At 61.1% G+C, this 922,746-nt stretch carries 818 protein-coding genes, 1 tRNA gene, 1 other RNA gene, 28 pseudogenes and 1 riboswitch (1 of these 849 running past the window's edge); of the genes and pseudogenes, 469 read left to right on the top strand and 379 right to left on the bottom strand.

Translation table 11 applies throughout. The annotated features are described in order from the left end of the window. The 3 genes from IVB05_RS34585 to IVB05_RS34575 all read left to right on the top strand — a co-directional run. Positions 1-1,295: the 3' portion of a fused MFS/spermidine synthase gene (locus IVB05_RS34585; RefSeq protein ID WP_247780458.1), read on the top strand. 991 nt of this gene lie to the left of the window's left edge; only the last 1,295 of its 2,286 coding nucleotides appear in the window; its start codon lies off the left edge, out of view; the stop codon is at positions 1,293-1,295. Between the two features lie 71 nt (positions 1,296-1,366). Next, positions 1,367-1,792, top strand: coding sequence for a YeeE/YedE thiosulfate transporter family protein (locus IVB05_RS34580; RefSeq protein WP_247780457.1), 426 nt, complete (start codon positions 1,367-1,369; stop codon positions 1,790-1,792). Positions 1,793-1,795: 3 nt separating this feature from the next. Next, complete coding sequence (locus IVB05_RS34575; RefSeq protein WP_247780456.1) at positions 1,796-2,254, top strand: DUF6691 family protein; 459 nt, start codon at positions 1,796-1,798, stop codon at positions 2,252-2,254. A 33-nt stretch (positions 2,255-2,287) separates the two neighbouring features. Here the strand turns inward: IVB05_RS34575 and IVB05_RS34570 are convergent, their stop codons facing one another. The 4 genes from IVB05_RS34570 to IVB05_RS34555 all read right to left on the bottom strand — a co-directional run bounded on the left by IVB05_RS34570 (position 2,288) and on the right by IVB05_RS34555 (position 7,866). Then, the gene (locus IVB05_RS34570; protein ID WP_247780455.1) at positions 2,288-3,076 is read right to left on the bottom strand and encodes a L,D-transpeptidase family protein; all 789 of its coding nucleotides are present in this window, start codon (positions 3,074-3,076) and stop codon (positions 2,288-2,290) included. A 293-nt stretch (positions 3,077-3,369) separates the two neighbouring features. Then, positions 3,370-4,131, bottom strand: a complete 762-nt coding sequence (locus tag IVB05_RS34565; RefSeq protein WP_247780454.1) for an ABC transporter permease — start codon at positions 4,129-4,131, stop codon at positions 3,370-3,372. Beyond that, positions 4,128-5,051 carry an ABC transporter ATP-binding protein gene (locus IVB05_RS34560; protein ID WP_247787232.1) on the bottom strand — a complete coding sequence of 308 codons (924 nt, stop codon included), beginning with the start codon at positions 5,049-5,051 and terminating at the stop codon, positions 4,128-4,130. Before IVB05_RS34560 ends, IVB05_RS34565 begins: the two co-directional genes overlap by 4 nt. Before the next feature lie 139 nt (positions 5,052-5,190). Further along, complete coding sequence (locus IVB05_RS34555; RefSeq protein WP_247780453.1) at positions 5,191-7,866, bottom strand: UvrD-helicase domain-containing protein; 2,676 nt, start codon at positions 7,864-7,866, stop codon at positions 5,191-5,193. 289 nt (positions 7,867-8,155) lie between these two features. Between IVB05_RS34555 and IVB05_RS34550 the strand changes: the two genes are divergently transcribed. After that, positions 8,156-8,329, top strand: coding sequence for a DUF1328 domain-containing protein (locus IVB05_RS34550; protein WP_247780452.1), 174 nt, complete (start codon positions 8,156-8,158; stop codon positions 8,327-8,329). Between the two features lie 36 nt (positions 8,330-8,365). On the opposite strand, the gene IVB05_RS34545 is transcribed toward IVB05_RS34550, so the two are convergent. Both IVB05_RS34545 and IVB05_RS34540 read right to left on the bottom strand, forming a co-directional pair. Continuing rightward, complete coding sequence (locus IVB05_RS34545; protein WP_247780451.1) at positions 8,366-9,187, bottom strand: alpha/beta hydrolase; 822 nt, start codon at positions 9,185-9,187, stop codon at positions 8,366-8,368. Between the two features lie 71 nt (positions 9,188-9,258). Continuing rightward, on the bottom strand, positions 9,259-10,101 hold the full coding sequence (locus tag IVB05_RS34540; RefSeq protein ID WP_247780450.1) for a class I SAM-dependent methyltransferase: 843 nt from the start codon (positions 10,099-10,101) through the stop codon (positions 9,259-9,261). A 158-nt stretch (positions 10,102-10,259) separates the two neighbouring features. On the opposite strand from IVB05_RS34540, the gene IVB05_RS34535 reads away from it, so the two are divergent. Beyond that, positions 10,260-11,831 carry a helix-turn-helix domain-containing protein gene (locus IVB05_RS34535; protein ID WP_247780449.1) on the top strand — a complete coding sequence of 524 codons (1,572 nt, stop codon included), beginning with the start codon at positions 10,260-10,262 and terminating at the stop codon, positions 11,829-11,831. An 8-nt stretch (positions 11,832-11,839) separates the two neighbouring features. On the opposite strand, the gene IVB05_RS34530 is transcribed toward IVB05_RS34535, so the two are convergent. After that, complete coding sequence (locus IVB05_RS34530) at positions 11,840-12,325, bottom strand: thioesterase family protein (RefSeq protein WP_247787230.1); 486 nt, start codon at positions 12,323-12,325, stop codon at positions 11,840-11,842. Positions 12,326-12,470: 145 nt separating this feature from the next. On the opposite strand from IVB05_RS34530, the gene IVB05_RS34525 reads away from it, so the two are divergent. Beyond that, positions 12,471-13,889: an FAD-linked oxidase C-terminal domain-containing protein gene (locus tag IVB05_RS34525; protein ID WP_247780448.1), complete on the top strand. Its 1,419-nt coding sequence runs from the start codon at positions 12,471-12,473 to the stop codon at positions 13,887-13,889. Positions 13,890-13,933: 44 nt separating this feature from the next. Here the strand turns inward: IVB05_RS34525 and IVB05_RS34520 are convergent, their stop codons facing one another. Further along, positions 13,934-15,082, bottom strand: a complete 1,149-nt coding sequence (locus IVB05_RS34520; RefSeq protein WP_247780447.1) for a LysR substrate-binding domain-containing protein — start codon at positions 15,080-15,082, stop codon at positions 13,934-13,936. On the opposite strand from IVB05_RS34520, the gene IVB05_RS34515 reads away from it, so the two are divergent. Both IVB05_RS34515 and IVB05_RS34510 read left to right on the top strand, forming a co-directional pair. Beyond that, positions 15,039-16,361: an MFS transporter gene (locus tag IVB05_RS34515; RefSeq protein ID WP_247780446.1), complete on the top strand. Its 1,323-nt coding sequence runs from the start codon at positions 15,039-15,041 to the stop codon at positions 16,359-16,361. The two genes, IVB05_RS34520 and IVB05_RS34515, sit on opposite strands and share 44 nt — an antisense overlap. Positions 16,362-16,631: 270 nt before the next feature. Then, on the top strand, positions 16,632-17,330 hold the full coding sequence (locus IVB05_RS34510) for an outer membrane beta-barrel protein (protein WP_247780445.1): 699 nt from the start codon (positions 16,632-16,634) through the stop codon (positions 17,328-17,330). A 60-nt stretch (positions 17,331-17,390) separates the two neighbouring features. Here the strand turns inward: IVB05_RS34510 and IVB05_RS34505 are convergent, their stop codons facing one another. The 9 genes from IVB05_RS34505 to IVB05_RS34465 all read right to left on the bottom strand — a co-directional run bounded on the left by IVB05_RS34505 (position 17,391) and on the right by IVB05_RS34465 (position 25,291). Next, on the bottom strand, positions 17,391-18,380 hold the full coding sequence (locus IVB05_RS34505; protein ID WP_247780444.1) for a hypothetical protein: 990 nt from the start codon (positions 18,378-18,380) through the stop codon (positions 17,391-17,393). Continuing rightward, positions 18,377-19,165: a creatininase family protein gene (locus IVB05_RS34500; RefSeq protein ID WP_247780443.1), complete on the bottom strand. Its 789-nt coding sequence runs from the start codon at positions 19,163-19,165 to the stop codon at positions 18,377-18,379. Before IVB05_RS34500 ends, IVB05_RS34505 begins: the two co-directional genes overlap by 4 nt. A gap of 17 nt (positions 19,166-19,182) precedes the next feature. Next, positions 19,183-19,968 (bottom strand): DNA-binding domain-containing protein, encoded by a 786-nt coding sequence (locus tag IVB05_RS34495; protein WP_247780442.1) that lies wholly within the window; start codon positions 19,966-19,968, stop codon positions 19,183-19,185. Then, positions 19,965-20,870 (bottom strand): DUF692 domain-containing protein, encoded by a 906-nt coding sequence (locus IVB05_RS34490; RefSeq protein WP_247780441.1) that lies wholly within the window; start codon positions 20,868-20,870, stop codon positions 19,965-19,967. The genes IVB05_RS34495 and IVB05_RS34490 overlap by 4 nt, the downstream gene beginning before the upstream one ends. 107 nt (positions 20,871-20,977) lie before the next feature. Further along, the gene (locus tag IVB05_RS34485; RefSeq protein ID WP_244608308.1) at positions 20,978-21,235 is read right to left on the bottom strand and encodes a hypothetical protein; all 258 of its coding nucleotides are present in this window, start codon (positions 21,233-21,235) and stop codon (positions 20,978-20,980) included. Between the two features lie 195 nt (positions 21,236-21,430). Next, positions 21,431-21,694: a hypothetical protein gene (locus IVB05_RS34480; RefSeq protein WP_247780440.1), complete on the bottom strand. Its 264-nt coding sequence runs from the start codon at positions 21,692-21,694 to the stop codon at positions 21,431-21,433. Positions 21,695-22,074: 380 nt separating this feature from the next. Further along, on the bottom strand, positions 22,075-23,859 hold the full coding sequence (locus IVB05_RS34475; protein WP_247780439.1) for a DUF255 domain-containing protein: 1,785 nt from the start codon (positions 23,857-23,859) through the stop codon (positions 22,075-22,077). 89 nt (positions 23,860-23,948) lie between these two features. Next, positions 23,949-24,413 carry a DoxX family protein gene (locus IVB05_RS34470; RefSeq protein ID WP_247780438.1) on the bottom strand — a complete coding sequence of 155 codons (465 nt, stop codon included), beginning with the start codon at positions 24,411-24,413 and terminating at the stop codon, positions 23,949-23,951. A 146-nt stretch (positions 24,414-24,559) separates the two neighbouring features. Next, positions 24,560-25,291 (bottom strand): cytochrome c biogenesis protein CcdA, encoded by a 732-nt coding sequence (locus tag IVB05_RS34465; protein ID WP_247780437.1) that lies wholly within the window; start codon positions 25,289-25,291, stop codon positions 24,560-24,562. Between the two features lie 200 nt (positions 25,292-25,491). Here IVB05_RS34465 and IVB05_RS34460 point away from each other — a divergent pair, with 200 nt between their 5' ends. Both IVB05_RS34460 and IVB05_RS34455 read left to right on the top strand, forming a co-directional pair. Then, on the top strand, positions 25,492-27,537 hold the full coding sequence (locus IVB05_RS34460; RefSeq protein WP_247780436.1) for an adenylate/guanylate cyclase domain-containing protein: 2,046 nt from the start codon (positions 25,492-25,494) through the stop codon (positions 27,535-27,537). Positions 27,538-27,638: 101 nt separating this feature from the next. Then, the gene (locus IVB05_RS34455) at positions 27,639-28,616 is read left to right on the top strand and encodes a hydroxyacid dehydrogenase (RefSeq protein ID WP_247780435.1); all 978 of its coding nucleotides are present in this window, start codon (positions 27,639-27,641) and stop codon (positions 28,614-28,616) included. Between the two features lie 2 nt (positions 28,617-28,618). Here the strand turns inward: IVB05_RS34455 and IVB05_RS34450 are convergent, their stop codons facing one another. The 3 genes from IVB05_RS34450 to IVB05_RS34440 form a co-directional block, all read right to left on the bottom strand. Further along, on the bottom strand, positions 28,619-30,616 hold the full coding sequence (locus IVB05_RS34450) for a hypothetical protein (protein WP_247780434.1): 1,998 nt from the start codon (positions 30,614-30,616) through the stop codon (positions 28,619-28,621). Between the two features lie 117 nt (positions 30,617-30,733). Further along, positions 30,734-31,855, bottom strand: a complete 1,122-nt coding sequence (locus IVB05_RS34445) for a phosphatase PAP2 family protein (protein WP_247780433.1) — start codon at positions 31,853-31,855, stop codon at positions 30,734-30,736. 119 nt (positions 31,856-31,974) lie between these two features. Next, on the bottom strand, positions 31,975-33,816 hold the full coding sequence (locus tag IVB05_RS34440) for an adenylate/guanylate cyclase domain-containing protein (RefSeq protein ID WP_247780432.1): 1,842 nt from the start codon (positions 33,814-33,816) through the stop codon (positions 31,975-31,977). Between the two features lie 410 nt (positions 33,817-34,226). Here IVB05_RS34440 and IVB05_RS34435 point away from each other — a divergent pair, with 410 nt between their 5' ends. Beyond that, positions 34,227-35,528: an MFS transporter gene (locus IVB05_RS34435; protein ID WP_247780431.1), complete on the top strand. Its 1,302-nt coding sequence runs from the start codon at positions 34,227-34,229 to the stop codon at positions 35,526-35,528. Between the two features lie 23 nt (positions 35,529-35,551). Here IVB05_RS34435 and IVB05_RS34430 read toward each other — a convergent pair whose 3' ends face one another. Continuing rightward, the gene (locus IVB05_RS34430) at positions 35,552-36,529 is read right to left on the bottom strand and encodes a M23 family metallopeptidase (protein ID WP_247780430.1); all 978 of its coding nucleotides are present in this window, start codon (positions 36,527-36,529) and stop codon (positions 35,552-35,554) included. Between the two features lie 150 nt (positions 36,530-36,679). Continuing rightward, positions 36,680-37,291: a TetR/AcrR family transcriptional regulator gene (locus IVB05_RS34425; RefSeq protein ID WP_247780429.1), complete on the bottom strand. Its 612-nt coding sequence runs from the start codon at positions 37,289-37,291 to the stop codon at positions 36,680-36,682. A gap of 109 nt (positions 37,292-37,400) precedes the next feature. On the opposite strand from IVB05_RS34425, the gene IVB05_RS34420 reads away from it, so the two are divergent. The 3 genes from IVB05_RS34420 to IVB05_RS34410 all read left to right on the top strand — a co-directional run bounded on the left by IVB05_RS34420 (position 37,401) and on the right by IVB05_RS34410 (position 42,964). After that, positions 37,401-38,633 (top strand): cytochrome P450, encoded by a 1,233-nt coding sequence (locus IVB05_RS34420; RefSeq protein ID WP_247780428.1) that lies wholly within the window; start codon positions 37,401-37,403, stop codon positions 38,631-38,633. Positions 38,634-38,802: 169 nt separating this feature from the next. After that, positions 38,803-42,444 (top strand): AsmA-like C-terminal region-containing protein, encoded by a 3,642-nt coding sequence (locus IVB05_RS34415; RefSeq protein WP_247780427.1) that lies wholly within the window; start codon positions 38,803-38,805, stop codon positions 42,442-42,444. 94 nt (positions 42,445-42,538) lie between these two features. After that, positions 42,539-42,964, top strand: coding sequence for a hypothetical protein (locus IVB05_RS34410; RefSeq protein WP_247780426.1), 426 nt, complete (start codon positions 42,539-42,541; stop codon positions 42,962-42,964). 201 nt (positions 42,965-43,165) lie between these two features. Here IVB05_RS34410 and IVB05_RS34405 read toward each other — a convergent pair whose 3' ends face one another. Further along, positions 43,166-44,755 (bottom strand): ABC-F family ATP-binding cassette domain-containing protein, encoded by a 1,590-nt coding sequence (locus tag IVB05_RS34405; protein WP_247780425.1) that lies wholly within the window; start codon positions 44,753-44,755, stop codon positions 43,166-43,168. Between the two features lie 292 nt (positions 44,756-45,047). Here IVB05_RS34405 and IVB05_RS34400 point away from each other — a divergent pair, with 292 nt between their 5' ends. Further along, entirely contained in the window at positions 45,048-45,644 is a 597-nt protein-coding gene (locus tag IVB05_RS34400; RefSeq protein ID WP_247780424.1) for a tetratricopeptide repeat protein, read from the top strand. 156 nt (positions 45,645-45,800) lie between these two features. On the opposite strand, the gene IVB05_RS34395 is transcribed toward IVB05_RS34400, so the two are convergent. The 5 genes from IVB05_RS34395 to ssrA form a co-directional block, all read right to left on the bottom strand. After that, positions 45,801-46,058 carry a ribbon-helix-helix domain-containing protein gene (locus IVB05_RS34395; RefSeq protein WP_028350320.1) on the bottom strand — a complete coding sequence of 86 codons (258 nt, stop codon included), beginning with the start codon at positions 46,056-46,058 and terminating at the stop codon, positions 45,801-45,803. Further along, positions 46,055-46,243, bottom strand: a complete 189-nt coding sequence (locus IVB05_RS34390) for a DUF4169 family protein (RefSeq protein ID WP_247780423.1) — start codon at positions 46,241-46,243, stop codon at positions 46,055-46,057. The genes IVB05_RS34395 and IVB05_RS34390 overlap by 4 nt, the downstream gene beginning before the upstream one ends. Before the next feature lie 262 nt (positions 46,244-46,505). After that, positions 46,506-47,921: a class II fumarate hydratase gene (gene fumC, locus IVB05_RS34385; RefSeq protein ID WP_247780422.1), complete on the bottom strand. Its 1,416-nt coding sequence runs from the start codon at positions 47,919-47,921 to the stop codon at positions 46,506-46,508. Positions 47,922-47,993: 72 nt separating this feature from the next. Next, entirely contained in the window at positions 47,994-48,509 is a 516-nt protein-coding gene (locus tag IVB05_RS34380) for a ClpXP protease specificity-enhancing factor SspB (protein ID WP_247780421.1), read from the bottom strand. Between the two features lie 156 nt (positions 48,510-48,665). Beyond that, positions 48,666-49,021, bottom strand: a transfer-messenger RNA (tmRNA) gene (gene ssrA / locus IVB05_RS34375). A gap of 360 nt (positions 49,022-49,381) precedes the next feature. Here ssrA and IVB05_RS34370 point away from each other — a divergent pair. From IVB05_RS34370 to IVB05_RS34325, 10 genes are all read left to right on the top strand, one after another. Continuing rightward, a complete protein-coding gene (locus IVB05_RS34370; protein WP_247780420.1) occupies positions 49,382-49,882 on the top strand; it encodes a tripartite tricarboxylate transporter TctB family protein in 501 nt (166 codons plus the stop codon). Positions 49,883-49,889: 7 nt separating this feature from the next. Further along, entirely contained in the window at positions 49,890-51,455 is a 1,566-nt protein-coding gene (locus tag IVB05_RS34365; protein WP_247780419.1) for a tripartite tricarboxylate transporter permease, read from the top strand. Between the two features lie 112 nt (positions 51,456-51,567). Beyond that, positions 51,568-52,551: a tripartite tricarboxylate transporter substrate binding protein BugD gene (locus IVB05_RS34360; RefSeq protein ID WP_247780418.1), complete on the top strand. Its 984-nt coding sequence runs from the start codon at positions 51,568-51,570 to the stop codon at positions 52,549-52,551. 173 nt (positions 52,552-52,724) lie between these two features. Then, entirely contained in the window at positions 52,725-53,519 is a 795-nt protein-coding gene (locus IVB05_RS34355; RefSeq protein WP_247780417.1) for a thymidylate synthase, read from the top strand. A 22-nt stretch (positions 53,520-53,541) separates the two neighbouring features. Further along, positions 53,542-54,027 carry a GNAT family N-acetyltransferase gene (locus IVB05_RS34350; protein WP_247780416.1) on the top strand — a complete coding sequence of 162 codons (486 nt, stop codon included), beginning with the start codon at positions 53,542-53,544 and terminating at the stop codon, positions 54,025-54,027. After that, the gene (locus IVB05_RS34345; protein WP_247780415.1) at positions 54,027-54,542 is read left to right on the top strand and encodes a dihydrofolate reductase; all 516 of its coding nucleotides are present in this window, start codon (positions 54,027-54,029) and stop codon (positions 54,540-54,542) included. The genes IVB05_RS34350 and IVB05_RS34345 overlap by 1 nt, the downstream gene beginning before the upstream one ends. 171 nt (positions 54,543-54,713) lie before the next feature. Beyond that, complete coding sequence (gene hflK, locus IVB05_RS34340) at positions 54,714-55,853, top strand: FtsH protease activity modulator HflK (protein ID WP_247780414.1); 1,140 nt, start codon at positions 54,714-54,716, stop codon at positions 55,851-55,853. After that, complete coding sequence (locus IVB05_RS34335) at positions 55,850-56,749, top strand: protease modulator HflC (RefSeq protein ID WP_247780413.1); 900 nt, start codon at positions 55,850-55,852, stop codon at positions 56,747-56,749. Before hflK ends, IVB05_RS34335 begins: the two co-directional genes overlap by 4 nt. 92 nt (positions 56,750-56,841) lie before the next feature. Continuing rightward, on the top strand, positions 56,842-57,042 hold the full coding sequence (locus tag IVB05_RS34330; RefSeq protein ID WP_247780412.1) for a DUF2065 domain-containing protein: 201 nt from the start codon (positions 56,842-56,844) through the stop codon (positions 57,040-57,042). 267 nt (positions 57,043-57,309) lie between these two features. Then, the gene (locus tag IVB05_RS34325) at positions 57,310-58,821 is read left to right on the top strand and encodes a Do family serine endopeptidase (protein WP_247780411.1); all 1,512 of its coding nucleotides are present in this window, start codon (positions 57,310-57,312) and stop codon (positions 58,819-58,821) included. Between the two features lie 155 nt (positions 58,822-58,976). Here IVB05_RS34325 and IVB05_RS34320 read toward each other — a convergent pair whose 3' ends face one another. Further along, a complete protein-coding gene (locus IVB05_RS34320; protein WP_247780410.1) occupies positions 58,977-59,879 on the bottom strand; it encodes a restriction endonuclease in 903 nt (300 codons plus the stop codon). 97 nt (positions 59,880-59,976) lie between these two features. Then, a complete protein-coding gene (serB, locus tag IVB05_RS34315) occupies positions 59,977-60,879 on the bottom strand; it encodes a phosphoserine phosphatase SerB (protein WP_247780409.1) in 903 nt (300 codons plus the stop codon). Between serB and miaA the strand changes: the two genes are divergently transcribed. The 9 genes from miaA (at position 60,878) to ilvC (ending at position 69,812) form a co-directional block, all read left to right on the top strand. Beyond that, positions 60,878-61,795, top strand: coding sequence for a tRNA (adenosine(37)-N6)-dimethylallyltransferase MiaA (gene miaA / locus IVB05_RS34310; protein WP_247780408.1), 918 nt, complete (start codon positions 60,878-60,880; stop codon positions 61,793-61,795). The genes serB and miaA overlap by 2 nt on opposite strands. Before the next feature lie 523 nt (positions 61,796-62,318). Further along, positions 62,319-64,094 carry an acetolactate synthase 3 large subunit gene (locus tag IVB05_RS34305; protein ID WP_247780407.1) on the top strand — a complete coding sequence of 592 codons (1,776 nt, stop codon included), beginning with the start codon at positions 62,319-62,321 and terminating at the stop codon, positions 64,092-64,094. 171 nt (positions 64,095-64,265) lie between these two features. Further along, positions 64,266-65,252 (top strand): threonine dehydratase, encoded by a 987-nt coding sequence (locus tag IVB05_RS34300; protein WP_247780406.1) that lies wholly within the window; start codon positions 64,266-64,268, stop codon positions 65,250-65,252. Positions 65,253-65,278: 26 nt separating this feature from the next. Beyond that, on the top strand, positions 65,279-65,821 hold the full coding sequence (gene ilvN, locus IVB05_RS34295; RefSeq protein WP_247780405.1) for an acetolactate synthase small subunit: 543 nt from the start codon (positions 65,279-65,281) through the stop codon (positions 65,819-65,821). 3 nt (positions 65,822-65,824) lie between these two features. Continuing rightward, positions 65,825-66,520, top strand: a complete 696-nt coding sequence (locus IVB05_RS34290; protein ID WP_247780404.1) for a class I SAM-dependent methyltransferase — start codon at positions 65,825-65,827, stop codon at positions 66,518-66,520. 6 nt (positions 66,521-66,526) lie between these two features. Further along, positions 66,527-67,402, top strand: a complete 876-nt coding sequence (locus IVB05_RS34285; RefSeq protein ID WP_247780403.1) for an EamA family transporter — start codon at positions 66,527-66,529, stop codon at positions 67,400-67,402. A 7-nt stretch (positions 67,403-67,409) separates the two neighbouring features. Then, positions 67,410-67,985 (top strand): LysE family translocator, encoded by a 576-nt coding sequence (locus IVB05_RS34280; RefSeq protein WP_247780402.1) that lies wholly within the window; start codon positions 67,410-67,412, stop codon positions 67,983-67,985. 56 nt (positions 67,986-68,041) lie between these two features. Next, positions 68,042-68,647 carry a LysE family translocator gene (locus IVB05_RS34275; protein ID WP_247780401.1) on the top strand — a complete coding sequence of 202 codons (606 nt, stop codon included), beginning with the start codon at positions 68,042-68,044 and terminating at the stop codon, positions 68,645-68,647. A 145-nt stretch (positions 68,648-68,792) separates the two neighbouring features. After that, on the top strand, positions 68,793-69,812 hold the full coding sequence (gene ilvC / locus IVB05_RS34270) for a ketol-acid reductoisomerase (RefSeq protein ID WP_214487365.1): 1,020 nt from the start codon (positions 68,793-68,795) through the stop codon (positions 69,810-69,812). Positions 69,813-70,386: 574 nt separating this feature from the next. Here ilvC and IVB05_RS34265 read toward each other — a convergent pair. Then, a complete protein-coding gene (locus tag IVB05_RS34265; RefSeq protein ID WP_247780400.1) occupies positions 70,387-71,472 on the bottom strand; it encodes a DUF2336 domain-containing protein in 1,086 nt (361 codons plus the stop codon). A 453-nt stretch (positions 71,473-71,925) separates the two neighbouring features. On the opposite strand from IVB05_RS34265, the gene IVB05_RS34260 reads away from it, so the two are divergent. Then, positions 71,926-72,777: an SDR family oxidoreductase gene (locus tag IVB05_RS34260; protein ID WP_247780399.1), complete on the top strand. Its 852-nt coding sequence runs from the start codon at positions 71,926-71,928 to the stop codon at positions 72,775-72,777. Between the two features lie 11 nt (positions 72,778-72,788). Next, positions 72,789-73,031: a hypothetical protein gene (locus IVB05_RS34255; protein WP_247522373.1), complete on the top strand. Its 243-nt coding sequence runs from the start codon at positions 72,789-72,791 to the stop codon at positions 73,029-73,031. A gap of 1 nt (position 73,032) precedes the next feature. Here IVB05_RS34255 and IVB05_RS34250 read toward each other — a convergent pair whose 3' ends face one another. Next, positions 73,033-73,650, bottom strand: a complete 618-nt coding sequence (locus IVB05_RS34250) for a hypothetical protein (protein WP_247780398.1) — start codon at positions 73,648-73,650, stop codon at positions 73,033-73,035. A gap of 199 nt (positions 73,651-73,849) precedes the next feature. Here IVB05_RS34250 and IVB05_RS34245 point away from each other — a divergent pair, with 199 nt between their 5' ends. From IVB05_RS34245 to IVB05_RS34235, 3 genes are all read left to right on the top strand, one after another. Next, complete coding sequence (locus IVB05_RS34245) at positions 73,850-74,539, top strand: TetR/AcrR family transcriptional regulator (RefSeq protein WP_247780397.1); 690 nt, start codon at positions 73,850-73,852, stop codon at positions 74,537-74,539. A gap of 257 nt (positions 74,540-74,796) precedes the next feature. Beyond that, on the top strand, positions 74,797-76,506 hold the full coding sequence (locus IVB05_RS34240) for a sulfatase-like hydrolase/transferase (protein WP_247780396.1): 1,710 nt from the start codon (positions 74,797-74,799) through the stop codon (positions 76,504-76,506). 30 nt (positions 76,507-76,536) lie between these two features. Next, the gene (locus IVB05_RS34235; RefSeq protein WP_247780395.1) at positions 76,537-78,267 is read left to right on the top strand and encodes a sulfatase-like hydrolase/transferase; all 1,731 of its coding nucleotides are present in this window, start codon (positions 76,537-76,539) and stop codon (positions 78,265-78,267) included. 104 nt (positions 78,268-78,371) lie between these two features. On the opposite strand, the gene IVB05_RS34230 is transcribed toward IVB05_RS34235, so the two are convergent. From IVB05_RS34230 to IVB05_RS34220, 3 genes are all read right to left on the bottom strand, one after another. Continuing rightward, a complete protein-coding gene (locus IVB05_RS34230) occupies positions 78,372-78,893 on the bottom strand; it encodes a transposase (protein WP_247780394.1) in 522 nt (173 codons plus the stop codon). A 93-nt stretch (positions 78,894-78,986) separates the two neighbouring features. Next, a complete protein-coding gene (locus IVB05_RS34225; protein ID WP_247780393.1) occupies positions 78,987-80,546 on the bottom strand; it encodes an ABC transporter permease/substrate-binding protein in 1,560 nt (519 codons plus the stop codon). Next, entirely contained in the window at positions 80,543-81,328 is a 786-nt protein-coding gene (locus IVB05_RS34220) for an ATP-binding cassette domain-containing protein (RefSeq protein WP_247780392.1), read from the bottom strand. Before IVB05_RS34220 ends, IVB05_RS34225 begins: the two co-directional genes overlap by 4 nt. Before the next feature lie 119 nt (positions 81,329-81,447). Here IVB05_RS34220 and IVB05_RS34215 point away from each other — a divergent pair, with 119 nt between their 5' ends. The 4 genes and pseudogenes from IVB05_RS34215 to IVB05_RS34200 all read left to right on the top strand — a co-directional run. Next, complete coding sequence (locus IVB05_RS34215; RefSeq protein ID WP_247780391.1) at positions 81,448-82,275, top strand: ABC transporter ATP-binding protein; 828 nt, start codon at positions 81,448-81,450, stop codon at positions 82,273-82,275. Further along, positions 82,275-83,063: an ABC transporter permease gene (locus IVB05_RS34210; RefSeq protein ID WP_247780390.1), complete on the top strand. Its 789-nt coding sequence runs from the start codon at positions 82,275-82,277 to the stop codon at positions 83,061-83,063. The genes IVB05_RS34215 and IVB05_RS34210 overlap by 1 nt, the downstream gene beginning before the upstream one ends. Positions 83,064-83,364: 301 nt before the next feature. Further along, entirely contained in the window at positions 83,365-83,694 is a 330-nt protein-coding gene (locus IVB05_RS34205) for a hypothetical protein (protein ID WP_247780389.1), read from the top strand. 40 nt (positions 83,695-83,734) lie between these two features. Beyond that, positions 83,735-83,935: pseudogene (locus tag IVB05_RS34200) on the top strand (GTP-binding protein); the annotation flags it as partial. Positions 83,936-84,053: 118 nt separating this feature from the next. Here the strand turns inward: IVB05_RS34200 and IVB05_RS34195 are convergent. From IVB05_RS34195 to IVB05_RS34185, 3 genes are all read right to left on the bottom strand, one after another. Then, positions 84,054-84,695, bottom strand: a complete 642-nt coding sequence (locus IVB05_RS34195) for a cation diffusion facilitator family transporter (RefSeq protein ID WP_247780388.1) — start codon at positions 84,693-84,695, stop codon at positions 84,054-84,056. Between the two features lie 65 nt (positions 84,696-84,760). Continuing rightward, positions 84,761-85,222, bottom strand: coding sequence for an OsmC family protein (locus IVB05_RS34190; RefSeq protein WP_247780387.1), 462 nt, complete (start codon positions 85,220-85,222; stop codon positions 84,761-84,763). A gap of 128 nt (positions 85,223-85,350) precedes the next feature. Continuing rightward, positions 85,351-85,800, bottom strand: a complete 450-nt coding sequence (locus IVB05_RS34185; protein ID WP_247780386.1) for a cupin domain-containing protein — start codon at positions 85,798-85,800, stop codon at positions 85,351-85,353. Positions 85,801-85,931: 131 nt separating this feature from the next. On the opposite strand from IVB05_RS34185, the pseudogene IVB05_RS34180 reads away from it, so the two are divergent. From IVB05_RS34180 to IVB05_RS34145, 8 genes and pseudogenes are all read left to right on the top strand, one after another. After that, positions 85,932-86,943, top strand: a pseudogene (locus IVB05_RS34180) (ABC transporter substrate-binding protein). Positions 86,944-86,984: 41 nt separating this feature from the next. Then, positions 86,985-87,701, top strand: coding sequence for an NUDIX hydrolase (locus IVB05_RS34175; protein ID WP_247780385.1), 717 nt, complete (start codon positions 86,985-86,987; stop codon positions 87,699-87,701). 99 nt (positions 87,702-87,800) lie between these two features. Then, a complete protein-coding gene (locus IVB05_RS34170; RefSeq protein WP_247780384.1) occupies positions 87,801-89,111 on the top strand; it encodes an ABC transporter substrate-binding protein in 1,311 nt (436 codons plus the stop codon). 81 nt (positions 89,112-89,192) lie between these two features. Then, entirely contained in the window at positions 89,193-89,960 is a 768-nt protein-coding gene (locus tag IVB05_RS34165) for an ABC transporter ATP-binding protein (RefSeq protein WP_247780383.1), read from the top strand. A gap of 2 nt (positions 89,961-89,962) precedes the next feature. Further along, positions 89,963-90,667 (top strand): ABC transporter ATP-binding protein, encoded by a 705-nt coding sequence (locus IVB05_RS34160; RefSeq protein ID WP_247780382.1) that lies wholly within the window; start codon positions 89,963-89,965, stop codon positions 90,665-90,667. A gap of 2 nt (positions 90,668-90,669) precedes the next feature. Continuing rightward, positions 90,670-91,551: a branched-chain amino acid ABC transporter permease gene (locus IVB05_RS34155; RefSeq protein WP_247780381.1), complete on the top strand. Its 882-nt coding sequence runs from the start codon at positions 90,670-90,672 to the stop codon at positions 91,549-91,551. Beyond that, positions 91,548-92,562 (top strand): annotated as a pseudogene (locus tag IVB05_RS34150) (branched-chain amino acid ABC transporter permease); the annotation flags it as partial. The gene IVB05_RS34155 and the pseudogene IVB05_RS34150, both read left to right, overlap by 4 nt. Then, positions 92,525-93,445: a polyphosphate kinase 2 family protein gene (locus IVB05_RS34145; protein ID WP_247780379.1), complete on the top strand. Its 921-nt coding sequence runs from the start codon at positions 92,525-92,527 to the stop codon at positions 93,443-93,445. The pseudogene IVB05_RS34150 and the gene IVB05_RS34145, both read left to right, overlap by 38 nt. Positions 93,446-94,398: 953 nt before the next feature. Here IVB05_RS34145 and IVB05_RS34140 read toward each other — a convergent pair. Then, positions 94,399-94,824, bottom strand: coding sequence for a nuclear transport factor 2 family protein (locus IVB05_RS34140; protein WP_247780378.1), 426 nt, complete (start codon positions 94,822-94,824; stop codon positions 94,399-94,401). A gap of 130 nt (positions 94,825-94,954) precedes the next feature. Between IVB05_RS34140 and IVB05_RS34135 the strand changes: the two genes are divergently transcribed. Together IVB05_RS34135 and IVB05_RS34130 are read left to right on the top strand one after the other, a co-directional pair. Next, a complete protein-coding gene (locus IVB05_RS34135) occupies positions 94,955-95,545 on the top strand; it encodes an Ada metal-binding domain-containing protein (protein WP_247780377.1) in 591 nt (196 codons plus the stop codon). Between the two features lie 397 nt (positions 95,546-95,942). Then, a complete protein-coding gene (locus tag IVB05_RS34130; protein ID WP_247780376.1) occupies positions 95,943-97,502 on the top strand; it encodes a 2-isopropylmalate synthase in 1,560 nt (519 codons plus the stop codon). Between the two features lie 119 nt (positions 97,503-97,621). On the opposite strand, the gene IVB05_RS34125 is transcribed toward IVB05_RS34130, so the two are convergent. Continuing rightward, positions 97,622-97,876, bottom strand: a complete 255-nt coding sequence (locus tag IVB05_RS34125; RefSeq protein WP_247780375.1) for a sigma factor — start codon at positions 97,874-97,876, stop codon at positions 97,622-97,624. A 215-nt stretch (positions 97,877-98,091) separates the two neighbouring features. On the opposite strand from IVB05_RS34125, the gene IVB05_RS34120 reads away from it, so the two are divergent. From IVB05_RS34120 to IVB05_RS34085, 8 genes are all read left to right on the top strand, one after another. Then, positions 98,092-98,484 carry a thioredoxin family protein gene (locus IVB05_RS34120; RefSeq protein WP_247780374.1) on the top strand — a complete coding sequence of 131 codons (393 nt, stop codon included), beginning with the start codon at positions 98,092-98,094 and terminating at the stop codon, positions 98,482-98,484. Positions 98,485-98,663: 179 nt separating this feature from the next. Next, positions 98,664-99,386 (top strand): cytochrome c biogenesis CcdA family protein, encoded by a 723-nt coding sequence (locus tag IVB05_RS34115; RefSeq protein ID WP_247780373.1) that lies wholly within the window; start codon positions 98,664-98,666, stop codon positions 99,384-99,386. A 99-nt stretch (positions 99,387-99,485) separates the two neighbouring features. Then, on the top strand, positions 99,486-99,947 hold the full coding sequence (locus IVB05_RS34110) for a DUF302 domain-containing protein (protein ID WP_247780372.1): 462 nt from the start codon (positions 99,486-99,488) through the stop codon (positions 99,945-99,947). A gap of 1,039 nt (positions 99,948-100,986) precedes the next feature. Beyond that, positions 100,987-101,988, top strand: a complete 1,002-nt coding sequence (locus tag IVB05_RS34105) for a TRAP transporter substrate-binding protein (RefSeq protein ID WP_247780371.1) — start codon at positions 100,987-100,989, stop codon at positions 101,986-101,988. A 158-nt stretch (positions 101,989-102,146) separates the two neighbouring features. Further along, the gene (locus IVB05_RS34100) at positions 102,147-102,722 is read left to right on the top strand and encodes a TRAP transporter small permease (RefSeq protein WP_247780370.1); all 576 of its coding nucleotides are present in this window, start codon (positions 102,147-102,149) and stop codon (positions 102,720-102,722) included. Then, positions 102,719-104,044 (top strand): TRAP transporter large permease subunit, encoded by a 1,326-nt coding sequence (locus tag IVB05_RS34095; protein ID WP_247780369.1) that lies wholly within the window; start codon positions 102,719-102,721, stop codon positions 104,042-104,044. The genes IVB05_RS34100 and IVB05_RS34095 overlap by 4 nt, the downstream gene beginning before the upstream one ends. 129 nt (positions 104,045-104,173) lie before the next feature. Beyond that, positions 104,174-104,761, top strand: a complete 588-nt coding sequence (locus IVB05_RS34090) for a Spy/CpxP family protein refolding chaperone (protein WP_247780368.1) — start codon at positions 104,174-104,176, stop codon at positions 104,759-104,761. A 175-nt stretch (positions 104,762-104,936) separates the two neighbouring features. Next, positions 104,937-105,012, top strand: a tRNA-Lys gene (locus tag IVB05_RS34085). Between the two features lie 357 nt (positions 105,013-105,369). Here the strand turns inward: IVB05_RS34085 and IVB05_RS34080 are convergent. Further along, complete coding sequence (locus IVB05_RS34080) at positions 105,370-105,990, bottom strand: SCO family protein (protein ID WP_247780367.1); 621 nt, start codon at positions 105,988-105,990, stop codon at positions 105,370-105,372. 222 nt (positions 105,991-106,212) lie between these two features. On the opposite strand from IVB05_RS34080, the gene IVB05_RS34075 reads away from it, so the two are divergent. From IVB05_RS34075 to IVB05_RS34035, 11 genes are all read left to right on the top strand, one after another. Then, on the top strand, positions 106,213-106,956 hold the full coding sequence (locus IVB05_RS34075; protein ID WP_346771887.1) for a carboxypeptidase regulatory-like domain-containing protein: 744 nt from the start codon (positions 106,213-106,215) through the stop codon (positions 106,954-106,956). Positions 106,957-107,088: 132 nt separating this feature from the next. Then, complete coding sequence (locus IVB05_RS34070; protein WP_247780365.1) at positions 107,089-108,219, top strand: metallophosphoesterase; 1,131 nt, start codon at positions 107,089-107,091, stop codon at positions 108,217-108,219. Between the two features lie 11 nt (positions 108,220-108,230). After that, positions 108,231-108,686: a hypothetical protein gene (locus IVB05_RS34065; RefSeq protein WP_247780364.1), complete on the top strand. Its 456-nt coding sequence runs from the start codon at positions 108,231-108,233 to the stop codon at positions 108,684-108,686. A gap of 109 nt (positions 108,687-108,795) precedes the next feature. Beyond that, entirely contained in the window at positions 108,796-110,253 is a 1,458-nt protein-coding gene (locus IVB05_RS34060) for a cbb3-type cytochrome c oxidase subunit I (RefSeq protein WP_247780363.1), read from the top strand. Next, positions 110,250-111,929: a cbb3-type cytochrome c oxidase subunit II gene (locus IVB05_RS34055; RefSeq protein WP_247780362.1), complete on the top strand. Its 1,680-nt coding sequence runs from the start codon at positions 110,250-110,252 to the stop codon at positions 111,927-111,929. The genes IVB05_RS34060 and IVB05_RS34055 overlap by 4 nt, the downstream gene beginning before the upstream one ends. Before the next feature lie 6 nt (positions 111,930-111,935). Further along, a complete protein-coding gene (locus IVB05_RS34050) occupies positions 111,936-112,127 on the top strand; it encodes a hypothetical protein (protein WP_247780361.1) in 192 nt (63 codons plus the stop codon). Next, the gene (locus tag IVB05_RS34045; RefSeq protein ID WP_247780360.1) at positions 112,087-112,296 is read left to right on the top strand and encodes a hypothetical protein; all 210 of its coding nucleotides are present in this window, start codon (positions 112,087-112,089) and stop codon (positions 112,294-112,296) included. Before IVB05_RS34050 ends, IVB05_RS34045 begins: the two co-directional genes overlap by 41 nt. A gap of 63 nt (positions 112,297-112,359) precedes the next feature. Further along, on the top strand, positions 112,360-112,482 hold the full coding sequence (locus tag IVB05_RS43595) for a hypothetical protein (protein ID WP_256472716.1): 123 nt from the start codon (positions 112,360-112,362) through the stop codon (positions 112,480-112,482). Between the two features lie 14 nt (positions 112,483-112,496). Beyond that, positions 112,497-112,619 (top strand): hypothetical protein, encoded by a 123-nt coding sequence (locus IVB05_RS43590; RefSeq protein WP_256472715.1) that lies wholly within the window; start codon positions 112,497-112,499, stop codon positions 112,617-112,619. A 57-nt stretch (positions 112,620-112,676) separates the two neighbouring features. Next, positions 112,677-113,402 (top strand): sulfite exporter TauE/SafE family protein, encoded by a 726-nt coding sequence (locus tag IVB05_RS34040; protein ID WP_247780359.1) that lies wholly within the window; start codon positions 112,677-112,679, stop codon positions 113,400-113,402. Further along, entirely contained in the window at positions 113,399-115,558 is a 2,160-nt protein-coding gene (locus IVB05_RS34035) for a heavy metal translocating P-type ATPase (RefSeq protein ID WP_247780358.1), read from the top strand. Before IVB05_RS34040 ends, IVB05_RS34035 begins: the two co-directional genes overlap by 4 nt. On the opposite strand, the gene IVB05_RS34030 is transcribed toward IVB05_RS34035, so the two are convergent. The 5 genes from IVB05_RS34030 to groL form a co-directional block, all read right to left on the bottom strand. Continuing rightward, entirely contained in the window at positions 115,543-116,823 is a 1,281-nt protein-coding gene (locus IVB05_RS34030; protein ID WP_247780357.1) for an NAD(P)/FAD-dependent oxidoreductase, read from the bottom strand. The two genes, IVB05_RS34035 and IVB05_RS34030, sit on opposite strands and share 16 nt — an antisense overlap. Next, positions 116,820-117,137 (bottom strand): c-type cytochrome, encoded by a 318-nt coding sequence (locus IVB05_RS34025; protein ID WP_247780356.1) that lies wholly within the window; start codon positions 117,135-117,137, stop codon positions 116,820-116,822. Before IVB05_RS34025 ends, IVB05_RS34030 begins: the two co-directional genes overlap by 4 nt. Before the next feature lie 84 nt (positions 117,138-117,221). Continuing rightward, positions 117,222-117,548, bottom strand: a complete 327-nt coding sequence (soxZ, locus tag IVB05_RS34020) for a thiosulfate oxidation carrier complex protein SoxZ (protein WP_247780355.1) — start codon at positions 117,546-117,548, stop codon at positions 117,222-117,224. Positions 117,549-117,564: 16 nt separating this feature from the next. Continuing rightward, on the bottom strand, positions 117,565-117,990 hold the full coding sequence (locus tag IVB05_RS34015) for a thiosulfate oxidation carrier protein SoxY (protein WP_247780354.1): 426 nt from the start codon (positions 117,988-117,990) through the stop codon (positions 117,565-117,567). A gap of 219 nt (positions 117,991-118,209) precedes the next feature. Then, positions 118,210-119,853, bottom strand: coding sequence for a chaperonin GroEL (gene groL / locus IVB05_RS34010; protein ID WP_247780353.1), 1,644 nt, complete (start codon positions 119,851-119,853; stop codon positions 118,210-118,212). Positions 119,854-120,085: 232 nt separating this feature from the next. On the opposite strand from groL, the gene IVB05_RS34005 reads away from it, so the two are divergent. Further along, entirely contained in the window at positions 120,086-121,030 is a 945-nt protein-coding gene (locus tag IVB05_RS34005; RefSeq protein WP_247780352.1) for a LysR substrate-binding domain-containing protein, read from the top strand. A gap of 365 nt (positions 121,031-121,395) precedes the next feature. Here IVB05_RS34005 and IVB05_RS34000 read toward each other — a convergent pair whose 3' ends face one another. After that, the gene (locus IVB05_RS34000; protein ID WP_247780351.1) at positions 121,396-122,403 is read right to left on the bottom strand and encodes a hypothetical protein; all 1,008 of its coding nucleotides are present in this window, start codon (positions 122,401-122,403) and stop codon (positions 121,396-121,398) included. Between the two features lie 11 nt (positions 122,404-122,414). Continuing rightward, a complete protein-coding gene (locus tag IVB05_RS33995; RefSeq protein ID WP_247780350.1) occupies positions 122,415-125,279 on the bottom strand; it encodes a transglycosylase domain-containing protein in 2,865 nt (954 codons plus the stop codon). Positions 125,280-125,426: 147 nt separating this feature from the next. Between IVB05_RS33995 and IVB05_RS33990 the strand changes: the two genes are divergently transcribed. From IVB05_RS33990 to IVB05_RS33980, 3 genes are all read left to right on the top strand, one after another. Further along, positions 125,427-126,005 carry a hypothetical protein gene (locus IVB05_RS33990; RefSeq protein ID WP_247780349.1) on the top strand — a complete coding sequence of 193 codons (579 nt, stop codon included), beginning with the start codon at positions 125,427-125,429 and terminating at the stop codon, positions 126,003-126,005. Positions 126,006-126,232: 227 nt separating this feature from the next. Then, the gene (locus IVB05_RS33985) at positions 126,233-129,019 is read left to right on the top strand and encodes a UPF0182 family protein (RefSeq protein ID WP_247780348.1); all 2,787 of its coding nucleotides are present in this window, start codon (positions 126,233-126,235) and stop codon (positions 129,017-129,019) included. Positions 129,020-129,276: 257 nt separating this feature from the next. Beyond that, on the top strand, positions 129,277-129,681 hold the full coding sequence (locus IVB05_RS33980) for a VOC family protein (RefSeq protein WP_247780347.1): 405 nt from the start codon (positions 129,277-129,279) through the stop codon (positions 129,679-129,681). A 282-nt stretch (positions 129,682-129,963) separates the two neighbouring features. Here IVB05_RS33980 and IVB05_RS33975 read toward each other — a convergent pair whose 3' ends face one another. After that, the gene (locus IVB05_RS33975; protein ID WP_247780346.1) at positions 129,964-130,413 is read right to left on the bottom strand and encodes a YbhB/YbcL family Raf kinase inhibitor-like protein; all 450 of its coding nucleotides are present in this window, start codon (positions 130,411-130,413) and stop codon (positions 129,964-129,966) included. 246 nt (positions 130,414-130,659) lie between these two features. On the opposite strand from IVB05_RS33975, the gene IVB05_RS33970 reads away from it, so the two are divergent. The 11 genes from IVB05_RS33970 to IVB05_RS33920 all read left to right on the top strand — a co-directional run bounded on the left by IVB05_RS33970 (position 130,660) and on the right by IVB05_RS33920 (position 144,716). Beyond that, positions 130,660-131,667 carry an MBL fold metallo-hydrolase gene (locus IVB05_RS33970; protein WP_247780345.1) on the top strand — a complete coding sequence of 336 codons (1,008 nt, stop codon included), beginning with the start codon at positions 130,660-130,662 and terminating at the stop codon, positions 131,665-131,667. A gap of 54 nt (positions 131,668-131,721) precedes the next feature. Then, positions 131,722-132,876, top strand: coding sequence for a CapA family protein (locus IVB05_RS33965; protein ID WP_247780344.1), 1,155 nt, complete (start codon positions 131,722-131,724; stop codon positions 132,874-132,876). Positions 132,877-133,674: 798 nt separating this feature from the next. Beyond that, entirely contained in the window at positions 133,675-134,400 is a 726-nt protein-coding gene (locus tag IVB05_RS33960) for an SAM-dependent chlorinase/fluorinase (RefSeq protein ID WP_256472713.1), read from the top strand. Between the two features lie 671 nt (positions 134,401-135,071). Next, positions 135,072-136,727 (top strand): amidase, encoded by a 1,656-nt coding sequence (locus IVB05_RS33955; RefSeq protein WP_247780342.1) that lies wholly within the window; start codon positions 135,072-135,074, stop codon positions 136,725-136,727. A 164-nt stretch (positions 136,728-136,891) separates the two neighbouring features. Beyond that, positions 136,892-137,248 carry an MTH938/NDUFAF3 family protein gene (locus tag IVB05_RS33950; RefSeq protein ID WP_247780341.1) on the top strand — a complete coding sequence of 119 codons (357 nt, stop codon included), beginning with the start codon at positions 136,892-136,894 and terminating at the stop codon, positions 137,246-137,248. A 262-nt stretch (positions 137,249-137,510) separates the two neighbouring features. Then, positions 137,511-139,481: an AMP-binding protein gene (locus IVB05_RS33945; RefSeq protein WP_247780340.1), complete on the top strand. Its 1,971-nt coding sequence runs from the start codon at positions 137,511-137,513 to the stop codon at positions 139,479-139,481. Next, positions 139,478-140,263, top strand: coding sequence for an ABC transporter ATP-binding protein (locus IVB05_RS33940; protein WP_247780339.1), 786 nt, complete (start codon positions 139,478-139,480; stop codon positions 140,261-140,263). Before IVB05_RS33945 ends, IVB05_RS33940 begins: the two co-directional genes overlap by 4 nt. Before the next feature lie 10 nt (positions 140,264-140,273). Then, complete coding sequence (locus tag IVB05_RS33935) at positions 140,274-141,203, top strand: branched-chain amino acid ABC transporter permease (protein WP_256472712.1); 930 nt, start codon at positions 140,274-140,276, stop codon at positions 141,201-141,203. 15 nt (positions 141,204-141,218) lie between these two features. Then, complete coding sequence (locus IVB05_RS33930) at positions 141,219-142,346, top strand: branched-chain amino acid ABC transporter permease (protein ID WP_247780338.1); 1,128 nt, start codon at positions 141,219-141,221, stop codon at positions 142,344-142,346. 132 nt (positions 142,347-142,478) lie between these two features. Next, positions 142,479-143,798 (top strand): ABC transporter substrate-binding protein, encoded by a 1,320-nt coding sequence (locus IVB05_RS33925; protein WP_247780337.1) that lies wholly within the window; start codon positions 142,479-142,481, stop codon positions 143,796-143,798. A gap of 99 nt (positions 143,799-143,897) precedes the next feature. Further along, the gene (locus tag IVB05_RS33920; RefSeq protein ID WP_247787226.1) at positions 143,898-144,716 is read left to right on the top strand and encodes an ABC transporter ATP-binding protein; all 819 of its coding nucleotides are present in this window, start codon (positions 143,898-143,900) and stop codon (positions 144,714-144,716) included. A 95-nt stretch (positions 144,717-144,811) separates the two neighbouring features. Here the strand turns inward: IVB05_RS33920 and IVB05_RS33915 are convergent, their stop codons facing one another. After that, positions 144,812-145,123: a universal stress protein gene (locus IVB05_RS33915; RefSeq protein ID WP_247780336.1), complete on the bottom strand. Its 312-nt coding sequence runs from the start codon at positions 145,121-145,123 to the stop codon at positions 144,812-144,814. Between IVB05_RS33915 and IVB05_RS33910 the strand changes: the two genes are divergently transcribed. The 3 genes from IVB05_RS33910 (at position 145,122) to IVB05_RS33900 (ending at position 149,497) form a co-directional block, all read left to right on the top strand. After that, complete coding sequence (locus IVB05_RS33910) at positions 145,122-145,394, top strand: hypothetical protein (RefSeq protein WP_247780335.1); 273 nt, start codon at positions 145,122-145,124, stop codon at positions 145,392-145,394. The genes IVB05_RS33915 and IVB05_RS33910 overlap by 2 nt on opposite strands. A 1,855-nt stretch (positions 145,395-147,249) precedes the next feature. Further along, positions 147,250-148,581 (top strand): group II intron reverse transcriptase/maturase, encoded by a 1,332-nt coding sequence (gene ltrA, locus IVB05_RS33905; protein ID WP_247780334.1) that lies wholly within the window; start codon positions 147,250-147,252, stop codon positions 148,579-148,581. A 448-nt stretch (positions 148,582-149,029) separates the two neighbouring features. Beyond that, a complete protein-coding gene (locus IVB05_RS33900) occupies positions 149,030-149,497 on the top strand; it encodes a metallophosphoesterase family protein (RefSeq protein ID WP_247780333.1) in 468 nt (155 codons plus the stop codon). 1,340 nt (positions 149,498-150,837) lie between these two features. Here IVB05_RS33900 and IVB05_RS33895 read toward each other — a convergent pair. Together IVB05_RS33895 and IVB05_RS33890 are read right to left on the bottom strand one after the other, a co-directional pair. Next, entirely contained in the window at positions 150,838-151,281 is a 444-nt protein-coding gene (locus IVB05_RS33895) for a hypothetical protein (RefSeq protein ID WP_247787224.1), read from the bottom strand. Positions 151,282-151,461: 180 nt separating this feature from the next. Beyond that, positions 151,462-151,860, bottom strand: coding sequence for a thioesterase family protein (locus IVB05_RS33890; RefSeq protein ID WP_247780332.1), 399 nt, complete (start codon positions 151,858-151,860; stop codon positions 151,462-151,464). 303 nt (positions 151,861-152,163) lie between these two features. On the opposite strand from IVB05_RS33890, the gene IVB05_RS33885 reads away from it, so the two are divergent. Next, positions 152,164-152,346 carry a hypothetical protein gene (locus IVB05_RS33885; protein ID WP_247780331.1) on the top strand — a complete coding sequence of 61 codons (183 nt, stop codon included), beginning with the start codon at positions 152,164-152,166 and terminating at the stop codon, positions 152,344-152,346. A gap of 242 nt (positions 152,347-152,588) precedes the next feature. On the opposite strand, the gene IVB05_RS33880 is transcribed toward IVB05_RS33885, so the two are convergent. The 6 genes from IVB05_RS33880 to IVB05_RS33855 form a co-directional block, all read right to left on the bottom strand. Continuing rightward, positions 152,589-153,593 carry a 4-hydroxythreonine-4-phosphate dehydrogenase PdxA gene (locus tag IVB05_RS33880; RefSeq protein WP_247780330.1) on the bottom strand — a complete coding sequence of 335 codons (1,005 nt, stop codon included), beginning with the start codon at positions 153,591-153,593 and terminating at the stop codon, positions 152,589-152,591. Between the two features lie 40 nt (positions 153,594-153,633). Further along, positions 153,634-155,142, bottom strand: a complete 1,509-nt coding sequence (locus tag IVB05_RS33875) for a tripartite tricarboxylate transporter permease (RefSeq protein ID WP_247780329.1) — start codon at positions 155,140-155,142, stop codon at positions 153,634-153,636. A gap of 12 nt (positions 155,143-155,154) precedes the next feature. Continuing rightward, on the bottom strand, positions 155,155-155,622 hold the full coding sequence (locus IVB05_RS33870) for a tripartite tricarboxylate transporter TctB family protein (RefSeq protein ID WP_247780328.1): 468 nt from the start codon (positions 155,620-155,622) through the stop codon (positions 155,155-155,157). A gap of 35 nt (positions 155,623-155,657) precedes the next feature. After that, on the bottom strand, positions 155,658-156,638 hold the full coding sequence (locus IVB05_RS33865; protein ID WP_247780327.1) for a tripartite tricarboxylate transporter substrate-binding protein: 981 nt from the start codon (positions 156,636-156,638) through the stop codon (positions 155,658-155,660). A 63-nt stretch (positions 156,639-156,701) separates the two neighbouring features. After that, positions 156,702-157,922 carry a CoA transferase gene (locus IVB05_RS33860; RefSeq protein WP_247780326.1) on the bottom strand — a complete coding sequence of 407 codons (1,221 nt, stop codon included), beginning with the start codon at positions 157,920-157,922 and terminating at the stop codon, positions 156,702-156,704. A gap of 32 nt (positions 157,923-157,954) precedes the next feature. Then, complete coding sequence (locus tag IVB05_RS33855; protein ID WP_247780325.1) at positions 157,955-158,746, bottom strand: enoyl-CoA hydratase/isomerase family protein; 792 nt, start codon at positions 158,744-158,746, stop codon at positions 157,955-157,957. Between the two features lie 145 nt (positions 158,747-158,891). Between IVB05_RS33855 and IVB05_RS33850 the strand changes: the two genes are divergently transcribed. Both IVB05_RS33850 and IVB05_RS33845 read left to right on the top strand, forming a co-directional pair. Next, positions 158,892-159,530 (top strand): GntR family transcriptional regulator, encoded by a 639-nt coding sequence (locus IVB05_RS33850; RefSeq protein WP_247780324.1) that lies wholly within the window; start codon positions 158,892-158,894, stop codon positions 159,528-159,530. A gap of 387 nt (positions 159,531-159,917) precedes the next feature. After that, entirely contained in the window at positions 159,918-160,136 is a 219-nt protein-coding gene (locus IVB05_RS33845) for a hypothetical protein (protein WP_247780323.1), read from the top strand. A 245-nt stretch (positions 160,137-160,381) separates the two neighbouring features. Here IVB05_RS33845 and IVB05_RS33840 read toward each other — a convergent pair whose 3' ends face one another. Together IVB05_RS33840 and IVB05_RS33835 are read right to left on the bottom strand one after the other, a co-directional pair. Beyond that, entirely contained in the window at positions 160,382-160,936 is a 555-nt protein-coding gene (locus IVB05_RS33840; RefSeq protein WP_247780322.1) for a thioredoxin family protein, read from the bottom strand. A 244-nt stretch (positions 160,937-161,180) separates the two neighbouring features. Next, on the bottom strand, positions 161,181-161,687 hold the full coding sequence (locus tag IVB05_RS33835) for an isoprenylcysteine carboxylmethyltransferase family protein (RefSeq protein WP_247780321.1): 507 nt from the start codon (positions 161,685-161,687) through the stop codon (positions 161,181-161,183). A 132-nt stretch (positions 161,688-161,819) separates the two neighbouring features. Between IVB05_RS33835 and IVB05_RS33830 the strand changes: the two genes are divergently transcribed. From IVB05_RS33830 to IVB05_RS33795, 8 genes are all read left to right on the top strand, one after another. Further along, positions 161,820-162,575 (top strand): DUF4336 domain-containing protein, encoded by a 756-nt coding sequence (locus IVB05_RS33830; protein WP_247780320.1) that lies wholly within the window; start codon positions 161,820-161,822, stop codon positions 162,573-162,575. A gap of 194 nt (positions 162,576-162,769) precedes the next feature. After that, on the top strand, positions 162,770-162,946 hold the full coding sequence (locus tag IVB05_RS33825; RefSeq protein ID WP_247780319.1) for a hypothetical protein: 177 nt from the start codon (positions 162,770-162,772) through the stop codon (positions 162,944-162,946). A gap of 120 nt (positions 162,947-163,066) precedes the next feature. After that, positions 163,067-163,435 (top strand): hypothetical protein, encoded by a 369-nt coding sequence (locus IVB05_RS33820; RefSeq protein ID WP_247780318.1) that lies wholly within the window; start codon positions 163,067-163,069, stop codon positions 163,433-163,435. Between the two features lie 325 nt (positions 163,436-163,760). Continuing rightward, positions 163,761-164,129 (top strand): VOC family protein, encoded by a 369-nt coding sequence (locus IVB05_RS33815; protein WP_247780317.1) that lies wholly within the window; start codon positions 163,761-163,763, stop codon positions 164,127-164,129. An 82-nt stretch (positions 164,130-164,211) separates the two neighbouring features. Further along, a complete protein-coding gene (locus IVB05_RS33810; RefSeq protein WP_247780316.1) occupies positions 164,212-164,964 on the top strand; it encodes a cupin domain-containing protein in 753 nt (250 codons plus the stop codon). Between the two features lie 65 nt (positions 164,965-165,029). Further along, a complete protein-coding gene (locus IVB05_RS33805; RefSeq protein WP_247780315.1) occupies positions 165,030-165,953 on the top strand; it encodes a complex I NDUFA9 subunit family protein in 924 nt (307 codons plus the stop codon). A gap of 1,224 nt (positions 165,954-167,177) precedes the next feature. Next, complete coding sequence (locus IVB05_RS33800; protein ID WP_247780314.1) at positions 167,178-168,590, top strand: phenylacetate--CoA ligase family protein; 1,413 nt, start codon at positions 167,178-167,180, stop codon at positions 168,588-168,590. Positions 168,591-168,652: 62 nt separating this feature from the next. Continuing rightward, entirely contained in the window at positions 168,653-169,036 is a 384-nt protein-coding gene (locus IVB05_RS33795; protein WP_247780313.1) for a hypothetical protein, read from the top strand. An 850-nt stretch (positions 169,037-169,886) separates the two neighbouring features. On the opposite strand, the pseudogene IVB05_RS33790 reads toward IVB05_RS33795, so the two are convergent. From IVB05_RS33790 to IVB05_RS33765, 6 genes and pseudogenes are all read right to left on the bottom strand, one after another. Continuing rightward, positions 169,887-170,036, bottom strand: a pseudogene (locus tag IVB05_RS33790) (saccharopine dehydrogenase); the annotation flags it as partial. A 280-nt stretch (positions 170,037-170,316) separates the two neighbouring features. Then, entirely contained in the window at positions 170,317-170,970 is a 654-nt protein-coding gene (locus tag IVB05_RS33785; RefSeq protein WP_247787221.1) for a glycerophosphodiester phosphodiesterase, read from the bottom strand. A gap of 102 nt (positions 170,971-171,072) precedes the next feature. After that, positions 171,073-172,219, bottom strand: a pseudogene (locus IVB05_RS33780) (IS1182 family transposase); the annotation flags it as partial. A gap of 212 nt (positions 172,220-172,431) precedes the next feature. Continuing rightward, positions 172,432-173,823 carry an ammonium transporter gene (locus IVB05_RS33775; protein ID WP_247780312.1) on the bottom strand — a complete coding sequence of 464 codons (1,392 nt, stop codon included), beginning with the start codon at positions 173,821-173,823 and terminating at the stop codon, positions 172,432-172,434. A 37-nt stretch (positions 173,824-173,860) separates the two neighbouring features. Continuing rightward, a complete protein-coding gene (locus IVB05_RS33770) occupies positions 173,861-174,199 on the bottom strand; it encodes a P-II family nitrogen regulator (RefSeq protein WP_247780311.1) in 339 nt (112 codons plus the stop codon). Between the two features lie 552 nt (positions 174,200-174,751). Then, positions 174,752-174,919: a hypothetical protein gene (locus tag IVB05_RS33765; protein WP_247780310.1), complete on the bottom strand. Its 168-nt coding sequence runs from the start codon at positions 174,917-174,919 to the stop codon at positions 174,752-174,754. Between the two features lie 363 nt (positions 174,920-175,282). Here IVB05_RS33765 and IVB05_RS33760 point away from each other — a divergent pair, with 363 nt between their 5' ends. Continuing rightward, positions 175,283-175,648: a response regulator gene (locus IVB05_RS33760; protein WP_247780309.1), complete on the top strand. Its 366-nt coding sequence runs from the start codon at positions 175,283-175,285 to the stop codon at positions 175,646-175,648. Between the two features lie 143 nt (positions 175,649-175,791). Then, positions 175,792-176,260 (top strand): annotated as a pseudogene (locus IVB05_RS33755) (sigma-70 family RNA polymerase sigma factor); the annotation flags it as partial. A gap of 357 nt (positions 176,261-176,617) precedes the next feature. Here the strand turns inward: IVB05_RS33755 and IVB05_RS33750 are convergent. Further along, on the bottom strand, positions 176,618-177,220 hold the full coding sequence (locus IVB05_RS33750) for a MarR family transcriptional regulator (RefSeq protein WP_247780308.1): 603 nt from the start codon (positions 177,218-177,220) through the stop codon (positions 176,618-176,620). A 95-nt stretch (positions 177,221-177,315) separates the two neighbouring features. Between IVB05_RS33750 and rpoH the strand changes: the two genes are divergently transcribed. Together rpoH and IVB05_RS33740 are read left to right on the top strand one after the other, a co-directional pair. Further along, on the top strand, positions 177,316-178,212 hold the full coding sequence (gene rpoH, locus IVB05_RS33745; RefSeq protein ID WP_247780307.1) for an RNA polymerase sigma factor RpoH: 897 nt from the start codon (positions 177,316-177,318) through the stop codon (positions 178,210-178,212). Between the two features lie 174 nt (positions 178,213-178,386). Beyond that, positions 178,387-178,629, top strand: a complete 243-nt coding sequence (locus tag IVB05_RS33740; RefSeq protein ID WP_247787219.1) for a zinc-finger domain-containing protein — start codon at positions 178,387-178,389, stop codon at positions 178,627-178,629. Between the two features lie 87 nt (positions 178,630-178,716). Here IVB05_RS33740 and IVB05_RS33735 read toward each other — a convergent pair whose 3' ends face one another. After that, positions 178,717-179,160: a thiol-disulfide oxidoreductase DCC family protein gene (locus IVB05_RS33735; protein ID WP_247780306.1), complete on the bottom strand. Its 444-nt coding sequence runs from the start codon at positions 179,158-179,160 to the stop codon at positions 178,717-178,719. A 167-nt stretch (positions 179,161-179,327) separates the two neighbouring features. Between IVB05_RS33735 and IVB05_RS33730 the strand changes: the two genes are divergently transcribed. Continuing rightward, positions 179,328-179,564: a hypothetical protein gene (locus tag IVB05_RS33730; protein WP_213257345.1), complete on the top strand. Its 237-nt coding sequence runs from the start codon at positions 179,328-179,330 to the stop codon at positions 179,562-179,564. A gap of 79 nt (positions 179,565-179,643) precedes the next feature. Next, positions 179,644-179,895 carry a DUF1488 family protein gene (locus IVB05_RS33725; protein ID WP_214493926.1) on the top strand — a complete coding sequence of 84 codons (252 nt, stop codon included), beginning with the start codon at positions 179,644-179,646 and terminating at the stop codon, positions 179,893-179,895. 546 nt (positions 179,896-180,441) lie between these two features. Here the strand turns inward: IVB05_RS33725 and IVB05_RS33720 are convergent. The 5 genes and pseudogenes from IVB05_RS33720 to IVB05_RS33700 all read right to left on the bottom strand — a co-directional run bounded on the left by IVB05_RS33720 (position 180,442) and on the right by IVB05_RS33700 (position 182,843). Beyond that, on the bottom strand, positions 180,442-180,618 hold the full coding sequence (locus IVB05_RS33720; RefSeq protein WP_156438578.1) for a hypothetical protein: 177 nt from the start codon (positions 180,616-180,618) through the stop codon (positions 180,442-180,444). Between the two features lie 198 nt (positions 180,619-180,816). Continuing rightward, positions 180,817-181,119 carry a hypothetical protein gene (locus IVB05_RS33715; RefSeq protein WP_156438579.1) on the bottom strand — a complete coding sequence of 101 codons (303 nt, stop codon included), beginning with the start codon at positions 181,117-181,119 and terminating at the stop codon, positions 180,817-180,819. A gap of 76 nt (positions 181,120-181,195) precedes the next feature. Next, positions 181,196-181,840, bottom strand: coding sequence for a DNA-directed RNA polymerase subunit alpha C-terminal domain-containing protein (locus IVB05_RS43840; protein WP_346771801.1), 645 nt, complete (start codon positions 181,838-181,840; stop codon positions 181,196-181,198). Between the two features lie 292 nt (positions 181,841-182,132). Further along, positions 182,133-182,314, bottom strand: a pseudogene (locus IVB05_RS33705) (hypothetical protein). Positions 182,315-182,669: 355 nt separating this feature from the next. Continuing rightward, entirely contained in the window at positions 182,670-182,843 is a 174-nt protein-coding gene (locus IVB05_RS33700; protein WP_247780305.1) for a hypothetical protein, read from the bottom strand. 632 nt (positions 182,844-183,475) lie between these two features. On the opposite strand from IVB05_RS33700, the gene IVB05_RS33695 reads away from it, so the two are divergent. Then, positions 183,476-183,862, top strand: a complete 387-nt coding sequence (locus IVB05_RS33695; protein ID WP_247780304.1) for a DUF1330 domain-containing protein — start codon at positions 183,476-183,478, stop codon at positions 183,860-183,862. A 405-nt stretch (positions 183,863-184,267) separates the two neighbouring features. On the opposite strand, the gene IVB05_RS33690 is transcribed toward IVB05_RS33695, so the two are convergent. The 3 genes from IVB05_RS33690 to IVB05_RS33680 form a co-directional block, all read right to left on the bottom strand. Continuing rightward, entirely contained in the window at positions 184,268-185,011 is a 744-nt protein-coding gene (locus tag IVB05_RS33690; RefSeq protein WP_247780303.1) for a C13 family peptidase, read from the bottom strand. A 172-nt stretch (positions 185,012-185,183) separates the two neighbouring features. Then, complete coding sequence (locus tag IVB05_RS33685) at positions 185,184-186,638, bottom strand: family 16 glycosylhydrolase (RefSeq protein WP_247780302.1); 1,455 nt, start codon at positions 186,636-186,638, stop codon at positions 185,184-185,186. A gap of 1,534 nt (positions 186,639-188,172) precedes the next feature. Beyond that, positions 188,173-188,667: a transposase gene (locus tag IVB05_RS33680; RefSeq protein ID WP_247780301.1), complete on the bottom strand. Its 495-nt coding sequence runs from the start codon at positions 188,665-188,667 to the stop codon at positions 188,173-188,175. 536 nt (positions 188,668-189,203) lie between these two features. Between IVB05_RS33680 and IVB05_RS33675 the strand changes: the two genes are divergently transcribed. From IVB05_RS33675 to IVB05_RS33625, 11 genes are read left to right on the top strand one after another with little or no spacing between them, the layout of a single operon-like run. After that, positions 189,204-189,905 (top strand): sugar transferase, encoded by a 702-nt coding sequence (locus tag IVB05_RS33675; RefSeq protein WP_247780300.1) that lies wholly within the window; start codon positions 189,204-189,206, stop codon positions 189,903-189,905. Next, positions 189,905-191,086, top strand: a complete 1,182-nt coding sequence (locus IVB05_RS33670) for a glycosyltransferase (protein WP_247780299.1) — start codon at positions 189,905-189,907, stop codon at positions 191,084-191,086. The genes IVB05_RS33675 and IVB05_RS33670 overlap by 1 nt, the downstream gene beginning before the upstream one ends. Positions 191,087-191,121: 35 nt before the next feature. Beyond that, positions 191,122-192,363, top strand: a complete 1,242-nt coding sequence (locus IVB05_RS33665) for a polysaccharide pyruvyl transferase family protein (protein WP_247780298.1) — start codon at positions 191,122-191,124, stop codon at positions 192,361-192,363. Continuing rightward, positions 192,360-193,787, top strand: coding sequence for a hypothetical protein (locus IVB05_RS33660; RefSeq protein WP_247780297.1), 1,428 nt, complete (start codon positions 192,360-192,362; stop codon positions 193,785-193,787). Before IVB05_RS33665 ends, IVB05_RS33660 begins: the two co-directional genes overlap by 4 nt. Before the next feature lie 3 nt (positions 193,788-193,790). Next, a complete protein-coding gene (locus tag IVB05_RS33655; protein ID WP_247780296.1) occupies positions 193,791-195,563 on the top strand; it encodes a Wzz/FepE/Etk N-terminal domain-containing protein in 1,773 nt (590 codons plus the stop codon). Next, complete coding sequence (locus tag IVB05_RS33650; protein ID WP_247780295.1) at positions 195,560-196,267, top strand: methyltransferase domain-containing protein; 708 nt, start codon at positions 195,560-195,562, stop codon at positions 196,265-196,267. Before IVB05_RS33655 ends, IVB05_RS33650 begins: the two co-directional genes overlap by 4 nt. Further along, positions 196,264-197,187: a glycosyltransferase gene (locus IVB05_RS33645; protein WP_247780294.1), complete on the top strand. Its 924-nt coding sequence runs from the start codon at positions 196,264-196,266 to the stop codon at positions 197,185-197,187. Before IVB05_RS33650 ends, IVB05_RS33645 begins: the two co-directional genes overlap by 4 nt. A gap of 9 nt (positions 197,188-197,196) precedes the next feature. Then, on the top strand, positions 197,197-198,483 hold the full coding sequence (locus IVB05_RS33640; protein WP_247780293.1) for a glycosyltransferase family 4 protein: 1,287 nt from the start codon (positions 197,197-197,199) through the stop codon (positions 198,481-198,483). Further along, positions 198,480-199,724, top strand: coding sequence for an acyltransferase (locus IVB05_RS33635; protein ID WP_247780292.1), 1,245 nt, complete (start codon positions 198,480-198,482; stop codon positions 199,722-199,724). Before IVB05_RS33640 ends, IVB05_RS33635 begins: the two co-directional genes overlap by 4 nt. A gap of 2 nt (positions 199,725-199,726) precedes the next feature. Next, positions 199,727-200,623, top strand: a complete 897-nt coding sequence (locus IVB05_RS33630) for a hypothetical protein (RefSeq protein WP_247780291.1) — start codon at positions 199,727-199,729, stop codon at positions 200,621-200,623. Continuing rightward, positions 200,620-201,684, top strand: a complete 1,065-nt coding sequence (locus tag IVB05_RS33625) for a glycosyltransferase (protein WP_247780290.1) — start codon at positions 200,620-200,622, stop codon at positions 201,682-201,684. The genes IVB05_RS33630 and IVB05_RS33625 overlap by 4 nt, the downstream gene beginning before the upstream one ends. A 5-nt stretch (positions 201,685-201,689) precedes the next feature. Here the strand turns inward: IVB05_RS33625 and IVB05_RS33620 are convergent, their stop codons facing one another. Then, positions 201,690-202,481: a glycoside hydrolase family 16 protein gene (locus tag IVB05_RS33620; RefSeq protein ID WP_247780289.1), complete on the bottom strand. Its 792-nt coding sequence runs from the start codon at positions 202,479-202,481 to the stop codon at positions 201,690-201,692. Between the two features lie 164 nt (positions 202,482-202,645). Here IVB05_RS33620 and IVB05_RS33615 point away from each other — a divergent pair, with 164 nt between their 5' ends. Then, the gene (locus IVB05_RS33615) at positions 202,646-204,199 is read left to right on the top strand and encodes a polysaccharide biosynthesis C-terminal domain-containing protein (protein WP_247780288.1); all 1,554 of its coding nucleotides are present in this window, start codon (positions 202,646-202,648) and stop codon (positions 204,197-204,199) included. Positions 204,200-204,219: 20 nt separating this feature from the next. After that, on the top strand, positions 204,220-205,581 hold the full coding sequence (locus tag IVB05_RS33610) for a polysaccharide biosynthesis/export family protein (protein ID WP_247780287.1): 1,362 nt from the start codon (positions 204,220-204,222) through the stop codon (positions 205,579-205,581). A 25-nt stretch (positions 205,582-205,606) separates the two neighbouring features. On the opposite strand, the gene IVB05_RS33605 is transcribed toward IVB05_RS33610, so the two are convergent. Beyond that, a complete protein-coding gene (locus tag IVB05_RS33605) occupies positions 205,607-205,915 on the bottom strand; it encodes a hypothetical protein (protein WP_247780286.1) in 309 nt (102 codons plus the stop codon). A gap of 545 nt (positions 205,916-206,460) precedes the next feature. Here IVB05_RS33605 and galE (IVB05_RS33600) point away from each other — a divergent pair. From galE (IVB05_RS33600) to IVB05_RS33590, 3 genes are all read left to right on the top strand, one after another. Further along, positions 206,461-207,459 (top strand): UDP-glucose 4-epimerase GalE, encoded by a 999-nt coding sequence (gene galE, locus IVB05_RS33600; RefSeq protein ID WP_247780285.1) that lies wholly within the window; start codon positions 206,461-206,463, stop codon positions 207,457-207,459. A gap of 79 nt (positions 207,460-207,538) precedes the next feature. Next, on the top strand, positions 207,539-208,732 hold the full coding sequence (gene metK, locus IVB05_RS33595; protein ID WP_247780284.1) for a methionine adenosyltransferase: 1,194 nt from the start codon (positions 207,539-207,541) through the stop codon (positions 208,730-208,732). Positions 208,733-208,804: 72 nt separating this feature from the next. Next, positions 208,805-209,101 carry an ABC transporter ATP-binding protein gene (locus IVB05_RS33590; RefSeq protein ID WP_247780283.1) on the top strand — a complete coding sequence of 99 codons (297 nt, stop codon included), beginning with the start codon at positions 208,805-208,807 and terminating at the stop codon, positions 209,099-209,101. Between the two features lie 241 nt (positions 209,102-209,342). On the opposite strand, the gene IVB05_RS33585 is transcribed toward IVB05_RS33590, so the two are convergent. From IVB05_RS33585 to IVB05_RS33560, 7 genes are all read right to left on the bottom strand, one after another. Further along, complete coding sequence (locus IVB05_RS33585) at positions 209,343-209,573, bottom strand: hypothetical protein (protein ID WP_247780282.1); 231 nt, start codon at positions 209,571-209,573, stop codon at positions 209,343-209,345. Positions 209,574-209,890: 317 nt separating this feature from the next. Continuing rightward, positions 209,891-210,730: an FAD-dependent monooxygenase gene (locus IVB05_RS43835; protein ID WP_346771800.1), complete on the bottom strand. Its 840-nt coding sequence runs from the start codon at positions 210,728-210,730 to the stop codon at positions 209,891-209,893. After that, complete coding sequence (locus tag IVB05_RS43830) at positions 210,694-211,587, bottom strand: FAD-dependent oxidoreductase (RefSeq protein WP_346771799.1); 894 nt, start codon at positions 211,585-211,587, stop codon at positions 210,694-210,696. The genes IVB05_RS43835 and IVB05_RS43830 overlap by 37 nt, the downstream gene beginning before the upstream one ends. Before the next feature lie 24 nt (positions 211,588-211,611). After that, complete coding sequence (locus tag IVB05_RS33575) at positions 211,612-212,583, bottom strand: tripartite tricarboxylate transporter substrate binding protein (RefSeq protein ID WP_247780281.1); 972 nt, start codon at positions 212,581-212,583, stop codon at positions 211,612-211,614. A gap of 77 nt (positions 212,584-212,660) precedes the next feature. Then, positions 212,661-214,394: a thiamine pyrophosphate-requiring protein gene (locus IVB05_RS33570; RefSeq protein WP_247780280.1), complete on the bottom strand. Its 1,734-nt coding sequence runs from the start codon at positions 214,392-214,394 to the stop codon at positions 212,661-212,663. 69 nt (positions 214,395-214,463) lie between these two features. Further along, a complete protein-coding gene (locus IVB05_RS33565; RefSeq protein WP_247780279.1) occupies positions 214,464-216,065 on the bottom strand; it encodes an FAD-dependent monooxygenase in 1,602 nt (533 codons plus the stop codon). A gap of 114 nt (positions 216,066-216,179) precedes the next feature. Beyond that, positions 216,180-216,944, bottom strand: a complete 765-nt coding sequence (locus IVB05_RS33560; protein WP_247780278.1) for an IclR family transcriptional regulator — start codon at positions 216,942-216,944, stop codon at positions 216,180-216,182. Between the two features lie 205 nt (positions 216,945-217,149). Here IVB05_RS33560 and IVB05_RS33555 point away from each other — a divergent pair, with 205 nt between their 5' ends. Both IVB05_RS33555 and IVB05_RS33550 read left to right on the top strand, forming a co-directional pair. Further along, positions 217,150-218,130: a tripartite tricarboxylate transporter substrate binding protein gene (locus IVB05_RS33555; protein ID WP_247780277.1), complete on the top strand. Its 981-nt coding sequence runs from the start codon at positions 217,150-217,152 to the stop codon at positions 218,128-218,130. Between the two features lie 124 nt (positions 218,131-218,254). Continuing rightward, the gene (locus tag IVB05_RS33550; RefSeq protein WP_247780276.1) at positions 218,255-219,460 is read left to right on the top strand and encodes an FAD-dependent monooxygenase; all 1,206 of its coding nucleotides are present in this window, start codon (positions 218,255-218,257) and stop codon (positions 219,458-219,460) included. A 765-nt stretch (positions 219,461-220,225) separates the two neighbouring features. Here the strand turns inward: IVB05_RS33550 and IVB05_RS33545 are convergent. Beyond that, entirely contained in the window at positions 220,226-221,170 is a 945-nt protein-coding gene (locus IVB05_RS33545; protein WP_247780275.1) for a metallophosphoesterase, read from the bottom strand. A 727-nt stretch (positions 221,171-221,897) separates the two neighbouring features. Here IVB05_RS33545 and rocD point away from each other — a divergent pair. Further along, the gene (rocD, locus tag IVB05_RS33540) at positions 221,898-223,112 is read left to right on the top strand and encodes an ornithine--oxo-acid transaminase (RefSeq protein ID WP_247780274.1); all 1,215 of its coding nucleotides are present in this window, start codon (positions 221,898-221,900) and stop codon (positions 223,110-223,112) included. A gap of 433 nt (positions 223,113-223,545) precedes the next feature. On the opposite strand, the gene IVB05_RS33535 is transcribed toward rocD, so the two are convergent. Then, on the bottom strand, positions 223,546-224,820 hold the full coding sequence (locus IVB05_RS33535; protein WP_247780273.1) for a S41 family peptidase: 1,275 nt from the start codon (positions 224,818-224,820) through the stop codon (positions 223,546-223,548). Between the two features lie 346 nt (positions 224,821-225,166). On the opposite strand from IVB05_RS33535, the gene IVB05_RS33530 reads away from it, so the two are divergent. Next, entirely contained in the window at positions 225,167-226,948 is a 1,782-nt protein-coding gene (locus IVB05_RS33530) for a Rieske (2Fe-2S) protein (RefSeq protein ID WP_247780272.1), read from the top strand. A gap of 317 nt (positions 226,949-227,265) precedes the next feature. Here the strand turns inward: IVB05_RS33530 and IVB05_RS33525 are convergent, their stop codons facing one another. Further along, complete coding sequence (locus tag IVB05_RS33525; protein ID WP_247780271.1) at positions 227,266-227,751, bottom strand: adenosine-specific kinase; 486 nt, start codon at positions 227,749-227,751, stop codon at positions 227,266-227,268. 696 nt (positions 227,752-228,447) lie between these two features. Between IVB05_RS33525 and IVB05_RS33520 the strand changes: the two genes are divergently transcribed. Further along, a complete protein-coding gene (locus tag IVB05_RS33520) occupies positions 228,448-228,885 on the top strand; it encodes a hypothetical protein (protein WP_247780270.1) in 438 nt (145 codons plus the stop codon). On the opposite strand, the gene IVB05_RS33515 is transcribed toward IVB05_RS33520, so the two are convergent. Next, entirely contained in the window at positions 228,882-229,790 is a 909-nt protein-coding gene (locus tag IVB05_RS33515; protein WP_247780269.1) for a LysR family transcriptional regulator, read from the bottom strand. The genes IVB05_RS33520 and IVB05_RS33515 overlap by 4 nt on opposite strands. 85 nt (positions 229,791-229,875) lie before the next feature. Here IVB05_RS33515 and IVB05_RS33510 point away from each other — a divergent pair, with 85 nt between their 5' ends. Then, positions 229,876-230,937, top strand: a complete 1,062-nt coding sequence (locus tag IVB05_RS33510) for a putative sulfate exporter family transporter (protein WP_247780268.1) — start codon at positions 229,876-229,878, stop codon at positions 230,935-230,937. A gap of 38 nt (positions 230,938-230,975) precedes the next feature. Here the strand turns inward: IVB05_RS33510 and IVB05_RS33505 are convergent, their stop codons facing one another. Both IVB05_RS33505 and IVB05_RS33500 read right to left on the bottom strand, forming a co-directional pair. Further along, a complete protein-coding gene (locus tag IVB05_RS33505) occupies positions 230,976-231,254 on the bottom strand; it encodes a hypothetical protein (RefSeq protein ID WP_247780267.1) in 279 nt (92 codons plus the stop codon). Between the two features lie 38 nt (positions 231,255-231,292). After that, a complete protein-coding gene (locus IVB05_RS33500) occupies positions 231,293-231,817 on the bottom strand; it encodes a nitroreductase family protein (RefSeq protein ID WP_247780266.1) in 525 nt (174 codons plus the stop codon). Positions 231,818-231,943: 126 nt separating this feature from the next. On the opposite strand from IVB05_RS33500, the gene acdA reads away from it, so the two are divergent. After that, positions 231,944-233,155, top strand: a complete 1,212-nt coding sequence (gene acdA, locus IVB05_RS33495) for a 3-sulfinopropanoyl-CoA desulfinase (protein WP_247780265.1) — start codon at positions 231,944-231,946, stop codon at positions 233,153-233,155. A 502-nt stretch (positions 233,156-233,657) separates the two neighbouring features. Here acdA and IVB05_RS33490 read toward each other — a convergent pair. Together IVB05_RS33490 and IVB05_RS33485 are read right to left on the bottom strand one after the other, a co-directional pair. Continuing rightward, positions 233,658-233,969: an H-NS histone family protein gene (locus IVB05_RS33490; protein WP_247780264.1), complete on the bottom strand. Its 312-nt coding sequence runs from the start codon at positions 233,967-233,969 to the stop codon at positions 233,658-233,660. A gap of 108 nt (positions 233,970-234,077) precedes the next feature. After that, entirely contained in the window at positions 234,078-234,794 is a 717-nt protein-coding gene (locus tag IVB05_RS33485; RefSeq protein ID WP_247780263.1) for a PEPxxWA-CTERM sorting domain-containing protein, read from the bottom strand. Between the two features lie 396 nt (positions 234,795-235,190). Between IVB05_RS33485 and IVB05_RS33480 the strand changes: the two genes are divergently transcribed. Further along, on the top strand, positions 235,191-235,496 hold the full coding sequence (locus IVB05_RS33480) for a hypothetical protein (RefSeq protein WP_247780262.1): 306 nt from the start codon (positions 235,191-235,193) through the stop codon (positions 235,494-235,496). Here the strand turns inward: IVB05_RS33480 and IVB05_RS33475 are convergent. From IVB05_RS33475 to IVB05_RS33445, 7 genes are all read right to left on the bottom strand, one after another. After that, positions 235,493-237,001 (bottom strand): glycosyl transferase family protein, encoded by a 1,509-nt coding sequence (locus tag IVB05_RS33475; protein WP_247780261.1) that lies wholly within the window; start codon positions 236,999-237,001, stop codon positions 235,493-235,495. The two genes, IVB05_RS33480 and IVB05_RS33475, sit on opposite strands and share 4 nt — an antisense overlap. A 3-nt stretch (positions 237,002-237,004) precedes the next feature. After that, complete coding sequence (gene wecB / locus IVB05_RS33470) at positions 237,005-238,192, bottom strand: UDP-N-acetylglucosamine 2-epimerase (non-hydrolyzing) (RefSeq protein WP_256472694.1); 1,188 nt, start codon at positions 238,190-238,192, stop codon at positions 237,005-237,007. 334 nt (positions 238,193-238,526) lie between these two features. Continuing rightward, positions 238,527-238,718: a hypothetical protein gene (locus IVB05_RS33465; protein WP_247780259.1), complete on the bottom strand. Its 192-nt coding sequence runs from the start codon at positions 238,716-238,718 to the stop codon at positions 238,527-238,529. 189 nt (positions 238,719-238,907) lie between these two features. Beyond that, a complete protein-coding gene (locus IVB05_RS33460; RefSeq protein WP_247780258.1) occupies positions 238,908-239,108 on the bottom strand; it encodes a hypothetical protein in 201 nt (66 codons plus the stop codon). Between the two features lie 412 nt (positions 239,109-239,520). Then, positions 239,521-240,222, bottom strand: coding sequence for a PEPxxWA-CTERM sorting domain-containing protein (locus IVB05_RS33455; protein ID WP_247780257.1), 702 nt, complete (start codon positions 240,220-240,222; stop codon positions 239,521-239,523). Positions 240,223-240,663: 441 nt separating this feature from the next. Next, entirely contained in the window at positions 240,664-241,680 is a 1,017-nt protein-coding gene (locus tag IVB05_RS33450) for a hypothetical protein (RefSeq protein WP_247780256.1), read from the bottom strand. Positions 241,681-241,834: 154 nt separating this feature from the next. Then, complete coding sequence (locus tag IVB05_RS33445) at positions 241,835-242,242, bottom strand: hypothetical protein (protein ID WP_247780255.1); 408 nt, start codon at positions 242,240-242,242, stop codon at positions 241,835-241,837. Positions 242,243-242,506: 264 nt separating this feature from the next. On the opposite strand from IVB05_RS33445, the gene IVB05_RS33440 reads away from it, so the two are divergent. Next, positions 242,507-242,854: a hypothetical protein gene (locus IVB05_RS33440; protein WP_247780254.1), complete on the top strand. Its 348-nt coding sequence runs from the start codon at positions 242,507-242,509 to the stop codon at positions 242,852-242,854. A gap of 54 nt (positions 242,855-242,908) precedes the next feature. Here the strand turns inward: IVB05_RS33440 and IVB05_RS33435 are convergent, their stop codons facing one another. Continuing rightward, positions 242,909-243,172, bottom strand: a complete 264-nt coding sequence (locus tag IVB05_RS33435; RefSeq protein ID WP_247780253.1) for a hypothetical protein — start codon at positions 243,170-243,172, stop codon at positions 242,909-242,911. A gap of 192 nt (positions 243,173-243,364) precedes the next feature. Between IVB05_RS33435 and IVB05_RS33430 the strand changes: the two genes are divergently transcribed. The 3 genes from IVB05_RS33430 (at position 243,365) to IVB05_RS33420 (ending at position 245,772) form a co-directional block, all read left to right on the top strand. Beyond that, positions 243,365-244,828: an undecaprenyl-phosphate glucose phosphotransferase gene (locus IVB05_RS33430; protein ID WP_247780252.1), complete on the top strand. Its 1,464-nt coding sequence runs from the start codon at positions 243,365-243,367 to the stop codon at positions 244,826-244,828. A 274-nt stretch (positions 244,829-245,102) separates the two neighbouring features. After that, complete coding sequence (locus tag IVB05_RS33425; RefSeq protein ID WP_247780251.1) at positions 245,103-245,480, top strand: H-NS histone family protein; 378 nt, start codon at positions 245,103-245,105, stop codon at positions 245,478-245,480. Positions 245,481-245,523: 43 nt separating this feature from the next. Continuing rightward, complete coding sequence (locus IVB05_RS33420; RefSeq protein ID WP_247780250.1) at positions 245,524-245,772, top strand: hypothetical protein; 249 nt, start codon at positions 245,524-245,526, stop codon at positions 245,770-245,772. 46 nt (positions 245,773-245,818) lie between these two features. On the opposite strand, the gene IVB05_RS33415 is transcribed toward IVB05_RS33420, so the two are convergent. Genes IVB05_RS33415 through rfbF form a run of 4 tightly spaced genes read right to left on the bottom strand, consistent with a single transcriptional unit; the run spans position 245,819 to position 249,155 of the window. Further along, positions 245,819-246,745, bottom strand: coding sequence for an NAD(P)-dependent oxidoreductase (locus IVB05_RS33415; protein ID WP_247780249.1), 927 nt, complete (start codon positions 246,743-246,745; stop codon positions 245,819-245,821). Next, entirely contained in the window at positions 246,742-247,308 is a 567-nt protein-coding gene (gene rfbC, locus IVB05_RS33410) for a dTDP-4-dehydrorhamnose 3,5-epimerase (RefSeq protein WP_247780248.1), read from the bottom strand. Before rfbC ends, IVB05_RS33415 begins: the two co-directional genes overlap by 4 nt. A gap of 18 nt (positions 247,309-247,326) precedes the next feature. Beyond that, complete coding sequence (locus IVB05_RS33405; RefSeq protein WP_247780247.1) at positions 247,327-248,370, bottom strand: SDR family oxidoreductase; 1,044 nt, start codon at positions 248,368-248,370, stop codon at positions 247,327-247,329. A gap of 14 nt (positions 248,371-248,384) precedes the next feature. Beyond that, positions 248,385-249,155: a glucose-1-phosphate cytidylyltransferase gene (gene rfbF, locus IVB05_RS33400; protein WP_247780246.1), complete on the bottom strand. Its 771-nt coding sequence runs from the start codon at positions 249,153-249,155 to the stop codon at positions 248,385-248,387. 497 nt (positions 249,156-249,652) lie between these two features. On the opposite strand from rfbF, the gene IVB05_RS33395 reads away from it, so the two are divergent. Further along, the gene (locus IVB05_RS33395; RefSeq protein WP_247780245.1) at positions 249,653-249,853 is read left to right on the top strand and encodes a hypothetical protein; all 201 of its coding nucleotides are present in this window, start codon (positions 249,653-249,655) and stop codon (positions 249,851-249,853) included. Positions 249,854-249,883: 30 nt separating this feature from the next. On the opposite strand, the gene IVB05_RS33390 is transcribed toward IVB05_RS33395, so the two are convergent. After that, positions 249,884-250,051, bottom strand: a complete 168-nt coding sequence (locus tag IVB05_RS33390; protein WP_247780244.1) for a hypothetical protein — start codon at positions 250,049-250,051, stop codon at positions 249,884-249,886. 565 nt (positions 250,052-250,616) lie between these two features. On the opposite strand from IVB05_RS33390, the gene gspD reads away from it, so the two are divergent. The 4 genes from gspD to IVB05_RS33370 all read left to right on the top strand — a co-directional run bounded on the left by gspD (position 250,617) and on the right by IVB05_RS33370 (position 254,649). Beyond that, entirely contained in the window at positions 250,617-252,644 is a 2,028-nt protein-coding gene (gene gspD, locus IVB05_RS33385; protein WP_247780243.1) for a type II secretion system secretin GspD, read from the top strand. Beyond that, the gene (locus tag IVB05_RS33380; protein WP_247780242.1) at positions 252,641-253,084 is read left to right on the top strand and encodes a hypothetical protein; all 444 of its coding nucleotides are present in this window, start codon (positions 252,641-252,643) and stop codon (positions 253,082-253,084) included. The genes gspD and IVB05_RS33380 overlap by 4 nt, the downstream gene beginning before the upstream one ends. 235 nt (positions 253,085-253,319) lie before the next feature. Next, positions 253,320-253,760 carry a hypothetical protein gene (locus IVB05_RS33375; RefSeq protein ID WP_247780241.1) on the top strand — a complete coding sequence of 147 codons (441 nt, stop codon included), beginning with the start codon at positions 253,320-253,322 and terminating at the stop codon, positions 253,758-253,760. Positions 253,761-254,079: 319 nt separating this feature from the next. Beyond that, the gene (locus IVB05_RS33370; protein WP_247780240.1) at positions 254,080-254,649 is read left to right on the top strand and encodes a PEPxxWA-CTERM sorting domain-containing protein; all 570 of its coding nucleotides are present in this window, start codon (positions 254,080-254,082) and stop codon (positions 254,647-254,649) included. Positions 254,650-254,864: 215 nt separating this feature from the next. On the opposite strand, the gene IVB05_RS33365 is transcribed toward IVB05_RS33370, so the two are convergent. Beyond that, a complete protein-coding gene (locus tag IVB05_RS33365) occupies positions 254,865-255,779 on the bottom strand; it encodes a type II secretion system protein GspK (protein ID WP_247780239.1) in 915 nt (304 codons plus the stop codon). 151 nt (positions 255,780-255,930) lie between these two features. Here IVB05_RS33365 and IVB05_RS33360 point away from each other — a divergent pair, with 151 nt between their 5' ends. The 9 genes from IVB05_RS33360 (at position 255,931) to IVB05_RS33320 (ending at position 263,783) form a co-directional block, all read left to right on the top strand. Then, a complete protein-coding gene (locus IVB05_RS33360) occupies positions 255,931-257,712 on the top strand; it encodes an ATPase, T2SS/T4P/T4SS family (protein ID WP_247780238.1) in 1,782 nt (593 codons plus the stop codon). A 16-nt stretch (positions 257,713-257,728) separates the two neighbouring features. Continuing rightward, positions 257,729-258,994 (top strand): type II secretion system F family protein, encoded by a 1,266-nt coding sequence (locus IVB05_RS33355; protein ID WP_247780237.1) that lies wholly within the window; start codon positions 257,729-257,731, stop codon positions 258,992-258,994. Beyond that, on the top strand, positions 258,991-259,431 hold the full coding sequence (locus tag IVB05_RS33350) for a GspH/FimT family pseudopilin (protein WP_247780236.1): 441 nt from the start codon (positions 258,991-258,993) through the stop codon (positions 259,429-259,431). The genes IVB05_RS33355 and IVB05_RS33350 overlap by 4 nt, the downstream gene beginning before the upstream one ends. 20 nt (positions 259,432-259,451) lie before the next feature. Further along, positions 259,452-259,874: a type II secretion system protein gene (locus IVB05_RS33345; RefSeq protein WP_247780235.1), complete on the top strand. Its 423-nt coding sequence runs from the start codon at positions 259,452-259,454 to the stop codon at positions 259,872-259,874. Then, positions 259,871-260,515, top strand: a complete 645-nt coding sequence (locus IVB05_RS33340; protein ID WP_247780234.1) for a prepilin-type N-terminal cleavage/methylation domain-containing protein — start codon at positions 259,871-259,873, stop codon at positions 260,513-260,515. Before IVB05_RS33345 ends, IVB05_RS33340 begins: the two co-directional genes overlap by 4 nt. Positions 260,516-260,843: 328 nt before the next feature. Further along, positions 260,844-261,953, top strand: coding sequence for a PilN domain-containing protein (locus tag IVB05_RS33335; RefSeq protein ID WP_247787213.1), 1,110 nt, complete (start codon positions 260,844-260,846; stop codon positions 261,951-261,953). Continuing rightward, positions 261,950-262,558 (top strand): type II secretion system protein GspM, encoded by a 609-nt coding sequence (gene gspM / locus IVB05_RS33330; RefSeq protein WP_247780233.1) that lies wholly within the window; start codon positions 261,950-261,952, stop codon positions 262,556-262,558. The genes IVB05_RS33335 and gspM overlap by 4 nt, the downstream gene beginning before the upstream one ends. Beyond that, positions 262,555-263,166, top strand: a complete 612-nt coding sequence (locus tag IVB05_RS33325; protein ID WP_247780232.1) for a hypothetical protein — start codon at positions 262,555-262,557, stop codon at positions 263,164-263,166. Before gspM ends, IVB05_RS33325 begins: the two co-directional genes overlap by 4 nt. Then, positions 263,163-263,783, top strand: a complete 621-nt coding sequence (locus tag IVB05_RS33320) for an A24 family peptidase (RefSeq protein WP_247780231.1) — start codon at positions 263,163-263,165, stop codon at positions 263,781-263,783. The genes IVB05_RS33325 and IVB05_RS33320 overlap by 4 nt, the downstream gene beginning before the upstream one ends. A gap of 106 nt (positions 263,784-263,889) precedes the next feature. Here IVB05_RS33320 and IVB05_RS33315 read toward each other — a convergent pair whose 3' ends face one another. From IVB05_RS33315 to IVB05_RS33295, 5 genes are all read right to left on the bottom strand, one after another. After that, entirely contained in the window at positions 263,890-264,546 is a 657-nt protein-coding gene (locus IVB05_RS33315; protein ID WP_247780230.1) for a PEPxxWA-CTERM sorting domain-containing protein, read from the bottom strand. A 231-nt stretch (positions 264,547-264,777) separates the two neighbouring features. Beyond that, entirely contained in the window at positions 264,778-265,182 is a 405-nt protein-coding gene (locus IVB05_RS33310; protein ID WP_247780229.1) for a VanZ family protein, read from the bottom strand. Positions 265,183-265,652: 470 nt separating this feature from the next. Further along, on the bottom strand, positions 265,653-266,324 hold the full coding sequence (locus IVB05_RS33305; RefSeq protein WP_247780228.1) for a carbohydrate binding domain-containing protein: 672 nt from the start codon (positions 266,322-266,324) through the stop codon (positions 265,653-265,655). Positions 266,325-267,475: 1,151 nt separating this feature from the next. Continuing rightward, positions 267,476-268,390 carry a class I SAM-dependent methyltransferase gene (locus tag IVB05_RS33300; RefSeq protein ID WP_247780227.1) on the bottom strand — a complete coding sequence of 305 codons (915 nt, stop codon included), beginning with the start codon at positions 268,388-268,390 and terminating at the stop codon, positions 267,476-267,478. 200 nt (positions 268,391-268,590) lie between these two features. Then, positions 268,591-269,286 (bottom strand): hypothetical protein, encoded by a 696-nt coding sequence (locus IVB05_RS33295; RefSeq protein ID WP_247780226.1) that lies wholly within the window; start codon positions 269,284-269,286, stop codon positions 268,591-268,593. Between the two features lie 442 nt (positions 269,287-269,728). Between IVB05_RS33295 and IVB05_RS43825 the strand changes: the two are divergent. Together IVB05_RS43825 and IVB05_RS33285 are read left to right on the top strand one after the other, a co-directional pair. Next, positions 269,729-269,971: pseudogene (locus tag IVB05_RS43825) on the top strand (PilZ domain-containing protein); the annotation flags it as partial. A 61-nt stretch (positions 269,972-270,032) separates the two neighbouring features. Beyond that, the gene (locus tag IVB05_RS33285; protein WP_247780224.1) at positions 270,033-270,338 is read left to right on the top strand and encodes a hypothetical protein; all 306 of its coding nucleotides are present in this window, start codon (positions 270,033-270,035) and stop codon (positions 270,336-270,338) included. A 157-nt stretch (positions 270,339-270,495) separates the two neighbouring features. Here IVB05_RS33285 and IVB05_RS33280 read toward each other — a convergent pair whose 3' ends face one another. From IVB05_RS33280 to IVB05_RS33260, 5 genes are all read right to left on the bottom strand, one after another. Beyond that, a complete protein-coding gene (locus tag IVB05_RS33280; RefSeq protein WP_247780223.1) occupies positions 270,496-270,660 on the bottom strand; it encodes a hypothetical protein in 165 nt (54 codons plus the stop codon). Between the two features lie 269 nt (positions 270,661-270,929). After that, positions 270,930-272,462 (bottom strand): hypothetical protein, encoded by a 1,533-nt coding sequence (locus IVB05_RS33275; RefSeq protein WP_247780222.1) that lies wholly within the window; start codon positions 272,460-272,462, stop codon positions 270,930-270,932. A gap of 49 nt (positions 272,463-272,511) precedes the next feature. Further along, positions 272,512-273,006, bottom strand: a complete 495-nt coding sequence (locus IVB05_RS33270) for a hypothetical protein (protein WP_247780221.1) — start codon at positions 273,004-273,006, stop codon at positions 272,512-272,514. A 28-nt stretch (positions 273,007-273,034) separates the two neighbouring features. Next, positions 273,035-274,018 (bottom strand): glycosyltransferase family 2 protein, encoded by a 984-nt coding sequence (locus IVB05_RS33265; RefSeq protein ID WP_247780220.1) that lies wholly within the window; start codon positions 274,016-274,018, stop codon positions 273,035-273,037. 184 nt (positions 274,019-274,202) lie between these two features. Continuing rightward, entirely contained in the window at positions 274,203-277,313 is a 3,111-nt protein-coding gene (locus tag IVB05_RS33260) for an efflux RND transporter permease subunit (protein ID WP_247780219.1), read from the bottom strand. 359 nt (positions 277,314-277,672) lie between these two features. Here IVB05_RS33260 and gspG point away from each other — a divergent pair, with 359 nt between their 5' ends. Together gspG and IVB05_RS33250 are read left to right on the top strand one after the other, a co-directional pair. After that, on the top strand, positions 277,673-278,104 hold the full coding sequence (gene gspG, locus IVB05_RS33255; protein ID WP_247780218.1) for a type II secretion system major pseudopilin GspG: 432 nt from the start codon (positions 277,673-277,675) through the stop codon (positions 278,102-278,104). 262 nt (positions 278,105-278,366) lie between these two features. Beyond that, positions 278,367-280,928: a hypothetical protein gene (locus IVB05_RS33250; protein ID WP_247780217.1), complete on the top strand. Its 2,562-nt coding sequence runs from the start codon at positions 278,367-278,369 to the stop codon at positions 280,926-280,928. A 652-nt stretch (positions 280,929-281,580) separates the two neighbouring features. On the opposite strand, the gene IVB05_RS33245 is transcribed toward IVB05_RS33250, so the two are convergent. Further along, positions 281,581-282,297 (bottom strand): class I SAM-dependent methyltransferase, encoded by a 717-nt coding sequence (locus IVB05_RS33245; RefSeq protein WP_247780216.1) that lies wholly within the window; start codon positions 282,295-282,297, stop codon positions 281,581-281,583. Positions 282,298-282,509: 212 nt separating this feature from the next. Between IVB05_RS33245 and IVB05_RS33240 the strand changes: the two genes are divergently transcribed. After that, positions 282,510-282,740 carry a hypothetical protein gene (locus IVB05_RS33240; RefSeq protein WP_247780215.1) on the top strand — a complete coding sequence of 77 codons (231 nt, stop codon included), beginning with the start codon at positions 282,510-282,512 and terminating at the stop codon, positions 282,738-282,740. On the opposite strand, the gene IVB05_RS33235 is transcribed toward IVB05_RS33240, so the two are convergent. Both IVB05_RS33235 and IVB05_RS33230 read right to left on the bottom strand, forming a co-directional pair. Next, positions 282,686-283,909: a glycosyltransferase family 4 protein gene (locus IVB05_RS33235; protein WP_247780214.1), complete on the bottom strand. Its 1,224-nt coding sequence runs from the start codon at positions 283,907-283,909 to the stop codon at positions 282,686-282,688. The two genes, IVB05_RS33240 and IVB05_RS33235, sit on opposite strands and share 55 nt — an antisense overlap. 169 nt (positions 283,910-284,078) lie before the next feature. Beyond that, a complete protein-coding gene (locus tag IVB05_RS33230) occupies positions 284,079-284,996 on the bottom strand; it encodes an FkbM family methyltransferase (RefSeq protein ID WP_247780213.1) in 918 nt (305 codons plus the stop codon). Between the two features lie 344 nt (positions 284,997-285,340). On the opposite strand from IVB05_RS33230, the gene IVB05_RS33225 reads away from it, so the two are divergent. Next, positions 285,341-286,378, top strand: coding sequence for an SDR family oxidoreductase (locus tag IVB05_RS33225; protein ID WP_247780212.1), 1,038 nt, complete (start codon positions 285,341-285,343; stop codon positions 286,376-286,378). A 32-nt stretch (positions 286,379-286,410) separates the two neighbouring features. Here the strand turns inward: IVB05_RS33225 and IVB05_RS33220 are convergent, their stop codons facing one another. The 9 genes from IVB05_RS33220 to IVB05_RS33180 form a co-directional block, all read right to left on the bottom strand. Continuing rightward, positions 286,411-287,778: an oligosaccharide flippase family protein gene (locus IVB05_RS33220; protein ID WP_247780211.1), complete on the bottom strand. Its 1,368-nt coding sequence runs from the start codon at positions 287,776-287,778 to the stop codon at positions 286,411-286,413. Positions 287,779-287,845: 67 nt separating this feature from the next. Next, positions 287,846-289,300 (bottom strand): hypothetical protein, encoded by a 1,455-nt coding sequence (locus IVB05_RS33215; protein ID WP_247780210.1) that lies wholly within the window; start codon positions 289,298-289,300, stop codon positions 287,846-287,848. A gap of 72 nt (positions 289,301-289,372) precedes the next feature. Beyond that, positions 289,373-290,104, bottom strand: coding sequence for a glycosyltransferase family 25 protein (locus tag IVB05_RS33210; RefSeq protein WP_247780209.1), 732 nt, complete (start codon positions 290,102-290,104; stop codon positions 289,373-289,375). A 24-nt stretch (positions 290,105-290,128) separates the two neighbouring features. After that, on the bottom strand, positions 290,129-290,728 hold the full coding sequence (locus IVB05_RS33205; protein ID WP_247780208.1) for a hypothetical protein: 600 nt from the start codon (positions 290,726-290,728) through the stop codon (positions 290,129-290,131). Between the two features lie 287 nt (positions 290,729-291,015). Next, positions 291,016-291,183, bottom strand: coding sequence for a hypothetical protein (locus IVB05_RS33200; protein WP_247780207.1), 168 nt, complete (start codon positions 291,181-291,183; stop codon positions 291,016-291,018). 14 nt (positions 291,184-291,197) lie between these two features. Continuing rightward, positions 291,198-291,932 (bottom strand): hypothetical protein, encoded by a 735-nt coding sequence (locus IVB05_RS33195; protein WP_247780206.1) that lies wholly within the window; start codon positions 291,930-291,932, stop codon positions 291,198-291,200. A gap of 73 nt (positions 291,933-292,005) precedes the next feature. After that, on the bottom strand, positions 292,006-292,995 hold the full coding sequence (locus IVB05_RS33190) for a glycosyltransferase family 2 protein (RefSeq protein WP_247780205.1): 990 nt from the start codon (positions 292,993-292,995) through the stop codon (positions 292,006-292,008). Further along, entirely contained in the window at positions 292,992-293,519 is a 528-nt protein-coding gene (locus IVB05_RS33185; protein ID WP_247780204.1) for a serine acetyltransferase, read from the bottom strand. The genes IVB05_RS33190 and IVB05_RS33185 overlap by 4 nt, the downstream gene beginning before the upstream one ends. A gap of 292 nt (positions 293,520-293,811) precedes the next feature. After that, positions 293,812-294,330 (bottom strand): serine acetyltransferase, encoded by a 519-nt coding sequence (locus IVB05_RS33180; RefSeq protein ID WP_247780203.1) that lies wholly within the window; start codon positions 294,328-294,330, stop codon positions 293,812-293,814. Between the two features lie 252 nt (positions 294,331-294,582). Here IVB05_RS33180 and IVB05_RS33175 point away from each other — a divergent pair, with 252 nt between their 5' ends. After that, a complete protein-coding gene (locus IVB05_RS33175; RefSeq protein ID WP_247780202.1) occupies positions 294,583-295,812 on the top strand; it encodes a WecB/TagA/CpsF family glycosyltransferase in 1,230 nt (409 codons plus the stop codon). 185 nt (positions 295,813-295,997) lie between these two features. Beyond that, positions 295,998-298,265 carry a tetratricopeptide repeat protein gene (locus IVB05_RS33170; RefSeq protein ID WP_247780201.1) on the top strand — a complete coding sequence of 756 codons (2,268 nt, stop codon included), beginning with the start codon at positions 295,998-296,000 and terminating at the stop codon, positions 298,263-298,265. A 145-nt stretch (positions 298,266-298,410) separates the two neighbouring features. Here IVB05_RS33170 and IVB05_RS33165 read toward each other — a convergent pair whose 3' ends face one another. The 4 genes from IVB05_RS33165 to IVB05_RS33150 all read right to left on the bottom strand — a co-directional run bounded on the left by IVB05_RS33165 (position 298,411) and on the right by IVB05_RS33150 (position 302,667). Beyond that, on the bottom strand, positions 298,411-299,430 hold the full coding sequence (locus IVB05_RS33165) for an acyltransferase (RefSeq protein WP_247780200.1): 1,020 nt from the start codon (positions 299,428-299,430) through the stop codon (positions 298,411-298,413). A 425-nt stretch (positions 299,431-299,855) separates the two neighbouring features. Beyond that, positions 299,856-301,043 (bottom strand): hypothetical protein, encoded by a 1,188-nt coding sequence (locus IVB05_RS33160; RefSeq protein WP_247780199.1) that lies wholly within the window; start codon positions 301,041-301,043, stop codon positions 299,856-299,858. A gap of 82 nt (positions 301,044-301,125) precedes the next feature. Further along, positions 301,126-301,710 carry a polysaccharide biosynthesis/export family protein gene (locus IVB05_RS33155; protein WP_247780198.1) on the bottom strand — a complete coding sequence of 195 codons (585 nt, stop codon included), beginning with the start codon at positions 301,708-301,710 and terminating at the stop codon, positions 301,126-301,128. Positions 301,711-301,830: 120 nt separating this feature from the next. Continuing rightward, positions 301,831-302,667 carry an AAA family ATPase gene (locus tag IVB05_RS33150; RefSeq protein ID WP_247780197.1) on the bottom strand — a complete coding sequence of 279 codons (837 nt, stop codon included), beginning with the start codon at positions 302,665-302,667 and terminating at the stop codon, positions 301,831-301,833. A gap of 269 nt (positions 302,668-302,936) precedes the next feature. Here IVB05_RS33150 and IVB05_RS33145 point away from each other — a divergent pair, with 269 nt between their 5' ends. Further along, the gene (locus IVB05_RS33145; protein WP_247780196.1) at positions 302,937-304,286 is read left to right on the top strand and encodes a sugar transporter; all 1,350 of its coding nucleotides are present in this window, start codon (positions 302,937-302,939) and stop codon (positions 304,284-304,286) included. Positions 304,287-304,302: 16 nt separating this feature from the next. Beyond that, positions 304,303-305,118, top strand: coding sequence for a CpsD/CapB family tyrosine-protein kinase (locus tag IVB05_RS33140; protein ID WP_247780195.1), 816 nt, complete (start codon positions 304,303-304,305; stop codon positions 305,116-305,118). A 61-nt stretch (positions 305,119-305,179) separates the two neighbouring features. On the opposite strand, the gene IVB05_RS33135 is transcribed toward IVB05_RS33140, so the two are convergent. From IVB05_RS33135 to epsI, 4 genes are all read right to left on the bottom strand, one after another. Continuing rightward, positions 305,180-306,127 carry a GDP-L-fucose synthase gene (locus IVB05_RS33135; RefSeq protein WP_276578728.1) on the bottom strand — a complete coding sequence of 316 codons (948 nt, stop codon included), beginning with the start codon at positions 306,125-306,127 and terminating at the stop codon, positions 305,180-305,182. Then, positions 306,108-307,193 (bottom strand): GDP-mannose 4,6-dehydratase, encoded by a 1,086-nt coding sequence (gmd, locus tag IVB05_RS33130; protein ID WP_247780194.1) that lies wholly within the window; start codon positions 307,191-307,193, stop codon positions 306,108-306,110. Before gmd (IVB05_RS33130) ends, IVB05_RS33135 begins: the two co-directional genes overlap by 20 nt. A gap of 93 nt (positions 307,194-307,286) precedes the next feature. Next, complete coding sequence (locus IVB05_RS33125) at positions 307,287-308,012, bottom strand: serine protease (RefSeq protein ID WP_247780193.1); 726 nt, start codon at positions 308,010-308,012, stop codon at positions 307,287-307,289. Between the two features lie 19 nt (positions 308,013-308,031). Continuing rightward, complete coding sequence (gene epsI / locus IVB05_RS33120) at positions 308,032-308,733, bottom strand: exosortase-associated protein EpsI, V-type (protein WP_247787210.1); 702 nt, start codon at positions 308,731-308,733, stop codon at positions 308,032-308,034. Between the two features lie 257 nt (positions 308,734-308,990). On the opposite strand from epsI, the gene IVB05_RS33115 reads away from it, so the two are divergent. The 6 genes from IVB05_RS33115 to IVB05_RS33090 all read left to right on the top strand — a co-directional run bounded on the left by IVB05_RS33115 (position 308,991) and on the right by IVB05_RS33090 (position 313,585). Next, positions 308,991-309,860 carry a hypothetical protein gene (locus IVB05_RS33115; RefSeq protein ID WP_247780192.1) on the top strand — a complete coding sequence of 290 codons (870 nt, stop codon included), beginning with the start codon at positions 308,991-308,993 and terminating at the stop codon, positions 309,858-309,860. A gap of 54 nt (positions 309,861-309,914) precedes the next feature. Continuing rightward, positions 309,915-310,136 carry an XrtV sorting system accessory protein gene (locus IVB05_RS43820; protein ID WP_346771798.1) on the top strand — a complete coding sequence of 74 codons (222 nt, stop codon included), beginning with the start codon at positions 309,915-309,917 and terminating at the stop codon, positions 310,134-310,136. Between the two features lie 59 nt (positions 310,137-310,195). Further along, positions 310,196-311,107 carry an exosortase V gene (xrtV, locus tag IVB05_RS33105; protein ID WP_247780190.1) on the top strand — a complete coding sequence of 304 codons (912 nt, stop codon included), beginning with the start codon at positions 310,196-310,198 and terminating at the stop codon, positions 311,105-311,107. 139 nt (positions 311,108-311,246) lie between these two features. Continuing rightward, on the top strand, positions 311,247-311,927 hold the full coding sequence (locus tag IVB05_RS33100; RefSeq protein WP_247780189.1) for a metallophosphoesterase: 681 nt from the start codon (positions 311,247-311,249) through the stop codon (positions 311,925-311,927). 221 nt (positions 311,928-312,148) lie between these two features. After that, entirely contained in the window at positions 312,149-312,847 is a 699-nt protein-coding gene (locus IVB05_RS33095; RefSeq protein ID WP_247780188.1) for a PEP-CTERM sorting domain-containing protein, read from the top strand. A 168-nt stretch (positions 312,848-313,015) separates the two neighbouring features. Continuing rightward, positions 313,016-313,585, top strand: coding sequence for a PEP-CTERM sorting domain-containing protein (locus IVB05_RS33090; RefSeq protein ID WP_247780187.1), 570 nt, complete (start codon positions 313,016-313,018; stop codon positions 313,583-313,585). Between the two features lie 94 nt (positions 313,586-313,679). Here IVB05_RS33090 and IVB05_RS33085 read toward each other — a convergent pair whose 3' ends face one another. Together IVB05_RS33085 and IVB05_RS33080 are read right to left on the bottom strand one after the other, a co-directional pair. Then, positions 313,680-314,000 (bottom strand): hypothetical protein, encoded by a 321-nt coding sequence (locus IVB05_RS33085; protein ID WP_247780186.1) that lies wholly within the window; start codon positions 313,998-314,000, stop codon positions 313,680-313,682. A 69-nt stretch (positions 314,001-314,069) separates the two neighbouring features. Next, positions 314,070-315,269 carry a glycosyltransferase gene (locus IVB05_RS33080; RefSeq protein ID WP_247780185.1) on the bottom strand — a complete coding sequence of 400 codons (1,200 nt, stop codon included), beginning with the start codon at positions 315,267-315,269 and terminating at the stop codon, positions 314,070-314,072. 182 nt (positions 315,270-315,451) lie between these two features. On the opposite strand from IVB05_RS33080, the gene IVB05_RS33075 reads away from it, so the two are divergent. The 6 genes from IVB05_RS33075 (at position 315,452) to IVB05_RS33050 (ending at position 319,540) form a co-directional block, all read left to right on the top strand. Next, entirely contained in the window at positions 315,452-316,636 is a 1,185-nt protein-coding gene (locus IVB05_RS33075) for a glycosyltransferase family 2 protein (RefSeq protein ID WP_247780184.1), read from the top strand. Between the two features lie 176 nt (positions 316,637-316,812). Further along, complete coding sequence (locus IVB05_RS33070) at positions 316,813-316,977, top strand: hypothetical protein (RefSeq protein ID WP_247780183.1); 165 nt, start codon at positions 316,813-316,815, stop codon at positions 316,975-316,977. A gap of 413 nt (positions 316,978-317,390) precedes the next feature. Then, positions 317,391-317,600: a hypothetical protein gene (locus tag IVB05_RS33065; protein ID WP_247780182.1), complete on the top strand. Its 210-nt coding sequence runs from the start codon at positions 317,391-317,393 to the stop codon at positions 317,598-317,600. A gap of 192 nt (positions 317,601-317,792) precedes the next feature. Beyond that, positions 317,793-318,065, top strand: a complete 273-nt coding sequence (locus IVB05_RS33060) for a hypothetical protein (protein ID WP_247780181.1) — start codon at positions 317,793-317,795, stop codon at positions 318,063-318,065. A 126-nt stretch (positions 318,066-318,191) separates the two neighbouring features. Then, positions 318,192-318,383, top strand: coding sequence for a hypothetical protein (locus IVB05_RS33055; RefSeq protein WP_247780180.1), 192 nt, complete (start codon positions 318,192-318,194; stop codon positions 318,381-318,383). Positions 318,384-318,661: 278 nt separating this feature from the next. Next, complete coding sequence (locus tag IVB05_RS33050) at positions 318,662-319,540, top strand: PEP-CTERM sorting domain-containing protein (RefSeq protein ID WP_247780179.1); 879 nt, start codon at positions 318,662-318,664, stop codon at positions 319,538-319,540. Positions 319,541-319,732: 192 nt separating this feature from the next. On the opposite strand, the gene IVB05_RS33045 is transcribed toward IVB05_RS33050, so the two are convergent. Next, entirely contained in the window at positions 319,733-322,342 is a 2,610-nt protein-coding gene (locus tag IVB05_RS33045) for a tetratricopeptide repeat protein (RefSeq protein WP_247780178.1), read from the bottom strand. A gap of 1,197 nt (positions 322,343-323,539) precedes the next feature. Here IVB05_RS33045 and IVB05_RS33040 point away from each other — a divergent pair. Further along, positions 323,540-323,815, top strand: a complete 276-nt coding sequence (locus tag IVB05_RS33040) for a hypothetical protein (RefSeq protein ID WP_247780177.1) — start codon at positions 323,540-323,542, stop codon at positions 323,813-323,815. Positions 323,816-324,541: 726 nt separating this feature from the next. On the opposite strand, the gene IVB05_RS33035 is transcribed toward IVB05_RS33040, so the two are convergent. The 3 genes from IVB05_RS33035 to IVB05_RS33025 form a co-directional block, all read right to left on the bottom strand. Further along, the gene (locus tag IVB05_RS33035) at positions 324,542-324,808 is read right to left on the bottom strand and encodes a hypothetical protein (RefSeq protein WP_247780176.1); all 267 of its coding nucleotides are present in this window, start codon (positions 324,806-324,808) and stop codon (positions 324,542-324,544) included. Between the two features lie 136 nt (positions 324,809-324,944). Beyond that, a complete protein-coding gene (locus IVB05_RS33030) occupies positions 324,945-325,418 on the bottom strand; it encodes a VOC family protein (protein WP_247780175.1) in 474 nt (157 codons plus the stop codon). Positions 325,419-325,478: 60 nt separating this feature from the next. Then, the gene (locus IVB05_RS33025) at positions 325,479-326,075 is read right to left on the bottom strand and encodes a lytic transglycosylase domain-containing protein (RefSeq protein ID WP_247780174.1); all 597 of its coding nucleotides are present in this window, start codon (positions 326,073-326,075) and stop codon (positions 325,479-325,481) included. 1,176 nt (positions 326,076-327,251) lie between these two features. On the opposite strand from IVB05_RS33025, the gene IVB05_RS33020 reads away from it, so the two are divergent. From IVB05_RS33020 to IVB05_RS33000, 5 genes and pseudogenes are all read left to right on the top strand, one after another. Then, a complete protein-coding gene (locus IVB05_RS33020; protein WP_247780173.1) occupies positions 327,252-328,283 on the top strand; it encodes a hypothetical protein in 1,032 nt (343 codons plus the stop codon). An 84-nt stretch (positions 328,284-328,367) separates the two neighbouring features. Then, positions 328,368-329,336, top strand: a pseudogene (locus IVB05_RS33015) (IS481 family transposase). Positions 329,337-329,667: 331 nt separating this feature from the next. Next, positions 329,668-330,156: a hypothetical protein gene (locus IVB05_RS33010; protein ID WP_247780172.1), complete on the top strand. Its 489-nt coding sequence runs from the start codon at positions 329,668-329,670 to the stop codon at positions 330,154-330,156. A 114-nt stretch (positions 330,157-330,270) separates the two neighbouring features. Beyond that, entirely contained in the window at positions 330,271-332,067 is a 1,797-nt protein-coding gene (locus tag IVB05_RS33005; RefSeq protein ID WP_247780171.1) for a type I secretion system permease/ATPase, read from the top strand. A gap of 224 nt (positions 332,068-332,291) precedes the next feature. Continuing rightward, positions 332,292-333,623, top strand: a complete 1,332-nt coding sequence (locus IVB05_RS33000) for an HlyD family type I secretion periplasmic adaptor subunit (RefSeq protein ID WP_247787198.1) — start codon at positions 332,292-332,294, stop codon at positions 333,621-333,623. 32 nt (positions 333,624-333,655) lie between these two features. Here IVB05_RS33000 and IVB05_RS32995 read toward each other — a convergent pair whose 3' ends face one another. From IVB05_RS32995 to IVB05_RS32985, 3 genes are all read right to left on the bottom strand, one after another. Then, positions 333,656-334,489 carry a response regulator transcription factor gene (locus IVB05_RS32995; protein WP_247780170.1) on the bottom strand — a complete coding sequence of 278 codons (834 nt, stop codon included), beginning with the start codon at positions 334,487-334,489 and terminating at the stop codon, positions 333,656-333,658. 141 nt (positions 334,490-334,630) lie between these two features. Next, on the bottom strand, positions 334,631-335,239 hold the full coding sequence (locus tag IVB05_RS32990) for a hypothetical protein (RefSeq protein WP_247780169.1): 609 nt from the start codon (positions 335,237-335,239) through the stop codon (positions 334,631-334,633). Positions 335,240-335,884: 645 nt separating this feature from the next. Further along, positions 335,885-337,717 (bottom strand): hypothetical protein, encoded by a 1,833-nt coding sequence (locus IVB05_RS32985; RefSeq protein WP_247780168.1) that lies wholly within the window; start codon positions 337,715-337,717, stop codon positions 335,885-335,887. A gap of 701 nt (positions 337,718-338,418) precedes the next feature. Here IVB05_RS32985 and IVB05_RS32980 point away from each other — a divergent pair. The 9 genes from IVB05_RS32980 (at position 338,419) to IVB05_RS32940 (ending at position 352,364) form a co-directional block, all read left to right on the top strand. Beyond that, on the top strand, positions 338,419-341,544 hold the full coding sequence (locus IVB05_RS32980; protein WP_247780167.1) for an efflux RND transporter permease subunit: 3,126 nt from the start codon (positions 338,419-338,421) through the stop codon (positions 341,542-341,544). Continuing rightward, positions 341,541-342,026: a hypothetical protein gene (locus IVB05_RS32975; protein WP_247780166.1), complete on the top strand. Its 486-nt coding sequence runs from the start codon at positions 341,541-341,543 to the stop codon at positions 342,024-342,026. The genes IVB05_RS32980 and IVB05_RS32975 overlap by 4 nt, the downstream gene beginning before the upstream one ends. 59 nt (positions 342,027-342,085) lie before the next feature. Further along, on the top strand, positions 342,086-345,235 hold the full coding sequence (locus IVB05_RS32970) for an efflux RND transporter permease subunit (RefSeq protein WP_247780165.1): 3,150 nt from the start codon (positions 342,086-342,088) through the stop codon (positions 345,233-345,235). Position 345,236: 1 nt separating this feature from the next. Beyond that, entirely contained in the window at positions 345,237-345,938 is a 702-nt protein-coding gene (locus IVB05_RS32965) for a hypothetical protein (RefSeq protein WP_247780164.1), read from the top strand. Next, complete coding sequence (locus IVB05_RS32960; protein WP_247780163.1) at positions 345,935-347,152, top strand: PepSY domain-containing protein; 1,218 nt, start codon at positions 345,935-345,937, stop codon at positions 347,150-347,152. The genes IVB05_RS32965 and IVB05_RS32960 overlap by 4 nt, the downstream gene beginning before the upstream one ends. A 136-nt stretch (positions 347,153-347,288) precedes the next feature. Continuing rightward, positions 347,289-347,585, top strand: coding sequence for a PepSY domain-containing protein (locus IVB05_RS32955; RefSeq protein ID WP_247780162.1), 297 nt, complete (start codon positions 347,289-347,291; stop codon positions 347,583-347,585). A gap of 64 nt (positions 347,586-347,649) precedes the next feature. Beyond that, positions 347,650-348,507, top strand: a complete 858-nt coding sequence (locus tag IVB05_RS32950) for a hypothetical protein (protein WP_247780161.1) — start codon at positions 347,650-347,652, stop codon at positions 348,505-348,507. A 201-nt stretch (positions 348,508-348,708) separates the two neighbouring features. After that, a complete protein-coding gene (locus tag IVB05_RS32945) occupies positions 348,709-350,391 on the top strand; it encodes a peptidoglycan-binding protein (protein WP_247780160.1) in 1,683 nt (560 codons plus the stop codon). Further along, positions 350,388-352,364 (top strand): ABC transporter ATP-binding protein/permease, encoded by a 1,977-nt coding sequence (locus IVB05_RS32940; protein WP_247780159.1) that lies wholly within the window; start codon positions 350,388-350,390, stop codon positions 352,362-352,364. Before IVB05_RS32945 ends, IVB05_RS32940 begins: the two co-directional genes overlap by 4 nt. Positions 352,365-352,662: 298 nt before the next feature. Here the strand turns inward: IVB05_RS32940 and IVB05_RS32935 are convergent, their stop codons facing one another. The 5 genes from IVB05_RS32935 to IVB05_RS32915 form a co-directional block, all read right to left on the bottom strand. Further along, entirely contained in the window at positions 352,663-353,448 is a 786-nt protein-coding gene (locus IVB05_RS32935; protein WP_247780158.1) for an ABC transporter ATP-binding protein, read from the bottom strand. After that, entirely contained in the window at positions 353,445-354,218 is a 774-nt protein-coding gene (locus IVB05_RS32930; RefSeq protein WP_247787196.1) for an ABC transporter permease, read from the bottom strand. The genes IVB05_RS32935 and IVB05_RS32930 overlap by 4 nt, the downstream gene beginning before the upstream one ends. Before the next feature lie 92 nt (positions 354,219-354,310). Then, entirely contained in the window at positions 354,311-355,255 is a 945-nt protein-coding gene (locus IVB05_RS32925) for an ABC transporter substrate-binding protein (RefSeq protein WP_247780157.1), read from the bottom strand. Between the two features lie 93 nt (positions 355,256-355,348). After that, positions 355,349-356,092, bottom strand: a complete 744-nt coding sequence (gene hutC, locus IVB05_RS32920) for a histidine utilization repressor (protein ID WP_247780156.1) — start codon at positions 356,090-356,092, stop codon at positions 355,349-355,351. Then, positions 356,089-357,447 (bottom strand): formimidoylglutamate deiminase, encoded by a 1,359-nt coding sequence (locus IVB05_RS32915; RefSeq protein ID WP_247780155.1) that lies wholly within the window; start codon positions 357,445-357,447, stop codon positions 356,089-356,091. The genes hutC and IVB05_RS32915 overlap by 4 nt, the downstream gene beginning before the upstream one ends. Before the next feature lie 87 nt (positions 357,448-357,534). On the opposite strand from IVB05_RS32915, the gene hutI reads away from it, so the two are divergent. The 7 genes from hutI (at position 357,535) to IVB05_RS32880 (ending at position 366,680) form a co-directional block, all read left to right on the top strand. Then, the gene (hutI, locus tag IVB05_RS32910) at positions 357,535-358,749 is read left to right on the top strand and encodes an imidazolonepropionase (RefSeq protein WP_247780154.1); all 1,215 of its coding nucleotides are present in this window, start codon (positions 357,535-357,537) and stop codon (positions 358,747-358,749) included. Then, positions 358,746-360,323, top strand: coding sequence for a histidine ammonia-lyase (gene hutH, locus IVB05_RS32905; RefSeq protein WP_247780153.1), 1,578 nt, complete (start codon positions 358,746-358,748; stop codon positions 360,321-360,323). Before hutI ends, hutH begins: the two co-directional genes overlap by 4 nt. Beyond that, on the top strand, positions 360,320-361,990 hold the full coding sequence (gene hutU, locus IVB05_RS32900) for a urocanate hydratase (protein WP_247780152.1): 1,671 nt from the start codon (positions 360,320-360,322) through the stop codon (positions 361,988-361,990). Before hutH ends, hutU begins: the two co-directional genes overlap by 4 nt. A gap of 71 nt (positions 361,991-362,061) precedes the next feature. Further along, positions 362,062-363,345 carry a cystathionine gamma-synthase family protein gene (locus tag IVB05_RS32895; protein ID WP_247780151.1) on the top strand — a complete coding sequence of 428 codons (1,284 nt, stop codon included), beginning with the start codon at positions 362,062-362,064 and terminating at the stop codon, positions 363,343-363,345. A 123-nt stretch (positions 363,346-363,468) separates the two neighbouring features. Further along, a complete protein-coding gene (locus IVB05_RS32890) occupies positions 363,469-364,506 on the top strand; it encodes an aldo/keto reductase (RefSeq protein ID WP_247780150.1) in 1,038 nt (345 codons plus the stop codon). Continuing rightward, a complete protein-coding gene (locus tag IVB05_RS32885; protein ID WP_247780149.1) occupies positions 364,506-365,357 on the top strand; it encodes an amidohydrolase family protein in 852 nt (283 codons plus the stop codon). Before IVB05_RS32890 ends, IVB05_RS32885 begins: the two co-directional genes overlap by 1 nt. A 165-nt stretch (positions 365,358-365,522) precedes the next feature. After that, positions 365,523-366,680, top strand: a complete 1,158-nt coding sequence (locus IVB05_RS32880) for an epoxide hydrolase family protein (protein WP_247780148.1) — start codon at positions 365,523-365,525, stop codon at positions 366,678-366,680. Positions 366,681-366,696: 16 nt separating this feature from the next. Here IVB05_RS32880 and IVB05_RS32875 read toward each other — a convergent pair whose 3' ends face one another. The 3 genes from IVB05_RS32875 to IVB05_RS32865 all read right to left on the bottom strand — a co-directional run bounded on the left by IVB05_RS32875 (position 366,697) and on the right by IVB05_RS32865 (position 369,878). Next, on the bottom strand, positions 366,697-367,605 hold the full coding sequence (locus IVB05_RS32875; RefSeq protein ID WP_247780147.1) for a GAF domain-containing protein: 909 nt from the start codon (positions 367,603-367,605) through the stop codon (positions 366,697-366,699). A 7-nt stretch (positions 367,606-367,612) separates the two neighbouring features. Beyond that, positions 367,613-368,788, bottom strand: a complete 1,176-nt coding sequence (locus tag IVB05_RS32870) for a phosphatase PAP2 family protein (protein ID WP_247780146.1) — start codon at positions 368,786-368,788, stop codon at positions 367,613-367,615. A 295-nt stretch (positions 368,789-369,083) separates the two neighbouring features. Then, positions 369,084-369,878, bottom strand: coding sequence for a class II aldolase/adducin family protein (locus IVB05_RS32865; RefSeq protein ID WP_247780145.1), 795 nt, complete (start codon positions 369,876-369,878; stop codon positions 369,084-369,086). Positions 369,879-370,041: 163 nt separating this feature from the next. Between IVB05_RS32865 and IVB05_RS32860 the strand changes: the two genes are divergently transcribed. Then, complete coding sequence (locus IVB05_RS32860; RefSeq protein ID WP_247780144.1) at positions 370,042-371,052, top strand: glutathione S-transferase N-terminal domain-containing protein; 1,011 nt, start codon at positions 370,042-370,044, stop codon at positions 371,050-371,052. Between the two features lie 8 nt (positions 371,053-371,060). On the opposite strand, the gene IVB05_RS32855 is transcribed toward IVB05_RS32860, so the two are convergent. The 5 genes from IVB05_RS32855 to IVB05_RS32835 form a co-directional block, all read right to left on the bottom strand. Continuing rightward, complete coding sequence (locus tag IVB05_RS32855) at positions 371,061-371,690, bottom strand: DsbA family protein (RefSeq protein ID WP_247780143.1); 630 nt, start codon at positions 371,688-371,690, stop codon at positions 371,061-371,063. A 530-nt stretch (positions 371,691-372,220) separates the two neighbouring features. Next, positions 372,221-374,131, bottom strand: coding sequence for an NAD(P)/FAD-dependent oxidoreductase (locus IVB05_RS32850; RefSeq protein WP_247780142.1), 1,911 nt, complete (start codon positions 374,129-374,131; stop codon positions 372,221-372,223). A gap of 10 nt (positions 374,132-374,141) precedes the next feature. Next, positions 374,142-374,918, bottom strand: a complete 777-nt coding sequence (locus IVB05_RS32845; protein ID WP_247780141.1) for an SDR family oxidoreductase — start codon at positions 374,916-374,918, stop codon at positions 374,142-374,144. Next, the gene (locus IVB05_RS32840) at positions 374,908-375,564 is read right to left on the bottom strand and encodes a TetR/AcrR family transcriptional regulator (RefSeq protein WP_247780140.1); all 657 of its coding nucleotides are present in this window, start codon (positions 375,562-375,564) and stop codon (positions 374,908-374,910) included. Before IVB05_RS32840 ends, IVB05_RS32845 begins: the two co-directional genes overlap by 11 nt. Further along, positions 375,561-377,057, bottom strand: coding sequence for an AMP-binding protein (locus IVB05_RS32835; RefSeq protein WP_247780139.1), 1,497 nt, complete (start codon positions 377,055-377,057; stop codon positions 375,561-375,563). The genes IVB05_RS32840 and IVB05_RS32835 overlap by 4 nt, the downstream gene beginning before the upstream one ends. 169 nt (positions 377,058-377,226) lie before the next feature. On the opposite strand from IVB05_RS32835, the gene IVB05_RS32830 reads away from it, so the two are divergent. The 10 genes from IVB05_RS32830 (at position 377,227) to IVB05_RS32785 (ending at position 386,624) form a co-directional block, all read left to right on the top strand. After that, positions 377,227-378,486 (top strand): ABC transporter substrate-binding protein, encoded by a 1,260-nt coding sequence (locus IVB05_RS32830; protein WP_247780138.1) that lies wholly within the window; start codon positions 377,227-377,229, stop codon positions 378,484-378,486. A gap of 96 nt (positions 378,487-378,582) precedes the next feature. Further along, on the top strand, positions 378,583-379,485 hold the full coding sequence (locus IVB05_RS32825; protein WP_247780137.1) for a branched-chain amino acid ABC transporter permease: 903 nt from the start codon (positions 378,583-378,585) through the stop codon (positions 379,483-379,485). Continuing rightward, the gene (locus tag IVB05_RS32820) at positions 379,482-380,498 is read left to right on the top strand and encodes a branched-chain amino acid ABC transporter permease (RefSeq protein ID WP_247780136.1); all 1,017 of its coding nucleotides are present in this window, start codon (positions 379,482-379,484) and stop codon (positions 380,496-380,498) included. The genes IVB05_RS32825 and IVB05_RS32820 overlap by 4 nt, the downstream gene beginning before the upstream one ends. A gap of 2 nt (positions 380,499-380,500) precedes the next feature. Next, entirely contained in the window at positions 380,501-381,259 is a 759-nt protein-coding gene (locus tag IVB05_RS32815) for an ABC transporter ATP-binding protein (protein ID WP_247780135.1), read from the top strand. Beyond that, on the top strand, positions 381,256-381,972 hold the full coding sequence (locus IVB05_RS32810; RefSeq protein ID WP_247780134.1) for an ABC transporter ATP-binding protein: 717 nt from the start codon (positions 381,256-381,258) through the stop codon (positions 381,970-381,972). Before IVB05_RS32815 ends, IVB05_RS32810 begins: the two co-directional genes overlap by 4 nt. Positions 381,973-381,996: 24 nt before the next feature. Then, the gene (locus tag IVB05_RS32805) at positions 381,997-383,211 is read left to right on the top strand and encodes a CoA transferase (protein WP_247780133.1); all 1,215 of its coding nucleotides are present in this window, start codon (positions 381,997-381,999) and stop codon (positions 383,209-383,211) included. Next, entirely contained in the window at positions 383,208-383,984 is a 777-nt protein-coding gene (locus tag IVB05_RS32800) for an enoyl-CoA hydratase/isomerase family protein (protein WP_247780132.1), read from the top strand. The genes IVB05_RS32805 and IVB05_RS32800 overlap by 4 nt, the downstream gene beginning before the upstream one ends. Further along, positions 383,984-384,439 carry a MaoC family dehydratase gene (locus IVB05_RS32795; RefSeq protein ID WP_247780131.1) on the top strand — a complete coding sequence of 152 codons (456 nt, stop codon included), beginning with the start codon at positions 383,984-383,986 and terminating at the stop codon, positions 384,437-384,439. Before IVB05_RS32800 ends, IVB05_RS32795 begins: the two co-directional genes overlap by 1 nt. A gap of 4 nt (positions 384,440-384,443) precedes the next feature. Further along, positions 384,444-385,301, top strand: a complete 858-nt coding sequence (locus IVB05_RS32790) for a CoA ester lyase (protein WP_247780130.1) — start codon at positions 384,444-384,446, stop codon at positions 385,299-385,301. Positions 385,302-385,391: 90 nt separating this feature from the next. Then, positions 385,392-386,624: an acetyl-CoA C-acetyltransferase gene (locus IVB05_RS32785; protein ID WP_247780129.1), complete on the top strand. Its 1,233-nt coding sequence runs from the start codon at positions 385,392-385,394 to the stop codon at positions 386,622-386,624. Between the two features lie 14 nt (positions 386,625-386,638). Here the strand turns inward: IVB05_RS32785 and IVB05_RS32780 are convergent, their stop codons facing one another. The 3 genes from IVB05_RS32780 to IVB05_RS32770 are packed head-to-tail and all read right to left on the bottom strand — an operon-like array spanning position 386,639 to position 390,611. Further along, on the bottom strand, positions 386,639-388,228 hold the full coding sequence (locus IVB05_RS32780; protein ID WP_247787193.1) for an ATP-binding protein: 1,590 nt from the start codon (positions 388,226-388,228) through the stop codon (positions 386,639-386,641). Continuing rightward, entirely contained in the window at positions 388,228-388,932 is a 705-nt protein-coding gene (locus IVB05_RS32775) for a response regulator transcription factor (protein WP_247780128.1), read from the bottom strand. Before IVB05_RS32775 ends, IVB05_RS32780 begins: the two co-directional genes overlap by 1 nt. A gap of 20 nt (positions 388,933-388,952) precedes the next feature. Next, the gene (locus IVB05_RS32770) at positions 388,953-390,611 is read right to left on the bottom strand and encodes a DUF4173 domain-containing protein (protein ID WP_247780127.1); all 1,659 of its coding nucleotides are present in this window, start codon (positions 390,609-390,611) and stop codon (positions 388,953-388,955) included. Between the two features lie 126 nt (positions 390,612-390,737). Here IVB05_RS32770 and IVB05_RS32765 point away from each other — a divergent pair, with 126 nt between their 5' ends. Next, a complete protein-coding gene (locus tag IVB05_RS32765) occupies positions 390,738-392,039 on the top strand; it encodes a glycoside hydrolase family 3 N-terminal domain-containing protein (RefSeq protein ID WP_247780126.1) in 1,302 nt (433 codons plus the stop codon). A 39-nt stretch (positions 392,040-392,078) separates the two neighbouring features. Here IVB05_RS32765 and IVB05_RS32760 read toward each other — a convergent pair whose 3' ends face one another. The 3 genes from IVB05_RS32760 to IVB05_RS32750 all read right to left on the bottom strand — a co-directional run bounded on the left by IVB05_RS32760 (position 392,079) and on the right by IVB05_RS32750 (position 394,522). Further along, positions 392,079-393,254, bottom strand: coding sequence for an OpgC domain-containing protein (locus tag IVB05_RS32760; RefSeq protein WP_346771797.1), 1,176 nt, complete (start codon positions 393,252-393,254; stop codon positions 392,079-392,081). Between the two features lie 183 nt (positions 393,255-393,437). Continuing rightward, on the bottom strand, positions 393,438-393,713 hold the full coding sequence (locus IVB05_RS32755) for a hypothetical protein (protein ID WP_247780124.1): 276 nt from the start codon (positions 393,711-393,713) through the stop codon (positions 393,438-393,440). Between the two features lie 170 nt (positions 393,714-393,883). Next, positions 393,884-394,522 (bottom strand): S24 family peptidase, encoded by a 639-nt coding sequence (locus IVB05_RS32750; RefSeq protein ID WP_247780123.1) that lies wholly within the window; start codon positions 394,520-394,522, stop codon positions 393,884-393,886. 129 nt (positions 394,523-394,651) lie between these two features. On the opposite strand from IVB05_RS32750, the gene IVB05_RS32745 reads away from it, so the two are divergent. The 3 genes from IVB05_RS32745 to IVB05_RS32735 are packed head-to-tail and all read left to right on the top strand — an operon-like array spanning position 394,652 to position 395,988. Continuing rightward, the gene (locus IVB05_RS32745; protein WP_247780122.1) at positions 394,652-395,185 is read left to right on the top strand and encodes a GcrA family cell cycle regulator; all 534 of its coding nucleotides are present in this window, start codon (positions 394,652-394,654) and stop codon (positions 395,183-395,185) included. Further along, complete coding sequence (locus tag IVB05_RS32740) at positions 395,182-395,352, top strand: hypothetical protein (protein WP_247780121.1); 171 nt, start codon at positions 395,182-395,184, stop codon at positions 395,350-395,352. The genes IVB05_RS32745 and IVB05_RS32740 overlap by 4 nt, the downstream gene beginning before the upstream one ends. Before the next feature lie 60 nt (positions 395,353-395,412). Beyond that, positions 395,413-395,988: a DUF6456 domain-containing protein gene (locus tag IVB05_RS32735; RefSeq protein WP_247780120.1), complete on the top strand. Its 576-nt coding sequence runs from the start codon at positions 395,413-395,415 to the stop codon at positions 395,986-395,988. Here IVB05_RS32735 and bamA read toward each other — a convergent pair. Then, positions 395,969-398,314, bottom strand: a complete 2,346-nt coding sequence (gene bamA / locus IVB05_RS32730) for an outer membrane protein assembly factor BamA (protein WP_346771796.1) — start codon at positions 398,312-398,314, stop codon at positions 395,969-395,971. The two genes, IVB05_RS32735 and bamA, sit on opposite strands and share 20 nt — an antisense overlap. A 260-nt stretch (positions 398,315-398,574) precedes the next feature. Here bamA and IVB05_RS32725 point away from each other — a divergent pair, with 260 nt between their 5' ends. Further along, on the top strand, positions 398,575-399,594 hold the full coding sequence (locus IVB05_RS32725; protein WP_346771886.1) for a hypothetical protein: 1,020 nt from the start codon (positions 398,575-398,577) through the stop codon (positions 399,592-399,594). 35 nt (positions 399,595-399,629) lie between these two features. Here the strand turns inward: IVB05_RS32725 and IVB05_RS32720 are convergent, their stop codons facing one another. Then, positions 399,630-401,186, bottom strand: coding sequence for a winged helix-turn-helix domain-containing protein (locus tag IVB05_RS32720; RefSeq protein WP_247780118.1), 1,557 nt, complete (start codon positions 401,184-401,186; stop codon positions 399,630-399,632). 124 nt (positions 401,187-401,310) lie between these two features. Between IVB05_RS32720 and mddA the strand changes: the two genes are divergently transcribed. The 3 genes from mddA to IVB05_RS32705 all read left to right on the top strand — a co-directional run bounded on the left by mddA (position 401,311) and on the right by IVB05_RS32705 (position 404,125). After that, positions 401,311-402,087, top strand: coding sequence for a methanethiol S-methyltransferase (gene mddA / locus IVB05_RS32715; protein WP_247780117.1), 777 nt, complete (start codon positions 401,311-401,313; stop codon positions 402,085-402,087). Positions 402,088-402,115: 28 nt separating this feature from the next. After that, positions 402,116-402,538 (top strand): GFA family protein, encoded by a 423-nt coding sequence (locus tag IVB05_RS32710; RefSeq protein ID WP_247787187.1) that lies wholly within the window; start codon positions 402,116-402,118, stop codon positions 402,536-402,538. 324 nt (positions 402,539-402,862) lie between these two features. Then, positions 402,863-404,125, top strand: a complete 1,263-nt coding sequence (locus IVB05_RS32705) for a CoA transferase (protein WP_247780116.1) — start codon at positions 402,863-402,865, stop codon at positions 404,123-404,125. A 293-nt stretch (positions 404,126-404,418) separates the two neighbouring features. On the opposite strand, the gene IVB05_RS32700 is transcribed toward IVB05_RS32705, so the two are convergent. From IVB05_RS32700 to IVB05_RS32690, 3 genes and pseudogenes are all read right to left on the bottom strand, one after another. Further along, positions 404,419-405,009: an NYN domain-containing protein gene (locus IVB05_RS32700; protein ID WP_247780115.1), complete on the bottom strand. Its 591-nt coding sequence runs from the start codon at positions 405,007-405,009 to the stop codon at positions 404,419-404,421. A gap of 151 nt (positions 405,010-405,160) precedes the next feature. Further along, positions 405,161-405,307 (bottom strand): annotated as a pseudogene (locus tag IVB05_RS43815) (cupin); the annotation flags it as partial. A gap of 391 nt (positions 405,308-405,698) precedes the next feature. Next, on the bottom strand, positions 405,699-405,956 hold the full coding sequence (locus tag IVB05_RS32690) for a thiamine pyrophosphate-dependent enzyme (protein WP_247780113.1): 258 nt from the start codon (positions 405,954-405,956) through the stop codon (positions 405,699-405,701). A 255-nt stretch (positions 405,957-406,211) separates the two neighbouring features. On the opposite strand from IVB05_RS32690, the pseudogene IVB05_RS32685 reads away from it, so the two are divergent. The 4 genes and pseudogenes from IVB05_RS32685 to IVB05_RS32670 form a co-directional block, all read left to right on the top strand. Next, positions 406,212-406,670, top strand: a pseudogene (locus tag IVB05_RS32685) (SDR family oxidoreductase); the annotation flags it as partial. Positions 406,671-407,361: 691 nt separating this feature from the next. Continuing rightward, the gene (locus IVB05_RS32680; RefSeq protein ID WP_247780112.1) at positions 407,362-408,405 is read left to right on the top strand and encodes a TAXI family TRAP transporter solute-binding subunit; all 1,044 of its coding nucleotides are present in this window, start codon (positions 407,362-407,364) and stop codon (positions 408,403-408,405) included. A gap of 104 nt (positions 408,406-408,509) precedes the next feature. Continuing rightward, entirely contained in the window at positions 408,510-409,037 is a 528-nt protein-coding gene (locus IVB05_RS32675; RefSeq protein ID WP_247780111.1) for a hypothetical protein, read from the top strand. A 35-nt stretch (positions 409,038-409,072) separates the two neighbouring features. Then, entirely contained in the window at positions 409,073-409,693 is a 621-nt protein-coding gene (locus IVB05_RS32670) for a DsrE family protein (protein WP_247780110.1), read from the top strand. A 494-nt stretch (positions 409,694-410,187) separates the two neighbouring features. On the opposite strand, the gene IVB05_RS32665 is transcribed toward IVB05_RS32670, so the two are convergent. Beyond that, entirely contained in the window at positions 410,188-410,571 is a 384-nt protein-coding gene (locus tag IVB05_RS32665) for a VanZ family protein (protein ID WP_247780109.1), read from the bottom strand. A gap of 243 nt (positions 410,572-410,814) precedes the next feature. Further along, positions 410,815-412,179 (bottom strand): polysaccharide biosynthesis/export family protein, encoded by a 1,365-nt coding sequence (locus tag IVB05_RS32660; protein ID WP_247780108.1) that lies wholly within the window; start codon positions 412,177-412,179, stop codon positions 410,815-410,817. A gap of 335 nt (positions 412,180-412,514) precedes the next feature. On the opposite strand from IVB05_RS32660, the gene IVB05_RS32655 reads away from it, so the two are divergent. The 4 genes from IVB05_RS32655 (at position 412,515) to IVB05_RS32640 (ending at position 418,489) form a co-directional block, all read left to right on the top strand. Beyond that, positions 412,515-413,999: an undecaprenyl-phosphate glucose phosphotransferase gene (locus IVB05_RS32655; RefSeq protein ID WP_247780107.1), complete on the top strand. Its 1,485-nt coding sequence runs from the start codon at positions 412,515-412,517 to the stop codon at positions 413,997-413,999. A 709-nt stretch (positions 414,000-414,708) separates the two neighbouring features. Continuing rightward, entirely contained in the window at positions 414,709-415,815 is a 1,107-nt protein-coding gene (locus tag IVB05_RS32650) for a Wzz/FepE/Etk N-terminal domain-containing protein (protein ID WP_247780106.1), read from the top strand. A 132-nt stretch (positions 415,816-415,947) separates the two neighbouring features. Beyond that, positions 415,948-417,567: a murein biosynthesis integral membrane protein MurJ gene (gene murJ / locus IVB05_RS32645; protein WP_247780103.1), complete on the top strand. Its 1,620-nt coding sequence runs from the start codon at positions 415,948-415,950 to the stop codon at positions 417,565-417,567. A 154-nt stretch (positions 417,568-417,721) separates the two neighbouring features. Next, complete coding sequence (locus IVB05_RS32640; protein ID WP_247780105.1) at positions 417,722-418,489, top strand: FkbM family methyltransferase; 768 nt, start codon at positions 417,722-417,724, stop codon at positions 418,487-418,489. Positions 418,490-418,582: 93 nt separating this feature from the next. Here the strand turns inward: IVB05_RS32640 and IVB05_RS32635 are convergent. The 5 genes and pseudogenes from IVB05_RS32635 to IVB05_RS43660 form a co-directional block, all read right to left on the bottom strand. Then, positions 418,583-418,740: pseudogene (locus IVB05_RS32635) on the bottom strand (transposase); the annotation flags it as partial. A 27-nt stretch (positions 418,741-418,767) separates the two neighbouring features. Continuing rightward, positions 418,768-419,102 (bottom strand): annotated as a pseudogene (locus IVB05_RS32630) (IS3 family transposase); the annotation flags it as partial. A gap of 386 nt (positions 419,103-419,488) precedes the next feature. After that, positions 419,489-419,755: a hypothetical protein gene (locus IVB05_RS32625; protein WP_247780104.1), complete on the bottom strand. Its 267-nt coding sequence runs from the start codon at positions 419,753-419,755 to the stop codon at positions 419,489-419,491. Between the two features lie 138 nt (positions 419,756-419,893). Continuing rightward, on the bottom strand, positions 419,894-421,513 hold the full coding sequence (gene murJ / locus IVB05_RS32620) for a murein biosynthesis integral membrane protein MurJ (protein WP_247780103.1): 1,620 nt from the start codon (positions 421,511-421,513) through the stop codon (positions 419,894-419,896). A gap of 12 nt (positions 421,514-421,525) precedes the next feature. Beyond that, positions 421,526-422,128, bottom strand: a complete 603-nt coding sequence (locus IVB05_RS43660) for a hypothetical protein (RefSeq protein WP_276578726.1) — start codon at positions 422,126-422,128, stop codon at positions 421,526-421,528. A gap of 634 nt (positions 422,129-422,762) precedes the next feature. Here IVB05_RS43660 and IVB05_RS32610 point away from each other — a divergent pair. From IVB05_RS32610 to IVB05_RS32600, 3 genes are all read left to right on the top strand, one after another. Continuing rightward, positions 422,763-424,175: a histidinol-phosphate transaminase gene (locus IVB05_RS32610; protein WP_247780102.1), complete on the top strand. Its 1,413-nt coding sequence runs from the start codon at positions 422,763-422,765 to the stop codon at positions 424,173-424,175. Positions 424,176-424,183: 8 nt separating this feature from the next. After that, positions 424,184-424,657: a hypothetical protein gene (locus IVB05_RS32605; RefSeq protein ID WP_247780101.1), complete on the top strand. Its 474-nt coding sequence runs from the start codon at positions 424,184-424,186 to the stop codon at positions 424,655-424,657. Between the two features lie 216 nt (positions 424,658-424,873). Then, complete coding sequence (locus IVB05_RS32600; RefSeq protein WP_247780100.1) at positions 424,874-426,328, top strand: IS1182 family transposase; 1,455 nt, start codon at positions 424,874-424,876, stop codon at positions 426,326-426,328. A gap of 460 nt (positions 426,329-426,788) precedes the next feature. On the opposite strand, the gene IVB05_RS32595 is transcribed toward IVB05_RS32600, so the two are convergent. From IVB05_RS32595 to IVB05_RS32585, 3 genes are all read right to left on the bottom strand, one after another. Further along, a complete protein-coding gene (locus IVB05_RS32595) occupies positions 426,789-427,502 on the bottom strand; it encodes an HAD-IB family hydrolase (protein ID WP_247780099.1) in 714 nt (237 codons plus the stop codon). A gap of 94 nt (positions 427,503-427,596) precedes the next feature. Continuing rightward, on the bottom strand, positions 427,597-428,241 hold the full coding sequence (locus IVB05_RS32590) for a hypothetical protein (RefSeq protein ID WP_247780098.1): 645 nt from the start codon (positions 428,239-428,241) through the stop codon (positions 427,597-427,599). Between the two features lie 459 nt (positions 428,242-428,700). Continuing rightward, entirely contained in the window at positions 428,701-429,723 is a 1,023-nt protein-coding gene (locus IVB05_RS32585) for an ATP-grasp fold amidoligase family protein (RefSeq protein ID WP_247780097.1), read from the bottom strand. Positions 429,724-430,242: 519 nt separating this feature from the next. Here IVB05_RS32585 and asnB (IVB05_RS32580) point away from each other — a divergent pair. The 4 genes and pseudogenes from asnB (IVB05_RS32580) to IVB05_RS32565 all read left to right on the top strand — a co-directional run bounded on the left by asnB (IVB05_RS32580) (position 430,243) and on the right by IVB05_RS32565 (position 436,074). Then, a complete protein-coding gene (asnB, locus tag IVB05_RS32580) occupies positions 430,243-432,231 on the top strand; it encodes an asparagine synthase (glutamine-hydrolyzing) (RefSeq protein WP_247780096.1) in 1,989 nt (662 codons plus the stop codon). An 88-nt stretch (positions 432,232-432,319) separates the two neighbouring features. After that, complete coding sequence (locus IVB05_RS32575) at positions 432,320-433,495, top strand: glycosyltransferase family 4 protein (RefSeq protein WP_247780095.1); 1,176 nt, start codon at positions 432,320-432,322, stop codon at positions 433,493-433,495. Then, positions 433,492-434,859 carry a hypothetical protein gene (locus IVB05_RS32570; RefSeq protein ID WP_247780094.1) on the top strand — a complete coding sequence of 456 codons (1,368 nt, stop codon included), beginning with the start codon at positions 433,492-433,494 and terminating at the stop codon, positions 434,857-434,859. Before IVB05_RS32575 ends, IVB05_RS32570 begins: the two co-directional genes overlap by 4 nt. A gap of 115 nt (positions 434,860-434,974) precedes the next feature. Further along, positions 434,975-436,074: pseudogene (locus IVB05_RS32565) on the top strand (IS3 family transposase). A 256-nt stretch (positions 436,075-436,330) separates the two neighbouring features. On the opposite strand, the gene IVB05_RS32560 reads toward IVB05_RS32565, so the two are convergent. After that, positions 436,331-437,455, bottom strand: coding sequence for a glycosyltransferase (locus IVB05_RS32560; protein WP_247780093.1), 1,125 nt, complete (start codon positions 437,453-437,455; stop codon positions 436,331-436,333). Positions 437,456-437,711: 256 nt separating this feature from the next. Here IVB05_RS32560 and IVB05_RS32555 point away from each other — a divergent pair. The 3 genes and pseudogenes from IVB05_RS32555 to IVB05_RS32545 all read left to right on the top strand — a co-directional run. Next, positions 437,712-437,981: pseudogene (locus tag IVB05_RS32555) on the top strand (hypothetical protein); the annotation flags it as partial. A 330-nt stretch (positions 437,982-438,311) separates the two neighbouring features. Continuing rightward, entirely contained in the window at positions 438,312-438,713 is a 402-nt protein-coding gene (locus IVB05_RS32550) for a UDP-N-acetylglucosamine transferase subunit ALG14 (protein WP_247780092.1), read from the top strand. Continuing rightward, a complete protein-coding gene (locus IVB05_RS32545) occupies positions 438,710-439,192 on the top strand; it encodes a glycosyltransferase (RefSeq protein WP_247780091.1) in 483 nt (160 codons plus the stop codon). The genes IVB05_RS32550 and IVB05_RS32545 overlap by 4 nt, the downstream gene beginning before the upstream one ends. Before the next feature lie 61 nt (positions 439,193-439,253). Here IVB05_RS32545 and asnB (IVB05_RS32540) read toward each other — a convergent pair whose 3' ends face one another. The 3 genes from asnB (IVB05_RS32540) to IVB05_RS32530 form a co-directional block, all read right to left on the bottom strand. After that, a complete protein-coding gene (gene asnB, locus IVB05_RS32540) occupies positions 439,254-441,155 on the bottom strand; it encodes an asparagine synthase (glutamine-hydrolyzing) (protein ID WP_247780090.1) in 1,902 nt (633 codons plus the stop codon). Between the two features lie 262 nt (positions 441,156-441,417). After that, a complete protein-coding gene (locus IVB05_RS32535; RefSeq protein ID WP_247780089.1) occupies positions 441,418-442,455 on the bottom strand; it encodes an aldo/keto reductase in 1,038 nt (345 codons plus the stop codon). Further along, complete coding sequence (locus tag IVB05_RS32530; RefSeq protein WP_256472654.1) at positions 442,436-444,088, bottom strand: GMC oxidoreductase; 1,653 nt, start codon at positions 444,086-444,088, stop codon at positions 442,436-442,438. Before IVB05_RS32530 ends, IVB05_RS32535 begins: the two co-directional genes overlap by 20 nt. Before the next feature lie 860 nt (positions 444,089-444,948). Between IVB05_RS32530 and IVB05_RS32525 the strand changes: the two genes are divergently transcribed. Together IVB05_RS32525 and IVB05_RS32520 are read left to right on the top strand one after the other, a co-directional pair. Next, complete coding sequence (locus IVB05_RS32525) at positions 444,949-445,977, top strand: glycosyltransferase family 4 protein (RefSeq protein ID WP_247780087.1); 1,029 nt, start codon at positions 444,949-444,951, stop codon at positions 445,975-445,977. 329 nt (positions 445,978-446,306) lie between these two features. Further along, positions 446,307-446,498, top strand: coding sequence for an HlyD family efflux transporter periplasmic adaptor subunit (locus tag IVB05_RS32520; RefSeq protein ID WP_247787184.1), 192 nt, complete (start codon positions 446,307-446,309; stop codon positions 446,496-446,498). A 394-nt stretch (positions 446,499-446,892) separates the two neighbouring features. On the opposite strand, the gene IVB05_RS32515 is transcribed toward IVB05_RS32520, so the two are convergent. Beyond that, entirely contained in the window at positions 446,893-447,888 is a 996-nt protein-coding gene (locus tag IVB05_RS32515; protein ID WP_247780086.1) for a class I SAM-dependent methyltransferase, read from the bottom strand. A 248-nt stretch (positions 447,889-448,136) separates the two neighbouring features. Here IVB05_RS32515 and IVB05_RS32510 point away from each other — a divergent pair, with 248 nt between their 5' ends. Next, positions 448,137-449,219: a heparin lyase I family protein gene (locus IVB05_RS32510; RefSeq protein ID WP_247780085.1), complete on the top strand. Its 1,083-nt coding sequence runs from the start codon at positions 448,137-448,139 to the stop codon at positions 449,217-449,219. Positions 449,220-449,254: 35 nt separating this feature from the next. On the opposite strand, the gene IVB05_RS32505 is transcribed toward IVB05_RS32510, so the two are convergent. Then, positions 449,255-450,265: a polysaccharide deacetylase family protein gene (locus IVB05_RS32505; protein ID WP_247780084.1), complete on the bottom strand. Its 1,011-nt coding sequence runs from the start codon at positions 450,263-450,265 to the stop codon at positions 449,255-449,257. 1,360 nt (positions 450,266-451,625) lie between these two features. On the opposite strand from IVB05_RS32505, the gene IVB05_RS32500 reads away from it, so the two are divergent. From IVB05_RS32500 to asnB (IVB05_RS32485), 4 genes are all read left to right on the top strand, one after another. Further along, positions 451,626-453,569, top strand: a complete 1,944-nt coding sequence (locus IVB05_RS32500) for a heparin lyase I family protein (RefSeq protein ID WP_247780083.1) — start codon at positions 451,626-451,628, stop codon at positions 453,567-453,569. A gap of 118 nt (positions 453,570-453,687) precedes the next feature. Next, a complete protein-coding gene (locus IVB05_RS32495; RefSeq protein ID WP_346771795.1) occupies positions 453,688-456,399 on the top strand; it encodes a type I secretion system permease/ATPase in 2,712 nt (903 codons plus the stop codon). Continuing rightward, complete coding sequence (locus IVB05_RS32490; RefSeq protein WP_247780082.1) at positions 456,386-457,819, top strand: HlyD family type I secretion periplasmic adaptor subunit; 1,434 nt, start codon at positions 456,386-456,388, stop codon at positions 457,817-457,819. The genes IVB05_RS32495 and IVB05_RS32490 overlap by 14 nt, the downstream gene beginning before the upstream one ends. An 854-nt stretch (positions 457,820-458,673) precedes the next feature. Beyond that, complete coding sequence (gene asnB / locus IVB05_RS32485; RefSeq protein ID WP_247780081.1) at positions 458,674-460,341, top strand: asparagine synthase B; 1,668 nt, start codon at positions 458,674-458,676, stop codon at positions 460,339-460,341. Positions 460,342-460,689: 348 nt separating this feature from the next. Here asnB (IVB05_RS32485) and IVB05_RS32480 read toward each other — a convergent pair whose 3' ends face one another. From IVB05_RS32480 to IVB05_RS32455, 6 genes are all read right to left on the bottom strand, one after another. Beyond that, positions 460,690-461,862: an acyl-CoA dehydrogenase family protein gene (locus IVB05_RS32480; protein WP_247780080.1), complete on the bottom strand. Its 1,173-nt coding sequence runs from the start codon at positions 461,860-461,862 to the stop codon at positions 460,690-460,692. A gap of 82 nt (positions 461,863-461,944) precedes the next feature. After that, positions 461,945-464,920, bottom strand: coding sequence for an amino acid adenylation domain-containing protein (locus tag IVB05_RS32475; RefSeq protein WP_247780079.1), 2,976 nt, complete (start codon positions 464,918-464,920; stop codon positions 461,945-461,947). 36 nt (positions 464,921-464,956) lie between these two features. Beyond that, positions 464,957-466,012 (bottom strand): thioesterase domain-containing protein, encoded by a 1,056-nt coding sequence (locus tag IVB05_RS32470; RefSeq protein ID WP_247780078.1) that lies wholly within the window; start codon positions 466,010-466,012, stop codon positions 464,957-464,959. Between the two features lie 46 nt (positions 466,013-466,058). Continuing rightward, the gene (locus IVB05_RS32465; protein ID WP_247780077.1) at positions 466,059-466,877 is read right to left on the bottom strand and encodes a 4'-phosphopantetheinyl transferase superfamily protein; all 819 of its coding nucleotides are present in this window, start codon (positions 466,875-466,877) and stop codon (positions 466,059-466,061) included. Between the two features lie 257 nt (positions 466,878-467,134). Next, on the bottom strand, positions 467,135-468,301 hold the full coding sequence (locus IVB05_RS32460) for a GNAT family N-acetyltransferase (protein ID WP_247780076.1): 1,167 nt from the start codon (positions 468,299-468,301) through the stop codon (positions 467,135-467,137). A gap of 423 nt (positions 468,302-468,724) precedes the next feature. Next, positions 468,725-471,424, bottom strand: coding sequence for an AMP-binding protein (locus IVB05_RS32455; RefSeq protein ID WP_247780075.1), 2,700 nt, complete (start codon positions 471,422-471,424; stop codon positions 468,725-468,727). Positions 471,425-472,867: 1,443 nt separating this feature from the next. Here IVB05_RS32455 and IVB05_RS32445 point away from each other — a divergent pair. Then, positions 472,868-474,244 (top strand): UDP-glucose/GDP-mannose dehydrogenase family protein, encoded by a 1,377-nt coding sequence (locus tag IVB05_RS32445; protein ID WP_247780074.1) that lies wholly within the window; start codon positions 472,868-472,870, stop codon positions 474,242-474,244. Positions 474,245-474,700: 456 nt separating this feature from the next. Further along, entirely contained in the window at positions 474,701-477,034 is a 2,334-nt protein-coding gene (locus IVB05_RS32440) for a hypothetical protein (RefSeq protein WP_247780073.1), read from the top strand. Positions 477,035-477,215: 181 nt separating this feature from the next. On the opposite strand, the gene galE (IVB05_RS32435) is transcribed toward IVB05_RS32440, so the two are convergent. Both galE (IVB05_RS32435) and IVB05_RS32430 read right to left on the bottom strand, forming a co-directional pair. After that, a complete protein-coding gene (gene galE / locus IVB05_RS32435; protein WP_247780072.1) occupies positions 477,216-478,226 on the bottom strand; it encodes a UDP-glucose 4-epimerase GalE in 1,011 nt (336 codons plus the stop codon). Positions 478,227-478,563: 337 nt separating this feature from the next. Beyond that, complete coding sequence (locus IVB05_RS32430; RefSeq protein WP_247780071.1) at positions 478,564-479,442, bottom strand: response regulator transcription factor; 879 nt, start codon at positions 479,440-479,442, stop codon at positions 478,564-478,566. Between the two features lie 673 nt (positions 479,443-480,115). Here IVB05_RS32430 and IVB05_RS32425 point away from each other — a divergent pair. Next, entirely contained in the window at positions 480,116-480,796 is a 681-nt protein-coding gene (locus tag IVB05_RS32425) for a response regulator transcription factor (protein WP_247780070.1), read from the top strand. A gap of 247 nt (positions 480,797-481,043) precedes the next feature. Here the strand turns inward: IVB05_RS32425 and IVB05_RS32420 are convergent, their stop codons facing one another. Further along, complete coding sequence (locus IVB05_RS32420) at positions 481,044-482,147, bottom strand: Fic family protein (RefSeq protein WP_247780069.1); 1,104 nt, start codon at positions 482,145-482,147, stop codon at positions 481,044-481,046. An 874-nt stretch (positions 482,148-483,021) separates the two neighbouring features. Between IVB05_RS32420 and IVB05_RS32415 the strand changes: the two genes are divergently transcribed. From IVB05_RS32415 to IVB05_RS32405, 3 genes are all read left to right on the top strand, one after another. Next, the gene (locus IVB05_RS32415) at positions 483,022-484,155 is read left to right on the top strand and encodes an alpha-hydroxy acid oxidase (RefSeq protein WP_247780068.1); all 1,134 of its coding nucleotides are present in this window, start codon (positions 483,022-483,024) and stop codon (positions 484,153-484,155) included. A gap of 163 nt (positions 484,156-484,318) precedes the next feature. After that, positions 484,319-484,525: a hypothetical protein gene (locus IVB05_RS32410; protein ID WP_247780067.1), complete on the top strand. Its 207-nt coding sequence runs from the start codon at positions 484,319-484,321 to the stop codon at positions 484,523-484,525. Positions 484,526-485,004: 479 nt separating this feature from the next. Further along, complete coding sequence (locus IVB05_RS32405; RefSeq protein WP_161856013.1) at positions 485,005-485,358, top strand: phasin; 354 nt, start codon at positions 485,005-485,007, stop codon at positions 485,356-485,358. A 9-nt stretch (positions 485,359-485,367) separates the two neighbouring features. Here IVB05_RS32405 and IVB05_RS32400 read toward each other — a convergent pair whose 3' ends face one another. Then, a complete protein-coding gene (locus IVB05_RS32400) occupies positions 485,368-485,625 on the bottom strand; it encodes a hypothetical protein (protein ID WP_247780066.1) in 258 nt (85 codons plus the stop codon). Between the two features lie 183 nt (positions 485,626-485,808). On the opposite strand from IVB05_RS32400, the gene IVB05_RS32395 reads away from it, so the two are divergent. Then, positions 485,809-486,093, top strand: a complete 285-nt coding sequence (locus tag IVB05_RS32395; protein WP_247780065.1) for a hypothetical protein — start codon at positions 485,809-485,811, stop codon at positions 486,091-486,093. Between the two features lie 80 nt (positions 486,094-486,173). Here the strand turns inward: IVB05_RS32395 and IVB05_RS32390 are convergent, their stop codons facing one another. Next, a complete protein-coding gene (locus IVB05_RS32390) occupies positions 486,174-486,359 on the bottom strand; it encodes a hypothetical protein (RefSeq protein ID WP_247780064.1) in 186 nt (61 codons plus the stop codon). 411 nt (positions 486,360-486,770) lie between these two features. Between IVB05_RS32390 and IVB05_RS32385 the strand changes: the two genes are divergently transcribed. The 3 genes from IVB05_RS32385 (at position 486,771) to IVB05_RS32375 (ending at position 492,522) form a co-directional block, all read left to right on the top strand. Then, complete coding sequence (locus IVB05_RS32385; RefSeq protein ID WP_247780063.1) at positions 486,771-487,238, top strand: hypothetical protein; 468 nt, start codon at positions 486,771-486,773, stop codon at positions 487,236-487,238. Continuing rightward, entirely contained in the window at positions 487,235-487,537 is a 303-nt protein-coding gene (locus IVB05_RS32380; protein WP_247780062.1) for a hypothetical protein, read from the top strand. Before IVB05_RS32385 ends, IVB05_RS32380 begins: the two co-directional genes overlap by 4 nt. A 1,640-nt stretch (positions 487,538-489,177) precedes the next feature. After that, the gene (locus IVB05_RS32375; RefSeq protein WP_247780061.1) at positions 489,178-492,522 is read left to right on the top strand and encodes a peroxidase family protein; all 3,345 of its coding nucleotides are present in this window, start codon (positions 489,178-489,180) and stop codon (positions 492,520-492,522) included. Positions 492,523-493,410: 888 nt separating this feature from the next. On the opposite strand, the gene IVB05_RS32370 is transcribed toward IVB05_RS32375, so the two are convergent. The 4 genes from IVB05_RS32370 to IVB05_RS32355 all read right to left on the bottom strand — a co-directional run bounded on the left by IVB05_RS32370 (position 493,411) and on the right by IVB05_RS32355 (position 498,634). Then, entirely contained in the window at positions 493,411-494,610 is a 1,200-nt protein-coding gene (locus IVB05_RS32370) for an IS91 family transposase (protein WP_247778958.1), read from the bottom strand. Positions 494,611-494,622: 12 nt separating this feature from the next. Further along, positions 494,623-495,498: a site-specific integrase gene (locus tag IVB05_RS32365; RefSeq protein WP_247778957.1), complete on the bottom strand. Its 876-nt coding sequence runs from the start codon at positions 495,496-495,498 to the stop codon at positions 494,623-494,625. 1,629 nt (positions 495,499-497,127) lie between these two features. Next, positions 497,128-497,850 carry a metallophosphoesterase gene (locus tag IVB05_RS32360; RefSeq protein WP_247780060.1) on the bottom strand — a complete coding sequence of 241 codons (723 nt, stop codon included), beginning with the start codon at positions 497,848-497,850 and terminating at the stop codon, positions 497,128-497,130. Continuing rightward, a complete protein-coding gene (locus tag IVB05_RS32355) occupies positions 497,840-498,634 on the bottom strand; it encodes a hypothetical protein (RefSeq protein WP_247780059.1) in 795 nt (264 codons plus the stop codon). Before IVB05_RS32355 ends, IVB05_RS32360 begins: the two co-directional genes overlap by 11 nt. A gap of 775 nt (positions 498,635-499,409) precedes the next feature. Between IVB05_RS32355 and IVB05_RS32350 the strand changes: the two genes are divergently transcribed. The 4 genes from IVB05_RS32350 to IVB05_RS32325 all read left to right on the top strand — a co-directional run bounded on the left by IVB05_RS32350 (position 499,410) and on the right by IVB05_RS32325 (position 502,511). Further along, positions 499,410-499,559 carry a transporter associated domain-containing protein gene (locus IVB05_RS32350; protein WP_247780058.1) on the top strand — a complete coding sequence of 50 codons (150 nt, stop codon included), beginning with the start codon at positions 499,410-499,412 and terminating at the stop codon, positions 499,557-499,559. A 1,708-nt stretch (positions 499,560-501,267) separates the two neighbouring features. Then, positions 501,268-501,486 (top strand): hypothetical protein, encoded by a 219-nt coding sequence (locus IVB05_RS32335; RefSeq protein ID WP_247780056.1) that lies wholly within the window; start codon positions 501,268-501,270, stop codon positions 501,484-501,486. A gap of 266 nt (positions 501,487-501,752) precedes the next feature. After that, positions 501,753-501,890, top strand: coding sequence for a hypothetical protein (locus tag IVB05_RS32330; protein WP_247780055.1), 138 nt, complete (start codon positions 501,753-501,755; stop codon positions 501,888-501,890). A gap of 441 nt (positions 501,891-502,331) precedes the next feature. Beyond that, the gene (locus tag IVB05_RS32325) at positions 502,332-502,511 is read left to right on the top strand and encodes a hypothetical protein (protein WP_247780054.1); all 180 of its coding nucleotides are present in this window, start codon (positions 502,332-502,334) and stop codon (positions 502,509-502,511) included. Between the two features lie 181 nt (positions 502,512-502,692). On the opposite strand, the gene IVB05_RS32320 is transcribed toward IVB05_RS32325, so the two are convergent. After that, a complete protein-coding gene (locus IVB05_RS32320) occupies positions 502,693-503,115 on the bottom strand; it encodes a hypothetical protein (RefSeq protein ID WP_247780053.1) in 423 nt (140 codons plus the stop codon). A 687-nt stretch (positions 503,116-503,802) separates the two neighbouring features. Between IVB05_RS32320 and IVB05_RS32315 the strand changes: the two genes are divergently transcribed. The 3 genes from IVB05_RS32315 to IVB05_RS32305 all read left to right on the top strand — a co-directional run bounded on the left by IVB05_RS32315 (position 503,803) and on the right by IVB05_RS32305 (position 506,766). Then, complete coding sequence (locus IVB05_RS32315) at positions 503,803-504,864, top strand: IS630 family transposase (RefSeq protein WP_247787181.1); 1,062 nt, start codon at positions 503,803-503,805, stop codon at positions 504,862-504,864. A 142-nt stretch (positions 504,865-505,006) separates the two neighbouring features. Next, complete coding sequence (locus IVB05_RS32310; RefSeq protein WP_247780052.1) at positions 505,007-505,213, top strand: hypothetical protein; 207 nt, start codon at positions 505,007-505,009, stop codon at positions 505,211-505,213. 902 nt (positions 505,214-506,115) lie between these two features. Further along, on the top strand, positions 506,116-506,766 hold the full coding sequence (locus IVB05_RS32305) for a hypothetical protein (protein ID WP_247780051.1): 651 nt from the start codon (positions 506,116-506,118) through the stop codon (positions 506,764-506,766). A gap of 220 nt (positions 506,767-506,986) precedes the next feature. On the opposite strand, the gene IVB05_RS32300 is transcribed toward IVB05_RS32305, so the two are convergent. Together IVB05_RS32300 and IVB05_RS32295 are read right to left on the bottom strand one after the other, a co-directional pair. Next, a complete protein-coding gene (locus tag IVB05_RS32300) occupies positions 506,987-507,517 on the bottom strand; it encodes a dihydrofolate reductase family protein (RefSeq protein ID WP_247780050.1) in 531 nt (176 codons plus the stop codon). 590 nt (positions 507,518-508,107) lie between these two features. After that, complete coding sequence (locus tag IVB05_RS32295; protein WP_247780049.1) at positions 508,108-508,605, bottom strand: hypothetical protein; 498 nt, start codon at positions 508,603-508,605, stop codon at positions 508,108-508,110. Positions 508,606-509,008: 403 nt separating this feature from the next. Between IVB05_RS32295 and IVB05_RS32290 the strand changes: the two genes are divergently transcribed. The 3 genes from IVB05_RS32290 (at position 509,009) to IVB05_RS32280 (ending at position 511,082) form a co-directional block, all read left to right on the top strand. Next, positions 509,009-509,365, top strand: coding sequence for a hypothetical protein (locus IVB05_RS32290; RefSeq protein ID WP_247780048.1), 357 nt, complete (start codon positions 509,009-509,011; stop codon positions 509,363-509,365). 225 nt (positions 509,366-509,590) lie between these two features. Continuing rightward, positions 509,591-510,466 carry a non-homologous end-joining DNA ligase gene (ligD, locus tag IVB05_RS32285; RefSeq protein WP_247780047.1) on the top strand — a complete coding sequence of 292 codons (876 nt, stop codon included), beginning with the start codon at positions 509,591-509,593 and terminating at the stop codon, positions 510,464-510,466. A 436-nt stretch (positions 510,467-510,902) separates the two neighbouring features. Next, positions 510,903-511,082 carry a DUF3606 domain-containing protein gene (locus IVB05_RS32280; RefSeq protein WP_247780046.1) on the top strand — a complete coding sequence of 60 codons (180 nt, stop codon included), beginning with the start codon at positions 510,903-510,905 and terminating at the stop codon, positions 511,080-511,082. Positions 511,083-511,129: 47 nt separating this feature from the next. Here IVB05_RS32280 and IVB05_RS32275 read toward each other — a convergent pair whose 3' ends face one another. The 5 genes from IVB05_RS32275 to IVB05_RS32255 all read right to left on the bottom strand — a co-directional run bounded on the left by IVB05_RS32275 (position 511,130) and on the right by IVB05_RS32255 (position 516,879). Continuing rightward, entirely contained in the window at positions 511,130-511,474 is a 345-nt protein-coding gene (locus IVB05_RS32275) for a response regulator (RefSeq protein ID WP_247780045.1), read from the bottom strand. Positions 511,475-511,659: 185 nt separating this feature from the next. Further along, entirely contained in the window at positions 511,660-511,902 is a 243-nt protein-coding gene (locus IVB05_RS32270) for a hypothetical protein (protein WP_247780044.1), read from the bottom strand. Between the two features lie 854 nt (positions 511,903-512,756). Beyond that, a complete protein-coding gene (locus tag IVB05_RS32265) occupies positions 512,757-513,821 on the bottom strand; it encodes an IS110 family transposase (protein ID WP_247780043.1) in 1,065 nt (354 codons plus the stop codon). 214 nt (positions 513,822-514,035) lie between these two features. Further along, positions 514,036-514,734 carry a cellulose biosynthesis protein BcsS gene (gene bcsS / locus IVB05_RS32260; RefSeq protein WP_247780042.1) on the bottom strand — a complete coding sequence of 233 codons (699 nt, stop codon included), beginning with the start codon at positions 514,732-514,734 and terminating at the stop codon, positions 514,036-514,038. A 102-nt stretch (positions 514,735-514,836) separates the two neighbouring features. Beyond that, positions 514,837-516,879 carry a glycosyltransferase family 2 protein gene (locus IVB05_RS32255; protein ID WP_247780041.1) on the bottom strand — a complete coding sequence of 681 codons (2,043 nt, stop codon included), beginning with the start codon at positions 516,877-516,879 and terminating at the stop codon, positions 514,837-514,839. 1,149 nt (positions 516,880-518,028) lie between these two features. Here IVB05_RS32255 and IVB05_RS32250 point away from each other — a divergent pair. From IVB05_RS32250 to IVB05_RS32240, 3 genes and pseudogenes are all read left to right on the top strand, one after another. After that, a complete protein-coding gene (locus tag IVB05_RS32250; protein WP_247780040.1) occupies positions 518,029-518,205 on the top strand; it encodes a hypothetical protein in 177 nt (58 codons plus the stop codon). Between the two features lie 281 nt (positions 518,206-518,486). Continuing rightward, on the top strand, positions 518,487-518,651 hold the full coding sequence (locus IVB05_RS32245; protein WP_247780039.1) for a hypothetical protein: 165 nt from the start codon (positions 518,487-518,489) through the stop codon (positions 518,649-518,651). Positions 518,652-518,841: 190 nt separating this feature from the next. After that, positions 518,842-520,288, top strand: a pseudogene (locus IVB05_RS32240) (IS1182 family transposase). A gap of 328 nt (positions 520,289-520,616) precedes the next feature. Here the strand turns inward: IVB05_RS32240 and IVB05_RS32235 are convergent. The 3 genes from IVB05_RS32235 to IVB05_RS32225 all read right to left on the bottom strand — a co-directional run bounded on the left by IVB05_RS32235 (position 520,617) and on the right by IVB05_RS32225 (position 523,787). Next, positions 520,617-521,210: a tetratricopeptide repeat protein gene (locus IVB05_RS32235; protein WP_247780038.1), complete on the bottom strand. Its 594-nt coding sequence runs from the start codon at positions 521,208-521,210 to the stop codon at positions 520,617-520,619. Between the two features lie 489 nt (positions 521,211-521,699). Continuing rightward, complete coding sequence (locus IVB05_RS32230; RefSeq protein ID WP_247778958.1) at positions 521,700-522,899, bottom strand: IS91 family transposase; 1,200 nt, start codon at positions 522,897-522,899, stop codon at positions 521,700-521,702. A 12-nt stretch (positions 522,900-522,911) separates the two neighbouring features. After that, positions 522,912-523,787 carry a site-specific integrase gene (locus IVB05_RS32225; RefSeq protein WP_247778957.1) on the bottom strand — a complete coding sequence of 292 codons (876 nt, stop codon included), beginning with the start codon at positions 523,785-523,787 and terminating at the stop codon, positions 522,912-522,914. Between the two features lie 420 nt (positions 523,788-524,207). Here IVB05_RS32225 and IVB05_RS32220 point away from each other — a divergent pair, with 420 nt between their 5' ends. Beyond that, positions 524,208-525,446, top strand: coding sequence for a vanadium-dependent haloperoxidase (locus IVB05_RS32220; RefSeq protein ID WP_247780037.1), 1,239 nt, complete (start codon positions 524,208-524,210; stop codon positions 525,444-525,446). Positions 525,447-525,848: 402 nt separating this feature from the next. Here the strand turns inward: IVB05_RS32220 and IVB05_RS32215 are convergent, their stop codons facing one another. The 5 genes and pseudogenes from IVB05_RS32215 to IVB05_RS32195 all read right to left on the bottom strand — a co-directional run bounded on the left by IVB05_RS32215 (position 525,849) and on the right by IVB05_RS32195 (position 530,207). Next, entirely contained in the window at positions 525,849-527,048 is a 1,200-nt protein-coding gene (locus tag IVB05_RS32215; protein WP_247778958.1) for an IS91 family transposase, read from the bottom strand. A gap of 12 nt (positions 527,049-527,060) precedes the next feature. Beyond that, positions 527,061-527,936, bottom strand: a complete 876-nt coding sequence (locus tag IVB05_RS32210) for a site-specific integrase (RefSeq protein WP_247778957.1) — start codon at positions 527,934-527,936, stop codon at positions 527,061-527,063. A gap of 232 nt (positions 527,937-528,168) precedes the next feature. Further along, a complete protein-coding gene (locus IVB05_RS32205; RefSeq protein WP_247780036.1) occupies positions 528,169-529,074 on the bottom strand; it encodes a response regulator transcription factor in 906 nt (301 codons plus the stop codon). Between the two features lie 495 nt (positions 529,075-529,569). After that, a pseudogene (locus IVB05_RS32200) lies at positions 529,570-529,833 on the bottom strand (hypothetical protein); the annotation flags it as partial. Positions 529,834-530,066: 233 nt separating this feature from the next. Further along, complete coding sequence (locus IVB05_RS32195) at positions 530,067-530,207, bottom strand: hypothetical protein (RefSeq protein ID WP_247780035.1); 141 nt, start codon at positions 530,205-530,207, stop codon at positions 530,067-530,069. Between the two features lie 3 nt (positions 530,208-530,210). On the opposite strand from IVB05_RS32195, the gene IVB05_RS32190 reads away from it, so the two are divergent. Next, complete coding sequence (locus tag IVB05_RS32190; protein ID WP_346771794.1) at positions 530,211-531,182, top strand: adenylate/guanylate cyclase domain-containing protein; 972 nt, start codon at positions 530,211-530,213, stop codon at positions 531,180-531,182. Positions 531,183-532,183: 1,001 nt separating this feature from the next. Here the strand turns inward: IVB05_RS32190 and IVB05_RS32185 are convergent. Together IVB05_RS32185 and IVB05_RS32180 are read right to left on the bottom strand one after the other, a co-directional pair. Further along, positions 532,184-532,486: a hypothetical protein gene (locus tag IVB05_RS32185; protein WP_247780034.1), complete on the bottom strand. Its 303-nt coding sequence runs from the start codon at positions 532,484-532,486 to the stop codon at positions 532,184-532,186. Between the two features lie 227 nt (positions 532,487-532,713). Next, the gene (locus tag IVB05_RS32180) at positions 532,714-533,025 is read right to left on the bottom strand and encodes a hypothetical protein (RefSeq protein ID WP_247787179.1); all 312 of its coding nucleotides are present in this window, start codon (positions 533,023-533,025) and stop codon (positions 532,714-532,716) included. Between the two features lie 967 nt (positions 533,026-533,992). Here IVB05_RS32180 and IVB05_RS32175 point away from each other — a divergent pair. Next, on the top strand, positions 533,993-534,235 hold the full coding sequence (locus IVB05_RS32175) for a hypothetical protein (protein ID WP_247780033.1): 243 nt from the start codon (positions 533,993-533,995) through the stop codon (positions 534,233-534,235). A gap of 7 nt (positions 534,236-534,242) precedes the next feature. Here the strand turns inward: IVB05_RS32175 and IVB05_RS32170 are convergent. Continuing rightward, a pseudogene (locus IVB05_RS32170) lies at positions 534,243-534,476 on the bottom strand (SOS response-associated peptidase); the annotation flags it as partial. A 216-nt stretch (positions 534,477-534,692) separates the two neighbouring features. Between IVB05_RS32170 and IVB05_RS32165 the strand changes: the two are divergent. The 5 genes from IVB05_RS32165 (at position 534,693) to IVB05_RS32145 (ending at position 538,962) form a co-directional block, all read left to right on the top strand. Next, the gene (locus IVB05_RS32165; RefSeq protein ID WP_247779139.1) at positions 534,693-535,916 is read left to right on the top strand and encodes a site-specific integrase; all 1,224 of its coding nucleotides are present in this window, start codon (positions 534,693-534,695) and stop codon (positions 535,914-535,916) included. Then, on the top strand, positions 535,913-536,836 hold the full coding sequence (locus tag IVB05_RS32160; protein ID WP_247779138.1) for a tyrosine-type recombinase/integrase: 924 nt from the start codon (positions 535,913-535,915) through the stop codon (positions 536,834-536,836). Before IVB05_RS32165 ends, IVB05_RS32160 begins: the two co-directional genes overlap by 4 nt. After that, complete coding sequence (locus tag IVB05_RS32155; protein WP_247779137.1) at positions 536,833-537,822, top strand: tyrosine-type recombinase/integrase; 990 nt, start codon at positions 536,833-536,835, stop codon at positions 537,820-537,822. Before IVB05_RS32160 ends, IVB05_RS32155 begins: the two co-directional genes overlap by 4 nt. A 311-nt stretch (positions 537,823-538,133) precedes the next feature. Next, on the top strand, positions 538,134-538,604 hold the full coding sequence (locus tag IVB05_RS32150) for a MerR family transcriptional regulator (RefSeq protein ID WP_247779136.1): 471 nt from the start codon (positions 538,134-538,136) through the stop codon (positions 538,602-538,604). Next, positions 538,498-538,962, top strand: a complete 465-nt coding sequence (locus IVB05_RS32145; RefSeq protein WP_247779135.1) for a carboxymuconolactone decarboxylase family protein — start codon at positions 538,498-538,500, stop codon at positions 538,960-538,962. Before IVB05_RS32150 ends, IVB05_RS32145 begins: the two co-directional genes overlap by 107 nt. 229 nt (positions 538,963-539,191) lie before the next feature. On the opposite strand, the gene IVB05_RS32140 is transcribed toward IVB05_RS32145, so the two are convergent. Both IVB05_RS32140 and IVB05_RS32135 read right to left on the bottom strand, forming a co-directional pair. Beyond that, entirely contained in the window at positions 539,192-539,389 is a 198-nt protein-coding gene (locus IVB05_RS32140; protein WP_247780032.1) for a hypothetical protein, read from the bottom strand. Between the two features lie 136 nt (positions 539,390-539,525). Then, positions 539,526-539,672 (bottom strand): hypothetical protein, encoded by a 147-nt coding sequence (locus IVB05_RS32135; RefSeq protein WP_247780031.1) that lies wholly within the window; start codon positions 539,670-539,672, stop codon positions 539,526-539,528. 943 nt (positions 539,673-540,615) lie between these two features. On the opposite strand from IVB05_RS32135, the gene ltrA (IVB05_RS32125) reads away from it, so the two are divergent. The 5 genes and pseudogenes from ltrA (IVB05_RS32125) to IVB05_RS32105 all read left to right on the top strand — a co-directional run bounded on the left by ltrA (IVB05_RS32125) (position 540,616) and on the right by IVB05_RS32105 (position 546,699). After that, on the top strand, positions 540,616-541,947 hold the full coding sequence (ltrA, locus tag IVB05_RS32125; protein WP_247780029.1) for a group II intron reverse transcriptase/maturase: 1,332 nt from the start codon (positions 540,616-540,618) through the stop codon (positions 541,945-541,947). Between the two features lie 1,497 nt (positions 541,948-543,444). After that, on the top strand, positions 543,445-543,690 hold the full coding sequence (locus tag IVB05_RS32120) for a hypothetical protein (protein ID WP_247780028.1): 246 nt from the start codon (positions 543,445-543,447) through the stop codon (positions 543,688-543,690). A gap of 533 nt (positions 543,691-544,223) precedes the next feature. After that, entirely contained in the window at positions 544,224-544,646 is a 423-nt protein-coding gene (locus IVB05_RS32115) for a transposase (protein WP_247780027.1), read from the top strand. Next, positions 544,643-544,990, top strand: a complete 348-nt coding sequence (gene tnpB, locus IVB05_RS32110; protein ID WP_247780026.1) for an IS66 family insertion sequence element accessory protein TnpB — start codon at positions 544,643-544,645, stop codon at positions 544,988-544,990. The genes IVB05_RS32115 and tnpB overlap by 4 nt, the downstream gene beginning before the upstream one ends. A 68-nt stretch (positions 544,991-545,058) precedes the next feature. Next, positions 545,059-546,699: pseudogene (locus tag IVB05_RS32105) on the top strand (IS66 family transposase). 489 nt (positions 546,700-547,188) lie between these two features. Here IVB05_RS32105 and IVB05_RS32100 read toward each other — a convergent pair. The 3 genes from IVB05_RS32100 to IVB05_RS32090 form a co-directional block, all read right to left on the bottom strand. Further along, a complete protein-coding gene (locus tag IVB05_RS32100) occupies positions 547,189-548,292 on the bottom strand; it encodes a hypothetical protein (protein ID WP_247780025.1) in 1,104 nt (367 codons plus the stop codon). 615 nt (positions 548,293-548,907) lie between these two features. Continuing rightward, positions 548,908-550,107, bottom strand: coding sequence for an IS91 family transposase (locus IVB05_RS32095; RefSeq protein ID WP_247778958.1), 1,200 nt, complete (start codon positions 550,105-550,107; stop codon positions 548,908-548,910). A gap of 12 nt (positions 550,108-550,119) precedes the next feature. Continuing rightward, positions 550,120-550,995: a site-specific integrase gene (locus tag IVB05_RS32090; RefSeq protein WP_247778957.1), complete on the bottom strand. Its 876-nt coding sequence runs from the start codon at positions 550,993-550,995 to the stop codon at positions 550,120-550,122. A gap of 767 nt (positions 550,996-551,762) precedes the next feature. On the opposite strand from IVB05_RS32090, the gene IVB05_RS32085 reads away from it, so the two are divergent. The 6 genes and pseudogenes from IVB05_RS32085 (at position 551,763) to IVB05_RS32060 (ending at position 558,946) form a co-directional block, all read left to right on the top strand. Next, positions 551,763-552,587 (top strand): hypothetical protein, encoded by an 825-nt coding sequence (locus IVB05_RS32085; RefSeq protein WP_247780024.1) that lies wholly within the window; start codon positions 551,763-551,765, stop codon positions 552,585-552,587. Between the two features lie 1,069 nt (positions 552,588-553,656). Next, a pseudogene (locus IVB05_RS32080) lies at positions 553,657-554,783 on the top strand (GNAT family N-acetyltransferase); the annotation flags it as partial. Positions 554,784-555,294: 511 nt separating this feature from the next. Further along, positions 555,295-555,771: a hypothetical protein gene (locus IVB05_RS32075; RefSeq protein ID WP_247780023.1), complete on the top strand. Its 477-nt coding sequence runs from the start codon at positions 555,295-555,297 to the stop codon at positions 555,769-555,771. A 163-nt stretch (positions 555,772-555,934) separates the two neighbouring features. After that, positions 555,935-556,279, top strand: coding sequence for a hypothetical protein (locus IVB05_RS32070; protein WP_247780022.1), 345 nt, complete (start codon positions 555,935-555,937; stop codon positions 556,277-556,279). A 773-nt stretch (positions 556,280-557,052) separates the two neighbouring features. Beyond that, entirely contained in the window at positions 557,053-557,469 is a 417-nt protein-coding gene (locus IVB05_RS32065) for a cupin domain-containing protein (protein WP_247780021.1), read from the top strand. Between the two features lie 739 nt (positions 557,470-558,208). Then, the gene (locus IVB05_RS32060; protein WP_247780020.1) at positions 558,209-558,946 is read left to right on the top strand and encodes a metallophosphoesterase; all 738 of its coding nucleotides are present in this window, start codon (positions 558,209-558,211) and stop codon (positions 558,944-558,946) included. On the opposite strand, the pseudogene IVB05_RS32055 reads toward IVB05_RS32060, so the two are convergent. Both IVB05_RS32055 and IVB05_RS32050 read right to left on the bottom strand, forming a co-directional pair. Continuing rightward, positions 558,932-559,659 (bottom strand): annotated as a pseudogene (locus IVB05_RS32055) (IS5 family transposase). The gene IVB05_RS32060 and the pseudogene IVB05_RS32055 overlap by 15 nt on opposite strands. Positions 559,660-560,072: 413 nt before the next feature. Beyond that, positions 560,073-560,743 (bottom strand): annotated as a pseudogene (locus tag IVB05_RS32050) (IS630 family transposase); the annotation flags it as partial. Positions 560,744-561,659: 916 nt separating this feature from the next. Between IVB05_RS32050 and IVB05_RS32045 the strand changes: the two are divergent. Continuing rightward, on the top strand, positions 561,660-562,886 hold the full coding sequence (locus IVB05_RS32045; RefSeq protein WP_247780019.1) for an acyl-CoA dehydrogenase family protein: 1,227 nt from the start codon (positions 561,660-561,662) through the stop codon (positions 562,884-562,886). A gap of 10 nt (positions 562,887-562,896) precedes the next feature. Then, positions 562,897-563,451 carry a flavin reductase family protein gene (locus IVB05_RS32040; protein WP_247780018.1) on the top strand — a complete coding sequence of 185 codons (555 nt, stop codon included), beginning with the start codon at positions 562,897-562,899 and terminating at the stop codon, positions 563,449-563,451. A 53-nt stretch (positions 563,452-563,504) separates the two neighbouring features. Here the strand turns inward: IVB05_RS32040 and IVB05_RS32035 are convergent, their stop codons facing one another. Both IVB05_RS32035 and IVB05_RS32030 read right to left on the bottom strand, forming a co-directional pair. Then, positions 563,505-564,380 (bottom strand): polysaccharide deacetylase family protein, encoded by an 876-nt coding sequence (locus tag IVB05_RS32035; RefSeq protein WP_247780017.1) that lies wholly within the window; start codon positions 564,378-564,380, stop codon positions 563,505-563,507. Positions 564,381-564,405: 25 nt separating this feature from the next. Continuing rightward, on the bottom strand, positions 564,406-565,512 hold the full coding sequence (locus tag IVB05_RS32030) for an LLM class flavin-dependent oxidoreductase (RefSeq protein WP_247780016.1): 1,107 nt from the start codon (positions 565,510-565,512) through the stop codon (positions 564,406-564,408). A gap of 177 nt (positions 565,513-565,689) precedes the next feature. Here IVB05_RS32030 and IVB05_RS32025 point away from each other — a divergent pair, with 177 nt between their 5' ends. The 4 genes and pseudogenes from IVB05_RS32025 to IVB05_RS32010 all read left to right on the top strand — a co-directional run. Then, a complete protein-coding gene (locus tag IVB05_RS32025) occupies positions 565,690-566,571 on the top strand; it encodes a xanthine dehydrogenase family protein subunit M (protein WP_247780015.1) in 882 nt (293 codons plus the stop codon). Beyond that, the gene (locus IVB05_RS32020; protein ID WP_247780014.1) at positions 566,568-567,053 is read left to right on the top strand and encodes a (2Fe-2S)-binding protein; all 486 of its coding nucleotides are present in this window, start codon (positions 566,568-566,570) and stop codon (positions 567,051-567,053) included. Before IVB05_RS32025 ends, IVB05_RS32020 begins: the two co-directional genes overlap by 4 nt. Next, positions 567,050-569,443 carry a xanthine dehydrogenase family protein molybdopterin-binding subunit gene (locus IVB05_RS32015; RefSeq protein ID WP_247780013.1) on the top strand — a complete coding sequence of 798 codons (2,394 nt, stop codon included), beginning with the start codon at positions 567,050-567,052 and terminating at the stop codon, positions 569,441-569,443. Before IVB05_RS32020 ends, IVB05_RS32015 begins: the two co-directional genes overlap by 4 nt. Positions 569,444-569,528: 85 nt before the next feature. Continuing rightward, positions 569,529-569,627, top strand: a pseudogene (locus IVB05_RS32010) (enoyl-CoA hydratase/isomerase family protein); the annotation flags it as partial. A gap of 15 nt (positions 569,628-569,642) precedes the next feature. On the opposite strand, the gene IVB05_RS32005 reads toward IVB05_RS32010, so the two are convergent. Next, complete coding sequence (locus IVB05_RS32005; protein ID WP_247780011.1) at positions 569,643-570,797, bottom strand: zinc-binding dehydrogenase; 1,155 nt, start codon at positions 570,795-570,797, stop codon at positions 569,643-569,645. A gap of 191 nt (positions 570,798-570,988) precedes the next feature. Between IVB05_RS32005 and IVB05_RS32000 the strand changes: the two genes are divergently transcribed. The 6 genes and pseudogenes from IVB05_RS32000 (at position 570,989) to IVB05_RS31975 (ending at position 576,650) form a co-directional block, all read left to right on the top strand. Next, a complete protein-coding gene (locus tag IVB05_RS32000; protein ID WP_247780010.1) occupies positions 570,989-571,996 on the top strand; it encodes an ABC transporter substrate-binding protein in 1,008 nt (335 codons plus the stop codon). A 37-nt stretch (positions 571,997-572,033) separates the two neighbouring features. Beyond that, positions 572,034-572,848 (top strand): annotated as a pseudogene (locus tag IVB05_RS31995) (ABC transporter permease). Positions 572,849-572,852: 4 nt separating this feature from the next. Continuing rightward, positions 572,853-573,638, top strand: coding sequence for an ABC transporter permease subunit (locus IVB05_RS31990; RefSeq protein WP_247516070.1), 786 nt, complete (start codon positions 572,853-572,855; stop codon positions 573,636-573,638). Next, complete coding sequence (locus tag IVB05_RS31985) at positions 573,635-574,696, top strand: ABC transporter ATP-binding protein (protein WP_247780009.1); 1,062 nt, start codon at positions 573,635-573,637, stop codon at positions 574,694-574,696. The genes IVB05_RS31990 and IVB05_RS31985 overlap by 4 nt, the downstream gene beginning before the upstream one ends. An 8-nt stretch (positions 574,697-574,704) precedes the next feature. Then, positions 574,705-575,544 carry a phosphodiesterase gene (locus IVB05_RS31980; RefSeq protein WP_247780008.1) on the top strand — a complete coding sequence of 280 codons (840 nt, stop codon included), beginning with the start codon at positions 574,705-574,707 and terminating at the stop codon, positions 575,542-575,544. A gap of 137 nt (positions 575,545-575,681) precedes the next feature. Next, positions 575,682-576,650 (top strand): tripartite tricarboxylate transporter substrate-binding protein, encoded by a 969-nt coding sequence (locus IVB05_RS31975; protein ID WP_247780007.1) that lies wholly within the window; start codon positions 575,682-575,684, stop codon positions 576,648-576,650. Between the two features lie 51 nt (positions 576,651-576,701). On the opposite strand, the gene IVB05_RS31970 is transcribed toward IVB05_RS31975, so the two are convergent. Continuing rightward, the gene (locus tag IVB05_RS31970) at positions 576,702-576,974 is read right to left on the bottom strand and encodes a hypothetical protein (RefSeq protein WP_247780006.1); all 273 of its coding nucleotides are present in this window, start codon (positions 576,972-576,974) and stop codon (positions 576,702-576,704) included. A gap of 357 nt (positions 576,975-577,331) precedes the next feature. Here IVB05_RS31970 and IVB05_RS31965 point away from each other — a divergent pair, with 357 nt between their 5' ends. From IVB05_RS31965 to IVB05_RS31955, 3 genes are all read left to right on the top strand, one after another. After that, a complete protein-coding gene (locus tag IVB05_RS31965) occupies positions 577,332-580,526 on the top strand; it encodes an AAA family ATPase (protein WP_247780005.1) in 3,195 nt (1,064 codons plus the stop codon). Positions 580,527-580,582: 56 nt separating this feature from the next. Next, on the top strand, positions 580,583-581,002 hold the full coding sequence (locus tag IVB05_RS31960) for a phage terminase large subunit family protein (protein WP_247780004.1): 420 nt from the start codon (positions 580,583-580,585) through the stop codon (positions 581,000-581,002). 236 nt (positions 581,003-581,238) lie between these two features. Then, positions 581,239-581,973, top strand: a complete 735-nt coding sequence (locus IVB05_RS31955) for a Crp/Fnr family transcriptional regulator (protein ID WP_247787177.1) — start codon at positions 581,239-581,241, stop codon at positions 581,971-581,973. A gap of 50 nt (positions 581,974-582,023) precedes the next feature. On the opposite strand, the gene IVB05_RS31950 is transcribed toward IVB05_RS31955, so the two are convergent. From IVB05_RS31950 to IVB05_RS31885, 14 genes are all read right to left on the bottom strand, one after another. Continuing rightward, positions 582,024-582,695 carry an ATP-binding cassette domain-containing protein gene (locus tag IVB05_RS31950; protein WP_247780003.1) on the bottom strand — a complete coding sequence of 224 codons (672 nt, stop codon included), beginning with the start codon at positions 582,693-582,695 and terminating at the stop codon, positions 582,024-582,026. Then, positions 582,692-583,438 carry an ATP-binding cassette domain-containing protein gene (locus IVB05_RS31945; RefSeq protein WP_247780002.1) on the bottom strand — a complete coding sequence of 249 codons (747 nt, stop codon included), beginning with the start codon at positions 583,436-583,438 and terminating at the stop codon, positions 582,692-582,694. The genes IVB05_RS31950 and IVB05_RS31945 overlap by 4 nt, the downstream gene beginning before the upstream one ends. Beyond that, positions 583,435-584,424, bottom strand: coding sequence for a branched-chain amino acid ABC transporter permease (locus IVB05_RS31940; protein ID WP_247780001.1), 990 nt, complete (start codon positions 584,422-584,424; stop codon positions 583,435-583,437). The genes IVB05_RS31945 and IVB05_RS31940 overlap by 4 nt, the downstream gene beginning before the upstream one ends. Beyond that, positions 584,424-585,320 carry a branched-chain amino acid ABC transporter permease gene (locus IVB05_RS31935; RefSeq protein WP_247780000.1) on the bottom strand — a complete coding sequence of 299 codons (897 nt, stop codon included), beginning with the start codon at positions 585,318-585,320 and terminating at the stop codon, positions 584,424-584,426. The genes IVB05_RS31940 and IVB05_RS31935 overlap by 1 nt, the downstream gene beginning before the upstream one ends. A 95-nt stretch (positions 585,321-585,415) precedes the next feature. Next, positions 585,416-586,723 carry an ABC transporter substrate-binding protein gene (locus IVB05_RS31930; protein WP_247779999.1) on the bottom strand — a complete coding sequence of 436 codons (1,308 nt, stop codon included), beginning with the start codon at positions 586,721-586,723 and terminating at the stop codon, positions 585,416-585,418. A 199-nt stretch (positions 586,724-586,922) separates the two neighbouring features. After that, positions 586,923-587,609, bottom strand: coding sequence for a cyclase family protein (locus IVB05_RS31925; protein ID WP_247779998.1), 687 nt, complete (start codon positions 587,607-587,609; stop codon positions 586,923-586,925). A gap of 35 nt (positions 587,610-587,644) precedes the next feature. Next, entirely contained in the window at positions 587,645-588,934 is a 1,290-nt protein-coding gene (locus IVB05_RS31920) for a TRAP transporter large permease (RefSeq protein WP_247779997.1), read from the bottom strand. Positions 588,935-588,939: 5 nt separating this feature from the next. Further along, the gene (locus IVB05_RS31915) at positions 588,940-589,461 is read right to left on the bottom strand and encodes a TRAP transporter small permease (RefSeq protein WP_247779996.1); all 522 of its coding nucleotides are present in this window, start codon (positions 589,459-589,461) and stop codon (positions 588,940-588,942) included. Between the two features lie 103 nt (positions 589,462-589,564). Further along, complete coding sequence (gene dctP / locus IVB05_RS31910) at positions 589,565-590,566, bottom strand: TRAP transporter substrate-binding protein DctP (RefSeq protein WP_247779995.1); 1,002 nt, start codon at positions 590,564-590,566, stop codon at positions 589,565-589,567. Positions 590,567-590,613: 47 nt separating this feature from the next. Continuing rightward, on the bottom strand, positions 590,614-591,312 hold the full coding sequence (locus IVB05_RS31905) for a GntR family transcriptional regulator (protein ID WP_247779994.1): 699 nt from the start codon (positions 591,310-591,312) through the stop codon (positions 590,614-590,616). A gap of 160 nt (positions 591,313-591,472) precedes the next feature. Next, positions 591,473-592,192: a substrate-binding domain-containing protein gene (locus IVB05_RS31900; protein ID WP_247779993.1), complete on the bottom strand. Its 720-nt coding sequence runs from the start codon at positions 592,190-592,192 to the stop codon at positions 591,473-591,475. Then, entirely contained in the window at positions 592,189-594,330 is a 2,142-nt protein-coding gene (locus IVB05_RS31895) for a molybdopterin cofactor-binding domain-containing protein (RefSeq protein ID WP_247779992.1), read from the bottom strand. Before IVB05_RS31895 ends, IVB05_RS31900 begins: the two co-directional genes overlap by 4 nt. Further along, complete coding sequence (locus IVB05_RS31890) at positions 594,327-594,797, bottom strand: (2Fe-2S)-binding protein (protein WP_247787176.1); 471 nt, start codon at positions 594,795-594,797, stop codon at positions 594,327-594,329. The genes IVB05_RS31895 and IVB05_RS31890 overlap by 4 nt, the downstream gene beginning before the upstream one ends. 27 nt (positions 594,798-594,824) lie before the next feature. Beyond that, on the bottom strand, positions 594,825-595,802 hold the full coding sequence (locus tag IVB05_RS31885) for a tripartite tricarboxylate transporter substrate binding protein (RefSeq protein ID WP_247779991.1): 978 nt from the start codon (positions 595,800-595,802) through the stop codon (positions 594,825-594,827). Between the two features lie 161 nt (positions 595,803-595,963). On the opposite strand from IVB05_RS31885, the gene IVB05_RS31880 reads away from it, so the two are divergent. From IVB05_RS31880 to IVB05_RS31840, 9 genes are all read left to right on the top strand, one after another. Beyond that, complete coding sequence (locus tag IVB05_RS31880; protein ID WP_247779990.1) at positions 595,964-597,052, top strand: hypothetical protein; 1,089 nt, start codon at positions 595,964-595,966, stop codon at positions 597,050-597,052. 21 nt (positions 597,053-597,073) lie between these two features. Next, the gene (locus IVB05_RS31875; protein ID WP_247779989.1) at positions 597,074-599,848 is read left to right on the top strand and encodes a molybdopterin cofactor-binding domain-containing protein; all 2,775 of its coding nucleotides are present in this window, start codon (positions 597,074-597,076) and stop codon (positions 599,846-599,848) included. Continuing rightward, positions 599,845-600,369: a 2Fe-2S iron-sulfur cluster-binding protein gene (locus IVB05_RS31870; RefSeq protein WP_247779988.1), complete on the top strand. Its 525-nt coding sequence runs from the start codon at positions 599,845-599,847 to the stop codon at positions 600,367-600,369. Before IVB05_RS31875 ends, IVB05_RS31870 begins: the two co-directional genes overlap by 4 nt. Positions 600,370-600,388: 19 nt before the next feature. Continuing rightward, positions 600,389-601,006 (top strand): Isoquinoline 1-oxidoreductase subunit, encoded by a 618-nt coding sequence (locus tag IVB05_RS31865; protein ID WP_247779987.1) that lies wholly within the window; start codon positions 600,389-600,391, stop codon positions 601,004-601,006. A gap of 119 nt (positions 601,007-601,125) precedes the next feature. Beyond that, positions 601,126-602,193 carry an extracellular solute-binding protein gene (locus IVB05_RS31860; protein WP_247779986.1) on the top strand — a complete coding sequence of 356 codons (1,068 nt, stop codon included), beginning with the start codon at positions 601,126-601,128 and terminating at the stop codon, positions 602,191-602,193. A gap of 5 nt (positions 602,194-602,198) precedes the next feature. Beyond that, the gene (locus tag IVB05_RS31855; protein ID WP_247779985.1) at positions 602,199-603,572 is read left to right on the top strand and encodes an MmgE/PrpD family protein; all 1,374 of its coding nucleotides are present in this window, start codon (positions 602,199-602,201) and stop codon (positions 603,570-603,572) included. Positions 603,573-603,578: 6 nt separating this feature from the next. Then, positions 603,579-604,331, top strand: a complete 753-nt coding sequence (locus IVB05_RS31850) for a 3-oxoacyl-ACP reductase family protein (protein ID WP_247779984.1) — start codon at positions 603,579-603,581, stop codon at positions 604,329-604,331. An 84-nt stretch (positions 604,332-604,415) separates the two neighbouring features. Continuing rightward, positions 604,416-606,524, top strand: a complete 2,109-nt coding sequence (locus tag IVB05_RS31845; RefSeq protein ID WP_247779983.1) for a molybdopterin-dependent oxidoreductase — start codon at positions 604,416-604,418, stop codon at positions 606,522-606,524. Positions 606,525-606,594: 70 nt separating this feature from the next. Next, on the top strand, positions 606,595-607,377 hold the full coding sequence (locus IVB05_RS31840; protein ID WP_247779982.1) for an enoyl-CoA hydratase/isomerase family protein: 783 nt from the start codon (positions 606,595-606,597) through the stop codon (positions 607,375-607,377). Here IVB05_RS31840 and IVB05_RS31835 read toward each other — a convergent pair whose 3' ends face one another. From IVB05_RS31835 to IVB05_RS31825, 3 genes are all read right to left on the bottom strand, one after another. Beyond that, on the bottom strand, positions 607,378-607,806 hold the full coding sequence (locus tag IVB05_RS31835) for a heme-binding protein (RefSeq protein ID WP_247779981.1): 429 nt from the start codon (positions 607,804-607,806) through the stop codon (positions 607,378-607,380). A gap of 29 nt (positions 607,807-607,835) precedes the next feature. Next, positions 607,836-610,778, bottom strand: coding sequence for an FAD-binding and (Fe-S)-binding domain-containing protein (locus IVB05_RS31830; RefSeq protein WP_247779980.1), 2,943 nt, complete (start codon positions 610,776-610,778; stop codon positions 607,836-607,838). Between the two features lie 98 nt (positions 610,779-610,876). Further along, on the bottom strand, positions 610,877-611,608 hold the full coding sequence (locus IVB05_RS31825; RefSeq protein WP_247779979.1) for a GntR family transcriptional regulator: 732 nt from the start codon (positions 611,606-611,608) through the stop codon (positions 610,877-610,879). 120 nt (positions 611,609-611,728) lie between these two features. Here IVB05_RS31825 and IVB05_RS31820 point away from each other — a divergent pair, with 120 nt between their 5' ends. The 3 genes from IVB05_RS31820 to IVB05_RS31810 all read left to right on the top strand — a co-directional run bounded on the left by IVB05_RS31820 (position 611,729) and on the right by IVB05_RS31810 (position 615,109). Further along, the gene (locus IVB05_RS31820; RefSeq protein ID WP_247779978.1) at positions 611,729-612,931 is read left to right on the top strand and encodes an alanine--glyoxylate aminotransferase family protein; all 1,203 of its coding nucleotides are present in this window, start codon (positions 611,729-611,731) and stop codon (positions 612,929-612,931) included. Positions 612,932-613,075: 144 nt separating this feature from the next. Further along, positions 613,076-614,275, top strand: a complete 1,200-nt coding sequence (locus IVB05_RS31815; protein WP_247779977.1) for an aminotransferase class V-fold PLP-dependent enzyme — start codon at positions 613,076-613,078, stop codon at positions 614,273-614,275. A gap of 36 nt (positions 614,276-614,311) precedes the next feature. Next, the gene (locus IVB05_RS31810; protein WP_247779976.1) at positions 614,312-615,109 is read left to right on the top strand and encodes an enoyl-CoA hydratase/isomerase family protein; all 798 of its coding nucleotides are present in this window, start codon (positions 614,312-614,314) and stop codon (positions 615,107-615,109) included. Between the two features lie 24 nt (positions 615,110-615,133). Here the strand turns inward: IVB05_RS31810 and IVB05_RS31805 are convergent, their stop codons facing one another. Beyond that, positions 615,134-615,463: a hypothetical protein gene (locus IVB05_RS31805; protein ID WP_247779975.1), complete on the bottom strand. Its 330-nt coding sequence runs from the start codon at positions 615,461-615,463 to the stop codon at positions 615,134-615,136. A gap of 699 nt (positions 615,464-616,162) precedes the next feature. Here IVB05_RS31805 and IVB05_RS31800 point away from each other — a divergent pair. Then, positions 616,163-617,149 (top strand): tripartite tricarboxylate transporter substrate-binding protein, encoded by a 987-nt coding sequence (locus IVB05_RS31800; protein ID WP_247787174.1) that lies wholly within the window; start codon positions 616,163-616,165, stop codon positions 617,147-617,149. Positions 617,150-617,157: 8 nt separating this feature from the next. Here the strand turns inward: IVB05_RS31800 and IVB05_RS31795 are convergent, their stop codons facing one another. Next, entirely contained in the window at positions 617,158-617,808 is a 651-nt protein-coding gene (locus tag IVB05_RS31795; RefSeq protein WP_247779974.1) for a class II aldolase/adducin family protein, read from the bottom strand. 91 nt (positions 617,809-617,899) lie between these two features. On the opposite strand from IVB05_RS31795, the gene IVB05_RS31790 reads away from it, so the two are divergent. From IVB05_RS31790 to IVB05_RS31775, 4 genes are all read left to right on the top strand, one after another. Beyond that, positions 617,900-618,775, top strand: a complete 876-nt coding sequence (locus IVB05_RS31790) for an S-methyl-5'-thioadenosine phosphorylase (RefSeq protein ID WP_247779973.1) — start codon at positions 617,900-617,902, stop codon at positions 618,773-618,775. After that, entirely contained in the window at positions 618,772-619,875 is a 1,104-nt protein-coding gene (gene mtnA / locus IVB05_RS31785) for an S-methyl-5-thioribose-1-phosphate isomerase (protein ID WP_247779972.1), read from the top strand. The genes IVB05_RS31790 and mtnA overlap by 4 nt, the downstream gene beginning before the upstream one ends. Positions 619,876-619,935: 60 nt before the next feature. Further along, positions 619,936-620,478 carry a tripartite tricarboxylate transporter TctB family protein gene (locus IVB05_RS31780; RefSeq protein WP_247779971.1) on the top strand — a complete coding sequence of 181 codons (543 nt, stop codon included), beginning with the start codon at positions 619,936-619,938 and terminating at the stop codon, positions 620,476-620,478. A gap of 131 nt (positions 620,479-620,609) precedes the next feature. Continuing rightward, positions 620,610-622,121 (top strand): tripartite tricarboxylate transporter permease, encoded by a 1,512-nt coding sequence (locus IVB05_RS31775; protein WP_247779970.1) that lies wholly within the window; start codon positions 620,610-620,612, stop codon positions 622,119-622,121. A 255-nt stretch (positions 622,122-622,376) separates the two neighbouring features. On the opposite strand, the gene IVB05_RS31770 is transcribed toward IVB05_RS31775, so the two are convergent. The 5 genes from IVB05_RS31770 to IVB05_RS31750 are packed head-to-tail and all read right to left on the bottom strand — an operon-like array spanning position 622,377 to position 626,434. Beyond that, positions 622,377-623,036 carry a hypothetical protein gene (locus tag IVB05_RS31770; protein ID WP_247779969.1) on the bottom strand — a complete coding sequence of 220 codons (660 nt, stop codon included), beginning with the start codon at positions 623,034-623,036 and terminating at the stop codon, positions 622,377-622,379. 15 nt (positions 623,037-623,051) lie between these two features. Next, complete coding sequence (locus IVB05_RS31765; protein ID WP_247779968.1) at positions 623,052-623,528, bottom strand: type II 3-dehydroquinate dehydratase; 477 nt, start codon at positions 623,526-623,528, stop codon at positions 623,052-623,054. Between the two features lie 54 nt (positions 623,529-623,582). Beyond that, a complete protein-coding gene (locus tag IVB05_RS31760; protein ID WP_247779967.1) occupies positions 623,583-624,863 on the bottom strand; it encodes a TRAP transporter large permease subunit in 1,281 nt (426 codons plus the stop codon). A gap of 21 nt (positions 624,864-624,884) precedes the next feature. Further along, entirely contained in the window at positions 624,885-625,409 is a 525-nt protein-coding gene (locus IVB05_RS31755) for a TRAP transporter small permease (protein ID WP_247779966.1), read from the bottom strand. A gap of 17 nt (positions 625,410-625,426) precedes the next feature. Continuing rightward, positions 625,427-626,434, bottom strand: coding sequence for a TRAP transporter substrate-binding protein (locus tag IVB05_RS31750; protein WP_247779965.1), 1,008 nt, complete (start codon positions 626,432-626,434; stop codon positions 625,427-625,429). Between the two features lie 194 nt (positions 626,435-626,628). On the opposite strand from IVB05_RS31750, the gene IVB05_RS31745 reads away from it, so the two are divergent. After that, positions 626,629-627,303, top strand: a complete 675-nt coding sequence (locus tag IVB05_RS31745; protein ID WP_247779964.1) for an FCD domain-containing protein — start codon at positions 626,629-626,631, stop codon at positions 627,301-627,303. A 137-nt stretch (positions 627,304-627,440) separates the two neighbouring features. Here IVB05_RS31745 and IVB05_RS31740 read toward each other — a convergent pair whose 3' ends face one another. Continuing rightward, complete coding sequence (locus tag IVB05_RS31740) at positions 627,441-628,634, bottom strand: CoA transferase (protein ID WP_247779963.1); 1,194 nt, start codon at positions 628,632-628,634, stop codon at positions 627,441-627,443. A 359-nt stretch (positions 628,635-628,993) separates the two neighbouring features. Between IVB05_RS31740 and IVB05_RS43655 the strand changes: the two genes are divergently transcribed. From IVB05_RS43655 to IVB05_RS31710, 5 genes are all read left to right on the top strand, one after another. Beyond that, entirely contained in the window at positions 628,994-632,176 is a 3,183-nt protein-coding gene (locus IVB05_RS43655; protein WP_276578725.1) for a M10 family metallopeptidase C-terminal domain-containing protein, read from the top strand. Between the two features lie 246 nt (positions 632,177-632,422). Then, positions 632,423-633,424 (top strand): glycosyltransferase family 2 protein, encoded by a 1,002-nt coding sequence (locus IVB05_RS31725; RefSeq protein WP_247779962.1) that lies wholly within the window; start codon positions 632,423-632,425, stop codon positions 633,422-633,424. 46 nt (positions 633,425-633,470) lie between these two features. Further along, positions 633,471-634,241, top strand: a complete 771-nt coding sequence (locus IVB05_RS31720) for a hypothetical protein (protein ID WP_247779961.1) — start codon at positions 633,471-633,473, stop codon at positions 634,239-634,241. Between the two features lie 11 nt (positions 634,242-634,252). Next, the gene (locus IVB05_RS31715) at positions 634,253-634,945 is read left to right on the top strand and encodes an FkbM family methyltransferase (protein WP_247779960.1); all 693 of its coding nucleotides are present in this window, start codon (positions 634,253-634,255) and stop codon (positions 634,943-634,945) included. A 23-nt stretch (positions 634,946-634,968) separates the two neighbouring features. Continuing rightward, complete coding sequence (locus IVB05_RS31710; RefSeq protein ID WP_247779959.1) at positions 634,969-635,598, top strand: class I SAM-dependent methyltransferase; 630 nt, start codon at positions 634,969-634,971, stop codon at positions 635,596-635,598. Between the two features lie 8 nt (positions 635,599-635,606). On the opposite strand, the gene IVB05_RS31705 is transcribed toward IVB05_RS31710, so the two are convergent. The 5 genes from IVB05_RS31705 to rffA all read right to left on the bottom strand — a co-directional run bounded on the left by IVB05_RS31705 (position 635,607) and on the right by rffA (position 641,354). Continuing rightward, the gene (locus IVB05_RS31705) at positions 635,607-636,533 is read right to left on the bottom strand and encodes a hypothetical protein (RefSeq protein WP_247779958.1); all 927 of its coding nucleotides are present in this window, start codon (positions 636,531-636,533) and stop codon (positions 635,607-635,609) included. A gap of 10 nt (positions 636,534-636,543) precedes the next feature. Then, complete coding sequence (locus tag IVB05_RS31700) at positions 636,544-637,206, bottom strand: acetyltransferase (protein ID WP_247779957.1); 663 nt, start codon at positions 637,204-637,206, stop codon at positions 636,544-636,546. 44 nt (positions 637,207-637,250) lie between these two features. Beyond that, entirely contained in the window at positions 637,251-638,912 is a 1,662-nt protein-coding gene (locus tag IVB05_RS31695; RefSeq protein WP_247779956.1) for a hypothetical protein, read from the bottom strand. Positions 638,913-639,068: 156 nt separating this feature from the next. After that, positions 639,069-639,758 (bottom strand): WbqC family protein, encoded by a 690-nt coding sequence (locus IVB05_RS31690; protein WP_247779955.1) that lies wholly within the window; start codon positions 639,756-639,758, stop codon positions 639,069-639,071. 453 nt (positions 639,759-640,211) lie between these two features. After that, positions 640,212-641,354, bottom strand: coding sequence for a dTDP-4-amino-4,6-dideoxygalactose transaminase (gene rffA / locus IVB05_RS31685; RefSeq protein WP_247779954.1), 1,143 nt, complete (start codon positions 641,352-641,354; stop codon positions 640,212-640,214). A gap of 283 nt (positions 641,355-641,637) precedes the next feature. Between rffA and IVB05_RS31680 the strand changes: the two genes are divergently transcribed. Together IVB05_RS31680 and IVB05_RS31675 are read left to right on the top strand one after the other, a co-directional pair. Further along, the gene (locus tag IVB05_RS31680; RefSeq protein ID WP_247779953.1) at positions 641,638-642,345 is read left to right on the top strand and encodes a class I SAM-dependent methyltransferase; all 708 of its coding nucleotides are present in this window, start codon (positions 641,638-641,640) and stop codon (positions 642,343-642,345) included. 56 nt (positions 642,346-642,401) lie between these two features. After that, entirely contained in the window at positions 642,402-643,922 is a 1,521-nt protein-coding gene (locus IVB05_RS31675) for a hypothetical protein (protein WP_247779952.1), read from the top strand. Between the two features lie 4 nt (positions 643,923-643,926). Here the strand turns inward: IVB05_RS31675 and rfbA are convergent, their stop codons facing one another. After that, positions 643,927-644,805, bottom strand: a complete 879-nt coding sequence (rfbA, locus tag IVB05_RS31670; protein WP_247779951.1) for a glucose-1-phosphate thymidylyltransferase RfbA — start codon at positions 644,803-644,805, stop codon at positions 643,927-643,929. Between the two features lie 234 nt (positions 644,806-645,039). Here rfbA and IVB05_RS31665 point away from each other — a divergent pair, with 234 nt between their 5' ends. The 4 genes from IVB05_RS31665 to IVB05_RS31650 are packed head-to-tail and all read left to right on the top strand — an operon-like array spanning position 645,040 to position 648,857. Next, entirely contained in the window at positions 645,040-646,050 is a 1,011-nt protein-coding gene (locus IVB05_RS31665) for a hypothetical protein (RefSeq protein ID WP_247779950.1), read from the top strand. Between the two features lie 30 nt (positions 646,051-646,080). Then, positions 646,081-647,052 (top strand): Gfo/Idh/MocA family oxidoreductase, encoded by a 972-nt coding sequence (locus tag IVB05_RS31660; RefSeq protein WP_247779949.1) that lies wholly within the window; start codon positions 646,081-646,083, stop codon positions 647,050-647,052. 6 nt (positions 647,053-647,058) lie between these two features. Further along, the gene (locus IVB05_RS31655) at positions 647,059-648,159 is read left to right on the top strand and encodes a DegT/DnrJ/EryC1/StrS family aminotransferase (RefSeq protein WP_247779948.1); all 1,101 of its coding nucleotides are present in this window, start codon (positions 647,059-647,061) and stop codon (positions 648,157-648,159) included. Continuing rightward, positions 648,159-648,857, top strand: coding sequence for an NDP-hexose 2,3-dehydratase family protein (locus IVB05_RS31650; RefSeq protein WP_247779947.1), 699 nt, complete (start codon positions 648,159-648,161; stop codon positions 648,855-648,857). Before IVB05_RS31655 ends, IVB05_RS31650 begins: the two co-directional genes overlap by 1 nt. Positions 648,858-648,881: 24 nt before the next feature. On the opposite strand, the gene IVB05_RS31645 is transcribed toward IVB05_RS31650, so the two are convergent. From IVB05_RS31645 to IVB05_RS31615, 7 genes are all read right to left on the bottom strand, one after another. Next, complete coding sequence (locus IVB05_RS31645; RefSeq protein ID WP_247779946.1) at positions 648,882-649,673, bottom strand: class I SAM-dependent methyltransferase; 792 nt, start codon at positions 649,671-649,673, stop codon at positions 648,882-648,884. Next, positions 649,670-650,863: a glycosyltransferase gene (locus IVB05_RS31640; protein ID WP_247779945.1), complete on the bottom strand. Its 1,194-nt coding sequence runs from the start codon at positions 650,861-650,863 to the stop codon at positions 649,670-649,672. Before IVB05_RS31640 ends, IVB05_RS31645 begins: the two co-directional genes overlap by 4 nt. A gap of 6 nt (positions 650,864-650,869) precedes the next feature. Beyond that, complete coding sequence (rfbB, locus tag IVB05_RS31635; protein WP_247779944.1) at positions 650,870-651,982, bottom strand: dTDP-glucose 4,6-dehydratase; 1,113 nt, start codon at positions 651,980-651,982, stop codon at positions 650,870-650,872. 14 nt (positions 651,983-651,996) lie between these two features. Next, positions 651,997-653,172: a hypothetical protein gene (locus IVB05_RS31630; protein ID WP_247779943.1), complete on the bottom strand. Its 1,176-nt coding sequence runs from the start codon at positions 653,170-653,172 to the stop codon at positions 651,997-651,999. Between the two features lie 205 nt (positions 653,173-653,377). Further along, a complete protein-coding gene (locus IVB05_RS31625) occupies positions 653,378-654,343 on the bottom strand; it encodes a UDP-glucuronic acid decarboxylase family protein (protein ID WP_247779942.1) in 966 nt (321 codons plus the stop codon). Between the two features lie 215 nt (positions 654,344-654,558). Next, complete coding sequence (locus tag IVB05_RS31620) at positions 654,559-655,308, bottom strand: glycosyltransferase family 2 protein (RefSeq protein ID WP_247779941.1); 750 nt, start codon at positions 655,306-655,308, stop codon at positions 654,559-654,561. An 11-nt stretch (positions 655,309-655,319) separates the two neighbouring features. Continuing rightward, a complete protein-coding gene (locus IVB05_RS31615; protein ID WP_247779940.1) occupies positions 655,320-656,726 on the bottom strand; it encodes a capsule biosynthesis protein in 1,407 nt (468 codons plus the stop codon). Between the two features lie 44 nt (positions 656,727-656,770). Between IVB05_RS31615 and pseG the strand changes: the two genes are divergently transcribed. The 9 genes from pseG (at position 656,771) to IVB05_RS31570 (ending at position 667,220) form a co-directional block, all read left to right on the top strand. Next, complete coding sequence (pseG, locus tag IVB05_RS31610; RefSeq protein ID WP_247779939.1) at positions 656,771-658,072, top strand: UDP-2,4-diacetamido-2,4,6-trideoxy-beta-L-altropyranose hydrolase; 1,302 nt, start codon at positions 656,771-656,773, stop codon at positions 658,070-658,072. Positions 658,073-658,265: 193 nt separating this feature from the next. Beyond that, positions 658,266-658,853, top strand: coding sequence for a formyltransferase family protein (locus IVB05_RS31605; RefSeq protein ID WP_247779938.1), 588 nt, complete (start codon positions 658,266-658,268; stop codon positions 658,851-658,853). Further along, the gene (pseI, locus tag IVB05_RS31600; protein ID WP_247779937.1) at positions 658,846-659,955 is read left to right on the top strand and encodes a pseudaminic acid synthase; all 1,110 of its coding nucleotides are present in this window, start codon (positions 658,846-658,848) and stop codon (positions 659,953-659,955) included. The genes IVB05_RS31605 and pseI overlap by 8 nt, the downstream gene beginning before the upstream one ends. Then, complete coding sequence (locus IVB05_RS31595; protein WP_247779936.1) at positions 659,948-661,351, top strand: surface carbohydrate biosynthesis protein; 1,404 nt, start codon at positions 659,948-659,950, stop codon at positions 661,349-661,351. The genes pseI and IVB05_RS31595 overlap by 8 nt, the downstream gene beginning before the upstream one ends. Positions 661,352-661,353: 2 nt before the next feature. Continuing rightward, positions 661,354-662,865, top strand: a complete 1,512-nt coding sequence (locus IVB05_RS31590) for a teichoic acid transporter (RefSeq protein ID WP_247779935.1) — start codon at positions 661,354-661,356, stop codon at positions 662,863-662,865. Between the two features lie 165 nt (positions 662,866-663,030). Then, a complete protein-coding gene (locus IVB05_RS31585; protein WP_247779934.1) occupies positions 663,031-663,915 on the top strand; it encodes a hypothetical protein in 885 nt (294 codons plus the stop codon). 74 nt (positions 663,916-663,989) lie between these two features. After that, entirely contained in the window at positions 663,990-664,856 is an 867-nt protein-coding gene (locus IVB05_RS31580) for a class I SAM-dependent methyltransferase (RefSeq protein ID WP_247779933.1), read from the top strand. Between the two features lie 91 nt (positions 664,857-664,947). Further along, entirely contained in the window at positions 664,948-666,369 is a 1,422-nt protein-coding gene (locus IVB05_RS31575; protein ID WP_247779932.1) for a DUF6418 domain-containing protein, read from the top strand. Next, positions 666,366-667,220: a hypothetical protein gene (locus IVB05_RS31570; RefSeq protein ID WP_247779931.1), complete on the top strand. Its 855-nt coding sequence runs from the start codon at positions 666,366-666,368 to the stop codon at positions 667,218-667,220. Before IVB05_RS31575 ends, IVB05_RS31570 begins: the two co-directional genes overlap by 4 nt. Before the next feature lie 190 nt (positions 667,221-667,410). Here IVB05_RS31570 and IVB05_RS31565 read toward each other — a convergent pair whose 3' ends face one another. Beyond that, positions 667,411-668,184 carry a class I SAM-dependent methyltransferase gene (locus IVB05_RS31565; RefSeq protein ID WP_247779930.1) on the bottom strand — a complete coding sequence of 258 codons (774 nt, stop codon included), beginning with the start codon at positions 668,182-668,184 and terminating at the stop codon, positions 667,411-667,413. A gap of 130 nt (positions 668,185-668,314) precedes the next feature. On the opposite strand from IVB05_RS31565, the gene IVB05_RS31560 reads away from it, so the two are divergent. Both IVB05_RS31560 and IVB05_RS31555 read left to right on the top strand, forming a co-directional pair. Next, complete coding sequence (locus IVB05_RS31560) at positions 668,315-669,067, top strand: class I SAM-dependent methyltransferase (protein WP_247779929.1); 753 nt, start codon at positions 668,315-668,317, stop codon at positions 669,065-669,067. A 65-nt stretch (positions 669,068-669,132) separates the two neighbouring features. Then, the gene (locus IVB05_RS31555; RefSeq protein ID WP_247779928.1) at positions 669,133-670,353 is read left to right on the top strand and encodes an HAD-IIIA family hydrolase; all 1,221 of its coding nucleotides are present in this window, start codon (positions 669,133-669,135) and stop codon (positions 670,351-670,353) included. Here IVB05_RS31555 and pseF read toward each other — a convergent pair. Genes pseF through IVB05_RS31505 form a run of 10 tightly spaced genes read right to left on the bottom strand, consistent with a single transcriptional unit; the run spans position 670,340 to position 680,496 of the window. Then, entirely contained in the window at positions 670,340-671,029 is a 690-nt protein-coding gene (gene pseF, locus IVB05_RS31550) for a pseudaminic acid cytidylyltransferase (protein ID WP_247779927.1), read from the bottom strand. The two genes, IVB05_RS31555 and pseF, sit on opposite strands and share 14 nt — an antisense overlap. Next, positions 671,026-672,207 (bottom strand): UDP-4-amino-4,6-dideoxy-N-acetyl-beta-L-altrosamine transaminase, encoded by a 1,182-nt coding sequence (gene pseC / locus IVB05_RS31545; protein WP_247779926.1) that lies wholly within the window; start codon positions 672,205-672,207, stop codon positions 671,026-671,028. Before pseC ends, pseF begins: the two co-directional genes overlap by 4 nt. After that, the gene (gene pseB, locus IVB05_RS31540; protein ID WP_247779925.1) at positions 672,204-673,205 is read right to left on the bottom strand and encodes a UDP-N-acetylglucosamine 4,6-dehydratase (inverting); all 1,002 of its coding nucleotides are present in this window, start codon (positions 673,203-673,205) and stop codon (positions 672,204-672,206) included. The genes pseC and pseB overlap by 4 nt, the downstream gene beginning before the upstream one ends. A gap of 53 nt (positions 673,206-673,258) precedes the next feature. Then, positions 673,259-674,098 carry an SDR family oxidoreductase gene (locus IVB05_RS31535; protein ID WP_247779924.1) on the bottom strand — a complete coding sequence of 280 codons (840 nt, stop codon included), beginning with the start codon at positions 674,096-674,098 and terminating at the stop codon, positions 673,259-673,261. 13 nt (positions 674,099-674,111) lie between these two features. Beyond that, entirely contained in the window at positions 674,112-674,873 is a 762-nt protein-coding gene (locus tag IVB05_RS31530; RefSeq protein ID WP_247779923.1) for an SDR family NAD(P)-dependent oxidoreductase, read from the bottom strand. After that, positions 674,870-675,715 carry a TIM barrel protein gene (locus tag IVB05_RS31525; protein WP_247779922.1) on the bottom strand — a complete coding sequence of 282 codons (846 nt, stop codon included), beginning with the start codon at positions 675,713-675,715 and terminating at the stop codon, positions 674,870-674,872. The genes IVB05_RS31530 and IVB05_RS31525 overlap by 4 nt, the downstream gene beginning before the upstream one ends. After that, complete coding sequence (locus IVB05_RS31520) at positions 675,712-676,473, bottom strand: SDR family oxidoreductase (RefSeq protein ID WP_247779921.1); 762 nt, start codon at positions 676,471-676,473, stop codon at positions 675,712-675,714. Before IVB05_RS31520 ends, IVB05_RS31525 begins: the two co-directional genes overlap by 4 nt. Then, a complete protein-coding gene (locus IVB05_RS31515) occupies positions 676,466-677,167 on the bottom strand; it encodes an acylneuraminate cytidylyltransferase family protein (protein WP_247779920.1) in 702 nt (233 codons plus the stop codon). The genes IVB05_RS31520 and IVB05_RS31515 overlap by 8 nt, the downstream gene beginning before the upstream one ends. Beyond that, positions 677,164-679,083 carry an N-acetylneuraminate synthase family protein gene (locus IVB05_RS31510; RefSeq protein WP_247779919.1) on the bottom strand — a complete coding sequence of 640 codons (1,920 nt, stop codon included), beginning with the start codon at positions 679,081-679,083 and terminating at the stop codon, positions 677,164-677,166. The genes IVB05_RS31515 and IVB05_RS31510 overlap by 4 nt, the downstream gene beginning before the upstream one ends. A gap of 21 nt (positions 679,084-679,104) precedes the next feature. Continuing rightward, entirely contained in the window at positions 679,105-680,496 is a 1,392-nt protein-coding gene (locus IVB05_RS31505; RefSeq protein ID WP_247779918.1) for a CBS domain-containing protein, read from the bottom strand. A 374-nt stretch (positions 680,497-680,870) separates the two neighbouring features. Here IVB05_RS31505 and IVB05_RS31500 point away from each other — a divergent pair, with 374 nt between their 5' ends. Continuing rightward, entirely contained in the window at positions 680,871-682,814 is a 1,944-nt protein-coding gene (locus tag IVB05_RS31500; protein WP_247779917.1) for a hypothetical protein, read from the top strand. A gap of 37 nt (positions 682,815-682,851) precedes the next feature. On the opposite strand, the gene IVB05_RS31495 is transcribed toward IVB05_RS31500, so the two are convergent. Then, complete coding sequence (locus tag IVB05_RS31495; RefSeq protein WP_247779916.1) at positions 682,852-683,808, bottom strand: NAD-dependent epimerase/dehydratase family protein; 957 nt, start codon at positions 683,806-683,808, stop codon at positions 682,852-682,854. Between the two features lie 433 nt (positions 683,809-684,241). Between IVB05_RS31495 and IVB05_RS31490 the strand changes: the two genes are divergently transcribed. The 3 genes from IVB05_RS31490 to IVB05_RS31480 are packed head-to-tail and all read left to right on the top strand — an operon-like array spanning position 684,242 to position 686,876. Further along, a complete protein-coding gene (locus IVB05_RS31490; protein WP_247779915.1) occupies positions 684,242-685,303 on the top strand; it encodes a Gfo/Idh/MocA family oxidoreductase in 1,062 nt (353 codons plus the stop codon). Next, complete coding sequence (locus IVB05_RS31485; protein ID WP_247779914.1) at positions 685,300-685,767, top strand: acyltransferase; 468 nt, start codon at positions 685,300-685,302, stop codon at positions 685,765-685,767. Before IVB05_RS31490 ends, IVB05_RS31485 begins: the two co-directional genes overlap by 4 nt. Positions 685,768-685,778: 11 nt before the next feature. Then, positions 685,779-686,876: a DegT/DnrJ/EryC1/StrS family aminotransferase gene (locus IVB05_RS31480; RefSeq protein WP_247779913.1), complete on the top strand. Its 1,098-nt coding sequence runs from the start codon at positions 685,779-685,781 to the stop codon at positions 686,874-686,876. Between the two features lie 16 nt (positions 686,877-686,892). On the opposite strand, the gene IVB05_RS31475 is transcribed toward IVB05_RS31480, so the two are convergent. Continuing rightward, positions 686,893-688,116, bottom strand: a complete 1,224-nt coding sequence (locus tag IVB05_RS31475) for an AMP-binding protein (protein ID WP_247779912.1) — start codon at positions 688,114-688,116, stop codon at positions 686,893-686,895. 95 nt (positions 688,117-688,211) lie between these two features. Here IVB05_RS31475 and IVB05_RS31470 point away from each other — a divergent pair, with 95 nt between their 5' ends. Further along, entirely contained in the window at positions 688,212-689,372 is a 1,161-nt protein-coding gene (locus IVB05_RS31470; protein ID WP_247779911.1) for an AGE family epimerase/isomerase, read from the top strand. A 106-nt stretch (positions 689,373-689,478) separates the two neighbouring features. On the opposite strand, the gene IVB05_RS31465 is transcribed toward IVB05_RS31470, so the two are convergent. From IVB05_RS31465 to IVB05_RS31440, 6 genes are all read right to left on the bottom strand, one after another. Then, the gene (locus IVB05_RS31465) at positions 689,479-690,318 is read right to left on the bottom strand and encodes an ABC transporter ATP-binding protein (protein ID WP_247779910.1); all 840 of its coding nucleotides are present in this window, start codon (positions 690,316-690,318) and stop codon (positions 689,479-689,481) included. 160 nt (positions 690,319-690,478) lie between these two features. Continuing rightward, positions 690,479-691,759 carry an ABC transporter substrate-binding protein gene (locus IVB05_RS31460; protein WP_247779909.1) on the bottom strand — a complete coding sequence of 427 codons (1,281 nt, stop codon included), beginning with the start codon at positions 691,757-691,759 and terminating at the stop codon, positions 690,479-690,481. Between the two features lie 58 nt (positions 691,760-691,817). Beyond that, positions 691,818-692,891, bottom strand: coding sequence for a branched-chain amino acid ABC transporter permease (locus tag IVB05_RS31455; RefSeq protein ID WP_247779908.1), 1,074 nt, complete (start codon positions 692,889-692,891; stop codon positions 691,818-691,820). A 6-nt stretch (positions 692,892-692,897) separates the two neighbouring features. Continuing rightward, positions 692,898-693,791 (bottom strand): branched-chain amino acid ABC transporter permease, encoded by an 894-nt coding sequence (locus IVB05_RS31450; protein ID WP_247779907.1) that lies wholly within the window; start codon positions 693,789-693,791, stop codon positions 692,898-692,900. Positions 693,792-694,044: 253 nt separating this feature from the next. After that, positions 694,045-695,976 (bottom strand): long-chain fatty acid--CoA ligase, encoded by a 1,932-nt coding sequence (locus IVB05_RS31445; RefSeq protein WP_247779906.1) that lies wholly within the window; start codon positions 695,974-695,976, stop codon positions 694,045-694,047. After that, entirely contained in the window at positions 695,973-696,794 is an 822-nt protein-coding gene (locus IVB05_RS31440; RefSeq protein ID WP_247779905.1) for an ABC transporter ATP-binding protein, read from the bottom strand. Before IVB05_RS31440 ends, IVB05_RS31445 begins: the two co-directional genes overlap by 4 nt. Positions 696,795-697,100: 306 nt before the next feature. Between IVB05_RS31440 and IVB05_RS31435 the strand changes: the two genes are divergently transcribed. The 6 genes from IVB05_RS31435 to IVB05_RS31410 all read left to right on the top strand — a co-directional run bounded on the left by IVB05_RS31435 (position 697,101) and on the right by IVB05_RS31410 (position 703,952). Next, on the top strand, positions 697,101-697,775 hold the full coding sequence (locus IVB05_RS31435) for a Crp/Fnr family transcriptional regulator (RefSeq protein ID WP_247779904.1): 675 nt from the start codon (positions 697,101-697,103) through the stop codon (positions 697,773-697,775). A gap of 172 nt (positions 697,776-697,947) precedes the next feature. Beyond that, positions 697,948-699,102 carry an aromatic ring-hydroxylating dioxygenase subunit alpha gene (locus tag IVB05_RS31430; protein WP_247779903.1) on the top strand — a complete coding sequence of 385 codons (1,155 nt, stop codon included), beginning with the start codon at positions 697,948-697,950 and terminating at the stop codon, positions 699,100-699,102. 89 nt (positions 699,103-699,191) lie between these two features. Continuing rightward, a complete protein-coding gene (gene gmd, locus IVB05_RS31425; protein WP_247779902.1) occupies positions 699,192-700,274 on the top strand; it encodes a GDP-mannose 4,6-dehydratase in 1,083 nt (360 codons plus the stop codon). After that, the gene (locus IVB05_RS31420) at positions 700,255-701,199 is read left to right on the top strand and encodes a GDP-L-fucose synthase (RefSeq protein WP_276578724.1); all 945 of its coding nucleotides are present in this window, start codon (positions 700,255-700,257) and stop codon (positions 701,197-701,199) included. The genes gmd (IVB05_RS31425) and IVB05_RS31420 overlap by 20 nt, the downstream gene beginning before the upstream one ends. A 113-nt stretch (positions 701,200-701,312) precedes the next feature. Beyond that, positions 701,313-702,293 (top strand): tripartite tricarboxylate transporter substrate binding protein, encoded by a 981-nt coding sequence (locus IVB05_RS31415; RefSeq protein WP_247779901.1) that lies wholly within the window; start codon positions 701,313-701,315, stop codon positions 702,291-702,293. A 309-nt stretch (positions 702,294-702,602) separates the two neighbouring features. Further along, a complete protein-coding gene (locus IVB05_RS31410; RefSeq protein WP_247779900.1) occupies positions 702,603-703,952 on the top strand; it encodes an MATE family efflux transporter in 1,350 nt (449 codons plus the stop codon). A 366-nt stretch (positions 703,953-704,318) separates the two neighbouring features. On the opposite strand, the gene IVB05_RS31405 is transcribed toward IVB05_RS31410, so the two are convergent. Continuing rightward, positions 704,319-705,398: a class I SAM-dependent methyltransferase gene (locus IVB05_RS31405; protein ID WP_247779899.1), complete on the bottom strand. Its 1,080-nt coding sequence runs from the start codon at positions 705,396-705,398 to the stop codon at positions 704,319-704,321. A gap of 9 nt (positions 705,399-705,407) precedes the next feature. Beyond that, positions 705,408-706,265 (bottom strand): uroporphyrinogen-III synthase, encoded by an 858-nt coding sequence (locus IVB05_RS31400; protein ID WP_247779898.1) that lies wholly within the window; start codon positions 706,263-706,265, stop codon positions 705,408-705,410. 139 nt (positions 706,266-706,404) lie between these two features. Here IVB05_RS31400 and purU point away from each other — a divergent pair, with 139 nt between their 5' ends. After that, complete coding sequence (gene purU / locus IVB05_RS31395) at positions 706,405-707,268, top strand: formyltetrahydrofolate deformylase (RefSeq protein WP_247779897.1); 864 nt, start codon at positions 706,405-706,407, stop codon at positions 707,266-707,268. A gap of 110 nt (positions 707,269-707,378) precedes the next feature. Here purU and IVB05_RS31390 read toward each other — a convergent pair whose 3' ends face one another. Continuing rightward, a complete protein-coding gene (locus IVB05_RS31390; RefSeq protein ID WP_247779896.1) occupies positions 707,379-707,654 on the bottom strand; it encodes a hypothetical protein in 276 nt (91 codons plus the stop codon). A gap of 384 nt (positions 707,655-708,038) precedes the next feature. Here IVB05_RS31390 and IVB05_RS31385 point away from each other — a divergent pair, with 384 nt between their 5' ends. The 6 genes from IVB05_RS31385 to IVB05_RS31360 all read left to right on the top strand — a co-directional run bounded on the left by IVB05_RS31385 (position 708,039) and on the right by IVB05_RS31360 (position 713,878). Further along, positions 708,039-709,193 carry an ABC transporter substrate-binding protein gene (locus IVB05_RS31385; protein WP_247787156.1) on the top strand — a complete coding sequence of 385 codons (1,155 nt, stop codon included), beginning with the start codon at positions 708,039-708,041 and terminating at the stop codon, positions 709,191-709,193. A 179-nt stretch (positions 709,194-709,372) separates the two neighbouring features. Beyond that, a complete protein-coding gene (locus IVB05_RS31380) occupies positions 709,373-710,242 on the top strand; it encodes a branched-chain amino acid ABC transporter permease (RefSeq protein WP_247779895.1) in 870 nt (289 codons plus the stop codon). Positions 710,243-710,249: 7 nt separating this feature from the next. Continuing rightward, positions 710,250-711,281, top strand: coding sequence for a branched-chain amino acid ABC transporter permease (locus tag IVB05_RS31375; protein WP_247779894.1), 1,032 nt, complete (start codon positions 710,250-710,252; stop codon positions 711,279-711,281). Next, positions 711,278-712,030: an ABC transporter ATP-binding protein gene (locus IVB05_RS31370; RefSeq protein WP_247779893.1), complete on the top strand. Its 753-nt coding sequence runs from the start codon at positions 711,278-711,280 to the stop codon at positions 712,028-712,030. Before IVB05_RS31375 ends, IVB05_RS31370 begins: the two co-directional genes overlap by 4 nt. Then, on the top strand, positions 712,023-712,739 hold the full coding sequence (locus IVB05_RS31365; protein ID WP_247779892.1) for an ABC transporter ATP-binding protein: 717 nt from the start codon (positions 712,023-712,025) through the stop codon (positions 712,737-712,739). The genes IVB05_RS31370 and IVB05_RS31365 overlap by 8 nt, the downstream gene beginning before the upstream one ends. A gap of 20 nt (positions 712,740-712,759) precedes the next feature. Continuing rightward, positions 712,760-713,878, top strand: a complete 1,119-nt coding sequence (locus IVB05_RS31360; RefSeq protein WP_247779891.1) for a cobalamin-independent methionine synthase II family protein — start codon at positions 712,760-712,762, stop codon at positions 713,876-713,878. A gap of 140 nt (positions 713,879-714,018) precedes the next feature. Here the strand turns inward: IVB05_RS31360 and IVB05_RS31355 are convergent, their stop codons facing one another. Further along, positions 714,019-715,770, bottom strand: coding sequence for a caspase family protein (locus tag IVB05_RS31355; RefSeq protein WP_247779890.1), 1,752 nt, complete (start codon positions 715,768-715,770; stop codon positions 714,019-714,021). 191 nt (positions 715,771-715,961) lie between these two features. On the opposite strand from IVB05_RS31355, the gene IVB05_RS31350 reads away from it, so the two are divergent. The 5 genes from IVB05_RS31350 (at position 715,962) to IVB05_RS31330 (ending at position 722,076) form a co-directional block, all read left to right on the top strand. Beyond that, complete coding sequence (locus IVB05_RS31350) at positions 715,962-717,317, top strand: hypothetical protein (protein WP_247779889.1); 1,356 nt, start codon at positions 715,962-715,964, stop codon at positions 717,315-717,317. 57 nt (positions 717,318-717,374) lie between these two features. Beyond that, positions 717,375-718,568, top strand: a complete 1,194-nt coding sequence (gene metK / locus IVB05_RS31345) for a methionine adenosyltransferase (protein ID WP_247779888.1) — start codon at positions 717,375-717,377, stop codon at positions 718,566-718,568. 75 nt (positions 718,569-718,643) lie between these two features. Then, on the top strand, positions 718,644-720,074 hold the full coding sequence (gene ahcY, locus IVB05_RS31340) for an adenosylhomocysteinase (protein WP_247779887.1): 1,431 nt from the start codon (positions 718,644-718,646) through the stop codon (positions 720,072-720,074). 222 nt (positions 720,075-720,296) lie between these two features. Then, the gene (locus IVB05_RS31335; RefSeq protein WP_247779886.1) at positions 720,297-721,763 is read left to right on the top strand and encodes an NAD(P)/FAD-dependent oxidoreductase; all 1,467 of its coding nucleotides are present in this window, start codon (positions 720,297-720,299) and stop codon (positions 721,761-721,763) included. Between the two features lie 160 nt (positions 721,764-721,923). Next, positions 721,924-722,076 carry a hypothetical protein gene (locus IVB05_RS31330; protein WP_212421236.1) on the top strand — a complete coding sequence of 51 codons (153 nt, stop codon included), beginning with the start codon at positions 721,924-721,926 and terminating at the stop codon, positions 722,074-722,076. Between the two features lie 849 nt (positions 722,077-722,925). On the opposite strand, the gene IVB05_RS31325 is transcribed toward IVB05_RS31330, so the two are convergent. Both IVB05_RS31325 and IVB05_RS31320 read right to left on the bottom strand, forming a co-directional pair. Then, positions 722,926-723,327: an ACT domain-containing protein gene (locus IVB05_RS31325; protein WP_247779885.1), complete on the bottom strand. Its 402-nt coding sequence runs from the start codon at positions 723,325-723,327 to the stop codon at positions 722,926-722,928. A gap of 254 nt (positions 723,328-723,581) precedes the next feature. Further along, positions 723,582-723,896, bottom strand: a complete 315-nt coding sequence (locus IVB05_RS31320; protein ID WP_247779884.1) for an EthD family reductase — start codon at positions 723,894-723,896, stop codon at positions 723,582-723,584. Positions 723,897-724,376: 480 nt separating this feature from the next. Between IVB05_RS31320 and IVB05_RS31315 the strand changes: the two genes are divergently transcribed. Beyond that, a complete protein-coding gene (locus IVB05_RS31315) occupies positions 724,377-725,354 on the top strand; it encodes a fatty acid desaturase (RefSeq protein WP_247787153.1) in 978 nt (325 codons plus the stop codon). 143 nt (positions 725,355-725,497) lie between these two features. Here the strand turns inward: IVB05_RS31315 and IVB05_RS31310 are convergent, their stop codons facing one another. From IVB05_RS31310 to galE (IVB05_RS31300), 3 genes are all read right to left on the bottom strand, one after another. After that, positions 725,498-726,199, bottom strand: coding sequence for a fumarylacetoacetate hydrolase family protein (locus IVB05_RS31310; protein WP_247779883.1), 702 nt, complete (start codon positions 726,197-726,199; stop codon positions 725,498-725,500). Positions 726,200-726,242: 43 nt separating this feature from the next. After that, complete coding sequence (locus tag IVB05_RS31305; RefSeq protein WP_247779882.1) at positions 726,243-728,063, bottom strand: ABC transporter ATP-binding protein; 1,821 nt, start codon at positions 728,061-728,063, stop codon at positions 726,243-726,245. A gap of 103 nt (positions 728,064-728,166) precedes the next feature. Continuing rightward, entirely contained in the window at positions 728,167-729,180 is a 1,014-nt protein-coding gene (gene galE / locus IVB05_RS31300) for a UDP-glucose 4-epimerase GalE (protein ID WP_247779881.1), read from the bottom strand. Between the two features lie 171 nt (positions 729,181-729,351). Here galE (IVB05_RS31300) and IVB05_RS31295 point away from each other — a divergent pair, with 171 nt between their 5' ends. Continuing rightward, complete coding sequence (locus IVB05_RS31295; protein ID WP_247779880.1) at positions 729,352-730,410, top strand: glycosyltransferase family 4 protein; 1,059 nt, start codon at positions 729,352-729,354, stop codon at positions 730,408-730,410. On the opposite strand, the gene waaF is transcribed toward IVB05_RS31295, so the two are convergent. Further along, positions 730,392-731,459, bottom strand: coding sequence for a lipopolysaccharide heptosyltransferase II (gene waaF, locus IVB05_RS31290; RefSeq protein WP_247779879.1), 1,068 nt, complete (start codon positions 731,457-731,459; stop codon positions 730,392-730,394). The genes IVB05_RS31295 and waaF overlap by 19 nt on opposite strands. Positions 731,460-731,620: 161 nt before the next feature. Between waaF and rfaD the strand changes: the two genes are divergently transcribed. The 6 genes from rfaD to IVB05_RS31260 all read left to right on the top strand — a co-directional run bounded on the left by rfaD (position 731,621) and on the right by IVB05_RS31260 (position 739,943). Continuing rightward, positions 731,621-732,598: an ADP-glyceromanno-heptose 6-epimerase gene (gene rfaD, locus IVB05_RS31285; protein WP_247779878.1), complete on the top strand. Its 978-nt coding sequence runs from the start codon at positions 731,621-731,623 to the stop codon at positions 732,596-732,598. 18 nt (positions 732,599-732,616) lie between these two features. Further along, positions 732,617-734,089 carry a D-glycero-beta-D-manno-heptose-7-phosphate kinase gene (gene rfaE1, locus IVB05_RS31280; RefSeq protein ID WP_247779877.1) on the top strand — a complete coding sequence of 491 codons (1,473 nt, stop codon included), beginning with the start codon at positions 732,617-732,619 and terminating at the stop codon, positions 734,087-734,089. A 23-nt stretch (positions 734,090-734,112) separates the two neighbouring features. Beyond that, positions 734,113-735,375 (top strand): O-antigen ligase family protein, encoded by a 1,263-nt coding sequence (locus IVB05_RS31275; protein WP_247787151.1) that lies wholly within the window; start codon positions 734,113-734,115, stop codon positions 735,373-735,375. Positions 735,376-735,419: 44 nt separating this feature from the next. Next, a complete protein-coding gene (locus IVB05_RS31270; RefSeq protein ID WP_247787149.1) occupies positions 735,420-736,688 on the top strand; it encodes an O-antigen ligase family protein in 1,269 nt (422 codons plus the stop codon). 88 nt (positions 736,689-736,776) lie between these two features. Then, entirely contained in the window at positions 736,777-738,693 is a 1,917-nt protein-coding gene (locus tag IVB05_RS31265; RefSeq protein WP_247779876.1) for an SDR family NAD(P)-dependent oxidoreductase, read from the top strand. 47 nt (positions 738,694-738,740) lie between these two features. After that, the gene (locus IVB05_RS31260) at positions 738,741-739,943 is read left to right on the top strand and encodes a glycosyltransferase family 4 protein (protein WP_247779875.1); all 1,203 of its coding nucleotides are present in this window, start codon (positions 738,741-738,743) and stop codon (positions 739,941-739,943) included. Here IVB05_RS31260 and IVB05_RS31255 read toward each other — a convergent pair. Beyond that, positions 739,940-740,962 carry a glycosyltransferase family 4 protein gene (locus tag IVB05_RS31255; RefSeq protein WP_247779874.1) on the bottom strand — a complete coding sequence of 341 codons (1,023 nt, stop codon included), beginning with the start codon at positions 740,960-740,962 and terminating at the stop codon, positions 739,940-739,942. The two genes, IVB05_RS31260 and IVB05_RS31255, sit on opposite strands and share 4 nt — an antisense overlap. 29 nt (positions 740,963-740,991) lie before the next feature. Continuing rightward, positions 740,992-741,951: a lysylphosphatidylglycerol synthase transmembrane domain-containing protein gene (locus tag IVB05_RS31250; protein WP_247779873.1), complete on the bottom strand. Its 960-nt coding sequence runs from the start codon at positions 741,949-741,951 to the stop codon at positions 740,992-740,994. Between the two features lie 180 nt (positions 741,952-742,131). On the opposite strand from IVB05_RS31250, the gene IVB05_RS31245 reads away from it, so the two are divergent. The 8 genes from IVB05_RS31245 to IVB05_RS31210 all read left to right on the top strand — a co-directional run bounded on the left by IVB05_RS31245 (position 742,132) and on the right by IVB05_RS31210 (position 752,669). After that, complete coding sequence (locus tag IVB05_RS31245; RefSeq protein ID WP_247779872.1) at positions 742,132-743,121, top strand: NAD-dependent epimerase; 990 nt, start codon at positions 742,132-742,134, stop codon at positions 743,119-743,121. A 7-nt stretch (positions 743,122-743,128) separates the two neighbouring features. Continuing rightward, a complete protein-coding gene (locus IVB05_RS31240; protein WP_247779871.1) occupies positions 743,129-744,541 on the top strand; it encodes a mannose-1-phosphate guanylyltransferase/mannose-6-phosphate isomerase in 1,413 nt (470 codons plus the stop codon). A 152-nt stretch (positions 744,542-744,693) separates the two neighbouring features. Further along, entirely contained in the window at positions 744,694-745,710 is a 1,017-nt protein-coding gene (locus IVB05_RS31235; RefSeq protein WP_247779870.1) for a Gfo/Idh/MocA family oxidoreductase, read from the top strand. Positions 745,711-745,742: 32 nt separating this feature from the next. Next, complete coding sequence (locus tag IVB05_RS31230) at positions 745,743-746,894, top strand: DegT/DnrJ/EryC1/StrS family aminotransferase (protein ID WP_247779869.1); 1,152 nt, start codon at positions 745,743-745,745, stop codon at positions 746,892-746,894. A 36-nt stretch (positions 746,895-746,930) separates the two neighbouring features. After that, a complete protein-coding gene (gene murJ / locus IVB05_RS31225; protein WP_247779868.1) occupies positions 746,931-748,475 on the top strand; it encodes a murein biosynthesis integral membrane protein MurJ in 1,545 nt (514 codons plus the stop codon). Between the two features lie 169 nt (positions 748,476-748,644). Beyond that, positions 748,645-749,517 (top strand): outer membrane protein, encoded by an 873-nt coding sequence (locus IVB05_RS31220; protein WP_247779867.1) that lies wholly within the window; start codon positions 748,645-748,647, stop codon positions 749,515-749,517. 289 nt (positions 749,518-749,806) lie between these two features. Next, complete coding sequence (locus IVB05_RS31215; protein ID WP_247779866.1) at positions 749,807-752,116, top strand: xanthine dehydrogenase family protein molybdopterin-binding subunit; 2,310 nt, start codon at positions 749,807-749,809, stop codon at positions 752,114-752,116. Positions 752,117-752,222: 106 nt separating this feature from the next. Next, positions 752,223-752,669, top strand: a complete 447-nt coding sequence (locus tag IVB05_RS31210; RefSeq protein WP_247779865.1) for a cytochrome c — start codon at positions 752,223-752,225, stop codon at positions 752,667-752,669. Positions 752,670-752,881: 212 nt separating this feature from the next. Here IVB05_RS31210 and IVB05_RS31205 read toward each other — a convergent pair whose 3' ends face one another. Then, entirely contained in the window at positions 752,882-753,304 is a 423-nt protein-coding gene (locus IVB05_RS31205; RefSeq protein WP_247779864.1) for a CHRD domain-containing protein, read from the bottom strand. 182 nt (positions 753,305-753,486) lie between these two features. On the opposite strand from IVB05_RS31205, the gene IVB05_RS31200 reads away from it, so the two are divergent. Continuing rightward, the gene (locus IVB05_RS31200; protein ID WP_247779863.1) at positions 753,487-754,422 is read left to right on the top strand and encodes a cytochrome c; all 936 of its coding nucleotides are present in this window, start codon (positions 753,487-753,489) and stop codon (positions 754,420-754,422) included. A gap of 21 nt (positions 754,423-754,443) precedes the next feature. On the opposite strand, the gene IVB05_RS31195 is transcribed toward IVB05_RS31200, so the two are convergent. Continuing rightward, entirely contained in the window at positions 754,444-755,271 is an 828-nt protein-coding gene (locus IVB05_RS31195; RefSeq protein ID WP_247779862.1) for a J domain-containing protein, read from the bottom strand. Positions 755,272-755,555: 284 nt separating this feature from the next. On the opposite strand from IVB05_RS31195, the pseudogene IVB05_RS31190 reads away from it, so the two are divergent. The 3 genes and pseudogenes from IVB05_RS31190 to IVB05_RS31180 all read left to right on the top strand — a co-directional run. Further along, a pseudogene (locus IVB05_RS31190) lies at positions 755,556-755,810 on the top strand (EAL domain-containing protein); the annotation flags it as partial. Positions 755,811-755,846: 36 nt separating this feature from the next. Further along, complete coding sequence (locus IVB05_RS31185; RefSeq protein WP_247779861.1) at positions 755,847-757,040, top strand: LanC-like protein; 1,194 nt, start codon at positions 755,847-755,849, stop codon at positions 757,038-757,040. A 31-nt stretch (positions 757,041-757,071) separates the two neighbouring features. Then, the gene (locus IVB05_RS31180) at positions 757,072-757,527 is read left to right on the top strand and encodes a DUF6665 family protein (protein WP_247779860.1); all 456 of its coding nucleotides are present in this window, start codon (positions 757,072-757,074) and stop codon (positions 757,525-757,527) included. A gap of 105 nt (positions 757,528-757,632) precedes the next feature. Here IVB05_RS31180 and IVB05_RS31175 read toward each other — a convergent pair whose 3' ends face one another. Beyond that, positions 757,633-758,706, bottom strand: a complete 1,074-nt coding sequence (locus IVB05_RS31175; RefSeq protein WP_247779859.1) for an Ldh family oxidoreductase — start codon at positions 758,704-758,706, stop codon at positions 757,633-757,635. Positions 758,707-758,780: 74 nt separating this feature from the next. Beyond that, a complete protein-coding gene (locus IVB05_RS31170) occupies positions 758,781-759,026 on the bottom strand; it encodes an Lrp/AsnC ligand binding domain-containing protein (RefSeq protein ID WP_029583462.1) in 246 nt (81 codons plus the stop codon). A gap of 146 nt (positions 759,027-759,172) precedes the next feature. On the opposite strand from IVB05_RS31170, the gene thiD reads away from it, so the two are divergent. The 4 genes from thiD to IVB05_RS31150 all read left to right on the top strand — a co-directional run bounded on the left by thiD (position 759,173) and on the right by IVB05_RS31150 (position 763,175). Continuing rightward, a complete protein-coding gene (gene thiD, locus IVB05_RS31165; RefSeq protein ID WP_247779858.1) occupies positions 759,173-759,973 on the top strand; it encodes a bifunctional hydroxymethylpyrimidine kinase/phosphomethylpyrimidine kinase in 801 nt (266 codons plus the stop codon). Positions 759,974-760,264: 291 nt separating this feature from the next. Further along, on the top strand, positions 760,265-761,077 hold the full coding sequence (locus IVB05_RS31160) for a UDP-2,3-diacylglucosamine diphosphatase (RefSeq protein WP_247779857.1): 813 nt from the start codon (positions 760,265-760,267) through the stop codon (positions 761,075-761,077). Next, positions 761,074-762,132 (top strand): glycosyltransferase family 1 protein, encoded by a 1,059-nt coding sequence (locus IVB05_RS31155; RefSeq protein WP_247779856.1) that lies wholly within the window; start codon positions 761,074-761,076, stop codon positions 762,130-762,132. The genes IVB05_RS31160 and IVB05_RS31155 overlap by 4 nt, the downstream gene beginning before the upstream one ends. Before the next feature lie 53 nt (positions 762,133-762,185). Then, on the top strand, positions 762,186-763,175 hold the full coding sequence (locus IVB05_RS31150; RefSeq protein WP_247779855.1) for a threonine/serine dehydratase: 990 nt from the start codon (positions 762,186-762,188) through the stop codon (positions 763,173-763,175). A 72-nt stretch (positions 763,176-763,247) separates the two neighbouring features. Here IVB05_RS31150 and IVB05_RS31145 read toward each other — a convergent pair whose 3' ends face one another. Then, positions 763,248-764,909: a caspase family protein gene (locus IVB05_RS31145; protein WP_247779854.1), complete on the bottom strand. Its 1,662-nt coding sequence runs from the start codon at positions 764,907-764,909 to the stop codon at positions 763,248-763,250. A gap of 172 nt (positions 764,910-765,081) precedes the next feature. On the opposite strand from IVB05_RS31145, the gene IVB05_RS31140 reads away from it, so the two are divergent. Then, the gene (locus IVB05_RS31140) at positions 765,082-766,116 is read left to right on the top strand and encodes an AI-2E family transporter (protein ID WP_247779853.1); all 1,035 of its coding nucleotides are present in this window, start codon (positions 765,082-765,084) and stop codon (positions 766,114-766,116) included. Here IVB05_RS31140 and IVB05_RS31135 read toward each other — a convergent pair. Both IVB05_RS31135 and IVB05_RS31130 read right to left on the bottom strand, forming a co-directional pair. After that, on the bottom strand, positions 766,113-767,843 hold the full coding sequence (locus IVB05_RS31135; protein ID WP_247779852.1) for a metallophosphoesterase: 1,731 nt from the start codon (positions 767,841-767,843) through the stop codon (positions 766,113-766,115). The two genes, IVB05_RS31140 and IVB05_RS31135, sit on opposite strands and share 4 nt — an antisense overlap. Positions 767,844-767,876: 33 nt before the next feature. Next, positions 767,877-768,398: a DUF1269 domain-containing protein gene (locus IVB05_RS31130; RefSeq protein WP_247779851.1), complete on the bottom strand. Its 522-nt coding sequence runs from the start codon at positions 768,396-768,398 to the stop codon at positions 767,877-767,879. A gap of 553 nt (positions 768,399-768,951) precedes the next feature. On the opposite strand from IVB05_RS31130, the gene glsA reads away from it, so the two are divergent. From glsA to IVB05_RS31105, 5 genes are all read left to right on the top strand, one after another. Continuing rightward, positions 768,952-769,950, top strand: coding sequence for a glutaminase A (gene glsA / locus IVB05_RS31125; protein ID WP_247779850.1), 999 nt, complete (start codon positions 768,952-768,954; stop codon positions 769,948-769,950). A gap of 74 nt (positions 769,951-770,024) precedes the next feature. Further along, positions 770,025-771,674: an MFS transporter gene (locus IVB05_RS31120; protein ID WP_247779849.1), complete on the top strand. Its 1,650-nt coding sequence runs from the start codon at positions 770,025-770,027 to the stop codon at positions 771,672-771,674. 204 nt (positions 771,675-771,878) lie between these two features. Further along, on the top strand, positions 771,879-772,022 hold the full coding sequence (locus tag IVB05_RS31115) for a hypothetical protein (protein ID WP_247779848.1): 144 nt from the start codon (positions 771,879-771,881) through the stop codon (positions 772,020-772,022). Between the two features lie 27 nt (positions 772,023-772,049). After that, positions 772,050-772,619, top strand: a complete 570-nt coding sequence (locus IVB05_RS31110; protein ID WP_247779847.1) for an HdeD family acid-resistance protein — start codon at positions 772,050-772,052, stop codon at positions 772,617-772,619. A gap of 96 nt (positions 772,620-772,715) precedes the next feature. Then, positions 772,716-774,116 carry an amidohydrolase family protein gene (locus tag IVB05_RS31105; RefSeq protein WP_247779846.1) on the top strand — a complete coding sequence of 467 codons (1,401 nt, stop codon included), beginning with the start codon at positions 772,716-772,718 and terminating at the stop codon, positions 774,114-774,116. A gap of 30 nt (positions 774,117-774,146) precedes the next feature. Here the strand turns inward: IVB05_RS31105 and IVB05_RS31100 are convergent, their stop codons facing one another. Beyond that, positions 774,147-775,088, bottom strand: coding sequence for a diacylglycerol kinase family protein (locus IVB05_RS31100; RefSeq protein ID WP_247779845.1), 942 nt, complete (start codon positions 775,086-775,088; stop codon positions 774,147-774,149). Between the two features lie 165 nt (positions 775,089-775,253). Further along, complete coding sequence (locus tag IVB05_RS31095; protein WP_247779844.1) at positions 775,254-776,501, bottom strand: hypothetical protein; 1,248 nt, start codon at positions 776,499-776,501, stop codon at positions 775,254-775,256. Between the two features lie 76 nt (positions 776,502-776,577). Between IVB05_RS31095 and IVB05_RS31090 the strand changes: the two genes are divergently transcribed. Beyond that, positions 776,578-777,777 (top strand): MFS transporter, encoded by a 1,200-nt coding sequence (locus IVB05_RS31090; protein ID WP_247779843.1) that lies wholly within the window; start codon positions 776,578-776,580, stop codon positions 777,775-777,777. Here IVB05_RS31090 and dgcA read toward each other — a convergent pair. Further along, on the bottom strand, positions 777,747-778,742 hold the full coding sequence (gene dgcA, locus IVB05_RS31085) for an N-acetyl-D-Glu racemase DgcA (protein ID WP_247779842.1): 996 nt from the start codon (positions 778,740-778,742) through the stop codon (positions 777,747-777,749). The two genes, IVB05_RS31090 and dgcA, sit on opposite strands and share 31 nt — an antisense overlap. A 144-nt stretch (positions 778,743-778,886) precedes the next feature. Between dgcA and IVB05_RS31080 the strand changes: the two genes are divergently transcribed. The 5 genes from IVB05_RS31080 to IVB05_RS31060 all read left to right on the top strand — a co-directional run bounded on the left by IVB05_RS31080 (position 778,887) and on the right by IVB05_RS31060 (position 783,182). Further along, on the top strand, positions 778,887-780,020 hold the full coding sequence (locus IVB05_RS31080; RefSeq protein ID WP_247779841.1) for an ABC transporter permease: 1,134 nt from the start codon (positions 778,887-778,889) through the stop codon (positions 780,018-780,020). Between the two features lie 2 nt (positions 780,021-780,022). After that, positions 780,023-780,793, top strand: coding sequence for an ABC transporter ATP-binding protein (locus IVB05_RS31075; protein ID WP_247779840.1), 771 nt, complete (start codon positions 780,023-780,025; stop codon positions 780,791-780,793). Positions 780,794-780,907: 114 nt separating this feature from the next. Beyond that, the gene (locus IVB05_RS31070; protein WP_247779839.1) at positions 780,908-781,807 is read left to right on the top strand and encodes an MlaD family protein; all 900 of its coding nucleotides are present in this window, start codon (positions 780,908-780,910) and stop codon (positions 781,805-781,807) included. A 117-nt stretch (positions 781,808-781,924) separates the two neighbouring features. Continuing rightward, positions 781,925-782,482 carry a hypothetical protein gene (locus tag IVB05_RS31065; protein ID WP_247779838.1) on the top strand — a complete coding sequence of 186 codons (558 nt, stop codon included), beginning with the start codon at positions 781,925-781,927 and terminating at the stop codon, positions 782,480-782,482. Further along, on the top strand, positions 782,475-783,182 hold the full coding sequence (locus tag IVB05_RS31060) for a hypothetical protein (RefSeq protein ID WP_247779837.1): 708 nt from the start codon (positions 782,475-782,477) through the stop codon (positions 783,180-783,182). Before IVB05_RS31065 ends, IVB05_RS31060 begins: the two co-directional genes overlap by 8 nt. A gap of 208 nt (positions 783,183-783,390) precedes the next feature. Here IVB05_RS31060 and IVB05_RS31055 read toward each other — a convergent pair. The 3 genes and pseudogenes from IVB05_RS31055 to IVB05_RS31045 all read right to left on the bottom strand — a co-directional run. Next, a pseudogene (locus IVB05_RS31055) lies at positions 783,391-783,477 on the bottom strand (VapC toxin family PIN domain ribonuclease); the annotation flags it as partial. A 26-nt stretch (positions 783,478-783,503) separates the two neighbouring features. Then, positions 783,504-783,803 (bottom strand): annotated as a pseudogene (locus IVB05_RS31050) (hypothetical protein); the annotation flags it as partial. 873 nt (positions 783,804-784,676) lie between these two features. Further along, a complete protein-coding gene (locus IVB05_RS31045) occupies positions 784,677-790,016 on the bottom strand; it encodes a negative regulator of septation ring formation (RefSeq protein WP_247779836.1) in 5,340 nt (1,779 codons plus the stop codon). Positions 790,017-790,407: 391 nt separating this feature from the next. On the opposite strand from IVB05_RS31045, the gene IVB05_RS31040 reads away from it, so the two are divergent. After that, positions 790,408-790,785 carry an Hpt domain-containing protein gene (locus tag IVB05_RS31040; RefSeq protein WP_247779835.1) on the top strand — a complete coding sequence of 126 codons (378 nt, stop codon included), beginning with the start codon at positions 790,408-790,410 and terminating at the stop codon, positions 790,783-790,785. A gap of 139 nt (positions 790,786-790,924) precedes the next feature. Continuing rightward, positions 790,925-791,245 carry a 2Fe-2S iron-sulfur cluster-binding protein gene (locus IVB05_RS31035; protein ID WP_025588945.1) on the top strand — a complete coding sequence of 107 codons (321 nt, stop codon included), beginning with the start codon at positions 790,925-790,927 and terminating at the stop codon, positions 791,243-791,245. Between the two features lie 14 nt (positions 791,246-791,259). Here IVB05_RS31035 and IVB05_RS31030 read toward each other — a convergent pair whose 3' ends face one another. Both IVB05_RS31030 and IVB05_RS31025 read right to left on the bottom strand, forming a co-directional pair. Further along, positions 791,260-792,369 (bottom strand): CocE/NonD family hydrolase, encoded by a 1,110-nt coding sequence (locus tag IVB05_RS31030; protein ID WP_247779834.1) that lies wholly within the window; start codon positions 792,367-792,369, stop codon positions 791,260-791,262. Further along, positions 792,366-792,821, bottom strand: coding sequence for a thioesterase family protein (locus IVB05_RS31025; RefSeq protein WP_247779833.1), 456 nt, complete (start codon positions 792,819-792,821; stop codon positions 792,366-792,368). Before IVB05_RS31025 ends, IVB05_RS31030 begins: the two co-directional genes overlap by 4 nt. 159 nt (positions 792,822-792,980) lie before the next feature. On the opposite strand from IVB05_RS31025, the gene IVB05_RS31020 reads away from it, so the two are divergent. After that, complete coding sequence (locus tag IVB05_RS31020; RefSeq protein WP_247779832.1) at positions 792,981-794,009, top strand: NAD(P)/FAD-dependent oxidoreductase; 1,029 nt, start codon at positions 792,981-792,983, stop codon at positions 794,007-794,009. 125 nt (positions 794,010-794,134) lie between these two features. Then, complete coding sequence (locus IVB05_RS31015; RefSeq protein ID WP_247787147.1) at positions 794,135-794,743, top strand: DUF2147 domain-containing protein; 609 nt, start codon at positions 794,135-794,137, stop codon at positions 794,741-794,743. A 61-nt stretch (positions 794,744-794,804) separates the two neighbouring features. Here IVB05_RS31015 and IVB05_RS31010 read toward each other — a convergent pair whose 3' ends face one another. Then, complete coding sequence (locus IVB05_RS31010; protein ID WP_247779831.1) at positions 794,805-796,793, bottom strand: hypothetical protein; 1,989 nt, start codon at positions 796,791-796,793, stop codon at positions 794,805-794,807. A 97-nt stretch (positions 796,794-796,890) separates the two neighbouring features. Next, on the bottom strand, positions 796,891-797,946 hold the full coding sequence (locus IVB05_RS31005; protein ID WP_247779830.1) for a YbhN family protein: 1,056 nt from the start codon (positions 797,944-797,946) through the stop codon (positions 796,891-796,893). Between the two features lie 379 nt (positions 797,947-798,325). Here IVB05_RS31005 and IVB05_RS31000 point away from each other — a divergent pair, with 379 nt between their 5' ends. Both IVB05_RS31000 and IVB05_RS30995 read left to right on the top strand, forming a co-directional pair. Next, positions 798,326-798,832 carry a ferritin-like domain-containing protein gene (locus tag IVB05_RS31000; RefSeq protein WP_247779829.1) on the top strand — a complete coding sequence of 169 codons (507 nt, stop codon included), beginning with the start codon at positions 798,326-798,328 and terminating at the stop codon, positions 798,830-798,832. Between the two features lie 175 nt (positions 798,833-799,007). Continuing rightward, on the top strand, positions 799,008-801,410 hold the full coding sequence (locus tag IVB05_RS30995) for an EAL domain-containing protein (protein WP_247779828.1): 2,403 nt from the start codon (positions 799,008-799,010) through the stop codon (positions 801,408-801,410). 20 nt (positions 801,411-801,430) lie between these two features. Here IVB05_RS30995 and IVB05_RS30990 read toward each other — a convergent pair whose 3' ends face one another. After that, positions 801,431-801,865 carry a hypothetical protein gene (locus IVB05_RS30990; protein ID WP_247779827.1) on the bottom strand — a complete coding sequence of 145 codons (435 nt, stop codon included), beginning with the start codon at positions 801,863-801,865 and terminating at the stop codon, positions 801,431-801,433. A 70-nt stretch (positions 801,866-801,935) separates the two neighbouring features. On the opposite strand from IVB05_RS30990, the gene IVB05_RS30985 reads away from it, so the two are divergent. Further along, the gene (locus tag IVB05_RS30985) at positions 801,936-802,541 is read left to right on the top strand and encodes a hypothetical protein (RefSeq protein ID WP_247779826.1); all 606 of its coding nucleotides are present in this window, start codon (positions 801,936-801,938) and stop codon (positions 802,539-802,541) included. 94 nt (positions 802,542-802,635) lie between these two features. Further along, the gene (locus tag IVB05_RS30980; RefSeq protein ID WP_247779825.1) at positions 802,636-803,244 is read left to right on the top strand and encodes a YdcF family protein; all 609 of its coding nucleotides are present in this window, start codon (positions 802,636-802,638) and stop codon (positions 803,242-803,244) included. A 2-nt stretch (positions 803,245-803,246) separates the two neighbouring features. Here the strand turns inward: IVB05_RS30980 and IVB05_RS30975 are convergent, their stop codons facing one another. Then, entirely contained in the window at positions 803,247-804,587 is a 1,341-nt protein-coding gene (locus tag IVB05_RS30975) for a PLP-dependent aminotransferase family protein (protein ID WP_247779824.1), read from the bottom strand. Positions 804,588-804,767: 180 nt separating this feature from the next. On the opposite strand from IVB05_RS30975, the gene IVB05_RS30970 reads away from it, so the two are divergent. Further along, positions 804,768-805,004 (top strand): DUF1127 domain-containing protein, encoded by a 237-nt coding sequence (locus IVB05_RS30970; protein WP_247779823.1) that lies wholly within the window; start codon positions 804,768-804,770, stop codon positions 805,002-805,004. Positions 805,005-805,444: 440 nt separating this feature from the next. Here IVB05_RS30970 and IVB05_RS30965 read toward each other — a convergent pair whose 3' ends face one another. Next, complete coding sequence (locus IVB05_RS30965; RefSeq protein ID WP_247779822.1) at positions 805,445-805,870, bottom strand: universal stress protein; 426 nt, start codon at positions 805,868-805,870, stop codon at positions 805,445-805,447. Between the two features lie 159 nt (positions 805,871-806,029). Next, positions 806,030-806,584 (bottom strand): histidine phosphatase family protein, encoded by a 555-nt coding sequence (locus tag IVB05_RS30960; RefSeq protein ID WP_247779821.1) that lies wholly within the window; start codon positions 806,582-806,584, stop codon positions 806,030-806,032. Between the two features lie 94 nt (positions 806,585-806,678). On the opposite strand from IVB05_RS30960, the gene IVB05_RS30955 reads away from it, so the two are divergent. The 5 genes from IVB05_RS30955 (at position 806,679) to IVB05_RS30935 (ending at position 814,536) form a co-directional block, all read left to right on the top strand. After that, entirely contained in the window at positions 806,679-808,166 is a 1,488-nt protein-coding gene (locus IVB05_RS30955) for an FAD-binding oxidoreductase (protein ID WP_247779820.1), read from the top strand. Between the two features lie 63 nt (positions 808,167-808,229). Continuing rightward, positions 808,230-808,730: a peptide-methionine (R)-S-oxide reductase MsrB gene (msrB, locus tag IVB05_RS30950; RefSeq protein WP_247779819.1), complete on the top strand. Its 501-nt coding sequence runs from the start codon at positions 808,230-808,232 to the stop codon at positions 808,728-808,730. Between the two features lie 187 nt (positions 808,731-808,917). Further along, the gene (locus IVB05_RS30945; RefSeq protein WP_247779818.1) at positions 808,918-810,723 is read left to right on the top strand and encodes a flagellar hook-basal body complex protein; all 1,806 of its coding nucleotides are present in this window, start codon (positions 808,918-808,920) and stop codon (positions 810,721-810,723) included. 47 nt (positions 810,724-810,770) lie between these two features. Beyond that, positions 810,771-812,651: a flagellar hook-associated protein FlgK gene (flgK, locus tag IVB05_RS30940; RefSeq protein ID WP_247779817.1), complete on the top strand. Its 1,881-nt coding sequence runs from the start codon at positions 810,771-810,773 to the stop codon at positions 812,649-812,651. Between the two features lie 7 nt (positions 812,652-812,658). After that, positions 812,659-814,536, top strand: coding sequence for a flagellar protein (locus IVB05_RS30935; RefSeq protein ID WP_247779816.1), 1,878 nt, complete (start codon positions 812,659-812,661; stop codon positions 814,534-814,536). Between the two features lie 72 nt (positions 814,537-814,608). On the opposite strand, the gene flbT is transcribed toward IVB05_RS30935, so the two are convergent. Next, positions 814,609-815,037 carry a flagellar biosynthesis repressor FlbT gene (gene flbT, locus IVB05_RS30930; RefSeq protein ID WP_247779815.1) on the bottom strand — a complete coding sequence of 143 codons (429 nt, stop codon included), beginning with the start codon at positions 815,035-815,037 and terminating at the stop codon, positions 814,609-814,611. A 313-nt stretch (positions 815,038-815,350) separates the two neighbouring features. Between flbT and IVB05_RS30925 the strand changes: the two genes are divergently transcribed. From IVB05_RS30925 to IVB05_RS30915, 3 genes are all read left to right on the top strand, one after another. Then, complete coding sequence (locus tag IVB05_RS30925) at positions 815,351-817,609, top strand: DUF1522 domain-containing protein (RefSeq protein WP_247779814.1); 2,259 nt, start codon at positions 815,351-815,353, stop codon at positions 817,607-817,609. A gap of 314 nt (positions 817,610-817,923) precedes the next feature. Further along, positions 817,924-818,289: a flagellar biosynthesis regulator FlaF gene (gene flaF / locus IVB05_RS30920; RefSeq protein WP_247779813.1), complete on the top strand. Its 366-nt coding sequence runs from the start codon at positions 817,924-817,926 to the stop codon at positions 818,287-818,289. An 18-nt stretch (positions 818,290-818,307) separates the two neighbouring features. Next, on the top strand, positions 818,308-818,673 hold the full coding sequence (locus tag IVB05_RS30915) for a hypothetical protein (RefSeq protein WP_247779812.1): 366 nt from the start codon (positions 818,308-818,310) through the stop codon (positions 818,671-818,673). A gap of 18 nt (positions 818,674-818,691) precedes the next feature. Here IVB05_RS30915 and IVB05_RS30910 read toward each other — a convergent pair whose 3' ends face one another. The 4 genes from IVB05_RS30910 to IVB05_RS30895 all read right to left on the bottom strand — a co-directional run bounded on the left by IVB05_RS30910 (position 818,692) and on the right by IVB05_RS30895 (position 821,227). After that, complete coding sequence (locus tag IVB05_RS30910; RefSeq protein WP_247779811.1) at positions 818,692-819,081, bottom strand: hypothetical protein; 390 nt, start codon at positions 819,079-819,081, stop codon at positions 818,692-818,694. A 143-nt stretch (positions 819,082-819,224) separates the two neighbouring features. Continuing rightward, positions 819,225-819,728, bottom strand: coding sequence for a hypothetical protein (locus tag IVB05_RS30905; RefSeq protein WP_247779810.1), 504 nt, complete (start codon positions 819,726-819,728; stop codon positions 819,225-819,227). A gap of 18 nt (positions 819,729-819,746) precedes the next feature. Beyond that, positions 819,747-820,103, bottom strand: a complete 357-nt coding sequence (gene flgJ / locus IVB05_RS30900) for a flagellar assembly peptidoglycan hydrolase FlgJ (RefSeq protein WP_247779809.1) — start codon at positions 820,101-820,103, stop codon at positions 819,747-819,749. After that, on the bottom strand, positions 820,103-821,227 hold the full coding sequence (locus IVB05_RS30895) for a flagellar basal body P-ring protein FlgI (protein WP_247779808.1): 1,125 nt from the start codon (positions 821,225-821,227) through the stop codon (positions 820,103-820,105). Before IVB05_RS30895 ends, flgJ begins: the two co-directional genes overlap by 1 nt. Before the next feature lie 266 nt (positions 821,228-821,493). Here IVB05_RS30895 and IVB05_RS30890 point away from each other — a divergent pair, with 266 nt between their 5' ends. Further along, on the top strand, positions 821,494-821,907 hold the full coding sequence (locus IVB05_RS30890) for a flagellar assembly protein FliX (protein ID WP_247779807.1): 414 nt from the start codon (positions 821,494-821,496) through the stop codon (positions 821,905-821,907). Between the two features lie 3 nt (positions 821,908-821,910). Here IVB05_RS30890 and IVB05_RS30885 read toward each other — a convergent pair whose 3' ends face one another. Beyond that, a complete protein-coding gene (locus IVB05_RS30885) occupies positions 821,911-822,300 on the bottom strand; it encodes a helix-turn-helix domain-containing protein (protein ID WP_247779806.1) in 390 nt (129 codons plus the stop codon). A gap of 114 nt (positions 822,301-822,414) precedes the next feature. On the opposite strand from IVB05_RS30885, the gene IVB05_RS30880 reads away from it, so the two are divergent. The 4 genes from IVB05_RS30880 to IVB05_RS30865 all read left to right on the top strand — a co-directional run bounded on the left by IVB05_RS30880 (position 822,415) and on the right by IVB05_RS30865 (position 825,404). Next, a complete protein-coding gene (locus tag IVB05_RS30880; RefSeq protein ID WP_247779805.1) occupies positions 822,415-823,026 on the top strand; it encodes an NAD(P)-dependent oxidoreductase in 612 nt (203 codons plus the stop codon). A 200-nt stretch (positions 823,027-823,226) separates the two neighbouring features. Then, on the top strand, positions 823,227-823,592 hold the full coding sequence (gene dksA, locus IVB05_RS30875; protein ID WP_092509290.1) for an RNA polymerase-binding protein DksA: 366 nt from the start codon (positions 823,227-823,229) through the stop codon (positions 823,590-823,592). Positions 823,593-823,658: 66 nt separating this feature from the next. Further along, entirely contained in the window at positions 823,659-824,444 is a 786-nt protein-coding gene (locus IVB05_RS30870) for a fumarylacetoacetate hydrolase family protein (RefSeq protein ID WP_247779804.1), read from the top strand. 147 nt (positions 824,445-824,591) lie between these two features. Next, on the top strand, positions 824,592-825,404 hold the full coding sequence (locus IVB05_RS30865) for a hypothetical protein (protein WP_247779803.1): 813 nt from the start codon (positions 824,592-824,594) through the stop codon (positions 825,402-825,404). A 12-nt stretch (positions 825,405-825,416) separates the two neighbouring features. On the opposite strand, the gene IVB05_RS30860 is transcribed toward IVB05_RS30865, so the two are convergent. Next, entirely contained in the window at positions 825,417-826,157 is a 741-nt protein-coding gene (locus tag IVB05_RS30860) for a carbonic anhydrase (protein ID WP_247779802.1), read from the bottom strand. A 73-nt stretch (positions 826,158-826,230) separates the two neighbouring features. Next, positions 826,231-826,656: a ClpXP protease specificity-enhancing factor SspB gene (locus IVB05_RS30855; RefSeq protein ID WP_247779801.1), complete on the bottom strand. Its 426-nt coding sequence runs from the start codon at positions 826,654-826,656 to the stop codon at positions 826,231-826,233. A 646-nt stretch (positions 826,657-827,302) separates the two neighbouring features. On the opposite strand from IVB05_RS30855, the gene IVB05_RS30850 reads away from it, so the two are divergent. Beyond that, positions 827,303-827,443 (top strand): hypothetical protein, encoded by a 141-nt coding sequence (locus tag IVB05_RS30850; RefSeq protein ID WP_247779800.1) that lies wholly within the window; start codon positions 827,303-827,305, stop codon positions 827,441-827,443. A 458-nt stretch (positions 827,444-827,901) separates the two neighbouring features. On the opposite strand, the gene IVB05_RS30845 is transcribed toward IVB05_RS30850, so the two are convergent. Then, positions 827,902-828,261, bottom strand: coding sequence for a PRC-barrel domain-containing protein (locus IVB05_RS30845; protein ID WP_247779799.1), 360 nt, complete (start codon positions 828,259-828,261; stop codon positions 827,902-827,904). A gap of 294 nt (positions 828,262-828,555) precedes the next feature. On the opposite strand from IVB05_RS30845, the gene IVB05_RS30840 reads away from it, so the two are divergent. The 4 genes from IVB05_RS30840 to IVB05_RS30825 all read left to right on the top strand — a co-directional run bounded on the left by IVB05_RS30840 (position 828,556) and on the right by IVB05_RS30825 (position 832,067). Continuing rightward, positions 828,556-828,822 carry a DUF3551 domain-containing protein gene (locus IVB05_RS30840; RefSeq protein ID WP_247779798.1) on the top strand — a complete coding sequence of 89 codons (267 nt, stop codon included), beginning with the start codon at positions 828,556-828,558 and terminating at the stop codon, positions 828,820-828,822. Between the two features lie 283 nt (positions 828,823-829,105). Next, complete coding sequence (locus tag IVB05_RS30835) at positions 829,106-830,068, top strand: tripartite tricarboxylate transporter substrate binding protein (protein WP_247779797.1); 963 nt, start codon at positions 829,106-829,108, stop codon at positions 830,066-830,068. Next, on the top strand, positions 830,065-830,544 hold the full coding sequence (locus IVB05_RS30830) for a tripartite tricarboxylate transporter TctB family protein (protein WP_247779796.1): 480 nt from the start codon (positions 830,065-830,067) through the stop codon (positions 830,542-830,544). Before IVB05_RS30835 ends, IVB05_RS30830 begins: the two co-directional genes overlap by 4 nt. Beyond that, complete coding sequence (locus IVB05_RS30825) at positions 830,544-832,067, top strand: tripartite tricarboxylate transporter permease (protein WP_247779795.1); 1,524 nt, start codon at positions 830,544-830,546, stop codon at positions 832,065-832,067. The genes IVB05_RS30830 and IVB05_RS30825 overlap by 1 nt, the downstream gene beginning before the upstream one ends. A gap of 73 nt (positions 832,068-832,140) precedes the next feature. Here IVB05_RS30825 and IVB05_RS30820 read toward each other — a convergent pair whose 3' ends face one another. The 6 genes from IVB05_RS30820 to flgF form a co-directional block, all read right to left on the bottom strand. Then, entirely contained in the window at positions 832,141-832,404 is a 264-nt protein-coding gene (locus tag IVB05_RS30820) for a GlsB/YeaQ/YmgE family stress response membrane protein (RefSeq protein WP_247779794.1), read from the bottom strand. A gap of 44 nt (positions 832,405-832,448) precedes the next feature. Next, complete coding sequence (locus IVB05_RS30815; protein ID WP_247779793.1) at positions 832,449-832,904, bottom strand: YidB family protein; 456 nt, start codon at positions 832,902-832,904, stop codon at positions 832,449-832,451. Positions 832,905-833,129: 225 nt separating this feature from the next. Further along, entirely contained in the window at positions 833,130-833,882 is a 753-nt protein-coding gene (gene flgH, locus IVB05_RS30810; protein WP_247779792.1) for a flagellar basal body L-ring protein FlgH, read from the bottom strand. A 5-nt stretch (positions 833,883-833,887) separates the two neighbouring features. Next, on the bottom strand, positions 833,888-834,970 hold the full coding sequence (gene flgA, locus IVB05_RS30805; RefSeq protein ID WP_247779791.1) for a flagellar basal body P-ring formation chaperone FlgA: 1,083 nt from the start codon (positions 834,968-834,970) through the stop codon (positions 833,888-833,890). Positions 834,971-834,980: 10 nt separating this feature from the next. Beyond that, positions 834,981-835,769, bottom strand: coding sequence for a flagellar basal-body rod protein FlgG (flgG, locus tag IVB05_RS30800; protein ID WP_247779790.1), 789 nt, complete (start codon positions 835,767-835,769; stop codon positions 834,981-834,983). 18 nt (positions 835,770-835,787) lie between these two features. Next, positions 835,788-836,552: a flagellar basal-body rod protein FlgF gene (gene flgF / locus IVB05_RS30795; RefSeq protein WP_247779789.1), complete on the bottom strand. Its 765-nt coding sequence runs from the start codon at positions 836,550-836,552 to the stop codon at positions 835,788-835,790. Between the two features lie 385 nt (positions 836,553-836,937). Here flgF and fliL point away from each other — a divergent pair, with 385 nt between their 5' ends. The 4 genes from fliL to IVB05_RS30775 are packed head-to-tail and all read left to right on the top strand — an operon-like array spanning position 836,938 to position 839,863. Then, positions 836,938-837,429 (top strand): flagellar basal body-associated protein FliL, encoded by a 492-nt coding sequence (gene fliL, locus IVB05_RS30790; protein WP_247779788.1) that lies wholly within the window; start codon positions 836,938-836,940, stop codon positions 837,427-837,429. Between the two features lie 18 nt (positions 837,430-837,447). Beyond that, positions 837,448-838,650, top strand: a complete 1,203-nt coding sequence (fliM, locus tag IVB05_RS30785) for a flagellar motor switch protein FliM (protein WP_108519780.1) — start codon at positions 837,448-837,450, stop codon at positions 838,648-838,650. After that, positions 838,647-839,084, top strand: a complete 438-nt coding sequence (locus IVB05_RS30780; protein WP_247779787.1) for a DUF6468 domain-containing protein — start codon at positions 838,647-838,649, stop codon at positions 839,082-839,084. The genes fliM and IVB05_RS30780 overlap by 4 nt, the downstream gene beginning before the upstream one ends. Next, complete coding sequence (locus IVB05_RS30775) at positions 839,081-839,863, top strand: flagellar protein FlbB (RefSeq protein ID WP_247779786.1); 783 nt, start codon at positions 839,081-839,083, stop codon at positions 839,861-839,863. The genes IVB05_RS30780 and IVB05_RS30775 overlap by 4 nt, the downstream gene beginning before the upstream one ends. A 47-nt stretch (positions 839,864-839,910) precedes the next feature. On the opposite strand, the gene IVB05_RS30770 is transcribed toward IVB05_RS30775, so the two are convergent. Together IVB05_RS30770 and IVB05_RS30765 are read right to left on the bottom strand one after the other, a co-directional pair. Continuing rightward, positions 839,911-840,276, bottom strand: a complete 366-nt coding sequence (locus tag IVB05_RS30770; protein ID WP_247787140.1) for a hypothetical protein — start codon at positions 840,274-840,276, stop codon at positions 839,911-839,913. Positions 840,277-840,359: 83 nt separating this feature from the next. Continuing rightward, entirely contained in the window at positions 840,360-840,581 is a 222-nt protein-coding gene (locus IVB05_RS30765) for a hypothetical protein (RefSeq protein ID WP_247516289.1), read from the bottom strand. Between the two features lie 377 nt (positions 840,582-840,958). On the opposite strand from IVB05_RS30765, the gene IVB05_RS30760 reads away from it, so the two are divergent. The 3 genes from IVB05_RS30760 (at position 840,959) to IVB05_RS30750 (ending at position 845,656) form a co-directional block, all read left to right on the top strand. Next, the gene (locus tag IVB05_RS30760; protein WP_247779785.1) at positions 840,959-844,744 is read left to right on the top strand and encodes a tetratricopeptide repeat protein; all 3,786 of its coding nucleotides are present in this window, start codon (positions 840,959-840,961) and stop codon (positions 844,742-844,744) included. A gap of 118 nt (positions 844,745-844,862) precedes the next feature. Beyond that, positions 844,863-845,246, top strand: a complete 384-nt coding sequence (locus IVB05_RS30755; RefSeq protein WP_247779784.1) for a DUF1488 family protein — start codon at positions 844,863-844,865, stop codon at positions 845,244-845,246. Between the two features lie 173 nt (positions 845,247-845,419). Further along, on the top strand, positions 845,420-845,656 hold the full coding sequence (locus IVB05_RS30750) for a hypothetical protein (protein ID WP_247779783.1): 237 nt from the start codon (positions 845,420-845,422) through the stop codon (positions 845,654-845,656). 45 nt (positions 845,657-845,701) lie between these two features. Here IVB05_RS30750 and IVB05_RS30745 read toward each other — a convergent pair whose 3' ends face one another. Beyond that, complete coding sequence (locus IVB05_RS30745; protein ID WP_247779782.1) at positions 845,702-847,096, bottom strand: FAD-binding oxidoreductase; 1,395 nt, start codon at positions 847,094-847,096, stop codon at positions 845,702-845,704. Between the two features lie 652 nt (positions 847,097-847,748). Here IVB05_RS30745 and IVB05_RS30740 point away from each other — a divergent pair. After that, entirely contained in the window at positions 847,749-847,979 is a 231-nt protein-coding gene (locus tag IVB05_RS30740) for a hypothetical protein (RefSeq protein WP_247779781.1), read from the top strand. Positions 847,980-848,243: 264 nt separating this feature from the next. Here IVB05_RS30740 and IVB05_RS30735 read toward each other — a convergent pair whose 3' ends face one another. From IVB05_RS30735 to IVB05_RS30720, 4 genes are all read right to left on the bottom strand, one after another. Next, positions 848,244-848,567: a copper-binding protein gene (locus IVB05_RS30735; protein ID WP_247779780.1), complete on the bottom strand. Its 324-nt coding sequence runs from the start codon at positions 848,565-848,567 to the stop codon at positions 848,244-848,246. A 129-nt stretch (positions 848,568-848,696) separates the two neighbouring features. Then, a complete protein-coding gene (locus IVB05_RS30730; RefSeq protein WP_247787138.1) occupies positions 848,697-849,680 on the bottom strand; it encodes a GGDEF domain-containing protein in 984 nt (327 codons plus the stop codon). A gap of 231 nt (positions 849,681-849,911) precedes the next feature. Further along, positions 849,912-850,667, bottom strand: coding sequence for a flagellar type III secretion system pore protein FliP (fliP, locus tag IVB05_RS30725; protein ID WP_247779779.1), 756 nt, complete (start codon positions 850,665-850,667; stop codon positions 849,912-849,914). Further along, positions 850,664-851,710: a flagellar biosynthetic protein FliO gene (locus IVB05_RS30720; protein ID WP_247779778.1), complete on the bottom strand. Its 1,047-nt coding sequence runs from the start codon at positions 851,708-851,710 to the stop codon at positions 850,664-850,666. Before IVB05_RS30720 ends, fliP begins: the two co-directional genes overlap by 4 nt. Before the next feature lie 436 nt (positions 851,711-852,146). Here IVB05_RS30720 and flgB point away from each other — a divergent pair, with 436 nt between their 5' ends. The 9 genes from flgB to IVB05_RS30675 all read left to right on the top strand — a co-directional run bounded on the left by flgB (position 852,147) and on the right by IVB05_RS30675 (position 860,496). Beyond that, positions 852,147-852,557, top strand: coding sequence for a flagellar basal body rod protein FlgB (gene flgB / locus IVB05_RS30715; protein WP_247779777.1), 411 nt, complete (start codon positions 852,147-852,149; stop codon positions 852,555-852,557). A gap of 19 nt (positions 852,558-852,576) precedes the next feature. Next, a complete protein-coding gene (flgC, locus tag IVB05_RS30710; protein ID WP_214488473.1) occupies positions 852,577-853,002 on the top strand; it encodes a flagellar basal body rod protein FlgC in 426 nt (141 codons plus the stop codon). Between the two features lie 17 nt (positions 853,003-853,019). Next, positions 853,020-853,331 carry a flagellar hook-basal body complex protein FliE gene (gene fliE / locus IVB05_RS30705; RefSeq protein ID WP_247779776.1) on the top strand — a complete coding sequence of 104 codons (312 nt, stop codon included), beginning with the start codon at positions 853,020-853,022 and terminating at the stop codon, positions 853,329-853,331. 136 nt (positions 853,332-853,467) lie between these two features. Next, positions 853,468-853,731 carry a flagellar biosynthesis protein FliQ gene (gene fliQ, locus IVB05_RS30700; protein WP_025588824.1) on the top strand — a complete coding sequence of 88 codons (264 nt, stop codon included), beginning with the start codon at positions 853,468-853,470 and terminating at the stop codon, positions 853,729-853,731. A gap of 14 nt (positions 853,732-853,745) precedes the next feature. After that, positions 853,746-854,516: a flagellar biosynthetic protein FliR gene (gene fliR, locus IVB05_RS30695; RefSeq protein WP_247779775.1), complete on the top strand. Its 771-nt coding sequence runs from the start codon at positions 853,746-853,748 to the stop codon at positions 854,514-854,516. 73 nt (positions 854,517-854,589) lie between these two features. Beyond that, positions 854,590-855,663, top strand: coding sequence for a flagellar biosynthesis protein FlhB (flhB, locus tag IVB05_RS30690; protein ID WP_247779774.1), 1,074 nt, complete (start codon positions 854,590-854,592; stop codon positions 855,661-855,663). Positions 855,664-855,845: 182 nt separating this feature from the next. Then, positions 855,846-858,410, top strand: a complete 2,565-nt coding sequence (locus tag IVB05_RS30685; RefSeq protein ID WP_247779773.1) for a PAS domain-containing protein — start codon at positions 855,846-855,848, stop codon at positions 858,408-858,410. A 262-nt stretch (positions 858,411-858,672) separates the two neighbouring features. Beyond that, entirely contained in the window at positions 858,673-859,668 is a 996-nt protein-coding gene (locus tag IVB05_RS30680; protein WP_247779772.1) for a TIM44-like domain-containing protein, read from the top strand. Positions 859,669-859,812: 144 nt separating this feature from the next. Then, positions 859,813-860,496: a lectin gene (locus IVB05_RS30675; RefSeq protein WP_247779771.1), complete on the top strand. Its 684-nt coding sequence runs from the start codon at positions 859,813-859,815 to the stop codon at positions 860,494-860,496. A 59-nt stretch (positions 860,497-860,555) separates the two neighbouring features. Here IVB05_RS30675 and IVB05_RS30670 read toward each other — a convergent pair whose 3' ends face one another. Then, complete coding sequence (locus IVB05_RS30670; protein WP_247779770.1) at positions 860,556-861,119, bottom strand: DUF4145 domain-containing protein; 564 nt, start codon at positions 861,117-861,119, stop codon at positions 860,556-860,558. Between the two features lie 230 nt (positions 861,120-861,349). Between IVB05_RS30670 and IVB05_RS30665 the strand changes: the two genes are divergently transcribed. After that, positions 861,350-861,730: a hypothetical protein gene (locus IVB05_RS30665; protein ID WP_247779769.1), complete on the top strand. Its 381-nt coding sequence runs from the start codon at positions 861,350-861,352 to the stop codon at positions 861,728-861,730. A gap of 102 nt (positions 861,731-861,832) precedes the next feature. On the opposite strand, the gene IVB05_RS30660 is transcribed toward IVB05_RS30665, so the two are convergent. Further along, complete coding sequence (locus IVB05_RS30660) at positions 861,833-862,252, bottom strand: DUF3606 domain-containing protein (RefSeq protein ID WP_247779768.1); 420 nt, start codon at positions 862,250-862,252, stop codon at positions 861,833-861,835. A gap of 206 nt (positions 862,253-862,458) precedes the next feature. On the opposite strand from IVB05_RS30660, the gene IVB05_RS30655 reads away from it, so the two are divergent. Continuing rightward, the gene (locus tag IVB05_RS30655) at positions 862,459-863,166 is read left to right on the top strand and encodes a glutathione S-transferase (RefSeq protein WP_247787136.1); all 708 of its coding nucleotides are present in this window, start codon (positions 862,459-862,461) and stop codon (positions 863,164-863,166) included. A 154-nt stretch (positions 863,167-863,320) separates the two neighbouring features. Here IVB05_RS30655 and IVB05_RS30650 read toward each other — a convergent pair whose 3' ends face one another. The 5 genes from IVB05_RS30650 to IVB05_RS30630 all read right to left on the bottom strand — a co-directional run bounded on the left by IVB05_RS30650 (position 863,321) and on the right by IVB05_RS30630 (position 865,888). Next, positions 863,321-863,680: a GFA family protein gene (locus tag IVB05_RS30650; RefSeq protein WP_247779767.1), complete on the bottom strand. Its 360-nt coding sequence runs from the start codon at positions 863,678-863,680 to the stop codon at positions 863,321-863,323. Positions 863,681-863,702: 22 nt separating this feature from the next. Next, a complete protein-coding gene (locus IVB05_RS30645) occupies positions 863,703-864,377 on the bottom strand; it encodes an isoprenylcysteine carboxylmethyltransferase family protein (protein WP_247779766.1) in 675 nt (224 codons plus the stop codon). 89 nt (positions 864,378-864,466) lie between these two features. Further along, entirely contained in the window at positions 864,467-864,652 is a 186-nt protein-coding gene (locus IVB05_RS30640; RefSeq protein ID WP_247516312.1) for a hypothetical protein, read from the bottom strand. Positions 864,653-864,803: 151 nt separating this feature from the next. Beyond that, positions 864,804-865,280, bottom strand: coding sequence for a hypothetical protein (locus tag IVB05_RS30635; protein WP_247779765.1), 477 nt, complete (start codon positions 865,278-865,280; stop codon positions 864,804-864,806). 77 nt (positions 865,281-865,357) lie between these two features. Continuing rightward, positions 865,358-865,888, bottom strand: a complete 531-nt coding sequence (locus IVB05_RS30630) for a hypothetical protein (RefSeq protein WP_247779764.1) — start codon at positions 865,886-865,888, stop codon at positions 865,358-865,360. Positions 865,889-866,144: 256 nt separating this feature from the next. Here IVB05_RS30630 and IVB05_RS30625 point away from each other — a divergent pair, with 256 nt between their 5' ends. The 4 genes from IVB05_RS30625 to IVB05_RS30610 all read left to right on the top strand — a co-directional run bounded on the left by IVB05_RS30625 (position 866,145) and on the right by IVB05_RS30610 (position 869,175). Next, positions 866,145-866,366 carry a hypothetical protein gene (locus IVB05_RS30625; protein WP_247779763.1) on the top strand — a complete coding sequence of 74 codons (222 nt, stop codon included), beginning with the start codon at positions 866,145-866,147 and terminating at the stop codon, positions 866,364-866,366. A gap of 6 nt (positions 866,367-866,372) precedes the next feature. Further along, positions 866,373-866,666, top strand: a complete 294-nt coding sequence (locus IVB05_RS30620; RefSeq protein WP_247779762.1) for a type II toxin-antitoxin system RelE/ParE family toxin — start codon at positions 866,373-866,375, stop codon at positions 866,664-866,666. A 191-nt stretch (positions 866,667-866,857) separates the two neighbouring features. Then, positions 866,858-868,510, top strand: coding sequence for a fumarate hydratase (locus tag IVB05_RS30615; protein WP_247779761.1), 1,653 nt, complete (start codon positions 866,858-866,860; stop codon positions 868,508-868,510). Next, on the top strand, positions 868,507-869,175 hold the full coding sequence (locus IVB05_RS30610) for a DUF429 domain-containing protein (protein ID WP_247779760.1): 669 nt from the start codon (positions 868,507-868,509) through the stop codon (positions 869,173-869,175). The genes IVB05_RS30615 and IVB05_RS30610 overlap by 4 nt, the downstream gene beginning before the upstream one ends. 152 nt (positions 869,176-869,327) lie before the next feature. Here IVB05_RS30610 and IVB05_RS30605 read toward each other — a convergent pair whose 3' ends face one another. The 5 genes from IVB05_RS30605 to IVB05_RS30585 form a co-directional block, all read right to left on the bottom strand. Then, positions 869,328-869,624 carry a hypothetical protein gene (locus IVB05_RS30605; RefSeq protein WP_247779759.1) on the bottom strand — a complete coding sequence of 99 codons (297 nt, stop codon included), beginning with the start codon at positions 869,622-869,624 and terminating at the stop codon, positions 869,328-869,330. Between the two features lie 126 nt (positions 869,625-869,750). Continuing rightward, positions 869,751-870,308, bottom strand: a complete 558-nt coding sequence (locus IVB05_RS30600; RefSeq protein WP_247779758.1) for a septation protein IspZ — start codon at positions 870,306-870,308, stop codon at positions 869,751-869,753. A gap of 45 nt (positions 870,309-870,353) precedes the next feature. Then, complete coding sequence (locus IVB05_RS30595; protein ID WP_247779757.1) at positions 870,354-870,932, bottom strand: hypothetical protein; 579 nt, start codon at positions 870,930-870,932, stop codon at positions 870,354-870,356. Positions 870,933-871,083: 151 nt separating this feature from the next. Continuing rightward, the gene (locus IVB05_RS30590; RefSeq protein ID WP_247779756.1) at positions 871,084-871,482 is read right to left on the bottom strand and encodes an MAPEG family protein; all 399 of its coding nucleotides are present in this window, start codon (positions 871,480-871,482) and stop codon (positions 871,084-871,086) included. 130 nt (positions 871,483-871,612) lie between these two features. Then, on the bottom strand, positions 871,613-873,019 hold the full coding sequence (locus tag IVB05_RS30585; protein ID WP_247779755.1) for a carotenoid oxygenase family protein: 1,407 nt from the start codon (positions 873,017-873,019) through the stop codon (positions 871,613-871,615). 112 nt (positions 873,020-873,131) lie between these two features. Here IVB05_RS30585 and IVB05_RS30580 point away from each other — a divergent pair, with 112 nt between their 5' ends. After that, positions 873,132-873,866, top strand: a complete 735-nt coding sequence (locus IVB05_RS30580; protein ID WP_247779754.1) for a TetR/AcrR family transcriptional regulator — start codon at positions 873,132-873,134, stop codon at positions 873,864-873,866. A 202-nt stretch (positions 873,867-874,068) separates the two neighbouring features. Here the strand turns inward: IVB05_RS30580 and IVB05_RS30575 are convergent, their stop codons facing one another. Continuing rightward, positions 874,069-874,407 carry a hypothetical protein gene (locus tag IVB05_RS30575; protein WP_247779753.1) on the bottom strand — a complete coding sequence of 113 codons (339 nt, stop codon included), beginning with the start codon at positions 874,405-874,407 and terminating at the stop codon, positions 874,069-874,071. Between the two features lie 110 nt (positions 874,408-874,517). Continuing rightward, entirely contained in the window at positions 874,518-875,141 is a 624-nt protein-coding gene (locus tag IVB05_RS30570) for a hypothetical protein (RefSeq protein WP_247779752.1), read from the bottom strand. A 160-nt stretch (positions 875,142-875,301) separates the two neighbouring features. On the opposite strand from IVB05_RS30570, the gene IVB05_RS30565 reads away from it, so the two are divergent. After that, on the top strand, positions 875,302-876,081 hold the full coding sequence (locus IVB05_RS30565; RefSeq protein WP_247779751.1) for an SET domain-containing protein: 780 nt from the start codon (positions 875,302-875,304) through the stop codon (positions 876,079-876,081). 4 nt (positions 876,082-876,085) lie between these two features. On the opposite strand, the gene IVB05_RS30560 is transcribed toward IVB05_RS30565, so the two are convergent. Together IVB05_RS30560 and IVB05_RS30555 are read right to left on the bottom strand one after the other, a co-directional pair. Next, positions 876,086-876,376: a DUF6522 family protein gene (locus tag IVB05_RS30560; protein WP_108519737.1), complete on the bottom strand. Its 291-nt coding sequence runs from the start codon at positions 876,374-876,376 to the stop codon at positions 876,086-876,088. A 38-nt stretch (positions 876,377-876,414) separates the two neighbouring features. After that, entirely contained in the window at positions 876,415-876,843 is a 429-nt protein-coding gene (locus IVB05_RS30555) for an Rrf2 family transcriptional regulator (protein WP_247779750.1), read from the bottom strand. A gap of 87 nt (positions 876,844-876,930) precedes the next feature. Here IVB05_RS30555 and IVB05_RS30550 point away from each other — a divergent pair, with 87 nt between their 5' ends. Beyond that, positions 876,931-877,401, top strand: coding sequence for a group III truncated hemoglobin (locus IVB05_RS30550; RefSeq protein ID WP_247779749.1), 471 nt, complete (start codon positions 876,931-876,933; stop codon positions 877,399-877,401). After that, on the top strand, positions 877,401-877,535 hold the full coding sequence (locus tag IVB05_RS43585; protein ID WP_256472601.1) for a hypothetical protein: 135 nt from the start codon (positions 877,401-877,403) through the stop codon (positions 877,533-877,535). The genes IVB05_RS30550 and IVB05_RS43585 overlap by 1 nt, the downstream gene beginning before the upstream one ends. A gap of 129 nt (positions 877,536-877,664) precedes the next feature. On the opposite strand, the gene IVB05_RS30545 is transcribed toward IVB05_RS43585, so the two are convergent. Together IVB05_RS30545 and IVB05_RS30540 are read right to left on the bottom strand one after the other, a co-directional pair. After that, positions 877,665-878,063, bottom strand: coding sequence for a hypothetical protein (locus IVB05_RS30545; protein ID WP_247779748.1), 399 nt, complete (start codon positions 878,061-878,063; stop codon positions 877,665-877,667). Between the two features lie 42 nt (positions 878,064-878,105). After that, the gene (locus IVB05_RS30540) at positions 878,106-878,327 is read right to left on the bottom strand and encodes a hypothetical protein (RefSeq protein ID WP_247779747.1); all 222 of its coding nucleotides are present in this window, start codon (positions 878,325-878,327) and stop codon (positions 878,106-878,108) included. 101 nt (positions 878,328-878,428) lie between these two features. Here IVB05_RS30540 and IVB05_RS30535 point away from each other — a divergent pair, with 101 nt between their 5' ends. Then, complete coding sequence (locus IVB05_RS30535; RefSeq protein ID WP_247779746.1) at positions 878,429-879,253, top strand: helix-turn-helix transcriptional regulator; 825 nt, start codon at positions 878,429-878,431, stop codon at positions 879,251-879,253. 133 nt (positions 879,254-879,386) lie between these two features. After that, positions 879,387-880,199 carry a helix-turn-helix transcriptional regulator gene (locus IVB05_RS30530; RefSeq protein ID WP_247779745.1) on the top strand — a complete coding sequence of 271 codons (813 nt, stop codon included), beginning with the start codon at positions 879,387-879,389 and terminating at the stop codon, positions 880,197-880,199. Positions 880,200-880,234: 35 nt separating this feature from the next. Here the strand turns inward: IVB05_RS30530 and IVB05_RS30525 are convergent, their stop codons facing one another. Then, entirely contained in the window at positions 880,235-880,720 is a 486-nt protein-coding gene (locus IVB05_RS30525; protein ID WP_247779744.1) for a hypothetical protein, read from the bottom strand. 315 nt (positions 880,721-881,035) lie between these two features. Continuing rightward, positions 881,036-881,833: a thioesterase family protein gene (locus tag IVB05_RS30520; RefSeq protein ID WP_247779743.1), complete on the bottom strand. Its 798-nt coding sequence runs from the start codon at positions 881,831-881,833 to the stop codon at positions 881,036-881,038. A 162-nt stretch (positions 881,834-881,995) separates the two neighbouring features. Between IVB05_RS30520 and IVB05_RS30515 the strand changes: the two genes are divergently transcribed. Further along, complete coding sequence (locus tag IVB05_RS30515; RefSeq protein ID WP_247779742.1) at positions 881,996-882,661, top strand: DsbA family oxidoreductase; 666 nt, start codon at positions 881,996-881,998, stop codon at positions 882,659-882,661. 139 nt (positions 882,662-882,800) lie between these two features. Then, a complete protein-coding gene (locus IVB05_RS30510; protein ID WP_247779741.1) occupies positions 882,801-883,439 on the top strand; it encodes an NIPSNAP family protein in 639 nt (212 codons plus the stop codon). Positions 883,440-883,564: 125 nt separating this feature from the next. Here the strand turns inward: IVB05_RS30510 and IVB05_RS30505 are convergent, their stop codons facing one another. The 5 genes from IVB05_RS30505 to IVB05_RS30485 form a co-directional block, all read right to left on the bottom strand. Beyond that, complete coding sequence (locus tag IVB05_RS30505) at positions 883,565-885,358, bottom strand: vanadium-dependent haloperoxidase (RefSeq protein ID WP_247779740.1); 1,794 nt, start codon at positions 885,356-885,358, stop codon at positions 883,565-883,567. Positions 885,359-885,656: 298 nt separating this feature from the next. Continuing rightward, complete coding sequence (locus tag IVB05_RS30500; protein ID WP_247779739.1) at positions 885,657-886,601, bottom strand: cupin-like domain-containing protein; 945 nt, start codon at positions 886,599-886,601, stop codon at positions 885,657-885,659. Beyond that, complete coding sequence (locus IVB05_RS30495; RefSeq protein WP_247779738.1) at positions 886,602-887,798, bottom strand: GNAT family N-acetyltransferase; 1,197 nt, start codon at positions 887,796-887,798, stop codon at positions 886,602-886,604. A gap of 175 nt (positions 887,799-887,973) precedes the next feature. Next, positions 887,974-890,694 carry an EAL domain-containing protein gene (locus IVB05_RS30490; RefSeq protein WP_247779737.1) on the bottom strand — a complete coding sequence of 907 codons (2,721 nt, stop codon included), beginning with the start codon at positions 890,692-890,694 and terminating at the stop codon, positions 887,974-887,976. A 76-nt stretch (positions 890,695-890,770) separates the two neighbouring features. Further along, complete coding sequence (locus tag IVB05_RS30485) at positions 890,771-891,868, bottom strand: FecR family protein (RefSeq protein WP_247779736.1); 1,098 nt, start codon at positions 891,866-891,868, stop codon at positions 890,771-890,773. A gap of 368 nt (positions 891,869-892,236) precedes the next feature. Here IVB05_RS30485 and IVB05_RS30480 point away from each other — a divergent pair, with 368 nt between their 5' ends. Then, positions 892,237-893,790, top strand: a complete 1,554-nt coding sequence (locus tag IVB05_RS30480) for a ShlB/FhaC/HecB family hemolysin secretion/activation protein (protein ID WP_247779735.1) — start codon at positions 892,237-892,239, stop codon at positions 893,788-893,790. Here the strand turns inward: IVB05_RS30480 and IVB05_RS30475 are convergent, their stop codons facing one another. Next, positions 893,791-894,186, bottom strand: coding sequence for a hypothetical protein (locus IVB05_RS30475; protein WP_247779734.1), 396 nt, complete (start codon positions 894,184-894,186; stop codon positions 893,791-893,793). It lies immediately after the preceding gene. Positions 894,187-894,417: 231 nt separating this feature from the next. Between IVB05_RS30475 and IVB05_RS30470 the strand changes: the two genes are divergently transcribed. The 5 genes and pseudogenes from IVB05_RS30470 (at position 894,418) to IVB05_RS30450 (ending at position 900,421) form a co-directional block, all read left to right on the top strand. Then, complete coding sequence (locus IVB05_RS30470; RefSeq protein WP_247779733.1) at positions 894,418-895,881, top strand: caspase family protein; 1,464 nt, start codon at positions 894,418-894,420, stop codon at positions 895,879-895,881. A 55-nt stretch (positions 895,882-895,936) separates the two neighbouring features. Next, the gene (locus IVB05_RS30465) at positions 895,937-897,976 is read left to right on the top strand and encodes a pyrroloquinoline quinone-dependent dehydrogenase (RefSeq protein WP_247779732.1); all 2,040 of its coding nucleotides are present in this window, start codon (positions 895,937-895,939) and stop codon (positions 897,974-897,976) included. Between the two features lie 867 nt (positions 897,977-898,843). Continuing rightward, entirely contained in the window at positions 898,844-899,239 is a 396-nt protein-coding gene (locus IVB05_RS30460) for a hypothetical protein (protein WP_247779731.1), read from the top strand. Positions 899,240-899,703: 464 nt separating this feature from the next. Then, positions 899,704-899,996, top strand: a pseudogene (locus IVB05_RS30455) (HdeA/HdeB family chaperone). 263 nt (positions 899,997-900,259) lie between these two features. Continuing rightward, complete coding sequence (locus IVB05_RS30450) at positions 900,260-900,421, top strand: DUF2934 domain-containing protein (RefSeq protein WP_247779730.1); 162 nt, start codon at positions 900,260-900,262, stop codon at positions 900,419-900,421. Positions 900,422-900,593: 172 nt separating this feature from the next. Here IVB05_RS30450 and IVB05_RS43580 read toward each other — a convergent pair whose 3' ends face one another. The 3 genes from IVB05_RS43580 to IVB05_RS30440 form a co-directional block, all read right to left on the bottom strand. Continuing rightward, entirely contained in the window at positions 900,594-900,725 is a 132-nt protein-coding gene (locus IVB05_RS43580) for a hypothetical protein (protein ID WP_256472600.1), read from the bottom strand. Positions 900,726-901,204: 479 nt separating this feature from the next. Then, a complete protein-coding gene (locus IVB05_RS30445) occupies positions 901,205-902,350 on the bottom strand; it encodes an FAD-dependent oxidoreductase (protein WP_247779729.1) in 1,146 nt (381 codons plus the stop codon). 31 nt (positions 902,351-902,381) lie between these two features. Then, a complete protein-coding gene (locus IVB05_RS30440; RefSeq protein ID WP_247779728.1) occupies positions 902,382-902,843 on the bottom strand; it encodes a PaaI family thioesterase in 462 nt (153 codons plus the stop codon). A 233-nt stretch (positions 902,844-903,076) separates the two neighbouring features. On the opposite strand from IVB05_RS30440, the gene IVB05_RS30435 reads away from it, so the two are divergent. From IVB05_RS30435 to IVB05_RS30425, 3 genes are all read left to right on the top strand, one after another. Then, entirely contained in the window at positions 903,077-903,349 is a 273-nt protein-coding gene (locus IVB05_RS30435; RefSeq protein ID WP_247779727.1) for a hypothetical protein, read from the top strand. A gap of 81 nt (positions 903,350-903,430) precedes the next feature. Further along, on the top strand, positions 903,431-903,661 hold the full coding sequence (locus IVB05_RS30430; protein WP_025590163.1) for a hypothetical protein: 231 nt from the start codon (positions 903,431-903,433) through the stop codon (positions 903,659-903,661). A 105-nt stretch (positions 903,662-903,766) separates the two neighbouring features. Beyond that, positions 903,767-904,102 carry a PilZ domain-containing protein gene (locus tag IVB05_RS30425; protein ID WP_247779726.1) on the top strand — a complete coding sequence of 112 codons (336 nt, stop codon included), beginning with the start codon at positions 903,767-903,769 and terminating at the stop codon, positions 904,100-904,102. On the opposite strand, the gene IVB05_RS30420 is transcribed toward IVB05_RS30425, so the two are convergent. From IVB05_RS30420 to IVB05_RS30405, 4 genes are all read right to left on the bottom strand, one after another. Then, positions 904,099-904,350, bottom strand: a complete 252-nt coding sequence (locus IVB05_RS30420; RefSeq protein ID WP_247787135.1) for a hypothetical protein — start codon at positions 904,348-904,350, stop codon at positions 904,099-904,101. The two genes, IVB05_RS30425 and IVB05_RS30420, sit on opposite strands and share 4 nt — an antisense overlap. Positions 904,351-904,523: 173 nt before the next feature. Then, positions 904,524-904,751 (bottom strand): hypothetical protein, encoded by a 228-nt coding sequence (locus IVB05_RS30415; RefSeq protein ID WP_247779725.1) that lies wholly within the window; start codon positions 904,749-904,751, stop codon positions 904,524-904,526. Between the two features lie 152 nt (positions 904,752-904,903). Next, entirely contained in the window at positions 904,904-905,095 is a 192-nt protein-coding gene (locus IVB05_RS30410) for a hypothetical protein (RefSeq protein WP_247779724.1), read from the bottom strand. Positions 905,096-906,139: 1,044 nt separating this feature from the next. Further along, positions 906,140-906,319 (bottom strand): hypothetical protein, encoded by a 180-nt coding sequence (locus tag IVB05_RS30405; RefSeq protein WP_108519705.1) that lies wholly within the window; start codon positions 906,317-906,319, stop codon positions 906,140-906,142. Between the two features lie 1,073 nt (positions 906,320-907,392). Between IVB05_RS30405 and recA the strand changes: the two genes are divergently transcribed. From recA to IVB05_RS30390, 3 genes are all read left to right on the top strand, one after another. After that, a complete protein-coding gene (gene recA / locus IVB05_RS30400; protein WP_247779723.1) occupies positions 907,393-908,481 on the top strand; it encodes a recombinase RecA in 1,089 nt (362 codons plus the stop codon). Positions 908,482-908,590: 109 nt separating this feature from the next. After that, entirely contained in the window at positions 908,591-909,595 is a 1,005-nt protein-coding gene (locus tag IVB05_RS30395) for a hypothetical protein (RefSeq protein WP_247779722.1), read from the top strand. 269 nt (positions 909,596-909,864) lie between these two features. Continuing rightward, positions 909,865-910,575, top strand: a complete 711-nt coding sequence (locus IVB05_RS30390; protein ID WP_247779721.1) for a hypothetical protein — start codon at positions 909,865-909,867, stop codon at positions 910,573-910,575. A 108-nt stretch (positions 910,576-910,683) separates the two neighbouring features. On the opposite strand, the gene gcvP is transcribed toward IVB05_RS30390, so the two are convergent. From gcvP to gcvT, 3 genes are all read right to left on the bottom strand, one after another. Then, positions 910,684-913,551, bottom strand: a complete 2,868-nt coding sequence (gcvP, locus tag IVB05_RS30385) for an aminomethyl-transferring glycine dehydrogenase (protein ID WP_247779720.1) — start codon at positions 913,549-913,551, stop codon at positions 910,684-910,686. Between the two features lie 173 nt (positions 913,552-913,724). Further along, positions 913,725-914,090 carry a glycine cleavage system protein GcvH gene (gene gcvH / locus IVB05_RS30380; RefSeq protein ID WP_247779719.1) on the bottom strand — a complete coding sequence of 122 codons (366 nt, stop codon included), beginning with the start codon at positions 914,088-914,090 and terminating at the stop codon, positions 913,725-913,727. 18 nt (positions 914,091-914,108) lie between these two features. Further along, the gene (gcvT, locus tag IVB05_RS30375) at positions 914,109-915,254 is read right to left on the bottom strand and encodes a glycine cleavage system aminomethyltransferase GcvT (RefSeq protein WP_247779718.1); all 1,146 of its coding nucleotides are present in this window, start codon (positions 915,252-915,254) and stop codon (positions 914,109-914,111) included. A 137-nt stretch (positions 915,255-915,391) separates the two neighbouring features. Next, positions 915,392-915,482: riboswitch (glycine riboswitch) on the bottom strand. Between the two features lie 214 nt (positions 915,483-915,696). Between gcvT and alaS the strand changes: the two genes are divergently transcribed. The 5 genes from alaS to IVB05_RS30350 all read left to right on the top strand — a co-directional run bounded on the left by alaS (position 915,697) and on the right by IVB05_RS30350 (position 922,719). Next, on the top strand, positions 915,697-918,372 hold the full coding sequence (gene alaS, locus IVB05_RS30370; RefSeq protein WP_247779717.1) for an alanine--tRNA ligase: 2,676 nt from the start codon (positions 915,697-915,699) through the stop codon (positions 918,370-918,372). 1,190 nt (positions 918,373-919,562) lie between these two features. After that, positions 919,563-920,057, top strand: coding sequence for a hypothetical protein (locus IVB05_RS30365; RefSeq protein ID WP_247779716.1), 495 nt, complete (start codon positions 919,563-919,565; stop codon positions 920,055-920,057). A gap of 294 nt (positions 920,058-920,351) precedes the next feature. Then, on the top strand, positions 920,352-920,675 hold the full coding sequence (locus IVB05_RS30360; protein WP_247779715.1) for a septal ring lytic transglycosylase RlpA family protein: 324 nt from the start codon (positions 920,352-920,354) through the stop codon (positions 920,673-920,675). 258 nt (positions 920,676-920,933) lie between these two features. Continuing rightward, positions 920,934-921,734, top strand: a complete 801-nt coding sequence (locus tag IVB05_RS30355) for a hypothetical protein (RefSeq protein ID WP_247779714.1) — start codon at positions 920,934-920,936, stop codon at positions 921,732-921,734. 304 nt (positions 921,735-922,038) lie between these two features. Continuing rightward, on the top strand, positions 922,039-922,719 hold the full coding sequence (locus IVB05_RS30350; protein WP_247779712.1) for a DUF2270 domain-containing protein: 681 nt from the start codon (positions 922,039-922,041) through the stop codon (positions 922,717-922,719). The last annotated feature ends 27 nt before the right edge of the window (positions 922,720-922,746 follow it).

Below are 922,746 nucleotides of genomic sequence, written 5' to 3'. Positions count from 1 at the left end.
GTTTCTTCGTGATCGCGATGGCCTGCCACGGCGAACTGGCGCGCACCCGCCCGGCGGCGAAGTATCTCACCGGCTTCTACGTCGCGCTGTCGTTCGGAGGCATGGTCGGCGGCTTGTTCGCCGGCCTGATCGCGCCGTTCACCTTCTCATGGGTCGCGGAATATCCGATCCTGCTGGCGCTCGCGGCGCTGTGCCGTCCGACCGGCAACGAGCGGCTGCCGCGCTGGAGCCACTGGTACTGGCCGTTCCTTGCGGTGCTGGCGGTGGCGCTGATCGCACCGACCTGGTCGACCGGAAAACTGTTCACTTGGCTCGACCCTAACAGGGTCTGGGTGATCGGCGCGGTCGGCGTGCTCTCGGCACTGCTGGCGCTTGCGCTCAACGCCAACCGCTGGAAGATATTTGCGACCGTCGCGGTGGCGCTGGTGCTGCTGCGCGCTTACCCCTCCGACGAGGGACGGGTGGAGACCGTGCGCAGCTTCTTCGGCGTCCACAAGATCGTGGTGACGTCGAACGGCCAGTATCACGTGCTGATGCACGGCACCACGATTCACGGCGCCGAGAAATTCAAGAACGACGACGGCACGCCGGTCACCGGCCAGCCGGAGCCGATCACCTATTATCACAAGGACGGCGGCATCGGTCAGGCGATCGCGGCGATCCGCGAGCGTAAAGCGGCGCCGCTGCGGGTTGCCGTGATCGGGCTCGGCTCCGGCACGCTGGTCTGCGCCTCCGAGCCCGGCGAGGAGTGGAAGTTCTTCGAGATCGACCAGTCGATGGTCGATACCGCGCGCGACCCGAAATATTTCACCTACATCCACGTTTGCGAGCCGAACCTGGAGCCCGTGATCGGCGATGCGCGGCTGACCTTCGCGCGTGAGCCCGATGGCGTCTACGATCTGATCATCGTCGACGCCTATTCGTCGGATGCGATTCCGATTCATCTGGCGACCGAAGAGGCGATGGAAATCTACAAGGCCAAGCTGGCGCCGCAGGGGGCCGTGGTGATGCACGTCTCCAACCGGCATCTGGAACTGTCGAGCGTCGTCGTCGGAATCGCCGACGCCAACGACTTGAAGAGCTGGGTCTACAATGAGGATTCCGGCCGCGACAATGAATACATCTTCTCGACCTCGGTCGTGGTCTCGGCGCGCGAAGAGGCCGACGTCGGCAAGCTGGCGTCGTCGGATAAATGGGCACTGACCGAGGCCGAGGATCACCAGCGCGTCTGGACCGACGATTACTCCAACGTGCTGGGCGCGGTATGGCGGCGGCTCAGGAACGGCGAAGAGTAGAAGAGTAGACGGGTTGCGGTCGGGCAAGGCGCGCCTATGATTGAGTACGCCCCAACGAAGGAAAACCCGTCATGGCCAATTTCACTCCCGTGTCGGCCGCGATCGGCGGCATGCTGATCGGGCTTTCCGCCGTCCTGCTGATGTTGTCGACCGGCCGGATCGCCGGCATCAGCGGCATCTTCAGTGGCCTGCTGAATTTGCGCGGCGAGGACAAGGGCTGGCGCATCGCCTTCATCGCCGGGCTCATTCTCGCGCCCGTCATCGCCGGCCTGATCGGTTACGGAATGGCGCAGCCCAAGCTGCCATCGAGTTGGGCCGTCATTATCGCAGCAGGACTGCTGGTCGGGTTCGGCACCCGGCTTGGCGGCGGTTGCACCTCCGGTCACGGCATCTGCGGAATAGCACGGCTGTCGCCGCGCTCCATCGCCGCCACCATCGTCTTCATGGTGACGGCGGTCGTTACGGTGGCGGTCACGCACCACGTGTTGGGAGGTTGAGCCATGTGGATCATTGCCCCCTTGATTTGCGGCCTGATCTTCGGCGCGGGCCTGCTGATTTCAGGCATGGTGCAGCCGACAAAGGTTTTGGGTTTTCTGGATATCTTCGGCGCGTGGGATCCGACCCTTGCCGTGGTGATGGCCGCGGCGCTCGCAGTGTCGGTGCCCGGCTTCAGGCTGGCTGATCGCAATGCGCAGCCGTGGTTTGCCGGGCAATATTTTCGGCCGGGCAAATCGGGAATCGATCTGCCGCTGGTCGCGGGCGCCGCGCTGTTCGGAATCGGGTGGGGTCTTGTCGGGTTATGCCCCGGGCCGGCACTGGAGAGCCTGGCGACGCTGTCGCCGGGGGTCATCGTCTTCGTGGTCGCGATGGTCGCCGGCATGGTGGCTCACGATGCCTGGCAACAGTCGCGGCTGACGGCGCAACGCGAACGTCTGCTGGAGAGCGCGGCGGACGGCTGAAATGACGGCTCGCGGACGTCCTGAACTCGCCGGCTAATCCTGATAGCTGAACAGGCCGCGCTGCTGATAAGTCTGGCGCGGTTGATAGTAGTAGCCCTGTGGCGCCGGCACATAGCCGCGGTTGCCGTAGTATTGCTGCTGCGGCTGCTGCTGATAGGCTTGGGTGTCGTAGACGCGGCGGCCCGGTGCGGGATAGCGCGCTTCATTGGAAGAGCCGTCGGCGGGATAGATGTAGCCATCGTCGGCCCGCGCCTGCGGCGCCACGCGCTGCTGTGGCGGCGTGATCACGACGGGATCGCCGGCGGAGTCATATTGCTGCTCATATTGCGGCAGCGGCGCGCGGCGGGCGACGGCGGTGTTGGCGCGCGGCCGCGGATTGCGCGCCAGTGCGACCTGGGACGAGCCGCTCAGCGTCACCGTGGTGTTGAGCACGCCTTGGTCCTTGACCAGCGCAAAGAGCTTTGCGGCATTCTCGCGCGACAGCCGCACGCAGCCATGCGACGCGGGAGAGCCGAGGCGGTTGACCGAGTCCGTGCCGTGGATGGCATGGCCGATCTTCGTGAAGAAGATCGAGTGCGGCATCGGCGCCTCGTCGAATTCCTTGGAGTAGTGGTCCTCCTCCATGCGAAAGGCGCGGAAGCTGCCGTTCGGCGTCTCGTAGGAGGGAATGCCTGACGATACCGGCCACGTGTAACGCTCGACGCCGTCGACGGCGACGGTCATCTGCTGGTTATCCTTGTCGACGGTGATGGCGACTTTGGCTTGGGCTGTGCCGGAGGCAAACAGCGTCAGGGCGGTGACAGCAACGAGGAAGGAACGCATTTTACTTTTGGCCTCCGCCTCTGTACTAAAGCTGCCGGCTCTCCGTCCCCCAGCACCCAATATGCCCGGAAACCGGCACTGGTTCCAGTGGCCTGCGCCGCAATCGTTAACGCCGCCCGCGGCGCAAACAAGGCGGCAGGACGGCGCAATCGGATGCGGCGCTGACTTTTTCGCGAGCAGCGTCTCAGCGGGCCGTAGCCCGGATGGAGCGAAGCGAAATCCGGGGGCCGCTGCCAATGATTGAACAGGTGTCCCGGATTGCGCTTCGCTCCATCCGGGCTACGAGTCTGGCGTCAATTCTTCAGCCGGTAGCCGGTCCGGAAAATCCACCACACCAGGGCCATGCAGATGGCGAGGAAGCCGAGCGTCATGCCGAGGCTTAAGCCCACGCTGACGTCGGCGATCTCGTAAAAGCTCCAGCGGAAGCCCGAGATCAGATAGACCACGGGATTGAGCAGCGTGATCGTCCGCCAGCCTGAGGGCAGCATGTTCACCGAATAGAAGCTGCCGCCGAGGAAGGTCAGCGGCGTCACCACCAGCATCGGGATCATCTGCAGCTTCTCGAATCCGTCGGCCCAGATGCCGATGATGAAGCCGAACAGGCTGAACGTCACCGCCGTCAGCACCAGGAAGGTCAGCATCCACCAGGGATGCATGATGTGCAGCGGCACGAACAGCGACGCGGTAGCGAGAATGATCAGGCCGAGGATGATGGATTTGGTCGCGGCCGCGCCGACATAGCCGATCACGATCTCGTAATAGGAAATCGGCGCCGACAATATTTCGTAGATGGTGCCGACGAATTTCGGAAAATAGATTCCAAACGAGGCGTTGGCGATGCTTTGCGTCAAGACCGACAGCATCACCAGCCCCGGCACGATGAAGGTGCCGTAGCTGACGCCCTCGACCTCGGTGATGCGCGAGCCGATCGCGGCGCCGAACACCACGAAATAAAGCGAGGTGGAAACCACCGGCGAGACGATGCTCTGCAGCAGCGTGCGCCAGGTGCGGGCCATTTCGAACAGATAGATGGCGCGGATCGCACGGTAATTCATGGCGCCCTCACCAGGTTGACGAAGATGTCTTCGAGGGAAGATTGGCGGGTATCGAGGTCCGAGATGCGAATGCCGGCACTGCGGAGGTCATTGAGCAGGCTGGTGATGCCCGTGCGGTCGCCCTTGGTGTCGTAGTCGTAGATCACCGCGTGGCCATCGTCCGACAGTTCGAGATTGTAGGCGGCGAGCGAAGCGGGGATCACCTCTAACCTGCCTTGCAGATGCACCTTCAACTCTTTCTTGCCGAGCTTCTGCATCAGCCCGGCCTTGTCCTCGACCAGGATGATCTCGCCCTTGTTGATGACGCCGATGCGGTCGGCCATCTCCTCGGCTTCCTCGATGTAGTGCGTGGTCAGGATGATGGTGACGCCGGAGGCCTGCAGGGTGCGCACCACTTCCCACATGCCCTTGCGCAATTCGACGTCGACGCCTGCGGTCGGTTCGTCCAGGAACAGTATCTGCGGCTCGTGCGACAGCGCCTTCGCGATCATTACGCGGCGCTTCATGCCGCCGGAGAGCGTGATGATCCTGGAATCCTTCTTGTCCCACAGCGACAGGTCCTTCAGGACCTTTTCGATGTGCGCTGGATTCTTGGGCTTGCCGAACAGGCCGCGGCTGAAGCTGACAGTCGCCCATACGGTTTCAAAGGAGTCGGTGTGCAGTTCCTGCGGCACCAGCCCGATCAGCGAGCGCGCGGCGCGATAATCCCGGTTGATGTCATGGCCGTCCACCGTAACGCTGCCCTCGCTCAGATTGGCGATACCGCAGATGATGCTGATCAGCGTGGTCTTGCCCGCGCCGTTCGGGCCAAGGAGCGCGAAGATTTCGCCGCGCTTGATGTCAAGATTGATACCGTTCAGCGCCTTGAAGCCGGAGCCGTAGGTTTTCGAGAGATTTGAGACGGATATGATGGGTGGCATCGCGAGCATGGCAGTCTGAAATGGATATGGGCGAACGACACAGCGGCGCTTCGGCCGGATCGACGCGGGGAAGGGGTGGGAACCGGGAGATAGGAACGCTGTGCCGCTTATGCAATCGCGTGGGGAAAAATTATCGCCCTTAAGCCCGTTCGACGAAACTATCGACCACCTTCTTCTCGCCGGCCTTCTCGAACGCAATCGTCAGCTTGTTGCCGTCGATCTTCACCACGTTGCCGTAACCGAATTTCTGGTGAAACACGCGGTCGTCGAGCGAGAATTCCGAAACGGTGCCGGTGGATTTCGCGACCAGCTCGCCTTCGATCACCATCGGACCGCGCTTGTTGCGCGAAAAGCCGCCGCCTGAGAAGGTATCGCCGCGCGAGCCGGCATCGCTGCGCGAGCCTGAAAATGGCGACTGGCTTTCCTCGAAACCGCCGCGGGCCTGTCCGCGACCACCCTGGCCGCGGTTGCGATTGGCCTGCGCGCGCTGCCAGCCCGGCGTCGTGTAGCTGGAGCCGAAGGATTCGACGTTGTCGAAACGCGAGGGGCCGTAGCCGCCGCTGCCGCCCCAGCCGGAGCCACCCTTGGATTCCGTGATCTCGACATTGGCCGCCGGCAATTCATCGAGGAAGCGCGACGGGATCGTGGTCGACCACGTGCCGTGGATGCGGCGGTTGGTGGCGAAATAGAGTTTGGCGCGGCGGCGGGCACGGGTCAGGCCGACATGGGCGAGACGCCGCTCTTCTTCGAGACCGGCGCGGCCCTGTTCGTCGAGCGTGCGCTGGCTCGGAAACAGGCCTTCTTCCCAGCCGGGCAGGAACACATTGTCGAATTCCAGCCCCTTGGCCGAATGTAGTGTCATCAGCGAGACGGCTTCATCCGCGGCGCCGCCGTCGCGGTCCATCACCAGCGAGATATGTTCGAGGAATCCTTGCAGGTTCTCGAACTCTTCCATCGAGCGAACCAACTCTTTGAGGTTATCCAGCCGGCCTGCGGCATCGGCCGAGCGGTCCTTCTGCCACATCTCGGTATAGCCGCTCTCGTCGAGCACGATTTCGGCGAGCTCCGTATGCGCAGTCACCTCGCGCTGCACACGCCAGCGGTCGAAATGCAGGATGAGATCGCGCAACGACCCGCGCGCCTTCGGCTTCAGTTCGTCGGTCTCGACCACGGCGCGGGCGGCCTCGAACAAGGGAATGCGGCGCTTGCGGGCGTGGTCGTGCAGCATCTGCACGGTGGCGTCGCCAAGCCCGCGCTTGGGCACGTTGACGATGCGCTCGAAGGCGAGATCGTCGGCCGGTGAATTGATCACGCGCAAATATGCCAGCGCGTCGCGAATTTCAGCGCGTTCGTAGAACCGCGGACCGCCGATCACGCGATAGGGCAGGCCGAGCGTCACAAAGCGATCTTCGAACTCGCGCATCTGGAACGAGGCCCGCACCAGGATCGCGACCTCGTTGAGGTTTTCGCCGGAGCGCTGCAATTCCTCGATCTCTTCGCCGATGGCGCGGGCTTCCTCTTCCGAATCCCAAGAGCCGGTGACGGTGACTTTTTCGCCGTCGACATCTTCGGTACGCAGCGTCTTGCCGAGGCGGCCTTCGTTGTGCGCGATCAGATGCGAGGCGGCGGCCAGGATATGGCCGGTGGAGCGGTAATTGCGTTCGAGGCGGATGACCTTTGCGCCGGGAAAATCGTGATCGAAGCGCAGGATGTTGTCGACCTCCGCGCCGCGCCAGCCATAGATCGACTGGTCGTCGTCGCCGACGCAGCAGATGTTTTTGAGGGGAGCGGTCGACTGTTCAGCCGTCATTCCGGGATGCGCTGAAAGCGCAGACCCGGAATCCCGAGGTGAGTCCTCCTGATCTCCAGATTCGCCGATGTGCGATTCCACATCCAGGATGTGCGATTGCACATCCGGGTTCGCATCTTCGATGCGCCCCGGAATGACGGAAGTATCCGTGGCTCCCGGAATGATCGCGGAAAGCGGGACGCCTGGCCGCGACGGCGCCTGCGACAGCAGCCGCAGCCAGAGATACTGCGCGACGTTGGTGTCCTGATATTCGTCGACCAGAATGAACTTGAACCGGTTCTGGTACTGCCGCAGCACGTCGGGATGCTCGCGGAACAGCCGGATGTTCTCCAGCAAGAGATCGCCGAAATCGGCGGCGTTGAGAATCTTCAGCCGCTCCTGATAGCTGGCGTAGAGCTTGCCGCCCTTGCCGTTGCCGAACATGGCGGCTTCACCCGCCGGCACCTGGCCGGGCGTCAGGCCGCGGTTCTTCCAGCCGTCGATCAGTCCGGCCAGCATGCGTGCGGGCCAGCGCTTGTCGTCGATGCTCTCGGCCTGCAGCAATTGCTTCAGGAGCCGCACCTGATCGTCGACATCGAGCACGGTGAAATTGGATTTGAGCTGCACCAGTTCGGCGTGGAAGCGCAGGATGCGGCCGCCGATCGAGTGGAAGGTGCCGAGCCACGGCATGCCTTCCACGGCCTGGCCGAGCATCTGGCCGAGCCGCAGCTTCATCTCGCGCGCGGCCTTGTTGGTGAAGGTCACCGACAGGATTTCATGCGGCCGCGCCCGGCCCTGGCTCAGGATGTGGGCGATCCGCGTGGTCAGCACGCGCGTCTTGCCGGTGCCGGCGCCCGCGAGCACCAGAACCGGTCCGTCCAGCGTCACGACCGCATCGCGCTGTTCGGGATTGAGGCCGTTGAGATATTGCGGGCCGGCTGCGGCCCGCGCACGCGCGGCGATGCCGCCAGCCGCTGGCTGGTGCTCGGGGACGCCGTGATGAGGCAGTTTGCTCGGCTCGGTCATGCTCGAATCGTCTTGGCCCCACGATGGCACCGTGAGGCGGTAAAGGGGAGCCTTCATAGCAGGGATTAAGGGCCATATAGGGTTTGTCCGGCCGTTTTGACAGGTTTTATCCCGGTACTTTTGCTGGGCCGATTTCGAGGCAAGTCTGCGATTTTGTTCCGCCGGAATCGTCAAATTTCGGGGTTTTGCCGCCAGGAACCATCGTTTCGGGGCCGGATTGTTCTGTCAGTCGGTGCGCGACGCCGCAGTCGCCGCCATCGCGAGAGCAACAGCCAATTGAGGTGGTGCCATGCTGAGCTGGGTCGTTACGTTTCTGATCATCGCGTTGATCGCGGGTATTCTGGGCTTCGGCGGTATCGCCGGCGCTTCCGTCGAAATCGCCAAGGCGATCTTCTTTATCGCCGTGATCCTGTTTCTGATCTCGGCCGTGGTCGGACTGGTGCGCGGACGCAGCAACGTCTAGCGCAGGCGCCGTAAACTGGGCGCGGCGCCGCGCGAACTACTGCGCGGCCGCCAACGGACTGGACCGCTCGACGTGACGGACGATCAGGTCCGCAAATTGCTTCGGGTGGGTCGCGATCATGAAATGAGCCGCGCCGGCAATCGTTGCGCGGCTGGCCTCCGGGATATACCGGCTCAGGCAATCGTTGGCCCGACGTACAGCCGGATGACTGGTTTCACCCCATATGACGAGCGTGGGAATTTTCACGGTCGCCAGTGACATGGGTGTGAGTCGAAAACCATAAGCCGATTTCCAGTCCAGCAAATTCGCAGAGGTCGTTTCGATGGCGTAGTCCCGAACGCGCTGCGGCCAGGCGGCGAAGGTGCCGGCGCCGCCGTAGAAGTCGACCATTCGCGCGATCGCATCGGTTTCGCCGCGCATGACAGCATCGGAATAGGCGCGGGACATGTTCCGGAAAGCGTCATAGTGCTGCTGCTCTCCGGTTTCTTTCAGGATTTCCATGGCCGGTGCTTCGGCGATTGTCAGGCTGAGCAGCGGAACACGCCCCCGGAGTGCGACTGCAAGCGCCGTCAATCCGCCGAACGAGTGACCAACGAGATGCACCGGGCCGCCTGTACGACGAATCACGGACTCGAGGATTTCGCGCTCATGGGCGATATCGGTATCATCTGAGGTGCGGCGTTCGGCGGTGCCGCCATATCCCAGCAGGCTGGTGGTCACGCAGCGGAACTGGCCCTGCCAATGACCCATGACCGGCCGCCAGGCCGCGCCGGTGCTGCATGAGCCCGGCACGAGCACTACGGTCGGGCCCTTGCCGGCCTCCTGGTAATCGATGAGCCCGGGCGTTTGGTAAATCATCTTGGAAGTTCCTTCGTGTACACCACGGACGGGCGGCGGCCCGTTGGGGCCGTCGCCGCGTCACAGTTGAATCAACGCTTGGTGACGACAATTTCCAGATACTCACTCGCCAGCACCATGGTGCCGTCCTCGGCGCGGTTCATCGATGCGATCAGTCTCAGGATATCGTCGGCGAGGCGGCGCTGGTTGGTTTCATCAAGTGCGGCAAAGGCTTTCAGCGTCGGCCCATAGTAATTCCTGAACACGTCGAGAAAGTGCATCGGCGAGCGGTAGCGGAACGTGAAGTGACGCTTCTCGGCCTTGATCGAGGCTGCCGACGCGCCGAACATCTCCGTGATACGTGCCTGCGTTCCCCACAGCGCCGGCGATTTCGCGCCGGCGGGCGGCGGCAGGTACTTGCCGAGCGTCTTGAACAACTGCCCTATAAAGCCATCCGGCGTCCAGTTGGTGAGGCCGATCTTGCCGCCGCTCTTGCAGACCCGCAGCAATTCGGAAGCCGCGCGGTCCTGGTCCGGCGTGAACATCACGCCGAAGGTCGAGAGCACGGTATCGAAGGTCGCATCGCCGAAGTCGAGGGCCTCGGCATCCGCTTCCTTGAACTGAACCGACAGGCCTTCCGCCGCGGCACGCGCGCGGCCGCGTTCGAGCAGGCTCGGCACATAATCGGTCGAGGTCACCTCGCACCAGCGGCGCGCGGCGGCAAGCGTGGCGTTGCCGTTGCCGGCGGCGACGTCGAGCACCTTCTGGCCGGCCCTGAGATCGAGGGCCTCGCACAGCTCTTCGCCGACGATCTGCAGCGTGGTGCCGACGACGGCATAGTCGCCGGACGACCAGGCGCCGTGCTGCTTGGTCTTGAGGGCGGAAAGGTCGATCTGGCCGGGTTGCTCGCTCTTGACGGCAGTGGGTGTAGCCATGGGCTTCCTCCTTGGAGGCGTGGGTTGACGGTTTCGGCGTGGTCCGGGCTTTAGGCCCGAGGACCGCCGGACGGCTATCCACTTCGCGACACGGCTATCCCGATCGTGAACCTTTCCGCTGTTCCCAGGACTCACAACCAGGGCCTTTGGAGTTGCGGATGATTGCCGGCCAGGACGTTTCACAAGGCATTTCACAAGACATTCCACAACGCATTTCATCGGCGACGTCGCCGGTGCCGCGCGGTGTCAGGCGTGCGCTGGACGCGATGCGTTCCAACATCGGCCACAATTGGCGCTTGTCGGAGCTCGCTGCCATCGCCGGCACTACCGGGCGAACCCTGCAGCGCCAGTTTCTCAGCTTTGTCGGCAAGACCCCGCGCGCCGTGCTTCGCGACATCGGGCTCGAATGCGCCCGCCGCGAGCTGCTGCAGGGGGCGCCCGGCGTCACAATCATGGATGTCGCGCTGCGCTGCGGCTTTTCCCATTGCGGCCGGTTTTCGATCGCGTATCGCCGCCGCTACGGCGAGACGCCGTCGCAGACGCTGAAGCGGCAGGCGGTGTTCACGGCTACGCTCGGCGCCATGCCTTCGCTGTTTGGATCGGCGCGGGACCGGCCGGCGGTCGCCTTCGGGCCGATTGAGGCTACGACAGACAATCTGGAGATGGCGGCCGATATCGCCGACGATATTGCCGCCGCACTCACGCGCGCCGGGATTTCGGTCGCATCCAGCCCGCGGACGGCGGGCTATCAGTTGACCGGCTCGATGCGGGGATCAGGTCCGCAGACGCGCCTGACCTTCCGGCTGATCGACACTGAAACCGGCGGCCAGCTCTGGGCCCATCGCGCCGACGGTTTGCCGTGCGACGAAACCGCGACCGGAGAACATCTCGCGACCAGGATCGCCGCGGCGCTGCAGCCATGCCTGCGCGTCGCTGAGATCGATCGCGCCTTGCGAAAGCCGGCGAGCTGCCTCGGCGCGCACGATCTCGCCCTGCGCGCCATGCCGGGCGTATTGTCGCTCGATGCCGACGGCAATGCCCGCGCCCTCGAACTACTGGAGCGCGCACTCGATCTGGATCCCGATCATCCGCTGGCCATCGCGCTGGCGGCCTGGGCGCATGTCCAGCGCGTTGTCTATCACTTCACGCATTCGCCACTGGAAGAGCGCGCCCGGAGCCTCGCGCTGGCGCACAGAGCGAGCAGGCTTTGCAACGATGCCACGGTGCTCGCGGTTCTCGGCAATGCATTGACGTTGCTCAACGAGGTCGACGCCGCGGATGTTGTCATTCGAAAGGCGCTTGCGGTCGACGGCGGATCTGCCTGGGCGTGGAGTCGCAGCGGATGGATCGACGTCTACAAGGGTGACCCGCAATCCGGGATCGAGCGCTTCAAGATCGCGCTCGACCTGGCGCCGCACGATCCGCTCGCCTTCAACAGCATGGTCGGAATCGGCTGCGCGCATTTCAACGCCGGCCAATATGCCGATGCGGCCGTCTGGCAGGAACGCGCACTGGCCGAACACCCTTCCTCAAGCTGGGTGCATCGAACGCTGTGCCCCGCCTATGTGCTCGCCGGAGAGGGGCCGCTGGCCCGCCGCAGCCTCGGTGCGCTGCGGCAGCACTATCCCGATCTCACGGTGTCGGAGGTGGAGCGAGGCATGCCGCCGCTGCCGTCAAGCCAGTGCGACCTGGTTTTCGGGGCCCTTCAAGAGGTCGGGCTGCCGGCCTGAACCGAAATCTATTTCCGGGGCATCGCAACGTTGCGGCCGATACCCTCGGGCCGCGGCACGGCGGCATGCGAGTCCACCACCGCCTGGATGCGGGCGCGGATATCGGGCGGGAAGGGAGCCACCTTCCGCGCATTCATGTCCATATGGAGGGTCATGTTTTCCGACGTCGCGGAGAGCCAGCCTTCGGTCGCGTGGCGCAGTTCCTCGAACGTGTGCAGCCGCTTCTCGTCATGACCTAACAGATAAACCGAAATCTGGACGGGATCGCCGAGGTGAATCTCGCGTATGTAGCGTACATGGCATTCGGCGGTGAAGGTCGAGCAGTGGCGTTCCTTCATATAGGCCGGCCCGATCCCGAGTTGCAGCCACATCTCGTCGATCGCGCGGTCCATCATGACGTTGTAATAGGCCATGTTGAGGTGGCCGTTATAGTCGATCCATTGCGGTTCGATCTGCATCACCGAGGACAGGAACGGAGCCGGCGGTAACGGCATATCCTTCAAATTGTCCTTCAAACTATCCTTCAAGTTTTCCTTGGCGGCGGCAGCGGTCGTCATCATCCATCCCTTTGTTTTTACGGGTCTCTTGACCCCCCTTATATCCTTTGCCACGGTCCGCTCAAATCCGGAGGAATTTGGCGTGGCGACGATGATATCAGGTAGTGTGAAGCGGCCGGAGCCGCAGGCGCTGGCAAGCGCGATCGAGGCGCTGGCGGCGCGATTCGGCAACCGGCTGATTACCTCGCAGGCGGTGCGCGAGCAGCACGCCCATACCACGACCTGGTTGCCGACGCAGCCACCCGATGCCGTGGTGATGGCGCAGGAAACCCAGGACATCCAGGACGTGGTGCGGATCTGCGCCAAACACTCGGTTCCCGTGATCGCCTTCGGCACCGGTACGTCGCTGGAGGGCCAGGTCAACGCCCCGGCCGGCGGTGTCTGCATCGACCTGCGCGACATGAACCAAATTCTAGAAGTTCATGCCGAGGACCTTGATTGCGTGATCCAGCCCGGCGTCACCCGCAAGGCGCTGAACGAACATCTGCGCGACCAGGGATTGTTCTTCCCGATCGATCCCGGCGCCGACGCTTCGCTCGGCGGCATGGCTTCGACGCGGGCCTCCGGCACCAATGCGGTGCGTTACGGCACCATCCGCGACAATGTGCTGGCGCTGAAAGTGGTGCGCGGCGACGGCGAGATCATCACGACCGGCACGCGGGCAAAAAAATCAGCGGCCGGTTACGACCTGACGCACCTGTTCGTCGGCGCCGAAGGTACGCTCGGGATCATCTCCGAACTCACCATCAAGCTGCGCGGCATCCCCGAGACGATCGCCGCCGCCGCCTGTTCGTTCGAGACCGTGCGCGGCGCCTGTCAGGCCACGATCCTTGCCATCCAGACCGGCATTCCGCTGGCGCGGATCGAACTGCTCAACGCCGAGCAGGTCCGCGCCTGCAATGCCTATTCGAAGCTGACCTTGCCGGAGACCCCGCTGCTGCTTCTGGAGTTTCATGGCAGCGAGGTCGAGGTGGCCGAGCAATCCAAAAATTTCAGCGAGATCGCCAGGGAATGCGGCGGCGGCGATTTCACCTGGACCACCAAGCCGGAGGACCGCACAAAACTCTGGCAGGCGCGGCATGACGCCTATTGGTCGGTGAAGGCGCTGCGGCCGGGGGCGGGCGTGGTGGCGACCGACGTCTGCGTGCCGATCTCGAGGCTGGCCGATTGCGTCACCGAGACCGAGGACGATCTGAAGCGGCTCGGTCTGCTGTCGCCGATCGTCGGCCATGTCGGCGACGGCAATTTTCACTGTTCGCTGGTCTGCGACGTCGACAACGCCGAGGAAATGGCGCGCGGCGAGGACTTCATGCATCGCCTCGTCGAGCGCGCGCAGGCGATGGGCGGCACCTGCACCGGCGAGCACGGCATCGGGCAGGGCAAGCAGAAATACCTCGAGGCCGAGCTTGGTCCCGAGGCGATCGACGCCATGCGCGCCCTGAAGCAGGCGCTCGATCCGCAGAACATTTTCAATCCCGGCAAGATCGTGCCGGTGGGGTAGAGGGATTCGTTGACGCGGGGGCGGACGTCAGCGGTGATGCACCTTCATTGAAGGGATGTTCTTTTCGCTTCCTTGACAACCCAGTCGGCAAACAGTGCGACACGCCTGTCATTCGCCAGGGCGGCAGGCCAGCGGATGACGTGCGCCTTGCTGGACGTCATATCCCAGTTCGACGACACGACGCGGCAAAGCCGCTTTTCCGCGAGCGCATCATGAACAAGCAAAGACCTGGCTAGAACGACGCCGCTGCCCTGCAAGGCGGCAGTGATTGCCGTACCGAGATTATCGAAGCGAAGCCCGGCCTGAACGGGAGCCGTGACGCCCAGTCGTTCGAACCACACCGGCCACGACCATTCCGCGCCGTCGTTCCGGCCAACGAGGCCCTTGTGCAGTACCGGTAAAGTCCCGAGCACATGCGGCTCCCGCAATGGCCGCCCACGCGGCAGCAGAGACGGGATCGCAACCGGGAAAACCATCTCGTCGAACAACAGGCGCTGGGTCGATGTGGCGCGTGTGCCAACTTTGGGAAGCCATCGGATCTGCACGTCAAGATCGAGGGCGCGCGCTTGAACATCGCTTTCGATGATGCAGAGTTCGATCGCAATATCGGGATATGCGGACGCAAACGCGGTCAGACGCCGCACCAGCCAGTAGTTCGCAAGGGCGGAGCCTAGTCCGATCTTGAGTGTCAGCGGCCGCACCGACGCACGCGAGCGGGCGCGCAGCTCGGCCATCTCGTCAAGCAGCCGCCCGAGTCCCTCGGCCAAGGTGACGCCGGCTGCGGTCGGCAACAGACCGCCCCCTGTCCGATCGAGCAACCGTGCGCCGACAAAGCCCTCGAGTTTCTTCAGTCGATGGCTGATCGCGCTCTGTGTGAGCCCCAGCTCACCGGCCGCGAGCGTCATGCTGCGATGACGCAGCGCCGCGTCGAACGCAATCAGGCCATCAAAAGGGGGAAGAGCACGCATGCCGGCACTATGAACGAGATTCATGGCGATGTGAACAATTGGCGTTGGCAAAAAGCGGCAATCCAAGACACGAGTAGCCGTCACGCAGGTAAGAACTCGCACGATGATGCAACCAACAAGTATGTCCGACGGTGGCTCCGGTCGGCCTGTACAATCCATGACGCCGGCCCTGCTGTTAGGTATGGCGGGTTTCCTCACCAACTTTGATGTGACGGCGGTGGTCATCGCGTTGCCGACGGTTGCGCGAGAACTCGGGTTCGACGTTGCTGGATATGCCTGGGTCATGGATGCCTACAGTTTGGCCTTCACGGCCTGCTTGTTGTTTGCAGGGGCGTTGGCGGATCGGTATGGGCGACGGCGGGCGATGCTTGTTGGTAACGGCATCTTTGCTCTCGCGTCTTTGGCGTGCGGGATGGCATGGGACGGACCGACGCTATTGGTCGCTCGGGCACTGCAGGGGATCGGAGCTGCATTCATCGTGACTGGCGGCTTCGCGCTGATCGCCAGCGTCTATGTGCAAGCAAGGGCGCGCACAGACGCGTTTGCCTTGGTTGGTGTCATGTCCGGCGTCGCGATGGCATTTGGTCCAACGATGGGCGGACTTGTCTCATCGTGGATCGGCTGGCGCTGGATTTTCCTCATCAACTTGCCAGCCTGCGCTTTGGTCGCGTGGGGCGTACCGCGGCTGGTCGCGGAGGCGCGCGAGGCAGTGCCCCGGCCGCTCGACCCCCTGGGCGTCGTATTGTTTACCTCCGCACTTACTGCGCTTGTCGAGGCACTGTTGCATGGCCGCACGTCGACGTCACAAATGGTGGCGGGTCTCGCGCTAAGTGCGGTGTTTCTGGCTGCATTCGGCATACAGCAGAGAAGCCGCGACAACCCGATCCTCGATCCCGGCATATTCGTCCAGCGGGCCATGATCGGAATTGCGATCCTCCTGTGCGCCGTGTCGATCGGCTACTGGTCGATCCTCGTCTACTTGCCACTCTTCTTTGCTGCTGCCTTCGACTGGTCCTCGGAAGTGGCCGGCATCGCGCTGCTGACGGCCACGCTGCCGATGCTGTTCCTGCCGCCGTTGGCCGGCCGGCTTGTCGATCGTCTGGGATGGCGGCTTCACTTCGCCTTGGCGCTCGCGATTCTGGCAGCCGGCAATGCCACCATTGCGATCGCGCTGATCTCAGATGGTTCAGCGCCGCCGCTAATTCCGATTTTCTGCGGGATTGCCGCGATTGGGGTCGGCGTCGCTTTGGCTCACCCGCAACTGTCCGGCGCGGCCGTGTCGCTTGTGCCGCCGGATCTTGCTGGCCTGGCATCTGCTGTGACAGTCGTCATGCGCCAGGCTGGCTTCGCGGTCGGCATCGCAGTTCTCGGCGCGGTGCTTCATATCCAGGAATCGGCGATCAGCTACGTCTGGCTGTTCTCGGCAGCGGCAGTGGCATCAGCGGCGGGGCTGGTCGCGGCGCTCGTCTTGCTGCCCGCACCAGCGGGCGCGTCAAAAAAGTAGCGGCGCCCGGAATGTTGGAATCTGGGCCCATCGCATCATTTCGCTGCGGTCCGCCACCTCCGCGCTGAAACCGCTGGTGGTGGACGAAGGCTCGCAACGACGTTATTCGCTCAAGGGTTGTACATTGTGGCGGCCGTCGCAGTTTGGTTCCAAACATAGCCTCGTTTCAACACAGCGCCGCCCGACTTAAACATCGTCGCGCCCGAAGTTCCCTCTTCAGCTTGGTTCCGCAACATGTGTTGCGTGTGTCGTGCGTGATGAGGTGCGTTGATGCGTTTTCTTTCCTGGGGGATTGTTGCGGCTTGTGGCCTTTTACTGGCAGGACCGGCGGCGAAGGCCACCGAACTTCGTATTCCGGACCTGCCTTCGCCTCATTACAACTGGACCGGATTCTATGCGGGCGTTTACGGCGGCGGAGCGTATGCGGCGTGGGCCGCTGATTACTGCCGAAATGGCGCTTGCCGCCATGCGGAGGGGCAGGCGGGCGGCTTCGCCGTCGGCGTCTATGGCGGCTACAACTATCAGTTCGCCAACCGTTTTGTGATCGGTGGCGAATTCGATTGGGGCAAGTCGACGTCGTCACAGGACGAGCACATCTTTGGCGACAGCGCGTTGCTGTCGAAGTTCGGCGCATTCGGCTCTGCCCGCTTGCGCGCGGGCTACGCGTTCGACCGCCTGCTGGCGTTTGGTGCGGTCGGTGTCGGCGTGGCCAGCATCGGCAACGGCTACCGCTACACCGTTCAGAAGGGGTGCGACACCCTGGAGCAGACTATCTGGGACGAACAGGTCAAGGCCGGGCTGATAGCGGGCGGCGGCGTCGAGTATGCTTTCACCAAGCATTTCGTCGGGCGCGGTGAATATGTCTACGCTAATTATGGCAGCACCACGCTATCCAGCCGGGACCGCACCCGGACTGAATTCCGCAACGAGATGCACTTCGTCCGCGTCGGCGCCAGCTACCGGTTCTGATGCTCACCTCAGGGTGGTCCGGCGGCGTTAGCTGCCGGATCATCGTGTTCTCTATGCGCCTTACTGTACGTGCCGCGCGGTGATCGCCTTGCGGATCGCTGCGAGCGGCGCGGCGTCGTCGAATTCGATATCTTCGCCAATCCGCTTCAATCCGAGGTCGCGCCATAGTGCCGCGAGGTCTGGCGTCACCGGCTTCGGCCCCATCTCGTTGTGAAGCCTGGTCAGCACGCCGACGCCGACGGCCTTGTCGGCCGTTTCAAGAATGCGCTCGATCGGCCAGTCCTGCGCATGATTGCCGCCGGCGGCGAGCACGCCGCGCATCGCGTCCTGCAAGCCGAGACGATTATTCGTCGCTTTGCGGATTTCGATATCGGCCAGCAGGCAGAACATCGCGCCGCCCCAGTATTTGCGGCCCCAGGTGGGCGTGTTGTCGAGGCCCTGATCGCCGGCCTGCGGCAAGCCTTTCGGCATGTCGCGCATCATCGCCTGCCAGATTTCCCGCGCGTTAAGGTCTCCGGCCTGCACCCGCGCGACCGGCTCGACATAGACGGCCAGTCCCTCCGACAGCCAGGCGTAGCGATCGGGCATATCGGGCAGGGCGGTGTGCACCATCTCGTGCACCATCACCCAGTCGCGCTGCAAGACATCCTCGGTGGAATCGCGGCCGAGCGGAATGCGAATGGCGGCGCCGCGATAGCCCCATGTCGTGCCGCCGCGGATGCGCCCGCCATCGACAGGCACCAATAGCAGCCGCAGCGAGCTGACGGGAAACCGCCCATAATAGGTCGTGACGGCCCGGGCCGACATCCTGATCCAGCCGAGCAGCTTTTCCTTAGGGAGCGTGATGTCGCCCGGCGCGAATGCGACGTGGATGGTGCCGCCGGGTACTTCAAGATCGGTCCTGGGCATCCGGTCGAACGCATCGTAGGGCATGCGGTCGCCGCGCATATATTCCGATTGCGCGTCGGCGCGGAACGACAGGGCGCTGGCCAGTATCGCGGCGAGGACGGCGGCGGCAACGGTCCAGCGAAAGGCGCTGGCGGTTTTCATCTCAGCACGCTTTGCACCGTGGCCGGCCGGTGCTGCTCGGTGCCTTGCGCGATGAACGCGGCGGCCTGTTCGTGGAGGTCGTCTAGCATGGCGGCGAGCAAGGCTTCGCCCTTGGCCGATGTCGCCCGTGTCGGATCGCCATAGCTGCCGGAGCGGCTGTAGTTTGGCGAATTCGGGTCCGACGGCGTCAATGCGCCCGGCATCTCCTGTTTCAACTCGGGGCTGGCTTCGGCGCGCGTCATGTCGACCAGATGTGGCGCCAGCGCCAGCATCAGCGACGTTTCCAGTTCGTCGGCATGGCTGCCATGGCTCTGCTCGGCCAATTGCCTGGCCACGCGGGGATAGCGCGGACCTTCGTGGATCCACAAATGCTTGACCCGCTCGCTCGCAAGGCGCGCCAGCGCGCGGTCGACCGGCGCCAGCGTGCTGATCCCGGTATTGAGCACGAGCAGCTTTGCGCATCCGCTGCCGAGAATCTGGCCCGCAACCTCGCGCACGAGCGCCTCGAAGGTCGAAATCGAAAGGCTGCTGCTGCCGGCATAATCGACGAAGGCAGGGTAATGGCCGTAGGTCAGCGTCGGCCAGATCAGCGCGTCGATTTTTTCCGCCATCCTGCCTGCGAGCCATTCGGCCTGAATGCGGTCGGTATTGAGGGGGAGGTGGAAGCCGTGCTGCTTGGCTGCGGCGCCGATCGGCAATATTGCCACCGCGCCATCACCGATGCGCCGCGCGACTTCATCCCAATGCATGCGCTCGATGAAATGGCGATCGGTGTCTATTCCCATTCGCCGAGCGCTCCCCTTCATGAGCCGACGGAAACATCCGTCAAAAGTCCTGCCGTGATCCAGCCGTGCAGATAGCCCGCGCCGCGGCCCGCCGCGCTGCCGGGGTCGTCATAGGTCGCGAGCATTTCGCAGAGCACGCCGAACGGAATGCCGTTCGCGGCCTCATCCCACATCATCGCCTCCTCCGCCGAAAGTTCGCGGAACATCGGCGTGACGTCCTGGCGCCAGACCAGGAGATGCGCGGGCTGCTCCAGTCCGGCCGCGTCCGGCGGCGCTTCGTCGTTCTTGAGCGCGAGCCAGATCGCGGCCGCGTTGGTCGCAACGTCGAGCCTGGATGCAGTGGGATGCGGCCGGAATCGGAGGCCGGACCATGCTTCCGGCGCAAAGCCCGCCATGTCGGTCAGCTCGACAACCTTGCCTTCCGCGGCATCGAAGGCGTCGTTGAGCGCCTTTTCGAGTGCGGCGAGATCGGACAGCTCGGGATGGTCGGCGTAGGGCGCGGTCGATTTCAGGAACTCCGGCAGGCCTTGCGAGAACCAGCGCAGGTTCGGATGCCCGGACGGGCGCGCCTTGACGTAAGCGTGGCCCATCTCATCGAACATCTCGTCGCCGAGATAAAGATGCAGCAGCTCATGGTCGTTGCGCATGGCCTCGACCAGCCGCGAGCCATAGGCATAGCGATAGACGCCGAACAGCACCTCGCGCTTCTCCCGCGGACTGTCGAGGATTTCAGCCAGCACCTTTTCGTCGCCATCAAGGATGCCGCGCTGAAACTCGGCCTGCTGTCGCGCGAAGTCGCTCATCCCGTCTGCCTGCCTGCCGGCAGAATTTTTTCGGCCATCTCGCGGGTCCTGGCAATCTCGATCAGCAGTTCGTCGAGCGGCGGAATGTTGTCGTCGCGCTCGATCATGGTCGAGACCCGGCCAAAGCGTTTCAGGGCTGCGGCATAGAGCTCCCAGACATCCTCGCACACCGGGTGGTCGTGGGTGTCGATGATATGGGTGCCCATGTGGCTGTGGCCGGCCATGTGAAACTGCACCACGCGATCCGCCGGAATTCCATTGAGGAAGGTCAAGGGATCGTAGCCGTGGTTGAAGGCGCTGACATAGACGTTGTTGACGTCGAACAACAGCCAGCATCCGGCGCGTCGCGACAGCTCGGACAGGAATTCCCATTCCGTCATTTCGGAATTGTTGAACTGAACGTAGGTCGAGACATTCTCCAGCACGATGGCGCGGCCGAGGAAGTCCTGCACCAGCTGGACGCGGCTGACGACGTGATCGAGGGCTTCCCTTGTGTAGGGGATCGGCAGGAGATCATGCAGGTTCTTGCCGTGCACGCCGGTCCAGCACAGATGGTCCGATACCCATTTCGGCTCGACGCGTCCGGCGAGGTCCTTCAGGGCTTGCAGATATTCGAAATTCGGCGGCGCGGTGGAGGCGATCGACATCGACACGCCGTGCATCACCACGGGATAGCGTTCGCAAATGCGATCGAGCGTACGCAGCGGCTGGCCGCCGGGCAGCATGTAATTTTCGCTGATGACCTCGAACCAGTCGATCGGCGGATTGCCGCCCAGGATTTCGTCGTAATGCTGGTGGCGCAGGCCGAGCCCGAAACCGAGGAAGGGCGGCTTGGCCGATGTCGCTGGACGGTCTGCAAGCGCGGCCGCCGAAGTGTCTGGCAATCTGCTCGCGACGTTCATCTCGTCTCCGTCGAAGGGCTCCGCCAAACGAGGCGTGTCCCAAACTGTACGCTCAACCTAGCATGGATGCGAGGCCCGGCCTACACCGGGCCTCGATCGGACCGCCACTAGGACGGCATGAACTTGCCCTTGGCGGCGTCGCACTTTTCCTTGGTCATGGCGGAGAAGCCCTGGCCCTTGCAGGCGTTCTGGCCCTTGCAGGCATTTGCCCCGCCCTTGCATGCGCTCTGGCCCTTGCAGGCATTGGCGCCGACGCACTTGCCTTCGCCGGCTGCGTAGGTAGGGCTCGACATGGTGGCGCCCGCCAGGAACAGGGTGGCGGCGGCGGCGGCAATGGCGGTGCCGGACTTGGATGTCATCTTCATGGGTATCCTCCAAGAGAAGTGTGAGGGTGCATCGCCCGCAAGCAGCGACAGTTCCAGCCAACAAACGGCACCCGGAGATAGTTACGCGGTGGATCTGGCCCTGGTTACACGCGGGGCCGAATTTATTTCAGCCGCCGGGTCGAAACAACGAGGGCCCGGCACAGCGCCGGGCCCTCCCTCGCACCTGTCCGCCGATCAGCCCTTGACGAACTTGGCACCCTTGGCGGCGCACTCCTTTTCGGAGGCCATCGAGAAGCCGGTGCCCTTGCAGGCGTTCTGGCCCTTGCAGGCATTGGCCGAGCCCTTGCAAGCGCTCTGGCCCTTGCAGGCGTTGCCGGCCATGCACTTGCCCGCGGCGGCGTTCGCTGATGTCGACACTGTCGACACCACCGAGCCGGCGAGGAACAGGGTAGCGGCGGCAGCGGCGAGCGTCGCACCGGACTTGGAATTCAACTTCATGACGATCTCCTCGATGATTGTTTGAAGACAATACGCCGTGCGCACCCGTTGATCTCTCGATCACGGACCCCACAACGCAAGCGATGTGACGGATGGCAATCGGGTCGCGGAGGCCTGCCGTAAACGGCGGGTCTCCGTGACCTTGGTGCTCATCCAGAGCCAGCTACGGGGCATCGGGCGATTTGGTTACAGAGTTTCAAAAGAAAATTTTCTTTTTTTCATTTGGACATCCCGTCCGTGTCTAACCCCGGCGGTTCCAAAGTATTTCGTTGCGCATGACAGAGACCTTCGCGGCCGTGCGCCGTGCGGAAAGCGCAGCGCTTCAACGGATTAGCCGGGATGCGGCGGTCGGTTGCGTTGCACAACGAGATTCAATCAAGCTATCCACGCACCGGTTTCAGCCTGGCCATCTGCGCAACCGTGGCCCGCAACTCCTCGGCATTGAAGGATGGAAACGAACAGATGCGGTTGCTGCAGGCGAACGCCGCGGGTTCGCCGAGGTCGGGATATTCGACGTCGGGGTTGGGCAGCTTGCCCTCGCGCAGATCGAGCCACTCCAGCCGCTTGTAGCGGGCCGGCAGCGCACGGGCCAGGGCGTGCAAGGTTTTCGCGCGGGCGTCGTCCTTGTGTCCGACGATTGTCATGTGGGTGGGCTCGACCGCGAGTTCTTCGTCGGCGAGCAGGACGCCGGGTACGGGGCGCATCATGCCGGCCGCGGCGCTGGCGAGATAGCGCATCGCGTGCGCGGCCTGCTCGCGATAGGTCTCGCTGCCGAAGTAGCGGTTGAGCAGGTTCGTGAACCTTGCGACCTGCACCTGGTCGTCAATCAGCTTGGCGGGTTTTGCGAGCACGCCGGTCTTGCCTTCCGCGGACTTCGAGGTCACGAAGCCGCCGGCCTCATCCCGGAAGGTCGCGACGAAATCGCCGGCCTTCGCGGCTGAAGTGAGCCAGTCGCGATTTCCCGTGGCGGCATAGAGATCGAGGAAGGCCTGGCCCATCGCGAGCGTATCGCCGAGAAATGGTCCGCCGCGATCCTTCTCGCCATGACGGAAACCGCCATCCGGCCGCGCTCGGTTGGCGATCACCCATTTCGCGGCGCGTTCTGCGATCGCCAGCACCTTGGGATCGCTGGTGACGTTGTAGTACGCGGCAAGTCCTGAAATGGCCCAGCCATTTTCGCGCGCGTATAAATTCTTGTCGATGCGCGGCATGCCGAGTTTACGGCGCTCGCCGTCTGGCAGCGCGTAATATTTGTGCCCGTCGGTATCGTGGTCGAGATCGGCGTCCTGGCTGACATAGAACGCACCGTCAGGGCTCGTCAGAAAATCCGCGAGATAGCGTTCGATGTTGCGGGCGGCGGCGAGATATTTCGGATCCTTCCACAGCGCATAGGCCTGGCTGTACTGCCGGAGATATTGCGCCTGGAACGACATGATCTTTTCGAAATGCGCATGCGTCCAGGAGCCCGCTTCCGAGTATTGATAGACGCCGCCCCAGACCGGATCGATCAGCGCGATGGCGGCATCGAGCGTCTGCCGGGCGCGCTTGATCGCGGTGGCATCGCCGGCCTCTGCGCGCGTGATCGCCAGATCCATGCTGTCGGCGTCGATGTATTTCTGGTTCTCGCCCCAGCCGCCGAGTTTTTCCTCGTAGGATTCGTCGACATTCTTCGTCAACGCGGCGCGCTGTTCCTTGTCGAGGAAGGCCGAGGTCGACGGCTTCACCTCAAAGGCTTCGCCGACCGACGGTCCGGGCGACGGATCGTCGATGATCGCCTTGAGAAGTGCCTGCATCCGCTCCGGCTCGATATATCCCCTGATCTTGGCGATCTCGGTGCCGTCGGGGCCGAACACGATGGTCGCCGGCCAGCCCCAGTCGCCATAGCGGCTCGACAGATCGGGGTTGGCGTCCTGATCGACCCGCACCGGCAGATATTTTGCGACGAGCAATTCCTTGACCTCGGGATTGGCGTAGGTCGTCTTCTCCATGACGTGGCACCAGTGGCACCACACCGCCTCGAGATCGAGGATGACGAAGCGCTGCTCGGCCTGCGCGCGGGCGAACAGATCGTCGCTCCATTCACTCCATTTTGGCCCATCCGCGGCAAACGATGGCGACGCCACAAGCGTGGCGAGGGCGAAGGCGACGATGCGGACGAGTTTCATGGCGGCTCCCGGAAACGCTGGCGTTTCGACAGCTACGCAGCGGGCAAAATCCGGGCTCAGCTTTTCGGCGCTGTCACAGGATTGTGAGATCAGGTCGATTTCTCGCTGTGGCCGGCCATGTTCACCAGGAGCCGGTCCAGTGACGCAGCGCCGGGACCGCAGATCGCCAACCACATGAAGCCGGCGAAGTAGACTGCCTCCTCGAAGCCGAGCAGCGTCTCCAGCGAATCGACGTCGCCCCATTTCGCTGACTTGATGGCGACCACCATGACTACCGCCAGCATCGCGGCCGGGATTCGCGTGAACAGGCCGAGGATCAGCATCGCACCGCCGAAGAATTCGACGCCGGCTACGAAGGGGGTGAGGATGTTCGGGAATGGAATGCCCCAGCCGACAAAATTCTCGGTCACCTGCTCAAGATGGGTGAGCTTGCCCCAGCCGGACAGCATGAAGGTGTAGCCGACGATGATCCGCATGATCAGCGGCCCGGCCCAGGAAAAATACGATGCGATTTGCGCGGGCAGCAGGATGAGCAGATTGACGATGAAATACATATGAACCCCCCTTTATGTATTTGGCGACGCGAGACCGCGACCTGCGGCTTCCTTCAATCCGGTTCGCGCAAAAAAGCCGCGGCCGCGATTGCGGCGATCTGGTCCTGACAGGAATTTCGCAATGGCCGGCCCGCTTGTTACGTGGCCTAACCGAAATTTTGCAGTGCGGGGAAAGTCTCCAGCAGCCAGATGCTGATGCTGGTGACGGAACCGGTCAGGAAGCCGATGCCGGTGATCACCATCAGGATGCCCATGGCATGCTCAACCTTGCCGAGGTGCCGCTTCATCCGCGCGAACAGCGAGGAGAACTGCTCGATCATGAAGGCTGCCAGCAGGAACGGAATTCCGAGCCCGGCGGAATAGACCGCGAGTAGGCCGGCGCCCTTGGTGACGGTGGCCTCAGCGGCTGCGATCGACAGGATCGCTGCCAGAATGGGGCCGATGCAGGGCGTCCAGCCGAAGGCGAAGGCGAGGCCCATGGCATAGGCGCCCCACAGGCCGACCGGCTTCGGCATCGTCATCCGTCCCTCGCGCATCAACAGCCCGATGCGGGTCAGGCCGAGGAAATGCAAGCCCATGATGATGATCACGATGCCGGCCAGGATCGAGAGCTCTGCCGACCAGGCGCGGATCAGGCCGCCTATCAGGGAAGCGCTGGCGCCGAGCGCCACGAAGACGGTGGAAAAGCCCAGCACGAACATCAGCGCCGAAGCCATCACCGCCCGCCTGGAGGTCTTCGTGGTCTCCTCATTGGCGACATGCTCGATGGTCGCGCCGGTGAGATAGATCAGATAGGGCGGCACCAGCGGCAGCACGCAGGGGGACAGGAAGCTGACGAGACCGGCAATCAGGGCCGCCGGGATGGAAACATCGTGCATTGCATGACCTTCGAGAATTGCCACAAGGCATAGCGCCGTCCTGGCTGGTACGGAACAGACAATCGATAAGTTTCGTCGCCATTACGGCTCAACTGCGGTCACAGAGCCGTGTCCGGGGCGCCGAAATGGCCTCGCGGCTGAAACAGACGCTGGTATGGTCGCGTAAGGCCGGTAACGGCTCCGCGAAACAGGACCCCTGCATGCGCCTCGGTATCCGCACCGCCATTTCCGCCCTCGTGCTGACGTCCATCGTCGTCAGCGCCGTCGGCGTGCATTTGTTGTGGTGGCGCACCGCCCATCAGGTCAGTCAGACGCTCGCCAACACCATCAACGACCAGATCGTTTCGGCAGTTGGCGACGAATTGCAGTCGGTCACCACCGAGGCGCGGTCGTCGATGCTGGCGGTGCGAACGCTGCTGGCCGAAAAAGTGTTCGAGCCGCGCGATGCCAGGAAACGCGAAGTCGTCTTCCGGTCGCAATTGCTGTCGCAGCCAACCATCTCCTGGGTGGCGTTCGGATGGCCGGATGGATCGTTCTTTGCCGGACACAAGCTCGGCAACAATGTGATCGAAATGCTCGAGATCACGCCCGATCGCAACATGCGCATCAATCGCTACGAATTCGTCGGCAACGATCTGCGCCTCAAGGCCAGCTGGTTCGAAGAAACCGACTATTCCGTGACGGAGCAGGAATGGTTTCGGGTCGCCCACCAGACCAACGATGAATACTGGTCGACGTCGACGGCGCATCCGCGCGGCGAACGGTTGGCGGCGGCGTTTTCGGCCCCGGTCGCGATTGACGGCAAGCCGGCCGGCGTCGTCGCCATCATCATCGAACTGACCCGCGTCTCGAATTTCCTGTCGCAGCTCACGGTCGGCAAATCTGCCGGCGCCTTTATCCTCGAGCGGGACGGTAAGGTGGTGGCCTCGCCCGATCCTGATGCCAGCGAGCTGGTGGAGCTGAAAACCGATCATCCGCTGTTTCCGGTCGCGGTCGATGCGATCAGAAACGCCGGCAGCGCCTACGAACCCGGCGAAGGGCAGCCGTTCAATACGACGGTGACGCGGGACGGCAAGGCCTACCAGGCGGTCATAACGCCGATTTCGTTTCCCGGCTGGTCGCTGGTGACGGTGGTGCCGGAATCGGAATTTCTCGGCCCGGTGCAGATGACGATCCGGAATTTGCTGATCGGCCTTGCGGTGTCGATCGTTTGCGCCGGCTTGCTGTCGGCGTGGCTCGCCCAGCGCCTGATCGCAGCACCCCTGATCAAGGTGGTGAACGAGATCAGGCATGTCGAGCGTTTTGACCTCGACAAGGTGCAGCGGCATCCGTCGCGGCTGACCGAGATCGGGAACCTCTCTGGCGCGATCGGCGACATGGCGCAGGGGCTTGCGGCGTTCCGGAAATACATTCCGGCCGACCTGGTGAAGCGGCTGATCAGCGACGGCAACGGCGCGCGCCTCGGCGGCGCGATACGGCCGATGAGCGTGATGTTCATCGATCTCGCCGGCTTTACCGGGATGTCGGAGCGGCTCGGCGACCGGATCATTCCGCTGCTGTCGCGCTATTTCGACAGCGTCTCGGTGCAGATTCAAAACCAGAACGGCACGATCGACAAATTCATCGGCGATGCCGTGATGGCGTTCTGGGGCGCGCCGGCGCCTAATCCGGATCATGCCGTCGATTGCTGCCGGGCGGCCCTGGCATGTCGGCGCGCGGTGGAAGAGGCCGGCCTCGTCGACGACCACGGCCAGCCCGTCAAGATTCGCATCGGCATCAATTCCGGCGACATGCTGGTCGGCAATATCGGATCGGAAGTCCGGCTGAACTACACCGTGATCGGCGACGCCGTAAATATTGCGAGCCGGCTGGAGAGCACCAACAAGGCGTACGGCTCCACGATCATCATCGGCCCCGAAACGCGCCGGCTGGCGGGGAAAAGCATCGTGGTTCGCGAACTCGACCGGCTGGCGGTCTACGGCCGCGCGGGCGGACTGCAGATCTATGAATTGCTTGATATGGCCGGCGAGTTCGGCGGCGCCCCCGACTGGGTGGCCTCGTATGAATCCGGCCTGGCCGCCTTCCGCGCGCGCGATTTTACGGCTGCGATCGGTTCATTCGAGAACGTGCTGAAAATCCGTAACGACGACACAGCGTCATCGGCGATGATCGAACGCTGCCGACAGCAGCTCGACAATCCCGCCGGCGAAGATTGGGATGGCACGACGGTCGCCCGTTCCAAGTAGCCCGAAGCGGCCGCCGCAGCCTTGCGCGAGGCGGCGGCTTTGCCATAGATGTACGGCCGTGACGCCACATGTCATGGTGATCGACAGGGAAGCCACCAGCGTTGAAAATCCTGCTGACCCATACACCGCAGTCTCGCGCCCAGTATTACGGCGCGCGCAGTCTCGACGGGCTGCAAGCCATCGCGCAGGTGAAGCTGCATGAATCGAACGACGCGCTCGACGCCGCCGGCCTGATCGAGGCCGCGCGCGATGTCGATATCATCGTGGCAGACCGGCTTACCGCCGGATCAAGCGAGATATTTCCGGCGCTATCAAACTTGCGCGCCTTCGTTCGCTGCGCGGTCGATATCCGCAATGTTGACGTCGATGCTGCGTCCGCGGCCGGCGTCCTGGTCACGCGAGCCGGACCAGGGTTCGTCCAGTCGGTCGCCGAACTCGCGCTCGGCTTCATGGTCGATCTGTCGCGCGGTGTTTCGCGCGCCACCGCCGACTACCATTCGGAGCGCAAGCCCGAAATCGTCATGGGCCGGCAACTGGCGGGCAGCCGCCTCGGCATCATCGGCTATGGCAGCATCGGCCGTTACCTGGCTCAGATCGCCAAGGTGCTGGGCATGGAAGTTCTGATCGCCGATCCCTTTGCCACCGTCAGCGAACAGGGTCTCCAGCATGTGCCGCTCGACGATCTGCTTGTCCGATCCGACTACGTCGTCTGTCTCGCGGTTGCCAACGAGCAAACCGAGAACCTGATCGGGCAGGCGGCGCTGGCCCGTATGCAGGAGCATGCGTTCTTCATCAACCTGTCGCGCGGCAACCTCGTCGACGAGGCGGCGTTATCAGCGGCATTGCGCGAGAACCGCATCGCCGGCGCCGCGATGGATGTCGGCCGCGCGCTGGACCAGATGCCGACGCCGGAATTGGCAAAACTGCCGAACGTCATCGCGACGCCGCATATCGGCGGCCTGACGCCGCCGGCGATCGAGAGCCAGTCGCTGGAAACGGTGCGGCAGGTCGAGGCCATTGTCGCCGGCGAGGTGCCGGCTGGCGCGGTCAATGCCGAGCGTTGGACGCGTCGTCCCTGACATTACGGGGGCTCTATATTGCCGCCACCGCGCTTCTCAATTTCTACGATGTCGGTCGAAGATGGAACGTTGGTCGGCGGCGGGAAGGGCAATCCACTCGCCGGCTTGGCTACCTGCCGCGCCAGCTGCGGTGCCGCGGTACTGGTGCCCGCTAGCCGAAACACGGCGCCGCTCCTGTTGCCTCCGGCACGTATGCCGCCGAGAGCGTAGGACTCGTCGCAGGGCAGCACGTAGTCCGGACCGGTGCGGGGACCTCCGCGCGCAGGGCCAGCCGACGCATAAGGCGACTTGCGTCCGTTCGAAAGGATGTAGCCACCGGCAACATGCACGCTGGGAACGCTGGCGGTGGCAATCCCGTTGAGTGTGCCATGGCGATGGATTAGCGATCCGGCCTTGTCGAACTCCCCATTGGCGTACTTGCATCTGGCCTCGGCCGACCGGGTTCGCTCCCACTCGGCGTCGACAAAATAGGAGCGCCTGGCGCCCGAGCGCACGTCCAAGTTCGGGTCGCTGCGGGCCACATAGGCATGGACCTTAACGTTCACGCCAACGCCATCGACCCGGATCGTCCAATCCCCATGCTCCGGCACGAAACCGGAATCAGCGATGGTGGGCTCGACCGCAAGCAGCCACACCGTGTTGTCACCCCATTCGCGCGGGGCGTACACGCCGGTGAAGGACGGAAAGGGGATGCCGTCGGGCGGCGGAATGGGACCGGTGGTAGATGTGGAAGTGAGGCCGCTGGGCGACGTAAGCGTGACGATCACACCGCTCGCGTCGTCCTTTCTCATCCAGACCTCCGCAAAACAGAGCACCGAATTGTCGGGTGGAATGCGCCATGTCCAATCGACGTGGCTGGGCAGCGTCGCAGTCCTCTCGAAAGCGACGTGACCTTCAGTCAGATAGGCATTACCGGCAGGCAGGAAGATCTCAAGCTTGGGTTTTCCAGAAGAGCCGTCGAAAATCGTGACGAGCTCCGTCAGCGCGCGCTCCAGTTCCGCCGTGCCGTCGTGCGGTCCGGTCGTCGGCCCGTAGCTGACATTGATGAGCACGCTCTTCGTTATATTCGGGTCGGCAAATGACATGATGTAGTCGATGCCATCCAAGACATACGACTTGAGCCACACGCCTGTCGCGTCACGGATGCAGCCCTCCGAAAATTGAACGAAAACTACGTCGGTGGTGGCACCAGGATCGAGACCGGGCTGCCAGTTTGGTGGGTCACGGCGCGCGATGCGCGCCGAGATCGGAACGCGTCCCGCGAGCACATCCATCACATGAGCGCCGTGTGAACGCTGGCGCTTGAGGGTCTTGAATCCGGCGTTCGCATAGCAGCCATCCTCGTCTATGCTGCCCGCGGTCGTCCGATGCGCCTGGATCCAATCGTTGAGTCCAATCATCGCGGGCGAGCCTGGGATCGTCTCGCGCAAAAACTCGAGGCCATAATTGAAGTCGATCAGGTTCCTACCGAACGCGTCAATACCCAGCTGGATCGGCGTCCTTCCAATGTTCTGATCCCAGATACCACGCACCCGTGTGCCGGCACCTCCAGCGTTGAGAAAATGCGCAGCGGCGAACGGGCAGCCATCGTCTATGACGCCGATCAAATGTTCCGGCGGATGCTCGCCTGAGCGGTCGACAAGTTTTCGGGCGAATGTCCTGCTGTCCGTAGGCTTCAGCGGAAGCGAGAGCTCTACCCTGGATACATTGTCATTCCAGGCTTCGAACGTGTCGTGATCGGTGGCCGCATCCTTAACCGCGTTCTTGTGAGTGCGCATGGTGGTGTATCGCGAATCGCGGTCGACCGGGCTGAATTCAACGGCGTATCCGGGTTTAGTGATTGCCTTCTTGAACACCGCTGCCGTTGTAAGGTCCTTGAATTCCACAAGCAGGAACAGCCTGAAATCCCGGTCGTCGAAAGACTCGAAGTACTTGAAGTCCGTCGCGATCGCGTACCGGAGGTACGGGCCAAAGCAGTTCGGCAATTCCATTTCGGCCATGGAACGTTCTCCACTTCCGGCTGTACAACGATGCTTGCCCTATAGCGTTTTCGAGCGAGGAGCATTCCGTTTCGCGAGAAGAAAACGCGTCGAAACAAGAATCCAGAGCTGAATCAATCAGAGCCCAAATTTTCCTTCCCACTCATACTGCGCCTTGTCCCACACATGCTCCATCAAATCTGACTTCGCGATGGTCGCTCCCGCGGATTGCGAGTAGAACGGCAAGGTGTCGAGCGCCTGAGTACCGCTGAACGGATTGAAGTCTGTGGTGGCAGCGCTGTCGATTCCGGCGGCGATGAACTTCCGGCCCATGAATGTGCCCCCCGTGCAACGCCCGACGAAGTACTCACCCAAGGCCACGCCCAACATGCGTCCTGCCATGCTGTCGACCGGGAAATGGACTCCCGCTATGACGCGGTTGGTTACGATGCGCGCCGCCTGGCGTTCGAGCTGGTCGATCACCGTTGGGTTTGCCGCATCGAGATTTAGCAGCTTCCTCAGCACGTAGGCTACGGCGTAGGCATTGGTTCCGTGTCCCATCGGGAAGGCCCCGTGTCCCGGGGTTGTGATCATCGGTTGCACCTGGGCATTGCATTCGACCGGGCGCCAGCATGCCAGCGCGTGCTTGAAGCGCATCTCCACGTAGACGCAGAACTGCAGCAGGATGTTGATGAGTTCGAATGTGCGCTTGGTCCGGTCGGGGTGCATGTAGACGATCGAGGACCAGAAAGCGTATTGCGGATCGATCTGGGCCAGGATTTCGGTGGCACGCTCGTTACGCAGTTCGGCCCAGCTTATTACCATCGGGATTTGTGCCTCGAACGTCGATTTTAGCGGACGTCCGATTTCCGCAATCAACGATGCGCCCGACAGGACCTGGAATGCGTTGCCAGATGCCTGAAAATTGATCCCCTGCATCATTTCGCCGATCGCCGTGTAGGCGCGAACCCACGGCTCCCAGCGTTCCATTTGTTTCTCGTCATCGATGGGCGTCGGCAGTGCCGGCGCGTAGGACGTGTAGTGGGGGGGCGTCGGATTCTCGGGAACGACGATCGTCCCTTCGCGCCCGAGGATGAGCGCGTCCACCATGATCGAATTGGCATAGGCATCGGCCAGCGTGCCAAGCAGCGCGCCGCCCGCGCCGCCGTCGCCACCGGCCCCACCAGCCCCGCCGGCACCACCGGCTCCGCCCGCACCACCTGCTCCGCCCGCTCCACCCGCTCCGCCCAGTTGAGTCATTCCTGCCTCCTCTGTGAGTAAGTCAGCTTTCCGCCAGTAAGCGCGTCATTGCAATTTGTCCGGTAGTGCCCGTTCCGAATGTGTATTGCTTCACACGAGCCAGATATTTTTCTCCAGGATCAATGCCGGTTCGAGTTGCCGTTTCCCGACGGCAACCCCGCCATGGCCAGGCAGCACGCCCATTGCCGGCCGGTTTCGAGCGCCGCATTCGGCATGCGCGCAAGATATCGCTCCACCGTCAACTGCGGCTCGAGTTGCAGCAGCCTGGCGAGCGCCTCGCGCGCCTCATCCATTCGCTCCTGCGCCACGAGCGAGATCGTCAGGGCCCGCCACGTGGAAGAATGCATGCGGTGGTGCACAAGCGATGAGCGCGCAAGCCTTTCAGCATTCTCGTATTGATGCGCGGAAAGCTCTGCCGCCGCGCCAAGGCACTCGAAGTAGTAGCGTTGCGGATCGAGCGGAGAGAGCTCTATCGCGCGGCGTGTCGCGTCCACAGCCGCTTTCCCTTCCCCCATGAACGCGTTAACGGTGCCGAGATAGAGCCAGCCGAGGGCGTGGCTGGGGTTGGCATTCACGGCATCGTTGCAGCGCTTGCGAGCGGTCTCCAAGTCCTTCAACAAGTGACAGTAGACAAACCCTTCGGTCGCCAGCGCCAGCGCATCCGACGGATCCCGGTCGAGGGCGGCGTGGGTTGCGCTTAAGGCCTCGACCGCCTCGCGCTTGCGGTCCTCAGACCAGCCGCGCGTCACCTGCAGGATGTACCAGTTACCGAGCCAAGCGCGCGGGGCCGCGATCCGGCTATGCCGGTTAATCAGTTCGTCAAGGATTCTCCGCGTCTGGAGAAACTCCTCCTTGCTGGAGCGATGCATCAACTTGATGCTGCCAAGCAGCAGCGAGTAGCTCTCGAGCGTCGGCAGCGGCTGGGTCAGGATATGCTCGACCTCGGCGTCGAGTACGGACAAATGCACTGCCTGGGCGATACGATCCGCCAGTTCGCTTTCCGGCCTCAGCAGATCGCCGATTTCGCCGTTCAATCGGTCGGTCCAGACCACTTGGTTGTTGCGCGCTTCGGAGAGTTCGGCAGTCACCATGATCTTGCCCGCATCCGCAACATACGCGCCGCCGAGGACATAGGTGGCGCCAAGATGCGCCGACACCTCTGCGACATCGCTCGCGCGGCCGCGGAATACGGCAGTCGACAGGCGTGAAATCACCTTCAGGTCCGCTGCCTTCGACAGCCGCCAGATCACGCTGTCGGCAATCAGGTTGCCGACATCGAAAAGCGCTGGGCTGTCGCTCCTCGCAGAGAAGGGGATCACGGCAATGGTCGGCTGCATGGCCGTTCCATAGTCGCGCCGCCGAGTAAGGCTTGGAAGCGGACTAGGCGGGCCAACGCGATAGGCCCGAACCGGCTTGTCAAAATGTTTGAGAATGCATTCTCCAAGGTCTTCGCACGACGCATCGACACCATGCGTAAGCTCGTCGCGTGCTGTGGCGCTGCCGATGGTCTCGCCGGGCTTCGCAAGACTTGCCAAGGCGGCCGCCAGTTGCTCATGCGCTGAGGCGCTGGCAATCGTCTCGCCCGGGCCGGCCAGCGTTGCCAGCCGCGCCGCCAGGTTTACGCCGGTCCCGTAGATATCGATCCCGTCGCTCCATGCCATCGCGGCGTTGATTCCGGCGCGCAGGTCGAAATGCTGGTCTTCGGGCATGCCGACGTTCTGCGCGGCAAGTGTCCGATGCATCGCGGCGGCGGCATCAGCGGCGTCAGGCACCGTCTCGAAACGCGCCAGAAGGCCATCACCGAGACTCTTCACCAAGACGCCGCGATAGTGCGGCAGTATCTCAGTAGTGACGGTGCCGACAAAGTCTGCCCATCGGCGAACGGTGAAAGCTTCGTGCTCTCGCATGAGCCGCACCGATTCCACGAGATCGACCAGCAGCACGACAGTCTCTTGACGCACGAGTGCAACGCCTGCACCCGGTACAGCAAATCGCCCGGTCCGGGCGGCTTGTTCTTCGCCTTTGTCCACCGCTTCATCGTTCATGTTGAACCAATTTCGCGATCCCGGCTCTGCATCTTAGATGGTATGGAACCACACGCAAGAGCTGCGCGAAAAGCACTCGGAATCAAGAGCTGCCAACCACGAGGGCCCCTCGACAAGCGAAACGATCGAGGCGCGTCACAATTCTAAAGCGATTAAGTGGTGAAACACCGGATAAGGTTGTGCATCGAAACCACATCCGGGTACGGTCCCTAAGAAATTCGTGTCATCTTGAGTCGCGGATGCGAAGGTGATGGCCGATCAGACTATTGCCAAGAACATCCTCATTGCCGAGACATCGAAGAAAATCCACACAAAAAAGCCCCCCAATGCGTCTTCCCTTCTTCTACGGCTGGCTGATCGTCGTCGTGACGTTCGTCACCATGGCGATCGGCGTCAATGCGCGGACGGCGTTCTCGCTGTTCTTTCCGCCGATCATTTCCGAGTTCGGATGGGAGCGCGGCGTCACGGCCGGCGCTTTCTCCTTCGGCTTCGTGGTATCGGGTGCCGTCAGTCCGCTGATCGGGCGCATGATGGATCGCTTCGGGCCGCGCGGGGTGATGGAGCTCGGCGTCTTGCTGATGGGCGGCGGGCTGTTGCTCGCGCCGTTGACGACGCAGCCCTGGCATCTCTATCTCACGATCGGCGTGCTGGTCGGCGCGGGCAGCGTGTGCCTCGGCTATTCCGGCCAATCGCTGTTTCTGCCGAACTGGTTCATTCGCCGCCGCGGGCTCGCCATGGGGCTCGCCTTTGCCGGCGTCGGCATCGGCTCGGTGACCTTGCTGCCGTGGGTGCAGCATTTGATCGAGCAGACCGGCTGGCGCACCGCGTGCACCGCGATGGGCATTCTGGTGCTCGCCGTGCTCGCCCCGATCAACCTGTTGCTGCGCAAGCGCCCCGAGGATATCGGGTTATTGCCGGATGGCGATGCGGCGCCGTCGGCGACATCGGCCGCGCCTCGCTCGAACGTCGTCGATCCCGTGTGGGCCAATACCGACTGGACGCTGCGCCGCGCGCTGCGCACCGCGCGATTCTGGTGGATTTCGCTCGGTTACTTCTGTGGTCTTTATGTCTGGTATGCGGTGCAGGTGCACCAGACCAAATTTCTGCTCGATATCGGCTTCAGCGCGAATGTTGCGGTGTGGGCGCTCGGCGTCGTCAGCCTGCTCGGAATCCTCGGCCAGATCTGGCTCGGGCATCTTTCCGACCGGATCGGGCGCGAATGGATCTGGGCCATCAGCTGCGCCGGCTTTGCGATCTGTTTCGCCGCGCTGATCGCCCTGAAATTCGCGCCGGTGTTGCCGCTGGTCTATCTCATGATCTTCACCCAGGGCGCGCTTGGCTATGGCCTGACGTCGGTCATGGGCGCGGTGGTGCTCGAAATATTCCAGGGCAAGCATTACGGCAGCATTTTTGGCACCATCATGCTGGCGGCACTGGCGGGCGGCGCGGCAGGCCCGTGGGCGACCGGGTTGCTGTATGATCTTTCAGGCAGCTACACGTCAGCCTTTGCGATCGGCATCGCCGTCAGCATCCTGTCGGCGGTGGCGATCTGGCGGGCGGCGCCTGGCAAGGTGAGGGCGGTCGCGGGACAAATGCACAAGGCGCAAATCAGGAGCGGCGCGGGCTAACTGCAATTGCTCTCGACCACGGCTCATCGAGAACGCGCTTCAATGTCGAACGTTTTTCGCAGCACTTCCGCGCCGTCTCTGATCACCCGGTACGTCGCGGCGTAGCGGCCGGCAGGCCACGCTGGTTCGTTGCGCTTCTTTCCGGCAATAACAAGGAACTGCGCCTTGTCCCGATCGAGGGCGGGAAGATTGGCGGCGGAGACGGAAGCGCCGCCCGGGCCTTGCACCGAGAGGAATTGCTCGTCGCCGGCCTGCAAGCCGATGGCCCTGACATAGGCGACGAGCGCATCCGAGCCCGGGGTAACGGGATGTCTGGCGATTTCTCCTGATTCAATCAGCTCCATGGTCGGCGCGATACCGGCAAAGCCGTAATCGATGATTTCGCGGGGACGGTATTGCGTCTGCTCGCCAAGGGAACTGGCCCAGATCGACCGGCCGCTACCGCAGGAATTCTCAGGCGCACCATAGGCAAAGGGATCCACGATTTTTCCGCGATGCCGCACCGTGAAATGAAGATGAAAGAATTCGGTATCGCCGGACAGGCCGACCAGGCCGATCGGCTGCCCGGCCGTCATTTGATCGCCGGCATTGACCCGGACACTGCCCTTGGCCATGTGACAATATTGGGTGCGCCAGCCGCCCTCATGCTCGATGACCACGCCGTTGCCGCATTCCTTTCCGGCGATGGCCGCCTTTCCCGCGGTCTTGACCGAGATGTCTTCCATGTCGTTGCGCATCCCGATCACGCGTCCTGGCGCCGCGGCGAGCACCTCTATTCCCTGTCGCTGTATTTCCAGGTTCCGGATCCTGATGTCGGTGCCGTCGTGACCGTCATAGCTGCGTCCGCCGCAGCGATAGTCGCGGGCCTTGTCCGAGGCATCGTGATCGACATAGTTCTGAAAGAAGCAGGTCACGCCCGGTTGGCACTTGATCGGCAGCGCGAGCGAAATGACTTCCCCGGCCCTGGCGTCGATCGCGGCGGCAAGACACAGAGAAATCAAAGCCAGGCACTTCAGGCGCGGCCATCCGGGTGCATTGATACGACGTGTGCGTCGGTGCACGGAATGTGTCGAATTTCCGGTGTCGGCGTTCGCAGGCATCCGCTAACGCTAGCGACTCATAATGACTTGCGCGAGGCGGATATTTCCGTTTCAGGCCGATGAAATTCCCATCGTCCTCTGCAGGTCGCCGATGGCGCGAAAAAAGCTGTCGGGCGGCGTGGTCTCGGGATCGATCAGGCGGTGCAGGCGGAAGCCGTCCTCCAGCGCCAGCACCAGCGCGCCGGCCCATGTCGGATTCAGAATAGTCGTCCGGCCGCTGTTCCTGGCCGTGGTTTCGATGATGTCGGTGACCAGCTTTCGGCGGGCGCGCAGCCGCTTGGCGAGTTCAGGCCGGCGCTTTTCGGCGCGCGCCACGAACAGGATCATTTCCATATGCAGCAGGGGAGAGCGGCCGAGCGGATCCTGCTGGCTGCGGTCCATGGTCTTCAGCGCATCGATGAAATCCGCAAGGTTCCTATGCTTCTCGAGCAGATCGCGGATGCGCCCGATGGATTGCTCGACGTGATCCTCGAGCATGGCGATGATCAGTTCGTCCTTGCTCTTGAAATTCGAATAGAACGCCCCGCGCGTGAAGCCGGCCGCCGCCGCGATCGCCTCGATGCTGGCGCCGCCGATGCCCTGTTCCTCGAACACGCGCGCCGCCGCCTCGAACAGCTTTTCGCGGGTGTCGTCCCTTGTGGGTCTGGTTCGCACTCTTGACATCCGCCCAGTTTAGGCGAAAATGCAACTCAATACAATAATGTATCGAGTTTCGACCGGCCCGGGGGAAACGCGCTGTGCTACGCACCGCCAGCAACCAGTTGAGGTCACCATGAACGAACATGTTCAGCCTGCCAGTAGCGCGCCGTTGTTCAATCCGCTGGACCCGGAATTCATCCGCAACCCCTATCCGCATTACGAGCGGATGCGGACCACCGATCCGGTGCACCTGACGCCGCTCGGCATGTATGTCGCGAGCCGCCACGCCGAGGTCAGCCTCGTGATGCGCGACAAGCGGTTCGGCAAGGATTACGTCGAGCGCACGATCCGCCGCTACGGCCCCAAGATCATGGACGAGCCGGTGTTCCGCAGCATGAGCCACTGGATGCTGCAGCAGGATCCGCCGGACCACACCCGCCTGCGCGGGCTGGTGGTGAAGGCGTTCACCGCCCGCCGGGTCGAGGACATGAGCCCGCGCATCCAGCAGGTCGTCGACGAGACGCTCGACCGGATCATTCCGCAGGGCAAGATGGACCTGATCGAGGATTTCGCGTTCCGCCTGCCGGTCACCATCATCTGCGACATGCTCGGAATCCCCGAGGAGCATCGCGAGGTATTTTATACAAGTTCGCGCGATGGCGGACGCCTGCTCGATCCGGTGCCGCTGACGCCGGACGAAATCAAGCAGGGCAATGCCGGCAATGCGATGGCGGCGATGTATTTCCAGCAGATGTTCGAGCTGCGGCGCAAGACCCCCGGTGACGACCTGATTACGCAGCTGGTGCAGGCCGAGGAGGACGGCAGCAAGCTCTCCAACGAGGAACTGACCGCCAATATCATTCTGCTGTTCGGCGCGGGCCACGAGACCACCGTCAACCTGATCGGCAACGGCTTGCTGGCGCTGCATCGCAATCCCGACCAGCTCGCGCTGCTCAAGGCCAGGCCCGAGCTCATCACCAACGCCATCGAGGAATTCCTGCGCTACGACTCCTCGGTGCAACTGACCGGCCGGGTGGCGCTGGAAGACATCGAAGACCTCGGCGGAAAGCGAATTCCCAAGGGCGAGAGCGTGCTCTGTCTGCTGGGCTCGGCCAACCACGACCCCGCGGTCTATCCCGACCACCCGGAACGCCTCGATATCGCCCGGCCCAATGTAAGGCCGCTATTCTTTGGCGGCGGCATCCACTTCTGCCTCGGCGCCCAGCTGGCGCGGATCGAGGCCGAAGTCGCGATTTCGACCCTGCTGCGCCGGCTGCCGGACCTGCGGCTGGATGACGCTGTCAATCCGGAATGGCGGCCGACCTTCGTGCTGCGCGGCCTGAAGCGCCTGCCGGCGAGCTGGTAAGGCCTTGGCGGGGCGTTTTAACCCTCGGCTCCGGTGCTTGGAGCCGGGCGGGGCGCCTGTCAGTATGCCGCTGTGACATCGCCGCACTTGCCTCTATATTCCGGGCTGCTCCGGGGCCGGGTTCGGCGTAGCGCGGCCTGCGCGCCGGGGCGGTTCAAGGGGAGATACCGTGCAGACGACGCTGCTCGGCCTGGCAATCGCCTTCATCATTGCGTTGATTGCCGCGCTTGTCGGGCCATATTTCATTGACTGGAACCAGTTCCGGCCGCATTTCGAGGCCGAGGCGACGCGGATCGTCGGCGCGCCGGTCCGGGTCGGCGGCAAGCTCGACGCACGGCTGTTGCCGGCGCCGTCGCTGCAACTGCGGTCGGTCGTGGTCGGCGGCGCCAACGATCTCGGCAAGGTTCGCGCCGACAAGCTCGACGTGGAATTCAGCCTGGGCTCGCTGATGCGCGGCGAGGTGCGCGCGACCGAACTGACGATCAACGGCATGTCGCTCGATCTCGGGCTCGACGCCAAGGGACGCATCGATTGGCCGGCATCGACCGGGACGGTCAATCTGGGTTCGCTGGCGATTGACCGGCTCAATCTCACCGGGCGCATCGCCTTGCATGACGCAGCCAGCCGCAGCACGCTCGAACTGAACGATATCGCCTTCAGTGGCGACGTGCGGTCGCTGGCCGGCTCGGTCCGCGGCGACGGCAACTTCATGCTGTCGGGCACGCGCTATCCGTTTCGCGTTTCCTCGGGGCAGGGCCCCGACGGCAACGGCACCCGCGTTCACCTCAATATCGACCCGGGCCAGCGCGCGCTCGCCATCGATCTCGACGGCATCCTGAATTTCGATGCCCGTGCGCCGCGCTTCGAAGGCGCGATGACGCTCGTCGCTCCTCCCGGCCAGAAGGGCAAGGGCAACGATCCACCGTGGCGCATCGCCGCGAAGGTCAAGGCCGATTATTCGGCGGCGCGGCTCGAACAGGTCGAGGTGACCTATGGCCCCGAGGAGCGCGCGCTGAAGCTCTCAGGCAGCGGCGACATCCGCTTCGGCGCGGAGCTGCTGTTGCGTGCGGCGCTCTCGGCGCGCCAGCTCGATGCCGACAGATTCGTCACCAAGGACAATTCCACCGAACCTGCTCGCGCGTTACCATCGCTGCGCGCGCTCACATCAGTCATTCCGCATCTGCCGATCCCCGCGCAGATCGAACTCGCTTCCGAGCAGGTCATGCTCGGCGGCCGCCCGTTGCAGGACATCGCTGCCGAGCTGCATGGCGACGACAAATCCTGGAGCCTCCGAAGACTGGAGTTCCGCGCGCCCGGCGCGACCAGGGTTTCACTCAACGAGGCCAGTGCGAAGAGCGTTACGCCGGAGCGGTTCAAGGCTGCGCTCAGCGTCGAATCCTCCGATCCCGAGGCGCTGCTGACCTGGCTGCAGGGCCGCGGCGAGATCGCCTATCGCAGCCAGAAGCCGCTTCGGCTGCGCGGCGACGTGACCGTCGCGCCTGAGGGCTTTGCCATCGACGCCATGAAGGCCGACATCGAGGGCGGCACGGTGGAGGGGAGGGTGGTGGTGTCGCACCGGCAAGCAATTCACGGCTCCCGGGTCGATGCGGAACTGAAGGCGGAGCGGCTCGATCTCGATGCCGCCACGGCCTTTGCGCGGTCGCTGGCGGGGCCGCAAGGCGAGTGGCCGGATGAGGCAAAGTTATCGCTCGATATCGGCCGCGCCATCTCCGCCGGGCAGGAGCTGAGTCCGCTGCTCGCCAGACTGGCCTACTCGCCGACAAAAATATCGCTCGAGCAGTTGAAGATCGGCCAGCTTGAAAGCGTGACGCTGGACGGCGCGGGCAATTTCGACCGCGTTAACGCGACCGGATGGTTCGCGCTCAATTCGAGCGCCGCTTCGCTCGCTCGGTTGACCAGCCTGATCGTTCCCTTTTCACCGGCGCTGGCCGCGCGGCTCAATGCGGTGGGGACCAGCCCGGGCCCGGCGCGCCTGAAACTGGCGCTCGACCTCACCAGGAGTGCCGGGCAGTCCGATCGCGTCCAGGCGCGCGCCACAGCCGATCTCGACTCGCCGTTGCTCAAGGGCGTCAGCACGATCACCGCAAGGCCAACTGTGGCGGCAATCCAGGGCATCGATCTTGCCGCGCTCCGGCAGAGCGACGTCGGGATCGAATCCAGATTGTCGTCCGAGCAAGGCCGCGCCTTGCTTGTCCTGCTCGGCCTCGATCGCGCCGTGGCGGCGGGCGACGGCCCGGCGCAATTCGAGGGCAGCGCTGTGGGCGCGTGGGGCGCGCCGTTGCGCCTCAAGGCAAAGATCTCGGGAACGGGACTTGAAGCCGAAGCGGAAGGCTCCGCCGAACCGTGGGCACAGGAGGCCAAGGCCACTCTCTCCTTGAAAGTTCGCCGCGCCGATTTCGGGCCGCTGCTCGATCTCAAGCCGGCGGATACGCTGGCGCAGAACATCGGCCTGTCTTCGCGCGTGCAGCTCACCGGGAACAGGCTGACCTTCGACGACCTCGACAGCAGCGCCGGCGGTTCGCGCCTGCGCGGCAGCGTGGCCGTGACGCTCGGCGAGGAGAAGGAGATCGAGGGTGAAATCGGCGCCGATCAGCTCGCGCTGGCGCCGGCCTTCGCCCTGGCGCTCGGCGCCGCCGGACACGATGCCGCCGAGCCGCTCGGCACTGGCCTGGCGAAGGGCTGGCGCGGCAGGATCGCGTTTCAGGCGCTGCGCGGCGTGCTGCCGGGCGGAAGCGAATTGCAGCCGGTGAGCGGGATGATCAAGAGCGACGGCCAGTCGCTGAGCTTCGATGCCATCAAAGCCAAGATCGGCGGCGGCGATGTCAGCGCCAGTATGGATGCGAAGCCAGGCGCGAACGGCATTGCGTTGAACGCGAGTATCCAGTTCTCCGGCGTCGACGGCACGGCGCTGCGCTATCGCAACCTCGCGATGCCGGCCGGCCGCGCGTCGATGCAGATGACGCTGACGAGCCAGGGCCGCAGCGCCTCGGCGCTGGCGGGCGCGCTGTCCGGCAGCGGAACGCTGACGCTGGAAGCGGCCAGGATCTCAGGCCTCGATCCGCGCGCCTTCGAAGTGGCTGTCCGCGCCAATGACAGCGGGCAGGCAAAGGACGACGTCCGACTGAAGCAGATCGTCGAAGCCGCTCTTCCGGCCGGCGCGCTTGCGGTTCCTTCCGCGCAAATCCCGTTCACCGTCAGGGACGGCCGGTTTCGCGTGGGCGCCACGACGCTGGACGGCAATGGCGTGCGCGCCACCGTCTCCGGCGGATACGATATCGCCGCCGATCAGGCCGATATCCGCGCCGCGCTTTCCTTGACGATGACGACCGGACGTCCGGAGATTCAACTGCTCGCGGTCGGCACGCCCGACGCGCTCAGCCGCAGCGTCGACGTTGCCCCTTTGTCATCGTGGCTGGCGGTGCGTGCGATCGATCACGAAACCCGAAGGCTCGATGCGATCGAACGAGGCGAGCCGCCGCCGCCGGCGCCGGCGCCGATCGTGCTGCCGCCCGTGGATGGACAATTGCCGATCCCGGAGGCCGCGCCAATCACGCCGGCGACCCAGACAAAGGGCGGCCGCGATCCACGGCGGCCGCCGGCGAAGAAGACCACGGCGCCGCGTCCGCCCGTCGTCAATGCGCCGCCGGCACCCGTCGCAGGCCAGCCGCTGGTTGCTCCGCTGCCGCCGCCGATCGACGTGAAGCCCGCACCAGGAGCCGCCAAAGCGAAACCGCGTCCGCCGCTGGCGCTGACGCCGCAAGTGGGCAATCCGCCGCCGCGTTCCAATTAGGGCGCGGACTGACTAGCGCAGCCATCGGCAGCGGGTCGCTTTTGAGGCAAAGCAGATATCAAATGGCGGGCAGTACTCGGTCGAAAATGACTCCTTGCAGCCGTCAGATAGCTCCGACATATTTGAACGCATGCCTACAGATCATTGCTATCTTGATCGCATTGCAGGTCTAGCGCCGCAACTGAAAGAGTCGCTCGATACGCTGAAGGCGGAGTGGTCACCTGAGGTGGTGCCTGTAACAGTCGCTGGCGCAGGATTGGCACACGCTATCGTCGAGCATTTCGAGCAGCTGCCAAAAGACACGATGAAATCCGTCTTTGAGCTGTGTGAGCAGGCGCTAGAGAATGGTTCTGCCGAAGAACAGATCGCTTTGTCGACAGGCTTTCTTGAATCATTGCAGCATGCAGACGGCAAGAGAGCATTCGATTTCAGGGCGCTGGTCAGCTTTCTAGGACCAAAGTCCAAAGAACATTGCTTAGCGATGGATAAGTTCTGGAAAGCTACCACACGCGGTTTGTAGAGGGTCCACTTTCGGTCAATATTTGCCGAAGCGGACGTTTGCAATGGGACGCAGGGGATGCCACGTTCGGCTGTGGCGTAGCGGTGTCAGCGTTGTTCGCCCGGCCCTTCGTATCACTTCACTGTGGTGCGGTAACCGCGTCGCTTTAAGGGCAGGACACACATTGCTTCTGTAGTTGCGCCGCCGGTCTTATGAGTGTGCCTAGCCGAGCACGATCTCGCGCCCGATTCCGATCGCCTGCAGAAATGCCTCGTCATGGCTGACGGCGATCAGCGCGCCGTCGAATCCTTTCAGCGCATTTTCCAGTTCCTCGATGGAAGCGAGATCGAGATGGTTGGTCGGCTCGTCCAGCAGCAGGACGAACGGCGGTTGCGGGCGCGCGAATACGCAGGCGAGGCCTGCGCGCAGCCGCTCGCCGCCTGAGAGCCTGGCCGCGATCTGCAGCGCCGCCCGGTTACGGAATGCAAACCGCGCCAGCGCCGCGTGGGCCGCGTTGGCCGAGAGCTCCGGATTCAGGCGGCGCAGATTGTCGAGAATGCTCAGCCCGGGATCGAGCAGGCCGATATGCTGATCGAACACGGCAATGCGGTCGGTGCGGCGGCCAACGTCGCCGCTCGCAGGTTTCAGCTCGCCGGTGAGCAGGCGGAACAAGGTGGTCTTGCCAGAACCGTTGGCGCCGCGGATGGCGATCCGCTCGGGTCCGCGAACCTCGAATGACAGCGGTCCGAACAGATGGCGCTCTCCAAAAGCCATCGCCACGTCCTTGAAGGCGATGAGTTCGCGCCCGCCCGGCAGATGGGTGCGCGGCAACGCGATCGAAAGCGGCGTCAGGATCTCGACTTGCGCCCTGGCCATTTCCAGCGCCTCGACACGCTCGCCGAGCAGGCGGCCGGCGAGCTGGCTTTCGCGCGCGGCGCTGTTCTCGGCGCGCTCCTTCTCGCGGTCCATGAACATCTTGTCCTCGATGCCCTTGGCGCGCCAGGCGCGGCCGGCCTTGTCGCGGCGTGCCTTCTTTTCGCGCCCCTTCTGCAGCGCGCGTTCGGTGTTGCGCAGGGCATCCGAGGCGCGGTCGAGGTCATCGGCGGCGCGGGCGCGGGCCGCCTCGCGCGCCTCGGCAAAGGTCGACCACGCGCCGCCGAATATGCTGATGCCGATCGGCGTCAGTTCGACGATGCGGTCGACGCGTTCCAGCAGCGCGCGGTCATGGCTGGCGACGAGGATGCCGCCCTGCCAGCGTTCGAGCAGCTGCGCCACGGCCTGCCGGCCGTCAGCGTCGAGATTGTTGGTGGGTTCGTCCAGCAGCAGCAGATCCGGCGCCTCGATCAGGAGGCGCGCCAGCGCGAGGCGCGTTCGCTCGCCGCCGCTCAAGGAGATGATCGGGCGATGCAGCGGCAACGACGCCAGCCCGGCATCAGTCAGCGCCGCCTGTATTCTCGCTTCCAGCGTCCAATCCGCTTCGGTGGCGTCATCAAGCGATCCTTGAATCGATCCCTGGCCGCGTTCGAGCCGGCGCAGCCGGGCAAGATCGCCGGCGACGCCGAGCGCCTGGTCGACCGTCAGCCGTTCATCGGTCAGCTGCGCGAGCATGCCGATCGAGCCGATGCGTTGCAGCGATCCGCCTGCAGGTTCGATCTGGCCCGCGATCAGGCGAAGCAATGTGGATTTGCCGCAGCCGTTGCGGCCGACAAGGCCGGTGCGCTCGCGCCCGATGGCAAGCGTCAATCCATCGAACAGCGGGCGTCCGTCAGGCGTGGCGAGCGAGATGGAATCCAGAACGAGAAAGGCAGGCATGGAGAGCTTCCGAAAATGGACTGAGGTCGCAGGGCGCGGTCAGCTTTGCGATGTCCATTTCTCTCTCCAGCCTTTCTCTGTGACGGGTCTTCTTCCGTCGGTCGTCGGGTTCCGCCCGCCAGCTAGGCAGGGAACCGCAACGACCAATCAATTAGATACATTGCCGTCATTCGTCCAGCCTGCCGCAACGCGCAGCGCCTCTGCGCGGCAGGCGGAATACTTGCCGCCCGGCGGGGTCTGTACCTGCGGCTGGACCATGGATTCGCTCACGCAGGAAAACCGGAGGGTTCGCATGTTGAAATCAGCTATCAAGCTCGCAACGCTGGCACTGTTTTCAGTGGCTCTGATCGCATCGCCGCCATCCGTTCCGGCCTTTGCCGCAGGCGGCGGTGGAGGCGGCGGCGGCGGCGGTGATCCGCCTTCGGCCAGCCCGCCGCCGCCCGACACCAGGTCCGCTCCCAGGTCGAGCTCCAAATCCAAAAAGAAGCCCACCAAACAGTCGAGCGCCGACGATGCCTCCTTCCGGCAAGGATACCGTGCGGCTCACGCGACGATCTACGAGCGCAACGATTATGCTGCCGCCATCGATCAGCTCAAGGCGCTCGGCCGCGACGACAACGCCGGCGTCGCCAACCTGATCGGCTATTCCTATCGCAAGCTCGGCGATTACAGGCTGTCGCAGACCTGGTACGAGCGCGCGCTGAAGGCGGACCCGAACCACGTGCTGACCTGGCAGTATTACGGCCTGTGGCAGATCGAGCAGGGCAATCGCGATCAGGCGTCGTATCATCTGACCCGCATCGCGGCGATTTGCGGCACGGGATGCGAGGAATATCGCTCGCTGGCCGCGGCGCTCGAAAAGCCGCCCGGCACCGGACTCGTTTATTGAGCGTTGCGATCGAGCAGGGGGCGCGCCCTCTGACGCGCTCGCCCTGATCGAAGGCATAGCGTTTTCGAGCGAAGTGGGTGCCGGTTCGCGTGAAGAAAACGCGTCAAAACAAGAATCTGGAGCTTCGGTTCTGATGCAATCAGAACCGATAATGCTCTAGGCCTGCGGCCGCGGTGCGTCCGGCGCGGCAGCCGGCATGGCGCGGGTGCGGAAATAGTCCAGCACGAAGAGACGGATCGCCGAGGACAGATTGCCCTGCTGGCGGTTGCTGTCGATCTCGCCGACCAGCTCGGACAAGGTCATGTTCCGCAGCCCCGAGATTTCCTTCATGCCGTTCCAGAACGCCTCTTCGAGGCTGACACTGGTCTTGTGGCCGGCGACCACGATCGAGCGCTTGACGACGGGTGACTTCATGACGCGTCTCCGTCATCGAGCTTGTGCTGGTCCAAAAGATCGCCGGCGCGATCCTTGCGATGTTCATCGAGAGCGCGTTCGGCCTTGGTCCGACCGAAGCGCGCACGGTTGGCGTCGGCCTGCCTTGCCGATTGTTCCCGTTCGTTACGCTTCTTGAATCGCTTCAGGTTGATCACGTCTGCCATGTTCGCCTCCATCATCCGGCGACTCGAAGGCATGATAATTCATTGGCTGGAAAAAAATCGTGTCGTGCGCTGGCAAATTGAATGGTCATTCGGAATCCCCGTGTAGCGCTCTTTGATAGCATCAAAAAATATATTTCGCTCTGCGAAAACCGAATAATTCCTGCTCCTACCATGCGTCAACGCAACCGCGATAGATGATCAACCTCATTCTTCAGGTATGATCCATAATTCATACTTCTCACCCGTAGTTTCCCGGGGGCACTCAGCCCGGGTGTGTCATTTTGTCCGGCTGCACCAGACGTTCGAATTCGGCGGCGTTGACAAATCCGAGGCGCACAGCCTCTTCCTTCAATGTTGTTCCGCGCGCGTGCGCCGATTTGGCGACCTTCGCCGCGTTGTCGTATCCGATCTTGGGAGCCAGCGCGGTGACCAGCATCAGCGAGCGCTCCATCAAATCGCGAATTCGCTTTTCATCGGCGCGTATGCCCACCACGCAATGTTCGGTGAACGAGCGCGCCGCGTCCGACAGCAGTTGAATGGAATGCATCATACAATATGCCAGCACGGGCTTGTAAACATTCAATTCGAAATGTCCCTGGCTGCCGGCAACGGTGACAGCTGTCTGGTTGCCGAACACCTGACAGCAGACCATGGTCATCGCTTCGCACTGGGTCGGGTTGACCTTGCCGGGCATGATCGACGAGCCCGGTTCGTTTTCCGGCAAAATCAATTCGCCGAGACCGGAACGCGGGCCCGAGCCCAGCAGGCGAATGTCGTTGGCGATCTTGAACAGGCCGGTCGCCACCGAATTGATCACGCCATGCACCATGACATAGGCGTCGTTGGAAGCCAGCGCCTCGAATTTGTTTGGCGCGCTGGTGAAGGGCAGTTTTGTGATTTTCGCGACGTGCCTGGCAAACAGTTTTGCAAATCTCGGTTTCGAGTTGAGGCCGGTGCCGACAGCAGTTCCGCCTTGCGCCAGCGGGAACAAATCCTTCACCGCGATGCGCAGCCGCGCCACGCCGCTCTCGACCTGCGCAGCATAGCCCGAGAATTCCTGTCCGAGCGTCAGCGGCGTTGCGTCCTGGGTGTGGGTTCGCCCGATCTTGACGATTTTTGCGAACGCCTTTTCCTTCTTGCGCAATTCGCGATGCAGCTCGATGAGCGCCGGAATCAGGTCGGCGATGATGCGTCCCGCGGCGGCGATATGCATCGCCGTCGGAAACGAATCGTTCGACGACTGACTCATGTTGACGTGATCGTTGGGATGAACCGGCTCCTTGGCGCCGAGTTTGCCGCCCAGCAACTCGTTGGCGCGGTTGGCGATCACCTCGTTGAGGTTCATGTTGCTCTGGGTGCCGGAGCCGGTCTGCCAGACGACCAGGGGAAAGTGATCGTCGAGCTTGCCTTCGATCACCTCGCGCGCGGCGCGGATGATGGCCCCGGCGCGGCGCGCATCGAGCAAGCCGAGTTCCCGGTTGGTTTGGGCAGAGGCGAGTTTGACGAGGCCGAGCGCATGGACGACCGGCATCGGCATGCGGTCATGGCCGATCTTGAAATTCTGCCGCGAGCGTTCGGTCTGCGCGCCCCAATAGCGGTCGGCGGGAACGTCGATCGGACCGAAGCTGTCGGTCTCACTGCGGGCGGATTTGTTTCCGGATGTTTCTGATCGAGCCATGCGTGATGTCCGTTGCGCCGTGAAGTGGCGGAACGTTTACACTACAGCGTAGCCGATTTTCTCGCGCTTGGATTATTTCTTGCGGAAGCGATCCAGCCGCACCACTTCCGCGCCTTCGCCCGTCTTCGCCGGCTCGTCCTTGCTTTCCGCGGCGGGCTCCGGCGCGGCGACGGGCAGGGCGGACGGAGCGGGGACAGCCGGCAGCTTCGCTGCAGGCGTTTCTGCCGTGGCTTCCGACGGCTCGAATTGCAGGCCGAACTGCACCGAGGGATCGAGAAAACTCTTGATCGCCGCGAACGGCACCACCAGCCGCTCGGGGATGCCGCCGAACGACAGGCCGACCTCGAAACGATCCTCGGTCACCACCAGATCCCAGAACTGATGCTGCAGGATGATCGTCATCTCTTCCGGATATTGCGCCAAAAGCCGCGGCGACAGCTTCACGCCGTCGGCGGTGGACAGGAAGGTGATGAAGAAATGATGCTCGCCCGGCAGGCCGTGTTCGGCGGCGTCGGTCAGCACGCGGCGCAGCACCCCGCGCAGCGCGTCGCGCGCCAGCACGTCATAACGGATATGATCGGTCGCCATGGTCGTCCTGTATGGTCGTCCTGTTACGTTGGATGGCCGCCGGTCTCCCGACTCGCCCCCTTGCCCCATGCTACCCCGGCGGGAGCCGCAGGTCAGCAGGCGTGACGGAGCGAATTTGCGGCAGAACGGCGTCGTCGGCCGGAAATGAAAGAATAAAGTGGAGGCTTCTGTTGCCAGGTGCCTCCGAACCCCGCCTAGCGGAGCTTAACCCACCAGGACTTTAGACTTGGTTTTTCAAACTGCGTTACGCAGCCTGAGCAACCGGAGCATAGTTGTCGTTTGCAACTATTGCATAGCCCGATAACGGCGGAACCATACCGAGAAAAAACTCGCCCTTTACGCCCTCGTCGATCCTGGTTCGCCCCCGCCGAAACCCGCACGAGGGGTGGGCTTGGGTGGAGGCGCCGGGTACTGCCCCCGGGTCCGAATGGTTTATTGCGACGGTCATTTATTTCCATAGCCGGCGAACCGGCACCCCCAATATAGGGTGCAAGTTTGGAGAAAAATAGGGCCGAAGGCGGCTTAACGAGTGGGGAACGCGGGGTAATACTTTCGGTTTGATGTCGCCAAGTTGCGGTTTCGCCACGAATTCGACCATTCCCGAAAATGCGACGGGGCGGGTTTACGTCCCGGCGTGCACGAATTATCGCCACCGGCCGCGCGGATCGCGCTGCTGATCGCCAATCACTCGGGAGGCCGCGGTGCTCCAATCGCGATGGTTGCGATCTGCGGCCCTTTGCCGGGCCTGATTGCAACCTTGAGACTTTGGGTTTTGCTGGCGTTGTCCAAGGAAACTCGCTAGCAAGTTTCCGGGACAAGTATTCAGGTTATCCAAGCAACGGGCTCAAGCCCGCTTTGGGGGAGGAGTATCCATGAACGCCACGCCCGGCCAGGAGCCGGTCAAATCGATCTTGCCGAAATGGGTTCGCGGCCCGCAGGATTTCGTCGGCGGAATAGCCCTGATGGCTATCGCCTTGTTCGCCCTTTGGGCGTCGAGCGATCTGCAAGGCATGCGCGGTTTCTCGTTCGGCGCCGGCACCGCGCCGCGGATGTTCGGATTTCTGCTGCTGGGCCTGGGCGCCGCCATCGCCGTCGTCGGCGTTTTGAGCGAAGGCGCTCACCTTGCGAAATACCACTGGCGGGGCCCTCTGTTCGTGTCGCTGGCGATCCTATCGTTTGCCTTCACGATCCGGCCGATGGGAATGATCTTCGCGGCCATGGCAAGCTTCGTCATCGCGGCATGCGGCACACCGGAAACGCGGTGGGTAGAAACGCTGATCGTCGGCGCCTGCCTGACGGCGTTCTGCAGCCTTTTGTTTCCTTATGCGCTGGGCCTGCCTCTGCAGCTTCTGCCGACTTTCTTGATCCGGTGAGGGCGTGATGGGAGATGTTTTCTCAAACCTTGGCCTCGGCTTCGGTGTCGTTTTCAACCTCGTGCAATGGACGCCCGCATTCCTTGGCGGGACTTCCATTCCGATCCCCGTCAACATTCTGCTGTGCCTGATCGGTGCGCTGGTCGGCACGCTCGTGGGCGTGCTGCCGGGCATCGGTACCATCGCCACGGTGGCCATGTTGCTTCCGATTACGTTTGGCCTGCCGCCGGTGGGCGCGCTGATCATGCTGGCCGGCATCTATTACGGTGCGCAGTATGGCGGCTCGACCACGTCGATCCTGGTCAACATCCCCGGAGAGGCCGGGTCTGTGGTCACCGCGCTCGATGGCTTCCAGATGGCCAAACAGGGCCGCGCCGGTCCGGCGCTGGCGATCGCTGCAATCGGCTCGTTTTTCGCCGGCTGCGTCGCGACCGTTCTGATCGCCGTGCTGGGCGCGCCGCTCACCAAGCTCGCGCTGGCATTCGGGCCTGCCGAATACTTCTCGCTGATGGTGCTCGGCCTGATTTTCGCGGTCGTGCTCGCGAAGGGCTCGGTGCTGAAGGCGATCGCGATGATCGTGTTGGGCCTGCTGCTGTCGATGGTGGGATCCGACATCGAAACCGGCGCATCGCGCATGGCCTTCAACATTCCCGAACTGGCCGACGGTCTCGGCTTCGCCACGGTGGCGATGGGGCTGTTCGGGTTTGCGGAGATCATCCGCAATCTCGATGCCGGCGGCGAAAGCGACCGCCAATTGGTTCAGCAAAAGGTCTCGGGCCTGATGCCGACGGCAAAGGATCTCAAGGATGCGGCGCCCGCGATCGGGCGCGGCACAGTGCTCGGATCGATCCTCGGTATTCTGCCGGGCGGCGGCGCCGTGATCGCATCGTTCGCGGCCTACACGCTCGAAAAGAAGATATCGAAAACACCGCAGAAGTTCGGCCGCGGCGCGATCCAGGGCGTTGCGGCGCCCGAAAGCGCCAACAACGCCGCCGCCCAGACCTCGTTCATCCCGCTCTTGACGCTCGGCATTCCGCCGAACGCGGTGATGGCGCTGATGGTCGGCGCGATGACCATTCACGGCATCGTGCCCGGTCCTCAGGTGATGCAGAAGCAGCCGGAACTCGTCTGGGGCATGATCGCCTCGATGTGGGTCGGCAATTTGATGCTGCTCATCATCAACCTGCCACTGGTCGGCATCTGGGTGCGGCTGCTGCGGGTGCCGTATCGCCTGATGTTCCCGTCCATCGTGATCTTCTGTTCCATCGGCATCTACTCGGTGAACAACGCTCCGGTCGACGTCATGCTCGCCGGTGCGTTCGGGCTGGTCGGCTACTGGCTGATCAAGCACGATTTCGAGCCGGCGCCGTTGCTGCTCGGCATGGTGCTCGGGCCGTTGATGGAAGAGAACCTGCGGCGGGCGCTTCTGATCTCGCGCGGCGACTGGTCAGTGTTCCTGACCCGCCCGTTGTCGGCGGTGCTGATGGCGATTGCTGCGGCCCTGCTTGTGCTTGCGGTACTGCCTTCGTTGCGCAAGAAGCGCGACGAGGTGTTCGTGGAGTCAGAAAACTGACCTGCGTCGGTGCGCCGCAGCCCGAAGTCTGGTCGACTTCGGGCTAATTTTCTATGCCATGGAAAATGCCGGCCGGCGGGTTCGGCGTTGCAACGGATATCGGGAGGTCAAAATGAATTGGTACGGTCGCTCGCTCGCGAGCGGTTTTCTGGCAGTGCTTGCCGGAATGGGCTTGTCTTCTTCGCAGGCTCAGGCTCAGGCCTATCCGACGCGCAGCATCACCATGATCGTGCCGTTCGCGGCTGGCGGTCCGACCGATGTCATCGCGCGCATCGTCACCGGCCATATGGCGCAGACGCTCGGTCAAGCCATCATCATCGAGAACGTCGTCGGCGCCGGCGGCACCACCGCCACCACGCGCGCATCGAAGGCCACCAATGATGGCTATACGTTGATAACAGGGCATATGGGAACACACGCAGCTTCCGTGCCGCTGTACCCCAAGCTCGCCTATCACCCCGAGAAGGATTTCGAGCCGGTCGGCCTGCTCGCCGGCACCCCGATCCTGATCCTGGCGCGGAAGGATTTCCCGCCGAAGGACCTCAAGGAATTCATGACCTATGTGAAAGCGAATGAATCCAAGGTCAACGCGGCGCATGCCGGCGTCGGCTCGGTTTCGAATGTGTCGTGCGAATTGCTGAACTCGATCCTGGGAGTCAAGCCGATCGGCGTTCCCTTCAACGGCACCGGTCCGGCGATGAACGCGCTGGTGGGCGGGCAGGTCGATTACATGTGCGACCAGATCGTCAACGCGGTACCGCAGGTCAACGGCGGCACCATCAAGGCCTATGCCGTGGCGACGGCCGAGCGCAATCCGTCGCTACCCAATGTTCCGACCACCGCCGAGGCCGGGCTGCCGGCCTTCCAGGCCCAGGCGTGGAACGCGATTTTCGCGCCGAAGGGAACGCCCGCGGATGTCGTCGCCAAGCTGAACGCCGCGATCGTCAAGGCGCTGGAAGACGAGGGCGTGCGCAAGCGACTGCTCGATCTCGGCAGTGTGATCCCGGCTCCTGCCGAGCGTACGCCTGCGGCGCTGGGAACTCTGGTGAAGAATGAAATCGCCAAGTGGACGCCGGTGCTCAAAGCGGTGAATTAACCCATACAATCAAGACAATGGGCGAGGGGCGGGACGCAGGTTCCGCCCCTTGTCGTTTGCGCAGGGGATGATCATTTTTCCGGGTATAATCGCTGCGAGGGGCCGAATCGGCGTGTCGATCGGATGTCCCGGCCGCTAAATTCGCCGTCCTGAAAAGGCCTGAAGCACCTGCCATGAACCAGTACCACGATCTGCTTGAACGTATCCTCTCAGACGGCGCGGAAAAGCACGATCGCACCGGCACCGGCACGCTGTCGGTCTTCGGCCACCAGATGCGTTTCAACCTGTCGGCCGGGTTTCCGATGCTGACCACCAAGCGGTTGCCGCTGAAGGCGATCGTGCACGAATTGCTGTGGTTTCTCGCCGGCGACACCAACATCAAATATCTAAAGGACAACGGCGTTTCGATCTGGGATGAATGGGCCGACGAAAACGGCGATCTGGGGCCCGTCTACGGATCGCAGTGGCGTTCGTGGCCGGCGCCGGACGGGCGCAGCATCGACCAGATTTCCAACGTCATCGACATGATCAGGCGCAACCCGGATTCGCGGCGGCTGATCGTGAGCGCCTGGAATCCCGCCGATGTCGACAAGATGGCGCTGCCGCCCTGTCACTGCCTGTTTCAGTTTTACGTCGCGAACGGCAAGCTGTCCTGCCAGCTCTATCAGCGCTCGGCCGACGTGTTCCTCGGCGTGCCCTTCAACATCGCGTCCTATGCGCTGCTGACCATGATGGTCGCGCAGGTAACGGGCCTGAAGCCCGGCGATTTCGTGCACTCGCTCGGCGATGCGCATCTCTACTCCAACCATCTCGAACAGGCGCGGCTGCAACTGACGCGGCCGACGCGTCAATTGCCGGTCATGAAGATCAATCCGGAGGTGAAGGATATCTTCGCGTTCCGTTACGAGGATTTTGCGCTCGAAGGCTACGATCCGCACCCGCATATCAAGGCCGAAGTTGCCGTATGAGTAGCAGCGGTGTGAGCATCTGATGTCCCTTCTGATCCGCCGCGCGCGGCCGGGCGAAGCGGGACTTGTCCTGTCGTTCGTGCGCGAACTCGCCGAATACGAAAAGCTGCTCCACGAAATGGAGGCGACGGAGGCCGACATCGATGCGGCGCTGTTCGGCGCCAATCCGCGATTGTTCTGCGAGATCGCCGAATGGGACGGTGTCCCCGTCGGCTTCGCGGTCTGGTTCGTCAATTTCTCGACCTTCAGCGGCCGCTCCGGGATCTATCTGGAAGATCTGTTCGTTCGCCCCGCACTGCGCGGCAAGGGCATCGGCAAGGCGCTCCTGGTGCATCTCGCCAGGGAATGCGTCGCAAACGGCTGGTCGCGCTTGCAATGGTCGGTGCTGGACTGGAACACGCCGTCGATCGAATTCTACAAATCGCTCGGCGCCGAACTGATGGATGAGTGGACGATTTGCCGGGTCGGCGGTCCTGATCTGACGGCGCTGGCGCAAGGGACGCGGTAATGGAAATCGTTCTCATCGTTGCGGTCGCGGAGAACGGCGTGATCGGGGCAGGTGGCGCCATTCCGTGGCGGCTGAAATCCGACATGCAGCGGTTAAAGGCGATGACGATGGGAAAGCCGATCGTGATGGGCCGCAAGACCTTCGAGTCGTTTCCTCGCCGGCCGCTGCCCGGACGGACCAATATCGTGGTGACGCGCGATGCCGCGTACCGCGCGGCCGGTGCCGTGGTCACCACCTCGTTCGCCGCCGCCAAGGCCATTGCGACCGGCGACGCGCTGCGGCGTTTCGCCACTGAGATCGCCATCATCGGCGGCGCGGAAATCTATGCCCAATGGATGGAAAGCGCGGATCGCCTGGAGATTACCGAGGTGCACGCCCGGCCCGACGGCGATACGCGTTTCCCACCCGTCGATCTAACCGCCTGGGAAGAGGTGGCGCGGGTGCGGAATCCGGCCGGTCCCGACGACAGCGCCGACTTCTCCTATGTGACATTTCGTCGGCGCCAACAGCGTTAACCGCGCTAGCCAATGTTTGCATTGACAATTATGGCGTCAAGCATAGCTGCTTCGTGCCGGAAGCTTGCGTTGTAAGGGACCTAGCGGTCCCCTATAAAGCCGGTCAGATATGCGAGGCTGAGGCATCCCGCCCAACAGGCGGACCCGGGCCCCCCGCAGAGGAGAGTTTATATGCCGTGGAAGAATCAAGGCGGGGGCCCATGGAGCCAGGGTCCCAAGGGACCATGGGGCGGCGGACCGCAATCGGTCGGGCCGAGGCCTCCCGATCTGGAGGACCTTCTGCGGCGCGGCCAGGACAAGCTGCAGGCGCTTCTGCCGGGCGGACATTTCAGCGGCATGGGCATCGCGCTGGTGCTGGTTGGCGCGCTGGCGATCTGGGGATTGTCCGGATTCTTCCGCGTGCAGTCGGAAGAACTCGGCGTCGTGCTGCGCTTCGGCAAGCATGTGCGCACCGTGCAGCCCGGCCTGAACTATCATCTGCCCTATCCGATCGAGACCGTGCTGCTGCCGAAAGCGTTGCGCGTCTCCACCCTCTCGATCGGCATGTCGCTGATTGACGATCCGGCGCGGAGAGGCCGCACCATGCGGGACGTGCCGGAAGAAAGCCTTATGCTAACCGGCGACGAAAACATCGTCGACGTCGACTTCACCGTGTTGTGGCGGATCAAGCCCGACGGCGTCGGCAATTATCTCTTCAACATCCAGAATCCCGAAGGCACCGTGAAGGCGGTGGCCGAAAGCGCGATGCGCGAGGTGATCGGGCGTTCGCAGATCCAGCCGATCCTCACCGGCGCCCGCAACACGACCGAGCAGGCCGTCCACGAGCTGATGCAGAAGACGCTGGATCACTACGGCTCCGGCGTTCAGATCACGCAGGTGCAGATGCAGAAGGTCGACCCGCCCGCGCAGGTGATCGACGCGTTCCGCGACGTGCAGGCCGCGCGCGCCGACTTCGAGCGGCTGCAGAACGAGGCGCAGACCTATGCCAACCGGGTCGTTCCCGACGCGCGCGGTCGCGCCGCGCAGATCCTCCAGGTCGCCGAGGGTTACAAGGAACAGGCGGTCGCCGAGGCCAAGGGCCAGAGCTCGCGATTTACGAAGGTCTATGATGAATACAAGAAGGCGCCCGACGTGACGCGGCAACGAATTTATCTCGAGACGATGGAGCGGATTCTCGGCGGCTCCGAGAAACTGGTCTATGACGGCGGCAACTCCGCACAGAGCATCGTGCCGTATCTGCCGCTCAGCGAACTGACGCCGCGCCGTCCGGCGCCGACGGCTGGCCAGCAGCAGCAGGGAGGCACCCGATGAGGTCTCCGGTTGCAGGTATTGTCACCCTGGTCCTGCTGTTCCTCGCGGTGATCGTGGGCTACAGCTCGATCTTCACGGTGTCGCAGACCGAACAGGCGCTCGTGGTCCGGCTCGGCCGGCCGGTCGATGTCGTGTCGGAGCCGGGCCTTAACTTCAAGGCGCCGTTCATCGACACCGTCATCAGCATCGACAAGCGCATCCTCGATCTGGAAAATCCGTCGCAGGAAGTCATCGCTTCCGACCAGAAGCGGCTCGTCGTCGACGCCTTCGCCCGCTACAGGATCAAGAACCCGCTGCGCTTCTATCAGAGCATCGGCTCGATCCAGGCCGCCAACATCCAGCTCACCACGCTGCTGAACGCGGCGCTGCGCCGCGTGCTGGGCGAGGTCACCTTCATCACTGTGGTGCGCGACGAACGCGAGAACCTGATGACGCGCATCCGCGACTATCTCGACAAGGAGGCCGATCAGTACGGCATTCAGATGGTCGACGTGCGTATCCGCCGCGCCGATCTGCCGGAACAGAACAGCCAGGCGGTCTACAAGCGCATGCAGACCGAACGCGAGCGGGAGGCCCAGGAATTCCGCGCCCAGGGCGGCCAGAAATCGCAGGAGATCCGTTCCAGGGCCGATCGTGAGGCGACCGTCATCGTTGCGGAGGCCAATTCGACCGCCGAGCAGACGCGCGGCGTCGGCGACGCCGAACGCAACCGGCTGTTCGCGGAGGCCTATGGCAGGGATCCGGATTTCTTTGCTTTCTACCGTTCGATGTCGGCCTATGAGACTGGGCTCCGCTCCAACGACACCCGTTTCCTGCTGCGGCCCGACTCCGAGTTCTTCCGCTTCTTCGCCAATCCGTCCGGTCATCCGCCGGTGGCCGCGGCACCGAAGCCTTAGACATCCGGTCGCGATACGCGCGTTACGGCGAAGCGGGCCCGCTTCGCCGGCATAAAAGCAAAAGGCGCTGAATAGCGGGGGGTTGTTTTCCGATGAGGTCCATAGCGTTCGCCGACTTCCTCATCGGTGTGGCCCTGCTTTTAGTGTTCGAGGGCCTGATGTTCGCCGCAAGCCCAGCCTGGATGCGCCGGGCGATGAAGTGCGCGCTGGCAACGCCGGACAACATCCTGCGGATCGTCGGTATCGTCTCGGCGGTCGTCGGCCTGCTCCTGATCTGGTTCGTGCGGCGGTAGGGCTTCACTATCCGGGTGGGCCGAACGACGCGACCCCACCATTGCACCTCGGGAACCGGTCGATTCTCCGGCGTGGAATGGCGCGCCTTAAGTGGCTTTGCGCCTTGAAATGGCGGTGCCCTTGGGGGCACAAATAGCTTTGGCGTCAACGCAATCGTGAGCCGCCTCGGGCCGGTTTTTCGCCGGAATAACAAGCGCAGATGCTTGCGCCTCGGACCCGTTCGGGCGCACTGTGGGCCCAATTCCGACCTTTGGAGACAAGCCGACATGACCGGTGCCAGACCCGCTTTGAGCCGCCGCCTGCGCCTGATGGGGATTGCGATCTCGCTCAGTGCCGCCAGCTTGCTGGCCTCGGTGCCGGCTAGCGCGCGCGGGCCGGACGGCATCGCCGACATTGCCGAAAAGGTGATCGACTCCGTCGTCAATATCTCGACCTCGCAGAACGTCGAGGCCAAAGGCGTCGGCGGCAACAGGGAAGCGATGCCGCAATTGCCGCCGGGCTCGCCGTTCGAAGAGTTCTTCGACGATTTCTTCAAGAACCGTCGCGGCGGCGCCCCCAAGGACGGCGACAAGAGCGGTGAGCTGCAGCGACGCAAGACCAATTCGCTCGGTTCCGGTTTCATCATCGATGCCGCGGGCGTCGTCGTCACTAACAATCACGTCATCGCGGATGCCGACGAGATCAACGTGATCATGAATGACGGCACCAAGATCAAGGCCGAGCTGGTCGGCGTCGACAAGAAGACCGATATCGCGGTGCTGAAGTTCAAGCCGGTGAAGCCGGTGAACGCGGTGAAGTTCGGCGATTCCGACAAGCTGCGGCTTGGCGAATGGGTGATCGCGATCGGCAATCCGTTCAGCCTCGGCGGCTCGGTCACGGCCGGCATCGTGTCGGCGCGCAACCGCGACATCAGCCAGGGGCCGTATGACAGCTACATCCAGACCGATGCATCGATCAATCGCGGCAATTCCGGCGGGCCGCTGTTCAACCTCGAAGGCGAGGTGGTCGGTGTCAACACGCTGATCATTTCGCCGACCGGCGGTTCGATCGGCCTCGGCTTCGCGGTGCCCTCGAAGACGGTGGCGGGCGTGGTCGATCAGCTCCGGCAGTTCGGCGAGCTGCGCCGCGGCTGGCTCGGCGTGCGGATCCAGCAGGTCACCGAGGAGATCGCCGAAAGTCTCAACATCAAGCCCGCCCGCGGCGCGCTGGTTGCGGGCGTCGACGACAAGGGGCCGGCCAAGCCGGCCGGCATCGAGCCCGGTGACGTCGTCGTCAAGTTCGACGGCAAGGACGTCAAGGACCCGAAGGATCTCTCGCGCGTCGTCGCCGACACCGCGGTCGGCAAGGAAGTCGACGTGGTCGTCATCCGCAAGGGCAAGGAGGAAAGCCGCAAGGTCACGCTCGGACGCCTCGAGGATACCGAAAAGGTGCAGCAGGCCGCCGCCAAGACCAAGGAAGACCCGGTCGAGAAGCCGGTGACGCAAAAGGCGCTCGGCCTCGATCTCGCCGCGCTGAGCAAGGACCTGCGCACGAAGTACAAGATCAAGGACAGCGTCAAGGGCGTGATCGTCACCGGTGTCGATGGCAACTCCGACGCCGCCGAAAAGCGGCTCTCCGCCGGCGACGTCATCGTCGAGGTGGCGCAGGAAGCGGTCACTAACGCCGCCGACATCAAGAAGCGCGTCGATCAACTCAAGAAGGACGGCAAGAAGTCGGTGCTGCTGCTGGTTTCGAACGGCGAAGGCGAGTTGCGCTTCGTCGCGCTGAGCGTGCAGTAACGACCCGTCATACTCCGCGAAGGCGGAGTATCCAGTACGCCGCGGCCTTTCGGTCCTATCGCTGACGTCTCTGGAATACTGGATCACCCGCCTTCGCGGGTGATGACAGTTGTCCCCAACGCCTCGCGCCGATACCCCTTGAGCATACGAATGCCTCACGTGAGCGAGACCACGGCCAGAAAGTGGATTGGTTCAAGCCGAAGCTTCGATCGCTTGACTTCAGGTATCTTGCTGTAGTGCTGCAGCCAAAGTTCAAGAAAACGGTCGAGATCGACCAGTTCGATGTGAACGGCGCCATTGCCGGCTTCGCGACGCGCCTCTCTTGAGAAGCCGCCGGAAGAAACAAACAGGCCAATTTCCCGATCGACCCGTATGATGCCTCGAAGTGCGGCGACATCCTCACGCGAAGCAGTCTGGTCTCGATGTTTTACCTGAACCCGGATGTGCGGCGTCTGCGCGCCCAACGGATCGATATAGGCAAGGATGTCCGTCCCTCCATCCGAGCCTGGTTTTGAGACCGTGCTTGTGGCGTATCCCATTCCTTCAAGCAGCGCCGCTACGAGGTTCTGGAATTCGTAGCCCGAGAGGGTGTCGAGATAGGTGTCGATTTCCTCGCGGGCCTTTTCCTTGGCATCTTCGAACAGAACCGAAGTGTCGAGTGGCGGCGTTTCGTCGACAGCGTTTGCAGTTCCAGCGTCAGTCTTTGCCTTCTGATGGCTCCAACGCCATTCGCGGTAGCGGGATCGCATCAGCCGCTTGAGTTCGTAATCCGGCAGGGTCACAAACTTCTGGCCTTCGTCCGTCACCCGCCACCGTCCGTCTGACTTGATGAGCAACACGGCTTTCGTCGCTGCGACAGAGTGGAAATGCAGGGTGGCTCGCCACCGGGGCAGCCCCGACCCCTTCATCGTCTCCTTGTCGAAATCATCCAGGGGCAGCTTTGATTGGATCTCTGCGTAGATGTCGCGTGGGCGCATGCCGTCCGGGTGAGCCCTTAGAAGTCCAAGCACGAATTTTATGAATGAAACGCCACGATCAACCGTCTTAGGTTGGCTCATTGCGACCTCTTAAGATGCTCATTTGTGCAAGCTACTTAAGGTTGCTCATCGTCGCAATAGGTTCACGTTGCTGGCGTGAGCAACAGACCAATTTCAATTAGTCCGCGAACTCGTCGCGCCGATAGCCCTGCGCATATAGCAACGCGGTGAGGTCGCCGTAGTCGATTCGCGCGGCAGCGGCAGCGGCGACCGCAGGCTTGGCGTGATAGGCGACGCCGAGCCCCGCCGCCTGGATCATGCCGAGGTCGTTGGCGCCGTCGCCGGTCACCAGCGTGTCGATCTCGTCGAGATCGAAGGATTCGCGAAGCTCGATCAGCGTTGCCAGCTTGGCGGCGCGACCGAGGATTGGTTCAGCGACTTCGCCGGTGAACTTGCCGTCGCGCACAACGAGTTCGTTGGCGCGGTTCTCCTGAAAGCCGATCCTGGCGGCGACCGCGTTGGTGAACAGCGTGAAGCCGCCCGAGATCAGGCAGGTGTAAGCGCCGTTCGCGCGCATGGTGGAAACCAGCTCGCGGCCTCCCGGCGTCGGCGCGATGCGTTTTGCCAGCACCTCATCGACCACGCCGACCGGCAGGTCTTTCAGCAGCGCAACGCGTTCGCGCAGCGCCGGCTCGAATTCGATTTCGCCGCGCATGGCCCGCTCGGTGATTCCTGCGACATGCGCCTTCAGCCCGGCGAAATCGGCCAGCTCGTCGATGCATTCCTGGCCGATCATGGTGGAATCCATGTCCGCCAGAAAAAGCTTCTTGCGCCTGGCCGCGACTGGCTGCACGACGATGTCGATCGGCAGGTCGCCGCGGGCCTTCTGTAGGCGGGTTTCGATCGCCTTGATATCGTCCGGGCTCTTGACCTGATAGTCGAAGGGAATGTCGACTGCGACTTCGTCGAACAGCCATTGCGCTGTGCCGGGCGAGGGGAGGACGGCCAGCGCGCCGTCGACGATGGTGGTGTCGAGCGCCGGATTGGCCGGGTTGCAGATGAGGGTGGCGACGAGGGACATGCAGGCGAATTCGCTAGGTTTGAGCAAGGCCGTGCTTATCGCAGGGCCGACCGCCAGCGGCAAGTCGGCGCTGGCGCTCGAATTGGCGCAAAAGACCGGCGGAATCGTCATCAACACCGATTCCATGCAGGTCTATCGCGATCTCCGCATCATCACGGCGCGGCCGACGGTAGAGGAGGAGGCGCGCGCGCCGCACCGGCTCTATGGCCATGTCGACGCGTCGGTCAACTTTTCGGCAGGCGCCTGGGTGGCGGATGCCACCAAAGTGTTGTCAGAGGTGCGCGCGGAGGGGCGCCTGCCGATTTTCATCGGTGGGTCCGGCCTGTACTTCAAGGCGTTGACGCGCGGTCTCTCCGCGGTGCCGCCGATCCCGGTCGAGATACGCGAAGCCGTTCGCGCGCGGCTCGAGCGCGATGGCGTCGAAGCGCTGCACACGGAGCTGGCGCGGCGCGATCCCGTCTCTGCCGAACGCCTGAAGCCGCGCGATCGCACGCGGATTGCCCGCGCGCTGGAAGTCGTCGAAGCCACCGGCCGTACGCTGCCCGACTGGCACCAGCAAGGCCTGCCGCCGCTGCTGCCGCCGAGCGAATTCACCGCGCTGTTCCTCGCGCCCGAACGCGATCAGCTTTATGCGCGGATCGATGCGCGGTTCGACGCGATGCTGGCCGCCGGCGCGCTGGATGAGGTCGAGGCACTCGCCGCACGAAAACTCGATCCCCTGCTGCCGGCGATGAAGGCCCATGGCGTGCCAGTGCTGATCCGGTACCTGAACGGCGAGATCACGCGCGAACAGGCCGCCGAAATCGGCCGCGCCGATACCCGTCACTATGCCAAGCGGCAATTCACCTGGTTCCGGCACCAACTGCCGGAGTTTGAGTGGGTGACGCCGGAGGCGGCGAGGGGGTGGCTCAGGTAGCCCGAACCTCGTAGCCCGGCTGGAGCGAAGCGTAAATCCGGGATTGCTCAGCAGCCACCAGCCCCGGATTTCGCTGCGCTCCATCCGGGCTACGAGGCCTCCCCGCATGGCTGCACGCAAAAAATTCCCCCTCGCCGAACCGCCGGAACACAGTTACACTGCAAAAATCGCGCTAAAGGCGTCCTTCCCTTGACTTCCGGGGATCGGGCGGTATAACCGCGCAACCTTTGGGAAGTCCGAGCCGTCAAATGCGTAATATTATTACCAAACTCCTTATCGTAGTCGTACCCAGGCGCACCGCCGGGGGTGGCTGAGGCCATCCCAAATTCAGGCGGTGTGCATGGGGCCTCTGGGGCCCTTTTTTTATTCCCTGAAGCATGATCCGGAAAAGTGGAAGCCGGTTTTCCGAAAAGATCATGCTCAAACAAGAAGATAGAGCGAGATGAAGTTTCGAAGAAACGTCATCTCGCTCTAGAACTCGAAACCGAAGAAAGCCGCGCCAGCAGCGCATCCGGAGCAGACCATGACCGACAACAGCCACGATCCGAACCAGATGACCGGCGCCGCGATGATCGTGCGCGCGCTCATCGATCATGGCGTCCAGCATCTGTTCGGCTATCCCGGTGGCGCGGTGCTTCCGATCTATGACGAGATTTTCCAGCAGAGCGACGTCGAGCACATTCTGGTGCGGCACGAGCAGGGCGCCGGCCATGCGGCCGAAGGCTATGCGCGCTCGACCGGCAAACCCGGCGTGGTGCTGGTGACGTCAGGTCCCGGCGCCACCAACATGGTGACGCCGCTGACGGACGCGCTGATGGATTCGATTCCGCTCGTCTGCATCACCGGGCAGGTGCCGACGCATCTGATCGGCAATGATGCGTTCCAGGAATGCGACACTGTCGGCATCACGCGTCCCTGCACCAAGCACAACTGGCTGGTGCGCGACGTCAACGATCTGGCCAAGGTGCTGCACGAGGCGTTCTATGTCGCGACATCAGGCCGTCCCGGACCCGTGCTGGTCGACGTGCCCAAGGATGTGCAGTTTGCAACCGGCACCTATCATCCGCCGCGCAAGGACGACGTGCACGTTTCCTACACGCCGCGGGTGAAGGGCGACGCGACGCAGATTCGCAAGGCCGTCGCGCTGCTGGCTTCGGCCAAGCGGCCGGTGATCTACTCCGGCGGCGGCGTCATCAATGCCGGACGCGAGGCGTCCAAGCTGTTGCGCGAGCTGGTCGAGGTCACGGGATTCCCGATCACTTCGACCCTGATGGGCCTCGGCGCCTATCCCGCGACCGGCAAGAACTGGCTGGGAATGCTGGGCATGCACGGCACCTACGAGTCCAACATGGCGATGCATGGTTGCGACGTCATGCTGTGCGTCGGCGCGCGCTTCGACGACCGCATCACCGGGCGTGTCGATGCGTTCTCGCCGGGCTCGAAGAAGATCCACATCGACATCGATCCGTCCTCGATCAACAAGAACATTCATGTCGACGTGCCGATCATCGGCGATGCCGGCAATGTGCTCGGTGACCTGCTGCAGGTGTTCAAGGCGGAAGCGAAGAAGCCCGACATCAAGAGCTGGTGGCAGGAGATTGCCACCTGGCGCGCGCGCAACTCGCTCGCCTACAAGAAGAGCAACGACGTCATCCTGCCGCAACACGCCATTCAGAAACTGTTCGAGGCGACGCGCGGCCATGACACCTACATCACGACCGAAGTCGGCCAGCATCAGATGTGGGCGGCGCAGTTCTTCGGGTTCGAGGAGCCGCACCGCTGGATGACGTCGGGCGGTCTCGGCACCATGGGCTACGGTCTGCCGGCAGCACTTGGCGTGCAGGTCGCGCATCGCGACAGCCTCGTGATCGATATCGCGGGCGACGCCTCGGTGCAGATGACGATGCAGGAGATGTCGACGGCCGTTCAGTTTGACTTGCCGATCAAGATCTTCATCCTGAACAACCAGTACATGGGCATGGTGCGGCAGTGGCAGCAGCTTCTGCACGGCAACCGGCTGTCGCATTCTTACTCCGAAGCGCTGCCTGATTTCGTCAAGCTGGCGGACGCCTTCGGCTGCGTCGGCCTGCAGGCGATCAAGCCCGGCGATCTCGACGGTGCGCTCAAGGAGATGATCAAGGTCAAGCGCCCGGTGCTGTTCGATTGCCGCGTCGCCGCGCTGGAAAACTGCTTCCCGATGATTCCGTCCGGCAAGGCGCATAACGAAATGCTGCTGCCGGCGGAAGCCACCGACGAAGCCACCGCCGCGGCCTTCGCCGGCGGCAAGGCGCTGGTGTGAGGACGCCGGACACAAGTACCGCTGTCATCGCCCGGCGAAAGCGCGAAGCGCGTCTTCACGCAGAAGTCCGGGCGATCCAGTACGCCGTGGCGTCTCGGCTGTGTTCGAGCGCCTCTGGAATACTGGATCCCCGCCTTCGCGGGGATGACGGGCATACGAGAGGATCGAGAAGTGTTTGACCTCAGGGAGCTCGAACGCGCCCACGAGATCGTGGGGCAGGCAGTGCCGCCGACGCCGGCGCATGCGTGGCCGCTGCTCAGTGACCGGCTCGGCGCGAGCGTTGTTGTCAAGCATGAGAACCACACGCCGATCGGCGCCTTCAAGGTGCGCGGCGGGCTGGTCTATCTCGACCGGCTGAAGCGGGAATCGCCGAACACCCCTGGAATCATTTCCGCCACCCGCGGCAATCACGGGCAGAGCCTTGCATTCGCGGCCGGCCGTCACGGCGTGCCTGCGGTGATTTACGTGCCGAAGGGCAATTCGGTCGAGAAGAACCGCGCGATGCGCGCGTTTGGCGCCGAACTGGTCGAACATGGCGAGGACTTTCAGTCCGCAGCCGAAGAAGCCGCGCGCCGCGCCCAGTTCGCCGGCCTCCACATGGTGCCGTCGTTTCATCCCGACCTCGTGCTCGGCGTCGCGACCTATGCGCTCGAATTGCTGCGGGCGGCGCCGGATCTCGACGTGCTCTATGTGCCGATCGGGCAGGGCTCTGGGATCTGCGGCTGCATCATGGCGCGTGATCTGCTCGGCTGCAAAACCGAAATCGTCGGCGTGCAGTCGACCGAAGCGCCGTCCTACGCGCTGTCGTTTGCGGCCGGCACGGTGGTGACGACCGAGTCCAGCAACACGCTGGCCGACGGAATGGCCACCCGCGTTCCCGTTGCCGAGGCGCTCGCGGTTATCCGCAAGGGCGCCTCGCGCATCGTGCAGGTCACGGACGACGAGGTCGCCGCGGCGGTGCGCGCTTACTGGACCGACACGCACAATCTTGCCGAAGGCGCGGGCGCCGCTGCGCTCGCCGCCGCGCTGCAGGAGAAGGCAAAGCTCGCCGGCAAGCGCGTCGGCCTGATCCTGAGCGGCGGCAATATCGATTTTGATCTGTTCCGCAGATGGGTCGGGACGGACGTCACAGCGACTGATCAACGGGCCATGGCGTGACAGAGAAAGAATCCAAGGGGACGACAATGAACCAGCCCGCATCCGCCTACTTCCTGGAAGAGCGCCACGATCCCAACGAGACGCACACGCTCTCGGTCCTGGTGCAGAACGAGCCGGGTGTGCTCGCGCGCGTGATCGGGCTGTTTTCCGGCCGCGGCTATAACATCGAGAGCCTTACGGTCTCCGAGACCGAAAGCCAGAAACATCTCTCGCGCATCACCATCGTCACCACGGGTACGCCGATGGTGATCGAGCAGATCAAGCATCAGCTCGATCGCATGGTGCCGGTCTATCGCGTCGTCGACATGACGATCACCGGCCGCTCGATCGAGCGGGAACTCGCTATGGTGAAAGTGCGCGGCGGCGGCGACCACCGCGTCGAGGCGCTGCGGCTGGCGGATGCGTTCCGCGCCCGCGTGATCGACGCCACGACCGAGAGCTTTGTGTTCGAGATCACAGGCAATACTTCCAAGATCAATCAATTTATCGACCTGATGCGCCCGCTCGGCCTTGTCGAAGTGTCGCGCACCGGCGTTGCCGCGATCGGGCGCGGGCCTGAGGGGATGTGAAACATGCTGGCGCGGGACTGGTATTACAATCAAAGGCGGCAGCTCGGGCTCGATTCCGCGGTCGCCTCGATCTACGACCGGCATGACGACAGCGACCTCCGCGCCCGCGCGGCGCTGACCATGCTCGGCGTGCAGAAGGGCTGGCGGCTGGCCGATATCGGCTGCGGCAACGGCGTGCTGGCCTGCGAGGCCGCGCTGCTGGGCGCCGAAGTCGACGCGATTGACATTTCGCCGGCGATGCTGGCGCTCGCCAACATCCAGGCCCGCGACCGCAAGGTGGCGATCCGCACCCAGCCGGCCGGCATGCTGAGCTTCGCCTACCAGCCGAATTCCTATGACCTGATCGTCAGCGAATTCACGCTGCATCATCTGCCGGATTTCTGGAAGGCGGTGGCGCTGGCAAGAATCTATGCGGCGCTGAAGCCCGGCGCCAATTTCTACCTCCGCGACATCGTGTTCGTCAGCACGCCCGACGGCACGGAGCGCGATGTCGAGCAGTGGGCCGATTTCACCATCAAGAACCACGATTTCCAGCGCGAGGGCGTGGTCACCCACATGCGCGACGAATACTCGACCTTCGGCTGGGTGATCGAGCGCATGCTGACCGATGTCGGCTTCACGCTGGAATCGGTCGACTATCACGCGCCCCTGCACGGCACCTACCTCCTGCGCAAACCAAAGCCGGACCAACAGAGCTAGAAAAAAATGAAACCGGCCGATGTCTGCATCGCCGTGCTGGTGGCGGTGATCTGGGGCCTTGCCTTCGTGGCAAGCCGGATCGCGCTCGACGAGTTTTCGCCGGAACTGATGACGACGCTGCGCTTTTCCATCGCCGCCTTGCCTTGCCTGTTCGTGGCGCGGCCGAAGGTTTCATGGTCGGTGCTCGCCTCGATCAGCTTCACGCTGTTCTTCGGGCAGTTTCTCGCCCAGGCCTTCGCCATCGCCCATGGCGTTCCCGTCGGCCTTTCCAGCGTGATCGTGCAGAGCCAGGCGCTGTTCACTATCGGCTTTGCCGCGCTGCTGTTCCGCGAGCGGCCGGGCGCGTGGCAGACGGCGGGTATCGGCGTTGCCACGGTCGGCCTGCTGATGATCTGCGGCACCGTCGGTTACGATTTCAGCGTCAGTGCCTTCGCCATATTGATGATCTCGCCGCTCAGCTTCGCGGCCGGCAATCTTCTGCTCCGGCGCGCGCCTGATGTGCCGATGTTCGACCTGTTCGCGTGGCTGTGCCTGGTCGCGGCGGTCCCGTTGTTGGCGCTGACGCTGGTCAGCAACGGCTCGCAGCCGACCTGGCATGCGCTGACCCATATGTCCCTGACCGGCCTGATGTGCATGATCGGTCTCGGCGGGGTCTCCACCAGCATCGCCTACTGGCTGTGGGGGAGGCTGCTGCGGGACCACCCGGCGGCGCAGGTGGTGCCGTTCGCGCTGCTGGTGCCGTTCGTCGGTTCCGCTGCCTCCAGCGTGGTGTTCGGCGAAACGTTCGGGCCGCTGCGGCTGGCCGGCATGATCACGGTCGTCGGCGGCATCGCCGTGATGTTGCTGTCGAGGCGTCCACAAGTCCTGCCGAAAATCGCGTGAGCACCTGATGTCGCAGCCGCTTTTTATTGCCCTGATTGTTTTTGCCGCAGTCATGGCGTTCACGCCAGGGCCCAACAACGTCATGGTGCTGTCGTCGGGGCTCACCTACGGCTTGCGGCGCACCCTTCCGCACATCGCGGGCATCGCGATCGGAGTTTCATTTATGGTGGCGGCCATGGGCCTCGGCCTGGGGACGATCTTCCTCGCCTATCCGGTTTTGCAGACTATTCTGAAATATGCTGGCATCGCCTATCTGATCTACCTGGCCTCTGGTATCGCGATGTCCGCGTCCGTCGCGCCAGGGCAGGACAACCAGCGCGGCCCCATGACGTTCTGGACTGCGGCGCTATTCCAATGGGTCAACGTCAAGGGCTGGGTGATGGCGATTGGCATCATTCCCTGGAACATCGCAACGCAGGCCGCCCTGATGTTTGTTATGGGAGGATTATCCTCGCTCGTGTGGGCGGCTTTCGGCAGTTCGCTGCGGCGGATACTGACCTCGCCCAAGGCCGTCAGGGCCTTCAATATCCTGATGGCCCTGCTGCTGTTGGCCTCGCTCTATCCGGTCTTCATGGACGCGTGATGCCGCACCGGGTCGTGCATGAAAAACAAGTTCTGCCAAAGATCGCGTGAGGCCCCATGTCGCATTCGCTCCTGATCGCCTTCGTCATGTTCGCCGTCGTGATGTTCTTCACGCCGGGGCCGAACAACATCATGCTGCTGTCGTCGGGGCTGACCTACGGCTTCCGCCCCACCATCCCCCACATCATGGGCATCACGGTCGGCTTCGCTTTCATGGTCGGCGCGGTTGGCCTCGGGCTCGGGACCATCTTCATCGCCTATCCGATTTTGCAGACCATCCTGAAATATGCCGGGGTGGCCTATCTGGTCTATCTGGCGTGGGCGATCGCGATCTCCGAGCCGCCCTCGGCGGAGCAGGACAACGCCCGCGGCCGCCCGATGACGTTCTGGGGCGCGGCCATGTTCCAGTGGGTCAACGCCAAGGGCTGGGTCATGGTGATCGGCACCATCACCGCCTATGCGGCGATCGCCGCCTACCCCTGGAACATCGTGATCCAGGTCGGCCTAAGCCTGCTCCTGGGCATCCTGTCCTGCACCGCCTGGGCCCTGTTCGGCACGGCGCTGCGGCCGGTCCTGACCTCCCGGCGGGCGGTGCGGGCCTTCAACATCATCATGGCGGTGCTGCTGCTGGCCTCGCTGTATCCGGTCTTCATGGACGCATGATGCCGCACCGGGCCATGCATAAACGGGTTTCCCAGAAAGCGGAAAATGCTCTAGACAACGCCGGAAATTCACGGGCGACCGGCGGTCTTCTTCCCCCAAATGCCTGATTAACCGGCCGATTTGGCCATCGATTAAGGAAACGACCATGCGAGTTTATTACGATCGTGATGCCGACCTGAACCTGATCAAAGGCAAGAAGGTCGTCATCGTCGGCTACGGCAGCCAGGGCCACGCCCATGCGCTGAACCTGAAGGATTCCGGCGTCAAGGAAGTCGCCATTGCGCTGCGCAAGGGCTCGGCCTCGGCCAAGAAGGCGGAAGCCGCCGGCTTCAAGGTGATGGAAGTCGCCGAAGCGGCCAAATGGGCCGACCTCGTCATGATGCTGACCCCGGACGAGCTGCAGGGCGACATCTACCGCGAGCACCTGCACGACAACATGAAGAAGGGCGCGGCGCTCGTCTTCGCCCACGGCCTCAACGTCCATTTCAACCTGCTCGACCCGCGCGCCGACCTCGACGTGCTGATGATCGCCCCGAAGGGCCCCGGCCACACCGTCCGCTCCGAATACCAGCGCGGCGGCGGCGTGCCTTGCCTGATCGCGATCGCCAAGGACGTTTCCGGCAATGCCCACGACCTCGGCCTGAGCTATGCCTCGGCGATCGGCGGCGGCCGCGCCGGTATCATCGAGACCTCGTTCAAGGAAGAGTGCGAGACTGACCTGTTCGGCGAGCAGGTGGTGCTCTGCGGCGGCCTGGTCGAGCTGATCAAGGGTGGCTTCGAGACGCTGGTGGAAGCCGGCTACGCCCCCGAGATGGCCTATTTCGAGTGCCTGCACGAGGTGAAGCTGATCGTCGACCTGATCTATGAAGGCGGCATCGCCAACATGAACTACTCGATCTCCAACACCGCCGAATACGGCGAGTACGTCACCGGTCCGCGCATCGTCACCGACGAGACCAAGAAGGAGATGAAGCGGGTGCTCAACGACATCCAGTCAGGCAAGTTCGCCCGCGACTGGATGCTGGAGAACAAGGTCAACCAGACCTCGTTCAAGGCGACCCGCGCCAAGCTCGCCGCCCATCCGATCGAGGAAGTCGGCGAGAAGCTCCGCGACATGATGCCGTGGATCAAGAAGGGCGCGCTGGTCGACAAGACCAAGAATTGAGGCTTGGTCGGATCGGGTAGGGTGGGCAAAGCCACCGGGTCGCGCGAATGCGCGCCCGATGACAGGCTCAGCGTGCCCACCATGCAGGTGACCAGATGGATAGATGGTGGGCACGGCGCAAAGAGGCGCCTTTGCCCACCCAATTCCTGCACCGCGTCCGGGACACGAGAGCGTCCAAGCGCAGGTTCGGCGTTACCGACATACCAATAATTAAGCCTTCGACGCTACGTTCGGGCGAGATCGCGAATGCGGTCTCGCCGTTTCTTCGAAGAATTGATGGCTCAAGCATATTCTTGAACGCGCCGCGCCGAGTGCGCCGCCCGAGCCAAAACGAAGAACTGACGCCTCATGCACATTCTTGGTGCGAGGCAATTCAACAACTACATTAGCGACGGAAAATCGAGCATCTACCGAGTCAAAGCTCGCTTGCTTAATCTGCATTCTCGCGCGTGAAACGAGGTCGCCGGTCGAGCAGCGCGACCGGGTATCAGTTCCCCATGTAGTGAGGCGAGGTCGGCGCCCGTCAAAGACGGCGGCCGACCGGCACGTGCTCGGCTCAAGCGGACCGCGCCGCCTACTTCTCGATCCTGTTGTGCAATTGCCAGAAGCGCACGGTGCGCTGGGCCGTCTCCAGCGACAGTTTCCGGTAATCGCGCTCTGCGATCTCCAGTGTCTGCTCGTTGACCGAAGGCATTACCGGCCGGTTGCGCAGGATCGACTCGACCGTCGGCCAGTTCAGGCGGGCCGACCGGCAGGGAATGAGGAGGAGGTCGGCGCGGGGGCCTTCCATCAGCCGGGCCACCATTTCGATTGGCATCTCATTGAGAACCGCGATCGCAACCGTGACCTCGTCGAATTTTTTCGATTCGGCGAATTTATAGACCGCCGCGTCGTCCAGCTCGTTCAGCCCCTTCATGAGCTTCACGTACTCCTCGGCGACGCCGAAGCTCCGCCCCGGGGGCGGCGCCTCGCGGGTGATCGTGTTCAAGACCTTCTTGATCTCTTCCTGAAGCGCGGGCGGCGCGATGGCCAGCAGGCGGGCGCGGACCGCGTCCTTGGCGCGTCGCAGCAGATCGCGCATGCAATTTTCCGGCAAATCGCCGCGAAGGCCGAGAATCTCGACCAGTTCGTCGTCGGCGGAGGCGCGGGCGACGATGTTGGAATAGCCTCCCTCGGAAAACTGCGCGCCGGCATTGTTGGCCAGTTTGCGGATCACCTGGTTTTCGCCGCGATCGACGATGACGTCGGTCACCGCCGCGGGCAGGTTGGGCCGGCCGGAAATGGCGAGCAGGTGATCCTGCCCCTTGCTGCTGGCGATCTCGACCAGCACGTCGGTCCCGAGCCGGCTGGAATTGGCAAGCACGCTGCCGGCAACCTCGATCTCGTCGTCCCAGGCCAGATGCTGGATCACCTCGAACGGCGCGTAGTCGAGCGGCGCCAGCCGCTTGGAGAGCTCGGCCTTGGCCCGCGTTTCGACGCGCGCGATCAGGAGGCAGAGCACGTCGTCGAAGACCTTGACCTGGTCGTCGCTGAGACGGTCTCCGTCATGGAGGAAGAGATCGGTGACCTGCCGCAGGGTTTCCACCCGCTTGGCAGATGAACCGCCTCTGACGGCATCTTCGAGTTCGGCGATGATCGAATGCGCCGGCTGTTGCACCATTGTGGGCAGCCTGTTGGTTGTTGAAGGGTTGGCCTACACAATGACGAGCCGAGCCTTACGCCGCGTTAAAGGCGCGATCCGGTGGAAATACAGACGACTGCACCTGGAATGGGCAATCCATTGCCCGCGGTCCTCGCGAGCCTTCCGGTGTCGAAGCGGGCTGCGTATTGGAAATGCTGCGTTTCGAATTGCTTTACCAACGCGATCGGGACGTATGCGGCGATTTCACGCGATAAATCGCCGATGTCGGACCGCATCACGCATGCCCCACCGCTTCCGGTATTCCGGTCCGGCTGCTATCCTCTCCAAACCGTTCCCGGGAAAAATCGAATAGCATCTAGCCGAACAAGACGCCGTCAAGGCTGGCCGCACCCGCGGAGCAAGCTCATGAAGCCGGTGCTTAAGCATTCCTTCACGACGAACTTCATTAAACCTCTCACAAGGGCTTAGGTCATGAGATCTGTTGTCATCACCGGCGCGTCCACCGGCATCGGCTGGGCCAGTGCGAAACTGCTGCTCGACCGCGGTTTCCGCGTGTTCGGCAGCGTGCGCAAGCAGGCCGACGCCGACCCCCTCAGGAACGAGTTCGGGGCGAACTTCACGCCATTGATCTTCGACGTCACCGATGAGGCCGCCGTCCTGGCCGCCGGGCGCGAGGTCCGTAGCGCCCTCAACGGCGAAACGCTCGCCGGTCTCGTCAACAATGCCGGCATCGCGGTCTCAGGCCCGGTGCTCGAACTCGCCGCCGACGAATTCCGCCGCCAGATGGAGGTCAACTTCATCGGGCCCATCATTGCGACCCAGGCTTTCGGACCGCTGCTCGGCTCCGATCCGACCCTGAAGGGGCCAAAAGGACGGATCGTGATGATCTCCTCGGTCGCCGGCAGGAACGGCAATCCGATGACCTCGGCCTATTCCGCCTCCAAGCACGCGCTCGAGGGGCTGTCGGAGAGCCTGCGCCGCGAACTGATGCTGTTCGGGATCGACGTCATCATCATTGCGCCGGGCGCGGTAAAGACGCCGATCTGGAGCAAGGCCGAGGAGGTCGATATCTCCGCCTACAAGAACTCGCCGTATTTCCCGGCGCTGAAGAAAATTCGTGCCTTCATGCTGAATCTTGGCGCGACCGGATTGCCGGCCGAGATAATTGCCGAAAAGGTGTTCGGGGCATTGACGCTGCCGAACCCCAAGGTGCGCTACACGATCGTGCCGGATCCGATGCAGCGATGGATGGCGGCGGTGCTGCCCAAGCGCACCCTGGACAGGATCATCGCCAAGCGCCTCGGGTTGACGCCGCAGGGATGAAGTCGGCCGTGATGACGCGCATTGGCAAGACCCACGCCGAGTTGACCCTGCTCGCCAACGCGGCGCTTCGCGCTCAACCCGGGTGCGAAACCGCTTCCGTTCCGGCGCTGTCGGCATTGCCCGTCCGCGAGGGGCGAAACTGGGAAATCCCCAACGTCGTGCTCGGCGACAGCCTGATCAGCGATGTCGATCGGGCTGTCATCACGGTGCACCATCAGCTCGGCCGTAAGTTCTTCTTGCTGGCGGACAACTAGATCAACCGGCCTGGACGGTCCGCTTGGCCCGCGGCGCCATCGCGATCATGCGTAGCGCGAACACCGCCACCAGCGGAATCAGGAACAGCGCGTAAAGCGGCATGTCGGGAATCCGCTTGCCGAACGACACCATGAACTGGAACAGCAGGTAGTAGCCGCCGGCGAGATGCAGCCGGCGCCAGGCGCGTGCGCCGATCGCGGCCGCGGTGCGGTCGAACGAGGTCGCCGTCATTGCGATGATGAAGGCATAGCCGATGCCGCCGAAAATGTAGGACGCGATCGAGGTCGCCGCCGCGTACCCTGCGGGATCCATCACGGCGAAGGCCAGGATGGCGACTGCGTGGATGGCGTGCGAGGCCGCAAAGCTGACGCCGAGATAGCGGCGGTTGCGGCGCAGCCATCGGGTCCCCGCGTTCGGCCATAGTCGCGCAAGCGCGGCACCTGCGAAGGCGAGGCAGAACAGCACCAGCGAGGTTCGCGCGGTGAAGCGGATCACCATCCGCACGCCGTCGACCTCAAAACCCCGCATGCCGGCGATCCAGATGCTTAAGGCAAGCAGCGTCAGCGAGAGCAGGGCGAACAGCCGCCAGCCGTCGAACCAGTTTTGACGTGTCGGCATGTTCGTCCCCCTTGTTTGTACCGTCATTGCGAACGAAGCGAAGCAATCATTCTTTCTTGACGTGGTGAGATGGATTGCTTCGCTTCGCTCGCAATGACGCGGATGCATAATGTAATCATCAGTTACATGTGCTGTGCGGGTCAGGTCAATCCGTGTAATCGGTGCTTACATTCACAAGGCGGTGATGGTAGGAGAGGGCATGCGCCCTGCCGCCAAATCTTCCGCCGCCAAAGCCCCCGCGGCCAAACCGCGCCGCCGCGTTTCGCGAGCGCCCGCGCCAAAGCCCTATCACCACGGCGATCTCAGGCGCGTCCTGATCGACGCCGCGCTGCAACTGGTCGGCGAGGGCGGGGCGGAGGCGGTCAGTGTCCGCGAGGCCGCCCGCCGGGCCGGCGTCTCGCCCGGGGCGCCGTTTCGGCATTTTCCGAGCCGCGACGCCCTGATGCAGGCGGTGGCGGAGGAGGCGCAGCGGCGGTTCCGCGCGGAGATCGAGGCGGCCTTGGCCGAAGCGCCGGCTGGCGATCCCTTGGCGCGGTTTCGCTGTCTCGGACTCGCTTACCTGCGCTGGGCGATGCGCAACCCGACCCATTTCGAAATCATTTCCAGCCGCCGATTTTTCGATCATGACCAGGCGGTCGCCGTCAGCAGCGACAATGCCGAGCTGATCGAGCTGACCGAGCGGACGCTCGCAGAGGCCTTTGCGGCAGGCCAGCTCCGACCAGCGGACCTCAAGCAGGTCCAGATCGCCGGGCGGGCATTGGTTTATGGCTTTGCCCGGATGAATATCGACGGCCATTTTCCGCGCTGGGGCGTCGCAGGTTCCGAGGCCGAACAGACCGCCGAAGCGATCCTGGATCTTTTCATCGAGGGGATTGCCAGGAGGACGTGACGCCTGCGATCATTCCCCGATGCGCAATTGCGCATCTGAGGTTCGCTTCGCGCCCCGGACTGCCGGTGACCAAGCACGCCCCGGAATAACAGCGCCAAATTTACCCTGCCGCGTTCGCTTGGCGGCAAATTCATTGCGCGTTCATGATGATTCCACTACGTTTTTATGACACGACACAGGTTCCGGATGGGTCGTGCGTCTCCTGGTCGTCACCAGCCAAGGCTTTGCATAGCGCCGGGTTATGTTGCGTTTCCTCCATGGCGCCCGCGCCAAACCCAGGGCCCTCCGCCACCACCCTTGCCGCCGGCCTTGCCGCGATCGGCTTCTGGCGCCTCTCGGCTGTTGCTGCACCGCACATGGCGGCGCTGGCGATCCTGCTGCAGACCGAGACCGATTTCGGCGGCCGCATGGGCTTCGCGCTGGCGTGGGGCATCCTGAGCTTCTTCTTTATTGCGCTGCTGCGGCGCCCGGCGCTGTCGGGCGCGCTGTCGCTGACGCTGGTCGTGCTGCTGGTGCTGCTGTCGCGGCTCAAGCACGACGTCGTGCAGATGACCGCGAACTTCGTCGACCTGATGGTGATCGACCGCGACACCGCGGCCTACCTGTTCACGATCTTTCCGAACCTGCGCTGGAGCGTGGTCGGCGCCGCGCTCGTCATCGTGCCGCTGATGTACGCGCTGTGGTGGCTCGATCCGTTTCGCATCCGCCGCCTGCCGGCCGCAGCCGGCCTGCTGGCCTGTCTTGCCGCGCTGGCCGGTTATTCCATGACCTGGCCAGATGAAGCCTGGCGCGGCTATTACGACGACGGCTATTTCTCCAAATTCGCCCGCTCGGGCGTGACGGCGGTCTCCGACTTCGCCAATTACGGCTTCATGGAATCGGAAGCCGTGACCGCCGAGCGGCTCAAGGTGCCGCTGGTTGATTCCTGTCATGTCGCCGGCCGCCGCCCGCACATCATCATGATCCATGACGAGTCGAGCTTCGACATCCGTCAGGCCGCTGGCGTCAAGGTGCCGCCGGGCTATGGCAGCCACTTCAAGTCCTTTGACGGCCGCGAGCGCAAGTTTGTGGCGGAAAGCAGCGGCGGCGCAAGCTGGATGGCCGAGTACAACGTGCTGGCCGGCCTGTCGTCGCGCTCGTTCGGCCGCTTCTCCTATTTCGTCACCCGCATCGCGTCGGGGCGGGTCGAGCGCGGATTGCCGCTGGCGCTGCGCCGTTGCGGTTACAGCACCCTCTCGCTCTATCCGGCCTACGGCGCCTTCATGGGCGCGCGCGGCTTCCAGACCTCCACGGGCATCCAGCACTTCTACGATGCGCGCGATCTCGGCGCCAAGGGCATCGAGCCGGACAGCTTCTTCTACGACAAGGCGGTCAAGCTGATCGCCGAGCAGCCGGACAAAACGCCGCTGTTCACCTTCGTCTATCTCGCCGCCAACCATTTCCCCTGGGAAACCAGGTTCCGCCCGGACCTGCTGACGTCCTGGCGCAAGCCGGGCAACGAGCCGGTGGTCGACGAATATCTGCGCCGCCAGACCATGAGCGCCGGTGACTATGCGGGCTTCGTCGCCAGCCTGAAGAAGAAATTCCCGGCGCAGCCGTTCCTGATCGTTCGTTACGGCGACCATCAGCCGGAGTTTTCGTCGAACCTGCTGGATCCCGGCCTGGATGAAGCCAGGGTCGCCCGCAAGTTCAACACCTATGATCCGCGCTACTTCACCACCTATTACGCGATCGATGCCATCAATTTCGAGCCGGTGAAGAGTTCCGCCGTTATGGATACGATCGACGCGCCATATCTACCGCTGGTGATCCAGGAAGCTGCCGGCATTCCGCTCGACCCGTCCTTCGAGGAGCAAAAGAACATCATGCTCCGCTGCAAGGGTGTATTCTACGCCTGCAAGGACGGCGCCGAGGCGCGCAGGTTCAACCGGTTATTGATCGAGGCAGGTTTCATCAAGGGGCTCTGAGGACAAATGTCAGCCGTGGCCGGACCGGGAATGAGCGAAAGCATCCGTGCGGAATCGCGCGGTATCAGGTTCCTTGCCCTGGCCGGCCTGACCGTTGCCGTCCATCTGGCGGGGCTCGTGGTTCTGCTCACCACCGAATACGGGCCGTTTGCGATCACGCTGTCCGTGCTGGCATGGGTCTTCGTGAACTGTTTCCTGCTGGTGGTGCTGCAGCGGCCCGGCGTTTGCGCGGCGATTGCGCTGGCCCTCATCGTGATCCTGATTGCGTTGTCGCGCTTCAAGTTCGGCATCCTGCAGCTGACGCTGACGTTCCTCGATTTCCTGATCATCGACCGCGATACGTTCTCGTTCCTGCTCTCGGTATTCCCGCGCCTGCAGATGCAGTTGATGATGGCGGGGCTGGTTGCGGTTCCGCTGCTGTGGGCGCTCTGGCGCTTCGATCCGTTTCGCGTGCGCCGCCGCCTTGCATTGATGGGAGTGGCGGCGACGACGGCGCTGATCGCGGCGATATCGGTCGCATCGCCCGAGCAGGCATGGGAGCCGTTCCAGGGCGTCAATCACATTTCCAATCTGGCGCGCTCGGGTGTGGTGGCGGTGTCGCGGCTGGCTTCGACGGGATGGATTGAGGCCGATCCGCCGGCGAACGGTCCGCTCAGCCTCGCGCGGGACGCCCACGCCGCCGGGTTGCCTGGGCTGCCATCAGGCGAGGCCTGCGACGCCACGGCCAAGCGGCCGCACATCATCCTGCTGCTCGACGAGTCGAGCTTCGACGTCACCTCGGCGCCCGGCATCAAGGTGCCGGCGGGATACACCGACTACTTCAAGTCGAGCGACGGCAAGCAGCGGACCATGATCGCGGAGTCGACCGGCGGCCCGACATGGTACACCGAGTACAACGTGCTGACCGGCCTGTCGGCGCGCTCGTTCGGCGATTTGAAGTTCTACATCACGCGCATCACCGCCGGCCGCGTAACCCGCGGACTGCCGCAGGCGCTCCAGAATTGCGGGTACAAGACCATCTCGCTCTATCCGACCTATGGCGACTTCCTCAGCGCGCGTGCCTTCCAGAAGGCCGTCGGCGTCGAGCAGTTCATCGACATGGCGGCCATGGGCGTCAATGAGGACATGCAGCCGGACAAGTTCTATTTCGATCAGGCATTGAAGGTGTTTGCGCGCGAGCAGCCGCAGCAGTCGCCGGTCTTCATGTTCGTCTACCTCACGGCCAATCATTTTCCCTGGTGGAACGTCTACCGACCGGATCTGACGCCCGCGGGCTGGACGCCGCCGGGCAACACCGCCGAGGTCGACGAGTACATCCGCCGCCAGGCCATGACGGCCAGCGACTATCGCGAATTCACCGAGCGGCTGAAGCGCGACTATCCAGACGAGTCGTTCCTTGTACTGCGTTTCGGCGATCACCAGCCGGCGATCTCGCAAAAGCTGCTCGAGCCCGGGATCGATCCGGCGAGGCTGGCGAAACGCCTGATGGCCACCGATCCGCGCTATTACTCGACCTATTATGCGATCGACGGCATCAACTACCAGCCGCGCAATTTGTCGTCCGCGCTTGAAACCCTCGACGCGGCCTATATCCCGCTCGTGCTCCAGGAAGCCGCTGGCCTCCCGCTCGATCCGTCGTTTGCCGAGCAGAAGAGCATCATGCTCCGCTGCAAGGGCACGTTCTACGCCTGCAAGAAGGGCGCGGAGGCGCGGAGATTCAACCGCCTGCTGATCGACGCCGGGATGATCAAGGGGCTGTGATGGCTCGCGCCGTCATGGCCGGGCTGTCCCGACATCCAACACCGTCATTGCCTGCGACAAACGCGAAGCTTCGTAGGGTGGGCAAAGCGAAGCGTGCCCACCATCTATTCGCCGAACGACCCCTGAATGTTGCGAAGATCTCCTCCCCAGTCCGGAGCGAGAATTCCCTGCTCAACAAAGCGGTGGAAACTGCTGTGCGGCCAGTCGGCTACACGCGCGACATATCCGTGCTTCACCGGATTGAAATGAATGTAATCGATATGGCGTTCGAAATCTGCCTCATCTCTAATGGCGTGTTCCCAATAACGTCGCTGCCAGATGCCTTTTTCTCGTTTACCGACTTTGCTTTCCGAACGCGTCTGCGCATCGAGGCCTCTTGAGAAGCCGCTCTTGATGGAGCTCCAGCGATTAGAGAAGTTTGCATCGCCTTCCGGCAATGCCCAAAGGGCATGAATATGGTCGGGCAGAACGCAGATCGCGACGGTTTCAAAAGGATGCCGTCGCTGAACGATTTTGTAGATGTGCCGGAGGCGAATGATCTCATCGATCAAAAGGCTGTTGGGCCGCTGTGCAAGGACGACCGTGAAAAAGAAAATGCTGCCTTTGGCACGAACATATCGCGGCATAATGTATCATATTACAACCTTGCGTAGTTTGAAAGATGGTGGGCACGCTTCGCTTTGCCCACCCTACGAAGTCTCCTCGCAATGGCGATGGAGCTACTTCTTCCCCACCTTCTCCCACAGCCACTGCGCCACCGCGTCCGGCGAGCTCGTCGCGTCATTGCCGGCCGCGCGCAGATTGGCCTCGCGCATCGTGGCGATGTCGATCTTGCCGAGCAGCGGCGCGAGCGCCTTGCGCAAGCCCTCGTCATTGGCGCGCTTCGGCGCGAGCAGCACCATCGCGTCGTAGGGCGGGATTGCGCGCCTGATGTCGCCGAGAACAACCAGATCGTATTTCGCGATCAGCCCGTCGCTGGTGTAGCCGGCGATGACGTCGACTTCGCCGGAGGCCACCGCCGCGTACATGAAGTCCGGCTGCATCTGCCGTTGGCCGCGGAACGACAGGCCGTAGGCCTTGCGCAGCGCGGTCCATTCGGGCCGCGAGAAGAATTCATAGTCGCCGGCGATCGACATGTTCGCCGCGCGCGAGGCGAGGTCGGCGATGGTGCGGATGCCCAATTGCTCGGCGCGCTTGCGCGGCATCACCAGCGCATAGGCGTTCTCGAAGCCGAGTTCGCCGAGCAGCGTGATGTTCTGCTTCGTCAGCATCGTCTTCAGTTCGGCCAACAGCACCTCTCGCGGCCTGATGTCGTTGCGGTGGAACTGGTTGGCCCACAGCGTGCCGGAATAATCGACATAGACATCGATATCGTTGGCCGCCAGCGCCTCGAAGATCACGTTGGAGCCGAGGCCCTCGCGGGTCGTGGCAGCAAGTCCGGCCGCCTTCAGCCGCTGCCCCATCAATGCTGAAAGCACATATTGCTCAGTAAAAGTCTTGGCGCCGACGATGTAGCTTGTCTGCGACCTCATCATGGTGGGCACCAGCGTGGCCACAACAAGCGCTACGATGCCCACACCTCCCAGCGCCGCGCGAAAACGGCTGCGGTTACGCAAGCCGCTTTCGATCAGCGCCAGCAATTGATCGACGGCCAGTGCCAGCACCGCGGCGGCGAGGCAGCCGAACAGCACGAACACCCAGTTCTGGGTCTGCAATCCCGCAAAGATGTAGTTGCCGAGGCTGGTCTGGCCGATCGGCGTCGACAGCGTCGCGGTGCCGATCACCCAGACTGCCGCGGTGCGGATGCCCGCCATCATCACCGGCAGCGCCAGCGGCAATTCCACCGTAAACAGCGATTGCCGCGGCGTCATGCCGACGCCCTGGGCTGCTTCGAGGATCGCAGGCTCCACGCCCTGCAAACCCGTGATGGTGTTGCGCAGCACCGGCAGCATCGAATAGAGCGCGAGCGCCAGCACCGCCGGCAAAAATCCGAAGGCGGAAAAGCCAAAGCCGAACCATGACAGCGAGAGCGCCGCGAGCGCCAGCAGCAGCGGATAGAACAGCGCCAGCAGCGCCAGTCCCGGCACCGTCTGCACGATGCTGGCGAGCCCTAGCAGCGCGCCGCGCGCTACTCGACGATTGCGTACCGCAATCGCGAGGGGCAGGCTGACCAGAAGTCCCAGCGCCAACGCGGTGACGCTGACGCGAACATGATTGCCGAGATAGTCGGGCAGGTGGCCCAGCGCCTCGCCCCAGCGCGGATCGGCGAAGATGCTCATGCCGCACCGTCCCGCGGCAGCAGGGCGCCGAGCCGTTCGGCCTGCCGGCGCGGCGTGCGCAGGAGTTCGCCGACGTAAGCGTCACAGCTTTCGGAAAGTTTTGATGGCGTGCCCTGCGCCAGCAGCCGGCCGCCTCCCATCACCGCGATCCGATCGGCGAGCAGGATCGCTTCCGTCATGTCGTGGGTGATCATGACCGTGGTCAGGCCGAGCTTGCGATGCAGCTCGCGAAAATCGTCACCGAGCGCATCGCGGGTCAAGGGATCAAGCGCGCCGAACGGTTCGTCCATCAGCACGATGCGCGGCTTTGCGGCAAGCGCCCGCGCCACGCCGACACGCTGGCGCTGGCCGCCGGAGAGTTCGTGCGGCAGCCGGTCGCGATATTGGGCGCGGTCGAGCCGCACCAGATCGAGCAGTTCATCCACCCGCGCGGAAATCTCGGCAGGTGGCGCACCCGTCAGCTTCGGCGTGATGCCGATATTGTCGGCGACGCTCAGATGCGGAAACAGCCCGCCGCTCTGAAAGACATAGCCGATCCGCCGCCGCAGCAGGATCGGATCGACCTGACGCACGTCCTCGCCTTCGACCGTGATCGAGCCGGAGTCCGCCTCGATCAGCCGGTTGGCGAGCCGCAACAGCGTCGTCTTACCCGAACCGGAGCCGCCGACGATGGCCAGAAACTCGCCCTCGGCGACCTCGAGCGAGACGTCGTCGACAGCCACCACGCGACCGCCGTCAAAGGTCTTGCCGACATTCGCGTAAGCGATCAGGGGAGCTGGCATGCGATCTCGACTGTTGCCCCCTCCAGGGGAGGATAGCGATCAACTACCACGTCACGACGCCGCGTTGAACTTATCCTTGGCACGCGCTAAGGCATCACTCCAAATCTCTTGAGGGGAACATGGCCGATACGGCACAACCAGCGGCGGTCGCGCTCGATGATGCCACAGTGGCGTTTCGCGTGGCCGGGGATCGCGTCTACACAGCCGTGGAGCGGGCCAGCCTGTCCGTCGCCCATGGCGAGTTCGTCGCTATTGTGGGCCCGACCGGGTGCGGGAAATCGACGCTGCTCAATGTGGCGGCCGGGCTTTTGAAGCCCGCCGCGGGGGCGGTGAAGATTTTCGGTCAGCCGCTGACGGGGTTGAACCGGGATGCCGGCTATCTCTTCCAGGCCGATGCGCTGTTTCCCTGGAAGACCGCGATCGACAATGTCGCCATTGGTCTCGACATCAAGGGCGCGCCGCGCGAGCAGGCGCTGCAGCGCGCCCAGGGCTGGCTCACGTCAGTGGGGCTCGGCGCGTTCGCCAACCGCTATCCGCACATGCTGTCCGGCGGACAGCGCAAGCGCGTCGGCCTCGCGCAGGTCCTGATCCGCGATCCAAAAATCCTTTTGATGGACGAGCCGTTCGGCCCGCTCGACGCGCAGACCCGGCAGATCATGGGCAATTTGCTGCTGGAACTGTGGAACGCCGACCGCAAGGCGGTGCTGTTCGTCACCCACGATCTCGAAGAGGCGATCGCGCTTGCCGATCGCGTCGTGATCATGTCGGCAGGTCCCTCGGCGCGCATCATCGGCGACTGGCGCGTGCCGCTGCCGCGCCCGCGCGACATCTCGGAAGTGCGGATGGAAAAGCAATTCCACGAACTGCACCGCGAAATCTGGAGCGTGCTGAAGGACGAAGTGATGAAGGGCTATGCGCAGTCGACGCTAAGTGCGGAGGTCGGCTGATGTCGCGCCTGACGCTGCTGTTCTGGCAATTGATGGTGGCCGTTGTCGCACTGTCGCTGTGGCAGTTCCTCGCCACCGTACCGGTGTTCGGCCGCATCCTGCTGCCGCCGTTCTTCTTCTCCAACCCGGTCGATGTCGCGAGCCAGATCGTCAAGTGGTTCTCCTCAGGCGTAATCTGGAAGCATCTGATGATCACGCTGTGGGAGTCGGTGCTGGCTTTCGTGATCGGCTCGGTCGGCGGCGTGCTGGTCGGCTTCTGGTTCGCGCGCCAGCCGCGCGTCGCCGCGGTGTTCGATCCCTACGTCAAGATGGTCAACGCGCTGCCGCGCGTAGTGCTGGCGCCGATCTTCACGCTGTGGCTCGGCCTTGGCATCTGGTCCAAGGTCGCGCTCGGCGTGACGCTGGTGTTCTTCATCGTGTTCTTCAACGTCTATCAGGGCGTCAAGGAGGTCAGCCAAACCGTGCTGGACAATGGCCGCATGCTCGGCATGAGCGAGCGGCAATTGACGCGGCATGTCTACTGGCCGTCGGCGCTGTCGTGGATGTTTTCCTCGCTGCACACTGCGGTCGGCTTTGCCGTGGTCGGTGCTGTCGTCGGCGAATATCTGGGATCGGCGGCCGGTCTCGGCTACCTGATCCAGCAGGCCGAAGGCGTGTTCGACGTCGCCGCCGTGTTCGCCGGCATGTTCGTGCTATCGGCTTTCGTCATCCTGATCGACATGGTGGTGACGGTGGTGGAGAAGCGGCTGCTGGTTTGGCGGCCGGTGGCGGCGGAGGGCAGGGGGTAGAGTTCTCTGCCGTCATTGCGAGGCGCAAGCATAGTCACTGAGTTCGTAGCGCATGATTTGATGCACGGGGCGCGGAGCTTGAATCACGTCCTCGGCGGCGGCATCAAGCCACAATGCCCCCGTGGAGTAGCGAGTGCTCTGAATTTACTTCCGTGACCCAACTCGGAAATCAACCAGGCGGTTCGACCGCCGTTTCCTTATTGCGGAACCGGCCGATGCCCAGAGCGCATAAGGTGTTTGACACAAGAGGTAATGTTATAACGTTACATAAACGGTTTTACTCCTTCAGGCTGTGTCGACAATGACTGTTGTTTTCTTCCCAAGATCGCCCCGCCACCAATGGAACATAGTGCGCGAATTGAAAGAGCATGCCCGGACAGCCATCAACGCCGATGATGAAACAATAATCACCGTAAGCGAACGCGGCGATCCTGGTTGCGGCGGCGCTCGAACCATCGTGCTCATCATGCATCCGAGACGACCAACCGAGGCCGTCACGATCGACAAGCCGCTTGGGCAGATCACGCAGACAGACCTTGCGGATGCGCTGGCGCCGTTGGGCGCACCAACCGGCTTGCCTGAACCTCCATCGAAACGGAATGACCATCGCTTACCCGCGGATCGACGCTAGCCGTCGCGGACGAATTGCAGCATCAGCAAAGGACAATCCCATGCAGATGGCTTTGAACCAAACTCCGGTCACGGTGATTACCGGCTATCTCGGAGCCGGAAAGACCACGCTGCTTAACCGTATCCTCACGGAGACGCACGGCAGGCGCTACGCCGTCATCGTCAACGAATTCTGCGAGGTCGGAATCGACAATGACCTCATCGTCAACGCCGAAGAAGAGAACTTCGAAATGAACAACGGATTTGAGTCCTGCCGCGTTTGATCGTCCATGCATTGGCGAGCTGCAGGCTGCTTTTTCTGAGCACGCGCCAATCATCTCACGCTCGTGCGGAAAGCGGCACGATTCATCTGCTATCGTCTCAATTTGATTGCGGCTTCACGACCGGTTGATCGTGGTCGGTATGGCAGCAGATGATTTTCTCCGGCCATATCAGTTCATCGTGCGATTCAAGAACCTCCCGGCCAGTCGTGAAAATGATCCACAATGCAACGGCTCCTGCGATGATTGGATCGAAGATTGGATAACCCGTCACTAGAAGCAGTAAGCCCGCGGCCACCGGGGCAAGGGATACCCATACGTCGCCAAGGTTGTGGATATACGCGAGCCGGATTGCAGCGTTGTTTTGGCTTGGCTCCAGGAGCAAGCGGGCCACGCTCCAATTGGCGGCAGCCGCAGCCAGACCCACGACCATCGGAACGACGCCCTGAACCGGCACCGGATTGAACAGACGCTCCCCGACCTGCCACAAAAGCAGTCCACTGACCGCAATCAGCCCGACTGAGTTAAAGAGATTTCCGGCTCTCAACAGCCGCTGCGAAGGACCTATGGTGACTAGGAATGCTGCATACAGGCAGACCAGAGCCAACTCGTCCGAGAGGTTATGCACGCTGTCCATCAAGAGGCTCAGGCTCGATGCCTGATAGCCAGCAATGCCCTCCACCACAAAGATTGCAGTGTTTATCGCCACTGCAGCGGCAACGGCTTTTTGATGATGAGCCATTCTGCATCTCCCATTTCCGCGACTTGGGCGCGAAGAGCGCCTTTGCCCACCCTAAGCCACTGCGCCTAGCTGACGACATCGGATGCCAGCTGAAATTGCGGATCCAATGTCACGTCAGCGGTGATCGAGTTGGAAATGAAGCAGTTTTCCTTAACCTTAGCCATGATCGTTTGGGCGGCCGCGATATCAGCCTCGCTTCTCAGGACCAGGGTTGGCCGAACGCTGACTTCAACAATTCGATATTTGCCGTCGACGTTTTCCAGCACGCCTTCTGCGGCGCTTTCATAGGCAACAAACTCGAGCCGCTTGCTTTGCGCGAACGATACAAACGTCAGCATCATGCAAGCATTCAGCGCGGCGACCAGCATTTCTTCGGGAGCCCAGACGCCCGCCTCTCCCTTGAATTCGGGAGGACTGCCGATCTCGATGTCGGGTTTGTCGGGTGCGGATGTTCGGCCGCGGCGAGCGGTGTCCCAGACCAGGTTGTTGCTGTACCGAAAGGACTTGTATGTTTTGCCTGTTGCCATGTGATCCTCCACAGAACGTAGGGTGGGCAAAGCGAAGCGTGCCCACCATCGAGACTGCGATGCGGATAGATGGTGGGCACGGCGCGAACAGCGCCTTTGCCCACCCTACGATTCTACGACGTGCAGACTCAGTTCAGCATCTTCGTATCATCCGGCGCCTGCGGCGGGGTCTTGATCGCAATCGCCTTCAGCGTTCTGCCGTCGGGCTTGGTGCCGCCATGCGCGGTGCCCTTCGGGATCACGACGAGGTCGCCCGGCTTCACCTTCACTTCCTTGTCGCCGAGCCAGATCGTGCCGGTGCCGTCGAGGATGTACTGGATCTCGTTGGTGTTGGGATGCATGTGCTTGCCGACATTGCCGTCCTGGATCGAGATGGTCATGCCGTCGGCGGCGACGAACAGTTTGGAGCGCATTCCGGTGCCCGAGGGCATGCCGAGCGCATCGCCTTCGAGTTCGCCGGTGTGGATGACCTGCGCGGTGATGTTCTCGGCGGCGATTGCGGGACGGAGCAGATGGGTGACGCTGCAACCGGCGGCGAAGGCGGCGGCGAGCGATAGCGTGATGGCCAGGCGATTCATGGTCTCCCCCTGTGTTGATTATTGTAGGGGCGATGTTATGCCGCCCGGCCGCGCCTGACCAGCGGGCGGAAAGTCGCCTTCTCAACGTCCGCGCGCTGCTCTATCTTGCCGACCAACAAATGGAGGAACCCATGAAGAAACTGTTCGGCCGGTTGGCCGGGGCGCTGCTGGCGCTGACACTCACGACAGGCCTTGCCGCAGCCCAAAGCAAGGTCACCGTCGCGATCGGCGGCGGCTCCTGCCTGTGCTACCTCCCGACGGTGCTGGCCAGGCAACTCGGCGAATACGAGAAGGCGGGACTGGCCGTCGAACTGGTCGATCTCAAGGGCGGTTCGGACGCGCTGAAAGCCGTGCTCGGCGGCAGCGCCGACGTGGTGTCCGGCTATTTCGACCACTGCGTCAATCTGGCCGCCAAGAAGCAGGAGCTGCAGTCCTTCGTGATCTATGACCGCTATCCCGGCCTGGTGCTGGTGGTATCGCCCAAGCACACCAATGACATCAAGGGGCAAGAAGGTCGGCGTCAGCGCGCCGGGCTCGTCGACCGATTTCTTCCTGAAATATCTTCTCAAGAAGAACGGCCTCGACCCGACCAGCGCCGCGGTGATCGGCGTCGGCCTCGGTGCCACCGCCGTGGCGGCGATGCAGCAGGGGCAGATCGAAGCGGCCGTGATGCTCGATCCCTCCGTCACCGTTCTGCAGGGCAGCTATCCCGATTTGAGGATACTGGCCGACACCCGCAGCGAGAAGGACACGCTCGCCGTGTTCGGCGGGGAATATCCCGGCGGCGCGCTCTATACGACCACGGCGTGGATCAAGTCGCACGAGAAGGAAGTGCAGGCGCTGACCACGGCGATCGTCAACACGCTCGACTGGATTCACTCGCATACGCCGGAAGAGATCATGGCGAAGATGCCCGAAGAAATCGTCGGCAAGAACAAGGAGCTTTATCTGGCGGCGCTGAAGAACACGATCCCGATGTATTCGCTGACCGGCAAGATGGATCCCAAGGGCGCAGATGCGGTGCTCGCCGTGTTCAGCGAGGGCTCGCCCGAGGTCGCCAAGGCCAATATCGACGTGACCAAGACCTACACCAACAAATATGTCGAGCAGGTCAAGAAGACCTCCGGCACGAATCCGAAGTAAGGTCTGGATAGGATCGGCGTGATATCAAGCGAAGTCATGCGATGAGTGACACGAAGCCTCCGGTCATTCATCGCGTCAGCGCGCTCGACCTCGTTGTCGAAGCGTGGACGTGGCCGTTTGCCGAGGCGCGGCGTGCCGACATAGCGGCGCATTTCGCGGACAAGCAGCGCGAAAAGCCTGCGATGTGGAACGGCCGCGTCCTGCTCGGGCGCAATCCGGTGTTTGCCGGCGACCGCTTCAGCGCCAGCTATTTCGAAACTGATTTCGCGAGCTTCCTGGCGTGGCGCGACTGGGGCTTTCCCGACGCTTCCGTGTTCAACGGGTTCGGCATGGGCGCGCTTCGTTGCGCCGACGGCGCCTTCGTGCTCGGCGAGATGGGCCAGCACACGTCGAACGCCGGGCGCATCTATTTTCCTTCCGGAACACCCGATCTCGACGACATCAGGGACGGCACGGTCGACATATCAGGCAGCGTCACGCGCGAACTCGAAGAAGAGACCGGGCTGGCGCCCGGCGAATACGCGAGCGAGCCGCATTGGCACTGCATCTACACTGGACACGCAGTTGCGATGATCCGCATGTTGCGGGTCGATATGCCGGGCGACGTCGTGCGCGACCGGATCGTGGCCAATCTCGCCTCGCAGCGTCAGCCGGAATTATCCGCCATCCACCTCGTCCGCGACGCACGCGATCTCACCTCCGCCATGCCACGTTTTGTCACGGCGTTCATCGAGGCGCAGCTCGCTTCCGAGCCCTGACGCAGCAATACGCTTGACATCTGGTGGCGCTACCAATGTGATAGGCGGCGACAAGAACAAGAAAACGCAGTGCACAAAAAATAATCCAGGGAGGATTCCATGCCGGGGCGCAAAGCTGCACGCCTTCTCGTTGGCCTGTCCGCCGCAATCGCGGTGCTGGGGATGGCGTTGACCGCCGAAGCCCAGGAAAAGAAAATCAAGATCGGCGTGATCTATGACCTGACCGGCCCGCTCGCGGGCGGCGGCTCGGAGCTGCAATATATCGGCGCCAAGATCATGCTCGACCAGTACGCCAAGACCGGCGTCGAGGGTTACAAGGTCGAGGCGGTTTACGCCGACGCCCAGAGCAAGCCTGATGTGGCCATCAACGAGGCCGTCCGGCTGATCGAGCAGGAAAAGGTCAACATGCTGCTCGGCTTCTTTTCCTCGGCACAATGCGTGCCGGTGGCCGCGCGCGTCGAGCAGCTCAAGAACTTCATGTGGATCACCACCTGTATCTCTTCCGCGGTGCTCGCCGACAAGAACCTCAAATACGTGTTCCGTCCGCAGGCTTCAGGCGATCAGTTCGGCATGATGACGATGGATTTCATCGCGCAGAACTCCAAGGAAAAGTTCGGCAAGGAGCCGAAGGATCTGCGCGTCGCCATCATCCACGAGGACGGCGCCTATGGCGTCGACGTCTCCAAGGGCAACGAGGCCGGTGCCAAGAAGGCCGGCTTCAACGTCGTGATGAAGGAAGGCTATTCCGCCACCGCGCCGGATCTGTCGGCGCTGGTGACGAAACTGAAGCGCGCGCGGCCCGATGTGATCTTCCACACCGGCTACAACCCGGACATTACCCTGTTCGGTCGCCAGGCGCGTGAGCAGGGCCTGAAATTCGCAGCACTGGTCGGTCACGGCGCGGGCTATGGCGTGTACGAGAAGCTGAAGGAAGGCCTCGGCGGCGACGTCAATTACGTCTTCAACACCGATCCGATCTCGATCTGGCTTGCTAACCAGAAATCGATGGATCCGAAGCTGCCGCCCGTCATCAAGATGGTCGGCGAGGAATTCGACAAGGCGAAGCCGGGCGTTGCGATCCGTTCCGCCCATGTCGGCATGGCCGCGTCGAACACCTACCTCTTCCTGACCGACGTGCTGCCGCGCGCCATCAAGAAATATGGCGGCGTCGATCCAGACGCGCTGCGCAAGGCGGCGCTGGAAGTCGACATTCCCGAAGGCGGCACCATGCTCGGCTTCGGCGTCAAGTTCCACGGCGAGGGCACGCAGATGGCCGGCCAGAACGAACGCTCGTTCCCGGTGGTCATCCAGTACATCGACGACAAGTCCTATGTGGTGTGGCCGAAGAGCCAGGCGCAGCGCGAGGCCGTGCTGCCCCTGCCGAAGGGAACCACGTTCAGCAACCAGTAGGCCAGCACAGACGGGCAAGAGCATGATCCGGTTTTCCGAAACGGGTCATGCTCCAACGAAAAAGCCAGCGGAGGTTCTGGAGTGCTGACGGTAGAAGGCTTGGTGAAGCGGTTTGGCGGCTTCACCGCGGTTAACAACGTATCGTTCCGGGTCGAGCAGGGCGAGATTCTCGGCCTGATCGGCCCCAACGGCTCCGGCAAGAGCACGATCTTCAACATGCTGTCGGGCACGCTGGTGCCGACGGCGGGATCGATCCTGTTCGACGGCGCGGAGATCGCGGGCGTCGCCCCGCACCGGATCATCAACAGCGGCATCGGCCGCACCTTCCAGATCCCGCGGCCGTTTCACCGGCTCAGCATTTTCGAGAACGTGGCGCTGGCCGGCTATTACGGCCAGGGCCGCCACAGCCGCGCCAAGGCGGATGAAGCGGCCGAACGCGCGCTTCGTATGGTCGGGCTGCCGACTGACCGCCACGCCAGCGTCGACGGCCTCGGCGCTGCCGGTCTGAAGAAGCTCGAACTTGCAAAAGCGCTCGCAACGGGGCCAAAACTTCTGCTCGCCGACGAAAGCCTCGGCGGGCTCGACGAACACGAGATGGATCAGGCCGCCGATATGCTGCGCAGGATCCGCGACGAGCTCGGCATCACCATCATCTGGGTCGAGCACATCATGGGCGTGCTGATGCGGGTGGTCGATCGCGTCATGGTGCTCGATCACGGCGAGAAGATTTCGGAAGGCTTGCCGAGCGCGGTGGCCGGCGATCCCAGGGTGATCGAGGTCTATCTCGGCACCGATGCGGATTCGAGCCAGCTTGCTGCCGCGGAAGCGCGGCGCAAGGCGGGGGTCTAGCCATGCTCGAATTGAAGTCGGTCGACGCGGGATACGGCAGCTTTCAGGCATTGTTCGGCACCAACCTCGACGTCAAGGCGGGTGAGGCGGTTGGCGTGATCGGCCCCAACGGCGCCGGCAAGACCACGCTGATGCGCGTGATCTCGGGGCTGATCCGGCCCACCAGGGGCGCGATCTCGATGGAAGGCCACGACGTGCTGGCGACGCCGGCGCATCGCATCGTCGATCTCGGCATCGCCCATGTGCCGGAAAACCGCCGGCTGTTTCCGCGCCTCACCGTCGACGACAATCTGAAGATGGGCGCCTACATGCCGGGCGCGCGCGCCAAATATGCCGAGCGGCTGGAATTCGTGTTCGACCTGTTTCCGCGCATGAAGGAACGGCGCAGCCAGATGGCCGGCACCCTGTCGGGCGGCGAGCAGCAGATGTGCGCAATCGGCCGCGCGCTGATGTCGAACCCGAAGCTGTTGCTGCTCGACGAGCCCTCGGCCGGTCTGGCGCCGGTCGTGGTGCAGCAGGTGTTCGAGCTGGTGAAGCGTATCCGCGCCAGCGGGCTGACGGTTTTGATCGTCGAGCAGAACGTGCAGCAGGTGCTGAAGGTGGTCGACCGCGCCTATCTCCTGGAGGCCGGCACCATCCGCGCGTCCGGCACGTCGGAAGAGATGTTGTCCACCGATACGATCAAGCAAGCATATCTCGGGGTCTAGTAATGCAGGCGTTTCTGGACATCTTCGACATCTATCTGCTGGAAGCCGTGGTCAATGGCATCCTGCTCGGCGGCGTGCTGGCGCTGCTCGCGCTCGGGCTCAACCTGATCTTCGGCGTCATCGACGTCACCTGGATCTGCTACGCCGAACTGGTCATGATCGGCATGTACGGCATGTACTACATGGTCCAGGTATTCGGCATGCCGTACTGGGTCGCGGCGCCGTTCGCGATCCTGCTGGTCGCGGCCCTTGGGGCGGCGCTGCATTACATCGTCATCGCGCCGCTGCTCACCGCGCCGCCGATCAACCAGTTGCTCGCGACCGGCGGCGTTCTGTTCATCCTGCAGAGCTTTGCCACCGTCGCCTTCGGCATCGACTTCCGCAACCTCGGCATCCGCCTGCCGGTGCTGGCGATCGGTGAGATGCATTTCAGCTATTCGCGGCTGCTGGCCTTCGCCGCCGCCCTGATCGGGATGCTGGTGGTCTACTTCTTCATGACGCGCACCTATACCGGCACCGCGATCCGCGCCATCTCGCAGGACCGCCAGATCATGTCGCTGATGGGGGTCGATACCAAGCGCATCTACCTCATCACCTCGGCGCTCGGCGGCGCGCTCGCCGGCCTCGCCGCCTGTCTCCTTGTGCTGCAATATGACGTGCATCCCTTTGTCGGCCTGTCGTTCGGGCCGATCACCTTCCTGATCTGCGTGCTCGGGGGCCTCGGCAATTTCGTCGGCGGCTTCATCGCGGCGTTCGTGTTCGCCGAGATCATCTCGCTGGGCGGCCTGTTCTCCGACCTCGAATGGGGTTACGTGCTGGCGTTCGCCTTCTTCATCATCATGATGTTCATCCGGCCCGCGGGCCTTTTTGCGAGGCGCTCGTGAATCCCCGTCATGCCGCCTGGGCCGTTGGCCTCGCCGCGCTGGTCGCGCTGCCCTTTGTCTATCGCGAGCCCTATCACCTGCACATTCTCGTGCTGATCCTGATCTGGTCGTTCGCATACACCGCGTGGTCGATCATGGGCCGCTTCGGCCTGGTGTCGCTCGGCCATGGCGGCTTCATGGGCGTCGGCGCCTATGTCACCGCGCTGCTGTGGAACCATCTTGACGTGTCGCCGTGGATCGGCATTCCCATCAGCATGGTGGCGGCGGGAGTACTGGCGCTTATCGTCGCCTATCCCTGTTTCCGCTTCCGCATCACCGGGCATTATTTCGTGCTGGTGACGCTGGCGCTGTCAGGCATCGTGCTGCAGGTCATCACCGCGACGCGCGACTACACCGGCGGCTCGCTCGGCTACACGCCGAACCGCGCCCGCAGCGGCAGCGGATGGATGGCGCTGCAGTTCGACGACAAGATCACGTGGTATCTGATCGCGCTGTTCGTCTGGGTCGTGGGCCTGTTGATCTGGCGCTGGGTCGACCGCAGCATGAGCCGCTACGCCATGGAGGCGATCTCGGAAGACGAGGACGCAGCGGCTGCGGCCGGCGTCAACGTCACCGCCGAAAAGCTCAAGATCACGCTGATCTCGGCGCTGATGACTGCGCTCGCCGGCGCGCTCTACTGCCAGTACCAGATGTTCATCTCGCCCGACACGGTCAGCGGCATCGCGGTGTCGCTGCAGATGGTGTTCGCCGTCATCGTCGGCGGCCTCTACGTCTCGCTTGGGCCGACGGTTGGCGCCATCATCACCATCATGCTCGCCGAAGTGCTGCGCATCGGCTTCGGCACCAAGGCGGTGGGCTGGGACAATCTGGTCTACGGCGTGCTGCTGGTCATCTTCATCATATTCCTTCCCAAGGGCATTCTTGGTAGCGTTCTCGACAGATTGAAAACGCAACCGAAGCCCTCCGGGACGAAATGAGCAAAAAATCCTCGCGATCGCTCGCGGACGAACTGAAGCCCTATGTCGCCCCGTTCCGCTTCGACGGAGCGGGCGAGTTTCACCTCAAGTCGCACAAGACCAACGAGAAGGGCGGCCTCGACAAGGAAAAAGCGACTGGGATCATCGAGGCCAATCGCGAGCGGCTCAGCGATTTCCAGGAAAAGCTCTACGCCCAAGACCGCTGGTCGCTGCTGCTGATCTTCCAGGGCATGGACGCCGCCGGCAAGGATTCTGCGATCAAGAGCGTGTTCGAGGGCGTCAACCCGCAGGGCTGCGAGGTCACGGCGTTCAAACAGCCTTCGACCAAAGAACTCGACCATGATTTCCTGTGGCGCAGCATGATCGCGCTGCCGGAGCGCGGCCGCATCGGCATCTTCAACCGCTCCCATTATGAGGAATGCCTGGTGGTGCGCGTGCACCCGGAAATTCTCGCCAAGCAGAAGATACCGCCGAACCTTGTGACCAAGGACATCTGGAAGGAGCGGTTCGAGGACATCTCCGCGATGGAGCGCTACCTCGCCCGCAACGGCACAGTGATCCTGAAGTTCTTTCTCAATGTATCGAAGGAAGAGCAGCGCGAGCGCTTTCTCGAGCGGCTGGAGGAGCCGGCCAAGAACTGGAAGTTCTCGCTCGCCGATATCGGCGAACGCAAGCTGTGGGCAAAATATCAGGCCGCCTATCAGGACATGATCCATCACACCGCGGCGAAGGCTGCGCCGTGGCACGTCGTGCCGGCTGACCACAAATGGTTCGCCCGCGTGGTGATCGGCTCGGCGATCGTCAGCGCACTCGACAGGCTGGACCTGCATTTCCCCAAAGTCGACAAGGCCGACCGCAGCGAGTTCAAGCAGGTCCGCGAGGCGTTGCTGGCGGAGGGGGAGGGGACGAAGAAGTAGGATGGGTAGAGCGCAGCGAAACCCATCATGCCATTCCCGGCGACGGCGAGCGATGGGTTTCGCTGCGCTCTACCCATCCTACGGGGAGTGACCCATTCGTAGCCCGTAGCCCGCATGAGCGGAGCGATATGCGGGGCCGTCGCGGGTGTCTGGCACCGTCCCCGGATATCGCTCCGCTCATCCGGGCTACAAGGCTACTTGCTCGACCATCGTCCCGGCGAGATCGTCATCGTCGACTGCGACCGCTATGCGACAAATTTTTTGTACAACCAGCGACGGCCGTTGTGGCGTCGCCAAACCTGTCCGCGCACCAGCCGGCCGGTAATGCTGCGTCTCGGCATGATGACCCGCCGTAGATGCCAGGTGGTTGGCTTGGCCGGGCGCGGCTTCAATCCAAACTTGCGGATGTTGATGGTTGTCAATCTAATCGATGCCATGCTGAACCACTTGGCTCAAGCTGCCCGCTGCAGGCACCGCCCACAGCGGGCATCTCGGCGCCCCTCATCGGCTTTCACGATCGTCGCCCCTGCCGCGACCGCGAGAAATAACACTGACTCGAGGAATTCCGTTCTCGATCCCCGCGACACGGGAATCATAGCGAATCGGGCGGCCACAGTGGTCAACGAAGTCCGGGTTTCGACCTTGAGATATAATTATTCGTCGTCACTGCGATATTTTTGCCTGCCATGCTTCACCATGACTCATGAACGCCCGCTCGTGTGCGTTTGGATCTCCGGCGCCATCCACAACGCGCCGGGAAAACGCTTCCACAGCTTGGCGATGTCGCCGCCGAGGGCATTGGCGGAGGGGGAGAGGCGATCTTCTGTAGCAATTGAATCCGTGGCAGTTCATCGACTATGAACGCACCGTGCCCCTAAGCTGTCATGGCCAGCGAAAGAAGGTGGGCACGCTGCGCTTTGCCCACCCTGCGGCTCTGAAGGCGCGCCGGTGCGTCACGCCGCGGCCTCCCCGAAAACCATCTGCCAGCCTTTTCGCGTGTCCATGTATTCGCGAACCTGCTTGATGCGGCCGCCGGCGACGACAAAGATGAAGCAGTAGTCGTTGTCATACGGCCGTCCTTCCGGAAGCGTGGCCCGCATCCGCTCTTCAATGATCACCGTGTCGCCATCGGCATGGACGGCGCGGAACGAGATATCTATCCCTGAGAACAGGCGGTGCATCTCGGAGGCGATGAAGCGTGCGATCTGGTCGGGCCCGATCATGTGGTCGGTATGCGCCAGCGCCACCGCCGTTGCGTTGCGGGCCGGCGCGATCCACTCGGCGTCCGGCGTGAAGAGGGGGGCGATCTGGCCGGCGTCGCGCGTCGAAAATGTTTTCCAGGCGTTGAGGACGACGTCTTTGGCTGTCGGATGATCCATGGTTTGACCTTCGTTGAAGAGTGAAACAATCGTCCCTCATCTAGGCCGGTCCTGCCGTTGCCGCTGGCCGGAATCGGACCTCATCATCCGCGCCGCTTTCCTCCGTTGCGCGATGCGCTAGAATTCGAGAATGCTGAGTTTCGATGTCTGCAATGCCGCACGGCTGCGGCGTGACGCGCGCTACGACGGCCGTTTCTTCACCGCGGTGCGGACCACGCGGATCTATTGCCGCCCGGTCTGCCCGGTGAAGCACCCGCTGACGCGCAACGTCACCTATTACCCGACGGCCGCTGCCGCCGAGGTGGCGGGGTACAGGCCGTGCCTGCGCTGCCGCCCGGAGACCGCTCCGTTCTGCCCGGCCTGGAACGGCACGCGCTCCACGGTTGCGCGCGCGCTGAAATTGATCGACCGCGGCGCGCTGGAGCGAGGCTCGGTCGACGCATTGGCGGAGAAACTCGGGATCACCTCGCGCCATCTCGCCCGCCTGTTCGAACGCCATGTCGGCGCAAGCCCGCAGCAGGTCGCGACCACGCGCCGCGTCCAGCGCGCCAAGCGGCTGCTCGACACCACCGACGACACGATGACGGAGATCGCCTTCCGCGCGGGCTTCGGCAGCGTCCGCCGCTTCAACGCCGCCTTCGCCGATCTGTATGGCCGCTCGCCATCGAGCCTTCGCGCCAAGCCGCGGAGGCAGCACGCTGAGGTGAGGCGCGGCTGCTAGGATTGGCACTGCTCGGTGCCTGGGAGCTGACCCATTGGGTCACCCATCCTGACCATCTTTTGGCATTGCGGCCAGCCGCAAAATTCGTCTAGAACAGGCCCGGAACGCCGTCCCGGCAACGAACCGTCAATGGTTTTGGCTGAGGATTTGGCCGTCCAAAGGGTCTGGCAATGCTGATTCGCAGCAAAAAGTACGGAGTTCGGGGTGGAGCGGCCAAGGCTGCCCCCGCGCGTCCGGCTGCGTCCGCGCCCACCCTCCTTCTTGGCGGGCTTCTGCTTCTTATCGGCCCCTGAGGGCCGTCTGGGCGTTTGCGCCTGGGCACTCAGGGGTTCGCACGAGATCACCAGACCCTTCAGCGCCCATTGAACCGGCGCACGACCCAAAGGAACTTCGAAAAATGACCACCGCCAACAAGTCCGAAAAGGACCGCGTCATCGTATTCGACACCACCCTGCGCGACGGCGAGCAGTGCCCGGGCGCGACCATGACGTTCGAGGAAAAGCTCGAGATCGCCGAAATGCTGGACGACATGGGTGTCGACGTCATCGAGGCCGGCTTTCCGATCACCTCCGAAGGCGACTTCCAGGCGGTCAGCGAGATCGCCCGCCGCTCCAAGAACGCCGTCATCGCCGGCCTGTCGCGCGCCAACCCCAAGGACATCGACCGCTGCGCGGAGGCGGTGAAGTTCGCCAGGCGCGGCCGCGTCCACACCGTGATCGCCACCTCGCCGCTGCACATGCGCGTCAAGCTGAACATGACGCCGGAGCAGGTGATGGAGCTCTCGATCGCCAACGTCACCCGCGCGCGCAACCAGATCGACGACGTCGAATGGTCGGCCGAAGACGGCACCCGCAGCGAGATGGATTATCTCTGCCGGATCGTCGAGGCCGTCATCAAGGCCGGCGCCACCACGGTCAACATCCCTGACACGGTCGGCTACACCGTGCCGGAGGAATACACCAGGTTCATGCGCACGCTGATCGAGCGGGTGCCGAATTCCGACAAGGCGGTCTTCTCCGTGCATTGCCATAACGACCTCGGCATGGCGGTGGCGAATTCGCTGGCCGGCATCGCAGGCGGCGCGCGGCAGATCGAATGCACCGTCAACGGCATCGGCGAGCGGGCAGGCAATGCCGCGCTGGAAGAAGTCGTGATGGCGATCAACGTCCGCAACGACGTGTTTCCGTGGTGGAACAGGATCGACACCACCATGCTGACGCGGGCATCGAAACTGGTATCGGCGGCGACCTCGTTCCCGGTGCAGTACAACAAGGCGATCGTCGGCCGCAACGCGTTCGCGCATGAAAGCGGCATCCATCAGGACGGCGTGCTGAAGGACGCATCGACCTACGAGATCATGCGGCCCGAGATGATCGGCCTGAAGAAGTCATCGCTGGTGCTCGGTAAGCATTCCGGCCGACATGCCTTCGTGCATAAGCTGGAGGAGATGGGCTACAAGCTCGGCGCCAACCAGCTGGAAGACGCCTTCGTGCGGATGAAGGCGCTGGCCGATCGCAAGAAGGACATCTACGACGAGGACATCGAGGCGCTGGTCGATCAGGAGATCGCGGCCTCGCATGACCGCATCAAGCTGGTCTCGCTGACGGTCATCGCCGGCACCCATGGCCCGCAGCGCGCGACCATGAAGCTCGACGTCGAAGGCCAGATGAAGATCGAGGAAGCTGAAGGCAACGGTCCGGTCGATGCGGTCTTCAATTGCATCAAGGCGCTGGTGCCGCACGAGGCCAAGCTGGAGCTCTATCAGGTCCACGCCGTCACCGAAGGCACCGACGCGCAAGCCGAAGTGTCGGTACGGCTCGCCCATGAAGGTCGCTCGATGACGTCGAAGGGGGCCGATCCGGATACGCTGGTGGCTTCGGCCAAGGCCTATCTCGGCGCGCTCAACAAGATCGTCATGAAGCACCAGCGCGACATGCCGGCGGCAGTGGCGGGCTGACGGCGCCGCGTCATTCCGGGATGGTCCGCAGGACCAGACCCGGAATCTCGAGATTCCCCAATGTGCAATTGCACATTGGGGTTCGATGCTACGCATCGCCCCGGAATGACGTCGGTAACTCACGTCAGCACGTCCTGGACCGCATCTTCGAGATCGCTCGACGATCCCAGATACTTGATGGCGATCGACCGGACATAGGGCTCAACTTCCGTGAGCAGGGTGCAATAGGCCTCGCGGTCGCCGTCCTGGGCACGTGCCATGAGCGCCGACCATTGCCCGCGGGAACCCTGCCCGGTGATCGACGCAGGCGTACGAACCAGCGTCGGCCTGGAAGTCTCGGAATATGGGGGATTTTCCTTACTGCAACCCGGCATCCGAGGGCTCATTCTCCTGACCCGATGCCCGGTCTGGATACACCCGCCCGTCCGGCCACGACAGGTAAGAATTTTTCGCCTGGCCGCTAGCCTTTGCCCCGGCTGCCTCGAACCTCCAGTCTTGAGCCCTGCGAAATACATGCCGCTGCGGGTGCGGGCGCGTAACGTTTGCGGCCTCCGAAACGAAGTTCATCCAGATCAACAAGGAGAATGCCATGCTGACCCGCCGATCCATTCTTGGAGCCGTGTTTGTTGCCGGAACGCTCGCCGCTTCGCCGGCGTTCGCGGTTAACGCGCATGCGTTCGATGCCAGGGCCTTCGCCGCGGCTCAGAAAGCTGGCAAGCCAATTCTGATTGCGGTCCATGCGCCGTGGTGTCCGACCTGCAAGGCACAGGCGCCGATCCTGAGCGATCTAAGGGCCGATCCAAAGTTCAAGGATCTCGTCTATTTCGTCATCGATTTCGACAGCCAGAAGGATTTGCTCAGTCGGTTCGGCGTCCGCGCGCAATCGACCCTGATTGCCTTCAAGGGCGACAAGGAAGCGGCCCGTTCGGTCGGCGATACAAATCGGGACTCGATCTTCGCCACGGTCGGGAAAGCCATCTGATTTCGTCGTCCAGCCTATTGGCGTAAGCCGTGGCGACCCGCGCACGCCATTGGGTTTGGTCTCGCGACGAGGCGCGATCGCGGGAGGGCTTGCATGGCGCTGTCCTGGTGCGCACCAAGTGGCGCGAAGACAGGCATGAACGTGCCGGCAAAAGTCGGCTTGGAGATGGGATACCGGCGATGACGATCGGCAGTACGTTTTTGGCGTTTCTCGCAGGAATCCTTTCGATCCTTTCACCTTGCGTGCTACCGATACTTCCAATCGTCCTGGGTGCCGCGGCATCCAGTCATCGTCAGGGACCTTTGGCGCTTGCTGCCGGGTTGTGCCTCTCGTTTGTTGGCATCGGATTATTTCTGGCGACGGCCAGCCACTCGATCGGATTGGATGCCGACCGGCTGCGCTACGTCGCGGCGACGCTGATCATGCTTGTCGGCATCGTGCTTGTCGTTCCGCGGTTACAGGCGCAGATCGCGGTTGCAGCGGGCCCAATCGGGAATTGGGCCGATAGCAGGTTGGTCACGAGCCGCGCGGATGGCGTTGCTGGACAGTTTTGGATCGGGGTGCTCCTGGGAGCGGTATGGAGCCCATGCGTGGGGCCGACACTTGGAGCAGCGTCCTTGCTTGCCGCTCAAGGCACGGATCTTGGTCAGGTAGCGCTGACGATGTTTGCGTTTGGCATCGGCGCGGCATTGCCACTGCTGGGGCTGGGATGGCTCTCCCGGGAAACGATGGCGCGCTGGCGTGGCCGATTGTTAGCCGCCGGCAGCGGAACGAAATTTGTGCTCGGCCTTTTGCTTCTCGTCGTCGGCATGCTCGTCATCTCGGGAGCGGACAAGGCGCTTGAAACGCTCCTGGTCGAAGTTTCGCCGGAATGGCTGACTAATCTGACCACGCGGTTCTAGAAGCCTATTTCTAGAAGCCTGTGAAGCCTATATTGGCAAGTCGCACGCGAAGGGTGGTGTCGGTTACCTGAAGTCTGAAACCCGGTTGGGAGAAGTCCGATGAAATTCATTTTCGTTTTCTTGGCACTTCTATTTGTGACGCCGGCTTCGGCGGACGACGGTATCATTACCAAGTCCAGCAACCACTCGGTGAAGGATACCATTTCGCGGTTTGCGGCGGCGGTGAAATCAAGAGAAGGCGCAGGGTTCATTGTGTTCACCGAAATCGACCACGCTGCTGCGGGAAAGAAATTCGGCATCGATATGCGCCCTCGCACGGTGGTCATCTTCGGCAATCCCAAGCTTGGCACACCGGTAATGGCAAAGACGCCATTGCTGGCGATCGACAATCCTCCGAAGGCTCTTGTTTGGGAGGATGATCAGGGCAAGATATGGCTGTCGTATAATTCGGCCGACTATCTGTATAAGACAATCTACCCGCGGCATGGACTGGACACTCCGCCCAACTACGCGGCGTTCACGAAGGTCTTGAGCGACATAACCGACGAGGCGACGAAATAGAAGGCGGCGCCGACGACGTCCAACGCTCGCTTCCACCGCGTCGGATGGATTAGCGGAGCGTAATCTTCGCCAGTGCATGGTTGCGGCGACACTGCGGGGAACGCGCCCGCGGCTATTCCTAGGATCTGCAAAGTGCTTCGCGTCGTACGCAAGCGAAATTTCAATTACACGTCTGCGACAAATCAACACGACGGGCAAATCACTTCTGATTTTCCGAAATTGTGTCAAGTCCCGGATTCAAAAATATTCCGCTTAACACGGCGGGCAAATCAGTGGTTTGACTCCGCGTGTCTCACCCATTGAGGGGCGCTCGCGATCGTCACGAACGTGCGGTGAGATGCGGTGGACGCTGAATGCGCAAGACGTACGCGCAGGAAGCGTACGGCGAAGTCGTGTGGTCCTGATGTCGCGGTGCTGGCATGAAGTTCTCAAGAAGCAAGCTTCTTGAGGGCGACGGTGGCAAGAAAGCCGTTCACCGGGGAGAGCTCGAAGTAAGCCGTAAAGCCATTGCGCAGGGAAGGCCGGGATGCTCCCGCTGTACCTGTATGCTCGTGTGCGTTTTCTGTTGCGCACTTTGCACACGAGACCGCGGGTGCGGCGCGCACCCGGTCTTCCCTGCGCCCTCTGTCATCGAGGGCGGGAAGTTGATGGCAAACCTCGGGCGCAACGCGCCGCGAGATCGCGAAGTCGTATTCTGAATTGTAGGATGGGTGGAGCGCAGCGATACCCATCGTCTCGCAACCGGCATTGATGGGTATCGCTTCGCTCCACCCATCCTACAAGGCTGCTGCCTCTCCGAAGCGGAGCCTTTCGTTCCGAGGAAAGCAGACATAGCGAAGGTTAATTGGACGCGGCCTGCTCAGGTCCGGCACAATCTTCAATCGCGGATGCTGGTCGCTTTTGCAGTGCAACAAGGGACGCCACCCAGGCCCCTGCTAACGGGCAATGGCAATTCGGTCCGCTTCTCTGTATTGGTGCAACTGGCATGCAAGCTTCGGAACACGCGTTCATGCGCTCCGGGGAAATAACGGGAGGATACATGCGCAAGCTGATTTTGGCCGCGGCATCGATCGCGGCGCTGACCCTGGTCGGACCTGCTGCGGCGCAATCGCCGATCGTGATCAAGTTCAGCCACGTGGTGGCGACCAACACGCCAAAGGGGCTGGCGGCCGAGAAGTTCAAGGAACTGGCGGAGAAATACACTGCCGGCAAGGTGAAGGTCGAAGTCTATCCGAACTCGCAGCTCTACAAGGACAAGGAAGAGCTGGAAGCGCTGCAGCTCGGCGCGGTGCAGATGCTGGCGCCCTCGAACTCGAAGTTCGGCCCGATCGGGGTCAAGGAGTTCGAGGTGTTCGATCTGCCCTACATCCTTCCCGATCTGAAGACGCTGCGCAAAGTGACCGATGGTCCGCTCGGCGCGAGGCTGTTGAAGCTCCTGGATTCGAAGGGCATGACCGGCCTTGCCTACTGGGATAACGGCTTCAAGCAGATGAGCGCCAACAGGAAGCTGGTGACGCCTGCTGACTACAAGGGGCTGAAATTCCGCATCCAGTCTTCCAAGGTGCTGGAAGCGCAGTTCCGTTCGCTCGGGGTGATTCCGCAGGTGATGGCGTTCTCCGAAGTCTATCAGGCGCTGCAGACCGGCGTAGTCGACGGCCAGGAAAACACCTGGTCCAACATCTACACCCAGAAAATGCATGAAGTGCAGAAGTACATCACCAACACCAACCACGGCTACATCGGCTACGTCGTCGTCACCAACAAGAAGTTCTGGGACGGACTGCCGCCGGATGTCCGCGCGGCCTGCGAAAAGGCGATGAAGGAAGCGACCGAGTACGGCAACGGTCAGTCGGCGAAGGAAAACGAGGACGCGCTCGCCGAGATCAAGAAGACCGGCAAGAGCGAAATCGTGTCGCTGACGCCGGAGCAGGACTCAGCGATGCGCAAGGCGCTCGAACCGGTTTACCAGGATGTGGCCAAGCGCGTCGGTCAGCCCCTGATCGACGAATTCCTCAAGGAGACGAGGGGCGCGACCAACTAGAATAGTGTTGAGGGGGCTTCCGTGTTGCGGCGCGGAAGCCCCTATTGCTGTCCGATATATGCTATGAGTGCAGTGGGGACTGCGGCTGCAGTGGATGCCGCGGGAACAGCGCAGGATCAGGCCGGGACAAAAAGGGCCGATCCTTCAGGGGGACATTGATGCTGCTTCGGATCCTCGATCGGCTTGAGGAGATATTGATCGCGACGCTGATGGCGTTGGCGACGACGATCATCTTTATCGCGGTGATGCACCGCTATCTCGTCGGCGTTCCATTCCTGTATCCCATTCTGTTTCCGATCAACCTGTCCTGGGCGCAGGAACTCTGCATCTACATGTTCGTGTGGGTCGCCAAGTTCGGCGCGGCCTATGGCGTGCGCACCGGCATCCATGTCGGCGTCGACGTCGTCGTGAACCAGCTCCGATCGCCATGGCGCAATGCGGTGGTGCTGTTCGGGCTGTTCTGCGGGGCGTTCTTCACTGCCGTGATCGGGACGATGGGCGCAAAATTCGTCTGGGGCCTGATGCACACCGACCAGGTCTCGCCTGACTTGGAGATCCCGAGCTGGTTCGTCTACCTCTGCATTCCCTTGGGCTCGTACCTGATGTGCTTCCGCTTCCTGCAGGTCGCCTACGGCTATTGGCGCACCGGCGAATTGCCGCATCATGACCACGCCCATGTCGAGGGCGTCGAGATCGAAGAGCCCGGCGTTGGCGCTGCGGGAGTTACCCGATGAGCGCGCTGATCATTTTCACCCTGCTGATCGCGTTGATGCTGACGGGCATGCCGATCTCGATCGCGCTCGGCATGACGGTTTTGACCTTCATCTTCACCATGACCAACGTGCCGACCGAATCGGTGGCGCTGAAGCTTTTCACCGGCATCGACAATTTCGAGATCATGGCGATCCCGTTCTTCATCCTGGCCGGGAATTTCCTGACCCATGGCGGCGTCGCGCGCCGCATGATCAATTTCGCGACCTCCATGGTCGGGCACTGGTACGGCGGCCTCGGGCTTGCCGGCGTGATGGCCTGCGCGCTGTTTGCCGCGGTGTCCGGCTCGTCGCCGGCGACCGTGATCGCGATCGGCGCCATCATGTTGCCGGCGATGGTGAAGCAGGGATTCCCGAAGCGCTTCGGGGCCGGCGTCATCACCACCTCGGGCGCGCTCGGCATCCTGATCCCGCCTTCGATCGTGATGGTGATCTATTGCGTCGCGACCGGCGGCAGCATCGCGCTCGATCCTGCCGGGGTTCGCGTCTCGTCGGCGTCTGTCGGTCAGATGTTCATGGCGGGTGTCATCCCGGGCCTGATGCTGGCGACGCTGCTGGGGGTCACGACCTTCTATCGGGCGTACAAGTTTGATTATCCACGATTGCCGAAGGCGAGCTGGACCGAACGTTTCACGGCGTTCCGCAAGTGCATGTGGGGATTGCTGCTGATCCTGATCGTGCTCGGCGGCATCTATGCGGGCATGTTCACGCCGACGGAAGCCGCCGCTATCAGCGCGGTCTACGCTTTCGTCATCGCGGTATTCGTCTATCGCGACATGTCGCTGAGGGATGTGCCGAAGGTGCTGCTCGGCTCCGCCAATATGAGCGCAATGATCCTCTACATCATCACCAACGCGGTGCTGTTCTCGTTCCTGATGGCGAATGAAAACATTCCGCAGCAGATCGCGGCCTGGATCACTTCGATCGGCGTCGACTGGATCATCTTCCTCCTGATCGTCAACCTGCTGCTGCTGATCGCAGGCAATGTGATGGAGCCGTCCTCGATCGTGCTGATCATGGCGCCGATCCTGTTTCCGGTCGCGGTCAAGCTCGGCATCCATCCGGTGCATCTCGGCATCCTGATGGTGGTCAACATGGAAGTCGGCATGTGCCATCCGCCGGTCGGGCTGAACCTCTACGTGGCCTCCGGCATCGCCAAGATGGGCATCACCGAACTGACGATCGCGGTGTGGCCGTGGCTTTTGACCATGCTGATCTTCCTCGGCATCGTCACCTATGTGCCGGAGCTTTCGCTGTGGCTGCCGCGTGCGCTCGGCATGCTGTAGCGACTTGCATGGCGAAAGGTCGCTCGGTCGAGATTACATCTTGGTAAGGGAGGCCTCACTTTCCGATCGTTAAGTTGATTACCGATTGGCGCGAGCCCATCTTCTGGCAACCTTTCACAGGAGGTTCGCATGAGGAAGTTCGCCATCGCAGCCGTTGCGGTTCTTGCCATCGCCGGTTCGACCGCCGTCTATGCCCAGCACCGTCATTGGGGCTACGGCCATTCGCGGATGAATCCGGAGGACAGGGCGGCCTATGCCGACGCCCGGATCGCGGCCGTGCATGCCGGCCTCAAATTGACGGCGGACCAGGAAAAGCTGTGGCCGCCGGTCGAGGCCGCGGTCAGGGAGTTCGCCAAGCTGCGGATCGATCGCGCCAATGCGCGGATGAATTCCTCGCGTGACGATTCCAGCCAGCAGAAGCCGGACGATCCGGTGACGCGCCTGCGTGACCGGGCCGAGAATATGGCGGCCACGGCGGCGGCGATGAAGAAGATCGCGGAGGCGGCCGACCCGCTCTACAAGACGCTCGATGACGGCCAGAAGCGCCGGCTTGCCGTCCTGACCCGTATGGACCGCCGGTTCGGCGACCGGGGAGGCTGGCGCCACCACGATCATGGAATGGGCGGGGACCGCGATTTTGACCGCCATCGCGGCTACGACCGCAACCGGAATGACCGGGATGACGGGCCGAACCGGGGCGACCCCGAGCGGCTCTAACCCGCCTGATCTCCGGGCCCGGCCCGGACACCGGCAGAAGCCGCTGAAATCCAGCGGCTTTTCGCCATTTGGGCGATCCGCCAAAGCCCGGGAAAACTCGCTCCGGCTTGCTGGACATCCCGGGGTCGCTTTGCTAAACGACGCCCTCTTGCGAGGGCTTTCCGGACCAAGATCCGGGCGCATAGCTCAGTTGGTAGAGCAGCTGACTCTTAATCAGCGGGTCCCAGGTTCGAGCCCTGGTGCGCCCACCAAGCCTTTCAAGAGCTTAGCAGTCTAGCCAAGCGCCTATTCCGACAAACGATCGGCGGCTATTCCGACAAAACGGCTGGTTTTGTTCGCTCGGCGCGGCGCTTTTGGGCGCCGGAAACAAGCTGCTTCCGGGTCCGCTTCGCGTACGTCGGCAACTGCCGCGCGGACCGGTGGCGTCCTGCTGCGCGCAGCTCGGCATCGGAGAGATCGGAGTCCGCTCCTTCCGTAAACCCTCCATAACCGCGCGAGGGCGTGAAGGAAATAGCCATCGTAATTCATGACAGCCTCTCCAGTTGCGACGGTCTCAGATGTTCGTGCGACGCCCTGGTCAGGACGCGCTCTCATTGCGTTAATCGTCCCTAATGACTTGCATTCTCGCGAGCCTTTGCCATCGCGCTGCGCACCGCTTCAGCGATGCGCTCGCCTGGCGTGTCGGCGTTAAGACCGCGCACAAATTTGCCATCGGCGTCCATCAGGTAGAGATAGGTACTGTGGTCCATGACGTAGTCCTCTGCACGCGGCCCGCTCCTACGAGGTTCGAAATAAGCTCCGTACTCCTGGGTAACGGCAGCGATCTGCTGCGGCGTGCCCGTGAGCCCGACGATCCTCAAATCAAATGACTGGGTGTAGTTCCCCATGACCGTCGGCGTATCGCGCTGCGGATCGACGGTGATGAACAACGGTTGGAGCTTGTCGGCGTCGGGGCCGAGCGTCTCGAGCGCAGCGGAAATCTCAAGGAGCGCCGTTGGGCAGCTATCGGGGCACGAGGTGAAGCCGAAATAAACCAGAAGCCATTTGCCGCGGTAGGTCTGCTCGGTGACCGGCGTGCCGTCAGGTGAGGTGAGTGTGAACGGGCCGCCGATCGCCACCGGCGAGTTGGCTGCGCGCACGAGCGGTTGGCTCAACACCAACGCGGTCGCGACAGCAATGCCGAAAGGGATTGCCCGTCCGAGGACCGAAAATGTGGGACGGCGACGCATCAAATGCCTCCACGCGGCGGCGGTGCTTAGCCGCCACAAACTTCCCTCCCGTTTTCCGCGGGTATTTCTTAGACGATTTTTGCCCTCAAGGTTCATAAGCTTTGCTTAAGGTCTCGCAAAGCAGTTCTGATTTTCCTAGTCCCTGCAAATGGCGGTTAGCTCTCGACGAATTTTCCTGCGGACATCAAGGATCAAGAGAGAGCTGTGATGACTGGCTTAGCCATGAAGTGGCTGATCGGGGCGTCGTCGATGGTCGCGGCGGTGGCAACGCCGCTCCCGGTGCTAGCCTACGAAACGGGCGCGGTTGCGGGCGGCGGATCGATCACCGGCAAGATCGTGTTCAACGGAACCCCCGGCACCCGCAAGGTCATTCCGACCAAGGACATCGAGGTGTGCGGCGGTCCCTACGAGGAGACGCTCATTCAAGTCGGGCCGGACAAGAGCGTGCAGAACGCCGTCGTCTATCTGACCGATATCGCGAAAGGAAAGGCCTGGCCGGAGCAAGCCAAGAAGCCGGAGATCGACAACAAGAAGTGCAAATTCGAACCCAATATTCAGGTGATACGCGTGGGCGGGCTGGACGTCGTCAATAGCGATCCGATGCTCCACAACACGCACGGCTATTACGGCAAGCGCACCGTGTTCAACCTCGCTCTCCCCAACCAGGGTCAGCGAATTCCCGTCGAGTTGCCGCGGCCGGGCGAGGTGCGCATCGATTGTGACGCACATGGCTGGATGGAAGCGTTTATCTATGTCGTCGACAATCCCTACTACGCCATCACCGGCGCCGACGGCAAATTCACCATCTCCGACGTTCCGGCTGGAACCTACAAGCTGGTGGCGTACCAACCCTTCACCGGCCCGAATGAGCAGACGGTGACCGTTGCGGCGGGGAAGGCGAGCGATCTGAATATCGAACTGAAGAAGGGCGCCTCGCAGGTTCAAGGCGGTTCCGGCGCGAAGTGACGGGCTTCTGCGGCTCGACCGGCGACAATCGAGCCGAAGAAACAAGAAAATCTGGCGACGAGGTGAAGAGCCGGAGTCGCCTCGCGGAGGGGAGCGACGCCTTGTAACGACCCTTCGCAAGGGAGGAAACCCATGTCCGAGCTTGAGCGCGACCGGCGTGAAATAGCTACGGTGCTCCAACAGCCCGGGGTGCATCCTGACCCCTCGCTGCGGATTACCCGACGCACCTTCGTGCACAGATCATGTGTGGTCGGAGCCGCGACTGTAGCCGAGACCTTCGCCTGGTGGCCGCTGCTCAACACCCTCGATATTGCTTATGCGGCCGAGGCGCCATTCAAGTTTGCCTGGATTTCCGACACCCATCTCTATCCGAAATCCCTCAATACGCGCTTCGTCGAGAAGACGGTGCGTGCCGCCAAGGAGGTGCAGGCGATGAGTCCGCCGGCCGACTTCCTGATTTTCGGCGGCGACCTGGCCCAGCTTGGCAAGGTCGAAGAACTTGAGCTCGGTGTGGAGATCTTGAAAGAGGTTAACATCCGCAAGGTCTACATTCCGGGCGAGCACGATTGGTACCTCGACATGGGCAAGAAGTGGGGCGAACTGTTCGGTCAGCCCAACTGGACGTTCGACCATAAGGGCGTGCGCTTTGTCGGGCTCGACACCGTCAGCCGCGGTCCGGACTATTGGACGGCGAAGAAGATGAGTCCCGAGGAGCGCATGGGTCACATGGCGACGCTCGACGGCACCGTCGCTGGCCCGTGGGCGGGCGTCGGCCGCGATCAGCTCGACTGGCTGCAGAAGACGCTTGCCAATTGGGATCGGAACCGGCCGGTCGTCATCTTCAGCCACAATCCGCTCTACGAGTACTATCCGCCGTGGAACTTCTGGGTGCGCGACTGGCGCGAGGTGAACGAGGTGCTCAAGCCCTACACCAAAGTCACCAACATTCACGGTCACACGCATCAGGTGCTCTACAACGAGATCGGCACCATGCGCTCGATCGGCATGCTGGCAACGTCATGGCCTTGGCCTTACGCGCCGGAGGGGGTGCCGAAGCTTACAAGGCCGATGATCCGGGTCGATCCTGGTGATCACTTTGACGGGGTCGGTTGGGAGAAGATCGACGTCAGCGCCCAGGACAAAGTCGACGTCGAATACGTAATGTGGCGCAAGCAGGTGTACGCGCAGTCTCCAGATGACTATGCGAAGAGCATTCCCGAGGTTTTGCGACCCCGGATCGCTGACAGTATCTGGCCATATTAGGAGGAATGGGCATGACCGCGTCGATAACATGCCGTTTCATGCTGTTCCGCGCTGCCCCGGCGGTAGCGCTTGCCGTCCTGGTCGGCCCTGCGGGTGCGCACAAGGATCCGGTGACGCCGCAGCTGCTGAACTCCTACCAGCAAGTGTTCATGGAGCAGGTCCGCAAGGGCGACCTGCTGTTCCACGGCGATGCTGCAACCGAGCAGGCGATGGATGTCGTGTTGTCCAAAACGGGAATGGCATGCGCCATGTGCCATCCGATGACGGCCGATACCCACCCCGCAACGTTCCCGAAGTACCAAGCGCAGATGGCCAAGTTCGCGACGCTGCGCGACATGATCAATTGGTGCATCGAGAAACCCAACCAGGGAGAAAAGATCGCCGATGACTCGGAAGCGATGAAGGCTTTGGAGGCGTACATCTACTGGTCACAGAGCGGCTCGGTGTTGAACCCGGGCAAGTTCTGATTTCGATGCTGCGAAGCGGAGGCTTCTAGCGCGGGTCATTGCTGTCGAAGCTGCGTCTATCCGGGAACAGGAGAGAACGCATTAACAGACAAGCAAGGGGGAATGCTCCATGGCGGAGGTGTTTCCTGCAGAGAGACTGCGCGGCAGGTTCAGCGGCATCAACTTGGATGATCTGGTCGATTGGCGCGTGGTCCGAACCTGGCTTTATTGGGGCATGTTCTGGCTCCTCGTCATGCCATCGGTCGGCGTGGCGATCTCGGGTCTCTTCAATTATCCGGATTACCTTGGGACCAATAATCTCGGGCTGACCTTCGGCCGGCTGCGGCCCGTCCATGTCAACGGCGTCATCTTCGGCGCCTTTTCCGCCCTCTTCATTGGCGAATGTCACTATCTGGTCCCGCGCCTCTGCGGTGTGCGGGTGCCATGGGCACAATGGGGCGTACCGCTAGCATGGCTATATAACATCAGCTTGGCGGCGGGGCTCATCTCGCTGCCTTTTGCGCAGAACCATGGCCTGGAGGCAGGCGAGCTCCCGCTCTTCGCCGAGATTCCCATCTTCATCGTCATCGCGGCGACGACAGCACAGTTCCTCCTCACCATCGCACAACGGCTTGAGGCGCCGCTCTATGTGGCGCTCTGGTATCTCATAGGGGCCTTCGTGTGGACGACGATGAATCTCTTGCTGGGTAGCTTCATCCTTCCCTACACGATTCCGGGCATTAATAGCGCCGCATTCCATGGCCTCTACATCCACTACATCGTCGGACTGTGGCTCACGCCCGCAGGCTACGTGCTCATCTACTATTTCCTACCGGTCGCTGTGCGCAATCCGCTTTACGCACACCAGCTATCGCTGGTGGGTTTCTGGTCGCTCGCGCTGTTCTATCCGTTCGTTGGTATCCACCATTATCTGTATAGCCCGATCGCCGACTGGACCGAGACACTCGCGATCATCACCTCCATGTTGCTGATAATTCCCGTGTGGACCGTGCTGGTGAACTTCTTCGGCACCGTGAAGGGGCGTTGGGATGGATTTGGGAAGAATCTCCCCGCGAAGTTCCTGATCATGGGCTCGCTGATGTATCTGGTCGGTTGCTTCCAGGGCTCCACCGAGGCGTTGCGCTCGATCCAGCAGCCCACCCATTTCACCGACTTCGTCATCTCACACTCGCACCTCACCGTTTTCGGCACGTTCGTGGTCTGGGCGATGGGCGGTCTGATTTACGTGTGGCCGCGCGCGGTCAAACGCGAGCTTTGGTCATGGACCCTTGGCAACTGGTCATTCTGGCTGATCACCGTCGGTATTACGATCATGGGTCTGGTGCTGACCGCCGGAGGTCTGCAGCAAGGCTTCGAATGGATGAATGGCACCGAGTGGCTCGACACGGTGGTCCGGATGAAAGCCTATTGGCTGGTGCGTACGCTCAGCGGTATCACGATGGACATCGGGATGTCCCTGCTCGTCTTCAATCTTATGATGACCGCACTCAGCCGACCGGCCGAGGAAAGAGGGCCCATTCCGGCTCCAGGTGCAGCCCCGATTCCCGCCGGAGGATCAGCCGAATGAGTGCGCGCTTCGTCGCTCTGGTGGCCGGGGTTTTCTTCTTCTTTCTCGCCGTGGTCACCCAGGGCATCCTACCCTTTATTGAGCCGACGGCGCGGACGACCGATGTGACCACCGTGGTCCGCACCGATTTTGGCCAACTCAAATGGGTAGTGACCGAGGCCACCGATTATACGCCGCTGCAGCAGCTCGGCCGCCAGGTGTATCTGCGTGAGGGGTGTTGGTATTGCCATTCGCAATACGTGCGTCCGGTGACCGGCGAGACGCGCCGTTGGGGTCCGGTCTCCGAAGCAGGCGAATACGCCTTCGACGTGCCGCACCTATGGGGCACCCGGCGTATCGGGCCGGATCTGACGCGGGTCGGGCTCAAGTACAGCGACGAATGGCATCTCGCGCATTTCTGGAATCCCCGGATGCTCTCGCCGGATTCGAATATGGCGCCTTTTCGGGGACTGTTCGACACGCCCGCAGAACCGGTCAGGATTGTCGATGACGGAGCTGGTAATCGCAGCCTGGAACGAACGCCCGTTACTGAGAAGCTCTTCGCATTTGAAAGCAAGGAGCAGATTAAGCTCACGCCGAACGCCGATGGACTTCTATTTGTGCCCATGGCGGCGCGCGGCAAGGCTCCGATCGTTTGGACACCGAACAAGGAATATGCCGGCGACACCGTCAACATCGCCGTCGAGACAGAGGTGCTGCAGGGGCTCATCGCTTATCTCCAAAAACTTGGCATGAATCGCGGCAAGTGGCGGGACCTGTTTGAGCCGCAAAAGCTCGACGTTACGGATGCTACAGTGCCACGATCGAGCGAATGGATCGCCTACGGCAAAGAGGTCTATCAGCGGCGATGCCTCGGCTGCCACGGGGAGAGCGGCGACGGTAATGGACCGGCTGCAACCTTTATGTACAAGCAGCGGCCGAGGAACTTCGCGGCGGCGGTTTTCAAGTTCAGGCTGACCAAGGAGCCGCTGCCAACCGACGGCGACCTTCTGCGCACCATTACACGCGGCGTTCGGGGCACGGCGATGCCGGCCTGGCACGAGCTCCATATAATCGATCGCCTCGCCGTCATTCAGTACATCAAGTATGAACTGGCGGTCGACCGTTCCGCCCCGGCAAAGCCCTATGCCTATTTCAAGGAAGAACCGCCAGGTGCGCCCCTGTACATCGGGCGGCCGCCTGTTCCGTCTGAGCAGACGCTCATTCGCGCCAAGGATGTGTGGCAGAGTGCAAAGTGTTGGGAGTGTCATGGTCAGACCGGGAAGGGTGATGGCGAAAAGGCTCCCGGCCTGAAGGACGATCTGGGCTTTCCAAGCCCGCCCGCGGACCTTACCGCCGGCCAGTTCAAGTCAGGTCCTACAGTTGAGGACATCTTCCGCACTATGACGACCGGCTTGAGCGGCACGCCCATGCCATCCTACCGGGATCCGTTGTCGGAAGAGGACCGCTGGGCGCTCTCCTACTACGTGCTTGCGCTGTCGGCCTACAAGGATCCGCTGACGGGCGAGCCGCTGCCGATCGCCCCCAGTGATCGCAGGGCACTCAACGATCCTGCGCTCGAGGCCGATGCGCCGGACAAAGCCTACGTCCCAAGCGGCCGTGCCGCGAGCCGCGCCCGCGTCCTTGCCGGTCGCAGCGGGAACGGTGCGGCCGAACAACGGGCCGCCAAGGAGTAAAGAGCGATGACCATCTATTTCGAGATCGTCGGCCCCTACATTGCAGCCTTGATGATGAGTCTCGGTGCACTTTGCGTCTTCATTTGGGGCGTGCTCTCGGGCGCCTTCCGCGGCGCCGACGATGCATCCATACGGTTCCTGCAGAGGGAGATCGGCGATGACGGATCCGACGCGCACGCCAAGCACGACGGCGAATAACAGCTCACCCACCGAGACGGAGGAGATGGAGGAGTATGCCGGCGGCACTATTCAGTCTCGCCACGGCTACATTCCCGTGTGGCTGCTGGTTGTCTATGTCGTCCTCTTCATCTGGGCGCTGTACTATCTCGTCGTCTATTGGGGTGGGCTGGGACCGGGACGTGTCTAGCGATCCCGACCCACCTGCAAGCCGGTGACTGACTGATTCCGATTCGAAATAAAGGAGCAGGAATTGCCGGTTCAGAAGGAGCAGAAGGTGCTGGTAGCCAGGATCATTCTCGCCCTCGTGGCCTTGAATCTGCTGTTCCTGTTTATCGAGTTAGCCATAAACGTAGTCCGTGTCTATTTCGGCTGACCAGGAGGGCGCGCATGATCGAGAATCCGGTTTTTTCGCTCGCCGATGCGAGTGCGATCCAGATCATCGCGCTTGTCGGCTTCGCGATAGCCACCGTCGCATTCTTCATTTGGGTCGCCTATCTCGTGCGTGGGTAGCGGCGGCGAAGCGGTGCCGTCACTGCACAAGCGTTGGATGGGCCGGGCAATCTGCCGATGACCGCCTATCTCGTGATCTTCGTCGCAGGGTTCGCCGGCAGTTTTCACTGCATCGGTATGTGCGGCGGGTTCGCTTGCGCGCTGGGCCGCGATCCGCAGGGACGCGGCGCGACAGTTCTGCGCCATCTGCTGTACAATACGGGGCGATTGACGACGTACTGCTTTCTCGGCGGACTCGCCGGCGCCTTCGGCCAAGTCATATGCACGCCGCAGGGAACGACAGTCCCGCTGCTGACTGGTTCGCTTGACGCCGGTCAGCGGATTCTCGCGATCCTCGCCGGACTGCTGATGATCGCCATGGCGCTGCAGTTCTTTGGCCTGCTGCCGCACCTGCATCGCGTCACCGCCGGCTTCGGCGCCAGTGCGCTCGCGGCATCGCTGCGCAGCCTGTTGACGGCGCCGGGACATGCCGCCCCGCTCGCGTTTGGCGTATTCAACGGCTTCCTGCCTTGTCCGCTGGTCTACGCCTTTGCTGCCCAGGCAGCGAGCACGGCCGGGGCACTGCACGGCTTTCTTACCATGGCCGCTTTCGGGCTCGGGACCTTCCCCGCGTTGCTGCTGATGGGCGGCGTTGGTCGAGCGCTGGCGCCAGCGTGGCGGCAACGGGGCGTATGGCTGGCGGGCAGCTGCATCTTGCTGCTCGGTCTCGTTACCGTCGGCCGCGGCATCCTGCCCTTCGCCGCGCACATCGCCCATGGTTGGTCGGGAGGATATCCGGCATGACGGGACAGGACCATGCTCTGTGCAGCCATTGCCTGTTACCTATCGGGCGGCGGGCGATGCAACGCTCGGTGAACGGTGAGGCTTGCGCATTCTGCTGCTACGGCTGCTGTATCGCCTACCAGGTCAAGCACGGCAAAACCGAGGAATGGGAGGCCGCTTGGCTGCTGATTCGGCTCGGTGTCGGCGGCTTTCTTTCCATGAATATCATGCTGTTCAGCTTGCTCCTGTACAGCGACGCCTTCAGCGGCGCGGAAGCCGAGATGCTTCCCTGGATTCATCTCCTGCTCTGGCTGTTCGCAACACCCGCGGTGATCATTCTCGGCGGACCGTTTCTGCGCGAGACGTGGCTCCACGGCAGGGAGGGGCGCCTGACCTCGTCGGCGCTGATCGTCGTCGGCGTCGGCGCCGCCTACCTTTATTCCGCTTTTGCCACCATCGAGGGCAGCCCGCACGTTTACTTCGATACGGCCACCATGGTGCTGATGCTGTTCACCGCGGGCTACTATCTCGACGCCGCCGGGCGTGCACGGGCGGCGCGTGACCTGCAGCCGCTCTTGGCCGCGGAAAGAGAGTGGGCCACTATCGTCATTGGCGACGGAGAGTACCGCCGGCCGGTGCGCGAGGTTGACGCAGGTGTGCTGGTTCGAGTTCGGCCGGGCGAACGCATTCCCGTCGATGGCGTGATCATGGAGGGCGAATCGCACACCGACGAGGCCCTGATCACAGGCGAAAGCCGGCAGATCGCCAAGGGCGTCGGCTCGCATGTGATCGCCGGCAGCATCAGTCTTGACGGGCCGCTCCTGATCCAAAGCAGCGGCGTGGCAAACGCCACCCGCTGGGCGCAGATTTGTCGATCGGTACGGGATGCATTGATCCGCCGCAGCCCGAGCCAGCGTCTCGCCGACAACATTGTAGGCGTCTTCGTGCCGATTATTCTCGTGCTGGGCATTGGAGCGTCGGTGTACTGGTCGCGGCACTTGCCGTTCGACCGTGCGCTATTGATCGGCCTTGCGGTACTAGTGGTGGCCTGTCCCTGCGCAGTCGGGCTGGCGGCACCGATGGCCACCTCGCTGGGCATTGGACGGCTGGCCCGACACGGCTGCCTGGTGCGCGACCCGGCCGCGCTCGAGGCGCTGGCGCGCATCCGGCTGATCGCCTTCGACAAGACCGGCACACTCACCTCGGGTCAGGCGCGCGTTGTCGCTATCGACAGCGATGGAACCAGCGCCGATGTGGTGCTCGCGCATGCCGCCGGACTGGAGCGCCATTCCGAGCACGGCTTGGCCCGCGCTATATCTGCAGCGGCAGCTGTGCGCGGGCTCGAGCCAGTCGCCATCCACGACGTTCGAGTCGTGCCGGGGCGTGGCATCCGTGGCAAGTCGGACGGTCGGATCGTAGCGGCAGGCAGCGCCGCATTGATGCGGGAGTTGGGTTGGTCGCTGACGCCAAACCTGGCTGATTACGGGAGACGGCGTGAAGCGAGCAGCCATTCCGTGATCTATGTCGGCTGGGGCGAGCGGGCATATGCTGTGCTTTCACTTGACGATACGCCGCTGCCGGAGGCGCGCTCGACCGTCGAAGCGCTGCGCCGCCGTGGGGTGCTCGTGATGCTGTTGACCGGCGATCTTCCGGCAGCCGCAGTGCGGATTGCCGCTGCGGTCGGAATTGAGCGCGGCGATATCGAGGCGGGCCTCATACCCGAGGCCAAACGCGCGGCGCTGGGACGCCGCCGGCATGACCATGGCATGGTAGCGATGGTCGGCGACGGCCTCAATGACGCGCCGGTGTTGGTCGGAGCCGATGTCGGGATCGCTGTCGGTTCGGCGACGGACCTCGCTCGCGAGGCCGCAGCGGTCGTGCTCCCACCCGGGGGGCTACGGACGCTGCCGTGGGTGATCGACGTCGCTCGCGCAGTTCGCGCAACCATTCTCACCAACCTGGCGTGGGCGTTCGGTTATAATCTCATCGCGATTGGGCTGGCGATGGTCGGAGTCCTCCAGCCAGTGCTGGCGGCGGCAGTGATGGCCGGCTCAAGCATCATCGTCGTCCTGAATTCGCTGCGGTTGGAGCGGCTGCCCGAACCAGTTCCATCCGCCGCGGCGGAGAGCGCTCCTGCACCTCGCAGCACGGCCACTTCAAATCAGAAAGCGGCATAGCCGAACGTGTCACGCATAAAGGCAGCGTACCAGCTTTGCGCCTCCCGTGCGGTCCGGTGGCGGGTTTCGGCGCTTTCCTGCACCTGACTGACGAAATTGTCGACGATCTTGATCGTTCCGGCCACGGGCTTGAAGCTGACAGCATTGCTAACCGCATCGTCGGGACCAAGATGAGTATAGCAAGTGTTGAACAAATGAGGCGATTGGCGCTCGGACCCGGTCAGCGCCGCGGCTATGGCAAACGCGCAGGCCTTGGCTTGGCTATTCGCAACGAACGCCGATTTCGGCATGTCGCCGGCACTGCTCGCATCGCCCACCACATGGATTCCCGGCTGTAGCTTCGATTCGAACGTTATGGGATCGATCGGGCACCAGCCCGATTGATCCACGAGGCCGTTTTGCTGCGCGAACTGGCCGGCCCTTTGCGGGGGTATGACATTTGCGACCGCGGCCTTGAACGTCTCGCTCGCAGTCTTGACGGATCGCTCCTTCACGTCGATGGCCTTTATTCCACCGGTGAATTGGGCAGGTAGCCATTCGATCATACCCCGATAGTGTCGCTCCCACGCATCCAGAAATAGATCCTGCGCGTTGAAGCTATCTTTCGCATCGAGGATCAGGATCCTCGAGCGCGGTTTATGTTGTTTGAAATAATAGGCAACCAAAGAGGCACGTTCGTATGGGGCGGGCGGGCAGCGGAACGGGTTGGGGGGCGCGACGAGCACAAAGACGCCGCCATCCTCCATGCTTTCGAGCTGCCGTCGCAGCAGCTGCGTCTGTAGGCCTGCGTTCCAAGCATGCGGGATGACCTGCGTTGCCGCCTCGTCATATCCCGCGAGGGCGTCGTAGTTGAAAGCGATCCCAGGGGCAACGACGACGCGGTCGTAAGTTAATTTTGGACCACTCTTGAGCCCGACGGTTTTTGCGACCGGATCAACCGCTGCCACGGAGTCATGAATAACATTTATGCCGTATCGTTGTGCAAGTGTCTCGTACCCATGCGTAAGCGAATCGAGCGAGCATAGCCCAGCGAGATAGAGGTTGCTGAAAAAGCAGGTCGTATAGTTCGGCTTTGGCTCAACCAGGGTGACCTCGATCGTTGGCGCGCTGACGGCCAAGTACTTGGCGGCCGTGGCACCGCCGATGCCGCCGCCGACGACGACAACCCTCGCCTTGGATTCGCTTGCAGCCAATCGAGGGCCGAGTGCTGCGAGGGCCATCGCTCCCGTCAAGTAGACGAACTCTCGACGCGTCCGGGACTTCATGGCCTAACCTGCTTGTTCAGAGCTGCGAGATACCGCGCCACGATCACGATTTCTTCATCGCTGAGCGACAGGGCGATGGCACGCATGATATGGCTCGGGCGCTCGCGCGATCTGTACGCGAGCATTGCGCGGGCGAGCATCTCCGGACTCATACCAAGGATCGTCGGAATACCACCATCGCCGCCATCCAGACGATGGCACGACGCGCACATCGCGGCGAGTTGAGCTCCACCATCGCGGTCCGCTGCCTGGCTGCGATCGGCCAGAATAATGAACGAACCTGCGGCAATCGAAACGGCGATGATTTTGCGCATGCGGAGACCGGCTCCATCCCGGTATTTGCGATCGCCGATCTCCTTGCTTATGGCGCGAAGGAGCATAGCAACATGGCCGCGATACTAGGCGACAGTGAGCTGGTGCTCCAACACATAGACGCCGCCGCCATCCTCTTCCCAGACGAACTCGAGCTGGCCGCTCTCCGTCGCGCGCAAGTAGAATTCGATAAAAGGATTCGCCGCCATGGCTTCGTGGAGATCGACGCTGAACACCACGACGCCGTTGTGGCGACAGATAAACTTGTTGATGATCTTGCGCGGGATGGCGTTGCCGCGGTCATCGTGCCGCAGCCCTGTCTCCATCTGATGGCTGATCAGGGTCTTGACCGGAAACACCTCACCGTTCGCGGCGGTGCTTGGTACTTGCACACGGGGTGCCGGAGTGAACATTCCGCACCTCCTTCCGTCACTTGCATCCGTTGGTGGCGACCTCGACCCAGCTTTCGGTCATCAGCAACGTACCGTCGTTCATCTCCGCCACCGCCAGGACGTATTGCGGCTCGGCAAGACGAATGCGTGTCGACACGCGGGGCTCGCTGCGTTGTGGGACGAAATGAAACGTTGCAACCTCGACAAGCGGGTTTCGCGGCGCAAGCACCAAGACGCGCCTGATGTGATCGGATTCGGTCATTGGACTATCGATCACGAGCGTGAGTGGCACCGTATAGCCATTCGGAAACACCTGCGGCATCATCAGATGGAGACGATCCGATGCGATCGGGATTTTTCCGGTCAGTTGCTTAACGAGATCCGCCGCGTCCCCGTTCGGGGGCGGTGATGAGGCGAGAGCGGCGCTTGCAAAGCCGGTGGTCCCCGCAACGGCGGCTGTCAAGACGGTTCGGCGTGTAAAGCCAAGGGGCCTTGTCTTCTCCAACGCGAGATCCTCCCTATCGACAGGCGGAACTCTCCAAGCAATTTCTACCATGGGTGCTCTCACAAGACGATTCCTCCTCGTCGGAGGCGCCTGCGACCGTCGGCGCAGCGCGACACCTAATCCTGTTGACGGGCACAACGGAGCTGCATGGGGGCCGCGTGCGCGATCGCGATCGGCTCAGAATTCCATGTCGCCGCGATGGTGGTCGTGGTCATGGCCCGGCAAAGGTGGAGGCGGCGGCGTCGGCAACTCGGCAACCATGGCCTCAGTGGTGATGAGCAGGCCGGCGACCGAGACCGCGTCCTGCAGCGCGGTGCGCACCACCTTGGTTGGATCGATGATGCCCTTGAAGACCAGGTCGCCGTACTCGCCGGTCTGGGCATCATAACCCCAGTTGTACTGCTCCTTCTCCAGGATCTTGCCGATCACCACCGAGGCGTCGGCGCCGGCGTTTAGTGCTATCTGGCGCGCTGGCCAGCTGATTGCCTTCTTGACGATATCAACGCCATGCTTCTGGTCCTCGTTGGCAGGCTTCACCCGGTCGAGCACCTTGGCGGCGCGCAGCAGCGCCACCCCGCCGCCCGGCAAGATGCCTTCTTCGACCGCGGCACGGGTCGCATGCATCGCGTCGTCGACACGATCCTTGCGCTCCCTCGCGTCGATCTCGGTGGCTCCCCCGACATGGATCACCGCCACGCCGCCGGCGAGCTTGGCGAGCCGCTCCTCTAGCTTCTCGCGGTCATAGTCGGAGGTGGTCTCCGCGATGTGCTGCTTAATTTCGTTGATGCGGGCCTCGATGTCTGCCTTCTTGCCGGCGCCGCCGACGATCATGGTGCTCTCCTTGTCGATCACTGCCGTTCTGGCGCGGCCGAGCATGTCGAGCGTGGCGTTCTCAAGCTTCATGCCGAGATCTTCCGAGATGGCGGTACCACCGGTAAGGATGGCCACGTCCTGCAGCATCGCCTTGCGGCGATCGCCAAAGCCGGGCGCTTTCACCGCCGCGACCTTGAGGCCGCCGCGCAGTTTGTTGACCACGAGGGTGGCGAGTGCTTCGCCTTCGACCCCTTCTGCGATAATGAGTAGCGGCTTACCCGTCTGCGCCAGGGATTCCAACAGTGGCAGCAGTTCCCGCAAGTCCGAGAGCTTCTTCTCATAAGCGAGGACGTAGGGATTCTCCATCTCCACCCGCATCTTGTCGGCATTGGTGATGAAGTGGGGCGAGAGATAACCCCGATCGAACTGCATGCCCTCGACTACTTCGAGCTCAGTCTCAAGCGACTTCGCTTCTTCGGCCGTGATCACGCCTTCTTTGCCTACCTTTTTCATGGCCTCGGCGAGCAACCTGCCGATTTCGGTATCGCCATTGGCGGAGATAGTGCCGACCTGCGCGATCTCGTCGTTGGAAGTTATCTTCTTCGAGTTCCTCTTGAGATCCTCGACGACAGCCTCGGCCGCAAGGTCGATGCCGCGCTTCAGGTCCATCGGATTCATGCCGGCGGCGACTGCCTTGGTGCCTTCGCGAACGAGGGAAGCCGCCAGCACGATTGCAGTGGTGGTGCCGTCACCGGCGACATAGGAGGTCTTGCTCGCGACCTCGCGCACGAGCCGCGCCCCCATGTTCTCGAATTTGTTCTCGAGCTCGATATCTCCGGCGACCGTCACACCGTCCTTGGTAATGCGGGGTGCGCCAAACGACTTTTCCATTGCCACGTTGCGGCCCTTGGGCCCGAGCGTCACCTGCACCGCGTTGGCGAGAATGTCGACACCGCGCAGCATGCTTTCACGCGCCCTGCCGGAGAATGCGATTTGCTTGCCTACCATGGATGGTTCCCGACTTGATCAGGTGACCTCGCGGGCGCCTAGGGCGTCTGAGTCCGAGTTTGCGGTCCTCCCTTTGCTTGTCTGCACAACAGCGACCCTCGGAGTGTGCACGTGCGGCGCGCTTGCGCTGGTGATTTCAACCCACACGATTTCAAGCCGTCCAATGTTTTAAGCTAGCGGCCAAAAAGCCAATCAAATTGCTTTGTCGCGGCATTAAGAATATCTTATCGGGGTGATCACGACCCGGCAGCTATGTTATCTTGATGCGCTTGCCCGTCATCAACATTTCGGACGAGCGGCGGCGGAGTGTTGCGTCAGCCAGCCCGCTCTTTCAATGCAGATCCACGAACTGGAAGGACTTCTCGGCATAGAGTTGATCGAGCGGCGCCCGGGCGCGCCGACGTTCACCGAACTTGGCATCGAGATCGCGCAACGCGCCGGAGCGATCCTTGGTTCGGTGCGCGACCTGACAGACCTGGCTCAACACAGAGCCAAGGTGCTGAGTGGAACGTTGCGCCTTGGCGTCATCCCGACGCTGGCGCCGTATGTATTGCCGCGGTTGCTGCCGCAACTGGAGCTCGGGTATCCCGATCTGCGCCTTGATTTGGTGGAAGCACAGACCAAGGTGCTGCTCGCGGATCTCGAGCGTGGCGCTCTCGAAGTATTGTTGTTGGCGTTGCCGCTCAAGGCAGCCGCGGTTGAAGTTTTCCATCTCATGAGAGACCGCTTCCTCTTTGCCGTACCCGCCGACGACCCTCTTCCGGAAACGGCGCGGGTGACGCCCGGCGAGGTGAAGAAGCGTAAGCTCATTCTGCTGGAAGAAGGCCATTGTCTGCGGGATCAGGCGCTCGACTATTGTGCCAAGGGGCGTTGGACTGTGGCCTCGAGCCTCAGTGCAACGAGCCTTGCAACGGTCATGCAGATGGTGGCGAGCGGATATGGCGCCACGCTGGTTCCAGAAGTAGCGGCCGATGTCGAGTTGCGCGACGACCGAGTGAAGCTCCTGCGCTTTGTCGAACCGCAACCCGGCCGCCGTATCGGGCTTGCGTGGCGCCGGACGTCTCCACGCAAGGTCGACTTCCTGGCGCTTGGTCAGATGGTGAAGAACGCGCTGAACGCACCCGTCCGGCCGCAATGTATCCGCCACGAGCGCACAGGCCTGCGAACGGAAATCTAGTGGTGCCGGGCGCGACCTGCAGAACGGTATAGCGGCCGAAAGGATGCCCTGTGAAAACCGCGATTTCGCGTCGCCGCCGATCCCTGCTTCTGACGGGAGCAGTCAAGCGGTGAACTACGAATCTGAGCGGTCGGCGTTCGAATCTGGGCGCGCCAAAATGCACGATATTCTGCGATATTTTGCGATGGGAGTCTGATCGGGAGTGCCAGCCTCTCGATCGACTGATCTTGCAAGCGGTGGTGGGCAGGAGTCTTGCCCCTGGTTCGGTGACTATTTGCCAGTTCGCGGGGCTTCTTTGACGCCTGTCGACTGCAAACGCGATTTGTCCATCTACCGGCGTCCATTCGTCGCCGCACACGCTCTGCTCATTCCCGCTCCATCATGTCGGCGATCGCCTTGATGCGGCTTCTGGCGTATTTCGGCAGGCCGGCGCTCAGCGAATCGCCGCTGTTGAAGGAACTGTTGCCCATGAGCAGTTGCGCGGGCACGAGGTTTCGCAGAATGGGTGTTTTGCTATATTCCCTTTGCTTGTTCAGGACGTCGTTCCTGACCACAATCAGGATGTAGACCGTCGCGATGGCGGCTTCCCGCTCGGTCGGATGTTGTTGCAGAATCGCAAGCAGCTTGCCGAACTGGATGACCTGGTTGACCCAAAAGATGTTCTGCTCGAGCCCGCCGGTGACTGTGGAGTCGAGCCCTGTCAGGCTCGGCAGCTCGGCAAAGTGCGGCTGCGTGACCAACATCATCTCACTCTGGAACTCGATGAAATCCGGAATGGGCTTTTTGCTCTCCTCGCGCAGCTTGTTGGCAAGCTGAATGCCCGCCGGAATTTTCCCCTCGAACATGTATCGGGACTGCACGCAGATCGCCTTCGCGTCCTCGCACCAGCGGCGATTCGGCGGACGGTTGTGCGCGGCCCCCGTGTCCTTGTTGGGAACAGCATCGCCCGCCGTGATCGGGCGGTGCTTGACTGCCGGATCGATCTGCTCGAGGAACGCGACATTCGCATACCGCGACAGATCCAATGCCGCTGCCGGTCTTGGAAGTCGAAACCGCGCCTCCGCCTGGTAGACCGAGAGCTTCAGCTTCGTTTGTTGGTTGATCGTGGGCTCAACGAAGCTCGGAAACAGCGAGAGGAAGCGCTGCTGAACCGGACGTGAGCGGGCCCAATCGTCGAACGGAATGAGCCCGGTCGAGGAATCGGCGAGCTTGTCGTTGCGTTGGTCGGCGAAAATGACCGTGCGCGGTTTGATCTGTGCGATTGGAACGCTGGCGGCTGCGGGCACGTCCTCCAGCTGGAATTCCTGCGCGGCCGCGCCCGTGCAAGTGGCCAACCAGGCGGCGATGAGGACAGCGGCACGGTGGAGGCTCATGGCGTCAATGCTCAGTTCAGCCGCCGCCAGAAATAATCGGGATCGACTCGGAGCGGCGGTCGCGGGAGGCGGTCCTCGTCATCGGGATATCCGCGCCAGGAGGGATATTCGCGCGGACCAAGACGCCAGTTCGGGAATGGAAAGGGCGGCCGGATATCGCCGTAAAGGCGGGTATCGTTGGACCACTGCTGGAATGGCCCGTCGTCTTCGTCATAACCGCCACGATGGGCGTAGCGTTCTGCACGCGAGACGATCCGAAATTGCGTATCATCGATTCTGCCCGCCGGATCCCTCTTTAAGTACTCGGTGAAAGCGCGCCCGGAGCCGGCCGGCGCAGGATCCCCGGTATGGGGATCGATCGACAGAGCAACGAGTTGACGCATGGCTTCGCGCGAAGGGCCGTTCAACGCCGTCTTGGGAGCGTGCAGCTCCCAGGCTGCCTGCACGATCGGCTCGAACATCGGCAGCGCCACTTTCCCTCCGGTCTGGCCGCGCCCAAGGGTGCGGCGCGTGCCATCGTTGTTGTCGTAGCCGACCCAGATGGCGATGGTGACGTCATTTGTGAAACCGACGAACCAGGCATCGGCCGAATTATCAGTGGTACCGGTCTTGCCGCCGACATAGGGCGAAAGATGCTTCACCACGCGCGCGGTTCCGCGCGCGAGCACGCCCTGCAGCATTGATTTCAACTGGTAAAACGATGCGCGGTCGGCGAAGCCGATCCAGGACACCGCATGCGGATCGTGCCGGTAGATTGGGCGGCCGTCCTGTTCGATCGTTTCGATCGCATGGGGCTGGGGTCGTGCGCCTTCGTTGGCGATCGCTGCATAGAACGCCGCAAGGTCGATGAGCCGCACAGTTTGGGCACCGAGCACGAATGGGTAGTAGCGCATGCATTCTTTGTAGAGCTGCGCTTCCATCGCGATCTCGCAGACCCGGTCGAGGCCTCGCTCGGCGCTGTCGTCGAGGCCGGTCGCGAGCAGTTGCGCGGTGGCGAGATTCCGGGAGTTTTCCAGCGCACGCCGCAGTGTAATGGCGCCCGAAGCGCCGCCCTCGTAGTTCTTCGGCGACCAGAAACCGCGCTGGCGCGCGTGGGCCGTCGCCCCGATCGGTGCCAGCGTAATCGGTTCGTCCATCACCAGCGTGTTAGGCTGCAATCCCTTTCGAAGGGCGGCGAGGTAGGTCAGCGGCTTCAAGGTGGAGCCGGGTTGCCGCAGGCTCTGGACCACGCGGTTGAGCTGGCTTGCCGGATACGAAAAGCCACCCGCCATCGCCAGAATGCGGCCGGTTTCGTTCCCGAGTACGAGCGCCGCTCCCTGCACGGTCGGTCGAATGCGCAGATCCGCACGCGCCGCTTGCTTGCCACTGGCTTTGCGCACCTGCACGTAGACCACGTCGTACGGCTTGAGACCGCGCCGGATCGCAGTGCTCCACGTGTTCAGCGGCAGGATGCTTCCGTCGGTCAGACCGACGTTGATCGCATGGCCGCTCTTGCCACGCGTATTCTCCAGGACGACCGCCGATTCCCAGTGAACGTCATAGAGAGGTAGCCGCGTCGACTTCAACGCCGCGAGCCAGGCCGGCTCCGTGGCCCTCGGATCAGCCGCTTTGAGACGGATAGCATCGGAAATGTTCGCCTCGGGTCCCTCGAATTTGTAACGATTGGTGTTCAGCTCGTACCGCGCGAGGCCCTCCTGCAATGTCGCTTCGACTACGCGCTGCAAGGCCGAATTGACGGTCGAGTGCACCGTGTAGGAGGAACTGGTGAGAGTATCGAGGCCCGCGACCACCTTTGCCTCGCGGCCGATGTGATCGACGAAGTGAAAGCCGAAGTCCCGTCGCGTCGGCCGGTACTCGACGAACTGCGGCAATACTGCTTGCGCCGCGGCGGCGTCGATCATGGCGTCGTCCTGCATGCGGCCCAGCACGTAGGCAAGGCGCTCGCGCGCGCGCTCAGGGTGGTGGTCGGGATTGAAGTAGTTAGGTCCCTTGGCGAGCCCGGCGAGCAGCGCGCCCTCGACTGCGGAGAGCGCCTTGGCTGGTTTGCCGAAATAGCTGCGCGCCGCCATCTCGATGCCCCAGGCTCCGCGACCGAGATAAATCGAGTTGAGATAGAGCTCGAGGATTTCCGCCTTGGTCAGGGCGCGCTCCATCCGCGAGGCAACGATCATTTCGCGCAGTTTTCTTTCGTAAGTGATGTCGTTGCCCACCAGCAGATTCTTGGCGACCTGCTGCGTAATGGTCGAGCCGCCCCGCGGCCGACCCGGCTGCGCGAAGTTGCCGATGAAGGCGCGGACCAGTCCGCGCTCGTCAATGCCGGTGTGTTGGAAGAAGCGCTTGTCCTCGGCGGCGATGAATGCGTTGCGCACCGCTTCCGGGATATCCGCAAGCTTGACCCAGATGCGGCGATTGTTCGGCGCGTAAATCTCGGCAACGCGCTGGCTCTTGTTATCGAGGATTACGCTGGTGCCAGGAAGCCTGAGGTGCTTGAGCTGCACGGCGTCGGGCAGATCCTTGACCGCGCTGTTGTAGAAAGCGATGACCTGACCAAGATCGACCGGAGACCCCTCCACTTTTTCGACTTTGCAGAACTGCCTGTAGGCCAGGTGGAGGTGGGCCAGATTCAGTCCTTTGAGCGCCTTGATCTCGCTGCTCAACGCTTCCTTGTCATCCATGGCAGTGGCAATCAGATCGTCCAGGTTGACGTCCTCGATGTCGAAAGCCTTGCGCATGTGGGCGCAGCCGGCACCCAAAAGCTGCGCCACCTCAAAGCGGTCGCGCGCCGCATCGAATTCCGTCTTGACCTCATCCGGACGGGTAGTGACCTGGCTGAAGGCAAGCGCCGTGGCGAAGATCTTGATGAGAATCGAGTCCATGACCTGCCGACGGTCGAAAAAGCCGCTCCTGTAAGGTCCCGTTTTTCTAGAACACTAAACAAGGCTGTACTGAGGAAAAAGTTCCCTAGCCCCGGAACCAACGCTGCGGCCAGTACGTTTTAGATACACCACATCGGCAGCGCACTCATGAATGCCCCTTTTCCAGTCGTGCTTGCCGCGGCGCTCCTCAGCGCCGCCATCGCCACGATGCCTGCGGAGGCTGCTCCTCGAAAAAAGAAAACCCGGGCTCTTGCCGCGGTCCCGCCTGCAGCTAGCGTCGCCCAGCCACCCACGGACAGATTTTTGGCCTGCGACGTCCGGGTGCGAGACTATCTTCGCGAAGGCGGAGCCGCGATACGGGTCACCAAGATCGAAGTGGATGATGCCCGACTGCAGTTAAGCATTCATCATGAGTACGGAGAGGCGGGAAAGTCGTCTCGAAAACATCTGCGCGGGGACAGCGAAGAAGAAATGCGCAAAAATCTGCGCGGAATATTGGATGAGTTCGCGGCGGCTGCGAAGGCCGCAGCAGCTGGTCGCGCTTGGTATGTGATCGCTGCTCGCAAGGTCATGCCGGACCTACGCGACGGTTCGGGCGAGAACGCGAGTCCGTGGACGGCCATTGTCCTCGCGGATTTCGAGGGAAAATGCAGACCCATCACGTTCTATCAGTCTGTCGATCGGAACAAGCTCAATCCTGAATTGAGCAAGAAATTGGAGGAGTGAAGTCTTGCGCTTGCGGCTCCGGATTCTGGAGCGCCATGTTGCCCGATAACTGACTGATGATCGGCGGCTGCATCCGCCGGGGTTGCCGCCTTGCGCCTTCTCGATTTGCTACGTTGTGCTGTTCCGGGGTCCCGGCGACGGAGCTTCGCGCGCTCGCCCCCTTTTGCCGGGCAATCCCGACCACGATTCAGGCGGCAGGCGTCCCTCATTTCCGCTATGATCAAGTCATGACGATCGGGATTACCGGACCCGAACGGAAGGCACCAAGGCGAAGCGCCGTGGTCGGGTCCATCATTGCGGCCGTCTTCGCCGGAATTTGCCTGGTCCTGCTCTGGCTCACCAGCGACTTCCTGGTTGATTGGCTGTGGTTTTCCGCGATCGGTTATCCGCAGGTTTTTTGGACGACAATCGGCGCCAAGGCCGTCGTCCTTTCTGCAGTCTGGACCGGAACTGCGGTCGTCCTTTGGTTGAACGGATGGCTCGCGGTGCATTTTGCCCGACGGCAGACGACGCAATCTGTCGCGGCGTTCGTGTGGAATCTTGCGGGCAATGTGCCGCCGCCCGACCTGTTGGCGGTCGTGCGCGATCGGCTGCCGTGGCCCCGCGTCATCGCGGGCGGTGCAGGTTTTCTCGCTCTGCTGGTTGCCGCGGCAGAAGTCGGCAATTGGGGCGTCATCCTGCAGTTTTTCTATCACGTCCCCTATGGTGCAAACGATCCGCTCTTCAGCAAGGACATCAGTTTCTATCTGTTCGTACTGCCGGCCTACATCCTCATCAAAAACTGGATGCTGCTCACACTCGTTTTGAGCGCGCTTTTCGCCGCAGCGATCTATTGGGTGCATGGCGACATCGAATACGACATTCATCGCCGATCGATGTCGCCGACTGCAATCGCTCACGGCTCTGCGTTGCTCGCGCTTCTCTTCGTCGTGAAAGCCTGGTCGTACGTTCTCGACCGTTATCTGCTGCTCTATGGCGACAACGGCGTCGTCGTCGGCGCTAGTTACACCGATGTGCATGTGGGGCTACCGGGCCTGTGGCTAATGATCGGGCTATCGATCATTGCGGCGTTTGCTGCGTTGGCAAACCTCCGAGTGAGGACCTACCGGCTTCCCGCCGCCGCGGTCATGCTTGTCGTCATCGGCTCTTTAGTGCTGTCAGGCATAGCTACCGTGCTATTCCGGCAGTTCTTCGTCAAACCAAGCGAGTTGGAGCTGGAGAAGCCCTACATTGAACGCAACATCGCGCTCACTCGGCAGGCATACAATCTCGATCAGATCGCAGCCAAGCCGTTTGCTGCCGAACAGAAGCTTACCTTCAAGACGCTCGACGCCAACAAGGCGACAATCGAGAATATCAGGCTGTGGGACTGGCAGCCCTTGTCGGACACCTACGCGCAGCTGCAGGAGATCCGCACCTACTACAAGTTCCATCATCTTGACGTCGACCGCTACTGGATCGATGGCTCCTACCAAAGCGTAATGATCTCGGCCCGCGAACTGCGGCCGTCCTTGCTGCCGCCGAATGCCCAGACATGGGTCAATCGCCACGTGTTGTTTACTCACGGCACCGGCGCGGTGATGAGCCCGGTCACTCGCAAGAGCAGCGAAGGGCTGCCATTCTTTTATTTGCGCGACATACCCCCTGTTGCGGACGGAGGCCCCCAGATCCGCGAACCGCGCATCTACTACGGCGAAGAGCACGACAGTTACGTCATCGTCAAAGGGAGCACACCTGAGTTCGACTATCCAAAGGGAAAGGACAATGTCTACGCGGCCTATGACGGCACCGGTGGCGTTCCGATCGGATCGATGGTGTGGAGAGGCCTGTTTGCTTATTACTTCAACGACCCGAACCTGGTGCTCTCGAGCTACATTACCGCCGACAGCCGGATCATGATCCGCCGCAATATCCAGCAACGGGTAGGAACGATCGCTCCCTTCCTCAGGCTCGATCACGATCCTTATCTGGTCATCAGCGATGGGCGGATGTTCTGGATGCAGGACGCCTATACGGTGAGTTCCTATTTCCCCTATGCAGAGCCGGCGCAAGGGCTGGGCCTCAACTACATTCGCAATTCAGTAAAGGTTATCGTCGATGCCTATAACGGAACCGTCGACTTTTATCTGATGGACACCCGTGACCCGGTCGCCGCAACCTTCCAGCGCATCTTTCCGAGCTTGTTCAAGCCATTCGCGGCGATGCCGTCAGACTTGCAGAAGCACATTCGCTATCCGGAGGACCTGTTCCTGATTCAGGCGCGGCTCTATCAGACCTACCACATGGAGGCGGCCGACGTTTTCTATAACCGCGAGGATCTCTGGCAGTTCCCGCGCCAGCCGGGCGGCGGCGGCATAGCAACGATGGCACCTTATTACATCATCATGCGGCTGCCCGGCGAGCCGCAGGCCGAGTTCTTTCTCATGCTTCCGATGGTGCCTAGCCGCCGCGACAACATGATCGCGTGGCTCGCCGCGCGCTGCGACGCGCCCGACTACGGCAAGCTGATCGTTTACGAGTTTCCCAAGGAGAAGCTCGTCTATGGACCATTCCAGATCGAAGCGCGGATCAATCAGAGTACCGAGATATCGCAACAAATCACGTTGTGGAACCAGATGGGCTCGCGGGTGATCCGCGGTGCGAACTTGCTTGTGATCCCAATCGAGAATTCGATCCTTTATGTAACGCCGCTCTATTTGCGAGCGGAACACGGACACCTGCCGGAGCTGAAACGCGTGATCGCAGCCTACGGCGAACATGTGGTGATGAAGGAGACACTCGCCGAAGCCTTGTCAGCGCTGTTCATGGAGCCCGGCGCTGCGCCGGCAGTTTCAACCACGACAGAGGAGAGGCCCGCCACAGGCCCGGCGGCAAGTCAGGCACGGGAGGCGCTTGATCGCTACAATCAAGCAGTGGAGCGATTGAAGTCCGGAGATTGGAAAGGTTTTGGCACGCAGTTCGATGCAATGCGCGAGCTTCTGGAGGAAATGAACCGACGCCCCACCGGCCACTAGGCTCCCGAACTTTCAGTCCAGCGCTACCTCCGACCCGGAGAAGCGGAAATTGCGAACGCGGCACCACGGTTGAGCTTCGCTTAAAATCATATCGCGATTTCAATAACCTAAGAGTTCATAGTTTTATTCTGACCGGCGCGCCAGTCTCCGCCGGACGGCCTTCTCGTGTCGGCGCTTTATTTCATGATGATATTCGACTAGCGCCTGGCCGTGTAGGCGGCAGACCAGCGCATTAAGATCGCGAAAGGAGAAAGCGCATGCTAAAGGACGCGAAGGTGGCAACCCGGCTTCCAGCCAAAGACCTAAATCGCGCGCGGGCATTCTACTCGGAGAAACTCGGGCTCGTACCGGTCGAACAGCGCGAGGGCAGGCTCCGCTACGTCTGCGCGGCCGGCGAGTTTGCGATCTTCGTCTCGGCGGGAGTGCAATCCGGCACGCACACGCAAATGGGCTGGGAAGTCGACGACATCGAGGCGACGGTGCGCGAGCTTCGCGCGCGGGGAATTGAGTTTGAGGAGTATGACCTGCCCGGCCTGAGGACCGTCGATGGGATTGCGGAGATCAGGGGGAACTACCCCAGCAAAGGTACGGGTGAGCGGGGCGCGTGGTTCCGCGACAGCGAGGGAAACCTCCTGGGACTCGGGCAACCGGTTCGGTCTTGACGGTTCGGCTCGGCCGAGGCCTCACGTCGCATCACGCAATTGACCGACCAGCCGCCATGGATGGCAACTGCATGGTACTCGGCATATGGAAGATTGCCGCTCAAGACGCGTGGCGCAGGATCGGCGGCCGTCGCAGATTATCCAGTGGCGGCGCTTGCCCGGCCGACGCATCATAGCGCCACAGCGAAACAATAGTGCCCATCTTCGCGGCGTGCACGAGCAAGTGCAATACCTCTTCCATCCACTGCTCAAGCAACCGACGCCAAGGCACTGACGCCGAATTTATCTTTGATACAGGCCGACGAGGGTTGCTTCCGCGATCGTATGGTTACGTGCTTCCCGCTCGACGTCCCTGCAAGACGCATTGCTGTGCACTCGCAGGTGCTCCGCGGAGAGGGCGAGAAGCCGGAAGTGATAGCGGTGAGGTCCGTGGCCATGAGGGGGGCAAGGGCCGCCATAGCCCAGCTTTCGAAAATCGTTGATCGCCTGTTTCATTTTTGTGTCCTGCGCGGCCCCGGCCGCAAGTTCCACCGCGGTCGGTGGAATATCGTAGGCCGCCCAATGGTGCCATGTGCCGGAGGGCGCATCGGGATCGTCACAGAGCACGACGAAACTCCGCGTTCCGGTTGGCGCGCCGGACCATTGCAAAGGCGGGGAGCGGTTGTCCCCATCGCAGGTAAAGCGTCGCGGAACGACCGATCCATCGGCGAATGCACTTGATGCGAGTTCCATATGCTTTCTCCTTCAGGCTGCACGAGACATCGCCCCGGGGCTTGACGAGCTCTTCGGGATGGCTCGCCACAGCGGATCAGCATCGTCTCGCGCACGCGATCGCGCAACCGAACGATGGATTGAAAATCGGCGCCCGCCAGCGCCAGCGTTGCGTACTATGCTGATTTGGCACCGCAAGAGAACGGCAGTATATTGACGCCATTCGCAATGATGCGCGGAAGGTTCGCTGCGGGAAAACTGCTTGCCATGCGGCCGCTTCTCCATCCCAGCCTGGTCAACGGACGCTACGGCGACCCGACGGTCTATGTTGAGACGTTGTTCGACAAGCGGGGTCTGCTGTTCGATATCGGGGAAATCGCCTCGCTATCGCCGCGGAAGATACAACGTGTCGACCAAATCTTCGTCTCGCATGCCCATATCGATCATTTCGTTGGATTCGACCATCTGCTCCGCTTGCTGGTAGGGCGCGAGAAATCTGTGCACCTCTACGGCCCGTCCGGATTCGCCGAGCGCGTCCATCACAAACTTCAGGCCTATCATTGGAACCTGGTTGACAGCTATCGCTGCGATCTCGTTTTCATCGTGAGTGAGCTCGCGATGCCGCATTCCATCTCCACCACGCAGTTCCGGCTGAAAAGGGCTTTTGTCGCGGAGCAAATGGTCGCGAACGCCACGTTTGACGGCATACTGTACAGGGAGCCGACCTATCACGTATCGGCCGCTATCCTGGAGCATCGCGGGCCTTGCCTCGGCTTTGCGCTACAGGAGGCAGCGCATGTCAACATTTGGAAGAACCGATTAGCCGAGCGAGGGCTGCCTGTCGGCCCGTGGTTGCGGGCGCTCAAGAAAGCCATTGTCGAAGGCCGTCCGGACGATCATTTGATCCATATCGATGGATCGACGACATCGGACAATCGGCTCGTTCGGCTTTGTAGCCTGCGCGATCTCTTGACTGTCGCTGCCGGCCAGAAGATTGCCTATATCACCGATGTCGCCGACACGGCCGCCAACCGTGCCGCGATCGTCGCTCTCGTTCAGGATGCAGACGTCCTCTTCATTGAGGCGGCTTTTGCAGGGACGGATGCCGCATTGGCGAAGCAGCGCGCGCATCTGACGACCACTGCGGCAGGACAGATTGCGCGAGACGCCAACGTGCGCTGCATCGAGCCGTTTCATTTCTCGCCGCGTTATGCGGGGGAGGAGGGGCGGATGTTGGCCGAAGTGATGGCGGCGTTCGGGAGGCCCTGCGCCTGATCGGAAGGGGTGCCACGCCATCGCTGATACTCTGGCCTACTGAGGCGGCATTTCATGCGTGATGAACCGCAAGTGCAGACCACCCAGCCACAGCGGCATTCGCTGCGGCTCTTTTTGTGCGGAGATGTCATGTGCGGACGCGGCATCGATCAGGTGCTGGCGTACCCCTGTAGCCCGGAACTGTACGAGAATTACATGCGATCGGCGGAGGATTATGTGCTGCTCGCCGAGCAAGTGAACGGCCGCATTCCGCGGCGCAACGGGCCGTCTTACGTCTGGGGCGTTGCACTGGACGAATTCAAGCGCATGCAACCGGACGCTCGCATCATCAATCTCGAAACGGCCGTGACCCGCGGCAACGATCGCGCGCACAGGGGTATCAATTACCGCATGAGCCCCGAGAATGCAGCATGTCTCGCGGCCGCGAAGATCGACTGTTGTGCATTGGCCAATAACCATACGCTCGATTGGGGACGGGCCGGCTTGCTGGAGACGCTGACGACCCTGCAAAAGATGAACATCAAGACAGCGGGAGCGGGGCACAATGATCACGAAGCCTGCACACCAGCAGCGCTGAATTTTTCGACGGCGCGGCTTCTGTTTTTTTCGTTCGGCACCGTTTCGAGCGGCATCCCTCCTGACTGGGCGGCAACAGCCCATACACCCGGCATCAATTTGTTGTCCGGGGTGTCCGAACAGGACGCTTCGAGGGTTGCCAGTCAAATCGCCGCGCTCAAGCGCCCGGACGATCTTGTCGTCGTTTCAATTCATTGGGGATCCAATTGGGGATATCATGTTCCGGATGAACAGATGGCTTTCGCTCGAACTCTCATCGACGGAGCAGGGGTATCTGTGGTTCACGGGCATTCGTCGCATCACCCAAGAGCCATCGAAATCTATCGCAATCGTCTCATTCTCTATGGCTGCGGCGATTTTCTGAACGATTATGAGGGTATTCGCGGCTACGAGCAGTACCGTGACGATCTGGCGCTGATGTATTTTGCGGACCTGGAGCGGACCAGCGGAAGCCTCCACGCACTGAACCTGGTTCCCCTGCAGATCAAGAACTTTCGATTATCCTATCCGTCGCGCCAGGACATGGAATGGCTACAACAGACGCTCGATCGGCAATGTCAGCGGTTCAGAACAAGGGTTATGTTCGATTCAGACAGACAGCTTGTGGTGACCCACTCGACGCCGGCGACCTGACCCTCCAGAGAAATCCAAGCCAGCGAACACTATCCTCCTGCTCATAATGGTCTCGTTGCAGGTGCGCTTCCGCTTCAACCGATGCAGACGAAACGCCACGCGCGCCTCAAGGAGGCAGGGTTCCGTCCTTCCGCAAGGTGCGGCCATGGTCGTGGCAGTAAGTCTCCGAGCTTTCATTGCCGGAAATAATGAGCGATAATCAATAATCCGGTCGCGGCGGGTACCCAGCGGGACGGAATCGGTGCACGGAGATGGTAGAGGCCGATGCCTGAGCGGATGTACAGTCCAGACAGCGACATCGATGCCACAAGAGCAAACGCTCGTTTGCCCGGCCTCGACATCGACATCATTCACCGGCAATCGCCGAATGGTGAATGGGAGCAGATGTCAATCAACCTGCGGGCAACACCGTCCTTCGAAGCGCTCGGGTCCTTGTTCGAGGCAGCCAACCCTTTCACGTTTTGGGTGCAGGCCACACGATTTATGTGGATACCATGGCTGCTCACGGCGCAGACGATGATGCCGCCGGCAGGCCGGCCGCGAACGCTCCCGAGCGCCGTTCACCCTGAGCAAGAGGCGCCGACGGCTCCAAGGATCAGGGAAGGCATAACGCTGACCGGCGGCGACGTTGCGAGCGGGATATAAACCCCGAAGTTATCGCAGCCGAGCGTCCGTCAAGATGACCGGGCGGGGAGGGGCGATCTAGCTTCAGCGGCGGACGATCTGTTACGTCGTGGCTATCGGTCAAAGAAACGCGCGATCGTTGCGAGGCGCCGGCGCAGTGGGCACTTTGACACCATGATTGCGCTATTCACGGATTTTGGGTTGCACGGCCCGTATACGGGTCAGATGAAGGCGGTGCTGCACCAGATGGCGCCGGGCATACCTATTATCGACCTCTTCGCCGATGCGCCGGTCGGCAATCCCAAGGCATCGGCGTATCTGTTGGCGGCCTATGCTGCATGGTTTCCGGTGCGAACCGCCTTTCTCTGCGTTGTCGATCCCGGCGTCGGCGGGACTCGGCCATCCATTTTTCTCGAGGCCGACGGCCGCTGGTATATCGGCCCAGGCAACGGCTTGTTCGAGCTGATCCAGCGCAGAGCCCGAGAGACGCGCAGCTGGGACATCGACTGGAAGCCGAAGCATCTCTCGGCCAGCTTTCACGGGCGCGACCTCTTCGCCCCGGTGGCAGCCATGCTGGCGCGCGGTGATCCGCCCCCCGGCCAGCCACGTCACGATGGCGCAGATCGCCGGGGAGACTGGCCGGACGACCTCTGCGAAATCGTTTACGTCGATCACTACGGCAATGCCATGACCGGGCTGAGGGCGGCTATGCTGCCGCCCGGGGCAAGGCTGACCGCGGCAGGTCGGGTTCTGGACCGCGCGAGGACCTTCAGCGATCTGCCGCCAGGCGCGGCTTTCTGGTATGAGAACTCCAACGGGCTTGCCGAAATTGCCGTCAATCAGGGGCGGGCGGACCGCGATCTCGGTCTTGCCATCGGCAGTCCGGTCGAGATCGCATGAACAAAGGCCTGCCGCTTTGACCCGAAGGCAACATTCGACCAAACAGCGCCCTCATCAGCATCGGCCGAAGCCGCCAGAGCGCCGCGACAAGCCGAAGGCTAGCGCTAACAGGCGCCTTGCGGAGCAAACCCGCAAGATCCTGCGCAAACACTACATGAGCAAATACCGGGTGCAGTGAAATCGCGAAGACTGAACTTTGACACGGGTCGCTCCCATTGTCCGTCGGCAGTTCTCACCCTGCTAGGAAGAGACATCGCGCGCGTGGCTTGACCGTGCGTGTGCCGCGAAGGTGGAAGTGCTCCGCGACGTGGCTGCCGAGCGCGGACCGTGAAAGATGCAAACTCTTGAAGATCGCCGGTGGCTGCGCGATAATCTGCTGCTGGACGGCGCGTCGCTCCGCAGTCCGCGCGAGGATGCCGGAGGCATCCAGTACAGGCCTTAACTGCCGTCACGATCCGCTCGGCCAAGCCTCCCGTCCCGACCTCATGCGGCTGCTGCGCCTCAGCCCTGTCCGGATGCAAGGACTCATGTTGCAGCTTGGTACGCCGGCCGCAGCGTCGGCGGCCTCCGCTTGGTGACCGTCGCGGCCACCGACCACCAGACGGTCCCCGACGCTTTAGGGCGAGCGGTGGATTTGAGAAGTCAACCCATTGGTCGAGGGAGGATGTGCTATGAGAGCCTCGCCAGACTATTCGCGTCGTCGCTTCCTTCATGCCGGCGCGGCCGGCGCAGCAGTAACAGTTGTCGCCGCGGCGACAACGCCCGTTCGTGCGGCCGCCGAGGCGGGCACGCAACCGCCACCCCCGACGGCGACGGCGCCGCGGATTCTGCGCAAGCCACCGCTGCCTGAATTGGAGCGCATCGCCAAATCCTACAACTTGGCTCTCAGCCGCGACGATCTGACGTCGTTCCGCAGCCTCATGGACGGCGTGCTCGCGTCGTACCGTCGCCTGGACCAGTTCGCGGAGCCGACATTGGTGGTGAAGTACCCGCGGGACGCGGGGTTCCGACCAGGGGTCTCGGACAATCGGCTCAACGCCTGGTACTGGAGGTGCTCGATCAAAGGCGCAACGTCGGGGCCTCTCGCGGGCAAGAAAATCGCCATCAAAGACAATGTGTGCGTCGCCGGCATCCCGATGATGAACGGTTCCAACGTGCTGGAGGGCTATGTCCCCGACGTGGACGCGACCATTGTGACCCGCATCCTCGATGCCGGTGGGGAGATCGTCGGCAAGGCCGTGTGTGAGCATCTTTGCTTCTCGGGCGGTAGCCATACCTCCGACACTGGGCCCGTGCTCAATCCGCACGATCCAAAGCGATCTGCCGGAGGCTCCTCCAGTGGCAGCGCGGCGCTCGTCGTCGCCGGCGAGTGCGACATGGCCATCGGGGGTGACCAGGGAGGGTCGATCCGAATTCCCAGCTCTTTCTGCGGAGCGGTTGGCCACAAGCCCACCCACGGGCTTGTGCCATACACCGGTGTCTTCCCGATTGAATTAACACTTGATCATACCGGGCCCATTGCCCGTACCGCCGGCGATGCCGCCCGGCTTCTCGAGGTGCTCGCCGGAGCCGATGGCCTCGACCCGCGCCAACCGGCGGGACTGCGTACGGAAGCCTATACCAAGCAACTCACCGGAGACGCCCGCGGCCTGCGGATCGGGATCGTTAGGGAAGGGTTTGGCTGGCCCAATTCCGAGCCCGATGTCGACGCCATGGTGCGCGAGGCGGCGCAGCGCTTGACGCGAGCGGGGGGAACAGTGAGCGAGGTATCGATCCCCCTCCACCGCGACGGCATCCATATCTGGAATGCTATCGCCGTCGAGGGCGCCACGGCGCTGATGGTCGCGGGCAACAGCATGGGAACCAACTGGAAAGGGCACTACACGACTTCGCTGCTGGACTTCTACGGCCGGAGCCGGCGGGTGCGCGCCAACGACCTTTCGGAGACCGTCAAGCTCGTTGTCCTGCTCGGCCAGTACATGCAGGACAATTACCAGGGCCGCTACTACGCGAAGGCCCAAAACCTCGCGCGCGTACTACGCGCCGCCTACGATGAGCAACTCAAAGGTGTCGATCTCCTGCTCATGCCGACGTTACCTTTGAAGGCCACGCTACTCCCACCGCCGGACGCGAGCCGCGAGGACTACGTTGCGCGGGCGCTCGAGATGATTTCCAACACTTGCCCGTTCGACGTCACTGGCCATCCTGCGGCCTCGGTTCCGGCAGGCATGTCGGCAGGGCTCCCTGTCGGCATGATGCTGGTCGGACGCCACTGGGAGGACGGCACCGTGTTGCGCGCGGCTGACGCGTTCCAAATCGTCGGGTAGACAGCAGCAGCGAATTGCCGGCTAACGGCACCGCCGGCGCCCAAGGTTCGGAAACAGGAGGCCCGCGAGACGGCGAGCACGCGGGCTGTCCTGAACATCGATGCCAGGCTCGTCTGCCGACGCGGAGTCGAGGCCTCGTGCCGGGATCATGAGGAGGTCAGGCCATGGAGATCGAACGCACTACATTCGGCACCATCACGATTGACGGGAAGACCTATGAACACGACGTGATCATTCGTCTGTCCGGCGAAGTGGCAAGGCGGAAGAAGAAGCTGTCGAAGAAGTACTACGGCACCTCGCATGTCCTCTCGAAGGACGAAGCGAAGTTCGTCTTTGAGGGCGGATGCGAGCAGCTAATTCTTGGCTCGGGCCAGATGGGCAATGTGCATCTATCGCCGGAAGCTGAGGCGTATTTTGCGAAGAAGGGTTGCACGGTCCTGTTGCAGCCGACCCCTGAGGCGATCCATACGTTCAACAACTCGCGCGCGAAGAAGATCGGCCTTTTTCACGTTACCTGCTGAATCGGTGAATTACGGTGTGCATCCTTGAAGACCTGCTACTGCAAGTAGAGCGAAGCTGCGCCACCGTCGGTCGCCCGCTTTCTCATTTATACCAACTGATTACCCACCAACGGGTTCGGGTCGGTCAAGCCGGGACTTGTAGGACTTTCGATCCGTTGTAATGTAAGGGACGCATGCGGAATCCGTATGGCTGCTTCCCGAAGGGCGCAGCGTCACAATAAGCAGGCGCGAGCCAACGTGCCGGTTTTGGATAGAGACCGACATGGCCGTTGGTGGATCGTTTGACACGTTCCCCAAGCTGCTGGCGCGAAATGCCGCGCAGTTTAGCAGCCGTCCTGCGTTTCGGCACAAGGATCTCGGCATCTGGCAGACGTGGACCTGGGCCCAGGTCGCAGAGATCGTGCGCGCTTACGCTGCGGGCTTGCATCGACTTGGACTACAGCCAAGAGACACGATCGCCATCGTTGGTTCCAACCGGCCGAAGCTCTATTGGACGCTGATGGCAGCGCAAGTGCTGCGCGCGATTCCGGTTCCGGTCTATTCGGATGCAGTGGCTGACGAGCTTGCTTATGTCCTCGCTCACGCCGACGTGAAGTTTGTTGCGGCGCAAGATCAGGAGCAGGTCGACAAGGTCTTTTCTGTATCCGACCGGGTGCCGCACCTCCACAAGGTCGTCTATGACGAGCCGCGTGGCCTCGATGACTACGACCACAACCGATTGATCGCAATCCGCGATGTCATCGGCGACGGCCGCGCCGCGCTTGCGGCCAGCGCGGCGCTCGGCAGGCAGATCGATGAGTTCATCCGGCAGGGTGAAGGTTCTGACATCTCGATCATCCTCTACACCTCGGGAACAACCGGTGCGTCGAAGGGCGTTATGCTGTCGGCGCGAGGCTGCATCGACGCTGCGACGGATACCGTCAGGTTCGACAGCCTGACCGACAAGGACGTGGCGCTCGCCTACCTGCCGCTCGCCTGGGTAGGCGATCATTATCTCAACTATGCACAGGGCCTTGCCGCTGGTTTCTGCATGGCGTGCCCCGAGAGCGGTGGGACGGTCGAGCAGGATTTGCGCGAGATCGGACCAACCTTTTATTTCGCTCCGCCGCGCGTTTTCGAAAACATGCTGACGCGGGTGATGGTCCGCATGGAGGACGCTGCGCCAATCAAGCGACGAATGTTCGACTACTTCCTTGGCATTGCGCGACGGCATGGCGAGTCGATTTTGACCGGAAAGCCGGTGCCACTGTCAGGCCGGCTGCTCTATGCGCTCGGGCGCTTGTTACTCTACGAGCCCCTTAAAAACGTTCTTGGCTTGTCTCGCGTACGCGTAGCCTATACGGCAGGTGAGGCCATCGGTCCGGATCTTTTCGCGTTTTATCGTTCGATCGGGTTGAACCTGAAGCAACTCTACGGTCAGACTGAAGCGTTCCTCTACGTCACCTGTCAGCCGGACGGGGAGATCTACCCCGATACTGTTGGGCCGGCGGCGCCGAACGTCGACATCCGCATTGCGGAATCAGGTGAAGTGCAGTTCCGCTCACCCGGCATGTTTGTCGGATACTTCAAGGATCAGGCGAAGACCGCGGAGACACTGACGGCTGACGGCTACGTCAAGACCGGCGATGCGGGTTTTTTCGACGAGAAGACACGACATCTGAAGATCATCGATCGCGCAAAGGATGTCGGCCGGCTGGCCGACGGCACGATATTTGCGCCGAAGTATCTTGAGAACAAATTGAAGTTCTTTCCCAACATCAAGGAAGCGGTCGCTTACGGCGACTCCAGGGAGTTCGTTTGCGCCATTCTCAATATCGACCCGGCCGCTGTGGCGAACTGGGCCGAACGTAACAACATCGCCTACGGTTCCTACCAGGAGCTGGCGGGACATCCGCTGGTCTATGACATGGTGGCGAAAGATGTTGCCGCGGTGAACCGCTCCCTCGTGGAGGAAAAGGTGATGGCGAGCGCGCAGATTCGCCGCTTTCTCATTTTGCATAAGCAACTCGACGCAGATGATGGCGAATTGACCCGCACGCAGAAAGTTCGCCGCGGATTCGTCGCCGAGCGCTATGCTCCACTGATCACGGCGCTCTACGACGGTTCGCATGAAGCCGACATTTCCACCGAAGTCACTTTTGAGGATGGCCGCAAGGGCGTGATCGCGGCTCGGGTCAAGATCCGCGACTTGCAAACAGTTGGTTCGACGGAATCTCTGGGGAAGGCCGCATGAGGATGCCGGACACCAGCGAAATCTTGCTTCAGGTGGAAGGCGTATCGCTGGCGTTTGGCGGCGTGAAGGCGCTGAGGGACGTTTCGTTTGACATCAGGAAAGGCGAAATACGCGCCATCATCGGACCGAACGGCGCCGGAAAGACCTCGATGCTCAACGTCATCAACGGCTTCTATCATCCGAACCATGGCGCCATCACCTTCAAGGGTCGGACCCGCGCCCAGATGCAGCCGTACGAGGCATCCCGTGGCGGCATCGCGCGCACCTTTCAAAACGTCGCACTGTTCAAGGGAATGAGCGCACTGGATAATATTATGGCTGGCCGCACATTGAAGATGCGCCGGGGTCTTCTGTGGCAGATGCTGCGTTACGGCCCTGCGCTGGCAGAGGAGATCGAGCATCGGCACCGGGTCGAGGAGATCATCGATTTTCTGGAGATTGAGGCGATCCGCAAGGTGCCGGTTGCGCGTTTGCCTTATGGCCTGCAGAAACGCGTCGAACTTGGCCGCGCCCTTGCGATGGAGCCCGATCTTCTTCTTCTCGACGAGCCGATGGCAGGCATGAACCTCGAAGAGAAGGAGGACATGTCGCGGTTCATCATCGACGTCAACAATCATTATGGCACGACCATTGCGCTGATCGAGCACGACATGGCTGTGGTGATGGATCTCTCCCATCGCGTGGCGGTGCTCGATCATGGCGTGAAGATCGCCGACGGCACGCCGGATGAGGTCAAGGAGAATCAGGGCGTCATCGACGCCTATCTCGGCGTCGCGCACTAAGGAGCATTGCGTGATCGGGTTGGGTCAATTTCTCGAAGTGCTGATCGGCGGATTGATGTCCGGCGTGCTGTACTCGCTGGTCGCGCTCGGCTTCGTGCTGATCTTCAAGGCATCCGGTGTCTTTAATTTTGCCCAAGGCGCAATGGTATTGCTCGCAGGGCTGGCGCTGGTCCGCTCGCTCGACCTGCTGGTGGCATGGGGTTTCCCGCTTTGGGCTGCGATCATCTTCGGCATTGGCTTCGCTGCCGTGATCATGGCGATAACCGCCTGGCTGATCGAGCAGTTCGTGATCGGACCGCTTGTCAACCAGGACGGCCTCACGCTGTTCATGTCCACCATCGGCGTGACATTCATCCTCGAGGGTGCGGCGCAGATGATCTTCGGTTCCGATGCTTACCCTTTGCGGCTGTTTCCGACGGACGCCTGGTTCCTGTTTGAAAATCTCTTTCCCGGTGGAATTCTGGTCAACAAGCTGGATGTCTGGGGCGGCTTTATCGCCGGCATTCTGGTCGCGGGCCTCGCGATATTCTTCCAGCGTACCAAGACCGGTCGCGCACTCAGGGCGGTTGCCGACGACCACTTGGCCGCTCAGTCGGTCGGGATTCCAATCAGCTGGATCTGGTTCGTGGTCTGGCTTGCTGCCGGTCTCGTTGCGCTGGTTGCGGCGACCGTGTGGGGTACCAAGCTTGGCGTACAGTTCTCCATCACCTTTCTCGCGCTGAAGGCCTTGCCGGTTCTCATCATCGGGGGCTTGACCTCCATTCCGGGAGCCATCGTCGGCGGGCTCATTGTGGGGGCGGGCGAGAAGATCGCCGAGGTGTTCCTGGGGTCGCATATAGGTGGCGGCATCGAATATTGGTTCGCCTACGTGCTGGCGTTGGCAGTGCTGCTCGTGCGGCCGCAGGGGCTGTTCGGCGAGCGGATCATCGAACGTATCTGAGACGAGGAGTTCGTTGTGCTTTATCGTGAGGCTGGCCAATTCAAGACGACCTACGCGGAGGATATGGCGATCTTCCCGATCCGCCAGGACCGTATGGCGCTCGCCATCTTGCTCGGTATAGCCTTCATTGGCGTGCCGCTGCTGGCCGACTTCGACATTTGGCCGTTCGGCAGCGACTATCTGCTTCGCGCCATTCTGCTGCCCTTCCTGATCCTCGCGCTCGCCGCTATCGGCGTAAACATCCTTGTCGGCTATTGCGGCCAGATCTCGCTCGGCAGCGGCGCGTTCATGGCCATCGGCGCCTACTCCGCCTACAAGTTGGGGACCGGCGTTCATATTCCGCTCGCCTGGTTTGACTTCGCGATTTCGATCCCGCCGTTGCCCGTACTGTTAGCCATCTTGCTCGGCGGTCTCACGGCGGCTGTTGCCGGAATCCTCTTCGGTATTCCCAGTCTGCGGATCAAGGGCCTCTATCTGGCGGTCGCAACACTCGCAGCGCAATTCTTTTTCGACTGGGTGTTCCTGCGGGTGTCGTGGTTCACCAATTATGCGCCGTCAGGGTCGGTCAATGCACCGACACTAGATTTCTTCGGTCTGAACGTAGGCACGCCGATCGAGCGCTATATGCTGTGCCTGATCTTCGTAACGGTGTTCGCGGTTCTGGCGAAGAACCTCGTTCGCGGCAATCTCGGCAGACAATGGATGGCGATCCGCGACATGGACATCGCCGCCGAGTTGATCGGTATCCGGCCGCTCTATGCAAAGCTCACGGCTTTCGCGGTCTCTTCATTTATCATCGGCGTGGCGGGCGCACTCTGGGCGTTCGTCTATCTGGGCTCATGGGAGCCGCTCGCGTTCTCGATCGATCGATCGCTGCAGCTGCTGTTCATGGTGATCATCGGCGGGCTGGGATCGATTGTGGGTTCGTTCGTAGGTGCGGCCTTTATCCTCATTCTGCCGATCCTGCTGAACCTGATTCCGTCCGAGCTCGGCGTGCCGCTGTCGACAGAGACGATCACCCACCTGGAATTCATCATCTTTGGATCGTTAATCTGCTATCTTCTCATCAAGGAGCCACATGGATTTGCCCGGCTCATATCGCTTGGCAAGGAGAAGCTCAGGCTTTGGCCGTTTCCGTACTGAAGAGGCGGTCAGTGCGAAGGAAGCCGGAGATCGCAACGCGGAGCGGCGGTCGTTGGCAGAAGGAGCAAGGAAGCCCCGCGATAACAAGACCCGGTACGGCGAAAACCGGGCTGAACGAGGAGGACAACCAATATGGTACGCAACAAACTGATACTGGCGGCAGCCATGTTATCAAGCGCAGCGATTGCCGCTCCGGCTGCAGCGCAGAACGAACAGTTCATCCCAATACTGTCCTACCGGACGGGCGCGTACGCCGTGAATGGCGTGCCGTACGCAAACGGCGTGGCCGACTACTACAACCTGATCAATGAGCGCGACGGCGGCATCAACGGCGTCAAACTTCTGGTCGAGGAATGCGAGACCGGCTACGCAACCGACAAGGGCGTTGAGTGTTACGAGCGTCTCAAAGGCAAGGGCCCGACCGGCGCGGCCTTCATCAATCCGCTGTCGACCGGCATTACATTCGCCCTCACCGAAAAGACCACGACTGACAAGATCCCGATTATCACGATGGGCTATGGCCGCGCCGATTCCAAGAACGGAGCCGTGTTCGCGTATAACTTCCCGCTGCTCGGCACGTACTGGTCCGCGGCCGATATCGCGATCCAGCACGTCGCCAAGGAACTCGGCGGCGTCGATAAGCTGAAAGGTAAGAAGATTTCGCTGCTCTTTCACGACAGCCCGTACGGCAAGGAGCCGATCCCGATGCTGCAGGTGCTGGCAAAGAAGCACGGCTTTGAGTTTACGCCGATCCCGGTCACGCACCCCGGTGTCGAACAGAAGTCGCAATGGCTGGCGATCCGCCAGAACCGGCCGGACTATGTCCTGGTCTGGGGCTGGGGCGTCATGAACGGCACGGCAGTCAAGGAAGCGGCGGCCGTTGCCTATCCGCGCGAAAAGATGATCGGTGTCTGGTGGTCAGGCGCAGAGCCGGATGTGACGCCGGCAGGCGATCAAGCCACTGGCTACAAGTCGCTGATGCTTCAGCATGGTGCAGGCAAATTCCCCGTGCATGCCGACATAGAGAAGCACGTCTACGCGAAGGGCAAGGGGGCGTCGGAGCCTGGCAAGGTCGGCGAAGTTCTCTATAACCGCGGCATGGTGAACGCCATGCTCGGCGTGGAGGGGATACGCAAGGCGCAGGAAAAGTTCGGCAAGAAGCCGCTGACGGGCGAGCAGGTCCGCTGGGGTCTGGAGAACCTCAACCTCACTGAGGCACGCATCAAGGAAATGGGCTTCGAGGGCATGTTGAAGCCGATCAAGATTTCCTGCTCCGACCACGAGGGCGCGCGGGAGGGGCGCGTACAACAGTGGGACGGCAAGGGCTGGAAAATCATCTCCGACTGGTATACGGCCAACCAATCCGACACCGAACCACTCGTCGAAGAAGTTTCCGCGAAGTATGCCGCGGAGAAGAACGTCCAGCCGCGCGACTGCTCGAAAGAAAGCTGAACGCTTCCCAGCGATCCGGGAGGAGCGTTCGCCTTCTCCCGGATCTTTCGAAAGCTGCAACCGTTTGGAGAGGACCGCGTGTCAATCCCTAAGGCCTCTATGGCGACAGAAGCGGCAGCGCCCTTTCTGTCGGTCAACAATATCGAGGTTGTCTACAGTCACGTCATCCTCGTGTTGAAGGGTGTATCGCTGGATGTGCCGCGGGGCGGAATCGTCGCGCTTCTCGGCGCCAACGGCGCGGGCAAGACAACGACGCTGAAGGCGGTCTCCAATCTGCTGCATGCGGAGCGCGGCGAGGTCACCAAGGGCTCGATCCTGTTCGACGGCGTCGAAGTGCAGTCCCTGTCGCCGAGCGAGCTGGTGCGGCGCGGTTGCATTCAGGTGATGGAGGGGCGGCGTTGCTTCGCCCACCTTACTGTCGAAGAGAATCTCCTGACCGGCGCCTTCACGCGCAGGGACGGCAAGGCCGCGATCGCGCAGGATCTGGAGCGGGTCTATGCCTATTTCCCCCGTCTCAGGGAGCGGCGTGGTTCGACCGCCGGCTATACGTCGGGCGGAGAACAGCAGATGTGCGCGCTCGGCCGCGCGCTGATGTCGCGCCCGAAGATGATCCTGCTCGACGAGCCTTCGATGGGCCTCGCGCCGCAGATCGTCGAAGAGATCTTCGAGATCGTGAAGGATTTGAACGTCAAGGAAGGTGTCTCGTTTCTTCTCGCCGAGCAGAACACCAATATGGCACTCAAATACGCCAACTACGGATATATCCTCGAAAATGGCCGCGTGGTGATGGATGGCGAGGCGAGGGCGCTCGCCGCAAATGAGGATGTCAAGGAATTCTATCTTGGCGTCGCCGGGGACAAGCGCAAATCATTCCGCGATGGGAAGCACTACAAGCGGCGTAAACGCTGGCTCGCTTAGGTGATGACGTTGAGTGATCGGCGCGCGTTGAGTGGGCCCGCCGCGCGAGGCGCGGCGCAAGACCAGACTGTGGTTTGTCTCGCACCGGCATCCGATCAATGCGACATCAATGTGGGTTTGGTCATCGAAGCAAGCATACCACGTGTCATCCCGCCAAGAATAAATTCCCGCAGCCGGGAATGCCCGTACCCGCCCATGACAATGAGATCGGCACCTGCATCGGCTGCATATGACAGGATCGTATTTGAAACATCGATCTTGCTGACGGGAATGCGCTCAATCGTGGCATTTACTCCGTGACGGGACAGATGGGTCGCGATATCCGCACCCGGAGGTTCTGCGCTTTGGGCGCTGTGAGTGTCGGCAACAACAATACTCGTCTTGCCGGAGCGGGTAAGAAACGGCATGGCGATCGGCGATCGCTCGCGTGGCTGCCCGGCTGCCATCCCAGCACACCATGACATGATCGAGTTTGAGGCGATCTTTCTGAATAAAAGGAACGATGAGCACCGGTCTTCCGGATTCGAGCAGCGCCGCCTCAATAACGATATTCGTGGTTCGATGATCCCGGTCCCTTTCGAATTGGCCAATGACGGAAAGATCGAATCGTCTTGCGATATGCGCGAACTGGGTTGGTACGTCGCCGACGCCAGTTTCAATTCTGCGTGTTTCGGCTGAAACGCCGGCGCGACGCATCGCCTCGTTAAACGCGGTGGCCACGGACTCTGCGTGTTTTCGGGCTTCAGCTTGCTGGGCTCGAATAAAGTTAGCCGACAGGTCAACGCCACCGACTATTGCCGGATAGAAGGCGGTCCCCACGACGTGTGCGCCGAATGTCTCCGCAACCGATACAGCGAAATTGGAAACGCCATCTTGCACTTCTTACGACGAGGAGAGCGCCACTGAGATTGTTATAAGTAAATGCCCGGACAATGCCGAGGCTTTGAAGATTTCGATTTTTCTGTTGTCGATTAGGCGACTGCGACAAACGGGTTGTTCTCCCTCGTTCGAGGATAGTTGCGTACTGGCCGCGAAAGCTCTTCGCTCCTCGAATAGGTCGGCGCTAATGGGGATGACCGGCTCGGACGAAGCAGGCTCGCAATCGAAAAAACGACGCGCGTGTCTATTGTATTACATGGTTTTGTTACATCTCGTTACGGCAGTTGCGGCCTTCTTAAGCACGATCATAAAGAGATGGCATCACAAACAGATAGCGCACGTTTTATGGCAGCAGCGCTGTCTTGAAGTTGCCTAGCGACTGCACCATGTTGGAATCGTCGATGAGACGCGTAGGACTTACCGACATCACGGCAGGCAACGCGACGCGCCTCGGCGCATCGCAACGTTCCGCCACGCGACGCTGCGCGTCGCAACACATCGCTACGCAACGCTTGAGCCGCTGGGGAAGCCCGGCGGCTCGCGCGCGTTTGGCGCGAACGATCCCCCTCAATCGCCTGTGGCTCCGAGACGCCTACCGCAGCCAGCCGGAGGCTGAAACCGAGGAGATCTGATCACGAGGGCGCGAGCTAGTCCCGCGCCGTCCGATCCGCCGGTTCACGCCGGCGGGGCCTTACTTCGGTGAGTGCAAATCGCCTTGAAGCCAGCGTCCAAGGCCTTGGACTTCATGGGGTCTTCAAACGCGGCAAAGCTCGTAAGCACTGATTGCAGACGGCGCATTCAAACGTTTGCAAGTCGACGCCCCGGGCGCGTGCTGGCTCGATGCTAACGAGCATTATCTGGGCCTTGCACTTCGGACAGGTGGGGCGCTCAATTGCAGCGAATGGAATGACGGACGAGAGGCGTTGAGATTGGGGCATGATGCTTCCCTCGAACAGGCGGGAGCGCAACACTCTGCCAAGGAGGCGGAGCGGTGATTGGCTGAGTATGCGCCTGAGGAACTTGAGATTTCGCCGCACTCGGGTCGAGGCAATACTCCAGAAGATGCTGTCGAATTGCGGATGAGGCTCCTCCCGCCTCAACGGATAACGGGTGCGCGCGTTACATCCGCCTGCATTCAGCCATCTGATGTCCGAGATGGGTGTGCGCCGTGCAAAGGCGGCGCTTTCCAGTGGGTGCAAACCCCACCCGGCAACCGCTCCAGCCGGAAGCATCGGAGCAGTCATGGAGGTAACGAAGTGGCTGAAGCCTTCGATTAGCGTGTCACGAATTGGTGACAGCGCGAGTGTGCAGGCCGCAACGCGAGTGAACGCCGAGCAAGCCTCGAAAAGGACAATGCGCAGGTCGACCCGACAACCCTTTCGGGGAAGACTGATACGTCTGGATGAAATGAGCGAAACGATACGTTCAGACGCTGCGCCGGGGTAGTGGCGGCGGCATGTACACAAGGAAAGCGTACGCAACACGGGAAGCCCCATGGCGCGGTCAGCGATGACCAACCGAGCGCCCGCGAGGGACAGATCGGGCGCCATGGGGTGGCGGAGAGGTTCGTATTACCGCTGAAGCCGGGTAACGCCGGGGGAGGGAAGGGACCTCAGTTCAAGACAGACGCAACAAGTGGTGAGGGATTTGGAGATTGGGCAACCTATCAACTCCGAAAACTGTTCAGAAGCTGCAGAAGGCGTTGCACGCGAAAGCGAAGGCAGAAGCCGGCTATCGCTTCTACGCGCTGTACGACAAGATCAGCCGCGAGGACATCCTGGCTCATGCGTTCGCCCAGTGCCGCTCCAACAAGGGCGCACCGGGGGTAGACGGCCAGGACTTCGCGGACATTGAGGCGTATGGCGTGGAGCGGTGGCTCGGCGAACTGGCGCTTGCGCTCAGGGAGGAGAGCTACCAACCGGATCCTATCAGAAGAGTGTTCATCCCGAAGGCCAACGGCACGCTCAGGCCGCTGGGCATCTCGACCGTGCGGGATCGGGTCTGCATGACAGCAACAATGCTGGTGCTGGAGCCGATCTTCGAAGCCGACCTTCCACCCGAACTGTACGCGTACCGTCCAGGGCGGAATGCCCAACAGGCGGTGGTCAAGGTGGAAGGGCTGCTGTTCCGTGGCCACCCGGAAGTCGTCGATGCCGACCTCGCGGACTACTTCGGAAGCATCCCCCATGCCGAGTTATTACAGTCGGTAGCGCGCCGGATCGTTGATCGGCGCGTGCTGCATCTGATCAAGATGTGGCTGGAATGCCCCGTGGAAGAAACCGATGATCGAGGAAGGAAGACGCGCACGACCGAAGCCCGGGACAGCCGGCGCGGCATTCCGCAGGGCTCACCCATCTCACCGCTGCTGGCGAATATATACATGCGCCGGTTCGTGCTGGGATGGAAGAAGCTCGGACTGGAGCAATGCCTCGGCAGTCGTATCGTGACCTATGCCGACGACCTTGTGATCCTGTGCAAGAAAGGCAATGCCGATCAGGCATTGCAACAACTGCGCAAGATCATGAGCAAGCTGAAGCTCACGGTCAACGAGGAGAAGACGCGAATCTGCAATGTTCCGGAAGGAGAGTTCGACTTCCTGGGTTACACGTTCGGACGAATGTATTCTGCGAGAACCGGCCAGGCGCGCCTGGGTTACCGGCCATCGAAGAAGAGCATCAAGCGCATGGTTGAGCAGATCCATGCACTGACCGACCGAACCGGGACATGGCAAGAAACCACAAAGCTGGTGGGCAAGGTGAACCGTACGCTGCGCGGATGGGCGAACTACTTCCAAGTAGGCACCGTCAGCAAGGCGTATCGGGCGCTCGACAGCTACACAGCGATGCGGTTGCGCCGGTGGTTGCAGGTCAAGCACAAAACCAGGCGTCGCAAGGGCGGGACCTATCCACTCTCGCATCTTTACGGGCACTTTGGGCTCGTACGCCTGAGCAGGCTTGGGCACGACGTGCCGTGGGTGAAGGCGTGAAGTTTTGTCCGAGAGCCGGATGCGGGAAATCTGCCTGTCCGGTTCGATGAGCGGGGTGTGAAAACGGCGCCATGGTCGAGCCAGTAAGGCACCGCCAGACGAAAGGGGCGGCAACAGATATGCTCGAACCTAAAGCTACCGCGTCACACCTCGACTCTACCAATCGCGTCCTTGTCGGGACGACCGCTGCTGGCGGAAAGCGGACACAAGGAGCACGCCGCGGCTTACAAGCGCGGGTTATGGAATTGAGAGTTACCATTTCTGTAAATTGTCTGTCGCGTATTCACGGGCGCTGAAACTGTGGTCTCTTATCGGGACCGAAGGTCCTGGGCCTTAAGGGGCTTTTGCTCTGCCACGGGTAGGGCCTAACATCGGGTCAACTCAGTAAAGGTAACGGCCGGTAATTTGCTATCCTTCCGTACTGTCGGGCGACCAGGATCATGTGGTAGTGCTCAAAATCGGAGTTATCTCGGATACCCACGGACTCCTGCGTCCAGAGGCCGGGCAACGGCTCGCCGGAGTGACGCATATAATCCATGCCGGCGACATCGGTGGTCCGAACGTCCTGGACGGACTCCGCCGGATTGCGCCTGTTATTGCGATCAGAGGGAACGTCGATAAGGGCCAGTGGGCGGAAAACTATCCGGACACCCAGATGGTAAGGCTCGGCGGGCATTCCATCTATGTCCTCCACGACATCCACGAACTGCAACTCGATCCGGTGTCGTGCGGGATCGACGTGGTTATTTCTGGCCACTCGCATCGGCCGCTGATTGAGACTGTCAGCGGCGTGCTCTATCTCAATCCGGGAAGTGCTGGGCCACGCCGTTTCAACTTGCCCATCACTCTGGCGACTTTGGATCTGACCGCAAGCGATCCTAGGCCACTCATTCATCACCTTGCCGGTACGGGCTAACTGCGGAGGCGTTTCGACCGCGGGCCGAGTCGCTTCCATTCTGCAATGAACTTAGCAGTCGCGAACGGACACGGGTTCTAGGGCGCCGCCTCGGCCGAATGCGTGTCCTGCCTTCCGTGTGCCTTAAGAGCAGAAGCGAGTCGTTCTAAGCCAGAAACGAGTCCGCCAGGGCGGCCGCCTTGTTGTAGGCCTCGTCGCGATCTGGCGGGCCAAAGGAGCGGCTGGGCAGGCGGTTCGCCCTAGCTTCAACAGCCGCATAGTCGGTCCGCGATCATGAAAAGCCCGCTGGGGGCGAGCACCTTCCTCACGGAGCGCAGGACGACCCTGAGGGCTCCTCCTCGTTCTTCTCTGCGGTCATCAACCGCTCCAGACCGGCCACCGCTTCGGCGATCGTTTTCGAGGTTTTCATCCGATTGGCTCCGTTCCGGGCATACCAATCTCTGCTACTCTCGCGAGTTGCGGTCAGCAGATTTAGCTCAGGCATCACGAAGGTCCTCGATAAGGTGGTCCGCGAAAGCGCGGGCGGCGCGCTGATCGTGATCAAGCTTGGTGATGTTTTGCACATCCTGCCGCGCCGCACTGCAGCATTTTGCTTTCGCAAACCGACCGTCCCAGCCTCGCGCCTTTTGACGATCAGGGCTATCCTTTCCCTCTAATTGTGCTTTCGGCGAACCGCATGAAGCTTGGCCCCGGTGGCGGCTCCCGGGTGCAAGAAATGAGCACAGCTTTCGTTGGTGATCAATGACGCATGGCGGCCAAAAGGGTTTCGGCATGACCAAGCACGGCCGATCGGGGCACGCGACGCGATCGCCGCGTTTCCGTTTCCTGCAGAAACTCGAAGCACAGAAGAACGATCGCAAGGACCGCTCTCGGATCAAGGAACCGAAACAGTCCGTCGAAGAGCTATTCCATCCCCGGAAGCCAACACGAACCTGACGAAGACTATCCTTGGATGAACTCCGGGGTAGGCACATTCGGAAATTCGGGTGCTTGTGCTCAGTACGCGAACGGAGCTGAAGGACCGATGCCATTAATCGCTGGCCCGTCAATGACCTGGATACCAAACATGACCTTATCCTGGCCGGAGGTCACGGGAGTAGGCGAACCTTCCTTGTCACCGTCGAACAAGATGAGCACGCCCAAGTCTGAGGCCTTCTTCTCGAGCAGCAGCAGACCCTCAGGCTTCCGCGATAGATCGAAGGGAAGCTCGGCGAGCAGGTTGACCTGTTCGCTTTCGCCATCCTAGGAGAGGATGGCCTAGTTTCCCGGGAACGATTTTCGCGAACAAGTCGCCGACAATCGGCGGTTCGGATGACCTTACCTCTCCCGGCAGCGTACCCTTACGGATCGCTCCGCTCGCGGGGGCGCTGCGGCGACTGAGGATTGTTGGCGGGATTGGTATCGTACTTGGATATTCGCGAGATGAGCCCGCTAGTGGCCAGCGGTTGCAAGTCCGCCTCCAGCGCGTCAGCAATCTCCTTGCCATAGACCTCCCGGTCGTCCACGTAGAGCGTAAAGGATTTCAAATACTTTTCCTTCTTCGCCGGATTCTCGATCGTCGCCTTCGTCCATTGGTAGAGCGGATAGTTTTCGACGCCGTGCTCTTCTGCTGCGGCGACATACTCCGCAAAGGCGTCGAACTGGCATTTCAGCGCAGCGCGATGCTCGGCGAGGACATCGAACAGCGGCGCCAGTGCCGGATCACGGAGTTTTCGGCGTGCCAATTCCGCCGTAGCAGAATCGTTCACATCGAACCTAACCTGATACTGCCACTGAGAAGTCACGCTATTCTCGCCTTCTGGTTGCTCCTTCCGCTCCCTCACGAGCAGGTCCGGCACGCGGGGCCGTGACGCCATCATGGCTGACGGCGACAGCGCCCGATCACGGAAGCGCCTTGGCACTGGTCGCCTCTTGGCGCACGCCTTGTGTCAAGAGCTGGCCGCAATGTCAGGCCGACCGTTGCGTTAGTAGCCCCTCTTTTTGGCAAGGCGCTCGTTGAACGAACGAAGATCGATCACAATTCGTTGGTGGGTTCCGCTGCCGATCTCCTCTATGCCGTCGCTTGCCGACACCTTGAAGTCAACTCGTTTTCCCTCGACGTTGACTACCTCGGCCGTCGCGCACACCTCGTGGCCTACAGGCGTGGCGGCGAAGTGCTGTACATCTACTGCGGTGCCGACCGCACTTTCACCTGCATCCAAAAACGGTCTGATGGCATTGAGCGCGGCGTTTTCCATTATCAAAATCATCACGGGCGTCGCAAGCACTTGCGGCAATATGGCGTCCTTGAACCGGTCGGCAAGATGTTCGGGTAGCACCCGCAATGTCGATGTTCCTCTGGCTCCCAACGGAATCTGCCGCATTCATTCGTCCTAGATCTCTATCTAGACGCGTAGAGCGCTTCGCCCCCAACAGCAGCACAAAAGCGGACATCTGGCTAGGTCAGAGTTGGGCCAACAGCGGTCATTCCGCAACCGCGTAGATGAGTGCGGCCCTTCACCGGGAAGCGAGGCGGCGCGTCGGGTGGAGCGGGCACAAACGCCGCAAGCCGTTTGAAGCGCCTCGCCTTTACGTTTTCGGTACACAGGCTTGACCTTGACGCCCGCGCGTCGCAGGTTTCGGGGCGCCGCGCGCGGCTCGCGCCCAACAGGCAGGATCGATCTTTCATGGCATTCGTGCAGTTCACGCAACCGGACGATCAGCCCATCGTCATCAACACGGATAGGATCGTGACCGCCACACCACTGCCCGACGGACAAGGCACGCGCATCACCTTCAGCAACGGTGGCCATCAGGACGTGAAGCAACTCATCGCTGACGTGCTGCGGCAGTTGAACATAAGCGCGTAGGCTCAGGACATCGCCGCCTGCGCGAACCATTCCGCCGATCAAGTGAGATCGTGCACTTTCTTGAGTGCTGCCCAATGTCGCAGATGGGTCAAAAGCGACATTTCGCGTACGTCCGGTTCTGGCGCAAAGCGGTCATTAGCCAGGCGACTCTCCTAAGCGAGGTGCGGGCTGGCTGCTTCAATTCCCGATAACGTCCAATACATATCAAGAGCCGAATGTCTGGTTCGTTGCGCAGCGCAGATTCAAATCCGTCTTTGTTTCTGCGCCATTTCCGCCGCAAGCAGGATCGCCGCGCGCGCGGCTCCGACCCCTGCGATTCCCTTGCCAGCGATATCGTAGGCCGTTCCGTGTGCCGGCGTACAGATCGGAAACGGAAAGCCGCCCAGCAGTGTCACGCCGCGATCGAAGCCCATCAGTTTCATCGCGATCTGGCCCTGGTCATGATACATCGTCAGCACGGCGTCGAATGCGCCGCCTTTGGCGCGCAGGAACACGGTGTCTGCGGGAAACGGGCCTTCAGTTGCGATCCCGCCAGCGGCGGCTTCGACCACCGCCGGTCCGATCGCGTCAATCTCTTCCCGTCCGAAATTTCCACCATCGCCGGCATGGGGGTTGAGGCCGGCGACCGCAATGCGCGGTCGCTGGAAGCCTGCTGTTTGCATCGAGGCATCGGTGAGCCGCAGCGCGCGCAGGACGCGTTCCCTGGTGATATGCGCTGCGACCTCCGCAAGCGGGATATGCGATGTAACGCGCGCGTTCCAAAGTCCTTCCAGTACATTGAATTCGCTCGCCGGGCCGTCGAGCCCGACCACGTCGGCCGAAAAGCTGATCTCGTCGTCATAGACGGGGTGCGCAAGGCGCATGGCATTCTTGTTGAATGGCGTAAAGCAGACGGCGTCGGCCCGGCCGTCACGTGCCATCGTCAGCGCTTGACGATAATTCGCCAGCGCAAACCGGCCACCTTCGGCCGTCGCGGTGCTTCGCGCGACCGATGCCGGATCGAGATGACCGAGATCGATGAAAACCGGTGCCCGCTCTTCCTTCGAGAGGTCGGCGTCGGGTGGTGCCGATATCAAGTCAAGCTTCACCGCGGCAACGCGCGCGCCGTCGTCGAGCACGCGGCGGTCGCCGATGACGACGATCCGGGCTTTGCTGACGACGTCGTCGAGGGCGAGGAGTCGGGCCGTCAGTTCCGGGCTGATGCCGGCGGGATCACCCATCGCAAGCGCTATGATCGGTCTCATCATCTCCCGGGCCTTCCTGCGGTCAATCTGTTCTGTGCGATTATCATGGCTTTACCTCTGACCGCTGCATCATTCGGCCGATCGTTCGCCAGATCACCGGCATCAGAAGCAGCGCCGCGCCGAGCAGGATCAGCGTTGTCACCAGCGGTTTCGCAAAGAATATTCCGAGCGAGCCCCTCGACATCAGCATCGACTGGCGAAATGCATCTTCCGCCTTGTCGCCAATCACGATCGCCAGCACCAGCGGCGCCAGAGGGTAATGAAGTTTCTTGAACAGATATCCCAAAACGCCGAATCCCATCATCAACATGACGTCGAGATAGGAATTGGAAACCGAGTAGGCTCCGACCGTACAGATGATGACGATCACCGGCGCGATGATGAAGAACGGCACCCGCATTAGCGCCGCGAAGATCGGCACCGTCAACAGCACCAGAACCACAGCCACGACGTTGCCGAGATACATCGAAGCGATCAATCCCCAGACAAAGTCCTTCTGCTCGACGAACAGCATCGGTCCGGGATTCAGTCCCCAGATCATCAGGCCACCCATCATGACGGCTGCGGTAGCCGATCCGGGAATGCCGAGCGACAGCATGGGAAGCAGGGCGCTGGTGCCGGCGGCATGATCCGCGGCTTCCGGAGCGACGATACCCTCCGGCTCGCCTTCGCCAAAATTCGCATGCCGTGGCGAAAGACGCTTGGCGATGCCGTAGCTCATGAACGATGCGGCGGTCGGGCCCCCCGGTGTAATACCCATCCAGCAACCGATCGCCGCGCTGCGCAACAGCGCCCAGCCATATCGCGGAAGACCCGCGAGCGCGCGGAAGACTTCACGCCACTCCACTTTGGAGGAGATGGCCTTGACGTGAAACTCCTCTTCCACCGCAATCAGCAACTCGCCGATGCCGAACAGGCCCATGACGGCGACCACGAAGCTGACACCCTTCACCATCTCGTCGATGCCCATGGTGAGCCGCACGCTGCCGGAGACCGTGTCGATCCCGACGGCGGCCAGGGCAAAGCCGATCGCGAGTGACACCAGCGTCTTGATCGGTGGCGAGCCGCCCATGCCCACGAAGCTCGCAAACGCCAGAAAATAGACCGCGAAATATTCGGGAGGTCCAAAGGCCAGCGCCACTTGCGCGACCCAAGACGCCGAGAGCGTAATGAGAACGACACCGGCGAGCGCGCCAAAGGCGGCCGAGCCGAACGCCGTCGCCAGCGCCGTGGTCGGCCTGCCGTCGCGCGCCATGGGATAGCCGTCAAACGTGGTCGCGACCGAGGAGGGCTCGCCTGGAATATTGAAGAGGATGGAAGTGACCGAGCCGCCGAACAATGCGCCCCAATACATCGATGAGAGCAGGATGATGGCCGATACCGGCTGCATCCCGAAGGTGAGCGGCAGCAGCAGCGAAACGCCGTTGGGCGCCCCGAGCCCGGGCAACACGCCGACGAGAATGCCGAGCAGCACGCCGATCAACATCAGGAAGATGTGATTGCCTGATAGCGCGATGCCAAACCCGTGCATGAGAGCTTCGAGATTTTCCAACGAAGCGCTCCCTTAGAAACCGAAGAAGGTGCCGAGCGCGCCGCGCGGCAACGAGATCTGGAACGTCAGCTCGAATATCAGATAGAGCGCGAACGCCGCGCCGATCGCGGCGAGGGCCGGAACGAGCAGCGATCCGCGCTTGTGCCAGGCCAGCGCTGCGAATACATAGAAGGCAGAGGCCGGATACATCCCGATCAGCGGAATAATTCCGACAAAAACCGCGGCCGGGACGAACAATATTCCCAACCGCCTGAGTTCGCTTGGCCCGAGAATGACGGCCCGCGCGTGCAGCCAGCCCTGCACGAGATTGAACACACTGCCGGCCAGAATGACGAGACCGACGATAAACGGAAAGGTGCCGGACTCGACGCCGGAGGCAGACCAGCCGATACCATTGTCGAGGCTGGAGACGACGACGGCTGCGCCGAACGCCCCGGTGATGAGCGCCGTCGCCGCTTCCAGACTGCGTCCCGAGACCATGATCCCTGCTCTAGTTGGAGATCAGCCAACCCTCGTCAGCGGCAATCTTTTTGGGTGCGTTCGATGTCGTCCTTGATGAACTTGCTGAACGCCTCACCGGTCAGGAAGGTGTCGGTTTGCGACGTTCGCTCGATGTATTCCTTCCATTCCGGCGTGGCCTGCACCTTCTTCATCAGATCGACATAGAAGGCGGCCTGATCGGCGGTCACCTTTCCCGGCAGCCAGACTGTGCGGGGTTGCTGGAATTGCGGAATGGCAAGGCCGGATTCAACGCAGGTGGGGATGTCGTGCCAGTTTTGCGTTGCCGTGACCTTGGGTCCGTCAGGCAGACGCTGCGGGCTGAAGGCGCATAGCGGGCGCTGGGTGCTGCCCTTCCACTGTCCGATGCTTTCGCTGGGATTGTTGACGTGGGCGTCGATATGACCGCCGGCCAGTTGCACCGCGGCCTCGGCGCCGCTCTTGAAGGGAATGTAGACGAACTTCACCTTGGCCGCCTTGTCGATCATGCGGGTGAGGGTTTCATCGGTGTCCTTTGACTGTGCGCCCCCCATCTTGAAATCGCCCGGCGGCTTCGCGGCGACCGCTTTGAGAAAATCCTGCGCGTGCTGGTAGGGCGCATCCTGCTTCACCCAGAGCAGAAACTCGTCCTGCACCATCGCGGCAACCGGCGTGAGGTCGGTGTAGTTATAGGCGACCTTGGAGACCATCGGTTGGGTCCAGGCATTCGATGTGCCGAACACGATCTTGTAGGGATCGCCCGCCATGGCCTTGGTGTAGGTATAGCCTTCGGCGCCGCTGCCGCCGGCCTTGTTGACGACGACGATGGGCTGCTCGACCAGTTTATATTTGGTGATGATGTTCTGGACCGCGCGGGCAAAATTATCCGTGCCGCCGCCCGGGCCTGCCGTTGCAATGAATTCGATCGGTTTGGCCGGTTGCCACGCGGCATGTGCCGCTCCCGCGAGCCCGATTGCGAGACCGAAGGCGATCGCAGCGAATGTCGGCTTCTGAGACATCTAGTCCTCCCATGTATCTCTTGATTTGTTTTCTTGTTCTCGGCGCTTTCTTAGGTTGTTGCGTCAGCCTACTTCATCCCTGGCAAGCTCTGCTGCGGCAATCGCGCCTTCTCTGTGGAGCGCTGCAATTTCGTCGGCGTCAAAACCGTAAGCGCCCAGGATTGCACTGGTGTGCTCGCCGTAGAGCGGCGCGCCCGAGCGCACCTTGCCGGGCGTTTGCGAGAACTTGATCGGCAATCCAATCGTCTTCACTTGGCCGAGCGCGGAATGCTCGACCTCGACCACCATCTCGCGAGCGATCGTTTGCGGGTCGGCGAGGGCTTGCAGCATGTCGTTGACGGGCCCGCAGGGGACGCCGGACTCCTCAAGTGCAGCCAGCCAGTATTCGGCGGGCTTGGTCTTAAAGCGCGCTGTGAGCAGGGTTTCCAGTTCCTTCAAATGTCCCATTCGGTCGGCGCCGGTCGCAAACCGCGGATCTTGCGCCAGTTCGGTTACACCCAGCACTTCGAGTGTACGCAGCCAGTGCTTTTGATTGGCGCCACCGACCACGATCCACTTGTCGGCGGTTTCGAACGCCTGGTAGGGCGCATTGAGCGGATGGGCCGAGCCCATCGCCTTCGGCGCCACGCCGGTGGCCATCGCGATGGCAGCCTGCCAGTAGGTCTGGACAAGTGCTGCCTCGAACAGGGAGGTTTCGACCCATTGACCCTCGCCGGTTTTGAGACGATGGGCATAGGCTGCGAGAATGCCCATGGCCGCGAGAATTCCAGCAGTGATGTCGGACAGCGGCGTGCCGCATTTGACCGGAGGTCCGTCGGGCCGCTCCCCGGTGAAACTCATGATGCCGCTCATCGCCTGCGCCACCAGATCGAATCCGCGGCGATGCTTGTAGGGTCCGGTGCGGCCAAAGCCGGACAGCGAGCAGTAGATCAGCGCAGGGTGCGCCTTGCTGATTTCGGCGTAACCGAAACCGAGCCGGTCCATCACGCCGGGGCCGAAGTTTTCAACCAGAACGTCCGCCGATCCGATCAGGCGCCGCAACACCTTCGCGCCGCCCGGTGTCTTCAGATCCAGGGCAATGCCCTTCTTGTTGCGGTTCATCATCAGGAAGGAGGCCGCCACGTCGCCGATCTTGGGAGGAACCATGTAGCGGGTGTCGTCGCCGACCGGAATCTTTTCGATCTTGATGACCTCGGCGCCCATGTCGGCGAGCATCAGCGTGCAGGTCGGGCCTGCCATGACGTGCGTCAGGTCGACAACCTTCAATCCACTCAGAGGGCCCATTGTTTCTCCCGCAATCTTGTTGTTCTTGTTGCTTAGTCGCCAGTCCATTGCGGCTGGCGCTTGTTGAGGAAGGCATCCATGCCTTCAAGGAAATCCCGGCTTTGATAGCACATCAGGATCAGGTCCTCGTCTTCGCCTGGCTTTGGCTGCGCGCGAAGCAGCGCCTGCTTGGTGGCACGCAGCGTCAACGGTGCATGGCTCGCGACAAGCCGCGCCAATTCATCGGCCCGTCGTTCGAGGGCGGGGAGATCCTCCACGACTTCGTGCAGCAACCCGATGCCGGCGGCTTCCTGGGCTTCGATCAGGCGCGCGGTAAAAATGATCTCCTTGAGCCGCGTTGCCCCGATCAGGGCCGATAGTCGGCCGATATTGGACGCCGACAGGCAGTTGCCAAGCGTGCGCGCAATCGGAAATCCGAATTTCGCGGTCCTGGTGCCGATGCGAAGGTCGCAGCACGCGGCGATCCCGGCGCCACCGCCGGCGCAAACGCCGTTAATCGCCGCAATCGTCGGCACCCGGCATTGTTCGAGCGTGGTCAGCACGCGATCGATCCGGGCCTCGTAGTCGATAGCGTCCTGCGGGGTGTTGAACGCGCGAAACTGATTGATGTCGGTGCCGGACGCGAAGGCCTTGTCGCCTGCGCCGGTCAGGATCAGCACCTTGAGGGTACGATCACTGGCGGCGGCTTCGCATATCGCTGCGAGCCGCTCATACATGCCGAAAGTCAGCGAATTTCTCGCCTGCGGCCGGTTGAAAATGATCCGGCCGACGCCGTCGCGGACCTCGTTAAGCAGGTTTGTGTCGGGTGTGGCGTTTTCATTCATTTTGTTGACAGACCTCAGTTCGGCCGCAGAGGGCATTTTTGAATGCAAAATATGTCTTATGCAACAGGATTCTGTCCGAATTTGCTTGGTTCGGATCATTTTTGCATTCAAACTAGTTCCACCGAGTCCCCGAGGAGACCTCGATATGATGCATGACGAGGTGGTTTCCCGTCTCAGGCACGTCTTGACGGAGGGCGAAATCCCGCCGGGTGCGCGAATTCCCGAACGCGAGCTGTGCGCGTCGTTCGCGATATCGCGTACCCCGTTGCGCGAGGCGCTCAAGGTGCTCGCTGCCGAAGGGCTTGTCGTGTTGTTGCCCAATCGCGGATCGCGCGCCGCGAAGCTCACGCAAAAGGACGTCAAGGAACTGTTTGAAGTCTGTGAGGCGCTGGAGGCTGCGGCTGGCGAACTGGCGTGTCCCCGCATTTCCGATGAGCAACTGCGCGAAATTGCCGACTTGCAGGCGAACATGGTCGAACATTATCGCGCGCAGGATCTCTTGTCGTACTATCGGTGCAACCGATTGATCCACGAGGCCATTGTTCGCGCGGCCGATAACGCTGTGCTGGCCGGCTTCTATGAGTCGATCGCCGCGCGGATACGGCGGGCACGGTTCATCACACCGATGTCGCCTGAGCATTGGGCGCTCGCCATACAGGAGCACGAAGGAATCCTGAACGCGCTGCAGCGGCGCGATGCCCGCGGGCTCGCCCACATCCTGCACACACACCTGCGGCGAAAGCGCGAGGAAGTCGTTCAGGCCGGCTTCGCCGAGGGCGAGTGATCACTGAATTTCAAACGGCTGCGTTGGGTTGTATCTCTGCCGAACACGCTACGACCGCTACTGGCGCAAAGCGGCCATTCGGCGGGATCAGCACGTCGCGGAAGGGCCAACACCGGACATGCAGCGCCGCATCGTCGACCGTGTCGAGCCGAAGACCTCATTCTCCTTCGGAGCGCCGGGCGAAGGTCCCGGTGCATGCGGCACCATCCGTTGGGCATCGCCAGTGATTGACACCGGCTCCCGCTTCTGGTTTTCGCCCCATAGAGTGGGCTGAAGTACATGGGCAATCGCGTGGGGTTGATCCTTGGGGCGGTCCAATCGCGTATCGCCCTACTTTCATGCGTGCTACCTAGTTGGGTAGCAAAATGGTAGCAGGAAAAGCAGATCATGACTGACGATCAGGTCAATCTCGTCGTTCAGCACCTTTGCGAGCAATTGCACTTGGCGCTCCGATTGAAGGGCAGCGAGGCACATCCACCAAACGCCAAGGATATTGGATTCGATCCTGCCTCTGTAAGAACTGTATTGCTGACCGGCTTGCGTTCGGCGGGTGTCACGATCCACCACGAGGCAGCCGGGGCGGGCGAAGAGCCGCCGTGGTCCTAAACGCAAAACGCGGGACAGAAGCCCCGCGCCAATGTCTCAGTTGGGTCATTTTCGACCGACTTAGCCGGTTATCTCACCGGTTGATGTCCGTGTTGCCCCGGAAGCAGACCTGAAGCAGAAGGGGCGAATCGACTCCGGCAGCCGCCGCTGGGCCCTCGTGATGCCGCTAGTCAAATCGCACATGTGCAGCAAATGCTGCCGCACGCGGCGGTCTTAGATACGAAACATGTTGACAGGGCTCGGCTTTATTCGTCCTTCCATTTGATCGAGCAGCCAATAGACGCCTTTTGGTCAGCCGGCGCCAGACCGGTGGTCGCAATCGCGCGCATGGCCTCGACAAGCTCTCGGGGCGCCCCCGCGCGAGGCGGAGTTGTGCGGCCTTCGTCGAGCCGGCCGCGATACTTGAGCTTGCGGTCGGCATTGTAACCGAAGAAGTCCGGCGTACAGACCGCCCCATACGCCCGAGCGACTGCCTGGGTCTCGTCGTGGAGATATGGAAACGGGAAATCATGAGCCTTCGCGAAATGCTTCATACTCTCAAATGAGTCTTCGGGATAGCTCGCCGCATCGTTCGAGCAAATCGCCGCAAAGCCTATGCTCTCCGACATCAGCACGCGGGCGTCCGAAACCACGCGGTCGATCACCGCTTTAACATAGGGACAATGGTTGCAGATGAAGACCACGACCGTGCCTTTTTCGCCCGCAACGTCGTCCAGTGCGTAAGTCTTGCCGTCGGTGGCCGGAAGCCGAAACTCCGCCGCAGGCGTATCAAGAACGACTTGGGTAGCTGTTGTCGCCATATCGCACCTCCTTGTGCCCAATAAATATATGCTGACGACGGCCTGCCGGGGCACAGTTTCCAAAGCCGGCTCGCCAGTCGCGTCGTTTTGGCCATACGTCAGCCATTTCCGGTCGACCCTTAACAGCCGACACTTGGACGAGCGCGGGATTTCGTCGGTGTGGGCCACTTTCGGACAAACTTTGCTGAAGAGCCTTCAGGAGAGGCCCATCAATAATCAGCGCCAAGGTTATACCTTACAGCCGCTACCGACCGCCTCGCCACGCGGTCAGGCGCAGGATCCAACGCGGCACATTGATGCGGAAAGCTTCGTATTCCGCCCCGAATGATTTTTTTAGCGTCGGCTCCTCGTAGCCCACGACAAACAGGTGGCAGACGAGGCAGAAGACCGCGCCGTAGGCGAACAGCCGCCAATCGCCAAACAGGACCGCCTGGCCGAAATTGACGGTGGCGACCGCCACGTAGATTGGATTGCGCACATAGCGATAGAGGCCGGTAACGACGAGGTGTTGGGTCGGGGCGATCGGCGCTGGCGTGCCGAGCCCCTGCAGCGCGAAACGCCCGAATGAATCCACGAGCCCGGATACGCCGGCAAGAATTAGCGCGGAGCCGACGAAGCGCGTGAGCTCGACGCCGAGAAACGACAACCTAAACTCCCAGTGCGAAATCCACCACGGCACCACCCCGGCCACCACGCAGGGCACGAACACGAAGAAAATGGCGGTGCCTATGACGGCGGCGGTTCTTCGCATGGACACGATCCATTCTTTGCTATTATAGCGCCCCGCACCGGGAGCGTCAGGTCTGCCTTGGATCAACCCGGATGTGGAGGGCCGCTCGGCCTTGCCTGCCCAAGTCCGCTGTATCGAATAGGCGATTAGACCATGGCTGGTGCCGCGTCAGAGGTCTACGAACCCCTAAATCAATACAAGCCGGTGGCCCGAAACATTGGTATCGTGGACGGTCCTTTCGAGTATTTGACGACGGCCGGAGTAAGGCTTCCGTTGCCGTTTACTACTCGGATGACCGTGGTGCGGCTCGGCAACGGCGACCTGTTCATCCATTCCCCCATCGCATTCGAGCCTGCGCTCGCGGACCGCCTGCAGGCGATGGGCACAGTCCGCCACCTCGTATCGCCGAATCAGTTCCATTACGCGCACATTGGCGAGTGGTCGCGTGCGTTTCCGGGGGCGGTTGCCTGGGCCTCTCCGCGCGCACGCAAGCGTGCCCGCTCGCGGGGCATCGATGTGCATTTCGATAGAGACATCGGCATCGAACCGCCGGAGGAATGGCGCGCCGAAATTGATCAGACCGCCGTTCCCGGAGGAATTTTCGGGGAGATTGTTTTCTTCCACAAGGAGTCGAAAACCCTCATATTGGCTGACACCATCATAAACCTTGAGCTTGACATGATCAGGCAGCCATGGCGGTTCGCCGCCAAGCTGACCGGAATGTACTATCCGCGCGGCCAAATATTCTTCGGGATGCGGTTGCCGCTTCTTTTGCAGAAACGAAAGACGCGAGCGGCGGTCCAAAAAATGCTGTCATGGCAGCCAGAACGCATCATTCTCAGCCACGGGCGCTGGTTCGATTCGAACGCCAGTGAGACTCTGCAACGCACGTTCGGATGGGCGCTCTAGCCCGCTAAGAGGCCACTCATCCAAACGTGATCGAGTTTTTTTAAATAACAGGTTCCATCGAAACGATTTCCTCTTTTATTTCAACGGGAAGCGTAATGCGAGGCAACGTGCATAGTTCACCAGCGCCCATGTTTCATTGAACCTTGGGTCAAGCTGTCGAACGAACCTTCGTGGAAGGAAACCGGAGGTTTCCCATGAAGCATCTGATCATATCTGCAATTGCGGCTGTTGCCCTTCTCACTACTGCAACCACCATGCTGTGGTCGTACTCACCTTCGACCGAGCGTCATGCCGCCGGTACAGTCATAGATCATTGCAAGAACTTCCACAGCCTGGCCGGGACAAAAGCTTCCGAGCTTTTGCCTTACTAAGCGCTAACAGCCGCCAAAAAGGGGCTGCCATTTTCTTTAGAACCTGGTTTCCTTAGTTGCCGGAGAGTTCGTGTGATTCGCGGATGCTAAAATTAATGACAGTCCACAATGGAGGCTGCCATGAAAGCGTTCGATCGCGTACTAACGATGTTCGGTATTCTTCTTCTGATGTCCTTTCGTGCTGACGCTCACGATCCGTCAATGGCGCACCACGAATGGTTCAAGAGACAGGAAATGAACCCCGCCGCTCAACACCGGCTCGGTGTTCCGTGGAAATCGTGTTGCGATAACGGCGATGTATTCAAAACTCGCTTCCGCGTCGCAGACGACCATTCGGACCAGTGGCAATACCTCAAAGACGGCCAATGGAAAGTCATCCCACCCGACATCATCAAGGCTGACGACACCCCAGATCGCTTGCCCGTGCTGTTCATAAACAAGAGCACGGGAGACGAGCTCTGCTTCTTCGTGCCGCGCGGTGGACTGTGAGCTAAGGCACCTCAGAAATGGGGTGCGGGACTGTCACGTCCAAAATCTGTTCGTCATCGCTCGCACTTCAAGCTTTACCTACAAAGGCAAAGCTGTCGACGTCAAATGGGTTGGCCGCGAGCTTGACGTTCGCTACGTGCTGGAGGGTAGCGTCCGCAAGGCGGCAACCGCGTTCGCATTACCGGGCAGTTGATCAACACACAACTTCCAGGAACGGCGGCTAGTGGCGCAAAGTGGCCATCCGCCGAAATAGCGACGTCGCCTAAGTGGTGCCAATTGCGGACATCTCGCAGGCTCGCAGGAAAATTAATTAGGAGTACTTTCCATGATTGATGGGATCAGCGCGGTCACACTGGGCACCCACGAAATGCCGCGAGCTGTCCGGTTCTACCGCTCGCTAGGGTTTGAGGTCCTGCATGGCGGCGATGAGTCGTCATTCACTAGCTTTCGAGCAGGGACGAGCTATCTCAATCTCATCGCCCAGCCTGCCGGGCGGCGCTGGTTCTGGTGGGGCCGGGTAATCTTCTACGTTGCCGATGTTGACGCACTTTACGACCGTGCACTCGCAGCGGGATACCAACCAGCTACCGCGCCCCGCGACGCCGAATGGGGTGAGCGCTTCTTCCATCTGACTGACCCCGACGGCCACGAACTCAGCTTCGCTCGGCCTTTGCTCCCGGTTTCTGTCCAATAACAGCTCGAAGCGGCCTGCCGTTCCAAGAGGCGCTGGGAGAGCGTATGGTGTTCTGATTATCCGCTGAACCTGGGAGGCAATCATGCAGTTCAGGACAATCGGACTACTGTTGCTCGGCGCGATGGCGCTTCCTGCCGCCGCGACCGCACAAACCACCGCCGCTCCACCGGCAATTACACGAACAGTGATCGCCGCAACCAAACTGCCGACCGTCACGGAGGTGCCGCTCCATTTCAAAGCGGTGAGCATCACTCTTCAGCCGGACACGAAGAGCGGCGTCTCGGCGGCCAACGGCATCCTCTACCAGATGTCCGGATCGACCGAGGTCGCGCTCGATGGCGAGGCTAAAACGCTCAACGCCGGCGAGGGGCTGTTTATCGCCGGCGGAAAGACCGCGGCGCTAACGGCGGGCAGGGGAGGGCCGTCAATTTTTCTCCACTTCTTCCTTGTCCCCGCTGTGGACGTGGGTCGGCCTGTTGAGGCGGCACCTGCCGCCGTGACAGAATTATATCGCACAGCGAATCCGATCCCCGACCTGAAGCCAGGCGGTCATGATCTCAATCTCACACGAGTCATATTTCCGGCGCAGATGCCCTCCAACCCGCCACACCATCGGTCAGGAGCGGCTCTGTACTATATTATTTCCGGCACCGGAGCGAATACGGTCGACGGTAAGACGGAAGCACGAGGGCCAGGTTCCCTGATCTATGAACCGTACGCTCTCGTGCACCAATGGGGAAACCCAGGCAACGAGCCGTTGATATTCTTGGCCTTCAACATCAATCCGGAAGGTATGGCAGCCGTGCTTCCGGGCGCGCCAGCAAAGAATCAATAGCTAACGGCGAGCGGCCACCGCATCCGGAGCACCGTTCGATTCCACATGAATTGGCGAATTGAATCATGGTGGCAACGACCGATCGGACCGTCACCGTGTTCGGCGGAACCGGCTTTCTCGGCCGCCGCATCGTTCGGCATCTGCGCTCTCACGGATTTCCTGTTCGGACCGCGTCAAGGCATCCGGATCAGGGGCACAGACTGTTTGGTCCCGATGATCCGCAGCTTCAATCCGTAGGAGCCAACATTCACGACGAACGATCAGTCGCGGATGCGCTTGCCGGCGCCTACGGCGTTGTAAGTGCGGTTAGCCTTTACGTCGAGCACGGACAGGAGACTTTTCATTCTGTTCACGTCGAGTCTGCCCAACGGGTAGCGGCTCAAGCACTCCGTGCCGGTGTCGATCGACTCATTCACATTTCAGGAATCGGAGCCGATACGGCCTCACAATCACGGTACATCCGAAAGCGCGGCGAAGGCGAACTGGCGGTCCAAGCCGCCTTCGGCGATGCTCTTTTCGTCCGCCCGGCAGTGATGTTCGGACCGGACGATGCGTTTCTCACCGCCATCCTCAGGCTCCTTCGCCAGCTTCCGATCTATCCGATGTTCGGCCGCGGCCTGACCAGATTGCAACCCGCCTATGTGGAGGATGTTGCGGAGGCGATTGGCCGGACCATGCAGCGAGCGGAAACGCCTTCAAAGATCTTCGAGTTTGGCGGCCCGCGCGTCTACTCCTACGAGGAGTTGCTTGGAGCCATTACGCACCAAGCTGGACTTGCGCCCCGACTGATTCCAATCCCTTTTGCCGTTTGGCATGCACTCGCATGGGCCTCCGAAATACTCCCAAACCCGCTCCTCACGCGCAATCAAGTGGAACTGATGCAAATCGACACCGTGTCATCGCCGGAGATGCCTGGATTTATTGAACTTGGGATTTCGCCGCACTCGGTCGAGGCAATACTCCAGAAGATGCTCTTGAATTGCAGATGAAAGAGGCTCCTCGGTTAATCCTCTTCAACGGATGACGGGTGCGCGTGCTACATCCCTGCATTTCAGCCACCTGATGTCCGAGACGGGTTTTCAGAAGTAGGTCCGCGCAGTCGCAGAGTCCGCTTTACCTAGTGAATGGATGTCCTCGGTTCGACTGGTTAGTTCCGAAAGATGCCAATTCCAGACTCTTGCGCGGCGGCACACACGACGATTATTCGATCACCTCATCGGCTGCCACCGGCAGGGTTTGCGTCCCACGCGAGGCCGAACGCCTTCGCCGTGGTCGCGACGGAGTGACGGGCGTTTACCTTCTTCGAAGCGCGGAGTATCAATTTTGCAATTGTGGTGTGTTCTGAATGCATGCGTGTCGAATGTCGACTTGCATTGAACCAACCTTGGGGATCACGGAGGGCAACATGGCCAAGAAAGCGAAGAAGGCAAAGAAGAAGACAGCCAAGAAGAAAAAGAAGTAACCGTTCGACGAAAACCTTATGGCCTCCGGATAGCGTCTGAGGTCCGTTACACCTTCGCAACACGGACGGGCGGCAGCTTTCGCTTACAGAATATCCGCACAACAGTCAGGCCGGACCGTTATGCAAATGGCTGCTGCATAACGGTCCGGGTTTTCATTTATGCGAATAGGCTTTCGCCAAGAATGAAGCCTGTACACGCAGCCGCAGAGTCCGCTTTACCCCCGATGAACGGACATCGTCCGTTTGATCCGTGATTTGGGTCAAAAACTGACTTCTTAGGAACGACCGCTATTGGCTGCAAACCGGACATTCGGCCGGACCCGCTCCGCACGCGCATCAAAGAATGCACGTTGGCGTCATTCGAGCGGCCGCGTGGCGTCTCGTCCATCCGGATGCGATAGGGCGTGACGCCCGTGGTCCGGTCGGGCGGATCAGGCCCTAACCGGATCTCGGCTTTCACCTAGTCGTGAGTTGGGTCCGCTGCCTGCGCGGGTCTACATCAAGGGCGGGTTGATCGAAACGGCCTCTCGCGCCACGAGCGCCAGAGGACCTGAGTCGACAGTGCCAGTGCCCGACGGGGCCAGCGCCGACAGTGCCAGCGTCCTAGCGGCCAGAGAAAGCGAGCATCAACCTCCGCGCCCCACGCGGCGCAAGCGCTTGCGCCGCGAGTTGGGCGCGGTTGGTTAGTTATAGGCCGTTTTCGTCTGATGATCCTGTAAGCCTTCGCGAGCCTCTTGCGCGGTGGTGCGACGTGAATGTCATTGCCACGCGCTCGCCTGCTGTGGGTTCACTTGTCATGAGCGAAAGCATCTCATCGGTATTGCTCGATGCGCACCGCGCAAGAAGGCAAGGTCTCAACGCCATCGCGCAGCGACAACGCGATCGGCTTAGCGACGCCGTCGCCTTCGCTCGCGCCAACTCGCCCTATTATCGCGAACTCTATCAGGGTCTACCGGAGCGGATTGAGAGTTCGTCCGTGCTGCCGGTGGCTAATAAGCAAGAGCTAATGCGTCATTTTGACGATTGGGTCACCGATCGCGAAGTTAGTTTCGCGGCAGTGCGAGGGTTCGTCGATAACCCTGAGCTGATCGGGCAACGTCTCCTTGGCAAGTATTCCGTGGCGACCACTTCGGGCAGCACCGGGACACCTGGAATATTTCTGTTGGACACACACAATTGGACGGTCACACTCGCTTTTTCGCTGCGCATGATAATGGGCTGGCTTAACGCCAGCGACATGTTTCGTCTCCTCGTCCGCGGCGGCCGCGCGGCGTCGGTGCTGGCGATGGGCGGCCATTACATCGGCGCAACCAGCTTTGCTGCAATCCGCACAAAACGGTCGGCCCGACGATTACGGGCGCTTCCGGCGCAGGCGCCGTTGCGCAATCTGGTCGCCGAACTCAATCGGTACCGCCCGGCTCTGCTCATCGGATACGCCAGCGTCATGGCACTATTGGCCGCCGAGCAGGATGCCGGTCGCCTGCATATTCAGCCGGTGCTGGTTCTTCCGACCTCGGAAGGGCTTTCGCAGGACGGATACGACCGGATCGCAAGAGCATTCCACGCCAAGGTCCGGACCGTTTACGTCGCGACGGAATGCCTGTTCATGGCCATCGGCTGTGGACACGGTCGGTATCATGTCAACAGCGATTGGGTGATTCTCGAACCCGTCGATGCGAGCTATCGGCCGGTTCCGCCCGGCGAGGAGTCGCATACGGTCCTCGTGAGCAACCTCGCCAATCGCGTGCAGCCGATCCTCCGCTACGATCTAGGCGACCGCATCCTGCAACGGCCTGATCCTTGTCCTTGCGGCAACCCGCTTCCGGCGATCCGCGTGCGGGGTCGCACTGCCGACATCCTCACCTTCCCAACTGAACGCGGAGAGACAGTCGCAGTGCCACCGTTCGCGCTTGAGATCGATCATGTACCCGGTGTGGAGTTGTTTCAGATAGTGCAGACTGCGCCAACACAATTGCGCGTTCGCCTACATCCCGCAGCCGACGCTGACCCAAACCGGGTTTGGCGGGCGGTGCATTCCGAATTGACCAAGCTGTTGAATGAGCATGGGCTTGGTCACGTGTCTGTTGAGTTGGCCGCCGAACCGCCAGTTCCATCTTCCGCCGGAAAGTGCCGCACCGTCATCCCACTGGTTTCGAGTGCTTGAAGACTCATGAGAGCTTAGGCGGATCGCGCTGCTGCTAAGTGGCCCTAATGAGAGCCAAGGTTATGAAACTAACCTATACGGATTCACGGGATGGAAGGGTGATTATTGGGTTCACCGATGAGCGCGGTAAACACGAAATCGCTCTAAGCACAGTAGAGACGGCAGACCTTATCGGTGCGTTGAGGACCTCGTTAGAGGAGGCGATTGGAAGTCCGGCCGCAGACAGCATGGCCCTTCCCGGCATTGAACGAGTGCAGATCGTTGAGACTGCGGAAGAAGTGGTTTTCCGTGTTTATATGAATGATCGCATTTCCCATGATTATCCGATTCCGAGAGGGACCGTTCTTGCGGATGAGCTTCGGATGCTGGCAGACCGGATGGAGGCGCGCAATTCGGCAAAGGCCACACATCCATCGTCCGATGCCCAAAAGGGCAAACTGAATTAGCGGATGGCGCGTACTCACAAATCGCGACCGTTCTGCAATCTCTAAGTGATGTCTGCTTAGCTCCCACCGGCGGCGGAAAAGCGGAAATCGCGGGAGGTCCGGCCAGGGCCTTGTGTCACGAGCATCGCCGGTCCACACGGCGACGCGCAACTGTACTGGAGATGAAGGAGGGCCCTTCGGGTTCGGCGATCAGGTCGTTGATCCCAAGCCACCGCGAGCGGCTGTGGTCAAAAGCCACGGTCGTTAGCGTCGCGGAAACGCCGGGGCGATGATTCCGGCAGGCAAGATCGAGAGAGGCGAGCGCAAGCGAACTGCTTCTGAAGCGTCGAAATCGGATTAGGCGATGTCAAAACCGTGGGGTGACCCTTCCTGCGGGACAAGCTCGGAGGATGTCCTGATACCGACCGAGCGGCATCCGGCGTATAGGCAGCGCGAAGCTCGATCAGGCTCCGGTACGGAACGTGAGAACCTTTCCGACGATGCCAAGGGAAAAGGTGCAAGCGGCTCCCACCGCGAGGCCGAAAGTACCGATGCGTCGGAGAGGGGCGGACTGCCTCGTAATAGCGACGAAGGTCCTGTAATGGGGCTGGAGCGAAGGAGGTGGGTCATCGCCGCTGATGTGGGCCAACTGGTTCGCCGGGAGGAGCCCTTTGTTCAGTGGAAGGCGGCAGCCTTCGCGCGATGGCACGAGCCGGATGATGCGAGAGTATCCTGTCCGGATCTGTGAGGGGCTCGGGGTGAAATTCCCCGGGCCTACTCGGCATTCGGGTCATTTGACCCCGCGCCATTCACTTCCGGTCTGCCCTGCGCAGCAGACATAGGGCGCGTTCCTCGGCAGGTCTCAGCTCGGGTCGTATTCGGGGATGAGGCCCGACGGCTGAGACGGCCCGGTGAACCCCGGCGTCAACGCGAAGGGATCGGTCAGCAGCCGGATCAGGGCCGGGTCGCGCGCGGCCGCGGCCAACGTCGCCTGAGCGCTCGCCGCGGTGCCGCCAGACATTCAATGGCCTGAGCTGGCTTACCGTTCAACCGGTCCGCGATCTGTTGGATGGCCTGTAGGTCGCCTTGCTCTGCTTTCTCCGCCAACTTGCGATCTTTGCTCGCACGTGGCTCGTTCAGTGAATCCAGGCCTCAAGAACAACAGCCACCCCGATCCCAAACGCAAGAGAACCGGGCTCCGCACCCGGCTTTCCTGCAACGAATACTTCCCCACGCCAGATCAGGCCGATCTGTCAGCTGCTTTCGAATACTTCACGGGCGACGAACGGGTTTGCGCCGGCCTAATCAGGTCTGGCGCTGCGGCCGATAGTGCGGTCGACGTCGGCAACCGCCCCGTAGAGGCGCTGCCGCGAGAGCCAATGAAGGTCGTCCATGCGTTGCACGATTCCTACCACAACCGGCACGTGGTGGCGTCGCGCAAGCTGCTCAAGCGAGAAAACGGACCACCAGGCGCGAAAAGCGACTCGCGTCCAAACGCGCGCGTCCCAGCCGAGCAGGAGGACATCCGGCGCATACCTGCGCACCGCACGATTCAGGTTCCACGGGTACATGACGATGATGCCCAGGCGCACCGGTCGCGCACCCTCCCACGGAAAGGATCTTGCGACGGCGGCAAAGGCAAATACGACCGAGCGACGGGCCACGTTGCTGGCAACCAGCCTCTCGATGACTCTAGAGACAAGTCCTGTCTCCTTCACCTCCACAAACAGTTCAAGGTCAGTCGGCGAAAGAAGCGACAGTGCCGCATCGAGGGTAAGCGCATTCTCGACATGACGCGGCGGGTCGTGTGACACCACCAATGTGTCGGAATCCGCTGCAAGGCAGACGTCGAATTCGACACCAGATATTCTGCCGTCACGGGCGGCACGTGCGAACGCGGCGAGCGAGTTTTCACCCCGACCCGCGGACCATCCACGATGTGCAATAAGCTTCATGACGAGGTCCGTAAAGCCAAGCTGCGCGCGCCATGCAATCTCCCCGTAGAGAGAAATGTCAATCCGCGGCCAATCTCGCCCCAAAGCTGTCAATATTGGCACGGCCATGTCGCGCGCAACGTCTCGGGCGTTCTCGTAAATTGAACGCCGGACCCTGCGCGCTGGCATCTTCGGACAGCATCGCGGCTTGAGTTCGCAGGCGTTGCAGTCATGTTTGCTGGCGCGATAGAGCAGTGTTGCCCCATCATTCACGGGGGTTCCGGTAGAGGTTAGCATCTTGCCGGTTGGACAGACGTAGATATCGGCTTCCTGATTGTAGGCGAAGTCTTCGCGCGAGAATGTCCCATCGTCGCGGGCCGATTTGTCGAACACCGGAATGTGTGGCTCGATCGCGCGCTCGTTGACTAACCAACCCAGCATCTCGGCTGACCCAAAAGCACTGTCGGCGGCCAGGCGCTCGGGACAGAGCCCGAGGCGATCTTCGGTGCGCTCAATCATTGTGCGTGCCGCACCGACCTCGGCCTGCCGGATAGCTCGTGTCGCCTCGACATCGATGATGATCGCGGCCTTCAGGTCGATCATTGTCGGCGTAGGCAAAGAAGGCATGCCCTTTGTGAGCGCCGGTCCATTGTGCGGCCGGATCCGACTTGGAGATGAACTTCGGTACCGTCTCGCTGGCCGCGCCCCAAGCAGCCTCATCCAGGGTGTCGAGATATTCCCGGACGGATCGGCGCGTCCTGGCGATGGCCTCCCAGTCAACATCGTCCGACCCAGCGGCAGAGCGCTGCTTGTTGGCGGCAATCAGGCTGGCATCGACCGCAAAAGCGGCTCCCTCGACCAACCCTTCTGCCATGCAGCGCCGGACCACGGTGTCGAACAGCTTTCGCAGCAGATCGCAATCGCGGAAGCGGCCATGCCTATTCTTGGAGAAGGTCGAGTGGTCCGGCACATCGCCGTCGAGGCCGAGCCGACAGAACCAGCGGTAAGCGAGGTTCAGGTGAACCTCCTCGCACAACCGCCGTTCAGAAAGAATGCCGTAGCAGTAGCCAACCAGCAACATCCGGACGAGCAGTTCAGGATCAATCGAAGGCCGGCCAGTAGAGCTGTAAAATGGGGCCATGTGGCTCCGAACGTCTGACAAATCGACAAAGCGATCAATCGACCTCAGCAAGTGGGTGGCCGGAACGTGTCGCTCAAGTGAGAACTCATAGAACAGCGCCGCCTGATCGACCTGCCGCGGACCCATCATCGCTTCCGGTCTCCACCCTCGAGACCGAATGAATCAGCGAACTCCTTCCGCTTCAACAGCAGAGTTTTTCAACAAAATCCCTCCAGGAACGGACATCGCCAGACCGCTCCGGCAGTTCTGAAAAGTGCCAGGAACGGACTCATGCACCGCAGTAACTCGCGGCTCTATTCGATCACCTCGTCGGCGCTCCGGGACGCCGCCCCCGACGTGGATTACTGTATTGCTTCTCCGTGCAGCGCGAGGTCGAGACCTTCGCGCTCCGTGTCCTCCGTCACGCGGAGGCCGACAAACATCTTGACCACGGTGAGGATGATCAAGCTGGCGACGGCATCATAGACGAAGACGGTGGCGACCCCGATGCACTGATTGAAGAACTGACCCACGTTGCCCTCCAGAACGCCCGCCGTCCCGCCGTATTGTTCGACCGCGAATACCCCGGTCAGCAGCGCCCCGACGATGCCGCCAATCGCATGTATACCGAAACAATCGAGCGCATCGTCGTAGCCGAACGTGCGCTTCAACCCGGTACATCCCCAGTAACAGAAGACGCCCGCACCAATGCCGATTGCAAAGGCGCCGATGGGTCCCACGAACCCGGAAGCCGGCGTAATGGCGACGAGACCGGCGACCGCACCCGAACAGATGCCGACGACTGTAGGCTTGCCGCGCAGCGTCCATTCCACCACCATCCAGGTGAAGGCCGCGACGGCTGTGGCAATCTGGGTCACCAACATTGCCATTCCAGCCTGCATGCCGGCCGTGACAGCAGAGCCGGCGTTGAAACCGAACCAGCCGACCCAAAGGAGAGAGGCGCCGATGAAGGTGAGCACCATGTTGTGCGCCGGCCCCGTCTCGCGGCGCTTGCCGAGCATTAGGGCGCACATAAGCCCGGCCACGCCGGCGTTGATGTGCACGACGGTGCCGCCGGCGAAATCGAGCACTTTCACCCATGCGGCGTTGTTGCCGGCAGCCAGGAACCCGTCAGGTCCCCAGACCCAGTGCGCAATCGGCGCATAGACGAAAATCGCCCACAGGCCGATGAACCAAAGCATGGCGGAGAATTTCATGCGCTCGGCAAACGCGCCAGCGATGAGTGCCGGCGTAATGATGGCAAACGTCATCTGAAAGCAGATGTACACGCTTTCGGGGATGGTCGCGGCGAGCGGATTGGGATTGCCAATACCTCCCTTGCCGATGTCGCTCAGGATGTCCTTGAGAAACATGCGATCCAAGCCGCCGACAAAGGGCGTGCCGGCGCGAAACGCCATGCTGTAGGTCAGGAGCGCGAAAAGAATCGTGACGAGGCACGTGACGGCAAAGCTGGTCATCACTGTGTCGCCAGCGTTCTTCTTGCGCACCAAGCCGCCATAGAACAGCCCAAGCCCCGGGATTGTCATCATCAATACGAGTGCAACAGACGTGAGCATCCACGCGGTGTCGCCGGAATTGGGAGTACACTTTTCCAGAACCTTGCCGCCGCAGACTGGCGGGGCCGCGTCTTGCGCGAGTGCGATGTCACCGAATGCAAGACAGAGAAGCGCGGTCCCCAAGAGAGCCGTCACGAATAGCACGAGTCTTTGGCGCGCGTTTGTCCCGGACCCCATTGTCTCCCTCCTGGTCGCAAGAGGTGTCGGTGAAAGCTTATGCAGCCGCTTCGTCCGTCTCTCCGGTGCGAATGCGAACGGCGCGCTCGACTGGCGAAACGAAGATCTTGCCGTCGCCCACCTCTCCGGTTCTTGCGGCATTTTGTATCGCCGCAATAACCCTGTCTGCCTGCTCAGAGGTGACCACAAGATCAATCCTGACCTTCGGCACAAAGTTCACGGCATACTCGGCGCCGCGATAAATCTCCGTGTGTCCCTTTTGTCGGCCGAATCCCTTGACCACGGTCACGGTCATGCCCTGCACGCCGAGAACCGTCAGCGCGCCAAGCACCTCGTCGAGCTTGAATGGCTTGATAATGGCGGTGACTAGCTTCATGGCTTACCTGCCTTTCCCTGATGCCTAGCCAGGGTTGGACAACGCCAATGACAATTTCCGCATCCACTTTTTTAGTCAAGTTTAATCAAGACTCATGCCATTGGCAGCCCGCGGGTAACCCACTGAAACACAATCGATTCCAGCTCACCAGCTCGGAACGGTTTTGTCTTTTGCCATTTCTGATGGCAATCCGCGTCTATAAAAGGGGCAGGGTCCTGCGGCCATCGAGCCTAGCGCCGTCTGCCCCTCCTTCCGTTCCGGGTCAAAAGCTGCCCTCTGGCGAACGACCGCTTTCGCGCAAAGCGGACGTTCGGCCAAACGCTGACGTCGGTTAAGTGCCACTAAGCGGAAGTGAATACACTCATTCGATCACCTCGTCGGAGAGCGACAGCAAGGTCGGAGGTATGGCTATGCCGAGAGCTTTGGCGATCTTAGCGCGCTCGGCCGGAGCCATCTGCGTCACAATCGGCGAAATCCTCCGAGCATTTACGCCCAATGAATGCGCCAACTATTCCGAAGCTCAGGCTAGGCCAATCCTAAAAGCATCATGCCCTAGTCTTCGTCCGGCTCGCGCACGACCGGCGGTTCGTCGGCGCCGTCCTCTTCCTCGTCCTCTTCGTCTTCATTAGGATCTCGGGGCGGCATCGTGTTGCCCATGATCACGAAGGGACTCCAGCCGATCAACCTGGTGGAAAATTCATCGGGGATGTGTGCGGTCATGTTGTTGCTCCTCGGATGTGGACCCCCCTTCTGCTCCGGTTTCTGCATGGACGGGTTAGCGCCGCACCTAGGGTTTTCACACAGCGAGGGTCATTTTCGATGCTTCGACGGGCGTCGATGACTTCAGATATTCACCGACGAGCAGACATTTTCAGCTTTCGTTAGCATGTCTCAAAGGTGCCGTCTCCGGAAGTGCACATGCGTAAGCCACACCATCCTGCGTTCGCGCCTAGTCCTACTCTAGTGCCTCTATAGGCGCGATCCGTTCGTCGTGTGTTCATGGCGGACTAGAGTCCATTGATCCAGATCAAGGGTTGGCCGACCCCTTGGGGGGCCATATACGCCTCGGGGCTGGGCACGGATATGATGGCGCGGCCGACGGTCGTGATCGTGGTCGATGACAATGCGGGCCTTCTGAAGAGCGTGGCGCGGCTGTTAGCGCACCACGGCATCGAGAGCCGTACGTTCGCCTCGGCCGAGGCGTTGCTTGAGAGCGACAGCGTGCAGACGGCAACCTGCTTGCTGCTTGACATTCATCTCGGGGGAATTTCGGGAATTGAGCTGCAGCGGCGGCTTGCGGCATCAGGATCGAAGCGGCCCGTCATCTTCATGACCGCGAGCGACGACGAGGCCACGCGCAATGAGGCGATGGATGCCGGATGCATCGCCTATTTGCGCAAGCCGTTCGCAGGTCAGGTTCTGCTGGCCATTGGGAAAGCTGTGGCCTAACCGGCGCGGCGCAGCAAGAGCACGCGGGGTCATCACGTCCGAGTTGGATCATTCGCGTCGGTTGACCGGACCACGGCGACTTCCATTCTACCCCAGTGAACGGACATTCTCAGGATAGGCGGGCATGTCTCCAAGGCTGGATTATGGCCCGCCACGCGGCCCTGCCGATTCTTACGGCCGAACCCGGCCTCACCCATTATCTTGAGGAAATCCGGCGGTTCCCGATGTTGGAGCGCCAGGAAGAATACATGTTAGCCAAGCGATGGCGCGAGCACGGCGATCGCGACGCGGCACACAAGCTGGTCACCAGCCATCTGCGGCTCGTAACCAAGATCGCCAGGGACTACCAGGGACTATCGCGGCCACGGCCTGCCGATCTCCGAGGCGATCTCCGAGGGCAATGTCGGCCTGATGCAGGCGGTCGAGCGCTTCGAGCCGGAGAAGGACTTCCGGTTCACCACCTACGCCGTGTGGTGGATCAAAGCGGCGATCCAGGAATACATCCTGCGGTCGTGGTCGCTGGTGAAGATGGGCACCACGGCCAACCAGAAGAAGGTGTTCTTCAACCTGCGCAAGGCCCAGAGCAAAATCTCCATCCCTGAGGGAGAAGTAAATGCCACTGGGGCCGCAAAATCAGGGGCAGCCGACATCAACTATTTTGAGGATAATCCACGTCCGCTCCGGAGCGCTTAACGGACTCAACTGAGACATCGCGCTACGTCCGAAATGTGCCCAGATTCGGACTCATGCACGGCAGCAAACAACTAAAATTATTCGATCACTTCGTCGGCGCCGGCGAACAGAAAATGCGAGATTGTGATCTCGCCGAATTGGCCCGCGTGAAGAGAGTAGATTTCCCGAAAGCGATTTGCGCATGAGCGACAGTGATCACCCCAAAGCTCTGCGCCCTCTCGTTGACGACGAAGGTCAATTAAGCGTCCTTTCAGCAGATTGCAGTGGTGAACTCATTCATGGTGTCCGTCCGTCCTTGCGGTGCTCGTTCATTGGTTGAAAATGGACGCACAGAAGACCTACGTCCTCTGGCTGAATCGGAACACCGAGGAGCAGGCATTCAGCGGCCGAGGGGCCCGTGCTCGGCAGGTTGCCGCATATCTCTCTGCCGAAGTACGTGCAGTCCGGGCAGACACCGAAGCGCCGATGCGCCCCACTCGTAGCTAGAGTGGACAACACTTGGTGCAGGGCGCGACGCATCGCAGTTCGCTCTGTCGCGTCGAGCGAGTCCACGGCGCGCACCAGAACTTCGAACGGATCGCGTGCAAGCGCTTTTTTGCCCTTGCTCGTCAGTCGCAGACTTACGCTTCGTCCGTCCGTCTTGAATGGCTGTCGGACCAAGTATCCACCGGCTTCAAGCGCCTTAATGGCTTGTGTCGCGGTGCCGCGGGTTGTCGCTTGAAATTCCGCGAATGCCGACGGGGTCCGCGAGAACGGGTTGGCACGGGCGAAGAAGCGGAGCGCCATCCATTGGGCCGGACTGAGCTCGCCGTCATAGCCCTCAGCTTGTACCAGCCGTCCCGCCTGCAGCAGGAGCTCTGCCGTTTCGCGCGCTGACATGTTTGCCTCTTTGAGATAATAGCGTTTCGAAATTAACTTGACAACCCGATTGGATGCCAGATAATTTTGTTTCGAAACTAGTTTGAGGGCTGATCATGGCCCGCAACGCGGCCCTGCCGATCCTTACGGCCGAACCCGGCCTCACCCGTTATCTTGAGGAAATCCGGCGGTTCCCGATGTTGGAACGCCGGGAAGAATACATGCTAGCCAAGCGCTGGCGCGAGCACGGCGATCGCGACGCGGCGCACAAGCTGGTCACCAGCCATCTGCGGCTCGTGACCAAGATCGCCAGGGACCATCGCGGCTACGGCCTGCCGATCTCCGAGGCGATCTCCGAGGGCAATGTCGGCCTGATGCAGGCGGTCGAGCGCTTCGAGCCGGAGAAGGGCTTCCGGTTCGCCACCTACGCCGTGTGGTGGATCAAGGCGGCGATCCAGGAATACATCCTGCGCTCGTGGTCGCTGGTGAAGATGGGCACCACGGCCAACCAGAAGAAGGTGTTCTTCAACCTGCGCAAGGCCCAGAGCAAAATCTCCGTCCTCGACGATGGTGATATGCGGCTGGACCAGGTGAAGATCATCGCCCGGCGGATCGGCGTCACCGAAACGGACGTGATTTGCATGAACCGGCGGCTCGGCGGCGACGCCTCGCTCAACGCCGCGATCCGCGAGGACGGCGATTCCGGCGAGTGGCAAGACTGGCTGGTGGACGAATCCCCGGACCAGGAGACGACGCTCGCCGCGGGCGAGGAGTTCGATAACCGCCGCAAGACGCTGTCCGATGCGCTCACCGTGCTCAACAAGCGCGAGCGGCGCATCTTCGAGACGCGCCGGCTCGCCGGGGAACAGATCACGCTTGTGGAGCTGGCCGAGGAATTCGGCGTCTCGCGCGAGCGCGTGCGCCAGATCGAGGTGAGCGCCTTCGAGAAGGTGCAGAACGCGGTGAAGCACCGCGTCGCGGCGATGGCGACCCCGGGGCCTCTGCAGCGTTAGCTTCCAACCCTCTCCCGTGGCGGGAGAAACTGACGATGGACGAGTCGCTCTGGGTGCGCTTTACGGCAACCGAACGACGCGAGAGGGGCGCCGCTCACCGGGTGCCGATCCAGCCCTCGCTCGACGATCCATGCACGGCACTTTGCATCATCGATCGGGCGCCTAAGCCGCGCGCTGCAGATGGAAAGTTATCCAACGTTTCATAATGAAGTCGGGGTGCCGATCGTGCGCATTGGCTGCCGCGAGTTCAAGTGCATTGGGGATAAACCGCCGCAAGATCACCCACACATCTACCTCAAGATGGGCGATGCCAGTGAGATCGTCTGCCCCTATTGCTCTACGCTATTCCGCTTCGATCCGCGCTTGGGCGCACACGAATCTGATCCGGCAGATTGTGCTTACGGTGACAGGGACTGAGTTGAATTGCAGTAGCGCTGCTTCCTTCGTCATGGCGGCCGCAGCCAACCAGCGTCGGGCGCCATCGTCCCGCAGTCTCGGGGCGGTTCACGATGGCCACGAACGATCCGAATTCGGCAGGATGCAAGCGTCACGACGGCCGAACCAGCGATAGCGGTTGCGCGCGACCAAGTCATAGATCGCGTCGCGGATCACCCGTGGGACGAATTGGAAGACCGATGTCCACTGCCAACGCGGAAGCTCGCGCGCAATGCGCAGCACGGCTTCGGATTTTACATAGGCCTGGCCGTTCGCCAAGAAGGCAAAGGAATCCGGGTGATCAGGATCGATGCCGAGCTGCTCAGCGAGCGGACGTCCCTCGGCCAACTGGATCGGAACGAAGCGAAAATAGCCGCGGCGATCACGTTTGCTCACGAAGCGGCAGCCGCGCGAGCATAGGACGCATACGCCGTCGAACAGGATCAGGCCGTGCGGCGAGTTGATGCCGCCAGGACTTTCTGGGTCAACGACGATCGACTGCTCCGCCTGCATGGAACAAGCAAACACCCGCGGGACGGCCGGCGCAACAGGGGTGGTCGTCCCTTAGAGCCTGTCTCGAAATGGCTGCCGACATCACTGATGACCGGGTCCCAGCTTGAGCTTGAGCGGTAACAGCACCACCTCCGAGAGGTCGATATCTCCGAAGCCGGAGAACCTTGATGGAGGAGATGCCGCGTAAATCCGCAGCCGAACTTGAGGCCGAGTGCCTTCGGCTTCTGGCGATGGATCCGCACACGCGAGGCATTAAGCGCGTCGAGATAATTCGCATGTACCCTAAAGGAACGGGACCGAATTGGACCTACGGCGCGCTTGATCCGATGCCGACGCGCGCGGGCGTGGCCATTGCCCAAACGCTTATCGCGTCGGTCTATGGAAGATGGGCGCTGGCAGATTAATGCGCTCATGCAGTCCTCGCTTGTAGGGGCCGGAAAAACCACCATATGTTAGTCTCACCCCCGTCTGAGGACCATTCTCATGGTTGTTGCTGGCGGCGATTACGTCCATTTCGTTGTGGAGTACGGCGGCAAAATCGAAAAGTGCCGGGTAACGGAGACTGCCCTTCTGAACAGAGAGCGTATGAGCAGAAAGGACGCAGGCTATGCACAGCTCATCGCTATCTTTGTAAGGCACCGAGCCGAGATCGAACATCTCGCTCTCGCGAAGTTGCAGCGGGAGGGGCACTCTGACCGCGGTGTTGTAGTGACCACTGAGGATCTGAACCCTTGATGCAGGTTGGCTGTTCGACGCCCTCGCTTGCGCAAGCGACAACGTGGCCACTAGCTGTTAAGCGGCGATGACGTGAAAACGGAGAACCCGTATGAACGTTTGGGGTGCTTGTCGGTCATTTGCCTTCCGCAATCCTCAACCTGCCAGCGTTCGTTAGTCGAAGTCCGCCCGACAATTCCTGTATGTACCCTAGTTGGATCAATCGGTCTTTGTGTTCGGCTGGGATTGTGTGGTGCATCAAACCCTTAGCGCAGTCCCGCAACGAGACGAATTCTTCGTGGGTCAATGGCGCAGACAGATCGGGATTCATTATCCAAATATGCGCCTCCGGCGCTGCCGTTCAAGCCAGTCATCCTGCCACAATCAAACTGACCTACTACCGGGCTTTCCGTCCGGACGTTTGACAAGTTCGAATGAGGGAACGTGGGTGCTTTTCCACCACGACTCTAGCGCAGCCCCGCAGGCCGTGCAGACCGCGTTACCCGTATGCGGTACCGATGGCAAACTGAGCAGCGTCGAGTTGGGGATCATTCCATTTCTTAGAACTCATTTAGTTTTCCCCTGCCAGCCCTCGGAATGTTTGGCGATCCACTCGGCGGCCTGTTGTTCGGTGGCGAAACCCTTTACTACTTCCGTCTCGCCATCGGGCCAAAGAACATCGACCACCCAGCCAAATCCGGGATTACCTTTTCGCGCCACGAAAGCGGGTCGGTATTCGGACATCTCGGGAATATGCGCCTACGGCGCGCCGGTTCAAGCCGGTCGTCCGACAACAATCAAACCGACCGACCGCAACCTGCGGTCGATGGCAATAGTGCACCTGCGAAAGCCGCTCGTGAGGGCTTGGCTACTGCGCGTCCGGTGGTATTCGCGGCGTCAGCTGGCCGCTTCTGGATCTCGCTAGAGCGCCAGGGGGTGATCTCATGGTTTGAATTTATCGTTTTCCGCCGCGATATCGTCGTCGGTAGCCTCTTCGGCGGCCACCAATTCCTGGGCAAGGCCGCGCCGAAAATCACGCTCCGCTGTTTCCATCAGCCCGGCCACCAAATCTTCCGGCACTCCATCGATCGCAGCATCTTGATAGACTTCGGCGTCGACTGAATAAGTGAAGCCAGTTGCCGGGATGCCCTCGACGAAAATGCGAACCTTCCAACCGTTTAACGTCGGGATCGCGCGAACTTCGTAGACCTTGCCGCCGTGTTCGAAGGTCGTAGCCTTATGCATCGCACTCTCCAACTGCCATGGCGGGCACCGCGCAAACGCACAAAACTACCCGGCGGGGAATTGTCAAATCAGCAAATCAGGCGGGCTTTTTGCCCAAGGATCTAACCCCGTCCGTCGACGGCAGTCCCAATTTCCTGCGTAGATCAGAGAGCGATCCCTTTCCAAAATCCGGAAGGCTGATCAGTGTCTCGTCCGATATCTCGCGCACCTCGCCAACGGTTTTCAGGTCGGCTGCTCGGAGAGCGTTCTGGATCCTGGTGGAAAACAATACGCGTTCGATCGGCGTATCGTCCGGCAGTTCTGGAGTGGGAGCGAGCATCGGACCCTCGGTCGCCTCTCGAACCAGGCGTTCTTTGCGGAGGCGCTCCCGATTTTCATGGAATGCTGTCTGGGCTTCTTCATGGTCGGCGATCGCCTCTTGCGCCTCCCGCACTCTGAGAGCTTTTCGCTCAGCAGCAGACAGGCCAGGATCGGTGCTTTTCTCGTCGTAGGGCATTTCCCCTTTGTCTTTGGCATTCACTCCAAGCCCGCGGTTAAGCGATAGGTAACTCAGCAGCCAACCCCTGACGGTTTGATATGGGTTTGCGCTGTCGTTAGAGAATTTGTATTTGTCTTTTATCTGCATCGCGAACGCTTCGGCCTGCTTGTCCGTTTGTCGTTGTTCCTTCGGAAGTGAGCGCCACTCCCGAATGATATCGTGTCTGGCACCGACCTGTTTCATCTCCCCTTCGCCTTCAGCCCTAACCCCTGATTACGCGACTTGGCCACCACTATCTTCAACCGGGCGTCTCGGTTGCGGTCCGCTGCCATGCTGCGGTGCACTGCTTCGCCATCGCGGCGACACTTATGCCCGTCAACGCTAGCTTTCGAAGGCGCTCGCCTTCCTCCGGCGTCAATGGAGGGCTTCCGACCACGGGGGTCATTTCTTCGCCCGAGCTCGACAGCGAGGCCCATCATTTCGATTCCTGAGTAATCTTGTGTTCCAAGTGGTCCGTCTCGTGATCGCGGCGGAGTTAGCTTAACGAGGTCTCATTGAGATGAAACATTATCTCACTCAGTTTCGCGGTTTCCGGATACCCGGCCGCAAAACCTGCCCGTAAACTTTACGCAGCGTGCGGACAAGGGTGTTGCCGTGCTTGCCGCTGATTTCGCCATCCTTGTTGCGGTGATGTCCGTCGAGACCTGGTTTGCTCATTCTGCTCTCCCGTCGTCGCGGCCCCCAATTGGGCAGACTGTCCCTGAGAGGCCGCGACAGCAATAGACAACGCGCTGCAACATCCAATCCTTGCCAGCTACCGGGCCTCAGGATTCGTTTCCCGCGGTGAAAAGACGCACCAGCGTTCCCGGAACATCCCGCTTGATGCAATCCGCTGCTCGCGCGATACGCCGATCTGGAAACTCGTCAGCTTGATCATGTGGACCGGCGGCTTATAGCGACGTGTTCCGCAGGATCGGCATCGGAAACCAGTCCTCAACCCACATGATAAGTACGATCGGAAGGCCGAAGAGGTAGGCAAATGGCAGCCCAAACCTTTAGAGCTCGGGGCATGTCATTCCCCCCTGATGATAGCTTCGGGTGGCTCGATGACCTTTATGCTGTCCCCTCCACTGGGGAATCCGATGATGGATGCCTTCTCTTTTTCGATCCAAAAAATGCTCGTCGCATTTTCTATGTTCACATAAATTGGCTGCTTGTTCATATCGGTACATTTGATCCAGTTCATATTGGCCTCCTGCTTTCCGCTAAGCTTACCACAGCTTGGACAGTTCAGTTCCATCTGCCGCTTCCTTGCCGTTGCAGAGGCCGCGCGACCGGTCGCCCGTGCGGCGATTCATGTTGGCAGCGTCCGAGATACCCGGCAGATCGAAAGGCACTCAGCGGGCCGCCCACGCGGTCTCGCCCGCTCTCTCGCCGATGTCCGCTGTGAAGCGCATTCCGGACTCAAGTCAGACATCGCGCTGAGTCCGAAAGGTGCCACAAACAGACGTCGCCGTCGCGCATACATCGTTATCCAAGGTGTGTCGCCAACCCTCGCACCGCAGAAGACCCAGCTCCCCGCGATTTTCAGCGAGAGAGACTGGAACGGCGAGGGCTACTTAACTTTGCGGTCCTGTACTCTTCCGACAATCGGGCCGACGTTGTATGCTGAATGGACCGGACATCGAGTTAGTCCGCGAGCTGTCACCGGGCGTGCCGAAGTCCCCGTTTCGTATTGGCAGCGTCGATGCCGTCGGCAGGCGTCGCACTTCAATAGACCGACGTCTTTTTAGCCGGTGCTTTTTTGCATTCGCAAATCGCACGGTCGTGCGAGCCGTCACGACCGAATAATTTTCACAGCGACCAGGGAGAAACGTCATGAAGACTCACTATTCAGTAACATTGGCGATGCTGGCGGGCTTCGGACTCGGTGCAGTCGCAGTTGAGGGACTTCATGCCCAGGCTAAGCCGCCAGTATACCAAGTCGTTGAAATCGAGCCCTCGAACATGGAGACCTACGTGAAGGACTACGTCCCGAAGGCTCAGGCCGCCATCAAAGCGGCCGGCGGCAAGTTCCTTGCCGCCGGAGGTAAAACCACGACAATCGAAGGAGAGCCGCCGAAAGCACGCGTTGTTATCCAACAGTGGGATAGCGTTGAGAAAATCCAAGCGTATCGCGATTCAGCGGCCTTCAAAGACCTCCTGCCGCTCCGCAACAGCCTGGCGAAGTTCCGCAGCTATGCCGTTGAGGGGGTACCTCAATAGCTGTTCGGACAATCGGCGTGCTTGAAGGCCGCCTTAGCTGGCGGCCTTCTTCCTTCCGCGCCACCAAATCGAGCGACAATCCAGCTTACCTTGTTGGGCATTAGCGGTTCTGTGAGGGCTTGCGGGCGGGGTGATGTCGGAGATGGGTCAAACTCAGAAGTCCGGGGCGCGCAGCCGGGAAGTCCGCTTTCCCCTCCTGGAACAGACATGGCTTGCCGGGCCTGTCAGGTCTGAAAATGTCAAAAGCTGCCCTCTGGCGAACGACCGCTTCTGGCGCGCAAAGCGGACATCGGGCGCAATAGCGGCTTCGGTCGAGTGCCATGGCAGACATGCGGCGCGTTTCGGTCATTAGATCGATACGGACGAGGTTTTCGGCAGACAGGCGTCGCGAAGGCGGCCGGTCGCTCAAGGACGCGAAATGAGCAATGGCTGCACGTTTTCGCCGCCTGCCATTAAGGGATTCGACGGTTCGAAGCGCTCGCGCACTTCTCGCTTTTTGACGAGCGAGCGCGCTACAACAAAGGCGTCCTTCAGGCTTTTAGCTTGCCGGAGTGCTATATTGAAAAAGGCGTTGCCGAAATAGGTCCATTTGGCTTTGTCCCGGCAGCCGAACGATGGATGGTCGGCATCGGCTGCGGTGATTACCAGCGTATCGGGGTTCGCGAGACGAGGGATAAAGACCCCGGAATAGCAGGCCGAGATGACCACCACCTTGTATCGCATGCCGGTCCGCGCGAGCATATAGGCGAGATTAGACGGCGTGAGCGTTTGCGTAAGCCGGCCCGCTTTGACTGCAAGGCCGGCGCGGGCGCCGTGTGAGGTGAGAATCAAAAAGAGAATGTCGTTGTCGGCGTCCATCCCGTTGGCCGCCGCTTGCAAGGACATGGCCAGGCCTTCAATCGTTGCACCTCCGCCTTTCTTCGAATTGTATTGCACGTTGATCGGGGCGCTCCCGAAACGGCCCGCTACGACCCGTGCTGCGCCGGTCGCCTCGCTTCTAAACACGCTTTGATCGCCGAAAAGGCCGAAGGACACCACGCTCACCTTGCGAGCATCCTCAACGGCGTGCACCGTCGAAACCGACGGCGCAACGGTCAAAACAAAAGCAATGAGCGGAGCGCCGATCCGGCTGATCCAACGTGGATACATAGCTTCACCCAGGGCATTTCTTTCAACAGGTCACGTGAAAGCGTCCGATTCTCTTTGCGCGCGACCGGTTGAACATTCGGATTGTGCCTGCTGCCAAATTAAACGAATCCCACGGCGCTTACCGCGCCAGCATGCCAAGGCTCGTTGCCGTCCACGCGCAGCAGTGAAAGCCTCAGAGGATGAAGTAATCAGGATCCAGATGCGCCGAGCCAATGACCACACCGAAGTCGGCCATGTGATCGCCGTTGGCGTCGGCTGACAGAATTCCGTTGCTCAATCGAAGCTGTCCTGCTGCGGTAAAGAGATCCGATCCTATGAAGGTAAAAACTTGATTGCCACTGACCAGCGTGTTGGCATCAACAGCACTAAAGTCGATGCGATCTCCTGCGACCCCTGAAAACGCGATAATGGTGTCCCGCGCAGAATACGGGCTTTCCACGATACTTTCGAAACGGAACGTGTCCGCCCCGCCTTCGCCGTCCAACCGATCGATGCCAAGACCACCGATCAGCAGATCGCTCCCGTTTCCACCATAGAGCTTATCGTTCCCACTCCCTCCGAGCAGCCTGTCATTGCCGGCATCGCCATACAGATAATCATCGCCGGCCAGACCCGACAGTGCATTGGCGTTTCCATTGCCATAGAGCTGATTGTTTCCGCTGTTTCCGGTCGCGTCGACGGGGCCTGAACCAGAAAGACGCAGCTTTTCGACGTTCTCGGGTAGGGTGTAGGATACCGTGGCAATGACGGTATCGAACCCGCCTCCGGGCTGTTCGCGTATTCCAGTGGTCGCGACATCAACGATGAAAGTGTCGTTGCCGTTCGTTCCGACGAGCACCGGACCGGGGCCGGGCACCAGGCGGTCCAATTCATAGGCACGAAAATAATCTACATACAGCTTCTGATGATCGAGTGCAGGATCAATCGGCCAGCCGCCACCTGCGGCCAGATCGATCATGAACATCAGGTCCGTGTTGAGCGTGGCAGGCGTGGACAGCGAAAAGTGGGCGTGGCCGTCCATGGAAAACGTCATGGTATCCGGCCTAATTTCGACGCCGAAGGTATGCCATCCTGTCGTCAACACACCTTGACCGACGAGGTTTTGATGGGATTGGTTCGTGTGGCCTTCCAGGACCGTCCCGTTCCAATTCCAGTCGTGCAAAGAGCTTGAATATCGATCGGCCAGTGCGATGCCGTGCTGCTCCATCACGTCGATCTCAAAGACATTATCTCTTGTCGTCGAGAGACGCTCTTCCTCAATGGCCCAGAAGGCGGGCCACACGCCCTGGCCTGCGGGCAACCACATTCTGACCTCGTAGTACCCATAGGGATCACCATCCTGCGGAGTGGTGCTCGTTCCGTTCGGAAACGTGTTCGAGATGAGGCCGCTCTGGAGAGGGCCTGCCGCATTCCGTGTCATTTCGATCTGCAGGGCACTCTCGCCGCCCTGTTGCACGATCAAGAACGGAGAACTGCCGACGCCAACAGGCATGAACGAAGCACTGCCAAAGCCGCCGCCCCAGGGCTGAGCGGTGTACCAATTGGCCGCTGCCGTCGTGGTGTTGGCAATATTCAGCCCAGTAAATTCGTCTGCAAACACGAGAGAATAGTTGGCTGGTGCGGGCATGTTACCCTCGCCATGCTTAAGAGATTCCGACGCGCTTGAAGTACTCAGACACCAAGGCCAGATCGCGGCGATCGCCTCGAGCTCCTCTCATAGAGACCATCAACTTCCGGTGAAATGTTAAGAGAGCATAGCCCCACATCTTGCGGCATACCGCGGCGACTTGGTTAATGCAGCGAGGTGCCGATCCATGGCAAGCAGACGGCCATCTCGGCATGTCGCTTGAGGTGCTCCTTAACGGCTATCTTCCGCGAGGCATCGAGCGATGGACGCGTTGGATGCAGATGCATTTGTTTGGCGCCGACGAATCGAGGCAGGAGCTTCGGCGCACCAGCGGATCTCCACAACACTAGGGGCGGGGTGGTCTGAAAAACAGGACCAGCAGCACATCCCAGCGCGCCGGCGCTGCGACGTTAGCGGCCCAGAAAAACGTTCTACGCGCCTCGCTGGCGCAATCGTATGCTTCGACCGAACCACACTGTAAGGCGTATCCATTGGACATTCTCCCGACGTCTTTTGCTCGGCATAAGGTATCAAGACATCGGAAGGCTTGCTTGACATATGGCTTACATATTTCTCCCCAGCGGCTTATTCTTTCCGCGGCCCAGACCGTGGCTAGAGCGCTCTAAGGAAATCTGCGGCCAGGCGAAGGAGCGGTAGCGTGCGCTATTTCTTCGAGGACTACGCTCTCGACACCGACCGTTGCGAACTACGACGCGGGGCTGACGTGGTCCCGACAACCAAGTTGCACCTAAATGCCGAAAGGGAAGCAGTGGCTTGGCTACGGCGTAGCATTAGGCGTGGGTGTCGCGAGGAGATAGCCGGAGCGCCTCGGGAAAGACCGAGAGATACGCGATCTGGAATGACTCGAGGTGGCTAATATTCTTGTCGATGACTTGCAGTCTCCTGCCGGCTAAAATGAGTTCGGCCTCCCAGCGCCGCAGCAAATTGGTTTTCGTCGGCCTCACGCGTTTGGTGTTCGTACAAATCATTTCCGGCCGCGAAGGCTGCGGCAGCAGTCGCGTGAGCGATTCTCTCGGAGAGTCCCTGTCTCTGAAGCCGTAGGGAAGCGAGAGCGTGCTCGATCGCTTCGCGTATCGCGTCGAGATCTCGCCGATCCGATGCCTGGTCGCGCGCCGGGGCGCGCGTACGAAAGAGTCGTGATACACGGCGGTGTGGACCGGCGGCCGGCAGCGCGCGATTGAACGAATTGAACAATTTCATGTCCGGCTCTTGATACGCGTCCCCGTTACGCACCGACACTCGCATCCGCGCTTTGATCGCGAGTTCCGACCGACGATCACGTCGCATTGACGGTCAGTCATTCCTGCCCACACCGTTTAACTTGTCGCTCTGCTTGCGGGTCGGGCGCTTTCGTGGCCGGCCAACCCGCAGGAGTTGCCCTAGGCGGACTTTGAACTGCGCAATGAGATCGTCGTTGTATAGTTCCGAGCTTGTGTCGCTATCTTGCTTCTCTGGCTCGGGATCCGGGACCTCCGGTAGCTTTTGCATCGAGGCTGGCTCCTGTGTGGGAGGCCTATGCGTGTGAGTTCACGGTCAAGATTTGCGGTTCTCCAGCCGTTGGCAACTCCGACGGAGCCAGCGTGGAGCGCTCGTGCGCAGGCAGGGTCGTCTCGGCTTTATCGTCAGAGGTTCGTATTCCGCATTCGACGGCAGACTGGTTGATCTGCGCGATCATGAGGGCGGCGGTCTTGAAGGAGACATTGATAGCCCGGCTGAGCTGAAATGGCTTGATAGGTTCCGTGCCGCACCCGGTCAGGAAGAGAGCCTTCAGCCATTTGTGAAATGGGACGTGGCTGCACTCGAACATTGTGCCTGTTCGCGCCGAGAACAGCTTCCGGCAGCCATAACACTTGCGTGTGCCGGTCTTGGTACTGAATCCCCTTAGGAGACTAGTTCGGCTATTTTCGCCGCAATGTGGACACACAACCCCGTTCGGCCAGATGCAGGCCTCGACAAGTTCGAGTGCCGCACACTCATCTTTGAAGCAGAGAGAGAGGTCGGTACGCATACGGGGCCTCGCTTACTTCCAAAACGTCTCCCAGACTTTCCACCCCCCTTTCGATTTCATTGTCAGAAATCTTTGCGCGTGCGTATCCCATGCGAGAACCGTACCAGTTCACGAATGGAGCTAGGTGCGGATTGCAAATGTGGATTGCTGACCAAGGTTCAGGTCAGTTCCTGGCTGATTTGGATCGGTTTCTTTGGGAATGAAAATTTCTAATACGATGTGTGCGTGATCACTCCACCGCGAATGAACCGGTTCCCGCGCGTGAGATCGATAGCGGTGCGTGCACACGGAGCGATCAGCATGCACAACTATAACGCATCCGTGGGTTAGAATAATCAAGTTGCGATGCACCAATAGTTGCGCATTAATTAACAACAATAGTTGCGCATTTATTAACGATGCGGCCTGACCGAGAGATTTTGTTCTCGGGTACTACCGAATAAGCGAGACCAACTAGTGAGAACCAGTTGTGACCGCGGCGCGAGCCGCGGAATGGGGACGGCTTGCATAAAGGTCCCTCATTGGAGCTTAAAGTAATGCAGTTGTTTCAGTTGCCGAAGAGCGCGACCACAGAAGTTGGACTGCTTATCGACAGGCGCATCAGGCAGAGATCGGCAAGGTATCCGATCGGAGGTGTACCGAAACGGCTGCTAGATATTCTCGTTTCTTCGTCAGCGCTGTTGGCCTTCGTGCCGCTCTTTCTCCTCATCGCATTGCTTCTGAAGGTCACGGATCGCGGTGCCATTCTTTACCGGCAACCACGCGTCGGCTTTCGTTCTTCCACCTTCGGCTGTCTGAAGTTCAGGACAATGGCAATGGATGGCGACGCGGTGCTGGCGCGCCACCTTCGCGATTATCCCGAGGCTGCAAGAGAGTGGGCCGAAACACGTAAGCTAAAGCGCGATCCGCGTGTGACTGCGGTTGGCCAGGTGTTGCGTCAAACCAGCTTGGATGAATTGCCGCAGCTCTGGAATGTTCTTCGTGGCGACATGAGCATCGTGGGTCCGCGGCCGGTGGTCGTCGAAGAGATCACAATGTACGGACCGAGCGCGGGGCACTATCTGCTGACGCGTCCCGGCCTGACCGGCGCGTGGCAGGTCAGCGGCCGCAACGATGTTTCCTACGAGCGCCGCGTTTCCCTCGATCGAGACTATGTCGAGAACTGGTCGTTCTGGAATGACATAAAGATCATCGCGAAGACCGTGCCGGTGCTGATTACGGCCAAGGGCACATACTGATGCGGGTCGCAATAGTCCACTATTGGCTTGTCGGCATGCGCGGCGGCGAGAAGGTTCTCGAAGCCATCTGCGAACTCTATCCATCGGCCGACATCTTCACGCATGTAGTGGCGCCGGAGTCCATCTCCCCGGCGATTGCCAACCATCGAATCGTCACGTCGTTTATCGCCAAGCTGCCGCGCGCAAAGTCCTGGTACAAGAAGTATCTGCCGCTAATGCCGCTTGCGCTCGAGCAATTCGACCTTCGCGGCTACGACCTGATCATCAGCAGCGAATCCGGTCCCGCGAAGGGCATCATTCCTCCTGCGCATGCGGTACATGTCTGCTATTGCCACTCCCCGATGCGGTACATCTGGAGCATGTACCATGACTATAGGTCCGCGTCCGGCTTGCTGACGCGCGCCGCGATGACGCTGTTCTCTCATTACCTGCGCAACTGGGATCAGGGGGCATCCGCTCGGGTCGACTTGTTCGTTGCCAATTCCCACAATGTGTCATCGCGTATCCGCAAATACTTTCGCCGCGAATCCGATGTTGTCTTTCCACCAGTCGATGTCGACGCCTTCGAACAGGTTACGGCTTCTGGTGTCGGCGACTACTATCTGATGGTGGGGGAACTGGTTGCCTATAAGCGGGCCGACCTGGTCGTTGACGTCTTCAACGCGTCTGGCAAGAGGCTCATCGTTATAGGCGGCGGTGAGATGCTGGATACTCTCAAGTGGCGCGCGCGACCCAACGTCACGATTATGGGACCGCAGCCATTTGCAGTCCTTCGGCATCACTATGCGCGTTGCCTTGCTCTGATTTTCCCCGGTGAAGAGGACTTTGGTATCGTTCCGGTCGAAGCGATGGCGAGCGGCCGGCCCGTCATCGCGTTCGGCCGCGGCGGCGCTACCGAAACAGTCGTCGACGGCGTTACTGGCGTGCTGTTCTCGGAGCAGACCACAGAGGCGCTTGGGAATGCGATTGCGCGCTCCGAGACGATCAGCTTCTCCGCCGCCGACATCGTTCGGCATGCAGCCGGATTCAGTAAGGAGCGTTTCAAGCACCAGATGAGACGTTCGGTTGAACGGGCATTGCGCGAAAACGCGACAGTTGCTGCCGGCCACCAGAATCAGAATCCGTATCCGTCTAGCACCGGAGCGCGAGTTGTCCATGCGAGCAAGTTCTGGGGCGGATGAACTCGCAGTCTCTCACGATGTTGAGTGGTAGTATCATGAAGGTTGTCACCTTCAACGTTAAGTACAGCCCGAACCTCGGTGATGGGGTGATTGCCGAATGTCTCGAAGCCGAGCTTGGGCGGCGGCTACCTGATGTCAGCATCGAAGCCCTGGATCTTGCCGGACGCACCGATCGCAACAGTCCGGCGAGGTCAGGCCGTCGTGTCCTTGCCCTAAAAGCACTGCAGAAGATGCCCGCGATCCTGCGCGATGTGTTGGTCGAGGCAATCCTTCGTCTTCAGATGAGGAGGAAATGCCGACCGGCCTGGCGCGAAGCGCTGCGCGATGCCGATCTCGCGATTGTCGGTGGCGGCCAGCTAATCCAGGACGGCGACCTCAACTTCCCAGTCAAGCTGTCGATTGTGGCTGCGGAGTGCAAGCGCAGCAATGTTCCGATCGCCTTGTTTGGGCTAGGTGTCGCCGAAAGCCGCTCTGGACGAGGTGCAGCATTGATCTCGTCACTGTTGCATGCTGACCAGCTGGTGTTCGCAGGTGTGCGCGACGGCGATTCGGCGAAACGGCTACGCCAGCGTCGCGTGAAGGGCCTCGTCGTGACGCCGGATCCCGGCCTGATGGCGTCTCAGGTGTGGCCATCAAGTGTGCGGCGACAGCGCAAACGCCCCGTCATTGGCGTCGGGATAACCCATCCGGTCATTTTGCAACATCACGGGGAGGGAAAGTCCGGCGTTACGACCATCATGGACCTGTATCGAAGCTTGATAAGGCGGCTGCTGGCTTCGGGATACGACGTAACCTGTTTCTCGAACGGAGCTCGGGAAGATCAGACTTGCCTGGACCGTGTCGTTGGTTCGTTCCGTGATGACGATGGGCCGACGCGCGCGCCAGACTGCAAGACACCCCGGGAACTCGCGGAACTGGTGGGAAGCTTCGATGCGGTCATCGCGCACCGGCTGCACGCGTGCATCCTTGCATACTCCTACCGCGTAGCGCACGTCGGATTGAGTTGGGACCCAAAGCTCGCGGCGTTCTTTGCGAATGTCGGACGGAGCCGGTACCTGGTGGAGTTCAGCGATGACGTTGTGCAGATAATGCCGGAGCTCCTGGCCGCTGCGCGGGCCGAGACGATCTGCGAGGTCCAGCATAAGCGTGTACTCGCATTAACGGGGGCATCGATCGATGATCTGGTGCGGCTGCTCAAGGGGGAGACGCGGCCAAAGTTGATCGAACATTCCGAACGGACCTTGAACGCAATGCGTCTCAGCAAGGTTCGCGCATGACGATCGAGATTATCGGCATTGGCACAATTTTGGCGGGCCTCTGGGTGCTGTGGCAGGGCCCAATCGCGGCATTCTGGGTGATGGTCCTGGCTACCCTGCTGGGGGCGGCGGCTGCGCTCAAGGTTCCGGCTCTGGGCGACGCAAGCGTCCCACCGGTCCTGGTAGTCGCCATCTTTCTTGCGATGACGATCGCACTACGACCGCGTCTGCGCACGGCAGCGCTCGAGAGTCTTGCGCCGGCGGGGCCCGGTTTCTGGGTCCTGTTGTTCACTGCCTATGCCGTTGCAACCGCGCTTTTCATGCCCCGGCTGTTTCAAGGCCTGACCTACGCCTACTCGCTCGCGAGAAATGACGCCGACATTGGGATCGTCAGTCTTCCCTTGAAACCTCGGGCCGCCAATGCGACGCAAGCCTTCTACCTCATCGCGGATCTCGGCTGCTTCATGAGCACCTGGGCGCTTATGGTCCGGGATAAGGCGAAGGGCATCACAAATGCGTTGATCGTGTGTGCGGTGGTTTTGCTCGCCTCGGCCGTGGCCGACGTCGCCACACATTATACCGACACGGGATTCCTGCTATCCTGGCTCCGGAATGCCAACTACCGGATGCTCGAGTCCGGTGAAATCGGCGGCTTCAAACGCATCGTCGGCACATTCACCGAAGCCGGCGCCTTCGGCTACGCGGCGCTGGGCTTCCACGCATTTACCCTGAGCCTTTGGCTGTACGGGTTCCGCACTCGCATCACCGGATCGCTCGCGCTGCTTCTCGCGGTATCGCTGTTGTTATCGACTTCGACGACGGCCTATGGATCCTTGGCGATGTTCTCGTCGCTCATGCTGATCGGTGCGCTTGTTAAGCTCGCCAACGGACAGGCCACCGGCAGGGACTGCAGTTATCTTTTCATCGTCTCGATGATCCCGTTCCTGCTTTTGGTGGTCATCTTGTTTGTGCCTTCGATCTGGTCGGCTGTGACGGGCCTGTACGATGCAGCTGTTTCCAACAAGCTGGCAAGCCAGTCCGGGATCGAGCGCATGCGCTGGAACTACTTCGCGCTGCAGAATTTTTGGGACACTTCGGGTTTCGGCGCCGGGCTCGGGAGTGTCCGGGCGTCGAGCTTCGTGGTCGCCTTGCTCGCCAATACTGGCGTTCTCGGCCTGCTTCTGTTCGTCGTGACCCTGGCGTCGGTGTTCGCGACGGGAAAGCTGATTTCTTTTGAAGATGTTGTCGCGCGTGCAGGCCTGAATGCATGCCTCGCTCTCTTTGGCTCAGCCTGCATATCGGCCGGTAGCGTCGATCTTGGATTTCTCTTTTTCATCTTCTTTGCGCTTGCCGCCAGCGGGCGACAATTGCGTGAGCGTGCGGCTCCGGCGTTGGTGAAAAGCAATCCGTTGGTCGACGCGTCATTTCACGTTGCGAGGACGTAGTTCATGAGACAGCCGAACCATCCGGAATCGAATGACAAAGTGTTCGGCGTCTGGGACATTGCTGCCTTTCTCCTAGAGAACCGCAAGACGATTGCTGTTTTCGTCGCAGCGACCGTCTCTGCCGCTGTGGTCTATCTTCTGCTGGCGACGCCGATATTCGTGGCTACGACCAGCGTCATCATCGACCCCAACCGGGGGGCGGAACTGTTCAATGCAGCGCCAATGCCTCCGACGATGACGTCGGATCAGTCGCGCGTTGAGAGCCAGATGGAGGTAATCAAGTCGGACCGGGTCGCCAATTCGGTTATCTCACGGCTGAAACTTGAGCAGCGGTCGGAGTTCGCGACCGGACCTTCGCTCTTCCAAACTGTCCTGGCCCGGATCACTCCAACTTCGACGGCTTCCGCAGCAGGGGAGGCCGGTCCTCCAGATACGACGGAATTTCGTGAGGTTGCGTCACGCTTTGCTGGCAAACTGTCAACGAAACGAATCGGACAGTCTTTAGTCATCGAGATTGCCTTCTCGTCCGCCGATCCGAACTCGTCCGCAGAGATCGCCAATGAAATCGCCGAATCTTTCATCAGAACGATAGTCGAGGCCAAATCAAAACTCGCAGAGGAGCAGGGCAAGTGGCTCTCGGAGCGATTGGAGACCCTGCAGCAGCAGGCGTTCGAGGCGGCGCGCAGGGTTAACCGCTTCCGCTCCGTCGGCGACTCCCTTTCCAGCCAGGACGCTCGAGCAAAGCTCGAGGAACTCGAGAGCATCGCGACCAGCTATCGCAAAATGTACGATGATTTCCAGCGCCAATATAACGAGACGCTGCAGCGCATCAGTTATCCGGACGCTGATGTGAGAATCATTTCACGGGCGTCGGCTCCGCTGGGCAAGAGCAGCCCACGCACATCGCTGGTTCTTGCATTCGCGGTCATTCTGGGAGGACTGAGCGGAACGGCGTTTGCGGCGGTACGCCTCACTGGCGATCGCGCCGTTCGCTCCCTGATGCAGCTGAGCACGAATGTCGGAGTAACTCCCCTTGGCGCGATCAATGATCTTTCAGAGGCGAGCATCTGGCGGGAGGGGAAGCTGCGGTGCTTCAGCAGGAGCGCGCCGGCCCGAGACGCTGCGGGTGGTACCTTGAGCAGGATTGCGGCCGGCCGCCTCAGCGCTTCGGTGAAGACCGATCTTCGAAGGCTAAGAACAACTATCGCGTCGCTAACGGCGAATCCGGATGTCTTGTGCATCGGCGTGATCGCGTGTTGCGAAGGTGAGGGCTCGACGACGGTTGCGGCATGCTTGGCCAATGAATACGCGCGAAGCGGCGCACGGACCATTCTGGTCGATAGCTGCGCTGACAGCCGGACACTGAGTCAGGAGCTGGCCGCCGGGACGACGACAAGAACGCAGCCGAATGGACGACAGGAGTCCGAGCGAGCGGTCGGACCTGGTGCTCTTACATTGGCATTGTTGCCGGCTGCCGAAAGTTACCTCCAGCCGGGCGAAACCAATCGGCTCCTGACAGAACGGACGACGGCAGTACTTGCTGAATCCCGGCTGGAGTTCGAACGGATCATCGTCGATCTGCCAGCTCTGCTGTCGTCGGATCATTGGAAGCTGCTCATTCCCTACGTCGACCAGGTGATTATCGTGGTCGACTTCGGGAAAACGACAGTCGACCAGACGAGAGACGGCCTGATCGAACTCAATCTTGCAGGCGGCAAGGTGCTCGGCGCTGTTCTCAACCGCGTGCCCGCAATTGCTCGGAAGACCTGGTCATGACGATTGCCGGGCAGAGAGAGGTAGTGATGACCACTAGCGCGTTTGTCGAACCTTCAGCGACTCCCGTGTTGTCGGCCATTCGAAGTCGTCCCCGGCTCAAGGCGGTGATGAAAAGGTACCTCGAAGCGATTGGCTATGACACGACCGACTGGGTGCGTGTGGCAATGTATCGGCATGCGTTCGAGTTTATCGCGCGGCTCGGACCGGAGCAGCTTCGTGTTTTGGAGGTGTCGGCCGGCTCGCAATGGAAAAGCAAGTTTGCCTTCGAGTCATTCATGGGCACGAGCTATCCGACTTTCGATATCTGCAAGGACGTCCTGCCGGATCAGTTTGATCTGGTGATCGCCGATCAGGTCTTTGAGCATTTGAAGTGGCCGGCCCGTGCTGCCCGCAATGTATATGCAATGGTGCGGCCAGGCGGCCACTTCGTCATCGCCACGCCGTTTTTGGTTCGCTATCACCCATCGCCGATCGATTGTAACCGGTGGACGTCTGAGGGGCTTTCTTGCCTCTTGCAGGAGGCGGGGTTTCCCGAAGCCGGAATCCAGGCCTTCGCCTGGGGCAATCGTTCGTGCCTTAAGGCGAACCTGTCTGCATGGCGCAAGCGCGGCTTCTTCGGCTCACTGCGCAACGAGCCGGATGTTCCCATCATGGTGTGGGCGTACGCCAGAAAGCCGCTCGGACCCGCGGAGGCAGCTAGATGAGCGACACAAGCTCGAATTGGTTTGAAGAACACGTGCACCATCCACCGCTCAGGATCGTCGTGGGTATTGCAACGTCGGGTCGCCCGCTCATTCTTGCGCGCGTGCTGGAACGCTTGCGCGTGCAGACGCGTATTGCTGACGCGGTCATTGTTTGCGGTGCGTCGCCAGCCGACGTATCAGGGATCGATTCAGAACATCCGGGACTCCGCTGCATCACGAGTGATCGGGGCCTGACGATACAGCGTAATGCGATTCTCAGGGTGGGCGCGGCGTTCGACGTCGTCGTCTTCCTCGACGACGATTTCGTGCCTTGTCCCGGCTATCTTCAGGCCGTCGAACGGATCTTTAAGAGCAGGCCTGATGTCGTCGTTGGCACCGGACATGTTGTCGCCGACGGCATTCTTGGTCCCGGACTCGCCTTCGAGGATGCGCTCAAGACGCTACAGCAAGACGGTCAGGCGGAGCCGGCGCAGGAGACTGAGGACGTCTATAACGCCTACGGCTGCAACATGGCGATACGCATCGGCGTAGCACGCGCGAGGGGGCAGGAGTTTGACGAGACCCTGCCACTCTACGGCTGGCTGGAGGATGTCGACTTCAGCCGTCGCATGGCGGCATATGGCCGGATTGTGAAGATCGGTGCCGCGCGCGGCGTCCACCTCGGCGTGAAGTCCAGCCGTCAATCGGGTCGCCGGCTCGGCTACTCGCAGGTTTCCAACCCGCTCTATCTGGTTCGCAAGGGCACCTGCTCGAGCAGCAAGGCGCTGAAGCTGATGAGCCGCAACATCGTGGCGAACGTCGCCAAGACGTTTCGCCCGGAGCCTTACATCGATCGCGCCGGCCGACTGAAAGGAAACATTCGTGCGCTGCTCGACCTGCTGGCCGGCCGGCTGTCACCGAAACGCGCTCTGAGTTTGTGAGGGTCATGTATGCTGCAGGTGATTGACCAGTTTCGTCCGGCATCCGGGTCGCTAAAAACGCGGCTGGCGCCGGATCGTGTCGTCATCATCAACGATGTATCCCAAGTGCGTGGAGGCGCCACTAATGTGGCGTTGCATGCCGCGGCGTTGCTGGGTGACAACGGAATTCCGGTTACCTATTTCACCGGCGACCATGGTCTGCACTCCGAACCTCGGTTGCGCAATGCAGATGTCGTGGCAGTCGGCGGTGAGCATATCCTCCGAACGGCATTGCCGCGCGCGGCGCTGGACGGGCTGTACAACGTGTCAGCCGAACAGAGGTTGGCCGCCTGGATTGCCGCCAACGATACGCCCGGCACGATCTATCATCTGCACGGCTGGTCGAAGATACTATCACCTTCGGTCTTCCATGCGCTGCGTCCGGTCGCAAAGCGCCTGATCGTCAATGCTCATGACTTCTTTCTGGTTTGTCCGAACGGCGGCTATTTCAACTTCCGCAGCGAAAGTCCCTGCGAGCTGCGGCCGATGAGCGCGTCGTGCCTGCTCAGTTCCTGCGACCGGCGTAACTATGCCCACAAGCTCTGGCGGTCGGCCCGCCAGGAAATTCGTCGCGCAGTCTTCGATTTAGCGTCGGGCGCCAAGGTTCTCGCGGTTCATGAAGGCATGCTGCCGCATCTCGAACGCGGTGGAATTCCGCGGGCGCAGCTTGCGACACTGCGCAACCCGGTCACGCCGTGGCGCCCGCGACGTATCGAAGCCGAGCGAAACAAGGTGTTCCTGTTCGTTGGCAGGCTTGAGGAGGACAAGGGTGTCGACCTTCTTCTTGCGGCGGCCCGCGACGCGAACGTGCCCGTTCGTGTGATAGGTAGCGGTCCGCTCGAGGGCAAGCTTGCCGGGATCTATCCCGAGGCGGAGTTCACCGGATGGAAGAGCGCAAATGACATGCCCGCACTCGTCCGTGATGCCCGGGCCCTGGTCATGCCGAGTCGCTACCGTGAACCGTTCGGCCTGGTAGCGTTCGAGGCGCTCGCGAGCGGCCTGCCGGTCGTCGTCTCCAGCTTTGCGATGATTGCCGACGAGCTATCGGAGGTCGGAGCAGGGATATCCTGCGATCCTTACGATCGGGGTACTTTCAGCAAGGTCCTGTCGACCCTGGCATCCAACGACGAACTGACCGCTTCGATGAGCGATCTGGCGTACGCCAACGCCGCGCGTTTCTCGCTGAGCCCGAGCGAGTGGGCGCAACGGCTTGTTTCGCACTATAGCGACGCCTTGCAGGAGGCGGTCGCGCGATGAAAAAGCTTGCTGCGATCCAGATCCTGCGTGCCGTTGCGGCGCTCCTGGTCGTTGTTTCTCATGCAATCTTGCGGCAAGCCGAATGGGCTCCGACCGATCCGTTGACCAGTCAGACCGCGATTCACATCGGCCTTCTTGGCGTCTGGATCTTCTTCATCATCAGTGGTTTCATCATGTCGTACACGTACTACGACAACTTTGCCCTTCGCGGCGTTACGGGGCATTTCATCGCCAGCCGCATCATCCGGATCGTTCCGATCTATTGGCTGGCCACCGCGCTTGAAGTTGCGCTGCGCCTTCGTCACGGCGCCGGGCTCGACGTCCACAAGCTGATCTGCTCGCTGTTCTTCATTCCGGTTGCGGTCGAACCAGGTCCGATGGCGGCGATGCGCCCGACGCTCGGCGTAGGCTGGACGTTGAACTACGAGATGACGTTCTACGCGGCTTTTGCCTCTGTGCTGTTGCTGTCACGCAGGAAGGGACTGACGGTGCTGATTGCTCTGATGGCAGGAGTTGTCTTGACCGGAACGCTATTCAAGCCGATTGCCGATACGCGCGCTCCCACGGGCCTGATCACGTTCTATTCCGATCCCATCATCCTGCTGTTCGGTGTCGGCGTCTTGATCGGAGCTGCCGCCCGCTGGCTCAAGAGCGCGCATGCCGTTCGCAGCAACACTTTCCTTTTGATCGCGCTGGCCATGTTTCTCGTTGTTGATGTCATGTTGTTTGCAGCCTTCGTTGGCACTCATCCAGTTGACGTCGAGTGGATCGCTGCCTTCTGGGTCATCAGTGCGATTTGCGTCGTCCTTTGTGTCACGGTGTGGATAGACGACACGCGATGGCTCACTCAAAGACTCGTGCAGGTAGGAGATGCATCCTACAGCCTATATCTGTTCCATTTCTTTGCGATCATTGCCGCGGAGAAGCTTTGGTGGTCGTCCTTCGGGAAAAGCGAATCATGGATGTTCGTCCCCGTGTCTGCCGTCGCGGCCATCCTGGCAGCTATCGCGATTCATTATTTCGTCGAGCGACCGATCGGCAGGCGATTGCGACGCTTCAGTGCATTGTTCAATACGCGTCGATTTGTTCGACCGAAAGCCGTCCGAATGCCGAAGGGCGGGAGGCCTGGTGAGGTGACTGTAGCCTGGAACGGAGCTGCATTGCCATTGGAGCCATCGCGTCCAGAGTTGTCATCCGGCACGCGCTTCCACGCCGACATGGTCCACAGAAGGAGACGCTAGTCATGCAGCATGCAACGTGGAGCACCATCGAATCCTCCTCTGTCGCGATGAGCGTTTACCGCTCCTATCGGAGGCTGCTTCCGTCATCAGCCCGAACCCTGCTGCGCTGGCTTGCGATGCCCTGCTGGAATGCGGCCGCGGCTCTGGTCCGTCATCGTGCTGCTAACACGGTGCTGTCCGGCCCGTTTAGGGGAATGCACCTGAGCTTGACCCCGGTCTCCAGCCGGAATCTGCTCGGCTATCTTCTCGGCACCCAGGAGATCGAGCTGCATGACGTTGTGCATCGGGTGATTGCGCGAGACTATCCGCGCATCATCAATGTCGGTGCGGCTGATGGATACTACGCAATCGGATTCTTGCGGCAGATGCCACGGACGAAGGTTACCGCCTTCGAAGGTGCCCTGGAGCATCACGCCGGCCTGCTGCGAGCGGCTGTTCTGAACGGCGTTTGCGCCCGGTTTGCGCTCAAGGGCTTCTGCCATCCGGATGAACTCGGGGTCGAACTCGCCGAATGCCCCGGTCCGACCCTGGTGCTTGCCGATATCGAAGGCGGAGAGCTTGATATGCTCGACCTCATCAAGGTCGCACGCTTGTCTTGCGCCGACATCCTGGTGGAGACGCATGACGCGTTCGTGCCCAATTGCACCGAAAAGTTGAAGGCGCGATTTTCGGGAACGCACAACGTCGAGCAGATTGTCGCACGGCCACGTTCCCTTGCAGACTTCCCCGCGGCGATTATCCCCGAACTTTCGAGGTTCATGCCGCGCACCGCTGTCGAACTCATGAACGAGCGGCGCACTGGAACGCAGATGTGGCTGTATCTCACCGCAAAGCGGCGGCCGGAAGTCAAGGTTGTTGGAGTTGTGGAGAAATCAGATTCGGACAGAGGCAGTTTGTGAGTATTCTGCTCGCTAGTGGCACGTCATACCTTCCCCACGTCGTCGGTGGTCTGGAAGTCAATACGCACGAGCTCGCGCTCGAACTGAACCGCCGCGGGGTCAAGACCTCCGTGTTGTCGCGATTGCCGCTACGGCGCATGGACGGAGCATTGCGAGCCGCCGCCAACTTTCTTCGCGGAACCGACGTGTGCGTGGACCGGCAGCTTGGCTACGATGTCTACCGATCGCGCAAGCCGTGGGACAGTCTTGACGGGCTGCCTCTGCCTCGTCTGGTCGTGGTTCAGAACGGGCAGATGGTTGAGATCGCCAAAGCGTTCGTCCGCCGCGGCGTGCCGGCGATCGCCTATCTGCACGGGCTGGAGTTTGAAATCGGCCGCAGGCGTTGGACCGGCTCCAGCGGAGATCTTCCTTTTCGCGCCTATATTGCCAACTCGGAGTTTACTGCGGGAAGGTTCCGCGAACGGTTCGGGATTCATGCTTGCGTCATTCCGCCTGTGTTTCGGGCCGAGCGCTATCGCCTGGCTGGTGATCGTCGTTACGTCACTTTCATCAATCCGGTGGCCGAGAAAGGCGTCGATGTCGCCCTCGCGATTGCCGAGCAATGTCCGGACATTCAATTCCGCTTAGTGAAGGGGTGGCCGCTGAGAATGCGCCAGGCCGCGCTGCTGAAGGGGCGCATCCACAGGCTGGCCAATGTCGAACTTGTCGAGCGCAGCGACGACATGTCGCCGATCTATGCCTCGACACGTGTGTTGTTGGTGCCGAGCCAATGGGAGGCGGAGACCTGGGGCCGCGTCGTCTCAGAGGCACAGTTCAGCGGAATTCCTGTGCTGGCGAGCGATCGCGGCGCATTGCCGGAGACGGTCGGTGCAGGCGGGGCCATCATCAAGCATGACGCTCCTGCCTGCACCTGGGCCACCGAGTTGAGGCGGATGTGGTCCGACGATCTGTATTACCAGCAGCTGCAGCAAGCAGCGCTGGCGCATTCGCGCCGCCCGGAACTCGACTTCAAGCAGCAGATCGACGCCTTTTTGGCAGTTGCCACGAGGATTGCGGCATGACTGCCTCAGCGCTTCTGCCACGCCCGGACATAGTCGACGTACATGTAGGACGGGCTCGGCGCCTCGTCGATGGGCCATCCGGCGCCAAGCCCGAGGTCGATCAGCATGTACATCGGCTGATGATGTTCGGCAGGCGTCGGCACGCTCCCGACCTCACGACGATCGAAATAGAATCGCGTCCACTCGCCGTCGATCTTTACGCCATAGGTGTGGAAGTCTGCGTAGAGGGAGTTGGGCGGCACCGCGACGAACTTGTGCGTCGTGCGCGACTTTTTCGGCTCCTTGCGATCCCACACGTGAACCGAAGCGGTGTAACGCGCGGGCATATGGCCGTAGTGCTCGACCACGTCAACCTCGGACGTATGAGTAGAGCGATCGAGACCGATCAGCCAGAAGGCGGGCCAGAGGCCCTTGCCCGCTGGAAACCTGGCTCGCATTTCGAAGTACCCGAACTGCTGCGCAAAGCCTTTACCCTGCCGATCGACGGACGCCAGAAGTCCGCCGCGCCACTTCCCATCCGCGCCTTTGGCGGCTTCGATGCGGAGCTGGCCGTTCTGCGTAGTGAATGGAAAGCCCGGCTTCGGATCGGCGAAGGTCGCGCTCCCAAAGTCGCCGTTCCACGGCGTGTGGGCGATCCAGCGCGTTCCCGGTCCCCACGCGGATACGTCCAACGCGTCAAAATCCTCGCTGAAGGTTTGTATGAGATCCGAAAGATTGAGTTCGTCGCCGGTGTCGGCGCGCCCGATCGTCGGAAATCCAGACAGTACAAGAAGGAGCAAAAGAACTCGTGTAACCATGTCAACGCCTCAGACCCTAAAGGGGAAGGCCTCCGACCCGAAAGAACCATATCGATGCATGATGGCGATGTCATGCATCGCAAATATCGGAGGCTCGACAGGTCTAGACCTATTATGCAGTGGGCTGTCGACATGCAAGCCGGAGATCGAAAAGGACGCACTGCATGTCCAGGTTCGTGAAGAACTCGATGCTTGGCGCGCTGGCGGGAGGTGCAATTGCGCTTGCGAGCTTCTTCAGCAGCATTGCCGTGGCTCGTACACTTGGCGTGAACGAGACGGGATCGGTCGCCTATGTCGTCTGGCTTGTTTGGATGGCCGCCCCCTTCGTCGACCTCGGTCTATCGTCCGCTGTTGGACGGTTCCTGCCGTTCCTGCACGGGAGCGGACAGTCCAGCGTGGCGGCACATCTGGACAGAAACCTTTCACGACGGCTCGTGATTGCGGCGCTTATCGCGGTCATCTGTTCCGGCACGATGGTGTGGATGTATGGTCACCGATCCGTTGCAGAGTTCCTGGGCGGCGGTGCGGCGAAGGGCGCATCAATGCCGCTGGTCGTCCTCATGATCCTGCTTGTCGTTGGCCAGACGTTGACCACTTACACCTATGCTCGTTTGAGGGGACGGCAAGAATTTTTAATGGCCGCGCGCATCGCTGGCGTTTCGCTATTGCTCCAGGTCTTCGCCGTGATCGGCGGTTCACTGTTGTTCGGGATCACGGGCGCGTTGGCTGGTTACGCTGCGGGAATGCTGGTTCCTTCGGTGGTTTGCCTGTCAGCGATGTTCGGGCCGGCGTCAATCGATCGCACGCTGAGCCGGCGCGTGACCTCGTTTGCCCTCTACTGCTGGGGCGCCAATGTCACCAGTGCCATTGTCTGGTCGCGGATCGAGCTATTCTTCCTTGAACGCTACTGGGGAATGGATTCTGTCGCGATGTTCGCGGTTGCCCTGGCGCTGACCCAGCTCGCCGTTCAGGGCCCCATGTTGCTGACAAGCGCAGTGCTCGCGTCGCTTGCCGAGAAACGCGGGCGCGACGATCTGGATGGCATGAGAGGGCAGTTCGCTGCCGCGGTCCGACTTCTGGCCGCACTCGTATTTCCGATATGTTTTGGCACCGCTGCCATTGTTCCGGAGCTGCTGCCGGCTCTCTATGGCGACAAGTTCGTCGCCGCCGTGCCGGCGGCAATGGTCCTTGTTTCCGTTGCGGCACTGAGCGTGTTGTCGACAGTCGCCACCAGCCTGGTGCAGGCGTTTGAGCGAAGCGACTTCGTACTCGTAAGCTCCCTCTGTGGTGCCGCATGTGCGTTGGCCGCTGGCTTCCTGCTGATCCCCGAATTCGGCGTGATGGGCGCCGCTTCCGCGCGGGTGGCAATTCAGATCTTGATGATCGGCCTGGGTTGCTGGTTCGTAGTGCAGCGGCTCGGATTCACCATTCCGGTGGTTGCGGTGCTGAAGCTCTGTGCAGCTGCACTCGCCAGCGCTGCGGCGGCATCCGTTTGCATCAGGGTTGTCGGCCATCCTTCAAGCATACCGTTGGCGATTGCCGCAGGGGTGGCGGTCTACGTAGGTGGGCTGCGCGTAGTGAACGCGGTCGAGCCTGGTGATGTAGCTTTCCTGACTAATCTTACGCGATCGCTGCCGCCGGCTCTCGCGGAGATCGCCGCTCGTCTCACAGCTTTCGTTAGCGCAACGAAGCGGAATGAAAGAATGTTGCCGCCATGAGATCAGAAGAGGACCACCGCATGCCGCATAACTCGACGGAGACATGGATTACGGCTTCGATTTGGAGCCGTCGCGTCGCGCCGCCGAGGATCGGCGCATCGCTTGCGGCCCTTTGCGTGCTTCAACTTCTCGCCGCACCGGCTTTCGGCGCTGAATATCTTCTTGGCCCTCAGGACAAACTGCGCCTGAAGGTCGTCGAATGGCGCGCCGGCAAGGCCGAATACTACGAGTGGACGCCGCTTGGCGCGGAATACACCGTAAATCCTGCCGGTCGCGTGTCCTTGCCGATGATCGGCGAAATCGCCGCGGAAGGGCGAACCAGCGACCAGCTCGCTCATGCGATCACGGCAGAACTGTACAAGCGCACCGGCTTTATGGGTGCGCAGGAAGCAGCGGTCGAGATAGTTCAGTATCGTCCGTTCTATGTGCTCGGCGATGTAGAGCGCCCTGGTGAATTCAGCTTTCGTCCTGGCTTGAGCGTCTTGCAGGCAGTCGGCGTAGCCGGCGGCTTGCATCGGCCAAGCGAAGCGGGGATGCGGGAGCAGATCAACGCGGCAGGAAACGTCGAGGCTGCACGTCTGGAACTGTGGCGGACCTACATCCGCCGCGCTCGGCTCGAAGCTGAGCTTGCCGAGCAGAACACAATCACTCTCCCGCCCGAGCTCGCTAACAAGAAGGATATCGGAAGTCTCCTGGCGGAGGAGGCAACGATCCTGATAACCCGGCGCGACGCGCTGCAATCGCAGCTCGCGGCCTTGTCGGAACTGCGATTGCTGTATGAGAAGGAGATTGCCTCGCTGCAGAGCAAGCTGGCGACACAGGAGAAGCAGGTCGCCCTGGCCCAGCGCGAGCTGAATACCGTCGGCGCGCTTGTCGATAAGGGGCTTGCAGTCACGTCGCGGCAGTTCGCGCTGGAGCGCACGACCGCAGATATTCAAAGCGGAATGCTTGATGTGCAAACCGCGTTAGTGCGGGCTCAGCAGGAAGTGCGGAAGGCGGAGCGCGATGCGACTGATCTGGTCAAGGACGGCAAGGCGAAAGCTTCGTCCGAATTGCGTGAAGCCAAGGCCAGCATCGAGCAGCTGATCAATCGGATGAATACGTCTGAAACGCTTGTCGCGGAAACAGCGACGTCGCCGCGGACGGCTCAGAATGAGGGCGGCGGGAAGTCGCTTTCCTACTGGATACAGCGGCGCAAGGACGGCGCGATGGCAACATTCCCGGCTGACGACGGAGCGCTCGTGGAACCTGGCGACGTTGTTCGCGTCGAGGTCAATCGGGCGCCGGGTGCTGCAGCGTCAGTCTCGCGCAAGGGTGTCGCGACAACGGCATTCAACGCGGGGAACTACGCCACCATCGTTTCGCAATCGGGTGAGCAGTAGAGCGAAGCATGCAACCAACCGAGCTTCAGCTGGAGTGGTCGGTCTTGCTCGCGCGCGCGACATGCAGAATCGCATGCAGCCGGGCAAATCCGGGCGAACGAGCCTTCAGCTTTATGAGGGCTATTCGCGCGACGACGGCTCCCACGTATCCGACCTGCAAAAAAAGCAGCGCCAACAGCAACTCGATGGCCAGCACCTTCCAGGAGATATTGGCCAAGCCGAGCAACACTGCGTATCCGGCAATGAGTGCCGCGACGCCGATTGCAAAAGCGCCGAGTCGAAAAACGACGCCGCAGGCAAAGCCTGCGGCCAAGAACAACATGCCCGCGAGCATTCTGAGCTACCTTTGCGGTCGGTCGCGTCGGCGATCCAATCGGAACGCGCCCCGATCTCTGTCGATAAGCTGCGTTCTATCCGACAAATATTAGCGTCAAGATGCATGAACAAATCAATAAGTCGCGCCTAAAAAATGGGCAGGAAGCCACCTTCGAGAGCTCGAGGAGAGTGGGATCCGGCGCAGGAGCAGAACGATTGCCGGTTCCACCGGGAAACGAAGAGGTCGTAATGAAGATCGCAAGGGACTTTGCATGCGACACGTGCGGCTCTGCCTCTATCGCGCCTCCGCCAAGGCTGCGCGATAGCGACGAGGTCAGGTGCCAGCACTGCAAGAAAGTTCTGATGACCTGGAAAGTCTACAGGCTCCTTGGCGTCGACGATGCAGGCGAAATCGCCATCGGCCCTGTTTGTTGGGAAGAATGAAGACCAGTTCTGCTCAGGAGGGGCGGAGCGGGGCTTGTGACCGCCTGTTTTACGGTTGCGGCCAGGACCAGGACGGACAGAAGGTGAATGACGATGCAGGACCTCCGGACGACGCGATTGATGAATGGCAACAGCGTGCTGGTCACCGGTGGAGCCGGCTACATTGGAAGCCACGCGGTCCTGGCCCTGCTGGATGCGGGCGAGCGAGCCGTCGTAATCGACGATCTATCCACGGGTCTGCGGGCCGCCGTTCCGGAAGGCGTGCCATTCTATCGTGCAAGCTGCGGCGACGCTGCGATGGTCGCCAAGATCCTGCAGGACCACTCTGTTGATACGATCGTGCACTTTGCCGGCAGCATATCAGTCGCTGAGTCTGTTCGTGATCCCGGAAAATACTATTTGAACAATACCGTGAACACACATGCGCTGATCTCACAAGCCGAGCGCGCTGGCGTTTCACACTTCATATTTTCGTCGACGGCCGCTGTTTACGGAGAGCCGCGAACGATCCCGATTGAGGAGGAAAACGCGACGCTCCCAATCAACCCATACGGCCGCTCGAAGCTCGCCACCGAATGGATGCTACGAGATGCGGCAGCGTCAACCCCGCTCAGGTATTGTGCGCTGCGCTACTTCAATGTCGCAGGGGCCGATCCGGCGGGGCGTTCGGGGCAGTCCACGCGAGAGGCATTTCATCTCATACACGTCGCGGTGCAGGCGGCGTTGGGTCGGCGGCAGGGCATGGACGTGTTTGGCAGCGATTATCCAACCGCGGATGGATCCTGCATTCGGGACTATGTGCACGTCACCGATCTCGCGCAGGCGCACGTCGATGCGCTGGCGTATCTGCGAGGCGGGGGAGAGTCCCTGACCTGCAATGTAGGGTATGGCCGTGGCTACTCGGTCCTGGATGTGATCGAAGTCGTCAAGCGCGTGTGCCGCGTCGATTTCGACGTGAGGATGCGCGAACGCAGGCCCGGCGATCCGGCTATCCTGGTGGCATCTAACGCAAAGGCGAAGTCCATCCTGCGGTGGAGATCGTGTCACGACCATCTCGAGCAGATCGTGCAGCACGCGCTGAGCTGGGAGCGGCAGCTGAAACTCGGCGTTCCGGCATGATCAGGCTTACTCACGGTGTTGGTTTTAAGACACATTACGAAGGACCGCCGAGGTCGGGACGGAAAAAGGGGGGTACTTGATGCGCGCGTCCTATCTGTTCACCAGCGAGTCGGTTTCCGAGGGTCATCCGGACAAGGTCTGCGACCGTATCTCTGATGAGATCGTCGACCTGTTTTACCGCGAAGGTCCAAAGGCGGGCATCGATCCCTGGGCGATCCGTGCCGCGTGCGAAACGCTCGCCACCACCAACAAGGTGGTGATCGCGGGCGAAACTCGCGGTCCGACGTCCGTCACCAACGAGCAGATAGAAGGCGTGGTGCGCGGCGCCATCAAGGACATTGGTTACGAGCAAGAAGGCTTCCACTGGGAAACCTGCGATATCGAGATCCTGCTGCATCCGCAGTCCGCCGATATTGCGCAGGGCGTCGACGCGCTGCAGCCCGGCAACCAGGAGGAGGGCGCGGGCGACCAGGGCATCATGTTCGGCTATGCCTGCAACGAGACGCCGGACCTGATGCCGGCGCCGATCTTTTACGCCCACAAGATTTTGCGGCTGATCTCGGAAGCCCGCCATTCCGGCCGGGAGAAGGTGCTGGGGCCGGACTCCAAGAGCCAGGTCACCGTGCAGTACGAGAACGGCAAGCCGGTCGGCGTCCGCGAGATCGTGGTCTCGCACCAGCATCTGGTGGAGGACCTGACCTCCAATCAGGTTCGCGACATTGTCGAGCCCTATGTGCGCGAGGCGTTGCCGAAGGAGTGGATCAACGGCAAGACCATCTGGCACATCAATCCGACCGGCAAGTTCTACATCGGCGGTCCCGATGGCGATTCCGGCCTCACCGGCCGCAAGATCATCGTCGACACTTATGGTGGCGCGGCCCCGCATGGCGGCGGTGCGTTCTCGGGCAAGGACCCGACCAAGGTCGACCGTTCCGCCGCCTATGCCGCGCGCTACGTCGCCAAGAACGTCGTCGCGGCCGGCCTTGCCGACCGCTGCACGCTGCAGCTTGCTTATGCCATCGGCGTGGCGCGTCCGCTGTCGATCTATATCGACACGCACGGCACCGGAAAAGTGCCGGAGGACGAGCTCGAGAAGGCCGCTGCGCGGGCGATGGATTTGACGCCGCGCGGTATCCGCAAGCATCTCGACCTCAACAAGCCGATCTACGCGCGTACCGCGGCCTACGGCCATTTCGGCCGTACGTCGGACAATGAAGGCGGCTTCTCCTGGGAGAAGACCGATCTGGTCGAGCCGCTGAAGCGCACCGTCTGACCCGCCGGTTCTGTCGCGTAGATCGGAGTTGCGACATGACACTGCGCCGACAGGAGCCGAGATACGGGCTCAATGATGTTCGTCCGCCAGCAAAAGCGATATGATGGCCAAGGTGGGAGCGAGGGGCGTATCGCCATAGTCGTCCTGCATGACCTGACATTCGCAGCACGCTGGGCCGACAAGATCATCGTGATGAAGAATGGCGCGCTACACGCCGCCGGCTCACCCGACGCCGCAATCACGCCGGAGATGCTGGCCTCGATCTATGGCGTCGAGGCGATGCGACCGCGGCTTCTTGCAGGTCATAGTGGACGACCGAAGCCCTGCGAATTAAAATGTCGACATCCTCCATTTTCCCCACTCGTTTGACGGTCGGTTGGAGTTGGTCCGCCGATTGTAGAAGTCTAGTCCTGGCGACTTCGAGGTACCGTCGAAGTCAACGTTGTATTTTTGGCGCACAGCAGACTTGAAAGGAGGCATTGTGCCCGCATTGGAGTCAAAAGCTGCCTTAGGAGGAATGGCCGCTTCTGGCGCTTAGCGGACATTGATCGACGCGGTGCGCGATGCCGCTTCAGCCGCGTCATCGCGCACCTCCCGCAAGCGCGAGGACCTACGTCTCCTTCTTTGTCGTCGTGCCCTTCTTGGTCTTGGTCTTCTTCGCGGCCTTCTTGGCGGCCGACATATCGGTGTTACCCAGCGCGACCGGCTGGTCTACTGTCGCCTGCGCCTTTGCGTCCACAGAAGACTTGGTATCGTGAGCTATGGCGCTACCGGCAGCAATTACTGCTGATCCAGCGAGGAGCGATGCAACAAGAACCGGAACAGATATATTCTTGAGCATGTGGTGTCCTTTCAGTTTAGGGGCTGGAAACCCGGCCACCTCTGTGGCCGTGAGATCACGTTAGCCCGCGAAACTGAATTCCCCGTGAACAGAAGGCCCGGCTTCCGTTCATGTTCAGCCTCGACGAGTTGGGCTATCTTCCCTTCGCACAATCCGGCGGCTCCTGTTCCATCTCGTCAGCCAGGCTCTACGAGGCGTACCTCCGGACTTCCGGAGTGACGTCCCGTGACTTCCGCTTGTGGCGCGAAGCTGCCGTTCGGGGAAACGACGAGGTCCGAAAAGTGGCAACAACGACGTTAGCAACAGTGTGACCCCCACTATTTCGGGCAAACGTCAGCTTGCAAAAGCGTGGCTTTACTTGCGGATCTCGCGCCACGGACGATCTCTACGAGTCGACCGGGATCGGCTGAGATGTCATTTCCCCGCCAAGCGACATGCTGGTCTGGTCGGACCAATATGAGCTTGTGCGGACACAACTCCGCCGCTTCAGGGCTGGATACATCAAGTACCGTCAACGGGACGCAGGCAGCCGCTGCGGCATTTGTCAGACCGGATACGTCTATGTCCGGGTCCAGTCGCAGCAGCGTGTAATATGGTCCTATCGCGTCATAAAGCGAACGTCGATCTGCGAGCCAGATGTGGGGCAGGCGGGCACCCGGAACTGTCGATGGCGTGAACTCTCCCATCGTATAAGAGGGCGCATCTTCACCATCATACGCGATGATCGGTGAACCTTGATAGAAATAGCCGAAGTTCAATCCCGCGCAGCAATACTGCTGCACATTGAGGTCATAAGTCGTCTTGCCGACTGCGGCGCGATAGGCGTCGGCCTCCGGCCCGTCGGCCTCGATTTCGTCTCTTACGGATTTTCGCGTCTCGGTCATTGCGTGCGCATGGTCCATCGCGAAGCGCGAAACCTGATCGGTGATCGGAAGGCGCTCGGCTGCATAGGCTGCCAATATTCCCTCCGCGCCCCAGCCTTCGAGCCGGGCCGCCAGTAGCCACGCCAGGTTGGCGGCGTCGGCGATGCCGGCATTCATACCGTAGCCGGCATAGGGCACCCATAGATGACAGGCATCGCCGCAGATGAAGACTTTGTCGTCGCGCACCTTGTCGACGATCAGGCGGCGCCCGACCCAGTCTTCCTTGCTGAGCAATTCGTATATTCGAAATCCTGGTCGACGCCGAGCACGGTGCGGATCGCGGCGTCGCGGTCGACCGCCTCAAAGTCCGTGATTTCAGGCTTGAGATAGACATGGACCAGCCAGTTCTGTTTGCCGTCGATAGCGTAGACGTTGCCGGGTTGCCGCGCATTCAATGCGAAAGATGCCCATGCCGGAGTGCTACCTTGTTCCAGCAGCATTCCGAGCAACTTCGGCGCGCGAATGTAACTCGACTGCACATGCTGCAATGCGACGTCGCCGCTCAGCGTCGCGCCGATTTTCTTGCGCACCAGCGAGCGGCCGCCGTCGCAGCCGATCAGGAATTTGCAGGAGATCTCGATCTCCTTGCCATTCGCGGTGGCGAAGGCACTGACTCGTTCGGTGTTCTGCGTAAAATCGACCAGTGATGTGCCGTTGAAAATGCGTGCGCTCGGCATCGCCGACAGATGGGCGAACAACACCGGTTCGAGATAGATCTGGTTGATCCGGTGGGGCGGCTCCGGCGTCGGCCACCAGGTATCCGGGCCGTCCTTGGCCGTGTAGCGCTCGGCGCGGCACGGAATTTTGATACGCGTGATTTCGCGGCCGAGAAACGCGGTGCGATAGACAACGTCGTTGGGATAATCCGCTGGCAATCCGGCGTCACGCACCTCTTGCGCGACGCCGAGCCGGCGGAAGATTTCCATCGAGCGCGCCGAGACGTGGTTCGACTTGACGCTGGGCGGATCGCCCGGCGCGCGGGATTCCAGCACGATGACGTGGACGCCCCGCCAGGCCAGATCCATTGCTAAAGTCAGCCCGACCGGACCTGCGCCAACCACCACGACATCAGCATGCAGCTGCTCGGCCATTTCCCCGTCTCCGCGCACAACGTTTTACTGGGCCATCTTGATGTTGCCGGCGCGGGCTACCGCTCTCCAGCGTTCTAGGTCCGTCGCGATGATGCGAGAAAACTCCTCCGACGAGTTGCCGACGGACTCGATGTTGAGCAATTTTAGGCGGGAGATAACGTCCGGCAACCGCGCGATGCGGACGAATTCAGCCTCCAGCTTCCTGACAATGTCGGGTGGCGTCGCCGCGGGCACGAATATGCCGCTCCACAACACCGCTTCGACGTCAGCGCCCGCTTCCTTCATGGTTGGCACATCGGGCAAGCCGTCCATCCGCTTCGGTGCGGCAACTGCCAGCGCGCGGGCCAGACCGCCGTTGACCTGACTGGTCACCGGTCCAGAATCGGCGATCGTCGCGGTCACCTCGCCGGAGATCACCGCGGTGACGGAATCGTTGGCGCCCTTGTAGGGAATCATCTGCATCGGCGCGCCGGTCTTCTGCTTGAAAAGCTCGGTCGCGAGTTGGAAGGCGGCGGAGGAACTCGAATAATTCGCCTTGTCCGGATTCGCTTTGGCGTAGGCGACGAGATCGGCCAACGACTTGAACGGCGACGCCGCGTTAACGATTAGGATCAGTGGAAACGAGCCAAGCTCGGACACCGGGGCGAAATCCCGCATCGTATCGTAACTCAGCTTCTCATAGACTGCCGGGTTGATCACCATGGCGCCGCTGGCACCGACCAGCAGCGTATAGCCATCGGGTGCAGATCGCGCGACGTATTCGGTGGCAAGGATCGCACCCGCGCCGGGCTTGTTTTCAATGATGACCGACTGGCCGAGACTTTCCGACAGTTTTTGTCCGACGATGCGGGCGATGATGTCGTTGCCGCCGCCCGCCGTGAAGCCGACGACGATGCGAATCGGGCGGGTCGGGTATTTCACCTCGTCGGCAGCATGCACGAAGGCGGAATAGCTCAAACAGATGGCGGCCAGCGCCAGGCGGCAAAAGGCTTTCATGATTTCGATCCCTCCCAGGGCAGAATGCATGGAAATGACGACAACTTGGTGCACGGCGAACAAGCCTGGATTGCCCGCTAGAGCGGCGTGATCTGGACATGCAGGACGGCAGCGATTCCACCGTCGATAGCCGCGAGGCAGCGGTCGACCGCAGCGGCGAGTTCATCGGGCTCGCTGACGAATTCACCATGCGCGCCGAAGGCACGGCCGATATCGGAGAAGCGTCGTTGCTCGCCCTGCCGGCCCGAGCGCAGTTGCGATTGAAACGAATTGGTCTCGGCGGCAACGCCCTTCGGATAGACCCGCTGTACCGACGATTTAACTGCCTGCCAGCCACCATTGTCGAGCACCACCGTCAGAATCGGAATGTGATATTGCTGAGCGACCGCGAATACCGAGTCTGGCGACGAGAAGTGAAACGCGCCGTCGCCGATGATCTGCACGATGCGCCGTTCCAGCTGCGCCAGCTTCAGCCCTAACGCCATGCCCCCGCTAAAGCCGAGCCCTCCGCCGGCGAGGCCGACATAGCTGTGTGGCTGCGTGCGACGGATCTGCTCCTGCACCAGCGGCGCATTGCGGATCGCTTCGTTGACGACGATATCGTCCTGCGACAACACACGGTTCAAGGTTGCGAACAGATAGGCCGCGCTGAGCGCGCCGGGCAGGCCCTTGTTCGCGGCCGCGGTTGCGCGGCGCGTCGCCGCTGCATCGCGGGTACCGCTCCAGCTGGCGATGCGGTCGGCGACGCGCTTGCGATAGAGGTCATCCGCGCGTGCCTCGACCACCTCGAGCACTTGCCGCAGAACAGTCGCGCAATCGGCTTGAATCCTGATGTCGGTCGGGAATCCCCACATCGGGAAATCAGATTTCAACGGATCGATGTCGATCTGGATCCAGTCGATGGCTTCGACGCGCTTGGCGTATTGCGGCACAAAAGGCACGTCGGTATCGAGCAGCAGCCCGACGTCGGCCTGTTCCAGCAGAGGCAGCGGATCGAAGCCGGCAAAGCACGCCGAGTCCTGCGAGACGTTGAGATCGATCGAGTTGAATTCCGCGATCCGGATGCCGCAGGCAAGCGCGAGACGCTCCAGCGCCGAGACGGCGTCCGCATTGCGCCCGAGATAGGCTGTCAGCGCGATCGGATTGTCCGCCGCCATTAATCGGGTGGCGATGGCCTCGACGCGGGTAGGGTCGATACCACCGACCGCGACCTCGCCATAGCGCGCGGGGACATAGGTCGGCATCTGTGCCTCGTCCCATTCCTCGGCCAGCGTCTCGCGCGGCAGCATCATGTAGACCGGCCCCGGCGGATCGCTGTGCATGAAGGCGCCGGCGCGGGCCAGCGCTTCCTTCACGACGATGCCGGACGGCAGCGAATATTCCCACTTGACGTAGGGCCGCACGATGCTGGCGATGTCGAAGGGATCCTGCACGAAGTGCACATAGGTGTCGCGCGATCCGGTCAATTCGCCATGCAGCGTGTAGGGCGCGCGCCCGGCGAACAACATCACCGGCACCCGATAACGAAACAGGTTCTGAATTGCCATGCAGGCATTGGCAGTTCCGGCATCGACATGCACGAACACCGCCTGTCCCTTGCCGGTCGCCAGTGCGTAGCCGCCAGCCATGTGAACGGCAACGATCTCGTGCGGGCAGAGGATGATCTCGGGATGCTTGCGGCCTTCGCGGTCCCAGCGCGCGATCTCCTCGATCAGCGAGACATGATCGGTGCCCAGATTGGCGAAGATATATTTAACGCCGAGGTCGACGAGTCCTTCGAGGAAATAATGCGCGGCACTATGACGGCTCATACCCTTGATTCCCTGTGTTTCCTTGCCGGCTTTTGGCTTTGTTCTTATTTGACGACGGAGCGTATGCTGTCAGGGGTAGCCGCCGATCATGCGACGGATAATGCCGGCGGCGTCCGTCACATCACCATCCGACGTCCAGGCGATGAATTGATCGGGCCGAACCAGGATCAGCGTCGTCTTGTAGAATTCCCTGCTTTCCGCGCTGTGATCCTTGATCAGCTTGAGCGGTACGCCGCTGGCCTCGGCGGCGCGCCTGATTTCAGCGATCGCGACGTCCGGCGCGCCGAAATCGAGCAGCGTAAAGCCGGCGCACAGTTCCTCGAAGACATTGCGGCCCGACGCAAGCTGGCGCGGCGCCAGATGATGTCCGGCTCGGGCTGCGAATTCATGCGACCCGATCGCGCTGCAGGTGGCGCCGGGCGGACCCGCGACGATAGACGAGCCCTCGTAATTCGGCTCGAACGAATTAACCTCGGAACGCGCACCGGACGAGCGCGCCAGCCATTCGGCTTCAAACGCATCCTTGTCGATCGCGGGGTCGAATTTAGCCAGGAAATCCTTGTCGCTGTGGATCGCCTTCTCGATGAAGTCCCGCGCGGTCGACACGAACACCGGCCGCCGTTCCTCACCGTAGGAATCCAGCAGATCCACTCCGGCCCAGCCTTGCAGCGCTGCGGCAAGCTTCCAACCGAGATTGACGGCGTCTTCGAGGCCGGTGTTGATGCCGTAGCCGCCATAGGGCGGATGGCCGTGCGCGGCGTCGCCGGCGATGAAGACGCGCCCGATGCGATATTGATCGGCGATTGCGACGCGCAGATCCCAAAAGCCGGTGTGCTCGAATTCGACGTCAAATTCCTCACCGACCGCCGAATACAGATAGCGGCGGAAATCGAAATTGTCCTTGGTGGTGCCGAGCGGCACCGGCGCATGGAAGAACCAGGTGGTGCCGAGATCGACACGGCCGAAGAACTGCCAGTAGCCCTTCAGGTCGGGATGCAGCACATTGTAGAATGACTTGTTGGGGAAGCGCTCGAGCAGTCTGTGCAGGCCGGTCGAGCGGAACACCAGCAGCACCATCAGCCGGTCGTGGTCGGACAGGGTCTGGGTGATGCCGGCGGCATCACGCACCAAAGAGCGACTGCCGTCACAGCCGACCACATAGTCCGCCCGCAACGTGCGACGACGATCGCCGTTGCGCTCGGCTATCGTCACCTGCACGCCATCCGCGTCCTGCCCGATGCCGGCGGCGCTCCAGCCGTAGAGTGTCTCGACGCTTTGCAACTGGCTCAAACGATGCCGCAGCACCGCTTCGGTGGCATATTGCGGCAGCCGTTCGTTGTCGGTGAAGTAATAGGGCCGCACCAACTCACGCTGCAGCCAATCATATTTGTAGCCGCTCAGCAGCGTGCCGTAGGAGGTCATGCCGCCGATGCCGTAATCGCGCGGAATCGTCCGCGCGGCACGAAGCTCCGGCTCCGCACCCCAGAAGTAAAAGTGCTCCAGCGTGCGCTGGGTCAGGTTCTGACCCTTCGGAATCTGCTGCGGACTGCTGTAGCGCTCGATCAGAATGCACCTGACGCCGCGCTGGCCGAGTTCGATCGCGAGACCAAGACCAACCGGCCCGCCTCCGACAATGACGACTTGCGTTGGGAGGGCGGTGGGCTTGTTCATCCTGGCTTCTTGCGATTGGCGTGAATTATCCGCCTCGCCGAGCGCGCGGGCGCCGCAAAATGAGAGTAGGACCGCCGCCAAGTCAAGAATAATCTTATAATGTAAGATTATGACTTAGTTTCTTGCTTTTGCTGAGGCCTGATCGGCCGAGATCTGCAGCGCCACGCGCCGAACTTCGGCGCCGATCTGATCGATCAGGGCGCCGGTCACCAGGCTGCCGGCGATGGTGACGCAAACGCTGGCGATCGGATAACGGCGGTCGTCGAAGATCGGTGCGGCGATGCCGACCGCGCCGGGCGTGACCTCGCCATAGGCGACGGAAAATCCGGCCTTGCGAACCTTCTTCAGGCTTTTCAAGACATCCTCGGCGGTATCGCCGAGGCCGACCGAGCGCAGGTCGGCGAGGTTACGCTCGACCAGCGGCAACAGTCGCGGCCGCGGCAGAAACGCCATGATCGAGCGCGCGATCGCGCCGCGCCCCAGCGGCATCGGTCGTCCGCGCGGATAGGAACTGATCGGGTTTTTGGCGGAGGATTCGGAGACCACGCAGAGAATCTTGTTGCCGTACCAGCGTAAAACCATGGCGGTGCAGGAATAAGCCGTAGTCAGCTCTTTCAGATAGGGCACGCCGTGCAGCACCAGCGCGTCGGAGCGGCGCGTCAGGTAATCCATCTCGACGACCTTGGGTCCTAGCGTGACGCCGGAGTTGCGGCTCGACATCAGGAAGCCGGCATCTTTCAGGATCTTCAGATAGCGGTACAGCGTCGGCCGGCTATAGCCGAGCTCGCGCATCAAATCCTCAGGCATCCATTCCAGCCGTTCCTCGGAAAACACCTCGAGAACCGCCAGCACCCGTTCCAGACTGTTCGTTGGCTTCATGCCTCAGGACGCATGGTCTGATATCGCTCCGATTTCGGCCCGCGGCCCGCCTTAGCGCCGGTTTACGGCAGATACTTCCCCCCGTCCGGCAGAATCAAACCTTGAATCAGTGCGCGAGACCAGCGTACATTACATCATAATCTCATATTAAGAGATTTTGTTAGTTGTGATCCGTCGACGAACACCCATGGCAGTGAGAGAATTTATGCCCGGAAGTCGCACGCTTTCGCGCCGCACGGTGCTGGGGATTCTGGCCATGGCCCTTTCTCCAATGATGCCAAGCCTGGCTCTGGGGCAGTCGCAGCAAACAATCCGGCTCAACGTTCCGTTCTCGGCGGGCACAGGGCCCGATCTCCTCGCGCGTATCCTCGGTGAGGAATTGCGGCAGCGCTGGAACCAGCCGGTGATCGTCGAGAACAAGCCTGGTGCGAGTGGCAACATCGGTACCCAGGCAGCGGCGCGCGCTGCTCCCGATGGCCAGACGCTGCTGGTGACCGTCAATACGTTTGTGATGAATGCGAGCCTTTATCGCTCGATCCCCTACGATCCGGAGACGAGCTTCGTGCCGATCGCGGAGATCGCGACCGGAGTTCTTGCGCTTGTTGTTCATCCTTCGCTCAACGTCAGCACTTTCTCGGAGCTGATCGCGCTGGCTCGCAGCAAGCCGGGCGACATCAACTACGCGTCCCCCGGTCGGGGAACACCACAACATCTCGCCATGGAGCTCCTGAAGCTGACCGCGCAGATCAACCTGACACACGTTCCTTATGCGGGTTCAGCCGGCGCCGTGAAAGACGTCGCGGGCGGACACGTCTCAGTGATGTTTTTACCAATCCATACCGCGCTTCCTCTCGCAGAGACGGGACAAATTCGCATCCTCGCCGTCGGGAGCCAGGCTCGGGCGCAGCAGGCGCAAGTCCCGACGCTGGCCGAACTTGGCGTAACCGATTTCGACGTCGATTTGTGGTATGCCGTTCTTGCTCCGGCCGGTACACCGAAGGAAATCGTTGACCGCTACAATGCGGTCTTTAACGAGATCCTGGCGCAGCCGAGCGTTCGCGCCGTTCTCGATAGGCAAGGCTTGATTGCCCGGGGCGGCCCGTCTGAACGTTTGGCAGAGCTGATCGCCAGGGATCGCCTGCGCTGGGCAAAAGTAGTCAAGGATGCCGGCATCACTTCAGAATAGCTTGAACGAGACGCGCCGGGGCTTTTCTCGCGAACCGAATGCCCACGTCGGCTTTGAGTCAAAAGCTGGCTCAGGAGGAACGGCTGCTCTTGGCGCAAGGCACCCATAAAAAGGGCAGCAAGCTGTGAAAAATGCCAGAAAACCCAAAATCATCGTAGCCGGCGGCGGCATAGGCGGGTTGACGGCGGCGCTTTCCCTCATCAAGCGTGGCTTCGAGGTCGAGATATACGAGCAGGCGCCGGTCCTTCAGGAGATCGGGGCCGGTGTGCAGATCAGCGCCAACGGCATGCTTGTCTTTCACGAACTCGGCCTCGCTACCCGCGTCATAGAAGAGGCCGCGCATCCGGAGCGGCGTGAGATTCGGATGTGGAATACCGGCCAGGCCTGGACCGCTTTCGATCTCGGGACCGTGTCGGTGCAGACCTATGGTCACCCCTACGTCACGATGTTCCGGCCGGACCTGCTGGGTATCCTGTCGGATGCGGTGACGAGGGCTGCACCGGGCGCGCTTCGTCTGGGACATAAGGTTGTCGGATGCGAGACCATAGGAGGGCGCGCAATCCTTCAGTTCGACGATGGCAGCACCGCCGAAGCCGACGCGCTGATCGGCGCCGACGGAATCCACTCCGTGATCCGTGCAGGTCTGCATGGCTCGGACAACGCCGAATTCACGGGCCTCGTCGCATGGCGCGGCGTCATCTCGATGGCGGACCTGCCGCCCCGCCTAGCACGTTCGGTCTCGTCGAATTGGGTCGGGCCCGGCCGTCACATCGTGCAGTATCCCTTACGGCGCGGAACGCTGATGAACTTCGTGGGCGTGGTCGAACGCGAGGACTGGCACGAAGAGTCCTGGACAACGCCGGGTTCGCATGCGGACATGCTCGCCGACTTCGCCGGATGGCATGAAGATGTACAGACGCTCATCGCAGCCATTCCTCAACCGTACCTCTGGGCATTGAAACTGCGCCATCCTCTTTCGTCATGGTCGGTGGGTCGCGTCACGCTGCTCGGCGACGCCTGCCATCCGACGCTGCCATTCCTTGCGCAAGGCGCCGTCATGGCGATCGAGGACGGCTACATCTTGTCCCGAGCGCTCGAGGCGCACGGCATGGACGTCGCCGCGGCATTCCGCGCCTATGAATCGGCGAGGTACGAACGCACGTCCCGCGTCGTCAACGGATCGGCCGACAACACGAAACGCTTTCACAACCCGTTACTGGGAGATCCGGCGACGGCGCAGGCCTATGTGGAGCGCGAGTGGGCGGAAGACCGTCTGCGGGAGCGATACGACTGGATGTACAGATACGACGCTACCGCCGTCGCCGTGTGACGGCGTCGAGGAAATCGGTCCGAACAAAATGCGAAGACAACTCGCGAGCGGACAACCTGGGAGGATGCTGAAAAGATCAGCAGTAGCTCGGTTCTAGCTACCGTCGTTCTGCGCCCCTTGGCGTGGGCCCCTTCAAACTGGCATGCCCGCTCTTGCCGACGACGCCGTTTGACGATGGTGTGTAAACCTGCGATCAGGCGTCGCTAATGAGTTGCCTTTGCGCTCCCCGCCAAACCCCGCGGGGGCATTGGGGCCGCCATCCGGGTAGACGATTGAGGGGGCTGGGAATGCCAAGAACGTCGCGAATGAATTGAAGCTTTTGCCGGGCTTTCTCATCCGCCGCGCCCATCAGATTTCGGCTGCGATCCTCAATGAGGAGCTTGGAAGCCTCGGCATCACCCCGAGTCAGTTCGCAGTTCTGATGGTTATCGAGCAACGCCCGACAGCGATCAGATAAGTGTTGCCAACATCGCCAAACTCGACCGGTCGACAATGACCCTCGTGATGACGAAGCTCGAACGCGGCGGGCTCGTCGTTCGCAGGCAGGACAAAGTCGATCGTCGGCGCAAGACCCTGTCGATCATCCCAAGAGGACGCAAACTCCTCATCACGGCGAAGGCGAATAGCAGGAGAGCAAGGCGACGCCAACTTGAGCCGTTCCACCAGCGACCGGCTGCTTCTGGCGCAAAGCGGTCATTCCTTGGATGCCGCGACGGGATATTTTGATACCGCGTTTCGTTTTTCGGCAACGGACTTGCTCGTGAGCTAGAGCTGCTGCCCATCGCGCAAGGTATGCAGAGTTATCTCCGGCGGGCAGTTTAAGCGGACCGGCAGAAGGCTCGTGCCAGCGCCCACCGAGGTATATCCGACCATGGCGCCATGGCGCCACGGTCCAGCGCCCATGAATCTAGGTAATGCTGCCTCCAGCTTGATCGGAATTCCACCGGGTAGGCAAAGCTGGCCTCCGTGGGTGTGTCCGCATAACATGAGATCGAATCTGGCGCTCATCGCTCGATCGTAAACTTCCGGCGTGTGCGCCAACAAAATCGAAAAGGCATCTGAAGGAATTTGCGACGCGGCTTTCTCAATGTCGTCTGCCCGATAGAAATGCGGATCGTCAACGCCGGCCAGGAAAATACGTTGTCCGTCACGAACAATTGGTTCGCACTCGTTGAACAGCATGCAGATTCCCATGGCTTCCATTGAAGGGGCCATACGGATGCTGTCGTGGTTACCAAGCACCCCATAAACTGGCCCCTTCAATTTGGCCTGCAGTTCATCGATGATTTCTAGACTTTTTTCGAATGGACCATATGTCTTGCCGCGATAGTCGCCGGTTAAGACGCAAATGTCGTATTGAAGGCCGCCGACCACGCTAACCAGATGCCGCATCGCGCCTACACTTATGTCGGCATGCAGATCGCTGATGTGCAGGATAGTGAAATTGTCAAATGCCGAGGGAAGATTGGCGAAAGCCACGCTATGTTGTTTGACAACGACGTGGTCAGCGTTTCGACGCGCACGGCCATAAAGTCCAGTCAGCTTCAGCGCAGTTCTGACAATCCACGGCGCTGCGTACCAGTTTTCAAGATTAAAGAAGATCAGTCCCTGTCCAAACAGCTGGGCCTCATGCTCGACTTCGATTTTCAGTCGCCGCTCAACATGTTCTGAGCCAATTCGCTCGATCAGGTCTTGCAGAGTAGGATCCAAATTCTAGTCTCTCGAGTTGGAGGCCGTTCCAAACAAAAGCAGGAATAACATGATAGGTCCATTGTAGTCGGCCCCGGCCGGCGCGCCATTTCAGGCCATGGCTTAGATTGAGGCAGGCTAGTTGGAAGTGGTCGGTTAGCCGGCAAGCTTTTCCGATGTCCGCTTTACCGACGATTGTGTTGAAAAACTCGAAAATCGCGGGGCTCCGAAAATCTCGCAAATGTAGCGCATTGGCGATTTCAGCCGCTGCAAGGCGCTGTAGAATCGATACGAGGGCCAGCGATCGTTTTTGCGGTAATTCATGTGGTTCCCTTAACTTGCAGCAAGGGGAACGCACCAGCGGTCCTGAGAATTTTCGGTCATCAGCGAAAAAGGACTTTTCAACACAATCCCGACAGTAGCAGACCCAGCAGAGCGCTGGTTCGACGTCCGATGTTGATAAGTCCGCAGGATGTTGCCAGCCGAGTGCACCACACGGTGCGGTCTTTCGGGGTGAGCATTGCCAAATCATCTTATAAGTCAATACCTTATAATGAGAGTTGGCAAGGAGGCGCGCCGTGCTGTTTCTGTCCAGCCCGATAGGGAGTGGCAGTGCCGTTTAGCGTCACCCAATGTGTCCGCAAGCAAAATGCCTGTGGTAACTTGATGATGATAATCGGGCATTCGCAGGCTGGAAAATGGCGATAGCCCACTGCTTGCCAGTTCGCTCCAACTGGAGTGACGAAACATGGATCCATCGGTCACTGATTTCATCGCGAGGGAAGCGCGCTTTGGCGCCCAGAACTACGAACCGCTCGGCGTCGTTCTGTCGCGGGGCGAGGGCGTCTTTGTTTGGGATACGCAGGGCCATCGCTACCTCGATTGCCTCTCCGCCTATTCCGCGGTGAATCAGGGCCACTGCCATCCGAAGATCTTGGCCGCGATGGTGGAGCAGGCGGGCCGGCTGACGCTGACGTCGCGCGCCTTTCACAACGACCAGCTGGCCCTCTTTTACGAAGAGATCGCGGCGCTGACCGGCTCCCACAAGGTGCTGCCGATGAACAGCGGTGCCGAAGCGGTGGAGAGTGCGATCAAGTCGGTGCGCAAATGGGGCTATGAGGTGAAGGGAGTGCCGGACGGGCAGGCCGAAATCATCGTCTGCGCCGATAATTTTCACGGCCGCACCCTTGGCATCATCGGCTTCAGCACCGACCCGGCGGCACGTGACCATTTCGGACCGTTCGCGGCGGGCTTCAAGATCATCGCCTTCGGCGATGCCGCGGCGCTGAAGAAGGCAATCACGCCCAACACGGTCGCCTTTTTGGTCGAACCGATCCAGGGAGAAGCTGGCGTCGTCATCCCGCCGTCAGGTTACTTTACAGAAGTGCGCGAACTCTGCGCCGCGCACGACGTGATGCTGATTCTGGACGAGATCCAGACCGGGCTCGGCCGCACCGGCAAGCTGCTCGCGGAACAGCACGAGGGCATCGAGGCGGATGTCACGCTGCTCGGCAAGGCGTTGTCCGGCGGCTTTTACCCAGTGTCGGCCGTGCTTTCGAACAACGCGGTGCTCGGCACCCTGAAACCTGGTCAACACGGTTCGACCTTCGGCGGCAATCCGCTGGCCTGTGCGGTGGCTCGGGCCGCGCTGCGCGTGCTGGTCGAGGAAGGGATGATCGAGAACGCAGCCGCCCAGGGCACCCGCTTTCTCGATGGCCTGAGCGGCATCCGCAGCAACACGATCCGGGAAGTGCGCGGACGCGGGCTGATGCTGGCCGTCGAGCTTCATCCGGAAGCAGGCGGTGCACGTCGCTACTGTCAGGCCCTGCAGACCCGAGGCATCCTCGCCAAGGACACACACGGGCACACGATTCGCATCGCCCCGCCGCTTGTTATCTCCAGCGATCAGGTCGACTGGGCGCTGCAACAGATCGCCGCCACACTGAGGCAGGATTTCTCGTGACTACCGGTTGGCGCCGCCGACTGCCGTCGTTCTGTTAGTCCCAATACGATCTTCGCAGATGCGATGCTCACGTCGGCGAAATGGTCGGCAGTAGCGTTGAACGCCGAAGCTTATTTCGATTGCGGTAAAGTCTGCTCCGGGTCATTCGCGTCGTTGTGGGGACGTCCGGTGTTGGCGCAAACCGGAAGTCGATCGAAAGCTTGCGGTCGCCTGAAGGTCATTCGCGTCGATTTTGCAGTCGGCCGGCTACTTCCGATCTACCTCCAACTTCAGACTTGTCGCCCCACCTGCGCTAACCGAGGCGATTGGGCACACGAGTGGACTAGCTCTAATCTAGCTGCCGTGGGCGCGAATGCTCAGGCAAGCAGCATTTCACTGGTGGCGTCCGATCCTCCGGAACAGTGTAAGAGCCCAGCAGGCTGCCTCCCGAGGATCAGACCCCGGATAGGACCGCGATTGCACGATTGAGTTGAGGATCACTACGATCCATGGAGTCCGGGTCAGCTTGGACTTCGATCGTGGGTGCGACGCCAACGCCTTCCAGCCGCTCCCCGTCGACATGCACGTCCTCGACCGCGAGCAACAGCAAGCCGCCGCCAATGAGGAATGCCGTCGCAGCGAGGACAGCTCCCTCGGTACGGGTACCGATGACCTCGCCAAGCCGGTATTTTTTGAAGCCATAGGCAAGGATCTCCTTGCCGCTGCGGGTGCCACCGTTGACAAGCATGGCGACAGGCTTGCGCCACTTCACGTTCCGGAGTTCGCTGGCGCCATTGCGATCAGTGACTTGCATCGTCGGCGCTCGCGTGTTGAACAAATCAAGATACTCGGGAATCGCGCCGCCCCAACCATCGCGCAGGTCCCAGATCAGCGCGTCGGCTTCGTTCAGCGGACTTTGCGATAGAAGATGCTCGAGCGTCCGCTGATACACGGAGCCAGCGTAGCACCAGACATGAACATAGCCGATGCTTCGGCCGTTGGCGCGCATTATGCGGGCGCTGGCCCTCAAGCCGTCCAAGAACATTTTGTTGGGTTCGATGTCGATTGGGGTAGCCGATATTTGCATAAACGCGCCGGCACGACGCAGGCTCAGCACTACTTCCTTGCCAATTTTGTCGCGGAACGACTGTACCGGCTGAAACGGTGCACCGTCGGCAAAGACGATCACATCGCCAGCGAGCAGGCCGGCTTGTTGGGCCGGCGTGCGCTCTATAACACCGGTAATCACGCTGTGGCCCTGCATGTCGGGACGCGAGAGGATGCCAATGCCGGGATAGGAGATACGGCCACCCGGAAAAGCGCGTTCCAGTCCGCGTCGCCTTAGCGCACCGGCAAAGATATCGGAAAGCTGGTAGTACTCTGGTTCGTACCGTGTGTAGTAGCGCGTGTGCGAAGCATGCAGCTCGGAGAGCATGCTATTAGTGACGCTGGCAAGCGCCTCTTCGGAACTCGCCCGTGTGGCGTCTGGCAAGTAACGTTCCCGAACAGCCGACCAATCGAGCCCCTGTAGGTGCGGATCGTAGAATCGGTCTCGGACGGTCCGCCATACCTCCTCGAACGTGGCGATGCCCGCGGACACGCGGGATGTCGCCGAATCCGCTGGTTCCAGCTGCTCGGCCCACGCTGGAGCCAGGGCTGATGCCGCAGCCATTGATGTTAGCCGCAAAAAGTGGCGGCGCGACGGTGCTGAGTTGATTGCCTGCTTCATCGTGCAACACTTGGAGCTCGTCGCTTCACATCAGGTTGGAACGTGATGATGAACAAGCTCTCTTCTAACTTTCATGGTGTTTGCCTGGTCAGGGTGTATAGCCTGCCGTTTCGAGGCTCCATCCGATCGCTCGGACGGATAGTCAAATAGCATAAAGGGATCGCCAGAAAGATTGGAAGAGGTGCGAGCGTTTGTAGCGCATTTTTGAAATACCTTTGGCCATCTCGTCATGGCAGTTCGCGCCCTTTTGCGCAGCCCCCATGGCATCCTCTCGCCTTTGCGCGAGAGCATGCCTATGTTGCGGGGTACCTGCAGCGGCCCCAGAGTGACAATGGGAGGTATGCTCATGGACATGCCTAGCAAGGAATTTGCGCTGGCGGGCAGCCTTGAGGAGTTGAAGATCAAGGGGCAGCTCGTCGTGCACGGTGGCCATCGTCCGATTCTTGTCATCTACGACCGCGGGCGCGTCTTCGCCCTCGACAATCGGTGCCCGCACATGGGCTTCCCGCTCGAGCGCGGCAGCGTCGAGGACGGCATCTTGACCTGTCACTGGCACCACGCTCGCTTCGATCTCGAAAGCGGCTGCACCTTCGACCTCTGGGCGGACGACGTACCGATCTGCCCGGTCGAGGTGCGCAATGGTAACGTCTGGGTGAAGACCACGTTCACTCATGCCGATCCCGCCGCGCACTGGCATCAGCGGCTTGCGAACGGCCTCGCCCACGATCTCGGCCTCGTCATTGCCAAGGCCGTGCATGGTCAGCTCGCGGCCGGCGTACCGCAGGCCGAAATCGTACGGGAGGTGGCGCTGTTCGGGGCGCAAAACCGCGACGGCTGGGGCGTGGGTCTTACGATCCTTACGGCACTCGCCAATATCCTGCCTGTGCTGCCGGAGGAGGAAGCCTTTCTCGCTCTATTCCACGGCGCACGCCGCGTGGCGGCGGACTGCGACGGCGAGGCACCGCGGCGGGAACGCGCGCCGCTTGGCAGCCGGCCGGATCCGGCCGCGCTCAAACGCTGGCTGCGGCGTTGGACAAACGTGCGCCATCGCGAGGCGGCCGAGCGCACCCTGCTCACGGCGATTGCGGCCGGCTTCTCCCCGGCTGAACTCGCTGATGCCCTGTTCGCCGCCGAGACCGAGCGGGCTTTCGCCGACACCGGGCACTCGCTCGACTTCATCAACAAGGCGTTCGAGTGCCTCGACCTGGTCGGTTGGCAACACGCGGCGGCTCTGCTGCCGACTGTCGTCGGTCAGATGGTAGCGGCCCGTGGCGCCGAGGAATCGACGGCCTGGCGCCAGCCCGTTGACCTTGTTGCGTTGTGTGAGGAATCAACCAGCGAACTCGCGAACCTGTTCGGTGCCGGACGCGGCTCGCGTGACTGGTCGGGCCACGCCGCACTTGCTCAAGAGCTGCTTGGTGACGATCCGGCCAGGATCGTTGACGCACTCAAGGAGGCGATCCGCGCCGGTGCGGCTCCTGCTGACCTTGGCCAATCCCTCGCGTACGCGGCAGCGCTCAGGGTGGCGCGCTTCGGCAATGCCAACGAGCACGCCGACTGGGCGACGGCGCATCACGTCTTCACCTACGCCAACGCAGTCCACCAGATGCTGAGGCGCATCGGGACTGCCAACATCGACACTCACGTCACGGCCGTCCGCGGCGTATTGCACGGAGCGATGGCGCTCTACCTTGCTCGCTATCTCAATGTGCCGCCGGCGCGCATCCCGGGCGACGGCGGCGAGCGGCTCGATGATCTGCCCGCGGATCCAGAGACGATCGGCGCCGCCTTGCTCGACGCCTTCGACCGGCAGAGACAGGTCGATCTCGCCGCACGTCTGGTGGCACGGCATCTCACGCTCGGCCATTCGCCGCAGGCGCTGATCGCCACGCTCGCGCATGCGGTGCTGCGCGAAGATGCAGGCTTCCATGCGTATCAGATGCTGGAGGCGGGAGTCCGGCAATTCGGCGCGTGGGGCGACACGGACGAGGGCCGGCACATCCTCATCGCGGTTGCCCGCTACCTGGCGGCCCATTCACCGACCGAACGCGCGTCGCTGCAGACAGCCGACATCGCCCGCCGCTTGATGCGGGGTGGCGAGCTACATCAAGAGGTTGGATCGTCCTGACGTCACGCGCTGAGGACGCACTAAGGGCGATCTGATACAAAACCTGCGCCGGCGAACCGCCTCCGGCAGTTCGCCTTCGAATTCCGGCGTTCGCAGTCGATCGGCGCCGTCACGTTCAAAGGCGACCAGCCGCGCCTGATCGAGAACTAGGCCCGCCGCAGGCGCCGTCACTGGGGGCCCATTTTCGACGCTCCGGCCCGAGCCGCCGGCGTCAGGACCCTGCTGGCGTCGCGGCGCTGCCTCTCGTCGCGTTCGATGCGTGGCAGTGTCAGCTGCAGGTGGTGGTGCACCCTGTCGGCTTCGGTTTCATCCAACCACTACAGCTTGTAGCCGATCTTGCGCAGTAGGTCTTTCCGCCACGCAATGTCGACGTCGGTTTCGACACCCAGCGGCGAGGCGCCATCGACTACGCCGAGCACGCCGCGGCCCAGCTCCGTTTGTGCGACGATCACCTGCGTCGGGTTGGCCGTCGCGCAATAGATGCGGCAGACCTCCGGCACTGCGCGCACCGCAGCCAGCACGTTGACGGGAAAGAACCCGTCGCCCAGGAAGATCAGGAAAGTGTGGCCGGCGCCGATGGCCAATGCGTTGTTGCGTGCGAGGGTGAGTGAGGCTTCGTCATTACCCGACCAGCGCACCAGCCGCTTACCGGAGGCCTCGCAGAAGGCCAGCCCGAAGCGGATGCGCGGAACCGCGCCCACCAGCGCCTCGTGGAGGTCTTCCACGGTCTTGATGAAATGCGACTGGCCGAAGATGAAGTTGGCGTCGTCCGGCTTGACGATGGGCACCACGGTGAGTTCCATGGCTTCGCTCCTGCAGGGTGAGCTACTAATCGATGGTAAGCCGCCGGAAGGTGATTGCAAGCCGCCACAGGCGGCCGATTTCGCTGCCACCCACGCTTCGGCTTCCTCGCGGGTCTCGAACACCTGGACCACTTCGCCGGCAAGAAACCCACCGGGTAGTCGGCATCGGTTCCTGTCATTCCCGATATTGCGTAGGCACCGTTGGTCCACGCGACTGAACGGCCGCCGATCACACGTAGCCGCGGCAATTCTGTTGGTGAGTCTGTGGTGAGTTTTGAATCTTGTGCGCTTTTAGAGATCTGGGCAAGTTATTGAATTCGCTGGCGCACCCGACACGATTCGAACGTGTGACCTTTGCTTTCGGAGGGCAACGCGATGCAGTTTGTTTCGGCAAGCGATTGAAGGGTTTGACCTGTTACCGAAAACCGCAAGCGTGGGAAGCATCAATCGGCTTATCAATTTATCCTTTCCGGCGGCAGCCTAGAATAGCAATTTGAGATGGTTGCGTGTACCACTCGGCAAGCTTTGAGTTTAGGCGGACGATCGGAGGAAATATCGCAGATTTGTGTCGTGGGGGAAAAGCAGTAGTGGTCTCCCGACTCGAACCCCCAACTGTGCGGTTCGATCTGATCACTTTTTCACGACGTCCAGGTTCGAGCCCTGGTGCGCCCACCAAGCCTTTCAAGATCTGATACATTGCCGTTGAATGTGGTGACGCGCGTCGAACTGACGGCAATCCTGCTCGACCGTCTGCCATTCCCTCAGCCAAACACTGCCAAAGAAGAAAGCCGTTCCGCAACCGGTTCATACGGAAATACGCTTCCATTCCGCGGTTCGAAAAAGCAAACCGCTTCCATTGCTCCGTCGGCCGGAAACGACGACATTTGCCCTGCAAATCAACAGATTGGCCGTGCAATGGACCGCTTGAGATACGAGCCGTTTGGCGAGCGTCTGGCGCCCGAAGGGGGCGCGGCGCCGCCTTCGCGCGCGTCCAAATATCTGTTGTGGGCCGGCACCGGCCTGTTCTGGTCGCTGGTTGGGGCCATCGTGATCGCCCGCGCCGTCTTCTTCGAGCCGGGCGTATTTGACGAATTCAGCCGCGTCGCGGCGCTCGCCAAAGCTTTGATCTTCTAAGCTACCTCCGCAACGCGCTTGTCCTGCCAGATCAGCCGCTCGAACGCGGTCGCCGCGGGAATTTCTATTCGCCCGGGTACCTTCAATTGCCACAGCGTGCGCTCGATCTGCAGGTCGCGCATCGGCACGACCTTGAGCCGGCCGAGCGTGACCTGATCGGAAATCGTGGCGCTGGAGACGATGGCGACGCCGAGGCCGGCGGCTACCGCCTGCTTGATCGCCTCGGTGCTGCCGATCTCCAGCGTCCGCCGGGGTTCAATGCCCCCGGCAGCCAGCGCCTGCGCCACCACTTCGCGCGATCCGGAACCGGGCTCGCGCACGATCAGGACTTCGTCGCCAAGCGCTGCGCCGTCGATCCCGCGTTCGGCCGCCGCGAAGCGGTGCCGCGCATCGACGATCAGGCTCATCACGTCGGTGCGCCAGGCATGGCTCTCGAGTTCGTCATCTTCGACCGGACCTTCGGCCAGCGCGATCTCGATATCATGCGCCAGCATGAGATCGGCGATGTCCCTGGTATTCGCGATTACGAGATGCAGGTCGATCCCGGGGTATTTTCGGTGAAACGTCCCGAGATAGTCCGATATCATGTAGGTCGCGATCGTGGTGGATGCGCCGATGCGCAGCGATCCGCTGTCGAGATTGCGCAGCGACAACAATTCGTCCTCCGCTGCGCGCTCGGCCGCAAACAGCGTCTCCGCATGCCGCACCAGCGCCTTTCCCTCCCGCGTCGGCCGCACGCCCTTTGGCGTCCGGTCGAGCAGGCGGCAGCCGACCTGAAGCTCGAAATCCCGCACCCCCTTGGAGATCGCGGGCTGGCTGATATGGAGGGCGTCGGCTGCGCGCGAGAAGCTTCCGGTTCTCACCACCGTCGTGAACAGGCGCAGCAGATGCAGGTTTAAGGACATAACTTCTATCTATCGGGCCAGATCGAAAATATATTACCCGACTATCCCATTCTGGCGCATAGATTTTTCTCCCCGGGAGAAATTAGTGCCGCAGGACGAGGAATTTTCCGCCCCAGGAAATGGGCCGGCCAACAGCTTCAGCCGTCTTGCAGCGCTCATTCCCGGCGTTCTCCTTTGCATCGTCGTCGCCGGCGTCTCGGCAGCCCTGGAAATTGCAGAACGGCGCCTGTTCGCGCACCCCTATGTGGAGGCGCTGGTACTGGCGATCCTGCTCGGCATGGCCGTGCGCAGTTTCTGGAATCCGTCCGAGCGCTGGCAGGCCGGCATCGCCTTCAGCGCCAAGCAGCTGCTCGAGGTGGCCGTGATGCTGCTCGGTGCGTCCATCAGCTTTGCCGCGATCGCGGCGTCCGGCGCTGCCTTGCTCGGCGCGATTGCTGCGACCGTCGTCGTGACCCTGGGCCTCAGCTTCGGCGTCGGCCGCATGCTCGACCTGTCGACGCGGCTCTCGATCCTGATCGCCTGCGGCAACTCCATCTGCGGCAATTCGGCGATTGCAGCGGTCGCGCCGGTCATCGGCGCCGATGGTGACGAAATCGCATCCTCGATCTCCTTCACCGCGATACTCGGCGTGATGATGGTGTTGGGGCTGCCGCTGCTCATTCCACTTCTGCAATTGTCGGCGACGCAATACGGAATTCTCGCCGGCCTCACGGTCTACGCTGTCCCGCAAGTGCTTGCCGCAACGGTGCCTGCCGGGCTCGTGAGCACGCAGATCGGCACGCTGGTGAAGTTGATGCGCGTATTGATGCTGGGGCCGATCGTGGTGGGGCTTTCGTTGCTCGCTCCGCGTCTGCGCGGCGGAGCGCACGGCAAGACAACGGTCGGCTTCTTCCGGCTTGTGCCCTGGTTCATTCTCGGCTTTCTCGCGCTTTCCGTTCTGCGCTCGCTCGATATCGTACCCGCAACGGTGATCGGTCCGCTGGCTGCGATCACCGGCTTTCTCACGGTCGTGTCGATGGCGGCACTCGGTCTCGGCGTCGACGTTCGGGTTCTTGCCACCGTCGGCGGCAGGGTGACGGCGGCCGTGACGCTGTCGCTGATGCTCCTGCTTGCGATCAGCATCGGCCTGGTTCATCTGTTCAACTGATGCCCGCCCGGGTGGCTGCGCGGAATCGTTCGAGCCGATCAGTCCAGCCTGAAGCCGATGCGCCTCACATAGGCGCCGAAGTCCGCGCGCTCGGGATGCGTGTATTGCCGCGCCTTGTCCTCCGACCAGCCATAGGGTTCGGCCAATCCGAACTCCGTGACATAGCGTTGAGCTGCGTTAGGGTGCGCTGCCTCGCGGCGCCGATCATATGCCTCGATGGCATCATCGAGGCCGTCTTCCAGAAACGTATTGTGATGCACGGTCACGGACAGCGGCAGCCGCATGCTGAGCTTTGGCGCTTCCGCAGGATATCCCACGGCGAGGCCGGCGACCGGGAAAACATGGTCGGGAAGTTTCAGGAGCGCGACAGCGCGTCGGCGTGATTGCGAACCGCGCTGACCGGACAGACACCCAGGCCTTCAGCCTCGGCTGCAATCACGAACGCGGACAGGGCGATCGCCGCATCGACAGCGGCATTGAAGAAGGCATCGAGATGATCGTTGGCGAAATGCCTGTCGCGCAATGTGTGGATTCGACGCTGTCGCCGATTATTGCCGCAGAAGATGAGAAGGTTAGGGACGTCTGCAAGCCATTTCTGACCTAGCGGCCCGTCTGCTAACAATGCTCCGATCTGTGATTTCAGGGACGGCGCGTCGATGATGATGATGTCGCGCTGCTGGAGATCGCTTTTGGTCGGAGCGCATAGCGCCAGGGCACATAGCCGCCGCAACGTCAGGTACGGAATGGGATCGGACCGGAATTTTCGTACCGAGCCACGAGCCGCCAACTTACCGAGGAGGGAAGGGGCGTCGCCGCCGAATTCCACATCCGCAGCGTCAGGACCGAAACGATCGACGAGCGGGGTTTTTGAATTGGACATCTCGAAGGTCTCCTGGGGCGCTGCTCATGATTGAAGTCGGGAGCATAAATTATTCGGTTGCGTTTTGCAGCGCTTCGGAGCCGAATGATCGAAAAGACGGCGCCGCTTCCGGGGAGAATGATTGCCATGGATATGAAACTTTCGCCTGAGCAACTGAAGCTCCGCAGCGCTGCGCGTGAATTGGCCGAAGCCGAATTCGCGCCGAAGGCAGCGGAGATCGATCGAACCGAGGCCTACCCTTTCGACAACGTAGCCGCTCTGAAGGCCGCGGGCTTCATGGGCTATACGATTCCTAAATCCCACGGCGGTCGGGGAGGAAGTTACTTCGAGGCTGCCCTGATCATCGAGGAAATGGCGCGGGTATGCGGGGCGACGGGGCGCATTACGGTCGAGGCCAACATGGGTGCCATCTCCGCGGTCATGCAGTATGGCACCGAAAAGCAGAAGCGGCTGGGAGCCGATCTCGTTCTTTCCGGCGACAAGCCGGCGATTTGCATCACCGAACCGGAAGCCGGATCGGCGGCGACCGAGATGACGACGCGTGCAGACAAGCACGGCAACACCTACGTTATCCAAGGCAAGAAGCACTGGATTACGGGCGGCGGGGTCTCAAAACTCCATCTGATCTTCGCCCGCGTATTCGACGAGCGGGGCGAGGAGCAGGGGATCGGCGGCTTCCTCGCGCTTGGGGGGACTCCCGGTCTGATCATCGGCAAACGCGAGCCCGCAATGGGCCTCCGTGGCATCCCCGAAACGGAGATCATCTTCGAAAATCTTGAAGTCCAGGAGGATATGCTGGTGCTGCCGCCGCGCGGGCTTCGGCGCGGATTTGCGGACCTCATCGATGCCTATAACAGCCAGCGGGTCGGCGCCGGAACAGTCGCGCTCGGGCTCGCGCAGGGTGCGTTTGAGAAGGCCATGACCTTCGTGAAAGAACGCAAGCAGTTCGGACGCCCGATCGCTGAATTCCAGGGGCTGCAGTGGATGCTGGCCGACATGGCGGTGGCGCTCAATGCCGCGCGGCTGTCGCTGCATCAGGCTGCCCTTAGCGCCGATCCTTTTCCGGATCCTCTTCTCGCGGCGCAGGCAAAGATCATCGCGTCCGAGACGGCCAACACGGTCACGAACCAGGCGCTGCAACTGTTCGGCGCCAGAGGCTACTCGCGGGATTATCCGCTCGAACGGATGGTTCGGGATGCCCGCATGTTCACGATTGCCGGCGGCACGGCGCAGGTGCTGAGGACGCTGGTGGCGTCGAGGATTCTCGACACAAAAATCCCGCAGACCCGCAATGGATATTTAGAGGCGGTTCAGGCTCCATCCCTCGCGGCGAAGTAATCTCTTGCCGCGGTTCGCACCGCGCGGCTATGCGTTGCTGCAAAGTGCGGACGGTGGGCATCGAGTGCCGATGATCGACCAGCGTCACGATGCCGTGCTGTTTGCGGCCTTCCTGCTGAGGCCCATCAAAAAAGCTGTCTCACGATCCAGACGATGAGAAATAGCCAGCCCGCCATGGCGATCGCGACAGCGATCAAATAGTTTACTTTCATCCATGTGTGGCGCACTGGCGATCCAAAGAACAAAGCCGCCAAGCGGAGTATTTTCGCCTGGCGGCTTTGCTGGTGTGGGCCCGGACGCTTGGGGGAAATTGTCCGGTACTCAATCAATAACCCAGCTTGAGGACGCTGCAACCGAACTCGCGACTTAACCTAACCAGTCAACCTTACTGATCGGCAGGTCCTGGATCGCAGAGTAGCTTCTGCAACACGAACTTGCTGCTTAGCTTGTTGAGCTCCGCCATTTGCTCCGACAGACTTCGAAGTCGCGCCTGTGGCAGCAACTACTGGATCCTGAACTCATCGAGCTTTCTTCCACTCGCAATCAGTTTGGCCAGCCAGCGCGGGGTTTTGCCTCGCCCCGACCACGTCTCTGACGGGTTGTCCGGGTTTCGATACTTGGCCTCTACCTTCGGGTATGGCCGGCGCTCCGGACTTGGCGACGACAATTCCGCAACCCTGCTGGCCAGCTGATTGAGCTGCTGTTCAAGTTTCTTCTTCTCGTCCTCAATCTTGTCACTCAGGATCGCGCCGATTCTTTCGTGCAGATCCCAGAGGTCGTCGAGCGACATTTGCCTTAGTTTGTCGTCTTTCATGTCGCACCCCAGCAAGGAGCATGAAAAGCCAGTTCGTTACCAAACCAGACGCTCTCGAAGAGAAAAGCCGCCCTGAGGCGGCCCTTCGACAGGAAACTGATCGCGGCTTTAGGCCAGAGCAGTCGCTTGGCGCTTCCGCCGATAGGTCATGTAGCCGACACCGGCAAAGCCAAGGATCATCATGGCCCAGGTCGAGGGCTCCGGCACGGGTCCAACATTGCCGTAGGAGATGTTGTCGAATTCGAATGAATTGCTCGACGATGCGAGAACGATCTTGTCGAAGCTCAGGCCGGTGAACGTGACATAAGCGTTCGTCAGAGCGCCCGACTGGTCGCCGTTAAATCCAAGCGCGGGCACTGCGTTGAGGTTGTTCCCAAAAAGCGTCAGGAACGGCGTGGCGCTGCTTCCCAGATAGAATGCGACGCTGTTGTAGGAATCGATCGATCCCCAAAACAGACCGAACTTGTTCTGGGCTCCCGAGAACGTCAGCGTCTCGGACTTGCCACCCAGAATGGACATGTAGTTTGTGGTGTCTCCCGCCGGCGTCGCCGAGATACCCGCCGCCGTTCCCGCGGCATTCTTGGCGATGATGGCCGTACCCGAGAAGGCGATGCCGCCAAGCGAAGCCGGCGCAGCGCCCCACTGGATGCTGGTGCCGGCAAACGTGTTCGGCGTGGCGAGGCCGTCGAACGTAATGTCGTTGTTGGTATTGGAATTGCCGGCGCTGAATGGGCCGCTGGATGCCGTGACGACCACGGCACGGGCGCTATCGCTCAAGGCGACAAGGGCGGCGAGCGCGCAGAGCGGTGCAAGCAATTTTCGCATGATCGGGCTTCCAAATAAATAGTTAATTCTCGTCCGGAATTTAAATTCGAAAATTAAATAAAGCAAGGCCAATTAAAAGGAAGAGATATCAATACTAACGGCTATTCCGTCGTCCGACCCGGATGCAAGCCAAGGTTCGCCGGAGAAGCGCGCGCAATTGTGGGCACTTTTGCTGCCGCCTTGTGTTCGCTTCGGCCAGTTTCCCCATTTCTATGGGCGAATTATTCAAATCCTAACGAATGCGTTGGGCCCGAATTATTCATGTCCCGGGAGGCGCAAAGCCTTCGCGCGCAAAAGAGCCATATGGATAAAACTGTAACGGTCGGTTTGAGCGGCGGGCAATAGTCCTCCCGCCAAATGCCCCCAGAGCTCGCGAGAGGCTCTTGGGGGTGTTCGATGTTTTCACGTGATCTGGCCGGCCCGACAAGCAGGGATGCGATTGACGGCTTCGATGCGATCGCGGATGCGCTCGATCGCGACTTCGATCCCGCCCACGGCAGGAGCTCAAGGCTCGGCGACTTCCTTGCGATCGCGGCAGGCTGGCTCGTTCTCGGAGCGGTTATTTTTTACCCCGGTCTTCAACTCGCTGCGATCGTGGTCTGCGCGGCATTCCTCGCAACGCGCTCGTTCGCCCGTCTCATCCTTGGCCCCAGCCCGTCCCGTGAACAGCCGCGCGAAAGCCAGGCTCTGCTGGCCGCTTAGCTGTTCCCCGCTGCTCCCGTGCCATCGGCGGCCACCGCCGTTCGCGGCAAGGTGAGGTCGCCCATGTGAACGGGGTAGGAGTGGGACGTCTTGTCCCAAACGAGGGCCGTGCCGGATATCCGGTGGCTGACGTAGATGCGCACGGCGCGCCACGTTGCGAAGAAGTTGACGAAATTGCCAACGACAAGCCTCGGCGCGGCCATCAGGGCATGACGCACATTGTAGATCATGCCTGTGAACGTCATTCGGTTGAACAGGCGCCAGACCAGAAACAGGAAGTTTGCGAAAAACATCCAGACCGCCCAGTTCTGGTTCAGCAGGGTATAAACAAACTGCTTTTCGGGATCGAAAACCGCCCTATAGAGTTCGAACACGGTCAGATTGGCGAGCGCAAAATAGGCGAGCATGACCGCCGGGCTGGTGATCACGCCCTTTCTGTCTCGCGCCAGAAAGTACTTGGTCCCGAGAGAGCCTTTCCAGCCTTGCTCCTGGGAGCCCTGGAATACGATGCCGAGCAGCCAGCGCGCGCGCTGGCGATAGGCGGCCTCGAGGCCTGACGGAAAGAACTCGCGGGTCGCCACCGGAAGGGTCCGGTGGAGAATGCCTGGGTTGCCGCTGTCGATATCGATGTCGATCGCGTAGCTGGCCGGATAGGCGATAAACGCGGAATTGAACCCGAGTTCAGAGACACGAAACGCGATGTCATAGTCTTCCGTGAACGATGACGTGCGGAAAGCCTCGCCGTGGTTCTGATCGTTGAGATGCTGGATCGCCTCCCGGCTGAAGCATGCGGAGACGCCGGCGCAGGGAATGACGCCGCTGATCCGCTGCCGGACCTCGAGGTCCTTGGTGTGCATCTCGGCGAACTCATCCATATAGAGGCCCGCGATCATCGAAGTGATCGGCCGGGAGAACGAGTAGACCGGCAACTGAATGAAGTCGTAGATGTCGACCAGCTTGTTGAAGAGCTTGAGCTCCAGCGGGTGAATGAGGTCCTCGGAATCGTGCATCACGATTCCCGCAAACTTAATGTTCTGCTCGGCCTCGAACATGAAGATGTCAGAGATCGTCTGGTTCAGGCAATCGGCCTTGCTGGTCGGGCCATCGTGCGGAACCAGCACCATATGGATGTTCTTGTACAGCCCCTGCGCCTTGCGCACCTCGGCCTGGGTGAGGGGATCATTCAGATAGACGCCGACGAAGTAATGCGCGTGCTGGTAGCGCACGAGCCGGGAGTTCGATGAGAGCATCGAAAAAATGACGTCGTGCTCCTTCCAGCACGGCACCATGATGGCGATGGGGCGCTCGGGCAGTTGCTCGAGAATCTCCACGCTCGGCAATTCCCTGGACTTGCTGTCCGACGTGCCCATCAGCCTGCTGCTCCAGTACAGCAGGTCCACCACGAGGTCGTCGATGCTGGAGATCGCGATGATCACGCCAGCGATCAGCATCAGAATCTCGACGACATAGAGATATTGAAAGATGAAGGAGGGGGCTTGTGTCATGAGTCAGGATGCGTGGTGAAGCTGAATGATTTCGGCGGAGCGCATTTGCGGCGGCAGGACGAATTGTCGATAGAGCGCCTCGACGATCCGCTTGCTGGCGTGACCATCGCCATAGGGAAATACCGGGCGGGCCATGCGGGTGTATTTCGCGCTGTTCTTGTGCAACTCGAACAAGGCACCGAATACCGCCTCGCGAGAAGTCCCGACCAACTCGACAACCCCTGACGCCACCGCCTCGGGCCGCTCGGTTACGTCGCGCAACACCAGAACGGGCTTGCCGAGCGCAGGCGCCTCTTCCTGAAGGCCGCCGCTGTCGGTCACCACGCACCAGGCATTCTGTATCGCAGCGACAATGTCGCGGTAGCCCAACGGGTCGACCAGCTTGATCCGGGGATGCCCCGAAAGAATCTCGATGGCCGTTTCGCGCGCGTTTGGATTGGGATGAACCGGAAAATATACGGCGACGTCGGGGGTGAGATCGACGAAGGCCCTGATCGCGGTGAACACGTCCCGCAGCGGCGCGCCAAAATTCTCGCGCCGATGCGCGGTGAGGAGGATGGTCCGTAACCTCGGAAAGTCGGCGGGCGGCGCCGGCTTCGAAGCCGCGACTTCGAGCAGCGAGTCGATCACCGTGTTTCCCGAAACGAGGATCTTCTCCCGCGAAATGTTCTCTCGCGTCAGGTTCTGCGCAGCGGCCGATGTGGGCGCGCAGTGGAGAGACGTGGATACGGCGATCGAACGGCGGTGAAATTCCTCGGGGAAGGGCGCGTCAAGGCTTGGCGTGCGCAGTCCGGCCTCGACATGCACAAAGGCGATCTTGCGGTAGAACGCCGCAATCGACGACGCATAGGCGGTCGTCGTGTCCCCCTGGGCCAGAACGCAATCCGGCCGCACCTCGCCGAAATATTTGTCCAGGCGGCGAATGAGCAGGCTGGCGAGAACCGCCGGCGTGCGACAATTGCTTCGATGCGGGATGGAGAAGTCCGGACGGAGGTCGAATTCGGCAAGGGTGCTGTCGAGCAGATCGCTCTGCTGGCCGGACGTTACGATCCGAACGGTCGCCCATTCGGCTTCGCGCAGGCGGCGGATGATGGGGGCCACCTTGATGACTTCAGGCCGGGTCCCAATCACAAAGACAAAAGTGCGGACAGGCGTTGAGTGGCTGAAATGCTCTCTGCGAGGGTGATGCATGCCTTGCTTTCAAAAGTTCGCATCGTCCCCACGACACGTAATACCAACCGAGATGCCGTCCCATCGCCTGACCCGCCGGCACGATTAGAAATCGCCGGCAATTTAGCTCGCGACCCTAAATTAGACAATTGATTTAAATGGATTTTCAGAGATTACCGTGGAAATGCGGGAGGAGACTTGGATGCATGGTAAATGCGAGCGTGCCCGTATTTATGCGGGCGGCATAATTTTTGACCATTAACGCGGTCGCCGGAAATCGATTTGCGATGGCGGGCTGGACCCAGCCGGGTCGGGGGCAGGAGCGCCGCGGTGATGCTGCCGCCAACCCATGCAGTTAATTGCCGCCTCGTTTTAAAAGAGGCATTTGTGGATTGGTTGCCTGCGAGCTACGGGCGTTCATGAGCCCGGTGTAGCAAGGGCGGTTCGGCGGACGCGCGAAAGAAATCCTGAGAGCGAGCTCCGTCCTTCGAATCTCTTCGCGAAGCTGCTGAATCTCGAAATAGGCTTTTGCAATGTCGTCCGGCATAAACGTGATCTCGACCCAGCATTCCAAATTGAACCACAAACCCATCGCTTGGTTGGGTCACAACGTAACAATGGAACCGACAACGACATATGAGTGCAATGCCATACAAATGGGCTTGCCTGGTATCCGCGGTTTCGCCGCGCGCGCTATGGCGATGGAGGGCTCAAGTGCTTGCGGGCTGTGGCTCGTCTACCGCAGGACGCCACTCTTTACCGCAAAGACAAAGTGATTGACGAATGCCTCGAGGCCGTCGCGTCGATTTCCCTCGAGGTTTTCGGCGGCTGAACGAAGCGAAGGATGCGGCCGTTGTTCAATGGCATCCAAATCCGCGGAAACCGCCTCGAGGGCGTATCGCAATCGTCTCAAATCGGAGTTGAGTTTGGTATCCACGGCCGCCACCGCAAAACCTTTAAATTAAACAATTAAAGGTAAAACATATGCGATAATATTGTGGCGGTCAACGCGATGATTAAAAAATATTCCAATGATTTTATTTGCTTAGTCCGATCAGGGCAGCCTTGGCGCGGTCTTCAGGTGGCAGTTTTCTGCTTTTCCTTAATTGCGGGCTGAAGATGGCTGCAATCAGGAGGTACGATCGCCGTTGTTCGCGGCTGCGGCACAAGCGTTGGTGGTCGGCACGACGAGGCCGCTTCAGTGTCCTCACAGACTCGATGGCGTAACGCACTGAGGTTGATGCCCGCTTTGCTTCTAAAGCGGCATATTTGCCGCGCAGCAGCGGTCCAGCACGGTACAAAAAAGAAGCCGCCCTTGAGGCGGCTTCTCAATCCAATCGGAGCGCTGATCAGGCCGCGAGCGTTGCGCCGTTGCGACGGCGATAAGCCATAAAACCTACCCCAACGAAGCCAAGGATCAGCATCGCCCAGGTTGAGGGCTCCGGAACGGGCGCCAACACGTCGAGCGATACGTTGTCGAAGTACTGTGAGGTAACGCCACCACCGGGTGCGAAGATGCGCGTGGCCTGTAGCTGGATGGTATGCTGGCCCGCCGTAAGGTTGGTGGTGAAGTCCAGCGTGTTGCGCAGTGTCGTCGACGTGCCAGGGCCGACGAAGTCAAAGCTATCCAACACCACACCATCCAGCAGGACGCTCATCAATCCGAACGCCGTGAGACCATTCACGCGGGTATATGCCGCAATATCGGCCGAGAATGTCGCCAGACCACCCGTCGTCGTGAACGTCTGCGAGACACCACCACCTTCCCCGGGAGCTGAACCATAGATCGGATTGATCTTGCCTGCGTTCAGGAACAACGCGTTCGAGGCGCCGGAGCCCGTCACGTTGAAAGAGACGACCGAGGCGTTCTGCGGCTGCGGAGCGCCTGGCAGGCTCGGAGTGGCCGCGATCGTTCCGTTCGCGGTGGTGTACGAGGTCCATCCCGTCAGACCCGATTGAAAGTCGCCGTTCGTGATCACCTCGACAGCTTTGGCTGGCACGGCGGACACAACAAGAACAGCGCAAGACAGTTTTGCGATAGTACCAACCATTTAATGATGCTCCGTTGAGAACCAGCGCCGAACACTGAATGTTCCCCGCCAGGCTCGGTCGATGACTGCGTCCCAAGGCTGGCCCAAGTGTTTATTTAAAGTTCGCCAGCTCCGAACATTATCTAATGTCGTATTATGACGCGTGGATGATACTTTTGCTGTGTTGATCGCTTATGCCTCAACAAGCTGGTCCTCTGCTCGCGCAGCACGCCCGTCGAGCAAAAGGTCTTGTCACTTCGAACTGTCCCGCATTTTTCAAGAGGCGGCCTTCCACCGTAAATTGCGGCTGCGGAGTCGCTACGGCGCCGGCGCAGCCGTCTGATCACCATGATCGACGGCAACGCTCAAGGCCGCATTCGGGGGCGGCCTTTTTCGGTGCTCGCAAACGCGCCGCATGACGGGCGCTAATATGTGGGGTGGGCGGACGCAGCCGAGCGTGGCTTAAGAGCCGGTATCGCGCCACACACTGGCTTCGTAGCCATCGATAACTTGCGTGGTGTGGGTAAATTCCTCAAGCTGACGCAACGGCTCGATGATCTTGCGCGCTACCAGCACGGTATTCGGCTCGGCATTCTTCTGCATGTGCCCGGTGACGTCGATGACGCGATCCGAGATCGTCTCGAGGGGGGTCGAGTCGTCGAAGTAGACCAGGCCCGCGTTCACGCCGCAGCGAACGGCGAAATCCGCCTTGGACAGTTTCACCTCGCGGTTGAACACCTTGAGACTCTTGATGACGTCCTTGCCTGACTGGCAAGCATCCTCCACATGGGCGAAGCATGCCATCACGCCGTCGGGCGTCCATGCCGTCTTCAGCACGCCTCTGGCGCGAAAGATGCGTTCCACGAGCTTTCGATACTCTTCGAAGTCATATTGAATTGAAGCATGGTCTTCGCCCGTCTTCATCCCGGCCGAGCCGACCACGTCGACGGCAAGGAAGGCCACTTCACGGCCGAACGTGTCGAGCTTCTTCTTGGTTTCGGCAAATACCCTCAACAACTCCTGACGGTTCACGGTCTTGCCGCTTTCCGCCATTCGCAGCGTCGTTTCCAGTTCGGCGTCGAGCTTGGAGCCCGGCTTCACACCCTCCTTGCGGCGCCATGCCTGGGCCGACTTTCGCAGCAGCCGCCGGTTCGAGGCGGTCTGCGCGCGTTGGGCGACTGCGCCTGAGAAGATGGTAACGAGAACGGCGAGGCCAATGAGAATCCAGTCGGACCGATCGCTGCCGGCAATGTTGGTCGGCACATATCGATGCAGCACCGGCACGGATTTACTGAGAACGTATTCGCGCGCTTCGAACAGCTTGGCCGGGACCGTTGCGTTCTTCGGATTGTCGAACAGGACAAACAGCTTCGGGCCTACCAGAACAATTATCAGGGCGAACGTTGCGACGCCCAGCAGTTTCCTCAGCCCAAACAGCACGTGAACCAGGATCGATTTTGGAGCTTCGCGATGAACCACTTTGATTGTCCCCAGGCAGAGCGGGCGAGTTGATCCGACAACTGCTCGGCCAGCTTATAGCTTGCCATCCGCTTTAGTGGCAAATCACCCCGTCCGATCAGGCGCATGCCGGGCGAGTAACCTGAGCGGTCCCTTCTTTCGGCGGCGCTTGTTGTCAGGTCGACGGCGGCTTTTCGTCTGCATTGCCGGCAACCGAACCCAGGGCAGACATCGCCGCGGCCTTCAGGCGGATCGGATCGCGCTCGCCGTCGCCGGCCACCTTCAGGATCTTGGCTGCGATCAATCGAAGCTGCTGGTCCGATGCCGGCTCGGGCAAGGAAGCCTCGGCACCTTCCAGCGCCTTTGACATCAACTCGATCGTTTGCTGACCGAACGAGGGACCGCCAAATTGGCCGTGGTCCAGTTCCTCGATAATCCGGCGGGCCTTTCGGTGCTGTATGGCTTCCTCGGCCTCAAGACTTGTCGCGACATTCTGCGAAGCCTCAGCCTTCGAATCGGACGCAGAACTCCCGCCTGGATGCATGAGCTTTTCAGGCACAAACAGCTCAAGAGCAAATTTCAAGGTGTCTCGAAATCTCATCTTGCTTCTGCCCGGTCGTCACCTCGGTATATGCTTGGCAAACCTATACGCTTGCACGGTCGTTGCTATCCCGGAAAATCCGAATCATCCAAGAATCCAGCCTTTCGTTTTTTCAAAAAAATGCAACGTTGTTGATCGGGCGGCGGTTCGATAGGCTGTACAAAACTTCTTTTCCAACGTTGGTCTAGCGGCCTGCCGGTCCAGCGAAACCGTGCCCCGAAAACTGGCACGCCAAGGAGACTCGATATGGCACGAGCTTTCAAGGTTCGTTCCGCGGAGCGCGATGCTCAGACCGACAGCGAACGGCTCGGCTCAATTTCGGCCGCCGTTGAGGCCGCCGTCGCCTCGATCCGGAAAGAGCGGGACGCCCTGCGTGCGCGGGTCGATGCGGCGCGCGATCAGGCTGCCTTTGCCACAGGCACTGATTATGATGAATATCTGACGCGCGACGCCAAGGACGCGGCCAGGATCAAGGAATACGAGCAGCAAATGGCAAGCGGCGAAAAACGCACACAGGAGCTCGAGCGTCAGCTAGGCGGTCTGGGTGCCATTCAGGAAGTCTTCAGCCGGTATTTCGCGGACAAGGTGCGGTAGGGACCATCAGCCGGAAAATTGCGGATAACCCACGTTTAAATCGTATTGCTGGAATTATACCCGCTCTGAGTGCCGAATATTGAGCCGGGATCGCAAATGTAAATATGCCGGCCGGGTCGTCAGGCCAACAAAATACCCCACCTGAACGCTGATAACCGGAAGCAACACGACGGCTATACTGTCCAGCAAACCTTGGCCGCCGGCCCAAGCCGAGACAATATACGCCCCGGCGCCCAATATGGAGAGCGGGAGCAGCGCCAGAATATTGAAGTGAAGGCCCACATAGATGCCGGCACCGCAGGCGAGGATGGGCAGCATCGCTAACTGGCTCCAGAATACGATTAAAGGCGCATTCAAACTGATTAAATGTTGCGTTGCACTCCGGCCGAGTGTATGGTCACGGGTATTAACGAAGAGTTACTTAGACCTTTGAAGGTCTGTCGGATTTATGGTCTCTCTGGCCAATAATCGGACGATTGGTATCAGTGATACTGCGCGGGCATTTTTCTCATGTCGATTGGAGCGGATATTGGCAACAAGGTAGGCCAGCTCGACAATTCCGCTGGCGGTTCTCCCGCCCGTTTCTCCAGTAACGCAGTCCCCTATCTCTTATCGACCGCAGATGCCTTCGTGATCCTGCTGTCCAGCGTGGCAGGGGGCATTGGCTATCAGCTATCCGTCGGCAACGACGTGCCGAACATTCTCCCGCATTGCGCAGTGGGGCTGTTGGCCAGCTTCATTCACATCCTGCGCATGAGCGGCAGCGGTTATTACGATTTTCCTGACAGCGCCAAACCGCGCGTCGAGATTGGTGAAATACTGATCTGTTGGTTTACGACAGGGCTGCTGCTCGCCTTCTTCGCGTTTCTGCTCAAGATCGGTGTCGATTATTCGCGCGGCGCCTTTGTGGTGTTTTATTTTGCTGCGCCGGCGGGATTACTCGCCGTCAGGAAGGCTACCAAGGTGGCCCTGGCGGCTGCCGTTTCGCGCGGCGTGATCGGCCGGCGGGATATCGTGCTGATCGGCGATTTCCACGAGATCGCCGCGTTGGAGCCCCGGGATCTCCTGGTTTTCTTCGGTACTTCCGAAGTCAGCCGCTTCACGCTCAGTTTGGAAGATGATCCGGTGAAGCGCGACTCCACCGATGTCAGCGTTATCAATTCAGCGGCAAACTTTGTCAGGCGCAATAATTGCCGGGAAGTCTTGCTTGCGATGCCCTGGGAGGATGCGCCCCGGCTGGAATTCATCCGCGAGCACGTCAAGACGCTTCCGGTAGCGGTGCGGCTCTTGCCCGACATGCGGGTTCGAACGTTGACGAATTATGCGTCGTCGGCGCGTCAGCGCGTCCTCGCCATCGAAATTCAACGTGCGCCGCTCGGTGCCGCGGAACGCTTCGTCAAGCGCGTGATGGACATCGTCATCGCGGCCCTGGCGTTGCTGTTCTTTCTCCCCATCATGGCGCTCACGGCTTTCGCCATCAAGCTTGACAGTCCCGGGCCGGTTATTTTCCGGCAGTTCCGAAAGGGATTTAATGGCAAGCAGTTCATGATGTTCAAATTCCGCACCATGACCGTGCAGGAAAACGGGTCTGCTGTGGTGCAGGCTACGCGCGACGATCCCCGGGTAACGTCCATTGGCCGGCTGTTGCGATCGGCAAGTATCGACGAATTGCCTCAGCTGTTGAACGTCCTCAGGGGAGATATGTCGCTGATCGGGCCGCGCCCGCATGCGCTGGCCCATGACAATTATTTTGAGACGGTGTTGAGCGAGTATGCTTTCCGGCATCACGTCAAACCCGGCATGACCGGTTGGGCGCAATGCAACGGCGCGCGCGGGGGCACGCCTACGATCGAGCACATCTCCGAACGCGTAAAACTCGATCTCTGGTACATCAACAACTGGAGCCTGTGGCTGGACATCCAGATATTGATCAAGACCTTTTTCGAGGTGCTTCGTAAGCGCAACGCTTACTGACCCCCAACCGAGGGGCGAGTCGCTGCGTGGCAAACACCGGCGGTTGTCGGCTACGAGGCGGGGAACCTCACCATATGCGGCCCTGCGCGATCTAGGCGAGCCTCCCGGAAGTTGCGGGACTGGTCACGATTTGAGAGATATTTGAACCATTTAGGTTTTGACGCCCTGCAAACCCGCGTTTTTGCGGAGATTTGTCGGCCAAATCTACAATTTTACTGGAAAGGGCCGGCGCGGGACTTATAGTTCGTCACGAATCGTGATGGTCGCGAGTGGGATGAACAAGAAGCCAAATTTCGATGGAATGTCGGTAGACGAGTTGTGGCAGCTCCATGAGGAGCTTAGTCAGGTGCTGTCGGTTCGATTGACGTCGGAAAAGCGCGAGCTTGAGAAGCGGTTGGCGCAACTTCGACGCGAAAAAGAGATGCGCCAATCGGAATCCGCGGATGTCCGAAGTGCGCCTCGCGAGCGCCGGAAATACCCGCGTGTATTCCCAAAATATCGAAATCCCGACGAGCCTTCCGAAACCTGGTCAGGTCGCGGGAAGCAGCCGCGCTGGCTCACGGCCGCGCTAAAGACCGGTCACAAGATCGAGGAGTTCGTGATTGGCAAGCCGGAAGCCGGCGGCGAAGGTCCTCGCCGCCGCCGCGCATAGGCGTCTTTTGGCAGCCGCAAAGGCTGTGTAATCGGAGGTCTCCATGAAGCTCGCGCTGTGTGCCGCGTTGTCCCTGCTGCTGATTGGAACCGCCGCGTCAGGTCAAAGCAACGTCTCGATCGGCAAGTTGCGCCTGGCCGATGCTGCCAGCGATGCCTGCTTTGCCAACTGCGCCAGCCAGAACGATTCCTGCAAGCGCGTATGCCCAACCACGCTCGGTGCTCCCTGCCAGAGCGCATGTGACAGCCAGGCCCAAACGTGCAGGCAAAGCTGCCAGAGCAGTAGCAGATAGAGTTTGGTTCCGGCCCCATGTGGTCGTGGAGGCGCAGCTTCGATAGTTATTTTGCGGCCTGCTCGTAGAATTCAGCTTCGGCGTCCCAGGCCGATGTTTCACTCCAGCCCAGTCCCGCCCCGTCAATCCGGTCGGTGTTGATCCGGACCATCGGTTCGGTGAAGTCCTCCTGCTGCAGCAACGTGACGGGGCAGGCAACGCCAAGGCGGGATGACATTTCAGCGGCGAAGCGTTGCGCGAAGGCGCCCTGGCTCTCGACGTAGAAGCTCGGATGGAGCTTCGCTATGCCCTGATGCAAGGGCACGCTCTCGGCAAAGGCCGCATAGGCTGTCGCCAGCAAATCAACATGAATGTTGTCGCGCACGTACAGAGGTGTCCGTACCGCCGGAACTTCGCCCTTGAACCAGGTGCGTATCAAATAGCTGCAGAACCGCGGCTCCTCGAACGGTCCAATGGGGTTCGCGATCACGAACTTCCCAAGATTGAAATGCATGGTCTCGCTCAGGAAGCGATAGTATTGCCAGGTGAGGCCTTTCGACAGTCCGTAGGGTGAAAAAGCCCTGAGCGGCGCATCGCCGGCACCTTCGTCCTGCTCGAATACCGAGCCGGTGAGCACGACGCCTGCCGAGCCGCGATCCATCATCTTCTTCAGGACCGCAACAAGATTTTTCGTATTGTCGGCGACGGCGCCAATGACGTCGAAGTCCGGATTGCGGTAGTCGCCGGTTTGCGCCGCATGCTGGCACAGCAGATCCCATGAGCCGGTCCCGGCGAGATCGCGAAAGCGGGCCGAGCCAAACGGGCAATCTTCGACGACTTCAGCAACTCGGCGAAGCTCGGCAACGCGACTGCCGCGCAAGTCCGAATAATCGCTGCCCCTGAGGGGGGCGACGACGGTATGGCCTTTCGCGGCAAGGCTGCGCGCAAACCAAAGACCGGTAAACGAACTTCCGCCGGTCAGTAGGATTCTCACGTCAGGCCTCGCAGGGATTCGATGCCATGGAATACCGGGTCGAAGTCCGGCCAGCTGCTGTCCTTGGGCGAAACTTCAACGGGAGCCCGTGGCCACTCGATCCCAAATCGTGGATCGTCGAAGCGCAAGCCGCGCTCCTGCTCGGGGGCGTAGAACGCATTCACCAGATAGAACGCCTCGGTGTCGTCGGTGAGCGTCATGATGCCGTGCGCGAAACCCTGCGGAACGAAAATCATCGTTCGGTTTTCTGCGGTCAGTTCAACGCCGAACCACTTGCCGAAGGTAGGGGAGTCCGGTCGTAGATCGACGATGGCGTCATAGAGGGCACCGCGGATGCAGCGCACCACCTTGATCTCAGCGGCCGGCGCCAATTGATAGTGCATCCCGCGCAGGGTGCCGGCTTTCGCACTCAGGGAGTTGTTGATCTGAACGATCGGCATCGGCACGCCTGCCGCCTCGAATTCTTTCTGACAAAAAAAGCGTGCGAAGAATCCGCGGTCGTCACCGCGCTTTTCGAGTTCGATCGTGTAGGCGCCATGAAGCGGCGTTGGGTGAAACTTCACGATGTAAGCCTTTCAAGATTAATGCCAGCGGAGGTCGGCAGACAGCCGGCCCACCGCAATATGGTCCTTGAGCGTCTTGAGCCGCATCAGGGAGGATGTGCGAAACTCCTTGTCCGAGAATCCCATTCCGTTCAGCCCGGCTGAGAGGTTTCGGACGGACTGGGCGAGCGGGACCGCTGGGAGATGCGCAGGAGCCAGTTCGGCAAAAAGTGAAAAGTCGACCTGATAGGAGCGCAGATCCGGGGGCGCCGCAGTGTTGATGCTCACCCGGGTTCCGGGCAATTCGGCGGCCACGACCTGGGCCAGATCGCGGACTTGATAGTTTCCAGTATTGCTGCCGGCATTCACCACAAGAACCCGTCCGCCCTGGTTGGTATCACGTCCGATGGCCCATTCAATTGCCCGCGCCATATCGGATACATCGATCAGCGGCCGCCACGGTGTCCCGTCGCTGAGCACGGTAATCTCGCCCGTGGCCAGCGCACTCGCGACAAAGTCGTTCAAGACCAGATCGAGCCGCAGGCGATCGGACATACCGCAAGCGGTCGCAAACCTCAGGCACGTGACCGTCATTTCGCCCGCGTTGCTCGCGCGGAGCGCGTTTTCCATCGCGACCTTGGACCGTGCATAGGCGGTGAGGGGATTGAGCGAGTCGCTTTCGCGTTTTGGGCGACCTTCGGCGGCGCCGTAAATGCTGCAACTCGAAGCGAATACGAAGCGGCTGACGCCGCGCTGTTCCGCCATCTGCGCGAGCGCAACGCTGGCCTTTTCATTGATCGCTTCGGTGACGCCTTCGAACTCCTTGCCCATCGGGTCGTTGGAGATCGCCGCCAGATGGACGACGACATCGACGCCATCGAGCAGTTCCGGCGGAAAGTCACGAATATCGCCGAAATGCACGCGATCCAGCAGCGACTCGGGCAACCTGGTCGCTCCGGTAAGATTGTGGGCAAAGAATGCAGTGTCGAAGCCGATCAATTCGGCGCCTGGAAATTTCTGCCGGAGGTGACGCGTAAGGAGGGGGCCGACGTAGCCCATCGAACCGGTAATAAGAATACGCATGGAATCTTTCTTCTTTACCATTTTTTCCAGGGAGCTTTATTGCTTGACCAAAGATCTTCCAAATATCGCTTGTCGCGCAATGTATCCATCGGGTGCCAGAAGCCGTCGTGGAGGAACACGCTGAGCTGGCCAGCCTCCGCGAGATTCGTCATCGGTTCCTTTTCCCAGACGGTCGCGTCGCCTTCGATGTAATCGCCGACCTTGGGTGAAAGCACGAAGAAGCCGCCATTGATCCAGTTGCCGTCGCCGCGCGGCTTTTCCTGAAAGCCGGTGACGCGGGGGCCCTGATGGTTGATGGCGCCGAAGCGGCCGGGCGGCTGCGTGCCGGTTACGGTCGCCAGACGGCCCTCGCGGCGATGGAACGCGATGCTTTCGGTGATGTCGATATCGGCCACGCCGTCGCCATAGGTCAGGCAGAAGGCGTCGTCATCGCCGATATAGGGAAGGATTCGCTTGATGCGCCCGCCGATCATGGTTTCTTCGCCGGTGTCGATCAACGTCACCCGCCACGGCTCGGCGTGCTTCTGCAGAACCTCCATCCTGTTTTCACGAAGGTCGAAAGTGACGTTCGATTGATGCAGGAAGTAGTTGGAGAAGTATTCCTTGATCACGTAGCCCTTGTAGCCAAGGCAAATGATGAAGTCGTTGATGCCGTGGCTAGAGTAGATCTTCATGATGTGCCAAAGGATCGGCTTGCCGCCGATTTCGATCATCGGCTTGGGACGAACGTCGGTTTCCTCGGCAAACCGAGTTCCCAGGCCACCCGCCAGCAATACTGCGCGCATTAATTTGCCATTCAATACGTTGAGATTAATAGGTTTACCGGTATTCCCTACATGAAATGGCGAAGCCGCGCGAGGCCGCGCCGTCATTTCGTGACAGAATGGTTTATTTGATTTCGCCCGTCAATTTACGGGGGTTCCCTTGCGGGGAACGATGCGCGAGGTCCAGCAGGGTTCATTGCGTGCGCACGTTGAGATTGAATGCGGCCGAGTAAGGTTGACGGGTTAGCTTAATCGACGGCTTTGATTGAGCCCTTCATCGGCGAAGCTATGATGAAGCATGAAGCGAAATCACCTGCACCGGAAAGTCGTCACCAAGCGTAAATCGCGGGCCCGGCCCGAAGATCTCGCGCAAAGATATCGCGAAGTGTGCGAGCTCCGGCGCAAACTCGAATGCGTTACGGCCAAGGTGGCTTCGCTTCGTCCCAGACAACATTGAGGTGTGAACGCGCCGTCATTTATTCCAGCGCGATTTGCTTTCAATGCCGGAGTTCAGTCCGATGAGCCGATACAACCTGTTTCAAATCCCGTCGCTCAATCCCGAGCGGACGTGGGCGGACACCTGGCATCTCTGGACGGTCATGGTGCCGAGGCGCTCGATCACGGGGCGACTGTTGTGGGGCAAGGTATGGCGCCGGCACGACGGCAGGCGCTGGATCTACAAGAAATTCGTCGAGTACGAACCCGACGACCTCGTTTGATGGCGACCTTTGATGGATCGACTGCTTCGCTCAGGCGTTGCGGGACACGCCGTTGCGGCGTTCTGAGCGAAATGCCAGTGCAACGCCGATGGCGATGACGGTCATCGTTGCCAGCAGACTGGCCGGAGCGGTGCAGTTGATGCACGTCCCAACGATCGAGAAGGTCTCGCTCACGGGAGCTGTGACAAGGTTCATCATACCGTCATCCTGACATTCGGGTCCGAAAGCGCAGGACCAGAATTAAATATAGCAGCCTTGTCCCGATCCAGCCAGCCGCAGCGCGCGTTCCAGCCAGATCGGCGAGGCGAGCCTCATCCGCTCGGCGTCGGCTTTATATTGATGGGCCCGAAACGGACCCATTATCTCCCTGGTTATCCTCGCCGCGAGTTTTTCCCGGAGCATCTCGGGTCCGCACGCCTCCCGCGGCCCGGCCGATTTACTGTCGATTAACTATGATGTTTTACCAAATATTTACGCGCCAAAAATCGTTCACGGCGCGAAGTCGTTGGGGGTTTTACCTTTGTTGCCTTCTCGTAGCCTTGCGACGAGGTTAGCCGCCTGTTGGGCGGCAATACTCGTTGTGTCGGGCTGCACCACCACCACCCCCACGCCTTTGACCACGGTGTCACAACCCAGACTGGCTTCGGGACAGCCGGTTTCCCTCGAGCAAACCTATGCGTATGACGGCGGCCCTACGGGCGCCGTGCCGCTTCCGTCACCCTCATCGCCGGCCGTTGCCGTCATCGATGGCGGCAGCGGCAGCATGATCGGCGGGACATATTCGAAACGGAAGACCGCCGGCCCGGACGGGAACGTGGTTCTCAACCTCGCGAGCGTTCCCCTTCAGCAGGCCGCCAAGACCGTTCTCGGCGATATGATCGGCGTGAACTACGTCGTCGATCCTCGCGTCGACGGAGTCATTTCCGTGCAAACGACGCGTCCGGTCAGCAAGGCCGAGGCGATGGAGATGTTCCAGACCGCACTGGTGCCGATCGGCGCGGTGCTGGTGCAAAGCCGCGGCACCTACCGGATTGCGCCGGCCGACCAGGCGGCCACGGGCGTGATTGCGACCGGCGATGGCCCGGCCGAGAGCGCCATTGCCGGAAACGGCATTCGCGTCGTTTCCTTGAAATACGTTTCCGCCACCGAAGTCGCCCGCGTGCTGGAGCCGATGGTGCCGAAGGGCGCCATCGTCCAGGCCGACGATGCCCGCAACATCCTCGCGCTCAAGGGCTCCCCGGCGGAAATCGAAAGCATGCTCGATTCGATTTCAGTGTTCGATGTCGATGTCATGAAGGGCATGTCGTTTGCCGTTGTTCCGGTGAAAACGCCCCAGCCGGAAAAAATGGTCGACGAATTAAAGGCGATATTCGCGGCCGAGAAAGAGGGGCCGCTCAAGGGCCGTGTCAGGTTCATTGCAAACACGCGGCTTGGCGCGATTTTGGTCGTGACCTCGCAGCCGAGCTATTTGCCGAGGGCGCAGACCTGGATCAGGCGGCTCGACGCCAAGGCGGCCGGCTCCGAGCGGCAGCTTCATGTCTATCAGGTGCAGAACCGGCCCGTCGCGGAGCTCGCGAGCGTGCTGCAGTCGATGTTTGCGAATGAAATGAAAGTGGTGAAGCCGCCGACGCGCAGCGTCTCTCCGCGGTCGAAGCAGGCGAGCTTCTCCGGAAGCTCGGCAAAATCGCCCGGACCGGGCGGCGCGACGGCGGATATCGATCAGGGCGCGGCGATCGGGCTTCGCGGTGTAAGTCCCGGCAACGATCTGCAAAGCCTGCAGCGCGCACTGAACAACGAGCCGGAAGCATTGGCGCCGGATTCGATGGAGCCATCTCCGTCCTCCAATGGGGTGGGCGGTGAACCGCCGCTCAAGATCGTCGCCGACGAGACGAAAAACTCGCTTCTCATCATGGCCAATGAGCGGGACTACCAGCGCGTGCTTCGTGTCATTCAGGGGCTCGATGTCGTCGCAAGCCAGGTCCTGATCGAAGCTGTCATCGCGGAAGTGGTGCTTAACGACAAGCTGCAATATGGCGTGCAATGGCAGCTATCGAAGAAGGGCACGCCGACCGCCTCGTTCTCGAACGCGCTGACCGGCGGCGTCGCATCGGTCTTTCCCGGGTTCAACTATGCTGTCAACGCAGCCAGCATCGCGTCGACGCTCAGCGCATTGAACGCGATTACCCGCGTGAATGTCATTTCGACGCCTTCGCTGATGGTTCTCGACAACAAGACGGCGAGGCTGCAGATCGGCGATCAGGTACCGATCACCACGCAGACCGCGACCAGCACCGTGACGGCCCAAACGGCGATCGTCAATTCGATCACCATGCAGGATACCGGCGTGATCCTTTCGGTAACGCCGCGCATCAATGAGAGCGGCAGGGTGCAGCTCGAGATCGAGCAGGAAGTCAGCGCCGTGGTGAAAACCACCTCATCCGGCATCGACTCGCCCACTATCCAGCAGCGCCGTGTGAAGACCACCGTCGTCGTCAACGACGGCGAGGTTTTGGCGCTCGGCGGCATGATCCAGGAGCAGGCCAACAAGAGCAGCAACCAGATTCCGCTGCTCGGCGATATACCCGGGCTTGGCGCTGCGTTCTCCAACCGGGGCGACCAGGTTCAGAAGACGGAGCTCGTCATCCTGATCACGCCCAAGGTTGTCCGCGACGGCACGGAAAGCCGTCTCGTGACCGAAGAATACCGGCGGAAGATGCATGTCTACATGCCGCACACGACCTCGCGCGAGCGTACGCCGGCCAACACCATGCAGCGGATAATTTCACAGTGAAGCGCCGAGCGGCCATAAGAAATTTCTGGCTGTTGTCGAGCATGGCATGCTCGCTGGCGGGCTGCGTGACCTATGCCGCTCCGATCGAGCCGCCGCCGCCCTATGCCGTCCTGCCCGTTGATGAATCGATGAGCTGCAACGGCATCGCGGCCTCGTTCCGTTACGCGGCGCGGCGCGCCGCCCGGCTGGAGTATTGGCTGGCGGTGGGGCCCTTGGCGGGCTACGGCTACGAACGCTACCCGCTGGATGCGCCCAAGCAGCTCATCGATGAACGCAGGCGGCTCGACGCGCTCGCCGATCTGCAGCGCTACAAGGGCTGCACCGTGATGGAGCCGGGCCCTGCCGTCGTCGAGGAGCGCTTGAAGCTCGAAGGCTCGGTCCGTCCGCCGCCGCCACCACCTCTGCCGCCGCCGCCGGTCGTGCTCAATTCAAAAGGCTAGGACGCTGACTCATTGGCGCGCAGTTGGGCTCAACATGCCCGGCCAAGGAGCGCTTTGGTCGCGATGCGCCCGAAAGCGGACGCGTTATGCTCACTTTGAGTTTTGTCGTTCGTGACCCACAACGGACAACCCCCACTTCCCGCACTCATCGGGTGATGACCCCCGTTGTTGGCGCCGCAATAGCAACGGCCTAACCTCACAGGCATCCAGCGTATCAAGGAAGGACACTGTGGTGATGTCGCGCTCGCTGAAGACAGGCAATCTTACCGGGTCTGTACTTGTGGTCATGGACCCTAGCTATGGAGAACGGCTCCGGCAGATGTGGCAGCCCGGAAGGCCTGCGTGGATTGCGATGAGTCCAATAAACGAGCCGACGGTTCGTTCGTTGTGGACCTCTCATCCGGACACCGATTACTTGACCGGGATTACCGCGTTCAACTTTGATCCTGATGCGCTTCCGGAGAACAGCTTCTTAAACTATCTGGGTACAATCGACCTTCATCATGGTCCCTACTCAAGCGAGACCCCCTACACGGCTCTCGAGGTGATTGGAGCGCGACTAGCAATCGATGTGAGGGAGGCTCTGGCTGAACTAGGGTTCGATGAATTCGTCGAACACCCGGATGGGTTCAGCGCCCGACGCAGCACGGAAGAAGCCAGGAAGGTGCGCGATTAGCCTGCCATCGATTTTGCTCGCCCTTTCCGACGAGGTGATCGGATAGGGGCCCATGTCCGTTCATGGCACCTTTGAGACATGGCGACCGGCACTGACGATGTCCGTTTCCAGGGGAGGACCGGAAGCAGTCGGCCGACGGCCAAAGTGACGCGTTTGACCCAACTGAGACAACCCTCTTCTTTAATGGCAGCACCACCATTGGGCGACCGGCCTCGCGGACCCCGTTGATACGTCTCTTTTTTGTTCAGCAACTTGCCAAGCTATTGACCGGCGATCACTTCTTTGAAACGGTGCCATATATTAAACTTAGAGGCTTGAAATGAAAATTAAATCGATTGGGTTAATGATTGGCGTGGCTCTCGCGGCATCGGTATCGCATGCGTTAGCGGATACGTACCTATACAACGGTAATACGCTCTCTAACGGAGGCCATATCGATGCATCTGTTGAGTTAGCTTGTACGGGCTGTGGCGCGGGTAACTATGCTTATGCTACCGGCATCAGCTCTTTTTCGTTAACCCAGTATTCTAGTACAAACACCCCAATCGCTACGCTATCCACTAGTACACCCGGGGTTATCACATCCAATTTCAACCAATATGTCACCTTGAACGGCGCAGGGGCCGTCACAAGCTGGGTTTTGATACTTGATAATGCCGACTATACGACCGAAATTTATACTTTAGGTCATGGGCTTTTTGGGACACAGGATTTTGGATCGTCAGGCCACGCCTTCGTTAACGACACGCCCGGCACTTGGACTCTTTCCCCTGCGGCCATTTCCGCTGTTCCCGAACCATCCACTTGGGCAATGATGATGCTGGGCTTCGCGGGCGTCGGCTTCATGGCTTATCGCCGCAAGTCAAAGCCAGCCCTGATGGCCGCCTGATCCACGATCATCAGGGTTGAATTGAAGAGCCGCCTTCGGGCGGCTTTTTGTTGGCGCTTGATGACCGTGCGATGTCGCCTGTTGGCCCGAAGGCGAAGTGCCGCGATGTCCGCTCCCGCGCCGCTGTTGGGGGAGAAGCAGACATCAGGTGGCCGACTCGCAGCAACCGACTTTATGAGTATGCACCCTAGCTGCAGCTTTGAGTCGAAGGAAGGTCAGCTTGCCGCCGCGTCGCGAACGCGCAGGCACGCGCGCGCCGCGCCTTGGGGGCTTTCCTGCCGCGCGCTTGATGAATCGATGTCTCCGCGGCGCCATTCGCGGATGACGTAGGGGCGTCCGTTGCCGCCCTCCAGCGAGACCAGCGCCTCGCGGATGAAGCGTGCGCCATCCGAGGCGCTGATATCCGCGCGGATGGTCATGCTGCCGCCCACCGGCAGCCCTCGCTTGGCCGTCGTCTGCTTCGGCTCGACGTTGAGCAGCCTGAGCATGGCGGGCGAGGCGGCTTCCATGTCGGGCTCCGGCCGTCCCGAGCGAACCGTGACATGGCGAAGCGCGGCGCGAAACAATCGGGGCGACATGCCGTCGATCTGGTCCAACTGCATGATGGTCGTGAAACGCGTTTCGGCAGGCCCCGTGGATGGCATGCCCTGTGCCTTGGGCTTGCGGAACTCGACGATCTGCGCGGCGATGCGCATGCCCCTCGACTGATCGCCCGTGAGCGCGGTGAAGAGGCGCGTCAAGGCGGCTGGGCTCGCCGTGTTCAGGTCGATTTTTCCGGTCTCTTCCTCGACCGTGATCGTGGCGCGTTCGCCGCCGGGCAATCGGCACCGTAACGGAAAATTAACGGCTTGGTCGGGCGCAGCGGCCAGCGCTGTGGCAATCACCAGGTTGACGGCGCTTTCTGCCGCCATCTCGGCTGCGGTCACCGAGGCGTAGTTCGAGGATGTCTTGGTGCGGTAACGCGCGCCGACGATGACAGCCATTCCAAGCAGCGTAATCAGGCCCAAAGTCCAGATCACGGCGACCAGCGCGAAGCCCGATTGGCCGGCCCTGGCGCGGGGCAGGGAAGGGCATTCCGGCCGGTCGAGGGCAGGACGTCGGTTGGTTCGGGCCTTTGGCCGATTTGCCACGTCGATAAGCCTTGCTGGGACGGCCAGCGGGCCTGACCTTGCATCTTCGGCCGATATTTACGCGGGAATGGCAAACAAAGCGTCAAACAGCTTGTGTTAATCAAAACCCCCTAGAATCGCGCCGACGCAGACCCCACCGCCGAGCGCGCGAATGTCATTCGATATCCAGCAATTGTTGCGCCCGGCCGCGCCGCCAAGCCGGGGAACAGAATTGCCGAGGCCAAGGGACGGCGGCTTCGCGCAGGCGTTTTCCGACCTTCTGGTCGGCAAGGACCTGGTCGATGCCGCCGCTGTCGGCCGGGCACGGCGGGCCGCCGAAGCGGCTTCCGAACGTTTCGATCTCGTACTGGTTAAACTCGGTCTGATTTCCGAGGCCGACCTCTGTCTGGCCTACGCCACCTATTGCGGTCTTCCACTGATCGAACCGGCGGATCTCCCGTCCCGGCCCGTTTTGGCGGACCGCTTGCAGTTCTCTTTCCTCAAGACCAATCGGATCCTGCCGATCTCGTTCGACGGCCGGCGCCTGTTGATCGCCACCGCCGATCCCTTTGTCGACGAGTCCGTAAAGGCCATCAGCTACATGCTCGACGTGCGCGTCGATCTCGCCGTGATCGCTCCGGCGGAAATCGAGCGCGCCTTGCGGACGCTGTATCAGGACGCGGCGTCCGAGATCCAGCCCGAGGAAACCGACGACATCGCGATATCAGGCAACGACGGCAGCGAATTCGACGTCGAGCGCCTGCGCGATATCGCCAACGAAGCGCCGGTCATCCGGCTGGTGAATCAGATCATTGCGAGAGCCGTCGAGCGTGGCGCGTCCGACGTGCACATCGAGCCCGGACGCGATGCCGTCGCCGTTCGATTCCGCGTCGACGGATTTTTGCAGCAGGAGCGCCTCGTGCCCGCGACGCTGCGGGCAGCGCTGACGACGCGCGTGAAGATCATGGCCAAGCTCGACATCGCCGAGCGGCGATTGCCGCAGGATGGCCGCATCAAAACCGTGGTGCGCGGCGTTGAGATCGATATACGCGTCTCGACCTTGCCGACGGTGTTCGGCGAAAGCGTCGTGATGAGAATCCTCGACCGGACCCGGGTGGAGCTCGACTTCACCAAGCTCGGGCTCGACGGCAGGACGCAGGAATGCCTCCAACGCCTGATGGCGCTTCCGAACGGCATCATCCTGGTCACCGGCCCGACCGGCAGCGGAAAGACGACGACGCTCTACACCGCCTTGAAGGATCTCAATCGACCCGAACTGAAGCTGTTCACCGTGGAAGATCCGATCGAGTATCAGCTCTCCGGGATCAACCAGATCCAGGTTCAGCCGCAGATCGGTCTCGACTTCCCCACGGCGCTTCGCTCGATCCTGCGCCAGGACCCGGATATCGTCATGATCGGCGAAATCCGCGATCTTGAAACTGCGCGCATCGCCATCCAGGCGGCGCTGACCGGCCATCTGGTGTTCTCGACCTTGCACACCAACAGCGCGATTGCCGCGATCACGCGTCTGATCGACATCGGACTGGAACGCTACCTTCTTGCCTCGACGATCGCAGGCGTGATGGCACAGCGTCTGGTCAGAAAGCTTTGCCCGGTCTGCGCGCGACTGCACAGCGACAGCGAACGCGCGCATGGCAAGCTCAAGATGGCGATAGCAGGCAATCCGCGAATAGATTGGTCGCACAGCCGGGAGCCGGTTGGCTGCGAGGCGTGCGGCAATACTGGTTATAGCGGCCGCACGACGATATCGGAACTGCTGGTGGTCGACGACGCCATCCGCGAAACGATCGGAAGAAGAAGCCAGGACCAGCGCGCGGTCGAGCAGATCGCGCGTGAAGCAGGCTTTCACACACTCTACGAAGATGGCCTCCTGAAGGTCGGGGCCGGCGAGACTTCGCTCGAAGAAGTCCTTCGCGTCACGCGCGCGTCCTGAAGGGAGCACCGAGCCCTTGGCAATTTTTCACTACAAGGCGTACACGGAACGAGGCGCGGTCACCGTAGGGACGATCGTTGCCGAAGGCCTCGATGCCGCCGTCGACGCGCTCTACGGCTCGGGGCTGACGCCGTTCGAAACCTACGGCGTGGCCGACCGGACGGCGGAACGTTCGGGGCAGCCATCCGCGCCGGCGCGCGAAGCGGAAACGTCGGTCTGGAAACGCGAGCTCGTTCAATCGAATCGCTTCAGCCTGAAGGAACTGACGGCCTTTACGGTTGAGCTGGCTTCGCTGACCAATTCCGGGCTGACGCTCGATGCCGCGTTCCGGATCATCGCAGGGCCGGGCGCCGCGCCGAAAACCGCGCGTCTCGCCAACGGGCTTCTCAAGGACGTGCTGGCCGGATTGCAGCTTTCGGAAGCGATGGCGCAACGGCCGGACGTATTTCCATCGGACTACCGGGCCATTCTGGCCGCCGGCGAAGCCGGAGGCGTCACCGGGCAGGTCCTCAAGCAGATCGCCGAATTGCTGGCGCGCCGGCTCGAGATTCGCAACAAGATCGCGTCAGCGCTCGTCTATCCGATGATCCTGATCCTGATGTCGCTGGTATCGGTCGTGGTCATCGTGTTTGTGCTGATACCCAGCATCTCGCCGATCTTTGTCGATGCCGGCCTTCCGCTTCCGGGCATCCTGCATTTCTTCGAGGAGGTTCAGGACAATTGGCTGATGGTCCTGTTGGGGGTCGCCCTTGGCGGGGCTGCGGTTTTCCTGTTGTGGGGCAAGGCGAAGCAAAATCCGGAAGTTATGCTCGGTGCCGATCGCTTGAAATGCTCGGCGCCAGTGATTGGCGCGCTTATTCGGAACCGCGAAGCCGGTGGCTTTGCGCGTGCGCTCGGCACGCTGCTCGTCGCAAGGGTGCCGTTGATGTCCGCGATGCAGACCGCGCGTGCGCTCGTCACCAACCGGCACCTGAATGCGCTCTATGAGGGCGCCATCAAGCGTGTTCCGGAAGGCACGCCGCTGCACCGCGCGTTCGATAGCGACGGCCTGTTGCCGCCGGCATCGCTTCGTCTCGTGGCCGTCGGAGAGGAATCCGGTCAGCTCGGCCCCATGCTCATTCAGGTGGCAAGCGTGATCGAGGCCGACCTGCAGCGGCGCATCGAGCGCATGGTCGGCCTGCTGACGCCGGCTTTGACGCTCGTCATCGGCGGAAGCATCGGTGGGCTCATCATGCATGTGATGAGCGCCGTGCTGTCGATCAACAATCTCGCTTTCCAATGAGACGCCCCGCACGATCGTCAGCCGGGTTCACGCTGGCCGAATTGCTCGTGGTCATCGGGATCATCGGGCTTGTACTTGCCGGCACGCTGTCCGCCAAACCGAAGGCCGTGGCCACGCGTGTCGCCGTCACGGCCCGCTCCGTCACGGCGACGCTTCAGCTGGCTCGTGCGCAGGCGATGTCGAGCAATGCCGAAACATTGTTCCGGATCGACGTGGAGAAAGGCCGGTTCGGCTTGCCGAATTCCATGCACAATCTTCCGCGCGGAATGGTCGCCGCGGTGGTGGTTGCCGAGACGGAGCGTTCCGGCGATCTCGGCGGTATCAGATTCTATCCGGACGGCCAGTCCTCCGGCGGCGAGATCGCGTTGGCGTTGGATGGGCGGTCGGCGCGCATCGCCGTCAACTGGCTGACCGGCGAACCACGGTTGATCCAATGATGGGCGCGCGATCGAGACGGATGTTGGCGAGGCGCGACGGCGAGCGAGGTTTTGCCCTGCTCGAAATCCTCGTTGCCTTCGTCATCCTGGCGCTGGGGCTCGGCGCGATATCGACCGGCGTGGTGGTGGCGATGCGTTCCGATGCGCGCACGCAGGTCCATCGCACCGCGCTGCGGGTTGCGCAGTCGCGCCTCGAAGCCGCCGGCATTTCCGAGGCGCTTGCGCCGGGCTACCGGGAAGGTTTGGTTGCGAACAAATTCCGGTGGCGGCAGACCGTCACGGAACTTCGTCCGGCGAGCGACACGCGATCGGCGCAAGGCGCGCGGCCTGCGCCCGCAAATGGCGCCTTGCAGTCGTTCTGGGTTGAAATAGCCGTCGAGGCGCCGGACGGCACCGCCATCAAGCTCGCGGCGTTGAAGCTTGCGACCGAGGCGAAGCAATGATGCGCGCGGTCCGCAGCCGGCTGATCGCTCGCGTTGCTGCGCGCCGGAGGCGCGAGCAGGGGCTGACGCTGATCGAGTTGCTGCTGTCGCTCGCCATCCTGGCGATCCTGACGGGCTTTCTGGCCGGCGGATTGTCGATGGCGCGGCAGGCTTTCGGCGCCGATCGTGCGAGCGAGATCGGGAGTGAGACCAGTGCTGCGATCCAGACCGTAGCTGCCCTGGTGGGGTCAGCGCTCCCGGTCCGGTTTGACGGGGCAGGGCCAAAAGACGCCGTCGGGTTCGACGGTCGCGGCGAGGTGATCTCCTTCGTGGGGTTGAGCGAAGGGCGGTCGTTGCGAGGCGGGCCGCACAAGATCGTCTTGCGGCGGAGCGGCGGCGATATCGTCGCGGACTTCGTGCCGCTTAACGGGGCTCGCTCGAAGGAGAACCCCGAACCAGCCGCAACCCGGGTCGTGGTGCTGAGCGGCGTGCGTGAAATCCGAATTGGGTATTTTGGCACCGTCGACGCCAAGGTCAAGCCGGCCTGGCGCGCCGATTGGGTTCGCGCCGAGCGGCTGCCGGATCTGGTCTCGATCCGGATCGAATTTGAGGACGAGCGGAGTAACGAGCCCGCCACCGTGGTGGCGCTGCGGCAAGGCTAGCGCATGATGAGTCAGGTTGGGCCGTGACGACAGGCCATCTCGGCCCCGGATGCAAGCGGCCTCGGTGCTGCGAGCCGGGGACCATTCTACTTTGCATGGGGTTGTTTTCGCGATTTTGTATCTGGGACCTGCCATGTACCGCCGAAGTTTCGAATAATCGCGTCCAAACAAGACGGTAAACGAATGATCAAACCCAGTTAAAGCACGGACTGAGGGCCGCCGGGCACGTCACGCAGCTGGTGAACGGCGGCTCGTTACTCTTGTTAAAGAATTAGTAAATAGGCTTTCCCTCGTTCGAATCGAATGCCTCGATCCGCAAGTGACGCTCATGCCTGTCGCCGATCTTCCAGCCCGCGCCGGTGGCCTCCACGTCCTCACGGCGTGGGGCAAGGACTTTGCGCAGTGGTGGCTGTCGGGCTTGCGCGAGGCGGCTCCCCCGCGCTGGCGCGAATGGGCCGAGGGCGAGGCGAGGCCGCAGGTGACGCTTTGGCGGGATGGCGACAGCGTCACATGCCGTCTGGTGTCTTCCACGGGTCCAGCGGAAATCCGGATTCCATTGCCGCTATTTAACGCGGCTGCACTCGAGCAGTGGCTCATCGAGCAGGGCGTGTCGCGGGAGGCGACGACGGTTGCGCCGGTGATTTCGCGCGAGCTTTTCTTTCTGCGCGAGTTGAGTGTGCCCAAGGCGGCCTTTGGCGCCCTGCCCAAAATCCTTGACCAGGACATATTGCGGCGAACGCCATTCCAGCTTTCGGATATCTGGCATGCCGCAACGGCAATGGGCCAGGAATCGGACGGCGTTGTGCCGATGTGTCACTGGATCATCAGGCGTGATCGCGCCGAGGCGGCTTTATCGGAGCTCGGTCTGGCGTCACGGGATGTCGACTGTCTGGCGGTGGCAGACGCCGGCGGCGAGGCTGCGCCCGTCATCACGTTCCGCGCCGTCAGTGACGAAGATCCGGCGTGGGCGCTGCGGGCGGTTCGGCTGCTGGCAGTCACCGCGCTCGGCGCCGTCCTGCTCGGCCTTGTCGTGTTCGAATGGCGCCAGGCCAGCGTTGCCGCCGCGCTGGAGACGGCAGTTGTTGAGGCCCGGCTGTCAGCTCAAAGCGGCCGCGACGGCCTGGATCCCGCGGCGCGTTTGTTCGCGATGAAGGCTGACACCGGCATCCTTGCGGTGTGGGATGAGCTGTCGCGTATTCTGCCCGAACATACTTTTCTGACCGAAACCCGCATCGCCGACGGCACGGTGACGGTATCAGGGTTTTCAGCGGATGCCGCACGCCTGGTTCGCATCATCGACCAGTCGCCGCTGTTTTCGGGCGCGACCCTGACTTCGGCGATTACGCCGGATGCGAACGAGCGCAAGGATCGCTTCAGCATCGTGCTCAAGCTGCGTGGCGCGCGTGCGGCGACCGCAAAATCCCGGGCCGCGCCATGATTCAGAATCTGAAATTGGCGCGCGGGACGCCATTCCTGGCCTTCAATGCTGCCGCGATACTCTTTGTCGTCATCTTCTTCCTTGCACCGATCATGGCGCACTTTGCCGCGAGGGGCGAAGACATTTCGGACAATGCGGCGCAGCTTGCGCATTTCCAGAACGTGACGCGCGCGGCAAAGAAGTCGGCCGGCGTCGGGCGGTCCGGCGATCCTTTCCTTCCCGGCAGCGAAGAGCGCGTCGCCAGCGCCGACCTGCAGGCCAGCCTGAAGTCGATGGCGGCGAATGCCGGCGTCAACCTGCTCGCCATCCGCGGATTGCAGGGCGGGCGGTCCCAACCGTTGCACGTGATTGCCGTCAGCGTAGAGCTCGAAGGGCCGCTGAAGGCCATCAGGGACATGATCTTCACGATCGAGAATCAGACGCCGCTATTGTTCGTCCCTTCGGCCTCGTTCCGCAGCCTGGCGGACGGGGAGGACGGTCCGATCAGGGCGGAGCTCAGGGTTCAGGGCGCTATCCGCAACGGTTCGCAGCCTTCCGGAAGGGAGGCGGCCATGGGCGGCGGACAAGCCGGCCCTGGATCGGCCTCGGCGGAGCGGATGCCATGACGTCGTTGGTGCAAATGGTCCAGTTTCGGCTGTCGGGCCTGGCCGGTTCACCGCTGCAATTCGTAGCCGCCAGGCTCGCAGCCATGTTCGGGCGGACCGACCTGCCCAGCCGGAGCGAATTGACGGCGCTGCGGCCTGCGACGCGCGTCCTCATCCTGGGGTTCGCGGCCTGGATCGGACTGGTTGGCGTGATGACACTAAGCGCTGTGATTTCGCTTGAGCTGTCGACGGTCACGGCCCCGACCTGGTTTGGCAGCCGCAGCCCGGCCGCCAAGGCGTCCGAAGCGCGCGCCGCCGCGAGCTTTGAGAATATCGTGCAGCGCCCGCTGTTCTCACGAAACCGGCAAGGCTTTGTTGCGGCCGAGCCGGCCGCCGCGCCACCCCCGCCGATGGCGACCTTGGACTCCGGAATGACCCTGAAAGGGGTTTTCATGAGCGACGGGGTGGCGAAGGCCTTCCTGATCACGACGCAAAATCCGCTGGGCGTGTGGGTTCAGCTCAATGGGCAAATCGACGGCTGGCGCGTCGCCGCGGTGACCCCCGAGCACGTAGTGTTGGAGGGGCAGGGCGAGAAGCTGACCGTTCCCCTTCATGCGAGCGGGAGATGATGCGCGCGCTCCGCAAGACCCTTGATCGTACCAGCCGTTTTTTCCGTGATGCGCTGGCGTGGCGGCCGCCAGAGCGGCAATACCTTGTGGTGGCATGGGGTCTGATCGCCGGCGCGGTCTGGTTCGCCATCAGCCTTGCAGGGGATCCAGGCTGGGCACTGCCCGCCATCGCAGGCTGCTACCTCGTCGTTCTGTTGGCATCCGTTTGCGCCATTGACGGCCGCTACGGGATCATTCCGGACAGCATGGTCCTGGCGCTGGCCGCCGGCGGCGCGCTACAGGCCTATCTGTGGGGCGCGGCGGACTTCTGGTGGCGTGGATTTGAGGCTGTGCTGGTCTTTGCTGCCGCCTCCCTGTTCCGCGCCGGCTATCGCTGGCTGCGGGGCCATGACGGCCTGGGTTTCGGCGACGTCAAATTCGTCGCGGCAGGCGCCCTTTGGATCGGCGCGGAAGGAATTCCCGGCTTGCTGTTGATTGCGGTGGTCTCCGCCCTGGTAAGTCTGCTGATCCTGAGAGCGCAAGGACATGACCTGCACGGCAGGCAGGCTATCTCGTTCGGGCCTCACCTTGCCGTCGGCCTTTGGTGGGTCTGGGTTTTGGGACCGCAGCCGATTTAAAGCCGGGCGGTCTTCAGGACCGCCCGCCGCGCGGGATCTCAAGTTGATGAGCGCAAGAAAAAAGCCGCCCGAAGGCGGCCTTTCGCATTCAATGACGAAGATGGGATCAGGCGGCCAGCACGGCCGGCCGTGATTGCCGGCGATAGGCCATGAAGCCGATACCGGCGAAGCCAAGAATCAACATCGCCCAGGTCGAGGGTTCGGGAACAGCGTTGACCTGTATCGAGACGTCGCCCAACAGCTCCCTGTTCGCGCTGAAGAGCTTGAGATCGAAGGTGTAGACGCCGGAGAGATAGGGATTGAAATTCAGCGGGCCTCCCAGAAAAGCGAAAGCAAGGTTTTCGCTGTTCTGATAGAGCGGGCCGCCGATCGGCTTGTTGTCCGGGATTATCTTCGGATCGAACGCCAATACCCCTCCGGGACCGGTAATCGTCAGCAACGAATAGGTACCTGTCAGCGAACCAGGATTGACCGAGAACTCGAAATTCCAGAGTGCCACGCCCTCTTTGATGCCAACCGGAGCAATGTAGAGATTGCCCGTCGGCGTAATCGCCCCGACCTTTCGAATAGAGGCACGCAATCCGAGTTCGACGCCGTTGGCCTCCGTGTCGACCGCGAAATGGCCGTTGCTGGTGCCGGTCCCCTGGTGCCAGCCCGAGGCCAAATTCTGATCAAACGTGACGACTGCCGAGGCGCTGCTGACAAAAGAGGTCAATGCAAGCGCGGCCCCCAGACCGATCAAACCCAGCGACGGAAAGCGCATAATTCCCCCCATTTATTATTGGTTGTATTTTCCTTAAACACGTTTCCTTTAATTTGAGTCAATCTCAGGTGGGGATAACACTTCGTTGCACGTGAACCCCACGTCTATCAACCACCCTGGCGCTTGTTTGGAGCAGAGGACCACGTGAGATCGGACTGCTAACCTCGGCGAAGCGTCAACCGGCATTTTAGCCGCGGAACCAGCGGGTTAAGTCAGGACAGCCCCAATCGCTCAGGACGACTTATCCTTGGCGAACCACAGCCGATGCGTGATTCTCGCGAATAGGATGCCGGCCGCTCCGCCGGCCATTTTCTCCAGCGCATCGACCATTGTCCCGTGACGATCCGGCGTCATGGTCTGCGCAAGTTCGAGAAGAACGGCGCCTCCGAGCACCACACAACAAACCAGCAGCAGCTTGTGGGGGTAGGCATGGGCAAACAACGCGCCGAGCAGGGCGAACGCCAGGACATGCTCGAAATGGGCATAAGTCCGCATTTCCGGACCCATCAAGATCGGTGCAAGCTTGAAATAGATCGAGTACATGAATCCGACATGCGTCAACGTCCCATAAGCGATCGCGATGACGGCAATCCACGCAGCTATCGCAATTAGCTTGGTGACGATCTTCCGGTTCATGCTGAACTTGTGCAATGGCGTTCGCTTCCGCGCGAATGAATTGGCAGCTTAACCTTACCGCGGCGAAGCATTCGGTGAACGGTCTCGTTTGTCGACCCTCGCACTTGCCTGCAGTAGCCACCAGTTCTTACGCGCGAACGGCGGCGCGCGGGGGAATACTTGCCTTTCCGCTCGCCGGTTGCTTTTGGCGTCCAGGCTGAGCGTATGGTCACCGGTTCGACGCTCCCAGCGACTATCCGTCCGGGTCCGGCGAGCACGCGGACGCGGAATTCGGTCGGTGCGTTTGGCGCGTTCTGCGTAGTGCCGTTTATTTAATATAATTAAAGCAGGTTGATCTGATTAAAAAGCTCCAAAAATAAAATCCCGACGCGGCCTTGCCGCTGGGGATTTAGATTCGCCTCGCACATTAAGCCGCCGGACAAAAAAGAAGCCGCCCAATCGGGCGGCTTCCAACTCAAGTACGGCTAAAATCAAGCGAGACGAAAGCCGGTCTTCTTCGAGGTTTCCCGGCGGCGATAGGCCAGAAAGCCAACTCCGACAAAGCCCAGGATCATCATCGCCCAAGTCGATGCCTCAGGGACAGCCGCCACCGACGCGTTATCGACCACAAAGTCTGCCGCAGGAACGCCCTGCCCATGGAAATTCAGCGAGAAAGTATAGGGACCAGCACTGGCCGTGAAAATAGCCGAGTAAAGGGTCCATCCGCTCGCCAAAGTCTTGGCCGTGAACAGCGGGGAGAGCAACCCGTCCACGTTCGACTGGAGGGTAGCGTCGAATGCGTTATTCCGGCCATTGTTGGGGGAATAGAGCTCGAAGCTTACCTGATAGTTCTGACCCTGCGTCAGGCTGATCGACTGGGAAATCGACTGGGTGGCAGTGTCCGAAACGAAGTAAGCGCCATAGGTACCACCATTGGGCGCCGTGGGGACAGGCTCCCCGAATACGCCGGTGGGATAGTTGCCGGGTTGATTGTAGGCAACAACGACCTGAGGATAGGTAGCGTCGCCGCCAGTGTTCACCGTCCAATTGGCGAAATTCCCTGATTCAAACCCGCTGTTTAGAAGCACATTCGCCTGTGAGGCGCCGCTCTGAAGCAGAACGCCAATTAATGCAGCGCCAGTAAATTTGAGCAGCTTATTCATTTTTTCACTCCTGGAATTTAATAAGATATTAATATCTGCGAATTCTAGCCGAGTCAACCGCGGCGCACAACATTCCAATCATTCGTCTATCATTTTTTAGGCTGTTTTTGTCATTTTTAAACCAGGAAGGTCAATTTCGCAGCAAATCCAATCGGACCATCCCAATTTAGCGGCTTTGGCCGGCAATTTGCCGCTCCAATGTTGCTGGAGATGATTCCACTGGAACGACGAAAACTTGTCTCGGCTAGGTATTATTCAAAATTTAGCCCATCTTTTCAAGGGCAATTAACGTTTTTCCACCTTATGGCGCCGTCGAGCCGTGCGGTGCTTGTGAGCGCGGTGCCTGGCAGAAACCTTCGCACATACGTGCACTTTAAATGCGGGGAGATCGAAATCGTCAAAAACGAGACTAAAACTCGGAAACTGGACGCAGCCAGGTCGCTATTGTCGAAGTAGGCCGGTCGCCCTTCGATCTTTGCCGAACGCGAGCCTGTTCGGCAAAAGAACCCTGGAAGGTGAAGCGGTCACGTCTATCGGCGGCTGCTTTGCTCTAGGACTTCCAAAAAAAATCGAACGTTGACCGGTATTGTTGGCTGGTGAACGCTAGCTGTTGGGGTTAGGTCTTGGCTCGCGCCTCAGGAAACGTTTTGATTTGCGCCCAGTACGCGGGCTCTCACATCACGAGCAGTTCCTGCCTCCTCCTGTGCCAAACGTTCAAACTGCTCGGTTAAAGCTTGTTGGATACGCCATTCAACAGGTCATCCAGCCCGTCGTCGGTCGATGGACAACTTTAAAATAGACTACCGGATTGGGGGCCGGTTTCGATCAGAACGGGCCCCTGACGGAGCCCCGAAAGCATAGGTAGAAAAAACCCACCAGCCAGCTGCAAAGAAAATCTGCCGACCCATTCCATTTTGCGAGCTTATCGACGCATCTCGGGAACGGCAAGTGAGCCACAACTCCGAGCTACTCATAGTCGACCGTGACCATGTCGTGCCGCAAGAAACTTCAAGCCACTCGACTTCTCGAGAAAGCTTCAGGCGTTGCCCAAACGGGCTCTCTTGCCGAAGCGATAGAATCAGACCGCATTTGAGCAGCCCTGGTAGATGATGGCATTGAGCAAATTGCAGGAAAAGGTTGAGAGCGAAAAGTCATGTTCTTCTAAAATAGAGCTGCGTTGAACTGTCGCCCCTGCCGATCAAATGCTTAATCTCGCGCTTAGCCACCCTGACAATATCAGGGGTGACGTGTGCCGACCCCTTTTTCAACAATGTAAAGCCATTTCGTTCCGCGATGGACTTCAGCGTAATACGCGTGAACGCGTTGATGTGCTCAAGCGGATGTATCTTTAGATAATCGTAATGGGCTTTGATGTCGGTCACGCCGGTACAATCTGGCGTTTCAAGAATCAAAAGCCCGCCCGGAACGATCACCTTCGCTAGCGCTGAAAGGGTTTCCGAAGGTTCATCCAAATGCTCGAGGACTTCGAACAAGGTTATGACGTGAAACTTGGGATGCTCGCCCATCGCTTCGAGCGAAGGATAGATGCGAAAACTCGCGCCTTGCGCTCTCGGATTTGAGCGATCTACGCCGACTCCATCGAAGCCGAATAGGGCGCAGACTTCAAGGAACTTGCCCCAACCGCAGCCGAAGTCGAGGAGGCGAACAACATCGTCACCGCGGATCGACCTGGTTAATTGTTCTATTCGCAGAACGTGCTCGACGTAAGAACGCGCCGCTTCGAACCGACGGCGGTGTTTCGGACCTAGACGGCTCTCGAATTCCGCTATGGCGTCGGCACTCATCCACTCATCGAAGCGCTTTTTGTTCCATGCGTCGGTCAGAATGCGACGGTGGAACACCTGCGAGCAGTCGTCGCATTTGACCAGCGACCATTCGGCGGTCTCAAAATAGGGGCGGATGTCGTCACCGCTTGGGTCCGCAGCAATGAAATCAGTCAATGGCTTGTCGCTGAAGCGACCGTGCGAGAGTTCGCTAAAACGAATTGACTGGCAATTTATGCAGTGCGTCCGTTCGTCGAATTCGGCCTGTGATTGTGTGAGCATGTAGACTCCAAGGTCACGGCTGGCATTTAAAGATCGGATAGCTCAGTGCGGCACGCTTATCATCGGAATCGGCGGTGGTTTAAAGTTAGTCGATCAACCCAGGTGCTCCGCCCGCTTTTTAGTAGGAGGGAATGCTCGTTGATCCAGATGAGCCTCAAAAATCATTTTGGAGAACGACGCCCTGCCTCAAATTGCCTCATTTATGTCTTGAGCGGATATTCTCGCAGCAAGGACATTGTCCTCAATTGTTCGGCCATTCCGGGATTTGAAGTCAAGACCACCCAACCCCTTCTTGCTCCAGTTTCTTCCCTTGATCGAGTTGTGGGGTAGAAACAAGATAGTTTTGGGAGGCCGGAGCTCCGAACATAGGCGAGGGTTAGTTCCTTGTCTGGCGCATAGTGGTCAAAGCCATAACCCGCATCGTCCTCCACCTTGAAATCGTCGATCAGGACGACGGCGTTGGTATAGTGATTGAAAATCAATTCGAGTTCCTCCCGCAAGGGGAGATGATTTTCCCAATGAGAATCTAGATAGAAAAATTGTCGCGCGTCCTTCTCCACCGACCCGAGGGCAATCCGTTCCTTCAAGAACGGGATCGAGGATTGCAAGTAAACTTTCGCGTTCGTGAATCTGGCCAGCCGGGCTCGTGAAAAAGTCCAATAGCGTTCCGCAAGTTCGACTGTTTCGAATGGAAGGCCAAATTGAGCAAACCACTCAGCGGTAGTGCCGCGAAATGTTCCAGTCTCGACAATTCTTTCAATGGCGAGCACGTGAATGATCTGGCGCGTGGCCTCCAATCTGGAGGTCATGCCGTTCATCGCGAAACCCCAAGGATAGAACTTGCCTTTGCTGCGAGAATAGTAGTCCGCAAGGCCAATGACGCGTTGAAAATTCATAACGCCACCGCAAAGTGATTATGTAAAGCAACCATATATGACGCTTCCCGTGCAGGTGATATTGGAAGATCCGCATTTTTAAGTGCTTCTGAAAACAAATCCATTGGTAAATCTGCCGTAGATTGGGGGCGTTAATTAGCCCGTCGTGATGCCATCTGCTGAACGATCGCGATACATACGCCGCAATGCCGCGCTTGATAGCTGCGTCTTCTCATTTTCGCACTTTGTACCGGTTCAGGGCTACTTTCGAGGTAATTGAATCTTTAACCTTACCTTGGATGGACAAAGTCAAAAGGAATTTTCCGAACTTTGCCGACCTGCAGGCGACGGTAAACTTTCCAATAAACGAAACCATCGATTGCGGGCCGATCGCTTAGGCGGAGTCCAATGGATTTTCGATAAGATTGCCGAAAGACAAAATCAACAAATACGGGTGGGTCAGGTGTTTGCGGATCGGCGAAAAAGCGAACGTCGCTCCTGTCAGGGGGCGGCAAAGATTCAATTCGGGGTCGGCACGCTGCCGCGCGATTGCACCATCACGGACATATCTGACGGCGGCGTGCGGGTGATCGCTGAAAATCTCGATGTGCCTGAGGAGTTCACGCTGATCCTTTCAACGGGCCGCCCGCGTCTGTGCCGGCTGGCATGGCGCATCGGGTGCGAATTCGGCGCTCAGTTTATCGACCATCTGGCTACGGCTCCGTCACAACACTCCGCTCCACGGGGCAGCGCGAGGACACCGGAATATGCGTAAGGCACATTCAGCTCTGTTTGCGCTTTCGCTGGCGCTTGTGATCGTCCCGGACATCGCGGCCGCAGGCGACGCGTTTGTCGTTGCCCCGGGATTTCGCGGGTTTGGCTATCCGGGCGGGTACGGCTACGCGCGCCTGTACGGTCATCCATTTGACGACGGCTACGATTATCCGTTCGGCTATGGCGAGTATGCCGAATACGGTCCGTGGGCCTACCGCCGCGATGGTGCGTGCTATGCGCTGCGAAGGGTATGGACCGTCAGGGGCTGGCGGCAAAGAGCGGTGAGAGTCTGCGATTAAGCGCAAGGTTCGATCCGGCGCGATCCCGCCCGTCTGCGCACGCGCCTAGAAATCAAATGCCCAGGCGAGGCTATGCAGAAGCAGCCACGACCAGCCGATCATGGCTGCGGCGATGGCAAACAGGTAGGTGAACCGGGCAACGCGTGAACGCATGACGCTACTTCGACGCAAGCCGGTTGACATCGACCGGCGCCCGTAGCGCGGCCTGGGTCCGGAAGACGGCCTGGCGCAGCCTCACTACTTCTGCGTAGCGGTCGCTCAGCGACTTCTCGGCCGGCAATTCCCTGACATCTTTTGGTTTGCTCAAACGCTGGCGCTTCACGAAATGCTCCGCGAGTTCATACAATCAATTTGGCCGAATACGGCAACTCAAAAGCAACCATAGTTTCCCGCGCGTCGTTCGCAACGCAACTCGCGCGTTAAGCTTGATACCCGCGCAAAACGTTAAATCGGGAACCTCGCTACGGCGCTTGCGTGATGTACCGTCGATCCCGGATGCTCGAACCATCGCCGCCGTTTCGCAGAAGGCAGTACAATCGCTGAATGGATGCTGAACGATCAACCCTAATGCGGGCACGTTCCGAAACCGGCCTATCTGGACGCCGCTGCCGGTGCCCCACCCATTTTCGTATGCCATGGCCAGGTCGAGAGGATGCGCTCCGCGTCGGCTTCGAGAAGCTTTCGCTTCGCGATGACTTCTTCCTTCACAAGCCGGAGGTCTTCGTCCTGATAGAAGAAATCGGAGCAGCGTGAATTGTAGTCATTTGCAAGTGCGTTATAGGCGCGGATGTCTTCGGGCCCCCGGACCTGCTGCTTGACCACACGCAGCCGTTCTTCCTGAAAATGACAGTAACGAACATATTCGCGCGGAAAGCGTTGGCCTTTGCCGACCGGGGGAAGCAACTCCGGTTCCGTTTTCGGCTGAGGCGGATTGGGTGCCGAGGCGACAGAGAATGCTGTTCCAAGATCGAGAGCCCAATACGCACCCAGAAGTGCAAGCATGGCCAGCAGCGCCGCAGCCGCGAGCATGCCCTTCTTGACATGACGGAAGCCGCTGCTTCCTTCGGGCACTTTGAGATCCGGGTCCGGACCGACATCGTTCGAAGCGGCGCGCTGCATATCGCGCAGTATTTCTCCGACTTCAGCGAGCCGTGCGGCCGCATCCGGAATTGATCCGAAAGCGTCAAGCGCGTGATCCAGAACCTCCTGCGCCCTGGGATAATGGTGTCGGCGACTCAGAACGCCGAGCAAGCCAAAGATGCGATCGGGAGTGACGTTCATCCCCGGCTCGCTGAACCCCTGGTGCGCGTCCAGCAACAACGCGGGCTCGCAGAGCGAGGCCCACAGATGCAGCGCCTCTGCCAGTCCCTCCATCGAGGAGGCGTCGTCCGGTCGTTGCTCGAACGATTGGCAGGCATTGTCGACCTGCTGGTCAGCGTTGGAGCGCATCTCTCCAATGGCGCGCCGATAGACTGCCAAGAGGAGGGAATGCGTCTGGATGAGCGGCTGTTCGCGCGTTGCAACGATCCGGCGAGTGGCCTCCAGCAGCGGTTCTGCGGCACTTTCGACCGGGTTGTAGGCGTCGATAACGGCCATGCAATGTGTGTTGAGCAGATCGTTCAAGCCATCCCTTACGCTCGCTAGCGATGGCGGGGCCCAGCCGGCGCGATGCCGGAGCGCCTGCAGGGCCTGATAGGTTTCCATGACATCGATGGAACTGTGCGCGTCAATCAAGGCAAGGAGCAGTTCGCTCGATGCGCCGCAGCGAGTCGCGTAACGCGCAATGAAATTGGCCCTTGAGATCGGTGCAAACTGAGCCGACGTCTGCAGTATGTCTTCGTCGGAAGCGTCGGCAGGCAGATCGGCGTAAAAGAGATCGACGCGATCGGGCATGCTGCCGAGGGGATAGGCGAGCTCGCCAGGCAGGCGCCGGGTCGGGTCCAGAACATTTTCGTATGCTTCCGCCAGACTGCTCTCCGGCGCGATACGCATCTCTCGCGCCTGCGCGAGAGCGGCCTCGATCTCCGGGGCCGTTGCGGCAGGATCGATTCCCAGGAGGCGGAATGGCTGAGTTGACGGATCAAATCCGGAAGGGGGGCTAACGTAGGCTGAATTGATTGCCATATCCGGGATATCCGACGTGCCTTCCGCTGACGTCACTTCTAACTGGTGACTACGCCGAGCCGCTGGTCGAGATGGTTGATGCATCAGCCACGTCGAAGTCGTTTCTGAGCTGCACGCCGATGTCGTGCACCCGGGAACGCCAGAGCTCGCGATCAATTCGGGGGCCGGCTTCCGGTCGTATTGTCAGCATGGCGTTCCACGGGTTTGACCCATAGACCGTAACGGTAAATCCGCGTGCGGGGCAACCTTCGATGGCGCGTAGCGACTTCATGATGATGCCTGCGAGTTCATCGGCGTTACGAACCTGTTTGCACTCTGCGCCGGTAGGCGGAGCAGGTCGAATGTCCGGATCGGGCTGCTTGTCGGCGGGAGGCGGGGGAGGCAGGTTCTCCTTGCCGATCTCGGATGCGGCGGACGAAACCGCGAGGGCGGCCTCTGCGGGCGATTCAGCAGAACGGTCCTCGTCAGCAATTCTTTTTGGTATCGCTGCGATCTTCTGAGCAAATTCTACCAGGCTTCGATCAATCTCTTCGTCGGTGGGCATAAATAATCCCGGATCGGGTTTGAAAAATTTAGGAGGTCAGGGCCGGATTCTTGACGCCGGTCACCTTAAAGCCTTTGAAAAATACGCTGTGCCGGATCGAATCGGAAAGGTGCTGCGGAGGTGTGGTGTCTTCCTTTCCGGTAAGAAGAACCCGCAATCGCCAAAGCGACAGGCCCGCGATTCTGCAAACGTCGACCATGGCAGCGTAGAACGCGCCGTAATTCTTCAGGAAGTGGCGTCTGCGGGCTTCCAGGAGATAGGGCGGTAATCGCTTGGGCTTGCTGTTCACGCCGGTCGACTGACCGACGAGATGGACCACGTGGCTTGCCGGAACGTACCAGGTCGGCCATCCCCGCTTTTTGGCATTGAAGCAATAGTCGATATCGTCGAAATAGGTGAAATAACCTTCGTCGAGCAATCCCGTCGCTTCCATCGTCTCGCGCCGGATGATCATGCTGGCGCCCGCAACCCAGTCAGTTTCGAACGCGTAATCGACCACAGGAGGAGCTACGATCCAGCGCTCCAGCAACCTGCTCACCGGCCTGAGCTTCAGACTGCCTTCGAGTTCTCCGAGCGGTGACTGAAAGCGGAACGCGGATCGTTGCGGCGTGCCGTCGGGGTCTTCGAGGCGACTGCCGGCGATGCCGACTTTAGGATTGTTATCCATAAAGTCGACGAGCGCCTTGAATGCGTTCGGCCGGACGATCGTATCGGAATTGAGCAACAGAAAGTATTGCGGCTTGTCAGCCGATTCCAGCGCCGGACGCAGGATCGCATTGTTGCCGCCGGTAAATCCGAGGTTTACCTCGAGCGCCGTGAGGGTGCACCAGGATGACCAGCCGTTGTCGTCGATCGCCCGCTGGATGAGCTCGGCAGAATTATCTCCCGAGCCGTTCTCGCAGATCGCGACATGCGTATCCGGGACGGTGGCGATTTCCTTGGCGACCGAGTGCAGGCAATCGATCGCAAGATGGGTGACGCGGTAGTTAACGATGACAACGAGCAGTTTCACGGTGTAAGACCAGTTGGTGCAAACAATTGGCGATCATTAGTCTTGCGGATCAGAAAAGAAAAGGCACTTTGGGTCCCTTGTTTAATGCATTGGAATAAACGTTAAAGGCGGCCTTTATACCTGCGGCAATCAGGGCCCCGAGCCGGGCCAGGCAGGTCGCACCCTTCCGCATCGGGTAGCCGGTCTATCGTAATGCCGGTGGAGACGATGTTGATAGCGGCGGAAGCGCCCCGCGGGATCCCAGTTTTTGGCGCAGCCGGTCGATCAGGAGATAGATCACCGGCGTCGTGTAGAGCGTCAGGATCTGCGAAACGAGCAATCCGCCGATGATGGTGATGCCGAGCGGCCGGCGCAGCTCGGTGCCGGGGCCGGTGGCAACGACCAGCGGAATGCCGGCAAACAGCGCCGCCATCGTCGTCATCAGGATCGGCCGGAAGCGGGCGCGGCACGCCTCGAAGATCGCGTCCGCCGAGGACAGGCCGCGGTTGCGCTCGGCATCGAGCGCGAAATCGACCATCATGATGCCGTTCTTCTTGACGATCCCGATCAACAGGATGATGCCGACAAAGGCAATCACCGTCAGCGGCGTATTGGTCACCTGCAGCGCCAGCAATGCACCGAGCCCTGCGGACGGCAATGTCGAGATGATCGTGATCGGGTGCGCCAGGCTCTCATAGAGCACGCCGAGCACGATATACATCGCCACCAGCGCGCCCAGGATCAGGAGCGGTTGCCGCCCGCTGGTCTTGTTGAAATCGCCGGCATTGCCGTCAAAACTGCCGCGGATGCCTTCCGGCATGTGCAGTTCCTCGACGGCGCGCTGGATGTTCGTGGTTGCGATCTCCAGCGGCACATTGGGAACGACGTTGAAAGACACCGTGGCCGATGGAATCGACTGGGTGTGATTGATCGCCAGCGATGCCAAACCGCGATCATAGCGAACGACAGCCGACAGCGGCACCTGCGCATCGTTGGCGCCGGCCACGTAGATGCGCTCCAGATTGGAAGGATCGCTCTGGAATTTCGGGTCGATCTCCAGCACCACCATGTACTGGTTGCGCTGGGTATAGATGATCGAGATCTGTCGTTGCGCGAACGCGTTGTTCAAGGCGTCATCAATGTCCTTGACGCGGACGCCAAGCGTGGCGGCGGCGTTGCGGTCGATCCTCAGCGTGAGCTGCAGCCCGGCGGCATCGCGGTCGGTGGAAATGTCGGTAATGCCCTCGACCGTTTCCATGCGTTTGGCGACGATGGGAGCCCACTTCTTGAGCAGGTCGACGTCGACGCTTGTAACCGTGTATTGGTAGTCGGAGCTGCTTTGGCGTCCGCCGGCGCGAACATCCTGAGCGGCAAACATATAGAGCCGTACGCCCGGCATTGTTTCGAGCTTCTTGCGTAGCCGGTCGATCACGAGCTGGGTGCTCAGCCCGGCTCTTTCCTGCGGCGGCTTGAGGCTGATGAAGAACAGCCCCCGGTTCGCCGTCATGCTGCCAAGGATCGATCCGACCCCCGCGACGGCGTCGTCCGATTCAATGGCGTCCTCAAGCTGTTTCTGAAATCTGGTCATGGACTGAAACGAAGTGTCCGATGAACTTTGCGAGGCGCCGACGATGAGGCCGCTGTCGTCGATCGGGAAGTAGCCCTTCGGTATCTTGATATAGAGCACCACCGTCAGTGCGATGGTGGCAAAGAATACGGTCAGCGTCAGGAGCGGGAAGCCCAGCACCACGCGCAGCGTCCAGGTGTAGAAAGAAATGATGCGCGACAGCGTGCCCTCGACCAGGCGGTCGAACCAGGTCGCATGGTCCGACGTCGCCTCCTTGATGTAGTGCGCACAGATCATCGGCGTGACCGTGAGCGAGACCACGGTCGACACCACCATGGCAAAGGTCAGCGTCAGCGAGAATTCGCGCAACAGCCGGCCGACGATCCCGTCCATGAAGATCAGCGGCGTAAAGGCTGCAATCAAGGACAGGCTGATCGAGAGCACCGTAAAGCCGATCTGTTTGGCGCCCTCCAGCGCCGCCGGGTACGGCGCCATGCCCTGTTCGAGGTTGCGGTACATGTTCTCGATCATGACGATGGCGTCGTCGACCACGAAGCCGACCGAGATCGCAAGCGCCATCAGCGACAGATTATCGATCGAGAAGCCGGCGAGCCACATGCCGGCGCAGGTGCCGGCCAGCGCCAGCGGCACCGAGACGCCCGCCGCGATGGTCGGCGTCAACCGCCGCAGGAACACGAACACGACCACCATCACCAGGAAGGCGGTTGCCAGCAGCGTGAACTGCATGTCGAGCACGCTGGCGCGGATGGTGTTGGTGCGGTCGACCAGCGTCGAAATCTCGAGGCCGGCAGGCAGCCATCGCTTCAGCTCCGGCAGCAAGGCCTTTACGCGGTCAACGGTCTCGATCACGTTGGCGTCGCCCTGCTTGGTGATCTGGATCAGGACCGCCGGCTGCTTGTTGAACCAGGCGATGGAACGGTGGTTGCGGACGGAATCCTCGACATCGGCGATGTCGGCCAGGCGGACGAAATTGCCGGCCGAGCTCTTGATGATGATGTCGCGGAATTCGGCCGCGGTGCGCATCTGCTTGTTCGTCGAAATCGTCTCGCTCTGGCGGCCGCCGTCGAAGATGCCGACCGGCCCCAATGGATTGGCATTGATGATGGCCAGTCGCACGTCATCGGTGGCGATATCAGCATTCGACAGCGCCACCGGATTCAGCGCGATACGCACCGCAGGCTGGTCGGCGCCAGAGACCGTGACCTCGCCGACACCCGGCACCTGCGAGATACGTTGCGCGATCACGGTGTCGGCGACGTCATACATCGCGCTGGTCGTCAGGGTCTTCGACGTCAGCGCCAGCACGAACATCGGCGTGGCCGCGGGATTGGCTTTGCGGAAGCGCGGCAGCGACGGCAGGTCGCTCGGCAGGTCCGCCAGCGACGCATTGATCGCCGCCTGCACGTCCCGCGCCGCGCGGTCGATGTTGCGGCCGATCGAGAACTGCAACTGGATGCTGGTGGTGCCGAGCGAACTGGTCGAGGTGATCTGCTCAATGCCGGCAATCTGGCCGAGCCGGCGCTCCAAGGGGGCTGCGACCGTCGCCGCCATCACGGCAGGATCAGCGCCGGGGCGGTTGGCGGACACCCGGATCATCGGGAAGTCGACATTGGGCACCGCCGAGACCGGAAGGAAGACGTAGGCGACGATACCGACCAGGAAGAGTCCGATCGCCAGCAGCGTGGTGCCGACCGGCCGGCGGATGAACGGCTCGGAAATCGAGGCCATGCTCAACCTCGTCCATGGCGCCGGCGGAGCGGGCGCCGCTTGTGGTGCTCCAGTCTTTCGAACCTGCCGGAGTGCTGGATTAAATGATTGTCCCGGACAATGTCAGTTTAAGTTGGTATTTACCAGACGACTTCGGCCCTGAATAAGCCCTTCCGCGAATATAATTAGCTTTCCCGATATCCGTTACTTGGCGTTGACCGTCTTCCCAGCGGGTTCCATTCGTAAACCCTTTGAACACCAGTGGCCAACAGTATCGTTCGCGGAAATTCACGAAGATGAATTCAGGGGCGATCAGGATGTTGGCCAAGATACTGGACAGGGCGAAACCTCGTGGCGGAAAGCTATTGCGGGCCCGGACCTTGCGATCCCGAGACCGTAAAAATGCGGGCTATACGCTGCTCGAATTGCTGGTCGTGATGGGTATTCTGGCGGTTCTGACGGCAATCGCGACGCCGCAGCTAATGGGTTATTTCGGCAAGGCCAAAACCCAATCGGTGCAGCTCCAGATCGAGAATATCGGGACCGCGCTCGAACTCTATTATATGGAAAACGGCGCCTATCCGAGTGCCAGCGCCGGCCTGAAAGCCCTGGTCGAGGCGCCGCCCGAGGCACCGCGTTGGAACGGACCGTATCTGAAGAAGGCGAAGAATCTGCTTGATCCGTGGGGGCGGCCTTATCAATACGCCATCATCGACAGCCAGTACGAGGTCTATTCGCTGGGGCCGACCGGCAAGGCCAAATCCGCTGACAAGTCCGCGAATGCGGGCGCGGCGGCGTTCCGGGGCGGTTAACGGGCCGAATTAAATGTTTTCCGAGAAGTGATAGACTAGCGTGGGTGACGGGGCCTGCAGTAAAATCAGCTCGGTCGCGTGATTAATCGTCTTCAAATTTTCCCCTTAACGATGATTGGACCTGACTATGACGTCTAACATGAACCGTAGAACCTTTCTGCGAGGCGTGAGCGCAGCTTCCCTGACGTCGATGCTGCCGGCCGCTGCGCTTGCGGGGCCAGTGCCTCTGGCGGCGCCTAGCATTAGTAGCGGTACTGCTTCATTGCGCTCGGTCATCAACATCGGCTTTGCTGCTGGGGGAGGTGAATATCGCTTTATCGATCATTTCTTGATTGCGGAGCAGTTTGGTCCGGTCGGAAATTCGTGGAGCACTGGGCCCACATGGATGCAATCGATTGGTAAGGACGGCTATCCAGTCATCAGCATAAAGGCTTCGGATAACAAGCCTTTTGGTGGAGGAGTACGCATACCCGCTTCGTTTCAATACGGAGAAGTTGGGAGCGGCCAGTACTACGTGCTGCGATGGAAAGGTAACGGCGAGGTTAGGCTCTCGCTGCAGGCTGGTTCCTGGGCCTATCAGGCGAGCAAGAGCACCAACGCCACTCAGGTTTCGTCCGACAGGTGGAGGACGACTTCTGGCTCCGATACCTACATCGTCCTGAGCTTTAGTGGACCGGCGCAACTCTTCTCAGTCATCGTCTACGCCACAGATGGGACGGGTGCGCGGTTGCGCAACGTGCAATTCTATCGATTGACTGACGAGGCTGATCTGCAAGCCGGAAAAATCTTCCGCACGCCTTACAAGCAGTCGTTGGTCGATCTATGCCCAAGTGCAATTCGATTTATGGATTGGGTCGGCGGAAACAATGCGAAGCAGACGCGATTTGATACCAGTCGCACGCTGCCCACGTATGCGGCTTGGGGAGGTTCGGCAGGAGGGGGCGGTAATACAAATTGGGTGGCATCGCCGCCGTATGGCCAGACAACGGGAGTGAACCAGTATTCTCTTGCGTCCGTAACGGGGACGCCGGCCACGCCATTGCAAGGGGAAGTTGTCACCTGCCGTATCGGTTCGGGGATGGTGCGTGCCGGCTCAAAAGCGATAACGGCGGTGACCAACTCGAATCCCGGTCGCGTCACCGCGAATGCCCATGGCTTTGCGACAGGCGATATTATTTCACACAGGTTCGCCAGCGGCGTGATGCCAAAGCTGAATATTCTGCCCTGCACGATCACGGTTATCGACCAGGACAATTATTCGATCGGAATCGATACAACTACATTCGGTTCATTTTCGGGCGCTGCGCAGGCAAATCAATTCATCAGCCTAAATGTGGGAGGAAGAGGGGCTTATCCAGTCACATTCCCGATTCCGACTGCACCTCCCTCGTATTACGGAAACGGCTACATCGCGAGCGGAGATTACAAGACGTTTGTCTTTGACAAGACTATCGCGGCCCAGACGGATGGCGCAGGCAATTATGTCTACGGCGTGTGGATGTTCAATGATCTAGGCGCAACCAACGGACATGATGGCGGTGTACCGCTGGAGATTTGCACGGCGCTGGTGAACGAGGTCAATGCGATGCGACCGGCGCGTCCAATTCATATGTGGACGAACATCCCACACCTTGGTCTTTGTTCGATGGATCCGGATTATGGATTGGAATCGAGCTGGGGTATCCAGGCGGTGAACGTCATTCTTAACGGCGCCAATGGCTTCAGGGGACTGTCTTCCGGCCTGCAACTGTTTGTCGAGTTCAGCAACGAGACATGGAACTCAGGCGGCGCCGGCTTTTCTCAAACATACTACTGCGCATATCGCGGCTCACTCCGTTGGCCAACTGCGGGAGCCGCAGATTACGCCAGCATGGTCGCGCTTCGCTCAGTTATAAACGTGGAGGATATCAAGAAATCCGCGTTCAATAATTCGCGTCTGCGATTTGTTCTGTCAGGTCAGGGCACGCTTGGAATCTCAGGATTGAACTTGGCGCGCATCGATGGAAGCAAGTTCTATCTTAATGATCCATTGAACGTGTGGGGGCCGACTATCGCACCGATGGCGCACCACGATTTCTTTTCATTCGGCGGATATTTCTTGACGAGCACTTCGTTCGATACCGCAAATCTTGACGCCTATGCACTTAGTTGGGCCAAGAGCACCGGTAATGCTGCAGCTCAGGAATTGATATGCGCCGCATACGTGAAGGGGATAGTTGATCCAGCCTTGGGCGGAAACGAGACATTGGATCGCTACCGGACGGTTCTGCTGCCCGCCTACATCTCCAAAATGAAATCCTACGGCAAGTCGGTCATAATGTACGAGGGTGGATGGGATCGTAACGTTCAGGCTATCAGCGCAGGTGGTCAAGTCACGGGGACCCTTCCGTATGCCCAGGGAACGATCGACGGAAAGACCAACATGATAACCGGAGTGAATACGTCCTATGTAGCGGCGTTAGCGCCAGGATATTTTGTTGCGGGCTATGGTATCCCCGCAGGGACAACGGTGTTGTCGGCATCAGGCACCTCGATCACACTCTCTAACAACACCACGGTTAGCCTATCGCTTGCCCAGTTCGTAGCCTTTACTCCTCAGCAAATGTTTTTGCGCGCTGTGAAGCGGAGCCAATCATGGGCAGATGCGATGCTGAAATTTCACAACCAGTTCGGTGCGGGCGCCGGAATGCCCGCCGAATACATTCAAACCGGCCTCCGCTGGGGACATAATTTCCCAACCGCCTATGGCTTCGGAAATGCTGAATGGGGCGATGCCTCTTCAGTGTGGCAGCAGCAAGGGGTCAGGAATCGCAGCATAAACTAGGCTCGGCTGCCTCTACGAATAGAAGCAGATGTGGTCGTCTGTCTGCCTCTGGGATAACTTAATTGTCGTCGTTGCTATAAATGGCGGTAACATCACGTCTGTGACGTGCGATGGGGTTACGTCGAGCACTCCTGATGCCACGTCCAATGGCGGCTCGTCGCGCGTGGTCAGCATATACAGCCTCTCGCTTTCGTCCGGGTCGAACGTCCGGAGCTGTTCTATGGTGACTTCCGGGGCATCATTCCAGAATCGAGAGTTCTATGTCATGACCGCTAGCGGCATGACCAACGGCTTTATTGCGGCGCAGTCGGGCAAGCTTTACGCTCAACTACACCAAGAATGCCTCGCTGGTTAGTGGTTCAGCCTGCTCGACCGGCACGTACGCCGGCACTAGCGGTTTGTCTACGCCGTCGGCCTCGACTCCAGCGAACGATCGCGTCAGACACCATACCAGCAACACAGTGGAATTCGGAATGTTCAAAACGCAGTTCAGCAGTTCGGTTTTCTCTGTAGCACCCGGTTGTAACGACACGGCCGCAGGCGCAGTTTATAACTTCCTGCTCAAGCGAGACCTCGACCCGGCCCCTAACGACAACGACCCGATGTGGCTACGGAAGATTGCATAGTTGTTATGGCAGATAGTGATTAAAACCTAGACACGCCTGAACTCGAGGATCGGATTGCGCGCTTCCATTGCACCTATATGTCGGAAGCCGAGGTCGGCAAGAGTTCCTATCTTCTTAGTTTGCAGAGCATGCGCTCGTGCCATGGTTTCGTAGGTCTCAATCGATTTCTGAAGGAAGGGAAATTCCAGCCATCGATCGCTTTGAGTGTCTGTATTAACGTTGGCGATGCAGACCCCGCCCGATCCCAATCTCTTCGACACGAATCTGAAATAATTTACGAGAATTTCGTCGCTCAAGTGGTAGAGCACGCTGAAGCTGTACACGAAGTCAAAGCTTTGATCACCGATCTCCTCGGCTCCGAACGACGTTGAACAGATCAGTCGAGGGTTTTTAGCGCTCAGCTTTGCCTTCCCAATCTCAGTCCACCCCATGTCGAGAACAGTGCTGCGAATGTCCACCCCGACATACCGTCCGTGGTCAAGATATTGGATCAGTGGAATGGCCGCCGTGAGTGGACCGCACCCTAATTCGAGGAAGCTGTGATGTGGCTTCAGCCCACGGTCCATTAGCATCTCGATTTGAAAGCGCCGATGTTCATCTAACTGTCCGCGGAACCCCATCGAATCTTCCAATTGATGCTTGGTTCTGAGATCCAGCATCGATTGAAACCCGCCATTGTCGAAAATGAATTCCTTGGTGCGATGAACTAATTTTGCGCGCGTGCGCGAAAGTGGAAGTTTCACGGAAGACCTCTCAGAACTCAGAAAGCGCCACGCTACCGCACGTTGCCTTGCTCGCCTAGCCCCTTCCCTGGGGAAAACCATGGGTCCGACCGCATGTCCTACCGCGAAAACTTCAGCTGATCGACCTCTCCAGGGAACTGCTGGGGCCGGTGAAGGCGCGGCGTGAGCCGAAGCGGTCGGATCTGCCGTGCCCGAGGCCGGCGTCGGACGTAATGGATCCGGTGCAGTCGCAGCTCGACGGCCGGATGTACGACAGCAAATCGGCGCTGCGGGCGACGTACCGCGCCACCGGCGTGACGGAAGTCGGCAACGATCCGGTGCGGCTGCGGAAATTCAAGCGCAAGCCGATCGAGGACAAGTCGATCGTCGATGTCGCCTTTCGCCAAGGCTACGCTGAACCGCTAGCTGCGGAAGACGTGAATATTTCGATTGCAGCCTGGTAGGCACTAGTCGTTTCTATCGCGATTCGATGTGAGTTGAATGATGTCATGCAATCCTTTTTCGCCTGGGATCCAAGGGCTTTGGCGAGCGAGGGATCATCGAGCAAGGACCTGCAAGCTTCACTCAATTCGGCTACATTTTGACTAGCAAACAGAAGTCCGTTGTGTCGGTGTGAGATCAGCTCAGGAACCCCACCTACATTGGCCGCGACGACTGGACTTCCAACCGACATTGCCTCAAGAACAGCGTATGGGAACATTTCGAATCGTGATGCAACGATTGTAAAGAGGTGGTTAGGTCGCAACGACATCACCTCAGCATGAGATATCTTGCCGAGGTAGTCGATGCGAGACGAGGCCGAAGTTGGCAGGTGTTGACCGACGAACTGTTGAAAGGAATAGTTCCGTCCGTCATTGTCTTGAATTCCGGCGTCTGGACCCACGAAGGTAAGTCGAAGGCTTGGATACTGTTCGGCTAGCTTTCCGAACGCATGAAGCACCAAGTCACCGCCCTTCAATTCATCGAATCTGCCCACGTAAAGTACGCGATTTATACTGGATTGGTCCAAATGCCAGGTGACGGTGTTTGCGCTTGCACCCGAGGGGTTCGGAATCACGCGCGAGTTTTCCAATTTGATGTTGTAATGCCTCTTCACCTCCGTCAGGGCGGCTTGCGATGGTGACGTCACCAAAGTTGCTGCTTCAATTCCGATGCCTTCACACCTTACTTTTTGCGCGTAGCGGACGGCATCTCCGCGGTTACCGAAACGTGCGGTGAGAAAAGCGGGACCATGCAACCTGACAACCAAAGGAACAGCGTTTAGCCGCGCAACGGCTGCACCCCACCCGAAAGACTCTTCCATTTCAAACACGTCGATTTGATGCTCGTTTTTCAAAGCTTGGACGGCCGCGGCAATTCGCATTGCGGGTACTTCGAGAATGTATTGATGCGGAAAGATGCGCGACCTGATGCGGGAGAGTAGGGGCTGAGAAAATGAGACAGTGCGCAAGTCAATTGTGAATTGATCGCATTCGCCGATGCAGTTCGGCGTCAGTATGAAGACCTCATGCCCCAGTTCGCGTAGTGCTGGGACAAGGTGTGAGGCGTAGGTAACAATGCCATTCGCAACTGAGCCCGCGGGCCAAGAGGGCACATATATGGCGATCTTCATTTGCTGCCTAATCAATCTGGACGTCGGGAGCCTGAGCTTGATGAATGGAGCCCCTCAACCCCTTAAGAACCATAACGCGCATTGAAGCTTCAACGCGGCAAAGGCCCGATCTGGCTCGCGCGCGATTTTCCCGGATTCGCAGGCTTTTCGGAAGCTCGCCGCTAGCGCACTAGGTGAGACGCTGTCCGTGTACATGGTCCCGAACATAGGAGCGCGGGTCACTATCGCGCACCTCTATTTGGAAGCCATTCTTTTTCAGGAAGTCGATAACTGGCCCCCTTGTTCCAGGCAAATCGCCTCTAAAATCATGACAAGCAATCGCAATATTCTTGATGCGATCGACACTCTTCGACATTCCAAGAATTGCGAGTTCTTCGGCCCCCTCGATGTTCATCTTTAGCAGGCCAATCGATTGAATTCGATTGTCCTCCACGAACGTATCCAAATCGAGCGCTGGCACGGGAGTACTTTTCTCGCCGGCGAGTTTGGAGATGCTGTTCTCCTCATCGTTATCGAGGTTGGTAATCCAGACCTCGCCTGCAGTGTCCGCAACCGCGAAATTGTATGGTGAGACGTTGTCGAGCTTATTGAGTGAAATAGTTTTTTTCAGTGCCCGGTACGTTTGCGGGTTGGCTTCAATTGAGTATACCCGGCCGGTATTTCCGACTAGCGGCGCTAGAGAGAGTGCGTCAACTCCAACCCCCGCGCCGACATCGATGATGGTGTCACCTGGTTGCGGATTGTAGAGATAGGTCCAGTAGTCCAATGACCCGGTCAATCTGGACTCTGCTCGGCTGCGTATCCGCTCAAGGTCGAATGCATAGTAGTCGTACCGAGGTGAACGTGGAATAAACCTGCCATCGACCACATCTATCCACATGTCATCATACATGATCGAGATGCCTTGGTCGCCGGTCATATGGCGCGCGGCTCTCGTCGTGAGCGCTGCGAGAAGTGACCGTCCGCCAGGGCGGTCTGCAAACGAGGCAATTTTCCGTTTCAAAGAAACTCGCCGCCTCACGTCGTCGTAGTTATTGTCAATTGAGCGAGTGTTCACTTCGTTCTTGGCTTTCACTTTAACTGGCATTGCTGCGCTTCTCTAAAAACAGGTCTTCGAATATCGCAGCTGAAAAAGTCCTATAAACGGGCAGACTATCCCACGTTACCACTAGCGCCTAGCCCTTGACAGAGAAAGGGTTAATGAGACAGAGGTCGCGCTTGATCCAAGGGGGTGAGGCTCTAATCCTGCAAATCACTTTTGGTCAGCAACATTATTTGGCAGGCACGCAATTGACGTTCTCTGCCCATAAATATTCATAGCAAGGGAAGTCTAGGAGAATGTGCAATAGCGTGGTCGGCGGCCCTTGCCATAACAAATTTGGAATTTCCATGATGACAGTGGCGAGCCCTTGTTGAGGCAATGAGCTTATGATGTCTAGATACCAGCAAGTACGCAAGCGTTTGCAAGCCCAGCCTAAGCGATGGCTCATAACAGGTGTTGCGGGATTCATTGGCTCGAATCTCCTCGAGGAGCTGCTACGGCTCGACCAAACCGTTGTCGGTCTGGATAATTTTGCGACCGGCAATCGAAGAAATCTTGAGGACGTAAAAAGTCTGGTCACGCCTGCCCAGTTCTCTCGCTTCCGCATGATTGAGGGGGATGTTGTTGATGCTCGACTGTGTCGAGAGGTAGTCGCTGGCGTCGACTACGTTCTGCACCAAGCCGCCCTGGGGAGTGTGCCTTGGTCAATCAGCGATCCGGTATCAACCAATCTTGTGAACGTAGATGGATTTCTTAATATGCTGGTCGCATCACGCGATGCTTCAGTTCGCCGCTTTGTTTTTGCGGCGTCCAGCTCGACCTACGGTGATCACGTGGCGCCACGTCAGGTTGAGCACGTGATTGGCCGGCCTTTATCGCCGTACGCGGTGACTAAATTGGTCAATGAACTTTACGCAGATGTCTTTAGCAAAAACTTTTCCTTTCACTCGATCGGGCTTCGTTACTTCAACATTTTTGGTCGCCGCCAAGACCCTAAAGGTCCGTATTCAGCGGTCATCCCGCGGTGGATGGACGCGATGATCGCTGGAGATGTAGTGGAAATATATGGAGATGGAGAGGCTAGTCGTGACTTTTGTCATGTCGAGAATGTAGTTCAAGCAAATATTCTGGCTGCAACGATCGAATCGTCCGACGCAACAAATCAAATCTACAATGTTGCACTCGGTCGCGGCACCTCGCTGAACGAGCTGTTTGGTATGATCCAGGGGGCTCTCGTCCCACATTGCCCAAATGTGAAAGACCTAAGGCCCGTCTACCGCGAGCCTAGGACAGGCGATATCGTTCGATCATCCGCGGATATCAGTAAGGCTCAACGTCTTTTGGGATACGAGCCAACCTGTCCGCTGGAGGCGGGCTTGGCAGAAACGAGCGAGTGGTATCAAGCTAACAAGGCGGGGTTGACCTAGGTCCTCGGCAGGTCGAACGATTTCCAGTAGCCCTATGTGTGGCCGAGGCCGATCGGTATCAAATGCACAACGTAGACGGCTAGCTTACCGAGGATGAATCCGACGCCGTAGATGGGGACACAGCGTAGCTCTTTCGCTGGACTTATCCAGCCCTCACCACGAGCCATCAAGAGTATTGCGACTGACGGAATAGCGCGACTAGCGACTGCACCGGCGATGCCGCCAAGAGCACCGAAAAAATAAAATCCGAATACCATGCAGCAAGCCAACGAAATGGCCTGAAGAACTGATATCCAGGCCACTATATTTGGTTTGCCGACTACTGCGAAGGCCGAACGAATCAGCAGACTGGGGTATAGTAAAAGACCAAAGCTCAGAATGCGCAACATAACGCCCGCTTCCGCATAACGATGGTCATAGAGCACATTCACGATCAAGTCGCCTGCCGCGAAAAGAAATCCTGCAGAGCCTGCAGCGACGAGCTCGATGGGCAATCTAAATCGGTAATAGCGATCTCTGAGATCACCAGGATTTTTTCTGACTATCTCGCCTAGGACGGACAGTGTCATTGAGCTATTTAGTCGCTCAACGAGATTCTCGATCGCGTCACTTAGAGTCTTCGCGATGAAGTAGATTCCCAATAGCGGCCCCGTTAGCCAGACCCCAAGGAGGAGAACGTCGCTTTGTGAACTGATGAATGTGGCGATCGATGAGAGGTTGACCCATTTTCCAAAAGCGACAATTTCTTTGATATGTTCTTGATGCCATACAAACTTCATCCGAGGGCCCGGAATGATGGCATGTGACAGCGCGAGGCGCATGATGCCGCCCGCGATCGTTCCTGCGACGATGGACCACACGCTGGGATAGAGGTAGGCCGAACCAATCATTATTGGGATGGACGTTATTCGGGCGGTGAGATCCAGCACGGTTATCGGCTTAAAATTCAGCCGTCTTGTGTTCAGTGAAATTGCCGTCGATTCACAGCAGTTTAGAGCAAGAGTAATTCCCAACACGCAAGCAACGAAAGGAAATTGGACATTCGCGAATACACTCTCTGGCGGTAGCATTGAGCGAATTGCCTGAAGATTGAGAACGGCGCAGACAACAATCAATACGAGCCACAACAGAACGCCTCGGGAGCATTGAAATGTCCAGGCCGATTGGAGAAATTTTGGATCTTCCCCTTGAGGGCTGCGTATAATCACAGCCCTTACGCCGAAATCGCTCAACAATCCAAGACCGACTATCAACGCCGTTGCAGCTGCCACAACGCCAAATGCTTCCGGGAAAAGAAGGCGCGTCATAACCAAATTCGTGAGCAGTCGCGTTGACAATTCGACGCCGTACGATGCGACGGTCCACGCTCCAGCTCGAAGAGCCCTTTGACGAAGGGTCATTGTTCCAATCACTATTGCAGGCCATCGTAAGGCGGTTGTGGGCAATGGAGGCTAAAGTCCATGCTCATCAGGTCGCGGTTAGTTTGGTTGGATTCACCAGAGTGTTCGTGCTGGTCGATACATCCGAGCGATATCCTAGAGTAGGCGTTGATCCAATTGATCGCCTGGCGAGAAGAGCTTCGGCTCGACCTAACAATGCGCCGCCTAGCAACCACGTCCAAGGGATCAGCGCAGAATTCGGGATTAAGTCAAACATGTTTATCGCCACGAGCAGCGCAAGTGTGCCCATCGCACGCTGATCGCTCGGCGACGAGGCAAATCGAAAGGCAGACGCAGCTCGATAGACGCAAATCGCTAGCAGTCCGAACTCCAGCAAGAATCCTACCAGTCCAAACTGGCCGATAACGATGACCCATCGTCCATCGGTCACGCTGACGTCCCTACCGGTACTTTCGTCGTACACCCGGCTTCGTCCATAGCGTCCCCATCCAAACAAGGGTCGCTCGAAGGCACGTGCAAGTAACATGTTTTCGTTGGTAAACCGAAACTCCAGCGATTCGGCTCGTTCATTATCGATCGATTTCGCCACGTCGAGGATCGTTGTGGTGGGGACGAGGTCGAGTGATCGCAATACAGGATAAGCCAGCGAGATCGTAACCAGCACCACGGCGACACGAAACATCAGCTTTGGCTTAGCCATTAGAACCAAGAAGCCACCGATAATTCCATAAACAAGCGCACCCAGGCTCTTACAAAGTACGAGAAGGATGCTCAAGTACAGAGCCGCCAATCCCGATGGAATGGGATGCAGGCGAATGTGATTGCGCCAAAGCGTCATCGCGCTTAAGGCACTGGACATCAGGAGAAAAGCGGCGAGCAATCCATGGCCTATGAAGACCATAGGGCGGAATCCGCCTTCACGCATTGCTTGAACAAATTCAATTGGCGAATACTTATAAACCCAGAGGTGCAGTTGCGGGCTGAACCTGATCTCAAATAGCAGTGGGATCGAATAGAAGAGGAAAGCCACTGTGAGGATCCGCAGGACGGCTTCAGTATCTGATTGAGTTCGAAGGAAGGATCGCCCAAGCATGAACGGAATGAGGGCTATCAGTGCTGACGCGGCTGCGGAAATGGCGTCATAGAGGCCAACGCCCGGCAGAAAACGGCCACCGATAATGAGATAGTCGCTATTCAATTCGCTCGTGATTATGGGCGATACTACGGTGCCTAGGATCAATGCTTCCACCACACCAAATTGTCTTGATCGTTTCGGCGACTTGCCCCGGGAAAAAAATAAGATGCCTGCAAGAGCGCAGAAGCTTGCCATACTGGCTTTATCAAGCTGCGGAACCATCGGGAGCTTGATGCCCGTGTTGCTGGGAAGAAGCAGCTGGGCCGTCAGAAAAGTTAAGATCAGGGCTTCCGATCGAGATTTGCAAAATGCAAACAGGCAAAGGCTCACGATTGGCCAAAGCAGGAGAGCCAGTGCCGCAATAAGTGTTAGGTTTTCCTCAGCCAATGCTCGGTTCCTGACGGGTGCGACGTGGAACGGGAAACTTTGATTCCAACATGCTTGTTTAGCTGGAGGTCTTCAGTCCAGCAGCCTGTTTCTTGCAACTCGTAAGAACTCTAAGAGAGGCGCCAGAAATGTCTTATCCAAAAGCTTGGGAGAAATGTCACTCTTTGTGCCGTGTTGCTTTGCCAAGTTGGGAGATGTGATAAAGACGCGTGTTTGCGGTCGCACCAGCAGCAAATGGCCGAAAGTACCATCACGGCCCATAGATCCGCCATCGGGGTGGCCGGCCGGTCTCGATTGACATTCCTTCATATAAGTTATGATCACATCAAAAAATGAACCATTGACCGCATAGAAATGTCCTCCGATTGTTCCTGTTGAATAGCGGAGCAATCCTGTTTCTGAGGAGGGAGGCAGTGTCGGAGTCAAATACCCAAAATAGATGATGTCCCATTCGGCTGGAATTTGATCGACAATTGTTTGCACAACCGAGGGCTTGACAACGTTGAAGTGAACGTCGTCCTCAAAGATAAGCACGTTCTTTAAGCGCGTTTGTCGCGCAAGCTCAAGGACTCGATGGTGACTGGCTACTGATCCTCTATATCCAGTTGAGGGGAACGATCCCGCGTCATCGAACTTTATTGCTGGAAATAGACTGATCTTACATCTTGGATTTTGACCCGGGGGCGCGGCTTCAATCTCGAACCCGAGTTTCTTGAATTCCTGCTCAGCTCTCCTCCTTCGATCAGCTCGCTCAGGAAGATTGATCAGGAAGGCGTGATCGAAGTAATCGATTATCTGTTTCACTTGGAAGCCATTCATCCAATGCGCTTAGCGGTAATCTCTCGAGAAACGTCTGATCGATGACAGTAGATCATTTCTGTCGATGGGCTTGGGTTTGAGGATGGCGAGACGCCCGCGCATTTCGAGTTCTGCGAACTTCTCAACCTCACGATAGTGAGGTCGACCTGCATAATCGTCGAACATTATCTCAAAATCATCGAGACGACTAATGGAGTAGAGCGCACAGTGCACACGGAAGCGGCCATCGATTAGGATGAGATCCGGTCGAATATTGTAGGTCCAGGGTAGTTCGGCATAGTTCTTCCAGCGTACTAGCCTCCCGGGGATTTCTGTTTTTAGCAGAGGAAATCCCCAGGCGGTCGTGATACCGATATTGGCATGGAGCAAGTGTCCATTGCTTAAATCGTATTGGGCAATCTTTTTACGGACGCTCTCTAAGTAGACGCAGTCACTATCAACGGTGACAAATGGTTTTTTCAGGCTGGCAGCAACGACGGTGCTGCCTCCGCTGCCATACTCAAGATAGAATGATGCCTTCGTAAGCCGATCGAGAAAATAGGCTCGGCCGTCAGCATCGAACTGCGGCTGATCTGGAACATCGAATCCGTGTCGATACCTATCGATCAAGAACCTCGCCGTCGATAATGATTTTCTGAACATAGCTCAACATTCTGTGGGCTGCGCCCTGACAACATACATTCTTGCTGGCTTTTAGGCCATTCGCTCAAAAATCGATTATAATTCCGCTTTTTTGGAATCTGCTTGTGTTCGATGATCTGAGGGCGACGACACATTAGGCGGTCGCGCCAAAACATCGCGAAGCCGATTCCTTCAGGGAAGCGAGCGAGAAGCTGAAAGGAAGCGAGGCGCGCAGACGCATTCATTCGGTATGCAGCAAGATTGCGGTGGAGACTCTAGGTGGCAACAGATGATCTGGCGTCCTTCACCTCGTCGCCTCCCAGCCACAACTCCTGCGCCACGCCGATCTCTTCATCAGCCATGCGCTGCCGATCTGACGCCGGCTTCCAACTCAGTTCGGCGCGGGCATACACGGATGGGGGCCGCGTTGCGAGACGAGACATCGTTGATACCCTCTTCAGGAGGGGCCGCCGCTTATTAACCCATGACGCCACAGCTCATCGCGCACTAGTCTTGCGGTCGAGATGAATGGCAGGCGCCCATAGCAAGTAGCCTTGCCGAGCGAGCTTTCGGACCCCCGCTGAATAGACAGCCGCGGGGACGAGATCAGGCATTTGACATCCGGATTCTGCTGTCGGAACAGAGTGAATGATCCGTCTATGTACATCTTGCCGCCCAGCGGATGTCCTGCTGGCCGCTCTATCACTGATTCAAGATATCTCGCAAGGTTGGGAATAACTCTAGCTCTCACGGCGTAACAGTGAGCCCAGTAGAATCCCCCCGTGTAAGTGACAAAGCCATTTTCTGAGGACGGTGGATCACGAAGCGAATGGCCAAGAAATAGGATGTCCCAATCGAGCGTCCTGATGGTCTCGGCGATCTCGGGTCCTCGGGAGCCGATTGCAGTTCTAAAAATTGCGTCATCTTCCAGGATCAGGACTGATTCCAATCGGTCGGCTTCCGCCCTGCGAATGATATCAAGATGACTGAGGAAATTGCCGTACACTCCACGAGATGGAAAGCCGTTTGTGGTCTCGGGTCTTGGAGCGTTCGGAATTCGGACCTTGGGGTCGTCGATGTCCAGCCCGACGCGCGCCAGTTCGGAGCGCAGTGCTGCCAAGCGATCAGTTCGTTCAGGCAAATGGATGATCTCGATTCGATCAAAATATTCAAACAACGCGGCCTTATACATATTGTACCTCATGTGAGCTGCTCCCGGTTTCGCGCAGATCCATTGTTGGCTTATCCGATCTCACCTCGATGCTTCACTTGTATTCTATAATTCGAGACGGAGATCGCAGAAGCCTGTTGCGAATGAACATGAGCTGGCCGACGCTTTCGGGAAGACGTGATAGCAGGTCAAAGAAAGCCAATTGAACTCGAACAGGCCACGTTCCCGGAATGTGAAAGACTCTGCGTCCGAGCTGCAGCGGAAAAATCAGAAATGCCAAGAGGCCGGGTAATCCGAAGGCAATGGTAAGGGAGATACATATCAAGGGAATTATGAGGCCCCACAAAATGGCACGCCGACTTTCCCAAACCCAAAGCCGTTCGGGGGGCGTCCCATGGAGATAGGCCCCGTTCGCGAAAGCATATCCGCTGCGTACGTGCCTACGCCACCATTGCTCGAATCGCGTCATCGCGGCGTCGTGCAAGGTCATTTCCTCGTCAATTCGCCAGATCAGCCAGCCGGCAGCGCGAAGTCGAACGCTGAGCTCGGGCTCCTCACCCGCGATCAGTTCGTCGCGATAGCCTCCAACATTGGTGAGGGCAGCGGTCCTTATCACTACGTCGCCGCCGAAGAAGCGGGCTTCTCCGACCGGCACGTTCCATTCGCGGTCACAAAGTTCATTGTAGAACGAAAGTTTCGGATGACGCTCGCGACGTCGGCCAAATACGGCGCAAACCTTTGGGTGTTCATCCAGAAACGCTATGGAGCGATCGGGCCAGTGCTTCGCCAGTTCGCAATCGCCGTCTACAAATTGCACGTACTCCAGATCAGGCCGCAGCTCCATCAGGCGGACAAAGCCAGCGTTGCGTGCCCGCGCGGCGGTGAAGCCTGTCTTCATGTCGAGCTCTACGACTTCGACGCCGTAGCTTCTGGCCCAATCGACCGAGTCGTCGGTCGAGCCAGAATCGACGTAAACGATCAAATCGGCGTTTTGAGCGGAGATCAGGCATTGCTTGAGGCGCTCGCCTTCATTGCGACCGATCGCGACAACGCCGTAGCGATATGGCCACCCAGCGGGCGTCACGAGTTGAAAACTTCCGTCGATTGCTGGCGACGCGGCTTTACGACAGCGGGCACGCCGATAGCTATGCTGTTTTCGGGAACGTCCTCGATCACGACAGCGTTGGCTCCGATAATTGAATTGTCGCCGATCCTGATCGGACCCAGCAATTTGGCTCCTGCGCCAATGTCGACGTTGTTGCCGATAACAGGAGCAGCGGGCTCCTCGACACGTCGTAGCCCGACAACCACGCCGTTCCGGATGCGGCAATTGTCTCCGAAACGCGCGTAGCCACTGACAATAATGCCGCCAAAATGATCGATAACGAAATTGCGACCCACGATCGCCTCGCAGGGCAGCTCTATTCCGGTAATGATCTGAATGATCTTGTAGAGCACCTTGTAGATGAACGAACACAGCTTGCGCAGCAATGCCGGGCGCACGCCGTACCGCCATCGACCAAATCGATAGATCACCATGGCCCAAAATCCCTGGGCTCCCGCGTCGCGGCCGTGGGCGTTAAAATCGGCTCGAATATTGTCAAACATCAATGCAGTCCAGACGACCAGCTTGCGGGGTCAAATAATCAATTATGCTGTACCACCATGACGAATTGAACGGGAACCGTTTTTGGTCGTGTTGAGCGATCTGATGGCCGGTATCTGCGAAAGAATTGGGAGGTTAGTTAAGATTAGTGATGAACGCGGACCGGCGGGTGTTGTGTTTGATGAAAGCTCAGCTTCGATAGAAGGGCAATCCGCATCATCCTGCCGAGTATGCGATGCGCAGTCGTGATAATCGGACTTGTGCGTCGTCCAATGCCCCATGATCGGCATCTGTTTATGGGGTCGGATTCTTGCCCATCCCTCCGGGATATCCCGTCGCCACCCCGTATGGCTCGACGTCGGCAATCACGACGGCGTTCGCCCCGATCCGAGCATGTGCGCCGATCTTGACCGGCCCGAGGACCTTGGCGCCGGCCCCGATGTCGACGTGGCCGGCAATTTCGGGAACCCCGCCGCGGCCGCGGCTACCAAGTGTGACCTGGTGGAAAATCAGGCAATTCACCCCGATTTTGGCGTCCGGATGAATGACAATGCCGTTCGGGTGGGGGATCAGCAGCCCGCCGCCGATCTGGCAGGTGAGCGGTATCTCGGCTCCGGTCACCACGCTCCAGAAGCGGTGGCGCAGCGCGATGAACTTGCAGCACAGCCTGCCGAAAAGCCCGCCGCGTGCCCGCCAGAACTGGTAGCGCCGGACCGTCAGCAGCAGCTTGCGGCCGGGGTCCCAGAACTGCCGCGGATGTTCCCGCGTCCAGTCGGGAACATCGGCGCTGATCTCTTTGGTAGCCTGATCCACCTGTGTGCACCTGTCCTGGAATTAAACCAAATAGCGGACGGCTCGCCGCGTTGGAAGCGCGCCGGTTCTCAATGCGCGCAACCATCTCCATCGGCCGTCGATCGCCGACGGCCCGCGATTTCCTGGGGACGCCCGCCCCATCCATTTCCTTGGAATTGGCATTTCATTCAGGGTGCAGTATTAATCACGTATATTAAATCGATTTCACTAAGCAAGATTTTCGTAGTAGATCGCTTGCGATTCGTTAATTATATGATGGCCCACCCGCGGTGCGTCGGGCGAAGATTTGAAGTTCGTGGAGCTTTTATGTTAAATACGTTACGCACCCTGCCGGCCTCGTCCGACTTGGCCGATCGATCTGCGGATCCGCAATCGGCCTGCGCCTCTCCGGACGACCTTTCCCGCAATATATTTGGCCTCCTCGGCATTCCCGTGGACGCGCTCCATTTTCCTTCGCTGCTGCGCTCGATGGAGCTCGCAACGAATGCCGGCGCGCCATTTCTGATTTCGACACCCAACGTTAATTTTCTCGTAAAGAGCCAGATCAACGGCACCTTCCGCGAGTCCATGCTGCTGAGCGACCTGTGTCTTGCGGACGGCATGCCGCTGATCTGGATCGCCAAGCTCTTACGTATTCCAATCCATGAGAGAGTCGCCGGCAGCGACCTGTTCGGCCGGCTCAAATCGGCCAACGCCACGGGCCGGCGGCTGCGGGTTTTCCTGCTGGGCGGGGCCGAGGGGCTGGCGGCTGCCGTCGGCGCCAGACTAAACGCCGAGAGGGGCGGGCTGGAATGCGCCGGCGTGCTCAATCCAGGTTTTGGCACGATCGAAGAGATGAGTTCGCCGAAAATAATCGATGAAATAAATGCCAGTAACGCGGATTTAATTGCGGTGTTCTTCGGCGCGGAGAAGGCCCAGGCCTGGCTGCTGCATAACCATTGGCGGCTGCGCCCGCCCGTTCGCGCCCAGTTCGGCGCCACCATCAATTTCGAAGCCGGAACCGTCCGGCGGGCGCCGCCGATGCTCCGCAGCACCGGTTTCGAGTGGCTGTGGCGCATCAAGGAAGAGCCGTATCTTTGGCGGCGTTACTGGAGCGACGGGAAGGCGCTGCTCGCGATGCTGGTCACTTGCGTCCTGCCCCTGATGCTGAGTGAATGGCGGACGCGAAACTTGAACAGGCTGTCGATCGCAAGGTGCGAAGACCACGGTTCCGTGACCATTTCTCTGTCGGGGGCCGCCGTGGCCACACACGTTGACGGCGCGATCGAACAACTCCGCGACGCGCTCGACAGCGGCAAACAGTTGATCGTCGACGTTTCGAATACGCAGTACGTCGACGCCAGATTCTTCGGCCTGTTCCTGATGGTTCGGAAACAATTGGCTGGCCGGGGGCAGAAACTGCTGTTTACGGGCGCCTCCGCCGGCCTGCGACGAATATTCCGACTGAACAGATTCGAATTCCTCCTGTCACAGGAAGTGTGATAGCGGAGGCGACAGACGATTATCCGGCCGCCTTTCGGCCGCATGACACTAATCCAGGGCCAAAGATGAAGCAGCCAGTCGGTCAGACGTTTCGCGTTCGCAGCGGACTTGCGCTCCTGCTCGTCACGTTTGTAGCGGGCTGCGGATCGCCCGAAGAGCGCGCGCAAAGTTACTATGAGAGCGGAATGGCTCTCATCGAAAAGAAGGACGACCTCGAGGCGCGCAAGGAACTCCTGAAAGCCGTCAAGTACAAGAGCGACAAGGTTGAAGTCTGGCGGGCGCTCGCAGGCATCGACGAACGGACAAAGGCGACTTCGCTCTTCCTGGATTTGCGCCGTATCGTCGAACTGGATCCGAACGATCTGAATGCGAGATTGAGGCTTGCGCGAATTATGGTGGGCGGCGGGGCCGCCGAGGCCGCGCTCCGGGTCGTCGATGCCGCGAACGAGGGCGACAAGCCGAATGCGGAACTCCATGCTTTGCGGGCGATCATTCTCCTTCGAACAAACGACAATGCCGGCGCGATCCGCGAAGCCCAGCGCGCCTATGAGATCGACCCGGCCAACGTCGATGCGATCTCGTTGCTTGCATCGAAAAAGGTCGCAGATGGCGACCTCGATGGCGGACTGAAGCTTCTGGATTCTGTTCCTGCGGACAAGGACGAAACGCGCATCACCCTGCAGAAGATCGACACGTATGCACGCAAGAAGGACTTGGCGAAGGCAGAAGAGTTGCTGCGCAAGCTGATCGCGCAAAATCCTCAAGAGGCTGCATACCGCGCCCAGCTTCTGCAGTTTCTCATCGCGCAGCGAAAGTTCGTCGAGGCCGAGAAGGAATTTCGGGCGAGGGCCGAAGCCAACCCGACCGACAGCAAGATCGGGCTCGACCTTGTCCGCTTCTTGGCTGCCACGAAGGGCGCGGATGCCGCCAGAGCAGAGTTGGAAGCGCGGATCAAGGCAGGCGGCGATGACTTCGATTACCAGATCGCACTGGCTGAACTGAATCTGGGGCAGAACCGAGCGGCGGATGCCGTGCAGGCTTTGCAGAAGCTGACTAGCACGGCAGCCACCCCCGACAAGAAGCTCGCCGCCCAGGTCAAGCTTGCGGAGGTCTATATTGCCAAGAACGACAAGGCGGCTGCCGAGCCCTTGATCGCCGATATCCTCTCGAAGGATCGCCGAAACTCGGGCGCGCTCCGGCTGCGGGCGGCCCTGAGCATCGACAAGGGCCAGATCGACAGCGCCATTTCCGATTTGCGCGAGGCGCTCAACGATCAGCCGAAGTCGGTTGAGCTGCTGTCGTTGATGGCAGTGGCGTATGAACGCAGCGGCAAGGCCGAGTTGGCCGATCGTCAGTATGCCGACGCGCTCAAATCATCCAACTCCAATCCTGATGTCGTCCTCCGCTACGTAGCGTTCCTGCAACGCAAGGGCGACGCGGCTCGCGCCGAAGAGATTCTGACGGAGGCTGCTAATCGCAATTCCGGCAATCTCCAGATCTGGTCGTCGCTGGCGCAGGTCAGATTGAGCCGGCAGAATTGGTCGGGAGCCTTGGCGATCGCGGACGCGATGGGACGCGTCGATGAGGGCCGCGTGACTGCCGAACAGATCCGCGCGGCGGCGTTCGCTGGCCAGAACAAGATCGAGGAAAGCGTCGCAGCGCTGGAGGCTGCGCACAAAGCAGCGCCGGACGCACCACAGCCGGCGCTTGCACTCGCCTCGGCCTATGTGAAGCAGGGCAAGCCAGACAAGGCTGCGGCGCTGCTGCAGGCGATGAGCAACAAGTTCCCAGCCAATGCCCAGCTTCTCGTGTTTCTCGGGCAGGCCAAACTGGCGGAAAAGAAGAACGATGAGGCGCTGCAAAGCTTCAGGAAGGCAGTCGAGCAGCAGCCGAATGAGCCGGCGGGGTACACTGCGCTGACCGAGCTCTATGTTCAAAGCAAGGACTTTGATGCGGCTGACAAGGTGCTCAAGGCCGCACTTGCGGAGTTGCCCGGCAATGTAGCTTTCCGTCTCTCCCTGGCTGGATTGCAGATCCAGCGGGGGAACAGCGACGCCGCAATATCTCAGTACGAAGCGATTCTGCAGGACCAGCCGAATTCCGTGGTTGCGATCAACAATCTCGTCAGCCTGCTACTGGACAATCGGAGCGACAAGCCAAGTCTCGAACGTGCGTTTGAGCTGTCTGAGAAATTGAAAAGCTCCAACGTGCCGCAATTTCAGGACACGTTCGGATGGGCTCAGTACAAGCGTGGCGATTTCAAGGGTGCGATCGCAACCCTGGAGCCAGCGTCTGCCAGCATGCCGAACCTTGCGGCAGTCCACTATCACCTCGGCATGAGCTACGCGGCTGCGGGGCAAACCGAAAAGGCGACCGAACGGTTCAAGACCGCATTTTCGCTGGAGCCGGACGGGACGCCCCTCAAGGACAGCATCCGCTCAGCGATGAAGTGAACGCTGGCTGGAGCATGTTCGGGAAAAGCGGATAACGGTTTCCACTGAGGACAAGCGCGAAGCGTTTGCACGGAGAGTATCGCCTTGTGCGGGTTGAGCGCCTGCGCGTCATGGGCCATTGCAATCATACTCGATTGCTCGCATTTTAAGTGCGCGGCTTAAGTGAGAAGGCATAGTGGACACCAGTTCGCTTGAGAGCGATAGCCAGCGCGATTGGCGCGAGCAAGCCCGCAACAATTCCAGCGACGAGATGGATGAAAGGGGAGCTTACGTGCAGAGAGGCCAGAAATATCCTGGTTCCCGCAGTAGCTATCGTGTGCACGACGAATATTTCGAGAGAATGATGACCGAGATACACGAAAGTCGGCGCGAACTTGCTTCTAGAAATCAGAATAGCAGTAGCACATCCTCCACAGATGCCTAGCGTTGCAAAAACTGGATAGAATCCGTCTTGCGGGAGGAGGATGCGACCCGCGGCGCATGCTAAGCCCGCAATCCCAATCAAGGCGAGTACGCCAGAATTCAGTTTTTCAACGTCTCGCAGATGAACTGAACCAATCGCTGCGCCGATGGCGAAGTAGATAGCAAATCGACTGACTTCGGCCATCACTCTGCTGTCCAACAGGAGGGGTGTCGCATCAGGATGAATAGCGATTGCTGCCGCCAAGAAGATCCAGAAGGTTGTTCGGCTCAAATATAGCAACTTGAAACCGATTGAGAGAACGAAGAGTGCGTACAGAAACCAGTATTGTTCGATCGGGTGATAGAAGATCAGAGACAGGTCACGCAAACTTCGCGGCGTGGTTGGGAGCGGTCCGAGTGCTGTCTTCAACAATATCGTAATGATCGACCACACAAAGTAAGGATAAGCGAGGGTCGCAACTTTATCGAAGACGAAATGGGGGAGCGTGTTTTTTTCAGCGGACCTTGCAATAAAAAGCCCAGTCAAGAAAAAGAACAGTGGCATGTGGAATGAGTAAATCCACGTGTCGACGTATTGGACGGTCGCTGTTTCAATCAATATGCGCGCTTCCAGCAGCCCTCGGATCGCGTGCCCGACGACCACCAAAATGATTCCAAATCCTTTGGCCGCGTCGACCCAGTCGACGCGGCCCTGCTGAGCCCCATGATCCCCCATCGCCGTGAGCCTAACGGTCCGGTCCATAGCTTCGCAAGGTTTTAGAGGCGACCACGCAACAAAAAGACCGCCGAGGCGGCTTCCGTTCTAGCAGTGCAGCGCACAAATGGTTTTTGCTTTGTACGTGCGCGAATCTCGGTAAAAAAATAGGCGGCGACATGTCATCGGGGATGAGCATGGATGTCGTAGAGATCGTAATTTGCGGCTTGCTGGCTTTGTGGGGTCCGCCCTTGCTGTTTGCGGCGTTCTTGCTGCTGCCAATCCGATCAACTGCCTCGCGATCCAGACGACGAGAGACAGCCAACCGCCCATCAGCCGTTATAACCGCGAGGAAGTAGTTCAAGCCATAGGTGGCGCACCGGTACACAAAGTCGCCAAGCGGAGCATGGTCGTTTGGCGACTTCGCTGGTGTGGGCCCCGGACCTGGGGAAATGGTCCGAGCGGGATGACGATTAGTTGCCCGACGGCAGCACAGTCCAGTTGTGCGTCACAACGAACATCAGGCTATGGGAATCCGCAGGCCCCAGGCCGGACACAGTTGGGGTGCCGGTGATCGGATCGAAGATGGTGGTGCCGGTGCTTGCGAACCGATGCTGGTACCGGTAGGTGGCCGACGTCAGCCATTCCCGGGTCAGATTGTAGCTGTAGGTCGCCGACGCCGAGGCAAAATCCGTCGTCGTGGTCGATATCTGCCGGTTGCCGCTCGCTGAAAACGACAGAGTGGATCGTGAATTGATGCTGTGGCTCAGCGATGCCGTGATCGAATCCCGCTTGAACAGAGAGCCGACAATGCTCGGTCCGACCGACTGGCTGGCGATGACAGACAAGGTTGTGCTCTTCAGCATGCGATAGGTGAGAACAGCGTCACCGATCCAGTCGAGCTGTGTGTTCGATACGGGTGTGGCCGACGTCGTGCCCCCGAATGCTGAACTCGAAAGCCCCCGATCGGTTACCAGATAGGCGACGCCGACATTGGCGCGAAAGGAAAGCACCGCCGACAAATTGGCGTCAAACCCGGCCTGCTCACGAAAAATCTGGACCTGCGTGTTGAATGCGTTGCCATATTCGAGCAGTTCGTACTCGGAAGACAGGTTGATCGCTGTGACCGAACTTAGCGAGCGCCGCCAATTGCCGCGCGCAAGTGTATCCGTAAATGGCAGGCCACCACTGGACGGCTCGTAACTTGTGCGAGTGGACGTGGCGAACAGAGACACTGTGTCAATTGCGGTGATCGAACGGTCGATTCCGCCGGTTGCCGTAAGCCGATCGATGAAGCCTGAAGCCGGCGTGGAAACGCCGAGATCGTTCAGGATCGCGAGAGCGGTACTTTGCTGTCTCCAGTTCGCCTCGACATACTCCCGGTCAAAGTTCGTCTTTTCCCGAACCTCGTAGCGGGCCCCGAATCCATAGTTCAGGAATTCCGACGCGGTTCCAGCAGCGCCCGGACCCCAATATTTCCTGTAGGTACCGTCGCCAGTGAAGTTGAACTTGGATGTCGGCGTGCGCGCCTCTGCGTCAGCGTTGAGCGTGGTGTAGGATCCCACCGATCCCGCGGGGGAGCTGCGCAAGAACTGATTGCTATTGACTTCGACGGTTTCGCTCTCGCTGGCCTTAATCGACCAGTCGAACGCAAATGCCACGGACGGCGCCATGCCAAAGCACACCGAGACTGCTATGGCAGCTCTCTTCACGTTGCTTCTCGCCCCCGCCGATCGTCAAGCCTCACTCAAACAAGCGTCGTTCCGGAACCATGATGACGTCGCCGGCCCGCAAGGTGATGTTACCTTCAAGGTCGTTACCGGCTTCGTAAGCGCGGTAGTTGAACATGAAAATTGTTTCGTCGCCGCCTGGGCCCTTGCGCCTCACCTGGATGCGGTTCTTCGCAGCAAAGGGTCCGATACCGCCAGCAAGGGCGATAGCCTGCATCAAGGTCGTTTTCTGCCTGACGACATAGGAGCCCGGCTTGATGATCTCGCCGGTGATGAAAATCTTCGGCTTCAGGTCGTCCTCGGGGATCTCCTTGGGCGCGTTTAGGACCGCGACCGTAACGTCGAGATTCTCGTCCTTGTAGTTGTTCTTCAGCTTGTTCTTGAGAATGTTTTCGAGCGCCAATGGCGTCAGCCCGCGTGCCCGGATATGGCCGGCGAGGGGGAACGCGATTTCACCGGAGGGGTCGACGACAACGTTCCGATCGAGCTTGGGGTCTTGCAGGACCGAAATACTAAGGCTGTCGCCCGACTTCAGGGTCTGCGCGTTCGCCGCCGGAGTCAGGAAGGCAATACACAGCAGTGCCAGCAGGATTCGCATATCATTCCCCCAAACTATCGGCAAAAAGCCCGTAAACAAAGACACTTGGGCCGTCGTGTGGGGTCACCCGAACACGCAGCCATTATTTAGCCTTGGGGGAAACTAATAGGATACAAGGACTTAGGGAACCCGAGAGAACTTTTTTACCGGAAAAATGCTGTACTGTTGCTTATCCGCAATAACGTCCCGCACAATGTGGTCCGAAATCACCCGCTGGTCGTTGGCAAAGCCATAAACCAGCGCCGTGTCACACAAGACGTTAATCATCCGGGGTATTCCGCCGCTCGCGGAGGCGATCAGCGAGCAGGCTTCCTGGGTGAACAGGGGGCGGCGGGCACCCACCGCCTGGAGCCGAAACGCGATATAATTGGCTACCTCCCGGTCGTCGAGGGGGCGAAGGTGGAAGTCGGAGGAAATCCGCTGCGCGAACTGATGCAGCTTCGGCGCCAGGAGCAGGTCGCGCAGCTGGGGCTGGCCGACCAGAATCAGCTGCAAAATCTGAAACTTGTCAGCGTTAATATTGGAGATCATGCGCAAATGTTCGAGCGCCTCCGGCTCGAGATTCTGCGCCTCATCGATGATCAATATGGTCCGTCTTCCGTTGGCGAATTGACCATACAGAAAGTCTTGTAACTTCTTGAAAAGGTTTGGGTAATCCCCGTCGAACGATTGGCCGAGCGACATCAGGATCCATTGCAGCAATTCCTGCCGCCCCTGCGGAGAATTCGAGATCAGGCCGATGGTGATCGCCGGGCTTACCTTCTTGAGCAAATGGCGGACCAGGGTTGTCTTGCCGGACCCTATTTCACCTGTAATGACGGTGAAGCCGGCGTTGTTCATGACGCCGAACTCCAGCATCGTGAACGCCATGGAATGCATCTTGCCCCAATAAATCAGGTCGGGGTCGGGGAGAATTGAAAAAGGTTTCTCCCGCAGCTGATAAAATGCCTCGTACATTGAACTTCCTTAGCCCGGCTACAGACCCTTATAGCGTAATTCGGGAAATTACCCTTCCTCCCTCGACCCATTTCTCTGATCTACGTAAATTTGCCAAAGCCGCCGATGGAACCACCATTAAGATTGAAATTTGAAACTCTTGGCGCTGAGCAACTATTCATTAAATCCCTGCAAAATCGATGCTAGATTGCAGCTCGCAGCGACGCGCCACCGATCATTTCGCGGTATCATTAGCCTGGCAGGCTCGCAAACAGACGCTCGGACGATATATGTTGCAGAAAGTTGAATTTGAGGACGATTTCCAGCCGCTGCAAGAGGACCGTAGCCATCTGTTGCGGCCCGCTTTCTATTGGGAACTGTTCCAGCGGCGCTGGGCCTATTTCATACTGCCGTTCGTCACGATCCTTGCCGCGGGTGCCGCGGTAGCTTTGTTGTGGCCGCCGACCTATCTCTCCGAAGGACGGATCCTCGTTCAATCGCAGCAGATTCCATCCGAATTGGTCCGGCCTACGGTCACCAGCGCTGCCCAGGAGCGCATTCAGGTCATTCAGCAGCGGACGATGACGCGAGATAATCTCATCGCGATCGCCGACAAATTCAAACTGTTCCCGGACAAGCGCACGCTGATGTCGCCGACCGAACTCGTCGCGGAGGTCAAGAAGAACACGAAAATCGCGCCGGTCGACCTTCAAATGGACTTCAAGCAGCGGACGCGCGCTGCGATGGAAAATCCTACCATCGTCTTCTCGGTCGGATTCGAATACGCCAATGGTGCGGTGGCTGCGCAGGTCGCCAACGAGTTGATGACGCGGATCCTGAACGAGGATCTTCGGGATCGGACCAGCCGCGCCACGGACACGACGAAGTTCCTGGCGCGAGAAGTCCAGAGACTTCAGGCTGAGAGCACGGCGCTCGATACCAAGATCGCCCAGTTGCGGATCACGCAGGGCAAACCGGCGTCGTCCGGCGGCTCTGATCAGCCGACGGCGACCCTTACGCAGCTCAAGTCCGAACTGATCCAGAAGGGCGCGCTATACTCAGAGCGACACCCGGTGATCCAGTCCCTGAAGAAGCAGATCGAAGCCCTGGAAAAGGTGGCCTCCGCGCCGGCCCCGACCAATGACGTCGCAACGGCTGCCAGTGTCGAGGTGATGGTCGCCCAGCAGGAGAGTCTGCAAAAGAATCTCGATGCCGCCTCGGCAAAATTGGCCGCCGCGCGCCTCGGCGAAAACCTCGAAAAGGACCAGCAGTCCGAGAAGCTCGAAATCATCGAGCAGCCCACGGTTCCGCAAGAGCCGGTCAAGCCCAATCGGCTGAAAGTCCTTGCAATGGCCTTCGCGGCCGCGCTTTTGGGCGGAGCAGGGCTGGCAGTCCTGATGGAAATTCTGGACAAGGGAATCCGCAGAAGCAATGACCTTCTGTCTGTTGTCGATGGCCAGTTGATCGTTTCAATTCCCTACATCACGACGGCCGCCGAATCGCGTTCGAGGCGGCGACGGATATTTGTTTTTCTGGGAGCGGTCGTGCTGGTTGTGATCGGGCTGTTGGTCGTTGCCTACCTGTTCCTTCCGCCGCTTGACCTGATCATTGCCAAGGCCAGGGTCGGGCTGTTTCGATAATTCGCGGAGTCACGCAGTGGATTCAATAAAGCAGGCTGTCGAACTCGCGCGAGCTGCGGAGACGGTACACCGTCCTACAGCGTTGGGCGGATCTCCCCTCGCGGCCGAAGGGCCGTCGCAGCGCTCTGCCGAATCGCCGTTCAAGGAAGTGCGCCTCAGCGCCGATCATCTCGAAGCCAATCGAATAGTGGCCTACGGCACCTCCGGTCAGAACGGCCGCTACTACGACATGCTGCGCACGCAGGTGCTGCAGGAGATGGACAAGAAGAGCTGGCAGTTTCTGGCCGTGACTTCACCTACGGCCGGCTGCGGGAAATCGGTAACGGCCTGCAATCTTGCGCTGAGTATTTCCCGCCTGCCGGAGCGGTCGGTGCTGCTGGTCGATCTTGATTTGCGCCGGCCGGCGGTTGGAAAATATCTCGGTATCGGCGGCAATGGTGGTGTTCTCAGCGTACTCGAAGGGCGCGCGCCACTTTCGTCAGAGGTCCTGCAGGCAAGCATCGGTCCGAATGGCATGCTGGTGCTACCCGGATCGGTCTCGTCGAACTCCTCGGAATGGATGGGCTCGCAGACGATGGGAGCGCTGCTCCAGACCATCAAGCGAGACTTCCGGTCGCGCATCGTCATCTTCGATCTTCCGCCCATGTTGCTTGGCGACGATGTGATTTCCATTCTACCCAGAATGGATGCCGCGTTGCTTGTTGCGGGGATTGGAAGTACGACGGTTTCTGACGTCAAGGAATGCCAGCGGCATTTGAAACGAACACCGGTTGTCCGCGTGGTTGTGAACAAGTCGACCGAGGCGACTGGTTCGTATTACGGCTACTATTGATTTCAAACCCGGCCGCAATTCCGAAAACGGCGTGAGCTCGATTGCGCGTCTTCCGGGATGACTATTGCCATCCTTCACTCAGGAACGCCTGGTAGGCGAGCCTGATGCCCTCCTCGAGCGAGGTGCTGGCGCGCCAGCCGAGTTTGGCCAGCCGGCTGACGTCGAGCAGCTTGCGCGGCGTGCCGTCCGGGCGTGTGGTGTCGAAACCTATCTCGCCGGCATAGCCAACGGTCGCCGCGACCACGCGGGCGAATTCGGCGATCGTAATGTCCTCGCCGGTGCCGATATTGACCAGCTCGTTATCCGAATAGCTCTTCATCAAATGGATGCAGGCATCCGCGAGATCGTCGACATAGAGGAATTCGCGCCGCGGCGTGCCGGTGCCCCAGACCACGACTTCCCTGGCGCCGGACATCTTCGCCTCGTGGAAGCGGCGGATCAGGGCGGCAACGACGTGGCTGTATTCGGGATGATAATTGTCGCCGCTTCCATACAGATTGGTCGGCATCACATTGATGAAGTCGGCGCCATACTGGCTGCGATAGGCCTCCACCATCTTGATGCCCGCGATCTTGGCAATCGCATAGGGCTCGTTGGTCGGCTCCAGCGGCCCCGTCAGCATGGCATCCTCGCGCAACGGCTGTGCCGCCAGCTTGGGGTAGATGCAGGACGAGCCGAGGAACATCAGCTTCTCGGCGCCATGGACATGCGCTGAGTGAATCACATTCGCAGCAATCGCCAGATTGTCGTAGAGGAATTCGGCGCGCAGCGTGTTGTTGGCGACGATGCCGCCGACCTTGGCCGCCGCCAGAAACACCACCTGCGGGCGCTTTGCGGCGAACCAGCGGTTGACCGCGGCCTGATCGCGCAGATCGGCCTCGCTGCGGGGCACGGTCAGCAGTTCGACGTTTTCCGCCGCCAGCCTGCGCACCAGCGCAGACCCGACCATGCCGCGATGCCCGGCGACGTAGACGGTCTTGCCCTTCAGCTCAAACGGAAGGCTCGCCATTGGCCACCTCCCGCCGGGCGTCAGCGAGATCGCTTGCGACCATTTCCTTGACCAGCTGGGCGAACGACGTCTTCGGCTTCCAGCCGAGCTTCTCGCGCGCCTTGCTGGCATCGCCGACCAGAAGATCGACTTCGGTCGGCCGGAAGTAGACCGGATCGATCCGAACCACGGTCTTGCCGGATTTCTTGTCGACGCCGGTTTCGTCGACGCCCTGGCCGCGCCATTCGATGCGGCGGCCGACTTCGGCAAACGCCAGTTCGACGAACTCGCGCACCGAACGGGTCTCGCCGGTCGCCAGCACGAAATCGTCGGGCGCGTCCGCCTGCAATATCCGGTGCATGCCCTCGACATAGTCCCGCGCATGGCCCCAGTCGCGCTTGGCCTCGAGGTTGCCGAGATAGAGCACCTCTTCCAGGCCGGTTTCGATGCGGGCGACGCTGCGCGTGATCTTGCGGGTGACAAACGTCTCGCCGCGGATCGGGCTCTCGTGGTTGAACAGGATGCCGTTCGACGCAAACATGCCATAGGCCTCGCGGTAATTCACCGTGATCCAGTAGCCGTACAGCTTGGCGACGCCGTAAGGCGAGCGCGGGTAGAATGGCGTGGATTCCTTCTGCGGCACCTCCTGGACCAGACCGTAGAGTTCCGAGGTCGAGGCCTGATAAAACCGCGTCTCCTTTTCCAGGCCGAGGATCCGGATCGCTTCCAGGAGCCGCAGCACGCCGATGGCGTCGGCATTGGCGGTATATTCCGGGCTTTCGAAGCTGACGCCGACATGGCTCTGGGCGGCGAGATTGTAGATCTCGCTCGGCCTGATCTGCTGCATCAGCCGGATCAGGTTGGTCGAGTCGGTCATGTCGCCGTAATGCAGCAGGAACGGCACATTGCCGGCGTGCCGGTCCTCGTAGAGATGATCGATGCGCGCGGTGTTGAACGACGACGACCGCCGCTTGATGCCGTGGACCTCATAGCCGAGGCCGAGCAGATATTCGGCAAGATAAGCGCCGTCCTGACCGGTGACGCCGGTGATCAGCGCCACGCGCCGCTGTGAATGTTCATTCGTCATGCCAGCTTCAACCCCTCTTTCAACTTGTCATCGCTAATGCCGTGATTTGCCTCAATGTGCGGGCGATCAATCGGCAGAGCCAAAGAGGGGCGACTAGTGCTGCAAGTGGGCAGGTAAGAAGGCCGCAATTTCTGAGGCCGGTACAAAGTATTTGGCGATATCACGCGTTTCTGTCTTTCTGCTACCAGGGCGAGAATACGTTTGCGATATTTTTCGGCTCATTATTCCGAGCAGGCATTTGCGCTTAACGTCAAACACCCCCGATCCGGAATTGCCGGTGCGAGCTACATCGGCGATCACCGTGCTGAACCGGCTGCGGCTTCCGACCGGCAGCCGATCGGGTGCCAGAATGTGAGAGCGCACGGCAGACCCCGGCACGATGGTAACAACCTCTTGTCCGGGCCTGGGCGGGTCGGTGCAGATCGAGTTTCGCCGAAGTCGCAAGCGCGCCGGAAGCAGCTCTTCCTCGACTGATAGCACCGTGAGATCCGTTCCCTCGAAACTGCCTTCCTTGACGACACGCGTCGGATATTCCGACCCGGCAATTGCGATCTTGGGCCGCGTCAGCCAAGTCCGGCCTGCGACATGCGCCGCCGTGATGAACACGCCTTTTCCGAGATAGATGCCGGAACCTGGTCCCCAGCTCTGCATCGGCGTCTGATGGATGTTCACCGCATAGGGCAGCAGCGTATCGTCAGCGCCTTGAGCGCATGCCGGCTGCCACAGGACCGCTAGAAGAAGCGCGCCCTGGAGCAATGGTGCGCACAGCAACTTCGCGGTGGATCGAGCGAACGCCAAAATTACCTGCCGGGTTTGCACGCTCGTTTGTCAGCAATCTTCAGCTCGCGCCGGTAAAGAATTTGAGTTCCTGAGGCGGAAGAGCGGCAAGCAGATCGCGGATAAATTGGTCCTGCAGTTTGAATGATACATCCTTCGGCAGACCGATGGTGGAGACCCTGATCAGGGCGCCATCGGGAATGATGCCGCGCAGGCCGTACTTCAAGCGGCTGAGCTGATGATCGACGACGCCATTGGCGATGTCATTACCGATCCGCAGCCAGTAGGTGACCGGCTCGAAGCGCGACTCCCTTGCCGCAATCAATCGAGTCATCTTGATAGGTTGCGCACTGTTGCGATAGCTGATCGCGGCGTCCGCTTTCTCCGAAATCCGGAAACCATTGGCGGTATAGCAAATCTCCGGGCGGTGGGACTTCAGCCGATAGTTCTGTACCGGACCGTACGCGACCATCAGCATGACGACGTTACCATGCCCGTCGGTATAGCCTCGACCGACTTCCTGGCTGTAAATCTTTCCTGCGAGCGGGTCCGGCTGAACGTACGCATCCGGATCCGCCGGACGGATTGGGCTGATTTCCGGAACCAGCGTCCAGGTTCCGAACTGACGGGGAATGACGGTTTCAAGGCTGGGGGAGGCCGATGTACGGGCCATCAGTTGGCGGGGCGCCAGCAATGTCGCAAGCACGGCGCACCCAACAATTGCAATGCACGCCAATATGATCTGAATTCGGGGATATTTCATTGAGGCCACGCACAATCTTCGAGAGTTAATTGGATCAGCCGTTTAGAACGAGGATATACTCCAACCAGCCTATTTGCAGTCAAAAGAAAAGAGATAATCGGTCCCCTTAACGAAATTAACATAAATAACGGAAACCGCAGTGAAAAAGCGTTATTGGCTCGACCCGGGGCAGCGGGCTGTTTAGTCATACCGAGAGTAGGGCACGGCCAGCCTGTTGTATATGCTTCTAGGCCTATTTGGATGCACGGAGTTCCTGGATGAGTATGTCCATCAAGATCGCCCGGCTTGCCGTTTTGCTCGCCTGTAGCGCGGTCGCCTTGGCCGGGTGCGGCAAGAAAAGCGATCAGCCCGCGGCTACCAAAGGACAGGTCGTTGCGCGTGTCGGTGAGGAAGTCGTAACCGTCCAGGATCTCGAGAATGAGTTCCGCTGGGCGAACGTGACGCCGGACAAGCAGAAGGAGCCCGAGATCGTCAAGCGTGTCCTGGGTGATCTGGTCGTGCGCAAATATTTGCTCCGCCAGGCCACGGCGGCGAAGCTTGATCGCGAGCCGGGCGTGCTGCTGGACCTGCTGAGATCACGCGAGCAGATCCTCGAGAATGCGTATTTGCAGCGCACAGCCGCCGCCAAGGCGCCGGGCAAGGTAGATGTCGACAGGTACATCGCCAACAACCCGGCGAAATTCGCCGGCAGAAAACTGCTCAGCGTTGAACAGATCGCATTTCCAATAGGGCCGACCACGCAATCTTTCGTCGAAGCGAACAAGGATGCCAAATCGCTCGACGAAATCGACCAGAAGCTTACCGCCGCCGGAATCCCCCACGGCCGACAAATGGGCGCGCTGAACAGCGGCGATCTGCCGCCGGAGTTTTACGGATTGATCGAGGCCAAAAAGGCGGACGACGTGTTCTTCGTGCGCGCCGGTCAGAACGGCATGTTCTTCAAGGTCAAGGGCGAGGAGCGGCGACCGCTCGAAGGAGAGCCCGCGGCCAATCTGGCGCGGCAATTGATGCGTGCGGACGCGGTCAAGGCCGAGATGGGCATTGCGGCCTATTCTGCGAATCTCGAAGCAAAATATGAAGGTGAATACGCAAAGATCATGCAGCCGGGAGATGGCAAGAAAAACTGAGCTCCGGATGTGAGCGCGCCGCCGTAAAAAAGTTCCTCAAGGCATATCGATGACATGACGACCTTGTTTGATGTATTGACCGTTACCTGTTTCGTGGCGCTGGTGATCGCGTTCTTCCGGTTCACCGAACGCGACAATCGAACGTTGCTGCATTTCATGCTGGCTGGCATCGTATTCGCCGTCGCCAACCAGGTCGGAAATGCCGGCTCGTTCTACCTTGCGCTGATCTTGATCCTTGCTGGCGCTGGTTACGCGGTTTTGATAGTGCGGCGATAAGCGGCTTGTTCCTTTTAATGCTATCAGTAAACTAGGTTTTGGAACCTGTTGGTATTTGAATGACATATTCGCAAGTAATGCCATCGGCGAAGGTCGGTTTTCTCGGCCCTTTTTTGTGGCCGGCGCTGCTTGGCGCCTCGGTTATCGCTGCCTATGCCCAGACCGTTCTCAGTTTGATTGATGGGCCTTGGCAGACGGAGCAGGAGGGCCATGGCCCGCTCATCATTGCGGCCTCACTCTGGCTGACCTGGCAATCGCGCGAGAAGTTGCGGGCCATTGAAATTTCTCCGGCTCCCGTCATGGGATGGGTTGCTCTCCTCGGCGGCCTGGTTCTCCTCTATCTGGCCCGCATCCAGCAGGGGCTGGTCACCTTCGAAACCTTTTCCTTGATCCCCGTCATCATCGGGTGCGTCCTGATTTCGGCCGGATGGCCGGCGCTGCGGGTACTCGCGTTTCCGATCGGCTTCCTGATCTTTGCGGTGCCGATGCCCGACTGGCTGGTCGATGCCGCCACGGTTCCGCTGAAGGTCTTTATTTCGAACGTCGTAACCAACGTGCTTTATGCAACGGGTTTTCCGGTCGCTCAGAACGGCGTCATGATCATGATCGGAACCTATCAGCTCCTGGTAAAGGACGCCTGTTCCGGAATGAATTCGATTTTTGCATTGTCCGCGATTGGCGTTTTTTATGCCTATGCGTTTCGCTGGCAGGAGAAAATTCGCAGCCTGTTCCTTCTCGCGGCGATCATACCCATTACCATCATTGCAAATTTCTTTCGCGTTTTCGCATTGGTCCTGATCGCTTATTACCTGGGGCCTGACATGCTCGAGGGCATTCTGCACGATCTCACCGGCATTGGCCTTTTCGTCGTCGCGGTTATTCTGCTGTTCCTGTTCGATGCCTTTCTCGGGCTTTGTTTCGCGCTCGTGCGCCGTGTCCGCAATCGCGCGGCACCGGCGACGCCCGCCTAGCTTCGAACATCTTCGCTGCGTTTCATGAAATCGTCCGTTGAGGCGCGTTGCTGTTGCATGCGCTTTCTGCGAGGTGGCTCGTTCGCAGCGGGTTTGCTAAGCTCGTTCCACTTCAAGACCGTCCTCGACGAAGGTTGCCGTGAGCCGAACGTACGCCATACCCGACCTTCATGGCCGGCTGGATCTCCTGGATCGCGCAATTGACGCGGTTGCGCGGCATGCGGAGGGGATGGCTTCCACGATCATAACCTTGGGCGACTACGTCGACCGCGGGCCGCGGAGCAGACAGGTCATTGAGCGTCTCATGAACTGGAGACCGGATGAATCGAAGGTCGTCCATCTGAAGGGCAACCACGAAGCCATGATGTGTGCGGTCTGTGAGAATAGGGCCGAACTCGACTGGTGGATCAGGAATGGGGGAGGTGAGACGCTGGCATCGTATGACCAAAGCCCGGCGCTCCCCGATTTGCGCGCAATCCCGGCCGACCATCTGGACTGGATCGTCAATCTTCCGCTGATGCATGTCGATCGGCACAGAATATTCGTTCACGCCGCGGTCGATCCAAAGGCTCCGCTCGATCAGCAGAACGAGGAAACGTTGCTCTGGAAGCGTTATCCCGGTGGCGCCGATGTCGGGCACGGGCATCGGCATGTCGTACACGGTCACCATGCCGATGCGCGCGCGCCGATTGCCGGCAAACACAGGACCAATCTGGACGGACTGGCCTGGAAGACGGGGCGGTTGGTCATCGGGGTATTTGAGGATGACCGGCCCGGCGGTGCCTCCGAGTACCTGGAAGTATTCGGCCGCGAAATGTAGGGCTGGCCCATCGCCGGCGTGGGGGTGTGCGCCAAGCGGATCAGTCCGTGGCAGGCAATATCGTTTCCCGACTCTCGCAGGCACCCAAATCGGGCTCGAATAAATGCCTGCCCGCCCTCCAATTAAAGTTTAATTCCTTTTCGGTGATCGCGCGTTTCCGCTAATATTCGAACACGAATCAGTGCCGCGTTCGTTTTCACACAAAATCTCGGGAATTATTTATGAAGATGAACCCAGCTGCCCTGGGGGCAGTACTGATGCTGTTTTCAGGCACGGTCAATGCGAACGCCGGCCTAGCTACTTACGCAGATTTCTCCTTTTGGAGCGCAGCCGTACCTGGCTATGCCTCTGTTGCAATTCTCGATCCGACAGGTTCTGAGGGATATGACGATTTTGGAAGCGGTACGGCCTCCGTCAGCTATGGTGGTGTATTGTTTGCGACGAATGCCGCCTTGGGCAACGGAAGTTTTTACAACATTGGACCGACGTTCAGTGGGTCCAACGGTTTTTTTCCAGTTTTGTCCTCGCAGCAACAAAGTGATGGCGTCGCCAATATTCTGATCACGCTTGCCGCCCCGGTAAAGGCATTCGCGTTGAACTTCGATACGTTCTTCGGATCTGACGTTACTTTCACACTTTCCAATGGCGAAACGCTGACGCTGACTAGCGCAGGAAATGCTTACGATCTCGGTAGCTTTTTCGGCGTAACCGACGACAATCCGTTCAAGACGGTTCTGCTCACCTCGTCAGACCCCGTGTTAAATCTCAATGCGCTGAACTTCGGCACAGCGGTATCCGCTATTCCGGAGCCGGCTACCTGGGTCATGCTGCTGCTCGGCTTCGTCGGGATCGGTCTTTTCGGCGCGCGACTGCCCGCGCGCCGTGCGCCGACGCTGCTGATCGACAAGGCACAGTCATAACGCGAGCTGCGCTGCGACAAAAATCGGGGGACCCCGGTGGTGTTGATGCAGGTCCAGTGCGAAGCAATCTACTTAATGTGAATTTCCCGCCGGAGCGAAATTAAGTCGAGGCGGGACGGAATGAGGATTTAAATGCTTTCGTTAAGAGCGAACACGCGCGCGGCTTGGGTGCTTGCGGTCGGATTGTTGATTGGTTTCAGTTCGTTGAACCCGGCAAAGGCGGTTGTTGTTTCGGGTGCTGATTTTGCAGTCATCGAGACCGCCGGTCCAGGAAACACGGGCTATTACACCGTCATCAACCATTCGGTTTCCGAATTTATCTACGGATTTTCGGTCACGAATCCGCTCGCCTCGAGTGTCAACAGCTGGACGACGGAGCCCGGCTGGATCGCAGGCAAGACGCCTGTGTTTGGTTATCCCAAGACCGGCTTTGGCTATCTGACCGCCCCGGGGTTTTGGACATTTCCGCGGGGACGTCCGGTTTTCCACGTCAGTTCTCTGACCATCGGCCCGGACGAGAGCTCGAGCAGTTTCTTTTTCGGAACGGCGGAACTCGCGAGCGTCGTGACGCTGCTGCTGGTCGATGCAAAGGGAAATTTCTCGTCGATCAACTTCGATGCCACGCAAGCCGCCCCGGCTGTACCTGAGGCTTCGACCTGGGCGATGATGATTTTGGGCTTTGCCGGCATCGGCGTGCTGGCCTATCGCCGGCGTCGGAATGGCTCTGCGACGGCCTGAACGGATCTGGAAATCCGCTGATGCCAGGACCGCCTACGGGCGGTCTTTTGCTGTCTGCCGAACGAGATGAATGAAGGGACGCCGGCACATTGTTCTAAAAGCAGCGCCGTCCCTGACTGTCATGGAGCACATAATCCGTTCCGGGCGGCGGATAGTGAAGTTGCCCGCACGAGCCGGAATTGACCGGAGCGCCAAAAATATCGAGCTTTCTGTCCAGCGCGTTTGGCGAGGCGGTCTGGTCGCTGCTTCCGCGCCCATAATACTGACCGCTGTATTGTCCGCTAAACTGCCCGCCATACTGACCGCCGTACTGTCCGCCATATCGGCCGCTGTACTGCATGTTGACCTGACCGACGGCCGGCTGCATCGCGCCGATGACAGTCACAACCGCCAGCAGGGAAAGCAGTATCCTCATCTCACTTCCTGGAAGCATGAGGTATGGCGCAACCGGGGCTACCGACAATTATCGGCCCAACTGCCCGGTCTAGGCTTCAATCAGTTCAGCCAGCTTAGCCGCTTCCTTGTCCACATCATGGCGTTGCAGGACCCGTTGACGGGCACTTTCTCCCATTTGCGTGATCGCTTCCGGCGCGGTGCCGAGACATTCCTCCATTGCCGCGGCCAAACTCTCCAGGTCGCCGGCAGGAACCAGCCAGCCGTGCTCGCCATGCCTTATCAGCTCGGGGATGCCGGCGACGAACGTTGTGATGACCGGTCTGCGCAACGCCATGGCTTCCATGATGACGACCGGCAGGCCTTCGGCGAAGCTCGGCAACACCAGCGCCCGGGCTGCGAGAATTTCGGAGCGAACCTCTTCGCTGCTGATCCAGCCAGTTATTCGCACGATATCCGTCAACTTGTGTTTTGCGACGAGCGACTCGATCTCGCCGCGCATTTCGCCATCGCCGGCGAGCACCAGTTCGAACTTGGTCCCGCGCTCCGCCAAAAGCCGCGCCGCCTCGATCAGGAGCAACTGCCCCTTCTGTTCACACAGGCGGCCCACGCAAACCAATCGCCGTTCGTCGCCCGCCGCCGTGGCGGCATCGGTTTGATAGAAGGCCGGTTCAAGCCCGCAATGGATCACCTTTATCTTGGGCCAATAGGAGTGGGGGACATTGCGAAAGAGCTGGCTTCGCCCGAAGGAACTGACCGCGACGACAAAGCGAGCCCGGCGGATTTTCTCAGGCAGCGAGATGAACTTCGGCTTGTCGAATTCTTCGGGGCCGTGGGCGGTAAAGCTCCAGGGCGGCCCGCCCAGTTCGCCGACCAGCATCGCGACTTCGGCAGAATTGGTTCCGAAATGAACGTGCATGTGCTGCGCCTTTTCGCTGCGCAACCACAGGGCCACCTGACACGCTTCGAGCAGATAAATCAGATGAACGGGAAGGGGACGCTCCGCCCGCAGGCCGACCTTCAACGTCAGGACGACCGCCCGAAACAGGCCGAGGGGATTGGTTGCCAGGACGCGCAGGAACGACGCCACCAGCGGCACCGCGCCGCCCCGCAGGACGTAACGCGTGCGGGCCTGCTCGAGCTGATCTTCGGCGCCGCGCTGCGCATCGGCCCAGCCCCGAATCGATATTCGCAAGACCTCGTGACCCAGGCGTTCGAGCGCCAGGATTTCGCGCCGAATGAAACTGTGGCTGATCGCCGGATAATGGTTAACCAGATAGGCGATCTTCATAAAGCGTGCTCTGCCTGACTTATCCGAAAGTAGGCCCGATAAAATACGGGTCCCTCGTCCTATTTATCTATTTGGGGAATATAGTAGTAATCGAGGGGGAAACAGGATATTTATTCCTGACCTCCATACTCACTTTTTTGCAAAAGCGTTAAGTCAAACGTTTCGAGATCGGTATTTGTGAAATGTTGATCTTGGCCGCACTGGCTGGGTTGCTCAGCGTTCCCGTCGCTGTCCTGCTCGTTGAAGTAATTGCAGCTCTCAAGGCGCCAAAGCTGGAGCCTTTCGAGGCCAAAGAATTAAATATCGAGAAGCGCGTCGCGGTAATTGTTCCTGCGCACAATGAGAGCGCGGGACTTGTTCCGACGCTGCAGGATATCAGTGCGCAGCTCGGCGCTGGAGACCGCCTGATCGTCGTTGCCGATAACTGCACCGACGACACCGCGGCAGTTGCGGCTGCATCGGGTGCCGAGGTCATTGTCCGCAACGACCCCGAAAGAATTGGCAAGGGATTTGCGATGGGGTGGGGTGTAAGCCACCTTAGCCAGAACCCGCCCGATTTTGTTCTCTTTGTCGACGCCGATTGCCGGCTTGAGGCCGACCTGATCGAAGGGCTCAGGCGAACCTGTCACCAGGTTCAGCGGCCGGTACAAGCGCTGTTCTTGATGCGAAGCGCTGAAAATTCACCCATCAATCACAGCTTCGCGGAGTTCGCCTGGGTTCTCAGAAACTGGGTCCGTCCGCTTGGACTAAGAAACCTTCATGGCCCCGTTCAACTGATGGGGACAGGAATGATGTTTCCGTGGAGTGCGATCAGCTCCGTTCCACTGGCCAGCGGTCACCTGGTGGAGGATTTGAAGCTGGGGCTCGATCTGGCGGAAACAGGCAAAGCTCCGTACTTCTTTCCGTTCGTGAGGGTTACCAGCACGTTACCCACAAGCGCCAAGGGGACCGAGAGTCAGCGTCAGCGCTGGGTACAGGGGCATCTCGCCACAATCGGGAAATTCGTTCCGCGACTTCTCGCTGTCGGTATAAAGCGCGGCGACTTAAACGTCCTTGCGTTGGCGCTCGATCTTCTGGTGCCGCCGCTCTCTCTTCTTGCGCTATTGGTCGTCGGGACGACGGTCCTGACCTCGTCGGTTGCACTGCTTGGAGGGCCGTGGCTGCCCGCCCTGATCGCAGGCGGCAATCTCGTCGGATTTTTCTTAAGTGTTGCTCTGGCTTGGTCTAAATTTGGACGTCAGGTTTTTCCTGCGCGTGAGGCATTATCATTCGGCACTTTTGCATTGAAAAAAATCCAGTTCTACGGCCGCATGTTGATCGGCGGCACGGCGTCCCAATGGATACGGACCGACCGATCAAACCCCTAATTAGCAACAGGCCCGCGGTTTTTTTCCGCGGCTTCCCCCAAATGGGTCACGCAAGCGTTATCGAACTTCAATAAGAACGCGCCAGACAAAGGTCTGTCTGGTGCGCCGGTCGCATCACCCAAGTTTGACTGGCACATCGTTTGCTTGAGTTTCTCAGGCAGGAGCAGGGGGTACCCATGAAAGCGCACAGCCGCACGACCGTGGATGTTCTGCCGAAATCAAAGAAGTCGAAGAAGGTTTTGAAAAAGCCGACGGCTGTAAGCATTACGGAGCGGTACCTGGAATTACGACGCCTTCGCGAGCGCTTGTCCGAGGCGGAAGCTTTGCAAAGTTCGCAATGAAAAAGCTCCGTCAAGGCTTGGCTCCGCCGCTTTATCTGGCGGCGATCGGGATCGCCATGGTTGGCTGGCTGTGGGCCATATTTGCCAGCGTGGAATGGCTCTTGGGAGCCTAGCAGCTAGCGCTCCCGGTATTTGTCATCGGCGTAGTGGACCGCCCGACTATGTCCTGGTTCTTGCACGGACAGTCGTGGCAAGGCGGGTTTCCGGGCTATTCCGGCATAGATGCCCCTCCGCCACTTGGCTGGAAAAAGGGACGACAAGTCGGCTGGTTGGCTTGCGAATCACTGCGCGGTCGGGTTCCCCTCTTGGATAGCGTCGGAGTGATGCACGCCTTGGGGTAGGTTGCATCTTCGCTCTTCTTCGGGCTTGTGGCCTCCGGGATGGCTGCCGGATGGCGCAAGAGGATGGGACCCATGCCGGATAGGCTGACGAGCGCGCTGCTGGCCGCGTTGAATGAATCGACCGAGATAAAGGACAGCGATTGGCTGCAGCTCGAAAGGGCATTGCGCGGTCAGCTGGACGGGGTTGATCGCAGGCCGGACATCGAACCGAGAGCGGACTCAGAAAACAGGTTCGCCGCTACGGTGTGCTCGGGGATGGCCAAGGTCCGGATGAATTCCTGAACCTTCGCCCTGGCGTGGCGACGCCGCGACCTGCGTGATAGCTTTGGAGAACGCAGATCCGTTCGGCCTTACGATCCTGTAATCGCAAGTCGGGAGCGGCGCTGCCGCAAGCCTGATCGAACATTTGGCCACACGATTTGTGCCCGTTCAGGCGGCTATAGAGATGGCCATCCGTTTCTTGCGTCGGAAGCTATGTGGAAACCCTTCGTCGTCTCGGCCGCGTTAATTTTGAGCACAGCGGCGTCTGCGCAGGAGAGCGGCCGCATCAAGCGGCCGCCGCCCTCTGCCGCCGAGGCCGCGCGCATCGCTTCGGATATGGCCATGAACGATAGCCTGCTCCAGAAGGGCGACATCGTGGTCACAGACCGCGGTTTTTTCGTTTTTCTAGGGCCGGCTCCGGATGGCGTGACCAACGAGTTCGCACGGGTGCCCAACCCTGGCCCTGTCGGCAAAGCAGCCCGGTAATCTGGCGGCAGAGCCCCCTGACGATTGGCGGCAGAACCAATCCGATCGCGCAATGGTTTTAACTCGGGGCGAAAGGCTCCCGAAAGTCAATTTAAATGAAGATTAATTAATTTGGGGAGGTCCAGATTGCCGAATCTGATCATGCAGATCGCCAGCGCGGAGTCGCATATCGAAGGGCAGGACTTCCATTCGGCGACCGGATATTCCAACGGGCTCCCAGCCGGCGGTCGTAACGATATCGAGTTCGCCCCGATGGCTCAGCGAAGCGCTCGAACTCATTTCGAGAGCCGTTTCGAATCACCACTCGGCTTCGATTAAAGGGGCCAGCCGGTGTTACCGAGGCATTTATCACGGTCTTGTGAGTATTGAATTCCCCGTCCGCCAAACCGAATAGAGCCGCGCTCAGACAAAGGAGGGTTAATCCAACTGAAGCCGCTTCCGGGGGATCTTTTTGCAACAACCTGCGCGCTCACGCTGTTAACGATAAACGCGGCGGCGGAAGATGCGTCTTTGCATCAGGTAAGGCCCGTGGTAATAGTTTGGTAACAATAAACGATGGTGTTCGATTTAATTGTTCACCTCTTGAGGAATTTAATATGTCGCTGCGGTCTCGTTTGCTCATTGCTCTGTCTACAGCCATGCTTGGCTCTACGGCTGCATATGCGGTCCCGGTCACCGTCACCAGCTACGAGATGAACAACGGCAATGGGCTGATTCAGAACGGCAACTACAACTATTTCGATTCGACCTATTCTGTTCCGACCAATGCGAACACCAACGGCTCTTCATTGGTCGTGCCATCAAATGGGGCCCCCAAGGAAGCCTTGCTGACAGGCGGCACCGGCAAACTGACCGACAATGTCATTCCGGCGCAGAATTACTCGTTCGTGCCCCAAAACTACGTCGGCTGGAAATATCAGGATCCCACCATCAAATTTCACCTTGAGGCGGGCAAGAGCGTCAGCACAATTACGTTGTATGTAGCGAGTTCGTACGCTGGTTCGCTTGGCTTTATGGGCCTTGTCGGCCAGCCAGCGTCAGTGGACATTTCGGTCACCACACTTGGCAATACGACTTTCACGCCGAGCTACACGACAACGTTTACGGACTATCTGGGCGACAAGTACAACGGAACTGAAGTTATTACGTTGGCGTTTTCTAGCCCCATCCTGTCCAGTGACACTTTCAGCCTGACCCTGAATAGAGGGCCCTTGCTGCTGGACGGCATCAACTACTACAATAATCATGTCGCCGGATACGGTTGCGACGCCGCCGGTTGCTTCCTCGATAACGTCAACGACTTCAAGAACAGTGCATACACTCCAAATTTGGAGCCTTGGATACTGCTGAGCGAAGTGCAGTTCACTGCTGCCGTGCCTGAACCGTCCACCTGGATCATGATGCTTCTTGGATTTGCGGGGCTGGGTTTTGGCATGTATCGGCGCAACGCCAGACGCGTGCCAGCCATGGCATGATCTGACCTCTCCGTAACAACCGAAAACGACGAAGGCCACCGAAAGGTGGCTTTTGTTTTGGATAGCAGAGCCGGCTGAATGGTTCGGTCTGATCTGAGCGTTTCACATCCGCTAAGGAATAAGACGCTCGGCCATCGCCATTTTGATTGGTCGAAGCGGTAGCAATCAAGCGAGTGCCGATGCGCTACCCGTTCAATAATTGATCGACGTCTGCGCAAAGATTCCCTGGGCTCGCTGATCCCCGGCGAGCCGCCAGCGATACTGCAGCGTCAACTCCCAGTACGAGGGCGGCGCCATGTATTTTGTCTCGCCGAACCAGTAGCGCAACGAACCACCTGCGCCGGCCGAGTAGGCGGAACGGTTTGCAAATGAATCGTCGTAGTTTGCAGCCAGCACGGCGTGCGGGAAGAATACCAGTTTGCTGCTGATGGGATCGAGCCGGAAGCTTCGTCCGAAGCGGCCTTCCATGATCGCGACCAGCTGTCGCTTCTCGAGGAAGCGATCCACTTCCGCGTAGACGTACCAGGTCGGCCAGCTCGCATCCAAAACGCGCAGGTCCGTCCCGACCGTGTAGGAGTAGAGCGCGCGCAGCAGCGTGTCATCGCGTGCCGCATCGCCAAGAGCAATAAGCTTGTCGACTTCAAAAACCAGGTTGGCGTTCGAGAACGGCTTCCAGCGGGCGCCTACCATGCCCTGTGTCGTGCGTCCGCCCGTAGGCCCGCCGGACTGGTCATAGAGGGTTTCGAAAAGGCGACCGAACAGCTCGAATATCGCGCCATTCCTGTATCCGAACCCTTCCGGGCGATAATAGAACTCGGTTCCCAATTGCGAGGTGTAACTACTAGGTGCCGTTGTCGTTATCAGGAACGGATTGGGCGCCGAACCAACCTTGCCGTATGAAACCGAAGTGTTGATGCCCCATACGCGGGCCAGGTCTGAGACCGTCCGTCGCGTCTCGAACAGCTTCTGATCGTCAATGTCGATCCGTCCGTCTGCCTTGGCGTCGATTCCTTCCATGAGATACGCAATCGCTTTTGGATTCTCAAACCGCCGCATGGCGGTATATCCCGCATCGATTGTCGCCCGAGCCGGCAATTGTCCATGTGCATGCGCGCGGTCGAAGCGCGCCAGCGCAATCTCATCATTGCCAACGGCGACGGCGAGGTAGCCAACGTCGGCATCTCGGATGGAAGTCAATTTACCATGGGCTATCGCATGATCGAACAGGACGCGGGCTTCTGGTTTGCGGTCTAGCTCGACCAAGGTGTTGATCTGCGCCCGAAGCGCGCCGTCCCTCTGGACAGTGGTGGTTGCCAACCGTTCAGCTGTCCTGAACTCAGGGAGCGATTCTTCCTTTCGCCCAAGCGCCTGCAGCGCATAGGCCTTGCGGATCGCCGTGTCATAGCTGACGGCTAATTTCTGCAACGCGCGCAACGCCCGCAGGGGCTCGTTGGAAGTCAAGGCGGCATCGGCGAGCGAAAGTCTGATGTTGCGGGCTTGACCGGAAGGAAGGCCTTCCTTCAGGGCGGTTTCCCAGTCCGACATCGCACCATTGAAATTCTTTAGCTTGCTCCTCGCATAGCCGCGTTGCGCGTAGATTTCAGCGCTCGCATGCCCCGCATTGATTGCCTTGGTCGCCTCAGTCTCGGCCTCCGCGGGGCGGCCGGCAGACATCAGGATGTTGACAAGCAGAAGCCGGCTCGCAACGGCATCGGGTTCAAGCTCCACGGCTTTGCGCGCCTCAGCGACGGCTAATTTGTAGTCCTTGTCTCGTTCGGCCTGATAAGCGCGTTCTTTCGCCTCGTAGATTTCTGCTGCAGCTTTCTCTTCAGCAGATGCAACGGGAGTCAGAATACTCGAAACCAGGGGGGCCTCGAGTTCGCAGCGAACACCACTGGCATTGGCTAAACAGTTCTGTATCGGCGCTGGCATATTATTGCCGTTGCTCTGTAGCACCCCCACGCGTTGGCGTGCGCCTTCGGCGTCGGTCAGTCGGGTGATGACCTTGGGATCGGTTCGCGGATAACTGCCCAACAACTCTATCGCGGCGTTGAAGTCCCCCGATGCAAGAGCTGCATCCGCGGCGATCAGGCGGATATTCTTTTGCTGTGGCTCGGTCAGGCCCGGTATCGCGAGAGCAGCGCGAAAGTCAGAAACGGCGTCGGCGCGCTTTCTCAGACGCTGGTTGAGATAGCCACGCCATACCAGGGGGACATGGTCTGCCCGATCGAGCGCAATGGCTTCGGTGGCGGTCGTCAATGCGCCGGCCAGATCATTGTCCGCGAGTTGGGCGCTCAGCAACAACAGGCGGTACGACATCGAGTCCGGGGCATATTCGACCGCGCTGCGCGCCGCCCGGACCGCTGCCTTTGGATCACCCTTCTCAAGCGCCTTGTAGCCTTCACCGGCCGGCCGCTGGGCGAGGCGCTGCCGAATAATCGCCTGCCGCCCTTCGAGCTCCTGGTTGCCCGCGAAAGTCGCCGATGCTGCCTTGGTCACCTGCTCGGCCTGGGTGAGCTCGCCTGCGGCGACCAGCGAATCGATCAGGAGCAAGTGCAGGCGCAAGAGATCTGGACGGAGCGCCACAGCCTCTGCGGCGCTTGTGGCGGAAGCCTTGTAGTCGCCCTGGCCGAACGCCTTGTAAGCGGTTTCCGCCGCCGTGTAGGCTTCCCCCTCGAGCGGAGGGCCGTTATCAGCGACCTGGGCGCTGGCACCGGCGCACAGAACCACGGCGAGCAAAAGCGCCCCCAGCGCCGCCCGAAATGCCGTCTGGTTCAGGTATTTTCCGCCCCAATTGCCCATCAACCAGTGCTACGCCAATCCCGTTAAATTTTGACGCTGAATTGTAACCGAGGCGGCGATTCAGCGGAACTGAGATTTGGCTCTTTAATGGCGCGGCAGGCCTCGATGTCATTCATTTTTCTCACTTTTTTGGAAGCTGTGATGTTTTTGCTGCGTATGTCGAGCAAAGCCACCACGGCGCGCGCGTTAACCATTAGTTGTGCGGGGAGTCGTGTACGCGTGAATTCCATTCGGCAGGGCCGAGCGGCCCATTTCCCGACCCATTTTGAAGCTGGGCCTCATTAAATCGGCAGACCACGCATTGGGTGGATTGCCGGTGAATCCCGTCAACTTAAGGTAAGGTTGCTCGCCGGGCGATCGCGACGAGTAGCGGCAGAAAATCGAAGCGCCGCTCCGCAATTCGCCGCGTGCCTCGCAGCCTGGCTGAGATTGAAGAGCGGGAGCTAGGCTTTCAGATCGCTGGCGTTGCCGCCCTAGCCTCATCGCATGGGTGGCCCATTAGGGTTAAATGCGCTCAGCCATTGCAGGACGCAACGGGAACCGGGATTTTGAGCCGTGAGCGGCGCACGGGCCGGCTCTTGATAGGTTTTTAACTGTGCATTTTTCTACCGTGCAATCATGGCAGATTGCTGCAATCCGAATGGATAAATTCGACATGGGTTTTGAAAGACATGGGTTTTGAAACGAGCGTCGCCCTGATGGGTGGCCAAACATTCAAGCTGGTTTGCGAACAATGCGGCAGCCTGACGGTTGCGTTGCCGGTCGAGGTCCAGCCGGATCCATGTTCCATTCTGAAATGTGGGCGGTGCGGCTCTCCGCGAGGAACGCTTCAGTCGCTGCGCGACACGTCAGTTCAGGCGGGCATTCGACATCCGGTGTAGCTGATGTGGCCGGCGACGGGTTCGACTTGCTCTCTGTTTTCAGCTGAGGGACCGGACTTGTCGGAAGCTTGATACCCCGAGGTGCCTGTCGGCTGTCGACGGCATCGGCGCTGAGCTAGCGAATGCAAATTGTCGCGCGAACCCCGGATAATCGTGGAAAAATACGCGTGGAAGGCCCTAGTCAGCATCCGGTCAAGCGGGGTAGGCTCGATCAGGCAGGCTCCGGTTTGGACGGCAGTCAGCCATCAGTCTTGTATTTTCGAGTCTCTGTATTTTCGAAGCAGCTAGTAAATTCGCGCGAGGGAGAGAAAGAAACATGCGAACGATCTGTGCGTCCGTGCTGGCGGCCGGCCTTTTGATTGCTACCAATGCCGATGCGGCGCCGCTTCTAAGCCATAGTCAGCCTGCGCCGGATTCGCTGATCACGGCCGCGAAGGTCATCTGCGACGAGGCGGGAAACTGCTATCGACCGAATGTGCGACGGCCCGTCGCCAGGTGGGTTTACGGCGACAAGAATTTCTATGGACCGTACGCCGGACCTGGCAACTACGGTAATCCGCGGTATCGTTACAGTTGGTGGCCCTGGTACTGATCTTGTCGGACATCATCGCTGCGCGGGGCCGTTAGCCTGCCGAAAGCCAATGCAAGAATGTGGCGCAGCCGCAAATGAGTTGCGATGCCAGCAGGAAAACGGCCCATGAAACGAACAGGATTCGAATAACCATCCGCGCGCTCTCGACCGGCTGCAGATCGCTGACTGGTCGGGCCTAACGCACCAGATTCGAAATTGTTCATCATCGCTGGGACGCGCGGAGCGCGACATCGGAATTTGCCTTGCCTTATTCCTTGAAGGGAAGCGAGGCACGTAAATATCAAGCGATCGCTCGAAGACGGTCTCGGTATTGAGATTAATACAAGCGGCTTAAATCATTGCTGCGGGCCGAGTAGCTAGACCTCATCGATCAGGGCAAACGCGGACGCCGGCCGGATTTTTACTGCGAGCTGCGGCCATTATCTCCACAGACGGATTCACCTGGAACCCAAATTAAGTCTGTTCCGGCCTACAAACGGTATCAAATCGCTGCTATAGCATTTGCAGAATGCCGTGGCTTATCGAGCCATCGACAACCACGTCTATGATCGCATGCGACACTTCCTGCGTAAGCGGCACAAGGTGCAAGGACGCGGCACACGACGGTTCCCCGCAGAACAAGTCTTCGGACCGCTCGGCGTGCTGCGGCTCCGCCGCGTGCATCTTGGGCCACTGCCGTGCACCGTGCGATGAAACCAGTCGGAAAAAGGCGTACGATCATTGGTTTTAAAGATAATCACGTTGTTCAATTATCATGGCTATTAAAATGAATTTCGATGGCATCGATTGGTCAGCAGCTGCGCCAAGCTGGCGTTCGATGGTTACAGGGCTCATTTTACCGCTGCTTGCCCTCGCGTTGCTGATTGTTTCCATTGATCTTGCTTTGGGCTGGTCGTTTGGAAGATGGATCGACCCTTCATCGAGCATGTCGCCTTTGCTGCTTGCCGCGATAATGCTTCCGCCGGCGCTATTAAGCGCTTTAGGCTGTTGCAAGCTTTTCCTGCATTTGAAAGACAGGCTGCGGTCGCTCCGCGAGTCGCAGACGTAAGCCACGAGACCGGGATCGTCTTCCCGCGTGGCTCGATCTTGCCACGGTCTTAGGGGAATCGGAGTGTCTGCAACCGCAACGTCAGCCGCGCCGCGCCGCCTTGATCGCGGCGACGTCTATTTTCTTCATACCCATCATCGCATCAAATGCGCGCTTCGCTTCATCACCGCCAGCCGCTAACGCGTCGGTTAGCACGCGCGGCGTTATTTGCCAGGAAACGCCCCATTTGTCTTTGCACCAGCCGCACGCGCTTTCCTGCCCGCCATTGCCGACGATGGCGTTCCAATAGCGGTCGGTCTCGTCCTGATCGTCAGTGGCGATCTGAAACGAGAAGGCTTCGTTATGTTTGAACGCTGGACCGCCATTGAGGCCGAGACAAGCGACGCCGGCAACCGTGAATTCGACCGTCAGCACATCACCCGCCTTGCCGGATGGATAGTCACCGGGTGCACGGTGGACGGCGCCCACTACGCTGTCGGGGAAGGTCTCGGCGTAGAATCGTGCAGCAGCCTCGGCGTCCTTATCGTACCAGAGGCAAATCGTGTTCTTTGCCATTGCGAGTCCTTTCGGTTCCACTCCAAATCGCGCTCATTCCCCACCCCCTCCTAGCGCGATCTAGATACCACGCATCTTATGATCGGCCCAGTTTCTGAGATCGCCTACCGTTAGTGCCTCGAGGAATGGGTTAGCCCTGACAAGTTTTTGGCGGGTGGTTCGACCGGTCGCGTCAGCGGCGGCCATAACGGATGCGGCGTCGGCGTGTTCTGCGCCGGATAGCAGAGCTACGGCGCCAGCTGGTCCAGCAAAATAGGCTAGATAGAGGGAACCGGACGTGAGGGGCAGATCCCGTTTTTGCAGCGTCCTGGCATATTGCTCAACCAGCCGCGTAATGATCTCGCGAGTAAGTTCTGCGTCCCGGCGTAACTTTAAGAGTTCTTTGTCGCTGCGGCCTTTGATCAGATCGCGGCGATGCTTTCGTACGGCTTCGAGCCATGTGTCATCAAGAAATTGACCGGCCCCTGTGGCGCTGGAAAGCTTGTTCCTTTTACTCGCAATTCCCGTCGATTCGACTTTGATGATGCGCTCCACCAGAGCCTTGACGTCGATTGCCTCGATTGTCTGCCGGTTTGGATGAGTACTGCGAAATATGTAGAGGCCTAAGATAACGGCCAACGCAATCGCCGCCGTTAAAGCGATTTCCGCGACTGCCATGCAAAGCGAATCTCGCGATCTATCAGTTGCGCCCCGCTCGTCCAGGCGAGGCGGTCTGATTTCGTCCACACTCTCTGCTTCCCTTGGGGGGCGAGTGCGGTGAGCCGGTTTCACGCCGGCTGACTCGACATTGCACGAAACCATTGTGCTAGGTCTGGCATCGGGAGGACAAGTTCAATGCTTGAAGCAGACTATCGAAAGAATATGGACGACACGGCTTGACCTCGACCATCGCCTTCGACCGATCCATCCTTGCAGCTTTGTTGGATGTTGTGGGTTTAGGCTTAGGCTTGTTGGGCTCTGTGTACTTGGGTCCAGGTCTTAGTTTCCTGACAACGTGCTTCTTGTCGTCTGTACGGCTCCTAACAGTGCTCAAATCCGCTTCTGGAGTTGTGGCCGTCGTCACATCCGGTGGTAGTGTTGGTTCGACAGGTGAGGTCGGCTGAACCGCTGCTTCATGCTGCAAACGATGGATTTCGAGCCGATCAGCCGTCTCCAACGTGTCGCCTGATACGCGTACGTCGACGGTTAGTTGCTCGACCGGATCTGGCGCAGTTGTCTTCGCGCGCGGTGGTGTCCCCAGCTCCATGATAGTCAATGCGCTGAGGCCAACAACGATGAGACCCACCCTCATCATGATCTACTCTTCCGCAACGAAGAAGCTTGCCCCGAGTCGGGGGAAATAATCTGCCCAACGTCGCAGAACGATTTCTAGGATCCAATGAGGCGGGTTCGCGGCAGAATTGACTTACGCGCAGCAGCGACGAGGTAAGTCTGATAATAGGGTTAATACACCGAGCACTTCCCCACTCCACATCCGAACGGATGTAACCGATATCATGTCAACCATCCGAACGTTTGCGATCCGAATTGACGACTCGGCTTTTGGCCTGCCGCGGTGACATTCTTTTCTTGAGTTCGGGAGCGTCCGTCCAGTCGGCGCGAAGCGATTTCGGTAGGGCAGCAGCTATGGGTGTTCGGGGTCTATCGGACGGCGTTTACCTCGGTAGCAAGTATCCATACGAGACCGACGCGCCAGTTTCGTGGTGGCTTTCCGCGGATTCGCGGCCACTCTTCCCGGACCATGTTGAGGGCATCGGCGCTGGCCTTGGCATCAAATCCTATTTCGCCGGGAGGCCGGTCCACAGTAGCTACGCTGCTTCCGAGCCGTCCCACGTGACGCGGGCGGCCACCCATACAACTGCCGTCGCCGATCAGACCAACATCACCTATTTTGATCAGTCCGCAACGCAGATCGCGGGAGTTGGCGGTGATGGCGGCAATTGGAATGCCGCATTGGGCGGAAGCGTCGGCGCGTTCGGGTCTATCGGCCCTGGCGCGATCGTCACCGGTGACAACAGCGCCGGCAATGGTGGCGATGGCTACTTCTTTGGAGCAATGGTGCATGCTCCTGTCGCAGTCTATGCCCCGGTCAACATTGCGGTGGCGGGATACAATTCCAGTGCCCACGCTGATCAGACGAACAATGTGGTGTTCGATCAATCCGCGTTTCAGATGGCCGGCGTCGGGGGCGATGGCGGGAACGGCAATGCCGCGATGGGCGGAGATGTGTCTGTCTCCGGAACTGGCCACGGGCCCCACCAAACCATCGGCGGGGCGGGCCTCGCGTCCGACCACGGCGGGACTGGCTCCGATGTGATCGCGAGCGGGGGTAACCACGCCGGCAACGGCGGAGACGGATACTTTTACGGGGGCATCGTTCACGCGACCTTTGCGTTTTACTATCCGATCAACATCGCCGTGGCGGGATACAATTCCAGTGCCCACGCTGATCAGACAAACAATGTCGTGTTCGATCAATCTGCGTTCCAGATGGCCGGCGTCGGCGGTGATGGCGGGAACGGCAATGCCGCGATTGGCGGAAGTTCGGACATTTTCTCTTCTATCTTCGACTTGATCGGCTCTGACGTCATCGCGACCGGCAACAACAGCGCTGGCAACGGCGGCAACGGCCATTTCTCGGGAAGCATGGTCGACATCGACGTGGCGATCTACGCCCCGATTAACATTGCGGTCGCCGGCTACAATTCAACCGCCGAGGCACATCAGACCAACAACGTCCAGTTCGATCAGAGCACGATCCAGATTGCCGGAATCGGTGGTGACGGCGGCCACGGCAACGCTGCGTTTGGCGGCGATTTCGCCATGCAGCTGTTGTCGGACCTCCACTTGCTGGATCATGCCTAGATGTGAGCTTTCAGGAGGTTGTCCATTCGGCCCTGACCGAGGAAGCTGAGGTTGCTGAAGCTTCAGATTCCGAGGGAGAACCGAATGGACACCCATAAGAATGCGCCTCTGACGCCGAGAGGTCGAGAGGCGATGGTGCGGAGCGTAATCGAAGGCGGCCTTACGAAGGCCGTGGCCGCAGTTCGATTCAACACCACAGCGAAGACGGTCGCCAAATGGGTCGGTCGGTTCCGCGCGGAAGGTGTGGATGGATTGCGCGATCGCTCCTCAAGACCTTTTTCATTGCCAAGCCAAACCCCGCCTGCCAGGTGCGCCGCAGTCGAGGCGTTGCGCCGACAGCGTCACACCGGCAAGCAGATCGCCGCCGAAGTCGGCGTCTCGCCAGCGACGGTCAGTCGGATCCTGCGGCGGTTGGGCCTCAACAGGCTCTCGGCGCTGGAGCCGGCCGAGCCGATCCGGCGTTATCAGCGCGAGAACCCGGGTGAACTGATTCACATCGACATCAAAAAACTCGGCAAGTTCAACCGGATCGGCCATCGCATCACCGGCGATCGAACCGGCCAGAGCAGCCAGCGCTCCAGTGGCAGGGGGCCGGGCTGGGAGTACGTGCATGTCTGCATCGACGACGCGTCCCGGATCGCCTTCAGTCAGGTCATGAAGAACGAGAAAAAAGGGATGTGCCGTCGCCTTCCTCAAGGCGGCCATCGCCTACTATACGAGCCTCGGGGTAACGGTCGAGCGTGTCATGACGGATAACGGCTCCTGCTACAAATCTTTTGCCTTCCGCAAAGCCTGCAAGCGCCTTCGCCTCAAGCACATCCGCACCAAGCCCTATACACCCAAGACCAACGGCAAGGCCGAACGGTCATCCAGACCAGCTTGCGCGAATGGGCTTATGCCCAAGCCTACAACACCTCAAAAGAACGTGCCGCCGAGTTGCCTAGATGGCTTCACCGCTACAATTGGCACCGGCCTCATGGCAGTCTCGACTCAAAGCCGCCAATCAGTAGACTCCGCATAGCCGGGAACAACCTCTTGAGGCTCCACACCTAGAGCCTTTTCCGTTTCGATAGAATCGAAACGGAACTCTCGATTTTTCATTTGACGCAGTTTCTTGACGCGGACCGGTCTCTACCCACGGATCAAGTCCCAGGGCATGCTTCGCTCGAAAACGCTCCAGCGGCATTGAAGCTCGCCGGATCTCGGCGGCGAGACCGTAGCATTTCGGGCGTACACCGTTGCCACAGGGTGGCATCAGCTTTGGCGGCTAGACCGATCCGGTGTCCAAATCCAAGATCGTTGCTGTCCACATTGGGACGCACAGTGTGCAAACCACATCAGGGAGACTCACATGGCAAAGGCATCATTTCCTTCAGACACGATCATGTTCAAGGCATCGACCGGCGGCAACAGCGCAGGTAACGGTGGAGACGGTTACAACGAGGGCAATATCATCAGCAACCCGAGTATCAAGTTCGAGCCGACCAACAAGGCGGAAGGCGCCGACGTCCACGTCAAAAACGGCGATGACGTTTACCAGAAGGCATACTGGGACGCCGGGGGCGCGAATGCGAAGGCGGAGAAGTTTTCCAAGGCAGAGGGCGGAAAGGCCGTGTCGAATGGCGACCAGGAATCGGAGAGCGGCCATAACAAGTCCGACGTGGATGCCAACACGACGGCCTATCAGGAAAACTTCCTCGCCGCGAACATGAGTCAGAACGTGGCGGCCGGTATCGGCGGCGACGGCGGAGACGACAACAAGGCGGAAGGCGGAGATGTTTACTTCAAGGCCAGCATCGAATCCGTGAACCTGAGCGACGTGCTTAACGATTCCGAGCACTTCCATATCGACGATTCAGGCATGTTCAGCTGATCGATGCCTGTGAGGGGTGAGACCGGCGGCTGAACGCCGCCGGTCTCAATTCGTCGCGAAGTCGACGAATAATGGGGCGGAAGGTTCGGACTTCAGATCTCTGGCGGGACCGCAATGCTGATGCCACCGCTCCGGCTGCAAACGATGTCACCACCGCGGACGCCGTTGAAGACGGCCTTGCGGGCCTGCGTGGGGTCGCTTGGACTCGTTTTCGCGTATAGCTGCAGCTATAATCTCCTTCTTCTCGCGCCTTCCATCTATCTGCTTCAGATCTATGATCGCGTTCTGTCGAGCCGCAGCAGCGATACGCTCCTGATGCTGACGCTCATCGTTGCGTTTACCGTCGTGGTTGGCGGCGTGCTTGATGCACTGCGCCGCGCTGCATTGGGCCGGATGGGCGAGTGGCTTGAAGAAGAACTCCATCCGGCAACGCTCTCCACGTGCTTCAAATACGCCTATGAAGTCGATCGGGCGCGGGCATCTGAAGCCTATCGCGATCTTACAACCCTGCGTCAGTTCGCCCAGTCCGGAGCCTGCTCGACCCTGTTTGACGTGCTCTGGACGCCGCTCTTCCTCGGCGTCCTCTTCCTCGTGCATCCGTTACTGGGCGTGATCGGCACACTGAGCGCGCTTCTCCTGCTTGGTCTCGGGCTTCTCGGCGATCGGCTCACCGAGGGGCCGCTGGCGCGGTCGGCCGCCGCACAGACGAGGAGCCAGGGATGGTTCGGCATGGCGGTCGGAAACCTCCACGTGATCAGGGCCATGGGAATGCTCGATGGTGCCGCACGCCTCATCCGCCAGGCTGCGCAGGATGCCAGGAGCGAGCAAGAGGTGGTCCAGCGCCGCCACGAGATCATCATGCTGATCTCCAAACCCATGCGGGCGCTGACGCAGGTGCTGATCATGGGCACTGCCGCCTGGCTCGTCCTGGAGCAGGGCAGGAGCCCGGCCATCATCTTTGCTGCGAGCATGCTGTTCGGACGCGCGCTCCCGCCCATCGAAGGGGCGATCGCGGGCTGGAAGGCATTCGCGATGGCCCAGGCCGCCTACCGCCGGCTCAACGGCATCATGTCCGCTGTCACCCCGGTTGCGAACGTCAAGACCCTCCCGGACAGGCCGAAGGGCGATCTCATCGTGAACAATGTCGCCGCCGTCCTGCCAGGAACGAGCCACTTGTTCCTGAACGGCGTTTCGTTCTGTCTGGCGCCTGGTGAATGCCTTGGCATTATCGGTCCATCCGGCTCCGGCAAATCCACGCTTGGCAAGATCATCACGGGAATCTCCGCTCCGACGGCAGGCTCGGTCCTGCTCGATGGCGTCGACATTTCGGTCGTGCGCGATTTGGGCGGCGGCCGGCGCCTTGGATATCTGCCGCAGGATATCGATCTCTTCGGAGAAACGGTAAAGGACATCATTGGCCGGCTGGGCGACGCCGATTTGCAGAAGGTCATTGAAGCAGCAAAGATGGCCGGCCTTCACGAGACCATCATTCGGCTGCCGCAGGCGTACGATACGGTCCTCGTTGGCGGAGGCGCCAATCTTCCACGCGGGTTTCGCCAGCGCCTCGGCCTTGCACGGGCGTTCTTCGGCGACCCACACCTCGTGGTCCTGGACGAGCCGAACTCCAGCCTCGACGCGCTCGGCGAGCGCATGCTGTTCGACGCCATTGAATGGATGAAGGCGACCAATACCAGTGTCATCATCATCACCCACCGGATCGGGATCCTGGGCGTAACGGACAAGATTGCCATCATGCAGGACGGCGCGGTTACCGCCTTCGGCGAGAGCAGGGAAGTTTTCGAGAGGTGTTTGGCGCGCCCGCAAGTTGCTTCGCGCGAACCGGTGCGAGGTCGCTCGGACCAAAACTGCGAACGCAGCGTTGCCACCTCACCGCAACCGATTTCGCCATGACTCGCGACACACCTTCTCCCTATCGCTTTGCCCGAAGGGAACGGGATCTCATGAAAACTTCATTCGCTCAGATCAAGATTCGAGAGGTCTCACGGTGGTTGCGATCGGTGGCGCCAGCGTTCTGCGATCGGCAGCGCCGTGTCACCTGGATCCACATCAAGCATTTTCACCTCTTTGCCCGAAGGGGGTGGGATCGTCTGAAAATTGCATTTGCTCACGCTGAGATTTGGGAAGCCCCACGGTGGCTGAGATCGGCACCGCCGGCGCTCCGCGATCGGCTTCGCGGTATCACCTGGACAGGAAACTTGCTGGCTTTCGGCTTTGTCGTTGGTCTTGGCACCTGGTCAACCTATGCCCCGCTCGAGAGCGCCGCGATTGCTGTCGGCACCGTCGAATCCGAGTCGAGCCGCAAGACGATTCAGCACCTCGAGGGTGGCATCATCAGGAAAATTCTGGTCGCGGATGGCGACGTTGTCCGCGCGGGACAGACACTGATCTCGTTGGAGGACACCAAGGCTCGTGCCGAAACCCAGAGCCTGCAAGGCCAGTTGTGGGAGGCGATGGCACGAGAAGCACGGCTGCAGGCGGAACAGCGCGGAGAGGAGCGGGTGTCGTTTCCGGCCTGGCTGGAGACGGCACAGCGCGCTATTCCGTCGGTCACGGATATTCTTGCCGGCCAGCAAGCCATTTTCGAAACGCGCCGGCAGGTCTTTCAATCGCAAGTGGCCGTGAACCGGGAAAAAAGGTCGCAGGTAGAAAAAGAGATCGAAGGTCTCAGGGCGCAGGAAAGCGCGGCATCGAGGCGCATCGAAATTGTCCGCGAGGAGGCGGCTACGGTCGCCATGCTCGTCAACAAGGGGCTTGAACGGCGTCCGCGGCTTCTGAACCTCGAGCGGGAGATGGCTGACATCGAGGGGCGGCGGGGTGAGATTGTCGCGCAGATATCGCGCGCCGGGCAGGTTATCAACGAATCGCAGGCAACTCTCCTCAAACTGGAGCATGACCGTCAAAACGAGATCGCGCAGTCGCTGCGCGAGGTTCAGAACCAGATTTTTCAGCTACGCGAGCGATTGCAGGCGGCCGACGACCAGCTGTCGCGAACGGCGGTCAGGGCGCCCGAGGACGGCGTGGTAACCGACCTGAAGATCCATACGCCAGGTGGCGTGATCGGCGCCGGCGCACCTCTCATGGATTTGGTGCCCCGGCAAGACCGGCTCATCGTGATTGCACGCGTCAGGCCCGAGGACATCGATGTGGTCCGTCCCGGACTGAGCGCCGATGTGAATCTTCTGCCCTACAATCAGCGCCGCGTACCACGGCTCCATGGGATTGTGACGCATGTTTCCGCCGACCGTCTGGTCGACAAGCGCACGGATCAACCCTACTACGCAGCGAAGATTCGCGTGCAGGATCCGGCGGTCGCGGGGATCGATGGTGTCCCGATCATTCCGGGAATGCCGGCCCAGGTGTTCATCAAGACGGGTCGCGGCACAGTGGCGCTCTACGCCCTCAGCCCTCTGCTCGACAGCTTCCACAGCGCGTTCCGCGAGGATTAAGCAGCGACCAGAACTGCGAGCTCCGGCAGCCCTCAGGATGACCGCACGCGTGAGGGCTGCGCATGACCGTTGGCTCGCCGGCTCCAGCGAACGACCGCCTCGGTGCGGTTATGCGCGGAGCATTTTCGCATGATGCGTTGAATATGCATTTTTACGGTGTTTTCCGAAAGGTTGAGCCTGACGGCAATCAACTTGTTGGGAAGGCCGAGCTGCAGCGCCTCGAGCACATGTTGTTCGCGTGGCGTAAGGGCGACCATCGCCTTCTCCGGTACAATCCTGGTGGTGCCGTTACCCTCGTTAGCTCCGAATAGCTCGGGCGCGTCGGGACATTCCGATATCGCCTTGAGGCTCGACGCTCTATTTTGCCCAACGATCGGTAACGGTCGGTAGACGCCACCGGCAAGGACCAGGCGTAATCCGGCAATAGCGACTTCGACCGGGATCGATGTTGGAAAAAAGCCGCGCACTCCCCGTTGCATCACAGCTGAAGCCGTCGCATCGTCGTTGCGATTTGACAACACGGCAACGGACGCTGTCGGGCAGGATTCCGCGAGGAGGGTGAGGCTATCCTCGATCGTAGGGTCAGTGATCTGCTTGTCCCCGATATTCAGCGCAATCAAGCGGATATCTCTGCTGGATAACCAGTTCAGGTCATTTGTCGTTGCCATCTCGACGACCTCGAATCCACTGAGTTCTCTCTTGAGGATATTGAGGATGCACGTGCGCGCCAGGACATGCTGCTCGATAATCACGATCACTGGCGGTGACCCCTGGGCTAGTTCTGCGAGATTAATAAGATCGTCCATGATATCCTCGAGTTCAGAGAAACGCTGAGCACTCCACCAGTTTTGATTTCCATTTTCCATGGAGCAAGTCTGCCCCACACACTCTGCAGCGAATTGCTGCTGATCGCGACGTGCTTCCGACTTTCAAGTTCGTCAGGAACGTCGTCAGGGGACCTTCTGGTCCGTTGCAACATTTCTTGGCAGCGGTTCCGTTGTTCCGGGCTAGCTGCTGCAAATATTGCGATACGCGGTCGCCGCCGCCGAATTCGCGGGGCCATCGACGACGTATGCTTCATCTTCCGTCACGAGATATAGAAACGGCCTGTCTCCGGTATCTTCGCCCGACGGTTTCTTTCCTTTGACACGGCCGCAAATGGTGTCGACGGACTTTCCAAGCGTATTTTTGCGGATGGCCCGTTTCATCTCACCGAACTCGGCAGATGTCGGGTCCTCCAGTTTCGCAGCAATCGTGGTCTTCGCCTTGATAATGATCGGATCGGACGTCTCAGCGGGCCGACCAGATGCCGGAGCCTCGACTTTCGCTTCGATCATGGTGGACTTCGCCTTTTTCTCAGCGAATTGGGGCCTGTCGCGGACGTCGGCAATCGACGGCTTTTCCGTCTTCGTCGCGATCGTGGACTTGACTTTTGTTGTCGCGGAATTGGTCTTGGATGACGCTGGCGCCGGTTCAATCGACCGACTGACCGCCATCCCGTTGAGACAGCCGGACCCGCTCGCGTCCATGCACGCGTCCATGCTCGCTTGCGGTGGTAAAAGGCAGCTACAGCCAACCAGGGTCGCAGCCAGAACACCAATGAGAAGCGTTCTCATGCTAATCCCTCATGAGGGGCCTGAGTTCTGCTCGCATTTCTTGCGACGATCTAATGTTGCGCTGGTTGTCTATCATTTGCGCAAAAGTATTAACTGCTGCTTAAGCGCCGGTCCTTCGCCGCAGCAAGCTCTTGCATCGTTATGCCGGCGTACCACGGTCCGCGGTGGGTGAGCAGTTTTCGTGGCGGATCGAGCCACGCCGCTCAACAGGTCGATTTCTACTCCACCGTCAGCGCTATCATCACGGCGTTGCTGAACATCATCGCGACTGCCATCCTGCGAATGGCGCACGATAGCGTGCGCTCCCGATCACCGAGACAGCCGGGAGCGCGCGTCGCTAGCAAGAACTCTCGGATCGCAGGTGATCGGGTTCGGCTGTTGCTCGCCAATCGTCATATGTCGGTGAATTGCGGCACGTTTACTTTTCACAACTTGCGGCGGCTGCGCTCTATGCTGGCGCGTGGGAAGGCGCACCGTCGCTCCGGCCGAAAACGCAGCTGCATTTTGCCGCTAACCGGGAGTCATCAATCTTCTTGCGTTCATTCTGGTGAGAGGCGGGCGGAAGCGGCCTGCTGGCTCCATCTGTCGTGACGATGCTTCCAGAATATTGGCTCCCTCGTTCTCTAAGCGCCGGACGCAGACGGATCAAAAATTGAGCTGGATCAGTCCGAACCAGCCATGCGCGACCTTTCCCGTCCCGCCGACGCTCACCGGATAGTCCCAATTGGCTGAATATTCCACGGCCACCTTCAGCCCGTCCATCACCCACTCGCCTCCGGTAAGGAAAAGCCGGTGTTGCGGGACGAATCCGATCCGGGTTGGCACGCCGTTTTGCAGGATCGACACACCCGCCATGTCTTTGCTGCCGGAATATCCCACCGAGATGAAATCGCCCTGCGCGCCGATCTCCGTTATCCATGGGTTCCAGTCAAACTGGTAGGCAATCGAAGCCTGCCAAGTCATCGGCATCATGCTCCGCGCAATGCCGAGCCCGTCGATAAACCTGGCGTCCTGAATTGCGGCATTTACCTCCCCCACGAACGCGAACGGACCGAAACTGGTTTTGAGGCTCGCGGCCACTCCAGGAATCCGGCCGATCTGATTCAGGAACGGCAGGTAGGACGAACGCAAAAATCTGCTTTCGAAAACGGAGGTGTCGTAGTCGACATGGAAGTCAAGGGTCCATGGACAAACCAGCGAGTCCTTCAACTGGTCATAGGGCACGCCGCAATGGCCCCTCGTCCGGAAACCGAGACTGGCATTGTAATCGTCGATTTTCGTCCGGCCGGGGATGATGCTGTCGCTGCCTCTATAGGTCATGACTGAGCCGTAGAAGGGCGCCGGGTCGAACGGGAATGTGACTGGCGTAGGTCGGAACGGACGCTCAGGCAGCGGGGTGTAGCCGAGCCAACGCATCAGTTGGCTCACGGCCGGTGCGACGACCAACGGACTAACGCGTGGAACAACGACGGGCGCCGGCGGCGGCTGCCGCGGTGGGGTTGGCCACGCGAATTCCAGGCCTCCCGCCGTCTGACGGTTTTCAAACACCTCGGTCGTCAGCGGAGTGCCGATCGAGAGCGTATCCAGGCGTGCCACGCCCGTGGACGTACCGAAATGCAAAACCTCCACGCCGAAGCGGGCCGCGATCGGGAATTGCATCAGATCGCCGACTGAAATGTGAGTCCGATCAAGCGTGAAGCGATCCACGCCTACGCCGACGATGTTTGTCGGCACCACCGGTTGATTCCCGGTCGGGAATATCGCGCCGGTGCCATTGTCGAAGTGGAGAACCACAGCACCGGTCAACCAGTCGCTCAGCTTGATATCGAAATCGAGTTCCGCCGTACCCAGCGACAGGTTTTCCTGGGTAGGGCCGGTGAACGAGCCGGTCCGCGAGGCCAGTCCTTCGACCACACCGCTAAGCGCGAGGAAGCTGTTGATCTTCGGACCGGTCTTCGAGAGCGAGTCGCGGATGATCTGGCGCGTTGCGTTCTCCTGTGCCGCCCAGACGATTTCCAACTCGCTTACGCGCACGCCGAGCGGCCTCTTCGCTGCGGCTTCGGACAAATCCGGAGCGGGCAGTGCGGGCGGATCGACGGGCGGTGACAGAACCGTGGGTGCAGGCTTCGCCGCAGTTACGGCAGGCGCCGGATGTTGGTGCACCGCCACGGGCTTGGTCCGCCGCGCCGGCGATGTCCCCTCCAGGGCGCTGAGACGTTCGGAAAGTTTGCGGTTCTCCGCCTTTAGCTCTCCGAGCATACGCCGGAGAACTGCGATGTCTTCGTTCTCCGCGGCTGCGGCATGGGAGGGGACGAGCAGGACGAGGCTGAACAATGCGGGTGCGGCGCGAAAGACAAATGGGTACACGGAGCAGCCGCCGTACCAGCCGCGCGTAGTTGACTTTACGGTGCTAGTTTCTGCACCGTGCCAACGTCGCCCAGATCCGGCGACGCGCTCATTCCGCTTACCCCAGATCATGCGCGGCCCCATCACTACCGCCGTTCGACGTCACTCACATCGTCGAACTAACTCGTTCACAACAATTCCGCTCTGGTAATCAGACTGTCTCAGCCAGCGTTTCATCCGTCAGGCCGACTACAGACGAGAGCCCGCTCAACAACGCGGAGCAAATAACTGCCGGAGCCCCCCAGCAATGTTGGGATAAGAGTGACGCGGATGACGAATTACGCAAGCGCCACAAAGTTATATATCCAAAGTGATGTATCTAGAGTACAGGAGAAGCCGCGAACAGCCTCGTCGGCCGTCAGGCAACCTCAAGTGGCGATAGGGTTTTTGCCACTTAAGCTCACAAAGTGCGTAAACACGCGTGACCCAATTGGAACCAACATGTAGTCCAAATGGGTGGATTGTGCCGACAAGAATATCAACTTAAAACTTCCACTCGCCTTGATGATCTGGTCCTCAGCTTGGTCCAGGAAAGGCAGCGTTGCGGAAATTGATTACGACGAAGCCTCACTGTGCCATTAGCACGACCGAAATAAAGCCGGCACAAGGCCGACAAAAAAATCGGACTCGTGGGAATAGTGGGCGAATAATTGTGTTGCCACTACGAGCGACACAGCGGTCAGAAAATCCCGCATTCAACGGGCCTTCCCAGACGGAGTTCGATTTTCAACTAGAAGTCAAATACAACTAGAGGTCAAGGAAGGGGGCGTCGAATGTTGACGTGGCTCATTTCCTCTAGCGTGCGTTTGCGCACCCTCATTGTAGTTGCCGCCGCGGGCCTGCTTATCCTCGGCGCCGTTGACGTCAGGAACAAGCCGCTCGACGTCATCCCCGAATTGGCGCTGCCCTCGCTCACCGTGAAGACGGAATCGCTTGGCCTCTCCAGCGCCGAGGTTGAATCGCTGATCACCGTGCCGCTGGAGGCGGACCTGCTCAACGGTGTACCGTGGCTGCAGGTCATCCAGTCGGAATCGATGGCGGGACTTTCGACGATCGAGATGATCTTCGCGCCCGGCACCGATCTGATGAAAGCGCGCCAGATGGTGCAGGAAAGGCTGACGCAGGCGCACGCGCTGCCGAACGTCTCCAGCCCGCCGGTAATGCTTCAGCCGGTTTCCTCGGCCAGCCGAGTGATGAACATCGGCCTGAGTTCGAAATCCGTCTCACTGATCGATATGTCCGTTCAGGCGCGCTGGAATATCGCGCCGCGCCTCGCCGGTGTTCCGGGTGTGGCCAATGTGTCGATATGGGGTCAGCGCGAGCGGCAGGTGCAGGTGCTTGTCGACGCCCGGAACCTGAACAAGAAGGGCGTCAAGCTCGATCAGGTGATCAAGACGACAGGCGAGGCGGTGTGGTCCTCGCCGCTCACTTACCTGAACTCATCCACGCCCGGCACCGGCGGCTTCATCGAAACGCCGAACCAGCGGCTCAGCATCCGTCACCAGTTGCCGATCTCCACCGTGGGTACCTTCGCCAAGGTGCCGCTCAGCGGCACGACCACGAGCGTCGGCGACGTCGCCTATCTCGTGGAGGGGCATCAGGCGCTGATCGGAGACGCCATCGTCGGCGAAAACCCCGGTCTGATGGTGGCGATCGAGAAATTCCCCGGCTTCAACACATTGGACGTGACGCGCGGCGTTGAGCGCGCGCTCAACGAACTGAAACCCGGGCTACCCGGTATCGAGATCAATACGACCATCTACCATCCCGCGAGTTTCATCGAGCGCGCGACCGGCAATCTGGGCCAGGCCATGCTCATTTCGATCATCCTGGCTGCCATCGTGCTTGGCCTTCTGATGGGCAGCTGGAGGACCGCGGTTATCGCCCTGGCCGCGATCTCATTGTCGTTCGTCTGCGCTGAGCTACTGCTAAGGGCCGCCGGAATCCCGCTCAGCATGATAGTCGTCGGCGGCCTGCTGATGGCCTCCGGCGTGATCGTGCATGACAGTATTATCGACGTCGAAAACGTGCTGCACCGCTTGCGTGCGCCGCAACGCGACGGTCGGTCCGGCTTCATGGTCGTCGTCCGTGCGATGCTGGAAACGCGTCGGCCGATGCTGTACGCGTCGCTGATCGTCGTACTCGCAGTGCTGCCCGTTCTGTTCATGTCCAGCCGGTCCGCTGCGTTCTTCGCGCCGATGGCCTGGGCCTATATCGCCGCCGTGTCCATCTCGATGCTGGTGGCGTTGATCGTGACCCCCGCGCTGGCCGCGGTGCTGCTCGCCAATGCGCCACTGACCCTGATGGGCGGTTGGGTCGTCAATAGATTGGCGAGGCCTTTCGATCGGATTGTCGGCCGCGTCATCCACGCGCCGCTCGCCTGCATCGGCGCCTGCGTCGTGGCGGCGATTGCGTGCTTCGCGCTGTGGAGCCCGCTCGAACGCAATATGGTGCCCAGCTTCAGAGAGACGGATCTGATGATCGAATGGCAGGGGCCACCCGGCACCTCGCTGCAGGCAATGACCCGATCAACCGAGAACCTGATCCGCGATCTGCGGCAGATCCCGGGAGTGCAGAACGCCTTTGCCAATCTCGGACGGGCGGTGCTTTGCAATTGCGAACGCGCAACGGACGTGAATGCCGGGCAAGTGTGGGTCAACATCGACCCGAAGGTCGATCGCGAAGCAACGGTGGATGCCGTCGAAGCTGCCATCACCGCCTATCCCGGGATGCGTGGCAAGCTTGGGACATACCTGTCCACGAAGCTGCGCGAGGCGCTCACCGGTGACCCGGATTCCATCACCGTACGCGTCTATGGCAACAGCCTCGATGTCATTCGCGCCAAGGCAGAGGAGATCCGCGCATCGATGGCGAAGATCCCCGGCATTGAAGATCCCCGGGTCGAATTGCAGGTCGAAGAACCCTCGATCGAAGTCAAGGTGGATCTCGATCGCGCGGCCAGTTACGGCCTGAAGCCGGGCGACGTCCGCAGGGCGACCTCTGCAATGGTCGGCGGCATCACCGTCGGTGCGCTGTTCGAGGAGCAGAAGGTTTTCGACGTGGTTGTCTGGGGACGCCCGGAGTTGCGCGACAACATCGATGACGTGCGGAATCTGATGATCGGCAGCGAGAGCGGGTCCCAGGTTCGCCTGGCTCAGGTTGCTGACGTCCGCATCGCGCCGGCCACCAGCATCATTCAGCGACAGGGGTCCTCGCGTCGTATCGATGTTTCCGCGAAAGTGGACGAGCGGGCACTTGGTGATGTGGCGGACGATGTCGCCAGGAATGTCAAACAGATCGCATTCCCGTTCGAGCACCGTGCCGAGGTGCTCGGCGAATACAAGGAGCAGCGAGCCGCCCTGCGATCGATATACAGCTACATGGCGGCGGCGGTGGTGTTGATGTTCCTGCTGACGCAGGCGGTGCTCCGCAGTTGGACACTCAGCGCTCTGTCGCTGCTCGGTGTACCGGTCGCTGCACTTGGCGGCCTGGCGACGGCCGCAATCAATGACGGTCACTTCTCGCTTGGTTCTCTGCTGGGTCTGGCAGCGGTGCTCGCACTGATGGTGCGGCAGGGTATCGGTCTGGTTGCCCATTTCCAGCATCTGCAATTGAACGAGGGTGAGCCGTTCGGCGAAAAGCTGGTGCGTCGTGGCGTGCAGGAACAGTTCCCGAGCATCATCGCGTCATCGGTGACAACGCTCGCGCTGGTGCTTCCGTTCGCGATCATGGGCGATGTCGCCGGACTCGAAATCGCGCACCCGCTCGCGCTCGCGGTCTTGGGCGGCGTCGTTACCATGACGCTCGGAACATTGTTCGTGCTGCCGGCGCTTTACTTGCGGTTCGGCGCCGGCTGGACCGCCGACCGGCTCGATCTTGAAATGGAGACCGCGTCATGACTGCCGCGCGCTTCACTTCGAAAGCCGTCGAAAGGGAGGAACGTCTCATGGCCCGCTTCACCGTATTGACGGTCGCGGCATTTACCGCGTGCCTCGCAGCGCCGTGTGCGTCAGCACTGGCCGCTGAGACGGCAGTCAAGAAGATCATGCCCGCGCGCGTCGAGGCCACAAATGACGCAAAGATCATGAAGGTGACGCTCACGCCGAAAGCGGCTGAACGGCTCGGCATCGTGATCGATGAGGTACGCGCCGATCCGTCGGGCCGCCTGATCGTGCCCTATGCCTCTGTTCTCTACGACCTGACCGGTAAGACGTGGGTTTATATCAGCGCCGACCCATTGACCTTCGCTCGCGGCGCTGTGGTGATCGATACCATCAAGGGCGACAACGTGTACCTGACTGAAGGACCTCCCGCCGGCACCAAGGTGCTTGCGACCGGAGTGCCGCAGGTCTTCGGCGCAGAGGTGAAGGTAGGTCACTAGCTGCGCGTCGAAATTGTTTTTCCATTACGGCTTCGGCCTGAGTGGGGGGATGTTTCCCGATGATGAGGCTGATCATTGGCTCGAGTCTGCGCTTTCGTTACCTTGTCCTCGCCCTCGGGGTGGTGCTGACTTGGTTTGGCCTCGCGCGCCTGCGGGACGTACCCGTGGACGTGTTCCCGGAATTCGCGCCACCGCGGGTCGAGATCCAGACCATCTGTCTTGGGCTTTCATCCGCCGAAGTCGAGCAACTTGTCTCGGTGCCGCTGGAAAACGCGCTGAACGGTGTCCCGGACATCGAGGTGATGCGTTCGAAGTCGGTGGCGCAATTGTCGTCGATCCTGTTGATCTTCAAGTCCGGCGCCGATGAGATCCGCGCGCGGCAACTGGTCAGTGAGCGGATGGCGCTCGCGAGCAAGACCCTGCCGACATGGGCCGCACCGCCGTTCATGATGCCGCCATTGTCCTCCACCAGCCGGATCATGAAGATCGGCATTACCTCCAAGGACAAGTCCGTGATGGACCTGTCGATGCTGTCCTATTGGACCATCCGGCAGCGGTTGCTCGGGGTGCCCGGCGTTGCGAACATCGCGATCTGGGGAGAGCAGCTCAAGATGCTTCAGGTCATGGTTGACCCGAAGCGCTTGGCCGAGGTGGACGTTACGCTCGACCAGGTGCAGGAGGCGGTTTCCGATGCCCTCGATGTTGGTCTGCTGCGCTATGCCCGCGGCGCACATATCGGTACCGGCGGCTTCGTCGAAACACCCAATCAGCGCTTTCAGCTCCGCTTCGTCGGCGCCGGCGTTACACCTGAGACGCTGGCCAAGGTGCCGGTGACCCACCCGGCCGGTAAGCCGCCGCTGTTGCTGAGCGACGTGGCCAATCTCGTCTATGCCCCGCAGGGCATGATTGGCGATGCCGTCATCAACGATGGCCCAGGCCTCATGCTCATTGTGGAAAAATTTCCCTGGGGCAACACGCTCGCCGTCACCCGCGGGGTGGAGGAGGCGCTCGAGCGAATGAAGCCCGGTCTTCCTGGGGTCGAGATCGACACGACAATCTTCCGGCCGGCGACTTTCGTCGAGGACTCGATCAATAATCTATCCTGGGCACTGTTGCTGAGCTGCCTGTTCGTCGCGGGCATCATCCTCATCTTCCTTTACGAGTGGCGCACCGCGCTCGTCTGTATCGTCGCCATTCCGCTGTCGCTGCTCGCAGCTGGACTAGTTCTGTTCATGTCCGGCGCCTCGGTCAACACAATGACTCTGGCGGGCTTCGTGATCGCGTTGGGCGTCGTCGTCGACGACGCGATCCTCGACGTCGAGAACATCATGCGACGCCTGCGCCATGCACGGCGGTCGGGCGATACGCGAAGCACGGCGCGCATCATTCTGGACGCTTCACTGGAGGTGCGTGCGCCGATCGTCTACGCCACCCTTATCGTCGTTACCGCGGTCGTGCCCGTCCTGTTCATGCAAGGCCTGACCGGATCCTTCTTCAAGCCCTTGATTGCCGCCTACGTGCTCGCGATTGCAGCCTCGCTCGTCGCAGCCATGACGGTGACGCCGGCACTCTGCTTGATCCTGCTGCGGGGCGCGCGACTCGAAGGGCGTGAATCACCTGTGATCGTCTGGCTGCTACGGCATTACGCGCCCTTGCTGGAACGGGTCACCAGCACTCCACGCATGGCCTATATCGCTGTCGGAATAGTGACGCTCTCGGGGATCGGTGTTTGGCCGCTGCTTGGCCACTCGCTGCTGCCGTCGTTCAAGGAGCGCGACTTCCTGATGCACTGGGTCACCACCCCCGACGCTTCGCTGCCCGAGATGCTGCGCATCACCACCCGCGCAAGCAAGGAACTGCGCGCTATTCCGGGGGTGCGCAACTTCGGCGCCCATATAGGCCAGGCCTTCGCCGCTGACGAAGTCGTCGGCGTCAATTTCGGGGAGAACTGGATCAGCATCAGCAGGGACTCCGACTACGACAAGACGCATGCCAGGATCGAGGAAATGGTGGAAGGCTATCCCGGCCTCTACCGTGATGTGCAGACCTATCTGAAGGAGCGCATTCGCGAGGTCCTGACTGGCGCTGGGGAGGCGATCGTCGTCCGCATCTTCGGCCCTGATCTCGAGATTCTCAGGGACAAGGCGGAGGAAGTTCGCGCGGCACTCGCGGACGTTCCAAATCTCGTCAACCTGCACAAGGAGTTGATGGTCGAAGTACCGCACATTCAGGTGACGGTGAAGCTGGAGGAAGCACGACGCTACGGTCTGAAGCCGGGCGATGTCCGGCGTGCCTCCGCGACCTTGATGGCCGGAGAGGAGGTCGGCGACATCTTCCTCGGTGGACGCACCTACGATGTGCAGGTGTGGACCGCTCCGGAATTCCGCCGGAGCGTAGACTCGGTCCGCGAGATGCTGATCAACACGCCAACCGGGCAGCGCGTCAAGCTGGCGGAAGTAGCCGATGTTAGCATTCGGCCGACGCCAAATGTCGTCAAGCGTGAGACGAGTTCCCGTCGGATCGACGTGCAGGCGAATGTCAAGGGCCGCGATCTCGGCGCGGTCGCCAGCGACGTGCAGGCGCGTCTGGACAAGTTGGCGTTTCCTCTTGGCTACTACGCGGTGCTGCAAGGCGAATATCAGGAACTGAGCGCCGCGCGCAGGCGACTCGAACTGTTCTCCGTCCTCGCGCTCGCTGTCATCTTCGTCCTTCTGCAACAGTCTTTTGAAAGCTGGCGGCTGGCAGCGCTCAGCTTCGTGACCCTTCCTTCGGCGCTGGTCGGCGGCGTGCTGGCGGCGTGGCTGGCGGGAGGCGTGATTTCCCTTGGCTCGCTGGTTGGTTTCCTGACGGTGCTTGGCATCGCCGCCCGCAACGGGATCATCATGATCAACCACTTCCAGCATCTGGAACGCCATGAGGGAGAGGTGTTCGGCATGAAGCTCGTGCTTCGCGGCGCGAGCGAGCGGTTACGGCCGATCCTGATGACGACCGGCGCCGCCGGACTCGCGATCCTGCCACTGATCATTTTCGGCGACCTGCCGGGCCACGAGATCGAATATCCGATGGCGGTCGTCATTCTGGGCGGCCTCGTGACGTCGACGCTGCTCAACCTGTTTATCTTGCCTGCATTTTATCTGCGTTTCGGCCGCGGTACGAGCCTGTCGATGGATCGTCTGGCGGTTCCGGCACCAGTATCCGGGAGCGCGTGATATGAAAGCCGTACGTCGCCACAATGGTTGGATTGTCGCCGCTGCTGCGACGTTGTCTGCTCTTGCGTATCCGGTGACAGGACCTGCGGCCCAGGATGGCCGCTTTGAAAAGCTCTCCGTCTATCTCGAACGCAATATACAGGATCACGATGCCGAGATCCGGTTCGAGGCCACCGGCGCGGAGGATGGGCTGGCCGCGTTGAAGGTGATGGCGCCGGGCGAGCGCACGGTGATCGACCTCAGATCGCCGGACTCGAAGCTGGGAATTCGCAGTCTCACGCTCGAATCGCCGGAGCCCGATGATGACAAGATCGTACGGGCGGATTTCCCGGCGGGCGCATATCGTTTTGAGGGAACGACGACCAAGGGAGCGAACCTGCGCGGTGAGGCGCGGTTGAGTCACGTGTTCCCGAAATCTGCCGCATTCGAATATCCGCGGCCTGACCAGAAAGACGTACCCGCCATCGCGCTGACCCTGCGATGGTCCGTGCCGAAGGGGATCGAGGCTTGCGCCATCGTTATCGAGCAGACCGGCTCGGCCTACGAAATCCGGGCACTGCTGCCGGGCTCAGCAAGATCCTTCGCGATACCTGCGGGGTTCTTGCGCGCCGGTAAGGCCTACAAATTCGCAATTGGTACCGTCGCAAAGGACGGCAATCGGTCCTTCATCGAAGCCGGCTTCACCACGGCGAGGGCGCGATGAATCACCCCGCTCGCGAAATGTCAGATCGGCCCAACGGCCACATAGGGCTGAAAACTTCCGCAACCTTGGGCGACGGTTGGCCGGACCGCCGCCCGCAACTGGAGGGCATTCACATGTTCGACAAGCAGGGTTTGGAGCGACAGATGAAGACGGCGAGCGGGCAATCTGGCCGGCTGGCCAGGTGGCGTGCCGCGCTCATGGCGGGCACCGTTCTGATGACGGCCGGGTTCGTGGTCTCTGGCGGCGCGGTCGCAGGCGATATCCAGGATCCGCCGCGCTGGAAGAGCGGCAAGGATTACTCGTCGCTGAAGGACTGGAATCTGAAAGCCGAGAACATCGTCCCGCACGGGGTCAACCCCCTCTATTACCCGATCGTGCCGGGCCACAAGCACGTGCATGAGCGGCCCGATCACCCGGACGGCAAGTATCGCAAGGAGACCGTGGTCCTCGATAGCACCGAGGATTTCGACCTTCCCGGTATCGGCAAATTCAAGACGGCGGTTGTGCAGGAAGAAGAATACATGGATGGCGTCCTGACACAGCGCGCGCTCAACTGGTTCGCCGTCGATAAGACCACCAACAGCGTCTATGCCTTCGGCGAGGTGAGTTGGGAAATCAACGAGGAAGGAAAACCAGTTTTTGAAGGCACATGGCGGGCGGGCGATCTCGACGGCGACGGCGTCGCCGAACCGGGTCTGTTGATGCCCGGCACGTTCACGGTTGGCGGCCGCTATATATTCGACGGCGGCCAGAACCAGGCCTATGGCGGCGCTGAGAACATGGAAACCGGCATCGAAATCACGGTTCCGGCGGGGACGTTCAAGAACTGCGTCCGGGTTCGCGAGCAGGGTCTGATCAACCTGAAAGACATCACCGACAAGATCTGGTGTCCGGTGGTCGGCGTCGTGCTCGACACTTCCGACGGCAAGCTCATCGCTTCCGCCGCGCTGCCGAAGGACAACCCGGCCTCGGACGTTTCAAGCATCGGGAAGCTCCGCGACAAGCCGCTGAAGTATACGCCGCCCGTGGCGAAGGTCTCGGGAGACCAGGCGACGAAGATCGCGCTCGCGGAGATCCCCGGCAAGGCTACGTCCGTGAAGATCGAGCGGAAGAAAGGCAAGAATGTCTACGTGGTCGAGATCCAAACGCCAAAGGATGGCGAGAAGGATGTCTTTGTCGATATCGAGTCCGGGAAGATCGTCGGAACGGACTGATGTGAACGGTGCGAGCGCCCTGATCCACGATTTTCATCGCACGGGTTTCTCCTCCCACGGGTGACGAAATCGTGGATCACGGGCGATCCCTCCGTGTTCCGTTCCACCGTAGCGATTGAACGGGAAGGATACCGCCATGAAGAGGACGATCCACTGCGGCCTGCTCGCCAGCCTTCTTCTTGCGCAAGCCGTGGCCGTCGTGCAGGCGCAGCAACCGGGCCCTTCGAAAGAGCGTGCGCCGCCTGCGGCAAAGATCACGGAAGAACAGGCGAAGAAGATTGCTCTTGAGCGCATCCCCGGCAAAGTCACCGACGTGGCGATCGAGAAAAAGGGCGGCAAGAATGTCTACGTGATCGAGATCCAATCACCGGAGCAGGGCGAGAAGGACGTCTTCGTCGACATCGAAACCGGAAAGATTATCGGGACGGACTGACATGTACCGGCTGCATACGAGGTTCGTTATTGGAAAGGATAGCGCCATGAAGAGGGCAATTTACATGGGCCTGTTCGCCGTCCTGCTCGCGCCGGCGACAGCGGCGGCGCAGGCACAGGCTCCGAAGGGCCTTGGGACCGAGGAATTCGGCATGTCGCCACGCGAGCTGGTCCAGGCGATCGAGAAGACCGAGGAACTGATCGCCCGCTGCATGCGCGAACAAGGCTTCCAGTACATCGCGGCCGACCACAAAACGGTGCGGGCAGGCATGTCGGCGGACAAACAGCTTCCAGGCCTCAGTGAGGAGGAGTTCGTCAGTCGTTATGGCTTTGGCGTATCTACCTTCTACACGGGCTTGCCGCCTCAGCTCTCCACCGGCTACAGCCCCGCCCGCGTCGGTCTCGGCGAACGCAATGTGCAAATTTTCCGCAAGCTCTCCCCCGCAGACCAGGTCGCTTACAATCGCGCGTTGCTTGGGGATGACGTGTCCAGCACCTTCGCGGTCGCCTTGGAGACCGAGGATCTGTCGCGTACCGGTGGCTGCACGCGCAAGGCCCTCACTGAAACATTCAAGCCGGATCAGTTGAAGGCCAGCCATTACAATCCGCAGGATGCGTTGATCAACAAGGACCCGCGGATGAAGGCCGCCCTTGGGTTCTGGCAGCGGGAGATGAAGAAGGCCGGCTTCGAATACGGCCACCCGGACGAAATCGAGCCCGATCTGCGGAACCGGCTCAGCACGCTGACCGAGGGCGGCAAGCTATTGGTTTCCAAGATGTCGCAGGACCAGAAAGCCGCTTTGCGGAAACTGCAGGATTACGAGCGCCTGGTCTCGGCCAAGAGCCACAAAATGCAGGAGGAGGTACTGACGCCAGTCGAGGAGAAGATCCAGGAGGAGCTGTTCTCCCGGAAAGTGCAATAGACCAATTAGGATGTACACGCCCACACTTCCCCGGATCGGCGGCTATGAGTAATCTCCTTTGCTGGCAGCGCATCGCATGACGAAAGCGGACGCAACGCTTCCTGCGAAGATGGCCCGCACGCTGTCGATGGCGGGAGGGACTACGGCATGGCCGCAAAGCGCGTAAACGTTCTCTGGGCTATCTTGGGCGCGGTTGGAGGCATGGCGCTTGGCGCCTGGTACATGGGCTCCAGGATCCAGTCGCCGGCTGAAATGGCGGCGCGCACCGCAGCGCCCGAGCCATCCGCGATCCTTGTGCCTGTGGAGTCGCGTGTACTGAGTTCCGATGTGGTCACCCGCGGCACGGTCCGCTTCGGACTGCCGCAGCCGATTTCGATCGCGCCTTCGACGGTCAAGGGCGCCGTCGGGCTGATCTCGTCGCTACCCCGACCCAATGCGAACTTTGGGGAAGGTGAGGTGATTCTATCCGCATCCGGCCGTCCGGTCTTTGTCCTCAGCGGCGCCGCACCGGCTTTTCGCGATATGGCGCCCGGAACGAGCGGCGGCGACGTCCGCCAACTCGAAGAAGCCCTGGCTCGCCTCGGCTTCGATCCGGGAACGGTCGATGGCAACTACGATCAGAAGACATCCGCCGCGGTCGAGCGCATGTATAAAAAGGCCGGGTGGGATCCGTTCGCACCGACGCGCGAACAACGCGCTGCCGTCGCCACGCTCGAGCGGGAGTGGTCGGATGCCGCGCGCGCCCAGCTTGCGGCCGAGGCCACGCGCGAAACCGCGATGAAAGCCGTCGCCGCCGCGCGGGCCATCGCGGAGCAGAACACGCGCCAGGCGGCCCTCGACAGCGCGGCGCGTGTTGGTGACAGCCGGCAGCTGGCCGACGCGCGGTCCGGCAAGTCGCTGGCGCTTGAAACCGAGCGCGCGCGCGCCGCGCATTCGGCGACCGCGGCCAGCGCCGATGTCGCCACGCAAATGGCCGATCGTGCCCTGATCGTTCTTGACCCGCGCCAGACCGAAACGGCGCGTGCGGCGGCCGAGGCCAAGCTGAAAGTGGCGCGTGCCGCGCAGCGCAAGGCGAAGATGGAAGCCGATCTCGCGATTCAGACCGCGTCGCGCGAGGCGGCGCTGGTGGACGAACGTATCCGGGTCGCCGAGGGGGCGGTGAAGGCGGCCCGCCTGGAAGGCGAGCGTAGCGTGCGTGCGGCGCAAGAACAGCAGTCGCTTGCCGAATTTGACGTCAAGGTCACAACCGAACGCGCAGAGCGACTCGCCAGCGAACTCGCGGCGGCGCGCGCCAAGCTCGGCGTGCAGGTGCCGGCGGACGAGGTCGTTTTCATCCCCTCGCTTCCGATCCGCGTCAACGAGGTGACCGCTGCGGTCGCTGCCAATGCTTCTGGGCCGGTCATGAGCGTGACGGACAACCAGCTCAGCATCGACTCGCAGCTCCCGCTTGAAGCCGCGCCGTTAGTAAAGCCCGGGATGAAAGTTGCGATCGACGAGCAGGCGCTTGGGATCAAGGCGACCGGCGTCGTCGAGACGGTGGCGAACACACCCGGCACGCGCGGCGTGGACGGCTATCACTTCTATCTCGGGGTCAGGGTGGAGACCACGCCTGTGCTGCTGGCAGGGTTTTCCGTCCGTCTGACGATCCCGATCGAAACGTCGAAGGGCGCGGTCACCGCGGTCCCGACCAGCGCGGTGTCGCTTGCCGCCGACGGAACATCGCGTGTGCTGGTCGAACGCGGCGGCAAGCAGGAGTACGTCACCGTGCAGCCGGGGCTCTCGACGGGCGGCTATGTCGAGGTCAACACCCCTGATGGGCGACTTGCGCCCGGTCAACTCGTGGTGGTGGGTTATAAAACAGCCGAGCCGGCGGCGGTCAAATGAAGCTCATGGAGGACATACGGCCAGAGGTGCCGATCAAGACGGCTTCTGTCGATGCTGGCCATGTCCTCGATCTGCGCAAGGTGTGCAAGCAATTCGGGACCGATCCCGCTGTCGACGCATTGATCGATGTCGACCTCGTGTTGCGGCGCGGCGAATGGCTGTCGATAACCGGTCCGTCCGGCTCGGGGAAATCCACGCTGTTGAATATCCTCGGTTGCCTCGACCGGCCAACCAGCGGACAGTACGTTTTTGACGGTATCGAAACGACAAAGCTGAGCGAGAATGAGCGGGCCGGGCTGCGCAGCCGCCGCGTTGGATTCATCTTTCAGTCATTCCACCTGCTGCCCTATCGCACTGTCCTCGAGAACGTCATGCTGGCGGAAGTATACCGCCGGCAGGTCGGACGCGGGCGGCGCGAGCGGGCGATGCAGGAAATTCGCCGCGTCGGCCTCGAGCATCGCGCGAATTTCCCGCCTTCCAAATTGTCCGGCGGCGAACGTCAGCGGGTGGCGATCGCCCGCGCCCTGATGGGTTCACCGAGCCTGCTCTTGTGCGACGAGCCGACCGGCAATCTCGATTCCAAGAACACCGAGTCGATCCTGGATTTCTTCACCGAGCTCAACAAGGAGGGCATGACAATCGTCGTCGTCACGCACGACGAAAGCGTCGCGCGCCGGGGCTCGCGCCGGGTCAACATGAAGGATGGCCGGCTCTTTGGTGGAAGCGAGACGGCATTGCCGCCTCCGTCCAGGGCGCGCATTGCGCCGTCGGGGATCACGATGCGCGACCTCGTCTCCGAGGCGATCGCCGGGGCGATCGCGCGGCCGGCCCGCATGGCGCTGACGGTGCTTGGCATCGTGATCGGCATGTCGGCGCTGGTGGCCACTATCGGTCTCACGCGAACCGCCGGCAACCGCATCATCAGTCAGTTCGATCAACTTGCGGCCACCGAATTGTTCATCACGGCGCGGCCGGGAATGGCGACCGGCACGATTGATCCGCGTGCCATTCCATGGGACGCGCCGGAACGGCTGGTCCGGCTGAACGGTGTCGTGGCCGCGGGCTTGCTCAGCGACGTCAATGTCCACGACATGCTCGTCAGCGCCTCGCCTGTGGTGGATCCGTCCAATCAGACCGCATTCAAACTGGCGGTGCGCGCCGCGTCGCCGGATTTGTTCCGCGCGGTGCGCGCCGACCTCGCCTCGGGACGGTTTATCGACGGGGGGCATTCTGCCCGCGCCGAGCGAGTTGCGATCCTCGGCCCCGATGCCGCGCGCCGCCTGGGCATCGCTGGAGTCGAGCGGCTGCCCGCGATTTATGTCGGCGATCACCTCTATCTCGTGATCGGCATCCTTCGCGATGTGGTCCGAAAGCCGGAACTTCTCGGCTCGGTCATCATTCCCGAGGGTACGGCGCGACAGCACTTCAGCCTGTTCGGGCCTGGCACGGTGGTCGTGGAGACGAAGATTGGCGCTGCTTCCCTGATTGCGCTGCAAGCGCGGGCGGCGCTGCGGCCGGACGACCCGCGCGCGCTTCGCGTGCAACTGCCGCAGGAGCCGCGGCGCGTGCGCGACGACGTGCAAACCGATCTCAATATGATGTTCCTGCTGCTGGGCGGCCTGTCGCTCGTGGTCGGCGCGCTTGGGATCGCAAATATCACCCTGGTGGGCGTGATGGAGCGGACAGCGGAGATCGGACTGCGCCGTGCCATTGGCGCGACGCGCCGCCACATCGCAGCGCAGTTTCTTATTGAGAGTGCGTCCATGGGTGTCGTGGGGGGACTACTCGGATCCAGCGTCGGCGTGCTCATCGTGGTGGGTGTCTCGGCGTATCAGGTCTGGACTCCGGTGCTCGACCCGCTCGCTCCATTGCTTGCGCCAGCTGTCGGTGGCGTGATCGGTCTGCTGTCCGGAGTTTACCCCGCCTCACGCGCCGCCGCGCTCGAACCGGCCGAAGCGTTCCGACACGAATGACCTGATCGTATTCTACGTCGTGTTTGACCGCATGTTGAACATGGATCACATCTTCCAAACGCGACCGTCCGAAGAAGGCGGCGGGACATCTTGCGACAAGACCGAACATTCCGCTGTCCACCATGCAACGCGAACCTGCCGTTTAGCACGCCGTTTTTCCAATTCTGCGATCCAGAGTAGTCGGAGCATTTGCTGAAATCGGGAGTATTGCATATTGCGCGCGTGACAGGGTTTGTCTCAGGAAGCTTTTGCGCAGGTCACTCAAACGATCGTATTTGCGGCTCGCGCGGGTGGGCTGTCAGGCGTGAACCGCAACCTTCAATGCCTCGCCACGGATCTCTTCGACGAGCCGTTCTTTCAGCCTGACGAATTCGGGTGCGGTCTTGATCTTGTAGGATCGCGGATGGGGCAGATCGACCACGATCTCGGCCTTGATACAGCCGGGACGTGCGCTCATCACGATGACGCGGCTGCCGAGGAAGATTGCCTCTTCGATATCGTGCGTGACGAACAGTACGGTCTTCTGGTCGCGTTCCCAGATTCCGAGCAGCATTTCCTGCATCAGCGCGCGGGTTTGATTATCCAGCGCCCCGAACGGTTCGTCGAGCAACAGGATCTTGGGATCGTTGGCGAGGGCACGCGCGATGGCCGTGCGCTGCTGCATGCCTCCGGACAGTTGCTTCGGCCAGTGATTTTCAAATCCCGATAAACCGACCCGCTGGATGAACCCATCGGCGACCTTGCCGCGCTCCGCCTCGGAAATCCCGCGTTCGCGCAGGCCGAACGCGATGTTTTCGCGCACGGTCAGCCATGGGAACAGCGTGTACGATTGAAATACCATGCCGCGATCCGCGCCAGGTCCGGTTACCTCGAGCCCGTCCAGGATGACGCGGCCGCTTGTCGGCCGGTCAAGGCCTGCGATGATGCGCAGCAGCGTGGATTTTCCGCAGCCCGACGGACCGAGGATGGTGACGAAGTCATTGTTGCCGACGCTGAGGTCGGTCGGCTCCAGGGCCCGCGTCGGCGCATTGCCCTGGCGCGCAGGGAAGATGCGAGTGACCTGATCGATCTTCAGCTTGGTCATGCCAGTTTCCACGGAAACAGCCAGGCGTTGAACGCCTTGAACAGGAAGTCCGACACGAGGCCGATCAGCCCGATGACGATGATACCGAAAATGATCTGACCGGTATTGAGCAGAGCCTGGCTGTCGGTGATCATGTGGCCGATGCCCGACGATGAACCGATGAGCTCGGCAACGATGACGTAGGTCCACGCCCAGCCCAGGACGAGCCGAAGGATTTCCGCGATCTCGGGGGCGGACGAGGGCAGCAGCACGCGGCCGATGATGCCGCGGTCGTTGGCGCCGAGCGTGTAGGCTGCTTCAACGAGGTCGCGCCGTGTGTTGCCGACGTTCACGGCGATCATCAAGATGATCTGGAACACCGAACCGATAAAGATAACCAGCAGCTTCTGCAGCTCGCCGATGCCTGCCCACAGGATCAACAGCGGGATAAAGGCTGACGCCGGCAGATAACGGGCAAACGAGACAAACGGCTCCAGGAACGCCTCGATCGGCTTGTAAGCGCCCATCAGAACGCCGAGCGGCACCGCAATGATGGCCGCCAGCACGAAGCCGCCGACAACCCGCCAGATCGTCATGCCGATGTCGAACAGGAAGCCGTGCTTGGTCAGGAGCTCCCAACCTTCCTGCAGCATGGTCAGCGGGTTGGCGAGAAACGTTTTCGAGACGTAGCCGCCAAAAGTTGCCCATGCCCACAGGGCCACGAACAGGACAAAGAACGCAAAGCCATAGACCGCGCGCTGCTTCGATGTCACGGGATCAAGAGGACGTATCACAAGGCAAATTCCTCAAAGCGGTACGCTGATCGTGGGAAGTCCCGCTTCCTCACCTGCGGGAAGCGGGACCGGAGCTGCGCCAACCGAACCTACTTGATGTAGCTCGTGTCAACGAGGTCATCGATTTTCGGAATCGATTTGATGATGCCGATCTCGAGCAACAAATCTGCGGCTTCCTTGGTGAAGGCCTGGAACTCGCCCGCGAAGAATTTCTGGTTCGCGGCCTTGTCCTGCCAGCGGAGATATTTTGCCGAGTTGCCGAACTGCTCGCCGGACTGCTTCACGTCGGAACCCATGATCTCGTAGGACTTGGCCTGGTCCTTTTCGATCAGGGCGACAGCCTCGAAATAGCTGTCGGCCAACGCCTTCGCGGCTTTCGGATTTTCGGTCAGGAATTTCGGCGTGCAGCCGAACGTGTCCATGATCATCGGATAGTCGAGCGTGGTGGCGATGATCTTGCCCTTGTCCGGCGCAGCACGCACCGTCGACAGGTAAGGCTCATAGGTCATGGCCGCATCGTTCTGACCGGCCACGAATGCCTGTGCAGCCGCGGCGGGCTCCAGGTTCACCACGGTGACGTCCTTGATCGAGAGGCCGTTTTTCTTGAGCATCCAGGCCAGCGTGAAATAGGGCGCGGTGCCGGGTGCGGATGCGGCGACCGTCTTGCCCTTCAGATCCTTGATCGAGGCAACGTCGTTTCGCGTTGCCATGCCATCGGCGCCGTAACTTTTGTCGAGCTGGAAGATCTGCTTGGTCGCGACGCCATTGGCGTTCCAGGAAATCCAGGTTTCGACCGTGGTCGCCGCGCACTGGATGTCACCTGAGGCAATGGCCAGATGCCGGTCCTTCTGCGGGATCTTCTTGATCGTCACGTCGAGGCCGTTCTTCTTGAAGATGCCCGCCTGGTTGGCGAGCGTGAGCGGCGCAAACCCGGTCCATCCGGAAATTCCGATGCCGACCTTGACGTCTTGCGCGATGGCTGGTGCGGATACTAGAAGAGCGGCGGTTGCGGCGAATATTCTAAAACTAGACATGATTGTCTTCCTTCTGCCGGGTGTATGGATCTGGTTCTGTTCGTCCTGCTGCTGCATAAATTGTGCCGTACTTCATACGCATTGCTCTGCCTCTCAGCCGCCCTTGAAGCGGGCAACCAGTTTGTGAGACTCGCCCGGATAGAGCAGACGCACAGCCGTCAGCGGCCGCGCGCTGCGCCAGGTATGCCGGTCGATCACCAGACAGGGGGCGCCGATGGCGATGTCGAGCGCCGCGGCGGCCTCTTTGTCAGCCACGATAGCGCTGATCGAGTGCTCGGCTTCCGTCCATGGCACGTGGTGAAGCAGCCACGAGCCGGGCGGCTCGGTCGCAAAATCCGCCGCAGCCGCTTCGGGTACGGCGTCGAGATCGATCAGCCTGTCCTCGATGGCGAACGGCACATCGTCGGCGCTGTGACGGCACGCAATCGCGATCACCTTTCCGGTTTTCCGTGCCCCAAGGCGGTCGCGGTCGGTCGCGTTTGCGGTCCGCCGCGAGCACTGGATCAACTCATAGCCGTAACTGCGGCCGAGCGCGCCGATCTCCGCGCGGATGTCGGCGATCTTGAGCACCGCTGACAGAAATGTGGGACGGCGGACAAAGGTGCCAGCCTTGCGCCGCCGCTCGATCAGATCGGCTTGCGCAAGCTCCGACAGCGCCTTGCTCACGGTCATGCGCGAGCAGCCATAACGCGACATCAGCTCATGCTCGAACGGGATGCGATGACCGGGCGGCCATTCTCCGGTCAGGATGCGACGCTCGATGTCGATCCGGATCTGCTTGTACAGCGTCGGCTTGTCGGCCGACTGGAGTTTGCCGCGATCGGTGGCGAGGCTCATGCCACGAGCCTCCGCACCGTTGCGTTGAACATGTCACGCGCCTTTTGACGGAGCCTGTGACGTCCCTTCTCGACAACTTTGGCGCCACCTGCCCAGACCGTGTCGACGGCACCTGCGTTCGCCGCAAAAATCCAGCCGTCGAGGGCGGCGTCTCCGCGGCGCCCGGCGAGCGAGGGATGGGTGGTGTCGAGGGTCACGATGTCGGCGCGCGCACTTGCCTGGAGTCCGACGGTTGGCTGTGCGAGCGCTTTGGCGCCGCCGGTGAGCGCGGTCTCGAACAGCGCGCGGCCGGTCGACAGGCCGGGACCGCCGGACAGCACATTGCGCTCGCGGTATTTCAAGCGCTGGCAATACTCGAGCTGACGCAGTTCGTCGGTGACGCCGACCAGCACGTTGGAGTCCGTACCGATGCCGAACCGCCCGCCGCCCCCAAGGAATTCGCGGGCCGGAAAAATGCCGTCGCCAAGGCTCGCTTCGGTGACTGGGCAGAGTCCGGCGACCGCACCGCTTCTTGCAAGCGCGGTGGTTTCCGTCTCGGTCATATGGGTCGCATGGATCAAACACCAGCGCTGATCGACCGGCGCATGTTCGAGCAGCCACTCAACCGGCCGCCGCCCCGACCAGGCGATGCATTCATCGACTTCCTTTGTCTGTTCGGCGGCGTGAATATGCACCGGTCCGCCTTCGGCCAGCGGTGCAATGGCCGCCAGTTCATCAGGCGTCACGGCCCGCAGGCTGTGCGGCGCGACGCCGACATTGGCGCCCGGCAGCGCGCGGATGGCCGTGCGCGTGGCGGCCGTCAGCCTGGCAAACTGGTCGACCGAGCAGATGAAACGGCGCTGGCCGGCATGCGGTGGCGCTCCACCGAACGATCCATGCGCGTAGAAACTCGGCAGTAGTGTGAGCCCGATGCCGGAGATCTCGGCGGCCCGTGCAATTCGCGTCGCCATCTCCGCAGGGTTGGCGTAGGGCGTGCCATCGCGGTCGTGATGCAGATAATGGAATTCCCCGACGCGGGTATACCCATGCTCGAGCATCTCGACATAGAGCAGCGTTGCGACGGCTTCGGTGTCTTCCGGCGTCATCTCCAGCGCGAAACGATACATCGTCTCGCGCCATGTCCAGAACGTATCCGCGGAATTGCCGCGTGTTTCGGCGAGCCCTGCCATGCCGCGCTGGAACGCGTGACTATGCAGGCTGGCTATTCCGGGGATTGCCAACGGGTGGCGTTCATCGTGCTCTTCCGGCGCCACGCCGCTCGAAACCTGCGTGATGGTTCCATCTGTCACCACCACCTGCACGTCATCAGCCCACCCCGAGGGGAGCAGCGCTGATCCGAAATGCAGAGTGGACATGTTTCCAAACCGGCTGGACAGAATACCAACACGATTTTATGTATAGACATATGGATACGTCAAGCTCCTGCCGCTGAGGAGAGCTGCATGGCCGAGCGCTTCGATCGAATCTGGCTCAACGCCCGGCTTGCCACGGTCCGGGAGGATCTGCCCGGGCTCGGTGTGATCGAGGACGGCCTGATCGGCGCGCGCGACGGCCGCATTGCCTTTGCAGGCAGCCGTTCCGACTTTCCATCGGATGCCGATGCGGCCGAACGCGTCGATTGCGCAGGGCGGTGGATCACGCCCGGACTGGTGGATTGTCACACCCATCTGGTTTTTGGCGGAAACCGCGCGCATGAATTCGAGCTGCGGCTGCAAGGAACAAGCTACGAAGAGATCGCGCGCGCCGGCGGCGGCATTGTCTCGACGGTCGCAGCGACGAGAGCATCCAGCGAGGCCGAACTTGTTGCCGGAGCGCTGCCGAGGCTCGACGCCCTGATCGGCGAGGGCGTGACCACACTGGAGATCAAATCCGGCTACGGGCTCAATACGGACACTGAGATGCGTCAGCTATCGGCCGCGCGTGCGTTGGGCCGTGACCGGCCGGTCACGATCCGCACGACGTTTCTTGGCGCGCACGCGCTGCCTCCGGAAGCGGAGGGCAACAAGGATCGATACATCGATCTGGTTTGCCAGGAGATGCTGCCGGCTGTGGCGAAGGCCGGGCTCGCCGACGCGGTCGATGGCTTCATGGAAGGCATCGCGTTTTCAGGCGAGCAATCAGCGCGCGTGTTCCGCGCGGCCACGGTGCTTGGATTGCCGGTCAAACTGCATGCGGATCAGTTGTCGAACCTCGGCGGCGCCGCGCTCGCCGCGGAATTCTCCGCTCTGTCCGCCGATCATCTGGAACATACGGATGAAGCCGGTGTTGCCGCCATGGCGCGGGCAGGCACGGTGGCGGTGCTTCTGCCGGGCGCGTTCTACTTCATTCGCGAGACGAGGAAGCCGCCGATCGAGCTGTTCCGTGCCCATGGCGTGAACATGGCGCTGGCGACCGACTGCAATCCCGGCAGTTCGCCGCTTACGTCACTTCTGCTGGCCATGAACATGGGCGCGACGCTGTTCCGGATGACGGTTGCCGAATGCCTTGCCGGCGTGACGCGGGAAGGTGCGCGCGCGCTGGGTATTCTCGGTGAGACCGGTACGCTCGAGGCCGGGAAATATTGCGATCTCGCGATCTGGGATATCGACCGCCCCGCCGAGCTGATTTACCGGATGGGCTTCAACCCGCTGCACCGCCGGGTGTGGAGGGGACAATGAGCGACCGGGATGCAACCATCGTCGTCTCGCCCGGAAAGGTCGGCCTCGACGATCTGGCGCAGGTGCTTGCAGGCGCGGCCGTCGAGCTCGATCCATCGTTCTGGCCGCGCGTCGACGCGGCATCGGCCATCGTTGCGAAGGCCGCGGGTGCGCAAGCGCCGGTTTACGGCATCAATACCGGGTTCGGAAAACTGGCGTCGAAGCGAATTCCTCCGGACCAGACCGCGCTGCTGCAGCGCAACCTCATTGTGTCGCATTGCTGCGGGGTAGGACTGCCCACGCCCGAACCGATCGTTCGCCTGATGATGGCGCTGAAGATCGTTTCATTGGGGCGCGGCGCGTCCGGCGTGCGTCGTGAAATCATCGAGCAACTCCAGGCCATGTTGGCGTGCGGCGTTTGTCCGCTGGTGCCGCAGCAGGGATCGGTGGGCGCGTCCGGCGATCTGGCGCCGCTGGCGCACATGACCGCCGTCATGATCGGCGAGGGGCAGGCGCTTGTCGACGGCAAGGTAGTGCCGGGTCGCGATGCGCTGGCCGCGGCCAATCTCGCGCCGATTACCCTGGGGCCGAAGGAAGGCCTCGCTTTGATCAACGGTACGCAGTTCTCGACGGCCTATGCTATTTCCGGCTTGCTGCGTGCCCATGGCCTGGCGTGCACGGCGCTGGTGACGGGCGCCTTGTCGGTCGACGCGGCCATGGCTTCGACGGCCCCGTTCCGTCCCGAGATCCAGCAGTTGCGCGGGCATGCCGGGCAAGTCGCCGCCGGCGCGGCGCTGACGGCGTTGCTGGAAGGCAGCGACATCCGCATGTCGCATCTCGAAGGCGACGAGCGCGTGCAGGATCCCTATTGCCTGCGCTGTCAGCCGCAGGTGGCCGGCGCCGCGCTTGACCTGTTGATGCAAGCCGCCCGCACACTGACGATCGAGGCCAACGCTGTCACGGACAACCCGCTGGTGCTGGTTGAGAGCGGCGAGATCGTCTCGGGTGGAAATTTTCACGCCGAGCCGGTCGCATTCGCAGCCGACCAGATCGCATTGGCATTGTCCGAGATCGGCGCGATCAGTGAGCGCCGCATCGCCACACTCGTCGATCCCGCGCTGAACTTCGGCCTGCCGCCGTTCCTGACGCCTGATCCCGGCCTCAACTCCGGATTCATGATTGCGGAGGTGACGGCGGCAGCCCTCTATGCCGAAAACAAGCAGCGCGCTGCGGCCTGCTCGATCGATTCGACGCCGACCAGCGCCAACCAGGAAGATCATGTGTCGATGGCCGCCCACGCGGCGCGCCGTTTGTCCGACATGGCGGATAACCTTGCCGCCATTCTCGGCATCGAGCTGCTGGTCGCAGCGCAAGGCATCGGATTGCGCGCGCCGCATACGACCAGCCCTGCGCTTGCGGCGGTCATTGCCGCACTGCGCGAGCAGGTGCCGGCGCTCGGTCACGATCGCTATATGGCCGACGATCTCGCAAAGGCAACGGCGCTGGTCGCAGCCGGCACATTGCCGGCCGCCGCGATGTCGGTGCTCAAGAAGAATCCGTTTCCAAACCTTGCCGAGAGAGGTCATCTGTCATGAACCGCCGACTGGACAACGACCGTACGATCCGCGCGCCCCGCGGGTCCGAGATCAGCGCCAAGAGCTGGTTGACGGAAGCGCCGCTCCGGATGCTGATGAACAACCTCGATCCTGATGTCGCCGAACGGCCGAGCGAACTTGTCGTCTATGGCGGCATCGGCCGTGCAGCCCGCGACTGGGACAGTTTTGACCGGATCGTTGCCTCACTACGCAAGCTCGACGCCGACCAGACGCTGGTGGTGCAGTCGGGTAAGCCGGTCGGAATTTTCCGCACCCACCCCGATGCACCGCGCGTGCTGATTGCCAATTCAAACCTGGTGCCGCACTGGGCGACGCTCGATCACTTCAACGAACTGGACAGGCAGGGGTTGATGATGTTCGGGCAGATGACGGCCGGATCATGGATCTACATCGGCAGCCAGGGCATCGTGCAGGGGACTTATGAGACGTTTGTCGAGGTCGGCCGACGTCATTACAACGGCAGCCTGGCGGGCAAGTGGATTCTGACGGCAGGGCTCGGCGGTATGGGTGGCGCCCAGCCGCTTGCCGCGACGATGGCCGGAGCGTCGATGCTCGCGATCGAATGCCAGCCGAGCCGCATCGAGATGCGCTTGCGCACCGGCTATCTTGACCGGCAGGCGAGCACGCTTGACGAGGCGCTATCGATCATGGCGGAGGCTACGCAGAGCAAGAAGCCGGTCTCGGTCGGCCTGCTTGGCAATGCCGCCGATGTTTTTCCCGAGCTGGTACGCCGCGGCGTGAGGCCGGACATCGTCACCGACCAGACCAGCGCGCACGATCCGATCAATGGCTATCTGCCGAAGGGATGGACGCTCGCGCAATGGGAATCGAAGCGCCAGGACGATCCGAAAGCGGTTGAAGCGGCCGCCAAGACCTCGATGGTCGGCCACGTCCAGGCCATGCTGGATTTCCACGCACAGGGCGTTCCCACGCTCGACTACGGCAACAACATCCGCCAGATGGCGAAGGACATGGGATTGAAGAACGCATTCGATTTTCCCGGCTTCGTTCCGGCCTATATTCGTCCGCTGTTCTGCCGCGGCGTCGGGCCGTTCCGCTGGGCAGCGCTATCGGGCGATCCCGAGGATATCTTCCGGACCGATGCCAAGGTGAAAGAGCTGATGCCGGACGACAAACATCTTCACAACTGGCTGGACATGGCGAAGGCGCGGATCAAGTTTCAGGGGCTGCCGGCGCGGATCTGCTGGGTCGGCCTTGGCGATCGCCACCGGTTGGGCCTGGCATTCAATGGAATGGTGGCGAGCGGCGAGTTGAAGGCGCCGATCGTCATCGGCCGCGATCATCTCGACAGCGGCTCGGTTGCGAGTCCGAACCGCGAAACCGAAGCGATGCGTGATGGTTCGGACGCCGTGTCTGACTGGCCGCTGCTCAATGCGCTGCTCAACTGTGCCAGCGGGGCCACGTGGGTCTCGCTGCATCACGGCGGCGGCGTCGGCATAGGCTATTCGCAGCACGCTGGCATGGTGATTGTCGCCGACGGAACCCCGGAAGCTGCGCGCCGCATCGAGCGGGTGCTTTGGAACGATCCTGCGACGGGTGTCATGCGGCATGCCGACGCGGGCTATGAAAGCGCGATTGCATGCGCCCGTGACAACGGGCTCGATCTGCCCAGCCTGGCGTTGTAGCGCACCGGAGAGTTTATGCCGCCGATGGTGCGTGCCGGGCTCTAGGTTCCCTCAAGACAGCGAGAGAGGCCATGGTGAAACCGTTTCCGTCGAAGACCCATATCGGCAACCACGTGCTGCATCCCGAAACGCTGATGCTGAACTACGGCTACGATCCGCAACTGTCGGAAGGAGCCGTCAAGCCACCGGTCTTCCTGACCTCGACCTTCGTCTTCAAGACCACCGAAGACGGCAAGGACTTCTTCGATTACGTTGCGGGTCGGCGTGAGCCTCCGGAAGGGATGGGCGCGGGCCTCGTCTATTCGCGGTTCAATCATCCCAACAGTGAGATTGTGGAAGACCGGCTCGCCGTCTACGAGCGCGCAGAGTCCTGTGCGCTGTTCTCGTCCGGCATGTCGGCGATCGCGACCACGATTCTCGCGTTCGTACGGCCGGGCGACGTGATCCTGCACTCTCAGCCGCTCTACGGCGGCACTGAAACGCTGCTTGCGAAGACGCTTGCCGGCTTCTCGATCGGCGCGGTGGGTTTTGCCGACGGCATCGACGAAGCCGCTGTCGCGCTGGCGGCCGATGAGGCCATGCGAAAGGGGCGGGTAGCGATGATTCTCATCGAAACCCCGGCAAATCCGACCAACGGGCTCGTTGATATCGCGATGGTCCGCCGCATCGCCGACAACATCGGCAAGGCGCAGGGCTACACGCCGATCATCGCATGTGACAATACGTTGCTCGGGCCGGTGTTCCAGCGGCCGATCGAACATGGCGCGGATCTTTCGCTGTACTCGCTGACCAAATATGTCGGTGGTCATTCCGACCTGATCGCGGGCGCCGCGCTCGGCTCAAAAGGCCTCATGAAGGACATCAAGGCGTTGCGAGGCGCGATCGGCACCCAACTGGATCCTCATTCCTGCTGGATGCTCGGCCGCTCGCTCGAAACGCTGAGCTTGCGGATGGAAAAAGCCAACCAGAATGCGCGGCTGGTGGCGGATTATTTGCGCGACCACGACAAGGTTGAGAGGGTTCACTACCTCGCTCATCACGACGAAACCTCCCCCGCCGGCCGTCTGTTCGCGAGGCAATGCCTTGGCGCGGGATCCACGTTTTCGTTCGACATTGCCGGCGGCCAGGCGGCGGCGTCCCGATTCCTGAACTCGCTGCAAATCTTCAAGCTGGCGGTGAGCCTGGGCGGCACGGAGTCGCTTGCCAGCCTGCCGGCAACCATGACCCACTCCGGCGTTCCGGTTGAAATCCGTCAAAAGATCGGCGTTCTCGACTCCACGATCCGACTGTCGATCGGCATCGAGCACCCGTCTGATCTGATCGCGGACATTACGCAGGCTTTGAATCAGGCATAGCTGCATGTGAGGCTTGCCGTTCATGCGTGGGATTGACTTCCGCTCGGGGTTCGTCGGTGGCAAAATCAGTATCCAGCCGGCGCATCGCCGCGACTGGGCAATGCGCCGAAGAGAGCGGTCAACATGAAACCAGTATTCGCACTACCACGCCGCGCCCTTGGTCGGACGCGGCTTCAGGTTTCGGTCCTGGGATTTGGAACCGCGCCGCTTGGTGATCTCTTCGTGCAACTGGATGATGGCACGGCCATCGATACGGTGGAACGCGCGTTCGAGTTGGGCATCAATCTTCTCGACACTTCCCCGCACTATGGCAACGGCCTCGCCGAACATCGTTGCGGCGCCGTGGTCAGGCGGGTGCCGCGCCAGGACATCGTCGTTTGCACCAAGGTCGGCCGCTGGATGGACCCGTTTCATCGGCGAGTCGATGGTTCCGGCTTTGTCGGAGGGCTGCCGCACCGGGCAGTGTTCGATTATTCCTATGACGGCACCATGCGTTCGGTGGAACAGTCGCTGTTGCGGCTGGGGACCGATCGGCTGGACCTGTTGCTGATCCACGACGTCGACGTCTGGACTCATGGTTCCGACGCGATCGACGCGCGGTTTCGCGAAGCGATGGCTGGCGCGTATGTGGCGCTGGACCGGCTTCGCGGAGAGGGTGTCGTTGCGGGTATCGGGATCGGCGTAAACGAGGCCGACATGTGCGTGCGTTTCGCGCAAGCCGGATCGTTCGATACCATGCTGCTCGCCGGGCGCTATTCCCTGCTGGAGCAACCGGCGCTGGCGGAATTTCTGCCGCTGGCGCAGCAACAGGGAATTGGCGTGTTGCTCGGCGGCGTATTCAATTCAGGTATTCTGGCGACCGGCGCGGTGAGCGGTGCCAAATACAATTACAGGGATGCGCCGCCTGAGATCCTGGCAAAGGTAGTGAAGATCGAGCGCGTCTGTGATGCGCATGGCGTTGCCCTGCCGACCGCGGCATTGCATTTTGCTCTGGGCCATCCGGCGGTGGCGAGCGTTGTGCTGGGGGGCCAAAGTCCGCAGGAGGTCGAGCGCAACGTCGCCGCGCTGTCCAGCAAGGTGCCAACTGCGCTTTGGGCCGATCTGAAGGCTGAGCGTTTGCTGGATGCGGAAGCGCCCGTTCCGCAATCCGTGGCCGGCTGATGCGGATCGATGCGCATCATCATGTGTGGAGCCTCGCCCGGGGCGATTACGGTTGGCTGACGCCCGCGCTCGCACCGATCCATCGTGACTTTTCCCTTTCGGACCTGGCGCCGCACCTTGCTGCTGCTGACATCCAGGGGACGATTTTGGTGCAGGCCGCACCGACCGAGGCGGAGACCATGTTTCTGCTCGACATCGCGGCGAAGGCGCAGGTCGTGCGCGGCGTGGTCGGCTGGACGGACTTTGACGCAGCCGACGGCGAGGCGCGCATTGATGCTCTCGCAGCCCACAAACTCCTGGTTGGGTTGCGGCCGATGGTGCAGGACATTCCCGATGACGATTGGCTGCTCCGCCCTGCCTTGGCGCCGCTATTGGTGGCGACGGCCCGGAACAACCTGGTATTCGACGCGCTGGTGCTGCCGCGTCACTTGTCGCGGCTGCTGCGGGTCGTTGATGAATATCCTGAGCTGCAGTTCGTGCTGGACCATTGCGCCAAGCCGCGGCTTGCAACCGGCGAGCTTGCGATCTGGCAGGGCGATATCGCGTCGCTCGCCGAACGCCCCAACGTCGTCTGTAAGCTATCGGGTTTGGCAACCGAGGCCGCACCGGACTGGCAAATTGCGGATCTACGGAAAGCCGTGGATCATGTCGTTGCGTGCTTCGGGCCACATCGCCTGCTATGGGGAAGCGACTGGCCAGTGGTCAATCTGGCGGGCGGTTATGAAAAATGGTTTGCCGCCGCCGAAACCCTGCTGGCCGGCCTGTCACCGGACGAAAAATCAGCTATCTTCGGCGGTAACGCGGCGCGCATCTATCTCTCGAGCCGGGGACGGAATGTTGAAGCCAGTTGATCGCCAGGCTACTTTCCCGCGCCCGTAGTCAAACCGCTGACGATGTAGCGCGATTTGAACCTATCGCCGACCTCTCAGGCCCTTGATATCAGCCTCGTGTGCGGCGATGATTTCTGCTCGTGAAGTCGGTCCCGGCAGCTTCGGCTGGGGTACGAAAGGTCTTTCATGAGCGCTGAAATCAAACCCTATCGCATCTCGATCGGCGACGACGTCCTCGACGATCTCAAGTCGCGGCTGCGCAACACGCGCTGGCCGGAAGCCGAACTGGTTGACGACTGGAGCCAGGGCGCGCCACTGAAATGGATCAAGGACATCTGCCGCTACTGGGCGCAGGAGTACGATTGGCGCGGGCGCGAGGCGCGGCTCAATCGCTTTGCGCAGTTCACCACCGAGATCGACGGGCTCGACATTCATTTCCAGCACGTCCGTTCGCCGCACCCGGAAGCGATGCCGCTGATTATCACCCATGGCTGGCCCGGATCGGTGGTCGAGTTTCACAAGGTGATCGAGCCTTTGACCGATCCGACCGCGCACGGCGGCAACGCCGCCGACGCGTTTCACGTCGTTTGCCCGTCATTGCCCGGCTTCGGCTTTTCGGCAAAGCCGACGGCCACCGGCTGGGGCGTCGGTCGCATCGCGTCAAGCTGGGCGGTGTTGATGGATCGCCTTGGATATCAGCGCTATGGCGCGCAGGGCGGAGACTGGGGCTCGGCGATCACGACCGCGATCGGGGCGCAGGACGCCGAACATTGCGCCGGCATTCACATCACGCTGGCGATGTCGATGCGGCCCAACGTGGAAGGGCAGCCGACTTCAGAGGAAGCCCGCGCCCTGAACGGCATTCAGTATTACGCCGATTGGGATTCCGGATACTCCAAGCAGCAATCGACCCGGCCACAGACACTCGGCTACGGCTTGACGGATTCGCCGAGCGGGCAGGCTGCGTGGATCCTGGAAAAGTTCTGGGCCTGGACCGATTGCGACGGCCACCCCGAGAACGTCCTTGGCCGCGATGAACTGCTCGACAACGTCATGCTCTATTGGGTGACGGCGACCGCCGCCTCGTCAGCTCGCCTGTATTGGGAGAGTTTCGGGTCCAAGCGTCGCACGCCGTTCAAGGTGACGATACCGACGGGCGTCGCCGTGTTTCCCAAGGAGATCGTTGCGCCGGTGCGAAAGTGGATGGAAGCGAGTTATACGAATATCCAGCACTGGAGCGAAATGCCGAAGGGTGGTCACTTCGCGGCTTTCGAGCAGCCCGATCTGTTCGTGCGGGAGGTGCGGAACTATTTCAGGACGCTGCGGGAGCCGCCTGTATCCTGATCAGTCGCGCGGCCGTTCAGAGATACCAGGCGAGCACGGCCTTGAGCAGGGCGTTCTCGATCACCGGAAGAACGACAATCTGGTTCATGCCGGCGGCGCGCGCGAGCTGCGCCGCGATCGATTCATCGACCTTCAGATGTTCGTTGATGGCCGGCATGCCCGTCGCCCAGGCGCCGCCGATGCTGCCTTCGCCCTTGCGGATCGCTTTTGACGCATAAAGCGAGGTCAGGTCGGCATTCTTGCTGCAATCGCCGGACTGAAACACGAGTTCCGTTCGCGACGGATTCGGCACCCAGATCTCAAAGCGTCTCGCGATCGGCGTTGCCTGCGCAGATAGGAACGTCATGACCCAGGTTTGATCCGGTGGCGTCGTGTAGGGAATGCCGACGCCGCAATTGATGCCGATTTCGCTCACTTCCTCCCAGCGCAGAAAACTCTTGGCGTTGTGCAGGTCCTTGATGATGAGCGGCATGCCAGCTTTCCAGGCACGGCCGGGCAGGCCGAACCCGCGCGGGAACTTGGTGTGCCGGGAATTGAATTCGAACATATCGGCGGTGCCGTAGTAGCCGTCGACCAGGCCCATCTCGTGGGACTTCTCCGGATCGTTGTGCCAGAGCTCGATGGCGCCGACGTGCTTTTCGTCGTCGCCGCAGAACAGCACCATCACGGCCATCAGGAATTCGCCGGCGAAGACCGGCAGCGCCACGCCGCAGGTCAAGCCGGCTTCGATCGCCTCGTCCGTGCGCTTGAAGTAGGAGTTTGCGAATTCGGTGAGGATGACGGGATGCCCTGCGGCCCAGGCCTTGCCGGGCAGGCCTTCGTCATAGGCGAACAGGGCGTTTTCGCTGACGGCCTTGAACTCCGTGTACTCTTCGCTGCAAAGACAGCCGCCGAACTCCAGGCGCGTGCGGGTTCGGTCGGGCACCCACAACTCAACCACTCGTATAAACGTCTTCATCGGACGCACCTGTCGCCACGCCTGACATCAGCATCGGCGATTTAGCGACAGTATGTGCGATCAAATTACAGGCAGGCTGCGCCCAAAGATCGTGCGCTGTCTGGATCTCCCGGCTTTTGTCTGCGGACATGCCTGGAATATCCAGGACAACGCCAGGTATCTTTTGGGAGGCGCCGCTCGTACGCGAACCACGCGAGAATCTCGCCGTGCCGCAGACTGCGACTACGGCAACGACGACACCGCCGACGAGATCAATGAAATAGTGAGCGCCAAGAATCGGCGTTGAGGCGATTATGAACAAATTCAAAAAGATCGCGCCATACCGCAATTGCTTGATCGGATAGAAAACCCACATGAACAGAACAGCCCAGACGGTATGAAAGCTCGGGAAGGTAATGAGTCCCTCCATTCCGTTGACGAGGCTTTGTTGCCCGTTGCGCAGCGCATCGAGGCGGAGAATTTGATTGGTGGTCATGATCGGCGATAGGTTCGCGAACTCATCCGGCTGGATATTGAGGAAAGTAAAGATCCCGGACGCGGGAACGAATGCGAACACAACGAGAGTGATCACGAGCGCCAGCGCGGTGGCAAGGATGTACTGCTGAAGCCGCAACAACCGCGACGGGCCGGCGAGGCTCACGATCAGCACAAGGAGCTGGAGTAATATCGAGCTGTAAGCGAGGCGCCCCAAGGTGCCGAGCAGGGGGCGGTCGTTAAAGAAATGGAGGTAGGCCCGCCAGTCGAGTCCCATCCACGTGTCGGCTGCATTCAATACGGCATCACGATAGGGAAATCCCGTTGTCGCCGAAGGATACGATAGCGCGCAACCGATCGTCAGAACAAGCATAAGTTGTGCGCAGCATTCCGTACTGAACCCTATCGAGGAGGCGGGTCGAATTCGGCGGAAGAACCACGATATAGCCACGAGGCCCACGACGGATGCCGGAACAATGTCGAGGCTCTCCCATGCGAATGAAAGATTGGTGGCGCGAAAGGAGAAGACCGCCGCGGCGGCCATCGCGGCGATCACACCCCAAATGATGCGGCTATTGCTGATCAGCGCGGCAACGTCCAACGCGGAATCAGGTCGGCTCTGAGCGGAGGGAATGGCCTTCGCGCGTTCAAACGCTTGGGCGGCAGGATTGGGCATGCGGTATTTTCTCGTCGGGCAATACAATTTCAGATTGTTTGCACCAAACAAGACAGCCTTTAACAAAAGTGAAATCGAGAGGTAAAACAGCGAGAGAAATACAACCTCTGGAAGTGTTACGGTTAACGAAGTTCGGTACCCGGATTTCCAAGTTCCGTCGAAACTGGTGTGGGGAGTTACCCGTACGTGCGTTCGTGTACCGGTTGCATCGGCAATCGCAAAAAAAGCCGGACGAACCTGGTCGTCCGGCTCAGGAATTCTTCGCTCAGACCTCGGACTAAATCGCGCCCACGCTTCAGGTCCGATACGACGGATCAGTCCGATCGAGCTTGCGCAGCAGCGCCGGCCAGGCAAGGTTGCCGTTACGGGTGCTGCGCCCGGGTTTCGGCTGCATCCGTTCATAGGTGTCTTCGAGGATGTTCTGCGGCGGATAGATCAGCTTGGTGTTGCAGGATAGCGCCATGACCTGCACCTGGCAGGCGCGCTCGAGGCGGAACAGCACATTGAAGGCTGCCGGCACGGTGCGGCCGACGACGAGCAGGCCGTGGTTGCGCAGGATCATGGCTTCGTTGTCGCCGAGGTCTCTTACCAGCCGCTCGCGCTCGTCCACATTGTCGGCGATGCCTTCGAAATCGTGATAGGCGATGTGGAGAAACCGCATCGAGGTCTGCGCCAGCGGCAGCAATCCGCATTCCATGGCCGAGACGGCCATGCCGGCCGGCGTGTGCGTATGCGCCACGCAATCCATGTCGTGCTTGGCCATGTGGATGGCGCTGTGAATCACGAAGCCGGCGACGTTGATGTCGTAGTCGGAGGCGTTGAACAGCGTGTTGCCTTCGACGTCGACCTTGATCAGGCTGGAAGCGTCGATTTCCTCGTAGAGCATCCCGTAAGGGTTGATCAGGAACTGGTCGGTTGTACCGGGCACGCGGCAGGAGATGTGGTTGGCCACCATCTCGGTCATCCCGTACATCGCGGTGAGACGGTAGCAGGCCGCGAGATCGACGCGCGCCTGCCATTCCTCCGCGCTCACCTGTTCGCGAACCGATTTTATGACCTTGACGGCGGGCGAACTGACGGGAGGATTCATGGCGTTTCTCCGCGGTTGGATTATTGGGCCCGGGCGGGGCCGGATCATTGGCCGGCAGGATAGCTGCAAATTTCGCTGCGCCGCAAGGCAAGCACCGCAGGCGTTATTGCAGGTCTGGCGGGTGAAATTCGAATGCGCTATGGCACGGGACGAGGTGAATGCCATGATCGAAGGACGTTACCGGCTCATCGGCTCGACCGCATCGCCTTATGCCATCAAGTTGCGCGCGCTGTTGCGCTACCGGAGGATTCCGTTCGATTGGGTCATCATGACCAAGGCACTGCGCAAGGCGACCGAGCATTTGCGGCCCAATCTGATTCCGGTGCTGCAGTATCCTGACGGGGCCTACCGCGACGAGACCACGATGCTGGCCTACGATCTGGAGGGCCGTCACAAGGAACGCTCCGTCATTCCCGATGACAAGGCGGTCGCGTTCATCTGCGATCTCCTGGAAGACCTCGCCGACGAATGGGCGGTGAAGCCGCTATTTCTCTATCGCTGGTGGGATCCGGAAGACCAAGCCTACGTCGCGCGCTGGGCCGGCGAGGAGTGGTCGGTGTCGGACGCCGAGACCGGCAGCGCAGAGGAGATCGAGCAATTTCGCCAGCGGCAGATTTCGCGCATGGTCATTCTCGGCGCGACGGCGGAAAACAAGCCGCTGCTGGAAGAGAGCTACTTTCGGATACTCGCGGCGTTCGAGCCGCATGTCGGCATGACCAGCTATCTGTTCGGCAGCCGGCCGTCGCTCGCCGATTTCGCCTGGTTCGGCCAGCTCAGCGAGATGGCGACCGACCCGACGCCGATGCGGATCATGCGTGCGAAGGCGCCGTTCACCGATCACTGGGTGCGGCGGCTGGACGATGCATCGGGAGTGGAAGGGGAGTGGTATCCGCGCGAGCAGGCGCTCGGCGGCATGGCCGAAGCGCTATTGAGAATTGCCGGCGAACTCTATCTGCCGTTCCTGGTCGCCAACGCAGAGGCCTTTGCCAAAGGCCTTGAGCGGCTGGAGATGAATGTTTGGGGCCTGCCTTATGCGCTGGCGCCGTTCAAATATCAGGTGAAGTGCCTGCAGCAGCTTCGCGACAAGTTTTCAGCACTCGATGCGGACAGTCGGGCTGCGTTGCGGCCGGTGCTGGAGCGCACCGGGTGCCGGCGGCATTTGGCCGGCGGCTAGTTAAAAGCTCACGTCCGGTGGCGGCTGCCCAGCGCCGTTGCGATCGATTCCGGATTCCTGATGCGCTCGATCAGCATGTCGATGCGATCGCCGCCCCAGAACAATTCGCCGTTGAAGACCATGGTCGGCACGCCGAACACACCGAGCGCTTCCGCTTCATCGATGATGCGGTCGTGCTCGGCCCGCGCCGGGCCGTGGACGTAGGCCTCGAACGCTTCGGCCGAGCCGCCGATCGACGCGATCACGCGGGCAATGTCCGACAACTCGTCGATTTCGAGATCATGACTCCAGAAGCGGCGGAACACCGTGTCGTGATAGGGGCGGAACAGGCCATGGCGCTGTGCGAACAGCATGCCGACGCTGGAATAGAAGGCGTCATAAATGCGCCGCGGCCCCTTCATGGTGAGGCCCTGCGCATTGGCGTAACGGCGCGCGTCCATATAGGCGTAGCGCACCTTGCGCCAGAAATGCGGTGTGCGCTCTTCCACCGTTCCCATGAACTCTGGAATGCGCAGCGTGTAGGGCAGCCATTCCAATTCGACACCGTAAGTATCCTCGAGCTCGAACAGCCGCTTGTTGGCGACGAAGGCGTAGGGGCTCTTGTAATCGGTGTAGATTCGTACGCGCGGTTTATCCATGGCGTGTCCTTGTTCGGTCGGATCAAATTTCCCCGATCCGAACAGAGCATGGAACCATGCGGCGCGGTTTTGGTATTCTAAAAACGAATGGGCCCCGGTGCATGAGAGCATCGCGGGGCCCGACATCTTCGTTATAGGCGAAGGATTTCTGGTAGACACCAGTATGGTCTCAGGATCCGGCAGCGCGTGGCCTTTGCGCTCCAGTCCCGCGGATATGTCGTTCGAATTGTTGAAGGTGCAATGAGGCTGGCAGCTGCTTATGACCTCGACCGCACCCTGACCTTGCGATGAGCAAGGTCACCAGTCTGATCCGGTGGCGTCATGCTCCTCCTCAAGAGTTGGCCGACGGACTTTCGTCCGCACGCTGCGTGTCGCCTTGATCATCTGACCGGGGGCGCCAATGCCTGCGAAGCGAGGAGCCCAACGCTCCGTGACTCCATCAGGTGCAGCATGCAAATGCTGCGGCAGATACGGGCTGGTGTCAAGCTATCCCATCGGCACTCATGCACCGGTTCCCCCCGGAACAAATGTCAGATCCTGGTCTGGCGGTAATCGCGTAAATCGGGATCGTGGGTCATGGCCCAGTAATCCACAAATCGCCATGGCATCGCCGAGAAAACCCGGCCCTGGCCGTTGCGGTAGTAGGTTGTCATGCCGGGGTGCGTCCAGATCAGTTGCTCGTGCTCGGCATCCACTTTCCGGATGTATTGATCGTGCGCCTCCGGGCGAACATCGATGGCGGCGATATCACGCTCCATCATTTCGACGAGGCAAGTAGAGATGTAGCGGCTCTGGCATTCCGACTGGAAGATGACGCTGCCGCCATGCGCGGGGCCAGAATTGGGACCGAGCATCACGAAGAAGTTCGGAAAGTCCGGTACGGTCAGACCGAGATAGGCTGTCGGGTTGTCGTTGGCCCATGCCGTTCTGAGATTCTTGCCGTCACGCCCGCTGATGTTGAGACGTGCCGCCATCTCCGTGACCTTGAATCCTGTCGAAATCACGATGACATCGGCCGGCCGCAGTTTGCCGTCCGAAGCAACGATGCCGTCCTTTGCGAAATGGTCGATCTTGTCGGTGACCAGTTCGATACTCGGCTTCGTCAGCGTCTTGAACCAGTTGTTGTCGAGCAGAATGCGCTTGCCATAGGGCGGATAGGTCGGGACGCATTTCTCGATCAGGTCGGGACGGTCCTTCAATTCGGACAGGATGAAATCCGTCAGCTCCTCGCGATGCCGGTCGTTGCCCTTGTTGACGGCGCGCTCGGGATGCGGCCAGTCCGGATCCTTGCGCAGGAACGGCAACAGGCCGTCGCCGTAGCGCCAGAACATGTTGAAGCGATACCACTGCACATAAAACGGCAGGTGTGCGAGCAGCCACTGTGCGCCTTCGGTGATGGGATCGGAGTAGCCTGCCACGGGGCGCGCCCATTGCGCGGTGCGTTGGTAGACGGTGACCGACGCAACGCGGTCGGCGATCGCGGGTACCAGTTGCATCGCGGTAGCGCCGGTGCCGATGACGGCGACATGTTTGCCGTCGAGCTTGATGTCGTCGGTCCACAAGGCTGAGTGCAGCATCTCACCCTTAAAATCCTCCTCGCCCTTGAAGTGCGCAGGTGAGGGGTCGTTGAGCTGGCCGATGGCGCTGACCAGCGTGGTCGACTCAAAGATCTCCTCACCATTGGCGGTCTTCAATGTGGAGATCCAGCGTCGCTTGTTCTCGTCCCAGTGCGACGATTTCAGTTCGGTGTTGAGGCGGAGATGTTTCCGGATGTCGTATTCGAGCGCGACTTTCTTGAGGTAATCGAGCAACTCCTGGCGCTGGGCGAAGTAACGCGTCCACGGGTTGCGCGCGCCGAACGAGAACGAATAGGAATGGTTCGGCGTATCGACGCCGCAGCCGGGATAGCGGTTGACGTACCAGGTGCCACCGAGCTCGGCGTTCTTCTCGACGATGGTGTAGGGGATGCCGAGCCGGCCAAGCGTAACGCCCAGCGCGATGGCGCAGACGCCGGCGCCGACGATCAGCACATGCTGCTGCACCAGCTTCTCGCTCGATGGTGGTTTGGTCCAGCGCGCCTCCCGGGGAATGAAGCCCATTTCCTCGCGCATCAACGGCGCATATTCCGGCGCGACGTTCTCGCCGAGCGTCGCGCGCATCATCTTCAGCATCAACTCGTCACCGGGGTCGGTGAGGACGGGCTTCGGTTCGCCGTTTGCGAACAGCTTCAGAACGGCGGCGCGGATTTCGGCCTGGATTTCCTTGGGCATGCCGGCTTGCGGATCCGGGATCAGGCGGACGTCGCGCCTGGGCTTGTAGGGCGGCGCCAGCCAACGCTCGTCGCCGGTCAAGTGCACCAGCACCATCAGCAACACACGGATATCGCCCTCGGCGATGGCCGATGCGAGATCGAGTTTCTTGCGCGGCAGCTCGATATTCATGCTCGTGTCCTCATTGCGCGCCGGGTGCGTCCGGCAGGCCGCCATAGGCGGCCCAAGTGGTGCCTGCGATGTATCCGGCATCGACGGGCAGATTGATTCCGGTGACGCCGCTGCTCAGCGGCGAAAGCAGCCACGCGATGGCGTGTGCGACCTCGATCGGCTCGACCAGGCGGTTCATCGCGGTCGGACTTTCGAGCCATTTCTGGTTCAGCGCGCCGGAGGCGATACCAGCTTCCAGCATGGCGGTGCGCGTAAAGCCCGGCGAGACCGCATTGACGCGCACGCCGCTGCGGCCCCATTCGGCGGCCAGCGTCTGCGTAATCTGGATGACGCCGGCTTTCGCGGCGGTATAGGCATGGATCGGACCAGAGGTCATGCCGGCAACGGAGGCGACATTGACGATCGCGCCAAGCCGCCGCTCGGCCATCTTTACGCCGACGCTGCGGGCGACCAGAAAGGTGCCACGCAGGTCGATATTGACCTCGCGGTCCCATTGATCCATCCGCACGCGCTCGATCCGGTGCATCTTGCCGAAGACGCCGGCGGCGTTGACGAGGCCCGTGATCGGGCCGTGCGCTGCTTCAATATCGGCGATGCCGCTGACGACGGTGCCTTCGTTTGCGACGTCGAATGGGGCCGGCCACAGGACGACTTGCGTTCCAGCCAACGGTTCCGGCGCGATGTCTGATATCACCACGCGCCGGCCTTGCTCGGCCAAGAGCGTAGCGGTCGCGGCGCCAATGCCGCGGCTGCCGCCGGTGACGAGGACGATACCCTCAGCGGTCATGGTCGTTGCCTTTTTCCGGTGTGAACAGGCCGCGCGTCACCAGCTTTCGGTAGGCGGAGATGACATGCTCAGGCGCCGCGGTGACGTTGCCGCCAACATAGGAGTAGCGCCGGCTCAAGTATCCACGTGCGCCCATCAACATGTGAACGATGGCTTCGAACTCCTCGTCGCTATAATCGACGATCGCGCCGGCCTGACGCGCGCGCCGGAGGATGCGGACGTAGGAGGTGGCGATGTTATCGAGATGCTTCTGGTAACCGATCGGCGCGAAATATTCGGCCTCGTTGAGGATGCGCAAAAATTCTGGAACCTCTCGAATGAAATCGAAGAAGGCGCTGAAGCGTTCGATCTCCTGCCTGGCCGCCTGCGCAGTCCCGGTGCGCTCGCGGATGAAGTAAACCATGTCGGTGCCGATCTTCGGCAGCAATTGATCGAGCAGTTCCTGGCGGTTTTCAAAGTGATTGTAGAACGTGCCCTGCGCGACGCCGGCTTCCTCGGTGATGCGGGCGACGGAAGCCTCGGCGTAACCGTGCTTGCCGACGACCTTGGTAGCGGCGTCGAATATCCTGCGCTTGGTCCAGGCGTTGCGCTCGACACGGTTGAGTTTTGTCCCTTTGCCCGATGCGGTTTGCGGAGATTGCGTCATGCGTGGGATTCCAGTTCGGCGCGCAGCACGCGCTTGAGGACTTTTCCGGAAGGGTTACGCGGCAGGCTGTCGCGGATGATCAATTGCTTTGGCACCTTGAAACCTGCGAGGCGCGCGCGACAGTGATCGGCGAGATCAGATAATTCCAGTGCGGCGCCATCGCCCAGCACCACGACCGCGACGGGCCTTTCGCCCCAGCGCGCGTCGGGCATACCGACGACGGCGACTTCGCGCACCTGCGGCAGTTCGTAGATGACGCGTTCGACTTCGGAGGATGCGATATTCTCGCCGCCGGAAATGATCATGTCCTTCTTGCGATCAGTCAGGTAGAGAAAGCCGTCCTCATCGAGATAGCCGACGTCGCCGGTGCGGAACCAGTCGCCGAAGAACGCCGCCGCGGTTTTCTCGGCATCCTTCCAGTAGCCTTGAGTAACCTTGGGCCCGCGCAGGCAGATTTCGCCGTTCTTGCCGGACGGCAGCCGGTTGCCGGCATCGTCACGGATTTCGATTTCGACATGGGCGATGGCGCGGCCGGTCGAGCCGATCTTTTCGATCTCGCGGCCGGCTTCCATGAAGGTGTCGCCGCCGCAGGTCTCGGTCAGGCCATAGGCGTCGATGTAGCGGGCGTTTCTGAAGTAATCGGAGAAGGCGCGGATGCGCATTTCCGGCGTCTTCTCGCCACCGCCGATCGCCCATCGGAGGCTCGATACGTCGTAACGGTTGCGAGCAGGGCAGGTAAGGATCGCGGTCGTCATCACGGGCGCGAACCAGGCGGCGTTGAGTTTCTCCGTCTCGATCGCGGCGAGTGCCTGCTCGGGCTCGAAGTTGCGGTGGATGGAAAGCATGCCGCCGTGCCAGAGCACGGCGATCCCCGGCAGATCGAGCGCGCCGACATGATAGAGCGGGCCGACCACCAGCAATCGCGTGTCGGCGTTCAAGCCAAGGGCCAGAGTCTGATCCGCGGACTTCCAGTAGATGTTCTCATAGGTGAGCATCACGCCCTTGGGGCGGTCCGTCGTGCCTGACGTGTACATCAGCCGCATCAGGTCGCGCGGTTGGCGGACGTGCATCGGGGCGGGTGCGATGTCGAGCGCAAGCTGAGTAGCGGCGGCTTGTGCGGCTTCATCGAGCAGCACCACCGGTGCGCCGCCAGCGGCCGTGCCGGAAAACTCTTCATCCGCAATCAGGATGCGCGCGCCGGAATTGCCGACGATGTAGCCGACTTCGTCGGCCGACAGGCGATAATTGATCGGCAAAAACGCTGCGCCGATATGGCTGGTGGCAAATACCAGTTCGAGAAACGCGGTGCTGTTCTTCATCAGCACCGCGACCACGTCGCCCGGGCCTATTCCGCGTGCGGCGAGCCATCCACCGACCCGGCGGATACGGGCGTCGAAATCGGCATAGGAGACATCCTCGCCGCGGTATTTCAGCGCACAGCGATCCGGCGTCCGCCGGGCATGAAACGCGATGAAGCTGGATAGATTGATCATTATCCGCCCAAAAAGCCGGTTTCCGGCCCCGTCTCTCCCTAGATGAATTATGACTCGTAATTCATCTTTGGCTTGACGTCACCCCCCTTGCTCTGAAATCCTTGTGAGTACGGAGGCGACACGATCTCCGGAAGGGATTTGGGAACGCAAACCCCACAGGGAGGAAGCAATGACGAGAACCCGCAAACCGGGCGTAAGCCGACGTGCGACATTGGCCATGATGGGCGCCGGGGCCGTGACATTTGCGACGCCCTGGGTGGCGCGCGCGCAAGCCAAGACCATCAAGATCGGCATGCCGACCATTCTCTCCGGACGTGTGGCGCAGCTCGGAACCTCGTCGCGCAACGGGGTGATGCTGGAAATCGAAAAGGTCAATGCTGCCGGCGGGCTGGCCGGACGGCAGATCGAAATGGTGATCCGCGATTCCAAGGGACAGCCGCAGGAAGCCGCCCGCGTCGCCCGCGAACTCGTCAACACCGACGGATGCGAAATTCTGATCGACGCGGAAGCATCATCGGGCGCCTTCGCGGTGCATGAGGTGGCGCGCGATCTCGGCGTGCTCTGCCTTCACACCAACTCGGAAACCTCGGCGCTGACTGCCGATCCCAAGCAGCACATTCCCAACGCGTTCCGCACCGCGCGGCAGGGCGTGCACGACTCGATCGTCGGCGGCAGCTACGCAGCGGCGATCGCCAAGGCCAAGGGGCTGAAGAAATGGGCGACCTGTTCGCCCGACTATGCCTATGGCCGCGACACCACCGGCGAATACGTGACGTATCTCAAGCGCTTCGCGCCTGACGTTGAGATCATTAGCGAGTCCTGGCCCAAGCTCTTCCAGCCTGACTACACCGAGGTGGTGACGAAAATCCTGCAGGCCAAGCCGCAAGCATTGTATTCCTGTCTCTGGGGCGGCGATCTCACATCCTATATCGATCAGGCCAACATCTACGCGCTGTTCAGCCAGATGGAAGTGTTCGCGGTCAACATGGCCGACTACACCGCGCTGACGGTAGTGAAGAACCTGCCGAAGGGCATTCATTCCGGCAACCGCTACATCAAGACCTATCCCGCGACCGCGGAAAATGCGGCATGGGGTGACGCTTACAAGGCGAAGTACAACGAATATCCCACCAACTGGTCATGGGAAAATGCAACTGCAATCATGCTGTTGGCGGAAGCTTCGAAGAAGGCGAATTCAGCCGACGGCAAGAAGATTGCGGAGGCGTTGCGCGGCCTGAAGATCAAGTCGCCGTTTGGCGCCGACGGCACCGTCACCATGCGGGCCGAGGACCAGACGCTGGTCGGCTATGCGATCGGCTGGGGCACGACGATCCCGCAAGAACCCTACGTGCCGCAAGTTCAGGCCGGCGACTGGAAGACGATCTTCGAGCTCGAAGCCGAGTGGAAGAAGAGCAAGGGCTACACCTGATCGACTGTGAGGCGGAGGCAGCGTAGGCTGCCTCCGTTCGCCGCCGAATGTTTCTCGCGCGCCGCGCATGCTGGCACGCTGCAATGGATGCTTCCCTTGGATCTCGATGCGCTTACCGGCTGTCTCGCCAGTTCTGCCTGCCTGGTGACGCAGACCACCAGTGGCTTCATCATCGGCATGTTGCTGTTTCTCGTCGCCGTCGGGCTGACGCTGATTTTTGGCGTGCTCAAGGTCGTGAACTTCAGCCACGGCGCCTTCTATATGTTCGGCGCTTATTTCGCGATGACGGCCTATCAGTTCACTGGCAGTTTTGCGCTGGCGATGCTGAGCGGGGCGGCCGGCACGGCGCTGCTTGGCCTGATCTTCGAGCGCGTATTCATGAGCCGGGTCTATGGCTCCGACGTGCTGATGCAACTCCTTGTCTGCTATGCTTTCGTGCTGATCTTCGATGACGTCGTACGGATGATCTGGGGGCCGGAATTCAAGTCGATGGGCATGCCGGCGGCGTTCCAGGTGGCGCCGCTGTTCATTGCCGGCGGCGTGGTGCCGCCGTATTACCTACTCCTGATCGGTGTCGCGCTGGTGGCAGCCGTGGTTCTCGGGCTCGGCCTGGGCCGCACCAGGATCGGCAAGGTGATCCGCGCGGCCGCGCATAATCCGGGCATGGTATCCGCGCTCGGCATCAATACAGGTCTTATCTATGGCGGGGTGTTCGCGCTCGGCGGCATGCTCGCGGGCCTTGCGGGTGCGCTCGCCGCGCCGGTGCGCTCGCTGACGCCGGGCATGGGATTTTCGGTCCTGATCGAATCCTTCATCGTCACGGTAATCGGCGGCATGGGCTCGATCCTCGGCGCGCTGATCGGCGCAATCCTGATCGGCATGATCCGCTCGTTTGGATCGCTCGGCTTTCCCCTGTTCACGGAAGGGCTGATGTACCTGTTCATGGTGATCGTGCTGGTGTCCCGGCCCACCGGGCTGTTCGGCAAGGAGGTCGCATGACCGAATTGCAGGCCGAACAGGGCGCCGTGGTGCCGCGGATCGAGTCCCAATCGCAGCGCTCGCGCTATCGCGACGTGCTGATCGCGTTGGCGGCCTTTGCCGTGCTGGCGATCCTGCCGATGCTCACCGGCAGCAAGGCGCTGCTCGATTTTGTCATCCGTTGCTCGGCGTTCGGCCTGTTCGCGACCTCGCTCAACCTGCTGGTGGGTTTTACCGGCTTGGTCTCGTTCGGCCACGGGATGTTCTTTGGCCTCGGCGCCTACGGCTTTGGCCTGATCATGCAGCGCAGCGGCCTGCCGGTGCCGGTTGCGTTTGTTGCGACGCTAGTCATCACCACCCTTATCGCCGCCGTCATCGGCGCGATCTGCGTGCGGCTGAAGGAGATCTACTTCGCCTTTGTCACGCTGGCATTCCAGATGCTGATCCACAGTACGATTTTATCCTGGGTATCGCTGACCGGCGGCGATCAGGGCTTGCGCGGCGGTATCCCGCGCCCGGCCTTTTTCGGCGTCGACTTGTCGAACCATGTGCATCTGTACATCACGAGTTGCGCGCTGTTGGTGATCGGCCTTCTCTTGATGCGCCAGATCGCGCAATCGCCGTTCGGCTATACCTTGCGGATGATCCGCGACAACGCCACCCGCGCCAGCTTCATCGGCATCGACGTCTGGCGCGCAAAACTCACGATCTTCGTGCTGGCGGCACTGTTTGCCTCCACCGGCGGCATCATCATGGCGCTGTTCGTGTCGGGCGCCTATCCCGAGTTCGCCTACTGGACGATCTCGGGTGAGGGCATCTTCATCAACATGCTGGGCGGCGTTACGACGTTCCTTGGCCCGATGGTGGGCACCGTCTTGTTGCTGATCCTCAACGACACCGTGACGCGGCTGACCGAATATTACGGCATCGTGCTCGGGATCGTGATCCTGTTCTTTGCCATCGGCCTGCGGAAAGGCCTGATGGATTTTGTGGTCGAGTGGTATGCGCGACGCCGCGAAGGTTCCGGGGAGTAGCCATGCTGGAGATACGCTCCCTTTCGAAATCGTTCGGCGGCGTCAAGGCGACGGATAATGTCACGCTCGACTTCGCCGACGGTTCGCTCACCGCCGTGATCGGCCCCAACGGCGCCGGCAAGAGCACATTCTTCAACCTGATCACCGGCGCGCTGAGGCCGGACTCCGGCCAGATCCTGCTCAATGGCGTCGATATGGCAGGGCGGTCGCCGCCCGATATCGTGCGTCACGGTATCGGCCGGGCGTTTCAGGTCGCGAGTATTTTTCCGTCGCTGACGGTGCATGAGACGATGCTGGCGGCAGTTTGCGCCGATCAGCGTCGCGCCAGCGTGCTTCACCGACGTTTCCCGCTGGCCGAAACCCGCGACCGCGCCGAGCATGCGATGGAATTGCTGGGGCTGGCCGGCAAGCGCAATCGCACCGCGGCGACGCTGTCGCATGGCGATCAGAAGCTGCTCGATATCGCACTCGCACTGGTGCTGGATCCCAAGGTGCTGCTGCTCGACGAGCCCACCGCCGGCATGGGCACCGAGGAGCGCTGGCGGATGATCGACAAGGTGAGGGAGCTCTGGGAGAAGCAGAAGATCACGGTGGTGTTCATCGAGCACGACATGGATATCGTGTTCAAGATCGCACCCGAAATCGTGGTGCTCTGCTACGGCCGTATTCTCGCAACCGGCACGCCCGATGCGATCCGCCGCAACGAGGCTGTGATCGAGGCCTATCTCGGTACCGAACACCACGCCGGGGCAGCGGTATGAGTGCGCGGCCGATCGTTCAGGTCGAGGATCTCGACGTCTATTACGGCACCAGCCAGATCCTGTTCGGCGTGGGCCTGTCGGTCCGGCAGGGCGAGACCATGGCATTGCTCGGCCGCAACGGCGCCGGCAAATCCACCACCATGAAAGCCATCATGGGGTTGGCTCCCGCCCGCCGCGGCAAGGTTACGTTGCGCGGAAAAGTAGTGTCCGGGCTAAAGCCACACCACATCGCACGCGCCGGTCTCGGCTTCGTGCCGGAGGATCGCCAGATATTTCCGGAGCACACGGTGGAGGACAATCTGGTCATCGGCGCCAAGAAGGGGCCTGATGGCGAGGACGAATGGTCGATCCGGCGCGTTTACGACGTGTTTCCGCTGCTGGAGCCGCTGCGGCACCGGATCGCAGGACGGCTGTCGGGTGGCGAACAGCAGATGCTGGCGATTGCCCGCACGTTGATGGGCAATCCCGCGCTGCTACTTCTGGACGAGCCGAGCGAAGGGCTGGCGCCGATTATCGTGCAGCGGATCGGCGAATTGCTGCGACAGCTCCGCGGCACCGGGGCGACGGTGCTGATCGCCGAGCAGAACATGCATTTTTGCCTTGGCCTTGCGAGCCACGCGACGGTTATCGACAAGGGCCAGATCGTCTACACATCCGGGATCGAAGAGCTGAAAGCCAACGATAACATTCGTCAGCGCTACCTCGCGCTGTAGCTTTCGGCCCGACCGGGGGGCGGAATGACCATCGAACGCAAGATATCGCCGACGCATGAGGCGCCGTATGCCGGCCTGCGTGTGCTGGATTTCGGGCAGGGCATCGCCTCGCCCTATTGCGCGATGCTGCTGGGCATCTATGGCGCCGACGTGGTCAAGGTCGAGCCGCCGGAGGGGGATTGGTCGCGTTTCCTCGGAACGACCTATGGAAGCCATACAACGCTCTCGGCGGTCTATAACCGCGGCAAGCGCAGCCTCTGCCTCGACATGAAGCACAAGGACGGGATCGCAATCGCGCGAAGGCTGGCGAGAGATTGCGACGTTCTGATCGAAGGCTTCAGGCCGGGCGTCGCCGCGCGGCTGGGGATTGGCTACGAGGAATTGTCGCGTGACAATCCTGGCCTGATCTATTTGTCCGTCAGCGCGTTCGGGCAGAGCGGTCCCTATTCGAAGCGGCCTGGCTCCGATTCCGTCGCGCAGGCCTTCTCTGGTCTGGTGTCGATCAATGTCGGCAACGACGGCACCCCGCATCGGGTCGGCACCACGATCTCCGACGTCGTCACCGGCGTCTACGCCTTCCAGGCCATCGCGACGACGCTGTTCGCGCGCACAACCGTCGGCACCGGGCGCTGGATCGACGCCAACCTTTGCCAGTCGACGTCTGCCTTGCTTGGCCACAAGGTGGCCGAGCATATTCTGGAAGGCGGTGCGCCACGCGCGCTTAACGTGCCGGCGGGCTCGTATCAGACGGCCGATGGCTGGATGATGGTCACGCTGGTGAACGAGCCGCAATACAAGCGGCTGTGCGCGGCGATCGGCCGCGACGACCTCGCCAGCGATCCGCGCTTCGTCGATTTTGCCCGGCGCGCTGATTCCGTTGATGCGCTGATCCCGCAGTTGCGTGAGATATTTCTGACGCAGCCGATGGATGCCTGGCTTGCCCGCCTGCATGCCGCCGATCTCATCGCCGAACGGATCCTCAATCCCGGGGAATGGCTGCGCAACGTCCATGTCGAGGCGACAAGGGCCGCGGTCTGCCAGCAGACGCCGGGCGTGGGGCCAGTGTACTCGCCGCGGACGCCGGGCATTGCGAGCTTCTCGGAGGATGACTTGCGCCCTGCGCCTGATATAGGCCAGGACAGCTACGAGGTGCTGCTGGAAGCGGGTTTCGAACGTAGCGCCATCGATGATCTGGTCAAGGCCGGCGCGGTGCGTCAGGCCAAGGGAGGCACGGCATGAGTACCGATCTCGTTCGTTATTCCGTCTCAGGCAATATTGCCGAGATCATGCTGGACCATCCGCCGGTCAATGCGCTGAGCATGGACCTGATCGATGCGCTGCTGGCGGCGCTTTCGAAGGCGAGGGACGACGAAGCGGTGCGTGCCGTCATCATCGGCAGCGCGCACAAGGTGTTTTGCGCCGGGCTCGATCTGGACATCGTTCGGGGCAAGCCGGGGATCGAGACCAAGAAATTCCTCGAGCGGCTGTATTTTGCGCTCAACGATACCCAGTATCGCATGGGCAAGCCGACGATCGCTGCCGTCGACGGTGCGGTGCGCGCCGGCGGCATGACGATTGCGATCTCCTGCGACATGATCATCGCGGGTGACGCCTGTACCTTCGGCTATCCCGAGATCGACGTAGGCCTGATCCCGGCCATTCACTTCGTGCAATTGCCGCGGCTGGTCGGCAAGCACCAGGCCTTCGGGCCACTGTTCCTGGGCGAGCCCTTCGATGCCGCGACAGCCTTTCGCATGGGATTGCTGAGCGAAGTCGTTCCGAAAGGAACGGCGCTCGGGCGCGCGCGGGAGATCGCGGGAAAGCTCGCCGCCAAATCGCCCATCGTCATGAAGATCGGGCGCGATGCCTTTATGCGGGCGGTCGACGCCGATTTCCGCCGCTCGGTCGAGAACGCGGCCGAGAGTTTTGCGCTTGTCGCAACGACGGAGGACTGTCAGGAAGGCTTGAATGCGTTCGTCGAGAAGCGGACGCCGAACTACAGGGGACGCTGATGGCTGGATTGTATTTCGAGGAGTTCGAGGTCGGCCGGGAATTTCATCATGAATTCTCAAGGACCGTGACCGAGATGGACAACACGATGTTCAGCCTGCTGACCATGAACCCGCAGCCGCTGCATATCGATGCGCATTTCTCCGAAAATACCGAGTTCGGCCAGCGGCTATTCAACAGCATCTATACGCTCGGCATCATGATCGGGATGAGCGTTTACGATACGACGCTTGGCACCACGATCGGCAACCTCGGCATGACCGACGTTAAGTTTCCAAAGCCGGTGTTTCACGGCGATACGCTCAAGGCGCACACCAAAATTATCTCCAAGCGTGAAAGCAAGTCGCGGCCGAACCAGGGCATCGTCGAGTTCGAGCACACCATGACCAATCAGCGCGACGAGGTGGTGGCAAGTTGTCGCCGCACCGGCCTGATGCATTGCAAACCGAAGGCGTAGGCCGATGCGATCATTCCTGTTCGTTCCCGGCGACAGCCAGCGCAAGTTCGAAAACGCCAAGAAGACTGCGGCTGATGCGCTGATCCTCGATCTCGAGGATTCGATTGCGCCGGACGAGAAAGTCGGCGCGCGGCGTACGGTGCGCGAGATGCTCGATGCCCGGAATCCGAACCAGAAGATATATGTCCGCGTCAATGCGCTCGACACGGACATGACGCTTGGCGACCTCGCGGCCGTCATGCCGGGCCGGCCCGACGGCATCGTGCTGCCGAAATGCGCCGGCGCTGCGGACGTCAATCGTCTCTCGCTCTATCTCGATGCCTTCGAGGCCGCCGCCGGGATTGAACATGGCTCCACGAGAATAGTGACGGTGGCGACGGAGACAGCGAGGGCAGTGCTCAAGCTGCTCGACTTCGAGAACATGAGCCCGCGGCTGTGGGGCATGATGTGGGGTGCCGAGGATCTAGCGGCGTCGCTCGGCGCGTCGCGAAACCGCACCGGTGGCCGCTTCCACGGGCCGTTTCTACTGGCGCGCGACCTCTGTCTGATCAGTGCGGCTGCGGCCGGCGTCGTCGCCATCGACACCATTGCGACCGATATCAACGATCTCGGTGCGCTCAGGGAAGAGTCTGTCGCTGCGCGTCAGGACGGGTTCCTCGCCAAGGCCGTCATTCATCCCAAGCATGTCGACGTCGTCAATGCAGCCTTCATGCCGACGGATGAGGAGATCGCCTGGTCGGAGAAAGTGGTCAAGGCATTCAACGACAACCCGACTTCAGGCGTCGTGAAGATCGACGGCAAGATGATCGACAAGCCGCATTTGCGCGCGGCGGAAAAAATCCTGGCGTTGCGGGTACGGTAGAGGGGTAGAGAAAGGCCGGAGACAAGCAAATTGACTTTATAGATCGATCGGCAGCAAATGCGGCCAATCAATAAACTTAAGGAAAATACCATGGTTGACGCGCTGATCATCGATGCATGCAGGACGCCGCGGGGCGTCGGCAAAGCCGGCAAGGGCGCCTTGTCGGGCATCCATCCGCAGCAGCTCGGCGCAACGGTTTTGCGCGCGCTGGCCGATCGCACCGGCATTAATACCGCCGATGTCGACGACATCATCTGGGGCACCAGTTCGCAACGCGGCCAGCAGAGCGGCGATCTCGGCCGGATGTCCGCGCTCGACGCCGGCTATGACGTGCGCGCCAGCGCGGTGACGCTGGATCGATTTTGCGGTTCCGGCATCACCAGCGTCAACATGGCGGCTAGCTCGATCATGTCAGGGTCCGAAGACCTCGTGATCGCCGGCGGCACCGAGATGATGTCGATGGAAGGGCGTCGCGGCGAGGGGCCGTTCATGATGGACAATGGCAATCTTCGCCTGCGCGCCCGGCATCCTCAGTCGCATCAGGGCGTCTGCGCCGATGCGGTGGCGACGCTGGAAGGCATCACGCGGCAGGATGTCGATGAGCTCGGTCTCGAAAGCCAGAAGCGGGCGGCGGCCGCCATCAAGGGCGGCCATTTCGACAAGAGCCTCGTGCCGGTCTACCGCGAAGACGGCAGCCTTGCGCTCGATCGCGAGGAATACCCGCGGCCGCAGACCACGCTCGAAGGGCTTGCCGGCCTGAAGGCGGCCTTCCCGGCCATCGCGGATTATCCGCTCGACGACAAGGGCACGACCTACCGCAAACTCATCCTCGACAAATATCCCGACCTCGACATCAACTTCGTGCATCACGCCGGCAATTCTTCCGGCGTCGTCGACGGTTCGGCGGCGATCTTGCTGGCATCGCCGAGTTACGCAAAAGCCCATGGCCTGAAGCCGCGCGCCCGCGTCGTCGCGATGGCGAATATGGGGGACTCGCCAACCCTGATGCTGAACGCGCCGGTTCCGGCTGCCCGCAAGGTACTGGCCAAGGCAGGCCTTACACTCGACGACATCGATCTGTTCGAGATCAACGAGGCTTTTGCGGTCGTCGCCGAAAAGTTCATCCGCGACCTCAAGCTCGACCGCGAGAAGGTCAACGTCAATGGCGGCTCGATTGCGCTCGGTCATCCCATCGGTGCAACCGGCTCGATCCTGATCGGCACTGTGCTCGACGAGCTGGAGCGGCGCGACCTCAAGCGTGGGCTGGTGACGATGTGCGCCGCCGGCGGGATGGCGCCGGCGATCATCATCGAGCGGGTCTGAGGCGACTGCTCGATCTAAGCAGCCGGGAACAAGAGTTCAAACGCAACGCCTTGATCGGACGGCAGTAGCCGGATCGATCCGGCGTGGCTGGTCATAACGGCCTGGACGATGGCCAGCCCCATTCCCGTGCCACCTGTGTCGCGGCGTGTGGTGAAGAAGGCATCGAAGATCTTTTCCCGGTTAGCTTCGGATATCGGATCGCCATCATTGCTGACCGTCATCCTGACGGATCCATCTTCCTCGGTCGCTTCCAGCCGCACAGTCTTCGCGTTGTGACGGATGGCGTTGTCGGTCAGATGCGACAACACGATCAGCGCTTTTTCGCTGGACATGCCGATTGGGCGCTCGAGGCTTCCGGTTGCCTCGATCGCTCGCGTCGGGAACCGGCTCTTCAATCCTCCGACAACCTGTGACAGTTCGGTTTGCTCGTTCTGCGGCGCGGCCTCGGCGCGCGCCAGTTCGCGCAGCCGCTGGGTCATGGCTTCCAGGCGCCCGGTGTCGCCCAGAATGTTCGATATGAAATTCTTCTGTTCCATTCGGGTAAGATTGTCGGACTTGCTTTGCAGCGAATCCAGCAGCAGTTCAGCGGCGCCCTTGATCGATGTCAGCGGCGACTTCAATTCATGGGTGAGGTGCGCCGAAAAGGTCGCGATGTAGTCCGACCGCCGCGCCAACTGTTCGGCCATGTCGAGGAAGCTGTGCGACAACTGGGCGAACTCACGCGTGCCGTAATGGGCGAGCGGTTGAAATGCATCGCGGTCGCCGCGGCTGATGCGTGCGGCGCGATCGACCAGCTCGCGCATCGGGCGGGTGATGGTTCGGGAGAAAACCAGGCCGATGACGATGGTAGCGAAAATGACCGCAAGCCCCGCCAGGATAAACTTGCCGCGCTCCTGATAGAGATGGTCGAAGATATTGCTCGGTGTCCTCGATGTATAGATGACGCCCGCGACGCGGTTGTTGACGATGACAGGCATTGCCGAGAACACGTGGACGCCGACGCCGCGGCTGATCGAGTAGATCGGAGGAGGCGGCTTGTCGGGTTTGCGAATCCGCAAGGCCGCCCGGTATTGTCCTTGAAGCGCCGTGGCCACTTCCTCGATATGGGCGAGCGATTGGCCGACCTCGTCGCGGCCGGCAATCACGACGCCGCGGGGATCGAGGATGCGGAAACCGGCGAGCGTGACCTTCTGGGTTTCCCGGATGATCGGCATCAGCCGTGCACCAATCTCGACATAGGGTTGCGATGCGGGAGCGCTTGCCGGGAGCGCATCGGGCCGCCGCCGAAGCAGATCGGCGCCGGCGGCGAGATCGAGCGCAGGCCGGATCGGCGTCAACTGGTCTTCGCGATCGGATCGCGCCTCGGAGGGAATTTCAGCCCCGAGAGTAATCCCGCTACCAAGGCGGATTTCCACTTCCCGCGCATAGACCGCGGCGAGCACCCGGCTTTGAGCGATCAGTTCGGCCTGGGTCTGGTGAATGAGCTGGTTGTCATAGAGGCGGAAGAAGAACAGCCCGACCAGTGGCAGTGTCGCCGCGGAGGCGAGCGCGGCAAAAATGACCTGCCCCACCGACGGTCGCCATTTTTCACCCGTGCGGGCCATCATGCCTGCGGCTCGCATCGCCCGAGCTTGAAGCCGACGCCGTGAATGGTTTCGATGACATTGTCGCAATTCACGGCCGACAGCTTGGCGCGGATATTGCGGATGTGGCTGTCGATGGTACGGTCCGACACCTGGATGTTGAGCTGGTAGGCGGCGCTCATGATCTGGTCGCGGCTGAAGACGAGCGTCGGCCGTGTCAGAAATGCCCTGAGGATTCCGAACTCGATGGCCGTGAGCCGAAGCGGGGTGCCGGCAAACTCGGCGAGATGCTGTTCGGGGTCGACGGAGAGCCTGCCTTGCGACAGCGCGGCCATGGACGCCTTTGCATCCTGGCCGCGCGAAGCCATGCGACGCTGGATGACGTTCACCCTCGCTACGAGTTCGCGCGGGCTGAAGGGTTTTGTGACGTAATCGTCACCGCCGATCTCCAGGCCCAGTACACGATCGATCTCGTCGTCTCGCGCGGAGAGAAACAGGATCGGAACGTCCGAGGACTTTCTGATTTCGCGGCAGACGTCCAGGCCGTCGAATTCCGGCATGCCGATATCCAGAATAATCAGATCCGGCCTGTCGGCGGCGAAGCGCGTCAAAGCTTCCTTGCCGTCGCGCGCCTCGAAGACAGTCATTCCGGCCTTCTTGAGTGCAACACGAATGACCTCGCGGATGTGCAGGTCGTCGTCAACGATGAGAATGCGGTGCGTCAAAGGTCTCTCCGGAAGTCGTACTAACCTGTAGTCGAAATCTTTGGTAGGGCGTCCAGGGTGCGCTGGAGCCGCCAGCTCCGGAAGCCCCAGCTGCGCCAGGACGCAATCTCTCTCCGTTGCTGTTCTACAAGGCAACCACGGCGGGAAACAAGGGTGGGATCGAGCCCGCGAAGGGCAATGGCCCGGTCGATGGCCGGCAGTGCCTGCGGTCCGAGGGAAAACAGATAGTTCATGTCGATCCATACTCCCTTGCCGGCGGCTTCGCGGCTGTGGCTGACATTGTAGTCGGCGATGATGGCGGCGAAATTGACCAGCGCGCAGATGTAGAGCGTTGCCGTCAGGGTGATGAGGTTGGCGCGGACCAGCCAGGCATTCGAGCGGTTCAGAACGATGCGGGCGACGATGAGTACCAACCCCAACGCGACCAATGCCATCCAGATGAAGGCCGCGACGCGCCACCAGGTCAGCAGGTAGATTTGAACATAGAGATCGAGGCGCAGGATCGATGACAGCACCAGCAGGACATTCTGTGCCACCCACAGATAGACCAATGGCCGGATCACCCTTGATTGCTCGGCCGGTCCACCGGGCCGCATGGCGGCCAGAACGAAGCCCGCCGCCAATAGCGCCGTGACGATGAGGGGATAAGCGCCGCGGTGCGCATATGAAGCGTAGCTGATATCGGCGGGCAGGGTCGCGTTGCCCCAGAGATAGGCTACGTCAAGAACGGTTTGAACGGCGAACAGAAAATTGAACAGGATCAGCGAACGCAGGATCGTCGCAATACCGAAGAAGTCGTTTTGGCCCGATGGTATTCCCTGCGCCAGTGCCGCCACTTCGGCCAAACCTGCCGGCATCTCCCGCTTGCCGCTCCACCGGACGTGGATAAAGGGCCATACGATCGACAGCGCCACAGTCCAGAACAGTACGCGTCCGAGACTCACGTAGGAAGCGGTGTTACCCGGGTTCAGCAGGCTGACCCACTTCTCGAGCAATGGATTGGCCGATACCAGCAGAAACACGAAGATGCCGCCGAGAACGATGGGAATGAACCACACGGCAAACCCGGTCTTCAGTGCCGGCAGATTGAACGCAGCGATAGCATCGCGGAAAAATCTGAAGGGACCGACCAGATAAAGATCGCATAACGCCGCGGCTCGCTCGCCGAGACCATGCCGGTCGCGATTGGTCGTCAACAGCAGGCCTACGCCGAGAGCCAGCACCATGAAAGTCAGAGACGCGACGTTGAATTCCTCGATGGCGGGGACAAGGGCGACCAGCAGGAGGACCCCGGCCAGCAGCACCTGCTTTTGGTTCAAAGTCGCGAGGTTGGCGTGCAGCGAGCCGCAGGCTATGGCGACCGCAAAGATGGCGGCCGATATTCCAATGCCGTGCCCGTAGAACAGCCAGTCGGCCAGCGCAGCCAGCGCGAGAACAATGGCTGCTTTGACGGGAAAGGTGCCTTCCTGAACGGAGCCGGCATTGGATGCCGGCGCGGTGAAATCAGCCATTATTGTGCTACCTGCCTGGAGAGGAAAATTGCAAACCAGCGCCGTTGCGGGGCGCTCGCACAGCCACCACCCGTCGTTAGCTAGTCTCGTGGGAACAGGCATTCGATGATCGCCCCAGTTTGCAGGACGAACTATCTGACGCCGGTGTGCATTTGCTTGGAGCGCCATCTGCAAGAGTTCAGGATTTTTATGCAGTTTCCGTGCAGCCGCGGTTATGCGCTCGCGTCGACGAGACAAGTTTGATACGGGCAATTGTCTCGTTCGATCTCCTCGTGCAAGCCGCCATCCATTTTCATGCAAATCTTCAAGCGTATCGGCATCATCCTCGTCTGGCTCGCCGGACCAGTCTTCATTTTCGCGGCAGTCAACAAGAACGACCCCTATCTGATTTCGCTGCGGGGGCCGGGAAACATTGTTCTGGCGGCAGCAAGCATCATCACCGTCGTCCTCCTCATCCGCCGCGGCTATTGGAGGCGAGGCATCGCCGGACGGTTGCTCATTCTGCTATGGTGCCTGCCATCGCTGGCGATGCTCGGCGCGCATGCTTCGTTTGAATGGCGCAAGCGAAGCGTCTTGCAGGCCGATGCCGCGCAGGTTCGAAGCCTTGGGCGGCACTTCATGGTGGGATACTCGTCATTCCCGGAGGTGGCTGTTCTGGCCGAGAAGGGCCTGATCTCCGGCGTCTACATCACCAGGCACAATGTCGTGGGATCGTCGGCGGCGCGTCTGAAAGAGGAGATCTCGGCGCTGCAGGAAAAGCGGCGAGCGGCTGGCCTGCCACCCCTGATCATCGCGGCCGACCAGGAAGGCGGCATCGTATCGCATCTGGCGCCGCCGTTGACCAGGTTGCCGGCGCTATCGACGCTGGAGAGCCTGGCGCCGGATGTTCGCGCCGAGAAGGCGGAGGCGTTCGGGCGTATTCACGGGCAAGAACTGGCGGCGCTCGGCGTCAACCGCAACCTTGCGCCGGTGCTGGATTTGCGACCCGAACCGAAGCGCAACCGATTCGACTTCAACACGCTGATCGGCCAACGCGCGATTTCGGATGATCCAGCTGTCGTCGCCGACATCGCGCGAGCCTATGTGAGCGGACTGGAAGCGTCAGGCGTGGGGGCGACGGTCAAGCATTTTCCGGGGCTCGGGCGCGTACGCACGGATACCCATCACTTCAGCGCCGATCTGGATACGCCCGTGGACGAACTCGAAGCGTCCGATTGGATTCCCTTCAGGAAGGTGCTGGCTGGTTCGAAAGCGCAACTGATGGTCGGGCATGTGACGCTGACATCAGTTGATCCGGACCGTGCGGCGTCGCATTCCAAACGAGTCGTTGATGGCATCCTTCGCAAGAAATGGAATTATCAGGGCGTCGTCATGACCGACGACCTCGTGATGGGAGCGATCTATCAACGCAATGTCTGTACGGCAGTGGTTGAGGCGCTCAATGCCGGCGTCGATCTGCTGCTGGTCGGCTTCGACGGGGCGCAGTTCTATCGCATCTTTAGCTGCGCCGTGGCGGCGTCGACCGAGGGAAGGCTCGACGCCGCCATGTTGCGCGACAGTGAGATGCGGTTGAAAGGGGCATTGCCCGTGGATTGAGGTGGCGGTGCAGAGCCCGAGGGGGAAAACCGGCGCGAATTATTTGGCGAACCGGCCTTCCTCCGGAAGCCCCGTCATTGCCTGGGTTCGGAATGCGGGCTTGTGATCCTGCCGTTTGGACCACGACACGTAGTAGGCCACGCCCGTCATGATCAAAATCCCGGCGAAGCTGACCAGGACGTGCATGAGAAGCGAATCCGGGCCCGTGATCAGGACGAGGTGTCCGGCAAAAGAAAGGAACACCCCGGTGCAAAAGACCGCCAGCCACTCCTGGCCGCACCTGATGACCGGCTGCAGCGCCTGCCATCGGAAACCGGACCAGTCTCGCGGCACCATGTAGGCAAACAGAAAAGCCAGCGCGAGAAAGTGAAGCACCCTGTGAGGGGCCAGGTTTTCCTGGTCGTTGGGAAGAAAGGCATCGCGCAGGAGATCAGGGATGATGCCGGCCTGGGGAAATTTCCCTGCCACCGTCACCGCCAAAGCAAAGAGCAGATACAGCCACGCCGCAGCGCGCAGGACCGCGAGTTCCTGAAGCTTACGTACAGCGCGCATTTGATTCGCGCCGCTCAACGCAAGCCAGGCGCCGAGCACAAACAGGAGTTGCCAGCAGAACGGGTTGAGATACCACCGTCCATCCGGGAACGAAGACAGATTCCAGTCGAACTGACGGGCTGCGAAGTAGAGACCGATCGACCCCGCCATGGTGACATTCGGCCGGCGGACCATGCCGAACAGAACGAGCGGGAAGACCGCCATCAATACGATGAAAAGTTGCAGCACATCGAGATTCAGCGGCTTGGCCTGAAGCAGCAGGCCATGAATTAGCGTCCGGATCGTATGGTCGACGATTCCCGTGACGTTGAACTCGCCGATCAGTTCGGAGGCGCGGGATTTGCGCGCGGCATATCCGATCAAATCGATATAGATCACGAACAGGACGATATAGGCGGCGTAAAGCTGCCACAGCCGCTTGAAGATACGGGTTGCCGTCACGACGAACCCGCGCTCCAGCATCATCGTTCCGTAGAGGATTGCGGCAGTATAGCCGCCGATAAACACGAACAGGTCGGTGGCGCCGCTGAACCCGAAATTGCGCATGGTCAGCAGGCTGACCGCATTGTGCGGGACGTGATCCAGAAAGAGAAACCAGGCCGCGATACCAAGCAGGAGACAGAGTCGGAGATCGCCGTCGCGCGCAGCGAGCTCGGCCTTCATTGACGTATACATTGTGGACTAAGAACTTTGCAGGTCGGAGGAATCGAATCGCGAATCTAGCGCGACTGTCCGCTCAGCCGGAATAGACTTTACGTGAAGAATAATTAAGCAGGCTGTCGGGGATTCAAGCCTGCTCAACAATCACAATGTTTTGAGGGAATAGCGCGGTGCGGCCGAACATGGTCACGCCCGCTCGTGTTTGCGCAAGTCGCGGATGTGGTCGAAATGGCCGGCCTGCAGGTCGGCGCCCGTCGCGCCGATCTCAGGCAAGGCCGCTTCGCTGAGAATCTCGGCGGTGATGTCCTCGACCGAGCAATCGGCGATTTCATGGATGAAGCTGATATTCCTGTATTCACCCGACGCGATCCGGGAGATGACCTCGCGCCTTGTGATTTCCGGGTCGACGATGGCCTCGCGACCGCGGCGGCCGTAGTCGATCATCACGACGAAATACTGCATGCTGGCGATCTGACCTTCATCCCGTGCGCCGGTATCGACGATGGCAGTATTTCCGAAAAACGGAAATAAGTCAAGCAGGAATTCGGAAAAACAGAAATCTCGCCGTGAGCACGGCAGAGCGATCGCGGGCATCGACAGAATCAGTCGATTCGGTAATCGCGGCGGGATTGCTATTTGTCCGGCGTGCGGCCGCCCGTCGTCCTTGTCACCTTGCGTGCCCGGGCCGCCGCCTTGTTGCGCAGTCGCTCGATCTGGCCCCTGGGCAGGGTGACGCAGATCTCCCCGATCCATTCCAGCTTTACGCCGGTGATCGGCTTGGCATTGAAGCTCGTGAGGTTGACCGAGGTCGGAGATTTACCGCGCTCGATCGTCTTCAGATAACGCTCGCCGGTTTTCAGGCGGACGGCAGCTTCCTCGCCATAGAAGCTCGACAGCGGATGGCGCTGCTCGCGATACACCACGATAATGTCGCCATTCTCGTACTTTGGCAGCATGGAATCGCCGGCCACCTCGAAGGCGATGGTCTCTTCGGCGATCGGGAAGGGCAGTTCGACCTCGCCGAGGCCTTCCGGCGGCACCTGCTCGTGTTCCGGCTCGATCGAGGCGCCGGCGCCGACGCGGCCCATGATCGGCACCGAGTTCAATTCGAGATAGTCGATGATCGCAGCGATTTCGGACGCCTTGATCAGGCGTATCCCGGACAGGATCTCGGAAACCGCGCCGGGGCGAACGCCCATCGCGGTGGCCAATCCACCCTTGGTCTTGCCCGGCTTCTCCAGGCCCCGTTCGATCAACCTGATGTCCAGCATGGTCAGACCTTTCCGAATTTCAGAAACGATAGCAGTTCCGATTATCCGAAATCAAGCTTGACTTTAATTTCGGAATATCAGAAATTGATTGCCGGCGTCGGGCGGCGTTGACGAGAGCAAGGATAACAAATGGAACTGTCGAACTGGGCGCCCGAGCACTCGGACGCGCTGCGGGAATTTATTGCCAAAGGCATGACCTTTTCGGAGGCCGCGCGAGCCATCAATTCACGATTCAATACGTCCTACTCCCGCAGTGCTGCGCTCGGGCGCGCCCGGCGCCTGGGACTGGGACCGGACGATCGCCAGCAACCGTCGATGCCCACCAAGCCTGCAGATCTGCCCGAGATCGCGGAGCCCCGTCCCAGCGCGTTCAGGGCGGCAGCGCTTCTTTGGCCGGCACCCGTGTTCAAAGAGATCAAGCCGGTCAAGCTGCGCTGCGTTGCAATCGAACCGCGGCATCTCTCCCTGATCGAGCTGGAGCGCGGCGATTGCCGCTATCCCTACGGCGGCGATGAAGAAGGTGAGGCCATCACCTTCTGCGGTCATCCGCGCCGCCCGGCTTCGAGCTATTGCACGCCGCATTTTCATCTGAGCCGCGATCCGATCGTGACCGCCGAACGCGCGGTGAGCACCGTTTCGCTGCGCGTGGTGGAGGCGGCATGAAGAACGCTGCTGTCACAGGCGTGGCCGACAGGCTGAAACGGCTGCCGCGCCGCCATCGGATCGCTCACCTGGGTGCGCTGATCGGACTTCAGCCAGTGGGCTGCGGCCGTCGGGACGAATTATCCGAACTGTTGCGCGAGCAGATATCGGACGCATCAATCGAATAGCCTGCAACCGAATAGAGCGGCCGGTCGCACCGGATTCCACTGTTTTCAAGGAGCCATCAGATGCCGAAAGCCAAACGCCGAAAGCCGTACAATCCCGCCAAGGCACATGACCGAAGGTCCCGCGATTTGTTACGCAATGCCGAAGTCGCAACCGTCGAGGTCGATAATCCCTTGGCGTTGGAGCCGGGCGAGAAGATCGTTGCCCTGCGTTCGATCCGCAACGATCCGCTCGCTCGCCTGCATTCCCATCGCCAGATCGACGAGGCGCAGTATCAGGCGGGGCGTGCGTTCCAGAGCGATTGGGAGAAGGCCGAACGCGGGCCGCGCGCGGTCGATCCGACCCGGGAATATGTCGATGGCGGGCAGAGCCGCGAGCCGATCACCGAGGGCCAGCGCAAAGCCGTGCTGCGGTTGAACCGGGCCGAACGCGAACTCGGCGCGGACGGCTCGGCGCTGGTGCATGACGTGCTGGTCCAGGGGCTAACCATGGATCAGGTCGGCCAGCGGAGGGGTCTGTGTACCAAACGCTGGAGCGAATATTTTTCAAGACGATTCCGCGAATGCCTCGACCGGCTGGCGCTGTTGTATGGTTTCGCGACGGAGCACCCGGTTCCCGTCAAAACCCTCCCGCGCTGAATCGCAGTGGCTGCACTACGTCGTAGGCGGCCTTGCTCAGCGGTACGGCGTAGTCGACGGTTAACGCGCCGAACGGCGAGGCCCAGGTCAGGCCTGCGCCGATCGACGAGCGCACCACGTTCTTGTTGGCGACCTGAAGCGATGCCGTCGATCCGCTGTAGCGGAAGACGCTGCCGGCATCGACGAAGGCGGTGGCCCTGAGGCCGTATTCGTTGGGTACGCCGGGAATCGCGCTCTGCAGCTCGGCGGTCGTCGCCCAATAGGCGCTGCCGCCGACATTGTCCATCGTGGTGCCCGGCGTCAGGTCGCGTGGGCCGAATCCGTTGGGGGCAAATCCACGCACCATGGTCGGGCCGCCGAAGAAATTGTTCATCAGCGGCACCTGCTGGCCACCCCAACCGGTAACGTAGCCGCCCTGGGCGCGAACCATGCCAACCAGGTCGCTGCTAAGCGATTTGTAGTAGCGTACGTCCTCCGTCGTCTTCAGAAACTTTACGTCGCCGCCAAGTCCTGCCAGGTCCTGACTGAGCTGCGACCTGATCCCGCTGGTCGGGCTCTTTGTGTTGTCCAGGGTGCTGTAGGTCGTCGTGCTGCCGGGGGCGGAGACCCACGTCGGACCGGCGGCGGCGGCCTGCCGGACGGCCAGCGAAGGTGTCAGGCCCGAACTGTTCGGCGAAAGCGTGATGTTCTGATTGTAGATCGAGTAGCGCCATTGCACGCCAATTTCCTCGGTAATCGGCGTGCCGAGTTGCAGTCTCGCACCGTAGGTGGTGCTGCCGTAGGATTGGTAGCTGCTGGCGTCGTTTTGGCGGCCGAAGAGTTCGATTCCGGCCGCGACTTTGGTGCCGAGGAAATAAGGTTCGGACGCAGCCAGATTTATGCCGCGCGCATATTGGCCATAGGTAAAGGTGGCCTGCACGTTCTTGCCCGTGCCGTAAAAATTACGCTCGCCCACTTTGACCTCGACGAGCGCGCCATCGACGGTCGAGTACCCGCCGGCCACGTTGAAGTCGCCGGTCGCCTGGTCAACCGCCTCGACATCGAGGATGACATGATCCGGCGCCGAGCCCGGCCTGTTCGATATCTTCACCGTCTTGAAGTAGTTCAAATTCTTCAAGCGCCGTTCGGCGCGGTCGATCAGCGTCTTGTTGTAGGCGTCGCCTTCCGCGATGTCGAACTCGCGCCGGATCACGTAATCGCGGGTGCGCGTGTTGCCGTGAATCTCGATCCGTTCGACATAGGCGCGAGGCCCCTGTTCGATGACGAAGGCGACGTCGATACGTTGCGTGGCAGCATCGCGGGTGAGGCGAGGTATCGCCTGGGCAAAGGGATAGCCGAGCTTTGACATTTCAATGGCCAGAAGCTCGGTGGTCTTGTCCAGAGCGTTGCCATCGAATACCGCGCCCGGGTGAGCGGTGGGGAGGGCGCGAAGCTTGTCGCAATCCAGGCCAGGAACGTTGCAGGCGACGCTGACTTCCCGGAAGTGATAGAGCGGGCCTTCGTCGATTGCGAAGTTCAGCGTGAAGCCCTTCATGGCCGGATCATACTCGGCCGTTGCCGATGGGACGCTGACATCGGCATAACCCTTGCTGCGGTAGTAAAGCCGCAGCTGTTCCCGGTCTTGCGCGACGCGGTCGGGATCGTAGACGTTACCGCCGGTCAGAAAACTCAGCATATGGGTAGCGGAGGTCTTGATCACGGCGCTGAGCTGTCGTTTGCCGAAGGCCTTGTTGCCGGTGAAGTCGATCTGCCGCACCGGAGTTTTTGCTCCCTCCGTTATGGCGTAGATGAGGTCAACCCGGCCATTGCCGCGATCGATGATTTGCGGTTCGACGCGGACTTCGGAGCGACCGGCGCGCCGGTATGCCTCGATGATGCGGCCGGCGTCGGCCTGCACGGTGGAGCGTTGCAGCGAGCCGCGCGGCTTGGCTTCGACGGCGGCGGCAAGGTCGGTGTCCTTGACCTTCTTGTTGCCTTCGAATGCGACGCGGTCGAGCACGGGCGCTTCGGACAGGTGCACCACAAGCCGCCCGCCAACGCGTTCGATGGAAACCTTTTCGAACAGGCCCGTTGCGATCAGCGCTTTCAACGCCGCGTCACGCGCGGCGTCGTCGAAATGCCCGTCGGGCGCCGGATGAAAGTAGGAGCGCACGGTCTCGGCATCGACGCGGCGGTTCCCTTCGACGATGATCGATCCTTGCGACGGCGATGCGGTTTCGGCGACCACAGGTGTCGCGAAAATCAAGCCGAGGGCGCTGGCAAGCCGGCAAGCCGCCAGCCCCGATCGGAACGATCGGTTGTGCTGCGTGATGCGTCTGATCTCCACGTCCCGCCGGACTCCTGTTGATCGGGCTGAGATGGAATTGCCCGCGCGGGGCAAAAAAATGTCTGGGATAAGGTGAGTTGCGGGCGATACGCCACAATTTTGACGTCTTCTCTTAATGCGGACTTTCTCAGAATTGTCGCAATGCGCGCTTCATGCTTCGCCATCGAGAGAGCCCAAGACGCGCGCGCCAAAACTGCCGCATGCGTCCAGGCTCGCAGGAGCATCACATGCGTTATGCAGCTTTCGTTGCCGCCGCCCTCATGCTGGTTCAGCCCGCGCATGCAGAGAAGACGCCGGAGGTCGATCCGCGTGCCTCGCTCGGCGTCGTCCAGCAATGGATCTATAACTACCGGGCCAAGCCGGACTATGCACATGTCCCGGCCGCCGTGCGCGTGCTGTTTCATTCGCAGACGTTCAAGGAGCCGGAGAATGCCGGTATCTATCTCGGCTTTGTCGCCGGTGCGATCGGCTCGAATCCGGCGAAGGCCGAACAGCTCATCGCCAGTTTCTTTCCCGTCCGACCGGAGGACGAATGGGTGATCGTTCGCGCCATCGCCTATTCGGGGTTGCCCGACTGGAGAAACGTTCTGCGCCGGGTCGCGCCACGAATGCCGGGCCGGCGGGTCATGATCGACAGCTACCTGGCGGGCAAGCTGCCGACCTTGACCGACATCCCGCTGGAGGAGATGAAGCCCGGCGTGATGGACAAGCTGCGCGGCGCCTTCACCAAGAATCCCTTCGCCAAGGACGAGCGGAAGCTGAACACGACGCTCACATTTGCGAGCAACCAGGATTTGCTGGATACGCTGTGGGGCTACTATTTTGCGACCGGCTCGCATGCACCGATCCAGCGCATCATCCAGATGCTGCCGTGGAGCAAGAGCCGCGACACGATCGACAAGCTGACGGTCGGAAGCATGGCGCGCTACACGCTGGCAAGCTACGCGATCCGCGACGCCGGTTTGCGCGAATATCTCCGCAGCGAACTTGCCAGACAGCCGGCGGCGGTCAAGGCACCGCTCGCCGAAGTGGTCGAGGCGGCGGACACGGTGCAGATCGCAGCCCTGCGCAAGGATGCGCTCGCCGCCGTGGATGAATTAAAGATCAAGGGCTCCGATAGCCGCCGCGACCTCAGCTTCTGGGGTCAGGTCGGCGTCGGCGCGGTCGCGCTCGGTTGCGTCTCTGCGGCTGCGCTGGGTCAGGTCGCGGTCGGCATTCCCTGTGTGATCGGCGGTTCGGCCTCGCAGGGATTGCTGTCGTTCTGGGAAAAGCAGCAGTAATCCAAGAGCAGCAATCCAGGACCCGTCGCCGCAGCTCATTCCAGTCCGGCGCGGCGAAAGCCTTCGAGATAGTGCTCGCGATCGGCGTCGTGCTTCCAGGGTAACTGCGTTGCGATCCAGGCGAGTGAAATATTGGGTTGGGTCCGGCGCAACTCGTGAAGCGCGGTCCGGGCGAGTTCGATCTGGCCGGTCATGCCGGCTGCGACCGTCAGCACCCGGTAGGCGCCGGTGAGGTCGCCACGCTGGCGGGTCGCCTCCTGCGCCAGTGCGATCGCTTCCTGATAGTTCCGTCCGACGAACTGGGCGTAGGCCGCTACGCCGTAATAGATAGCGGCAGAGGGATCGCGCGGGCTCTGGCGGATGGCGCGCTGCGTCGCCGCATAGGCATCCGTCCACCGGCCGGTATAGGACAGCGCCAGGGCATGGTACCCCTGCGCCAGGGAGAAATTCGGGTTGAGCTGGAGCGCCAGTTCGAACTCGGCCAGCGAATGGTCGAGCCGGCGCGTGGAGAAATATACGCTGCCGAGGGCCGTATGCGCCCAGGCATCCTCGCTATCGGCGGCAATCGCCGCCAATGCCGCTCGTTCGGCGACGGGCGCTGCAGTTGCAAGGTCAGTCCAGCCCAGATGCACGCCGAACATATGGTTGGTCGCGAACAGGGCCAACGCCTGACCGTAGTCCGGATCGATCGCAATCGCGCGTTCCAGCAGCGCCTGCGCGGTGAGGCTGTCAGGCCGCGTCACCCGCCAGTGATGCGACAGCGCCCGCATCACCAGGTCCCAGGCGTCCACGCTGTTGGGCGCCTTGCGCCGGCTGCGAAAGTTCTCCGCGGCGTAAATCTGCGGCTCGATCGCGGCGACGATGGCGTCGGTGATTTCGTCCTGCACGGCGAAGACGTCGATGAGGTCGCGGTCGTAACGCTCCGCCCAGATATGACTACCCGTTGCGGTGTCGTTGAGCTGCGCAGTGATGCGTACGCGATCGCCGCTCCTCCGCACGCTGCCTTCGACTACGTAGCGCACCCCGAGCTCAGCGGCGATCTGCTTCATCTGGACCGCCTTGCCCTTGTAGGTGAACGACGAGTTGCGCGCGATCACGAAGAACCAGCGCAATTTCGACAGCGCGGTGATGATGTCCTCGCTGATCCCGTCGGAGAAATACTCCTGCTCCCGGTCGCCGCTCATATTGTCGAACGGCAGTACAGCTATTGCCGGCCGGTCGGGCAGCGCTAACCTCGAACGCGGTTGTTCTGCTGCTGCGCGCGAAGCGGCCTGTGCCTCGCATAGCCCATTCACGGCGCCGACGAAGCGAATCCCCTTGCGGGGAATGGTGCGGATGAGCCGCTGTTCCTTGCCGTTGTCACCGATCGCGTTCCGGGCGGCGTTGATCCGGCTGTCCAGCGTCGAGTCCGAGACGATCCGTCCTCCCCACACCAGCGCAATGAGATCGTCCCGGCTGACCACGTGATTGCAGTGTTTCAACAGGTGAACCAGCAAGTCGAATACTTGCGGCTGCATCGCCACCAGTTCGCCGCCACGACGCAGCTCGCGACGATCGGTGTCCAGGATGTGATTATCGAAGTCGAATCTCACGTGAGCTTTCTCAAGAAACAATCAAGTCCGTCTAAAGCCGAAGGCAAAGCCCTGGCGCCGTTCTCCGTGCATCCTGCCAAAACAGGGAGCTGCAATCCCATTTCCCGTAGCGGAGTCAATTTTCATGACAGAAACCCAAGCCATCCACCCGGCGATACCGGGCAATCGGGTGCTAAGATTCACTGCATTTCTGTTCGGCGGTGTGGCCTATTTCACATTTCTGTTCACGATTCTGTACGCCATCGGGTTCGTATCGGGGCTCGCCGTGCCGAAGGCGATCGATACCGGCGCGAATTCGGGGATATTCGAGGCAATTGTTGTCAATCTCATACTGATGTCGCTATTTGCCATCCAACATAGCGTCATGGCGCGTAAATCGTTTAAACACTGGTGGACGCGGTTTATTCCGAGGTCTGTCGAGCGCAGCACCTATGTGCTGTGCGCAAGCCTGACGCTTCTGTTGCTGTTCTGGCAATGGCGTCCGATGCCGGCCATCATCTGGAACGTCCAGGAGCCCGAAATGGCGGTGGTGATCGCTACACTGTCGTTCGTTGGTTGGGTGATCGTGTTCACGAGCACCTTCCTGATCAATCATTTCGAACTGTTCGGATTACATCAGGTCGCCAACAATCTCGCAGGCCGCGAGATGCCGGCGCCCGTCTTCCGGACGCCGTTCTTCTACCGTTTTGTCCGGCACCCGATCTATCTCGGTTTCATCATCGCGTTCTGGGCGACCCCGACGATGAGCGCCGGGCATTTGCTGTTCTCGGCGGTGACCACGGCCTACATCTTCGTCGGCATCATGCTCGAGGAGCGCGATCTTGTGGCCATGTTCGGCGACGAATATCGCCGTTATCGGGAACGCGTTTCCATGCTATTCCCCTGGCGCAGGCCGGCCTGATCACTTCTCAATCAAGGAGACAGAAATGATGAAGCATACCGGAAGCTGTTTTTGCGGCGCGGTCGAGGTCCAGGTCACGGGTGCGCCGGAAGGAATGGGTTATTGCCATTGCAGTTCCTGCCGTTCGTGGTCCGGCGGACCGGTGAACGCATTTAGCCTGTGGAAGCCGGAAGCGGTACGGATCACGGCGGGGGCGCAACACGTCGCGACGTTCGAGAAGACTCCGATGAGCCAGCGCAAATACTGCGCGGAGTGCGGCGGTCATCTGATGACCAATCATCCGACGCTCGGGCTGGTCGATGTCTTCGCTGCAACCCTCCCGACACTCCCCTTCACGCCCGGCGTGCACGTCAACTACGCCGAGACGGTGCTGCCGATGCGGGATGGGCTGCCCAAACTGAAGGATTTTCCCGCCGAGCTTGGCGGCTCCGGTGAGGTGATCGCCGAGTAGGAAAGACGGGCTTCCACAGCAGTAACGGCGCTGCGAATGCTGTTCGCGGCATCGGCGCATCGATGAGACGCCGCTCGACTCCCGGATCAAACCGGGGGCGGGCGGCACCTTTTTGGGTAGCGTGACCGTCGAGTCCGGGCCTGCAGCCTGAATGCGAGGGCCATGCCGCAGGCCCGCGTGCCGTCTCAAGAGCTATGTCAGCGGCAGGTCCCGCCCTGCAAAATCGGGGTTTGGCGTTATCCGTCTGGTTCCGGTAAGAAAGTCTTGAAGTCGCGGCGAAAGCCTTCGTTTCGCCAGGCAGAATAACAAGAGGAAATGCCGGAGATGACTGCCAGACCGCAATTGCCGGAGCGAACGCCGCGCGTGATGGGCGAACCGACTGCGCTGGATGGTCTGCTGGTCGTCGACTTCACGCGAGTCGTTGCCGGCCCGGCCTGCACGCAAACGCTGGCCGATTTCGGTGCCGAAGTGATCAAGATCGAAAACCCTGATGGGGGCGACGATACCCGCCATTATGAACACGCGGAAATCGGCGGCGAGAGCGCGGCCTTTCTCAGCCTCAATCGCAACAAGCGCGGCATCGCGCTCGATTTCAACAATCCTGCGGCGCTCGAAGTCGCCCGTGAACTGATCGCGAAAGCGGATGTCGTCGTGGAGAATTTCTCCGGCGGCATAATGAAGAGGTTCGGTCTTGACTATGCCTCCGTCGCGCCGACCAATCCGAAGCTGATCTATTGCTCGATCTCGGCCTACGGCCGCAAGGGCGAGTTCGCCTTGCGCCCGGGCTTCGATCCGATCACGCAGGCCGAAAGCGGCTTCATGTCGCTGAATGGATTTCCGGATGGGGAGCCGGTGCGGACCGGTCCGCCGATCGTCGACATGGCGACGGGCATGTCGGCATGCAACGCGATCCTGCTGGCGCTGATTGCCCGTGACCGGCTCGGCCGCGGCCAGCAGGTCGAAGTGGCGCTGATCGACACCGCCGTGACGATGACCGGTTTCTACGGCATGGCCTATCTAATCAGCGGCGCGAATCCGGGCCGCTTCGGGAATTCACCGAACGGCTCGCCCACCGTCGGTGTCTATCAGGCATCCGATGGGCCGCTTTACATGGCCTGCGCCAACGACCGCCTGTACCGCCGGCTCGTGGTGGACGTGCTCGATCGACCGGACCTCGTCACCGATCCCGAGTTTGCCCACAGGAAAAACCGAACCGCCAACAAGGAAAAGTTGCGCGCCATCATCGCCGGTATCTTCGCCAGCGACAGCCTCGAGCACTGGATGGCGAAGATGAAGAAGGCCAACATACCGGTCGGCTATCTGCGCACCGTAGAGGAAGGTTTCAACGCGCCGGAAGTGCGCGACCGCCATCGTCTTAGCCGGATTACGCATCCGACCGCGGGCACCGTCCCCAATATTGAAACGCCGCTGCAGATGAGCCTGACGCCAACCGTCGATCCCGTAGCGGCGCCGCTGCTCGGCGAGCATACGAGGGAAGTGCTCCGAAAGACCCTCGGCTATGATGAGCGACGTATCGCGGCTCTGGCCGAGGCGGGGGCTTTCGGGAAGCCGGGCAATACGGCCTGAGCGGCGGCGATCGAGTTTGAATGTCTGCAGCGGGACACGTCCTCGATGCTGTCTCCGTTGCGCAACACCCGATGTGTTCCTCGTCTGGAACAGCATTTTGCGACTCCACACTCGAAGATATTCGGCTCAGTGTTCGAAGAACCGGGATGGCGGATCGAGCGTTTTTTTGAACCCGGGGGCCGCAGCGCGAAAATGCCTGCGGTCTTTTCATTCCAGGAGTCGTCTGCGTTGCTGCAAAATGAAAAGAGCAGAACAGCGAGCGTTGTGCGTTACTTGATCATTGAAGGTCGTTGTCAGCTGTCGTGATCGCGCAACTGTAACGCATGATGGCGCGGCTCGCGCGAGGCTGACCGCTCGGACGGGTCGCGGCCAAGCTTGGGCTTCAAATCCACGAGGTCGATGAAAGCGTCGGCCTGACGCCGAAGTTCATCGGCGATCATCGGAGGATGGCTGGCAATGGTCGAGACGACGGTGACGCGAACTCCCCGACGTTGGACCGCCTCCACCAGCGGGCGGAAGTCGCCGTCACCTGAGAACAGAATCATCTGGTCGATATGCTCGGCAAGCTCCATGGCATCAACAGCGAGTTTGATGTCCATGCTGCCCTTCACTCTGCGATGGCCGCTGGCGTCGGTAAACTCCCTGGTCACCTTGGTGACCACGGTATAGCCGTTATAGTCGAGCCAATCGATCAAGGGACGGATCGACGAATATTCCTGATCCTCGATGATCGCGGTGTAGTAGAGCGCGCGAACCAGCGTCCCCCGACTTTGGAATTCCTTGAGCAGTCGCTTGTAATCCACATCGAAACCAAGCGCCTTGCTGGCCGCATGTAGATTAGCGCCATCGATAAGGAGTGCGACCTTGGTAGAGCAAGATGACATTCAGTCGATGGCTCCCAAATCGGACAGCAAGGCATTAGAAACATCAGTTCACGTTGTGCGTTTTGCGCGGCGCAGAAAAGCGGGCCGGAGTGGCATCGCGAGTAGACTTGCCCATTAAATCATGGAGTGGGGCAGGGCCTCGTGGTCGGGCGGAGCGACGCCCGCCGGGGACAAAGACCATCCGCTTGAGCTTGTTGATGGCGCGAACGGCGTAGCCGAGTCCGAACGGAACGGTCTGGCGGAAGAAGGCGATCTTCTTCACATAGCCCTCGACATGCCATTTGACGTGCGCAGCGTCGACCTCCACGGATTGAATGAGTATGCACGGCTTCAAAAGCATCCCGGTGTCGTTAGTAGCGGCTGCTATTCTTCCGGGACCCACAAAATCAGACTATCCCAAAAAAACTGAAGGGGCCACTTTGCCGCAAGTAGCTTTTGCAGCGCGCCCAACGGGTCTCTCAACGGGGGTTACCCCCAAAGAGGCACCTCAGGCCGTGTCCAAACTTGAGATGAAGCTACAATGCGAGCTACCCTTTGATCCTGCTGTTTGTACAAAGACCGAACTCCGGATGAATCTCGGCGACCGAGCGCACCAAAGCCGCCAGACTAGACGCGCCGCCCTGAGGCATCAGCCAGACGCCGCAACGAGGATCGATCGATTGTTTAGCGTACATCAGATCGAACTTCGATCACAACGGGGCAGTTCGCCGACATTGCTTCCGCGACGACCTCGGCCGCCAGCGCTGCGCTCGTGATCGTATAGCCTGCGCGCCGAATGCGCGGGCAAGGGTCGCAAAATCGGGGTTAGACAGGCCCGCACCTCCAGGACGTTTCGGAAATGCTCTCTCCTGACGCGTACGGATGGTGCCGTACGATTGATTGTTGGAGATCACGATCCTTATGTTGAGCCGGCGGGCAACGGCAGTTGCCAACTCGTTCGCGGTCATCAGGAAACCGCCGTTGCTGCAGAACACGTTCATGGCAGGTCAGACGACCCGCACTGCGTCGAAATGAATTTTGCGCAATTCGGGGGGCGGCAATCTAGCCGACCGCGCCTGCGGAGTCGGCGGCGCAAAGGTGGATGTCGATGCAGTCCGCGCTCGCAATAATCGAGCTCGACGAGGTCGTCCGCCGCATGCTTCTGTGCCCGCGCGATCTTGATCCGGATCGCATCCAGGCGCTGCTTGCGGATGCCGAGGTCGATGCGATCGTCACCGATCGGCCGGACCGATGCGACGCTGGCACCTACCTGGTCGTCGGCGTCGGCGTTGATCCGTCTGAACGTGCTGTCGCCGATCGTTCTGACCATGGCCGACGGCGTCGGCCGCATTGTCAACATCTCCTCCATCATCGCCTCGATCGGCAACGGCCTGTCCGTCTACGCCGCGTCCAAGGCCGCGGCCGGCGGCTTCACCCGTCCGCTGGCCCGCGAAGTCGGCAAGCTCGGCATCACCCTGAACGCGATCGCGCCCGGCTTCGTCGACACCGAATTGACCAAGTCCTTGGATGACGACGGCCGCCGGCGTATCGCCGGCCGCAGCGCGTTGCGCTGATTGCCCGAGGCCGACGACGTCGCTTCCATGGTCGAGTATCTCCTCGGAGAAGGCGGCCGGAACACCACTGGCACCGTTCTGACGGTGGACGCCGGCAGCACCGCCTGACCGTCGCGACGGCAGGCTTGCGCCGCGCGGCGCACCGCATTTCGTGCTCCTTAGAATGGAAGCGGGTTGTCGGCAACTCGTGCAAACTCCCGCGCAGAAAAGAGTACGGGAATTAGAAAACGACAGGTTGAATCGAAAGCGTTCTTACTGTGCGCTTCCCCGCCGACTACGGTGGTTACTGGAATCAAGCTCTCGATCTGGTTGGTCATAGCGTCGCCTGATGCTGGGAGCGGCTTTCTTGGATGTACCCCTTAAGAGTTTGCCAGCAGCGGGCAAGCGACGTGCATAAGGTGCGTGATGACGCATTGGAAAGGGCCATCACACCGTGCGGCGGTTGATGGCAGATGGGTCGCCCGATGAAGAACCGGTCATTCTCAAGCAAGGATGACGTAGCTGTCGCCTACGAGATCTCAAGCACGTCGCGCGCCGATTCGGACAGGACGCTATTTGTCCGGAGTACAATGATGCACCTGCAAGCGGAGGGACGAGCGGCGCCCGTTTGGATCGCCGCCGCTGTCGTCGTGATGGTATGGGCGTCCCAACCGCAGGCTTCCCCGGATCAGACGCGATACGCGGCGGCGGATGAGCAACGCGTGACGAAGGTTCGCATGGAGGACGCTTCATCCTTAGCACAGGGCTTCCGGCACCGGGGGATCGGCAGCGCCTTCAAAGCTTGGAAAGGAATTGGCTGATGAATTGGTTTGCTGGTTTAGGTCCGCGACTTCTACTCGTGGCATTGGCCTCGTTGCCCGTGATCATTCAGCCGTTCGCTGCGGACGCGCAGACGCAAAATGCCCGAATGCAAAGCGCTCGTCTGTTGCCTCGCGAGCCGGAGGCGCAAAAGCCGCAAGTGGCGATGAATGCCTGGACAGTCGGTATTGCAGGAGGCCTTCTCGAGGGTGCGCCAATCCGCCTGGCGGCGGAGATTGCCCGTGTCGTAGATGATGGACCCAATCTGCACGTTCTGCCGATCGTGACACGCGGTGCCACGGAAAACGTGAACTCACTGCTCTATTTGCGCGGCATCGACGCCGCGATCATCAATTCCGACGCGCTGGAGGAATATAAGAGCCAGGTGCCGGATATTCAGCAACGGCTTGCCTACGTCCTGAATCTATTCCCGTCCGAACTTCATATCTTCGTTCGTCCCGAGATTCAGAGTCTGAACGATCTGGCAGGTAAAAAAGTGAACTTCAATACCCAAGGGACCGCAGCAGCCTATTCGGGCCCTCTGATCTTCAGTCGGCTGGGCCTCGAGGTGGAAAAGACGTTCATCCCGCATCAGGTCGCGCTCGAGCAGATGCGTAAGGGCGAGGTGGCGGGGATCGTCTTCATTACTTCGAAGCCGGTAGATGCTTTCGTACGCGGCCGTTGGGAGCCGGGGTTCAAGTTCTTGCCAATGCCCTATGACAGCAAGTTCGAGGACTATTATCTGCCCGCCGCGCTCGATGCCGCGGACTATCCCAATCTGATCAAGCCGGGCGAACGAGTAACGACGATTGCCGTTCCGACCGCTCTCGTCGCTTTCAATTTCCCAGCCAAATCGAACCGCTTCCAGCGCACCGCACGTTTCGTCGATCATCTGTTCTCGCGGATCGGCAAGCTGCAGGAGCCCGGCTTCGACCCGAAATGGAAATTGATCAATCTCGCGGCGACGGTTCCTGGCCTCGCGCGCTTCCCTGCGGCGCAAGCGTGGCTCGAACGCCAACCGCGCGCAGCGCATGCATCGCAATGAGAGGCGCAGCCATCCCCATTGTAGCTGGAATCGCGCTCACAAGCGGGATTGCCTGGACGCAAGGGGCAGAAGATCCGACGGCGCAGCTTCGCGACTGCATCCCGATGGAGCGCACCGAACAGCTGCAGTGCCTGGCCAAGGTGTCGCGGGCAATCGCGACTGCGCATCAGGCGACCTCCAAAGGCGACAACTGGATTATCAGTCAAACGACCTCGCCAGTCGACTATTCACCCGTTGCCACCGCCACGACCTTGTCGAACGATGGTGCGGCGGCCGAAACCGCAATGAAGCTTTCAATTCACTGCCGCAGAGGTCGGACCGAGTTGGTGGTCGCAGGACCCGGCATTTCGGGCCGCGGCAACGATTACGCGATTTCCTATCGTGTTAACGACGGTCAGCAGATGCAGATCGCGGCAGCGCTGCCGGCGTTCGGAGCAGGGGTCGCGTTCGCGGGCGACGTTATTCGCTTGCTGCAGTCCCTTCCGGACGCTGGAAGCCTCAGCGTGCGCCTTGCACCCCGCACAGGAACCGCGCTGGATGGAACGTTTTCGCTCGGCGGGTGGGAAGCGGTTCGCGCGAAGATGACTATTGCATGTAAATGGTCACACCCGGTCGCGAAGCGGAACAGATGATCGTGTCCGATGAAGTTTGTCCATAGGAGAGCCCGATGAACATGTTTCAACATATTGCGAGGGTAGCCACCATAGGAGCCGTAACAGTTCTATGCGCCCCGTCATTCGCGGCGGCCGAGCGAGGCGGACGGTACTGGGTACCGACAACGACGAATCCTGCTGTGTACCAGCCGCCCGTTGCAGAAAAAGCTGCCGCCACGCGTAAAGCCACCAAACATAGTAAAGTCACCACACATAAGAGGGAACGATCCCTTCTCGCCGCCAACGCTCGGCTTGCGTCGGACTCCAAGGCGCACCATTTAGTTTTGCAGGTAAACACGAGCGACCCCGCCGCCATGAATCTTGCGCTCAACAACGCAACGAATGTTGCTCAATACTATAAGGATGTCGGCGAGAACGTGAAAATCGAGGTGGTCACGTTCGGGCCCGGCCTGCATATGCTGCGCGATGACACATCGCCGGTAAAGGCCCGTATCGAGGAGATGGCGCTGAGCAGGCCGGAGGTATCGTTCAAGGCCTGCGGCAACACTCAGGAAAGAATGCACAAGGCCGAGAACAAGGACATTCCGATTGTTCCGCAGGCGGAAGTAGTGAAGTCCGGCGTCGTACGCGTGATGGAGTTGCAGGAGAAGGGATGGTCCTATGTGAAGCCGTGAGCGAGGTGCTGGATCCCGAGATCAGCTTCCAGTTGCCCACAATGCTCATCGATGGTGCTCCGCTGTGCCTAGCGCTCCTGCAGGGTTTCCTGCGGATATCTCACCAGCGAGGAGAGCACCCAGCAGCCTAACCCGAAAGGGGTGGGTGGGGTCCTCGATGCGAGTTATAGGATTTACCTAAAAGCGGAGCGATGGAGTGTTCGAGGTCTTGCCGTAGTCGAGGCGGCGGACATAGGCGCGGCGCGGCTTGTACTCGAGCGCGCAGTCGAGATGGGAAGCGCCCAGGCGAACTTCGCGCTCGCAGAAACCTACGATCCATCGATCCTTGCGAAATGAGGAACTTTCGGCACCCGCGGCGATGCGAGCAAAGCGCCAAGGCCACTATGCCAAGGCCGCCCCCGCAGGAATCGAGGAGGCGAAAGCTATGATGTCTAATGTTGGTGGCCTTCTCGACAGTTCGGGAAGCACGACGCGGGATAGCCTCGCAGCGGATTTCAGGGCGTGGGTGGGTGGGTGTCTGAGCCGCGTAACAACCAGAAACGTGCTCGATCGAAACGTAGAACAGCGCGGCCAGTGAAAACGCCAGCGGCGCCTCCAGCAATTTTTTGGATTGCGTCTAAGGTTCGCGCGTGGCGATCCGGAGTAAGCAACTGCAGAAGCTCAAGCAACGCGGCGCTGCCAAATACGATGAGTAGGACGGCGCGAGTGCGTCGGGGATAGGCTAAGCAGAAGAGCGTGCCGAGAACGACAAATGCCGCAAGATGTTCCAGCTTCAACGAGGTCAGCAAAACCGGCCTATCTCTAAGCGGCGACAGGGTCGAATAAGCAATGACACACAGACCGGCCCATGCAGCGAACTTAATTAGTCGTTGAAACATGAGGTCTTTCCTCTCGGCTTTGCTCTGCTGCCTGGCGTAACTAGCCCAAGCGCAGAGCTTGCCATGGATTTTGTACTCGTCGGGATTGCAATCAAAGCCAAGGTGCGCGTGAGAGTAGAATAGATGATGCCGATGGAATCCTGACCGCTGATTTCGGCGAGCTTGTCGATCTTGTTGTCGTGCGCGTGATGAGCGGTGACGAGGATCTGCTGGTCCCGACGATCGCGCCGCTTCTGGTCCTCATCACCTGCTGTCGACGCGCAGCGAATCGGCCGTGGTCAGCGCCGGTGGGATTTTTGAACTGCTCAGCTTTCGGGGAGGCGCGTCAGGACCGTCCTGGTATCGGAGGGTGACCTCGATGGCGTCACCCGGCTGCAACTCGGTATCTTCGCTCGCGATAATCCGTTCCGGCCCTTTCTCGCCTTTTCTAATGATGGCGATGTCGGGCTTACTGCCGGCTCCTCGTACGAGTTGTGATCGAACCATCGCAGTGTACTGAAGCTTCTCGCCGACGCTCTGCAGCCTTTCGCGGATTTGGTTGAGCCTCAAGCTGGTGGCTTGCAGCTCACGGAGCAAGTCGAGCCTCCGCTGGTCGTCGAGCCTTCCCAGCCTTCTGGTGAGCTCGTCCTGTTGCGTCTTTACCTGCATGAGCTGCGCGGAGGTCTGCAGCTTCCGAGTTGATGACAGTAGCACCGCGCGCCGCGCATCCGTCACGCGAGGGCTGGTCAATGAACCCTTGCCGTAGAGGTCGGACGCTTTCTGCAGTTCTTCGAGGTCTGCCTGAAAACCCTCTTCCTCTTTCTTCTGCTGCTCTGAGAGCACGCGGACCTGGTCCTCTCCCTGTTGGACGCCGCGCTGAAGGAACGTCTTTTCCTTCTGATAATCACTCTGCCTCGTCTTCAAATACTCCGTTTCTGCATTGACGATTTCCGAAATCGCCGATCGAGCTATCGGTACGTCCGTCACAGCGCTTGGACTGATCTGGGTCGCCTCTCCGAGTTCCGTCTTGATACGCCACAAGTGCGCCTGCTCTTTGGCGAACTCCGTCCAAAGCGATCCATACTCGGCTCTCAGGTCTGCTGACTCGAGATACGGGTTGTTCATTCTGATACGCATGATGTCGTAGCCGCCCGCAACTGCGACGAGTTGGCGTGCGGTGGTTGCCGGACGATAAGGATATTCACCCGGCCTCGAGACGTCGCCATTTATGTATATGGGCCTGTATTCCGCCACGGTCGTCGTGACCTCATTCGCGTCGATCACGATGACGGCCTCACGGCCATCCGAAGTCCTCTGCCGATACACCTTGCCGGCCAGTGCGGTGCCGATTTTGGCTCGAATCTGCGGTACGGGAAGGCCGGCTACTGGAAGCATTCCGACCAGCGGCAACGAGATGTTGCCATCCATTTGGACGGTTGCACGATGCCGTAGCTCCGGTACGCCAGCCACGGCCACCTCCAGGACATCTCCGATGTTTACTCGATATTCGGCCTTTGCTTGGGTAGAGATTGCCAGGGCAATAGCCACCAGGCCCCATTTGAGGCAACGGCCGGACTTACTGCCAAACACGTCGAACTGGGAACAATTGCGCAGCATGGAGTTCGTCATGGCGGAAACTCTCTGTACCAACGTGGTCATCACCAACGTGCTCATCCCGTGAAATCGTTCAAATCTGTCCCCCGTTGGAGCAGACCGTCCCAACAGACCATCCGCAAAACCAACGTTCTGTTTCCTCATTGGCGCTGCGGGCGCTCACCGCCTTCTTCACTATGTTCGCCAGATCTGTCCTCTTGATTATTCGGCAATTTAACTCCGCACCGCCCCGGCTCAATCGGCCATCGTGGTTACCTCTCTCTACCCAGTTATAGCCAATTTCCGCCCAGTTACCCGAATGCTAATGATTTGCTGGAAGGCGGATGACTGGGAACGATTGGGGGTGACTGGTGAGTTATGTTACCAATTCGCCGACCTCTACCCAGCTTCCGGCCCAGTTGGTCGCTGGCAGCAAGGCCATCCCAGCGGGCAAGGGCGGCCGATTAGCTGCGCTATTGGTATTGGTAGCAAGTACCGAATTCGTGCTCGTAGCCGTCGCGGCCTATTTCGCAGCCGTCCTCTATCATCGGGTGATCCTGCTGAATCCGGACGACGCCAAGTACATTCCGGAATCATTTCTGATTTCCACAATGCTTTTGCTCGTTTCTATAGGGCTCCGGCAATACTCGCGGATCCAGACGCAGCCTCGACACGTTTTCATCTGGAGCGGCGCCAGCAGCGTTCTCTTCGTATTCGCCTTCTTCATCGCGACGATATTCCTCCTGAAAGTCTCGGGAGACTACTCGCGCGCTACTATCGTAGCCCAAGCTGTGAGTGTTTTCATTACGGTACTTTGCACGCGGGCAATATGGTTCTCACTACTACAGCCTGCCATTGCATCAGGGTTGATCGACGCCAGGCGCATCATACTTATAGGGGATCCGAGTCACTGCTCCCGTTTTTCCGCTCGAGCATTCGCCACAGGACTTCGGACCATCCGCTCGTTCGACTTTCCGACGGCTCGCACCGACACCTCAGTAGTGGCCCGTCCCGGCGCGGTCCAAGCGCTACCTGATACCCGCCAACTGGTTGCGGATTGCCGGCTCCTCCGCGCGGATGACATTGTCATTCTGACTTCGGAGCTGGAAGTTCGGTCTGCTCTCGCGCTTGCCAGCGCTCTATCAGACCTGCCAGTTGACGTTCATGTCGTCCCTATTGGATCCATCGATCTCATGGCCGTGTCGCGGATCACTCAGTTCGGCAACATGGTGACAATGCGGATCTGCCAGTGCCCCCTCACTCCTTTCAACCGAGCAATCAAGCGAGCATTCGACGTTGCCGCCGCAATCGCTGGCCTTATTCTGGTTAGTCCCCTTTTCGTCATCGTTCCGCTCGCAATCAAGCTCGATTCTCGCGGTCCGGTGCTATTTCGCCAGACACGGCACGGCTACAATAACGAGCCCATTAGCGTCCTGAAATTCCGAACGATGACAGTGATGGAGGATGGCGGCAATTTCAAACCTGTCGTCAGACACGATCCACGAGTGACTCGTCTGGGACGCTTCTTGCGCCATACCAATATCGATGAGCTTCCGCAGTTGATCAATGTCCTGGCCGGTAGCATGTCGCTCGTCGGGCCCCGTCCACACGCGACCTCGCAAAACGAGGTGTTCGCTGAGCTGATTTCGTCGTTTTTCCGTCGTCACAACGTCAAGCCCGGCATTACGGGCTGGGCTCAGGTCAACGGCTATCGCGGCGACACCGATACGCTCGAGAAAATGCAGCGTCGTGTGGAGCACGATCTGTACTACATCGATAACTGGTCGCTTCTTTTCGACCTGCGAATCATTTTGCTCACGTTCTTCTCCAGAGAGGCCTACGCGAACGCCTATTGAGAATTTGAAAGGCCAATCCTCCGTCGGCCGGCAGTTGCGTATCCTGCGCAGTCGTCGGCTACAATTTCCGACGCATCCTCGCCTGGCTGAGAGAACTGTGGTGCCTGTTTCTATTTATGGCGCCCGCTCGCCTGTACAGCCCCGCTCAATCGGGCTTATTAACGGACGACTAAATCCTCCTGGAGGAAATACTCAGTGGCGGGTCACCGCCAGACCCATTGGGATGGTACGCAAGCGGATTGCGGCTCGAACTTCAATCCGGCAGTGCCGCGGCTCAATGGACCGTCGTAGTTACCCACTTATTGCCAATTCCCATCCATTCCCATCCAGTGATCCGGAATGTACTGTTCTCGCTGGAGATGAGCGACTGGATCGTAGAGTACCATGAGTTATGCGTTGTCCACTTTTTTGCCGCCCCCTACCAAGTTCCAGGCACATTTTGTCAATGGCGGCAGCGCGGCCCCAGCGACCGTTGCTAGAAGGCATTTAGATGCGTTGTCAGTAGTGGCTTGCGTCGGCTCCTTCGGCTTTGGCGGTCCTCGATCATCGTTTCGTCCCTGCTGTACTCACCGTCCCGGCGGCCAAGTACTTCCTTATCGTAAGGTAGTTGCAATGTTTATTGACGTGCCTTCGTCTGCTGCATCTTAACCGACCTCTTCGTTATGAAATTGCGCACGTGATTGAGCATCCACTATCAGGCTGGTAGGAAATGTTGCAGAACAGCAGGACCGATAATTGGATAAATCGCGACAATGGGCCGCCTGAATTTCGTCCAGGGCCGGTCGTGTCGCTGGCAGACGTGCTGGCCGTGCTGGCCTTCATACGACGACATGTACCGATCATATCGCTGACATGTTTCGCGGCGCTTGGCGTTGCTACACTTTACCTCATCACCGTGGTACCTACGTTCACCGCCAAGGCGCTACTCATCGTAAACGCGAAAGCGACCTTTGCGGACGCTGCGTCGGTGTCAACGGCCGTGGAAAGCCAGATCGGAATCATAAAGTCTGAGAGCATCGCTAGCGCCGTGATCGAGAAGCTCGGCCTTGCTCAAGACCTGGAATTTACGACCGGCCAAGGTAGCGGCATGATATCCCGGCTGCTCGGTTGGAGTAAACCGGCGACGGAAGCTAGCGCCGCGCGCTATGCCTTGGAACCGTTCGAACGCAAGCTTTCGGCCAAGCGTGTCGGCCCTACGTATCTTGTCGAGATTACCTTCGGTTCCAGAGATCCTGATCGAGCGGCGCAGATCGCAAACGCCGTTGCAGAAAAATATATTACCCATCAAATGGACAAGGGCAGCTTGCAAGACGATCAATGGGTTAAGGACCGACTGAACGAATTGAGCACTCAAGCATTAGCTGCCCAAAAGGCATTGGAGGACTATAGTAAGAATAGGAAAGAGCCAGCGGATTCCGCTGCTACCATCGATAAATTGGCAGCCGCTGCGGAATCATCCGAAAACGCCTATGATAATTTTCGCTACGTGCTGCGTAAGACAGTAGCGACGCAACAACAATCCTCGCCGGTGTTCGAGGCGAGTCTCGTCTCTGCGGCGTCGCCACCCTTGAGGCCAAGTTCGCCAAAAGCTAGAATCGTGCTTGGAATAGCGATCGTTGGAGGGCTACTTGTTGGCATCGCTATCGCATTTCTGCGCGATCTCCTAGATCGAGGCATCCGCACCAGCGGGCAGGAATCTCGTCTAAGTGCTCCAGATGACAGGATCGATCGACCGCTTCCGGACGCGGTTCGACCAGATCATCAATCCCAAGCATCGGCAAAGGCAACGCCAGTACGCCTCACGGGTTCTGGGTGAAGAGCGCCATCTCAGCGACGATCGGCATCCGCCCGACCGGTCGATTCGTACTGAACACCAAGGCGTTGCGTTTAGGCAGCGTCTCATTGACGGCCGACAGGCGCGCGCGGCATCAGATGAGACAATTTAGGCATGAGTACATCCACAAACCTTCTGGAAACGGCTCCCCCGCGCGATGGCGCGCCCAAAAGCCAGGGGACCGTGATTCACGCTGGCCGCGCCATCTCGGTCGTCTTGTATGTCACCGTTGCCGCCCGGCTGCTGAGCATCGTCAGCCAGGTGCTGACGGCTTCGGCCTTTGGCGTTGGCCCAACCATGGACGCCTATACGGTGGCGCTGATCGTGCCCACAACCATTTCTGGCGTCTTGACCGCGGCGGTAGGCGCGGCATTGATTCCGGTCTTTGTGGACTACCGCGAAAACAAAGGCGAGGCGGAGTCCATGCGCCTGCTCTGGGCCGCGATGACGCTGGGCACGCTGATTGCGCTGGTGGTGACGGTGGCGCTGGCCGCGGCCGCGCCTCTGGTGGTGACGGTCTTCGCGCGGCAGATGGATGCCCCCACGCAGACGCTGGCGGTCATCCTCCTGCGCTTCTTGATGCCCGTGCTCTTGTTGCAAGTGCTGGTGACGCTGGTTGGCTCCGTTCTGAATGCCTATGGGCGGTTTGCTCTGCCAGCGCTGGCTCCCGTCACGATTACGCTGAGCATTATCGCGTTTCTGCTGTTTGCGCGTTCCTGGGGCATCTATGCCCTGGGCTGGGCCACGATTGTGGGTTATTCGCTGAATTTCTTGCTGCTCGTCGTTGCCTATCTACGCATGGGGCTGCGCTTTCATTTCGATTTTTCCTGGCGGCATCCGGGCATTCAGCGCATTGCCGCGCTTTCCACGCCCATGCTGATTGGGGCGCTGATGGTCAACGGCAACAATCTGGTCGATCAGTTTATGGCTTCGCTCTTGCCGCCGGGCAGCATTGCCTCGCTCAGCTACGCGATCAAGCTGGTGGATATGCCCTCGGGGATCTTTTATACGGCGCTCTCCACGGCGCTCTTGCCGGTCTTCGCGCTGCAAGTGGCCCGCCGCGAATTTACGCTCTTAACCACCACCTTCCGCCAGGTGGTCATTTTTTCCGCAATCATCCTCTTGCCCGCTGGCGCGCTGCTGAGTTCGTTGTCGCGCCCGGTGGTGGAGATTTTCTATCACCATGGCAATTTTAGCGCGCAGGCCACGGATGTGGTGGCGTCCACCGTGATGTTTCTCGCGCCGAGTATATTCATCGTCACCTACGGCTTTATCAACGGGCGGATGTATAACGCCCTGCAAGATAATCGCACGCTACGCAACGTTGCCCTGCTTTCGCTGGTGCTCAACGCCGTCCTTGACTATCTGCTGATGCAAATCTGGGGCGTGGCAGGTATTGCGTTCGCTACCACGCTGACCTATCTGATTGGCGCGCTGACGCTGCTGCTCATTCTCAACAAACGGCTGCAAGGGCTGCGCCTGCCGGAGCTTGGTCTTTCGCTGGGCAAAACCGCGGTGGCGGCCGCGTTCCTGTGGCTGACATGCGCGCTGCTGGCGATGCTGCCCCAGGTGGCCGCGCTGCCGCTGCTGGTACAGATCGTCTTGCTGAGCGCCGCGGGCCTGGTGATCTATGCTGCGCTGCTGCTGGTCTTGCGCGTGCCAGAGGTCAGCCTGCTCTGGGCCATACTGTGCAGTCGGCTGCCCTGGGCCGCGCGCGGGCAAAAGCGCAGATGAGCGTCTCGATGTTTGCGTACCCTGTGAGGAAGGAAGAACTTGCATGAGTGTACAAGCGGCTGGCTCCCCGCCAAAAAGCCTTAGCCTGGCAGACCTGGTCAGGCAGGCGCGTGGTATGGTCCATGTCATCAGACGAACACGGTCGTGGACTTGCGTGCGCCTCTTCTGGTTGGGCGAGCGCAACCCTCGCCGCGTCCCCGGCGCGTTTCGCTTTCCCTTCGGGCCGGTGCGCTATATGGACGCCGGGGCGATGCTGTCGCTTTATCGTGAGATCTTTCTGGACCGCGGCTATGAGGTCGCCGGATTAGGCGACGCGCCGGTGATCCTTGATTGCGGCGGGAACATCGGCATGAGTGTGATCTGGTTCAAGCAGCGCTATCCGCGTGCCCGCATCACCGTCTTTGAGGCCGACCCGCAAATCGCCGACCTTCTGGAAGAGAATGTGCGCGCGCTGGGCCTCACCTCGGTCACGGTGGTTCGCGCCGCCGTTAGCGATGCCACTGGCAAGGTATCGTTTGTGCCCGAGGGATCACTGGGCGGCCATGTCGGCGATAAGCAGCGGCCCGACCTGGCGCCGCGGCCAGGGGTGTTGGTGAACGCCGTGCGTTTAAGTGACCTGATTACCGAGCCGGTGGATTATCTCAAGGTCGATATTGAGGGCAGCGAATTTGGCGTGCTCAAAGACCTGTGCGCCACGGGCAAAATGAGGTTGGTCAACTATCTTTCGTGCGAATTGCATTGCAATCCTGATGTGCAAGACCAGGTGGCGGAACTGTGGACGGCGCTTACGCAAGCGGGCTTCCGCATCACGGTTAGCCGCGCAGAGGTGTGTGATGAACTGCCAGGGCCACCCATGCCCACGCCGTTTTTGTCGGCACCGAGCGCAAAATATTTCGTCTGGCTCTATGCCTGGCGTGTGTAGGGATTCGCGACGCATCTTAACATGAGCAGAAGAGGACGTCGGCTTCATCGGGATGGTGACACGTGACTGTGAGCTCGCCGAGCTGCTCACCCGGCGTGCATTCTCCTGTTCCAGCGCTTTCAACCGCTTGGCCTCAGAGACATCCCTGCCGCCGAATCTGGCCTTCCAGTTGTAGATTGTCGCTTCGGAGATCCCATGCTTGCGAGCCAGGTCGGCCGTCCTTGCCCCCGCTCCTCCAACTCCGCGATAATCTGCTCCGACGATCGCCGTGAGTTCTCGGCAGCGCGCCGCTCGGAAAACGACGTCTCCGGAATGGCCCCAGGCGCTCCTTGGTCACGTCGTCGACCATGTTGAGGATCCGGAAGGGCCGTGGCAAACCGATCGTGAACGAAGTCCGGCGACCAACGTTGCTCGCCTCGACCAGGATTCGGAGCACGGGTCCTCACAGCCTTCCGGCGGGCCCGCCGCTTGTGCGTATACCGATGATCCGCTTGCGGACGGCGAGTCCATCCTCGCGAAAAAGCCCGTAGATCCGATTGATCCCCGATGGCTCTCCCTCCTGCCGCCGCAGGACGAACAGCCGGCGGTAGCCGAAACGCTGCCGCTCGTTGGCGCGCTATTGCGCCTGATCCGATCGCCTATGGCCGCTGCCCGCGATCCAAAGTACGATCAGATCAGCTTCCTAACGGACCACTGACCGGTGTCGGTCGTAAACGCAACGCCTTCGTGTTCAGCACGAAACGACCGGCCGGGCGGATGCCGATGGTTGCTGAAGATGGTACTCTTCACCCCGAACCCGTGAGGCGCACTGCCTTTGCCGATGCTTCAAATTGATGATCTGGTCGAACCGCGTCAGGAAGAGGTCGCTCGATCCCGCCATCTTTGCTTAGATGAGATTCCTGCCGGCTGGCGCGGATGCCTCGATCTAAGAGATCGCGCAGCATTGCGACAGCGATGCCAAGAAGTAGCCCTCCAGCGATCGCTATTCCGAGCACGGTTCTAGCTTTTGGCCAACTTGCCCGCAATGATGCGGGCACGCGGATAGCGCTGCTTGAACCAGATCACACTCATGCCGATGTTCCCGCCGCAATCAAGGATCACCGGCGCGTCGCCTAATCCGGCGACCTCATAGCCGTGGTCCAGAAAGATCTCACGATAAAGCGACAGCATCGCCCCGGCGTCCATATAGCGCACCGGCCCGAAGGGAAAGCGAAACGCGCCGGGGACGCGGCGAGGGTTGCGCTCGCCCAACCAGAAGAGCCGCACGCAGGTCCACGACCGTGTTCGTCTGCACGCGCCTGCCTGACCAGGTCTGCCAGGCTAAGGCTTTTTGGCGGGGAGCCAGCCGCTTGTACACTCATGCAAGTTCTTCCTTCCTCACAGGGTACGCAAACATCGAGACGCTCATCTGCGCTTTTGCCCGCGCGCGGCCCAGGGCAGCCGACTGCACAGTATGGCCCAGAGCAGGCTGACCTCTGGCACGCGCAAGACCAGCAGCAGCGCAGCATAGATCACCAGGCCCGCGGCGCTCAGCAAGACGATCTGTACCAGCAGCGGCAGCGCGGCCACCTGGGGCAGCATCGCCAGCAGCGCGCATGTCAGCCACAGGAACGCGGCCGCCACCGCGGTTTTGCCCAGCGAAAGACCAAGCTCCGGCAGGCGCAGCCCTTGCAGCCGTTTGTTGAGAATGAGCAGCAGCGTCAGCGCGCCAATCAGATAGGTCAGCGTGGTAGCGAACGCAATACCTGCCACGCCCCAGATTTGCATCAGCAGATAGTCAAGGACGGCGTTGAGCACCAGCGAAAGCAGGGCAACGTTGCGTAGCGTGCGATTATCTTGCAGGGCGTTATACATCCGCCCGTTGATAAAGCCGTAGGTGACGATGAATATACTCGGCGCGAGAAACATCACGGTGGACGCCACCACATCCGTGGCCTGCGCGCTAAAATTGCCATGGTGATAGAAAATCTCCACCACCGGGCGCGACAACGAACTCAGCAGCGCGCCAGCGGGCAAGAGGATGATTGCGGAAAAAATGACCACCTGGCGGAAGGTGGTGGTTAAGAGCGTAAATTCGCGGCGGGCCACTTGCAGCGCGAAGACCGGCAAGAGCGCCGTGGAGAGCGCCGTATAAAAGATCCCCGAGGGCATATCCACCAGCTTGATCGCGTAGCTGAGCGAGGCAATGCTGCCCGGCGGCAAGAGCGAAGCCATAAACTGATCGACCAGATTGTTGCCGTTGACCATCAGCGCCCCAATCAGCATGGGCGTGGAAAGCGCGGCAATGCGCTGAATGCCCGGATGCCGCCAGGAAAAATCGAAATGAAAGCGCAGCCCCATGCGTAGATAGGCAACGACGAGCAGCAAGAAATTCAGCGAATAACCCACAATCGTGGCCCAGCCCAGGGCATAGATGCCCCAGGAACGCGCAAACAGCAGAAACGCGATAATGCTCAGCGTAATCGTGACGGGAGCCAGCGCTGGCAGAGCAAACCGCCCATAGGCATTCAGAACGGAGCCAACCAGCGTCACCAGCACTTGCAACAAGAGCACGGGCATCAAGAAGCGCAGGAGGATGACCGCCAGCGTCTGCGTGGGGGCATCCATCTGCCGCGCGAAGACCGTCACCACCAGAGGCGCGGCCGCGGCCAGCGCCACCGTCACCACCAGCGCAATCAGCGTGCCCAGCGTCATCGCGGCCCAGAGCAGGCGCATGGACTCCGCCTCGCCTTTGTTTTCGCGGTAGTCCACAAAGACCGGAATCAATGCCGCGCCTACCGCCGCGGTCAAGACGCCAGAAATGGTTGTGGGCACGATCAGCGCCACCGTATAGGCGTCCATGGTTGGGCCAACGCCAAAGGCCGAAGCCGTCAGCACCTGGCTGACGATGCTCAGCAGCCGGGCGGCAACGGTGACATACAAGACGACCGAGATGGCGCGGCCAGCGTGAATCACGGTCCCCTGGCTTTTGGGCGCGCCATCGCGCGGGGGAGCCGTTTCCAGAAGGTTTGTGGATGTACTCATGCCTAAATTGTCTCATAAAGCTCCCGTGCTGCAACGGACTCGCGTGCGAGCGAGGTCACGATGAAGCGCGGATTGGCGCCCTTCGGCAGATGCTCCGCCTTGGCCACCACGCGGCGCTAGCAGCAGATACCCTTTCGATATCAGCTTGCGGGCGCCATCAAGGTTGTGGGCGAAGAGACTAGCGAACGTGTTGCCCACTAGCTTTGGGCGGGTTCCGGGAGCGGCGCGCGGCAGGAAATAGAATAGGGACTGCGGCAGGAACAGGGGAAAGAGGATCAACTCCGTTTGGGCGACCAGCCACGCCAGGCGGTAGTCCCCGAACTCCTGCGTGGACAGGTGGCGGACCAGAATGACAGGGACCAAAAACTGCAGAGCATACTCTAGCAGCCCTGCGGCCGCGAGAAATCCTGACTTGCCGCGAATTCGCGATCTCATGCCGCGCGCGCGTCTCCTGTGTGCGGCCCGCTCCAGCAGGCTTTCGTACTTCCTGCGGAATGGAGCAAAGGAACGCTGCTCAAAGACACGCTGACGATCGCATCTTCCGAGGTCGTGCCCGATACCGCGGGATTCCCACATGGTTCGCTCGGCCTCGCTGACGTAGTTGATCCGCTGCAACAAAGACAATTACCGCAAGTAACGACGAAGCAACAGTAGGTGGGTTCGCCGAGCAGCACTATTGCGGGCTTCTGGTGATCGAGAATAGGTAACCCGAAAGGGTCGAGCCGCGGACCGGTTCAAAATACTATGCTGCTAGTTCCCTTGGCGAACACGCGACTCGGCACGAGCCGCGGGGCCGTTCGGCGGAGAACCAGTTCTCTCGCTCGGCGATCCAAAGCTCTCCACGCCGATTGAACTTCCCGGTTTAGCGCTTGCCCCATTCCGCGATCTGCTGGTCTGGGCTTGAATGGGTTAACCCGAAAGGGTCGAACCGCGGACCGGTTCAAAATACTATGCTGCTAGCGTGTGAGTTTGGATGCCATGCGTTGACGTCCTCTCATTAGGGAGCTCATTTCAAGGATGTGCGGAATTTCCGGTATTTGGGAGCGTAATAGTTGCAGCCTGCAAGATCTGAAAAGACGGGCGTCTGCAATGACGCAAACCCTGAGCCACCGCGGGCCGGACGACAGCGGAGTTTGGTTAAACGAGCAGGCCAGCATTGCCTTCGGGCAGCGTCGCCTGGCAATTATCGACTTGTCGCCAATGGGACATGCTGTGACACGACGAGGAAAACATTTCGCGGAGGAAGGAAATGAGCGTGAAGAGGGTGCTTGGCCGCAAGGACGAGTATATCGTCGGCCTGAACGGCGCGCGGCTGCCGTCCATCGATTTCTATACGCTGTTCAGGGACTATACGAAAATTAGCGCCTTCCAACTCGTGCAATATTCGACGTTGGAGGTTGTTGCGCTCATCCGCTGTTCCGAACCTCTGTCGGCAGAGGAAAAAGCGCGTCTCCAACAGGCGCTCGTTCTGCACATCGGAAAAGGCGTCCCGATCTACATCGAAGAGCGGGAGAAATTCTTCACCAATTCTGACGGCAAAGTGCTCATCATTTCGCGACAGATGGGCAGTTACAAGCTCTCGTCATTTGAGAGCTACAGCCTGCCAGCGCAGCATGCCTGGGCCGATCAACGGCAGGGAATCGCGTCTTATAAGCTCGATTGGAACGAGGCCGACGAGGCGCCTGATCGGGAGCTGCTCGCAGTCATGCGCGAGCTGTTTTCGAGCGACCATTACCTGAAATGGTATCCGGAAGCGCGCCATGCCGGCCTTTTGAAGAGACTCGCGGCGCACGTGGCTGTCGAGTCTGACGGACATATTCTTCTTACGCACGGCTCCGACAACGGCCTTCGCCTGATTTTGCAGGCATTTACCGATAAGAGCGTGTGCATGGTGATCATGCCCACGTACGACAATTTCCGCGCCCAAGCGCAGGGGTTCGGCAACAGAATCGTCGGTCATCCCATGCACGACGGCTCGGCCGCTTCTCTGGATGGCCTATTGAAGGAAATGGAGCGGCAAGAGCCGCGTCTGCTCTACGTCACCAATCCTAACAATCCCATCGGTTACCAGATCATCAATGCCGGGCTTGCGCGGCTCTTGTCAAGCGCGGCCAGGTTCCACGGCCTCGTGGTTGTCGACGAGGCATATTGGGAATTTTCCGGAGAGACTGCCCTTCCGCTTTTACGCGACCATGACAATCTTGTCATTGTTCGCACCTTTTCGAAGGCCTTCGGCCTTGCCGGCATGCGCTTGGGCTATGTCCTGGCGCGGCCAGCTCTGATTGCTACACTGGAAAGGATCGACAATGTGAAGGACGTGACCATGTTGAGCGCTACCGCGGCGGAATATTTGCTTGATCATTATGCCAAGGTGCAATCCTTTGTGGCGGCGGTCAACGCCAACAAAGAAGCATTCTACGTCTATTGCCGCGACCGCGGTATCCGTTATTTCCCTTCGGCGGGGAATTTCGTCTCCTACGAAGTCGATTCCGCCGAACGTTATCTTTCTTTTATGGCGGAACGGCGGGTCTTTCTGCGTGACCGCAGTGCTTATTTCGATGGCGAATTCGTTCGCGCCACAATCGGCGGAGGAGAAGGCTTCACGAAATTTCTCGCGGCCGACAGTGCTTACAGAACCGCAATTGCTACTAACGCCGCTTAGAAACCTTCGTGAGCGGAAAGGAGGAGGGAATTTTGCTCGGAAATGAGGGCGAAGTGATGGATGCCGTCTCGGAAAGGCACTCCCCGCCTTCCAAGTTTCGGGCCATTCGTCGCCGGGCCGTTGAAGACAGGATGTTCATTGTCGATTGGTTGTTCTTTGTCACCATCATTCTGGCAATAGCGTCCTCTTATTATTGGAAGGACGAAATCGGCCCAAGTACTTATCGCGGTTGCGGTTCTATGTGGCGTTTACGTTGGCTATGGCGTTCGTTATTTCGGAGTCTGGCTGCGCAGTCGCCTGCTCCTGGGGTGGTCCGTTCTCGGCGTCCTTTATCTTTTTCTGTCCTGGACGCGCTGGCTGCCCGGGACGCCTTACGTTTTTCTTCAAGATTATATTTTGCGAATGGGTTATTTCACATGCCTTGTCTATCCGGCGACAGCAGCCTTCAAGAGCGCGAAAAGCAGGCAAGCTGCGAGTTTTAGGCCTCTTCTGCATTCTTTCTGCTGTCGGATCGGCGCTGAGTTATCATTTTTTTCCGGTTTACGACGGATTTTGGAGGGCGAGCAATCCGGATTCATTAGCGACATCATGGACTCTCTCAATTATGCAATCAGCAATGTCCTAGTCCTGTTTGGGTCCAGGCTGTGTGAAAACCCGGTCGATGCTATGATTCCCTTGCTGAATCGGCGGGGGAAGTGATGCAGGGTTTCGTTCAAGGGGCGGATCGCCAGCAAGCGACGCTGTTGCCGGAATGCCTCGATGATTGGGTCGACGAGGGCAATTCTATTCGCGCGGTCGATGTGTTCGTGGATGCGTTGGAACTGCGCGACCTCGGGTTCGATGGGGTTGATCCTGCAGCGACCGGCCGGCCGGCGTACCATCCTTCGTCGATGCTCAAGCTTTACATTTACGGCTATCTCAACCGGGTGCAATCGAGCCGGCGGCTGGAGCGCGAGGCTGGCCGCAATCTCGAGGTGATGTGGCTGACCGGACGGCTCGCGCCGGATCACAAGACCATCGCCGACTTCCGCAAGGACAATGGCGCAGCGATCAAAAAGGTTTGCGCGCAATTCGTCGAGTTGTGCCGCAAGATGGGCCTGCTGACGAAGGCCAGCGTTGCCATCGACGGCAGCAAGTTCAAGGCCGTGAACAGTCGCGACAACAACTTCACGCAAGGCAAGATCCAGCGCCGCCAGAAGCAGATCGAAGAGAGCGTGACGCGCTACATGAGCCAACTGGACACCGCCGACCGCCAGACGGCCGCAGGAGAAGAGCCGTCGGAAACGGTGCTGATGACCAAGACGCGGCTTAGGGAAAAGCTGGCGAAGCTCGAAGAAGAAGTGAAACGGCTGGCCGCGATTGAAAAGGCATTGCTCGCCTCGCCCGACAAGCAGATATCGCTGACCGATCCCGATTGCCGCTCGATGGCAACGAGCGGGCGCGGCTCAGGCATGGTCGCCTACAACGTACAAAGTGCGGTCGACACCACGAACCATCTGATAGTCGCGCACGAGGTCACCAACGTCGGCACCGATAGATCGCAACTGGCGACGATGGCGCAGGCGGCGAAAGCCGCGCTGCGCAGCGATCATTTGGACGTCGTTGCGGATCGGGGCTACTTTAAAGGAGAGGAACTCCTGGCATGCGAACAGGCCGGGGTCGCGGTCACGCTACCCAAGCCGCAAACCTCGGGAGCCAAGTCGGCAGGCCGCTTTGGGAAACCTGATTTTGTCTATTTGGCCAAGGACGACGTCTATCGTTGCCCGGCCGGCGAGAAGCTGGCGCACCACTTCACCGCTGATGAAGATGGTCAGAAAATACGGATTTACTTGACGAAGGCGTGCCGCGCATGCCCGTTCAAGGATCAGTGCACAACGTCCAACGAGCGCCGCATCAAACGCTGGGAACACGAACACGTCGTCGAGGCCGCGCAGATGCGGCTCGATCAGAACCCGCAAGCCATGCGTGTGCGCCGCGAAACCGTCGAGCATCCGTTCGCCACACTGAAGATGCGGATGGGCGCAACACACTTTCTAATGAAACGGTTGCCCAATGTCGCGACCGAAATGGCGCTGAACGTACTCGCCTACAACCTCACGCGCGTAATGAACATCGTCGGCATCAAGCCGCTCCTGGTGGCAATCCGGACGTGAAGAGCTCGTGCTGTTCTGCGCATCGTGTGACCGTTCAGGTCGCTCAGCATGGCCCGAGCTTGCGCCCGGGTTGACTCCGGACTCGATAAAGCAAAAATATCCTCAGACCGTCGTGTCGACGCCGATCGTCCCCGGTTGCGTGCAGTTTTGGGGGAGGAAAAACGTTTTTACACAGTCTGGGTCAGAATCAGACCGATGACAGGGATGCCGTCAGAGCAGGTGACTTCGTCGCCCAAAATCACGTGGACGCGCGCCGGCTCAGCCTGCCCCCGGAACCCAGCCGCGCCGGACATGATGTCACTCGCTCATCGAGAGCACGTCGATCCATGCGCGCTCGCTCATAAAGACGCGCATACGTGTTGTATCCGTCAAACGAATGATTGGTGTGGATGTGCAAGGCAAATTTGAGCATCGGCGGGGCATCATTCGGTGGTATCTTTCTTCCACTATATTTAACATATTAACGGTGGGCGCCAGCTGGCGTTTGGCTGATATGTCCTATTGTTCGGATGATTGACCACCGGTTCGACCGCGCTTTTCTTTCCAAGAACGGCTCCGGGTCGACGGCACACGCATTTCCCACCAGTGAAAGCAAAGGAATATCGCTGGCGCTGTCGCCAAAGGCCCAGCTCTCCTTCCACTCTATCGCGCCTATGTTAGGTAGTTCTTGGCGCACTTTCACGACCTTCCCTTCACCCAGACAATCGGTGCCCTGGATGCGACCGGTATAAGTCCCAGATGAATCCCTTTCGAGGACCGTGCATATGAGCCCCGCTCCGACCGATTGAGCGAACGGCCGGAGATATACATCGAGACCTGCACTCACCAGATATACAGAGAAGCCGGACGCCTTGAGCTTTTCGAGCAGACGGATCACGTCTTCTTTGTATCGATTGTGCAGACGCTCCGCATACGCTTCGGCGGCTGCGCCCAGATCCCTTTCTCGATACCCGGCATACAGCCTAATTAAATGCGCGCGGTACGTATCCCCGCTCAGCAATCCTATTCGGTGAAAAAGACGATAAAAGAAGTGGTTGATGAACTTTCCGCGTCCGAAACCTGGATTGTGTTTAGAGGAAAGTAAAAAGTGCCGCGTAAAATCGGTGATGGTGTAAACATCCACCAGCGTCTGGCACACGTCAAATAGTGCTACCTTAATGTGATGCGCCGGCATACTCTCACCCATAAAGTTACGCAATAAAGGGCTTAGGTCCGCATCGGAACCAAAGGTCCGGAGCCGAGCGGGCTCTGGCGAAATGATGTCTTGATCACAGGAGGCAGAAAATTCTCGAACCTTTGAATATCATTTTATACCGATAAGCGTCGACACGCCAGTCGCCTTTGTCGCCAAATCGATAAAGCGAAACGATTAGCGGGCCGATGAAGAAAATGTTCACGCCCTCATCGTTCAGAAGGTCGACTTTCTTCCCCGCTCCACTCGACATCGCAAGTTCCGCGATCACCGCGCATGCGGAATCCGCTTCGAACGCGTACCGTCCAGAAAGATTCGCAATGATCTCTTCGTTCGTAGCATTACGGGCGAGTTCGACGACGCCGATCTCAAATCGTGTAGAGGGTGCGATTGGCTTGGCGCGCAAAAGAACATTCTTTGAGAATTCGGTCCATGGATAGATACCGTTCGGCTTCCTGCCAAATACCTCTAAGCTGGTGCCCGGTGAAAGGAGCAGCGACACTTGCCGATGCCGGATGAGCACGAGCGTTCGGTTTACGGCCTCTTCGATCGCTGTTTCGATGTGTTGCGCGAATTCGTTGCCGCGGGCGCCGAGATTCTTCAGGACCAAGCTCGGGTCATCATATTTCGCTACTACTTTTGGAAGCGCCGTTGCAACGGCGATGGTGACGAGCGAATGGATTTTGTCCACCTGTTCGGCCGTGAAGGGTGTACCACTCATGTAAGTTATCCTTCCTTGAACGTGCTGAATCGAGGCCCCAGGCGCTCTTGAGCTGCGTGAATTGTACCACTTTTTGACCAGACACACGGCAACAAAGCATAGGTTTACGCCTCCAAACACGAACCTGAGAATCGCACGATAGATTCGACGCACCTCGTCGCTGGAAGATACGAATGATAGGTTGTTCGTAGTCTTCGCCGAAGAAACACTGCGAGTGCGTACGCATCTAGGACTTTTTGTTGTGTACCTTGCGACGGCGTGAACGCGGTTTTCGGTTCGCTATATGTCGATCCAATGCGTCGGCGCGCGTGAGAAAATCGATAACCTCGTCCCCTACCGGAACCGGAAGCTCTGAGGCGGCTTCATTGTAGTCAATCCTCAGCACCGGCGAATGCGCCTTTTTTGTACCGCGCATTATGTGAAGCAATGGGATAGTCGCGCACGTGTTTGATGGATTTGTTAGCTTCCAAGAGTCTTCCCAATCCAGTAGTTCGGCGCAATATTCCAAAAGCTACCTCCCTCAAAATCGAAAGATTCAGGGAAAAAGGATTCTCGACCGCTTCCGTGATAATGCGTCAATTCGCCGAAAAAGATCCTGTCGTCGGGATTGTATAGATCGACTCGGACGTAATCGAACGGTGCAGCAAGTTTCTCCGAAATACGAATCATATCGGAAAGCCGGGGTGGCGGAGATATATAAGGACCTTTTGGATACTTCCAGCCAGCATCCAGCTGCCGCCAATCTGGCGTGAATAAGCTCCGTCTGCCACTTCGTTCGCCGTCCATCTTCGGCGTTGCGTGAATGAACTTACAGGTGCCGTGAAAGACATGAAATTTATAATCTTGCGCAATTCCCCCGTTTTCCTCACGAAGAAGTGCCTCGACTATTACCTTCCTGCGGATGCTCCAATATGCCCACTCGTGCTTAAAGATGCCGTACGGGATTTTTTGCCAGTTCGTTAATCTTACGATCATTTTCTGTCGGTCGACGTTTTCGCCAGTTCGGACTAAAATCGTGCTGCCTGAATCGTGATTGGTTTTAACGACGTATTCCGCAGGCAACGTATCGAACGGTATTTGCCGCGGATCATCCCCGACATACAACAATGGGACGAGTATCTTATCGGCCTCCGGCCCCAAAGCCTTTTCTACATACTCGCGCACAAGATATTTGTCCGACGTCGGCGGAAGAAGCGGGTTGCGGTCGAACAACTTCTTCCACACTATTTTTTGATTGAGGCTTTTCGGATTTGTCAGATCGAGCTCGTAGCCTACGTATTTCAGAAACATAGCCTTTTCATATTTATATCCGCTCATCGTCTCGAAGAAGTTGAATATATGACCGCAAGACGCGTACACCGGAGCCCAGTGCCAAAACGTCCCGCGCAACCGAGCGAGTAAAGACTTCATTGCAGACGCCCGCCTTTTCAGATCTTGCAGGCTGCAACCATTACGCTCCCAAATACCGGAAATTCCGCACATGCTTGAAAAGAGCTCCCTAATGAGAGGACGTCAACGCCTGGCATCCAAACTCACACCCTAGCAGCATAGTATTTTGAACCGGTCCGCGGCTCGACCCTTTCGAGTTACCCATTCTCGATCACAGGAGAAGCCTGATCTTCCCCCGAAAAAATGGACAGGGTTAAGCTGCTTTGAGAACTGCCGCCCTAGAGGCAGGCGCAGTATCGGTTTGTGGCTTTGACTATGACGCGAATTCAGTCGCTGCGAGCCGATACGTGCAGGCTCAGGTAGGCAATCCCTCTAACACGCGACTCGGCACGAGCTGCGGGACCGTTCGGCGGAGAACCAGTTCCCTCGCTCAGCCATCCAAAGCTCTTCATGGCGGTGACTTCCCGGCTTAGCGCTCTGGGCTTCTCCTGTGATCGAGAGTGGGTAATCCGAAAGCGTTGAGCCGCAGACCGGTTCAAAATACTATGCTGCTAGGGTGTGAGTTTGGATGGCATGCGTTGACGTCCTCTCATTAGGGAGCTCGTTTCAAGCATGTGCGGAATTTCCGGTATTTGGGAGCGTAATGGTTGCAGCCTGCAAGATCTGAAAAGGCGGGCGTCTGCAATGACGCAAACCCTCAGTCACCGCGGGCCGGACGACAGCGGAGTTTGGTTAAGCGAGCAAGCCAGCATTGCCTTCGGGCAGCGTCGCCTGGCAATTATCGACTTGTCCCCAATGGGACATCAACCAATGCTCTCGGCCAACGGGCAATATACAATTACGTTCAACGGTGAAATATATAATTTCCGAGAACTGAGGGCCGAATTGGAGCGTTGCGGAGTTCGGTTTCGAGGGCATTCAGATACAGAAGTTATTGTCGAAGGATTTGCCCAATGGGGCGTCAAATCGACCATCGCCCGCTTGAACGGGATGTTCGCAATTGCAGCGTGGGACGCCGGAGAGCGTCAACTGTTCCTAGCTCGTGATCGAATGGGCGAAAAGCCGCTTTATTGGGCGATTTTCGATGGACTAGTTTTGTTCGGATCAGAATTGAAGGCACTGCGCGCTCATCCGGGTTGGAATCCAAGTCTCAATCGTGGAGCGATCGCCGCCTTTCTTCGGCATAGTTATGTGCCGGGTCCATTCACGATCTATGAAAATGTCTACAAACTGCCGCCCGCCGGGTTCGTCAAAATTGCGAGCGGCGGCGGTCCCGAAGTGGGCGTGTACTGGGATCTGGCCGGTGTTGTTTCGCAGGGGCAACGCAATACGCTTCGAGCCGACGAAGAGGAACTGGTCGATGAGCTCGAGGGGTTGCTGCATGATGCAGTATCGCGCCGCATGATAGCGGATGTTCCGCTTGGCGCCTTTCTGTCGGGCGGCTATGATTCATCTACAGTCGTCGCACTGATGCAGAAAACTTCTCTGAGACCAGTCCGGACGTTTACCATCAGCTTTGAGAACCCCGCATTCGACGAAGCGAAGCACGCTGAGGCTGTCGCGCGACATCTTGGGACCGACCATACAACGTTTCCCGTTAGCGGCGCTGACGCTCTCGCTGTAGTGCCGAAATTGGCCGAGATGTATGACGAGCCATTCGCTGACCCCTCCCAGATCCCGACCCATATTGTTTCCGCGTTGACGCGAAAACGCGTCACGGTAGCTCTGTCAGGAGATGGTGGAGACGAATTATTTTCCGGGTACAAAGGGTATCAATGGACGGAGAACGTTTGGCGACCGAGTGCGAAGATTCCCCTTGGGCTGCGCCGCCTCGTGTCTTCAAGCATTCGCGCTGTGCCGCCTAGCACTTACAACAGCATAGCGCGCTATGTGCCATACTTTCGGCGGGTGCCACGTGTCGGTCAAAAGGCCCATCGGTTGGCGCAAATCCTCTCAGTGTCATCGATCGATTCCGCGTACTATCAACTTGTCTCGCGCCACCAGAACCCAGACAGTCTTGTAAAAGGATCACAAGAGGTGCGGACAGCCTGCTGGGAGCAGAACCTCAAGGTCCTCTTGCCAGATCCGGTGGACCGTATGCGCTACCTGGACATGTGCACGTATTTGCCCGAGAACATCCTGACTAAGGTTGACCGTGCCTCTATGGCTGTCGCTCTTGAGGTGCGTGTTCCATTCCTCGACCATCGTCTGGTTGAATGGGTCTGGAAGCTGCCGTCATTTCAGAACGCGCGTGCCCCACGCCCCAAACACTTGCTCCGGCGTGTTCTTGCCCGCTATGTGCCCGATCGTTTGGTCGAGCGCCCGAAAATGGGGTTCGCGGTTCCGCTTGCAGATTGGTTGCGCGGTCCGTTACGGAATTGGGCCGAAGACCTGATGAACGAAGCTTGCCTGAGCGCCGGTGATATTTTTCAGGTCGGGGCCATTCGCTCGCTCTGGGCCGAATTCTTGAGCGGAGATAATGAGCGGTATTTCCTCATCTGGAACATTCTAATGTTTCAGGCGTGGCATCGTCGGTGGCGGAATGCATCAGTGGCGGACACCGGAACAAAACGCTTGGCATCCCTTGTATGCGATTCCTGACAATGTCAAATGCACATCCTCAGATATACGGGCATATCTACCCGAAAGTCGCCGTCATATTGCGGTCCCATTAAGCTCGGGGTGTCACGTGCGAATTCTCTCGATAGATTTTACCATTCCCTATCTATTGAAGGATGATGACTATCCGATCGGCGGCTTTGCCGTCCAACTTTCAATATGGCTTCGCGCGCTTGAAAAAGCCGGTCACGAAGCCGCTCTCCTTACCTGGAAGGGGGCTTTGGCCCATGTAGGTTCGGGCCAGCAAATCAAACTTATCGAAACCTATGATCCCGCGCATGGGGTGCGGGTTGCAAAGTATTTCTACTCATATATCCCAAAAGTATTGGCAGCTGCCCGCGCCTATCATCCAGATATTATGATCCAAGGCGTATGTGGGGTCCATACCGCCATCATGGCTTTCGTCGCCGGCCAGCTAGGGATTCCGTTCGTTCACCGCGTTGTCAGCGACATGAACGTCGATGAACGATGCAAAGCCGCTCTTCCATTGTATGAATGGTTAGCTTATTCTTGGGCTCGGCATCGAACAGCCGCATTCCTCTGTCAAAATGAGTATCAACGCGAAAAATTGGCTGCGCTTTTTCCGGGCAAGCCTATTCACGTCATTCATAACGCCGTTGTCGTAGCAGAGGAGGCGGCTCCTCCTTTGCCGCGCGCAGAACGCAGATATGTCGCCTGGCTTGGTGTCTTCCGCGATGGAAAGAACTTGCCATTGCTTTTTCGAATCGCCAAGGAATTTCCGGCCGTCAAATTCCGCGTGGCAGGGATGCCAGACCGAGTGGTTGATCAAGCGACGCTGGATGCCGTGAATGGCCTGCGCCATCTGCCAAACGTGGAACTGGTTGGCAATGTCCGGCGGGCAGACGTTCAACAATTTCTATCAGAAGCGACGATGCTTCTCTGCACATCGGATGTCGAGGGCTTCTCGAACGTGCTCCTGGAGGCTCTGGCTGCGGGCACTCCTGTTGTAACTCGGCGACCTGTCGACCCAGACCTGATCATTATGCGCCATGCCCTTGGCGCATCGGCTGAGGATGAGTTGGCACTTTCCAAATCCGTGAGCACAATTTGGGACATGGACACGAACGAATACAACGCAATCGCGGCGCGATGTCAGACGTACGTTAAGGTCAATCACTCGCCGACGGCAAAAGCTCGCGAGTTAATTGCGGCTTTGACGCCTCTTGTCGCTAAGTCAAAACGCCCAGGGCAACCACTAGAGCAACCAATTCCGATAGGTCGATGAGTGGATCTTTGAGTCATAGCGGCCAAGCGCCTTATCATCTCACCTTGCCAGTCGCGCAAGCTGGAACCTTTTTCTTTCTGTTGTTCGTTTTCATGTTGCCCTTCCAGCGTGTGCCATTCCTCACGGAAAATCTGTTCGGCATCCAAGGGTTCAAACCCTTCAACTTATTATCAGCAGTAGTCTTGGCTTATCTGGTGTTTAACACTGCGTGCCTGCACGCGACCGACAAAATCGAACGAATATCCATCAGAATTTTTCTCCTGTACTTCGCAATTCTTGCCATCGCCCTCATTCGATCAGTTCCAAACACGCCACTTTTGCATAGTCGCTTCCCTGATTCATTTCCAGAGTCCTACTTTGACTTTGTACTATCGGCTTGTATTGTGCCGACCTTTTTCACTCTATCCTTCCTGTTTATCCTTAAGCGTATGTGCTCCTTTCAGGAGCTCGAGAGGATCACGACGGTGATCTGCCTTTCGATGCTATTGCTATCAATCGCTTTCGTCTCGCTCGTCCTGATGAATCCGTCCGTTCTGCTTTCAGAACGCTCGAGCGGAACGGCTGGGCTGGATCTAGCTAGCAGGGACGAAATGGCCCAGTTGTGCGCAGCGTATTTTGGAACCCATTACAATGTGATTGGAAGCATGTACATTTCTACCGTGCCCTTGTTGCTCTATCGAGCTCTTACGCGCGGCGCTCTCTGGATCGCACCCCTGTGTCTATCGCTCCTGGCGGTTCTTCTCCTCGGGTCACGAACCACGCTTGTCACGGTAGTAGCTTCGTGTTCCCTGTTTCTGATCCTGCGGCGCAGGTTTGACATTTTAATTCTAGGTGCTGCGGCGGCTGGCGTCACATCGTTCTTTTGGATCGGACCAACCGTTAACGCTGTTCTTTCGGTCGGGCTTGGTAGCAGTGCCGGCTTCTCGGCCGATGCCTTGCTGACGGGCCGGGTTGATTCCCTTTGGGGTCCGCTGCTAGAGGAGTGGACGAGCAATATCGGCCTGTTCCTGTTTGGCGCTGGTCGCCACGGAATGGGGACGAGCCAACTTTGGGACACAGGAGCCCTGATACAGGCCAACGTAGCGCATAATGCAATTGTCGAATTCTTTCTTGATTGCGGGGTGATTTTAACCGGTGTGCTTCTAATTTTCCTTCTCGTTGGAATAGCTACCGCCTGGCGAGTTGGGCGAAGGTTGAATAGTGACCTATATTGGGCTCTGTTCGCGAGCATCTTTGGTTATGGGATTAGCATGGCGACTGGGCGTGACATCCTGCCAACATATGAAAACATGTATGCATTTCCGATCATTGCGATGATGATCAACTTGGCGCGGTTGCGCTATCTGGATACCTATCACAGTTGATCCAGTCCGACAAAATTGTCTAACGTGAACTCCAAGCCTCCTGGTGATTTGTCCTAGTTGACCTGCCACTGCGTATTTCCTCCAGATGGAGTCCGGCCCGCAGAAGGACGGACAGATCAAGCGAGCAAGGTTAACGGAAGAGCAGATTATCGCGGTGTTGAAGGAGCATGAGGCCGGCGTAAAGACGGCCGACCTGGCTCGCAAGCACGGGATCTCCGAAGCGACGATCTAAACTGGAAGACCAGATTCAGCGGCCTGGATATCTCCGAGGCCAAGCGGCTGAGGGCCTTACAGGAAGAGAACGCGAAGCTGAAGCGGATCGTCGCCGACCTGTCGTTGGACAAGGCCATGCTGCAGGATGTGCTCTCAAAAAAGCTCTGAAGCCTGGCCGCAAGCGCGAACTTGTCGACAAGTCGCGCAGCGACTGGAAGGTCTCGATCAGGCGTGCCTGCTCGACCCTCCGGATTGATCGTGCACTTTACGTCTATAAGTCGAAGCGCGGCGACCAGGCCGACCTCAAGCATCGCATCAAAAGCATCTGCGAGACCCGGGTGCGCTACGGTTACCGGCGCGTCCACGTATTGTTGCGGCGGGATGGCTGGTCGGTCAACGTCAAACGCATCTACCGGCTTTACAAGGAATTGGGCTTACAATTGCGCAACAAGACACCCAAGCGCCGCGTCAAGGCCAAGCTGCGCGATGACCGCAAGCCTGCGACGCGATCGAACGAGACCTGGGCCATGGACTTTGTCCATGATCAGCTGGCAACTGGGCGCAAGCTTCGGGTGCTCACGATTATCGATACGTTCTCCCGTTTCTCGCCGGCGCTGGAGCCACGGTACACGTTCCGCGGCATCGACGTCGTGGAGATGCTGGAAAGAGTCTGCAATGAAGTGGGATTCCCGGAGACGATCCGTGTCGATCAAGGCAGCGAGTTCGTGTCGCGCGATCTTGACTTGTGGGCCTATCAGCGCGGCATCACGCTGGACTTCTCCAGGCCGGGCAAGCCAACCGACAACGGCTTCATCGAATCGTTCAAATGGCAAATTCCGCACCGAGTGTCTCAACACGCATTGGTTCATGAGCCTTGACGATGCCCGCGCGAAGATGGAGGATTGGCGTAGAGACTACAACGAGATCCGACCCCACAGCGCGATCGGCAACAAGGCGCCGATATCGCGATTGAATGGCTCATCGGCGCCCCCGCCAGCATGAGCCTAACCCCAGAAAATTCCAGCTGGGGCTGGCCTAGTTTTGGGGGAGCACTTCAAGGCCCGGCCGGGGCGAACTCAGAGCCGGATAAAACTTGGGGGCAGGGTCAGTGCATCTCATAACCATGAGGCACAGCAATTGCAATTGCGCTGCCCCCTCTTCGTCGTCGCCGCTATCACTTCGTATTTCGATCCGCCCCTCATCCGATCCTGACATAGCAGACCTCCACGCCAGCATTTGCAGCTCTACCGATAGCTCCTCAATCAAAGTCGCGCGTTCCCCTCCTATCTGCCACCCTCCGATACAGGCAGAGATACGCATTGGTCATCGCGTCGAGCGAAAATGTTGTTTCAATACGCCGACGCGCTTCCCTGCCGAATTCGCTAGCAAGTTTACGATCATCGAGGAGTCTGAGCACACGATCGGTCAAAATTGCTGCGTCGTGGCTCGGAACAAGAAATCCTGTGTGTCCGTCCAGGACCAGTTCAGGAGTGCCCCCTTCGTTTGTTGCCACGATTGGCTTACCCAACGCCATGCATTCGGTTATTGCGTTGGAAATACCCTCACCGTGTAGGCGGCTGTTGGTAAGGAGAACTCCGACAGTGAAGAGATTAGCGATACTTTCTACATCGTTCCGCTCACCTATAAATTTTATGCGCGGCGAAGGTTCTGGTGGGACGCTATCGCGCACTCGCTGCAACGTTTCTCCGGCGCCGACAGCCAGAAAGGTAACATCGTCCCTAAGATGGCAAATGCGGCATGCCATTTCGACAAAGGTTGCGTAATCTTTTCTGGGCGCGAAGTTCGCAACCATCCCCACGATGTGGGGTGTCGTCACTCCCAGAATGCTGCGGAGCTCTGCCTCGTCCGTCAAGTTAGAGACTCTCTCAGGATTGAACCCATTGTAGATACATAGACCTTTGCGCTCGGGAATATGGTAGGCGGCTAGGCCCGCGCGCGAATTGGCGACAACAATGTCTGAAAATGGGATAGTCAGCTTGCCGCTGAAATACTGTTTATTCCACAGCGCCATATGCGGCGGCGCGTCTCGCACAAAGCCATTAACGAAGGCTGCGCCGCACAGTCTTGCAACCGGAGCTGCATAAATGGAGCACATCGAGCTCCAGGAGTGAACGACATCTATTTTCAAATTGGAGACCAGCTCGTACAAACTCCTGAAAAGGCGCAAATCTCTCTTGCCCCTCCGAACGAGCTGGATGACTTGCGCGTGGTCACGGTCAATGTCGTAACGAACCGTCTCCTCGTCCATAACCGCGACGAATGACTTTATGTCACGGTGAGCGAAAAGCCCTCTCAACAGTTCGACGATTTGCCGTTCTTTCCCTCCCCGGCCTAGGCGGTCGGTAAGGTGCAATATACGCATCTCAACGCTCTCCTGAGTGGACTGATTTGGTCGCAACGAGGTGGTTCAGCGCAAAATCCAACATTCAACCGCGTTCGATGTAGGCCTTCTCATTTTCTCCTAGACGCCGCCTCAAGTCTGGATCCTCTATGAGGCGACCCAGTCAGAAGCGAGCCCCTCGACATCACCTGGTTTAACGATCAGCCCAATGCTCTGTGCTCAATAGTATCTGGAAGAACCCCGCCGACTTTGCGTCGGCTGTCGTGAACGCAGCTGCACCCCGCACGTTTCGCAGAACAACACCAAACGCCGCTCTGCGATCGATGCGCGCTCGACCAGGCATCCCGGCCATCGCATCAGCAACATCGAGCGGAAACGCATCGAAGAACTGTTCGGCTGGATCAAGACCGTCGGGAGCCTGCGCAGGAAAATCGCCACAAATATCGTGCGTGCGACGTCGTTCGGCGCCCACCGATCGTGTTATCGTCGCCGTAGCGGCACACATCGAGAAACTCGGCTCCACAACAAGATTTCAGCAGGCTGCTAGAACGGCTATAGCGCGCAGACACTGCACGAATAACTTAGCAAGTCTCGCGGGTTGATTGCAATCAAAGACCTCTCGGTGAAAACGCCGCAACCCGCCTTCAGCCCGTCTCCCCGAGGTAAACCGAAATAGGTAATCCGCAAAAGGTTGAGGCTCAGCGCGGTTGAAAGAATTATACTTGGTGTTTGGATAGTGCGCTCGGCGGGAAGATCTCACGCTTTGCGCTTGCGAGGCAGAGATACGGCCATCAGCCGCCTCAGCGATAGTAGAGCGTGGCAAAAGATGAGAAACAGAATTCTCGTAGTGACTTCGGGAGGCGGGCACTGGACTCAAATGCGCCGTCTGGCGCCGGCACTCGATGGGCTGGATGTTGCGTTTGTAAGCGTTGACAAGAGATACGCGGAAGCGGTCTCGAGCCACCGCTTCTATACAGTGGTCAATGCGACGCGCTGGAATCGGTTGCGATTGGTGCGTCTAGCTGCTCAGCTTATGCTTGTATTGATAATCGAACGGCCGCACGTGGTGATCACGACCGGTGCAGCCCCTGGGGTGATTGCCCTGGCGCTCGCGAAACTTTTCTTCCACTCGAGAACTATTTGGATCGACAGCATTGCGAACTGCGAACAGATGTCTCTCTCAGGCATCCTGGCGCGCCGCTTTTCCGACGCATGGCTGACCCAATGGCCCCAGTTGCAACGGGCTGGCGGCCCAGATTATTGGGGGGCGGTCCTGTGATATTTGTCACCGTCGGCTCGATAATGGCTTTCGATCGCCTGATTTGCGCGATGGATAAATGGGCCCAGGAGCATTCGGAATATGAGGTCCTGGCCCAGATAGGCGATGGCAATTATCAGCCGAACCGTATGCGCTGGATGCGGACGCTAACGCCAAGTATGTTTAACGACACCGTCCGGAATGCGGCTATTGTGGTTGCCCATGCGGGAATGGGCAGCTATCTCGTGGCAACAGAGATGGGCAAACCAATTGTTTTGCTGCCGCGGCGCGCTGCGAACCGGGAGCACACGACCGATCATCAGGTTCACACCGCTCAGTGGCTGGGCAAGAAACCGGGAGTGTATGTCGCGCTGTCGGAAGACGAACTGGAGTGTGCCGTGGAAAGGGCTCTGGCCGAAGGCGGCATTGCAGCCAGCGAATTTGAGAGATTTGCGCCCCAGCCGCTTCTGAGCAGAGTTCGACAGTTCCTGGTAGAATGAGCTTGGACGACTGTACGCGCCCGCACGCGAAACGGGCTCGCGCGCGCGGATCGGATGCTCATCATGCGCGCCCAATTGCTAAATTTTCCAGACCTGACGGCTTGAAGGTACGCAGAAACATCTCCAGGTTGAGCAGGGACCAAAGCATCTTTTCATGGTTCTGACGGCGGGCGAGATGCTCGTGGACCAGGCGCTTCAAGATAACTCTGTTGCAGAAGGTTGCCACACACGCACTCTCGCAGAGCAATAAATCGGCAACAAATTCGTGATACGGACCCCGAAACCACTCCTCAATCGGCACGCGAAATCCGATTTTCTTGCGCGTCAGAATCCCTGGCGGCAGCGTGTGCTCCATCGCGGTTCGCAATACTGACTTGCCGCCCCCACGGCCGACCAGGAAATTGTCCGGAAACCGTGCAACAAGCTTGGCAAGAATAGTGTCCATAAATGGCATCCTGCCCTCAATCGAACCTGCCATCATCATTCGATCGCCACGTTCAAGGAGATTGTCAGGTAGCCACGACGTCTGATCGAAGAACAGCGTACGCCGAACATTGGATCCGATGCGGATCGAAAACGGATGGGGATCAGGCGGCGTCATGGGTAGTGAACGTCCGAAAATCCGATCCCGCTCGTTCATAGAGACACCGCCAAACCAGAGTTGCATCCGGCTCGGCCAATCCCGCTCGCCCGCTGCGGTAGTCAGGGTCTTGACGCGACGCATATCGTACGGAAGTGCGTGCATGACGGGCGATATGATGCGGTCATGAATGATCCGGGGCACCAGTCTCTGATAGAGCGCGATCCACAACTCGGCTCGATGCTTGGGATAGCCGCCCAACAGTTCGTCCGCTCCTTCTCCGGTGAGGACCATTTTCACCTTGCTTGCCGCCATATGCGACAGCATCATAATTGGAATGTCAGCCGTTTCGGCTACAGGCGCGCCGCGACGCAGGATGGCGGCCGGCCAGCTCTTCAAAAAGTCGTGCGGCTCCAGAACGAGTTCCTCGTGATTCGTGTCGAATTGGCGAGCGATGGTGCGGGCGTGATCGAGCTCGGAGTAGGCAGCTTCACGAAAGCCCACTGAGAAAGTGCGTACGCGCTCAGAACTATGACGGACCATTGCAGCGACGACTGCAGACGAATCGATGCCGCCGGACAGGTAGGCTCCAAACGAAACGTCGCTCCGCATGCGGATGCGTACGGCATCATCGAAGGTCTCCTTGAACATCCCAACCGCTTCGTCGAAATCTGTGATGTCTGGCTCTACCGACGCCAACGGTGGTGTGAAATACCGGGTAATGTTCGTGCGACCTTCGCCCCACACCAAATAGCAACCGGGTGGAAGCTTACGCACAGCGCGAAAAAATGTCCCGGGGCCGGGCACATAGCGATTGAGAAGATATTGCTCGACTGCATGTGGATCGATAAGGCGATCCACGCCTGGAAACTGGAGGAGTGGCTCGATTTCTGAGGCGAACAGGAGGCCTGATTTCTCGGCTACGAACAGTGGCTTCTTGCCAAACGGGTCGCGCCCCAGGACGAGGTGTTGGGCCGTCGCATCCCACAATCCGAAAGCGAACATGCCGCGGAAACGTCTAATCGAATCGAGTCCCCAAGCGCGATAGGCTTCGATTAGCACTTCCGTGTCGGAGGACGTGCGAAAAACATGACCGAGCGCGATGAGCTCATCGCGCAGCTCAACATAATTGTAGATCTCTCCGTTGAAGATGAGAGCGATAGAGCCATCAGCGCTCCACATGGGCTGGGTTCCGCCCTCGACATCGATGATGGAGAGGCGCCGATGCCCAAAGCTGATTTGATGGCGCCCGCCCGCAGTATCGGCCTGCCAATATCCCGAGCCGTCGGGGCCCCTATGATTCATAAGGTTGGTGAGGCGGACAAGAGTTTCGTAATCTTGCCGGTGCTCTCCTCGGAGTATCCAGCCAAAAATCCCGCACATCGCTCATCACCAGCTTCTGCGATCCGGACAGTGCTGGAGCTACGATCGACCCTCAATGGGTAAAACGGATTACCCTATTTGTGCTCACGCAGCCGATCAGCACGCTCCCTAGTCCCAGGGCGGCAGCGGCGCTGCCGAGAAGCCTTATAAACTCACGTCGCTCTCGTCGGCGTCGGCGAGCAGCAGCAGAGTGAGGACCATCGCCGCAGTTCTTACACCGATGGAAAGTTCGAACTCTCTCTGCATTTGTACCCACCCATGTTCAAGTTGCAGCTAGCCCCTTCGCCAGCTCTTGCAGCCGTGTCTTTGCGGGCATCTGCTCCAGACGGCGGAGGTTGAACTCCAGATGCTCTTTCTTAAACATCGAAAAAAGCGTGATTCCATCTTTGTTTGTCGCAAGTGCGTAATCCGCCAGGAACGCCGCGGCAATCTCCTCGCTGCTTCCGCGATAGCCGGCTTCGCGCAACACCTGCAGTCTGATCGCGTTCGACTCGATCAGTTCACGCAAGCGATCGAGAGCCCCAGATGTGCCGTAAGCGCTATGCGTTACGAATGTGATGGGTCGTCCGGGCGGCTGTCGTCTGGCTGCCTCCGCCAGGGACGGCTCGAAAGGGTTGTTCGCAACCTGAATGATCTGATAGATGCTCGAGTGTGCAACACCGAGCAAGCCAGCCTCTAAAGAGGAGGCAATGGAGATCGTTTTTGCCTTGCCGCTTCTGATAATTCGTTCCAGCACCGCCAGAATATCGTCACGTACCACCTCATTCTCGTCGGCTTCGTGCAGGGCAAGAACTTCGACGTGATCCGTCCGCAGCCGCTGCAGGCTTTCGTCGAGACTAGCCGAGATTAGTTCCGCAGTGATCGGCAGACTCTTCGCTTTCGGACGCGCACTGGTCACGTATTTTCGAACCATTGGAACGGAGTCGACGATAACGCGTACCACTGGCTTTGCCGCGCGCAGCAGTAGCGGCGTTCGTGCCGGCCGGATCCCCACCTTCGTGCAGATCCTTAACTTGTCTCGCCTTCCTTGCACAAAGTCCCCAAGTATCGCCTCGGCTTCAGCATCACCATATGACGGTGCCACATCAAACCACGTGATCCCGGCATCCCACGCGCGAGCAAGTGCGTTGAGCCCCTCCCGGCGACCGACGCGCGAGCCGAGGGAGGCACATCCCATGCCGATTTTGGATCTAGGACCGGTATCCTTTGCACTGAGCTGCATCACTATTTGTCCGTATTGTACTGCCGTATGGCTTGCTTCCAGATGGCGCACTTTGACTTCATCGGAACGGTAAACCATGAACTTTCCAACGTTCTGCAAGACGCATGGCAAGGGCAACCGCTGTTAAGGTGGGATTGGCTTGTCCCGACGTCGGCAGCACTGCTGTGCTGACTACGAAGAGATTGGCGGAATCGAATGTACGGAGATTTTTATCGACCACGCCGTCATTCCTGTTGGTCCCCATTCGAATTGTGCCAATCTGATGTGCGCCGTGCTTAGCTTGGCTGAGAATTGCGCCCACGCGCTGGTCAGCAGGGACATTCCATTCCAGGTAACCGAAACCAGTTCTGGTCAACCAATCCGAAAGCAGCTCATGCGTACGCGCCATGGAGCGCGCATCGGTTTCATCGAATCGAAGGTCTACGCAAATCTTTGCGAGGCCGGTCCGATCGGTATCATTTGAAAGCGTCACTCGGCTGCTCGGTTGCGGCGTCTGTTCCGCATGATACGCAAGGCGGTAGCGGAAATCCTTGTTGCGAATGAAGAAGCCAGGCAGCCGCGACTTCGCCATGTAACGGCGCCACACGAAGTCGGTCGAAACGGCTATCGCGCTCGGGAGTCCCTTCAAGACATTGAGCATATGGGCAGGGATGTCGACCGGCTCCGGCGAAATGTGCAACTTCCTGATCACCTCTGAGACGATAAGGCGGCCCACAGGAGGGTAAGACAGAGCCAAGTAGGCCAAGGACAAAATTGCACTGCCATGTCGGGGATCGTATACAGCAGGCACCACCGGATACATAGCGCTGTTTAGGATTCCTTCGCGGAGCTGGGTTGCTTCGCTAGGAACAAACCGGCGCCTGACATAGGAACCATGCGAGTCGATAAAGAAGTCGAACGCGCCAGCGAGTGCCGAATTGCGAAAGACGATCTCGCCAGTGTGCCCAGTTACGTGCGCCATGTAATAGCGGCCAAGCGGACCATTGCTGCCGCCGAACCGATCGGGCGAGTTGCGTTTGGCGGCAAGGAGCAGCCGGGTGCTCTCTAAGCCCCCAGCCGCGATCACGAGATGACGCACCGGTAGTCGCAACCGCTGCAAACCGTCGGAACGGACGATCTCAAGCGCCGTGACGAGACCGTTCGGGGCGAAATCAATGCCCACCACCGTAGCGCAGAGGCGAACATCGATGCGGCGGCTGGTTGCCAGGTTTTTCCCATGAACTTGCTGCAACTTCTGGCGGTTGACTGCGCGCTCCAAGGTATGAAAACTGAACGTGCCGTCGTTGGTCGTGACGCCGGGAACTCCCAGTTCAAAAATTGGCTCGCCTGATTGAGTGTACCGGCAGGCCTTGCCGTAGTGCGGAAGCAGCTCCTCGTAGGTGATCGGCCAGCGCGCTCCAACCAGTCCCGGTCGCTCGGCGAAATCGATCGGGTCAAATCTTACACAGATGCCCCCCCATAAATTCGATGTTCCGCCGAGTTGGCGTGATATCGCAATGCCCATGTCATCGTGGATGTCGGGTCTGACAATATCGGCGTCGGAAAGTTGTTGGATGTAGGGATCCGCTGCTCTACGACCCGATTCAAGAACCAGGACCCTGAACCCCAGGTTTTCGAGCTCCACCGCAAGACATATTCCGACGGGGCCAGCGCCGATGATACAGACGTCATGGGACGCGTCGGTCAATCCATCAAAAGTTGTGCAGATCACCTTGGTTAGCCCTTATATCCAAGCGAGATCCCATCGAGCCGGAGAGAGATGAGATATTTGAAAGCATATTTTCCAACGGAGAATGGCCAAGCAAAAAGCAAATGCAGCGACATCCAGTGACGCCGCATTGTCGCTGCTGCCGGTGCCGAACAAGCTCAACTTCGGGCGAGGGCACGAAGCACCATCGTTGGGGCGGAAGACTGACGGATTGCCGCGCAGCATGCTCCGTTACTTCGGAGGGGAATCTGTGCATCCATGCGTCGCCCTGCTTGCGAGTTCCACCGTATCGACCATCGTCAGGACATCAATGGGGCATCCTGGAATGACGACACATCGCCGCCCGCGGCATGTCGACTTAGCCAAGTCCGAATAGCCAAATCCGAACACCGCAATATTTCACCCTGCTACAATAGCCTTGGGCGAGCTGAGCAGGTGGGGCAAAAGGGCTGTTACCTTGGGCTGAGTGGCTAGCCAATTGTGAGTAACTCGGTGATGGACCGAGTTTCGTTCGCTTCCGTCCACGTAATCCCGCAACGTGAACGCCGAGCCCCACCACATCCGCAATCTCTCGGACCGTCGCTATAACGCAGGCGGCCTGTCCTCTCGATCCACGCTTGTGATAGAGAGGGGATTACGGCCTTCAGGCCATCCACCGCCACGGAAACTATCGCGCGTCGGTGCGCCGCGTTCTCGAGCGTTGGATTGATCTTCGCCACCAAAGCCCGCAATGTTAGGCGGGAATTGCCGACGATGGCTCCGCCTTAGAGTGATGACGGATTTCGGTGTATTTGATGAGTACGACCCAGAATGCCCTTCGCTTGATGGTAGCTACACCCCACGGCGCGCATGGGGAGGGAGGAATGGATCGCGTTACGGATCTCATCATTGATACCCTTGACCGACGCGAAGATCTTGGCGTCAAGGCCGAGCGACTGATAACAAGGGGACAGAAGAGCACTTATTGGGCACTGCTGGTCTTTGTGCGGGCGCTGGTCCAATTCTGTGTCGCCGCAGCGCGCGGTAACGTTGACCTAATCCACTGCCAACTCGCATGGCGCGGGAGCGCGTACCGCAAGCTGATCATCGCGGCTATAGCGCGCTATTTTGGAGTGCCTTATGTCGTTCATCTTCACGCCGGCCAGTTTGGTGAATTCTGGGCAAGTGCCGGCACATGTTTGCGTCGAAGCATCAACCGATTGTTTGCGGATAGTGCGGCGATTATTGTGCTAGGCGAGTATGGTGCGCGCGTCATTCTCGATCGGCTTCCCAGCCTTCGAGATAAAATTTCGATCCTTCCGAATGCGAGCACGACCCCGAGCCAACAATATCGGAGCCGGTCGGAATCTGGGCAAGTTCGCATTACCTTCCTCGGTTACGTTCGTCCAGAGAAGGGTGTGCCACAACTCGTTGATGCGCTCGGAAAACTGGCGTGCCGCACCGACTGGACGGCGACCATAGCTGGAAGCGGAGAAATAGAGCAAACCCGCGATCAGGCTCGACGGCTGGGAATCGTCGATCGAGTGGAGTTGCCGGGCTGGCTTGATCCTTCAGAAACCGCCGCGTTGCTGCAGCGGACCGATATTCTTGCGCTGCCATCCTTTGTCGAAAATCTCCCAATGGTAATCATCGAGGCCTTCGCTTACGGTATACCTGTGGTCGCAACACCTGTTGGTGCGGTTCCTGAAGTCATTGCTCATGAACGCAACGGGCTCCTCGTGCCTGTTGGGGACGCCGAGGCGCTTGCCAAGGTGCTTAGTCGATTGCTCGAAAATGGAGCGTTGAGGCGAAGTCTGGGCGACGCTGCCCGTCGTGACCATGCAGAGCGATATGAAATCAACACCTACATCACGCGCCTCGCATCGATCTGGCGAAAGGCGGCACGATGTTGAGACACCAGAATTGTGAGGACAATGGTTGCCGGCAGAAAATGTGTGATAGCATGCACTATACTTTGAGCGACTACCAAGACTTGGTGAGCCAGCAGCAGGACCTCCTCATTCAGCAAAAAGCAGGTTGAAGGAAGCAAAGGCAGCGCTTGCCGCGATCAAGGAGACACGCGACAGGAACCGCGGCAGAGTTCCGGCGCACGCTGTACGACGAGCTGGCGAAAGCCGAACAGAAGTCCGCAGGCGTCGCCCGGGATGAGATCAAAGCCGACCGGCGAACGAAGCTCCAGGATCTCGTCGTCCCCGTCGACGGCGGCGTCCAGCAGCTTGCCGTGCATACGATAGGCGGCGTCGTCACGCCGGCCCAAGTGCTCGCAGTCGTGGTCTCGCAGGATAGCCATCTCGAGATCGAAGCCACGCTGACGAACGACGACGCCGGCTTCGTTCACGCCGAACAGGACGCCGAGATCAAGGTCCATACCTTCAACTACACCCGCTATGGGGGCTCTGTGGCAAGGTGCTGAGCGTCTCGCCCGACACCATCGCGCGACGGCCGAGACGTCGCCAAGTCCAGGACCCATGCTCAGGGCGCGACGGAAAATGGCCAGCAGGGGGAGGACGATCTCGTCTACGCCGCCCGAATATCGATCGACCAGCGGTCGGGCGACAACGTCGTCGATCTTGGCACGGGCATGGCGGTCACGGTGGAAGGCGGCCCTCATCGGACCTCACCGGGGGCTTACATACGCGGCGCCGATATCGGCCCTGTACTGGGCGAGGTACGCGACCGGTGATGCGGCGCAATGACTGACGGGCTGATAAAGCACACGAGATGCTGAAAAAGCTGGATGGCGGATAAGCTAATTGTTGTTCTGCCTCAGCTCAGCGCGGTCCTGATTTGGCGTGAACCAGCTGGCCCTATGGTTTCCGGATTGCAAGTTGAAGATAGGATTCATAAAATGCATTACCGACTCGCGGACCATGGCGTCGCAGCAATTTCTCGAACGAGCGATCGAAAGCGAACCATTTTGCAAATTGGAGCGGATTGCCGCGGTTCCAGCGATTCAAGCTGTTGATCTGGAGCGCGGAAAGATCCCCCAATGACAACTCAAATTCATGGTAACTGGCGGCCCGGCCTGTTCTGGTCAAGCTTAGGAGCGTTTGCGCCGTTATCGGTGGCCTCAATCGCTCATTGAAGGGGAAACGCGGACTGAACCGTGAATAGTGCGTGGCCAAGTCATCTGGCAGCCACAGATAGAATGGCAGCAATGCGGTATGTGTATCGAACCACCAAAGGCGATTGGGAGTTTCCACCACAATCAAATAGGCGCCACTGCGCAGGGAGCCCCAGACGGAGGAGAATGAAGACAACTTTTCGTCAAGGGTCATATGTTCCACTGTTGCAAAATATATAACAGCGTTGACCTCCGCTATTCGTGCCGCCGGAATCTCAGTAGCGTTCCCCTTTATCAGCTCTGCTTTAACATCGTAAATGGAAAGACGCTCGCTGCCAACGGCCAGACTTGCCTCGTCTATATCATAACCAAATACCTGGGCCCCCTGTTCGGCGAGGGCGACAGTTGAGCTGCAGGTACCGCACCCGATCTCTATAATTTTAGCGCCATCTAAACGAAATAGTGTATCAAGCCAAGGAACTATGGTTCTGCGATCTACATAAGTTCGGCCAGTAACATGGTCGTCGAGGTCCTTCTTACCCGCCTGTGTGTTGAGATAGTCTGGCGGATCGCGAAAGTAGTACTTTGTCAAAGCAGCTACGAGACGCTCCTTGCCAGAAGTTGAAAGAGGACGCTGGCGCACTCTCAAGTGCCGGCTTAGGTGGCGATACCTCAGAATGCTGACAATCCGGCCAACTCGTCCCACCCGCGCGAGGTTCAGAATAGACTCTACGGTCATCGCATCGACTTCCAGCCTTTTGCATGAACTATCGCGTTGCAGTCATCCACGATGACGGGTGAGTCATTGGATCATCCAATCTAACCTCAACTCAGCAAACTTCCGAAGCAGGGGCAACTGTGAGTTTCCGCTCTTTCGAGTTAATCAGAAATGGAAACAAGGCTTTGCCATGACGCTGTTAACATGCGTTCGGACACGATTGGTGAAGAAAGACTAGCATGATAGTCGCGTGGGTGATTATGCCATTCTTGATCACCTCGCTCTCAGCCAATGCGGGTATCATTAGCGATGGACTCGGTAACCTCCCGATATTGCTGCTGCCCGGCATGGATGGGGCGAACAGCCGGGTGGGCGAGTCCGATGTCACGCCGCCACTCGGCTCGGAGACAGTAAGCGACAGCGGTCGGTGGACCCCTGCCACCAGCAGATTGTCGGGCGGTGCCCACTGGTTCAATTCGGCGGACGCCACTTCCGGAGGCACACGCCGAGCGTCGCCGCCCCTGGGCGCGACGGTCGCACCAAACATCAACTCGTTCTCGGGTGCCAATGGCTCTATATTCACCGTCGATGGATATAGCGCGCAAGCCCAGAATGCGAACCAGCCGTGGAGCCTGACACAGCTCAATGCCAACACGCTCCAATTTTCGGTTCGGTCCGGGGATCGTTGGAGCGTCGGCGGTTACAGCGATAATGGGGCGAACCGTTCCGAGATTCAGTTTTCGCCACTCTATGCAGCGGGCACCCAGATCAACCTTTCTGAGACGATTACGATTCAGCCGGGCCCGACGAATACTGCATCGTGGCTGTGCCTCACCCAGTTGCACGCGACCACCAATGTGGCGCCAACATATGCTCCGTTCTCTGTCGGGCTGGACCGATCCGACCACTTGGTGGTCATTCTCCAGCATCCGAATCAATCATCGGATAATCTTGTCTACCGTTCCCCGATTCCCATTGTGCGGGGTCAACCGATGGACCTGGACTTCCAGGTGAACATGGGCCCGAGCGGGGGCGGCTATGTCGGTGTTTGGCTAGACGGAACTCAGATCGTCAACTATCACGGCCCGGTCGGAGCGACTAACTCCGAGTACTACTGGAAGGTAGGCGTCTATCGCGGGTCGGCGGCGGAAACGTTGACGGCAGATTTCAGTAATGTGCAGATAACGACCGGTCCGCAAGCCGTGCCCATGAGCGGCACGAGTTCATCATCGTCAGGGACTACCACCACTTCGGGCGGCACGACATCCTCGCGTACCAACGCCCCGTCCAGCGGGACGTCCTCGGGCAGCACCTCCTCTAGCGGCAGCACTGGTGATCGCCTCAAACGGTGACGAATGATTGACGGTCGCTCTTCAGCGATCCCGGTCTACTCCCGGCCGAGGCAGGCGCCTAGCTTGAGCATTGCCGACTGAACACCGCTCATTCGTGCCGCGAATGACGTTTCTGAGTCAAATGAACTACAAACGCCAATGCGGGGAAGCGCGAATTGATTTGGCTGATGGTCGCTTAGCTGAGAGTGTCGCGTTGTCACGGCGCTCACATATCCCACTTCATTGGCAAGATGCTCTTCTCGTAGACCGTATGCGCCGTACGGATAGGCGAGATGCCGAACGGACAACTGAAGTAAATTCTCCAGGTAGTTGCGGTTATCGGCCAACTCGTCTCGCGCTGAAGCCGCATCCAGGGTTGCTAGCGCTGCGTGTGAAGTTGTGTGCCCGCCAATTGATGCGAGAGGATGACGCGACAGACCCTGGAGCGCGCGCGCGTCCAGGAAGTATCGGTCGTTCAACGCAGACGTTGAAATACCAGCCTTATTGAACGTCGTCGCAAGCGCTGCGACACGTTTGAAATCGTGGTGCACCCACTGGTCCACTTTTCTCAGCGCGAATTGCTTGCTCCGAAAGTCAGGACAACGAAACCGCAACCCCATTGCATCGATTGTGACATCGTCTCTTGAGCGAATTAGTTCGCGCAATCCTAACCACCACGACTGCAGGGTCCGCGTTAAGGCGGCGGTGGGCACGTACACCATGAATGGGGCGTTATGGCGCTCGAGGATGGGAAGCGCCACCGAGACATTATCTCGATATCCATCATCAAACGTGAGGACCGCATAGCGGCGCGATCGGTCATTCTTGGCCAGCTGCGCAAGGCACTCCTCAAGGCTGACAATCGCCCATCCTTCTCGCTGCAGCCAACTGAGCGAATAGTCAAAAAGTTCAGCCGAAGTGCCGGTCATCAATTCCGACCGACAATCCCGCTGAATTTCGTGGAACATCACGATGGCTGCCCTACCAGCGAAGATTCTGCGAAACACTGGAAACAGTCCAGCGGACCCGATCCCATAGAACAGGGTATTTTTTAACAGCTGCTTCACTTGAGGCCACCTCCGAAACAGAAATCCGTCCAGCCAGGGGTCTGAAGCCATGCTGCAGAAACCGCCCCTCCCGGATTTCCGACGCACTCGACTATTGACATTCATCCATCATGCGAGAGCATCATTGTGCCATGCATCAGGCTTAACGCCTCATTGCTGTCTAATCCGAAAATTGCATGGGGGCCGACGCCGAATGGCCCCGCGCCGATCATCGCCACCGGAAGATCGAACGCACCTATCACTCCCCCTATCCTTGCGGGTGCCACTTCGCCGCAAGTGTAAGCAAAAGGGTTGAGGAGTTCACCGGGGGCATAGTGGCTACCCAATGGTGAGTATTCAGCCCGCCGCGCGATTCCGTTGCCGAAATGCTCCGGTCGAGCCGATATCAGATGACGGTTTTTCGAAACCGACGACGGAGATCATGCTGCGCGATGTCGTTCGCCGTAATGGCTTGCGCGACGTCTGCGCTGTTTCGATGTTTCGGGTCCGCGGCAGTGGTCTTCTCTGCGGCGGCGCGCATGTCATCAAGGTCACGATCGAGAGCGCCGGGCCAGCTTGCGCACCAACTAGGGCCGGGCCTTGGCTTTCGAAGGTCCGTTACGTCCTGGATTTCTGGATCTACTCGGGCGCCCGGCACATGTGGGGCTTCGGTCGCACTGTTGGCGCCATTGAGCTCGCAAGGACCTCGAACTCGATAAGACCGACTCGGTTATCTGCCGTTCGCCCGGTCCCGTATGTTCTCATCAGTCACGAGCGCAGCTCGGCGCTCGTGAGCCAGCAACCTTGCCTTCGCGGAATGGCCGGCGTCTTCACAGACGTCACGATGATGACCGCGCGGCTGCATCGTCAGCCCCATCACTGTGACGGAAGCGAAACGACAGCTTGCTCTCCCGAAGTGGGGAAGACTGATCGCGCACTTGTCGCAATCGCGACTTCTGCGAGACACGAACCAGCTTCGGTGCTGCGAGCGCTAGCGCCAAACGCTCGCCAAAGCGTCAAAACTGAAGGCCGACCAACTCAATTTGGCCGAGGCGAACAGGAGAATTCCGCGCCATATGTGGGGCACGTGGGGCACGTATTGGGCCGACATACATGAGTATAAATCTTATTTTGAAAGTTTTTTCGCCATTTTTGCTTATTAACCCCCAAGCCAGCAGTCGGGGGGCACAAATTCCCACTGCTTTGAAATCTGCTCGCGGTCCGAGGCTGCGATGCATTGAAGTCTGCTCGCGGTCCGAGGCTGCGGTGCATTGAAATCTGTTCACGGCGCCGAGCGCTGTGAGCATGTGGTATGTCGCACGCGCCAATGCGATGCGCGGCAGTGGAATGCACTATCTTCAACGTTCAAAAGGATTACGGAATGGCTTCCGAACCAATCACCAACTTCTCAGGTACAAATAGCGCTAGATTCACCGTCGATGGAATTACCGCGCAAGCCCAGAATGCGAACCAGCCGTGGAGCCTGACACAGAGCGATGCCAACACACTCCAATTTTCGGTTCGGTCCGGGGATCAATGGGGCACCGGCGACAGTGGGGCGAACCGTTCCGAGATTCAGTTTTCGCCACTCTATGCAGCGGGCACTCAGATCAACATGTCTGAGACGATTACGGTTCAACCGGGCCCGACGAATACTGCATCGTGGCTGTGCCTCACCCAGTTGCACGCGACCACCAATGTGTCGCCAACATATGCTCCGTTCTCTATCCAGCTGGACACATCCGACCACTTGGTGGTCTGTCTCCAGAACCCGAGCGCCGGTAATCTTTATGTCTACCGTTCCCCGGATCCCATTGTGCGGGGTCAACCGATGGACCTGGACTTCCAGGTGAAAATGGGCCCGAGCGGGGGCGGCTATGTCGGTGTGTGGCTAGACGGAAATCAGGTCGTCAACTACAACGGGCCGGTCGGAGCGACTAACTCCGAGTACTACTGGAAGGTAGGCGTCTACCGCGGACAGGCGGCGGAAACGCAGACGGCGACTTTCAGCAATCTGGACATCTGGACGGGGTCGGCACCGGCTCCCACACCGACGCAGCCAACCACGCCCACGTCGCCAACCACGCCGGTAAACCTGGCGCCGACCGTGACGGAAGCGTCCGCTTCACCGGGGACAGGAATTGCAGATAACGGCGACACCATCACCATGACGCTCGGCTTCAGCGAGGCCGTGACCGTCACCGGCACGCCGACGCTGTCGCTCAACGATGGCGGAACGGCCACCTATGTCGGTGGCTCAGGCACGAGCTCGCTCATCTTCAAAAACACTGTCGCGTCGACTGACCGGGACACCTCGGCGCTCGCCATCACGGGAGTCAACCTTCCGACCGGCGCGAGCATCAAGGACTCTGCCGGTGCCGCGGCAACCCTCTCGGGCGCGGTGAAGACGTTCACCGGTCTTCAGATTGATGCGACCCCGACATCCCCGACGACGCCAACGTCTCCAACCACGCCGACGTCCCCCACCACGCCGACCACCCCTACGTCATCCGTCACGAGGCCGGTCCTCACCGTCGCGGATCCCTCGCTCTGGGTGGCCGGCAGAGGCGGTAGGGTCGACCTGGGGACCAAGGTGACAACGACCGATACCAATGACCGCGTGACCATGAACATCACGGGGTTGCCAAAGTACGAGACGATCACCAGTGCGCTCGATGGTCAAACGTTCAGGGGACGGGACATCACCTTGTCGGCCGCGCAGGTCAACAGCGGACTGACGCTGACATCGAACTACAGGGGCGGAGGTGAGCCGGTCGCAACGCTCACGCTGACCGCACGCGCGCAGGACTCGGTCACCGGCGCTGTGGCGTCGTCCGCGCCGCAGACCATCAGCGTGGTGGATCCGCGACCGACGACTAGGACGACCACAACGGCGCCGCAGACCAGCACCGTGTCCTCGGTCTCGACGGGTTCGGACTTGCGGGGCCAAAGCACTGTGCAGCAGCACGTGGACCCCGTCACCAGCGCCGCAGCGCCCACTGCGCAGCGGCCGATCACCGGTACGGATCATGCGCTAGCGACTGCCACGAGCGCAGGGTTCCTGGCGAACCAGGGCTTTGAGCGGCTGCAGCAGCAGGTGGAGTCATTCACCAGCACGCTGGCGACTGGCAGGCCGCAGGCGATCGTGACGGATCCTCAGCTCGCGACGGGGACGACCACGGCGTCCCTGGCAAGCCAGAGCTTCGCGCTGCTGAACCAGTATCTGGCCGGCAACACCGGCCGGGTCGATTCCGGGCAGATCGTGTCGGCCGTGTCGCAAGGGGCCGGTTGGACGCAGGACGCTATCCTGACCAGACCGCACTGATCCACTACTTCCGCACCCGGGCGCGCCAGCGCCTGGGTGCGGCACCATCATAGTTTGGGAATGCAGAGAAGGAACATCACACGCGGCCGGTAGCCGCGAAGGGTTGAGTTAAAACATTATGGCGATGCAGAATGGGAATGCCCACGCCGCAGACCATGGGCTTCGAGCCCTGGCTCTGTTCCTGCGCCTTCATGGCGTCCACGCCGAGCCGGACCAGCTCCGCGATCGCTGCGGAAGCAGCACAATAGGTATTCGTGCCTTGCTGCGTTGCGCGCGCGAATTGGGCGTCAAGGTCCGTTCGCGAACAACGCATTGGAAGCGACTTGCGAGCATCCAGCTCCCTGGGATCGCATCGCTGCGCGATGGCGGGTTTTTGCTTCTCGGCAAGGTCGACGACAACGGGGCACTCGTGCTGCACCCGACTGCGTCGCGTCCGGAGCTGATGACGCGCGCGGAATTCGAGGAAATCTGGGACGGCCGCTTGATCCTGACGGGATCGCAGAACGTCATCAATCGGGTCCTCCATGCCCTCGCTGACACGAGTGTCACCGTGCGTGGTCTGGCGCGCCGCGCCGTCGCCCCCGTAGCGCGCGTTCGCGATACCGTAATGCGGGCCCGCGATTCATTGATGCGTGCGTGCTTCGGCGAAAGAAGCGATATGGCCCTCCAGACGGCCAGATCCGACCTCGAGGCTGTGAGCATCGTGCCTCAGAGCGAGGACGAGTCGGGGCTCGTGGCAGTGGCAATCCTGTTACGATGCCATGGCATTGCGGCCGATCCTGAACAGATCCGGCATCGCATGGGCGCGGCCAAGCTGGGTGTTACCGAAATCCTGCGCTGCGCCAAGGAATTCGGGCTGAAGGCTCGGGCACAGAAGTCGAACTGGAGCAGGCTTGCGGTCACGCCGCTGCCCGGAATCGCCCTGCTGCGCGACGGCGGCTTCCTGATCCTGGGCAAGGTCGTCGACGACAAGCTTCTGGTTCAGCGCCCATTGTCTCCCCAGCCCGAAACAATGACGCAGGCCGAGCTCGAGGCGATCTGGGACGGCGACATCATCCTGATGGCGCGGCGCGCATCCCTGACCGATCTCTCCCGCCGTTTCGATATCGGCTGGTTTGTCGGCGCGGTCCACAAGTATCGCCGTCTTCTCGGCGAAGTGCTGGTCGCGTCGTTCTTCCTGCAGATATTCGCCCTCATCTCGCCGCTGTTTTTCCAGGTGGTCATCGACAAGGTGCTCGTGCATCGAAGCATGAGTACGCTCGACGTTCTGATCATAGGTCTTGTGGCGCTGACGGTGTTCGAGGCCGTTCTCGAAACGCTCCGGGTCTATCTGTTTGCGCACACCACGAACCGCATCGACGTCGAGCTCGGCGCCCGGCTGTTTCGTCACCTGATGGCGTTGCCGATCGCATACTTCCAGGCTCGCCGGGTCGGCGATTCGGTCGCACGCGTCCGCGAGCTGGAGAATATCCGTCAGTTCCTGACGAGTTCGGCGCTTACGCTCGTCATCGATCTGTTGTTCACCATCGTCTTCCTTGTGGTGATGTTCTACTACTCGACGACGTTGACGCTGATCGTTCTGGCCTCATTCCCGTTCTACATCGGCATTTCCGTGGGCGCTGCGCCGCTGTTTCGCCGGCGCCTCGATGAGAAATTCAACCGGGGATCCGAGAACCAGGCGTTCCTGGTCGAGAGCGTCACCGGCGTCGAGACGCTGAAGGCCATGGCGGTCGAACCGCAGATGCAGCGCCGGTGGGAGGAGCAACTCGCCGGCTATGTGGCCGCGAGCTTCCGCGTGCTCAGCCTGAACAACACGGCGAGCCAGGCGGTCCAGATGATCAACAAACTGGTCACCGCGGCAACGCTTTACTTCGGCGCCAGACTTGTGATCGGTGGCGATCTCACCGTCGGCGAACTCGTCGCCTTCAACATGCTGGCCGGACGTGTGAGCATGCCGGTGCTGCGTCTCGCCCAGATGTGGCAGGATTTCCATCAGGCCCGCCTGTCGATCGATCGCCTCGGTGACATCCTTAACACCATGCCGGAGCCGAGCTTTAGTCCCGGCCGTGCCGCACTGCCGCCGATCCGCGGACAGGTCACGTTCGAGCATGCGAGGTTCCGCTATCGCATCGACGGTCCCGAGGTGCTGCACAACGTATCCTTCAACGTCCAGCCCGGCCAGGTCATCGGAATCGTTGGCTCGTCCGGCTCGGGCAAGAGCACCATCACCAAGCTGATCCAGCGTCTCTACGTGCCGGAGAGCGGACGGGTACTGATCGACGGCGTCGATCTCGCGATGGTCGATCTGAGCTGGCTGCGGCGCCAGATCGGCGTCGTCCTGCAAGAGAACGTGCTGTTCAACCGTTCGATTCGTGAGAACATCGCGCTGGCCGACCCGGCCATGCCGATGGAACGCGTTATCGAAGCAGCATCGCTTGCCGGCGCTCATGACTTCATCCTGGAACTGCCCGAAGGTTACGACACCGTCGTCGGCGAACGCGGCAGCAGCCTGTCCGGCGGGCAACGCCAGCGTGTCGCGATCGCGCGCGCGCTGATTACCGATCCGCGTATTCTCATCCTCGACGAGGCGACCAGCGCGCTCGATTACGAAAGCGAGCGTGCCATCCAGCAGAACATGAAGCGAATTGCCGCCGGCCGGACCGTGTTCGTGATCGCGCATCGGCTCTCGACCGTGCGCAACGCGAACCGGATCATCACGCTCGAGCATGGTCGCATTGTCGAGGACGGCAGCCATGATGAGCTGATCCGCACGAACGGGCGTTACGCAAACCTCCACTATTTGCAGGCCGGTATCCATGACGTCCGCTAGCCGAAACATCGTCCCGTTTCCGAAACCTCCCGCCCCGGCTCGCCGCCGCGAGCACGAAATCGCGTTCCTGCCGGCGGCGCTCGAGATCACTGAAACGCCGCCGTCGCCGATCGGACGCGCGATCGGCGCCAGCATCATCGTGGTCTTCTGCTTCGCGCTACTGTGGGCGACATTCGGCAGCGTCGATATCGTCGCCTCCGCGACCGGCAAGATCGTGCCCGGCGGGCGCACCAAGCTGATCCAGCCGTTCGAGACGGGCGTCGTCCGCGCCATCCACGTCCGCGACGGGCAGACCGTAAAGGCTGGCGACGTTCTTATCGAACTCGATCCGACGATGACGGAAGCCGACAACGAACGCCAGAAGAGCGATTTCCTCGCGGCCGAACTCGAAGTCGCCCGGCTGCGCGCCGGGCTCGCAGAGGATCCGCTTGCCGCCTTCCGGCCGCCGCAGAGCGCAAGCGCCGCGGAGGTCGAGATGCATCGTCAGTTCCTGATCAGCCAGCGCGCCGAACAGAATGCCAAGCTCGCCGAGATCGAACGCCAGCAGGGCCAGAAAGAAGCGGAGCGAGCGACCACTTCGGCGAGCGTCGCGAAGCTGCAGGCGACGATACCGGTGCTGCAGGAACGCGTGGATATCCGCAAGAACCTGGTCGACAAGGCACTGGCTTCGAAGGTCGTCTATCTCTCCGAATACCAGGAGCTGGTCGGCCTTCAGCAGGACCTCCTCCTGCAGCAGAGCCGGCTGCGCGAAGCCGATGCAGCCACAGCGTTGCTGAAGGAAACGAGGGAAAGGACCGCCGCGGAGTACCGGCGCTCGACCTATGACGCACTCGCGAAAGCCGAGCAGAAAACCGCGAGCGCTGCGCAGGAGGTGATCAAGGCAGAACGGCGCACGAAACTCCAGCGTTTGGTCGCGCCTGTCGACGGCGTCGTGCAACAGCTCGCCATTCATACCGTGGGAGGCGTGGTGACGCCTGCTCAGGCACTCGCCGTGCTGGTTCCGAGCGAGAGCCAGCTCGAGATCGAGGCCATGCTTTCCAACCGCGACATCGGCTTCGTGCATCCGGGACAAAAAGCGGAGATCAAGATCGATACATTTAACTTCACGCGCTATGGGCTTCTTCATGGCGACGTGCTCAGCGTTTCGTCTGACGCGATCACCCGCGACAGGCAACAGGGCACTTCGAATGATCGGGCCATGGGCGCGGCGACGAACAGCAGCGAGCCGAAAGGTCAGGAACTGGAGTATGCCGCTCGCATCTCGCTCGACCGCGCGGCCATGCAGGTAGATGAGAAACTCGTCAAGCTTGGGCCTGGAATGGCCGTGACGGTCGAAATCAAGACCGGCTCGCGAACCATCATCAGCTATCTCCTCTCTCCGCTGGCAAGATACAAGCAGGAGTCCTTGCGGGAGCGGTAGACGAAGCGGAGCACAATCGATGAGGATTGCGGGAAACCGGGCCATGACGAGTGAGCTGGTGCGCTCGGCATGCGTTAATCCACCACGGCCGTGCCAGATACTGCCATAGTGGACTTACGATCGAGATCATGCCGGACCACAAGCCGTATTGTGGGATCGGCACGCCTGATCCGGTTTGCTCTGTGACGCACGCCAGCCAACTGGCGAGCGGCGTTGGACTTGAACAACAAAGTTGGCAGGAAAAGCGACGCCGCTTCATCGGCGATCTGTTCTCCCGCTCGCCAGATACGAACGCGACGTCCTGCGCGAACGGTAGCCCGAATTGCCGAGCTGCACCTGTCTCGGAGTGTACCCTCGCCACCGGAGTTCCGATGTCGACAACGACTCGGGCGAGCACGGATGCAGCATACCGGAGCATGCATGAGGCGAGCCCCACATGCGTGGGCTACCCTATTTGGAATCTCTATTAGTACGGAACCTTATCCCAAATCTCAAAGTCATCGATATGTATTTGCACCGGATAATTCGCATAGGCGCCTGAGGTGAACAGGCGATTGATAGGTGCCGCGTTTTGCCCAATCGTGGTGCCCGTATGATCGAACACCAACTGGCCATTGATCTTCAACCATGAACGTTTGTCGATCCCTCACTTGAGGTAGTCAAAAAAGGGAAATTGCCACAACGTACGTGCCGCCTATAGTGGTCGCAACCACCATTCTACTTCCACGTCCTGCGCGCTCCTGTGCCACCGGCAACGGCGAGATCTGCTGATTCGCCCACGCTGATCATCGCGAGGTATCAGCCAGCATTAGGCTACGATCCGAACTCATAACTCATAGGAAGGGTTAACCACCTTGTGCGGCTTCGTTGGCATCTTCGGATTTACCGAACCGCTTGAGTCGGCACGCAGCCGGGCTCTCGAGATGGCAAAGACAGTCAGACACCGCGGGCCAGACTGGAGCGGCATTTACTCCAGCGAGTGCGCAATACTGGCGCACGAACGCCTTTCCATTGTCGACGTGGAGCACGGCGCCCAACCCCTTCTCGACGTTACCGCGGGTCGGGCTTTGGCTGTGAACGGAGAGATCTACAATCATGTCGCTTTGCGCGACACACTGAAGCTGCCGCACGTCTGGAGAACGAAATCAGACTGCGAAATTATCTTGTATCTCTACGACGAGTACGGATCAGCTTTATGCAATATGCTGAGTGGCATTTTTGCATTTGCCCTCTTCGACGAACGCAGTGGCGATTTCTTCGTCGCCCGAGACCACATCGGCATAGTTCCACTTTACATCGGATGGGGCGGCGACGGCGCAACTTACGTCGCGAGCGAAATGAAAGCTCTCGATCTCGTATGCGAGACGATCGAGGAATTTCCGCCGGGACATTACTACAGCGGCAAAGACGGACAGTTCGTCAGGTGGTATGATCCACAGTGGGCGCATACACTCCCAACCAAGAAGGTGTCCTTGCACGAGCTCCGAACTTCGCTCGAAGCTGCGGTCAAGCAGCAAATGATGTGCGATGTGCCTTACGGGGTACTTATTTCTGGTGGGCTCGACTCTTCCCTCATCGCGGCGCTCGCGGCACGCCACCGCTTCAGGCGGATCGAGTCTGGAGAGACCGAAGAAGCATGGTGGCCAAGACTACACTCGTTCTCCGTCGGCCTGGAAAACTCACCTGACATGAAGTATGCGCGAAACGCGGCGGCTCACATCGGCACGGTCCATCATGAGGTTGTTTTCACTGTACAGGAAGGATTGGACGCATTGCCAGATGTGATCCGGCACCTGGAGACCTTTGATGTCACCACCATTCGTGCCGGCACGCCGATGTACCTCATGGCGCGTAAAATAAAAGCAATGGGCATCAAAATGGTGTTGTCCGGAGAAGGCGCTGACGAAGTATTTGGCGGCTATCTCTACTTCCACATGGCACCATCAGCAGAAGAATTCCACGAGGAGACTGTCCGAAAGCTCTTTGCACTCAGCAGGTATGATTGCTGTCGTGCGAACAAGGCAACAGCTGCGTGGGGAGTCGAAGCCCGTGTGCCCTTCCTGGACAAGGAGTTCTTAGATTACGCGATGTCGATAAACCCCGCCGAGAAAATGTGCCCTGGCGCGAAAATCGAGAAGGGCATATTGCGGGAAGCATTTAGCGATCTGTTGCCGCAGGAGATCTTGTGGCGTCAAAAGGAGCAGTTTTCCGACGGAGTGGGGTACAGCTGGATTGAGGGCTTGAGGCATCATGCCGAGAATAAAGTCTCGGATCAGATGCTCGCAGAGGCTAGCAAGCGCTTTCCGCAGCAAACGCCGACTTCCAAAGAAGGATACTTCTACAGGACCATCTTTGATGGCATTTTCAAGAATCCGACAGCCTGCCTGACTGTCCCCATCGGTCCCTCGATCGCGTGCTCCACGCCGACCGCGTTTCTCTGGTCTCAACAATTTGCGAGCATGGATGACCCATCTGGAAGGGCAGTGAAAGGTATACACATTCAGGCCATTGATAACGTTTGATCAGTTGGTAACCCCGGCAATTCGAAGGCCCCGCCGAGCGGACGGGCTACACCGGCGCGACCACGTTGAACGAATGAAATCCTCTTTCAAGCGGACCGCGGACTCCACACAGCGTCCGGGTCGGTCGCGGCGCCGACGCGGCATATGGCGCGCGCCCTAAATTGTGGCCGGCTGCCGTCGTGATAGGGGCAGTTCCGATGCTTCTACAATCCAAACTCAGTCTCCAGGCAGCGGGGGGAAACGAACAGCCGAAGGCCCTTCTCAGCCAACCCTATCCGCCTGCGAAGAGCCCTTCACGGAGCCTCTTACAATCAACGCCAGAGCGATGTCCTTACTGCTGCATTAGGCTCACGACATCGACGCGACCACCTCCAGCATCACCTCCGTCGCGCCGCCGCCGATGGATAGGACGCGGGCGTCACGCGCCATGCGCTCGATCGGGCTCTCGCGCATCAAGCCCATGGCGCCATGGAACTGCACGCACGTATACATAACCTCGTTGACGAGTTCGCCGCAGATGGCCTTCACCATCGAGACCTCGCGCAGGCAATCTTCGTCCGCCGCCATGCGCCAGGCGGTGGCATAGAGAAACTGGCGGCCTGCCTCTACCTTTGCAGAGAGCATCGCGAGACGTTCACGGATCGCCTGCATGTCCCATAGGACGCCCCCGAATGCGCGGCGAGCTTTCACCCAGGCAAGGGTCATATCGATCGCCGCCTCGGCCGCCCCTATCGCCATGCCGGCGAGGACAAGGCGCTCGTTCTGGAAGTTGCGCATGATAGAGTAGAAGCCCAGTCCCTCAGCGCCGAGCACGTTCTCGGCGGGGATACGGCAACCGTCGAAGACGAGCTCCGCGGTATCGGAGGAGCGCCAGCCGTGCTTGTCCAGCTCGCGGGCGACGCTGAAGCCTGGCGTACCCTTCTCGACGAGGAACATCGTGATCCCGTGGCTTCCTGCCGAGGGATCGGTCTTGGCGGCGACGCAGTAGAGATCCGCGTGGACGCCGTTCGTGATATAGAGCTTCGTGCCGTCGAGGACGTAAGAGTCGCCCTCTCGGCGGGCGCGCGTGCAAATGGCCTTCACGTCCGAGCCTGCATCCGGCTCCGTGATGGCGATCGCGGTGATCACCTCGCCGCTGATAATGCCCGGCATCCAGCGGGCCCGCTGGGCTTTGGTCCCGTCGTGAAAGACATGCACGGAAGCCATGTCGGTATGGACCAGCGTCGCGATGGCGACGCCGCCATAGGTCGAGCGCCCGAGCTCCTCGGCGAAGATCGTGGATGCGGTCGCGTCCATCTCGGCACCACCGTACTCGGCCGGGTAGCGGATGCCGAAGAAGCCGAGTTCGCCCATGCGGCGTAGGATCGGACGGGGAATGAACCCGTCTTCCTCCCAGCGGTCCGCACGGGGCTTGATCTCTTCCTCGACGAACCGGCGCACCTGGTCGCGTAAGAGCTCATACTCCCCCGCCGCCCAAGGCAGCCCCGGTCCTCGCGCCGGTACCCAAGCTTTGTCCATCATTCATCCGCTCTGCTATGCAGTCCAACGCAAAAGCTTTCGTCCGGATTGGTACCCCAAGGCCGTTCGGAGGCCTTCAGGTAAGCTAGAGTTCGATTTCCTCTCTCGGTCCTTCCGAGACTGAAGGGGCTCTGGAATCGGCCACCCAGAGCATTCCGTCGATCACTTCCGCCAGTCCGGCCACTGTCGGGCGCTCGAAGAGGTTGCGAAGCTGCACGTCGACGCCGAAGGTCTCCCGCATGCGCGACACCGCCCGCATCACCAGGAGCGACTGCCCGCCCAGGCCGAAAAAGTTGTCGTGACGGCCGATCGACTCAACCTTCAGGAGATCGCACCACAGCGCGGCCAGCGTCTTCTCGGTTTCCGTCGAGGGGGCGACGAAGTCTTGTGCAGGCTGGATGTTTTCCGCCGTCGGCTCGGGAAGCGCGGAGCGGTCGATCTTGCCGTTGGACGTGAGCGGCATCCGTTCGAGGCGAACATAGTGCGTCGGAATCATGGACTCAAAGAGTTCTTCGGCGAGGTGGGTGCGCAGGTCGGCCACGGTAAGGGGTTTCGACGAGACATAGTAGGCCACAAGTCGTGCGATACCGTCTTCGGCCGCTGGCGGTTCGACATAGCCGATCTGGGCCATAATCTCCTTGATGCGGGGTACGTCCAGCTCGTCGTTGAGTTCGTCAACGGCTTCGTCGCGCGTCTTCTGGCCAAGACGTACATCCCAGCTGTAGGGAAGAGCGTAGTTGTGATATCCCCGCTGCTTCTTATGAACGTAGATGCCGACATCGTTGATGAGGCAGTTCGTGGAGCGTCCTGTATCCGCAGGCCGGTCCCATCCTGCCTGCGTCTTCAGGAAGTCGAGCATGTCCTCCAGAGGGACGCTCCAGTAGCGGTAGAAGTCGATGAACTTTACTTCCTCGAATACTGAGTCGCTCCGGAACGCATCCACGTTAAGATAGCGCGAAACAGCATCCTCGCGGCGGTGATACTCCTTGCGCGCCTCGGCGATGAGTGCGTCCAAGCGGGCCGGATCGTAGTCGTCCCGCTTGAAGACCTCCTCAGTCAGGCGCGTCTCAAAGAATTGGCCGCGGGACAACCCCGTCACGATGTACCCGATCCCTCGTTCGCGGGCGACGTTCGTGGCCAGGGTGTAGATCGTTTTGAAGCAACCGTTGCAGACGTTCGCGAACCGTTTCAGGCTGTCGACGAAGATCTCGTTCATATGCGGCGTGCTTCCCCAGTGGTGATCCACGCCGAGGGACTTTACGAGCCGCCTGATATTGGCCTTGGCTCCTTCGGAAATGAAACCATTGTCGAGGGTGAAGGTGAGCGGCTTCACCCCCATTGCGACGAGCTTGCACAGCATAAAACTGCTGTCTTTGCCGCCGCTCAACAGCACGATGCAATCGTAAGGTCCCTTCCGGTTAGCCTGCATCTCCGCGATGAGAACCTGGAGGTCATCCGATGTCTTGAAATAGGTCTGCGCCTTGTCGACATAGGTGTCGAAGGCCCGGCATAGATTGCAGACGCCTGCCGCATCGAACGTCGTGCCGGGCAGGTCGGATGCGACACCGCACCGTTCGCAATAGCGCAGTTGTGTCGCTGGCTTCGCCACCGAGGTGGCGATGGCAGCGACTGCGCATTCCTGAACGTGCGGGTGCCTCAGAAGCCGCGCTTCGATCTCGCCCAGCTCGACACGCGCGCCACCAACCTTCACCTGATGATCGGCGCGGCCGAGAAAGTCCAGGCGTCCCTCCGAGTTCCAGCGGGCGAGATCGCCCGTCTTGTACAGCTGCAGCTTCGAAAATCCATCTCGGGGATCGGTGGCCGTGAGGAAACGTTCGTCGGTCAGGTCAGGGCGATTGAAATAGCCTCTCGCGAGACCGTCGCCGGCAATGAACATCTCACCGATGACGCCGGGGGCGGTGGGCTGATGTGCCTTGTTGAGGACGTAGACGCCCGCATTGGCGGCCGGAACGCCGATCGGCACCGATGCGGATTGATCCCGGTCGATGTCGAAACGGTGAATCATGCAGCCCACAGTGGCCTCGGTTGGTCCGTACTCGTTGTAGATCTCGATGGGATGAGGGATGGCTTTCGTGATATCGCGAGCCAACTCGGTCTTGAAGTCCTCGCCCCCCACGATGAACTTACGCAGCCTTGTGGTCTCAAGATTGCGGTCGCGGATCATCGCGAGATGCGCCGGCGTCAGCTTCATGATATCGACGGCATTATCGTCGATGACCTTGAGCACGACCATGCTCTGGATTCCGGGATCACCAAGATAGACCACGATGCGGCCGCCGGTGATGAGTGGCGTGAAGAGCGTCGTGACGGTCAGGTCGAAGGCGAGGGATGAGAAAAGGGGCCATGCGAGACGTTCGCCGGAACTGTACATCCGAGCGGCCCACCAAATGTAGTTCACCAAGTTCCGGTGCTCGATCACGACCCCTTTGGGCGTGCCGGTCGAGCCGGAGGTGAAGATGATATAGGCGGCGCCGTCCGGAGTGGCAGCGGACGGTCGGTCCGAGTCCGGCTGTTTCAGAATCGACCCGAAATCGGCGTCGAGCACGAAAATGTCGGCAAGGTTCGGGGAAATGACGGATTGCAGGCGCGCCTGAGTGATCGCCACCGGCGCCTGCTCGTCGGTCCCGTTGGCAATGTCCTTCAGGATTGTTGCGAGACGCCCCTTCGGCGTTGCCGCATCCACCGGCACATAGGCTGCGCCGGACTTCAGGACGCCTAAGATCGCGACGACGACTTCAACGGAGTGCTCCATGAACACAACGGCAATCCGACCCGGCCCTACGCCGGTCGAGCTCAGATGCGCGGCCATCTGGTTGGAGCGTTCATTGAGCTGCTGGTACGTCAGTGTTGCATCGCCGAAGCGGATCGCTTCAGCGTCAGGACTACGCGTCGCTTGGTCGCGGAAGAGATCGACGATCGTCCTGTCCGACGGGTAGGGCGCTGCCGTGGCGTTGTACTCGACAACCAGCGCTTGATGATCGGCATCTTTCAGCAGGGGACGCGCTACGCCCTCCGCCGCGATAGGTAGGACTTCATTCATGAGATACGCTCCCATTGCGGAAATCAAAAAATCAAATCACGTCAATCGTTCAGCCTTTTGGGTCGCCTGGCGATAAAGCTCTGCGATGGCAGGTGCATCCGGTTCCTCCAGCATAAGCGAACCGTTGCAGTCCTCGGGCCCGAAATAAAATTCGGCATGGGGCACCACTCGAAGCCATCGGAGCGGTGCTGCACCAGATCGCAGCCAGGCCTTGTTCGGAAGGAAAATGCATACTCGACCCGAATACGGAGTGGGAATGTACCGCCGGAAAGCCGTGATCGCCGTGGATTTGAGTCGAGCTCTGCTCGCCAGCACCGGATCCGCAGTGACGGGCTCTTTGCTTTTGCGAACGCGGGTCACGAGGGCGCGGACGCGCTCGCCGAGATTCCGGAGGCGACCGCCGAAATATCGGAGACGGGCGCCGAATGTCGGCAGCTTCGCCATCTCCTGCAGGTGCGGATAGACGCTACGCCTAGCAAGGAAATACAGCAGACGCGGCAATTCCCTATAGGTGGTGGGGTGAAGAGGGCCAAAGAGCGCTATGCATGGGACCTCCGCTCCGCGTTGACCCAGGATTTTCGCCAGTTCGAAAGCGGTTGCAGCGCCAGAGCAGAAACCGGCGATGATGTACGGACCGGTGGGCTGGCATTCGACGATCTGACGGGCGAAGTACTCGGCGATATCTTCGACGCGGTCCATCGGCTCGCTCCGCCCATCCCAGCCGGACGGTTGGAGTGCGTAAAACGGCTGATCGTCGCCCAGGTGCTTCGACAGGTCCGAGAATGTGAAGGGCGCCCCGACATGCCCGGCTACGGCGTAAATCGGCGTGCGTGTTCCGCGAGACTGCAGGGGAATAATGGCAGGCTGTTGCCGGGCCGCCGCCGTGGCCATATTCAGAAACGCGATGATCTCGCCCTTCCGGTCCCGCAACTGGTCGCGAAACTCCGCCGTCAGTGCGCCAGCTGGGGCGTTGCACCGCAGCCGGTCTCCCTCTACCCAGACCTTGATGTCCTTGGCCGCGAGGCCTGCGAAAAGCTCCGAAACCTGCGTCAAGTCCGCTGATATAGGGCTTTTCATAGATGAAACTGCCATCTCTTGCTCCGTGCGCCATCGCGGAAACATCAATTCCGGCTACCATTCATTTCCGGACTACCACGGTCCCGATGTACCCAGATTTCGGTACGAACCTACGGACAGTCCAATCCCTTTCATCCCAGGAAAGGGGCTGTCCTAAGCCGCACCCCAGGGCCTTAGAGATAGCCTCCAGCCGGGTCCAGCGCCCGAGGAAGCCCTCCAGCCGGTCTTCCGGACCAAGGGCGGTATAAGACCCATAGTCGGAGGCGGAAAAGCAGAGCGCGGCGATCTCGTCCGCTTCCGGCACAGGGAGAACTGCCTCGATGTCCACCCCGACCTCTTGCCTGGTCGAGTGGGCGACGACCGCGACATCTCCGGATCGTGAGACACTGAAGCGCAAATCGCGACCAGGCATGCGGTGCGAGAGGTGAGGTTTGCCGAGGCGTCCATATTCTAGTTCGACGTCGGACGGCGAGATTCCCAGTTTAGAAGCGAGGACCCGGCGAAGCTGCCCCCGGGTAGCGACGAAGCGGCGGCGGTCCCGCTCCAGTCTCAACCCCTCGGCGCGACGACGTTCCTCTTCGTTGAGGCAAACGCCTATCTCACGGATGACGTCCTGCTCCGCATCGAGCATGAATGCCAGGACCTCCAAACCATCATTCTCGAAAACCGGCATTATGATCCCGGGTCTCAGCTCGACTGTTTTATCCAAAAAGCTCGAGAGCTGCTCCGTCCAGGGCTCGCACCGTTGTCTGAAGGCGCTCAACTGCGAATGCGTGACAGCCCGATCATCGGGACAGAACACCACTTCCTCTCCTCTTGCGCCAGACGAACGACCATTATCGCTGTCGCTCTGTTCACAGGCTCTGATGCGAGCAGCCATCACAACTACTTCCTATTAACCCAAGCTCGATCTGGCAGATTGCCACCGGTAGATTGGGAACGGTCATGGGTGGGCACTCGAGCGGATTGCTGATTGAAATTTTAATCCCGCACTGCCATGGCTCAATGGACCATCGTAATTACCTATTTGTTGCCGGTTCCCATCCAGTGACCCAGATTGTACCGCTTGAGATGAGTGAATCGGTGGCAAAGTGCCGCGTCCTTCCAATGCGTAAGCGGAGGCAAAGGGCCGATCGCCTAGGAACTAGCCCCCAAATACGGAATACGGCGCCGTAGCTTCTTTTCTAGAAGATCCGTAGCAATCGTTCGTAGCATCCGCTTGCCACTGCGGAGCTTGGCCTCGATGCGGCGCTCTGGACTGTCTCTGCCTATTGCGATCCACTTCATGGGATGCTCCCTATTGGCCAGACGGGACTTGTGCCCACCGCCACCGGCCAGGAAGTCGTAGCTGCGTTCCCCGCGTGCGATGCTGTCCTCAATAGCCAGCACATGGCTGACAAGCCCGGGCTTGAGTCGGCCATCGCTCTCATAGAGAAAGCCGCTTTGGTAGTTAAGGACACGACCGTCATGTACGAAATTGTACACGACCCCAATTGTCTGGTCCCCAGCCAGCGTCCGTGAGATGCGGACGCCCCCCATGGGGACTCCGCGCGCAATTAGCTCCTCGTGAAACGGACGGAAGCCCGGATTGGCGAAGGCCCCCCTGCGTCCCCATCGCGACCGATGAAAGTCGCTCAGCAAATCGAACGCGGCGAGGGCCTCCGTTGTCGTTTCCATGATCCGAAGTTCAACGGGACCACGTTCGGTATACAACCGCATGGCACGGCTCACGGCCTGGCGAGTACTGCGGCCCAATGTGGCGTGATAATTCCCCCCTTGCTGGCGGACTTTGGCGAAATCAACCCACAGTGCCGCATCAGCCTGTTTCACCTCGGTAACGAGCCCAACCCGGCCTGCGGCGCGACACGCGGCCAACTCAAGGTCCGGACCAATTCCGGAGAGCACTAACTGATCCGAGCGGCGCAAGCGGGACGTCAACGCATCGAGACCTGCCGCTACAACGGCATCGGATTGCTCTGCAAGAATATTATTGTACTCGATGAACAATCGGTCGAAGCGAGTATCGCCTGTTTCATTGAGTAGCCAACGTGCCCGCGCATGCAGCCCGAGACTCCACGCTCTCCGCCTGCAAATAATCGCCAAGCCAACGATCTTGCTTGACGACCGAGCGACGAGGACGTGTGGTTGCGCGTCATCCGGGAGATGCCGTAGCCACGTGCCGATCCAGAGCCAAGACAAAAAGAACGAGTGACTCACCCGCGCTTCGAGTTCTTTCCACGAGGTTTCTAGCCACGCAATGCTCTTCAGGTTCTCCAGGCTGACATCGATGATCCTCTCAGGCATAGCTTATTTTTCAAACGTCAGAGGACCGCAGACGCGCTGCGACGGAAAGACCGAAGGGCCCAGCTGCAATGATCGCGGAAGATCCGACGATGGGTCCGGATGGCTGGTCACACACAGGTATCCTTCTGGCGGACACGCCCTTTTGGGCGTCTCTGACCATCGCTTCGGCGGAGGCGGATAACGGAACTATATCTGGAATTCGATCCCATGTGTGGACCCTTTCTGATTACCCCAGCGGTTTCTGACTCCGCGAGCCGCTTCTCCGCAAACCAACCTGCACAATCATGGACCTGTGACCGCCGGTGATCAGGGTCCCTCCGCCACAACCGAATTTCAGAACGTGCCAGCGCTTGTCATTTCAAAATCTACAGGCCCCGGTCGTTGTTCGATGCCACGGCGCCGACAATTGGCTGCCCGCTCAGGCTAGGCGCGCCCTTCCACAACTCTTGGTGCATAGTCAGGCGACGTGTGCGGTTTCATTGATCGAGGCGCGCCGTCAGCCAGGCCGTCAATCCTTTGCCGCAGATGATCAACCAGCAGTTCCGCGCCGATCGTCAGGGAGCCACAATGTCCCCCAGGCACCTGGACCACTTCGAGTTGAGAACTGAGATGCCACCACGCCCGACCGTCGTGGTCGGCTGCGTAAAAGGTCACGGGCAGCTCGAGCGGTGCGGGAAGATATTGCGACATTGCGATGGAATAAGCGTCCCATAACGCGGGCGGAATCTCATTATTGGGATTGGATAAAGCGTTATATAGCTTGGCGATCGCAGTCTGCTTGCTCGCCTTCGCCTTGAAGAACCGCTCCAGCCCGGCCAACACTTCAAACGTCCAGCGCGAAAGGTAAGGCGAAACTATGGGCTTCATCAGCCCTATGATCGCCCGCGGCACCGGACGGGCACAGACAGTCGGCGGGTCGACCATCGCAACCATATCAACCTTGTGGCCGGCTGCCATCAGCAGGCGGGCTGTTTCGAACGCCACCATGGCGCCGTTGCATTTGCCGCCCAGAAGGAACGGACCGCTGGTCTGCCTCTCCAGGATAAGCGGCAGGCGGTCGGCGGCCATCTCCTCGATCGACGGCGGAATCGGCTCCCCACGAAGACCATGGGGATTGATGGAGATGATCGGGTAATCGGGCCCGAAAAGCTCCACCATCCGCCGCATACACGAATGGCCGCTGACGAGGTCCCCGTTGAAGAAGTACAGGGGAGGTCGATCGCCACAGGCACGGAACTGGAAGAACGGCGTTGCTGGCGTGCCCGTCTGCAAGGCGATTCTGGGAGCAAGTTGCCGGATTGTTTCTGCCCCGAACAGGATCGTTTCCAATACGGGGTGGCCGACGAGCCGCTCGACCTCGATGAGCATTTCCATCGCCAGAAGGGAATCACCACCGCTAGCAAAAAAATCATCGTCGACCGTCACAGCCTCGGACTTGAGCAGCCTTCGCCATAGGCTCAGCAATTCAGCCTCCAGATCCAATGGCCCGCTGTTCACAGCAGGCAGGGGCATCGCCCCCTGACCTAGCAGCCCGTCGAGCGACTCGCGCAGCCGTCGCCGTTGGACCTTTCCCGTCGCCCCCTTTGGCAGCTGGTCGAGGAACAGAATGTGCCGCGGAATCTTGAACGAGGCCAACTCGCGTTGCAGGAACTGTCGTAGCTCCGCAGGCGTCGTCTGCACGCCAGGATGTGGAATGACGGCGGCTGCGACGTCATCGCCAAGTCGTGGATGGGCGATTGCGAAAGCAGCAGCTTCGGCTATGGCTGGATGGCGTAGTAGCGCGGATTCGATCTCAGCCGGGGCGATCTTCTCGCCGCCGCGGTTGATTATTTCACTGAGGCGGCCGTGCAGGGACAGGAAGCCATCTCCGTCGAGGCTGCCGATATCGCCCGTGCGAAACCAGTCCTCTCTGAAGGCAGCTTGATTGAGTTCCGGCGCATCGAGATAGCCAGACATCACGGTGGGACCACGAACCCAGACCTCGCCTCGCTCGCCAGCTGGCAAGGGATGTCCATCCTCACCAACAATGACCACGGTATCAGGCCAAGGTTGCCCGCAAGTCCCTGGCCTGTTCGGCCCGGGCGGCGGCAGGTTGGCGGCGATCTGGGCGGCTTCGCTGGAGCCGTAATGCTCCAGCACCGGCACGCCCAAAATGCGCTGCAGGTCGTCCTGCACCTCCTTCAGCAGCGGCGCGCCACCCGATACGACGAACCGCAGAGTGTGCGCCGTCGGCGCATCCTCAAGGTATTCTGCCTTGTCCAGCACGGCAGTGTGAAGCGTAGGACCTGCCGAGTACCACGTCGGCCGCAGGATATCGAGCCACTCATCCAGCGCCACGACGACACTGTTCGCCGGAACGGCAATGCTGCCGCCCGTCAGCAGTGGTGTGAAGACCGTTACTTTGAGTCCATGGGAATAGTAAGGGGACGACACGCTCAGGCAACGGTCCCAGTGTGTGAGGCCGAACCAGGCCTGAAGCCGTGCGGCCGCGGCCAGCATATTGCTATGACTGAACGGAATGAGCTTTGGCTGCGCGGTCGTGCCCGACGTCTGCAGGATGAAGGCGGGCGAGCCTGGATCAGGTTCAGCGTCGATCGCCGGGGAGTTGGAGACCTGCACTGAGATATTGAGTCCAAGCTGACCGTGTCCGACCGGAGCGGCTTCGATGATGGCGAGCCTTCTCCGCTCAGCAGCCTGGCGAGCTTCAGAGGCATTGCCTTGCGGCACGAGAAGAGCGTTCAGGCGCAGCATGTCGAGACGCTGATCGATCTCGACGTGGGACAGCCGAGGATCAAGTGGAACCGCGATGCTGCAGCAGGCTGTTGCCACGATGGTGAGAACCGCGTCCGCGCCGTTCGGCATGAGTACCCCGATCCGGGCGTTGCAATCGAACCCAGCCAAACGCAACTGTTGGCGGATGCCGTCCAACTGGCGCTGAAGATCGCGGTACGTCAGAGGCGCAAATGTGGCAGAGACGATCGCAGGCTGATGCGGGAACAAACTGGCGATTCTACCGATGACTTGGCCGAGTGTGAATTGGGCTTCAGGCTCTGTGGTATCGCGGGCGGACAAGGCACCCTCGGAGCTGATCACGCGAGCCGGCGTCCGGTTCTGCTGGAGCAAATTTCCCTCCCTGAACCGCGCCCCGGTTGGTGTCAACCGTCGTCACGAAGCAACTGCAATCGCATGGGTAACAAGAGCGGCACGTAGGGAAATTAAAATTGCGCTATTCCATTTGCTGTGCAACTGCGAGTAGGGATTACCTCAGAATGGTTCGGCGGCGCGTTGACTCACGGACCGTCCTGGCTTGCTCACTCTCGATCACGTTCGGCGCCGTCATTCAATCTCGACTTTCGGGTGGAGCGGCGACGCGAACGAAGTTCCAAAGAGAACGGCTTTGCGACTATTGCGGAACATTGCCTCGGAATTTGATCGGCGTGCACCGCTCTCCAGTCCTTGGAGATCTTTATGCCCGATCAATCATACCGATGTGTCGGCCCATGGCTCACATACGAAGTCCGGGAACGTCCGCTTTCACGCCGCTTTTTGGATGCAAGCGAACATCGATCAGCCCAGCCGATTTATCAGGACACGGCCCAAAACGTTTATTAGCTTATGTTGGAGCTCCCAGCCTCCTAGCAGGTCCGGCGATGGGACGCGGCAATGTTGGCGACGGGAAGTCACCATGTCCTGCCCCCTCGCGCCGGAAAACAGGAGGAGGTCCGGCGCGAGCCTCGCTTCTCTGCCATTGAGGGCATCGCAGCTGTCATGTTAAACGAACTGGCGACGAAGCCGGATGGCTGAGCAGCCACAGAGACTGGTGCCAAAGCCGGGGTTGGTGCCGGGTCTTTGTCCACCAGTTCATTTCCTTGTCTGCACGGTGCAGTTCGCGATGGTGGGCCCGGCATAGCTAGACCATAAATTCGTCGCTGACTTTTTGTGCAAGCTCGCGAGCTTGCGCAAATCGCGGGTGGTGTGATCGCAGGGCTGTCGCCCACACACTATGCAGGGTTGGCGCGCGACAAAACGCAGATGCTTCCTGTCACCGTGGCGCCGCGTCAACGGTAACGCCCGTACGCTCCTATCAATGCGGTCCTGCGGCTTCTCGTGCAGATTCGGTGATCCCGGCGCAGGATCTGGGCAGCGGACTTTTCCAAGTAAGCCAACCGGGCTCCGAACGCCCGTCGCACCTCGTTGCCATCATCTGCCACCCGCCAAGTTTGATTAATTCGGATTGGGTAGTGCCGTAAACGGAAAAACTTCTTTACTTTCATACTATTGGCAGGGGCAATTAATCGATCAATGGAGAGAGGCGGCCAGCTCAGGGTTTGCGCACCGGCAGAGCATCGCGCGTCGAGACGAGCGTGCTGCTTGGTTGTAGATTGCCTGAAGGATGGCTTGGTATCCTTCGAACGACCTGCAGACTGAGATGGACAAGGAAGCGTTCGATATCAAGCGGCCGGCCGAATTTGAGACGTTACACTAGCTGAATGCGCAAGCCATGCAGGCGCCCGTCGCGACTTGGTGGCGAAGCGAGCAAATCACATTTCAAGGGCGGGTACCAACATGCGCATCGCGATGATCGGAACGGGATATGTGGGCTTGGTGTCAGGTGCCTGCTTTGCCGATTTCGGCCACCGGGTCACCTGTGTGGACAATGATGCCGGCAAGATCGATGCTCTGCGCCGTGGCGAAATCCCGATTTTCGAACCCGGGCTCGACGCGCTGGTCGCCACCAACGTCAAGGCCAAGCGGCTCGACTTCACTACGGACCTGACCGCGCCGGTCGCCGACGCCGACGCCGTGTTTATCGCGGTCGGTACACCGTCGCGTCGCGGCGATGGTCACGCCGATCTCACTTACGTGTATGCCGCAGCGCGCGAGATCGCCTCCGCGCTGTCGGGCTTCACGGTGGTGGTGACAAAATCGACTGTGCCGGTCGGCACCGGCGACGAGGTCGAGCGGCTGATCCGCGAAGCCAATCCGTCGGCTGACGTCGTGGTCGCCTCCAATCCGGAATTCCTGCGCGAGGGCGCCGCGATCCGCGACTTCAAATTCCCCGACCGTATCGTGGTCGGCACTTCGGACGAGCGCGGGCGCAAGGTGCTCGGCGACGTTTACCGGCCGCTGTCGCTCAACCAGGCGCCGCTGATGTTCACCGAGCGGCGTACCGCGGAGCTGATCAAATACGCGGCGAACGCATTTCTCGCCACCAAGATCACCTTCATCAACGAGATCGCCGATCTTTCCGAAAAAGTCGGCGCCGACGTCCAGGAAGTCGCGCGCGGCATCGGACTCGACAACCGCATCGGCTCAAAGTTCCTGCATGCCGGCCCGGGCTTCGGCGGCTCGTGCTTCCCGAAGGATACCCGCGCGCTGGTCCAGATCGCGCAGGACCATGACGTGCAGCTGCGCATCGTCGAAGCCGTGCTCGGCGTCAATGACATCAGAAAGCGCGCGATGGCGCGCAAGGTGTTGAACGTTGTCGGCGGCCTGCGCGGCAAGACGGTTGCGGTGCTCGGCCTCACCTTCAAGCCCGATACCGACGACATGCGCGAGGCGCCGTCGATCCCGCTCGTCACCGGTTTGCTCGATATGGGCGCCAAAGTGCGCGCGCACGATCCGGTCGGGATGGAGCAGGCGAGCAAGGAATTGCCTGACATCGAGTATTGCAAAGATCCCTACGCTTGCGTCCGCGGCGCCGATGCGCTCGTGATTATCACGGAATGGGCGCAGTTCCGCGCGCTTGATTTGAAGCGCGTGAAACGCGAAATGGCGCAACCTGTGATCGTCGATCTGCGCAATATCTATCGACCCGACGATATGGCTGCTCTCGGCTTCATTTACGAGAGTATTGGGCGGCGCCGAACGAGCCCGATTAACTTGGTAGAGGGCGGCCGAGCCAAATCGGCACCACAAGTCGGGCGACGGCACTACGTTTGACGTCAAATCACGTCCGGATGTGTTCGCGGCATTTGAGACACACTTGGTTGAACAAGCATCGGCCGGTCCCCCAATCCGCGATTAAGAGGGTCTCGCGGCACTGGCCCCGCTGTTCTTGATCATTCAGCCAGGCGCCGAACGTCGCGTTGCTCAAGGAGACCCGCGGTATAACGCTCGGCAGCCTAACCCCCAAAAGGGGTAGGAGGGGTCCTCCATGCGAGTGATAGGATTCGCATCGGCAGCGCGCATAATGACGCGTCGCAACAGGCCTTGTCACCCACCATGCGACGAGGATTGCCTATGGGGCGCACCATCATTCTCAACGAGAAAATAAAGACCGCCTGCGATTTCGCGGGTGCCTCACGCAGCGAAGCAGACGAGGCGTCCGTTGCGCAGAAGACAATGAAGCATCGGCCCATGAAGGGTCGATCCGCGACCGCATGGATAGCTGCGACCATGCTCGCTATGACATGGGCGTCGGAAATCCAGTCCTCCCCGGATCACGCACAGCACCTGGCGGATGCGCAACACGCGATGGCTGCCCGCAATCTCGATTCCGCTGGAATAGCGGGTTATGGCGACTTCGAGCCCTTGTCGCCGGGCCGGGGCAGCAATGACAAATCGGTGCAGGTTGCGCAAGCAACAACCGGCGATGCAGGACACCCTCCGGAACGGGAACACCACTGGGCGGAGACACAGCTACTTGAGCTCACGATTGCAAGACGCGACATCGAATTGCTGCAACGTCTCGTGCAGGAGCACGATCGAGCCGAGGGGCTGGAGCAGGCTCTTGCGGCGGCGCGGCGCGAGGTCGAAACGCAGACCGCGCTGGCGGCGAAGGCAAGCGAGGAAGCGTCCCGGCTGAAACAGGTGGGGGAGAGTGGCACGGTGGAGGTGCAAACCTCTTTGCAACAGGAGCGCGAACGGTCCGCGCGGCTGGAACAGGATCTCGCGGCAGCGCGGCGTGATGTCGAGACCCAAACGGCACTGGCGAAAGCAAGCGAGGAAGCGTCCCGGCTGAAACAGGCAAGCGAGAGCAGCGAAGCAGAGCTGCAGAAGTCTCTGCAACAGGGGCGCGAGCAGTCGGCGCGGCTGGAGCAGGATCTTGCGGCGGCGCGGCGTGAGGTAGAGACCCAAACGGCACTGGCGGCCAAAGCAAGCGAGGAAGCGTCCCGGCTGAAACAGGCAAGCGAGAGCAGCGGAGTGGAGCTGCAGAAGCCTCTGCAACAGGAGCGTGAGCGGTCCGCGCGGCTGGAACAGGATCTCGCGGCAGCGCGGCGTGATGTCGAGACCCAAACGGCACTGGCGAAAGCAAGCGAGGAAGCGTCCCGGCTGAAACAGGCGAGCGAGAGCAGCGAAGCAGAGCTGCAGAAGTCTCTGCAACAAGAGCGCGAGCGGTTCGCGCGGCTGGAGCAGGATCTTGCGGCGGCGCGGCGCGAGGTAGAGACCCAAACGGCACTGGCGGCGAAAGCAAGCGAGGAAGCGTCCCGGCTGAAACAAGCGAGCGAGAGCAGCGAAGCGGGGCTGCAGAAGTCTCTGCAACAGGAGCGCGAGCGGTCCGCGCGGCTGGAGCAGGATCTTGCGGCGGCGCGGCGCGAGGTAGAGACCCAAGTGGCGCTGGCGGCGAAAGCAAGCGAGGAAGCGTCCCGACTGAAACAGGCAAGCGAGAGCATCGAAGCCGAGCTGCAGAAATCTTCGCAGCAGGAGCGCGAGCGGTCCGCGCGGCTGGAGCAGGATCTTGCGGCGGCGCGGCGCGAGGTCGATACCCAGACGGCACTGGCGGCGAAAGCAAGCGAGGAAGCGTCCCGACTGAAACAGGCAAGCGAGAGCATCGAAGCCGAGCTGCAGAAATCGTTGCAGCAGGAGCGCGAGCGGTCCGCGCGGCTGGAGCCGGATCTTGCAGCGGCGCGGCGCGACGTCGAGACTCAGACAGCACTGGCGGCAAAGATAGCCGAGGAAGTTCTGCGGGCGAAGCGGGCCGCGGAAGCAGATGCTGCCGAGCTGAAGCAGTCGATGCAGAAGGAGCGAGAGAGGGCCGACGCTCTTGCGCAAGGCCTCTCGATGACGCGCAGCACGCTCTATGCATATGAGGCTCATGCCCGCAAACTCGAAGACGAGGCGGCCGGGCTCAAACAGGCGGCCGCCAATGGTGCGCCGTCGCTTCGCAAACCCGCACAGGACGGGCGCGATCAGACGGCGCGGCTGGAACAGGATCTCGCAACCGCACGTCGCGATCTCGATACCCAGGCTGCCTTGGCGGCCAAGGCGAGCGAGGAGGTCGCGCGGACCAGGCAGTCGGCGGAACGCGACTCAGCCTCGTTGCGCAGCTCATTGCAGCAGGAGCGGGCTCGGGCCGAACGGCTCGAGCGGGATCTCGCGCTTGCGAAACAGGTTGCACCCAATGCCGTAACGGTTGGCTCGATCGCGCGGGACAAGCCTGCGGAGAACGCGAAGTCTGTCGCCGACTGGTCACCAGCGGCGGGCGTTCGGAGCGATGCCCAGCCCAATTCCAAGAAAGCCGGGGTGGCGGCGGCGTTGCTTGCGCGTGCGAGCGCGCTGCTCGGGCAGGGAGACATAGGCGCGGCGCGGATTGTGCTGGAGCGCGCCATCGAGATGGGTAGCGTCCAGGCAAGCTTCTCGCTCGCAGAAACCTATGATCCCTTGATCCTGGCCAAATGGGGAACTCTTGGAACGCGCGGCGATGCGGTCAGAGCGCAAGACCTCTACGCGAAAGCCGACGCTGCAGGAATCAAGGAGGCGAAAGCGCGGATTGAGGCGCTGCGTCGGTAGCATCAATTTGAGCGAACACGGAAAGTGTCCGAGACAGCCTTATTGAGCAGAGCGCCTGCTACATTGGGGCAGACGCTCGTTGTTAGTTCATCCACGACCGTATTTTAACAGTTGCCCTGCGCAGCCGCGAGGCCGCGCCAATGCAATGAACGGGCTGCGACTGTTCTCGAACCGTCAAGACCTAGGTGCCGCGATAGCCATTCGGATTTTTGATCTGCCAACGCCAATGGTCGGCACACATCTGCGTCAATGATCGGCTTGATGTCCAACCCAATAGTCTACTCGCGAGCGTCGGATCGGCATAACAGATTGCAACATCGCCGACCCTGCGTTCGTCTATGACATAGGGAATTGGTCTGCCGCTCACGACCTCGAATGCCCGAACCACTTCCAAGACGCTGCTGCCGTTTCCTGTGCCGAGATTGACGGTCAGTACGCCGGGCTGTTTCAGGTGGCTCAAAGCACTTAGATGCCCGGATGCAAGATCTACGACATGAATGAAGTCGCGGATTCCTGTGCCATCCGAAGTATCATAGTCGTTTCCCCAAATGTGTAGCTTCTCACGCTTTCCGATCGCCACTTGCGCCACAAACGGCAACAGGTTGTTCGGAACGCCCAGAGGGTCTTCTCCGATGAGCCCGCTTTCATGCGCCCCAACCGGATTGAAGTAGCGCAGAACACCAATCCGCCAACCGTCGTCGGATCTACAAAGATCCTTTAGTATTTCTTCGATGAAAAGCTTTGTGCGGCCGTACGGATTTGTCGGTCCGACGGGATGCTTCTCGTCCAGCGGCAGGTACACCGGAGTTCCGTAAACGGTCGCGGACGAACTAAAGACGAGTGTCTTCACGCTTGCTCTCGTCATGGCTGACACAAGCCGCATCGTTCCCAAGACGTTGTTCTCGTAATAGATCATGGGACGAACGTTGGAATCGCCTACCGCCTTGAACCCCGCGAGGTGAATAACAGCGGTCACTTCGTAAGCGCGCAGTATCTCGTAGATCGCCTCTTCATTGCAGATGTCAGCATGTCGAAAGACGAGCGATCGTCCGCAGATGGTTTGTACACGTTCGAGAGACGCTTCGCTGCTGTTGGAGAGGTTGTCGACTGCGACGACATCGAGCCCAGCGTCAAGCAACGCGACAGATACATGGGACCCAATGTAGCCAGCGCCTCCGGTCAATAAAATCATGTCGGAGCTTTCCGTTCGGTACTTGCGCGGTCATGATCAATCCTACCAGCACAAACGGTTTTGAGACAGCTTATGCTTGTGTTCAGGTAGCGGCGTCCAGTGCCCGACCATCTCGCGGCGCCCGCAACCCTGGTCATGCGGAATTGAAGTAGTGGAACGGTTGAACGCATAACGGGAAATCAATCCAAATCGCAATGAACCAGAGAAGGCTGGAGCGCCGCTGGCGTCGATCCTTTCCCCCACAAGGCCGCATGCGATTGGCTCAGTCCCAATCGACTGTTTCGGTGTGATTCCGCTCAAGAAACAGGGGACCCGAGAGTCCTGACAGTGGCTCGGCCTATTTGCCGAGCCGCGCTGTCCCGTTGCGTATCAGGCGGCTAATGGGAGCCTTCACGCGATTTGCGGGTTGATCGATCAACTCTGGTCGTACTAATCCCTCGATCTGCTTGATGTCGGAAACAATCGGGAGCGAATCCGGAAATGGCTCGCTTGTGTTGCAGCCGGCATTTATCGGTCGCACCAGCGAACCGTTGTTCATCCCCCAAATTGCCGCTTGGGTTCGGTTCTGGACCCGGATCTTGCGAAGGATCGCCTTAACATGCACCTTCACGGTCGCCTCTGCGATATCGATTTTGCGCGCTATGCACTTGTTGGAATCGCCCGCGATGAGGCATTGCATGATTGATTTTTCCCGGGGGGACAATTGTTGCGTATTGATGCTGCGCTCCGCCGTGAAGGTGATCACACGATCATTATCGTTGCGCGGCTCCGTCTTGGCGAAGTGGTCGCTTTCAGAGCGGAGAATGGATAACATGAATGCCGGCGGGAAGATTGTTTCGCCCATCATCACCAGTTCGATGGATTTGACGAATACATCGCAGGTCATGACGTCGATGAAATAGCCGCTGGCGCCTGCCCGAAATGCCGAAACCATCTCGTCTAGCCGGTAGTGATCGGCCACCACCGCAATGCGCGCTTTTGGATTCCGCTCTCGCAAGAGCTCGATTTGTTCAACCGCGGCTTCGAAATCATCGCCCGAATGGACAATGAGAATCAGCAATGGGTGCGATTGAAGTTTGCTCGACGACAAATCATCAACGCATGACACCGAGGCCATGGTGCGAAAATTTGCCGCGCTTAGAATTCTAGCAATTCCCTCTCTGATTAGAACGCTTTTCCCGACGATGAACGTTGCAAAAGATTGCCGCCTCGCCATTTCACTCTCCCAGCCATTACGCAATTGACAACATCAAAATTCCGAAGACGCGGTAATTCCGGTCCTTGAAACTAGCGGTTTTCCGATCGATTGAATCTTCTTCTCTGTCGTCTTGTTTTTGGAATTTGGCAGCTTAGTCGGGTAGAGTTGTTCTCCTTTCACAACATCGGGTTGATAGATTTCGAGGATCCAAAATTAATAAGCGTTTGTGAATGTTAGATTCGAATTGCCGCTATCCCTATATATCTTCGGTTATAAGCCTTCCGTTATCTGCCGAGGCATGTCGTTCGTAATAGGCAAACGCCTTTCTCGGGCGTTCGCGACATTCTCTGAGCGAGTTAATAGTACGATGTCCATCGAGCGTTGCAAAATTTCGATCGCACTTTACCAAAACTTGATCCGCGAGCGTTTTAAAGGATGGAGAGGCGCACTCGCGCTAAACCAGTCCCGCAGTTCTACGGGTGCTTCGTCTTCCAGGAATGTGCAAAGTATCTTGGAGAAGCGCCGGCAAAGGGAAGCTCCTCGCTGCCTTCACTTTTGCGGTGCGGCATTAGCCATGCCGTCATGGTCGATATATGATATATACTGACATATTGCGGCATCGAGCAGGGGGAGATGAACAAAGGCTGGGGGAGCGGGGTTTAACATTGGGGGGCAGGCTGAGGATTGCCCAATGCGTCGTATCACTGTCGTGATTGCGGATCGGCATCCCGTAGTTTTGCAGGGCCTGAGCAACGTGCTTGGAGCCCACTCTGATTTCAACATTGTTGCATCTTGCAATGATGGTCCGGGCTGCGTTGAAGCAATTCGGAATCTAGCGCCGGACATAGCTATTCTCGATGGCTCGATGTCTGGCGTGACCGGGCCGGAGATCCTCTCCATCGTAAATTCCGAGAATTCTTCCACGCGGTTCGTCTTTTTCACCTCATCTGAAGTGGAACGTGAGCTGGTCATGTCAGCCGCGGCCGACGGTTACAGCTTCATCTCAAAGGATGTTGCGCTCGAAGTTCTCGTGCAGTCCTTGCGCCAGGTTGCGGAAGGCCGGCGGCTGTTGCCGCTGCCCACAGTCGATCAGGCCGCACTTCGGGAGCAAACTACGATCATGGAGAACGCACTGGCTGTGCTGACAGACCGGGAGCGCCAGATCATGCGGTTGGTGTCCGAAGGGCTGTCGAACAAGGAAATTGGCCGACGCCTGAACATTACCGACGGCACCATCAAGGTGCATCTTCATCACATCTTTCAGAAGCTTGAAATCAGCAACCGGACGGTACTCGCGGCTATTGCGATTTCGCAGGATGACGGTGCGGGTCTCCTCCCGGAACATGAATCATCTCGGTTTCGTCGTAGTTAGCAACGAACGTAGAGCGAGATTGGAATATCGCCATATGAATGGGAAACATCTCGATCGCAGGCAGCCTGACCTGCGCTTGTTGGCCAGGAGGGGGCACGTAGCGCGGCTTGTTCGGCAGGAAAGCTTGTTGGCAAGACCCATTCAAGTCTGTGAGTTGATATCTTTGATTGGAAGGCGACGCGTGGACGCTGCGCCGTGACATCAAAGAAAAGCGCAAAGAGAAGCAACGTGTGTCATGGAGCGACATTCATGCGGTGACGAGGGAATAGCTCGTGCTCCTGCCGCCGCCTTCGTCCTTGGCAAGGATACCCTGGTCAACGAGATCCCGAATGTCGCGCAAGGCCGTATCGGGCGAGCACTTCTCGATTGTTGCCCATTTGCTCGAGGTAAGTTTTCCCTCGAAGCCGTCCAGCAGACGGTTGAGCATATCGCGCTGCCGGTCATTGAACGTGGCGGCGGCATGCCGCTTCCAGAATTCCGTCTTTTCGAGCACAGCTGCGAGAATAGTATTAGCTCCGCTGAAGGCGCGGTCGAGACAGTCCAAGAACCACTCAAGCCACGACGTGACGTTGAGGTTGCCCTTCTGGGTGCTCTCCAGCATGTCGTAGTAAGTTTTCCGTTCCGCACGTATTTGGGCGGACATGCTGTAGAAGCGTTGCGGGGTTCCTTCGGAACGGGCAAGCGACATGTCGGCGATGGCGCGCGCAATCCGTCCATTGCCATCCTCGAAAGGGTGGATGGTCACGAACCAAAGATGCGCGATCGCGGCCTTGATGATCGGATCGATGTTTTCTTCCGTGTTGTACCAATTGAGAAACGCGGTCATTTCGACGTCAAGCCTTTCCGCCGTCGGAGCCTCGTAATGCACGCGTTCGCGTCCGTAATCGCCGGAGACTATCTGCATCGGTCCTGCCGACGCGTCGCGCCAGACTCCCACAGTGATCTTCTTCATGTTGCTGCGGCCCGTCGGGAAGAGCGATGCATGCCAGCCGAAGAGTCTCTCTGCCGTAAGCTCGGCTTTGAATTTCTGAGTGGCGTCGAGCATCATCTCGACAATGCCTTCGACATTGCGATCTGCCGACGGCAAAGCGCCCGCGTCCGTGCCAAGGCGACGCGCGAGCGATGAGCGCACCGCGTTCTTGTCGAGCTTTTCTCCCTCGATGTCGCTGGACTTGAGGACCTCTTCGGTCAGGGTGGTCAGGACCGCTTCTTCCTGCTGGGAGAAGCCTAGTCCCTGCATCCGGCCAAGAAGCTGCCCCTGCCGCAGCCGAACCGCGGCAAGCTGCTTTGCCAGGGTGTTCGAATCCCAGGAAAAGTGAGGCCAATCAGGTAGTTGGTGGATATAATTCATTATTCTCCGCATACTTTGCAGAGAATATACCAGCTATTCTCCGCAACCGCAAGGCTATTTCCCGCGAATTATGCGGAGAATGGAGCGGCCATTCTCCGCATCGGGCCCAAAATCCCCGCAGTCGGACGATGGATTGAGCCCGGGTGAACGAGCGGTCCGCTCTTCAGCTCGCCCTGAGGGACGTTCTACGACCCAATTCGGCCACGTAACCCAAACGTCGTTCGGAGAGATCATCCGTTCGTTGCTTTTGATGAAAGGACCGTCGGCTCAGGCGAGATGGCGTAAGGATGGAGCGGGGCCGTTCGTTCGCACGCAATCATAATGGTCGAATGAGTATAACCCGGCGCGCTTTCGGGCAGTCAGTTGATCCCACGAACGCTCGAACGAGGTTCTTCGATTCGCTCGCCTACTGACGCGCGGTCTTGTGCGCAGCGCAATCGAAGCAGACCAGACGATTTGTCCAGCTTGATCATTCCCGTTCATCTTCTGCTGAGGTGTTTCCCAAATCGCGCCGAAATTGCCGCAACGACGATCTCACCTCGACGCGTTTGCAACGCGGATTTCGTTGCGGATCATGATTTTTGTTATCGATAGAATGTGCATCGTTCTCGCCGTTCTTCATCGCGCCGTTCACGCCGCGCTATGAAGGGCAGGGAATGTCTCTGACAAAGATATCTCGGGCGTGCTCCTCGGTCATGCAGCGCCGGTCTCACAAACTCCCGCCCTGGATTGGGGCGGGAAACTCCCACTCCATCCCGATGTCTCTCGCAAACGAATAACATCCCTGCATTTGCACGACGCCTAACCCGTTTCAAAGCGGTAGCTTTTCCCATTTATCTGCGGCTAATGTGCCGCCAAACGGGAGAGAAGCAGCATGAATGAGGGGACCCCCCTACGGTCGGCGCGGAATGTCGAACTCGGCGCCAGCGGTGAAGAATTCCAGAATCTCCATGAATTCATCCGAAAAGCCCGCTCCCGGCTCAACCAGAACGCATGGGACTATATCGTCGGCGCCTCGGAGACGGAGACCACCATGCGCCGCAACCGCATGGCGCTCGACGAGATTGCATTCCGCCCCCGGGTGCTGCGCAATGTCGCTGAGGTCGACGCCTCGACCGAGGTCTTCGGTCGCCGCTTGCGATTGCCTGTCATGATTGCGCCGGTCGGCGCGCTCGAGATTTTCGATCCCGATTCAGGCGCGGCAGTCGCGCGGGGAGCCGGTCAGTTCGGCGCGGCTCACATGTTGAGCTCGGTGTCGGAGCCGGGGCTTGAGGCGACCGCCAAGGCCGCGCCCGACGCGTTGCGCGTTTACCAGCTCTATGTCCGCGGCGACGACGCCTTTGTCGAAGACGTTGTCAGCCGCAGCATCGATAACGGTTATGCCGCATTCTGCCTGACCGTCGACACGGCGCATTACAGCCGGCGCGAGCGCGATATCGCCAAGCGGTATGTCCGCGAAAGCCGCATCCGCGCTACCGGCGGCGACTTCCAGAAGGGGCTGGATTGGCGCACGGTGAAGCTGATCAAGGACAAGTATAAAATTCCGCTGGTGATCAAGGGCATTGCGACTGCGGAAGATGCAGCTATTGCGCTCGATCATGGCGTGGATTGGATCTATGTGTCGAACCATGGCGGCCGCCAGCTCGATCATGGACGAGGGTCCATGCATGTCTTGCCGGAAATCGTCGACGCCGTTGCCGGCCGTGCCAAGATCATGGTCGACGGTTCGTTCTGCCGCGGCACCGACATCGTGAAGGCGATCGCCTCAGGGGCTGATCTGGTTGGCATCGGGCGCCTGCAATGCTGGGCACTCGCAGCCGCGGGCGAAGCCGGCATCATGCGGATGCTGGAACTGCTGGAAGATGAGGTTATCCGCTGCCTCGGGCTGCTCGGCGTCACCAGCCTTGCCGAACTCGACAAGTCTTACCTGCATGCGGCGACCGCGACGAATCTGCCGAGCGTGTTCAGCGCCTTTCCACTGCTGGATATCGAACCCTATCGCTATTGAGAAGGGCGGCCGGGCCGGGTCTTTTCGCCTGAAACCAGCCCTGCCATTTCCGGAGTTGGTCGCTCGCCAGGGAACCCGGCGGGCTTCTCCGCATTATCAGGGGCGCCGACGACGGCGCCGCCAAACACGAGTCTGATCTCCCATGGTCAAGTAGTCGCAGGCGATGGCAGAAAATCCTTTCGCTCAATTCAGCCTCGAGAAGGCAATCGACCTTCGCTGGACGTTGCGGGATATTCAGGCTCGCCGGCTGAAAATGTCGCCGGTCAGCGAGGAAGATCTGAGGACATTGACGGGCCTTGGCCTGGTTGAAGTGCGCGACGAAGGCCTCGTGCTGACGCCGGCCGGAACAGCCGTGCTGAACGGGTCGTGATCAGCGCGACTTCAGGAAGCTCTCGCCGGAGTCGCAAGGCGTGCAGCGGTAGATCAAGACGTCGTAATTCTGGTCGCGCGGCTCGATCATCGCCAGCCGCATCTGCGCGCCGCATTTCATGCAAGGCATTTCTATGCTGGTTTGAAACCGTGTGCAGGTTGGCGTCGGCCGAAGCGTTTGCAGCATTTTATCCCCATGTCCCCAAGAGACTTAAATCAGAGACGCAACGCCACCTACACTTGGGCCCTAACCCCGAATCACTATGCCACACTGTTGCCACCATTGGAATCGGGTGCCGCACCCGTACGGCTACGGACCGCGGGGCAAGGAAATCATTCCTTAGGCCATTCGTCGGGATTGGGGCCGGTCGGCTGCCGATGGCCGATGAGGTCCACGCGCCGGCGGGACCCGGTCCAATACGCCGCAGACGCAGCCGGGAATTGTGCTAACCTGCCAAAGTCGACATTGGAGAAGCGACCATGACTGAACCGAAACTCGAAGTCCCGGCCGAACTGCGCGATCTGGCCGAGAAAACCATCGATCAGGCGGAAAAGGCGTTCGGCATGTTCTTCGATGCCGCCGGCAAATCCATGACGTCGATGCCCGGTGCGGGTACGGAAATTTCCAGGCAGGCGCTATCGTTCACCGAACAGAATATGAAGGCTGCGTTCGAGCATGCCCGCAAGCTGGTCCATGCGACCGACCTTCAGGAAGCGATGCGGATCCAGTCGGAATTCCTGCGGAGCCAGTTCACCAACGCTGGTGAACATATGCGTCAGATCACCGGCGGCGTCATATCGGCCGCAAAAGATTCGACGAAAGGCAAGTTCTGAGGAGGCGCGCTAGCGCCGGCGTGCGATCGCGACACCCAACAAAAAGGCTACGAACAGGCTGGCCAACGGTGCTTCGCGGGTAATCGCGCTGATGGTCGATAGCGGCATTCCCGGTTGCCGTGCCGCCGTGATCGCGTCGCTGAGACGGCCAACCGCAGCCTGCAGCGCCGCAGACACTTCCGTGAGCGTGCGCGATACATCGGTCGCCGTGTCGATGGCGCGTTCCGCCATGCCGGGCTGCGATGGCTCCGAAGGTTCGATTGTCACGTTCTGTTACTCACTCGATCGCTCGGCATTTGCCGGGCAACGGCTGATATCCGAACAATACGCAGGCAGGACATTTGTTCCTGGAGTCATCTGTTCCCGGAAGTTATCGCTGCTGGATCGATAAGGAACCTTCGTCCTCGCCGGGATTTAATCTCGTCAGAGGAAATCACTGCGGATTTTCAAATGGCGAAGCATTTGGCGGAAGATCGTTTGAATCGACGTGGTGGTGCGCCGCTGAAGGTTGCGATTGCGGTCGCGGTTCTCGGCGTACTCGGCATGCTGATCGTGGACCATGGACCATGGAACAAGCCGAAGGTACAGCCGGCCTTCATGGCGAGTTACAACTCCACCGGCGAAGCGGCCCGGGCAGCCGGCGCCCAGGTCATGCCGACTGAACAGAAATTGCAGGTGGAGCCTAATCCACCGGTGCCAAAGCCCGTTCATCCGGTTAACCCGACGCCTCCGTAGAACGCCGCGTTTGACACGTCGGGCAAATCACCGGCATAGCGGCATCATCACGGAAAATTCGCGGGCTTCGAACGAGCGCGTCAGCGCACGCTGACGAATGCACCCCAGCACGCAGCCAATCCTGCAGCCACCAGCACGAGCAGTGGGTTGTCGCAAAACGGGCCGCCATATTGGCACATCGCGACACCCAGCGAGCCGATCTCGTGACGGCTCGCCGCATAGAACAAGCCCGACAGAATCGTGAGCACGGCAGCAACGAAAAACATTCGACAGCCTCCTTGCGCTCGGTTGGGCCGCAAGTTGCGCCATCAACGGCCCAACAATTTTATGTTCGATGTCGCTGTGCTGAATCTGGTTTGCTTTGGCCACTTGACGCGTCGGGCAAATCAGGGGCACATTGGCATCATCGCCGATATCGTAGAGCCCGCGCCGGAAACGGCGGCGGGCTTTTCATTTCACAAGACAATCACCAGGGCGGTTTCAATTTGTCGAAACCATTTCGTCGAATTTTCTGCAATTTGTTAAGAACCGGCCATCGGGGTGCAGTCACCGCAAACCGGCGAAGCCCGTCGCGTGCAGCGCGAGCCTTTATTGCGACTGTCAGTTGGCGGTGGCTCCCATGCAATCGCGGCTCGACATCCTGCTGAGTACGCGCACAAGACGCTCCGGTGCGATTGATGGCGTTCGGAACATTGATTTTTGAATGCTTTCTCAGTTCGAGCGGCACCATGCCGCTTCATACGGCGCGCTGCTGTGTCATCAAAATCAATGTTCCGACAAACACCTACGGTGGCTGGCGCGACATCGTCGCTTTTATCTTGCCGTCTCGCCGTCTCGTGCGGGCGAAGCAATCTAGAGCCTGGATCGCTTCACCGCTTCCTCTTCGCTCGTCGAGCTACTGCGGACGAACTGCGCTCCGCAACGATATCAGGAGGGTTGGCATGACCGGGTCTCTGATAGGGCTCGCGCTTGTCGGGCTGATTACCGTTCTCTATGTGAAGAAATTGTCGATCCTGGGCAAGGTTCTTGGCCTCGGCACAATCGATCCGCTCGCGGGCTTCGGAGCGATTACCGCGCACCTTGTGGTGTCGTTCCATTTCGCCAAGCAAGGTTTTGAGAACGTGGTTCGGATTATCAAGCGATGACCAGAGTGCAGGCTGCGGATGTCAGGGCTATCGTCGCCGAGACTCTGGCCGAACAACAGAGGATTGGTCGAGACGATATCGATGCAATGGTTCTCAAAGCCGTCGCGACAACACTGACTTCATTTGGAATCGACGAAGATGATCGCAAAGAGCTCCGCTCGGATTTTCAGCACCTGCGGCGCTGGCGCAGAGGAATCGAGCAGGCAGAGAGCTATGCATTCAAGGCTGTCATCACGGTGATCGTAACTGGTTTTGTCGTAGCTGTATGGCTCGGCATCAAGGCGACGCTCGGCAAATGATTTGCCGACATGCCAACGATGAGGGAAGTTCAGGTGCGGCGGATGTATCGGAGTCGCGAGGTTGACGCGAATGACAATGACATTGCCGATGTCCGGCAGCCTGCATCCGTCGCTTGATAATCTGCGCCACGTTCGCTTGGCGAAATAGAACGACGACACGCGGGATAGGACCCCGCCAAGTCCCCATATCACGTCATTTTTGGCCTATATTTTAAGGTTGACGAGTTAAGTTGGTGCACTCGTGCGAACGGAGCGCGTGTTTCGCGTGAGGAAGAGTTCAGGCCGGTGGTTTGACGACCAAGATTGCGCCGCCTCTACGACCTCTCCACAGATCAGCGACGTATGTTCAATCGAACAGCTTATTGCAGGATGACGAGGGCGGTTGATCTCAAGCAGATCGGTCGTGAGTTGAACATCCGGTACGTGCTGGAAGGCTCTGTACAGCGGTGCGACACCTCGAGCGCGGTCGATTGGATGCCGACGAGCATAGAAATCCAAACCGGCACATCGGGAATTGGTACGTGGACGCTGCTCTCGACCCCTTGAAAATGCCTGTCGTAGCGCTCCCTAGCGAGCGACACTGGAACAATGCTACAAACTTGCCGATTCCTTTGTGCTTGAGCCCCTCGAGCAGTTTCGGATCGTGTAAGGAATCGTGCGACGTGAGAATGAGCAGCGGACCGCTCGCCGTGAGCAATAAAAGCGATTTCATGGGACTCTCCTTGGCGGCTGGACTGAATTCACGCGTCATGTCCAGTTTGGTCGGACAGTGTCGCTGACGCTCCCAGAATAAGCCAGTTCACCGGTGATAACGATTCCAGGGTGGACATGATCTTGTACTCTTGGACGGTCCCGGGATGCTCGGTCGCATCGAGGTAAGTGACGCGCGTGTCCGGGAAGTCGGGTTCACCAATCCGCCTTCGCTGCTAGCCTCGCGCTGACGAGGCGATCGAGTGAGTGCGTTCACTTCCGAAATTGGCACTTTTCGGACCTGACGCACCCGGTCGGCGATGTCCGCTGATTGGAGAAGAGCAGAAGTTCGCGGCGCGCTGTCAAAGTGAAGCGATTGACCCGACTCGGACCTCCCGCGATGTCCGCTTTCGCGCCGCTATCGGCGGAATAGCCGACGTTGAACGTGATTGATCAAGCAAGCCGAGTACTAGCCCGGCTGCCTGCCGTAAGAAGTGCTGAAATCCTTTCAGGTCAAGAATCCATACTGACTGGGCGGCCTATCCATGCAGCAGTTTGCAAAGAAGATGACGGCGTCTTTTGCGGGAGCTTTCCACGTCCTCAAGCGGGTGGCGGGATACTTCCAACAACGCGGCCTTTTGCGTCCGGGTCCACACGGCTCGGCGGGGATCACCCTCGAAGCACATGCTGGGCGCTTCCCAGCGTTCGCAAGGCACCCTAATACCCATATCGCAACGACCAGTGCGGCTATGCCGCTGCGACTTCTGTGAAATGTGCGGACCGCGCCGGCGTCGGTTGCTGCCAAATATGTGGCTGCCTGCGCGCGATAAAGCTTTCATCCTTTCGCATTCTCATCGCTAAAGCGCCACAGAGTGGGCTCCCGATCCCCGGCCTGCATGCTTTCGCAGAGGCGTCCGGAATTCCACAGCTCGGAAATCAGGGAGACGGACATGCAACTCATTCGAGCAGACCTCGATTTCATTCTCGCGCAAATTCGCTCCGCCGAAACCGGTGCACCTTTGGCGGACCCTTCTCTTCCGTTTGGGCTGCGGACGGTTGACGGCACGAACAACAGCGTGGTGCCAGGCCAGTCGGACTTCGGCGCCGCGGATCGGGTGTTCCCGCGGATGACCGATCCCGTGTTCCGCGAAGCGGACCTCGGGACGTCCTACTCCCAGACCAAAGATACAGTGATCGACGCCCAACCGCGGATCATCAGCAATCTGATTGTCGACCAGAATGCGAACAGCAACCCGGCGGCCGCCGCAGTCGACAGCGATGGCGACGGGGTTATTCCGAACGTGGATTCCGATGGCGCGGCGCCGTTCAATCAGTGGTTCACGTTCTTCGGCCAGTTCTTCGACCATGGCTTGGATCTAGTGGACAAGAGCGACAAGAGTGGGACAGTGTTTATCCCACTGCAGCCGGACGACCCTCTCTACGTTGAAGGTAGCCCGACCAATTTCATGGTGTTGACGCGTGCGACCAACCAGGCCGGGGCTGACGGGATCGTAGGGACTTCGGACGATATCCACGAGCACACGAACCAGACGACGCCGTTGATCGATCAGAACCAGACGTACACGTCGCATCCGTCACACCAGGTTTTTCTGCGCGAGTACGCGCTTGACGCCAACGGCAATCCGGTGGCAACCGGGCGTCTGCTCGAAGGCGTCAATGGCGGCCTGGCAACATGGGCTGACGTCAAGGCGCAATCGCGGGAGCTGCTCGGCATCGATCTGACCGATGCCGATGCGACCAACATTCCCTTGCTGGCAACCGACCCTTATGGGCGCTTCCTGGCCGGAGCTCATGGATACGCCCAACTCGTGATGCCCGGCGCTGACGGCATTGCGGGCACGCTCGACGACATCCTGACAGAAGGCAACCCCGCCAATCCCGTCAGCACCACTGGGGCGATCCGCACCGGACACGCCTTTCTGAACGACATTGCCCATGATGCCGTTCCGACCGACAAGGTCGCGGACGGCGACACGGAGGTCAGCCTCTCGAACCTTGACGGGTCGGATACGAGCGGCAACTACGACAATGAGTTGCTCGATGCCCACTACATCACCGGCGACGGGCGCGGGAATGAGAATATCGGCTTGACCGCTGTTCATCACGTTTTCCACGCGGAACACAACCGGCTGATCGGGCACCTGAAGGAGGTGATCCTGGCCGAAGCGGACAATGATCCAGCATTCGGGAGCCAGTGGCTGAAGCCGGGAGCGGATATGTCCGACGGCATCCAGGACAGTGACTGGAATGGCGAGTACCTGTTCCAAGCCGGTAGATTTGCGACCGAGATGCAATACCAGCATCTTGTCTTCGAGGACTTTGCACGCAGCATCCAGCCGAACATCGATGAATTCGAGGCGCACAACGTCGCCATCGATCCCGCGATCACGGCCGAGTTCGCGCACACGGTCTATCGGTTCGGGCACTCGCTGCTGCGCGAGACTGTTGACCGTCTAGATGCCGACGGCAACGTGGTCGACGCCAATGCCGAGGTGGCGGGCGATCAGCAGCTCAGCCTGATTGGCGCCTTCCTCAACCCGCTCGCCTATGCGGAGCGTGGCGCCGACGGCGATGCTGCAGCGGAGATCGTGCGCGGAGCAACGGGCGAGGTCGCCAACAGCGTCGACGAATTCGTTACCGATGCGCTGCGCAACAATCTTCTCGGTTTGCCTCTGGACCTGGCGACAATCAACCTCGCGCGCGGCCGTGACACCGGCGTGGCACCGCTCAACAATGTCCGCGAGCAGTTCTACGCAAAAACCGGAGATCCCGATCTTAAGCCATATGCGAGCTGGGCGGAATTCGGCAGCGGCATCAAGCACCCGGAGTCTCTCGTCAACTTCATTGCAGCGTACGGCGTTCATCCGTTGCTCGCTGCTGCCGCCACGGTAGCGGAGAAACGTGCCGCTGCCGTCGCGCTCGTCTATGGGACGGCGGATGACCCGACCACGGAGGCAGACGAGACCGTTGGCCCGGACACAGATTTTCTCAACGGCACTGGAGCCTTCGCCGGTGTCGAGACTGGTCTCAATGACGTTGATCTGTGGATCGGGGGCCTGGCGGAGAAGCCGCTGGCGTCGGGCGGGCTGCTGGGCTCGACCTTCAACTTCGTGTTCGAGACCCAGATGGAAAATCTGCAGAATGGTGACCGCTTTTACTACCTGTCGCGGCTGGAAGGTACGAATTTCCTGAATCAGCTCGAGGGCACCTCATTCTCCGAGCTGGTGATGCGCAACACTGGTACCACTCACCTTCCCTTCGACGTCTTCACGGCGCCCACCTACACGATCGAAGCCGGCGACCCGTCAACCTATCCGGTCGACGCTGCCGGAAACCCATTAGTGATGACCGACCAAGGAGGCAGGCTAGGGTTTCTTAGCGACGATCACGTCGTGATCGGCGGCACCGACCGGACGGACAGGATTCAGTCCGGCGCCGGGGACGATACACTCTGGGGCGACGGTGGCAACGATGTCCTCGACGGCGCCCTCGGCAACGATGCCGTGATCGGTGGCGACGGCAACGACCGCTTGGCGGGCGGCGACGGCGACGACTTCGTCAACGGCGCCGCCGGAAACGACAAGGTATGGGGCGGCGCAGGCTCCGATCTGCTCGTCGGCCTGGAGGGTCGCGACCGCATCAAGGCCGGCGATGGCGACGACGAGGTCTTCGGGGGCCTCGGCAATGACCAGATATTTGGAGGCGCCGGCAACGACGAGCTGCTGGGGAATGAGGGCGATGACTGGATGAAGGGGGGGCAGGGCGACGATCAACTAATCGGTGATAACGGCAATCCGTTCGGCGAGCCGCTCCCGGACACGGACACGGCCCTATTCTCGGGTAAGGCAAAGAACTACACGATCAATCATAATGCCGATGGGTCAATCACGGTCACCGACAAAGTCGGTGCCGAGGGCACGGACACGCTGCAGAATATCGAACGCTTGCAATTTGCGGATCGGATGATTTTGGCAGACGGGACGACCCCGCCGCAGGGTGGCCAGGGCTTTGGATGGGGGGGCCAGCTTCGCGACTCGGTCACCAGCGGTCAGACGCCTGCGACCGGCACGAGCACAGGGGGGCCGGCAGGTCAGGGTTCTGCTACGCCGCATGCGAACGGCTCGACCGCATCCCTGGCAAGCCAGAGCTTTGCGCTGCTGAACCAGTATATGGCCGGCAGCTCCGGCCGGGTCGATCCCGGTCAGGTCGTGGCGGCCGGGTCGAATGGCGCCACCTGGGCTCAGGATTCCTTCCTAACCAGACCGCAGCATTGATCCGCTTCCGCACCCGGGCGCCCGCCGCCTGGGTGCGGGCAAGAATCCCGATACGCAGTACCGCAACGACCAGCACTTTCTGACGCTTCTGCAACATTGGTCAGGTGCGGTCACGTGTCCGGCCTGCTGATGCGGCAGGTCTGGCCGCTGGCCTTAATGCTCTGCGCGGATCGGGTCCCAAACAAAACGCGCACTTTAGAAGTCGTGCGTTGACCCAAGCGGAGACATTCACTTTTGGCAGTCGGCCTCCCAGCGATTCAGACTTCTTCATCGTGTGAGAGGAATACGCGCCACTGCGCACCATCAACCCTCGGGGTGTCGTTATCAACCAGATGACGATATCCCGACGTATACTTGCCAGCAGTCAATCGCGTGCCCGGCGATCGGTTTCGGATAGACGATTCCGCCAAGCGGCGGCTTGCCCCACTCGCTGGCAAGCAGCCTACGAAGCTCGACCTCGCCGTCAATCTCAAGACTGCGAAAGCCATCGGCGTTGCTATCCCGGAGACATTCCTGATGCGAGCTGACACGGTCTCCCTGACTTCCGGTATTGTGAAGGTTTTCGGATGCCGGCCCCATGACGGTGGTGCCGCGGGCGCGGGGCCGGCGTCCGCAAACCTCCAAGGGAGGAAACCGCGGGAGGGGTACGGGGATGGCGCGGCCTACGCTATGGGGATTTGAGTGCCGCGGATGAGGTGTGTGAATGGAGTCGAGGCGCTCCAGCAGGCCGGTGGACGGTGAAACGGCTGCTGGATGAGGGGCGGGTCGCATCGACCGCAGTGAAGTGTCGGACGATTTGAGACGACGGCTGGATATCTGAGCGCGTTCTACCGTGGCCGGTCGAGAGGCAACTAGTGCGACGATCAGATTTGCGGGGGTGTGACGCGGTCATGAGGTGTCGATCTTGATTGCGGTAGGTGAAGCTGTCGGCCGATGCCGTGGCGTTGCACCGCGCGCGAAGACCTCGATGATGATCATGCGACCGCCGCAGCATGGACAAATCGGCTTGCCGGGATCGGCGGCGGCACCGGTGGGCTCGGCCTGGGAGTTTGAGACGGCGAGCAACTCACGCGCTCGGGCGATGTTGTCGGCGCGCGTGCCGCTGGCCAAAAGGCCGTAGTGGCGGATGCGGTGAAAGCCGTGCGGCAGAACGTGGATGAGGAAGCGGCGGATAAACTCGCCGGTTGGGAGTGTCATGAGCTTCTGGCGATCGCGACCATTGGCACGATAGTCTTTCCACCGGAAGGTGACACCGGTGCGGTCACAGGCGATCAGTCGGCTGTTGGCGATGGCGACGCGATGGGTATAGCGCGACAGATAGGCCAGCACGGCCTGTGGCCCGCCGAACGGGCGCTTGGCATAGACCACCCATTCGGCTCGGCGTAGCGGTGCCAGATACGCCGCGAACGCCCGCGGGTCGGCGAGAGCGGCATGATCGCCGAAGAACTTCAGATGGCCGGTGTTGTGGGCCGCGATCAGCTTCTCCAGGAACAGCCGCCGGAACAGGCGCGAGAGCACGCGGACGGGGAGGAAGAAGCCAGGTCGGCAGGACACCCAGCGCTGGCCGTCGGGCGAGACGCCGCCGCCCGGCACGATCATGTGGACGTGCGGGTGGTGGGTCATGGCTGAACCCCAGGTATGGAGAACCGAGGTGATGCCGACGCGGGCGCCGAGGTGCCTGGGGTCGGCGGCGATCGTGGCCAGGGTCTCGGCCGAGGCCTTGAACAAGAGATCGTAGACCACCGCCTTGTTCTGGTAGGCGATGTCGGCGATGGCTGCCGGCAGCGTGAACACCACATGATAGTACGGCACCGGCAGCAGATCGGCCTCGCGCGCGGCCAGCCAGTCCTTTGCCGCCGCGCCTTGGCACTTCGGGCAGTGCCGATTACGGCAAGAGTTGTACGAGATCTTGGTGTGCGCGCACTTCTCGCAGCGCGCGACATGGCCGCCGAGCGCCGCGGTGCGGCAGTTCTCGATCGCCGACATTACCTTCAACTGGCCAAGGCTCAGATGGCCGGCGTTGGCGCTGCGCCATGCCGGTCCATGATCGCGGAAGATATCCGCGACCTCCAGTGCCGGACGCGGCACGCGAGCCGCGCTTTAGGCCGGTGGCTCGACCCTCTCGATCTTGCGGGCGATATGCTCCAGCGGGCTCATGACTTGTTGGATCGTCTTGGTGGCGACGCGGGTATAGAGCGCCGTGGTGTCGAGCTTGGCGTGCCCGAGCAGCACCTGGATCACCCGGATATCGATGTTCTGCTCAAGCAGATGGGTGGCGAAGCTGTGCCGCAAGGTGTGGAGCGACACGCGCTTGTCGATCTCGGCCCTCTCGGCTGCGGTATGGCAGGCGCGATTGAGCTGGCGCGTAGTCATCGGCTGCACGCGGTCGCGGCCAGGAAACAACCAGCCCTGCGGTCGTGCTGTCTTCCACCAGGCACGCAGCAACTCGAGCAGATGCGGAGACAGCATCACGTAGCGGTCTTTGCGGCTTTTGCCTTGTTCGACGCGGATCACCATGCGCTTGCTGTCGATGTCGCCGATCTTGAGCGAGATCACCTCGGCGGCGCGCAAACCTGCGCCGTAAGCCACACTCAGCGCCGCCTTGTACTTGAGGCCCGGCGCGGCATCCAACAGCCGCGCCACCTCCTCTGGGCTGAGCACGACCGGCAGCTTGCGGGGCTCGTGGAGGAATGTGGTGTGCTCGATGATATCGGAGCGCCTGAGCGTGATCCTGAAGAAGAACCGCAACGCAGCTACGGTATGATTGAGAATCGGGATGTGCGCGCCGTTCGCCGCCAGATGCAGTTGAAAGCGCCGGACGTCCTCGAAGCTCGCCGTGTCGGGCGATCGGCCGAGGAATGCAGCAAAGTCCCTGATGGTGCGGATGTAGCCTTGTTGGGTCTTTGGCGCTAACTTGCGGATCGTCATGTCTTCGATCATGCGCCGCCGTAAAGGGCTCATGGCCTCGTCGGTCATGGGGATGCTCCTGTCTTGAGTGAGGTTGTCGAAACCCCTCGATCTCAAGACAGGACGTCCCGTTGCGCTATCGCCTTGGCTGTGCCTCCCGCCGCAGTGCCCTACCGCGCGAGCGGTTTAGTCCTTTGGCACCTTTGAGACATGGCGACCGGCCCTGACGATGTCCGTTTCCAGGAGAAGACCGGAAGTAGTGGCCGACGACGAAAATGACGCGATTGACCCATTTCGGACGTCGGCCGGTTTCACGGCTCATATTCGAATGCGTCGTGGCGTAACTGCTGACGTTGCCGCGGCGTCCGAGATTGCAAATGTCAACCATGAAGACATTTGAGTCAGAGCTCGCGAGCCAGAAGCAATGCCGTCTCATGACCGCGTTTGGACAGCTCTTCGAGACGGAGTAAGCAAGCTTAACCAAACCGGGGTTACTCTCAGATCGGGCATTCTGAGGGGCGTTTGTGTGCTGGCTCGCAGCCAGCTACAGCCGTGGCGCGTACAATGGCCATAGACCCAAGAACTCGTTATCTTGACTAATCACGGCAGCATGAAACTACACTCAGCAGTAGTAAGAACGATGATCTTGCCACTCAAGGAACGCAAGCGCGCGGCAATCGTCCGGGAAGGTACGTCAGCCATTTTGAAGTTTGAGCAGATTAAGTATCTCACAGCGCAATGGGAGTTAGAACCATCTCATTGATCTTAGAGCTAGTGATGGCTGCGAACGCCCGACGATGTGAGACCGCGCATTCTGCGGTCCAGCGGCTTCTATGCAACGCGATATTGAGAGCATTGCACTAAAAACTGGAACGGCCAGTGTCCATCACCGATCAGCAGCCGCAAACTGAACGTCGCTTTGGCGCGTGGAAGTGCGTGATAATTGTTATGCCACTCCCGCCCGTCGGATTTCGTACTGTGATTTGAGAGCTGCCTCGAATACTTCGAGCCCGGAAGTCGTTAGTCCGTTTCGGGTGACTAGACCGCGCTGAATAAGGTCTGCCGTTTCGACGCTATCATCACCGCGTAATGACCCGCCTCCGAAGAGCTTGATGAGTATCCTTTGTTGACGGCGCGTAAGCTCGTTCCACGACATCGTGCCGGCCCCTCAACTCCCGAGCGAATCCACAATCACTCAGCAAGAGTTAGTGGCACATGAGGCTAAATCGTGACGGTTCGCCGTTCAGTAGACGCCTTAACCTCGTAGGATGAGAAAGAGCGAATCCATCGAACAGGCTTGGTGCTGCTCCCACGGATGATGCAGACATGGCCCGATATCGGAGATCATCGATCTACGCTAGTAGACCACGCTCCGTGTGAGCCCTCGTGCTGAGCTTTAGGACGACACGGTCGTGGCGCTCCTTTGAGACGGGAGCTTTAGATAAATGCTTAATAGATTGGCGCTATGTTCACTGACGCGCGGATTGGTATTGCGTGGCTGAGTGCTCCTTCTTCCCACCGCCCCTCCACCTTTAACACTGGTCTGACGCAGCTCTGGCCTCGCAGGATGCAAAGTACTCTTCGGATTGCGACCGAAGGCCTGCTCGGCCTGGCGCGAATCCAAAAGTACGCGTGGACTTGGGTGACTGCCCAGAGACGACTCGCTCGATGCAAGGGGCTTTCAGGTGACCCCCACCGTCAGACGGAAATGAGCGCATAGGACAACCCTGAAGGCTTCTGCACGCCCATGGCGACGTTGTACACCCGCGCTCCGGCGGGCGTGCGGCCCTCATACTTCCCGCGATGCGCATGACCATGCACGACGGCGCATACTTTGAAGCGGTCAATGGTCTCTGCAAGGCGCGAGCACCCGAGGAAGGGATAAATTTCGAGAGGTTCACCCTCCACCGTGTCGACAATCGGGGCATAGTGAAGGACCACGACGGCGCGCCGGCTGTTCACCGTGCGCATGATGTTCTCCAGCCGCATCGCTTCATTCATCGCTTCGGCAACAAACGTCTTGATCGCCGGCTCGCCGAAAGAGCTTAGCATTCGTGGACCAAATCCGCCGGCAAAGCCCTTCACGCCAATAAATGCCACGCCATTAACTTCGGCTGCCTGGCCATCGAGCAGGTGTACGCCCGCGTCACAAAGGATTCGTTTCACCTCGTCGGCATGTCCCGACTCGTAATCGTGGTTCCCAAGGACGCCGATTACTGGGACAGAGCAGGCACGCAGCTCTTTAGCGAGGATTTCCGCCTGTGCCGGAGTTCCCGTATCGGTGAGGTCGCCGCAAAGGACCAGGGCGCCGGCACTCTTCGAGATTGCTTGAAACAATTCGCGGAGCGAGCCCGACTGCCCATCCTTCACATGAAGATCGCCCATGCCTGCAAATGTGAATGAACTTGCATCATCGTTCATTGCCGCACTCGTCTTCGACGTTCAGGAAGCCCCACTTCTCGGTCGCACTTCGGTAATCGGAGCTGGAAAGCAACCGACCGCGGCAGAGTTTCGTCGCCGGTGGCGGACCTTCCCGCTGCCGACTCAATCGTTCAAGAAGATCGTCAAGCAGCCAATCTGGAATGGCATCTCGCTCACTCGGATAGATCCAACGAAACGTGAGCAGATGACAAAGCAGTATCTCCCAATGTGGGTTCATGTACATGATCAGGCGCTGCCAATCGATTGCCTCTCGCTGCTTAAGAATGAGATGGACGATATCGACGCCATCATGACGGTTCCGCTTCTGGATGAACGCCTTGGTCCAGATCAGCTCGGTGGGGTTGATCACAGGCACGCAATGCCCGAGCACTTGAGCCTGTGTTGCATACTGAAACCACTCTTCCTGAACCGGCACGGCGCCATTGCTGGAACCAAAGATGACGTCGACGAAATCGCGACCGCGGTGAACTTTTCCCAGCCAACTCTCATTCGCCGATACCCGATTGTTCCGCTGTAGGTGAGAGAGCAGGCGAGGGAATTCCGCGGCAGTCGTAAAAATGTCTAGGTCCTTTGTCGGGTACCGCGCATGGGTATAAAGATTTACGGCGTACCCGCCTCCGATCATGAACGGAAGGTCCGATTCGAGGAGATCCCTCAGGACAATTGAATAGAACTGCTCCGTATGGGTAAGAGACGCGAGTTTGAACGCATCGACATCTGTCGAACGTACCGTACCCGGCGCTGGGCGATCTCGCGCGTGCACTGATCACTCCATTTGGTCCTGAATACTAATCGGCGCGCATCGTGGAAGTTCCTTTGAGTTCCGAATTGAACGACTCGGCGCGAACGGCCGGGCGACAGCAGAAGGCGTGCGAAAGAGCAGGACAAACGCTTGCTAGCGACGTGAGGTGGACAATCGGTTGATTGTCTTTGACTGCGTGCCGGCCCGCGCCGCGCCAGAAACTTCAGCCCTTGTCCCTGAGCGCATTCGTGGCGAAAAAGAACTCCTCCAATTCATCGCGCGCTCGCGACGAAAGGTGGCGGATGTCCTTCAAATTCGTCTCGAGAGGCAAACGGTCACGCACTGCGAGCGCGCTTCAACATTGCAATAACAGCGGCGATGACCTAGCGCGATCACTCTCAAAACGAACGGTCGCCGCAATCATTCCGATAGTCTCATCCAGGCCGCTGCAACCCCGGCGAAGTCAGCCATTCGTCGATATGAGCGGCATCGCGCGCCTTCTTCAAAAGAAAGTCTCGATCCTCTAAAAGAAGGTCTCGATCCTCTCCCGGCGGCAGACGCTCGGCTTGCCTTCTGACCTGCTCGGCTTCTCGGAGAAGGCTCTCTTCAATCGAGGTCGAGGGCCTACTACGGTGCTTCATGAGGGCCTCCGTCGTTTCGGTTCCCCGCCCGAGGCCCATTGATAACCCCGCTGCCCAGGGCCGGGTTCCCTCTCCGCACGGTAGGAGCATCATGCTGATCGGCATGCTATCGGGCGCTTTCCAAGGCGCTACGTGCCTGCGCTCGAATTGCAGAATTGATCGGGATTTCCCTTCCTCCATCGCGGTCCTATCAGACGTTTGCTGGTTTTTTGCTTCAGGAGCTCGGTACCACCCCTACCATTGGCGATAGAATTGATTTAAGGGATGGCGATTCGAAATTGTCGACCTCGACGGCAGGCGCATAGACAAGGTTTTGGTCAACTGGCTTGGAGCCTCAATAAATGCTTGATAGCTGCTCCTGGCACAAAGCGGACCAGCCAGTCGCACCGGCGGAATCCCGCTTTCGAATGACTAGCGGACTTGGGCTAAGTACCTAGCGACGCCGCGAGGTCCAGCCTTGCAGTCGCACCGTTTTCATCCAGGCGGGCACCGCCACCGCACGGTATTGGCGGACACGGCCCCGCGTCCTCTCGGGGGCATGGGGTTGAGGCGGGGGCCGCGCCGGGTCACCGATACGCGTACTGAGTGGCCCAAAAATGAAACTGGTTCGCAGACCGGGTTGTTCCTAGCGATCTGACACTGCGGCCCGAGGGATAAGGTTGCGGCGAGCAGGCCGGACGTTGTCAGCCGTCGCCTTTACGTGCAGGCGACATCTCGTCATCAAGCCAGTCCTGTTCGTCCGCTAATGCTCTCCAAGCTGCTTCCATTCGCTCGTACCGTTGGCGGGTTGGCTCGTTGGGAGCACCTTCCGCGAGGTAAGCGCAGTTCTCCGCATTTTGCCGGTATACCTTAGATTGCTTCATGACTTCCTCGACGTAGCGGTCTCCAAACGTTTGAGTAAACGATGCTGATGTATCCAGCCCGGGGAAATCCACTGTCTTGAGGAACGCGCATTAGCGTCGCCTGTTATGGCCCAATGAGTGGTCGCGTCTACCTCAGTATCATCTGCACGAGTATCCTACTCCTCGTGACGGCATTTGCGCTGGGAACGCCCGGATTGAAATCGGACGCTCCATCAGAGAGAGCGCCTTTGCTGCGCCTCCCAACCCGGAAGGCAGCAACCTAAAGGGCCGTTGAACAAAGCTGCGCAGGACCGGACCCAGTTGCAAGTGCAATGCCCAGCTCCGGCTGAAGAGAGGCTTACGTTGTTGTCCGGCGTTTAGCGCTGAGCTGCCGCGGTGTTTCGATAAGCCTCCATCATCGCTGGAGTGACATCATTTGGATAGCAAAGCGGCGCCGTGCCACCCGGCACGTACGAGCTTATTGAACGTCCAGAGAGCAAGACAGGTGACATAAAAGTTATGTTTTTAACTCTGGTGCTTTTTAGGATCGCGCATACTTCGTTATCACCGCTCATATATATCGCATATCACTGGTGCTTGGCTTTCATCGCTGATGAGACCGCCAGCCGCGCTCCTGCAACCTCGCCTGGATGGAGCAGCGCATGCCAAAGCGTCGTCCTTTCAAACAAGCTACATCCCTTAAAGAACGCCTTTGCAGAGGAGGCGACGCGGTTACGCAAGCAGGCGCAAGATACCCCACCGGGGTTTGAGCGCGAGCTTCTGGTTCGCAAAGCCCGTCGATCCGAAGCGGCTTCTCAAATGATCGAGTGGCTGACCTCGGCCCCCAAGCAACCAAGATAGGATGAAATAGAAATGGCTATTTATCGCCTGGGAGAACTCTGCCCTAGGGCTGGGGCCGAAAGAGGTTAAGTGCATCATAGAGGCATACGAGCAAACGCTGCACACCCTTTGCGTTAAGGATCGGGACGACGCCTCTAACGGAGATGATTGCGAAGAAGATCATCAAGATTACGCAAACTGGTGTCCATGATGCGGCGCAGCTTTCGGCTCTAGCGATCAAAGAACTAGAAATCCGGTAAATCGGCCGCAGTCGCAGCGCAGGAACCATCCTAGTCCGGGCAGCTTGGTATCCGAACGAAAGGATACAGTTATGTCCACAAAGATACCGAACACAGAAGCCGATGCGGGTCAGCAAGTGCCACCCCGTCGTCACGACGCCGGTAGCGGCGCAAACGAAACTACCGATGGATTGGATGCAACCGCCGAAGCGTTGCGCCATGCTGCGGAAGATACACCATCGGGTGCCTTGCCAGAGGATGTTGAGATTGTCCCGGTATTTGACCGCGCCGACCTCGCACCCAAAATTTAGGTGCGATGATGGTGAGGAAAAAGCACGGTGTCATTATCGAAACACCCATGGAAGCGCGTCAAGCCGAACCCGGCCCCTCGATTCTATTGCTGCTTATCATCAGCGTAAGTGTCGCGGTGATCGCTATGGCCCTTGTCTGGTTCGTGTTCTTCCGTACCTAGCTTCGGGTTGCTTTTAGCTCGGACGATTTCACGGCCCGTGATGTGGACAAATTGTCACGCTGGACCGCATTGGCCAATCCCATGTCCATCCTAACGGAGGACATCATGAAGCAATCGCAGCATTTCTTAGAAAACGCGGAGAACTGCGCCCAACTTGCCAAGCGCGCTTCCGACGAGCCAACTTACAATCGATATAAGCGCATGGAAGCCGCATGGCGGGCTTTGGCCGTTGAGCAAGACTAGTTGAATGGTGAAATTGATCAGAACGCCAGAGTCAGTGAAGCGAGCGAGTCTGTCGGCTAATTGCTGCCGCAACTATCGACTGTGGAACTTAGCTCCGGCTTCATTGCCGCTTGATCACGCTTAGTCCTCGTTGTGGCCACATCGACGTAATTGTTCGCAAGGCGCAACAGCCCTTTTTAATGAACGGGTCTGCTTCGGTCGCAAGTTCGCGAAGGACGCGCGCTCTATTGCCATAAAATTTGTCGTCCATGCGGGGGCCCCTCGAGATCAGAGGTACGTGCCCGTTTTCTTCGACCGATGATAGTAATCTAGATCACACGTCCGACCTTCACGTAGCGAAGCTTAGGTTCACATTCTCGCAATGGAAGTTTGTTCTTTGACCGCTATTGAGACAGCCATGATAGAAGCCCGGCTCTGCCCTCAGTACGATTCGGAGAGAGAATGGCAAGAGCTAAGAAAGTAGTTCGCCGTGCGTGGACAAAAGGCGATGTTCGAACAATGAAGACCATGGCAAAAGCAAAGTCAGGCGTCGCCAAGATCGCAAAGGCGTTGAAGCGGACTCCCGGTGCCATCAGTGTGATGGCTGCAAAGCTGGGCGTTTCCCTATCAACGCGTGCATGAATGAAACAGCGACGGGCCGTAGTACGGCCTGTCGCCACTTCCGCACAGTTTAAACGCGATTTACTTGGTTTTGCCCCTTGACACACCGTGTAACCTCGCAGAGAACGCGTGTGAATTCTTGTTGCGCGCCCGCCTGAGTTGGCATCATACGCCATCCAGGTGTCACCCGAGACTTGTTGCTCTAGAACGAAGACGTGCCCGTGTCGCGCGGCAACCATTCCGGGCGCTGGTGCGGTCCGGGGAAAACTGGCCAGTTGGCAGCCAGATTTAATCCGGGCACAATACGGCCGAACACACGTATAGATGCGCCGCAACCGCAGAAGGAACGCGGACAACCGGCCGGGCGACCGCCGTCGACTTGAGCGCGACCGCCATTCACTTCTGCCATTGCATTGCGGTGCGAAATTGCCCGCTGCTCAGAGGCATTCTCTTTTCGCAGGCCCGACGCAATTCTGCCGCGACGAATTTGCGAGCCGGAGAAGTCGCAAGGCATGGTTACGTTGCATTCGGACACGTTAACAGAAGATCGGGACGGTCGAGCATCCGAGGTGCTCGATGAAATTATAACAAAAAAAGAGGCAACAAGCACCAGATTACTACGCATGCAGGGCTCCATTTGCGAAGCCTGCCCCAACGCAGAAGCCAATACATTTTGGGCGAGAATAGGATAGTCGGCTCGCCGCCGACTTGGAACTCGTCGTCCGATGCGAGCTTTGTTGCGTGCCTGCGCATAGCGCGGGCCGAAGAGGCTCCGGCGCTGAGAACACCATTGCCCCCACAGTGCTGGAGCTGCTCACCCCGCTTTAGCGATGGCGGATGGAAAACGGCTCCAGTCGGTGGGACTAGAGCCGTTATCTTCCAAAGAGCGCTTCCGACGTGGGGGGCTTTGGGGCTGTCGGGAGCGTGGTCATTCTGCGCAGCGCTTTTTGCTGCCGTCAATGTGGCCGCCTCCCTCGAAGCGAAAAGTCAGACGATTGCGCTACATCAATTGACCCGTCAAACACCGGACTATCACTCGTCAATTCAATTTTGACTCCGACACATCACAAACAATACGCTCGGGAAAAACAAGCTCGAAGGGGAGGTTCACAGTGGAAAAGGTGCGACAATTGCGGGCGATGGGTTCGCTGTGCCGTCAACATGCCGCGTACAATAGCATGAATAAATGGAAGCTCCTCGCGGAAGCAGAATACTGGGAGCACCTAGTGGACCAAATCTAACGCTTCGATTCGGTTGGGGATTCCCTGAAGGACTCGCGTGTGCGAGTCTAGGGCATGCACAAGCGACGAATATCCAGTTGAGCCGAGCCGACCGTAGCAAGCTTAAAGCCGTGGTCGCCGACCGCAATAGCTCGCAGAAGCACGTTTGGCGGGCAAAGATCGTCCTTCTGACGGCCGATGGTCGAGGCACAGCTAAGATCATGCAAGCCACTGGCAAGGCCAAGACGGTGATCTGGCGCTGGCAGGAACGTTTCCGTGAGGAAGGAGCCGCCGGCCTTTGGCGGGATAAGACACGACGGTCGCGCATTCCGCCGCTGAGCCCTGAGGTGGCTAAACGTGTGGTCGCCCTGACGTTGGCTGGCCCGCCGCCGGCGGCCAGTCACTGGAGCGGTTCGGCGATGGCGACGGCAGCCGGGGTTAGCGTCAGTTCGGTGCAGCGTATATGGCGTGCTCATGGCCTCCAACCGCACCGGGTGCGTCAGTTCAAACTGTCCAACGATCCGCAGTTTGCCGCCAAACTGCACGAGATCGTCGGCCTCTACGTTGATCCGCCCGACCACGCCATTGTCCTGTCTGTCGATGAGAAGAGCCAAATTCAAGCGCTTGATCGCACCCAGCCGGGTCTGCCGATGAAGAAGGGGCGCGCTGGTACCATGACCCATGATTACAAGCGCCATGGCGTCACCACGTTGTTCGCGGCGCTCGATGTCCTTGAGGGCAAGGTTATTGGCCAGTGCATGAAGCGCCATCGCCATCAGGAGTTCATTCGGTTTCTGAACGTCATCGAGGCCAGAGTGTCCAGGAAAAAGACGATCCATGTCATCGTCGACAACTACGCCACCCACAAACATCCAGACGTCATGGCATGGCTCGAAAAGCATCGGCGGTTTGTCTTCCACTTCACCCCGACATCCGCCTCCTGGCTCAACGCTATCGAGGGCTTCTTTGCCAAACTCACAAAGAAGCGTCTCAAGCACGGCGTATTCCGATCCCTGCGGGAACTCAAAGATGCCATCCACCGCTTCCTCGACCACACCAACGCAAACCCAAAGCCTTTTATCTGGACCAAGGACCCAAACAAAATCATCGCCGCTGTCCGACGAGGGCACCAAGTGTTAGATTCGATCCACTAGCTCTTCTTGAGCTGTCTTCCTACTTCCAAGAATGCAATGCCGTTAGCTCGAATGAGACAGCGCAGCCTCAAGCAATTGGGAAAAGTGGCAACTTTTTCTTAGCAGTGGGATTGAATTAAGACGCGGATTTTGGAGTCCGAGAATGAATGACGAGTCAGCGCTGAAGATTGCCATTGATCGAGCTTGGACCGTCCATCTGGCGTTGCACAAGGATGTTGACGCGGGCGATCCGCGTCGCTGCTCGCTTGAGAGGTATCTAACCGGGAAATGGCAGGCTGGTGAAAGCGACCCGGAAGAACTGACGTGCCACGGCCTTTCTTATTTAGCTCGCCCTTTATCAGAGGGTTGAAGTCAGCATGACAAACCTTGCAAAAGCCCTGGTCAGCCTAGCTACTGGGACGGCCCGACCGGATTGGAGCTAGCCTCGCTTGCAAGCCTGGCGGCGGCTGGCATCGCAGCCTCACTTCGATATGCGTTCGGATAACAGTCTCACCGCTTCGCACTTTGGGGCTTCACCGCAGCGGGAGCGGTACCGAGACTGGCGAACTAAGTTCGGCTCGTGGTAATGGCAGAAACAAACGGGCCCCAGCGCCCTCGGGGAAACGACTGCGCCGGAGCCGATGAGGGTGAATGCGCGCCCCGGGCAACAAGATAGAGACGTGCTGCCACCCGCATAAAGCGGCCCCAGCGCTTCGGGGGATGTGCACGCCGGGGCCGTAAAAGTCCCTCTCCTAACGAGTGCCTAATTTTCCCGACCCCGGTTTGTTCCAGGTTGCTGAAAATTTAGTGGTCCTAGAACCACGGAACGCGTCCCTCTCTTCCCTGTTGTTTTTTCGTTAGGAGGAGAAACGATGCCAGTATTATTACTCTGGGGCATTCCCACGGTCATCGCGATTGGCGGTATCAGCTACTATTTCCTTCGCGTAGTGCACTGAACGGATTTTTCATAGGCCCGAGCCGGGAAACCGGCCGGGTCTTGCCCTTAGAAGGAACGCTGGGAATCAAATAGCCGCAGGCATTGTCGCGCTGCGGCTAGCCGGGCAAAATTTGTTGGTATTGCAATGACCTAGCCCGACCTTCGAAGCCTGATCAAGGCTCGGGCGTTTGTAAAGTCACGAATTCTATCCACCAAATACAAGCTTCGACGCGGGTCCGCGCATCGGAGCCTCCAATGATTTAGCTTCTGGAGTGGCAGAATGGGCCGCCAAGCCATCATGCTGTCAGCGTTTCCCTACCGCGATTTCGGAGCAAGTGCAGCTGCCAACGGGCTCTAAATTCCTGATCTACACCAGAGATGGCGCGGAGCGTGAAGATGCACACAGCGGAACATGGGAGGTCGCCGTTATTGCCTATTTTTCCCGTCTGGGAACACAAGCCGAGATTAGTGCGTTCGTTGCAACATCCGGAGACACGGCCATGGCATCCAACGCGCGCGCATTCTTCACGGGGGTGGGAACAACCTTTGTGATCCTGGCCGTCGGTTTCGGCGGCGGTCTTATGCTGGCGAAAACGGCCATGGAGCCAACAGCACCCAGCCGCCCAGTTGTCGACGGGCTGCCTCCGGCACGCGTTATTCTTCCCGCATCCGCTGAGGCTGCTATGCCTCCCCAGCCGCCCGCGGAAACTGCCGCCACGTCAGAACCTTCACTTCCGATCACGCCAGTCAAGGAAGTCCAGCCGGTTCCCGAAAAACAAAAGCAGGCTGAGCGGGCCGAACGCCGCAAAGCGGAAGCTGAGCAGCGAGCCGGCCGCAAGAAGTACGCGGAGCGTAAGGCGAGGCGGGAAGCCGCTCGCATGGCGAAGCAGGAGCAGCAACAGCATAGGCAGCAGCCGGGCATCGTGGCCTTCGGCGGTGATGATGACAATTATCGCGCTGGGGGAGGCTCGTTCTTTGGAAACTAAATCCTCTGCCAACCGAACGAGAGGCGAACGGCGGCCCGACGTACGATGATTCCGGACGACACGCGGAAAATTACGAATTCGGCGGTATGTCGGCGACGAGGCGCGCGAAACACCGAGCGACGCGGAAACCCTCTTTTCCGATCTTCCCGGGCGTTCGACATCTGCTTTTGACCAAAGGGAACCTGACGCGTCGGCGCAGTCCGGCGTGCACGCCGCGTGATTAAGCAGGAATGTACTTCAACCTAATCACATCCTCGCCAATCCGATCACTAGCCACAAGGCGGAGCGGCGGGCGCGGTCCGGCGAAATATGGCTTGCCGTGACCAAGCACGACGGGGTGCAGGTAGATTCGGTACTCATCGATTAGGCCAAGTTCGGCGAGGCTTTGGGCCAAGTCCGGCCCAGCAACTTCGATCTCCCCGTCGCGCTCGGCCTTCAGCTCGCGGATCGCACCCTCAAGGTCATCTTCAACAAGCCTGGCCTTGGGGCCGACCGACTTTAACGAGCGCGAGACGACCCATTTCGGCTGGTTCCGCCACGCCGCCGCGAAGGCGTGTTCCTCTGCACTCCATTCGGGATGATCGTCGTCCCAGTACCGCATGACCTCATACATTTGGCGACCGTAAACACTGCCCGCCTGCCTCTGAGCCTCCTCGATGAAATGGCGGAAGAGCGTGGGGCTTGGCGCAAACGCCATATGGTCGACGTAGCCGTCCAGAGATTGGTTCATTCCAAAGACTAGCTTGGCCATGCTACAAAATCTCCACCCCAGGCTCTTCAGGATAGCTAGAGCCGACGTTGTACAGAAGTGAGATTGGACACAATTTGCGCGCCGCTTTACCGGTGCAACCAATAACCAGACGTCAGCTTTTGTGAAGGTTTTCGGATGCCGGCCCCATGGAAGGTGGTGCCGCGCGCACGGGGCCGGCCTACGCAAACCTCCAAGGGAGGAAACCGCGCTTTGGGAACGTAAAGCCGCGCGGCAGGCGCTATGGAGCTTTGATTGCAGCGGGTGAGGTGTGTGATTGGAGCTGAGCTGGCTCAGCGAGTTGGCCGACGGTGAAGCGGCTCATGAAAGAGCGGCGGGCCGCGTTGAACGCTGTGAATTGCGACCGATTTGCGACGACGGCGGGATATCTGAATACGCTCTGCCGTGGCCGATGGAGAGGCGGTAACGCGGACTTGCCTGGCGAACTTTGGTCGAAATCTGTCTTACTTGACCTACAGACGCCCACCTCTTTATTCGGCAGGGATCCTATCCTTGCTGCTAGCTCATGAAGTGAGCGAGGCAAAACCTTTGTTGGCCAAGGCGGGGACTTGAAGCCCTGAAGCTCGGTGCACTCACGAACCCAAAGCGCGGGATATTTCAGTAATCGTTGCCTTTTCGGCTTCACTTACTTGAACGCCGCCAACTCCGAACAGACCACCGCCCTCGGTCGCCGCTTCTGCGGTGCTTTGGCTGATCTGGAGAAGCCGAGCTTTATACTGAGCTGCATCGGCTGGAGCTTTTTCATCGAGCAGGGCAGAAACCTGTCGCATCGAATCGATTGCTTTGACCTTGAGATCTGATGGCTGACTAGCTGCAAACTTTTCTTTGAGACCGTCTCGCGCAGCGCTCCGTCCCTCGCTGCCGGAAAAGTCAGTCACTACGGCCTTCACCAACGGGTTTGTGTTGGCACCGGTAATCGCCTCGGTGAGGGCACTGCCACCTGCGAAGGACTCTTTTAGAAGCCCCCAAAGCCCACTCGGGCCCGCGGCCGTGACGGCCATCCCCGCTATCATTGGGCTCTCCAAGAGCAACGTCCATTCTTCGGCGGTAAAGTTCGTTTTGTCAGCCATCGCTTCCTCCCTACGCTACTGCAAAGAAAGCCCTCGCTGTGCCGGTCATGCCGCTCACGCGCGACGCTCCGCTCATATCGGGACGACCAATCGGCCACGGATAACTTCGTTCCCTGAGAGACCGATTGGGCGCCAGTTCGTTAGAGCTTCGACGGGACACCCTATGAGCCCTCGTGAGGCGTCCGCTTGATCCCGGGTCACCCAGCGCACTTGGCCTGAAGGAGGGGTGGCTGCACTGACGTCCGAGGAACTGTCCCCGCCGAAAACAGTTTCCTTTCCGGTGTTCTGTTTCGCCATAGGACATCCTCTCGGGCCAGGTGTCGGAGACCATGCACCTCCGCGCACCTGGCTGCCTGAGATGGGCCTCAAAGATAAGGCCTGTCTCTCATCTGCAGGAGTGATCATGGACACCGAGAAAAGCGACTCCGAGAAGAGCGAGGCAGCCGAGCAGCCGCGGAAACCGATCGTCGACCAGATGACGGATCTCGCTGCTCAGGCCGCAGGCACGCTGGCCGAAACGGCTGTTAAGGCCGTTGCAAAGCGTGCCAAGAAGGCCGTCGCCAAACGAATGTCCGCCCCGGTAAAGAAGGCTGCGAAGGCAGTTGCCCAGGCTACAAAAACTCCGCAGAAGCGGGCGAAAAAGGCTGCAAAGAAACGAGCCAAGAAGGAAAAGAAGGCCGTTTCGAAGAACGCCAAGAGATCATCAAAAAAAGCTACCAAGAAGCGCTCAAAGAAGACAAGCCGAAAATCACGCAGGTAGCCGTGCGTCAGCTGTTTGATGTGTCGCATGTCAGGCCGTCACGGTTAGCCTCGACAGAGTGGTGAAGACGGGGCCGACGGGCTTCCTTGATGCGTCGATAGCTAGTAGTAGTGACGAGATGAATCACGTCCCCTGATTGTTCGAGATTCGGGAAAACTGAGCAAAAATGCCCGCTTTGCTCCAGCGGGCTTTTTTGTGAGTCGAATTTTTGCCAAGCGTATTCAGATGCCGGGCTTCATTAAGCCCCAGCTGGCAACTTTGAAGTCAAAGGCGCCAAAGGGCGAACAATGGCTTCACGAAATCAAATATGACGGCTACCGCGTCCAGGTGCACCTCAATCGAGGACGCAAGAAGGTCTACACCCGCAACGGGCTAGACTGGACCAAACGCTTCTCGACAATCGCTGGTGCGTTGGACATCCCGGGCGAAGCCATCATCGACGGAGAGGTGGTCGTCGTGCATGAGGGCCGGACGAACTTTTCCGAACTGCAGGCAGAGTTAGCGGCGGGCAGACAGGACCGCTTGGTCTATTACGCTTTCGACCTGCTCTGGCGCGACGGGGACCTCCGCAAGCTGCCACAGATAGAGCGCAAGCAGGCGCTGCTCGACCTGCTCGGTGAAAATGACGTCGAACTGCCGGTTCTCTACTCCGAACATCTGACCGGTGACAGGCAAGAGATGTTTGAGCACGCTGCCAAGCTCAACTGGGAGGGCATTATCTCCAAACGAGCGGATGCTCCGTATCGGTCAGAACGCAGTGAGAGCTGGCTCAAGATCAAGACTGTCCAGAAGGGGAAATTCCCCGTCATTGGATTTATAAAGGATCCGACCGGTGTCGCCGCGCTCTATCTCGGCAAGCGGGAAGGCAAGGAGCTGGTCTACATGGGGAAGGTCGGGACCGGCTGGTCCCGCACGGTATCTGGCCAAATCCGCAAGCAGCTTGATGCCGTGGGCAGTCCAAAATCAAAGCTCACCAAACCCATTCGGAAGCCCAAGGCTACGTGGGTTGAGCCGACTTTTGTCGCCGATATCGAGTACCGCGACATCACCAGCGAGGGCCTCTTAATGGCCAGCTCCTTTAAGGGGCTCTCTCGGAAATAGGCTAGCCTAGCGGGCTGTCCGCCCATTGCTTTGCCGTTGTCTCCATTGGGTCCAGTCTATCGCAAAACAGGCACTTTAACTCGGTGCGCCCGGTGTCGCTGGGTATGGGGACCATACGTTTTCCGCAGTGCAAACAACGTGTCACCCGGTCCATGGACGTCCTCCCATGCACGTTCCAAAAATTGGAACGTTGGTTTCGGTCCAGAGTTAGGCATCACAACGGGAGGAACAAGATGCAAGCGGCTATCGACCGGGTAATGCAGGCGTTCACCATGATTGCGAACCTCACTCCTGCGCAGGCCCTAACCACACGCCAAAGACTGACGGCCCATTTGGCTGGAATGGACGTGGACGAGAAGGCGCTCGCAGTTGAGGGGCTTCGCTATCTACGCGGACCAGATCGGGTGTCCAAGCGACGGATAGCGAGGAAAGCCGGATGACAGATAGCCTGACGACGAGGGAGCAGCCTGACCGAAACAAAATCAATATGAACCAAAACCATGAGGTTCGTTACTGGACGAAGCACCTGAACATCTCGAAGGAAGAATTACAGAAGGCCGTCGAAAAGGTCGGAAATTCAGCCGCCGCTGTCCGCAAGGAATTGGCGGTGGACTGAAGGCGTGGGGTATGCTCGCGATCTCTGGAGCGGGGCCCCCACGCTTTTCAGTCGCGAACCGCTTCGAGCAGCCGCGCGGGAGCGAAAGGCTTTTGCAAGTACGTCGTATCGACCGGCATTGGCTTCACGGCTGTGCCGGACATGATGACAATGTTCATATGCGGGTGTCGGCGTCGGGCGAATTGGGCGAGCTGGGCACCGGACATTGCACCCGCTAAGTTGTGATCAGTGATGAGCGCCTGCAATTCGGTTCCAGTTGACGTGATGATCAACTCACCAGCCTCAGCGGTCGTGCATTCGATCACCTCGAACCCTTCATCCTTCAGAAGATCGGCCAGTGCCTCGCGCTGGAACGCATCATCCTCAACCAACAGGATCACGAAGTTCGACATACGCACCTCGTCCTGGCACCGGGAAAATGCCAAATAAAAAACGGTCCGCTGTCCTTCACCCCCGGGCCGTTTAAGTTCGTGAGTGTTGTCCCATTATGCTGCAGGGACAATTCCACAATCAGCGTGCGGGGTGAACGTTCCTATTGCGTGAAAATTCATTGCCGCGGCCGTCGTAACTCCGAAGCTCACTCGGGCCGGTCTTTCTCGGCTTGATTGGCTTCGGCTAGCTTGCCGCGAACGTTTTCGGTCACATTGCCCACTTCGGCAGTCATAGCCTTTTCGGATATGCCCTGCGCTCGGGCGGCTTCAACGAGACGGAGGACTAACTCAGCTACGCGTTGTTCAGCCCCCGGCGTGCCATAGTGTTCGCGGGCGTGAACGCTGCTCTCAATCCAAAAGTCGATAAACTCACGCGCCTTGGTGGTCATGACTCGTTGTCCCGCCCGGGGCAATAAATATCCCGTTGCGCGCCAAATCGCCAATGAAATTGCCGATACCGACGATCTGACGAATCATTTCCGACGTGCTGTTAGAACCGATCCGAAGCAGAGGATCGGTTAATGCTCAACAACGCGGTACGGCTATGCCATGAGGACGCCATAGATCTTCGGCCGGAGACGGTTGAGCGCATCAAGCAAACCATACGAGATTGGTGGGTCGTGGCTCCGTGATTGCCACCTCGACTTCCTTATAAGCCTATCTGCGAGACTCTCGGTCAGCCACGCGGATATTTCGGCCGGCTTTTGGCACGTTAGACGTGCCGACGTACCCTGCGAATGCCCGCTGATCGGGGTGGTCCGGAAGTGGCTGGCCGACCGTCAAAACGACGCGATTGACCCGTGTATGGTCCGGCCGCGCGTTGCAAGAAGATTTCGTCGAATTGGCGGCCGCGGTCTTGCATCAATGTATCCGGCCTCTGATTGGAGCGTGTGGTGCTCCGGGCCATCATGGGTATCAGCGCGCGCGCGTTCTCATTAGCGGACAGGCCTCGATCGGGCCATTCGGGTCACCAGTGTTCGCACGCGCTCGGAAGACCGAACCTCCATCTCGTCTCATCTTCTCGCAGACCTCGGCTGGAAATTGTTGATAGGGTTACGTCATCGCTTGCTCCTCATGTCGCGCAGTTCCTTTGTTCGAGCCAAGGGCCGTTCCTTCGTCCCGGCCCGCAGAACGTCGATCGCGTCGCGCGCAGGGGCGGTCAAGGCCGGCCGTCGCGCTTGGCTTGCGGCTGGCTCCGGCGTTGCCAGGCTGCGCCTTGACCGCGCCGAGCACGGCGCGAGGATCAAGCGGGTCGGACGCTTGCATCATCGGTCCTCGTCAGCTCGAAGGCGCGTCCCTTAGCCAGCACCGCCCAGGCGATGCGGGCAAGTTTGTTGGCGAGCGCGATCGCGAGCACGTTGTGGTGCAACCGCCTCTTGGCGGCTTCGATCCAGGATTTGAGCCCGCAACGTTCCCAGTTCTTTATCCTGACCAGCACAACCCATGCCGCCTGCACAAACAGAACGCGCAGGTAGCGATTGCCGCGTCTGGAGATTTTGCCGAGGATGGTGCGGTCTCCCGTCGAGATCTGCTTGGGTACCAGTCCGAGCCAGGCGCCGAAGTCGCGGCCTTTGGAGAATACGTCTCCAGTGCCGATCGCGGCCACCATGGCGCTCGAAATGATCGGCCCAATGCCGGGCACCGTCATCAGGCGCGAACATGCCTGATCTTGACGGGCCAGTGCTTCGATCTCGCCGGTTAGGCCATCGATGCGCTGATCTAGCCGGCGCCAGTCTCCTGCCAACTCCTCGATGACACGCAACATGCGGGGCGACAGGGCATCGGTGCGCGTTGCAAGGATGGTGGGCAGTTCCGTGCGCAGGAAGCCGATACCCTGGCGCACGGCGATCCCGCGTTCCAGCATGAAGGCGCGAATCTGGTTGATGATGCCGGTGCGTTGCGAGACCAGCCGCTCGCGCACCCGATGCAATGCCTGCAGATCAAGTTGCTCCGCGGTCTTGGTCGCCACGAACTTCATCGTCGGGCGCTGCACGGCTTCGGCAATCGCTTCGGCATCATTGAAGTCGTTCTTCTGTCCCTTGCTATAGGGGCGGACATATTTGGCCGGCATCAACCTGGCATCGTGACCCAGCGATGCGAGTTTGCGGCTCAGGTGATGTGCGCCGACGCAGGCTTCCATGCCGATCAGGCAAGGCGGTATATTGGCGAGCCGCGCTTCCACTTGGCCACGCGACCATTTTTGCCGCAGCACGATGGCGCCGCGCGCATCGTGGCCCACGACGTGGAACGAGTTCTTGCCGATATCGATGCCGATCACGGCGATCGCGGTATTGGCTGTCTGAGACATGGCGTGCTCCTTGTCTTTGGCGCCCCTTGCCAGCTTCGCTTGCTGGCGGGGCAGGAGCACGGCCGGACCATCCCATTAGCGGACCTTGGTAGCGTCTTTTCGGATATCCTTCTCCGAAGGACCTGAACAGATAGCTCGTCCAGGGAATTCGGATCTGAAACTACTGCTGGCAGCAGGCCTTGCCTGGCCACGCTGCCTGTAAGACGCCGGACAATCAGAAATTGGCCTGAAGATTGAGCCCGGTATAGAATCCCGTTCCGTACGTGGAGTCACGGACAAAACCCAGCGACACGCCGGACTGCATGCCCAAAACGTTGAAGCCCGTAATGTGAGCCCCGACGCGGACCTGGTCATAGGTCCAGCTGCCCGAGAAAGCCGCCTCGGGTCCAACGAACAGGTTTTGTGCGATGGCGATACCCGTCTTGCCCTGCACGTAGAAGAACTCTGACCCAGTATTGTAGTGCGCCTGGGCGTAGAGCATCGTGTTGCTAGTCGGATTGCCGTAAATCGACGTCAATGCCTTGATGCCGAATAGCGTCGTATTGGATGGCAACAGACCAGGCGCTGCATATACGTGGGCGTTCACCATCGATGGGCCCGCGGCAAGAAGCCATGACCAGCCATTTGAGATGAATTGATACCCCACCAAGCCGTCAAGTGTCGTATCCAGGCCGATGCGTTTCGTGCCGGAGTCGATGAAGCTATAGCGCCGCGCGGATGCGATTCCTTGGACGCGCCAGCCTTGCTCCCATAGGCTTCCGAAAGGAGAGTAACTCGCGGTCAGGTCCGTATAGAAAGCCCCGTAAGAAGCAAAATCGCTGGTGCTTTGGAGCGACAATCGAGGCGGCTCTTCTGCGTTGGCAGTGGCGAGGTTCACCGCGACCAGTGCAGCCAGGCCTGCGAGCCAATTCACGGCGACCGTCTCAAGCAGAGACCTCTCGCAACGTAACATGGTCGTCCGCCGAAGCATTCGGATATTGTTCCTACAGCGTTGACGCTTTAGCGAGTTGTCCTGTCATGTCGGCGCCGATGCCATTCTACCTGAACTACGCAAGGCAAAGCCCGCTGCGATGTCGACAACGGCCTCTCGCCACCCGATCAGGCTTAGGAAACCGTAGAGGAAGAAGCCCGCGTTGATCGAGCAAAAGCCGAAGAACAACAGGTTGCCAGACCACAGGTTCGCGCCGGCGGAAAAGATGGCGGCCGCTGTAAGGGCACACAGCGCAAGCAGATGAGATGCTGGCGCGGCTGTGCGGTCTTCGATCTTCGGTGTGCGAGCAAACGGGCTCTTGCGGCCTGTGATCATCTGCTCCAGCGAACGATAGACGCCGGCAAGGTTAACGGGAACAAGCAGCAGTGTGAGCGCATAGACCCGCAGCAGATCACGCCATTTGTAGCCCGTCCTTGTTAGATCCTGACCGTACAGCAAATAATATGGAGCGGCTGCGACGGGGAACCAAAAGCTGGAGAACTCGCTGCCAAAGGGAATAGTCAGCAGCAGCAGCAAGCCCACATTCGCCAAGGCCGGCGATAGCAAATAGTGTGATCTAATGATCGTCTCGAGTGAACCGGCGCGCGGTGACTGCCTTGCCGACCAGAGTTCGAGCAGGCGCGGGAAAATTATTAGCCCGCCGTTGGCCCACCGGCGGCGCTGGATTACGAGAGCGCCGAAGTCCGACGGGGTCGCGCTGAACGCCAGGCGCTCCGGATGATTGTGCAAACGCCAACCGCGTGCCGCAAGATCAATAGTCGATCCGGTATCCTCAATGAGGGTTTTATCCTGGATGAAGATCGGGATCGGATGACCGCGCTCCTCTGTCATCGTTTTGATCTCGTCCAAGGCTTGGCGGCGGAGAACCGCGTTCGCTCCGACCCAGAACGTGGCATTGTAGGCCGTGAAGCCCTGATGAACCAGATACTGGATATCGGTGGTGGCGCCCGCCACTCGTTCCAGCACCGTCGGCGCATCGGGATAAGCCGAATAGGGCGTCTGCGCGATAGCCATGCGCCGGTCGGCTTCCATGATTGCGACGAGCTTGCGAACGTAGTCAGGAAGAATGATGCTGTCCGCATCAATAGTTATGATGTAATCCGCATCAGGCACGGTGACCTCTGCCTCGGCCGCGGGCGTTTGCAGCAGCAGCGAAACGCCGTTGGCACCTTTCGAAATGCGGAATGTCCGTCCGATCAGCCCGATATAGCTGTTAAGGTTCATTGCCTTGTTTGGCGCATGCGAGAGATTAGCAAATCGCTTGCGCTCGAATATGTCGATGGGCACAGCAAACAGTTTCGCGAGACGTCGGTACTCCAGCTGCAGTCGCGCCGCATCGATGCTCTTCCCGTTCCGAAGGAGGGCCGCCGTTCCGCGGTGCTCTCGGACGAGGCGCTCAATGACTTCGCGCGCGAACAGCTCATCGGCGTGGGCGAAGGCTGGTTGGGAAAGTTCAGCGTATCGTCTTCCGAGGGCTTCCACCACCGTCGCGGCATCGTCGAAGAGAACTCCGATGGCCTGCCGTTCGCGTGATATAGCCACTATTCCCAACGCGGTGCGTTCCAAATAGTCGCGCTCCGCGATACGAAACCGATCTGCCGCTGCAGCGAAAATTTCGTTCAGTTCGACGACAAGCCCGCGCGTCGCTGAAAGCGCTCGTAAATCGGCTCCGACACAGAGCGGCGGGTCGTCGAGAAGCAAGGTGATCCTGCGATTAGGATATTCCGACAGCGCTGCGGATATGATCGTTTGCATCACGACCGGGACTTGTTCCTTATACGATGGCACGAGGATGCTGACCGTCGGGCTACCATCGACTTCGTGGAACGATTGAAGATTGGAATTATCGTCGCGGTCGTTGGAATGACGCTTGAGCTGGCCTATTCGCGTCAACTGATAGACGACGTTCCCATAAAACAGGCTGAGCAAGGCAATGCTGAAGATAATGACGAGAATTATCTTCAGCACTGAACCACCGCCCGAGCCCAACTCGATGCTCGAGAATACACTGGCGAATCCGAGCACAAGCGCAACGATGCTCGTGGCGACGGCAACGCGCGTCAGCAAAATGTCTATCATTGAGAGCCGGGACCGGTGTGATGCCAAGTTTTCCCGACTGCGTAAAGTTAAGAAGTTTGACGCAAGTGAGGCTGGATTCGGGACATCACATGACTATCGACGGCTGAGGTATCACCGTGCCGTGGGTCGGCCAGAAAAGCGCATCGCCCGCTTGTTAGCGGCGAGGTGGCCACTTCCGTTGTTGGCACTTTTCGGACCTGCCCGACCTCACCGACGATGTCCGGTCATTGTGGCTAGAGAGGACATGATCTGGGACCCTCAGCCCTCCAGCCCGCAGACGCATCCCCTGATAGGATCGCGCGCGGCTATGTCGAAGATGTTGGCTGACTGTGAAGTACTTTACATCCCTGTGTTCTTGGTCCGGGCTAAGATGGCGAAGGCTTTCTTACTTTGAAGGAGGCATCCGATGCTCGCGACAATCAAATGGAACTCCCGATATAACGCTCGCGAATGGGTGATGATGGCTGGGGCGCTCGTCGTCCAACTCAGCGCACTGAATGCAAAACGACAGAAGGGTGAAAGCAAATCAAGGCGGCAACTCTGGAAACAATTCGACGACACCCATCATTGGGACTCAACCGCGGAGGAATGGGTCCCAAACCATGATCGGTGATCGTGCAACGCGCTATGCGTCCCGCAGGCCGAATTCCGAGACTTCATGATTCCTCTCACTGACGGGCCTGTCGAGCGGTGCGGTCGCGTACAAGTAACTGGATCGGGATGTGAGTTCCTGCCGCCGCTACCATCACCGGTCACCCCCCGGAATGGCCTCTTCAAGCTGGGTCTGATTCTTGGCAGAATTGCGCGCCATGCAGAAACCCGTCGGGGTTGAGATCGACGGGTTTCCGTACTCTCGCGGGGGCTTGGGCGGGTTCCGCGATTGGCCTTGCGTAGCAACTTGAGATTAACGAATTCCAAAGTTTGCCACTTGTTCCCGAAGTTCTTCGCTGGCCAATAACCAGCGAGCGAGCAACTTCTTACGGCAAGGAGCGGGAGTTGTTTCGAAGGCGCTGAAAAATAAACGTCGGGCACCCGACACAACGCTCGTCAAGCCAAGCCATTCTCGTTTTCAAATAGACGGCCCTTCAATCCCGTTTTATCGTTAGGTGGCAAGCGGATCATCCATAGAGCCGTTCGATGGAAGAATATCGCGCCTATGTGATCGGGCCGGACGGCCACATTATCAATCGGGTCGATATCCGCTGCTCGGATGAGAATGAGGCACGACGGCTCGCAAAAATCGCCGTAGATGGCCACCCCGTTGAGCTTTGGCAAACCGACCGCTTCATAGAACGGTTTGAGCCTGCGCATTAGGCGGCCTGACGCACGACGTTCTGGACGACCCGCGTCGAGCCATGCCTGGACGGGCTCACCCCGGCAGTGACCCAATCATACTTCTTGGCAAAATGGGGAGAAGGGTCGCATTTGCGCGACCCTTCTCCGTAACCGCGCTGGCAAGAACAAGCTTACAGCGTTCAACGGAGTTGAGAATCCGTAAGTTCACGGTGTTCCGTGTCGGAGCTCAACGAAGGAAAAATCTGCAATGCAGTCTCACCCGAAATCATCAGCGACGAACCGCGTAAGGATTCATTCTCATGACCGTGTGGGCGTATGTCGACACCAGCAAGCAGGTCGGGGATCCCGATCAACTGAAGCTGTTCGCCGATCAGGACGCGGCGGACGAATGGTTTCGCGACAACGATCCGGAGGGCGTCGCGTTCGAATATCCGATCATCGGCGGCAAAGAGAAAATCGCTTGAATTACATCCACGGCCGTACCATCGACCTGCATAGCGCAGTCGCGCAGCCTAATTTTGAATTTACTTCCGCTTTGACGGCATACCGGACATGGCGGGACCGAAGGCTGGCTCGACCCGGTCGCGAATGACCCAGGCTGTGTGAAAACCCCGTCGATGCTATGATTCTCTTGCTGAATCGGCGGGGGAAGTGATGCGGGGTTTCGTTCAAGGGGCGGATCGCCAGCAGACGACGCTGTTGCCGGAATGCCTCGATGATTGGGTCGACGAGAGCAATTCTATTCGCGCGGTCGATGTATTCGTGGATGCATTGGAACTGCGCGACCTCGGGTTCGATGGCGTTGATCCTGCGGCGACCGGCCGGCCGGCGTACCATCCTTCGCCGATGCTCAAGCTCTACATTTACGGCTATCTCAACCGGGTGCAATCGAGCCGGCGGCTGGAGCGCGAGGCTGGCCGCAATCTTGAGGTGATGTGGCTGACCGGACGGCTCGCGCCGGATCACAAAACCATCGCCGACTTCCGCAAGGACAATGGCGCAGCGATCAAAAAGGTTTGCGCGCAATTCGTCGAGTTGTGCCGCAAGATGGGCCTGCTGACGAAGGCCAGCGTTGCCATCGACGGCAGCAAGTTCAAGGCCGTGAACAGTCGCGACAACAACTTCACGCAAGGCAAGATCCAGCGCCGCCAGAAGCAGATCGAAGAGAGCGTGGCGCGCTACATGAGCCAACTGGACACCGCCGACCGCCAGACGGCCGCAGGAGAAGAGCCGTCGGAAACGGTGCTGATGACCAAGACGCGGCTTAGGGAAAAGCTGGCGAAGCTCGAAGAAGAAGTGAAACGACTGGCCGCGATTGAAAAGGCATTGCTCGCCTCGCCCGACAAGCAGATATCGCTGACCGATCCCGATTGCCGCTCGATGGCAACGAGCGGGCGCGGCTCAGGCATGGTCGCCTACAAAGTACAAAGTGCGGTCGACACCACGAACCATCTGATTGTCGCGCACGAGGTCACCAACGTCGGCACCGATAGATCGCAACTGGCGACGATGGCGCAGGCGGCGAAAGCCGTGCTGCGCAGCGATAACTTGGACGTCGTTGCGGATCGGGGCTACTTTAAAGGTGAGGAAATCCTGGCATGCGAACAGGCCGGGGTCGCGGTCACGCTACCCAAGCCGCAAACTTCGGGAGCCAAGTCGGCAGGCCGCTTTGGGAAACCTGATTTTGTCTATTTGGCCAAGGATGACGTCTATCGCTGTCCGGCCGGCGAGAAGCCACTTCACCGCTGATGAAGATGGCCAGAAAATGCGGATTTACTTGACGAAGGCGTGCCGCACATGCCCGTTCAAGGATCAGTGCACAACGTCCAACGAGCGCCGCATCAAACGCTGGGAACACGAACACGTCGTCGAGGCCGCGCAGACGCGGCTCGATCAGAACCCGCAAGCCATGCGTGTGCGCCGCGAAACCGTCGAGCATCCGTTCGCCACACTGAAGATGCGGATGGGTGCGACACACTTTCTAATGAAGCGGTTGCCCAATGTCGCGACCGAAATGGCGCTGAACGTACTCGCCTACAACCTCACGCGCGTAGTGAACATCGTCGGCATCAAGCCGCTCCTGGTGGCAATCCGGGCGTGAAGAGCTCGTGCTGTTATGCGCATCGTGTAACCGCTCAGGTCGCTCAGCGTGGCCCGAGGTTGCGCCCGGATTGACTCCAGACTCGATACAGCAAAAATACGCTCAGACCGTCGTGTCGACGCGGATCGTCCCCGGTTGCGTGCAGTTTTTGGGGGCGGAAAAACGTTTTTACACAGCCTGGACCCACAGCAGACATTGCTTCCGCGACGCACGGGAATACTACCGTTCCGGTTTCGACTTCCACTCAACCGCCAGCTTCTGCGCTTCGGCGATCTGTGCCGGGGTCATCTGCTGCGCGACGCGATTTCGATTGCTGATCGCATCTTGGTCACTTCGCGCAGCCGCCAAACTGAGCCACATGTATGCTTGAATATTGTCTTGCGGCACGCCTAGTCCCGTAGCGTAAGAGGCCAAGATATACCTGCGCTCCAATATGACCTTGGTCTGCAGCGCGGCGAAACCACTTCGCAGCCTCGATCCGGTTCTCGGACACGGCCACGCCCGCGAAATGCAGGACCCCGACGTTGAACTGCGCACCATCGTTACCGCGCTCGGCGGCAAGGTGATACCACTTCAATGCTTCAGCTTTGTTCTGAGGCACCCCATTGCCGTTGTCGTACAAGGTCCCCAGGTTGTACTGGGCGAAGGTATGGCCTTGATCGGCTGCGAGGCGCCACCACTTTGCAGCCCTAGCGTAATTTTTCGGCACACCTTGGCCGCCGTCGTACATGAACCCGAGTGCGTACTGCGCCTCGGCATTGCCTTGGTCGGCCAGCGGACGCCAGAGCCGTAGCGCGGTTGCGTAGTCGCGTCTGCTATGCGCCGCCTGCGCATCCTCAAACGGCCCCGCAACAGCGCCTCCCGCCATCGACAGCGGCGAAGCGAGCGCGAGAAGGACCAGGAGGATTCGGACGATCGGCATGGGAAACCTCAATTGGCCGCCGTCGCGACGATGGCGGCTTGTTTGTCGCGGGCCGCCCGCGAAAGGTTCACCGCCGACGGCCTCTTGCGGACACAAACGAACGACCATTGCGCATTAGCCCGGATCCGTGCCTTTGCAAGCATGTCGCCTATTGTGAAGGTTTTCGGATGCCGGCCCCATGACGGTGGTGCCGCGGGCGCGGGGCCGGCGTCCGCAAACCTCCAAGGGAGGAAACCGCGGGAGGGGTACGGGGATGGCGCGGCCTACGCTATGGGGATTTGAGTGCCGCGGATGAGGTGTGTGAATGGAGTCGAGGCGCTCCAGCAGGCCGGTGGACGGTGAAACGGCTGCTGGATGAGGGGCGGGTCGCATCGACCGCAGTGAAGTGTCGGACGATTTGAGACGACGGCTGGATATCTGAGCGCGTTCTACCGTGGCCGGTCGAGAGGCAACTAGTGCGACGATCAGATTTGCGGGGGTGTGACGCGGTCATGAGGTGTCGATCTTGATTGCGGTAGGTGAAGCTGTCGGCCGATGCCGTGGCGTTGCACCGCGCGCGAAGACCTCGATGATGATCATGCGACCGCCGCAGCATGGACAAATCGGCTTGCCGGGATCGGCGGCGGCACCGGTGGGCTCGGCCTGGGAGTTTGAGACGGCGAGCAACTCACGCGCTCGGGCGATGTTGTCGGCGCGCGTGCCGCTGGCCAAAAGGCCGTAGTGGCGGATGCGGTGAAAGCCGTGCGGCAGAACGTGGATGAGGAAGCGGCGGATAAACTCGCCGGTTGGGAGTGTCATGAGCTTCTGGCGATCGCGACCATTGGCACGATAGTCTTTCCACCGGAAGGTGACACCGGTGCGGTCACAGGCGATCAGTCGGCTGTTGGCGATGGCGACGCGATGGGTATAGCGCGACAGATAGGCCAGCACGGCCTGTGGCCCGCCGAACGGGCGCTTGGCATAGACCACCCATTCGGCTCGGCGTAGCGGTGCCAGATACGCCGCGAACGCCCGCGGGTCGGCGAGAGCGGCATGATCGCCGAAGAACTTCAGATGGCCGGTGTTGTGGGCCGCGATCAGCTTCTCCAGGAACAGCCGCCGGAACAGGCGCGAGAGCACGCGGACGGGGAGGAAGAAGCCAGGTCGGCAGGACACCCAGCGCTGGCCGTCGGGCGAGACGCCGCCGCCCGGCACGATCATGTGGACGTGCGGGTGGTGGGTCATGGCTGAACCCCAGGTATGGAGAACCGAGGTGATGCCGACGCGGGCGCCGAGGTGCCTGGGGTCGGCGGCGATCGTGGCCAGGGTCTCGGCCGAGGCCTTGAACAAGAGATCGTAGACCACCGCCTTGTTCTGGTAGGCGATGTCGGCGATGGCTGCCGGCAGCGTGAACACCACATGATAGTACGGCACCGGCAGCAGATCGGCCTCGCGCGCGGCCAGCCAGTCCTTTGCCGCCGCGCCTTGGCACTTCGGGCAGTGCCGATTACGGCAAGAGTTGTACGAGATCTTGGTGTGCGCGCACTTCTCGCAGCGCGCGACATGGCCGCCGAGCGCCGCGGTGCGGCAGTTCTCGATCGCCGACATTACCTTCAACTGGCCAAGGCTCAGATGGCCGGCGTTGGCGCTGCGCCATGCCGGTCCATGATCGCGGAAGATATCCGCGACCTCCAGTGCCGGACGCGGCACGCGAGCCGCGCTTTAGGCCGGTGGCTCGACCCTCTCGATCTTGCGGGCGATATGCTCCAGCGGGCTCATGACTTGTTGGATCGTCTTGGTGGCGACGCGGGTATAGAGCGCCGTGGTGTCGAGCTTGGCGTGCCCGAGCAGCACCTGGATCACCCGGATATCGATGTTCTGCTCAAGCAGATGGGTGGCGAAGCTGTGCCGCAAGGTGTGGAGCGACACGCGCTTGTCGATCTCGGCCCTCTCGGCTGCGGTATGGCAGGCGCGATTGAGCTGGCGCGTAGTCATCGGCTGCACGCGGTCGCGGCCAGGAAACAACCAGCCCTGCGGTCGTGCTGTCTTCCACCAGGCACGCAGCAACTCGAGCAGATGCGGAGACAGCATCACGTAGCGGTCTTTGCGGCTTTTGCCTTGTTCGACGCGGATCACCATGCGCTTGCTGTCGATGTCGCCGATCTTGAGCGAGATCACCTCGGCGGCGCGCAAACCTGCGCCGTAAGCCACACTCAGCGCCGCCTTGTACTTGAGGCCCGGCGCGGCATCCAACAGCCGCGCCACCTCCTCTGGGCTGAGCACGACCGGCAGCTTGCGGGGCTCGTGGAGGAATGTGGTGTGCTCGATGATATCGGAGCGCCTGAGCGTGATCCTGAAGAAGAACCGCAACGCAGCTACGGTATGATTGAGAATCGGGATGTGCGCGCCGTTCGCCGCCAGATGCAGTTGAAAGCGCCGGACGTCCTCGAAGCTCGCCGTGTCGGGCGATCGGCCGAGGAATGCAGCAAAGTCCCTGATGGTGCGGATGTAGCCTTGTTGGGTCTTTGGCGCTAACTTGCGGATCGTCATGTCTTCGATCATGCGCCGCCGTAAAGGGCTCATGGCCTCGTCGGTCATGGGGATGCTCCTGTCTTGAGTGAGGTTGTCGAAACCCCTCGATCTCAAGACAGGACGTCCCGTTGCGCTATCGCCTTGGCTGTGCCTCCCGCCGCAGTGCCCTACCGCGCGAGCGGTTTAGTCCCATGGCACCTTTGAGACATGGTGACCGGCCCTGACGATGTCCGTTCACAGGGGTAGACCGGAAGTCGCCGTGGTCCGGCCAACCCGACGCATTTGACCCACAACAGAAATCCAGAGACCGCATCCATCGCGACGCGGATGGCTACCGCTCGGCAAAAGGCCGATAGGCCCGCTCAGATGTCTCGCGCCACAGGTGAGGTAGTTCACACCAAGATGAAATCGAGAGGGATAAAATGACCAGGCCCACCTGGCGTGAAACAACACCCCATTGTGTGGGCGGCAAAAAGGAGTCTTCCGATGAAATCCGTTTTAGGACTGTCGGCAGCTACTCTGCTGCCGGGCATCATCGCTGCCGCGCTGCTGGGCGCGCCAGCGCGCGCCGATGTCGTTACCGACTGGAACGTGGTCACCGGTACCCTGGTGTCCAGCGACATCGGCAATAACCCCCGACTGCGCATCTTGGCCATCGTGCACGTTGCGATGTCGGATGCGATCAATACCGTGCAGAACCGCTACACCCGCGTGGTCGCGACGGTTCCGGCTGCACCTGGTGCGTCGGCCGAAGCCGCAGCCGCGGCGGCCGCGCGGCAGATCCTTGTTCAGATCTACCTGGCAAAGAAAGACAAGATCGAAGAGGCCTACGCGGCATCGCTCAAGGCGATCCCAGACGGGCCTGCCAAGGCCGAAGGCATCAAGCTCGGTGTGGCGGTCGCCGACGCGGTACAGGCCGACCGCGCAAACGACGGCACTAACGCTCCCGACACTTACCGGCCGCACACTGCCCCAGGGGTATATGTGCCGACCACGCTGCCGATGTGGGAGCAATATGCGCATGCGAAGCCATGGGTGTTCAAGAGTGCCGACCAGTTCCGGCCCGGCCCGCCGCCGGCACTGTCGAGCGCTGAGTGGGCCCGGGACTACAACGAGGTCAAGAGCCTCGGCGGCACCAAGAGCACAGCGCGTACTCCTGAGCAGACCGAGGCCGTGAAGTTCTGGGAAAATGTCAATTTCGGCCCCGCCTGGCAAGCGGCGGCGCGCGAGCTGGCGATGAAGCAAGAGATGCCGCTTGCCGAATGTGCCCGCCTCTTTGCGCTGCTCAACATGAGTTTGGCGAACGCCTACATCGTTAATTGGGATGCGAAGTACACGTACAATCTCTGGCGACCCATCACCGCGATCCGCAATGGCGACCAGGACGGCAACGATGCCACTGAGCGCGATGCCGGCTGGACCTCGTTCAACCCGACGCCGATGCATCCCGAATACCCCTCGCAGGCCACCATCAACGCAACGATCGTGTCGGCAGTTCTGGAATCGGTGTTTGGCCCCGTGCAGGCCATTCCCTTCACGGCAACCGATGTGCGGGATGCGAAGCGGACGCGGCAGTTCGCCAGGCTGGCCGATATGGCCGAGGAGCAGAAGAACGTCCGCGTCTGGGGCGGCGTGCACTATCGATTCGCGATCCGCACCGGCGAGGACGTTGGGCGAAAGGTCGCGGCCTACATGATCGAGAATACGCTCAAGCCCGCGCGTTGAGCTCTTGAGCCGGCCCAACGCGAAGCCCCGGATGCGAATCCGGGGCTTTTACCGATGTCCGATCATGTGAAGGTTTTCGGATGCCGGCCCCATGACGGTGGTGCCGCGGGCGCGGGGCCGGCGTCCGCAAACCTCCAAGGGAGGAAACCGCGGGAGGGGTACGGGGATGGCGCGGCCTACGCTATGGGGATTTGAGTGCCGCGGATGAGGTGTGTGAATGGAGTCGAGGCGCTCCAGCAGGCCGGTGGACGGTGAAACGGCTGCTGGATGAGGGGCGGGTCGCATCGACCGCAGTGAAGTGTCGGACGATTTGAGACGACGGCTGGATATCTGAGCGCGTTCTACCGTGGCCGGTCGAGAGGCAACTAGTGCGACGATCAGATTTGCGGGGGTGTGACGCGGTCATGAGGTGTCGATCTTGATTGCGGTAGGTGAAGCTGTCGGCCGATGCCGTGGCGTTGCACCGCGCGCGAAGACCTCGATGATGATCATGCGACCGCCGCAGCATGGACAAATCGGCTTGCCGGGATCGGCGGCGGCACCGGTGGGCTCGGCCTGGGAGTTTGAGACGGCGAGCAACTCACGCGCTCGGGCGATGTTGTCGGCGCGCGTGCCGCTGGCCAAAAGGCCGTAGTGGCGGATGCGGTGAAAGCCGTGCGGCAGAACGTGGATGAGGAAGCGGCGGATAAACTCGCCGGTTGGGAGTGTCATGAGCTTCTGGCGATCGCGACCATTGGCACGATAGTCTTTCCACCGGAAGGTGACACCGGTGCGGTCACAGGCGATCAGTCGGCTGTTGGCGATGGCGACGCGATGGGTATAGCGCGACAGATAGGCCAGCACGGCCTGTGGCCCGCCGAACGGGCGCTTGGCATAGACCACCCATTCGGCTCGGCGTAGCGGTGCCAGATACGCCGCGAACGCCCGCGGGTCGGCGAGAGCGGCATGATCGCCGAAGAACTTCAGATGGCCGGTGTTGTGGGCCGCGATCAGCTTCTCCAGGAACAGCCGCCGGAACAGGCGCGAGAGCACGCGGACGGGGAGGAAGAAGCCAGGTCGGCAGGACACCCAGCGCTGGCCGTCGGGCGAGACGCCGCCGCCCGGCACGATCATGTGGACGTGCGGGTGGTGGGTCATGGCTGAACCCCAGGTATGGAGAACCGAGGTGATGCCGACGCGGGCGCCGAGGTGCCTGGGGTCGGCGGCGATCGTGGCCAGGGTCTCGGCCGAGGCCTTGAACAAGAGATCGTAGACCACCGCCTTGTTCTGGTAGGCGATGTCGGCGATGGCTGCCGGCAGCGTGAACACCACATGATAGTACGGCACCGGCAGCAGATCGGCCTCGCGCGCGGCCAGCCAGTCCTTTGCCGCCGCGCCTTGGCACTTCGGGCAGTGCCGATTACGGCAAGAGTTGTACGAGATCTTGGTGTGCGCGCACTTCTCGCAGCGCGCGACATGGCCGCCGAGCGCCGCGGTGCGGCAGTTCTCGATCGCCGACATTACCTTCAACTGGCCAAGGCTCAGATGGCCGGCGTTGGCGCTGCGCCATGCCGGTCCATGATCGCGGAAGATATCCGCGACCTCCAGTGCCGGACGCGGCACGCGAGCCGCGCTTTAGGCCGGTGGCTCGACCCTCTCGATCTTGCGGGCGATATGCTCCAGCGGGCTCATGACTTGTTGGATCGTCTTGGTGGCGACGCGGGTATAGAGCGCCGTGGTGTCGAGCTTGGCGTGCCCGAGCAGCACCTGGATCACCCGGATATCGATGTTCTGCTCAAGCAGATGGGTGGCGAAGCTGTGCCGCAAGGTGTGGAGCGACACGCGCTTGTCGATCTCGGCCCTCTCGGCTGCGGTATGGCAGGCGCGATTGAGCTGGCGCGTAGTCATCGGCTGCACGCGGTCGCGGCCAGGAAACAACCAGCCCTGCGGTCGTGCTGTCTTCCACCAGGCACGCAGCAACTCGAGCAGATGCGGAGACAGCATCACGTAGCGGTCTTTGCGGCTTTTGCCTTGTTCGACGCGGATCACCATGCGCTTGCTGTCGATGTCGCCGATCTTGAGCGAGATCACCTCGGCGGCGCGCAAACCTGCGCCGTAAGCCACACTCAGCGCCGCCTTGTACTTGAGGCCCGGCGCGGCATCCAACAGCCGCGCCACCTCCTCTGGGCTGAGCACGACCGGCAGCTTGCGGGGCTCGTGGAGGAATGTGGTGTGCTCGATGATATCGGAGCGCCTGAGCGTGATCCTGAAGAAGAACCGCAACGCAGCTACGGTATGATTGAGAATCGGGATGTGCGCGCCGTTCGCCGCCAGATGCAGTTGAAAGCGCCGGACGTCCTCGAAGCTCGCCGTGTCGGGCGATCGGCCGAGGAATGCAGCAAAGTCCCTGATGGTGCGGATGTAGCCTTGTTGGGTCTTTGGCGCTAACTTGCGGATCGTCATGTCTTCGATCATGCGCCGCCGTAAAGGGCTCATGGCCTCGTCGGTCATGGGGATGCTCCTGTCTTGAGTGAGGTTGTCGAAACCCCTCGATCTCAAGACAGGACGTCCCGTTGCGCTATCGCCTTGGCTGTGCCTCCCGCCGCAGTGCCCTACCGCGCGAGCGGTTTAGTCCCGTGGCACTTTTCGGAAGTGGTGGTCCCGATGCGTGATGTCCCCAGTTGGGGGAAGGCCGGAAGTGGTCAGCGGTGGGGCTAATCGACGTGATTGACCCATTCGGACATCAGGACAGAGCATTTTTGGACAGGCGATAAGGGGCTTCGGAGCGATCCGAGGCCCTTTGCACCGGGGGAACCAGTTCGACAACGATGTCCGGGCCGACACCATTACGCGCGGCGGCGATGGCGACCTGTGTCCGGTTGCATACACCCAGCTTCCGCATGATTTCCCGGACATGCACCTTCACGGTCGTTTCGGTCATTCCAAGCTTGCGGCCGATGACCTTGTTGGGATCACCTTCGCACAGGCAGGCCAGAACCGCATACTGGCGCTCGGTGAATTCAGGAGCGTGCCGAATGCCGTTGGAACCGTTGATGTGTTGAACGCCTACGGCTTTCCGATCAAAAAGTGCGCCGTGCACATTGTCTAGACTGTTGTCTTGCCCCGGGACAAGCTGCCGATCCCGTGGTCCTGCGACCGGCTGCAATTGCTCGGGGTACGAGTCACGGGGGCCGCATTCGGTCGGCAGCGGGCCGTTGGGCGCGTGCGCGGACATGAGGGCCGTGGGCGGGAAGTAGGTGCCGCCATGCAGGACGAATGAAAGGGCTTGCAACGCGAGCTCGGGCGGCATCGAATTGCTGAAGTAGCCCCGGGCTCCGGAACGCATCGCGGCGATGACGCTGGCAGGGTTTTCGTCGTCGGAAACGATTGCCAGGGCAGCTTGACGGCGAAGGGCGTGCAACACCTGTATTTCGGTGGCGATCTCGTGAGGAGAGGGCGTGCCGACGCTGTAAATCAGCATGTCGCAATCGCTATGCTCGACAAGCTTCGTGTGCGCTTCATCGGGGTCGAGCGAAATCAACTCGACCTGTTCGTTTTTGGCCCAGGAACTTAAAAAACTCTCTACCCGAGCTCGCCGAAACGTCATCGCGTCTGCAATAAATACGGTCTTCCCCAATGGGACTGACATAACGCACCCCCTAACTGTGCTATTTCGATATGGACCAGGTTCCATTGGAACGCTCGCATCAAAAAAGATTCAGGTCAGCAATTGCGCGCAAACTTTACTCTTGTTGCACGAAATTCAAGTGATGCAGATGCCGCCAATGAGGAGTATTTGAGGTAATCCGGGATGGCATTTTCGTCCCGAGATTGTCAGTAATGTGCAACCTTCTCGAATGTATCGTTCGATATGTACGCCTATGCGTCGATGTTCTGTCTTACCGGAGCTTTGCCTGATTGAGGCATAGGTGCAGTCATGCGCGAAGATATTGCTTCTTCCAGTTTCCTTGCTGTTATCGTGGTGAGTGTGATTGTGGTTTGTACCGGCTTTCTCGTGCTGGGGATCTGAAATCCAGTCCGAGGCGACTTTGAACCGGCGCGTCGCCAATGCGTCCCACCATTGAAACCGGCGCGACAGCAAACATTAACCGGCAAGGGAGTGGGCTGAACTTTCAGATCGCACTTTGATGCGGGTTTGGAATTGTGCCGCGGCTCGAACCGCTTCGACCGCGCTTGAAAAATCTGCCAAGAACCCGTCGCCAGTGTTCTTCACGATGCGGCCACCGTGTCCGGCGATTGCCGGCTGTACGGCGTCCATTAGGAGCGCGGTCAGCCTGGTATGCGTGGCCTCTTCGTCATGGTGCATTAGCCGCGAACAGCCAGCCACGTCGGCGGCCAATGTTGCCGTCAACTTGCGCTCGACCCGAACTGGTCGCTCTTGCGCCATGGCCCGCAATCCAATCTAGACGCTATTGTACAATGGATCACATGAGATGCCTATCCAGGCCGATGTCGCCTATTGGCATTTTTGAGACATGCCGACCGTCAGTGACGGTGTCCGCTTCCGTGGGAAAACCGGAAGTCATCCACGGAGAGCTAAACCGACGCGATTGACCCAAAGGAGACACTGACGCCTCGCTTCGACAGGCCACTTCGGCTCGCGCGCGCGACCAAGACGGTTCAGTCTTCCGAGCGCAGCCCCGCTTCGATGCGCTGGATCAGCCGCTCCCGCAAGGAAGGCACCACGTTGCCAAGGACGACGAAGGTGCGGACTATGGGCAGATACGGCTCTATTGCCGCCGTCAGCTCCGCGAGAGACATGCCGTGCTCGCGGCTTTGAGGGCCGCTCGCCGTGAGGTCGTCGATCCGATCATAGCCGAGCACAAGGGCCGTATCGTCAAGACGACGGGCGACGGAATGCTTGTTGAGTTCGCGAGTGCCGTCGATGCCGTGAACTGTGCAGTTGCCATTCAAGACAAAATGACGGGGCGTGACGGCCCCGTCATCCGTTTCCGTGTAGGAATCAATATTGGCGACATCATTATAGACGGCGACGATATTTTTGGTGATGGCGTAAACGTCGCGGCGCGCGTCGAAAATGAATGCGAACCTGGAAGGGTGTGTCTTTCCGGTAGCGCGTTCGAGCAGGTCCGGGGCAAGACAAGCTTTAGCTTCGATGATCTTGGCGAGAGGGCGCTAAAGAATATTGACCGGCCGGTTCGGCTACACGTCGTGCGTTCTCCAGCCGAGCTGACGCCAACCACGGCAAAAGCGTCTGCCGAAGTCCGACAATTACCAGCCTTGCCCGACAAGCCGTCCATCGCAGTACTACCCTTCACCAACATGAGCGGCGATCCCGAGCAGGAATACTTCGCCGACGGCATCGTCGAGGAAATCATCACGGCCCTATCGCGTTTCAAGTCCCTGTTCGTAATAGCTCGAAACTCATCCTTCACCTACAAGGGCAAGGCTGTGGACATAAAGCAGGTCGGGCGCGAACTGGGCGTGCGATACGTGCTTGAAGGAAGCGTTCGCAAAGCGGGCGGCAGGGTACGGATCACGGGGCAACTGATTGAGGCAGCGACGAACAATCACCTCTGGGCCGACAAATTCGATGGAGCCATCCAGGATATTTTCGATCTTCAGACTGCTTCACGGTTGCCTCCAACCTGCGACCCCGAACCCTACGCGCCACCGCATCGCTTCTTGGAACGAAGCGGAGCTGAGTGCGCCTCCTCAATGTCGGCTCGTCGAGGTAAGCGGACATCACTCCGCAGAGCGCCAAGAGGTCGTTAGTGAATGAACTTAACGCCGATTGTCTTGCCCCGCCGCCAGACCACTTCGCAAAGTTCAGTTTTACCAGAGTTGGGAACCAACGTGATCTCGAACCGGCTTGGCAAACCTCTACAACTTCGGCAACAAGTTCTGCGCCGGATCGCGACAGATTGCTCAGGCGGCATTCGTGGTTCGTCAGACCATGGGCTGTGATCCATGCCGATTGGCAGCGCCGCCGCCGCACTTCGCGTTTGACATTTTTACGTCTCAGCCCGTGCAACGTAACGCACTCCTTAGATCGCCAGTCGGCTAACGCGGTAGCTGATACCGAACCGCCATTCCGTGCCCGCTCCTGTCCTGAACAACGATATCGTCATCACGAGCTTCCTGTTCCATCGCTTCGCAGCACGCGTTCAGCCATGCCGTGCCCGATCTGACGGCTCGACATAGATCGTGGGAAGTTACTAGGAGTTGATTGCTTCCGCTCGCAGCGGCTTCATTCAGTTGGCGGCGCAATTCGTAACCAAAATGATCGACCGAAACCATGGTGGCCTCGCGGAAAACTTAGCCGAATGATCTGATAATCTCTTCAACCATGCTGACTGTCGCCCGGCTGTAGCGGGCGTTGCTAAATCGCTCATCCATCAAATTGAGAAGCAGGAGAGCAACTATGGAAGCCATTGCAACTCTCATAAGAGAAAGGATGGTTGCCGGAGCTTAATTCTTCGTTAATGCACGTCCTAACATCCGAGCGCCCTCAGCCGGGCGTCCCGGAGGAAAGAGATAGCTGTTTACGATCTTCAGACCGGCAGCCGTCAAATCGCCAAGAGAATTCTGTCCTGGCTGCGCTCAAGATTTCATCGGCTATATATTTGCGTATGGCCTGATTGTCTCTGTCCGGTGGCAGTTTTCGGCAAACATACTCAAGGGCCGCCGTAACGTTGGCTAAGTTGACTGATCAAAATGTAGGAAAGAGACCATGGCATCGGCATCGCCTGTCGATGCGCGCGGTTGGACATGGGTCATTCATTGCCTTCAGCCTGAACCGGCGGCTTCTGCGCGCTCTGAACGCTCTGGCTCAGCGACGCCAACGCAGTCTTCAGCTCGTCAGAGATGGATGCGAGGTCCTTAATGTCCTCGAAGGCTTGGGCGACGCGCTCATTCGCTGATTTCTCGAACGGTTCGAAGTCTTCAGAGATGCGCGGTCCTGCTCCAAGAACGGTGGCAGAGGCCATTGGCCCGAGCATGAGGATTGCGGTCCCGACGATGCCGATTTTGCGGATGTGAGGGATCGGCGGTGGCTGCACGAGGCGGTCATTGGTCATTGTCTTTACCTCACGGCGTACAGTGCTTGCATCATGCCGATCGTCGCGAACAAACGGTAGATCGAGCGCCTACCATTAAGAGGTACTCAACCAGAGGCGCTTTCTTATCCAGCTATCAGAGAGGCGTCAGGCTACACTTAGTTGCGCTTGCAAGCCGGATCAGGAGGGCACCAAGCTCTCGCTGGGCGAAGAAAACCAGACGGTCGAGAGGCTTTTAGGCGAACAGCTCAGCGCCGGACAGCGGTTTCCAAGAACTCCTGCACAGAGCGCGGCACCTCGTCGTATTCGGGAAAGCGCCGACGCAGCTCATCGGCAATATCGACCGTGACATCGCGCGACCAGCCCTCGGCGGTGTTGAAGGCGACGACACGAACCGGATGGCTATATTGGTCTTCCAAGAGACGGCGGATCAGCGTCTCCCGGTTGGTGCCTTCCTCGTCGGTCTCGCACCAAGCGCGCCCGAGCCTGCCAAAATCGTTCAGCACCAGATAGGTGTCATGGTCGGCGCTTTGCGGCACGATGGACGGGGAGCGAGGCATCACCTTTGGCTCCAGCAAGTTCCGCACAAAGCGACCCCGCCTCGCGGGGCGCTTGGCAGGGCCGCCTGCTCTCCGGGCCGGGGCTGGGCGGCGTGAGCCCGGTAGGCCGAGACACTCTATCGGAAGGAACCCGATGCAATGACTACCAAAAAGGAGGACCCCTCTAAAGTTCCATCCACCTTCCCGGACACGCGAGCGGGACGAACGGTTCCAGTTCCGGTGCTGACCAAGCTGGGCTAGGCGCATGATAGGCGGGCACCCGCCCCGTTTGAAGAGAGCCATCGGCCAAAACGTTCGACACGATTACCGCTATCGAAGTCTGTTTCCTCGCTGACTGCTCTAGGATCACCGGCATCGCCTTCAGATGGATCGGCGCGGACCATCGCGTTCGCCTCGGTCTGACTGGCTCTGGAGCGATCAACGCTCATCTGAAAACCTATGCGAACCCGAACCGAAATAATTCGCAATCAACCGCCCCTCGCTGCCGCAGAGAAGGCAAAAATTAGTTCTGGGTCATAATCATAATGACTCCGACGCAAAAATAAAAAATAAGATGGGAAAACAACGGGAGGATGGGAATGGAAACTATACGCCGCTTGCGCGCAATGGCGTCGTTGTGTCGGCAGAGTGCCGCATATCGTCCCTGACAGGAGCTGGAAGCTGCTCGCGGAGGCAGAGTATTGGGAGCACCTGGCCAATGCCGCGCTCCTTGAGCACTTCCAAGATTGCACCGCCAGCAACCAACTGCAAATGCGATGACATGCGATGCGAGACGATTGCCGGTCGCCTGAGGACTCTCATGCGAACGGCTGGCCTCCGTAGCAGATGCGGCGTTCCTAGACGGAACGGCAAAGAACATTGCCGCCGGTAGCTGCCACGAAACCAATTTCTGTAGCCACGAAATGATCCTGAAACACAGACCGTCAACAATCCGCAGTTTTCGATAAAGGCTTTGCGGAGCTAAACCATGAACTGGGAAACAAATAGAATTGCAGTCGGCACCCGCTTTAAGATCAGCAAACTTGGAGCGGTTCGTTGCCCAAATCTGGCTGACAAGATTGGCATCGTTGTCGGCTTGAGCCGTCACAACACCGGTATCACAGTGCTGTTCGATGGCGACAGAAGACCGACCTGCTTGCACATGGGCTATATATCTTCAACATCTGAAAGCACTAAGGCCACCTTGCGCCGTTCACTGCCGGCGGGCTGATCCCAGCGGTGTTGAAGGGCACCCAGTACCGGTTCTCTGGCTTCAGCCAAGCCGCGCCAGTGCGGGGACGACGTGTTTGCGGATGTTCGTGACCGGTGGCCCGCCGATCTTCGGCGGCGGCCGCATGCCCCAGCGCATCATGGTCAGCTCGCGCTCGGTCCCGGCGTTGCGGACGACTGGCGCAGGATAGTCCGAGAAGACGCCCCGGCATTGGCGGCAGGTTACCGACGTAGCGGTTCATCACCCGGAAGAGCGCGCGGATGGCTTCTTGATTGGTGGTGATGCTGTAGAGATTATGCCGACGTCGGCATAATCTCTACTATGCCGACCTCTGGATTATGCCGACCATTAGCTCAGAGCGGGCTCGGGCGGCGGCGATCGCTGCGATGGAGTCGGCATAATCCGATTGATGGCTACCGCGTATAGCCTCCCTCTTGCCAATCGAAGGGAGGCTTTGATGTTGATTGATCTGTCACGAGTTAGGATTTCGGGTCCGCTTTCGGCATTCGCGACCGGGTTTGCCGACCACCTGACACGACAAGGCTATAGCCCACAGCAGGCCCGCTTTCATTTGTTGCTGCTAAATCAGCTGAGCAATTGGCTTGTGAGCGAGGGGCTCGGTGTAGGGGAACTATGCGCAAAGGAAGTAGAGCGGTTTCAGCGCAGCCGTCATGAAGCTGGTTACAGTTTTCTTCGCTCTATCAGAGCGATGCAGCCGATCCTCGGTTACCTGCGCGGTCTTGGGACCGCACCTGCGGCTTTGTTGCCGCCGGCCAGCGGAGTGCTTGAAGCGGCCCTGGCGCGATACCGAGGTTACTTGATACTTGAACGTGGCATCAAGGATGCGTCAGCGTCCAGGTATGTTGAACTGATGCGTCCCTTCCTTCAAACCAGGGTCTTGCCGGACGGCCTTGCTCTGGACCTTCGAAGCCTGACAGCGGCTGATGTCATTTCTTTTGTAGTGACAAAGTGCTCCCGCCTCAGCCCTGGGACGGCCGGGCTGACGGTGACGGCCCTTCGATCACTACTCGGTTTTCTTTACGTCGACGGCGCTATCGATCGGTCGCTGGTGTCTGCGGTGCCGACCGTTCCCGGTCGGCGATTAACCGGATTGCCGAAGGGATTGGCCTCTGACCAGGTGCAGCGCCTTCTGGCGTCCTGCGACGCCAGCACCCGAAGTGGCTGTCGTGACTTCGCGGTCCTGACCATGCTTGTTCGCCTGGGCCTGCGGGCAGGCGAAGTCGCCAAACTGCAACTTGAGCACATCGATTGGCGAGCCGGCGAGATCGTGATTGCTCACAGCAAGGGCAATCGCACCGAACGATTGCCTTTGCCCGCGGATGTCGGCGAAGCAATTGCGGCTTACTTGCGTCACGGCCGTCCCGCAAGCACGCAAGGCCGCACAGTGTTTGCACGGATCACAGCTCCGCACCATGCTCTCACCACTGGCGCGGTAACGCAGATTGTTCGCCACGCTAGCGAACGGTGCGGCATTGAACCGATCCATGCTCACCGGCTGCGTCACACCGCGGCGACTCTGATGCTACGCGGCGGTGCATCGCTGCCCGAGATCGGACAACTCCTGCGCCACCGCAACGCTATTACGACATCGATTTACGCCAAGGTCGATCGCGATGCTCTGCGGTCGATCGCCCGCCCTTGGCCGGGAGACATCGCATGAACGCTCTCCGCAAAGCTCTCGCTGACTATTTTGCGGTTCGCCGCGCCCTCGGCTTTAAGCTCTATCGAGCCGAGAAACTACTCGGTCAGTTTCTCACCTTCGTCGAGGATCGTGGCGAAGACCATCTGACAACCGAGGCGGCGCTCGCTTGGGCGACACTCCCTAAGCGCGGTCGAACCTGGGCGTTTGCCCGGCTTTCCGTTGTTCGCCGCTTCGCTAAACACCTGCGCGGGATCGACCCCGCGACCGAGGTGCCCCCGACACACTTGCTGGTGCAGCAAAAAGGCCGGGCCACCCCCTACCTATATTCGGAGTCGGATATCGCGGCCCTCATCGCCGCAGCCGGGACGCTGCGGGCACCGCACCGAGTGGCGACATTTCGGACATTGATCGCTTTGCTTGCAGTGACCGGCATGCGGGTTGGGGAAGCGATCGGCCTCGACCGCGACGATTTTGACTCCGTCATTGGACTACTCACCATTCGGAACGCAAAGTTCGGCAAGTCTCGCCAATTGCCGCTGCATCCGAGCACCGTGGCTGCACTGGTTGATTATCTGCGTCGAGACGACCGTCCGAAAAACTCGTCGAATACGCCGGCACTGCTGGTCACTACGGTTGGCACCAGGTTCCGCTACATGGGCGTCCAGCCCGTCTTTCGTCAAATTGTGGATGTCGCCGGCCTCAAGCCGCGCTCTGCCTCATGCCGTCCGAGGCTGCATGACCTGCGGCACGGATTTGCCGTCAATACCATCCTTGACGGATATCGAGATGGCAGGGAGCCGGGGAACCGGATCGCGTTGCTGTCGACCTACCTCGGCCACGTCGATCCCGTCAGCACATACTGGTATATCTCAGCTGCGCCGGAGTTGCTGACGCTGGTTGGTGATCGTTTGGAGCGGCACCTCGGAGGTGCCGCATGACCGCACTTGCCCCAACCCTGCAAGCGTTCTTCACGGAACGCCTCATCTGCCAGCGCCAAGCTAGTCCCCATACACTTGCGGCCTACCGGGACACGCTGCGGCTGCTGCTGGTCTTCGCGTCCGCGAGGAAAGACGTCGAACCATCGAAGCTAGACATCGACGATCTTGATGCGCCGCTCATCGGCGCCTTCCTCGACCATCTTGAGAAGCAGCGGGAGAATAGTGCGCGCACTCGCAACGCTCGACTTGCCGCCGTCCGTTCGCTGTTCCGGTACGCAGCGTTTCGACATCCCGAGCATGCCGCCATAATCGAACGCGTGCTTGCCATTCCACGCAAGCGTTTCGACCGGAGGCTCGTCACTTTCCTGATCGAACCAGAACTCGATGCGCTGTTCCGCGCACCCAACCGCTCGACCTGGACCGGGCGGCGCGACCATACCCTGCTTACGCTCGCGGCCCAAACGGGCCTGCGTGCGTCAGAATTGATCGGCCTTCGCATCAGCGATGTTCATCTCGGCACTGGCGCGCATGTCAGTTGCATGGGGAAAGGACGGAAGTTGCGGATCACACCGATTACGTCGGGCATGGTCGCCCTCCTGCGTGTTTGGCTCGCTGAGCGCGCTGGTCAACCGGCGGAGCCACTTTTCGTCACCCAGTCGGGGACGTCACTCAGCCGTGACGCCGTCGAACATCGGCTCGCCAAATACGTTCAGATCGCCACCCGCGCCTGTCCGTCGTTGGGACAGAAAACCATCAGCATGCATGTGTTGCGTCACAGCGCCGCGATGCGACTGCTGCGGGCGGGAGTTGAGACTTCGGTGATAGCACTTTGGCTCGGCCATGAGCAGGTCGAAACCACCCACATCTACCTACACGCTGATATGGGAATCAAGGAACGCGCACTGGCCGCTACAGCTCCAGCGGTAGCTACTGCCGGTCGTTTTCGACCGAATGATAAGCTTCTCGCATTTCTGGAGGCACTGTGATTATGCCGACTCCAAAGCAGCGATCGCCGCCGCCTGAGGCCGTCCTGAGCCAACGGTCGGCATAATCGGCCCCCTCCCTGCCCCCTGCCGAAAATGAATTGGCTTCAAGCTTAGCAGTCGCCGGGCAGGCTCACTTCGCCGAGCGGCGAACAGACCTTGTTTGTCCATTTGCCTGTTCCAAATCGCAGCGATGCACCACCCCGTCGGAGACAGCGTGCTGGTGCTCGAATCACTGTGATGCGATTTCCTCTTGACTTAGAGCGCGCTCGAACCCCTAGCTTCCGTTGCGTCGTTGATCGAGAAGGGTGCTCATGAAGATTGGTGAACTGGCGAAACGCTCGGGACTGACAGCACATACGATTCGTTACTATGAGCGGATCGGGCTGCTGCCCTATGCTGACCGCAACCAATCGCGCCATCGGGATTACGACGCATCGATCCTGACCTGGATCGAGTTTCTCGGCCGTCTGAAGACGACCGGGATGCCGATCCGGGACATGCTGCGCTACGCAGCACTGCGGGAGCGCGGCGTCGGCACTGAGGCTGAGCGTCGCGAGCTTCTGGAGCGCCACCGTGCGGCCGTCCGTGCCCACGCTGCCGAACTGCAAGCGTGCCTTCTCGTTCTCGACACCAAGATTGCTGGCTACGCCGGCACGAGAACAAGGAGCAAAAATCATGACGCAGTCCACGAAAGCACAGGCTCAACCCGCATGCGCACCCCCCGCACCGGTCTTCTCGCCGCAAGAAAGCCGGCTCGAGCGCGGGCGGCGAGCACTAGATGAGATTGACGGCAAGGCTGGGCATAACGTCATCACGGCGCTGGCGGACATCGCGCCCGATTTCGCGCGCTATGTGATCGAGTTCCCCTTCGGCGATATCTATTCCCGCCCCGGCCTCGATCTGCGGGCCCGTGAGATCGCGACCATTGCCGCGTTAACCGCGCTCGGCAATGCCAGCCCTCAGCTCAAGGTTCACATCGAGGCTGGCCTGAACGTCGGCCTGAGCCGTGAAGAGATCACCGAGGTCATCATGCAGATGGCCGTCTATGCCGGCTTCCCGGCCGCGCTCAACGGCCTGTTCGCAGCCAAGGAAATATTCGCCCTCCGCGCCACGCCCAGCGGGGAGACAACCGGCTCTTGATCGCCAACCGGCGCACAAACAGATTCTTGCTGTGACGGGCGATGGCAAAGCCCGGCCACTCTCGCCCCGGCGACAAGCTGCTCGCATTCCTCGAGGCGCTCTGATTATGCCGACATGCCGCGCCGAGATTGCGCCCCTGTCCTCGGGAATGCGCATCGGCGCGGCATAATACGGAGATCGGCATAATAGAGATTGCACATCGAAGGCTGCCGCAAAGGATCGTTCTTCGCTAGTCTCTATTACTATGCAGGTCCCTTAGCTTGCGCATGTAGTAGCCCTGCCTCTGGAGCGCCGAGCTGATCTCGTCGCTGACTTTGATGACCCTCTTTTTGCTTTTACGCCATTTTCCCTGCGCCGCAGCGGGCGGCATCGGATATCCCGTCTTCACAACGAGCAGATCACGTTTGGTGTTCAAATACACGTCCATATGCCTGTCTCCCAAAGCGATGAACTTATCGCTTGCGAACAAAATAATGGGTTACCAAAGTGCAACACCGAGCCCTATTGTGCGCTCGCGATTTACCACCAGCAAGTGCGCACGGCAGAGGCGCGCGGATCAACGACTATTCTAATACCTCGTACTCGAACGCGACGCCTTCAGGATCATTCTCCTCGAACCACTTTTCCGCGGCATCCACATTTGCGAATAACTTGACGTCGTCTTTGTCTCCGATCTGCTTGCTCGTGTTGACGTAAACGAAAACGGTCATTGGTCCCTCTTCAGCTTGCGTCGGCTGCGCCAAAGCCGAAGCTATCTGGTCAGGTGTGGCAGCATGGCCTCACAGGCCGTCGCGGCTTCGGCGAACGTCTTGAAGGGTGATCCGCCCACCCTGATCGCAGGCTTGTTAATATGGATGGGGCGCCAAGAAGCTACAAAGCCGGGCTTGCCGTGAAGTCCAGGCCCATCTCTGCTCTCGTTACTAATAACGAAAGAAAAGCCGCGTTCGCTCGCGCTCCATATCTCTAACTCCTCTGTTGCAGGACCAACGCGGCTGAAATGCAGGGCCATTTCACTCTCAACGGTGATGGTAAGTCTGACGTGGCTAGACGCTTCTCCGTTTCCACGGTTCCAACCTTGTCTTGCAACTTTTCCCGGCGCTGCGGCGGCTGGCTTGACCAAGTGGAAGTGCCACGGAGCCGATGTCATCCTACGGGTGTGCGCCGTGGAAAGGCGGCGCTTTCCAGTGGGTGTAAGTCCCACCCGGCAACCGCTCCAGCCGGAAGCAACCGGAGCAGTCATGGAGGTAACAAAGTGGCTGAAGCCTCTGGTTAGCGTGTCACGATATACGGTGACAGCGCGAGTGTGCAGGCCGTAACGCGAGTGAACGCCCGAGCAAGCCTCGAAAAGGACAATGCGGAGGCCGACCCGACAACCCTTTCGGGGAAGGCTGATACGGCTGGGGTGAATGAGCGAAGCAATACGCCCAGCCGCTGCGCCGGGGTAGTGGCGACAGCATGTACACAAGGAAAGCGTACGCAACACGGGAGACCCCAAGGCGTGGGCAGGGATGACCAACCGGATGCCCGTGAGGGACAGGCCGGGCGCCGTGGGGATGCGGAGGGGTTCGTAGTACCGCTGAAGCCGGGTAACTCCGGTGGAGGGAAGGGACCTTAGTTCGAGACGAACGCAAGACGTAGCGAGGGACTTGGAGATTGGGCAACCTATCAACTCCGAAGAGTGTTCAGAAACTGCAGACGGCGTTGCACGCGAAAGCGAAGGCAGAAGCCGGCTATCGGTTCTATGCCCTGTACGACAAGATCGGCCGCGAGGACGTTCTGGCCCACGCTTATGCCCAGTGTCGCTCCAATAAGGGCGCACCGGGGGTGGACGGTCAGGATTTTGCGGACATCGATGCGTATGGCGTAGAGCGGTGGCTCGGCGAACTGGCGCTTGCGCTCAGGGAGGAGAGCTACCAGCCGGATCCTATCAGAAGAGTGTTTATCCCGAAGGCCAACGGCAAGCTCAGGCCGCTGGGCATCTCGACCGTGCGGGATCGGGTCTGCATGACAGCAACAATGCTGGTGCTGGAGCCGATCTTCGAAGCCGACCTTCCACCCGAACAGTACGCGTACCGCCCAGGGCGGAATGCCCAACAGGCGGTGGTCAAGGTGGAAGGGCTGCTGTTCCGTGGCCACCCGGAAGTCGTGGACGCCGACCTCGCGGACTACTTCGGAAGCATTCCCCATGCCGAACTTCTAAAGTCGGTAGCGCGCCGAATTGTTGATCGGCGCGTGCTGCATCTGATCAAGATGTGGCTGGAATGCCCCGTAGAAGAAACCGACGATCGAGGGAGGAAGACACGCACAACCGAAGCCCGGGACAAGCGGCGTGGCATCCCGCAGGGTTCACCCATCTCACCATTGCTGGCGAATCTCTACATGCGCCGGTTCGTGTTGGGATGGAAGATGCTCGGGTTGGAGCAAAGCCTCGGCTCTCGTATCGTGACCTATGCCGACGATCTCGTGATCCTGTGCAAGAAGGGCAAAGCCGAAGAGGCGTTGCAACAACTGCGCAAGATCATGAGCAAGCTGAAGCTCACGGTCAACGAGGAGAAGACACGAATCTGCAAGGTGCCGGAAGGGGAGTTCGACTTCTTGGGCTACTCGTTCGGGCGGATGTATTCAGCGAGAACCGGTCAGGCACGCCTGGGATATCGGCCATCGCGGAAGAGCATCCGGCGCATGGTGGAGAACATTCACGCGCTGACTGCTCGATCGGGGACATGGCAAGAAACCACAGAGCTGGTGGGCAAGTTGAATCGCGCGCTGCGCGGATGGGCAAACTACTTCAGCGTAGGCACCGTCAACAAGGCGTACAGAGCGATCGACAACTACACCGCTGTGCGGTTGCGCCGGTGGTTGCGCTCCAAGCACAAGGTCAGGCGACGCAAGGGCGGGACTTATCCACTCTCGCATCTCTACGGGCACTTCGGGCTCGTACGCTTAACTGCGCTTGGACACGACGTGCCGTGGGTGAAGGCGTGAAGTCTTGTCCGAGAGCCGGATGCGAGAGATTCGCCCGTCCGGTTCGATGAGCGGGATGTGGAAACGGAGTCACGGTCGAAACACTAAGGCACCGCCAGACGAAAGAGGCGGAAAACAGATATGTTCGAACCTAAAGCCACCGCGCCACATCCCGACTCTACCGTGGATTGCGCGTCCGGCACCGTAGCGCTGTAATCGCTGGCCATGAGCACCAAATCGCGACACGTCATCTGGGCGGCAAGATCATGGGAGCCGACCACTGTCTCAATGGTGGATTGGGCTGGCTGGAGGTGGAATGCAATCGCTGCAAGACGCGGGCAAGCCTACCTCTCGACGCCATCCGCCGACCGCGCGACACGCCGCTCTGGAAGTTGGAGGCTTCGCTGAAATGCCGGTCATGTCGAAAGGGCCGGTACGCGCCACCGGTGCACATGATCAAGCTGACGGAGACCCGCGAGATCACACCTTACAAGTAGGTACACCCGGATGAGGATCGATAACTCTCGATTGCAAGGGCGCTAGACGCGGTTGATCCGCAAATCCACATTACTAACTTACTAACTTACCAACTTGTTGGCACGCGCCAGATCCTCCAGTGCGTCGGAAAAATCAAAATCGGTTCATCGGCCCAAGCATTGTACCAACCCCCCAATTTTCGACGGCATGGAAAACCCAATGGCATAATGCCAATCTTATCAAGTTCGCCAACTTCCAAATCGCAATCTTCCGGCGCGAGTTGGATCGGTAGCCACCGCAGAGCTCGACACGACATCCCTGAGAGCCTAAAGGGCGCGTGTAATTAATGCCGCCACCCGCCTCTGGAAGCTACCAATCTGTCTGAACGCATCCTGCCGCTCTGAACCCTCAGGAAGCTGTTGCGCGGCTTCCCATAAGCTCGCTAACAACTTCGTCATGTCTTTCAATTCATCGGCCTCGGGCATTCCAACTGTGCGTCGGCTCAACGTCAAGTCCTCATTGTACGAACGGATAAATGTGAGCGCGGGGGCCGCGCGGCGAGTAAAGGAAGAGAGTAAGTGCAAATAGCAGTCTCGATGCAGTTGCCGCGCGGAAGCACTGACGCAACAAAAGGTGCTCTCTTCACAAGCGTCGCGTAGCACCGATATCCGTCTCCTACTCATGTTGAATATGAGGATCAGCCAGCGGTTGCGGCATACATTTGCAGGGGTTCCCTGCTTCACTGGGAATAGCTGTCCTTTATAACGCGTTTCGCCAAAAACTGAGGGCACGTATGAAAGAGCCGCAACTCAATCCGCAAGTCGCTGATCTCGCGCCTGGCGGTCCAACGCTCACCGTATAGGACGAGGGCATGCCGTCACCTACGTTCGCCTGACTTGATGCTGATGCGGAAGGTGCCATGGTAACGCTAGTGGGACAGCGCGCGCTCAGGATTTTCTGCTGCACCGTGCGTTCTTGATTACCTGTGAGAACGCCAGCAATCCGCGCGTCACGAATGGCGCGATAACCGTTGCGGCTGAAATGCGTTTCCCGCGCTGGTTCGAACCTACATATGTCTGGCTCTGGCCCTTTGCCTCATCTCTGATTTCGGGCAGTCGCCTTCTCGAGTGGCTGACGACGGGACAGCTTCGCGTCTCGTCCTTCTTCGAAAATCTCGATCACTACGTTTCGCAGGAACCGGTTTTCCTCGTGTTTGGGTTTGTCACGATGTCGGTCATGATGGTGGCTACGCTGATCGCCATCGTGGTCTTATATGTCGAGGACTGAGCAGCCTTGGCGCAACGCTACTGAATGCGATGTCTCCTGTTGGCACCTCTGAGACATGCTCGCCGGTCCGGAGAAATGTCCGTTCACCGGGGTAGACCGGAAGTCGCCATGGTGCGACCAAACCGACGCGAATGACCCAACCCGGACATTAGCTTTTGCAAGAACAGCCCGCCATGCTGTGAAAGGAAGAGCTGAAGTTACCCGTTTTTCCGAATTAATTGTTGCTCTGATCAAGCTGCTGCACTTCGGTGCGGCTTGGACCCCTCGCGGCGTGGACCTTCCACAGCAAAGTCATTCAGTCAATTGGCGCTGGGGATAGGCAGATGCAATCGGCAATCACCGAAGAGAAATCGATGCGGCTGCGCGTGCCATTGAGTTGAAACTAATCGCAGGCCACGAATAGGGCTTTCAATGCCTGCTCCGTTCGAATTTTCCGAGTGACGTTATTCGAGATATGGCAAGAGCTGCTTTGGAGGGTATCGCTCCGGCGAAGGCCGCCTTGCGGGTATGATTGAGATTGAAGACATAGGCGTATGACTGACCATACGCCTATGCCGAAGGTCTCTCGGCTGGAAGTTGTCTCGACGGGCGCTCGGCGCCATTGGACATTCGAGGAGAAGCAGCGGATCGTTGCCGAGAGCTACGGCGGGCCACGATTGGTGTCGGTAACGGCGCGGCGCAACGGGTTGTCTGCGAGCCAATTGTTCACGTGGCGCCGGTTGGCGCGCGAAGGCCGGCTGAGCGGGGATGCCGTGCCGGCGCTTGTTCCTGTGGAGATCGCCTCTACGCTGGCCCCGGCATCGGCGTATGCGCCGAGGCTGTCGTCTTCGTCTCCTGCGCCGCGCACGAAGGCCGGAATCATCGAGATCGAGCTTGGCGGCTGCCGGGTGCGCGTTGATCGCGACGTGGATACCGAGGCGCTGCAGCGGGTCCTTGAGCTTTTGAGGCGGCAATGATCCCGACCCCGAGCGGCGTCAGGGTCTGGATCGCGACCGGCCACACCGATATGCGCCGCGGCATGCAAAGCTTGGCGCTTACGATCCAAGAAAGCCTGAAGCGCGATCCCCATGCCGGCGATCTCTACATCTTCCGGGGTCGCCGCGGTGACCTGGTCAAGATTCTTTGGCATGATGGGGTGGGCATGTCGCTCTATGCCAAGCGCCTGGACCGGGGCAAGTTCATCTGGCCTTCGGCATCTTCCGGCGCAATATCGATCTCCGCAGCACAGATGGCCTATATGCTCGAAGGGATCGACTGGCGGAATCCGCAAGTGACCTGGCGGCCGCAGAGTGCGGGCTGAGCGAAGGCCAGCGGTTACGTACATTTTAGGGAATCCCAACGCATCAAATCTGTGATTCACTGCGTCACATGGATGCTGACCGCGACGCGATTCCGGATGACGTTGTCGCCCTGAAACAGGCGCTGGCGGTCGAGCGCGCGAAGGCTTTGGAGATCGCCGCTGAACTTACGGTCGCCCGTGCGAAAGCGTCTGAGGACGAAGCGCTGATTGCCCAGCAGAAGCTGCAGATCGCCAAGCTGAAGCATCAAATCTACGGCCAGCGGTCGGAACGTTCGTCGCGCCTGATTGAGCAGTTGGCGTTGACGTTCGAGGAGCTGGAAGCCGACGCCACCGAAGACGAATTAGCGGCGGAACAGGCCGTGGCCAAGACGACGACGGTGCGCGGATTTGCGCGCAAGCGCGGTGAACGCCAGACCTTCCCCGAGCATCTCCCACGGCATCGCGTGGTGATCGATCCGCCGACAGCTTGCGAATGCTGCGGCAGCAACCGACTGCGCAAGCTCGGCGAGGACGTGACCCGGACGCTGGAAGTGGTGCCGCGCCAGTGGAAAGTGATCGAGACGGTGCGGGAGAAGTTCTCTTGCCGCGACTGCGAGAAGGTCAGTCAGGCGCCGGCGCCGTTCCATGCCGTCGCCCGGGGATGGGCCGGCCCGAGCCTGTTGGCCATGATCATGTTCGAGAAGTTCGGCCAGCATCAGCCCTTAAACCGCCAGGCTGAGCGCTACGCCCTGGAAGGCGTGCCGATCGCGCTGTCGACGATGGCGGACGCCGTGGGTTCGGTCAGTGCGTCGCTGGATCCCCTGCTGCGCCTGGTCGAAGCCCATGTCATGGCGGCCGAGCGCCTGCATGCCGATGATACGACGGTGCCAGTGTTGGCCAAGGGCAAGACCGATACGGGGCGGTGCTGGGTCTATGTCCGGGACGATCGGCCGTTTGGTGGCGCCGGCCCGCCGGCGGCGATGTTCTATTACTCCCGCGACCGTAGAGGCGAGCATCCTCAGGCGCATCTGGCCCGATATGCCGGCATCCTGCAGGCAGACCCTATGACGGGTACAACCAGCTCTATCTGGCGGGGCGCCAGCCCGGAGCGATCCGGGAGGCGGCATGTTGGGTCCATGCGCGGCGCCCGTTCTTCGCCATGGCCGACATCGAAGAGAATGCGCGTCGCAAGGCCGCCGGTAAAAAGGAGATCCCGCTCTCGCCCATTGCGGTCGAGGTCGTGCGGTGGATCGATGCGCTGTTCGAGATCCATCAATGGCAGGAGTGCCGAGGAACGCGTTCAGGTTCGGCAGACGCTGAGCCGGCCTCTGGTCGAGGACCTTCAGGTCTATATGCGCGACCAGCTCGTCAAGCTGTCCCGCGGGCACGACCTGGCCAAGGCGTTCAACTACATCCTGAAGCGAGGGGCGAGCTTCACGCTGTTCTTGAAGGACGGACGCGTCTGCCTCTCCAACAATGCCGCCGAGCGAGGGTTAAGAGGTATAGCTCTCGGGCGAAAGGCTTGGCTGTTCTGCGGCTCTGACCGCGGTGGGCGGCGCGCGGCTTCCATGTATAGCCTAATCGTCACGGCCAAAATGAACGGCGTTGATCCGCAAGCATGGCTCACGGATATCCTTGCCCGCATCGCCGCCCACCCAGCTCATCGGCTGGACGAGCTGCTGCCCTGGAATTGGACGCCGGGATCAGCGATTGCCGCGCAAGCGGCGTGATCTGCGTATAGATGACGATGCTGGGTGGCGACTAACCCGCCCGTGGCCCACGCCGGATGCTTACTTTGGAGGCGGCGCGCACCGCATAGAACAAGCCGCCCGGGCGATCGCCGGACGGCTCATTCCGCAACTGCCGGCGCGGCGCCGGTTCCACCGCACATTGCTTATTTCGGCGGGGCCGTCGCCCTGGGGGCAGAGCGGCGGTCCCTGGTCGCCCGGTAGACATGGCCGGGGTTGATCAGGCGTCGGCCAAATCCGCACGACTATCGAAACGCTAAAACTTGGAATGCGACTGGCAACTGCAATCTCGAATTAACCCTTATGGCTATGGCGCTGGCGCTCATGGCCCACGTGCCGGCGCTGCTCGCCGGTCCGAAATTGACTCCAACCGGACTCTGACAGTCTCGGCGCTGGAGGCCGGTTGATGATATCTGCTGCACGAGCTGACTGATACTTGCCAGTTCGGAAACGCACTGAGACAGCATTGCATCAATGTTTGACCCGATTCGCCTCTACGATCTCTAGCCTGAAGTTAAATACATTCGGTTCCCTGGGGTCAACGATTGCCCGGACCCAATGCGTATCAGGGTAACCAATAGTCGATACTCTCGTGAAATTTTCGATAGTCCGTCGGCTTGTGGAGCCGAACAAAGGTTTGTCGACGCGAAAGATGTGAGTATCTCCATGCACGTAGACCACGGGCTTGCCGAAGGCCACGGTCTCCTTCTCCAGCGCAGCCAGGAACTCGTCGAAGCCAGTTGCTCTTCTCGTCTCAGGTGATTTGAGACCCAGGCCCTCCAGCATGTATCTCTGCTGCACGTATGCCGGCCAGGTATTTTCAAATTGGGGGTCGGCCTGAGCAACGATCATGATTGCTTTGCTTCCGCTCCGCGTGGCCAGATCGAAGGCTTGTCTCATCCACACCAGGTTGGCCGCGTTACGCTCTGAGTACTCAGCGTCCATCTCCGGAGTGCGGCCCAGGTTATTGTTGCTGCCTGTCACGTGGAGAGTGACGAACATTACATCACCCTGGGTCCAGCGCACGTTCTCGCGGAAGTTAGCGTAGCGGCTGTCTTCGCTCTGCCGCGTCAACCGTATGGTGCGTTGACCTAGGCTGTGATCACCGTGGAAAAACATCTGTCGGAGCTTTGCCAATCTCTCAAGCGGGTCATACGTGCGCGGCTTTGCCCGGTGACAATCGGCCCACTCGTTGTCTCCGGCCACAAATATGAAAGGATGTTTGGAGCTTTGAGCCAGACCGAGGCGATGCTTGAAAGTCTCGTCACCGCATGGCGGGAAGCCCCCGACTTGCTCGGTCCACGCGTTGCCGTCATACCAAAAATCGCCGTCGTGAACGACAAAGGCCAACTCAGCGGCGTCTATCTCCCTCATGACGTTGGCAAACTCCTTTTCTTGCCTGGCGTCATACGGCATGTCGCCGATCAGCGCGAATTCAAATCTGGCGCCTGACACTTCCCCTGCCCCCTGACTGGTGGCGCTGCTTGAAAAGAGTAGCATGAGGTAGGCAACTGTTAGGGCGAATGTCAGTGCCGTCAGCGAACACAGGCTCCAGGTGCGTGCTATGTTTCTCATATCTATCTCCGAACGGCCGGGGTTTTGGTCTCTCTTCCAGCCGGGGATGGGTTCACACCTGACGCTGTTCGACTTGGGTAGTGAAAAGGTGGCGGAAACAGCAAAAACGCCACCGCCCCACGTTCAGATTTGAACAACCTCCTACCCAAGTGTCTGGTTCCCGGCCGACGCTGGATCGCAGGCGCCGCTACATTTGTGCACTGCCGCTGACTCTGCAGGTCGCTGCCGACGAGGTCATCGAATAAAAAGCGCTTTGCTGCAGTGCATGAGTCCGATCATGTGAAGGTTTTCGGATGCCGGCCCCATGACGGTGGTGCCGCGGGCGCGGGGCCGGCGTCCGCAAACCTCCAAGGGAGGAAACCGCGGGAGGGGTACGGGGATGGCGCGGCCTACGCTATGGGGATTTGAGTGCCGCGGATGAGGTGTGTGAATGGAGTCGAGGCGCTCCAGCAGGCCGGTGGACGGTGAAACGGCTGCTGGATGAGGGGCGGGTCGCATCGACCGCAGTGAAGTGTCGGACGATTTGAGACGACGGCTGGATATCTGAGCGCGTTCTACCGTGGCCGGTCGAGAGGCAACTAGTGCGACGATCAGATTTGCGGGGGTGTGACGCGGTCATGAGGTGTCGATCTTGATTGCGGTAGGTGAAGCTGTCGGCCGATGCCGTGGCGTTGCACCGCGCGCGAAGACCTCGATGATGATCATGCGACCGCCGCAGCATGGACAAATCGGCTTGCCGGGATCGGCGGCGGCACCGGTGGGCTCGGCCTGGGAGTTTGAGACGGCGAGCAACTCACGCGCTCGGGCGATGTTGTCGGCGCGCGTGCCGCTGGCCAAAAGGCCGTAGTGGCGGATGCGGTGAAAGCCGTGCGGCAGAACGTGGATGAGGAAGCGGCGGATAAACTCGCCGGTTGGGAGTGTCATGAGCTTCTGGCGATCGCGACCATTGGCACGATAGTCTTTCCACCGGAAGGTGACACCGGTGCGGTCACAGGCGATCAGTCGGCTGTTGGCGATGGCGACGCGATGGGTATAGCGCGACAGATAGGCCAGCACGGCCTGTGGCCCGCCGAACGGGCGCTTGGCATAGACCACCCATTCGGCTCGGCGTAGCGGTGCCAGATACGCCGCGAACGCCCGCGGGTCGGCGAGAGCGGCATGATCGCCGAAGAACTTCAGATGGCCGGTGTTGTGGGCCGCGATCAGCTTCTCCAGGAACAGCCGCCGGAACAGGCGCGAGAGCACGCGGACGGGGAGGAAGAAGCCAGGTCGGCAGGACACCCAGCGCTGGCCGTCGGGCGAGACGCCGCCGCCCGGCACGATCATGTGGACGTGCGGGTGGTGGGTCATGGCTGAACCCCAGGTATGGAGAACCGAGGTGATGCCGACGCGGGCGCCGAGGTGCCTGGGGTCGGCGGCGATCGTGGCCAGGGTCTCGGCCGAGGCCTTGAACAAGAGATCGTAGACCACCGCCTTGTTCTGGTAGGCGATGTCGGCGATGGCTGCCGGCAGCGTGAACACCACATGATAGTACGGCACCGGCAGCAGATCGGCCTCGCGCGCGGCCAGCCAGTCCTTTGCCGCCGCGCCTTGGCACTTCGGGCAGTGCCGATTACGGCAAGAGTTGTACGAGATCTTGGTGTGCGCGCACTTCTCGCAGCGCGCGACATGGCCGCCGAGCGCCGCGGTGCGGCAGTTCTCGATCGCCGACATTACCTTCAACTGGCCAAGGCTCAGATGGCCGGCGTTGGCGCTGCGCCATGCCGGTCCATGATCGCGGAAGATATCCGCGACCTCCAGTGCCGGACGCGGCACGCGAGCCGCGCTTTAGGCCGGTGGCTCGACCCTCTCGATCTTGCGGGCGATATGCTCCAGCGGGCTCATGACTTGTTGGATCGTCTTGGTGGCGACGCGGGTATAGAGCGCCGTGGTGTCGAGCTTGGCGTGCCCGAGCAGCACCTGGATCACCCGGATATCGATGTTCTGCTCAAGCAGATGGGTGGCGAAGCTGTGCCGCAAGGTGTGGAGCGACACGCGCTTGTCGATCTCGGCCCTCTCGGCTGCGGTATGGCAGGCGCGATTGAGCTGGCGCGTAGTCATCGGCTGCACGCGGTCGCGGCCAGGAAACAACCAGCCCTGCGGTCGTGCTGTCTTCCACCAGGCACGCAGCAACTCGAGCAGATGCGGAGACAGCATCACGTAGCGGTCTTTGCGGCTTTTGCCTTGTTCGACGCGGATCACCATGCGCTTGCTGTCGATGTCGCCGATCTTGAGCGAGATCACCTCGGCGGCGCGCAAACCTGCGCCGTAAGCCACACTCAGCGCCGCCTTGTACTTGAGGCCCGGCGCGGCATCCAACAGCCGCGCCACCTCCTCTGGGCTGAGCACGACCGGCAGCTTGCGGGGCTCGTGGAGGAATGTGGTGTGCTCGATGATATCGGAGCGCCTGAGCGTGATCCTGAAGAAGAACCGCAACGCAGCTACGGTATGATTGAGAATCGGGATGTGCGCGCCGTTCGCCGCCAGATGCAGTTGAAAGCGCCGGACGTCCTCGAAGCTCGCCGTGTCGGGCGATCGGCCGAGGAATGCAGCAAAGTCCCTGATGGTGCGGATGTAGCCTTGTTGGGTCTTTGGCGCTAACTTGCGGATCGTCATGTCTTCGATCATGCGCCGCCGTAAAGGGCTCATGGCCTCGTCGGTCATGGGGATGCTCCTGTCTTGAGTGAGGTTGTCGAAACCCCTCGATCTCAAGACAGGACGTCCCGTTGCGCTATCGCCTTGGCTGTGCCTCCCGCCGCAGTGCCCTACCGCGCGAGCGGTTTAGTCCCATGGCACTTTTCGGACCTGACGCACCCGTCGGCGATGTCCGCTGATCGGAGAAGAGCAGAAGTTCGCGGCGCGCTCTCAAAGTGACGCGATTGACCCCGAAACGGAAGTTGGCGGCGTCTCCTTGAGCGGTAGGCTTCCGCTCGTCATGTTGCCGGAAGGCCGTGCAGAAATTCAAGCAGCGCCGCGTTGACCTCGGCCGGCCGCTCTTGTGGAAGCCAGTGGCCAGCATCCTCCATCAGCCGGACGTAGCGAAGGTCGGTGCATTGCGTGCGCGCTCGGCACCGTGTGGTTGGGGCTTTTCGTGGCGCGCGGTTTGGCCACGTTATGTCGTTAGGAAAATGCAGCGCTCCGGACGGACCCACACGGGGCAAGGAACCGTGTGACGAATCCGCGTTCTCCCGACAGGTCAGGGTTCCTTCCGTAGTTCTCCGACCGTGAACATAGTTCCGCCTTCTCGGCTGCTTTAAAAGACCACTAGCGAGCTATTAAAAAAGACGATTGACGTGCAGCTGCATGCCCATGTGCTGAGAAGCGTCGCAGGCTCAAGAACCATCTGCGTTCCATTGAATGTTAGCTCACCGTAGCGCGGATGCGCGGATCGCTCTCAGGTGGATGCCAATGCATTTGATACGGAGCACCAAATGAATTCCATGCTGGACGACAAGGTCGCGGAGGGACAGGTCGCGAGCCTGGAGGAGCAGCTTTCGAACCTGGCGCGCGAAGCGGGAGTCAGCCCTTCGGCCCGGCCGACCAGAATCCCGCCGACCAGTATTAAGACGTCTCGCGCCCTCCTGGCAGCGATTCCTCGATTGGCAGGTTGGCGCTATGTGGCTTTCGTCGGTTCTCTGTTGGCAGCATCCGTTGGTGTCGCTGCCTCGTGGTGGTCATCCTCCGTTGATCCGGCGATAATGGCCCCCGCAGACCCAGCACGTCTGACATACGCCGCGCCGGACGTCGCCGCGTCGAAAGACGTCGTGCCGACTGTCGTTGCCCTGCATTCCGAGTTGGCGCAGCAGTTTCAACCGATCGCGCACGACATCGCTGCCTTGAGCCAAACAGTCGAACAGCTCAAGGTGAGGCAAGAACAATTGGTTCGCGACAATGAAAGTCTCGCGAGCCAACTCAAGGCGAGCCGGGATGAAAGCGCGCGCAACAACAGTATCATCGACCAGATCAAGGCGGACCAGATCGAGATGGCGCGCGAAAGCCAGATGCTCACCGAGCGACTCAGCGCGAGCCAGGAACAACTCGCCCAGGTCGTCGCCAACGCTTCAGAGCCAAAGGCGATGCTCGAAGCGGCACCAAAGGTGAGCCCCGAAGAGCCAAAGGTGATGCCCGACATACCACTGCCGCGTCCGCGGCAGCCGGCCAATGTCGCCCAGACGCAAAAGCCGGCGCCAACCGCGGAGCGGTCGCAAGCCAAGAAACCGCAACCGTTATTGGCATGGCCATGGTCAGTGCGCTAATCCTCACCCTCGGGCCGTTACCGTATCGTCAGAGCTGTTGCTTCGTTGGTCGGCGATCGAGGCGGCCAGGCGGATACAATGTCCGCCTTTCCAATGAGACATATCTGAATCTCTTGCGCTGCTGGATGTTGTCGGACGGTAATTCCAAGGGCTACGCACAAGCCGCCCCTCTGAAAACTAACGCGATTAACGGACATGCTTGTTAATCGGCGATGATCTCTACTTCCACTATTGACCCTTCTTGGACCTCCACGATGTCTGCTTTTGCACCGCGCGCGGAAAAGTACTTGCGCCCGCGATCAGGTTGCGGAAGGGTTCGGGTCCGACGGCGGGCGCGCGGTTTGGGCGGGAAGCGTCGCCTGGCATCTCCCAACGCAATCCGCCATTCTTTGGTCGAGGGGACCATGAACCCGGCGAGACGCCTGCTGCTTTGGATCGTTCTTTCTATGCTTTGGGGCTGTGTTGCGGGCCCGATAGCCATCCTTATTTGGAAGCGAGATGCAGATGCGCGCGCATACGAGCGCGCGGCCGCTGCGGTTTGGGGCCAAGTACGAGAGTGACTGTGGGCCGTCGAAGAGCAAGGGGCCTTTGTGCGATTTTCCATCCGCCGCCCCACGGGCTTCTGCGATCCCGAAAGCCGTCTATCCAGCGATCGTCTTGGGACCTCCTGTGCTGCTCTTTTTTCTTGGCTGGATGCACTTTCGGGTGGCGAGGGGCAAAGCCTCGCAGTGACGGCTTCCAGTATGCCATGTGATGGTAGCTGCCCCATAACCCAAATAGGTAGCTCCAATTCCCCGCTTATCTCTTGCGACAAACCTCTTGCGACAAATTGACCGAGCGTGCTGAATAAGCACGTTGCGTAGCTTTTTGGTGGATGGATCACGTGAGGAACTGGAGCGCCCGGGGTGCATCCGTGCACCACAACTACATAGTATTCATCCTCGACAATGAAGGCCATATCATCAACCGCGCGCGCCTATCGTCGCTAAGTGATGAAGCTGCAAAGGAACGCGCCAGGCACCTCGCCAGCTACGGGCTGGCCGTGGAATTATGGGACGGCCCCCGCAGGATCGCGACCGCTATCGAAAGCCGGACGACGCAAGCAATTGCGTTGTCGCGATCAAGGCGCGTCGCAAGCGTCGAGATCGTCCACGATCTCGCCGCCGCTGAAACGGTCTGGCGCAGTCTTGAGAGTCCGAACCATTCCGCTACACCCTACCAACGGTTCGATTTTCTCGCTGCCTGGCAGCGCCAGGTCGGTGAGCGCGCGGGGCTTTCGCCGTTTCTCGTGATCGCCCGTGATGACGACGCCAGACCGCTGGTCCTGCTGCCGCTCGTGTTGCAAACAGCCCTCGGCGTGCGTTGCGCGAGCTTCATGGGTGGCAACCATTCAACCTTCAACATGGGCCTGTGGGACCGCGAATTCGCGGGGACGGCAACTGAACGTGATCTCCACTCGCTGATGGCGCTGCTCGCAGCGCGCGACGAAGCCGACGTGCTGACGCTACGCTGCCAGCCGACTTACTGGTGGGATCTGCAGAACCCGCTGCGGCTTCTGCCTCATGGGCCCTCGACCAGTCATTGCCCAGTACGCACGATCGAATCCGGCGCAACAGCCGAGAGCCTGATCAGCAAATCCCTCCGCCGCCGGCTACAGCGCAAGGAGCGCAAACTGCAGCCGCTTGCCGGCTACCGCTATCACATCGCGTCTGATGACGTCGACATCACCCGTCTGCTCGACTGGTTCTTCCAAGTCAAGCCGCAACGAATGGCCCAGCGAAAGCTACCAAACGTATTCGCCGAACCGGGCGTGCAGGAATTCATCCGCGCTGCCTGCATAACTCGGCTGGCCGCGCGATAGAAATCCATGCGCTCGAATGCGACGAGGAAGTGATCGCGATCTTCGCCGGTGTCTCGGACGGCCACCGCTTTTCCATGATGTTCAACACCTACACCATGTCGCAGAATGCGAAATTCAGCCCCGGCCTGATCCTCATGCGCGATGTCATCGATCATTTTGCGGATCAGAACTATCGCGCCTTCGACTTCGGCGTCGGCTCGTATGACTACAAGCTGCTCTTCTGCAAGGACCGGGAGCCGATCTTTGACAGTTTGATCGCGCTCAGCGTGCGCGGCCGCTTCGCCGTCGGCGCAATGTCCGCCGTCAACGAGGCCAAACGTTTGGTGAAGAGCAATCCGGCGCTCTCCGTTTTGATCTACGAGCAGGAAGAAGCCCACGACATAGGTGTCGGGCGGGCCTCGTTGGGTTTGCGCACTGGAGAGCTGTTATTCGAAACCCCGTTTACATTGACTCCTCGCATAGTCGCGCGATCGTTCGAGGGATTGGTGAAAAGACTATGGGCGTCGTTCAAAGAAGATCGAGAAGTGTCAGAAAGTCGCAGACACCCTGAGGATGGGCCGTCACTCTCCCGGACCTCAATCGGATATCCCGACATTTGAGTGGCGAGTTGTTCGCATCCGCTCGCTGTAAACTCGCAGCGGAAACGCCACTAACCCATCTCGTCACGTCACGCATTGGCCGTGACTAGTGACCTCCCACGCCGTGCGCGTTAATTAGGTCCGAAATGCGACGGTTCCAATATCAAGTACAATACATAGGCGCCGATATCAGCGGTGGACAACGAGAATATTTTGCTTGACCGTTAGGACCTTCGTTAGCCCTGCAACAGTTTTGGAGCATTGCTAAATGAGTTTCACAGATGAACTTCTCGCCCGTTCCCCTCTATCGAAAACCGACGACATTGAACGCGATATTGGTGACTTGATCCAAATCAGCCATCCCGCACTACCTCCGATCCACATCGTTCCCAACGTCGACCATCCGCTACCGAAAGGCCCCATGCCCGATTACGTCGAGCACAAGGAAGGCGTCAATCAGGTCGGCAAACTTTCCGCCGAAGCCGTTGTTCGCGAATACGATGCGGCTGTAAAAGAGATCGAAGCGCTCGGTGCTGAACTGACAGAGGCTGCCAAGAAGTGCGAGGCAACGGTTGCTGGCGTTCACTCCGTGGTGAACGAGATCAAGGAGTTGGCGGCAAACTATCGCGATCAAGGCAAGCGCTACTTCTTGCAGATCGAGGAGTGCTCGCTGATGACATCCGAAGTTCGCACGGTCTGCGAAGCTCTCAAGAAAAAAATCGCCGCGACCACCATCGCCGCTTGATGTTCCGGCCCTTGGCCGTGCCTGTTGGTGACCGCGCCGTTCATCGTCGCGGTCATCAGCATGGTATTCTAACCACCGTGAATTTAACAGCTGTGGCTTTGGGCTGTCCCGGCCGTGATCGTTGTCGGCAGCGTCCCTTGACCGTGTGATCGAGGAGTTATTGGTGTCAGCGCGAGAACCTTTGTTGGCGTCGGACGGTCGACTTCCGATTTTTGTTCTTGAAATCGACGGACTGCCGGTACTTGCCTTTGAAACAGTCGACTTTGCAGAAGCGTTGGAAATTTGTAGCGATGCCGACCTGAGGGCAGATCTGATGGCCCTCAAGTCGAATGGAGTTTCGGTTTGCTCCGCTGATTCAACGCTTAATACGCGGCCGGCAGCGCAGAAGGAGATTGAGGCGTTCGAGCACGCAGTTGGCGTTGCGCCAGCATCCGAGCTGCCAACCATGACCTTCTTAATTCGGATCGACGGAGTGATGGTGGTAACTGTCGGGCCCGAACAGTCTTGAACCCGCGCGAGCACTCCGTTCGCATACCGTCGTCGTGACTTGTCGGCTTGTCAGGCGGCCTGATGTTACTAGCGCGACTCGGGCTCACGTCTTGGCCGGTGACGGCACCGGCCTTGCAGCAACGCAAGTGCGACCCCCGACGGCACGACGCCAGTCAGCCCTGATGATCGACGCCTGGCGATTCCAAGGCCTCAACCGGACGTTTGCGCTGGGGCGAGATAGTCCCGATGCAATGAGCTAGTTGTCCTATTTCCATCGAACAGCACCGTAATGCTGTTTCTATAAATGCCTCTACCCACAACTGTGCCTATCTTTCCGGCGAGGCGGGGGCAACGAACGGATCCAAGCTCGCTCATCGTGACGCGAGTTCCAATGGGCATTTCGTCTGCATTCTCATGCATCCAAGCTAATCAACTCCTTGTCCGGCAAAGACAAGTGCCTTTCGGCAGGCTATGAGAAGTTGCCCGGGGGCTCTCTCACCAAAGCATCGGTCTCTAATCGCGCTAACTTCACAAAGGCAAAGTCAGTGTGAGAGGTAGTCACCAAACAAGACGGTCTAGTGTTCTGTCACTGACATTTGAATCCCAACTTGTCGCGAACATGATTCACTCGCGGCATGGGAAACGACTTGATTGTACTTGATCGCAAGGCTCGCAGGGAACTGGAGCAATCGACCGGCACTCTTCATTTTGCCAGTCCTAGCAGCATGTGCAATTCGCACGTCTGCGCGCGCATTGCGCATGTGGAAGAGGCAACTCCATAGGAGGATCGCAATGAAAGATGTCGACAGAAGATTCGCGCTTGCTTTCGGCCTCGCCGCCACATCGGCGGTCGTCATGGCGAAAAGTGCTGTGGCTCAACCCTATGTGCCGAATCAGGGTACGGAAATCGCTCCCGGCGTGAGGCGGGTTGACTTGGGTAAGCGTGAGTCGATGATCCCCGCGTACAAGACCGTCTCGATGCGCGACGTAGTGTATCAACCGAAATCCAAATCGACGAATCCCGGTATGGCAAACGACATGGTCTGCCATTGCCTCGAGGGCGAATTGGTGGTCAACCAAGGTCCGGGTAAGGATTTCACAGTTAAGAAGGGTGACGTGTGGAGCTGCAACAAAGGTCTCCCAGAGAATAACGAGAATGCAGGCAGCAGCGTCGCGATCATGCGGGTCATCGATCTGTTGTCCACCTAAGAGCCCCGCCAACTTTTCTCGATAAACCAAAGCTCGGCCCTACGGCCGGGCTGACTATTTGACTTGAGCGGCGCCAGCAAGGTGATGATTAGGCTGACACGCGAGCTGGGTTGGGGCTGGATGGTTCGTGCGCTCGCGCAACTCTTCATCGAACATGCCCGCGAGGTCACGAAGCCGATGCCGAAGCTCGCGTAGCCGGGTCGATCCAATCCTTTTTCGCGCGACACGATCGGTGCGGGTCGTCGGCAACTTCCCAAATGTCCGGAACTGGCACTTAGCGGACGTCGAACCAGCGCTCTGCTGGGTCTGCTACCGTGGGTAAAGCGGACATCGGCAGAGCTTACCGGCCAACCGACCACTTCCAATTAGCCTGCCTCAATCCAAGCCATGGCCTGAAATAGCGCGCCGGCCGGGTCGACTACAATGGACCTATCATGCCATTCATGCTTTTGTTTGGAGCGGCCTCCAACTGGAGAGACTAGAATTTGGATCCTACTTCGAACGTTGCGACCGGAACATCTCTGCAAGATCTGATTGAGCGAATTGGCTCAGAACATGTTGAGCGGCGACTGAAAATCGAAGTCGAGCATGAAGCCCAGCTGTTTGGACAGGGCTGATCTTTTTCAATCTTGAAAACTGGTACGCAGCGCCGTCGATTGTAAGAACTGCGCTGAAGCTGACTGGATTTTATGGTCGTGCGCGTCGAAACGCTGACCACGTCGTTGTCAAAAAACATAGCGTGGCTTTCGCCAATCTTCCCCCGGCATTTGACAATTTCACCATCCTTCACATCAGCGATCTGCATGCCGACATAAGTGTAGGCGCGATGCGGCATCTGGTTAGCGTGGTCGGTGGCCTTCAATACGACATTTGCGTCTTAACCGGCGACTATCGCGGCAAGACATATGGTCCATTCGAAAAAAGTCTAGAAATCATTGATGAACTGCAGGCCCAATTGAAGGGGCCAGTTTATGGGGTGCTTGGTAACCACGACAGCATCCGTATGGCCCCTTCGATGGAAGCCATGGGGATCTGCATGCTGTTCAACGAGTGCGAACCAATTGTTCGTGATGGACAACGTATTTTCCTGGCCGGCGTTGACGACCCGCATTTCTATCGGGCAGACGACATTGAGAAAGCCGCGTCGCAAATTCCTTCAGATGCCTTTTCGATTTTATTGGCGCACACGACGGAAGTTTACGATCGAGCGATGAGCGCCAGATTCGATCTCATGTTATGCGGACACACCCACGGAGGTCAGCTTTGCTTACCCAGTGGAATTCCGATCAAGCTGGAGGCAGCATTACCTAGATTCATGGGCGCTGGACCATGGCGCCATGGCGCCATGGTCGGATATACCTCGGTGGGCGCTGGCACGAGCCTTCTGCCGGTCCGCTTAAACTGCCCGCCGGAGATAACTCTGCCTTGCGCGATGGGCAGCAGCTCTAGGTGGTGTGGACATTTAGCGGAGCCATAGGACGATGGCGGCGAGAGTAACGACGGCCCGATAAATTCGGGCGGTCTTTTCGAAGCGGGTTGCGACGCGGCGGAACTGCTTGAGCTTTGAGAAGCAGCATTCGACCAGATGGCGCTGGGCATAGAGATGCTTGTCGAGCGGATATTTGAGCGCACGTGAAGGGTTATTGGGGATGACGGCGATCGCGCCCTTGGCAGCGATGGCTTGGCGCAAGTGATCGGCATCATAGGCTGTATCGGCCATGACGACCTCGGCGGGTAGTCCCTCGATCAATGCGGCAGCTTGCGGTGCATCGCCCCTCTGACCTGCGGTAAGCGTGAACCGCACGGGACATCCCAAGCCGCGAACGGCCAGATGTATCTTGGTGCTCAGGCCCCCGCGCGAGCGGCCGATCGCTTGATCTTCCGCTTGATCTTCAGACCCCCTTTTTTGGCCCCGCCGGCGTGCTGATGCGCCCGAACGATGGTGGAATCGACGATCAGATATTCGAAGTCCGGATCATCGGACATCGCCTCGAAGATCCGCCACCAGACACCTTTGATGCTCCATCGACTGAAGCGTCGGAACACGCTGTTCCAATCTCCAAACGCCTCTGGAAGATCACGCCAGGGAGAGCCGGTGCGCACGATCCAAAGCACGCCCTCCACGAACATCCGGTTGTCGCGGCCGGTCGAACCCTTCTGGTCTGGCCGGCCTATGATCAGCGGGGCCATCCGCTCCCACGCCGCGTCGCTCAAAACCAACCGATCCATCACACCCAAGACTGCCTCCCCAAAAGCAGTCTTGAATCTGATTTGCCCCTAAAAGGGAATCCTTAGAGTCCACACCACCTAGCTCACGAACAAGTCCGTGGCCGAAAAAATGCAGTATAAAAAATATCCGTCGCGGTATCAAATCAGAGGCAGCGCGCGGCATAAAATCAGACGTTCACTTAGGCCAGCGCCCGAACCTGAAGCATCAGCATATGGCGCATCGATGCATTCTCCTTCATGAAACATTTCTGTCAGCACTCTTTACGAGCCGAAGTTGGAATCAATGTAGGGATGTGGAGAACCGCTTTCATCGAGAGGTTGTGGCATTGCCAAGGCTTGGTCAAGAAATGACCACAGGCTAGAGCGGGATGAGTTTAGGTTTGGTCATATCCAGCGTTGGCGAAGTAATTGGCGCATTCGGCTGGTGAGACGGTGTTGAGGATCGGAGCGATAGCATCATAGACGGCCTCGGTGGTTCGCTGTGCGGCCTTGCGCAGCCAGTGTTTGAACTTGGCGAAGAACTGCTCGATCGGGTTCAGGTCGGGCGAGTATTTGGGCAGGTAGAAGAGCCGGGCGCCGGCGGCACGGATGGCGCGACGCACGGCGTTGGCCTTGTGCGAGCCGAGATTGTCCATGATGACGATGTCGCCGGGCTGCAGGGTCGGGACCAGAACCTTCTCGATGTAGAGAAGGAAGGCTTCGCCGTTGATCGGCCCCTCGATGAACCACGGAGCGGTGATGCGATCGTGGCGCAAAGCGGCCATGAAGGTCATGGTCTGCCAGCGGCCGTGCGGCACCTTGGCTTTGATGCGTTGACCGTGCGGCGCCCAGCCCCGTAGCGGCGCCATATTGGTTTTGGTCCAGGTCTTATCGATGAACACCAGGCGGGAGGGATCAATCCGATCCTGATACTTGGCCCACTGCGCCCGGCGACGGGCAACGTCGGGACGGTCCTGTTCGGCGGCAATCAGCGTCTTTTTTTGTAACTGAGCTTCTCAGCGTGGACGAACTCCCACATCGTGCGGTAATCGACCTTGAGGCCACGCTCTATCGGAATTGCGAGGTTGACAGGAGTGACAATAGCATTGCGATGTCCGTAGCCTGCACTCCGGTCGTCGCATTGATAATGCGCCACGTCTTCAATGCCTCGTCTGGCGAAATCGAACGACGAAACGAGGGATGCGGGCAAGCAAACCATGTCGAAAGCGGGGCATGTAAGCTACCCCTGCGCGCGGGCTAACCTGTACTGAGCCATTAAGACGCCAATTGGAATGTTCCATTCCTTGCTAATGGCGCGGATCATTTCCAATGTTAGGGCCGAATCCAGTTTAATATTTTAGAAGCACTATTTCGCCCAATCAAGTTAGCGAGTTGGGCTTGCGACTTGCCCATGGATTCGATCGCGAAATGCAAGACGTCTACGGGATCGCCGTGGCGCGTTGCGAAGTGCTTGCCTTCGTACTCCTTGATGAGTGTAGACAGAACCTCGAAACGGTCGCCATCGGCGGTTCCAGGCGCGGGCTCGGCCTCAAAATAACGAGTTACTTCGCGGACGGCCAGTCGTAATCCTGTTCATTGTGGATAGGCTTTACGTCCATCATCACACAGTCCCGCGTTTATGCCGTCATACTCTTCGTGCGTACCCGCAAATTTGATGCGAGCGATTCGAAATAATAAGAGGTGCGGACAACAAGTCTTCTCGGCCTACAACTTCATTCGCACAGGCTATCACCTGTTCAGTCCCAAAAATCCTGGGGCGTAAAATAGCGGCTCGTCCGTTGCGTACCTCAAATTGCTCTACTCGCCCGGTGGCCTTATGGCCACCGGGCTTTTTTTGCGTTTTGGGGACCAGCGCCTTGTGGCGGAGTAGCCATGCCCCCCGTGCGCCTTGATCATTGGCGGTCAGCCGGTAGACTGGCAAAGCTCGGGTGGCGCAAAGCAACGGGCAGGCGAGGAAACACATGGCTGGAGACGGTGGAAAGCCGGATGCAGGTTCGCCCGCGGGGCCGGGCGCGGACAGCTATGTCGCCATGGTTGCGCGTGCTAAGGCCTTGATTCCGGAATTGCGCGATCGTGCTTCAAGGACGGAGGAGCTTCGGCGCCTGCCGCCGGAGACCGAGCGCGATTTGCATAACGCCGGATTGTTCCGAATCGTGCAACCCAAACGCGTTGGAGGGGCCGAGCTTGACTATGTCGCTCTGGTCGATTGCGCCGACGCGCTGGGGCAGGCAGACGCTTCCGTGGCGTGGAACTTCGCCAATCTTGCCAGCCATCACTGGATGCTGGGTATGTTCGACCGGCAGGCGCAGGACGCCGTCTGGGGCAGGAATGCCGATGCGCTGATCGCGTCGTCTTTCATCTTTCCGGCCGGTCGCGCGAGAAAGGCGGATGGGGGATATGTCCTTCGTGGTCACTGGCCGTTCTGCTCGGGCGTCGAGTCTTGCGACTGGAACATGCTTGCCGGCGTGGTGTCTTCCGAAGATGAGGCTGACGGCATCGAATACCGTATATTCCTGCTCAACAGGAGCGAGTACAAGATCAACGACACCTGGAATGCGACGGGATTGTGCGGTACCGGATCGAACGACGTATGGGTCGAGGATGCCTTTGTAGCGGAGAAAATGACCGTCGCGGTCAGCGAACTGACCGGCGGACCGACGCCGGGAAGCATGGTCAACCCAAACGCGCTGTATGCGCTGCCGGTATTCTCTCTCTTCCCTTACGTGTTGTCGGGTGTTGGCTTGGGTAATGCGCAAGCCTGCCTGAACGACTACGTCGAATTCGCGCGGCATCGAGCCTCGACCTACAATCGTGCCAAACTGAGCGACCTGCAGACGACCCAAATCAAGATCGCAGAGGCCTCCGCCAAGATCGACGCGGCCCGCCTCGTCATGCGCACGAACTGCGTCGATGCGATGGCTGACGCAAGGCGGGGCTACGTTCCCGACCTCGTGGCAAAGACGAGGCTGCGGCGCGATGGTGCGTTCGCGGTGAAGCTTTGCACCGAGGCGGTCTCGTTGTTGTTCGCGGCAAGCGGTGCGCGCAGCCTGTTTACGTCAGGCGCGCTGCAGCGGCAGTTCCGCGACGCCCACGCGGTGAATTCGCACCTCGCATTCAATTTCGATGCGGCAGGAACCAATTATGGACGCGTGGCGCTTGGCCTGCCGTCCGAAAATCTGACGCTCTGAGGCTTGGCGGATGTCTGACGCACCCAAACATCCAGCCGATCCGGCCAACGAGTTTGCCAGTGACAACTCGGCGATCGATCCCCGGGACTTTCGCAATGCACTTGGCACCTTCGCCACAGGCGTCACCATCGTCACGGCGATGGCGGCGGATGGAAGGCCGTATGGCGTGACCTGCAATTCCTTTGCCTCGGTGTCGCTCAATCCGCCGCTGGTATTGTGGAGTCTGGGGATGTTTTCTCAGGGACTCACGATCTTCCAGAATGCCAGTCATTTCACGGTCAATGTTCTCGGAGCTTCCCAAGAAGCACTTGCGTCTCGGTTTGCAAAATCGTCGGACGACAAGTTCGCCGGCGTGAGCTGGACGCCGGGGCTTGGCAACGCGCCGGTGCTGACCGACAGCGTCGCCAATTTCCAATGCCGCGCGGCCAATCGGTATTACGGCGGCGACCACATCATCTTCCTGGGCGCTGTCGAGGCCTACACCTATAATCGGCAGGAACCGCTACTGTTTGCGCGTGGCAGCTTCGGCCGGTTTATTGCCGGGGACTGCAACAAGTCCTCGTGAGCGGATCGCCGAATCCCGCAGGATCGTCCGCTGCCTTGCGGCAGATATGCAACTTAATGCTTTGCCATCTCTGCGCGATACCAGTCGCCGATCTCGCTGGCTGTCATCAGTGCGACGCCATCGTGACCTAGGACGTAGTCGAGCAGCGCCTCCAGATACTTGATGCGATGCGGCACGCCCGTAATGTAGGGGTGAATTGAAATCGCCATGATCCGCGCGTTCGATGCGCCTTCCAGATATAACCGGTCGAACTGATCGGTGCAGCGTTTCAGGAATTGCTCGGAAGGTAGATGCTGCAGCGCATGGATGACGATATCGTTGGTTTCGACCGAATAGGGAATTGTGGTTATGGTACCGTGAGGCGTGGCGATGTCCTGCGGCAGATCGTCGATCACCCAGTCCGCGACATACTCGATGCCGTTGAGGCGAAGCAGATCAAGAGTTTCCTCGGTCTCCGTGAGGCCGGGGCTTTCCCATGACCGTGGCGGCTTCCCTGCAAATTTCGAAATTGTCTCGACCGAGCGCTTGATGGCATCCGCCTGGTTCTCGACCTTGTGCATCGGCCCCTGCACGAAACCGTGGCCCATGAATTCGAATCCCGCTTCGAGCGCCGCTGACGCGACACGCGGATAGGAATTGCAGACATTGGCATTGATTGCCAGGGTCACCGGTATTTTGCGGTCGGTCAGTGCCGTGAACTGACGCCAGAAGCCGGCGCGCATGCCGTATTCATGCCAGGACCAGTTCGGCACGTCGGGCAAAAGCGGCTGACCCATGGGCGGGCTCAGCACGGTGCGAGGCATGGCGCTCTCGATCCGCCATTCCTCGACATTGAGAATGACCCATACCGCGAGCTTCTTTCCGCCGGGAAGTGCAAGCTTCGGTCGGTCGACTTGTGCTTGATAGGGAATGCGATCGCTCAGCGCCACGGCAAGCTTTCCTGGTGTCGATGGACTATTCGGCGGCCTTGGAGCCGCTGGATGCACTGGCATTGACTCGTGGCACGACCTTTTCGGCCATCAGGATCATTGACTGGCGTCCGAGTTCGCGATCCTTCCAATCCTTGCCAGCATAGAGCAGGGTGCCGAAACGCCCGGTCTCTTCCTGAAAAGCCAGCAGTTGATCGGCCACGCTCTCCGGCGTGCCATGAATGATCAGTTTGTTGCAGATCGACTCCAGCGTCACCTCGTTGTCGGGCTGATCGCGGCGCGTCTTGAACAATTCAAGGCGGCCACCACGCTTCAGCTTGGTGAACAGCGAGCGATAGTAATAAACATAGGGTCCGTTCGGATCGGTGGCGTAGGCCTTTGCGGTGGCTGCGTCCTTGGCGACGAACACGCTCTTGGCAACGCGCCAATTCGCCGAATCCGCAGGGCGGCCGGCGCGTTCGCAGCCCTCGACGTATTTCGGCCAGTGGCTTTTCACCCAGGCCGGCATCAGGAAGTTTGCCGAGATCGGCTCCCAGCCGCGTGCGGCGGCTTCCGTCACGCCTTTTGAGAACGGCGCCACCGCCGTGACCACGATCGGCGGGTGCGGCCGTTGCAGTGGGCGCGGAATGAAGCCCTGGCCGATGTCTTCGATCAGGGTCTTCTGAACCGATATGTTCCAGAACTGGCCCTGAAGATTGTAGGGCGGCTCGCTCGCCCAGATCTGAAGCACTTGATTGATCGCCTCCAGGAACATGGCATTCCTGTCCGCCTCGAGGTTGCCGAATACTTCAGCGTCCGACAGCAGGCCGCCGGGGCTGATGCCGAAGATCAGGCGTCCGTCGAGCATATGATCGAGCATCGCGATCGAGGCTGCAATCGCCGCCGGATGAGCATTCGGCATGTTGATGGTGCCGGTGCCAAGCTTGATCTGCCTGGTCGCCGCCGCGAGCCATGCGATGAAAGCGATGCAGGACGTAATGTTCTCGGCTCTGTCGGTGACGTGCTCGCCGACATAGGCTTCGGTGAAGCCGAGTTCATCCGCCAGCAGGAAAGCCTCGCGATCCTCCTTGAGCGAAAGCCGCCAATCCTTGTCGACGGGATGGATCGGCATCGTAAAGAACCCAAGCTTCATGGTCTGCTCTTCCCCAAAGGCAGGCTTTTTGTTTGGCACAGAACGTGCGTCGTTCGTCGCACGAAAACAAGCTCAAAGTCGAAATAATCACCCGACAACAAACTTGACCTTTGGCGGTCTCAGCCGTCTAATCCCGCGAAAATGCCGATAGTATTGGCCGGAGAGGTCACGCCAGAAATGAAAGCCTCGGCTTTCGCTTACGCCCGCGCGACCAGCGTCGCAAATGCGCTGGAATTGCTGACCGCGCATGGCGAAAAGGCCAAGGTGTTATCGGGCGGCCAGAGCCTGCTGCCGGCGATGAACCTGCGCCTGGTCGCGCCCGAACTCATTATCGATATCGGCGAGTTGGCCGAGTTGCGTGGGATCGTGGTGAGGGCAGGCGTCATCACCATCGGTGCGCTGACGCGCCACGCCGACCTCCTGAAATCTCCGGAAATAGCAGCCCATGTTCCCCTGCTGACGGATGCGGTCGCCCATGTTGCCCATCCTGCAATCCGCAACCGCGGCACCATCGGGGGAAGCCTTGCGCACGCAGACCCGGCTTCCGAACTGCCGGCCTGCATGCTCACGCTTGGCGCTACCATCGTTGCTCGCGGGCCAAGCGGCGAGCGGCGGATTGCGGCAAGCCAATTTTTCGTCGGGATCTACGAAACCGCGCTCAAGCCGGAGGAGTTGTTGGTCGCCGTTGAACTGCCGGTGAGTCCAAAAAATTCGACGCATTTCTTTCATGAGCTTGCCCGTCGACATGGCGACTACGCAATCGTCGGTCTCGCAGCGCAGGCCTTCGTCAGGGATGGGCGGTTTACTGATCTTCGCCTTGGTTTCTTTGCGGTCGGCGATCGCCCGTTACTAGCCAGGTCTGCCGGCAAACTGGTCGATGTAGCCATTACGTCTACGGTGTTGTCCGAGGCGTCTTCCGCATTGAATGACGAGCTGGATCCCCTGGAGGATCAACAGGCGACACCCGCCATGCGCCGGCATCTGGCGAAGGTCCTGTTGGCGCGTTGCGTATCTTCGCTGCTTGATCGCCCTGATCTCCACGCGGGAGTATCAGCGTGACGGCTGCGGTTGCGATTTCGCTCAGTGTCAATGGTGAACGTGTTGAAGCGAGTGTACTGCCGCGCCTGAACTTGGCGGATTTTCTTCGCGAGCGTCTTGAGCTGACCGGCACGCATGTCGGTTGCGAACACGGGGTGTGCGGTGCATGCACGGTCCGCGTCAATGGCGATATCGTCCGTTCCTGCCTGCTGCTTGCGGTGCAGGCGCACAATGCGACGGTTGAGACGATCGAGGGGGTCTCCGACAGCGGCGAGATTGCGGATTTGCAGTCTGCATTCCGGGAACGTAACGCACTGCAATGCGGCTTCTGTACGCCGGGAATGCTGATGGCGGCGCAGGATCTGCTGAAACAATCGCCGTGTCCGGATCGAGAACAGATTCGCGAACATCTTTCCGGCAACTATTGTCGCTGTACAGGTTATCAGGCCATCGTCGACGCCATCGAGACCACAGCGCGGGCGCGCGCCGGACGCTTGCCATGACATCGAAGCAGGCAAATCCTGAAACGCTTTCTGCGCTGGACCGGCCGAACTCCTATATCGGCAAGACAGTGCCGCGGCCGAACCTCGAGCGGCTGATGCAGGGACGCGGGCTCTACGTCAGCGACATGGAGCTGCCGCGAATGGCGCATGTCGTGTTCCTGCGCTCGCCGCATGCGCACGCAAAGATCAATGGCATCGACGCGTCAGTGGCCAAGCAGATGCCCGGCGTGATCGCCGTCATCACAGGTAGGGAACTCTCGGCTGTCATTACGCCGTGGGTCGGCGTACTCTCGCATTTGAAGGGCCTCAAATCCGCTCCGCAAAGCGCTATCGCCGTTGACCGCGTGTGCTGGCAGGGCGAAGCGGTCGCCGCCGTGGTGGCGAGCAGTCGCGCTCAGGCTGAGGACGCCGCGGAGTTCGTCTTGGTCGACTATGAGGAACTCGATGCCGTAACAGACATGCGCACCGCGCTTGATCCGGCCACAACCGTGATTCACGCCTCGCTTGGCGACAACCTGGCTTTTGAACGCAATCACGATGCGGGCACCGTCGATCGGGCCTTTGCCGAATCCGACGAGGTGGTGGAGACAGAGTTCGTTTTCGGACGGCACACCGGCGTGACACTCGAACCGCGCGCGGTGGTAGCGGACTGGAACGCCGCGGAAGCGAGACTGACCATCTATCAAGGTACGCAGGCGCCGCATATGGTGCAAAATATTGCGGCGCTCCATCTCGGTTTGAAGGAATCACAGGTCCGCGTGGTCTGCAAGGACGTCGGCGGCTCCTTCGGCATCAAGGTTCACATCTATGCCGACGAGATGGCGACTTACGCGCTGTCCAAGCTCTTGCGGCGTCCGGTCAAATTCGTCGCCGATCGGATCGAGAGCTTCAACACCGATATTCATGCCCGCGACCATCGCTGCAAGGCAAAGATCGGCGTCAGGCGTGATGGCACTATCACGGCATTTGAGATCGACGACCTTACGGGGATCGGACCCTATTCGATGTATCCGCGCACCAGCGCGATCGAGGCCAATCAGGTCGTCAATCTCGTCGGTGGTCCCTATGTGACGAGGAATTATCGTGCCCGGGCCCGTGTCGTGTTCCAGAACAAGAACGTGATGTGCCAGTACCGCGCTGTTGGCCATCCGATCGCCTGCTCGGTGACGGAAGGCCTGGTCGATCTGGCGGCCATGAAGATCGGCATGGACCCGATCGAGATCCGCCGTCGCAATCTGATTGCCGATGACGCTTACCCCTGCGCTTCACCGTCAGGTTTGCGCTTCGAGCAATTGTCGCACCATGCAGCGCTCGCCAAGCTCGTCAAAATGATGGGCTACGACGCGTTGCGCGCCGAGCAGACCGCCCTGCGGGCGAAAAGTATCCATCGTGGCATAGGTATCGCCAGCTTCATCGAGGTTACCAATCCCAGTGCGGCGTTTTATGGCGTCGGCGGTGCGAAGATATCCTCGCAGGATGGCGTCGCGGTGCGGCTCGACGCGCAGGGGTCAGTGATCTGCCAGACAAGTATCACAGAGCAGGGACAGGGATCGGAATCGCTTACCGCACAGATCGTCGGAAGCGTGCTTGGCGTCTCGATGGACCGCGTTCGCGTGATCCTGGGCGATACCGACAATACGCCGTATGGCGGAGGCACCTGGGCCTCGCGCGGCGCTGGTATTGGTGGAGAGGCCGCGCTTCAAGCCACCAAGATACTGCGCAAGAACATCCTCGACGTAGCGGCCGCCGTCCTGCAATCGACGCCAGGGGAACTCGACATTGTCAACAATGGTGTCGTGAATGCCGTCGATGGTACGCCGCGGATCGATTTGAGCGAGCTCGCACGCATTGTCTATTTTCGTCCCGATACGCTGCCGCCCGGCATTCAGCCCGAGTTTATGGCGACCAGGCACTTTGTCCCGCGTGACTACCCCTTTGCCTTCACCAATGGCGTTCAGGCTTCCTGGCTTGAGGTCGATACCGATACCGGCTTCGTGAAACTGCTGAAGCATTGGGTGGTCGAGGATTGCGGCACCATCATCAATCCACAGTTGGTCGATGAGCAGATCAGGGGAGGTGTGGTGCAGGGACTTGGTGCCGCATTGTTTGAGAAATGCGTTTATGACGAACGCGGCCAACTCACCAACGCCAATATGGCCGATTATCTGGTTCCGATGTCCGGTGAAATGCCAGACATCGATGTCGGGCATGTGGTTTCACCAACCGTGGAAATGGAACTGGGGGCGAAGGGCGCTGGCGAGGCCGGCACGGCAGGTGCGGCGGCGGCCGTAACCAACGCGGTCAACGACGCGCTCCGGCCGTTTGGGACAATCATCACGGAAATTCCGCTGACGCCTCAGGTTATCCTGACTGCCTTGGGGCGAATATAATACGACGCAACAGGATCGATCAGACAGAACGAGCATTCAGATGGGCCAAGCCCAACGCGCCATCAAGACCGAGTGCAACGAATCCCTCTATGACAAGCTCCTGCCGCTGTTCAAAACGCATGACATGCAGGAAGGTATCAAGGCGTTCATGGAGAAGCGCGAGCCGAAATTCGAGGGCCGGTGATCTCTCCCGATTGCGTTACTCGGCCGCGGCGTTAGCGATCGCGCCCGCCTGCCGGTTGGTCACAACCACCTTGATCGCATCCTCGATACGCTCTCGGGCATAGCGCAGCGCAGTCGGCAGGTCAGCCAGCGGGAATGTGTGGGTATGGATTTTCGTCGCGTCGAAGCGCTTCTCCGCCATCAGCGCCATGGCGCGGCGGGTGGCGCTGCGGCCTTCACCACGAATTCCGTAGGCATAGATATTGTTCTTTACGAGATGCGCGAGATCCATCGTGACTGGATCGTGTGGAAACGCGGCGAGACAAATTTTCCCGCCGCGATTGGTCATGTGAATGGCCTGGTTGATCGTCGCCTCATTGCCGGCGCACTCGACCACATAGTCCGCGCCGATGCCCCCGGTGAGTTGCCTGACCACCTCAACCGCGTCCTCGTCGTTGATGTTGACGACCCGATCGGCGCCGAGCTCTCGGCCGATCGCCAGTCGTCTGTTGCGTGTCCCGGTCAGGATGACCGGGCTGGCGCCGAGCGCCTTGGCAACGGCCACCGCGAGTAGTCCGATCGGTCCCGGGCCGATCACCACAACGCTCTCGCCGGCTACCAACCCTCCCAACTCCGTCAATCCATACATCGACGTCCCCGCGGTGACCACCAGCGTCGCCTCGGCGTCGCTCATGGTGTCGGGCACTCGCGCCAGCGTGTTGATGTGATTGACGGCGTATTCGGCAAAGCCGCCGTCTGTCGTGAAGCCGTTCGCGCGATGGCCCTTCTCCGGCTTCCCGTAGTTCAGACATGACGTATACATGCCCTGGCGGCAGCGCTTGCACTGGCCGCAGCCGGCGTGGATCTCCACGCTGATCCGCTCTCCGATCTCGAATTCGTCGACGTCGGGCCCGAGCGCGGCGACCGTGCCCATATACTCGTGGCCCGGCGTGAAATTCTTGTTGAAGGGCAGGCCGCCTTCAATACTGGCCGGCGATCCCGAATGAATGATTTCGAGATCGGTGGCACAGATTGCAACCGCATCGATCCGGATCAGGACTTCGGCGCGTGACGGAACGGGCACCGGCTTTTCAAGCAGCAACAGATGGTCCGGGTCGCCCAGCACCCAGGCCTTCATCTGGTCGGGAATGGGAAGTGCGGGCGATGTCTTCACGCCTGAGGGTTGGTACATGGGCGTATCCTCTCGTCCCCCGGATGCTACCGGAAATCGCCGACCGACAAAATTGCTGAATAGGGGTGGCGTTTGCCGGAGACATTTGCTGCATAGCAAAATGCCCTGTCGCAAAAGCTTCATGCGCGGCCTATACTTGCACACCGGTTGGTGATGAGATCGTCAATTGCCGCCCTGAACCGGAGTGACCCATGAAGACCGTCCGTTTTGTACTTGCCTTGCTCGCGCTGTCCCTGACTGCGCCCTGGCAATCCGCCAAAGCGGCCGACGTCATCTGCTACAATTGCCCGCCGGAATGGGCGGACTGGGCTTCGATGCTCAAGGCGATCAAGGCCGATCTCAACTACGATATCCCGCACGACAACAAGAATTCCGGCCAGGCGCTGGCTCAGATCCTCGCCGAGAAAAACAACCCCGTCGGCGATATCGGTTATTTCGGCGTGACCTTCGGTATGAAAGCCAAAGCGCAGGATGCGCTTGAGCCTTACAAGCCGGCGAAATGGGACCAGGTTCCTGCCGGCCTGAAAGATGCCGACGGCTATTGGACCACGATTCATTCCGGCACGCTTGGCCTGTTCGTGAACAAGGACGCGCTCGGCGGCAAGCCGGTGCCGGCCTGCTGGAAGGATCTCCTGAAGCCCGACTATAAGGGCATGGTCGGCTATCTCGATCCGTCCTCGGCTGCGGTCGGGTATGTCGGCGCGGTCGCGATCAATCTGGCGCTCGGCGGCTCCGAAGCAAACTTCGATCCCGCGATCAACTTCTTCAAGGATCTGCGGAAGAACGATCCGATCGTTCCCAAGCAGACGTCCTACGCCCGCGTTGTCTCCGGCGAGATGCCGATTCTGTTCGACTATGATTTCAACGCCTATCGCGCGAAATACTCAGAAAAAGGCAATTTTGAATTCGTGATCCCCTGCGAGGGATCGGTGGTGTTCCCCTACGTCGTCGGCCTCGTCAAGAACGCACCCGACAAGGACAAGGCCAAGAAGGTGCTGGATTATCTTTTGTCCGACAAGGGACAGGCGATCTGGACCAACGCCTATCTCCGCCCGGCGCGGCCGATCGAGCTGCCTGAGGCGATGAAGAAGAAGTTCCTGCCTGACAGCGACTATGCGCGCGCGAAGAACGTCGACTGGGGCCAGATGGAAAACGTGCAAAAAGGCTTTGTCGACCGCTATCTCGCCGAGGTTCGCTGAGGCAATATGGCGCCTCTCGCCGGGGCGCTATCTTCTGATGTCACATAGGTCCTTTGTCTGGTTCTGCCTGCTGCCGCTTGCGGTGGTGACGGTGGCGTTCTTTCTTTTGCCGATGGCACGACTTGTCGTGACCGGCGCGGAAGGTCCGCAGGGGCTCGCGGGATATCTCGCGATCCTGACCGAGCCGCGTTACCGTGCGACGCTTGTCAACACCATCCTGCTTGCCGCCGCGACCACCATTGTGACGTTGATCGTGGCGACGATCGCTGGAATGTTCCTGCAACGGCACCGTTTCCCGGGTCGCGCGGTCTGATTGCGATGCTGACCTTTCCGCTGGCGTTTCCCGGCGTGGTGGTCGGCTTCTTGATCATTCTCCTCGCCGGGCGACAGGGCCTGATCGGCGATTTCTCCAACCGCCTGTTTGGCGAGAAGCTGGTCTTTGCCTATTCGATCTATGGCCTGTTTCTCGGCTATCTGTATTTCTCCATCCCACGCGTCATTCTCACCATTATGGCCGCGGTACAGAAGCTCGATGTCGGCCTGGAAGAAGCCGCCCGTTCGCTCGGCGCGGGCCCGTGGGCGGTGCAGCGCGATGTCGTGCTGCCGGCGCTGGCGCCGGCTTTCGTTGCCTCCGGCGCCATTGCCTTCGCGACCGCGATGGGCGCGTTCGGTACGGCGTTTACGCTGGCAACGAACATCGACGTACTGCCGATGTTGATTTATACCGAATTCACGCTGGCTGCGAATTTCTCCATCTCGGCCGCGCTGTCGGTCGGGCTCGGCATCATCACCTGGCTCATTCTTGCGCTTGCCCGCTCCTTTAGCGGAAGCGCCGTTGCGGCGGCTGGATGAGACCATGCGCGATCGCCTGATCTTCACCGGCCAACTCATTTTCACACTGTTGGTCGCCGCATTCCTGGTGGTGCCCGCGATCCTGTCGATTTCCGCTGGCGTGACCGTGAATTATTTCCGCGGCATCCAATCGGGCGTGACCCTGCAGTGGGTCGTGCAGGTATGGGAGCTCTATGCCGGCACCATCCTGCTGTCATTCGTAGTCGCATTTGCGACGCTTGCAGTAACGCTCGCCGTGGGCGTTCCAGCCGCCTATGCCTTGCATGTGCGGGGAGGGCGCCTGTCGCGGATCGTCGAAGAGATCATCACCCTGCCGTTGGCGATCCCTGGCCTGGCTATCGCGCTGGCGCTGCTCTTGACCTACGGGGGATTCGGCGATTTTCGCCGCTCCTGGTTATTCATTCTCGTGGGTCATGTCATCTTCACCATGCCCTTCATGGTACGATCGGTCATGGCTGTGTTCGCGACCGTCGACATCAAGACGCTGGACGAAGGCGCAGCGTCGCTCGGCGCATCGCCGTGGCGGCGTTTCCGCGACGTGATCGTGCCCAACGCGGTGCCGGGGATATTGGCGGGCAGCCTGATGGTGGTGACGCTGTCGCTCGGTGAATTCAACCTCACGTGGATGCTCCACACGCCGTTGACCAAGACGCTGCCGATTGGCCTTGCCGACAGCTATGCCTCGATGCGGCTGGAAGTGGCGTCGGCCTACACGTTGATCTTCTTCGTGATGATCATTCCACTGCTGGTTGCCATGCAATTGTTTGCCGAGAAGGAACAGAAAAGATGAGTGCGCAGGCCGGACATGGCGCCTCGGTGCATATCGAGGCCTGCGGCAAGACGTTTGCCGACGGAACGCGCGCGCTTGAACCTGCGACGCTTGACATCGCCCGTGGTGAAACGCTGGTGCTGCTCGGTCCCTCCGGCTGCGGCAAAACTACCATGCTGCGCATCATCGCGGGGCTCGAAGTGCCCGATGCCGGCGGCAGGGTGCTGTTCGACGGCAAGGACATGACGGCAGTGCCGATCGAGCGGCGTAACGTCGGCATGGTGTTCCAGTCCTACGCGCTTTTCCCTAACATGACCGTATCGGACAATATCGGCTATGGTCTGAAGATCCGCGGGATACCGGCCAAGGAGCGGGCGGCACGCGTCGCCGAACTGGTGGCGCTGACAAATATCTCCGGCCTTGAGAACCGCCGCATCGACCAGCTTTCCGGCGGTCAGCGTCAGCGCGTCGCGCTGGCGCGCGCGGTTGCGATCCGGCCGGGCATCCTGTTGCTCGATGAACCGCTGACGGCGCTTGATGCCGCATTGCGCGACCGGCTGCGCGGCGAACTGAATCGCCTGCTGCGCGCGTTGGGTATCACCACGATTTATGTGACCCACGATCAGTCCGAGGCCATGGAGCTCGGTGATCGTGTCGTCGTCATGCAGAAGGGAGCGATTGCCCAGATCGGCACGCCACGTGAGATCTACTTCACGCCGCGAAGCCGCTTTGTCGCCGAATTCATTGGCGCCGCGAATATTGTCGAAGCGGCCATAGAGGGCGGTCATCTCATGTTGCCGGGCGGACGGCAGCCGATTCACTGCGACGTGGACATGCCGGCGGCGGTTGCAATGATCCGCCCCGAAACCATTCGCGTGACGTCAGCCGGAAGTGCGTCGCTTTCGGGCACTATCGACAGCGTGAGCTTCATTGGTGATAGGCAACGGCTGGTCATCAGTGGTGCATCCAATAGATTGCTCAGCGTCGACGCGCCGAATACGGTTCAAGCCAAGGCTGGCGAACGGATCGGACTGTCGATTTCGCCGGACGCCGTCCGTCTGTTGCCGCCTGAGAATTGAGAAGCCCGATGTCGCCAAAGCCGGTTCATATTGCCCAGATTTCCGACCTGCACATCAAGCCGCCGGGATCGCTGGCCTATGGCCGGGTCGATACCGCCAAGGCGCTCGAGCGTTGCGTCGCGGCGCTGAACGAATTCGATCCGGCGCCCGACTTTGTGGTCATCTCCGGCGATCTGGCGGACACGCCGACGGCCGAGGAATATCAATATCTCAAGCGGCTGCTGTCGCCGCTCAAGCTTCCGTTCGCCGGCATTCCCGGCAACCACGATTCGCGCGAGCTGATGCGTGCCGCGTTTCCTTCCGCTTCGTATGCGTTCGTGTCCGGGCCGCTCAATCAGAAGATCGAGGTCGCCGGGCTCGATCTGCTGTTGCTGGATTCAAGCGTGCATCGAAAGCCGCATGGCGAACTCGAAGAGCCTACGTTGCAATGGCTTGATGCCACTCTGGCTTCGTCGTCCGACCGTACGGCGCTGCTGTTTCTGCACCATCCGCCGTTCAAGGCGGGCATTTGGCACATGGATCGCCAGAATCTCCTCAACGCGGGCGATCTCGCGCCCATCGTGCGCCGTCACCCCCGCGTGCAGCTGATCGCAACGGGGCATGTCCATCGCGCGACACTGACCATGTTTGCGGGCGTGCCGACCACTATCTGCCCAGCCCCGAATCATGCCGTCGATCTCGATCTGGCCGAACTGCGCGAACCCTCCTTCAAGGTCGAGCCGACCGCCTTCCACCTCCATAGCTGGTTTCCGGGCGAGGGATTCGGCACGGTCGTGACCCATCAAGTCCCCATAGGGACCTTCGACGGGCCGCATCCGTTTTTTGGACCGGACGGCAAGCTCCTTTAGTCACCGCGCGCACCCGGCATTCGCAGCCGGGGGCAGTCGATTTCCGGACCGATTGCAAAGCGGAGAGTTCGAGCGCAATCTTTCCTCAAGAGAGGCGGCTGCGATTACGCAAAGCCTGCCCGATCGGGAGGAAATGTATGCGTCTGGTCCATTTGCTGATTCCGGCGCTCGTGCTGTTCTCGAGCCACCATGCGATCGCGCAGGGGAGTTATCCCGACCGGCCCATCAAGATGATCGTGCCGCTTGCCGCGGCAAGTGCGGTCGATGTCGCCGCGCGAATCGTCACCCAGAAGATGGCCGACAATATGGGCCAGCAGATCGTGATCCTGAACCAGCCGGGCGCGTCAGGGCTGATCGGGGCGGAGGCCGTCGCCCGTGCCGAACCGGACGGTTACACGATTGGCGGATTCAACGACAGCATCATGACGATGGTGCCGAACCTGCAGTCCAAGATGCGCTGGGATATCCTGAAGGATTTCGAGCCGGTGTCGCTGGTTGCGACGGTGGAATGGGGGCTGGTTGCCAACAATCAAGCCAGCTTCAGGAGCGCAGCGGATCTGATTGCTGCCGCGAAGGCTGCGCCCGGGAAGATCGATTATGGCTCGGGCGGGCCGGGAAGCCCGCAGCATCTGGCGATGGCAATGTTCGCGTCGGCTGCCGGCATATCGCTGACGCATGTGCCCTACAAGGGCGCCACCCAGGCCGCAACCGACATTGCCGCCGGCCAGATTCCCGTCGGCTTCCAGGGGCTGGGCACGGTCGCAACGCTCGTGCGCGGCGGGCAACTCAGGCTGATCGGGGTGACCACCGAGAAGAGATTGTCGCAATTCCCTGATGTGCCGACCGTCTCGGAATCCGGCCTGCCTAGTTTCTTCTTCAACTCATGGTTCACGATTCTCGCTACCGCTGGTACCCCGAAGGATATTGTTGCCCGCCTGAACGCCGAAGTGCTGAAAGCGGTCGGCGATGGCGATGTGCGCCGCAAGCTTGAAGAGCTGGGTTTCGCCGTGCGCGGCAGCTCAGCGGAGGAGCTGCGCGCCATGACGCGCGATCAGCTCGCGAAATATGAGCGCGTGATCAAGGAAATGGGAATCGCCAAGGAATAGCTGCCGGCTGATGCCGCCACAGGCGCCAGTGGCCGGCAGGCCGTCTCGCAATCAATAGCAGGCGTAACGGCGGCCACCGCGGCCGACATAGTAGTCAGCGCCCATTGCACAGGGACCGGCCCCCCAAGCATAAGCTCCGCGGATCTGGTTACGCAGCTGGTAGTCGCCGGTATAGGGACTGTTGGGTCCATTGTTCTGGCAGTTGGCGTTCGGATAGAACTGCGCACAGTAGCCGGGATTGTAGACTACCTCCTGTGCGGCGGCCGGCGCTGCGACTGCAGCGAAAAGGAGGGCTGTCACGCCCAGCAAAGCTAATTTCGTCATGGGTATTCTCCTCAAGGGCTGATCAAAAGCGCGCCGGGTCGAGCGTGTTCGGGCCTGTGCGCGGCTCCATATTCAACGAGCCGTTAGTGCCATGCATGCGGGGAAAGGTTCACGGAGGAGGTGATGCTATGTGGGGCATGGCTAGGCTGTCCGGCATCCCCTAGTTGCATGGCAGGTTATCTGTTACGAGAATCGCAGTTGTGTTTGAATCAATTGCCTTCCGATCCTTCCCAGCCCGAAATCCAGCGCATCATGGCTTGCCGGTCAGAACGCCCACCGATCTCGATAGTCGACCTAAAGACTTGTTCGCCCATGATCTTTCGCTAGTCTGAACCTTATGGATGGAGGAAGCTGAGGGTGTCTTGCCAGGTCTGTTCGTCGACGCTGAGAGCTGGCGATCTGTTTTGCTCTGCATGCGGCGCGGTTGTGCCCAACCATCCGACGAGCCCCCCCGCACCCGAAGCGCGTGGCCGCATCGCCGGCGAACGAAAATTCCTCACCGTGCTCTGTTCCGACCTGCAGCGTTCGACCGATCTGATTTCGGAGCTCGATCCGGAAGAAGCGATTTCCCGGCTCGAGCCGGCCTTGATAGCCATGCGCACGGCAGTTCGCCGCAGCCGCGGGATCGTCAGCAAGGAAGGCGGCGACGGGTTGATTGCGTTGTTTGGTGCGCCGCACGCGGACGACAACCACGCCGTTATGGCCTGTCACGCAGCCATCGAGCTCGTGAGACGCATCAAGCTGCTGGAAGATCCGGAGCTTCACGTCCGGGTCGGCATTCACTCCGGTTATGTCGTCGCGCATGTCATCGAAGCTGACTTCTCTTCGATCTATGAAGCCGGCGGGCCGGCGGTCCATCTGGTGAAACGGTTCGAAAGCGCGGCACTTGCCGGACAGATCCTGGCATCGGAGTCCTGCCAGAGTCTGGCGACCGGAATTGTGACCTTCAATGCCCTGCCGCCGAAACGGATGGAAGGATTTCCCGCACTGGTGCCCTGTTACGAGGTCGTCGATATCAGCGGTTTGAGCCGCTGGCGGGCCCGCTCTACGGCCGGTCTTTCATCCTTCGTCGGCCGGAACGAACAGATTTCGCAGCTCGAGCGCGCGGCGCTGGCAGTCGGTTCTTCCGGGAAGATCGCCGCCGTGGTGGGAACGGCTGGAATAGGAAAGTCCCGTGTAGTCCATGAATTCGTGGCCACGTTGCGGCAACGCGATTGGCAGGTTGTCGAAGCCGAGTGCAATCCGCTCGAGCAGGCAGTTCCGTATGCCTTGCTGAAGAAGCTTGTTCAAAGCGCGCTGCAGGCGGAGAATCTCACCCTCGCGGATCACGTCGGCTCAAGCGGGGACTCCACGCCGGCTCACGCCGAGCTTTGGCCTGCGGCACTCAATTCTGTTCTCGACCAACCGGCCGGGGATCCACGCTGGCGCGATCTCGAACCCTTGCTGCGGCGGCGTGTAATTATCGATGCCGTTCGCAACATGCTGGATCGAGCGGTCTCGTCGCGGCCGACGGTGTTGTTGCTGGAGGATTTGCATTGGATCGATGGCCAGAGCGAGACGGTCGTTGAAGCTTTGATGTCGCTTGCGACCAGCCGGCCGTTGCTGGTGCTGCTGACCTGGCGGACCGAGTATACGCCGGACTGGCTTGAAGGTTTGGATGTACTGCGGATCTGGCTTCGGTCGCTCGACGCGGCCTCGGCAAACGTACTGCTCGACAATTTGCTCGGCACAGCTGTCGATCTCGATGCGCTCAAGGCCCGTATCCTCCGCCACACCGGCCAGATTCCGCTCTTTATCGAGGAGGTCGCCCGGCAGCTCATCGGTCGTCGCGTCGCCGGCGACGCCAAGGCATCGTGGGATACCCTCGAAATTCCTCCCACCGTTCAGGGAGTGATCGCGTCGCGTATCGATCGTTTGCCGAACGAAGATAAGGCGCTTCTGCAGCTCGCTTCGGTTCTCGGACCGCGCATATCGCCGCATCTGCTCGCCGCCGTGACCGAGATGCCGGCGGCGCAATTGCAAAGCCGGCTCTGGTCTCTGGAGATCTTGGACTTCCTTGAGGAGGTACGGTCGGTCCCATCGGTTGAGTATGTCTTTGCCCACGATCTTATTCGTGAGGTCGCTTACGAATCGATCCTCCGTTCGCAGCGGGAAGTGCTGCATCGCCGGATTTTAATGGCTCTGGAAACAACCTCGGCCGGGCGCGAGCATGACGTTGCGGAGGCCCTTTGCCATCATGCGGTCAAGGCGCAGGACTGGAGCAAGGCTGACCGGTATGGGCATTTGGCCGCGAGGAAGGCGTTTGCCAGATCGGCGTTCCGGGACGCTACGGAATATTTCAAGATCGCAATGGATGCGGTGGACAAACAGCCGGAATCGACGGCGCGCGAGCAACGGGCGATCGATCTACGCATCGAAGCGCGACTAGCCTTCGTGTCGTTTGGAAGCATCGAGGAATGGTTCGGTCTTGGTCAGGACGGGGAAGCGCGGTCCAGCAAGATCGGCGATGAAGGACGGCGGCTTGCCTCTATCGCGATCAGGGCCGCGGCGCTGAACTTCTACGGAACGCCATATGAAGCGATTGCGGTGGCGGAAGAAGCCGTCGCCTTGGCCAACAAGATGAGCAACGCCCGTTGGCTCAGCTTCGTCGAATACGGTCTTGGCCAGTCCTATTTTCTCGCCGGACGATATCGGGATGCGGAGCGACATCTCGCGAAGGCAACTGCGTTGCTTACGAGGGCGCCGGAAAACGTTCCTCCGGGAACAACAGGATCCAGCCTTCTGGTGCTCTGCTACATGATGAGCGCCATCGTTCATGCATGGTTAGGCGAATTCGATGAAGCCGAAGGTTGCTCTGAAAAGGCGAGTATCCTGGCCGAAACGAACGATCGCCCTTATGACGTGATCGCAGCCGATTACGGTCGCGGGGTCGTGCAACTGATGCGCGGCGATCTTGAAGAGGCGGAAAACGCTCTCGATCAAGCCTTTCGCGTTTCGCGCGAAAGCGAGGCGCGCTTGTTTCGGCCCCTTATTATGAGTGCGCTAGGGAGCCTTTACACGCAGCAGGGACGTGCTGAGCGCGCGACTGAGATATTGCTGCAGGCCAAGGATGAAGCCGACAAGCTTGGTCATGAAACCAGCAAGGTCGCCGTCTCGGCGTATCTCGGCGCGGCCTATGGCCAACTCGGCAATATCCAGCACGGATTGTCCCTCCTGCGCGCCTGCCAGGCCAGCGCTAGACAGAAGGGATATGCAGGCATCGAGGCGCTGGCGGCGAGTGCAGAGGCGAATATTCTCGCGGCGCAAGGCGGGCACATGCTCGAGGAGGCCATGGCCTGTCTGCAACGAATCATCGAATTCACTGCCAAGCTCGAAGCCTTGCCCCTGCTGGGAGCGGCCAAGGGAGTGCGGGCCCGGCTCCTGGCGGCCTCCGGCCGGACAGACGAGGCAAGGGAGGAATTGGTCCAGGCTATTACCCTCTTCGACCAATCAAAAATGACTGTACATCTACAACGTGCTAAGGCGGCGCTCTCCAAGTTCTCGGATATTTGACATAATATGGCCACGTTATGGCCCCGGCAATTATCGCCGCTTTCAAGGAGCAAGAAATGGGTGGACTAACTTACAGCGGAAAATTTGAAGAACACATCAATGAATTATATAGCCCGCAGAATATCGGCAAAACCGCGAAGAAATTCAAAGAGTACGAGAAGAAGAACGGCCCTTATGCGTTCGGGAAATTTACGAAATTCCTGGTGCCGAAGAAGGAAAACTGGGCCAGCGAATCGGGAGCCACCGATGGGCACGACAGGTGGGAAAAGCACTCCGGCGCAATTCCCAAGGCGGTCCGCGACAAGATTACCGAAGTTATTGCAACCAATCTGAGGTCACCCAACCCGATGCCGCTGGTGCTGAAGGTCGGTGAGAACGTCGATGGCACGCATGACCTGAAAGTTCGGATCTTTGCCCATAATGGCCACATGCATATTGGACTTCACATGCTTTGTCCGAATTCTTCGCTGAAATAGCCCTGATCGCGTAGATTAGAATAGCCAGCAAGACCATTGGGTTTTGCTGGCTTTTTGCTGCAAATCGCCCTCCGCTGCGGCGGCTGTGCGATCCGGCCATGGTTCTGCCGCTATGGGAGGCATTGTTCCTGTTTTCCGCCCCCAAATCGACGCGCCGGGGCGCTTTCCGGTTGAAAAGCCGGCCTGCGTTGATTACGGAAGGGCTGCCATCCCGTGTTCCCAGGAGTTTGACTGGCGTGCCTCAACAAAGGACGGGTGAAGCTCACGGATTCTCGAGCAGCAAACTGTCGGTGTTGCGCAAGCACCCGATTTTTGCCGACCTCGAGCCAGAAGCTTTCGAGCAGCTTTGCCGTTACGCCAAACACTCCACGCTGAAGCGGGGGACCACGCTGTTTTCCAAAGGGGACCCCGGCCACAGCCTGTACGCGGTCATTTCGGGTACGGTGAAGATGAGCATCTCCTCGCCGGATGGCCGCAACGCGATCCTGAACATCGTCGGGCCTGGGGAAATTTTCGGCGAGATCGCGCTGCTCGACGGACAAGCCCGCTCGACCGACGCCATCGCAAACAGCACTTGCGAACTCTTCGTCATCGACCGGCGCGAGTTCATCCCCTTTGTGAAGGCTCAACCGGCGTTGGCAATGAAGTTCATCGAATTGCTCTGCGAGCGGTTGCGATCGACCAGCGATCAGGTCGAGCAGATTATCCTGCAGAATCTGCCCGGACGGCTGGCCAGCGCGCTGCTTCGCCTGTCCGAAAAGCATACGTCTGCGCCGCAGGGCCGAACCATCGCGATCACGCAGCAGGAGATCAGCGAGATGGTCGGCATGACCCGGGAGAGCATCAATAAGCAGTTGCGCGCCTGGGCAGGTCGCGATTGGGTGCGTCTCGAGCACGGCGCCATCGTTGTGCTGAATGCCGAGATGCTTCGCGAGATAGCGGAAGCGGGGTCCGGGCACGACAGCGACTGACCGTCGATTCGCCTCGCGAAGGCGGCCAGCGAAGTCGGGACGCTCAGGGCTCATTGGCTGGCGGGTACGGGATTGGCGCCACGTTCAATCGTGAATTCCACGTCAATCAGCTCACGCGAGTGATTCAGGTCCGATTGCGACATCAGCAAGGTCAGATCCTTGCCTTTGAGGGACGCAAGCACCTCCGACAGCCGTTCCGACAGCGCTGGCGCGATGCCTTCGAACGGCTCGTCGAGCAGCAGGCATTTGGTTCCAATGGCAAGCGCCCGGCCGAGCGCGACCAGCTTTTGCTGTCCGCCGCTCAGCAACAGCGCCTTGCGCTGGCGCATCTCGGTGAGTTCACCGATTACCTCATAGACGAAGTCGAGTCGGGCCTTGCGGTCGAGATGCCTCGCGACCCACAACGGCAACATGATGTTTTCCTCGACCGTCAACTGCGGCACCAGGCAGCGATCTTCCGGCATATAGCCGATCCCGAGTGCCGCGCGCGCATGGCGCGGACGGGACGACAGGTCGCTGCCTTCGAACCGCACCATCCCCCTGGCCGGCGTGAGGTGCCCCATGATCGAACGCATCAGCGTGGTCTTGCCCGCGCCGTTGCGGCCCACCAGGCTGACCATGGCGCCTTTCGCGACGTGCATCGTAAAGCCGCGCAATGCAGGCATCGACTGGATCTCAACGACAAGATTGTCGATTGCGAGCAATGGCGCCGCGTCGTTCATCGCACGCCTCCGGTGACGTAGCGGCGGACTTCCTGATTATTCAGGACCTCGGCGGGCACCCCGTCGGCCAGAATCCGGCCCTGATAGAACGCCACGACGCGATCAGCATAGCGGCTGACGATTTCCATGTCGTGCTCGACGAATACGATGGTCGCTGCGTCGGGCGCGACGGCGTGGATAACGCGATCCATGGTCGTGAATTTTTCTTCCGCCGATACTCCGGAGGTCGGCTCATCCAGCAGCAGTAGTCTTGGACGCCGCACCAAAGCCATGGCGATGTCGATCAGCTTGCGCACGCCGCCCGCAAGCTCCGAGATCGGACGATCGGCCAGATCGGCAAGGCCAAAACGTTCCAGCAACTCGACGGCCTTGTCGCGGCGGCCTTGAGCCTCGGCCGGCGCCCGGAGTGACATCCCTGCGCCGATGCCGGAAATCGCCACAGTGAGATTCTCGGCGGCGGTCAGCTCGACAAACAGTTGTGGAATCTGGAAGGAACGGGAGATGCCAAGCCGGGCTACGCTTCGTGGCGAGCGTCTGCCGATGTCAATTCCGTCGAGCAGGATCGTCCCGCTGTCGGGTTTGAGATAGCCGGTGACCATGTTGACGAAGGTGGTTTTACCGGCGCCGTTGGCGCCGATCAGGCTGATCTTCTGACCGGCCGGAACATCGAGGGTAAGCGCATCGGCCGCAACCACTGCGCCAAAGCGCTTCTCGAGCCTGTGTACCGAAAGAACCGGGTTCACGGTGTGGCTCCTCGTTCGGCGGTGAGGGAAGCCGCCGCCGAGTTGCGCCGTTTGCGCCGGTCCCTGATCCAGAGCGAACCGATGCCACGCGGCAGAAACAGAATGACGCCCAAGAGGAAGACGCCGAGCACGAGCTGCCAGGTATTGGGCAAATAGAGGTTCGAGAACGAACGGACCAGTTCCAGCGCCATCGAGGCGACGAAGACGGCGGCCACGCTCTGGTTACCGGCAAGCACCGCCACGAAGACGAATTCGCCCGATGTGGTCCAGTATGCGAATTGCGGATCGATATGCCGCTGCGCCATCAGGGCAAAGGCGCCGCTGGCGCCTGCGAAGATCGCGGCGATCAGGAAGTTGATCGATATGATCTGATTGGCCGAGAGGCCGAGATATTCGACGCGCAGGTTGTTTTCGCGCACCGCAAGGCTGGCAAGGCCGAATTCGGACCGGAACAGGAAGGTAGCGCCGATGCCGGCAAGACCCGTCACTATGACCGAGACGGCATACAGCATGAAGTCGGCCTCGCGCGGATCGGTGAAGCTCATGCCAAACAGGCTTGGCCGTCCGACATTGAACCCGTCGGAGCCGCCAAGCGCGGTCGATTTCACCAGCGCGCCGTAAAACACCATCGATAGCGCCAATGTCAGCATGCCGAAGAAAATCCCGCTGTAGCGCGCGATCAACGGCCCGATGACCAGACCGAGCAGGCCGCCGCAAGCCGCGCCGACGATCACCTGCGCGACCGCGTCGGTGAGACCCCACGCGTTGGCGATCAGCGCCACGCCATAGCCGCCGGCGGCAAAGAACAGGCCCTGACCAAACGACACGTTGCCGGTGCGGCCCAGCACGACGATGCCAAGCGCGATCAGCGCATTGGAGGCGGCAATCGTCGCCAGCGACAAGGTCCAGGTCGGCAGCGCGCGGCCGGCCAGCGTCACCGCAGCGACAAGACCTATCATGACCAGGGGATGCAGGCCTTTCCTCATCAAATCCGCCTTGCCGTTTCGCGCTTGAACAGGCCCTCAGGGCGAAACATCAGCACTGCCGCCATGATCAAATAGATCATGAACAGTTCGGCTTGCGGCATGAGATGCACCGAAGCAGCGCGCGCCAGCCCGACCAGAATCGCGCCGACTGCCGCGCCCTCGACGCTGCCCAGCCCTCCGATCACGACGATAGCGAAGCTCAGGATGATGACGTCCGAACTGAGGCCTGGCTGCATCGATATTTTCGGCGCGGTCAGGGCGCCGGCGAGGGCGGCGAGCAAGACGCCGAACGCAAAGGCGATCGCATAGACCTGATTGACGCGCACACCCATGCTCACGCTCATTTCCTCGTTGTGGATCACCGCCAGAACGATCTTGCCGATCACGGTTCGATTGAGGCCGAACCAGATCGCAAAGCCGATCAAGGCCGAAATCGGGATCAGCACCAAATCATAGCCGACGTAATAGAGCCCGGCGAATTCGAGATTGCCGAAGAGTTCATATGGCTGCGTCGCATAGATCGGATTGACGCCCCAGATCAGCTTGGTGACGTCTTCAAGGATCAGAAACACGGCATAGGTCACCAGCAGCAACACCACTTCGTCGCGGCCATAGAACATTTTCAGGAGGCCGCGTTCCAGCAGAAGTCCGACGGCGGACGCGATCAGCGCCACCGAGAGCAGCATGGCGACGAAGCCGACACCTGGAGGAAGGCCGCGCGCAGCAACCAAGGTCACCGTGCTCGCCGCGATATAGGCGCCGAGTGCATAGAAGCTGCCATGGGCGATGTTGAGGATCTTCAATACGCCGAAGACCAGCGTCAGGCCGAGGGCGACGATGAACAGCCACGAGGCCTGAATCAGGCCATCGAGAACGATCGTCAAAAAGAAATTCATGGCGATGGAGTCACGCGGGTCGTCGGTGGACAGAAAAAGGCGGCGCGGAGCTTAATCACGCGCCGCCATATGTGATCATTGGATACCGGTGCGGCCTAATTGCACTTGGCACCCTGCATGCCGCCTTTGATCCAGTCGATTGACTTCACGCCCGGGGGAGGGTTGACGCATTCGGCCGCGAAGTACTGGATATCCACCAGGTCGACCCGCTTTAGATCCGGATTGTATTTGGTCCGGCTGATGGCGATCGGCTGGATCGCCTGATGGCCGTCGGCGAGCTTCATCTGAATGAGTCCGCCGGGCGACGGCCACTCCAGACCGGTCATTGCCGCGACCATTTCATCGGTCGAAGGCTTCTTTCCGCCGTTCTTGCTCATGGCCTTCTCGACCGCGGCCTTCAATCCCAGGATCGCTTGTGTCATGCGATAGGCAGCCTGAACCGGATAGACGCCGTTGGCGGCCTCGTATCCCCTAAACAGCCAATCGTTCAGCGGCGATTTCTGCGACATCAGGCCATAGGCGCCGCGTGCGCCGATGATCGTGCCGTCGGGCATCTTGTCGCCGAGCGGCGGCAACACGTGATCGGCGGCGCTGAACACGAGCTGGCTGCGCTTCGGCAGCCCGCGGGGAGCCGACTGCAGGACAAAGGCCTGCAGGTCGCCGCCCCACAGGCTCGAATAGACCACGTCGGAGCCTGCGCCCACCAGCGCGGAGATTTCGGTGCCATACTGGCCCGCGCCGTACTTGGGCAGCAGGTCCGTCTGAACCTTGACGTTGGGATAAAGTTGTTGGGCGGCTGCGACGAAGTCGGCCCGGCTATCCTGACCCCAGGCATAGTCCTGGTTGATCGCCGAAAGCGTGTCCATCTTGATGTTCTTGGCCTTCATGTATCTGACGAGGCCGACGTTATCCATCGTGGCATGAGCGGCGGTGCGGAACACGTAATTGTATTTGGCTTCCTCGAAGATACGTGGCGTGCCGCAATCCATCAGCAGCAGCATCTTTTTCAGCTCTTCCGCGATCGGCGCCACCGCGAGGCAGTCGCCGGAGCTGATATAGCCGAGCACGACGTCGACATTGTCGCGCTGGTAGAGGTTGCGCAATTCCTGCACCTGCTTGGTGGCGCCGCCGTTCTCGTCGATGATGACGGGCTCGATCTTGATGCCGCCGAATCCGACCTTCTCGTAAGGCGAGGGCACTGAACCCTTGTTTAGCTGATCAATGACGAATTGCGCGCCGTTACGGGCAGGAACGCCAAAACTATCCGCCGCCGGGCCCGACAGGAACGTCACGATGCCGAGCTTGAAGGTTTCCTGAGCAGACGCGGGTACCGCCAGCCCAAGCGACGTCACAGCGACTGATGCAAATAGGACAGCACGATTAGTCCGCCGAAGACGGTCCATGTTCTCCTCCCCTGATTCGACGGGTGTTCCCGTCCGATTATCCGCGCCGTTTTGCCCCGGCATCGGCCATTATTGGGATGAGTTTAGGCAAGCTTTCACGGCGCGTCCATACGCGCCTCGTCCGAAAGGGAAGGTAGGGGTAGGCGGCTAGATGCCGCCTTTGTCGAAGACGTTACGCCGGTTCGACGCTTCGCCTGCTTCACATGTCAAACACCGCAACGGCGCGGATCGGCGAAGCCGTCCCGCCGCGCCACTTCATCGGCAGGCCGATGAAGGTGAACTGGCCGCGGCAAAGCAGCGCTTCGAGATTGCACAGGCTCTCGATATGGGTGATGTCGAGGTCGAGGCAGGCCTTGTGGACAAGGGCATTCACCTTGCCCTCGGGTCCCGGCCGCATCGAATCGATACCGAAATGCACGATGCCCTGCTGCGCCAGCCATTCGGTGGCGGCGACGTTCACGCCGGAATTGTCGCTCGAATATTCCTTGCGGGGGAATGTTCGCTCGTGGTGACCGGTGCAGAGCAGCACGGTGCCGCCCCTCGGCACCGGCACGCCGGCCTTCGTCACCGCGGCCTCGAGATCGGCAGGCGTAATCTCGGCGCGCGGTGCAATGTGGCGCAGGTCGATGCAGGTGCCCGGCACGATGCACTTTTCCAGCGGATACTCGTCGATGGATATGCCGCTTTTGCCGAAATGCCTGGGCGCGTCGATATGGGTACCGGCATGGTCCACCATCGAGATGAACATCGACGCCAGCCCGTGTACATTGCCGGACTCGGCAAAGGACTCTTCGTGGCTCTTCCAGACGCCGTGCATGACCGGAGGGTGGCCGGGATAGCTCGGGGTGCGATGATAGAGCTCCCGGCTGAGGTCGACGATCTTCACGCGTGGTCTCCCCGCCGCGGACCGCGGCGCCTGTTCTAGAACCCGAACGCCCTCGGCAACGCCAGCGACAGCCAGGGCACGTAGGTCACGATCATCAGCACCGTAAACATCACGTAATAGAATGGCCAGATGCCGCGCATCACTTCATCGACCGAAACCTTGCCGATGGCGCAGCCGACGAACAGCGTCGTCCCCACCGGCGGCGTCAGCAGGCCGATGCCGAGATTGAGCAGCATGACGATGCCGAAATGCACGGGATCGATACCGAAACTTTTCACGACAGGTAGCAGGATCGGCGTACAGATCAGCAACAGCGGCGCAAGATCGAGCGCCGTTCCCAGAACCAGCAGCATGATGTTCAACCACATCAGCAGCACGTACTTGTTGCTCGATATGGCAACGAAGAAATCGGTCATCTTCGCCGGCATCTGCATCAGCGCGGCGACATAGCCGAAGCATGATGCGGTGGCCACCAGCGTCAGCACCATCGCTACGGTCTGCAACGTCTTGTAGACCAGTAGCGGCAGTTCGGACCATTTGTAGTCGCGATAGATGAACATCGTGACGAAGAACGCCCAGACGCAGGCGACCGCACCCGCCTCGATCGGCGTGAAGACGCCGGTGAGGATGCCGCCCAGCACGATGACCAGCGTCACGATCCCCCACACGGCGTCACCGAGCATCCTGACCGCCTGGCGGATCGGCACAGGCTCCCCCTTGGGATGCTTGTCGCGATAGGCGTAGAACAGGCAGAGCAGCATCAACGAGAAGCCCAGCAGCAATCCGGGAATCACGCCGGCGAGGAAAAGGCTCGTGATCGACACCACGCCGCCAGTCGCCAGCGAATAGATCACCGAATTGTGGCTCGGTGGAATGATGATGGCCTGCAGCGAGGCGCTGATGGTCACATTGGTTGCGAACACCCGCGGATAGCCTTTGGCGGCCATCTGGGGAATCATCACCGAACCGATCGCGGATGTGTCGGCAACCGATGATCCCGAGATGCCGCTCATGATCGTGGTCGCGAGAATGTTGACCTGCGAGAGGCCGCCCCGCATGCGCGTGAACCCGACGACCACGGCTGCAAAGTCGACCAGCCGCTTGGCCATGCCGCCCTCGGCCATGATGGCGCCCGCCAGCACGAAGAACGGGATGGTCAGCATCGAGACCTTACCGACGCCGCTGGCAAATTGCTGCATGACCGCGCCGACCGGCAAGTCGATCCAGAGCGCGCCGACCAGCGATGACAGGGCCAGCGCATAGGCGATCGGCATGCCGATCGCGAAGAAGAAGCACATGCTGAGAAGCAGAACCGCGATATCCATGGGAATTACTCGACCGGTACGTGGGCGTCGCTGCCGTCACGCGGCGGCGGGCCGATGGTCAGGCGTTCGACGACGAACAGAAGCATCATGGCGCCGCTGACCACGATCGGAAGATAGGTGATGCCGACCGACAGCCATGGAAATTCATCGACCGAATTGTCCCAGGTGGTGTGAACGAGCCGCAGCCCCCAAATCACCATGAAGATCGCAATCACGCCCATCAAGACTTCGCTGAGGAACAGCGAAGCGCGGCGCAGCAGCGGCGGTAGCAAATCTGTACCCACCGTCATGTTCATGTGGATGCGCTGCCGATAGCAGTTGGCCGAGCCGATAAAGGTAATGCCGACGGTCAGCAGTACGGCCATCGGTTCGGGCCATGACGCGGCGCTGTTCAGGATGTATCGGGTATAGACGGCCCACGGAATGACCGCAGAGACCAGCACCAGCGCCACGCACGCGATCACGGCGCCGGTCCAGTAAACCGCATCGGTCACACGCCGGAAAGTTCCGGCCGCAGAATTGGACATTTTGACCTCGGAGAATAACGGCGCTTCAAATCGCTTCTGCGGCTCGGAGAGGCGGTGGCCCGAACGGACGTCGTCCGGCCACTCGCCAATCGCGAGCCAGGCGCTAGTTCACCGCCTCGATGCGCTTGACCATCGCCGCGTATTTCGCGCCGTATTTGTCCCAGACCGGCTTGACGGCGTCCTGGAACGGTTTCTTGTCGATGTCGGTGATGATCTCGGTGCCGGCCGCCTTCATTTTTTCGATGGCGGCGTTCTCCGCTTCATACCAGAGCACACGCTGTTCGGCCTGCGCTTCCTTCGAAAGCTTCTTGATCAGCGCCTGATCTTCCGGCGACAGCTTTTGCCAGGAGATGCGCGAGAAGACCAAAAGCTCTGGAATGATCAGGTGTTCGGTCATCGTGAAATACTTGGCCACCTGGTAATGGTTCTGCGCGATGAACGATGGCGGATTGTTCTCCGCGCCGTCGACCACGCCGGTCTGCATCGAGCTGAAGACCTGATCGAAGCCGAGAGCTACGCCATTGCCGCCCAGCGCATTCATGGTATCGACGAACAGTGGATTCCCCATCATGCGGACCTTGAGGCCCTTGAGGTCGGCGATGGTCCGGATCGGCCGCTTGTTGTTGTAGACGTTGCGCGAGCCGGCGTTCATCCAGCACAGCGCGATCAGGCCGGTCTTTTCGGCCGCGGAAATCTTCGCCAGCAATTCGTCGCCGATCTCGCCGTCGATGACTTTCTCCATGTGCTTGGAGTTGCGGAAGACGAACGGCATGTTGAAGACGTTGACGTCGTCCACGACGGGGCCGACGGCGCCGACCGAAATACGGGCGATCTGCAGCGCGCCGAGCTGGGCCTGCTCGATCATTTCCTTTTCGCCGCCCAGCTGCATTGAGGGGAACATCTGGATCGTCAGTCGGCCGTTGGTGGCGGCTTCCAGCTTCTTGCCCATCCGGACGACGGCCTCGACCGTCGGATAGCCCAGCGGATGAACGTCCGATGCCTTCAGCACCATTTTCGTTTGAGCAAATGCGGATGACAGTGGCGTGGTGGCCGCCATCGCGGCCCCGAGCCCTGCGCTCAGCTTGATGAAGTCGCGGCGTTTCATGGTGTTCCTCCCTGATGTTGTTTATCGTTTTATGGACTTTTCGAACTCTAGGGTCGCTCGTCGAAGTACTCCGGATTGATATGTTGAGTAGCCGAGATGTTCTCGAGAAGGCTTTCGAGGTGGACTTCCATCGCCCGCCTTGCGCCCTCTGCATCATGCGCCTCGATCGCGGTCAGCACGGCCTCGTGCTCGACGATCACCTTTGCGATCCGGCCGCGCTGGGGCAGGGTCAGCCGGCGATAGCGATCAACATGGACCTTCACCTGCTGGATATACTTCCAGATTCCGGGATAGCCTGCGACATCGGCGACTGTAGCATGAAACATTTCATCGGCCTGATGGAACGTATCGCTGTCTCCGGCAACGCTGGCCTCGCGCTGCCGCTCCAGGATCGACTGCAGCGCCAGAATCTGGCTCGGTGTCGCGCGTTCTGCGGCGAGCCGCGCGGTGGTTTCCTCCAGCGCCTTGCGGATGATGATGGCTTCCGGGAGCGCAGCGACCGGAATGCGCGAGACGAAGATGCCGGATTGGGGATAGATCTCCAGCAGGCCCTCATCCGATAATTTGAGGATCGCCTCGCGAACGGGGGTACGACTCACCCCGTAGGAGAGCGCGATTTGCGCTTCCGAGATGGCTTCTCCGGGCCGGCGCTGCAGCGACACCAATTCGACCCGAAGATCGGAATAGATTCTGGACGCTGCCGTTGCCGCGCGCGGTCTGCCGCTGCGGCGAGTGCCGGCGGCCATTCGGCGAACCGTTGGATCCGTCTTTTTCGATGCGCGAGCGGGCATGGCTGCTTTCTCGATTGATATATTAGTATATGAATTGGCTTTGACAATCAGAAATCGAGCCGCGCAGTGGTTTTGTGCCGGGCGCCCGGAAGGGGCGCGTCCAACAATTGGGGCGCTACGTTGGCGCCTGGCGCCGGCCGTTGATGAAGCCGGCGTGCTGCCGCTGTTCATGTTGTCCGGCGCCGGACAACAGGTCGATCAGATGTTGGGCTTGTTGCGGGTGGGCGGCGGCGGCCGTGATGCCCGCCGTGTACATGGTCGCGAGTTCGCAGCCCGGCGGTAGTGAACCGGACAAGGTCACGCCTTGGGTGCTGATGATCTCGGTCGATTGCGTACACCCGAGCGGACGTCGCGCCTCGGACGCCGCCAGTTTGCGCATCGCCGTCGCGCCATTCGGGAAAATTTTGAGGCGGGTGGCAACCGCATCGGCGATGCCGAGATGCTGAAGAACATTTGCAATGTGAATTCCAGCCGTCGAGGCTTTGGTATCCGGCACGAAGATCGCATCGGACGCCAGCAAGGCTTCGCGCAAATCAGCGGCATCCTTGACTACGGCTTGGGGATCGCCAGTGCGGACGGCGAGGGCGGTCTCGACCAAGCCGACATCGGCGATCGACGTGGCGACCACCAGCTTCTCCTCCGCCAGCTTGGCGACGAGGGCCGCGGTCAGGATGATGATGTCTGCCGGCGTGCCCTTGCGCAATTTGTCGGCCATGGCGCCGACCGCGCCAAATTCGCCTGCGATATCGAATCCGGTCAGGGCCTTGAAGGCCGGCGTCAGGCTTGCGACCAGACCCTCTGCCGCGCCGCCGCTCAGGATGTTCAGGGTGCTCATGCGGTCAATTCCATTGCGGCAATGATTCTGTCCCGCGTGATCGGCAGATCGCGCACCCGCACGCCGAGTGCGTCGAACACGGCGTTGGCGATGGCTGATGTAACCGGGCCATGGGCAGCCTCGCCGGCGCCGACCGGGTCCATATCAGGCCGCTGGATGACCTCAACCTCGACATCGGGCACTTCGCTGAAGCGCAGGATCGGATATTCCGTCCAGCTGGTGCTGGTGATGCGTTGCCGGTCGAAGCGGAGGCGTTCCTTCAGCACCCAGCTCGTGGCTTGAATGGCACCGCCCTCGATCTGGTTGATGACGCCGTCGGGATTGATCGCTTCGCCGACATCGACCGCCAGCGTCAATTTCCTGACACTGATCTCCTCGGCGCCCTCGATCTCGGCGATCGCCGCGCAATAGGCGCCGGTGTTCTTGTAGCGGGCAAAGGCCACGCCATAGCCGACGCCCGGCTGCTTCTCCGGCTTCCATTTGGCGCGAGCGGCAACGGCGCGGATGACGTCCTTTGCCCGCTCATCCCGCAAGTATCGCAGCCGGAACGCAATCGGATCCTCACCGCGCTCGGCGGCGATTTCATCGAGGATGGATTCAATCGCAAACACATTGCCCTGCGCGCCGAGCGTCCGCAGCGCCGAGGTGCGGATTGGCATGGTTGTCAGGCGATGGCTTTCGATGCGCCAGGAAGGAAAATCATAGAGCGGGACGGAGTTGCGATCGCTGCCGCCGCCATTGGCCTGCGGCGGATTGGTCGAGATCATGCGCGGAAACGGGTCCGCCAGTTCGAACCCCGCCAGCAATGCGGGCTGTGCCGCGCGCCCCGGGCGCGCTACATGACCGTTGCCCCAGATCGAGTGCCGCCAGTCGATGATTTCCCCCTGCGCGTCAAGATCGGCCTCGATCTCGATCGCCATCGCCGCCCCAAAGGGTGCATCGGACATTTCGCCTTGGCGCGACCATTGTACCCGCACCGGCCGACCGCTGGCGGCTTTAGCGAGCAGCACGGCATCGAGCGCGACATCGTCGGCGGCATTGTGCCCGTAGCAGCCCGCGCCCTCCATGTGCTCAACGGTAATGTGTTCGACCGGCAGCTTGAGAACCAGCGCCAGATCGGCGCGCAGGAGATAGACGCCCTGGCTGTGGGTCCAGACATGAACGCGGTCGCCGTGCCACTGCGCCATCGCGCAGGACGGTGCGATCGACGCGTGCGCAATATAGGGGCGGGTATATTGTCGCCTCATGGTCCGCGCCGCCGCGCCAGGTGATGCAGCCGTCTTCTTGTCGATGATCGTCGATTCCGCCGGCTGTGCTTTCAGGAACGAGGCCAGATCGTTTTCGTCGGGGAGGGGCTCGCCGTCAGACCAGGTCGCGCCCTTACGCAAGGCCTGAACCGCCAGTTCCGCGCCATGTTCGGTCTCGCTGACGACGCCCGCGAAACTGCCGTCGCGCACGATCGCGACGAAACCAGCGACGGCGCGGACGCCATCTTCCTTCAATTCGATAAGTTTGGCGCGCGCGTTCTCCGACCGCAGCACGCGGCCGTGCAGCATTCCCGCCAGTGCCTGATCGTGGATGAATCGCGGCCGGCCCAAAACCTTGTCCGGAATGTCGATCCGCTGAATTGAATTCCCGGCCAGCGCCCGGCGCGATGCGATCTTTGGCGTTACTCCGGGCGTGGTATCGCGATCGAGCGATACTTCCTCGGCAAGCTCCCAGTAACTGGTCCTGACATTGCCCGGTCCTGAAATGGTGCCGTCCTCGATGTCGAGTGCATCGATATCAACGCCCAGCCGTTCCACCGCGTGCTGCAGAAAGATCCGGCGAACCTCGGCACAGGCATGACGCAGCGCGCGGCCCGACTGCTGGATGGAGAGGCTGCCCGAGGTGACGCCCTCGTTGGGACTGGCGGCGGTTGACGCCCGGATTATCTGCACGCGAGACAGATCGATATCGAGCTCATCCGCTGCGATCTGTGCCAGCGCCGTCACGATGCCTTGCCCGATCTCCACCTTGCCCGGCGAGACCGTCACCTGTCCGTCGCTTGAGAATTTCAGCCACGACGACAGCTTTGGGTTTGCCGCAAGGCTTACCGGCAGTGCGGGCGGGGAGGGAGCGGGCGCCGGCTGATTCATCCTGCCGCCATTTCTTCCGCCGCGCGCAGCACCGCCCGCACCATGCGATTATGCGAACCGCAACGGCAGAGGTTGCGGTCGAGCGCTTCCTTCACCTCCCGGCTTGTCGGTGACGGGTTTCGCTTCAACAGCGCCGCTGCGCTCATCAGGATGCCGGAGACGCAATAGCCGCATTGCAGCGCCTGCTCGGCGATGAAGGCGCGCTGCAGCGGATGTGGCTGCTCGATCGTTCCCAGCCCTTCGATGGTGGTTACATCCCTGTCCGCCACCGACCAGAGCGGCGTATCGCAGGCGGACAGCGCGCGGTCGCCGACAATCACGTTGCAGGCGCCGCACTCGCCGGCGCCGCAGCCGAAATGCGGCCCGGTCATGCCGAGCTGTCCGCGCAAAATATCCAGCAATGACCGATCGGGATCGGCGTCAATCTCGGTCTCGGCGCCGTTGAGGCGAAATCGAACGCTCGGCATCGAGGGCGAACCTTTGCTCACGGCTTCTTATTGCGGCGGCTTGTCGAATTTCTTGACCACTTCCGCCCACTTCACAATATCGCCGCGCAGGAATTTGTCGAATTCCTCCGGCGTCATCGACATCGGAACCGCGCCCTGCTGGGTCCAGAGCTTGACGACATCGGGCCGTTTCACCGCCGCGTTCACGGCCGCATTGAGTTTGTCGATGATCGGCTTTGGCGTGCCCGTGGGCGCCATCAGGCCGAGCCAGATGGTGGCCTCATAGCCGGGAATGCCCGCCTCGATCACCGTCGGCGCATTGGGCAGCACGGTCGAGCGCGTCTTGCCTGTCGTGGCCAGCGCGCGCACCTGATTTTCGGCGACATTGGGCGCCATCGCCGGAACCGCATCGATCATCATCTGCACCTGGCCGCCGATCACGCCGCTGCGCGCCTCGCCGCTGTTACGGTAGGGCACGTGCACGACGTCGATGCCGGCCATGGCTTTGAACAGCTCGCCCGCCATGTGGTACGGCGTGCCCTGACCGGACGAGGCGTAGTTCAGTTTCGCGGGCTGTGATTTGGCCAGCGCGATGAATTCCTGCAGCGTCTTCGCCTGCACGGAGGGATGAACCACGATGACGAGGTCGGAATAGTTCACCGGGGCGATTGGCGCGAGATCGCGCATCAATTCGTATTTGCGCTGCGGAACCAGCGATTCATTCGCGGTCTGGGTGTTCGACATCATCAGCAGCGTATAGCCGTCCGGTGGTGACTTGACGGCTTCCTGCGTGCCGATCACGCCGCCGGCTCCGGTGCGGTTCTCGACGACGAAGGGCTGGCCAAAACTTTCCTGCAGAATGTTCCCGATCTGGCGGGCGGTGACGTCGGCAGGCCCCCCGGCGCCGAAGGGAACAATCACCTTCACCGGCCGCGACGGATAGTCCTGCGCCAGACCGGGCGTAGCCAGAAGAGGTGGCGCCGCAACAATTGCCGCCAGCGCGAGCGCCGTTCTCAAGCGCATCATATCGACCTCCCCAACTGACTCTTTTTCTGCAAGGGCCCGTTTACCAGCCTCGTGCCAAGTCTAGTGCCAAGTCTAGCTATCCGCGTACTGACCGCTAGTCCCAGAATCAGATATTCGTCGGTGCTCGGCCCATACAATTTCAGGGTGACAGGGAACACGACATGAGAATTGCCCCCAGTCTGGCCGTTGCTGCAATCATGCTTTCGGGCGGGACCTTCGCCAGTGCCCAGACCCTTCCCGCCTATATGGCGCCAATCGCCGGAAAAGCCGCTGCGACACCTTCCGACACCGCGACCAAGGATATGCTGGCGCTCAACACCGGCATGTTCGAGCTCTATGGCGATGCAGCAAAGATTTTCCAGAAGAACATCCTGAGCAAGCATCCGGTGATCCTCGGCCTGTTCTCGGGCGCAGGCGGCCGGATGATCCTCTATCGGCCGGGCATGGCGCCGCTGGACGCGCCGCAGGTGCCGATCGTGTATCAATTGCTCAAATCCGTCGGCCACAGCACGATGGCGCTGGTACAGGTCGTTGGCCCCTATGTCGATAACCCCGATAACAAGTCCTGGCGCGGCTCGATGCTGGCCTATCGCAGCCGCATGCAGTCGGCGCTCGACGGCCTCGATGCAACGCCGATGGAGCCGGGCTGGCGCGACAACAACCGCACCATCCTGCAGAACAACATTGCCTTCATGGACGAATGCGTTGCCAAGGGCGTCATTCCGTTCGCCGCGCTCGAAGCCTTCGGCAAGAAACAGGCGCCATATCTGGCGAAGAATGTCGCCTGGGCAGCGCAAACGCAAGTCGCGCACTGGATGACGGTGCTGGCGGACTGGAAGGCGCAGCTCGGCGCCGACTGGGACAAGACCTATGCCGCCAGCAACACGATCTACGTCGCGCGCCAGAACAACGTTCTGTTCAGCGTGCTGGCGCAATTCTTCGGTCCCGACGCCATCAATAACCGCCTGCTGCTGATCGAGACGATTTCCTTCACCACCACGCCGGCCGACATGCTGGAATCGCTGACACGCATCATCGCGGACCGATCGGTCGGCGCGCTGTTTTTCGGCAATTACCATCTGATGGATTACGAACTGATGGGCGGCGATGCGCGCGCCGCGATCCTTGCCGAGACCGGCAAGCGCGGCATGACACCGTTCCTGCCACCCGTCGTTCCCTTTGGCTCGAAGCAGTGGCCGACACTGGTCACGCCGGGACCGGGGCCTGCGACCATCGCCGACCTGAAGTAGTTCCGGCAAAAGGTTGAATGCATGCGACCTTCGCGGCGTGAATTTCTGAATTGGGTGTCAGCGAGCGGCATTGCGCTCAGTCTTGCGCGCCTCGGCGCGGCGGAGGCCGCCGGCCTGCCGCCGCGCGCGTCGCTTCCCGGTCGCACCGAATGGAACCCGGCCGCCAATGGCGCGGGCCGGGTCGATGGCACGGCCAAGGTAACCGGCGCGAAGCTCTACGCATCCGACTTCCGCGCCGCCGATCTTCCGGGCTGGCCGGCCAATACCTCGCACGCGATGCTGATCCGTGCGCCGGATGCGACGCACGTCTATCTCGGAATGGATCTCGCGCGGCTTGGCGGCGCGATGAAACCGTCGGTCGTGGTGACATCAGCCGATCTCGACAAGATCGGCACCCGCGTTCCCGAATTTTATACCGGCGACCTGTTCTGTCCGCTTGGCAAGACACCGCTCTATCTGGGGCAGCCAGTCGGGCTGTTGATATTCGAGACGTTCGACGCCTTCGATCAGGCGCGCCTCGCATTGCGCGATGGAACGTTCGTGAGGTTCGGCGAGGAAACCGGCCCCGTCGCCATGCCGGCCTACGGCGCCTATCGTTTTACGCGCGTGGCCGGTGCAACGCCGGACGCGCCTGACGTCTATTCGCCGATCCTGGCCGGCTGGGTCAGCCCGGGACGGTCACAGAACGCGCCGCTTCCGATTTGGTCGCCGGCCGCAAAGGACACCGGGGCTTCCTACGCCAAGGCCGCGATCCACGGCGAACGGATCCGCGCTGAACTGGCGGCCAAGAATCCGAACCTTCTGGTGCTGGAGCGCGAGTTCGAGACCCAATCGGTCGATCCGATGTTCCTCGAACCGGAGACCGGCCTCGCGTGGTACAGCACCAACAGCGGCAGCCTCGAGCTCGTTCTCGGCGTGCAGTCGCCCTATGAGGCGGCGGAGTCGATCGCGCATTTGCTCGGCGAGGCCCGCGCTCCCTACAAGCCGGCGCGGATCAATACCCAGTTCACCTACATGGGCGGCGGCTTCGGCGGCCGCGATCACACGCCATTTGTGCTGTATGTGGCGCTGGCGGCGATGTTCTTTCCCGGTCATCCCGTGCGGCTGGCGCATGACCGCTATCAGCAGTTTCAGGGCGGTATCAAGCGCCACGCCTTCAAGATGCGGTCGTGGATGGGGGTCGATCGGGGAAGCGGAAAAATTCAGGCTTTCGCTGCGGACCACGTTCTCGACGGCGGCGGCCTGGCCAATTTCTCGGTCAATGTGGCAACCTGCGGCGCGACCGCCGCGATCGGCATCTATGATGTGCCGAAGGTCGATGTGACCACGGTTGCCGTTCATTCGCGCGGCGTTACCGCGGGATCGATGCGCGGTTACGGCACGCTGCAGACGATGACGGCGCTGGAGGCACTGGTTGACGAAGCGGCGACTGCCTTGCCGCTTGATCCGATCGAGTTCCGGCGACGCAATGCGCTCGCGCCCAAGGGCCGGACCATGACCGGTAATCCCTACGGCGTTTCGGTTCGCACCACTGAAATCCTGGACAAGCTCGAGAAGCATCCGATCTGGCAGCAGCGCGCGCAGCAGAAATCGGCCGCGTCGCCGGGCATGCTCGTCGGTACCGGTGTTGCGTGTGTGACCAAGGACTATGGCACCGGCGCCGATTGTTCGCTGGGGCGTGTCGAGCTGTCTCCCGACGGCAAGATCACCATCTATTGCGATCATACCGAGATGGGCAACGGCATCGGCACCGCGCTCGCCAACCGGGTTGCGATCCATCTCGGAGCGGTCGCTGACGAAGTCTCGGTGGCGCGTGTCGACACGTATGACGCGCTCGGATTGGTCACATCGGGCGATCCCTACACGATGGACCAGAAGACACAGGACGCTGCGGAGAAGAATCCGCGCTGGGTGCCCGCCATCAGCTCGGCGACCAGCGCCTCGATCGGCGCGCATGTCGGTACCCACTCGGTCGCCGAAGCCGCGCGCGTCATCTTCCGTTTCGGCCTGTGGCCGGCGGCGCTGGATCTATGGCGCATCGCTGCGAACGATCCGCGCGCAAAGGATTGGGCGAAGGCGCAATGGAAGGACGGCCAGCTCGTCATGCCCGGTCTTGCGCCGTTGCCGCTGCAGGCTCTCGCCGCAAGAGCGCATGCGCGCAACCTTGCGACCGGGGCGGTGGCGCACAGCTTCTCCCGCTGGGAATGGTCGCGCGCCCGCTTTCCCCTCTTTGGCGAACAGTATCGCGCCGAGATCGACGCGCTGGCCTTGCGCAGGGGCAACGGCAAGTTCGAGCGCATCAACCGCGTCAGCGTCAAATTCCCGCCGACCGACAACAACCGGATCGGCACCAGCTATACCTCGATGTGCGGCACGCTGGTCCGCATCGAGATCGAGCGCGCCACCGGCACGCTGCGCATTGCCAAGGCCTACAGCGTGTTCGAGTGCGGACAGGCGCTGGTGCCCGAGGTGGTGATGGGGCAGGCGCAAGGCGGCTTCGCGATGGGTGTCGGCTATGCCTTGCTCGAGACGCTGCCGCCCTTTGAGGGCGGTCCCGGCAACGGCCGGTGGAATCTCGGGCAGTATCTCGTCGCGCGCGGATCTGATCTGCCGCTGCACGATCTCGAAATCGAAATGCTGCCGCCGCTGACTCCCGACGAGCCGCCGAAGGGCATGGCGGAAGTCGTCATGGTTCCGGTGGTGCCTGCCATCCTGAATGCGATTTTCGACGCGACCGGCCGCCGTTTCCAATCGCTGCCGGTAACCGCAAGCCTGCTCAAGGGAGTTTTGGCGTGACCAGATTGAGCCTCACGATCAACGGCCGGGCGCACGGACCGGTGGATGTGCGCGACGAACTTTCGATGAACGATTTCCTGCGCGAGTATCTCGGCATGACCGGCACCAAGTTCGGCTGTGGCGCGGCGCAGTGCCTGAGTTGTGCCGTGATCGTCGATGATCCCGATGGCATGAGCTACACCAGCCCGACCTGCGTCGCCTCGGCGGCAAGTTTTAACGGCAAGACCATCCGCACCGTCGAGGGCCATGCGAAGGGCGACGAACTAACGGCGCTGCAAAAGGCCTTCATCCGGCACTTCGCCTTCCAGTGCGGCTATTGCACCGCGGGCTTCCTCAACGAGGGGCAGGTCCTGCTGGAGCGTCTGGCCAAGGCGCCGGTGAAGCGCGCTGATCTCGAAAACACCATCGCCGAAGCGCTCGATGGCCATATCTGCCGCTGCACCGGCTACATCAAATACCACGAGGCCGTGCGGGATGTGATCCTGGCGGATTCCAAACGCTATCTCGCAGCGAACCAGTGACCGGCCGGGAGAACGCGACATGAAATCGGAGTTGCGGTTCCAGCTTCTGCTTGCTGTGGTCGCTGTCGTGACGAGCATGTTCGCGGGCTACGCCGTTTCCCAGACGGCACCGCAATCGCTGGCAAGTCCGGAAAGTTTTGCGTCGATATCAGATACGGACGCGCGATCGGCGGCCATGTTCACCGAACTCGGCAAGGTGCTCACCCATCCGCGCTGCACGAATTGCCATCCCGCAACCGATCGCCCGCGGCAAGGCGACGAGGGGCGGCTGCACCAACCGCCGGTCACGCGCGGCGCGGACGGCCATGGCCTTCCGGCGATGCGCTGCTCGAGTTGCCACCAGCATGCGAACTTCGAACCCGGCCGCATGCCGGGCCATCCGGAATGGCACCTCGCACCGCGCGAAATGGCGTGGGAGGGCAAGACAGTTGCCGAAATCTGCGCGCAGCTCAAGGATCCCGCACGCAACGGCGGGCGCAAGCTCGAGGAACTCATCCATCATATCGGCGAAGATACGCTGGTTGGCTGGGCCTGGGCTCCCGGCGCTGGCCGCAGCTCCGTGCCCGGCACACAAAAGCAGGCCGGCGCCCTGGTCGAGGCCTGGGTGAAAACCGGCGCGGCCTGTCCTGCACAGTAGTATTCAGGCTTAGCTGCCATGGCCAGGCGGCTGCCGGCGATGGACAGCGGGCCATCCATAGGAATAATGCGGGGGATCAGGGGTACCTAACTTCGCCGACAGCGCGGGGATTCGAAAACATGAAACACCCAGGGATTTCACGCCGCCATGTGCTGGCTGGCGCTGGTGCTGCTCTCGCAGGCGCAGCATGCTCCACGCGCGTCATGGCGGCTGCGCCGCCACCGGAAACCGTGACGCCGGCGTTGATCGAGGCGGCGAAGAAGGAAGGCAAGGTCATCTATTACACCTCGACCGATTTGCCGGTCGCGGAAAAACTGGCCAAGGCGTTCGAGGCGAAATATCCGGGCATCGCGGTGCGTGTTGAACGCACCGGCGCCGAACGCCTGTTCCAGCGCATCGGCCAGGAATATTCCAGCAACATCCATGCCGTCGATATCGTGAACTCGTCCGATGCCGCGCATTTCATCGTCTGGAAGCGCGACGGCATTCTGGCGCCTTACGTGCCGGAAGACGTGGCAAAATTCTATCCGGCCGAGCACAAGGACCCCGACGGCCAGTTTGCGAGTTTTCGCGTCTGGCTCAGCATCATTGCCTACAACACCAATCTGGTGAAAGCAGAGGACGCGCCGAAGAGTTTTGCCGATCTGCTCGATCCCAAATGGAAGGGCAAGATCGTCAAGGCGCATCCGGGCTACAGCGGCACCATCATAACCGCGACCTACCAGATGCAGCGCGATCTCGGCTGGAGCTTCTTCGAGCAGCTTGCCAAGCAGAGCATCATGCAGGTGCAGTCATCGGCCGATCCGCCGAAGAAGCTCGATCTCGGCGAGCGCGCGGTGATGGCGGACGGCAACGAATACAACATCTTCCAGATGAAGGAGGCGGGCCGTCCGGTCGAGCCGGTCTACGCCACGGAAGGGTCGCCGCTGATCATCGCACCGAACGGCGTCTTCAAGGATGCACCGAATCCGAACGCGGCGCGGCTGTTTCAGTCGTTCAGTCTCAGCCGCGAGGCGCAGCAGCTCATCGTCGACGTCGGCGGCCTCCGCTCGGTGCATTCGCAAACCGTCGAGAAGGCGGGGCGCAAGCCGCTCAAGGACATCAAGACCATGAAGGACGACGCGGCGGCGGTGGAGAAGGAAAGCGAGGCCATCAAGGCGCGCTACACAAAAATCTTCCGCGTTTGACCGCTATGGCCTCCGGACTGCCTGAGACCTCGGTCGCTGAAGCGCTTGCCGAAAAGATCGCCGCACTGCAATCCGGCCCATTGCAGGCTGCAACCGCGCGCAAATGCGAGGACATGCTGATCGACGTGGTCGGACTATGCGTCACCGCGCGCAACGAGGACTACATCAGAAGCGCGCTGGCGGGCTGTGACGATGACGGCCCCTGTACCGCGATCGGGCATAGGCGCACGCTGAATGCGGCGGGCGCCGCCTTCGTCAACGGGACGGCCGCGCATGGCGAGGATTTCGACGACACTTTTGAGGGCGGCCCGGTCCATGCAGGCGCCGTGATCGTGCCGGCGGTGCTCGCCGCCTGCGAGCGGCATAACCCTGACGGTCAGAAGGCGCTGGTCGGGATCGCGGTCGGCACCGAAGTGCTGTGCCGGTTGAGCCTCGTGGCGCCGAAGGCCGTCCACAAGGCCGGCTTTCATCCGACAGCAATCTTCGGCGCGATGGGCGCGGCCGCCGGTGTCGGCGCCGCGCTCGGCCTCAACGCCAGGCAGATCGTCGATGCGCTCGGCGTCGCCGGCAGCATGGCCGGCGGCATCATCGAGTATCTTGCGGAAGGCGCCTGGACCAAACGGCTGCATGCTGGCTGGGCGGCGCAATCGGGTATCCGCGCGGCGCTATTGGCGCGGGCAGGGTTTGTCGGCCCGCGCACGGTCTTCGAGGGCGTGCACGGGCTGTTCCACGGTTTCGCGCACACCACGGAGGGCGACTACGACGCGCTGACCGGCGATTTCGGCACGCGCTGGGTGACGGACACGCTGGCGTTCAAGCCCTATCCATGCGGGACGATGGCGCAGCCCTATATCGATTGCGCGCGCCGGCTGGCTGCGCGCGGCATCAAACCCGAGGATGTCACCGAGATCGTCTGCGAGGTGGCGGAGGGAACAGTGCACCGGCTATGGGAGCCACTCGCCGACAAGCAACGCCCGCGCAACGGCTATGCCGCCAAATTCGCGGTGCCTTATCTGCTGGCCGCCGGCTTCGTGCATGGCGGCGTCGGGCTCGGCGCGTTCACGGAACATGCGATTCGCGATGAGCGCGTGCTGGCGCTCGCGGCAAAAGTGAAGTTCGTGATCGACCCGGACAATCCCTATCCCAACAATTACACCGGCCACATCCGCGCCACCCTCCGGGATGGCAGCGTGGTGGAAGAGCGGCAGCCATATCTGCGGGGCGGCGCGCAGGAGCCGCTGACGCGGGAGGACGTGACCGACAAGTTCAGGCTCAACGCCGAGCATGGCGGCTGGAGCGCGGTGCAAAGCGATGCGGCGTTGAAAGTGATGGCGGGGCTGTATAGTGGCCGCATCGATCTCTCCTCATTGCGTGGGTAGCGGCTCATGACCAAAGAACTCCTAGGCAAAGTCGCTGTCGTCACCGGCGCGGGCCGCAATATCGGCCGCGCGATCGCGCTGACCCTGGCGGAGGGCGGAGCCTCTATCGTGGTGAACACACGCAGTAACCGCACCGAGGCGGATGCCGTCGCGCGCGAGATCGAGACTGCCGGCGGCAAGGCGTTGGTCCATATCGGCGACGTTGCCGACGCCGTGGCGGTGCAGGCCATGGCGGATGCGGCCGTCAAGCAATTCGGCCGTATCGATATCCTCGTCAATAACGCGGCGCTGCGGCGCGAGAAGCCGTTCGCCGAGATGAGCTATGCGGCGTGGCGCGAAATCCTCGACGTTACGCTCGATGGCACGTTCCTCTGCGTAAAAGCCTGCCTGCCGGCGCTGCGCAAGTCGGGTGCAGCGACCATCGTCAATATTGGCGGTCTCAGCGCGCATACGGGTGCAAAAAATCGTGCGCATGTCGTGACGGCAAAGGCCGGAATTGTCGGCCTGACACGAGCGCTGGCCCACGACCTTGCCGATGACGGCATCACGGTGAACTGCGTGGTTCCCGGGCTGATCGGGACGCCACGGCCCAAGGACAAACCGGAGCCGGCGCATCATCTGATCCATCAGACCATCACCGGTAATCGGGGCCTGCCGGAAGACGTCGCCGCAACCGTGCGTTTCCTGTGCGGTCCCGGGGCGCGCTACATCAACGGGCAGGCCATCCACACCAATGGCGGCGCCTATTTGGGCGTCTGATGCATGGCTAAAGGCCGTTTTTGCAGGTGTATTGCCGGACAAACCCTCTCGGCGACCGCGGCGTTTGATGTTACCTAGAAACGCATGAACCAGCATGCCAAGGTCGCTATCCGCCACTCCACCTGTCCGCACGATTGCCCGTCGGCCTGTGCACTCGACATCGAGGTGATCGACGGCCGTTCGATCGGCCGGGTCCGCGGCTCCAAGCTGCAGACCTATACGGCGGGCGTCGTCTGCGCCAAGGTCGCGCGCTACGCCGAGCGCATTCATCATCCCGACCGGCTGCTCCATCCGATGCACCGCACCGGCCCGAAGGGCTCCGGCCAGTTCGCGCGGATTTCCTGGGATGAAGCGCTGGACGAAATCGCCGTGCGCTTCGATCAGGCCGAGCGTGAATTCGGCGCTCAGTCTGTCTGGCCCTATTATTACGCCGGCACCATGGGGCTCGTCATGCGCGACGGCATCAATCGCCTCGCGCATGTGAAGAAGTATTCCCGTTTCTACGGCACCATCTGTGCGACCGTCGCGCGCATCGGGTTTGCCATCGGCACTGGCAAGATCGCTGGCGTCGATCCGCGCGAGATGGGGGTCTCCGATCTCGTTGTGATCTGGGGCACCAACCCGGTGAATACCCAGGTCAACGTGATGACTCACGCCTCGCGCGCCCGCAAGGAGCGCGGCGCGAAGATCGCGGCGATCGATGTCTACAACAACGACACGATGAAGCAGGCCGATATCAAGATACTGCTCCGACCGGGTACCGATGGCGCCTTCGCTTGCGGCGTCATGAACGTGCTGTTCCGCGAGGGTTACGCGGATCGCGCCTATATGGATCGCTACACCGATTGTCCTGACGAACTCGAGGCGCACCTCGCGACCCGCACGCCGGAATGGGCTTCTGCGATCTCGGGCGTGCCGGTGGAAGAGATCGAGGCATTCGCGCGCGTCGTCGGCCAAACCAAACGTTCGTTCTTTCGCCTCGGCTACGGCTTTACCCGCAGCCGCAACGGAGCGGCGCAGATGCATGCAGCGCTGTGCATCCCGGCGGTGACCGGAGCCTGGCAATATGAAGGTGGCGGCGCCTTCTTCAACAATGCTTCGATCTGGAAGTTCGACGAATCCATCATCGAGGGACATGACGCGATCGACCGCACGACCCGCTGGCTCGATCAGTCCCAGGTCGGGCGCATCCTGACCGGCGACGCTGAAGCCTTGAAGGGTGGACCGCCGGTCAAGGCGATGCTGATCCAGAATACCAACCCGATGACGGTAGCGCCCGAACAGGCACTCGTGCGAAAGGGCTTTGCGCGCGAGGATTTGTTCGTCGCGGTGCATGAGCAGTTCATGACGGAAACGGCCGTCATGGCCGACATCGTGCTGCCGGCGACCATGTTCATGGAGCACGACGATCTCTATTATGGCGGTGGTCACCAGCATATCTCGGTCGGGCCTAAGCTGATCGATCCGCCCGGCGAGTGCCGTTCCAACCACGAGGTGCTGCAAGGCCTCGGCCGCCGCCTCAACGCCGTGCATCCCGGGTTTGAGATGACGCCGCGCGAATTGATCGATGCGACGCTGAAAAAGAGCGGCCACGGCGATGTCGAGACGCTCGAAGCGGATCTGTGGCGCGATATCCAGCCGGATTTCCGCACCTCGCATTATCTCGACGGCTTCGCGCATGCAGACAAGAAGTTCCACTTCAAGGCCGACTGGGCGCACCCGCCCGTCGGCAATCCGGGCCTGGGTCCTTGGGCGCAGATGCCCTCGCTGCCCGATCATTGGACGATCATCGAGGAGGCGGATGAGAAACATCCGTTCCGCCTCGCCACTTCGCCGTCGCGGAGCTATCTCAACACCAGCTTCAACGAGACGGCGGGATCGCAGGCCCGCGAGGGCGCGCCGTCGGTGATGATGCACCCGGAAGACGCCGCAAGCCTTTCGATCGCCGATGGCGACGCGGTGACGCTCGGCAATATGCGGGGCGAAACCACGCTGACGGTGAAGCTGTTTGACGGGGTGCGCCGCGGTGTGCTGATCGCCGAGTCCATCCATCCGAACAAGGCTCATGTCGGCGGCCGCGGCATCAACATGCTCACCGGGGCCGAAACGGTCGCTCCCATCGGCGGCGCGGCGTTCCATGACAACAAGGTCTGGGCAAAAAGAGCAACGCCAGCCACTCGGCGCAAGAGTTAGAACGCCCTTGCAGTCCACCGTCGTCTTGCCGCAAATGCTTGCCAGCATTTGACAAAAAGCGAGCGCGACAATGACCAATACAAGCAGCGTGATACGCGAGAAGCGCGGACAGGCGTTCTGGATTACCATCAACCGGCCGGACAAGCGCAACGCCATCAATGCCGATGTGGTCGCCGGCATCGCCCGCGGCTATCGCGAAGCGCATGACGACAAGGAGGTCCGCGTCATCGTGCTGACGGGCGCAGGGGACAAGGCGTTTTGCGCCGGCGCCGACCTGCAGAACAGCGGCGCAGCCTTTGCGATGGATTATTCGCGGCCGAATGTCGACTACGCCGATCTGCTGCGGCTGTCGCAGAACGCCACCAAGCCCGCGATCGCGCGGGTAGGGGGCGTCTGCATGGCCGGCGGCATGGGTCTGTTGTGCATGACCGATATGGCGGTCGCCGCCGATCATGTGATTTTCGGTTTGCCCGAAGTGAAGGTCGGCGTATTCCCGATGCAGGTGCTGAGCCTGCTGCAGTCGATCGCACCGAAGCGGCTGGTCAGTGAATGGTCGCTGACCGGCGAGCCGTTCGACGCGCACATCGCCAAGGAAGCAGGCCTCCTGAACTACGTGGTGCCCGCGGCCGAACTGGACGCCAAGGTCGATTGGCTGATCAGCCGCATCGTCGACAAGTCGCCGACCGCGATCCGGCGCGGCAAATACGCGATGCGGGCGATCGCCTCGATGTCGTTCGACGAGAGCATCGCCTATACCGAAAGCCAGATCGCGTTGCTGGCGATGACGGAGGACGCCAAGGAAGGCCTCAAGGCCTTCGGCGAGAAACGCAAACCGTCTTGGCCGGGGCGCTGATCAGCCCGCGTTTGGCTTCAGTCCGGCGGCTTCGATGCCCGCGACGGCGCAGATCTCGTCATTATCCGAGGTATCGCCGCTGACGCCGACGGCGCCGAGCAGGCCGCCATCGCCCTGGATCAGCACGCCGCCGGGCACCGGCACAAGGCGGCCTTGCGCCAGCGTGTTCACCGCACTGACGAAGTAGGCCTGCTCTTGCGCGCGCTGGAACAACGCCCGCGACCCCATGCCCATCGCGAGTGCGCCATAGGCCTTGCCATGCGCGATTTCGGCCCGCATCAGGCTGGTGCCGTCCTGCGCCGCCGTGACCTTCACGCAGCCGCGGGCATCCAGAATGGTGATGACCAGCGGCTTCAGTTTCTTCTCGACGCCCTTGGCAAGCGCGGCATCGAGAATCTTCCGGGCGACGTCGAGGGTAAGTTCGGCCATGAATTAGTTCCTTTGCGATTGAGTGGGGATTAATGGTTGGGCCGCGCGTTGTCGAGGCTCATCGCGAGCACCCGGGCGACGTGCAAGGCTGCACGGTTCGTGCCATCCTTGATCTGGTGCCGGCACGAGGTGCCGTCGGCGACGATCAACGCAGCCGCATCGGCGCGGCGCACCGCCGGCAGCAGCGACAGCTCGGCCATTTCCATCGAGGCCTGATAGGTGTCGGCGCCGTATCCGAACGCGCCGGCCATACCGCAGCAACTGGATTCGATGGTTTCGACGCCGAGATCAGGAATGAGACGAAGTACCTTTTCAACCGGCTTGAACGCGCCGAATGATTTTTGGTGGCAGTGGCCGTGAACCAGCGCTTTCGTCGGCATGGCGCCGAGCGGCAGTTTCAGGCGGCCGGCTTCCGCCTCGCGAACCAGAAACTCCTCGAACAGCAATGCATGCGCGCTGACGCTCTTGGCTTCGTTGTCCGAGCGGAGCGAGAGCAGTTCGTCGCGAAGCGTCAGGAGACAGCTCGGCTCCAGTCCGACGATTGGCACGCCGCGCGCGGCGAATGGCGCGTAGGTCGTGACCAGCCTGTCCAGTTCGCTGCGCGCCTGTGCGACCAGGCCGGCTGAGAGGAACGTCCGCCCGCAACACAGCGGACGGGCGCGGTCGGCGGGACGCGGAACATGCACGCGATACCCACCCTCGACTAGCACCCGCAAGGCGGCGTCGAGATTTTCACGCTCATAAATGCGGTTGAAGGTGTCGGCGAACAGCACAACCTCATGGCCATCTGCGGCGCCGAAGACCTCGGCGTCAGCCTTGAACATGTCGCGGCGGAAGGCGGGCAGGGCGCGCTTCGCGCTGATGCCGGCAAATTTCTCCAACAGCGCACGCAGCAACGGACTGTTGTTGCGCCAGTTGGCGAGCGGGGCGAAGCGGGAGGCCAGATCCGCATAGCGCGGCAGATAGCCGACCAGCCGGTCGCGCATCGAAAGGCCGTGTTTCTCCGCGCGGGCGGCCAATACCTCGATCTTCATCTTGGCCATGTCGACGCCGGTCGGACATTCGTGGCGGCAGGCCTTGCAGGACACGCAAAGCTTGAGCGTATCCATCATCTCGTCGGAAGCCAGCGCATCCGGTCCGAGCTGCCCCGAGATCGCCAGCCGCAGCGTATTGGCGCGGCCTCGCGTCACATCCTTCTCGTTGCGGGTTGCGCGGTAGGACGGACACATCACGCCGCCCTCGAGCTTGCGGCAGGCGCCGTTGTTGTTGCACATCTCGACCGCGCCCTGAAAGCCGCCGCCGGCGCCGGGATAGGCCGACCAGTCGAGCGCGGTTTTAAGCTCGCCTATGCGATAGTCGGGCCGATAGCGAAACAGCGAACGGTCGTCCATTTTGGGCGGATCGACGATCTTGCCGGGATTGAGCAAATTGTCCGGGTCGAAGCGCGCCTTGACCTCGCGGAAATCGGCCACGATGCGGGAGCCGAACATCGTTTCGTGGAATTCGGAACGAACCAGGCCGTCGCCATGCTCGCCGGAGTGCGACCCCTTGTACTCGCGCACCATCTCGAACGTCTCTTCGGCGATGGCCCGCATCGCCTTGACGTCCTTTTCGAGCTTCAGATTGAGGACGGGGCGGACATGCAGGCAGCCTTCGGAGGCGTGGGCATACATGGTGCCGCGCGTGCCGTGCTTGACGAAGATGGCGTTGAGCCGTTCGGTGTAGTCGGCGAGATGCGGCAGCGGCACGGCGCAATCCTCGACAAAGGAAACCGGCTTGCCTTCCTGCTTCATCGACATCATCACGTTGAGGCCGGCGGCGCGGAAATCGGCGACTCCGGCCTGCAACGCCGGTTCGGTGATCTCGACCACGCCGCCCCATTTGCGTTGCGGTTTGTCCCAGCCGAAACCGAGGTCGGCCATCAGTTCGCCGAGCTGTTTCAGGCGATGCAGGTTTTCGGCCTGGTCTTCCTCGGCGAATTCCACGACCAGCACCGCGTCGGGATCGCCGCGCACGGCGGTCGCGATGATCGGCTGGAACATCGCGATGTCGCGGCCAAGCGCAATCATGGTGCGATCGACCAATTCCACCGCGATCGGCCGCAGCTTCACCAGATGCTGCGCCGCATCCATCGCTTCATAGAAGCTGCCGAAATGGCAGACACCGAGCACCTTGTTGCGGATGACAGGCCACAGCTTGAGTTCGACCTGCGTGGTGAAAGCCAGTGTGCCTTCAGAGCCGACCAGCAGATGCGCCATGTTGTTCGGCGCATTGCGCGGCACCAGCGCATCGAGATTGTAGCCGCCGACGCGGCGTTGCACCTTTGGAAACCGCTCCGATATTTCTGCGGCCTCGCGCTCGCCGAGATCGAGCATGTCCCGGAACAGTTCGAGCCCGCTCTGCGGCGAGTTCACCCGCGCCAGATCCCGCGGCACCTCGCCGAAATGCAGGAGCGTGCCGTCGGCCAGCGCCGCGTCCATCGACAGCGTGTTGTCGCGCATGGTGCCGTAGCGCAGCGAACGGCCGCCGCAGGAATTGTTGCCGGCCATGCCGCCGATGGTGGCGCGCGAGGCGGTGGACACGTCGACCGGAAACCACAGCCCGTGCTTTTTGAGCTGGCGGTTGAGGTCGTCCAGCACGATGCCGGGCTCGACCACGCAAATGCGGTTCTCGACGTCGAGCGAGAGGATGCGGTTCAGGTCCTTCGAAAAATCGACGACGATGCCCTCGTTGACGGTCTGGCCGCATTGCGAGGTGCCGCCGCCACGCGGGGTGACGATCAGGCCGTCGTCGCGGCAAATGGCGAGCGCCTTGAGGGCCTCGTCCATGCTGCGGGGTACCACGACGCCCGCCGGCATGATCTGGTAGAACGAGGCATCGGTGGCGTAGCGGCCGCGGTCGAAGGCGTCGAAAAGGACGTCGCCGGTCATGTTTGACCGCAGGCGTCGCTCGAGCGTTGAGGCGTTTTTCATCCCAAATCCAAAGTGATCCAAGAGGGCTGTTGTAACCCCTCAACGGGATTATGCACTTTTTACAGGGCGATCTATATTATGAATTCATAATCGGCAAGCTAGCTGCCCGGGGCTGTGGCTGCGTTGGCGCCCCGTGCCACGGCCAGATGTTCAATGGCTGCGGTTCGCTTGTTGCGCAAGTGCTGGAAAAGGATGTCGCTCAGCTCGCTTCCGGCGCGGCGGCGCAGGGCATCCAGGATCGCTTCGTGCTCGCGCATGGCCTCGCCCCAGCGCTGCCGCTTGCGCGCGAAATTGGCTGAATAGCGGACGCGGCGGATCCGGCCGGCAAAACTGGCGTAGGCCGCGTGCAGGGCCTCGTTGCGCGCGGCGGCGACAATGCTCTCGTGGATGCGCTGGTTGACCTGAAAATATCCGTGCATGTCGCTATTGAGGTAATGGCCGTACATCTCGTAGTGCAGCCGCTCGATCGCGGCGATTTCCTCGTCCGTGATGGCTTCGCAGGCTAGGCGTCCGGCGAGGCTTTCCAGGCCGGCCATCACGTCGAAAAGCTCCTCCAGGTCCCGCTCGCTAAGCTGGCGCACGCGTGCGCCGCGGTTGGGCAAAAGTTCGATCAAGCCCTCCGCTGCAAGCACCTTGAGCGCCTCGCGCAGCGGAGTCCTGGAGATTCCGAGCATCTCGCAGAGCTGCCGTTCGGGAACGCGTGCCCCCTCTGGAATGTTGCCTTCGACCACGTAATCGCGAAGCCGCAGTAGGATTTCGCCGTGCAGCGAGGCCTCCTGGCGGTCGGGCTGGGTGATCGGCACCCCGGTTTCGGGAATCGTGGATTTCATTTGCATAACGGTAGTTTGCGGAATCTGCGGCGTCGATGATCTAAAACGAATACCAAAATTAGATTGAAAAGACAAAAAATGAATGCAAAATGAGTCTCAGGGCGCTTTTTGGAGGTTGTCATGCGGCAAGGACGGCATTTTCTGCAGATTCCGGGGCCGAGCCCGGTCCCGGACCGGGTTCTTCGCGCCATGGACATGCCCGTGATCGATCACCGCAGCGCCCAGTTCGCCGAGCTCGGGCGAGCGGTGCTGGAGGGCAGCCAGAGGATTTTCCAGACCGCCGGACCGGTGATGATCTTCCCGTCGTCCGGGACAGGCGCCTGGGAGGCCGCGATCGTCAATACGCTTTCGCCCGGCGACAAGGTTCTGATGGTGGAGACCGGCCACTTTGCGACCCTGTGGCGCCAGATGGCGGGCCGCTTCGGGATCGAAGTCGATTTCATTGCCGGCGATTGGCGTCGCGGCGCCGACCCCGCCCAGATCGAGGCCAGGCTCGCAGAGGATGCCGCACACGCGATCAAGGCGGTGATGGTCGTCCATAACGAGACGTCGACCGGCGCCACAAGTCGTATCGCCGACATCCGCGCCGCGATCGACCGGACCGGACATCCCGCTTTGTTGATGGTCGACACCATCTCCTCGCTCGGGTCGGTCGACTACCGGCATGACGAATGGAAGGTCGATGTCAGCGTCAGTTGTTCGCAAAAGGGTTTCATGCTGCCGCCCGGCCTCGGCTTCAACGCGATCTCGGAGAAGGCCCGCGCCGCCGCCAGGACAAACCGGATGCCGCGCTCCTATTTTGATTGGGAGGAGATGCTGAAGCCGAACGCGAAGGGCTTCTTCCCGTATACGCCGGCGACAAACCTGCTCTACGGGCTGCGTGAGGCGATCGCGATGCTGCTGGAAGAGGGGCTCGAAAATGTGTTCGCGCGTCACCAGCGGCTCGCCGCAGCGACGCGAGCGGCGGTCAATCATTGGGGGCTGGAGGTGTTGTGCCAGGAACCCCAGGAATATTCGCCTGTGCTGACCGCCGTGTTGATGCCGCCGGGGCATGACGCCGATCAATTCCGTCAGGTCGTGCTCGACAACTTCAACATGTCGCTCGGCTCCGGACTGTCGAAGGTTGCCGGAAAGGTGTTCCGCATCGGCCATCTCGGCGAATGCAACGAACTGACCTTGCTCGCGGCGCTGACGGGCGTGGAGATGGGATTGTCGGTCGCCGGCATTCCGTATCGGGCCGGCGGCGTCGATGCTGCGATGAAATATCTGGAGCAGCGTCCGCAAGGCAATTTCCCGGCGCATCTCAAGGTCGTAGGCAGCTAGCCGGCAGCTCGCAGTTGCGCGGGCGCGCGCTGCTCCAGCCCTGCTCCTTATGCATTGACGTGCTGCGTCCGGCGGGCGATAAGCCCGCCAAATGGTGATATTCGAGCGGCTCGAAACGCCAAGGTAATACCGGGAAGGACGCCCATGACCGTGCATACTGGAAGGCATTTTCTGCAGATTCCGGGACCGACCAACGTGCCGGACCGGGTGCTGCGCGCGATGGACATGCCGACCATGGACCACCGGGGTCCGGAATTCGCCGAGATCGGCCATGCCGTGCTGGCTGCCATGCAGCGGGTGTTTCGCACCAAGCAGCCGGTGATCATCTACCCGTCGTCCGGCACCGGCGCCTGGGAGGCAGCCCTCGTCAATACGCTGCAGCCCGGCGACAAGGTTCTGATGGGGGAAACCGGGCAGTTCGCCGTGCTGTGGCGCGGTATCGCCGAGAAGTTCAAGCTCGAAGTTGATTTCCTGCCCGGTGACTGGCGTCACGGCGCCAATCTCGAGCAGATCGAGGCGCGGCTGTCGGCCGACAAGGCGCACAAGATCAAGGCTGTGTGCGTGGTGCACAACGAGACCTCGACCGGCTGCGTCACCCACCCGCAGGACGTCCGCAAAGTTCTCGACCGCGTCAATCACCCCGCGCTGCTGATGGTCGACACCATCTCCGGTCTCGGATCGCTGGAATATGAGCACGATGCCTGGGGCATCGACGTGTCGGTGGCCGGATCGCAGAAGGGCCTGATGCTGCCGCCGGGTCTCGGCTTCAACGCCGTCTCGGAAAAGGCGCTGGCTGTTGCGAAAGCGAACCCCGCGATGCGCTCCTACTGGGACTGGCAGGAGATCATCGCCATCAACAAGGCAGGCACCTGGCCCTATACGCCCGCGACCAATTTGCTGTTTGGCTTGCGCGAAGCGGTCAAGATGCTCGAGGAAGAGGGGCTGGAGAATGTCTTCGCCCGGCACAAGCGCCACAGCGCCGCGACGCGCGCAGCCGCCAAGGTGTGGGGCCTGGAAACGCAATGCCAGGAGCAGGGCGCACACTCGCCCGCGCTGACCGGCGTCGTCATGCCGGAAGGCCACGACGCTGACAATTTCCGCAAGGTCGTGCTGGAAAACTTCGACATGTCGCTCGGCACCGGCCTGAACAAGATCAAGGGCAAGGTGTTCCGGATCGGTCATATCGGGCACTTCAACGACCTGATGCTGATGGGCACGCTGTCGGGCGTCGAGATGGGTCTCGACCTCGCCAAGGTGCCGCACCGTGGCGGTGGCGTACTGGCGGCGATGGAAGTGCTCAAGGGACGCGACGTCGTCGCGATGCCGAAGGCCGCCGTTGCCTGAGATCGTTTGACCGAAACAAAAACAGAGAGAGCTGCGATGAACGCTCCGGTAGCTGCGACCGAAGACCTGATCTATTCCGTCGAGGACGGAATCGCCCGGCTGACGTTCAACCGTCCGCAGGCGCGCAATGCGCTGACCTTTGCCATGTACGAGCAAATGGCTGTTATCTGCGAGACGATCAACAATGATCGCTCGATCAAGGCGATGATCCTGACCGGCGCCGGCGACAAGGCGTTCGCGTCGGGCACCGACATCTCGCAGTTCCGGGCCTTCAAGACCGCGCAGGACGCGCTCGATTACGAAGCGCGGATCGATCGCGTGCTCGGCGCGCTGGAGGCATGCCGGGTGCCGACGATCGCGGCGATTGCCGGCGCCTGCACCGGCGGAGGCGCGGGGATCGCGGCGTGCTGCGACATTCGCATCGGCACCGAGACGACGCGGATGGGCTTTCCGATCGCGCGCACGCTCGGCAACTGCCTGTCGATGTCGAATATCTCCAGGCTGGTTTCGCTGGTCGGCCCCGCACGGACCAAGGACCTGATCTTCAAGGCGAGGCTGGTCGAGGCGCCGGAGGCGCTGGCGCTCGGGCTGCTCAATGAAGTCGTGCCCGATGTCGCGACGCTGCAGCGCCGCGCCGACGAAACGGCGAAGCTGGTCGCCAGCCATGCGCCGATCACGCTCGAAGTCACCAAGGAAGCAGTGCGCCGCATCCGTCGGACGCTGACGCGCGACGAGGGCGAAGACCTGATCCTGCGCGCCTATATGAGCGAGGATTTCCGCGAAGGAATGGACGCGTTCCTCAACAAGCGCTCGCCGAACTGGAAGGGCAAGTAGTCAACAAGCGGTCAAGACCGCCCACTATGGTCTGGCAGCCTTTTTTGCCAGTTCCATACCCAGGTCGAGCGCCGCGATACCTATTCTGTCTGAGGGGGTTGTGAGGCAACGTTGATCCATCCACGCAATGATCGCGTCGAAGTCGCCGCCGCCAACCATGTCCCGTTCGCCGCTGATGTTCAGGCCGCTGATAAATCCAACCAGCCAGGATTCAAAACTTCCTTTGACGACCGCATTCTTTTTGCGATTGGTCCATGCCGTGCAGGTTTGAGAGCCTGCGCCGATGATTGAGGACCCGGCGTCCGCGACGGTGGAAAGGCAAGCCAGAGCCAAACCAATCGCGAACGCCTTCATGCTTCCTCGCCGGCGCGTCATTCGTCGGTTCGCAGCATGGCAGGACGGCTACGGCTTTTTGAGACAGAGACCGACGGCCGGACCGGTGCCGCACTTGGCGCCATCGGGTGCACCGCCAGACGGGCAGAACACCGACACCAGGTTTTCATTCGCATCGCAACTGACCTCGCCGCTCGCCTGAACCGATCTGATGGAAGCGCTAGCCGGTCCGGGATCGCCTTTTGCGCCGGGGGCGCCCTGCGGTCCTTGTGGCCCTTGCGGACCCTGTGGCCCTTGAGCGCCCTGTTGTCCTTGAGGGCCGGGCACGCCTTGCAAGCCCTGCGCGCCCTGCGGCCCGGCTGGTCCTTGTGGGCCGGCATCCCCCTTCGGTCCCGGATCCCGTCCGCACCCGGCGAGGGTTATCGTCGCGCCCATGAGGACGGTTATCAAAATCCTTCTCATTCAGCTTCTCCCCCTGATTTTCCTTGTAGCGTGCATTAAATGGGCCCTTTCACAGCCGTGCAACGGAAAAGCGGCGAGATTGAATCGGCTGTGCGTAGCTTCGAGCCTCCTGCGGGAAAGATTTGCGCCTCATGCGAAAGTCATAGGCGGCACATTGCGGTGCAGCTTGAACTCTCGTCGGTTCGCTCGCAAGATGTGGCAAGCAACCAGCCAAGTCTGATTTTTACAAAGTCTTGCAAATACATAGGGATGAAACTCGTGGGACAGATGCTGAAAGCTGCGGCCGCCTTGACGGCCATGATCGCAAGCACCCCGGCGCTTGCCGCCTGGGAGCCGACCAAACCGGTTGAAATCGTGGTCGCAGCCGGCGCGGGCGGTGCGTCCGACCAGATGGCGCGGATGATGCAGGCGGCCATCCAGAAGAACAATCTGATGAAGCAGCCGATGGTTGTATCGCTCAAGGGCGGCGCGTCGGGTGCCGAGGCGCTGATGTACATGAAGTCGAGCGACGGCGATGCCAATAAGGTGCTGATCGCCTATTCGCTGATCTACATGCTGCCGCTGTCGGCGAAGATTCCCTTCAACTGGCGCGACCTGACGCCGGTGTCGGTCGTTGCGATGGATCAATTCGTGCTGTGGGACAATGCCGACGGACCGAAGACGGTGAAGGACTTCATCGCGGCCGCCAAGGCGGCAAGCTCGCCGTTCAAGATGGGTGGCACCGGCTCCAAGCGCGAGGATCACGTGCTGACCGTGTTCATGGAGCAGAAGACCGGCGCGAAATTCTCCTACCTGCCGTACAAGTCGGGCGGCGAGGCGGCGACGCAGCTGGTCGGCAAGCACACCGAATCCAACGTCAACAATCCATCCGAAAACCTGGAAGTCTGGCGCGCCGGTCAGGTCCGCGCGCTCTGCGTGTTCGACAAGGAGCGCATCTCCTACAAGACCAAGGTCACCGAAACGCAATCCTGGAACGATATCCCGACCTGCAAGGAGGAGGGGCTCGACGTGCAGTATCTGATGCTGCGCGCGATGTTCCTGCCCGGCAAAGTGACGCCGGAGCAGCAGGCGTTCTACGTCGACCTGTTCCAGAAGGTGACGCAGACGACGGAGTACAAGGACTATATGGAGAAGCAGGCGCTCAAGCCGATCTTCCTCACCGGCAAGGACATGCTGAAGTTCCTCGAGGAGGACGACAAGCTCAACACAGCGCTGATGAACGAAGCGGGCTTCGTCGCGAAATAGACCGATCGCTATTTGTCGGCAGGACCGTATCCCGCGATCCTGCCGAGAACGTTTTCGATCTCGGCCTTCGGCAGCAGGCGCGGTGTCCCGATCTGCAGGCAGCCGTGGTATTGCCGGGCCAGCGTTTCGACTTCGACGGCAAGCCACATCGCTTTCGAAAGCGATGCGCCGACCGCAATCATGCCATGGTGTTCCAGCAGGCAGGCCAGCCGGCCTTCCAGCGCGCGCACGGCGTGCTCCGAAAGCTCCTGCGTGCCGAAGGTCGCATAGGGCGCGACGCGGATGGTGTCGCCGCCGGCACACGCGATCATGTAGTGGATCGGTGGAATTTCCAGACCCATGATGGCGAGGATCGTCGAATAGGTCGGGTGGGCATGGACCACCGCATTGATTTCGGGCCGGGCCTTGAGGATGTCGAGGTGAAATCGCCACTCGCTCGACGGCCGCTGGGCGGGATCGTGCGAGCCGTCCAGGCCCATGAACACGATCTGCTCGGGCTGCATCGCCTCGTAGGGCGTGCTGGTCGGCGTGATCAGCAGGCCCTCGCCATGGCGCAGGCTGATATTTCCCGACGTGCCCTGGTTGATGCCGAGCGCATTCATGCTGCGGCAGGCATCGATGATCGACTGGCGTTTTTCCCGGTCCTTCGTGGTCGGCATGTTGAGACCTCTTGCAACCGCGCGACAATGCTTGATTATTGCGCCGCAGTATAGTCGAACATCTTGCGTGAAATCCTGACTGGGAGAAGTCATGACGCGTGCCGTGCTTGGCATCATTGGCGGATCCGGCATCTACGACCTGCCGGGGCTGGAGGACGTCCGCGAGGAAACCATCAAGAGCCCGTGGGGCGAGCCGTCCGCCGCCCTGACGCGCGGCGTGATCGGAGGCTTGCCGATCGCGTTCCTGCCGCGGCACGGCAAGGGGCACGTGCTGTCGCCCTCCGACATCAACTACCGCGCCAATATCGACGTGCTGAAGCGGGCGGGGGTGACCGACCTGGTATCGCTCTCGGCCTGCGGCTCGTTCCGAGAGGAACTGCCGCCCGGCACCTTTGTGCTGGTCGATCAGTTTGTCGATCGCACGTACAAGCGCGAGAGTTCGTTTTTCGGCAGGGGCTGCGTCGCCCACGTCTCGATGGCCCATCCGGTGTCGCCGCGGCTGCACGTGCACCTCGTGGCGGCCGCCAAGGCTGAAGGCATCGAAGCGGTGCAGGGCGGCACTTATGTGTGCATGGAAGGCCCGCAGTTCTCCAGCCTCGCCGAGAGCCTGAGCTACAAGGCGCAGGGCTATTCGGTGATCGGCATGACCAACATGCCCGAAGCTAAACTCGCCCGCGAGGCCGAGATCTGCTATGCCAGCGTAGCCATGGTCACCGATTTCGATTGCTGGCATCCCGATCACGACGCCGTCACCGTGCAGGATATCATTCGCGTGCTGAACTCGAATGCCGGCAAGGCCAAAGGGCTCGTCGCGCGTCTCGCCAGGGATTTTCCGCGCGAGCATGAGCCGTGTCCTGTTGGATCGGACAAGGCGCTCGACACTGCCTTGATCACGGCGCCGGAAGCGCGCGATCCACGACTACTCGCCAGGCTCGATGCGGTGGCGGGGAGGGTGTTGAACTCATGAAGGTCGACGGCCGGCATTTCCGCAGCATCTGGCTCGAGGACGACGGCTGGACGGTGGGCGCGATCGACCAGCGGCGGCTGCCGCATGAATTCGTGGTGGCGCGCCTCGTCAGCGCCGAGGACGCGACCGAGGCCATCCGTTCGATGCTGGTGCGTGGCGCGCCGCTAATCGGCGCCACGGCGGCTTACGGCATGGCGCTTGCCATGCGGGCCGATGCTTCCGATGCGGCACTCGACCGTGCCTATGCGATGCTGCTGGCGGCGCGGCCGACCGCGATCAACCTGAAATGGGCGCTCGATGAGATGGCGCGTTTGCTTCGACCGCTGCCGGCATCGGAACGAACAGCGGCGGCCTATAAGCGCGCAGTCGAAATCGCCGATGAGGACGTCGCGATCAACCAGGGGATCGGCCGGCATGGGCTGGCGCTGATCGAGCAGATCGCGGCGGGGAAGCGGCCCGGCGAGCCGGTCAACGTCCTGACCCATTGCAACGCCGGCTGGCTTGCGACGGTGGACTGGGGCACCGCGACGGCGCCGATCTATCTGGCGCATGATCGCGGCCTGAAGGTCCATGTCTGGGTCGACGAGACCCGGCCGCGCAATCAGGGCGCTTCGCTTACCGCCTGGGAACTCGGCCACCACGGCGTGCCGCATACGGTGATCCCTGATAACACCGGCGGCCATCTGATGCAGCATTGCATGGTCGATCTCGCGATCGTCGGCACCGACCGGGTGGCTGCCAATGGCGATGTCTGCAACAAGATCGGGACCTACCTGAAGGCGCTCGCCGCGCACGACAATGGCGTGCCGTTCTATGTTGCACTGCCATCGCCCACCATCGACTTTAGTATCGATGACGGCATCAGGCAGATTCCGATCGAGCAGCGCAGCGCCGGCGAAGTGGCGAACATGACCGGCCGCACTGCCGACGGGCGCGTCGAGACCGTGCGCGTGGTTCCCGAAGGCTCGCCTGTGGCCAACTACGCCTTCGACGTCACGCCGGCGCGGCTGGTGACGGGATTGATCACCGAACGCGGCCTGCTCCGCCCGGAGCGTGCTGCACTTGCGAGCGCATTCCCGGAGCGCAGCGGCGGACATTGACGCCAGCGACGTCGGCACGTATCCCCGTTCAGGTCTGTCGTATCGGGGGGCACCGTCTCCATGTCCAATACCGACATCGAAATCGTCGTCGAGGATCCGACTGCGCCCGAGGCGGACTCGCCTGCGGTGACGAGCGTTCGCGCGGTCGACGTCGTCGTCTGCCTCCTGCTGCTCGCGCTCGCGCTGACGCTCGGGTACGACAACTGGCGTACGGGAGCCGGCTGGGAATCGACCGGTCCGCAGTCCGGCTACTTTCCGTTTTATCTCTCGATCATCCTCGCCGGCGCCAGCCTCTATGGCCTGGTTGCCGCATTCCTTTCGCGCAAGGAAGCTTCCGAGGTTTTCGTGACCCGGGCGCAGCTCCGCCGCGTGATGGCGGTGTTCGTGCCGACGGTGCTGTTCTGCCTCGCCATGCAGTTCCTCGGGCTCTATGTCGCGAGCTTCCTGCTGATCTCCGGTTTCATGCGCCTGGTCGGCAAGATCGCGCTGTGGAAGTCGTTGCTCACCGCCTTCGTCTTCACCGCCGTGATGTTCGTTACCTTCGACATCGCCTTCGACGTCATCATGCCAAAGGGCCCGCTCGAAGCGGCGCTCGGCCGCTAACGGGTTTGGCATGACTCCTTCCGTCATTGCGAGCGAAGCGAAGCAATCCATTCTTGCTTTGCTGCACCATGGATTGCTTCGCTTCGCTCGCAATGACGAACTGCTTGGGATTACCTGATGGAAGCCTTGTAATGGAAGCATTGGGCCTCTTGATGCACGGCTTCGCCGTGCTGCTGACCTGGAAGACGCTGCTGCTGATGATGCTCGGGCTGGTGCTCGGCATTTTCGTCGGCGTGCTGCCGGGCCTCGGCGGCCCCAACGGCGTGGCGATCCTGCTGCCGCTGACGTTCACGATGGACCCGACGTCGGCGATCGTGATGCTGTCCTGCATCTACTGGGGCGCGCTGTTCGGCGGCGCCATCACCTCGATCCTGTTCAACATCCCCGGTGAGGCCTGGTCGGTCGCGACCACTTTCGATGGTTATCCGATGGCGCAGCAGGGCAGGGCGGCCGAGGCGCTGACCGCGGCGTTCACCTCGTCGTTCATCGGCTCGCTGGTCGCGGTGATGCTGATCACCTTCCTGGCGCCGATGATCTCCTCGTTCGCGCTCAAATTCGGGCCGCCGGAATTCTTCGCGGTTTATCTGCTCACCTTTTGCTCGTTCGTCGGCCTCGGCCGCGAGGCCAAGCACAAGACGGTCATTTCGATGTCGCTCGGCCTCTTGCTCGCCGGCATCGGCATGGACACCGTGTCCGGCCAGTTGCGCATGACCTTCGGTTCGGCGGAACTGCTGCGCGGCGTCAACTTCCTGGTCGCGGTCATCGGCCTGTTCGGCATCAGCGAAATCCTGCTGACCATGGAGGAGCGGCTTGCGCTGCGCGGTCACGCCGCCGGCATCTCCTTGCGCGTGGTGCTGTCGGTCTGGAAGGACCTGCCGAAATACTGGGTGACGCTGCTGCGTTCCTCCTTCATCGGATGCTGGCTCGGCATCACCCCCGGCGGGGCGATCGCCGCGTCCTTCATGGGCTACAATCTCGCCAAGCGCTTCTCCAAGGACCAGGACAGCTTTGGCAAGGGCCGCATCGAGGGCGTGTTCGCGCCGGAGACTGCGGCGCACGCCTCCGGCACCGCGGCGTTGCTGCCGATGCTGGCGCTCGGCATTCCCGGCTCCGGCACCGCGGCGATCCTGCTCGGCGGCTTGATGGTGTGGGGCCTCAACCCGGGTCCGTTGCTGTTCGTCGAGCACAAGGATTTCGTCTGGGGCCTGATCGCGTCGATGTATCTCGGCAATGTCGTCGGTCTCGTGCTGGTGCTCACGACGGTGCCGATCTTTGCTTCCATCCTGCGCGTGCCGTTCGCAGCTGTCGCGCCCATGATCGTGGTGTCCTGTGCGATCGGCGCCTATGCGATCCAGAACGCGATGTTCGACATCTGGCTGATGCTGGGTTTTGGCGTCGTCGGTTACGTCTTCAAGAAGATCGGCATTCCGCTTGCGCCGTTCACGCTGGCGCTTGTGCTCGGCAACCGCGCCGAGGACGCCTTCCGCCTCTCGATGATTGGCTCGGGCGGCGAGATGAAGGTGTTCTGGTCGAACGGCCTGGTCGGTTCGATCACGACGCTGGCGATCGTGTTGTTGTTCTGGCCCGTCATCGACTGGGCGTTCAGCAGCGTCACGCGCAGGCTGCGGCCGGCGAAGGCGTAGTCCCGGATGTCGCGAGTTTCGTAGGGTGGGCAAAGGCGCGTTTGCGCCGTGCCCACCATTTCTTGAAGAGCGCGATCCTGAATGGTGGGCACGCTGCGCTTTGCCCACCCTACGAACTGACAGACGTTCCTCCGTCATTGCGAGCGCAGCGAAGCAATCCGTGTCACAGCACGGGGATAGATGGATTGCTTCGCTGCGCTCGCAATGACGGCTACACGCAACTCCGTCGCGCGCGTTAGTGCACAGCGGCTCTCATTAGCCCGGCAGCAGTCGCTTCGGGAGGCTGAAGGCGAGCCGGTAGAGTGGCAGGCTATCGATGATACCGTGATCCTCGGCAGGGAGCGTCTTGCGCACATGATGGAGGGCGTCGCGGACTGCGGCTTCGTCCAATCCCTCGATCAGCAGCAGAGCGGCGAAGGAGCCGTCGTTGGCGCGCATGCCCTTCTCGCGGGTCTTGATCGAGGTCTGCGCGATGTCGGTGAGCAGGACCCGCGCGGCGATGATGCGGTCGAGGCCAGCCAACTCCGCGACGAGCGTGGCGGCGTCGCAGGGCGGCGCGGCATCGAGGCGCAGGGGAGCGACGATGCCGCCCTGGCCGGTGCCGGCTGAGGCTGCGACGCGGCCGCCGCCGCGCGCGAAATTGCCGAGCTTGGGCATGATGCGCTGCGACCATGGCGTCGGCGCGTTCAGCCGCGCCAGATAATCCGCGCCGCCGACGACGCGTTCGTCCTCGAGCTCGTAGAGGATGAAGTAGCGGTTCACCGAGACGCCCAGCGCGCGGAAGATGCGGCACGCCAGGAAGCCGTTGACGCCGACGCGCTCGGCGGCATGTTCGCGCGTGATCCAGTGCGCCCAGTCGGTTTCGTCCTGCGGCGCCAGATCGCTCCAGATCGCGAGGTAACCAGCTCCCTGCATGTCAGGCTCCATCCGTCATTTCGGGCCGACGCGGACAGCCGCCGGCAGCGACGCCGGCAACTGGCCGGCGCCCTGCAGTGCGGCCTGCATCGCGACGATGTAGCCGTAGGGGCCGAGGCCGGCGATCACGCCTTTCACGGCGGCCGAAAGCTTCGAATGACGATGCAGCTCGTCACGGGCGTGGATATTGGAGATGTGCACCTCGTAGATCGGACCGTCAAAGATCTTCATGGCGTCGAACATCGCAATCGAGGTGAAGGAGTAGGCGGCCGGATTGATGATGAGGGCGTCCGCGGCCGTGCGCGCGGACTGGATCAGGTCGACCAGTTCGCCCTCGTGGTTCGACTGGTGAAACGCCAGTTGCGCGCCGGTGAAAGCGGCGAACTCCTCGCACGACGCCTTGATGGCGTCGAGCGTGGTCGAGCCGTAGATGTGCGGCTCGCGGATGCCGAGCATGTTCAGGTTTGGGCCATTGAGGATCATGATGCGCATGGAATGCCTTTCACGGGATAATGACGGGGCAGTGTAGCCGATCGCGGCCACATGTCAGCCGGTGAACCATTTCGCCGGCACGGTGACGAGCGCTGGAAACAGGATCATCAGCAACAGCACGATCAATTGGGCGATCAGGAAGGGCCAGACGCCCTTGATGACGTCTTCCATGCTGATGCGCGAAACGCCGCAAACGACGTTGAGGACAATGCCAACCGGCGGCGTGATCAGGCCGATCGAGTTGTTGATGATGAAGAGTACGCCGAAATAGACGGGGTCGATGCCGGCTTGTTTGACGATGGGCATCAGGATCGGCGTCAGGATCAGAATGGTGGGCGTCATGTCGAGTGCGGTGCCGACGATCACGACCAGCGCCATGATCGCCAGCATCAAGAGCGTCTGATTACCCATGAACGGACGAACGAGGTCGACGACGTGCGTAGCGATCTCGGAGACCGTGATCAGCCAGGAAGAGACCAGTGCAGCTGCGACCAGAAACATGACGACGCTGGTGCTAAGCGCGGCCGAAACGAAGACTTGGTAGAGTTCGCCGATCTTCAGCTCGCGATAGACGCAAGTGGAGACAAACAGCGCGTAGACGGCGACGACCACGGCGGCCTCGGTCGGCGTGAACACGCCGAATCGCAGGCCGACGACGATGATCGCGGGCAGCATCAGCGCCCAGAAGCCGTCGACGAAGGCCCAGGCGATCTCGCGCAGCGACTTTCGCGGTGGGCTCGCAGTATCTTCGCCACGCGCAACCCACCACCAGGCGAAGCAGAGTCCCACGCCGAGCATAAGCCCGGGAAAGATGCCGGCCAGGAACAGCTTCGAGATCGACACGCCGCCGGTAACGCCGAACAGCACAAAGCCGATGCTCGGCGGAATGACCGGCCCGATGACGCCGCTGGCGGCGACGAGCCCTGACGCATACATCTTGCGGTGGCCAGCCGCGACCATCATCGGCACAAGCAGGGCGGCCAGCGCGGCAGCGTCGGCGGCGGCCGATCCCGACAGGGAGGAAAGCACGCAGGCGGCCAGGATTGTGACGTAGCCCAATCCGCCCTTGACGTGGCCGACAAGCGCCAGCGCGACATTGACAATGCGCCTGGCGAGGCCACCGCGGTTCATCAGCTCGCCTGCCAGCATGAAGAAAGGGACCGCCATCAGCGGAAAGCTGTCGGCGCCGTTGATGATGTTCTGGGCGACGATCTGCGAATCGAACACATTCAGCGAATGCATCAGCGCGACGCCGCATACGATCAGCGCAAATGCGATCGGCATGCCCAGCGCCATGGCGCCGAGCAGCGAGAAGGTGAAGACGGCGAGCGTCACGCGCAGTCCCTCGGCTTACGATCAGACATGCTCTTCGCTTTCCTTCACCGCGACCAGGTCCTCCTCGGAGGCGTTGCCGCCCAGCACGCGGACGAGATCCAGCAACAAGATCACGGCCGCGGAAACGCCGAAGACGAGGCCGGAGGAGTAGAAGAACAACCCGACCGAGATGCCGGAGGCGGGGGCGCTGTCGCCGAAGGTCAGCACCGCCTGCTTCCAGCTGCCGAGCGTGAGCAGGCCGTCGGCGTACAGCATCAACAGGTAACTCGCGACGAAGCAGATCTTCTTGCCGAGGGGAGGGAGCGCGCGGACCAGCGTATCGACGCCGAGATGGGCGTGCTGGCGCAGCGCGACGATGGCGCCGAGGAATGTCAGCCAGACCAGTAGCCAGCGCGACAGCTCTTCCGAGGTCGGAATCCCCGAGTTGAAGAGATAGCGCATCACGACGTTGGTGAAGACCAGCACCACCATCGCGGCGAGGCACGCCGCGATGGTGACCTTGAGCAGCCGGCAGTAGAGATCGATCAACCGTTCGACGGCCGCCATCACGGTTTTCTCGGCCGTTACTTGGCGCCGCGGATGCGTGCCAGCTCGCCGATGAAGAGTTTTACGCGCGCAGGATCATACTCGGCCGAGAATTTCTCGACGACCGGTTTGGTGGCGTCCTGCATGCGGGCGTATTCGGCGGGCGTGATCTCGTTGAACTGCATGCCTTTCGCCGTCAGTTCGCCGAGCGCCTTCTCCGCCGCCAGCTTGGTCTGGTCGCGCTGGTACTCGCGCGTCTCGGCAAAGCTGTCGCGCAGCATCTTCTGCTCTTCCGCCGACAGGCCGTCCCAGAACTTTTTGCTGACGATGATGACGTTCTGCGTGAAGGTGTGGTTGGTGGCCGAGACGTATTTCTGCACTTCGTAGAACTTGTTGGACAGGATGACGCTGTAAGGGTTCTCCTGGCCGTCGACGGTCTTGTTTTCCAGCGCGGTGTACAACTCGCCGAACGCCATCGGCACCGGGTTCGCCTTCAAGGCCTTGAAGGTTTCGAGATAGACCGGGTTCGGGATCACGCGCAGCTTCAGCCCGGAAAAATCCTCGACCTTCGCGATTGCACGGCTGCTGTTGGTGGCGTTGCGGAAGCCTAGCCCCCAATAGCCGAGACCGATCAGCTCCTTCTCGGGCAGCGTCTCGAGCATCGCCTTGCCAAACGCGCCCTGGGCCAGCGCCTCCGCCTGCTCGAACGTGCTGACGGTGAAGGGGAAGTCGAACAGGCCGAGATCCTTGACGACGCCGGCGAGCGAGGTCGTCGACGCCGAGAGGATTTCCTGCGTGCCGCCGCGCACCGCCGACTGCTGCTGCAGCTCGTTGCCGAGTTGCGAAGCCGGAAACTCGCGGATCTTCAGCTTGCCGCCGCTCTTGGCCGCCAGCACCTCGGCGAACTTCTTCACGCCAAAGCTGATCGGGTGGTCGGTGTTGTTGAGGTGGCCCCAGCGGATCGTTCGTTCCTGCACCTGGGCGGCAGCCGGTGTTCCCACAAGCGCACAAAGGCTGACAGCAGCGCACAGCAATCCGATCCGCATGGCGGTTTCTCCCCGTTGGTTCGCGATCTTCTGGATGTCGCGGTGGAGTGAAGTATTCATATGAGAAAATGAAAGTCAAAATATAATTTAGAAGTTACCATATGAAATATGTTATATATGACGAATAGTGGCGCTTGAGCGGAATCGACTGACATGGCACTTGCCGGTTGGTCGCCTTGCGCATGGATTGGCAAATGACACTGGTCGAGCGAACGGAAGAGCAGGAAGCGGTCGGCGATGACGGCTATCGCCGCATCCGCACCGACATCGTGTTCGGCCGGCTCCGCCCGGGACAAAAGCTCCGGCTGGAGGGCCTCAAGGAGGACTACGGCGTCAGCGTCTCCACGCTGCGCGAAATCCTCAACCGGCTGGCGGCGGAAGGTTTTGTGCTGGCCGAGGGGAGGCGGGGCTTTGAGGTGGCGCCAATCTCGGCCGGGAACTTGCAGGAGCTGGCAGAGCTCCGGCTGCTGCTGGAGCAGCATGCGATGGGCGTGTCGTTCGCCCATGCCGATGTCGAGTGGGAAGGGCGCGTGGTCTCCGCCCATCACAAGCTGGCGTCAACCGAGCGGCTGATGGAAACCGGCCTCGGCGAGCTCGAGCAGTGGAAGCGCTATGACGGTGAATTCCATCAGGCGCTGATCTCCAATTGCGGCTCGCGCATGCTGATGGAGACGCATGCCTTGGTGTTCGATAAATATTTCCGCTACCAGATGGTCGCGTTCAGCTACCGCGGCAACGAGCCCGCCGCCCAGCACAAGGCGCTGCTCGAAGCCGCGCTGAAGCGCGACGCCGCCACTGCCGCTGAAACGCTGCGCGCCCATGTGAGCAATTGCGTGGAGCACGCGCTCGCAACGGCGGCGCTGAAGTAGAGCGTAGCTCTCACGGCGTCATTGCCTGCGACAAACGCGAAGCGTTTGCGCAAGGGAGCGGAGCGACGAAGCAATCCATCGTGCCGCAAGCAGATAGATAGATTGCTTCGCTTCGCTCGCAATGACGGCAGGGCTGTTTACACCACCTTGCGCTGGCGCAATTCCGCGATCTCGTCCTTGCCAAAACCGAACTCGGCCAGCACCTCTTCGGTCTGCTCGCCGAACTCCGGCGGCCGCGCAGCCATGCTGCTCGGCGTGCGTGACAGTGTCACCGGCTGGCCGACGAGCTGGATGTGACGGTTCTCGTCGTTCGGGACATGTTGCGCGATGCCGAGGTGCCTGACCTGGGCGTCGTCGAACATCTGGTCGATCGAATAGATCGGGCCGCAGGGCACGCCGGCCTCGTTCAATTCCTTGACCCAGGTTTCCGTCGATTTCTTTGCGGTGAGCTTGCCGATCGCTTCGTTCAGCGCGTCGCGGTTCTTCGAGCGCGCGGGCGCGCTGGCGTAATCGGGATTGGTGACAAGTTCGGGCGCGCCGATCGCCTGCGCGCAGCGTTCCCAGATCCGCCCGCCGGTCGTGGCGATGTTGATGTAGCCGTCGGAAGTCTTGAACACGCCGGTCGGGATCGAGGTCGGATGGTTGTTGCCGGCCTGCTTGGCCACGTCCTGTTCCATCAGCCAGCGCGAGGCCTGGAAATCCAGCATGAAGATCTGCGCCTGCAACAGCGAGGTCTGCACCCACTGGCCCTCGCCGGAGACGTCGCGCTCCAGCAGTGCCGTGAGGATGCCAAGCGCGCAGAACAGCCCGGCGGTGAGGTCGGCGACGGGAATGCCGACCCGCATCGGCCCCTCACCGGGCGCGCCGGTGATCGACATCAGCCCGCCCATGCCCTGCGCGATCTGATCGAAGCCCGGCCGCTTGTGGTAGGGGCCGTCCTGGCCGAAGCCGGAGATGCTGCCATAGACGATGCGGGGATTGATCTTGCGCAAGCTCTCATAGTCGATGCCGAGCTTGGCTTTGACGTCGGGACGAAAATTCTCGACCACGACGTCGGCCTGCTCGGCGAGCCGCTTGAACACTTCGAGGCCCTTGGGATCCTTCAGGTTCAGCGTCATGGCCCGCTTGTTGCGGTGCAAATTCTGGAAATCCGAGCCCTGGCGCGGGCCGCCCGGCTGCTCGCCGCCGCCGTCTTCCAGCAGCGCGTCGATCTTGATGACGTTGGCGCCCCAATCCGCCAGCTGCCGCACGCAGGTGGGCCCGGAGCGAACACGGGTCAGATCGAGCACGGTGAAACGGGACAGGGCCTGCGAAGCGCGGGGGAAAGGCATTGAAAAACCTTGTTTTTTTGGATTTTCGCGGTGGGAAAAGCAGCCCGATCTGACTTAAACAAATCTGGCGTCGATTTCCAACTCCTTGTTCGACGCTCGGCGAGGGGCGGCCATGGGGGGCAAGGCGAGGCACCGTTTTGGGATCGCAAGCCCGACAGCGCGGGACGGCGGAAATGCGGCCCCGCAAGACTACGGATGGACTGGCACGGGCAGCGGGGTTGTACTTTTTCGGCGTAATGCATCGCAAAGCAAGCGCGCGACGAATCCCGCTGGTAAACAAGCGTTAACGAGGCGATTCTAGCCTCCCGAGTGCATTACGATTCTCCGCAACCGAACGACCTTGCTGACGGGCCTGATCGATGAAGAAGAATGATCATTCCGATGAGATCTGGGCCTTCCGGCCGTTCGAGCCTGGGACGAGCCCGGCGGCGCTTCCGCCTGAAAGCATGCATGACCCGAAGTTTTGGGATGAAGGCGACCCTTACCAATTGGCGGATGCGGCCGCCGCCAGCGTGGAAAGCCTCGACGTCTATGCCGGCAAGCCAGTCGCGTCGATCGCGACGCTTGCCGACTATCTCGTCAACGGCTTTTGGCAATACAACAACAGTGTCGCCCATCGCTGGGCTTCCAACACCATCACCTACAACATCACCGGGCTGAATTCGGCGGAGCAGTTCCTCGCGCTGTCGGCGATGCAGGCGTGGTCCGAGGTCGCCAACATCGCCTTCGTCCAGACCTCCGGCTCCGCGAACATCACGTTCACCCACAACGGCACGATGCAGGCCTATGCCAGCGCCTACTGGCCCGGGGGCTCGTTCGCATATGCGACCGTCAACATCAGCACCGACTGGGTCACCACCGACGGCGGCGCGAACGACGGCAAGACCGGCATCGATAGCTACGCCTACCAGACCTACATTCACGAAGTCGGACATGCCCTCGGGCTTGGCCATCAGGGGCCGTATAATGGCAGCGCGTCGTATTCGACCAACGCGACCTACGCCAACGACACCTGGCAATATTCCATCATGTCGTATTTCGGCGAGCACAATTATTCCGGGAGCTCATACCGCTACGTCGTGACGCCGCAGATGGCGGATATCTACGCCGTGGCTTCGATGTACGGCGCGGCGACCTCGACGCGAACCGGCGACACCGTCTATGGCTTCAACAGCAATGCCGGCGCGGTCTTCAATTTCGGCAACTACACCTCGGCGCCGGCGCTGACCATCTATGACAGCGGCGGCACCGACACGCTCGATTGCTCCGGCTATTCGGCGGTGCAGACCATCGACCTGCACGCGGGCGCCTTTTCCTCGGTCGGCGGCCTTACCAACAATATCGGGATCGCACTCAACGCGACCATCGAGAAAGCCATTGGCGGCAGCGGCAACGACACGCTGATCGCAAGCGACACGGGCTGTACGCTTTCGGGCGGCGTCGGCAACGACACGCTGATCGGCGGCGCCGGAAACGACAAGCTCATCGGCGGCTCCGGCGTCGATAATCTGACCGGCGGCAACAGCGGCGACATATTCGTGTTCCTGCTCGGCGAGAGCTCCGCCACGAGCGGCCAGCATGATCGCATCACCGATTTCGTTTCCGGAACCGACGATATCGACCTCAGCGGGTTCGACGCGATCAGCAGCACCGGCAGCTACGATCAGTTCAAATTCCTCGCGACCGCCGCCTTCAGCGGCGCGGCCGGCGAACTCAACTATTTTTATAACAGCTCCACCGGCGTCACCACGCTGCAGGGCGATACCAACGGGGACGGGGTCGCCGATTTCGCGATCGATATTTCGGGCAATGTTGCGATCAATGCGGCCGATCTGCTCGGGATCATCGTCGGTCCTGTCGCGGTCGAATCGGCCGGAGTGACCAGTCTGACCCAGGTTGGAAGCAACTATTATCTCTACAATTCCGGCGCAGGTCCGCAGTTGAAATACGGCGGCGCGCCCGTGGTTGTGGGGCAGATCGCGGGCTGGGCACCGATCGCGGGAGAGCAAATCTCGGGTGGTTACCAGGTCGTCTGGAAGGCGAACGGAGCCGATCAGTACACGCTCTGGACCACCGACAGCAGCGGCAATTTCGTCTCTTTCATTCCGGCGATGCCGGGGTCGAGTTCGGTGCTGAAATCAGCCGAGACTACCTTCCAGCAGGATCTGAACGGTGACGGCACCATCGGAAATCCCAGCGTCGTGATCGAGTCAGCCGGAGTGACCAGCCTGACCCAGGTTGGAAGCAACTATTATCTCTACAATTCCGGCGCAGGTCCGCAGTTGAAATACGGCGGCGCGCCCGTGGTTGTGGGGCAGATTGCGGGCTGGGCACCGATCGCGGGAGAACAAATCTCGGGTGGTTACCAGGTCGTCTGGAAGGCGAACGGAGCCGATCAGTACACGCTCTGGACCACCGACAGCAGCGGCAATTTCGTCTCTTTCATTCCGGCGATGCCGGGGTCGAGTTCGGTGCTGAAATCAGCCGAGACTACCTTCCAGCAGGATCTGAACGGTGACGGCACCATCGGAAATCCCAGCGTCGTGATCGAGTCAGCCGGAGTGACCAGCCTGACCCAGGTTGGAAGCAACTATTATCTCTACAATTCCGGCGCAGGTCCGCAGTTGAAATACGGCGGCGCGCCCGTGGTTGTGGGGCAGATTGCGGGCTGGGCACCGATCGCGGGAGAACAAATCTCGGGTGGTTACCAGGTCGTCTGGAAGGCGAACGGAGCCGATCAGTACACGCTCTGGACCACCGACAGCAGCGGCAATTTCGTCTCTTTCATTCCGGCGATGCCGGGGTCGAGTTCGGTGCTGAAATCAGCCGAGACTACCTTCCAGCAGGATCTGAACGGTGACGGCACCATCGGAAATCCCAGCGTCGTGATCGAGTCAGCCGGAGTGACCAGCCTGACCCAGGTTGGAAGCAACTATTATCTCTACAATTCCGGCGCAGGTCCGCAGTTGAAATACGGCGGCGCGCCCGTGGTTGTGGGGCAGATCGCGGGCTGGGCACCGATCGCGGGAGAACAAATCTCGGGTGGTTACCAGGTCGTCTGGAAGGCGAACGGAGCCGATCAGTACACGCTCTGGACCACCGACAGCAGCGGCAATTTCGTCTCTTTCATTCCGGCGATGCCGGGGTCGAGTTCGGTGCTGAAATCAGCCGAGACTACCTTCCAGCAGGATCTGAACGGTGACGGCACCATTAACTCGACGCCGCTTCCGGCGGCCGGGCAAATCGCTTTGAGTCCAAATCTTGCAGCGCTGGCTAATGCGAGCCTCGCTGCCGGCAACGATACATTCGTATTCGCGTCAAATCACAGTGCGATCACAAATGCCGCGGGCGTGACGGCGCCGGATGATCTTCCGGCGACTGGCCGGGAACTGGCGACGCTCGTGCAAGAGGCGCAAAGCCAGCACGTAGCATTTCAATGGATCGGTGAACATGGATTTGGTAGTCCGGGCGGCTTTGCCAGCGTAGTTCCGACTGACGTTGAAATAGCCGATTTGCACGCCAAGGGCTTCATCTTTCACTGAACCCGGAGCAAGGATGGGAGCGCGCCGTAGTGCGGCTCGCGGCATGCTGATTGCCGCGAGGGACCCTTGATTCACCCAACCGAGGTCGCCTAAAGTAGCTATGGAACAGATGCATCGGCATCCGTTGTGGCACGGCCGTTTGTTCCTAATCCGTCGGTCGGACGCCTCGAAAAATCGGCGTTACTTCACGCAGCCCGTGAGTTCCGACCATATCCCATCGCTCGCGATATCTGACAAGGACGCTGCGTGAAACTCTCAATCGTCACAACTCTGTATCAGTCGGCGCCGACGATCGACGAATTTTGCCGTCGTGCGCTGGCGGCAGCCGAGCTCATCACCGACGACATCGAACTCATTATGGTCAACGACGGCTCGCCAGATGACAGTCTCGCCCGCGCGCTTGCGCTGCATAAGGCAGACCCGCGGGTGGTGGTGATTGATCTTGCGCGCAACTTTGGCCACCACAAGGCACTAATGACGGGCCTCGCTCATGCGACTGGCGATCTCGTGTTTCTGGTTGACAGCGATCTCGAGGAGGAGCCCGAACTTCTGACCCCGTTTTATGATCGACTGGTCAAGGAGGATTGCGATGTAGTGTTCGGCGTCCAGGAGGCGCGGCGTGGCAGTTTGGTCGAGCGCGTTACCGGTACCATATTTTTCTCTTTCGTCGATGCGGTCAGCGATCAAAAAATTCCGCGAAATACCGTTGTAGCTCGCCTGATGACGCGTGACTACGTTCGTTCGCTCATTCGTCATCTCGACAACGAGTTCATGATGATTCATTTGATGCAACTGACTGGTTATCGGCAGGTTCCCGTTACGATCCACAAGCATGCGCTTTCGCCGACTACATACTCGCTCCGCATGCGTATCGAAATGGCAATCAAATTTCTGACGACCACTTCGACGAAGCTGCTCTATCTGATCTTGTACACCGGCATTTCAATCTTCGGTCTGTCGATCGTCGTAATTGTCTATTTCGTCGCCCGATACTTCGCGTCCGGTATTGGCGTCGATGGGTTTACGTCGCAGATCGTTTCAATCTGGTTCCTTGGCGGGTTGATTACGCTCATCTTGGGTATTCTCGGGATTTACATTGCTAACATTCTGATCGAGACCAAGCGACGGCCTTACACTGTGGTCCGTCGTGTCCATCGCGCGGGGCCGGCCACACCCGACCTGGCGGCTAACAAGCTGGATGAGATGTATACCCTGAGCAGCAAGACCGAAGCCCATCAACAATTCTAGTTTTGTTGCCGGCCAAGAACGTGGCTGATGAGAAGGAGAATGATCTATGCGCGTCAATGAGATTTCGCGGCAAGACTTCATGGATCTCGTTTATTCGCGAACGAACGAGTTCATGGAGCGTATCAACGCGCCAGAAGCGTTCGTAGTAAAGGCATTTTACGACGCTCGTCACATTCTTCAACTTCGAGACGCCGCGTTTCAAACCGGGCTGACATCAGAGGCGAGCTGGCATCCGCTGCACGATGATTGTCCGGATTATCATCGTCTGCACGACAATTATCCGAAGGCCCACGTCAAGCAGAAGCTGCATGCGTTCTATTACCATGGCTGGTACCCGCATAATAAGGAAAAGTTCGACTTCTTCTCTGAGGTATTCTTGATGAAAAATTTTCTGGCGGGTTTTCCCGAAACGGAATTTCTCGGCAATGTGCCGTCGGACGGATTCATTGCGCGCATCAACATTCATCACTACCCTAGGGGTGGTGGATACCAAGCAGAACACATCGACCCCGTCGGCAAGCACGCCCAAATCCAGACGCTCATTGCCGCGTCAGAATTTGGTAAGGACTATTCAAAGGGTGGCGTCTTTGCGCGATCGGACGCGGGGGCCGAAAAGGGATATCTCGATCCCTACATGAAGCCCGGCGATTTGCTGGTGATGTCGCCGGGAATTCAGCATGGGGTAGAGTCCGTCGATCCCGACCTGCCTTACGATTGGCGTAGCAACGACGGACGTTGGATGATCCTGCCGATCATTGTCAGTTCGGATTACGATGCGAAAGCCACGAAGCCCGTGCAGGTCGGGGCTACAACGTGAAGCCGCCAGCAATGTCGGCCATTGCCGCGCAAGATCACTTTCACGATCTGAAGAATATCTTCGAGCACGAGGAGCTTTGCCGCTTCGCCAAGACCGGCATCGTGCATGTAGGCGCCGACGTCGGCCAGGAAGTCGCGCAGTATTTCAGCTACGGATTTCAAAACATCATTCTGATTGAGGCGAATCCCGAATGTTGCGAGGTTCTGCTTTCAAAATTCGGCGAGGATCCCAGAGTCAAGATTTTCAACTATGCGATTTGCGACAGGTTGGGTGCGATCGACTTTCATATCCATACGAGCCGCTCTGGAAGTACCGAGCCGGCAAGCATTCTGCCGATGAAGCGATTTAAGCAGATCGTGAAGACGCTCCATACTCCGAAAACGATTCGGGTCCCAGCTATCACCCTTGATGCGCTTTTTGAGAAATATCAAATTGCGTACACCGATTACAATTTTATCAATATCGACATTCAGGGAGCCGAATTGCTCGCGTTCCGGGGCGCCACAAAGTTGCTTTCCTTCACCGACGTCATCGTCTCGGAGGTCAATCTTGTTGAGATGTATGAGAATGGCGCACTTGAGGACGATATTGTCGCGTTGCTTGAACAAAATGGATTTGAGAGGAAGCACGCTATCTATCACACGCTCTATGACGAGGACGCAACTTTTCCGGCATGGGGCGAATGCCTGTTTGTGAAGCGGTGATTGCAACGGTGCCAGGACAATAGATGAGCGAATCGGAGTCCATCCGCAGCAGCGTCGCGACTTACTATGCGTCGAAGCTGGCGGCACACGGTCCGACCCCACAAGGGGTCGATTGGAATGGCGTTGCCTCACACGAGTTGCGCCATCGGCAGTTTCTTCGTTTGCTTGACGGCATTCCTGATGCCTCCCTCTTGGATCTCGGCTGTGGTTTCGGAGACTTCTTTCGGTTTCTCCGCGCGGAAGGCTACCGGGGTCAGTACATAGGGTATGACGTCGCGCCTAATATGATTACGGAAGCGTTGCGACTCCATGGACAGGGAGCAGATCGCCAATGGCGAGTCGGAGCTGAACCAGAGGAGGCGGTAGATTTTGCGATCGCAAGCGGCATCTTGAATGTCAAAGGTGACGCTCCGATCGAAGTGTGGGAGCGCTACGTGCGGGAGACCATCGATATCCTGGCGCGTGTCGGGCGCCGCGGCTTCGCCTTCAATGTACTTAGCCTATCGAGCGACCCGGAGCGTCGGGCCGCGAATTTGTATTATGCTGAGGCAAGCAAGATGCTGTCGTACTGCTTAGGTCGTTACGGCCGCTCGGTGGCACTCCTACAGGACTATGGTCTCTACGAGTTTACAGTGATCGTTAGGCACCCTTAATGCCCAGGTTACCCCTGTTCCAGCACCGCTATCCCGAAACCGGCGTCGCCATATCGTCCGCCGTTATACAGCATCATCCGTCCGATCTCGGTGTCGAACACGAATGGATAACAGATCATCGACCCCTCCCAACTGTCTGGGTTGCGGTCGATCCCGGCTTTATCGTCGCGACGGGTCCAGTTTAAGCCGTCCGCAGAGACGGCAAAGCCGATATGGTAGCCCCAGTCGTTGCCGCGGTACGAGTACCAGGCTTTGTAGCTTCCATCGGCTTCGCGTAGCGGACAGAACCGCGCGATCGCGATTTCCCCAGGGTGCTCGAAGGTCAGGACTTGTTGGCCGGTGAGGTTCCAATGCACTCCGTCTGACGAATCGGCATAGTGAACGTCATACGACGGAAGCACTTTATCGGCGTGCCGGGTCCAGGAACGTCCGGACAGATACCACATGCGCCACTTGTTATTCTCGACCATTACTGCCGGATTGGTGATGAAGAGCGGCTCCGCCATACAACGGTCAAGGATTGGTCCCGCGCTGATGCGTTCGAATGGATGATCCGGATCGCCAGCCGGCCGCTCGGCAACGCCGACCGCAACGTAGAAACTCACAGTCACCCCAAGATTCCAGCCTTGATAGTAGAGGCGCTCAATACCGTCGCGCTCTACGATCCAGCATGCCATCGCGCCGTTGTCGTCAAAGCAGCCCAGAGGGCCCGGTGCAAGCAGCGGCTGCTTCGACAAGTTCAATACTTTGGTGGGATTGCGAATGTCGATGTCGAGCCAGTTCACATTGGAACGTGATTGTCGATCCCGCGCGCTGAAATAGACGCGGTAGCGATAATTTCCGAGCGGCTGCGCGATAGGGACAGTACCATGGCTGTGCAACCATTCCGAATGGTTGTCGGCCACGAAAATACGTCCAAGTTTCTTCCATCGCATGGACGATCCCTCAGATGCGCCGTAACCGCGTACTGGGCACGGGCGAGCGCTCGGTGCCACGTGGGGCAACGACAGAAAAGTCGGGCTGATCCTCAAGCACCAGCGCACCGGCGCCTATGATGCATTTTTTTCCAATTGTCACGTGGTCGCGCAAGGTAACGTTGACACCTATAAAGCTGCCTTGGCCGATCCTGACGCCGCCGGACACCACGACGTGAGAGGCCAGGAAAACATCGTCCTCTATCACCGAGTGGTGGCCAATATGATTGCCGCTCCACAGCGTCACGTTGGCGCCAATTCGGGCAAAAGGCTGGATAGTATTGTCCTCAAGAATGAAGCAGTTTTCGCTGATTTGCAGTTCGGGGAATACGGTCGCCCGACTGCTCACATAGGATACCAGCTCGTAGCCAAGGGCGCGGGCTGCCGCGACTTTACTCGCCCGGAGATCGTTGATCTTGGAGTAACTGACGGCGACGAACAGCCCGTATTGTTGCTGCGGGAATGTGCTTGCTACCTCCTCAAACGGCACAATTGGGCGTCCGAGAAAGGTTGTCTCTTTCAAATACGCCGCATCAACCGTGAAACCCGCGACCTTGAAGCTTGAATCGCGGGTGAAGTAGTAGTCGGCAAGCTCAGCAATCTCGCCAGTGCCAAATATGACAATTTCCCGCATTTGGTCGCTCTGTCAGATCGAGGTTGGTGTAGGTGGGACCGAATTCATTGTAGCCGCTCGGGGATTCCAGAAAGATGAATTTCGGTCATTGGATGACTGAACACCAGATTGTAGGTTGGGCGCGTTTGATAGTGCTCTTCGCAAAATTTTTGGAGCTGTTTGATATTTAGTGTGCTCGCGATCACGCGAATATCCGGCTTGGTGCAAAGCGTCGCTCCGAGGTCCATTATGCCGAGTCGCTCCAAGGTAGATTGCGTGACAGGCATTCTGGTGGCCACGCCAATGGAGGGAATGATAGCACGATCGACGGGTGCATACACCTTTGTTGGCGTAATCAACCATTCCCATACAAAGTTCGACCCCCAGGAGATCACCGTTCCGGTGAAATAAGAGTGTGCTTCGAGAAGCTTGGCGCGATAGGCTGTCGCTTGCGTTGACACCGCCCTGTGTGCCCGAACCGCTGTCCATCCCGCGTACAGCGAAATACCAAGAAGCAGAACGGCTGCCAGGCTGCGAAGAGGCCATGCGCCTGATTCCTTCGCAAGCAGAAAGGGGAGCATGCAAAGAAACGAGACGCTGAGAGCGGAAAACTGAACGCGGAAAAGCGGTGGCCGCCCCGTCAAACCAGAGATCGCCAGCGCGAAAAATGTGCCAATCATCAGCAGCACTATAATGACGCGGCATGATGGAAGCAGAGCGAACAACAGAAGCTGACCCACACAGATCGTAATCAAAAGCGGTGAATCCAGAAGCGTCAACAGCCAGTCGCGCACTCCTGAGGGTACAAAGAGTGGTGCCTGCGTCAGGAGTGTTCGCGCGAGATAATTGATGTTGTCGTAATCGAAAATGGGATGAAGAAAATACCAGTTCATGAACATGGCGTGGTCATTTTCCGACCACCCTACCTTGGCATATTCGGGAGCTCCGGGCATCCATGGAATGCGGAAATAGTCGTTGAACAGGCTCCGTACCTGATTGTACGCCAAGGCGTCACGCCAGTCCGGCGAAAGCGCATAAGCCGCATTGTCTGTCACGTATATCGCGGCCGCCATCACCGCGATCACAGCCATGAGACGCAACGTTGGTCTCCGACTACTCACCGGCCCGAGCCATACGAGCCAGATCAGGGCAGGGACGACAACGACGAGCCCCAGCGTTACCGCTAACGGTCGGATCAGGAAGCTCAGGACGATCGCCGTGTAAATCACCGTACGCAGCCATGGCGACCGCGCTCCGCTTCGCAACACGGCCAGCCAGCAGCCAATGGCTGCCCCAAACAGGACTGCTGCAGTGCTGGTAAACTGCTGGAGTAGGAGGGCTCGCGTAAACACGCAACCAACGGCGATGATCACGGCGGCTCCCACGAGGTACCCGTTGGGCCGCGATTGCTCGCACAGGGCTCGCGCATATAGTCCCATGCTGAGACCAAGCGCCGCCAGCGTGGTCCAACCGTGCGCACAAGGTCCCGCGAATTGGCTGACTATTCCTAGGAGAATGCCATAACCGAAATGAGAAAAGATGAGATGCGGCTCAGGCTCAACAGCAAGTCCGAAACCGGAGCCCAACATGGCGAGGCCGGCATCATCATTTCCGTCGAAAAGCGGGTTGGCGAAAGCCAGCACCCCGAATATTGCGACGAGCGGCAGTCCGACGTAAATCGCGTACCGCTGCAGTTCCGAAATGGAGCCAGAGCGGGCAAAAGACATAATCATTCTTCTCGCGAGACGTCGTTTTCCGCCAAAGGCGGACTTGGCAGCACTTGTGGTCGCCGTGACGATTGCACGCAAGTAGCCAACATTGGAAAAGGTTCCGAAGCAAAGCTCTAGCCTCGTCCGGTTTCCCTCCGCCGACTGCATCGTATCTCAGGCCTTTCTGCTGAGGTACTGCGGCGCCTCGGCCCCCGCATGGAAAAGTAAATCAAGCACGGTCACAGCGTGTTCGAAGTCTCCATGAAGCTGCGGGTATTCGGTGTATCCTTCGTAGCTCATCCACTCCGTGGTAATTCCAGCCGACGTGAACAACTGTTCGTCGAAATAGGAGCGCGCCGAGGGGCCACTGAGATAGCAATCGGCCCCGGCTGCGCGCGCGATTCCCAACAGTCGTTCGGTTTTGGAGCCGTGCGAGGGATAAGTGGCGTCACTGACGATCCGGGTCTTCAAGCCCAGCAACTTGGAAATCTCGCGCAGGAAGAGCGCGTTGACATCACTCAGGCGATGTAGCTTGTCTGCGGTTTCATACCAGTTCTTCACTACCGGCGCAAAATGCTCGAAGAACGCGGCGCGCTTATATGCAAGCTCGATCGCGCGCCAGTGTTTTTCCGCCCACGGTTTTTCGATTTCGACCTGGTCAATCGCCTGGTCGAACCTGCCCTTGACGATGACCGGAATGGTGAGCCATTCCACGCCGTTGGCGGTCTTGATGCGATTGCGATTATGCCAGTGCCGCTTTACGTATTGCGCGCTGTCAAACACCACATATTCGTCGCATCGACCGATCAGGTCGAAAAACCCCTTCCAGGGAATGTAGCAGGACTGGATGATACAAATGCGCATTGTATTCGGAACCAAAACTTGACTTCGCTGGAACCTGACGGTCGAGCTGGCGCCATATGGAATCAGGGAGACTCTGCCGGTTGAAGCCTCGGGTTGTCGCCGTTCTCGTGTGGAGAGTCCATGGGGCATCGCAAGATCGCGGAACAGCCCGACGGGGCTGGGGATCTCCCCCCTTCAGGCTGACCGTGTCGGCGTGCATCAGCGGCAGGGCCCCTCCCGCGCCCGACAGTCTGTTGGGGATGATATGGCGGAAAGGGACGCTCGCCCTCCATTGCGCCGCATCGGCGGGCCCAGTAACGCCTCCAACGGTCGTCCGACCAGGCCCCGCGGCAAGACAGGCCAAACCGCCGGCGGCAGTGTCCGACGGCCCGCCCCCAGGCGGTTTCGAGACGCCCTATGCCCCATTCGTTCCGCGCTCACGCCAAGGATCGGCGAGATGGCCTTCGTTTCGAGCTATTTTTTCAACAGCGCGGTCAGCACTTCGCACACTCGCACTTGCTGGCTCTCGTTCAAGCCAAACCACATCGGTAGTCTGACCAGGCGCTGCGATAACGAGGTCGTAAGAGCCAACTCGCCATGCGCACGTCCATAGCGCCGGCCGGCCGGCGACGAATGCAGCGGGACATAGTGGAATACCGCGCCGATCCCGTTCTGTTTCAATCCGTCAAGTACCTGCTGGCGATCGATTTCGGGCGCCAGCAGAACGTAATACATGTGCCCGTTGTGCTGACAATCCGCCGGCACGATCGGCCGGCGAAGCAGCCCCTGCTGTTCCAGCGGTTCGAGCATTTGATGATAGCGGCGCCAGATCGCCATCCGTTCGCTAGTGATCTGTTGGGCTTGTTCGAGTTGTGCCCACAGGAAGGCGGCGGTGATCTCGTTCGGCAGAAATGACGAGCCGACATCCTGCCAGGTGTATTTGTCGACCTCGCCGCGGAAAAACCGGCCGCGATCTGTTCCCTTCTCGCGAATGATCTCGGCGCGCTGCACCAGCTCCTCATCCCGCACCAGCAGGCTGCCGCCTTCGCCGGAGATGATGTTCTTGGTTTCGTGAAAGCTGAAACTGCCGAGATCGCCGATCGCGCCTAGCGCGCGGTTCTTGTAACCGGCCATGATTCCCTGCGCGGCGTCTTCGACGATTTTCAAGTCATGGCGCCGGGCGATCGCAGCGATCGAATCCATCTCACAGGAGACGCCGGCATAATGCACCGGAACGATCGCGCGGGTTCGCGTCGTGATCGCGTCCTCGATCAGCCTTTCATCCAGATTGAGCGTATCCTCCCTGATATCGACGAACACTGGCACCGCCCCGCGCAGCACGAACGCGTTGGCGGTCGATACGAAGGTGTAGGAAGGCACGATGACTTCGTCACCGCTTTCGATGTCGAGCAGCAGCGCCGCCATATCCAGCGCGGAGGTGCAGGAGTGGGTCAGCAGCGCCTTGGCGCAGCCGGTTCGTTCCTCGATCCAATGATGGCAGCGCTTCGTGAACGCCCCGTCGCCGGAGAGGTGGTGGCTGCCCTGCGCCTCGGCTGCATAGATCATTTCCTTGCCGGTGGAATAGGGCAGGTTGAACGGAATGTAATCTGCTGTCACTGTTTCACTTTGGTGCTTGCCGGGAGCGTTGGGTCCCTGCTTCGAAGGTGCGCAAATTGGCGGTTTTTGCCGCGGGAATCAACGGCCGATCTCCGCCTGGTTGTAACGACACCGATGCACTGGCGGGCCGCGGACGCCAAAGCGCGTGGGGCACCGAAACTGCCGCGTCCGGCAGGCTTGCTGATTGTTGTTGCATACGTTAGTGACGGCCGGAAAAGCACTTCGTCGCGCCGTGGCGGGCCCTGGAATCCCCGGACTTTTCGATCAAGATGGGAGATGTTCGTTGAAGCGGCTTCTGGTATCCGTCCTGAAGGGCATCAACTGGTTCATGCGCCTGTTGGTCGGTTGGACCCACTTTGCGCAGTTTGCCGTGCAATGGGGCATCAAGCCGAGGCCCGAATGGTTCGATCATTTTCTCGATCAGTACTGGCAATGGGGCGCAACGAACAACAGTCTGTGGGTCGAGCGCGGCGTGTTTTCCCGGCTCGTCCTCAAAGAGAATTCGAGGATGCTCGAGATCTGCTGCGGCGACGGTTTCAATGCAAGGCACTTCTACTCGACGAGGGCCCGGTCGATCATTGCTCTCGATTTCGACGAGGATGCGATCCCGCACGCCAGGCGGTACAATTCCGCGCCAAATATCACCTTCATCAAGCAGGACATCCGCGCCGGATTGCCGGAGGGGCCGTTCGACAACATCGTGTGGGATGCGGCGATCGAGCATTTTACCGAAAAGGAAATCGATTCCATCATGAGTGCGATCGTCGAGCGCCTCGGTGCTGACGGCATCCTCAGCGGTTATACGCTGACCGAAGACAAGACCGGCAAGAAGAGCAATGCCCTGCACGAGTACGAATTCAAGGACAAGGAAGATCTGCGGCGCTTCCTCACGCCGCACTTCAAGTTCGTGCGCGTTTGGGACACGATCTATCCGACGCGGCACAATCTGTATTTTGTGGCGTCCCAGACCCCGGTCGAAATGTGTGGCTAGGCCGTTGCCGTCTTGACCGCATGCCATTGGAGCGCACCGCTCCGGAGAGGGCGTCGATGACCGGTTCCCCAAGCCGCGCGCGCCGTCTCTCGGAAGGCTGGTCGGCAAATCTCCTGCAAATGGCGTTGGGAATCGCGCAGCAAGTCGCGCTGGTCCCTATCTTCCTGCACTACTGGTCGAACGACGTGCTCGCCGCGTGGCTAGCGATCTATGCCGCCGGGAATCTCGTTCTGGTCGTTGATTCCGGCCTGCAATTTCGCGCGATCAACCGTTTTTTTGCGTTCAAGTCCAGCGTCGACAGCGATCGTCGTACCGGACAATTCTATGCCGAACTGCGGCGGATCTATCTTGGGCTCGCGGGGACGCTCGCTGTCGTCACGCTGATCCTCATTCATGTGCTTCCGCCTTCCGCCATGCTGGGTTTTGGGTCGATCCCACAGTTTGATCTGGCGTTCGGCGCGATGATCGTCGGTACGCTTCTCACGCTCCCGGTCAATATTGCGGCGGCACTTTACCGCGCGCGCGGCCTCTACGGGCGAGCGGTCAAGCTCATGAATCTCGGGATGCTTGGAGCCCTGCTCGGGCAACTTGTGGCCGTCACGCTGACCCAAAGCCTGTTTTACGTCACCATCGTCTATGTCGCGGCGCAAATGCTGGTTGCGGCCTATCTTCTGTTGTCAGATGCGCCGCGGCTGTTTCCGTTTTTGCGCGGGCTGCGCGCAACGCGTTCGACAGGCTGGATCGCCGGCCAATTCCGCAAAGCGGTCCCGTTCGCAGTCGCAAGCGCCGCCGATCTGGCGTTGCTCAACCTGCCGGTGCTGCTGGTCAGCGCGCTGGTGTCCGACCGGGTCGCCGTGGCGCAATGGGGCCTGACCCGTGTCGTTGCCGGGCTAATACGGGTGCTTTGCGTCCAGACGACGCTTCCCCTGGCCGCCGAGCTTGGCCACGATTATGCCGTCGGCCACCGGGAACGGCTGCAGGGCCTGTACGCGCGCGGTTCCGTGTTGGTGGCGCTGCTGGCGAGCGTCGTGGTTTCGGGCCTGTTGCCGTTCTGGCCGGATTTTTTCGCGCTTTGGACACACGGCGCCATCCCTTACGACGGCCCGCTGACCTTTGTGTTGCTGATCGGTACGGCTGCGGTGGCCCCCTCGATCCTGGCGCTGGGCTACGCGAATTACAGCGATCAGGGGCAGCTTTTGCTGCGGACCAAGGCGATGCAACTCATCCTGTTCCTCGTTCTGTCGGCGATCCTGATTCCTTCGATCGGCCTGCTTGGAGCGGCCATTGCCGTCGTTGCCAGTGAACTCCTGATCCAGTTCGGAGTGCTGGGACGGATCATCATCGGGCAAACGCTGCAGCATCCGCTGCGGCATTTGTTCTTCCTGGCCGCGGTGATGGTCACGGTGACGCTCGCCGGCTGGGCGCTTGGAACGGCGATCCGGCTGGCCATCCCGCTGGCAGAACCATTGCGGTTCTTCGTTGAATGCGGGCTATGGCTGGTTGTCGTCGCAGTTGCAGCCAGTCCGCTCGCGATCGAAAGCGTCCGCGCGCGATTGACTGCGGCGATCCCCCACTAACGCTCTAACGCGATATCGCCGCCTGGCGAATGAGGTATTGGCCGTAGCCGGTGTTTTTCATCGGCTCGGCAAGGCGCAGCAATTGCTCGGTATCGATGAAGCCCTGGCTGAACGCGATTTCCTCCGGACAGGCGATCTTAAGACCCTGACGTTTCTCCACGATGTGGATGAACTGGGAGGCTTCGAGCAGCGATTCATGCGTGCCGGCGTCGAGCCAGGCATAGCCGCGGCCGAAACGTTCGGCATGAAGCTCGCCGCGTTCCAGATACCACTGGTTGACGTCGGTGATCTCGAGTTCCCCGCGCGGCGACGGCTTCATCTCGCGTACGACGTCGACGACGCGTTCGTCGTAGAAGTAGAGACCGGTCACGGCGTAGTTGGATTTCGGCGCCTTCGGCTTCTCCACGATCTGCAACGGCCGATGCGAGGAATCGAACTCGATGACGCCATAGCGCTCGGGATCGTCGACCCAGCACGCGAACACCGTCGCGCCGCGGCTCTGTTGCGCGGAGGTGCGCAGCAGCGCCCGCAGATTGTCGCCGTAGAAGATGTTATCGCCGAGGATCAGCGCGCAGGATCCACCGGCCAGAAAATCCCGCCCGATCAGGAAAGCTTCCGCGATGCCGCCGGGATGATCCTGGATGGCAAAGGAAAGCTCGATTCCCCATTGCCGTCCGTCACCGAGCAGGCGCCTGAACTGGTCGATCTCCTCCGGCGTGGTGATGATCAGGAACTCGCGCAGGCCCGCCATCATCAGCGTGGTGAGCGAGTAATAGATCAGCGGCTTGTCGTAGACCGGCAATAGCTGCTTCGAGGTCGCGAGCGTCAGCGGATAAAGCCGCGTGCCGCGGCCACCTGCCAGAATGATACCTTTGCGATTCATGCGCCGAACTCTTCGCGGTTGGCGGGGAGATGGTAGCCTCGTTAGCATGCGCCAAGCGACCTACAAAGGGCCTTCCTTGCCGTCCATAGCGGAAATATTTCAATGGTTTACGCTCGAAATGACCGCGTTGCGCGCTCTCAGCGGGTGGGATAGGAATGGCGCCATCGCGGCGGTTGGCAACGCAATGTCGGTGACACACCAGCGCAATCAGCGACCTGGACTGCGACGGGAATCATGGCCGACCGCGTTTATTGCACCTATTTCGATCATAACTACCTGCCGCGCGGGCTGGCGCTCTATCATTCGTTGCAGCGGCACGCGCCAGGCGCCCGGCTTTGGGTGCTTTGCCTGAGCGAGGCCTGCCATCGGGCGCTGCTGGCGCTTGATCTTCCAAATCTGCTGGCGGTGAGCATGGCGGACTTCGAAGCCGCCAATGCCGACGTCGTTGCGACCCGGCCATCCCGCAGCCAGATCGAATATTATTTCACGTGTTCGCCAGCCTGGCTTCTTTTCGTGCTGGAAAGCAACCCGGATGCGGAGTGGGCCACCTATCTCGACAGCGACCTGTTCTTCTTTGCTTCGCCCGATCCGATCTACGAGGAAATGAAGGATGCCGCATTCGGCATCATTCCGCATCGTTTCTCCCGTGGATTGGAGGACCAGCGCAGGTTCGGGCTTTACAATGTCGGCTGGGTGAGCGCGCGCAGGCGCGACGACGGCCTCGCGGCGCTGCGCTGGTGGCGCGAGCGCTGCATCGAATGGTGCTACGACAGGGTCGAGGGCGACCGTTTCGCCGACCAGCGCTACCTCGACCGAATGCCCGAAACGTTCAGCGGCGTTCACGTGATATCGCATCTCGGCGCCAATCTCGCGCCCTGGAATCTTGCCGATTGCCGCCTGGAATGGAACAACGGCAGGGTCGAGATCGAGCGGCGGCATCCGCTGTTGTTCTTTCATTTTTACGGGGTCAAACGCAGCGGCGGCTATTATTTCAATAGCCACCGGTTCTATCACGCGCCATTTTCCGGCCTGATGAGGGAAAAACTGTACAAGCCATACGTGGCGGCGCTCGCCGAGGCCGAACGGTCGTCGGCGCCTCACTTGCAGGGGCAGCAGAGCGAGACGATCCGAAAGCCCGTCGCCGCTAATCCCATCGACCGCCTGTCCAATGCGTTGCGCAAGATGCGAACGATGGCCTACCGCGGCCTCGATATCATCACCGGCCGGGCCATTGCCGTTCGATAGCCCGATCCACCGCCTTGAGAGATTGTGCGAATGCGACTGCTGATCGTTGGCTATTCCTCGATCGTCGAACGACGGGTGATGCCGGCGGCGGCGAAAGTCGCTGAGATCGACGAGATTTCGATCGCAAGCAAGAGCCGCCCCAGGCCGGAAGGCTGGCCGAAGCAGGGACTCTTTTTCGACGACTATGAGGCCGCCTTGCGCGGCAGCGATTCCGACCTCGTCTATCTTTCGCTGCCCAATGCGCTGCATGAGCGCTGGGTCATGGCCGCGCTGGCCGCCGGCAAGCATGTCGTGGTCGACAAACCGGCCATGATGACGTTGGCGGGCAGCGAACGTGCCGTGGGCGAGGCGCGGCGCGTCAATCGCCTCGTCGCGGAGGCGACAGTGTTCGGTTATCATCCGCAGTTCGAAACGCTGGCAGCGTTCGTCACCGAGACCGGCTCGTTGACGCAGGCCGCCGCGCAATTCATCATCCCACCGCTGCCGATCGGCAATTTCCGCAACCATGCCGAACTGGGCGGAGGCTGTCTGCTCGACATGGGACCCTACGCCGCCGCCACGATGCGAATCCTCGGCGGTGGGGCGGCGTCGGAAATCACGGCCCTGGCCGGCGGCCGGCATCCGGAAACCGGTGTGGACATGGGCTTTTCGGTCCTGGCCCGGCTCGGCAATGGCGGCGCTTTTTCCGGCCATTTCAGCTTCGAGGGCGAGTATCAAAATCGCTTGCTCGTTGTGGGCCGTTCGGGGTCTGTGTTAATAGAACGCGTCTTCACCCCACCCGCCGATCATCAGATGGAATGGCGCCGGCGCCTACGCAATGTCGATGATGTCGTGACATTCGAGCCAGCCGATACGTTTGCACGCTTCCTTGCGGCGGTGACGTCGGCCATTGCCGCCGGCGATCACGAGAGCTACCACCGCGATCTCCTGAGCGATGCCCGGTGCCGGGATATGATCGCGACGGCGCTCGCATCCCAGAATCCGGCGCACCAGTCCGTGTGAGAGACAATGCCAATCAACGTGTGGGACTATCTGCGGGAATACGACGAACTGCGCGACGAGATACTCGCTACCGTCGATCGGGTGTTTCGCTCCGGACGGCTGGTGCTTGGACAGGAAGGCGTCAAGTTCGAGCGCGAGATGGCCGCCTATCTGGGGGTCGCGGGCGGCGTCGGCGTCAATAGCGGAACTGACGCGATCTACATCGCGCTGGCGTCTTTGGGCGTGAAGGCCGGCGATGAGGTCATTACCGTGCCCAATACGGCCGTGCCGACAGTCTCGGCGATCCGCACGCTCGGCGCCAGGCCGGTCTTCGTCGACGTGCGCGAAGATGATTTCCTGATGGATGTCGGGCAGGTCGAGGCGGCGATCACGCCGCTCACCAAGGCGATCGTTCCGGTGCACCTGTACGGCCAGTGCGTGGATCTCGATCCACTGATGGCGATTGCCGGGCGGCGCGGGCTGAAGGTAATGGAAGACTGCGCGCAGTCGCAGGGCGCGCTCTACAAGAATCATCAATCCGGCAGCGTCGGTCACGCCTCGGCGTTCTCGTTCTACCCGACCAAGGTGCTGGGCGCCTATGGCGACGGCGGCATGGTGTTGAGCAACGACGAGGCGGCGATCCGGCTTGCGCGCAGTCTTCGCTTCTACGGCATGGAAACGCAGTACTACTCCGAGCGCCACGGTTACAATTCGCGTCTCGACGAGGTGCAGGCTGCGATCCTGTCGCTGAAATTGCCGCGCATCGATAGTTGGATAGAGCGGCGGCGGGAGATCGCCGCGCGCTACAATCAGGGTCTCGCCGGAAGCGGCCTCGTGCTGCCGCGCGAAAACCTCCATAGCCGCCATTCCTATTATGTTTATGTGGTAGAACACCCGACGGATCGCGACGGGGTGCTGGAGCGGCTGGCGAAGTGCGACATCAACTGCAATGTGTCCTACCGTTGGCCGATTCATACCATGCGGGGCAGCGCCGATCTCGGCTATCGTGAGGGGCAATTCCCGGTCGCGGAGCGCAAGGCGCAGCGCATTTTCTCGCTGCCGATGTATCCGCACCTGAAGGACGAGGAAGTCGATACCGTGATCGAAGTGCTCAGGGACGTGGTTTGATGGCCGAGCGCGCGCATCTCGACTGGTTTCGCGGAAGGCTCGCAGCTTCCGCCGCGATCGAGCCGACGGATCCCGCGCCGATCCTGGCGTGGCGGGACGAGTGCTGCCAGGCTATCCGCTTCAAGGCCGAGTTGATCGGGCTCGACGAGGTTCGCGGCTGGTCGCGCGACGCGCAAGGCAACGTGCGGCACAAGACCGGGCAGTTTTTCGGGGTCGAGGGCGTACGCGTCGAAAGCGGCGACCTGCGCGAGGTCGCCTCGTGGGATCAGCCGATCTACACCCAACCCGAAGGCGGTATCCTCGGACTGATCGCCCGCGAGACGCCGGATAACGGCGTCCAGTTTCTGTTGTACGCCAAGGCCGAGCCGGGCAACGTCGGCGTGCTCCAGCTCTCTCCCTCCGTGCAAAGCACGTGGTCCAATATCAGGCGCGCGCATGGTGGAAAGCTGTCGCCGATGCTGGAGGTGCTCACCGCCAAGTCCGGCGTTCGTATCATTTACCGGGCAGAGCACAATGAAGAGGGCGGCCGGTTCTGGCGCAAGTCGAACGAGAACATCATCGTATTTGTCGACGATGAGAGCGTGATCGAGTCCGACATGGCGATGTTTTGCTGGGCGAGTCTTGGGCAGATCAAGGAGCTTGCCTTGATCGACAACGTGCTCAGCCCCTTCGTAAGAACGATCATCGCGCCGCTTTAATTCGAGGAACGGGCCTGCGCCCGGTCAGCGCGCCTTTGAAAACAGGTAGGTTTCGGTCGTCGAGCGATGGCCCGTCACCTCGGATACGTCATAGGGGATGCACGGCCATTCGCGTAGCAGCTGAAGTCCTGCGTCCCGGCAAAGCGACATCAATTCGCTCTTGCCGAAGATGATCTCGACGACGGGCGCCCCATAGGCGAACTTTTTCAGATATGTGGTCTGGTGATCGTCGAATACCGGCACGGTGTGCAGGACGCAGTAGCGTCCGGCAACGCGCGCGGCCTCGCGGATCGCCGCCTGATACTCGATGATGTGCATCAGCGACACGCCATTGAAGACGATGTCGAATGCAGCGTCCGGGTACGCCAGCCGGGTCGCGTCCGCTACCTCGAAAGTAACGGACGGATAACAGGCGCGGGCCCGGGCAATCATAGCTTCCGAATAGTCGATGCCGGTATAGCTGACGCCGCCGGCGACGAGATCTGCAAACACTTCCGAATAATAGCCGCTGCCGCAGCCGACCTCGAGCAGGCGGGGGGTGGCAATGCCCGTCGCCATGACAGCCTCGGCGGCGACGGTGAAATCGAGCCGCGGTTTTCCATTCTTCATGTCGTCGATCAATGCCAGATAGGCGCGTTCCTGGCGAGCCACGGTGCGCGCCGCAAGCCAGCCCTCGGACGACGCGGCTGCATTTCGGGCAGCCTCCACGCCGCCAAGCACCTTGTAGTCGGTCGAGGTCAGAACATGTCGGCGCAGGATCGGCGTCGCCTTGACCACGCGCTTGCCGACCTGCCTGACGATACGGGGTAGCTTCATCGTGGCTTCCGCAAGGTTTCAACGAAGCCAAGGATCTCCGCGGCGCGATGGCGGTAGGTATGTTGTGCCATGGTTCTCGCCTGGCCCGCGTGGGCGATCGCAGCGCGACCATTGGGGTCGCCGATCATGCGGCCGATGACCGCAAGACAGTCGTCGACCGAGCGCCAGACCGCGACCTCGCTGTCCGGTTCGAACAGCGTGTGCAGATTGTCCTTGAAATCGGTCAGCAGGCACGCGCCGACGCCGGTGGCCTCGAACAGCCGCATGTTGCCGGCTTCCCGCCCGGCCATGTCGATGTGGGAATTGAGCGTGATCTTCGATCGCCGCAGTGCCTGATACATCTCGGCGCCCCACACTTCGCCTTGAAAGCAGCGATGCAGCGGGGAGGAGGCTGGCAGTGTCTGCGGCGGGTTGCCAAACAGCTTGAGATCGTAACGTTCGGCAACGGCCTCGAGCAGCGCAATCCGCTGCTGGTGATCCGGCGACACCGTGCCGACAAAGGAAACCTCGATGTCGATGGCAGGCGCCGGCGGTAGCGCTTCGAGAATAGCGGGCTCGAACGCCAGATGATTGACTTCCGCCCGCAAACCGAGACGACGAAAGAAATCCACCGTCGCTGACAGCTGCGACATCATCAGATCGTAGACGGACCAGTCCACGCCGCGCGACGGCGCGATCCCGATCTGTCCGATCAGGATCGGGTTGCCAATCGCCTTGATACGCCGCATCAGCCGCGGGTCGACGTGAAACGTGTCCTGGTTGAGCACCACGTCAGGTTTGAAATCCTCGATCTGGGCCAGCAGGATGGCCTCGGCCTGTGCGTCGAGCCTGGGACTGAGGCCAACCTTGCGGGCCAACGGCCGCAGCATCGGCTTCAATGGCGTCACGGCGCGCTGCAGCCAGGCCGGAAGCGAGGTGCTTCCGCTGGTGGTGGCGGGCCCCGCCGCTTCGACGGCCATGCCGTGCTCGCGCGCCCACGCCGTCTGTAGCCAGGCATTGTTGACGTGTATCTCTGCCGCCGAATGGCCGAGCGCGGAAAAATTCCGCGAATAGAAATCGGCGACGCCGAACAGGCTGGCGTTTCGCGCCGCCATCTGGGCCGCGTAACCGGCGCTTCCGAGCCCGGGCTGACGGCGATACAGCCAGCTGAGGAAGCGCGGGTAGTCCGCATTGAGCACGAGGATGCGCATGAATGGCTAGACCGCGCGCCGGAAGCCGTAATTCTTGTCGATCCACGCCTTGTAGGCGCCGCTGGTGACGTCGCGCCACCATGGCTCGTGGTCGAGATACCATTGCACGGTCTGCTTCAGTCCGCTCTCGAAACCGACACTGCAGCGGCTGCCGAGTTCGGTTGCGAGCTTGGTGGCGTCGATCGCATAACGGTGATCGTGGCCGGGGCGGTCCGTCACATAGGTGATGAGCGTGCGGCAGGAGCCGGCGCTAGCTGCGGGACAGGACGGAAAGCGCGAGGCGAAGCGAGTGTCGGCTGCGAAGGCGGCATCGATCGTATCGCAGATCAAGCCCACCACATCGCGGTTGTTGCGTTCGTTGCCGCCGCCGACATTGTAGGTTTCGCCGGTGCGGCCGCGCTCGATCACGTTCATCAAGGCGCCGCAGTGGTCGGAAACGTGCAGCCAGTCGCGGACATTGGAGCCGTCGCCATAGACCGGCAGCGGCTTTCCCTCCAGCGCATGGATGATCATCAGCGGAATGAGTTTTTCCGGGTGCTGATAGGGGCCGTAATTGTTGGAGCAGTTCGTGATCAGCGCCGGCATGCCGTAGGTCGCGACAAAGGCGCGGACCAGATGGTCGCTTCCTGCCTTGCTCGCCGCGTAAGGCGAGTTCGGACGATAGGACGAGGATTCCGTGAAGGCGGGGTCGGCGGCGCCGAGCGAGCCATAGACTTCGTCGGTCGAGACGTGGAGAAATCGCGCCTCATCGAGCATCGCCGCCGCGCGCCAGCAATCGAGCGCCGCCTTCAGAAGCGTGAACGTGCCGAGCACGTTGGTCTGCAGAAAGGCTTCGGGATCGCTGATCGAACGGTCGACATGCGACTCGGCAGCGAGATGCGCCACGCGGGAAAATTTTCGTTCATCGAACAGGCGCTGCATCAGCGCCGCGTCGCCGATGTCGCCCTTTACGAACTGGATACTGCGATCGGCAATCAGCGGCTCCAGGCTGCGGACATTGGCCGCATAGGTCATGGCATCGACCACGGTCAGGCGGTCGCCCGGCCGCGCGGCTCGCCACGCATGCACCAGGTTCTGGCCGATAAAGCCCGCGCCGCCGGTGATCAGAACGCTTTGCATCGAAAACCCCTCTGTCACGAAGCCGCCGCTTCGATCTTTCGATCGAACATCGTGCGCGGCATGATGTACCACAGCAGAAACAGGAACCCGGCGCCATGTGTCAATAATGCCGTCGCAAAGGGCACATTGAGAAAGGTTTGGGGAAGCAGCGCAGCCGAGATCAGCACGAATCCCGGCGGCAGTCCGGCCGACACGCGATTGCCGAGCGCGATCACAAAGCCGCACAGCAGTGCCACCAGCGGCGCGAAATACAATCCGACCGAGGCGATACCCTCTGTCGCAAACAGCGAGGCGTTGATGTTGCCGATCTGGTATGCCTTTTCCATCACGATCGATAGCTGCTCCTGATAGGGGCAGCTCATCAGCGGTTTCAGGAACGATATCTGGCAGAACCGGGTGAGCGGGTGACTTGAGAAGAAGTCGCTGTAGATGTCCATGGCGCTGGATGGGGTTGCCATCATCCGGATATTCACCAGGCCGAAATAATACAGCGTATAGCGGTTGAGGTACCATGCCATCAGGATCACGCCGAGAAGCATCGGCAGGAAGATCGCCAGAATAGTCGCGGCCCTGGCCTCGAAAATCCTCGACAGCACCAGCACGATAATGACCCACGCTGTTGAAAAAAGCGCAAACTTGCTGAGCGTGATCGGATAGAAAAGCAGCATCAGGAGGAGGGGCACGGCAGCCCACCAGCGGCGATTGAGCGCCAGATAACAGGCGCAGGCGAACGGCAGCAGCACGGTGGACACAATTCCGGTCAGGTAACGTACCGGCGCCGGAAAGTAGAGTTCGTTGCGAAAATCGTAGATCTGCCTGATCGACACCAGTCTGAAATTGTAGAGTGAGGCCGCGACGATCGTGCCCAGCGCCAGCACCAGAATGAACATCAGAAAGTATTCGAGGGCGCGAGGCGACAGCACGTACGTCTGTTTGGCGGGCGCCTTGACGAGGAGGGCGGGAAACAGAAACAGCACCGCCGAAGCGGCGGCCGAAAGGCCCGCCAGTCGGTGATCGTAGTTGAATTTGGAGAAGTTGTTGAGCCAGATGAAGCCGAGTATCATCGTGAACAGGCTGAAGCCGACGAAGTAACCAAAGCTGAAGCGGGCGAATATGAAAAACAGCGAGACGACAGAAAACGCTCCGACCGCAGCAATCGCGTAGTTGGCCCGCGCAGCGTCGTACAACATGTACGACTGCCAATGCGCAACCTGTGCCAGCGAGGTGCAGCAAATGACGATATGAAGGCATACCAGCACGTACAGGCTGAGGCGCGAGCCGGATACCAGCCGAATGCGTTCCATAATGTCCGGAGCGCGCTTGCTTTCTGACGAATGCATCATCGACATCGCGCCGCCACGCGGGGTAACCGAAACGAAATTGGCTCTGTCCGACCTACGACAGTTCGAGCGAGCGCCTGAAATAGGCGATGGTCTCCTTCAGACCATCGGCGAGCGCGACCTTCGGTTCCCAATTCAGCAGCGCCTTCGCTTTGGAGAGATCGGGCTGGCGTTGCCGCGGATCATCCTGCGGCAACGGCTTGAAAATGAGCTTCGAGCGCGAATTCGTATAACTGATCACTTTCTCGGCCAGTTCCAGAATGGTGAATTCCGAATTGTTGCCGAGATTGATCGGTCCGGTGCAGTCTTCGCCGGTCAGCATCAGCCGGGTAATCGCTTCGACGAGGTCGTCGACATAGCAGAACGAGCGGCTTTGGCCGCCGTCGCCGAACACGGTGATCGGGTCGCCCTTCAGCGCCTGGACGATGAAGGATGAAACGACCCGGCCGTCGTTTGGCTGCATCCGCGGACCATAGGTATTGAAGATGCGCGCAACCTTGATCGGCAGGGCATGTTGCCGCCAATAGTCGAAAAACAGGGTCTCGGCGCAGCGCTTGCCCTCGTCGTAACAGGAGCGAATCCCGATCGGATTGACGTTGCCCCAGTAATCCTCGGTTTGCGGATGGATCAGGGGATCGCCATAGACCTCGCTGGTCGAGGCCTGAAAGATCGGCGCCCGCAGACGCTTGGCGAGGCCGAGCATGTTGATTGCGCCATGCACGCTGGTCTTGGTGGTCTGCACCGGATCGCGCTGATAATGGATCGGGGAGGCCGGGCAGGCCAGGTTGAAGATCGCGTCGACCTCGATGTAGAGCGGAAACGTCACATCGTGCCGGATCGCTTCGAACATCGGGTTTGACAGCAGATGCGCAATGTTCTTGCGGCTGCCGGTGAAGTAGTTGTCCGCACACACCACTTCTGCGCCCGCGGCGAGCAGCCGTTCACTGAGATGGGATCCGATGAAGCCTGCGCCGCCGGTGATGAGGATGCGGCTGTCTTTGTAGTTTCGGTCAAACGCCATCATGATTCCCGGGTTGCCGCTTCGAGCGGCTGGCTTGCTTTACGTCCTGTGACGGGCAGCCGGAGTGGTATCGGCAACGGCAAAGTTCGCCAATAGCATTGTCCGCTGTGGAGGTATAATAGTAATGATATCCCCGTTAAGTCCTTGAAGGAACCACTCAATGGTTTTTGCAGCAAGGCACTTCCCGCAAGGTCAGTGGCCCGGCCTGTCGGTCATCAGAACTCTCGCCGCTTCAGCCAGGCGCGCGCGCCCCAGTGCGCGAAGCACCATGCGGATTTGATCGGCGAAAGCTGCTCCACGTTGCGGTAGATGTGCCAGACCCACCCGGCGGACCGGAGCGGGCGGCTGGAGACTGAGCTGCCTCGCACGCGGTAGCGGGCGAGATCCTCGTTGAGCCCGTGGGCAACATGTCCCGGCTTGAGGATGCTCAGCCAGAGGCAGAAATCGTCATACGGTTCGTTCTTCATGGCAATGTTGCCCGCGACGTCGCGGTCGACGAGCGCCGTCAGGGTGGCGATCGAGGTGTTCTTCAGCAACTGCTCATAGTTCAACGAGGCCGGCATCTCGATCAGGCGGCCGGTGACCGATCCCGTCTCATTGATGCGGCGAAACGCCGTATAGCTCAACGCCGCACGCTTTTGCTGCGCGAAGGCGATCTGCCGCTCGAGCTTGGCGGGCAGCCACAGGTCGTCGCTGTCGAGAAACGCGATGAAGCGGCCCTGCGCCTGCTCGATCGCGGCCTGGCGGGCAAGCGCCGGGCCTCCGTTACGAGGCTGGCGGATCAGCTTGACCCGCGGATCCTGCGCCGCGTGGCTTGCCACGATTGCGGCTGTCTGGTCCGTCGAGCAGTCATCGGCGATCAATAGCTCCCAGTCCGTCATCGTCTGGGCCTGAACTGATGCAATGGTCTCGCCGATCAGCCGCGCCACGTTCCACGATGGGGTGATGATCGAAACGAGCGCCATGGAGAAGCCTTTCAATCCGCGCGGCGCGGTTCGGCAATCGCAGACAGCAACGAAGTCGCAAATGTGTCGAGCTGCTTGGGATCGCTGATATAAAGTTCGCCGGGAAACGATTGCCGCCAGGCGGTTTCGAAATAGGGCGCGGTGTCGGCAGGGTCGAAGGGCGGTGCGGCCAGCGCCTCGCGAAGCCGCTGCGGAACGTCCGCCAGGCGATCGACGGCGAACAGAAGGGGGCAGGAGCGATAGAACGCATCGCCCATCACCACGACGGGCTTGCCGAGCAGCACCGCTTCGGCGCCCGATTTGCTGTTGACCGAGACGATCGCATCGGCGCGGCCAAGCACGGTGTAATTGTTGGTCTGCGGTGGCAGCAGGATGAAATTGTCGAAGCGGCGCGCGAGTTCGAACAGGCGGCCGGCGGGTATAGCGCCGATCTGGGCCGGATGCTCCTTCACCACAAGAACGTGCGTATCCGGGATGGTGCGCAGCAGGAAATCGATGGTCGCGACCTGATCGAGATATTCCGGCGAGCGAAGCGTCAGCGCCATATCGGCTGGCACGTGCAGGGGGTAGTAGACGAACGGCGTGTCCGGCATCTCCCGATAGAGTTTCCGCAGCCGCGTTGCGCCCACGGCCATGGCGGCATGCGCGCGGGCATGGCGGAGGTTATGTCCGAACTCCTGATGCTTGCCGAGTGCGAACTGGTCCCAGAGCTTCTCGACCAGGCGGCGTGCGTTCCGTGCGCTGGCGATCTTGTTGAACGCCGCCGAATATTGGTGCCGGTCCTTTTGCGGAATCACAATGGATTGCTGCCGCAAGGTTTCGTCGAGGTAGGCGCGCACCTCAGTGGAGACCGCGTCCGCAGGCGTCCGCATCGTATCGGGGGCGGCCAAGCTGTCCGGCGTATAATAGAGCCTGCCGCGAAAGAACGATGGCTCGATGAACCAGTTCCGGACACCGCGCTTCTTCGCGGCGTAGAAGCAGGCGAGGACAGAGAGAAATCCGCCGAGCTCCTGAACCGCAACCGCCTGCCGGCCCGAGGCCGCCAACCGATCGAGCGCGACTTCCATCGCGTTGGTGTAGATCATGAACCGCCGGCGCAGCGCGGCAGTCTCGCGAATGCCGAACGTGACGCGTTCGTGGCTGAACAGGAAGTTCGTTCCATCCAGACCGTAATCGACGATCCTTGCAGCGAAGGCGCGCTGGTCTTCCACCGGCGCGCCCCCCTGAAGACCGGTCCGGTACATGTTGACGACGGGGATGCCTTGCGCCTCCGCCATTTCCGCGCTGCGATCGTCGAATGCGAGCAACTGCACCTCGCGCCCCGCGCTGCGCAATCGCTGCGCCACGGGAATCCAGAACCGGGTCTGATATTCGGCCAGCGTCGTGATCAGGATAATGTCGTCGTTGCGCGGGGGCATGCCTTGCCGGAATGTTGCTTTGCTGGTGTCCGGGATTATAGAGTGTGGTGCGATGGTTCAAGTGGCGCTTCGGCGCAACCTGGATCTTACATTGGCGGCTGGTTCGTGGGTCGGCGGATAGCACGGCTATTGTGACAGGTCGACCTCTTCCGCCACCAGATGTTCCGGAAATATCCAGGGCTAGTTTGATGAACGCGGTGCAACGGGTCGTAGTCCGCGTCGATGCTTTCACCGAAATGGGCATGGGGCATCTCATGAGATGCCTCAGTCTGGCCCGCGCCTTGGCCGACGACGGTGCGAACGTATTCTTCCTGTTGCGCAGCCATGCCGCCGGCCTGACACGCCTGATCGAAGGCGAGGAGCATTCCGTGCGGCTGCTGCCCGATCCCGAGGGCCGTCCGGACGCTCTGGCGGCGGACGGAACCGCTCATGCGCGCTGGCTGCCGACGAGCTGGCAAAAGGACGCCGAGCAGACGTTGGAGGCGATCGATCGCATCGGGCCCGTCGACTGGCTCATCGTCGACCACTATGCACTCGATGCAAGGTGGGAGCGTATGCAGCGCAAGCGGGTGCCGCGCATTCTTGCGATCGATGATCTTGCCGATCGGGACCATGATTGCGACATCCTGCTCGACCAGAACCTGGTTCTGAACATGGAACACCGTTACCGCGGTCGCTTGCCTCCGATATGCCAGGCGCTGCTGGGTCCGGCCTATGCATTGCTTCGCCCGGAATTCGCCGGGCAGCGCGAATCGCTGGTGGGGCGCAGCGGCAAGGTAAGCCGCATTCTCGTGTGCTACGGCGGCTCCGATCCCGGCAATGAGACCGCGAAGGCATTATCCGTCATCAAAAGCCTGTCGCTCCCTTGGCTTGCCGTCGACGTCGCGATAGGCCTGAGCAATCCGCACGCCGATTCGATTTCGGGTCTTTGCCGGGAAATGCCGCTCGCCGAGTTGCATCGTGGTGCGGACAATATGGCCGAACTGATGATGCGCGCAGACCTCGCGATTGGGGCGGGCGGCGTGATGAGCTGGGAGCGCTGCTGTCTCGCGCTGCCGACCATCGCGGTTCATATCGCCGACAATCAGACCGGCGCGTTGACCGCACTCGCCAGTTGCGGCGCGGTCGCCTATCTCGGTTCGGCGCCCTCGGTCACGGTGGATCAGATTGCGGGAACCCTCCGGTCGATGCTGGACGATCCGGCGCGGACCCGCGCGATGGGAGAGGCCGCAGCGGCCCTTGTCGACGGGCTGGGTACCTCCCGGGTGCGGGAAGCGATGAAATCGCTGGACGGCGTAGAACCGACCGGCAGCCGAAGGCTGGCGGACGAGGGAAACGCGGCTTGAGGGCGGCCAATAGAGGCCAATTCCAGCGGCGACCGCGGGCGCTCTTAATTGGTGTTTGACCGTATTTTCTATGCTAATTGCGCTCCGGCAGGGTTCCACAATTCCGCGGAATCGCCAGTGATGGTCGATAATGAAGGTTTCAGTTCTCTGCTCGAGCACGACGCACCCCGTCTATCCGCATCTGGAGCAGTGGGTGAGGGGCGCTGCGGCCAATCACAGCGTCGAACTGGTTCGGCAAAAAGGCGAGCTGACCGGCGGGGACGTTCTCTTTCTCATCTCGTGCCATGAGATCATCTCTCCCGGCGATCGGCAGAAATACGGAGCGACCCTTGTCATTCACGCGAGCGATCTTCCGGAAGGGCGTGGCTGGTCCCCGCACATATGGCAGATCCTCGAGGGAAAGAATCGCATCGTCGTGTCGCTGATCGAGGCGCAGGACCCGGTCGATACCGGCGCCATCTGGGCGCAGCGGCATCTGGTGCTCGAAGGGCATGAACTGTGCGAGGAAATCAACGAAGCGCTGTTCGCCATTGAGCTTGAATTGATGGACCACGCGCTCAAGGTCATTGGGTCTGGACAGGCGACAGCCCAGGACGATCGGCCGCCAAGCTACTACCGGCGCCGTACGCCCGAGGACTCCCGGCTCGATCCAGCACGATCGATCGTGGAACAATTCGACCTGTTGAGGGTGGCGGACCCGCAGCGCTTTCCGGCATTCTTCGACCTGCGTGGCCATCGCTACTTCGTACGTATTGAAAAAGCGGGAGCTTCCGATGAGTGACACGATCATGATTGCGGGCCGCGCGATCGGCCGTTCGCACCGGCCGTTCATCATCGCGGAAATGTCGGGCAACCACAATCAATCGCTCGACCGTGCGCTGGCAATCGTCGATGCCGCGGCAAAGTCCGGAGCGCATGCGCTGAAGTTGCAAACCTATACCGCCGATACGATGACGCTGAACCTCAGCCGCGACGAGTTTTTCATCGACGATCCCAACAGCCTGTGGAGCGGCCGATCGCTCCACAAGCTCTATCAGGAAGCGCATACGCCCTGGGAATGGCACGCTCCGATCTTTGAGCGTGCGCGATTGCTCGGCATGATTCCGTTTTCGACGCCGTTCGATGCGTCAGCGGTGGATTTTCTCGAGCAGCTCGGCGTGGACTGCTACAAGATCGCGTCGTTCGAGAACACGGATCTGCCCCTCATTCGCAAGGTTGCCGCGACCGGCAAGCCGATGATCATCTCGACCGGCATGGCGACCGTCGCCGACATCGATGAAGCCGTTCGTTGCGCAAGGGAAGCCGGCTGCAAGGATCTGGTGCTTCTCAAATGCACGAGCACCTATCCGGCGGCGGCATCCGACACCAACCTCCTGACGATCCCGCATATGCGCGCGTTGTTCGGTTGCGAGGTGGGGCTGTCGGATCACACCTTTGGCATCGGAGCGGGGGTTGCGAGCATCGCACTCGGCGCCAGCGTCATCGAGAAGCATTTCACGCTGTCGCGCGCCGACGGCGGAGTCGATTCGACGTTCTCCATGGAGCCGGACGAAATGGCGGCGCTGGTGGTCGAGACCGAGCGCGCCTGGCTGGCACTTGGCCAAGTCTACTACGGATTGACCGAAAAAGAGCAGAAGTCGCTGATCTTCCGCCGCTCGCTGTACGTGGCTGAGGACCTCGCCCCCGGTGACGCCCTGACTGAAGATAACCTGAGAATCATCCGCCCCGGCCTTGGCCTGCCGCCCAAATATTTCGAGACACTGATCGGCAAGCGTGTCGGCCGCGCGGTGCGCCGCGGCACGCCGATGAGCTGGGAGCTCTTGACGTCGGCCGACGACAATGCGGCGCCGTCGCAGGAATTGCCGAGGGGCGCTCGTGCCTGACAAGCCGCATGTCTGCCTGATCGTCGATAACCCGCTTCGCGATCTCGAGGGACTGGTGTTGCTGGGTCGGCAGCTCGCGGCCAAGGGGGTGACCGCAACCTTGGTACCCATGTATGAGCAGGGCTTCGACGTACCGGCGCTGCGCCCGGATATGGTGCTGGTGAACTATACGCGGCCCAACAACGCCGATCTGATCAAGTCCTACAAGCGCGCGGGAATTCTGGTCGGCGTGCTCGATACCGAAGGCATCGGCGGCAAGAACCCGGATCAGTTTGCCGAGATGGTCAAGAGCGTCGGCTGCACCGATCTCGTGGATCTCTATTGCGTCTGGGGCCAGGCGCAGCACGCGGCGTTCTTGCGTCGCGGCACGGTGCCGGCGGCGCTGCTTCGCGCGACGGGATGCCCCCGCTACGATTTCTGCGCCTCGCCCTGGCGCGCCGCGCTTCCCAAACCGTCGGTCGAGCCTGGCTACGTCCTCATCAACACCAACTTTCCCGTCGCCAATCCGCGGTTTTCCGATGGTTCATCGGATGAAGAAGAGACGATGGTGCAGGCGGGTTTTTCGCGGGAGTTCGCGCGGCAGTTCGTCATCGACGCCCGCAAGGCGTATCGGTCGGTACTGGAGACATCGACCAGGCTGGCGAAGCACTTCACCGATGTCCAGTTCGTCCTGCGTCCGCATCCGTTCGAGAACATCGCCTCCTATGACGCGCTCGCTGAACTGCCGAATTTTCATGTACGCCAGGACGGTACGTCGCTGGAATGGATCAGCGGGGCGCGGCTGTTGATTCATCAGAATTGCTCCACCGCGATCGAGGCGACCATGCTGAAGGTGGAGCCCCTGAGCATGGAGTGGTTCAACACGCCGTCCTTGCGGCTGGATGCCGCGACCCAGGTGAGCCGCGGCGCTGAATCCGAGTCTGATCTGATCGAACTGGTTCAGCAGAGACTCGACGGACGGTTGCCCCCGATTACCGCGGAAACCGAGCAATTTCGGCAGCAAATCATCAGCGACCTCTTTACTGCGGTCGACGGGGCGAACTCGTCGCGCGTCACGACGGCGGTTCTCGATGCGATCGCTGCGGCACGCGGTGGAAATCGCGGCACGCCCAAGCTGGAGCGGCCGTCACTCCGCGGTAGTGCGGCGGAGACGGTCCGGCGCATTCTCGGCTACAAGGCAAGCTCAGCGCTCCGCCGCAGCTACAGCGCCCCGGAAAACGAACGCCGCCGTCTTGGCAAGGCGTTCGGGCCCGAGCTGGTGAATTCGGTCCTGCAGCGCGTTTGCGCCGCTGCAGGCGATGGCCGAAATTTTGTCGCTCAACGGGTCACCGGTAACTCGCGACGAATGTCCTGGTCGTTGAGCGGCGCAAGCCTGCGACTAACGGAAGCGAGCTGATCGTGCTGCGCCGATTCGTGCAGAACACAGCAATTTCCGCCGCCGCCTATGCGCTGGCGGGTGTGCTCGGCCTGTTCGCGGTCGGATTGATTGCAAAGTCATATGGCCTGGCGGTGCTGGGGTTGATCGTGCTCAGTCGCGCGTTCCTGCCGACAGGGTTTCTGGCGCTGCTCGATTTCGGGGTTTCGGAAACGACGACCCAGGTCGTCGCCAGGGGGCGCGTTGGCGATTGGGTCGTTGCGGGCGAAAAAGTGTCGCTGCTTGCCGCGATCGCCGCTGCCGTCGGGACCGCTTCCGGCGTCATACTCTGGAGCGCGGCGTTTCAGCTCACGGCGATCTTCAAGGTCGCGCCCGACCAGATCGCGGCATTTGTTGCTATTCTCCGGGTCACCGCGCTGGCGCTTCCGATTGTCTTTCTTGGTCTGATCGCGGAAGGCACGCTCAAGGGATTCGAGCAGTACGGCTGGCTACGTATAACCGAGATCGGCAGCAACGTGCTGTATGTTGCAGCCGTCTACACGCTCGTGTGGCGTGGTGCTCCGTTCGAGTGGGTGGCCTATTCCTATCTCGCGATGATCGTGACCAAATATTTCGTGCTTGCGGCGGTCGTTTGCCGCGCCGCGGTCGGAACGTCGCTCCGGCTCCGGTCATGGACGGCATCGAGCAGCAAGGACGTGTTTCATCGCTGCTGGCTCATGTTCAATAACCGCATTGCCGGTACGTTTCAGCAGACCCTGGTTCCTCTCGCAATCGGTGCTCTTTACAGCCCGGTCGAGGTCGGGACCTTTGACTTGATCACCCGGCTGGCGCGCTTCTTGAAAGCAACGATGGCGCCGCTTCACTCCGCGATTCTCCCGATCTCTACCCACATCGATGAGGCCACCGACACGCGGCGGCTCCAGATACTTGGCCGCAACGGCCTCGTATTGCCGGGGGCCATTATCGTTCCGACGCTGGTCGTGATGGCGCTCTTTTCGGAGGAGATACTGAAAGTCTGGGTTGGACCGCAGTTTTCCGACCAATGGCCCTGGCTCGCTCTCTCGATGTTCATACCTGCGGTAGCTGCGATCCTCGGCCCGGGGCAAACGGCCTTGATGGTGAGGTCTGACTTTCTTCGCTTCAATAACCGGCTGCTCTATTTGCAGGTCATTGTGCAGTATCTGGTAACGGGGCTTACCCTCTTCTGGTTCCGTGAGCGGGCGTTTATCCTGGGGTGGGTGGTTTCCTACGTCGCTCTTGCGCCCTTTATCGCCCACCACATGCTCTTGCGGATGGAACTTCCTCGCTCGTTGTTCTGGGGTGTGCTTGGCAGGCAGATGCTTGTCGCATTGATGCTTGCCATCGTCGTTGCTGTCACCAAGGCGTATTTTTATCCGGGCAGTCTGGTGGCTCTAGCGATCGTGGGCGGGCTTAGCTGCATGATCGCTTGGGCACTGAGTGGGGTGATCATCCTCTCGGGGAACGATCGTGCGATGTTCGGCAGGTTTGCCCGCGCGATTGGCCCGCGTTCCTGATTGCGGAATTCACCGCTTCTTCGACCGAATCAAGGCTCCCGCTCCGGTGTGACAGCGCCGGCTGCTTGCTCCTGCTGGTTGATTTTGCTAGGAAATGGCCGCACGTTCCAGGCCGTTTCAGGTCCAATGATGTGCCTAATCTTCGAGGGGAATGGGTGCGTCCAGATGGGATTGGTGTCCAGAGCGCTTTGGCATGTTAACCGCTCGCCGCTGCGTTATGCAGTCAAGTCCGGTGTCAGTGCATGGCATCTTGGCGAGAAGCGGGAACGCAGGCGCCAGGCTCAGCTCCTGAATGTTACTGCGGCTGAAAGAAGCTGTGCCGACGAATTGAATCGCAATGGCTATGCCGTTGTCACCGAGCTGATGGATCCGGCCCTGCAGCAGCCGTTCGCGAATGCCGGCAAGGCGAAACTTGACGACATCGAGACGGCTGAAGCCAAGCAAACCTCGAACTGGAAAAAGTTTTGGGTTCGGTTGCTCGACGCCGAGATGAAAGATGGCAAGCTTAGTGCCGACAATATCTTCGTTCAGTATGCGTTGCAACCGGCGGTAGTCAATGTAGTCGCAACGGCACTCGGCGAAATTCCCTGGCTCGACTATGTTTTGCTGTCCTATTCGCGCCATACCGGCGAGCAGCTTGCCTCTTCGCAGCTCTGGCACCGCGACCATGATGACGTCAGGGTGATAAAGCTGTTCAGCTATCTCACGGATGTCGAGGAAGACGGCGACGGGCCGTTCACGTTCCTGCCACGACAATCAACCGACAAATTCGGCTTTCCGCTTCTGGGCAGCCATTTCCCCGACGATCAGGTGTTCGAAAAAGTTCCGCGGGAGGACGTCAAGGTGATGAAGGCGCCGCGTCTTGCGTCGTTCATGGTGGACACCGCGAAATGCCTCCACATGGGGAGCCGGATGGCGCCTGGGCATGGAAGACTGCTGTACACCGCCACGTTCTTTGCTTTTCCGCGGATGTATCCGGGGGCAAGGAACCGGCCTTTCTCGCCTGCACCGGGCACATCGGCCCTGCAGAAATTGATCTTGGGCCTTTGATCGGTTACGCCGGTCGCCGCATGCAGGATTCGGTCTGGGTTTCGTTGAATCCGGTATTGCCGAGGGGGAATTTCGTGAAGTTCGAGCCAGACGTGACGCCGGCGTCGAGATTGGATTTGTCGCGGGCCTATACCATCGATCTCGCGCGCAGTCTTCGCCGACTCGCTTTCAAGAACGTGCGGCGGACGCACGATGTCGTCGATTCCGAATATAATTCCGGCGAGTGGGACCGGGTGCTCAACCAGCGCGCCTGGATCGGCGCGGCAACGCTGGAAGAGTTCCTCGTCGGGCAGAACACCGCTCCGCGTCTTGCGAAGGTGGATGGTCGAATCGTCCGGATCCCCACTCGCGACTACTATCGCTACCGGATCGGTGTGCTCTCGGAGCTCATCAAGCGGTGTTCCAGCCCCGCGACCTCACTCATCGAACTCGGCGCAGGGTATGGCTACAACCTGTTCTCGCTGAGCCTCGACCCGCACTGGAGCAAGCTGCGCGGCTACGATATTGCGCCAAATGGCATCGAGGCGGGTCAGCAGATCGCGAGCCATTTCCAGCTTGGCGACCGCGTGAGTTTCGACCGGATCGACCTCACCGATGCCGGCGATCCGCATTTCAGCGAGCTGGCGGGCGGCACCGTTTTCACGTATTTCTGTATCGAGCAGATTCCTTATGCTGTGGAAGCGGTAATCGAAAACATCATTCGGGCAAGGCCGGCCCGCGTGGTGAATATCGAGCCGGGCGTCGACATGCTTAACCTGTCTCAGCCGCGTGACCTCGCCAGCCGCGTTTATATTCGGTCGATGGACTATCAGACGCGTCTCTTCAAATTGCTCGACACGCTGGATGCGCAGGGGCGAATCCGCATCCTAGCCCGGGAACGCATGGGGTTTGCACCTACCTTGCACAATGATGGGCTTTTGTATGCCTGGGAGCCTCGCTGACAGTTCGTTGCTTCGCTGTCCGGACTCATAAGAAACAGGCGTCCGGCGCCTCTGACTTATGCTGGATTTGCGAATCGGATGGGGGAATGGCGTGACAGCTTCAGCGGTTGCCTCTGATTCTCTGATTGCCGCGTTGGCGAGTGTGACAGCGGTCGCCATTTTCCTGAGCGTCGGTCTGTGGATCGCAGTCAAGCGTCCCGGGCTCGGCATGATCTTGTTCTTTGTTCTATTTGCTTTTGCCTGGAGGCTCGCCTCGGTTCTCTACATCGATGTGTTCGGGCCGATTTTTTCCGATCAGTTGGCATCTGAGATCGGCCCCGGTGTTTCCGCCTTGCCGATTGCGATGGCGCAGGGGATCGTCGTCATCGCGCTGCTGTTTTCGTTTCGATGGGAGCGGGTGCGGCAACTGGTCGGCCCGGACGAATCGGGCCTGGCAAGCTGGCTGCCCCCCGGACGATTTTCGCTCTCTGACCTTGCGTTCCTGGCTGTCGCTCTTTTTGTCGTCGCACTGTGGCTGGAGCTATTGATAAGAGGCCCGATCCCGCTGTTCGCAGGAATCGAACGCTTTGACTACTCGCGGCTGCATGGCGGCCCTCTGCATCATCGCCTGCTGGAATGGGGGCCAATGCTTGCGTTCCAGCTCGGAATATTTTTCTCGGTGCCCTTGTTACACAACAGGCCGTCAGATTGGCGGTTCGGCGTATTGTTCGGAACGCTGATCCTGTACCTGTTTCTGGCTGGCCACCGATTTTCATCCCTTTATGCGTACACCTCGTTCTTTATCATGCCGCTCGGCGCGGTCCTGATCGGGCGTGAAGCAAGGTCGCCGTCCCTCGGTGAAATGCTGTCAAGAAAGATACTGCGTTGGCTCGCGGCCGCCGCAGTGCCGCTGTCGCTCCTGATCGCCGCCGCCGTGGTCTATTCCTATGTCGTCGTTCGCGGCGAAGGAGGGGAACTGCTTGCGAAGCTTTCGCAGCGTATCCTGGTTCAGCAGGGCGAGATGTGGTGGATGACCTTTGAGCGCGTGTTCCTTCGAGGTGACTGGGACGGAATGCTCGCGGCTTACAAATTGTTCGTCGACCCGTTTGATCCGTCCCGCAACTCGACCATGCAGTTCCTGATGGAACAGGCGCTACCTGTCGTCCGCGCCCATTTCATCATCGCGCAGGGATCGGCTTACACCGGCGGGTGGCCGGAGGTTTTTTTCGAGTTGGGTGGTCCGGTCGGTGGCTTTGTGTTGGTCGCGCTATCGGCAATCGTGTTCTCTGAATTCATGTTCCTGGTGACGCGGTGCATCGTGCAGGAGCGTTTTGCGACGTGCTTTTTTCTGACGCCGATATTATTCGCGCTGTCGGTCACCATGGTCTCGGGGATGGTCAATTCGTACATTCAGGTGACTTTCCTGTTCAAAGTTTCTGTCGCTCTGGTAGTGTATGTAACCGAAGACAAGTGGAGGTCGAGTCTGGTTTTGTCCCCCTCGATCTCTGGTCCGGAGAAAAAGGCAACGACATGAGCGGTCCGACAGCCACGGTGCCCGGCGATCAATATCTGGGTGGGCTATTTATGTTCCTTTACCGGGCCATACGGGAGCATCTGCTTTTAACGATACTGCTGCCGCTCGTCGCGATGACGATCGCATATCTGGCCGCCCAGCAGCTTCCGGCCGTCTATACAGCGCAGGGCAACGTTCGAATAGGAAGAGTGGATGGCACGGAAACCGTGAGCGTCACGGGCGTGGTTTCCCGATTGAATTCCCCTTCGTTCAAGCACCGTGTAATCGAGGCGATGGGCTTGCACCCTGTCGCCAGCGATCGGACTGCGCGACTGATTTTTCAAAGCCTGGCCGCAAAGCAGGAAACCGCCGATACCCTCGCGGTGACTGTGCGCGCAACCGATGTTCAGCAGGCGCGTGCCGCTGCGGCCACGGTGGTAAGACTTCTGGACGAGGAGCAGCGCAAGATTAGAGAACCGCTCGAAGCGGACATCAAGGAGCAGCTTGCGACCATCGATGCGACGATCACCGGCCTGCTTGAGACCAGGGACTCGTTATCCGCCCTGATAAAGGAAAATGCGCAAGGGGCGTCCATCGACCCGACATCGCTCGTGATGAGAAGAGTGTGGTTGGCCGATCTCATCTCGCGTAATGAACAGCGGCTGACTGCGGCGAAGGCCGAACGGCACGCGCTTTCCGCGAAGCTTGGAGCCTGGAAAACCTATCCAACCACGCTTCTCGATGATGTTTTTGTATTGCCAGGATTCGCGCTTCGGCCGGCTACGATGGCGCTTCTGGCAGGCGGAGCCATGTTCATGATCGTTCTTCTCGGCGTCGTACTTCGCGGGTCGAAGGCTGTTCGCTCGGCTTAGAAAGCCTTCGCTGATCTCTGTCGCGATTCTCACTTGAAGAAATCATTGCTCGCGAGGGACTTGCGGGGCGCGTTTTGGGCATCGAATTCTGCACCATTCGCGTCGACGATTGTGTCGTCGTAGTGTTGCACCGATTCATCGAGCCTTCCTTGCTGACACTCTCCGATTTGCGGCTGCCAAACTATGAGGCTCAATGCCCTTTGACGGCATAGACATTATGGCCGAATATCGAGAGGCCGGCCGTTTCCGCCAACGCGCGGACATAGAACTTGAAATCCTGAAGTGAAAGCGGAGCAAACTTGAAACGCCTTGGCGACATTCCGGCGCGCGCGAACATTGCGGCAATATCTGCCGCCGAGAAGAAATTGATATGGTCCGGCGGTACCCACAAATGACGCTTTCTCCAGCTCGGGGAAAGCGCGCGTATGTCGTTCACGTTCGGCGTGATCACGATGAGTATCCCGCCCGGATTCAAGGCGCCGGCGGCGATCTCCAGCATTTCGGCGGGATGGGCTACATGTTCCAGCACATTGTCGATCACAAGCGCGTCGGCACGCTGGTTGCCCTCAAAAGTCGTCTGGGTGATCGGTACGCCGGCGCGAATGCCAAAATCTGAAAGCCCTCTGGCGGGCTCGTAGCCGATGTACTCAACCGGATCGTTCCGCATGAGATAGCCGACTTCACCACGCCCGCAGCCGATTTCTATGATCCGGCTCCCGGCAGCAAGATGAGAGAGCAACAGCCGGCGTATCTGGTGATGGCGGGGCCTGAATGCCCATCCGATTTTTTCGATGTCGATATGATTGGCGGTGTCAGCTTCGGGATCGACTACAAAGATGAAACCGCAATCGCTGCAGGTCACGATCTCGAAGCTCTCACCCGACCGGGTCAGGCCAAGCTTCGGGTCGAACCGGGTACCTTTGCAAATAGGACAGTGCGAGCGCGGACTGCGGGGGGACGGCAAGACAAACTCCCTTAGAACCCCTTGTTCCTATCGGTGTAGCAGCATACAGGCAAGCGTGAGCTATTTACCGGCACCTTATTGTCGTGCTTAGGTCGGGTTTCACCATGGAGCCAGTGGCGGAGAACTTGTCTTGTTCCGATTGTCGAACTTCCATCCAAGGACCGCGCTTTGGCGAGCCGTTACAAATATTGGTCCATTGCCTGTCTTGATACGCGCCAAGACATCCACCACTTGGCAGGATTTTTGGAGGACTGAAGGGGCCGAGGCTGTATTCAAGGACTATGCAAGGCCGTCGCCCTTGAGAGACTGGCTCGCCGCCAAGCTCGTTTCTCTGGCTCCCACGTCGGTATTGGAGCTCGGTTCCAATGTCGGCGCGAACCTCCACGCCATTTGGAAGGCAAACGCCCAGATCAGACTTTACGGAGTGGAACTCAACGAGAACGCCGTAAAGTGGGGAACGCAGAATATGCCGACGGGATGTGAAGCTCGCTTGATGGCTGGCTCCATGTCTGACTTGGAAGGGGTGCTCGCACGCAACGGTATCGGCCCTGTTGATATCGTGTTTAGTTGCGGCGCTACAATGCATGTGAACGACGATATATTCGCCGCCGCCAAGCAGCAGGCTTTGAAGATGGCGCGGAAGGCCATCGTGCATGTGGAGTATCATGCATGGACCCCGGCTGATCTCCAGAACGGGCGGAATTGGCGATCGTCGTTCTTGTCCGACAGGTGGGTGCGCGATTACGTAGCCGAGTATGAGTCGATGCCCGAGGTCGCGCGAGTCGAATACTTCCGTATTCCACCTGAAATGAATGTTACCAGAAACATCGGCCGGTTGATGGTCAATGATATGACTGGTTTGATCATTGCGTATCTTAAGTGATTGAATCCACGAAGACTCCTTGCCCTTTGCGGTTAATTTCGCCCAGCATTCGCAGGTGAGGCATCGTGCTGAAGCAGGCCGTCATTCTGGTCGGTGGGTTGGGTACCCGGCTGGGGGAGATCACCCGACTGGTCCCGAAGCCGCTGCTTGAGGTGGCCGGTAAGCCGTTCCTCGATTACATCCTCGATGAATTATCTCGCTATCCGGCCATTCAGGACATCGTTCTGCTGGCCGGCCACCAAGCAGGGCAGGTGATCGGCCGCTATGACGGCAAGCGCTGGCGTGGTGCGTCGATCTCGGTCATATCCGAGCCGGGGCCGTTGGGCACTGGCGGGGCGCTGAAGCATGCGGCTCCGCAGTTGGACGCCAGGTTTTTGCTTCTCAACGGGGATTCTTTTTTCGATTTTAACATGTTCGATCTCACCGCACCCGTACATCCGCGCGCGATCGTGCGTGTGGCCTTGAAGCGGGATCATGCCGGTGATCGCTATGGGCGAGTCCTGCTCGATCAGGATTTCATCAAGACGTTCCTTCCAGCGGGAGCGCGACCGAACGGGCCGATCAATTCAGGCATTTACTGCGTCGATCGGGATGTGCTGTCGTTTATCGATGAGGGGCCGTGTTCGCTAGAGCAGGCTGTTTTTCCGCGCCTCGCCGAGAAGGGGCAATTGCGGGCAACGATGTATGACGGGTTTTTCATCGACATCGGCGTGCCCGCCGACTTTGAACGTGCACAGACCGAACTTCCCGCGCGCGTGCGGCGTTCCGCCGTTTTCTTCGACCGGGACGGGGTCCTCAACATCGATAAGGCCTATGTCCACAAGGTCGAGGATTTCGAGTGGGTGGCCGGTGCGCGCGAGGCCATCAAGCTCTGCAATGATCGTGGCTACCTGACGTTTGTGGTCACCAATCAGGCCGGCGTGGCGCGCGGCTATTACGGGATCGAGGCCATTCACGCGCTGCATGACTGGATGAGCGCCGATCTCGCCCGGATTGGTGCGCATATCGACGAATTCCAGTACTGCCCCTATCACGAGGAAGGCGTTGTCGCCGAGTGGCGGCAGGCAAGTGACCGGCGCAAGCCGGCGCCGGGCATGATCCTCGATTGCCTCAAAGGCTGGCCGGTGCGCAAGGAGTCCAGCCTGCTTGTCGGTGATATGTCGCACGACCTCCAGGCCGCGGCTGCTGCGGGGATAAAGGGGCATCTTTTCGAGGGGGGCGACCTCTTGTCGTTCATTCGGCCGCTGCTGGATGCGGACGCGACGTCGCAGCTTACGCGCGGTTGACGGCCTGGTACATCAGTTCGGCCCGGTCCCAGTCTTCAAGCGTATCGATATCCTGCACCAGATGCCGCGGCAGGATCACGCCGATCGAATGCGGCGCGAACAGCGGCATGTCCTCCAGAAAGGCGCGCGCCGTTCCCCAATAGAACTGCCCGGCATCGTGGTAGGCGTGCTCCAGATCCTGCGATCGCGTCATGCGGTGTTCCGGATAGATCGCGTCCACCCGGCCCTCCGGCGTGATGCGCACCGCGCGCTGGATTGGAAACGCATAACTGGTGACGGAAAAGGCGAAGGCAGCGTCCGAGCGGGAGAGGGCCTCGTAACCTTCCGTGATGAAGTTGCCCTGCACCAGCGGCGCGGTGGCATAGAGGCAGCACGCATGCGTGACGTCGTTCGACTGCTCGTTGAACCAGGCTACCGCGTGCTTCACGACGGCGTTGGTACCAGTGAAATCGTCGGCAATCTCTTTTGGTCGGATAAAGGGCGTCGTGGCGCCGAACTGGCGGGCCACCGCTGCGATTTCCTCGTCATCGGTGGAGACGACGACCTGATCGAACAATCCCGTCTGCTGTGCCGCGGCGATCGAGTAGGCGATAATCGGTTTGCCGCAGAACATGCGGATGTTCTTGCGCGGGATCCGCTTGCTGCCGCCTCGCGCCGGGATGACAGCGATCTTCACGCGAGGATCTTCTCCAGCGCCGCGACGACGGTGTCCTGTTCGTCATTCGTCATGCGCGAAAACAGCGGCAATGTGATCGCGTCCTCATAATAACTTTCAGCTTCGGGGAACATGCCGGTCTCAAAACCGAGCTTTCGGTAGTAAGGCTGCGTATGAACCGGAATATAGTGCACGTTCACGCCGATCCCGGCGGCACGGAGCGCATCGAACACCTGGCGCCGGCTGAGCTTGATCTCGTTGCGGTGCAGGCGAATGACGTAGAGATGCCAGGCCGAGTTAGTATCGGGATGCTGCCACGGGCACGTCAGCGGCAGCTTCGCCAGCAGGCGATCGTAGCGCGCGGCGAGTTCGCGCCGGCGCGTGACAAAGGGGTCGAGCCGCGCGAGCTGGCTGGTGCCGAGCGCCGACTGAATGTCGGTCATGCGATAATTCAGCCCGAGCTCGATCTGCTCATACATCCAGGGGCCGTTGCGTTCCTCGTTGACCCGCGGCTCGCGAGGGTCTTCAGGCCGCTGCGCGGGGCGGATGATCCCGTGCGTGCGCAGATAGGAGAGGCGCTCGGCGAGCCTCGGATCGTTGGTCAAGGCCATGCCACCCTCGCCAGTCGTGATGATCTTGACCGGGTGGAAGCTGAAAATCGTCGTATCGCCGTAGTCGCAGGAGCCGACCTTGCGCCCCAGATACTCGCCGCCGACCGCGTGCGAGGCGTCTTCTACGATGTGAAAGCCGTAGCGATCCGCCAGCGCCCGGATTTCGCGCATCTCGCAGGATTGGCCGGCGAAATGCACGGGCACCACGATCTTGGGCAGCCGGCCCCGCGACGCCGCGACTTCAAGCTTGTCTGCCAGCGCCGAGACGCTCATATTGTAGGTCCGCGGGTCGATGTCGACGAAGTCGACGCTGGCGCCGCAGTACAGCGCGCAATTGGCCGATGCCACGAAGGTGTTCGGCGTCGTCCAGAGCAGGTCGCCGGGGCCGAGATCGAGCGCGAGGCATGCGATGTGCAACGCTGCCGTTGCATTGGCTACCGCGATCGCGCTGCGGCTGCCGCAATAGGCCGCCATCGCCTGCTCGAAGCGGGGGCCGGCCTGACCCTGGGTCAGCCAGTCCGAGCGCAGCACCTCGGTGACTGCGTCGATGTCCTCAGCGGAAATGTCCTGACGTCCGTAGGGGATCATTGGACCGCAATTCGGTTGAATTCCCTGATCTCGGATACATCAAGGAAGTGATCGTTCCGGCCGGAATTATACTCGAATCCATCCGACACCGGCTCTCCGAGTTCGCCGATCTGGTTGGTAACATAGTCGACGTCTTTGCGGAAAAACTTGATGGTCGGCTTGATCACGAAATGATCGTGGAAGCGCAGGGTCAAGTGCGAGTCGTCAGTCGGGCACATGATCTCATGCAGCTTTTCGCCGGGACGGATGCCGATCACCCTGGTCGGGAGGTTTGGCGCCACGGCTGCTGCGAGATCGGGAATACGCACGGACGGGATCATTGGAACGAAGATCTCGCCGCCGGACATGCGCTCGAAACTCTTGTTGACGAAGTCGACGCCCTGCTGCAGCGATATCCAGAACCGGGTCATGCGGGGGTCGGTGATCGGCAGGTGATCACAGCCCTCCGCCAGAAGCTTGTTGAACAGCGGCACGATCGAGCCGCGGGAGCCGACCACGTTGCCGTAGCGCACGACGCCAAAGGCCGTGCGATGTCCCCCCGCCATGTTGTTCGCCGCGATGAACAGTTTGTCGGAGGCGAGCTTGGTGGCGCCGTACAGGTTGATGGGCTGCGCGGCTTTGTCGGTCGACAGCGCAATGACCTTCTCGACGTTGGCCTCCAGCGACGCCTGAATGACGTTCTCAGCCCCGTGGATGTTGGTCTTGATGCATTCCATCGGATTGTATTCAGCGGCCGGCACCTGCTTCAGGGCTGCGGCATGGATCACGAAGTCGATGCCCTTCATCGCCGTGCGCAGGCGCTCGCCGTCGCGCACGTCCCCGATGAAATAGCGCATCGGCGATTGATCGAACTCCTGCTGCATCTCGTATTGCTTCAGCTCGTCGCGCGAGTAGATCACGAGACGGCGAGGCTTGAAGTTCTTCAGGAGATTGCCGACGTATTTGCGTCCAAACGAACCAGTGCCGCCGGTAATCAGAATGGACTTGTCGTTAAACATGATTGCTGCTGCGCCGGCTCATTATTGCAGGAAAATGGGGGAACGCGCGGTGGTTACCACACGCTCCTGCCGCCGTCCATGACCATGTTCTGACCGGTCATGTAACTCGATGCGTCCGAGCAGAGGAACTGAACGGCTGCGCAATATTCGTCGACCCGGGCCATCCGTCCCATCGGGATCAGCCGCGTCAATCGTTCGACGAAAGCGGGATCCTGGTTGTTGAAAACGCCGCCCGGCGAAATCGCGTTGACGCGAACGCCCTGGTCCGCCCAGTAGGTCGCGAGGTATTTCGTCAAACCGATCAGGCCGTGCTTGATGACGGAGTAGGTCACGGGTTTCACCGGCTGCTCCTCATCCCGCGTGATGTTGGGCTGCCGGTATAGCCGCTGGTCCGGCGCGATCACGCCGAGATCGGACGCGATGTTGAGGATCACGCCGCGGCCGCGCCGGGCCATGGCGCCGCCAAAGACCTGCGAGCACAGCATCGCGCCGGTCAGTCCCACCGCGATTTCGGTCTGCCACTGCGGAACCGGAAAGGCCTCGAAGCGTGACGAATGCATCACACCCGGCGTCGAGGTGACCTTGGGATCGATCGCGGCGTTGTTGACGAGGATGTCGACGGCGATGCCGCGCCCGGCGAGATCCTCGCCTGCCGCGGCAACCGATGCCTGCGACGTCACGTCGATGATGGCGGAGACAAGATCGGCGGCGGGCGCGATTTCCTTCACCGCAGCGATGGTCGCTTCAGCCTGCGCCAGTCCGACGTCGCTGACGACCACGCGTGCGCCTGCATCGACCAGGGCGGCGACGTGCTGTCGCCCCAGCAAACCGCCGGCGCCGGTGACGAGCGCGGTGCGTCCCGTGAGGTCGTATCGAGCGGAGGGGGCGGTCATGGAACGCTCCTGTTCAAGCACGCAATTGTCCGCCGTCAGCCACGATCACGGTGCCCGTGATGAACGCGGCGCGGGGGGAGGCGAGAAAGGCGACAATGTCCGCAATCTCTTCGGGTTTGCCGAGCCGGCGCAGCGGCACCTCGCGAGCGAGCATCTCATCCACGGCGGCTTTGTTTTCGGCGATCTTGCGCGCCCAGGTGCCGTCGGCGCTAAGGATGTTGCCGGGCGCAACGGCGTTGATGCGGATGCCTTCGAGCGCCAGCGGCCGGGCCAGGCCGCGCACGGTCGCGTTCAAGGCCGCCTTCGCCGCCGAATAGGTCACCGGCGCGCCGAGCGCTGCGAGCCCGCAGATCGACGACACGCAGACGATCGCGCGGTCGCCGCTGCCGCGGCTCATCAGCGGCCTCGCGGCTTCGATCGTGTTGGTCGTGGCGAACAGGTTGATGTCGATTACCCGCGACCACTCGGCCGCGGTTTCCTTGCCCGGAGGCACGGAAGTGCCGCTGCCGACGTTGCAGACGAGAATGTCGATCCTGCCCCACTGCTTTTCGACATCGTCCACCAGCGCCAGCGCGGCGGCGGGGTTGGTGACGTCGGCGGCATGGCACGAGGCGCCGCGGCCGATTTTGTCCGCAGCCGATTTGATCCCGTCGAGGTCGCGCGCCGCTATGGCCACCGTGGCGCCCTCGGCGGCAAGCGTGTCGGCAATCGCAAAACCGATGCCGCGGCTGGCACCGACCACCAATGCGACCCGGTCCTCGATGTCGAGTTTCATCGCCTGGCGTCCTCGATCCAGCGCACCGTCATGTCGCGATATCGTGCAAGCGCGCCGGCATGGTCGCCGTCGGCAGCGCGCGCCGTCTGCAGAATATATTGTCCGCGATAGCCGGACTGCTCGATCAGCCGGATGGTCTTGGCGAGATCCGCAGCACCCGTTCCGAGCGGCACGGTGGTGCCGCCAAGCAGCCGGTCCTTCACATGCACATTGAGAATGCGCGGGGCGTAGGCCGGAATCTCCTCGGCGGAATCGTAGCCGAGCGCGGCGCTGTTGCCGCTGTCGTAATTGATGCCGAACACCTCGCGCGGGAATTTGTCGATGAACTGCGCCAGCGTGGCAGGCGGCAGGTCGGATTCGAAAACGATTCTGACGCCCTGCTTCGACAGTGAGGAGGCGCGATCGAGCAGAACGCGCAGCAGGGTTTCGGTCTGCGCGGCGCTCTCGATCCTGCCGTTGTCGACCAGCGGAATCACGACGAATTCGATGGCGAGGGTGCTGCAGGAGGCGAGCACCAGATCGAGATCGGCCACCAGCGATTTCTGCGTCTCGCCATCGGCCTTCCAGAATGGCGCCTGCATGAAACAGTCGCCGGTCAGGCTTGCGGTTCTGAGCGTGTGGCGGCGGGACAGCTCGATAATTTCCTTCTGCCCGGCGGCGGTGTTGAGCGGGTTTTCGCGCAAGCGGTCCTGGTCGATGGTCCATTCGATGCGGGTCAGACCAAGCGCGCTGCCACGCGGAAATTCCTCGTGCCATTCGTTCCATGGGAAGGCCTGGATCTTGCCGCCGACCATCGCCGACAGCCGTCCCTGCATGAAGCCGATGCGTTCGAGCGTCGTCACGACTTGTCCTCGCTGATCGCAAGGCCCTTCGTGGTCCAGCCGCCATCGACGAACAGTTCCTGGCCGGTCACATAGGCCGAAGCGGATGACGCCAGAAAAACCGCGGCGCCGGCCAGATCGTCCGGGTTACCCCAGCGGCCGAGCATGGTGTGGCGGCGGCGATCCTCATGCTTCGCCGGGTCGGCAAAGCTTTTCGCGGTCATCTCGGTCGCGACATAGCCGGGCGCGAGCGCGTTCACGCGAATACGATCGCGCGCGTAGTCCGCGGCAAGCGCCCGGGTGAGGCCGGCAAGACCGGCCTTGGCCGCGACATAGCCGGGATTTCCGGGAAAGCCGCGCACCGAGTTGATGCTGGTGACGTTGATGATCGAGCCGCCGCCCGCCTTCTTCAGGAGCGGATAGGCCGCAAGGATCGTCGCGTAGACGCCGCTCAGGTCGACCGCCAGCGTGTCGCGGAATCTCTGGAGTTCGCTGATCGTCGCGGAGGCGGGAAGGCTGATGCCCGCCGCATTGACCAGCACGTCGAGCCGTTCTCCGGTCTTCGAAAGATTATCGAACACGGACCCGATGGCGGCATCATCGGCTAGATTGCATTTGACCGCCGTGACATGCGAAGGCGCCGTGCCGCTCCGGCTGAGGCCGAACACCTTTGCGCCGCTGGCCTGCAGACCGCCAGCAATGGCCGCGCCAATGCCGCGCGACGCCCCGGTGACGACGGCAGTCTTGCCTTCCAGCGAAAAGGCTGCGGGACTATGCATAGCCGTAGCTGCGCATGATGGCCGCACAAAGCCTGATGTCTTCCGGGCGATCGATCTGGAACATTTTGTGGCGCTCCATCAGATGCATTCCGATCTTGCCGCCGAGCCGGTTGTTGTGTTCGCGTAGCAGCGAGGGAATTAGAACGTAGAACGAGCCGTTTTCCAAATACCGCTTTTCGATCTGCTGCCGCATCCGCCGATTGCGGAAATCGTAGTTGATCGGTTCGGGCCCATCGGCGCCGATGCGCCAGTTGAAATAATCCTCGACCTCGCAGACCGAGAGCAGGCTGTCGAGTTCCTCCCGGTCGAACGTCGCGAGCGCCTGTTCGATGTCGCTGGATTCCCGGATCGGCGATGTTGCCTGCAGCGCGACGACCCTTCCGAACGGGCCGAGCTTTCCATCGAGCTGCTCCAGCGCGTGCAGCCACGCCGCTTCCGACGAGGCGAGATCGCCGGAGATATCGTCAGGACGCCGGACGCCGACGGCGCCGGCGGCTTCCGCGGCCTCGAGGATCTGGTCGCTGTCGGACGAGACCGCCACGACATCGACGCCCTTCGCGGCGGCCGCCTGCATGACGGTCCAGGCAATCAGCGGCTTGCCGCACAGATCGATCAGGTTCTTCTGCGGAATTCCCTTGGAGCCGCCGCGCGCCGCGATCACGGCCAGCGTCCGCCCGGGCGTAACCCTCGTCATATCCGGTCCTCGAGGCGCTCGAGCGCCGTCCAGAATCCTTCGCCCATGTTCTTGTGGCCCTGCCATATCTCGGGGATGAACGAGGCTTCGGGAGCGTGCTTGCGCAGCACGGCGCCGATCTCGTCGAAATCAATCTCGCCTTCGCCGATCTGCAAGCCTTCGCCATCAAGGCCCTTGGCATCGCCAAAGTGGAGATGCGCTGTATGGGGGCCGAGCAGCGCGAGTCCTTTCGCGAAATCGAAGCCGAAATGATTGGCGGCAAGCTTGGTATGCGAGATATCGACACACATCCGCAGATTATGCCTGGCGCAGAATGCGGCCGACTCGTCCGGGAAGATGAAGATGTTCTGGTGCCGCTGCCCGCCGAAATGCCACGGGAACGGCGCCATGGTCTGCGGAATCAATTCGACGCCGTCGAGATCGAGTTCCGCGAGACTGGCGGCGAAAATGCGGTAGCACTCCGCCTTCCATTCCGCAGACAGCGGCTCGTCCATGGTGAAGCCGCCGATATTGGCGACGATCGGCGGACGTTTGGTCTTGGGAAAGAACTTCTTCAATCCGCGCGTGATGTCGATGACGGCCTGGGTCTGCTCCAGCGAATAGCGGCGCAGCCCTTCGTCTGATGTCGCCAGGTCCATCAGCTTGCTGCCCGCGAACAGTTCGGGCGCGTGCACGACGAAGCCGAGATCGTAGGTGCCGGACAGATAAGCGGCCGGATCGCGCTCCATGTCGCTGTAGCTGAGATGGAATTCGATGATGTCGGGCTGGCAGATTTCCAGAAACCGTTGCGTGTCGTGATAGCGAACCGGTACGCCCCAGGGACGGTCGAAACGATAGCGTCGCGCGGTTGTGGCGCCGTCGGCGAGGTCGCTCTGAAAGAAGTAGTCGTCTCTCGCCATCGCGCGGTTGAGGCGCCGGCCGATCAAGGCAGGCATTTTAAGCGGCGACAGGCCCTGGCCCGGGCTTTTGACGGCGACATCGCTCTCGGCGACGACAGTGCCGGCCGCAATGTCCCGGGCCGCCACCAGGCTCTTGGCGAGGTTCTCGCGGTTGATCAGCTCGCCCTGGCTCAGCGCGCGCTCCGCAAGCTTTTCGCCGCGCGCCGTTTCCAGTTCGCGAATGCCTGACACCAGCGCCTTGAATTCCTCCGGCTCGAGGCTTGCCGCGTGGTCCGGGCCTTCCATTTCGCGATCGAGCGTGATGTGGCGTTCGATCACGACCGCGCCCATCGCAACCGCGCCGATCGAAACCGCGGTTCCGCGCTCGTGACCGGAATAGCCGACGAAGGGATGGATCTCCCTTAAGGTCTCCATGAAGCGCAGGTGAATATTGTGAAGCGCGGCAGGGTAGGTGCTCTGGCAATGCAGCAGCACATAGTTGGCCGAGCGGTCGTCGAGAAATTTCGCCGCTGCGCGAATTTCATCCGACGTGCTCATGCCGGTCGAGACGATCAGCGTCTTGCCGGTCGCGGTCAGTTTCGCCAGCAAAGGCAGGTTGGTCAGGTCGGCGGACGCCACCTTGTAGGCCTGAACCCCGAACGTCTCCAGCGTTGCGACGCTCGACGCGTCCCAGGGCGTGCAGAGGTACTGGATGCTCTTCGAGGCGCAATAGTCCGCCACGCGGCGCTGCTGCTCTGTGGTCAGCTCGAAGCGGCGCAACAGGTCGAGGGTGTATTCGACGGCGAGGTCGTCGTCTTTTCCGGAAAGGCTCGATGCGCGGTAAACCTCGTCCAGCTTGCGCATCTGGAATTTTGCACAATCCGCGCCGGCTGCGACCGCGGCGTCGACCAGCGCGATGGCGCGATCGAAGTCGCCGTTGTGGTTATTGCCGACTTCCGCAATGACATAGCACGGCTGACCGTTGCCGATCGAACGATTGCCGATCCGGATTGGTGCCGCCTGGTTGGTTGAGTTCATGAACCTTCTCGGTATCCAGATTTATGCGGCGCCGCCCTTGGCCGGCGCTCCTCGAATGCGCGATTTCCAGGTCCGCAGCCCGTTTTCCTCAAATGCGATGCGGGAGCAGGACAGGCCTTTCTGCTCGAGCGCCGCGATCAGCGGATAGCGCTGGAACGGACGGACGAAGAAGATGAAATAGCCGCCGCCGCCGGCGCCCAGCAGCTTGCCGCCGACCGCGCCGTTGGCTTTCGCGAGATCATAGATCGCATCGAGGTCGTCAGAACTGATGAGCGAACTCAGGCGACGCTTGGCGTGCCATGCCTCGTCGATCAGGCGGCCGCACTCCAGAAGCTGGCCGCGCAGCAGATGATGCCGGATTTCGCGCGTCACTTCCTTTTGCTTGGCCGCGGCCGCGACAGCATCGCTGGTTTCATGCTGCTGCTTCTGATCCCGGTGGATCGAACCGGAATCATGGCTGGCGCCGGTGTAGCAAAGCACCAGGCTTTCCTCGAGCTCGGCGACGATATTGGGTTCGAGGCGAAGCGGAACGATGGTGTTCTGCTCGGACGAAAACTCCATGTGATTGAAGCCGCCGAACACGGTGGCGTACTGGTCCTGCCAGCCGCCGGGAATGTTGAGCATCAGCCGTTCGGCCTGAAAGGCCATTTCCGCAATCTCATGGCGGTCCCACCGATCGGAGCGGAATTCGTTGAAGCAGCCGATGATGGCGGACGACACCACCGCCGAGCCGCCGAGGCCGGAGCCCACCGGAAAATCGGCCGAGACGTCGAGATCGAAGCCGTAGGCCGGCTGGATCAGGCGTACGACCGATTTGATCAGCGCCAGTTCGCCTTCGCTGCCGAGGCTGGCGAGATTTTCCGCTTCGACCGTGCAGCGAAAATCGTGCGAGTAGATTCTGATCCGGTTGTCGTTGCGCCGGCGCAGCGTCGCATGCGCGTACATCGCAATGGTCGCGTTAATGACGGAGCCGCCGTCATTGTCGACGAAGTAATGCGTGAGGTCGGTGCCGCCGCCGGAGAAACTGATGCGAACCGGCGAGCGCGCGCGGGCGAATACTTCGCTCTCCTGGCCGAGATTGAACAGATCGCGGCTGAACACGTCCACCAGCCGGCCGTTGGCGTCGAGGATCGGAACGACATGAACCCGCTGGTCGAGCAGCTTGAGGATTTGTTCGCGGGGCGCTCCGGCGCGCGCCCATACAAAGTTGCGGTTGATGCAGCTTGCGACCTCGCCCTGGATCGATATTCCCGTCAGCAGCCGCCGGCGGATGTCGCCGTCCGTGACGGCGCCGATGACACGTCCGTCGGCGTCACGGGCAAACAGGATCCCGAGCATGTTGGCATTGAGCCGCTGGAATGCCTGCTCGATCGTGTCGCTCTCGGCGATGGTAAGGTGGCTCTTGTCTGGCAATTTGGCGGATCCAAGCGGCAACCGGTTCCGGTTTTGGCCCGGAAACGCCTCTATTTTCGGGTCGTTAGATACGGCAGGGGGGCAGATCGTGCAAGCTCCCATGGAGTGGTGAATTCCGGCCGAATATGCTAGCGCAAGGGCATGGATTGACCTATTTCGGGCGCGTTCTGCGCCGCGTCTTCGGCTCGTCGCCAGATGAGCGCCAGGCGAGGACTATCCCTTGAGTCCCCTGGTCAAAAAGCAGGTTCGATCGCGTGCAAGCTACTGAACAATTGTCTCGGCGCTGGCTGGCTGAATCGGCGCCCGATCCAACGCAGCTGCTTGCCGCCCGCCAACCAAGCCCGATCTATTTCGCGGCTATGTTCTGCTGGACCATGACGGCGGTGTCGGCGGTCATGGTGGCCATCGTGCGCTGGCCGTTGGGGAGCCCACACTGGTTCGTTTTCGTCAAGGCGTTCCTGTTGCCATGCGCTGTCATCGCCTGTGCGACGTTGTTGACGGTCCGCCACGTCGAGCGCGGTGGCGCGTACAGCGCACTGCTGATTTCGACCGTGGCGGTGATTTTTCTGCCATGCCTTGCCTGGTTGAACGGGCCTTTGGCCGACGTCGTCACCTATCCGCTGTTTATTGGACTGCTGGCTGCGGGCATCTCGCACACCGCCTGGGCCATGCGCAAAGCCCCCGCCGGCAGGTGGGTGTTCGCCGTTGCCTGCGGTGGCCTCTTCGGTTTCGGCTATTTCCTGGTGATCAATTCGCGCGCCTATGGATCGGTCCTCACGCTCGAACTGGCGCTGACGGGCATCCACCAACTCGACACTATTTTTCATGCCTCGATCGCCAACATGCTCGTCAAGTATGGTGTGCTGAGCACCGGCCTCGATGGACTCCTTTCCACCAAATACCATGTGCTGTCCCACATCTGGCTCGGCTGCATCGGCCTTTGGCTCGGGGTACCGACGCTGGAGGCCTACTCCATCGGCGGGCAAATTATCGCCATTCCGATGCTGCTGTTCGGCCTGTCGCTCGCGATCCACCTGTTTCGCCGGCCCGGAGAGGGGCCCGCCAATGGTGCCCTGATCACGCTGGGTTCGCTGCTGCTGCTGTTTGTGGCCGACCTGTGGGGATGGACGTCCTATCTGGTCTCGGAGTCCTATTTCCTCGCGATGATCATGTTTTTGTTGGCGTTGCCGCTGCTGGCGGAGATCGCCGATTCTGAGCGGCGTCATCGCCTCAGCTTGCAGGTCACAGCGCTCGGCGTTGCAGGCCTGCTGATTCTGCTTTCGAAGATTTCTGTCGGCGCCGTTCTCGCAGGTGGGGCCGGATTCCTGTTGTGGCGGCGAATGGGCACGACGCCGCTGGGCCTGATCAAGCTGGCTGCGCCACTCCTTCTGCTTGTGATCCTTGCAATCGCGATCATCTCCCCCAGTGCGCGGATGCTGCTGGAGGCGCTCGAACCGTTGGGCTTTATCCGCGAGCATCCGCGCGGCGCCTTGCCGAACATCGCTGCAAACCTTGTGCTGCTTTATGTTGCGTTTCAGGTATGGCGGGGTGGAACGCCGCAGGACCAAAGATGCGCCGAAGCGGTTGCCGTGATGGCGATCGCCAGCGTGGTCCCCGTTCTGCTGATCAATGTCCCCGGTGGATCCGGCTATTACTTCGTCAACGTCGGGACCTGGACGGCAATCGTATTTGTCTGCGCCTACCGCGGCGCTCATTTCGAAAAACTTTTTCCCAACCCTCGTATGCCGGGCTTTGTTGTGGGTGCGCTGCTGCTCGTCGCGTTTGCGACTCAGGAAAAGCGGCAAAGCGCGTACAGGTTGGGTGCTCTGTTTGCGGAGGTTCAGGCGCGGGCGCGCGTGGTTTCTGGTGAAAGCGCCGGCGCCGAGACGACAACCCGGCAACGCCTCATCGAACTTTTGACGCCGGGGCATCCGGCCCGCTATGCGCTGGCGAGCGATATGAAGCGTACTCCAGGATGGCAGGTCAAAGCGACATTGCTGGCAATGGGAATCACGCAGTCGCACCGCGCGGCAGTATTCGTACCGCCCGACAACGTACCTTTCTGGACCATCGCCGTGGAGTGCCGCCAGGATCCGCTTTTCGTCCCCGCGATCCTCGGCGCGCCCATGCTGAAAGGACTGAACCCGCCGGCGCTGAAATGCCCGAAGGAGCCGCATTACGGCTTTGCGGATTACAAGGACGCCAGCTCCGAACCGTTGAGCGACCAGCAACTCTGCGCCCGGGCTGCGCCCTGGAAGCTCGACACGGTGTTGATACTCACGGCGCCTACCACCGGCCGAAAAATCCGCTGCAGTTGAGGCATCCAGCCGCCAACGGATAGCGGGCGCAGATCGCTCAGGATGGCTTCCAGCCGATCGAAAGAAGTTTTCTTGGAGGGGCCACCAGGGGCCGTCCAATTCGCTCCCAGATCGCGCCCTGGCCCATGACCTTGAGGGTCGCCTTGAGCCAGCTTTCGGGTACAGGCACCAACCAGGGTGACCTGCCGAGGCTGGTGCGGTGACGGGCAATGAGATTTGCTACCGTGATCGGTGCAGGATCTGATACGATAAAGGTTTCTCCCCGCGCGCCGGGATTGTTCAGCGCGGTCTCGACGGCCGAATTGAAATTCTGGATCGACAGTACGGATCGCTGCGCGGTCAACCCTCCGAACGGAAGCGGGATTGGAAGCCGTGAAAGCCGGTGAACGACCGCAAAGTTTCCCTTCTCGCCTTCGCCGTAAATCACGACGGGACGCAGTATTGTAAACGAAATGCCGGCCGCGCGTATGGCCTGCTCGGCGGCAAATTTGGACCGCCCATACGCATTGTTCGGTGTCGGAAAATCATCCTCAGTCAGGTGATGATCCGCAAATGAGCCGGACTGGGCGGCGATCGAGGAAATGAACACCAGATGCTTTGTCGCGCCGCGCGATATCGCCCGTGCCAGCGCCGACGTCGCGCGATGATTCACGCGATCATAAAAATCGTCGCCGGCGTATTTGTGAGCAATGCCTGCAAGATGAACGATGGTGTCGCATTGGTCCAGCAGGGGTTGCCAGTCGAACAGCCGCGAGAGATCCGGAAGCGGAATGGCGGTCACGTTCGGATTGTCGAAGGTGGTTGCCGCTCTCGATGCAGCGATCACGGCATATCCCTGCGCGACAAGATACGGAACCAGATGACGTCCGACGAACCCGTCGGCGCCGGTTACGAGCACCCTGGTTTTCTTGCTGTCGCGGCTGCACGGCACGTCCGACGCGGTGCTCGACTGCGCACCGGCTCCCTCGCCAGCAGGTGTGGGGCGTGAATTCATCAGCCCGGGGACGCCTTTTCGCCGCTGAGTTTCCTGTTGCATCTAATCTGAAAAAGTCGGCTTTGCGTTTAAAATAGACCACCGCCAATCTCTAATATAGGCCAGCGAATCGTATGGGGGCAACCGAGGGTTGACGGAACCCTTCTAAAAGCGGCTCTTTTCTGTATGAGCAGGGAGATACGGTGCCAAGCGGGCAGCGTTTGGGAGCTGGGACCCCGTCGAGCCATCTGACCCATCCGCCGAGGGTTGAAATCCGTCATTGGCGGACGCCACTGCGTCGTTGCAGTCTTCCGGGGTTGTTGTCAACGCCTTCGGACGGATCAAAATCCGGCGGCCCGGGCGAGAGGCGGGGGGCTCCGCCACCCTGAAGGGTTGGCTGCGATCGATCAGGGGGCTAACGTCGATTCTGACGGCTAATGGAACAAAGCTCCCCATGATCAGAATAGGCCTGCTTGGATGCGGGCGTATCGCAAAGCGCCACTCGGAACTTCTGGGCGGCAATCATATCGACGGAGCCAGGCTCGCTGCCGTTTGCGATACCGTTCGCAACCGCGCCGACGCGATCGCGTCGAAGTTCGGCGTCCCGGCAATCCATGACATGAATGACTTCCTCGCCCGGAAGGACATCGATGCGGTGGCGGTGCTGACGCCGAGCGGGATGCATCCCGCCCATGTCATCGCCTGCGCGAAGGCCGGAAAGCACGTCGTCGTCGAGAAGCCGATGGCGCTGCGGCTGCAGGACGCCGACGACATGATCCGCGCCTGTGACGAGGCCGGCGTCAAGCTGTTCGTCGTCAAGCAGAACCGCTTCAATGTTCCTGTGGTGAAGACGCGCGAGGCGCTGGAGGCCGGCCGCTTCGGCCGCCTGATTCTCGGCACGGTTCGCGTCCGCTGGTGCCGCGACCAGGCCTATTACGATCAGGATGCCTGGCGCGGCACCTGGGCTTATGACGGCGGCGTGCTCTCCAACCAGGCCAGCCATCACGTCGACATGCTGGAATGGTTTTTCGGCGATGTCGTCAGCGTTCATGCCCGTGCCGTCACGGCGCTGGCAAAGATCGAGGCCGAGGACACCGCGGTGGCAACCCTGAAATTCCGCAGCGGCGCGCTCGGGATCATCGAGGCGACGACGGCTGTCCGGCCGACCGACCTCGAAGGATCGCTTTCGATTCTCGGAGAAAAGGGAACGGTCGAAATTGCGGGCTTCGCGGTCAACCAGATCCGGCACTGGCGCTTTGTCGAAGAACTTCCGTCCGACAAGGATGTAATCGAGAAATTTTCCGTCAATCCGCCGAACGTCTACGGCTTCGGCCATCAGGCCTACTACCAGCACGTGATCGACTGCCTGGTGAACCAGCGTTCGGCGCTGGTCGACGGTCTCGAAGGGCGCAAGAGCCTGGAACTGATTTCCGCGCTCTACGAATCGATCGAGACCGGCGCCGAGGTGCCGCTTCGCTTCGCGCCGCGGCTGGGCCGGCTCGGTGTCGTCTCGTGAGCCGGCCCGAGATACACCAGGCCGGCGTGCGTGACGTTGTTTTCGGCACCGGCGTCAAAATCGTCGAGCCGTGCAATCTCTATGGCTGCAAGATCGGCAACGGCTGCTTCGTCGGGCCGTTCACCGAGATCCAGAAAGACGTCGTGATCGGCGCCCGCACGCGGGTGCAGTCACATGCCTTCATCTGCGAGCTGGTCACCATCGGCGAGGACTGCTTTGTCGGCCATGGCGTGATGTTCGTGAACGATACGTTCTCGACCGGCGGCCCGGCCCGGGGCAACAGGGAATTGTGGCGCGAGACCGTGATCGGCAACCGCGTCTCGATCGGCTCCAACGCCACGATCATGCCGGTCAGGATCGCCGACGATGTCGTCATCGGCGCGGGCTCGGTGGTAACCCGGGACATCACGACGTCAGGAACATATGCAGGCAATCCTGCGCGCCGGCTGCTGGTGGACAAGTAGGAAAGACGAAGATGCCGGTGCCTTTTGCGGATCTGCAACTGCAGTATCAGACCATCAGAAGCGAGATCGACGGCGCGATTGCCTCCGTGATCCGCGACAACGCTTTCATTCGCGGGTGCTACGTCGATGCCTTCGAGCGGGAGTTCGAAGCTGCCGTAGATGTCAAGCATTGCGTATCCTGCGCGAACGGCACCGATGCGCTGTATCTCGCGATGGCCGCGCTGAAGGTCAAGCCGGGTGACGAGGTGATCACCACGGCGCATTCCTGGATCAGCACTTCGGCGATGATTACGCACGCCGGCGCCACGGTGGTATTCTGCGATACCGATGGCGCTACGTTCACGATCGAACCAGCGGCGATCGAGGCCGCGATCACGCCGCGCACCGTCGGGATCATTCCCGTGCATCTGTACGGCCAGCCGGCGGACATGGACGCGATCATGGCGATCGCGCGCAAGCACAAGCTCTGGGTGGTTGAGGATTGCGCGCAGGCGCATCTGGCCCGCTATAAAGGCCAGCAGGTCGGCACCTTCGGCACGGCTGCGACCTATTCATTCTATCCGGGCAAGAATCTCGGCGCGATGGGCGATGCCGGCGCCGTCGTGACCAATGACGAGCGACTAGCCGAACATATGACCATGCTGGCGCGTCACGGCGGTCTGGTGAAGCACCAGCATTATATCGAGGGCATCAACAGCCGGCTCGACGGCATGCAGGCAGCGATCCTGTCGGCGAAACTGCCGCACCTGGCCCAGTGGACAGAAGCGCGGCAGAACGCCGCGAAAGTCTATGATGCCGGCCTCAACCAGATCGAGGACGTCGTCGTGCCGCAGGTCGCGCCCGACCGCACGCACGTCTATCATCTCTACACGATCAGGCATCCGCGCCGCGATGCACTGGCCGCGCACCTGAACGCCAACGGCGTGCAGACCGCGATCAATTATCCGACGGCGCTGCCATTCCTTGCCGCCTATGCGCGCTTCGGGCATCGTTCCGAGCAATTTCCCAATGCATCCAGCGATCAAGGGAAAATCCTGTCACTGCCGATGTTCGCGGAGATCACCAGGGCGCAGCAGGACGAAATCATCGATCTCGTTCGCAAGTTCTGAGACGAGGCGGGCACGCTTACCGCTCGTCCGCGATCACCTTGCCATCGTTTGGCAGCGAGCCTTCCGCGACGAGTTCTACATTCCCGCCGAGCTTTGTCACGGCGCGCAGCGTCGCGGTGAGTTCGTCCTGAAGATTTCCGGCAGCCGAGGCCGTTTCCGCCTTCAGCGTCATCAGGTCGCTTTCGCCGGATCGCGTGACCACGAGGCGGAGCCGACCGAGTTCGGGATGGCGCTTGCCGATCTCGGCGATCTGCTCGGGGCGCACGAACATGCCCTTGACCTTGGTGGTCTGGTCGGCGCGTCCCATCCAACCCTTGATGCGCATGTTGGTGCGTCCGCACGGGCTCGTTCCCGGCAACGCCGCGGTGAGGTCGCCGAGCGCGAGGCGGATCCACGGATGCTGCGGATCGAGCGAAGTGACGACGATCTCGCCGACGTCGCCGGGCGCGACGGGATCGCCGGTGCCGGGACGTACGATTTCCATGATCAGGTCTTCGTTGACGACCATGCCATCGCGCGCTGGCGTCTCGAACGCGATCAGGCCGAGGTCGGCGGTGCCGAACGCCTGATAGGCATCGATGCCGCGCGACTTCACTTCATCCTGCAGCGACTTCGGAAACGCCGCGCCTGATACCATTGCGCGCTTGATCGAGGAGACGTCGCGGCCTGCGCTTGCGGCGGCGTCGAGCAGGATCTTGAGGAAATCCGGCGTGCCGCTGTAGCCGACCGGGCGATAGGCCTCGATCAGTTCGAACTGCTGTTCGGTATTGCCGGGGCCGGCCGGGATCACCGCGCAGCCCAGCGCCCGCGCCGAGGCGTCGAAGATGAAGCCGCCGGGCGTCAGATGGTAGCTGAAGGTGTTGAGCACGACGTCGCCGGGCCGGAACCCGGCCGCAAACAATGCGCGCGCGCCGCGCCAGGGGTCGGCGTGAACAGGCTCGGGTTCGAAGATCGGGCCCGGCGAGGTAAACAGCCGCCCGAACGACCCCAAAGGCCCGGCCACGAAACCGCCGAAGGGCGGCGCGGCCTTGTGCAGGGCAGGGAGTTCCGACTTGCGCAGCACCGGCAGGTGCGCCAGCTCGGCCCGGCTGGTTACGGAAGCGGGATCGATGCCCTTCAGGCGCTCGGCATAGGCCGGCGCGGCCAGCGCCTTGCGCAGAACGTCCGGCAGGCGGGAAAACAGCTCAGCGTCGCGTTTGGCCGGCTCGCGGGTTTCAAGGGCGTCATAGTGATCGGTCATGGCTGATGATCCCGCAGATTAGGGCCGATTGCGTGCCGCCGCTGGCGTGCTATCAGACGGCGGCTACCGGTGTTGCTCGTGTTCCAGGGGACGCAATGGCTGAAGGACATACCGCTGCGGCAGGAGACGGTGCCGTTTCGGCCGATATCGTCGCCAGGCTGAAGCTTCGCATGATCGACCACTGCTTGCCGCTGTGGTCGACCGAAGGTTGGGACGACAAGGCGGGCGGCTTTATCGATCGGCTCGATGTGGACGGCCGTGCGGACCGCTTGGCGCCGCGCCGGGTCTTCGTGCAGGCGCGCCAGATCTATTGCTTCGCCAAGGCGGCGCAAATGGGCTGGTATCCTGATGGCCGCGCGATCGCGCTGAAGGGGCTGGAACACCTCCTGGCGAAGGCGAAAGCCCCCGATGGCGGACCCGGCTTCGTCCACACGTTGACGCCTGATGGCGCGGTGCTGAACCCGCTCCGCGATTCCTATGACCACGCCTTTGTCCTGCTCGCCCTTGCAGCCGTCCATGGGCTCGAACGCGACGCACAGGTCCGCGCCGAGATCGACGCGCTGTGCCATTTCATCGAGACGCAACTGCGCTCGCCGCACGGCGGCGTTCATGAGGGATTGCCGGTGTCGCTGCCGCGGCGGCAGAATCCGCAGATGCATCTGTTCGAAGCGATGATCGCGGCATTCGACGCGACGCATGATGTGGTGTTCCAGAACAGGGCCGGGAATTTCTTCAGCCTGTTTCTGGCCAACCTCTACGACAAGCAGCGGCAGGTGCTTGGCGAGTATTTCGAGGAGGATTGGTCGAAGATCGAGCCTGTCAGCGTCGAGCCGGGACACCAGGCGGAGTGGGCGTGGCTGCTGAAGGGCTTTGAACGCATCACCGGCTGTCCGACTGGCCGCTACCGCGGCGAATTGCTGGCGTCGGCGCTGCGCTACCGCGATGAGGCGACCGGCTGTCTGATCGACGAGGGCGACGCCCACGGCAAGATCAGGCGTCATACGCGGCGGCTGTGGCCGCAGACCGAAATCGCCAAGGCGTGGATCGCGCAGGCCGAATCGGGCGAGGCGGGAGCCGCGGATGAAGCGCGCGCGGCACTGGCGCGGCTCGAACGGCATTATCTCAGCCATCCCGTGGCGGGCGGCTGGTACGACCAATTCGATCGCGACGGCAACTCGCTGGTCGCAACCATTCCTGCGTCTTCGTTCTATCATGTTCTTTGCGCGGTCGCGGAAGCGGAACAGGTGATCGGCTAAATGATGGGTGGCGGTTCTGATGGAATCAGAACCGTTCAGTTTTTTGTTTTGACGCGTCTTCTTCACGCGAACCGGTACCCACTTCGCTCGAAAACGCTATGGCCGATCACAGCCACCGCTTTCGCCGCTTGAAGCTTTTGAGGTTCTTGAAGCTCTTGCGCTGGTCGCCGGCGCCGCCGAGGTAGAATTCCTTGACGTCCTCGTTGTCGCGCAATTCGTCGGCCGTGCCGTCGAGCACCACCTTGCCCTGTTCCATGATGTAGCCGTGGCTTGCGACCGACAGCGCCGCGCGCGCGTTCTGCTCCACCAGGAGGATGGTGACGCCGAGATCGCGGTTGATTGCCTTGATGATCGCGAACACCTCCTTGACCAGGAGCGGGGACAGGCCCATCGACGGCTCGTCCATCAGGATCATCTTGGGCCGCGCCATCAGCGCGCGGCCGATCGCCAGCATCTGCTGCTCGCCGCCGGAGAGATAGCCGGCGAGCCCGGTGCGCTCCCTCAGCCGCGGGAAATATCTGAAGACCATGTCGATGTCGTTGCCGACCTCGTTGTCGGTGCGGGTAAAGGCGCCGAGCTTCAAATTCTCGATCGACGTCATGTCGGATATGATGCGGCGGCCCTCCATCACCTGGAAGATGCCGCGGCGGACGATCTTGTCGGGATCGATGCCGTTGATGCGCGCGCCGTCGAAAAGGATCTCGCCGCGGATGACTTCACCGTCCTCCGTCTTGAGCAGGCCCGAGATCGCCTTCAGCGTCGTCGACTTGCCGGCGCCATTAGCGCCGAGCAGGGCTACGATCGCACCCTTCGGCACGTCGAGGCTGAGGCCGCGCAGCACCAGGATGACCTTGTCGTAGACCACCTCGATGTTGCGGACGCTGAGCAGCGGAGCGGCGGCTTGTGCCGCCGTCGCGGGACGATTGATTACGGTCGATTCAGTCATGTCCTGTCTCATCACCTCTCGGTGTCGTCACCCGCGAAGGCGGGTGACCCAGTATTCCAGAGGCGGCTGTGATCCACCGAGAAGCCGCGGCGTACTGGGTCCCCCGCTTTCGCGGGGGACGACAGCCGAATGCGTTCGGCGCCTCTCGGCAACCGTTGCCTTACCAGCCGAGCCACTCGGGCTTGCGCGGCAGGTCGATCGTCTTCACCTTCTCCATCTTGATGCCGCCGTTCTTGACGAGATCGTTGAGCGGGGCGTCGGTCGCGCCTGCGACCTTCATGCGATAGAGATCAACCTTGAGCGTGCCGCGGTGATCCGTCTCGGTGAAGGTCGAGGGATTGCAGATGCCTTCGCCGCCCGCGGGCACCCAATCCTTCTTCTGATAAAAGCCCTTCTTGACGTTCTCGCCGGTGGCGCCGCCGTTCTTGGCAGCCCATTCCACGGCTTCCTTCATGTAGAGTGCGGTGCAGACGCCGGCGATGTAATGCACGGGACGGTAGGTGGTACCGGCGGCGTCCGACATCTTCGAGATTTCCATGAAGGTCTTCATGCCGGGGGCGTTGCCGCCCCACGCCACCGCGGTGCGCAGCGGGAATACCACGCCGTCGGCGGCAGCACCTGCGGCCTTGGCGGCGTTCTCGTCCATGCCCCAGACGTTGCCGAGGAACTGCACGTCGACGCCGGCCGCCTTGCAGGCGTTGAGCACGGAGATGTTCGAGCCGGCGGTGTTGCCGAGATAGGCGTAGTTGGCGCCCGAGCTCTTCAGGGTCAGGCACTGCGCGCTGTAATCGCCGGGCGTCAACGCGAACACGATCGGCGGCAGCAGTTCGAAGCCGAGTTCGGCGGCAATCGCTTCACCCGCGGCCTTCGGCGCGTTCGGATAGGGATGGTTCGCACCCATATGGACGAATTTCGGCTTGCCGGACTTGCCCTTGGACTTCCAGTCCTCGGCGGCCCAGGTCAGCATGCCGCGAACCGCGTCCGAGTAGCTCGGGCCGTAGAAGAAGTTGTAGGGGGCAGGCTTGGCCTTGCCGCCGGCGCCAGTCGGGTCGGAGAGCGCCGCGGCATAGGATGCCGAAATATCCGGGATCTTGTCCTGGGCTAGGAATCCCGTCAGCGCTTCGGTGTCGGCGGTGCCCCAGCCGAGAATGGCGGCGACCTTGTCGGAGCCGGACCACTTCTTGTACTGGGCGATCGCGCGCGGCACCTGGTAGCCGTAGTCGACGGTATCGAGATTGATCTTGGCGCCATTGATGCCGCCGTTCTTGTTGATCCACGCATAGGTGTCCGCGACACCCTGGCCGAACGGCGTTCCGACATCCGAGGTGGGGCCCGAATAATCGGTGAGATGTCCCAGCGCGATCGGCGCTTGGGCCGATGCCGCGGTGCTACCCAACAGCAAAGCAAGCGAGGCTGTGCTCAACAGAGTCTTCATCGTCATGGACATAGTCCTCCCGGTTACTTCTCGAGGTCTTATTGTTGTCCGTCCCGTTCCGACCTCAATGCGAGAACGGGTAGAGTTTCCAGTACGCCTTGATCTGTCGCCAGCGATGCGCGAGTCCGTCCGGTTCGAAAACCAGAAAGACGATGATGATGACGCCGATCGCCATCTCGCGCAGGAAGGCGATGTTGTTCTTCAATCCCAGGAACTGGTCGATCGGACTGCCGCGCAACGCGACGCTGAGCCATTCCATCGATTCCGGCAGCAGCACCATGAAGGCGGTGCCCATCAGCGTGCCCATGATCGAGCCGAGCCCGCCGATGATGATCATCGCCAGGAAGATGATCGAGCGGTCGATGCCGAAACCTTCGTTGGAGACCACCTGGTTGTAATGCGCATAGAGCGCGCCGCCGACGCCGGCGAAGAAGGCGGCAAGGCCGAACGACAGCGTCCGGTATTTGGTCAGGTTGATGCCCATGATCTCGGCGGACAGATAATGGTCGCGCACCGCCACCAACGCACGCCCGTCGCGCGAACGGATCAGGTTCGTGACCAGGAGATAGCAGACGATGACATAGGCCAGCACGACATAGAAATATTGCTTATCGCCGCGCAGCATATAGCCGAAGAGGGAGAACGGTTCGGCGCTGGCGGGAACGCTGCCGCCGGTGAACCATTCGGCGCGGGCAAAGAAGTCGAGCAGGATGTACTGCGCCGCCAGCGTCGCGATCGCGAGATAAAGCCCTTTCAGCCGTGCGGCAGGCAGGCCGAAGATCAGGCCGACTGCGGCCGTCACGACGCCTGCAAGCGGGATGCAGAAGAAGACGGGAATGGCGAACCGGTTCGAGAGATAGGCCGAGGTGAAGGCGCCGAAGCCGAAGAAGGCGGCGTGGCCGATCGAGATCTGGCCGGTGAAGCCGACGACGATGTTCAGCCCAAGGGCGGCGATGCCGAAGATGCCGATCTGGATCAGGAGGCTGAGGATGTATTCGTTGACGACGTGCGGCGCAAAGCAGATCAGCACGATGCCTGATATCATGGCGTTCCGGCTGGTCGCGGTCGGAAACACCGTGGTATCCGCCGCGTAGGTGGTGCGGAAATCGCCGGCGGGAATCAATGTCTGGCTTGCCATGATGGTTTACACCCGCTCGATGTCTTTGGTGCCGAACAGGCCGTATGGCTTGATCATCAGGATAATGATGAGCGCATAGAACGGCGCGATCTCGTAGAGATTGCCCCAGTGCAGATATTCGCTGTCGAGAAAGTGCGCGAAGTTTTCCAATAGCCCGATGATGATGCCGCCGAGCACCGCGCCGCCGACGCTGTCGAGACCGCCGAGGATCGCCGCCGGAAACACCTTGACGCCATAGGCGGAAAGCCCGGCCGAGACGCCGTTGACGACGGCGACCACCACGCCCGCGACGGCGGAGACGGTCGCCGAGATCGCCCAGGCCATCGCAAACACGCTCTTCACGGAAATGCCGAGCGACTGCGCTACCTGCTGGTTGAAGGCGGTGGCGCGCATCGCCAGACCATATTTGGAGAGGCGGAAGAACCACGCCATCCCGATCATCATCGCCACCGAGACCGCAAGACTCATCAGATAGACGGTCTGCACCTGCAGTCCGAGAATGTTGACGTTCTGGGTCTGGAAGACGCGCGGGAACGGCTGCAAATTGACGCCGAACATCCACTTCATCAGCGCGGCAAATACCGTCGACAGCGCGATCGTCACCATGATCACGGAAATGATCGGTTCCCCGATCATCGGGCGCAGGATGACGATCTGGATCGCGATGCCGAACAGGAACATGAAGACCAGCGTGATCGGCATGCCCAGATAGAACGGCACCTGATACTTGGTGAGCAGCCACCAGCACACCCAGGCGCCGACCAGCAGCAGTTCGCCCTGCGCGAAGTTTACCACCTGGGTCGCCTTGTAGATCAGCACGAACGACATCGCGACCACGCCATAGAGCGTGCCGACCACGAGGCCGTTGACCAGGAGCTGGATGAGAAGCTGGGTGTTCATGCTGCTTGACGCCGTTGGATTGCGCGCCTGTTTCCCTCTCCCCTTGTGGGAGAGGGTGGCTTCGCCACCGGGTCGGCGCGAAGCGCCGCCCGATGACGGGCTCCGCGAAGACGGGTGAGGGGTTCTCTCCGCATTCGCGCATGTGGAGAGAAATCCCTCACCGAAGTGAGTGTGTGTTGAACGGCGGTGCTGCCCTCTCCCACAAGGGGAGAGGGCACATCGACTGGCGCCGTGCGAGTTCGTTGCTGCGTCATCATTCTGCGGCCTCCGCCATCGGCGCATCATGGCCGAGATCGACCACCCGGAGGGTGGTGCGGATGCGCTGGGTGGTGCCGTCCTGGAAGCGGATCACGGTATCGACCGGAATATCGCTCTTGCCGCCATAGATCGCGTCGATGATGTCGGCGTATTTCTCGTTGATGACGCTGCGGCGGACCTTGCGGGTGCGGGTCAGCTCGCCGTCGTCGGCGTCGAGTTCCTTGTAGAGCAGCAGGAAGCGGGAAATGCGTTGCGCCGGCGGCAGCGTGGCGTTGACGCCCTCGACCTCCTTGCGCAGCAGCGCATAGACTTCGGGACGCGAGGAGAGGTCGGTGTAGGTCGTGAACGAGATGCGGTTCTTCTCCGCCCATTTCGAGATGATCGAGTAGCGGATGCAGATCATCGCCGCCAGCGTGTCCCGGCCGGCGCCGAGCACGACCGTCTCGGCGATGTAGGGCGAGAACTTCAGCTTGTTTTCCAGATATTGCGGCGAGAAGCGCTCGCCGCGCGAGGTCTCCGCGAGATCCTTGATGCGGTCGATGACGACGAGTTGCCTGTCGGCGTTGAAATAGCCGGCGTCGCCGGAGTGCATCCAGCCGTCCTTCATGTCGGCGGCCGAAGCTTCCGGACTCTTGTAGTAGCCGAGGTACATGTTGGGATGACGCACCACGATTTCGCCGACGCCGTTGACGTCGGGGTTGTCGACGCGGATCTCGATGTCGGCGGCCATCGGCACGCCGGTGGTATCCGGATCGACCTTGTCGAAGGGATGCAGCGTGTAGGCGCCGAGCAGTTCGGTCTGGCCATAGAGGGTGCGCAGCGGCACGCCCATGGCCCGGAAGAACTTGAAGGTATCCGGCCCAAGCGCGGCGCCGCCGGTCGCGGCCGAGCGCAGCCGCGTGAAGCCGAGCCGGTCGCGCAGCGCGCGGAACAGCAGCTGGTCGGCCAGCATCGAATGCTTGCCCTGCGCCAGCGCCGAGAGTCCGGCCTTCATGCCGATATCGAAGAGTTTTTGCTTCAGCGGCGAGGAGTCCATCACGCCGGCGCGCACATCGGCGGCGATCGATTCCCAGAGCCTGGGCGCGAACAGCACGAAGGTCGGCGCGATCTCGCGGAAATCGTGCATCATGGTCTCGGGCTCTTCGACGAAGTTCACCTTCATCCGGCAGAGCAGCCCTTTGCCGAGCGCGTAGACCTGTTCCATGATCCAGGGCAGCGGCAGCACCGAGACATATTCGTCGTCCGGCCCCTTTGGATCGAACGCCAGATAGGTCGCGCAGTGTTTGAGGACGCGCCCGGCCGCCAGCATCGCCAGCTTGGGGTTGGCCGTCGTGCCCGAGGTGGTGCAGAGGATCGCGACATCTTCGCCGCTTGTCGCATCGACCAGCCGATCGTAAAGGCCCGGCTCGCGCGCGGCGCGGTCGCGACCCATCGTGGCCAGCTTTTCGGCCTCCATCAGGCGCGGATCGTCGTATTTCCGCATGCCGCGCGGATCGGAATAGACGATGTGCTTGAGGTTGGGCGCGCGGTCGGCCAGCGCCAGCAGCTTGTCGACCTGCTCCTCGTCTTCGGCGAACACCAGTTTGGCGTCACCGTAGCTGAGCAGGTACGCTGCTTCCTCGTCCAGCACGTCGCGATAAAGGCCGAGGCTCATGGCGCCGATCGCATGCGTTGCGATTTCGGCTGCCACCCAGTCCGGGCGGTTGTCGCCGATGATGCCGATGACGTCGCCGCGCCCGAGACCCAGTTCGATCATGCCGAGCGCGAAATCATGCACGCGCGTCTGATAGTCGTTCCAGGTGAAGACGCGCCACAGCCCGAGATCCTTTTCGCGCAGCGCGATCTCAGCGCCGTGTTCTTTCGCATTGAGGCGCAGGAGTTTTGGATAGGTGTCGGCTTGGGCGGCGCGCCCCGCGTAATCCATCATGCTGCGCTCTCCGCAGGTGCCGGCGTATCGTCGGGATCGATGAGGAGTTCGTCCTCTTCACCGAGATAGGCGCGCTTCACATGTGGATCGGCGAGCACGGACGCCGGATCGCCCTCGGCGATCTTGCGGCCGAAATCCAGCACCATGACGCGATGGGAGATATCCATCACCACGCCCATGTCGTGCTCGATCATCATGACCGTCATGCCGAACTCTTCGTTGAGATCGACGATGTAGCGCGCCATGTCCTCCTTTTCCTCGAAGTTCATGCCGGCCATCGGCTCGTCGAGCAGGATCAGCTGCGGCTCCAGCGCCATGGCGCGGGCAAGTTCGACGCGCTTGCGCAGGCCGTAGGGCAGGGTGCCGGCGGTGGCCTTGCGCACCGACTGCAGGTCGAGGAAATCGATGATCTCCTCCACCTTGCGGCGATGCTCGAGTTCCTCGCGCCGGGCGCCGGTCAGCCAGTACAGCGAGCCCGTGATGAAATTGTTCTTCAGGAGGTGGTGCCGCCCGACCATGATGTTGTCGAGCACACTCATATGGTGGAACAGCGCGAGATTCTGGAACGTACGGCCGATGCCCAGCCGGGGCCGCGCGTTCGGATTGAGGCCGGTGATGTCCTTGCCGCGGTAGAACAGCTGGCCTTCGGTCGGCTTGTAGCGACCTGAAATGCAATTGACGATTGAGGTCTTGCCGGCTCCGTTCGGGCCGATGATCGAGAACAATTCGCCCTCGTTCACGCCGAAGGAGACTTCGGTCAGCGCACGGACGCCGCCGAAGCGCAGAGACACCCCGCGCACTTCCAACGTGTAAGCCACTCATTCCCTCCAGATACGGCGCTTGAGCAGCGCTCTTTATCTATCGTTTGCAATCGCATGCGATCCTACATCGGCGGTGACGGGCAAGCCATCCGACTATCGGTACCGGCCCGATGCCCCGCGTCACGCGTGATAGCGTCGCACCCCCGCCGCACCATAGGCCGCACGTATCGAGGTGGCCCTCCTTAGGGCAATGCGATAGTTTGAAATGTCTTTTGCCTGACAATTGGTCGGGAAATTTCACGGGCGGCACTCCTGCTGCAGTGCAGCACGAGAGTCGATGGGGACGCGACGGTCGATGCGATCATGATTGCTGCGGATTACCTCAAGCGCATCGCGGCCTGGTCGCGCGAACTGAACGAACGGGAAATCGAGGTCGCCCGCGCCGGCATCGTGGAGAAATCCTATCGCGCCAATGAGCATATTTTCATGCGGGGCGATGCCTTCGACTACTGGACCGGCATCGTCACGGGTCTTGCCCGGATGAGTACCGTGTCGAGCGGCGGCAAGGCCGCGACCTTTGCCGGCCTCACGGCCGGCGCCTGGTTTGGCGAGGGGTCGGTGCTGAAGAGCGAGCCGCGGCGTTACGACGTGGTCGCATTGCGCGATACCAGGCTGGCGCTGATGGATCGCAACACCTTCTTCTGGTTGTTCGAGAACAGCGTCGCGTTTAACCGCTTTCTGGTCCGGCAGCTCAACGAGCGGCTCGGCCAGTTCATCGGGGCGGTGGAACATGGCCGCACGCTCGATGCCACCAGCCGCGTCGCGCGCTCGATCGCCTCGCTGTTCAACCCAATCCTGTATCCGGACCTGACGCGTCATCTGGAGGTCACCCAGGAGGAGATTGGCGCCTTGTCGGGCCTGTCCCGGCAGAATGCCAACCAGTGCCTGAAGCGGCTGGAGAAGGAGGGCCTGCTTCGACTGGAATATGGCGGGGTCACCATCATCGAACTCGAAAAGCTGCGCTGTCACGGCGAGTAAGACCGGCCTCGACGTCCTCAAAACCAGGCAAAGGCACCATGTTGCCGGTCGCTCTCGTTGTTGTGTTCGCGGGCGATACGGCACCGTATTGAAAATCGAAACTACAAGTGGTAGTGATACGGTACCGTATCGAATGATCGGTTTTGAGACCACGGCCAGCCGGAGGTGTCCGATGAGCAGGCAGGATCAGATCAACCTTTTGAAGCGGCTGTTGCATTACGTGGAGACCCGGACCACGGCGATGGCGGATAGCCCCTGGCGAAACGACGTGTCGGTCTACACGGACGCGGAACGCCTCGCCGAGGAACAGCGGGTTCTGTTCCGCAAGCATCCGCTGGTCATGGGCTTCGCTTCGGACTGGCCCGCGCCGGGGAGCTTCAGCACCGACGACCATGCCGGTTTGCCCGTTCTGATCGTGCGGGGGCGCGACAGCAGATTGCGCGCATTCCTGAACGTATGTCGCCATCGCGGCGCCAAGGTAGCCCAGGGCTGCGGCAAGGCGCGGCTGTTCTCCTGCCCCTATCATGCCTGGACCTACGATCTCGCAGGCCAACTGATGGGCATTCCCGACGAGCGCTGCTTTCCTGACGTGCGCAGCGAACGCGCATCGCTTGTCGAGCTGCCGCTGTGTGAAAAGCACGGTCTTGTATGGGTGATCCCGACCGCGGACGGTTCGACGAATTTCGACATCGATCCATGGCTTGGAGGGCTCGCCGACGAGCTCGCTTCGTTTGGATTTGCGTCCTGGTCGTTCCACGACCGGCGCCTGATTCCGGAGACCATGAACTGGAAGATTGTCGTGGATACGTTCAACGAGGGCTACCACGTCGGTTTCTTGCACCGTGATTCCCTGCGCGACATCTTGCATGGCAACGTGACCGATTTCGAGGCGTTCGGTCTCAACCACCGCCTGACGTTTCCGCGCAGGAAACTCGAGCGGCTCAAGGCCGAGCCTGAGGACAAATGGGATTTGATGTGGAATACGACGCTCGTCTATTCGCTGTTTCCCAACACCGTTCTCCTCGTGCAGGGCGACCATGTCGAACTCGCGAGGGTGTTTCCCCGCGAGGGACGCACGGATCGCTCCGTCATGGACCTTGGGCTTTACGTGCCGAAGGCGCCGAGCACCGAGGAAGAGCGCATCCATTGGGACAAGAACATGCAGCTCGTCCTCGATGTAGTTACGGGCGAGGATTTCCCGACCGGGCGCAGCATTCAGATCGGTCTGACTTCGGGCGCGCAGACGCACACCGTCTACGGTCGCAACGAGCCGGCCATGATCCACTACCATCAGTCGATGCGGACGGCGCTCGGCCTAAGGGTCTGAAATTGAGCGACTTTCGGATTAGACTCTGCCTCTAGCGGATGCTATGGCCTGCGCCGCGCAGGCCTGCCTGGCAGGCTCTTGGAGGGACTATGACGGCTCACAATCCAAAGCGCGTTGCGCTGATCACGGGCGTCACCGGCCAGGACGGCGCCTATCTGGCCGAATATCTGCTCGGCCTCGGCTATGAGGTCCACGGCATCAAGCGGCGGTCGTCCTCGTTCAACACCGCGCGCATCGATCACCTCTACCAGGATCCGCATTCCCGCAATGTGCCGTTCCTGCTGCATTATGGCGACATGACCGACTCGACCAACCTGATCCGGCTGATGCAGCAGATCAGGCCGACCGAGATCTACAACCTCGCCGCCCAGAGCCATGTCGGCGTCAGCTTTGAGAGCCCGGAATACACCGCCAATGCCGATGGCATCGGCGTGCTGCGGCTTCTGGAGGCGATCCGGATCCTCGGCATGGAGAAGGAGACACGGTTTTATCAGGCCTCGACCTCGGAACTCTACGGCCTCGTCCAGGAGGTGCCGCAGAAGGAAACCACGCCGTTCTACCCGCGTTCGCCTTACGGCGTCGCCAAGCTGTACGGCTACTGGATCACGGTCAATTACCGCGAGGCCTATGGCATGTTTGCGTCGAACGGCATCCTGTTCAACCACGAGAGCCCGATCCGCGGCGAGACCTTTGTGACGCGCAAGATCACGCGCAGCGTCGCCCGCATCGAAACCGGCCTGGAAGAGGTGCTCTATCTCGGCAACCTCGAGGCCAAGCGCGACTGGGGCCATGCGCGGGACTATGTCGAGGGCATGCACCGGATATTGCAGGCGGACGCGCCCGACGATTTCGTGTTGGCGACCGGCGAGACCCGTTCGGTGCGCGAGTTTGTCGAACTGGCGTTTGCCGAAGTCGGCCGCCGCATCGAATGGCGCGGCCAGGGCGTCGACGAAACCGGCGTCGACAAACAATCCGGCAAGACCGTGGTCCGCATCGATCCGGTGTACTTCCGGCCGACCGAAGTCGACCTTCTGGTCGGCGATGCCAGCAAGGCGCGCGAGAAGCTCGGCTGGAAGCCGAAGACGTCGTTCGCCCAACTGGTCAAGGAAATGGTCGCGGGCGATCTCGCTGACGCCCGGCGGGAGGTGGCCAATGGCAAGCCTTCCGTTTGAGCTGAAGGGCAAGACGGTCTACGTCGCCGGGCATCGCGGCATGGTCGGCTCGGCGCTGGTGCGCCGGCTGGCGGCCGAAAACGTCGAGCTGCTGACGGCGACCCGCAGCGAGGCCGATCTGCGCGATCAGGCCGCGGTCAACAAATGGTTCGCCGCCAAGCGCCCGCAGGTGGTGTTTCTGGCGGCGGCCAAGGTCGGCGGCATCGTCGCCAACAACACGCTGCGCGCCGAATTCCTCTACGACAATCTGGCGATTGCGACGAATGTGATTCACGCGGCGCATGTCCATGGCGCCGAGAAGCTGATGTTCCTCGGCTCGTCCTGCATCTACCCCAAGCTGGCGCCGCAGCCGTTGCGCGAGGATGCCATGCTGACGGGGCCGCTGGAGCCGACCAACGAGCCCTATGCGATTGCCAAGATCGCGGGCATCAAGATGGTGGAGGCCTATCGCAGCCAGTACGGCGCCGACTTCATCAACGTGATGCCGACCAATCTTTATGGAAGCGGCGACAATTATCATCCCGAGTACAGCCACGTCGTCGCCGCCCTGATCCGCCGCTTCCACGAGGCGAAAGTTTCCGGCGCCAGCGAGGTCGTGGTCTGGGGCACCGGCACGCCGCGGCGCGAATTCCTCTATGTCGACGATCTCGCGGATGCCTGCATCCATTTGATGAAGAGCTATTCCGCGGACGAACTGGTCAATATCGGCACCGGCGAGGACATCACGATTGCCGAATTCGCCCGCGTGGTCGCGGCGACCGTCGGCTATACCGGCGAGATCGGTTTCGACACCTCGCGCCCGGACGGCACCCCGCGCAAACTGCTCGATGTCAGCCGGCTGGCGAAACTCGGCTGGCGCGCCTCTACCTCGCTGGAAGAGGGCATCAGGCTCGCCTACCGGGCGTTCCTCAGCGAGACGAAGTGACGCGGTGAACCTTCCGCCCTTCGGGCGAGAATACTTGTCGGCTTGGCGACGCTGCACGGCTAGGATGCGCGCACCCAGGCTGCCGCAAGAGCCGCCAGTGCGTCGGAGGAAACATGAAAAAATTTCAGCGTCGTCAATTTTTGCAACTTGCAGCCGGTGCGGCTGCACTTCCGCTCACATCTGGAAACGCAAGCGCGCAGGCCTATCCATCGCGGCCGGTTCGCCTCGTGATCGGCTATACCCCGGGCGGCTCAGCGGACCTCACGGCGCGGCTGATGGGGCAGTGGCTGTCGGAAAAGCTCGGGCAGTCCTTCGTCATCGAGAACCGGCCGGGTGGCGGCACCAATATCGCCACCGAGTCCGTGCTGCGCGCCACGCCGGATGGTTACACGCTGCTTCTGGTCGCCCCGGCCAACGCCATCAACGCTACGCTTTACGACAAGCTGCCCTTCGATTTCATGAAGGAGATGGAGCCGATCGCCGGCATCATCCGCTTCCCCAACGTCGTGGTGGTGCATCCGTCACTGCCGATCAAGTCGATCCCGGAATTGATTGCCTATGCCAAGGCCAATCCGGGCAAGCTCAACATGGCGTCATCAGGCAACGGATCGACGATCCACATGTCGGGCGAACTGTTCAAGATGTTGACCGGCATCAACATGCAGCATGTGCCCTACCGCGGCGGCGCGCCGGCGCTCACCGACATGCTCTCCGGCGTGATGCAGGTGATGTTCGACAACCTTCCGACCTGCGCCGAGCACGTCAAATCCGGCAAGCTGCGCGGACTCGCGGTCACCAGCACGGCCCGCTCGGACGTGCTGCCGGACCTGCCGCTGGTCGCCGATTATCTGCCGGGCTACGAGGCAAGCGCCTGGTATGGCCTCGCGGCGCCGAAAGGCACGCCGCCCGAAATCGTCGACCGGCTCAACAAGGCAGTCAACGAAATCCTCGCCGATCCCAAGGCCAAGGCGCGGTTCACCGAGATCGGCGCGATTCTGCTGCCGGGCTCGGCCACCGACTTCGGTAAGCTGGTGGCGGACGAAACCGAGAAGTGGGGCAAGGTGGTCAAGTTCGCCGGCGCGAAGGTAGACTAGGGATTCATCAAACTAGCGGCGAAGTGAGCCTGCAATGTTTTCGGGGGTAAAGCAGACACGGATCAGCTGCGTCGGGATGTCCGCAAGTGCCCCTAGCAGACTGTATTGGGCTGTCACTTTTTTCTATAGTGGTGCTTATCCAAATGAGTTACACGGGAACTTATTAGAGCTATCGAAAGAAGCCACCGGTGAACCAAGGAAGCTGAGAAGCGCAGTACCTGGCTACGCGGACTCTCGTGAACTGCTGTAGTTCGCGGCCATCAACTGCGCACCTCTTTCCTTCAGCTTTTTCATCGGACGTCCTCCATCATGAACGATCTCACTCGCGGCTCGATCTCGAGCCATGTCCTCGCCATGGCGGTCCCGATTTTCGCCGGGCTCATTTTGGTACTACTCTGCGGATTGATCGACCTCTACTTCGTGGCGGGTCTAGGTGAAGCCGCCATCGCCGGTGTCGGCACTGCTGGCAATGCTGGGTTCATCATCAATGCTCTCACGCAAATCGTTAGCGTAGGCACCTTGGCGGCTGTTTCAAAAGCCGTTGGCCGCGGCGATCGCGCCGATGCAAACTTCGTCTTCAATCAGTCGATCGGGCTATCCATCATTTGCGGGACGTGTACCTTGGTCGCAGGCTTCGCCGTTGCCGCGACTTACATGCGTTCAGTCGGGGCGGATGCCGCTACCGTCGAGGCTGGCACGACCTACCTCGTCTGGTTCATGCCAGCGCTCGCGCTACAGTTCGTCATGCTGGCGCTGTCATCAGCGTTACGCGGCATCGGCGTAGTGAAGCCGACGATGTACGTTCAAGTGCTTACGGTGGCCGTTAATGTTATTCTCGCGCCAGTGCTCATAGTCGGATGGCCAACGGGCCACGCCCTAGGTGTGCAGGGGGCGGGCTTGGCCAGTTCGATAGCAGTCGCAATTGGCGTCATTACACTCTGGCTTTATTTCCAAAGGCCAGGAAATTACCTCACACTCAATCTGAAGGAATGGCGCCCCCAATTTGGTCTTTCGAGGCGCATTCTGGCCGTTGGCCTTCCTGCCGGCGGAGAGTTCGCCATCATGTTCGCTTATATGGCGGCAATCTATTATGCCCTCGGAAATTTCGGTTCAGCCGCACAAGCAGGATTCAGCATCGGTTCTCGTGTGCTTGGACTAATTCAAGTACCCGCTATGGCCATCGCATTCACGGCAGCGCCTATCATCGGACAAAATTTCGGCGCTGGAAACGCTGCTCGCGTTAAGGAGACCGTCCGAACCGTCTTGGTCATCGCCACCGCAGTGATGGTGGCCGCCACGTTCGTTGCGCATTGGCGGCCTGAATTTTTGTTGGCCGGTTTCACGTCGGACAAGGCCACGATTGACGAAGGCGTCCTTTTCCTCAAAATGGTTTCTCTGAACCTCGTAGCGCAGGGCATTATTTTTGTGTGTTCGAGCACGTTTCAGGGGCTTGGAAATACCAAGCCGCAACTCGTTAGTTCGACGTTTCGCTTAATAACCTACGTGGTACCGACGTTGTGGCTATCGACGCAAACTGGTTTTCGAGTTGAACACATCTGGTATCTGTCGATTGCCACAACCACTATGCAAGCCCTCTTGAGCCTCTGGCTTCTAAGCCGAGAGCTTAGGCTTCGGTTGAGCTTTTCGCAGCAACGTTAAAACCGAATCATCTATCTGGGGCGAGTTCTCAGGTGCAAAAGGTTTCGAAGCAGGCGCATCGTCCGCTATTGGACCCAAAGCGGACAAGGGCCTGGCCCGAATACTGCCTGACGTGCCTTGATTGATCAGGCTGAGTTTCAAGCTTTTGGGGCATCGTTGACGGGGAAAACTCAACGTCGGCGCCAGCGCGTTCAACACCGCCGCGCCGTCCGGCTTCTCGGCGGCTAGGAGCCGGATCTGCCAAACAGGAGATGCCCCGATCGCCACATGCGTTCGCAGACGGCGAGAGCGAAATTCGTCCTTTGTTCGGGCTCAAGCCGCGCGAACAAGGAGTGGGACAGAATTTCTGATATGCTCTTGTTTCCGTCAAGCTGCTCCAGCAGGAGCGCTTCCGATTTCGATATTGGGGGTAACAACTTCCCCATGAAGCGAACGGCGCGTCAGGATCAACGAGTTGACGTCACCAGCAAGCTTAATGCCGGATCGAACGCGAGGGACATACGACAGATAATCATCTGTATCGAAACGAGTAAGGAAGCGCGTGCTTTGAGGCTTCCTGACGAAGAAATCGTGCCTGTCGTTTAGCACGGTAAGATTATCGATGACGGCCCACTGCTCCGCGGCTGGGAGCGCCAAAACCCTTTCCAGCATCTCTCCGCTCAGAAAACGATCGGCGCAGTAGAGGGCGTTGTCGCTCCAACCGAAGAAAATGAGCCCAGCCGCTGCAACAAACTCCATGATCTCCGGCACCGAGTAGGCTCTATCTTGCGGGTGAAGCAGCATGTCCACTATCCCCGCATCGTCGGCAAGGTCATGGGGTAGTTTGCCGGTCGTCGAGATCAGATAATGGTGCGATGGGACAAGCTTCAAAAGCTCACGGGCAATCCTGACGCCCTCCGCATTTTGACCGGCTCCAAGTCGCCGCAAGATATCCTGAACTAGATATACTCCAGCGCGCCCAGCCTTCCCGTAAAGCATGATTGCCATGCTTCCTGATGGATCGAGTATATCTGCGAGAGCCTTTAATCCGGCGTCCGGATTGGGAAGGTGGTGAAGAACGCCAGTGCAAAGGATCAGGTCAAAGGAGCGATTCAACTCGCCGACGTCCAGCAGGCTCATTTGCCGAAGTTCAAGGTTGGTGAGGCTGTGTCGATCGCGAAGACGCTTCGAATGAGCGAGGCTGGTCTCGGAAAGATCGATACCGAGGACGGAACAGTCCGGGTTATTAAGGGCGATCAGAGCCGCTTGGGAGGAGCCGCAACCGGCGCATAATATGCGCAGGTCTTGCCGAGGTCGGCCCTCAGGCCACAACTGAATGCCCGCAAATTTGGGGTCACAAGTCAGCGGTCCCCATTTCTTTCTGAATTCCTCGGCGTCCTCAATTGGTGGCGGATAGCTATACGCCTCGTACTGCTTCCTGACGGCTTCTGTAACTGTATCTTCCATGACACAACTCTAGACCGGACCGATCCGGCCGGCCACCGCCCGCGGCGGATTTTTCCCAAGCGCCGCCGCCATCGCCGAGATCAGCGGCCGCATGAAGAAGGCGTCCTCGGCCGGATAGATATCGGTGCGCAGGCCGTGGGACTTGAGTTCGTCCGATACTGCCGGTCCGACGGAAGCGATCGGCGTGCGCTCGAGCCCGTCACGTAACCGATCCTCGCAGCCTCGCGCCCGCGCAACCTCGATCAGGCGGCGGATCTGGCCGAGATTGGTCAGCGCGATCGCATCGATGCGGCCGGCGGCCATCTCGTCGATGGCGGCGATGATATTGGCGTCGGCGGCCTGCGCGTCATAGGCATAGGGCAGCACGGTATCTACCTCGGCGCCTTGCGCCTTGATCGCGCCGATCAGGACGCTGTGGTCCTTGTCCGGGTAAAGCTGCAGGCCGAGGCGATGGCCGCCGAGATCGAGGCGCGACAGCATCTCGGCAATGCCTTCGGAGGTTGGCTTTTCCGTCGTCATCTGCGGTTCCAGCCCGATTTCGCGCAGCGCCTTGCCCGGTTTGGGCCCGCGCGCGAATGTGCGCGCCTTGCCGAGCGCGGCAATGAATTCCTGTTCGACACCGATCCGCCGGACTACCTTCATCAGCCGGCGCAGGCCTTCGCCCGTCATCAGCACCAAATCGTCAAAGGGCTTTTCAATGCACCGCCCGATCCAGGCTTCGACCGGCGCCGGGTCCGGCGCGTCGTGGATGGTGAACATCGGACATTGCAGCACGTCGGCGCCCTGCTCGGTGAGCAGGCGGGAAAACTGCGCTTCCTCGCGCGTTTCCAGGATCAGAATGCGGTAACCGTTCAATCTGTCAGCCATGATCTCGCTCCAACGCTTTTGCTTCGCGCTTTGTTCATCCTGACCCCGGTTTCGGGATTGGCGCAAGCGTATGTGCGGTGATAGAGCAGGGCCGCAATCGCCGCTTCACCCTATTGCCTGAATTGTAGCCAGCTTCGCCATGCCCGATCACCAGTTCGTCCTGACCCTGTCCTGCCCGGATCGCCCCGGCATCGTTTCCGCGGTGTCGACCTTTCTCGCCCATAATGGGCAGAACATCCTGGACGCCCAGCAGTTCGACGACATCGAGACCAAAAAATTCTTCATGCGGGTGGTGTTCACTGCTGCCGATCTCGCGGTCGAATTGCAGGCCCTGCAGACCGGCTTCACCGCGATCGCCGACCGCTTTGCCATGGAATGGCAGATGCGCGACCGCGCCAATCGCCGCCGGGTGATGCTGCTGGTCTCCAAGTCCGATCATTGCCTGGTCGACATCCTTTATCGCTGGCGCACCGGCGAACTCGAGATGATCCCGACTGCTGTTGTCTCCAACCATCCGCGCGAGACCTATGGCAATCTGGATTTCGGCGAGATCCCGTTCCACTACATGCCCGTGACGAAGGAAACCAAGCGCGAGCAGGAAGAGGCGGTCTGGAAACTGGCTCAGGACACCAAGACCGATCTCGTGGTGCTGGCGCGTTACATGCAGATCCTGTCGGACGAAATGTCGGCAAGGCTGTCGGGGCGCTGCATCAACATCCACCACTCGTTCCTGCCGGGATTCAAGGGCGCGCGGCCCTACCACCAGGCGCATGAGCGCGGCGTCAAGCTGATCGGCGCTACCGCGCATTACGTCACCCGCGATCTCGACGAGGGCCCGATCATCGACCAGGACGTCGAGCGCATCAGTCACCGCGACACGCCGGAAGATCTGTCGCGCAAGGGCCGCGACATCGAGCGCCGCGTACTGGCGCGCGCCATGCGCCATCATTTGGAGGATCGCGTGATCCTCAACGGCCGCAAGACCGTGGTGTTTATGGACTGACGTAGCGTTTTCGAGCGAAGCATGCCCTCGGACTTGATCCGGGGGTGGGTACCGGTTCGCGTGAAGAAAACGCGTCAAAAAAGATCTAGAGTCTGATCAATGATCAGGCTCTAGCGAGCCGTATCCTGCGGCGCAGGCGCGGGCTTTTCCTCGCCCCGTTCGGAGGCCGGCAGCAGGCGCTTTCGCTCGCGCTCTCGCATGTACTCGTCGTACTTCGCGGTGCCGGGACGCGGCGGCGCGTCCGCGGGCATGCCGCCGATCGCCGCCGGAATGGCGTCACTGACTCCGGCGGCCAGCTTCTCGTTGATCGTTCCGCAGCCGCTCACGCCGCAGCCGGCAAGGGCAACGGTAATGATCGTGACAATATGGCGCGCGCTGGTCAGCATTGGCAGAAGGTACAGCCTGACCCTTTAAGGATGATGGATTTAGGGCGGCGCTGCCTTTTCAGGAACCGGCAAGGGCGCTTCTTTGTTGACAGGACCATTTCATTTGTACAATCGTACAAATAGGCCATCGCGCCTGGGAGACGTCGGGCAGCAATATCGGATTATATTATAATACCGTCGCCTATTTCGCGACAGTTCCCGTTGCCCCGGCAACTTCGCCGCGCCACGCCAATGGTCCGGTTGACAAAAGGGCGGCCAAGGACGCCATGTTGCCACGCTACCCGGCCGAAAAATCTGGGTTATGGTGAGATCAAGGGCCGGGGACTCGGTTCGAGGACACAAGGCCGATCAGGGGGAGAGATGTTCATGTCTATTCGCAGTCACATGTTGCTGGCCGCAGGCGCCGTCGCCGGGATGCTGGCGCTCGCGCCGGCTCACGCCCAGGAGACCGTCAAGATCGGCCTGATCCTGCCGATGACCGGCGGCCAAGCGTCGACCGGCAAGCAGATCGACAACGCGGTCAAGCTCTACATGCAGCAGAACGGCGATACCGTCGCCGGCAAGAAGATCGAAGTCATCCTCAAGGACGACGGGGCGGTTCCCGACAACACCAAGCGCCTGGCGCAGGAACTGATCGTCAACGACAAGGTCAGTTTCATCGCGGGCTTCGGCGTGACCCCGGCAGCCCTTGCCGCCGCGCCACTGGCGACGCAGGCCAAGGTTCCGGAAATCGTGATGGCGGCGGGCACGTCGATCATCACCGAGCGTTCGCCCTACATCGTCCGCACCTCCTTCACGCTGGCGCAGTCGTCGACCATCATCGGTGACTGGGCCGCCAAGAACGGCATCAAGAAGGTTGCGACGCTGACCTCCGACTATGCGCCGGGCAACGACGCCTTGAACTTCTTCAAGCAGAACTTCACCGCCGGCGGCGGCGAGATCGTGGAAGAGGTGAAGGTGCCGCTGCAAAACCCTGATTTCGCTCCGTTCCTCCAGCGCATGAAGGATTCCAAGCCCGATGCCGTGTTCGTGTTCGTGCCGGCAGGACAGGGCGGCAATTTCATGAAGCAATATGCCGAGCGCGGGCTCGACAAGGCGGGCATCAAGGTGATCGGCCCCGGCGACGTGATGGACGACGACCTGCTCAACGGCATGGGCGATGCGGCGCTCGGCACCGTCACCGCGCATCTCTATTCCGCGGCCCATCCCTCGGCGGCCAACAAGGAATTCGTTGCTGCCTACAAGAAGGCCTTCGGCTCGCGCCCGGGCTTCATGGCGGTCGGCGGCTATGACGGCATCCGCCTGATCTACGAGGCGCTGAAGAAGACCGGCGGCAAGACCGACGGCGATGCGCTGATCGAGGCGATGAAGGGCATGAAGTGGGAAAGCCCGCGCGGCCCGATCTCGATCGATCCGGAAACCCGCGACATCGTGCAGAACATCTACATCCGCAAGGTCGAGAAGGTCGACGGCGAACTCTACAACGTCGAGTTCGCGACCTTCGAGGCGGTGAAGGATTCCGGCAAGACCAAGAAGTGACTTCGCTCTCACCACGTCATGCCCGGGCAAAAGCGCGAAGCGCGTCTTCGCGCAGATGACCCGGGCATCCACGCCTTTCTTCGTCATGAACGAAGAACGTGGATGGCCGGGACAAGCCCGGTCATGACGAGGCACCGGTTTTCTCATCATTCAAGCCAATACTGATTAAGACGGCTCCCATGACCACGCTCTTCACCATCCTGTTCGACGGTGTCGCCTACGGCATGCTGCTGTTCGTGCTCGCCTGCGGGCTGGCGGTGACGCTGGGGCTGATGAATTTCGTCAATCTCGCCCATGGCGCCTTTGCCATGACCGGCGGCTATATCTGTGCGGTGCTGGTGAACAATTCCGGCTGGCCGTTCTTCACAGCACTCCCGCTCGCCTTTGTCTCGGCCGCGGCGATCGGCGTGGCGCTGGAGCGCACGCTCTACCGCCACCTCTATACTCGCAGCCATCTCGATCAGGTGCTGTTCACGATCGGCCTCACCTTCATGTCGGTGGCCGCGGTGGACTACATCATGGGATCGTCGCGCATCTTCATCAAGCTGCCGGCGGCGCTCGAGGGCCAGTTCGATTTCTTCGGCGTCGGCATCGGCCGCTACCGGCTGATGATCATCGTAATCTGCGGCCTGCTCACGGTGGCGCTGCAATTGATCCTGGCAAAGACCCGCTTTGGGAGCCGCCTGCGCGCGGCCGTCGATGATCCCCGCGCCGCCAGCGGCCTCGGCATCAACGTGCCGCAGGTGTTCGCGTTCACCTTTGCCTTTGGCTGCGGCCTTGCGGGCCTCGGCGGGGCGTTGAGCGCCGAAATCCTCGGGCTCGATCCGTATTTTCCGCTAAAATTCATGATCTACTTCCTGATCGTGGTCACCGTCGGCGGTTCCTCCAGCATCACCGGGCCGTTCCTCGCTTCGCTTTTGCTCGGCATCGGCGACGTCGCCGGCAAATATTATGTGCCGAAGATGGGGCCGTTCGTCATCTACACCATCATGATCGTGATCCTGATCTGGCGTCCGAACGGCCTGTTCGGCCGCGCCGCCGCGCGATGAGCCCGCGATGACCGCAGTCTCCGATGTTTCATCCCATGCCATCGCCCGCGCCCGCTGGCGTCCGGCCGAAATCGCGTTCTGGATTCTCGCGGCGTCCTGCGCGTTCCTGTTTCCGTCCCGCTATCTGATCATGACCGATATCATTCGGCTGGCGTTGTTCACGCTGTCGCTCGATCTGATCCTCGGCTACGCCGGCATCGTCTCGCTGGGCCACGCTGCCTTCTTCGGCGTCGGTGCCTATTCGGCGGGGCTGTTGGCCCTGCACGGCATCATCAACGAGCCGGTGATCGCACTTGTCGCAGCCGGCCTGATCGCGACCGTGCTCGGCTTTCTTACGAGTTTCCTCGTCATCCGCGGCGTCGACCTGACGCGGCTGATGGTGACGCTCGGCATCGCGCTGCTGCTGGAGGCGCTGGCGGAACGCTTCTCCAACATCACCGGCGGCACCGACGGCCTGCAGGGCATCGAGATGCAGCCGGTCCTTGGCCTGTTCGCCTTCGACATGTTCGGCAAGACCGGCTTTTTCTACTCGCTGATCGTGCTGTTCCTGCTGTTTCTGCTGGCGCGGCGGATCGTGAATTCGCCGTTCGGCTTGTCGCTGCGGGCGATCAAGAACAATCCGCTCAGGGCGTCCGCGATCGGTGTGCCCGTCAACCGCCGCCTGATCGCAATCTATACAGTGGCAGCGTTCTATGCCGGCATTGCCGGCGCGCTGTTCACCCAGACCACGGCGCTGGCTTCCCTCGACGTGTTCGCGTTCGAGCGCTCGGCCGATCTGATGCTGGTGCTCGTCATCGGCGGCACCGGCTATCTCTATGGCGGGCTGATCGGCGCGGTCGTGTTCAAGATGCTGCAAGAGTTGTTCCAGACCATTACGCCACAATACTGGATGTTCTGGATCGGGCTCGTTCTGGTCGTGATCGTACTGGTGGGCCGCGAGCGCATCCATCGCTGGGTGCTTTGGGGCCCGAACCTCGTGATCCGCCAGGTCTTCGGACGCAAGGCCGGCGTCGCCGTTCCCGAAAGCGATGCGCCATGACGATCGCGCTGGAAACCAAGGGACTGGAAAAATCCTTCGGCGGCTTGAAGGTCACGCGCGATCTGTCGCTGCAGGTGGAGCAGGGCGCCCGTCATGCCCTGATCGGGCCGAACGGCGCCGGCAAGACCACCGTCATCAATCTCCTGACCGGCGTGCTCAAGCCGAATGGAGGGCGGATCCTGCTCGAGGGCAACGACATCACCGATCTGCCGGTCCACACCCGGGTGCTGCGCGGGCTGTCGCGCACCTTCCAGATCAATCAGCTCTATGCCGACCTGACCCCGCTCGAGACCATCGGGCTTGCCGTCTCCGAACGGCTCGGCCGCGGCGGCGACTGGTGGCGGCGGATGGGCACGCGCGCCGACGTCAACGAGGAGATTGCGGAAACGCTGGCGCGCTTTCATCTGCTTGACGTGATGAACGAACGCACCGCGACGCTTCCTTACGGCAAGCAGCGCCTGCTCGAGATCGCCGTTGCGATCGCGACTAAGCCCCGCGTGCTGCTGCTCGACGAGCCCGCCGCCGGCGTGCCCGAGAGCGAACGCCACGATATTCTGGCGGCAGTCGCCGCGCTGCCGCGCGATGTCACGGTGCTGCTGATCGAGCACGATATGGATCTGGTGTTCTCGTTTGCCGACCGCATCTCGGTGCTGGTCAATGGCGCCATGCTGGTCGAGGGCCCGCCCGACGAAGTGGCGCGGGATCCCCAGGTCAAGGCGGTCTATCTCGGTGAGGCGGCGAATGCCTGAGCTTCTCGTCATCGATGCCTTGCGCGCCGGCTACGGCGAAGCGGTCGTGCTGCCCTCGATGTCGCTGACGCTGGGCGAGGGCCAGGTGCTGGCGCTGCTCGGCCGCAACGGCACCGGCAAGACCACGCTGATCAATTCGATCGTCGGCATCACCCGCCGTTTCGGCGGCACGCTTGCACTCGGCGGGGTGGACATCACGGCGATGCGGCCGGACCAGCGGGCGCGGGCAGGGATCGGCTGGGTGCCGCAGGAGCGCAATATTTTCCGCTCGCTCACGGTCGAAGAAAACATGACCGCCGTGGCCCAGCCCGGCCCCTGGACCGTCGAGAAGGTTTACGAAATGTTTCCGCGGCTGAAGGAACGCCGCAGCAATTTCGGCAACCAGCTTTCCGGCGGCGAGCAGCAGATGCTGGCGATCGGCCGCGCGCTGACCCTCAATCCGAAGGTTCTGCTGCTGGACGAGCCGACCGAGGGCCTGGCGCCGATCATCGTCGAGGAACTGCTCCGGGCGCTCGGCACCATCACCCGCTCGGGGGGCATCTGTTCGATCATCGTCGAGCAGAATGCGCAAAAGATTCTGGGGCTGGCCGATCGGGTTGTGATATTGGAACGCGGCGCAATCGTGCATGATGCGCCAAGCCACGCGTTGAGGGCCGATCCCGCGGTGCTCGAACGCTATCTCGGCGTCGCAGGCGCCGTCGCGCATTAGATTTGATGGGAGTTGAGACCATGCAGAGAACCAAAGCCCCGTTCCGCGCCGACGAGGTCGGCAGCCTGTTGCGGCCACAGCGCATCAAGGAAGCGCGCGCCAAGCTGGAGAAGGGCGAGATCACGGCGGAGGATTTGCGCAAGGCCGAGGACCTCGAGATCGAAAAGGTCGTGCACAAGCAGGCCTCGATCGGCCTGAAGCTCGCGACCGACGGCGAATTCCGCCGCTCTTGGTGGCATTTCGATTTTCTGGCCAAGCTCGGCGGCTGCGAGCTCTTCCACCCCGAGACCGGTATTCAGTTCGCAGGCGTCGAGACTCGCCATGACGCCGTCCGCGTGATCGGCAAGCTCGACTTCCCGGACGACCATCCGATGCTGGATCATTTCCGCTTCCTGAAGAAGCACGCCGATACGGCCCACGTCACGCCGAAGATGACGATCCCGTCGCCGGCCGTGCTGCATTTCCGCGGCGGCCGCAAGGCGATCTCGAAGGAGGTCTATCCCGATCTTGAGGAGTTCTATGCCGATCTCGGCAAGACCTACCGCAAGGCGGTGAAGGCGTTCTACGACGCCGGCTGCCGCTACCTGCAGTTCGACGATACCGTGTGGGCCTATCTCTGCTCGCAGGAAGAGCTGCAGAAGGCCCGCGAGCGCGGCGACAATCCCGACGGCCTGCAGGAGATCTACGCGCGCGTCATCAACTACGCGCTGGCTGAGCGTCCGGCGGACATGGTGATCACCACGCATGTCTGCCGCGGCAATTTCCGCTCGACCTGGATTTCGTCCGGCGGCTACGAGCCGGTGGCCGAGACCATGCTGGCCGGCACCAATTACGACGGCTATTTCCTCGAATATGATTCCGACCGCGCCGGCGGCTTCGAGCCGCTGCGTTATCTGCCGAAGGGCAACAAGGTGGTCGTGGTCGGTGTCATCACGTCGAAATTCGGCGAACTCGAGAAGAAGGACGACATCAAGCGTCGCCTCGAAGAGGCCGCCAAGTTCGCGCCCCTCGACCAGCTCGCGGTCTCGCCGCAATGCGGCTTTGCCTCCACCGAGGAAGGCAACATCCTGTCCGAGGAAGAGCAGTGGGCCAAGCTCAGCCTCGCGGTCGAAGTAGCGAACGAGGTGTGGGGGAAGTAAGTCTCTCAGCCGTCATTGCGAGCGAAGCGAAGCAATCCACCTCTCAGCGTTGGGATAGAATGGATTGCTTCGTCGCTATCGCTCCCTTGCGCAAACGCTCCGCGTTTGTCGCAGGCAATGACGGAGAGCCATCACCGCCATCACTTCTCCGCCAGATAGACCTCGCCCAATAGCGACGAGTTCGACCACGGCACCTGCTTGCCCTTGGTCGCCGCGACTACCTCGGCCCGTACTCGTGTGAGCATCTGCTGTACCTCTAGCCCCGGCGTGCCGATGTGGCGCGTCAGCGCGGCCGAGAACGGGCTGTTGGCGCCTTCGCCGTCGAGCGCGACCTGTCCGGGCGCGGTTGCAAATGCGATCAGCGTGCCCGCACCCAGGGTCGAACCGGCGCCGAGCGTGGCGGGCGCGGCGAGCCCCGAGCCGGCTTCGATGCCACGGGCAGGACCTGCGGAAGCCAGCTTCGGCGCCATCGGGTTGTTGCGGCAGGCATCGAGGATCAGGATGTTGGTGCGGACCTGATCGTCGAGGCCGGCCATGATGGTATCCATGTCCATCATCGTATCGGTCATACCGCTGCCGGCCTGAAACTGGATATCGACCGGCACCAGGTAATTACGGCCGTCGACCTGCACGCCGTGACCGGCGTAGTAGACCACCGCCACCTGCGCCCGCGCGGCCTCGCGGAGAAAATCGCGGATCGTCGCCTGCATCGCCGCGCGGTCGAGGTCGGTGCCTTCCGTCACCACGAATCCGATGTCGCGCAGGCTTTTTGCCATCGCGCGCGCATCGTTGGACGGATTGGGCAGCGGCCTGACACGCGCATAGGCGCCGTTGCCGATCACCAGCGCGACGCGCCTGACCGTCTCTCTGACGGTCTCTGCGCGCTGGCGCTGCTCTGCTGCGGGAGGCGGGGACGGGCTCGCCGCGCCCGCCGGCGAAGCTGGCGCGGCCTTGCTGGCTGGCGGGGTTGGTGGTGCGGTTGCAGTTCGCGGCGCGAGCGGTACCGTCTCTGACAACAGCGACAGGCGAACTTTTGCGGTTGCCTGGTTGGCCTTGCTGCCGGCGTCGGAGGCCTTGCCTTCGAGCGCCGCGGCGTAGTCCTGCCTGGCGCGGTCGAGATCGCCCTTGGCCTCATAGGCGAGCGCGCGATGGCTATAGGCCGAGATCAGCACGCTGCCGGGCGGCGTCATGATGTTGGCCGGCGCCTTGGCCTTGGCGAGCCGGATCGCTTCGGTCGTATCAGCGATGGCACGATCAAGATCGCCCTTGGCGCGCCAGATCACCGCGCGGCTGGTCAAAGGCTGCGGCAAAGTCGGGTCGAGCCGGATCGCTTCGTTGATGTCGGCCAGCGCGCCATCGAGATCGCCGAGTGCGCGTTTCGAAATGCCGCGGTTCTGCCAGGAAAACGCCGACGGCGGGCCGAGCTTGATCGCTTGATCGTAGTCGGCGATCGCCTTGGCGTATTCGCCCTTGGAGCGCCAGGCGTTGCCGCGGTTGTGAAAGATGATGCCGCTCGGCGGCCCGATCCGCAGCGCGTCGTTGAAATCGGCGATCGCGATATCGTCCTCGCCCTTGTCGTAATAGGCCGAGCCGCGCAGATTATAGGTGGCGGTGCTGGGGTGCAGCCGGATGGATTCGCCGGCATCGGCGATGACCTGCGCGTAATTGCCCTTCTTGTTCCAGCCCACCGCGCGCCAGAAGTAGATGGTCGAGAGCTTCTCGCCGGAAAATACTTTCAGCGCGATGATCTTGTTGCAGGCACCGATCTGCTGATCGGCCGGCGTGGTGTCGGTCGTGCAGAGCGGCCCGAGTTGCGCGCGCGATTGGGCAAGGGAGGGCGCCGACCACAGCGCGGCGGCGAGCAGGGCAAGTATCAGGATCGCGCGGCGCATCGCATCAGGTCCCCGTGATTGGCGGTCGCAGTGGCGGATAGTGCTTTGTTGCCTCCCGCGGAGCGGGGGTTCAAGCAGGGACGCCGATCCGTGCCGGACGCAGACGGCAGGATTTCCTTCGTTGGGCAGATGGTGGTAGGACGGCTCGGCCATCCCATCCTGCCCACCGGTGTTTCCCAAACCCTTACCCGATGAAGAACGACCAGATTCTCAGCCAGATAACGGAATTCTGCCGCCAGGCCGACATGGCGGAGACGACGTTCGGCCGCCGGGCGGTCAACGACGGCAAGCTGGTGCACCGGCTGCGTGAGGGCAAGCGCATCACCATCGACACGCTGGACCGCATCCAGGCCTATATCGCCGCCTCCACGCCGGGCGGGCTGCCGCCGCCCCGAGGGCTCGAAGTGCCGCCCGAGAAGCGCGACCCCCGCGGCAACTTCCGCTTTTTCGAGAATCGCCAGAAATACCTGCTGTTCGTCCACACCTGCAGCGAGAAGCGGGTGATCGCCGAGCGGGTGGCGCTGGAGTTGTCCAGCCTGCATCCCCGCCCGCCGGCACTTCGGGTATTTGACGCTGGCGTCGGCGACGGCACGGTGCTGGCGCGGGTGATGCGCTCGATGCATGGCCGGTTTCCCCATATGCCGTTCTACATCGCCGGCAAGGAACTCAGCCTGGAGGACGTTCGGCTGACGCTCGACAAGGTGCCGGACCGGCTGTTCGAGCACCCGGCGACCGTCGTCGTCCTGACCAACATGCATTATGCCGAGGCGCCTTGGCTGACGCCGGCCTCGCCCGCGGCCGCCGCCGGAATGATCTGGCATGAGGTCGCCCTGCGGGGGGCCTCTTCGGGGGAATTCGAGACCCAAATTACCGAATTGGGGCCGTTTCTGGAACAAAACTGGCGGGCCAACATCAGCCCCAAATCGGGCATGCCGATCTATGAACGCCCGGTGGCGCTGGTCGTATACCGGGAGGACCACCGGTTCCTGCTTGATTCGATCATCCCCCGGGCGGGCCGAACCGAGGCCAATTTCGACCTTGTGATCGCTTCCCAGCCCTATCGGGCGAAATCCTCTGTGAATTTCCGCGCCAAGCGGATTATTGCGCCGCTCGCCCGTTCCCTGCGGGCAGGAGGCCGTTTGATTGGAATTCACTCCCACGGGCAGGATCCGGGCCTGGAAATCATCCAGTCGGTCTGGCCGGGAGAAAATCCTTTCGCCGTGAGCCGTCATGAGCTATTGCGCGCGGTGAAATACGAGCTGGGATCGGCCGGACGCGACCTTAACTTTAATGCGTACGCCGATAACCGTTCCATCTTCCGTTATGATATGGAAGCGCTGCCCAACGAGGTCACCGGCCAGATCGGAACCTCGACGGCCTTTGCAGCGTGGAATGCGGCGGTGTATGTCGCCCAGATCGAAGACGACCGGTTGACGGAAATGACTGAAAACAGCCGAACCCTCGATGCCACCAGAGAGGTTCTGCGCAAGCATAATGGGCTTTGGTTTTACGACGAATCCTACGTCATTTCGCGCCGTCGCGACTGACATTCCGGGATAATCACAGACAGCCGCCGGCATCCGGCGGGAAACAAGGGGTTGTTGATGCGCGCGTCCTATCTGTTCACCAGCGAGTCGGTTTCCGAGGGTCATCCGGACAAGGTTTGCGATCGAATCTCGGACGAAATCGTCGACCTGTTTTACCGGGAAGGGCCGAAGGCAGGCATCGATCCCTGGCAGATCCGCGCGGCCTGCGAAACGCTCGCCACTACCAACAAGGTGGTGATCGCCGGCGAAACCCGCGGCCCGGATTCGGTCACCAATGAGCAGATCGAAAACACCGTGCGCGAGGCGATCAAGGATATCGGCTACGAGCAGGAAGGTTTTCACTGGAAGACCGCCGACATCGAAATTCTGCTGCATCCGCAGTCCGCTGACATTGCGCAGGGCGTCGACGCCAAGCAGCCCAGCAATCAGGAAGAGGGCGCGGGCGACCAGGGCATCATGTTTGGCTATGCCTGCAACGAGACCCCGGACCTGATGCCGGCGCCGATCTTTTACGCCCACAAGATTTTGCGGCTGATTTCCGAAGCCCGCCACTCCGGCCGGGAGAAGGTGCTGGGGCCGGACTCCAAGAGCCAGGTCACCGTGCAGTACGAGAACGGCAAGCCGGTCGGCGTCCGCGAGATCGTGGTCTCGCACCAGCATCTGGTGGAGGACCTGACCTCCAATCAGGTTCGCGACATTGTCGAGCCCTATGTGCGCGAGGCGTTGCCGAAGGAGTGGATCAACGGCAAGACCATCTGGCACATCAATCCGACCGGCAAGTTCTACATCGGCGGTCCCGATGGCGATTCCGGCCTCACCGGCCGCAAGATCATCGTCGACACTTATGGTGGCGCGGCCCCGCATGGCGGCGGTGCGTTCTCGGGCAAGGACCCGACCAAGGTCGACCGTTCCGCCGCCTATGCCGCGCGCTACGTCGCCAAGAACGTCGTCGCGGCCGGCCTTGCCGACCGCTGCACGCTGCAGCTTGCTTATGCGATCGGCGTGGCGCGTCCGCTGTCGATCTATATCGATACCCATGGCACCGGAAAGGTGCCGGAGGACAAGCTCGAGAAGGCGGTCGCGCAGGCGATGGATTTGACGCCGCGCGGCATCCGTACCCATCTCGACCTCAACCGGCCGATCTACGCGCGTACCTCGGCCTACGGCCATTTCGGCCGCACACCCGACAATGAAGGCGGCTTCTCCTGGGAGAAGACCGATCTGGTCGAACCGCTCAAGCGTGCGGTCTGACTTTCTCCGTAATCGTCTCGCGTATTCCGGAAAGCTGAATGCTTTTCGGAATACGCTTTTTAAGGGATCAACCGCATGACCGCTGCCGCCAAGAAGCCTGCCTTTACCGACTATGTTGTGAAAGACATTTCGCTCGCCGAATTCGGCCGCAAGGAAATCTCGCTGGCCGAGACTGAAATGCCCGGCCTGATGGCGACGCGCGAGGAATACGGTCCCAAGCAACCGTTGAAGGGCGCCCGCATCGCCGGCTCCCTGCACATGACGATCCAGACCGCGGTCCTGATCGAGACGCTGGCAGCGCTCGGCGCCGACATCCGCTGGGTCTCGTGCAACATTTATTCGACGCAGGACCACGCGGCAGCCGCGATCGCCGCCGCCGGCATTCCGGTGTTCGCGGTGAAGGGCGAGACGCTCGCCGAATACTGGGACTACACCGCAAAGCTGTTCGACTGGCACGGCGGCGGCACGCCCAACATGATCCTCGATGACGGCGGCGACGCCACCATGCTGGTGCATCACGGCCTGCGCGCCGAGAACGGCGACGTCGAGTTCCTCGACAAGCCGGAGTCGGAAGAAGAGGAAGTGTTCTTCGCGCTGATCAAGAAGCTCCTGAAGGAAAAGCCGAAGGGCTACTTCGCCGAGATCGCCAAGAACATCAAAGGCGTTTCCGAAGAGACCACTACGGGCGTGCACCGGCTCTACAATATGGAGAAGGAAGGCAAGCTGCTGTTCCCCGCCATCAACGTCAACGACAGCGTCACCAAGTCGAAATTCGACAACCTCTATGGCTGCCGCGAGTCGCTGGTCGACGGCATCCGCCGCGGCACCGACGTCATGATGTCCGGCAAGACCGCGATGGTCGCGGGCTTCGGCGACGTCGGCAAGGGCTCGGCCGCCTCGCTGCGCCAGGCCGGCTGCCGCGTCATGGTCTCCGAAGTCGATCCGATCTGCGCGCTGCAGGCGGCGATGGAAGGCTATGAAGTCGTGACCATGGAAGACGCCGCCCCCCGCGCCGACATCTTCGTCACCGCGACCGGCAACAAGGACATCATCACCATCGACCATATGCGCGCGATGAAGGATCGCGCCATCGTCTGCAACATCGGCCACTTCGACAACGAGATCCAGATCGCAGGGCTCCGTAACCTGAAGTGGACCAACATCAAGCCGCAGGTCGACGAGATCGAATTCCCCGACAAGCACCGCATCATCCTGCTGTCGGAAGGCCGCCTGGTGAACCTTGGCAACGCGATGGGCCATCCGTCCTTCGTGATGTCGGCGTCGTTCACCAACCAGACGCTGGCGCAGATCGAGCTTTGGGCCAACAACAAGGACGGCAAGTACGAGAAGAAGGTCTACGTGCTGCCGAAGACGCTGGACGAGAAGGTGGCGCGGCTCCACCTCGCCAAGATCGGCGTCAAGCTGACCGAGCTGCGCAAGGACCAGGCCGAGTACATCGGCGTCAAGCCGGAAGGCCCGTTCAAGGCGGATCATTACCGGTATTGATTTCAGCCAGGATGCGCCGCTGCAGGTGTCGTCCTGAGGTAAACACCCGAGCCTCAGAAAGCCCCGGAGCGATCCGGGGCTTTTTGCTGGTCGGCCGCACAATCTGTGACAGTTGAAATTCAACAGTAAATTTCGATACAGCCTGTATCGCCGCGGCAACCTGACAATGCGAGTTGCAATTTCTACCTGCTGCCCATTAGATCTGAAAGCAGGGAGATCGCCATGACCGAGGCAACTGAACATTTCGACGTGCTGATCGTCGGTGCGGGCCTGTCCGGCATCGGCGCGGGCTATCACCTGCAGGAGAAGTGCCCCGGCAAGAGCTACGTGATCCTCGAGGGGCGCGACTGCATCGGCGGCACCTGGGACCTGTTTCGCTATCCCGGCATCCGCTCCGATAGCGACATGTATACGCTTGGCTATTCGTTCAAACCGTGGACCGAGCCGAAGGCGATCGCCGACGGTCCGCGGATTCTGAATTACGTCTGCGAGACCGCTGTCGACAACGGCATCGACAAGAAGATCCGCTTTCACCATCGCGTCAAGCGCGCGTCGTGGTCGTCGCCGGATGCGCGCTGGACGGTGGAGGCCGAACGCAACGTAGGCGAGGGCGCGACCGAAATCGTCAGCTTCACCTGCAATTTCCTGTTCATGTGCTCGGGCTATTACAAATATGAGGAAGGCTACACGCCGGAATTTTCCGGCACGGCCGACTTCGCCGGCCAGATCGTGCACCCGCAGAAATGGCCCGAGGATCTCGACTACGCCGGCAAGCGCGTGGTCGTAGTCGGCTCGGGTGCTACCGCCGTGACGCTGGTGCCGGAGATGGCCAAGACCGCCTCGCATGTCACCATGCTGCAGCGCTCGCCGACTTACGTCGTCGCACGGCCGGCTGAGGATGCGCTCGCCAACAAGCTGCGCAAGAATCTCTCCGCGAAGCTCGCCTATCACATGATCCGCTGGCGCAACGTGCTGTTCGGCATGTATTTCTTCCAGCTCTGCCGGCGTAAGCCGGATCGCGCCAAGCAGTTGATCCTCGGCGGCGTCAAGATGGCGCTGGGGCCGGAATACGACGTCGCCAAGCATTTTACGCCGCGCTACAATCCCTGGGAGCAGCGGCTGTGCCTGGTGCCCGACGGCGACCTGTTCAAGTCGATCCGCGACAAGCGCGCTTCCGTCGTCACCAGCGAGATCGATACCTTCACCAAGGGCGGCATCAAGCTCAGGGATGGCAGCGAGCTCGAGGCCGACATCATCGTCACCGCGACCGGGCTGAACCTGCAGGTGCTCGGCGGGCTTGAAGTCAGCGTCGATGGCCGCACGGTCGATTTCGCGCGAACGCTGAACTACAAGGGCATGATGTATTCGGACATTCCGAACATGGCCTCGGCGTTCGGCTACACCAACGCGTCGTGGACGCTGAAATGCGATCTCACCTGCGAATATGTCTGCCGTCTGATCAACTACATGGATCGCAACGGCCACAAGCAGTGCATGCCGCACAATGTCGATCCTGACGTCACGGAACTGCCGTCGCTGGATTTCTCGTCCGGCTACGTGCAGCGCTCGATCGCTAAACTGCCCAAGCAGGGCTCGAAGCGGCCGTGGCGGCTGTACCAGAACTACGCGCTCGACATCGTCACGCTCCGCTACGGCAAGGTCGACGACGGGGTGATGCAGTATTCGTGAGCGGTTCCACCGCGCGAGGTGCGTTCCGGCGCCCCATGCGTTATTTCGCGTATACGTAGGCGAGCGCGAATCGTTCAAGGTTCCCTCACGGTTAACGCCGGATTAACCGGCGTCCCTATACGCTGCGCGGCTTGTGGCCCCTGACAGCACGAGGAAGCCCATGGACGCCCAGCGAATAGCCGTCGATGCCATCGTGGCGCTGACCGATTGCGACCGCGAGGCGGCCGCAGCCTTCATCCGCAAGTTCTATCTGGCCGGAGTCAGGGACCCGAAGCGGCTGACCTTCAAGGGCCTGCAGGCGCTGCGGAGCTGAGGCTTCAGCGGCCGTCATGCCCCGCGAAGGCGGGGCATCCAGTACGCTGCGGCTTACCGATTCAATCACTGCTGCCTCTGGAATACTGGATCACCCGCCTTCGCGGGTGATGACGGCGGTTATCGTCATTGCGAGCGCAGCGAAGCAATCCATACCTCAGTCCGTAGGATGGGTGGAGCGAAGCGATACCCATCGCCATGCGCACCGGCATTGATGGGTATCGCTTCGCTCCACCCATCCTACGATAGACACACATTCGCCTTCTCGCGACACAATGCGCCCGAGGGCAGGGAAGACCGGGTGCTTGCTGCACCCGCGGTCTCGCGTGCGATTTGCGCAAACAAAAATGCACACGAGCATACAGGGCAGCGGGAACACTCCGGCCTTCCCTGCGCAATGGCTTTACGGCTTATAGCGAGCTCTCCCCGGTGAACGGCTCTTTTGCCACCGTCGCCCCCAAGAAGCATGCTTCTCGAAGAACTTGACGCCAGCACCGCGACGTCAGGACCACACGACTTCGCCGTACGCGTCCGGCGCGTACGTCTATCGCGCCATTTGCGTCCATCGCATCTCACCGCACGTTCGTGACGATCGCGAGCCGCCCCTCAATCGGGTGAGACGGGCGGAGTTATGCCGATGATTTGCTCTATAAGTTAAGCGGAATATTTTTGCGGGAAGGACTGGACAGGTTTTTGGTGATTTGCCCGTCGTGTTGATTTGTCGCAGTTGTGCGTCGAGATTTGTGCTTGCGCGTCAAGCAAATCAGTTTGCAGAGAAAACAAAGATTGTAGCGGGGATGAGGACCAGGAAGAGCCCCGGATGTCGCTTCGCTCATCCGGGCTACGCCAGCTACGCTTGCTTGCACATGTTTTGTAGATGACGCAGAGCTTCGTCGGCTCTGTGCTCCGGCACAAATAAATGATCGTGATAGAAGGCCGACACTGCATTCACGCTTATGCCGGCTTCCGCGAATCGACCGGTGATTGCCGCTAGAAAGCCTACCGCTTCAAGCGAGGAATGAACGGTCAGCGTGATCAGTCGCGATGCAAATTGATAAGGGAGCCCTGCAGCTTCGGCTTCCTCACGCCGTATGATGAAAGCCGTTCCTTCGCGTTCACGGAAAATGTGCACCGGCTTGAGCGTGGCTGGAATTTCCTTGTCTTCCGAAATGCTGCAAAAAACGAAGACGCCTTCGTGCATTTCGGGCTTCATATTCTGCAGCAGCGTCTTGAGATTGCGTTCGCCCGGCATGGCCGTGTGCTCTTTCAAAAGGGAGCCTGCAGACTGCGGGTTGGAGCGCGGCTTTGTTCAAGCCGCGCTCGATCTATTTCAGCAAGCAAGTAGCCCGCATGAGCCACCGGGTCGCGCGAATGCGCGCCGGCGACGAGCGCAATTGCGCTCGCACAGTGATGGCAGGCTTCGCAATATGCGGGAACATCGGCCGGATATCGCTTCCGCCTACGCTCTTTGAACTACGGCGGACAAGTCGCTCATCCGGGCTACGGTCAGCCTACGACGACTTCACTGATCTGGATGACCGGAGACTGGTCGGTATAGTTCGGGATGTCGCCCATGATCTCCTTGGCGTGAGGCCCGAAGCCGGCCTGGAAGGCCTCGATCGAGTCGCAGAAGATGTGACACATTCCGACATAGGTTGCGGGAGCGCCGGGGGCTCCGCCGGCCATGCCCTTGTCGACGGTGTAGGACTTGCACGCATCGCCCATGCGGGCCTTCACGAGGGGCATATGCTTGTCGCGGTAGTAATCGTGATCGAAGCGCCCGCCGGGCGTATTGGGATACATTACGCTTACCTTGATCATAGACGTCTCCTTCGATCCGACGTTCGCCGTTATTCTCCGGCAATATCCGGAATCTGCGGCAGTTTTGCGGATCTTGCAACCGGAGGGCGGCGGATATCCGGTGACCGGGGACAAAGCGGACGTTATTCGCCATCGCGCTCACATCCAAAATGACCCAAGGGGAACACTGGTAACGTGGAGTTGCAGTCCTTGACGTCATCCGAATTCGTGTCCATATGTCGGGAAATCGACACTTGGCCGAACGGCTGGGCCGCTTTGCCTTGCCACTGACGGGCGCGTACGTTTCAGACCCTTCCCCAAAAATCGATCAACCAACGAAGGTGCCGATCCCTCGGTGCCTCGAACTTACGTGCGCTGTCAGAAGAGGATATCTTTGTGCATCAGAGAGCTGTGCAGTGCGCTAACAGGCAAGACGGCCCTGGCTTCACTCAGCCTGCCCATGGCGGCGATGGGCACCTCGACGCCCGGCGCTGGAAGCGCATCTTGGGCAACTACAGCACCCCAAATCGGCTGCGCAGCGTTGCCGAGTTGGCGATCACGGCTTTGCCGCTCATCATGTTGTGGACCGCGGCCTGGTTCACGTTCTCCCTTGGCCATGCCTGGGCTTCATTCCTTATCGCGATTCCGGCCGCCGGCTTTCTCGTACGCCTGTTCATGATCCAGCACGATTGCGGTCACGGCACCTTTTTTGCCGGCCGTCTGGCGAACGACTGGGTCGGCCGCGTCATTGGCGTGCTCACGCTCACGCCCTATGACTGCTGGCGCCGCTCGCATGCGATTCACCATGCCACCACCGGCAACCTCGATCGCCGCGGTATCGGCGATCTCGATACGCTGACCGTGCGCGAATACCGGGCCCTTTCCTGGTGGGGTCGTCTGAAATACCGCCTTTACCGCCACCCGCTGATCATGTTCGGGGTCGGACCGGCCTATCTGTTTCTTTTGCAACAGAGGCTCCCGGTCGGCCTCATGCGCAACGGCTGGCAGCCCTGGGCCAGTACAATGGCAACCAATCTCGCGATCGCCGTCATCGTCGCGGTGCTCACATGGTTTATCGGCATCAAGGCGTTCCTGCTCGTGCATCTACCGATTACGCTCCTCGCCGGCACGGCCGGCGTATGGCTGTTCTACGTGCAGCATCAATTTGAGCACACGAGCTGGGAGCGCGACGAGAGCTGGAACCTGCATCAATCCGCGCTGCACGGCAGCTCGCATTACGACCTGCCGGCGCTGCTACGCTGGTTCACGGCCAACATCGGTGTGCACCATGTGCATCACCTCAGCAGTCGTATTCCCTATTACCGGCTGCCGCGCGTGCTGCGCGATTACCCTGAACTGCGTGACGTCGGTCGCATCACGCTCCTGCAGAGCTTTCAGTGTGTACGGCTTGTGTTATGGGACGAGGCGCAGCGCCGCCTGGTGTCGTTCCAGGAAATCAGGGCCCGGGACTTTCAGTAAACAGCGCCAAATCGCGCCGCACCATCGCCATAGCGGTCGCGGCTTCTCGCTTCGCTTCACCCATCCCACGCACCAGCAAACGCACCAAAAAAGCCCCGGACAGGTCCGGGGCTTTTCATTCGTGAGAGCTTGCAGGCGACCGTCTATTCCGGCTTGCCGATCGCAACCTTCAGCGTGCCGACGCCGTCGACGCCGCACTCGATCTTGTCGCCGGGATTGAGCTGGGAGACGCCGGCGGGCGTGCCCGTCATGATGAGGTCGCCGGCGGCGAGTTTTACCTGCTGCGAGAGCTGCCAGATGATTTCCGGCACGTTCCAGATCAGCTCGGTGAGATCGCCCTTCTGGGTTTCCTTGCCGTTGACCGTCAGCCAGATCTTGCCGTTGGTGGGATGGCCGATCTTGGACGCCGGCTGGATCGCCGAGCAGGGCGCAGAATAGTCGAACGACTTGCCGACTTCCCACGGCCGCTCTTTCTTGCGCGAGGCGAGCTGCAGGTCGCGGCGGGTGAGGTCGATGCCGACGGCGTAGCCGTAGACATGGTCGAGCGCCTTGTCGGCAGGGATGTTGAGGCCGCCGCTCTTCATCGCGACGATCAGCTCGACCTCGTGATGCAGGTCCTTGGTCAGCGGCGGATAGGGGATCGTGGCGCCGTCTTGCACCAGCATGTCGGCATGCTTGGCAAAGAAGAACGGCGGGGCGCGCTCGTCATTGCCCATCTCGCGGATGTGCTCGAGATAGTTGCGCCCGACGCACCAGATGCGGCGGACGGGATAAGAGCCGGTCTCGCCGACGACGGGAAGCGAGGGCTGCGGGGCTGCTGATATGACGTAGGAGGCTGCGTTCATGAAAAGGTCTCGGAAGGTTACAGGTGGAAATTCGGGAATAGCTCTACGCGCTTGCGCTGACCGGCGCCAGACTGGGATGGCCGGCATCGCGCTGCTGCAGGCGGAAGAACGAGGCGTAGCGGCCGCCGCGCCGCAGCAAATCGTCATGCAGGCCGCGCTCGACGATCTCGCCGCCCTCGACTACCAAAATGGCGTCGGCGTGCATGATGGTGTGCAATCGGTGGGCGATGACGATGGTGGTGCGGTTCTGGCAGAGATGCTCGATCGCCTCCTGCACGGCTTTTTCGGATTCCGAATCCAGTGCGGCGGTGGCCTCGTCGAGCAGGATGATCGGCGCGTTCTTGAGCAGCGCCCGGGCGACTGCGATGCGCTGACGCTGGCCACCGGATAGCTGGGTGCCATGCTCGCCGACGGGAGTGTCGTAGCCGAGCGGAAAGCCCATGATGAAGTCATGCGCGCAGGCGGCTTTCGCCGCCGCCACGATCTCGTCCTGCGTGGCGCCTTCCTTGCCGAAGGCGATGTTGGCGCCGATCGAGTCGCGGAACAGATAGACGTCCTGCCCGACATAGCCGGTCTGGGCGCGCAGCGAATGGCGCGATACGCCCGAGATGTCCTGGCCGTCGATCAGGATTTCGCCCTGCTTCACTTCATAGAGCCGCAGCAATAGCGCCAGCACCGTGGACTTTCCGCCGCCGGAGGGGCCGACCAAAGCGGTGGTCTTGCCGGGCTCGGCGACGAAGCTCATGGCCTTCAGCACCGGCTCGTCCGGCCGATAGGCGAAATTGACGTCGCGGAACTCGACCCGCGCGTTCGAGAGCTTCAGCGCCGGCTTGTCGTTGTCGGCAGGCTCGCTCGCCGGGCTGTCGACGATCTCGAGCAGCATCCGCGCGCCGACCAACTGGCTGTTGAGATCGATGTTAAGCCGCGCCAGCCGCTTGGCCGGCTCGGTCGCCAGCAGGAACGCGGTCATGAAGGAGAAAAATTGTCCGGGCGTGGCGCCGAGCGCCACCACGCTGTAGCCGCCATAAAGGAGGCAGCCGGCGACCGCAAAGCCGCCGAGCATTTCCATCAGCGGGTTGGAGCGATTGGAGACCCGCGCCATCTTGTTGGCGTTCTGCTCGACGATCGCGATATTCTCGTCGATGCGCCGTTGCATGGTCGCTTCCAGCGTGAACGCCTTCACCGTGCGGATGCCCTGCAGCGATTCCTGCATGGTCTCCATGATGTCGGCGCTGCCGGTGAACTGATTGTGGGCGAGGCCCTTGATGCGCTTCACCAGCTTGCGCAGGATCAGCATCGCCGGCGGCACCACCACGAGGCCGATAAACGACAGAACCGGATCCTGCGTCACCATCACGAATATCAGGCTGACCAGCAGCAGCACGTCGCGCCCGACCGCGTTGATGAGTAGCGTCAGGACGTCGGTGATGGATTTTGCGCCCGATGTCAGCCGCGCCAGGAATTCGGACGAATGCCGCGCGGAATAGAATCCGATGCTTTCACTCATCAGCTTGGCAAACAGCCGCCGCTGGTTGTTGGCGAGAATGGCATTGCTGATCTTCGAAAGGATCACGGTGTGGCCGTAGGTCGCCAGACCCTTGATGAACAGCAGCACCACCGTGACGCCGGATAGGATGGCGATGCCGACGACGTTCTTGTCGATATAGGCCTGGTTGATCACCTGGCCCAGGATATAGGCCGAACCCGCGGTGGCGCCGGCGGACACGGCCATCAGCGCGAACGCGGTCACATAGCGCCGCCAATAGACAAAACCCTGTTCCATGACGAGACGGCGAATCAGGATCGCCGCGCCGTAGGGATCGTCGGTGATTTTTCTGGTTGGTTTGCTTGGAAGTTCGGTCATCCGCGTTCCATTGACGGGGCCGGTAGACCGGCGCGTCAGGGCTGCTGCGGATTAGTCCTTGCCTGCTTGGCGGGGCTTTTTCAAGCCCAATAAGCGCTTGATTTCAGGCCGATTCCGCATGCTGCGGAAGGCCGCCGCGGTCGCGGAACAGCTTCTCTTCCCAAGCCAGCGCATGGCCGGCGATGGTCTCGAGATTGTCGTATTGCGGGGTCCAGTCCAGCGTCGCATGAATGCGGCTGACATCGGCGACCATGGTCATGATGTCGCCGGGGCGGCGCGGCGCATATGAAACCGCGAAATTGCGCCCGGAGACGCGGCGCACGGCCTCGATGGTTTCGAGCACGGAGTAGCCGCGGCCGTAACCGCAGTTCAGCGTGATCGAGCTTCCGCCGCCGCGCAAATAGGCCAGCGCGGCGCGATGGGCCTGCGCGAGATCGCTGACATGGATGAAGTCGCGGATGCAGCTTCCATCCGGTGTCGGATAATCAGTGCCGAACACGTCGATCTTGGCGCGCTGCCCGGTGGCGGCTTCGACCGCGATCTTGAGCAGATGCGTAGCGCCGACGGTGGCAAGGCCGCAGCGGCCTTGAGGGTCGGCGCCGGCGACGTTGAAGTAGCGCAGCACCACATAGTTCATGCCGTGAGCGGAAGCCACATCGTGCAGCATGATTTCCGTCATCAGCTTGGAAGAGCCGTAGGGCGACGCCGGCCGTGTCGGCGCATGTTCGGGCACCGGCACCTGGTCCGGATTGCCGTAGACGGCAGCCGTCGACGAGAAGATGAAGCGGTTGACGCCACCCTTGACCGCGGCATTCAAGAGGCTGCGGGTCGTCATGGTGTTGTTGCGGTAATAGCCGAGCGGATCGCGCACCGAATCCGGTACCACGATGGAGCCGGCGAAATGAATGATGCTCTCGATGCTGTGCTGGGCGATCACGCCTGCGACGAGGTTTTCATCGCCGGCGTCGCCGATGAACAGCGGCACGCCTTCAGGCAGGAAGGCGGTGAAGCCGGTGGACAGATTGTCGATCACGACGACGCTTTCGCCGGCTTCCACCAGCGCGTGAACCATATGACTTCCGATATAGCCGGCGCCACCGGTGACAAGCACGGTCATGGGCCACCTCTCGCTCTTGAATTTGCAGCGCGCCCGGATGCAAAACCGGTTTCCACTTTATGCTGGTCGCGCTCTACTGACGGCGATGCTAGCGGGGCTGCGGTGAAGAGTGGGTTTCGGCACGAGCGAACTGGCTACTATGCTTAATGTTGCGTATAGGAACTGGCCGAAATGGAGCCGGACGTGCCGATCGAGAACAATTTGGCCAGTGATCTGCAACTGATCGTGCCGAATCTGCACAGACGCTATTCGGGCGTCACGGCGACCAACCGGATGGTGGCGCCGAAACTCGCGCAGATGTATCGCGCGGCATGGCTCGGGCCGCACGCGCCCGACGGCATCGCGCGGATGGGTTTTGCGGATCTCCTGAAACTCCGGCGCCACAGTACGCCGCTGATCTGGCACGCACGCCGCAATGACGAGATGATCGCAGGGCTATTGCTGCGCACGCTCGGCTGGCCGCTGAAGCTCCTCTTCACCTCGGCCGCACAGCGGCATCACAAGCGGCTGACGCGCTGGCTGATCCGGCAGATGGATGCGGTGATCGCCACTTCCGAACTCTCGGCGTCGTTTCTCAAGCGCGAGGCGACGGTGGTGATGCATGGCGTCGATACCGATGCTTATGCACCGCCTTCCGATCGCGCGGCGGCATTTGCCGAGGCGAAACTGCCGGGACGCTACGCGATCGGCTGCTTCGGCCGGGTGCGCGCGCAAAAGGGCACGGATATCTTCGTGGAGGCGATGTGCCGGCTGCTGCCGCGTTATCCCGAATTCACCGCAATCATCGTCGGCGCGGTGGTGCCGGAGCAGCAGGGTTTTGCCAACGGCTTGAAGCAGCAGATCGAGGCGGCCGGACTGCAATCGCGCATCGTCATCACGGGCGAGCTCGCGATCGAGGAGGTGCAGCGCTGGTATCAGCGGCTGACGATCTACGCCTTCACCTCGCGCAATGAAGGCTTTGGCCTGACGCTGATCGAGGCGATGTCCGCAGGTGCGGCGCTGGTGGCGTCGCGCGCGGGCGCAGCCGAATTCGTGATCGAGGATGGCGTGACCGGCGTGCTGACGCCGCCGGGGGATACCGAGGCGCTGGTCGCCGCACTGGAGCCGCTGATGCGCGATCCGGCATCGGCAACCGCGATGGGCGAACGTGCGCGCGCGCGCGTGCTGCAAAAGTTCAGCCTCGAGGCGGAAGCGAATGCGATCGCTGCGGTCTATCGTTCGCTCGGCTGAGTGACCAGCAGGCGGTGCGCGACCTCGGCCACGTAGGAAGGGTCGATGTCGCGCATGCAGCGATGGTCGTTCATGGTGCAGACGGTGCGTTGGCAGGGCTGGCAGGGCAGCACGGCCTTGGTCTGAAGGACCGTGGCCGCGAGACCGTTCAGCGGCGCCCACAGATAGGGACTGGTGGGGCCGAAAATGCCCATGGTCGGCGTGCCGATCGCCGCCGCGATATGCATCAGCCCGGAATCGTTCGAGATGGCGACGCCGGCCGCCGCCATCGCCAGGATGCCGTTGCGCAGGTCTGACCCGGTGAGGTCGCGAACCTTGCCGCGGCCGGCGGCAACGATCTCCTGCGCCAGCGCCTTCTCGCCGGGGCCGCCGACCACCCAGACGTCGAGCCCGCGCTCGACCAGAAGCCGTGCGGCGCCGGGATAATAGGTCCAGCGCTTGGAGACGCCGACCGAGCCCGGAGCCAGCGCCACCGCGGGACCCGTGCCGAGGCCGTTGGCCTGCCGCCAGCGCACGATTTCCTCCGGCGGCACGGAAAGTTGCGGCACCGGCCATTCCGGCGGCAGCGGCGCGTCCGCAGGCAGCGCCAGCGCGGCATTCTTGTCGATGAAGCGGGGCAGGGCCTTCTCGCCCCAGCGCATCCGGTTGATCAGCCCAAATCTCGCCTCGCCGAAAAAGCCCACCCGCTCGGGGATGCCGGCCAGCACAGGGGCAATCGCGGCTTTCCAGGTGCGGGGCAGGACGAGGGCGGTTCCATAACCCCGGGAGCGCAGTTCGGATGCGAGGCCCCATTGTTTGGCCAGTGCAAGCCGGCCGCGGGGCAGGTCCCAGACGATTCCGGCGCGGACACCGGGCATGTAATCGACCAAGGGCGCGCACAGGGAGGTCACCAGCAAATCGACCGGCCGGTTAGGCCAGCGCTGCTTGAGGACGCGGACGACCGTGTGACCACGGACGAAATCGCCGATCCACATATAGGGTACGATCAGGATCGGCCGCGTGTCGGCGGCATCCTCCATCTCGATCCCATTAGGTGAATTCATATTCATATCTTATGTTCGACGCCCACGGGCGATTCCGGCACCGGAGGTAACCGCTCCGCAAGGACAGGTAAAGTCGAGCGATCCGTCTTTGCCACCGTAAAGAAGCCAAGTTGCCTGCTAGGCAGGACTGGGGCAAAGGTCTTGCCGAACAAATGGCAGGGGATGGCATGTTGCTGGTGACCGGGGGCGCCGGTTTTATCGGGTCGAACGTCGTGGCTGCGTTGAATGACGCCCGCCGGGACGTGGCCGTCTGCGACGTGCTCGGCCACGACGGTAAATGGCGCAACCTGGCCAAGCGCCGGCTCGCCGATTTCGTGCCGCCTTCGGAACTGATGGACTGGCTGAAGGGCCGCCGGCTGGAGGCGGTCGTCCATCTCGGCGCCATCTCCGAGACCACGGCGACCGACGGCGATCTGGTGATCGAGACCAATTTCCGACTGTCGATGCGGCTCCTGGACTGGTGCACGGCGAACGCCACGCCGCTGATCTATGCGTCCTCGGCGGCGACTTATGGCGACGGCAGCGCCGGTTTTAGCGACGACCAATCCATGGACGCCTTGAAGAAGCTGCGGCCGATGAACCTCTACGGCTGGAGCAAGCATCTGTTCGACATGGCGGTCGCCGAACGCGCCGCGCGCGGCGAGCGTCTGCCGCCGCAATGGGCCGGGTTGAAGTTCTTCAACGTGTTCGGTCCCAACGAATATCACAAGGGCACGATGATGAGCGTGCTGGCGCGGCGCTTCGACGACGTCAAGGCCGGGCGCCCCGTGCAATTGTTCAAGTCGCACCGCGAAGGGATCGCCGACGGCGACCAGCGGCGCGACTTCATCTATGTCGACGATGTCGTGCGCGTGACGATGTGGCTGCTCTCGACATCAGGCGTCAGCGGCATCTTCAATGTCGGCACCGGCACCGCGCGCAGCTTTCGCGACCTGATGCTGTCGGCCTATGCGGCGCTCGGTGCCACACCGAACATCCAGTATATCGACATGCCAGAGCAGATCCGCGGCAGCTATCAATACTTCACCCAGAGCGAAGTCGATCGGCTGCTGCGCGCCGGATATAATGGCGGCTTCACCGCGCTGGAAGACGCGGTCGAACGTTACGTGAAGGGTTTTCTCGATCACGCCGATCGCTTTCGCTGATGGGCACCAGGTAGACAGATGTTCGATTTTGAAGCCCTGAGCCAGGCGATCCCGCGTCAAACCGTGCTCTGCATCGGCGATCTCATGCTCGACGAATTCGTCTATGGCGAGGTGTCGCGCATCTCGCCGGAAGCGCCGGCGCCCGTGATTGCGGTCCAGCGCAGCGAGACCAATGTCGGCGGCGCCGGCAATGTCGCGCGCAACATCGCCGCTCTCGGCGCGCGCTGCATCTTTGCCGGTCTGGTCGGCGAGGACGAGGCGGGCGCGAAGCTGAAGGCCGATCTGGCGCGGGAAAAGTTGATCGAGGCCGTGCTGGTCTCCGATTCCTCCCGCCCGACGACGCGCAAGGTGCGCTTCGTCTCCGAGCATTTTTCCACCCACATGCTGCGCGCGGATTGGGAACAGGCCGTTCCGGCCTCGGCCGAGATCGAGCAAAAGCTGATCGACGCGATCCTGCCGCAGATCGCGCGCGCCGATATCGTGCTGCTGTCCGACTACGCCAAAGGCGTGCTGACGGCGCGCGTCATCCGCAACATCATCGACGCCGCGAAGAAGCTCGGCAAGCGCGTGATCGTCGACCCCAAGAGCGCCAATTTCGCGATCTATCGCGGCGCCACGCTCTTGACGCCCAACCGCAAGGAATTTGCCGAAGCCACCCGCAGCCGCGCCGATACCGACCTGAACATTGCAGCCGCGGCGCAGGATGCGATGGTTCTGGCCGATTGCGAGGCGATGCTGGTGACGCAGAGCGAACACGGCATGACGCTGGTGGCGCGCGGCGGCGAGGCGATCCACGTGCCGGCGTTGCCGGTCAAGGTGCGCGACGTTTCGGGCGCGGGCGACACGGTCGCCGCCGTGCTGGCGCTGACGCTTGCGGCCGGGGCCGACTGGGAGACGGCGTTGCGGATGGCGAATGCGGCAGCCGCCATTGCGGTCGGCAAGAAGGGCACCGCTACCGTGACGCCGGCGGAGCTGCGGCGGAAGATCCTGCCGCATGCGTCGCTGGCGGCCGAAGAGAAGATCGTGCCGGCAGGCGGCGATCTCGACGTGCATCTGGCGGACTGGCGCCGACAGGAGTTGCGCATCGGCTTCACCAATGGTTGCTTCGACTTCCTGCATCCCGGCCACGTCAAGGTGCTGACGGCCGCGCGCCGCGCCTGCGACCGGCTGATCGTCGGTCTCAACAGCGATGCCTCGGTGAAGCGGTTGAAGGGCGAGGGACGCCCGGTTCAGGACGAAAGCGCGCGCGCCGAAGTGCTGGCGGCGCTGGAGGCGGTCGATCTCGTCGCGATCTTCGAGGAAGACACGCCGATCGACCTGATCGCGAAAGTGAGGCCGAGCGTGCTGGTCAAGGGCGGCGATTACACCCGCGAGCAGGTCGTCGGCCACGAGATCGTCGAGGCTGCCGGCGGCGAGGTTGTACTCGTCGACATTCTGCCGGGCCACAGCACGACGTCGCTGGTCGACCGCGCGCGGGGAGGCAAGGCGTGAGTCTGAGCGCTGCGGCTCCGCCGATGTCCCTGGTGCGGCGATACTGGCGAGACCGGGCGCTGTGGACGACCATTGCGGACGTCTTTGCAATTCTGGCCGCGCTCGTGCTGCCCTGGTCGACGTCACTGGTGGCGATCTTCGTGCTGTGCTGGCTCGGCGCCGTGGCGTGGGTGATGGATTGGCGGGCCTACGGGCGATTGCTGAAACAGCCGATCTGCTATTTGCCGTTCGCGCTGGTCGGCCTGGCTCTCGTCGGCACGCTCTGGTCGGACGCGTCGTGGAGTGCGCGGCTTTACGCCATCAGTCCCACCCTCAAGCTCCTGGTGCTGCCGGCCCTGCTCTATCATTTTCAGCGCTCGTCCCGCGGGATGTGGGTCTTCATCGCTTTCCTGGTGTCCTGCGCGCTGCTGATGGTGATGTCGTGGATCGTCTTGATCGACCCCAGTCTTTCACTCAAGCCGAACGGCGCGGCGGACCGCGGCATTTTTGTCAAAAATTACATCGACCAGAGCCAGGAGTTTGCGCTGTGCGCGGTGGCGCTGGCCTATCCGGTTATCATTCTGATGCGATCGAACAGGATGCGGCAGGCGCTGGCGCTGGCCGCGGTCTCGCTCGGCTTTATCGTCAACATGGCGTTCGTGACCGTTTCGCGGACGGCCATCGTTACGATGCCGATCATGGTGGGCGTGTTTGCGCTGCTTCACCTGAAACGGCGAGCCAGCCTGATCCTTATTGGCGTGTTGGTCGCGTTGGTGGGCGTGCTTTGGGTTACCACGATTGACCTGCGTTGGGGACCCAAGAGATTGCTGAGAGACTATCAGCTCTACAAGACGGAACAAACGGTGACGTCGATCGGGCTGCGGCTCGAATTCTGGGAAAAGTCCCTGCGATTCTTTTCGGAGGCGCCGTTCATCGGCCACGGGACGGGCTCGCTGCGTGGGCTTTTTGAGCGGGCAGCGAATGGTTACACCGAATCGTCCAACGGCGATATTATCAGCAATCCGCACAACCAGACGTTGAATATCGCGGTGCAGTGGGGTATGATCGGGGTCGTCCTGTTGTACGCGATGTGGCTGGTGCATCTACTACTGTTTCGTGGCGAGGGTCTCGTCGCGTGGATCGGGTTGCTTGTCGTGGTGCAGAATATCTTCACCTCGCTGTTCAACTCACACCTCTTCGATTTTCATGAGGGGTGGATGTACGTGCTGGGCGTCGGGGTTGCCGGCGGCATGACGCTTGCGGCCAAGCAACGCGGGCTGGCTGCGGCTCCGGCGATACCGCGATGACGGCGGCGGGTCGCCTGCGCAACACGATGGGCTCGCTCGGCTCGATGGTTTCGTCGATCCTTTCCGCCCGGCACGATCCGGCGGCGCGGATACGGAACGTCGATCTCATCGCGGTCCTGGTTGCGGCGCTTTTGCCATGGTCGACCAGCGGCGTCAGCATCGGCATCGTGCTCTGGCTTGCCGCCATTGCCACCACGCTGGAATTGCGGCCGTTCCTGCATTCGTTGAAGCGCCCGATCTGTGTGCTTCCGATTGCACTCGTGGCATTGGCCGCAATGGGAACCCTGTGGTCGGACGCGCCCTGGAGCGCGCGCACTTATGCCTTGAGCCCCGCGACGAAGCTGCTCGTATTGCCGTTCCTGCTCTATCATTTCGAGCGTTCGACGCGCGGCATGTGGGTATTCATCGCGTTCCTGGCGTCCTGCACGCTGCTGACGGTCGCGTCCTGGATCGTTGCGATTGATCCCGGCCTCTCACTGAAGGCTCCCGGCGAGCCGACAGGGCACGGCATCTTCGTCAAGAACTATATCGACCAGAGCCAGGAATTCCTGTTGTGCACGGTCGTGCTTGCTTTCCCCATCATCACGCTGCTGCGAGAAGGGAACGTCCGGCAAGCGCTGTTGCTGACGCTCGTCGCGGCGAATTTTGTCGTCAACATGGTGTTCGTCGTCGTGTCGCGCACGGCACTGGTGACGCTGCCCGTGATGCTCGCCGTGTTCGCGATGGCGCACCTGAAATGGCGAACCAACGTCATGCTGTTGGTTGCCGCCGTCGTATTCGGTGCGCTGGCCTGGACGGTGTCGCCTCAACTGCAGGCGACGACGGACAAGTTCACGCGGGATTACCGGATCTACAAGGAACTCAATCAGCCGACGTCGGTCGGACTGCGACTCGAATTCTGGGAGAAGTCGTTGCGGTTCTTTGCCGAGGCGCCCGTCATCGGCCACGGCACGGGATCGACGCGGCGGCTGTTCGAGGCGGCGGCGACCGGTCCCGCAGTGCTGGCGCAGGCGCAGGTGATCGGGAACCCGCATAACCAGACCCTCAATGTCGCGGTCCAGTGGGGCACGATCGGGGTCGTGATCCTGTACGCGATGTGGTTTTCGCATTTCGCGCTGTTTCGCGGCGAGGGGCTGGCGGCCTGGATCGGACTGATGGTGGTGCTGCAGAACATGTTCAGTTCGCTGTTCAACTCGCATCTGTTCGATTTTCACGAGGGATGGATGTATGTGCTGGGCGTCGGTGTTGCCGGAGGCATGGTGCTGCGTGCCAGGTCAGAGGCTGCGGAATGTTCCCGAACAGCCCGGCCATGATCGCTGGCATGCGCGCCGCAGATAAGATATCAGCGGACAAAGGGACGCGCCTCGCGAATCCCCACCGTTTCCGCAGCCGGCCAATGGAATGACGCCTCTTTCTCAGCTGACCCGTCGCAATTACCTGATCGCAGCGCATGATGCGCTGGCGACAGCGGCTGCCCTGCTTGCAAGTTTCTATCTTCGATTTGACGGCGGCGAGGCCTTCTATGCCCGCTTGCCGCTGCTGCTGCGCATTCTGCCGCTCTTCATCGTGTTCAGCGTCGTCATCTCTTACGTTTTCAACCTGACGACGACGAAATGGCGTTTCATTTCGCTCCCCGATGCGTTGAACATCCTGCGCGTGGCGACCGTTCTTGCGGTCGCGCTCGTCGTGCTGGACTATGCCTTCATTTTCGGGGCGTCGAGCGGCAAGGCGCCGGTGCTGTTCGGCCGTATCACCATCGTGCTCTACTGGTTTCTCCAGGTGTTCGCGCTGAGTGCGCTGCGTTTCGGCTATCGCTATTTCCGCTATTCGCGCGTTCGCCGGCATGCCCGGACCGAAGGGGCGTCGTCGACCCTGTTGATTGGCCGCGCCGCCGACGCGGAGGTGTTGCTGCGCGCGATCGAGAGCGGCGCCGTCAAGCAGCTTTGGCCGGTCGGCGTGCTGTCGCCGTCGGCGGCAGACCGCGGCCAGTCGATACGCACCGTGCCGGTGCTCGGCGGCATCGACGATGTCGAGGATGTGGTGCGCGATTATGCAGGGCGGGGAAAGCCGATTTCGCGGGTCGTCATGACCCCGTCGGCGTTCGAGCCCGAGGCGCATCCCGAAGCGGTCCTGATGCGGGCCAAGCGGCTCGGCCTGTTCGTCAGCCGCCTGCCGTCGCTCGAAAGCGGCGACGTGCCGAGGCTGACCAATGTCGCCGTCGAAGACCTGCTGCTGCGGCCGAGCGAGAAGATCGATTACGCGCGGCTCGAAGCACTGGTGAAGGGCAAGGCGGTGATTGTCACCGGCGGCGGCGGTTCGATCGGTTCGGAGATTTGCGACCGCGTCGCGACCTTCGGCGCCGCGCGGTTATTGGTGATCGAGCATTCCGAACCGGCGCTTTACGCGGTGATGGAGGCGCTGACGGCGCGCGGGGCCAATGCGGCGATCGAGGGCCGAATCGCCGATATCCGCGATCGCGACCGGATCATGAACCTGATGCGGGAATTCAAGCCCGATATCGTGTTCCATGCCGCCGCGCTGAAGCATGTGCCGATCCTCGAGCGCGACTGGAGCGAAGGCGTCAAGACCAACATCTTCGGTTCCGTCAACGTCGCCGACGCCGCGCGGGCGGCGGGCGCAACCGCAATGGTGATGATCTCGACCGACAAGGCGATCGAGCCGGTCTCGATGCTGGGCCTGACCAAGCGCTTTGCCGAAATGTATTGCCAGGCGCTCGACCATGACCTGATGACGCAATCGGACGGCAAGCCGCACATGCGGTTGATCTCGGTGCGGTTCGGCAACGTGCTGGCCTCCAACGGATCGGTGGTGCCGAAGTTCAAGGCGCAGATCGAGGCCGGCGGTCCGGTCACGGTGACGCACCCGGACATGGTCCGCTACTTCATGACCATCCGCGAAGCCTGCGATCTCGTGCTGACGGCGGCGACCCACGCGCTGACGCCGGCGCGGCCCGATGTTTCCGTCTACGTCCTCAACATGGGACAGCCGGTCAAGATCGTGGAAATGGCCGAGCGGATGATCCGCCTGTCCGGTCTCGAACCCGGTATCGATATCGAGGTGGTGTTCACCGGCATGCGGCCGGGCGAACGGCTGAACGAGATCCTGTTCGCCAGCGAGGAGCCGCCGGTGGAGATCGGCGTCGCCGGCATCATGGCGGCCAAGCCGAACGAGCCGCCGATGCAGACGCTGCGCAAATGGCTCGCGGCGCTGGAGGAGGCGATTGCGCGGGATGACCGTTCCACCATCCGCGCGGTGCTCAAGGATGCCGTGCCCGAATTCGGATCGAACGCCGCCTGATCTTTTCTCGGTGTCCGCCCGCCACGCAGGCCGCTTCGAAAGCCATGATGCAGAAGTCCGGAAAAGTCGTCGTCGTCAGCCAGCATTATCCGCCTGATCCGAGCACGACGGCGGCGATCATGGCGGCGATTTCGGAACGCGTGGCGCAGGAAACCGAAGTCCTGGTGCTGTCGGGAACGGCAGGCTCCGCCGCCGCAACTGCCGCCGGCAAGCCTGCAGTCGTCGAGGTAGGAAACTGGATACCCGGCAAGGCCGCATTGCTCAAGCGCGCTTTGGCCGAACTGCTGTTCACGATCCGGATGTTCGCAGCGCTGCTGGTGAAGCTGCGGCGCGGCGACGTCGCGCTCACCGTGCCGGCGCCCTTCATGCTGCCCTACGCCTTTGCCGCCGCCGTGAAATTGAAAGGCGCGAGGTCGGTGCTGATCATGCACGATCTCTATCCCGACGTCCTCATCATGGCAGGCCTCCTGAAGCCGCATTCGTTGCCGGCAAGTGCGATGCGCGGCCTGAACGCGCTGATGTTTCGCGCGCTCGACGCCGTCGTCATCATCGGCCGCGACACCGAAAAGTTGCTGCTGCGCTATGGCGGAATGACAAGCGACAAGATCCGTTTCATTCCGAACTGGGCGACGCTCGCGCGCGGCGTTCGCGCGGTCGATCCCGATAATCCGTATCGCCGGCCGCTATCCGCCCGCTTCGTCGTCGGGCTTTCAGGCAATCTCGGCTTTACCCACGATCCCGTCATCGTATTCGAGGCCGCGCGCCTGCTGCGGGACGATGAGGATATCCGCTTCCTGCTGTCGGGCTGGGGAGTGGGCTTCGACCAGTTGAAGGCCATGCAAGCCGAGGCAAAGCTTCCGAACGTCACCCTGGTCGATCGCGTCGAGGACGACCAACTGGAGGCGTTTCTTTCGGCCGCGGATGTCTGGATCATTCCCTACCGCAGGAACGTCGCCGGGGTATCGGTACCCAGCCGGTTCTACAATCTGCTGGCGATCGGCCGCCCGGTGATCCTGGTTTCCGAAGCGGACGCCGAGGCGGCGTTGACGGTGACCGAACACGATGTCGGCTGGGTCGTCGAGCCCGGCAGAGCCGATGAGCTCGCGAAAGCGATCAGTCGCGCCGCCAGCGCCGAGGACCCGCAGCGGGCCGGGCGTGCGGCCGAAATCGCAGGACGATTCGATTTCAACGCTGCGATGGCCGGCTATTGCGGCCTGATCCGCGAGCTCTTGCAAAAGCAGCTGGATTAGACGGCGGACGCTTGCCGGCGTGCGAAGCGGTGCATCAGAAGCGCCGTGGCGATGCCGCCGACGATGAAAAGCAGGATTGCGGTAATCGTCGACGAGGTCATGGCCGAGCCGATCGCCAAAGCGGCAAGCAGGATGTTGAGCGCAAATACTTCGCTCACCACACGCGATACGGATAATCCGCTGTCGGTGGCGCGCTGGTAGAAATGGGTGCGATGCGCCGCCCAGAACGGCTCGCGCCTTGCCATCCGCCGAAACAGCGTGACGGTCGCATCGGCCAGATAATAGAGCGGCAACAGCAGGGCGGCCGCGAAGTGCTGATGCCAGGCGAGCTGCAGCAGGCACCAGCCAACGAGAAGGCCGATCGGCAGGCTGCCGACGTCGCCGAGAAAGATTTTCGCCACCGGCCGGTTGAAGGGCGCGAAGCCGAGCATCGCCCCGAACAGCGCCGCGGCGGCGACCGTCATCGACGTCGGAAGTTCGGCGAGCCAGCCGAGCAGGATGAGCGCGCCGGTGACGGGCACGATCTCGGCGACCGTCATCAGGTCGAGCCCGTCCATGAAGTTGACGAGGTTCACGAACCACAGGCCTGCCAGGAACAGCAAGCCGCGCTCGAGCCAGAGCGGGCAGGCGGGAACGATCCGCAAGCTTTCGGGCGCGGCAAGGATGACTACCGCGACGGCGAGCCCCTGCAGCAGCAGCCGCGGCACCACCGGGATGGGATTGACGTCATCGGCAAAGCCTACGGCCGCAATGAACAGCGTCGCGCCGAATACCGCGACGGGAATTTTGATCTCCGCCGCGCCGGCAAATGCGATGACCGTGACGGCCGCGATCAGCGTAGCCGCGATCACCGCGATGCCCGCGCCCTGCGGCGTCGGAATACGATGGGAAGAGCGCGCATTCGGCCTTGCCAGCGCTATTCGTATGAGCAGCGGTCGGATCGCCCATGTCAGGACGCCCGACAACAGCGCCGCCGGCACTGCGGCGGCCAACGACAGCAGTAGTTGCGAACTGGCCATTCTATCCGCGTGGAAAGTTGCTCGAAAGATTATTTGGGAACTTCGATGGGTACCGCGCCCTGCGCGGCTTTCTCGGCGCTCAATATCCAGACCAGCCCGCCGACCGCGCCGACCATGAAGGATACCGCGCCATAGAGCAGGGAGATGTTGACACCCTCGCTGGCCATCAGGCCGGCATAGCCGAACGCCAGCCCCATGGTGGCCTCGCGGACGCCCCAGCCGGCAATCGAGATCGGCAGCATGGTGATCAGCATGACCGGCGGAACGAGCTGGAAGATCTGGCCGAACAGCACGGGGGCGGCGATCGATTGCACCACGCACCAGGCGATGACGACGGCGAGCACGTGCACCAGCAACGACAGCACCGCGACTTTCGGGCCATGGGCGCGGCTGAACAGCACGCGGTTGGCGATGACAGAACAGGCGTGGATGTGGTGGGTGCCCCACCAGTGCTTGAGCCACGGCCACGGCAGCCGGCCGACCAGAAGAAATCCGAGGCCGCCGGCAAGCGCTGCGAAATCGACGAAAAGCAAGGCCGACCTGCCGTTGGGATCGGTGATCAGGCGGTAGCTCCAGGGCAGGGTCGCGACGATGACAACCGCGAGCGCGATCAAACCGATGGCGCGGTCGACGAAGATGGAATAGGTCGCGGCCCGCCAGCCGGCGCCGTTGCGGGCCACCAGCCATAGCCTGACCGCGTCACCGCCGATCGAGGAGGGCAGCGTCTGGTTGAAGAAGGTTCCGATCACGTTGAAGCGCATCGCCTGCCTGGTCGGCAGCGGCGCGCCGCACTCCGCGCTGATCTCGCGCCATCGCAGGACGCCGATGAATATCTGCAGGAACGTCACGGCGATCGCCACGCCGATCCAGCCCAGGCTGGAAACGTCGATGCGGGCGACGAGTTCGGCAAGATCGACCTTGCGCAGCGAAAAATACAGGAGCGCGGCCGAGACCACAATCTTCAACGTTGAAAGCAGGATACGGCGCATCTCGCCCGTGCAGGGTTTGAGAAGGGGGGTGCAAAAAGCGATGCAATTCGGCGCCTTGGTATGGTTTTCGAGCCGATCTGGCAATAGCGGGGCTGCTAGGTGTTGCGGCGGCCTCGGCAACGCAGGTAAAGAGGCTCGGACAGAGATTTCAGCCTTTGAGCGGCGCCTTCCAGGGATACGATGCCCGATCAACCCATATTGGTCACCGGAGCTGCGGGTTTCATCGGCTTCCACGTCGCGCGCCGGCTGCTCGCCGAAGGCCGCGCCGTGGTCGGCCTCGACAATCTCAACGATTATTACGATCCGGCGCTGAAGGCGGCACGCCTGGACATCCTGCGCGGGGAGCAGGGCTTTGCGTTCGAACAGATCGATCTCGCCGACCGCGCATCAATGGAACGCCTGTTCGCCGGACACCGCTTTGCCAAGGTGGTGCATCTCGCGGCGCAGGCCGGCGTGCGTCATTCGATCGATCATCCGCACGCCTATGTCGACGCCAATCTCGAGGGCTTCGTCAATGTGCTGGAAGGTTGCCGGCATCATGGATGCGGCCATCTGGTCTATGCATCTTCGTCGTCGGTCTACGGCGCCAATACGAAACTACCGTTTTCGGTGGACGACAAAACCGATCATCCGGTCAGCCTCTACGCCGCCACAAAGAAGGCCAATGAGCTGATCGCGCATTCCTACAGCCATCTCTACCGACTTCCGGTGACGGGCTTGCGGTTCTTTACCATCTATGGGCCGTGGGGACGGCCCGATATGGCGATTTTCCTGTTTACCAAAGCGATCGTGGAAGGAACTCCGATCCGACTCTTTAACCATGGCAGGATGCGGCGTGACTTTACCCATATCGACGATGTGACGCGGGTCGTATTGCGACTGGTCGACCAGGCGCCGCACGACGGCGGCGAGGGCGCCGGGGCGCCGGCAAGGATTTACAATGTCGGCAATAATCATCCGGAAGAACTGACCCATGTGGTAGCAGTTCTGGAGCAGGAATTGGGCCGCGCGGCGGTCAGGGAGATGCTGCCGATGCAGCCTGGCGACGTGACCGAGACCTTTGCCGATGTCGCCGAACTGATGCGCGACACCGGCTTCAAGCCGCAGACTTCAATCGAGGACGGGCTTGCCGATTTTGTCGCCTGGTATCGTGACCACTACAGGATTTGAGACGCTGATGAACCGACGAATTATCCCCCTGATCATGTGCGGCGGCGCTGGTACGCGGCTGTGGCCGGCTTCACGCGAGGTCCACCCCAAGCAGTTCCTGTCCCTGTTCGGGGCGCGCTCGACGTTCCAGGATACGCTGTTGCGGGTTTCCGACGCGGCGTTGTTCGAACGGCCCGTCATCATCACCAACAACGCCTATCGGTTCATGGTGCTCGAGCAACTGGCGGAGATCGGGCTGGAGGCCGACGTGCTGCTCGAACCGATGCGGCGCGATTCCGGACCCGCCATCGCGGCCGGCGCCGCCTTTGCAGAGACGCGCGACAAGGATGCGATCGTGCTGGCGCTCGCCGCCGATCACGTGGTTTCCGACACGCCCGCTTTCCTCGCCGCCTGCCGCGAGGGACTGACCGCGGCGGAAACCGGGCACATCGTGACGTTCGGCGTGCAGCCCGAACGCGCCGCCACCGAATATGGCTACATCAATCCCGGCGAGGTCATTTCCGGCAAGGTCCGCGCCGTCGCGAAGTTCGTCGAGAAGCCGGACCCGGCAACGGCCGCGAGTTATGTCGAGGCCGGCTATCTCTGGAACAGCGGCAACTTCATGTTTCGCGCCGCCGTGCTGACGGATGAATATCGCAGGGTCGATGCGGAAAGCGTCCAGGCCGTGAGCGATGCGGTGGCGAAGGCGGGCACCGATCTCGGATTCGTCAAGCTCGAGGAGGCCGCGTTCGGGTCGGCGAAATCGATCTCGATCGATTATGCGGTGATGGAAAAGACCTCGCGCGCGGCGGTCGTGCCGGTCGCGTGCGGCTGGTCCGACGTCGGCTCCTGGCATGCGGTGTGGGAATTGTCCGGCAAGGATGGCGAGGGCAACGCGGCGCGGGGTGCTGCGGTGTTCGAGGATTCCCGCAACTGCAACGTATCGACCGACCGCGCGCTGGTCGCGCTCGAAGGCGTCGACGACCTCGTGGTGGTCGCGACCCAGGACGCCGTGCTGGTCTCCAGGCAACAGGACGCCAACGGGCTGAAGCGGCTGGTCGCGAAGCTGAAGACGGTGGCGCCGCAGGTGACCGAGGATCACATCAGGGTGCACAGGCCCTGGGGATCCTATCAGTCGGTCGACAATGGCGACCGTCATCAGGTCAAGCGGATCATCGTCAAGCCGGGCGGGCGCCTCTCGTTGCAGAAGCATCACCACCGCGCCGAGCACTGGATCGTGGTGCGCGGAACGGCGCAGGTCACCGTCAACGAACTGGTCAAGACCGTGCACGAGAACGAATCGATCTACATCCCGATCGGCGCGGTGCATCGGCTGGAGAATCCCGGCAAGATCCAGCTCGAACTGATCGAGGTCCAGACCGGCAGCTATTTCGGCGAGGACGACATCATCCGCATCGAGGATGATTACCAGCGCAGTTGAGCGAACGGTCGCTTTACGGTCCCCGGCGGCTGTAATTCTTTGAATCAAAACGTGTCCAGAAACGGTCGATGGCGTTCGCCACATCTGTGACGGCGTGCTAGAGAACCGCCGGGGACGTTACCGGCGCAAAGTCTGCTTGGGGTCTACAAATCATGAGTTCCAAAGGGTCCGCATCTGACGCGAAGACCGATGCACAACGCGGCTTGCGCGTCGGCGTGGTCGGCGCGGGCGTGATGGGCAGCAACCATGCCCGTGTGCTGGCCGGTCTGCCCGGGGTGACACTGGTCGGCATCGTCGATCCGTTGCCGGAACACCGCGCACGCGCCATCGCGCTCGTCGGCTGCCGCGCGTTCGCTGATCTCGACGAACTGTTCGACGAGGGCGTCGACGCCATCACGATTGCGGCGCCGACCCATCTCCATCACGAGATTGCGCTGGCCTGCATCACGCGCAACATCCACATCCTGGTCGAGAAGCCGGTCGCCACGACCGTCGAGGAGGGGCAGGACATCGTCAATGCGGCGCGCAGCGCCGGCGTGACGCTGATGGTCGGCCATGTCGAGCGCTTCAACCCGGCGGTCGCCGCGATCAAGCAGGCGATCGCGGGCGAAGATATTCTCTCCATCGGCATCACCCGCGTCGGGCCGTTCCCGCCGCGGATGTCTAATGTCGGCGTCGTCATTGATCTGGCCGTGCACGATATCGACCTGATCCGCTGGTTCACCGAATCCGATATCGTCGAGGTGCAGCCGCAGCTTTCCAGCGCGATCGCCGAGCGCGAGGATATCGCGCTATTACAGTTCCGCACCGCCTCGGGCGTGCTCGCCCATATCAACACCAACTGGCTGACACCGTTCAAGGCGCGCAGCGTCACGGTCGCGACGCGCGGCAAATATGTGATGGGCGATCTCTTGACGCGCCAGGTGACCGAATGCTTCGGCTTCAAGCCCGACGGCAGCTATTCGATGCGGCATCTGCCGGTCGGCCATGACGAACCGCTGCGCGCCGAGCTGATCGCATTCCTCGATGCCGTCCGCACCGGCGATGTGCCGGCGGTTTCTGGCGACGAGGGCGTCGCCAGTCTCGAAATCGCGATCCGCTGCCTCGAGCAGCCCGCCAAGCCCGCGGCCTCCGCTGCGCGCAAGGGACCGCGCCGCATCGTCGGCTGAAAGCCTCTCAATTCAGATCCAAGCAAGGTCACATGAACCAGCACATGCGTCCAGAACCCGTTCCCTTCTATGATCTCGGCTCGCAGCGCCGGCGGCTCGGCACATCGATTGATGAGGCGCTCTCGCGTGTGACGAGCCATTGCCTCTTCATCAACGGCCCGGAAGTTGCCGTGCTGGAGAAGGCCTTGGCGGATTTCTGCGGCGCCAGGCATGTCGTGAGCTGCGCGAGCGGCACCGACGCGCTGCTGATGGTTTTGATGGCCAGGGAAGTCGGTCCGGGGGACGCCGTCCTGTGTCCATCGTTCACGTTCTGCGCGACCGGCGAAGCCGTGGCGCTGACCGGCGCGACGCCGGTATTCGTCGATGTCGATGCAGCAACCTTCAATATGGATGCCGGTTCGCTCCGGCGCGGCATCGCGACGGCGAAGCAGCGCGGCCTGAAATCCCGGGCCGTGATCCCCGTCGACCTGTTCGGCCAAAGCGCCGACCACGATGCGATCGCCGAGGTCGCGCAGGCCGAGGGCCTGTTCGTGCTCGATGACGCCGCCCAGGGTTTTGGCGCGAGCTACAAGGGCCGCCGGATCGGCTCTTTGGGACTTGCGACCGCGACCAGCTTCTTCCCCACCAAGCCGCTTGGCTGCTTCGGCGATGGTGGCGCCATCTTTACCGATGATGACAAGCTTGCCGAGACGCTGCGCAGCATCCGCGTTCACGGCCAGGGCTCCGATAAATACGACAATGTGCGCCTTGGCCTGACCGGACGCCTCGATACCATGCAGGCGGCGGTGCTGATCGAGAAGCTGAAGATTTTCGAGGACGAGATCGCAGCGCGCAACCGCGTGGCGGAGCGCTATTCGCGCGGCCTCGGCAATTTCGTGACCGTGCCGCGGCTGGCTCCCGGATGCACTTCGATCTGGGCGCAGTACACCATCCGCCTGCCCAAGGGGACCGATCGCGACGGTTTTGCGGCAGCGCTGAAGGCGCAGGGCATTCCGACGATGGTCTATTACACGAAATCGATGCATCAGCAGACCGCGTACAAGGATTTCCCGGTGGCCGACGGTGGCCTGCCGGTGAGCGAAAAGCTCTCGGACGATGTCATCAGCCTGCCGATTCACGCCTATCTCGACGAGGCGGCGCAGGATCGCGTCATCGAGGCGGTACGCGGCGCGCTCTCTTCCTGATTTCACGGTTTGGCGAATATGCGCTAGAAGCGGCGCATGCTCGGACGCATCTTCACCGTCGGCGGTTACACGCTGCTCTCGCGGCTGACCGGATTCGCGCGCGACATCATGCTCGCCGCCATTCTCGGCGCCGGCCCCGTCGCGGATGCGTTTTTCGTGGCGCTGCGGCTGCCCAATCATTTTCGCGCGATCTTTGCCGAGGGCGCCTTCAACGCCGCCTTCGTGCCGGCCTATGCGCATCTGCACGGCAAGAGCGAAGCGTCGGCGCGGCTGTTTGCCGACCGCATCTTCACGCTGCTGTTTGCCGCCCAGGTGATTTTGCTCGTCGTGGCCTGGGTGTTCATGCCGGAGGTGATCGCCATCCTCGCGCCGGGGTTCAAGGATGATCCGGCGCGCGGCGAACTCGCGATTTCGCTGACGCGGATCACGTTTCCGTATTTGCTGCTGATCACGCTGGTGACGTTGTACGGCGGCATGCTCAACGTGATGCATCGCTTCGCCAGCGCCGCCGCCGCGCCGATCTTTCTCAACCTGTCGATGATGGCGACGCTGGCGCTCGCCGCGTTCTTTCCGGGCGCGGGCTACGCCGCCGCATGGGGCGTATTGATCGCCGGCATCCTCGAATTCTTGTTGCTGGCTGGCGATGCGGCAAAGTCCGGCATCCTGCCGAAATTTGCGGTGTTCAAGCTCGACGATGATGTTCGCGCATTCTTTCGGGCGCTGGGCCCCGCTACCATCGGCTCGATGGGAACGCAGATCGCGTTGTTCGCTGACACCATCATCGCGACCTTTCTGGCTGCCGGAGCGCTTTCGGCGCTGTATTACGCCGACCGTCTCAACCAGTTGCCGATCGGCGTAATCGGGATCGCGATCGGCACCGTACTGTTGCCGGAAATGTCGCGACGGCTCTCTGCAAACGACGTCTCGGGTGCGTCAGCCGCACAGCGGCGGGCGTTCGAATTCTCGTTGTTGTTTTCGGTGCCGTTCGTCGCCGCCTTTCTGACGGTGCCTGACGTCATCATGCGCGCGATGTTTGCACGCGGCGCGTTCTCGAAGGCGGATGCCGCAGCCGCGGGCGCCACGCTGGCCGCTTACGCGATCGGACTGATTCCGTTCGTGACCATCCGCAGCGCGGTCGCGGCCTTCTACGCCCGTCACGACACCGCGACGCCGGTCAAGGCGGCGCTGACCGGCGTTGCCGTCAACGTGGCGCTGAAGGTCGCGTTGATGGGGGCGCTGGCGCAAATCGGCCTGGCGCTCGCCACCGCCGTCGGGGCCTGGGTCAATCTTTTGCTGGTGCTCTTCTTCGCGGTGCGGGCAGGTTACCTCGAACTCGACCGCGTCTGGATGATTTCGCTCGCCAAGTTCGCGGCGGCCGGTGTCCTGCTCGCCGCCGCACTTTGGGCCATCGCGCGATTCGCCAGCTTCTATTTCGCGCAAATGCACATCTTCCGGGACGAGACCGCGTTGCTGCTGCTGATTGTGGCGGGTGCCTTTGTGTACGGCGTCTTGATCCTGCTGCTGTTTGGCAGGGGGTGGCTATTCTCGCTGCTGCGCGACCGGACATCCGCCCGTATCTGATTGTAAATAAAGGAAATTTTTGATTGGGGCATGTTGTGGCTGTATTCGGGCATTTTTGCAACAAGTTCCCAAAAAGCGCCATTTGCGACTGATCCGCGCATGATTGCGTTGCGACTCCGCGTTAGGTTGATCCCAGATTTAATTGACGGTTTTTCAGAGAGGGGCTTCCATGGGCGTTTCAGCCTTCAAGGCAATCGCAGCTTCGGCACTGGCTATTGTGGCTGCAACTTCGATAGCATCCGCAGCGGACATGGCTCCGCGCTACACCAAGGCGCCGCCGGCCATGGTCGAGGTCTGGAACTGGACCGGCTTCTATATTGGCGGTAACGCCGGCTATAGCTGGGGCCGCGGCAATTCCGACGTTTCCTATTTCAACACCGCCACTGGCTTGCCGATCGCTCCGCCGGCCGGCTCCATCACCAACGCCGGCTACAACATGGACGGCGCGATCGCGGGCGGTCAGATCGGTTACAACTGGCAGAGCAACAACTGGGTGTTCGGTATCGAAGCCGACGCGCAGTGGTCGGACGAGAAGGGCAGGGGCGTGTTCAACTGCGCCGCAACGGGCATCGGCGGACCGTGTCTTCCTGGCCTGACGTTCCTGCCCCCGGGCGTGACCGGAACCAGCCTTGCTGTCGATACGCACCTCGAATGGTTCGGCACGCTGCGCGGTCGCGTCGGCGTGCTTGCGACCCCGAGGGTCCTGTTCTACGGCACGGGCGGTCTGGCCTATGGCTCGTTCAAGACCACCGGTACGATGGCTGGCACGACGCCCGCCGGTGTTGCGGTCGCTTCGGTCTCCTCGAACGACGATGTGCGCTTCGGCTGGACGGTTGGCGTCGGTGTCGAAGGCAAGATCACCAACAACTGGAGCGCCAAGCTCGAATATCTTTATATGGATTTCGACACCTTCCGCGCCGGTAGCTTTACCCTCGCACCGGCCAGCGCGATCAGGGCCGACGTAGACACGCGCTTCCACGACCACGTCCTGCGCGTTGGCTTGAACTACGCCTTCGGCGGCCCGGTGATCGCGAAGTATTGATTTCGGCGTAGTCTCCTCCCTGAACTCGAAGCCCCGGCATCGTCCGGGGCTTTTTGTTGTGCAGTCGCGAAAATTCCGCTGAGCGGACCGATTCTGCTGCGCCAGCCAATGACCGGCCGGGCGAAAGCGGTTTGCGCTGACGCCCGAACCGCTGCAATATGGAACGCTTCTAGAGCATGACCCGGAAAAGTGGGTACCGGTTTTCCGAAAGGGCCATGCTCAAACAAAAAGATGGGGCGGATGACGGTTCGAAGAGGCGTCATCGTGCTCCAGGACAATTGGAGATACGATGGCAGCTCCCATCAAATTCGGCGTCGGTCAAAGCGTTCTCCGCAAGGAAGACGACGCGCTGATTCGCGGCAAGGGCCGCTATACCGACGACCATTCGCCTCAGCCTGCGATGCACGCGCTGATGCTGCGCTCGCCGCATGCGCATGCGAAATTTACCATCAATGTCACCAAGGCCCGCGGGATACCGGGCGTGTCGCTGATTTTGACCGCGGCCGAGGTCGGCGATCTCGGCGATCTGCCGTGCCTGTTCAACCTGGAAACCGATCCCTTCATCGGCCCGCCATACCCGATCCTCGCCAAGGACGAGGTGCGCCATGTCGGCGACGCCGTGGCCTTCGTGGTCGCCGATACCATCGACCAGGCCCGCGACGCGATCGAGGCGATCGACGTCAAATGGACGCCGCTGCCCGCGGTGGCCGGCGTCGTCAACGCCGTCAAGCCGGGCGCGCCGCAGGTCTGGCCCGACAAGCCCGGCAATTTGCTGTTCGACGTGCCGATCGGCGACAAGAAAGCAACCGATGCCGCCTTTGCGAAAGCGCATGCGGTCGCCGAGGTATCGATCGTCAACCCGCGCGTCATCACCAACTTCATGGAAACGCGCGCAGCCGTCGCCGAATACGACGCCAAGCGCGATCATCTGACGCTGACCATCGGCAGCCAGGGCAGCCATCGCCTGCGCGAAATCCTGTGCGGCATGGTGCTGAAGATGCCGATGGAGAAGATGCGGATCATCTGCCCCGACGTCGGTGGCGGCTTCGGCACAAAACTGTTTCCGTATCGCGAATACGCCCTGATTTCAGTTGCCGCGCGAAAACTGCGCAAGACCATCAAATGGACCGCCGACCGCTCCGATCACTTCATGGGCGATGCGCAGGGCCGCGACAACGTCACGACCGCGAAGATGGCGCTGGCCGAGGACGGCAAGTTCTTAGGGATGGACGTCGACCTGATGGGCGACATGGGCGCCTATCTCTCGACCTTCGGGCCCTACATTCCGCACGGCGGCGCCGGCATGCTGCCCGGGCTCTATGATATCCAGGCCTTCCACTGCCGCGTCCGCACCGTGTTCACCAACACCGTGCCGGTGGATGCCTATCGTGGCGCGGGCCGCCCTGAAGCTGCGTATGTGATCGAACGGCTGGTTGACGCCGCCGCGCGAAAACTTGGGATGACGCCGGACGCGATCCGGCGCAAGAACTTCATTCCGCCGAAGGCGATGCCCTACACGACCGCGACCGGAAAGGTCTACGATTCCGGCGACTTCACCGCGCACATGAAGCGCGCGATGGAGGTCGCCAACTGGAAGGAGTTTCCCAAGCGTGCCAAGGCGGCGAAGAAGGCCGGACTGGTGCGGGGCATTGGGCTGGCGAGCTATGTGGAGGTGTGCGGCACCATGGGCGAGGAGACAGCCAATGTCGCACTCGATCCCAATGGCGACATCTCTATCCTGATCGGCACCCAGTCGAGCGGGCAGGGCCACCAGACGGCTTACGCGCAACTGGTCGCCGAGCAGTTCGGGGTGCCGCCGGAGCGCGTCCACGTCCTGCAGGGCGACACCGACAAGATCGCCACCGGTCTCGGCACCGGCGGCTCGGCGTCGATCCCGACCGGCGGCGTCAGCGTCGAACGCGCCACCCGCGATCTCGGCGGCAAGCTGAAGGAGATCGCGGCCGAGGCGCTGGAGACCAGCGCCGGCGACCTCGAGATCAGCAACGGCCTCGTGCGCATCGCCGGCACCGACCGTTCGATCAGCTTCGCTGACCTGGCAAAACGGCCAGGCGTCGATCCCTCGAAACTGAATGCGAGTGCGACGTTTGCGCAAGCCGACGGCACCTATCCGAACGGCACGCATCTCGCCGAAGTCGAGATCGATCCGGCCACCGGCATCATCAAGATCGTCAATTATGTAATCGTCGACGATTTCGGCGTCACGCTCAATCCGCTGCTGCTCGCCGGCCAGGTGCATGGCGGGGCTATGCAGGGGATAGGCCAGGCCTTGATGGAGCAGGCGGTCTACAGCGCAACCGACGGCCAGCTCGTCACCGGCACCTTCATGGATTATGCGATGCCGCGCGCGTCCGATGGCCCGTCATTCCATTTCGAAACCCACAACGTGCCGTGCACGACCAACCCGCTCGGCGTCAAGGGCGCGGGCGAGGCCGGTGCGATCGGTTCCTGTCCCGCGGTGGTCAATGCGATCATCGAGGGCCTGTGGCGTGAGTACAAGATCGATCACATCGACATGCCGGCCACGGCCGAGCGGGTCTGGATCGCGATCCGCGAGGCACAGAAGCTGCATAATCTCTGATATTTTGTCGCATGCGGAATGATGCGCCGCGTGCGGTGTTTACAAACGACCGGTCCGCACCACCTTTGGGGCCGGTACAAACCCGAATTGAAGGGGGATTTAGCCAATGAAGCGGATCGTCGTCGTCGCAGCTGTGCTTGCATTCAGTGCCGGTGCGGTCGTTGCACAGCAGGATCAGGTCAAGCGGACCCAGGCCATGATGAAGGACAATGGCAAAAACGCCGGCGCATTGTCTGCGATGGTCAAGGGCGAAAAGCCCTACGACCAGGCGACTGTCAATGCCGCGCTGGCCCAGTTCGAAGACACCGCCAAGAACCTTCCGACGCTGTTCCCCGCGAGCATGAAAGGTCTTAAGCTGGAGGGTGATTACGATCCCTCGCCGAAAATCTGGGATGACAAGGCCGGCTTCGAGTCTCAAATTAATAGCTTCGCCAAGGTCGTCGCCGACGCCAAAGGCAAGATCAAGAATCTCGACACGCTAAAGGCGGAACTGCCTGTCATCGGCAAGCAGTGCGGTGGCTGCCACGAGACATTCCGGATCAAGAAGGGCTGATCGCATTCTAACTTTGAGCATGATCTCCGCGCAAACGCGTTCCGCGTTTGTCGCGAGGGAAAACTGCTACACATTTTTCCGGATCATGCTCTGGCCTAAAAAGGGGCGGACGCCGCGAAGCGTCCGCTCCTTTTGTGTTAGCCTTTTCTTGTTCTTGTTTACTCGTGTTCGAACTTATCTACTTCGTCACCAAATTTACTTGGTGACTTGATTTATTTGGTTACCTGGCCGCGGATTTCGCCGCCCGGATTGGCCGCGGTGTGAATGTTGATGTAGTACTTGCCGGCCATGAGGTCCGCGGCCTGCGCATCGGTCAACGTCGCGCTGCCATCGACCGGGCTCGCCGTCGCATTGGGGATGGCGACCGCGACGCCGGCGTTCTTGCCGGCTTCGGCGGGGCCGTGGAAATGCGCGGCGGTGGCAGGACCGGACAGGCCGGAATAGGAGAGCTTCCAGCTCAGCTTCTTGCTGGCGGGATCGTAGTCGATGTCGGCGGTGCCGGAGGCCGCGCTGGCGTTGGGCGGCACCTGGGCCTTGCCATCGAGCGTCGCCTTCATCTTGTCGGCAAAAGCGGGCCCTGCAAAAGCAATCGCTGCCCCCAGCGCAAGCGAGACAAGCATGGTCTTGTTCGACATGGTGTTTCTCCCTGTTGACGTCAAACGGCCGTGTCAGCCTCAAAACAACGAGTTCACGAATTTATTCCCGAAACGACAACGAATGCTCCGAAATTTCGTGGAAGCCTATGGCACAAAGTGCGTTCATACTGGTCATTGAATTGAGACGCCTGGAATTGCGACGCTTGATGACGGGTCGATGAATGCTGCGACGAATTCTCCTTGGCTTGATCCTGGCTGGCGCCGCCGGCGCCGGCATCTTCTGGTGGCTGACGATCCCGGCGGTCGTTGCCCCGGCCTCGCTTGCTCCCCGTACGCCGAACCTTGCCAACGGCATCACAACGTTCAATGCCGGCGGCTGTTCCTCCTGCCATGCCGTTCCGAGCCAGCCCGATCGGCTGAAGCTGGGCGGCGGGCTTGCAATGCCGTCGCCGTTCGGGACGTTTTACGTCCCCAACATCTCGCCTGATCCCACTTACGGCATTGGCCGGTGGAGCGAAGCGGATTTCGTGACGGCGGTGCTCAAGGGGACTTCGCCGGACGGCGCGCATTATTTCCCGGCCTTTCCATATGCGTCCTACCAGCACGCGACGGTCGACGACGTTCGCGACCTCTTTGCCTACCTGAAGACGCTTGCGCCGGTGGCCGGCAAGCCGCGCGACCACGACGTGCCGTTTCCATTCAATATCCGCCGCAATGTCGGCATCTGGAAATGGCTGTTCATGGACGGCAAGCCTTACACGGCGGACGCCTCACGATCGGCGTCATGGAATCGCGGCGCTTACCTCGTCAACGGCCTGGGTCATTGCGCCGAGTGCCACAGCCCGCGCAACTTCCTCGGCGGCATCATCGAGGCGCAACGCTTCGCGGGCGGGCCCAATCCGGAAGGTGAGGGCTGGGTGCCCAACATCACCCAGAAGAGACTGGCCGAGTGGAGCGCAAAGGACATCGCCTACTTCCTCGAAACCGGGCAAACGCCTGATGGCGACACCGCCGGCGGATCGATGGTGCGCGTCATCAGGAACACGTCGCAACTGCCGCCGGAGGATCGCGCCGCTATCGCGGAATATGTGAAGTCGTTGCCGCCGGTCGAGGGACCGCCGCGGCCGAAGAAGGCAAAGGACGCCGAGAAATCATGACCGGCGCGTTGCCGCCTGCGCTCAGGGCGTCAAGGCCGCGGTGATCGGCATCCGCCTCTCTGGCGGCGCAGGGGACGCAATAGGAGGCACGAGCGACAGCGGCTTGCGCGGCGCAGGTGTGGCTATGGCAGGCGTGGCGATCTTGGCCCGCTTCGAGTCCGTGGCCGGCTTGAGTGGAGCGAGAGCGGCGGACGGGTCGAAATCGCCTACGCGATACAGAACGATGCCGCGGTCGAAATTGGCGGTTGCAAAGCGCGGATAATATTGAATCGCCAGATTGTATGAGACGAATCCTGGGACAGGTTCGAAACGGCCGATGGCTGCGGCGTTTGCCTCTTCCGCTGCGGGCGTAACCGCCGATGTCCCGATGGCGCCGACGGTCGATACATCCCCCTCACGCTGGACGCGCGGTTCATCCGAAGCGGTGACGTCAGGATGCAGCGCTGCGACGACTTGCGCTTCGCCGACGATCCTGTCGGTCGTCATTTCCGCTGCGCCAGGTGGTTTTGAAAACATTCCGAACAGGACGTAGCCGCCGACCAGCACCGCCGAAATGACCGTTGCCGCCATCGTGTTGGAAGCAACCTTGCGCACGGTTTCGTAGGTATGCACGGCCTTCGTGGCCGGCGGCTGGAGCGCAATGGCGAGCAATTGATCGTAGGTCTCGCGCTGCTCGGCATCGGTCAGGATGTCATAGGCGCGCACCAGCTCCCTGAACCGCAGCGCAGCATCGGGGTTCTCGGGATTGATATCGGGATGGGTAGCCTTCGCGGCCTTGCGGAACGCCGTCCGCAGCCCCTCGGCGTCATCACTCGGAAGCGCTCCGAGCAAATCGTATAACGTCCCCATGGTGGTACTCGCGACTATTTCCCCCTCGGAACGTCCCCCGCCGCGGAGCCCTCCGATTGACGACGCCCTAGGTAATCAAAAATATCTAGGCGGTAGAATGATCCTCTTATGGCAAAAGCATGCAAATCCTAAGAGATGGTTAACGCATACCGGCCGGGAGGCTGCTTGATTGACGGCGGCAAGCGGACGGGGCGGCCTCCAGCCCCCGGCCTCCGTCATAGACGGTCGACGGCTTTGAAGGAGTCATCCTTTTGTATGGCGGTGAGGAGGCGCCTTGGGGGCGCGTCCTGACGCTGGCGAGCGGTCTCGACATGTCGGTCACGGTCGAAGGCGTGGAAACGCGCGACCAGTTCGAGCGGCTGAACTCGCTCGGCGTCAACTTCGCGCAAGGCTATCTGATGGGCCGCCCGGTGCCGATCGACGAACTCGAATATCAGCCGCACATCTATCGTCCGCGCCGAATGGTGCCGTTGGTTGCCGCGCGCAGCGCCTTTGGATACGTTGCGTTTGATCGTGCGATCCTTGCTTGCCTCGTCTGAACAACAGGATGGACCGCGCTCAGGAGGCCCTCAGGCATGATTGTCCTCGATCGACATCGCGCGCTTACACAGGACGCCTGGAGTGAATTGACTGCCCGGGCGGTGATCGAAGAAATTTCAGCCGATGCTATCGCCCATTTCGATCCCAACACGTTCTGGCCGGGTCATCCGAGTGGCGAGAGGGAGGAAGACGGCGACCCCAGTTTCTACAAGGGCGCAGCTGGAGTCATTTGGGCGCTAGATTATTTGCATCGGGTCGGTGCGACCCGCGTCGCTGAAGACTTTCGCCCAGCGATTCCGAGGCTTATGGAGCGGACGATCGCCGACTTCGAGATCAGTTTCCCGACCGATTACGAGAAACATGGCTCGCTGCTCCGTGGTGACATGGGTTCGGCGCTTCTCGCCATGCGCCTTGCGCCCACAACGAGCCTTGCTGATCTGGTGCACAGCCGTGCAGAAGCAAATAATGAACTGCCGATCCGGGAGCTGATGTGGGGCATGCCCGGATCCATGCTCGCCGCCATCCACATGGCCGAAATGACTCAGGAAACGCGGTGGCGCGTCCTGTTCGAAATGCAGGCGGCCCGGCTGCTGGCCGAACTGGAGGACACGCCGCAAGGTCTACTATGGACACAGGATCTCTACGGCGAACGCGACCGTTGGCTCGGGCCCGTTCACGGTTTCGCCGGCAACGTCATCCCGTTGTTGCGCGGGTGGGATTGGTTGACGCCGACGCAGCAAGCGCAGGTGGCTGAGTTTGTACCGAAGACCCTCGCAGCAAATGCGTGGCAATCTGAAGTTGGGACCACGTGGGGCGCGAGAAGCAAGCGCGCGAAGCCGCCTGTCTATTGTCAGCATTGTCACGGTGCGCCCGGTATGGTGACGACGTTTGCGGATGCTCCCTTTGCTACCCCTGAATTCGACGCACTTCTTGTGGATGCTGGTCGGTTCACCTGGGCCGCCGGACCACTTACCAAGGGCTCGGGCCTCTGCCACGGCACGGGCGGGAATGGCTACGCATTCCTCAAGCTCTACCGCCGCACGAACGACCCGATCTGGCTCGATCGCGCACGCCAATTCGCCATGACGGCGATCGTCCAGTATCGGGGCGCTCAGATAGCCGTTGGCCGCGGACGGTATTCGCTTTGGACCGGCGACGTCGGCCTTGCAATTTACCTTTGGGATTGCATCACGGGGGAGCCTCGCTTCCCGACGATCGATGGGTTCTGACCCGAACGCGGCGACACGCCAGAGTTGGCAAATGCGCGCCAAGAATGAGCAAAAGCATTTTGTCTTGAAAGGCTTTCTGCCGAACAATAAAATGAGAGACAATCGGCAGGTCATTTTTCGGAGTGCGCCTATGCATCTGCTTCGTTCCGGATACGCGGCTCTCGAATACGAGATCGCCGAGGAGAGGGCATCGGCGCTCGGACGACTTGGACGGCGGTTGGAGGCCGCGCTGGCGGCACTTGCCGCATGCCCGCGGACGGCCAATTCCGATCGAAAAATCCGCGATGGTCTCGTCGAGCAGGCGGGATATGCGCTGTGGCTCTTCGTCGTGCAGCGCGAGGCCTGCGGTCTCAGAAAAATCGACCACGTGATACAGGTCTACGGGGTGCCGAACGAAGTGGTTGCCCGCATGGGGCCACTGGCCATGCCGAGCATGCATCCGACGAAGACCATAGGGATTGAGGCAGCGCTGCCGCCAATGTTCTGAAACTCGCCTTTCGTGCCGGGTCGCCGCTGAATTCGCCGCCAACTATCTCGCGTTCGTCAAACTCGCTTCCATCCGAATTTAGCTGCGCGCTAATAAGTCCACGCGCTAATTCACAAGTCTCGGTATTCCCACCTCGTCGGCGACCTGGTCCAGTCCGCGCAGCAGCGCAGGTGCTATGGGAATTCCAAGGCTCGTCCGCCTGAGGCGCGTTTCATGGCTGCGTTCGCCGGGCACCCAGATGCGGTCCACGCCCGGGATGCGCCGGCTGTTGCGGAAATCGCGCACCAGCGCATCGACGCTTCGCTTGATGGCAATGTCGCCGAAGGCTGCGATGTTGATCGCGGCGATCGCCTGTCCGGTGTTGGTGACGCTATCGTCGTCGTGATTGAAGTCGATGACGTCACGGCCCATCGCAGCGCCGCCGAGCGTGCCTGCGAGCAGGCCGATGATCATCGCAAGGCCGTAGCCCTTGTAGCCGGCCTCCATGCCGCCGAGCGGCAGCAGCATGCCTTCGTCGGCGCGTTTCGGATCGGTCAGCGGCTTGCCTTCGCGATCGATCATCCAGCCCTCCGGCATGGCCTCGCCGCGCAACGCCTTGGTTTTCACCTTGCCGTAGGCGGCGACCGTCGTCGCCATGTCGAGCACGATCGGGTTTTCGTCGCCGGCGGGAATCGCCGCCGCGATCGGATTGGTCGACAGCAGCATGTCGAGGCCGCCCCAGGGCGGAAGGTGATTGGCGTTGCCGACCGCGAAGTAGAGCCCGATCATGTCGTGGGCGAGCGGCATCGTGGCGTAGAGCGAAGCCGGGCCGGCATGGTTGCTGAACTGCGAGTTGACCCAGCCTAATCCGGTCCTGCGTGCCTTTTCGATCGCCATCTCGGCCGCGCGTTTCATTACGAGGTGGCCCATGCCGTTGTCGCCGTTGAGGACGGCGGTGCTGGCGTGCTCGTGCACGACATGGATGTTCGGCCGGACGTTGAAGCCGCCGGCCTTGATCCGCCTGACATATTGCGGCAATCGGCTGACGCCGTGCCCGTCCGAACCCTGCAGGTCGGCCGCCGCCATCAGGGCCGCGACCGTTGCAGCATCGGCGGCCGGCAAGCCGACCGAGGTGAGCGCCTGCTCAATGAAGGCCTTCAGCCGGCCAAACGTAACTGATGTCTCGGACAGGACAGGCACTCCCAGAAGCCCGCGGGCGTGGCCGCGCGCCGGGCGAAGTCGACGGCGACTGCGGGCAGGCGGGGGCGCGCTTGCTAGCCCGTGCCGAACGCCTTGAAGGTGATGATGGTGTGGGTGTCCTGGATGCCCGGAATGACCTGCACCTTCTCGTTGACGAAATGGCCGATGTCGGTGTCGTTATCGACGTAGAATTTGACCAGCAGATCGTAATCGCCGGCGGTGGAATAGATCTCCGAGGCGATCTCGGCCTCCGCGAGCGCATTGGCGACGGCGTAGGACTGGCCAAGCTTGCATTTGAACTGGACGAAGAAGGGAACCATCGCTGTCGTCTCCAAAAATGTTGGCCCCAATAGGCCAAAAACCGCGGGGGATGGCAAGCCAGCTTGCCGCCTGTGCCCTGCCGCGTTAGGACAAGCCACTTAGGACAAGCCATGGCCCTGAACCCAGCATTCTCACGAGGCTTTTGATGACGACGCCGATCGCGCTCACCATCGCCGGCTCCGATTCCTCAGGGGGAGCGGGCATCCAGGCCGACCTCAAGACGTTTGCCGCGTTCGGCGTCTACGGCGCCTCCGTGATCACGGCACTGACCGCGCAGAATACCGAGGGCGTCAGCGGTATCCATCAGGTGCCGGCCGAGTTCGTGACCGCGCAGATCGACGCGGTGTTTTCCGACCTGGCGGTAGGCGCGGTCAAGATCGGCATGGTGGCGCAGCCCCCGGTTATGGATGCTATCGTCGCCGGGCTGGCGCGCTGGTCGCCGAAGCATGTCGTGCTCGATCCCGTGATGGTCGCGACCTCGGGCGACCGGCTGCTCGCGACGGAAGCCGTCGACGCGCTGCGGACAAAACTCATTCCGCGGGCTTCGGTCATCACGCCCAATCTGCCGGAAGCCGCAGCGCTGCTCGACGAAGGCGTGGCGGCGGATGAAGCCGCCGTCGAGAAACAAGGCAGGCGATTGCTGGCCCTGGGATGCAAGGCGGTGCTGATCAAGGGCGGCCACGGGGAGGGCGCCGAGAGCATCGACTATCTGATCGACTCCTCTGGTGTCATCGCACTCGCCGCGCCGCGCATCGTCACAAAAAATACCCACGGCACCGGCTGCTCGCTCTCCTCGGCGATTGCCGCGGGACTGGCGAAGGGCAAGGATATGGAGACCGCCGTACGCAACGCCAAGGCCTTCGTCAGCGCGGCGATTGCCGCCGCAGATCGCTTCAGCGTCGGGCATGGTCACGGCCCGATCCATCATTTTCACAAATTTTATTGACCTATCTCTCGTCGTCCCTGCGAACGCAGGGACCCATAACCACTGCGTTGGTTGTTGCGCGAGGTGTCGACTCGATTGCCCTCTCGATGAGCCGCGGCGTATGGGTCCCTGCGCCCGTGCGCAATTGCGCACTAGGCAGGGACGACAGCGAAATGTTGCCGCCGCCATGTCGCTTGCCTGTCGCATCGCGCTGCTATCCGCGAGTCCAGGGGCGCGGCATTGATTCTCGCGGGAATATCGCGGCGTGAACTAGTCATCGCCCTGTCACAGAAATCTGTCAGGTGAACAGGTATGGGTAGTGACTCCTTGAGTGAAGAAAGCCCGGAACGGCGTTTTCGCACCTTGTTTATCTCCGACGTTCATCTCGGAGCCCGCGGCTCGCAGGCCGATCGATTGCTGGACTTCCTCAAAAGCCACGACGCCGACACCATCTATCTCGTCGGCGACATCGTCGATGGCTGGGCGCTGAAGTCGAGCTGGTACTGGCCCCAATCGCACAACGACTTCGTGCAGAAGATGCTGCGCAAGGCGCGCAAGGGCGCCAAGGTCGTCTACGTGCCCGGCAATCACGACGAGTTCCTGCGCAATTATTACGGCACGCATTTCGGCGGCATCGACGTGGTGGAAAACACCATTCATGAGGGGGCCGACGGCAAGCGCTATCTCGTCATCCACGGCGACATCTTCGATCTCGTGGTGCAGAACGCGCGCTGGCTCGCCCATCTCGGCGACAAGGCCTATGATTTCGCCATTCAGATGAACCGCCTCGTCAATTTCTTCCGGCGCATGTTCGGCGTTCCCTATTGGTCGCTGTCGCAATGGGCGAAGCTGAAGGTCAAGAACGCCGTGAACTATATCGGCGCGTTCGAAAAGACCCTGGCTGGCGAAGCGCGGCGTCACGGCGCCGACGGCGTGATCTGCGGCCACATCCACTACGCCACCATCCGCGACGAGCACGGCATCCGCTACATGAATTGCGGCGACTGGGTGGAAAGCTGCACCGCGCTCGCCGAGCATGAGGACGGCCGGTTTGAGATCATCACCTGGGCCGATCCGCAGCGAAGGGCAGCGCCCGTTCCCCGCGTCGCGGCGCGCGCCGCATGACACATATCCTGGTCGCAACCGATGCGTGGCATCCCCAGGTCAACGGGGTGGTTCGCACGCTGACCATGATGGCAGAGGCGGCCAAGGGATTTGGCGTCGAGGTGAGTTTCCTGACGCCGCAATCGTTCCGCACTTTTGCGATGCCGAGCTATCCCGATCTGCGGCTGGCGCTGCCGTATCCGGCAAAAATCGCGCGACTGATCGAAGCGGCAAAGCCGGACAGCATTCATATCGCGACCGAAGGCCCGATCGGGCTATTGGTGCGGCGCTATTGCCGCAAGCGCGGCCTGCCGTTCACCACGAGCTTTCACACCCGCTTTCCGGAATATGTATCGGCGCGTTCGCCGATTCCGGAATCCTGGGTATGGCGGGCGCTGCGCGCCTTCCACCGGCCGAGCCAGGCGGTGATGGCGGCAACGCCGGCGCTGGCGGCCGAATTGCGCATTCGCGGCTTTCGCAACGTGGTGCTGTGGTCGCGTGGCGTCGATACCTCGCTGTTTCATCCGCGCAGCGCTGACCTCTGCCTGCCGATGCCGGTGTTCCTCTGCGTCGGGCGCGTCGCGGTCGAAAAGAATCTCGAGGCCTTCCTCGACCTCGATTTGCCCGGCACCAAGCTCATCGTCGGCGACGGGCCGGCGCGCGCGGCGCTGGAGCGGAGATATCCTGATGCCGTCTTCCTGGGCGCCAGGCACGGCGAGGAACTGGCCGAAATCTACGCGGCCTCCGACATTTTCGTATTTCCCAGCAAGACCGACACGTTTGGCCTGGTGCTGCTGGAGGCGCTGGCCAGCGGCCTGCCGGTTGCCGCCTTTCCGGTCACCGGTCCGCGCGACGTGATCGGCTCGGCGCTGGTCGGCGTCCTGGACGAGGACCTGCGCGCGGCCTGCCTGGAGGCGCTGCAGGTTTCGCGGGAAGATTGCGTCGAATTCGCCGCTGGCTACAGCTGGCAGGCCTCTGCGCGGGTTTTTGTCGAGCATGCCCTGAATGTTCGCCCAGTCCTGTCCGAAGGCGAGGAGGCCGAATTTGTGGCTGATAATCCGCATCTCGTGGCCTGAGTTCACGCTAAATCGTCTTGCTCGCCAGTCTGCGACCGCGATACAAATGGCGGATGCCAGAATCCATCCAAAATCCACCCATTGGCGCGGCCGATATCGAGGCCGCCGCCAAGGTGGTCGCGCCCTTTGCGGTGCGGACGCCGCTGTTGTCGTTCCCCGTTCTCAATGAACGCGTCGGTACCAAGGTCTTCCTGAAGCCCGAAATGCTGCAGCGGACCGGATCGTTCAAGTTCCGCGGCGCCTTCAACAAGCTGGCCTCGATCCCGCAGGACAAGCGCAGCGGCGGGGTGGTCGCGTTCTCTTCCGGTAACCACGCCCAGGGCGTGGCGGCGGCGGCGCAGATCCTGCACATGCAGGCGACCATCGTGATGCCTGCTGATTCGCCCGTCACCAAGCGCGAGCGCACCAAGGGCTATGGCGCCGAGGTGGTGCTATACGACCGCGACAGGGAAGACCGCGAAGCCATCGCCAACGGCATTGCCAGCAAGCGTGGCGCGACGCTGGTGCGCCCCTATGACGATCCCTTTGTGATCGCCGGACAAGGCACCGCGGGCCGCGAGATCGCCGAGGACATGGCGGCGCTCGGGCTCGTCCCCGATATCGTGGTGGCGCCGGCATCGGGCGGCGGGCTGATCGCCGGCGTTGCGACGGCGGTGAAGGCAAAGTTTCCGCAAGCGCAGGTGATCGTCGCCGAGCCCAAGGACTATGATGATCACGGCCTGTCGCTGCGCGCAGGCCACCGCGAGGCCCACCACGCCGCCGGCCGCACCATCTGCGATGCGCTGATGGCAGCGATGCCGGGCGAACTCACCTTCTCGATCAACAGCAAGCTGCTGGCGAATGGCGTGATCGCGTCCGACGAGGAAGTCGGCGCGGCAGTCGCCTATGCCTATCGGGAATTGAAGCTGGTGGTCGAGCCCGGCGGCGCCGTCGGTCTTGCCGCACTGCTGGCCGGCCGCATCGACGCCAGGGGCAAGAACGTCGTCATCGTGCTCTCCGGCGGCAATGTCGACGCGGACCTGTTCGCCAAGCTGGTCGCCTGATCATCCCGTCTCAAACGGAACCGGGCAGAGCGTGTGCTCTGCCCGGTTTCGCAATTGTACGAAGCTCTCCCGTCAGCGCCGCCCGAAGCCGCCGCCGCCGAATGAACGGCCGCCGCCGAACGACCCGCGGGATGGGCCTGCGAAGCTCTGGCTGAAACGTCCGCTGCCCATGCCACTGCTGAAATGACGCGGCGCGGTCTTGACCATAGGCCTGGTCGTGACCATGGGTCTGGTGGTGACCCGGTTGTTGATCTTGCCGGGGAAGGTCGTGCCCTTGCCGGCGTTGACGGGATTGGCGTTGATCTTGCCGGGCAGTGTCGTCACCTTGCCGGGGTTGCCCGCATTGACGGGCGTGGGGTTGATCTTGCCGGGCAGGGTGGTGACCTTGCCTGGAATGCCGTTGTTGTTGCCGCCATTGGCCGGGTTGATCGTCGTCATGCCCTTGGCGGGCAGCGTAACGATCTTCGACGGCGAGGGCATATGAGCCTGAGCGCCAAGATTGCCCTTGGAGATGCCCAGCGTCGGCGTGTGGCCGAAGTTCGCCGGCTTGAACGACGGCGACTGCTTCGCCAGATGCGTGAACTGCATCAGATGCACCGCCTTCGGCGCACCCTGCAGCTTCAGCGCAGACTGGGCGTAGGGGCTGTTGGAATAATTGTCGTGGAACGTCTTGTAGGCGAAGGGCGAGTTCGCGAGCACCGCCTTGTGCCACGCCTTTGCCACCTGCAGGTTGCCGAGCAACACGCGGATGCGGTCGCATAGCGGGTCATGCGGGTAGAGCCGGATGAACTCCTCATAATGCTCGGGCGAGCCTTCCGACAGTACGTAGTCATAGGCCTGGCGCACCGAACGCGACGGCAGATTAGCCGCGGCCTGCATGATCGGGCGGCGATCCGGCGCGCGGCCGGCGGCAACCGCCGTATCGCCGAAGAAATAGAAATCGGAGGTCAGCGACGAGCTTTCCCACGGCGTCTGACGGCCGTTGGTCGCGTTGTTCACCTGGAGCCGGACTCGCTTGAACAACTGCTCGATCGGCAGGTTCGGTTCGCGCGCGACATTCAGGAAGGCCGAGGTATACGGGCTGTGGTTGCCGTCGCCGTCCTGCGCTTCCATGCCCGGCGCGGTCGAGTAACCGACGATCGATCCGTTCGGCGCGTCGACGATGGCAAGACCCCGTCCCGCATCGTTGATCTCCGGGAACGGATTGTTGCGGCAGGCGTCGAGCACGACGATGCGCATCCGGCTCGAGATGGATTCCAGCGTGCCCATCAGGTCGACCAGCCGCAGCGAATTGCCGTCGAGATCGGACGGCGAAGAGATTTTTGCATCGACCGGAAGCAGATAGTTCTCGCCCGCCACCTGCACGCCGTGGCCGGCATAATAGATCATCGCGACGGTGCCGGGGCCGCGCTCGGCGACCCTGGCGGAGAAGTCCTGCACGACCCTGACCATGTCGCTGCGCGTCAGGTCGGTCGCCTGGGTGACCTCGAAACCCGCGGAATTCAAAAGCTGCGCCACCGATTGCGCGTCGTTGCCGGGATTGGCGAGCTTTGGCGCGGTCTGGTAATTCGAATTGCCGATCACCAGCGCGACGCGCTGGTCCGTTGGCGGCGGCGTTTGCATGCCGTTGCGGATATCGGCATTGGGGGCTTCGGCGAAAGCTGCGCCGGTGCCGAAGCTCAACAGGCTTGCCAGGAGACCGGCGCGCAATAGCGTTGACTTAAAACGGGACATGGCAGCATTCCTCAAATGAATCTCGTGGCGAGATTTGCTGTGGGGACGCTAAATCGCATCAGCAGGGCGGTACGTGACGCCGGTCACGGTTGCAGCGGAAGGCACTTCCATGCTTGCCGCCGCACGATACGGCTGACAATCTCGGGTTGCCGAAAGGTCGAAGGAACCCAAAATGGGCTTCGGGCTAAAGACCACCACAGGAATCATCGCGGCGGTGCTGGTCACGGCGGCGCTGGCTCAGGCGAGCAAAGTGTTCGCGCCGCTTGCGGCCGCCCTGTTCATCATCGCGATTGTGTGGCCGATCCAGAAGCAGTTGCAGTCCTGGATGCCAAAGCTTGCCGCGCTGGCGATCACGATCGTTGCGACGGTGGCGATCTGTCTCGGCTTCGCCTCGCTTGCGGCCTGGGGATTTGGTCGCGTGGGACGGTCGCTGGTCGCCGATTTGCCGCGGTACCAGGCGCTTTATTCGGCGACGGTGACGTGGCTGGACGGCCATGGCATCTCGGTCGCGGGGCTCTGGGCCGAACACTTCAACGTCGGCTGGCTGCTGCGCGCGACGCAGCAGGTTACGACCCGCGTCAATACCACGCTCAGCTTCTGGGTGATCGCGCTGGTTTACGTGATGCTCGGGCTTCTCGAAGTCGAGAACATCAGGCAAAAGATCGAGCGGCTGGATAACCGCACGGCAGCCCGCGTGCTGCTCGACGGTAGCACCGCGACCGCGGAGAAATTTCGAAGATACCTGCTGGTGCGGACGAAGATGAGCGCGGTGACCGGTCTGCTGGTCGGCGCATTTGCGTGGGTGACTGGATTGCCGTTCGCATTCGAGTGGGGCGTGATCGCCTTCGTGCTCAACTATATCCCGTTCATCGGTCCTTTCGTCGCAACGCTGTTCCCGACCTTGCTGGCGATGACGCAGTTCGAGAGCTGGCCGGCGGTCCTCGGCGTCTTCGTCTGCCTGAATGTCATTCAGTTCGCGGTCGGCAGCTACATCGAGCCGCGGGTGGCCGGCTCGACGTTGTCGATTTCGCCCGTCGTCGTGCTGTTCTCAATCTTCTTCTGGACGTTCCTGTGGGGCCTGTTCGGCACCTTCATCGGCGTACCGATCACGCTGGCAATTCTGACCTTCTGCGCCGCGCATCCGTCAAGCCGCTGGGTCGCCGATCTGTTCGGCGGACCGGATCAGATGAAGCCGGGCAAACCTTAGGATTCGTTCTCGCCGGCAATCTCCACGCGCTCTGGCGGCAGCAGATCAAGCCGTCCATCTGGCCCAGCCGCCAGCGTGTGAATATAGAAATGCGTGGCCGCATCGTCGGTCGCATTCATCACCGGCGAGGGCGCGGAGATGATCTTCAACGAACCGCATGCGCCGATCCAGTCGATATGGCGGTGGCCGTGCATCACCACGGCGCGACCGGCCAGCGCTTCCAGCCTGCGCACGAACCAGCTGCCGTTGATCAGTGCCGTACCGATGCGTTCCGAGAACGCCTTCACCGGCATGGGATACTCCACCACATGGTGGTGCAATGCGACGATCCAGCGTGCTGCCCGGTAATGGCGGATCGCCGCCTCGAAACGATGCGTCTGTTCGACGGATACCAGCCCGAGCGCGTTGGTGAAGGAAAAGTGGGTCTCTGCATTGGAGTTCAGGATGGCTATTCCGAGGCCGTCTTCCGCCTCTGGCGGCAGGATCATCGGAAACTGGTCGTCGAACAGGCCACGCAGCGCCGCTGCACGGCGCAAGCCGCCATGCTCCGCAAGCGCCACGATCGCATCGCGGTGCGGCGCGAGCGCCTCGTTCAGCGTTACGGTCGGTTTTCCCACGGCATCGACCACGCGCACGCGATGGCCTTGCACGGCCGCCATCGCCGACAAAGTGCGGATTTGCCGTAACCGCTTGCCCGGGCTGAACGGCAGGTCGAGCCGGGCCGGATTGGCGCGGTCGACGATGTTGACATCGTGATTGCCCGGCAACATCACCGCGCGCGCGGCAAGTTCCGGATGCTGCGCTATTGCGTCGAGGAACGTGGCCCATTCGCTGGCGCGGCCGGCGTCGGTCATGTCGCCGGTGATGAGAACGTGATCGAGTGGATCGCTCGCATGAATGGCGGCGAGATGCGCCAGGACCCGATCGAGCCGGCCATTGCCGCGCGGGCCCGCCCGTCCGCTTTCGATGCGGAAGCCGTATTGTTCGCCGATCACGTGCAAGTCCGACAGATGCGCCACGCGCCAGCGACGGCCTCCGGAGGGCGCGGCATCGAATGTGGCGAGATCGACGGGCTGCGGCATGCTGGCATCCGCAAATCCCCAAACCAGCGATGCGGCCGCCAGATATGCCGACAGCAGCACGATGGCATTTGCCAGCGTCGGCATGGCGAGGCGATGCAGCAAGATCAGGTCGTTCCAGCTGCCTGTCCAGCGCGAGGCAGGCCACGCCGCAATTGCGATCAGCGCCGCGCATGTCGACAGCATGATAGCTGCGCCGACCGAGTTGGCGCTGCGCAACCGCGCCCGGCCGGCGAGGGTCAGGTTCTTGCTCCACATCCGTTCCGTCAAATGACGCAACGCCTCGCGGGCGAACGCGTAGCCGGGCTGTACGGCGAGCGCATTGAGCGACCAGAAATTGACCTCCGCGATCCGGAACAGCGGTCGCCATCCGATCCATCCCACCGCGACGATCGCGAGCAAGGCGAGGGCCGTGCCGATCCCGGTCAGTGCGGCAAGCTTTTCCGACAAGGTTGAAAGCCAGGCGGAGACCAGCAACGGAGCCAGACCCAGAAGCACTGCAGGCAACAACAGCAACACCGTCCAGGCAAACAGCAGTTTGGGCAAACTGATTTCGACCAGCAGGCTCCCGGCGATTGCGAGCAGGGACCGCTGCCCGGGACTGGCGGCATCGTCCTCGATATCGCCGTGGCGCGGATCGATCAGCATGCGGTCCCGGGTGCCGGACTTCGGTTGCTCCGCTCAAGCGGCGTTTGTTTTGGGCGTGGCCGGCTCGGTGCTGGCTTTCGCCAGCGCGTCGCGAAGTTGCTGTTCCTTGGTATCGTCAAGGGATGTCTTGAGTACGGTGCCCCCTGCATCCTTGATCTCGCGCAGCACCTTGTCAGGGGTCATGTTCTTGATGAGCACGAACAGCGCGGCATTGCCGGGCTGCATGCTTGTGGAGAGTTCCTTCATGAAGGCGTCATCGAGGCCGTAGTCCGACAGCGCGCCGCCGAGCGCTCCGGACGCCGCGCCGAGGGCGACACCGAGGATGGGATTGAGGAAGATCACGCCGATCAGAAGCCCCCAGAAACTGCCTGATACGGCGCCTACGGCTGTCGTATTGACGAGCTGGTTCAGCTTGACCGGGCCGGCCTCCGTCTTCACTGCGATCACGGCATCGCTGATCGTGATCAGATATTCCTTCTGCAGCTTGAACAGACGCTGCCGTACTTCTTCGGCCTTTGCCTCGGATGGATAGATGATCGCGACTAGATCTGACATCTTGATATCCTCCCAACTCGATGATGGACATGATGTAGGCCGCACAGGATGTAGGCCGCACAGGGGGCTTCTGACGGATCAACACTCCTTCTGCTGCGCAACGCGCGACGTTGCTGCCGGCAAATCCATCGGCGGCGAGGACGATCCGGCAGAGCCGTCGATCCATCAGCGGCGAGCGGCCGGGTCGCTCGGTGGCCGTGCGGTTCGATGGACGGTAGCACAACTTGCGAGCGAACGGTTCACGCTTTGCTGATTGCTCTCATCAAACCGTGACAGGCGCTCGATAAAATAGGTTTCTAATTCGCCGAGGTTTGTCGATGCGTCGTCGGGCGCACTCCGCGATTTGTCACAAAGTTTTGTAGCGGAACACACTCTACGCAAACCTACTTCCAGGTTGTGTGATTGACTCGATACACTCTCAGGCGTAACGCTCCGTCGAAAGTCGAAAGAAGCTGTAGCGGTCGATGCGGGCCGTTTGTCAGCGTGCAATTCGTGTTGCCGAACGGCTCGACAATCCGCGAGCAGGATCGTTCGAGCCGGGTGGAGGAGTCCGATGGACTTGCCCTCGATCTCGGAACAAACAGACCGGCCATACATTTCGACGGGACATCTGCCTGAGCCTGAGATGGTGCAGAGGCTGGTCTCCGATGCGTATATGCGGTTCAGGTCGAACGGCGATGGCCAGAATTCACAAGTGTATCCGGCGCTGGCCCGGGTTCCGAGAGAACTATTCGGGGTCTGCGTCGCGGGCACCAGCGGGCGCGTCTACGAGGCCGGCGACACCGAACATAAATTCTCGATCATGAGCGTGTCGAAGCCGTTCGTGTTCGCGCTGGTTTGCGAGATGATCGGCCCCGAGGAGGCGCGCGCAAGATTGGGGGCGAATGCGACGGGCTTGCCGTTCAATTCGCTCGCCGCCATCGAACAGGGCGGTGGCCGGACCAATCCGATGGTGAATGCGGGCGCGATCGCGACCACAAGCCTCGTGCCGGGCCTGACCGCAGAAGGTCAATGGCAATTCATTCGCGACGGGCTGTCGCGTTTTGCGGGCCGCAAGCTCTCGCTCAACGAAGAGGTCTATAGCTCGGCGTCGCAGACGAACTACCGCAACCGCAGTATCGCCCGGCTGCTGCAGAGCTACGACCGCATCTATTGTGACGCCCAGCAGGCGACCGATCTCTACACCCGGCAGTGTTCGCTGAACGTGAGCGCCAGGGATCTGGCGGTGATGGGCGCGACGCTGGCGGATGGCGGCGTCAATCCCGTCAGCAAACAGCGCGTGGTCGACGCGGCCGTCTGTCACTATGCGCTGTCGGTGATGGTTACCGCGGGATTGTACGAGACTTCGGGCGACTGGCTCTATGACATCGGCCTGCCGGGCAAGAGCGGGATCGGTGGCGGTATTGTCGCGGTCTCTCCGGGCAAGGGCGGCTTTGGCACTTTTGCGCCGCCACTCGACGCGGCCGGCAACAGCGTGAAGGGACAACTGGCGGCAAAATTCCTCTCGCAGCGGCTGGGAATGGATCTGTTCGTATCGCAACCGGAAAACTGATGCAGATGCAAAGAGCGGCTTGATCGAGCCGATGGCTCGGTCGATCCGAAAACCGAGCAACTCGGGAGGACACCATGGCGACGCACTCGATGTCGATCGGAGCAATCCGGGAACAAGCGCGCGAGTCATGGGTGCCGATGATCGCGATCGCACTCGGCCAGATGATCATGTCCTTCAACGTCGCCTCGCTGCCGGTCGCGCTCGGCGGGATGGTGAAAAGCTTCGGTGTGCCGCCGACGACGGTCGCGACCGGCATCGTGGCCTATTCCATGCTGGTGGCCGGCTTCGTCATGCTGGGTGCAAAGCTTGCCCAGCGGTTCGGCGCGCTGCAGGTTTTTCGGTTCGCCGTCGTCCTGTTCTGCGCATCGCAGATATTGATGACGTTCAGCCCGACGGCGACCTTGATGATCATGGCACAGGCGCTTTGCGGCGCGGCGGGCGCTGTCATCGTGCCGTCGCTGGTGGCGCTGATCGCCGAGAACTATACCGGACGGCAACAGGCGACGGCGGTGGGCGCGCTCGGCTCCGCGCGTGCGGCCGCGGGCGTGCTTGCGTTTGTCATCGGCGGCGTGCTCGGCACCTATATCGGCTGGCGCCCGGCGTTCGGAATTCTGATTGCGGTGTCCGCCATCGTTTTCCTGTTGAGCTTCCGTCTCAAGCGCGACTACGGCCGTCCGGATGTGCATATCGATATCTTCGGTGTCGTTCTGGCGGCATCGGCGATCGTTCTCATCAGCTTCGGCTTCAACAATCTGAACGGCTGGGGCCTTGCGCTCGCGACCGCCAATGCGCCGTTCGATCTGCTCGGTCTTTCGCCGGCGCCGGTCATGATCGTTCTCGGCGTCGTGCTCGGGCAGGCATTCCTGATGTGGACACACCGGCGGCAGGCGGCGGGGAAGACGCCGCTGCTGGCGCTCGAGGTGATCGACTCGCCGGGAGAGCGCTGCGCGGTCTATGCGTTGTTTGCCGTGGTCGCGTTGGAAGCTGCGCTGAATTTCTCGGTGCCGCTCTACATCCAGATCGTGCAAGGCCGCTCGCCGCTTGCGACCGCGATTGCGATGATGCCGTTCAATCTGACGGTGTTCTTCACGGCGATGCTGATCGTCAACGTCTACGACCGGCTGACGCCGCGGCAGATCGGCCGCTACGGCTTTATCCTGTGCACGATTGGCCTGGTGTGGCTCGCCTTTGTCGTGCGTAACGACTGGAGCGAGATTCCGGTGCTGTTCGGCCTGGTTCTGTTCGGCATCGGCCAGGGTTCGCTGGTGACGCTGCTGTTCAACGTGCTGGTCACGGCCTCGCCCAAGGAACTGGCGGGCGACGTCGGGTCGTTGCGGGGCACCACGCAAAATCTTGCCGCGGCCGTCGGAACGGCGCTGGCAGGTGCGCTTCTCGTCGGCCTGCTGAGCTCGATCGCGCTGACCAGCATCGCGGCGAACCCGGTGCTGCCGAAGGAAATCCAGAGCCAGGTCGATCTCGGCAACATCACCTTCGTCAGCAACGATCGGCTGCGCAGCGTGATGGAAGGCACGACCGCCTCGCCGCAGCAGGTCGAGGAAGCCGTGCGCGTGAACACCGAGGCGCGGCTGCGCGCGCTGAAGATCGGGCTTCTGATCATGGCCGGCCTTGCGCTGCTGGCAATTATTCCGGCAGGCCGGCTACCGAACTACCTGCCGGGTGAGATTCCGAGCGATGCGCCGGGTAGCCGATTGCGAACGGGTTGATCGAATACGCGCAGACGGGGCGGGGAGAGGGGCATCCGGCAAGGAGAAGAACAATGGATGCAATTGATCGCCGCCGTGCACTGCGGACGCTTCTTTGCGGTGCTGTCACCATTGGCTTGGGCGCAAGCGTGATGCCGGACTTGGCTGACGCCATGCCGCTCGCGATGCAGAAAGATCTCGGCAAGAAGGTCGACGATTTCACGCATGAAGCTCAAGCCGTGGCTAGCCGGCCGCCGCGTCGGCCCATTCGCCATCCCCGGCGCCATCATCATCGGCGGCGGCGCCGTTGGGTCTGCTGGTGGCATCGTGGCCGTCGCCACTGTGGATGGCGGTGGCGGTGATCACTGAGTACGCGGCTGTAGCGAGGAGAATGACATGACGACATATGACAGTAGCTCGCGCATGGAGGTCAGCCTGCCTGCGCCGCCGTTCTGGATTTGTGTTCTGCTTGGGCTCGTGATGATCGGGGCCGGAATCCTGGTTCTCGGCGACATCATGCTCGTCACCCTTGTCAGCACCATCTTCATCGGCTGGGTTGCCATCATCGCGGGCGCCTTCGAGATCATCCACGCCTTCTGGACCAAGGGATGGGGAGGGTTCGTCTGGCAGGTGCTTCTCGGAATCCTGTACATGGCTTTCGGCATCGTACTGGTGGGCCAACCGGTTGCCAGCGCGCTGATCCTCACCTACGTCCTCGGCATGGTGCTGCTGATTTCGGGTTTCGTTCGCATCCTGCTCGGCATCAGCCACTGGCGAGAAGCAGGCTGGATCATGCTGCTGTCGGGCATATTCGGCGTGTTGGCCGGTCTCGTGATCCTGACGGGATTTCCGATGACGGGGTTGTGGGTCCTCGGATTCCTGCTCGGCGTCGACCTGATATCTCATGGGATCGGGTGGCTGGCCTATGCGTGGCTGCCGACGGCCAGGACAGCCAACAGCGCATAGCAGATTTCGGATTCCGGAGGGTTGGCAGGACTGGCGAACCTAATACGATTTGTCGGTTTTCGCTTCGTGCCATGCGTACGCGGAGGGAGGTTTTACATGCCCTCAAGAGAATGGTCCGGCGTCGTTAAAGTCCTGACAGTCGTTGCGGCCTTGAGCCTCCCGGTTTTGCTGCCTCTTCTCCCTGCGCAAGCCCAGCAAGGCGCGGCTGTCCTGTTTCAAAACGTACGCATCTTCGACGGCAGGAGCGACACGCTTTCAGCCTCGTCCAATGTCCTGGTGAGGGGCAACAAGATCGAGAAAATCTCGCCCGCCGGGATCACGGCAGACGCCGCGCAAACGGTCGTCATCGAGGGCGGAGGAGGCGTGCTGATGCCCGGCCTGATCGACGCGCATTGGCACGCGATGTTGATCCGCCCAACGCCGGCTGCCGCCATAGCGGGCGACGTCGGCTACAACAATCTTCTTGCGGCTGCGGAAGCGACGGACACGCTCATGCGGGGCTTCACCACTGTTCGCGACGTGGGCGGGCCGAGCTTTGGGCTCAAGCAAGCCATTGATGATGGCCTCGTCCCCGGTCCTCGCATCTACCCGTCCGGCGCCATGATCACGGTCACCAGCGGCCATGGCGACTTCCGGCAGCGTTCCGAGCTGCCAAGAACGATCGGCGGCATGCTCGCCCGCATGGAGCAGGTCGGCGGCAGTATGGTCGCGGATAGTCCCGACGAGGTCCGCGTGCGCGTGCGCGAGCAGCTCATGCAGGGGGCTTCCCAGATCAAGTTGACGGCGGGCGGCGGGGTGTCATCGCCCTTCAGTCCGATCGACGCCGTCACCTTCACCGAGCCCGAATTGCGAGCCGCGGTCGAAGCGGCCGAGAATTGGGGCACATACGTTGTCGCGCATGCCTTTACGCCGGCTGCGACCCAGCGGGCTATTGCCGCCGGCGTGAAGTGTATCGAGCACGGGTTCCTCATGGACGACGCGACCGCCAAGCTGATCGCCGAGAAGGGCGTCTGGCTGAGCTTGCAGCCGCTCCCCGAGGAGTTGAGGCAAGGCCTTTCCGAGGGCTCAGTCGAGCGAGCCAAGGCGGATGAGGTCTGGCCGGGCATAGGCAAGGCATACGAGTTTGCGAAGAAGTACAAGCTCAAGACGGCGTGGGGCACCGATGTTCTGTTCTCCCCTGCGCTGGCCCAGCGCCAAGGGGCAATTCTGGCCTCGCTTGTCCGTTGGTATACCCCCGTCGAAGCGCTCGCCATGGCGACGGGGACGAACGGCGAATTGCTGGCACTATCCGGTAAGCGCAATCCCTATCCGGGCAAGCTCGGCGTGGTCGAAGAGGGCGCGCTGGCCGACCTGCTGCTGGTAGACGGCAATCCGATCGACAACATTAAACTGATAGAGGATCCGTCCAGGAACTTTCTCGTCATCATGAAGGACGGGAAGATTCACAAGAACCTCGTCGGGAGTGACAAGGCCAAACCAGATCGGGCGTCTCGGTGAGCGCTATGTCGAGGACGAAGCGAGTTCGCGCTAGGTTCGATTGACCGCCGCCACCTTGAGATGGAACGGCAGCACCGTGACCGACATCGGCAATTGACCGATGCTTTCGCCGTCGACATCGGCGCGGACCATGCGATCGCTGTCGATGGTGATCCGCGTCGCGTGGCGCCGCGATACCTTCGGGTGCGCGAGATAACTGCCATCGCCGAGGTTGGGAACGATCTTGGTCAGGCTTTCCCAGCGACCCATCTCGCCGACCATGATCAGGTCGAGCTTGCGGTCGCCGGGGTCGGCGCCCGGCGCGAGCATCAGGCCTTCGCCCGCGCCGTCGAAACTGCACAACATCAGCGACCACATCGGCAGGTTCTGCTCGGCCTCGTCGTCGATTCTGACGCGGTACCGGCGCGGACTGTAGGTCAGCGACGTGAACGCCGTCATCAGGACGTAGCTGAGCGGGCCGAGCCGCTTCAGGAGCGGCACGCGCTGAGCACGCCAGGAAATCGTGGCGGCGGCGCCGACGATCGCGAGCACGAAGCCGTAGCGCGTCACCTGGCCGCCCGCGTAGCCTTTGGCGTCGGCGCGGAATACGTCGATGTCGCGCGTGTGGCCCATGGCGATGGCCTTGCTGGCCTCGCCGAAGGAGAGCTGGCCGAAGGAGCGGGAAAGTTCGTTCGACGTGCCGCCCGGCAGTTGCGCCAGCACGAGGTCGGGCACGATCGGCCGATCGTCCGAGATCACGCCATTCATCATCTCGCTGAAGGTGCCGTCGCCGCCGACGGAGATCAGGCGCCGGCAACCGGCATCGACCGCTTCCCGCGCCAGCTTCGTCGCGTGATTGGGCGCGCGGGTCATCGCAATGTCGTCGTCATCGATCGGGCCGAGATGCTTTTCAAGTTCGGCGCGAATCTGCAGCCAGCGCTTGCCGCAACCGCCCTTGTTCGCCATCGGATTGACGATGATCCTGGTTTTCACGGCGATCTCCGCTTGCGAAGACAATCGCGCCAGCTTGACGTCGGCGGAAGCGTGAAGCAACCGGAAAGCGAACTATTCGCAGATGCAACAAAATGCTGCGGGCGCGTCGTGGAAGCTGCGAGCTTCGAGCGGCGACACACAGAGTCTTTACAAGCAGGGGGCCTTTTATGAAAAGAACGCGATCTTCTCGGCCTGGCTCATGCGCCGAATCGGCGCCAGCGGGTCGTTGGCCGCCGTGACCGGCCTTCGCAGCATGCCGCTCGCGATGATGGTCGAGCCGAGCGACACTTCCACCGCCGGCACGGGCGCCGGTGGCACAGGCGCCGCGGCGGGCGGCGGGGGTGGTTGAACCACCTGTTGAACCGGCGGCGGCGCCGGCGCGGTGACCGGTTCGGGCGCTTTTGCGACGATCACGGGAGCGGTCGGCGCAGGCTCCGCCAGACGGGCTTGCTCGGCTGCCGCTTCGGCGATCTCGTTGTCGTTGATCGGATCAGGCGCGCCCATCTCCATCGCGATCATGTCGAGGACCGCCTCGTCCTCGGCGTCGGCGTTCTGGACAACGGCTTCTTGGACCGCGATTTCCTGGACAGCGGCTTCCTCGACAGCGGCGACCTCGGCGGCCGGCGGCGCTTCCGGTTGCGTCAGCATGGCTTCCACCGCCGCAAGCGCGGCCTCGGCGGGCGTGGCCAGCGAAGCGGATGGTGTCTCGGCAGATCGCTGTGCCGCCGGGGCCATTTCCGGTGCGGCCGGGAAGGGCGCCGTCGCTTCGGTCTCGGCAACCAGTGAGGAGCGGTCGTCGTCGCCGAATTCCACAAGCCGGCCCTGCAGGGCGGCAAAGGCCGCACGCAGCGCCGCTCTCGCCTCCTCGGAGGAGAACTGGTCGGTGCCCTTTTCGATGACGGTGACCTGCGAATCGATCAGGTCGCAGATCCGCCCGTCATTGCCGATTTCCCGCAGCCGCCAGGCGATTTCCCGCAGCACCCGCGCGCCCTTGCGGACCGGCGCCAGCCGCTGTTCCAGCGCGAGGCTGTCGAGCGCTTCCACCGCCGATTCCTCGGCTGCCTCGACCGAACTGCGGATGGCGGCGAGCGCCTCGGTCAGGCGTTCTTGCGCCGCGGCCGCCGCGGCGACGGCCTCCGCGGCCTGCTGCGCCGAAAGGCCTTCCTCCCGCTGGAGGCTTGCCTCCCGCTCAAGGGTCTCTTCCCGCTGGGCGGTGAGGCTTTGCTCGATCCGCGCCACCGCGTCCAGCACCATGCGGGTGTCGGCATTGCGGTTGCGCTTGGCGTATTCGGTCAGGAACCAGCGGCCCCGCGAAGTCTCCATGAAGGCTTCGGCGATCGCGGCATAATCCTCCTCCCTCGGCAGCGTGGCGCGTGCTGAGATCGGCGAAAGGGCAAATGCTTCGTCGGCCATGTCAAACTCTTCGCGCAAATCAGCGCGCATTGCGATAACGAAACAACACGATATTGCCCGAATCGCAATTGAATTGATGCAGAGCGAATCACAAATCCCCACAGCTTCTCAAGGTGCATCCAGGCGTTTCGCGACGCGGGTGGCGCTGTTCTACGGCACGCTGTTCGGCATGACCGGCACCCACCTGCCGTTTTTCACGGTCTGGTTGAAGGCGGTCGGGATTGACGCGTTTTGGATAGGGCTGATCACGGCCGTGCCCCCGGTGACCCGATTTACGGTGCTACCGCTGGTGACGGGCTTTGCGGAACGGCGTCAGGCCTTGCGCGGGGCCATCATCGTGACCGCCTTTGCCACCGCCCTGGGCTTTTTCATCCTGGGCACCCAGCATCTGCCGGTGCTGGTGTTCCTGATCTACGCCCTGACCTGCTGCCTGTGGACGCCCATGGTGCCGCTGACGGATGCCTATGCGTTGCGGGGAGTGAAGCGCTATGGCCTCAACTACGGACCGTTGCGGCTGTGGGGCTCAGCCGCCTTCGTCCTCGGCGCGCTGGTCTGCGGGGTGCTGCTCGACCTCATCGCCGCCCGAAACTTGATCTGGATCATCGCAGGTTCCGCCGCGCTCGGGGCGCTGGCGAGCCTCGCGCTGCAGCCGCTGGACGACACCAGGACGGTCCGCCCGGGCACCGGCAGCGCCAGCGCGTTGCTGCGCGACGGCGGCTTTATCGCTGTTATCGTGGCGTCGGCGCTGATCCAGGGCAGCCATGCCGCCTATTACATTTTCGCGTCGATTGCCTGGCAACAAGCGGGATATGACGGGCTGACGATCGCAACGCTGTGGGTCCTGGGCGTGATTGCCGAGATCGTGCTGTTTGCGCTATCGCCGCGATTCACCCTGCAGCCGTCGATGCTGGTGATGATCGCGGCCCTGAGTGCAGCCGCGCGCTGGGCGATAACGGCGCAGGACCCGCCGCTGGCTGTTCTCGCGATCGTCCAGCTCGCGCATGCGCTGAGCTTCGGGCTGACGCAGGTCGGTATCATGGGGTTGATGCTGCAGCACGTGCCCGGCCATGTGATGGCGCGCGCGCAGGGCTATCTGACCGCCTGCGGCGGCATCGTCGCCGGCCTCGCGTCGATCGCGTCAGGCACGATCTACGAGACCTGGGGCCAGGGCATCTATTACGTGATGGCTGTCATGGCCGCCCTGGGCGGACTGGTGGTCTGGCTGGCGCGGGACCGGCTCTCGCATCAGCCCCACAAGGCGGCTTCCGGCGGATAGACCAGGCTGCCATCGTAGCGCAGCCCGCCATCGCGATCGCGCGCCAGCAACAGCGGACCGTCGAGATCGACGAATCGGGCCTGTTGCGCCAGCAGCATGGCCGGCGCCATCGCCAGCGAGGACGCGACCATGCAGCCGATCATGATTTCAAAGCCGAGCGCTTGTGCGGCATCGGCCATGGCGAGCGCCTCCGTCAGCCCGCCGGTCTTGTCGAGCTTGATATTGACGGCGTCGTAGCGCGCGCGAAGGCCTTCGAGCGAGGTGCGGTCATGCACGCTTTCGTCGGCGCAGACCGCGATCGGGCGCTTGATACGCGCCAGCGCCCCATCCCGCCCGGCCGGCAGCGGCTGCTCGACCAGCGTCACGCCGGCGTTGGCGCAGGCGGCCAAATTGTATTCGAGATTGTCCGGCGTCCAGGCCTCGTTGGCATCCACGATCAATTCGGATTCCGGGGCCGCCTTGCGTACCGCCGATATCCGCGCGTCATCGTCGTCGCCGCCGAGCTTGATCTTCAAGAGCGGCCGGTGCGCGGCCTTCGCGGTGGCTGACGCCATGGCTTCCGGCGTGCCGAGCGAGATCGTGTAGGCGGTGGTGCAGGGGCGTGGCGCGGGACGGCCGAGCAGGGTCCAGACCCGCTGACCGCTGATTTTGGCTTCGAGGTCCAACAGCGCGCAATCGAGCGCGTTCCGGGCGGCGCCCGCGGGCATCGCCGCCTGCAGGGCTGTTCGGTCCAGTCCGCTGGCAAGCGGTTCCTGCATCGCGTTAAGGGCTTCAAGTGTTGCTTCCGGGGTCTCGCCATAACGGGGGTAGGGTACGCACTCGCCGCGGCCGCTCTCGCCGTCATGGCTGACGGTGGCGACAACCGTGACGGCCTCGGTCTTGGCGCCCCGGCTGATGGTGAAAGCGCCCGCGATCGGCCAGCGTTCGATGCTGACGGCAAGCTTTCGAGATAGGCTGGAAGTCATTTTAAAATCTGCAATTTTCTGAACCGCAAGCTTGCCCGCCGCTACCAACTATGGCTGGTTAGGGGCAGATTCGACAAGGCAATACGGCGTGCGGAACCCAGGCGTTTTGCATCGGTAGCGTACCGGCCTTAAGGGGTGGGAATCGTGAGCGGCAACCCGACATTGGAGCGGATAGCCAGGGGCAACGCGCTGGCGCTGTGCGCGACCGGCTCGTGGACGGCCCGCTTTGCGCCGATGCTGGAACGAATGGTCACTGAGGCCGAGAAGCTCGGCGGCACCCGGCCCAACATCTTCATCGATGTCTCGCAGGTGTCAAAACTCGACACGTTCGGCGCATGGCTGATCGAACGGCTGCGGCGAAGCCTGACCAAGGGCGGCGTCGAGACCCAGATCGCCGGGCTCTCGGCCAATTATGCGAGCCTGGTCGACGAGGTGCGCCGCGTGAAGGCCGAGCCGATCGTCGAAACCGACAGGGTGACGATCACGGGCATGCTGGAGCAGATCGGCCGCAGCGTGGCCGGCGTCGGCGGCACCTTGATCGGGCTGATCGAGATGCTGGGCGCGGTGCTCGCCGCAGCCGGCCATGTCCTCATTCGCCCGCGCGGCTTCCGCCTGACCTCGACTGTCCATCATCTAGAGCAGGTGTGCTGGCGCGCGGTGCCGATCGTGGTGCTGATCACATTCCTGATCGGCTGCATCATCTCGCAGCAGGGCATTTTCCATTTCCGCAAATTCGGCGCCGACATCTTCGTGGTCGACATGCTGGGCGTGCTGGTGCTCCGCGAAATCGGCGTGCTGCTGGTGGCGATCATGGTGGCGGGGCGCTCGGGCTCGGCCTACACCGCCGAACTCGGCTCGATGAAGATGCGCGAGGAGATCGACGCGCTGCGCACCATGGGTTTTGACCCGATCGAGGTCCTGATCCTGCCGCGGATGCTGGCGCTGGTGCTGGCGCTGCCGATCCTGGCGTTTCTGGGCGCGATGGCAGCCCTTTACGGCGGCGGGCTGGTGGCGTGGCTTTACGGCGGCGTCGAGCCCGAAGCGTTCCTGCTGCGGCTGCGCGACGCCATCTCGATCGACCACTTCATCGTCGGCATCATCAAGGCGCCGGTGATGGCGGCCGTTATCGGCATCGTCGCCTGTGTCGAGGGACTGGCCGTGCAGGGCAGCGCCGAGTCGCTCGGCCAGCACACGACATCCTCGGTGGTGAAGGGAATCTTCTTCGTGATCGTGATGGACGGCGTGTTCGCCATCTTCTTCGCATCGATCGGAATGTGACCATGGCGGGCGAAATTTCCGACGCCATCATCCGGGTTCGCGACATCACCGTGCAGTTCGGCAAGACGCGCGTGCTCGACGGGCTCAACCTCGACGTCAAGCGCGGCGAGATTTTGGGATTTGTCGGTCCCTCGGGCGCCGGAAAATCGGTGCTGACGCGGACCATTATTGGCCTGGTGCCGAAGGTCGCCGGACGTATCGAAGTGTTCGGCGTCGACCTTGATGCAGCGAGTGCAGCGGAGCGCCGCGGCGTCGAGCGCCGCTGGGGCATCCTGTTTCAGCAAGGCGCGCTGTTCTCCTCGCTCACGGTGCGGCAGAACATCCAGTTTCCGGTGCGCGAATATCTCAAGGTCTCGCAGCGGCTGCTCGACGAGATCATGGTGGCCAAGCTCGGCATGGTCGGCCTGCGGCCCGAGGTCGCCGACCGCTATCCGTCCGAACTCTCCGGCGGCATGATCAAGCGCGTGGCGCTGGCGCGCGCGCTCGCGCTCGATCCCGAACTGGTGTTCCTGGACGAGCCCACTTCCGGCCTCGATCCGATCGGCGCCGGGGATTTTGACGAGCTGGTGCGCACCCTGCAGCGTACTTTGGGCCTGACGGTTTTCATGGTAACCCATGATCTCGACAGCCTTTATACGGCCTGCGACCGCATCGCGGTTTTAGGGAACGGTAAGATCATTGCAGCAGGATCGATTGCCGACATGCAGGCCTCGCTGCATCCCTGGCTGAGGCAATATTTTCACGGCAAGCGCGCTCGCGCGGTCATAGGCTAGAGCACGATCACGAAGCGGGCACCGGTTTTTGATGAGATCATGCTCAAACAAGCGATAAATGACAGGTCTGATCGGCGAAGCTGAACAGACCCAGGTTCCGGAGTACCTTGAGTTATGGAAACGCGGGCGAATTACGTCCTGATCGGGGCCTTCACGCTGGCGGTGATCGCCGCCGCGTTCGGCTTCGTGCTGTGGTTTCAGAGCCTGCATACCACCAAGCAGCGCAGTCCGATCCGCATCGTGTTCGAAGGCCCGGCGTCCGGCCTGCGCAACGGTGGTAGTGTCAACTTTAACGGTATCCGGATAGGGGAGGTTGTGTCGGTCAAGCTCGACAACCCGCGGCGGGTGGTCGCACTGGCGATGGTTGAGAACAACGCCCCGATCCGCAAGGACACGCTCGTCGGCCTCGAATTCCAGGGACTGACCGGCGTCGCGGCGATCTCGCTGAAGGGCGGCGAGGAAAACGCGGCTGCCGTGCCGCTCGACGAGGACGGCGTTCCGATGCTGACAGCCGATCCGAGCGCGCTGCAGGACGTGACGGAGTCCATCCGCGCCACGCTGCAGAACGTCAACCGGATCGTTGCCGACAACCAGGAATCCGTGAAGAACTCGCTGCGGAATCTCGAAACCTTCACGGCCGCACTCGCGCGCAACTCCGAGAAGATCGACAACGTCATGCTTCGGGTCGATGGCGTGATGGGCAAGGCCGACAGTCTGATGCTCGGGCTGAACACCGTCGCGGGCGGCGCCGCCGGCGGCGAATTGAATTTAATGGTGAAGTCGATCCGCGAACTCGCCGAGGATTTCGACAAGCGGTCCGGCGCGCTGATGGCCGACGGCCGCCGCACCCTTTCCGACATCAGCCGCGCCGTGAACAATTTCGACCGCAACCCGACCCGGGTGATCTTCGGCGGAAGCAACAACTCCGCGCCGGCGGCGGAGGCGGCACCACCCAGACCGGCGCCCGCGGCGAACGCGGCTAGGCCGGCGCCGAGCGGACAGAAGCGGCAGTAGGGGTGGGGCGGCATCGCGCTGAACGAAGAATATACCTAAACAAGGATGGCAAGGTGCCGGAGACCAAAATGGTCTGGGATTTCGAACGTTCCATAGGAAGCGGCACGGAAAGCAAAAATGCTCAGCGACAAGGCTCCCTACATTGTGACGATTGTGGTGGCTGGCCTGACTTGGGCCGCGACGCATCTGGCTGATCGGTTGCTGAGCACCCCTATAGTAAAATACAGCGTTCAACGGATCGCCACCAAAGACAGTCAAACCATATATCTTACCTTCAAGAACATAACGCGTGATAAAACCTTCAAGCAGTTGCAATTGATCCTGACCGCTCCATCAGATGGCGTTATCACGACAGGCGCTGTTATACCGGTTCAGCCAGCCTCAGAAGGGGACCAGCCATATCAGGTCGCGGGCCGGACTTTCGCCTTCACGTTCCCAGAATTCCAACCCGGGTGGCAGATAGAAATATCGGCTGACTATACTGGCTCTAAAGAGCCGAGCTTGCGACTGTCATCGCCGGACCAGACCGTTTACGCCATCAAGCCAAGTATCGAAACTATTATCGTCGAATATCACATTCAGATTCTGGCCGCTTTGGCCATTTTCTGGATTGTTGCATTGCTAGTAATATGGGTTATCGCGGCGAGAAGAAAACCGGTGGTTCGCTATGACTAAACATCTCGCGATGATTATTTTTGGAATGACGTGCGGCTTAACCCCCAGCTTTGCGGATACGTTGACTGTCACGGTTCTAAACGAAAGCAATAAGGGCATTCGGAGCCGGGTCGTCTACAAATCCGGCCCGTCGCCAGCCGTGCTCGGTGATACAGACGAGAACGGCGCTCTTACGAAGGAATATTCGTGCAAGTCGGGCGAAGTACTCGCTGCAAGGCCCTTCGACAAGGGATCTTATTTTGAGTCCACAGATGAGCCGTGTCAATCGAAGGTGACTTTGCGCGTCTTGAGTCGCCAAACTCCAAAAGGCTTCGCGATCAACTATAGAATAGAAAAGATCAACCTGCCGGATGGATCTCCTGCACTCATTACCTACAAGGGATTTATAAGTACCAAAACTGCTGCAATCCCGAATAGCGCGGGCTGCGCCGTCGATGTTAGCTCTTCGGTGCAGCAACAATTATACAAAATCGCGGGCTCCGAATGGACACTTGTGACCCGCAACGAAATAGACCCATCATCCCTATTTACCGGGTTAGATAGCTCGGCCAAGTCTGTTTTTCTTCCCTTCGGATGTGGCGAGTCAAGTTCTCGTGTCGAGATGCTCAATGCCGACGCAGCTGGAAATTTGTCTCGATATTTGGCTACCGGAAACCTGTCCGTTCCAAACTCGATTCAATCGCTTGGTCTCCGATATTAGCAAGTGTGGCCCGAGCGGACAGAGGCGGCAATAGGGGGCGCACGCAGCAAGCGTATCCCGGATGAGCGAAGCAACATCCGGGGTGTGCACTCTGATTGTCGCTACAGCGCCTCATCAAAGAAGTGCGTCGCAACTGGAAATTGTTCACTCGCGAGAATTACGTCTGCCATGATGGGCTTCCCTATAACCACGACGCAGTTATGCGGACGGAAATGAACAAGTCGGTGTCAACCTGTTTCGCCATCCACGCCATCAGCGTCGCGGATGGACTGGGCCTCGTGACATTGCTGATGATGTTGGTGTCGAGGAGATAGCGCGTCGCAAGTCGATCTTGCGTCCGGTTTCACGCGATCGGGCGAGATCGAGATCGGCCCCGACCAGCGGCGAGCGGCGCAACGCGGCGAGGATGCCGCCCTTCCTCGGCGGTTCGCCCGCGAGGGTCCGGCTGACAGCCTTCCGAATCCGCGCGGCTTCGGGATCGTCTTCCGCAAGCCGCTTTGCCAGCGACCGGATCAGGTCGCGGTCGGCATCAAGGCCGAGAACCTCAAATCGAGCCATGCCGCGCTTGACCAGCTGGGTCCGATAATTCCGGAGCGCTCTCTTCTGTGCGGTATTATCCATCGAGTGCGCCCGGTTTCCAGCTATATCCAGAAATTGGATCGACCGCTAGTTGCGGGTTTCGCAGGTCTGCGAGGCCGCCTGAGCGCAGCCCGACGGGCAAAAACCGGCGTGCGCGTCCTCGCGATTTTTCGCAACGACTTCAAGGTGATTTGCCCAGTCCAGTCCCGCTCGCGAAAATAATCCGCTTTGGCGCGACCCCAAATCAGTTCTAGAAATCCCGCCATCCTGTCCCGGGAAGAGGGGCGTTGGCCATCGTCACGAACGTTGGGGCAGGTTGCGGTGGACGCGGCAGCGTCGGGCGCGCAATCCTGATCGCAGGGCGGGTCTTCCGTGAGCGATCACAGCGCGCAGACGACTGATGCAGTCGCGTACGGCAAAACCGTGTGGTCCTGGCACCCGTTGCTGGTGTCAAGTCGGCGGAGGTTTGCGAAGCCCAACCGGGATTTCGATAAACCGTTAATTCGCTGGCGACGGTGACAAGACGAATTCGTCGCCGGGGAGAGCACGGCATAAGCCGTAAGGCCATTGCGCAGGGAACGTCGGGATGCTCCGTCTGTACCTGTATGCTCGTGTGCACTTTTCTTTTTACACTTCGCACGCGAGACCGCGGGTGCAGCAAGCACCCGGCGTTCCCTGCGCCCTCTGATCGGGGCGAAACGTTCCCAGCACAACCCGGGCATCGAGCCGCGGGATCGCGAACACGTATCTGAAATTGAGCGCCGTCATTTGCGAGCGAAGCGAAGCAATCCATGTCGCCACGTAAAGGAAGAATGGATTGCTTCGCTTCGCTCGCAATGACGGTCCCAACGAATTGGCTCGTCTGCAAAACAAAACGGAGGCCGCCGTTTCCATTCGCCATTCGCTATTCGCCGTTTACCCTAGCCGCCCCGCCGCGTGCGCGAGCAGGGTGTAGACCAGCCCCGTTTCCGAGGTGAGGTGGCCGCGCAGCGCCTGCGGTCCGCGATCCTCGCGCGCGACTTCGTCGAGGAGCCGTTCGAACTCGGCGATATAGCGGTCGACCGTCTGCTTGAAGCCGCGGTCGGCGCGGTATTTGCGCGCGACTTCGTCGAACGCCTTCTGGCCGGCCGGCGTGTAGAGCCGTTTGGTGAACGCCTTGCTCTCGCCGCGCTGGTAGCGGTCCCACATTTCGGAGGCGAGGTTGCGATCCATCAGCCGGCCGATGTCGAGCGACAGCGACTCCAGCGGATTGGCGGGGGTCTGCGGCGGGCGGCCACGCGGCGCTTCGCGTCCGCCACCGCCGGCGTTATCGGTGCGGTGGAGCAGGTCGGACAGCCATCCGTCGCCGCGTCCAGCATCCTGGCTTGCCGGCGAGACCGGCGGGGCTTCGGCGCGGCGCGCGGCGGGCATACCCAGATCCGGCGGCGGCAGCGTCGATGCGCTGCCGGCGTCGCGCATGCGCACCTCGTTGCGGCCGCCGGAGGCGGCTGCCATCGCGACGGGCTCTTCCTGGCGCTGCACGCTGGCACGACCGGAGGTCACGACGTCGAGGCCGCGGCCATGATGGGCGACGATCCGGTTGAGCTCGGCGAGCGCCTCGATCTGGTCGACGATCACCTTGCGCATCTGCGCGGTGTTGTCGGCGGCCTCCTGCGGCATCTCGAGCACGCCGCGGCGCAGCTCGTTGCGGGTTGCCTCGAGCTCGTTATGCATCTCGGCCGCCATCTGCTTCATGGACTGCACCATCGCACCGAACTTCTCGGTCGACTCCTTGAACATCGCATCCGTCTCATGGTTGCTCTGCTGGTACAGGTCGTTCATCGCATTGAGGGTCTGCTGCCGCTCGTTTTCGGCCGCGGTGCGCACCGCTTCGAACTGGCGGCTGATCGCAGCCGATCCGGCGCCCGCGGTTTCCGCGACCACGCGCGCGATATCGCGGGCGCGCTCTTCGGCCGCGGCGAGCGATTCGTCGAGCAGACCGGTGAAACGCGACAGCCGCTGGTCGAGGTCGGTGGTGCGCAGGTCGATGGTGGTCACCAGCGATTCAAGCTGCGACTTGCGGTCGGCGACCGAGGTCGAGGTGGTACGGTTGGCCTGTTCGACCACGCCGGCTGCGTCGACCAGCTCCTTGCCGTGCTTCTCGAACTCGCTCGACAGCGCGCCGAGATCCTCCAACGCCTTCGTGGTCTTGCTGTTGAAGACGGTGAGCTGGTCTTCCAGGGTCTGCGTGGCGATGCCATTGCGGGCGGTGACGTCGTTCATGGCGGACACGAAGTCGGCCACGCGGGTCACCAGCGCGCGCTCCAGCGAGTTGAGATTGTCGTGGGCGCCGGTCAGCACTTCCTGCAGCAGGATGTTGCCTTCACGCAGCCGTTCGAACAGCGCCACCGTGTCGGTGCGCAGGATCTTGCTGGTCTCCTGCATTTCGGTGACGGCGGCGATCGAAACCTGACGCGACTGGTCGATGGCCGAACGCGAGGACTGCTCGAGGTCCTTCAGCGACTTGGCCACCGCGCCGGTGGCGAGGTCGCCTGCGGACGTGATCGTGCGCGCGACTTCCGAACCGTGGGTCGACATCGATTGCGAGAAGGCCTGGCCGCGGCTCTCGATCGATTTCAACGCGTCGGCGGTGACGCGGTCGATGTCGGTCGTCAGTTGCGTGGTCCTGGTGGAGAGCGCCTCGACCAGCGAACCGCGGCGGCTGTCGACGATCTGCGCCAGACGGTCGGTCTGCTGCTGAACGTAGGTGACGATTTCGTCGGTCTTGCCGGTCATCGTCGAGCCGAAATTGCTGCTCGCGGCGAGCACCGAACGCTCGATATCGGCGGAGGTCGATTTGACCTTGGTGCTGACTTCGTTCGTTGCGGCGACCAGCGCGCTCTGCGCGTTCTGCGCTGATGTCTGGATGGTGTCGGTGGTGCTGGCGGTGACGACGCCGAGCGAACGCTCCATATCGGCGGCGATCGCCTTGATCTGGTTCGCGGCGTCGGCGGAGGTCGCGGAAAACGAGCTCTGGGCTTCGCGCGCGGTGCCAAGGATGGAGGCGGCGGTATCGGCGCCGACCGCGGTCAGCGTGCGTTCGACATCGATCGCCAGCGACTTGACGTGGTTGGCGGCTTCGGTCGACGCCGTGATCAGCGTGTTCTGCGCTTCGCGCGCGCCCGTCGTGATCGACTCGGCGGTGGCATTGCCGGCCATCGAGAGCGAACGCTCCACGTCGGCGGCGAGCGACTTGACCTGGCTCGATGCTTCGGCAGACGCATTCATGAGGGTGCTCTGGGCCTCGCGGGCGCCCGCCGTGATCGCCTCGGCGGTCGTCGTTCCGGCGATCGAGAGCGAACGCTGAACGTCGGCTGCGAGCGACTTGACCTGAGTGGCGGCTTCCGTAGACGCAGCGACCAGCGTGCTCTGGGCTTCGCGTGCGCCGGCGGTGACGGCCTCGGCGGTCGCCGTTCCTGCGATCGACAGCGAACGCTCGACGTCGGCGGCGAGCGACTTGACGTGGCTTGCCGCGTCCGCGGATGCGGTCACCAGCGTGGTCTGCGCCTCGCGCGCCCCTGACAGGACGGAGGCGGCCGTGGCGTCGCCTGCGGCCGAGAGCGTGCGCTCGACGTCGGCGGCGAGAGACTTGATCTGCGAAGCTGCCTCGGAGGAGGCCGACACCAGCGTGGTCTGGGCATCCTGGGCGCTGGTGAGGATCGAAGTGGCCGCGCCGGTGCCGACGGCGGTGAGGGCGGCTTCGACCTCGGCCGAGGTCAGTTTGAGTTGTGCGCCGACATCGGAGGAAACCGTCAGCAGCGCCTGCTGCGCGGTGCGCGCGCCGGTCTGGATGGTCTCTGCGGTGTTGACGACGAGATTTGTCAGCGAACGCTCGGCGTCCTCGACATGCGACTTGATGCCGGAGGACAGCATTTCGGCGCGCGACATCAGGTCTTCGCTGGCCTGGCGGCCGCTGCTTTCGATCCGGCCGGCCACGGCCTCGATGCGCGAACCGAGCAGATCCTCGAATTGCGCCACGCGGGTGTCGATGTCGCCGGCGATGGCGCCGACCCGCGTCTCCATGCCACTGGCGAGGTCACCGACCCGGGTCTCGATGCCGCTGGCGATGCCGCCGACCCGCGTCTCGAGTCCACTGGCGATGTCGCCAACTCGCGTCTCAATGCCCTGATGAATTTCCTGGAACCGCGCCTGGATGGTGTCGGTCAGATAGGCGCTGCGGCCGTCGAGGGTTTCGGTGACGTTGGCAATACGATGGTCGACCGCTGCAATCGCCTGCGCGGTGCCCTCGGTCAGCGAAGAGGTGAGGAGGGTAAGCCGCTGGTCAATCGACTGGATCGCCTGCGCCGCGCCGTCGGTCAGCGAGCCCGTCAGGGTGCTGAGGCGGTTGTCGATGGTCTCGGTGACAGACTTGGCGCGGGTGTCGAACGTCGTCTCCAGTGATTGCAGACGGCCGTCGACGGTCTCATCGAACCATTTGAGTTTGTTTTCGAGCGACGTATCGAGGTTGCTGACGCGGGTGCCGAGCGTGGTTTCGAACTGCAGCAGGCGCTGATCGAGGGAGGCGGTGATCTCGCCGCTGTTCGCAACCAGGCGAGTGTCGAAAGTGTCGACGTAATTCTTCAGGCTGTCGCTGATCTCCTGGGTCCGCGCGCCCATGCGCTCGACGATCTCGCCGCCGAAGGTTTTGACGGTGCGATCGAACTCGGAGATGTGGCGCGTGATCAGCGCGCCGAGCGTGCCGCTGTCGCGGGCGAATTTTTCAGCAAGTTCGCTGCCCTGGTTCTTCACCAGTTCGTCATAGGCGCTCATCTGCAGTGCGAGGCTGTCGTGCGCGTTTTCGGTCTGGCTGATCACCTTGGCGACCAGCGTGTTCACGGTCACGTCGAGCGCGTCGCTGGCCTTGTCGCCGGAGGTGAGGATGCGGCTCGCGAGGCGGTTGCCGGCATCGTCGATCTTGCTGACGAGATCGCCTGAGCGCAGTTCGAGTTCGAGCAGCAGGGAGTCGGAGGAATTCTTCAGGGAGTCGTGGACCTGCTCGGTGCGGTCGGAGATGCCGTCGACGATGGTCGAGGAACGCTGCTCGAATTCGCCGGTGATGCGGTCGATACGTTCGTTCAGCATCTCGTGGACGCGATCGGCGAGATCGACGAACTCGTCGTGGACGTGGCCGGTCTTGAAGTTGAGGCTGGTGGTCAGCCGCTCGGAGGCGTCGAGCACGGCGCGCGTGGTCTCGGCGCTGGCTTCTTCCAGGCGGTCGAGCAGGTCGCCGCCGCGCTCGCCGAGCGCGAGGATCATGTTGTCGCCGGCATGGCTGAGCGCGCTCGTGATGTGCTGGCCGCGCTCTTCCAGCGCGCCGGTGATGCTTTTGGCGACCTCGTCGACACGCGAGGCGATCGCGTCCGAGATCAGCGCGATGTCGTGGCGCAGGTCGATCTGAACGCCGGAAATGGCGCTGCGAACCTGCTCGGCCTGGCCGACCAGGTTGTCGCGCTGATGGGCGATGTCCTGCAGCAGCGCGCGGATCCGCACCTCGTTGTCGGAATAGGCGCGCTCGAGGGCTGCGACTTCATTGGCGACGAGTGTTTCCAGTTCGCCGGCGCGCGCGATCGCGCGCTCGACGCCGTCGCCCATCGCGGCGACTTCGCGTCGAATCGCTTGCCCGACGGTCACCATCGAATCGGCGGCGGCTCCCTCGGGCTCGGAGAAGCGGATCGCGACCTGCGCCATCGATTGCGCGATCATCCGCATTTCCTGGCCACGCCAGGCGAGGCTGGCGAGGAAATAGAACAACAGCACCGGCGCAAAGAACAACGCGGCAAGGCCGGCGAGCACCAGCACGCCGCCGCTCTGTCCGATCGCCGCCTGCAGCGCGGGCAGGAAGCTCACGGTCAGCAGGCCGCAACCGATCACCCAGACGCCGCCAAACACGGAGGCAAGCGTGTAGACGCTGCGGGCAGGTTGGTTCTTCTGGATCGCCTGCAGGATCTGTCCGATGGTTTCGCGATCGTCATTGGCGGCACGGCGGGGGCTGCGCGGCTCTTCGATCGGATCGAACACCTGTCGCTCCGCGCTTCCGCGCGTGTCGAACGGCGTTTCGGAATAGGCGGGCGCGGCGGGCATGGAAGGCGGCGGGAGTTCGCCGCCGAGCGAATTTCGGCTGCTGTCGACGGTCGTATCGCTGATGTTGAGCGCTTCCTGAATGGCGGAGAGCGCGACTTCAGTGGGATCTTTGACCTTCTTGGGATTGTTCGCCATGTTCAGTCTGAGCCCTCTTAACTATTACGCATCCGGCCGTTCTTGCAAAAAATGCCCCCGCAAGCTCGAAGCCGGATTCATAACCCCCAGCGGACCGCAAGCGTGCCCGCCGGCAGCTTGTCCGCTACATCCGCAAACATCCTATTGGTTGAGCGATACGAATGAAATGGCCGCGATTAAGACATTGTTAATCATCGTTAACAGCTTTGTTCCTTAAGGCCTTAAGGATACACAGATTTCTGGAACCGAATCGTCGATCGCGACAGATTGGTGTCTAAAATAAGGCGAAGATGTGTTCAGTTCGGAGAACGTTCCGTTAACCGGTGCCGTGATTGGCTGTTGAAAATGGCCTCTCCGAATCGCTGCGGCGAGGCGATCCGGACCTTCAGTCATGCCGCTTCATCTCGAACGGATAGAATGGATGCCATCGCCGCCGCTGGCTCCCGATGACGGGCCGATCGATTTCGAACATCTCAACCGCATGACGCTCGGCGATGCCGGCCTCGAGCAGGAGGTGTTGGCGATGTTCGTGGCCCAGTCGGCAAGACTGGTGGGCACGCTCACTGCCATGCCTGCGGATGCCAGCGCACTGGCGCATACGCTCAAGGGCTCGGCCCGCGCGATCGGCGCTTTTGCCGTCGCCGATGCCGCAGCCGGGCTGGAGGCGGCCATCGCCAGAGGCTTCGATGCGTCCGCTGCGGTCGCCGAACTCGGCGAGGCAGTTGCAGAGGCGCGGGCGGCGATCGAGGCGGTTCTGCGCCGTTCCTGAGCGGAAAGCGGTCCGTATCGGCCAAAATCCCGGTAAAGTGCCACCTTAAGGTTTTCGTCCCGACCGCTGGCGCTGTGCGGATCGACCAGTTATAGGACTGCCGGGACCTTCCTTACATATTCCGGCAGCACGAGCGATCATGGCCAAAATCCACTTTGTCGACCATACCGGCGAAAAACGAACCATTGAAGTCGAGAACGGCGCGACCGTGATGGAAGCCGCGATTCGCAACGCCATTCCCGGCATCGAAGCCGAATGCGGCGGCGCCTGCGCCTGTGCGACCTGCCACGTCTATGTCGATGAAGCCTGGCGCGAGAAGGTCGGCGCTCCGACCCCGATGGAAGAAGACATGCTGGATTTCGGTTTCGACGTGCGGCCGAACTCGCGCCTGTCGTGCCAGATCAAGGTGAGCGACGACCTCGACGGCCTCGTGGTATCGACGCCGGAACGGCAGGCCTGAAGTCCGAAAAACATTCAGCGCGATCCGGTGTTGGCGGTCTCCGCGAGAAGGTCGTCGACCGCATATAGCGTGCAATCGGCCGCGTACTCCGCACAGGCGGCGAGGGCAGCCTCCGCCGCTTCGCGCGTCGACCGGCGCCCGCCGCGGAAAGCGAAAGCTCCTTTTGGCGAGACGGCAAAGGCCCGATGCGGGCTGGCGGAGAGATAATCCGCAAAGCCTGCGCGCCCCTTGTCGCGCAATTGCGGCGGCGGCGGTATTGGCGATGGCGGCGGCATCGCGGCGATATCGCGCGTTCCCAGATTTTGATCGCGCAGGAAGCTATCCACCGCGGGCGTCCAGAGCGCTATCCCGCGCGAAAACAGCGAATGGCCGTCATCGCCATGGGGCGGGAAATCGACGAATTGGGCTTGCGCGCCGGCGCCGGTAAAGGCGGTGTGCATTCGGCGTACCAGTTCGGGCCCGAAGAACTTGTCGTTCTGCGCGTAGATCCACAGCGTCGGAATCCTTGACGTCTTGCCCAGCGTGGCGAAAGCGCGAACCAGCGCATCCTCGTCGCAGACGTCATTGTCGGCGCGCGAACCGCGGCCGCCGGCGAAGTTGATCGCGGCGGCGAGTCCCGGCGGCGGATCGGCGGTCAGCGCCAACGACGCGAAGCCGCCGGCGGAGACGCCGACCGCGATCATGCCGTTGGTCGAAACGTCGGTCCGGCTACGCATGGCCTCGATCGCCGCGCGCAGATCGCTGGCCGACTGCCATGCCGCCCGCAAATATTCGCGCTGGCCGCATGGGCCGCTGCTTTCGGCATATTGGCCGCCGGAATCGCCGTAGCCTCTGCGCATGAAGACCAGTGCCGCAAAGCCCCGGCGGGCGAATTCGAGGGCTTGCCGATAGGATCGATACGGCGACATCGGCGCCCGCGCCGACCCTTCGCGTGGTGTGCCGTGGCTGATCAAGGCGAGTGGATAGCGGCGCGTGCCCGACGGCCGCAGCAGCATCGCTTCAAGTCCGCGCGGGCCCGCGGCCTCCATCGGAATACGCAGGTCCTCGCGATGATAGTCCGCCGCCGCGGCAGGCTGTAGCGCGGCGCCGGCGAACGCAAGAAGAAGCAGCGCGGCACGCCTCATCCGGGGTCCACGCCGCGGCGGATCCACGGCGCAAATTTCGCCTTCAGCTCAGGTGTCAGCGGCGCCGGCTTGCGCGTGGTCTCGTCGATCAGGACGGTGATCGCGCGCGCTGATGCTATGCATTTGCCTTCGGAAAACACCACCTGATCGAAGCTCACCGAGGTGCGGCCGAACTTGGCGACGCCGAGCCCCAATTCGATCTTGCCCGGCCAGTGCAACTCGGCGCGGAAATGGATATCGATCCGCACCATGATCCAGCCGAGCCCTTCCGGCATCAGCCCGTAGCTGCGGTTCTTCATCAGCGTGACGCGGCCGGTTTCGAAATAGGTCGCGTAGACCGCGTTGTTGACGTGCTGGTTGGGATCGAGGTCGGCAAATCTCACATTGTCCGACAGGCGATAGGGGAAATCTTCCAGACGCGGGGTCGCGTCGGGACGCAAGGGGGCGTTCACGGGGTCATCTCCGAAAATTTCGTTCCCTTACAGCCCACTTGTCGAATGACGGCAAGGGGTTGCCGCCGTCGCGAACGCCATATTATGGCTTTCCTGATGCCGCCGGGTTGGCTAGACAGATGCGGCCTTCCCGCCAGGTTCAACCGAAAAGAAGCTGACATGAGCGAAGCGATCAAAACCGATGTGCTGATTATTGGCGCGGGTCCGTGCGGCCTGTTTGCCGTCTTCGAACTGGGCCTCTTGGACATGAAGGCGCATGTGGTCGACATCCTCGACAAGATCGGCGGCCAGTGTGCCGAGCTCTATCCGGAAAAACCGATCTACGACATTCCCGGCATTCCCTTCGTCACCGGCCAGGGCCTGACGAACGCGCTTCTCGAACAGATCAAGCCGTTTCATCCGACCTTCCATCTCAACGAGATGGTGGAGACGATCGAGAAGATCGGCGATCCCGGCTTTCGCGTGACGACCGATGCCGGCCAGGTGTTCGAGTGCAAGGTGGTGGCGATATCAGCGGGCGGCGGCTCGTTCCAGCCGAAGCGTCCGCCGGTGCCGGGCATCGAGGCCTATGAAGGCACCTCGGTCTTCTATGCCGTGCGCAAGATGGAGCAGTTCCGCGACAAGAACATCCTGATCGTCGGCGGCGGCGATTCCGCGCTCGACTGGACGCTCAATCTGCATCCGATCGCGAAACGCGTGACGCTGCTGCACCGGCGCGACGATTTCCGCGCCGCGCCTCACAGCGTCGAGCAGATGCGCGCGCTGGTGGCTGGCGGAAAAATGGATCTGAAGATTGGTCAGGTCACTTCGCTCGAGGGCGAGGGCGGCAAGCTCTCCGGCGCCATGATGAAGGGCAACGACAACGCCGTGTCGAAGGTCGACTGCGATTCGATGCTGCCGTTCTTCGGGCTGACCATGAAGCTCGGCCCCGTGGGGAACTGGGGCGTCGCGCTCGAGAACAATCTGGTGCCGGTCGACACCGCGGCGTTCGAGACCAATGTTCCCGGCATCTTCGCGATCGGCGACATCAACACCTATCCCGGCAAGCTCAAGTTGATCCTGTCCGGGTTCCACGAAGGCGCGCTGATGGCGCAGAAGGCGCACCGCTACGTCTATCCGGACAAGCGGCTGGTGTTCCAGTACACCACCTCGTCGTCGAGCCTGCAGAAGAAGCTCGGGGTCAACTGATCCCAAAAAATGACAGTTGGGCTCGCGGAGCGTTGCCGGGACGCGCGGCGATCGTCGCTGGAACCGTCCGCGAAATGGCCTTAGTCTGCGGCCATTCATTTAGAGGATTGGATCAGGTGATGACGATGCGCAAGCTGGCCGGATTTCAACTGATACTTCCGATCGTGATCGGGCTCGCGTTTGCCGGTGAACTCGCCGCGCAGCCGGTGGAACCGTCTGCGGCCGGGCTGTGGGAGAAGGTCGAGAAAGGCAAGCCGGTTGGATGGTTCCTGGTGGTCGATCGCGACGGCCTCTTTGAAGGTGCGTTTGCCAAGCTTTTTCTCGAGGCCGGCGATCCTCCCAATCCGGTCTGCTCGAAATGCACCGACGATCGAAAGGATGCGCCGTGGCTCGGGCTCGCTTTCATCCGCGACATGAAGCGCGACGGATTGAAATACGAGAACGGCAACGTGCTCGATCCGCGCGACGGCAAGATCTACAAGGCCAAGATGACGCTCAGCCCCGATGGGCAGACGCTGACGATGCGCGGCTATCTCGGCATCTCGCTGTTGGGCAAGGATGAGGTCTGGACCCGCCTGCCGGATACGGCGATGGCGCAGCTCGATCCCGCCATCATCGCAAAATATCTGCCGGCGCAGGCTTCGGCGATGAAGCCACCGGCCGGTTCGGCAAAGGCCCCCGCAGCGCCCAAGAAGACCACTGCGCCGGCACCAGTTCCTGCACCTGCGCGCTAGATTTTTGATTTGACGCGTTTTCCTGACGCGAACCGGTGTCTCCACTTCGCTGGAAAACGCGCTAGTTCAGGCCGGTTCTGCGTGGTGGCCGCGGCGCGTCCGGCGCCACCGGCATCGGCGCCACCGGTTGCGACGTAACTTCAGGCACCGCCGCATCGAGCTGCAGCACGGCGGCGGCGGCCGGCACGGCGGCATCCGCCATCGCGGCGTGGCCCTCGGCGCTCGGATGCACCGCGCCGCCATAGACCGCCGACAGCACGCCCCAGGTTGCGTCATGGATGTCGGCCGGCTGCTGCGACGTCGGCAGGCCTTGCGGATAGGTCATCGCTGCGAAGTAGCTGTCGTTGGCATCGCGGATCCAGCGCGCGCGCGGCAGATAGGCGCGGTACTCGCCGGCGCTGCGGCCGCACAGCATCGGCTGGCTGGCGGCCGTGACGATATCCGGATCGAAGCTGTCGCCGGTTGCCGAGAAACACTGCCGGTCGAATTCGGGATCGCTTTCGGCGCGCGCGCAGAAGCCGTGGCTGGCAAAGCTGGCCTGATGGCTATCGACGAAGGTCATGCGGTCGGTGCTCGGATTGCGGCACAGGATGCCGCCCTCGCAGAGCGCCAGCCCTCTCAACTGCGGCAGGAATTCGCTTTCGACGAAGTTCGACACGGCGGCCAGCCGCTGCGGCTGGGCATTGAAGGAGGGATGAATGTCGAAGCCGGCGCGTCCGCCAGGGCAGGGCGCGCCGCCATTCGCCACCGTCGGATTGGCGTAGGAGGTGTAGACCACCCGCGACAGGTCGCCGCCGACCAGTGGCTTCAGCGCCTCGCGCAGCTTGGCAAAGCCCTGCGGCAGGTCCCGCGTCATCGCACTGCGTGCGTCGTCCACCGAAGCCATGACGCCGCTGCGCCGAAACAGCGCGCGTTCGGTTGCCGTGTCCACGATCACGTCGGCGACGAGGCCGGAGAAATAGATGTCGTTGGCCCCGACCGACAGCAGCACCAGGTCGAGCTTGCGGTCTGGTTGCCGGCGTTTCGCGGCGGTGACCGCTTCGCGCAGTTCGGCCAGTTGCCCGTTGACGGTGCCCTGGCACGCGCCGCCCGATTTCGACGGCAGGCAGTCGCGGGCGCGCTGCGAGCCGAACAGCCCGTCGGCGATGGTGGCGCCGGTGCAGGCCAGCGGCAGATAGGTCACCGCGATGTGCGGATATCGCACGGCGAGCGCCAGCGCGGTCCGGGTCTGATAGCTGTAGAGCGAACGGTGGCAGGCAGGATTGAACCAGAGCGCGCTTTGCCGCTGCCAGACCGGCAGCGTGTCGGGTGCCTCGCATGCGCGCCCGCCTTTATAGCCGGCGCGGCTCGGCCGGTAATATTGCGCGGCAGCCGTTCCAAGATAAGAGCGGAAGCAAAAGCCTTCATCGGACAGCGCAATCGGCCGGTCCGGATTTCCCTCGCCGGAAGCGACGCTGTCGCCGAGGCCGGCGATGAAGATGTCGCGCACCGCGATCTCGGTGAAAACGCGCTGACTGCCATCCGAGCTGGACACGTCGGCGGTCACCACCGTGGTGCGGCCGTAGCGGACCCGGAGATTGACCGGTTCGGCGCAGTCGAAGGTGGAAGTTTGCGGGCCGTCGCCATCGTCGACCGTCCAGGCGCAGGTGGCGCCGACCGGCACCGGGCCGGTTAGGCGGATCACGACCGGATGATCGATCGGGGTGAGGTAGCTTTCCTTGACGTTGTCGCGGGTGCAGGGCTCGCTGACGCGGCCGGCCAGATCGATGCAGAGCCGGTTCACTGTGTTGCGCGCCCAGCCGCGGCCGTCGCTCTGGATCGCCAGCGCCTGCTCCGAGGCCAGCACGCCGCGGCCGCGCCCGGTTTCGGCGTGCAGCAGGAAATCCCGCTCCTCGCGGAACAGGCGGAAGCGGTTGCGCACCTCCCAGGAAATCTGCAGCGGCCCGTAGCCGCCGGCGGTCTGGGCTTCCACGGCGGACGTGGACATTCCAACCAGCGCGCCGGCAACCAGCGCGACCGACATCATTGAACGTAGGAGTATTCCAGCCATGGCGCCGTTTGACGTTAGCGGTAAGGCAGAAATAAGAGAATGAGGCAGCTCTGCCTCAAAAGACCAGACGGCGCAGATAACGACGCCGTTACCAGCCTCAGGATTGCCGGCCGTTGATCGGTGGCCGCACCCGGGCCTTGGCCGTACAGGCTTCGCCAAGCCGGCGCCGTTCCAGCCAGGGTTGCAGCACACTTAGCCAGAGTTCGCGTATGCCCATGATCCAAATCGAGATGCCGAAGGGGATCAGGAAGTACAGGATCCGGAACACCACCAGCGTCGCCAGCAACGCTTCCTTGCCAAACTGCGGCAGCGCCACCAGCATCGCGGCGTCGAATACCCCGATGCTGCCGGGGGCATGGCTGGCAAAGCCGAGCAGCGTCGCCAGGATGAACACCACCGCGAGCGAAACGAAGTCGATATGCGGCTCGGTCGGCATCAACAGATACATTGCCAGCGCGCAGAAGCCGAGATCGACGACGCCGATCAGGACTTGCAGCAGCGTCAGCCGCGCCGAGGGCAACACCACCTTCCAGCCGTTCTGACCGAGCTCGCGGCGACCCTCGCCCATCAGCAGCCAGACGAAATAGGCGGCGATGCCGGCAAGGCAGCCGAGCGCGATCAGCCGGTTCATCGCCGGCGGCAGCAGGTCCATCGACGACGCCGCCTCGGGATGCCAGGCCATGCCGCAGCCGAGCACGAACAGATTGCCGAGCCAGAAGGTGAGGCCCGAGAGGAAGCAGATTTTTGCGACATCGATCGCGCTCAGGCCGTAGTCGGAATAGATCCGGAACCTGATCGCGCCGCCGGTAAAGACGGTGGCGCCGATATTGTGCCCGATGGTGTAGCTGGTGAAGCTCGACATCGCGGCGATGCGATAGGGGATGTGCGTCTTGCCAATGGTTCGCAATGCGAAGAAATCATAGAAGGTCAGCGTGCAAAATGCCCCCACCACGCACAGCGCGGCCAGCGCGATGCGATGCGGGGCGATCTCCGTCAGCGCGGTCAGGATAATTCCGGTGTCGACCCCCTTCAGGGTGCGAACCAAATGGGTGACCGCAAGAATGATGATGAGGAGACTCGCAGCGATCCCTAGCCGTTTCCAGCCGATCTTCTCCTTGAAGCCACGCCCGAGCGCGGTCAGCAGCCGATGCATTCATCCTCCCGGCGGGGGGCAATACGTAAAGATGGGACCTGTCACGAAGGGTGACAGTCGACGGTCAGAGGCACCGTGCGCGAAATCCATAAGCCAAAACCAGGCCGTTGTGCAGCCCTTGACAAGCATGCCTTTTGGCTTCGTTCGCCGTCTTTGTCATACGCCCTACATATGTCGCCGCGTTAACGATTTTGAGTCGCATCGAGGTCCGTTCCGCGTGCTCTTTTTGCCGTTCCGTCCGTTCCATCACGGCGTTTTCGAGGCCTTCAGGAACATCCTTTTCGCAAGCCGGTTAGCTCCCATCAGCATCGAACATGAAGCGGATATCCGGCCGGGAAAAGGCCTGCGCCTGATGTTCCCCAAATGAAGGACGACCGCAATGGGACTCTTCACCAAAGACATCAAGACCATGAACGACCTGTTCATCCACCAATTGCAGGACATCTATTACGCCGAGAAACAACTCGTGAAGGCCCTGCCCAAGATGGCCGAAAAAGCGACCGACAAGCTGCTCAAGCAGGGCTTTTTGACCCATCTCGACGAAACCAGGACGCATGTAGAGCGCCTCGAGGAGATATTCCGCATGCACGGCGCCGAGGTGAAGGCGGTGGATTGCCCGGCGATCGACGGTATCATCGAGGAAGCCGACGACGTCGCGGGCGAGGTCGCTGACAAAGCCGTGCTGGACGCAGCCCTGATCAACGCCGCGCAGGCCGCCGAGCACTATGAGATCACCCGCTACGGCAGCCTGATCGCGTGGGCGCGGCAGCTTGGACGCAATGACTGCGCCAGCATTCTGCAGAAGACGCTCGACGAGGAAAAGACGGCCGACAAGAAGCTGACCTCGCTGGCGGAAGGCAGGGTCAACCTGCGGGCCGCAAGCTGATCTCGCCCGTCGAATGAGGCAAAAAGCCGCGCGGGGAGCGCCTCGCGCGGGCGTTTCCATGCCGGGTCGCCGCCTGGCATGCCAAAAGCGTTTGTTCACCATCCGCGCAACTGAACCGCGGCGGTTACCTCAAATATACGAATAGGACTGCTGTTACAGACCCCGGGGGTCTGTAATGTATCGTGTCCTGACTTGTCTCACCACCGAGCATGACTGGAGGCTGGTCCTGCTTGCCGGCACCATCTGCTGGCTTGCCAGCGCGGTCGCCATCAGCCTGTTTCATCGGGCCAGGGCGTCGAGCGGCCGAACGCGCGCGACCTGGATCGGCCTCGATGCGGCCGTCGGCGGCTGCGGAATCTGGGCTACCCATTTCGTCGCGATGCTGGCGTACGATCCCGGCTCAGGCGCCGGGTACAGCATACCCGTCACCTTGTTGTCGCTGGTCTTCGCAATAACCATCGTCGCCATCGGCCTCTGCATCGCATTGTCCAGTGCGCGCCAATCGGTGGTTGCCCTTGGCGGCGCCGTCATTGGCGGCGGTGTTGCAGCGATGCATTATACCGGCATGGCGGCACTCGAGCTTCCGGCGTTCATTGTGTGGTCGCCCGGCATCGTTGTGGCCTCGATTGTGTTTGGCAGCCTGTTTGCGGCCATGGCGCTTCTTGTCGCCGTACGTCGTGACAATCCCGTTCACACCGTGGCCGCCACCGGGCTGCTGACGGTTGCCATCGTTTCGCATCATTTCACGGCGATGGGCGCCGTCACGCTCATTCCCGACCCGACCCTCGGTAGCGACGGGCTGTCGATTTCTCCGACCGCGCTTTCGTTCCTGACGGCGGTCGCGGCCTTCGCCATTCTCGGTCTATCGCTGCTGGCGGCCATGATTGACCGCCGCGCGAAAGGCGAACTCCATAATCAGAAAGTCCTGCTCGACACCGCGCTCGACAACATGTCGCAGGGACTTTCCATGTTCGATGCGGAGGGCCGCATCCTCTTGTACAACGATCGCTATGCCGAAATGATGGGGCGGACCGGTATGGCCCTCCAGGGTCGTTTGCTGCTCGATGTACTCCGGCAGCAGAAGGCGCTTGATCGATGGGACGGCGATCCCGATCAGTTCGTCGCCAGCGTGATCGCTGCGGCCAAGGCCGGCAACAGCGTGACCAGGACGGTGAGCCGCAATGGACGTTCGATCCGCGTGGTCGATCAGCCCATGAAGGGCGGCGGATGGGTCGCTACCTTCGAGGACATCACCGAATGGCAGGCTGCCCAGGAACAGATCTCGCACATGGCGCGCCATGACGCGCTGACCAATCTGCCGAACCGGACACTGTTCCGCGAGCAACTCGAAAAAGCCTTGCGGCTTGCCAAACGCGCCGATCAGCTTGCGGTGCTCTGTCTCGACCTCGACCACTTCAAGGACATCAATGATTCGCTCGGCCATCCGGTCGGCGACGCGCTCCTGAAGGAAGTCGCTCGCCGCCTCGGCGAATGCATCACCGAGCACGATACGGTGGCGCGGCTCGGCGGCGACGAATTCGCGATCGTGCAGTTCTGCAACGATTGCGATCCATCCGCCGTTGCCTTGCTCGCCAGTCATGTGGTCGAGCGCGTTTCCGCGCCGTACGAAATCGCCGGGCACCAGCTCGTCATCGGCGTCAGCATCGGCATTTCGCTGGCGCCGGAGGACGGCAAGAATCCCGACGAACTGCTCAAGAAAGCCGATCTCGCGCTCTATCGCGCCAAGGAGGACGGCCGCGGCACCTATCGCTTCTTCGAGACCGGGATGGACGCCCGCGCGCAGGCGCGGCGGCTGCTGGAACTTGACTTGCGCGCAGCACTGCAGCGCGAGGAATTCCAGGTCTATTACCAGCCGATCCGCGACGTCGCCAAGGACGTCGTCGTTGCTTTCGAAGCCCTGGTGCGGTGGAAGCATGCGCTACGCGGCATGATCTCTCCGATCAACTTCATTCCGTTGGCGGAAGAGACCGGCCTGATCGTGCCGATTGGCGACTGGGTGTTGCGCCAGGCCTGCATGGACGCGGCCGGCTGGTCGCAGGATGTCGGCGTCGCCGTCAATCTCTCGCCGGTGCAGTTCAAGAATCCCAACCTGGTATTGTCGGTGAAGGAGGCGCTGAAAGCCTCCGGTCTTCCGGCGCACCGGCTTGAGCTCGAGATCACGGAATCGGTGCTGCTGCAGAACAGCGAGGCAACGCTTTCGGTTCTGCACGAGCTTCGCGCCTTTGGCGTCCGGATTTCGCTGGACGACTTTGGAACCGGATATTCATCCCTGAGTTACCTGCGCAGCTTCCCGTTCGACAAGATCAAGATCGACCGTTCGTTCGTCACTGAACTGGCGACGCGCGATGATTCGATGGCGATCGTCCGCGCCGTGACCGGCCTCGGCAAGAGCCTGGGCATCGTCACCACGGCTGAAGGCGTCGAGACCGACGCGCAGTTCGAACTGTTGCGCCAGGAAGGCTGCACACAGGCGCAAGGCTATCTGTTCAGCCCGCCGCGTCCCGCAGCCGAGGTGGAAACGATGCTGTCCAAGGCACGGGCCCGGGTCGTCGCTTAGTTTTCTCAAGCCTTGTTTCGTCAGGCCTTGAGCAACGCGAAATGCGCGCCGCAGAACGCCATTGCCGCGCCGAGGCACAGGGCTGCAAGGCCTGCCAGCACGCCCGAAATGGTCGGAACGGGGCTCGGCGCCGAGGCGGCCTGTCCCGCGCCGGCAAGGATCAGCACGCCGACGGTGATCAGGAACTGGCGCATCCGCTGCGGAATCTGGCCCGAGGCCGCGCTGTGCATCAGGTTGGCGGTGAAGTAGCCGCCGGAAAAGCCCACCGTGGCGATCAGCCACCATGCGATCGCCGCGCTGGCCGGCATGAACTCGCTGGTATCGGACCGCCACAGGCCGCCGAGATCGAGGCCGTAACGCGCGCCCAGCATGTGCACGGCCAGCGCCAGCAGCACTCCGGAAACTATCGCGCCGGCCAGGATCAGGCGGCGCGGAAAATAAGTCGTCTCGGCCATGGCCCGCTTGTAAGGTAAAGCCGGCTCGCCGCGCAAGCAGGCGGTTTCAAACGACACGGGATATTTTGGATTGCCGACATCACTACCGAACCAGGCCGGGGAAGGCGAGGGGGCGCGCACGATCAGCTACGTCTACAAGGCGTCACTGATCTCGTCGGCGTATCAATTCGAACTGACGGAGGCCGGATTGTCGTGGCGGATCGGCCGCCGGTCCGGCGTGTGGCCGTATGCCGATATCGCTTCGATCCGTCTGTCGTACCGACCGATGTCGATGCAATCCCGCCGCTTCCGCGCCGATATCGCGAGGACCGGCGGCGGCCGGATCGCCATCCTTTCGACGACCTGGCAGACCGTCTCGCTGATGACGCCGCAGGACCATGGCTACCGCGCCTTCATCACCGAGCTGCATCGAAGGATGAAGGCGGCCGGCAGCAAGGCTTCCCTGACCGGCGGCATCGGGACGGTGACCTATGCCGTGGCAGTTGCGATGCTGGCGTTGCTGGCCGTCGCCATGGTCGGACTTTTCGTCCGGGCGCTTGCGACTTCCGAATTCATCGGTGCGTTGTTTCTGGTCGGCATGGCGATCTGGTTTGCCTGGACCATCGGCGGCTTCATCAAGCGCAACCGGCCGCGCAGATATTCGTTCGACGCGCTTCCCGAGACGCTGCTGCCGTAGCCGGCTTCGCAATCAAGCGACACGAAATGTGATTTCGCGAGGTGCCGCAGGGCACGGCACTCTGTGCGGAGTTCCTGATAACACGCGAGTTGCCGTGACAACCCAGCTTACGCGATCGCCGACGGAAGCCGAGATTGCCGCGATCAATGCGCGGCATCTGATCGAGACGCCGCTGCGGCCGGCCGACCTGCTGTTCGTGTTCGGTACGCGTGAGGATGTCGAGGAGCGCGTCGATGAAGCCTGCCGGCTGTGGCGCGAAGGGTTTTTTCGCCGGGCGATCGTAAGCGGCGGCGTAACGCCGGGATCGGAGCTTTCGGAATGCGAGATCATTGTGGGTGCAATGGTCGCGCGCGGCGTTCCTGCCGACGTCATCCTGCGGGAGGATCGTGCGATGAACACCGGCGAGAACGTGATCTTCTCGCTACCGATCATCGACCGAGCGCTCGGGCTCGCCAACATCCGCAGCGCGATCTGTCTCGGCAATAGCTGGACGGCGCGCCGCTATCCGATGACGCTGCACCGGCACTGGCCGGAAGTGGAGAAGATGTTGGTCATGGTCGACAGTTTTGAGACGCCGCGGGCGCTTTGGCACACCGACGCGGAATTCAGCCGCCGCATGCTTAGGGAATGGGACAAGATCGAGCCGTACAAGGCGAGGGGCTTTATCGCGGAGTGGCCGGCGAGCGAGACGCGCGGCCGATAAATCTATTCAGTCGTATCGACGTCTTCTTTGGCCGTCAGCATTCCCGAGAGCGTTCGCAGCGCCAGATCGAGCTGTTCGGTGGTGGGGGCGCCGAGCGCCAGGCGGACGGCATTGGGGGCATGGCCGGGGATCACGGCGAAGGTGGTCGAAGGGGTCAATGCGATGTCGCGCCGGGCCGCGGCCGCGACGAATGTCTGCGAGCGCCAATGCTGGGGCAAAGTGAGCCAGAGATGGTAGGATTTGGCGTTCGCCTGGATTTCGAAGCCGGCGAGATATCTGGCCGCCATCTGCTGGCGCCGCGCCGCATCGATCCGTTTCAGGCGTGACAGCTCGGCCACCGTGCCGTCAGCCATCAGCCGTTGTCCGGCGGCAAAGGCAAATCCAGAAGCCGTCCATCCGCCCGATCGAACCGCGGCCATGATGCGCTCGCGCAGGCGCGGCGGCGAAACGATGAAGCCGAGTGCAAGGCCGGGCGCCACCTTCTTCGACAGGCTGTCGAGCGTGATGCAGCTATCCGGCGCGAGCGCAGCCATCGGCGTTTCTTCGTCGAGGAAGCCATAGACCGTGTCCTCGATGACGGTGAGGCCGAGCTTCTCGACGACGCGCAGCAAATCGGCCCGGCGCGCCAGCGGCATGGTCATGCCGAGCGGATTTTGAATCGTCGGCTGAACGTACAGCGCCGACAAATGCGCTTCGCGGTGCGCCTTCTGCACTGCGTCCGGGCGAACGCCGTTCTCGTCCATCGCGAGCGGCACCAGCGTGACGCCGAGCCTGGCGGCGATGTCCTTGATGAAGGGATAGGTCAGCGCCTCGACGCCGCAGCGGCCGCCGCTCGGCACCATCGCCGCGAGTGCGGCGGCGATGCATTGCCTGCCGTTCGCGGTGAAGACCAGTTGATCGGGGGCCGGGGACCAGTCCTCGCGGGAGAGAAACTCGGCGGAAATCGTCCGTGCTGCCTGCGTGCCTGTCGTGGTCGAGTGCCGCAACGCGAGATCGAGCACTTCGGGACGCTCCAGCCCGGCAAGGCTTCTTGCGATCATCACCGATTGCGTCGGCAGGATCGGATAGTTCACTTCCAGATCGATGCGCGCACCGCGCGGCTCGGTCGGCATGGCGATACCGCGGCGCGTCTCGCCCGAAACGAACGTGCCGCGCCCGACTTCGCCGACCACGAGGCCACGGCGCAACAGCTCGGTGTAGACGCGGCTCGCGGTGGAGACCGCGATCTTCCGCTCATAGGCGAAGCTGCGCTGCGGCGGCAGGCGGTCGCCGGGCTTGAGCGCGCCATTGGCGATCTCGGTGGCGACGGTATCGGCAAGCTTCAGGTACTCGAACTTTGACATTATTGCACCGAGAGCAATGTTTTCCTTGCACCGAGGATTGTATCGGATCATTTTGAACCCATCAAGCCAGAGATTGCACTGAGAGGGGTGCAAAACAATCGGTCCATTTGGATGCAAACGCTCTCGCAGGCGTTTGCGCCGGCGGCAGCGGCTTGCCGCGTGAAAGCAAGGAGAAGTGCGATGACCACGATCTATTCGACGGCAGGCCAACCTGCTCCCCAAAGCGTCCCGGGCGGATTCTTCCGCGTTCTCGGAAGCTGGGTAAACGGCATCGTCACCTATCTTGCGCGTCGCCAGGCCATCCAGACGCTGAGCGAACTGGACGATCGCGCGCTCCGCGACATCGGCATCGAGCGCAGCCGGATTGAATCGGCCGTGCGCGGCACCGTCGATCCGGATTTCGGGCGCATTATGTGAGGGCGTCCGGCTTCATCGATTTGCAATGCCAGCCGGCCCGGTCAATCGACCGGGCCGAAATTGTTTGTCGGATCGCGTATCGCGCAACGCGTGATGACGCAGCGTAGCGAAAATATCCCACCACCCAGAATAGAATGGGAGCGAGCGGCCGTCTCCTAGGTTCCTAGGACGCAGATTTCGCGCGCGATCGGTACGTGAACGATCAGCGCGGAATCAAGCGAACCTGGAGATGGAAATGAAATTGTTGGCCCGCCGCCATTTGAAGCTGCCCGCGCTGGCGCCGTTGATCGCGCTGGTCGCGCCGTTGGACCGCGCCGAGGCCGCGTGCGATCCGTCCTACTTTGCATGGGGTTGTTTTCGATATTTTGTGTCTGGGTGCAGCGCCGACGCGCATCCGCACGGTGTCCGGGATACGAGATCGTTAGTGCTTTGCACTCCAACTAATGCCGCACCACCAGCACCGAACATCTGGCGTAGCGCACGACGTGGCCGGCGTTGGAACCGAGGAAATAGGTCCGCATCGCTGGCCGGTGCGAGGTCATCACGATCAGGTCGGCCTTGATCGCCGCCGCCTCTTCGAGGATCTCGTGATAGATGCCGCCCTGCCGCACCGCAGCGGAAATGCGTGACGCCTCGATGCCGGATTCCTTCGCCACGATGGTGAGCGCTTCTTCCGAGGTGGCGCGTTGCTGGGCGTCGAAATCGGCCGGCACATATTCGGCCAGCATCACCGGCGTCATCGGCAATACGTTGAGCAGGCGCACCGTGCCGTTCCAGGTCTGCGACAGCGTTGCCGCGGTCGCGATCGCGGGCTTGGCCAGATCGGTATCGGACAGGTCGATCGGCACGAGAATCGACTTGAACATCTGCGCCTCCTGGCTTGAGCCCGTTCGGTCCTGACTTGTCAGGATCGGGCTCCAGCCTTTTGTTTTGACGTGTTTTCTTTTACGCGAACTTGTTCTTAATTCGCTCGAAAACCGTGTCGTGACGAGCTTAGCATGGCGGGGCAGGGATGTCCGCCTCCCTCAATCGTCCAGCGCCTGCTTCAGCAATTTCGGGCTGGTGAAGCGCACGAGTTTGCCGCGCCGGAACGCCACCTCGTTCCAGTCCTCGATCGCAAAATCCAGGATGGCAAGGCCAGCGGTTGGCAGATTGTCTTCAAGTGACTTCTTCGCCGCTGCGTCGCCGCCGCCGGCGAGCATCAAGGCCAACTCATGCATGCCGGGATTGTGGCCGATCAGCATCAATCGGGCGGGATCGGTGACCTCGGCCATGCGGATGATCCGCAGGAGCTGCGCCGGCTCGGCGCCGTAGAGTTCGTCGAGCCATTCGACCTGCGGCTTCGGAAGCCGTTCCCGCACTGCATCCTTCATCGCATCGCACGCGATCTCCCAGGTCTGCTGCGCCCGCACCGCGGTCGAAACCAGGACGGCGTCAGGCAAGGGCGGATGCCGGCCGATCCAGGTTCCAATGGCGGCGGCATCCAGCCGGCCGCGCTCGTCGAGACGGCGGTCCTGGTCGTGGCCCGAAGGCGCGTGGTGTTCGGTCTTGGCGTGACGCAGCAGCATCAAACGGCGCATGGGCGCGATCTCGATTCGGTCTCAGTCTGGATTAATCTACAAGCTCATGCCTGGGACAAGGTGACAATCCCCGCAGCGGTCCGTAAGAAACGTCATGCTCGAGACTTTCACAAGTGCGACCAACGGCCCCGACGACGACGGGCCTTTTCGCTCGCGTCTCTCGTTCGACCTGGATGTTGACATTTGCGTGGTGGGAGCCGGACTTGCCGGCCTCACGGTGGCGCTGGAGGCCGCGCGCCTTGGCGCCAGCGTTGCCGTGCTCGAAGGCCGTTATGTCGGCTGGAACGCGTCCGGCCATCAGCTCGGCACGGTCATGCCGGGTTATAGCCTTCCAATTGACGAATTGATCGAGCGCGTCGGCCTCGACGATGCCCGCGAGCTCTGGGCGCTGTCGAAGGAGGGCGCCGATTATGTTCGTGCTGCGGCCACCGAAGAAGCCATGCCGGGCATTGCGCTCAGTGAGGGCGCACTGGAAGTTTCCAACGTCGATGCCGGCGAAACGCTGATCAGCCGCCTGCAGACGCTGAGCGAGGATTTCGAGACCGAAGTCGAGGGATGGCAGATCGATCGCGTGCGCGAGCAACTCGGCACCGCACGCTATTTTCACGGCATCTATTATCCGCGCGCGTTCCAGATCGACGGCCGCAAATACATCCACGGTCTTGCCGCGCAGGCGAGGCGGGCGGGCGCGCGCATCTTCGAGGATACGCCGGTCGTCAGCATCGATCCGTCCGGGATTCGCAAGCGCATCGTGACGCCGTCGGCGCGGCTGCGCGCCTCGCACATCGTGCTGGCCGGCAACGTTCATCTCGGCGCACCGGCGCGGCGCCTATCGGAGACGCTGTTGCCGGTCTGGCGCTATGCCGCGGTGACCGAGCCGCTCGGCGAGCGGCTGGGCGAGGTGATCGCCTTCAAAGGGTCGGTAGCCGACAGTGACGGCATCGATCATTTCCGGATCGTCGACGGCGACCGGCTGATGTGGGCCAGCCCGGAAACCACCTGGGAGGCGCGGCCGCGCCGCTTTGGCCCCGCTATTCAGCGCCGCATCGCCACGATCTTTCCAGGGCTCGGCAAGGTCGCGATTTCGGACGTGTTCGGCGGCGCGGTCGGGGTGACCGTGCACGGCATGCCGCAGATCGGCCAGTTGCGCAAAGGGCTGTGGGTCGCCAGCGGCTTCGGCCGCCATGGTCTGAACACCTCGGCAATGGCGGGGCAGGTGATCGCGCGCAGCATTCTGTGGGGCGAGGAACGCTGGAAACTGTTCTCGCCGTTCGAACTGGTCTGGGCGGGCGGCGCCACCGGCCGCGCCGCCGGCCATCTGATCGGCCTGTGGGCGCGAGGCCATTCCGCCGCGGCCGGCGCGCTGGCCCGTTACCGCGAAGGCGCCCGCGCCCGGGAACGCGTGCGCGAGGCGCGATTGGCGGAGGCCAACCGGCAGGCCGGAACCAGGCCGCCGCGTGGTCCGCCGGCTGGGCCGCGCCCGGTGCGTCCACAGCCTCCGCGGCCGGTAGCGGCGCAGGACGGCGGGATATCAACGGCTCCCTCGCAGGAAAGTGAGAAAATCCGGGACGGTTCCGTGTAACGTCGGCGCCCGTGGGCCGTACTTGATGGCGAACCGTTCCGCCCGCCTCGCACGGAGATTTCCATGATCGACCGCCGTATCCTGCTCGCATCCCTGGCCGGCCTGTTTGGCCTGGCCGCTTTCCGCTGGCTGCGCACCACGCCGGCGCAAGCCGCCGAGAAATTCGAGGTGGAAAAGACCGACGCCGAATGGCGCGCACAGCTCACGCCGCAGCAGTATGAAATCCTGCGCAAGCACGGCACCGAGCGACCGGGTTCGAGTCCGCTCCTGAAAGAAAAGCGCAAGGGTATCTTCGCCTGCGCCGGTTGCGATCTGCCGCTGTTCTCCTCGGACACCAAATATGAGAGCGGCACCGGCTGGCCGAGTTTCTGGAAGCCGCTCGACAATGCCCTTGGCGAAACCAAGGACACGACGTTCGGGATGACGCGCACGGAAGTCCACTGCCGCCGCTGCGGCGGACATATGGGTCACGTCTTCGACGACGGACCGAAGCCGACCGGCCTGCGCTATTGCATCGACGGGTTTGGGCTGGTGTTTCACCCGGCAGGGCCGTCGGCTTCTTAGGGCTTGCGCCCGGCAATTGTTGCCCGCCCGGCAAATGTGCCCCGGTCTTCGGACCGGGGCTTTTTTCTTAAGTCTTTGATTTTTATATATTTTATAGTTTGGCACAACGCTTGCGACATGTTCTCCCGACGCGGCCTCGGTTTTCCTGGAACGGCGAGCCGCCCGGATCGAATTTGGAGAACATGTCATGGGTATCTTCGGCGCTCTCACCACCGCGGTCGGCGGCCTTCGCGCCAACTCCTACGCGCTGGAAAATGTCTCGGGCAATATCGCCAACTCGCAGACCACGGCGTTCAAGCGCGTCGACACCTCTTTCCTCGATCTGATTCCGCAGACCTCTGCGACCGCGCAACTCGCGGGCGGCGTCACCACGCAATCCCGCTCCACCAACTCGGTGCAGGGCGACGTGCAGACGGCCTCGGTTGCGACCTTCATGGCGATCAACGGCAATGGCTTTTTCGCGGTGCAAAAGCCCGGCAACTTCACCGACGGCACGCCGGTGTTCGACGGCGTCGACCGCTATACCCGCCGCGGCGACTTCCAGCTCGACAAGAGCGGCTATCTCGTCAACGGCGCCGGCTATTATCTGCAAGGCGTGCCGATCGACCCGACCACCGGCAACCCTTCCGGCAGTTCGCCGCAGGTTCTCCGATTCCAGAACGACTTTTTGCCGGCGCAGCAAACCACCAGGATCGACTATCGCGCCAACCTCGCCAGCTATCCGCTGACAACCAAGCATGACGTTTCCGTTCCCGGATCGGAATTGATCGTGCCCGGATCATACAGTGCCGGACGTAATCCGCTGGCGCTCGGCACGCCTGCGGCGCCCTATACCGACTCCTCCAGGAGTGGCACCACGCAGAACAACAAGGCGACGCCATCGGTTGCCAACACCGGTTCGACCACACTGTCGGGCACGGCGCCCAGCAACTCGATTTCTGCCAACTATGCCGTGGGCGACACCATCACGGTGAACGGCACCGTCGTCACCTTCGTGGCAGCAGGCGCGGTCGGCAACCAGCTCAACATCACCGATGACATCGATGACCTGCTCGCCAAGATCGACTCGATCACCACCACCGGAGTGCCGTCCACGATCTCGGGCGGCTCGATCACGCTACATTCCGGCACGGCCTTCAATCTCTCGGTCACGAGTTCGAACACCGCGGCCTTCTCTGCGCTGGGCTTCACCGGCACCGTGACGGCGACGCGCGGCGGCGGCGGCGGCGTCGGCACCGGCCAGGTCATCGGTAACGACAATTCGACGTTCCTCGGCGAGTCGATAGCGGGTGGTGCGGTCACGACCTACGATGTCTCGGGCGCGCCGGTGAACCTGCAGTTCCGCTGGGCCAAGACCGACAGCGCTACGCTCGGCGCCGGCCATACCGATACCTGGAACCTGTTCTATCAGGTCAATCCCAACGCAACCGGCACCCAGGTCGCGTGGCAGAACGTCAACACCAACTTCACCTTCTCGGCCTCCGGCCAGATGACGCCGGCGGTACCGAACATCACGCTCGCCAATGCGGTCGTCAACGGCGTTTCGCTGGGCAGCCCCGTCATCAACTTCGGCACCGGCGGCGTCACCCAGTTCGCCGATGCCAACGGCAACGTCCAGGTCAACCAGATCCAGCAGGACGGTTTCCCGGCCGGCCAGTTGCAGTCGGTCGGCGTAGGCACCAACGGCCGCATCGTCGGCAACTATTCCAATGGCCGCAACCTCGACCTCGCCGAAATTTCGGTCGCAACCTTCAACGGCACCAACTTCCTCAAGCGCGTCAATGGCGGCGCGTTCGAGGTCACCGACGGATCCGGACAGGCGCTGTTCGGCAACGCCGGAACCATCGTCGGTTCGTCGCTGGAAGGATCCAACACCGATATCGCCGACGAGTTCACCAAGCTGATCGTCACGCAGCAGGCTTACTCGGCCAATACCAAGGTGATCACGACTTCCAACACGATGGTGCAGGATCTCCTGAACGTGCTGCGCTGATTGCGCGACGAGCCGTTCGCGATGCGATTTGAGATGGGCAATTAGTCATGGGTTTGAGTCAAGCTCTCTCCACCGCAATGTCCGGCCTGCGCGCGACGCAAGCCGCGATCTCGCTGGTCGGATCGAACGTCGCCAACGCGGAAACGCCTGGTTACGTCAGGAAGTCGATCATCCAGTCCGCCGGCGTGACCGGCGACTACGGCTCGAGCGTTCTGCTCCACGGCGTCGACCGGCAGCTCGACCAGTATTTGCAGACACAACTGCGGACGGAAACCTCCGGCGCGGCCTATGCCGACATCCGCTCGACTTTCCTTGCCAATCTGCAGAACGTCTACGGAAATCCGGCTGAAACCGGCACCATCGAGGATTCGTTCAACAAGCTGTTGACCGCTTTTCAGGGCCTGTCGACCAGCCCGGACTCGCAGTCGGCGCGAATCAGCGCGGTTGCCGCCGCGCAGACCATGGCGCAGACGCTCAATGCGGCGACGCAGGGGATTCAGAGCCTTCGCGCCAACGCCGAAATGGGCATCAACGATTCCATCACCACGGCGAACAACGCGATGGCCCAGATCGCGTTCATTAACAACCAGCTCCAGAACAACGGCAAGACCGACGCGGCGACGGCATCGCTTCTGGATCAGCGCGACCAGTACATTACTCAACTGTCGAGCCTGATGGACATCAGAACCGTCGTCAACGACCTCAACCAGGTGACGGTGTTCACGAATTCGGGCGTGCAGCTTGTCGGTACCGAGGCAGCTCAGCTGAGCTTCAATCCTCAGGGCACGATGACGCCCAACACGCTTTACAACTCCGATCCGACGAAAAACAACGTCGGCACCATCGCGATCAATTTCCCGCACGGCGGCAGCTACGATCTGGTGTCGACCAACTCGATCCGTTCGGGCAAGATCGCTGCCTATCTCGAGCTGCGCGACAACACGCTGGTGAAGGCGCAGGCGCAGATCGACCAGTTCGCGGCGTCGATGGCGAGCGCGCTGTCGGACAAGACGACGGCCGGCACCGCTGCTCCGGCGTCCGTGCTGCCGCAGGCCGGCTATGATCTCGATCTGACGGGCCTGCAATCCGGCAACGTCATCCACGTCAGCTACAAGGACAACACCACCGGCGTTACGCACAATCTGTCGATCGTGCGCGTCGACGATCCGAGCGTTCTGCCGCTGAGTAATACCACGACCCTCGATCCCAACGATGAAGTGCTCGGCATCAATTTTTCCGGCGGTATGGCGTCGGTGGCTTCCCAGCTCAACGCCGCGCTCGGGTCGGCCGATCTGCAGTTTTCGAATCCTTCCGGCTCTACGCTGCGCGTTCTGGATGACGGCGCGCCAAACCGTTCGGACGTGCTGGCGGCGTCGGTCACCACGACCATGTCTTCGCTCACCAGCGGCAACCCACAGCTTCCGCTGTTCACGGATAATGGCGGCCTCTTTTCCGGTGCGATCACCGCCAGTGGTTCGCAGCAGACCGGCCTTGCCGGCCGCATCAGCGTCAATCTCGGGCTGCTTGGCGACCCCTCGCGCACCATCGTGTTCTCCACCAGCCCGTTGACGCCTTCGGGCGACACCACGCGTTCCGACTTCATTCTCACGCAGCTGCAGTCGGGGAATTATCGCTATTCGCCGCAGACCGGCATCGGGACCACCGGTGCTCCGTTCACCGGGACGCTGGTCAACTTCGCCAAGCAGTTCATCAGCCAGCAGGGCGAAGCCGCGACCGCCGCCAAGCAACTCGCCGACGGCCAGTCCGTGGTGCTGAACACCCTGCAGAAGAAGGTGACGGATGCCTCGGGCGTCAATATCGACGACGAGATGGCGCATCTGCTCGCGCTGCAGAACGCCTATTCCGCCAATGCGCGCGTCATGTCGTCCATCAAGCAGATGTACGACACGCTGATCCAGGCCATGTGAGGGTTTCATGTCGATCGATGGCGTTAGCGGCAGAACATCCTATATCGGGACCTCGATCCTCAATATCCGCAAGCAGCTCGATGATCTGACGCAGCAGCTCGCCAGCGGTCGGGTCTCGACGACTTATGCGGGGCAGGGCGCCAATCGCGGCTTTGCGCTCAGCTTGCGCGCCCAGGTCAGCGGCCTCGATTCCTATGCGGACACCGCGAAGAACGTCAATGTCAGGCTCAACGTCGTCAACCTTGCGCTGCAGGGCTTGGCCGACATCGGCACTTCCGTGAAGAGCGCGGCCAGTACGTCGACCATCGTGCTCAACAACAACGGTCAAACCTCGGGCCAGATCACGGCGCAGGCGGCGTTCTCAAACGCGGTATCGCTACTCAACAGCCAGACCGGCGACCGCTATCTGTTTTCCGGACGCACCACCGACACATCAGCGACGGTGCCGGCCGACGTCATGCTCGACGGCGTGGAAACGCAGGCCGGGTTGAAGCAATTGATCAACGAACGCCGTCAGGCCGATCAGGGCGTCAGCAACATGGCGCATCTGACGGTCTCGTCGCCGCCGTTGACGACCACCGTGACAAGCCTGGCCGAAGACGGTTCATCGTTCGGGTTGAAGCTCGGCGCGGTCAGTTCATCGTTGACCGGAGCGACCGTGACACAGCCGACCGGCGCGCCGCCGGCCGTCACCGTCGATCTCGGCGCCGTCAATCCGAACAATGGCGACAAGATCACGTTCAACTTCAACCTGCCCGACGGCACCACCGAGTCGATCGCGCTGACCGCGACGACCACGAACCCGCCGCCGACAGGCTCGTTCCTGATCGGCGTCGATACCGTTGCGACCACCGCGAACCTGCAGGCCGCGTTGACGTCTTCGATCCAGACGCTGGGCGACACGTCGCTGGTGGCCGCGTCCGCGATCGCGGCATCAGACAATTTCTTCAATCCGTCCGCTACCGTCACGGGGACTGCGGTCAACAATCAGGCCACGGTGCCGGGGCCGATCACCGGTGCTACGCTGCTCTCGGGCGCTGCGGGAACGGACTCGCTGGCCGCGAGCTTTGCGGCGGGCGATACGATTACGGTCAACGGCACGCCGATCACCTTCGTCGCATCCGGTGCGACCGGCAACCAGCTCAACATCACCGACAGCGTGCAGACCTTGCTGGCAAAGATCGATTCGATCACCGGCACCGGGACGCCGTCGACCGTCGCCGGCGGCGTGATCGCGCTGCACGGTGGGGACGGCGCGAGCCTGACGGTCTCCAGTTCGAACGCGGCCGCGTTCGCGGCGCTGGGCTTCAGCGCCACAGCGAGTGCAAATCCGGCGCCGTTGCGTGTCAACGGTCCGCCATTTGCCACGGCCACCAATCTGATCGGCGGCACATCCGCTAACACCGTCTCGTGGTACACGGGCGAAGTCGGTACCGATTCGCCGCGCGGCACCGCGATCGCACGTATCGACCAGTCGATCACGGTGCAGTATGGCGCGCGCGCCAACGAGCAGGCGTTGCGCTATCAGTTGCAGAACATCGCGGTGTATTCCGCGGTCACGACCAACGCCGCCAATCCGAACTCGAAGGCGCAGGTGAACGCGCTGCAGCAGCGGATTTCGGCAAACCTGGCGCCGCAGGCCGGCCAGCAATCGATTCAGGACATGCAGGCGGAGTTTGCCGGCGCGCAGAACGCCATCAAGGCCTCGACCGACCGCCAGACCCAGCTCAAGGGAATGGCGCAGACCATGCTCGACCAGATCGAGGGCATCAACCCGGACGAGGTCGCGACCAAGATCCTCGCGCTGCAGACCAGTCTGCAGGCCTCCTATCAAACCACGTCGATGCTCTACCAGACCACGCTGACCAAGTTCCTGCCGATGTGACGAAAGCTTGTCCGCTTCGAAAGCAAAAAGGCCTCCTTGCGGAGGCCTTTCGCTTTTGAAGCGATGCGATGGCTATGCGGATTTGCGGTCGGGCTCATTGGACGCCTGGAGCTTTCGGGCACTTTCGAGAATCTGTTCCTCATGCCCGATCAGCTTCTTGGATTCCTTCAGCGCGTGATAGAGATCGCCGTTCAGAATGTAGTTGTTGATCCCTTCGATGAAGGGCCACGCACTCGGCATCGCGGTCAGGATGTCGCGCACGAGGCTGAAATAGGTCGGGTGGTGCGCCATCGGATCCGGTGACAGGTACATGAGCTGCACCGCGAGATAGACCAGCTTGGCCGGCGTGTCGGCGGTCTCGGGTGTGAGGATATCTTTCTCGCGCAGGATCGGAATCCTGTCGCCGTCGATCAGCAGCCTGGCGCGCTGGTCCGTGTTGGTGACCACGCAGGCGCCGATGATGATTCGCTCGTGCGGTTTGAGCTCGACTTTCAAGGCCATGCCTGTTCTCCGTTTGACGCTTTTCGCGCGTTGTCGATCGCCCGCCGGCAGATTCGGCATCCTTCCTGATGATGGTTAACCAATGGTGAAGATGCGATTAGTGCCCGTCTGGCGGGGCTTTTTCGCTGACGACCCGTAGGAATACGGAGTGGATTCGGACGCGGCGAATTAGTTTCAAATTCAGCGCCTTTGCGAGCGACTTGTCCGATCAAATTCATTTTTTCTTAGAGACTTGGTTTCAGAGTGAGCCGTCGCCTGATCGAGAGGTCGGGATAGTGGCTCGTTTTAATTTCACACCAGAAAGGTATGAAAGATGTCCGGTATTGTTCTTTCGGCTTCGGTTCGCCAGAACCTCCTCTCGCTGCAGTCGACCGCCGACCTGCTCGCGACCACGCAGAACCGCCTTGCCACCGGCAAGAAGGTCAACACGGCCCTCGATAACCCCACCAACTTCTTCACCGCGCAGTCGCTCGATGCGCGCGCCGGTGACATCAACAATCTGCTGGACGGTATCGGCAACGGCGTGCAGGTGCTGCAGGCCGCCAATACCGGCATCACCTCGCTGCAGAAGCTGGTCGATACCGCGAAGTCGATCGCCAACCAGGCGCTGCAGAGCGCGGTCGGCTACTCCACCAAGTCGAACGTCTCCGCCACCATCACCGGCGCCACCGCAAACGACCTGCGCGGCACCACGAGCTACACCAGCGCGACGGCGTCCTCCAACGTGCTGTTCTCCGGCGCGGCCGGCGGCACTTCCGCAGCCGTTGTGGGTACGACGCTCGGCGGCACTTCCGCTTCGCTGGTTGGCACCGGCGCCGCCAACGGTGCCGGCGCCGCCAACAGCCTTGCCCTGACCCTGACCCTGGCCGGTGCGCCCAGCGCCACGACGATTGCGGCTAACGGCGCCCCTTCCGACGGCGAGACCCTGACCGTCAACGGCAAGACCATCACCTTCAAGTCAGGCTCGGTCCCGGCGGCAGTGGATGTTCCCGCCGGATCCGGCCGCAGCGGCAATATCGTCACCGACGGCAACGGCAACTCCACCGTCTACATCGGCACCACGGGCACCCCGACGGCGACGGTGCAGGATCTGGCGAACGCCATCGACCTCGCCAGCGGTGTCAAGAAGACCGTCAACAGCGCAGGTGCTGCGACGCTCTCCAGCTCGTCGGGCGCCGACGCGGCCATCGCGGCCGGCGTTCTCACGCTCACGACCGGTACCGGTGCGGATCTCAGCATCACCGGCAGGGCCGACCTCCTGAATGCTCTCGGTCTGACCGCGTCGGTCGGCGCCGGCGACGCCACGGTCACCCGGCAGCGCACGATCACGACCGCGTCGCTTGGCACCCTGGTTCAGGATGGCTCCACCCTGAACGTCAACGGCAAGACCATCACGTTCAAGAACGCCGCTCCTCCGCTGCCTGCGAACGTTCCGACCGGTTCTGGCGTCAGCGGTAACCTCGTCACCGACGGCAACGGCAATTCGACCGTCTACCTGCAGGGCGGTACGATCGCCGATACGCTGAAGGCGATCGATCTTGCGACCGGCGTCCAGACCGCAACGAACGCAAGCGGTTCGGCAGCGGTAGCCGTCGCCGCCGGCCAGGTCGCATCGTCCATCGTGGCGGGCGCGCTGCAGATCTCGACCGGCACGACTGCCGACCTGTCGATCATCGGCACCGGCAATGCGCTCTCGGCGCTGGGCCTCACCGGCAACACCGGAACCGGCACGAACTTCACCGCGGGCCGCTCCGCGGCGGCTGGCAGCCTGTCGGGCAAGACCTTGACCTTCACCTCCTTCAACGGCGGTACGGCGGTCAACGTCACCTTCGGCGACGGCTCCAATGGCACGGTCAAGACGCTCGACCAGCTCAATGCTTCGCTGCTGGCCAACAACCTCAACGCAACGATTGACTCGGCCGGCAAGCTCACGATCTCCACCACCAACGACTATGCATCGTCGACCCTCGGTTCGGCAGTGGCAGGCGGTGCGATCGGCGGTACGCTGACCAGCGCGATCAGCTTCACGACCGCGACGGCTCCGGTGGTCGACATATCGGCGCAGGCTGTTCGCAGCAACCTGGTGACCCAGTTCAACGGTATCCTGTCGCAGATCACGACCACCGCGCAGGACGCGTCGTTCAACGGCATCAACCTGCTGGGCGGCGATCAGCTCAAGCTGACGTTCAACGAAACCGGCAAGTCGACCTTGAACATCACCGGCGTCAACTTCAACGCGGCCGGTCTCGGCCTGGCGAACCTCGTTCAGGGCACGGACTTCATCGACAACTCCGCCACCAACAAGGTTATTGGTAACCTAGCCTCTGCCTCGACCTTGCTGCGCACGCAGGCGTCTGCTTTGGGTTCGAACCTGTCGATCGTGCAGATCCGTCAGGACTTCTCGAAGAACCTGATCAACGTGCTGCAGACCGGCTCGTCGAACCTGACGCTGGCCGACACCAACGAGGAAGCGGCGAACAGCCAGGCGCTGTCGACCCGCCAGTCGATCGCGGTGTCCGCGCTGGCGCTGGCCAACCAGAGCCAGCAGAGCGTGCTGCAGCTCCTGCGCTAAGCGGGACGGCGACGTCAACGATCAAGGCGGCGGGGGAAACCCCGCCGTCGTTCTTTTTGGGTGCGAATTCTTTCCGGCTCGAGAAAGAAAAGCGCCGGCATGAAGAAAAGTATCGAAGCGGAGAATTTGGGCTTCGATCTTAATTCCATCAGAACCGATGGCCGGCATGCTGCAACAAATATGGATTTTTGCCGGACTACCGACACACTTGGTAACGCTTGCTAACCATATTTAAAGGCGCAACCTGTATGAAAGTTAGGCAGTTTTTCCGAAGTCCCGCGGTCTTGCAAAACCGCTCCCATCGAGGTTCGTGAATGTCTAATGCAGCCCAGGCCTACGCGCGTACATCTCAAACGACGACGTCTCCCCGTGAAATCGAAGCGCAGGCACTGCTGAAGGCCGCACGGCAACTCCAGGAAGTCCAGTCCAACTGGAATGGTCCTGACTCAGCCATGCACAACGCGTTGCTCTTCAACCGCAGGCTCTGGTCGATCTTCATGAGCGCCGTCGAGGCGAACGAGAATCCTCAGCCGATGGATGTGCGGCAGAACATTGCGAACATCGGCGTCTTCGTGATGAAGCAGACCGTCGACATGCAATTGAATCCGGATCCGGCCAAGCTGAAATCGCTGATCGACATCAATTGCAATCTCGCCGCCGGCCTTGCCGGTCGCGGCTAACCGACCGAGTGTGCCGAGATGGCTGACCTCTGGAGCATCATATCGGCCAACTACAAGACGGTGGGATTGACCGTTCCGTCGAAGACTCCCTACGTGGCGGTCGATCCCAAGCTCTATGAAGGCACCTGGACCGGGAAATATGCCGACAACAAGACGTTCAAGTTCACGATTTCGAACGTTACCGGTTTTCGCGGCAAGGTGCAGTACCAGAGCGGCGGCACCAACAAGTTCCAGGAAGTTCTGATCAAGGACCTTTCGTTCCGGATCGGCGACACCAAGTTCACGCTATCCGCCCTTGGGAAAGCGGAGATCAAGAACGTCGTCACCGATCCGTCGAGCGGCCAGACCTATCTCGACCAGGCCTACGCAACACGCTCAAGCTGACGTCAGCCGTTATGCGTTCTAAGCCTTGCGGTCGGTGGCGCGAAGCCGCGTGGGGGCGTCCTTGGTCAGGTCAAGCGTGTGGAAATAAGCGCGCCGGCGCAGCACGGCTTCCTCGGGAAACTGCTTCACCACCTGGCTCGTCCTGGTATCGATGACCTGATAGACGACGGCGCGGGCGTCGCGATCGATCACCACCTGGTTCGATTGGTTCGACACCGAAGCACTCGAAATGGAGACGCGGACCGCGGCGGAATCGGTGCTGGCGCGCGCGCTTGAATCAACCGCCGCGACGCTCTGGCTCGCCGGCAGTTCGGTCGCGACCGCATGTTGTGCCGCCTCGCTCACGTGCTGAACGATCGGCGCAGCAACCGGTGCCCCCACCGGTTTGATGTTGAAATCTGTACTCATGGCAGCCTCCAGGCTTGCGCGAGTCAAATCCCAACCCCTCGTCGACTCAATATAGCCCGGCACCTCTCAACGCGGTGTTAGGGAATACGCTCAATTCGGCGCTGACGCGGACGCAAAAATTTAGTGAAAATTGTAGCCAGTTATTATAGCGAACGGCTGACCGAGAGCGGGGTGATGTTGCGCGGTCCCGGCACGGCGCGTTGCCCCGAAGCCGTATAGGTGTTCGGAATGTTCTTGCGCTGGATCTCGGCGTTGACGCCGCGCACGATGCCTTCGGACACCGCGTGCGCGGTCGCAAGGACGGTGAGGTTGATCTGCAGCATCGCGCGGAAGGTGTCGTGGTGGCGGCGCAGCGTGGTCAGCAATTCCGGCGATACCTGCGCCAGATATTTTTGGGCATTCTTCAAATTCTCGACCGCGACCATGTAGCGGCGCGACAGCTCGCCCTTCTGATCTTCCAGACGCATCGCCTCGCGCACATTGCCGGCGCGAACCAGTTCGGTTTCGCGTTCGATGATGCCGAGCAGGCCGCTCATTACGTCCATCAGATCTTCCGCGAGCTTGCGCGCTTCCGCCGGCGTGGAGATCGCTCTTGCTGGTGCGGATGCCGGTGAGAGTGCGGGGCTGGCCTGAGGACGCTGATTCATGTCGGGTTTCCTTTTGGATCAGCCGGCGCGGTTGGCTTGCTGCAGGATCAAGGTGCGGAAGACGTCGTTGGAAATGCCGATGCCTCCGGATTTGGCAAAGGATTTCGAATATTCGTCCGTCAGCATCGAGCGCCAGACGCCGGTGCCGGTCGTGTCGCCAAACGGCCCGTCGCCTTTGACGCCGGTGGTCATCTGCGAAAACATCGAGTTGAGGAACATCGCCTCGAACTCCTGGGCCTTGGCGCGCGTCTTTTTCTGCGCCTCAGGCGAAATCTTTTTCAGCGCGTCGGCGAGTTGCGGATCGTTGCGGCCGTTGATCAGCGAAGTCTTTTTCTTCGAATATGCGCTGATGCCATTGATAAGGCTCGTGTCCATCACATCACCTCGATGTCGGCCTGGATCGCGCCGGCGGCCTTGATCGCCTGCAGGATGCCGATCAGGTCGCGCGGGCCGATGCCGAGGCCGTTGAGGCCGTCGACGAGCTGCTGCAGCGAGACGCCGTCCTTGACGACCGCGAATTTCTTGCCGTCTTCGCTGACGCTGACCCCCGTCCGCGGCGTCACCACGGTGCGGCCGCGCGACAGCGGGTTGGGCTGGCTGACTTGCGGGCTTTCGGAAATCGTCACGGTGAGATTGCCTTGCGCCACCGCGACGGTGGCGACGCGGACGTCGCGGCCCATCACGATGATGCCGGAGCGTTCGTCGATGACGATCTTGGCGGCGAGGTCCGGCTCGACCTGCAATTGCTCGATCTCGGTCAGGAAGGCGACGACGTTGCCCTTGAATTCGGCGGGGATCGCCAGCTGTACCGTGGAGGGATCGATCGGCTCGGCGGTCTTGACGCCGAGGAAATCGTTGACCGCCGCCGCGATGCGTTTGGCGGTGGTGAAGTCGGCGTTGCGCAGCGCCAGCCGGACATTGGGCAGGCGATTGAGCGCGAACTCGATCTCGCGCTCGATGATGGCGCCGTTGGCGATGCGGCCGACGGTCGGCACGCCGCGGGTGATCTTGGCGGCCTCGCCTTCGGCCTGGAAGCCGGAGATCGCAAGCGAGCCCTGGGCGACCGCATAGACGTTGCCGTCGGCGCCGAGCAGGGGGGTGACGAGCAGGGTGCCGCCCTGCAGGTTCTTGGCGTCGCCGAGCGCGGACACCGTGACGTCCATCCGCGTGCCCTGGGTGCCGAACGCCGGCAGGTTGCCGGTGACCATGACGGCGGCGACGTTGCCGGTGCGGATGGTGGCGCCGCGGATGTTGACGCCCATGCGCTCAAGCATCGCCTGCAGCGATTGCTTGGTGAAGGGGATGTTGTTCAGCGTGTCGCCGGTGCCGTTGAGGCCGACCACGAGGCCGTAGCCGATCAACTGGTTCTGCCGCACGCCTTCGATGTTGGCGAGATCCTTGATCCGCGAGGTCGCGCCCGCGGATGTGGGCGATAGCGCCAGCGCCAGCAGCGCCGCGCAGGCCACCCAAATCAGTCTTGCCGAACGGATGCCGGGCATCCTGTGCTCCCCTCAAGGTCTTCAACCGGACCGCTGACGCCACTCCCATGACGGCGGTCCGCCATTAACTATGCGAACGCCGTGCCATGTCGCGTTTCTCGACCAATGCCTTGATATTTCTGGATGTTCGCTGGAGGCATGGTGCTGCCGCGACTTCACCATGGAGGGCGAAACTGCCGCACGTCGGCAGATTTTGCCGGGCCATTTACGCATCATTAACCATAAGAAGGCGAAGGTCTCCCGACTCTCACGGTGAGATCACCACGATGCGCATCTACGGACCGAACGGCACCACGCTTGGATCGCCCGCGACCCACACGCGGCGAACCAGTTCGACCGGCTTCTCGCTGCCGGAGACGACGGCTGCTCCCGAAGAGTTGCGCTCAGCCGCAGCACCCAAGGCCGCCGGCAACATCGATGCGCTGCTCGCGCTGCAGGGCGTCGAGGATCCGACCGAGCGCCGCAAGCGTTCGGTGGCGCGGGGCAGGGGCGCGCTCGACGTGCTCGACGAACTCAAGATCGGGCTGCTCTCCGGCAATCTCGATTCTTCCACCGTGAACCGGCTGCGCGATGCCGCGGCCAATCTGAAATCCTCCTCCGGCGATCCCGGCCTCGACGCGGTATTGTCCGAGATCGAGCTGCGGGTTGAAGTCGAACTGGCAAAGGCCGGGCAGTTCTAAGATTTACGCCGCGATATCCTTGCGCGCCGCGTCGTAACGGCGCTGCGCGTTCAACACCTCCTTCAGGTTCTCCTCCGCCCATTCCCGCAACGGATCGACCGCGCCGGCGAGCGTCGTGCCGAGCGGGGTGATCGAATACTCCACCGTGACAGGCACAGTCGCGATCGCGCGTCGCCGGATCAGTCCGTCGCGTTCGAGCGATTTGAGAACCTGGCTCAGCATCTTCTGCGAGATGCCTTCAATGGTGCGGCGTAACGCATTGAAACGCATCGGCTCGTCGCGCACGAGAAGCAGGATTAACACCGCCCATTTGTCGCCGACGCGATCGAGAATCTGGCGCGTCGGGCAATCGGCCGAATAGGCGTTCGGGGTTTTCGAATTGGCGGCTTTCACGGCGGTTACTCCGGCGTAATCAGGTGACCCAAAAGTGCTCCCTTCACACTTACATCCCTTTCGCTATCTAGTCACTACTGGATACCACATTCGCGTATCGCAAGGGAGACTTCCATGAAAATCGCCGTCATCGGCGCGTCCGGCAATGCCGGTTCGCGCATCACCGCCGAACTCGCCCGCCGCGGCCACAGCGTGACCGCCATCGCCCGCAATCCCGACAAGATTGCAAGCGCGGCCAACGTCACGCCGACCAGGGGCGACGTGATGGACCAGGCCGGGCTTGCCCGGCTTTTGGCCGGCCACGACGCCGCGATCAGCTCGGTTCATTTTCTTGCCAGCGATCCGGCCAAACTGATCGGCGCCGCCAAGGAATCGAAGGTCGGCCGCTACTTGGTCGTCGGCGGCGCCGGCAGCCTCGAAGTGGCTCCGGGCGTCCGGCTGGTGACCACCCCGGGCTTTCCCGTGGTATACAAGGCGGAAGCCGAGAAGGGCGCCGCCTTCCTCGACCTGCTCCGGGCCGAGAAGGAACTCAACTGGACCTTCCTGTCGCCCTCGGCCCTGTTTGTGGCCGGCGAGCGAACCGGCAAGTTCCGTCTCGGGACCGACCAGCTTTTGTCCGCTACCGACGGCAAAAGCTCGATTTCCTTCGAGGACTTCGCAGTTGCACTCGCCGACGAGATCGAGCGCCCGGCCCATATCCGCCGGCGTTTCACGGTCGGATATTAAGGCAGCGGGCCGCCCCGATAGTTTTGCCTGTGCAAGGCCTTGGGGCGGTACTCCCACGGGGACGGACGATATTGTCTGTCACAAGCCGCCGCTATATAAGGCCGGCGCGGACGGACAATTTTCCGCCCCGCCTTGCACGTGAAGATGGGCTGGCCTTGGAAAAGTTGAAGAATTATCGACCCTCCGAAAAAGAGCCTTTCATGAACGACCGCCAGCGCGATTATTTTCGCGCCAAGCTGCTGGCGTGGAAGGACGAGATCCTGAGGGAATCAAAAATTACCCTGCAGACCCTCCAGGAAGAGAACGTCAATCATCCGGATCTGGCTGATCGCGCCTCTTCCGAAACCGATCGCGCCATCGAACTGCGCGCCCGCGACCGCCAGCGCAAATTGATCTCCAAGATCGACGCCGCGCTGCAACGCATCGAGGACAACACCTACGGCTATTGCGAGGAGACCGGCGAGCCGATCTCGCTCAAGCGGCTGGAGGCCCGCCCCATTGCAACGCTGTCGGTGGAAGCGCAGGAACGTCACGAGAAGCGCGAGAAGGTTTATCGTGACGAGTAGGGCAATGCCTGATGTCTGACCGCGTGCGGTCAGCGCTGCAGGTTGCAAACGAGAAAGCCGCCGCTGATGGACAACATTCTTGCGGCCGCACAGACCATCGCTACTGCCCGCCGCAACCGCGCGCCGCTGGCCTCGCTTCCCGCTGAGCTCGTGCCCAGCGATGAGGAGGCAGGCTATCGCATTCAACGCGCCGTCCACGACCTGCTGCTGCCGCAGACAGGCAGCCTGGTCGGTTACAAGATCGGCTGCACCAGCGCGGTGATGCAGGAATATCTCGACATCCCCCATCCCTGCGCCGGCGGCGTGTTCGCCAAGGGCGTTCACGATAGCGGCGCCAAGCTGCGCTACGGCGACTATGTCCGTGTCGGCGTCGAATGCGAGATCGCGGTGCGGCTCGCCCGCAATCTTGCGCCGTCGGAGGCCCCGTTCACCGCGGAGTGGATGATGGAGGCGATCGAGGCCTATCACCCCGCGATCGAGATCGTCGACGACCGTTACGTCAAATGGGAGACGATGGGCGCGCCGACGCTTGTTGCCGATGATTTCTTCGCCGCCGGCTGCGTGCTCGGCAAGGCGGTGGCGCGTACCAAGGCGCCGGACCTGCTCACGGTCAAGGGCCGCGCCATCGTCAACGGCACGGAAGCCGGCAATGGCACCGGCGCCGACGTGCTCGGCCATCCCCACAACGCGCTGGCCTGGCTCGCCAATCATCTCGCCGAAGAGGGCAAGGGACTGCATGCCGGGCAGATCGTGCTGACGGGCAGTCTCATGAAAACCGTGTGGCTCAATGCGGGCGACAGGGTGAAGATGGAGCTGGATGGGTTGGGGACGGTGGAAGCGAAGTTCACGTAGATCTCGTAAGGTGGGCAAGGCGACTTATCCGCCGTAGCTCAACGAGCGAAGGCGAAAGCGTGCCCGCCATTCCGGACAATGCATTTGATAGATGGTGGGCACGGCGCGAAGCGCGCCTTTGCCCTCCCTGCGGGACGAGTGGGTGTGATGGCTGAGAGCGTTCCGTCGGTCCTCGAAACCGACGCCAAGGGGGACATCGCCGACATCTATGCGGACATTCGAAAGGTTCTCGGCACCAGCGTGGTCAACCTGATCTGGCGCAACCTCGCGACCATGCCGGGCGCGCTGGAATGGACATGGTCCACCGTCCGTCCGCTCTATCTCGGCGACGCCCCATTGCATGCCGAAGCCGTCAGGCAAACGATCGCGCTGCCGGACTGGCCCGGCTTTTCCACCGACACCTTAGCTGCCGCCGGCGTGGACGAGACCGAACGCGCGCTCATCCGTGACGTGCTCGACAGCTATCAATACACCAACGCGCTCGCACTCGTCGTGCTCTCGGCGCTGCTGGCGCATTACGAGCCGCGCCCGGCCGATACCGTGACGGCCGCCGATACCGCGCCAAAACCGTCCGGCGCCAGAATTCCGGAGTTGCCCCCGATGGATGCGCTCGATCCCGAAGTGGCAGCGCTGGTTGAGGAATTGAACGCGTTCGGCGAAGACACCGAGCCGCAACTGATCGCGAGCATGTACCGGCATCTCGCTTACTGGCCGGCCTATCTGGCGCTGGTGCGAACCATGCTGGCGCCGCTGCAGCGGGAAGGGCGGCTAAACGCGCTGACGCTTTCGACTCGCGCGCTTGGGTATGCTCATGGCGCCGTTCTCGCGTCACAACTGAAACCTGCCACGCCACCTGATACGCTGAAGGGCGCGCTCGCTTCCTGCCGCCTGTTCGTCGAACATCCGATCGCGCGCATGACGGGGCTCTGCGCCCTGATCCGGCGCGCGACGCCGGAGTGAACGGTCGTCCGGCTACGACAGCAATTCGACCCTGCCGTCACCGAGCCGATAGATGCCGCCAACTATTTTCAACCTGCCTTGCCCGACCGCCTCACTGAGAATCGGCGCCGCGGCCTTGAGCTTGGCGACGTTATCACTGACGTTTCGCCGAGTGGCGTTCACGAGCTTGTCGCCCGGCTGATCTGCAACGGCCTTCACCGCTGGTGCCAGCGCCGCGACCAGCGATGGCAGGTGGCCGGGCAGGGTAGTGTTGTCCTTCAGCGACTTGATCGTCGCATCCACCGCGCCGCAGCCTTCGTGGCCGAGCACCACGAACAGCGGGGTCTTGAGGACGGCGACCGAATATTCCAGGCTCGCTACGGAGTCGTCATTGGCGAAATTGCCGGCGACGCGGCAGACGAACAGATCGCCGCGACCGCTGTCGAACGCGTATTCGGGAGCAATACGGGAATCCGCGCAGCTCAAGATGGCGGCGTAGGGATTTTGCCCGCCCGCCAGCGCCTCGCGCTCGTGCTTGAAATCGTGCCGGCGTGAGAAGCCTTCGACATAACGGGCGTTGCCCTTCATCAGCCGGTCGAGTGCCTCATCCGGCGAGACCACGTTTTGCGGCTTGGGCGGCGGTTTTGTATCCTTGGCCCACGCGGCGGACGAAAAAGCGAGCCCGGCGGCGATACCGCCCGTCAGGCCGAGAAAGCGGCGACGTGATGTAGCTTGTGCAGTAACGGCTTCTCGGGCATCGCAAAGGTGGCACATGTGGCTTTTCTCCCAGGCAGGACATGGGGGAAGCGGTCGCCACTTTATCTCATTGCAAGACAATAGCGAAGGTTCAACTGTCCGAGCACTTCAACTCGGACTTGTCCCAAAATGATTTGATGGCATTGAAGGGCACGGTAAGTCGTTCCCGATTCCCCATGAGTCGCAGCAAGACCTCGAAGCGGTCGTCCTTAATGTTCAACTGCTCGAAGTCATTCTGCAGGATGATGGTCATATCGTCGGGATATTTCGACTTGAGGCCGATCGACAGCTTCACGCCGTCGGCGTGGGTGCGGAACGTGACATTGACCGGCCGCTGCTCCGAGGCGAGCTTGAGAGTCTCGGCGATTTTGGAGCGCGCTGCCGGCTTGCTGCACGGCTCGGCGAACGCGGGCGAGGCGGGGATGAGGATCGCGAGGAGGAGAAGCATTGCCGCATAAAAGATGGTCATACCCCGCACTTGCGGGGCATCCAGTACGCCGCGACCTGTCGTGTCCATCACTGCTGTCTCTGGAATACCCGATCGCCTGCCTGCGAGGACGAACGACAACTGGCTGCGTGTTTGCGTTGCCGCGGCTCGCTTCACCCAGGGTCATGCTAACCGGTTCCCTCAAAAAGGAAAGAGGGCGCAGGGAATGCCGGGCTGCCGGGCCACCCGCAGCCCGTGTCCATTGGTAGCAGGTACATGCTGTCACCACCGGCACTCGGGATCACCCCGACGCTCCCTGCGCACCGGTTTTAACGGCTTAAGTCGTGCTCTCGCTGACGACGCGTTCGTCTTGCCACCGCCGCCGGGACATTAATGGTTAATCGAAAACCTGGTCGGGCTCGAAGAAGGTTGGCCTTGCGATCGTTCTGCCCCGCAGCTTCGTTAACCATCGTATCGGGCGGGCATGTGTTGCCGGCCGAAGTCCTGGCGGAGGCGTTTGAGCGGCGTCCGTTTGCGCGCTGTTGCGCACTCAGGGAATACCGCCCTGCGACAAACTTGCACACACGACGCTGCCGCGCCACCCGCATCGTCCGTGACGATTTGCATCAGGCTTTGTTGTGCGGACTGGGCGCGGCACGCTTGCGTGCATTGGTGGCGCACCCGCCTTCCGAAGGATGCAGGAACGTATGCAGGCGGCTGCAATGAGTTAGCAGGCGTGTACCAGACGGAAGACGACCAGGAGATCAGATCCATTTCGCGCGCAGCAGCCCCAGCGCTCGCCAGCACGGCTGCGCTCGCGCAGGGCAATGCCGCGGGCGGCAGTTCGCAGGCGGGCGGGCCGGCCTCGAAGAAGTGACGTCCGGGAAGGAACGATTCTCGACCGGGAAAATTATGCAATCGTGTGTCGCTAGACACGCGGTAACCTTTCAGGCTTCGGCGCAATCTTTCCCCCCAAGAGGCGCTGGAGCCTGCCCTTTTCGCGACCTTGGTGGGGAGATGCGAAGTTCGTTCCGCTTCTCTCGCGGCGACGGTGGCTGCGTCTCGTGAGACTAGCGCGCTGCGTGCTCCTCATCCGAGCGGTCGCAATCGCATCGCCGTCACAGGCTGATGACATACGCGCTCATCGCCAGCAGAACGGCGACGCTGATAGCGATAACGATCAAGAAGAATTTTCCCATTGCTCTGTCTCCCGCAGATCCCAACGCAAAGCAGCAGGAATAGTTCTCTGCCGACAGGTGAACGCACCTGTGTTCGCGGAAGGGCCCGCCATCGAGGCGGCCCCTTCGGAAGCCAAGGTGTGACCGCGATCAGCGATCAGATCGCGACGCCGTAATAGTCGTTGACGGCGCGGGTCCTGGTCGGGTCGCTCCAGTTCCAGGTGTTGTCGTTGCGGTAATGCGGTGCGCCCTTGAGCTGTGCTTCCGTCACGCCGGTGACGTAGCCGCCGAGCGAGGTATCGTATTTCAGCGATTGCCAGGGCAGCGGATAATGGTCGTCGCCGATGCCGAGAAAGCCGCCGAAGGAGAGCACGGCGTAGGACACCCTGCCGCTCTTCTTGTCGATCATGACACGTTCAATCGAGCCGATCTTGTTGCTGTCGGCGCCATAGACCGCAGTTCCCTCGACCTTGTCGCTGCCGATCAGGTTGCCGGTTTCGTTTGCTTCCAAAGACATGGTTTTCCTCCAGTTGGGACTGTAGGGCGAAAAACGAAGGGCTTGAGGAAACGTTCCTGAGGGAAGAGCTACGCATCGCCGCAACGACCGGGGTCCAGTAGCGAAGTTCCTATGTTGAACAAGCAAAAGGTTGCCGATCGCGTTGTAGCGGCAATTGCCCGCGAAGAAACCGCGACGCGGCTTGAGGCCGATACATCGCTCGATCACCTAACAGTGACATCAGCGATGTGAAATACCTCACGCGGCCACAACGAGCCTGGACCTACGAAAGCCCTGTTAGCGTAGGAGGGAAACATGCGTAACATACGTATAGTACTTATTGCCCTCGTGACATCGGCAGTTGTCTTCTTCACCGGCCTTAGCGCGGCCTCTGCCAATGATTACCCTTATTGCATTCAGGGTGATGACTTCGGCGGCGGGGCGGGCGAGTGTATCTTCACGACCAACGCGCAGTGCCGGGCCGCGGCTTCGGGCCGGACGGCATATTGCACGGACAATCGCAACTTCAGCGCCAACGCCCAGCTCCTGGACAAGAGCCGTGCGCGTCGTCGTTCGAACTGAAACTGGACGGCGCCAGTCGCATTCGTTGCATTTCGCGATACAGCCTTCAAAAACTACCGCGGCCTCCGCCAGGGGAGCTGACGGAGGCCGCGTTGACATACCTCGTCGCGCCCAGTTCGTGATGGAGTGTGGGAGCTCGGGATACGACTCAGAACGTACGTCCATCACCTGCTCGCAGCAGCGGGCATGCGAGCCGCCGCAGGGCTTTCCCCTGCGGGGCTTGGCTGTTATTGTCCCGACAGAGAGCCTGAATGGCCCACGAGACGACACCGGGAGATGACGGATGGCAAGGACGTTGGTGACGATGGCCGGCGCTGCCGCGCTGACCGGGGTGCTGGCTGCTTTATCGGGGCCGGCGATGGCGCAATATCCCGACCGCCCCATCAAGATGATCGTGCCATGGGCCGCGGGCGGCGATACCGACAACATCTTCCGGCCGTTCGCCGTCGAATTCCAGAAGCATATCGGCCAGCCGGTGGTCGTCGCCAATGTCGGCGGCGCATCCGGCACGACCGGCGCGCGCGAGGCCAAGGCGGCGGCGCCCGACGGTTATACGGTCTATGCCGTGCACGACTATATCCACCTGACGTTCTACGCGGGCATCAGTGACGTCAAATACAGCGACTTCGAGCCGATCTGCCTGGTCTCAGCGACACCCTCGGTGCTGACCGCAAGCGCCAAGACGCCCTGGAAGAACTGGCAGGAACTCGCCGACGACGCCAAGAAGCGGCCGGGCGAGATCACGGTCGGCGCCACGCTCGGCTCGACCAGCCATATCTTCCCGGCCATGATCGAGAAGGCGGCCGGCCTGAAATTCAAATTCGTGTCCTACGACGGCCTGGCCCCGCGGATGAACGCGCTGCTCGGCGGCCATATCAACCTCACCGACTCCAACCTGACGCAGAAGGGCAAGGTCGAAGCCGGCCTGCTGCGCTACATCGCAATCGCCAGCGAGAAGCGCGATCCGGAAGCGCCCGACGTGCCGACGCTCAAGGATCTCGGCATGAACATCGTGTACGAAGTGGCGCGTGGCATCTTCGTCCCCAAAGGGACGCCCGCGCCGGTGCGCGCCAAGCTCGAGGAGGGCTGCGCCAAGGCGACCAAGGAGCCGAGCTTCGCTCAAGCGATGAAAGTGCAGGGCACCCGCGTGGCGTTCCTCAATGCCAATGACTATGCGCAGTTCCTCGCCAGGATCGACAACGAGAACAAGGTCGTCATGACCGATCTCGGCCTGATCAAGAAATGAGCATCGGACGCGATGGAATTACCGGGCTGATCCTGCTCGCGGTCAGCCTGGTCCTCCTGGTCAAGTCCTTCCAGCTTCCGTCCCTTCCCATCGTTCCGGTCGGGCCGGGCTTTTACCCGGCCATCGTGTTGTCGTTCATGGCGGCCGCGAGCGCGCTGCTGGTCCTGCAGGACCTCATGAAGCGCCGCCCGACCGCCGTAGCCGGCGCGGGCGACGCGCCGCCGCGAAATTATCGCCTGGTCGTGATCGCATTCGCGATCGTCGGCGCCTATGTGGTGCTGCTGCCGCTCTTGGGATTTCGCGTCGCTACGGTCTTGTTCGTGGGCGCGCTGCAGGCCGCGTTGGGCCGGCCACGAACGGCGCGGCAATGGGTTGTGCTCGCCGCAATCGCGCTCGGTACTGCCGTGGTGAGCTATTTCATCTTCGAACGATACCTGCTGGTGCTGCTGCCGCGCGGCGCATGGACGGGTTTCTGATGCTCGATTTACTCTGGAACGGCCTCGTCAACATCGCCCAATGGAAATATCTGCTGCCGCTGTTTGCCGGCACATTCATTGGCGTGATCGGCGGCTCCCTGCCGGGCGTCACCATCACCATGACGGTCATCGTCGTGCTGCCGTTCACCTACGGGCTCGATCCGCTGGCGGGCCTTGCGGCGATGACGGGCGTCTATGTCGGCGGATCGACCGGCGGCCTCATCGCCTGCTGTCTGCTGGGTATCCCGGGCTCGCCTGCTTCGATCGCTACCACGTTCGACGGCTTTCCGATGGCGCGCAACGGCGAGCCGGGCCGCGCCATCTGGCTCGGCGTCTGGGCTTCGGTCTGGGGCGGCCTGCTCGGCGCTTTGTTTCTGGTGTTCCTCACCGGGCCGCTTGCGGCGATCGCGCTGGAATTCGGGCCATGGGAATACTTCTCCCTGTTCGTGCTTGCCATGGCGATGGTCGCGGGTCTCACCGAATCCTCGCTGCTGAAGGGACTGATCTCGACCGCCATCGGGTTGTTGATCACGGTGGTCGGCCACGATCCGATCGGCAGCGTGCCGCGCTTCACTTTCGGCTCGGCGTTCATCGGCGGCGGCTTTCCGTTCCTCCCCGTACTGATCGGCATTTTCGCTTTCGCGCAGATCATGACCGATCTGGAGAAGCTGAACACGCCACGCGGCCAGGCCGTGCAATCGCTGGCCGGGGTCAGGCTCGAGCGCTTCTCGCACCTCAAGGTGAACCTGGAAATCTTCAAGCAGCCGTTCCTGCTCGCGTGGGCAACGATCGTCGGGCTGATCATCGGAATTCTGCCTGCCATCGGCGGCAGCGCATCGAGCGTCATGGCCTATGACCAGGCCAAGAAATTCTCGAAAACGCCGGAGCGTTTCGGCAAGGGCCACCCCGAGGGCATCATCGCTTCGGAAGCCTCGAACAACGCCAATGTCAGCGGCTCGCTGATGACCATCATGGCATTCGGCATTCCCGGCGACGCTGTCACCGCCGTGATGCTTGGCGCGATGACGATCCACGGCATTCAGTCGGGACCGCTGTTCATCTCGCAAAACCCTGATATCGCCTACGGCATCTATGCGGCCTACATCCTTGCGCACCCCTGCATGCTGCTGATCTGCCTCGCGCTGATGCCGCTGATGCTGCGCGTGACCTCGGTACGGATGGCGGTGCTGGCGCCGGTCGTGCTCGTGCTCTGCGTCGTCGGGGCCTACGCGCTCAACAACACGATGCAGAGCGTCTACGTGCTGCTGCTGTTCGGCGTCGTCGGCTACGTGCTGGTCAAGCTCGGCTTTCCGCTCGCGCCCCTGATCCTCGGCTTGATTCTCGGCGACCAGATCGAGATCAACCTTGTGCGCGCGATCATGACCGACGCGAATCCCTGGCTCTTCCTGACGCGGCCGATTTCCGGCTTGCTGCTGCTGGCGGCGGCGACCTCGGTCGGGCTGGCCATATGGCAGCATTGGCGCCACCAGACCAGGGTGGCCGAGGAAGCGCCGGATTTTTGAACCGCAACGAGGTACCGTTCGGCAGCCTGCGTCGCGGCCGATTCAGGCCCGACGCTAACCATCAGGCCCAGCTTTAGATCGATCGCCGTTGCCGGCCGGCGAAGAGACCGTAGACAAAGAGTACAATGATGGCGCCGACTACCGCACCGATCAGGCCCGCGCCTTCTCCGGGCCTGTACCATCCGAGCGCCTGGCCGAGATAAGTCGCCACGAAGGCGCCGACGATGCCCAGTATGGTGGTGAGAATGAAGCCTGAGGGCTCGTTGTCTCCAGGCATAATGAACTTGGCAACCACGCCGGCAATGAAACCAATGATGACCGTCCAAAGTATACCCATCTCGATGCTCCGTTCCTGATTGCTCCGACGTCACGTCCATCGATTCATGCTGTGGGCAAACGGCCGTCCGGCGTGTATTTGTCGACGGCTGCCGGAAGCTCGCGCGACAATCTCGTCAGGATTTCCTCCTGCGACAGTCCGGTCTGCTGTTCGAGTTGTGCCAGAACGTCGGAGCCGATCGCCTGCTTCAATTCCGGCGGCGAGACATCCTTGTTGGGCCCCTGATTGATCCAGGAATCAGCCTTGTCGCCCTGGCCGTTTTGCTGGAACCTGTCGAGCAGTTCGCCGATCCCGCCGCTGAGGAGGCCGCCAACCCCGGCGCCGCCCAACATCCCGCTCAGGTTGCCCAGCAAGCCGCCCGGGGGCTGCTCGCCGGCGCCTGCATTCGGCTGGCCGCCGCCAGCGCCCTTGAGAAGTTCTGCCAGTTTGTCGCGGTTCTGATATCCGGCAATGGCGAGTAGCCCGAGAAGGGCAGTCATCGATGGCATTCCGCGGCTCATGGTCGGCTCCCTGTCGTTCGGTGCTGTCAGGAACGCAGGGCGGAAGCTTCGGTTCCAATGCGTTAGCGGCCGTAAGGAACAACACGCGCCCGTGCCGCCGCAAGCTCAAGACGATGATCCCAGCGTAAACGACCACGGCCTCCGTCAGGGGAGCTGACGGAGGCCGCGTTGATACACTTCATCGCGCCTAGGTTCGCAATGGAGTGTGGGAGCTCTGAATAAGACTTAGAACGGCAGCAGCACGTCCATCACCTGTTGGCCGTAACGGGGTTGCTGCACGTCGGTGATCTGGCCGCGGCCGCCATAGGCGATGCGGGCCTGCGCAATCTTGCTTGATTCGATCGTGTTGTCGCTCTGGATGTCTTCGGGGCGGACGATGCCGGCGACGATCAATTCGCGGATCTCGAAATTGACCCGGATTTCCTGCTTGCCCTCGACCACGAGATTGCCGTTCGGCAGCACCTGCGTCACCACGGCCGCGACGTTGGTCTGCAGCGCTTCCTGGCGGTTGACCGAACCCTTGCCGTCGCTGGAAGAGGTGGAGTCCGTGGTCAGGATGCGGCCGGGCAGGATCTTGGTCGGTTGCGTGATCGTCTGGGCACCAATGAAATCGGTGATTCCCGAATCTTCCTTGCTCGTGCGACTGCGCTGGGTCTCGTTGGCGATGTTGGCCTTGTCGGTGATATTGACGGTGACCGTCAGGATATCGCCGATGCGTGCGGCGCGCTGATCCTTGAAGAAGGCGCGTGAACCGTTCCGCCACAGCGAGTTTGCATTGTAGGAGGCCTGCTCCGGCTTTGGCATCGGCATCTGCACCGGCTTGTAGCCGGGCTGTGTGGTCGGGTTTTCGATCTCCGTCAGCTTCGGCTTTTCGCCGATCTGGGAGAGACGGTCGATCGAGGAGCAACCGCTGGCCAAGGCGGCCAGCGACAGCATGGCGCCAGTGAGAATGATGCGGTTGAGACGGATGACTGACATTTACATTACTCGGCTTTTGGAGCGACTGGCGAACTGACGATAGCTACGGCAACGGGCGCGGGTTGTGTCACATCGCTGGTCTGCGGCAGGCGGGACGCCGCCGGCGTGATCGAGACGGGACTAATCGAGACTTGGCCGCGGCCGATCACGGTGCCGGACAGCGTGCGCTTCGACTGTACGTTCATGACATTGACGACGTCGCCTTCGGTGCCGTTGTCCAGCGCCTTGCCGCGCATGGTGAGGTAGATTCCGGGCGCCTCGTAGACCAACACGACGTTCTGGTCGCGCTGTACCAGATCGGGTTTGACGAGATCGGCGGTGCGGATCGCGTGGCCGGCGCGGAGCTGGCGGCGGGCCTGCATGCCCACCGTGCGGTCGCGCGCGGCGGGATCAGCGCCGACTTCCGCTTTCGGGCGGCGCTCGACCACCACGTCGGATGATTTCAAGATCTCATTGCGCTCGACATTGCGTGCCAGCACCGTGGCTTCGACGGTCTCGATCGCCGTGCCGGTGAAACGCAGCTTGGCCGCGGCGGCGCCGTTCTCGTTGCCGATTTCAAAGGTGACGTCGAAGCGGCCGTTGCGGTTGTCGTAGCGCACGATGGCTGCCTGCATGGCGCCGGTGAAGCCGGCGTCCAGCCTGACGTCGCTGGGGTCGCGGTCGAAGGTCAGCGACAGGTTGGCGGCGTCGCCGAGGCCGTTGCGGCGCTCCAGCGCGCGGGCGATCTGCAGCTCGATGTCCTTGCCCTCGAGCGAGCGGGCCAGACGCGTCACCGAGATTTCCTTCAGGTCGCGGGTGTCGACGCCGATCACTTGATGGGCGCGAAGGGTGTTGAGCACCTGCGCGACCGGCAGCGAGCCCGTGGTGCCCAGATCCGGCGCGCGGTAGATCGCGATCTGCGCGGCGCTGCCGGCATTGTCGATGACGTCGCCGATCCGCACCAGATCGCCCGACACCTGCACGTTGGCGCGCAGCACGGGCGCGGCGATCACGGTGCGGTTCGCGAAGGTTTCCCGGGTCTGCGCGACCGCTGCCGCGCTCGATGCGGCGATCAGGGCTGTGGCCAGGAGGAGGGCGCGGGCGATCATGACCAGTCCTTTAGCGGAACATGTTGGAGGTGGATTGCAGCATCTGGTCGGCCGCGCTGACGATCTTGGCGTTCATCTCATAGGCGCGCTGGGCGGCGATCAGGTCGGAGATTTCGGTCACCACTTCGACATTGGCCTGTTCGAGATTGCCCTGCTGCATGTCGCCAAAACCGTCGGTGTTGGCGACGCCGTCCTGCGGCGTGCCGGAGGCCGGCGTATCCGTGAACAGATTGTCGCCGATCGGGTTGAGGCCGGCCTTGTTGATGAAGCGCGTCAGGCCGATCTGGCCGACCTGGGTCGGCGTGGTCGAGCCGGGCACAACCACGGTGACCTGGCCCTGCGCGTTGATGGTGATCTGCGAGGAGTTTTGCGGGATCGTGATCGTCGGCTGCACCGGATTGCCCTGCGCGGTGACGACGCGGCCCTGCGCGTCCATCATGAACGAGCCGTCGCGGGTATAGGCATAGGTGCCGTCGGGCACCTGGATCTTGAAGAAGCCTTCGCCGCGGATCGCGACGTCGAGGTCGTTGCCGGTCGGCGACAGCGTGCCCTGGCTCATCAGGCGCGGTGTGCCGACGGTCTTGACGCCGCCGCCGATGTCGACGCCGACGGGCAGGATGGTGCCCTGGTCGGAGGCCTGCGCGCCGACGCGGCGCACGTGATCGTAGATCAGGTCCTGAAACGCCGCCCGCTGCTTCTTGTAGCCGGTGGTGCGCATGTTGGCGATGTTGTTGGAGATCACCTGAACGTTGAGTTCCTGTGCCGCCATGCCGGTCGCTGCTGTGTAGAGGGCGCGCATCGATCTATTCCTTAAGCGTTATGCCGGAACGTCGGCGAGTTTCTCGACTGCGGTTCGGTGCAGGTCGTGCTGCTGCTGCAGCATCGCCGAGATCTGCGTGTAGGTGCGCGTGATCTCGATCATGCGGCTCATTTCGTGGACGGAATTGACGTTCGACTTCTCGATGAAGCCCTGGTGGACCCGCGAGGTGGTGTCGGGCTGGGCGGCGACGCCCTGGCCCGCCGAGTAGAGGTTGCCGCCTTCCTTCACGAGCTTCTGCGCGTCGGCAAAATTGACCAGCCGCAGCTTGCCGCGGACCGAGTCGGTGCGGCCGGTGCCCTCGATGACCGTGATATTGCCGTCGGCTGCGATGTTGATCGCCTTGTCGGTCGGCTGGAACACGATCGGGCCGGAGGTACCCAGCACCGGATCGCCGCTCGCGGTCACGAGCTGGCCCTGATTGTTGATCTGCAGGCCGCCGTCGCGGGTGTAGCGCTCGCCGGCGGCCGTCTGCACCACCAGGAAGGCGTTGCCGTCGATGGCGACGTCGAGCGGGTTCTTGGTCTGCTCGGAGGGGCCGGCTGCGAAATCGTGGAAGGTGGCGCGGTCGTGCACGAAGGAGACGCGGCGGTCGGCGCGCACGAAATTGTCTTCATGCGCCGGCGAGCGCAGATATTCCTCGAACAGCGACCGGTCGGCCTTGAAGCCGGTCGTGTTGATGTTGGCGACGTTGTTGGCGACGACATCCAATTGCCGTTCCAGCGTCATCTGCCGCGAAAGTCCGACGAGAAGCATATTCTCCATCGGTGGTTCTCCCCTTGATCGATCCGAGGCAGGCTCTCCCAAGCTCGCGGTCCGGATCCGTCGTAAACCTTTGGGCTCTCCCAAGCCGGCAGGTCACGCCAGTTACTCAGCGAAAGCCGTGCCAAGTCGGGAAATGCTTATTTTTAAAGGGGTTGGGTGTTTTTCGGGGCGCGGGGCGGGCGGCAGAAAGGTCTTGTTGACCATGTTTGCCCGGCAGATTTTTCCTACTTGGGCGCCAATGGAAAGGTTCCGTTAACCATTATTACCCTAGCGTTGCACGTATAGAGCGCGTGTGCGCTGGCGGCTTTTGTTTCGCGTTGTGGGGGCTTCGTTACCCAGGCTGGTGGCAACCGCGTTCGTTTTCGGAATCGAAGCGGGCGGGGCAATGGCTGACAACGAGCAGGCGGAAGGCGCAGACGGCGCAGATGCCTCACCGTCGAAAAAGGGCAAGCTCAAGCTGATCATTGCCGTTGCCGGGTTCGTCGCCATCCTCGGCGCCGGCGCCGGCTGGTTCTTCCTGATGCGCGGCCATGGCGAGGAGAAGCACGCCGAAGCGCCGCCGCCGAAGCCGCCGTCCTTTGTCGAAGTGCCCGACATGATGGTCAACCTGGTCGGGGCCCCCGGCGAGCGGGTGCAATATCTCCGCGTCAAGGTCGTGCTCGAGATCAAGGATGAGAAGCATGTCGAGGCGATCAAGCCGAACCTGCCGCGCGTCACTGACCTGTTCCAGACCTACCTGCGCGAACTGCGTCCCTCCGATATCAACGGTTCGGCCGGGCTGTTTCGCCTCAAGGAAGAACTGACCAAGCGGGTCAACAACGCGGTGGCGCCGCAGCAGGTGAGCGCCGTGTTGTTCAAGGAAATCGTCGTGCAGTGATGGAACGGATCTAGCATCATGGCCGGCAACCAAGACCAGATGGACCAGGACGCCATTGCCGCGCAATGGGAAGCCTCCCTGGATTCCGAGGATCCCGCGGCGGCCGCGGAAGAAGCTGCCGCCAATGAACTTTCCGAGAGCATGGCGCTGCAGTGGGCGGCCATGGTCGAGGATGGCGGCCGCGAGTTCGGCAACAAGAATTCCGGCGAACGGGTTCTGTCGCAGGAAGAAATCGACAATCTGCTCGGTTTCACCGTCGGCGACGTCAATCTCGACGACCATTCCGGCATTCGCGCCATCATCGATTCCGCGATGGTGTCCTACGAGCGTCTGCCGATGCTCGAAATCGTGTTCGACCGCCTGGTGCGGCTGATGACCACGAGCCTGCGCAACTTCACCTCTGACAACGTCGAAGTCTCGCTCGACCGCATCACCTCGGTTCGCTTCGGCGACTACATGAATTCAATTCCCTTGCCGGCCGTGCTCAGCGTGTTCAAGGCCGAGGAGTGGGAAAATTTCGGGCTCGCGACGGTCGATTCCAGCCTGATCTATTCGATCATCGACGTGCTGCTCGGCGGCCGCCGCGGCCAGACCTCGCTGCGCATCGAGGGCCGGCCCTACACCACGATCGAAACCAACCTGGTCAAGCGGCTGGTCGAGGTCGTGCTGGCCGACGCCGAGCAGGCGTTCCGGCCGCTGTCGCCGGTGACGTTCTCGATCGACCGGCTGGAAACCAATCCGCGCTTCGCCGCGATCTCGAGGCCCGCCAACGCCGCGATCCTGGTGCGGCTGCGCATCGACATGGAAGACCGCGGCGGCAATATCGAATTGCTGCTGCCTTACGCCACCATCGAGCCGATCCGCCCGGTTCTGCTCCAGATGTTCATGGGCGAAAAGTTCGGCCGCGATCCGATCTGGGAAGGGCATTTCGCGACCGAAGTGGCGCAGGCCGAGATATCGGTCGATGCCGTGCTGTATGAAGCCGACATTCCGCTCAAGCAGTTGATGAAGCTGAAGGTCGGCGACACCTTGCCGCTGGAAATGCGCCCCGAAGCGCTGGTGCAGGTCCGCTGCGGCAACGTCCTTTTGACCGAAGGGCGCATGGGCCGGGTCGGCGACCGCGTCGCCATCCGCGTCACCAAGCAGTTGCGCAAACCCAATACCACCTTCGCGATGTTCGAGAAGGCCGACGAGCAAACCAAGTTGATGGAGGCACAATGAGTCATTCCCTTGGCATTGTAATCGAGAGTCTGGTCGCGGTGCTGCTGATGCTCACGATCGGCTACTGCATGCTGCTCAACAAGCGGCTGAAGCGGCTCAAGGCGGACGAGCATTCGCTGAAAGCCACGATCGCGGAACTGATCACCGCGACCGAAATCGCCGAGCGGGCGATCGGCGGCCTCAAGCACACCGTGCGTGACGTCAATGAAAATCTCGGCAGCCAACTTGCGGCGGCGACGCAGATGGCGGGACATCTGAAGAACATGCTCGCCGAAGGCGACGGCGTCATTCGCCGGCTGTCCAAGATCGCGATCGCGGCCCGGCCCTCGCAGGAAGCCGAACCCGCAGCGCCCAAGGTCTCTTCCGCCAAGGCGGTTGCCGCGGCGGCTGAAGCGTTCTCCGAACGCCGAAGGGCCAGTGGCCTCGCCGCATGAAGTCGTTTCGCGACATCCGCGTCATTCCGGTCGTGCTGGTCGCGATCTTCGGCCTTGCAGTGCTGAAGGTCGCGGGCCTCGTGATCGATGGCGGATACGTGTTCGACTATCAGGTCAGCCAGCCGGCCAAGCGTTCGTGGGCGCAGGACAATCTGGGTTATCCGCGCGGCGCCAAAGCCGATCCCGACGACATCACCGGTTCGGTCAAGAAGGAAGAGAAAAAGGAAGAGGCGCCGAAGCCGGCCGCTCCCGCCAGCGACGCGCCGAAGCCCGACGGCGTCGTGGTGTTTCCCGACCAGAACCCGCAATCGGTGTCGCCGTCGGAGCGCGCCATCCTGGAACGGCTGCAGGCGCGGCGCCAGGAACTGGAGCAGCGCGCGCGTGAAATCGAAATTCGCGAAAGCCTTTTGAAATCCGCCGAAAAGCGCATCGAGGGCCGCGTCGAGGAAATGAAGGCGACCGAGGCAAAGATCTCGACCGCGACGGGGCAAAAGGCGGAGCAGGACGCCGCCCGCTTCAAGGGCATCATCACGATGTATGAGAACATGAAGCCGAAGGACGCCGCCAAGGTGTTCGACCGGCTGGAAATGTCCGTGCTCTACGAAATCGCTTCCCAGATCGCGCCGCGCAAGATGTCGGACATTCTGGGGCTGATGCAGCCGGAAGCGGCCGAACGGCTGACGGTCGAACTGGCCCGCCGCGCCGGCACAGATAAATCCACGTCCACGGCCGAGCTGCCGAAGATCGAAGGCAAGATCCTGCAGCAAAAGCCCAATTGACACGGGCTGCCGGCCGCCCCGGGTGAAGGGGCGTTGGCGTCACCCGGTCAGAACCTGCGCGGCCCCGACGAAACGAACGAGCGATGGGCTACGGCGAGCGCGCCGCGCTCGTTGGTTTCAAGGGCGATCTTCTGCGCCAGCATGACATCGCCTGCGACGAGGTCGCCATCCGGCACGAAGCACCATTTGCAGACGTGGTGGCCCGTGCCGTTGAGTTCCTCGATATTCGTCTGCGTGCCATGATGGATCCGATAGCGCGTCCCGGTGTCGCTGCCGACGACGTCGAAATATCGGAAGCGCTCATAGCAGGCACGCTGCTTCGGCGAGAGCCAACCCTTCAACAGGGTCAGCGCTCGTGCCTCGGTTTCGTAGCGGAACGATCTGCTACAGGAACCAGATCGCGCCACCACCAGCGAAAGCGCCGAAAGCAGCAGTGTGCCAAGCAAAGCCAGGATGAACGAGCATATCGCCAGGACGATCTGCTGGGTCACTGCCGTCAGCCACCAACGAGACGCGGATAAAACAGCGTTTCCTCCGCCGTCGGATCGAAGGAACGAATAACCCTTTGCTCGCCGGGCCCCGATCGGACCGCTGCCGTAAAGCCTGCGCCGGTCAATTCCCTGAAACGCCGCTCGGCCTTTTCGACCTCCGCGCGATCATGGATGTCGAATGTATGGCGGGTGTCACCGGTACGATCCATCACGATCTGGGTTGCCATTTTACGCACTCCGAATTGGCTGCCTGAGGCAGGTTTGGCAGACCCGGGAGCTGGTTGATCGATTGCCGGCCCCGCGTCCCGGGTCCATTATTTCCCTAAGACGGGATGGCTGATGTTGGTTCCATCCGTCTTGCGATAATGATTCCGATCACGACGCGGCCTGCACTATCGTGCTTGTTGCCGCTGCGAGCCCGCGGCCTCTTGCGGAATGAGGTCGCATTCCGGCCACCCGGGCGCGGCAGCGGGTGCCCGCCGACCCCCTCCAGCGAAATCAATGAGTTGACGTTAACAAAACCTTAAGTCGGCCAATCCAAGATTCAAACCGGCAGGCGAGCGCGCTTCGCCGCAGAACTCATTGAGGCCGCGAGATTTCCTGGATGGGGCAAAGGGCTGCCGCTGGAACTGGGTCGCAGGGCCGCGCTTTGGCGCGGGCGGCCCGGCTTTGCCTCGGCCGGCCGCTTGCCTTTGTCCTGCTGCTCGCCGGCCTCGCTGTCGCGCAGCCGTGCCGCGCCGACGATCAAGTCCGGGGGGAGGCGACGTTCACGTCCGGCGGCGGCTTCGCCCGCCTGGTGTTGAAGCTGGCCGAGGACGTCGAGTCAGACGTTTCGACCGCGGGTTCGATCATCATCATCCATTTCAAGCGCCCGGTGGATATTCCCGTCGACAAATTGTCGGATGCCGTTCCCGATTATGTCGGCTCGGCTCGGCGCGATCCCGACGGTACGGCGATCCGGCTGTCGCTGGCGCGGCGGGCAACCGTCAACACCATGACGGCGGGGGAGCGGATCTTCGTCGACTTCCTGCCCGATAGCTGGACCGGCCCGCCGCCCGCGCTTCCTGCGGCGGTCGTGCGCGAACTGGCGGAGCGGGCGCGGGCCGCCGAACGCGCGCTTCGGGCGCAGCTTGCGGTCAACGCCGCGAAGAAGCGGCCGCCGGTGCGTGTCCGCGCCTCGGTGCAGCCGACCTTCGTCCGCTTCGTGTTCGAGATGCCCGACGGCGTCAACGTGTCGTCGGTGCTGAACGATCAGAAGCTGACGCTGCAGTTCAACAGCGTGCTCAATTTCGACCTGGCGGACGCGAAGGTGGCGGCGCCGCCGAACATCGCCTCGATCAACCAGCGGGCCGACGTCGACTCTTCCGCAGTCGACATCGTGCTGATTGGCGAGGTCGACGTGCATTCCTTCCGCGAGGAAAAGAACTATGTGATCGATGTTGCCTTCCAGCAGGCGGAAAAGCCCGCTTTGGCCGCGCCGCATGCCGAGGCCAAGCCGGCCGTGCCGGCCAAACCGGGGCCTGCCTCGCGGATTTCCCGCGACAAGGCCCTGAAGGAATCGCCGCCGTCGCAACTGCCGCCGGAGATTCCGCCCGTTACCTCGGAGACGATTGCCGAACAGGCCAGGATCGAGATCAAACCCGCCCAGGTTACCGAAGCGCCGGCCGTGGCCGAGGCCGCAACGCCTGCCGTCGAAAAAGTGACGCCGGCCAAGGGCAATGTGGCTCCCGCGGCTGAGAAGATGGCAGCCGCGCCGGAACAAGCAGCGCCGCCGGCGGAAGCTGCGAAAGTCGTGCAGCCTGCCGAACAGCTCCAGGCCGCTGCTGCGGAAGCGCCGAAGGCTGTGGCGCCCAAGCAGGCTCCACCTCCCGCGGAGCCGCCGAAGGGGGCTGCGGCATCGAGTCCGCCGCCGGAAAGCGGCGCCAAGGACAAGACCGCCACCGTCGAGGCGAGGCGTGACAGCGACGGCCTGCGCGTCACGTTCTCCTTTGCCACGCCGACCCCGGCTGCGCTGTTCCGCCGCGCCGATACGGTGTGGCTGGTGTTCGACCAGGCCAAACCGATCGATATCGAACCGATCCGCGCCAAGGGCGGCGCCATTATCGGCGATGTCAGCCGGCTGCCGCTGGAAAAGGGCCAGGCCATCCGCATCCGCCTCAACCGGCCGCAGATCCCTTCGCTCGAAAGCGAAGGCCGCGCCAACGGCGCCGAGTGGACGCTGACTTTCGCCGACCGCGGCCAGACGCCGCCGCTGCCGCTGATGGTGCTCCGGAACATTACCGATCCGGCGCTCGCCAATGTCACCGTGCCGCTGGCCAATCCCGGTGCGATGCACCGGCTGGTCGATCCCGACGCCGGCGATACGCTGTTGGTCGTCACCGCGCCGCCGCCGACCCGCGGCCTCATCAAGCGGCACGATTTCGTCGAATTATCGCTGCTGGAATCCGTGCACGGCGTGGTCGCGCATCCGAACTCCGACGATATCAACGCCGAGGTCGGCGCCGACAAGGTGATGCTTGGACGGCCCGGCGGATTGACGCTGTCGTCCGCCGACGTCGCGGCCGAACGCGCCACCGCGGCGGTGCGGCCGCTGTTCGACGCCAACGAATGGCGCAAGAACCGGGAAGAGAAATTTCTCGCCAGGCTGGATGCGTTGACCAAGGCCGCGGCCGCCGCGGGGCCAGAGCAAAAGGCGCAACCCCGACTCGAGCTTGCCAATTTCTACATGTCGCGCGGGATGTATCAGGAAGCGAGGGGGGTGACCAACCTCATCCTCTCCGAGACCAACCAGGGGAGCGAGGATGCCGCCGTGCTGATGGTGCATGCGGTCGCCAGCATCCTGATCGGCCATCCCGAGCGGGCGCTGAAGGATCTTGCAAGTCCTGCGATCGGCAACGGCTATGATTCCCAATTGTGGAAAGGGTTCGCGTTAGCCCGTCAGGAAAAATGGGCGGACGCGCGCGAAAAGTTCAAGAACGCCGAATTCTCGATCGCGGCGCTGCCGCTCGAACTGCAGCGCATCGTCACCGCGGATGCGATGCGGGCCTCGCTCGAGGTGAAGGACTATGCCGGGGCCTCGCGGCGGCGCAGCGAGCTCGAGGTGATCGGCATCCCTGCCGAGATGAAGCCCGGGATCGCGGTGCTGCGCGGGCGGCTCGCCGAGGCGCTGGGGCACGACAAGGACGCGCTCGACGCCTACAGCTATGCGGCGCAGTCCGGCGACCGACAGGCGTCGGCGGAGGCGAGGCTGCTGGAGGCCCTGCTGCGGCACAGGCGCGGCGAACTCGGCCAGGCCGAGTTCACGCGCGAACTGGAGATATTGTCGGTCATCTGGCGCGGTGACGCGATCGAGTTGAGGACGCTGAACAAGCTGGCCCAGATCTACGCCGAAAGCGGGCGCTATGCCGACTCGCTCACCGCCGCCAAGACCGCGACGAAGCTGCAGCCCAATTCCGAATTGTCGCGGCAGGGTCAGGATGCGGCGTCCGCCTTGTTCGCGGAGCTCTATCTCGGCTCGAAGGGCGACGACATGAAGCCGGTCGACGCGCTCGCCATGTTCTATGAGTTTCGCGAATTGACGCCGATCGGCCGGCGCGGCGACGAGATGATCCGGCGCCTCGCGGACCGGCTGGCGACGGTCGACCTGCTCGACCAGGCCGCCGAACTGCTGCGGTATCAGGTCGACAAGCGGCTGGAGGGAGCCGCGCGCGCGCAGGTGGCGGCGCGCCTTGCCATGGTCTACCTGACCAACCGCAAGCCGGACCGGGCGATCGCGGCGCTGCGCTTGACCCGGATCGCCGACCTCTCCGGCGAACTGCGGCAGCAGCGGCTGCTCCTTGAGGCACGGGCCCAGAGCGACACCGGTCGTCATGACCTCGCGCTCGATATCATCTCCAACATCACCGGCCGCGAAGCGATCCGGCTGCGCTCCGACATCTATTGGGCGTCGCGGCAGTGGCGGGAGGCTTCCGAACAGATCGAGCTGTACTACGCCGACCGCTGGCGGGATTTCAGGCCGCTGGACGCCGCCGAGAAGAGCGACGTGATTCGCGCCGTGGTCGGCTATGCGCTGGCCGGGGACGCGATCGGCCTGGCCCGTTTTCGCGAAAAATACGCGCCGCTGATGACCGGCGAGGCAGACCGGTTTGCATTCGACACCGCAAGCAAGCCGGCCGCCTCCAACAGCACCGAATTCGCCCTGATCGCCAAGATGGCCGCCAGCGTCGACACGCTCGACGGCTTCATCCGCGAAATGAAGATTCGCTTCCCGGATGCCACCGCCCGCGCGCCGCTATCGCCGGAAATGTCCGGGGCCGAGCCGGTCCATACCGGCGCCTTGCCCGCGATATCAGGCATCCGGCGGATCGAAATGAAGAAGCAGGCGAAGTAGCAGATTTGGCCGCAGGTTCGGCCAATTTTTGACCAGTTGGCGCATTAGGCAAGACGTCAGCGTCTCCTTGGCGCTCCCTGCTATCGTCTCCAGCTAGCCGTTCAAAACTGGCCGTCCGATGCCGCTGACCCGGGACCGAATTATTGGACACGACAACGAACGCCTGGCGTTCAGGTTCACCATGCTGAACGCCGCCGATACGGTCGAGTGCCAGATCAGCGATGCCGCGATGGACGAACTGGCCGGCACCAAAGGAACGGAAAGCATGGCCAGGCAGGCGCAATTCCTGGCGTTGCGGGATGCCATCGAAGGCATTGCATCCGATATGTTCGACAGGCTGCCTGTCGTCAAAGGCCGCGTCATCAGGATATTCACCAAGCACATTCAGAAGTCACCGTCATCGCTGGCCGACCCGAGCGCGACCGGCTCGGAGCCGGATACGGACAACACCGCTTCGCTGCGGGTTATTGCCGAAATGCGGCCGGCAAGCGCGGCGCAATAACGCGCCGCGCTGCGATCGCCCCGAGAGCGGCCGCGCCGCAAAACAGCGACCGCGTCCGGACGGAATGGGGCCATCGAGCGCGACGAGATGGCGCGTCGTTCCGTCACCCCTCGACAGATGCGTGTCAAACCGGCAACCTGCAGGCAAACAACTTGCCGGAGGACACCGTCACGGTGAGCAAGCCCGTCAAAACCGAAGCCGAACTCATCGAGATGGCGCGAGCCGAATTGAAGGTCCACGCCAATTGCCCCGACGGCATCGTCATCTCGGTGATCCCTGACGGCGATAGCTGGGAATTCCGCGCCGAGGCCGAGGACGCCACGATCGCCAAACCAGGCTATCCCGAATGCGTCGCCATGCTGGTCCAGATCGGTGACCACCTCTGCAAGCAGTATGATTTTAAGGGGTAAGTGGCGGTTGCGGGCGTCCGGCTCGGCTTGACCGCCAAAACGTCTTCACACCGTAAAAATCCGCCCCGGGTTCAGAATGTTCTTGGGGTCGAGGGCGCGCTTGAGGGCGCGCATGGTCTCGATTTCCTCCTCTGTCCGGCTCATTTTCAGGTAGGGCCGCTTGAGGATGCCGATACCGTGTTCGGCCGAGATCGAGCCGCCGAATTTGCCGGTGAGGTCGTAGACGAGCTTCTCGAACTCATCGTGCTTGTCGGGCGTATGTTCGTGATACACGCTGGGATGCAAATTGCCGTCGCCGACGTGTCCCATCACGACCGTGAAGGCTTGCGGATCGATCGCTTTGACTCGCGCATCAAGCGTATCCGCATATTCCTCCATCCTGTCGATGGCGAGACTGACATCGAAGCCCATCCGCGCGGCGTAAGGAAAGCTGCGACCCAGTTCGACGCTCGAATCGCGGATGCGCCAGATCGCGGCGGCAGATGCATTCGAGGTAGAGAGCGTGGCGTCGAGGATCAGGTTATCGCCCATCGCCGTCTCGAGCAGTTTCTCGAGGTCGGCGTGGATACGCTCAGGGTCGCTGCCGGAAGCCTCCAGCAGAACATAGAACGGGTGGTGGGTCGGCAGCGGTCCGGCCACGCCCTTCACGCGCTCGACGGTGAGGCGGTAGTAGGCATTCCACATCACTTCGAACGCGGTCAATTCGCCGCTGAGACTTTGCCGCGCCATCCTCAGGAAAGCCGTGACCTGCTCGAACGAGGGCAGGGCACATAGCGCCACCTGCCGCTCCGCCGGCGCGGGAAAGACGCGTAGCGCAGCGCGCGTCACCACGCCGAGGATGCCTTCGCTGCCGATGAAAAGCTGCTTTAAGTCGATGCCGGTATTGTTCTTGATGTATTTGCGCAGGCCCTTGAGCACGGTGCCGTCGGCGGTGACGACTTCGAGGCCGAGGACCAGGTCACGCATCATGCCGTAACGGATGACGCGGTTGCCGCCGGCATTGGTCGAGATGTTGCCGCCGATGGTGCAACTGCCGCGCGCGCCAAGGTCGAGCGGAAACATCAGGCCATCCTGCTCGACCCGCTCCTGGAGCTTTTGCAGCGGTGTGCCGGCCTGCGCGATGGCAACGCCGGCGGAGGCATCGACCTCTTCAACGCTGTTCATGCGCTCCATCGACAGCACGATTTCGTTCGCATTCGGCAGCGCGCCGCGCACCAGCCCGGTCATGCCGCCCTGCGTCGTGACGGGGACACCTTCGCGATGACAGAGCCGCAGCAACGCAGAGACATCCTCCGTCGTTCTCGGGCGGACGACCGCGCGCGGTTTCGGCGCCGGATGGCCGGCGAGATCGTGATGATAGCGCGCGTCGATATCGCCGCCTGATAGCACCGCGCCCTTGTCGAGCGCGTTGCGCAGTTCGTCAATGAAGCCCTCGGACATGCCCCTGCCTCTTCTTTGTGAGAAGTTTGGCCGAAGCTTTACATGCGGCATGGTCAGGAAGAAACCCGGGCCAGCCGCAATCACGGCGTTTTCCGAACTGGAAGGCGCGCTCTGCCATCCTCGGTCGGTGCTGTGACCGGCGATCAGTGCGGCCGTCGCCGGGAGATCCTGTGCGGGGCCTTCTTGATGGGCGACCTCGGCACCAGCGGGGTGACGGTGGGGCTGTCCTGCCGCTCCGGCTCGACCGACGTGATCTGGTTGCAGGCGTCGCACTTGTAGACGTAGACGAGAGGGCGCAATCCGATTCGGGGCAGCTTTCCGATCCTGACCGTACCTATTCCGCAAACTTCGCAGCGCGGCGGCAGACCGGTTTCTGAAGGCTGGACGGGCATATCGAACTATCGCTGAAGCAACAATGAACAAAAGGAAAGTATCGGCGAAACTGGCCGTCGATTGCATCTTAATCAAGGAAATGGAGGTCCGTAAGAATACGAGGTCGGCCACCGGCGTCCATCTTTTGCCATTAAATCGACCCCGGCCGGGCATCCAAACAACACACTGTAGGGGGCAGAGTCGGAACGCCAGCGCGCTACCACACGGAAAATTCCGCCGACCCTTGTCCGGCCGGATTGCAATTGTGAGGCGTGCAGACATGTCTTCTACCAACGGTCACGACACATCGATGCAAGCGGCGCTGGCCCTCGTGGAGGCTGCGGTGTCCCGTCCATCGCCCGCCAACAGATTCAACATTGATCGGGAAGGGCCGGCGAAACGCGCCATAAAACTTAGGGCGTTGCAGCAACGATTCCAGAAACTGAATGAGTACTGCGACGAGGCGGCCGCTGAAATTCGCGCGTCGCTGGAGCGGACGCCGTCGCGCTAGTCCGTAAGAAATTGGTGTCGGGTTTTCCGGGAATGAAATCGAGCGGGCGTTTGCGGCAGGTCAAGCAAGCCGGCCAGATTACCCTTCAGTGCATTCCGCACCGAGCAACTCCATACGGAAAAGGGCAGTTCCGGTTACGAGGCCCGAACTCCCGAAGCAAGATGGCTTGTCGAAGAAACGTCATCTTGCTCCGGGCACTCCGGACCTCGCTTTACTCCTGGCGAAGCGAGACATCACCAGGTTGGATGTCGCTTCGTCAATGTCTCACTTCTTGTCGATCTTCGTGACCGCGTCCGTCTTGTCGATCTTCGTGATGGTCTTAGTCCCCGCCGCGTCGCTCACGGCAAAGGTCACCCTGTCACCGGCGTGCAGGGCGTTCAGCCGCGCGCCATCCTGGATCTTGAATTCTTCGGTCGCGGTGCCGGTGTTCGCACCGGTGGTACCATCAGGTACATCCTTGATCGAGATGGTGCCGCTAATTCGATCTATTCTGGTCACCATTCCGGTCCGCGTTTGCTGAGCAAGCGCCGACGTAGCGGCGATGCTGAGGGCCGCGGTGGCGGCCATAATCATCCCTGCGATTTTCATGGAATACTCCCGGCTGTAGGGCGTCCACGATAAGCCGGGATTGCGGCATTAGTTCCGCGCTGGACCGCGGTGCGGCAATTCTTCACTCTTCAAACAGGGGAGGGCTGGAGGCGCGCTGGAGCGATCCCGCTAGGCCGCGCCGGCCTCGGGCTCGAGTTCGGTTTCCGTCACGGTGCGGTTGCGGCCGAGCCGCTTGGCTTGATAAAGCCCGCGGTCGCAGCGCTCGATCATGGCGTCCGCGGATTCGGCGAGGCGGAATTGCGCCACCCCGATCGAAACCGTGATGCTGCCGATTTCCTTGCCGGTTGCGCGGCGGGTCAGTTTCGCTTCGGCAATGCGGCGGCGAATGCGCTCGGCGACCGACGTGCAATCCTCGAGATCGGCTCCCGGAAGCACCGCGATCAATTCCTCGCCGCCGTAGCGGGCTGCGAGATCGACTTCGCGAACACCTTCCTGCAGGACCTTGGCCACAAGCCGAAGCACCTGATCGCCGACCTGATGGCCGTAATCGTCGTTGAATTTCTTGAAGTGATCGATGTCGATCAGGAAAACGCTGAGCGCCTCGTCCTTTTCCATCGCCGCGATCTGGGCGAGGCGGAGGAATTCGTCCATCGAGTGCCGGTTGGCGAGCCCGGTCAGCGCATCGGTGTTGGAGCGTTGCTCGGCCGCCTTCAGCGAGTCGCGGATGCTGTCCAACTCCTCCGAGGTGGCGGCGAAATTTGCCTCCAGCGTTGCGGCTCGCGCCGTCGCCTTTGACAATTCGTCAACCAGCTTCGAAATGATTGTCCGGGGATCGCTGGTGGCAGCGGCTTCGGAAGATACTTCGCCGAGCGCCTTGATGTGAGTCTGGTTGTCGGTGACGGCGGTGTTGAGGAATTGCTGGGCGGTGGCGATCAGGCCGCTCAATTGGTCGGGAAGGTCGCCGAGCGGGTCGGGGCTGGACTGCGGCGTCACATAGGTAATGTAGAGTTCGTGGTTGATCGCCGGGTCGAATTTGCGCTTGCCGGCGATCAGGATGTCGATGGTCTTTCGCAGCGCCAGCGAATTGCCCAGGGAATATTCGAACCAGACCGCAAAATTGGTCGGGGTGGCAGGAACCGATTGCTGCGCCATCAACCGCATAGCTCGGTCGGCAATCGTCGTGGCGTATTCGGCGTCCATATCGCCGATAGGCTGGCCTGCCATCGTTTGATCCGGTGATGCGTTTGCTACGAAAATTCGGTTCCCTGGCATCCATTTGTGCACGAAGGAACTAATCTGACCTTAAATTCGCTCGGAAACTCCGCAGCAAATACGTAACCAATATTGACCTATTGGGGCACGGAACCCGCGGGAAGGTGGCCGCTAGCTGCCGCCGTAGCTCTGCACCAGGCTTCCCGCCACCAGCGACCAGCCGTCGACCAGCACGAAAAAGATCAACTTGAACGGGAGCGACACCACGACCGGCGGCAGCATCATCATACCCATCGACATCAGGACCGATGCGACCACGAGATCGATGATCAGGAACGGGAGGAACAGCAGAAAGCCGATCTCGAAGGCGCGTTTCAGTTCGGAGATCATGAAGGCCGGGACCAGGATCCGCAGCGACAGGTCCTCCGGCGTCGCCGGCGGCGGCTCGCCGGAGAGATCGACGAACAGCTTCAGATCCTTTTCGCGAACGTTCTTCTGCATGAAGCCGCGCAGCGGCACCGAAGCCTTTTGCAGCGCTTCCTCGACCCCGATCTGGTTGGCGACCAGGGGTTTGATGCCGTCGTCATAGGACTTCTGCAAGACCGGGCCCATCACGAACGCGGTCAGGAACATCGCGAGCGCAATGATCACCGAGTTGGGTGGGGCGGTCGCGGTGCCCAATGCGGTGCGCAGCAGCGACAATACGACGACGATCCGCGTGAACGACGTCATCATGATCAGGATCGACGGCGCGATCGAAAGCACCGTCAACAGCGCGATCAGCTGGATCGCGCGCTCGGTGACGCCGCCGCCGCCCTGGCCGAGATTGATGCTGATGTCCTGCGCCATCGCCGGGTCGGCGAGCGATCCGGCGGCGGTCAGGATTAAGAAAAATAAAACTCTACGCGGAGAAGCCGGCGGCCTCACGAAGGATTCTTCGGACGGCCCAGCAAGGACGCCATCTCGTCTTCGAGATTTTCGAAGCCGCTCTTCTGCGGAGCGGGTGTGGGAGCGGGAGGCTCGCTGCGGGAGGTACGGGCGGGCGGCGTTTCCGGCGCGACCGGCGGCGCCACCGGTTCGGCCGGCCGGCGCAGGGCGGCTTCCAGCCGCTGCGCCATTTCGGCCAGATTCTGGTCGGCACTCGACGGCGCGGGAGCCGGAGGGGGCGCAGGCGGCGGCGCCGCGACGGCGCGTTCAGGCGCGCGGGCCGGCGTCTCACGAACCGCCGGAGTGTCACGGACAGGCAGTGCGTCACGGATTGGCGGTGCCTCACGGGCTGGCGATGCCTCACGGACAGGCAGCACGTCACGGACTGGCGGCGTCTCACGAACTGGTGGCGCCTCGCGGACTGGCGGTGCCTTGGGCAACTCGCGCTGCGGCCGTGGCATCAGCGGCTCGTTGCGGCCGAGGCGCGGCGGGGCCGGTTCGGGGCGACCGCTGATCGATTCCGGCGCAAAGCCCGTCAATGGATCGCTGCGACGTTCCGGCATCGGTGGTGGCGCAGGGCGGCGGAGTTCGTCGGCGAAGGCTGGCCGTGCGGGGCGCGGCGGCGGCTCCGGCATTTGCGGTTCGGCATGATCGAAGGCGTCGGCCGATCGCGAATCGGCTCTTGCTGCCTCGTCGCTCCAGGCAGCGTCGGGCAGCGGCGCGATGCGCGGCGGCTGCTCGCCCACCGCCGGGCGCGGCGCCATTTGATCGCGGTTGGGCATCGCGCGCACGATGTTGGGTTCGACCACGATGTCGCTCGGGCCGCCGATCATCAGGAGATGCTCGACATTGTCGCGCCGTACCAGCACAAGGCGCCGGCGGCCGTCCACGGCGGCGGCGTCGATCACGGCGAGCCGCGGCATCCGTCCGCGCTGGGTGTTGGCGCCGAGGCGGTTGTTGGCGAAACGGCGAACCAGCCATGCGGCCACGCCGATCAGCGCCAGAACGGCGATGAATGCGAAGAGGAATGTCAGTGTCTGCATTCTTTAGTCCCCGGCCACGGGCCGTTCTCTTGATGCTGGTTTCGTCGAGTGCGGTCTTAGGTCTTGCTGTCCGAGCATGTTCCCGGGAACACGGTTCCCGGCATCCTGACCATGCTCCGAAGCGATCCGCGAGACGGCGAATCACGCCCGAGATCAGCCTTATTCCTTAATTCCCCGCGGCGAACGCCGCCGTCCGGTTAATTAATAGACCAAGAATCGCTTGAGCCAAAACGACTTCTGAGCGCCCCAAGTCGCGTCGGCTGGTGCTGGTTAACGCAGTTTTCGTGGCGAAAATGCGCTCGTTTTGTCGCTGTCGGCGGGCATTGGCTGACGTCGATGGCGCTCGAGCGCAATTTTAACCAGCCGTTAACCATACACCGGGCAAATTCTGCCTACCTCGCGGCGCCTGCCAGAGGTTAACGGGGAGCCGCTCGCGATGGCCATCAACGACCTTCCGATCCTGTCGGCGCTGCGCACCAAGATGCAGTGGCACCAGGAACGCCAGCGCGTGCTCGCCGAAAACGTGTCCAACGCCAACACCCCGAATTTCAGGCCGAACGACCTGGTCGAGCCGAAGTTCGACAACAAGGGCGCGAACGTCGGCGGCGGGACGGGCTCGCTTGGCATGATGCGCACCTCATCGACCCATATCGGCGTTTCCGGCGGCGCACCGAGCTTCAGGGGAGACGGCGGCAAGAACGGCTTTTTGACCAAACCGGCCGGCAATGCGGTCAATCTGGAAGAGCAGATGCTGAAGGTTTCGGCCAACCAGATGGATTACGCCGCGGCGACTTCGCTCTACAGCCGCAGCCTCGGACTTCTCAAGACCGCCATCGGAAAACGCTGACGCGTAAGGGAGCCGGATCATGGCAGACGACGGAAGCGATTTCGCCCGCTCGATGAGCATCGCGACGTCAGGCCTGCGCGCGCAGGCGGGGCGGATGCGGGTGATCTCGGAAAATATCGCCAATGCGGACTCCACCGCGCCGACCGCGGGCGGCAACCCGTATCGCCGCAAGGTGCCGACATTCTCATCCGCGCTCGACCGCACGCTGGACGCCCGGGTGGTGACGCTCGGCAAGGTCCGGACCGACCAGTCGGCGTTTCGCGTCAAGCATGAGCCGAGCAATCCGGCGGCGGACGCGGCCGGCAACGTCAAATATCCGAACGTCAATCCGCTGGTCGAAATGACCGACATGCGTGAGGCGCAGCGGTCCTATGAAGCCAACCTCAACATCATCAGCGCCACGCGCCGCATGATTCAACGCACGCTCGACATCCTCAAGGCCTGAACAGGAACCATAGAAAAATGGCTTCACCGACCGTTGCAGCAAACGCCTACGCCGCGCTTTCGCGCATCATGGAATCCGGCGGCGCCGAGAAAAGCGGCCCTTCCGCCGGCGGCCCGTCCTTCAGCGCGCTGCTCAAGGACGCGGTGGGAAGCGTGCTGGATGCCGGCAAGAAATCCGACGCCCAGACCATGGCGATGAGTTCGGGCAAAGCCAACGTCATGGACGTGGTGACGGCGGTCGCGGAGACCGACGTCGCGGTCTCGACGCTGGTGTCGGTGCGCGACCGGGTGATCCAGTCCTACGAAGACATCATGAAGATGCCGATCTGACGCACGCCGTCATTGCGAGCGCAGCGAAGCAATCCATGGCGCCGCGAAAAGAAAGAATGGATTGCTTCCGCCTTCGCTCGTTGAGCTTCGGCGGACAAGTCGTCGCCGCGGACAAGTGTAGAGAAGGACGTTCCAAATGACCGGTGCTGAAACCCTCGACGTGGCGCGCGATGCGATCTGGACCATCGTGGTGGTGTCGTCGCCTCTGATGGTGATCGGGCTCGTGGTCGGCGTCGTGGTCTCGCTGTTCCAGGCGCTGACCCAGATCCAGGAACAGACGCTGATCTTCGTGCCGAAAATTCTCGCGATCTTTGTCACGCTATTGCTCGCCTTGCCGTTCATGGCGGATTCGCTGCACAGTCACATGATGCGGATATCGTCGCGAATCATAGGCGGTTGATGCATTGTAAATGAATGCGCGTCGACATATCCCTGCTGCCGGCCCTTGCCGCCACCTTCATGCTGGTGTTTGCCCGCGTGGGCGCCATGGTGATGCTGATGCCGGGGTTTGGCGAGAGCAACATCCCGGTGCGCATCAAGCTTGGGATCGCGCTTCTGCTGACGCTGATCATCCTGCCGCTGCATCGCGCCGCCTATCAGGTCGACCTGAACTCGATGAGTTCGCTGGGCGTGCTGATGGTGCACGAGATCGTCATCGGCATCGTGCTCGGCGCCACTGCGCGCGTCACGCTGTCGGCGCTGGCGGTCGCGGGTTCGGTGATCGCCCAGCAGCTCGGCCTCGGCTTCGTCACCGCCGTCGACCCGACCCAGGGGCAACAGGGTCTGCTGATCGGCAACTTCCTCACCATCCTCGGCATGACGCTGCTGTTTGCCACCGACAGCCATCACCTGGTCATATCGGCGCTGAACGAGAGCTACCGGATTTTCTCGCCGGGCGAATTGCCGCCGAGCGGCGACGTCGCGGCGCTTGCCACGCGTGCGTTTGCCACGGCCTTCAAGATCGGCATGCAGCTTTCGGCGCCGTTTCTGGTGTTCGGCCTCGTCTTCAATATCGGCCTTGGCGTGCTGGCGCGGCTGATGCCGGCGATGCAGGTCTATTTCGTCGGTGTGCCGCTGTCGATCATGGTGGGCTTTCTGATCCTCGCCCTCGTCCTCACCGGAATGATGGCGACCTATCTGAACTACTTCATCGGCGTGATGCACGAGTTGACGCCGCTGAAATAGAGCATGATCCCGGCGCAAACGCGGAACGCGTTTGCGCGGAGATCATGCTCAAACAAAATGCTAGGACGCCGCGATGGCCGACGATACCGACGACAAAACAGAAGACCCTACGCAAAAACGTCTCGACGATGCGCTTGCCAAGGGGGACGTCGTCAAGAGCCAGGAGGTCAACACCTGGTTCATCATCGCGGGCGCCACGCTGATATTGTCGACCTTCTCGGGGTCGATCGGCGGCGGCATCCTGACGCCGCTGCGCAACCTGATCGCCAATGCGGGCCAGCTTCGCGCCGACGGCGCGGCGCTGCTCGCGCTCAGCAACACATTAAGCTATGCCGTGCTCGGCGCCATCGGCGTGCCGCTGTTGATGCTCATGCTCGCCGCGATCGCCGGCAACATGATCCAGCACCGGCTGGTATGGTCGTCGGAATCGCTGACACCGAAATTCAGCAAGGTATCGCCCGGCGCCGGACTGAAACGCATCTTCGGCAAGCAGGCGGTGGCGAATTTCGCCAAGGGCGTGTTCAAGCTGATCGCGCTTGGCGCCGTCATGATGGCGGTGCTGTGGCCCGAGCGCCATCGCCTGGAATCGTTTCTGATGTTCGATCCTTCGGCGATCCTCGGCGTCACCACCAATCTGACATTGCAATTGATGGGCGCGGTGGTGGCGATGCTGGCCGCGGTCGCTATCGCCGATTATTTCTTCCAGTACCGGCAATGGTACCAGCGGCAGAGGATGTCGCTGCAGGAGATCAAGGACGAATACAAGCAATCCGAAGGCGACCCCCACATCAAGGGCAAGATCCGGCAGTTGCGCCAGCAGCGCATGAAGAAGCGCATGATGGCCGCCGTGCCCAACGCCAGCGTGATCATCACCAACCCGACCCACTATTCGATCGCGCTGTCCTACGATCGCGGCATGTCGGCGCCTGTCTGCGTGGCCAAGGGTGTGGACAACGTCGCGCTCAAGATCAGGGAAGTCGCCAGGAAGCACGACATTCCGATCGTGGAGAACGTGCCACTGGCGCGGGCGCTTTATGCCACCGTCGATGTCGACGAGGAGATTCCGGTCGAGCACTATCAGGCGGTCGCCGAGATCATCGGCTATGTCATGGGCCTGAAGAACGGGCTTGCCGCCCGGAGAATGTGAGAGGAACCGCTGGAAATCGCCTTGAAATGCCTTCAATCTGTCAAATAGCTGCCTGATGGGCTTGCGCTTGCGGGGCCGATTCAGGCACTCAGGAGGGGTGTGCCATCCGAACGCGGGGTTACCCGCGGCCGGCCGATATTGACCGCGCATGACCTCCTCGCCGAAGGGCAACGCCGCTTCATATGACCGTCGAAACTGACAGCCATCCGTCGACCCGGCCACTTGCGGCTCATGAACCGGCGCGGCGGGGCGGTAGCATCGTGCTGGTGCTGCTGGTGGCTGCCGGCATCGTGGCGGTGGCCGTGGCGCTGATGACCATCGGTCGCGCCCAGGCCCAGCCCTATATCCTCGGCGTGCTGGCGCTGCTCGCCATGGTCGGCCTGTTCAATCTGTTCGCCTTTGCCGCAGGTATCATCCGCTTCACCGACCGCGCCGCCGATGACCCCGTGATGGGCCGCATCGCCGATCACGCCCATGACGGTTTGGCCGTGACCGACCCGAAGGGCCATGTCGTCTATTCGAACGCCGCCTATCTGGCGCTGACGGGCGCCGCGAGCCCGCAGGACGTGCGCCCCATCGAACGCGTCTTCATCGGCAATCCCGACGTCTCCGAAGCCGTGTTCCGCCTGCTCAAGGCCGCCCGCGAAGGCAAGCGGCAGCAGGAGGAGGTCCGCATCGCCGGCTCTGACGGCGCACCGGGACGCTGGTTGCGGATGCGGGTTCGTCCGCTCGGCCAGAGCAAGCGCGAAGCAAAGTATGCAGTGTGGTCGATCGCCGACATCACGCGGGATCGCGAGCGCCAGGAAGATGTGTTCCGGGAGTTGCAGCACGCGATCGAATATCTCGACCACGCGCCATGTGGCTTCTTCTCGGTCAGTCCGGCCGGCGACGTCATCTATGTTAACGCCACGCTGGCGAACTGGCTCGATTACGATCTCGCCGAGATCGGTTCGGGTGGGCTGAAGCTCACCGATATCGTCTCCGGCGATGGCGCTGCGCTATTGACCTCGATCGTGGCGGTGCCCGGCGAAGTCAAGACCGAAGTGTTCGACATCGACCTGCGCATGCGCGGCGGCAAGACCATGCCGGTGCGGCTCTATCACAAGCTCGCCTTCGGCGCCGACGGCTCGCCGGGTTCGTCGCGCACACTGGTGATCAGTCGCGCGCGCGACGAGCATTCCGACCCCGAACGCGCCGCCGAAGTCCGCTTCATGCGATTCTTCGACCATACGCCGATGGCGATTGCGACGGTGGACCGCAGCGGCGCTGTCGTCCGCGCCAACGCCCGCTTCGCCAAGCTGGCGCAGAGCCTCAGCCCGGACGGCGCGGCCAACAAGTCGATCTTCCGTACCGTGAACGCGCGCGACCGCAGCCTTCTGATCGCGGCGATCAACCAGGCGGCGGAAGGGCAGGGCGACATCGCGCCGGTCGAAGCCATGCTCGACGGCGCCAAGGAGCGCTGGGGGCAGTTCTTCGTCACCGCGGTCGAGGAGGACGAGCGCGACACCGAAGCCGCCATCGTCTATTTGCTGGAGACCACCGAGCGGCGCACGCTGGAAAACCAGATCAACCAGTCGCAGAAGATGGACATGGTCGGCCAGCTCGCCGGCGGCATCGCGCACGACTTCAACAACGTGCTGTCCGCCATCATGATGGCCAACGACTTCCTGCTGAACGCGCACAAGCCGACCGATCCGTCGTTCCAGGACATCATGCAGATCAAGCAGAACGCCACCCGTGCGGCGACGCTGGTGCGGCAACTGCTCGCGTTCTCGCGCCGCCAGACGCTGCGGCCGCAGGTGCTCGACCTCGGCGACGCGCTTTCCGATCTCACCATGCTGCTGCGGCGCCTGATCGGGGAGAAGGTCAAGCTCGACCTCGTGCATGGCCGCGATCTCTGGCCGGTCAAGGTCGACGTCTCGCAGTTCGAACAGGTGGTCGTCAATCTCGCGGTCAACGCGCGCGACGCCATGCCCGATGGCGGCAAGCTGACGGTGAGAACCGCCAATGTGACGGTGGATGAAGCCGCCCAGCTCACCCACAAGGGCATGCCGGCCGCCGATTACGTGCGGATCGACATCTCCGATACCGGTACCGGAATCCCGCCTGATATCGTCGACAAGATCTTCGAGCCGTTCTTCTCGACCAAGGAAGTCGGCAAGGGCACCGGGCTCGGCCTCTCGACAGTGTATGGCATCGTCAAGCAGACCGGCGGCTTTGTGTATGTGGACTCGGTGCCCGGCGAGGGCACCTCGTTCCGCATCTTCCTGCCCCGGCATCGTCCCGAACTGGATGCCCAGCCCGAAGCGCAGGGTGCCAATGGCGCGGCAAAGGATGCGGCGATCGAGCCGCCGAAGCCGCGGCCCGACCTGACCGGGCAGGGCACCATCCTGCTGGTGGAAGACGAGGACGGCCTGCGCTCCCTGAATGCGCGCGGCCTTCGCTCGCGCGGCTACAGCGTGATCGAGGCCGCCAACGGCATCGAGGCGATGGAAGCGCTCGACGAAAAGGACGGCGCTGTCGATCTTGTCGTCTCCGACGTCGTGATGCCGGAGATGGATGGCCCGACGCTGTTGCGCGAAATGCGCAAGCGCAATCCGAACCTCAAGATCATCTTCGTCTCAGGTTATGCTGAAGAAGCTTTCGATAAGAGCCTGCCGGAAAACGAGCAATTCGCCTTCCTGCCGAAGCCGTTCGCGCTCAGCGCGCTGGTCGAGAAGGTCAAGGAGACGATGACGGCTTCTTGAGATCTGCCGTCATATCCGCCCGTATGAAATGCTTCAGCACGCCGGAATCATAGCCATTCGAAGGCGAGTTCTCCCGGCTAAGCATCCTGCGCGGGCTGACATTGCTGGCCGCTAAACCATTGATTAATGCTGGTGCACGGCTAAATCGTCACATCCCCGCGACCGAGGGCCGCAGCCATGCGTCCCTATGGCGGCTTCACTTTTGGGTGTTCCTGCCCATCTTAGGGGCACTTCTCCAATGTCGGGGAACGAGGAAAAAGATATGAATTTCACGCTGACTGCGCGCGGAATTATACGGACCATCGCGATCGTTATGTCGGTGGCGGTTCCGTTGGCGATCACGATTTCGGCGGCTGATGCCCGCGTCGGCGGTGGCGGCAGCTCCGGTTCGCGAGGATCGAAGACCTATTCGGCGCCTCCGAGCACCACCACGGCGCCCGGCGCGGCGCAGCCCATGAACCGTACCTTTACCCAGCCGGGTACTCCTGGCGTGGCCGCACCGGCGGCTGCCGGCGCGGCCGCCAAGGGCGGCTTCTTCAACCGGCCCGGAATGATGGGGGGCATGCTTGGCGGTCTCGCCATGGGCTTCCTTGGCGCAGGCCTGTTCGGCATGCTGACCGGCGGCAGCCTGTTCTCGGGCCTTGGCGGCCTGTCCTCGATCATCGGCCTGCTGCTGCAGATCGCCCTGATCGTTATCGTGGTGCGGCTGGCGATGTCGTGGTGGCAGCGCCGCCATACGCCGGCCTCCGCCTCCGCCTACGCGACGGGACCTGCTCCTGCCGCCGAAGGCCCCGGCGCCCAGACCAGCTTCCGCTCTGGCCTTGGTGGCTTTGGGCTGGGATCGAGCCAGCCGCCGCTGGAAATCCAGCCGGCTGACTATGAAGCGTTCGAGCGTCTGCTCGGCGAGGTCCAGGCCGCATGGTCGAACGAGGACGTCGCCAAACTGCATACGCTGGCGACGCCCGAGATGGTGTCCTACTTCTCCAAGGATCTCGAGGAGAACAAGGCCCGCAACGACGTCAACAAGGTGACCGACGTCAAGCTGCTGCAGGGCGACCTCGCGGAAGCCTGGCGCGAAAGCGAAACCGATTTCGCCAGCGTGGCGATGCGGTTCTCGCTGGTCGACAAGACCACGGAGCGCACCACCGGCCGTCTGGTTTCGGGCAGCGATACGCCGATCGAAGCGACCGAAGTGTGGACCTTCGCCCGGCGACGCGGCAGCGACTGGGAACTCTCGGCGATCCAGCAGACCAGCTGATCGCTACAACGTCACGAGGAAGGCGCTGCGGTTCGTTCCGCGGCGCCTTTTTCTTTGTCAGAATGCCGCTTCATTTCGCGCCGGAATAATGGTGCCCCTGATGTGTTGATGCCAACGAACGAAAAAATAACAGGGAGAAACCAGATGAAGAGCTTCGCCAGAATCGTTTCGCCGGCATGCTTTGCGCTTGCCGCCATATCGGCTCTCGCCAGCGCGCCTGCGCAGGCGCAATCCGCCGACACCAGTTTCTTCCTGACCAGCAACGGCATCGGCAATGGCGGCAATCTCGGCGGGCTCGCCGGCGCCGACAACCATTGCCAGACATTGGCGCAGGCGGCCGGAGCGGGCGGCAAGACCTGGCGCGCCTATCTCTCGACGCAGGCCGCCGACGGCGCGCCGGCCGTCAATGCGCGCGATCGCATCGGCAAGGGGCCGTGGAAGAATGCCAAGGGCGCGGTGGTCGCCAAGGACGTCGCCGAGCTGCACGGTGCCAGCAACAACCTCACCAAGCAGACTGCGCTCTCCGAAAAGGGCGAGGTCATCAGCGGTGCCGGCGACACGCCGAACCGCCACGATGTGCTGACGGGATCGCAAGCGGACGGCACCGCGTTTGCGGCCGGCGAAGACCGCACCTGCAAGAACTGGACGAGCAGCACGCAAGGCACCGCGATGGTCGGCCATTTCGACCGCAAGGGTCTGCGCGACGACGAGCCGTCAAAGTCCTGGAACACGTCGCATCCCTCGCGCGGCCCGGATGGCGGCTGTTCGCAGGCCGATCTGAAGAGCACCGGCGGCGACGGGCTGTTCTATTGCTTCGCGGCGAACTGAGAGGCTACCGACACCTTGACGATGTAGGGGCAAGTCGAGATGACTCGAGCCCCTACGTGTTAGGTCTGTCCAAATCCCTTTCTCACGTCGCTTAAGACCCTAGAGAGAAAATCAGCTTGCCGCGTGAAGTCCAAGGCATCCTCCTTGCTTACGCTAACATTGCTCGGACCATGCGCGACCGCATTTCTTGCTTCGCGCAACGTGTCAAACAACTGTCCATCCTTTTCGTCGATCATGTCGTGCGATACGAGATATCTTACGATTTGGGGAATGTTAGATCGAGCTGACATGCCGATAATCGTTCTAAGCTCAAGAAGCTGTTTCTCTAGCGCGCGATAAGCAACGGTGATGGCTGCGTCTGGCGCGACCTCAGCAAGTGTCAGTGTACGGGCGTCGGGAATGGGCAACGGCTCTTCCTCGGCCGAAGCTTTCTGCTCAACGATGTCACGGCCTTCGTCCAACTTGCGTTCGAACTTTGCTTTGGTGCCGCCTGGCAATGTAAGCTCTTCTATTCGGCTAGCCAGACTGATCAGTTGGTCTTTGAGCAACCAAAGCAGAACACCAACAACAGACGGCCAGGCTAATGAACTAATAACGCTAGCGAAAAATTGCTTCCAATCCATCATCTATTCCCAGCTGTACCGACGCTGACCATTCCAAGACGCATTGTCGCTTGCATAAAGACTTATTGAGCCCGACGGAAGACGTTAGACGTGCCCTTCACCCCACGTTAGTCATCTTCATCAAGGTAAATTTCCATCTCGGATTGACGCGCGGCCGATCGGGCTAGACCATCTGGCGAGGCGGGGCTGCGTGCAGCCCCGCATGATTTTCCCAAGCCAGCAGGTATTTCATGTCCCGCGTTATTGCCGCAGCTTTTGCCACCGCTCTCGTCGCCGCAGCCGTTCCAACCGCCGCTTCCGCCGGCTGCTATGGCTGCTACACGCCGCAGCCCTGCTGCCATCAGCCGCAGTATCAGCAATATGTCGCGCCGCCGCAGTACCGTACGGTGCAGGAAACCGTGATGGTTTCTCCCGGCCGCGTCGTCGCCCATCGCACGCCCGCGCAGTACCGCACCATCATGGTGCCGAAGACGGTGATGGTTGCGCCCGAAGGTGTGGCGTATGAGCGCCTTGCCCCGCAATACGCGACCCAGGCGCGCGTTGAAATGGTCGCTCCGGCCCGCACCTATTACGCTCCCGTCGCCCCGCGCTGCAGCACCTGCGGCTACTAAGGCGCCGTTCAGCCGCCATTGCTCGGGCGCACCGTCCTGATCGACGACGCGCCCGGGGATCTGCGCTGATGCCGACGAAAAGTCTTGCGCCAAAGGCCGCCGCTAGGCGGCCTTTTTCTTTGCGCGCTTCTTTGTGGCTGTCCGGGGAGTCTTGCTGGCGCTCTTCTTCGCCTTCTTCGCAGCCTTGCCCTTGGCGAGATGGGCGCCGACCGCTTTCGAAGAATGCCCGACGGCGGCGACGGCGGCCTTCAATCTGGCGGGCGTGACCTTGAACTTCTTCGACCAGTAGCTGACTTCGTAGGGCTGGCTCACCGCGATCCGTGCCCGGTCGGAGGCCTTGTGCTTCTGCAGCTTGATGTAGACTTCGACGTTCTTCGCGGAGCGGCCCGCTTTCTTGACGGCGGACTTCAGTTTGGCCGGCGTGATCTTGAACTTCTTGGACCAATAAGCGACCTCGTAAGGCTCGCTCAATGCGATCAGCCCACGATCCGCCCCGCCGCGCTTCTTCTTGTTGTCCGCCATCCCATTCTCCTGTCGTGTTGAGAAAATCGACGTTGCAAACGGGAACAGCCTAACACGACCGCTTGCATTCGCACAGATTCGGACCTGTGGAGATCCGCGCGAGACAGTCTATGCCGCGACGGTCGCGCGGATGCTGCGTTTGGCGTGACGAACGAACCGCAAGGTGATTTGTTATGTCGGTCAAACCGGCAGCGGAGGTGTCATCGATGCGTTACGAGCTCTATTACTGGCCGAGCATTCAGGGCCGCGGCGAATACGTCCGCCTCGCGCTGGAGGAGGCAGGCGCCCGCTACGCCGACGTCGCGCGACGTGGCAACGGCATGGCCGCGATGATGCGAATGATGGAAACACAGAAGGGTGCGCCGCCCTTTGCGCCGCCGTTCCTCAAGGACGGAAAACTCGTGATCGGACAGACCGCCAACATCCTGCTCTATCTGGGATCGCGTCACGGGTTGGCGCCGAAGTCGGAGGCCGGCAAACTCTGGGTACATCAGCTGCAGCTTACGATCGCCGATCTGGTGCTGGAAGTTCACGACACCCATCACCCGCTGGGGCCCTCGCTGTACTACGAGGAGCAGAAAGCGCCGGCGAAAAAACGCACCGACGAGTTCTGGAAGGCGCGCGTCCCGAAGTATCTTGGTTACTTCGAGGACCTGCTGGCGGCCAATGGCGGCACCTACATCACCGGCCGCCGCCTGACTTACGTCGATCTATCGCTGTTCCAGATCGTGGAGGGACTTCGCTACGCATTTCCGAAACGCATGAAGGCCTTCGAGCGGAAGATTCCGGGGCTGATCGGTCTGCGCGAGCGCGTGGCGGCGCGCCCGAACATCAAGGCGTATCTCGCGAGCGATCGAAGAATCGCGTTCAATGAGGACGGGATTTTTCGGAGGTACAAGGCGCTGGATGGGTGAAGCGCGAGCCGCGCTCTTTCCACCGTCATGCCCGGACAAAAGCGCGAAGCGCGTCTTCGCGCTAGATGACCCGGGCATCCACGACTTCGTTTTTTCGCGTAGGCCAAAGACGTGGATGGCCGGGACAAGCCCGGCCATGACGACTGATGTAGTGTCACATGCTCCTGCCATCCACCGGCGTCATCTTCAGCTTCGACAGTTCGATGCCGTCGATGCAGCTTACATTCACCGCCACGACGTCGCTGCCGTCAGGCTTCTTGCCGCGCGCGAAGACATCGACGCCGCAATCGACGCAGAGCTGGTGGTGGATCGCGTGCTTGTTGAAGAGATATTCCTTCAGATTTTCCTCGCCGGCGCGGAGATGAAAGCTCTTCGGGTCGAGGAAGGTGAAATGCAGCCCCTTCTTGGTGCAGATCGAGCAGTTGCAGGCGGTCACCATCGAAAGATCGCTGGTGCATTCGAAACGTACCTGGCCGCAATGGCAGCCGCCGGTATAGGTCTTGCTATCGGGCATTCTTGTCCGCCATCGCCATGTTTCACCAAAGTCCGGGCACCAGACGATAGCGCACGCGCGCGGCATAGTCAGCATAATCGGGCAGCCCTTCGACCAAGGCGCGCTCCTCGATGCGGGCGCGAATGGCGAACAGGACGGCGAACACCGGCGCGATCGCCACGCCCCACCACGATCCCAGCAGCAGCGGGACGCCTACGAAGAACAGCATGATGCCGCTGTACATGGGATGACGGACAAAGGCGTATGGGCCGCTTGAGATGACGCGATGGTGGCGTTCGGCCTGTACCTTCACGACTGGCGCGGCAAAGGAATTCTCGCGGAACACCCACATGATGAAGGCGGTCGAGAGCAGATACATCGCAAGCCCGAGCGCCTGTAGCGCGAGCGGAACGTTGGATGCCTGCGCGCGCCGGTCCAACCCGATCGCGACCAGCCAGATCAGCATCACCAGGACGAAGGTCAGCATGAACTTCTTGTCAGCGGCGGGCTGGTCGGCCTGGAACGTCGGCCGCATGCGCTCGGCGAGCAGGGCGGGGTCGGTCTTCGCGAGCCACAATCCGCAGGCAGGGCCGAGGGTCGCGCTGACAGCCAGGAACACCCACGTCGCCGGCCAGTCCAGCGAACCGGCTGATGCGAACAACAAGGCGCCGAGCGCGATGACGAAGATGGTATTTTGCAGCAGAAGTTTTGCGATCATGCGCGGGTTCCATTCCCCGTGACAGCATGATCGTGTGATTCTTCGGCAAACTTGAGGCGTTGGTTTCGCCCCGTCGGGGACGCCAGCCGTTACGCCAGTTGGTCGATCCGCGTTCCCTGACCCGGCGGCAGGGGAGCGACCTGCGTCGGCTTCGGCGTGCGGGTGCCGTCGGCGGCAGCGCCGTTCTGTACGTCGGGGGTCTTGTCGGGAGCCTTGAACACCGGGACTTCAGGCGGTTTGACCACCACCGTGGCGGGCACAGCAGAGACATTCATCGGAAGCGTCCTTTTGGTTGCCTCCGACACTGGCCGGTTTGAAACGAACGATTGGTGAATCCCGCGCGGCATTCCCGCGCCTGCGCTGTCAATCCCGTCCAATGGTGAACGGACGGCTCGCGAAATCGTTAGAATGCGACGGAGCGGGGGCTTACTCGTCCTTGCCGCGGGTCACCACGATCGAAGCCTCGGTCCTGGTGCGCGTGCATTCCATGTTGAGGCGGCGGAAGCGCATGGAGACCTTGTCGCCGCGCAGGATGCCCATCCGCTTGATGCAGCGCGAGGAGCCGGTCGCAACGTCGGGCTTCGGAATCGTGAAAATGATGGCGCCTGCCGAGGCGATCAGTTCGAAGAATTGCGGCTTGGGCTTGCGGTCGGTCTTGGCGTAGAGCTCGTTGGAATAATTGCGGCCGCGGCAGCCGAGCGACAGCTCTTTCGCCGCCGGATGCGTCAGATAGATCACGTTGCCGGTATTGACGCTGATCTTGAGGCCGTCGATCTGGTTCTTCAATTCCTTGGCGATATCGTCGCAGCGGTCGGCCTGCGCCGGCGATGCACCGACCACAGCAACCAGCGCCAGCGTGGCGGCAAGCAAGGTTGGTCGGCGAAATTGTGATCCCAAAGCCATGGTGAATGCCCCTTTGCGCCATTGAACCCCGCGCGCGGATTTCCTGCAAGGGCCGCGCGCGGAAGTCAACTTGCTTGTCAGAAACCGTAGAGAATGACGCCGATCCCGAAGGCGATCACGGCGAACACGCCGTACAGTGTGGGAATGCTGACCAGCACGGTGGCGAGCCCGAGCCGCTGGCCGCGTGCGGCAAGCGCGATGGCGCAGGCGGCCATCAACGGGAACGCGATGATCCGGACAGGCGTCTCGAAGGCGGAGACACCACGAAAATCGAACTCGTGCCGCACCACCGAGGGCATGAAGTTCAGCCACGTCACGAGCACGAGCGCGCCAAGCACGATGATCGCGTAACGCAGCCGGCCGACGGTGGCCAACGCCAGCGCTGCCAGCGCCAGCAACGGGTGGCTTGCGATATACGTCTTGATGATCGAGCCGCCGAGGCCGGGGCCGGGAATTTTCGACATGTCGTCGAACAGGATCGGCGCATGCGACAGCCCGTCGAAGGCTTCGATGGCGGCAACCAGGATGAGCAGGAGATAAAGCCCTAGCAGGCGCGGGGCGTGGACCGCGACAGAGGCTCCGTCAGGCAATGTGGTGGCGGAGTTCATTACAATCGCAATCGGTGAATATCGGCATCTCCGGTTTGTCTGGAGAGGGCCCGATAGGGTTCAATTGTGGACTGGCACCCTTGCTCGGAAAACAGCCCTGCTTTGCGATCGTTTCGAGGGCCGTTGGACAGCAATCAAAGATTGCGTCTGCAGGAAGTATTCGCAATAATTGCTGCAGGCGGCTGGCCAATACCAAGGCCTATCGTTGTACATTCGGCACAGTGATTTATTGCGTCAGGCGTGCTAGGTTACCCCCATGACAAAACTACTCGAACAAGCCTTGCGACAGGTTGAGCAATTGCCGGAACGCGAGCAGGACGCTGCGGCGGGCGCGCTGCTCGACTATGTCAAACATATGCAAGACATGCGCTTGACCGACGCACAGGTAGCCGAGGTTCGCCGCCGTCGCGCCGATCCGAACCGCAAACTGCTGTCCCACGCCGAAGCGCGGGAGCGCATTGGACGGCTGGGCTCGTAGCCGCGTATGAAACTCGTATTCGATGATCAGGCGATTGCCGATCTCGAGAACATCTTTGGCTGGATTGCCCGGGATAGTCCCGCGACAGCGAGGATTGTAACAGACCGGCTGTTCAGCAGCATAGAGTTGCTAATTTCATTTCCCTTTATCGGTCATGTCGGTCGCGACCCCGATACGTTCGAATGGGTGGTTCCGCGGCTGCCTTATGTTGTGGTGTACGAAGTTGATCGGGTGCAAGAGCGAATCGTCGTAACGGGTGTATTTCACGGGGCGCAGAATCGCGAGGATGGAGAACGGTAGGATAGGATGTGCAGGATGCGATCCTACAGTGGCAAGATCGGAGAGGGCAGGGGTGCCGAGCATTTCGTGACGTCGCCCGACAAGCCCTGCCTACGTCTTCGGAACCTTCCATTTAGCCCAAAAATGCTTAGAACGGGTCTATCGCCGCGGCGCCGTTCTGGCTACCGCCGGCTCCAACCCGAGATATCGACATGAACGCCCCGACCGCTTTTCCCGACCAGAAGCCCGTTCCGCCCTACAAGCATACGCCGCTGTTTCCGCTGGGTGCGGATACCACGCCCTACAAGAAGATTACAGCCGAGGGCGTGCGGGTCGAGAAGGTCTTGGGCAAGGACATGCTGGTCGTGTCGCGCGAGGCGCTGCGGGCGTTGTCGGAGGCTGCCTTCGGCGACATCAATCATTACCTGCGGCCCGGGCACCTGAAGCAGTTGCGCTCGATCCTGGAAGACAAGGAAGCCAGCGACAACGACAAGTTCGTCGCGTTCGATTTCCTGAAGAACGCCAACATCGCCGCCGGCGGCGTGCTGCCGATGTGCCAGGATACCGGCACCGCGATCATCATGGGCAAGAAGGGCTGCAACGTCATCACCGACGGCGACGACGAGGCCGCGCTCTCGGAAGGTGCACGCGACGCCTATCTGCGCCGTAACCTGCGCTATTCGCAGGTGGCGCCGTTGTCGATGTATGAGGAGAAGAACACCGCCAACAACATGCCGGCGCAGTGCGAGATCTACGCCGAGGGCGATGACGCCTACAAGTTCATGTTCATGGCCAAGGGCGGCGGTTCGGCCAACAAGAGCTTTCTGTTCCAGGCGACGCCGTCGGTTCTGACCAAGGACCGCCTGCTGGCGTTCCTGAAGGAGAAGGTGCTGACGCTCGGCACCGCGGCGTGTCCGCCTTATCACCTTGCGATCGTGATCGGCGGCACTTCCGCCGAGCTCTGCATGAAGACTGTCAAACTTGCTTCGGCACGTTATCTCGATGCGCTGCCGACCCATGGCTCGGCAGACGGCAATGCGTTCCGCGATCTGGAGATGGAGCAGGAAATCCTTGCCATGACGCAGTCGCTCGGCGTCGGCGCGCAGTTCGGCGGCAAGTATTTCTGCCACGACGTGCGCGTGATCCGGATGCCGCGCCACGGCGCGTCGCTGCCGATCGGGCTCGGCGTCTCCTGTTCGGCGGACCGTCAGGTGCTCGGCAAGATCACCAAGGACGGCGTCTATCTCGAGGAGCTCGAGCACAATCCGGCGCAGTATCTGCCGGCCGTGGAACAGTCGCTCGGCGGCGAGGTCGTCAAAGTCGATCTCAACAAGCCGATGAAGGAAATTCTCGCAACGCTGTCGCAGTATCCGATCAAGACGCGCGTCTCGATGACCGGCACCATGATCGTGGCGCGCGACTCCGCCCACGCGAAATTACGCGAGCGGCTGGAGAAGGGCGAGCCGCTGCCGGATTACTTCAAGAACCATCCGGTGTATTACGCCGGCCCCGCCAAGACCCCCGACGGCTACGCCTCCGGCGCGTTCGGCCCGACCACGGCAGGGCGAATGGATTCCTTCGTCGACCAGTTCCAGGCGGCGGGCGGATCGATGGTGATGGTCGCCAAGGGCAACCGCGCGGTCGCGGTGCGCGAAGCCTGCAAGAAGCACGGCGGCTTCTATCTCGGCTCGATCGGCGGTGCGGCGGCAAACCTCGCCGAGCACTGCATCAAGAAGGTCGAGGTCGTCGAATATCCCGAACTCGGCATGGAAGCGATCTGGCGCATCGAGGTCGAGGATTTCCCGGCCTTCATCATCATCGACGACAAGGGCAACGACTTCTTCAAGGAATTGAATCTGGGGTGAGGGCGCTCGGCCTCGACGGATTCAGCAAGGGCTGGGTCGCCGTATGCCTGGATGGCGACCAGCAGACGATCGCATTCCATGCTGACATCGGCGACGCGCTGTCGGTGCCATTCGATCGGGCAGGGATAGATATCCCTATCGGCATGACCGATGACGGCGAGCGTTCGTGCGACTTGCTCGCCCGCGACAAGTTAAGACCGCACGCTTCGCGCGTTTTCACGGGCGCGCGGCGCTGGATTTGGCAAGACTTCAACGACCCCGGCGAAGTGAACAAGGAATGCGTGCGCCGCAGCCAAAAGCGGGTCTCCCGCCAGCTTTGGCATCTCGGTCCCAAGATCATGCAGGTTGACACTTTCCTGCGTGCGCATCGCTTGCTGGACGTCCGCGAGGTCCATCCCGAACTGGTATTTCTTCGGTTGAACGCAAACAAGCCCTTGCCGTCGAAGAAGTCCGAGGAAGGAGATTCACTTCGTCGGGCATTACTCGAGCGAAGCGGGTTTCGGGACATCGACCGATGGCTCACGACAACGCGGATAGGCACTGCTGCGAAGCGTGATGACATCCTGGACGCCTGCGCTGTGGCGATTGCCGCACGCGAACCTGCAGGCAGTGTGGGATCGCCGCCGCCGGACATGCACGGCTTGCCGATGCAGATTTGGTTCTAGCGGCGTTTCATTTGGCCGCGCGCCGACGACTGCTCAACTACCGACGTTTACGCGATCGCCGCACCCGCCAGCGAGGCGAGGGCGGCGATCGAAAACAGAACCATCTTGTGCATGGATGAGAGAACGAGGAGGCGCTGCGGCCTCCCCAGCAATCAGGCCCGCGTCCCGGTGAAGGGGAAGCTGCCCATCGGGCCGATGCCCATCTCGCCGCTCATGCTGTCGCCGGAGACCTTTCCGATGAACTCAAGGGTCAACGGCATCGGGTTGGTGATCGAGACCTTCCAGTTGACGGCGTCGCCGCTGATGGCGCCGTCGAAGATTTCGGTGGAATTGCCATCGGCGCCCTGCGTGCCCGTCAGCGTACCGCCAGAGCTCAACAGGGTAAGCGTAGCCTTGCGTTCGCCCATCGGCGTGCTCATGGTGATGTTCCAGTTTCCGTCCACGGCCATCTTTGTCTCCCCGACATTTCTCCGGCAAACCGGAATGGCTTGCGAGATCCGCTAAACTCGATCGGCGGTATAGCCTATCTCGCCATACAAGCCCAACCGTCTCAAGCGTCCTTTTACGCGTATTTCTCAGGCGCGCTGGGCGGCAGCGCGAAGCCGGCTGCCGACCAAAACACGAAACGCGATGTATTGAATTGCGAAGGCCGCAATCTTGGCGCCGACCAATACGATGGTCACGTAGAACGTCCACAGCTTCATGTCGCCGGTCATCGCGACGCCGATCGTGCCGGCTGCGAGCACGAAGCACAATGCGGCCCAAGCATAGCCCGCGAAGGTGACGTATTCGGGAATGGTCTGTGTCACGATCGGCGGCATATAGCGCAGCATCCAGCCGCGCTTGAGCATGATGACGCCGATCGCAAAATGCCCGATCGCGGGCTTCGCCAGCACGAAGCGCGGATCATGCGTGAGGAGCGTGGCGCTGCCGAGCACGATGACGAGCGCGAGGCTAGCCCACGTCATGTAGCCGAGTTCCTTGCCCTTGACGCGCGAGTAGATCACCTGGGCGACGGCGCCGGCGATGGCGACACCGGTCGCGAGCAGCACGTTGTCGGTGGCGAGATAGATCGCAATGAACAAGATGGTGGAGAAAAAATCGGCGCCCAGTCTGGCGAATACGTCCTTCATCGGCTTGCTTTCTGCTGGAGGGTTGTTGCGGGTCGAAAGGGTAACTTAGTGGGTGCCGGGCAGGGCGTTCGCGGGCGGCGCACCATACTTCGCCTTGCGATATTGTGGATACCATGCCGTGAAGAAGGCAGCGCTGTTGCGGGCGGCGAAGGCGATCACAAGGCTGGACCAGAGCGGCAAGCCGGGCACATAGATCGTCAGTACGTTGCCGATGATCATCAGGACGAAGGCGCCGGTCCACGCCCAGGTGATGAGATAGATCGCTTTCCTGAAGCCGGGCAGCTTCGCCGTCTCGGCATCGACCTCCTCAAGCGCATATTGCAGGACGAACGGCTTGCGGATGATCAGCGACGCCAGCGAAATCGCGAGCACGCCGATATCAACCGTCAGCTTGACGGCCGAATGGCTCATGTTCGAATCGATCAGCGCGATGTATGCGCCGAGTACGGTGAACACGACGACGGTGCCCGCGCCGAGCATCTTGATCGAACGGCCGCGATAGACGTCTATGCCGATGACGGCGAGACAGATAGCAGCCGATGCGAACAATGAGACCTGGGCGGAGGTCACCAGCATCAGCAGGGCGAACGAACCGAACGGGGCAAGGATCAGGAAGATGGTCATGGCGGCTTCTCGGGGCTAATCTTTACATCGTAAAGATAAACTAGGTGGTGCCGCGGGCGTCGTCAAGAAAAATCTTTACAGTGTCAAAATTAGGATTCGTAGGCAAAAGAACGGACGTATTTGCAATGGCTTGCGGGTAAGTTGGGCGGCCCTATATGACGCGCGCCAGGATCGTCAGGGCGCAGGCCAGCAGCAAAACGAGCGTGATCGTGATGCCGCCCATCCGGCCGATGCGGAATTGCAGCGTATTGGGCGCGGCGTACATGCCGAGCGGATGCAGCAGCCGCGACAACAGCAGCGCGCCCATCAACAGATGGACCCACATGGCCGCGAGGCCGGACATTTCCAGCATCGCGACCATCAGCGTGATGATGGGGACGTATTCGATGAAGTTGGCATGCGCGCGGATCGCGCTGCGCAGCGCGAGGCTTCCGTTGTCGCCGAACGCGGCGCGGTCTCTCATGCGCAGCCGCCCGACCTGAACGGCGAGGACGGTATAGAGCAGGGCGAGTATGGCGAGATAGGCTGACGTGATCGAGGGCTGATGCATGTGTGTCTCCCCGAGGCTGTGCGTTCAACGACGTCGTTCCGGGGCGATGCGCAGCATCGAACCCGGAATCTCGAGATTCCGGGTCTGGTCCTTCGGACCATCCCGGAATGACTGCTGCAAGAGATTGCGCCTACGCCGCGCCGACCCAATTGCCGTGAAAGCCGTCCGGCACGCGATGGCCGAGATGCACCAGCGCCACGGGACCGGCTTCGACATCCTGCGCGTTGAATACCGCAAGATCGCTGCGGTTTTCCTGCGCGCGCCAGACGGCCGATAGCAGCCAGCCATCGCCCTCGGCGGCGTCAGCGCCGCGTTCGACAAACACCGGCTCGGAAATCGTGTCGCCAGCGGGCAGCAGATAATGGCCGAGCCGCTTGCCCTTGCCGTCGACATGCACGATGCCGGACAGCGCGCCGAACATCGGCAGATCGGGGTTGGCGCAGGCGTACCAGCCATGGCTGTTCGCGCGTCCCGCACGGCGGTCGTCGATGCGCGGGAATTCGCCGGTCAGATCGTCGAGATAGGTTTGCGTGAAGCGGTCGGTATTGCCCGCGAGGTCGAAGGTCCAGCGGCAGTATCGCGCGCGCGATTTCTGCGGGTCGGTCTTCGAGCCGTCGGGATGGGTGAACAGCGGCGCTTCCTCGAACTGCATCACGTCGGCAATGATGCGATTGCCTTCCTCCCACGCGTTCATGACGTGGAAGACGTAGCAGCTTTCAGCACGGAACCAGACGATGTGCTTGGGCGAACCATTGCGCTTCATCACGCCGACATAGCCGCCTTTCTCGGGCTCCCAGGCGTAGGGCGCCTTGCCGCGCATCGCCCGCTCCATGCTGCCGGTAATGGGCAGGATCGGAAACAGCAGGTGGTTTTCGGTGACGATGAAGTCGTGCACCATGCTGGCATAGGGGGCATCGAAACGATCGAACCGCGTCACCACGCCCGCGGCGTTGACCGATCCGAAGGAGAGGGCAGGGGTAAGGAGGCCCGCGGCGTTGTAGCCGAAGAATACCATCTCGCCGGTCACGGGATCGATCTTGGGATGCGCGGTGAAGGGTCCCTTGATGGCGCCCTTGTAGTCGCAATAGCCCAGACGCTCGAGCGTGCCGGGTTCGATCTCGGTCGGCAGATGGCCTTCCTCCAGCGCCAGCAGCTTTCCGCCATGGAAGATGATGTTGGTGTTGGCGACACCGCCATCGTCGGTGATTCCGGCAGGCGTACCCGGCAGCTTGCGGCCGAAGCCGCCGAACAGCGCGCGGCCGGCGTCGTGCTCGGCCAGCCATTTCGGGGTGCGGACCCAACGGTTGCGGTAGCTGGCGCGGCCGTTCTCCAGCTGGAAGGCGTGCAGCATGCCGTCGCCGAAAAACCAGTGTGCGCCCGGCGCCTCGAATTGCGGGTTGGGGCCGTTGCGATAGAGCGTGCCGTTGAGCTCGCGCGGCAATTCGCCGGTCACCTTGAGATGCGGCGCGTCGCATTCCATCGGGATCGGCGCCAGATTGTCGCGCGCCGCATTGGTCGTCGCCACTTGGTCGAGCATCTTACGTTCCCTCCGGTTATATCTTTACATCGTAAAGATGTCAGTAAGCGTGTTGCCACCGGCCGTCAAGCAAAATCTTTACAGTGTAAAAATTGCAGCTATAAGGATTCGTATGACAAGAATCTCGAGAGAAGCCAGAACCAGCCGTCCCGCCGCAAGGCGCAAGCCGGCGAAACCCGTAGCGGAAAGGCCGGTCAGCCGGCGTCGCCGTCCAGCCGGTGAGACCCCTTACCATCATGGCGACCTGCACGACGCCTTGCTCGCCGCCGCCGAGCGGGTGCTGGAACGCGACGGGCTGGCGGGCCTGACGCTGCGGGCAGTGGCGCGCGAGGCCGGCGTGTCGCATGCCGCGCCGACCCATCATTTCGGCGATCTCACCGGGCTTCTGAGCGAACTCGCCGCCATCGGCTTCCGCCGCTTCAACGAGGCCATGACGGCCGCGGGCGAGACTGAAACGCACCCGCTGATGAAGGCGATGGCGCGCGCCAAGGCCTATGTCGCCTATGCGCAGGCGCGTCCCGGCATGTACGGGCTGATGTTCCGAACCGAGCGGCTCGACATGACGCGGCCATCGCTGCACGAGGCGGCGACTGCCTCCTTCGAAGGACTGGCAACCGCGGTTGGCCTCGGCCGTAACGAGAAGCTCACCGGCGCGGCTCTGGAAGCGCTGTCGCTCGACCAGGCCGCGGCGATCGCGCGGGCGTGGTCGCTGGTGCACGGCTTCACCACGCTGCTGCTCGATGGACGGCTGAAGGATATTTTGCACCGGCTGCCGGAAGGCACCGGCGTCGACCAACTGCTACATGCGATGCTGCTCTCGACCGTCGCGCGGCCGCCGGCGCTATAGGACAGCGGTTTGGGGGCGAGTTCGCTGGAGCATGATCCGGAAAAGTGGGCACCGGTTTTCCCTCGCGACAAACGCGGAACGCGTTTGCGCGGAGATCATGCTCAAATCAAAGAGATAGAGCGAGATGACGATTCGAAGAACAGTCATCGCGCTCTAGCGTCGGCATGGACCTGCGCGGCGAACGGTGCGGGTGGCGCGCCGCTCAGCAACCCCTGCAAATCTTGGTTTGCCGCGCGAGCCTTGCGTCGGCTTCCACGTCTTCGTTGGGTTGCCGCGTCCACTCGTCATACCGCGCTTTGGCGTTCGATTGAGCCGGAGCGTCGTTGAGCGGGCCGAGGATGATCTCGCGATTGCGGGCTGTTCTTCGCTTTGCCGGCTGTTTTTCCTCGCCCGGCGCGTCATTTGCCGTCGGTGGTTCTCCCAACCCATCCCAGGCGATCGGCGCGCCTGCTGTCTGTGTCGTCGAGCAGCCGGTGCCGGAGGCGCAGCAGCCGGTGAGGGCGGAGCCTGCAACCAGCAGAACCATGAATCTCGTTAGCATCGTTGCTCCGGTGTGGCCGCCGTTAAAACCCGTGACGTGAGAATATATCAAGCACTCAAGGCTGTAGCTTTGACGTTAATGCGGCGAAAACACGCCAGCCGCGGGCAGCATTAGCGCTTTGCAAGGCTGACGGCGGCGCCTTTTTCACCGATCACCTTCACTTCGTCCTTTCCGCACTTGAAATCAGGGGCAAATTCGTCCGCCGCCTGGCGCGCAAGCTCGTTGGCATTGCGGTTGGCCTGGCCGTCGATATAGGCGACGTGGCAGACCGGGCCCGGCGGCAGCCTCGTCACCGCCAGCATCGGTTTGGCGGTCGGGCGGCCATCCTTGTCGGCGTCGGCATTGTCGGCGATGTGCCAGCGCTGGATGATCGCGAACGGCTTGCCGTCCGCCACCCGCCATTCGACGGTGTGGGCGGTCGAGTTGAACGGCCCGAACCACGACTGCGCGGCCGGCTCCCTGGCGGCTTGCGCGCGGCTACGGCCGACCGAGACGGTCTCGCGCAGATCGCCCTCGCTGATCACCACCACCAGGTTCGATTTGCCGGCGCAGACCCTGACGGTGGAATCATCGACGCCGTTGTTGGCGCTGGTGACGCGACAGTCCTTTGGGGCAGTTGACGTGTAGATGCTGCTGAATGTTTGGGCGTTCGCCCACGAAACCGGACTGGCGGCCGCGCAGATCAGCGCCACGACCGCGGGTCTGGCAGTGCGCAAGAAGGGGGCAATTTTCATCCTGCTAGCCGCAGCTTTCGGGAACCATGGTACTCAGACGTGTTCTATCTGGGGAAGGTTCAAGGGAAGGGCGCGAAACACCTGACATTGCCGCGGAATCGTCCTAGAAGAGCGACTTCGCAATTCCTCCGTTTCCCGAGCGTGTAGTCATCCAATCGTCATGACCTCCATTCCCTCGAATAAGCCCTATCGCGTCGGCCGTTCCCGCACCGGACTTGGCCTCTTCGCCACCAAGCCGATCAAGAAGGGCGCCAAGATCGTCCGCTATTTTGGGCCGCTCCTGGATTCGAAGAAGAAAAAAGACGACGCGATCGAGAACAAGTATCTGTTCGAGCTGAACGACCGCTGGACCATCGACGGCTCGGTGCGCAAGAACATCGCCCGCTACATCAACCACGCCTGCAAGCCGAACGCGGAATCCGACGTCAAACCGCGCAAGCGCAAGGTCTTCATCCGCGCCATCAAGAACATCGAGCCGGGCGAGGAGATCAACTACGATTACGGCACTGACTATTTCAAAGCCTATCTGAAGCCGATCGGCTGCAAATGCGCGGCCTGCGAAAAGAAGCGCAAGAAGCAGCGCGCCGAGGCACGGGCGGAGAAGGCCCGTCTGAAGGCCAAGGCCGAGCGCAAGGCGCTGAAGAAGGCCGAAAAGCTGGCCAAGGCCAAGGAGAAGGCCAAAGCGAAGCCGAAAGAAGAGGCTGAGCGGAAGGTGAAGAAGACGCTCAAGCTGAACGGCCATTCGCTGAATGGCAAGTCCCTCAATGGCAAGCCACCCAACGGCAGGTCGCTCAACGGCAAGCATCTGAACGGCAACAGCCGCGTCAGGGTTGCCGGCAAGAAGTCCGCCGGCAGGAAGTCGCCGGTTTCCGCACCTGCGCCGGCCGTTGAGGCTCAGCCCGCCGCTATCTCCCTTGGGGCTCAGCCCACCGCCATCTGATGTCTCATCCGCCAGCCTTGTGCACCGACTTCGGCAGCAACGAATCGCCGAAGTCGACCGCCGAGCGTTGAATGATCGCGCCGGTTTCGTCGATCACGACACGAAACCGCCGGTGTTCGGAGAAGAAGGTCAGGCGATGCCGGCCGGAGTCGGCATCGACCCCGCGCTCCGCCAGGCTCGTGATCCGGCCCGCGCGCATCGCTTCCTGGAGCAGGGAAGGCGCCAGGCCGAGGCCTTCGGCGACGATGGCGGCGTCGATCTGCACGGCGCCATTTTCGAACTCGATCGGTTTCATGAGTTGCACCTGAGCCTTGTCATGGTTTCTTGCAGCCCTCACGCAAGTGCCGGGCTCCGCTTGACGCTTGGCGGATAGGCGCATTCCGCCAGTGTCGTGGAGTCGAGCTCGCGCATGAAGGCTTCGCGGGCGGCGGCGAGTTTGGCCTTCAGCCGGCAGCGCGGCTTCAGCACGCAATTGCCGCCATCCTCGCGAAAACATTCGACCAGCGGCGGCCCTTCCAGGGCGCGCACCACTTCGCCGATGGTGATCGACTGGGCGGGGCGGGCCAGCGTGAAGCCGCCGCCGACGCCGCGCTGGGTCGAGATGAAACCGCTATCGGCGAGGTCGCGTACCACCTTGGCCAGATGGTTGCGGGAAATGCCGAACTCGGCCGCGATCTCGTTGGTCGCGAAGGAGCGGCCGGGCTCGCCCGCCAGCCGCATCAGGGCGCGCAAGGCAAAATCCGTAAACGATGTCAGGCGCATGGGAGCCCTCTCGAAATATCTGCTTGCAAATCAACTATAGCCGTCTAAATAGGTATTTGAAATACCTATTTAAGGGCAGCGGACGAAATGGAAGCGATCGTGGCAGGGCCGGAGCGGCGTGAGCGGTTGACGGCCGAGATCATGGAGCGGACGGGCATCGACGAGGCGATGATCGAGCGCCTGGTGCGCGGCTTCTACGCCAAGGTGCGCGCCGACGCTGGGCTGGGGCCGATCTTCGAGGCCCGCATCAGGGATTGGGAGCCGCATCTGGCGCAGATGTGCGCGTTCTGGTCGTCGGTCGCGTTGATGACCGGCCGCTACCACGGCACGCCGATGGCCAAGCACCTGCCGCTGCCGGTCGACGCCGGGCATTTCGACCGCTGGCTCGAACTGTTCGAGCAAACCGCCCGCGAGATATGTCCACCCGAGGCGGAAGCGCATTTCGTGGAACGGGCACGGCGGATTGCGGCCAGCCTCGAACTCGGCATCGCCGGCGCCCAGGGCGTCATGCTCGGAAACGGGGAACGATTTCGACGCAATCAAACAGGAGTAGTGTGATGGCTAATCGTGCGCATGTCGTGACGAACAAGGAACAGGCCGATCCGTATGCCGGTAGCAGCCTGGTGCCGATGCTCGTCATCGGGCTGGTGCTCACCTTTGCCGGGATGATTGCGGCGCTGGTGTTGAGCTGAAGTCTGTCCTCGTCATTGCCCGCGACAAACGCGAAGCGTTTGCGCAAGGGAACGAAAGCGGAAGCAATCCATCTATCCGCTATGCCGCGATATGGATTGCTTCGCTTCGCTCGCAATGACGGTTGAGGCTTATGCCGCCGCCGTCTCACCGCTCTTGCGCAGTCCAATAAACTGCAGCTCTGCAAACACACCCGTCGCAATCGCCTGCGCGACGATGAAGACTTGACCGAGCAGGTTCGGGCTCACCGCACCCGAGAACAGCAACGCGATGCTGCCCAGTGTCCACGCGGCATTCCCCACGATTACGAGCAACACCAGCGCCTTCGGCACCGTCGACCGCGTGGCAAGCCAGCCGACCAGCGCCGTGTAGGCGATCAGGAACAGGCCGGTTTCGCGTAACAGGGCTTCGGGCAGATTTAGGAAGGGCGCCAGCGCGCCGGCGCCCAGCGTCAGCGCGACCGCCGCGACACCGCTGAAGATGGCGTCGGCGAGGAGGGCGCGGCTCAGGAATGTTGACGGATGGATCATGACAGTTCTCCTTTGCTTGGGGGGCTTTGGGCGAGACAGGAATCAGCGCTGCAAGAGCGACCGGAGCCGACGCATCAGCCGCATCGGGCAGAGCGCCTTGCCGACCCTGTTCTCGATCGTCTGCACCTGCGCGAACACGAAGACGCCGGTGTCGTGCACCACGGGTTCGGGCATGTTCAGCGAACGCGCCAGTAACCAGGTGGCCAGATTGACCACCCAGGGGATCACGGTGGCGACGAGACGGAAGAGGGAAAGCATCAGCATGGGGTCATCTCCTGTGCCCCCAAGATGACCCGGCCCGCGACCCGTTTCGATTACCTCGGACGTAATGGAATGGCTGAAATTCGCATGGTAGGTTTTCCACCATGAACGCACATGCTGCCACGGCGCGAGCCGAACGAACCCAGCCCGTCCATATCGGCGATCATTTGCGCGAATGGCGGCAGCGCCGCCACTTAAGCCAGCTCGATCTGGCCGGAGACGCCGAGATATCCGCGCGTCACCTCAGCTTTGTGGAAACCGGCCGCGCCGCGCCGTCGCGGGAAATGGTGCTGAAGCTCGCCGAGCGATTGGAGGTTCCCTTGCGTGAACGCAACGTGCTCCTGGTCGCGGCGGGCTTTGCGCCCGCGTTTCCGCAGCGCTCGCTCGACGATCCCGCGCTCAAATCGGCGCGGCAGGCGATCGACCTCGTGCTTAGGGCGCACGAGCCGAATCCCGCGCTGGCCTATGACCGGCACTGGAATCTGGTGACGGCCAACCGCATGGTGGCGCCGCTGCTCGAAGGCATCCCGCCGCATTTGCTGGGGCAGCCCTTAAACATCCTGCGGCTCGCCTTTCATCCCGAGGGGCTGGCTCCGCGTACGGTCAATCTCGCCGAATGGAGTGCGCATCTCCTGGAGCGATTGCACCGGCAGTGCGAGGCGACGGCTGATCCCGGATTGCTGAAACTGTATCAGGAACTGAAGGCCTATCGGATGCCGGCGCGCTCGGGTCCGGTCTCGGCTGACAATGTCGCGATCCCCTTCAAGCTGCGGAGCGCGGGCGGTGAGGTGCTGAGCTTCATCTCCACCACCATGGTGTTCGGCACGCCGGTCGACATCACGCTGCAGGAGCTGGCGCTGGAAACCTTCTTTCCCGCCGACGATCTGACCGCTGAGCGGATGCGGCAGATGGCGGCAAAGCTGCCGTGATCCGTAGGATGGGTAGAGCGCAGCGAAACCCATCAACTACTGTAGCCATTCGAGAGATGATGGGTTTCGCTGCGCTCTACCCATCCTACATCCCAGCAGTTTACACCGACCCGCTCCCTTCGCATAATCTGGCATGGACTCTCGCCAACATGCACCGCTCCCTGTCAATCCGGTCGGCGACCTCCTGCGCGGCTGGCGCAACCGCCGCGCCATGAGCCAGGCTGATCTGGCGTTCGAGGCCGGCATCTCGATCAAGCATCTGAGCTACGTCGAAACCGGCAAGGCGGCGGGCAGCCGCGATATCCTGCTGCAACTGGCGTCCGCGCTCGGTCTGTCGCTGCGCGATCGCAACGCGCTTCTGGAGGCAGGCGGGTTCGCCCGGCAATACGGCGAGCGCGATCTCTCCGCACCCGAAGTCGCCGACGCCAAACGTGCCATCGATCTGCTGTTGCGGCGGCACGAGCCGTTTCCGGCCATTGTCACCGACCGCCGTTGGAACGTGATGCAGGCCAATCGTGCCGCCGCGCGCCTGATGACGATGCTGCTCGGCGAGGCGCGGATGACGCGGCCGCTCAATCACATGCGGATGTTTCTGGCGCCGGACGAGCTCCGTCCCTTCGTGGTTGACTGGCCGGATGTCGCCACCGCGCTGCTGGCGCGCGCCCGTCATGAGGCAATGGCCGCACCGCTCGATCTGGCCCTGCAATCGACCTGGCGCGAACTATTGAAGCTGCCTGATGTCGCAGCTCCCCAGCTCAACGAGACCGATGCGCCAAGCCCATTATGCGAGGTGCGCCTGAGAAAGGGCGACGTCAGCATCGGCCTGATCGGCGCGGTGCTGACGCTGGGAACGCCACAGGACGTCACGCTGCAGGAATTGCGCGTGGAAATGTTCATGCCGGCGGACGAAGGATCGGAAGCACTACTTGTAAAACTAGGGCGTTGACTCATGAACGCACGGCACGTTGCGCATTCGAGAGTTCACTTCTCTTTGGCTTTGGTTTCAAGTCTGGTCGAAACTACGATCTTTTCCCTCATTTCGGCACAGGTTCTGCGTACCTGCGCGGTCACCAACGAGCAGTTCTCAATATGAAGGAAGACGCGCTTGGCCTCCTCGCGGTATCGCCCTGCGGTTTCCTTCAGCTCGTCGATCACGTTGAGCGCCTCGCGGCTCATCGCCTCACATTGTTTGACGTGCCCGACCAGCTCAACGCCCAGGTCCTCGATATCTTTCGCCGCAGCTTCATATTCGCGGACAACCGCTTCCGCCGACAGCTTGCCGATCTCCGTGGCACCGGCGCGGTGCTCGACATAGTCGGGCATCGATAAATCCGGCGCATTGACGGAAGGCGTCGCGAAATCGGTCGGCTGGGATTCGCGAGTCGACGGCAGTTTTCGAAATTCTTCTTCGATCTCGCGCTCAATGTCGATCACATCAAAGATCGGCGGTTTTGTTGACTGCACCATGGCAATGCTCCTTGTGAGCAGGTGACTATAAGTTTTGATAATGCAGCCAAAATGGTTAGTTGCTCTGGGGAATCGAGCAACAGGTTCCCCTTGGTAAGCTTGTTAGTTAAGCTTTACGTCCGCGGTGCGGGTTAATTCTGGAACCGCTAGGGAGCTCCCGCGATCGCGGACATGCGCGGGGTGTGCACGAGTGAGCGGTAGTTGAGTGTTCCGAGGTGGTTTACCAAACCAGCCCGATAGCGAGGCCCACTTGATTTCGGAATGCGCACCAAAGCGGACGTCGGCTGCCAGCTCTTTATTTGCGAGTTCGGTGGCTCAGGACGCCTGAGCTTGCGCTGCGCGCCGCTCGAACGTCATGGCCTGCAGCACTTCGGCAAATGCGCCCTTGCGATCGCTTAAGCTCGCCATAGTCAGCCCCGCGCCATTGGCGCCGGCGCGGGTGCGCGAGCGGATCAGGATCCAGTCGCCCTCCGGCGGGCGGAAGAAATACAGGCTGATCTCGGGGTTGATGAAGGTCCATTCCCGCATGTCGACGATCTGGCCGACGCCGCTCGCAAAATCCGCCGCCTGCACGGCCTGCAACAGCGGCGTGTTGGTTTCGCCCTCGACCATGGGCACGTCGAGCCGCATCCATGCTGCCGCAGGGCCCGGCTTTTCCAGTGCGCCCTCGATCAGCCGCACCGAGACGTTCTGGAAATAGCGGCTCCACTTTTGTACGAAGGCCGGCGGTGGTGAGCCTGTCTCCGGTGGGGCGTCATCGCCTGCTTGCTTCGAAAAGGGATCGGCCGGGGATTCGCTGCCTTGCGCAGTGAGCAGCGCCGTGCAGCGGCCGATCTCGACGTCGCCGTCCAGGAGGCGAACCTGGATGGTCTTGGCTTTGCGGCCGTCGCGCAGCATGTCGGTCGCGAGGCTGAAAGCTCGCAATCCGGCCGGGCGCCACAGGTCGAAGGTGAGGCGGCGCACCGCAAAGCCTGAGGCGTCAGCCAGCCGCTCGACCTCGCGCGTCATCAGCGCCGTGGTCGCGCTGCCCTGCAGCATATCCGGCGACCATGGCCCGCCGGCATGTTCGGTAGCGCGAAACAGGGGGCCTTCCGGCCTGAAAATGGCGGTCATATGCAGGGCTCCGCGGTTCAAATCGATACGCGGAGTTCTAGAAAGGCCGGCCGTTTGCCACAATAACCGCGGAGGTGAAGTGATACGAGACATGCAGGTCGCGCTCTTGTCTCCTCGTCGGATCGGACTACCTTCCGGGCATCATTCTGCGAGGAGATCCCGATGAGCACCCTGAAACCCCTCAAGATCGACATCGTCTCCGACGTGGTCTGCCCCTGGTGCTATATCGGCAAACGCCGGATCGAGAACGCGCTGGCGCTGGTGCCTGATGTTCCCGTCGAAGTGCGCTGGCGGCCGTTCTTCCTCAATTCCTGGGTGCCGCGCGAGGGCATCAGCCGCGACGAATATCTCACCACAAAATTCGGTTCGGTCGAAGCCTACAAGGGCATCGCCGGCCGCGTCGTGGCGGCGGCAGGCGAGGAGGGGCTGACCTACCGTCCCGAACTGGTGAAGCGCCAGCCCAACACCATCGATTGCCACCGCCTGATCCATTGGGCGGAAGCACAGGGTAAATCATCCGAGATGAAGCAGCGCCTGATGGAATTGTATTTCCGCGATGGCGGCGATCTGACCGACGTCAACGTGCTGGTGCAGGCCGCGGCCGATGTCGGCCTTGATGCCGACGATGTGCGCAAGCGCCTCGCAACCGACGAGGATGTCACGCTGATCTCGGGGCAAGCGCAGGAAGCCTCCGAGAAGGGTATCTCGGGCGTGCCGACCTTCGTGTTCGCACAGAAATACGCCGTCTCCGGCGCCCAGCCGGCCGACCAACTCGCCCGTGCCATCCGTCAGGTTTCCAGCGAAATCAGCGCGCAGGCGGCGGAGTAGCGGTCGGCTTTCTTCTCCCTCGCCCCGCTCTTGCGGGGAGAGGGTCGGGGTGAGGGGCTTCTCTCCGCGGGCGCAGTGTAGCGTTTGACAGTGAGTGTCGTCCCCAACAATAAACAACAACGACATTTGGGGAGACATCATGATCTATGAACTGCGCACCTACACCGTAAAGCCGGGCACGCTCGGCGACATGATCAAGGCCGCGAGCACGATATCACGCGAGATCCGCAAGGACGATTACGGCAAGCTCGAAGGCTATTGGTCGACGGAGATCGGGCCGCTCAATCAGGTCCTGCACATGTGGAGCTACAACAGTTTCGACGAGCGCGCGCGGATGCGGGCCGAACTGGCCAAGAACCCCCGTTGGACCGGCGAGTATGTGCCGCTGATCCGTCCGTTGCTGGTGCGTCAGGACGTCCGCCTGATGAACGCGGTGAGGCCGCCGGTTGCGCCGGCGTCGACGGGCAATGTCTACGAACTCCGCAACTATCGGGGCAAGCCTGCCGGCGGCCTGAAGCAGTGGCTCGATGCGTTCACCGCGGTGCTGCCGGAGCGCGAGAAATACTCAAAGATCGTAGGCCTGTGGACGACGGAAGCGGGGCAGCCGAACGAGGCCTGCCACATCTGGGCCTATCCGAGCCTGAACGCGCGTGCCGAAGCGCGCGGCAACGCGATGAAGGACCCTGCGTGGCAGGAATTCCTCGGCAAGGGTCCGGGCTTCCTCGAGGAAATGCACTCGACCATCATGCTGCCGGCGCCGCACTCGCCGTTGCAGTGAGTTTGTTCACGTAGCCCGGATGGAGCGGTGCAGATAGCCCCGCGGCAACTGCACCTGTTCAAGTCGCGCCGCCAGCGCGGCACCGTGCCGCCGACGCCTCACGGCACGGACGTCGCCGGCTGCTGTCAGATTGTCACGCGGCTGCCGTCGAAGCGCGTGAAGGAGAAGCCGTCGAAGGGTTCGCGGAGGGTAGTGCGCTCGTCCCGCAGCATGCCGATAGCCACTTCCTCGCCGATCACCATTGAGGCGGAAGCGTCGGAACGCCAGTGGATGCCCGCCCAATTCCGTCCGAAACCGAAATTCACCGCGAGCTTGTTCAACTCTCCACCAACCGTGAGCGGCGGGCCGCTATAGGGCACGAGCCTCGTCGGGTCAGCCGGATCGGGCTGCACCGGGTTGGCGATGACGCGGCTCTCGTCGAAAAACGCCTTCAATATGGTAGCCGTGACGGCACCAACGCTCGTGGCACCGCCGGGATAGGTGGAGTGAAGGGGCGCGGCCTCCGGATAGGTTTGTGACAAAAGATAGCTGCCGTATTTGGCTTTACTGCGATCGAGGGCTTCCGATTTCAGGAAGTTATCATGCAACGGGTAGTCGCTCACGCCATTGGCGAGGCGATGGTGCGCCAAAGCGCCGTAGGCTTCCGGTCGCACAGCCCGGTGCACGAAATACTTCTGCCAGTAGGCCGCGCGGACGGAGTTACTGATCCCCGTGGCGAGTAGTGCCTGCACATAGGGCAACCCGAAGGTGGCACCCGCAGGGCTTTGGGTTTTCGATTTCCGATACGGGTTCGATAGGTAGGACACGGGCTCTGCCGGTGGATACATCCCGGAGTACCGTTGATCCGCTCCACCGCCTGGGGTTGCAAGGATCAGTGCTGCCGCCCACCCAAGCGCAGGACCAGCGTGGATATACTCCGCGAGATCTCTTCCTGTCGTTATGTATCGCGGTGTCGCGTCGAACTGCAGCCGGCGTTTCGGTGCGGCGCCGTTCTGGATCGCCAGCCACTCCTCGTATTCGGTCAGGAATTCGTTGGCGGGCAACGTGGTGCGAATTTGAGCACTGATCCACTGTGCGGCATAGGGCACGTCCCGGAGCAGGAATTGCGAGATCAGCGGGCCGTCCAAAACGCCTGGAGGCGTGACGGAGCGGCCCTTCGGGTCAGTTGGGTCGAAATAAAGCGCATTGGCACGGAACAGCGTACCGGGTGTGACCCGCCCACCAGACTTCGGCCCCCGGAAATCGGCAAGCTTGTTGAGTTCCGCGGTTGCTGCAACCACGTCGCGATTGGAGGTATCGTCGCGCAACTCGGTAAGCGGAACGTCACGAAGCAGCGATTGCCAATATACCTCGACCGCCTCGCCGCCGCGCTCCGCACCTGCAAGGGCCCGTGCCGACGGTATCGCAATCTGAGTAGGGTTCATGCCGCTGAGACTGACGGCTTGTGCGCCTATGGGATTGACCAGTTTGCGAATGCCGCCGAGCGGGATTTTCTCGAAATCAGCGGGATTGCCCGACTGGCAAGCGGTATAGAGCGCCTGCCATGCCGCTTGTTCCACTTCGCCGCGTTTGTCGTGCGGCAGGCCCCGTGAATCGGAACCGATCTTGTTGGTGTAGCGCGCCTCATCGCCATTCGTCGGGTGGGGTGCGATGGGAATCTTCTCGTTGTTGCTCGCGCAGAGCTCTCGGACTTCGAAGGCGCGGCGCTTGAACGCCGCGTCCAGCGGTCGCGAGTCCGCGCTCACAGGCTGTGCCGCGGCCGGGGCGATTCCCGGCATGCTCGGCGGAGACGCAAGCACGGCGGCGCCAACCGCAATGCCGGCCCCGCCGAGCAGCGAGCGGCGAGTGACCGCGGTGGTCGTCGGCAGGGCCGGCGATACCAGGTTGGACTCAGTAGAAATGGTGTGGTGGTCAGCCATGGAGATCTCCTCCCTCGCAGGCGAATCTGGGTTGCGCCGGAGCCGTCCACTCTCTTGCGTCCGCTCCTGGACGCGAAATTATTCCATCGGGAGGAGGCGAGAGGAGATTGACGAAGATCAATACGTGAGTGGTGCAGACCGATCAGGTGGATGGGTCACCGGGGGGCCGCTGACGAACCGAGACGATGGGCTTGTCTGGATTTCGATTGCCCGGAGCGGAGCGCAAATCCGGGGTTATCGCATCTAGGTGCACCGGCCCCGGGTTACGCTGCGCTCCACCCGGGCTACGCTGCTGCGGCTACGCGCCCTTCAGATAATAATTCGCCCGCTTCCCAAGCGCGATCCGCCGCAGCAGGCGGCGCATCGCCATCGAGGCGCGCAGCGGCTTGATGGCGGTCGTTACCGTGCGATAGAACGCGAGCTTGAGCGCATCGAGCCCCGGTTGCTTGCCGGGCGGCTGCTGCGGCAGGCCGATACCGCGCAGCATCGAATTGAAGAAGTGCAAATCGTTCAGCCGCCGCACTTCGCGCGTCTTCCAGGTGATCGCCATCGAGATCGAGAACGAGCCTGATGTGCGGACCCAGTGCGGCCATTGATACGGCACGTAGCAGCCGTCGCCCGCGAACAAATGGAATTCCTTGCCGCGGGCTGCAAAACTCTCGTCGTATTTCAGGTTGCGATGCTTGGTCATCGAGCGCTCGATCTCGTCGTCGGAGACGATCGTGCGGTCGGTATTGTCGAAGATCGTGAAGAATTTTTCGCCGTGGATATGGACGAAGAAATTGTCCTCGCTGTCGAGATGGAATGGTGTGGTCGAGTTCGGCGAGGACACGAACAGGAAGCCCTCGACTTGCTCGAAGCCGGCGTCGAGCAGGCTATTGAAACCGCGGGCGCGGGCGACCGACAGCAGGGTGTCCTCCAGCAACGTCCGATATTCCGGCGAGTTCTCCACGCGCTTGAGCACCATCCAGGCGCCGGCGGTTTCGATGCTCTTCACCACTTCGACCGGATCGAGGTCAACGGAGGGAATCGCGTCCGGATCCTGGCTGATCGCGACCTTGCCGGAATTGTACTCGATCAGGTCACGCGGCAATTCGGCGGCGAGCTGCGCGATACGCGGCAGCGTCAGCAGCGGATGGCCGGCGAGCTTGTGATGGATCGCGAACGGCTTGAGCGGGAAGTCGCGCCGGAGCGCGTCATGATCGGCCGTAATGACGGGGGCGATGGCTGTGAGCGTGTTCACCTAGGATTTCTCCTGCCGTGCTCTGACGAAATGAACGATGCGGCGTACCGGCTCGCGGATCGCGCCGCGCAAGCCGAACGCGGCGCGGATCAGCGATACGACCGGATCGCCCCGCCGCAGCGGGATCAGGACGTCGCCGATCGCAAGGCGCCCGCGCCAGATCGGGTTGATCATGGGATGGTCGGGGGCGGCGGTGGAATCAACCAGGCGAATGGCCGGATCCGCGCAGAGATACCGGGTCAATTCCAGCGTCAGCTGCACGCCCGGCGAAAATTTTGCAAAGCGCTCGTCGACGCCGAGCTTGAAGTAGAAGGCGCGATCCTGATGGCGCAGCACGATTGCCGCGGCCACCGGCGTTTCGCCGGCCCGCAGGGTCACGATCTCGCACTGGCCGGTCTCGGCCAGCGCTGAAGCGGCGCGGCGGACGAAGGCCGCGTCGCCGTCGTCCTGGCTGAGCGCGGTGCCGCGCTGGCCCTTCCAGCCGCTGGCCTCCAGCATCAGGAATGTTTCGACGGCGGTGGTCATTTCAGCAGGCGTCCGCGCCACATCGAAGTTGATAGCACCGTGTTCGGCGAGGCGATTGCGCTGGCGGCGCAGTTCTTTCAGTTTCTTCGCGCCCAGCGCCTCGCGCAGCAGTTCGTCGGCGTCACCGGTAGCGTCAAGGCAGGCGCGGACATGCGATTGCAGCACCACGGGCTGCATGCCGCCGCGATGCAGCACGTTGGCAAAGGCCTTCATGGCAGCACCATCGAGCGAGGTGGCGCGGAAGATCAGCGCGTGCGCGCCGGCCCGCCGGGCCTGCTGCAGAAGGCCCGTGACGGCTTCCTCCGCCATGTCGCGGTCAAGCAGCGGCGTGCAAAGCGTGCCGTAGGGATCGGCGCTGACCAAGGCGGGCAGAGGGACCTTGTAGGCGCGCCACATCGAGATCACAGGCATCAGGCCGATCAAGCTGGATGTATCGCGCCAAGCGCCGAGCGCGTCGGTGTCGCCGCGGCCCCGTGCCGAAGCGTTCACCGCCAATTCCCATTCGGGCAGGTAATAACCGTTCGGCTCGGCGGCGCGTTCGGACAGCGCGTGCCAAGGGCCTGCGGAAACGCCGGCGAGCGGCGTCAGCGCCCCGCCGACGTCTGGCGCGCGTACGTTCGCATCCTTGCTCGATGCACGACGAACCGTCGATGTGTCGGCAATGTCAGCCACTTCCCCGAATCCCCGTTCGCGATTTATGTGGCCGACGACACCATGAGGGCGCCGCCTGACCATCGCGTTCACAGGGCAAGGCTAGTGGAAAGAGGTGGAAAATAGCGTTGCCGCGAAGCTCGGATTTGAGCGGTCGCGTTAACGGATCGTTCAGCCTGATCAGGCCGCTCAGCTGTTACGCCACCTCGGCTGTGGCGGGGGAGTTGAGGAATTTGGCTTCGAACTCGCTTGCCGGCATCGGCCGTCCGAAGAAATAGCCCTGTCCCTCCTCGCAACCCATCCTGACCAGGAAGTCGGCCGTGGCACGGTCCTCAATGCCTTCGGCGATGACAGACAGGCCCAGTTGCTTGCTCAGCCCGATGGTCGAACTGACGATCGCCGCGTCATCGGGATTGGCCAGCAATCCGAGCACAAAGGAGCGATCGATCTTCAGTCCGTCGAGCGGGAATTTCTTCAGGTAACTCAAGCTCGCAAAGCCGGTGCCGAAATCATCGAACACGAGGCGAACGCCAAGCGCCTGAATCTTCAGGAACGTGTTCAGCGCGCTCTGCTCGTCGTGGAGCAGGATGTCTTCGATGACCTCGAGTTCGAGGCTGGTTGGGCTCAAACCGGTGCGGGAAAGAGCCTGCGCGACCGAGCTTGCGAGGTCACCCGACTGCAACTGCGACGGCGAAAGGTTGACGCCGATCCGGAGCTTCTGTCCCGCGCGCTCCCAGGCGGCCGCCTTGGTGCAGGCGGTTTCGAGAACCCACTCCGCGATCCGTTCGGAGATCGGCGAGGTGTTGACAACCGGCATGAATTCCCCCGGTGAAACCAGGCCACGCTCGGGATGACGCCAGCGGATCAGGGCTTCGGCGCCAACCAGGCGACCGTCGGCGAGATGTATTTGTGGCTGGTAGAAAAGTTCGAATTCATTGCGCTCCGCTGCCAGCACCAGCTCCGCTTCCAGCGTCAGACGGGTTTCCAGTTCGCGGCGGATCGAGTCCTCGAACAGCACGTGCCCGCCGCGGCTGGTCGCCTTGGCGCGGCTCAGCGCCAGATGGGAGTTGCTCAGGAGTTCGGCTGCGGTTCGCCCGTCGGAGGGGAAAACGGCGGCGCCGATGCTGACCCTGACGCGGAGATGGCGCGTGCCGGCGAGCAGCGGCTCGTCGAAGCCTGCACCGATCTGCTCGGCAAAACGGCTGACGTTTTGGCCGATGGCGTTCGTCGGAGCCGCGATGGCGAATTCGTCTCCACTCAGGCGCGCGATCAGGCCGGCCGCCGGCATCGCCGCCGTCAGCCGCTCTGAAATGGCGCGAAGCACGAGATCGCCGATGGCATGACCGAGCATGTCGTTGATCTGCTGGAAGCCGTCGATGCTGATCACCAGCAGCGCTACCTTGCGGCCGTCAGCCCCGGCTTTGGCAATTTTCGCTTCAAGCTTGGCGTTAAGGGTATTGCGGTTGATGAGGCCGGTCAGCGTGTCATGTTCCGCCAGGTATCGAATTCTCTCGGCTTCGCGCTTGCGCACCGAGATGTCGCGAAGGATCGCGCCGAACTGAAGTCCATCAGTACCCTGCCAGCCGGAGAAATTGGCTTCGACCGGAAACACCTCGCCATCGCTGCGGCGTGCGTCGAACTCGATCACCGTGCCGGCGGCGAGTTCTGCTGCATCCCTGACGGAAAAGGCTGGCGTATCGGCATCGCGGGCGCAAATCTCGTCGAACGGCCGGCCGATCATCTCCTCGGGCTGGTAGCCGAAGATCGCGGTCGCGCCGGGATTCCAGACCGTGATCAGGTAATTGGAATCGGTGCAGATCAGGCCGTCGCCGAGCGACATCGCCACGCGCTGAAAGCGGCTCTCGGCGACCCTGCCGAGCAGATCGCGGATGTCGATTTCGTCGAGCGCGATGGCGGCGATGTAGACGATGATGGCGATCTGAAACAGTGAGGTGTCGAGAATGAGCGGGAAAGCTGCCTGCAGGGCAAGCGCACCGGTCTCGAGGGCGACAGAAGTTGCGGCGAGCAGCGCCACGCGCTTGCCGGCGGAAAGGCGACGCCATGAGAACAGCATGAGCAAAGCGAGCAAGGCGAGGCCGGTCAGCGTGACGACGTGCGAAGTCCATTGCAGCGCGCGGTTCTGCAGCAGCGATTCCGCGGCCAGTGTCTGCAGCACGGGGCCGGACACGATCGCGCCGTTCGGGACGCTGAAGCGGTCACCGAGTTCGAGCGCCGTGCCGCCGCCGACGACCTTCTTGCCCTGCAGCTTTTGCAGTGTCGCCGGGTCGCCGCGCAGCACGTCGGCAAAGGATACTTTGGGGATTCCCGCCGTTCGGATGCTGAAGTCGATCAGAAAGGGCGTGCGCTTCTCATCGTATTGGCCGGCGAGCACGGCAGCCATCGCGGGTACGAACTTGTCGTCCAGCTTTTCGCCGAACGGATAACGGCGGACGAGGCCGTCGGGTCCGACCTCGACGTTGACGAGCGCCGGCCAGGAATGTTCGGCGAATTGCTGCAACGGGCGATTGACGTGAAGCGTCGTCCTGTCGGTGCGGGGCTGCTGGAAGGAGGGCAGCACCACCGATCCGCCGGCGCCCTGGAGGGCTTCGGCAAAGTTCCGGTCCGACGCCGCGTCGGAGGGCGTGGAGAAGTCGACATCGAGCGCGATGTCCTGGACGTCAGCCTTCTGAAGCTGCCGGATCAGCTCGGCGTGGAGCAGGCGCGGCCAGGGCCAGACGCCGATCCTGTCGATTGACGAAGCATCGATCGCGATCACCACAATATCGCCAGAGGCCTGGCGCGACTGCCAGGCGAACCGCAGGTCGGCCAATGCGTGGCGAAGCGAATTATGCCAACCGCCTGCCAGGACGATTGCCAACGCAATCATCACGAAAATATGCAGCCGATATCGTTTCACGTGGTCACCATTCTGGTGGTTGGAAAATTCGATGCCATCAGGTCTGACGGCTATAGCCATTCAATTGAGGTCAGCCCTAGTTCCTGCCACGGCCATTCCCATTGCCGTTCCCGTTACCATTCCCTTTGCCGTTGCCGTTGGCGCCGCCATTGCCGTTACCGTTACCGTTACCGTTGCCGTTGCCGTTACCATTGCCGCCAGCAGCCGCAGCTATCGTGTTGCCGCCGCTCGACGCAGCGGCGTTACCCGCACCGGCACCATTGGCGGTGCTGCCTTGGCTGGCGTTCGCTGTTGCTGAAGCCGTTTCCGAGTTGGAGGACTGCCAGATGGTGTCCTTGTTGGCAGCGTTGCGTCCGCCGCCATGCGCCGACTTGTCGTGAGCGAGGCCGTTGGTTACGCGGTGGACGTTCAACCGGACTTCACCGATCGATGACGAGATGCGGGTGACGCCGTGCTTTGCGGGCTGCACGCTTGTATGTCGTAATGGCTGCACGCCCTGTGCATTCGTGGCGTGGCGGATCGCGGTAAAGCCTCCGCGCGGCACCGGAACGCGCTCGACCGACGGCGCGCGCGGCTTGCCTTGTTCGATCGGGGCGAGAGCGCCGGAGCCGCCCAGCGAGAGGCCGAGTTTGCCGTTAGCGAAGGCCGTCGCATGTTGGCCCGCCATTACCTGGGCGATCTGACCCGACTTGAAATCTGCGACTTCAACCTGACCGCGGACCACGTCCACGGTGGTCTTCCCTGCGTTGACGGTGACGCGGAACTGCGTGCCCTTCACCACGGCTGCAAGGTAGGGCGTCTCGACCTCGAAATGCTTGACGTTGCGCTTTTCAACGTCGAGCAGGATCGAGCCGGCCTGCTGCTTGATCGTCGTCGAGAGTCCCTCCTTCTTCTGGGCGGGGACGCCGACTACGGAATTCGGCGAAACCAGGATCATTTCGTCGCCGCGCTTCAAGAGGACGCGTCCGGTACGGCCGGTGCGAACGGTATCGCCCGGCTTCAACACGTCTTCCTGTTTCAGCGATGCCTGCTGCACGCCGCTGCCGGTGAGCCATACCTCGCCCGAGGACTTGTGAACCGTCCAGTCGTCGCCGTCGGCAGCGAAGACTCCGGAGGCAGCGGTCACGATGAACGCTGCCGCGATGAGCCTGGAGGCTTGAAGGACCGCACGCATGGAAACTCTCCGATTGCCGCTTTGTCCCGTGCCTTACCGGAAATGTTTCAAGATTAAGTGAGTCAAACACGTAGTTCGAAGGGACTGTATTAACCTTTCATTGACCATAAAATTCTATTAAAAATCATATGGCTAGGGGTCCCACCAACGATCGGCGGCGCGTATCCGTACATCTACTGAGGCGCATTTGTGCACCTGTAGCGTGGCACCGATTCCCGACGGCTGGCCTCGGCCTCTGGATCATCATCGCCTGTTTTCCGGCGCAGGCTCAGCAGGCGAACCAGCCCGGTTATGATCCGCGGCAAACCGAAAAACGTTTCGAAGACCAGCAATCGCGTCAGGGGCCAACCGCGCGGCCGCGGTTGCCGATGCCGCAATTCGCACGTCCTGAAGAGCAGGGGGATTCAAAGCCGCTGTTCGTGCTTCGGCATGTCTCTGTCACCGGCGCCGTCGCGATACCGCGGGAGCGGCTGGTTGCAGCGTATCAACCCTATGTCGGGAAAAAGGTATCGCAGGCCGATCTTGCGGCGATCGCGGCTGCGGTCAGCGATGTCTATCGCGCCGCCGGATTTCACCTCAGCCGGGCGATCGTTCCGCCGCAGGACATCCAGAGCGGCCAGCTTCGCATTCAAGTCATCGAAGGCAGCATCACGGAGCTGGCGCTGAAGGGAGACGGCGCCGAACAATTCGGCGTCCGGCCGATGCTCGGGGCCGTACTCACGGAGCGGCCCTCGCGGCTTGCGACGCTCGAACGGCAGTTGCTGCTGATCAACGGGCGGCCCGGCGTGCGGATCGAGGACACCGCGATCGAGGAGATCGGCACCGCCAGCGGCCATTTTCGCCTGATCCTGTCGCTGAAAACATGGCACGTCTTCACATCGTTCGGCGTCGACAATCTGGGCTCGTCGTCGGTCGGACCGTGGCAAAGCTACGGGACGGTGGCGTTCAACTCCTATCTGGCGCCCGGCGATTCCTTGGTGTTGAACCTGTCGACCACGCCCGGCGATCCGCGGCAACTCGCGTTCGGCCGTCTGTCCTACGAAGTGCCGGTCGGCACCGACGGCGCGCGCATCGGTGCGTCCGGCTACTACAGCGAGGTCTGGCCCGGCGACTACCGCCATCTCTACAGCGACAACATCAAGACCGAGTCGTTCGAAATTCGCGGCAGCATCGCTGCGCTGCAATCGCAGAAGTCGAGCCTAACGCTGACCGCGGCGGCCGGATTCACCAATGCCACCGAAAACGATGTGTTCGGCCCGATCTACGCCGACCGCATCCGCACCGCGAGCCTGACATCGGACTACCGGCTGCAGGACAGTTTCGGCGGCGCCAATTATCTGACGGTGAATTTTCGCCAGGGCCTCGACATCCTCGGCGCCTCGCACCGCGACGACGATTACCTGTCGCGCGACGGGGCGTCCGGCAAATTCTCCGCGCTGAACTTCTGGTTCACGCGCTACCAGACGCTGTCGGATGCCTGGTCGCTGAAACTTGCCGCGGCCGGCCAGACGGCGTCCGGACCGCTGTTCACCTCGCAGCAGTTTTATCTCGGCGGCATCGCGTTCGGCCGCGGCTATGGCAGCGCCGAGATCAGCGGCGACAACGGTCTTGCGGGTTCGGCGGAACTGCGCTTCGACCAGAAGACGAACCTTCAATATCTGAGCGGTTACCAGCTCTACGGCTTCGTCGACAGCGGCGTGGCCTGGAACTCGGGCTATCGGCTCAGCGACGGCCTTTCGCTGATATCGGCCGGCGGCGGCGTTCGCTTCTTCCTCGCCGACGGCCTGCAGGCCGACATTGGCGTCGCCGCGCCGCTCACCTATCGCGCGCCCGATAATCCCACTCGCGGCGCGCGGGTGCTGTTCTCGCTGACCAGCGCGCTGAAACTCTGTCCGGTGCGGGCGACGACGCGCTGCCTGTAGCTAGACCGGTTCGTAACTCTCGGCATTGCAGGTATCCTCGGCTTCGACCTTTTGGCGATCGGCGATCACGCCGCCGGAAATCTCGACGCGATAGGTCTGCGTGCCCAGCGGTTTGCCGGTCACCGAAATCACTTCGGCCTTGACGCAGGCGGTCCAGCCCGGTCCGCGGAGATTGGGGCGCGGCTCGGAAACGCGAACATGGGTCGGCTGCGAGGCCGCCGTGAACACCGCGTCCAGTTTCTCCTTCAGCATGCGCTTGACGTCCGGCGCCGGCTCGAGCGGGGGCGGTTCGGGCGCCTTGGCGCGCATGAACTCGGGCACCGGCGAGCGGACGTCGGCAAAGCCGCAACCCGCAAGCGTCAGCGCTGCGCCCACAACCAGCGCTATATGATTCACGATCCGCCGCATCGGAGGGTGTTTTACTCCGAACAGCCCGCGCCAGAACAGGGCATGTTGCCCAGATAACGATCCCGATACTGTGATTTGCATCACGCCGCCGGACTTGGACCTGCGGCAAGATCGCCGTTGAATCGAGCCCTTGTCACGCCCCATACGGCGCCGCCGGCTTGAACCTTTGGCTTCGGGCCCATGACCAATCCGTAGCCTGCATTGCCGGGAGGTGGCACCATGCTCCGTCACACGCTGCTCAAGCTGATGATTCCCGCTGCGGTTCTTCTGGGAACGCATTCGGCGTCTGCCGAAAGCCGCCTCGCGCTGGTGATCGGCCAGTCCGCCTATCGCTCGGTGCCGGCGCTGCCCAATCCGGCCAATGACGCCAGGGCGGTCACGCAATTGCTGACCGATTCCGGCTTCGAGGTCTCGACCGCGGCCGATCTTTCGCAAGGCCAGATGCGGGAGGCGGTCAGCGATTTCGCCAGCAAGGTCGCGGCCAAGGGCGCCGACACCGTAGCCCTGGTGTTTTACGCCGGTCATGGACTGCAGATCGACGGCGAGAATTTTCTGGTTCCGGTCGACATCGATCCGAAGCGGGAAGCCGACATTCCGATCCAGGCGGTGCGCCTCAACGACATCCTGAATACGCTGACGTCGGTGCCGAGCAAGATGCGTATCCTGATGCTCGACGCCTGCCGCAACAATCCGTTCCCGGACCTCAAGACCGCCGGCGGCGGGCTTGCCCTCGTCGATGCCAAGATCGGCTCTCCCGGTACGTTCCTGTCGTTCTCGACGTCGCCCGGCGCAGTCGCGGAAGACGGCTCCGGCTCCAACAGCCCGTATACGAACGCGCTGCTGGCAGCCGGCAAGGAGCAGAACATTCCAATCGAAGAGACTTTCAAGCGGGTGCGCCTCGCCGTGAACAAGGTCACCGAAGGGCGGCAGACCCCGTGGGACAGCTCTTCGCTGACCGAGGACTTCCGCTTTTCGGGCGCGTCGGTCGCCGGGCCGAAACCTGCCGCAGCTCCGAAGAAGACGGTCGCCGAGTGGACCCGCGATCTGAAGGGCAAGCCGGTCGAGGCGGCGAACGAGCTGATCGTGGCCGACGGCACCGACGAATCGTATGAGGCCTTTGCCGGTCTCTTCCCGCAGACGGCGCTTGGGCGGCTGGCGCGCGACTGGCTGGTTCGGCACCGGCGCATGGTGGCGTGGAACGAGGCCGTGGTCGTCAACACCGCGTCCGGATATCGCTCGTTCCTGGCGAAATTCCCCGACAGCGATCTTTCCGCGACCGCGCGCAAGCTGGAACTGCGGCTGCGCAACCGTCCCGAGTTCACGCCGGCCGTCGCCGCCGCCAACGCCGCCCTGCCGCAGAACGTTGCGCTGGCTGCGCCGATGTGTCCCTGCAACGTGCAGCCGCCGCAGCAGCAGCCGCTGAAGGTCAATGTCCCGGTGAGGCGCGTCGAGCCGGATCCGCCGAAGAAGCGGGTCGATCGCAAGCCGCCGCGTCGCGAGCCGGATGACGACGTCGTAGTCGTTCGCCGTCCGCCCCCGCGCGTGGTGTACGACCCGCCGCCGCGCGAAGTGTACGAGCCATCGAGACCGCCGGTCAGCATCGGCATCGGCATTGGCCTCGGCGGGTTTGGCGGCGGCCGCGGCGGTAACTATGGCGATCATGGCGGCCGGGGTAGATACTGACGTGCCAATAAGGTAATCGATCCCGCAAGCGTTGCGTTGCGCTTGCGGGGGCAGGATGCGAAATCCGGTTCGTCTGTTCACTTTCGTCGTTGCCATCTTCTGCACCGGTATCGCGCTTCCGGCTTCCGCCTGGGAGCATTGGGGCGGCGATCGCGGCGGATCGCGGTTTTCGCCGCTCAACCAGATCACGCCTGATAATGTCGGCAATCTCGTTCGCGCCTGGGAGTTTCGCACCGGCGATCTCGATCATCGCGCGCCCGAGGTCATGAAGCGGACCAAGTTTCAGGCCACGCCGCTGTTGGTCGAAGACAGCCTGATCTTCTGCTCGCCGTTCAACGAAGTCATCGCGCTCGATCCCGGCAGCGGGGCGCAGAGATGGCGGTACGATCCGAAGATATCGGCCGCGCAGCGCCCGGCCAACCGCTACACTTGCCGTGGCGTGGCCCATTGGGTCGACGACAAGGTGACCGGGACGGCCGCCTGCCGCGCGCGCATCTTCATGGGCACCAACGACGCGCGCGTGATCGCGCTCGACGCGAGGTCCGGCATTCCCTGCGCCGATTTCGGCGCCAACGGCGAGATCAAACTCGATATCGGCACGCCGCTGGAATGGCCCGGCGAATTCCAGATCACGTCGGCCCCCGTCATTATCCGCGACACCGTCATCGTCGGCTCTGCGATCGCGGACAACCGCCGCGTCGAGGCGCCAGCCGGCACGGTGCGCGCCTTCGATGCGCGAACCGGGCGTCCGCGCTGGAGTTTCGATCCGCTGATCCACGACGGTGTGACCGCGGGCCATGCCAATGTCTGGGCGCCGATGTCGGTGGACGAGGAGCGCGGCCTGGTGTTCCTGCCGACGTCTTCGCCGAGCCCGGACTTCTGGGGCGGCAAGCGGCCCGGCAACAACGACTACGCCAATTCGGTCGTGGCGCTGCGCGCCGAGACCGGCGAGCGGGTCTGGTCGTATCAAACCGTGCATCACGATGTCTGGGATTACGATTTGCCGGCGCAGCCGACGCTGGCGCGCATCGATACCGGCGCAGGCTCGCGCGACGTCGTGATCCAGCCGACCAAGCAGGGCTTTGTGTTCGTGCTCGACCGCGATACCGGCAAGCCTATATGGCCGGTCGAGGAACGCGCCGTGCCGCAAGGCGGCGCCGAAGGCGAGCAGCTCTCGCCGACGCAGCCGTTTCCGACCCACGTGCCGGCGCTGCTGTCGCAACAGATTTCGGCCGACGACGTGTTCGGCCTGATTCCATTTTGGGAAAGCCGGGTGTGCCGCGCGCAGGTCGCATCGGCGCGCAACGAGGGTCTCTACACGCCGCCGTCGACGCAAGGCACCGTGGTGTTTCCGATGACCGGCGGCGGCGTGAACTGGGGCGGCGCCGCCTTCGATCCCGTCAACCAGATCCTTTACGCCAATACGTCGCGTGCGATCCATATCGTCAAGCTGCTTCCGCGTGCCGCCGTGGCCGACGGGTTCAACCCGCCGCCCGGGCACGACTTCGGACGGCAGCAGGGTACGCCGTTCGCGATGACGCGCGCGGTCGCGACGTCGCCGTTGGGACTGCTGTGCAACAAGCCGCCCTGGGGCGAGATGGTCGCGGTCGATCTGAAGGCCGGGAAGATTCTCTGGCGCTCGCGGGTCGGCACCACGGAGGACCGCGCGCCGCTCGGCATCGCCTTTCCCTTCGGCACGCCGCTCGTCAGCGGCGTCGCGATCACCGCCGGCGGTCTCGTCTTTACCGGCGCGATGGATGCTTATCTGCGCGCCTTCGACGCGCGATCGGGGCAGGAGCTGTGGCAGGGCCGGCTGCCGGTGCCGGGCGTTGCCAATCCCATGACCTATCTGTGGAAGGGCGAGCAGTATGTCGCGATCGGCGCCGGCGGTCATTCGGAGTCGGGCACGACCATCGGCGACAGCGTGGTGGCGTTCCGCCTGGCGCGGCCCGGTGAAGCGCCCTCGCTGCGGTCGCGCACCATCGACCGGCCGGGTGGTCGATTCATGAGCGGGGCGATTGCGGTTGGGGTCGTGGTGCTGCTGATGGCGATGCTGGTGTGGCGCTGGCGGCGAAGCAGGGTGGGCAGGGCGTGAGGATGATTTCCATTCTAACAGCTCTCCGCGGTCATCGTCCGGCTTGACCGGACGATCCAGTACGCCGCGGCTTATCGGTTCAATCATTGACGTCTCTGGAATACTGGATCGCCCGCCCCAGTGCGCAATTGCGCACAAGGCGGACGATGACAGTTGAATATGCGACTGCGTTCTCGCGGCGCTGATCGCCCGAGGTTTGCATCTTGGTTGCCCTCGAGACTTGAGAGGGCGCAGGGAAGACCGGGTGCTTGCTGCACCCGCGATCTCGCGTGCGATTTGCGCTAACAAAAATGCACACGAGCATACAGGGCAGCGGGAACACTCCGGCCTTCCCTGCGCAATGGCTTTACGGCTTACTTCGTGCTCTTCCCGGAGAACGGCTCTTTTGCCTCCGTAATCGGCGGGACACTTCCCGCCAACTTGACGCCAGCACCGCGGCGCCCGAACCACACGACTTCGCCGTACGCGTCCGGCGCGTACGTCTATCGCGCCATCTGCGTCCATCGCATCTCACCGCACGTTCGTGACGATGGCCAACGCCCCTCATCTGCCGTGAGACGGGCGGAGTTATGCAGGTGATTTGCGTGACAAGTTAAGTGGAATATTTTTGCAAAGGGGACTGGACAGGTTTTGACTGATTTGCCCGTCGTGTTGATTTGTCGCAGGCCGCGCATTGAAAACGCGCTTGTGCGCGAAGCAAATCAGTTTGCAATCGTAGGGTGGGCAAAGCGGAGCGTGCCCACCATTTCGAAGCGCGATCGGTGATGGATGGTGGGCACGTCGCTAGCGCTCCTTTGCCCACCCTGCGGACCAGACTGCGCAACGTGCCAGTGGCCCGCAACTTGTGTGGATGAGCGGAGCAGATAAATGGACAAGTTTGAGCTTAATCACGCCGTTACACTTTTTACTCAACAGACGACGACCATAAATAGCCTCTGGACGGTCTATGTTGCAGCGACATTTGCCGCGGCTGGATATGGATTTGCCGCCTCGTCCTTGCCGCCCGTCATTGCTGCCGCAGTGACGGTTGGCTTTCTGGCATTTGCATTCGGAAATTGGAAGCTGTTGAGACAAGGACTTAGGATTAATCGGCAACTACAAAAAGATATCTCTGAATTTATGACACATACCGCAAGTGACCATGCGTTTAGGCCGTCCATTGAAAGGCTTATTGCTACGGCCAACCCACCCTGGATATCCTTGGTTATTCACCTTTTGATTGATGTCTGCGTCGTCATCTCGCTATGGAGTCGGGTTAAGTGACCAGGCAGAAGCAGCTCTTGCCGCATCGGAGCCTTGCCGTTCGAGCGCTACAACTCACCGGGACACAAACGAGGACACAACAGCCGGACATCGTTGATTCATCCAGCCATAGGGTGGGCAAAGCGACTTGTCCCGCCACAGTTCAACAAGCGAAGGCGGAAGCGTGCCCACCATCAAGAAGGACGATCGGTGATAGATGGTGGGCACGTCGCTAGCGCTCCTTTGCCCACCCTACGAATGCATCAGGCGACTCTCGGATCCGCGCACGGTTTGACAACGTCATATGTGATGCCGATCATAGCGCGGTGAAACTGCGGTCAGCTAGATTCGATACAGCCTGTGTGTGCACAGCTGTTCGAATTTCGTTTTGCGCCAGATCGGCGGAAAACATGCTGGCGCGGCTTTTTCGGAAATCACATGCTTCACACGCAAGCCGTCTGCCTCTAACGCCAATGGCGCTCATCATGAAGACGACTGCCTCGATCCTGTTTGCCGCAGCGCTCGCGCTTTCATCCCGCCGGCGCATGCCGTCGTTCTCGATCTCTCGACCAAGACCTGCAAGCAGTTCATCGAAGGCGGCGACGATACGATCAAGATGGTGCTGACCTGGATGGACGGCTGGTACAAGGGCGATTCCGACGAGGCGATCATTGACACCGACGTGTTCGTTGAAAATGCCAAGAAGTTCGGCACCTATTGCGGGAAGAACCCGACCATGAGCATCGTCAACGCCGCGGAATCCGTTCTCGGCAAATGAGCGTCGGCCGGAACGTTTCTGCTGGTTCGCGGTTCTGTTACCGGAGACGGAATCCTCGCGAGGAGCGGGACAGTCCCGGCAAAGGCCATGCGGTGTAACGCCCGCTTGGCCTTTGTCTTGTGGGCAGTCTCATCGAGGAACTAACGGCTTGATGTGGACTTGAATCCGCAAGGCCAGTCTCCAAGCTGGTCTAGCACGGCCCGCGCCGGTAAGTCCCCAACACGCCTGAAGGGCGGCCCGTGCTCCAACTCGGAGAAAACGTAGTGGCCGAACCCAGCAAACAGGAAATCGAGGCGCGAGCGTATCAGCTTTGGGAGCAAGCGGGTCGCCCCGAAGGTCGGGAAGCTGAATTTTGGCGCCTGGCTGAACAAGAGCTGCGCAACGAGGACAAAGGTTCGCCGACACGCACCCCTGACACGCTGTAACGCAATCGAACGGACCAACGGCGATCCGAGCACATTGCCGGACGATCACCAGCTCCAAGATCTGCGGCCAACCGGAGTTCTCGGATGGCAAGAGCAAACGATTTGGACGCGCAATTAGTTCTCGTTGTGCGGTCAATTGATGGCATCGGCCGCCGCTACAGCAGCTCGTTTCTTAAAACGCCCGGCGGCGCGGCGGCGGACCGGCCTGCGGGTGGCGCGCACGGGTGAGGAGTTCGTGGATTGCGATCACCGCGGCGCAAGCGATGATGGTGATGGTCGCCATCACGAGAACAGTTTTGACCATGGTTCGCTCCTGACGGACTTCAACGCCAAGACGCCAGAGGAATCATGTTCCGGCAAGACCAGAGAAATACGGGGGCGGAGCCGCAGGACGTTCTGGACACCGCTACCCGTTTAGAGCAGTCGCCCATGACGGAAAACCCGCTTAGGAAAAGCCGTTCCGCGGCAGTATATCCACTCGGCGGAAGTCAATTTTCAGTACCGGTCCGGGAAGCTGAAGTTGTCGAAGCTTTAGCGTCCTTGAGAGGAACCGGAGGACATCCATGAGAATGCCCGGCTTACGCCGCATGGTGGCGAAGGTGAGCGCGTGGCTCTTTTCCACCACGGCGAACTTGTAGCTCGATAGCTAAAAGGTCCCGGTGAACTTCTTGCTGACGTGTTCACCGTCCGCGTATGGTGCGTCTTTGGCCCTGAAGCACTCTTGGGCGCGCGAAGCACTCCTGGGCGCGCAATATCTTGCAGAAAAACCCGCACAAAACTCAGTCAGGGTGCGAGCTCTGCTCTAACCTCGCCGAGCAGCGCCATGCCACCTAACCGGCCCAATTCGTCCGAACATTTCGCGCTATTGCCGTAGCAGCCGAATGCAACCGCTACGCGCTCCGAAAGCGGTCCGATGCAGGGCAGGCGTGTATCGCCAAAGGTGGTCATGCAAGGCACGACGCGGCGCTCTTCGAAATTGAGGTCGCGGATACGGTCAAGGATCTGCTTTTGAAGCCGATCAGCAACGTCAATCGATCCGCCCGATTTGAACCAGTCCTTGATATCCGCCTCGCTTTCGAGCGGAATATCGACCGGATCACCGCCGAGCTTTAACCAGGTTTGGCCGTCCGGATAGGCGATTGGCGGCAGAATATAGGGATTCTCACCCTTGGGCCCGATACAACGCATCGACGGCATTCCGGCCAAGCGTTGAACCTCCGCCGCACCGAGCCGAAACATCGCAACGGTACGCGCATAGACCGTAAAACCCAATGATTGACCGAGCAGTGATTGGGTATGCCCGCCTGCCGCAACGAGAACACGCTCGGCATCGACACTGCCCGATCTCGTCCGGATCGTCACGCCAGAGCCGCTTTCCGAAATCCCCAGGGCAGGTTCGTCGATGATCCGAGCCCCGGCGCGCTCCGCCGCGATCGTCTGTGCCCGGACCAGGCGGCGCGGTGAGATGTATCCGGCATTCCGCGGCTCGAAATACCCCTGCATTCCCGCCGTTGATCTCAGAAACGGAAATCGCGCCGCGAGCCCCGTATCATCATATGCTTCACAAAGGATCCCGGCCTCAGCGCAGATTTTGCCAACCGAAGCGACATCAGTGCTTTCGCCGGGGCCAACGTGAAGCGCGCCGACTTCCCGGTAGAATTCCACACCGCTCTCCGCTGAAATCTCGCCGTAGCGCGAAATCGCAGCGCGGCCCGCCTGCCTCCAAAACGGGTACGGATCGAAACTCCGCGTGATACGGCCCTCATCGTAGTGGCTTCCAAAGACGCCGTTATGGCGCGAAAAATCTGCCGGCTCAGCGGGCCCGATCAGTGCAACATCATGGCCCATTTTGCACACATGTCGCGCAGCCGCCGACCCGATCAGACCACGTCCGATCACCGCAAGTTTGATCGCTTTATTGGCGCTCACGATTAACTCCTACCCTGCAGCGCCTTCGCGACTACAGCATCGCGAACGCGCTCGAGACCATCGCCACCGGCTTGTTGTCGGTGGCGGAAAGAAGCGTGACGCGGCCGAAGCTCATGGTGCGGCCGAGGCGGACCACGCGCGCATCGGCCAGCACGTCGGAGGAAGAGACCGCGCGCATGAAATGCGTGGTCTGGTCGACCGTCGTCATGGCCCGATAGCCGCGGTTGGCTGCGAGGTTGGCGATCACCATCGCGGTGTCGGCAAAGGCCATCAGCGCCTGGCCCGAGACCGTGCCGCCATTGCGGCACAACCGCTCCGAGAACGGCAGGCGCAGGATCGCGCCCGGCTGCCAGTCGGCGGCATCGGCGGGCGGGGCAAAGTCGAAGCGCTCGATCGACAGATTGAGATCCATCACCCAGGGCGCAAATACCTCGCCAAGCACGCGCCTGGCTTCCGCGATGCCGAATTCCGTTGCTTCTGGCTGTTGTTGCATGAACGCCTGTTTCCCCGCCTGATATTGCTGCCGGCCTATTGTAGTGGTCATTGCGGCGAAGGGAACAGCGGCGGCGGGCCACAAATACGGCACGAAATCCTGCGAGTCCGGCCGCCTTGGAGGCGCGTTCAGCGCGTCGAACCAAAGGCTACCCGCGCCCGTGCTTGGCGAGGCGGTTGAGCCGGTGGTATCCTTCCCGGAAACGCAAAGTCTGCGTCCCAAAGGAGAGTGTCATGAGAATGCTGAGCGCGGCCGCGGTGGTGGTGTTGTTGACGGCGCCGGCCTACGCGCAGACCCCCAATATCAACCTGATACCGGAACTCACGTCCAGGTCGCCGGAGGAGAAGGAGGCGGATGCGATCAAGGACAAAGCCTATAAGGATTCCTTGAGGAAGATTCCCGACGCCAAGGCCTCTTCCGATCCCTGGGGCACCGTGCGCAGCACCGACACACCGAAGACCGCAGCGGCGCCCAAGAAGAACAAGACCGGCAGCAACAGCCAGTAACTTCTGGCAAAAGCGGCGAGTAGGATTCGTTCGCCGCCAGCCCTATATTCGACCTGTCGTCCTGTGTCTGGAGTTTACGACATGGTCTTTCGTCCGCGCGATCTCGCGAGCCGGATGGCCGGCCGGCGCAAGCCGGACGACGGCTATCTGCGCGAGACTTTTACGCTGCCGCGCGACAAGGCGAGGGCACGGGCGCGCGACTTTCTCGACCGCTATCCCAAGGCGGCCTATATGAGCTCGGTCGAAAGCTGGCGCGAGCTGCCTGACGGTGACATCGAATTCACGATGCGCCGGCTTGCCAGCGCCGATTAGCAATCCATCTGCACCCTGGAATTGGCATCAACCTCGATTTTTGCCGAATTCCGATAACTCGGTATTCAGGTATTCCGCCTAGTATTTCCCCGCGCAGGAGAAATCATGGCGAGAGACCGCAAAGACCTAGGCGCCCGCAAGTTCGTTCGGGTCGACTTGCGCAAGCCCGGATTCCTGATTCCGGCGCCGGATGCGCCATGGATCCAGTGCTACATCCTCGACATTTCCGAGAACGGCGCCTGCCTCGACGTGGGCGACCTCGCGGTGCCGAAGGTGTTCGGCCTTTCGCTGACTGCCGGTGGCGAGGTGCGGCGGGTATGCACGTTGATCTGGCGCAAGGGCGAATTGGTCGGCGTCCGATTCATCTCCGCCCGGGAGCTGCGAAAGGGCGCTGCGCCGGCCAGTGAACCGGATGCGGCTCCCAAAAAGGCGCACGCCTAGCGCTCTTGATCGGTGTCCTGCAGCGTCTCCGCAACCAGGCGAATCCGGAATACCGGCTTCCGGGATTCGTCCAGTAATTCCATCTGCCACTCGGCGTTTTCGGAGAGTTTTCGGGAAATGTCCGCGATCATGTCCCCGCAGACGCCGGTCATTTCCTTCCACGCGGCGTTATGATCGGTAAATTCTGCACCGTCGTTGTTGACGCATGCATCCTCGCCATGTCGAACGCTGAAGAAAAAGATCGGCATGGCAAGCTGAACCAGATGCAAAATGGGGCCGCCATTGGCCCAGAGAACCCGCAAGAGCGGGTGGAGTGGATTCCTGGCGCGCGCAAAGATCAACCCCGGGTTTTTACGGGCCAATGCCCGTTACCGGGCATATTAGCCTGGGTCAACTTTTAGTCTCAACTCATTGTAATTGCTTAAGATTTCTCCGACGTGCGGCCGGCAGAAGGATCCAGCGAGGCGGGATGTTCCCGTTCGGCTTTTTTAAGCTCCCGATCGATCCGAAGCTGAACCCGCCGGATGGCCAGCAGATTGAGCTTGGCTTCGGTTTTGCCCGCGATGACCCTGTCGCCGATACCGAACTGCCATTTCCAAATGCCCGGAGCGACCGCCGTCACGGTGAATTCAACGCCCTTGTAGATCATATAAAAATCCCGCCGCGGCCCCTACCGCTTCGAATCCAAACCTTACACTTAAAATTGCAAAAATAATAAACGCAACTATGTGAAACTTGATCAGGCGCCGGTGCCTGCGAAGGACTGGAGTGGGGGCCGGGAAAAACCCGCGCGAACCCCAATCAGGACGTTAGTTGGCGCGCTGCGTGCTTCAGCTCGCGATCGATCCTTAACTGGACGCGGCGCACGGCCAACAGGGCAAGCCGCGCCTCAGTATTTCCCGACCTGACCAGGTCGCCGATCCGAAATTGCCATTGCCAGAACCCCGGGGTTTCAGACCTGGTCAGGTTATATTCTACGCCTTTGTGATTCATGGAATCTCCCGCATCCTCTGCTTAACGGGAGTGGAACCGCAAAGTTCCATATTCCATCCGCTTACAATAGATTTGCCGCGCGCGGTCGGCACGGCAGAAATCCTCGCGCGGTATGCGTTTCAACCCCGCGGGCGCGTCCGAATTCCCGCGCCGGCCCTGCTTCCGCCCCTGCTGAAAAGCACTGCGCCGCGCAAGCGGAGTATGGTCGCTTGGCGGCGCAGGCCTATTCCCCGAGTGATGCAATGTCCCAGGCAAGGTTTTGTCTGGGCGGAATGAAAAAGGTTCAACGCGGCCCGAGACGAATTTGCCGGGCGATTAGCACGCTGAAACGGGGCCTTGCAGCGGCCGTATCTGCTCGCGAGGGCGGGGTGGTCCTCCAGATTTCCCCCGTCATCGGCGACCTCGCTGCATAGCCCCATGCGGCGGGGTCGTTTGGCTGTGGCGGGCCGGCCCGCTACATCCGTGTCATGCCGGCGTAATGCCTGCCGCTATAGGGACCATAGGGACCGACATGAACGCCGGTCTTCATGCACTGCGCCTTCGCGGCCATGCACATCTGAACCTTGTCGGATCAATCGGCGGAATCGCGAATGCAGGAAGCTGCGTAACCGCTGCAGGTGTGAGGGATCGCGCGCCGTCGGAGCGCTTGGCCGAGCCGGTGAGTGCTCAAGACCAAGGTCGCCAGCGGCTTTGCGGCCTCCTATTCCTGGCGCGTCGGATAAGGCTGCCGCGGCGGCATATGGGGTCTCGACGGCGCGTCCGGCCGGACCGGCTGCGGCACCCGCGAGGGCTCCGGGGGTGCGGTTGAGGCTCAAGAGCCGTGTGAGGAGATCGGCGCCAAGCTGCTGAAGTATCGGCAGGATGGGTTCGGGGGTGAAGGCAACCTGTGTGTGCATGCCGTAAGACATAGCGTGCGCGTCTTGACGGACGGTTCAGGCGAAACTGCAAGCACGCCTAAAATTGTAAGCGACGTCACCCACGCCTCGACTTGCAGATGGACCGATAAAACGATGAGGCCGCTCGTTGGCGGCCTCATCGCGAGAGCTAGCTTTCCGGCTGCTCTACATCAGGCGGCCGGGGGCTGGCATCCGGCGCCTCTTCACTCCTGGCCGAAAGGTCGGCGGCCTTGTCGAGAAAGCCCGCGGCGACGTCCGGATCCGTGGTGGCCATTGCAAACTTCAGGAAGGTTGCCGCTTGTTCCGTTAGATATTTTTTGCCCGGCACAATCTGGTTCCCCGTTACTACCCGTTACTGTCCGCCGCGCCCGATGCAATTACGCACTGCGGCGGAATCCGTTCCGGGGGGAACGGTACAAAAGTGAACTCAAGGTGGGGCCTGTGTCCGGGCGGGCACGCTGCCGGTTGCGGCGTCAGTCCGGCCACTCGCCAATTCAAATCAGGCCACCGAAAACGACAATGTCGGAAGCCGGACAGACGGGGCCCGAATTAGGATTTAATGCGTGGGTCGGGCGGCCGGGATGCCGCCCGGCCATAAAGGACGGCCCCAGCAAATGCTGCGCAGGGGGACGGCTGCAATGATGGATCGATCCCACGAGATCCCGCAGGACCTCCGTATTCTCGTCCGCATTGTTTCGGCCTGCACGCTAGGCCTCTGGGCATTTGCAGCAGGTTTGCTGATCGGGGTCTTTCTGTTTTCGTGATCATGGGCCTGAGTACTGGCCGGAAACAGGCCATTCGCAGATGAAAAACCGGCCATCGCCCCAGGCCAATACCAACAGGCCAGTACCAAGAGGCCGCCAACTGAGGCGGCCTCTAGACCTCCATCATGATCTCGTTCTTGCTTATCGTCCCGGACCACCCCGCTTGACGCATTCATTGATTTTATTGTCCATAACCTCGACCTCCGCGTTAGAGGGTATATTGCAGTGGCTCGTCGGGTTCGGGGGTATCGGCATCCGGCAATCGGGCCCCTTCATTTCCGCGCGGACGGCGGCGCGGCATTGATAAACCCAGCGACTCCGCCAAGGCGGCTCCATTCAAAGCTGCAAAAGCCATACAGATTGTCGAACCTGCGATGAAACTCCTGGTTGAGAGAGACGCCATGGGCGTTGCCTCCATCTTGTTGCGAGGCTGTGAATTAGGCCACCGTTAACTTCAAAACCGGCCACCAGGGTTCGAAACAGGCCAGCGCACCCTTCGCGGGAAAAGAACATATTGCGAACATAGAACAAACGTGGTACGAAATTCCTATACGCCAACGAATCCCGAAATCGAATCCAAAACCTGCCACCGCCCGTTTGTCCCGCTCGCGAATCCCCGCCATAAGGAGCACGTATTATGTCCGCCACTGCCCTGCGTATCGTTGAAGGATCCTCCATGGATAAGACCAAGGCCCTGTCTGCCGCGCTCTCCCAGATCGAGCGCCAGTTCGGCAAGGGCTCGGTGATGAAGCTGGGCAAGAACGACCGTTCGATGGACATCGAAACCATCTCTTCGGGATCGCTCGGGCTCGATATCGCGCTGGGCGTCGGCGGCCTGCCGAGGGGGCGCGTAGTCGAGATCTACGGGCCGGAATCTTCAGGCAAGACCACGCTGGCGCTGCACACGGTGGCGGAGGGACAGAAGAAGGGCGGCATCTGCGCCTTCATCGACGCCGAACATGCGCTCGACCCGGTCTATGCGCGCAAGCTCGGCGTCAACATCGACGAGCTCCTGATCTCGCAGCCCGACACCGGCGAGCAGGCGCTGGAAATCTGCGACACGCTGGTGCGCTCAGGCGCGGTTGACGTGCTGGTGGTCGACTCCGTTGCGGCCCTGGTGCCGAAGGCCGAACTCGAAGGCGAGATGGGCGATGCGCTGCCCGGCCTGCAGGCGCGGCTGATGAGCCAGGCGCTGCGCAAGCTCACCGCCTCGATCAACAAGTCCAACACCATGGTGATCTTCATCAACCAGATCCGCATGAAGATCGGGGTGATGTACGGCTCGCCGGAAACCACCACCGGCGGCAACGCGCTGAAATTTTACGCCTCCGTCCGCCTCGACATCCGCCGCATCGGTGCGATCAAGGAACGCGACGAAGTGGTCGGCAACACCACCCGCGTCAAGGTGGTGAAGAACAAGCTGGCGCCGCCCTTCAAGCAGGTCGAGTTCGACATCATGTATGGCGAGGGCGTCTCCAAGATGGGTGAGATCCTCGATCTCGGCGTCAAGGCCGGCATCGTCGAAAAATCCGGTGCCTGGTTCTCCTATGACAGCCAGCGGCTGGGGCAGGGACGCGAAAACTCAAAAGCCTTCCTCAAGGCCAATCCCGACATGGTCGCCAAGATCGAGATGGCGATCCGCCAGAATTCCGGCCTGATCGCCGAACAGATCCTGGCAGGCCCTGCCGAACGCGACGCCGACGGCGAGGAGCCGGCGGACGAATAAGCTTCAGAAACGCTTCAGGGGTTAAGGCCTGAAACGGACGGACGGGTGTTGTAGACGTTGAGTTGCCGACGTCTTCAGCGCCCGTTTTGTTGTGTAGTGGATGAGTGCGATGAAGCCTCTGATCCTGACCGGCTGGTCGATCCCGGAATTCACCAGCTCGGAATTCGCCGATCTTGCGGTTGATTCCTTCTTTCGTTTCGGCTGGGGAGAGTTGCCTTCGCCGGATGAACTCGCAACCTACCTCGGCCCGCGCACACCCGATGTCAAACGCGGGCGTCATTGGTCGGACTTTGTCAGCCGATTGAATCAGAGCAAGAACAGGCGTCGCAGGAATCTCAGCCTGGCTGAATTCTGTCAGCACTACGAGGCCGTCGAACTATGGTTCGACGTACAACCCAATGCTCAGTTGAGCCTGGTCTGGCTGCTCGATTATTTCCGGTCTTATCCAAAGACGATCGCCAAGTTGAAATTTTGTCTGATTGACCTCGCGATGATTGAGCTTACGCAGCTCGGCAGGTGGCGGCCGGTGGTTGTCGATGTCACTGACAAGGAACTTGAGACGGCAAGCGCGGCCTGGCAGGCCTATCGGGCGCCGACGCCCGAGGCCTGCTTCGATCTGCTCGGCAAGGATTTGAGTGCCTTGCCGCTTCTCAGGCCCGTCCTGATCGATCTGCTCGAAGAACTGCCGTCAAGTTCGACCGGGCTTGGCGCTACGGAAATGCGGATGCTCGAACTGATCGCGCGGGGATACTCGCTCACAAATGCGCTCTTCCATTTCTACCAACTGCGCCAAACCCGCATCTTCGGCGAGTGGGAATACGGCTACTTGCTGGATGGGCTGGCGTTCGGGCCCCAACCGGCCGTGGCGGGCCTCGACGAGGAACTGCGTACGCTCGACCGCAAAAATTTGCGAGACCGGCACCCGGCCTACCTGCGCAGCCGGCTGTCGCTCACCGAATTCGGCAAGGCTGTTCTCGCCCACAAGGAAGACTTCAGCCGGCACAATCCAATCGACCGCTGGTGGGGCGGCACGCACCTGACCAACGATAATCTGTGGCACTGGAATCCGGCGCTGATCAAGCCCTCCCGCAAGTCTGAACGAGGCGTACCGTGACGCGTTTGATCCTGACGTCAGATTCCTCAAGTGCGGGCTGCGTTGTATCGGCCGGTCTTGCCGATCTGGTGATTGCCCTCGAGCTTCGGATGGTTTGGGGGGCGCCGCGTTCCGATGCGGAGCTTGCAGCATTTTTGGAAGAAAGGACAACGCAAGGACCGGACTCGAGTTGGCTCTATTCTGAGCCCCGGCAGCGCCGTCAGCTATTCGGCTTCAGGGATCTCGGGTTAATCGAGGCTTGCGAACGTTGCGAAACGGTCGAACTCTGGATGGAAACCGAGCCGAACGCCCAACTGGTATTGATCTGGCTATTGGATTATCTCGGCCCGCGGGCGAAAACCTTAAGGATAATTTTGCGACACGTGGATGCCTCTCTCGGCGAGGCAGAGCCAGCGCGTCTCGCCAAATCGAAGTTCATGGGCGTCGCCATCACCGATGACCATCTTGAGATCGCAAGCCTTGCGTGGCAGGCCTTCCGGGCACCGACGCCACATGCGTGGTTCAACCTGCTGAGCAGGGATCTGAGCATCTTGCCGCAGCTTCGGCGATGCGTTCTGGAAATGCTCGAAGAGCTTCCCGGTCGCGCAACCGGGCTTGGCGCGTCCGAACTGCGAATTCTGGAATTGATCGCGGCGGGCTACGAGCATCCGTTCGAGGTGTTTCCCCATTTCAAGCAGCGCTTTCAGCGCCGCGTGTTCGGCTATTGGGAAGCTGGTGCTCTCCTGGAAGGGCTTGCGCTTGCCCCGATGCCCGCGGTGTCAGGCCTCGCGGAGTGGCCGTTCACGCTGGAGTTGCACGATGAGCGTGAGCGATTCGAGCGATACAAGGAAAGCCGGCTATCGCTCACCGCGCTCGGCAAGGCAATTTTGGCCGGCACCGAAGATTTCAGCCGGCATAACCCGATCGATCGCTGGTGGGGTGGCACTAGGCTCACCAATGACCGGCTGTGGCGCTGGGACCCCGTCCTGCTCGTGCCGTAGCGGGATGAGTGTAGGATGGGTAGAGCGCAGCGAAGCCCATCATCGTGCCGCACCTGCGATGATGACCGCGATGGGTTTCGCTTTCGCTCTACCCATCCTACGCGTGCGTCACTCCGCGGCTTGCGCGTAGTCCGTCACCGGCGGGCACGAGCAGACCAGGTTGCGGTCGCCATAGACGTTGTCGACGCGCCCGACCGGGCTCCAGTATTTGTCGGTGCGCGAGACGCCGTCGGGGAAACAACCCTTGGCTCGGCTATAGGCGCGGCTCCACGCATCGTCGGCGATGTCGTGCACGGTGTGCGGGGCGTGCCGCAGCGGCGATGCTTCGACCTTCCAGCGGCCGGCCTCGATCTCCGTGATCTCACTTCGGATCGCGATCATGGCGTCGCAGAACCGATCCAGCTCCGCTTTCGATTCCGATTCGGTCGGCTCGATCATCAGCGTGCCCGGCACCGGGAAACTCATGGTGGGCGCGTGGAAGCCATAGTCGATCAGGCGCTTTGCGATGTCGTCGACGGTGACGCCGCTGGTGGTCTTGAGCGGGCGCGGATCGACGATGCATTCATGCGCGACGCGACCTTTTGCATTCCGATACAGAACAGGGAAATGCGGATCGAGGCGGTTGGCGATGTAGTTGGCGTTGAGAATCGCGATCTCGGTGGCGCGCGTGAGACCTTCGCCGCCCATCATCAAAATGTAGATGTAGGAGATCGTCAGGATCGACGCCGATCCGAACGGCGCCGCCGACACCGGCCCGACCGGCACGCTGCCATCCCTTGCGGGATGTCCGGGCAGGAACGGTTCGAGATGCGCCTTGACGCCGATCGGGCCCATGCCGGGGCCGCCGCCGCCATGCGGGATGCAGAACGTCTTGTGCAGATTGAGGTGAGAGACGTCAGCGCCGTAATCGCCGGGCCGCGACAGGCCGACCTGCGCGTTCATGTTGGCGCCGTCGAGATAGACCTGACCGCCATGGCTGTGAACGATGTCGCAGATATCGCGGATGTGCTCCTCGAACACGCCATGTGTCGAGGGATAGGTGATCATCACGGCGGCGAGATTTTTGGAATGCTTTTCCGCCTTGGCGCGGAGATCGTCGACATCGACATCGCCTCTGATGTCGCAGGCGGTCACCACCACTTCCATGCCGACCATATGTGCGGAGGCCGGATTGGTGCCGTGAGCGGAGGAGGGGATCAGGCACACCTTGCGGTGCGGTTCGCCGCGCGCGGCATGATAGGCGCGGATCGCGAGCAGCCCGGCGTATTCGCCCTGCGCGCCGGAATTCGGCTGCAGCGAGACCGCGTCATAGCCTGTCATGTCGCACAGCAATTGTTCCAGCCGCGCAAACAGCGCGTGATAACCGGCCGCCTGGTCCGGCGGCGCGAACGGATGCAGACTGCCGAACTCGGGCCAGGTCAGCGGGATCATTTCCGTGGTCGCGTTCAGCTTCATGGTGCAGGAGCCGAGCGGGATCATCGCACGGTCGAGCGCGAGGTCCCGGTCTGAGAGCTTGCGCATGTAGCGCAACAGCTCGGTCTCGGAGCGGTGCGCGTGGAACACGGGATGGACAAGGAACGCGCTGTCGCGCTTGAGTTCAACGGGCAACGTCTCGCGCGCGGTCAATTCGACCTCCGTATAGGAAAGCATGCCGCCGAAGGCGCGCCACACCGCCTCGACGATTTCAGGCGTCGTGGTCTCGTCGACGGCAATGCCGAGCCGGCCCTGACCGATCCGCAGATTGATTTTCTCAGTGAGCGCGCGCGCGACGATTTCATTCTGCCTGGCGCCGGCCGCGACCGTCACCGTGTCGAAGAACGCCTGCGACTGCGGCGCAAAGCCGAGCCTTGCGAGGCCCGCCGCCAGCACCACCGCGCGCCGATGCACGGTGCGGGCGATATGCGTCAGCCCCTCCGGGCCGTGATAGACCGCGTACATCGAGGCGATCACCGCCAGCAGCACCTGCGCGGTGCAGATGTTGGAGGTGGCCTTTTCGCGGCGGATGTGCTGCTCGCGGGTCTGCAGCGCCAGCCGATAGGCCGGCGCCCCCCGCGAATCCACCGACAGGCCGACGATGCGGCCGGGCAGCGAACGCTTCAGCGCATCGCGCACCGACATGTAGGCCGCGTGCGGGCCGCCATAGCCCATCGGCACGCCAAAACGCTGCGCCGATCCGATGGCGATGTCAGCGCCGAGTTCGCCGGGCGAGGCGATCAGCGTCAGCGCCAGCAGGTCGGCCGCGACGACGGCAAGCGCCCCCTTGGCGTGCAGCGCCGCGATCGCCGGCCGCAGGTCGCGCACCGCGCCCGATGTGCCGGGATACTGCAGCAGGCCGCCGAATACCTCGGCCTTATCGAGATCGGTGAGGGGATCGCCGACAATCAGATTCCACCCCAAGGGCTCGGCGCGGGTGCGCAGCACCGCGAGCGTCTGCGGATGCACCTCCGCGTCGACGAAGAAAGTTTTCGATTTCGCCTGCGCGGCGCGTTCGGCCAGCGCCATCGCCTCGGCGGCAGCGGTGGCCTCATCAAGCAGCGAGGCATTGGCGACGTCGAGCCCGGTGAGGTCGCAGATCATGGTCTGGAAGTTGAACAGCGCTTCCAGCCGGCCCTGGCTGATCTCCGGCTGATACGGCGTGTAGGCCGTGTACCAGGCCGGGCTCTCCAAAATGTTGCGCTGGATCACCGCCGGCAGGATGGTGCCGGAATAGCCTTGCCCGATCAGCGAGGTGAACACCTGGTTCTGCGCGGCGAGCCCGCGCATATGCGAAAGCGCCTCGGTTTCGCTGAACGCTGGTCCCAGATCGAGCGGCGCCTTCTGCCGGATCGAAGACGGCAGCGTCTGGCCCATCAGCTCGCCGAGGCTCTTCGCGCCGACGCTCTCCAGCATCGCATTGATGTCGCGGGGCGAGGGGCCGATATGCCGGCGCACGAAATCGGTGGCGGCTTCGGCAGTGGTTTTGAGCGGCGCGTTCATGGGTCTTTCCTCAATATTGCTCGTCATACCCGCATTCCTCGTCATGCCCCGCGAAGGCGGGGCATCCAGTACGCCGGGAATTCAGCGATTGAACCGTGAATTCCCGGCGTACTGGATCGTCCGCCTTCGCGGACGATGACAGTGAGTGTGTGGTCGTAAAGCGGTTCATCGCCTCACGCCGTATGTGCCTTGTAAGCGGCTTCATCCATCAGGCCGCCGAGTTCGCTTTTGTCCGCAATCCTGAGCTTGAAGAACCATGCCTTGCCGCCGGCGTCGGAATTCACCAGCGCGGGCTCGGCGGCGAGCGCCTCGTTGACCTCGAGGACCTCGCCCGTGATCGGCGCATAGACGTCGGAGGCGGCCTTGACCGATTCGACCACGGCGGCGGCTTCGGCCTTCTTCAAGGCTCGGCCGACCTTGGGCAGTTCGACGAACACGACGTCGCCGAGCTGCGACTGCGCATAGTCGGTGACGCCGATGGTGGCGACATCGCCCTCGATGCGGAGCCATTCGTGGTCTGATGTGAACAACGTCGTCATGAAACGTCCTCTGGTGAGCTAGCGTTTATAGGTGTTGGTAACGAAAGGCATGGCCGCGACCTGCAGCGGCAGGCGCTGGCCGCGCACTTCCGCAAAAACTTGCGTGCCGTTGGCGGACAGCGATGTCGGCAGATAGCCCATCGCAACCGGCGCATTGAGGCTCGGGCCGAAGCCGCCTGAGGTGACCTTGCCGATCGGCTCGCTTGAGGCGGCGTCGGCAAACAGCAGCGCGCCTTCGCGCACCGGCGCGCGGCCTTCCGGCCTCAACCCGACGCGGCGGCGAGACGCGCCCTTTTCAAAATGGGAGAGGATTTTTTCGGCACCGGGGAATCCGCCGGCGCGGGCGCCGCCGGTGCGGCGGCTTTTCTGCACCGACCATTCCAGCGCGCCCTCGACCGGCGTCGTCGTGGTGTCGATGTCGTGGCCATAGAGGCAGAGCCCGGCCTCCAGCCGCAGGCTATCGCGTGCGCCGAGGCCAATCGGCAGCACGTCAGGGTTTTCCAGCAGCGCCGTCACCAGCGTCTCGGCGTGCTCGGCCGGAACCGAAATCTCAAACCCGTCCTCGCCGGTATAGCCGGAGCGCGAAACGAAGCAGTCGAAGCCGGCCACCTTGCGCGGTCCGGTGTCCATGAACCGCATCGCTGATACCTCTGCACAATATTTCGCCAGCGCCGATTCCGCTTTCGGGCCCTGCAGCGCGATCAGCGCGCGATCAGCCAGCGAATCGATGATGCACGTATCGGAGAGATGCGCGCGCAGATGCGCCTCGTCCTCGGCCTTGCAGGCAGCGTTGACGACCAAAAACAGGTGGTCGCCGAAATTCGCCACCATCAGGTCGTCGAGAATGCCGCCATCTTCATTGGTGAACTGGGCGTAGCGCTGCCGTCCCGGCGCAACCGCCACGATGTCCTGCGGCACCAGCCGTTCCAGCGCCAGCGCCGCGTCCTCGACCTTGCCGGATTTGGGCCGCAGCGCGAGCTGGCCCATATGGGAGACGTCGAACAGGCCGGCGGCGTTTCGCGTATGCAGATGCTCCTTGAGCACGCCGGCCGGGTATTGCACCGGCATCTCATAGCCCGCGAAGGGAACCAGCTTGCCGCCGCGCGCCACATGGAGCGCGTGCAACGGGGTGCGTTTTAAGGGAGATTCGTCGCGTGCCAGCATCCGTCAGGCCCTCATGGGTTCCGGAGACCAGCCCCCGAAATCCCAAAGAAAGCCCCATCTGTCGCTGTGCCTGAGAGTATTATCCCGTCGGCGGACGCCCTGGGCCAAAGCCGCCCGGCGTCACTTTCCAGATGCTAGTTCGTCACGCGGTTCGTTTGCCTGAGAGTTTCCGGGGCGGTTGCTCCTTCGGCGCCGGCGCTGAAGCCGATCTCTCCCGACGTGACGTCTTGAATATAGGTAGGGAAACACAGGCCTGCCAAGCCTGTCAACGCAGCCGCAGCATTATCAACGGGATGTGCGCGCCCATCTTGTGTGCTGCGGCAAGCCTATGATCCGCCTGCACAGTTTCTGGACACCGCAGGCGGCCTTGTCTAAAAGCGTTCCGCCGGAAGGTTAAAGGCTGGTTGCGGCCTGACCCGGTCCTATTTCCGATTGGATGAACATGAGCGGCGTCAACGAGATCAGGTCGAAGTTTCTGGATTTCTTTGCGGAGAACGGCCACGAGATCGTGCCGTCGTCGCCGCTTGTGCCGCGCAACGATCCGACCCTGATGTTCACCAATGCCGGCATGGTGCAGTTCAAGAACGTCTTCACCGGTGTCGAGAAGCGCCCCTACCAGCGCGCCACCACCTCGCAGAAATGCGTGCGCGCCGGCGGCAAGCACAACGACCTCGACAATGTCGGCTACACCGCGCGGCATCACACGTTCTTCGAGATGCTCGGCAATTTCTCGTTCGGCGATTACTTCAAGGATCGCGCGATCGAGCTCGCCTGGAACCTCGTCACGAAAGAGTTCGGCCTGCCGAAGGACAAGCTGACGGCGACCGTCTATATCGACGACGACGAGGCGTTCAATCTCTGGAAGAAGATCGCAGGCCTGCCGGAGTCGCGCATCATCCGCATCGCCGGCTCCGACAATTTCTGGCAGATGGGCGATACCGGCCCGTGCGGCCCGTGCTCGGAAATCTTCTACGATCACGGCGACAAGATCTGGGGCGGCCCTCCGGGTTCCGCCGAGCAGGACGGCGACCGCTTCATCGAGATCTGGAATCTCGTGTTCATGCAGTTCGAGCAGCTCGAAGGCGGCGTGCGCAACGCGCTGCCAAAGCCCTCGATCGACACCGGCGCCGGGTTGGAGCGCGTCGCGGCCGTTCTTCAAGGCAAGCACGACAATTACGATATCGACCTGTTCGTCGCCCTGATCCGCGCGATCTCGGAGTTGACCGGCGCCGATCCGCTGGGCCCGCAGAAGGCGTCGCTGCGCGTGATCGCCGACCATCTGCGGGCGTCGTCGTTCCTGATTTCCGATGGCGTGCTGCCGTCGAACGAGGGCCGCGGCTATGTGCTGCGCCGGATCATGCGCCGCGCGATGCGCCATGCGCAGTTGCTCGGCGCGCGCGAGCCGCTGATGCATCGGCTGGTCTGGGCGCTGGTGCGCGAGATGGGCCAAGCCTATCCCGAACTGGTGCGCGCCGAAAAGCTGATCGAGGAAACGCTGCGGCTGGAAGAGACGCGCTTCCGCAAGACGCTGGAGCGGGGGCTTTCGATCCTCGACGAAAAGAGCAGCGGCCTGAAGAAGGGCGACATGTTCGACGGCGATACCGCGTTCACGCTGTACGACACCTATGGCTTCCCGCTCGATCTCACGCAGGACGCGCTGAAGTCGCGCGGCATCAGCGTCGATCAGGCTTCGTTCACCGATGCGATGGAAAAGCAGAAAGCCAAGGCGCGCGCGTCGTGGTCGGGCTCGGGCGATACGGCAAGCGAGAACGTCTGGTTTCCGCTGCGTGAGAAGCTCGGCGCCACCGAATTTTTGGGCTATGACACCGAGAGCGCCGAAGGCGTGGTCACCGCGCTGGTGAAGGACGGCAAGGATGCCGACAGCCTGAAGACCGGCGAGAGCGGCGCGATCGTGCTGAACCAGACGCCGTTCTACGCGGAGTCCGGCGGCCAGGTCGGCGACATCGGCCTGCTGACGGGCGAGGGCGTCAAGTTCCGCGTCACCGACATGCAGAAGAAGGCCGGCGATCTCTTCGTGCATATCGGCACGGTGGAGCAGGGTACGCTGAAGGTCGGCACTCCGTTGCAGCTCGAAGTGGATCACAGCAGGCGTTCATCGATCCGCGCCCATCACTCGGCGACGCATTTGTTGCACGAGGCGCTGCGCCAGGTGCTCGGCGATCACATCGCCCAGCGCGGCTCGCTGGTGGCGCCGGATCGCCTGCGCTTCGACTTCGTGCATCCGAAGCCGATCACGGCGGAGGAACTCGCCCGCGTCGAGGACATCGCCAACGAGGTGGTGCTGGAAAACGACGAGGTGACGACGCGGCTGATGGCGGTGGACGACGCCCGCGAAGCCGGCGCGCGTGCCCTGTTCGGCGAAAAATACGGCGACGAGGTCCGTGTGGTCTCGATGGGCAAGGGCCCGCGCGAACAGGGGCGGAACGCACTCGGCTGGTCGGTCGAACTGTGCGGCGGCACCCATGTGCGCCGCACCGGCGATATCGGGCTGATTACGGTGACCGGTGAAAGTGCGGTGGCTTCCGGCGTGCGGCGCATCGAGGCGCTGACCGGCCGTCATGCACGCAAGCACGCCAACGATACGATGGCGATTGCGAAGACGGCGGCGTCCGAGCTGCGCACGACAGTCGACGACATGCCGGCGCGCATCGCGGCGCTGATGGAAGAGCGCAAGAAGCTCGAACGCGATGTGTCGGACGCACGCAAGAAGCTCGCAATGGGCGGCGGCGCGACCAATGGTGGGGCTGTGGCCGGCGGTGTGCGTGAAGCCGGCGGCGTCAAGCTTTTGGCGCGCGCGGTTGAGGGCGTCGAGACCAAGGACCTCAAGAGCCTGGTCGACGACGGCAAGAAGCAGATCGGCTCCGGCGTGGTCGCGATCGTCGGCGTCACCGAGGACGGCAAGGCCGGCATCGTCGTCGGCGTCACGAGCGATCTCACGGCGCGCTTCAACGCGGTTGAACTGGTGCGCAAGGGTTCCGAAGCGCTTGGCGGCAAGGGCGGCGGCGGGCGGCCCGATATGGCGCAGGCCGGCGGGCCTGATGGCGCCAAGGCGAATGCGGCGCTATCGGCGATCGAACAGGCGATGGCGGGCGCTTAAGGCGCAGACAAGCCCGCGCGTGGACTCAGCGCGTAACAAGGCCAGAATGCTGCTGGCTCGACCCGGTCGCAAGCGACCAGGATTGGAAGTCGCGCGCGTGAAGGCGAAGCTCGGTGAGCTGGAAATAAACGGTCTCTGAACTGCTCGTTCGGCCGGCGTTCACGTCAACGCTTGTAGGGTCTCCCCCAGGAACTGGTTAGTGCCTCGTAGACGGAGTCCCGGCCGTGGAACCGACTCCACGCCGCTCGGTTATCTGCGCAGGGACATATGCGCAATGGAGGAGACATCTTGAAGAAGTTTCTTATTCCGGTGGCAGCCGCAGCAATCATGACCGGTGCTGCCTACGCTCAGACGCAATTTCACGTAGTGCAGGACATCTCCACGAGGAAATGCGCCATCGTGGACTAGAGGTCAACCACCACCACTGTGGTTGTTGCGACGGCAAGGTGTTCAAGACGCGCACCGAAGCTGAGACCGGGATGAAGAAGACATCGCCGAAGTGGCCTTTCTATTCATCCGTACATACCAACTGGAGGATCAGGAAATGTTGAATGGAATGCGCAACTATGCGTTCGGCGCTGCAGCGGCGGCTGCTCTTTTTGTAATTCCGATCTCGGCCTTTTCCCAATCCATTGAGGTTGGACCGGGAGGCGTCCGAGTGTACGACGGTCGAGGGGGTGGGCAATGCGAGCAGTTGCGGCGTGCCTGCGAAAACAAGGACGCGTTGGGGGAGCGGGGCGAAGGAAATTGCCGTAGATACCGGGAGACCTGCCAAAGGCCAGTTCGGAGGGATGTGTGCGGCGAATTGAGACAAGCCTGCCTCAACAAGGACGAGTTGGGCGAACGAGGCGAAGGAAATTGCCGCAGGTATCGCGAGACCTGTAGAGGTCGGTTTTAAAGGTCGCTAATTCCTGGTGTTGCAGAGTGGTCCGGCATCGCCCGGCACCGCCCCGCGCACCGGTCATCCCGAGGCCGCCCTGGTTGGCGGCCTCGTTCATATCAGGACAAGCCTGCGATGTTCCTGTGGGCACATCGCACGCGCTGCGGAATTTGGTGGAGCAATAGCGGACATCGATTGAGGCGCGCCAATCAAGCCGAGCAGGATGCGATCCTGGCGCATCCATCGCGCCTGCAAATGGGAACGGCAGAAAGCTGACGTCACCTTCATTCGTCACGCTGCAGCCTGATTCATGGTGATGCTGCAGAGAATCCGCGTTGGCCGAACCCTGGATGGTGCCGCGGACCTTGCGGGCATCATTGGTCGCGGCATTCCGGTAGAAATCCCGATCGCTGGAACTTGCGCAACAGCCGATTTTTGGCGTTCGGGCGAGAGGTGCCAGATGACCTGGTGGATGATAAAGCCATCTCTGTTTGCGTCGATCGTCTTCGGCGCTTCGGTCTGCGTGGCCTTGGCGCAGGACGCCAAGGTTTCAGTCGAGATGATCGGAGCAGGCAGCATGAGTTGCGCTCAGTGGCGGTCTACGGAAGAGCATCGGTTGGAGGGGACTGTCTGGATTCACGGTTTCTGGACGGGACTTAATTACGTCGCCGCGGCGAGTGGCCAAACACAGCCGAAGATCAGTATGTCGTCGATCGTGGCGGAAGTCGAAAAGGCATGCGCCCGGAAAACATCACAGACCTTAGCCAGCGCTGTATGGACGACGTATCTGGGGGCCAAGCGGTAGGGACGCCGATTGTCCGGGCGTCTGTGCACTATTCAGCGCGACCGTCCGGCGCCCTCCGAATTTCCCGATTTTTCAATGAAGAACTTGAAGCGCCGCAACCTGTCGGGTTTCAGACAGAGCTATCTCGCGGTCGATCGAACGATGATCCCAGGCCCGTTCTGACGAACTGTTCTCCTGCGTTCTGACGATCCTGTTGCGCGGTATGCAGTGCCGCTTTCATTATTCTGACTCTCTTGCGGGAACTTGGAGGCACGGGAAAAGTTGGCAGTCGAGCCTCAATCCTGGAAGGGGACGATGATCCGCCCGATATGCGCCGCGCTGGCGCTCACCTGCCTGTCTGCGCCGGCAGACGCCGAAACCTGTATTGCTTCTCGCTATGGTTATAGCGGAGGCCGAACCGCATCGGGCGAGCGGATGAATCCAAATGCGATGACCGCGGCGCATCGCGCCAGACCATTCGGCTCTCACGTCACAGTCACCTCACATTCCACCGGGCGAAGCGTCACCGTCCGGATAAACGATCGTGGTCCGTTCGTGAAGGGACGGTGCATCGACCTATCCACGGGGGCCGCCCGTGTGCTTGGCGTGGCCGGGACTGCGATGGTCTCCCTCCGCTGAGGTAGATGAGCACAAGTGGGAAGCTGCGCCGTGAGGGGCTCAAGCATCGCGGCGCCCGCATTCGGCTGCGCCGCCGGCAGTGGTCCACGGAATTCCAGGACGCTATCGCCGTGTGATCCCAGATTCTTCCATCATGCGGCCATTCTCTCCATCATACGGCCATTGTTTGGACAAGACTGCACGTGTCGGCGGCTGGTCGACCTGTCGGATCGTCGACCGCCACCTTCGGATGACATTGGACGGAAAAGGGAAACGCCAATGAACTCCACGCCCACTCCGAAAGCAACTGAACCCCACGATGCCCCGGTCGCGCGCGCCGATGAGCGATTCGCGCACGCCCACGAACAGATCATGCGCGCGGATGAACAGCTCGCGCGTTTGAGTGAACAGCTTGCAAAAATCGAGCGCGATGCCGCGCGCCCGCCTTCGGCCGCACCTGGCCCGCCATCCCCGCCTGGATGGCCGGTGTTCCGGGCCCTCGTCGGTTTGCCGCTGGCGGCGTGCATCATTGTCGCCGCCCTGGTTTTGCAGTCGACCTATGGCGGCGGGGGCAAGCAGGTCGTCGCCCCTTCGGCGCCGCAGCTCGCTTCAACTCCATCATTGCCGCCGGAAAATCCGCCGGCCCCCGCACAGCCCGCTTCATCTAGCGTTCAAGTGGCCGCGGCGGAGGCCGCACCACCGCAAGCAACGCCACCGCAAGCAACAACCCTGGCTCAGAGCACAACGCAAGACGCCGCACCGACAGCTACCGCTGCGGTTCCCGATCACACGCAGTTGCTGCAAACGATGGCGCGCGATCTGGCGAACATGGAGCGAAGCATCGAACAGCTCAAGGCGAACCAGCAACAAATAGCCAGCAACAATTCAAAAGCCATCGAGGAACTCAAGGCGAGCCAGGAAGAGATAAAACGCGTGCTCGCGAAGGTTTCCGAGCAGAACCTGTCCAGGACGTCACCGCCTCCGACGCAGCCGACTCCGACCTTGCGCAAGCCCGAGCGGTCGCCGCAGGCGAGAGCGCGGCCTCGATACCCAAGGGAATGGATGTACGACGATTGGTAGTCGTCGATGCGGTGATCGTCGAAGGTCCTGTCCTGCAACAACGCCTTGATCCGATACGGAACGCAGCGCGCTGTGGGGTTGCGCGATGTCGTCGTCGTTTGGCGCCACAAGGCGCGACCCAATCCGGACGCCACGTCGGGATAGTGCGGTGCACCGTTCCATTACTCGTTCCTGTTGCTGGCAATTCGGCCTCAGGGCGAGCATAGTTGCGCCGTCACAATTCCGGATAGGTTCATCGGCGTTGATGATGTGGACTCTCCCGGTCAATGCCGTGATCCGCGGTTCGGACAACCGGAGTCCCGCCATGTCTGTTACGGCTTCCAGCGAAACACACCGCCAACACGCCTTCAATTCTGCTGAAATGGGCGCCATCGCTCATCTCTACCGGGGCGAAGTCTACCGTTCGACGATCTGGAGAACGCGGCTCGACAACACGACCAACTGGGCGATCGTCACAATGGGCATCGCCCTGTCGACGACCTTTTCGAGCCCGGAGGCTTCACCCCTGCCGCTCCTGCTCGTAGGCCTGCTCATCGCCGTGTTTCTCGGCATGGAGGCGCGACGTTATCGCTACTTCAATGTCTGGCGCGCGCGAGCGCGGTGGATGGAGATGAATTTCTACGCGCCAATATTCACCGGTGAAGCCCGCGACGATAGCTGGCAGGTGGTGCTCGGGCGCGACTACACGGCGCCCCGCCATCACATTTCGTTTGTCCGCGCGGCGGGACGGCGGCTGCGTCGCAACTACGTCTGGATTCTCGCTGTCCAGGTGATTGCCTATTACGGCAAGATAGCGATCCATCCGACGCCTGCGTCAACCCTGGCGGAATTTGTCGATCGCGCCGCAGTCGGACCGATTCCCGGCTGGGTCGTTCTGATGATAGGCTTTGCCTACAATTTCGGCTGGCTGGCGTTCGCGCTCGGCACGATGTGGCTCGACCAACGCCAGCACAGGGCCACGGGCGACAAGGTGGCGATGGGTTAGCGTAGCGCGAAGCGTCCGTACGGTCCT

This window comes from Bradyrhizobium sp. 170 (assembly GCF_023101085.1).
Taxonomy (GTDB): domain Bacteria; phylum Pseudomonadota; class Alphaproteobacteria; order Rhizobiales; family Xanthobacteraceae; genus Bradyrhizobium.
The sequence above is the reverse complement of the archived record's forward strand: the minus strand, read 5'-3'. Positions and strand labels throughout refer to the sequence as shown.

Bases quoted from the DNA above. Each gene is read 5' to 3' on its own strand.
- IVB05_RS34030 (WP_247780357.1), bottom strand. From the start codon at position 116,823: ATGAAGTCCCGGACGCGTCGAGAGTTCGTCTACTTGACGGGAGCGATG.
- IVB05_RS31250 (WP_247779873.1), bottom strand. From the start codon at position 741,951: ATGCGCCGTATCCTGCTTTCAACGTTGAAGATTGTGGTCTCGGCCGCG.
- hutH (WP_247780153.1), top strand. From the start codon at position 358,746: ATGAGCGACCGGGATGCAACCATCGTCGTCTCGCCCGGAAAGGTCGGC.
- IVB05_RS33850 (WP_247780324.1), top strand. From the start codon at position 158,892: ATGATGCATGACGAGGTGGTTTCCCGTCTCAGGCACGTCTTGACGGAG.
- IVB05_RS30975 (WP_247779824.1), bottom strand. From the start codon at position 804,587: ATGTCAAAGTTCGAGTACCTGAAGCTTGCCGATACCGTCGCCACCGAG.
- IVB05_RS31810 (WP_247779976.1), top strand. From the start codon at position 614,312: ATGAACGCTCCGGTAGCTGCGACCGAAGACCTGATCTATTCCGTCGAG.
- IVB05_RS34290 (WP_247780404.1), top strand. From the start codon at position 65,825: ATGCTGGCGCGGGACTGGTATTACAATCAAAGGCGGCAGCTCGGGCTC.
- IVB05_RS33795 (WP_247780313.1), top strand. From the start codon at position 168,653: ATGAAACTAACCTATACGGATTCACGGGATGGAAGGGTGATTATTGGG.
- IVB05_RS30910 (WP_247779811.1), bottom strand. From the start codon at position 819,081: ATGAGTACAGATTTCAACATCAAACCGGTGGGGGCACCGGTTGCTGCG.
- hutU (WP_247780152.1), top strand. From the start codon at position 360,320: ATGAACCGCCGACTGGACAACGACCGTACGATCCGCGCGCCCCGCGGG.
- IVB05_RS30520 (WP_247779743.1), bottom strand. From the start codon at position 881,833: ATGACCGCCATTTTCAGGCCGGAAGGCCCCCTGTTTCGCGCTACCGAA.
- recA (WP_247779723.1), top strand. From the start codon at position 907,393: ATGTCCGCCACTGCCCTGCGTATCGTTGAAGGATCCTCCATGGATAAG.
- rocD (WP_247780274.1), top strand. From the start codon at position 221,898: ATGGATCCATCGGTCACTGATTTCATCGCGAGGGAAGCGCGCTTTGGC.
- IVB05_RS31270 (WP_247787149.1), top strand. From the start codon at position 735,420: ATGGTTTCGTCGATCCTTTCCGCCCGGCACGATCCGGCGGCGCGGATA.
- IVB05_RS31745 (WP_247779964.1), top strand. From the start codon at position 626,629: ATGACACTGGTCGAGCGAACGGAAGAGCAGGAAGCGGTCGGCGATGAC.
- IVB05_RS34245 (WP_247780397.1), top strand. From the start codon at position 73,850: ATGCGCCCTGCCGCCAAATCTTCCGCCGCCAAAGCCCCCGCGGCCAAA.
- IVB05_RS30585 (WP_247779755.1), bottom strand. From the start codon at position 873,019: ATGCTCGACCAAGTGGCGACGACCAATGCGGCGCGCGACAATCTGGCG.
- IVB05_RS30505 (WP_247779740.1), bottom strand. From the start codon at position 885,358: ATGGCTGACCACCACACCATTTCTACTGAGTCCAACCTGGTATCGCCG.
- IVB05_RS32750 (WP_247780123.1), bottom strand. From the start codon at position 394,522: ATGCTGGACATCAGGTTGATCGAACGGGGCCTGGAGAAGCCGGGCAAG.
- IVB05_RS30650 (WP_247779767.1), bottom strand. From the start codon at position 863,680: ATGCCCGATAGCAAGACCTATACCGGCGGCTGCCATTGCGGCCAGGTA.
- IVB05_RS34230 (WP_247780394.1), bottom strand. From the start codon at position 78,893: ATGCCGCGATATGTTCGTGCCAAAGGCAGCATTTTCTTTTTCACGGTC.
- IVB05_RS32160 (WP_247779138.1), top strand. From the start codon at position 535,913: ATGAACGCTCTCCGCAAAGCTCTCGCTGACTATTTTGCGGTTCGCCGC.
- IVB05_RS32795 (WP_247780131.1), top strand. From the start codon at position 383,984: ATGGCTGGATTGTATTTCGAGGAGTTCGAGGTCGGCCGGGAATTTCAT.
- IVB05_RS31890 (WP_247787176.1), bottom strand. From the start codon at position 594,797: ATGCCGAGCGTTCGATTTCGCCTCAACGGCGCCGAGACCGAGATTGAC.
- IVB05_RS32205 (WP_247780036.1), bottom strand. From the start codon at position 529,074: ATGTCAGTCCCATTGGGGAAGACCGTATTTATTGCAGACGCGATGACG.
- IVB05_RS30510 (WP_247779741.1), top strand. From the start codon at position 882,801: ATGATCTATGAACTGCGCACCTACACCGTAAAGCCGGGCACGCTCGGC.
- IVB05_RS32925 (WP_247780157.1), bottom strand. From the start codon at position 355,255: ATGTCTAGTTTTAGAATATTCGCCGCAACCGCCGCTCTTCTAGTATCC.
- IVB05_RS32265 (WP_247780043.1), bottom strand. From the start codon at position 513,821: ATGTCTCAGACAGCCAATACCGCGATCGCCGTGATCGGCATCGATATC.
- IVB05_RS32025 (WP_247780015.1), top strand. From the start codon at position 565,690: ATGAAAGCCTCGGCTTTCGCTTACGCCCGCGCGACCAGCGTCGCAAAT.
- IVB05_RS32395 (WP_247780065.1), top strand. From the start codon at position 485,809: ATGGCGAAGCATTTGGCGGAAGATCGTTTGAATCGACGTGGTGGTGCG.
- IVB05_RS33865 (WP_247780327.1), bottom strand. From the start codon at position 156,638: ATGTCTCAGAAGCCGACATTCGCTGCGATCGCCTTCGGTCTCGCAATC.
- IVB05_RS30840 (WP_247779798.1), top strand. From the start codon at position 828,556: ATGCGTAACATACGTATAGTACTTATTGCCCTCGTGACATCGGCAGTT.
- dctP (WP_247779995.1), bottom strand. From the start codon at position 590,566: ATGAAACGCCGCGACTTCATCAAGCTGAGCGCAGGGCTCGGGGCCGCG.
- IVB05_RS34570 (WP_247780455.1), bottom strand. From the start codon at position 3,076: ATGCGTTCCTTCCTCGTTGCTGTCACCGCCCTGACGCTGTTTGCCTCC.
- IVB05_RS43655 (WP_276578725.1), top strand. From the start codon at position 628,994: ATGAAGAAGAATGATCATTCCGATGAGATCTGGGCCTTCCGGCCGTTC.
- serB (WP_247780409.1), bottom strand. From the start codon at position 60,879: ATGTCCCTCGTCGCCACCCTCATCTGCAACCCGGCCAATCCGGCGCTC.
- metK (WP_247779888.1), top strand. From the start codon at position 717,375: ATGCGCGCGTCCTATCTGTTCACCAGCGAGTCGGTTTCCGAGGGTCAT.
- IVB05_RS30630 (WP_247779764.1), bottom strand. From the start codon at position 865,888: ATGAACTCCGCCACCACATTGCCTGACGGAGCCTCTGTCGCGGTCCAC.
- IVB05_RS33840 (WP_247780322.1), bottom strand. From the start codon at position 160,936: ATGGCGACAACAGCTACCCAAGTCGTTCTTGATACGCCTGCGGCGGAG.
- IVB05_RS33980 (WP_247780347.1), top strand. From the start codon at position 129,277: ATGCTAAAGGACGCGAAGGTGGCAACCCGGCTTCCAGCCAAAGACCTA.
- IVB05_RS31675 (WP_247779952.1), top strand. From the start codon at position 642,402: ATGACCGGTTCCCCAAGCCGCGCGCGCCGTCTCTCGGAAGGCTGGTCG.
- asnB (WP_247780096.1), top strand. From the start codon at position 430,243: ATGTGCGGAATTTCCGGTATTTGGGAGCGTAATGGTTGCAGCCTGCAA.
- IVB05_RS32030 (WP_247780016.1), bottom strand. From the start codon at position 565,512: ATGAAGCTTGGGTTCTTTACGATGCCGATCCATCCCGTCGACAAGGAT.
- IVB05_RS31400 (WP_247779898.1), bottom strand. From the start codon at position 706,265: ATGGCTGACAGATTGAACGGTTACCGCATTCTGATCCTGGAAACGCGC.
- IVB05_RS31305 (WP_247779882.1), bottom strand. From the start codon at position 728,063: ATGACCGAACTTCCAAGCAAACCAACCAGAAAAATCACCGACGATCCC.
- IVB05_RS33025 (WP_247780174.1), bottom strand. From the start codon at position 326,075: ATGGCAGTCGCGGAAATCGCTTTAACGGCGGCGATTGCGTTGGCCGTT.
- IVB05_RS33325 (WP_247780232.1), top strand. From the start codon at position 262,555: ATGACGTCGTTGGTGCAAATGGTCCAGTTTCGGCTGTCGGGCCTGGCC.
- IVB05_RS33270 (WP_247780221.1), bottom strand. From the start codon at position 273,006: ATGCCCACCGACGAAGAGATTGATCGAAGCCTGGTAGAATTTGCTCAG.
- IVB05_RS32525 (WP_247780087.1), top strand. From the start codon at position 444,949: ATGGATCGCGTTACGGATCTCATCATTGATACCCTTGACCGACGCGAA.
- IVB05_RS34280 (WP_247780402.1), top strand. From the start codon at position 67,410: ATGTCGCAGCCGCTTTTTATTGCCCTGATTGTTTTTGCCGCAGTCATG.
- IVB05_RS31845 (WP_247779983.1), top strand. From the start codon at position 604,416: ATGAACCAGCATGCCAAGGTCGCTATCCGCCACTCCACCTGTCCGCAC.
- IVB05_RS30995 (WP_247779828.1), top strand. From the start codon at position 799,008: ATGTATCGTGTCCTGACTTGTCTCACCACCGAGCATGACTGGAGGCTG.
- IVB05_RS32445 (WP_247780074.1), top strand. From the start codon at position 472,868: ATGCGCATCGCGATGATCGGAACGGGATATGTGGGCTTGGTGTCAGGT.
- IVB05_RS34420 (WP_247780428.1), top strand. From the start codon at position 37,401: ATGAACGAACATGTTCAGCCTGCCAGTAGCGCGCCGTTGTTCAATCCG.
- IVB05_RS30540 (WP_247779747.1), bottom strand. From the start codon at position 878,327: ATGCTGATGCTTTCCCTCTTCCGTCTCGTCGCCACCGTGATCCCCTGG.
- IVB05_RS30970 (WP_247779823.1), top strand. From the start codon at position 804,768: ATGACCACGATCTATTCGACGGCAGGCCAACCTGCTCCCCAAAGCGTC.
- IVB05_RS30460 (WP_247779731.1), top strand. From the start codon at position 898,844: ATGGACAAGTTTGAGCTTAATCACGCCGTTACACTTTTTACTCAACAG.
- IVB05_RS30815 (WP_247779793.1), bottom strand. From the start codon at position 832,904: ATGAGCCGCGGAATGCCATCGATGACTGCCCTTCTCGGGCTACTCGCC.
- IVB05_RS33525 (WP_247780271.1), bottom strand. From the start codon at position 227,751: ATGGAACTCACCGTGGTGCCCATCGTCAAGCCGGACGACGCCAACTTC.
- IVB05_RS34265 (WP_247780400.1), bottom strand. From the start codon at position 71,472: ATGGTGCAACAGCCGGCGCATTCGATCATCGCCGAACTCGAAGATGCC.
- IVB05_RS30890 (WP_247779807.1), top strand. From the start codon at position 821,494: ATGCGCATCTACGGACCGAACGGCACCACGCTTGGATCGCCCGCGACC.
- IVB05_RS31500 (WP_247779917.1), top strand. From the start codon at position 680,871: ATGACGGCGGTGTCGGCGGTCATGGTGGCCATCGTGCGCTGGCCGTTG.
- IVB05_RS33485 (WP_247780263.1), bottom strand. From the start codon at position 234,794: ATGCGAAAATTGCTTGCACCGCTCTGCGCGCTCGCCGCCCTTGTCGCC.
- IVB05_RS30440 (WP_247779728.1), bottom strand. From the start codon at position 902,843: ATGCAACAACAGCCAGAAGCAACGGAATTCGGCATCGCGGAAGCCAGG.
- hutI (WP_247780154.1), top strand. From the start codon at position 357,535: ATGGCCGAGCGCTTCGATCGAATCTGGCTCAACGCCCGGCTTGCCACG.
- IVB05_RS33395 (WP_247780245.1), top strand. From the start codon at position 249,653: ATGAGCCGATACAACCTGTTTCAAATCCCGTCGCTCAATCCCGAGCGG.
- IVB05_RS34080 (WP_247780367.1), bottom strand. From the start codon at position 105,990: ATGCGTCGCCGTCCCACATTTTCGGTCCTCGGACGGGCAATCCCTTTC.
- IVB05_RS30570 (WP_247779752.1), bottom strand. From the start codon at position 875,141: ATGAAAATTGCCCCCTTCTTGCGCACTGCCAGACCCGCGGTCGTGGCG.
- IVB05_RS31915 (WP_247779996.1), bottom strand. From the start codon at position 589,461: ATGTCCAATTCTGCGGCCGGAACTTTCCGGCGTGTGACCGATGCGGTT.
- IVB05_RS34580 (WP_247780457.1), top strand. From the start codon at position 1,367: ATGGCCAATTTCACTCCCGTGTCGGCCGCGATCGGCGGCATGCTGATC.
- ahcY (WP_247779887.1), top strand. From the start codon at position 718,644: ATGACCGCTGCCGCCAAGAAGCCTGCCTTTACCGACTATGTTGTGAAA.
- galE (WP_247780285.1), top strand. From the start codon at position 206,461: ATGAATGGCAACAGCGTGCTGGTCACCGGTGGAGCCGGCTACATTGGA.
- IVB05_RS33490 (WP_247780264.1), bottom strand. From the start codon at position 233,969: ATGAAAGACGACAAACTAAGGCAAATGTCGCTCGACGACCTCTGGGAT.
- IVB05_RS31260 (WP_247779875.1), top strand. From the start codon at position 738,741: ATGCAGAAGTCCGGAAAAGTCGTCGTCGTCAGCCAGCATTATCCGCCT.
- IVB05_RS31365 (WP_247779892.1), top strand. From the start codon at position 712,023: ATGCCTGAGCTTCTCGTCATCGATGCCTTGCGCGCCGGCTACGGCGAA.
- IVB05_RS30825 (WP_247779795.1), top strand. From the start codon at position 830,544: ATGCTCGATTTACTCTGGAACGGCCTCGTCAACATCGCCCAATGGAAA.
- IVB05_RS34055 (WP_247780362.1), top strand. From the start codon at position 110,250: ATGAGTGCGCGCTTCGTCGCTCTGGTGGCCGGGGTTTTCTTCTTCTTT.
- IVB05_RS32075 (WP_247780023.1), top strand. From the start codon at position 555,295: ATGAGTTTCACAGATGAACTTCTCGCCCGTTCCCCTCTATCGAAAACC.
- IVB05_RS32045 (WP_247780019.1), top strand. From the start codon at position 561,660: ATGGCTGGAGACGGTGGAAAGCCGGATGCAGGTTCGCCCGCGGGGCCG.
- IVB05_RS30550 (WP_247779749.1), top strand. From the start codon at position 876,931: ATGGAAGCGATCGTGGCAGGGCCGGAGCGGCGTGAGCGGTTGACGGCC.
- IVB05_RS32870 (WP_247780146.1), bottom strand. From the start codon at position 368,788: ATGCCCAATCCTGCCGCCCAAGCGTTTGAACGCGCGAAGGCCATTCCC.
- IVB05_RS32405 (WP_161856013.1), top strand. From the start codon at position 485,005: ATGACTGAACCGAAACTCGAAGTCCCGGCCGAACTGCGCGATCTGGCC.
- IVB05_RS33165 (WP_247780200.1), bottom strand. From the start codon at position 299,430: ATGGACCGGACCGTTAGGCTCACGGCGATGGGGGATCATGGGGCTCAG.
- IVB05_RS31950 (WP_247780003.1), bottom strand. From the start codon at position 582,695: ATGAACGACGCGGCGCCATTGCTCGCAATCGACAATCTTGTCGTTGAG.
- flgC (WP_214488473.1), top strand. From the start codon at position 852,577: ATGGCAGACGACGGAAGCGATTTCGCCCGCTCGATGAGCATCGCGACG.
- IVB05_RS32535 (WP_247780089.1), bottom strand. From the start codon at position 442,455: ATGGTTTACCGTTCCGATGAAGTCAAAGTGCGCCATCTGGAAGCAAGC.
- IVB05_RS32090 (WP_247778957.1), bottom strand. From the start codon at position 550,995: ATGACCGACGAGGCCATGAGCCCTTTACGGCGGCGCATGATCGAAGAC.
- IVB05_RS31720 (WP_247779961.1), top strand. From the start codon at position 633,471: ATGCGCGTCAATGAGATTTCGCGGCAAGACTTCATGGATCTCGTTTAT.
- IVB05_RS34070 (WP_247780365.1), top strand. From the start codon at position 107,089: ATGTCCGAGCTTGAGCGCGACCGGCGTGAAATAGCTACGGTGCTCCAA.
- IVB05_RS30430 (WP_025590163.1), top strand. From the start codon at position 903,431: ATGGTCTTTCGTCCGCGCGATCTCGCGAGCCGGATGGCCGGCCGGCGC.
- IVB05_RS32880 (WP_247780148.1), top strand. From the start codon at position 365,523: ATGAGCGCTGAAATCAAACCCTATCGCATCTCGATCGGCGACGACGTC.
- IVB05_RS30390 (WP_247779721.1), top strand. From the start codon at position 909,865: ATGGAAACCGAGCCGAACGCCCAACTGGTATTGATCTGGCTATTGGAT.
- IVB05_RS31570 (WP_247779931.1), top strand. From the start codon at position 666,366: ATGAGCGGTCCGACAGCCACGGTGCCCGGCGATCAATATCTGGGTGGG.
- IVB05_RS31930 (WP_247779999.1), bottom strand. From the start codon at position 586,723: ATGGACCGTCTTCGGCGGACTAATCGTGCTGTCCTATTTGCATCAGTC.
- IVB05_RS33655 (WP_247780296.1), top strand. From the start codon at position 193,791: ATGAGACAGCCGAACCATCCGGAATCGAATGACAAAGTGTTCGGCGTC.
- IVB05_RS31705 (WP_247779958.1), bottom strand. From the start codon at position 636,533: ATGCGATGGAAGAAACTTGGACGTATTTTCGTGGCCGACAACCATTCG.
- IVB05_RS31535 (WP_247779924.1), bottom strand. From the start codon at position 674,098: ATGACCGCCCCCTCCGCTCGATACGACCTCACGGGACGCACCGCGCTC.
- IVB05_RS30625 (WP_247779763.1), top strand. From the start codon at position 866,145: ATGACAAAACTACTCGAACAAGCCTTGCGACAGGTTGAGCAATTGCCG.
- IVB05_RS33890 (WP_247780332.1), bottom strand. From the start codon at position 151,860: ATGCGGCAGATTCCGTTGGGAGCCAGAGGAACATCGACATTGCGGGTG.
- IVB05_RS33345 (WP_247780235.1), top strand. From the start codon at position 259,452: ATGTTGGCGAGGCGCGACGGCGAGCGAGGTTTTGCCCTGCTCGAAATC.
- IVB05_RS33200 (WP_247780207.1), bottom strand. From the start codon at position 291,183: ATGTCTCGTCTCGCAACGCGGCCCCCATCCGTGTATGCCCGCGCCGAA.
- IVB05_RS32765 (WP_247780126.1), top strand. From the start codon at position 390,738: ATGCAAATCTTCAAGCGTATCGGCATCATCCTCGTCTGGCTCGCCGGA.
- pseB (WP_247779925.1), bottom strand. From the start codon at position 673,205: ATGTTTAACGACAAGTCCATTCTGATTACCGGCGGCACTGGTTCGTTT.
- IVB05_RS34395 (WP_028350320.1), bottom strand. From the start codon at position 46,058: ATGAAGTCACCCGTCGTCAAGCGCTCGATCGTGGTCGCCGGCCACAAG.
- IVB05_RS31835 (WP_247779981.1), bottom strand. From the start codon at position 607,806: ATGGCCGAACTTACCCTCGACGTCGCCCGGAAGATTCTCGATGCCGCG.
- IVB05_RS30775 (WP_247779786.1), top strand. From the start codon at position 839,081: ATGAAGTCGTTTCGCGACATCCGCGTCATTCCGGTCGTGCTGGTCGCG.
- waaF (WP_247779879.1), bottom strand. From the start codon at position 731,459: ATGAATATGAATTCACCTAATGGGATCGAGATGGAGGATGCCGCCGAC.
- IVB05_RS31145 (WP_247779854.1), bottom strand. From the start codon at position 764,909: ATGTCCCGTTTTAAGTCAACGCTATTGCGCGCCGGTCTCCTGGCAAGC.
- IVB05_RS31515 (WP_247779920.1), bottom strand. From the start codon at position 677,167: ATGACGAGGGTTACGCCCGGGCGGACGCTGGCCGTGATCGCGGCGCGC.
- IVB05_RS31710 (WP_247779959.1), top strand. From the start codon at position 634,969: ATGAGCGAATCGGAGTCCATCCGCAGCAGCGTCGCGACTTACTATGCG.
- IVB05_RS34490 (WP_247780441.1), bottom strand. From the start codon at position 20,870: ATGAACGTCGCGAGCAGATTGCCAGACACTTCGGCGGCCGCGCTTGCA.
- IVB05_RS32940 (WP_247780159.1), top strand. From the start codon at position 350,388: ATGAAGCTCATGGAGGACATACGGCCAGAGGTGCCGATCAAGACGGCT.
- IVB05_RS32490 (WP_247780082.1), top strand. From the start codon at position 456,386: ATGACGTCCGCTAGCCGAAACATCGTCCCGTTTCCGAAACCTCCCGCC.
- IVB05_RS32650 (WP_247780106.1), top strand. From the start codon at position 414,709: ATGTTGCAGAACAGCAGGACCGATAATTGGATAAATCGCGACAATGGG.
- IVB05_RS33150 (WP_247780197.1), bottom strand. From the start codon at position 302,667: ATGTACGAGGCATTTTATCAGCTGCGGGAGAAACCTTTTTCAATTCTC.
- IVB05_RS30410 (WP_247779724.1), bottom strand. From the start codon at position 905,095: ATGAATCACAAAGGCGTAGAATATAACCTGACCAGGTCTGAAACCCCG.
- IVB05_RS31275 (WP_247787151.1), top strand. From the start codon at position 734,113: ATGTCCCTGGTGCGGCGATACTGGCGAGACCGGGCGCTGTGGACGACC.
- IVB05_RS34500 (WP_247780443.1), bottom strand. From the start codon at position 19,165: ATGGGAATAGACACCGATCGCCATTTCATCGAGCGCATGCATTGGGAT.
- IVB05_RS34195 (WP_247780388.1), bottom strand. From the start codon at position 84,695: ATGGCTCATCATCAAAAAGCCGTTGCCGCTGCAGTGGCGATAAACACT.
- IVB05_RS32385 (WP_247780063.1), top strand. From the start codon at position 486,771: ATGGCGTTCGGAACATTGATTTTTGAATGCTTTCTCAGTTCGAGCGGC.
- IVB05_RS31840 (WP_247779982.1), top strand. From the start codon at position 606,595: ATGACCAATACAAGCAGCGTGATACGCGAGAAGCGCGGACAGGCGTTC.
- IVB05_RS31220 (WP_247779867.1), top strand. From the start codon at position 748,645: ATGGGCGTTTCAGCCTTCAAGGCAATCGCAGCTTCGGCACTGGCTATT.
- flaF (WP_247779813.1), top strand. From the start codon at position 817,924: ATGTCTAATGCAGCCCAGGCCTACGCGCGTACATCTCAAACGACGACG.
- IVB05_RS31410 (WP_247779900.1), top strand. From the start codon at position 702,603: ATGAACGATCTCACTCGCGGCTCGATCTCGAGCCATGTCCTCGCCATG.
- IVB05_RS32770 (WP_247780127.1), bottom strand. From the start codon at position 390,611: ATGGCGCTCCAAGCAAATGCACACCGGCGTCAGATAGTTCGTCCTGCA.
- IVB05_RS30855 (WP_247779801.1), bottom strand. From the start codon at position 826,656: ATGGACACGACAGGTCGCGGCGTACTGGATGCCCCGCAAGTGCGGGGT.
- IVB05_RS30395 (WP_247779722.1), top strand. From the start codon at position 908,591: ATGAAGCCTCTGATCCTGACCGGCTGGTCGATCCCGGAATTCACCAGC.
- IVB05_RS33530 (WP_247780272.1), top strand. From the start codon at position 225,167: ATGGACATGCCTAGCAAGGAATTTGCGCTGGCGGGCAGCCTTGAGGAG.
- fliE (WP_247779776.1), top strand. From the start codon at position 853,020: ATGGCTTCACCGACCGTTGCAGCAAACGCCTACGCCGCGCTTTCGCGC.
- IVB05_RS34090 (WP_247780368.1), top strand. From the start codon at position 104,174: ATGAGGAAGTTCGCCATCGCAGCCGTTGCGGTTCTTGCCATCGCCGGT.
- IVB05_RS33985 (WP_247780348.1), top strand. From the start codon at position 126,233: ATGACGATCGGGATTACCGGACCCGAACGGAAGGCACCAAGGCGAAGC.
- IVB05_RS33855 (WP_247780325.1), bottom strand. From the start codon at position 158,746: ATGAATGAAAACGCCACACCCGACACAAACCTGCTTAACGAGGTCCGC.
- IVB05_RS32670 (WP_247780110.1), top strand. From the start codon at position 409,073: ATGAACATGTTTCAACATATTGCGAGGGTAGCCACCATAGGAGCCGTA.
- IVB05_RS33610 (WP_247780287.1), top strand. From the start codon at position 204,220: ATGCCGCATAACTCGACGGAGACATGGATTACGGCTTCGATTTGGAGC.
- IVB05_RS30575 (WP_247779753.1), bottom strand. From the start codon at position 874,407: ATGCTAACGAGATTCATGGTTCTGCTGGTTGCAGGCTCCGCCCTCACC.
- IVB05_RS32365 (WP_247778957.1), bottom strand. From the start codon at position 495,498: ATGACCGACGAGGCCATGAGCCCTTTACGGCGGCGCATGATCGAAGAC.
- IVB05_RS33575 (WP_247780281.1), bottom strand. From the start codon at position 212,583: ATGAAAGCCTTTTGCCGCCTGGCGCTGGCCGCCATCTGTTTGAGCTAT.
- IVB05_RS30555 (WP_247779750.1), bottom strand. From the start codon at position 876,843: ATGCGCCTGACATCGTTTACGGATTTTGCCTTGCGCGCCCTGATGCGG.
- IVB05_RS34390 (WP_247780423.1), bottom strand. From the start codon at position 46,243: ATGGCAGACGTGATCAACCTGAAGCGATTCAAGAAGCGTAACGAACGG.
- IVB05_RS33010 (WP_247780172.1), top strand. From the start codon at position 329,668: ATGTTCAAGGCATCGACCGGCGGCAACAGCGCAGGTAACGGTGGAGAC.
- IVB05_RS31490 (WP_247779915.1), top strand. From the start codon at position 684,242: ATGATCAGAATAGGCCTGCTTGGATGCGGGCGTATCGCAAAGCGCCAC.
- rfbA (WP_247779951.1), bottom strand. From the start codon at position 644,805: ATGAATCGCAAAGGTATCATTCTGGCAGGTGGCCGCGGCACGCGGCTT.
- IVB05_RS31825 (WP_247779979.1), bottom strand. From the start codon at position 611,608: ATGAAATCCACGATTCCCGAAACCGGGGTGCCGATCACCCAGCCCGAC.
- IVB05_RS32415 (WP_247780068.1), top strand. From the start codon at position 483,022: ATGAATGAGGGGACCCCCCTACGGTCGGCGCGGAATGTCGAACTCGGC.
- IVB05_RS32390 (WP_247780064.1), bottom strand. From the start codon at position 486,359: ATGTTTTTCGTTGCTGCCGTGCTCACGATTCTGTCGGGCTTGTTCTAT.
- IVB05_RS33275 (WP_247780222.1), bottom strand. From the start codon at position 272,462: ATGGCAATCAATTCAGCCTACGTTAGCCCCCCTTCCGGATTTGATCCG.
- gcvP (WP_247779720.1), bottom strand. From the start codon at position 913,551: ATGAACGCGCCGCTCAAAACCACTGCCGAAGCCGCCACCGATTTCGTG.
- IVB05_RS33660 (WP_247780297.1), top strand. From the start codon at position 192,360: ATGACGATCGAGATTATCGGCATTGGCACAATTTTGGCGGGCCTCTGG.
- IVB05_RS33650 (WP_247780295.1), top strand. From the start codon at position 195,560: ATGACGATTGCCGGGCAGAGAGAGGTAGTGATGACCACTAGCGCGTTT.
- IVB05_RS31160 (WP_247779857.1), top strand. From the start codon at position 760,265: ATGGGTAGTGACTCCTTGAGTGAAGAAAGCCCGGAACGGCGTTTTCGC.
- IVB05_RS34135 (WP_247780377.1), top strand. From the start codon at position 94,955: ATGCTGAGTTTCGATGTCTGCAATGCCGCACGGCTGCGGCGTGACGCG.
- IVB05_RS33830 (WP_247780320.1), top strand. From the start codon at position 161,820: ATGGCTGGTGCCGCGTCAGAGGTCTACGAACCCCTAAATCAATACAAG.
- IVB05_RS32065 (WP_247780021.1), top strand. From the start codon at position 557,053: ATGAAAGATGTCGACAGAAGATTCGCGCTTGCTTTCGGCCTCGCCGCC.
- IVB05_RS33990 (WP_247780349.1), top strand. From the start codon at position 125,427: ATGAATGCCCCTTTTCCAGTCGTGCTTGCCGCGGCGCTCCTCAGCGCC.
- IVB05_RS33715 (WP_156438579.1), bottom strand. From the start codon at position 181,119: ATGCATAAGGCTACGACCTTCGAACACGGCGGCAAGGTCTACGAAGTT.
- IVB05_RS43580 (WP_256472600.1), bottom strand. From the start codon at position 900,725: ATGGTCAAAACTGTTCTCGTGATGGCGACCATCACCATCATCGCTTGC.
- IVB05_RS31975 (WP_247780007.1), top strand. From the start codon at position 575,682: ATGCGTCTGGTCCATTTGCTGATTCCGGCGCTCGTGCTGTTCTCGAGC.
- IVB05_RS31470 (WP_247779911.1), top strand. From the start codon at position 688,212: ATGGCTGAAGGACATACCGCTGCGGCAGGAGACGGTGCCGTTTCGGCC.
- IVB05_RS32945 (WP_247780160.1), top strand. From the start codon at position 348,709: ATGGCGCTTGGCGCCTGGTACATGGGCTCCAGGATCCAGTCGCCGGCT.
- IVB05_RS30660 (WP_247779768.1), bottom strand. From the start codon at position 862,252: ATGGCGGACAACAAGAAGAAGCGCGGCGGGGCGGATCGTGGGCTGATC.
- IVB05_RS31520 (WP_247779921.1), bottom strand. From the start codon at position 676,473: ATGCATAGTCCCGCAGCCTTTTCGCTGGAAGGCAAGACTGCCGTCGTC.
- IVB05_RS32680 (WP_247780112.1), top strand. From the start codon at position 407,362: ATGAATTGGTTTGCTGGTTTAGGTCCGCGACTTCTACTCGTGGCATTG.
- IVB05_RS31405 (WP_247779899.1), bottom strand. From the start codon at position 705,398: ATGGAAGATACAGTTACAGAAGCCGTCAGGAAGCAGTACGAGGCGTAT.
- IVB05_RS33675 (WP_247780300.1), top strand. From the start codon at position 189,204: ATGCAGTTGTTTCAGTTGCCGAAGAGCGCGACCACAGAAGTTGGACTG.
- IVB05_RS32140 (WP_247780032.1), bottom strand. From the start codon at position 539,389: ATGGACGTGTATTTGAACACCAAACGTGATCTGCTCGTTGTGAAGACG.
- IVB05_RS33360 (WP_247780238.1), top strand. From the start codon at position 255,931: ATGTCATTCGATATCCAGCAATTGTTGCGCCCGGCCGCGCCGCCAAGC.
- IVB05_RS33315 (WP_247780230.1), bottom strand. From the start codon at position 264,546: ATGCGCTTTCCGTCGCTGGGTTTGATCGGTCTGGGGGCCGCGCTTGCA.
- IVB05_RS33430 (WP_247780252.1), top strand. From the start codon at position 243,365: ATGTCGATTGGAGCGGATATTGGCAACAAGGTAGGCCAGCTCGACAAT.
- IVB05_RS32960 (WP_247780163.1), top strand. From the start codon at position 345,935: ATGAATCACCCCGCTCGCGAAATGTCAGATCGGCCCAACGGCCACATA.
- galE (WP_247779881.1), bottom strand. From the start codon at position 729,180: ATGACCGTGCTTGTCACCGGTGGCGCCGGCTATATCGGAAGTCATATG.
- IVB05_RS32495 (WP_346771795.1), top strand. From the start codon at position 453,688: ATGGCGATGCAGAATGGGAATGCCCACGCCGCAGACCATGGGCTTCGA.
- IVB05_RS33965 (WP_247780344.1), top strand. From the start codon at position 131,722: ATGCGTGATGAACCGCAAGTGCAGACCACCCAGCCACAGCGGCATTCG.
- IVB05_RS34460 (WP_247780436.1), top strand. From the start codon at position 25,492: ATGCGCCTCGGTATCCGCACCGCCATTTCCGCCCTCGTGCTGACGTCC.
- IVB05_RS33775 (WP_247780312.1), bottom strand. From the start codon at position 173,823: ATGGGGTCCGGGACAAACGCGCGCCAAAGACTCGTGCTATTCGTGACG.
- IVB05_RS32290 (WP_247780048.1), top strand. From the start codon at position 509,009: ATGGACACCGAGAAAAGCGACTCCGAGAAGAGCGAGGCAGCCGAGCAG.
- dksA (WP_092509290.1), top strand. From the start codon at position 823,227: ATGAACGACCGCCAGCGCGATTATTTTCGCGCCAAGCTGCTGGCGTGG.
- IVB05_RS33465 (WP_247780259.1), bottom strand. From the start codon at position 238,718: ATGCCGGACGACATTGCAAAAGCCTATTTCGAGATTCAGCAGCTTCGC.
- IVB05_RS32420 (WP_247780069.1), bottom strand. From the start codon at position 482,147: ATGAATTATATCCACCAACTACCTGATTGGCCTCACTTTTCCTGGGAT.
- IVB05_RS32810 (WP_247780134.1), top strand. From the start codon at position 381,256: ATGAGTGCGCGGCCGATCGTTCAGGTCGAGGATCTCGACGTCTATTAC.
- IVB05_RS32785 (WP_247780129.1), top strand. From the start codon at position 385,392: ATGGTTGACGCGCTGATCATCGATGCATGCAGGACGCCGCGGGGCGTC.
- IVB05_RS32895 (WP_247780151.1), top strand. From the start codon at position 362,062: ATGGTGAAACCGTTTCCGTCGAAGACCCATATCGGCAACCACGTGCTG.
- IVB05_RS31650 (WP_247779947.1), top strand. From the start codon at position 648,159: ATGGCCGAGCGCGCGCATCTCGACTGGTTTCGCGGAAGGCTCGCAGCT.
- IVB05_RS31105 (WP_247779846.1), top strand. From the start codon at position 772,716: ATGCCCTCAAGAGAATGGTCCGGCGTCGTTAAAGTCCTGACAGTCGTT.
- IVB05_RS33310 (WP_247780229.1), bottom strand. From the start codon at position 265,182: ATGAACCGGAAGATCGTCACCAAGCTAATTGCGATAGCTGCGTGGATT.
- IVB05_RS31880 (WP_247779990.1), top strand. From the start codon at position 595,964: ATGAGAATTGCCCCCAGTCTGGCCGTTGCTGCAATCATGCTTTCGGGC.
- IVB05_RS33555 (WP_247780277.1), top strand. From the start codon at position 217,150: ATGCCCGGAAGTCGCACGCTTTCGCGCCGCACGGTGCTGGGGATTCTG.
- IVB05_RS32150 (WP_247779136.1), top strand. From the start codon at position 538,134: ATGAAGATTGGTGAACTGGCGAAACGCTCGGGACTGACAGCACATACG.
- gcvH (WP_247779719.1), bottom strand. From the start codon at position 914,090: ATGACGACGTTGTTCACATCAGACCACGAATGGCTCCGCATCGAGGGC.
- IVB05_RS34560 (WP_247787232.1), bottom strand. From the start codon at position 5,051: ATGCCACCCATCATATCCGTCTCAAATCTCTCGAAAACCTACGGCTCC.
- IVB05_RS34105 (WP_247780371.1), top strand. From the start codon at position 100,987: ATGCGCAAGCTGATTTTGGCCGCGGCATCGATCGCGGCGCTGACCCTG.
- IVB05_RS32840 (WP_247780140.1), bottom strand. From the start codon at position 375,564: ATGACGCAATCTCCGCAAACCGCATCGGGCAAAGGGACAAAACTCAAC.
- IVB05_RS34515 (WP_247780446.1), top strand. From the start codon at position 15,039: ATGGCGGGTTTCCTCACCAACTTTGATGTGACGGCGGTGGTCATCGCG.
- IVB05_RS33585 (WP_247780282.1), bottom strand. From the start codon at position 209,573: ATGCTCAAGAATATATCTGTTCCGGTTCTTGTTGCATCGCTCCTCGCT.
- IVB05_RS31140 (WP_247779853.1), top strand. From the start codon at position 765,082: ATGGGCTTCGGGCTAAAGACCACCACAGGAATCATCGCGGCGGTGCTG.
- IVB05_RS31480 (WP_247779913.1), top strand. From the start codon at position 685,779: ATGCCGGTGCCTTTTGCGGATCTGCAACTGCAGTATCAGACCATCAGA.
- IVB05_RS33615 (WP_247780288.1), top strand. From the start codon at position 202,646: ATGTCCAGGTTCGTGAAGAACTCGATGCTTGGCGCGCTGGCGGGAGGT.
- IVB05_RS34060 (WP_247780363.1), top strand. From the start codon at position 108,796: ATGGCGGAGGTGTTTCCTGCAGAGAGACTGCGCGGCAGGTTCAGCGGC.
- IVB05_RS32165 (WP_247779139.1), top strand. From the start codon at position 534,693: ATGTTGATTGATCTGTCACGAGTTAGGATTTCGGGTCCGCTTTCGGCA.
- IVB05_RS32560 (WP_247780093.1), bottom strand. From the start codon at position 437,455: ATGCGTATATTGCACCTTACCGACCGCCTAGGCCGGGGAGGGAAAGAA.
- IVB05_RS30745 (WP_247779782.1), bottom strand. From the start codon at position 847,096: ATGTCCGAGGGCTTCATTGACGAACTGCGCAACGCGCTCGACAAGGGC.
- IVB05_RS30945 (WP_247779818.1), top strand. From the start codon at position 808,918: ATGGGTATCTTCGGCGCTCTCACCACCGCGGTCGGCGGCCTTCGCGCC.
- IVB05_RS30485 (WP_247779736.1), bottom strand. From the start codon at position 891,868: ATGCGTGCGGTCCTTCAAGCCTCCAGGCTCATCGCGGCAGCGTTCATC.
- gmd (WP_247779902.1), top strand. From the start codon at position 699,192: ATGACGGCTCACAATCCAAAGCGCGTTGCGCTGATCACGGGCGTCACC.
- IVB05_RS33635 (WP_247780292.1), top strand. From the start codon at position 198,480: ATGAAAAAGCTTGCTGCGATCCAGATCCTGCGTGCCGTTGCGGCGCTC.
- IVB05_RS31460 (WP_247779909.1), bottom strand. From the start codon at position 691,759: ATGACGATGAAGACTCTGTTGAGCACAGCCTCGCTTGCTTTGCTGTTG.
- IVB05_RS33770 (WP_247780311.1), bottom strand. From the start codon at position 174,199: ATGAAGCTAGTCACCGCCATTATCAAGCCATTCAAGCTCGACGAGGTG.
- IVB05_RS30905 (WP_247779810.1), bottom strand. From the start codon at position 819,728: ATGAATCAGCGTCCTCAGGCCAGCCCCGCACTCTCACCGGCATCCGCA.
- IVB05_RS34575 (WP_247780456.1), top strand. From the start codon at position 1,796: ATGTGGATCATTGCCCCCTTGATTTGCGGCCTGATCTTCGGCGCGGGC.
- IVB05_RS34250 (WP_247780398.1), bottom strand. From the start codon at position 73,650: ATGCCGACACGTCAAAACTGGTTCGACGGCTGGCGGCTGTTCGCCCTG.
- IVB05_RS33095 (WP_247780188.1), top strand. From the start codon at position 312,149: ATGAAGATGAACCCAGCTGCCCTGGGGGCAGTACTGATGCTGTTTTCA.
- IVB05_RS32690 (WP_247780113.1), bottom strand. From the start codon at position 405,956: ATGACCGCGAACGAGTTGGCAACTGCCGTTGCCCGCCGGCTCAACATA.
- IVB05_RS31230 (WP_247779869.1), top strand. From the start codon at position 745,743: ATGAACCAGCACATGCGTCCAGAACCCGTTCCCTTCTATGATCTCGGC.
- IVB05_RS31740 (WP_247779963.1), bottom strand. From the start codon at position 628,634: ATGCCTTTCCCCCGCGCTTCGCAGGCCCTGTCCCGTTTCACCGTGCTC.
- IVB05_RS32295 (WP_247780049.1), bottom strand. From the start codon at position 508,605: ATGGCTGACAAAACGAACTTTACCGCCGAAGAATGGACGTTGCTCTTG.
- IVB05_RS43585 (WP_256472601.1), top strand. From the start codon at position 877,401: ATGGCTAATCGTGCGCATGTCGTGACGAACAAGGAACAGGCCGATCCG.
- IVB05_RS34535 (WP_247780449.1), top strand. From the start codon at position 10,260: ATGATTGCCGGCCAGGACGTTTCACAAGGCATTTCACAAGACATTCCA.
- IVB05_RS33685 (WP_247780302.1), bottom strand. From the start codon at position 186,638: ATGCCCGCACCAGCCAACTATTCTCTCGTGTTTGCAGACGAATTTACT.
- IVB05_RS30425 (WP_247779726.1), top strand. From the start codon at position 903,767: ATGGCGAGAGACCGCAAAGACCTAGGCGCCCGCAAGTTCGTTCGGGTC.
- IVB05_RS34255 (WP_247522373.1), top strand. From the start codon at position 72,789: ATGACGCGCATTGGCAAGACCCACGCCGAGTTGACCCTGCTCGCCAAC.
- IVB05_RS32595 (WP_247780099.1), bottom strand. From the start codon at position 427,502: ATGCCGGCGCATCACATTAAGGTAGCACTATTTGACGTGTGCCAGACG.
- IVB05_RS30480 (WP_247779735.1), top strand. From the start codon at position 892,237: ATGCCGCAATTCGCACGTCCTGAAGAGCAGGGGGATTCAAAGCCGCTG.
- IVB05_RS33515 (WP_247780269.1), bottom strand. From the start codon at position 229,790: ATGTCCTTAAACCTGCATCTGCTGCGCCTGTTCACGACGGTGGTGAGA.
- IVB05_RS32740 (WP_247780121.1), top strand. From the start codon at position 395,182: ATGAAGAACGCTGCTGTCACAGGCGTGGCCGACAGGCTGAAACGGCTG.
- IVB05_RS32585 (WP_247780097.1), bottom strand. From the start codon at position 429,723: ATGTGCGGAATTTCCGGTATTTGGGAGCGTAATGGTTGCAGCCTGCAA.
- IVB05_RS34400 (WP_247780424.1), top strand. From the start codon at position 45,048: ATGTTGAAATCAGCTATCAAGCTCGCAACGCTGGCACTGTTTTCAGTG.
- IVB05_RS33420 (WP_247780250.1), top strand. From the start codon at position 245,524: ATGAAGCTCGCGCTGTGTGCCGCGTTGTCCCTGCTGCTGATTGGAACC.
- IVB05_RS32790 (WP_247780130.1), top strand. From the start codon at position 384,444: ATGCGATCATTCCTGTTCGTTCCCGGCGACAGCCAGCGCAAGTTCGAA.
- IVB05_RS32410 (WP_247780067.1), top strand. From the start codon at position 484,319: ATGGCAGAAAATCCTTTCGCTCAATTCAGCCTCGAGAAGGCAATCGAC.
- IVB05_RS33785 (WP_247787221.1), bottom strand. From the start codon at position 170,970: ATGAAGCTTATTGCACATCGTGGATGGTCCGCGGGTCGGGGTGAAAAC.
- IVB05_RS32220 (WP_247780037.1), top strand. From the start codon at position 524,208: ATGAAATCCGTTTTAGGACTGTCGGCAGCTACTCTGCTGCCGGGCATC.
- IVB05_RS32330 (WP_247780055.1), top strand. From the start codon at position 501,753: ATGAAGCAATCGCAGCATTTCTTAGAAAACGCGGAGAACTGCGCCCAA.
- IVB05_RS33040 (WP_247780177.1), top strand. From the start codon at position 323,540: ATGCGAACGATCTGTGCGTCCGTGCTGGCGGCCGGCCTTTTGATTGCT.
- IVB05_RS32085 (WP_247780024.1), top strand. From the start codon at position 551,763: ATGAATTCCATGCTGGACGACAAGGTCGCGGAGGGACAGGTCGCGAGC.
- IVB05_RS34480 (WP_247780440.1), bottom strand. From the start codon at position 21,694: ATGAAGTTGAATTCCAAGTCCGGTGCGACGCTCGCCGCTGCCGCCGCT.
- IVB05_RS31655 (WP_247779948.1), top strand. From the start codon at position 647,059: ATGCCAATCAACGTGTGGGACTATCTGCGGGAATACGACGAACTGCGC.
- msrB (WP_247779819.1), top strand. From the start codon at position 808,230: ATGATCGACCGCCGTATCCTGCTCGCATCCCTGGCCGGCCTGTTTGGC.
- wecB (WP_256472694.1), bottom strand. From the start codon at position 238,192: ATGCATCACCCTCGCAGAGAGCATTTCAGCCACTCAACGCCTGTCCGC.
- IVB05_RS32915 (WP_247780155.1), bottom strand. From the start codon at position 357,447: ATGTCCACTCTGCATTTCGGATCAGCGCTGCTCCCCTCGGGGTGGGCT.
- IVB05_RS30435 (WP_247779727.1), top strand. From the start codon at position 903,077: ATGAGAATGCTGAGCGCGGCCGCGGTGGTGGTGTTGTTGACGGCGCCG.
- IVB05_RS30880 (WP_247779805.1), top strand. From the start codon at position 822,415: ATGAAAATCGCCGTCATCGGCGCGTCCGGCAATGCCGGTTCGCGCATC.
- IVB05_RS31005 (WP_247779830.1), bottom strand. From the start codon at position 797,946: ATGCATCGGCTGCTGACCGCGCTCGGGCGTGGCTTCAAGGAGAAGATC.
- IVB05_RS31860 (WP_247779986.1), top strand. From the start codon at position 601,126: ATGAAACACCCAGGGATTTCACGCCGCCATGTGCTGGCTGGCGCTGGT.
- IVB05_RS31920 (WP_247779997.1), bottom strand. From the start codon at position 588,934: ATGGATATCGCGGTTCTGCTTCTCAGCATGTGCTTCTTCTTCGCGATC.
- IVB05_RS30465 (WP_247779732.1), top strand. From the start codon at position 895,937: ATGCGAAATCCGGTTCGTCTGTTCACTTTCGTCGTTGCCATCTTCTGC.
- IVB05_RS31435 (WP_247779904.1), top strand. From the start codon at position 697,101: ATGATTGCTGCGGATTACCTCAAGCGCATCGCGGCCTGGTCGCGCGAA.
- IVB05_RS31390 (WP_247779896.1), bottom strand. From the start codon at position 707,654: ATGCTGACCAGCGCGCGCCATATTGTCACGATCATTACCGTTGCCCTT.
- IVB05_RS31645 (WP_247779946.1), bottom strand. From the start codon at position 649,673: ATGAAGCTACCCCGTATCGTCAGGCAGGTCGGCAAGCGCGTGGTCAAG.
- IVB05_RS33115 (WP_247780192.1), top strand. From the start codon at position 308,991: ATGAGTATGTCCATCAAGATCGCCCGGCTTGCCGTTTTGCTCGCCTGT.
- IVB05_RS30470 (WP_247779733.1), top strand. From the start codon at position 894,418: ATGCTCCGTCACACGCTGCTCAAGCTGATGATTCCCGCTGCGGTTCTT.
- IVB05_RS33075 (WP_247780184.1), top strand. From the start codon at position 315,452: ATGTTGATCTTGGCCGCACTGGCTGGGTTGCTCAGCGTTCCCGTCGCT.
- metK (WP_247780284.1), top strand. From the start codon at position 207,539: ATGCGCGCGTCCTATCTGTTCACCAGCGAGTCGGTTTCCGAGGGTCAT.
- IVB05_RS31895 (WP_247779992.1), bottom strand. From the start codon at position 594,330: ATGAATCAGCCGGCGCCCGCTCCCTCCCCGCCCGCACTGCCGGTAAGC.
- IVB05_RS32800 (WP_247780132.1), top strand. From the start codon at position 383,208: ATGAGTACCGATCTCGTTCGTTATTCCGTCTCAGGCAATATTGCCGAG.
- IVB05_RS34240 (WP_247780396.1), top strand. From the start codon at position 74,797: ATGGCGCCCGCGCCAAACCCAGGGCCCTCCGCCACCACCCTTGCCGCC.
- IVB05_RS31030 (WP_247779834.1), bottom strand. From the start codon at position 792,369: ATGAGGCGTGCCGCGCTGCTTCTTCTTGCGTTCGCCGGCGCCGCGCTA.
- IVB05_RS31180 (WP_247779860.1), top strand. From the start codon at position 757,072: ATGCGCGCCAAGAATGAGCAAAAGCATTTTGTCTTGAAAGGCTTTCTG.
- IVB05_RS32990 (WP_247780169.1), bottom strand. From the start codon at position 335,239: ATGAGAACGCTTCTCATTGGTGTTCTGGCTGCGACCCTGGTTGGCTGT.
- IVB05_RS31135 (WP_247779852.1), bottom strand. From the start codon at position 767,843: ATGCTGATCGATCCGCGCCACGGCGATATCGAGGACGATGCCGCCAGT.
- IVB05_RS31970 (WP_247780006.1), bottom strand. From the start codon at position 576,974: ATGACGAAATTAGCTTTGCTGGGCGTGACAGCCCTCCTTTTCGCTGCA.
- IVB05_RS31465 (WP_247779910.1), bottom strand. From the start codon at position 690,318: ATGACTGAATCGACCGTAATCAATCGTCCCGCGACGGCGGCACAAGCC.
- IVB05_RS34510 (WP_247780445.1), top strand. From the start codon at position 16,632: ATGCGTTTTCTTTCCTGGGGGATTGTTGCGGCTTGTGGCCTTTTACTG.
- IVB05_RS34225 (WP_247780393.1), bottom strand. From the start codon at position 80,546: ATGAGCATCTTCGCCGATCCGCGCTGGGGCGAGGCGCTGGGCCACCTG.
- IVB05_RS32600 (WP_247780100.1), top strand. From the start codon at position 424,874: ATGCAGGGTTTCGTTCAAGGGGCGGATCGCCAGCAAGCGACGCTGTTG.
- IVB05_RS34370 (WP_247780420.1), top strand. From the start codon at position 49,382: ATGAACGCCACGCCCGGCCAGGAGCCGGTCAAATCGATCTTGCCGAAA.
- IVB05_RS33590 (WP_247780283.1), top strand. From the start codon at position 208,805: ATGATGTTCGTCCGCCAGCAAAAGCGATATGATGGCCAAGGTGGGAGC.
- flgG (WP_247779790.1), bottom strand. From the start codon at position 835,769: ATGCGCGCCCTCTACACAGCAGCGACCGGCATGGCGGCACAGGAACTC.
- tnpB (WP_247780026.1), top strand. From the start codon at position 544,643: ATGATCCCGACCCCGAGCGGCGTCAGGGTCTGGATCGCGACCGGCCAC.
- IVB05_RS34115 (WP_247780373.1), top strand. From the start codon at position 98,664: ATGACGATCGGCAGTACGTTTTTGGCGTTTCTCGCAGGAATCCTTTCG.
- IVB05_RS33235 (WP_247780214.1), bottom strand. From the start codon at position 283,909: ATGAAGATCGCCATATATGTGCCCTCTTGGCCCGCGGGCTCAGTTGCG.
- IVB05_RS32975 (WP_247780166.1), top strand. From the start codon at position 341,541: ATGACTGCCGCGCGCTTCACTTCGAAAGCCGTCGAAAGGGAGGAACGT.
- IVB05_RS31295 (WP_247779880.1), top strand. From the start codon at position 729,352: ATGGAGCCGGACGTGCCGATCGAGAACAATTTGGCCAGTGATCTGCAA.
- IVB05_RS31185 (WP_247779861.1), top strand. From the start codon at position 755,847: ATGATTGTCCTCGATCGACATCGCGCGCTTACACAGGACGCCTGGAGT.
- IVB05_RS32425 (WP_247780070.1), top strand. From the start codon at position 480,116: ATGCGTCGTATCACTGTCGTGATTGCGGATCGGCATCCCGTAGTTTTG.
- IVB05_RS32985 (WP_247780168.1), bottom strand. From the start codon at position 337,717: ATGATCTGGGGTAAGCGGAATGAGCGCGTCGCCGGATCTGGGCGACGT.
- IVB05_RS34000 (WP_247780351.1), bottom strand. From the start codon at position 122,403: ATGAGCCTCCACCGTGCCGCTGTCCTCATCGCCGCCTGGTTGGCCACT.
- IVB05_RS33920 (WP_247787226.1), top strand. From the start codon at position 143,898: ATGGCGACAGAAGCGGCAGCGCCCTTTCTGTCGGTCAACAATATCGAG.
- IVB05_RS33955 (WP_247780342.1), top strand. From the start codon at position 135,072: ATGAGAGCCTCGCCAGACTATTCGCGTCGTCGCTTCCTTCATGCCGGC.
- IVB05_RS33695 (WP_247780304.1), top strand. From the start codon at position 183,476: ATGAAGACTCACTATTCAGTAACATTGGCGATGCTGGCGGGCTTCGGA.
- IVB05_RS33690 (WP_247780303.1), bottom strand. From the start codon at position 185,011: ATGTATCCACGTTGGATCAGCCGGATCGGCGCTCCGCTCATTGCTTTT.
- IVB05_RS32310 (WP_247780052.1), top strand. From the start codon at position 505,007: ATGAATGACGAGTCAGCGCTGAAGATTGCCATTGATCGAGCTTGGACC.
- IVB05_RS30755 (WP_247779784.1), top strand. From the start codon at position 844,863: ATGCCGCTGACCCGGGACCGAATTATTGGACACGACAACGAACGCCTG.
- IVB05_RS33440 (WP_247780254.1), top strand. From the start codon at position 242,507: ATGGCACGAGCTTTCAAGGTTCGTTCCGCGGAGCGCGATGCTCAGACC.
- IVB05_RS43840 (WP_346771801.1), bottom strand. From the start codon at position 181,840: ATGAAACAGGTCGGTGCCAGACACGATATCATTCGGGAGTGGCGCTCA.
- IVB05_RS33760 (WP_247780309.1), top strand. From the start codon at position 175,283: ATGATGGCGCGGCCGACGGTCGTGATCGTGGTCGATGACAATGCGGGC.
- IVB05_RS33005 (WP_247780171.1), top strand. From the start codon at position 330,271: ATGCTGATGCCACCGCTCCGGCTGCAAACGATGTCACCACCGCGGACG.
- IVB05_RS31155 (WP_247779856.1), top strand. From the start codon at position 761,074: ATGACACATATCCTGGTCGCAACCGATGCGTGGCATCCCCAGGTCAAC.
- IVB05_RS32760 (WP_346771797.1), bottom strand. From the start codon at position 393,254: ATGAAGGCCGAGCTCGCTGCGCGCGACGGCGATCTCCGACTCTGTCTC.
- IVB05_RS33455 (WP_247780257.1), bottom strand. From the start codon at position 240,222: ATGGTTGGTACTATCGCAAAACTGTCTTGCGCTGTTCTTGTTGTGTCC.
- IVB05_RS33950 (WP_247780341.1), top strand. From the start codon at position 136,892: ATGGAGATCGAACGCACTACATTCGGCACCATCACGATTGACGGGAAG.
- IVB05_RS31015 (WP_247787147.1), top strand. From the start codon at position 794,135: ATGCGCAAGCTGGCCGGATTTCAACTGATACTTCCGATCGTGATCGGG.
- IVB05_RS31865 (WP_247779987.1), top strand. From the start codon at position 600,389: ATGAAATCGGAGTTGCGGTTCCAGCTTCTGCTTGCTGTGGTCGCTGTC.
- IVB05_RS33080 (WP_247780185.1), bottom strand. From the start codon at position 315,269: ATGAAGATCGCCTATCTGGTTAACCATTATCCGGCGATCAGCCACAGT.
- IVB05_RS32660 (WP_247780108.1), bottom strand. From the start codon at position 412,179: ATGACGAACTCCATGCTGCGCAATTGTTCCCAGTTCGACGTGTTTGGC.
- IVB05_RS31110 (WP_247779847.1), top strand. From the start codon at position 772,050: ATGACGACATATGACAGTAGCTCGCGCATGGAGGTCAGCCTGCCTGCG.
- IVB05_RS32115 (WP_247780027.1), top strand. From the start codon at position 544,224: ATGACTGACCATACGCCTATGCCGAAGGTCTCTCGGCTGGAAGTTGTC.
- epsI (WP_247787210.1), bottom strand. From the start codon at position 308,733: ATGAAATATCCCCGAATTCAGATCATATTGGCGTGCATTGCAATTGTT.
- IVB05_RS32320 (WP_247780053.1), bottom strand. From the start codon at position 503,115: ATGCGTAGTAATCTGGTGCTTGTTGCCTCTTTTTTTGTTATAATTTCA.
- IVB05_RS30515 (WP_247779742.1), top strand. From the start codon at position 881,996: ATGAGCACCCTGAAACCCCTCAAGATCGACATCGTCTCCGACGTGGTC.
- IVB05_RS34285 (WP_247780403.1), top strand. From the start codon at position 66,527: ATGAAACCGGCCGATGTCTGCATCGCCGTGCTGGTGGCGGTGATCTGG.
- IVB05_RS33335 (WP_247787213.1), top strand. From the start codon at position 260,844: ATGCCTGTCGCCGATCTTCCAGCCCGCGCCGGTGGCCTCCACGTCCTC.
- IVB05_RS34145 (WP_247780379.1), top strand. From the start codon at position 92,525: ATGAGCAAAAAATCCTCGCGATCGCTCGCGGACGAACTGAAGCCCTAT.
- IVB05_RS33820 (WP_247780318.1), top strand. From the start codon at position 163,067: ATGAAAGCGTTCGATCGCGTACTAACGATGTTCGGTATTCTTCTTCTG.
- IVB05_RS43590 (WP_256472715.1), top strand. From the start codon at position 112,497: ATGATCGAGAATCCGGTTTTTTCGCTCGCCGATGCGAGTGCGATCCAG.
- IVB05_RS34190 (WP_247780387.1), bottom strand. From the start codon at position 85,222: ATGGCAACAGGCAAAACATACAAGTCCTTTCGGTACAGCAACAACCTG.
- IVB05_RS31020 (WP_247779832.1), top strand. From the start codon at position 792,981: ATGAGCGAAGCGATCAAAACCGATGTGCTGATTATTGGCGCGGGTCCG.
- IVB05_RS33240 (WP_247780215.1), top strand. From the start codon at position 282,510: ATGGATCCGGTGCAGTCGCAGCTCGACGGCCGGATGTACGACAGCAAA.
- IVB05_RS33835 (WP_247780321.1), bottom strand. From the start codon at position 161,687: ATGCGAAGAACCGCCGCCGTCATAGGCACCGCCATTTTCTTCGTGTTC.
- IVB05_RS30760 (WP_247779785.1), top strand. From the start codon at position 840,959: ATGGGGCAAAGGGCTGCCGCTGGAACTGGGTCGCAGGGCCGCGCTTTG.
- alaS (WP_247779717.1), top strand. From the start codon at position 915,697: ATGAGCGGCGTCAACGAGATCAGGTCGAAGTTTCTGGATTTCTTTGCG.
- IVB05_RS31420 (WP_276578724.1), top strand. From the start codon at position 700,255: ATGGCAAGCCTTCCGTTTGAGCTGAAGGGCAAGACGGTCTACGTCGCC.
- IVB05_RS31850 (WP_247779984.1), top strand. From the start codon at position 603,579: ATGACCAAAGAACTCCTAGGCAAAGTCGCTGTCGTCACCGGCGCGGGC.
- IVB05_RS33810 (WP_247780316.1), top strand. From the start codon at position 164,212: ATGCAGTTCAGGACAATCGGACTACTGTTGCTCGGCGCGATGGCGCTT.
- IVB05_RS33065 (WP_247780182.1), top strand. From the start codon at position 317,391: ATGCCGGATAGGCTGACGAGCGCGCTGCTGGCCGCGTTGAATGAATCG.
- IVB05_RS31090 (WP_247779843.1), top strand. From the start codon at position 776,578: ATGCAGAGCGAATCACAAATCCCCACAGCTTCTCAAGGTGCATCCAGG.
- gmd (WP_247780194.1), bottom strand. From the start codon at position 307,193: ATGACGAATGAACATTCACAGCGGCGCGTGGCGCTGATCACCGGCGTC.
- IVB05_RS34235 (WP_247780395.1), top strand. From the start codon at position 76,537: ATGAGCGAAAGCATCCGTGCGGAATCGCGCGGTATCAGGTTCCTTGCC.
- IVB05_RS33670 (WP_247780299.1), top strand. From the start codon at position 189,905: ATGCGGGTCGCAATAGTCCACTATTGGCTTGTCGGCATGCGCGGCGGC.
- IVB05_RS33295 (WP_247780226.1), bottom strand. From the start codon at position 269,286: ATGAATTTTCAACGCGTCATTGGCCTTGCGGACTACTATTCTCGCAGC.
- IVB05_RS32550 (WP_247780092.1), top strand. From the start codon at position 438,312: ATGCGCCGTCTGGCGCCGGCACTCGATGGGCTGGATGTTGCGTTTGTA.
- IVB05_RS34160 (WP_247780382.1), top strand. From the start codon at position 89,963: ATGCTCGAATTGAAGTCGGTCGACGCGGGATACGGCAGCTTTCAGGCA.
- IVB05_RS34275 (WP_247780401.1), top strand. From the start codon at position 68,042: ATGTCGCATTCGCTCCTGATCGCCTTCGTCATGTTCGCCGTCGTGATG.
- IVB05_RS31665 (WP_247779950.1), top strand. From the start codon at position 645,040: ATGGCCGACCGCGTTTATTGCACCTATTTCGATCATAACTACCTGCCG.
- IVB05_RS30525 (WP_247779744.1), bottom strand. From the start codon at position 880,720: ATGGTGCAGTCAACAAAACCGCCGATCTTTGATGTGATCGACATTGAG.
- IVB05_RS32955 (WP_247780162.1), top strand. From the start codon at position 347,289: ATGAAGAGGACGATCCACTGCGGCCTGCTCGCCAGCCTTCTTCTTGCG.
- IVB05_RS30350 (WP_247779712.1), top strand. From the start codon at position 922,039: ATGTCTGTTACGGCTTCCAGCGAAACACACCGCCAACACGCCTTCAAT.
- IVB05_RS31035 (WP_025588945.1), top strand. From the start codon at position 790,925: ATGGCCAAAATCCACTTTGTCGACCATACCGGCGAAAAACGAACCATT.
- IVB05_RS33925 (WP_247780337.1), top strand. From the start codon at position 142,479: ATGGTACGCAACAAACTGATACTGGCGGCAGCCATGTTATCAAGCGCA.
- IVB05_RS30645 (WP_247779766.1), bottom strand. From the start codon at position 864,377: ATGATCGCAAAACTTCTGCTGCAAAATACCATCTTCGTCATCGCGCTC.
- flgH (WP_247779792.1), bottom strand. From the start codon at position 833,882: ATGTCAGTCATCCGTCTCAACCGCATCATTCTCACTGGCGCCATGCTG.
- IVB05_RS31775 (WP_247779970.1), top strand. From the start codon at position 620,610: ATGGAAGCATTGGGCCTCTTGATGCACGGCTTCGCCGTGCTGCTGACC.
- IVB05_RS31320 (WP_247779884.1), bottom strand. From the start codon at position 723,896: ATGATCAAGGTAAGCGTAATGTATCCCAATACGCCCGGCGGGCGCTTC.
- IVB05_RS32015 (WP_247780013.1), top strand. From the start codon at position 567,050: ATGACATCGAAGCAGGCAAATCCTGAAACGCTTTCTGCGCTGGACCGG.
- IVB05_RS32830 (WP_247780138.1), top strand. From the start codon at position 377,227: ATGACGAGAACCCGCAAACCGGGCGTAAGCCGACGTGCGACATTGGCC.
- dgcA (WP_247779842.1), bottom strand. From the start codon at position 778,742: ATGACTTCCAGCCTATCTCGAAAGCTTGCCGTCAGCATCGAACGCTGG.
- gspM (WP_247780233.1), top strand. From the start codon at position 261,950: ATGATTCAGAATCTGAAATTGGCGCGCGGGACGCCATTCCTGGCCTTC.
- IVB05_RS34495 (WP_247780442.1), bottom strand. From the start codon at position 19,968: ATGAGCGACTTCGCGCGACAGCAGGCCGAGTTTCAGCGCGGCATCCTT.
- IVB05_RS31010 (WP_247779831.1), bottom strand. From the start codon at position 796,793: ATGGCTGGAATACTCCTACGTTCAATGATGTCGGTCGCGCTGGTTGCC.
- IVB05_RS33300 (WP_247780227.1), bottom strand. From the start codon at position 268,390: ATGCTCACACAATCACAGGCCGAATTCGACGAACGGACGCACTGCATA.
- IVB05_RS31240 (WP_247779871.1), top strand. From the start codon at position 743,129: ATGAACCGACGAATTATCCCCCTGATCATGTGCGGCGGCGCTGGTACG.
- IVB05_RS34450 (WP_247780434.1), bottom strand. From the start codon at position 30,616: ATGGCCGAAATGGAATTGCCGAACTGCTTTGGCCCGTACCTCCGGTAC.
- IVB05_RS31150 (WP_247779855.1), top strand. From the start codon at position 762,186: ATGCCAGAATCCATCCAAAATCCACCCATTGGCGCGGCCGATATCGAG.
- IVB05_RS34100 (WP_247780370.1), top strand. From the start codon at position 102,147: ATGCTGCTTCGGATCCTCGATCGGCTTGAGGAGATATTGATCGCGACG.
- IVB05_RS33475 (WP_247780261.1), bottom strand. From the start codon at position 237,001: ATGACACAAGCCCCCTCCTTCATCTTTCAATATCTCTATGTCGTCGAG.
- IVB05_RS34065 (WP_247780364.1), top strand. From the start codon at position 108,231: ATGACCGCGTCGATAACATGCCGTTTCATGCTGTTCCGCGCTGCCCCG.
- IVB05_RS32280 (WP_247780046.1), top strand. From the start codon at position 510,903: ATGACAGATAGCCTGACGACGAGGGAGCAGCCTGACCGAAACAAAATC.
- gspD (WP_247780243.1), top strand. From the start codon at position 250,617: ATGATCGGCGGGACATATTCGAAACGGAAGACCGCCGGCCCGGACGGG.
- IVB05_RS30735 (WP_247779780.1), bottom strand. From the start codon at position 848,567: ATGAAAATCGCAGGGATGATTATGGCCGCCACCGCGGCCCTCAGCATC.
- IVB05_RS34465 (WP_247780437.1), bottom strand. From the start codon at position 25,291: ATGCACGATGTTTCCATCCCGGCGGCCCTGATTGCCGGTCTCGTCAGC.
- IVB05_RS32195 (WP_247780035.1), bottom strand. From the start codon at position 530,207: ATGTCTCTCGCGGAGCTGACGGCGGCAATAGAGCCGTATCTGCCCATA.
- IVB05_RS31715 (WP_247779960.1), top strand. From the start codon at position 634,253: ATGTCGGCCATTGCCGCGCAAGATCACTTTCACGATCTGAAGAATATC.
- IVB05_RS33220 (WP_247780211.1), bottom strand. From the start codon at position 287,778: ATGACCCTTCGTCAAAGGGCTCTTCGAGCTGGAGCGTGGACCGTCGCA.
- IVB05_RS31235 (WP_247779870.1), top strand. From the start codon at position 744,694: ATGAGTTCCAAAGGGTCCGCATCTGACGCGAAGACCGATGCACAACGC.
- IVB05_RS31805 (WP_247779975.1), bottom strand. From the start codon at position 615,463: ATGAAGGCGTTCGCGATTGGTTTGGCTCTGGCTTGCCTTTCCACCGTC.
- IVB05_RS30590 (WP_247779756.1), bottom strand. From the start codon at position 871,482: ATGCATCAGCCCTCGATCACGTCAGCCTATCTCGCCATACTCGCCCTG.
- flbT (WP_247779815.1), bottom strand. From the start codon at position 815,037: ATGGCCTTGAAAGTCGAGCTCAAACCGCACGAGCGAATCATCATCGGC.
- IVB05_RS34095 (WP_247780369.1), top strand. From the start codon at position 102,719: ATGAGCGCGCTGATCATTTTCACCCTGCTGATCGCGTTGATGCTGACG.
- IVB05_RS30730 (WP_247787138.1), bottom strand. From the start codon at position 849,680: ATGGCGCAGCAATCGGTTCCTGCCACCCCGACCAATTTTGCGGTCTGG.
- IVB05_RS31215 (WP_247779866.1), top strand. From the start codon at position 749,807: ATGGCAGCTCCCATCAAATTCGGCGTCGGTCAAAGCGTTCTCCGCAAG.
- asnB (WP_247780090.1), bottom strand. From the start codon at position 441,155: ATGTGCGGGATTTTTGGCTGGATACTCCGAGGAGAGCACCGGCAAGAT.
- IVB05_RS30915 (WP_247779812.1), top strand. From the start codon at position 818,308: ATGGCTGACCTCTGGAGCATCATATCGGCCAACTACAAGACGGTGGGA.
- IVB05_RS33480 (WP_247780262.1), top strand. From the start codon at position 235,191: ATGTTTTCACGTGATCTGGCCGGCCCGACAAGCAGGGATGCGATTGAC.
- IVB05_RS33425 (WP_247780251.1), top strand. From the start codon at position 245,103: ATGAACAAGAAGCCAAATTTCGATGGAATGTCGGTAGACGAGTTGTGG.
- IVB05_RS34485 (WP_244608308.1), bottom strand. From the start codon at position 21,235: ATGAAGATGACATCCAAGTCCGGCACCGCCATTGCCGCCGCCGCCGCC.
- fumC (WP_247780422.1), bottom strand. From the start codon at position 47,921: ATGGCTCGATCAGAAACATCCGGAAACAAATCCGCCCGCAGTGAGACC.
- IVB05_RS30845 (WP_247779799.1), bottom strand. From the start codon at position 828,261: ATGTCTTTGGAAGCAAACGAAACCGGCAACCTGATCGGCAGCGACAAG.
- IVB05_RS31640 (WP_247779945.1), bottom strand. From the start codon at position 650,863: ATGCGCATCCTCGTGCTCAATGCGGACTACCCGCGCTTCCTCAGCTGG.
- IVB05_RS32885 (WP_247780149.1), top strand. From the start codon at position 364,506: ATGCGGATCGATGCGCATCATCATGTGTGGAGCCTCGCCCGGGGCGAT.
- IVB05_RS33845 (WP_247780323.1), top strand. From the start codon at position 159,918: ATGACTGACGATCAGGTCAATCTCGTCGTTCAGCACCTTTGCGAGCAA.
- xrtV (WP_247780190.1), top strand. From the start codon at position 310,196: ATGACATATTCGCAAGTAATGCCATCGGCGAAGGTCGGTTTTCTCGGC.
- IVB05_RS32845 (WP_247780141.1), bottom strand. From the start codon at position 374,918: ATGACCGCTGAGGGTATCGTCCTCGTCACCGGCGGCAGCCGCGGCATT.
- IVB05_RS32735 (WP_247780120.1), top strand. From the start codon at position 395,413: ATGCCGAAAGCCAAACGCCGAAAGCCGTACAATCCCGCCAAGGCACAT.
- IVB05_RS32860 (WP_247780144.1), top strand. From the start codon at position 370,042: ATGATCGAAGGACGTTACCGGCTCATCGGCTCGACCGCATCGCCTTAT.
- fliL (WP_247779788.1), top strand. From the start codon at position 836,938: ATGGCTGACAACGAGCAGGCGGAAGGCGCAGACGGCGCAGATGCCTCA.
- IVB05_RS30665 (WP_247779769.1), top strand. From the start codon at position 861,350: ATGTCCCGCGTTATTGCCGCAGCTTTTGCCACCGCTCTCGTCGCCGCA.
- IVB05_RS33630 (WP_247780291.1), top strand. From the start codon at position 199,727: ATGCAGCATGCAACGTGGAGCACCATCGAATCCTCCTCTGTCGCGATG.
- fliM (WP_108519780.1), top strand. From the start codon at position 837,448: ATGGCCGGCAACCAAGACCAGATGGACCAGGACGCCATTGCCGCGCAA.
- IVB05_RS33145 (WP_247780196.1), top strand. From the start codon at position 302,937: ATGTTGCAGAAAGTTGAATTTGAGGACGATTTCCAGCCGCTGCAAGAG.
- groL (WP_247780353.1), bottom strand. From the start codon at position 119,853: ATGGTAGGCAAGCAAATCGCATTCTCCGGCAGGGCGCGTGAAAGCATG.
- gcvT (WP_247779718.1), bottom strand. From the start codon at position 915,254: ATGCTGGCACGCGACGAATCTCCCTTAAAACGCACCCCGTTGCACGCG.
- IVB05_RS30530 (WP_247779745.1), top strand. From the start codon at position 879,387: ATGGACTCTCGCCAACATGCACCGCTCCCTGTCAATCCGGTCGGCGAC.
- IVB05_RS34360 (WP_247780418.1), top strand. From the start codon at position 51,568: ATGAATTGGTACGGTCGCTCGCTCGCGAGCGGTTTTCTGGCAGTGCTT.
- IVB05_RS32000 (WP_247780010.1), top strand. From the start codon at position 570,989: ATGAAGACCGTCCGTTTTGTACTTGCCTTGCTCGCGCTGTCCCTGACT.
- IVB05_RS31985 (WP_247780009.1), top strand. From the start codon at position 573,635: ATGAGTGCGCAGGCCGGACATGGCGCCTCGGTGCATATCGAGGCCTGC.
- IVB05_RS31355 (WP_247779890.1), bottom strand. From the start codon at position 715,770: ATGCGCCGCGCGATCCTGATACTTGCCCTGCTCGCCGCCGCGCTGTGG.
- IVB05_RS33225 (WP_247780212.1), top strand. From the start codon at position 285,341: ATGTCTAGATACCAGCAAGTACGCAAGCGTTTGCAAGCCCAGCCTAAG.
- IVB05_RS31040 (WP_247779835.1), top strand. From the start codon at position 790,408: ATGCCGCTTCATCTCGAACGGATAGAATGGATGCCATCGCCGCCGCTG.
- IVB05_RS30420 (WP_247787135.1), bottom strand. From the start codon at position 904,350: ATGCCGATCTTTTTCTTCAGCGTTCGACATGGCGAGGATGCATGCGTC.
- IVB05_RS34130 (WP_247780376.1), top strand. From the start codon at position 95,943: ATGACCACCGCCAACAAGTCCGAAAAGGACCGCGTCATCGTATTCGAC.
- IVB05_RS31430 (WP_247779903.1), top strand. From the start codon at position 697,948: ATGAGCAGGCAGGATCAGATCAACCTTTTGAAGCGGCTGTTGCATTAC.
- fliR (WP_247779775.1), top strand. From the start codon at position 853,746: ATGCGCGTCGACATATCCCTGCTGCCGGCCCTTGCCGCCACCTTCATG.
- IVB05_RS32225 (WP_247778957.1), bottom strand. From the start codon at position 523,787: ATGACCGACGAGGCCATGAGCCCTTTACGGCGGCGCATGATCGAAGAC.
- IVB05_RS32995 (WP_247780170.1), bottom strand. From the start codon at position 334,489: ATGGAAAATGGAAATCAAAACTGGTGGAGTGCTCAGCGTTTCTCTGAA.
- IVB05_RS31350 (WP_247779889.1), top strand. From the start codon at position 715,962: ATGAAGAACGACCAGATTCTCAGCCAGATAACGGAATTCTGCCGCCAG.
- IVB05_RS33305 (WP_247780228.1), bottom strand. From the start codon at position 266,324: ATGAATAAGCTGCTCAAATTTACTGGCGCTGCATTAATTGGCGTTCTG.
- IVB05_RS31750 (WP_247779965.1), bottom strand. From the start codon at position 626,434: ATGCGGATCGGATTGCTGTGCGCTGCTGTCAGCCTTTGTGCGCTTGTG.
- IVB05_RS33535 (WP_247780273.1), bottom strand. From the start codon at position 224,820: ATGAAGCAGGCAATCAACTCAGCACCGTCGCGCCGCCACTTTTTGCGG.
- IVB05_RS30780 (WP_247779787.1), top strand. From the start codon at position 838,647: ATGAGTCATTCCCTTGGCATTGTAATCGAGAGTCTGGTCGCGGTGCTG.
- IVB05_RS31695 (WP_247779956.1), bottom strand. From the start codon at position 638,912: ATGTCTTTTGCCCGCTCTGGCTCCATTTCGGAACTGCAGCGGTACGCG.
- IVB05_RS32570 (WP_247780094.1), top strand. From the start codon at position 433,492: ATGAGTGGATCTTTGAGTCATAGCGGCCAAGCGCCTTATCATCTCACC.
- IVB05_RS31310 (WP_247779883.1), bottom strand. From the start codon at position 726,199: ATGAACGCAGCCTCCTACGTCATATCAGCAGCCCCGCAGCCCTCGCTT.
- IVB05_RS33060 (WP_247780181.1), top strand. From the start codon at position 317,793: ATGTGGAAACCCTTCGTCGTCTCGGCCGCGTTAATTTTGAGCACAGCG.
- ilvC (WP_214487365.1), top strand. From the start codon at position 68,793: ATGCGAGTTTATTACGATCGTGATGCCGACCTGAACCTGATCAAAGGC.
- IVB05_RS31510 (WP_247779919.1), bottom strand. From the start codon at position 679,083: ATGAACTCAACCAACCAGGCGGCACCAATCCGGATCGGCAATCGTTCG.
- IVB05_RS34435 (WP_247780431.1), top strand. From the start codon at position 34,227: ATGCGTCTTCCCTTCTTCTACGGCTGGCTGATCGTCGTCGTGACGTTC.
- IVB05_RS32100 (WP_247780025.1), bottom strand. From the start codon at position 548,292: ATGAGAAACATAGCACGCACCTGGAGCCTGTGTTCGCTGACGGCACTG.
- IVB05_RS30955 (WP_247779820.1), top strand. From the start codon at position 806,679: ATGCTCGAGACTTTCACAAGTGCGACCAACGGCCCCGACGACGACGGG.
- IVB05_RS31770 (WP_247779969.1), bottom strand. From the start codon at position 623,036: ATGCAGGGAGCTGGTTACCTCGCGATCTGGAGCGATCTGGCGCCGCAG.
- IVB05_RS30860 (WP_247779802.1), bottom strand. From the start codon at position 826,157: ATGTGCCACCTTTGCGATGCCCGAGAAGCCGTTACTGCACAAGCTACA.
- IVB05_RS33885 (WP_247780331.1), top strand. From the start codon at position 152,164: ATGGCATTCGTGCAGTTCACGCAACCGGACGATCAGCCCATCGTCATC.
- IVB05_RS31380 (WP_247779895.1), top strand. From the start codon at position 709,373: ATGACCACGCTCTTCACCATCCTGTTCGACGGTGTCGCCTACGGCATG.
- IVB05_RS33340 (WP_247780234.1), top strand. From the start codon at position 259,871: ATGATGCGCGCGGTCCGCAGCCGGCTGATCGCTCGCGTTGCTGCGCGC.
- pseI (WP_247779937.1), top strand. From the start codon at position 658,846: ATGAGTGACACGATCATGATTGCGGGCCGCGCGATCGGCCGTTCGCAC.
- flgF (WP_247779789.1), bottom strand. From the start codon at position 836,552: ATGGAGAATATGCTTCTCGTCGGACTTTCGCGGCAGATGACGCTGGAA.
- IVB05_RS31360 (WP_247779891.1), top strand. From the start codon at position 712,760: ATGCAGAGAACCAAAGCCCCGTTCCGCGCCGACGAGGTCGGCAGCCTG.
- IVB05_RS33970 (WP_247780345.1), top strand. From the start codon at position 130,660: ATGCGGCCGCTTCTCCATCCCAGCCTGGTCAACGGACGCTACGGCGAC.
- IVB05_RS32135 (WP_247780031.1), bottom strand. From the start codon at position 539,672: ATGACCGTTTTCGTTTACGTCAACACGAGCAAGCAGATCGGAGACAAA.
- IVB05_RS30990 (WP_247779827.1), bottom strand. From the start codon at position 801,865: ATGGCCGAGACGACTTATTTTCCGCGCCGCCTGATCCTGGCCGGCGCG.
- IVB05_RS31820 (WP_247779978.1), top strand. From the start codon at position 611,729: ATGCGGCAAGGACGGCATTTTCTGCAGATTCCGGGGCCGAGCCCGGTC.
- IVB05_RS31255 (WP_247779874.1), bottom strand. From the start codon at position 740,962: ATGGCCAGTTCGCAACTACTGCTGTCGTTGGCCGCCGCAGTGCCGGCG.
- IVB05_RS33870 (WP_247780328.1), bottom strand. From the start codon at position 155,622: ATGGTCTCGGGACGCAGTCTGGAAGCGGCGACGGCGCTCATCACCGGG.
- murJ (WP_247779868.1), top strand. From the start codon at position 746,931: ATGCTCGGACGCATCTTCACCGTCGGCGGTTACACGCTGCTCTCGCGG.
- IVB05_RS32705 (WP_247780116.1), top strand. From the start codon at position 402,863: ATGACTGCCAGACCGCAATTGCCGGAGCGAACGCCGCGCGTGATGGGC.
- pseC (WP_247779926.1), bottom strand. From the start codon at position 672,207: ATGATCCCCTACGGACGTCAGGACATTTCCGCTGAGGACATCGACGCA.
- IVB05_RS34350 (WP_247780416.1), top strand. From the start codon at position 53,542: ATGTCCCTTCTGATCCGCCGCGCGCGGCCGGGCGAAGCGGGACTTGTC.
- IVB05_RS31330 (WP_212421236.1), top strand. From the start codon at position 721,924: ATGGACGCCCAGCGAATAGCCGTCGATGCCATCGTGGCGCTGACCGAT.
- IVB05_RS33155 (WP_247780198.1), bottom strand. From the start codon at position 301,710: ATGCGAATCCTGCTGGCACTGCTGTGTATTGCCTTCCTGACTCCGGCG.
- IVB05_RS32820 (WP_247780136.1), top strand. From the start codon at position 379,482: ATGACCGAATTGCAGGCCGAACAGGGCGCCGTGGTGCCGCGGATCGAG.
- IVB05_RS31210 (WP_247779865.1), top strand. From the start codon at position 752,223: ATGAAGCGGATCGTCGTCGTCGCAGCTGTGCTTGCATTCAGTGCCGGT.
- IVB05_RS33045 (WP_247780178.1), bottom strand. From the start codon at position 322,342: ATGGGCAATTGGGGCGGAAAATACCTGAACCAGACGGCATTTCGGGCG.
- IVB05_RS34210 (WP_247780390.1), top strand. From the start codon at position 82,275: ATGTCGCGCCTGACGCTGCTGTTCTGGCAATTGATGGTGGCCGTTGTC.
- IVB05_RS33680 (WP_247780301.1), bottom strand. From the start codon at position 188,667: ATGCGTACCGACCTCTCTCTCTGCTTCAAAGATGAGTGTGCGGCACTC.
- IVB05_RS33030 (WP_247780175.1), bottom strand. From the start codon at position 325,418: ATGGCAAAGAACACGATTTGCCTCTGGTACGATAAGGACGCCGAGGCT.
- purU (WP_247779897.1), top strand. From the start codon at position 706,405: ATGCCCGATCACCAGTTCGTCCTGACCCTGTCCTGCCCGGATCGCCCC.
- IVB05_RS30615 (WP_247779761.1), top strand. From the start codon at position 866,858: ATGAACGCCCCGACCGCTTTTCCCGACCAGAAGCCCGTTCCGCCCTAC.
- IVB05_RS31335 (WP_247779886.1), top strand. From the start codon at position 720,297: ATGACCGAGGCAACTGAACATTTCGACGTGCTGATCGTCGGTGCGGGC.
- IVB05_RS31940 (WP_247780001.1), bottom strand. From the start codon at position 584,424: ATGAGGAAAGGCCTGCATCCCCTGGTCATGATAGGTCTTGTCGCTGCG.
- IVB05_RS34380 (WP_247780421.1), bottom strand. From the start codon at position 48,509: ATGGCGACCGATCATATCCGTTATGACGTGCTGGCGCGCGACGCGCTG.
- IVB05_RS31065 (WP_247779838.1), top strand. From the start codon at position 781,925: ATGCTCAGCGACAAGGCTCCCTACATTGTGACGATTGTGGTGGCTGGC.
- flgB (WP_247779777.1), top strand. From the start codon at position 852,147: ATGGCCATCAACGACCTTCCGATCCTGTCGGCGCTGCGCACCAAGATG.
- IVB05_RS30675 (WP_247779771.1), top strand. From the start codon at position 859,813: ATGAAGAGCTTCGCCAGAATCGTTTCGCCGGCATGCTTTGCGCTTGCC.
- IVB05_RS31765 (WP_247779968.1), bottom strand. From the start codon at position 623,528: ATGCGCATCATGATCCTCAATGGCCCAAACCTGAACATGCTCGGCATC.
- IVB05_RS30960 (WP_247779821.1), bottom strand. From the start codon at position 806,584: ATGCGCCGTTTGATGCTGCTGCGTCACGCCAAGACCGAACACCACGCG.
- IVB05_RS33765 (WP_247780310.1), bottom strand. From the start codon at position 174,919: ATGACCGCACACATCCCCGATGAATTTTCCACCAGGTTGATCGGCTGG.
- IVB05_RS32725 (WP_346771886.1), top strand. From the start codon at position 398,575: ATGCTGGTTCAGCCCGCGCATGCAGAGAAGACGCCGGAGGTCGATCCG.
- IVB05_RS30685 (WP_247779773.1), top strand. From the start codon at position 855,846: ATGACCGTCGAAACTGACAGCCATCCGTCGACCCGGCCACTTGCGGCT.
- IVB05_RS34520 (WP_247780447.1), bottom strand. From the start codon at position 15,082: ATGACCACCGCCGTCACATCAAAGTTGGTGAGGAAACCCGCCATACCT.
- IVB05_RS33500 (WP_247780266.1), bottom strand. From the start codon at position 231,817: ATGTCCAATTCAAAAACCCCGCTCGTCGATCGTTTCGGTCCTGACGCT.
- IVB05_RS31455 (WP_247779908.1), bottom strand. From the start codon at position 692,891: ATGGCAAGCCAGACATTGATTCCCGCCGGCGATTTCCGCACCACCTAC.
- IVB05_RS34045 (WP_247780360.1), top strand. From the start codon at position 112,087: ATGACGGATCCGACGCGCACGCCAAGCACGACGGCGAATAACAGCTCA.
- rfbB (WP_247779944.1), bottom strand. From the start codon at position 651,982: ATGCAAAGCGTTCTGATCACCGGCGGCGCGGGCTTTATCGGCCAGAAC.
- IVB05_RS30820 (WP_247779794.1), bottom strand. From the start codon at position 832,404: ATGGGTATACTTTGGACGGTCATCATTGGTTTCATTGCCGGCGTGGTT.
- IVB05_RS31075 (WP_247779840.1), top strand. From the start codon at position 780,023: ATGGCGGGCGAAATTTCCGACGCCATCATCCGGGTTCGCGACATCACC.
- IVB05_RS33975 (WP_247780346.1), bottom strand. From the start codon at position 130,413: ATGGAACTCGCATCAAGTGCATTCGCCGATGGATCGGTCGTTCCGCGA.
- IVB05_RS31900 (WP_247779993.1), bottom strand. From the start codon at position 592,192: ATGAGCACCCTGAACATCCTGAGCGGCGGCGCGGCAGAGGGTCTGGTC.
- IVB05_RS31625 (WP_247779942.1), bottom strand. From the start codon at position 654,343: ATGGCGTTTGACCGAAACTACAAAGACAGCCGCATCCTCATCACCGGC.
- IVB05_RS34220 (WP_247780392.1), bottom strand. From the start codon at position 81,328: ATGCCAGCTCCCCTGATCGCTTACGCGAATGTCGGCAAGACCTTTGAC.
- IVB05_RS34155 (WP_247780381.1), top strand. From the start codon at position 90,670: ATGCAGGCGTTTCTGGACATCTTCGACATCTATCTGCTGGAAGCCGTG.
- IVB05_RS32275 (WP_247780045.1), bottom strand. From the start codon at position 511,474: ATGTCGAACTTCGTGATCCTGTTGGTTGAGGATGATGCGTTCCAGCGC.
- IVB05_RS31755 (WP_247779966.1), bottom strand. From the start codon at position 625,409: ATGGCGGCCGTCGAACGGTTGATCGATCTCTACTGCCGGCTGCTCAAG.
- IVB05_RS31690 (WP_247779955.1), bottom strand. From the start codon at position 639,758: ATGCGCATTTGTATCATCCAGTCCTGCTACATTCCCTGGAAGGGGTTT.
- IVB05_RS34345 (WP_247780415.1), top strand. From the start codon at position 54,027: ATGGAAATCGTTCTCATCGTTGCGGTCGCGGAGAACGGCGTGATCGGG.
- IVB05_RS32835 (WP_247780139.1), bottom strand. From the start codon at position 377,057: ATGATCAATCTATCCAGCTTCATCGCGTTTCATGCCCGGCGGACGCCG.
- IVB05_RS32155 (WP_247779137.1), top strand. From the start codon at position 536,833: ATGACCGCACTTGCCCCAACCCTGCAAGCGTTCTTCACGGAACGCCTC.
- IVB05_RS30965 (WP_247779822.1), bottom strand. From the start codon at position 805,870: ATGTTCAAGTCGATTCTCGTGCCGATCGACCTGTCCGATACCGATCTG.
- IVB05_RS33915 (WP_247780336.1), bottom strand. From the start codon at position 145,123: ATGCCGTTTCTTACCCGCTCCGGCAAGACGAGTATTGTTGTTGCCGAC.
- IVB05_RS32440 (WP_247780073.1), top strand. From the start codon at position 474,701: ATGCTCGCTATGACATGGGCGTCGGAAATCCAGTCCTCCCCGGATCAC.
- IVB05_RS31585 (WP_247779934.1), top strand. From the start codon at position 663,031: ATGGGATTGGTGTCCAGAGCGCTTTGGCATGTTAACCGCTCGCCGCTG.
- IVB05_RS30560 (WP_108519737.1), bottom strand. From the start codon at position 876,376: ATGAAACCGATCGAGTTCGAAAATGGCGCCGTGCAGATCGACGCCGCC.
- IVB05_RS33910 (WP_247780335.1), top strand. From the start codon at position 145,122: ATGGCGATCGGCGATCGCTCGCGTGGCTGCCCGGCTGCCATCCCAGCA.
- IVB05_RS31000 (WP_247779829.1), top strand. From the start codon at position 798,326: ATGGGACTCTTCACCAAAGACATCAAGACCATGAACGACCTGTTCATC.
- mddA (WP_247780117.1), top strand. From the start codon at position 401,311: ATGACAGAAACCCAAGCCATCCACCCGGCGATACCGGGCAATCGGGTG.
- IVB05_RS32755 (WP_247780124.1), bottom strand. From the start codon at position 393,713: ATGCAGTATTTCGTCGTGATGATCGACTACGGCCGCCGCGGTCGCGAG.
- IVB05_RS34205 (WP_247780389.1), top strand. From the start codon at position 83,365: ATGACTGTTGTTTTCTTCCCAAGATCGCCCCGCCACCAATGGAACATA.
- IVB05_RS32185 (WP_247780034.1), bottom strand. From the start codon at position 532,486: ATGACCAATGACCGCCTCGTGCAGCCACCGCCGATCCCTCACATCCGC.
- mtnA (WP_247779972.1), top strand. From the start codon at position 618,772: ATGAAGGTCGACGGCCGGCATTTCCGCAGCATCTGGCTCGAGGACGAC.
- IVB05_RS33195 (WP_247780206.1), bottom strand. From the start codon at position 291,932: ATGTATAAGGCCGCGTTGTTTGAATATTTTGATCGAATCGAGATCATC.
- IVB05_RS32460 (WP_247780076.1), bottom strand. From the start codon at position 468,301: ATGCCTGAGAGGATCATCGATGTCAGCCTGGAGAACCTGAAGAGCATT.
- IVB05_RS33730 (WP_213257345.1), top strand. From the start codon at position 179,328: ATGGAGGAGATGCCGCGTAAATCCGCAGCCGAACTTGAGGCCGAGTGC.
- IVB05_RS34185 (WP_247780386.1), bottom strand. From the start codon at position 85,800: ATGAATCGCCTGGCCATCACGCTATCGCTCGCCGCCGCCTTCGCCGCC.
- hutC (WP_247780156.1), bottom strand. From the start codon at position 356,092: ATGAGCCTCGCCACCGATCGCGGCAAACTCCAGTCGGCCGACAAGCCG.
- IVB05_RS33285 (WP_247780224.1), top strand. From the start codon at position 270,033: ATGCGTAAGGCACATTCAGCTCTGTTTGCGCTTTCGCTGGCGCTTGTG.
- IVB05_RS33085 (WP_247780186.1), bottom strand. From the start codon at position 314,000: ATGAGGATACTGCTTTCCCTGCTGGCGGTTGTGACTGTCATCGGCGCG.
- IVB05_RS33735 (WP_247780306.1), bottom strand. From the start codon at position 179,160: ATGCAGGCGGAGCAGTCGATCGTCGTTGACCCAGAAAGTCCTGGCGGC.
- IVB05_RS31660 (WP_247779949.1), top strand. From the start codon at position 646,081: ATGCGACTGCTGATCGTTGGCTATTCCTCGATCGTCGAACGACGGGTG.
- IVB05_RS33860 (WP_247780326.1), bottom strand. From the start codon at position 157,922: ATGGGCCCTCTGAGTGGATTGAAGGTTGTCGACCTGACGCACGTCATG.
- flgA (WP_247779791.1), bottom strand. From the start codon at position 834,970: ATGATCGCCCGCGCCCTCCTCCTGGCCACAGCCCTGATCGCCGCATCG.
- IVB05_RS34110 (WP_247780372.1), top strand. From the start codon at position 99,486: ATGAAATTCATTTTCGTTTTCTTGGCACTTCTATTTGTGACGCCGGCT.
- IVB05_RS32480 (WP_247780080.1), bottom strand. From the start codon at position 461,862: ATGATGGACAAAGCTTGGGTACCGGCGCGAGGACCGGGGCTGCCTTGG.
- IVB05_RS31120 (WP_247779849.1), top strand. From the start codon at position 770,025: ATGGCGACGCACTCGATGTCGATCGGAGCAATCCGGGAACAAGCGCGC.
- IVB05_RS31245 (WP_247779872.1), top strand. From the start codon at position 742,132: ATGCCCGATCAACCCATATTGGTCACCGGAGCTGCGGGTTTCATCGGC.
- flgK (WP_247779817.1), top strand. From the start codon at position 810,771: ATGGGTTTGAGTCAAGCTCTCTCCACCGCAATGTCCGGCCTGCGCGCG.
- IVB05_RS30740 (WP_247779781.1), top strand. From the start codon at position 847,749: ATGTCTTCTACCAACGGTCACGACACATCGATGCAAGCGGCGCTGGCC.
- IVB05_RS30600 (WP_247779758.1), bottom strand. From the start codon at position 870,308: ATGAAGGACGTATTCGCCAGACTGGGCGCCGATTTTTTCTCCACCATC.
- IVB05_RS31130 (WP_247779851.1), bottom strand. From the start codon at position 768,398: ATGTCAGATCTAGTCGCGATCATCTATCCATCCGAGGCAAAGGCCGAA.
- rpoH (WP_247780307.1), top strand. From the start codon at position 177,316: ATGGCCCGCAACGCGGCCCTGCCGATCCTTACGGCCGAACCCGGCCTC.
- IVB05_RS33645 (WP_247780294.1), top strand. From the start codon at position 196,264: ATGAGCGACACAAGCTCGAATTGGTTTGAAGAACACGTGCACCATCCA.
- IVB05_RS31990 (WP_247516070.1), top strand. From the start codon at position 572,853: ATGCGCGATCGCCTGATCTTCACCGGCCAACTCATTTTCACACTGTTG.
- IVB05_RS33605 (WP_247780286.1), bottom strand. From the start codon at position 205,915: ATGCTCGCGGGCATGTTGTTCTTGGCCGCAGGCTTTGCCTGCGGCGTC.
- IVB05_RS32710 (WP_247787187.1), top strand. From the start codon at position 402,116: ATGAAGCATACCGGAAGCTGTTTTTGCGGCGCGGTCGAGGTCCAGGTC.
- IVB05_RS33135 (WP_276578728.1), bottom strand. From the start codon at position 306,127: ATGGCGAGCCTTCCGTTTGAGCTGAAGGGCAAGACCGTCTACGTCGCC.
- IVB05_RS33350 (WP_247780236.1), top strand. From the start codon at position 258,991: ATGAGACGCCCCGCACGATCGTCAGCCGGGTTCACGCTGGCCGAATTG.
- IVB05_RS34120 (WP_247780374.1), top strand. From the start codon at position 98,092: ATGCTGACCCGCCGATCCATTCTTGGAGCCGTGTTTGTTGCCGGAACG.
- IVB05_RS34355 (WP_247780417.1), top strand. From the start codon at position 52,725: ATGAACCAGTACCACGATCTGCTTGAACGTATCCTCTCAGACGGCGCG.
- IVB05_RS30355 (WP_247779714.1), top strand. From the start codon at position 920,934: ATGAACTCCACGCCCACTCCGAAAGCAACTGAACCCCACGATGCCCCG.
- IVB05_RS34540 (WP_247780450.1), bottom strand. From the start codon at position 10,101: ATGGCTACACCCACTGCCGTCAAGAGCGAGCAACCCGGCCAGATCGAC.
- IVB05_RS34170 (WP_247780384.1), top strand. From the start codon at position 87,801: ATGCCGGGGCGCAAAGCTGCACGCCTTCTCGTTGGCCTGTCCGCCGCA.
- flgJ (WP_247779809.1), bottom strand. From the start codon at position 820,103: ATGGACACGAGCCTTATCAATGGCATCAGCGCATATTCGAAGAAAAAG.
- IVB05_RS31855 (WP_247779985.1), top strand. From the start codon at position 602,199: ATGGCCTCCGGACTGCCTGAGACCTCGGTCGCTGAAGCGCTTGCCGAA.
- IVB05_RS32335 (WP_247780056.1), top strand. From the start codon at position 501,268: ATGTCCACAAAGATACCGAACACAGAAGCCGATGCGGGTCAGCAAGTG.
- IVB05_RS32040 (WP_247780018.1), top strand. From the start codon at position 562,897: ATGTCTGACGCACCCAAACATCCAGCCGATCCGGCCAACGAGTTTGCC.
- IVB05_RS32950 (WP_247780161.1), top strand. From the start codon at position 347,650: ATGGGCCTGTTCGCCGTCCTGCTCGCGCCGGCGACAGCGGCGGCGCAG.
- IVB05_RS33050 (WP_247780179.1), top strand. From the start codon at position 318,662: ATGTCGCTGCGGTCTCGTTTGCTCATTGCTCTGTCTACAGCCATGCTT.
- IVB05_RS33750 (WP_247780308.1), bottom strand. From the start codon at position 177,220: ATGTCAGCGCGCGAAACGGCAGAGCTCCTGCTGCAGGCGGGACGGCTG.
- IVB05_RS32180 (WP_247787179.1), bottom strand. From the start codon at position 533,025: ATGCCTCGCTCCCCGTCCATCGTGCCGCAAAGCGCCGACCATGACACC.
- galE (WP_247780072.1), bottom strand. From the start codon at position 478,226: ATGATTTTATTGACCGGAGGCGCTGGCTACATTGGGTCCCATGTATCT.
- IVB05_RS34035 (WP_247780358.1), top strand. From the start codon at position 113,399: ATGACGGGACAGGACCATGCTCTGTGCAGCCATTGCCTGTTACCTATC.
- soxZ (WP_247780355.1), bottom strand. From the start codon at position 117,548: ATGTTCACTCCGGCACCCCGTGTGCAAGTACCAAGCACCGCCGCGAAC.
- IVB05_RS32120 (WP_247780028.1), top strand. From the start codon at position 543,445: ATGCGTTTCCCGCGCTGGTTCGAACCTACATATGTCTGGCTCTGGCCC.
- IVB05_RS30870 (WP_247779804.1), top strand. From the start codon at position 823,659: ATGGACAACATTCTTGCGGCCGCACAGACCATCGCTACTGCCCGCCGC.
- IVB05_RS31875 (WP_247779989.1), top strand. From the start codon at position 597,074: ATGCGACCTTCGCGGCGTGAATTTCTGAATTGGGTGTCAGCGAGCGGC.
- IVB05_RS34175 (WP_247780385.1), top strand. From the start codon at position 86,985: ATGAGTGACACGAAGCCTCCGGTCATTCATCGCGTCAGCGCGCTCGAC.
- IVB05_RS30580 (WP_247779754.1), top strand. From the start codon at position 873,132: ATGACAAGAATCTCGAGAGAAGCCAGAACCAGCCGTCCCGCCGCAAGG.
- IVB05_RS30835 (WP_247779797.1), top strand. From the start codon at position 829,106: ATGGCAAGGACGTTGGTGACGATGGCCGGCGCTGCCGCGCTGACCGGG.
- IVB05_RS34505 (WP_247780444.1), bottom strand. From the start codon at position 18,380: ATGAAAACCGCCAGCGCCTTTCGCTGGACCGTTGCCGCCGCCGTCCTC.
- fliQ (WP_025588824.1), top strand. From the start codon at position 853,468: ATGACCGGTGCTGAAACCCTCGACGTGGCGCGCGATGCGATCTGGACC.
- IVB05_RS34260 (WP_247780399.1), top strand. From the start codon at position 71,926: ATGAGATCTGTTGTCATCACCGGCGCGTCCACCGGCATCGGCTGGGCC.
- IVB05_RS32270 (WP_247780044.1), bottom strand. From the start codon at position 511,902: ATGACCACCAAGGCGCGTGAGTTTATCGACTTTTGGATTGAGAGCAGC.
- IVB05_RS33825 (WP_247780319.1), top strand. From the start codon at position 162,770: ATGAAGCATCTGATCATATCTGCAATTGCGGCTGTTGCCCTTCTCACT.
- IVB05_RS34140 (WP_247780378.1), bottom strand. From the start codon at position 94,824: ATGGATCATCCGACAGCCAAAGACGTCGTCCTCAACGCCTGGAAAACA.
- IVB05_RS31070 (WP_247779839.1), top strand. From the start codon at position 780,908: ATGGAAACGCGGGCGAATTACGTCCTGATCGGGGCCTTCACGCTGGCG.
- IVB05_RS30605 (WP_247779759.1), bottom strand. From the start codon at position 869,624: ATGGCCGTGGACGGAAACTGGAACATCACCATGAGCACGCCGATGGGC.
- IVB05_RS32360 (WP_247780060.1), bottom strand. From the start codon at position 497,850: ATGAACGATGATGCAAGTTCATTCACATTTGCAGGCATGGGCGATCTT.
- IVB05_RS31370 (WP_247779893.1), top strand. From the start codon at position 711,278: ATGACGATCGCGCTGGAAACCAAGGGACTGGAAAAATCCTTCGGCGGC.
- rfaD (WP_247779878.1), top strand. From the start codon at position 731,621: ATGTTGCTGGTGACCGGGGGCGCCGGTTTTATCGGGTCGAACGTCGTG.
- IVB05_RS34320 (WP_247780410.1), bottom strand. From the start codon at position 59,879: ATGAGCCAACCTAAGACGGTTGATCGTGGCGTTTCATTCATAAAATTC.
- IVB05_RS31265 (WP_247779876.1), top strand. From the start codon at position 736,777: ATGACGCCTCTTTCTCAGCTGACCCGTCGCAATTACCTGATCGCAGCG.
- IVB05_RS34365 (WP_247780419.1), top strand. From the start codon at position 49,890: ATGGGAGATGTTTTCTCAAACCTTGGCCTCGGCTTCGGTGTCGTTTTC.
- IVB05_RS34335 (WP_247780413.1), top strand. From the start codon at position 55,850: ATGAGGTCTCCGGTTGCAGGTATTGTCACCCTGGTCCTGCTGTTCCTC.
- IVB05_RS34445 (WP_247780433.1), bottom strand. From the start codon at position 31,855: ATGACTCAACTGGGCGGAGCGGGTGGAGCGGGCGGAGCAGGTGGTGCG.
- IVB05_RS30535 (WP_247779746.1), top strand. From the start codon at position 878,429: ATGAACGCACATGCTGCCACGGCGCGAGCCGAACGAACCCAGCCCGTC.
- IVB05_RS34405 (WP_247780425.1), bottom strand. From the start codon at position 44,755: ATGCCTGCCTTTCTCGTTCTGGATTCCATCTCGCTCGCCACGCCTGAC.
- IVB05_RS34075 (WP_346771887.1), top strand. From the start codon at position 106,213: ATGAAGTGGCTGATCGGGGCGTCGTCGATGGTCGCGGCGGTGGCAACG.
- IVB05_RS31830 (WP_247779980.1), bottom strand. From the start codon at position 610,778: ATGAAAAACGCCTCAACGCTCGAGCGACGCCTGCGGTCAAACATGACC.
- IVB05_RS43830 (WP_346771799.1), bottom strand. From the start codon at position 211,587: ATGGCCGAGCAGCTGCATGCTGATGTCGTGGTGGTTGGCGCAGGTCCG.
- IVB05_RS33260 (WP_247780219.1), bottom strand. From the start codon at position 277,313: ATGGCCTCGATTTCCGAGCCGTTCATCCGCCGGCCGGTCGGCACCACG.
- IVB05_RS32375 (WP_247780061.1), top strand. From the start codon at position 489,178: ATGCAACTCATTCGAGCAGACCTCGATTTCATTCTCGCGCAAATTCGC.
- IVB05_RS32700 (WP_247780115.1), bottom strand. From the start codon at position 405,009: ATGTCATCTTGCTCTACCAAGGTCGCACTCCTTATCGATGGCGCTAAT.
- IVB05_RS30595 (WP_247779757.1), bottom strand. From the start codon at position 870,932: ATGACCATCTTCCTGATCCTTGCCCCGTTCGGTTCGTTCGCCCTGCTG.
- miaA (WP_247780408.1), top strand. From the start codon at position 60,878: ATGCAGGCGAATTCGCTAGGTTTGAGCAAGGCCGTGCTTATCGCAGGG.
- IVB05_RS34470 (WP_247780438.1), bottom strand. From the start codon at position 24,413: ATGTATTTCATCGTCAATCTGCTCATCCTGCTGCCCGCGCAAATCGCA.
- IVB05_RS31530 (WP_247779923.1), bottom strand. From the start codon at position 674,873: ATGAAACTCGACATCGAGGACCGGGTCGCATTGGTGGTCGGTGCCAGC.
- IVB05_RS32380 (WP_247780062.1), top strand. From the start codon at position 487,235: ATGACCAGAGTGCAGGCTGCGGATGTCAGGGCTATCGTCGCCGAGACT.
- IVB05_RS33230 (WP_247780213.1), bottom strand. From the start codon at position 284,996: ATGCCAGTTAAAGTGAAAGCCAAGAACGAAGTGAACACTCGCTCAATT.
- IVB05_RS33815 (WP_247780317.1), top strand. From the start codon at position 163,761: ATGATTGATGGGATCAGCGCGGTCACACTGGGCACCCACGAAATGCCG.
- IVB05_RS32980 (WP_247780167.1), top strand. From the start codon at position 338,419: ATGTTGACGTGGCTCATTTCCTCTAGCGTGCGTTTGCGCACCCTCATT.
- IVB05_RS34475 (WP_247780439.1), bottom strand. From the start codon at position 23,859: ATGAAACTCGTCCGCATCGTCGCCTTCGCCCTCGCCACGCTTGTGGCG.
- IVB05_RS30565 (WP_247779751.1), top strand. From the start codon at position 875,302: ATGACCTCCATTCCCTCGAATAAGCCCTATCGCGTCGGCCGTTCCCGC.
- IVB05_RS31630 (WP_247779943.1), bottom strand. From the start codon at position 653,172: ATGTTGTACGACGCTGCGCGGGCCAACTACGCGATTGCTGCGGTCGGA.
- IVB05_RS31885 (WP_247779991.1), bottom strand. From the start codon at position 595,802: ATGATGCGCTTGAGAACGGCGCTCGCGCTGGCGGCAATTGTTGCGGCG.
- IVB05_RS31045 (WP_247779836.1), bottom strand. From the start codon at position 790,016: ATGGCGAACAATCCCAAGAAGGTCAAAGATCCCACTGAAGTCGCGCTC.
- IVB05_RS34215 (WP_247780391.1), top strand. From the start codon at position 81,448: ATGGCCGATACGGCACAACCAGCGGCGGTCGCGCTCGATGATGCCACA.
- IVB05_RS31960 (WP_247780004.1), top strand. From the start codon at position 580,583: ATGGGTGGACTAACTTACAGCGGAAAATTTGAAGAACACATCAATGAA.
- IVB05_RS30680 (WP_247779772.1), top strand. From the start codon at position 858,673: ATGAATTTCACGCTGACTGCGCGCGGAATTATACGGACCATCGCGATC.
- IVB05_RS33805 (WP_247780315.1), top strand. From the start codon at position 165,030: ATGGTGGCAACGACCGATCGGACCGTCACCGTGTTCGGCGGAACCGGC.
- IVB05_RS32805 (WP_247780133.1), top strand. From the start codon at position 381,997: ATGACCATCGAACGCAAGATATCGCCGACGCATGAGGCGCCGTATGCC.
- IVB05_RS32300 (WP_247780050.1), bottom strand. From the start codon at position 507,517: ATGGCCAAGCTAGTCTTTGGAATGAACCAATCTCTGGACGGCTACGTC.
- IVB05_RS32610 (WP_247780102.1), top strand. From the start codon at position 422,763: ATGAGCGTGAAGAGGGTGCTTGGCCGCAAGGACGAGTATATCGTCGGC.
- IVB05_RS33185 (WP_247780204.1), bottom strand. From the start codon at position 293,519: ATGTTTGACAATATTCGAGCCGATTTTAACGCCCACGGCCGCGACGCG.
- IVB05_RS32515 (WP_247780086.1), bottom strand. From the start codon at position 447,888: ATGACCGTAGAGTCTATTCTGAACCTCGCGCGGGTGGGACGAGTTGGC.
- IVB05_RS30365 (WP_247779716.1), top strand. From the start codon at position 919,563: ATGGTGATGCTGCAGAGAATCCGCGTTGGCCGAACCCTGGATGGTGCC.
- IVB05_RS31905 (WP_247779994.1), bottom strand. From the start codon at position 591,312: ATGGCCGCCGGCACTCGCCGCAGCGGCAGACCGCGCGCGGCAACGGCA.
- IVB05_RS30765 (WP_247516289.1), bottom strand. From the start codon at position 840,581: ATGGCAACCCAGATCGTGATGGATCGTACCGGTGACACCCGCCATACA.
- IVB05_RS31495 (WP_247779916.1), bottom strand. From the start codon at position 683,808: ATGAATTCACGCCCCACACCTGCTGGCGAGGGAGCCGGTGCGCAGTCG.
- IVB05_RS33405 (WP_247780247.1), bottom strand. From the start codon at position 248,370: ATGCGTATTCTTATTACCGGTTCGATGGGCTACGTCGGCCCCCTCCTT.
- IVB05_RS34330 (WP_247780412.1), top strand. From the start codon at position 56,842: ATGAGGTCCATAGCGTTCGCCGACTTCCTCATCGGTGTGGCCCTGCTT.
- ligD (WP_247780047.1), top strand. From the start codon at position 509,591: ATGCCGGGCTTCATTAAGCCCCAGCTGGCAACTTTGAAGTCAAAGGCG.
- IVB05_RS31700 (WP_247779957.1), bottom strand. From the start codon at position 637,206: ATGCGGGAAATTGTCATATTTGGCACTGGCGAGATTGCTGAGCTTGCC.
- IVB05_RS32935 (WP_247780158.1), bottom strand. From the start codon at position 353,448: ATGACCAAGCTGAAGATCGATCAGGTCACTCGCATCTTCCCTGCGCGC.
- IVB05_RS31195 (WP_247779862.1), bottom strand. From the start codon at position 755,271: ATGGGGACGTTATACGATTTGCTCGGAGCGCTTCCGAGTGATGACGCC.
- IVB05_RS30935 (WP_247779816.1), top strand. From the start codon at position 812,659: ATGTCGATCGATGGCGTTAGCGGCAGAACATCCTATATCGGGACCTCG.
- IVB05_RS32850 (WP_247780142.1), bottom strand. From the start codon at position 374,131: ATGAATATCGAGCTGCCGCGCAAGAAACTCGATCTCGCATCGGCCATC.
- murJ (WP_247780103.1), top strand. From the start codon at position 415,948: ATGAGTACATCCACAAACCTTCTGGAAACGGCTCCCCCGCGCGATGGC.
- IVB05_RS33620 (WP_247780289.1), bottom strand. From the start codon at position 202,481: ATGGTTACACGAGTTCTTTTGCTCCTTCTTGTACTGTCTGGATTTCCG.
- IVB05_RS33725 (WP_214493926.1), top strand. From the start codon at position 179,644: ATGGTTGTTGCTGGCGGCGATTACGTCCATTTCGTTGTGGAGTACGGC.
- IVB05_RS33945 (WP_247780340.1), top strand. From the start codon at position 137,511: ATGGCCGTTGGTGGATCGTTTGACACGTTCCCCAAGCTGCTGGCGCGA.
- IVB05_RS31615 (WP_247779940.1), bottom strand. From the start codon at position 656,726: ATGCCCCCGCGCAACGACGACATTATCCTGATCACGACGCTGGCCGAA.
- IVB05_RS33880 (WP_247780330.1), bottom strand. From the start codon at position 153,593: ATGATGAGACCGATCATAGCGCTTGCGATGGGTGATCCCGCCGGCATC.
- IVB05_RS30655 (WP_247787136.1), top strand. From the start codon at position 862,459: ATGCGTTACGAGCTCTATTACTGGCCGAGCATTCAGGGCCGCGGCGAA.
- IVB05_RS33175 (WP_247780202.1), top strand. From the start codon at position 294,583: ATGATGGCCCACCCGCGGTGCGTCGGGCGAAGATTTGAAGTTCGTGGA.
- IVB05_RS30830 (WP_247779796.1), top strand. From the start codon at position 830,065: ATGAGCATCGGACGCGATGGAATTACCGGGCTGATCCTGCTCGCGGTC.
- thiD (WP_247779858.1), top strand. From the start codon at position 759,173: ATGACGACGCCGATCGCGCTCACCATCGCCGGCTCCGATTCCTCAGGG.
- IVB05_RS34040 (WP_247780359.1), top strand. From the start codon at position 112,677: ATGACCGCCTATCTCGTGATCTTCGTCGCAGGGTTCGCCGGCAGTTTT.
- IVB05_RS32245 (WP_247780039.1), top strand. From the start codon at position 518,487: ATGACCGTGTGGGCGTATGTCGACACCAGCAAGCAGGTCGGGGATCCC.
- ilvN (WP_247780405.1), top strand. From the start codon at position 65,279: ATGAACCAGCCCGCATCCGCCTACTTCCTGGAAGAGCGCCACGATCCC.
- IVB05_RS32430 (WP_247780071.1), bottom strand. From the start codon at position 479,442: ATGGCGAGGCGGCAATCTTTTGCAACGTTCATCGTCGGGAAAAGCGTT.
- IVB05_RS30635 (WP_247779765.1), bottom strand. From the start codon at position 865,280: ATGGCTTTGGGATCACAATTTCGCCGACCAACCTTGCTTGCCGCCACG.
- IVB05_RS30415 (WP_247779725.1), bottom strand. From the start codon at position 904,751: ATGATCTACAAGGGCGTTGAATTCACCGTGACGGCGGTCGCTCCGGGC.
- IVB05_RS31205 (WP_247779864.1), bottom strand. From the start codon at position 753,304: ATGTCGAACAAGACCATGCTTGTCTCGCTTGCGCTGGGGGCAGCGATT.
- IVB05_RS30895 (WP_247779808.1), bottom strand. From the start codon at position 821,227: ATGCCCGGCATCCGTTCGGCAAGACTGATTTGGGTGGCCTGCGCGGCG.
- IVB05_RS33390 (WP_247780244.1), bottom strand. From the start codon at position 250,051: ATGATGAACCTTGTCACAGCTCCCGTGAGCGAGACCTTCTCGATCGTT.
- IVB05_RS32780 (WP_247787193.1), bottom strand. From the start codon at position 388,228: ATGGCCCGCACGGGTGAAAAATGGCGACCGTCGGTGGGGCAGGTCATT.
- IVB05_RS30620 (WP_247779762.1), top strand. From the start codon at position 866,373: ATGAAACTCGTATTCGATGATCAGGCGATTGCCGATCTCGAGAACATC.
- acdA (WP_247780265.1), top strand. From the start codon at position 231,944: ATGGATATGAAACTTTCGCCTGAGCAACTGAAGCTCCGCAGCGCTGCG.
- IVB05_RS32590 (WP_247780098.1), bottom strand. From the start codon at position 428,241: ATGAGTGGTACACCCTTCACGGCCGAACAGGTGGACAAAATCCATTCG.
- rfbF (WP_247780246.1), bottom strand. From the start codon at position 249,155: ATGCGCGCAGTATTGCTGGCGGGTGGCCTGGGAACTCGGTTTGCCGAG.
- IVB05_RS31935 (WP_247780000.1), bottom strand. From the start codon at position 585,320: ATGAATTTCTTTTTGACGATCGTTCTCGATGGCCTGATTCAGGCCTCG.
- IVB05_RS34555 (WP_247780453.1), bottom strand. From the start codon at position 7,866: ATGACCGAGCCGAGCAAACTGCCTCATCACGGCGTCCCCGAGCACCAG.
- IVB05_RS34305 (WP_247780407.1), top strand. From the start codon at position 62,319: ATGACCGACAACAGCCACGATCCGAACCAGATGACCGGCGCCGCGATG.
- murJ (WP_247780103.1), bottom strand. From the start codon at position 421,513: ATGAGTACATCCACAAACCTTCTGGAAACGGCTCCCCCGCGCGATGGC.
- IVB05_RS34025 (WP_247780356.1), bottom strand. From the start codon at position 117,137: ATGCGCAAAATCATCGCCGTTTCGATTGCCGCAGGTTCGTTCATTATT.
- IVB05_RS34050 (WP_247780361.1), top strand. From the start codon at position 111,936: ATGACCATCTATTTCGAGATCGTCGGCCCCTACATTGCAGCCTTGATG.
- IVB05_RS33640 (WP_247780293.1), top strand. From the start codon at position 197,197: ATGCTGCAGGTGATTGACCAGTTTCGTCCGGCATCCGGGTCGCTAAAA.
- IVB05_RS33435 (WP_247780253.1), bottom strand. From the start codon at position 243,172: ATGCTGCCCATCCTCGCCTGCGGTGCCGGCATCTATGTGGGCCTTCAC.
- IVB05_RS33940 (WP_247780339.1), top strand. From the start codon at position 139,478: ATGAGGATGCCGGACACCAGCGAAATCTTGCTTCAGGTGGAAGGCGTA.
- IVB05_RS33370 (WP_247780240.1), top strand. From the start codon at position 254,080: ATGAAAATTAAATCGATTGGGTTAATGATTGGCGTGGCTCTCGCGGCA.
- IVB05_RS30670 (WP_247779770.1), bottom strand. From the start codon at position 861,119: ATGGATTGGAAGCAATTTTTCGCTAGCGTTATTAGTTCATTAGCCTGG.
- IVB05_RS30545 (WP_247779748.1), bottom strand. From the start codon at position 878,063: ATGATCCATCCGTCAACATTCCTGAGCCGCGCCCTCCTCGCCGACGCC.
- IVB05_RS34325 (WP_247780411.1), top strand. From the start codon at position 57,310: ATGACCGGTGCCAGACCCGCTTTGAGCCGCCGCCTGCGCCTGATGGGG.
- IVB05_RS32145 (WP_247779135.1), top strand. From the start codon at position 538,498: ATGACGCAGTCCACGAAAGCACAGGCTCAACCCGCATGCGCACCCCCC.
- IVB05_RS32745 (WP_247780122.1), top strand. From the start codon at position 394,652: ATGGAACTGTCGAACTGGGCGCCCGAGCACTCGGACGCGCTGCGGGAA.
- IVB05_RS34550 (WP_247780452.1), top strand. From the start codon at position 8,156: ATGCTGAGCTGGGTCGTTACGTTTCTGATCATCGCGTTGATCGCGGGT.
- IVB05_RS33560 (WP_247780278.1), bottom strand. From the start codon at position 216,944: ATGAAGCCAACGAACAGTCTGGAACGGGTGCTGGCGGTTCTCGAGGTG.
- IVB05_RS33375 (WP_247780241.1), top strand. From the start codon at position 253,320: ATGTCGCGCTCGCTGAAGACAGGCAATCTTACCGGGTCTGTACTTGTG.
- IVB05_RS32005 (WP_247780011.1), bottom strand. From the start codon at position 570,797: ATGTACCAACCCTCAGGCGTGAAGACATCGCCCGCACTTCCCATTCCC.
- IVB05_RS32815 (WP_247780135.1), top strand. From the start codon at position 380,501: ATGCTGGAGATACGCTCCCTTTCGAAATCGTTCGGCGGCGTCAAGGCG.
- IVB05_RS32970 (WP_247780165.1), top strand. From the start codon at position 342,086: ATGATGAGGCTGATCATTGGCTCGAGTCTGCGCTTTCGTTACCTTGTC.
- IVB05_RS31790 (WP_247779973.1), top strand. From the start codon at position 617,900: ATGACGCGTGCCGTGCTTGGCATCATTGGCGGATCCGGCATCTACGAC.
- IVB05_RS32235 (WP_247780038.1), bottom strand. From the start codon at position 521,210: ATGCCGATCGTCCGAATCCTCCTGGTCCTTCTCGCGCTCGCTTCGCCG.
- IVB05_RS31115 (WP_247779848.1), top strand. From the start codon at position 771,879: ATGAAGCTCAAGCCGTGGCTAGCCGGCCGCCGCGTCGGCCCATTCGCC.
- IVB05_RS34425 (WP_247780429.1), bottom strand. From the start codon at position 37,291: ATGTCAAGAGTGCGAACCAGACCCACAAGGGACGACACCCGCGAAAAG.
- IVB05_RS34545 (WP_247780451.1), bottom strand. From the start codon at position 9,187: ATGATTTACCAAACGCCCGGGCTCATCGATTACCAGGAGGCCGGCAAG.
- IVB05_RS33665 (WP_247780298.1), top strand. From the start codon at position 191,122: ATGAAGGTTGTCACCTTCAACGTTAAGTACAGCCCGAACCTCGGTGAT.
- IVB05_RS32500 (WP_247780083.1), top strand. From the start codon at position 451,626: ATGGCTTCCGAACCAATCACCAACTTCTCAGGTACAAATAGCGCTAGA.
- IVB05_RS33700 (WP_247780305.1), bottom strand. From the start codon at position 182,843: ATGAACTGGATCAAATGTACCGATATGAACAAGCAGCCAATTTATGTG.
- IVB05_RS33570 (WP_247780280.1), bottom strand. From the start codon at position 214,394: ATGAGCCGTCATAGTGCCGCGCATTATTTCCTCGAAGGACTCGTCGAC.
- IVB05_RS31620 (WP_247779941.1), bottom strand. From the start codon at position 655,308: ATGGCGCTCGTTTCGATCATCACCCCATCGTGGAACGTGGCGCGGCTG.
- IVB05_RS32475 (WP_247780079.1), bottom strand. From the start codon at position 464,920: ATGAATGAAGTCCTACCTATCGCGGCGGAGGGCGTAGCGCGTCCCCTG.
- IVB05_RS33995 (WP_247780350.1), bottom strand. From the start codon at position 125,279: ATGGACTCGATTCTCATCAAGATCTTCGCCACGGCGCTTGCCTTCAGC.
- IVB05_RS32465 (WP_247780077.1), bottom strand. From the start codon at position 466,877: ATGGCTGCTCGCATCAGAGCCTGTGAACAGAGCGACAGCGATAATGGT.
- IVB05_RS31095 (WP_247779844.1), bottom strand. From the start codon at position 776,501: ATGGCCGACGAAGCATTTGCCCTTTCGCCGATCTCAGCACGCGCCACG.
- IVB05_RS33070 (WP_247780183.1), top strand. From the start codon at position 316,813: ATGAAAGCGCACAGCCGCACGACCGTGGATGTTCTGCCGAAATCAAAG.
- glsA (WP_247779850.1), top strand. From the start codon at position 768,952: ATGGACTTGCCCTCGATCTCGGAACAAACAGACCGGCCATACATTTCG.
- IVB05_RS31445 (WP_247779906.1), bottom strand. From the start codon at position 695,976: ATGATGGATTACGCGGGGCGCGCCGCCCAAGCCGACACCTATCCAAAA.
- IVB05_RS31780 (WP_247779971.1), top strand. From the start codon at position 619,936: ATGTCCAATACCGACATCGAAATCGTCGTCGAGGATCCGACTGCGCCC.
- IVB05_RS32675 (WP_247780111.1), top strand. From the start codon at position 408,510: ATGGAGCGCACCGAACAGCTGCAGTGCCTGGCCAAGGTGTCGCGGGCA.
- IVB05_RS34125 (WP_247780375.1), bottom strand. From the start codon at position 97,876: ATGCCGGGTTGCAGTAAGGAAAATCCCCCATATTCCGAGACTTCCAGG.
- IVB05_RS31475 (WP_247779912.1), bottom strand. From the start codon at position 688,116: ATGACCGATCACTATGACGCCCTTGAAACCCGCGAGCCGGCCAAACGC.
- IVB05_RS32865 (WP_247780145.1), bottom strand. From the start codon at position 369,878: ATGAATCCTCCCGTCAGTTCGCCCGCCGTCAAGGTCATAAAATCGGTT.
- IVB05_RS31795 (WP_247779974.1), bottom strand. From the start codon at position 617,808: ATGCCGACCACGAAGGACCGGGAAAAACGCCAGTCGATCATCGATGCC.
- IVB05_RS31450 (WP_247779907.1), bottom strand. From the start codon at position 693,791: ATGAACACCCAGCTTCTCATCCAGCTCCTGGTCAACGGCCTCGTGGTC.
- IVB05_RS34530 (WP_247787230.1), bottom strand. From the start codon at position 12,325: ATGCCGTTACCGCCGGCTCCGTTCCTGTCCTCGGTGATGCAGATCGAA.
- IVB05_RS31980 (WP_247780008.1), top strand. From the start codon at position 574,705: ATGTCGCCAAAGCCGGTTCATATTGCCCAGATTTCCGACCTGCACATC.
- IVB05_RS43820 (WP_346771798.1), top strand. From the start codon at position 309,915: ATGACGACCTTGTTTGATGTATTGACCGTTACCTGTTTCGTGGCGCTG.
- IVB05_RS30720 (WP_247779778.1), bottom strand. From the start codon at position 851,710: ATGCAGACACTGACATTCCTCTTCGCATTCATCGCCGTTCTGGCGCTG.
- IVB05_RS30360 (WP_247779715.1), top strand. From the start codon at position 920,352: ATGATCCGCCCGATATGCGCCGCGCTGGCGCTCACCTGCCTGTCTGCG.
- IVB05_RS33960 (WP_256472713.1), top strand. From the start codon at position 133,675: ATGATTGCGCTATTCACGGATTTTGGGTTGCACGGCCCGTATACGGGT.
- IVB05_RS32210 (WP_247778957.1), bottom strand. From the start codon at position 527,936: ATGACCGACGAGGCCATGAGCCCTTTACGGCGGCGCATGATCGAAGAC.
- IVB05_RS31060 (WP_247779837.1), top strand. From the start codon at position 782,475: ATGACTAAACATCTCGCGATGATTATTTTTGGAATGACGTGCGGCTTA.
- IVB05_RS32890 (WP_247780150.1), top strand. From the start codon at position 363,469: ATGAAACCAGTATTCGCACTACCACGCCGCGCCCTTGGTCGGACGCGG.
- IVB05_RS31415 (WP_247779901.1), top strand. From the start codon at position 701,313: ATGAAAAAATTTCAGCGTCGTCAATTTTTGCAACTTGCAGCCGGTGCG.
- IVB05_RS31325 (WP_247779885.1), bottom strand. From the start codon at position 723,327: ATGCCGGGCGAACGCAATCTCAAGACGCTGCTGCAGAATATGAAGCCC.
- IVB05_RS31170 (WP_029583462.1), bottom strand. From the start codon at position 759,026: ATGGTTCCCTTCTTCGTCCAGTTCAAATGCAAGCTTGGCCAGTCCTAC.
- flhB (WP_247779774.1), top strand. From the start codon at position 854,590: ATGGCCGACGATACCGACGACAAAACAGAAGACCCTACGCAAAAACGT.
- IVB05_RS32965 (WP_247780164.1), top strand. From the start codon at position 345,237: ATGAAAGCCGTACGTCGCCACAATGGTTGGATTGTCGCCGCTGCTGCG.
- IVB05_RS31375 (WP_247779894.1), top strand. From the start codon at position 710,250: ATGACCGCAGTCTCCGATGTTTCATCCCATGCCATCGCCCGCGCCCGC.
- IVB05_RS31200 (WP_247779863.1), top strand. From the start codon at position 753,487: ATGCTGCGACGAATTCTCCTTGGCTTGATCCTGGCTGGCGCCGCCGGC.
- IVB05_RS30640 (WP_247516312.1), bottom strand. From the start codon at position 864,652: ATGAATGTCTCTGCTGTGCCCGCCACGGTGGTGGTCAAACCGCCTGAA.
- IVB05_RS32470 (WP_247780078.1), bottom strand. From the start codon at position 466,012: ATGGCAGTTTCATCTATGAAAAGCCCTATATCAGCGGACTTGACGCAG.
- rfaE1 (WP_247779877.1), top strand. From the start codon at position 732,617: ATGTTCGATTTTGAAGCCCTGAGCCAGGCGATCCCGCGTCAAACCGTG.
- IVB05_RS32855 (WP_247780143.1), bottom strand. From the start codon at position 371,690: ATGGATAAACCGCGCGTACGAATCTACACCGATTACAAGAGCCCCTAC.
- IVB05_RS30925 (WP_247779814.1), top strand. From the start codon at position 815,351: ATGTCCGGTATTGTTCTTTCGGCTTCGGTTCGCCAGAACCTCCTCTCG.
- IVB05_RS32175 (WP_247780033.1), top strand. From the start codon at position 533,993: ATGAACTGGGAAACAAATAGAATTGCAGTCGGCACCCGCTTTAAGATC.
- IVB05_RS31385 (WP_247787156.1), top strand. From the start codon at position 708,039: ATGTTGCTGGCCGCAGGCGCCGTCGCCGGGATGCTGGCGCTCGCGCCG.
- IVB05_RS33720 (WP_156438578.1), bottom strand. From the start codon at position 180,618: ATGTCCGAATACCGACCCGCTTTCGTGGCGCGAAAAGGTAATCCCGGA.
- IVB05_RS33320 (WP_247780231.1), top strand. From the start codon at position 263,163: ATGATGCGCGCGCTCCGCAAGACCCTTGATCGTACCAGCCGTTTTTTC.
- IVB05_RS30865 (WP_247779803.1), top strand. From the start codon at position 824,592: ATGGCTGAGAGCGTTCCGTCGGTCCTCGAAACCGACGCCAAGGGGGAC.
- IVB05_RS31815 (WP_247779977.1), top strand. From the start codon at position 613,076: ATGACCGTGCATACTGGAAGGCATTTTCTGCAGATTCCGGGACCGACC.
- IVB05_RS32665 (WP_247780109.1), bottom strand. From the start codon at position 410,571: ATGTTTCAACGACTAATTAAGTTCGCTGCATGGGCCGGTCTGTGTGTC.
- IVB05_RS32250 (WP_247780040.1), top strand. From the start codon at position 518,029: ATGGAAGAATATCGCGCCTATGTGATCGGGCCGGACGGCCACATTATC.
- IVB05_RS34565 (WP_247780454.1), bottom strand. From the start codon at position 4,131: ATGAATTACCGTGCGATCCGCGCCATCTATCTGTTCGAAATGGCCCGC.
- IVB05_RS33565 (WP_247780279.1), bottom strand. From the start codon at position 216,065: ATGAACAAGCCCACCGCCCTCCCAACGCAAGTCGTCATTGTCGGAGGC.
- IVB05_RS32325 (WP_247780054.1), top strand. From the start codon at position 502,332: ATGGCAAGAGCTAAGAAAGTAGTTCGCCGTGCGTGGACAAAAGGCGAT.
- hflK (WP_247780414.1), top strand. From the start codon at position 54,714: ATGCCGTGGAAGAATCAAGGCGGGGGCCCATGGAGCCAGGGTCCCAAG.
- IVB05_RS33170 (WP_247780201.1), top strand. From the start codon at position 295,998: ATGGCTCTCATCGAAAAGAAGGACGACCTCGAGGCGCGCAAGGAACTC.